700 protein-coding genes, 7 tRNA genes, 19 pseudogenes, 2 riboswitches and 1 other annotated feature (1 of these 729 running past the window's edge) are annotated in these 746,826 nt (G+C 72.3%); of the genes and pseudogenes, 403 read left to right on the top strand and 323 right to left on the bottom strand.

Annotated features, from left to right (window positions below; all coding sequences use genetic code 11):
* Positions 1 to 351: 351 nt before the first annotated feature.
* From rpmH to AAG742_RS12155, 8 genes are all read left to right on the top strand, one after another.
* Positions 352 to 489 (top strand): 50S ribosomal protein L34, encoded by a 138-nt coding sequence (rpmH, locus tag AAG742_RS12190; protein WP_248116729.1) that lies wholly within the window; start codon positions 352 to 354, stop codon positions 487 to 489.
* Positions 490 to 517: 28 nt separating this feature from the next.
* Positions 518 to 952, top strand: a complete 435-nt coding sequence (rnpA, locus tag AAG742_RS12185; protein ID WP_248116731.1) for a ribonuclease P protein component — start codon at positions 518 to 520, stop codon at positions 950 to 952.
* Positions 952 to 1,320 carry a membrane protein insertion efficiency factor YidD gene (gene yidD / locus AAG742_RS12180; RefSeq protein WP_248116733.1) on the top strand — a complete coding sequence of 123 codons (369 nt, stop codon included), beginning with the start codon at positions 952 to 954 and terminating at the stop codon, positions 1,318 to 1,320. The genes rnpA and yidD overlap by 1 nt, the downstream gene beginning before the upstream one ends.
* Positions 1,321 to 1,325: 5 nt before the next feature.
* The gene (yidC, locus tag AAG742_RS12175) at positions 1,326 to 2,321 is read left to right on the top strand and encodes a membrane protein insertase YidC (RefSeq protein WP_248116735.1); all 996 of its coding nucleotides are present in this window, start codon (positions 1,326 to 1,328) and stop codon (positions 2,319 to 2,321) included.
* Positions 2,322 to 2,380: 59 nt separating this feature from the next.
* The gene (locus AAG742_RS12170; RefSeq protein WP_248116828.1) at positions 2,381 to 2,905 is read left to right on the top strand and encodes a R3H domain-containing nucleic acid-binding protein; all 525 of its coding nucleotides are present in this window, start codon (positions 2,381 to 2,383) and stop codon (positions 2,903 to 2,905) included.
* Positions 2,898 to 3,629, top strand: a complete 732-nt coding sequence (rsmG, locus tag AAG742_RS12165) for a 16S rRNA (guanine(527)-N(7))-methyltransferase RsmG (protein WP_248116737.1) — start codon at positions 2,898 to 2,900, stop codon at positions 3,627 to 3,629. Before AAG742_RS12170 ends, rsmG begins: the two co-directional genes overlap by 8 nt.
* A gap of 77 nt (positions 3,630 to 3,706) precedes the next feature.
* Entirely contained in the window at positions 3,707 to 4,642 is a 936-nt protein-coding gene (locus AAG742_RS12160) for a ParA family protein (RefSeq protein ID WP_248116739.1), read from the top strand.
* Positions 4,643 to 6,681: 2,039 nt separating this feature from the next.
* Positions 6,682 to 8,073 carry a ParB/RepB/Spo0J family partition protein gene (locus AAG742_RS12155; protein WP_298710835.1) on the top strand — a complete coding sequence of 464 codons (1,392 nt, stop codon included), beginning with the start codon at positions 6,682 to 6,684 and terminating at the stop codon, positions 8,071 to 8,073.
* A 91-nt stretch (positions 8,074 to 8,164) separates the two neighbouring features.
* Here AAG742_RS12155 and trxA (AAG742_RS12150) read toward each other — a convergent pair whose 3' ends face one another.
* The 5 genes from trxA (AAG742_RS12150) to AAG742_RS12130 all read right to left on the bottom strand — a co-directional run bounded on the left by trxA (AAG742_RS12150) (position 8,165) and on the right by AAG742_RS12130 (position 14,283).
* The gene (trxA, locus tag AAG742_RS12150) at positions 8,165 to 8,488 is read right to left on the bottom strand and encodes a thioredoxin (protein ID WP_248116745.1); all 324 of its coding nucleotides are present in this window, start codon (positions 8,486 to 8,488) and stop codon (positions 8,165 to 8,167) included.
* Positions 8,489 to 8,586: 98 nt separating this feature from the next.
* A complete protein-coding gene (gene trxB / locus AAG742_RS12145) occupies positions 8,587 to 9,588 on the bottom strand; it encodes a thioredoxin-disulfide reductase (RefSeq protein WP_298710838.1) in 1,002 nt (333 codons plus the stop codon).
* A gap of 120 nt (positions 9,589 to 9,708) precedes the next feature.
* Positions 9,709 to 11,664 carry a hypothetical protein gene (locus AAG742_RS12140; RefSeq protein WP_298710841.1) on the bottom strand — a complete coding sequence of 652 codons (1,956 nt, stop codon included), beginning with the start codon at positions 11,662 to 11,664 and terminating at the stop codon, positions 9,709 to 9,711.
* Between the two features lie 76 nt (positions 11,665 to 11,740).
* Positions 11,741 to 13,627: a lipid II flippase MurJ gene (locus AAG742_RS12135; RefSeq protein WP_298710844.1), complete on the bottom strand. Its 1,887-nt coding sequence runs from the start codon at positions 13,625 to 13,627 to the stop codon at positions 11,741 to 11,743.
* A 47-nt stretch (positions 13,628 to 13,674) separates the two neighbouring features.
* On the bottom strand, positions 13,675 to 14,283 hold the full coding sequence (locus tag AAG742_RS12130) for an NUDIX hydrolase (RefSeq protein WP_248116752.1): 609 nt from the start codon (positions 14,281 to 14,283) through the stop codon (positions 13,675 to 13,677).
* 66 nt (positions 14,284 to 14,349) lie between these two features.
* On the opposite strand from AAG742_RS12130, the gene AAG742_RS12125 reads away from it, so the two are divergent.
* Positions 14,350 to 15,810 (top strand): CCA tRNA nucleotidyltransferase, encoded by a 1,461-nt coding sequence (locus AAG742_RS12125; protein WP_298710846.1) that lies wholly within the window; start codon positions 14,350 to 14,352, stop codon positions 15,808 to 15,810.
* A 41-nt stretch (positions 15,811 to 15,851) separates the two neighbouring features.
* On the top strand, positions 15,852 to 17,615 hold the full coding sequence (locus tag AAG742_RS12120) for a formate--tetrahydrofolate ligase (RefSeq protein ID WP_298710849.1): 1,764 nt from the start codon (positions 15,852 to 15,854) through the stop codon (positions 17,613 to 17,615).
* Between the two features lie 111 nt (positions 17,616 to 17,726).
* Here AAG742_RS12120 and AAG742_RS12115 read toward each other — a convergent pair whose 3' ends face one another.
* Positions 17,727 to 18,812, bottom strand: a complete 1,086-nt coding sequence (locus AAG742_RS12115) for an inositol-3-phosphate synthase (protein ID WP_248116758.1) — start codon at positions 18,810 to 18,812, stop codon at positions 17,727 to 17,729.
* Between the two features lie 176 nt (positions 18,813 to 18,988).
* Here AAG742_RS12115 and AAG742_RS12110 point away from each other — a divergent pair, with 176 nt between their 5' ends.
* A complete protein-coding gene (locus AAG742_RS12110; RefSeq protein WP_298710852.1) occupies positions 18,989 to 20,599 on the top strand; it encodes a glycosyltransferase 87 family protein in 1,611 nt (536 codons plus the stop codon).
* Here AAG742_RS12110 and AAG742_RS12105 read toward each other — a convergent pair.
* Positions 20,491 to 20,820, bottom strand: coding sequence for a hypothetical protein (locus AAG742_RS12105; protein WP_298710855.1), 330 nt, complete (start codon positions 20,818 to 20,820; stop codon positions 20,491 to 20,493). The genes AAG742_RS12110 and AAG742_RS12105 overlap by 109 nt on opposite strands.
* A 189-nt stretch (positions 20,821 to 21,009) precedes the next feature.
* On the opposite strand from AAG742_RS12105, the gene AAG742_RS12100 reads away from it, so the two are divergent.
* From AAG742_RS12100 to rplI, 6 genes are all read left to right on the top strand, one after another.
* A complete protein-coding gene (locus tag AAG742_RS12100; protein ID WP_343282169.1) occupies positions 21,010 to 22,440 on the top strand; it encodes a M18 family aminopeptidase in 1,431 nt (476 codons plus the stop codon).
* Positions 22,441 to 22,931: 491 nt separating this feature from the next.
* Positions 22,932 to 23,897 (top strand): hypothetical protein, encoded by a 966-nt coding sequence (locus AAG742_RS12095; RefSeq protein ID WP_298988211.1) that lies wholly within the window; start codon positions 22,932 to 22,934, stop codon positions 23,895 to 23,897.
* Between the two features lie 406 nt (positions 23,898 to 24,303).
* Positions 24,304 to 24,609, top strand: coding sequence for a 30S ribosomal protein S6 (gene rpsF, locus AAG742_RS12090; protein WP_248116767.1), 306 nt, complete (start codon positions 24,304 to 24,306; stop codon positions 24,607 to 24,609).
* A gap of 58 nt (positions 24,610 to 24,667) precedes the next feature.
* Positions 24,668 to 25,294: a single-stranded DNA-binding protein gene (locus AAG742_RS12085; RefSeq protein WP_298714566.1), complete on the top strand. Its 627-nt coding sequence runs from the start codon at positions 24,668 to 24,670 to the stop codon at positions 25,292 to 25,294.
* Between the two features lie 206 nt (positions 25,295 to 25,500).
* On the top strand, positions 25,501 to 25,740 hold the full coding sequence (gene rpsR / locus AAG742_RS12080; protein WP_002857788.1) for a 30S ribosomal protein S18: 240 nt from the start codon (positions 25,501 to 25,503) through the stop codon (positions 25,738 to 25,740).
* 22 nt (positions 25,741 to 25,762) lie between these two features.
* Positions 25,763 to 26,227, top strand: a complete 465-nt coding sequence (gene rplI, locus AAG742_RS12075; protein WP_248116771.1) for a 50S ribosomal protein L9 — start codon at positions 25,763 to 25,765, stop codon at positions 26,225 to 26,227.
* Between the two features lie 124 nt (positions 26,228 to 26,351).
* Here rplI and AAG742_RS12070 read toward each other — a convergent pair whose 3' ends face one another.
* Together AAG742_RS12070 and AAG742_RS12065 are read right to left on the bottom strand one after the other, a co-directional pair.
* Positions 26,352 to 27,542, bottom strand: coding sequence for a succinylglutamate desuccinylase/aspartoacylase family protein (locus AAG742_RS12070; RefSeq protein ID WP_248116829.1), 1,191 nt, complete (start codon positions 27,540 to 27,542; stop codon positions 26,352 to 26,354).
* Between the two features lie 89 nt (positions 27,543 to 27,631).
* Complete coding sequence (locus AAG742_RS12065; protein WP_343282168.1) at positions 27,632 to 28,171, bottom strand: RimK/LysX family protein; 540 nt, start codon at positions 28,169 to 28,171, stop codon at positions 27,632 to 27,634.
* Positions 28,172 to 28,197: 26 nt separating this feature from the next.
* Between AAG742_RS12065 and rimK the strand changes: the two genes are divergently transcribed.
* Positions 28,198 to 29,463 carry a 30S ribosomal protein S6--L-glutamate ligase gene (rimK, locus tag AAG742_RS12060; protein WP_248116775.1) on the top strand — a complete coding sequence of 422 codons (1,266 nt, stop codon included), beginning with the start codon at positions 28,198 to 28,200 and terminating at the stop codon, positions 29,461 to 29,463.
* A gap of 78 nt (positions 29,464 to 29,541) precedes the next feature.
* Here rimK and AAG742_RS12055 read toward each other — a convergent pair whose 3' ends face one another.
* Entirely contained in the window at positions 29,542 to 29,982 is a 441-nt protein-coding gene (locus tag AAG742_RS12055) for a thioesterase family protein (protein WP_248116777.1), read from the bottom strand.
* A 145-nt stretch (positions 29,983 to 30,127) separates the two neighbouring features.
* On the opposite strand from AAG742_RS12055, the gene AAG742_RS12050 reads away from it, so the two are divergent.
* From AAG742_RS12050 to AAG742_RS12030, 5 genes are all read left to right on the top strand, one after another.
* Positions 30,128 to 31,405, top strand: coding sequence for an NADH:flavin oxidoreductase/NADH oxidase family protein (locus tag AAG742_RS12050; protein WP_298714574.1), 1,278 nt, complete (start codon positions 30,128 to 30,130; stop codon positions 31,403 to 31,405).
* 600 nt (positions 31,406 to 32,005) lie between these two features.
* A complete protein-coding gene (dnaB, locus tag AAG742_RS12045; protein WP_298714576.1) occupies positions 32,006 to 33,394 on the top strand; it encodes a replicative DNA helicase in 1,389 nt (462 codons plus the stop codon).
* A 20-nt stretch (positions 33,395 to 33,414) separates the two neighbouring features.
* Positions 33,415 to 35,529: a KAP family NTPase gene (locus AAG742_RS12040; protein ID WP_298714581.1), complete on the top strand. Its 2,115-nt coding sequence runs from the start codon at positions 33,415 to 33,417 to the stop codon at positions 35,527 to 35,529.
* A gap of 238 nt (positions 35,530 to 35,767) precedes the next feature.
* Positions 35,768 to 36,778: an IS481 family transposase gene (locus tag AAG742_RS12035; protein ID WP_298987955.1), complete on the top strand. Its 1,011-nt coding sequence runs from the start codon at positions 35,768 to 35,770 to the stop codon at positions 36,776 to 36,778.
* Positions 36,779 to 36,873: 95 nt separating this feature from the next.
* Positions 36,874 to 37,608: a GNAT family N-acetyltransferase gene (locus AAG742_RS12030; protein WP_343282167.1), complete on the top strand. Its 735-nt coding sequence runs from the start codon at positions 36,874 to 36,876 to the stop codon at positions 37,606 to 37,608.
* Between the two features lie 55 nt (positions 37,609 to 37,663).
* Here the strand turns inward: AAG742_RS12030 and AAG742_RS12025 are convergent, their stop codons facing one another.
* The 4 genes and pseudogenes from AAG742_RS12025 to AAG742_RS12010 form a co-directional block, all read right to left on the bottom strand.
* On the bottom strand, positions 37,664 to 38,440 hold the full coding sequence (locus AAG742_RS12025; RefSeq protein ID WP_298714523.1) for a hypothetical protein: 777 nt from the start codon (positions 38,438 to 38,440) through the stop codon (positions 37,664 to 37,666).
* 90 nt (positions 38,441 to 38,530) lie between these two features.
* A complete protein-coding gene (locus AAG742_RS12020; protein ID WP_343282166.1) occupies positions 38,531 to 39,505 on the bottom strand; it encodes an IS481 family transposase in 975 nt (324 codons plus the stop codon).
* 66 nt (positions 39,506 to 39,571) lie between these two features.
* Positions 39,572 to 40,669: a DUF262 domain-containing protein gene (locus tag AAG742_RS12015; protein ID WP_298712091.1), complete on the bottom strand. Its 1,098-nt coding sequence runs from the start codon at positions 40,667 to 40,669 to the stop codon at positions 39,572 to 39,574.
* 284 nt (positions 40,670 to 40,953) lie between these two features.
* Positions 40,954 to 41,235, bottom strand: a pseudogene (locus tag AAG742_RS12010) (long-chain fatty acid--CoA ligase); the annotation flags it as partial.
* Positions 41,236 to 41,346: 111 nt separating this feature from the next.
* Here AAG742_RS12010 and AAG742_RS12005 point away from each other — a divergent pair.
* Both AAG742_RS12005 and AAG742_RS12000 read left to right on the top strand, forming a co-directional pair.
* Positions 41,347 to 42,921, top strand: a complete 1,575-nt coding sequence (locus tag AAG742_RS12005) for an ATP-binding protein (RefSeq protein ID WP_298712094.1) — start codon at positions 41,347 to 41,349, stop codon at positions 42,919 to 42,921.
* A 96-nt stretch (positions 42,922 to 43,017) separates the two neighbouring features.
* Positions 43,018 to 43,869 carry a GIY-YIG nuclease family protein gene (locus tag AAG742_RS12000; protein WP_298712097.1) on the top strand — a complete coding sequence of 284 codons (852 nt, stop codon included), beginning with the start codon at positions 43,018 to 43,020 and terminating at the stop codon, positions 43,867 to 43,869.
* 114 nt (positions 43,870 to 43,983) lie between these two features.
* On the opposite strand, the gene AAG742_RS11995 is transcribed toward AAG742_RS12000, so the two are convergent.
* The 6 genes and pseudogenes from AAG742_RS11995 to AAG742_RS11970 form a co-directional block, all read right to left on the bottom strand.
* Entirely contained in the window at positions 43,984 to 45,237 is a 1,254-nt protein-coding gene (locus AAG742_RS11995) for an IS256 family transposase (RefSeq protein ID WP_044658653.1), read from the bottom strand.
* Between the two features lie 842 nt (positions 45,238 to 46,079).
* Positions 46,080 to 47,612 carry a glycerol kinase GlpK gene (glpK, locus tag AAG742_RS11990; protein WP_248116802.1) on the bottom strand — a complete coding sequence of 511 codons (1,533 nt, stop codon included), beginning with the start codon at positions 47,610 to 47,612 and terminating at the stop codon, positions 46,080 to 46,082.
* 111 nt (positions 47,613 to 47,723) lie between these two features.
* Positions 47,724 to 48,445, bottom strand: a pseudogene (locus tag AAG742_RS11985) (MIP/aquaporin family protein).
* A gap of 13 nt (positions 48,446 to 48,458) precedes the next feature.
* Positions 48,459 to 50,198: a glycerol-3-phosphate dehydrogenase/oxidase gene (locus tag AAG742_RS11980; RefSeq protein ID WP_298712101.1), complete on the bottom strand. Its 1,740-nt coding sequence runs from the start codon at positions 50,196 to 50,198 to the stop codon at positions 48,459 to 48,461.
* 160 nt (positions 50,199 to 50,358) lie between these two features.
* The gene (locus tag AAG742_RS11975; RefSeq protein ID WP_248116808.1) at positions 50,359 to 50,502 is read right to left on the bottom strand and encodes a hypothetical protein; all 144 of its coding nucleotides are present in this window, start codon (positions 50,500 to 50,502) and stop codon (positions 50,359 to 50,361) included.
* 61 nt (positions 50,503 to 50,563) lie between these two features.
* Entirely contained in the window at positions 50,564 to 50,839 is a 276-nt protein-coding gene (locus AAG742_RS11970) for a hypothetical protein (protein ID WP_095353548.1), read from the bottom strand.
* A gap of 135 nt (positions 50,840 to 50,974) precedes the next feature.
* Between AAG742_RS11970 and AAG742_RS11965 the strand changes: the two genes are divergently transcribed.
* The gene (locus AAG742_RS11965; RefSeq protein ID WP_298712104.1) at positions 50,975 to 51,424 is read left to right on the top strand and encodes a hypothetical protein; all 450 of its coding nucleotides are present in this window, start codon (positions 50,975 to 50,977) and stop codon (positions 51,422 to 51,424) included.
* Positions 51,425 to 51,645: 221 nt separating this feature from the next.
* On the opposite strand, the gene AAG742_RS11960 is transcribed toward AAG742_RS11965, so the two are convergent.
* Positions 51,646 to 52,788 (bottom strand): GNAT family N-acetyltransferase, encoded by a 1,143-nt coding sequence (locus AAG742_RS11960; RefSeq protein WP_343282165.1) that lies wholly within the window; start codon positions 52,786 to 52,788, stop codon positions 51,646 to 51,648.
* 109 nt (positions 52,789 to 52,897) lie between these two features.
* Between AAG742_RS11960 and AAG742_RS11955 the strand changes: the two are divergent.
* From AAG742_RS11955 to AAG742_RS11880, 16 genes and pseudogenes are all read left to right on the top strand, one after another.
* Positions 52,898 to 53,173, top strand: a pseudogene (locus AAG742_RS11955) (GNAT family protein); the annotation flags it as partial.
* Between the two features lie 68 nt (positions 53,174 to 53,241).
* The gene (locus tag AAG742_RS11950; RefSeq protein WP_343282164.1) at positions 53,242 to 54,462 is read left to right on the top strand and encodes a Fic family protein; all 1,221 of its coding nucleotides are present in this window, start codon (positions 53,242 to 53,244) and stop codon (positions 54,460 to 54,462) included.
* 89 nt (positions 54,463 to 54,551) lie between these two features.
* Entirely contained in the window at positions 54,552 to 55,115 is a 564-nt protein-coding gene (locus AAG742_RS11945) for an alpha/beta hydrolase (protein ID WP_298714769.1), read from the top strand.
* A gap of 23 nt (positions 55,116 to 55,138) precedes the next feature.
* On the top strand, positions 55,139 to 55,735 hold the full coding sequence (locus tag AAG742_RS11940; protein ID WP_248118592.1) for a DinB family protein: 597 nt from the start codon (positions 55,139 to 55,141) through the stop codon (positions 55,733 to 55,735).
* Positions 55,736 to 55,741: 6 nt separating this feature from the next.
* Positions 55,742 to 56,494 carry a hypothetical protein gene (locus AAG742_RS11935; RefSeq protein WP_248118584.1) on the top strand — a complete coding sequence of 251 codons (753 nt, stop codon included), beginning with the start codon at positions 55,742 to 55,744 and terminating at the stop codon, positions 56,492 to 56,494.
* Positions 56,495 to 56,584: 90 nt separating this feature from the next.
* On the top strand, positions 56,585 to 56,944 hold the full coding sequence (locus AAG742_RS11930) for a hypothetical protein (protein ID WP_343282163.1): 360 nt from the start codon (positions 56,585 to 56,587) through the stop codon (positions 56,942 to 56,944).
* Between the two features lie 52 nt (positions 56,945 to 56,996).
* Positions 56,997 to 57,506 (top strand): hypothetical protein, encoded by a 510-nt coding sequence (locus tag AAG742_RS11925; protein WP_248118579.1) that lies wholly within the window; start codon positions 56,997 to 56,999, stop codon positions 57,504 to 57,506.
* A 226-nt stretch (positions 57,507 to 57,732) separates the two neighbouring features.
* Entirely contained in the window at positions 57,733 to 58,653 is a 921-nt protein-coding gene (locus AAG742_RS11920; protein WP_248118577.1) for an Abi family protein, read from the top strand.
* A gap of 85 nt (positions 58,654 to 58,738) precedes the next feature.
* Positions 58,739 to 59,095, top strand: coding sequence for a DUF6176 family protein (locus AAG742_RS11915; RefSeq protein WP_248118575.1), 357 nt, complete (start codon positions 58,739 to 58,741; stop codon positions 59,093 to 59,095).
* Positions 59,096 to 59,306: 211 nt separating this feature from the next.
* Positions 59,307 to 59,672 (top strand): serine/threonine protein phosphatase, encoded by a 366-nt coding sequence (locus AAG742_RS11910; protein ID WP_248118572.1) that lies wholly within the window; start codon positions 59,307 to 59,309, stop codon positions 59,670 to 59,672.
* A gap of 112 nt (positions 59,673 to 59,784) precedes the next feature.
* Positions 59,785 to 61,437 (top strand): crosslink repair DNA glycosylase YcaQ family protein, encoded by a 1,653-nt coding sequence (locus AAG742_RS11905; RefSeq protein WP_248118570.1) that lies wholly within the window; start codon positions 59,785 to 59,787, stop codon positions 61,435 to 61,437.
* A gap of 123 nt (positions 61,438 to 61,560) precedes the next feature.
* The gene (locus AAG742_RS11900; RefSeq protein ID WP_343282162.1) at positions 61,561 to 62,370 is read left to right on the top strand and encodes a Fic family protein; all 810 of its coding nucleotides are present in this window, start codon (positions 61,561 to 61,563) and stop codon (positions 62,368 to 62,370) included.
* A 422-nt stretch (positions 62,371 to 62,792) separates the two neighbouring features.
* Entirely contained in the window at positions 62,793 to 63,500 is a 708-nt protein-coding gene (locus AAG742_RS11895) for a GntR family transcriptional regulator (RefSeq protein WP_248115859.1), read from the top strand.
* Positions 63,497 to 63,859 carry a CidA/LrgA family protein gene (locus AAG742_RS11890; RefSeq protein ID WP_248115857.1) on the top strand — a complete coding sequence of 121 codons (363 nt, stop codon included), beginning with the start codon at positions 63,497 to 63,499 and terminating at the stop codon, positions 63,857 to 63,859. Before AAG742_RS11895 ends, AAG742_RS11890 begins: the two co-directional genes overlap by 4 nt.
* On the top strand, positions 63,856 to 64,590 hold the full coding sequence (locus tag AAG742_RS11885; protein ID WP_248115855.1) for an LrgB family protein: 735 nt from the start codon (positions 63,856 to 63,858) through the stop codon (positions 64,588 to 64,590). The genes AAG742_RS11890 and AAG742_RS11885 overlap by 4 nt, the downstream gene beginning before the upstream one ends.
* 181 nt (positions 64,591 to 64,771) lie before the next feature.
* Positions 64,772 to 65,524, top strand: coding sequence for a metal-dependent hydrolase (locus AAG742_RS11880; RefSeq protein WP_298714517.1), 753 nt, complete (start codon positions 64,772 to 64,774; stop codon positions 65,522 to 65,524).
* A 27-nt stretch (positions 65,525 to 65,551) separates the two neighbouring features.
* On the opposite strand, the gene AAG742_RS11875 is transcribed toward AAG742_RS11880, so the two are convergent.
* Positions 65,552 to 66,274 carry a DUF6226 family protein gene (locus AAG742_RS11875; protein WP_248115853.1) on the bottom strand — a complete coding sequence of 241 codons (723 nt, stop codon included), beginning with the start codon at positions 66,272 to 66,274 and terminating at the stop codon, positions 65,552 to 65,554.
* 42 nt (positions 66,275 to 66,316) lie between these two features.
* Positions 66,317 to 67,819: a long-chain fatty acid--CoA ligase gene (locus tag AAG742_RS11870; protein ID WP_298714514.1), complete on the bottom strand. Its 1,503-nt coding sequence runs from the start codon at positions 67,817 to 67,819 to the stop codon at positions 66,317 to 66,319.
* Between the two features lie 173 nt (positions 67,820 to 67,992).
* On the opposite strand from AAG742_RS11870, the gene AAG742_RS11865 reads away from it, so the two are divergent.
* The 9 genes from AAG742_RS11865 to AAG742_RS11825 all read left to right on the top strand — a co-directional run bounded on the left by AAG742_RS11865 (position 67,993) and on the right by AAG742_RS11825 (position 77,324).
* Positions 67,993 to 69,396 carry a M28 family peptidase gene (locus AAG742_RS11865; protein ID WP_298714511.1) on the top strand — a complete coding sequence of 468 codons (1,404 nt, stop codon included), beginning with the start codon at positions 67,993 to 67,995 and terminating at the stop codon, positions 69,394 to 69,396.
* 331 nt (positions 69,397 to 69,727) lie between these two features.
* The gene (locus AAG742_RS11860; protein ID WP_298714508.1) at positions 69,728 to 70,789 is read left to right on the top strand and encodes a zinc-binding dehydrogenase; all 1,062 of its coding nucleotides are present in this window, start codon (positions 69,728 to 69,730) and stop codon (positions 70,787 to 70,789) included.
* A 162-nt stretch (positions 70,790 to 70,951) separates the two neighbouring features.
* Complete coding sequence (locus AAG742_RS11855) at positions 70,952 to 71,809, top strand: MerR family transcriptional regulator (protein WP_248115849.1); 858 nt, start codon at positions 70,952 to 70,954, stop codon at positions 71,807 to 71,809.
* 68 nt (positions 71,810 to 71,877) lie between these two features.
* Entirely contained in the window at positions 71,878 to 72,258 is a 381-nt protein-coding gene (locus tag AAG742_RS11850; RefSeq protein WP_298714505.1) for a hypothetical protein, read from the top strand.
* Positions 72,259 to 72,388: 130 nt separating this feature from the next.
* Complete coding sequence (locus AAG742_RS11845) at positions 72,389 to 73,198, top strand: ATP-binding cassette domain-containing protein (protein ID WP_298714502.1); 810 nt, start codon at positions 72,389 to 72,391, stop codon at positions 73,196 to 73,198.
* Positions 73,195 to 73,944 (top strand): ABC transporter permease subunit, encoded by a 750-nt coding sequence (locus tag AAG742_RS11840; protein ID WP_298714499.1) that lies wholly within the window; start codon positions 73,195 to 73,197, stop codon positions 73,942 to 73,944. Before AAG742_RS11845 ends, AAG742_RS11840 begins: the two co-directional genes overlap by 4 nt.
* Positions 73,941 to 74,642, top strand: a complete 702-nt coding sequence (locus tag AAG742_RS11835; RefSeq protein WP_298714496.1) for an ABC transporter permease subunit — start codon at positions 73,941 to 73,943, stop codon at positions 74,640 to 74,642. Before AAG742_RS11840 ends, AAG742_RS11835 begins: the two co-directional genes overlap by 4 nt.
* Positions 74,643 to 74,673: 31 nt before the next feature.
* Positions 74,674 to 75,669, top strand: a complete 996-nt coding sequence (locus tag AAG742_RS11830) for an ABC transporter substrate-binding protein (RefSeq protein ID WP_248115842.1) — start codon at positions 74,674 to 74,676, stop codon at positions 75,667 to 75,669.
* A gap of 110 nt (positions 75,670 to 75,779) precedes the next feature.
* Positions 75,780 to 77,324, top strand: coding sequence for an alanine/glycine:cation symporter family protein (locus tag AAG742_RS11825; RefSeq protein WP_248115841.1), 1,545 nt, complete (start codon positions 75,780 to 75,782; stop codon positions 77,322 to 77,324).
* Between the two features lie 68 nt (positions 77,325 to 77,392).
* On the opposite strand, the gene AAG742_RS11820 is transcribed toward AAG742_RS11825, so the two are convergent.
* Positions 77,393 to 78,097 carry a Pr6Pr family membrane protein gene (locus AAG742_RS11820; RefSeq protein ID WP_298714493.1) on the bottom strand — a complete coding sequence of 235 codons (705 nt, stop codon included), beginning with the start codon at positions 78,095 to 78,097 and terminating at the stop codon, positions 77,393 to 77,395.
* Between the two features lie 60 nt (positions 78,098 to 78,157).
* Here AAG742_RS11820 and AAG742_RS11815 point away from each other — a divergent pair, with 60 nt between their 5' ends.
* The gene (locus AAG742_RS11815; RefSeq protein WP_298714490.1) at positions 78,158 to 78,991 is read left to right on the top strand and encodes an alpha/beta hydrolase; all 834 of its coding nucleotides are present in this window, start codon (positions 78,158 to 78,160) and stop codon (positions 78,989 to 78,991) included.
* 68 nt (positions 78,992 to 79,059) lie between these two features.
* Positions 79,060 to 80,688: an amidohydrolase gene (locus AAG742_RS11810; RefSeq protein ID WP_298714488.1), complete on the top strand. Its 1,629-nt coding sequence runs from the start codon at positions 79,060 to 79,062 to the stop codon at positions 80,686 to 80,688.
* A 29-nt stretch (positions 80,689 to 80,717) separates the two neighbouring features.
* Here AAG742_RS11810 and AAG742_RS11805 read toward each other — a convergent pair.
* Positions 80,718 to 81,137, bottom strand: a pseudogene (locus AAG742_RS11805) (CGNR zinc finger domain-containing protein); the annotation flags it as partial.
* Positions 81,138 to 81,605: 468 nt separating this feature from the next.
* Between AAG742_RS11805 and AAG742_RS11800 the strand changes: the two are divergent.
* Positions 81,606 to 82,127: a GyrI-like domain-containing protein gene (locus AAG742_RS11800; RefSeq protein ID WP_298714485.1), complete on the top strand. Its 522-nt coding sequence runs from the start codon at positions 81,606 to 81,608 to the stop codon at positions 82,125 to 82,127.
* A gap of 334 nt (positions 82,128 to 82,461) precedes the next feature.
* The gene (locus AAG742_RS11795) at positions 82,462 to 83,382 is read left to right on the top strand and encodes an SDR family oxidoreductase (RefSeq protein ID WP_298714483.1); all 921 of its coding nucleotides are present in this window, start codon (positions 82,462 to 82,464) and stop codon (positions 83,380 to 83,382) included.
* 108 nt (positions 83,383 to 83,490) lie between these two features.
* On the opposite strand, the gene AAG742_RS11790 is transcribed toward AAG742_RS11795, so the two are convergent.
* Both AAG742_RS11790 and trpB read right to left on the bottom strand, forming a co-directional pair.
* Positions 83,491 to 83,859: a VOC family protein gene (locus AAG742_RS11790; RefSeq protein ID WP_248115835.1), complete on the bottom strand. Its 369-nt coding sequence runs from the start codon at positions 83,857 to 83,859 to the stop codon at positions 83,491 to 83,493.
* 324 nt (positions 83,860 to 84,183) lie between these two features.
* Positions 84,184 to 85,530 (bottom strand): tryptophan synthase subunit beta, encoded by a 1,347-nt coding sequence (trpB, locus tag AAG742_RS11785; RefSeq protein WP_298987728.1) that lies wholly within the window; start codon positions 85,528 to 85,530, stop codon positions 84,184 to 84,186.
* A 274-nt stretch (positions 85,531 to 85,804) separates the two neighbouring features.
* On the opposite strand from trpB, the gene AAG742_RS11780 reads away from it, so the two are divergent.
* Positions 85,805 to 86,362 carry a hypothetical protein gene (locus AAG742_RS11780; RefSeq protein WP_248115830.1) on the top strand — a complete coding sequence of 186 codons (558 nt, stop codon included), beginning with the start codon at positions 85,805 to 85,807 and terminating at the stop codon, positions 86,360 to 86,362.
* A 1-nt stretch (position 86,363) separates the two neighbouring features.
* Here AAG742_RS11780 and AAG742_RS11775 read toward each other — a convergent pair.
* Positions 86,364 to 86,846: pseudogene (locus tag AAG742_RS11775) on the bottom strand (hypothetical protein); the annotation flags it as partial.
* A gap of 98 nt (positions 86,847 to 86,944) precedes the next feature.
* On the opposite strand from AAG742_RS11775, the gene AAG742_RS11770 reads away from it, so the two are divergent.
* Positions 86,945 to 88,036 (top strand): endonuclease/exonuclease/phosphatase family protein, encoded by a 1,092-nt coding sequence (locus AAG742_RS11770; RefSeq protein ID WP_298714474.1) that lies wholly within the window; start codon positions 86,945 to 86,947, stop codon positions 88,034 to 88,036.
* Positions 88,037 to 88,202: 166 nt separating this feature from the next.
* On the opposite strand, the gene AAG742_RS11765 is transcribed toward AAG742_RS11770, so the two are convergent.
* Positions 88,203 to 88,598, bottom strand: a complete 396-nt coding sequence (locus AAG742_RS11765) for a DUF2809 domain-containing protein (RefSeq protein WP_298714471.1) — start codon at positions 88,596 to 88,598, stop codon at positions 88,203 to 88,205.
* A gap of 58 nt (positions 88,599 to 88,656) precedes the next feature.
* Between AAG742_RS11765 and AAG742_RS11760 the strand changes: the two genes are divergently transcribed.
* A complete protein-coding gene (locus AAG742_RS11760) occupies positions 88,657 to 89,367 on the top strand; it encodes a 4a-hydroxytetrahydrobiopterin dehydratase (RefSeq protein ID WP_298714468.1) in 711 nt (236 codons plus the stop codon).
* 31 nt (positions 89,368 to 89,398) lie between these two features.
* Here the strand turns inward: AAG742_RS11760 and AAG742_RS11755 are convergent, their stop codons facing one another.
* Positions 89,399 to 90,691 carry an MFS transporter gene (locus AAG742_RS11755; RefSeq protein WP_343282161.1) on the bottom strand — a complete coding sequence of 431 codons (1,293 nt, stop codon included), beginning with the start codon at positions 90,689 to 90,691 and terminating at the stop codon, positions 89,399 to 89,401.
* 24 nt (positions 90,692 to 90,715) lie between these two features.
* Here AAG742_RS11755 and AAG742_RS11750 point away from each other — a divergent pair, with 24 nt between their 5' ends.
* Positions 90,716 to 91,225, top strand: coding sequence for a MarR family winged helix-turn-helix transcriptional regulator (locus AAG742_RS11750; protein WP_343282160.1), 510 nt, complete (start codon positions 90,716 to 90,718; stop codon positions 91,223 to 91,225).
* 15 nt (positions 91,226 to 91,240) lie between these two features.
* Here AAG742_RS11750 and AAG742_RS11745 read toward each other — a convergent pair whose 3' ends face one another.
* A complete protein-coding gene (locus tag AAG742_RS11745; RefSeq protein ID WP_343282159.1) occupies positions 91,241 to 92,071 on the bottom strand; it encodes a spermidine synthase in 831 nt (276 codons plus the stop codon).
* A gap of 143 nt (positions 92,072 to 92,214) precedes the next feature.
* Between AAG742_RS11745 and AAG742_RS11740 the strand changes: the two genes are divergently transcribed.
* Both AAG742_RS11740 and AAG742_RS11735 read left to right on the top strand, forming a co-directional pair.
* A complete protein-coding gene (locus AAG742_RS11740; protein WP_343282158.1) occupies positions 92,215 to 93,366 on the top strand; it encodes a DUF819 family protein in 1,152 nt (383 codons plus the stop codon).
* Positions 93,366 to 94,526 carry a dipeptide epimerase gene (locus AAG742_RS11735; RefSeq protein ID WP_343282157.1) on the top strand — a complete coding sequence of 387 codons (1,161 nt, stop codon included), beginning with the start codon at positions 93,366 to 93,368 and terminating at the stop codon, positions 94,524 to 94,526. Before AAG742_RS11740 ends, AAG742_RS11735 begins: the two co-directional genes overlap by 1 nt.
* Positions 94,527 to 94,576: 50 nt before the next feature.
* Here the strand turns inward: AAG742_RS11735 and AAG742_RS11730 are convergent, their stop codons facing one another.
* Together AAG742_RS11730 and AAG742_RS11725 are read right to left on the bottom strand one after the other, a co-directional pair.
* Positions 94,577 to 97,438 (bottom strand): cation-translocating P-type ATPase, encoded by a 2,862-nt coding sequence (locus tag AAG742_RS11730; protein WP_343282156.1) that lies wholly within the window; start codon positions 97,436 to 97,438, stop codon positions 94,577 to 94,579.
* Between the two features lie 85 nt (positions 97,439 to 97,523).
* Positions 97,524 to 98,396: an EamA family transporter gene (locus tag AAG742_RS11725; RefSeq protein ID WP_298714448.1), complete on the bottom strand. Its 873-nt coding sequence runs from the start codon at positions 98,394 to 98,396 to the stop codon at positions 97,524 to 97,526.
* 102 nt (positions 98,397 to 98,498) lie between these two features.
* Here AAG742_RS11725 and AAG742_RS11720 point away from each other — a divergent pair, with 102 nt between their 5' ends.
* Positions 98,499 to 98,978, top strand: a complete 480-nt coding sequence (locus AAG742_RS11720) for an SRPBCC family protein (RefSeq protein WP_298987711.1) — start codon at positions 98,499 to 98,501, stop codon at positions 98,976 to 98,978.
* A 116-nt stretch (positions 98,979 to 99,094) separates the two neighbouring features.
* On the opposite strand, the gene AAG742_RS11715 is transcribed toward AAG742_RS11720, so the two are convergent.
* A complete protein-coding gene (locus tag AAG742_RS11715; protein ID WP_298987709.1) occupies positions 99,095 to 100,381 on the bottom strand; it encodes an acyl-CoA desaturase in 1,287 nt (428 codons plus the stop codon).
* A gap of 68 nt (positions 100,382 to 100,449) precedes the next feature.
* Positions 100,450 to 101,502, bottom strand: a complete 1,053-nt coding sequence (locus AAG742_RS11710; protein WP_298714439.1) for a ferredoxin reductase — start codon at positions 101,500 to 101,502, stop codon at positions 100,450 to 100,452.
* An 84-nt stretch (positions 101,503 to 101,586) separates the two neighbouring features.
* Between AAG742_RS11710 and AAG742_RS11705 the strand changes: the two genes are divergently transcribed.
* Positions 101,587 to 102,819, top strand: coding sequence for a PucR family transcriptional regulator (locus AAG742_RS11705; protein ID WP_248115807.1), 1,233 nt, complete (start codon positions 101,587 to 101,589; stop codon positions 102,817 to 102,819).
* A 126-nt stretch (positions 102,820 to 102,945) separates the two neighbouring features.
* Here the strand turns inward: AAG742_RS11705 and AAG742_RS11700 are convergent, their stop codons facing one another.
* Complete coding sequence (locus AAG742_RS11700; RefSeq protein WP_298714434.1) at positions 102,946 to 106,698, bottom strand: AAA domain-containing protein; 3,753 nt, start codon at positions 106,696 to 106,698, stop codon at positions 102,946 to 102,948.
* Positions 106,699 to 106,945: 247 nt separating this feature from the next.
* Between AAG742_RS11700 and AAG742_RS11695 the strand changes: the two genes are divergently transcribed.
* From AAG742_RS11695 to AAG742_RS11680, 4 genes are read left to right on the top strand one after another with little or no spacing between them, the layout of a single operon-like run.
* Complete coding sequence (locus AAG742_RS11695) at positions 106,946 to 107,656, top strand: excalibur calcium-binding domain-containing protein (protein ID WP_298714431.1); 711 nt, start codon at positions 106,946 to 106,948, stop codon at positions 107,654 to 107,656.
* A 39-nt stretch (positions 107,657 to 107,695) separates the two neighbouring features.
* Complete coding sequence (locus AAG742_RS11690) at positions 107,696 to 108,514, top strand: class F sortase (protein ID WP_298714429.1); 819 nt, start codon at positions 107,696 to 107,698, stop codon at positions 108,512 to 108,514.
* A 2-nt stretch (positions 108,515 to 108,516) separates the two neighbouring features.
* Positions 108,517 to 109,071 (top strand): DUF1697 domain-containing protein, encoded by a 555-nt coding sequence (locus AAG742_RS11685; RefSeq protein WP_298714427.1) that lies wholly within the window; start codon positions 108,517 to 108,519, stop codon positions 109,069 to 109,071.
* Positions 109,072 to 109,128: 57 nt separating this feature from the next.
* Positions 109,129 to 109,332 carry a hypothetical protein gene (locus AAG742_RS11680; RefSeq protein ID WP_248115800.1) on the top strand — a complete coding sequence of 68 codons (204 nt, stop codon included), beginning with the start codon at positions 109,129 to 109,131 and terminating at the stop codon, positions 109,330 to 109,332.
* 129 nt (positions 109,333 to 109,461) lie between these two features.
* On the opposite strand, the pseudogene AAG742_RS11675 reads toward AAG742_RS11680, so the two are convergent.
* A pseudogene (locus tag AAG742_RS11675) lies at positions 109,462 to 109,551 on the bottom strand (hypothetical protein); the annotation flags it as partial.
* Positions 109,552 to 109,598: 47 nt separating this feature from the next.
* Complete coding sequence (locus tag AAG742_RS11670) at positions 109,599 to 111,185, bottom strand: LamG-like jellyroll fold domain-containing protein (RefSeq protein WP_298714425.1); 1,587 nt, start codon at positions 111,183 to 111,185, stop codon at positions 109,599 to 109,601.
* 262 nt (positions 111,186 to 111,447) lie between these two features.
* Between AAG742_RS11670 and AAG742_RS11665 the strand changes: the two genes are divergently transcribed.
* On the top strand, positions 111,448 to 112,212 hold the full coding sequence (locus tag AAG742_RS11665) for a sulfite exporter TauE/SafE family protein (protein ID WP_248115798.1): 765 nt from the start codon (positions 111,448 to 111,450) through the stop codon (positions 112,210 to 112,212).
* 63 nt (positions 112,213 to 112,275) lie between these two features.
* Here the strand turns inward: AAG742_RS11665 and AAG742_RS11660 are convergent, their stop codons facing one another.
* Genes AAG742_RS11660 through AAG742_RS11650 form a run of 3 tightly spaced genes read right to left on the bottom strand, consistent with a single transcriptional unit; the run spans position 112,276 to position 113,992 of the window.
* Positions 112,276 to 112,452 (bottom strand): hypothetical protein, encoded by a 177-nt coding sequence (locus AAG742_RS11660; RefSeq protein WP_298714423.1) that lies wholly within the window; start codon positions 112,450 to 112,452, stop codon positions 112,276 to 112,278.
* A 44-nt stretch (positions 112,453 to 112,496) separates the two neighbouring features.
* Positions 112,497 to 113,072: an NADPH-dependent F420 reductase gene (locus AAG742_RS11655; RefSeq protein WP_298714420.1), complete on the bottom strand. Its 576-nt coding sequence runs from the start codon at positions 113,070 to 113,072 to the stop codon at positions 112,497 to 112,499.
* Positions 113,073 to 113,113: 41 nt separating this feature from the next.
* Positions 113,114 to 113,992: a class III extradiol ring-cleavage dioxygenase gene (locus AAG742_RS11650; RefSeq protein ID WP_298714417.1), complete on the bottom strand. Its 879-nt coding sequence runs from the start codon at positions 113,990 to 113,992 to the stop codon at positions 113,114 to 113,116.
* A 114-nt stretch (positions 113,993 to 114,106) separates the two neighbouring features.
* Between AAG742_RS11650 and AAG742_RS11645 the strand changes: the two genes are divergently transcribed.
* Together AAG742_RS11645 and AAG742_RS11640 are read left to right on the top strand one after the other, a co-directional pair.
* Positions 114,107 to 114,589 carry a MarR family transcriptional regulator gene (locus AAG742_RS11645; protein WP_298714414.1) on the top strand — a complete coding sequence of 161 codons (483 nt, stop codon included), beginning with the start codon at positions 114,107 to 114,109 and terminating at the stop codon, positions 114,587 to 114,589.
* A 159-nt stretch (positions 114,590 to 114,748) separates the two neighbouring features.
* A complete protein-coding gene (locus AAG742_RS11640) occupies positions 114,749 to 115,333 on the top strand; it encodes a GNAT family N-acetyltransferase (protein WP_298714411.1) in 585 nt (194 codons plus the stop codon).
* A gap of 96 nt (positions 115,334 to 115,429) precedes the next feature.
* Here the strand turns inward: AAG742_RS11640 and AAG742_RS11635 are convergent, their stop codons facing one another.
* Both AAG742_RS11635 and AAG742_RS11630 read right to left on the bottom strand, forming a co-directional pair.
* Entirely contained in the window at positions 115,430 to 118,186 is a 2,757-nt protein-coding gene (locus tag AAG742_RS11635; protein WP_298714408.1) for a YhgE/Pip domain-containing protein, read from the bottom strand.
* Positions 118,187 to 118,936: an ATP-binding cassette domain-containing protein gene (locus AAG742_RS11630; RefSeq protein WP_298714405.1), complete on the bottom strand. Its 750-nt coding sequence runs from the start codon at positions 118,934 to 118,936 to the stop codon at positions 118,187 to 118,189.
* Between the two features lie 59 nt (positions 118,937 to 118,995).
* On the opposite strand from AAG742_RS11630, the gene AAG742_RS11625 reads away from it, so the two are divergent.
* Both AAG742_RS11625 and AAG742_RS11620 read left to right on the top strand, forming a co-directional pair.
* Positions 118,996 to 119,604 (top strand): TetR family transcriptional regulator, encoded by a 609-nt coding sequence (locus AAG742_RS11625; RefSeq protein ID WP_298714402.1) that lies wholly within the window; start codon positions 118,996 to 118,998, stop codon positions 119,602 to 119,604.
* 128 nt (positions 119,605 to 119,732) lie between these two features.
* The gene (locus AAG742_RS11620) at positions 119,733 to 120,281 is read left to right on the top strand and encodes a TIGR03086 family metal-binding protein (RefSeq protein WP_298714399.1); all 549 of its coding nucleotides are present in this window, start codon (positions 119,733 to 119,735) and stop codon (positions 120,279 to 120,281) included.
* Between the two features lie 30 nt (positions 120,282 to 120,311).
* Here AAG742_RS11620 and AAG742_RS11615 read toward each other — a convergent pair whose 3' ends face one another.
* The 5 genes and pseudogenes from AAG742_RS11615 to arsB form a co-directional block, all read right to left on the bottom strand.
* A complete protein-coding gene (locus tag AAG742_RS11615) occupies positions 120,312 to 120,995 on the bottom strand; it encodes a low molecular weight phosphatase family protein (RefSeq protein ID WP_298714396.1) in 684 nt (227 codons plus the stop codon).
* A gap of 78 nt (positions 120,996 to 121,073) precedes the next feature.
* Positions 121,074 to 122,783, bottom strand: coding sequence for a polysaccharide deacetylase family protein (locus tag AAG742_RS11610; RefSeq protein ID WP_298714393.1), 1,710 nt, complete (start codon positions 122,781 to 122,783; stop codon positions 121,074 to 121,076).
* 106 nt (positions 122,784 to 122,889) lie between these two features.
* The gene (locus AAG742_RS11605) at positions 122,890 to 123,336 is read right to left on the bottom strand and encodes an arsenate reductase ArsC (protein ID WP_298714519.1); all 447 of its coding nucleotides are present in this window, start codon (positions 123,334 to 123,336) and stop codon (positions 122,890 to 122,892) included.
* A gap of 21 nt (positions 123,337 to 123,357) precedes the next feature.
* Positions 123,358 to 123,759 (bottom strand): annotated as a pseudogene (locus AAG742_RS11600) (low molecular weight phosphatase family protein); the annotation flags it as partial.
* Between the two features lie 36 nt (positions 123,760 to 123,795).
* Entirely contained in the window at positions 123,796 to 124,962 is a 1,167-nt protein-coding gene (arsB, locus tag AAG742_RS11595) for an ACR3 family arsenite efflux transporter (RefSeq protein WP_298714390.1), read from the bottom strand.
* 128 nt (positions 124,963 to 125,090) lie between these two features.
* Here arsB and AAG742_RS11590 point away from each other — a divergent pair, with 128 nt between their 5' ends.
* Positions 125,091 to 125,465, top strand: a complete 375-nt coding sequence (locus AAG742_RS11590; RefSeq protein WP_298987679.1) for a metalloregulator ArsR/SmtB family transcription factor — start codon at positions 125,091 to 125,093, stop codon at positions 125,463 to 125,465.
* Positions 125,458 to 125,610 (top strand): hypothetical protein, encoded by a 153-nt coding sequence (locus AAG742_RS11585; protein WP_298714384.1) that lies wholly within the window; start codon positions 125,458 to 125,460, stop codon positions 125,608 to 125,610. The genes AAG742_RS11590 and AAG742_RS11585 overlap by 8 nt, the downstream gene beginning before the upstream one ends.
* Here AAG742_RS11585 and AAG742_RS11580 read toward each other — a convergent pair.
* Positions 125,571 to 126,383, bottom strand: a complete 813-nt coding sequence (locus AAG742_RS11580) for a GTP pyrophosphokinase family protein (RefSeq protein ID WP_298714381.1) — start codon at positions 126,381 to 126,383, stop codon at positions 125,571 to 125,573. The two genes, AAG742_RS11585 and AAG742_RS11580, sit on opposite strands and share 40 nt — an antisense overlap.
* 66 nt (positions 126,384 to 126,449) lie before the next feature.
* On the bottom strand, positions 126,450 to 127,865 hold the full coding sequence (locus AAG742_RS11575) for an FAD-linked oxidase C-terminal domain-containing protein (protein WP_298714377.1): 1,416 nt from the start codon (positions 127,863 to 127,865) through the stop codon (positions 126,450 to 126,452).
* 85 nt (positions 127,866 to 127,950) lie between these two features.
* Here AAG742_RS11575 and AAG742_RS11570 point away from each other — a divergent pair, with 85 nt between their 5' ends.
* From AAG742_RS11570 to AAG742_RS11560, 3 genes are all read left to right on the top strand, one after another.
* A complete protein-coding gene (locus AAG742_RS11570) occupies positions 127,951 to 128,622 on the top strand; it encodes a GNAT family N-acetyltransferase (protein ID WP_298714374.1) in 672 nt (223 codons plus the stop codon).
* The gene (gene glsA / locus AAG742_RS11565; RefSeq protein ID WP_298714371.1) at positions 128,622 to 129,947 is read left to right on the top strand and encodes a glutaminase A; all 1,326 of its coding nucleotides are present in this window, start codon (positions 128,622 to 128,624) and stop codon (positions 129,945 to 129,947) included. Before AAG742_RS11570 ends, glsA begins: the two co-directional genes overlap by 1 nt.
* Before the next feature lie 132 nt (positions 129,948 to 130,079).
* Entirely contained in the window at positions 130,080 to 130,814 is a 735-nt protein-coding gene (locus AAG742_RS11560; protein WP_298714368.1) for a Pr6Pr family membrane protein, read from the top strand.
* An 8-nt stretch (positions 130,815 to 130,822) separates the two neighbouring features.
* On the opposite strand, the gene AAG742_RS11555 is transcribed toward AAG742_RS11560, so the two are convergent.
* The 8 genes from AAG742_RS11555 to AAG742_RS11520 form a co-directional block, all read right to left on the bottom strand.
* A complete protein-coding gene (locus AAG742_RS11555; RefSeq protein ID WP_298714365.1) occupies positions 130,823 to 131,440 on the bottom strand; it encodes a GNAT family protein in 618 nt (205 codons plus the stop codon).
* Between the two features lie 5 nt (positions 131,441 to 131,445).
* On the bottom strand, positions 131,446 to 131,829 hold the full coding sequence (locus tag AAG742_RS11550) for a hypothetical protein (RefSeq protein ID WP_298714362.1): 384 nt from the start codon (positions 131,827 to 131,829) through the stop codon (positions 131,446 to 131,448).
* A gap of 40 nt (positions 131,830 to 131,869) precedes the next feature.
* Positions 131,870 to 132,535: an NAD(P)H-binding protein gene (locus AAG742_RS11545; RefSeq protein WP_298714360.1), complete on the bottom strand. Its 666-nt coding sequence runs from the start codon at positions 132,533 to 132,535 to the stop codon at positions 131,870 to 131,872.
* Positions 132,536 to 132,611: 76 nt separating this feature from the next.
* Positions 132,612 to 133,667 carry a siderophore-interacting protein gene (locus tag AAG742_RS11540; RefSeq protein WP_298714357.1) on the bottom strand — a complete coding sequence of 352 codons (1,056 nt, stop codon included), beginning with the start codon at positions 133,665 to 133,667 and terminating at the stop codon, positions 132,612 to 132,614.
* A complete protein-coding gene (locus tag AAG742_RS11535; protein WP_298714354.1) occupies positions 133,664 to 134,533 on the bottom strand; it encodes an ABC transporter ATP-binding protein in 870 nt (289 codons plus the stop codon). Before AAG742_RS11535 ends, AAG742_RS11540 begins: the two co-directional genes overlap by 4 nt.
* On the bottom strand, positions 134,530 to 135,600 hold the full coding sequence (locus AAG742_RS11530; protein ID WP_298714351.1) for an iron chelate uptake ABC transporter family permease subunit: 1,071 nt from the start codon (positions 135,598 to 135,600) through the stop codon (positions 134,530 to 134,532). Before AAG742_RS11530 ends, AAG742_RS11535 begins: the two co-directional genes overlap by 4 nt.
* On the bottom strand, positions 135,597 to 136,652 hold the full coding sequence (locus AAG742_RS11525; protein ID WP_298714348.1) for an iron chelate uptake ABC transporter family permease subunit: 1,056 nt from the start codon (positions 136,650 to 136,652) through the stop codon (positions 135,597 to 135,599). The genes AAG742_RS11530 and AAG742_RS11525 overlap by 4 nt, the downstream gene beginning before the upstream one ends.
* Before the next feature lie 9 nt (positions 136,653 to 136,661).
* Entirely contained in the window at positions 136,662 to 137,738 is a 1,077-nt protein-coding gene (locus AAG742_RS11520; RefSeq protein ID WP_298714345.1) for an iron-siderophore ABC transporter substrate-binding protein, read from the bottom strand.
* A 202-nt stretch (positions 137,739 to 137,940) separates the two neighbouring features.
* On the opposite strand from AAG742_RS11520, the gene AAG742_RS11515 reads away from it, so the two are divergent.
* The 4 genes from AAG742_RS11515 to AAG742_RS11500 all read left to right on the top strand — a co-directional run bounded on the left by AAG742_RS11515 (position 137,941) and on the right by AAG742_RS11500 (position 141,945).
* On the top strand, positions 137,941 to 138,684 hold the full coding sequence (locus AAG742_RS11515) for a ubiquinone/menaquinone biosynthesis methyltransferase (RefSeq protein WP_298714343.1): 744 nt from the start codon (positions 137,941 to 137,943) through the stop codon (positions 138,682 to 138,684).
* Positions 138,685 to 139,017: 333 nt separating this feature from the next.
* On the top strand, positions 139,018 to 139,746 hold the full coding sequence (locus AAG742_RS11510) for a response regulator transcription factor (protein WP_298714340.1): 729 nt from the start codon (positions 139,018 to 139,020) through the stop codon (positions 139,744 to 139,746).
* Positions 139,727 to 141,418 (top strand): HAMP domain-containing sensor histidine kinase, encoded by a 1,692-nt coding sequence (locus AAG742_RS11505; RefSeq protein WP_298714338.1) that lies wholly within the window; start codon positions 139,727 to 139,729, stop codon positions 141,416 to 141,418. The genes AAG742_RS11510 and AAG742_RS11505 overlap by 20 nt, the downstream gene beginning before the upstream one ends.
* Positions 141,419 to 141,558: 140 nt before the next feature.
* Complete coding sequence (locus AAG742_RS11500; RefSeq protein WP_298714334.1) at positions 141,559 to 141,945, top strand: WGxxGxxG family protein; 387 nt, start codon at positions 141,559 to 141,561, stop codon at positions 141,943 to 141,945.
* 93 nt (positions 141,946 to 142,038) lie between these two features.
* On the opposite strand, the gene AAG742_RS11495 is transcribed toward AAG742_RS11500, so the two are convergent.
* On the bottom strand, positions 142,039 to 142,962 hold the full coding sequence (locus AAG742_RS11495) for an ArgP/LysG family DNA-binding transcriptional regulator (protein WP_298714331.1): 924 nt from the start codon (positions 142,960 to 142,962) through the stop codon (positions 142,039 to 142,041).
* 69 nt (positions 142,963 to 143,031) lie between these two features.
* Here AAG742_RS11495 and AAG742_RS11490 point away from each other — a divergent pair, with 69 nt between their 5' ends.
* Genes AAG742_RS11490 through AAG742_RS11480 form a run of 3 tightly spaced genes read left to right on the top strand, consistent with a single transcriptional unit; the run spans position 143,032 to position 146,285 of the window.
* Positions 143,032 to 143,862: a LysE family transporter gene (locus AAG742_RS11490; RefSeq protein WP_343282155.1), complete on the top strand. Its 831-nt coding sequence runs from the start codon at positions 143,032 to 143,034 to the stop codon at positions 143,860 to 143,862.
* 25 nt (positions 143,863 to 143,887) lie between these two features.
* The gene (locus tag AAG742_RS11485) at positions 143,888 to 144,358 is read left to right on the top strand and encodes an NUDIX domain-containing protein (protein WP_298714325.1); all 471 of its coding nucleotides are present in this window, start codon (positions 143,888 to 143,890) and stop codon (positions 144,356 to 144,358) included.
* Positions 144,359 to 144,416: 58 nt separating this feature from the next.
* A complete protein-coding gene (locus tag AAG742_RS11480) occupies positions 144,417 to 146,285 on the top strand; it encodes an ABC transporter ATP-binding protein (RefSeq protein ID WP_298714320.1) in 1,869 nt (622 codons plus the stop codon).
* Between the two features lie 84 nt (positions 146,286 to 146,369).
* On the opposite strand, the gene AAG742_RS11475 is transcribed toward AAG742_RS11480, so the two are convergent.
* The 7 genes from AAG742_RS11475 to AAG742_RS11445 all read right to left on the bottom strand — a co-directional run bounded on the left by AAG742_RS11475 (position 146,370) and on the right by AAG742_RS11445 (position 155,260).
* Complete coding sequence (locus tag AAG742_RS11475) at positions 146,370 to 147,554, bottom strand: ABC transporter permease (protein WP_298714317.1); 1,185 nt, start codon at positions 147,552 to 147,554, stop codon at positions 146,370 to 146,372.
* Complete coding sequence (locus AAG742_RS11470; RefSeq protein WP_298714314.1) at positions 147,551 to 148,435, bottom strand: ATP-binding cassette domain-containing protein; 885 nt, start codon at positions 148,433 to 148,435, stop codon at positions 147,551 to 147,553. Before AAG742_RS11470 ends, AAG742_RS11475 begins: the two co-directional genes overlap by 4 nt.
* A gap of 147 nt (positions 148,436 to 148,582) precedes the next feature.
* The gene (locus AAG742_RS11465) at positions 148,583 to 149,344 is read right to left on the bottom strand and encodes a response regulator transcription factor (protein ID WP_298714311.1); all 762 of its coding nucleotides are present in this window, start codon (positions 149,342 to 149,344) and stop codon (positions 148,583 to 148,585) included.
* Positions 149,341 to 150,654 (bottom strand): sensor histidine kinase, encoded by a 1,314-nt coding sequence (locus AAG742_RS11460; RefSeq protein WP_298714308.1) that lies wholly within the window; start codon positions 150,652 to 150,654, stop codon positions 149,341 to 149,343. Before AAG742_RS11460 ends, AAG742_RS11465 begins: the two co-directional genes overlap by 4 nt.
* A gap of 144 nt (positions 150,655 to 150,798) precedes the next feature.
* On the bottom strand, positions 150,799 to 151,674 hold the full coding sequence (locus tag AAG742_RS11455) for a VOC family protein (protein WP_298714306.1): 876 nt from the start codon (positions 151,672 to 151,674) through the stop codon (positions 150,799 to 150,801).
* Positions 151,675 to 151,799: 125 nt separating this feature from the next.
* Positions 151,800 to 154,376, bottom strand: a complete 2,577-nt coding sequence (locus tag AAG742_RS11450) for an FtsX-like permease family protein (protein WP_343282154.1) — start codon at positions 154,374 to 154,376, stop codon at positions 151,800 to 151,802.
* Positions 154,377 to 154,378: 2 nt separating this feature from the next.
* Positions 154,379 to 155,260 (bottom strand): ABC transporter ATP-binding protein, encoded by an 882-nt coding sequence (locus AAG742_RS11445; RefSeq protein WP_248115757.1) that lies wholly within the window; start codon positions 155,258 to 155,260, stop codon positions 154,379 to 154,381.
* A 122-nt stretch (positions 155,261 to 155,382) separates the two neighbouring features.
* Between AAG742_RS11445 and AAG742_RS11440 the strand changes: the two genes are divergently transcribed.
* A complete protein-coding gene (locus AAG742_RS11440; RefSeq protein WP_298714300.1) occupies positions 155,383 to 155,949 on the top strand; it encodes a TetR/AcrR family transcriptional regulator in 567 nt (188 codons plus the stop codon).
* 7 nt (positions 155,950 to 155,956) lie between these two features.
* Here AAG742_RS11440 and AAG742_RS11435 read toward each other — a convergent pair whose 3' ends face one another.
* The 5 genes and pseudogenes from AAG742_RS11435 to AAG742_RS11415 all read right to left on the bottom strand — a co-directional run.
* The gene (locus AAG742_RS11435; RefSeq protein WP_298714296.1) at positions 155,957 to 156,253 is read right to left on the bottom strand and encodes a hypothetical protein; all 297 of its coding nucleotides are present in this window, start codon (positions 156,251 to 156,253) and stop codon (positions 155,957 to 155,959) included.
* A 191-nt stretch (positions 156,254 to 156,444) separates the two neighbouring features.
* Positions 156,445 to 157,155, bottom strand: coding sequence for a response regulator transcription factor (locus tag AAG742_RS11430; RefSeq protein ID WP_298714293.1), 711 nt, complete (start codon positions 157,153 to 157,155; stop codon positions 156,445 to 156,447).
* Between the two features lie 165 nt (positions 157,156 to 157,320).
* Positions 157,321 to 158,682: a histidine kinase gene (locus tag AAG742_RS11425; RefSeq protein WP_248115754.1), complete on the bottom strand. Its 1,362-nt coding sequence runs from the start codon at positions 158,680 to 158,682 to the stop codon at positions 157,321 to 157,323.
* Positions 158,683 to 158,776: 94 nt separating this feature from the next.
* Positions 158,777 to 159,928, bottom strand: a complete 1,152-nt coding sequence (locus AAG742_RS11420) for a nitronate monooxygenase (RefSeq protein WP_298714290.1) — start codon at positions 159,926 to 159,928, stop codon at positions 158,777 to 158,779.
* 9 nt (positions 159,929 to 159,937) lie between these two features.
* Positions 159,938 to 160,759: pseudogene (locus tag AAG742_RS11415) on the bottom strand (IS481 family transposase); the annotation flags it as partial.
* Positions 160,760 to 160,882: 123 nt separating this feature from the next.
* On the opposite strand from AAG742_RS11415, the gene AAG742_RS11410 reads away from it, so the two are divergent.
* Positions 160,883 to 162,136 carry an IS256-like element ISMlu1 family transposase gene (locus tag AAG742_RS11410; RefSeq protein ID WP_010078638.1) on the top strand — a complete coding sequence of 418 codons (1,254 nt, stop codon included), beginning with the start codon at positions 160,883 to 160,885 and terminating at the stop codon, positions 162,134 to 162,136.
* Between the two features lie 50 nt (positions 162,137 to 162,186).
* Here the strand turns inward: AAG742_RS11410 and AAG742_RS11405 are convergent.
* Positions 162,187 to 162,366 (bottom strand): annotated as a pseudogene (locus tag AAG742_RS11405) (leucine zipper domain-containing protein); the annotation flags it as partial.
* 214 nt (positions 162,367 to 162,580) lie between these two features.
* Here AAG742_RS11405 and AAG742_RS11400 point away from each other — a divergent pair.
* The 4 genes from AAG742_RS11400 to AAG742_RS11385 all read left to right on the top strand — a co-directional run bounded on the left by AAG742_RS11400 (position 162,581) and on the right by AAG742_RS11385 (position 167,145).
* Positions 162,581 to 163,555, top strand: coding sequence for an IS481 family transposase (locus AAG742_RS11400; RefSeq protein ID WP_271438116.1), 975 nt, complete (start codon positions 162,581 to 162,583; stop codon positions 163,553 to 163,555).
* A 58-nt stretch (positions 163,556 to 163,613) separates the two neighbouring features.
* Entirely contained in the window at positions 163,614 to 165,074 is a 1,461-nt protein-coding gene (locus tag AAG742_RS11395) for an L-lactate permease (protein ID WP_248115752.1), read from the top strand.
* Between the two features lie 71 nt (positions 165,075 to 165,145).
* Entirely contained in the window at positions 165,146 to 165,811 is a 666-nt protein-coding gene (locus AAG742_RS11390; RefSeq protein ID WP_298710103.1) for a response regulator transcription factor, read from the top strand.
* A complete protein-coding gene (locus AAG742_RS11385; RefSeq protein WP_298710104.1) occupies positions 165,808 to 167,145 on the top strand; it encodes a histidine kinase in 1,338 nt (445 codons plus the stop codon). Before AAG742_RS11390 ends, AAG742_RS11385 begins: the two co-directional genes overlap by 4 nt.
* A 141-nt stretch (positions 167,146 to 167,286) precedes the next feature.
* On the opposite strand, the gene AAG742_RS11380 is transcribed toward AAG742_RS11385, so the two are convergent.
* The 3 genes from AAG742_RS11380 to AAG742_RS11370 all read right to left on the bottom strand — a co-directional run bounded on the left by AAG742_RS11380 (position 167,287) and on the right by AAG742_RS11370 (position 172,679).
* A complete protein-coding gene (locus tag AAG742_RS11380) occupies positions 167,287 to 170,667 on the bottom strand; it encodes an HAD-IA family hydrolase (RefSeq protein ID WP_298710106.1) in 3,381 nt (1,126 codons plus the stop codon).
* A gap of 141 nt (positions 170,668 to 170,808) precedes the next feature.
* Positions 170,809 to 172,062 carry a methyltransferase domain-containing protein gene (locus AAG742_RS11375; RefSeq protein ID WP_298710108.1) on the bottom strand — a complete coding sequence of 418 codons (1,254 nt, stop codon included), beginning with the start codon at positions 172,060 to 172,062 and terminating at the stop codon, positions 170,809 to 170,811.
* An 8-nt stretch (positions 172,063 to 172,070) separates the two neighbouring features.
* Positions 172,071 to 172,679 carry a hypothetical protein gene (locus AAG742_RS11370; protein ID WP_298710110.1) on the bottom strand — a complete coding sequence of 203 codons (609 nt, stop codon included), beginning with the start codon at positions 172,677 to 172,679 and terminating at the stop codon, positions 172,071 to 172,073.
* Between the two features lie 44 nt (positions 172,680 to 172,723).
* On the opposite strand from AAG742_RS11370, the gene AAG742_RS11365 reads away from it, so the two are divergent.
* The 7 genes from AAG742_RS11365 (at position 172,724) to AAG742_RS11335 (ending at position 178,931) form a co-directional block, all read left to right on the top strand.
* Positions 172,724 to 173,683, top strand: a complete 960-nt coding sequence (locus tag AAG742_RS11365; RefSeq protein ID WP_282442580.1) for a hotdog domain-containing protein — start codon at positions 172,724 to 172,726, stop codon at positions 173,681 to 173,683.
* A gap of 9 nt (positions 173,684 to 173,692) precedes the next feature.
* A complete protein-coding gene (locus AAG742_RS11360; RefSeq protein ID WP_248115746.1) occupies positions 173,693 to 174,955 on the top strand; it encodes a phospholipase D-like domain-containing protein in 1,263 nt (420 codons plus the stop codon).
* 317 nt (positions 174,956 to 175,272) lie between these two features.
* Positions 175,273 to 176,748 (top strand): MBL fold metallo-hydrolase, encoded by a 1,476-nt coding sequence (locus AAG742_RS11355; protein WP_298710112.1) that lies wholly within the window; start codon positions 175,273 to 175,275, stop codon positions 176,746 to 176,748.
* Positions 176,749 to 176,800: 52 nt separating this feature from the next.
* Positions 176,801 to 177,454 (top strand): rhodanese-like domain-containing protein, encoded by a 654-nt coding sequence (locus tag AAG742_RS11350; protein WP_298710114.1) that lies wholly within the window; start codon positions 176,801 to 176,803, stop codon positions 177,452 to 177,454.
* A gap of 3 nt (positions 177,455 to 177,457) precedes the next feature.
* A complete protein-coding gene (locus tag AAG742_RS11345; RefSeq protein WP_298710116.1) occupies positions 177,458 to 178,216 on the top strand; it encodes a sulfite exporter TauE/SafE family protein in 759 nt (252 codons plus the stop codon).
* A 111-nt stretch (positions 178,217 to 178,327) separates the two neighbouring features.
* The gene (locus AAG742_RS11340) at positions 178,328 to 178,606 is read left to right on the top strand and encodes a metal-sensitive transcriptional regulator (protein WP_298710118.1); all 279 of its coding nucleotides are present in this window, start codon (positions 178,328 to 178,330) and stop codon (positions 178,604 to 178,606) included.
* A gap of 133 nt (positions 178,607 to 178,739) precedes the next feature.
* Positions 178,740 to 178,931, top strand: coding sequence for a hypothetical protein (locus tag AAG742_RS11335; RefSeq protein WP_248115741.1), 192 nt, complete (start codon positions 178,740 to 178,742; stop codon positions 178,929 to 178,931).
* A gap of 131 nt (positions 178,932 to 179,062) precedes the next feature.
* On the opposite strand, the pseudogene AAG742_RS11330 reads toward AAG742_RS11335, so the two are convergent.
* Positions 179,063 to 179,909 (bottom strand): annotated as a pseudogene (locus AAG742_RS11330) (hotdog domain-containing protein).
* Positions 179,910 to 180,348: 439 nt separating this feature from the next.
* Here AAG742_RS11330 and AAG742_RS11325 point away from each other — a divergent pair.
* The 9 genes and pseudogenes from AAG742_RS11325 to AAG742_RS11285 all read left to right on the top strand — a co-directional run bounded on the left by AAG742_RS11325 (position 180,349) and on the right by AAG742_RS11285 (position 191,563).
* Positions 180,349 to 182,115: an ABC transporter ATP-binding protein gene (locus tag AAG742_RS11325; RefSeq protein ID WP_298710119.1), complete on the top strand. Its 1,767-nt coding sequence runs from the start codon at positions 180,349 to 180,351 to the stop codon at positions 182,113 to 182,115.
* Positions 182,112 to 184,100 (top strand): ABC transporter ATP-binding protein, encoded by a 1,989-nt coding sequence (locus AAG742_RS11320; RefSeq protein ID WP_298710122.1) that lies wholly within the window; start codon positions 182,112 to 182,114, stop codon positions 184,098 to 184,100. The genes AAG742_RS11325 and AAG742_RS11320 overlap by 4 nt, the downstream gene beginning before the upstream one ends.
* Before the next feature lie 487 nt (positions 184,101 to 184,587).
* Positions 184,588 to 185,807: pseudogene (locus AAG742_RS11315) on the top strand (IS3 family transposase).
* Positions 184,860 to 184,991, top strand: a sequence feature (AL1L pseudoknot). It overlaps the preceding pseudogene by 132 nt.
* 292 nt (positions 185,808 to 186,099) lie before the next feature.
* Positions 186,100 to 186,426 (top strand): hypothetical protein, encoded by a 327-nt coding sequence (locus AAG742_RS11310; RefSeq protein ID WP_135030880.1) that lies wholly within the window; start codon positions 186,100 to 186,102, stop codon positions 186,424 to 186,426.
* 13 nt (positions 186,427 to 186,439) lie between these two features.
* On the top strand, positions 186,440 to 187,168 hold the full coding sequence (locus AAG742_RS11305) for a hypothetical protein (RefSeq protein WP_135030879.1): 729 nt from the start codon (positions 186,440 to 186,442) through the stop codon (positions 187,166 to 187,168).
* Entirely contained in the window at positions 187,165 to 188,220 is a 1,056-nt protein-coding gene (locus AAG742_RS11300) for a hypothetical protein (RefSeq protein ID WP_135030878.1), read from the top strand. Before AAG742_RS11305 ends, AAG742_RS11300 begins: the two co-directional genes overlap by 4 nt.
* Positions 188,217 to 188,861 (top strand): ABC transporter ATP-binding protein, encoded by a 645-nt coding sequence (locus AAG742_RS11295; protein WP_158493872.1) that lies wholly within the window; start codon positions 188,217 to 188,219, stop codon positions 188,859 to 188,861. The genes AAG742_RS11300 and AAG742_RS11295 overlap by 4 nt, the downstream gene beginning before the upstream one ends.
* 16 nt (positions 188,862 to 188,877) lie before the next feature.
* Positions 188,878 to 189,972, top strand: a complete 1,095-nt coding sequence (locus AAG742_RS11290; RefSeq protein ID WP_298710124.1) for a permease — start codon at positions 188,878 to 188,880, stop codon at positions 189,970 to 189,972.
* Between the two features lie 73 nt (positions 189,973 to 190,045).
* Positions 190,046 to 191,563, top strand: a complete 1,518-nt coding sequence (locus AAG742_RS11285; protein ID WP_248115735.1) for a SulP family inorganic anion transporter — start codon at positions 190,046 to 190,048, stop codon at positions 191,561 to 191,563.
* A gap of 233 nt (positions 191,564 to 191,796) precedes the next feature.
* Here AAG742_RS11285 and AAG742_RS11280 read toward each other — a convergent pair whose 3' ends face one another.
* The gene (locus AAG742_RS11280; protein ID WP_343282153.1) at positions 191,797 to 192,894 is read right to left on the bottom strand and encodes a hypothetical protein; all 1,098 of its coding nucleotides are present in this window, start codon (positions 192,892 to 192,894) and stop codon (positions 191,797 to 191,799) included.
* A gap of 164 nt (positions 192,895 to 193,058) precedes the next feature.
* Positions 193,059 to 193,472, bottom strand: a complete 414-nt coding sequence (locus tag AAG742_RS11275; RefSeq protein ID WP_248115733.1) for a VOC family protein — start codon at positions 193,470 to 193,472, stop codon at positions 193,059 to 193,061.
* Between the two features lie 137 nt (positions 193,473 to 193,609).
* Between AAG742_RS11275 and AAG742_RS11270 the strand changes: the two genes are divergently transcribed.
* From AAG742_RS11270 to AAG742_RS11255, 4 genes are all read left to right on the top strand, one after another.
* Positions 193,610 to 194,467 (top strand): type II CAAX endopeptidase family protein, encoded by an 858-nt coding sequence (locus AAG742_RS11270; protein ID WP_248115732.1) that lies wholly within the window; start codon positions 193,610 to 193,612, stop codon positions 194,465 to 194,467.
* Positions 194,464 to 195,804, top strand: a complete 1,341-nt coding sequence (locus tag AAG742_RS11265; protein ID WP_248115731.1) for an MATE family efflux transporter — start codon at positions 194,464 to 194,466, stop codon at positions 195,802 to 195,804. Before AAG742_RS11270 ends, AAG742_RS11265 begins: the two co-directional genes overlap by 4 nt.
* 84 nt (positions 195,805 to 195,888) lie before the next feature.
* A complete protein-coding gene (locus AAG742_RS11260; RefSeq protein ID WP_248115730.1) occupies positions 195,889 to 196,470 on the top strand; it encodes a hypothetical protein in 582 nt (193 codons plus the stop codon).
* Positions 196,471 to 196,603: 133 nt separating this feature from the next.
* Positions 196,604 to 196,999, top strand: coding sequence for a hypothetical protein (locus tag AAG742_RS11255; protein WP_248115729.1), 396 nt, complete (start codon positions 196,604 to 196,606; stop codon positions 196,997 to 196,999).
* 50 nt (positions 197,000 to 197,049) lie between these two features.
* On the opposite strand, the gene AAG742_RS11250 is transcribed toward AAG742_RS11255, so the two are convergent.
* Together AAG742_RS11250 and AAG742_RS11245 are read right to left on the bottom strand one after the other, a co-directional pair.
* Positions 197,050 to 198,063, bottom strand: a complete 1,014-nt coding sequence (locus tag AAG742_RS11250; protein WP_248115728.1) for an L-lactate dehydrogenase — start codon at positions 198,061 to 198,063, stop codon at positions 197,050 to 197,052.
* A gap of 74 nt (positions 198,064 to 198,137) precedes the next feature.
* Positions 198,138 to 198,929, bottom strand: coding sequence for a CGNR zinc finger domain-containing protein (locus tag AAG742_RS11245; RefSeq protein WP_298710128.1), 792 nt, complete (start codon positions 198,927 to 198,929; stop codon positions 198,138 to 198,140).
* A 159-nt stretch (positions 198,930 to 199,088) separates the two neighbouring features.
* On the opposite strand from AAG742_RS11245, the gene AAG742_RS11240 reads away from it, so the two are divergent.
* Positions 199,089 to 200,744: a thiamine pyrophosphate-dependent enzyme gene (locus AAG742_RS11240; protein WP_248115726.1), complete on the top strand. Its 1,656-nt coding sequence runs from the start codon at positions 199,089 to 199,091 to the stop codon at positions 200,742 to 200,744.
* A gap of 37 nt (positions 200,745 to 200,781) precedes the next feature.
* Here AAG742_RS11240 and AAG742_RS11235 read toward each other — a convergent pair whose 3' ends face one another.
* The gene (locus AAG742_RS11235) at positions 200,782 to 201,342 is read right to left on the bottom strand and encodes a GNAT family N-acetyltransferase (RefSeq protein WP_298710130.1); all 561 of its coding nucleotides are present in this window, start codon (positions 201,340 to 201,342) and stop codon (positions 200,782 to 200,784) included.
* A 290-nt stretch (positions 201,343 to 201,632) separates the two neighbouring features.
* Between AAG742_RS11235 and AAG742_RS11230 the strand changes: the two genes are divergently transcribed.
* From AAG742_RS11230 to adhP, 4 genes are all read left to right on the top strand, one after another.
* Positions 201,633 to 202,070 (top strand): DUF779 domain-containing protein, encoded by a 438-nt coding sequence (locus AAG742_RS11230; protein ID WP_298710133.1) that lies wholly within the window; start codon positions 201,633 to 201,635, stop codon positions 202,068 to 202,070.
* Positions 202,067 to 203,536 carry a GAF domain-containing protein gene (locus tag AAG742_RS11225; protein WP_298710135.1) on the top strand — a complete coding sequence of 490 codons (1,470 nt, stop codon included), beginning with the start codon at positions 202,067 to 202,069 and terminating at the stop codon, positions 203,534 to 203,536. The genes AAG742_RS11230 and AAG742_RS11225 overlap by 4 nt, the downstream gene beginning before the upstream one ends.
* 121 nt (positions 203,537 to 203,657) lie before the next feature.
* A complete protein-coding gene (locus tag AAG742_RS11220; RefSeq protein ID WP_298710137.1) occupies positions 203,658 to 205,181 on the top strand; it encodes an aldehyde dehydrogenase family protein in 1,524 nt (507 codons plus the stop codon).
* 53 nt (positions 205,182 to 205,234) lie between these two features.
* Positions 205,235 to 206,266, top strand: a complete 1,032-nt coding sequence (gene adhP, locus AAG742_RS11215) for an alcohol dehydrogenase AdhP (RefSeq protein ID WP_298710139.1) — start codon at positions 205,235 to 205,237, stop codon at positions 206,264 to 206,266.
* A 153-nt stretch (positions 206,267 to 206,419) separates the two neighbouring features.
* Here the strand turns inward: adhP and AAG742_RS11210 are convergent, their stop codons facing one another.
* Complete coding sequence (locus AAG742_RS11210; RefSeq protein ID WP_298710141.1) at positions 206,420 to 207,325, bottom strand: alpha/beta fold hydrolase; 906 nt, start codon at positions 207,323 to 207,325, stop codon at positions 206,420 to 206,422.
* A 49-nt stretch (positions 207,326 to 207,374) separates the two neighbouring features.
* Between AAG742_RS11210 and AAG742_RS11205 the strand changes: the two genes are divergently transcribed.
* Both AAG742_RS11205 and AAG742_RS11200 read left to right on the top strand, forming a co-directional pair.
* On the top strand, positions 207,375 to 207,815 hold the full coding sequence (locus tag AAG742_RS11205; protein WP_343282152.1) for a hotdog fold thioesterase: 441 nt from the start codon (positions 207,375 to 207,377) through the stop codon (positions 207,813 to 207,815).
* Positions 207,812 to 208,132 (top strand): antibiotic biosynthesis monooxygenase, encoded by a 321-nt coding sequence (locus AAG742_RS11200; protein ID WP_248115722.1) that lies wholly within the window; start codon positions 207,812 to 207,814, stop codon positions 208,130 to 208,132. The genes AAG742_RS11205 and AAG742_RS11200 overlap by 4 nt, the downstream gene beginning before the upstream one ends.
* A 31-nt stretch (positions 208,133 to 208,163) precedes the next feature.
* Here AAG742_RS11200 and AAG742_RS11195 read toward each other — a convergent pair whose 3' ends face one another.
* Entirely contained in the window at positions 208,164 to 208,745 is a 582-nt protein-coding gene (locus AAG742_RS11195; RefSeq protein ID WP_248115721.1) for an SRPBCC family protein, read from the bottom strand.
* A gap of 74 nt (positions 208,746 to 208,819) precedes the next feature.
* On the opposite strand from AAG742_RS11195, the gene AAG742_RS11190 reads away from it, so the two are divergent.
* Positions 208,820 to 209,239, top strand: a complete 420-nt coding sequence (locus AAG742_RS11190) for a DUF4259 domain-containing protein (protein WP_248115720.1) — start codon at positions 208,820 to 208,822, stop codon at positions 209,237 to 209,239.
* Between the two features lie 8 nt (positions 209,240 to 209,247).
* On the opposite strand, the gene AAG742_RS11185 is transcribed toward AAG742_RS11190, so the two are convergent.
* The 4 genes from AAG742_RS11185 to AAG742_RS11170 form a co-directional block, all read right to left on the bottom strand.
* Entirely contained in the window at positions 209,248 to 211,734 is a 2,487-nt protein-coding gene (locus AAG742_RS11185; protein WP_298710225.1) for a heavy metal translocating P-type ATPase, read from the bottom strand.
* A 48-nt stretch (positions 211,735 to 211,782) separates the two neighbouring features.
* Positions 211,783 to 212,001 (bottom strand): heavy-metal-associated domain-containing protein, encoded by a 219-nt coding sequence (locus AAG742_RS11180; RefSeq protein WP_248115719.1) that lies wholly within the window; start codon positions 211,999 to 212,001, stop codon positions 211,783 to 211,785.
* An 83-nt stretch (positions 212,002 to 212,084) separates the two neighbouring features.
* The gene (locus tag AAG742_RS11175; RefSeq protein ID WP_248115718.1) at positions 212,085 to 212,444 is read right to left on the bottom strand and encodes a metal-sensitive transcriptional regulator; all 360 of its coding nucleotides are present in this window, start codon (positions 212,442 to 212,444) and stop codon (positions 212,085 to 212,087) included.
* Between the two features lie 181 nt (positions 212,445 to 212,625).
* Positions 212,626 to 213,351: a protein-tyrosine-phosphatase gene (locus tag AAG742_RS11170; RefSeq protein WP_298710145.1), complete on the bottom strand. Its 726-nt coding sequence runs from the start codon at positions 213,349 to 213,351 to the stop codon at positions 212,626 to 212,628.
* A gap of 146 nt (positions 213,352 to 213,497) precedes the next feature.
* On the opposite strand from AAG742_RS11170, the gene AAG742_RS11165 reads away from it, so the two are divergent.
* Positions 213,498 to 214,751, top strand: coding sequence for a chorismate-binding protein (locus tag AAG742_RS11165; protein ID WP_298710147.1), 1,254 nt, complete (start codon positions 213,498 to 213,500; stop codon positions 214,749 to 214,751).
* Between the two features lie 12 nt (positions 214,752 to 214,763).
* Here AAG742_RS11165 and AAG742_RS11160 read toward each other — a convergent pair whose 3' ends face one another.
* Positions 214,764 to 214,988, bottom strand: coding sequence for a hypothetical protein (locus tag AAG742_RS11160; RefSeq protein ID WP_298710148.1), 225 nt, complete (start codon positions 214,986 to 214,988; stop codon positions 214,764 to 214,766).
* A 455-nt stretch (positions 214,989 to 215,443) separates the two neighbouring features.
* Between AAG742_RS11160 and rlmN the strand changes: the two genes are divergently transcribed.
* The gene (gene rlmN / locus AAG742_RS11155) at positions 215,444 to 216,841 is read left to right on the top strand and encodes a 23S rRNA (adenine(2503)-C(2))-methyltransferase RlmN (RefSeq protein ID WP_298710150.1); all 1,398 of its coding nucleotides are present in this window, start codon (positions 215,444 to 215,446) and stop codon (positions 216,839 to 216,841) included.
* A gap of 160 nt (positions 216,842 to 217,001) precedes the next feature.
* Here the strand turns inward: rlmN and AAG742_RS11150 are convergent, their stop codons facing one another.
* Both AAG742_RS11150 and aroQ read right to left on the bottom strand, forming a co-directional pair.
* Complete coding sequence (locus AAG742_RS11150; RefSeq protein ID WP_298710153.1) at positions 217,002 to 217,484, bottom strand: pyridoxamine 5'-phosphate oxidase family protein; 483 nt, start codon at positions 217,482 to 217,484, stop codon at positions 217,002 to 217,004.
* Between the two features lie 107 nt (positions 217,485 to 217,591).
* Positions 217,592 to 218,047 (bottom strand): type II 3-dehydroquinate dehydratase, encoded by a 456-nt coding sequence (aroQ, locus tag AAG742_RS11145; protein ID WP_298710155.1) that lies wholly within the window; start codon positions 218,045 to 218,047, stop codon positions 217,592 to 217,594.
* 166 nt (positions 218,048 to 218,213) lie between these two features.
* On the opposite strand from aroQ, the gene AAG742_RS11140 reads away from it, so the two are divergent.
* Together AAG742_RS11140 and trxA (AAG742_RS11135) are read left to right on the top strand one after the other, a co-directional pair.
* Positions 218,214 to 219,149 (top strand): aldo/keto reductase, encoded by a 936-nt coding sequence (locus AAG742_RS11140; protein WP_248115711.1) that lies wholly within the window; start codon positions 218,214 to 218,216, stop codon positions 219,147 to 219,149.
* A 155-nt stretch (positions 219,150 to 219,304) separates the two neighbouring features.
* Positions 219,305 to 219,721: a thioredoxin gene (gene trxA / locus AAG742_RS11135; RefSeq protein ID WP_298710157.1), complete on the top strand. Its 417-nt coding sequence runs from the start codon at positions 219,305 to 219,307 to the stop codon at positions 219,719 to 219,721.
* A gap of 27 nt (positions 219,722 to 219,748) precedes the next feature.
* Here the strand turns inward: trxA (AAG742_RS11135) and idi are convergent, their stop codons facing one another.
* Positions 219,749 to 220,321: an isopentenyl-diphosphate Delta-isomerase gene (gene idi, locus AAG742_RS11130; protein ID WP_298710159.1), complete on the bottom strand. Its 573-nt coding sequence runs from the start codon at positions 220,319 to 220,321 to the stop codon at positions 219,749 to 219,751.
* Between the two features lie 152 nt (positions 220,322 to 220,473).
* Here idi and AAG742_RS11125 point away from each other — a divergent pair, with 152 nt between their 5' ends.
* The 9 genes from AAG742_RS11125 (at position 220,474) to AAG742_RS11085 (ending at position 228,038) form a co-directional block, all read left to right on the top strand.
* Positions 220,474 to 221,067, top strand: coding sequence for a hypothetical protein (locus tag AAG742_RS11125; protein ID WP_298710161.1), 594 nt, complete (start codon positions 220,474 to 220,476; stop codon positions 221,065 to 221,067).
* Between the two features lie 235 nt (positions 221,068 to 221,302).
* Complete coding sequence (locus tag AAG742_RS11120; protein WP_298710164.1) at positions 221,303 to 222,475, top strand: polyprenyl synthetase family protein; 1,173 nt, start codon at positions 221,303 to 221,305, stop codon at positions 222,473 to 222,475.
* The gene (locus AAG742_RS11115; protein ID WP_298710166.1) at positions 222,472 to 223,434 is read left to right on the top strand and encodes a squalene/phytoene synthase family protein; all 963 of its coding nucleotides are present in this window, start codon (positions 222,472 to 222,474) and stop codon (positions 223,432 to 223,434) included. Before AAG742_RS11120 ends, AAG742_RS11115 begins: the two co-directional genes overlap by 4 nt.
* Positions 223,431 to 225,086 (top strand): phytoene desaturase family protein, encoded by a 1,656-nt coding sequence (gene crtI, locus AAG742_RS11110; RefSeq protein WP_298710168.1) that lies wholly within the window; start codon positions 223,431 to 223,433, stop codon positions 225,084 to 225,086. Before AAG742_RS11115 ends, crtI begins: the two co-directional genes overlap by 4 nt.
* On the top strand, positions 225,083 to 225,964 hold the full coding sequence (locus AAG742_RS11105; protein WP_298710170.1) for a prenyltransferase: 882 nt from the start codon (positions 225,083 to 225,085) through the stop codon (positions 225,962 to 225,964). Before crtI ends, AAG742_RS11105 begins: the two co-directional genes overlap by 4 nt.
* The gene (locus AAG742_RS11100; protein ID WP_298710172.1) at positions 225,961 to 226,284 is read left to right on the top strand and encodes a lycopene cyclase domain-containing protein; all 324 of its coding nucleotides are present in this window, start codon (positions 225,961 to 225,963) and stop codon (positions 226,282 to 226,284) included. Before AAG742_RS11105 ends, AAG742_RS11100 begins: the two co-directional genes overlap by 4 nt.
* Positions 226,281 to 226,616: a lycopene cyclase domain-containing protein gene (locus AAG742_RS11095; protein WP_298710174.1), complete on the top strand. Its 336-nt coding sequence runs from the start codon at positions 226,281 to 226,283 to the stop codon at positions 226,614 to 226,616. Before AAG742_RS11100 ends, AAG742_RS11095 begins: the two co-directional genes overlap by 4 nt.
* A 1-nt stretch (position 226,617) precedes the next feature.
* Positions 226,618 to 227,283, top strand: a complete 666-nt coding sequence (locus AAG742_RS11090; RefSeq protein WP_298710176.1) for a hypothetical protein — start codon at positions 226,618 to 226,620, stop codon at positions 227,281 to 227,283.
* Complete coding sequence (locus AAG742_RS11085; RefSeq protein WP_298710178.1) at positions 227,280 to 228,038, top strand: glycosyltransferase family 2 protein; 759 nt, start codon at positions 227,280 to 227,282, stop codon at positions 228,036 to 228,038. The genes AAG742_RS11090 and AAG742_RS11085 overlap by 4 nt, the downstream gene beginning before the upstream one ends.
* On the opposite strand, the gene AAG742_RS11080 is transcribed toward AAG742_RS11085, so the two are convergent.
* Complete coding sequence (locus tag AAG742_RS11080; protein WP_298710180.1) at positions 228,035 to 229,768, bottom strand: SDR family oxidoreductase; 1,734 nt, start codon at positions 229,766 to 229,768, stop codon at positions 228,035 to 228,037. The two genes, AAG742_RS11085 and AAG742_RS11080, sit on opposite strands and share 4 nt — an antisense overlap.
* Positions 229,769 to 229,895: 127 nt before the next feature.
* Here AAG742_RS11080 and AAG742_RS11075 point away from each other — a divergent pair, with 127 nt between their 5' ends.
* Positions 229,896 to 233,297, top strand: a complete 3,402-nt coding sequence (locus AAG742_RS11075; RefSeq protein ID WP_298710182.1) for an SNF2-related protein — start codon at positions 229,896 to 229,898, stop codon at positions 233,295 to 233,297.
* Positions 233,298 to 233,453: 156 nt separating this feature from the next.
* A complete protein-coding gene (locus AAG742_RS11070) occupies positions 233,454 to 234,710 on the top strand; it encodes an aminotransferase class I/II-fold pyridoxal phosphate-dependent enzyme (RefSeq protein ID WP_298710184.1) in 1,257 nt (418 codons plus the stop codon).
* Between the two features lie 33 nt (positions 234,711 to 234,743).
* Here the strand turns inward: AAG742_RS11070 and AAG742_RS11065 are convergent, their stop codons facing one another.
* Together AAG742_RS11065 and AAG742_RS11060 are read right to left on the bottom strand one after the other, a co-directional pair.
* A complete protein-coding gene (locus AAG742_RS11065; RefSeq protein WP_298710186.1) occupies positions 234,744 to 236,039 on the bottom strand; it encodes an acyl-CoA dehydrogenase family protein in 1,296 nt (431 codons plus the stop codon).
* A 1-nt stretch (position 236,040) separates the two neighbouring features.
* On the bottom strand, positions 236,041 to 237,408 hold the full coding sequence (locus tag AAG742_RS11060) for an acyl-CoA dehydrogenase family protein (protein WP_298710188.1): 1,368 nt from the start codon (positions 237,406 to 237,408) through the stop codon (positions 236,041 to 236,043).
* A 249-nt stretch (positions 237,409 to 237,657) separates the two neighbouring features.
* Here AAG742_RS11060 and AAG742_RS11055 point away from each other — a divergent pair, with 249 nt between their 5' ends.
* The gene (locus AAG742_RS11055; RefSeq protein ID WP_298710190.1) at positions 237,658 to 238,902 is read left to right on the top strand and encodes a hypothetical protein; all 1,245 of its coding nucleotides are present in this window, start codon (positions 237,658 to 237,660) and stop codon (positions 238,900 to 238,902) included.
* A gap of 123 nt (positions 238,903 to 239,025) precedes the next feature.
* Here the strand turns inward: AAG742_RS11055 and AAG742_RS11050 are convergent, their stop codons facing one another.
* Together AAG742_RS11050 and AAG742_RS11045 are read right to left on the bottom strand one after the other, a co-directional pair.
* On the bottom strand, positions 239,026 to 239,820 hold the full coding sequence (locus AAG742_RS11050) for a hypothetical protein (RefSeq protein ID WP_298710192.1): 795 nt from the start codon (positions 239,818 to 239,820) through the stop codon (positions 239,026 to 239,028).
* 160 nt (positions 239,821 to 239,980) lie between these two features.
* The gene (locus AAG742_RS11045) at positions 239,981 to 240,652 is read right to left on the bottom strand and encodes an SGNH/GDSL hydrolase family protein (protein WP_010080009.1); all 672 of its coding nucleotides are present in this window, start codon (positions 240,650 to 240,652) and stop codon (positions 239,981 to 239,983) included.
* Positions 240,653 to 240,734: 82 nt separating this feature from the next.
* On the opposite strand from AAG742_RS11045, the gene AAG742_RS11040 reads away from it, so the two are divergent.
* Positions 240,735 to 241,196, top strand: coding sequence for a DUF805 domain-containing protein (locus AAG742_RS11040; protein WP_298710196.1), 462 nt, complete (start codon positions 240,735 to 240,737; stop codon positions 241,194 to 241,196).
* Here AAG742_RS11040 and AAG742_RS11035 read toward each other — a convergent pair.
* The gene (locus AAG742_RS11035; RefSeq protein WP_298710227.1) at positions 241,178 to 241,597 is read right to left on the bottom strand and encodes an organic hydroperoxide resistance protein; all 420 of its coding nucleotides are present in this window, start codon (positions 241,595 to 241,597) and stop codon (positions 241,178 to 241,180) included. The two genes, AAG742_RS11040 and AAG742_RS11035, sit on opposite strands and share 19 nt — an antisense overlap.
* Before the next feature lie 130 nt (positions 241,598 to 241,727).
* Between AAG742_RS11035 and AAG742_RS11030 the strand changes: the two genes are divergently transcribed.
* On the top strand, positions 241,728 to 242,159 hold the full coding sequence (locus AAG742_RS11030) for a MarR family winged helix-turn-helix transcriptional regulator (protein WP_298710198.1): 432 nt from the start codon (positions 241,728 to 241,730) through the stop codon (positions 242,157 to 242,159).
* Positions 242,160 to 242,256: 97 nt separating this feature from the next.
* On the opposite strand, the gene AAG742_RS11025 is transcribed toward AAG742_RS11030, so the two are convergent.
* From AAG742_RS11025 to AAG742_RS11015, 3 genes are read right to left on the bottom strand one after another with little or no spacing between them, the layout of a single operon-like run.
* Positions 242,257 to 243,090 (bottom strand): cytochrome c oxidase assembly protein, encoded by an 834-nt coding sequence (locus AAG742_RS11025; protein WP_298710200.1) that lies wholly within the window; start codon positions 243,088 to 243,090, stop codon positions 242,257 to 242,259.
* Positions 243,083 to 243,619 carry a DUF2243 domain-containing protein gene (locus tag AAG742_RS11020; RefSeq protein ID WP_298710202.1) on the bottom strand — a complete coding sequence of 179 codons (537 nt, stop codon included), beginning with the start codon at positions 243,617 to 243,619 and terminating at the stop codon, positions 243,083 to 243,085. The genes AAG742_RS11025 and AAG742_RS11020 overlap by 8 nt, the downstream gene beginning before the upstream one ends.
* Before the next feature lie 37 nt (positions 243,620 to 243,656).
* Positions 243,657 to 244,031, bottom strand: coding sequence for a hypothetical protein (locus AAG742_RS11015; RefSeq protein WP_343282151.1), 375 nt, complete (start codon positions 244,029 to 244,031; stop codon positions 243,657 to 243,659).
* 133 nt (positions 244,032 to 244,164) lie between these two features.
* On the opposite strand from AAG742_RS11015, the gene AAG742_RS11010 reads away from it, so the two are divergent.
* Positions 244,165 to 244,860, top strand: a complete 696-nt coding sequence (locus AAG742_RS11010; protein WP_298710204.1) for a cyclase family protein — start codon at positions 244,165 to 244,167, stop codon at positions 244,858 to 244,860.
* Between the two features lie 12 nt (positions 244,861 to 244,872).
* Here AAG742_RS11010 and AAG742_RS11005 read toward each other — a convergent pair whose 3' ends face one another.
* From AAG742_RS11005 to AAG742_RS10940, 14 genes are all read right to left on the bottom strand, one after another.
* On the bottom strand, positions 244,873 to 245,778 hold the full coding sequence (locus tag AAG742_RS11005; RefSeq protein ID WP_298710206.1) for a hypothetical protein: 906 nt from the start codon (positions 245,776 to 245,778) through the stop codon (positions 244,873 to 244,875).
* A gap of 3 nt (positions 245,779 to 245,781) precedes the next feature.
* The gene (locus tag AAG742_RS11000) at positions 245,782 to 246,177 is read right to left on the bottom strand and encodes a hypothetical protein (protein ID WP_298710208.1); all 396 of its coding nucleotides are present in this window, start codon (positions 246,175 to 246,177) and stop codon (positions 245,782 to 245,784) included.
* Between the two features lie 103 nt (positions 246,178 to 246,280).
* Positions 246,281 to 247,087: a class I SAM-dependent methyltransferase gene (locus AAG742_RS10995; RefSeq protein ID WP_298710210.1), complete on the bottom strand. Its 807-nt coding sequence runs from the start codon at positions 247,085 to 247,087 to the stop codon at positions 246,281 to 246,283.
* Positions 247,088 to 247,096: 9 nt separating this feature from the next.
* Entirely contained in the window at positions 247,097 to 247,732 is a 636-nt protein-coding gene (locus tag AAG742_RS10990; protein ID WP_298710212.1) for a hypothetical protein, read from the bottom strand.
* Entirely contained in the window at positions 247,729 to 249,147 is a 1,419-nt protein-coding gene (brnQ, locus tag AAG742_RS10985) for a branched-chain amino acid transport system II carrier protein (protein ID WP_298710214.1), read from the bottom strand. Before brnQ ends, AAG742_RS10990 begins: the two co-directional genes overlap by 4 nt.
* A gap of 143 nt (positions 249,148 to 249,290) precedes the next feature.
* A complete protein-coding gene (locus AAG742_RS10980; protein WP_298710216.1) occupies positions 249,291 to 249,452 on the bottom strand; it encodes a hypothetical protein in 162 nt (53 codons plus the stop codon).
* A 130-nt stretch (positions 249,453 to 249,582) separates the two neighbouring features.
* The gene (locus AAG742_RS10975) at positions 249,583 to 250,692 is read right to left on the bottom strand and encodes an NAD(P)H-binding protein (protein WP_298710218.1); all 1,110 of its coding nucleotides are present in this window, start codon (positions 250,690 to 250,692) and stop codon (positions 249,583 to 249,585) included.
* A gap of 156 nt (positions 250,693 to 250,848) precedes the next feature.
* The gene (locus AAG742_RS10970) at positions 250,849 to 251,559 is read right to left on the bottom strand and encodes a GNAT family protein (protein ID WP_298710229.1); all 711 of its coding nucleotides are present in this window, start codon (positions 251,557 to 251,559) and stop codon (positions 250,849 to 250,851) included.
* 5 nt (positions 251,560 to 251,564) lie between these two features.
* Positions 251,565 to 252,662, bottom strand: a complete 1,098-nt coding sequence (locus tag AAG742_RS10965) for a GNAT family N-acetyltransferase (protein ID WP_298710220.1) — start codon at positions 252,660 to 252,662, stop codon at positions 251,565 to 251,567.
* A gap of 240 nt (positions 252,663 to 252,902) precedes the next feature.
* The gene (locus tag AAG742_RS10960) at positions 252,903 to 253,619 is read right to left on the bottom strand and encodes an SUMF1/EgtB/PvdO family nonheme iron enzyme (protein ID WP_298710221.1); all 717 of its coding nucleotides are present in this window, start codon (positions 253,617 to 253,619) and stop codon (positions 252,903 to 252,905) included.
* A gap of 342 nt (positions 253,620 to 253,961) precedes the next feature.
* Positions 253,962 to 254,849: an alpha/beta hydrolase gene (locus tag AAG742_RS10955; RefSeq protein WP_298710223.1), complete on the bottom strand. Its 888-nt coding sequence runs from the start codon at positions 254,847 to 254,849 to the stop codon at positions 253,962 to 253,964.
* 172 nt (positions 254,850 to 255,021) lie between these two features.
* Positions 255,022 to 256,365: an IS256-like element ISMlu11 family transposase gene (locus AAG742_RS10950; RefSeq protein WP_010078807.1), complete on the bottom strand. Its 1,344-nt coding sequence runs from the start codon at positions 256,363 to 256,365 to the stop codon at positions 255,022 to 255,024.
* 134 nt (positions 256,366 to 256,499) lie between these two features.
* Positions 256,500 to 257,015 carry a VOC family protein gene (locus tag AAG742_RS10945; protein ID WP_298714791.1) on the bottom strand — a complete coding sequence of 172 codons (516 nt, stop codon included), beginning with the start codon at positions 257,013 to 257,015 and terminating at the stop codon, positions 256,500 to 256,502.
* A gap of 750 nt (positions 257,016 to 257,765) precedes the next feature.
* Complete coding sequence (locus AAG742_RS10940) at positions 257,766 to 259,019, bottom strand: IS256-like element ISMlu1 family transposase (RefSeq protein WP_010078638.1); 1,254 nt, start codon at positions 259,017 to 259,019, stop codon at positions 257,766 to 257,768.
* A 433-nt stretch (positions 259,020 to 259,452) separates the two neighbouring features.
* Between AAG742_RS10940 and AAG742_RS10935 the strand changes: the two genes are divergently transcribed.
* The 8 genes and pseudogenes from AAG742_RS10935 (at position 259,453) to AAG742_RS10900 (ending at position 266,650) form a co-directional block, all read left to right on the top strand.
* Positions 259,453 to 260,613, top strand: a complete 1,161-nt coding sequence (locus AAG742_RS10935; protein WP_343282150.1) for a zinc-ribbon domain-containing protein — start codon at positions 259,453 to 259,455, stop codon at positions 260,611 to 260,613.
* Between the two features lie 247 nt (positions 260,614 to 260,860).
* On the top strand, positions 260,861 to 261,706 hold the full coding sequence (locus AAG742_RS10930) for an IS256 family transposase (RefSeq protein WP_343282149.1): 846 nt from the start codon (positions 260,861 to 260,863) through the stop codon (positions 261,704 to 261,706).
* The gene (locus AAG742_RS10925) at positions 261,630 to 262,973 is read left to right on the top strand and encodes an IS256-like element ISMlu11 family transposase (RefSeq protein ID WP_115165526.1); all 1,344 of its coding nucleotides are present in this window, start codon (positions 261,630 to 261,632) and stop codon (positions 262,971 to 262,973) included. Before AAG742_RS10930 ends, AAG742_RS10925 begins: the two co-directional genes overlap by 77 nt.
* 40 nt (positions 262,974 to 263,013) lie before the next feature.
* Positions 263,014 to 263,556: pseudogene (locus AAG742_RS10920) on the top strand (transposase); the annotation flags it as partial.
* 100 nt (positions 263,557 to 263,656) lie between these two features.
* Positions 263,657 to 264,190 (top strand): GNAT family protein, encoded by a 534-nt coding sequence (locus AAG742_RS10915; protein ID WP_073557464.1) that lies wholly within the window; start codon positions 263,657 to 263,659, stop codon positions 264,188 to 264,190.
* Entirely contained in the window at positions 264,187 to 264,804 is a 618-nt protein-coding gene (locus AAG742_RS10910) for a class I SAM-dependent methyltransferase (protein WP_248117274.1), read from the top strand. Before AAG742_RS10915 ends, AAG742_RS10910 begins: the two co-directional genes overlap by 4 nt.
* Positions 264,805 to 265,085: 281 nt before the next feature.
* Positions 265,086 to 265,283: pseudogene (locus tag AAG742_RS10905) on the top strand (IS5/IS1182 family transposase); the annotation flags it as partial.
* A gap of 192 nt (positions 265,284 to 265,475) precedes the next feature.
* A protein-coding gene (locus AAG742_RS10900) for an IS3 family transposase (protein ID WP_298714772.1) occupies positions 265,476 to 266,650 on the top strand; the annotation gives its coding sequence in 2 pieces (ribosomal slippage) (positions 265,476 to 265,760 and positions 265,763 to 266,650; 1,173 coding nt in all).
* A gap of 185 nt (positions 266,651 to 266,835) precedes the next feature.
* Here AAG742_RS10900 and AAG742_RS10895 read toward each other — a convergent pair.
* The 3 genes from AAG742_RS10895 to AAG742_RS10885 all read right to left on the bottom strand — a co-directional run bounded on the left by AAG742_RS10895 (position 266,836) and on the right by AAG742_RS10885 (position 269,254).
* Positions 266,836 to 267,438 carry a cadmium resistance transporter gene (locus AAG742_RS10895; protein WP_016997609.1) on the bottom strand — a complete coding sequence of 201 codons (603 nt, stop codon included), beginning with the start codon at positions 267,436 to 267,438 and terminating at the stop codon, positions 266,836 to 266,838.
* Complete coding sequence (locus AAG742_RS10890; RefSeq protein WP_017488126.1) at positions 267,435 to 267,794, bottom strand: metalloregulator ArsR/SmtB family transcription factor; 360 nt, start codon at positions 267,792 to 267,794, stop codon at positions 267,435 to 267,437. The genes AAG742_RS10895 and AAG742_RS10890 overlap by 4 nt, the downstream gene beginning before the upstream one ends.
* A 206-nt stretch (positions 267,795 to 268,000) precedes the next feature.
* Positions 268,001 to 269,254, bottom strand: coding sequence for an IS256 family transposase (locus tag AAG742_RS10885; RefSeq protein WP_044658653.1), 1,254 nt, complete (start codon positions 269,252 to 269,254; stop codon positions 268,001 to 268,003).
* 79 nt (positions 269,255 to 269,333) lie between these two features.
* Here AAG742_RS10885 and AAG742_RS10880 point away from each other — a divergent pair, with 79 nt between their 5' ends.
* The gene (locus AAG742_RS10880) at positions 269,334 to 270,164 is read left to right on the top strand and encodes a GNAT family N-acetyltransferase (protein WP_248118548.1); all 831 of its coding nucleotides are present in this window, start codon (positions 269,334 to 269,336) and stop codon (positions 270,162 to 270,164) included.
* Between the two features lie 24 nt (positions 270,165 to 270,188).
* Here the strand turns inward: AAG742_RS10880 and AAG742_RS10875 are convergent, their stop codons facing one another.
* The gene (locus tag AAG742_RS10875) at positions 270,189 to 271,064 is read right to left on the bottom strand and encodes an ArgP/LysG family DNA-binding transcriptional regulator (RefSeq protein WP_298714526.1); all 876 of its coding nucleotides are present in this window, start codon (positions 271,062 to 271,064) and stop codon (positions 270,189 to 270,191) included.
* A 71-nt stretch (positions 271,065 to 271,135) separates the two neighbouring features.
* Between AAG742_RS10875 and lysE the strand changes: the two genes are divergently transcribed.
* The gene (gene lysE, locus AAG742_RS10870; RefSeq protein ID WP_298714529.1) at positions 271,136 to 271,750 is read left to right on the top strand and encodes an L-lysine exporter; all 615 of its coding nucleotides are present in this window, start codon (positions 271,136 to 271,138) and stop codon (positions 271,748 to 271,750) included.
* Between the two features lie 33 nt (positions 271,751 to 271,783).
* Here lysE and AAG742_RS10865 read toward each other — a convergent pair whose 3' ends face one another.
* From AAG742_RS10865 to AAG742_RS10835, 7 genes are all read right to left on the bottom strand, one after another.
* Positions 271,784 to 272,371 carry a PIN domain-containing protein gene (locus tag AAG742_RS10865; protein ID WP_298714532.1) on the bottom strand — a complete coding sequence of 196 codons (588 nt, stop codon included), beginning with the start codon at positions 272,369 to 272,371 and terminating at the stop codon, positions 271,784 to 271,786.
* Positions 272,371 to 272,883 carry a helix-turn-helix domain-containing protein gene (locus AAG742_RS10860; protein ID WP_036314943.1) on the bottom strand — a complete coding sequence of 171 codons (513 nt, stop codon included), beginning with the start codon at positions 272,881 to 272,883 and terminating at the stop codon, positions 272,371 to 272,373. The genes AAG742_RS10865 and AAG742_RS10860 overlap by 1 nt, the downstream gene beginning before the upstream one ends.
* Before the next feature lie 75 nt (positions 272,884 to 272,958).
* Positions 272,959 to 273,444 carry a luciferase family protein gene (locus tag AAG742_RS10855; protein WP_298714535.1) on the bottom strand — a complete coding sequence of 162 codons (486 nt, stop codon included), beginning with the start codon at positions 273,442 to 273,444 and terminating at the stop codon, positions 272,959 to 272,961.
* A 51-nt stretch (positions 273,445 to 273,495) separates the two neighbouring features.
* On the bottom strand, positions 273,496 to 274,527 hold the full coding sequence (locus AAG742_RS10850) for a methionine synthase (protein WP_298714542.1): 1,032 nt from the start codon (positions 274,525 to 274,527) through the stop codon (positions 273,496 to 273,498).
* The gene (locus tag AAG742_RS10845) at positions 274,524 to 275,570 is read right to left on the bottom strand and encodes a putative oxygenase MesX (RefSeq protein WP_298714545.1); all 1,047 of its coding nucleotides are present in this window, start codon (positions 275,568 to 275,570) and stop codon (positions 274,524 to 274,526) included. The genes AAG742_RS10850 and AAG742_RS10845 overlap by 4 nt, the downstream gene beginning before the upstream one ends.
* On the bottom strand, positions 275,567 to 276,877 hold the full coding sequence (locus tag AAG742_RS10840) for a cystathionine gamma-synthase (RefSeq protein WP_298714547.1): 1,311 nt from the start codon (positions 276,875 to 276,877) through the stop codon (positions 275,567 to 275,569). Before AAG742_RS10840 ends, AAG742_RS10845 begins: the two co-directional genes overlap by 4 nt.
* A gap of 1 nt (position 276,878) precedes the next feature.
* Positions 276,879 to 278,228 (bottom strand): PLP-dependent transferase, encoded by a 1,350-nt coding sequence (locus AAG742_RS10835; protein ID WP_298714551.1) that lies wholly within the window; start codon positions 278,226 to 278,228, stop codon positions 276,879 to 276,881.
* Between the two features lie 296 nt (positions 278,229 to 278,524).
* Between AAG742_RS10835 and AAG742_RS10830 the strand changes: the two genes are divergently transcribed.
* The 5 genes and pseudogenes from AAG742_RS10830 to AAG742_RS10810 form a co-directional block, all read left to right on the top strand.
* Positions 278,525 to 279,253 (top strand): class I SAM-dependent methyltransferase, encoded by a 729-nt coding sequence (locus AAG742_RS10830; RefSeq protein ID WP_298714555.1) that lies wholly within the window; start codon positions 278,525 to 278,527, stop codon positions 279,251 to 279,253.
* A gap of 188 nt (positions 279,254 to 279,441) precedes the next feature.
* Positions 279,442 to 279,855 (top strand): VOC family protein, encoded by a 414-nt coding sequence (locus AAG742_RS10825; protein WP_298714558.1) that lies wholly within the window; start codon positions 279,442 to 279,444, stop codon positions 279,853 to 279,855.
* A 79-nt stretch (positions 279,856 to 279,934) separates the two neighbouring features.
* Entirely contained in the window at positions 279,935 to 280,447 is a 513-nt protein-coding gene (locus AAG742_RS10820) for a GNAT family N-acetyltransferase (RefSeq protein WP_298714560.1), read from the top strand.
* A gap of 97 nt (positions 280,448 to 280,544) precedes the next feature.
* A pseudogene (locus AAG742_RS10815) lies at positions 280,545 to 281,440 on the top strand (IS5 family transposase).
* A gap of 46 nt (positions 281,441 to 281,486) precedes the next feature.
* Positions 281,487 to 281,840 (top strand): annotated as a pseudogene (locus AAG742_RS10810) (IS5 family transposase); the annotation flags it as partial.
* A gap of 36 nt (positions 281,841 to 281,876) precedes the next feature.
* Here the strand turns inward: AAG742_RS10810 and AAG742_RS10805 are convergent.
* From AAG742_RS10805 to AAG742_RS10790, 4 genes and pseudogenes are all read right to left on the bottom strand, one after another.
* Positions 281,877 to 282,023 (bottom strand): annotated as a pseudogene (locus AAG742_RS10805) (IS3 family transposase); the annotation flags it as partial.
* A gap of 108 nt (positions 282,024 to 282,131) precedes the next feature.
* The gene (locus AAG742_RS10800; RefSeq protein WP_343282148.1) at positions 282,132 to 282,692 is read right to left on the bottom strand and encodes a nucleotidyl transferase AbiEii/AbiGii toxin family protein; all 561 of its coding nucleotides are present in this window, start codon (positions 282,690 to 282,692) and stop codon (positions 282,132 to 282,134) included.
* A gap of 61 nt (positions 282,693 to 282,753) precedes the next feature.
* Positions 282,754 to 283,904, bottom strand: a protein-coding gene (locus AAG742_RS10795) for an IS3 family transposase (RefSeq protein WP_098471310.1) whose coding sequence is annotated in 2 segments (ribosomal slippage) — positions 282,754 to 283,634 and positions 283,634 to 283,904 — 1,152 coding nt in all. Because the reading frame shifts where the segments join, the coding sequence is not laid out codon by codon here.
* A 62-nt stretch (positions 283,905 to 283,966) separates the two neighbouring features.
* Entirely contained in the window at positions 283,967 to 284,467 is a 501-nt protein-coding gene (locus AAG742_RS10790; RefSeq protein WP_298714778.1) for a restriction endonuclease subunit M, read from the bottom strand.
* Between the two features lie 756 nt (positions 284,468 to 285,223).
* On the opposite strand from AAG742_RS10790, the gene AAG742_RS10785 reads away from it, so the two are divergent.
* From AAG742_RS10785 to AAG742_RS10775, 3 genes are all read left to right on the top strand, one after another.
* The gene (locus tag AAG742_RS10785; protein ID WP_158184098.1) at positions 285,224 to 285,616 is read left to right on the top strand and encodes an SHOCT domain-containing protein; all 393 of its coding nucleotides are present in this window, start codon (positions 285,224 to 285,226) and stop codon (positions 285,614 to 285,616) included.
* A 137-nt stretch (positions 285,617 to 285,753) separates the two neighbouring features.
* A protein-coding gene (locus tag AAG742_RS10780; RefSeq protein ID WP_343282147.1) for an IS5 family transposase occupies positions 285,754 to 286,648 on the top strand; the annotation gives its coding sequence in 2 pieces (ribosomal slippage) (positions 285,754 to 286,110 and positions 286,112 to 286,648; 894 coding nt in all).
* Between the two features lie 96 nt (positions 286,649 to 286,744).
* Positions 286,745 to 287,440, top strand: a complete 696-nt coding sequence (locus tag AAG742_RS10775) for a type IV toxin-antitoxin system AbiEi family antitoxin domain-containing protein (protein WP_343282146.1) — start codon at positions 286,745 to 286,747, stop codon at positions 287,438 to 287,440.
* Positions 287,441 to 287,449: 9 nt separating this feature from the next.
* On the opposite strand, the gene AAG742_RS10770 is transcribed toward AAG742_RS10775, so the two are convergent.
* Both AAG742_RS10770 and AAG742_RS10765 read right to left on the bottom strand, forming a co-directional pair.
* A complete protein-coding gene (locus tag AAG742_RS10770) occupies positions 287,450 to 288,793 on the bottom strand; it encodes an IS256-like element ISMlu11 family transposase (protein ID WP_010078807.1) in 1,344 nt (447 codons plus the stop codon).
* 639 nt (positions 288,794 to 289,432) lie between these two features.
* Complete coding sequence (locus AAG742_RS10765) at positions 289,433 to 290,686, bottom strand: IS256-like element ISMlu1 family transposase (protein ID WP_010078638.1); 1,254 nt, start codon at positions 290,684 to 290,686, stop codon at positions 289,433 to 289,435.
* A gap of 226 nt (positions 290,687 to 290,912) precedes the next feature.
* Between AAG742_RS10765 and AAG742_RS10760 the strand changes: the two genes are divergently transcribed.
* The 3 genes from AAG742_RS10760 (at position 290,913) to AAG742_RS10750 (ending at position 293,834) form a co-directional block, all read left to right on the top strand.
* The gene (locus AAG742_RS10760; protein WP_298714763.1) at positions 290,913 to 291,227 is read left to right on the top strand and encodes a nucleotidyl transferase AbiEii/AbiGii toxin family protein; all 315 of its coding nucleotides are present in this window, start codon (positions 290,913 to 290,915) and stop codon (positions 291,225 to 291,227) included.
* A gap of 75 nt (positions 291,228 to 291,302) precedes the next feature.
* Positions 291,303 to 292,453 (top strand): IS3 family transposase gene (locus tag AAG742_RS10755; protein WP_098471310.1). Its coding sequence is split into 2 segments (ribosomal slippage): positions 291,303 to 291,573 and positions 291,573 to 292,453, totalling 1,152 coding nucleotides; the frame shifts between segments, so codons are not numbered across the junction.
* A 127-nt stretch (positions 292,454 to 292,580) separates the two neighbouring features.
* Positions 292,581 to 293,834 carry an IS256 family transposase gene (locus AAG742_RS10750; RefSeq protein WP_044658653.1) on the top strand — a complete coding sequence of 418 codons (1,254 nt, stop codon included), beginning with the start codon at positions 292,581 to 292,583 and terminating at the stop codon, positions 293,832 to 293,834.
* Between the two features lie 175 nt (positions 293,835 to 294,009).
* On the opposite strand, the gene AAG742_RS10745 is transcribed toward AAG742_RS10750, so the two are convergent.
* Positions 294,010 to 294,738 carry an IS3 family transposase gene (locus tag AAG742_RS10745; RefSeq protein ID WP_343282145.1) on the bottom strand — a complete coding sequence of 243 codons (729 nt, stop codon included), beginning with the start codon at positions 294,736 to 294,738 and terminating at the stop codon, positions 294,010 to 294,012.
* A 263-nt stretch (positions 294,739 to 295,001) separates the two neighbouring features.
* On the opposite strand from AAG742_RS10745, the gene AAG742_RS10740 reads away from it, so the two are divergent.
* Positions 295,002 to 296,255, top strand: a complete 1,254-nt coding sequence (locus AAG742_RS10740) for an IS256 family transposase (RefSeq protein ID WP_044658653.1) — start codon at positions 295,002 to 295,004, stop codon at positions 296,253 to 296,255.
* Here the strand turns inward: AAG742_RS10740 and AAG742_RS10735 are convergent.
* From AAG742_RS10735 to AAG742_RS10695, 9 genes are all read right to left on the bottom strand, one after another.
* A complete protein-coding gene (locus tag AAG742_RS10735; RefSeq protein WP_343282144.1) occupies positions 296,245 to 296,934 on the bottom strand; it encodes a zinc-ribbon domain-containing protein in 690 nt (229 codons plus the stop codon). The genes AAG742_RS10740 and AAG742_RS10735 overlap by 11 nt on opposite strands.
* A gap of 178 nt (positions 296,935 to 297,112) precedes the next feature.
* Positions 297,113 to 297,958, bottom strand: coding sequence for a nucleotide-binding protein (locus AAG742_RS10730; RefSeq protein ID WP_237069568.1), 846 nt, complete (start codon positions 297,956 to 297,958; stop codon positions 297,113 to 297,115).
* Between the two features lie 7 nt (positions 297,959 to 297,965).
* Complete coding sequence (locus tag AAG742_RS10725; RefSeq protein ID WP_158491803.1) at positions 297,966 to 298,265, bottom strand: hypothetical protein; 300 nt, start codon at positions 298,263 to 298,265, stop codon at positions 297,966 to 297,968.
* 196 nt (positions 298,266 to 298,461) lie between these two features.
* Positions 298,462 to 299,022: a hypothetical protein gene (locus tag AAG742_RS10720; RefSeq protein WP_158491804.1), complete on the bottom strand. Its 561-nt coding sequence runs from the start codon at positions 299,020 to 299,022 to the stop codon at positions 298,462 to 298,464.
* A gap of 92 nt (positions 299,023 to 299,114) precedes the next feature.
* Positions 299,115 to 299,987, bottom strand: a complete 873-nt coding sequence (locus AAG742_RS10715; RefSeq protein WP_237069570.1) for a TniQ family protein — start codon at positions 299,985 to 299,987, stop codon at positions 299,115 to 299,117.
* Positions 299,987 to 301,471, bottom strand: coding sequence for a TniQ family protein (locus AAG742_RS10710; protein ID WP_237069571.1), 1,485 nt, complete (start codon positions 301,469 to 301,471; stop codon positions 299,987 to 299,989). Before AAG742_RS10710 ends, AAG742_RS10715 begins: the two co-directional genes overlap by 1 nt.
* The gene (locus tag AAG742_RS10705) at positions 301,468 to 302,541 is read right to left on the bottom strand and encodes a TniB family NTP-binding protein (RefSeq protein WP_158491807.1); all 1,074 of its coding nucleotides are present in this window, start codon (positions 302,539 to 302,541) and stop codon (positions 301,468 to 301,470) included. The genes AAG742_RS10710 and AAG742_RS10705 overlap by 4 nt, the downstream gene beginning before the upstream one ends.
* On the bottom strand, positions 302,541 to 304,730 hold the full coding sequence (locus AAG742_RS10700; protein ID WP_298986071.1) for a Mu transposase C-terminal domain-containing protein: 2,190 nt from the start codon (positions 304,728 to 304,730) through the stop codon (positions 302,541 to 302,543). The genes AAG742_RS10705 and AAG742_RS10700 overlap by 1 nt, the downstream gene beginning before the upstream one ends.
* Positions 304,727 to 305,347: a TnsA-like heteromeric transposase endonuclease subunit gene (locus tag AAG742_RS10695; protein ID WP_196488479.1), complete on the bottom strand. Its 621-nt coding sequence runs from the start codon at positions 305,345 to 305,347 to the stop codon at positions 304,727 to 304,729. Before AAG742_RS10695 ends, AAG742_RS10700 begins: the two co-directional genes overlap by 4 nt.
* A 1,019-nt stretch (positions 305,348 to 306,366) precedes the next feature.
* Between AAG742_RS10695 and AAG742_RS10690 the strand changes: the two genes are divergently transcribed.
* Positions 306,367 to 307,257, top strand: coding sequence for a hypothetical protein (locus AAG742_RS10690; protein ID WP_343282143.1), 891 nt, complete (start codon positions 306,367 to 306,369; stop codon positions 307,255 to 307,257).
* A 112-nt stretch (positions 307,258 to 307,369) separates the two neighbouring features.
* Here the strand turns inward: AAG742_RS10690 and AAG742_RS10685 are convergent, their stop codons facing one another.
* Positions 307,370 to 307,534 carry a hypothetical protein gene (locus AAG742_RS10685; protein ID WP_187357819.1) on the bottom strand — a complete coding sequence of 55 codons (165 nt, stop codon included), beginning with the start codon at positions 307,532 to 307,534 and terminating at the stop codon, positions 307,370 to 307,372.
* 4 nt (positions 307,535 to 307,538) lie between these two features.
* Here AAG742_RS10685 and AAG742_RS10680 point away from each other — a divergent pair, with 4 nt between their 5' ends.
* From AAG742_RS10680 to AAG742_RS10660, 5 genes are all read left to right on the top strand, one after another.
* Positions 307,539 to 308,540 carry a hypothetical protein gene (locus AAG742_RS10680; RefSeq protein WP_343282142.1) on the top strand — a complete coding sequence of 334 codons (1,002 nt, stop codon included), beginning with the start codon at positions 307,539 to 307,541 and terminating at the stop codon, positions 308,538 to 308,540.
* Positions 308,541 to 308,764: 224 nt separating this feature from the next.
* On the top strand, positions 308,765 to 309,508 hold the full coding sequence (locus AAG742_RS10675) for an ABC transporter ATP-binding protein (RefSeq protein ID WP_158491811.1): 744 nt from the start codon (positions 308,765 to 308,767) through the stop codon (positions 309,506 to 309,508).
* Positions 309,508 to 310,830 (top strand): permease, encoded by a 1,323-nt coding sequence (locus AAG742_RS10670; RefSeq protein ID WP_237069582.1) that lies wholly within the window; start codon positions 309,508 to 309,510, stop codon positions 310,828 to 310,830. Before AAG742_RS10675 ends, AAG742_RS10670 begins: the two co-directional genes overlap by 1 nt.
* Positions 310,831 to 310,873: 43 nt before the next feature.
* The gene (locus tag AAG742_RS10665; RefSeq protein WP_298986078.1) at positions 310,874 to 311,896 is read left to right on the top strand and encodes a YdcF family protein; all 1,023 of its coding nucleotides are present in this window, start codon (positions 310,874 to 310,876) and stop codon (positions 311,894 to 311,896) included.
* A gap of 225 nt (positions 311,897 to 312,121) precedes the next feature.
* Complete coding sequence (locus AAG742_RS10660) at positions 312,122 to 312,910, top strand: SDR family oxidoreductase (protein ID WP_237069580.1); 789 nt, start codon at positions 312,122 to 312,124, stop codon at positions 312,908 to 312,910.
* A 192-nt stretch (positions 312,911 to 313,102) separates the two neighbouring features.
* Here AAG742_RS10660 and AAG742_RS10655 read toward each other — a convergent pair whose 3' ends face one another.
* Positions 313,103 to 314,356, bottom strand: a complete 1,254-nt coding sequence (locus AAG742_RS10655; RefSeq protein ID WP_044658653.1) for an IS256 family transposase — start codon at positions 314,354 to 314,356, stop codon at positions 313,103 to 313,105.
* Between the two features lie 281 nt (positions 314,357 to 314,637).
* The gene (locus AAG742_RS10650) at positions 314,638 to 315,198 is read right to left on the bottom strand and encodes a TetR/AcrR family transcriptional regulator (RefSeq protein ID WP_237069579.1); all 561 of its coding nucleotides are present in this window, start codon (positions 315,196 to 315,198) and stop codon (positions 314,638 to 314,640) included.
* Positions 315,199 to 315,274: 76 nt separating this feature from the next.
* Between AAG742_RS10650 and AAG742_RS10645 the strand changes: the two genes are divergently transcribed.
* Complete coding sequence (locus AAG742_RS10645) at positions 315,275 to 315,892, top strand: dihydrofolate reductase family protein (protein WP_298986087.1); 618 nt, start codon at positions 315,275 to 315,277, stop codon at positions 315,890 to 315,892.
* On the opposite strand, the gene AAG742_RS10640 is transcribed toward AAG742_RS10645, so the two are convergent.
* A complete protein-coding gene (locus tag AAG742_RS10640; RefSeq protein ID WP_050275532.1) occupies positions 315,813 to 316,970 on the bottom strand; it encodes an IS30 family transposase in 1,158 nt (385 codons plus the stop codon). The two genes, AAG742_RS10645 and AAG742_RS10640, sit on opposite strands and share 80 nt — an antisense overlap.
* 401 nt (positions 316,971 to 317,371) lie before the next feature.
* On the opposite strand from AAG742_RS10640, the gene AAG742_RS10635 reads away from it, so the two are divergent.
* Positions 317,372 to 318,031 (top strand): hypothetical protein, encoded by a 660-nt coding sequence (locus AAG742_RS10635; protein ID WP_237069502.1) that lies wholly within the window; start codon positions 317,372 to 317,374, stop codon positions 318,029 to 318,031.
* A gap of 251 nt (positions 318,032 to 318,282) precedes the next feature.
* Here AAG742_RS10635 and AAG742_RS10630 read toward each other — a convergent pair whose 3' ends face one another.
* From AAG742_RS10630 to AAG742_RS10540, 19 genes and pseudogenes are all read right to left on the bottom strand, one after another.
* A complete protein-coding gene (locus tag AAG742_RS10630; RefSeq protein ID WP_327021861.1) occupies positions 318,283 to 318,432 on the bottom strand; it encodes a hypothetical protein in 150 nt (49 codons plus the stop codon).
* Positions 318,433 to 318,885: 453 nt separating this feature from the next.
* Positions 318,886 to 319,089: pseudogene (locus AAG742_RS10625) on the bottom strand (transposase); the annotation flags it as partial.
* 349 nt (positions 319,090 to 319,438) lie between these two features.
* Positions 319,439 to 320,830: a hypothetical protein gene (locus AAG742_RS10620; RefSeq protein WP_237069500.1), complete on the bottom strand. Its 1,392-nt coding sequence runs from the start codon at positions 320,828 to 320,830 to the stop codon at positions 319,439 to 319,441.
* 62 nt (positions 320,831 to 320,892) lie between these two features.
* Positions 320,893 to 321,027 (bottom strand): RCC1 domain-containing protein, encoded by a 135-nt coding sequence (locus tag AAG742_RS10615; protein WP_327021860.1) that lies wholly within the window; start codon positions 321,025 to 321,027, stop codon positions 320,893 to 320,895.
* A gap of 366 nt (positions 321,028 to 321,393) precedes the next feature.
* Complete coding sequence (locus tag AAG742_RS10610; protein WP_237069504.1) at positions 321,394 to 321,495, bottom strand: SUMF1/EgtB/PvdO family nonheme iron enzyme; 102 nt, start codon at positions 321,493 to 321,495, stop codon at positions 321,394 to 321,396.
* Positions 321,496 to 321,782: 287 nt separating this feature from the next.
* Complete coding sequence (locus AAG742_RS10605; protein WP_237069499.1) at positions 321,783 to 322,784, bottom strand: IS481 family transposase; 1,002 nt, start codon at positions 322,782 to 322,784, stop codon at positions 321,783 to 321,785.
* Complete coding sequence (locus AAG742_RS10600; protein ID WP_237069498.1) at positions 322,781 to 323,962, bottom strand: Cmx/CmrA family chloramphenicol efflux MFS transporter; 1,182 nt, start codon at positions 323,960 to 323,962, stop codon at positions 322,781 to 322,783. Before AAG742_RS10600 ends, AAG742_RS10605 begins: the two co-directional genes overlap by 4 nt.
* Before the next feature lie 403 nt (positions 323,963 to 324,365).
* Positions 324,366 to 324,986 (bottom strand): class I SAM-dependent methyltransferase, encoded by a 621-nt coding sequence (locus AAG742_RS10595; RefSeq protein ID WP_237069497.1) that lies wholly within the window; start codon positions 324,984 to 324,986, stop codon positions 324,366 to 324,368.
* Positions 324,983 to 325,516, bottom strand: a complete 534-nt coding sequence (locus AAG742_RS10590) for a GNAT family protein (RefSeq protein ID WP_182488796.1) — start codon at positions 325,514 to 325,516, stop codon at positions 324,983 to 324,985. The genes AAG742_RS10595 and AAG742_RS10590 overlap by 4 nt, the downstream gene beginning before the upstream one ends.
* Positions 325,517 to 326,348: 832 nt before the next feature.
* Positions 326,349 to 327,290 (bottom strand): cation diffusion facilitator family transporter, encoded by a 942-nt coding sequence (locus AAG742_RS10585; RefSeq protein WP_061873195.1) that lies wholly within the window; start codon positions 327,288 to 327,290, stop codon positions 326,349 to 326,351.
* A gap of 2 nt (positions 327,291 to 327,292) precedes the next feature.
* The gene (locus AAG742_RS10580) at positions 327,293 to 327,643 is read right to left on the bottom strand and encodes a metalloregulator ArsR/SmtB family transcription factor (protein ID WP_225348724.1); all 351 of its coding nucleotides are present in this window, start codon (positions 327,641 to 327,643) and stop codon (positions 327,293 to 327,295) included.
* 175 nt (positions 327,644 to 327,818) lie between these two features.
* Entirely contained in the window at positions 327,819 to 328,409 is a 591-nt protein-coding gene (locus AAG742_RS10575; RefSeq protein ID WP_197459321.1) for a LysR substrate-binding domain-containing protein, read from the bottom strand.
* 323 nt (positions 328,410 to 328,732) lie between these two features.
* Positions 328,733 to 328,879, bottom strand: coding sequence for a hypothetical protein (locus AAG742_RS10570; RefSeq protein WP_156491183.1), 147 nt, complete (start codon positions 328,877 to 328,879; stop codon positions 328,733 to 328,735).
* A 44-nt stretch (positions 328,880 to 328,923) separates the two neighbouring features.
* Positions 328,924 to 328,997 (bottom strand) — tRNA-Cys (locus AAG742_RS10565).
* Positions 328,998 to 329,012: 15 nt separating this feature from the next.
* Positions 329,013 to 329,531, bottom strand: a complete 519-nt coding sequence (locus AAG742_RS10560) for a carboxymuconolactone decarboxylase family protein (protein ID WP_343282141.1) — start codon at positions 329,529 to 329,531, stop codon at positions 329,013 to 329,015.
* A gap of 13 nt (positions 329,532 to 329,544) precedes the next feature.
* Entirely contained in the window at positions 329,545 to 329,910 is a 366-nt protein-coding gene (locus AAG742_RS10555) for a helix-turn-helix domain-containing protein (RefSeq protein ID WP_277246488.1), read from the bottom strand.
* Positions 329,911 to 329,951: 41 nt separating this feature from the next.
* On the bottom strand, positions 329,952 to 330,629 hold the full coding sequence (locus tag AAG742_RS10550; protein ID WP_343282140.1) for a hypothetical protein: 678 nt from the start codon (positions 330,627 to 330,629) through the stop codon (positions 329,952 to 329,954).
* A gap of 64 nt (positions 330,630 to 330,693) precedes the next feature.
* Positions 330,694 to 330,999, bottom strand: coding sequence for a metal-sensitive transcriptional regulator (locus AAG742_RS10545; RefSeq protein ID WP_006214168.1), 306 nt, complete (start codon positions 330,997 to 330,999; stop codon positions 330,694 to 330,696).
* A gap of 10 nt (positions 331,000 to 331,009) precedes the next feature.
* Complete coding sequence (locus tag AAG742_RS10540; protein ID WP_343282139.1) at positions 331,010 to 332,911, bottom strand: heavy metal translocating P-type ATPase; 1,902 nt, start codon at positions 332,909 to 332,911, stop codon at positions 331,010 to 331,012.
* Between the two features lie 198 nt (positions 332,912 to 333,109).
* Here AAG742_RS10540 and AAG742_RS10535 point away from each other — a divergent pair, with 198 nt between their 5' ends.
* Positions 333,110 to 333,232, top strand: coding sequence for a hypothetical protein (locus AAG742_RS10535; RefSeq protein ID WP_255355161.1), 123 nt, complete (start codon positions 333,110 to 333,112; stop codon positions 333,230 to 333,232).
* 85 nt (positions 333,233 to 333,317) lie between these two features.
* Here the strand turns inward: AAG742_RS10535 and AAG742_RS10530 are convergent, their stop codons facing one another.
* The 9 genes from AAG742_RS10530 to AAG742_RS10490 all read right to left on the bottom strand — a co-directional run bounded on the left by AAG742_RS10530 (position 333,318) and on the right by AAG742_RS10490 (position 341,006).
* Positions 333,318 to 333,917 carry a YdhK family protein gene (locus AAG742_RS10530; RefSeq protein ID WP_158493366.1) on the bottom strand — a complete coding sequence of 200 codons (600 nt, stop codon included), beginning with the start codon at positions 333,915 to 333,917 and terminating at the stop codon, positions 333,318 to 333,320.
* A 97-nt stretch (positions 333,918 to 334,014) separates the two neighbouring features.
* Positions 334,015 to 334,344, bottom strand: a complete 330-nt coding sequence (gene fdxA / locus AAG742_RS10525; RefSeq protein ID WP_088477532.1) for a ferredoxin — start codon at positions 334,342 to 334,344, stop codon at positions 334,015 to 334,017.
* Positions 334,341 to 335,576: an MFS transporter gene (locus AAG742_RS10520; RefSeq protein WP_101966206.1), complete on the bottom strand. Its 1,236-nt coding sequence runs from the start codon at positions 335,574 to 335,576 to the stop codon at positions 334,341 to 334,343. The genes fdxA and AAG742_RS10520 overlap by 4 nt, the downstream gene beginning before the upstream one ends.
* A 45-nt stretch (positions 335,577 to 335,621) precedes the next feature.
* A complete protein-coding gene (locus AAG742_RS10515; protein ID WP_343282138.1) occupies positions 335,622 to 336,767 on the bottom strand; it encodes an FAD-dependent oxidoreductase in 1,146 nt (381 codons plus the stop codon).
* A gap of 46 nt (positions 336,768 to 336,813) precedes the next feature.
* The gene (locus AAG742_RS10510) at positions 336,814 to 337,167 is read right to left on the bottom strand and encodes a metal-sensitive transcriptional regulator (RefSeq protein WP_006214162.1); all 354 of its coding nucleotides are present in this window, start codon (positions 337,165 to 337,167) and stop codon (positions 336,814 to 336,816) included.
* A 66-nt stretch (positions 337,168 to 337,233) separates the two neighbouring features.
* On the bottom strand, positions 337,234 to 337,485 hold the full coding sequence (locus tag AAG742_RS10505) for a YHS domain-containing protein (protein ID WP_006213356.1): 252 nt from the start codon (positions 337,483 to 337,485) through the stop codon (positions 337,234 to 337,236).
* A gap of 53 nt (positions 337,486 to 337,538) precedes the next feature.
* On the bottom strand, positions 337,539 to 339,809 hold the full coding sequence (locus tag AAG742_RS10500; RefSeq protein WP_061873202.1) for a heavy metal translocating P-type ATPase: 2,271 nt from the start codon (positions 339,807 to 339,809) through the stop codon (positions 337,539 to 337,541).
* A gap of 46 nt (positions 339,810 to 339,855) precedes the next feature.
* Positions 339,856 to 340,755, bottom strand: coding sequence for a hypothetical protein (locus tag AAG742_RS10495; RefSeq protein WP_343282137.1), 900 nt, complete (start codon positions 340,753 to 340,755; stop codon positions 339,856 to 339,858).
* A gap of 41 nt (positions 340,756 to 340,796) precedes the next feature.
* The gene (locus tag AAG742_RS10490; RefSeq protein WP_006213359.1) at positions 340,797 to 341,006 is read right to left on the bottom strand and encodes a heavy metal-associated domain-containing protein; all 210 of its coding nucleotides are present in this window, start codon (positions 341,004 to 341,006) and stop codon (positions 340,797 to 340,799) included.
* Between the two features lie 625 nt (positions 341,007 to 341,631).
* Between AAG742_RS10490 and AAG742_RS10485 the strand changes: the two genes are divergently transcribed.
* Positions 341,632 to 341,988, top strand: coding sequence for a hypothetical protein (locus tag AAG742_RS10485; RefSeq protein ID WP_061873204.1), 357 nt, complete (start codon positions 341,632 to 341,634; stop codon positions 341,986 to 341,988).
* Between the two features lie 18 nt (positions 341,989 to 342,006).
* Here AAG742_RS10485 and AAG742_RS10480 read toward each other — a convergent pair whose 3' ends face one another.
* Positions 342,007 to 342,735: an SUMF1/EgtB/PvdO family nonheme iron enzyme gene (locus AAG742_RS10480; protein WP_223246359.1), complete on the bottom strand. Its 729-nt coding sequence runs from the start codon at positions 342,733 to 342,735 to the stop codon at positions 342,007 to 342,009.
* Positions 342,736 to 343,060: 325 nt separating this feature from the next.
* Between AAG742_RS10480 and AAG742_RS10475 the strand changes: the two genes are divergently transcribed.
* Entirely contained in the window at positions 343,061 to 343,702 is a 642-nt protein-coding gene (locus AAG742_RS10475) for a biotin transporter BioY (RefSeq protein ID WP_298712130.1), read from the top strand.
* 37 nt (positions 343,703 to 343,739) lie between these two features.
* On the opposite strand, the gene AAG742_RS10470 is transcribed toward AAG742_RS10475, so the two are convergent.
* Positions 343,740 to 344,198 (bottom strand): hotdog domain-containing protein, encoded by a 459-nt coding sequence (locus AAG742_RS10470; protein WP_298712132.1) that lies wholly within the window; start codon positions 344,196 to 344,198, stop codon positions 343,740 to 343,742.
* A 39-nt stretch (positions 344,199 to 344,237) separates the two neighbouring features.
* Here AAG742_RS10470 and AAG742_RS10465 point away from each other — a divergent pair, with 39 nt between their 5' ends.
* The 4 genes from AAG742_RS10465 (at position 344,238) to AAG742_RS10450 (ending at position 346,889) form a co-directional block, all read left to right on the top strand.
* Positions 344,238 to 345,014 carry an ABC transporter ATP-binding protein gene (locus tag AAG742_RS10465; RefSeq protein ID WP_298712134.1) on the top strand — a complete coding sequence of 259 codons (777 nt, stop codon included), beginning with the start codon at positions 344,238 to 344,240 and terminating at the stop codon, positions 345,012 to 345,014.
* Positions 345,011 to 345,646 (top strand): energy-coupling factor transporter transmembrane component T, encoded by a 636-nt coding sequence (locus tag AAG742_RS10460; RefSeq protein WP_298712136.1) that lies wholly within the window; start codon positions 345,011 to 345,013, stop codon positions 345,644 to 345,646. The genes AAG742_RS10465 and AAG742_RS10460 overlap by 4 nt, the downstream gene beginning before the upstream one ends.
* 228 nt (positions 345,647 to 345,874) lie before the next feature.
* Complete coding sequence (locus AAG742_RS10455) at positions 345,875 to 346,258, top strand: hypothetical protein (protein ID WP_298712137.1); 384 nt, start codon at positions 345,875 to 345,877, stop codon at positions 346,256 to 346,258.
* Positions 346,242 to 346,889 (top strand): helix-turn-helix domain-containing protein, encoded by a 648-nt coding sequence (locus AAG742_RS10450; RefSeq protein WP_298712139.1) that lies wholly within the window; start codon positions 346,242 to 346,244, stop codon positions 346,887 to 346,889. The genes AAG742_RS10455 and AAG742_RS10450 overlap by 17 nt, the downstream gene beginning before the upstream one ends.
* A gap of 79 nt (positions 346,890 to 346,968) precedes the next feature.
* Here AAG742_RS10450 and AAG742_RS10445 read toward each other — a convergent pair whose 3' ends face one another.
* On the bottom strand, positions 346,969 to 347,424 hold the full coding sequence (locus AAG742_RS10445; RefSeq protein ID WP_298712141.1) for a luciferase family protein: 456 nt from the start codon (positions 347,422 to 347,424) through the stop codon (positions 346,969 to 346,971).
* A 76-nt stretch (positions 347,425 to 347,500) separates the two neighbouring features.
* Entirely contained in the window at positions 347,501 to 348,124 is a 624-nt protein-coding gene (locus AAG742_RS10440) for a TetR/AcrR family transcriptional regulator (protein ID WP_248117285.1), read from the bottom strand.
* A gap of 111 nt (positions 348,125 to 348,235) precedes the next feature.
* On the opposite strand from AAG742_RS10440, the gene AAG742_RS10435 reads away from it, so the two are divergent.
* The 7 genes from AAG742_RS10435 (at position 348,236) to AAG742_RS10405 (ending at position 358,485) form a co-directional block, all read left to right on the top strand.
* Positions 348,236 to 349,939 (top strand): long-chain-fatty-acid--CoA ligase, encoded by a 1,704-nt coding sequence (locus tag AAG742_RS10435; protein WP_298712143.1) that lies wholly within the window; start codon positions 348,236 to 348,238, stop codon positions 349,937 to 349,939.
* Between the two features lie 94 nt (positions 349,940 to 350,033).
* Positions 350,034 to 351,248 carry an acetyl-CoA C-acetyltransferase gene (locus tag AAG742_RS10430; protein ID WP_248117288.1) on the top strand — a complete coding sequence of 405 codons (1,215 nt, stop codon included), beginning with the start codon at positions 350,034 to 350,036 and terminating at the stop codon, positions 351,246 to 351,248.
* A gap of 49 nt (positions 351,249 to 351,297) precedes the next feature.
* Positions 351,298 to 353,526, top strand: coding sequence for a 3-hydroxyacyl-CoA dehydrogenase NAD-binding domain-containing protein (locus AAG742_RS10425; protein ID WP_298712145.1), 2,229 nt, complete (start codon positions 351,298 to 351,300; stop codon positions 353,524 to 353,526).
* On the top strand, positions 353,523 to 354,422 hold the full coding sequence (locus tag AAG742_RS10420; protein WP_298712147.1) for a CoA transferase: 900 nt from the start codon (positions 353,523 to 353,525) through the stop codon (positions 354,420 to 354,422). The genes AAG742_RS10425 and AAG742_RS10420 overlap by 4 nt, the downstream gene beginning before the upstream one ends.
* Before the next feature lie 80 nt (positions 354,423 to 354,502).
* Entirely contained in the window at positions 354,503 to 355,684 is a 1,182-nt protein-coding gene (locus AAG742_RS10415) for an acyl-CoA dehydrogenase family protein (RefSeq protein WP_248117293.1), read from the top strand.
* A gap of 66 nt (positions 355,685 to 355,750) precedes the next feature.
* On the top strand, positions 355,751 to 357,307 hold the full coding sequence (locus tag AAG742_RS10410; RefSeq protein ID WP_282442737.1) for a long-chain fatty acid--CoA ligase: 1,557 nt from the start codon (positions 355,751 to 355,753) through the stop codon (positions 357,305 to 357,307).
* An 83-nt stretch (positions 357,308 to 357,390) separates the two neighbouring features.
* Positions 357,391 to 358,485 (top strand): S66 peptidase family protein, encoded by a 1,095-nt coding sequence (locus AAG742_RS10405; protein WP_298712149.1) that lies wholly within the window; start codon positions 357,391 to 357,393, stop codon positions 358,483 to 358,485.
* Here AAG742_RS10405 and AAG742_RS10400 read toward each other — a convergent pair.
* Positions 358,476 to 358,847 (bottom strand): hypothetical protein, encoded by a 372-nt coding sequence (locus AAG742_RS10400; RefSeq protein WP_343282136.1) that lies wholly within the window; start codon positions 358,845 to 358,847, stop codon positions 358,476 to 358,478. The genes AAG742_RS10405 and AAG742_RS10400 overlap by 10 nt on opposite strands.
* A gap of 204 nt (positions 358,848 to 359,051) precedes the next feature.
* Between AAG742_RS10400 and AAG742_RS10395 the strand changes: the two genes are divergently transcribed.
* The 7 genes from AAG742_RS10395 to AAG742_RS10365 are packed head-to-tail and all read left to right on the top strand — an operon-like array spanning position 359,052 to position 368,124.
* Positions 359,052 to 360,167, top strand: a complete 1,116-nt coding sequence (locus AAG742_RS10395; RefSeq protein WP_248117297.1) for a DNA cytosine methyltransferase — start codon at positions 359,052 to 359,054, stop codon at positions 360,165 to 360,167.
* 35 nt (positions 360,168 to 360,202) lie between these two features.
* Entirely contained in the window at positions 360,203 to 362,914 is a 2,712-nt protein-coding gene (locus AAG742_RS10390; protein WP_248117299.1) for a Z1 domain-containing protein, read from the top strand.
* The gene (locus AAG742_RS10385) at positions 362,907 to 363,881 is read left to right on the top strand and encodes a PD-(D/E)XK motif protein (RefSeq protein ID WP_248117301.1); all 975 of its coding nucleotides are present in this window, start codon (positions 362,907 to 362,909) and stop codon (positions 363,879 to 363,881) included. Before AAG742_RS10390 ends, AAG742_RS10385 begins: the two co-directional genes overlap by 8 nt.
* Positions 363,882 to 363,885: 4 nt before the next feature.
* Positions 363,886 to 365,871, top strand: coding sequence for a hypothetical protein (locus AAG742_RS10380; protein ID WP_248117303.1), 1,986 nt, complete (start codon positions 363,886 to 363,888; stop codon positions 365,869 to 365,871).
* On the top strand, positions 365,871 to 366,773 hold the full coding sequence (locus AAG742_RS10375) for a hypothetical protein (RefSeq protein ID WP_248117304.1): 903 nt from the start codon (positions 365,871 to 365,873) through the stop codon (positions 366,771 to 366,773). Before AAG742_RS10380 ends, AAG742_RS10375 begins: the two co-directional genes overlap by 1 nt.
* Positions 366,770 to 367,669, top strand: coding sequence for a hypothetical protein (locus AAG742_RS10370; protein WP_248117306.1), 900 nt, complete (start codon positions 366,770 to 366,772; stop codon positions 367,667 to 367,669). Before AAG742_RS10375 ends, AAG742_RS10370 begins: the two co-directional genes overlap by 4 nt.
* A gap of 56 nt (positions 367,670 to 367,725) precedes the next feature.
* Positions 367,726 to 368,124, top strand: a complete 399-nt coding sequence (locus AAG742_RS10365) for a very short patch repair endonuclease (RefSeq protein ID WP_248117308.1) — start codon at positions 367,726 to 367,728, stop codon at positions 368,122 to 368,124.
* A gap of 101 nt (positions 368,125 to 368,225) precedes the next feature.
* Here AAG742_RS10365 and AAG742_RS10360 read toward each other — a convergent pair whose 3' ends face one another.
* From AAG742_RS10360 to purB, 5 genes are read right to left on the bottom strand one after another with little or no spacing between them, the layout of a single operon-like run.
* Positions 368,226 to 369,773, bottom strand: a complete 1,548-nt coding sequence (locus tag AAG742_RS10360) for a DUF1846 domain-containing protein (protein ID WP_248117310.1) — start codon at positions 369,771 to 369,773, stop codon at positions 368,226 to 368,228.
* 21 nt (positions 369,774 to 369,794) lie between these two features.
* Positions 369,795 to 370,796, bottom strand: coding sequence for a TRIC cation channel family protein (locus AAG742_RS10355; RefSeq protein ID WP_298712155.1), 1,002 nt, complete (start codon positions 370,794 to 370,796; stop codon positions 369,795 to 369,797).
* A gap of 28 nt (positions 370,797 to 370,824) precedes the next feature.
* On the bottom strand, positions 370,825 to 371,736 hold the full coding sequence (locus tag AAG742_RS10350) for a trimeric intracellular cation channel family protein (RefSeq protein ID WP_298712157.1): 912 nt from the start codon (positions 371,734 to 371,736) through the stop codon (positions 370,825 to 370,827).
* Between the two features lie 57 nt (positions 371,737 to 371,793).
* Positions 371,794 to 372,975, bottom strand: coding sequence for an ATP-binding protein (locus AAG742_RS10345; protein WP_343282135.1), 1,182 nt, complete (start codon positions 372,973 to 372,975; stop codon positions 371,794 to 371,796).
* Between the two features lie 38 nt (positions 372,976 to 373,013).
* Positions 373,014 to 374,456, bottom strand: coding sequence for an adenylosuccinate lyase (gene purB / locus AAG742_RS10340; protein ID WP_343282134.1), 1,443 nt, complete (start codon positions 374,454 to 374,456; stop codon positions 373,014 to 373,016).
* A gap of 381 nt (positions 374,457 to 374,837) precedes the next feature.
* Between purB and AAG742_RS10335 the strand changes: the two genes are divergently transcribed.
* From AAG742_RS10335 to AAG742_RS10325, 3 genes are all read left to right on the top strand, one after another.
* Positions 374,838 to 375,236: a hotdog fold thioesterase gene (locus tag AAG742_RS10335; protein ID WP_298712691.1), complete on the top strand. Its 399-nt coding sequence runs from the start codon at positions 374,838 to 374,840 to the stop codon at positions 375,234 to 375,236.
* A gap of 35 nt (positions 375,237 to 375,271) precedes the next feature.
* The gene (locus tag AAG742_RS10330; protein ID WP_298712163.1) at positions 375,272 to 376,624 is read left to right on the top strand and encodes an AMP-binding protein; all 1,353 of its coding nucleotides are present in this window, start codon (positions 375,272 to 375,274) and stop codon (positions 376,622 to 376,624) included.
* Between the two features lie 126 nt (positions 376,625 to 376,750).
* Positions 376,751 to 377,380 carry a TetR/AcrR family transcriptional regulator gene (locus AAG742_RS10325; protein ID WP_343282133.1) on the top strand — a complete coding sequence of 210 codons (630 nt, stop codon included), beginning with the start codon at positions 376,751 to 376,753 and terminating at the stop codon, positions 377,378 to 377,380.
* Positions 377,381 to 377,401: 21 nt separating this feature from the next.
* On the opposite strand, the gene AAG742_RS10320 is transcribed toward AAG742_RS10325, so the two are convergent.
* The 4 genes from AAG742_RS10320 to paaZ form a co-directional block, all read right to left on the bottom strand.
* Positions 377,402 to 378,310 carry a hypothetical protein gene (locus tag AAG742_RS10320; RefSeq protein WP_343282132.1) on the bottom strand — a complete coding sequence of 303 codons (909 nt, stop codon included), beginning with the start codon at positions 378,308 to 378,310 and terminating at the stop codon, positions 377,402 to 377,404.
* A gap of 84 nt (positions 378,311 to 378,394) precedes the next feature.
* Complete coding sequence (locus tag AAG742_RS10315) at positions 378,395 to 379,441, bottom strand: hypothetical protein (protein WP_343282131.1); 1,047 nt, start codon at positions 379,439 to 379,441, stop codon at positions 378,395 to 378,397.
* Between the two features lie 78 nt (positions 379,442 to 379,519).
* Positions 379,520 to 380,452 (bottom strand): 3-hydroxyacyl-CoA dehydrogenase, encoded by a 933-nt coding sequence (locus AAG742_RS10310; protein WP_343282130.1) that lies wholly within the window; start codon positions 380,450 to 380,452, stop codon positions 379,520 to 379,522.
* Between the two features lie 133 nt (positions 380,453 to 380,585).
* On the bottom strand, positions 380,586 to 382,724 hold the full coding sequence (paaZ, locus tag AAG742_RS10305) for a phenylacetic acid degradation bifunctional protein PaaZ (protein ID WP_343282129.1): 2,139 nt from the start codon (positions 382,722 to 382,724) through the stop codon (positions 380,586 to 380,588).
* A gap of 355 nt (positions 382,725 to 383,079) precedes the next feature.
* Between paaZ and AAG742_RS10300 the strand changes: the two genes are divergently transcribed.
* The 3 genes from AAG742_RS10300 (at position 383,080) to AAG742_RS10290 (ending at position 385,742) form a co-directional block, all read left to right on the top strand.
* A complete protein-coding gene (locus tag AAG742_RS10300) occupies positions 383,080 to 384,063 on the top strand; it encodes a DUF559 domain-containing protein (protein ID WP_298712176.1) in 984 nt (327 codons plus the stop codon).
* Positions 384,064 to 384,257: 194 nt separating this feature from the next.
* Complete coding sequence (panD, locus tag AAG742_RS10295; protein WP_298712178.1) at positions 384,258 to 384,695, top strand: aspartate 1-decarboxylase; 438 nt, start codon at positions 384,258 to 384,260, stop codon at positions 384,693 to 384,695.
* A gap of 156 nt (positions 384,696 to 384,851) precedes the next feature.
* The gene (locus AAG742_RS10290; RefSeq protein ID WP_298712180.1) at positions 384,852 to 385,742 is read left to right on the top strand and encodes an SDR family NAD(P)-dependent oxidoreductase; all 891 of its coding nucleotides are present in this window, start codon (positions 384,852 to 384,854) and stop codon (positions 385,740 to 385,742) included.
* A 131-nt stretch (positions 385,743 to 385,873) separates the two neighbouring features.
* Here AAG742_RS10290 and AAG742_RS10285 read toward each other — a convergent pair whose 3' ends face one another.
* A complete protein-coding gene (locus tag AAG742_RS10285) occupies positions 385,874 to 386,392 on the bottom strand; it encodes an SRPBCC family protein (protein ID WP_298712182.1) in 519 nt (172 codons plus the stop codon).
* Between the two features lie 173 nt (positions 386,393 to 386,565).
* Between AAG742_RS10285 and AAG742_RS10280 the strand changes: the two genes are divergently transcribed.
* A complete protein-coding gene (locus AAG742_RS10280) occupies positions 386,566 to 386,865 on the top strand; it encodes a metalloregulator ArsR/SmtB family transcription factor (RefSeq protein ID WP_298712184.1) in 300 nt (99 codons plus the stop codon).
* Entirely contained in the window at positions 386,852 to 387,112 is a 261-nt protein-coding gene (locus AAG742_RS10275; protein ID WP_298712188.1) for a hypothetical protein, read from the top strand. Before AAG742_RS10280 ends, AAG742_RS10275 begins: the two co-directional genes overlap by 14 nt.
* A 120-nt stretch (positions 387,113 to 387,232) precedes the next feature.
* On the opposite strand, the gene AAG742_RS10270 is transcribed toward AAG742_RS10275, so the two are convergent.
* The 11 genes from AAG742_RS10270 to paaA form a co-directional block, all read right to left on the bottom strand.
* Positions 387,233 to 388,120: a 3-hydroxyacyl-CoA dehydrogenase family protein gene (locus tag AAG742_RS10270; protein WP_343282128.1), complete on the bottom strand. Its 888-nt coding sequence runs from the start codon at positions 388,118 to 388,120 to the stop codon at positions 387,233 to 387,235.
* 8 nt (positions 388,121 to 388,128) lie between these two features.
* Positions 388,129 to 388,971 (bottom strand): enoyl-CoA hydratase/isomerase family protein, encoded by an 843-nt coding sequence (locus tag AAG742_RS10265; RefSeq protein WP_343282127.1) that lies wholly within the window; start codon positions 388,969 to 388,971, stop codon positions 388,129 to 388,131.
* Positions 388,972 to 388,973: 2 nt separating this feature from the next.
* Positions 388,974 to 390,191 carry an acetyl-CoA C-acyltransferase gene (locus tag AAG742_RS10260; RefSeq protein WP_343282126.1) on the bottom strand — a complete coding sequence of 406 codons (1,218 nt, stop codon included), beginning with the start codon at positions 390,189 to 390,191 and terminating at the stop codon, positions 388,974 to 388,976.
* A 129-nt stretch (positions 390,192 to 390,320) separates the two neighbouring features.
* Complete coding sequence (locus AAG742_RS10255) at positions 390,321 to 390,941, bottom strand: flavin reductase family protein (RefSeq protein WP_298712196.1); 621 nt, start codon at positions 390,939 to 390,941, stop codon at positions 390,321 to 390,323.
* Positions 390,942 to 391,059: 118 nt separating this feature from the next.
* Positions 391,060 to 392,415, bottom strand: coding sequence for an MFS transporter (locus tag AAG742_RS10250; RefSeq protein WP_343282125.1), 1,356 nt, complete (start codon positions 392,413 to 392,415; stop codon positions 391,060 to 391,062).
* A gap of 250 nt (positions 392,416 to 392,665) precedes the next feature.
* Positions 392,666 to 393,451: an enoyl-CoA hydratase-related protein gene (locus AAG742_RS10245; RefSeq protein WP_343282124.1), complete on the bottom strand. Its 786-nt coding sequence runs from the start codon at positions 393,449 to 393,451 to the stop codon at positions 392,666 to 392,668.
* Positions 393,452 to 393,500: 49 nt separating this feature from the next.
* The gene (gene paaE / locus AAG742_RS10240) at positions 393,501 to 394,670 is read right to left on the bottom strand and encodes a 1,2-phenylacetyl-CoA epoxidase subunit PaaE (protein ID WP_343282123.1); all 1,170 of its coding nucleotides are present in this window, start codon (positions 394,668 to 394,670) and stop codon (positions 393,501 to 393,503) included.
* Entirely contained in the window at positions 394,670 to 395,179 is a 510-nt protein-coding gene (paaD, locus tag AAG742_RS10235; RefSeq protein ID WP_343282122.1) for a 1,2-phenylacetyl-CoA epoxidase subunit PaaD, read from the bottom strand. The genes paaE and paaD overlap by 1 nt, the downstream gene beginning before the upstream one ends.
* Complete coding sequence (paaC, locus tag AAG742_RS10230) at positions 395,176 to 396,009, bottom strand: 1,2-phenylacetyl-CoA epoxidase subunit PaaC (protein WP_298985248.1); 834 nt, start codon at positions 396,007 to 396,009, stop codon at positions 395,176 to 395,178. The genes paaD and paaC overlap by 4 nt, the downstream gene beginning before the upstream one ends.
* Positions 396,006 to 396,308 carry a 1,2-phenylacetyl-CoA epoxidase subunit PaaB gene (paaB, locus tag AAG742_RS10225; protein ID WP_248117358.1) on the bottom strand — a complete coding sequence of 101 codons (303 nt, stop codon included), beginning with the start codon at positions 396,306 to 396,308 and terminating at the stop codon, positions 396,006 to 396,008. Before paaB ends, paaC begins: the two co-directional genes overlap by 4 nt.
* 3 nt (positions 396,309 to 396,311) lie before the next feature.
* Positions 396,312 to 397,319 carry a 1,2-phenylacetyl-CoA epoxidase subunit PaaA gene (gene paaA / locus AAG742_RS10220; RefSeq protein ID WP_343282121.1) on the bottom strand — a complete coding sequence of 336 codons (1,008 nt, stop codon included), beginning with the start codon at positions 397,317 to 397,319 and terminating at the stop codon, positions 396,312 to 396,314.
* A gap of 218 nt (positions 397,320 to 397,537) precedes the next feature.
* Here paaA and AAG742_RS10215 point away from each other — a divergent pair, with 218 nt between their 5' ends.
* Both AAG742_RS10215 and AAG742_RS10210 read left to right on the top strand, forming a co-directional pair.
* A complete protein-coding gene (locus AAG742_RS10215) occupies positions 397,538 to 397,999 on the top strand; it encodes a hypothetical protein (protein ID WP_298712205.1) in 462 nt (153 codons plus the stop codon).
* Complete coding sequence (locus AAG742_RS10210; protein WP_298712207.1) at positions 397,996 to 399,669, top strand: hypothetical protein; 1,674 nt, start codon at positions 397,996 to 397,998, stop codon at positions 399,667 to 399,669. The genes AAG742_RS10215 and AAG742_RS10210 overlap by 4 nt, the downstream gene beginning before the upstream one ends.
* Before the next feature lie 10 nt (positions 399,670 to 399,679).
* Here AAG742_RS10210 and AAG742_RS10205 read toward each other — a convergent pair whose 3' ends face one another.
* Complete coding sequence (locus tag AAG742_RS10205) at positions 399,680 to 401,593, bottom strand: FAD-dependent monooxygenase (protein ID WP_343282120.1); 1,914 nt, start codon at positions 401,591 to 401,593, stop codon at positions 399,680 to 399,682.
* Between the two features lie 211 nt (positions 401,594 to 401,804).
* On the opposite strand from AAG742_RS10205, the gene AAG742_RS10200 reads away from it, so the two are divergent.
* The 4 genes from AAG742_RS10200 to AAG742_RS10185 all read left to right on the top strand — a co-directional run bounded on the left by AAG742_RS10200 (position 401,805) and on the right by AAG742_RS10185 (position 405,869).
* Positions 401,805 to 402,575: an IclR family transcriptional regulator gene (locus AAG742_RS10200; protein ID WP_343282119.1), complete on the top strand. Its 771-nt coding sequence runs from the start codon at positions 401,805 to 401,807 to the stop codon at positions 402,573 to 402,575.
* A gap of 30 nt (positions 402,576 to 402,605) precedes the next feature.
* The gene (locus AAG742_RS10195; RefSeq protein WP_298712218.1) at positions 402,606 to 403,736 is read left to right on the top strand and encodes a histidinol-phosphate transaminase; all 1,131 of its coding nucleotides are present in this window, start codon (positions 402,606 to 402,608) and stop codon (positions 403,734 to 403,736) included.
* A gap of 502 nt (positions 403,737 to 404,238) precedes the next feature.
* Positions 404,239 to 404,568: a bifunctional 3-phenylpropionate/cinnamic acid dioxygenase ferredoxin subunit gene (locus tag AAG742_RS10190; RefSeq protein ID WP_298712694.1), complete on the top strand. Its 330-nt coding sequence runs from the start codon at positions 404,239 to 404,241 to the stop codon at positions 404,566 to 404,568.
* A complete protein-coding gene (locus AAG742_RS10185) occupies positions 404,565 to 405,869 on the top strand; it encodes an FAD-dependent oxidoreductase (RefSeq protein ID WP_343282118.1) in 1,305 nt (434 codons plus the stop codon). Before AAG742_RS10190 ends, AAG742_RS10185 begins: the two co-directional genes overlap by 4 nt.
* 6 nt (positions 405,870 to 405,875) lie before the next feature.
* Here the strand turns inward: AAG742_RS10185 and AAG742_RS10180 are convergent, their stop codons facing one another.
* The 10 genes from AAG742_RS10180 to AAG742_RS10135 form a co-directional block, all read right to left on the bottom strand.
* Positions 405,876 to 407,387 carry a YdiU family protein gene (locus AAG742_RS10180; RefSeq protein WP_343282117.1) on the bottom strand — a complete coding sequence of 504 codons (1,512 nt, stop codon included), beginning with the start codon at positions 407,385 to 407,387 and terminating at the stop codon, positions 405,876 to 405,878.
* A 50-nt stretch (positions 407,388 to 407,437) separates the two neighbouring features.
* Entirely contained in the window at positions 407,438 to 408,289 is an 852-nt protein-coding gene (locus AAG742_RS10175; RefSeq protein ID WP_298712227.1) for an HpcH/HpaI aldolase/citrate lyase family protein, read from the bottom strand.
* Between the two features lie 14 nt (positions 408,290 to 408,303).
* Positions 408,304 to 409,089, bottom strand: a complete 786-nt coding sequence (gene hpaH, locus AAG742_RS10170; protein ID WP_298712230.1) for a 2-oxo-hept-4-ene-1,7-dioate hydratase — start codon at positions 409,087 to 409,089, stop codon at positions 408,304 to 408,306.
* 91 nt (positions 409,090 to 409,180) lie between these two features.
* Positions 409,181 to 409,567, bottom strand: a complete 387-nt coding sequence (locus AAG742_RS10165) for a cupin domain-containing protein (RefSeq protein WP_298712233.1) — start codon at positions 409,565 to 409,567, stop codon at positions 409,181 to 409,183.
* Between the two features lie 229 nt (positions 409,568 to 409,796).
* Entirely contained in the window at positions 409,797 to 410,963 is a 1,167-nt protein-coding gene (hpaD, locus tag AAG742_RS10160) for a 3,4-dihydroxyphenylacetate 2,3-dioxygenase (protein ID WP_298712238.1), read from the bottom strand.
* A gap of 295 nt (positions 410,964 to 411,258) precedes the next feature.
* Positions 411,259 to 412,800 carry a 5-carboxymethyl-2-hydroxymuconate semialdehyde dehydrogenase gene (gene hpaE / locus AAG742_RS10155; protein ID WP_298712241.1) on the bottom strand — a complete coding sequence of 514 codons (1,542 nt, stop codon included), beginning with the start codon at positions 412,798 to 412,800 and terminating at the stop codon, positions 411,259 to 411,261.
* Positions 412,797 to 413,498 carry a GntR family transcriptional regulator gene (locus AAG742_RS10150; RefSeq protein WP_298712697.1) on the bottom strand — a complete coding sequence of 234 codons (702 nt, stop codon included), beginning with the start codon at positions 413,496 to 413,498 and terminating at the stop codon, positions 412,797 to 412,799. The genes hpaE and AAG742_RS10150 overlap by 4 nt, the downstream gene beginning before the upstream one ends.
* 19 nt (positions 413,499 to 413,517) lie before the next feature.
* On the bottom strand, positions 413,518 to 415,158 hold the full coding sequence (locus AAG742_RS10145; protein WP_298712244.1) for a fumarylacetoacetate hydrolase family protein: 1,641 nt from the start codon (positions 415,156 to 415,158) through the stop codon (positions 413,518 to 413,520).
* A 53-nt stretch (positions 415,159 to 415,211) separates the two neighbouring features.
* Positions 415,212 to 416,390, bottom strand: a complete 1,179-nt coding sequence (locus tag AAG742_RS10140) for a PLP-dependent aminotransferase family protein (RefSeq protein WP_298712246.1) — start codon at positions 416,388 to 416,390, stop codon at positions 415,212 to 415,214.
* A gap of 109 nt (positions 416,391 to 416,499) precedes the next feature.
* On the bottom strand, positions 416,500 to 417,603 hold the full coding sequence (locus AAG742_RS10135) for a hypothetical protein (RefSeq protein ID WP_298712249.1): 1,104 nt from the start codon (positions 417,601 to 417,603) through the stop codon (positions 416,500 to 416,502).
* 93 nt (positions 417,604 to 417,696) lie between these two features.
* Between AAG742_RS10135 and AAG742_RS10130 the strand changes: the two genes are divergently transcribed.
* The 4 genes from AAG742_RS10130 (at position 417,697) to pdxT (ending at position 421,649) form a co-directional block, all read left to right on the top strand.
* Complete coding sequence (locus tag AAG742_RS10130; RefSeq protein ID WP_248117393.1) at positions 417,697 to 418,542, top strand: CoA ester lyase; 846 nt, start codon at positions 417,697 to 417,699, stop codon at positions 418,540 to 418,542.
* Positions 418,543 to 418,675: 133 nt separating this feature from the next.
* Positions 418,676 to 419,620, top strand: a complete 945-nt coding sequence (gene pdxS / locus AAG742_RS10125; RefSeq protein WP_298712252.1) for a pyridoxal 5'-phosphate synthase lyase subunit PdxS — start codon at positions 418,676 to 418,678, stop codon at positions 419,618 to 419,620.
* A gap of 208 nt (positions 419,621 to 419,828) precedes the next feature.
* Complete coding sequence (locus AAG742_RS10120; protein ID WP_298712255.1) at positions 419,829 to 420,944, top strand: hypothetical protein; 1,116 nt, start codon at positions 419,829 to 419,831, stop codon at positions 420,942 to 420,944.
* A gap of 39 nt (positions 420,945 to 420,983) precedes the next feature.
* Positions 420,984 to 421,649 (top strand): pyridoxal 5'-phosphate synthase glutaminase subunit PdxT, encoded by a 666-nt coding sequence (gene pdxT / locus AAG742_RS10115; protein WP_298712258.1) that lies wholly within the window; start codon positions 420,984 to 420,986, stop codon positions 421,647 to 421,649.
* Between the two features lie 82 nt (positions 421,650 to 421,731).
* On the opposite strand, the gene ald is transcribed toward pdxT, so the two are convergent.
* Positions 421,732 to 422,874: an alanine dehydrogenase gene (ald, locus tag AAG742_RS10110; protein WP_298712261.1), complete on the bottom strand. Its 1,143-nt coding sequence runs from the start codon at positions 422,872 to 422,874 to the stop codon at positions 421,732 to 421,734.
* A gap of 115 nt (positions 422,875 to 422,989) precedes the next feature.
* Between ald and AAG742_RS10105 the strand changes: the two genes are divergently transcribed.
* Positions 422,990 to 423,463 carry an Lrp/AsnC family transcriptional regulator gene (locus AAG742_RS10105; RefSeq protein ID WP_298712264.1) on the top strand — a complete coding sequence of 158 codons (474 nt, stop codon included), beginning with the start codon at positions 422,990 to 422,992 and terminating at the stop codon, positions 423,461 to 423,463.
* A gap of 89 nt (positions 423,464 to 423,552) precedes the next feature.
* The gene (locus tag AAG742_RS10100) at positions 423,553 to 423,972 is read left to right on the top strand and encodes a DUF456 domain-containing protein (protein ID WP_298712267.1); all 420 of its coding nucleotides are present in this window, start codon (positions 423,553 to 423,555) and stop codon (positions 423,970 to 423,972) included.
* A 76-nt stretch (positions 423,973 to 424,048) separates the two neighbouring features.
* On the opposite strand, the gene aceB is transcribed toward AAG742_RS10100, so the two are convergent.
* Both aceB and aceA read right to left on the bottom strand, forming a co-directional pair.
* Positions 424,049 to 425,731 carry a malate synthase A gene (gene aceB / locus AAG742_RS10095; RefSeq protein ID WP_298712269.1) on the bottom strand — a complete coding sequence of 561 codons (1,683 nt, stop codon included), beginning with the start codon at positions 425,729 to 425,731 and terminating at the stop codon, positions 424,049 to 424,051.
* Positions 425,732 to 425,778: 47 nt separating this feature from the next.
* A complete protein-coding gene (aceA, locus tag AAG742_RS10090) occupies positions 425,779 to 427,074 on the bottom strand; it encodes an isocitrate lyase (RefSeq protein ID WP_298712271.1) in 1,296 nt (431 codons plus the stop codon).
* A gap of 277 nt (positions 427,075 to 427,351) precedes the next feature.
* On the opposite strand from aceA, the gene AAG742_RS10085 reads away from it, so the two are divergent.
* On the top strand, positions 427,352 to 428,821 hold the full coding sequence (locus AAG742_RS10085; RefSeq protein WP_298712273.1) for a helix-turn-helix transcriptional regulator: 1,470 nt from the start codon (positions 427,352 to 427,354) through the stop codon (positions 428,819 to 428,821).
* 31 nt (positions 428,822 to 428,852) lie between these two features.
* Positions 428,853 to 429,353 (top strand): DUF456 domain-containing protein, encoded by a 501-nt coding sequence (locus AAG742_RS10080; protein WP_298712275.1) that lies wholly within the window; start codon positions 428,853 to 428,855, stop codon positions 429,351 to 429,353.
* 83 nt (positions 429,354 to 429,436) lie between these two features.
* Here the strand turns inward: AAG742_RS10080 and AAG742_RS10075 are convergent, their stop codons facing one another.
* From AAG742_RS10075 to AAG742_RS10065, 3 genes are all read right to left on the bottom strand, one after another.
* Complete coding sequence (locus tag AAG742_RS10075; RefSeq protein WP_298712277.1) at positions 429,437 to 429,697, bottom strand: hypothetical protein; 261 nt, start codon at positions 429,695 to 429,697, stop codon at positions 429,437 to 429,439.
* 457 nt (positions 429,698 to 430,154) lie between these two features.
* Positions 430,155 to 430,871 (bottom strand): FCD domain-containing protein, encoded by a 717-nt coding sequence (locus AAG742_RS10070; protein ID WP_298712281.1) that lies wholly within the window; start codon positions 430,869 to 430,871, stop codon positions 430,155 to 430,157.
* Positions 430,872 to 430,984: 113 nt separating this feature from the next.
* Positions 430,985 to 432,649, bottom strand: a complete 1,665-nt coding sequence (locus AAG742_RS10065; protein WP_298712285.1) for an L-lactate permease — start codon at positions 432,647 to 432,649, stop codon at positions 430,985 to 430,987.
* Between the two features lie 273 nt (positions 432,650 to 432,922).
* On the opposite strand from AAG742_RS10065, the gene AAG742_RS10060 reads away from it, so the two are divergent.
* The 7 genes from AAG742_RS10060 (at position 432,923) to AAG742_RS10030 (ending at position 438,966) form a co-directional block, all read left to right on the top strand.
* Positions 432,923 to 433,747: a (Fe-S)-binding protein gene (locus tag AAG742_RS10060; RefSeq protein ID WP_298712288.1), complete on the top strand. Its 825-nt coding sequence runs from the start codon at positions 432,923 to 432,925 to the stop codon at positions 433,745 to 433,747.
* Positions 433,744 to 435,261 carry a LutB/LldF family L-lactate oxidation iron-sulfur protein gene (locus AAG742_RS10055; protein WP_298712291.1) on the top strand — a complete coding sequence of 506 codons (1,518 nt, stop codon included), beginning with the start codon at positions 433,744 to 433,746 and terminating at the stop codon, positions 435,259 to 435,261. The genes AAG742_RS10060 and AAG742_RS10055 overlap by 4 nt, the downstream gene beginning before the upstream one ends.
* Positions 435,258 to 435,923, top strand: a complete 666-nt coding sequence (locus tag AAG742_RS10050) for an LUD domain-containing protein (RefSeq protein WP_298712294.1) — start codon at positions 435,258 to 435,260, stop codon at positions 435,921 to 435,923. The genes AAG742_RS10055 and AAG742_RS10050 overlap by 4 nt, the downstream gene beginning before the upstream one ends.
* 63 nt (positions 435,924 to 435,986) lie before the next feature.
* Positions 435,987 to 436,490 (top strand): VanZ family protein, encoded by a 504-nt coding sequence (locus tag AAG742_RS10045; protein ID WP_298712297.1) that lies wholly within the window; start codon positions 435,987 to 435,989, stop codon positions 436,488 to 436,490.
* Positions 436,481 to 436,553, top strand: a tRNA-Ala gene (locus AAG742_RS10040). Before AAG742_RS10045 ends, AAG742_RS10040 begins: the two co-directional genes overlap by 10 nt.
* 233 nt (positions 436,554 to 436,786) lie before the next feature.
* Positions 436,787 to 437,842 (top strand): glycosyltransferase, encoded by a 1,056-nt coding sequence (locus AAG742_RS10035; RefSeq protein WP_298712300.1) that lies wholly within the window; start codon positions 436,787 to 436,789, stop codon positions 437,840 to 437,842.
* The gene (locus tag AAG742_RS10030; protein ID WP_298712303.1) at positions 437,839 to 438,966 is read left to right on the top strand and encodes a glycosyl transferase; all 1,128 of its coding nucleotides are present in this window, start codon (positions 437,839 to 437,841) and stop codon (positions 438,964 to 438,966) included. The genes AAG742_RS10035 and AAG742_RS10030 overlap by 4 nt, the downstream gene beginning before the upstream one ends.
* 13 nt (positions 438,967 to 438,979) lie before the next feature.
* Here AAG742_RS10030 and AAG742_RS10025 read toward each other — a convergent pair whose 3' ends face one another.
* A complete protein-coding gene (locus tag AAG742_RS10025) occupies positions 438,980 to 441,025 on the bottom strand; it encodes a glycosyltransferase (protein ID WP_298712305.1) in 2,046 nt (681 codons plus the stop codon).
* Positions 441,026 to 441,239: 214 nt separating this feature from the next.
* Here AAG742_RS10025 and AAG742_RS10020 point away from each other — a divergent pair, with 214 nt between their 5' ends.
* From AAG742_RS10020 to AAG742_RS10005, 4 genes are all read left to right on the top strand, one after another.
* The gene (locus AAG742_RS10020) at positions 441,240 to 442,277 is read left to right on the top strand and encodes a hypothetical protein (protein WP_343282116.1); all 1,038 of its coding nucleotides are present in this window, start codon (positions 441,240 to 441,242) and stop codon (positions 442,275 to 442,277) included.
* A complete protein-coding gene (locus AAG742_RS10015; protein ID WP_298712311.1) occupies positions 442,274 to 443,614 on the top strand; it encodes a glycosyltransferase in 1,341 nt (446 codons plus the stop codon). Before AAG742_RS10020 ends, AAG742_RS10015 begins: the two co-directional genes overlap by 4 nt.
* A gap of 97 nt (positions 443,615 to 443,711) precedes the next feature.
* Positions 443,712 to 444,671: a WcbI family polysaccharide biosynthesis putative acetyltransferase gene (locus tag AAG742_RS10010; protein WP_298712314.1), complete on the top strand. Its 960-nt coding sequence runs from the start codon at positions 443,712 to 443,714 to the stop codon at positions 444,669 to 444,671.
* A gap of 5 nt (positions 444,672 to 444,676) precedes the next feature.
* Complete coding sequence (locus AAG742_RS10005; protein WP_298712317.1) at positions 444,677 to 445,858, top strand: FAD/NAD(P)-binding oxidoreductase; 1,182 nt, start codon at positions 444,677 to 444,679, stop codon at positions 445,856 to 445,858.
* 187 nt (positions 445,859 to 446,045) lie between these two features.
* Here AAG742_RS10005 and AAG742_RS10000 read toward each other — a convergent pair whose 3' ends face one another.
* Positions 446,046 to 446,612: a hypothetical protein gene (locus AAG742_RS10000; RefSeq protein ID WP_298712320.1), complete on the bottom strand. Its 567-nt coding sequence runs from the start codon at positions 446,610 to 446,612 to the stop codon at positions 446,046 to 446,048.
* A gap of 116 nt (positions 446,613 to 446,728) precedes the next feature.
* Positions 446,729 to 447,274 carry a hypothetical protein gene (locus AAG742_RS09995; RefSeq protein WP_343282115.1) on the bottom strand — a complete coding sequence of 182 codons (546 nt, stop codon included), beginning with the start codon at positions 447,272 to 447,274 and terminating at the stop codon, positions 446,729 to 446,731.
* A gap of 265 nt (positions 447,275 to 447,539) precedes the next feature.
* Here AAG742_RS09995 and AAG742_RS09990 point away from each other — a divergent pair, with 265 nt between their 5' ends.
* From AAG742_RS09990 to AAG742_RS09980, 3 genes are all read left to right on the top strand, one after another.
* Positions 447,540 to 447,725, top strand: a complete 186-nt coding sequence (locus AAG742_RS09990; RefSeq protein ID WP_298712326.1) for a hypothetical protein — start codon at positions 447,540 to 447,542, stop codon at positions 447,723 to 447,725.
* A 2-nt stretch (positions 447,726 to 447,727) separates the two neighbouring features.
* Complete coding sequence (locus tag AAG742_RS09985) at positions 447,728 to 448,009, top strand: ribbon-helix-helix protein, CopG family (protein WP_298712329.1); 282 nt, start codon at positions 447,728 to 447,730, stop codon at positions 448,007 to 448,009.
* A gap of 181 nt (positions 448,010 to 448,190) precedes the next feature.
* Positions 448,191 to 448,847 carry a hypothetical protein gene (locus AAG742_RS09980; RefSeq protein ID WP_298712332.1) on the top strand — a complete coding sequence of 219 codons (657 nt, stop codon included), beginning with the start codon at positions 448,191 to 448,193 and terminating at the stop codon, positions 448,845 to 448,847.
* Between the two features lie 48 nt (positions 448,848 to 448,895).
* Here AAG742_RS09980 and AAG742_RS09975 read toward each other — a convergent pair whose 3' ends face one another.
* Complete coding sequence (locus AAG742_RS09975) at positions 448,896 to 450,482, bottom strand: alkaline phosphatase D family protein (RefSeq protein WP_298712334.1); 1,587 nt, start codon at positions 450,480 to 450,482, stop codon at positions 448,896 to 448,898.
* Positions 450,483 to 450,718: 236 nt separating this feature from the next.
* On the opposite strand from AAG742_RS09975, the gene AAG742_RS09970 reads away from it, so the two are divergent.
* Entirely contained in the window at positions 450,719 to 450,994 is a 276-nt protein-coding gene (locus AAG742_RS09970) for a DUF1540 domain-containing protein (protein ID WP_298712337.1), read from the top strand.
* A 101-nt stretch (positions 450,995 to 451,095) separates the two neighbouring features.
* Here the strand turns inward: AAG742_RS09970 and AAG742_RS09965 are convergent, their stop codons facing one another.
* On the bottom strand, positions 451,096 to 451,923 hold the full coding sequence (locus tag AAG742_RS09965) for a hypothetical protein (protein ID WP_298712340.1): 828 nt from the start codon (positions 451,921 to 451,923) through the stop codon (positions 451,096 to 451,098).
* A gap of 160 nt (positions 451,924 to 452,083) precedes the next feature.
* On the opposite strand from AAG742_RS09965, the gene AAG742_RS09960 reads away from it, so the two are divergent.
* Positions 452,084 to 452,944, top strand: coding sequence for a transporter substrate-binding domain-containing protein (locus AAG742_RS09960; RefSeq protein WP_343282114.1), 861 nt, complete (start codon positions 452,084 to 452,086; stop codon positions 452,942 to 452,944).
* Between the two features lie 236 nt (positions 452,945 to 453,180).
* On the top strand, positions 453,181 to 453,552 hold the full coding sequence (locus AAG742_RS09955; protein ID WP_343282113.1) for a hypothetical protein: 372 nt from the start codon (positions 453,181 to 453,183) through the stop codon (positions 453,550 to 453,552).
* 339 nt (positions 453,553 to 453,891) lie between these two features.
* On the opposite strand, the gene AAG742_RS09950 is transcribed toward AAG742_RS09955, so the two are convergent.
* From AAG742_RS09950 to AAG742_RS09940, 3 genes are all read right to left on the bottom strand, one after another.
* Entirely contained in the window at positions 453,892 to 454,074 is a 183-nt protein-coding gene (locus tag AAG742_RS09950; RefSeq protein ID WP_343282428.1) for a helix-turn-helix domain-containing protein, read from the bottom strand.
* A 166-nt stretch (positions 454,075 to 454,240) separates the two neighbouring features.
* Complete coding sequence (locus AAG742_RS09945; RefSeq protein WP_343282112.1) at positions 454,241 to 454,777, bottom strand: hypothetical protein; 537 nt, start codon at positions 454,775 to 454,777, stop codon at positions 454,241 to 454,243.
* 5 nt (positions 454,778 to 454,782) lie between these two features.
* Complete coding sequence (locus AAG742_RS09940; RefSeq protein WP_343282111.1) at positions 454,783 to 455,844, bottom strand: AAA family ATPase; 1,062 nt, start codon at positions 455,842 to 455,844, stop codon at positions 454,783 to 454,785.
* 115 nt (positions 455,845 to 455,959) lie between these two features.
* Between AAG742_RS09940 and AAG742_RS09935 the strand changes: the two genes are divergently transcribed.
* The 5 genes from AAG742_RS09935 (at position 455,960) to AAG742_RS09915 (ending at position 463,824) form a co-directional block, all read left to right on the top strand.
* Complete coding sequence (locus AAG742_RS09935; RefSeq protein WP_343282110.1) at positions 455,960 to 457,939, top strand: class I SAM-dependent DNA methyltransferase; 1,980 nt, start codon at positions 455,960 to 455,962, stop codon at positions 457,937 to 457,939.
* Entirely contained in the window at positions 457,936 to 459,159 is a 1,224-nt protein-coding gene (locus AAG742_RS09930) for a restriction endonuclease subunit S (RefSeq protein ID WP_343282109.1), read from the top strand. The genes AAG742_RS09935 and AAG742_RS09930 overlap by 4 nt, the downstream gene beginning before the upstream one ends.
* A 5-nt stretch (positions 459,160 to 459,164) precedes the next feature.
* Entirely contained in the window at positions 459,165 to 462,473 is a 3,309-nt protein-coding gene (locus AAG742_RS09925) for a type I restriction endonuclease (RefSeq protein WP_343282108.1), read from the top strand.
* A 375-nt stretch (positions 462,474 to 462,848) separates the two neighbouring features.
* Positions 462,849 to 463,556, top strand: coding sequence for a hypothetical protein (locus AAG742_RS09920; protein ID WP_343282107.1), 708 nt, complete (start codon positions 462,849 to 462,851; stop codon positions 463,554 to 463,556).
* Between the two features lie 58 nt (positions 463,557 to 463,614).
* On the top strand, positions 463,615 to 463,824 hold the full coding sequence (locus AAG742_RS09915; protein ID WP_002857973.1) for a hypothetical protein: 210 nt from the start codon (positions 463,615 to 463,617) through the stop codon (positions 463,822 to 463,824).
* A 100-nt stretch (positions 463,825 to 463,924) separates the two neighbouring features.
* Here the strand turns inward: AAG742_RS09915 and AAG742_RS09910 are convergent, their stop codons facing one another.
* The 4 genes from AAG742_RS09910 to AAG742_RS09895 all read right to left on the bottom strand — a co-directional run bounded on the left by AAG742_RS09910 (position 463,925) and on the right by AAG742_RS09895 (position 467,809).
* Positions 463,925 to 464,725: an enoyl-CoA hydratase/isomerase family protein gene (locus tag AAG742_RS09910; RefSeq protein WP_343282106.1), complete on the bottom strand. Its 801-nt coding sequence runs from the start codon at positions 464,723 to 464,725 to the stop codon at positions 463,925 to 463,927.
* Positions 464,726 to 464,789: 64 nt separating this feature from the next.
* Positions 464,790 to 465,980: an acyl-CoA dehydrogenase family protein gene (locus tag AAG742_RS09905; RefSeq protein ID WP_343282105.1), complete on the bottom strand. Its 1,191-nt coding sequence runs from the start codon at positions 465,978 to 465,980 to the stop codon at positions 464,790 to 464,792.
* Positions 465,980 to 467,572: a fatty acyl-CoA synthetase gene (locus AAG742_RS09900; protein WP_343282104.1), complete on the bottom strand. Its 1,593-nt coding sequence runs from the start codon at positions 467,570 to 467,572 to the stop codon at positions 465,980 to 465,982. The genes AAG742_RS09905 and AAG742_RS09900 overlap by 1 nt, the downstream gene beginning before the upstream one ends.
* Positions 467,573 to 467,614: 42 nt before the next feature.
* A complete protein-coding gene (locus AAG742_RS09895) occupies positions 467,615 to 467,809 on the bottom strand; it encodes a hypothetical protein (protein WP_319074483.1) in 195 nt (64 codons plus the stop codon).
* Between the two features lie 227 nt (positions 467,810 to 468,036).
* Here AAG742_RS09895 and AAG742_RS09890 point away from each other — a divergent pair, with 227 nt between their 5' ends.
* Positions 468,037 to 469,329, top strand: a complete 1,293-nt coding sequence (locus AAG742_RS09890) for an APC family permease (RefSeq protein ID WP_343282427.1) — start codon at positions 468,037 to 468,039, stop codon at positions 469,327 to 469,329.
* 129 nt (positions 469,330 to 469,458) lie between these two features.
* Here the strand turns inward: AAG742_RS09890 and AAG742_RS09885 are convergent, their stop codons facing one another.
* The 7 genes from AAG742_RS09885 to AAG742_RS09855 form a co-directional block, all read right to left on the bottom strand.
* Positions 469,459 to 469,824, bottom strand: coding sequence for a hypothetical protein (locus tag AAG742_RS09885; RefSeq protein ID WP_343282103.1), 366 nt, complete (start codon positions 469,822 to 469,824; stop codon positions 469,459 to 469,461).
* Positions 469,825 to 469,901: 77 nt separating this feature from the next.
* A complete protein-coding gene (locus AAG742_RS09880; RefSeq protein ID WP_248116207.1) occupies positions 469,902 to 471,398 on the bottom strand; it encodes an alanine/glycine:cation symporter family protein in 1,497 nt (498 codons plus the stop codon).
* Positions 471,399 to 471,443: 45 nt separating this feature from the next.
* Positions 471,444 to 472,898 (bottom strand): ribonuclease H family protein, encoded by a 1,455-nt coding sequence (locus AAG742_RS09875; protein ID WP_343282102.1) that lies wholly within the window; start codon positions 472,896 to 472,898, stop codon positions 471,444 to 471,446.
* Between the two features lie 281 nt (positions 472,899 to 473,179).
* A complete protein-coding gene (locus AAG742_RS09870) occupies positions 473,180 to 473,698 on the bottom strand; it encodes a TetR family transcriptional regulator (RefSeq protein WP_298712383.1) in 519 nt (172 codons plus the stop codon).
* Positions 473,699 to 473,708: 10 nt separating this feature from the next.
* Positions 473,709 to 474,368: an ABC transporter ATP-binding protein gene (locus AAG742_RS09865; RefSeq protein ID WP_248116213.1), complete on the bottom strand. Its 660-nt coding sequence runs from the start codon at positions 474,366 to 474,368 to the stop codon at positions 473,709 to 473,711.
* A gap of 104 nt (positions 474,369 to 474,472) precedes the next feature.
* Positions 474,473 to 476,116: an iron ABC transporter permease gene (locus AAG742_RS09860; protein WP_298985362.1), complete on the bottom strand. Its 1,644-nt coding sequence runs from the start codon at positions 476,114 to 476,116 to the stop codon at positions 474,473 to 474,475.
* A 107-nt stretch (positions 476,117 to 476,223) separates the two neighbouring features.
* The gene (locus tag AAG742_RS09855; RefSeq protein WP_343282101.1) at positions 476,224 to 477,366 is read right to left on the bottom strand and encodes a thiamine ABC transporter substrate-binding protein; all 1,143 of its coding nucleotides are present in this window, start codon (positions 477,364 to 477,366) and stop codon (positions 476,224 to 476,226) included.
* A gap of 60 nt (positions 477,367 to 477,426) precedes the next feature.
* Positions 477,427 to 477,532: riboswitch (TPP riboswitch) on the bottom strand.
* Between the two features lie 45 nt (positions 477,533 to 477,577).
* Here AAG742_RS09855 and AAG742_RS09850 point away from each other — a divergent pair.
* Entirely contained in the window at positions 477,578 to 478,975 is a 1,398-nt protein-coding gene (locus tag AAG742_RS09850) for an AI-2E family transporter (protein ID WP_343282100.1), read from the top strand.
* Here the strand turns inward: AAG742_RS09850 and AAG742_RS09845 are convergent.
* The gene (locus AAG742_RS09845; RefSeq protein ID WP_343282099.1) at positions 478,869 to 479,942 is read right to left on the bottom strand and encodes an agmatine deiminase family protein; all 1,074 of its coding nucleotides are present in this window, start codon (positions 479,940 to 479,942) and stop codon (positions 478,869 to 478,871) included. The two genes, AAG742_RS09850 and AAG742_RS09845, sit on opposite strands and share 107 nt — an antisense overlap.
* Before the next feature lie 55 nt (positions 479,943 to 479,997).
* On the opposite strand from AAG742_RS09845, the gene AAG742_RS09840 reads away from it, so the two are divergent.
* The 4 genes from AAG742_RS09840 to AAG742_RS09825 all read left to right on the top strand — a co-directional run bounded on the left by AAG742_RS09840 (position 479,998) and on the right by AAG742_RS09825 (position 487,957).
* A complete protein-coding gene (locus tag AAG742_RS09840; protein WP_248116221.1) occupies positions 479,998 to 480,576 on the top strand; it encodes an acyl-CoA thioesterase in 579 nt (192 codons plus the stop codon).
* A 101-nt stretch (positions 480,577 to 480,677) separates the two neighbouring features.
* Positions 480,678 to 484,337, top strand: a complete 3,660-nt coding sequence (locus AAG742_RS09835; RefSeq protein WP_343282098.1) for a bifunctional proline dehydrogenase/L-glutamate gamma-semialdehyde dehydrogenase — start codon at positions 480,678 to 480,680, stop codon at positions 484,335 to 484,337.
* A 103-nt stretch (positions 484,338 to 484,440) separates the two neighbouring features.
* The gene (locus AAG742_RS09830) at positions 484,441 to 486,558 is read left to right on the top strand and encodes a glutamate synthase-related protein (protein WP_298712391.1); all 2,118 of its coding nucleotides are present in this window, start codon (positions 484,441 to 484,443) and stop codon (positions 486,556 to 486,558) included.
* A 106-nt stretch (positions 486,559 to 486,664) separates the two neighbouring features.
* Positions 486,665 to 487,957: an MFS transporter gene (locus AAG742_RS09825; RefSeq protein WP_298712394.1), complete on the top strand. Its 1,293-nt coding sequence runs from the start codon at positions 486,665 to 486,667 to the stop codon at positions 487,955 to 487,957.
* Between the two features lie 103 nt (positions 487,958 to 488,060).
* Here the strand turns inward: AAG742_RS09825 and AAG742_RS09820 are convergent, their stop codons facing one another.
* Entirely contained in the window at positions 488,061 to 488,264 is a 204-nt protein-coding gene (locus AAG742_RS09820; protein WP_248116229.1) for a cold-shock protein, read from the bottom strand.
* Between the two features lie 290 nt (positions 488,265 to 488,554).
* A complete protein-coding gene (locus tag AAG742_RS09815) occupies positions 488,555 to 489,106 on the bottom strand; it encodes a flavin reductase family protein (RefSeq protein ID WP_298712396.1) in 552 nt (183 codons plus the stop codon).
* Positions 489,107 to 489,183: 77 nt separating this feature from the next.
* A riboswitch (SAM riboswitch) is annotated at positions 489,184 to 489,303 on the bottom strand.
* A 282-nt stretch (positions 489,304 to 489,585) separates the two neighbouring features.
* Between AAG742_RS09815 and AAG742_RS09810 the strand changes: the two genes are divergently transcribed.
* From AAG742_RS09810 to AAG742_RS09795, 4 genes are all read left to right on the top strand, one after another.
* Complete coding sequence (locus AAG742_RS09810) at positions 489,586 to 490,140, top strand: hypothetical protein (RefSeq protein WP_298712398.1); 555 nt, start codon at positions 489,586 to 489,588, stop codon at positions 490,138 to 490,140.
* A gap of 319 nt (positions 490,141 to 490,459) precedes the next feature.
* On the top strand, positions 490,460 to 490,816 hold the full coding sequence (locus AAG742_RS09805) for a hypothetical protein (protein ID WP_298712399.1): 357 nt from the start codon (positions 490,460 to 490,462) through the stop codon (positions 490,814 to 490,816).
* Positions 490,817 to 491,037: 221 nt separating this feature from the next.
* The gene (locus tag AAG742_RS09800) at positions 491,038 to 493,737 is read left to right on the top strand and encodes a hypothetical protein (RefSeq protein ID WP_343282097.1); all 2,700 of its coding nucleotides are present in this window, start codon (positions 491,038 to 491,040) and stop codon (positions 493,735 to 493,737) included.
* Entirely contained in the window at positions 493,734 to 494,429 is a 696-nt protein-coding gene (locus AAG742_RS09795) for an ATP-binding cassette domain-containing protein (RefSeq protein WP_298712404.1), read from the top strand. The genes AAG742_RS09800 and AAG742_RS09795 overlap by 4 nt, the downstream gene beginning before the upstream one ends.
* A 222-nt stretch (positions 494,430 to 494,651) precedes the next feature.
* On the opposite strand, the gene AAG742_RS09790 is transcribed toward AAG742_RS09795, so the two are convergent.
* Entirely contained in the window at positions 494,652 to 495,047 is a 396-nt protein-coding gene (locus AAG742_RS09790) for an RNA-binding S4 domain-containing protein (protein WP_298712406.1), read from the bottom strand.
* Between the two features lie 13 nt (positions 495,048 to 495,060).
* Positions 495,061 to 496,377: a histidinol dehydrogenase gene (gene hisD / locus AAG742_RS09785; RefSeq protein ID WP_298712408.1), complete on the bottom strand. Its 1,317-nt coding sequence runs from the start codon at positions 496,375 to 496,377 to the stop codon at positions 495,061 to 495,063.
* 133 nt (positions 496,378 to 496,510) lie between these two features.
* Here hisD and AAG742_RS09780 point away from each other — a divergent pair, with 133 nt between their 5' ends.
* Positions 496,511 to 498,037, top strand: coding sequence for a mechanosensitive ion channel domain-containing protein (locus AAG742_RS09780; RefSeq protein ID WP_298712410.1), 1,527 nt, complete (start codon positions 496,511 to 496,513; stop codon positions 498,035 to 498,037).
* Here the strand turns inward: AAG742_RS09780 and AAG742_RS09775 are convergent.
* A complete protein-coding gene (locus AAG742_RS09775; protein ID WP_248116245.1) occupies positions 497,986 to 498,558 on the bottom strand; it encodes a universal stress protein in 573 nt (190 codons plus the stop codon). The genes AAG742_RS09780 and AAG742_RS09775 overlap by 52 nt on opposite strands.
* A gap of 39 nt (positions 498,559 to 498,597) precedes the next feature.
* A complete protein-coding gene (locus tag AAG742_RS09770) occupies positions 498,598 to 499,440 on the bottom strand; it encodes an MBL fold metallo-hydrolase (RefSeq protein WP_298712412.1) in 843 nt (280 codons plus the stop codon).
* 12 nt (positions 499,441 to 499,452) lie between these two features.
* Here AAG742_RS09770 and AAG742_RS09765 point away from each other — a divergent pair, with 12 nt between their 5' ends.
* The 8 genes from AAG742_RS09765 to AAG742_RS09730 all read left to right on the top strand — a co-directional run bounded on the left by AAG742_RS09765 (position 499,453) and on the right by AAG742_RS09730 (position 507,070).
* Complete coding sequence (locus AAG742_RS09765; RefSeq protein ID WP_298712414.1) at positions 499,453 to 500,583, top strand: glutathione S-transferase C-terminal domain-containing protein; 1,131 nt, start codon at positions 499,453 to 499,455, stop codon at positions 500,581 to 500,583.
* A gap of 64 nt (positions 500,584 to 500,647) precedes the next feature.
* Positions 500,648 to 501,385, top strand: coding sequence for a VIT family protein (locus AAG742_RS09760; protein ID WP_298712416.1), 738 nt, complete (start codon positions 500,648 to 500,650; stop codon positions 501,383 to 501,385).
* A gap of 16 nt (positions 501,386 to 501,401) precedes the next feature.
* Positions 501,402 to 501,920: a DUF3253 domain-containing protein gene (locus tag AAG742_RS09755; protein WP_298712419.1), complete on the top strand. Its 519-nt coding sequence runs from the start codon at positions 501,402 to 501,404 to the stop codon at positions 501,918 to 501,920.
* Positions 501,921 to 501,986: 66 nt separating this feature from the next.
* Positions 501,987 to 502,151: a hypothetical protein gene (locus AAG742_RS09750; RefSeq protein ID WP_298712422.1), complete on the top strand. Its 165-nt coding sequence runs from the start codon at positions 501,987 to 501,989 to the stop codon at positions 502,149 to 502,151.
* A gap of 31 nt (positions 502,152 to 502,182) precedes the next feature.
* Positions 502,183 to 502,938 carry a 5-oxoprolinase subunit PxpA gene (locus AAG742_RS09745; RefSeq protein WP_298712425.1) on the top strand — a complete coding sequence of 252 codons (756 nt, stop codon included), beginning with the start codon at positions 502,183 to 502,185 and terminating at the stop codon, positions 502,936 to 502,938.
* Positions 502,935 to 504,599 carry an urea amidolyase family protein gene (locus AAG742_RS09740; protein ID WP_298712426.1) on the top strand — a complete coding sequence of 555 codons (1,665 nt, stop codon included), beginning with the start codon at positions 502,935 to 502,937 and terminating at the stop codon, positions 504,597 to 504,599. The genes AAG742_RS09745 and AAG742_RS09740 overlap by 4 nt, the downstream gene beginning before the upstream one ends.
* Before the next feature lie 3 nt (positions 504,600 to 504,602).
* Positions 504,603 to 506,354 (top strand): biotin carboxylase N-terminal domain-containing protein, encoded by a 1,752-nt coding sequence (locus AAG742_RS09735; protein ID WP_298712428.1) that lies wholly within the window; start codon positions 504,603 to 504,605, stop codon positions 506,352 to 506,354.
* Between the two features lie 86 nt (positions 506,355 to 506,440).
* Positions 506,441 to 507,070: a GntR family transcriptional regulator gene (locus AAG742_RS09730; RefSeq protein ID WP_298712432.1), complete on the top strand. Its 630-nt coding sequence runs from the start codon at positions 506,441 to 506,443 to the stop codon at positions 507,068 to 507,070.
* A gap of 80 nt (positions 507,071 to 507,150) precedes the next feature.
* Here AAG742_RS09730 and AAG742_RS09725 read toward each other — a convergent pair whose 3' ends face one another.
* Positions 507,151 to 508,419 carry an NRAMP family divalent metal transporter gene (locus AAG742_RS09725; protein ID WP_298712435.1) on the bottom strand — a complete coding sequence of 423 codons (1,269 nt, stop codon included), beginning with the start codon at positions 508,417 to 508,419 and terminating at the stop codon, positions 507,151 to 507,153.
* 204 nt (positions 508,420 to 508,623) lie between these two features.
* On the opposite strand from AAG742_RS09725, the gene AAG742_RS09720 reads away from it, so the two are divergent.
* From AAG742_RS09720 to AAG742_RS09660, 13 genes are all read left to right on the top strand, one after another.
* Positions 508,624 to 509,253, top strand: coding sequence for a MarR family winged helix-turn-helix transcriptional regulator (locus tag AAG742_RS09720; RefSeq protein ID WP_298712437.1), 630 nt, complete (start codon positions 508,624 to 508,626; stop codon positions 509,251 to 509,253).
* Between the two features lie 397 nt (positions 509,254 to 509,650).
* Entirely contained in the window at positions 509,651 to 509,887 is a 237-nt protein-coding gene (gene rpmB / locus AAG742_RS09715) for a 50S ribosomal protein L28 (protein ID WP_248116269.1), read from the top strand.
* 1 nt (position 509,888) lies between these two features.
* A complete protein-coding gene (gene rpmG / locus AAG742_RS09710) occupies positions 509,889 to 510,056 on the top strand; it encodes a 50S ribosomal protein L33 (protein WP_017488899.1) in 168 nt (55 codons plus the stop codon).
* A 1-nt stretch (position 510,057) separates the two neighbouring features.
* On the top strand, positions 510,058 to 510,363 hold the full coding sequence (gene rpsN, locus AAG742_RS09705; protein ID WP_248116271.1) for a 30S ribosomal protein S14: 306 nt from the start codon (positions 510,058 to 510,060) through the stop codon (positions 510,361 to 510,363).
* Positions 510,364 to 510,625: 262 nt separating this feature from the next.
* Positions 510,626 to 510,907, top strand: coding sequence for an HU family DNA-binding protein (locus AAG742_RS09700; protein ID WP_248116273.1), 282 nt, complete (start codon positions 510,626 to 510,628; stop codon positions 510,905 to 510,907).
* A 178-nt stretch (positions 510,908 to 511,085) separates the two neighbouring features.
* A complete protein-coding gene (locus AAG742_RS09695; protein ID WP_298712440.1) occupies positions 511,086 to 511,739 on the top strand; it encodes a hypothetical protein in 654 nt (217 codons plus the stop codon).
* A 98-nt stretch (positions 511,740 to 511,837) separates the two neighbouring features.
* The gene (locus tag AAG742_RS09690; protein WP_298712442.1) at positions 511,838 to 512,590 is read left to right on the top strand and encodes a copper resistance CopC family protein; all 753 of its coding nucleotides are present in this window, start codon (positions 511,838 to 511,840) and stop codon (positions 512,588 to 512,590) included.
* A gap of 118 nt (positions 512,591 to 512,708) precedes the next feature.
* Entirely contained in the window at positions 512,709 to 513,440 is a 732-nt protein-coding gene (locus AAG742_RS09685; RefSeq protein ID WP_298712445.1) for a copper chaperone PCu(A)C, read from the top strand.
* Positions 513,427 to 514,758, top strand: a complete 1,332-nt coding sequence (locus tag AAG742_RS09680; RefSeq protein ID WP_298712448.1) for a Dyp-type peroxidase — start codon at positions 513,427 to 513,429, stop codon at positions 514,756 to 514,758. Before AAG742_RS09685 ends, AAG742_RS09680 begins: the two co-directional genes overlap by 14 nt.
* Before the next feature lie 30 nt (positions 514,759 to 514,788).
* Positions 514,789 to 517,098, top strand: a complete 2,310-nt coding sequence (locus AAG742_RS09675) for a cytochrome c oxidase assembly protein (RefSeq protein WP_298712451.1) — start codon at positions 514,789 to 514,791, stop codon at positions 517,096 to 517,098.
* A complete protein-coding gene (locus AAG742_RS09670; RefSeq protein WP_298712454.1) occupies positions 517,088 to 517,930 on the top strand; it encodes a hypothetical protein in 843 nt (280 codons plus the stop codon). Before AAG742_RS09675 ends, AAG742_RS09670 begins: the two co-directional genes overlap by 11 nt.
* A 131-nt stretch (positions 517,931 to 518,061) precedes the next feature.
* Positions 518,062 to 520,149, top strand: a complete 2,088-nt coding sequence (locus tag AAG742_RS09665) for an NHL domain-containing thioredoxin family protein (RefSeq protein ID WP_298712457.1) — start codon at positions 518,062 to 518,064, stop codon at positions 520,147 to 520,149.
* Positions 520,150 to 520,189: 40 nt separating this feature from the next.
* Positions 520,190 to 520,669: a flavodoxin domain-containing protein gene (locus AAG742_RS09660; RefSeq protein ID WP_298712460.1), complete on the top strand. Its 480-nt coding sequence runs from the start codon at positions 520,190 to 520,192 to the stop codon at positions 520,667 to 520,669.
* A 79-nt stretch (positions 520,670 to 520,748) separates the two neighbouring features.
* On the opposite strand, the gene AAG742_RS09655 is transcribed toward AAG742_RS09660, so the two are convergent.
* From AAG742_RS09655 to AAG742_RS09635, 5 genes are all read right to left on the bottom strand, one after another.
* Positions 520,749 to 522,410, bottom strand: coding sequence for a helicase HerA-like domain-containing protein (locus AAG742_RS09655; protein WP_298712465.1), 1,662 nt, complete (start codon positions 522,408 to 522,410; stop codon positions 520,749 to 520,751).
* A 65-nt stretch (positions 522,411 to 522,475) separates the two neighbouring features.
* Positions 522,476 to 523,450, bottom strand: coding sequence for an AEC family transporter (locus AAG742_RS09650; RefSeq protein WP_343282096.1), 975 nt, complete (start codon positions 523,448 to 523,450; stop codon positions 522,476 to 522,478).
* A gap of 202 nt (positions 523,451 to 523,652) precedes the next feature.
* Positions 523,653 to 523,726: transfer RNA gene (locus AAG742_RS09645), tRNA-Gly, on the bottom strand.
* Between the two features lie 56 nt (positions 523,727 to 523,782).
* Positions 523,783 to 525,024, bottom strand: coding sequence for a cation:proton antiporter (locus tag AAG742_RS09640; protein ID WP_298712471.1), 1,242 nt, complete (start codon positions 525,022 to 525,024; stop codon positions 523,783 to 523,785).
* A gap of 68 nt (positions 525,025 to 525,092) precedes the next feature.
* A complete protein-coding gene (locus tag AAG742_RS09635) occupies positions 525,093 to 525,572 on the bottom strand; it encodes a TrkA C-terminal domain-containing protein (protein ID WP_248116295.1) in 480 nt (159 codons plus the stop codon).
* A gap of 33 nt (positions 525,573 to 525,605) precedes the next feature.
* On the opposite strand from AAG742_RS09635, the gene dcd reads away from it, so the two are divergent.
* The 8 genes from dcd (at position 525,606) to mnhG (ending at position 534,459) form a co-directional block, all read left to right on the top strand.
* Positions 525,606 to 526,187 (top strand): dCTP deaminase, encoded by a 582-nt coding sequence (gene dcd / locus AAG742_RS09630; RefSeq protein ID WP_248116297.1) that lies wholly within the window; start codon positions 525,606 to 525,608, stop codon positions 526,185 to 526,187.
* A gap of 1 nt (position 526,188) precedes the next feature.
* Complete coding sequence (locus AAG742_RS09625) at positions 526,189 to 527,517, top strand: MFS transporter (protein WP_298712475.1); 1,329 nt, start codon at positions 526,189 to 526,191, stop codon at positions 527,515 to 527,517.
* Between the two features lie 75 nt (positions 527,518 to 527,592).
* Positions 527,593 to 530,709, top strand: coding sequence for a Na+/H+ antiporter subunit A (locus tag AAG742_RS09620; RefSeq protein ID WP_343282095.1), 3,117 nt, complete (start codon positions 527,593 to 527,595; stop codon positions 530,707 to 530,709).
* Positions 530,706 to 531,281 carry an NADH-quinone oxidoreductase subunit K gene (locus tag AAG742_RS09615; RefSeq protein WP_248116302.1) on the top strand — a complete coding sequence of 192 codons (576 nt, stop codon included), beginning with the start codon at positions 530,706 to 530,708 and terminating at the stop codon, positions 531,279 to 531,281. Before AAG742_RS09620 ends, AAG742_RS09615 begins: the two co-directional genes overlap by 4 nt.
* On the top strand, positions 531,278 to 532,909 hold the full coding sequence (locus AAG742_RS09610) for a Na+/H+ antiporter subunit D (protein WP_298712481.1): 1,632 nt from the start codon (positions 531,278 to 531,280) through the stop codon (positions 532,907 to 532,909). Before AAG742_RS09615 ends, AAG742_RS09610 begins: the two co-directional genes overlap by 4 nt.
* Entirely contained in the window at positions 532,896 to 533,648 is a 753-nt protein-coding gene (locus AAG742_RS09605) for a Na+/H+ antiporter subunit E (RefSeq protein WP_298712483.1), read from the top strand. Before AAG742_RS09610 ends, AAG742_RS09605 begins: the two co-directional genes overlap by 14 nt.
* Complete coding sequence (locus tag AAG742_RS09600) at positions 533,645 to 534,004, top strand: monovalent cation/H+ antiporter complex subunit F (protein WP_298712486.1); 360 nt, start codon at positions 533,645 to 533,647, stop codon at positions 534,002 to 534,004. Before AAG742_RS09605 ends, AAG742_RS09600 begins: the two co-directional genes overlap by 4 nt.
* On the top strand, positions 534,001 to 534,459 hold the full coding sequence (gene mnhG / locus AAG742_RS09595) for a monovalent cation/H(+) antiporter subunit G (RefSeq protein ID WP_248116310.1): 459 nt from the start codon (positions 534,001 to 534,003) through the stop codon (positions 534,457 to 534,459). The genes AAG742_RS09600 and mnhG overlap by 4 nt, the downstream gene beginning before the upstream one ends.
* 17 nt (positions 534,460 to 534,476) lie before the next feature.
* Here the strand turns inward: mnhG and AAG742_RS09590 are convergent, their stop codons facing one another.
* The 3 genes from AAG742_RS09590 to AAG742_RS09580 are packed head-to-tail and all read right to left on the bottom strand — an operon-like array spanning position 534,477 to position 539,197.
* Positions 534,477 to 534,755, bottom strand: coding sequence for a DUF4235 domain-containing protein (locus AAG742_RS09590; RefSeq protein ID WP_248116311.1), 279 nt, complete (start codon positions 534,753 to 534,755; stop codon positions 534,477 to 534,479).
* Positions 534,756 to 534,809: 54 nt separating this feature from the next.
* Entirely contained in the window at positions 534,810 to 535,814 is a 1,005-nt protein-coding gene (locus AAG742_RS09585; protein ID WP_298712489.1) for an aminotransferase class IV, read from the bottom strand.
* Between the two features lie 29 nt (positions 535,815 to 535,843).
* Positions 535,844 to 539,197 carry an MMPL family transporter gene (locus AAG742_RS09580; RefSeq protein WP_298712491.1) on the bottom strand — a complete coding sequence of 1,118 codons (3,354 nt, stop codon included), beginning with the start codon at positions 539,195 to 539,197 and terminating at the stop codon, positions 535,844 to 535,846.
* 207 nt (positions 539,198 to 539,404) lie between these two features.
* On the opposite strand from AAG742_RS09580, the gene AAG742_RS09575 reads away from it, so the two are divergent.
* The gene (locus AAG742_RS09575; RefSeq protein ID WP_298712493.1) at positions 539,405 to 540,049 is read left to right on the top strand and encodes a TetR/AcrR family transcriptional regulator; all 645 of its coding nucleotides are present in this window, start codon (positions 539,405 to 539,407) and stop codon (positions 540,047 to 540,049) included.
* 36 nt (positions 540,050 to 540,085) lie between these two features.
* Here AAG742_RS09575 and AAG742_RS09570 read toward each other — a convergent pair whose 3' ends face one another.
* Both AAG742_RS09570 and AAG742_RS09565 read right to left on the bottom strand, forming a co-directional pair.
* Positions 540,086 to 540,613 (bottom strand): hypothetical protein, encoded by a 528-nt coding sequence (locus AAG742_RS09570; RefSeq protein ID WP_298712498.1) that lies wholly within the window; start codon positions 540,611 to 540,613, stop codon positions 540,086 to 540,088.
* The gene (locus AAG742_RS09565; RefSeq protein ID WP_298712501.1) at positions 540,610 to 541,086 is read right to left on the bottom strand and encodes a MarR family transcriptional regulator; all 477 of its coding nucleotides are present in this window, start codon (positions 541,084 to 541,086) and stop codon (positions 540,610 to 540,612) included. The genes AAG742_RS09570 and AAG742_RS09565 overlap by 4 nt, the downstream gene beginning before the upstream one ends.
* A 64-nt stretch (positions 541,087 to 541,150) precedes the next feature.
* Here AAG742_RS09565 and AAG742_RS09560 point away from each other — a divergent pair, with 64 nt between their 5' ends.
* Positions 541,151 to 543,508 carry an MMPL family transporter gene (locus AAG742_RS09560; RefSeq protein WP_343282094.1) on the top strand — a complete coding sequence of 786 codons (2,358 nt, stop codon included), beginning with the start codon at positions 541,151 to 541,153 and terminating at the stop codon, positions 543,506 to 543,508.
* Between the two features lie 87 nt (positions 543,509 to 543,595).
* On the opposite strand, the gene AAG742_RS09555 is transcribed toward AAG742_RS09560, so the two are convergent.
* Positions 543,596 to 544,258, bottom strand: coding sequence for a DNA starvation/stationary phase protection protein (locus AAG742_RS09555; protein ID WP_298712504.1), 663 nt, complete (start codon positions 544,256 to 544,258; stop codon positions 543,596 to 543,598).
* Between the two features lie 326 nt (positions 544,259 to 544,584).
* Here AAG742_RS09555 and dnaK point away from each other — a divergent pair, with 326 nt between their 5' ends.
* The 5 genes from dnaK (at position 544,585) to AAG742_RS09530 (ending at position 549,910) form a co-directional block, all read left to right on the top strand.
* Complete coding sequence (gene dnaK / locus AAG742_RS09550) at positions 544,585 to 546,441, top strand: molecular chaperone DnaK (RefSeq protein ID WP_298712507.1); 1,857 nt, start codon at positions 544,585 to 544,587, stop codon at positions 546,439 to 546,441.
* A 172-nt stretch (positions 546,442 to 546,613) separates the two neighbouring features.
* Positions 546,614 to 547,288 carry a nucleotide exchange factor GrpE gene (locus tag AAG742_RS09545; protein ID WP_298712510.1) on the top strand — a complete coding sequence of 225 codons (675 nt, stop codon included), beginning with the start codon at positions 546,614 to 546,616 and terminating at the stop codon, positions 547,286 to 547,288.
* Between the two features lie 53 nt (positions 547,289 to 547,341).
* Positions 547,342 to 548,322, top strand: a complete 981-nt coding sequence (locus AAG742_RS09540) for a DnaJ C-terminal domain-containing protein (RefSeq protein ID WP_298712516.1) — start codon at positions 547,342 to 547,344, stop codon at positions 548,320 to 548,322.
* The gene (locus AAG742_RS09535; protein ID WP_319074558.1) at positions 548,319 to 548,909 is read left to right on the top strand and encodes a MerR family transcriptional regulator; all 591 of its coding nucleotides are present in this window, start codon (positions 548,319 to 548,321) and stop codon (positions 548,907 to 548,909) included. Before AAG742_RS09540 ends, AAG742_RS09535 begins: the two co-directional genes overlap by 4 nt.
* Positions 548,888 to 549,910, top strand: coding sequence for an alpha/beta hydrolase (locus AAG742_RS09530; protein ID WP_343282093.1), 1,023 nt, complete (start codon positions 548,888 to 548,890; stop codon positions 549,908 to 549,910). Before AAG742_RS09535 ends, AAG742_RS09530 begins: the two co-directional genes overlap by 22 nt.
* On the opposite strand, the gene trmB is transcribed toward AAG742_RS09530, so the two are convergent.
* The 4 genes from trmB to AAG742_RS09510 form a co-directional block, all read right to left on the bottom strand.
* A complete protein-coding gene (gene trmB, locus AAG742_RS09525; protein WP_298712524.1) occupies positions 549,895 to 550,857 on the bottom strand; it encodes a tRNA (guanosine(46)-N7)-methyltransferase TrmB in 963 nt (320 codons plus the stop codon). The genes AAG742_RS09530 and trmB overlap by 16 nt on opposite strands.
* Positions 550,858 to 550,882: 25 nt before the next feature.
* Positions 550,883 to 552,298: a polysaccharide deacetylase family protein gene (locus AAG742_RS09520; protein ID WP_298712527.1), complete on the bottom strand. Its 1,416-nt coding sequence runs from the start codon at positions 552,296 to 552,298 to the stop codon at positions 550,883 to 550,885.
* A 124-nt stretch (positions 552,299 to 552,422) separates the two neighbouring features.
* Complete coding sequence (locus AAG742_RS09515) at positions 552,423 to 553,856, bottom strand: hypothetical protein (RefSeq protein WP_298712530.1); 1,434 nt, start codon at positions 553,854 to 553,856, stop codon at positions 552,423 to 552,425.
* A gap of 5 nt (positions 553,857 to 553,861) precedes the next feature.
* Positions 553,862 to 554,617: a DedA family protein gene (locus AAG742_RS09510; protein ID WP_298712533.1), complete on the bottom strand. Its 756-nt coding sequence runs from the start codon at positions 554,615 to 554,617 to the stop codon at positions 553,862 to 553,864.
* A 146-nt stretch (positions 554,618 to 554,763) separates the two neighbouring features.
* Here AAG742_RS09510 and AAG742_RS09505 point away from each other — a divergent pair, with 146 nt between their 5' ends.
* Positions 554,764 to 555,357, top strand: a complete 594-nt coding sequence (locus AAG742_RS09505; RefSeq protein ID WP_298712536.1) for a hypothetical protein — start codon at positions 554,764 to 554,766, stop codon at positions 555,355 to 555,357.
* Between the two features lie 100 nt (positions 555,358 to 555,457).
* Here the strand turns inward: AAG742_RS09505 and AAG742_RS09500 are convergent, their stop codons facing one another.
* From AAG742_RS09500 to AAG742_RS09485, 4 genes are all read right to left on the bottom strand, one after another.
* Positions 555,458 to 556,261 carry an amino acid ABC transporter ATP-binding protein gene (locus AAG742_RS09500; RefSeq protein ID WP_298712539.1) on the bottom strand — a complete coding sequence of 268 codons (804 nt, stop codon included), beginning with the start codon at positions 556,259 to 556,261 and terminating at the stop codon, positions 555,458 to 555,460.
* Between the two features lies 1 nt (position 556,262).
* Entirely contained in the window at positions 556,263 to 557,093 is an 831-nt protein-coding gene (locus AAG742_RS09495) for an amino acid ABC transporter permease (protein ID WP_298712542.1), read from the bottom strand.
* Complete coding sequence (locus AAG742_RS09490; protein ID WP_298712545.1) at positions 557,090 to 557,911, bottom strand: ABC transporter substrate-binding protein; 822 nt, start codon at positions 557,909 to 557,911, stop codon at positions 557,090 to 557,092. The genes AAG742_RS09495 and AAG742_RS09490 overlap by 4 nt, the downstream gene beginning before the upstream one ends.
* 97 nt (positions 557,912 to 558,008) lie before the next feature.
* Entirely contained in the window at positions 558,009 to 559,208 is a 1,200-nt protein-coding gene (locus AAG742_RS09485; RefSeq protein ID WP_298712548.1) for a YihY/virulence factor BrkB family protein, read from the bottom strand.
* Between the two features lie 150 nt (positions 559,209 to 559,358).
* Here AAG742_RS09485 and clpB point away from each other — a divergent pair, with 150 nt between their 5' ends.
* Positions 559,359 to 561,962, top strand: a complete 2,604-nt coding sequence (gene clpB / locus AAG742_RS09480) for an ATP-dependent chaperone ClpB (protein ID WP_298712551.1) — start codon at positions 559,359 to 559,361, stop codon at positions 561,960 to 561,962.
* 123 nt (positions 561,963 to 562,085) lie between these two features.
* On the opposite strand, the gene AAG742_RS09475 is transcribed toward clpB, so the two are convergent.
* On the bottom strand, positions 562,086 to 563,495 hold the full coding sequence (locus AAG742_RS09475) for a M20/M25/M40 family metallo-hydrolase (protein WP_298712553.1): 1,410 nt from the start codon (positions 563,493 to 563,495) through the stop codon (positions 562,086 to 562,088).
* Positions 563,496 to 563,707: 212 nt separating this feature from the next.
* Complete coding sequence (locus tag AAG742_RS09470) at positions 563,708 to 565,486, bottom strand: PHP domain-containing protein (protein ID WP_298712555.1); 1,779 nt, start codon at positions 565,484 to 565,486, stop codon at positions 563,708 to 563,710.
* Between the two features lie 338 nt (positions 565,487 to 565,824).
* On the opposite strand from AAG742_RS09470, the gene AAG742_RS09465 reads away from it, so the two are divergent.
* The 3 genes from AAG742_RS09465 to AAG742_RS09455 are packed head-to-tail and all read left to right on the top strand — an operon-like array spanning position 565,825 to position 567,590.
* On the top strand, positions 565,825 to 566,055 hold the full coding sequence (locus AAG742_RS09465; RefSeq protein WP_248116357.1) for a DUF3073 domain-containing protein: 231 nt from the start codon (positions 565,825 to 565,827) through the stop codon (positions 566,053 to 566,055).
* Positions 566,056 to 566,062: 7 nt separating this feature from the next.
* Positions 566,063 to 567,007, top strand: coding sequence for a Sir2 family NAD-dependent protein deacetylase (locus AAG742_RS09460; RefSeq protein ID WP_298712558.1), 945 nt, complete (start codon positions 566,063 to 566,065; stop codon positions 567,005 to 567,007).
* A 55-nt stretch (positions 567,008 to 567,062) separates the two neighbouring features.
* Entirely contained in the window at positions 567,063 to 567,590 is a 528-nt protein-coding gene (locus tag AAG742_RS09455) for a hypothetical protein (protein WP_298712561.1), read from the top strand.
* A gap of 90 nt (positions 567,591 to 567,680) precedes the next feature.
* On the opposite strand, the gene purM is transcribed toward AAG742_RS09455, so the two are convergent.
* From purM to AAG742_RS09420, 7 genes are all read right to left on the bottom strand, one after another.
* Positions 567,681 to 568,850 (bottom strand): phosphoribosylformylglycinamidine cyclo-ligase, encoded by a 1,170-nt coding sequence (purM, locus tag AAG742_RS09450; RefSeq protein WP_298712564.1) that lies wholly within the window; start codon positions 568,848 to 568,850, stop codon positions 567,681 to 567,683.
* A complete protein-coding gene (purF, locus tag AAG742_RS09445; protein ID WP_298712567.1) occupies positions 568,847 to 570,463 on the bottom strand; it encodes an amidophosphoribosyltransferase in 1,617 nt (538 codons plus the stop codon). Before purF ends, purM begins: the two co-directional genes overlap by 4 nt.
* Complete coding sequence (locus tag AAG742_RS09440; protein WP_248116367.1) at positions 570,460 to 570,927, bottom strand: hypothetical protein; 468 nt, start codon at positions 570,925 to 570,927, stop codon at positions 570,460 to 570,462. Before AAG742_RS09440 ends, purF begins: the two co-directional genes overlap by 4 nt.
* 79 nt (positions 570,928 to 571,006) lie before the next feature.
* A complete protein-coding gene (locus tag AAG742_RS09435) occupies positions 571,007 to 571,408 on the bottom strand; it encodes a sterol carrier family protein (RefSeq protein ID WP_343282092.1) in 402 nt (133 codons plus the stop codon).
* Positions 571,408 to 572,451: an asparaginase gene (locus tag AAG742_RS09430; RefSeq protein WP_248116379.1), complete on the bottom strand. Its 1,044-nt coding sequence runs from the start codon at positions 572,449 to 572,451 to the stop codon at positions 571,408 to 571,410. Before AAG742_RS09430 ends, AAG742_RS09435 begins: the two co-directional genes overlap by 1 nt.
* A gap of 66 nt (positions 572,452 to 572,517) precedes the next feature.
* Positions 572,518 to 573,309, bottom strand: a complete 792-nt coding sequence (locus AAG742_RS09425) for an ABC transporter ATP-binding protein (protein ID WP_298712573.1) — start codon at positions 573,307 to 573,309, stop codon at positions 572,518 to 572,520.
* A gap of 57 nt (positions 573,310 to 573,366) precedes the next feature.
* Complete coding sequence (locus tag AAG742_RS09420; protein ID WP_298712576.1) at positions 573,367 to 574,542, bottom strand: ABC transporter permease; 1,176 nt, start codon at positions 574,540 to 574,542, stop codon at positions 573,367 to 573,369.
* Between the two features lie 274 nt (positions 574,543 to 574,816).
* Here AAG742_RS09420 and AAG742_RS09415 point away from each other — a divergent pair, with 274 nt between their 5' ends.
* Together AAG742_RS09415 and AAG742_RS09410 are read left to right on the top strand one after the other, a co-directional pair.
* A complete protein-coding gene (locus tag AAG742_RS09415) occupies positions 574,817 to 576,232 on the top strand; it encodes a sensor histidine kinase (RefSeq protein ID WP_298712579.1) in 1,416 nt (471 codons plus the stop codon).
* Positions 576,229 to 576,891, top strand: a complete 663-nt coding sequence (locus AAG742_RS09410; RefSeq protein ID WP_298712581.1) for a response regulator transcription factor — start codon at positions 576,229 to 576,231, stop codon at positions 576,889 to 576,891. Before AAG742_RS09415 ends, AAG742_RS09410 begins: the two co-directional genes overlap by 4 nt.
* 93 nt (positions 576,892 to 576,984) lie before the next feature.
* Here AAG742_RS09410 and AAG742_RS09405 read toward each other — a convergent pair whose 3' ends face one another.
* Positions 576,985 to 577,212 carry a hypothetical protein gene (locus AAG742_RS09405; RefSeq protein WP_298712584.1) on the bottom strand — a complete coding sequence of 76 codons (228 nt, stop codon included), beginning with the start codon at positions 577,210 to 577,212 and terminating at the stop codon, positions 576,985 to 576,987.
* Positions 577,213 to 577,274: 62 nt separating this feature from the next.
* On the opposite strand from AAG742_RS09405, the gene purD reads away from it, so the two are divergent.
* Positions 577,275 to 579,554, top strand: a complete 2,280-nt coding sequence (gene purD / locus AAG742_RS09400) for a phosphoribosylamine--glycine ligase (RefSeq protein WP_298712587.1) — start codon at positions 577,275 to 577,277, stop codon at positions 579,552 to 579,554.
* 1,181 nt (positions 579,555 to 580,735) lie between these two features.
* Here purD and AAG742_RS09395 read toward each other — a convergent pair.
* The 4 genes from AAG742_RS09395 to AAG742_RS09380 all read right to left on the bottom strand — a co-directional run bounded on the left by AAG742_RS09395 (position 580,736) and on the right by AAG742_RS09380 (position 587,921).
* The gene (locus AAG742_RS09395) at positions 580,736 to 582,706 is read right to left on the bottom strand and encodes an ABC transporter ATP-binding protein (protein ID WP_298712589.1); all 1,971 of its coding nucleotides are present in this window, start codon (positions 582,704 to 582,706) and stop codon (positions 580,736 to 580,738) included.
* The gene (locus AAG742_RS09390; RefSeq protein WP_343282091.1) at positions 582,703 to 584,688 is read right to left on the bottom strand and encodes an ABC transporter ATP-binding protein; all 1,986 of its coding nucleotides are present in this window, start codon (positions 584,686 to 584,688) and stop codon (positions 582,703 to 582,705) included. The genes AAG742_RS09395 and AAG742_RS09390 overlap by 4 nt, the downstream gene beginning before the upstream one ends.
* A gap of 75 nt (positions 584,689 to 584,763) precedes the next feature.
* A complete protein-coding gene (locus AAG742_RS09385) occupies positions 584,764 to 585,744 on the bottom strand; it encodes a metallophosphoesterase (RefSeq protein WP_343282090.1) in 981 nt (326 codons plus the stop codon).
* Entirely contained in the window at positions 585,741 to 587,921 is a 2,181-nt protein-coding gene (locus tag AAG742_RS09380; RefSeq protein ID WP_298712597.1) for a transglycosylase domain-containing protein, read from the bottom strand. The genes AAG742_RS09385 and AAG742_RS09380 overlap by 4 nt, the downstream gene beginning before the upstream one ends.
* Positions 587,922 to 587,989: 68 nt before the next feature.
* On the opposite strand from AAG742_RS09380, the gene AAG742_RS09375 reads away from it, so the two are divergent.
* From AAG742_RS09375 to AAG742_RS09365, 3 genes are read left to right on the top strand one after another with little or no spacing between them, the layout of a single operon-like run.
* Positions 587,990 to 588,157 (top strand): DUF4177 domain-containing protein, encoded by a 168-nt coding sequence (locus AAG742_RS09375; RefSeq protein ID WP_248117929.1) that lies wholly within the window; start codon positions 587,990 to 587,992, stop codon positions 588,155 to 588,157.
* Positions 588,158 to 588,162: 5 nt separating this feature from the next.
* A complete protein-coding gene (locus AAG742_RS09370) occupies positions 588,163 to 588,654 on the top strand; it encodes a RidA family protein (RefSeq protein ID WP_248117932.1) in 492 nt (163 codons plus the stop codon).
* 37 nt (positions 588,655 to 588,691) lie between these two features.
* Positions 588,692 to 589,555, top strand: a complete 864-nt coding sequence (locus AAG742_RS09365) for an NUDIX hydrolase (protein ID WP_298712600.1) — start codon at positions 588,692 to 588,694, stop codon at positions 589,553 to 589,555.
* A gap of 54 nt (positions 589,556 to 589,609) precedes the next feature.
* Here AAG742_RS09365 and AAG742_RS09360 read toward each other — a convergent pair whose 3' ends face one another.
* A complete protein-coding gene (locus AAG742_RS09360; protein WP_248117936.1) occupies positions 589,610 to 590,287 on the bottom strand; it encodes a Crp/Fnr family transcriptional regulator in 678 nt (225 codons plus the stop codon).
* A 162-nt stretch (positions 590,288 to 590,449) separates the two neighbouring features.
* On the opposite strand from AAG742_RS09360, the gene AAG742_RS09355 reads away from it, so the two are divergent.
* From AAG742_RS09355 to AAG742_RS09340, 4 genes are all read left to right on the top strand, one after another.
* Positions 590,450 to 592,063, top strand: coding sequence for a CvpA family protein (locus tag AAG742_RS09355; protein WP_298985002.1), 1,614 nt, complete (start codon positions 590,450 to 590,452; stop codon positions 592,061 to 592,063).
* Between the two features lie 109 nt (positions 592,064 to 592,172).
* Positions 592,173 to 593,849, top strand: a complete 1,677-nt coding sequence (locus tag AAG742_RS09350; protein WP_298712605.1) for a sodium-dependent transporter — start codon at positions 592,173 to 592,175, stop codon at positions 593,847 to 593,849.
* A 3-nt stretch (positions 593,850 to 593,852) separates the two neighbouring features.
* Positions 593,853 to 594,047: a methionine/alanine import family NSS transporter small subunit gene (locus AAG742_RS09345; protein ID WP_298712608.1), complete on the top strand. Its 195-nt coding sequence runs from the start codon at positions 593,853 to 593,855 to the stop codon at positions 594,045 to 594,047.
* 10 nt (positions 594,048 to 594,057) lie between these two features.
* Complete coding sequence (locus AAG742_RS09340; protein WP_343282089.1) at positions 594,058 to 594,510, top strand: GntR family transcriptional regulator; 453 nt, start codon at positions 594,058 to 594,060, stop codon at positions 594,508 to 594,510.
* A gap of 126 nt (positions 594,511 to 594,636) precedes the next feature.
* On the opposite strand, the gene acs is transcribed toward AAG742_RS09340, so the two are convergent.
* Positions 594,637 to 596,577: an acetate--CoA ligase gene (acs, locus tag AAG742_RS09335; protein WP_343282088.1), complete on the bottom strand. Its 1,941-nt coding sequence runs from the start codon at positions 596,575 to 596,577 to the stop codon at positions 594,637 to 594,639.
* A gap of 208 nt (positions 596,578 to 596,785) precedes the next feature.
* On the opposite strand from acs, the gene AAG742_RS09330 reads away from it, so the two are divergent.
* Together AAG742_RS09330 and nth are read left to right on the top strand one after the other, a co-directional pair.
* Entirely contained in the window at positions 596,786 to 596,971 is a 186-nt protein-coding gene (locus AAG742_RS09330) for a hypothetical protein (protein WP_248117953.1), read from the top strand.
* Positions 596,968 to 597,774, top strand: a complete 807-nt coding sequence (nth, locus tag AAG742_RS09325) for an endonuclease III (RefSeq protein ID WP_248117955.1) — start codon at positions 596,968 to 596,970, stop codon at positions 597,772 to 597,774. Before AAG742_RS09330 ends, nth begins: the two co-directional genes overlap by 4 nt.
* A 101-nt stretch (positions 597,775 to 597,875) precedes the next feature.
* Here the strand turns inward: nth and AAG742_RS09320 are convergent, their stop codons facing one another.
* Entirely contained in the window at positions 597,876 to 598,751 is an 876-nt protein-coding gene (locus tag AAG742_RS09320) for an ArgP/LysG family DNA-binding transcriptional regulator (RefSeq protein WP_343282087.1), read from the bottom strand.
* Between the two features lie 70 nt (positions 598,752 to 598,821).
* Between AAG742_RS09320 and AAG742_RS09315 the strand changes: the two are divergent.
* Positions 598,822 to 599,287: pseudogene (locus tag AAG742_RS09315) on the top strand (LysE family transporter).
* Positions 599,288 to 599,296: 9 nt separating this feature from the next.
* Here AAG742_RS09315 and AAG742_RS09310 read toward each other — a convergent pair.
* Positions 599,297 to 600,517 (bottom strand): NAD(P)-binding domain-containing protein, encoded by a 1,221-nt coding sequence (locus AAG742_RS09310; RefSeq protein WP_343282086.1) that lies wholly within the window; start codon positions 600,515 to 600,517, stop codon positions 599,297 to 599,299.
* A gap of 70 nt (positions 600,518 to 600,587) precedes the next feature.
* Here AAG742_RS09310 and AAG742_RS09305 point away from each other — a divergent pair, with 70 nt between their 5' ends.
* The 6 genes from AAG742_RS09305 (at position 600,588) to AAG742_RS09280 (ending at position 605,383) form a co-directional block, all read left to right on the top strand.
* The gene (locus AAG742_RS09305; RefSeq protein ID WP_248117962.1) at positions 600,588 to 601,376 is read left to right on the top strand and encodes a CoA pyrophosphatase; all 789 of its coding nucleotides are present in this window, start codon (positions 600,588 to 600,590) and stop codon (positions 601,374 to 601,376) included.
* 239 nt (positions 601,377 to 601,615) lie between these two features.
* Positions 601,616 to 603,055: an ATPase, T2SS/T4P/T4SS family gene (locus tag AAG742_RS09300; RefSeq protein WP_343282085.1), complete on the top strand. Its 1,440-nt coding sequence runs from the start codon at positions 601,616 to 601,618 to the stop codon at positions 603,053 to 603,055.
* A complete protein-coding gene (locus AAG742_RS09295; RefSeq protein ID WP_343282084.1) occupies positions 603,049 to 604,134 on the top strand; it encodes a type II secretion system F family protein in 1,086 nt (361 codons plus the stop codon). Before AAG742_RS09300 ends, AAG742_RS09295 begins: the two co-directional genes overlap by 7 nt.
* Before the next feature lie 172 nt (positions 604,135 to 604,306).
* On the top strand, positions 604,307 to 604,519 hold the full coding sequence (locus AAG742_RS09290; protein WP_138899813.1) for a DUF4244 domain-containing protein: 213 nt from the start codon (positions 604,307 to 604,309) through the stop codon (positions 604,517 to 604,519).
* Positions 604,520 to 604,616: 97 nt separating this feature from the next.
* The gene (locus AAG742_RS09285; RefSeq protein WP_298712630.1) at positions 604,617 to 604,997 is read left to right on the top strand and encodes a TadE family type IV pilus minor pilin; all 381 of its coding nucleotides are present in this window, start codon (positions 604,617 to 604,619) and stop codon (positions 604,995 to 604,997) included.
* Entirely contained in the window at positions 604,994 to 605,383 is a 390-nt protein-coding gene (locus AAG742_RS09280; protein ID WP_248117970.1) for an Rv3654c family TadE-like protein, read from the top strand. Before AAG742_RS09285 ends, AAG742_RS09280 begins: the two co-directional genes overlap by 4 nt.
* An 8-nt stretch (positions 605,384 to 605,391) precedes the next feature.
* On the opposite strand, the gene AAG742_RS09275 is transcribed toward AAG742_RS09280, so the two are convergent.
* Together AAG742_RS09275 and AAG742_RS09270 are read right to left on the bottom strand one after the other, a co-directional pair.
* The gene (locus AAG742_RS09275; protein ID WP_343282426.1) at positions 605,392 to 607,713 is read right to left on the bottom strand and encodes a DEAD/DEAH box helicase; all 2,322 of its coding nucleotides are present in this window, start codon (positions 607,711 to 607,713) and stop codon (positions 605,392 to 605,394) included.
* Positions 607,714 to 607,841: 128 nt separating this feature from the next.
* Positions 607,842 to 608,615 (bottom strand): GNAT family N-acetyltransferase, encoded by a 774-nt coding sequence (locus AAG742_RS09270; protein WP_343282083.1) that lies wholly within the window; start codon positions 608,613 to 608,615, stop codon positions 607,842 to 607,844.
* Positions 608,616 to 608,718: 103 nt separating this feature from the next.
* Here AAG742_RS09270 and AAG742_RS09265 point away from each other — a divergent pair, with 103 nt between their 5' ends.
* The 6 genes from AAG742_RS09265 (at position 608,719) to proC (ending at position 617,072) form a co-directional block, all read left to right on the top strand.
* Positions 608,719 to 609,630, top strand: coding sequence for a rhodanese-related sulfurtransferase (locus tag AAG742_RS09265; protein ID WP_343282082.1), 912 nt, complete (start codon positions 608,719 to 608,721; stop codon positions 609,628 to 609,630).
* A complete protein-coding gene (locus AAG742_RS09260) occupies positions 609,630 to 611,339 on the top strand; it encodes a methyltransferase (protein WP_298984976.1) in 1,710 nt (569 codons plus the stop codon). The genes AAG742_RS09265 and AAG742_RS09260 overlap by 1 nt, the downstream gene beginning before the upstream one ends.
* Before the next feature lie 153 nt (positions 611,340 to 611,492).
* Positions 611,493 to 614,342 (top strand): type I DNA topoisomerase, encoded by a 2,850-nt coding sequence (gene topA / locus AAG742_RS09255; protein WP_343282081.1) that lies wholly within the window; start codon positions 611,493 to 611,495, stop codon positions 614,340 to 614,342.
* Between the two features lie 3 nt (positions 614,343 to 614,345).
* On the top strand, positions 614,346 to 615,368 hold the full coding sequence (locus AAG742_RS09250; protein ID WP_343282080.1) for a Ppx/GppA family phosphatase: 1,023 nt from the start codon (positions 614,346 to 614,348) through the stop codon (positions 615,366 to 615,368).
* Position 615,369: 1 nt separating this feature from the next.
* Entirely contained in the window at positions 615,370 to 616,230 is an 861-nt protein-coding gene (locus AAG742_RS09245; protein WP_319073885.1) for a sugar phosphate isomerase/epimerase family protein, read from the top strand.
* Entirely contained in the window at positions 616,227 to 617,072 is an 846-nt protein-coding gene (proC, locus tag AAG742_RS09240; RefSeq protein ID WP_298712649.1) for a pyrroline-5-carboxylate reductase, read from the top strand. Before AAG742_RS09245 ends, proC begins: the two co-directional genes overlap by 4 nt.
* A 69-nt stretch (positions 617,073 to 617,141) precedes the next feature.
* On the opposite strand, the gene AAG742_RS09235 is transcribed toward proC, so the two are convergent.
* Positions 617,142 to 617,816, bottom strand: a complete 675-nt coding sequence (locus AAG742_RS09235) for a TrkA family potassium uptake protein (RefSeq protein WP_343282079.1) — start codon at positions 617,814 to 617,816, stop codon at positions 617,142 to 617,144.
* Positions 617,809 to 619,359 (bottom strand): potassium transporter TrkG, encoded by a 1,551-nt coding sequence (locus AAG742_RS09230; protein ID WP_298712656.1) that lies wholly within the window; start codon positions 619,357 to 619,359, stop codon positions 617,809 to 617,811. The genes AAG742_RS09235 and AAG742_RS09230 overlap by 8 nt, the downstream gene beginning before the upstream one ends.
* Before the next feature lie 138 nt (positions 619,360 to 619,497).
* On the opposite strand from AAG742_RS09230, the gene AAG742_RS09225 reads away from it, so the two are divergent.
* The 3 genes from AAG742_RS09225 to AAG742_RS09215 all read left to right on the top strand — a co-directional run bounded on the left by AAG742_RS09225 (position 619,498) and on the right by AAG742_RS09215 (position 621,336).
* The gene (locus tag AAG742_RS09225) at positions 619,498 to 620,751 is read left to right on the top strand and encodes an acetoin utilization protein AcuC (RefSeq protein WP_298712659.1); all 1,254 of its coding nucleotides are present in this window, start codon (positions 619,498 to 619,500) and stop codon (positions 620,749 to 620,751) included.
* Positions 620,752 to 620,890: 139 nt separating this feature from the next.
* Positions 620,891 to 620,989 (top strand): AURKAIP1/COX24 domain-containing protein, encoded by a 99-nt coding sequence (locus AAG742_RS09220; RefSeq protein WP_003792170.1) that lies wholly within the window; start codon positions 620,891 to 620,893, stop codon positions 620,987 to 620,989.
* 83 nt (positions 620,990 to 621,072) lie between these two features.
* Positions 621,073 to 621,336 carry a glutaredoxin family protein gene (locus AAG742_RS09215; protein WP_248117992.1) on the top strand — a complete coding sequence of 88 codons (264 nt, stop codon included), beginning with the start codon at positions 621,073 to 621,075 and terminating at the stop codon, positions 621,334 to 621,336.
* Between the two features lie 20 nt (positions 621,337 to 621,356).
* Here the strand turns inward: AAG742_RS09215 and AAG742_RS09210 are convergent, their stop codons facing one another.
* Positions 621,357 to 622,094, bottom strand: a complete 738-nt coding sequence (locus AAG742_RS09210) for a hypothetical protein (RefSeq protein ID WP_343282078.1) — start codon at positions 622,092 to 622,094, stop codon at positions 621,357 to 621,359.
* Between the two features lie 140 nt (positions 622,095 to 622,234).
* Between AAG742_RS09210 and AAG742_RS09205 the strand changes: the two genes are divergently transcribed.
* The 5 genes from AAG742_RS09205 to ccsB all read left to right on the top strand — a co-directional run bounded on the left by AAG742_RS09205 (position 622,235) and on the right by ccsB (position 627,256).
* Complete coding sequence (locus AAG742_RS09205) at positions 622,235 to 622,909, top strand: histidine phosphatase family protein (protein WP_248117995.1); 675 nt, start codon at positions 622,235 to 622,237, stop codon at positions 622,907 to 622,909.
* Positions 622,910 to 623,030: 121 nt separating this feature from the next.
* Positions 623,031 to 623,648 (top strand): TlpA disulfide reductase family protein, encoded by a 618-nt coding sequence (locus AAG742_RS09200; RefSeq protein ID WP_298712667.1) that lies wholly within the window; start codon positions 623,031 to 623,033, stop codon positions 623,646 to 623,648.
* A gap of 16 nt (positions 623,649 to 623,664) precedes the next feature.
* Positions 623,665 to 624,426, top strand: a complete 762-nt coding sequence (locus AAG742_RS09195; RefSeq protein WP_298712670.1) for a cytochrome c biogenesis protein CcdA — start codon at positions 623,665 to 623,667, stop codon at positions 624,424 to 624,426.
* The gene (locus AAG742_RS09190; protein WP_298712673.1) at positions 624,423 to 626,150 is read left to right on the top strand and encodes a cytochrome c biogenesis protein ResB; all 1,728 of its coding nucleotides are present in this window, start codon (positions 624,423 to 624,425) and stop codon (positions 626,148 to 626,150) included. Before AAG742_RS09195 ends, AAG742_RS09190 begins: the two co-directional genes overlap by 4 nt.
* Before the next feature lie 2 nt (positions 626,151 to 626,152).
* Positions 626,153 to 627,256, top strand: coding sequence for a c-type cytochrome biogenesis protein CcsB (gene ccsB, locus AAG742_RS09185; RefSeq protein ID WP_298712676.1), 1,104 nt, complete (start codon positions 626,153 to 626,155; stop codon positions 627,254 to 627,256).
* A gap of 7 nt (positions 627,257 to 627,263) precedes the next feature.
* On the opposite strand, the gene AAG742_RS09180 is transcribed toward ccsB, so the two are convergent.
* A complete protein-coding gene (locus AAG742_RS09180) occupies positions 627,264 to 627,650 on the bottom strand; it encodes a PLDc N-terminal domain-containing protein (RefSeq protein ID WP_298712679.1) in 387 nt (128 codons plus the stop codon).
* Positions 627,651 to 627,693: 43 nt separating this feature from the next.
* Between AAG742_RS09180 and AAG742_RS09175 the strand changes: the two genes are divergently transcribed.
* Positions 627,694 to 627,966: a DUF4229 domain-containing protein gene (locus tag AAG742_RS09175; protein ID WP_248118005.1), complete on the top strand. Its 273-nt coding sequence runs from the start codon at positions 627,694 to 627,696 to the stop codon at positions 627,964 to 627,966.
* A gap of 16 nt (positions 627,967 to 627,982) precedes the next feature.
* Here the strand turns inward: AAG742_RS09175 and AAG742_RS09170 are convergent, their stop codons facing one another.
* Both AAG742_RS09170 and AAG742_RS09165 read right to left on the bottom strand, forming a co-directional pair.
* Positions 627,983 to 628,855 (bottom strand): 1,4-dihydroxy-2-naphthoate polyprenyltransferase, encoded by an 873-nt coding sequence (locus tag AAG742_RS09170; RefSeq protein WP_298712682.1) that lies wholly within the window; start codon positions 628,853 to 628,855, stop codon positions 627,983 to 627,985.
* Positions 628,856 to 629,206: 351 nt separating this feature from the next.
* A complete protein-coding gene (locus tag AAG742_RS09165) occupies positions 629,207 to 630,433 on the bottom strand; it encodes an AMP-binding protein (RefSeq protein WP_298712685.1) in 1,227 nt (408 codons plus the stop codon).
* A gap of 43 nt (positions 630,434 to 630,476) precedes the next feature.
* Here AAG742_RS09165 and AAG742_RS09160 point away from each other — a divergent pair, with 43 nt between their 5' ends.
* The gene (locus tag AAG742_RS09160) at positions 630,477 to 631,103 is read left to right on the top strand and encodes a GNAT family protein (RefSeq protein ID WP_298712688.1); all 627 of its coding nucleotides are present in this window, start codon (positions 630,477 to 630,479) and stop codon (positions 631,101 to 631,103) included.
* On the opposite strand, the pseudogene AAG742_RS09155 reads toward AAG742_RS09160, so the two are convergent.
* From AAG742_RS09155 to AAG742_RS09140, 4 genes and pseudogenes are all read right to left on the bottom strand, one after another.
* Positions 631,094 to 631,645: pseudogene (locus AAG742_RS09155) on the bottom strand (enoyl-CoA hydratase-related protein); the annotation flags it as partial. The gene AAG742_RS09160 and the pseudogene AAG742_RS09155 sit on opposite strands and share 10 nt — an antisense overlap.
* Positions 631,646 to 631,746: 101 nt before the next feature.
* Positions 631,747 to 633,312: a TrkA C-terminal domain-containing protein gene (locus AAG742_RS09150; RefSeq protein WP_298714584.1), complete on the bottom strand. Its 1,566-nt coding sequence runs from the start codon at positions 633,310 to 633,312 to the stop codon at positions 631,747 to 631,749.
* A 31-nt stretch (positions 633,313 to 633,343) separates the two neighbouring features.
* A complete protein-coding gene (locus AAG742_RS09145) occupies positions 633,344 to 634,327 on the bottom strand; it encodes a 1,4-dihydroxy-2-naphthoyl-CoA synthase (RefSeq protein WP_343282077.1) in 984 nt (327 codons plus the stop codon).
* A 48-nt stretch (positions 634,328 to 634,375) separates the two neighbouring features.
* The gene (locus AAG742_RS09140; protein WP_298711856.1) at positions 634,376 to 635,830 is read right to left on the bottom strand and encodes a glucose-6-phosphate dehydrogenase; all 1,455 of its coding nucleotides are present in this window, start codon (positions 635,828 to 635,830) and stop codon (positions 634,376 to 634,378) included.
* A 163-nt stretch (positions 635,831 to 635,993) separates the two neighbouring features.
* On the opposite strand from AAG742_RS09140, the gene AAG742_RS09135 reads away from it, so the two are divergent.
* Entirely contained in the window at positions 635,994 to 637,892 is a 1,899-nt protein-coding gene (locus AAG742_RS09135; RefSeq protein ID WP_298711853.1) for a glycoside hydrolase family 15 protein, read from the top strand.
* Between the two features lie 28 nt (positions 637,893 to 637,920).
* Here the strand turns inward: AAG742_RS09135 and AAG742_RS09130 are convergent, their stop codons facing one another.
* The 4 genes from AAG742_RS09130 to AAG742_RS09115 form a co-directional block, all read right to left on the bottom strand.
* Positions 637,921 to 640,233 (bottom strand): S9 family peptidase, encoded by a 2,313-nt coding sequence (locus tag AAG742_RS09130; RefSeq protein ID WP_298711850.1) that lies wholly within the window; start codon positions 640,231 to 640,233, stop codon positions 637,921 to 637,923.
* A 132-nt stretch (positions 640,234 to 640,365) separates the two neighbouring features.
* Positions 640,366 to 641,520, bottom strand: coding sequence for an acyl-CoA dehydrogenase family protein (locus tag AAG742_RS09125; RefSeq protein WP_298711849.1), 1,155 nt, complete (start codon positions 641,518 to 641,520; stop codon positions 640,366 to 640,368).
* 38 nt (positions 641,521 to 641,558) lie between these two features.
* Positions 641,559 to 642,302 carry a 3-hydroxyacyl-CoA dehydrogenase gene (locus tag AAG742_RS09120; RefSeq protein ID WP_248116148.1) on the bottom strand — a complete coding sequence of 248 codons (744 nt, stop codon included), beginning with the start codon at positions 642,300 to 642,302 and terminating at the stop codon, positions 641,559 to 641,561.
* Between the two features lie 87 nt (positions 642,303 to 642,389).
* On the bottom strand, positions 642,390 to 643,946 hold the full coding sequence (locus tag AAG742_RS09115; RefSeq protein ID WP_298711846.1) for an AMP-binding protein: 1,557 nt from the start codon (positions 643,944 to 643,946) through the stop codon (positions 642,390 to 642,392).
* A gap of 178 nt (positions 643,947 to 644,124) precedes the next feature.
* On the opposite strand from AAG742_RS09115, the gene AAG742_RS09110 reads away from it, so the two are divergent.
* On the top strand, positions 644,125 to 644,613 hold the full coding sequence (locus AAG742_RS09110; RefSeq protein WP_298711842.1) for a MaoC/PaaZ C-terminal domain-containing protein: 489 nt from the start codon (positions 644,125 to 644,127) through the stop codon (positions 644,611 to 644,613).
* 14 nt (positions 644,614 to 644,627) lie between these two features.
* Here AAG742_RS09110 and AAG742_RS09105 read toward each other — a convergent pair whose 3' ends face one another.
* Positions 644,628 to 646,124 (bottom strand): NCS2 family permease, encoded by a 1,497-nt coding sequence (locus AAG742_RS09105; RefSeq protein ID WP_298711840.1) that lies wholly within the window; start codon positions 646,122 to 646,124, stop codon positions 644,628 to 644,630.
* A gap of 57 nt (positions 646,125 to 646,181) precedes the next feature.
* Here AAG742_RS09105 and AAG742_RS09100 point away from each other — a divergent pair, with 57 nt between their 5' ends.
* A complete protein-coding gene (locus tag AAG742_RS09100; protein WP_298711837.1) occupies positions 646,182 to 647,522 on the top strand; it encodes an MFS transporter in 1,341 nt (446 codons plus the stop codon).
* A gap of 22 nt (positions 647,523 to 647,544) precedes the next feature.
* Here AAG742_RS09100 and AAG742_RS09095 read toward each other — a convergent pair whose 3' ends face one another.
* Positions 647,545 to 648,021: an Lrp/AsnC family transcriptional regulator gene (locus AAG742_RS09095; RefSeq protein ID WP_248116138.1), complete on the bottom strand. Its 477-nt coding sequence runs from the start codon at positions 648,019 to 648,021 to the stop codon at positions 647,545 to 647,547.
* Between the two features lie 246 nt (positions 648,022 to 648,267).
* Here AAG742_RS09095 and AAG742_RS09090 point away from each other — a divergent pair, with 246 nt between their 5' ends.
* The 9 genes from AAG742_RS09090 (at position 648,268) to AAG742_RS09050 (ending at position 661,232) form a co-directional block, all read left to right on the top strand.
* Complete coding sequence (locus AAG742_RS09090) at positions 648,268 to 649,476, top strand: thiamine pyrophosphate-dependent enzyme (protein WP_343282076.1); 1,209 nt, start codon at positions 648,268 to 648,270, stop codon at positions 649,474 to 649,476.
* A 2-nt stretch (positions 649,477 to 649,478) separates the two neighbouring features.
* On the top strand, positions 649,479 to 650,528 hold the full coding sequence (locus AAG742_RS09085) for a transketolase C-terminal domain-containing protein (protein ID WP_248116134.1): 1,050 nt from the start codon (positions 649,479 to 649,481) through the stop codon (positions 650,526 to 650,528).
* The gene (locus AAG742_RS09080) at positions 650,525 to 652,138 is read left to right on the top strand and encodes a dihydrolipoamide acetyltransferase family protein (protein ID WP_298711834.1); all 1,614 of its coding nucleotides are present in this window, start codon (positions 650,525 to 650,527) and stop codon (positions 652,136 to 652,138) included. Before AAG742_RS09085 ends, AAG742_RS09080 begins: the two co-directional genes overlap by 4 nt.
* 201 nt (positions 652,139 to 652,339) lie before the next feature.
* Positions 652,340 to 653,014 carry a hypothetical protein gene (locus AAG742_RS09075; protein ID WP_298711832.1) on the top strand — a complete coding sequence of 225 codons (675 nt, stop codon included), beginning with the start codon at positions 652,340 to 652,342 and terminating at the stop codon, positions 653,012 to 653,014.
* Positions 653,015 to 653,099: 85 nt separating this feature from the next.
* Positions 653,100 to 654,227, top strand: a complete 1,128-nt coding sequence (locus AAG742_RS09070; protein WP_298711829.1) for an o-succinylbenzoate synthase — start codon at positions 653,100 to 653,102, stop codon at positions 654,225 to 654,227.
* A gap of 245 nt (positions 654,228 to 654,472) precedes the next feature.
* A complete protein-coding gene (locus tag AAG742_RS09065; RefSeq protein ID WP_298711826.1) occupies positions 654,473 to 656,623 on the top strand; it encodes a PhoX family phosphatase in 2,151 nt (716 codons plus the stop codon).
* A 198-nt stretch (positions 656,624 to 656,821) separates the two neighbouring features.
* Positions 656,822 to 658,768, top strand: coding sequence for a 2-succinyl-5-enolpyruvyl-6-hydroxy-3-cyclohexene-1-carboxylic-acid synthase (menD, locus tag AAG742_RS09060; RefSeq protein WP_343282075.1), 1,947 nt, complete (start codon positions 656,822 to 656,824; stop codon positions 658,766 to 658,768).
* Positions 658,765 to 660,168 (top strand): geranylgeranyl reductase family protein, encoded by a 1,404-nt coding sequence (locus AAG742_RS09055; RefSeq protein WP_343282074.1) that lies wholly within the window; start codon positions 658,765 to 658,767, stop codon positions 660,166 to 660,168. Before menD ends, AAG742_RS09055 begins: the two co-directional genes overlap by 4 nt.
* Positions 660,165 to 661,232 (top strand): polyprenyl synthetase family protein, encoded by a 1,068-nt coding sequence (locus AAG742_RS09050; RefSeq protein WP_343282073.1) that lies wholly within the window; start codon positions 660,165 to 660,167, stop codon positions 661,230 to 661,232. Before AAG742_RS09055 ends, AAG742_RS09050 begins: the two co-directional genes overlap by 4 nt.
* Before the next feature lie 83 nt (positions 661,233 to 661,315).
* On the opposite strand, the gene AAG742_RS09045 is transcribed toward AAG742_RS09050, so the two are convergent.
* The 3 genes from AAG742_RS09045 to rarD are packed head-to-tail and all read right to left on the bottom strand — an operon-like array spanning position 661,316 to position 663,333.
* The gene (locus tag AAG742_RS09045) at positions 661,316 to 661,840 is read right to left on the bottom strand and encodes an HIT domain-containing protein (RefSeq protein ID WP_248116121.1); all 525 of its coding nucleotides are present in this window, start codon (positions 661,838 to 661,840) and stop codon (positions 661,316 to 661,318) included.
* Positions 661,837 to 662,343: a hypothetical protein gene (locus tag AAG742_RS09040; RefSeq protein WP_248116119.1), complete on the bottom strand. Its 507-nt coding sequence runs from the start codon at positions 662,341 to 662,343 to the stop codon at positions 661,837 to 661,839. Before AAG742_RS09040 ends, AAG742_RS09045 begins: the two co-directional genes overlap by 4 nt.
* A gap of 9 nt (positions 662,344 to 662,352) precedes the next feature.
* Positions 662,353 to 663,333, bottom strand: a complete 981-nt coding sequence (rarD, locus tag AAG742_RS09035; RefSeq protein ID WP_298711811.1) for an EamA family transporter RarD — start codon at positions 663,331 to 663,333, stop codon at positions 662,353 to 662,355.
* Between the two features lie 178 nt (positions 663,334 to 663,511).
* Here rarD and AAG742_RS09030 point away from each other — a divergent pair, with 178 nt between their 5' ends.
* Both AAG742_RS09030 and AAG742_RS09025 read left to right on the top strand, forming a co-directional pair.
* Complete coding sequence (locus tag AAG742_RS09030) at positions 663,512 to 664,912, top strand: FAD-dependent oxidoreductase (protein WP_248116114.1); 1,401 nt, start codon at positions 663,512 to 663,514, stop codon at positions 664,910 to 664,912.
* A gap of 86 nt (positions 664,913 to 664,998) precedes the next feature.
* A complete protein-coding gene (locus AAG742_RS09025; RefSeq protein WP_343282072.1) occupies positions 664,999 to 666,294 on the top strand; it encodes an MFS transporter in 1,296 nt (431 codons plus the stop codon).
* A 30-nt stretch (positions 666,295 to 666,324) separates the two neighbouring features.
* Here the strand turns inward: AAG742_RS09025 and AAG742_RS09020 are convergent, their stop codons facing one another.
* Both AAG742_RS09020 and AAG742_RS09015 read right to left on the bottom strand, forming a co-directional pair.
* Positions 666,325 to 666,837 (bottom strand): hypothetical protein, encoded by a 513-nt coding sequence (locus AAG742_RS09020; protein WP_298711806.1) that lies wholly within the window; start codon positions 666,835 to 666,837, stop codon positions 666,325 to 666,327.
* A 71-nt stretch (positions 666,838 to 666,908) separates the two neighbouring features.
* Entirely contained in the window at positions 666,909 to 667,397 is a 489-nt protein-coding gene (locus tag AAG742_RS09015) for a YajQ family cyclic di-GMP-binding protein (RefSeq protein WP_248116108.1), read from the bottom strand.
* 220 nt (positions 667,398 to 667,617) lie between these two features.
* Here AAG742_RS09015 and AAG742_RS09010 point away from each other — a divergent pair.
* Together AAG742_RS09010 and AAG742_RS09005 are read left to right on the top strand one after the other, a co-directional pair.
* Positions 667,618 to 667,699: transfer RNA gene (locus tag AAG742_RS09010), tRNA-Tyr, on the top strand.
* A 113-nt stretch (positions 667,700 to 667,812) separates the two neighbouring features.
* On the top strand, positions 667,813 to 669,588 hold the full coding sequence (locus AAG742_RS09005; protein WP_343282071.1) for an AMP-binding protein: 1,776 nt from the start codon (positions 667,813 to 667,815) through the stop codon (positions 669,586 to 669,588).
* A 9-nt stretch (positions 669,589 to 669,597) separates the two neighbouring features.
* Here AAG742_RS09005 and AAG742_RS09000 read toward each other — a convergent pair whose 3' ends face one another.
* On the bottom strand, positions 669,598 to 670,062 hold the full coding sequence (locus tag AAG742_RS09000; protein WP_343282070.1) for a hypothetical protein: 465 nt from the start codon (positions 670,060 to 670,062) through the stop codon (positions 669,598 to 669,600).
* Positions 670,063 to 670,231: 169 nt separating this feature from the next.
* Positions 670,232 to 671,275 carry a 3-methyladenine DNA glycosylase gene (locus AAG742_RS08995; protein ID WP_343282069.1) on the bottom strand — a complete coding sequence of 348 codons (1,044 nt, stop codon included), beginning with the start codon at positions 671,273 to 671,275 and terminating at the stop codon, positions 670,232 to 670,234.
* A 160-nt stretch (positions 671,276 to 671,435) separates the two neighbouring features.
* Here AAG742_RS08995 and AAG742_RS08990 point away from each other — a divergent pair, with 160 nt between their 5' ends.
* The 3 genes from AAG742_RS08990 to AAG742_RS08980 all read left to right on the top strand — a co-directional run bounded on the left by AAG742_RS08990 (position 671,436) and on the right by AAG742_RS08980 (position 675,529).
* Positions 671,436 to 672,923 (top strand): cystathionine beta-synthase, encoded by a 1,488-nt coding sequence (locus tag AAG742_RS08990; RefSeq protein ID WP_298711880.1) that lies wholly within the window; start codon positions 671,436 to 671,438, stop codon positions 672,921 to 672,923.
* 55 nt (positions 672,924 to 672,978) lie between these two features.
* Positions 672,979 to 674,244, top strand: a complete 1,266-nt coding sequence (locus AAG742_RS08985; protein ID WP_298711797.1) for a cystathionine gamma-synthase — start codon at positions 672,979 to 672,981, stop codon at positions 674,242 to 674,244.
* A gap of 76 nt (positions 674,245 to 674,320) precedes the next feature.
* Positions 674,321 to 675,529 carry an amidohydrolase gene (locus AAG742_RS08980; protein ID WP_298711794.1) on the top strand — a complete coding sequence of 403 codons (1,209 nt, stop codon included), beginning with the start codon at positions 674,321 to 674,323 and terminating at the stop codon, positions 675,527 to 675,529.
* Positions 675,530 to 675,542: 13 nt separating this feature from the next.
* Here AAG742_RS08980 and AAG742_RS08975 read toward each other — a convergent pair whose 3' ends face one another.
* The gene (locus AAG742_RS08975; RefSeq protein WP_298711792.1) at positions 675,543 to 676,154 is read right to left on the bottom strand and encodes a hypothetical protein; all 612 of its coding nucleotides are present in this window, start codon (positions 676,152 to 676,154) and stop codon (positions 675,543 to 675,545) included.
* 310 nt (positions 676,155 to 676,464) lie between these two features.
* On the opposite strand from AAG742_RS08975, the gene AAG742_RS08970 reads away from it, so the two are divergent.
* From AAG742_RS08970 to AAG742_RS08940, 7 genes are all read left to right on the top strand, one after another.
* Positions 676,465 to 678,708: a DEAD/DEAH box helicase gene (locus AAG742_RS08970; protein ID WP_298711788.1), complete on the top strand. Its 2,244-nt coding sequence runs from the start codon at positions 676,465 to 676,467 to the stop codon at positions 678,706 to 678,708.
* A gap of 87 nt (positions 678,709 to 678,795) precedes the next feature.
* Positions 678,796 to 678,867 (top strand) — tRNA-Thr (locus AAG742_RS08965).
* A gap of 58 nt (positions 678,868 to 678,925) precedes the next feature.
* Positions 678,926 to 678,999 (top strand) — tRNA-Met (locus AAG742_RS08960).
* Between the two features lie 1,366 nt (positions 679,000 to 680,365).
* Positions 680,366 to 680,686 (top strand): hypothetical protein, encoded by a 321-nt coding sequence (locus AAG742_RS08955; protein WP_248116090.1) that lies wholly within the window; start codon positions 680,366 to 680,368, stop codon positions 680,684 to 680,686.
* A gap of 137 nt (positions 680,687 to 680,823) precedes the next feature.
* Positions 680,824 to 681,273 carry a MaoC family dehydratase N-terminal domain-containing protein gene (locus AAG742_RS08950; RefSeq protein ID WP_298711785.1) on the top strand — a complete coding sequence of 150 codons (450 nt, stop codon included), beginning with the start codon at positions 680,824 to 680,826 and terminating at the stop codon, positions 681,271 to 681,273.
* Positions 681,273 to 681,797: a MaoC/PaaZ C-terminal domain-containing protein gene (locus tag AAG742_RS08945; RefSeq protein WP_248116086.1), complete on the top strand. Its 525-nt coding sequence runs from the start codon at positions 681,273 to 681,275 to the stop codon at positions 681,795 to 681,797. Before AAG742_RS08950 ends, AAG742_RS08945 begins: the two co-directional genes overlap by 1 nt.
* Positions 681,794 to 682,972: a UDP-N-acetylmuramate dehydrogenase gene (locus AAG742_RS08940; RefSeq protein ID WP_298711782.1), complete on the top strand. Its 1,179-nt coding sequence runs from the start codon at positions 681,794 to 681,796 to the stop codon at positions 682,970 to 682,972. The genes AAG742_RS08945 and AAG742_RS08940 overlap by 4 nt, the downstream gene beginning before the upstream one ends.
* Positions 682,973 to 683,073: 101 nt before the next feature.
* Here AAG742_RS08940 and asd read toward each other — a convergent pair whose 3' ends face one another.
* The 9 genes from asd to mshD all read right to left on the bottom strand — a co-directional run bounded on the left by asd (position 683,074) and on the right by mshD (position 690,086).
* Positions 683,074 to 684,225, bottom strand: a complete 1,152-nt coding sequence (asd, locus tag AAG742_RS08935; protein ID WP_298711877.1) for an aspartate-semialdehyde dehydrogenase — start codon at positions 684,223 to 684,225, stop codon at positions 683,074 to 683,076.
* Between the two features lie 34 nt (positions 684,226 to 684,259).
* Entirely contained in the window at positions 684,260 to 684,511 is a 252-nt protein-coding gene (locus AAG742_RS08930) for an NF038396 family protein (protein WP_298711779.1), read from the bottom strand.
* Complete coding sequence (locus AAG742_RS08925; RefSeq protein WP_298711776.1) at positions 684,508 to 685,101, bottom strand: dihydrofolate reductase; 594 nt, start codon at positions 685,099 to 685,101, stop codon at positions 684,508 to 684,510. The genes AAG742_RS08930 and AAG742_RS08925 overlap by 4 nt, the downstream gene beginning before the upstream one ends.
* 16 nt (positions 685,102 to 685,117) lie before the next feature.
* Positions 685,118 to 685,948: a thymidylate synthase gene (locus AAG742_RS08920; RefSeq protein WP_298711772.1), complete on the bottom strand. Its 831-nt coding sequence runs from the start codon at positions 685,946 to 685,948 to the stop codon at positions 685,118 to 685,120.
* Position 685,949: 1 nt separating this feature from the next.
* On the bottom strand, positions 685,950 to 686,333 hold the full coding sequence (locus AAG742_RS08915; protein WP_248116076.1) for a GntR family transcriptional regulator: 384 nt from the start codon (positions 686,331 to 686,333) through the stop codon (positions 685,950 to 685,952).
* Positions 686,326 to 687,402, bottom strand: coding sequence for a hypothetical protein (locus AAG742_RS08910; protein WP_298711769.1), 1,077 nt, complete (start codon positions 687,400 to 687,402; stop codon positions 686,326 to 686,328). Before AAG742_RS08910 ends, AAG742_RS08915 begins: the two co-directional genes overlap by 8 nt.
* 99 nt (positions 687,403 to 687,501) lie before the next feature.
* Positions 687,502 to 687,855 carry a GNAT family N-acetyltransferase gene (locus AAG742_RS08905; protein WP_298711766.1) on the bottom strand — a complete coding sequence of 118 codons (354 nt, stop codon included), beginning with the start codon at positions 687,853 to 687,855 and terminating at the stop codon, positions 687,502 to 687,504.
* A gap of 59 nt (positions 687,856 to 687,914) precedes the next feature.
* Complete coding sequence (locus AAG742_RS08900; RefSeq protein ID WP_298711763.1) at positions 687,915 to 688,928, bottom strand: NUDIX domain-containing protein; 1,014 nt, start codon at positions 688,926 to 688,928, stop codon at positions 687,915 to 687,917.
* A gap of 123 nt (positions 688,929 to 689,051) precedes the next feature.
* A complete protein-coding gene (gene mshD / locus AAG742_RS08895; protein WP_298711760.1) occupies positions 689,052 to 690,086 on the bottom strand; it encodes a mycothiol synthase in 1,035 nt (344 codons plus the stop codon).
* Positions 690,087 to 690,127: 41 nt separating this feature from the next.
* On the opposite strand from mshD, the gene AAG742_RS08890 reads away from it, so the two are divergent.
* The 3 genes from AAG742_RS08890 (at position 690,128) to AAG742_RS08880 (ending at position 692,978) form a co-directional block, all read left to right on the top strand.
* Entirely contained in the window at positions 690,128 to 690,934 is an 807-nt protein-coding gene (locus tag AAG742_RS08890) for a hypothetical protein (RefSeq protein ID WP_298711874.1), read from the top strand.
* Positions 690,935 to 691,122: 188 nt separating this feature from the next.
* Positions 691,123 to 691,794 carry an FABP family protein gene (locus AAG742_RS08885; protein ID WP_298711758.1) on the top strand — a complete coding sequence of 224 codons (672 nt, stop codon included), beginning with the start codon at positions 691,123 to 691,125 and terminating at the stop codon, positions 691,792 to 691,794.
* Positions 691,795 to 691,796: 2 nt separating this feature from the next.
* Positions 691,797 to 692,978, top strand: coding sequence for a folate-binding protein (locus tag AAG742_RS08880; protein ID WP_298711871.1), 1,182 nt, complete (start codon positions 691,797 to 691,799; stop codon positions 692,976 to 692,978).
* 60 nt (positions 692,979 to 693,038) lie between these two features.
* Here AAG742_RS08880 and AAG742_RS08875 read toward each other — a convergent pair whose 3' ends face one another.
* The 3 genes from AAG742_RS08875 to AAG742_RS08865 form a co-directional block, all read right to left on the bottom strand.
* Positions 693,039 to 693,773, bottom strand: coding sequence for a hypothetical protein (locus tag AAG742_RS08875; RefSeq protein ID WP_298711756.1), 735 nt, complete (start codon positions 693,771 to 693,773; stop codon positions 693,039 to 693,041).
* Between the two features lie 4 nt (positions 693,774 to 693,777).
* The gene (locus AAG742_RS08870) at positions 693,778 to 694,809 is read right to left on the bottom strand and encodes an ATP-dependent 6-phosphofructokinase (protein ID WP_298711754.1); all 1,032 of its coding nucleotides are present in this window, start codon (positions 694,807 to 694,809) and stop codon (positions 693,778 to 693,780) included.
* A gap of 175 nt (positions 694,810 to 694,984) precedes the next feature.
* Positions 694,985 to 696,046, bottom strand: a complete 1,062-nt coding sequence (locus tag AAG742_RS08865; protein WP_298711752.1) for a PspC domain-containing protein — start codon at positions 696,044 to 696,046, stop codon at positions 694,985 to 694,987.
* Between the two features lie 96 nt (positions 696,047 to 696,142).
* Between AAG742_RS08865 and AAG742_RS08860 the strand changes: the two genes are divergently transcribed.
* Both AAG742_RS08860 and AAG742_RS08855 read left to right on the top strand, forming a co-directional pair.
* Positions 696,143 to 697,441, top strand: a complete 1,299-nt coding sequence (locus tag AAG742_RS08860; protein ID WP_298711748.1) for an ATP-binding protein — start codon at positions 696,143 to 696,145, stop codon at positions 697,439 to 697,441.
* The gene (locus AAG742_RS08855) at positions 697,438 to 698,124 is read left to right on the top strand and encodes a response regulator transcription factor (protein WP_298711745.1); all 687 of its coding nucleotides are present in this window, start codon (positions 697,438 to 697,440) and stop codon (positions 698,122 to 698,124) included. The genes AAG742_RS08860 and AAG742_RS08855 overlap by 4 nt, the downstream gene beginning before the upstream one ends.
* A 90-nt stretch (positions 698,125 to 698,214) precedes the next feature.
* Here AAG742_RS08855 and AAG742_RS08850 read toward each other — a convergent pair whose 3' ends face one another.
* Positions 698,215 to 699,423: a pyridoxal phosphate-dependent aminotransferase gene (locus AAG742_RS08850; protein ID WP_298711742.1), complete on the bottom strand. Its 1,209-nt coding sequence runs from the start codon at positions 699,421 to 699,423 to the stop codon at positions 698,215 to 698,217.
* A 178-nt stretch (positions 699,424 to 699,601) separates the two neighbouring features.
* Here AAG742_RS08850 and AAG742_RS08845 point away from each other — a divergent pair.
* The 9 genes from AAG742_RS08845 to AAG742_RS08805 all read left to right on the top strand — a co-directional run bounded on the left by AAG742_RS08845 (position 699,602) and on the right by AAG742_RS08805 (position 711,449).
* Positions 699,602 to 699,674, top strand: a tRNA-Trp gene (locus AAG742_RS08845).
* Between the two features lie 78 nt (positions 699,675 to 699,752).
* Positions 699,753 to 700,004 carry a preprotein translocase subunit SecE gene (gene secE / locus AAG742_RS08840; RefSeq protein WP_298711869.1) on the top strand — a complete coding sequence of 84 codons (252 nt, stop codon included), beginning with the start codon at positions 699,753 to 699,755 and terminating at the stop codon, positions 700,002 to 700,004.
* A 110-nt stretch (positions 700,005 to 700,114) separates the two neighbouring features.
* The gene (gene nusG, locus AAG742_RS08835; protein WP_298711739.1) at positions 700,115 to 701,029 is read left to right on the top strand and encodes a transcription termination/antitermination protein NusG; all 915 of its coding nucleotides are present in this window, start codon (positions 700,115 to 700,117) and stop codon (positions 701,027 to 701,029) included.
* A 133-nt stretch (positions 701,030 to 701,162) separates the two neighbouring features.
* Positions 701,163 to 701,594, top strand: a complete 432-nt coding sequence (gene rplK, locus AAG742_RS08830) for a 50S ribosomal protein L11 (protein WP_248116049.1) — start codon at positions 701,163 to 701,165, stop codon at positions 701,592 to 701,594.
* Positions 701,595 to 701,676: 82 nt separating this feature from the next.
* Positions 701,677 to 702,384 carry a 50S ribosomal protein L1 gene (rplA, locus tag AAG742_RS08825; protein ID WP_298711736.1) on the top strand — a complete coding sequence of 236 codons (708 nt, stop codon included), beginning with the start codon at positions 701,677 to 701,679 and terminating at the stop codon, positions 702,382 to 702,384.
* A 335-nt stretch (positions 702,385 to 702,719) separates the two neighbouring features.
* Entirely contained in the window at positions 702,720 to 703,241 is a 522-nt protein-coding gene (gene rplJ / locus AAG742_RS08820; protein WP_248116046.1) for a 50S ribosomal protein L10, read from the top strand.
* A gap of 69 nt (positions 703,242 to 703,310) precedes the next feature.
* Positions 703,311 to 703,694: a 50S ribosomal protein L7/L12 gene (gene rplL, locus AAG742_RS08815; protein WP_298711730.1), complete on the top strand. Its 384-nt coding sequence runs from the start codon at positions 703,311 to 703,313 to the stop codon at positions 703,692 to 703,694.
* 272 nt (positions 703,695 to 703,966) lie between these two features.
* On the top strand, positions 703,967 to 707,470 hold the full coding sequence (locus tag AAG742_RS08810; protein ID WP_248116042.1) for a DNA-directed RNA polymerase subunit beta: 3,504 nt from the start codon (positions 703,967 to 703,969) through the stop codon (positions 707,468 to 707,470).
* 82 nt (positions 707,471 to 707,552) lie between these two features.
* Complete coding sequence (locus AAG742_RS08805; RefSeq protein WP_298711866.1) at positions 707,553 to 711,449, top strand: DNA-directed RNA polymerase subunit beta'; 3,897 nt, start codon at positions 707,553 to 707,555, stop codon at positions 711,447 to 711,449.
* A gap of 121 nt (positions 711,450 to 711,570) precedes the next feature.
* On the opposite strand, the gene AAG742_RS08800 is transcribed toward AAG742_RS08805, so the two are convergent.
* Positions 711,571 to 712,746, bottom strand: coding sequence for a peptidoglycan bridge formation glycyltransferase FemA/FemB family protein (locus AAG742_RS08800; RefSeq protein WP_298711727.1), 1,176 nt, complete (start codon positions 712,744 to 712,746; stop codon positions 711,571 to 711,573).
* Between the two features lie 326 nt (positions 712,747 to 713,072).
* Here AAG742_RS08800 and rpsL point away from each other — a divergent pair, with 326 nt between their 5' ends.
* The 39 genes from rpsL (at position 713,073) to ppk2 (ending at position 738,627) form a co-directional block, all read left to right on the top strand.
* Positions 713,073 to 713,447, top strand: a complete 375-nt coding sequence (gene rpsL / locus AAG742_RS08795) for a 30S ribosomal protein S12 (protein WP_135028796.1) — start codon at positions 713,073 to 713,075, stop codon at positions 713,445 to 713,447.
* Positions 713,447 to 713,917 carry a 30S ribosomal protein S7 gene (gene rpsG, locus AAG742_RS08790; RefSeq protein WP_248116038.1) on the top strand — a complete coding sequence of 157 codons (471 nt, stop codon included), beginning with the start codon at positions 713,447 to 713,449 and terminating at the stop codon, positions 713,915 to 713,917. The genes rpsL and rpsG overlap by 1 nt, the downstream gene beginning before the upstream one ends.
* A gap of 122 nt (positions 713,918 to 714,039) precedes the next feature.
* Positions 714,040 to 716,154: an elongation factor G gene (gene fusA / locus AAG742_RS08785; RefSeq protein ID WP_298711724.1), complete on the top strand. Its 2,115-nt coding sequence runs from the start codon at positions 714,040 to 714,042 to the stop codon at positions 716,152 to 716,154.
* Between the two features lie 194 nt (positions 716,155 to 716,348).
* The gene (tuf, locus tag AAG742_RS08780; RefSeq protein WP_248116035.1) at positions 716,349 to 717,539 is read left to right on the top strand and encodes an elongation factor Tu; all 1,191 of its coding nucleotides are present in this window, start codon (positions 716,349 to 716,351) and stop codon (positions 717,537 to 717,539) included.
* 153 nt (positions 717,540 to 717,692) lie between these two features.
* A complete protein-coding gene (locus AAG742_RS08775; RefSeq protein WP_248116033.1) occupies positions 717,693 to 717,830 on the top strand; it encodes a hypothetical protein in 138 nt (45 codons plus the stop codon).
* A complete protein-coding gene (locus tag AAG742_RS08770; protein WP_298711721.1) occupies positions 717,827 to 718,294 on the top strand; it encodes a DUF3817 domain-containing protein in 468 nt (155 codons plus the stop codon). Before AAG742_RS08775 ends, AAG742_RS08770 begins: the two co-directional genes overlap by 4 nt.
* 350 nt (positions 718,295 to 718,644) lie before the next feature.
* Positions 718,645 to 718,953: a 30S ribosomal protein S10 gene (gene rpsJ, locus AAG742_RS08765; protein WP_002857463.1), complete on the top strand. Its 309-nt coding sequence runs from the start codon at positions 718,645 to 718,647 to the stop codon at positions 718,951 to 718,953.
* A gap of 20 nt (positions 718,954 to 718,973) precedes the next feature.
* On the top strand, positions 718,974 to 719,627 hold the full coding sequence (gene rplC / locus AAG742_RS08760) for a 50S ribosomal protein L3 (protein ID WP_248116029.1): 654 nt from the start codon (positions 718,974 to 718,976) through the stop codon (positions 719,625 to 719,627).
* 4 nt (positions 719,628 to 719,631) lie between these two features.
* The gene (gene rplD / locus AAG742_RS08755) at positions 719,632 to 720,267 is read left to right on the top strand and encodes a 50S ribosomal protein L4 (RefSeq protein ID WP_248116027.1); all 636 of its coding nucleotides are present in this window, start codon (positions 719,632 to 719,634) and stop codon (positions 720,265 to 720,267) included.
* Positions 720,264 to 720,575, top strand: coding sequence for a 50S ribosomal protein L23 (rplW, locus tag AAG742_RS08750; RefSeq protein ID WP_248116025.1), 312 nt, complete (start codon positions 720,264 to 720,266; stop codon positions 720,573 to 720,575). The genes rplD and rplW overlap by 4 nt, the downstream gene beginning before the upstream one ends.
* A gap of 36 nt (positions 720,576 to 720,611) precedes the next feature.
* On the top strand, positions 720,612 to 721,451 hold the full coding sequence (gene rplB, locus AAG742_RS08745; RefSeq protein ID WP_248116023.1) for a 50S ribosomal protein L2: 840 nt from the start codon (positions 720,612 to 720,614) through the stop codon (positions 721,449 to 721,451).
* A gap of 15 nt (positions 721,452 to 721,466) precedes the next feature.
* Positions 721,467 to 721,748, top strand: a complete 282-nt coding sequence (gene rpsS, locus AAG742_RS08740; RefSeq protein ID WP_248116020.1) for a 30S ribosomal protein S19 — start codon at positions 721,467 to 721,469, stop codon at positions 721,746 to 721,748.
* A gap of 46 nt (positions 721,749 to 721,794) precedes the next feature.
* Positions 721,795 to 722,160, top strand: coding sequence for a 50S ribosomal protein L22 (rplV, locus tag AAG742_RS08735; protein ID WP_343282068.1), 366 nt, complete (start codon positions 721,795 to 721,797; stop codon positions 722,158 to 722,160).
* A gap of 3 nt (positions 722,161 to 722,163) precedes the next feature.
* On the top strand, positions 722,164 to 722,997 hold the full coding sequence (rpsC, locus tag AAG742_RS08730) for a 30S ribosomal protein S3 (RefSeq protein ID WP_248116016.1): 834 nt from the start codon (positions 722,164 to 722,166) through the stop codon (positions 722,995 to 722,997).
* A complete protein-coding gene (gene rplP, locus AAG742_RS08725) occupies positions 722,997 to 723,413 on the top strand; it encodes a 50S ribosomal protein L16 (protein WP_248116014.1) in 417 nt (138 codons plus the stop codon). Before rpsC ends, rplP begins: the two co-directional genes overlap by 1 nt.
* Before the next feature lie 3 nt (positions 723,414 to 723,416).
* Positions 723,417 to 723,689 (top strand): 50S ribosomal protein L29, encoded by a 273-nt coding sequence (gene rpmC / locus AAG742_RS08720; RefSeq protein ID WP_248116012.1) that lies wholly within the window; start codon positions 723,417 to 723,419, stop codon positions 723,687 to 723,689.
* Positions 723,686 to 723,967 carry a 30S ribosomal protein S17 gene (rpsQ, locus tag AAG742_RS08715; protein ID WP_298711718.1) on the top strand — a complete coding sequence of 94 codons (282 nt, stop codon included), beginning with the start codon at positions 723,686 to 723,688 and terminating at the stop codon, positions 723,965 to 723,967. Before rpmC ends, rpsQ begins: the two co-directional genes overlap by 4 nt.
* Before the next feature lie 340 nt (positions 723,968 to 724,307).
* Positions 724,308 to 724,676 carry a 50S ribosomal protein L14 gene (rplN, locus tag AAG742_RS08710; protein WP_248116010.1) on the top strand — a complete coding sequence of 123 codons (369 nt, stop codon included), beginning with the start codon at positions 724,308 to 724,310 and terminating at the stop codon, positions 724,674 to 724,676.
* 5 nt (positions 724,677 to 724,681) lie between these two features.
* The gene (gene rplX, locus AAG742_RS08705; protein WP_248116008.1) at positions 724,682 to 725,023 is read left to right on the top strand and encodes a 50S ribosomal protein L24; all 342 of its coding nucleotides are present in this window, start codon (positions 724,682 to 724,684) and stop codon (positions 725,021 to 725,023) included.
* Complete coding sequence (rplE, locus tag AAG742_RS08700) at positions 725,023 to 725,598, top strand: 50S ribosomal protein L5 (RefSeq protein WP_248116006.1); 576 nt, start codon at positions 725,023 to 725,025, stop codon at positions 725,596 to 725,598. The genes rplX and rplE overlap by 1 nt, the downstream gene beginning before the upstream one ends.
* Positions 725,599 to 725,670: 72 nt before the next feature.
* On the top strand, positions 725,671 to 726,069 hold the full coding sequence (gene rpsH, locus AAG742_RS08695) for a 30S ribosomal protein S8 (RefSeq protein WP_248116004.1): 399 nt from the start codon (positions 725,671 to 725,673) through the stop codon (positions 726,067 to 726,069).
* A 30-nt stretch (positions 726,070 to 726,099) separates the two neighbouring features.
* On the top strand, positions 726,100 to 726,633 hold the full coding sequence (gene rplF, locus AAG742_RS08690; RefSeq protein ID WP_248116002.1) for a 50S ribosomal protein L6: 534 nt from the start codon (positions 726,100 to 726,102) through the stop codon (positions 726,631 to 726,633).
* A complete protein-coding gene (gene rplR, locus AAG742_RS08685; protein WP_248116000.1) occupies positions 726,633 to 727,007 on the top strand; it encodes a 50S ribosomal protein L18 in 375 nt (124 codons plus the stop codon). The genes rplF and rplR overlap by 1 nt, the downstream gene beginning before the upstream one ends.
* A complete protein-coding gene (rpsE, locus tag AAG742_RS08680) occupies positions 727,004 to 727,750 on the top strand; it encodes a 30S ribosomal protein S5 (RefSeq protein WP_248115998.1) in 747 nt (248 codons plus the stop codon). The genes rplR and rpsE overlap by 4 nt, the downstream gene beginning before the upstream one ends.
* A gap of 3 nt (positions 727,751 to 727,753) precedes the next feature.
* A complete protein-coding gene (gene rpmD, locus AAG742_RS08675) occupies positions 727,754 to 727,978 on the top strand; it encodes a 50S ribosomal protein L30 (RefSeq protein ID WP_248115996.1) in 225 nt (74 codons plus the stop codon).
* Positions 727,971 to 728,423 (top strand): 50S ribosomal protein L15, encoded by a 453-nt coding sequence (rplO, locus tag AAG742_RS08670; RefSeq protein ID WP_298987176.1) that lies wholly within the window; start codon positions 727,971 to 727,973, stop codon positions 728,421 to 728,423. Before rpmD ends, rplO begins: the two co-directional genes overlap by 8 nt.
* A 165-nt stretch (positions 728,424 to 728,588) precedes the next feature.
* On the top strand, positions 728,589 to 729,896 hold the full coding sequence (gene secY, locus AAG742_RS08665) for a preprotein translocase subunit SecY (RefSeq protein WP_248115992.1): 1,308 nt from the start codon (positions 728,589 to 728,591) through the stop codon (positions 729,894 to 729,896).
* Between the two features lie 45 nt (positions 729,897 to 729,941).
* Positions 729,942 to 730,559 (top strand): adenylate kinase, encoded by a 618-nt coding sequence (locus AAG742_RS08660; RefSeq protein ID WP_248115988.1) that lies wholly within the window; start codon positions 729,942 to 729,944, stop codon positions 730,557 to 730,559.
* Positions 730,560 to 730,563: 4 nt separating this feature from the next.
* Entirely contained in the window at positions 730,564 to 731,406 is an 843-nt protein-coding gene (map, locus tag AAG742_RS08655) for a type I methionyl aminopeptidase (RefSeq protein ID WP_343282067.1), read from the top strand.
* Positions 731,407 to 731,566: 160 nt separating this feature from the next.
* Positions 731,567 to 731,788, top strand: coding sequence for a translation initiation factor IF-1 (gene infA / locus AAG742_RS08650; RefSeq protein ID WP_010080397.1), 222 nt, complete (start codon positions 731,567 to 731,569; stop codon positions 731,786 to 731,788).
* Between the two features lie 37 nt (positions 731,789 to 731,825).
* Complete coding sequence (gene rpmJ / locus AAG742_RS08645) at positions 731,826 to 731,939, top strand: 50S ribosomal protein L36 (RefSeq protein ID WP_002857509.1); 114 nt, start codon at positions 731,826 to 731,828, stop codon at positions 731,937 to 731,939.
* 283 nt (positions 731,940 to 732,222) lie between these two features.
* Positions 732,223 to 732,591 carry a 30S ribosomal protein S13 gene (gene rpsM, locus AAG742_RS08640; protein ID WP_248115979.1) on the top strand — a complete coding sequence of 123 codons (369 nt, stop codon included), beginning with the start codon at positions 732,223 to 732,225 and terminating at the stop codon, positions 732,589 to 732,591.
* A gap of 84 nt (positions 732,592 to 732,675) precedes the next feature.
* Entirely contained in the window at positions 732,676 to 733,080 is a 405-nt protein-coding gene (gene rpsK / locus AAG742_RS08635) for a 30S ribosomal protein S11 (protein WP_248115977.1), read from the top strand.
* Positions 733,081 to 733,213: 133 nt separating this feature from the next.
* Positions 733,214 to 734,212 (top strand): DNA-directed RNA polymerase subunit alpha, encoded by a 999-nt coding sequence (locus AAG742_RS08630; protein WP_298987195.1) that lies wholly within the window; start codon positions 733,214 to 733,216, stop codon positions 734,210 to 734,212.
* Between the two features lie 72 nt (positions 734,213 to 734,284).
* On the top strand, positions 734,285 to 735,028 hold the full coding sequence (gene rplQ, locus AAG742_RS08625) for a 50S ribosomal protein L17 (protein ID WP_248115972.1): 744 nt from the start codon (positions 734,285 to 734,287) through the stop codon (positions 735,026 to 735,028).
* A 97-nt stretch (positions 735,029 to 735,125) separates the two neighbouring features.
* Positions 735,126 to 736,106 (top strand): tRNA pseudouridine(38-40) synthase TruA, encoded by a 981-nt coding sequence (gene truA, locus AAG742_RS08620; RefSeq protein ID WP_343282066.1) that lies wholly within the window; start codon positions 735,126 to 735,128, stop codon positions 736,104 to 736,106.
* A gap of 313 nt (positions 736,107 to 736,419) precedes the next feature.
* A complete protein-coding gene (gene rplM, locus AAG742_RS08615) occupies positions 736,420 to 736,863 on the top strand; it encodes a 50S ribosomal protein L13 (RefSeq protein WP_248115967.1) in 444 nt (147 codons plus the stop codon).
* A 37-nt stretch (positions 736,864 to 736,900) separates the two neighbouring features.
* A complete protein-coding gene (gene rpsI / locus AAG742_RS08610; protein ID WP_248115965.1) occupies positions 736,901 to 737,395 on the top strand; it encodes a 30S ribosomal protein S9 in 495 nt (164 codons plus the stop codon).
* Between the two features lie 188 nt (positions 737,396 to 737,583).
* Positions 737,584 to 738,627 (top strand): polyphosphate kinase 2, encoded by a 1,044-nt coding sequence (ppk2, locus tag AAG742_RS08605; protein ID WP_343282065.1) that lies wholly within the window; start codon positions 737,584 to 737,586, stop codon positions 738,625 to 738,627.
* 93 nt (positions 738,628 to 738,720) lie between these two features.
* Here the strand turns inward: ppk2 and AAG742_RS08600 are convergent, their stop codons facing one another.
* Complete coding sequence (locus tag AAG742_RS08600) at positions 738,721 to 739,518, bottom strand: peptidoglycan recognition family protein (protein WP_343282064.1); 798 nt, start codon at positions 739,516 to 739,518, stop codon at positions 738,721 to 738,723.
* A gap of 167 nt (positions 739,519 to 739,685) precedes the next feature.
* On the opposite strand from AAG742_RS08600, the gene glmM reads away from it, so the two are divergent.
* Both glmM and AAG742_RS08590 read left to right on the top strand, forming a co-directional pair.
* Positions 739,686 to 741,041, top strand: a complete 1,356-nt coding sequence (gene glmM / locus AAG742_RS08595) for a phosphoglucosamine mutase (RefSeq protein WP_343282063.1) — start codon at positions 739,686 to 739,688, stop codon at positions 741,039 to 741,041.
* Between the two features lie 3 nt (positions 741,042 to 741,044).
* The gene (locus AAG742_RS08590; protein ID WP_298711715.1) at positions 741,045 to 741,224 is read left to right on the top strand and encodes a hypothetical protein; all 180 of its coding nucleotides are present in this window, start codon (positions 741,045 to 741,047) and stop codon (positions 741,222 to 741,224) included.
* 106 nt (positions 741,225 to 741,330) lie between these two features.
* On the opposite strand, the gene mscL is transcribed toward AAG742_RS08590, so the two are convergent.
* On the bottom strand, positions 741,331 to 741,777 hold the full coding sequence (gene mscL / locus AAG742_RS08585; protein ID WP_343282062.1) for a large conductance mechanosensitive channel protein MscL: 447 nt from the start codon (positions 741,775 to 741,777) through the stop codon (positions 741,331 to 741,333).
* A gap of 91 nt (positions 741,778 to 741,868) precedes the next feature.
* A complete protein-coding gene (gene coaA, locus AAG742_RS08580; protein WP_248116156.1) occupies positions 741,869 to 742,786 on the bottom strand; it encodes a type I pantothenate kinase in 918 nt (305 codons plus the stop codon).
* Positions 742,787 to 742,994: 208 nt separating this feature from the next.
* On the opposite strand from coaA, the gene galE reads away from it, so the two are divergent.
* From galE to AAG742_RS08565, 3 genes are all read left to right on the top strand, one after another.
* A complete protein-coding gene (gene galE, locus AAG742_RS08575; protein WP_343282061.1) occupies positions 742,995 to 744,038 on the top strand; it encodes a UDP-glucose 4-epimerase GalE in 1,044 nt (347 codons plus the stop codon).
* 45 nt (positions 744,039 to 744,083) lie between these two features.
* Positions 744,084 to 745,955, top strand: coding sequence for a glutamine--fructose-6-phosphate transaminase (isomerizing) (gene glmS, locus AAG742_RS08570; RefSeq protein ID WP_298987224.1), 1,872 nt, complete (start codon positions 744,084 to 744,086; stop codon positions 745,953 to 745,955).
* A gap of 80 nt (positions 745,956 to 746,035) precedes the next feature.
* Positions 746,036 to 746,826, top strand: the 5' portion of a protein-coding gene (locus tag AAG742_RS08565) for a glycosyltransferase (protein WP_248115946.1). It continues 379 nt past the right edge of the window; only the first 791 of its 1,170 coding nucleotides appear in the window; its start codon is at positions 746,036 to 746,038; its stop codon lies off the right edge, out of view.

The following is a 746,826-nucleotide window of genomic DNA, read 5'->3' as shown; positions in this document are numbered from 1 at the left end:
GGAGACTTCCTTTCCTGGGGCAGCCCACCAAAGGTGAGAAGACTGCGGCGAACGGCGTCCTTCGGACTCGGTGAGGGGAGTCTAGCGACTGTCCACAGGGTTGTGCACAGTCGGTGGACAACCCTTATCCTCCTGTGGACGACCCCGCCCGCCCGCCCCGCGCGCCCGGGCTCGCCCGCGCACCCGTTTGACCCGCGCGTCCGTGGGAACTAGAGTTGCCTGGTCCCCCGGGCTGTCGATCCATCGTGCCCGCCGGGGATTTCATGTCAGAGCCTCACCGGTCCATCCCCCTGGTTCACCTGTTCAGGTCGGCGGTCGCAGGCACACACAACACGTCGTGGAGTGATCACAGTGAGCAAGCGCACCTTCCAGCCCAACAACCGCCGCCGCGCCCGCAAGCACGGCTTCCGCGCCCGCATGCGCACCCGCGCCGGCCGCGCCATCCTCTCCGCCCGCCGCGGCAAGAACCGCGCGGAGCTGTCCGCCTGATCAGGCGCCTCCAGGGCTGACGCGCGCCGTGCTGCCCCGAGACCGGCGCGTCCGGACCCCCGCGGAGTTCCGCCACATCGGCCGCACCGGCACCCGGGTCGGCCGTCGGAGCGTCGTGGTGTCCCTCGCCCTGGACCCTGCGCCGACCCGGCCCTCGACGCTGAGCACGCCTCAGCGACCGCGGGCCGGGTTCGTCGTCTCCAAGTCCGTGGGGAACGCGGTCGTCCGCAACCGCGTCAAGCGCCGCCTGCGGGACATCGTCCGCCACGAGTTCGAGACCCCGGCCCTTCGGGGGCTGCCCGTGCTCGTCCAGGTGCGGGCCCTGCCCGCCGCGGCCGACGCGGACCACGCCACGCTGCGCCGAGACGTGAGCAGCGCCCTCGCCAAGGCGCTGCGCACCCGCGGCCTGACTGCGGACCCCTCTCCCCTCCCCCCGCCGCCGCCCCTCGCGAAGGAGGCCTGATGGCCACCGCCTCCTCACCGTTCACGGTGCGCGAGCCCGCGCGGGAATGGGGACCCCTCCGCGCCCTGCCCTCCACGCTGTTCGCGTGGGTCATCATGGCCTGGCGGTTCGCCGTCTCGCCCCTGTACGGGCAGGTGTGCCGGTACTTCCCCAGCTGCTCCGCCTACGGCCTCGAGGCCGTCCACGTGCACGGGGCCGCGAAGGGGAGTCTGCTCACCGCTCGTCGGATCGCCAGCTGCCACCCGTGGGCGGACGGCGGGGTGGACCCCGTGCCGCCAGGCCGACGCGTGTGGCCGCCGGGCCGGCAGCCCCGGATCATCTCCCTGAACCACCCTCCCGTCCCACCCGACCCTCAGCCGGAGGATTGACCCCCATGTTCGAAGCCATCCTCGCCCCGTTCCGCTGGCTCATGTCCTGGATCCTCGGGGCGTTCCACACCCTGCTGGAGACGGTGGGCATGCCCTCCGACTCCGGCTGGACGTGGGCGCTGTCCATCCTCCTGCTGGTGGTGCTGATCCGCACCCTGCTGATCCCGCTGTTCGTCAAGCAGATCAACGCCCAGCGCTCCATGCAGGCCATCCAGCCCGAGCTGCAGAAGCTGCAGGCCAAGTACAAGGGCAAGAAGGACCAGCTCTCCCGCCAGGCCATGGCGCTCGAGCAGCAGGCCCTCATGAAGGAGCACAAGGCGAACCCGTTCGCCGCGTGCCTCCCGCTGCTGGTGCAGATGCCGTTCTTCTTCGCCCTCTACCAGGTGCTCATCGGCGCGCGGACCGCCGCCGAGCAGGGCCAGGGCATGGACGCGCTCTCCGCGGACCAGATCCGCTCCTTCGAGGGCTCCACGATCTTCGGCGCCCGCATGTCGGACACCTTCATGCGCTCGTTCGGCCAGGACGGCGGCCTGCCCGTGCTCATCGTGGCGCTGGTCCTCATCCTGCTCATGAGCGGCTCCATGTTCTACATGCAGAAGATGCTCATGTCCAAGAACATGAGCCAGACCGCGCTGACCGGTCCCATGGCCCAGACGCAGCAGATCATGCTCTACGCGATGCCCCTGATCTTCGGCATCGGCGGCATCAACTTCCCCATCGGCGTGCTCCTCTACTGGACGTACTCCAACTTCTGGGCCGTGGGCCAGCAGTGGTGGATCATCCGCAACAACCCCACCCCCGGCTCGATCGCCGAGCAGGAGCTCAACGAGCGCCGCGCCGCCAAGGGCCTGCCTCCCGTCGGCAAGAAGGTCACCGAGGCCCCGGCCGCCTCGTCCTCCGCGCACACCTCGGGTGCGTCCGCCGGCACCGTGCTCAACGGTGAGCCGCTCCGCCCGGGTCAGCGCGTGCAGCCGCAGCGCAAGAACCGGAGGAGGAAGTGACCGTGCCCGCACAGGATCCCGCCGTCGAGGAGGACGTCCGCCTTCCGGAGGGAGGTGCAGTGCCCGACGACGGCGCCGCTCCCGGCGCGGACGAGGCACCCGAGGAGGACGGCCTGCGCCGCCTCGAGGAGGAGGGCGAGGTGGCGGCCGACTACATCGAGGAGCTGCTGGACATCGCCGACCTCGACGGGGACATCGACATCGAGGTGCGCGACGGCCGGACCTACGTCTCCGTGGTGTCCGAGGAGGACGACGAGCGCCTGGCGGCCCTGGTGGGCCAGGACGGCCGCGCCCTCGAGGCGCTGCAGGAGCTGGCGCGCCTGGCCGTGCTGACGTCCACGGGGCACCGCTCCCGCCTCATCCTGGACATCTGCGGGCACCGTCGGCGCCGGGACGCCGAGGTGCGCGCGCTGGCCGCCGACGCCGTCGCGCGCGTGCGTGACGGCGAGGGCCCGGTGCGCCTGGAGCCCATGGGCGCCTACGAGCGCAAGATCGTGCACGACGTGGTGGCCGAGGCGGCCCTGACCTCCGAGTCGGACGGCGAGGGCGCTGGGCGCCACGTCGTCGTGTCCGCCGATGCCTGAGTCGCCGACGCCGTCCTACGAGGAGCGGCCCGGGCTGCGCCCGGGTGAGCGCGGGGAACGACCCGCGCCCGAGGGCCAGCCGGCCCCGCCGCTCACCGCCGAGCTGGCCGGGCCCGCCCGTCAGCTGTTCGGGGACGCTCTGCCCCTCGCGGAGCGCTACGTGGCCCACCTCGCGGACACCGGCATCGAGTGGGGCCTGATCGGCCCGCGCGAGGCGCCGCGTCTGTGGGAGCGGCACGTGCTCAACTGCGCCGTCGTCGCGGAGCTGCTGCCCCGGGACGCGCATGTGGCCGACGTCGGCTCGGGCGCCGGGCTGCCCGGGCTCTGCCTCGCGCTGGCTCGCCCGGACTGCCGGTTCGTGCTCATCGAGCCCCTCGAGCGGCGTGTCGAGTGGCTGGACATGGTGGTCGAGGACCTGGGCCTGGGGAACGTGGACGTGGTCCGTGCCCGTGCGGAGCAGGTGGTGGGCGAGGTCAGCGCCGACGTCGTGACCGCGCGCGCTGTGACAGCCATGAAGAACCTTTTGCCCCTGACCATGCCCCTGCTGCGCGGGGAGGGCGAGCTGCTGGCCATCAAGGGACGCTCCGCGCCCGAGGAGATCCGCGCGGCCCGGAAAGTGCTCCGCACGTATGGTGGAGCTGAACCGGAGATCCTCACGCTGGGCGAGGGGCTGCTCCCCGAGACCACCACGGTGGTGCGCGTGGCCGCCCGACGCCCCCGCTGACCGGCCCCTCCCCCGGGAGGGGCCGGCGCGGATCCCCGTCGACGACGTCGTACCCGCCTCACGGAAGGAAGAGCCGCATGGCGCAGGAGCAGGAGAGCCGGGGTGGGGCCTGGAAGGCCCTGCGCCAGAAGTGGTCCGGACGGCCCCCCGAGAAGTCGGGCGCCGAGGAGGCCGCCCGTCCGAAGGCGCGCCGACTGGCGCGCCCGGAGCGGACGCGGGTGATCACCACGTCCAACCAGAAGGGTGGCGTCGGCAAGACGACCACCACGGTGAACCTGGCCGCCGCCCTGGCGCGGGCCGGGATGCGCGTGCTGGTGATCGACATCGACCCGCAGGGCAATGCGTCGACCGCGCTGAACATCCCCCATGCCGGGGACGTCCCCTCCGTGTATGACGTGCTGCTCGATGAGATGGAGATCCAGGACGTCGTGCAGGACGCGCCCGACGTCGACGGGCTGCAGGTGGTCCCCGCGACCATCGAGCTCGCCGGCGCCGAGATCGAGCTGGTCTCCCTCGTGGCCCGTGAGCAGCGCCTCTCCCGTGCCTTCGAGCGCTACGTGGCATGGCGCGCCGAGCAGGGCCAGGAGCGGCTGGACTACGTGTTCATCGACTGCCCGCCCTCGCTGGGCCTGCTCACCGTGAACGCGTTCGTGGCCGCCGAGGAGGTGCTCATCCCCATCCAGGCCGAGTACTACGCCCTGGAGGGCCTCTCGCAGCTGCTGAAGAACGTGCAGATGATCCAGAAGCACCTGAACAGCAGGCTGCAGGTCACGACCATCCTCCTCACGATGTTCGACGCGCGGACCAACCTGGCGGTCCAGGTCGCCGAAGAGGTCCGGGCCCACTTCCCCCAGCAGCTGCTCCAGACCGCCATCCCCCGCAACGTGCGCATCTCCGAGGCCCCGAGCTATCAGCAGACGGTGCTCACGTACGACCCGGCGTCTGCCGGTGCGGTGGCGTATCGGGAGGCGGCGGTCGAGATCGCCGGGCGAGGTGCCCCGACGCCTCTGTGACGGGTCGGCCCGCGTTACATCGAACGCGATGAATTGATGTTTGTCCTGATCGTGCAGGGCAAGAGGAGCGACGGCGGCGCCTGCGGGCGCCGCCGTTTCACGTGAAACCGCGCGTGAGGCATCCTCGACGGTCGACCCTTCGCGGGAGGGGACTGGGCGGGCCCGGGCCGGTGGGTGCCGGTCGGGGCCGCGGGCCCGGTGCGGCGGGGTGTTCGAGGCGTGCCTATCTGGCGCGGGACGCCTGCCCAGGCATGGGCCACTCTGCAACGAGCAGTCGGCGCCGGCGTCGGGGCCCCTCCCCGGGCGGTGCCGCCTCAGTGCGGACAGCGTCGGGGTCCACGCGTGCGACGGACCTCAGTGCATACGAGCGGTACTGGGCGCGCCATCCCCGCGGAGACCCCGCTCGCCACTCGCCCATTCCCCCAGCGCCACGGGTCGATCCCATGCGACCGCGCAGAGGATGAGGGAGAGTGGATGACCGTGGAGCCCCGGGGAGCAGGAGGAGGATCCGCTGTTGATATGTGGAGAACTCCTGTGGACAACAACGACACCAGTCTGCTGGCATACAGGTCAATCGCTGTTCATGAAAGACCTCCGTGTGGATAACGGGGCCTCTTGTGACTCTCCCGCTTGTGGACATCGTGGTGTGCACGAGGCACCGGTCTATGGATTGCGAGCTGCCAGCTGCGGTCTGAGGGACGAAGTGAACGGTGGAATGCGGCTGCAATGCTCAGGCATCTTCCGAGCACTGGCCCCTGCTCCCCTTGTGCCCGCTATTTCCCGTGGCGAACTCAGAGGCAGAAGGGGCGTGATTTCCCTCGGACTCCTCTCGCCGAGAAAGGCGAGCGCTCTATGGCGGAGCCGGGAACTGTATGCACGGGGACGTGCCGGCAGGTGCTGCGCCGTTCTGGGAAAGCGGTGCTGGCCGGGTGGCACCTCGCGTTTGGACGGACCGCTCCCCCAACGGGGATGACACCTGCACCGTCTAGTTCACCTGCGGCTCCGGCGTGAGCAGGGACTGAGAAGGATGAACGCAATGGGCAAGCGAAGGCGACGGCCAGCTGCCTCAGCCGTGTTTCACGTGAAACAGGGGGCGATTCGACCTCGCGCGCCCTGTGGCCCGTGGTTCTGAAGCCTTCCGAGTGCTCCGATCGCCATCCTTGAAGAATGCATTTGAGGATCATCCGGCGAACCTTGAGTGAAGTCTCTGCTCTTCCTCTGGGCCTGACACAGGTGGAAGAGTGCGCCCTGAAGTGGTCCTCCGGATACGACACTCCACAGAAGGCAGCCCTCCTCTATCGGGCGCATAGGTGGGCGCTAGCGTCAGGCCGCGAGAGGCGGATGCATCGGCACGTGCCGGTGGTTGTCTATGCGCGCGTCCGCCCGTAGCCCAAGAGTCGGAACAACTGCCTGATTCACCGCATCGTGATACACCTGGCCTGACATGTTTCACGTGAAACGTGGAGCGTTTCGTCTCGGCACCTAGGGCGGAGTAGATCCCCGCAGATGGACGGGATCGGACTTCCCTCGGGGCAGGTCATCTCCGCTGCCGCCAATCGCGGGATCTGGGGAGTTGTCTGCCGTGTTCGAAGCTGGGCACTGGGCACTGGATACCTGGCACGGATTGTAAGGCCGTCAGCTGCGGGCCGCATCGGCACATCTGGACCTCAGTTGCGGAAGCACATCTGAAGGACTCCGGTACAGGCGCTTCTGGTTGTTGAATCGAGTCTCTGTACGGGAGCGGGGCCTCAGCCGAGTGTGTACGTCGATAGCCCCGGAGTTCTGAATCTCCCCTGCGGCCGAAGGGCACGGATGGTGTTTCACGTGAAACGACAGACCCTCAGAGCTGCCGGGGAACATCCCACCCCGTGACGGCCGTCCTCGCTGGCGTCGTTCCGGCCGCAACGCGGCTGCGGCAGAAAGGAACAGGCAGCAACCGAGAGCGAGAGCCGCGCATAGACTGACCTCGACCACCCCACTCGCCAGGAGGACCTGTGAAGACCAGCCGCCGCGGAGGCCTCGGCCGAGGCCTTGGAGCATTGATCCAGAGCACCGCCGAACCGGAGATCGAGCAGACCGAGGCAGGGGAGGAGGCCACTCTCGTTCCCGCCGAGCAGGCGCGCGACGCCAAGGCCGGCAAGGACGTCTCGGCCGCCACGCCGAAGACGGAGAACGCTCGGAAGTCGCGCCCTGCGGACAAGGCAGACAGTGAAGGCGGCACTGGGGGCAAGACGAAGGCCGCCCCTTCCACGGACGATGCTCCGCAGTCCAAGGCCGGCACCGCACAGACGAGCGGGGGAGCCGCAGGACCGCGTCCCGTGGACGTCTTCTTCTCCTCTCCCGCCGAGCCCGAGTCGTCGGGAGAGGCATCCGCCGCCGTCGAAAACACCCCAGCGACGGCCTCCGATGAGCCTGTCTCGCGACAGGCCCCGCGGGGCGGCCGGCCGGTCATGCCCACGGTGAAGGCCCCGGCGACGAAGAAACCCGGACGAGCGGACACCGGAACGAAGCCGGCCGACGCCGGAGCGACGGGTGCCACGACCACGGAAGCTCCGCCCGCCGGGCGCGCCACTGCCGCCCGTCCTGCACCGCAGAGCGAGGGCACCGTCCCCACGAGCATCGCCGTGCTGCGGGAGATCCCCGTGGGGGACATCCAGCCGAACCCGCGGCAGCCGCGTGAGGTGTTCGACGAGGAGCACATGGCGGAGCTCGTCACCTCCATCCGCGAGGTGGGCGTGCTGCAGCCGGTGGTGGTCCGTGAGGTCTCCGGGGCCGTCCCGTACGAGCTCATCATGGGTGAGCGCCGCTGGCGGGCCACCCAGCTGGCCGGGCTCGAGACCATTCCCGCCATCGTCCGGCACACCCCGGATCAGGACCTGCTGCGGGACGCGCTCCTCGAGAACCTCCACCGATCCCAGCTGAATCCTCTCGAAGAGGCGGCCGCGTATCAGCAGCTCATGGAGGACTTCGCCTGCACCCAGGACGAGCTCTCGCAGCGGATCGGCCGCTCCCGGCCGCAGATCTCGAACACCATGCGCCTGCTTCGCCTGCCTCCCCTGGTGCAGCGTCGGGTGGCCGCGGGAGCACTCTCCGCGGGCCACGCCCGCGCTCTGCTGGGCCTCGCCGATCCGGCGGAGATGGAGCGCCTCGCTCAGCGGATCGTGGCCGACGGGCTCTCCGTGCGTGCCACCGAGGAGGCTGTCACGCAGCTCCAGGGCACGGTTCGCCCCGGCCCCGCAGCGCGACGCACGCGAGGGGAGAGCGCCCACCACGAGCGGCTGGACCACTTCGCCACGGCGCTGACCTCGCGGCTCGACACGAACGTGAAGATCACGCTGGGCGCGCGGAAGGGTCGGATCGCGATCGACTTCGCCTCGGTGGACGATCTGAACCGGATCATGGACGTCATCCAGGGAGACACCTCCCGCTGACCCCCGACACCGCGCATCGGTCCGCGTCCGCGGACACAGCAGGGCCCCCTCCGTCTGGAGGGGGCCCTGCTGTGGGAATCCGGGGGACTGGTCAGCCCAGCAGCGCGGAGAACTCCTTCTCCAGCGCCGCCTTGGGCTTGGCGCCCACGGACTCGGCGACCTTCTGGCCGCCCTGGAATCCGAGGACCAGCGGGATCGAGGTCACGCCGTACTGGGCGGCCGAGGCCGGGTTCTCGTCCACGTTCACCTTGGCGATGACGACCTTGCCCTCGTAGTCGTCGGACATCTCCTCGAGGACGGGGCCGAGCATGCGGCACGGGCCGCACCACTCCGCCCAGAAGTCCACGAGGACGGGGAGCTCGGAGTCGAGGACCTTCTGCTGGAAGTCGGCATCGGTGACGGTGATGGTGCTCATGGGAGCCTCCTGGTTTTCGGTTCGAGACGGGTTCAGGGTCGTTCTTTGGTACGAGGGTGACGCAGTCCCGCAGATCTCACGGGTCAAACGTCAGACGGTCATGCCGGCACGCTGTCGGAGGCCGGCTCGGCCGGGGCGGCCTCCTCCACGTCCGCGACGGTGGCCAGGTAGTGCTCGACGTCCTGGGCGGCCACGCAGCCGGAGCCGGCCGCGGTGATGGCCTGGCGGTAGCTGTGATCGGTGACGTCGCCGGCCGCGAAGACGCCGGGCACCGACGTGCGGGAGGACGGGTGGTCGATGCGGATCGTGCCGTGCTCGGTGAGCTCGAGCTGGCCCTGCACCAGGTCGGTGCGCGGATCGTGGCCGATCGCCACGAACAGGCCGGTGACGTCCAGGGTCGACTCCTCGCCGGTCGCGGTGTCCCGCAGGCGCACCGACTCGAGCTTGTCCGCGCCCACGAGTTCGACGACCTCGGTGTTCCAGCGGAACTCGATCTTCTCGTTCTCCTCGGCACGGCGCGCCATGATCTTCGAGGCCCGCAGCGAGTCCTTCCGGACCAGGACGGTGACCTTGGAGGCGAACTTGGTGAGGAAGAGGGCCTCCTCCATCGCGGAGTCGCCGCCGCCCACCACGGCGATGTGCTGGTCGCGGAAGAAGAAGCCGTCGCACGTGGCGCACCAGCTCACACCGTGACCGGAGAGGCGCTTCTCGCCCTCCACGCCCAGCTCGCGGTAGGCCGAGCCGGTCGTCATGATGACGGCGTGGGCGCTGATCCGCGAGCCGTCGCCCAGGGTGAGCACCTTGGGGGTGGCGGTGAGGTCGGCCTCCACGACGTCGTCGTAGCGCACCTCCGTCTCGAAGCGGCGGGCCTGGGCTTCGAGGTTGGCCATCAGCTCCGGGCCCTGGATGCCCTCCGGGAAGCCGGGGAAGTTCTCCACCTCGGTGGTGTTCATCAGCTCGCCGCCGGCCGTCACCGAGCCGGCCAGCAGCACGGGCTCCAGGTGGGCGCGCGCGGTGTAGATCGCGGCGGTGTAGCCGGCCGGGCCGGAGCCGATGATGGCGACGTTGCGGACGCTCGGGTCCTGATCGGTGGGTGCCACGGGGGTTCCTCCAGGTGGGGTCGGGATGACGGACGCTCACCCGGCACAACAGCCGGCCGCGCCCCGGGTATTCCGCCCGCGGGCGCCCCGGGTGGTTCCCGACGCCCCGCGTGGGACGGCTCAGCGGACGGTGACCTCCGTCAGGCGCAGTCCGTACGGGCGCTCGCCGCCCCCGGCCTCCAGGCGGGGCAGGGAGGTGATGCGGAGGATCACGTGGCCGGCCGCCGCGTCGTCGGCTTCCACCGGGACCACGGCGCGGTCGGCGTCGAAGGTCCCCTGGCCGACCTCGCGGGCGTTCTCCCCGTCGGGGGAGTCCGCCAGGAGCACCGTGAACGCACCGCCGGAGCCGCCGGCGTGGTCGACCACGACCTCGTTCACCCGGGCCGGCTCCTCGAGGGCGACCGCGAGGTCCATCGAGGCCACATAGCCGCCGAAGTTGGGGCGCGTGTAGGTGTAGCTCTGCCAGGCCGTGGACGTGTCGCCGTCCACGAGGCTGCCCAGCTCGCCGTCGTGGGCGTCCTCCAGGCTCGGCATGTCCGGGACGGACCGGGCCACGCCCGCGGCGCGGGGGCGCCCGGCGGGGGCCGTCTCCGACGACGACGCGCCCCCGGTCGCGGCGGGGGAGCTCGCCGCCGGGGCCGCGGACTCGGCCGGGGACTGCGTCTCGGACTCGGCCGGGCTGGTGGCCGTCTCCGCGGGGGAGGAGGCCGGGGACGACGAGGCCGCCGGGGGTGCGGCGGCGGAGGAGCTCTCCGCCGCCGGCACGGCGCGCAGGTTCTGGTTCAGCAGCAGGAAGCCCAGGGCCACCGCGGCCAGCAGGCCCAGGAGGATCAGCAGGGGCAGCAGCCACTTCGACCGTCCGCCCGAGCCCTCCGGGGCCTCGGCGCGGGAGCCGGCCTCGGCGTCGTGGACGTGGTCGGGGACGGGGGCGACGGCGGGGCGCGCCGCCGCCTCCGCGGCGCGCGGCAGGGCGTCGGGGGCCAGGGGAGCGATGGGGGTCAGCGGGGCGCGGGACGCGTCGGGGGACTCCCCGGACGACGCTGCGGGCGTCTCCCCGCCCTCCGTGCCCGGGGTGGTGCTCAGCGGCGTGAAGGCGGGCAGCGCGCGGCGGGGCGCGGGACGGGTGCGCGGCGCCGGCTCGGCGCCGGTGGCGGCCACCGTGGCCGCGGCGACGTCGGCCCGCCAGGAGGCCGCGGTGTCAGCCGACGGCTCCTCGGGGTGCGTCGGAGCGGGTGCGCGAGTCTCCGTGGACGGCGTGGCCGCGGCATCCTCGAGGGTCTCGGACGCGTCGGCCTGGGTCTCGGTCGGGGCGTCGGCGGCCTCGTTCGCCGTCGGGGCGTCGGTGGCGCCGTCCGCCTGGACGACGGCGACGGACTCCGTGGGATCGGGTTCCTGCGTGAGCTCGTCCCGCGGCCTCAGCTCAGACTGCTGGGCGTCGGCCTGCTCCGAGGCCGCGCGCTCCTCTCGGGCCTTGACCTCCTCGACGCGGGCGCGCGTGGCGGCGGCGGCGGCGGCGAGGGCGGAGGCCGCCGCGGCGGCCTTGGCCGCGGTGCCGTCCGCGGGGCGGATCCGCTCGGTGAGGCGGTCCGAGATGCGGTTCAGGATGCCCGGGCGGCGCCGCGACTGCTCCTCGTCGGCGCGCAGCTGCCGGTCGAGGTCGGAGTAGTAGTCCTCGTCGTCCTCGTAGCGGTGCGCCTCGCCCCGGCGCGCCTCGCCGAAGATCTCCGAGCCCAGGGTGTCGGTCTGGAACGGTTCGACGAACACCTCCTGGGGGTAGGCCAGGCCCAGCAGGACGTCCGGGTCGGGCCCGCCGCCGGCGATCAGGTAGGTCCGCCCCTCGCTGAGCCCCAGGTCCAGGACCTGGACGTCGTCCTGGCGCTCGCCCGTGGCCAGCTCCCGTGCGGAGGTGGCCACCTGGGCCGCGTCCTCCCTTGAGGCCACCAGGATGGTGACGCGTCGGTTGAGGACCTGGTCGGCGCCGAGGAACACGAGGTTCTGGTCCGCGGACGTGACCAGGTGCTCGGTGATGCGGTAGCGGCCGCCCAGGACGGAACCGACGGCGAGGGGCTGGGTCACGGGGTCTTCTCCTGACGACGGGGACGAATCCCGATGATACTGGGGCGGGGCCCGCCACGGCGGGTCGGGGGCGGGGTCAGCGGGCGGAGGGGGAACGGGAGCCGAGCACGCGGCCCAGGGCCGGCACGCGGCTGACGATCGGCCGCAGCGCGTCGTCGAGCTCGGGGAAGCGCAGGGCGCGCAGCACCATCAGGTAGACGGGGGCCATCACGGCGCCTGTCAGTGCGCAGGTGAGCAGTGCCGTCAGGATGGATTCCCACGCGTAGCCGCCGTCGTAGCCGCCGAGCAGCCACACCACCGCCGCGCCCGGCACCGCGGCCACGAGGGCCGCCAGGCCGGTCTGCGCGTGCGCGGCCACCACGGAGGCCAGGCCGTAGTCGCCGATGCGCCGCACCGTCAGCGCGTGGGCGACCACGAACTGGTAGACGTAGGAGAGCGTGCCGACGGCGGCCACCCAGTGGCCGAACGACCAGGCCGGGAGCACCCAGGCGCCGGCGTACGCGAGCACCAGCATCCCGAGGGCGGAGGTCACCTGGATGACCATGGGCGTCCGGGCGTCCTCGGCCGCGTAGAAGCTGCGCAGCAGGTAGAAGCTCGCGGAGCGGAACGGCAGGCCCGCGGCCAGGATGAGGAGGATCTGGCCGATCGCCACGCCGGAGGCCAGCGCGGTGTCCGCGGAGGAGCCGAAGATGCGGCCCAGGGGCCCAGCGAGCACCACGTAGAGGCCCACGGCGAAGAGCAGCGGCACCGTGAACGCCCGCAGGCCGGAGCGCAGGGAGTCGCGGACGGCCCCGTCGTCGCCCCTGCCCACGGCGCGGGTGAGGCGGTTGAAGAGCACGGTGGCCAGGGAGATCACGAACACCGAGTGCGGCAGGATCGCGATCAGCATGCCCACGTTGTACGCCTGGAGCCCGGGCACCGCGGCCTGCGCGAAGGCGTCGGACCAGCCCTCCGTGCCGGGGATGCGGGCGGAGGCGTCCGCGCGGGCCGCCGTCGCGCCGGTGACGATGCGGGTGCACAGCAGGTTGACCACGTTGCCGACCAGCATGGTCAGCAGGGTCCAGCCCGCGAGCCTGCCCGTGGAGCGCAGGCCCATGCCCCTCCAGCCGAACGTGGGGCGCAGGCCCAGGCCGAGCCTCCGCAGGGGCAGGAACAGGATGAGCGCCTGCGCCACGATGCCCAGGGTGTGGCCGCCGGCGAGCACCATGGTCTGCGTGGTGGTCCACTCCGCGAGCTGGTCCCCGCCCGAGTAGCGGCCGAACATCACGAGGTAGAGGACGATCGTGGCGATCGCGACCACGTTGTTCACCACGGGCGCCCACATGTACGCGCCGAACCGCCCGTGGGCGTTGAGCACCTGGCCCACGATCGCGTACATCCCGTAGAAGAACACCTGGGGCAGGGTCCAGACGGCCAGGACCGTGCCGAGCGCGAGCATCGGCTCGGACCAGCCCGCGGTGAGGGTGCTCATGAGGGGCGCGGCGGCCAGCGTCAGCAGCACCGTGAACGCCGCCATCACGAGGGTCGCCAGGGTCATGAGGCGCGAGGTGTAGTCCGCGCCGCGGTCGGCGTCCTTCGCGTGCTTGATCAGCTGGGGCACGAGCACCACGTTGAAGATGCCGCCCGCGAGCAGCATGTAGATCACGTTGGGGATCGTGTTCGCGGACTCGAAGACGTCCGCCACGAGCGCGGTCGAGCCGATCGCGACCGCCAGCAGGATGGTGCGCACGAAGCCCAGCACGCGGGAGACGAGCGTTCCCGCGGCCATGATCGCGGTGGAGCGGGCGGCGCGCTGCTCGCCCTCCGGCACGACGTCGGCGGGCGCCGTGGCCTCGGTGGCCGCCGAGGGCGTCGCCCCGGGGGAGGCGGTCTGCGCGGCCCCCTCGGCGGTCACCTCGTCCTGGGTGGGGGTGGCGGCCGGGGCGGTCTCCAGCGCGCGGCGCGGGGCAGGTCTGCTGCTCATGGGGGTCACCCGTCGTTCTCAGGCGGCCCCGCGCTCGGGGCCGGGGTTCAGGGGCGGTGGTCGCGGGCGCCGCCCGCGGGGAAGTGCTGGTCCACGATCCGCCGCGCCAGGTCCACGATCCGGCGCTCGTTGGCGAAGGAGAGGCGCCGCGCGACGTCCTCGAGGCGCACCCACGCCACGTCCACGGCCTCGTGGTCCGGGTCGTTCTCGATGGTCAGCTCGCCGCCGGTCGCGCGCAGCAGGAAGTGGTGCACGGTCTTGTGCACGCGGTGGCGGGACACGGTGAACCAGTAGTCGATGGAGCCCAGCGGCTCGAGGATGTGCCCGGCGATCCCGGTCTCCTCCTCGACTTCGCGCACGGCCGCCTGGCGGTGGTCCTCGGCGCCCTCGGGGTGGCCCTTGGGCAGGCACCACTCGAGGCGTCCGCCGCGGTTGTACCGGGCGATGATGGCCACCTCGAGGCCGTCCTCGTGCTCGCGGATCACGATGCCGCCGGCGGAGACCTCCTCGACGGTGGGCAGTCCGGCCGCCCCGGGGGCCCGCGGCGCGACGACGGGGGGAACCTCCGCTCGGACGGGCTCGGGACGACGTCGTCGCAGCCCCAGTGCGGAGGGCAGGGGGGCGCCCCGGTGCGCAGAAGGATCGGGGCTGGTCATGCCCACAACTCTAACGCGGCGGGCGCGGAGCCGGGGCGGAGAGGGTCTGGCACCCTTGTAGGCATCATGGAACTGAGCCACGACTCCCTCGCACTGCCCCCCGGCTTCCCCGCGGACGCCTCCCTGCCCGCCGTCGTCGTGGAGCTGGGGGAGAGGTTCGCCGGCGCCGGGCACGAGCTGTCCCTCGTGGGCGGCCCGGTGCGCGACCTCTTCCTGGGGCGGGACTCGGGGGACCTGGACTTCACCACGGACGCGGACCCGGACGCCGCCGAGGCCGTGGGCGCCGGCTGGGCGGACGCCACGTGGGACGTGGGCCGGCGGTTCGGGACGATCGGCTTCCGCAAGGGCGGCTGGCAGCTGGAGGTGACCACCTACCGCGCCGAGCAGTACGACCCGGAGAGCCGCAAGCCGCAGGTGGCCTTCGGGGACAGCCTCGAGGACGACCTCTTCCGCCGCGACTTCACCGTGAACGCGATGGCCCTGCGCCTGCCCGAGATGGCTCTCGTGGACCCGCACGGCGGCGTGCGGGACCTCGCCGCGGGCGCGCTGCGCACCCCCGGCACCCCCGAGGACTCCTTCTCGGACGACCCGCTGCGCATGCTGCGCGCCGCCCGCTTCGCCTCCCAGCTCGGCTTCGAGGTGGCGCCCGAGGTGGAGGCCGCGATGACGGCCATGGCCGAGCGCATCGCGATCATCTCCGCCGAGCGCGTGCGGGAGGAGCTCGTGAAGCTCGTGTGCGGCGCCCACCCGCGGCGCGGGCTGGACCTGCTGGTCCGCACCGGCCTGGCCGAGCACGTGCTGCCCGAGCTGCCCGCGCTGAAGCTGGAGACGGACGAGCACCACCGCCACAAGGACGTCTACGACCACTCCCTCACGGTGCTCGAGCAGGCCGCCCAGCTGGAGGCGGAGTACTCCCCGGAGCGGCCCGACGTCGTCCTGCGCCTCGCTGCGCTGCTGCACGACGTCGGCAAGCCCGCCACGCGCCGCTTCGAGAAGGGCGGCGCCGTGACGTTCCGGCACCACGAGAACGTGGGCGCCAAGCTGGTGCGCAAGCGGCTGCGCGCCCTGAAGTTCGACAACGACACCATCAGGGCCGTGGCCCGCCTCGTGGAGCTGCACATGCGCTTCTACGGGTACGGGGACGCCGGGTGGACCGACTCCGCCGTGCGCCGCTACGTGCACGACGCCGGGGACCTCCTGCCGCGTCTCCACGCGCTGACCCGCTCGGACGTGACCACGCGCAACCGCCTCAAGGCCGAGCGCCTGGCCCACGCGTACGACGACCTCGAGCGGCGCATCGCCGAGATCTCCGAGGCGGAGGAGATGGCGGCCGTCCGTCCGGACCTGGACGGCGAGCAGATCATGGCGCTGCTCGGCCTCCGCCCCGGCCCCGTGGTCGGGCGGGCCTACCGGCACCTGCTCGAGTGGCGCCTCGACGAGGGCCCGCACGAGGCGGATGTGGCCGAGTCCGAGCTGCGCCGCTGGTGGGCGGAGCAGCCGGAGGCTCAGGAGGGCGCGGAGGGCTGAGGGGCGGCGGCCCGCAAGGGCCAGGTGGCAGGATCGGCCCCATGAACGACGCCGAGATCGCCGCCGCCCATCCGATCCGTCCGATCGCCGAGATCGCGGCCGAGGCCGGGATCGCCGAGGACCTGCTCATCCCCTACGGCCGGCACATGGCCAAGGTGGACGTCCACGCGCTGACCGCCCCCGAGCGCGGCCGCGTCGTGCTCGTCACCGGCATCAGCCCGACGCCGGCCGGCGAGGGCAAGACCACCGTCACCGTGGGCCTGGCCGACGGCCTCAACCTCCTGGCGCAGCAGCCGGACGCGCCGGGCGCCGTCGCCGGAGCCCGCACCGTCGTCGCGCTCCGCGAGCCCTCCCTCGGGCCGGTGTTCGGCATCAAGGGCGGCGCCACGGGCGGCGGCCGCGCGCAGGTGGTGCCCATGGAGGACATCAACCTGCACTTCACCGGCGACTTCCACGCCATCACCTCCGCGCACAACCTGCTCTGCGCCCTCGTGGACAACCACGTGCAGCAGGGCAACGCGCTGGGCATCGATCCGCGGACCATCGCCCTGAAGCGTGCCCTGGACATGAACGACCGCACGCTGCGCGACGTCGTCACGGGCCTGGGCGGCCGCACGCAGGGCGTGCCGCGTGAAGGCGGCTTCGAGATCACCGTGGCGACCGAGACCATGGCCGTCTTCTGCCTCGCCGCGGACCTGGCCGACCTCAAGGCCCGCCTCGGCCGCATCACGGTGGGCTACACGTACGACGGCGAGGCCGTCACCGCCTCCCAGATCGGCCCGAACGGTGCCCAGGGGGCCATGGCCGTGCTGCTCAAGGACGCGATCGAGCCGAACCTCGTGCAGACGCTCGGCGGCACGCCCGCGCTCGTGCACGGCGGCCCCTTCGCGAACATCGCCCACGGGGCGAACTCCGTGATCGCCACGCGCACGGCCCGCCGGCTCGGAGACCTCGTGGTCACGGAGGCCGGGTTCGGCGCGGACCTCGGCGGACAGAAGTTCATGGACATCACGGCCGTGGCCGGCGGGTTCCCGCCCGCGGCCGCCGTCGTCGTCGCCACGGTGCGCGCGCTCAAGCTGCAGGCCGGGATCGCGCTGCCGGACGTGAAGGCGGGCATCGCCGAGGCGGCCGAGCGCTCGGGCCGGGGCCTCGCCGACGTGCGCGCCGAGCACGTGGGCGCCCTGCGGGCCGGCCTGGCGAACCTCGAGCGGCACGTCGGGAACATGCGCGCGTACGGGGTGCCCGTCGTCGTCGCCGTGAACCGGTTCACGCAGGACGACGACGCCGAGCTCGACGTGCTGCGCGCGTGGGGCGTGGAGAACGGCGTGCCCGTGGCCGTCGCGGACGTGTGGGGCGGCGGCGGCGAGGGCGCCCTCGAGCTGGCCCGCCTGCTGGGGGAGCACCTGCCGGCCCCGGGCGAGCCCGCGCCGCCGCTGACCGGGCTGTGGACCGAGGGGATGGAGGTGGAGGAGCGGATCCAGGCCGTCGTCCGCCGCGTGTACGGGGGCGCCGGAGCGGAGCTGAGCCCCGTGGCCCGGCGGCAGCTCGCGCAGCTGCGCGCTCGTGGACTGGACCGCCTGCCAGTGTGCATGGCCAAGACGCAGTACTCGTTCTCGGACGACCCCACGCTCCTGAACGCGCCCGAGGGGTTCACCGTGTCCGTGCGCGAGCTCTCCGCGAAGACGGGTGCTGGGTTCGTCGTCGCGCTCACCGGCGCCGTCATGACGATGCCGGGCCTGCCCGCCTCCCCGGCCGCCGACCGCATGGACGTGGCCGACGACGGCACGGTGACGGGGCTCTTCTGAGGGGGAGGCCTCGGGGTCACCGGGGCCTCCCCCAGATGAGCTGGGCGCAGTACTGCCAGGCAACCCGGTGGGTTGCCTGGCAGTACTGCGCCCAGTGCGGCGTGCGGTCCGTCAGCGCTCGATGTCGCCGCGGATGAACGCCTCGACGAGCTCGCGGGCCTCGTCGTCGTTGTGCTGGACCGGCGGGGACTTCATGAAGTACGAGGACGCCGAGAGGATCGGGCCGCCGGTGCCGCGGTCCAGGGCGATCTTCGCGGCGCGCACGGCGTCGATGATCACGCCGGCCGAGTTGGGGGAGTCCCACACCTCGAGCTTGTACTCGAGGCTGACGGGGGCGTCGCCGAAGTTGCGGCCCTCGAGGCGCACGAAGGCCCACTTGCGGTCGTCGAGCCAGGCCACGTAGTCGGAGGGACCGATGTGCACGTCGTCCGCCGCGAGCTTCGCGGTGGTGTTGGAGGTGACGGCCTGCGTCTTGGAGATCTTCTTGGACTCGAGGCGCTCGCGCTCGAGCATGTTCTTGAAGTCCATGTTGCCGCCGACGTTGAGCTGGTACGTGCGGTCCAGGGTCACGCCGCGGTCCTGGAAGAGCTTGGCCATCACGCGGTGGGTGATGGTGGCGCCGATCTGGGACTTGATGTCGTCGCCCACGATCGGCACGCCGGCCGCGGTGAACTTCTCGGCCCACGCGGGGGTGCCGGCGATGAACACGGGCAGGGCGTTGACGAAGGCGACGCCGGCGTCGATCGCGGCCTGCGCGTAGTGCTCGGCCGCCTGCTGCGAGCCCACGGGCAGGTAGCAGACGAGCACGTCCACCTTCGCGTCCTTGAGCGCCTGGGCGACGTCCACGGGCTCCGCGTCCGACTCCTCGATGGTCTCGCGGTAGTACTTGCCGAGGCCGTCCAAGGTGGGGCCGCGCTGCACGGTGACGTCGGCGTGGGGGACGTCGGCGATCTTAATGGTGTTGTTCTCGGAGGCGAGGATCGCCTCGGAGAGGTCCAGGCCCACCTTCTTCGCGTCCACGTCGAACGCGGCCACGAACTCCAGGTCGGAGACGTGGTAGTCCCCGAACTGCACGTGCATCAGGCCGGGCACGGCGTCCGTGGGCGCGGCGTCGCGGTAGTACTCCACGCCCTGGATCAGGGACGTTGCGCAGTTGCCCACGCCGGCGATGGCGACGCGGATGGGGTTCTTGGCCACGGTCAGGTTCTCTCCTCAGCGGATCCGGGATGGATGCTCGGCGCGGCGGGCGCGCACGAGGGGCCCGCGCAGCGGTGCGCGGGCGCACTGTCCCGGGGGAACAGCGCCCCCAGTTTACGACGCACGGGGGCACGGGGGCGCGACGAGGTGTCCTCCGCGCTTCCTAGGATGGGAGCATGAGCCCGGCCCCGGCGCACGCCGCCACCCCTGACGAGCCGCCCACGCATGCCCTCTCCGGGCCGTCCCGGGAGGCCTCCGAGCAGGGCCGTGGCACCGCCGCGCGTTCCGCTGAGGGCGCACACGCGGCGGCCTCGGCGGCGCGCATCGGGCGCGGGGCGGGCCGGTTCGCCCTCCCCGGGGGCCTGGCCGCGAACGGCCCCGGCCGGGGGACCGGATCCTGGGCCTCGCCCGCGGCCCTCGCCGGGCTGCTGGTGGCGCTGGCCGCCGTCGTGAGCCTTCTGCAGAAGGCGCCGTGCCTGCTGAACGGCTGGGGCGCGCCCAACGTGTACTACGCCGGGTGCTACTCGGACTGGGCGGCGCTGTACGGCGGGCGGGGGTTCGCGGAGAACGCGTGGGCGCCGTTCGCGGCCGGGTCCACCTTCGAGTACCCCGTGCTGATGTCCCTCGTGGGATCGGTGACCGCGCAGATCACGCAGGGGCTCCCGTTCGGCGCCGAGCAGGGCACGCTCGTGTTCTGGATCGTGAACCTGCTGTTCGTCACGGGGCTGTGGGCCGCCGTCGCCGTGCTGACCGTGCGCACCGCGGGCCGCCGCTGGACGGACGGGCTCATGGTGGCCGTGGCCCCCGGGATCATCCTGGCCGGCACCATCAACTGGGACCTGTGGGCCGTGGCGCTGATGGCGTGGGGCATGTGGGTGTTCTCCCGCGGGCGGCCCGGCTGGGCGGGTGTGCTGTTCGGTCTCGGCGCCGCCACGAAGCTCTACCCGCTGCTCATCCTCGGGCCGCTGCTGATCCTGGCCGTGCGCTCGCGCCGCTGGGCGCCGTTCCTCACGGCGACGGCGGGCACCCTGCTCGCGTGGACCGCCGTCAACGTGCCCCTCATGGTGGCCAACTTCGACGCGTGGTCCGTGTTCTTCACCTTCTCCGGCGAGCGCGGCCCCGGCCTGTCGAGCGTGTGGCACGCGTGGGACGTCGTCGCCGTCCAGGCCGGGTGGGGGAGGGTGCCGGCGGACTCCCTCTCCCTGTTGGCCTACGGGACGTTCGCGGTGTGCTGCGCAGCGATCTTCGTGCTCGGCGTGCGCGCGCGGCACACCCCGCGCCTGGGGCAGCTGACGTTCCTCGTGGTGGCCGCGTTCGTGCTGACGAACAAGGTGTACTCGCCGCAGTTCGTGATCTGGCTGATCCCGCTCATGGCGCTGGCCCTGCCGCGCTGGAGGGACTTCTGGGTGTGGCAGACCGTGGAGGCCCTGCACTTCTTCGCCGTGTGGATGTACCTGGCCAAGACCGCCGCCGGCTCCATGCCGCAGCACTCCATGGACGACTCCGTGTACGTGGCCGCGATCCTCGCCCACATGCTCGCCGTCCTCTGGCTCTGCGCCCGCGTGGTGCGGGAGATCCTGCACCCGGAGGAGGACCTGGTGAAGCAGTCCGAGGGCGCCGGTCCCGACGCCGACCCGCTCGCCGGCGCGTTCGGGACACCCGGCGCGGTCGGCTCCGGTCAGGCGAAGTCCCAGCGGTGGATCGGGCAGTCGGGGGAGGGCTCGACGACGTCGGCGCCGGTGACGCCGGCACCCGCGCCGCGGCCGTCGGCGGCTCCGGCCGGCTGAGGGCACGCGCACACGGCGCCCGAGGCGGCGGTCGCGGCCTTCATCTGCGCCCGCCAGGCCGCGTTGGGGTCGGTGCCGGGGTCCACGGCGGGGGCGCCGGGGGTGCGGTGTGGGGCGCCGTCCCTGTCCCGGGCGAAGCCCATGCGAACGATCAGCCAGCCGCCCACGGTCCAGGCCACCATGAGGAACACCCCCACGGCCATGGCGGTCAGGATCTCCACGGCGTCTCCTCCTCGCTCGACGACGGCGACGCGCCCAGGCTACGGGGGCGGGGCGCGGGCGTGGGCGTGGCGCGGACGTGGGATGCCGGGCGCGGGGTGCCGGGCCGCGGGCCGCGGGCCGCCGGCCGTCAGGTGCAGGCAGGTGCCCGGTGCGCGTGCCGCGTCCGGGGTGCGCGGTACGGTCGGGACATGACCACCGTGACCCCGGACACCCCCGCGCTCTCCGCCCACCTGCAGGACCTGGCCGCGTTCGTGCAGGCCTCCCCCTCCAGCTTCCACGCCGCCGCCGAGACCGCCCGCCGGCTCGAGGCCGCGGGCTTCACCCGCCTGGACGAGGCCGCCGACTTCCCGGCCGCCCCCGGCGGGTACGTGGTGGTGCGTGACGGCGCCGTGATCGCCTGGATCGTGCCGGAGGGCGCGGACGGGAGTGTGGACAGGAGTGCGGCTGGACGTGCGGACGGGAGTGCGGCTGGACGTGCGGGCCGGGGCGTGGGCGGCGTTCCGACGTTCCGCGTGCTCGGCGCCCACACCGACTCCCCCGGCTTCAAGCTCAAGCCGCAGCACATGAGCGTGACGGCTGACGGCTGGGTCCAGGCCGGTGTCGAGGTGTACGGCGGGCCGCTGCTGAACTCGTGGCTGGACCGGGAGCTGCGCTTCGCCGGCCGGCTCGTGCTCGCGGACGGCACCCAGGTGCTGGCCACCACCGGGCCCGTGGGCCGCATCCCCCAGCTGGCCGTCCACCTGGACCGCGACGTGAACTCGGACGGCCTGGCCCTCCAGCGCCAGCGCCACACGCAGCCCATCGTCGCGGCCGTGGGCTCGGCCGCCGGTGGGGACACCGCGTCCGTGCAGCTCGGCGGCAACGTGATCGAGCTGCTCGCGGCCCAGGCGGGCGTGGACGTGGCGGAGGTGCGCGGCGTGGACGTGGTGGTCGCGGACGCACAGGCCCCGGGGGCGTTCGGCGCCAACGGCGAGTTCTTCGCCTCCGGCCGCCTCGACAACCTCTCCTCGGTGCACGCCGGGCTGGCGGCCATGGAGGCCCTGGCCCCCGGTTCAGGCGAGGAGGGCGCCGGGGGTGCGGGCGGCGTCGTCGTGCCGGTGCTGGCGGCCTTCGACCACGAGGAGGTGGGCTCGGCCACGCGCACCGGTGCGGGCGGGCCGCTGCTCGAGGAGGTCATGGACCGCGTGCTGGACGCGCTCGGCGTGAGCGGCCAGGGGAGGGCGCGCTCGCGGGCGGGCTCGTGGCTGCTCTCCGCGGACGCGGGGCACCTCGTCCACCCCAACTACGCCGAGCGCCACGATCCCGTGAACCACCCGCGCGTCAACGCCGGCCCGCTGCTGAAGATCAACGCGAACCAGCGCTACGCCACGGACGCCGAGGGCGAGGCCGCGTTCGCGCGCTGGTGCGCGGCGGCGGGCGTGCCGTTCCAGACGTTCGTCTCGAACAACGACATGCCGTGCGGCTCCACGATCGGCCCCATCTCCGCCACGCGCCTGGGCGTGCGGACGGTGGACGTGGGCATCGGCCTGCTCTCGATGCACTCCGCCCGGGAGATGTGCGGCGCGCAGGACCCCGCGTGGCTGAGCGCGGCGGTGCGGGAGTTCTTCCGCGGGGTGTGAGCGGGAGGCGGGCCCGGAGTCCTGGGGCGGGGTGTGAGCGGGAGGCGGGTACGGAGTCCTGGGGCGGGGTGTGAGCGGGAGGCGGGGCGCGAGCCGGCGTGGTCCGGGCGAGGTGAGCGCGGGAGGCGGGGCGCGAGCCGGCGTGGTCCGGGCGAGGTGAGCGCGGCGCGGCATCAGCTGGGCGCAGTACTGCCAGGTAACCCCGGCGTTGCTTGGCAGTACTGCGCCCAGCTAGTGGGCGGCTGGCCGGCGGTGCGTCCAGCCACCCGTACGGCCACCCGTACGGCCACCCGTACGGCCACCCGTCCATCGACCTGTACGGCGGTCCCTTCGGCGGTCCGTTCGGCGGAGCATCCCGCCATCCGATCTGCCGGTGGGGAGACCTGGAGCCCTCGACGTCGGCTCCTGCACCGGCTCCGCGGGCCGGATTCCTGTGCACAGATGGGCCGCGGGCATGCCGGCGAGGCGCTGCGCCGCGCTTCACTGCGGGAGTGAGTGATCCTCTCGACGCCCTGCCCGAGTCCGTGTTCCCCGTCGACCGCGCGGTGACGGCAGGTCTGACGACGAGCCGAGCGCGCCGGAGCGACCTGGAGGCCGCCGGCCGCGGGCTGCGCCGTCGTCGGGGATCCCCACCGGACCCCCTGCAGACCGCGATCGCGCATGCTCGGCGCGACCGCAGCCTGGTCCTCAGTCACAACACCGCTGCCGCCGTGTGGGGGATCTGGCTCCCTCATGGCGGCCAGGTGCGGCCGCACCTCTCACGCGTGCGGCCCGGAGCCCAGCCGCGGGTGAAGGGCGCGCACGGCCACCGGCTGCGCCTGGACCCGGAGCGGCATGTCATCACGCTGGGGCAGGACGACGACGCCTACTCCGTGACGAGTCCGGTCCGCACGTGGGCCGATCTCACCGCGAGCGGTCTGCCCGTGGAGGACCTGGTGGTGGCCGGGGACTCGCTCCTGCGCCGGGCCGACGGCCCCCGCGGCAGCCTGCCGAGGGGATGGAGGCACCCGCTGGCGAGTCGCACGGCGATGTGGCAGGGCGCGGAGGAGTGGCGCGGCCTGCGCCGGTGGAGCGTGATGGGAGAGGTGCTCGAGCGGGTCCGGGAGGGGTCGGACTCCCCGCAGGAGACGCGACTGCGGCTCCGTCTCGTCGAGGCAGGGCTGCCGGAGCCTGAGGTGAATCCCCCGGTGGTGCTCCTGCGCGACGCCCTGGGGCGGGTCCTGCAGTCCACGTCGGTGGACCTGTTCTACGAGCGCGCTCGCCTGGCGATCCAGTACGAGGGGGAGCATCACTTCACCCACGCCGCGCAGTACCGGCGGGACATGCGCCGCGACGAGGAGCTGCGGGATGCGGGCGTCGAGGTGCTGCGGGTGGACAAGGAGGTCTTCGGCCTCGCGGAGTGGCCGCGCTTCGTGGAGCGGGTGGCCCGGCTTCTTCGGCAGCGGGGCCACGCATGAGCAGGAGAGGCATGAGATGGGCGCGGTCGGAGCGCTGTCGTCAGGTGCGGGGCAGTCATGAGCGGAGCACCCATCAGCTGGGCGCAGTACTGCCAAGTAACCCCCGGCGTTACCTGGCAGTACTGCGCCCAGCTGATCGGCCCCCAGTTGATCGGCCCCCAGTTGATTGGTGCCCGGCTGATCGGTCCCCGGCGGATTGGTGCCCGGCTGATTGGTGCCCGGCGGATCGGCCCCCGGCTGATTGGTCCCCGGCTGATTGGTCCCCGGCTGATCGGTGCCCGGCACCTGCTAGACTCGATTGGTTCCCTGCGTGCCGCCGAAGAGCGCGGACACCCACGCGGGGACAAGCACAGAACCTCCTGCCACGGAGAGACCGTGGCCGCAAGCCCAGAGGAGGTGGGTTCGCATGCGTGCTTATGAGCTGATGGTGCTGATCGACCCTGAGGTCGACGAGCGCACCGTGGAGCCGACCCTCAAGAAGTACCTTGAGGTCGTCACCAACGCTGGCGGCACCATCGACAATGTCGATGTGTGGGGCCGTCGCAAGACCGCCTACGAGATCCAGAAGAAGTCCGAGGCCATCTACGTGGTCGTCAACTTCCACTCGGAGCCGGCCGCCACCCAGGAGCTGGACCGTCTTCTGAACATCAACGAGACGATCCTGCGCACCAAGATCATCCGTCCCGAGGAGCAGAAGGTCACCGCCGAGTGACCTCGTTCGTCCGGGTGTCCTGACCACCCGCCCGTTCCCGCGAACACCAGGAGTGACCATGGCCGGAGAAACCGTCATCACCGTGGTCGGCAACCTCACCGCCGACCCCGAGCTGCGCTTCACCCCGAACGGTGCGGCGGTCGCGAACTTCACGATCGCGTCCACCCCGCGCACGTTCGACCGTCAGACCAACGAGTGGAAGGACGGGGAGACCCTGTTCCTCCGCGCGTCGATCTGGCGTGAGGCCGCCGAGAACGTGGCCGAGACCCTCACCAAGGGCACTCGCGTGGTCGCCCAGGGCCGCCTCAAGGCGCGCACGTACGACGACCGCGAGGGCAACAAGCGCACCAGCTACGAGCTGGACGTGGACGAGATCGGCCCCTCGTTGAAGTACGCCACGGCCAAGGTCACGCGCTCTCAGCGCGGCGGCGGCGGTGGGTTCGGCGGCGGCCAGCAGGGCGGCGGCTTCGGCGGTCCCCAGCAGGGCGGCTCCGGCTTCGGCGGCAACGCCGGCGGCGGCTCCAACGACGGCGGCTTCGGCGGCGGTCAGCAGAGCGGCGGTCAGCAGGGCGGCGGCTGGGGCGGTCAGCAGGGCGGCGCCAACGCTGCTCCGCAGGACCCCTGGGCCGGCAGCGGCGGCGGCGGAGGATGGGACACCCCCTCCTCCAACGAGCCTCCGTTCTGAGCCGTCCCGCCACGGGACCGAAGGACACCGAGACGACTTCCGTCCGGGCGCACGGCGCCCGGAGGCCCGCCCCCCCGGCGGACCACCCCGAGCACCCCGGCACCGCCGGGGCGCCTCTCACGCGGCAGCGGCCCCTCCGGGTCGCCGCGTGATCCCATCCCGCAGAACCGTTCTGCGGGCTCCAGAGAACATTGAGGAGCACCACGATGGCGAAGGCTGAACTCCGCAAGCCCAAACCCAAGTCCAACCCGCTCAAGGCCGCCAAGATCACGGAGATCGACTACAAGGACGTGGCCCTGCTGCGCAAGTTCATCTCGGACCGCGGGAAGATCCGCGCTCGCCGCGTGACCGGCGTGACCGTCCAGGAGCAGCGCAAGATCGCCCAGGCCGTCAAGAACGCCCGTGAGGTGGCCCTGCTGCCCTACGCCGGCGCTGGCCGCGGCTGATCGAGCAGAGGAAGGAAGACAGATGGCAAAGCTCATCCTGACCCAGGAGGTCGCCGGTCTCGGCGCCTCCGGTGACGTGGTCGAGGTCAAGAACGGGTACGCCCGCAACTACCTGCTCCCGCGCGGTGTCGCCACCGTGTGGTCCAAGGGCGGGGAGAAGCAGGTCGAGTCCATGCAGAACGCCCGCGCCGCGCGCGCCGTGGCCAACCTGGAGGACGCGCAGGCCCTGGCCGCCAAGCTCCAGGGCGCCACGGTGAAGCTCGAGCGCACCGCCGGTGAGGGCGGCCGCCTGTTCGGCGCCGTCCAGGCCGCGGACGTGGCCGAGGCCGTCGAGGCCGCCGGCCTCGGCTCCATCGACAAGCGCACCGTGACCCTGCCGGCCCACATCAAGTCCGTGGGCACCCACCAGGCCCACGTGCGCCTGCACGAGGACGTCGTGGCCGTGATCGACCTGCAGGTCGTCGCCGCCAAGGCCTCCAAGAAGTGATCATCCGCTTCTGACCGATCGGCTCGCCGATCACCCCGACGCCGCCCCGGTCCGCTCGCTCGAGCAGGCCGGGGCGTCGTCGTCCCCCCCCATCCTGACGAGACGCCCGCACCTCCGGACGGTGTCAGCCCTCGTCGTCCTCGGCGGAGCGCCGTGCGGCCTCCGGGTCGCCCTCGGCGACGCGCGGGGGGAGGCGCCGGCCGCCGTCGGGGGTGGGGAACGTGGAGCCGGGCCGGCCGCCGAGCTCGCCGATGTGCACCAGCGCGTCCCCGCGGTGCACGAGCGGGGCCTCGGTGCGGCCGATCACCACGCCGGACAGCTCCGCCTTCACGTCCGAGAGCCGCCGGCCGAACGAGTTGTAGAGCGCGCCGATGCTCTCCCCGGCCCGCACCTGCTGGCCCAGGGTGACCTCGAGGTGCAGCAGGCCGTCGGCGCGGGCCCGCACCCAGCTGGAGTGCCACACGGTCAGGGGCGCGTCCTGCTCGCCGTCCACGACGCTGGCGTGCACGATCTCCGCGTCTTCGCCCATCGCGTCGAGGGCCTCGGGGACGTCGGTGGTGGCGTCGCCGAGAGGCACCACGACGTCGGCCGCCTGGGCCGCGTCCTCGGCCGACGCCGGGGGCAGGGCCACGCCCACGTCTCCGCCGTCGACCATGCCGAGCGCGGTGAGCACGCGCAGCACGCCGTCCACGCCGGGGGCGATCGCGTACTCGTCGAAGCGCCAGCCCTCGCCGGCCTCGTAGAGGAGCACGCGCGCGCCGGTCTCCCGGGCGGCGGCGCGCAGCGAGCCGTCGCGCAGCTTGGCGTGGAAGAGCACGGGCGCACCGAATGCCTCGGCGAGCTCCCGGGTGCGCCGGTCCTCCAGGTCGCAGCGGATCTGCGGGAGGTTGGAGCGGCGGTCGGCGCCGGTGTGCAGGTCGATCCCCACCTCGCAGCGGCTGATGATCTGCGTCATCATCAGGTGAGCGATCCGGGCCGCGAGCGAGCCGCGGGCCGCGCCGGGGAAGGAGCGGTTCAGGTCCCGGCGGTCCGGGAGGTAGCGGTCCCCGGCCATCACGCCCAGCACGTTGACGATCGGCACGGCCAGCAGCGTGCCGCGCATCCGGCCGGGGGAGAGGCGCTGCAGCACGCGGCGGATGACCTCGATGCCCACCACCTCGTCCCCGTGGATCGCGGCGGACACCCACACCGTGGGGCCGTCGTGCCGGCCGTGGAGCACGTGCACGGGAAGGGTGACCTCGGCGCCGGTGACCAGGCGGGAGATCGGCAGGGAGACCTCGCGGCGGTGCCCGGGGCGCACCTCCACCTCGCCCAGGCGGAAGGACTCGCGGGTGCGCCGCCGGCCGCGTGGGGCCCGGGTGGGCTCCGCGAGGGGCGCGTCGCCGTCGTGGCGGCCGGGTGCGCTCACAGCGCGCCCCGGTTGCGGCGGCGCACGCCGCGCGGCGGCTGGCCGCCCAGGTAGGAGGCGGCCGGGTCCACCAGGAGCCCGGCGGCGGCGAGGGTGGTGCGGCCCACGAGCATGCGGAAGCCCATCTCGTCGCGGTGGGTCAGCGTGACCTCGGCCTGCACGGTGCGGCCCATGAGCGTGAGCGGCATGACGACGACGATGCGGTCCTGGACGTTCCCGTTCGAGGAGCGGACGGCGCGCACGTCGGTGATCGGCATCTCGACCACCCGTGCGTCCGCGGCGGAGGTCTGCCACGGGTGCACCTCGAAGCGGACCCAGTCGCCGCCCTCGCGCTCGAACCGGCGGATGCCGAAGGCGTGCAGCGCGGAGGTGCGGGCGCCGGTGTCGATCTTCGCCTTGATCCACGGCGTCTGCGCCCCGGGCAGGCCCACCCACTCACGCCAGCCGACGCGGGCGCCGGGGGCGTCCGCGCCGCCGTCGTGACCGGTGTGGACACCTGCGGGGATGGACACCTGCGTGTGCTTAGATTCGGTCACGTGACCCATCTTCGCAGGAACACCCGATGAAGCTCGCGATCCTCTCCCGTTCCCCGCGCGCCTACTCCACCCAGCGCCTCAAGTCCGCCGCCCTCGAGCGCGGCCATGACGTGAAGGTGCTGGACACGCTGCGCTTCGGCATCGACCTCTCCACGGAGGAGCCGGACCTGACCTTCCGTGGCCGTCCCCTCTCCTCCTACGACGCCGTGCTGCCGCGCATCGGCAACTCGGTCACCTACTTCGGCACCGCCGTCGTGCGCCAGTTCGAGCAGATGGACGTCTACACGCCCAACACGGCCGCCGGCATCATGAACTCGCGGGACAAGCTGCGAGCCACGCAGATCCTCTCCCGCCACCAGATCGCCATGCCGGCCACGGTGTTCGTGCGCAACCGTGGCGAGGTGTCGTCCGCGATCGACATGGTGGGCGGCGCCCCCGTGGTCATCAAGCTGCTCGAGGGCACGCAGGGCATCGGCGTGATCCTGGCCCCCACGAAGAAGGTGGCCGAGGCGATCATCGAGACGCTGCACGGCACGAACCAGCAGGTGCTCATCCAGCGGTTCGTGGAGGAGTCCAAGGGCAAGGACATCCGCGCGCTCGTGGTGGGGGACCGCGTGGTGGCGGCCATGCGCCGCAGCGCCCAGGGGGACGAGTTCCGCTCCAACGTGCACCGCGGGGGGTCTGTGGAGCGCGTGGAGCTCACGCCCGAGTACGAGGAGACCGCCCTGCGCGCCGCCCACATCATGGGTCTGCGCGTGGCCGGCGTGGACATGCTCGAGGGCACGGACGGGCCACTGGTCATGGAGGTCAACTCCTCGCCCGGCCTGCAGGGCATCGAGGCGGCCACCGAGCTGGACGTGGCGGGCGCGATCGTGGACTACATCGCGGACCAGGCCGGCTTCCCGGACATCGACGTGCGCCAGCGCCTCTCCGTCTCCCGCGGCTACGGGGTGGCCGAGGTCGCGGTGCACGCGGGCTCGGAGATGGTGGGCGAGAGCATCGAGGACTCGGGGCTGCTGGCCAAGGACGTCCAGGTGCTCACGCTGCACCGCGGCACGTCCGTGTTCCCCAACCCCGCCGACTCCAAGGTGCTCGAGGAGGGCGACCGCCTGCTGTGCTTCGGCAAGCTGGAGAACATGCGCTCGCTCATCCCGGCGCGCTCGCGGCGCCCGAAGAAGGTGCGGAAGCTGCCGGAGAACCCCATCCTCGAGCCCGTGGCCGAGGAGGCGGCCGCCGCGCCGGCCGCGCCCGCGCTGTCCGCCACGGATCCGGGCACCGGCTCGGACGCCTGAGGGCCCTCCCGGGCACGACGACGGCGCCGCACCGTCCGGGAGCAGTTCACGCCCGGACGGTGCGGCGCCGTCGTCCCGTCAGAGGTCCTGCGCGGCGCTCACCCCGGGGCGGTGCACCGCCTCGAAGGCCTCCCGCAGGGTCGGGGACAGCGGCGCGGTGGCGCTCATGTCCGCGGTGAGATGCACCATCAGGGCCTCGGCGGTCACGGCCACGGCGCCGTCCTGGATGAGCGCGTGCTGCAGCACGAACGAGGTGGTGCCGATCCGCGAGACCCAGACCCGGGCCGTCAGCGCGGGGGCGTAGTGCACGGGGCGCAGGTACTCGAGGTGGAGCGTTCGGACCACGAGCGCGCCGCTGCCCGGCGTGAGGGGGTAGGCCCACTCGGCCAGCGCGCGCACCCGGGCCTCCTCCGCCAGCGTGACCAGCCGTCCGTTGTTCACGTGGCCGTAGGCGTCCTGGTCCGACCAGCGCAGCTGCAGCTCCGTCTCGAAGGGGGCGGGATCGTGGGCTGTGCTCATGCGCGGCACTCCTAAGGGTCGGTGGGCGCCCGGACGGGCGGGTCGTCAGGGGCGACGCTACGCCGAGCGGGAGAGGAACGCTCGGGCCGGCCGACGCCGTCGTCGCCGGGTGCCCGGTGCGGGTGCCGCGTGCCAGGGTGGGGGCATGACCGACGCGACCCCTGCCCCCACTCCCGACTCCGCTCCCACGACTGATCCCCGCGCCGCCGGCGCCCGCCTCGGCGCCCCGCTGACCCTGCCGAGCGGGGCCGTGCTGAAGAACCGCATCGCCAAGTCCGCCATGAGCGAGGCGCTCGCGGGCAGGGACCTCGCCCCCACCGTGGCCCACGAGCGGGTCTACGGGCGCTGGGCGCGCGGCGGCGCGGGCCTGCTGATCACGGGCAACGTGATGGTGGACGCGCACGCCCTGGGCGAGCCGGGCAACGTGGCGGTGGAGGACGGCCGGCACGCGGCCGCACTGCGCCGCTGGGCCGAGGCCGGCACTCAGGGCGGCGCGCACCTCTGGATGCAGCTCAACCATCCCGGCCGGCAGGCGCCGAAGTCCGTGATGCGCACGCCCGCCGCCCCGAGCGCGGTGCCCCTCGGCGGCTCCGCGGGCCGCTTCTTCGGCATGCCCCGCGCCCTGGAGACGCAGGAGGTGCGCGGGATCGTGGAGCGGTTCGCCGTCACGGCCGCCCACGCCCGGGCCGCGGGCTTCACCGGCGTGCAGATCCACGGTGCGCACGGCTACCTCGTCAACCAGTTCCTCTCGCCCGAGGCCAACCGCCGCACGGACCGCTACGGCGGGGACCTCGAGGGGCGCATGCGCTTCCTCGTGGAGATCTACGCCGCGCTGCGCGAGGAGCTCGGGGACGGCTTCCCGATCGGCCTCAAGCTCAACTCCTCCGACTTCTCCGAGGGCGGCCTCACCGAGGAGGACTCGCGGCGGGTGGCCCAGCGCATGGGCGAGCTGGGCCTGGACCTCCTCGAGGTCTCCGGCGGCTCCTACACCAGCCCCGCCATGATGGGCGGGAACAACGACGGCGGCACGTACTTCGAGCGGTACGCCCGCCGCCTGCGGGACGTCACCGACGTCCCCGTCATGCTGACCGGCGGATTCCGCTCCGCGGCGACGATGGCGGCGGCGCTCGCGGACGGGGTGACCGACGTCGTGGGCCTGGCCCGGCCGTTCGTGATCGAGCCGGAGCTGGCTGCCCGGGCGATCGCGGGGCAGGAGATCGAGGTGGAGCTGCCGCGCGTGAAGACCGGCCTCGCCGCCGTGGACTCCACGCTCGGGCCGGCACTGGCCCTGCCCTGGTACGAGCTGCAGCTGGCCCGGCTGGGGAAGGGGCTCGAGGCGCAGGATCGGATGAGCGCCGTCGCGCCGGTGGTCCACATGGTGCGGCAGCACGGCCCGGCGGCGCTCAGCCCGCGGCGGGGGTGAGGCCGCGGCGACGGGAGTGCCCTCCGGGTTAACAGGAGGTGTCAAGCTGGCTCTCCCCAGGTCAGGCGGGTTTGTCCACAGTGTTTGTCCACAGATGTGGACGGTGTGGATGGAATGCGGGCAAACCGCCGTTGCCAGAGGGGAGAGACGGGGGGCAAGGGGGGCCTCTGTCAAGTCGACTCCGCGCTCTCCAGATGCGGAAGAATTTTCTTCTCCACAGTCGTGGGGATAGGAAAACGCCAGGTCAGGCGCCGATTCTGGGAGGCGTCACAGGGCTGTCCACAGCGCCGTCCCCAGGGCGTCCACACGACACGCCGCAGAATCCACCCGTTGTCCACACTGCCTGTGGACAACGTGCTTGCCCGGCCTCCTGACCGCGCGTAGTGTCCCGAAGTATCCCCAACGCGAGAGCGGGTATTGGCCCCAGGCCCTCGAGCCAGGCGCGCATCCGCTTGCATGATCGTCGCGGCCGGGGGCCGCCGCATCCGCCTCCCGCAGGTGGGTGCGGCGGTTCACCGTGGGGACCAGCAGGATCAGGGGCCGGCGCGCGCCGGCCATGGGGGCCGCCGTCGTTGGGGGCCGGGGAAGGGAGTCTCCGCAGTGACGGACAACTACGGAGACTCGGGCTCCTACGACGGCGGCCGTTCCACCGAGCGGTTCCTCCCGCCCCAGGACCTGGAGGCGGAGCGCTCGGTGCTGGGCGGCATGATGCTCTCCAAGGACGCGATCGCGGACGTGGTGGAGCTGCTGCGCGGCCATGACTTCTACCGCCCCAGCCACGAGATGATCTATGAGGCGATCATCGACCTCTACGGCCGCGGCGAGCCCGCCGACGCCGTCACCGTGGCGGACCTGCTGAACAAGCGCCAGGAGCTGAGCCGCGTGGGCGGCCCCGCCGTGCTCCACGAGCTCATCCAGTCCGTGCCGACGGCAGCCAACGCCAACTTCTACGCGGCGATCGTGGCCGAGAAAGCCATCCTGCGGCGCCTGGTGGGCGCCGGCACCAAGATCACGCAGCTGGGCTACCAGGGCGACGGCGAGGTCGAGGAGATCGTCAACGAGGCCCAGTCCGAGATCTACAAGGTGGCGGAGAACCGCCAGTCCGAGGACTACGTCCAGCTCTCCGAGATCATGGAGCACGCGGTCGACGAGATCGAGGCCGCGGGCAACCAGGGCGAGGGCCTGACGGGCGTCCCCACCGACTTCTACGACTTCGACGAGCTGACGCAGGGCCTGCACGGCGGGCAGATGATCGTGATCGCGGCGCGCCCCGCCGTCGGCAAGTCCACGCTGGCGCTGGACTTCGCGCGGGCCGCGGCCATCCACCACAACATGGCCACCGTGTTCTTCAGCCTCGAGATGGGCAAGAACGAGATCGCCATGAGGCTCTTGAGCGCCGAGGCGACGATCGCGCTGCAGGACCTGCGCAAGGGCACCATCCGGGATGACCAGTGGTCCAAGATCGCCGCGACCGTGGGGCGGCTGAACGAGGCCCCGTTCTTCATCGACGACTCCCCGAACATGACCATGATGGAGATCCGCGCCAAGTGCCGGCGGCTCAAGCAGAAGAACAACCTCAAGATGGTGGTGCTCGACTACCTGCAGCTCATGAGCTCGGGCAAGAAGGTCGAGTCCCGTCAGCAGGAGGTCGCCGAGTTCTCGCGTGCCCTCAAGCTGCTGGCCAAGGAGCTCGACGTGCCGGTGATCGCGTTGAGCCAGTTGAACCGTGGGTCCGAGCAGCGCACGGACAAGCGGCCGCAGGTGTCCGACCTGCGCGAGTCCGGCTCGATCGAGCAGGACGCGGACATGGTGATCCTGCTGCACCGCGAGGACGTGTACGACAAGGAGAGCCCGCGCGCCGGTGAGGCCGACCTGATCGTGGCCAAGCATAGGAACGGGCCCACGAAGACCATTGTGGTGGGGTTCCAGGGGCATTACAGTCGCTTCAGCAACCTCGCACAGGATGGCGGGGGCGGGGGAGGGTTCTAGCCCTTGGAGGGAGATCTAAATTGTCTACTAGTTTCACTGTTTGGTCTGATGACCCTATTAGTGACAGCGATTCTGATAAGCTCGACATCGAAATCTTTGTCGATGCGCTAGTCGACCACCTCCGGCACGCCTCACAGGCCAATTCGAGCATTGTCTACTCGTTGGTGGGGCCATGGGGGTCGGGTAAGTCCTCTATTCTAAACCTTATCTCTAATTCTCTGATGGAATCTCAGGGCGGGGGGTGGAGCATTGCACGCTTTACCCCCTGGGCCACTAGTAGCACCGACGGACTTCTCCAAGAGTTTTTCGCATCCATTATTAGCGCAATTCCCGGCTCATCCGACGATGCGAGAGCAGCTCGGGCGAAGAATAAGATCGCAAAACTACTGGAAATATGCTCTCCTGGACTTAAAGCTATTCCAGTAGCGGGGGGTGCCGCATCCGAATATGCAAAATTCTTCTCGGAGCAACTCACGGAACGACATAGCTGGGAGCGAGAGTTTTCCGATGCATCAAATTCGCTCGCGGACCTCAACCGGCGCGTTCTTATTCTAGTTGACGACATTGACCGCTTGCACTCGAGCGAACTCCTGGAGCTGATGAGGGTCATTAGGCTGCTGGGTAGGTTCCCTGGAGTTTCATATCTTCTCGCTTACGATGAAGAGGTGCTTTGTCGCAATGTGGTGGCTGCGTCGGGAGGCCAAATGTCAATCACTGATGCGCGGCGATATCTCGAAAAGATTATTCAGTACCCGTTCTATATCCCTCCCATCCAGCAATCTCAAATATTTGATCTCTTGAGCGACGGTCTCGACGCAGTTGTGGAGCAGACGGGCCACAGTGTCGTGGAGGATGATGGGCGGAGGATCAGCTCTGTCGCGAGAGTCATATCTCGCAGTCTTGGGACTATTAGAAGTCTAAACCGGGTTCTAGAGCAAGTAAGGATTGACCTTAAGCCCCACGAGCCTGGGGAGGTGAGTGTGGTGGATGTCTTTCTCCTTGCCCTCCTCCGTCATATTTCTCCTGAGGTTCACGATAAGTTACGTGAATTCAAGAGCATTCTTGTTAATTCAACGGCGGGAACTCGGCAGCCCGTCTCATTTGCCACTACTCCCGGGTCGAATGTTTCTACGGTGGATAACCTGGTAGACCTCGCCGATCCGGGTGTCCGTGCGGATGTGCGACTGCTGATTGGGCAAATCTTCCCTCAAGCGGTTGGCCAGATTTCTGTGGAGGGCTCGGCTAATTTAATTAGAAATGCCCAGTACTTTGATAGATATATATATAAAAAGATTCCCGAGGGAGATGTTAGTGACTCCTCGGTTCGTTCGTGGCTTCGTGCATGTGAGATGGGAGAAAAGAGCGCATTTAGGGTAGGAATTTCGGGCAGAGACTCCACCACGCAGAGCGTTATTTTTAGTAAAGTCCAGCAATTCCTTCAAGCGTCCGATTTTGGTGAGGCTTGGGGACATTGGGCTTTCCCCATGCTGCTTGAGGCGCTTCCGGCTGTGTCGGATCAACGAAGGGGATTCTTCACCCCGCGCGAGTTATTTTATCAGCTAGCGGACGAGGCTCTGCACAATGCGCTAGAGAATGTTTGGCGATCGGGTATGCCGCCCCTCTGCATAGAAGACCTCGATCCCAGGGATATCGTTGGCATGTTCAATTCAATATTGACTACAGGTGAAGAGATGCGGCCATGGGGCGGGATGCAGAAACGGTGTCTGGACCGTCTATTCTTTTACGCCGAGGAGAATCTGAAGGCCGGCGACTCTGCCGAAAGGAGATCGGATATCGGATATTTTCTCTTCTTAATTGCCGAGAGCCCCGGCGTAACGGAAGTCGCAGAATATGCTTCTAGGGTCCGCGAGCTAATCATTAGCGAGACCGTCTCTCTCGATACGCTAGCCTCACGTTTTGTTGGCACCAGAACTGAGATGTCTTCGGGCGAGAGTACACTGAGTTCCTTCAATGAATCTGGCTTTCGACACTGGGCCCCGGAGGAAATTACCTGGCCCGAAGATTACAACGGGCCGATACAGTCGGGCGACCTTTCCTGGGAGAATAGGAAACTCTTCGCCCGGCGGGAAGCCACTCGGTATCCGAATGGTTTTTTGGGTTTTGAGGCGGAGTAATTTCTCTTGCAAGAATGGCGGGCACATTGAGGCGGTAACGTTGAGTGACACTTACTGAATATAGAGCTCCGATAGTTATTTAGCATTGATAAATGCGACAGGCGCTTGCATCGGACGGCAACTAGCTGTTGTGGGTCATGAGGTTCTTGGCACGAGGGCCGGGCTGAGATGAGACGAGTGGGCCTCTCCCGCAGGATGGAAGTTCCTACACCACCCATCCGCGCAAAGAGACCCACTCATGACTCACGCTAATGCACCCCTGACTCCCACCGGCCGTCTCAGGATGGTCCAACGCCACCTGAACGACGGCATCCCCCAAGCGCACGTGGCCGCCGAGTTCCGCGTCAGCCGCCCCACGGTGGCCACCTGGGTAGCCCGCTACCGCGCCGAGGGCGAGGCCGGGCTGCTCGACCGGCCCAGCCGTCCGCGCCGTTCACCTGCCCAGCTCGACCCCGAGGTGGTGGCTCAGATCCAGACCCTGCGTCGCAGGGAGAAGTGGTCGGCCCGCCGGATCCATCACCACCTCGTCTCCGAGGGCCACCGGGTGTGTCTTCGTACCGTGGGACGGTGGCTGCACCGGGCCGGGCTCTCCCGGCTACGGGACCTGACCCCGGCCGGGGAAGACCTGCGCCAGCAGCCGGCCCAGAGGATCACCGCGCGGGGGCCGGGGCACATGGTGCACCTGGACGTGAAGAAGATCGGGAAGATCCCTGACGGGGGAGGCTGGCGTGCTCACGGACGGGACTCCGAGAACGCGCGAGCGGCCAAGCGCGGGCCTGGCCGACGGGTCGGGTACACGTACCTGCACTCGGCGATCGACGGGTTCACCCGCCTGGCCTACACCGAGGCGTTGGAGGATGAGCGGACGGTGACCACGATCGGGTTCTTCTGCCGGGCGCGGGCGTTCTTCGCCGCCCACGGCATCACCGTGGACCGGGTGGTCACGGACAACGGGAACAACTACCGGGCCGTGGACTTCACCCGGAAGGTGGTCTCGCTCGGGGGTCGGCACCACCGGATCCGGCCCTACACCCCGCGCCATAACGGGAAGGTCGAACGCTACAACCGGCTGATGGTCGATGAGGTCCTCTACGCCCGCCCGTACTCCTCAGAGACGGCCCGGCGTGAGGCCCTGGCGGTGTGGGTGAACCACTACAACTACCATCGGCCTCATACCTCCTGCGGGGACGCCCCGCCGGCCTCACTGGCCCCGGCGCGAGTCAACAACGTCATGACCTCTTACAACTAGCATGCTGACGCCGGTCTAGCAGAGGGAGACTTCTCCCCAGCGCGCCGCGGCCAAGTTCCCGGCACAGACGACCGGCTCACACGAGAGGACCGACGATGACCACCGACACCGCCACCCCCGAGATCCCCGCCACCATGAAGGCCGTCGTCATGCGGGCGCCGGGCGACGTCGTCGTTGAGGAGGTGGACACCCCGCGCGTGCAGAAGCCCGGTGACGTGGTCCTGAAGCTGGCCGCCGCGTGCGTGTGCGGCTCGGACCTGTGGCCCTACCGCGGCCACAACGAGGTGGACCACCGGCGGATGGGCCACGAGTACGTGGGCACGATCGTGGAGAAGGGCGCGGAGGTCGCCACCCTCCAGCTCGGCGACTTCGTGATCGGATCGTTCATGCTCTCGGACAACACGTGCGAGATCTGCCAGGCCGGCTACCAGTCCCGCTGCGTCAACGCCGGCGAGTACACGGGCAGCCAGGCGCAGTACATGCGCGTGGAGCTGGCCGACGGCTCCCTCGTGAAGGTCCCCGGGGGCGAGCCCTCCGACCCGGACCGTCTGGCCGACTACCTGGCCGCCTCGGACGTGCTCGGCACCGGCTGGTACGCCGCCGTGGCTGCGCAGGCCCGCGCCCTGCTAGACCTCGCCTTCACCGGCCTGGGCGTGCGCCGCGTGGAGGCGGAGGCCTTCGCGGACAACGCGCCCAGCCTGCGCGTCATGGCCAAGGTGGGGCTGCGCCACGAGGGCATGTTCAAGGAGGAGCCGCTGCATCTCACCCGCGGGTGGATCGACGGCGTCACCTACGCGATGCTCGCCTCCGAGTACCGCGCGCAGAGCTGAGCCGTCTCCTCATGAGCCGGTCCGAGAGCGGTGGGCCAGTTCGCCTCCGATAGGATCAGATGGTCCTGTCCGGTGTCGGCTCGCCCCCAATGGAGACACCGCCCGTCGATGCCGCTGGCTCATTGAAGTTCGCGGGTGCATCCGTTGATTCGGAATCAACGTCCCAGTCGCGAACGACGGACTTGCCCATGGCGCTCTCAATGAGGTCCACGAGTCGACGGCGACGATCCTGGAAGTAGCCGTCGAAGTACCCTGACCGGAGAAACGCCGGGTCAATCGCATGGGTCGCAATCTGCGCGTCCACCTGTTCCGCACTGAGGCCCTTCGCATCTAGGCGGTCGATGTAGACGGCGGGTGAGTCGCCCCGAAGGCGGATGTTTGTCTTCTTCGCCAGAGGAGTCTTGTTGATGATGCTCTCGCGTCGCCAATACTCGATCGCGTTGTCCTCGCACCACTTCTTGGGGAAGACATGATGGATGTCGACCTGCAGCTCGTCATACGACTGGAAGTCAAGCTTCTGATCCAACATCCAGTCCTTCACGGGGGTCTGCTGCGCCATGATCAGCGCGTAGACGCCCTTGTAGGCGGCGGACTGCCGTGAGCGCAGAGAACCGAGACGTGACTCCGCGAAGCTGGCGCGGATGATGGCCTCCGGAGTGGTAGAGCTCTTGTCCAGAGACCAATCGGGCAACTGCTCCGCGTCCTTGGCCAGCTGGGTCGTGATCGTAGACCCGTAGAGCTCGCCCAGAACTCCGCACCAGAACCATTGGTTCAAGCGCGCGCGCACCGCGTGCTCTTCAGCTCGCTCGCCCAGCAGGGTGGTGACGATCATCAACGAAACGACCTGCGAGCTGTACGGGATGCCCCGACTCTCATGGATGTGGAGATCGCGGAGATGCCTGGCCACCCTAGGTGTACCCGGTCATGAGGTTGGTGGCACCCGGTTCATGGGCGGGTGTCCTCCGAGCGCGGCGTGACCCCGCTCAGTGTTGTAGTACTCCAACCACGGGACAAGCGCGTCCTGTCGGTGAGCACTGGAGGTGAACACCTGCCGGTAGGCCCACTCGATCGCCAGCGTCCGGTTGAACCGCTCGACCTTGCCGTTCTGCCACGGGCAGTGCGGGCGGATGAACTTCTGCCTGGCCCCGAGCCCGGCCACCGCGGCCCGGAACGCTGCACTATGGCGATACGCGAACGCGTTGTCCGTGATGACACGCTCGATCCTCGTGATCCCCCGAGAGGCGAAGTACGCCGCGGCCCGCTGCAGGAATCCCGCGCACGTCTGCCCGGTCTCGTCGGCCAGGACCTCGGCGTAGGCCAAGCGGGAATGGTCATCGACCATCGCGTGCACGTAGTCGTATCCGATCTTGGGGCGCCGGCCTTTCTCAGCCTCGGTCGCCGCGCGTCCTCGTGCTCTCCAGCCCCCGCCCTCGGGGATCTTGCCCAGCTTCTTCACGTCCACGTGGACCAGTTCCCCGGGCCGGTCTCGTTCGTACCGGCGCGTGGTCGTCTTCGAAGAACGGATCACCTCCCCGGTGATCGGGTCGCATGCGGCCAGGCGGGGCACGTGATGACGACGCAGGATCCTGCCGATCGTGCGTGCTGGAACCCCGGTGAGCGGGGCAAGACGGTCCTGCCCGTACCGGTGCTCGGCGCGAGCGGCGAGCACCGCCTGCTCCGTGGCTGCAGAAGATCTCGTGGGGCTGGTGTGGGGGCGGGAGGAACGCGTGGCCAGGCCTGCATCGCCCTCGCACGCGTACCGGTCGATCCAGGTTTTCACGCATTTTCGTGAGACCCCCATCGCGGCGGCGATGTGGGCTTGAGCCCATCCGGCTTGGTGGCGTTGGACGATGAGTCGACGACCGTGAACGGTCAGGCGGGCGCTACCGTGGGACATGAGAACCTCTGGGTTTGTGATGTGGGCCTTAGACAAGCCACATCCCACCCGGAGGTTCTCCTTTGTTCAAGCTCCCTCGTGCCACCAACGTCCTGACCGGGTACACCTAGGCAAGGCATCCCGCAGCTGAGGAGCCCAGGTCCGGTAGTCGTCCAGACTCATGCTGAGGATGTCTTCACGGCGGGCGCTGGTCTGGGGCACCTGCTTGCCCGTCTTGCCGGCGGCCAGGGCTGTGCGGCGCTTGGACAGGGTGATCAGCACGGAGACAGCCATGAGGAAGTCTGTGCTCCTCACTTCTTTGAGCACCGGGTACTTGTGGAGCACCTCCTCGGTGCGCGCCCAGTCCTCAGCCAGACGGAAGTCCTCGCCCGTCTCCTTGAAGTAGGCGCCGTCGCCCGCGAAAGTGGCCGTGAGGAGCTCGAAGACGTCGAGGCGCAGACCGCCCGTGTTCACCTTCTCGAAGACGGTGGCGACAGCGTCCTTGGAGATGTCCTTGTCGAGTTCGATGGCGGGCACCTTGTACGTCTGCACGGACTGGGCCACGGTCGAGAGGAACTGCTGGGTGACGGCCATCCGCTCCGGGGCGCCCTGCTGGTAGCCCATCATCCACGCGAAGCAGCGTGCACTGTCGAAGAGGACCGTGGCAGGCATGAGTCCCGCCGCGTGCTGCTTCTCCTCCGTCGTCACATCCAGCACGACGTCTCGGCCGATGTTCCCCGTGACGATGCCCGAGTCTGGCAGAGACACGACGGCGTCCTCCTGTTCCCGGACATCGCCCAGTGCCTTGACCACGTCCACGAAGTATCGGCGCCTCAGCTTGTGATGGCGCGCGTCTTCCGTGTCCACCACGCCATCCCCCGTGAGGGCCTGCACCATCGAGGTGGTGCGCTGCTGACCGTCCAGAAGAAGGAGTTCGGGCTCCTTCAGGCCCTCGTGGCCGATACCGGTGATGGGGCGCGGCTTGAAGCGGACATTATGACCTCCGGTCTTGAGGGTCATGATGACGCCCATGGGGTGCCCGCGGAGGATCGTGACCAGCAGGGACCGGATGCGCTCGTCGTCCCACCGATAAGGCCGCTGGAAGTCGGGAAGCTGAAGCTCGCCGCACTGAGCCTTGTTCAGCAGTTCGACGATCGTGTACTGGGGGGTCTGGAAGGTCGACACGGGATTCCATTCCGTCGAGGTCTCGGAACACGGGCGTATCGCGTGGGACGCGCCCTCCGGGAGCCGGGTTCATCCACCATGGCGCCCACGCGGTGAGTCTGAGCCTACTGAAAGCCGTCAGCGACCCCAGCGCCGTCGGCGCTCCCCGTGGCGTCGCCGATCGCGCCGTCGCCGCGCGCGGACCGCAGGTTTCCGTCAGAACCTGAGCCGACGGCTCAGGTTCTGACGGAAACCTGCGGTCCTGTGGACCAAGAGCCCGGGCCCTGCCCGGGGCCGGCCCCGCCTCACTCCGCCGTCGCCAGCTCCCGCTTGAGGATCTTGCCCGTGGCGGTCTTGGGCAGCCCGTCCCGGACGGTGACGGTGCGCGGGTACTTGTAGGGCGCTACCTGGGACTTCACGTGCGCGATGAGCTCCTCCGCCGTCGCCTCCGCCCCCGGGGCGAGCACCACGTGGGCGGCCACCTCCTCGCCGAGCTCCGGGTGTGGCACGCCCACCGCGGCAGCCTCGGCCACCGCCGGGTGCTCGTAGAGCACCTCCTCGATCTCCCGCGGGCACACGTTCATACCGCTGCGGTCGCGCACCTCACCCAGGTTCTCGACGGCGCCGGGGTCCGGGTTGAACGGTCGTCACGGGAAGCGCCCGTCATGACACTGACACCATGACTTACAGTTGTCACTGTGAACTGGTCCTCTGATGATCTGACGGCCACCCTCGAAGCCCTCCGCGCGCGCCGTGGCGACACCACCTCGGTCGAGGTCAAGCGGGCGACGGGCGGCGTCCCTTCCATGCCGGAGACGCTTTGCGCCTTCGCCAACATGCCCGCCGGTGGAACCGTCGTCTGCGGCGTCGACGAGGCGCACGGCGAGTTCCGCGTGGTGGGCGTGCCCGACGTCGCCGTGCTGGAGGCGGGGCTCGTGGCCCAGGCGCGCGAGGCCGTCACGCCCAGTCCGACCCTCCTGCCCCAGGTCTTCCGCCTGGACGGGAAGGACGTGCTCGTCGCCCACGTGGTGCCCCTGCGCCTCACGGACCGGCCCGCAACGGTGCGAGGGCAGGCCTATCTCCGCCAGTCCGACGGCGACTACGTGATGCACGCGCACGAGCTGCGCATGCTGGAGGTCGCCAAGCTTCACGCCGACGAGCGCGTGGACTACGACGTCAAGCCCGTCACCGGGATGAGCGAGGAGGACCTGGTCCCCGAGCTCGTGACCGACTACGTGGCGGCCGTGCGCGAGCGGGACCGCCGCCTCCGTGACCGCACGCACCAGGAGATCCTCCGCCAGACCAACGTCCTCACCGCCGCCGGGGAGCCCACCCTGGCCGGCCTCTACGCCCTCGGCGACTACCCGCAGGGCCGCTATCCGGGGCTCACCGTCACCGCCGCCGTCCAGGTGCGCGGGGGAGAGGGGCAGGCGCGCAGCCGCAACCTCACGGACTTCACCGGCCCCGTCCCCGTGCTGCTCGACGAGGTGATGGCCTGGGTGCGCCAGAACCTCGGGACCGAGCACGTGTACCGCCCCGACGGTCAGCTCGAGCGCCGCCCCGAGCTCCCGCTCGCCGCCGTCCGTGAACTCCTCGGCAACGCCCTCGTGCACCGCGACCTCGGCCCCGACACCCTCGGCGCGGGCAAGGCCATCCAGGTGCGGCTCACGGACCGGGCCCTGTTCATCCAGAGCCCGGGCGGCCTCCGCGGAGTGTCACTCACCCAGCTCGAAAGTGACGAACACGCCCAGGCCGCCGTCAATCAGCGGCTGTACCAGATCGCCAAGAAGCTCACGACGCCGGACGGCGCCTCCGTCATCGAGGGCGAGGGCGGCGGCATCCACGAGGTGTTCCGGTCCGCTCGGCAGTGGGGGCTGGACCGGCCTCAGCTCATCGACACGGGCGTCCAGTTCAAGGCTCTGCTCTGGCGGCCGCGGCCCGAGGGGGCTCGGCCGAGTCGGCGGGAGCCTGCCGTGGAGGTCGCGACGACGTCCCCCGCGGAGGTGACGCCCGGGGCGAAGGCCGGGACACCGTCGTCGGCCGTGCCGCCCAGCTCCGCGCCCACCCGCCACGAGGGGCGCGTCCTCGGTGCCCTGGCCGCGGGGGAGGCGGTGGGCATCCGCGACCTGGAGGAGGCCACCATGCTGACCGCGCGGCAGATCCGCTACGCGCTCCGCCAGCCGCTGCTCGACGGGCTGGTGGAGATGACCGGCGGTCAGGGCCACAAGGACACCCGGTACCGACTGGTGTCGGCCAGAGGGGCGGGAGACTGACACTGCCGCTCTTGAGAGCCCCCCTTGGTGGTCGACTGTGAGTCTGAAGTGTCAATCTGTCGATGTGGATCCGTCCCATGAGCAGAATGAGGTCCTATGCCGCACTCTGATCCGGTTCCCCAGCCCTTCGTCCTCACCCTCGGGGCCGTCCTAGCGGCCGCCAGCCTCGACCCGCACGACGTCCTGGCCATCCGCCACACCTACAAGGAGTCGGGGCTGCCGTCGCGGGCGGCAGCCACGCCGGAGCGCGTGCTGGCTTACACGCGGGAGCAGCACCACGTGGGGAAGTTCCCGAAGGAGCCCGCCCGCCACTGGCTGATCTTCATGGGGGAGGGCGGGCGTCGCTCTCGCCTCACCGCCGTGTACGAGAACCGCGGGGAGGCCGTGGCTGAGCGCACGGAGCGGCACCGGTACTACGACGTTGCGCCGGTGCCGCTGCTGGCCTCCCTCGAGGAGCGCCTGGTGGTGGAGTGGTCCGCAGACCCCGTGAACTGGGCCAAGCGCGGCCCCCTGGCGGCGCGGTTCCCCGTCCTCGAGATCGCCGACCCCACCACCGAGGCGTTCCCCGGCTTCGACCACGTGCTGCTCAGCTACGGGGACCTGCAGTCAATGGTGACCGAGACTCGCTACGCAGGCTGGCGCACCGCCCTGGAGGCCGTACGCGGGATCTACCTGATCGCCGACGAGACCGCGGGCCAGTGTTATGTCGGCAAGGCCGACGGCGAGCGTGGTGTGCTCGGGCGGTGGGAGGCCTACGCCCGTGACGGGCATGGCGGGAACGTCGCCCTCCGGGATGCCCTGGAGCTCGACCCCGCCCAGCCGGAGCGGTACACGTTCAGCCTGTTGCGCGTGTTCGGCTCCAATACCCCGCAGGCCCAGATCGACGCCGCGGAGAAGCACTACAAGGAGGCTCTGATGACGCGCCGGTTCGGACTGAACCGGAACTGAACGGACGTCGTTGTCCGGGGGGAGAGAGCGAAGGGCAGACGGGGGGATGGAATGCCCGCGCTGAGGGTCAAGCCCCTTGTGGTGGTGTAGCGGTTGGATCCTTCGTTGGGGTTGTCAGGCGCTGAGCTCGAGGGCAGTGTCGGTGTCGGTGCCCACCTCGCTTCCGGTGTCCTCGACGGGGGTGAGGCGGCAGCGGGCGAGGACCTCGAGGCCGAGGTAGCGGCGCCCTTCGGCCCATTCGTCGGTCTGCTCGGCCAGCACCGCCCCGACCAGCCTGACGATGGCCGCCCGGTTGGGGAAGATGCCCACCGCGTCGGTGCGGCGGCGGATCTCCCGGTTGAGCCGCTCGGCCGGGTTGTTCGACCAGATCTGCGTCCAGACGTCCTTCGGGAACGTCGTGAAGGCCAGGATGTCCGCCCGGGCATCACCGAGGTGCTCGGCCACCGCCGGGAGCTTCTCGCTTACGTAGTCCAGCAGCCGATCGAACTGCGCGTTCACCGCCGTGGCGTCGGGCTGGTCGTAGACCGAGTGGAGCATGGCCTTCACCGCCGGCCACATGGACTTCGGGGTGATGCCCATCAGGTTCGCCGCGTAGTGGGTCCGGCACCGCTGCCAGGTGGCGCCGGGCAGGTTGGCGGCGATGGCGTCCTTGAGCCCGGCATGGGCGTCACTGGTGACCAGGCGGACCCCGGCCAGGCCCCGGGCCACGAGGTCAGCGAAGAACTCGTTCCACGCCGCACCGGTCTCACTGGTCGCCACGCGCATCCCCAGGACCTCGCGGTGGCCGTCACCGTTGACCCCGGTAGCCAGCAGCACCACCGCGTTGACCACCCGCCCGCCCTCGCGGACCTTCATCGTCAGCGCGTCCGCGGCCACGAACGTGAACGGACCGGCCTCATCCAGGGGCCGGTGGCGGAAGGACTCCACGTGTTCATCCAGGTCCGCGGCCATCCTGGAGACCTGGGACTTGGAGAGGGCATTGATCCCCAGGGTCTTGACCAGCTTGTCCATCCGCCGGGTACTCACCCCGGCCAAGTAGCAGTCCGCCACCACGGTGATCAGCGCCGACTCCGCTCTCTTTCGGCGTTCCAGCAGCCACTCCGGGAAGTACGTCCCAGAGCGCAGCTTCGGGATGGCTACATCGACCGTGCCGACCCGGGTGTCCAGGTCCCGGTGCCGGTACCCGTTGCGCTGGGCGGACCGTGTCGGGGTGGGCTTGCCCCATTCGGCGCCGACCACCGCGTCTGCATCGGCGGAGAGCAGGGTGTTGATCATGGTCTGCAGCAAGTGGCGCATCATGTCCGGGGACGCTTCGGACAGGGCTTCGCTCAGCAGGCCGGCAGGGTCGAGAATATGAGGAGCGGTCATCGTGATGACTCCATTCGAGGGTGCTGTGAGAGGTTCACTCGAAGGATCACACGGTGGCCGCGTCCACGTCTGAGACGACGTGCCCGACCACCGGGCGCTACACCACTATGCGGGACTCAACTGCGCTGAGACTCGGAGAGGAGGACAAGTGCGCCATCCAGGCACTGCGGCCAGCGCTGAGTTCCTCGAATATGACTGCCCACGAGCACACGGGGCATCTGCAAGCCGCCCGCATTGATGTCGTCGCGCGGCCCAGGTCTGATGGGTGTGAACGGCCCACCCGGAACCGGCAAGACGACCATGCTCCGGGACATCCTGGCGTCCAACGTCGTCGAACGAGCACGCCGATTGTCGGCGTGTGAGAACCCACTCGACGCCTTCACCGAACGCACCCATGAGTGGACCGGCGAGGGCAGGGCGCGACGACGGGTGCGCAAACTCTGGCCCGAGGTGGTCGGCTTCGAAATGGTGGTGGCCCCGGCGAACAACGCGGCCGTGGAGAACATCTCCGAGGAGATTCCACATCGGAGCGCCATCAAGGACGGCCGAGACGTGGATGCGGACTACTTCGGCGAACTGGCCACCGCCGCCTTGGGCGGGAGCCGCGCGGAAGAGGGCACCCTGGGTGAGGACAGGTCGACGTCGGAGCAGCCGGGCACCTCGCGCCTGGAGGGCAGGGGACTGATCGCCGCGCGATCCGTGAGGTCGAACAGCACCTCGCCCGACCGCGCAAGGATCAGGAGGACTGTCACGCCAAACTGCTCGGGGGCCGCCTCGGCCCGGACCGGCCCGGGCGCACGGGACGCACGGGGCCGGCCGGACCGGCCTATGGATCGGACGGCTCAGCCCTGGGCCGACTCGACGTCCTCGTCGACCCAGTCGCGGGAGCGTTCCACGGCCTTCTTCCACAGCCGCAGGGCGCGCTCAGCCTCCTCCTCGTCCATGGTGGGCTCCCAGCGCTTGTCCTCTTCCCAGTTGGCCACGAGCTCGTCCTGGGACGCCCAGAACCCCACCGCCAGGCCTGCGGCGTAGGCGGCGCCGAGAGCGGTGGTCTCGACGACCTTGGGGCGCACGACGGGCACGCGCAGCAGGTCCGCCTGGAACTGCATGAGCAGCTCGTTGGCGACCATGCCACCGTCGACCTTCAGTTCGGTGAGGTCCACGCCGGAGTCCGCGTTCATGGCGTCCAGGACCTCGCGGCTCTGGAAGGCGGTGGCCTCGAGCGCCGCGCGGGCGATGTGCCCCTTGTTGACGTAACGGGTCATGCCCACCATGGCGCCGCGGGCCGCGGCGTCCCAGTGCGGGGCGAAGAGGCCGGAGAACGCGGGGACGAAGTACACGCCGCCGTTGTCCTCCACGCCGGCGGCCAGGGTCTCGACCTCCGGGGCGCTGCCGATCATCCCGAGGTTGTCCCGCAGCCACTGGATCAGCGAGCCGGTGACGGCGATCGAGCCCTCCAGCGCGTACACCGGCTTCTGGTCGCCAATGCGGTACGCCACCGTGGTGAGCAGGCCGTTGTCCGACTGCACCGGCTCCTCGCCGGTGTTGATCAGCATGAAGTTGCCGGTGCCGTACGTGTTCTTGGCCTGGCCGACCTCGAAGCACGCCTGGCCGAAGGTCGCCGCGTGCTGGTCGCCCAGGATGCCGGTGATCGGCGTCTCGCGCAGCAGCTGCTGGCCGGATACGGTGCCCACCTCGGCGGAGGAGCTGACGATCTCCGGAAGCATGGACATCGGGATGCCCATGTCCGCGCAGATCTCCTCGTTCCAGTCGAGGGTGTCCAGGTTCATCAGCATGGTGCGGGAGGCGTTGGTGACGTCGGTGACGTGCCGGCCGCCCTCGCCGCCGCCGGTGAGATTCCACACGAGCCACGAGTCCGTGGTGCCGAAGATGAGGTCGCCGTTCTCGGCGGCCTCCCGGGCACCGTCCACGTTCTCCAGAATCCAGGCCACCTTGGGGCCGGAGAAGTACGTGGCCAGGGGCAGCCCGACGCGCTCCTTGTAGCGGTCCGCGCCGACGTCGCCGGCCAGGCGCTCGCAGAGGCGGTCGGTGCGGGTGTCCTGCCACACGATGGCGTTGTACACCGGCTTGCCGGTGTTGCGGTCCCACACCACGGTGGTCTCACGCTGGTTCGTGATGCCTACGGCGGCGACGTCGTGTCGGGTCACCTCGGCGCGGGCCAGGGCCTCGCCGACGACCTCGCGGGTGTTCGTCCAGATCTCCACTGGGTCGTGCTCCACCCAGCCGGCGCGCGGGAAGATCTGCTCGTGTTCGCGCTGACCAGTGGACACGATGGCCCCACTGTGGTCGAAGAGGATCGCGCGCGTGGACGTGGTGCCCTGGTCGATGGCCATCACGTAGCGGGGGGTGGTCATGTCCTACTCCTTCGGAGGTGGTCACGGGGGTGTGGGGGTGGCGGGCGCGTTCCCGCAGGGGAACGTGCCCGCCGGGGTTGGACGGGCAGACCGCTCAGATGAACGGGCTGCTCAGACGAACAGCGGCGCGGCGAGGCCCGCCAGGACGGCGCCGACGAGCGGGCCGACGATCGGCACCCAGGCGTAGCCCCAGTCCGAGCCGCCCTTGTGCCGGATCGGCGCGACGGCGTGGAACAGGCGGGGGCCCAGGTCGCGCGCCGGGTTGATGGCGTACCCCGTGGGGCCGCCCAGGCTCGCGCCGATCGCGACGACGAGCAGGGCCACCGCGAGCGGGCCGAGCCCGGAGGGGGTGGAGCCGAAGAGCAGGACCACGAACACCAGGACGAACGTGGCGATCAGCTCGGTGACCATGTTCCACAGCGGGTTGCGGATCTCGGGGCCTGTGGCGAAGGTGCCCAGGATCGCGCCCTGGTCCGTCTCCGCCTGGTAGTGGTCGCGGTAGGCCAGCCAGGCCAGGGCCGCGCCGAGGAAGGCGCCGATCAGCTGCGCGCGAAGTACGCGAGCGTGGCGCCGAGGGTCACGGCGATGCCGGGGGCGTACTCCTCGGCGCCGCTGACGAGCAGGCCGACGGTCACGGCGGGGTTCAGGTGCGCACCGGTCGCGGCAGCGACGTAGACGCCCGCGAAGACGCCCAGCCCCCAGCCGAAGTTGATGAGCAGCCAGCCTCCGCCGTTGCCCTTGGTCTTCGTGAGGACGACGTTGGCGACGACGCCGACGCCGAGCAGGAGGAGGATCGCCGTGCCGGCGATCTCATACAGGAAGATCGTGCCCATGGACGGGCTCCTCTCAGTGGATGGGGGCGGCGTCGGCGGCTACGAGCGCGGCGGCGGCGGTGACGTCGTCGTGGGCGGTCTCGCCGCGGAGGCGTGCGGCGACGAGGTCCTTGTACGCGCGGATCTCACCGGCGATGCGCTCAGCGTCCCAGCCCAGCTCGGGGGCCACGAGGGACGCGATCTCCTCGGCCGCCGCGACGCCACGGTCGCGGACCTCGGTGGACAGGCGCGTGCGGCGCTCGATGACGTCGTCCAGGTGGACGACGCCCTCGGCCCGGGCGGCGTGGACGATCTCGGCGCGCAGGTAGCGCGGCGCCTCGGCGAGAGGGACGCTCAGGGACCGGTCGGCGTCGATCAGGTCGAGCACGTGGCGCAGCACGGTGCCGTAGCGGAACAGGAGCCGGTCCACGCGGGCCTCGTCCAGGCCGTAGTCGGCGGCGATGCGGTCCGCCTCCGCCTCGATCTCCGAGTAGCCGAGGCCGCCGAGCACGGGGATGCGCTCGGTGAGGCTGGGACGGGTCGGGTGGGTCTCGCGCACCACGAAGTCCACGACGTCCTCGGCCATGGCCCGGTACGTGGTCCACTTGCCGCCGGCCACGGCGGTGAGGCCGGGGGCCACCTCGGTGACGGTGTGCTCACGGGAGATCTTGGTGGAGCCGCCGTCGGATCCGGTGACCGGCTGCAGGAGCGGGCGCAGGCCGGCGTACGTGGCGATCACGTCGTCACGCGTGAGGTCCTCCTTCAGCACAGCGTTGGCGTGCTCGAGGATGTAGTCGATGTCGTCCGCGGTGGTGGCCGGATGGGCCACGTCCTCCGCCCACGGGGTGTCCGTGGTGCCGATCACCCAGTACTCGTCCCACGGGATGAGGAACAGCACGGACTTCTCCGTCTTGGTGATCACGCCGGTGGCGGCGTCGGCGCGGATGCGGTCGCGCGGGACGGTGATGTGGGCGCCCTTGGAGGCGAGCACCTCGAGGCCGCCGTCGGCCTCGGCCAGCTCCTGCTGCTCCTGGGTCCACACGCCCCCGGCCAGGATGACGGCGCGCGCGTGCACGTCGAACTCCTCGCCGGAGGTCTCCTCGCGGACACGCACGCCCTGCACACGGCCGTCGTCGCCGCGCAGGTAGTCGGTGACGGCGGTGTAGTTGGCGGCCACGGCGCCGTGGTCCACGGCGGAGCGCACGAGCATCATGGCCAGGCGGGCGTCGTCGAACTGGGCGTCGGCGTACTCCACCGCGCCGACGATCTTCTCGTCGTCGAGGGAGGGGAAGGTCGCGGCCATGGAGCGGCGGCTGAGATGGCGGTGCGCGCCCATCGCGCGGCGGCGGCCGAGCGACTGCATGGCGTCGTACATGGTGACGCCGGCGCCGATGAAGCCGCGGTCGATCACCTTGTGGAAGAACGGGAAGACGAAGCGCAGGGGGCGCACCAGGTGGGGCGCGGTCTGGGTGAGCAGCAGGTCGCGCTCACGCAGCGCCTCGTACACCAGCTTGACGTCCAGCATCTCGAGGTAGCGCAGGCCACCGTGCATGAGGCGGGAGGAGCGGGACGAGGTCCCGGAGGCCCAGTCGCGGGCCTCGACGATGCCCACGTCGAGGCCGCGGGTGGCTGCGTCGAACGCGGCGCCCACGCCGGTGGAGCCGCCGCCCACGATCAGGATGTCGAGGGGGTCCTCCGGGCTGGTGGCCCGGAGGCGGGCGAGGTGATCCTCCCGCGTGGCGGCGGAGAGGGGGACGGTTCGCAGGGTCGGCATGGAGGGGTTGCTCCTTTATCGGTGGAGGCACAGCGTAGTGGCGTGGCTCACGATACCCGGTGTCACGTCACGAGATCCGGTATCAGCACGATCCGAGGTCCATGACGTCACTCCCGGGCCGCGGGTATCCACGCGGCGGCCACGCGCCGGGTGGGCGTGGTCAGGCCTTCCACCACATGCCGGTGAGGTCCTCGGTGCCGTAGGCGGTGACGGGCCCGGTCTCGCGGAACCCGAGCCGCTCGTACAGGGGCACATTGGCGCGCGTGGAGGCGACCCGTCTCGCACGGTCCCCGGGCTGTGGCACCTCACCCTGTCCCGCTGGAACGAGGGTGGAGCGCCCCGGGTGACGCGTGCCCCGGGCGGTGTCACTGCTGGCTCTGAAGCATCTCCACGACGTACCCGATGAACAGGGCGAGCGGGAAGCTGACGACAGCCAGCGCGCCGGACAGCAGCGCCAGCAGAACGCGTTTCGCCGCAGCGAAGCAGAGCGCGGACAGTGCGTAGCAGCCGATGATCAGGGCGAAGAAGGCCATCGTCTCCCGAGGCGTCTCCGAGCCCGTGATCAGCAGGAGAACCAGGATGCCGGTGGAGATGGCGAAGGCGGCCAGTCCCGCGATGGTGAAGGCTCCCGTTCGCGTCATGGCGTCGAACCTATGTACGCGGTGAGGGTGAGTTGTCCGGGCCTTCACTCGTCTGGCCTCAAGTCCAATCCCCAGCATCACCGGTGAAGACGCCCCACGCGCCCTCGGGTGAGGCCCCGCCCCTACACTCCGATGATGGACATCACCGTCGGCGCCGTCGGCCGCGCCTCGCTCTCGGACTGGGAGCAGGAATGCTGCGGTGACCCGATCGCCGTGGGGGAAGTCCACGAGCTGATCCTGCTGCCCTCCCGGGGAGTGAGTCAGGCTGGGCCCCTGGCATCTGCAGGCTGGATCGTCACCCATCACGACGACGGCAGCCCCGCCGGGTCGATCCCGTTGCGTCGTGTGCGGGCCGTGGTGAGGGCGGCACACGAGGTGTGGCCCTCGGGGCGGCTCGCCGAGATCGACCGCGTCCCCGGCCACGCTGATCTGACGATCCTTGAGCCGGAGGAGGCCACCGGCCTCAGTATGGGGGAGGTCGTCTACGTCGGCGCCTACGAGCCGGTGCTCCCCGAGACTCCCCGCCCTGACGAGTGGCTTCTCGACCTGGAGATCCTCGAGGACCTCGGTCCGCACACCTGGTGAGCCTCGCGAGTCCACCCCCTCACGGTGTCGAGCTACATGGGGTGAGCGTAGAAGTCCGTTCGGCGGCACGGATTGCGCCCGACACGCCGACCTCGGTGCGCATGGATGCGAACGTTCACATCACCGCATCCCCCACGCCTCTCCACGATGCGCAGGTGGGGGATTTCTCTTTCGCCACGGGGCCCTAGGCTGTTCTTCCGGAGCTGACGTTGCCTTTGTCGTCATAGATGGCCCCTCACCCCCCGGTCGCTCGCGAGCATCGCGTAGACGAGGGTGCCCGTCCACTCGCCCTTGCTCCACAGGTCCTGCCGGTGGTGTGCCTCTCGACGCATCCCGAGCGTCTCGGCCAGTCGGGCGGACGCCGTGTTGCGGGCATCCATCTGTGCCACCACCCGGTGCAGGCCAGACGTCTCGAACCCCAGGTCCAGCAGCGCAGCCGCGGCCTCCCGGGCGAAGCTTTGACCGGCATGCCGCGGATCCAGTGCCCAGCCGATCTCCGCGACACCGCGCTCGCGGTCCGTCAGCCACAGGATCACGTCACCCACGGGGACGCCCGCGTGCTCCACCACCAGGGACACCGCCCCGGACGGGCCGCCGAGGCCGTCCCACGTGATCCGCTTGGCCAGCTTCGCCCGCGCGGTCGCCTCGTCCCAGGGCTCGTCCAGCAGGTGGCGCACCACCTCGGGCTGCGTGTACATCTCCTGCAACCAGCCGAAGTCGTCCTCCCGGTGCGGCCGCAGCGTCAGCCGCGCGGTGGGCAACGGCCAGTCAGGGGCGCGGCCGCCCGCAGCCGCGCCCTCCTTGCGCCCCGCCGGAGGCGGGGCGTCGACGTCGGCGGGGACCGGCGTCGTCGTGCCGGACGCCCAGTCCTGGCGCAACGTTGCGTAGGCCACGGACGCGAGCGGCTCGCCGCCGTCCACGGGCCAGCCGCGCCGGTAGTGCGCCTCCTTGACCCAGCCGGCCCGGCGGAAGGTGCGCAGCATGGGGACGTTGTCCTCGCGGGTCCGGCCGTCGAAGCGGTCCACCGCGGGCATCGTCTCGAAGACGTGCCGGGTGAGCGCGGTGAGGATCTGCGCGCCGAGCCCGCGCCCGCGGAACCGCTCCGCCACGCGCAGGTCGAACAAGGGGGTGGGGTCCGTGAGGTCCTCCAGGCGCACCACGCCGACGCGGCCGTGCTCGGGATGCTCGATCCAGAAGGTGCGGTGGTCCTCATCCTCCCAGGCGCCGCCATCGACGGCCTTCTCCGCCTCCGGCCGGCTGACGCGCGGGCGCGTGTGGAACGGCCACGCGTTCTCGGTGAGCAGGGCGACGAGCGCGTCCCGGTCGGCGCCTGCCGGGTCGAGCGGAGCGAAGGTGACGTCCATGGGGCCGAGAGTAGGGGAGGGACGTCACCGCCGCCCGCTGCCGTGACCCCATGGCCACGCCCCTCCTCGACCTCGCGGCGCGCCGCGCGAGGAAGCCCGGGACGCGCAGGCCGAGATCGGCTGGACCATAGCAACGGCCCACGCCGGCCGGGGCCACGCCACCGAGCTGGCCTGTGCCCTGCTGGACCTCGCCTTCGCGGGCCTCGGCGTCCGACCCGTGGAGGCTCACGCCTTCGCGGACAACGCGCCCATCCCGCGCGTGATGGAGAAGGTCGGCCTGCGCCACGAGGGCACCTTCAAGGAGGCGTCACTGCACCGCACCCGCGGCTGGGTGGACGGCGTCACTGACGCGATGCTCGCCTCGGAGCATCGGGCCCGGGGCTGACGGCTTTCCATCTCACGACGCCCAGAAGTACGCAACGCTCTAGACATAACGTTGCGTAAGGTTGTGGCATGAGCAACGATCTGCGCCCGACCCCGTGGGTCGTCGGGTGGGAGCAGCGCCCCTGGACCGCGGACCCCGACGACGCCGGCGTCCTCACCCGCCGCGCTCGCGTGCGCGCGTCGGGCCCGTATCGAGCCGCGCTCCCAGCCCGTATCGCCCGACTCGGGTTCGACCTGCCCTCCGATCTGGCCACCGAGGTCGAGGAGGCGACGGCCGCCGTCGTGCGCTTCGATGCTGAGATCAGCCACGCCCTCCCGGGGCTCACTGGAGAGATCGCCCCGATCGACGCGGTGCTCCTGCGCACTGAGTCCGCGTCCTCCTCGCAGATCGAGCACATCACCGCGGGCGCGCGAGCCCTCGCCCTGGCGACTCTCGGCGAACGCACCCGCCCGAACGCAGCGCTCGTGGCGGCGAACGTGAGGGCCATGGGCGCTGCTTCCCGGCTGGCCGCCGACCTCGACGAGCCCGCCCTGCTGGCCGCCCATCGTGCCCTCATGGACGGTCAGGAGCATGCCCGGCCGGGCGCCTACCGCGATGCGCAGGGGTGGATCGGGGGAGGGGCGCCCACGCCGCACACGGCGCAGTTCGTCCCGCCCCACCCGGAGCGCCTGCGTGCCGGGATGGACGATCTCTTCGCCTATCTGCGACGCACGGACGTACCCGCCCTCGTGCAGGCCGCCATCGCGCACGCCCAGTTCGAGACCATCCACCCGTTCGCGGACGGCAACGGCCGCACCGGGCGCGTCCTCGTGCACGCCGTGTTGCACCGGGCCGGCGCGATCACCCGTATGGGGGTGCCCCTCTCCGCGGGACTCCTCACGGACACGGCCGGATACTTCGACGCCCTCACCGCCTACCGCGACGGCGACCCCGCGCCCATCGTGCGCCGCTTCGCGCAGGCCGCCCTGGCCGCCGTCGACAACGGCCGAGAGCTCGTCGCGGACCTGGACGAGGCCCTGACCGGCTGGCGCGAGCGGCTCACTGCCCGGCGGGACGCGGCGGTCTGGCGGGCGCTCGCGGTGATCATCGCGCAGCCTGCCGTGACCGTGGACCATCTGGCCCAGGCGCTGGGTGTCTCGCGCCCGGCCGCCCAGCGGGCCGTGGACCAGCTTGTCGAGGCCGGTGCGCTGCAGCCGGTCTCCAGCCAGCGTCGGAACCGGGTGTGGCTGGCCACCGAGGTGCTCGCCTGTCTGGACGAGTTCGCCGCGCGTGCGGGCCGGCGTGGTTGACGGGGGCGGTCTACAGGGTTGACCAGCCTCAGTGCCGTATGTAGTGCCCCGGCTATGGTCAGGCGAACACACGAGGTGAGGCCCGCGGGATGACTCGCGGTCCGTCAGCCACAGGATCACGTCCCCCACGGGCATGCCCGCGTTCTCCCCCACCAGGGACACCGATCCGGCAGGGCCAGCCGGGGCCGTCCTCCCGGTGCGGGCGCAGCGTCAGGCGCGCGGTGCGCAACGGCCAGTCAGGGGCGGGGCCGCCCGCAACCGCGCCATCCCCGCGCTCCACCCGGGACGTCGACGTCGGCGGGGACCGGCGTCGTCGTGCCGGAGGCCCAGTCCTGCCGAAGGACCGCGTACGCCACGGACGCGAGGGGCTCGAGGAAACGGACGCCGGCTGGGTGCCACGCTTCGACGTCGACGTGCTGGAGACCGCCCTGTGGCCCGTCCACGAGCGGCCCCGGTGGGAGGAATGGGGGCAGATCGGCGCGCCAACCCTGCTGATCAGCGGGGAGAACGGGTACGTGCCCGCCGGAGAGCTGGACGAGATGCGGCGTCGGCGCCCGGATGTGCGGCACGTGCAGGTGCCCGGTGCGGGGCACGACGTGCACCTGGAGGCGCCGGAGCGGGTGGCTGAGCTCGTGCGGGGGTTCGCGGCCTGATTGCTCTGGGGCAGGATCACCTCATGGACCACAAGCAGATCCTCCACGACGGGCTGCGCCGCCAGCGCGCGGCCCTCCTGCAGAAGCTCGAGGGCCTCAGCGAGCGCGACGCCCGCCTGCCGCGCACTCCCACCGGCACCAACCTGCTGGGACTGGTCAAGCACGCCGCCGTCATCGAGCTGGAGTACTTCGGCGAGACGTTCGGCCGCCCCGCCGAGGTGCAGCTGCCCTGGGCGGCGGCGGGGCAGCCGGAGGAGGACAACGTGGACATGTTCGCCGCCGAGGGTGAGTCCCTCGAGGACGTCCTCGAGTTCGCCCGCCGCTGCTTCGCCCACGCGGACGCGACCATCACGGCCCTCGGCGCCGACGCCCCCGGGCGGGTGGCGTGGTGGCCCGACGACAAGGCGGAGGTCACGCTCGCGCAGATCATCGCGCACGTCGCCCTGGACGAGGCCCGGCACGCCGGCCACGCGGACATCCTGCGGGAGCAGATCGACGGGCAGGCCGGCCTGCGCGCCCCGGGGAACAACCTGCCCCCGTGGGACGCCGACCGCTGGGCCGCCCACGTGGACCGTCTGACCGCCATCGCGGAGGGGAGCGGCGGACCGGGCCGGAACTGAAGGCACATGCCTCCCGTGCCCGACCTGCCCGCCTGCCTCGAGTGCGAGCCGCTGACCCGCGCCGTCGTCACCGGCTACGCCGCGAAGGTGACCGCCGAGGACCGCGCCGTGCAGCGGGACGCCTTCATCGCCGCGATGGTGTGGGGATACGGACGGGTCGGCTACGGCCCCTCCCGGGTGGAGCGCATCATGGCGCAGCCCGGGTTCGAGGAGCAGCTCGCCGACGTCACCCGCATCACCCTCGAGCAGGGCGGGCCCGCGGCCTTCGAGCATGTCCGGCAGCAGCGCAAGAGCGGGGTCGGCTGCCTCGAGCACCTCGGCGCGGCCTTCGGCACCAAGTACCTCTCCTTCCTCACCAAGGCCCACCGGGAGTCCGACATCGCCCCCGTCCTCGACTCGGTTGTGCGCGCCTGGTTCGCCGAGCACGCGAAGGACGTCGACGTCCGGATCGGCGATGGCTGGACCTACCCCCGCAAGTACGCCACGTACGTGGAGACCATGCAGGCGTGGGGTGAGGAACTCAAGATCCCGGCCGACGACGTCGAGCGGCTCATCTTCCTCCAGCAGCAGGACGCCACTCAGGAGCCCTGGCGGGAGAGCTGGAGTTCCGCCGCCGCGGACGCAAAGGCTGGCGAGCTGCTCGAGGCCCTCCGCCTCGCGCTGGCCGACCTGGGCGCCGGGGACGACGCCGAACCCCACCTGCAGGCTCTGGAGGATGTCATCGCCGACGCGGAGGACCGGGCGCCCGACGAGGCGTGAAGCCCGGCCCGCCGGAGGGACGGTCGGGACGCCGATGACGTCTCAGAGCGGCCGACTCCGCCCGTGAGTAGACCGGATAGGATGGGAGCCATGATCCGTGGGCTCCGGGCGTGGCGTCAGGCGCGTGCGCGTCGGCGTGCCGGCCGTCAGAGGTGGGCGTGCCGCATGCTCGACGCGGCACTGGTTGACGCCTGGCCTGGCCATGGGCTGTCCGCGGCGGTTCCCATCGACGGCTGGGCCTGCTCTCGTGGCACGTTGGGTTCGGGCTCCGGCTCCTCACTGGAGGTGCGGCTCAGCGGCGGCGGCATGGTCGACGTCGTGGTGGACGGGGACGTGGTGGACTCCGACTTCCCGTGGGACTGCTGGTCGGGTGACACCACGCTGCAGGCGGCACTGGCCGAGTCCCTGGAGCATCTCCTCTCTCCGTTTGCGGGGGAATCCCGCACCTGACCCGCACAGAACCCGGCTGACAGCCGGTTTTCTGTCGAGGCAGGATGGCCCCATGACGCGTCTGCTCCCCGGGGACTCCCTCACGCTCGACCTCGCACCTGAGGGGCCGGCCGACCTCCTCGCCCGCCTGCGCGCGGCGGGGGTCGCGATGAACGAGTCCGCTGAGCGCCTGATCGCGGACGCGCGGGTGTGCGCCGCGGTCCCCGATCGGGTGAGCGTCGTCGAGCGCACGCTCGCCGAGCTCCACCTGCCCGACGGTGGCACCCTCCCCGAGCTGCGGCGGGCCGTCGCGGCGGCGGGCCTGCGGGAGTGCCCGCCCGCCGTCGCCCCGCTGCTGCGCCTGGCCACCTTGGACCAGGCGAACGCGCCGGACTCCGTGCTTCGGCACGGCCGCGCGCCCGATGGCTCCGCGCAGGTGCTCAGCCCGTCCCTCGGCGACGAGTCCGGCGTGCACCGCGGCCTGTACCTGCGCGTGGTGGACCGCGTTCCGTGGCTGCGCGGCTTCGCATGCGACGATCTCCATGTCTTCGGCCCCGAGGACCGCTGGATCCTGGCGCAGTGAGGGCGCCGCGATCTGCCCAGACCGTTCCATCGGCCTGGCAGCGACACGGAGTTCTCAGGTGCTACACTGAACCCACTACATCCCCCACGCCTCTCCATGATGCGCACTTGGGGGATTTTTCTTTGCCTGGCGCCGCTTTGTGCCGGAACGGGAGGGTGAAGTGGGACGGACCATGCGGGCACGGGGGTCAGAGACCTTCGCAAAGCCTCCGCTCTCCCACGAGCGGATGCTCGAGCAGCTTGAGAGCCGGGGGCTCGTGGTTCCGGACCGGGACCGCGCTCTCCGATACCTGCGGCACCTCGGGTACTACCGGCTCTCCCCCTACACGATCCCCTTCCAGGCGGAGCGATCCACTCACACCTTCGCCCCCGGTGCCGAGTTCGACGACGTCCTGGACCTGTACGTCTTCGATCGCAAGCTGCGGCTTCATTGCCTCGACGCCCTCGAGCGTGTGGAAGTCGCGGTCCGCGCAGCCCTGACCGACCACATGTCCACGACCTATGACGACGCCCACCGGTACATCGACGCCGTGCACTTCCGCGACCGACAGCGGCACGCTGACCTCCTCGACATCGTCCGCCGTCTGGTACGGAGCCGGCTGCTGGGGTTGGCCGAGTCCGGTCATGACCGGATCCACCACCCCTCGGCGCTGGAGCACTACCTGATGACCTATCGGAAGCCGGAACTGCCCCCGTCCTGGCTCATGGTGGAGTCCCTGACCATCGGGCAGCTGGCGGGCCTGTACCGCAACCTCGCGCGTCGCTCAGATCGTGTGGCGGTGGCGGCCAGCGTGGGGTCGACCGACACGGTGCTCACCTCGTGGCTGCAGGTCTACGTGCGCGTGCGGAACATCTGCGCCCACCACGGCCGCCTCTGGAATGTGGGCCTCGGCGTGACCCCCATGATCCCCAAGTCACCCGCCATCTCGTGGCTCTCCGGTGCCGAGGCCGTTCCCGAGGCGTCCCGCCAGCGTCTGTACCCGGTGCTCGTCTCGCTCCAGTCCCTTCTGGGCACGGTCTCGCCGCGCAGCCGCTGGGCCGACCGCCTGTACGAGCTCCTGCATGACAGGCCCGAGATGAACCTCCACGGGATGGGCGTTCCGGTGGGCTGGTCCTCGGATCCGTTCTGGTCTCGTCGCCTCCGATGAGCGCGGCCGGTGCGGGAGTCCTTCATCCCGGGGAGACGGCCGCGGCCCGCCGCCGTCGTCGGGAGGATCCGTAGGCTGACGGCCCATGAGGATCGAAATGGAGAGGCTCCGCGTCCGCGCCGGCAAGGAGGAGCGCGCCCGCGAGTGGATCGCGTTCCTGCGGGAGAACCCCAAGGCGTTCCGCGAGACCCTGGAGCCCGAGCGGATGTACGTGGAGACGATCTTCTTCGAGACCGTCGGGGACGCCCTGTACCTGTGGTGGTACACCCTCCAGGGCGAGGACGGCGCCGAGCTCAGCGACTCCACCCACTGGCTCGACGAGCGCCACGCCGCCTACTGGCGCGAGTGCCTCGACCCCAACGAGCCCAGCCTGCTGCTCACCCCCGAGGTGCACATGAGCCCCGAGCGCGTCGAGGAGGCCATGCGGCCGCTGGGGGAGTGAGGCGGGCGCGCAGAACCCGGCTTACAGCCGGTCCGCCGCCGCCTGGAGGAGGCCGGCGCGCACGGGCTGATCGACCCGTCCCGCACGGCCCCCGGGCTGTGGCACCTGACCCTGTTCCGGTGGAACGAGGACGGCGTACCCCGGGTGACGCGCACGTTGTGACGCGAACGGCTCCCCTCGGACGTTCAATCCCCGCGGCTATTCTGGCCCCATGTCCGCCATCTTCGACCACCTGCGCTCCGACGACGGCGAGCACGTCGGCTACATCGAGATGGTCGGTGACCTCTTCGTGCCGCACGACCTCCTCCACCGACGCCGGGGCGAGCCCATGGAACTGCACGAGGCTGAGGCTGTCCTCGACACGATCGGCTTGCGTGCGCTCGCCGAGGACTGGCTGCTCGACCCGGCCGACGGCGTCGGCGACCCCGTGCGGGTGCGCATCCAGGAGGTCACGCGCACGCAGGTGACCATCGCGCCCACGGTGGACGGCGCCGTCGGGGAGGTCGCCAAGAGCATCGACCCCGCAGCGAGCATCACCCTGACCCTGCCCGCGGAGCGGCTGCGCCCGGCGGGGTGAAAGGGGGCACGAGAGGAGCTACGGGGGCGTTCCGCGCACCAAAGATGCTCAAAGTTATGGCAAGCATGCGCGAACGATGGTTCATCGCTCCATAACTATGGATACTTATGAGATGGACCTTGGACCCCTCCTCGCTGCGGGCGAGACCTTGGACGTCGAGTTCAAACGTCGGCTGGGGAAGGACGACCTCTACCAGGCCGTCGTCTGCATGGCCAACGGCATTGGAGGCCGGATCCTCGTCGGAGTCGACGACGACGGCACCGTCGTCGGGACGACAGCCGAGCATGGTGGTGCTGTGGACGCAGACCTCTTGGCTGGACGCATCCAGAACGGCATCGAGCCGCCGTTGAGCGTGGACGTCGAGGTGGTCCCCTGGGAGGGCAAAGACGTGGCGGTCATCACCGTCCCCCAGGCGAGGTCGTCGTTCGTCGGCACGCGCAAGGGGTTGTTCGTCAAGCGCGTCGTGGGGCCGGACGGTCGCCCCGCGTGCATGCCTATGACACCCATGGACGTCCTGCGGGCTGGGTTCGACGGCGTCGGCCTGGACTACGCCCGGGCGGAGGCGCGCGGGGCCGAGTGGGGGCACCTCGATCCAACCGAGTTCGACCGGTTCCGCCGACTGGCCAGCCAGTCGGCTGGTGACAGCGGTCTTGCGGAGCTCACGGATGCGGAACTGCTGCGGACGCTGGACCTCCTCACTCCGGACGGCGGCATCAGTCTCGGCGCGGTTCTGGTCTTCGGCACGTCGGATGCGCTGCGCAGGTGGGCCCCGACTGCGGAAGTCCTCTTCCAGGACTCCCGACCCCACGGTGTGGAAGCGAATGAGGACCTGCTGCTTCCCCTGGTGAACGCGTTCGAGGAGATCGAGGCCCGCTTGGCTCTGCGGAACTCCGTCACACCCGTGGAGGTGGGTCTCGTCCGAGTGGATGTACCCCTGCTGTCCGAGAGTGTGCGGCGCGAGTCGATCGCCAATGCCCTTGTGCACCGTGATTACGCCGAGGTGGGGCCGATCCAGGTGACCCTCACCGGGTCCACGTTCTCCGTCGCAAGCCCTGGCGGGTTCCCCCGTGACGTTTCGCCGGCCAACATCCTGAACCGCTCGGCTCCCCGCAGCCCTGCCCTGGCGAACGTGTTCAAGCGCGCCGGTCTCGTCGAGCGCCGGGGCAAGGGGGTTCAGGACATGTTCGCCTCGCAGCTCCGAGCCGGCCGGGGTACGCCGGACTACGGCCGCTCCACGCAGCGGTCCGTGATCGTCGACATCCCCTTGGGTGACGAGGACAGGGAGCTGTTGATCTTCCTGGCCCGCCGGCAGAACGAGGGCCAGCGTGCACTCACCCTGACCGAGCTGCGGGTGGTCCACGAGATCAAGCACGGGGGGCCTGCGGGGGCGGCGGAGGCAGCGGAACGCCTTCGACTGCCCGTGGCGGACGTGCGCGCAGCTGCCACCGCGCTCGTCGAGGCCGGCGTCCTGGAATCGCGGGGGAACGGCCGGGCGCAGCGGTACATGCTGACCGCGCGGTTCTACGAGCTGGCCGAAGACCGAGCCGCCTACCTGCGCCTGCGTCCGGTCGACCGAATCCAACAGCGGCGGCTGATCGCCGATTACATCCGCGAATACGGATCCATCACCCGCAGCAAAGCCGCGGAACTATGCCAGATCGCGCCCACGGCCGCGCGGGCGGTGCTCAAAGGCATGACGGAGGAGGGTCTCCTCGAACTGCGCGGGGAGCGGCGCGCAGCGCACTACGTGCTCCCGGACTCGTAGCAGTGTGCCCGGCCGCGCGCCTCGGGCCCGTATCGAGCCGCGCTCCCAGCCCGCATCGCCCGACTCGGGCTCGACCTGCCCTCCGATCTGGCCACCGAGGTCGAGGAGGCGACGGCCGCCGTCGTGCGCTTCGATGCTGAGATCAGCCACGCCCTCCCGGGGCTCACGGGAGAGATCGCCCCGATCGATGCGGTGCTCCTTCGCACTGAGTCCGCGTCCTCCTCGCAGATCGAGCACATCACCGCAGGCGCGCGAGCCCTCGCCCTGGCGACTCTCGGCGAACGCACCCGCCCGAACGCAGCGCTCGTGGCGGCGAACGTGAGGGCCATGGGCGCTGCTTCCCGGCTGGCCGCCGACCTCGACGAGCCCGCCCTGCTGGCCGCCATCGCGCACGCCCAGTTCGAGACCATCCACCCGTTCGCGGACGGCAACGGCCGCACCGGGCGCGTCCTCGTGCACGCCGTGTTGCACCGGGCCGGCGCGATCACCCGTATGGGGGTGCCCCTCTCCGCGGGACTCCTCACGGACACGGCCGGATACTTCGACGCCCTCACCGCCTACCGCGACGGCGACCCCGCGCCCATCGTGCGCCGCTTCGCGCAGGCCGCCCTGGCCGCCGTCGACAACGGCCGAGAGCTCGTCGCGGACCTGGACGAGGCCCTGACCGGCTGGCGCGAGCGGCTCACTGCCCGGCGGGACGCGGCGGTCTGGCGGGCGCTCGCGGTGATCATCGCGCAGCCTGCCGTGACCGTGGACCATCTGGCCCAGGCGCTGGGTGTCTCGCGCCCGGCCGCCCAGCGGGCCGTGGACCAGCTTGTCGAGGCCGGTGCGCTGCAGCCGGTCTCCAGCCAGCGTCGGAACCGGGTGTGGCTGGCCACCGAGGTGCTCGCCTGTCTGGACGAGTTCGCCGCGCGTGCGGGCCGGCGTGGTTGACGGGGGCGGTCTACAGGGTTGACCAGCCTCAGTGCCGTATGTAGTGCCCCGGCTATGGTCAGGCGAACACACGAGGTGAGGCCCGCGGGATGACTCGCGGTCCGTCAGCCACAGGATCACGTCCCCACGGGCATGCCCACGTTCCCCACCACCAGAGACACCGATCCGGCAGGGCCAGCTAAGGTCGTCCTCCCGGTGTGGGCGCAGCGTCAGGCGCGCGGTGCGCAACGGCCAGTCAGGGGCGGGGCCGCCCGCAACCGCGCCATCCCCGCGCACCCCTGACCGGCACAGGACTCGGCTGACAGCCGTCCCGCATGCCCGCTTCGACAGGCGCCGGCATTCTGTGCCCCTCCCCACCCGGGCGCCTTCCGAGTCCGACACAATGCATACATCCATGCATGCATCCGATTATTCTGGCCCGCATGACTTCACTCTCCGACCCCTTATGGGGCAGTCGTGCCACGGCTGCCGGCCGCCTGGCCCACGACGTGTCCTGGCGCATCGTCCGCGGTGAGATCCACGCGGGGGAGGTGCTCACCGAGATGCAGCTCTCCACGGAGGCCGGCATCTCCCGGACGCCGGCCCGGGAGGCCCTCCTCCAGCTCGAGCGTTGGGGCCTGGTGCGGCTCCTCCCCAAGAAGGGCGCGTCCGTGCAGGCCCTCACGCCGCAGACCGTGGCCGACCTCACGGCCCTGCGCGGCCTCCTCGAGTCCACCGCCCTCGCCACGGTCGCCGCGCGGCCCGACGCCGTCGGGCCCCTCGTCGCCACGCTCACCGCCAACCTGGATCAGCAACGCGCCGCCCTGGACGCCGGCGACCTCGCGGCGTTCTCCGCGCTGGACGTGCGCTTCCACCGCGACGTGATCGCCACGTGCGGCAACGCCGCCTTCGACGAGGTCGTGCGCACCTTCGCCCCCCGCCTGGCCCGCCTCATCCACGCCGCCACCGGCGGATCCGTCGACGCCGCCCGCCGCCTCCTCGATGGGCACGCCGAGATCTGCGCTCAGCTGGCCGCCGGGCGCGCCGCAGACGCCCAGCGCGCCCTGCAGGCACACCTCGACGCCGCGGGGACCGGCGTCGTCCCCGGCCTGCCGCCCGTGGGCCCGTCCGAGGCGGGTGAGCCCCGATGATCGAGGGCCTGCTGATCCTGCTGCTCTGCCAGCTGGCGGGCACGCTCGTGGCCGACACGCTGCACCTGCCGATCCCTGGGGCCGTGCTGGGCATGCTCCTGCTGCTCGGCTTGCTCGCGTGGCGCCGGCCGGCCGAGGACGCGCCCGTGATGACGGCGAGCCATCACCTGCTCCAGCACCTGCCGCTGCTGTTCGTCCCGGCGGGCGTCGGCGTCGTCGCGGTGCTGGGCCTCATCGGGGAACACCGGGCGCTGATGCTGGTCGGCTTCGTGGTGCCCTGGGTGCTGGGGCTGGTGGTCACCGCCGGCGTCGCCGCCCCGCTCGCCCGCCGCCTCACGGACAAGGAGGACGCACAGTGAACGCCGCCGAACTCACCGATTCCCTCGCCGAGGCCTGGGACGCGCTCCTGCACACACCGCTGTTCGGCATCGCGCTGACCCTCGCCGTCGCCGTGCTCGCCCGCCGTCTGTGGCTCGCCGCCCGGCAGACCGCCCTGCTCACGCCCGTGCTCGTGGCGATCGTGCTGGTGGCCGCGTTCCTGGCCCTGACCGGCATCGACTACGAGACCTACATGATCGGCGGCAGCTACCTCACCTTCCTGCTCGGCCCCGCCACCGTCGCCCTCGCCGTCCCCCTGTACCGGGCCGGCCCTGACATCCGGAAGCTGCTGCTGCCGGTCGCCGTCGGGGTCACCGTCGGCTCGGTGACCGCCATGGTGAGCGCCGTGCTGATCGTGCGGCTGATGGGCGGGGACGCCGCGCTGGCCGCCACGTTCGCCCCCAAGTCCGCGACGACGCCGATCGCCATGGCGGTGGCCGACGCTGGCGGCGGGATCGTCTCCCTCGCCGCCGTGCTTCCCGTGCTCACCGGCGTGCTCGGCGCCGTGTTCGCCCCCTGGGTGCTCGACCGGCTGCGCGTGCGCGACCCCCGCGTGCGCGGCCTGGCCATCGGCGTGAGCTCCCACGGCATCGGCACCGCCCGCGCCCTCGCCGAGGGGCCGAAGACCGGCGCGTTCTCCGCCCTCGCCATGGCCTGCTCCGGCGTGCTCACCGCCCTGCTGGCCCCGCTGGTGCTGGCGATGACGGGGTGAGGGGCCGGGTGGCCGCCCCGGCAGAGGTCGGGCGGCCGCCTCGACCCGCTCCGGCCGCGGCGGCCTCCTTACCGTGTCCGCCCCGCCTGCCACCCTGGTCCTCTTCCTTCCCCGCGGGCGCCGGCCGGCCCTCGCAGGCGCGGTGACGCGGCCCGGTCCTGCGAACGAGAGGACCCCACCCATGATGGGCCCGTCCCACGCGGCCACCGGCGCCGCGGCCTGGCTGGCGCTCACGCATTGGCAGTCGCCGATCGCCGTGCTGCACCTGCCCGCCGAACTCCAGCTGCTCGGCGCCGTGACCACCGCCGGCGCGGCCATGATCAGCGACTGGGACCACCCCCGGGCCACCGTCGTCCACGCCCTGCCGCCCCTGACCGAGTGGCTGAGTCGCGGCATCCGGCACGTGGCCGGCGGGCATCGGCGCGGCACACACTCGTTGGTGGGGGTCGCGGCGTTCACCGCCATCGCGACGGCGGCCGCCTCCATCCAGGTGCCGATCGCGGGGCACGTCTACACGCCGGGGCAGGGGGTCATCGCCGCGTTCCTGGCGGCCGTGGCCGCCAAGGCCCTCCGGCTGCTCCCGAACCGGGGATGGAGGGCCGCGTGGGTGCTCGGCATTCTGGGCGCGGTGTCGGCGACCGTCCTCAGCGACGGGCTGTGGTGGATCCCCGTCTCCGTGGCCGTCGGCGTGAGCGTGCACATCCTCGGCGACGCCCTCACCAACAACGGGGTGGCCCTGCTCTGGCCGCTCAGTCCGGAGCCTCCCGCACGCCTGTGGTGCTGGCAGTCCTCCGGACGGTTCCGGCTCCCCCTGCTCGGCCGGACCGGGTCCTGGCGGGAGTGGGTGCTCGTCTCGGTGGTCACCGCGTTCGCCGTGGTGCGGGCCGTGCGGCTCATCCCGTCCGCCGCCCGGGGGGTGGCGGCCCTGTTCTGAGCGGCGGCGCCCGGCGACTCCGCCCCCTCACGTCTCCGGGAACCACCCTGCCCGCACGGTCGCCTCGGTCCCGCGTGGCAGCCTCGGGCGGCCGCCGGCGGCCAGGTCTCGGCAGGCGTCCGTGAGTGCCGCAAACGGCCATCCCGGGACCCGGCCCATCCCCTCGGCCGTGCCGTCCGCGTGCCAGTGCACGTGCCAGTCCCGGCGCCGCTGCCCGTGACGGCCCCGCAGGCTCACCCCCGTCCCGACCGCGCGCGCGACCGCCTGGTCCACGGCCTCGAGCAGCTCGTCCGACCCGGGGTCGCAGGCGTCGCATCCGCAGTCCGGGAGCAGCGCGTGCACCTGCCCCGGGGCGCCGACCGCCACCCGGATCACCGGCAGGACGCCGCCGTCGTCGGCCTGGGGCACGTCCGTCTCCAGCAGCCACCAGGGGGAGGCGCCGTCGACGCCGGCCGGCGGCGCCACCCGCAGCGCCCGGTCCACGGGGACCGTCAGGTCGGCGCGCCCGGCCTCGTCGAGCGGGATGCCAGGCACCGGGTCCGGCGCGACGGCGGCGCCCGCCTCCGCGAGCACCTCGGCCCACACGCGGGCCCGGGCGGCCGCGATCCGATACCGCTGCGGGTCGGTCACCCGGGAGTACTCCTCCTCCCAGGGCGGGGCGCTGTCCGGGTGCGGGGCAGGCCAGGCGGGCAGGTCGAGGGCGGCGTACCGCCGGGCCACCTCCGCCCGCAGGCGCGGCAGGGTCGTCATGGGAGGCTCACCGTGTGTCCGGCCCGGGCGGTCATCCCGAGCTCACTCCGCCGGCGCAAGTTCCCGCTTGAGGATCTTGCCGGTGGCGGTCTTGGGCAGTCCGTCCCGCACGGTCACGGTGCGCGGGTACTTGTAGGGCGCCACCTGGGACTTCACGTGCTCGATCAGCTCCTCCTCCGTGGCGTGCGCGCCGGGGGCGAGCACCACGTGTGCGGCGACCTCCTGGCCGAGCTCCGGGTGGGGCACCCCCACCACGGCGGCCTCCGCGACGGCCGGGTGCTCGTAGAGCACCTCCTCGATCTCGCGCGGGTACACGTTGAGCCCGCCGCGCAGGATCATGTCCTTCGTGCGGTCCACGATGTAGTAGTTGCCCGCGGCATCGCGCCGGGCGAGGTCGCCGGAGCGGAACCAGCCGTCCTCGGTGATGGCCTGGGCGGTGGCCTCCGGCTTGCCCCAGTAGCCCTTCATCACGTTCTCCCCGCGGATCCACACCTCGCCCAGGGTCTCCTCATCGCCCTCGGGCACGACGGCCCCGTCCGGCGTCACCAGCTGCATCTCGCACCCTCGGACGGCGCGGCCGATCGAGCCCGGATGGTGCTCCTCACCCGGATGGTTGAAGCACGCCACCGGGGAGGTCTCGGACAGGCCGTAGCCCTCGAGGATCTCGCAGTCGAAGGTGGCCTCGAAGCGGCGCAGCAGCTCCACGGGCAGGGCGGATCCGCCGGAGACGCCCAGGCGCAGGCTGGCCAGGTCCTCCGGATGGTCCTTGGCCGCGGCCAGCACGGCCCCGTACATGGTGGGCACGCCGATGAACACGTCCACCGCGCACTCCCGGACGGTCTGCGCGGCCACGGCGGGATCGAAGCGGGGGATCAACGCCAGGCTGGCACCCGTGGTGACGGGCGCCATGAGCGCGCACGTGAGGCCGAACACGTGGAACAGCGGCAGGCAGCCGAGCACGGTCTCCCCCTGCTGGAGCTGGATCAGCGTCTCCGCCGCGGTGTCCGCGTTGGTGCCCATGTTCCGGTGGGTCAGCTGGGCGCCCTTGGGTCGGCCGGTGGTGCCGGAGGTGTAGAGGATGACGGCGTCGTCCTCGAGGTCCCGCTCGACGGTCTCGGTCACTGGGCCGGGGCTCTCCGCGAGGTGCGGGGCGAGGCCGTCCTCGCCGAGGGTGCGCAGCGGCACACCGCGCTCGCGGGCGCCCTCCACGGCGTCCTCGGACGGCACGGCCCACAGCATCGACGCGCCCGAGTCCTCCAGGTAGTACTCGATCTCGCGGCGCTTGAACAGCGGGTTCATCGGGACGACGACGGCGCCCAGCTGCAGGGCCGCGAAGAACACCACCGGGAACGCGGGGATGTTCGGCACCATGAGCGCCACGCGGTCCCCGGGGCCGATGGCCTCCTGCCGCATGAGCCCGGCCAGGCGCTGGGACTGGTCCTGCAGCTCCGCGTACGTCATGCGGTTCTCGCCGAGGATCAGGGCGGTGGAGTTCGGGTGCTCGGCGGCGGTGAGCTCGAGGCGGGCGGGCAGGGTGAGGGTCACGACGGGCCTCCGAGGGGAGCCGGATGTGATGGGAACCACAGCGTAGCGCCCGGCGTCGCTCGTTCGCTGGGAGCCGAGCGGGGTGTGTCGGCCGGCTTCCGTGCCATCTTGCCGCCGGGCCAGACATGGGGTGTGATGGGTGTCACTTCTGCCCCGCCTCTTGAGGAGCCCGCATGCCCACCTCCGCCTCCCGCCTCTCCCGTCGATCGTTCCTGGCCCTCAGCGGCGCAGGGGCGGTCGGCGCGGCCACCACCGCCTTCGCCATGCCGGCATGGGCTGTCGACGCGACCCGGCCGGGGGCCGTCCGGCCGCCCCGCCTGACGGGTCAGGATCGTCAGATCATCAACCGAATCAGGCCCGCCCGGGCCGTGGACGATCTGACGTACCTCACCGAGGTGATCGGCCAGCGCTACACCGGCACGCCCGGTGAGGACCGCGCCGCGGACTACATCGCCGCGCAGCTGGATCGGGCCGGATACACCGTGGAGGTGGAACGCTTCGCGGTGCCGGACCGGCGGATCGGAACCCTGTCCGGGGCCGGCCTCGACGCGCGGTTCGGATGGGGCGTCGGGTCCGCCGCCGAGGCGGTCCAGGACGTCACGGTCACCGGATCGCTGCGCCTCGCTCCGTCCTCGTCCCCGACCGATCTCCCTGCGGACCTGACGGGCGTGGTGCTCATGCGGGTGGTCACGCAGACCGAGGACGTGACCCCGCTGGCGGTCGCTGCCGCCGAGCGGGGAGCCGTCGCCGTCATCGCCACCCGCCGCGACGCCACGGCCCCGTCCCAGGCGCCCGCCTTCATCCCCCGGCTGACCGTCCCGCGCGTGGACATCCCCGTCGTCGGCGTCAGCCAGGTCCAGAAGGAGCAGCTGTTGGGGCTGATCCGTGCCGGTGAGGCCCGGCTGACCGTGACCACCATGGAGTACCGCGACACCCGCAGCTCCAACGTGATCGGCACTCGGCCCGGCCGCAAGGGGGCCGCCGGCAGGACGCGGGACCGCGTGATGGTCGGGGCCCACTACGACAGCGTCATCGGCTCACGCGGGGCCAACGACAACGGCTCGGGCACCGCGCTGTGCCTCGAACTGGCCCGGGTCATGGCGACATCGCCGACGGTGGCCGACCTCTCCTTCGGCTTCTGGGGCTCAGAGGAGGTGGGTCTCGTCGGCTCGCGGCATCATGCGCAGAACCTGGCCGATGCGGAGCGTGCCCGGCTCCGCGGGGTCTTCAACAACGACATGATCGCCACCAGCTGGGAGCCGGCCGAGAAGTACTGGCTCCTGGAGCTCAACGGGCGCTCCAACCCGGTGAACCAGGCTGTGCTGGCAGCCGGCGACCGCCTGGGGTACCGGACGAAGATGGGTGAGATCTTCCCGATGGGCCGATCCGACCACGCCTCGTTCTCCGAGGTCGGCGTGGACAGCGGCAACTTCGGTTGGCTCCACCGGGACGGGTTCTTCCTCGAGCCCGAATACCATTCCTCGGACGACACGGTGGCCCGCAACATCTCCCTCGAGCGTCTGACGGTCTCCATGGAGATCCAGGGCTGCGCAGCCTACGCGCTGGCCACCTCCTGACCGGGTCGCCTCACGCGGCGGCCTGGGTGGCACCGCTGGAGCGGCCGCGGGCCCCGTCCCTGTGCGGGGTGGGGCCTGCGCCGCGGGACGGCTGGAGCACCTTCCTCAAGCACCGCGGGTCGGGTTTCAGGACGAAGTGCCTGTATTTACGCACCCAGGCTCGGCGGCATCGTCATGGAGCGGGGCCTCGAGGGGTCTGCCGAACCGCTGGCACGCGGCCATCCACCGGCCCCGCCTGCGTCGCCGATCCGTCGTCCCCACCGTCCAGGGAAGGAAGACTGGTCCCAGCACACCGCCGCCCGGACCGCCGGGCCAGACGAGAGGACAGACCATGACCGCCCAGACCCCCACCGCCCCCGAGATCCCCGCCACCATGAAGGCCGTGACCATGCGCGCGCCGGGTGACGTCGTCGTGGAGACCGTGGAGACCCCGCGCGTGCAGAAGCCCGGCGACGTGGTCCTGAAGCTGGCCGCCGCGTGCGTGTGCGGCTCGGACCTGTGGCCCTACCGCGGGCACAATGAGGTGGACCACCGGCGGATGGGCCACGAGTACGTGGGCACGATCGTGGAGAAGGGCGCGGAGGTCGCCACCCTCCAGCTCGGCGACTTCGTGATCGGATCGTTCATGCTCTCGGACAACACGTGCGAGATCTGCGAGGCCGGCTACCAGTCCCGCTGCGTCAACGCCGGCGAGTACACGGGCAGCCAGGCGCAGTACATGCGCGTCGAGCTCGCGGACGGCTCCCTCGTGAAGGTGCCCGGGGGCGAGCCCTCCGACCCGGATCGCCTGGCCGACTACCTCGCCGCCTCGGATGTGCTCGGCACCGGCTGGTACGCCGCCGTGGCCGCGCAGGCGGGCCCCGGCACGACCATCGCCGTGGTCGGCGACGGCGCCGTCGGCCTGTGCGCCGTCCTGGCCGCCAAGACCCTCGGCGCGGAGAAGGTCATCGTGTTCTCGCGCCACGAGGACCGGGCCGCGCTGGCGCGGGAGTTCGGGGCCGACGTCGTCATCGCCGAGCGCGGCGAGGAGGGCGCCGCGAAGGTCAAGGAGCTCACGAACGGCTACGGCGCACACGGCGTGTGCGAGGCCGTGGGCACGCAGGAGTCGATGGACCAGGCGCTCGCCTCCGTGCGGCCCGGCGGGTACGTCGGGTTCGTGGGCGTCTCCCACGACCAGACGATCGACGGCTCTGCCCTCTTCGGCCGCGAGATCCACCTCGAGGGTGGGCCGGCCCCCGTGCGCCGCTTCCTGCCGGAGCTGATCGAGCGCATCCAGTCCGGCGAGATCCAGCCCGGCAAGGTCTTCACGAAGCGCCTGCCGATCGACGAGGCCGCCGAGGCCTACAAGGCCATGGACGAGCGCCGCGAGATCAAGGTGCTGCTGGAGGTCTGAGGTGTCGGCGGGCCGACTCGTCTCGCCGCCCGTGCCCCGCGCCCGCAATCGTGCCGGGCGTCTCGAGCCGAGGCGTTCCACGCCAAGACCGCCCGGATCCGCCTTGACCCTCCCCTTGGAGGAGCGCCCACGCTGGGAGCACCCCCGAGAGAGGATCACCCCATGACCGCCCTGATGAGCATCGGCGAGTTCGCACTCGCCACAGGCCTGTCCGTGAAGGCCCTTCGATTCTACGACGATCGCGCCCTGCTCGCGCCCGTCGACGTCGACCCGCACTCCGGCTACCGCCGCTACGCCCCGAGTCAGGTCCGGGCCGCCGTGCAGATCCGTGTCCTGCGCGCCGCCGGGCTCGCGGTGGAGGACGTCAAGGCGGTCCTCGAGGAGCCCGACCGGATGCCTGCCCTGCTGGAGGAGCACGCAGAGGCGCTGCGGCGCCGTCGCGACCTGGAGGACCGCGCCCTCACCCTGGCCCGCGCGCACGCCGAGGGTCCCGACGACGGCGCGCCGGTCGTGCGGGAGCGCACCGCCGAGGCCGTCGCGTGGGTCGGCGTCGTCATGGAGCTGCACCTGGACGCCCTCGACGCCGACGCGGCGAACGCCGGGGCCAACGACCAGTTCGGGGCGCTCGGCGAGGCCGCCGTCGCCGCGGGCCTCCAGCCGGCGGGCCCGATGTGGACGGCGATGCGTCCGGGCGCGCGGAGCGCGACCACGGTCGAGATGGTCCTCGCGCTGCCGGTGGCGGGTGAGGTACCGCCCTCGTTCGCGGCGGAGGGCTTCGAGACCGTCACCGGCGTGCTGCCGCGCCGCATGGAGCGCTACGCGGCGTTCACCGCGGGCGAGCAGGACGTGGACCTCCTCGAGGACGCCCCCGGCGGTGCGCTCCCGCACCCCTCGATGATCGCTCTGATGGAGGCGTTCGACGACGACGCGTTCGCCGACGCCGAGCTGCGCCAGATCATGGCCGACCCGATGGAGGGTCGCATCGAGCTGGCCGCGACGGTGCGGGAGCTCGAGGGGTGAACCCGCAGGTCTGATGCCCCGGGCGCCGACCTCGACCTGGAATTGTCATGGGCTATCCGCGTCAGCCCATGGCATTTCCGGATCGCACCACCCACGGCCCGCCCGCCCCGCAGATGCGCGAGCTCGGCGAGACCCGCGAGGACGCCATGCGCGCGCTCGCGGCCCGGGACGTCGCGCCCGGCGTCGTCGGGTACGCCGACGGCGAGCCCGTGGCCTGGTGCAGCATCAGTCCGCGCACGGAGATCCCGCGCCTCGGCGCCCCGGCCGTCGAGGCCCACCCCATCGCCAATCGCGCGGCCGACGCCGGCGCTGCACCGGACCGGATCGACCTCACCATGGCCTTCGCCGGCACGTGGTCCATGTTCGACAAGGCCGGCTTCGCGGTGGTGGGGGAGACGAAGGCCAAGGGCTCGGGTCGGCCCCGGCTGGTGATGCGCCGGGACTGCTGACGCGTCGAGCGCGGCCCCCTGACGGTCCACCTCCGCCCCCCGCCCCTGTACCCGCGCCGCGGGCGCGTCCTAGGGTGGAGTCCCGAGCGCGCCCGGCAGCACCGCCGCGTCACGATCCTGGAGGCCCCGCATGATCCGGTTCGAGCACGTGGGGATGACCTTCCCGGACGGCACCCGCGCCGTGGAGGACTTCAGCCTGGAGATCCCGCGCCACGCCACGGTCGTGCTCCTCGGCTCCTCCGGCTGCGGCAAGACCACCCTCCTGCAGATGGTCAACCGCATGGTGGACCCCACCGCCGGCCGCGTGCTCGTGGACGGCGAGGACGTCGCCTCCCTGAACCCCGTGACCCTGCGCCGCCGCATCGGCTACGTCATGCAGAACGCCGGCCTGCTGCCCCACCGCACCGTGCTGGACAACGTCCTCACCGTGCCGCGCCTGGCCGGCCGGGCCGGCGCCGCGGAGAAGACCCGCGCCCACGAGCTGCTGGAGATGGTCGGCCTCACCCCGGCGCTCGCGCAGCGCTACCCGGCCCAGCTCTCCGGCGGCCAGCGCCAGCGCGTGGGCGTGGCCCGGGCGCTCGCGGCCGACCCGGACATCCTGCTCATGGACGAGCCCTTCAGCGCCGTGGACCCCGTGGTCCGTGCAGACCTGCAGGCGGAGCTGCTGCGCATCCAGCGCGAGCTCGCCAAGACCATCCTCTTCGTCACCCACGACGTCGACGAGGCCGTCCTCCTCGGCGACGAGGTGCTCGTGCTCCGCGAGGGCGCCCGCGTGGAGCAGCGCGGCACGGGGGAGCACGTCCTGCTCCGCCCGGCCACGGACTTCGTGGCCCGCTTCGTGGGCGGGGACCGGCGCCGCCTGCACGTGGAGGAGCGCGCGGGCACGCCCACCGTCGTCGACGCCGCCGGCCGCGTGGCCGGGACCCTGGTGGCCCCGTGAGCTGGATCTGGAGCAATCTCGACCTCATCGGCGAGCTGGCGCTGCGCCACGTGCTCATCGCGGCCCCGGCCATCCTCCTGAGCCTGCTGATCGCCGTCCCCGTGGCCCGCCTGGCCAACGCCTCCCGCATCGGCCGGCGCCTCCTGCTCGGCGGCTCCGGGGTGGTCTACGCGATCCCCTCGCTCGCCGTGTTCGTGATCCTCCCCGGCCTCATCGGGACCCGGATCCTCGATCCGCTCAACGTGGTGATCGCCCTGACGCTCTACGGCGCCGCCCTGCTGGTGCGCAGCGCCTCCGAGGCATTCGACGCCGTCGACGGCGACCTGCTCACCGCCGCCCGCGCCCAGGGCCACAGCCCGTGGCAGCTGTTCTGGCGCGTCGAGCTGCCGCAGGCCGGCGAGTCGATCCTGGCGGGTCTGCGCGTGGTCAGCGCCTCCACCCTCTCGCTCGTCTCCGTGGGGGCGCTGATCGGCGTGCAGTCCCTCGGCTCCCTGTTCACGGAGGGGTACGCGCGCGCCTTCCTCGCCGAGATCGGGGCGGGGATCGTGGGCACGGTGATCCTCGCCGTCGCCGTCGACGCGCTCCTGGTGGGCCTGGCCGCCCTGCTCATGCCGTGGACCCGGCGCGCCCGGCGGGCGCCCGCGGAGGACCACGCCCGCTCCGGGCCCGCGGCCGCCCTGGCCCTCGGCGGGGACCCCGCCACCGCGCCGGCCGACGCCTCCGCGACGACGGGAGGCGCCCGATGATCGCGGACCTGTTCGCGTGGTTCGCCGACCCCGCCCACTGGAGCGGGGAGAACGGCGTGCCCGCCCGCGTGCTCGAGCACCTCGGCTACTCCGCCCTGGCGCTGCTCCTCGCCGCCGCGATCGCGCTGCCGGTGGGCGTGTGGATCGGGCACACGGGCAAGGGGCGGCGCGCCGTCGTCGCCCTCTCCAGCGCCCTCCGCGCCCTCCCCACGCTCGGCCTGCTCACATTCCTGGCGATCGTGCTGCAGATCGGCCTGCGCCAGGCGCTCATCCCCACCGTGATCGTGCTCGTGGTGCTCGCCGTGCCCCCGCTGCTGGCCGGCACGTACGCCGGACTCCAGGCCGTGCCCCGCGAGGTGGTCCACGCCGCGCGCGCCCACGGCCACTCCACCGCCCAGCTGATCGGCGCCGTCGAGCTGCCGCTGGCCCTGCCCATGATCGTCGGCGGGCTGCGCTCCGCCGTCCTGCAGGTGCTGGCCACCACGTCCGTGGCCGCGTACCTCGGACTCGGCGGGCTGGGCCGCTACCTGTTCGACGCGCTCGCGGTGCAGGACTACCCCACCATGCTCGCCGGCGCCGTGCTGATCGCCCTCCTGGCCCTCGTCTCCGACGCGGTGCTGCTGACCGCCCAACGCCTCGTGACCCCTCGGGGACTGCGCCCGCACCGCGGCGCAGGCCCCGGAAGCGCACCTGCCTGAGCCGCATTCCCCGATTCGAAAGGACCCCACCATGGCCGCCGCCTTCTCCCAGGCCTCCGTCCCGAACCCCCGCCGCCGCGCCGTCCTCGGCCTGCTGGCCGCCACCCCGCTGCTCGCCGCGTGCGGCGGCGGCTCCGACCCCCTCGCCTCCTCCACCCCGACGACGGCCGCCGCGTCCGGTGCGTCGTCGTCGTCGGCGGGCGGCTCGGGCTCCGTGACCGTGGGCTCGGCGAACTTCGCGGAGTCCGAGATCATCGGCGAGCTCTACGCCCAGGTCCTCGAGGCCAAGGGCATCACCGTGGAGCGCAAGATGCAGATCGGCGCGCGCGAGGTGTACCTCAGCGCCCTCGAGGACGGGTCCATCGACCTCATCGGCGAGTACACCGGCAACCTGCTGGGGTTCTACGACAAGGAGGCCACCGCCACGAGCCCGCAGGAGGTGGCCGACGCCCTCCGCGCGGCCCTGCCGCAGGGCCTCGTGATGCTCGAGCCCGCCGAGGCCCAGGACAAGGACTCCTACAACGTGACGGCCGAGTTCTCGCAGGAGCACGGCCTGACCTCGCTCGACCAGCTCAAGGACTACGACGGCACCCTGCGCATCGGCGGCCTGCCCGAGCTCGCCCAGCGCGACTACGGCGCCGGCCTGAGCGCGCTGACCGAGGTCTACGGCGTCCCGGAGGACGCGATGGAGTTCACCGCCATCAGCGACGGCGGCGGCCCCCTCACGGTGCGCGCCCTCGCCGACGGCGACGTGGACCTGGCCAACATCTTCTCCACCACCCCGGCCATCAAGGACAACGGCTTCGTGACCCTCGAGGACCCCTCGGGCATGATCACCCCGCAGAACGTGGTGCCGATCATGGCGCAGGACAAGGCCACGGACCCGGTGAAGGAGGCCGTCAACGCCGTGCAGGCGGAGCTGACCACCGAGGACCTGATGGCCATGAACGCGCAGAACTCGGGCGCGGAGAAGAAGCAGCCCTCCGAGGTGGCCGCGGCCTGGCTGAAGGAGAAGGGGCTGGTCTGAGGCGCAGGCCCTCCGGGGGCCGCGGCCGCCCTCTCCTGACGGCTCGGGCCAGGTCACCGGCTCGGGTGTGGGTATAGTCACACGGACTCGTCGTCGACCTGGGGGATCCCATGGAGAACTTCATCACGTCCGCCAACGAGCTCATGTGGAGCCTCACCATGGTCGTCGGGCTCCTCGCCCTGGGCCTGTACTTCACGATCCGCATGGCGGTGCCGCAGGTGCGGCTGGTCAAGGACATGGTGGGCCAGCTGGTCCACGGCGGATCCTCGTCGGCGGGTGTGAGCTCCTTCCAGGCGTTCGCCATGGCGCTCGGCGGACGCATCGGCGTGGGCAACATCGCCGGCGTCGCGGCGGCCATCCACCTCGGCGGCCCGGGCGCCCTCTTCTGGATGTGGGTGACGGCGATCGTCGGCGCCCCGGTGGCGCTCGCGGAGAGCTCCCTGGCGCAGCTCTACAAGCACAAGATCCGCGGCGAGTACCGCGGCGGCCCGGCCTACTACATCCTCGAGGGGCTGGGCCGGCAGTGGCGCTGGCTGGCCTTCGCGTATGCGGCGGCCACCGTGTTCGCCACCGTCGTCACCGGCCCGCAGATCCAGGCCAACGCCGTCACGGCCGCCACCACGGCGGCGTGGGGCTGGGACCCGCTGTGGGTCGGCGTGGCCATGGCGGCCCTCTTCTGCGCCATCGTGTTCGGCGGCATGCACCGGCTGGGCCGCACGGTCGGCCTCGTCGTCCCCTTCATGGCGGCGGCGTACATCCTCGTGGGCCTGTTCGTGGTGGCCATGATGTGGCAGCAGATCCCCGCGATGTTCGCCATGATCGTCGAGAGCGCCTTCGGCGCCCACTCGATCTACGGCGGCATCCTCGGTGCGGCCGTCTCGTGGGGCGTGCGCCGCGCCGTGTACTCCACGGAGATCGGCACCGGCTCCGGCGCCCAGGCCTCCGCGGCCGCGCACGTGTCCCACCCGGTGAAGCAGGGCCTGGCCCAGGCGTTCTCCGCCTACGTGGACACCCTGTTCGTCTGCACCGTCACCGGCCTGGTCATCCTGGCCACCAACAGCTTCGACGTCCTGGGCCCGGACGGGGAGTCGACATTGACGCAGAACCTGCCCGGCGTCGACGCGGGACCGGCGTGGGTGCAGGCCGGCGTGGACACGGTCCTCCCGGCGTTCGGGCCGGCCTTCGTGGCGGTCGCCGTCTTCCTCTTCTCCTTCACCACGCTGCTCTCCTTCTCGTTCTACGCGGAGACCAACCTCGCCTACCTGATCCCGGACAAGGGCGTGCAGAAGGCGTGCATCGCCGTCGCGCGCGTGCTGCTGGCCGCCTCGATGGTGTTTGGCTCCGTGCAGACCTCCGCGTTCGTGTGGTCCCTCGCGGACTTCGGTGTCGGTCTGTACACGTGGGTGAACATCCTCGCGCTCGTGCTGCTCAGCCCCATGGCGATCCGCCTCATGAAGGACTACGACCGCCAGCGCCGCGCCGGCCAGGACCCGATCCTGGACCCGGACACGATCGGCGCCCGCAACGCCCACCTGTGGCGCCAGGTGCACGCCGAGTACCAGCGCACCGGCGACGTGCAGGCGGCCATGGACCACGTGGCGGACACCGCCCCGGACACCCGCTCCATCGCGATCGTCCCGCCGAGGGGGCGCTGACCGGCCGACGACGGCGGCCGACGCCGTCGGCGCCGCTCAGCCTCGGGACCGCTCAGGGTCCCCGTCGCTCACCGACGGCGGTCCGCCCCCACCCCGGCGCCGGCGCGCGCCAGGGCCGCGTCGGCGCCGCGCAGCAGCGCGGCCACGGCCACGAAGAACCCGAGGATCGCCACCACGTAGACCAGCACCCCGCCGTAGCCGAGCCGGGGGACGTCGAGGATCGTGTAGGGATACCAGTCCAGCCACGGTCCGCGGACCAGGGTGAACGCCAGCCACGCGAGCGGAACGACCGTGGAGAGCCCCACCACGCGCCACGTCACCTGCCGCCGCGGGCCGACGACGGCCCACAGGAGCGGCGTCAGGATCGGGGTGACGATGTGCTGCACCGTGTCGTTGAACCCCTCGAGCGGGGTGGCCGAGGGGCCGTCGCGCAGCAGCAGGTTGAACACCACGCCCGTGATCACGATGCACGCCACGCCCGTCAGCCGCAGCACCCGGACGAGGGTGGAGGGCCGGTGCAGGCGCAGCGCCAGCAGCAGAGACGTGATCCCGACGAGGAAGTTGGAGAGGAACGTGAAGTACGTCGGCTGGTTCAGCAGGTTCTCCCACCCGTGCGCGAACACGTGCGAGTAGCCCGCCCCCGCGTCCAGGTCCGAGTCCTTGTGCCAGCCGATCCAGAACGAGAGCAGGTTCCCGCCGAGAGACAGCACGGCGGCGACGGCGAAGGCGAGCCGGGCCGTCGCCGTGACGGCGGTGGGGGTGGGGTCGATCATGCGCCCATCCTGGGGCCGCGGACGCACCGGACGCCAGCGACGGCCTCGTACGCTCACCCCATGACCGATCGCACCGTGCCCACCCGCACTCCCGAGCATCCGCACGTCGTCCGCCGCGGCACGGGCACCCCGTTGGTGCTCGTCCACGGCAACGGCGTGGACCACCGCCTCCTGCTGCCCCTCGACGACGCCCTGGCCGAGGCCGGCGCGTTCGAGCGGATCTACGTGGACCTGCCCGGCTTCGGCCGCACCGCCGCCCTCGACGGCGACGGCGGCCTCCCGGAGCTGGCCGACTGGCTCCTCGCCTGGCTGCGCGAGGAGGTCGGGGAGCGCCCGTTCGCCCTCCTGGGCAACTCCCTCGGCGGGCTCCTCGCCCGCCACGCGGCGGCCGTGTTCGCGGCGCAGGTGGTGGGGCTGGCGCTGCTGGCGCCCGTCGTCGATCCGGACGAGGACGAGCGTGACCGCGAGGAGCTCGTGGTGCGCGAGCGCGACGCCGCGTTCCTGGACGGCCTCGATCCCGACGACGCGGCGCCGTTCCTCGAGATGTCCCCGCGCCTGACCCCGGACACGTGGGAGCGGTTCCGTGCGAACGCGCTGCCCGGCATCCGCCTCGTGGACGAGGACGCCGTGGAGCGCCTCTCCGCACGATACGTCCTCCCCGAGGTGCCGGAGGAGAGCGCCGAGACCTTCGAGGCGCCCGCGCTGATCCTCACGGGCCGGGAGGACCACCTGGTGGGATTCCGCGACCAGTTCGGGCTGCTGGCGCACTATCCGCGCGCCACGTACACGGCCCTCGACGCGGCCGGGCACAACCTGCACCTGGACCAGCCGGAGGCCGTGCACGCCCTCGTCCGGGCATGGGCGGCGCTGGTGGCCCGGAACGTCGCGTCCTGATCCGCCCGCCGCCCGCCGCCCGATCCGCCCACCGCCCGATCCGCCGACCGCCCAGGAGACCCGGACCCATGCAGCTCGACCTCATCGTGGACAACGCCCGCATCCGCACCGGCGACCCCGCCCGACCGCACGCCCGGCGCCTGGGCGTGTGGCGCGGGCTCGTCGTCGGGGTGGACGAGGAGCTCGACGGGCTCACCGCCCGGGAGCGGCTCGACGCGCGGGGGCGGACGGTCGTGGCCGGCTTCAACGACGCCCACGCGCACAGCGTGTGGTTCGGGCAGAGCATGCTCGACGTGGACCTCGAGCATGCGACGAGCACCGAGGAGGTCTACCGGCTCGTGCGGGCCCGCGCCGACGAGCTGATCCCCGGCGCGTGGGTCACGTGCACGGGCTACGACCCGGGCCACCTCACCGGGCCCGAGCCGGACCGCGACGGCCTCGATGCGGCCGCGAACGGGCGCCCCGTGCTGATCCGCCACAACACCGGGCACGCGTTCACGGTGTCCGGTGCGGTGCTGTACATGGCCGGGATCTCCGAGCAGGTCATGCAGCAGCCCGAGGGCGGGCACATCCACGTGGACGAGCATGACCGCCCCACCGGTCTCCTCGAGGAGACCGCGATGTCGCTCGTGCAGCGGCTGCTGCACCCGGAGTCGCACGAGCACATCGGCGAGTGCCTTCAGCGGGCGTCCGCGGAGTACGCGGCCGAGGGGATCACCTCCGTGACGGACGCCGGGATCGCGGGTGGCTGGATCGGCCACAGCACCCTCGAGTTCGGCGCCTACCAGCGGGCGCGTGCGCAGGGCCTGCTCAAGACGCGCTTCCAGACGATGGTCACCCTGGACGCCCTGCACCCCGTGGAGGGCCACACCGACGACGGCGCCCAGGTGACGCTCGACGCCGGCGTGCGCACCGGCGTCGGCGACGAGTGGCTGCAGATCGGCCCCACGAAGGTGTTCACCGACGGCGCCATGCTGGGCGCGACCGCCGCGATGACGCAGGACTACTGCCACGGACCCCACGGCAGCGGCTACCTCCAGGGCGACCCGGGCGAGATGCGGCGGGCCTCCCTGGCCGCGGCGGGGGCGGGCTGGAGCCTGGCCATGCACGCGATCGGGGACGCGGCACTCGACTTCTCCCTCGACGTGATCGAGGAGGCCCGGGAGCGCTTCGGCCGGCCGGCCATGCCCCACCGCGTGGAGCACGGCGGAGTGGTGCGCGACGACCAGATCGAGCGGATGGCGGCGCTGGGCGTGGTGATGGCCACGCAGCCGAACTTCATCAGCGCGTTCGGCGACTCGGTGGAGGAGCGGATCGGCGCCGCGCGGGTGCCGCTGTCCTACCCGGCCGGGCGGCTGCTGCGCGCGGGCCTGGTGCTGCCGGGCAGCTCGGACCGTCCCGTGGCCGGGGGCCGGCCGTTGAACGTGGTCCAGGACTTCGTGCTGCGGCGCACCGAGACCGGGCGCGTGTACGGCCGGGAGGACAGGATCACGGTGGAGCAGGCCCTGCACGCCTACACGGTGGGCTCGGCCGAGGCCACCGGCTGGGGCGGCCGCAAGGGCCGGCTCGTGGCCGGTCAGCTTGCGGACTTCGCGGTGCTCTCCGAGGATCCGCGGGAGGTGCCGAGCGAGGAGATCGCGGACCTCGAGGTGGTGGCCACGGCCGTGGGCGGGGAGTTCGTGCATGGCGGGCTGTAGAGGGCCTCGATCGCCAGCCGGTCCCGGCGGCGGCGCACCGCCTGGTGATTGCCGCAGCTGGGCGTGCAGTGCCGCCGGCTGCCGTTGCGCGTGAGGTCCACGAACAGCTCGTGGCAGCGCGGTGACGCGCACTCGCCGAGCCGGTCCGCGCCCGCCTCGAGGACGAACAGGGCCAGCCCGCCCGCCGTGCACGCCTGCACGGCAGCCAGGGGCGCATCGCCCTCGACCGTGAATCGCCACCGCGGGTCGGGGCCGGATGCGAGGCGTAGTCGCACCCCCGCGCGCTCGAGCAGGGCGTCGACGGCGGCGCCGCGGTCCGGCGCGGCGGTTGCGCTCGTGGTGCCGAAGACCGGACGCAGGGCCCGGGCCCAGCCGGCGAGCTGCACGGTCTGCGGGAACGTCAGGGCGTCGTCGGGGTCGAGGGCGCCCGGGAGGAGACCGTGCCGCATCAACGCCTCGGCGTACGCGGCGCCGCCGCTGCCGTGGCGCTCGATCGTCGCGAGTTCGGCCGCGAGGAAGGCACCGGTGCGCGCGACGGGCGAGAGACGCATGCGATCCATGGAACCCTGCGCGAGGCGCGGAGGCGACGTTGTCCACAGGATCGTGCGGAGCCGTGAGCCGTGAGCCGTGAGCCCTGAGCTGTGATCCGTGGGCAGCCAACCGTGAGCCGGGGGCGGGGTGGCCGGTGACGGCAAGCTGTGGGCGGCGCGGGGAGGTGTCGGTCCGTAAATGCCATGGGCTAAGCCAGTTGACCCATGGCATTTCTGGATCGCGTACCCTCCCTCCCTCCCTCCCTCCCTCCCTCCCTCCCTCCCTCGGCTCGGCTCGGCTCGGCTCGGCCCGGCATGGCTCTGCTCCGCCCGGCCCAGCATGGCTCGACACGTGCCGGATCGTCCGTCCCGGGGCAGACTGAGCCCATGAGCACCCTCTCCGACGTCCAGGCCATCGACTTCCCCGGCTTCCCCACCGCCGTGGTGCGCGGCGTGGACCAGCCCACCGCCGACATGCACACGTTCATGGACTCCGCCTTCACCGCCCTCGGCGGGGCCATCGCGCGGGGCGAGGTCACGCCTGTGGGACCAGCCTTCTCCAGGTACGACGGCGACGTCCGCCATGGGCTCGGGGACACCGTGGACCTCGAGGTCGGCTTCCCCCTGGCCGCGCCGCTGGCCGGTCCCGTGGAGATGGATGGGGTGCGCGTGGAGCCGTCGTCGCTACCGGCCTGCCGCCTGGCCACCGCCAAGCACACCGGCCCGTACGAGGGCCTGCCGCAGGCGTGGCCCGCGTTCATCACGCAGGTGCAGGAGCTCGGCGGCGAGCCCGGTGACGTCTTCTGGGAGGCCTATGACACGGAGCCGGGCCCTGGCGTCGACCCCGCCACTCTCGTGACCGGGCTGGCGGTGCCGGTCCACGGCACGCCGGCGCTGCGGGACCGCTGACGGCGGGGAGCGCCGTGCGGCGGACCCGGGGGAGGGGCTTCTTCACGCTCGCGATGGTGGCCGGCCTCCTCCACGCCGCCCCCAGCCTGTACTGGGCCCTCGGCGGCACGTGGCTGCTGGAGACCGTGGGGCAGTTCGCCGTGGACCTGCGGGCCGAGGGGGCGGCGAGCACCACCGTCCTGCTCCTGGCGATCACGGCCCTGACGGCGGCGGGCGTCGCGGCCTCGCAGGGTGCTCCCAGGATCGCAGGCGTGGCCCAGCCCCCGCGCCCGTCCGTAGGGTCGGGAGGACGAGGCGTGCGGACTGCGCGTCCCCCGAGACGAAGGAGCAGATCGTGGCGAACGACGACGCGAACACCATCACCACCGACCAGCTGACCCTGCAGGATCCGGTCAAGCGCTACCCGGCCATCACCCCGCCCGAGCAGTCCCTGCCCGGCACCGGCCTGGACGCCGAGATGACGCCCAAGGCCGACCTCGGCGAGGAGTCCTACCGCGGCACCGGCCGCCTGACGGGCCGCAAGGCGCTCATCACGGGCGGCGACTCCGGGATCGGCGCGGCCACCGCGATCGCCTTCGCGCGTGAGGGCGCCGACGTCGTCATCTCCTACCTCCCCGAGGAGGAGAAGGACGCGCAGCACGTCAAGGAGGTCATCGAGGCCGCCGGGCGCAAGGCCGTGACGATCCCGGGCGATCTGCGCGACAAGCAGTTCGCGAAGGACCTCGTGGCGAAGGCCGTGGAGGAGCTCGACGGCCTCGACATCCTGGTCAACAACGGCGGCAAGCAGGTGGCCCAGGAGTCGATCGAGGACATCACCGACGAGCAGCTCGAGGCCACCTTCGACGTCAACATCCTGGCGCAGTTCCGCCTGGTCAAGGCCGCCCTGCCGCACCTGAAGCCGGGCGCCACGATCATCAACACGACCTCCGTGGTCTCCTACATGCCGCCGGAGAAGCTCGTGGACTACGCGGCCACGAAGGCCGCGATCAACACCTTCACCAAGGGCCTCGCCCAGCAGCTCGCCCCGAAGGGCATCCGCGTGAACGCCGTGGCGCCCGGCCCCATCTGGACGCCGCTGCAGCCCTCGGGCGGCCAGCAGCCCGAGGACCTGCCGGAGTTCGGCCAGTCCACGCCGCTGGGCCGCGCCGGCCAGCCGACCGAGCTCGCCCCGGCCTACGTGTTCCTGGCCTCGCCCGAGTCCTCCTACGTGGTGGGCGCGACCATCGCGGTCACCGGCGGCATGCCCACGCCGTGATCGGCTGAACCACCCCCACGGATCGAGTCGTCACGTTCTGTTGGTATCCGCGCGGGATACCAACAGAACGTGACGACTCGTTCACGTTCGGGCCGTCGGTACGGACGGTCAGTCGCCGATGTCGAGGATGCAGAACTCGTTGCCCTCCGGGTCGGCCATGACGGCCCATCCGAGGTCGGCGCGACGGTCGTCGACCATAGCGGCGCCCATGCCCCGGGCGCGCTCGACCTCGGCGTCGCGGGTGGAGCCGCCCTCGACGGCGAGGTCCATGTGGGCGCGGTTCTTGACCGTCTTGGCGTCCGGGACGCGGTAGAAGAGGACCGTGTACCCGTGCGGCGTGACGAGGTAGCACTCGTCCGATCCCGGTTCGTAGGCATCGGGCTCGGTGATCTCCCAGCCCATCAGCTCGCGCCAGAACTCGGCGATCGCATAGGGGTCCAGGGCGTCCCAGGTGGTGTGCGAGAGGCGGAGGCTCATGGGGCCATCGGACCACAGGACACCCGTGCGGCGACAGGCCCCGCGGCGTGCCGGATGACCCCGGGTGACCTGGCCTGCGGGAGCTGCCCCAGCGTCCGGCGCATGGGCTCCGACGTCTCCTCCCCTTCGTCCTCCCGCGCGGCGGCGTCTTCGACCGCGTCGTCCTGGTGCACGGCTTCGACTCGGACGTCCACGCGCACCGGTTCGACTGGCTTGCGGGCCAGGTGCCGGGGCTCGAGAGGATCTCCCTGCCGGACGCCGGCGCCCCCACGGCGCTCGCCGCCGTCTCCGAGCTTCCTGGGCGCGGCGGGCACGACGGTCGGCTCAGCGCACCGTCTCGTCCGCCTCGCCCGTGATGCCCAGCTTCTCGGCGACGTAGTCGACGTCCTTGTCCCCGCGGCCGGAGAGGTTCACCAGGATGCGCTGGTCGGTGCCCATCTCCGCGGCCATGCGGATCGCCCGCGCCACCGCGTGGGAGGACTCGAGCGCCGGGATGATGCCCTCGAGCCTCGCGAGCCGCTGGAACGCGTCCAGCACCGCGGCGTCGTCCTCCGCCACGTACTCCACGCGGCCGAGCTGCGCGAAGCGGGCGTGCTGCGGGCCCACGCCCGGGTAGTCCAGCCCCGAGGCGATCGAGTGCACGGGGTCCGGCACGCCGGCCTCGTCCTGGAGCACCTTCGTGGCCATGCCGTGGATGATGCCGTCCACGCCCCTGCCCATCGTCATCGCGTGCTCGCCCTTGGCCCCGGAGCGGCCTCCGGGCTCCACGCCCACCAGCCGCACGTCGGCGTCGTCGAGGAACGCGGTGAACGCGCCCATCGCGTTGGACCCGCCGCCCACGCACGCGACGACGGCGTCCGGCAGCGCACCGAAGCGCGCCTGGAACTGCGCGCGGGCCTCACGCCCGACGACGGCCTGGAAGTCACGGATCATCGTGGGGAAGGGGTGCGGGCCCACCACGGAGCCGATCGCGAAGAGGTACCTGTCCGGGTTCTGCGCGTAGACGTCGAACGCGGAGTCCACGGCCTCCTTGAGGGAGCGGCCCTCCTTCTCCACGGAGACGACCTTGGCGCCGAGCAGGCGCATGCGCACCACGTTCGGGTGCTGCTTGGCCACGTCGATCGCGCCCATGTGGATCTCGCAGTCCAGGCCGACGAGCGCGGCCGCCGTCGCCAGGGCCACGCCGTGCTGGCCCGCGCCGGTCTCTGCGATGACGCTGTGCTTGCCCATGCGCTTGGCCAGCAGGACCTCGCCGAGGGTGTGGTTGATCTTGTGCGCGCCGGTGTGGTTCAGATCCTCGCGCTTGAGGACGATCCGCGCTCCGCCGAGCTCGTCGGAGAGGCGCTCGAGCGGGGTCAGCGGGGAGGGGCGCCCGACGACGTCGCGCAGCAGGCGGGCGTACTCGGCGTAGAACGCGGGGTCATGGCGTGCCTCCGCGTAGGCCTCGGCGACCTCGCGCATGGGGCCGGCCAGCGGGGGCGGCAGGATCGCGCCGCCGTAGGTGCCGAACATGCCGTCCTCGGAGGGCGCGAGGTCCGGGGTGTGCACGAGGTCCGTGGCCTCGGCGAGGGTGCGGGGCTCGGCGGCGTCCGGCACACCGGCGGTGGTGTCGGCGCCGGCGATGTCCGCGGCGGTTCTCAGGGCGTTGTCCTCGGGATTGCGGTGCGTCATGGGGTCCTCCTGGTGGGTGGTGCCCGCCGGAGCCGCTCATGCGAAGAGCCGCCCGGCAGGCGGGCGGCTCGTGTGTCAGGTGCGCGTGACAGGGGCCGCCCTCAGGCGGTCCACCACTGCGCGCGCGTCTGCATGACAGTGAGGGTACGCCCCCGGGAAGGCGCAGGGTCATGCCCCCCGTCCATGACGCCGACACATGACCACCATGCGAAACAACGTCTCACATCGTGGATGGGGATCGCCCGCTCGGTGAACGGCGATTCACTCTGTCTCCATGACGACCACCGCACCCGAGACGACCCAGACCGCCGACGCCCTCGCCGTGCTCGCCGCCGTGCCGGGCATGCGGTACGCCGAGTTCCTCACCGCCGCCCCCGCCGTGCCGGGCATCGTCGCCGTCGTGGCGGACGACGAGGCCCGCGCTGCCCTGGGCGTCGCCACCGACGTCCTCGCCGTGGACGCCGCCGACGAGAGCCTGCAGTGCCGACGGGCGCGCGTCGCCTTCCAGTCCGGCCGCACCGCCGCCTCACCCGTCCGCCAGGCGCTCGCGGCCCTGCTCGCGGACACCCTCGACCTGGACGTGGAGCCCACCAGCCCGGGCGCCGCCGGGGAGGGCTTCGCGCTCACCCCCGAGTCCGAGGACGAGCTCACCGCGTGGATGCGCGCCCACCTGAGCCTGCGCGCCTGGGTGACGCAGGATGCCGCATCGCTGGGGGAGGTGGCGCGGGAGGTGGCCGCCGCGCTCAAGCCTGCACTGGACCCGGCCGACGCCCGCGTGGGCGAGCGCCTCGCGGCGATGACCGCCGCCGCCCGCCGCTCGGCGACGATCTGAGCAGGCCCCGCTGGGCCGGCGGCGTCTCCGTGCTGTTGTCCTGCGAGATCGCCCCGCACAGGGCCGCGCGGCCGCCGCGGTTCATGGCGCCGATCGCGGCCTCGAGATGCTCCCCGCCCACGTTGTCGAAGTAGACGTCGATGCCGTCGGGGGCGGCGTCGGTGTCCACGACGGTGGCGTCCTGGCCGGCCAGCACGCTGTGCTCGCGCCAGCCGAGCTAGTGGAGGACGGGGGCGCCCACGGGCAGGTCCGCGTTCCGGGAATCGATCACCGTGCCGACGGCGCCGCCCTCGAGCGGGGCGTCGATCTGGAACGGGGGCACGTAGGACTTCACGTCGTTCATGCGGCCGCGCATGTACGGGTCCACGGACATCACGGCGTTGGCCACGAGCACCTGACCCTCCTCGAGCGGGGGGAGGTCCACGGTCTCGAGGCGGAAGTCCTCGGGCGTGGGGGCGCCGTGCGGGCGTGCGGCCAGCACCACCTGGCGTGTCCGCGCGGGGCGGTCGGCGGGGCGCGGCCTACCCTGGGCCCATGGACACCACCGCCGCGAAGCTGACCGGGCTCGGCTTGATCTGACCCATGACGCTCCTGGGCCGGATCGCCGTCGCCACCCTCTGGGCCGTCCTCCTCGCGGCCAGCGTCGTCGTCCTCGCCCCGGGCAGCGCGCCGGGGCAGTGGCTGGGCACGCGGATCCCCGTGGCACAGGCGCTCGCGTTCCCGGGGGTGTTCGGCGCGTCCGCCGTCGTCCTGGGCTTGGCGGCGCTCCTCCTCTCCGCGGCCCGGGCGCGGCGCGTGAGCCCGCGGGTCAGCGCCGTCGTCGCCGGACCGGCCGTGACGCTGATGCTGCTGGGCGTCCTGCTGACCGCGTTCCCGGTGGGGCCGCCCTGGTCCGTGGGCCCGGCCGGCGCCGTCGGGAACACGGGTCCGATGCTGCGGGTCACCGTGTTCAACAGCCTCGACACCCTGACCGCGGCGGACGTCGACCGACTCGTGACCCACCTCGACCCGGACGTCCTCGTGCTGCCGGAGGCCTCACCGGCCCGCGTCCGCCGGGCCGTGGCAGGGACGGGCTTCGCCGGGGGTGTCCACTCGGCGACCGAGGCCGGATTCAGTGCCGGCCGGCCCGCAGGGGTCGCGCCGACGACGATCGCCGTCCACGCACGCCTCGGGGCGGTCGCCCCGGGGGGCCCGGTCCCGACGACGTTCGGCGCGGTCCGCCTCGACCCTGCCAGCCCGGCGTCTGAGGACCCCGGCCCCCACGGCGTCCTCCCCGCGATCCTCGGGGTGCACACCGCCCCGCCCGTGCCCCGGTTGATGGATGCGTGGCGCGCCGACCTGGAGAGGCTGGCCGTCGCAGACGCCGATGCCGTGGCGGACGGCGGGCCACTGATCCTCGCCGGCGACCTCAACGCCACTCTCCGGCACGGGCCGCTGGCGGCCCGGACGCGACTGGTGGACACGGCGGCGCAGTGCCCCGGGAGCCCGGAGGGGACGTGGCCGGCCGAGCGGCCCGCCTGGCTCCGCACCCCGATCGACCACGTGCTCGTCACCCCCGACGTCGAGGTGGTCGACTGCGCGACGCTGCGGGTCGGTGCGTCCGACCACCTCGCCTACGCGGCGACGCTCCGCCTGGTGGGCGACCCTGTGGGCCGGGGTGGGGGAGTCGGTTGAGAAATGCCATGGGCTAGATCGGATAGCCCATGGCAATTCTCGAGGGAGCACCCTCCCCCCGGGGAACGGCCCGGGTCGTCTCACCCCGGCCTCGCGTCGACCCTCGGGTGCACAGGCGAGGCGCCTGCGCCCCCCGCCTCACCGCCGACGCGCCCGCACCCCCGCCTCACCGTCGACGCGCCCGCACCCCCGCGTCAGCCAGGGCGGCCGCCGCGCAGCCGAGCGCGTAGAGCAGCAGGTCGCCCGCCACGAACGTCGTCCCCAGCACCAGCCGCACCAGTGGGAAGGCCTGCGCCCACGCCACGGGCAGGCCCGTGAGCTGGAACAGCTCGATCGCCGCGCAGGCCGCGAACGCGACGCCGCCCACCGTGAGGGATCTCTGCCGCGGCAGCACGAACGCCACCACGAGGTACACGAGCACCGCATAGAGGGCGTCGCCGGCGGGCCCGGTCCACGCGCCGTGGAGCAGGAGGCGGACGCCGAGTCCCAGCACCAGCACGAGGGCCGCGGCGCACGCCAGGGCGGCCCGACGTCGTGCGGAGGTCGGGGGAAGGGTGCTCACGCGATCCATGGTGCCCCCAGTCTCCTCCGGGGCCACCTCCCGGTGGCACGATGACGTCATGAGTGAGACCCCCGTCACGGACCCCCGCCGCCTCCTGCGCACCGCCGAGGTGGCCGACGCCGGCCTGGAGGACTGGCGCCTGCTCGCCGGCCGCCTCAAGGCGCGCTTCACCCCGGCGGACTACGCCACCGGCCTCGAGCTCGCCGCCCGGATCGGCGCCGCGGCGCAGGACGCCGACCACCACCCCGAGCTCACGCTCACCTATACGGACGTGGTGCTCACACTCGCCAGCCACGACGTCGGCGGGGTCACCTCCCGCGACCTGCGCATGGCCCGGCGCATCAGCGGGATCGCCCGGGAGCTGGGCGTGCGCGCCGACGTCGCCGGCCTGACCCAGCTGGAGCTCGCCCTCGACACCGCGCGCGGGGCGGCCCAGGCGCGGATCTACGCGGCGCTGTTCGGCGCCGATGTCACGGGGGACGGCGACCTCGCCGACCCGAGCGGGCAGACGCCGTCGATGTGGTGGCAGGGCCCGGAGGGCGAGGCTTCCACCGGGGAGCACGCCCTGCCCGCCCCCGAGGTGGAGCAGCGCTGGCACCTGGACGTGTGGGTGGCCCCGGAGGAGGCGGAGGCCCGCCTGCAGGCCGCCCTCGACGCCGGGGCCACTCTGCTCAGCGACGCCTCCGCGCCCTCGTTCTGGGTGATCGAGGACGCCGACGGCAATCGGGCGTGCGTCTGCACCGCGCTGCGCCCCGACCACGAGCACTGAGCCGTCCTGGCGCCCGGGCCGTCGAGCCGCCTCAGCGGGCGGCGGCGGTCCCGTTCCGGCCGTGCTTCCGGCCGTGCACCGCGAAGTAGTACACGCAGCCGACCACGAGTGCCGCCGCGAGCACGGCGTACATCGCCCCGTAGCCGGCCGCGGCCACGAGCCCGCCGAGGGCGACCGGCCCCAGGCCCAGGCCGACGTCGGCGAACAGCATGAGCGTGGAGATGCCGGCGCCGAGCTGGTGGGCCGGCACGGCGTTGACGGCGATCGCCTGCGCCGCCGGCATGAGCGTGCCGTAGCCCAGGCCGCTCAGAGCGCCGGCCACCACCACCTGCCAGTCCTGCGTGGCAGTCGCCAGCAGCAGCAGCGCGGCGAGGAAGCAGACCAGCGCGGGGTACACCACGACGTCGTCGCCGCGGCGGTCCTGCACCGTGCCGAGGGTCAGGCGCATCAGCAGCATGGCGGCCGCGTAGGCGAGGAAGAAGAACCCCGCTCCGGCCGTGAGCCCGCGGTCCACGGAGTAGGCGTCGAGGTAGGTGATGACCCCGGAGTAGGCCAGGCCCACGATGAGCATGAACCCGGCGATCGGCACCACCGCCGGGTGCAGCACGGAGCGCAGGCGGAAGCCGACCGCGGGCGCCGGATGCTCGACGGGCACCTCGCTCGCGCCCTTCTCGCCCGGGGTGAGGGCCTCGCCGTGGTCCACGCCGGCCGGGGCCGGGTCCGGTGCCGGGACCGGTGCCGGGGCGGCCGCGGGGTGCTCGCCCAGGGCGAGGGCGAGGAGCAGGCTGGCCGCGGTCACGCCGAGCGTGGTCCAGAACAGCCATCCGTAGCCGGCCGAGCCGACGAGGAAGAGGCCCAGGGCGGGGCCGATCGCGGTGGCGAGCGTGGTGCCCAGGGCCAGGATGCCCGTGCCCTCCGCGCGTCGGGAGGCCGGGATGGCGGACTGCGCCGCGGCCATCACGGCCGTGCTGGCGAACGCGTAGGCCGCACCGTGCAGCATGCGCACGACGATGAGTGCCGGCAGGGACGAGGCCGGCAGGTACAGCGCGCACGAGACCACGACGACGGCGAGCGCGACCAGCAGGACCCGACGGCGGCCGAACCGGTCCACCACGTGGCCGGTGACGATCCGGGCGAGCGTGGCTCCGATGACGAAGGAGCTCGACGCGAGCCCCGCACCGGCCTCGGATGCCGCGAACTGGCGCACGGCGTAGAGGGCCATGGTGGTGACGAGCGCGTAGAACACGACGAACTGGAGGAAGGAGACCACCCACGCGAGCACGAAGGTGGGGGAGGCGATGCGTTCCTGCTCGGCGATTTGCATGATGCAAAAGGTAGCATCGTTTGCATGATGCAATCATCTGAGGGGGCGTGGGCCGACCCGGTCCGCGGGATCATGTACGAGCACATGCTCCTGCTGCGGGTGGCCACGCAGGGGGTGGCCCCCTACGGCCGGTCGAGCGCGCTGGAGCGCAGCGCCACCGTGCTGCTGGCCCGCCTGGAGGCGGGCGGGGCCATGAGCGTCGCCGAGCTGGCCGAGGCCTTCGACCTCGACGTCTCCACCGTCCACCGGCAGGTGGCCGCCGCCATGAAGGCCGGCCTCGTCGAGCGGGTGGCGGACCCCGACGGCGGCTCCGCCCGGCTGCACCGTCCCACGGAGGAGGGACGCGCCCGCCTCGCCGCGGAGCTGAGCTCCCGCGCGGACAACGTGGCGCAGATCGTCTCCTCCTGGCCCGCCGAGGACGTCGTCGAGTTCAGCAGGCTCCTGCGTCGTTTCAACGAGGGGGCGGAGGAGCGCCGGGGTCACCCGTGGCCCCGGCCGCAGGCGGGCCCCGGTGCGGAGGACCCCCGGCCCTGAGCACCGCGCCCGCCCTCAGGCGCGACGGATGCGGGAGGCCAGCGCGGCCGACTCCGCCGGGTCCAGCACGGCCGCCGGATGCGGCCCCGCCGCGGCGAGGCGCTCCGTGCAGCCGGCCTCTCCCAGCGGCGCCCCCGCGGCCAGCACGACGTTGCCCCAGTCCAGGCGCTCCAGCATCCCCTGGTCCGCGAGCGTCCACGGGCCGGGCACCCCGGCCTCGGCGGCAGCCTCCTCGAGGGCGCCCAGCTCGGCGCCCAGGAAGCCCAGGCCGGCGTCGTCGCCGATGTTCACCAGCAGCACCCCGCCCGCCGTCAGCAGCTCGAGCAGCTCCCCGTAGAACACGGCCCCGCGCAGGTGCTCGGCACCGTCCTCACCGGTGCCGATGTCCAGCACGACGGCGTCGAACCGCTCCCCGTCCATCGCGAGGTCGACGGCGGCCAGCCGCGCGTCCGCGACCACGGAGACGAGGTCCGTGCCCGCCGGCAGGGGCAGCTCGGCGAGCACGAAGGACACGAGCTCCCGGTCCAGGTCCACCGCGGTCTGCTCCGAGCCGGACCGGGTGGCCTGCACGTACCGGGGCAGCGTCAACGCGCCGGCGCCCAGGTGCAGCACGCGGACCGGCTCGCCCGCCGGGAAGGCGGCGTCGAGCACGTTCGCCATCCGGCGCAGGTACTCGTACCGGATGCGCCCCGGGTGCTCGAGGTCCACGTGGGACTGCACGGCCCCGCCGATCTCGAGGACCCAGCCGTCGTCGTGCTCGTCGGGCAGGATCCGGGCGAGCTCCCCGGACGTGCCGAGGTGGACGGTGCGGGGCGCGGGGGAGCCGGCAGGACGCTGAACGGGCATGGCCCCCAGTATGCGGGCCGCGCCGCCGCGCCGACGCGGGGCCCGGCTCCGGTACTGTGACCTGAGCCATGCTCGTCATCGCGTGGCTCACACTCGACTGCCCCCCGCGCCGCTGTGCGCTCGCACCCACCCAAGGAGGGCCCGTGATCACCGACGGCCTGCTCATGATCGGCGTGGTCCTCGGACTCGCCGGCCTGCTGATCGTGCTGGAGAAGACGACCGGCTGGAAGTTCTTCAAGTACGTCCCCGCCATGGTGCTCATGTACCTGATCTGCGCCGGGCTCAACACGCTCGGGGTGTTCGGCGACGCCAAGGACGTCCGCGCGCCCCTCAAGGCGCTCAAGGACGTGGCGCTGCCCGCCATGATCTTCCTGCTGCTGCTCGGCTGCGACCTGCGCCGGATCATGGCGCTCGGCCCCAAGCTGCTGCTGACCTTCTTCGTGACCGCCGCGTCCATCATGGTCGGCATGATCCTGGCGTTCCTGCTCTTCCGCGGCGCCCTCGACCCCGAGTCGGGCAAGGCACTCGGCGCGCTCTTGGGCTCCTGGACGGGCGGCAGCGCCAACATGGTGGCCGTGCAGGACATCGTGAAGGCGCCGGAGAACATCTTCGGCTACGCACTCATCACGGACACGGTCGTCTACTCCGTGTGGCTCATGCTGATGTTCTCCGCCGTCCTGCTCTCGGACCGGTTCAACCGCTTCACCAAGGCGGACGCGAGCTACCTGGACGGCCACATCGCCGCGGTCGAGGAGGAGAAGCGCCCGATCTCCGTGACCTCGCTGGCCGGCCTCGGCTTCGGCTCGATCCTCATCGCCACCCTCGCCATCTGGATCGGCGGCCTCCTGCCCGCCGTCGGCACGTTCATCAACTCCACCGCGTGGACCATCATCATCGTCTCGGTGCTCGGTCTGATCTTCGCGCAGACCCCGCTCGCGCGCGCGGCCGGCTCCGCGGAGCTCGGCACCCTGATGCTGTTCATCGTGATAGGCCAGATCGCCACCGGCTCCGACTTCGCGGGCATCTCGCAGGCCCCGGTGTACCTCGGGGTCGGCGTGGTGACGCTGCTGATCCACGCGATCATCATGGTGGTCTACGCGAAGCTCACCCGCACCGAGCTTTTCTCCATCGTGGTGGCCTCCGTGGCCAACGTGGGCGGCATTGCCTCCGCTCCCGTTGTGGCCGGCACCTTCAGCCGCCAGCTCGTGCCCGTCGGCATCCTGTTCGCCCTGATCGGCACGCTCATGGGCACCTGGGTCGGCCTGCTCGGCGCTCAGATCATGCAGGGCCTCTGATGGCGCATGACGACGCCGCGCGCACCTCTCCCGTCACCGTCGCCTCGGTGCGGGCGCACCTCCACGCCAGCCGTCTGCTGCGCCCGTTCGTGACGGCGCAGCGCCGCACGGAGGCCGTGGCCTACGTGGCCGTGGACGTGACCCTCGCGGGCGGTCCGGGGGAGGTGGCCGGCGTCGTCGGGCAGGGCTCCGCGGCCGAGACCGTGGCGGTCACGGGCGAGAGCGCCGAGACCATCCTCGCGGCCGTCAACGGGCCGATCCGGGCCGCCCTCGAGGGGGTGTCCGGCACCCCGGACGAGCTCGCCGCCCTGGCACGCGGGGTCGTCCCGGGCGCCTCGAGCGCGCGGGCCGCCGTCGACGTCGCGGTGCACGACGCCCTTGCGCGCGCCCTCGGCGTCCCGCTCGTGGAGCTGCTGGGGGCGCCGTGCGGCGTGCGCCTGGACCCGGCCGCCGGAATCGCCTCGGACATGACCGTCTCTCTCGAGGAGCCCGCGGTCATGGCGGGCCACGCCCGCGAGGCGGCGGCGGACGGCTATGGGATCCTCAAGATCAAGCTCGGCCGGGACGCCGAGCAGGACCGGGAGCGTCTGGCTGCCGTCGTCGAGGCCGCGCCCGGCGCGCGCCTGCGGATCGACGCCAACCAGGGCTGGACCCCGGACGAGGCTGTGCGCGTGCTCGCCCGGTTCGCCGCGGACGGCCTGCCGATCGACCTCGTCGAGCAGCCCGTGGCGCGCGACGACCTCGCCGGCCTGGCCCGCGTGCGGGCCGAGAGCCCGTTCCCGGTCATGGCGGACGAGGCCGTCTGGGGCCCCGACGACGCGCGCCGGATCATCGACGCCGGCGCTGCGGACATGCTCAACATCAAGCTCGCCAAGACCGGCGGGCTGGGGGAGGCCCTGGCCGTGGCGGACCTGGCCGCCGAGGCCGGGCTGACCTGCATGGTCGGCGCAATGATGGAGCCGCGCATCGGGATCGCCGCCGGGGCGCACCTCGCGTTCGCCCACCCGGCGATCGCCATGGTGGACCTGGATCCGCCCGCGTGGTTCGCCTCGCCGCTGCCGGCCGGCGGCTTCACCGACGACGGCACGCTGCGCCTCACGGGCGGGCCCGGCCTGGGGCTGGAGCGGCTGTGCGCAGAGGACGACCCGCCCACGATGTGACGGCCGCCGCCTGCGCCCGGCCTCAGCGGCCCGTCGGGGCCGCCCCGTCCTCACGCCCCGCGGGCCCGCAGCACCAGCTTCCGCAGCTCGTCGAACCACAGCACCACGGAGGCCAGGCCGAGGCACATCAGCCACTGGCCGGCATCCAGCGCCGTGGTGCCGAACGCGGTCTGCAGGAACGGCACGTGCACCACGAGCACCTGGGAGAGCACGCCGAAGGCGATCGCCGCCCACAGCCAGCGGTTGTGGAACATGCGGTGGAAGGCGGAGGTGGTCTCGGAGCGGGAGTTCAGGGCGTTGAAGAGCTGCGCGAGCACGAGCGTGGTGAACGCGCAGGTCTGGGCGTCCACCACGGTGCCGGAGCCGGCCAGCAGGCCGCCCGGGAGCTGGCTGTCCAGGGCCAGGAGGGTGACCGCGGCCATCACGGCGCCGATCGTGAGGATCCCGCCCCACATGCGGCGGTCGATCACGCGGTCGGTCGCCCGGCGCGGCGGGCGGGCCATCACGTCGTCGCCCTCCGCGTCGATCCCCATGGCGAGGGCGGGCGCGGAGTCCGTCACGAGGTTGACCCACAGGATCTGCGTGGCCAGCAGCGGCACCACCACGCCGGACCCGTGCCCGGTCAGGCCGAGGAACCCCGCGAGCATCACGCCGAAGAACATGGTGAGCACCTCGCCCGTGTTGGACGAGAGCAGGTAGCGCAGGAACTTCTTGATGTTCTCGAAGATCACCCGGCCCTGCCGCACGGCGGCAACGATCGTGGCGAAGTCGTCGTCGGCCAGGATCATGTCCGCGGCCTCCTTGGACACCTCGGTGCCCGTGATGCCCATGGCCACGCCGATGTCCGCCTTCTTGAGGGCCGGCGCGTCGTTCACGCCGTCGCCGGTCATGGAGACGATGGCCCCGTCGGCCTGCAGCGCACCGATGATCCGCAGCTTGTGCTCGGGGGAGACGCGCGCGTAGACGGCCACGCCCCGCACGGCGGCGCGCAGCTGCTCGGCGTCCATCGCCTCGAGCTCCGGCCCGGAGAGGGCGCGGTGGCCGGGCTCGGCGATGCCCAGCTCCTGGGCGATCCGCAGCGCGGTGGCCGGGTGGTCGCCCGTGATCATGACCACCCGGATCCCGGCGCCGCGGGCGGTGGCGACGGCGTCGGCGGCCTCGGCGCGGGCCGGGTCGATGATCCCGGCGGTGCCCACGAACACGAGCTCCTTCTCGAGGCCGCGCAGGGCCTCGCCGTCGAGGGTCCCGTCCGCCGCCCGGGCGGCCTCGAGCTCGGCGGGCTCGAGGCCGCGGTACGCCACCGCGAGGGTGCGCAGCGCCTGGTCGGAGAGCTCCTGCACGTCGCGCGCCGCCGAGGCGCGGTCGGGCTCCCCGAGCGCGAGCACCTCGTCACCCCTGCGCACGCGGGTGCAGTGCTGGAGCAGCACGTCCGGCGCGCCCTTCGCGACGAGCAGGGGGGCGCCGTCCCGCTCTCCGTCCGTCACGACGACCGACATCATCTTGCGCTCGGACGTGAACGGCGCCTCGGCCACCCGGGTGAAGCGCGCGGCGCGGGCCTCCTCGAGGCCGGCCTTGCGCTCGGCCACCACGAACGCGGCCTCCGTGGGGTCGCCCAGCACGGACCAGGCGCCGTCGTCGTCCCGGCGCACCTCGGCATTGGAGGCGAGCGAGCCGCCGCACAGCAGCGCGACGCCCTCCTCGCGCAGGGGGTGCGCGGCGTCGGCGGCGAGCAGGTCGACGCCGTCGTCCAGGAGCACGCGGCCCTCCGGCGCGTAGCCCACGCCGCTGAGGCGGGCCTGCCCGGAGGGGGCGCGGACGGCCTGCAGGGTCATCTCGTTGCGGGTGAGGGTGCCGGTCTTGTCGGAGCAGATCACGGAGGCGGAGCCCAGCGTCTCCACGGAGGAGAGGTTCTTCACGATCGCGTTGCGCCGGCTCATGGCCGTCACGCCGAGGGAGAGGACCACGGACAGGATGGCGGGCAGCCCCTCCGGCACCGCGGCGACGGCGAGCGAGACGCCCACGATCAGCACGTCCACCGCCTCGCGCACGGAGTGGATGCCGCTCGTCATCGCGATCGCCGCCATCACCACCACCGCGATCCCGATGACGGCGATCCCCAGCGTGCGGCCGAGGGCGTCGATCTCCCGCGTGAGCGGAGTGGCCTTCTTCTCGGTGGAGCTGAGCAGCCGCGCGATGTGCCCCATCTCGGTCTCCATGCCCGTGGCGGTGACCACCGCGGTGCCCACGCCCTGCGTCACAGCCGTGCCCTTGTGGACCATGTTCGCCCGGTCGCCGAGGCTGACCTCGCCCGGGATCGGGGCCGGGCCCTTGCCGACCGGGGCGGACTCGCCCGTCAGCGCGGCCTCGGCGATGTGCAGGGAGGAGGAGGCGATCAGGCGGGCGTCGGCGGCCACGGAGTCGCCCTCGGCGAGCGCGAGCACGTCCCCGGGGACGACGTCGACGGCCGGCACCTGCACGGTGCGGCCGTCACGGACCACCGTGGCCATCACCGCCGCCATCCCCTGCAGCGCGGCCACCGCGTCCGCGGCGCGCGCCTCCTGCACGTAGCCCAGGACCGCGTTGAACACGATGATCACGGCGATCACGATCGCGTCCACGGGGGCGCCGTGCGCGCCCTCGAAGAACCAGGCCACCACGGAGATCACGACGGCGGCGGCCAGCAGGTGGATCAGCGGATCGGCGAACTGCCTCAGGAATCGGCGCCAGGACGACTCGGCGGCCGAGGCCTCGAGCTCGTTGGCGCCGTGCTCCGCGCGGCGGCGGAGGACCTCGGCGGAGCTCAGCCCCACCTGGCCGTCCACGCCGAAGTGCGCGAGGGCCTCGGCTGCGGTGGTCCGCGTCCACGGGACGGGATGGGCGGTGGCGGTCGGCGTGCCTGGGTGGTCGGTCACGGCGCGGGCTCCCTCGGAAGGACCAGGTCACCGGCGGGCCGCGCCGATGACGGCGGATGTCTCGAGTCTACGGCGGCGGGCCCGGTCAGGCAGGCCGCCGTCGCAGCACCCGCGGCGTCGTCATGAGCCCGAGACCCACGCCGAGCAGGATGACCGCCGCCCCGAGTGCCTGCAGGGGGCTGAGCATCTCCCCGGCCACGGCGGCGCCGAGCAGGACGCCCGTCAGGGGGTTGAGCAGCCCCAGGATCCCGACCGTCCGGGCGGGCAGCGCCGCGAGGCCCCGGAACCACAGCACGTAGGCCAGCCCGGTCGCGATCAGGCCCATGTACGCGAACCCCAGGACGGCGGGCAGGCCCAGGGGCGGTGGCGGGCCCTCCACGGCCAGCGCCACCGGTGCCAGCATCACGCCGGCCAGGGTCAGCTGCCACGCGCTGAACGTCAGCGAGTCCACGGGCGGCCTCCACCGCTTCGTCAGCACGTACCCCAGCGACGACGTCAGCACGCCGGTCAGCGCGGCCGCCACGCCCATGGGATCCAGGGTGGCGATCGCGCTGCCGGCCAGCAGGGCCACGCCGAGGATCCCGACGACGGCGCCGACGTACGCCATCAGCGGCGCTCGCTCGCGGAGCAGCAGGCGGCCCAGCACCACCATCACCAGCGGCCCGGAGGCCATGAGCGTGGCGGCCACGCCGCTGGGCAGGCGGGAGCCGGAGACGTACACGAGCACGAAGAACCCGCCCATGGTCAGGAAGGAGATCAGTGCGGACTTCCACCACCACGCCCCGCGGGGGAGGCGCCGGGTCAGGGCGAGCAGGATCAGCCCGGCCGGCAGGGCCCGGATCGCGGCGCCGGTGAGGGGCAGGTCCGCGGGCAGCCACTGCCGCGTCACCACGTAGGTGGAGCCCCAGAACACCGGGACGATCGCGGTGGTCAGGAGGAGGCGCAGCCGGGACGTCATGCTCACGAGGGTAGGGGGTGAGGAGCCGGGGTCGTGCGAGCGCTCCTCGCCCGCGTGCGTAGGGCATGGCCCACGGCGGCGGTGCACCCCTACCCTGACGCCATGGAGCACATCGACGAGACCGCCCTGCCCGCCCCCGAGGACCGCGTCGTGTCCGCGACCCGCCACGTCGACGCGCCGGCCTGCGTCGTCTTCGAGCTGATCGCGGACCCCTCCCGCCAGCCCGAGTGGGACGGCAACGACAACCTGGCTGAGGCCGCCCCCGGGCAGCGGGTGACCGCTGTCGGGGACGTGTTCGTCATGACCCTGCAGAAGGGGGTGGACCGCGCGAACCACGTGGTCGAGTTCGAGGAGGGCCGCCGCATCGCCTGGAAGCCCTCCGAGGTCGGCGGGGAGCCGTTCGGCCAGCTGTGGCGGTGGGAGGTCGAGGACGACGACGAGGGCGGCTGCCGCGTCACCCACACCTATGACTGGACCGCCCTCACCGACCCGAAGCGCCTCCAGAAGGCGCTGCGGACCGGCGAAGAGCAGCTCCGCGCGTCGATCGACCGGCTCGCGGAGCTGGCCGAGCGTCAGGGCTGAGCGGGGCCGGATCGCACGAAGGGGACCGGATCTGCGTCCAGGACTCAGATCCGGTCCCCGTGTTCAGACCGGGCGGGGAGGTCCCCGCCCGCCCGGCCGTCGGGGGAGTCAGCCGATCACGGCAGCGCCAGCCGGAACACCTTGGCCCACGCCGAGCCGACCTGCTTGTGCAACGGCCCCGTGGTGTAGGGCAGGCCGTAGCGCCGGCAGATGTCCTGGACCTTGGGTGCCACCTCGGCGTACCGGTTCGAGGGCAGGTCCGGGAACAGGTGGTGCTCCACCTGCAGGGAGAGGTTGCCGGTCATGAAGTGCATGAGCTTCGAGCCGGAGATGTTGGCGGAGCCGATCATCTGGCGCACGTACCAGTCGCCGCGCGTCTCGCCCTCCACCATCTCCTCCGTGAAGGTCTCCACGCCGTCGGGGAAGTGTCCGCAGAAGATCACCGAGTGCGCCCAGATGTTGCGCAGCACGCCGGAGATGAGGGTGGCCTTGACCGCGGCCCTGCCGGAGCCGGTGAGGGCCTCGGCCACGATCGGCGTGGCCAGGTAGTCCTTCGCGGCCTGGCGCGAGGCCTTCACGGCCACCGACGTCAGGTCCCGGCGCATCTCCGCCCAGGACTTCTCTCCGGCCTGGAACTTGGACAGCTCCAGGTCGTACAGGGCGATGCCCCACTCGAAGATCGGGGCGAGGGCCGCGTTGAGGACGGGGTTGAGGAGGTGGCGGGGCTGCCACGGCTCGGACTCGTCCATCCGGAGCAGGTTGTAGCCCACGTCCGTGTCCTTGCCGATGACGTTGGTCCAGCGGTGGTGCGCGTCGTTGTGGGTGTTCTGCCAGGCCGACGACGGCGTGACGAAGTCCCACTCCCACGTGGTGGAGTGGATGTCCGGATCGCGCATCCAGTCCCACTGGCCGTGGAGGACGTTGTGGCCGATCTCCATGTTCTCGATGATCTTGCCGGTGGTCAGCATGGCGATGCCGGCGACGAACGCGGCGCGGTTCTTCGCGTTCAGCAGCAGCGTGCGTCCGCCCACCTCGAGCCAGCGCTGCAGGCGGATGACGCGGCGGATGTAGGCCGCGTCGGAGGCGCCGCGGCGGGCGAGCACGTCGTCGCGGATCGCGTCGAGCTCGCGGCCCAGCTCGGCCACCTGCTCGTCGCTCAGGTGCGCGGCGGCCGGCGGGCGCACGGTGGGGCCGCCCTCGGTGGCCAGCATCCCGGGGCGGGCCTTCGGCGCGGCCCTCGTCGCGGCGTCGGCCTCGTCGCCGCGCGGGGCCCAGCTCGTGGTGTCCGGGCGGTCGTCGGGGAGGACGCGGGCCTGCCGCCCGCGGACGGTGGTGCCCGGGATCGCGAGGGCGGGGTCTGCGGGGGCGGTGGCGCCGGCGGGGCGGGGGAGTGTCTGGGTCACGGTGGTCTCCTGACGGTTCGGGAGGCGATGGATGGATGTCGAAGGGGCCGGGAGGGGGCCGGCCGGGCTCACACGGCCAGACTCACGGGCCCGGCGGCCGCGCTCACGCAGGTCTGGATGAGCTCGCCGGGGTCGCCGTGGACCTCGCCCGTGCGCAGGTCCGTGACCTGGCCGGAGCGCAGCGGAGTGAGGCAGGCGTGGCAGATGCCCATGCGGCAGCCGCTGGGCGCGGCCACGCCGGCGTCCTCCGCCACCTCGAGCAGGGGCACGTCGCCCGGGGCGTCCGCCTCCACGTCCGAGTGCTCGAAGGTCACGCGCCCGCCCGCCCCCGCGACGCCGGCGGTCAGGTCCGCGCGGAAGCGCTCGATGCGCAGGTCCTCGCCGGCGTGCGCGCACCACAGTGCCTCCGCGGCGTCCAGGAGGCCGGCCGGTCCGCACGCGTACGCGGCCCGCTCGCGCCAGTCCGGGCACAGGGCCTCGAGATCGGCGGGGGTGGTGAGGTCCAGGCGCCCGTCCGTGGCGGTGTAGCGGTGGTGCACCGTCAGGCCGGGGAACTGGTCTGCGAGCTCGGCCAGCTCCTCGCGGAAGAGCGCGTCCTCCGGGGTGCGGGAGGAGTGGATCAGCACGACGTCGGCGTCGGCCCGGCGTGGCACGAGCGTGCGGATCATGGACATCACGGGCGTGAGGCCCGAGCCGGCCGTGAGCATGAGCAGGGGGCGCGGCTCCTCTGGAAGCGTGAAGTCGCCCTCGGGCAGGTCCAGGAAGAGGACGTCCCCGGGCTTGGTGCCGCGCACCAGGGTGCCCGAGACCACCCCGATGTCCGAGACCGTGATCTCCGGGTCGGCGCCGGCCGGGGCGGAGAGCGAGTAGGAGCGCCACTGGCGCACGCCGTCCACGTCCACGCCGATGCGGGCCCACTGGCCGGCGTCGTGCGCCGTCCAGCCCGGTCCGGGGCGGAAGGCGATCGTGGCGGTGCCGGCGGTCTCGCGCGTGACGGCTGTGACCACGCCGCGCAGCTGGCGCGACGAGCGCACGGGGTCCAGCAGTCCGAGCACGTCCTCGGGGGTCAGGGGATGCAGCAGCACCGAGGCGATGCGGGTCAGCAGGGTCGGTCCGGCCATGGCCCAAGCGTATGGCGGGACACGCTGTGTTTCTTCTCGCTGGACGTACGATCGAGGGACGTTCTTCATCATGAGGAGACAACGATGAGCCAGCCCCCCGCCCCCTTCCCGGATTCGTCCCCCGCCGTCGTCCACCCTGGCCTGACCAGCGACGACGGCGAGTGGAGCCCCCCGTGGCAGTCGCTGCCCGCCGACCTGCCCGAGAAGCTCGCGCCGGCCCTGCCGGCCGTCATGGCGCGCATGATCCAGGACGTCCCGGATCAGATCCCGGCCTACGCCGAAGCCCGGGACGGCAAGTACGGCCGCAACCTCTCCCACGGGGTGCGGACCGCATTCGAGCAGCTCATGCGCCTGCCCGGCACGGACCTGCCCGCCCTCAACGACGACTCCCGCGCCCTCATGGCCACCCTCGGCGCGGGGGAGTTCCGGGAGGGCCGCAGCATGGACGCCCTCCTCGGGGCGTACCGCACGTCTGCGCGGATCGTGTTCCGTGACCTCTCGGCCGAGTGCGCGCGGCAGGGGATGGACATGTCCGTGGTGATCGACCTCGGCGAGTCCATCTGGGCGTACATCGACGAGCTCTCCTCCGTGAGTGCGCAGGCCTATGCCCAAGCCCAGTCGGCCCAGGCGGGTCTGCTCGAGCTCTACCGCTCCGACCTCGCCTCCGCGCTCATCCGCGGCGGCGCGGAGGAGAAGGAGGTGCAGCGCCTCGCCGCGCTCGCCGACTGGCGCCTGCCGCGCCGTCTGGCCGTCGTGGTCCTCCCGGCCGCGGCCGGCGCGGACGTCCGCCACCGCCTCGGCCGCACCGGCCTGGTGGTCGAGCGGGAGTCCGAGGTGGTCGCGGTGGTGGACGCCCTGCCGCCCCGCGTCCGGCGCGAGCAGATGCTGCGTCTCCTCGCGGGCACGGCGGCCGTCGTCGGTCCGGCGGTGGAGTGGGGCCTGGCGCCGCACTCGTACCGGGTGGCGCGCACGCTCGCGGTGCAGGGCCGCGGCGGCACGGGGGATCCCGTGCTGGCCGAGCACCACCTCGCCCGCGTCGTGCTGGGAGCCGAGCCCCGCGTGGTGGCGCAGCTGGCCGGCCGGGTGCTGGCGCCGCTCGAGGGCGTGACCGCGGCCAAGCGCGAGATCCTCGAGGCCACCCTGCTCTCCTGGCTCACGCATTGGGGTCAGCGCGCGCCGATCGCCGCGGAGCTGGGCGTGCATCCGCAGACAGTGGGCTACCGGGTGGGACGCCTGCGGGAGCTCTTCGGGGACGCGCTGGACGACCCGGACGCCCGGTTCGACCTCGAGCTCGTGCTGCGCGCGCGGCGCCGATGAGACGGGCGCCCCCGCCACGGTGCACGCGCCCGGCGGCGAGGCGGTCGACCCGCGCTTCCCCGGGAACCGCTGAGCCGGAGCCCCGGCCGGGGCCGACGGCATCTGAGCCTGCGGGGACACGCGCCGTCACCCCGCGTCGTCGGCCGCCACCGCCGCCTCGAACGCCGCCACCGTCTTGGCCACCTCCGCATCCGCGTCCGCGAACCAGTCCGTGCTCCAGATGCGGTGGAAGCGCCAGCCGCGGGCCTCGAGCATGGACTGCCGCAGGCGGTCGCGCTCCCGGGCGGTGTGGCCGGAGTGGTACGAGGCACCGTCGGCCTCGATGGCCAGCACGTGCCGCCCCGGCTTCTCCGGATGCCGCGCGGCGAAGTCGATCCGGTAGCCGCCCACGCCCACCTGCGCGTCCAGGCTCAGGCCGGCCTCCTCGAGCCGGCGCTGCACGTCCAGTTCGAACGGGTTCAGCGCGATCCCGCCGCTCGGCCCGCCGGTCAGCCGCGTGCCCCCCGAGGCCATGAAGTGCAGGAACCGGTGCATCAGCTGGAAGCCCGCGGAGGAGTGCCCGTCCGCGGGGACGTCGTCCGGGCTGAAGCTCGTCACCAGGGTCATGCGGCGCTTGGCGCGGCTGATGGCCACGTTGAGGCGCCGTTCGCCGCCCTCCCGCAGGAGCGGGCCCCAGAAGTAGCGCAGCCGCCCGTCCGCGCCCTTGCCGTAGCCCACGCTGAGGATGACCGCGTCCCTCTCATCGCCCTGCACGCGCTCGATGGCCTTCACGAACCACGGCTCGTCCGTGCGCGCGTTCAGGGCGCGCTCGAACGCCGGGTCCTCGGCCATGGCCTGGAACAGCGCCGCCTCGATCCGCGCCTCGTGCTTCGCGCCGAACGCGATGATGCCCAGGCTCTCCCCGGGATGGCGGCGCACGTGCTCGCGCACCAGCTCGACGACGGCGGCCACCTCCACCTCGGGGCTGTTGGCGGAGCCGTTGATCCCGGGGCTCGCGGGCACCTCCACGTGCCGCACGGCGTCCTGGGCGTCCGCGGCCGGGAAGGTGGTGAGGCTGCGGTGGTAGACGTGCTCGTTGGAGACGGCGATGAGCCGCTCGTCCCGCGAGCGGTAGTGCCACTGGAGGCCGCGGCTCTGGCCGGCCAGCAGCCGGTCCATGGCCGCCAGGATGGACTCGGCGTCCTTCGTCAGGCTCCCGGCGCGGGGCCGCGCGTCCCGACGGCCCTCGCTGCCGCGCCCGTCCAGGGCGACGTCCTCGTCCTCGTCCTCGGACGCGTCCTCCATGACCTTGGTGAAGAACTCGGTGGGCGGCAGCTGGCGGCTGTCGCCCGCGACGACCGCCTGGCCGGCGCGCAGGAGGGCCGGGACGGCGTCGGCGGGCCTGATCTGGCTCGCCTCGTCGAAGACCACCACGTCGAAGCACCGCTCGGCGGGCAGCAGCCGGGAGACCTGGAGGGGGCTCATGGCCCACACGGGCGTGGCGGCCCGCATCACGTGGGGGGAGTCCTCGAAGAGCTGGCGCACCGGCCGCACGGTGCGCTTGCGGGTGATCTCCGTGACCAGGCGGGCGTACTCCTCCCCGTGGGCGTCGATCTCCCTCTCGAGGTGCTCGGCCGCGCGCCGGCGCACGCGCGTGGCATTGGCGGCCAGGTGCGCGACGTCGGCCGTGCGGTACGCGCGCGCCGCGCGGTCCAGGTCCGCGCCCCGCAGGCCCGCGAGGCCTGGGCTGCTCAGCTCGGCCTCCTCGAGGAGGGAGCGCAGCACGGCCCAGCGCAGCAGGAGCCCGGGCTCGGCGTCGAGCGGCTCGCCCGAGGACAGCCGGGTCACGAGCATCCGCATGAACGGGTCCAGGCCGGCCGCGGCCAGGGCGGCCCGCGCGTCAGCCGAGCGGACGAGCGCACTGGCCCGGCCGCCGTCGGTGAGCCGGGCGAGGCGCTTCTGGAGCTCCTCCAGGCCCAGGCCCTCCAGGTCCATGCCCTGCACCGCGGGGGCGAGCTCGCCGAGCAGCGCGCGCACCTCGGCGAGGGCGGCCTCGGCCTCGGCGGTGGCGGGCGCGGCCGAGGGGGCTCCGCTGCCGCGCCACTGGGAACGCAGGTGCCCCGCCTCGGCCAGGAGGGCGGCGTGCTCCTCTCGGGGCACGCCCTCGAGGACGTCCCGCGCGCGGCGCTTGAGGCCGCGGCGCCGCCAGAACCCGACGTCCTCGCCGCCCCCGACGGCGGCGGCGAGCTCCTCCACGTCCGGGGCGTGCACGAGACCCGGCACCCGCCGCTCGAGCCGCGCGGCGCCCGCGTGCAGCCCGACGACCCACGCGACCTGCTCGAGCGTGGCCGGGGCCGGATAGCCGGCGGCGCGGGCCAGCGGCGGCAGCAGGTCCGTCAGGCCGACGAGGCGCTGCTGCAGCTCGAGCACGCGGCCGCGCAGCCGCTGGGCGTCCTCGCGCGTCCGCAGGGCGTCCGGGCGCCAGCCGGGGGCGGTGCGCCAGGCCGGGCTCAGGGCGCCGAGCTCATGCAGCTCGTCCAGTGCCGCGGCGTGGCGGTCGAGGTCGCCGGGCGCCCAGTCGCCGAACGCGGAGGCGGGGAGGCGGAAGGAGGTGCGGGCCGCCGTCGGGATGCCGGCGGTGCCGGTGCGCAGGGCGCTCACGCTGATCCCCCAGCCGTGGCGCGGCTCGGTGAGGGCGTCCTTGTGCGCCACGAGGCGGTCACGGGCGGCGGCGAGCCGACTGTGGAGGGCGACGTCCTCCGGGCCCGTGTCCTCCTCCGGCCGATCGAGGGCGGCCTTCAGCTGCTCGGCCACCAGACGCCGCGAGCCGTCCGCGGCGAACAGGTCCAGCAGCAGGTGGGAGAGCCCCACGTGGTCCAGGCGGTCCAGGACGGCGGTGATGGCGGCGCGCTTCTGCGCCACGAACAGCACGTGCTTCCCCGAGGCGATCAGGGCGGCGATCAGGTTGGCGATCGTCTGGCTCTTGCCCGTGCCGGGAGGGCCCTGCACCACCAGGTTCCGCCCGGCGAGTGCCGCGTTGACCACGTACGACTGGCTGGCGTCCGCGTCCAGCACGAGGTACTCGGAGTCCGCGGGCGCGTAGTCCGGGGACGAGGGCTCCACGGGCACGCCCGTGGCGGCCGTGCGGGCGCCACGCATGGCGTCCGGCTCGCCGGCGAGGGCCCGGACCAGCTCGGAGCCGGCCAGGGCGTCCAGGTCCGTGACGTCCGCGACCATGGGCTGCTTCTGGTACGAGAAGGCGGCGAGGACGGCCTCCTGCATCACGGCGAAGCCCTCGACGTCCGCGGCCAGCGCGTCCAGCCGGGCGAGGCTCACGCGCATCCCCTGCTCGGGGCCGAGGTCCTCGAGCGGGGCGAGGAGGTCCTCCTCGGCGATCTCGGCGCCCGCGTGCGCGAGCACGTGCAGCAGCACGGTGTTGACCTGCACGTCGTCCGTGAGGGTGAGCGTCCAGCCCTCCCCGGCGCCGCGAGTGCGCTCGATCTGCAGCGGGCGCAGCAGCACGGGCGCGTGGGGCCGGGGGGCGGCGTCGGACTCGCCGAGCCAGGTGGCGAAGCCGACCGCGAGGTGCGTGACCGGGACGCCGTACTCCTCCACGGCCTCGCGCTGCCGGCGGTGCAGCTGGGTGCAGGCACGGTGCGCGGCGGCGTGGGCGTCCGCTTCCGGGAAGAGCTGGGAGAGGCGGACGGCGCCGCCCGCGAGCAGGGCCGTGTAGGCGTCCGGCGCGGCCTGGGCCAGGTCCACCGTGGCGGCCGTGCTGCGGAAGTGCAGCAGGCGGTTGGTGCCGCCGACGTCGATCAGCGCGTCACGCCACTCGTCCGCGGCGCGCTGCAGCAGCTCCCGGTCCGCCGGGGCGTGGGGGTCGCGCGTGTCCATGTCCATCCAGGCAGGCTACTGACGGGCCGGACACGTTAAGGCCCTGACGCGGCCGGGAGCTTCCCATGTCAGACGGTGGATGTGATGACAAGCACAGGAAGCGGTGCTGTGCGCGAGGCAGCTGATCGGAGCCTGTGCGGCACCCCGGCTGTCGAATGGATATCCCTGGAGGGATCGGCTTGAATGCGAGATGTCGCCCCCGCCACACGACGGCATGAGGGACGGCACCCGCCACGATCTCGGAGGAATCCCGATGAAGAAGCTCGCCACCGGCGTCACCCTGACCGCCGCCCTCGGTGTGTCCCTGTTCGCCGCCACCCCGGCCACAGCTGCGCCGTCCTATGCGAACTGCCAGGAGGTCTACGCCGCGAACCTCTCCCACATCACTCCGGACACCCCCGGCTTCCGCAAGGGCCTTGACGGCGACGGGGACAAGGTCGCGTGCGTGAACCCTCCCAAGGGATCCAGCACCCACAAGTGGACCCCTGCGACGAAGCCGTCCGCCAAGCCCGCTCCTGCCCCCACCGCCTCGCACGACCCGCGCGACCAGGCGAAGCCGGACGCCGCGTACACCCACGCCGACTGCGAGGACGCGTGGGCCGCCGGCAAGGGCAACATCAAGGAGTCCTCGGACCTCTACCACGACGACCTGGACTCCGATCAGGACGGCATCGGCTGCGAGATCGACGTGGCGACCGGCATCAAGGTCGAGGGCCGCGAGAGGGCCGCCGCCGAGGAGATCGCCGCGATCAAGGCGTCCGCCGCCAAGGAGGCCGAGCCCACGAAGGAGGCCGAGCCCACGAAGGAGGCCGAGGAGAAGCAGGTCACCAAGGTGCCCGTCGGCGCCGCGGACACCGGCATCGCCCCGGAGTCCGATCCCGCCGCCGCCCTGGCCGTGGGCGCGCTGGGCCTGGCCGCCGTCGTCGGCGCCGGTGTGGCGACCCGCCGTCGTGCGCAGGCCTGACACCGGCACCCCTCCCGGCGGATCCCCTACGCTTCGCGCATGACCGGATCCCCTGACCGCCGCCGCGGGCGCCTGTGGGCGTCCGCGGCGGCCGTGTCTCTCCTCGTCACGGGCTGCTCGACGCCGTCGGCCTCGCCGACCCAGCCCGTGCCGGCGACGAGCGCACCCAGCCCGTCCACCTCGTCGTCCTCCCCGCACTTCGCCGACGTCCGTGAGAGCGCGTATCGCCGTTCCCTCTCGTCCTCCGGCGACGCGCCGTCCCCGAGCGCGACGCCCGTGTCCACCCCGCCTGCCTCGGCCTCGGCGAGCACCCCCGCGTCGGCACCCAGCGCGTCCGCCTCGACTGGCTCCGCGCCGCCGTCGACGGCCGCCGCGGAGGAGGGCGCACCCGACGTGCTGCCCGCGTCCGAGCCCGTCTCCGTCTCCGCCCCCGAAATCGGCCTGGACTCAGAGCTGCTGCATCTCGGCCTGCGCGACGACGGCGCCCTCGAGGTCCCCTCCGGCGACCCGGGGACGCCCGCCGCGTGGTACATCCATTCGCCCACGCCCGGAGAGCGCGGTCCGGCCGTGCTGCTCGGCCACGTGAGCGCGTACGGCAACAGCGACGGCGTGTTCCGCCGCCTCTCGGAGCTCGAGCCGGGGGGCGTCGTCTCGGTGGAGCGCGAGGACGGCACCACGGCCGTCTTCGAGGTGGACCGCGTCGAGGAGTACGGCAAGGATGACTTCCCCACGGACGAGGTCTACGGGAACACCGAGCGCCCGGAGCTGCGCATGATCACGTGCGACGGCTACAACCCGTGGACACGGACGTTCGAGGACAACCGCGTGGTCTATGCCCACCTGGTCGAGGCGCGCTGACCATGGCTGCCCCGACGACGCTGGGCGACGTCCACGTGCTCCTCTGGCGGGGCATCAACGTGGGCGCCCACCGCCGCATCCCCAAGGTGGACCTCATCCGCTGGGCCGAGCAGGCCGGCGGCACGGACGTCCGCACGGTCCAGGCCAGCGGCAACGTGATCCTGACGCTGCCCGCCGGCGCGGACCCGGCCGCCGTCGCCGCCTCCGTGGCCGCCGCGGCGCGGGCTGAGCGGGACATCGACGTGCCGGTGATGGCGACGTCGCCGGCCGAGCTCCGGGAGGCCCTCGCCGTGCTCGAGGCGCAGGGCTGGCCGGAGCAGGAGCCGAAGGCGGTGCAGCTCACCCTGCTGAACGCGGTCCCGGACCCGAGCCGGGCGGTGGCCTTCGCGGCCTTGGACCCGGGGGAGGACCGCGCGGTGCTCGTGGGCCGGTTCCTCTGGATCCGCCACGCCACGACCGTGCGAGACTCGCCGCTCACGCTGACTCGGATCGAGCGGACCCTCGGCGTCGTGGGCACGGCCCGGAACCTGGCGACGGTGCGGATGCTGGCGTCCTGACGCCGCGGTGTCATACGCTCTCTTCCTCCACCGTCAGCACTGCAAGGAGAGACTGGCATGGCACATGAGACCCCCGAGGCCCTGGCCGCCGGAGAGACCTACCTGCTCCACGTCCTGGAGACGTCCACGCCCCCCGGCAACCCGGAGGAGTACAGCGTCACGGACGCGGTCGAGGACCACTACAAGGCGACCGGCTCCTATGACATCGAGGCCGCCGGCCTGGAGAAGGCCAAGGAGCTGCTCCAGCGCCACGCCAAGTGAGCTGACTCCATGGGTGAGCCCCCGCCGTTGAGGTGGGGGCTCACCCATGTCCTTCCGAGGGCCGTCCCCGCCGATCTTCTCCGTCACCCGCCGGGACGCCGTGTTCTCCGGGTGGATGTCCGCGACGAGCTCGGCACTGCGCTGCGCGTTCCGCGCGGGGTCCCGGCGGGCTGCCGCGGCCTCGGCCGCGCAGCCGCGCCCCTGGAGGTCGGCCCGCACGTGAGAGCCGACCTCGAGCCGCTGTCTCCCGTCGACCTCCTGCCAGGTCAGGTCGCTCGTCGAGACTCGCCCAGGATCCGGGGACCCTCCGCGGGCCGCCCCGGCGGGGTCACGGTCAACGCAGGTGTGCGAGCGCCTCGGCGGCCTCCCCGCTGGTCGGCGAGGATGCCGGTCAGGTCCACGCCGGTGCGGTCTCGGACGAGGGCGACGGCGTCGCCACGGGTCAGCATGCGCTCCGGGTGCGCCACGGGGGTCGGCTCGACGGGGGCCGGATCCACGGGCGTCGTGGTCTCCGCGCGGGAGGTGAGCCACTGGTTCTGGGCGAGCGGGCGGTCCACCATGCGGGTCTCGCCGAGGCAGCCGAGGAAGCCGGACTGACGCTGGCCGTCGTAGGAGCCGGCGCCGAACACCCAGCGCTGCGCCTCGTCGTGGGCGATGCCCACGGTCTCCGTGGCGTTGCGCTGCACCGGCACACCGTCCACGTACATGGTGGTGGTCTTCGTGGTCGGGTCGTTCACGGCGGCCAGGTGGTGCCACTGCCCGCTGCCCACGATCTCGCCGGACCAGGCGGACGTCTCCGTGGCGACCGGGGCCTGGGAGTCCACCACGGAGAGCTGGACATCGCGGAGGTTCGAGAAGGCCCAGGCGAAGGGGGGCTCATCGCCCTCGGTGTCCACATAGCCGGGGAGGTTCTCCCGCTGCCCGTCGCGTGTCAGCCACTGCATCCAGGCGTTCTCCTCGGGCGTGAAGTCCGGGTCGATCTTGATGAACGCCTCGAGGGTGAAGCCGTTCGGGAAGGTCTCGTCGTCCACGTCCGCGCCGTCGGCGGTGGTGAAGTAGCTGGCCGTGATGCCGGTGCGGCCGGCGTCGTCGAAGCACACCTGCTCGGTGGCACCGTGGTGATGGCCGTTGAGGGTCAGGAACACCTGGTCGTTGGGCGCGATGACGTCGTTCCACAGGCGCTCGCCGTACGCCGAGGACAGCTGCTCGCCGGTGGCCTCGTCCACGTTGAGGATCTGGTGGCTCGTCAGGATCGTGGGGACGCCCGGGTGGGCGGCGATCACGCGGTTCGCCCAGTCCAGAGTCTCCTGCTGGGACTGCCACGAGATGGCCAGCACCAGGAAGGTCGTCCCGCCCTGCGCCACCAGGTGAGCCTCCGAGGCGCCTGAGGGGTCGCGCTCCAGGAAGGTGGCATGCTGCGCCGCGGGCTCGGCGGAGAAGTGCGAGACGTAGGTCTCGTAGGAGACGGCGTCAGTGTCCGAGGCGCCGGCGCCGACGTCGTGATTGCCGGCCAGCACCGAGTACGGGGCGCCGGCCTGCTCCAGCACGGACATGGCCTCGTCCGCCACCGCCCACTCCTCGGGCGGGTTCGCGCGGTCCACCACGTCACCGAGGTGCATCGTGAAGGCGACGCCGTAGGCCTGGTCGTTGTCCGCGATCCACTGCGTCCGGGCCAGGAAGGGCTCCGAGCCGTAGTGGGTCATGTACGGGTCTCCGGTCCCGGCGGTGGCATAGCGCGAGTAGAACTGCGTGTCGGGGAGGACGCTGAACGAGATGCGATCGGCGGGCGCCGCCAGCGAGGAGTCGGTCGTGGCGGGCGCGTCGACGCGTCCCGAGTGGTCACGACACGCCATCTGCGGGAACGGGATGCGGCGTGTCGTGACCACCCTGAGGGCTGGGCTGGGCTGGGCTGGGCTGGGCTGGGCTGGGCTGGGCGGGGGCGGGGGTCAGCGGGTGAGGAACGCCTCGAGGCCCGCCAGACGCCCGGGGAAGCGGCCGTGTACGCCGCCAGGGCCCCGTTCGCTCTCGGGTTCTGGGCGACGTGCTCATCGGTCACACGGTGGTGGGCGAGTCGCTCGTCGAGACTCGCCCAGAATCCGGAGGAGACTTCTGCCCATGGGACTCGACGCCGGCACGCTCACCATGGCCCTCGTCGTGCTGCTGGCCATCACGGTCGGCGGCGCGCTGCAGCGGATCAGCGGCATGGGCGTGGGCATGATCGCCGCGCCGACCCTCTCGATCCTGCTCGGCCCCGTGGCCGGCGTGACGATCTCCAACGTGGCGGCCGTGATGTCCGCGGCCATCCTCTTCGCACTCCTCCACAGGCACGTGGACTGGGCGCGCTTCGTCCGCCTGGCCCCCCTGCTGGTCTGCGGCTCGTTCCTCGGTGCCTGGGCGGTGCGCTCCCTCGAGCCGCACGCCCTGGAGATCCTGCTCGGCGCGTCCGTGCTGGTCGCGATCGCCGCCGCCCTCGGCCTCCAGAAGCGTTTCACCCTCACCGGCAACGGCGCGGTCTTCGCGTCGGGGGCGGTGGCCGGCTTCATGAACACGACGGCGGGCGTCGCCGGTCCCGCGCTCGCGGTCTACGCGGTGGCGGCCAAGTGGGATCAGAAGTCCTGGGCGGCCACCCTGCAGCCGATCTTCCTGCTGGCCAACCTCACCTCCCTCGCCACGAAGTCGCTGTTCGGCACGGCGGTGCCCCCCGACGTCGACGTGCCCGGACTCGTCTGGGCGGTCGCCGTCGTCGCCGGTCCCGTGGGGATCCTCCTCGGCTCCCGCGTCGCGCGGAGCGTGGACGCCTCGAAGGCGCGGACCCTGGCCGTCTGCCTGGCCGGCGTCGGGGGCACGGTGGCTCTGGTGCGGGGCCTGTCAGGGATCTGATCGGCGGCGCCGACGGTCGCCGCCGCTCCCACCTCCGGCTCGTTCCAGGGCCTGCTCCGCGCGTCAGGGCGAAGCGGTCGACGACGGTGCGGCCGACGTCGGGCCCTCCCCGGGGGCGGCGGCGCCGCCGGGGCCGAACGCGAGGAGCGCGCTGACCAGGACCACGAGCGCGAGCATGGCGCCGAGGGCGGCCAGTGCAGCGGCCGCCGGGGAGGGCCGGCGCACGGACGAGGGGCTCACACCGTCAGTGTGGCATGAGCCCCTCGGTCCGGGGACGTGCAGGGTCAGCGCACGGTGGCGAAGCCGCCGGTCCAGCCGATCCTCTCGGCGGCGGCGAGCGTGAGCTGCAGGAAGCCGACGGCCTCGAGCTCGCGGGCGCGCTTCAGGGCGCCCGCGTCGATCGCGTTCAGGCCGCCCGAGGTCACGACGTCGGCCAGCGCGGACTTGGCGTCCGCGTCGTCACCGGCGATCAGCACGGTGGTGGTCTGGTCGCCGATCCTCCCGGAGGAGAGGACGGCGGCGAAGGTGGTGTTGAAGGCCTTGAGGACGCGCGCGTTCGGCAGGGCGTCGGCCACCTCGGCGGCGGCGGAGGAGTCCGCGGGCACCTGCAGGGAGTCGAAGGTGTCGAAGTCCAGCGGGTTGGTGATGTCCACGACGACCTTGCCCTCGAGGGCGGGGGCGTACGTCGTGATGACGTCGGAGAGGGCCGGGTAGGGCAGGGCCAGCACGACGATCTCGCCGGTGATGTCCGCGGCGGTGCCGTCGCGGCCGATGAGGGTGACGTCGTGACCGCCGCGGCGGGCGACCTCCGCGATCGCGGTGCCCATGGTGCCGTCGCCGATGATGCTCAGGGTGGTCATGAGGGGGTACCTCTTCCTTTCGGGGGGTGAAGCGCTCCGGGTCAGTCGACCTGGAACGAGCGGATGTGGTTGCTGAACACGAACCGGTCGAACACGGTCCGGGCGCTCGAGGGGTCGTTCGCGGCGCCCATGGTGAGCAGCAGCGGCACGTAGTGGTCCGCCGTCGGGTGGGCGATGCGGGCGCCGGGCGCCTCGTCCAGGTAGCCCATGAGCGCGTCGACGTCGCCGGCGTGGGTCATCTCGGCGGCCCACGTGTCGAAGGCGTCCACGTGGCCGAAGAGGCGCGGGTCGCGCATGGCGGCGAACGAGTGCGTCATGAAGCCCGAGCCGATCACGAGCACGCCCTCCTCGCGCAGCCCCCTGAGCCTCTCGCCGAGCTCCAGCAGGGCCTTCGGGTCCTGCGAGGGCATGGACACCTGCACCACGGGCACGTCCGCGGCCGGGTACATGGCCATGAGCGGGATGTACGCGCCGTGGTCCAGGCCGCGGCCGGTCTGGTGCACGGAGCCGGGGCGGCCCTGGCCGAGCACGCCGGCCACGCGGGCGGCCACATCCGTGGCGTCCGGGGTGGCGTACCGCAGCTCGTAGTAGCGCGGGTGGAAGCCGCCGAAGTCGTAGACCAGCGGGGTGCCTGCCGTCGCCGAGGAGATCGCCACGGGTGCGTCCTCCCAGTGGGCGGAGACGATCACCACGGCCCGCGGCTTGGGCATGGACTGTGCCCAGTCGAACAGGTCGGCGAGCCACTGCGGCTCGTCGAGGGTGGGCGGCGCACCGTGGCTGACGAACAGCGTGGGCATGCGCCCGTCGCTGGGCTCCCAACGCCGCTGGGCGCGGGTCATCGGCAGGGCGCGGGCGAGCAGGTCGTCGTAGGCGCCGGCGGGGGTGGGCTGGGCCCAGGGGTCCTGGATGGTGGCGGTCATGGTGTCCTCCTGGACGACGACGGGGCGTGGTGCTTCATCCGTTAATGAACTGTAGGCCGCAGACACTTCATAGTGCAAGTGATTGGTCCGTCGGCCGCGGGTACGATGGGCTGCATGGCGGATGACACGACACCCTGGCTGGACGACGAGGAACGGCGCGCGTTCCTCGCCCTGATGAGCGTGGTGCTGCGCCTGGACCCCACGCTGGACGCGCAGCTGCGCCGCGACGCCGGCCTCAGCCACTTCGAGTACTCGGTGCTCTCCCACCTCTCCGAGGCGCCCAAGGGGACACGGCGCATGGGGGAGCTGGCGCACCTCTCCGCCGGCTCCCTCCCACGGCTCTCCCAGGTGGTGACGCGTCTCGAGAAGCGCGGCCTCGTGCGCCGCAGCCCCGACCCTCGGGACGGGCGCGTCACGCTGGCGACCCTCACCGCCGAGGGGCGCGAGGTGGTGGTCGGCGCGGCGCCCGGCCACGTGGCGGAGGTCCGCCGCACCGTGCTGGACCCGCTCACCCGTGCGCAGGTGCGTCAGCTCGCCGTGATCGGGCGTCGCATCATGGGCGCGATCGACCCCGAGGACCGCTGCCTCGAGGAATGAGCCCGGCGTCTCGCCAGGGCCTCAGCCCAGCGCCTCGGCCGGCATGGCCCCGTGGCGGGTGGGCGTCCGAGGTGAGCATCAGCACCGGACCGGGGCCTGCGACGGGCGCGGGCCGTCACGCTGGCGGCGCGTCCCGGCGCGCCGGGTACCGTCCCCCGCATGACCGCCGACCCCGATCCGACGCCCGAGCCGACCGTCCGCGCGTCGCCCGCTCCCGTGACCGTCCGCCCGGCCGTCCCCGGCGACGCCGCGGCCGTCGCGCGCGTGGCCGCCGCGACGTTCCCGGACGCGTGCCCGCCGACCACCACGCGGGAGGCGATGGACGAGCACATCGCCGCGCAGCTGAACGCGGACGTGATCGGTGGCTGGATCGCCTCGGCCGACCACGCGGTGGCCGTGGCCGAGGACACGGCCGGCCGCGTCGTGGGCTACGTGATGACGGAGCTCGCCCCGGCCGCCGAGCCGGCCGTGGCCGCCGTCGTCGGGGACGCGCCCGTCGGCTGCCTCTCCAAGCTGTACGTGCTCGCGGAGGCACGCGGCACGGGCGCGGCGGGCGCCCTCATGGCCGCCGGGCTGGACGCGATGCGGGCCCGCGGCCTGGCCTACGGCTGGCTCGGCACGAACGTGCACAACCACCGGGCCAACGCGTTCTACGAACGGATCGGCTTCCGGATCGTGGGGGAGCGCACCTTCCGCGTGGCCGGCCACGCCGAGACGGACTTCACCCGGCTCATCGCGCTCTGACCCGCTCCCGACGCCGCCTCCCCGACGTCGACCCACGACGTCCCGTCCCCGTCGCCCGCGCCGGGACGCGCGCCCGGGGTCCCGGGCGCGCGCCGCTCACTTCTCGAGCGCGGGGTGCAGGTCCTTCATGCGGAACCGCTGGCGTCTCCGGATCGCGAGCACGTCCAGCACGACCAGCACCGCGCCGAGGGCCAGGAGCACGGCCATCGGGCCCCAGTAGCGGGAGTCCAGGCCGCCGGAGATCGCGTGCCGGAACGCCTCGATCGAGTAGCTCATCGGCATGAACGGGTGCAGCCAGCGGAAGAACCCGGGCAGCACCTGGGCCGGGTACGTGCCGCCCGTGGAGGCCAGCTGCAGGATCAGCAGGACCAGCAGGACCGCGGAACCGGGCGTGCCGAGGGCGGTCTGCACGAGGTGGGCGAACAGCGAGAACACCACCGCCACCGCCGTGACCAGCAGGACCAGCCGCCACGGATGCACCGGCGCCATGCCCATCGGCAGAGTCGCCAGCAGCATGATCATCCCGCCCGCGGTGGCCACCAGCCCCACCGGCAGCCAGGCCGAGAGGGCGAGGGCGAGGGGATTGCGGCGGCCCGCGAGCATGCGTCCGCTGATGGGGCGCATGATGTTGAAGGCCGCGATGCCGAAGACCCAGAGGGCGATCGAGAAGAACATCGGCGCCATGCCGCGGCCGTAGACGTCGGCCGGGTTCTGCACGTCCATCGTCACGTCCACGGGGCGGGACATGACCAGGGCGGCGTCCTCGCCCTCGTCCTCGGAGAGCGCCGGGACCCGGTCGGCGCCGTCCTGGAGCTCCGTGGCGAGCGTGTGCGCGCCGTCGTCGAGGGATCCCAGGCCGTCCCGCAGCTGGCTCGAGCCGTCCTTGAGCTGGCCCAGGCCGGCGTCCAGGTCGCTGGCTCCGGTTCCGAGCTGGCCCAGTCCGTCGTCGAGGCTGCCGGCCCCGTCGGCCAGCTGGCCGACGCCGTCCGCGAGACTCGCGGCACCCGGGCTCAGCTGCGCCAGGCCGTCGTGCAGCGCGGTGGCGCCGTCCTGCGCCTGGCCGAGCCCGTCGTCGAGCGCGGTGGCGCCGTCGGAGAGCTGGGTGAGCCCGTCGGAGAACTTCCCGACGCCGTCGGCGAGGCTGTTCGCGCCATCATGGGCCGTGCCGAGTCCGTCGCTGAGCGTGCCCGCGCCGTCCTGCAGCTGTCCGATGCCGCCGTCGAGGGCGGTGGCGCCGTCGGAGAGCTGGGTGAGGCCGTCGGAGAACCTCCCGACGCCGTCGGCGAGGGTGTTCGCGCCCTCGCCGGCCTGCCCGATCCCCTCCTGCAGGGAGCCGGCACCGTCGGCGACGGCGTGGGCGCCGTCGTTGAGCCGGGTGATCTTGTCCTTCGCGTCGCCGGCCACGTCCTCCTGCACGGCGGACTGCACCCGATCGTTCGCCGCCGCCGACGTCTCGGCGATCTCGGCGGACCGGGCCTCGATGCGCGCGGAGCGCTCGGCGGCCGCGGCCAGGGTCTCGGCCAGCGCGGTGTAGCCGGGCTGGTCGGCGATCTCCGGGTTCTCCTCGGCGAGGGCGGCCAGCTGCTCCTGGGCCGTGCCGACGGCGCCCGAGACGCGGGTCTCCGCGGCCCCGGCAATCTCGTTCAGCCCTTGCACGTCCTGGTTCACGGCGGCCACGTCGGCCGCCACCGCGTCCTGGTTCTCGATCACGGTGTCGAGGCGGGGCGCCACGGTGTCGTAGAGCTCCTGGGTGCCCCCGGCCACCTGCCGCGCGCCGTCCGTGAGCTCGGCCGAGCCGGCGCCCAGCTCGTCGAGCCCGCCGGCCAGACTCTGCGCGCCCTCCCGGAGGGTGGGCACGTTGGCGTTCAGCTGGTCCGCGCCGTCCGCGAGCGCCGCGGAGCCCTCGCGCGCGGAGGCGAGGCCGTCCACGAGCCGGCTCGAGCCGTCGTCGAGCTGCGCCAGCCCGCCGGCCAGGCTCTGGGCGCCCTCGCGCAGGGCGGGAACGTTGGCGTTGAGCTGGCCGGCGCCGTCGGCGAGGGCGGCCGAGCCGTCCTTGGCCTGGGCCACGCCCTCGGCGAGCCGCGCGGAGCCCTCCTCGGCGGAGGCGGCCCCGCTGGCGACGCGGTCGGCGCCGTCCTTCGCGCTCCGGGCGCCGTCGGCGAGTTGGGCCGAGCCCTCCTTGGCCTGGGCGACGCCCTCCACGAGCCGGCCCGAGCCGTCCTTGGCCTGGGCGAGCCCGTCGTCGATGGACGTGGCCCCGTCGCGGGCCTGCCGGGCGCCGTCCGCCAGCTGGGCGGCTCCGTCGGCGGCCTGCACCATCCCGTCGCGCAGGGTGGCGATGTTGGAGAAGACGGCCTTGAAGTAGGCCTCGACGGCGGCCTGGTCCACCGAGTTCTCGATCTTGGACTGGCTCGAGGCGGTCACGGACCCGATCACGAAGCCGTTGGAGTCGTCCCGGCGCAGGGTGATCTGCGCCTGCTCCGGCGATCCGACGTCGTCGCTGGGGCTCACGAGGTCGGCGCTGAGGTCCTCCGGGATCTCGAGCACGAGGTAGTAGCGGCCCTCCCGCAGGCCCTCCTCGGCCTCTGCGCGCGTGGTCTCGTGCCAGTCGAACGCGCGGTCCTCCACGAGCTCGCGGGTGACGTCGGCGCCCGTGGTGAGGGTGCGGCCGTCGTACTCCACGGGCTGGTCCTCGTTCACGATCGCCACGGGGAGGCGGTCCATCCGGCCGTAGGGGTCCCAGTTGGCGGAGAGGTAGAGGGCACCGTAGATCGCGGGCACCAGGAGCACGAAGATCAGGGCGAGCAGGGGCAGCCCGGCGCGGAACCGGCGCAGCTCATAGCGGAACAGCATTCAGTCCTCCAGGGAGGGGGTCAGGGGGAGCACCACGGCGCCGCGGGGGACCGCGGAGGAGGTGAGGGCGCTGACGGCGAAGGGGTGTCCGAAGTCCCCGAGGGTCTCGAGGGCGGTGTAGACGCGGGCGAGCTGCGCGTCCGTGAGCGTGGCGTCGACGTCGTCGTAGGCCACGAGCCGGGCGGGGCGCAGGCACGCGAGCAGCGCGGTGAGGACCGTGCGCTCCGGTGCCGGGAGGTGCCCGACGGGGGTGCCGGGGTCGGCCTCGAAGCCGACGGCCTCGCTGAGCCGGGCGAACCGCGCGCGGCCGTCCCGGCGGCGGATGCCGTCCGTGAGGATCCGCTCCTCGAGCGACTCGCGGACGGTGAGGGTGGACTCGAGCTCGACGAGGTCGCCGACATGGGCCACGGCCGTGGCCTCGCGCAGGCGGTGCGCGTGGCGGACGCCGTCGATGCGGCCCAGGGTCAGCTCCCCGTCCACGCCCTGGAGCCGGCCCGTGAGGGCGAGGAGCAGGGCCGAGCGGCCCGAGCCCTGGGTGCCCAGGACGGCGAGCGGCGTGTGGGCGGGGAGGTCCAGGTCCACGGGCGCGAAGACGGTCCCGTTCCGGGTGCGCAGGGTCAGGCCGCGGGCCACGAGGTGGTGCTGGGCGGCGCGGGCGGCGACCCGCCGTGCCGGCGGGTCGAGGGGGGTGGGGGTCGCGGGGATCAGGGCGGGCTCCTTCGAGGGTGCTTTGCCGTGCTGCGCGGGCATCAGTACCATCGGTACTGGATTCATGCAGTATTCAATACCATCGGTACCGAAAGGGCAACATGGCCGTTCGACCCCGCAGCGCCGACGTGCGCGCCGACCTCCTGCACCACGCCGCCCGGGCGTTCGAGCACGAGGGGTACGTGAAGGCGTCGCTCGCCCGGATCGCGGCCGACGCCGGCTACACCAAGGGCGCGGTGTACTCGGGCTTCGGCGGCAAGCCGCAGCTGTTCGCGGAGGTGTGCGCCACCGAGTTCGAGCGGATCACCACGGAGGCGATGCGCGGCGTGGCGGCGGCGCTGGTCGAGGAGGGGGTGGGCCGGGAGGAGCTGACGCGCCGGCTCGCCGAGGCCCTGGGGTCCACGGTCCTGAACGCCTCGGGCCAGTGGCCGGTGCTGGTCCACGAGTTCCAGGCCGTGGCCCTGCGCGACGACGTGGTGGGCGCCGAGTACGCGGCCTTCAGCGAGCGCCGGCGCGCCTTCCTCGTGGAGCTGCTCGAGAACCACGAGTGGTTCGCGAGCGCGGACCACGCGGAGCTGACGCGGATGGCCGCGCTCCTGCTGATGCTCGTCCACACCGTCGCGGTGGAACGCCACCTCCGCCCGGACGAGGTGGACCGCGAGACGGTGCTCACGAGCATCGAGACCGTCATCGAGGCCCTGCTGCCCTGAGGGCGGCCCCTCAGCCCAGGCGCTTGCCCCCTCCACGGTGGCGGCGCTGCGCGGCGCGCGCCGGAATGGGGGATCATGTTCCCGGCGCGGACACGCCGTCCGCGTCGCACCGACCCTCAGGAGACCCCATGGCCACCACCGAGACCGAAGCCCGCTGGGACGCCGCCGCCGCCCCGTTCACCGCCCTCGTGCAGGCCGTGGCCGACTGGGACGCGCCCACCCCCTGTGACGGCTGGACTGCCGCGGACCTCCTGGACCACGTCGTCACCGCGGAGCGCGACTTCGCCGCCCGTCAGGGGCGCGAGGTCCCCGTGTTCGACGGCTCGCGCTCCCCGAGGCACCTCCAGTGGATCAAGCACGAGGTCGCCATGTCCGCCCTCGCGGGCGATCCGGAGTTCACGCAGCGGGCCATGGACACCGCGGTGGGCGCCATGACCGTGGGCGAGGCGCTGCTGCACTTCCACGTGTTCGACCTGATCGTGCACCGCTGGGACCTCGCCCGCTCGCAGGGCGTGGACGAGCAGTTCACGGACGCGGAGATGGACCACGTGGAGGCCGCCCTCGAGAGCTTCGGCGAGCGGGCCTACACCCCGGGGATCCTCGGGGCCGCGATCCCCGTGGCCGACGGCGCCCCGCGCCAGGAGCGCCTGCTCGCCCGCCTCGGCCGCCGGGCCTGAGGCCGCGCGGGGGACGCGGGAGCCGGCGGTTCAGCGCGGCAGGGTCGCCTGGATCTCGGCCCAGAGCTCGGCCACGCGCCGCTCGATGTCCGCCACGATCTCCTGGAGGCGGTCCCAGTCGGTCTCGGCGGGGTCGCCCACCGGCCAGTCCCGGTGCACGGTGTGCGGGTGGACCTCGCACTCGTCGCCGCAGCCCATGGTGATGACGTAGTCGGCCGTCCGGAGGATCTCCTCGGTGATGGGCTTGGGGAACGTCTCCTCCGGGTCCGCGCCGTGCTCGGCCAGCAGCGGGGCCACGGTGCCGTGGACGTGCGCGGCGGGGCGGGACCCCGCGGAGAGCACCCGAACGGCGTCGCCGGCGTGCTCGGCCAGCAGGGCGGCGGCCAGCTGGGAGCGGCCGGCGTTCTGCACGCACACGAAGAGCACGCGCGGGGCCTGTGGGTCCACGAGCCCCTCCGCCTCGGCCAGGGCGTCCAGCCGGGAGGCCGCGAAGCGCACGGCCATCTTCTCCAGGTGCGGCCCCGTGGTGCCGGCACGCGCCAGGTCGGCCAGGGCGTCCTGCACGTGGCGCTCCACCGTCTCGGCGCCGAGCGCCTCCGCATAGCGGCGGCGCAGCTCGCCGAGGCCCGCGGTGAGCGGGTCGACGGCATCCGGGCCGCTGGGGGTGCCGCGTCCGGGGTCGGGGGCGGCAGGGCCGGGATCAGCGATCCGCATGGGGTGGCCTCCTCGTGTCCTGGGGGCCGGGAGAAGGTGCGTTCCCGGCCAGGGTATCGCGTCTGACCTGCGGGGCCATCAGCCGTCCTGCAGGTCGGAGACGGTCACGAGGGTGTAGCCCTGGGACTGGAGCCAGGTCACCACGGGGTCCACGGCCTCGATGGTCGTGGCGTGGATGTCGTGCATCAGGATGATCCCGCCGGGGGCGGCCTCCTTCTTCACGATCGCGAGCGTCTTGGCGGGGTCGCGGTGCTTCCAGTCGAGCGTGTCGACCGTCCACATGGCCTTGCGCATGCCGTGGGCCTCGATCGCCGTGGTGACCGTGGCGTTGTAGGCGCCGTAGGGCGGACGCATGACCGCCGGCCGCACCCCGGTCGCGTGCTCGATGGCCGTGCTGGCCTTCGAGAGCTCGGCGTCCAGGGCTGCCCGGCCCAGCGGCTTCAGGAGGGCGTGCGTGTACGTGTGGTTGCCCACCTCGTGGCCCGCGGCGCTGATCTTCTTCGCGGTGCCCGGGAACGCATCGACGGAGGAGCCGATCATGAAGAAGGACGCCCGGACGTCGTGACGGGCCAGGATCTCCAGCAGCCGGGCGTCGGTCGCGGGCTTGGGGCCGTCGTCGAACGTCAGGGCGATGCAGCGCTTGACCGAGCAGTCCGTCCTGCCCCTGCCCGCGGCCGGGGTGGAGGAGGGCTTCTTCGTCGCGCTGGGGGCGGAGGAGGGCTTCTTCGTCGCGCTGGGGGTGGAGGAGGACTTCTTCGTCGCGCTGGGGGTGGAGGGTGCCGTGGGCGTCGCACGGGGCGCGGCCTCGGAGCTGGACGCCGGTGCGGGGGTGACGGGGGGTGTCAGAGCCGGGGCGGACGACGTCGGCCCGGCCGTGACGGGGGCATGCGCCGCGTTCCACGCCTCCACGTCGGGCCGGGTCACGGCCGTGCGGACCGCCCGCCCGGCGTCGGAGAGCCACGGCTCGACGTCGGACGCCGGGAGCGTGATCGCGGGCGTGCCCGCGCTGCCGGCCAGGACCGTGTGCTCCGAGAAGCCGATCGCGAGGTCGCCCTCCGGCGTGAACCACGTGCGGACGTCCCCGTCGCGGAGCTGCTCCCACGCGGTGTCCGCGCTGGAGGGGCTCATCTCCCGCTCGGCGCCGGGGAGGGCGTCCACGGCCGCGCGCACGCGCTGCTCCAGGAGGCCGCGGCTGTCCGAGGACACCAGGTCCAGGGGCTCGACCACCGTGCCGGCGGCGGCGTCGAACCACGTGGTCCGCTCCTCGATGGAGTGGCCCGCACCCGCGAACTCCGTCACCGACGTCAGCACGCCCACGATGTCCCGGGACACGCCCACCGCCTGCCACGAGCCGGAGAGCGAGGGGGGCGCCACGGAGACCTCGCTGCCCTCCGAGTCGGACCAGAACTGCTCGGCGCGCCGCTGCGCCTGATCGCGCAGGCGCGAGTTCAGGGGCTCGGCACCCGCGAGCTGCGGGACCACGAGGTGGGTGGCGCGGTGGTAGTCCGAGATCGTGCTCACGTCGAGGCCGGCGAACGGCATGCGGTCCAGGGTGGGGGTGCGGGGCCACTCCGGGGAGCCCTCCGTCGCGGTCGCGCCGGCCTCTGCCGCCGAGGGCGAGGAGGCAGGAGCGGAGGAGGCCGGCGCCGACGATGCGCCGGACGACGGCGCGGAGGACGCGGCCGGGCCGTCCGGGGACCCGCTCGAGCAGCCGGTCAGTGCCATCGCCGCGACGAGCGCGGCGGCGGCGAGCGGACGGAGACGGCGGGCGGGGCGGGACGAGAGCACCGGTCCAGGCTAAGCCTGAGACCGCGTCGCTCCTGCGGTCTTTCGGTCACGATCTGGCCACAGGTGTGCCAAGGTCTGCGGGATCGCCCGTCCGCGATGGTGCAGGTCACAGGCGCGGGAGCAGCTCTCTGACGAGCGTCTCCACGCGCGCGCGGATCTCGTCGCGGATCGGGCGCACGGCCTCGACGCCCTGGCCGGCCGGGTCCTCGACCGCCCAGTCCTCGTAGCGCTTGCCGGGGAAGACGGGGCAGGTGTCCCCGCAGCCCATGGTGATCACCACGTCGGAGTCCTTCACGGCGTCCGTGGTGAGGACCTTCGGGGTGTTCGCGGCGATGTCGATCCCCACCTCCGCCATGGCGGCGACCGCGGCCGGGTTGACCTCCTCCTTCGGGGCGGAGCCCGCGGAGCGCACCTCGACCCGGCCCTCGGCCAGGTGCTCGAGCCAGCCGGCAGCCATCTGCGAGCGGCCCGCGTTGTGCACGCACACGAAGAGCACGGAGGGACGGTCCTCGGCGTCCTCGTCGTCATCCGTCGGCGTCGCCTGCCCGGTCAGCTCCGCGAACAGGGCGTGCACGCGCGCGTCGATGTCGTCGCGCACGAGGCGCATGCGCTCGGCGCCCTCGACGCCTCGCTCGGAGGGCTCGTCGGTGCGCCACGTCTCGATGCTCCCGGCCATGCCCTCCGCCGGCTCGACCTTCGCCTCGTCGCCCAGCACCACCACACGGTCCACGCGGGCCACGAGCGCGGGGTCGACGGGCTTGGGCGTGCCGTGGGACATGTCCGCGCCGACCTCGGCCACCGACTCGGCGGCGAGGGCGTTGACCTCCTCACCGGGGTGGGTGCCGGCGGAGTGCACCTCCACGGCGTCGCCGGCGAGGCGCTCCATGAGGGCGGCGGCCATCTGGGACTTGCCGCCGTTCTTCCTGCAGACGAACAGGACGGAGGGGCGGGCGGCGGCGGTCTGCTGATCGTTCACGGGGTTCTCCTGGAGAGGGTGGGAGGGAGGTGGGCGTCAGGGGCGGGCGGCGGCGTCGCGCTCGGTCGGCTCGGAGGCACTGCCGGACACGACGGGGCCGGGCACAGTGGGATCGTTCGGGAACAGGCGGCGGCCGAGCCACATCGAGACGTAGACGAGGGCCACGAGCACGGGCACCTCGATCAGCGGCCCGACGACGCCGGCGAGGGCCTGTCCGGAGGTGACGCCGAACGTGCCGATCGCCACGGCGATGGCCAGCTCGAAGTTGTTGCCGGAGGCCGTGAAGGCCACCGTGGTGGCGCGGGCGTAGTCGAGGCCCACGGCGCGGGCCAGCAGCAGGGAGCCCAGGAACATGATCACGAAGTAGGCCAGCAGCGGCAGCGCGATTCGCGCGACGTCGAGGGGGCTCTCGACGATGGCCTGGCCCTGGAGGGCGAAGAGCAGCACGATCGTGAAGAGCAGGCCGTAGAGCGCCCACGGGCCGAGCTTCGGCAGGAACCGGTTCTCGTACCAGTCGCGCCCCTTGGCCCGCTCGCCCACCGTGCGGGTCAGGAAGCCGGCGAGCAGCGGGATGCCGAGGAAGACGAGCACGGAGAGGACGATCGCCCCGACGGAGAACTCGGCCGACGTCGTCGGGAGCCCGAGCCAGGCGGGGAGGACCTGGAGGTAGAACCAGCCGAGGACGCCGAAGGCGAGCACCTGGAAGACCGAGTTGATCGCCACGAGGACGGCGGCGGCCTCGCGGTCGCCGCACGCGAGGTCGTTCCAGATGAGCACCATGGCGATGCACCGGGCCAGGCCCACGATGATCAGGCCCGTGCGGTACTCGGGCAGGTCCGCCAGGAAGAGCCATGCGAGGCCGAACATGAGCGCGGGGCCCACGATCCAGTTGAGGAGCAGCGAGGTGGCCATGAGCCGGCGGTCCGCGGTGATGCGCCGCGTCTCGTCGTAGCGGACCTTGGCCAGCACGGGGTACATCATCACGAGCAGGCCGACGGCGATCGGCACGGAGACGTTGGCGATCGTGACCGACTCGAGGGCGTGGTCGAGGCCGGGGATGAGGTTGCCCAGCAGCAGGCCCAGGCCCATGGCCAGCAGGATCCACAGGGGGAGCCAGCGGTCCAGGAAGGACATCTCCTTGAGGACGGGATGGTGGTCGGCGGAAGGGGTGCGGGCGGCGGGGGCGACGACGGGAGGGGTCATGTCAGCCTGTTCGGGTCGGTCCGGCGGGGGAGGGGAGCGGTGACGCGACGCGAGGGGTCGCGTCGACGCAGGGCATGTGGACGCGACGATCACAGATCGATGGACGTCAATGTGAGTAGCATGCTCGCATGAGCACCCCCCTGTCCACGCGTGAACCCCCGGGGTCTGGGCCCGACGCGGGCGCCCTGCCCGCCGACTGCTGCTCCCTCACCACGGCGCCCCTCTCGGCCGACGCGGCGTCACGGACCGCCGTCGTGTTCAAGGCCCTCGCGGACCCCATGCGCCTGCGCCTGCTCTCCCACGTGGCGGCGCAGGGCTGCGAGAACGTGTGCGCGTGCGACCTCACGGCGGAGCTCGGGATCGCGCAGTCCACGGTGAGCCATCACATGAAGCGCCTCGTGGACGCGGGGCTGCTCACGCGCGAGCAGCGCGGTCGCTGGGCGCACTACACCGTGGTCCCGGAGGCCTTCGAGCAGCTCCGGGGGGTGCTCGGCCTTGACTGAGGTGACGTCCTCGGACCACCGCCGCGCGGTCTGCGGCACCCTCGCGCCGGGCCGCTCGAACGCGCACGTCCTCCTCGAGGACGGCCGGGCGGTGCGGGCCTGGATCTACGCGCTCGCCCCGGACGCGGTGCCGCCGGCGGGCTGACCCGCGTCGCCGGGGCCCTCGGCGACCTGCCGGTGCAGGTGCTCCATCCGGCAGTCCAGGTCCGCCGCCACGCGGGCGGCGGCCACGAGCTCCGTGGCGATGTCGGCGGGCACGTCCCCCTGGAACTTGTAGTTGATCTTGTGCTCGAGCGACGCCCAGAAGTCCATGGCGATCGTGCGGAACTGCATCTCCACGGTGACGTGGCGCGTGCCCGTGGAGAAGTGCACCGGCACCTCCACGAGGCAGTGCAGGCTGCGGTAGCCGCTGGGCTTGGGGGAGGCGATGTAGTCCTCCACCTCCACGAGGCGGATGTCCGGCTGCGAGGTGAAGTGGCGGAACACGCGGTAGACGTCCTCGGTGAAGCTGAGGATCACGCGCGCCCCCGCGATGTCCGTGACCGTGCGGCGCATGGCGTCCAGGTCCAGGGAGAGCCCGCGGTCGGCGGCCTTGCGCAGGATGGACTCGGGCGACTTGACCCGGGTGACGATGTGCTCGATCGGGTTGTGGTCGTGCGCCAGGGCGAACTCGTCCTGCAGGGTCTCCAGGCGCGTCTCCACCTGCACCAGGGCGGAGCGGTACTCGAGGTCGAACCGCTCGAAGTCCTCCCGCAGGGCGCCGAGGGCCCGCGTCATGGCCGGCGGCATCTGCGTCAGCTGCGCGACGGGGGTGCGGCGCAGGGTCTCCAGGGCCGTCGCCGCTGAGGGCGCGCGCTCGGACGGCGACGGCGGGCGCTCCGGCGACGGCGGAGGCGTGCGGGGCTGCTCCTCGGGCATGCCCCCGAGCGTAGAGCCGTCGCCTTGGAGGGCCCTGGGATCTCCACAGCCGCCGCCCGGGCCCCGTCAGGCCGCGTCCGGCGTGAACATCTTGCCCGGGTTGAGGATCCCGTGCGGGTCGAAGACGGCCTTGATCCGCTCCTGCAGCGCGTGCTGGGCCTCCCCGAGCTCGTCCTTCAGGAACGCCCGCTTGAGCAGGCCCACGCCGTGCTCTCCGGTCAGGGTGCCGCCCAGCTCCAGTCCGGCGGCGAACAGCTCGCCCGCCGCCTCCCACACGGCCTCCGGGATCGCGGTGCCGGCCTCGCCGCCCACCTCGCCCGCCGAGCCGAACACCAGCACCGGGTGCAGGTTTCCGTCCCCGGCGTGGGCCGACGTCGGGATGGCGACGCCCGTGCGCGCCTCGATCTCCCGGATCCGCGCGAACATCTCCGCCATGCGGCTGCGCGGCACCGCGACGTCCTCCACGAGCGGGGTGCCGAGCGCCTCGAGGGCGGGGAACGCGCTGCGGCGCAGGGCCATGAGCGCCTCCGCCTCCCTGGGGTCCGCGGTGGCGGTCACCGCGCCGCCGGCCGTCTCCATCAGGGCCGCCATCGCGGCGCCGTCCTCGGCCGCCCCCGCGCCGTCGGCCTGCACCAGCAGGAACGCGCCGCGCTCGGGCAGCGCCGCGCCCAGCTCCGGGCCGACGTACGCGCGCACCGCCGCGAGCGTGGCCTCGTCCATGAGCTCCATCAGGGCCGGCACGTGGCCCGCGCCCGTGACGGACTGGGCGGCGGCCGCGGCGGCGACGACGTCGGAGAAGAACCCGCCCAGGGTCACCTGGGCGCCCCGGACGAGCGGGCGCAGCGCGAGCGTGGCGCCCACGATCACGCCGAGGGTGCCCTCCGAGCCGATCAGCAGGGCGGTGAGGTCGTAGCCCGTGACGCCCTTGACCGTGCGGTGGCCGAGGCGCAGGAGCGTGCCGTCGGCGAGCACCACGTCCAGCCCCAGCACCGCCTCACGCGTGACGCCGTACTTGGCGCACAGCAGCCCGCCCGCGTTCATCGCGATGTTGCCGCCCACGGTGGAGATGTCCTTCGAGGCCGGGTCGGGCGCCCACCACAGCCCGTGCTCGGCCAGGCGCGCGTTGAGCGCGCCGTTGAGGATCCCGGGCTCGACGACGGCGACGCGGTCCGCGGGGGAGACCTCGAGGATCCGGTCCATCGCCCTGACGTCCAGCACGATCTCGCCCGCCCCGGCGACGGCGCCCCCGGCCAGCCCCGTGCCTGCCCCCCGGGTCACGAGCGGGGTCCGCGTGGCGTGGGCGATCCGGCACGCGGCCTGCACGTCCTCCACGCGGCCGGCGCGCACCACGGCCAGCGGAGCGGCGGGGGAGCGGTGGCCGGATCGGTCGGTGCGGGCGGCCTCGAGGGCCTCCGCCGCGGTGTCCACGCGGCCGGGCAGCTCCCGCTCGAGCAGGGCGAGCACGTCGGGGGTCGTCGTCATGGCCCCCAGTGTCCCCGATCACGTCGGCCCCCGCGCGCCGGTGACGCCGGGCCGCGACGGCGCCGCGGTCCCTAGACTGGCGGCCATGACCTCCCCGGACCCCTCCCCGGCCCTCGACCGCGCCCGCGTGCAGGTGGTGACCCTGCGGCCGGACGCGCTGCGCGGGAGCACCGTGCGCCGGGTGGCGTCCGTCCTCGCCGAGTCCTTCCTCACCGACCCCTACACGGTCTCCTTCCTCCCCGCGGCCCGGAGGGTCGAGCGGCTGACCCGCAAGTTCTCCGGTGCGGTGCGGGACGCCCTGTCTCCCGGGCCCGACGGGCGGGTGCCCGGCGCGGTCGACGTCGCCGTGGACCCCGCGGACGGCACGGTCCTCGCCGCCGCCCTGTGGGGGGCGCCGGACGCGCCGCGCGGCACCACCGTGCCGGCCGCCGTCGCCTCCGTGCCCGGCCTGCTGCGCGTGCACGGCGCCCACGCGCTGGACATGGCGCTCACCGTGGCCGCGTGCGAGCGCGCCCGCCCGACGGTCCCGCACTGGTACCTCGCGGACCTCGGGACCCTTCCCGCGGCCCGCGGCCGGGGCGCGGCGAGCGCCCTCGTGCGCCACCGGCAGCGGCGCGCGGACGGCACCGGGATCTACCTCGAGTCCTCCACCCGGGCCAACGTGCCGTTCTACGCGCGCCTCGGGTTCGCCGAGATCGAGCCCGTGCGGGCGTTCGGCACCGAGGACCTCACCGGCATGTGGTGGGAGGCCCGCTGATGCGTCACCCGATCCAGGACTACCTGCGCTCCCTCCACGACTCCCTCCGGGACTCCAACGAGGGCGAGCTCGCGCAGTACATCCCCACGCTGGCCACCGCGGACCCGGACCGGCTGGGCATCGCCCTCGCCACCGTCACGGGGCACCTCTACGCCGCCGGCGACGACGAGACGGAGTTCACCATCCAGTCCGTCTCCAAGCCGTTCGGGTACGCGGCCGCCCTCATGGACCGCGGCCGCGCCGAGGTGGACGCCCGCGTGGCCCTGAACCCCTCCGGGGAGGCGTTCAACGAGCTCTCCCTCGAGGCGGAGTCCCACCGCCCGGACAATGCCATGATCAACGCCGGCGCCATCGCCGTGCACCAGCTCCTCGTGGGGCCGGACGCGCGCCCGCAGGAGCGGATCGACCGGCTCGTCTCCCTGCTCTCCGCGCTCGCCGGCCGGCCACTGCGGGTGGACCAGGAGTCCTACGAGGCCGAGCTGGCCACCGCGGACCGCAACCTCTCCCTCGGCCACATGATGCGCAGCCACGGCATCATCCAGGACCGTGCCGAGGACGTCGTCGCCGGGTACATCGCGCAGTGCTCCGTCCTCGTGACCGCCCGCGACCTCGCCCTCATGGGCGCGTGCCTCGCCGCGGGCGGCCTCCACCCGCTCACCGGCGAGCGGGTCATCGCGGCGCGCGTGGCCCGCCAGGTGCTCTCCGTCATGAGCTCCTCCGGGATGTACGACGACGCCGGGCAGTGGCTCGTGGACGTGGGGATCCCGGCGAAGTCCGGCGTGGCCGGGGGCGTGCTCGGCGCCCTGCCCGGACAGGTGGGGATCGGCGTGTTCTCCCCCCGCCTGGACGCCCACGGCAGCTCGCTGCGCGGCGTGCGGGTGTGCCGCCGCATGTCCGAGGACCTGAACCTGCACATCATGGAGGCCGACGCCCTGGGCGGCACCGTGGTGCGCCACGTCAGCCGCGAGGGCGCCACCGTGCGCCTGCACCTGCAGGGCGTCATCCGCTTCGGCGGCGCGGACGCCGTGGTCTCGGCGCTCGCGGACCTCGGCACGGGCGAGCGCCGGCAGCGGGGCTGGTCCTGGGACGGGGATGAGCACCCGGATGTGGCGGCGTGCACCGCCGTCGGCCGGGGCGCCCTGGAGGACGCGGTGGCGGCCGGCGAGGAGGACGGGGCCATCGAGGAGGTCGTGCTGAACCTCGAGCGGGTGGACCGGGTGACCGAGGTGGGGCGGCGGCTCATGGCGGAGGGCGTGCACCGCCTCGAGGCCGACGGCGTCCGCGTGCGGATCGACGATCCGGACGGGGTCCTCGCCGAGGTCTGAGGGCGGGGTGCGCGCGGGGGCGGGCGCCCCCGCGCGTGCGTTCTTCCTCTCGACGACTTCCGTTCATCTTCCGTTCATGCAACACTGGGGGATTCCTCCGTCCCGCCACCGCGTTCTCGTGCGAGGTCCCCCATGCCCCTTCCCACCCCCCGCGTCAGCCTGCCCTCCTCCCTGCACCGCCTGCGTCGTCATCGCCGCACGGCGGCCGTCGCGCCGCGCCCGGTCGCGCGTCTGGCGTGGTGGAGCGCCGGCGTGCTGCCCGCCGTCGGGTGCCTCACCTCGTTCTCCATCGGGGCCAGGAAGGCGACCGTGGTCATCCCGGGCGTGGGCTACCAGGGCGGCTTCTCCGCCGGGTGGGCGCACGCCCTGAACCAGCCGGCCTACTTCACGTGGCTGTCCAACGCGCTCGTGGCCGGCACCTCCCTGACGCTCGCGGCGCGGGACACGGCGCCGACGTCGGACGCGTTCTGGGCCCTGCGCACCGCGGGGCTGGGCTCCGTGATGGTCACGGGCATCGTGTACAACGCCGTGCTGCGCGGCCACGAGGAGGACACCGCGCTCTACCGCGTCAACGACACGCTGCAGCACGTGGTGAACCCCGTGCTCGCCCCCGCCGTGTGGGCGCTCTTCGACCCCCGTGGGCAGATCACGCACCGCCGGGCCGGCCTCGCCTCCGTGATCCCCCTGCTGTGGGCCGCCATGACCATGACGCGCGGGCGGCGGATCGACTGGTACCCCTATCCGTTCCTGGACGTGCCGCGCCTCGGCTCCCGCACCGTCGGGCTCGTGCTGGTGGGGATCCTCACCGGCTTCACCGGCTTCATGGGGATGCTCGGCGACCTCGACCGGCGCCTCACGCCGGCCTGAGCGGTGCGTCACGCCCTCCGTGCCGCCGCCCACTCGTGGTGCAGGAGCCCCATGACGTGGCAGTCCACCCAGCGCCCGTCCAGCAGCAGGGCCTCGCGGAGCGTCCCCTCGAGCACGAAGCCCAGCTTCCTGTAGACGTGGACCGCGCGTGGGTTGTGGGCGTACACCTCGAGGCCCACCCGGTGCAGTCCCACGGTGCCGAACGCGTGGTCCAGGACGAGGCGCAGCGCCCGCGTCCCGATCCCGCGGTCCCGCTCCCGGGCGAGCCACAGGCGCATCCCGCCCACCCGGTTCTCCGCGTCCAGGTCCAGCAGGAGGACCTCGCCCACCACCGCGCCGTCCACCTCGATGGCCCAGACCGCGCGGTCCTCAGCCCCCGCCCAGCGGTCATAGACCGCCCTCAGCTGGGCGGGGCTCAGATCCGGCTCGGCCTCGCCGCGGGCCAGCGCCTCGGCCTCGGCCGTGGAGGAGACGGAGCCGGTGAGCACCTGCACCTCGACGTCCCGCATGAGCGCGCCGAGGCTGCGCGCGTGGCGGCCGTCGGCGGCGCGGAGGGCGAGTTCGCCATCGGCCAGCTCGGGGACCTCGCAGAGCGAGGGCCCTCCCTCCGGAGCGCCCTCGCGCACCGGCGTCAGCCCTGGAGGCGGCGCAGCTCCACGGGCTGCCCGCACGCGAAGGAGGCCTCGGCGGCGTAGGTGCGGGCACCGGCGTCGTCCGGGGCCTCGACGATCCAGAACCCGCCCATCTGCAGGTCTCCCCGGGCGAGGATGCCGCCGCGCACCTCGGCCGCGGTGCTCGCCTTCTCCGGCCCCTCCGCGGCGGTGGCGTCGACCACGAGCGCCTCCTCCGGGGGCATCAGGCCGCCCGCGCCCACGAAGGCGCCGGCGTTCTGGAGCATGGCGTTGTAGGCGCTGACGCGCTCGTGCGCGATCTGCATCTCCTCGGGGGACTGGTACGCGGCGCCGGTGGCGTGGACGCCCGGCGCGTGCCACACGGTGATCAGGTACAGGCTCATGCGCCCATTCGGGCATACGGGGCGGGGCGCGTCAAGGGCCTCAGGCCGCCTCGACCGCCTCGGTGATCGGGGTGTCGCCGTCCACGAACTCGATCCGCGTGCGCACCGTGGACGGGTCCTCGAGCACGGCCGCGATCACGCGGGCCACGTTCCCGCGGGAGACCTCGCCCCTCGGGGCGTCCGGGGCGTCGAGGTCCGGGTCCACCGTGATGCGGCCGGTGGGCTCCACGAGGGTGAGCGCGGCGGGGCCCAGGATGGTCCAGTCCAGGTCGGTCGCCTGCAGCGCGGCGTCCGCCTCGGCCTTCGCCTGGGCGTAGGGGAAGAAGTCGTCGTCCTCGGGCAGGCCGTGCTCCAGCGAGGCGCCGAGGTAGGAGACCATCACGTAGCGCCGCACGCCCGCGGCCTCGGCGGCGCGCATGCTCGCGACGGCGGCGTCGTGGTCCACGGCGCGGGTGCGCTCGGGGGAGCCGCCGCCGGCGCCGGCGGAGAAGACGATCGCGTCCTGCCCCCGGAAGGCCTCGGTGAGCTCGTCCACGCCCGCGTGCTCGATGTCCAGCACGAGGGGGGTGGCCCCGGCCTGCTTGACGTCGGCGCTCTGGGCGGCGTCGCGGATGGCTGAGGTGACGGTGTGGCCGGCGGCGGCGACCAGCGGGGCGGCCAGCAGGGCCACCTTGCCGTGGCCGCCGAGGATGAGCACGTTCGACATGAGGTTCTCCTTCGTTCCTGCATCGGATGGGTCTGGAGCCCACGCTAGGCCTGGCGGGTGCGCCCGCGGCAAGGATTCAGCTCTCCGCCTGGCCCTCCCGCCAGTAGCCCATGAAGGAGACGTGCTTCTTCGGCACGCCGCCGGGGCCCACGCTGAGCCGGCGCAGGGCGCGCACCATCGCGGACTCCCCGGCGAGGAACACGTAGGCCTCGGGCCGTTCGTCGGCCTCGAGGGCGGCGACGGTCCACTCGCGCTCGGGGGAGGCCGCGGGCGGCGCGACCGGCCCGCCGGCGTCGTCGGGGTCCACGCCCAGCAGGGCGGCGAGGCGGGCGTGCGCCCAGGACCCCGACGGCGCCCCCGGCGCCCGGCGGCCCACGTGCAGGCGCACGCGGCCCCGGTCCGCCAGCTCCGTCACGGCCCGCCAGTCCCACGGTTCGGGGACGGCCAGGCGCTCGGCGATGAGGTCGGCGGCCTGCCCGTCATGGGGCAGCTCGAGCACGAGGTCCGCCTCGCCGTCGAACCCGCCGAACGGGTCCGCGAGCTCCTCCGCCACGGACACCAGGGCGGGGACGGCGGTCTCGTCGCCCACGGCCAGCACACGGTGCGCCCCCGTCTGCCGCCAGCCGGACCACGCCGGCGCCTCCGCCGAGGGCACCAGCACGTTCACCGCGTCCCCCGCCTGGACGGCGCGCGCCCAGCGCAGGCCCGGCCCCTGATGCGGGTCGGCGGAGTCGTCCGGGTCGCCGTGCAGCACCACGTCCACGGTCAGCGAGGGCACCTGCCGCCCGTCGAGCCGCACGAGCCCGGCCGAGCGCACCGTGTACGTGCGCATCCAGCCGCGCCCCTCCTCCGGGATGGCCAGGAACCCGGCGCGGAACCCGGCGGACAGGTCCGGGTCCGCCGACGTCCCGCCCGGCGGGGGGATCAGCAGCTTCACATAGGCGTCCCGGCGCGGCCGCGCGCCCCGGTACAGGGCGTGCAGGTCGGCGACGCCGGGCGGCAGCAGTCCCAGCAGGTCCCCGCTGGCGGCCTCCAGGTCCGGGCCCGCCAGCACGATCCGCCGGAACCCGCGGCACGGCTGCTCCACGGACACCACGCGCGTGTGCGCCACGATCATGCCGTCGGCGCTCATCGGCGGTCCCCGTCCCCGCGCGGCAGCACCACGGGGTGGCCCAGCAGCGGGTCGGCCACCACGTCCGCGTCCAGGCCGAACACCTCGGCCAGCACCTCCGGCACGATCACCTCGCCCGGCGTGCCCTGCGCCACCACCCGGCCCGCGGCCATCGCCACGATGTGGTCCGCACTGCGCGCCGCCAGGTTCAGCTCGTGCAGCACCGCGACGACGGTCGCTCGGCCCCCGCCGCGCGGGTCCGGGAGCGCGCGCACCAGGTCCAGCACCTCCACCTGATGGCTGAGGTCGAGGTAGCTCGTGGGCTCGTCGAGGAGCACCACCGGGGTCTGCTGGGCGAGCACGAGGGCGAGCCACGCCCGCTGCCGCTGCCCGCCGGAGAGCGTGCCGGCCTCGCGCTCGGCGAGCTCCACGAGGTCGGTGCGCTCGAGCGCCGAGGCGATCGCGGCGTCGTCGCCGGCGGCCCGGCCGCCCAGGAGCCCGCGGTGCGGGTGACGGCCGCGCGCCACGAGCTGCGCCACCGTCATGCCCTCGGGCGCCACGGGATGCTGGGGCAGCAGCGCCACGGTGCGGGCGTAGTCGCGCGCGGACACGCGGGCGGCGTCCCGGCCGAGCACCTCGATGCTCCCGGCGCGCGGGGCGAGCTGGCGGGTCAGGCCGCGCAGCAGCGTGGACTTGCCGCAGCCGTTGGCGCCGATGATCGCGGTGACGCGCCCGGCGGGCACGTCCAGGTCGAGGTCCTCGACGATCGGCGGCGCCGAAGCCGGGCCGTAGCCGAGCGTCAGGCCGCGCAGGCGGATCGCGACGTCGTTAGCGGCCCCGGCGCGCGGTGCGGCGGGGGACGGGACGGTGAGCGGGGGAGCGGTCATGCGGGGCGCACGCCTCCTGGGGTCCGGCCCTGGCGCAGCAGCAGCCAGAGCATGAGCGGGGCGCCGGCGGCGCCGGTGAGCACACCGGTGGGCAGGGCGGCGCCGGTGAGCAGGGGGACGGCCTCGCCGGCCACGAGGTCCGCGAGCAGCACGAGCGCGGCGCCCGTGAGCGCCGCCGCGGGCAGGGAGGGCAGGCCGCGGGTGAGCCCGCGCGCCACCGGGGTGGCCAGCAGCGCCACGAACGCCAGCGGCCCCACGACGGCGGTCGCCACGGCGGCCAGCACCGCGCCGAGCCCCAGCGCCGCGGCCGAGGTGGGGCGCGGTCGGGCGCCGAGGGCGTGCGCGAGGTCCGGGCCGACGTCGGCGGGGGCCAGCCGCGCGTGGAGCACCCCCGCCAGCGGCAGGGCGGCCACGAGCACGCCCGCGAGCAGCGCGATGCGGCCCCACGTGACCCCGTTGAGCGAGCCGGCGATCCAGACGGTGGCCGACTGCAGGTCGTGCTGGGCCAGCGAGAGCATGGCCCCGGCCACCACGGCCTGGCCCGCCGCCGCCACCGCGATGCCGGCCACCACGAACCGTTCGCCACCCACCGAGCGGGCCGTGGCGAACACGGCGACCACCGCCGCGAGGCCGCCGATCAGTGCCGTGGCGGCGCGCGTCAGGTCCGATCCGCCACCGGTCTGCCCGGCGGTCGCCAGCATCCCCAGCACGACCGCCGCCGCGGCGCCCTGGGTGACGCCCAGGATGTCCGGCGAGGCCAGGGGGTTGCGCAGGGTGCGCCGGTAGAGCGCGCCGGCCGCGCCCAGGGCGGCGCCGGTGAGCACCGCGGCCACGGCGCGGGGCAGCTTCTCCTCCAGCACGATGAAGCTCGCTCCCGGGATCGTCTCCCCGGCCAGGATCCGCACGAGGTCCGGGACGGTCACCTGGTACGTGCCCCACACCACGCGCAGCAGGGCGAGGACCAGCACGGCCACGGCGAGGCCCGCACAGGCCCATCCGAGGCGGCGCCGGTCGGAGCGGCGCAGGCGGGCGACGACGTCGTCCGAGGCGGTGCGCTGGAGGCTCATGCGGCCACCCCCGGGCGGCGCAGCAGCGCCAGCAGCACGGGCACGCCGAGCAGGACGGTGGTCACCCCGAGGTGGATCTCCCCGGGCGCCACCACGAGCCGGCCGGCGAGGTCCGCGAGGATCACGAGGACGGCGCCCCACAGGGCGCAGCCGACCATCAGGGCCCGCGTGCTCGGCGGCCGCAGACGGCGCAGCGCGTGGGGCACGAGCAGCCCCACGAACCCGACCGGCCCGGCCAGCGCCACCGCCGCGGCCGTGAGCAGCACGACCGCGCCCAGCAGCACCGCGCGCACCCGCTCCGGGCGCCCGCCCAGGCCGTGCGCGAGGTCGTCGCCGAGGGCGAGGGCGTCGAGCCCGGGGGCCACCACGACGGCGGCCAGCAGCCCGACGGCGATCACGGGCGCCAGGGCGAGCGCCTCGCCGAGGTCGGCGCGGGCCACCGTGCCCACGGCCCAGAACCGCAGGCGGTCCTGGACCGTGGGGGAGAGCACGAGCAGCGCCGTGGTGCCGGCGGTGGCGCCGGCGGTGAGCGCGGCGCCGGCCAGCACGAGCGCCATGGGGGAGGGGGCGCCGGGCGTCCGGCCCCCCCGCGTGGCGGCCGCGGCCACCGCGTAGCCGAGCGCCGCCGCGACCAGCGTCCCGACGGCGGCCAGCGCCAGCACCCCGAACGTGGAGCCGGCGACGCCGAGCGCCATGCCCGCCGCCACGGCCAGCCCCGCGCCGGCGGAGAGCCCGAGCAGCCCCGGGTCGCCGAGCGGGTTGCGGGTGGCCCCCTGGAGGGCGGCGCCGGCCACGGCCAGCGCCGCCCCCACGAGCGCCCCCGTCACCACGCGGGGCACGCGGGAGGCCACGGCCGCCGCCTCGATGCCCTCCGGCACGGGGTGCCCGGTGAGGACCGCGCCCAGGGTGTCGAGCGCCGTCGTCGCCGGCACGGTGCGCGCGCCGAGGGCGACGCCGGCCACGAGCGCCGCCAGCAGCAGCGCCGCGGGCAGGGCGCCCATCAGCACGCCCGCGCGGGCGCGGGCCGGGGAGGAGAGGGCCGTGGACGGCATGGGGTGGGATCAGCCCTGCGCGGTCTTCGCGGCCTCGGCGATCGGCGGGACGACCTTCTCGAGCGCGAACGGGATGGACAGCGGGGAGATCGCGGAGACGGAGAGGACCTCCTGCTCGTCCGTCTGCAGGACGAGGGCGCCGGCCTTCACCGCGGGGATCGAGCCCAGCAGGGGGTCGGACTCGATGGCCTCGCGGACCGAGTCCTGGGCGGCCCAGGAGACGAAGACGTCCGCCTCCAGCTCGTCCGCGCGCTCGGGCGACCACGTGAAGAAGAACGCCTGGTCCTTGGGGGAGTTCTCCGTCACCACCGGCGCCTGCTCCATGCCGAGCAGCTCGAGGAACTTCGGGCGGTTGTCCACGTCCGTGTAGATGCTGATCTGGTCCGCGGCGGCGGGGTCGATGGTGCCGTAGACGAAGGAGGCGCCCTGGAGGTCCGCGTGCTTCTCGCCGGCGTCCTTGATCTGCTGCTCGAGGTCCGCGATGAGCTCCTCCGCCTCCTGCTCCTTGCCGAGCACGCGGCCGATGACCTCCGTGGACTGCTGCCACGAGGTGCCGTAGGCGGGGACGTCCTTCGGGTAGGCCACGGTGGGGGCGATCTTTGAGAGGCGGTCGTAGTCCTCCTGCGTGATGCCGGAGTAGACGGCGAGGATGACGTCCGGCTTCACGGCGGCGATCGCCTCGGCGTCGATGCCGGAGGCCTCGGACCACTGCACGGGCTTCTGGGCGCCCTCGGTCTCGGCGAGCTTCGCGTCGAACCAGTCGGTGGACTTCTCCGCGTTCCCGCCGAACTCCACGGCGGCCATGCCCACCGGCACCACCCCGAGGGCGAGGGCCACGTCCTGGTTCACCCAGGACACGGTGGCCACGCGGGTCGGGCGCTGCGGGATCTCGGTGGTGCCGTAGACGTGCTCGATGCTGCGCGGGAACGCGGCGTCCCCGCCCGCGGGGTCCGACGACGACGCACCGGCCGACGCGGACGAGGCGGAGCCTCCCGCCGGGCCGGTGGCGCACGCGCCGAGCAGGAGGGTGAGGCCGACTCCCCCGCCGGCGAGGAGGGAGCGGCGGGACAGGGGGGACGATGCCATGGTGGTGGCCTTTCACGGTCGCGACGCGCGGGCGCCGGGCGGAGGGGGTCGGGTCTGCGGTCGGAGGATGCGTCGGCCCTGCCGGGCCAGCATTAGCGAACATCGACGTGAGGTAACTCCGGAAGGTTAGGACAACCTAACGCTGCTGTGCAATCCCGGTGAGGGGCGTCGTCGGGGGAGGTGGGCGGGATACGGTGGCCTGGTGAGCCAGAACCCCCTCCCCGCCCCGCGTGGCGACGCCCAGCGCGGCGCCGCCGACCACCACGACCGGGTCTCCGCGATGTTCGACGCCATCGCCAGCCGCTACGACCTGATGAACGCTGTCATGACATGGGGTCAGGAGCCGCGTCTGGTGCGCCACACGGTGGCGCGGGCCAACATCCCCGCGCAGGCCCGCGTGCTCGACCTGGCCACCGGCACCGGCGACCTCGCGTTCGAGGTGCTCAAGCAGCACCCCGACGCGCAGGTGGTGGGCGCCGACATCGCCGCCGAGATGATGGAGGTCGGCCGTGCCCGCGCGGGCGGGGACCGCATCGAGTGGGTCGTCGCGGACGCGACCGACCTGCCGTTCGAGGCCGACTCGTTCGACGCCGTGACCCACGGCTACCTGCTGCGCAACGTCGCGGACATCCCGGCGACCCTCGCCGAGCAGTTCCGCGTGCTGCGCCCCGGCGGCTGGGTCGCGGCCCTCGAGACGTCGCCGGCGCCGGACAACGTGCTCAAGCCGTTCTCCTCCTTCTACATCCACCGGGTGATGCCGCAGCTCGCGAAGCTGATCGCCGACCGGCCCGAGGCCTACGCGTACCTGTCCTCCTCGACGAAGGCGTTCCACACGCCAGACGAGGTCGCGGACCTCTTCGCCGGGGCCGGCTTCGTGAACATCGGCCACGAGACCCGCATGTTCGGCACCCTGGCCACGCACTGGGCCATGAAGCCGGTCGACTGACGCGCGCCACGCGCCGCGGCCTCAGCGCAGGGCGGCCCCGGTGGCACCGCCAGATGTGTCAGGGCTGTGATGAGTCACGCTGGTGTCCGCTTTCTGAGAAGACTGTCGGCCGAGCCAGCTGATCCGCGTAGCATGGGGCTCCTTCGAGGGGGACCCGCGCATCCCCCCGACCCTCGGTCGCCGCCCGTCCGCCATCCCCCGGAACGGCGTCGCCCCTCCGTCGTGAGGCGCTCGTCCCCGCAGCCCGCGACGTCCGCGTGGGCACCGTGAACCGTCTCCCGAACGTAGAGGAACCTTGTGAGCCCCATCCAGAGCACCACCGGCTCGTCATCCATGGCAGAGCTGAAGAAGGTCCTGCCCGAGCTCTCGCACCCGGACGGAGCGCCGGTGCGGGTGCTCGTCGTGGACGACGAGCCGATGATCGCCGACCTGCTCTCCATGGGCTTCACCCTGTGCGGCTGGGAGGTGATCGTGGCCCACGACGGCGCGACCGCCGTCGAGCTGGGCGCCGCCGGCCGGCCGGACCTGGCGATCCTGGACGTCATGCTGCCGGACATGGACGGCCTGGACGTCCTGGAGCGCCTGCGCGCCCACTGGTCGGAGATGCCCGCCATGTTCCTCACCGCCAAGGACGCGACGGAGGACCGCGTGGCGGGCCTGGCCGCCGGCGGCGACGACTACGTGACCAAGCCCTTCTCCATGGAGGAGGTGCTCATCCGCGCGCACCGGCTCGTGCAGCGTTCCGGCGTGGTCTCGGGCGGCTCCGAGGTGCTCGCGGTCGGCGACCTGGTGATGAACACCCGCACCCACGAGGTGACCCGCGGCGGCGAGGAGATCGAACTGACGGCCACGCAGTACAACCTGCTGAAGTTCCTCATGGCCAACGTCCGCACGGTGCTCTCCAAGGAGCGCATCCTGCAGGACGTCTGGGGTTACGACTTCGGCGGCCGCGCGAACATCGTCGAGCTGTACATCTCCTACCTGCGGAAGAAGATCGACGCGGACCGGGATCCGATGATCCACACCATCCGCGGCGCCGGGTATGTCATCCGGCCTGCCTGAGACCGCCGCGGTCCCGTCGGGGCGCGGCAGCACCCGCCGCACGCGGCCCACATCGCTGGCCCGACGCATCGGCGCCGGCGTCCTTCTGATCCTGGTGGCCACCATCCTGGCCTACTCGTTCTTCGCGGCCGGCATCACGAAGGCCCTGCTGGCCGAATCCGCCTCCCGGGACGCCTCCGAAGCATGGATCCGCGCCTCGGAGCAGCTGACGGCCCCCTCGCCGGGCGGAGGGGGCGACGCCGGCCCCGGGGAGGGGTACCTCCGCGCGCCGGGCACCCTCGGCCAGCCCGAGGGCACGGTGGTCGCGCTCGTCCCGCTCTCCGGTCTGGAGGCGCATCAGCAGGACACCCTCACCGGGCACCGGGTCGGTGACGCCGGGCAGTCCGTGCCGCTCACGGCGCGGGAGGCCCACGACCTCCTGCACGCCGTCCGGGACCGGCCGGGCGGGCCGATGCTGGACGCCGTCGTCGGCGACGTCTCCTATCGCGTCCAGGCCCAGACCCTGACCGCGCCGGGCCCCCGGGTGGCCGCAGACCAGGTGCTCGTGGTGGGGGCGCCGACGGGCGCCATGTCCGACATCGCGCGCCAGGCGCTGGTCGCGGTCGCCGTCGGACTGTCCGTCACCGTCCTCACCACCGCGATCCTGGTGAACCTGTGGCTGCGTCGGGGCCTGGCCCCGCTCAGCGAGGTCGCCGCCGTCGCCGAGCGGGTCGCCCAGGTGGACATGGCCCGCGCCGGGCTCGACCCGGAGGACTCACGCATGCCGCCTCGGCTCCTGCAGGGGCCGGACGAGGTGGCCGTCGTCGCCCAGGCGCTCGACCGGTTCACCGGCTCGGTCGAGGCGGCCCTGGAGCAGCGCCGCGTGCAGGAGCAGCAGATGCGCCGGTTCATGGCGGACGCCTCCCACGAGCTGCGCACGCCGCTCGCCTCGGTGCGCGGCTACGCCGAGATGATCGCGATGACGGAGGAGCTCTCCGCGACCGGCCGACGGTCGCTCGGCCGGGTGCTGTTCCAGGCCGACCGGATGGCGGCCCTCGTGGACGACATGCTCCTGCTCGAACGGCTCGAGTCCGTCTCGCGCGGCCGGGCCATGGGCCTGGAGCCCTCCGGGGAGGTGGCGCTGGCCGAACAGGTGGACCTGTCCGAGGTGGTCCTCGAGGGCGTGATGGACGCCCGCGCTGCGTGGCCGGACTACACGTGGGTGGTGGACCTGCCCGAGGGGGCGGAGCCGGGCGCCCAGCGGTCCGTCACCGGCGACCGGTCTCAGCTGGCCCGCGTGGTCGGCAACCTGCTCTCCAACGCGGCCAAGCACACCCCCGTCGGGACCACCGTCACGGCCTCCGTGCGGCAGGACCGGCCCCGGCCCGGCTTCATGCTCGTCAGCGTCCACGACGACGGCGGCGGCATCCCGGCCGACCGACACGCCACCCTCTTCCACCGCTTCGTCCGCGGCCCCGGGAAGGGCCGGACGGACACCCCGGGCACGGAGCCGTCCACGGGTCTGGGTCTGGCCATCGTGCGCTCGATCGCGCGCAGCCATGGCGGGGACGTGACCGTGGCGTCCGAGGGCGGGTGGACGCGCTTCGACGTCGTCGTGCCCTGCGTCCCGGGGCGCGCCGGGCCGGGGGCTGCGGGCTCCTGCCGCGGTTCCGCCCGGGCTGGCCGGCCCTGACCCCGGGTCGGCAACCGTGGACGGACCCCCACCCCCCTGTGCGTACGGTGCTTGTGTATGACCGACAGGGTCGTCTGGGACTTCCGGCCGATCCACCCCGACGCCGGTCGGCGCAGGCCGCCGGTGAGAGGAGCACGAACATGACTGACATCCGCCGCACCGCTACCGCCCTGACCCTCGGCGCCGCCGTCGTCGCCGGCCTCGGCGCCCCCGCCGCCGTCGCGCAGACCACGGCCCCGGCCACCGAGACCGCCACCACGGCCCCGGCCTCGCAGTCGCCCGCCCCCCAGGAGGAGGAGAAGGACGACAACGGCAACTGGGGCCTGTGGGGCCTGGCCGGCCTGCTGGGCCTGGCGGGCCTGGCCGGCCGCCGCAAGCGTGAGGTGCACGCCGAGCCCGTGCGCCGCGACCACCACGTGGGCGGCGCGCACCGCGACCATGACGTGCACCGCGTGGACGACCGCGCCGGCGACGTGCGTGCCGAGGGCGCGGACACCCGCCGCCCGGGCACCGGCGACGCCCGCTGACCCGACCCCGGCCGCCCCGAGCGGCCCGCGACTGCGACCCCCGCCCCTGAGGCGGGGGTCGCGGTGCGTCCGGGCGGGTCTCGACTCCGCCCCTCAGTCCGCCGTGTCCCCCGCCGAGGGCGCGGCGCGAAGCACCGCGTCGGTGAGCCGGTCCAGGGCTGCGGTCCCGGCCGTCCAGCGCTGCCAGTGCAGGTGCACGTCGACCGCGCCGAGGGCCGGGATCGGCTCGAGATCGGGGTGCCGGCCCTCGAGCACGCCCGGCGGGATCTGCACCGAGGGGAGCATGCCCCAGCCCAGCCCGAGCTCCACCGCCCGCAGATAGGAGTGCACGGAGGGCACGAGGTGGGTCGGCGGGTCGGCCACGGGCCGGCCGCGGGTGACGCGGCGCAGCACCGTGTGCTGCAGGCCGTCGCGGGGGCCGTAGTCCACGATCGGCAGTGTGCCGAAGTCGACCCGGCCTCGCGCGTCGCGGTGCAGCTCCAGCAGGAAGGACGCGCACACCGCGTGATAGCGCATCGTGCCCAGCGGGGTGGAGGTGCACCCCGCCACGGGCGTGGGGTCGTCCGTCACCGCGGCCACCACCGCGCCGTCCCGCAGCAGGACGGCGGTGTGCTCCTGGTCCTCGGACTGCATCTGCAGGACGACGTCGTCCCACGTCGCCGCCTCGCGCAGCACGGGCTCCCACCACGTGTCGAGTGAGTCCGCGTTGAGGGCCACGCGCAGCGGCACGCGGCCTCCGTCGCCGTGGCCGAGCGCGGCGAGCGCCTCGTCCTCGAGCGCGAGGGCCTGCCGGGCGAGACGGAGCAGGCGCTCTCCGGCCGCGGTCGGCCGGACGGGGACGGTGCGGGCCAGGAGCACCTGGCCCACCTGCCGCTCCAGGGCCTTGATCCGCTGCGAGAAGGCCGAGCCGGAGATCCGCAGGGTGTCCGCGGCGGCGTCGAAGGTGCCGTGGTCGACGGCCGCGACGAGGGCGCGCAGGTGGTCGGAGTTCATGCGGTCCAGGGTAGGGGTGGTCATGAAGGATGTCTTCAGATCTTGAAGAAGATCGCGATGGCCCGGACGTGGGACGGCTCCTATCCTCGCTCGGTGACCATCTTCGCCACCGGATTCCTGACCTACCTCGCCCTCATCGTCGCCATCGGCGCGCAGACCCTGTTCCTGCTGCGCCAGATCGTCCGACGCGACCGCGTGTGGACCGTCTTGACCGTGTGCTTCGTGGCCGATGTGGCGCTGCTCGTGCTCGGCGCCGGCGGCGTGGGCGTGGTGGCCGAACGCTGGCCGTGGCTCGTGCCCGCGCTGACCGTGGCCGGCGTGGTCTACCTCCTCGGTTTCGCCGCGGGCGCGCTGCGCTCCGCCTGGCGCGGGGACCGGACCCTCACCACCGTGGCCGCGGACGTCGAGGGGACCGGGCACGGCCCCGACCGCATCGACCTCGCGGTCCTCACCGGCGAGCTGCCGCTGATCGACCCGGCCACCGGCCGCCTGGCCGATCGCGAGCCGGCCGGGGCCGGCGTCGGGCGTCACGACGACGCCGCGCCCGGCTTCGGCGCCCCCTCGGGCGGCGGTTCGGTGGCGGTGCGGCAGCGCGTGCAGCCGCGCCGCGTGGCGCTGGACCGCCCGCAGACGCCGCTGCCGCGGATCATCCTGCTGGCGCTGTCCGTCTCCCTGGTGAACCCGCACGCCATCCTCGACACCGTGGTCATGATGGGCACCTTCGCGCAGACGTTCGGGGCGGCGAAGTGGACGTACGTGGGCGGCGCGGTGGCGGCCTCGCTGGTCTGGTTCACCGCGCTCGGCTGGGGCGGCACGAAGCTCGCCCCGTCCATGGACTCGGCGCGGACGTGGCGGATCGTGGACGCCGTGGTGGGCGTGCTCATGCTGGGAATCGCCGTGAAGGTGGGGCTCACGCTCCTCTGAGCCGCCCGGGGAGGATGATGGGGGCATGAGTCCTTCCCCCTCCGACTCCGCCCGCACGCCGACCGTCGCGGCCGTGGAGGTCATCCGCGTCTCCGCCGTCGTGCTGGCCCGCCCGGACCGTCGCGTGCTGACCGTCCGCAAGGCTGGCACCGCCATGTTCATGTTCCCCGGTGGCAAGCACCTGCCCGGCGAGGCCCCCGTGGTCACCGCCGTCCGCGAGGTGGCCGAGGAGACCGGGCTGTGCCTGCGCCCGGACGAGCTGACCCGCCTGGGCGCGTGGGACACCGCCGCCGCCAACGAGCCCGGTGCCGCCCTGCACTCGGAGGTGTTCGCGCTGTGGCGGCCCGTCGCCCGGCACGAGGTCCCCGAGCCGACGGACGAGATCGTCGAGCTGCACTGGATGGACCCCGCCGCCCCGGCCGCACCGGGCGGGCACGGCGTGGCCCCGCTGCTGCACCCCGTGCTGGCCGCCGTCGCCGCCACGCCCCCGTTCTGACGTCGGCGCGGGCCGACCGGCCCGCGCCGATGCCCGCCCCGGCCACTAGCCTGGCCCGGTGACCTCCCTGCTGCGCATCCTGCGCTTCGCGCCCCAGCTGAACCCGCTCTACCTCGGCATCGCCGTCAGCTCCGTGCTGGCCGCGCTGCTCAGCCTCGCCACCCCGTTCCTCATCGGCGCGGCCACGGACCGGATCGTGGACGCCGTGGCCGGGCGGACCGGTGTGGCCGAGGCCGTCACCGCGGTGACCTGGCTGGCGGTCGCGTTCCTCGCCGTCGAGGTGGCCACCACCGCGGTGGTGAGCGTGGGCGGCTACTGGGGAGACGTGATGGCCGCGCGCATGCGAACCGTCCTCTCCACGCGGTACTTCGAGCACCTGCTGCACCTGCCGCAGCGGTACTTCGACACCGCGCTCACCGGCCGCATCACCAACCGGCTGAACCGCTCCATCACGGAGCTCACCCAGTTCCTGCAGTTCTTCGCGAACAACGCGTTCACCATGCTCATCACCACCGCCGCGGTCCTGGTGATCACGGGGTTCTACTGGTGGCCCCTCGCGGTCCTGCTGGCCGTGGTGTTCCCCGTGTACATGTGGCTCACCGCCAAGACCTCGACGAAGTGGCAGGTGTGGGAGGGGGAGAAGAACACCGAGGTGGACGTCGCCTCGGGACGCTTCGCCGAGGTGGTCTCCCAGATGGCCGTGGTGCGCGCCTACAACCGGCAGGAGCACGAGCTCGCCGGGTTCCGCGAGCGGTTCACCAAGACCGTGGGGCTCACCCGCACGCAGTCCCGGTTCTGGCACGGCATGGACGCGTGGCGCCGGCTCGCCATGAACGTGGTCTTCGGGCTGATGTACCTCATCGTGTTCGTGCGGACGGCGCAGGGGCTGTTCTCGGTGGGGGACATGGTGATCCTCCTGCAGCTGATGAACATGGCCCGCCAGCCGATCTTCTCCATGAGCTACCTCGTGGACTCCGCGCAGCGCGCCGTGGCCGGGTCGAAGGACTACTTCGCCGTGCTCGAGGAGGAGCGGGAGCGCGCGGGCGGACGGGCGCTCGAGGCGGGGGAGGTGCGTGCTGTCCCGAACGGGCCGGCGGAGGCGCGCGCCGACGTCGTCGAGGGCGAGACAGTGCCGCTTCCCGCGGACGTCCCCGCCGTCCGCTTCACGGACGTGACGTTCGCCTACGACGACGACGCCGCCCGCCCCGTGCTCGACCGCGTCACCTTCGAGGCGGGCGTGGGCGAGAAGATCGCATTCGTGGGGGAGTCCGGCGGCGGCAAGTCCACGATCACGAACCTGCTCATGGGGCTCTATCCCGTGGGAGACGGGCGGATCGAGGTGTTCGGGAACGACGTCGCGGGGCTGGACCTGGCCGCGGTGCGCGGCTCGATCGCCACCGTGTTCCAGGAGCCGTTCCTGTTCTCCGGGACCGTGCGGGAGAACATCGCCTACGCCGACCCGGACGCCACCGACGAGCGGGTGCGCGCCGCGGCGAAGGCGGCGTACGCGGACTCGTTCGTGGAGGGCTTCGACCACGGCTACGAGCAGATCATCGGCGAGCGCGGCCTGCGGCTCTCCGGCGGGCAGAAGCAGCGCATCGCGGTGGCGCGGGCGGTGCTCAAGGACGCGCCGATCCTGGTACTGGACGAGGCCACGTCCGCCCTCGACACCCGTTCCGAGCGCCTCGTGCAGGCCGCGCTCGAGGAGCTCATGGTGGGCCGGACGAGCCTGATCGTGGCGCACCGCCTGAGCACGATCGCCTCCGTGGACCGGATCGTCACGCTGCGCGCCGGTCGCGTGGAGGAGATCGGGACGCCCGCGGAGCTCTCGCGCAGCGGAGGCATCTACGCCCAGCTGCTCCAGCTGCAGCAGGCCGGCACCAAGGAGGCCAAGAGGATGCTCAAGGAGTACGGCATCCACGGCTGAGCCCGAGGCGGCGCCCCGCGCTCCGCGCCTCGCGCCTGACCGCTCCGGACGACGTCGTGGTGCGCGGCGACCTCACCCCGCGCGTCAGCCCCGCAGCGCCTTCCGCCACGTCAGCGCCTTGCCGGTCCGCAGGATGGACCTCTCGTAGATCGCTGCCGCGAGCCAGATGGCCAGGGCGGTCGCCGCCACGAGGATCCCGAGCGAGAGCACGTGCTCCCACCTCTGCCCCTGCCCCAGGAAGATCCGCAGCGGCACGGCCACCGGCGCCGAGAACGGGATCCAGCTCATGATCCGCAGCGCGTCCGGGTTGTCGTTGAACATGATCACCCCGACGTACGGGAGCATGATCATCAGCATCACGGGCATGGACGTGGAGCCGATGTCCTCCTGCCGCGACACCATGGACGCCGCCGCCGCGTACAGCGCCGCGAGCATCACGAAGCCGATGCTGAACAGCACCACGAACCACAGGATCGGCACGCCCAGGCCGTCCAGCGGCAGCACGTCGCCGTTGATCTGCATCCCCAGCAGCAGGGCCCCGGCCACGAGCGCGACCTGCAGGATCGCCATCGCCGCGTTGCCCAGCACCTTGCCGGCCATCATGGCGCGCGCGGGCACGGCGGCCAGGAGGATCTCCACGATCCGCGACTGCTTCTCCTCGATCACGGACACCGCGATCTGCTGGCCGAACGTCACCGCGGCCATGAAGAACACCAGCCCGAAGCCCAGGGCGATGAGGGAGCGCAGCATCGGGCTCGGCGCGGTCGGGTCCAGCAGCGCCACCGACGGGCTGGTGGACAGCGCCTGCACCAGGTCGGTGGGCACGTCGGTCATCGCCAGCACGCCCAGTCCGGACGGGCTCTGCGGGTCCGGCACGACGGCGGCGCTCACCTCCCCGCTCTCCACCGCGGCCCGCGCCGCGGCCACGTCGCCCACGGTCCGCGTCTCGTAGCCCTCGCCGAGGGCGCCCACCGCCGGGGCGGTCTGCTCGACGGCGGCCACGCGCGTCGCGTCGCCGGCGAGCAGCTCGCCCAGTCGCGGGGCGAGCAGGGTCGCGGCCAGCGCCGCCGCGATCACGATGAGCGTCGTGATCACGAACGCCTTGGAAGCGGCCTTGACCCGCATCTCGCGGGCGGCCACGGTGCCGACGGCGGCCCAGAACGGGGTGCGGCGGGATCGGCGGAGCCGCGGCGCGGGCGTCGGGGTGACTCCGGCGACCTGGTGCGACGGGCCCGTGGCCGGCATCGGTGCGGGGTGGGCGGTGCTCATCGGGTGACCTCCGTGAAGATCTCGTGCAGGGTGCGGGGGACGGGGCCGAAGCGGCGGACGCCGCCCCGGGTGACGGCCTCGCCGAGGACGGACTGCGCGGCGGCCTCGTCGACGGCGCGGAAGCGGGCGCGGCCGCCGTCGAAGGCGAGGACCTCCACCCCCTGCATCCCGCGCACCCAGCCGGTGTCGGTGTCGGCGACGAGCTCCCATTCGGGCTCGGCGTGGGCGGCGAGCAGCTGTGCGCGGGTGCCGGCGGCGCGGACGCGGCCGTCCGCCAGGATCACCAGCTCGTCGCACAGGCGCTCCACCACGTCGAGCTGGTGGGAGGAGAACAGCACCGGCACGCCGGTGTCCGCGGTCTCGCGCAGCACCTGCAGGGTGGTGGCGACGGCGTTCGGGTCGAGGCCGGAGAACGGCTCGTCGAGCACGAGGGCCACGGGCTCGTGCACGAGCGCCGCCGCGATCTGGGCGCGCTGCTGGTTGCCGAGGGAGAGCTCCTCCAGCCGGCTCCCGGCGCGCTCGGCGAGGCTGAGCCGCTCGAGCATCTCCAGCCCGCGGGCCTTCGCCGCCGCCCCGCCCATCCCGTGCAGCCGCCCCAGGTAGACGAGCTGGTCCAGCACCGCCATCTTGGGGTACAGCCCACGCTCCTCCGGCATGTAGCCGATGCCCGCACGGTAGTCCGCGGTGATGGGCGCGCCGTCCACGTCGATGCTCCCCGAGTCCGGCGTGAGCACGCCGAGCAGGATGCGCATGGTGGTGGTCTTGCCCGCGCCGTTGCCGCCGACGAATCCCGTCATGAGGCCCGGGCGGATGTCGAAGGAGAGGTCCTTGAGCACGTGGGCCGCGCCGAAGGACTTGTTCACGCCTGTCACGCTGATCATGGCATCAGGCTAGGGAGACGACGCCGGCCGGCGCCTCCGCCGCCGGGGTGAACTTCGGCCGGGGACGCCTCTCCCCCGGGCGGGGGAGGGGGCCGCCGGACGGGAGCCGCCCGTCCGCATCGGGGGAGGCGTCGGGGGGCGCGCCCGTCAGCCCGCCATCCCGCGCTGGAACGCCCAGATCACCGCGTGCACGCGGTCCCGGGCGCCGGTCTTCAGGAGCACGTTGGACACGTGGGTCTTCACGGTCGCCTCCCCCACGAACAGCTCGCGCGCGATCTCCCCGTTGGAGAGCCCGCGGGCCATCGCGCGCAGCACCTCGGCCTCCCGGGCCGTCAGCCCGACGCCGTCCCCAGCCCCGGCTCCGGACCCGACGCCGCGCGCAGGCCCGGCGGGCAGGGGGTCCGCGGGTGCCGGGTCCGCGGGTGCCGGGGCCGCGGGAGCCGCGTCCGCGGGAGCCGCGTCCGCCGGGGGCGGCGCCGCCCCGGCCCCGGCGGTCATGCGCTGCAGCACCCGGCGCGTGACCTGGGGGTCCAGCAGGGCGTCGCCGCGGCCGAGCACGCGCACGGCCTCGATCAGCTCCTCCGGCCCGGCCGACTTCAGCAGGAAGCCCGCGGCCCCGGCCGTCAGGGCGGCGAAGAGCGCCTCGTCCGTGTCGAAGGTCGTGAGGATGAGCACGGCGGCCCGCGTGCCGCCCGCCACCAGCCGACGCGTGGCCTCCACGCCGTCCAGCCGCGGCATCTGCACGTCCATGCAGACCACGTCGGGGTCCGTCTCGGCGGCCAGGCGAAGCGCGTCCTCCCCGTCCCCGGCCTCGCCCACCACCTCCAGGTCGGGCTGGGAGCGCAGGATCGCGGTGAAGCCCACGCGGATCAGGGGCTGGTCGTCCACCAGCAGGACGCGCAGGGTCATGGGGTCTCCTCCTCGATCACGGCGGGCACCTCGGCCCGCACGAGCCATCCGCCGGAGTCCTTCGGTCCGGCCTGCACCGCGCCGCCCACCGACGCGACGCGCTCCTGCATGCCCACCAGGCCCAGCCCGGCACCGGAGGCGAGGCCGGCCGAGCGGGCGCCCCGTCCGTCGTCGCTGACCTCGAGCTCCACGCGGTCCGGCTCTGTGCGCAGCCGCACCTCGACGGCGGCGCGCGGCCCCGCGTGCTTGCGCGCGTTGGTGAGGCCCTCCTGCGCCACCCGGTACAGGGCGAGCTCGGCGGGCGGGGTGAGCGAGGGCGGGGGGCCGATCCGCGTGAGGCGCACGTCCTGGCCCGCCGACCGTGCCTCCTCCACGAGGCCCTCGAGGTCCTCGAGGGTGGGGAGGGCGGAGTGTGCGCCGGCGTCGTCGCGCAGGGTGTGGACCATGGTCTTGAGCTCGGCGACCGCCTCGCGGGCGGAGGACTCGACGCCGTGCAGGTGGCGCGCGGCGGCGTCGGGGTCCGCGGCCAGGGTGAGCCGTGCCGCGCCGGCCTGCACGCCCATGGCGGTGACGTGGTGTGCGACGACGTCGTGCAGCTCGCGGGCGATCCGCAGCCGCTCGAGGGACACGGCCTGCTCGGCGAGCCGCTCCTGCTGGGCGCGGATCTCCGCATGGGCGGCCTCGAGGTCCTGGCGGGCGAGCGCCTGGCGCCACGCGCGGTCCCCGAAGAGCCACGCCGCGCCGAAGTAGGCGAGGTTGACGAGGGTCTGGATGCCGGCCATGGCGAAGTACGCGTTGACGCCGCGCTCGCCGACCTCGGGGTCGCTGAAGCCGTCCACCATGACCCACGCGAGCCACACGGCCATGACCGCCGCGATCCCGGTGCGTGCCCAGAACGCGCGCCGCCGGTCCGGGCACCACGCCCCCACCGTGTAGAAGGCGAGGAACAGCACCACCTGCGAGGCGTAGAGCTCGACGCCCACCCACGTGGAGACCGCGAAGTACGTCAGCGAGACGACCGCGGCGACGGCCACCGGGAAGCGCCGGCGCCACGCGAGGGGGAGGGCCAGGGCGACGGCGCCGAGGGCGACCCAGCCGACGTCCTGCCTCCACGGCATCGAGCCCAGGAAGTCGGAGAGGTAGGCCAGCTCGACGCCGGCCACCACGAGCACCGCGGCGAGGATCGCGTCTGCGCGCCGCCAGCGGGGGGACAGCGCGCGCACGAGGGGGCGCCCGCCGCCGGCGGTGGCGCCGCCGACGGCCACGTCCGGGGGGCTCGGGACGACGTCGACGGCAGGGGTGGCGGGCATGCGCCCCACCCTAGCGACGGGTGCGGCGGGGGCACCTCCCCCGCGCGGGGGAGATCCGACGCCGCGCGCGTGCCGCCGACGCGGCGGGTCACCACGAGGGGCTGGAGTGGGTGCGTCGTGGAGGAGCGGCGGGCAGCGCCGCCCTCATCCGCGCGGCGGCTGGTTCAGCTGGAACGTCGCGCCGGCCGGGTCCAGCACCGAGGCGACGACGCCGAACGGCGAGTCCATCGGCCCGTCCACGACGCGGCCGCCGTGCTCCGCCACGACGCGCACGGCCTCCTCCATGTCCGTGACCTGGAAGTAGGGGCGCCAGTAGCTCGGGGTGCCCTCGGGCAGCCACTGGGTCGCGTCGCACAGGCCAGCGGTGGAGTCCTCGTCGGCGAAGTTCGTGGCGTACGCGGGGCCCTCGCCGGCGGCACCGGGGTCGACGTCGCCCGCCGCGCCGTCGCCGTCCGGGGCGTCCCCGCGCATCGGGACCACGTCCCAGCCGGCCACGTTCCGGTAGAACGCGGCGTCCGCGGCGACGTCCGTGGACATCACCTCGAACCACACGGAGGTGCCGGGGGTCAGCGGCAGGTCGTGGCCGGGGAACTCGCCCGGCTCCCAGAAGCCCAGTGCCTCGCCGCCGGCGCTCTCCACGATCGCCATGCGGCCGAGCGGGCCCACGTCCATCGGCTCATTGACCACGGTCCCGCCGTGCTCGGCCACGAGCTCCATCGTCCGGTCGATGTCCTCGGTCTTGAGGTACACCGTCCACACGGCCGGCGGCATGCCCTCGGGTGCGGGCGGCAGGTCGGCCGCGTCCATCGCGCCGCCCACGGTGGCGTCGTCCTTGCGGATCATCATGTAGTGGCCGTACTCCTCGCCCTGGTCCTCGAAGGTCCAGCCGAACAGCGCCTCGTAGAAGGCGCGCTGTGCGGGGAAGTCGACGGCGGTGTAGTCGATCCACACGGGGGAGCCGACGGTGACGGCGGGCTGATCGGGGGTGGCGGAGAGGTTCGTGACGGAGGTCTCGCTCATGGGGCCCACGCTAGACGGCGGCGCCGAGCCTGTCTGCAGTCGGCGGCGCGCCGCCGGGGAGCCCCGGGCGTCTCTCGCGGGCCACCCGGCCGCCGGGCCCGGAGCGCCCGGCGGCCGGGCCCGCATCACACGGCCGCCAGGCCCTCCACGGGGCTCAGGTTCGCCGCCCGACGAGCGGGCAGCAGCGCCGCCACCAGTCCGGCGAGGGCGGCCACCAGCACGATGAGGGCCAGCTCGAGCCACGGAACGGTGGGACGCACCACGGAGGATCCGTCCGAGTTCGCGAGCAGGTCGCCCAGGATGAGCTGGGAGCCGGCCCATCCGTAGAACACGCCGAGCGCGCAGCCCAGCAGGGCGGCCACTCCGGCGATCAGCACGGACTCGATCGCGATCATCCCGCGCAGCCCGCCCCGCGTCAGGCCCAGGGCCCGCAGCAGCGCGTTCTCGCGCGTCCGCTCGATCACGGAGAGGCTCAGCGTGTTGGCCACGCCGACCAGCGCGATCAGCACGGACACGGCCAGCAGCGCCACCACGATCCACAGCATCGCGTCGATGATCTGGGCGTACACGGCGCGCGTCGGGGCGCCGCCGTCCATGATGACGGCGCCGGAGCCGGCCGCCTCGGTGACGTCGTCGGCGAGGGCCTGCAGCTCGTTCACGGGCACGTTGCCCGACAGGGCCACGAGTAGCTGGCTGGGCACGGTGACCCCGCCGTCGAAGGCCACGGGCGCCCCGTCCCACCCGGCGGCGCGCGCGGTCTCCTCGGCGACGTACACGCCCGAGCCGAGCGAGCCGCCGCGCACGGGGGCGAGGGTCCGCTCGGCGCCGGCCACGGTGGCCGGGACGTCGCCCTCCACCCACTCGGGGACGAACACGGTGCCCGGCTGGCCGAGGCGCGCCTCCTCGTCCGGGGGCAGGTCGGCGACGGCGCCACGCAGGGCGGCGCTCGGCGCGGCGAGCACGGTGGAGCCGTTCTCCGTGGTCCCGACCGGCACGGCCAGGGCCACGGCGCCGACGTCGTCCACCCCGCGCACGCGCTCGGCGGCGGCTGCGGCGTCCGCGCCGGCGGGCACCGAGACGACGAGGTCCACGGGGTAGGCGGCGTCCAGGGCCAGGTTGGTCGTGTCCTGCGCGGTGCGCCCGCCCGTCAGGAAGAGTGCCACGAGGGTGGTGCCCACCAGGAGGGCGGCGGCCGTGGCCGCGGTGCGCGAGCGGTGCCGCGTGGCGTTCAGGCCCGCGAGGCGGCCGGGCACGCCGGCCGGGCGGGCCAGCACGGACGCGCCGTGCACGGCGGCCGGCACGAACAGCGAGGCCAGCAGGAGCACGCCGAGGAAGGAGAGCGCTCCGCCGCCGATCGCGGACAGCGGCTCGGGGGCGAACGCACCGAACAGCATGAGGGCGGTGCCGCCCACGGCCAGCACGGTGCCGATCACGGTGCGCACCACGCCGCCGCGGGAGGCCGCGCGGACCTCCTCCGCGGGCCGCAGGGCCTGCAGCGGGGAGACACGGGTGGCGGCGAGGGCCGGGGCGATCGCGGCGGCGAGCGTCACGAGGACGCCGACCAGGACGGTGACCAGCAGGGTCACCGGATCGGCGGCGAAGGTGAGGGTGTTCATCTCGAACATCGCGCGGACGGCGGCCACGAGGCCCGCGGTCGCGGCGACGGCGAGGACGACGCCGAGCACGGAGCCGATCAGGCCCACCACGAGCGCCTCCACGAGCACGGAGGTGCGGACCTGCCCCGCCGTGGAGCCGAGGGTGCGCAGCAGCGCGAGGTCACGCGTGCGCTGGGCGACGAGCACCTGGAAGGTGTTGGCGATGACGAGGGCCGTGACCAGCAGGGCCAGGGCGGCGAAGCCGCCGAGGATCCAGCCGAAGACGTCCGTGCCGCCGCTGGCGTCGGCCAGGGTGGCGCGTGCGGCGTCGTCCGGGGTGCGGACCTCGGCGGACACGCCGCGCTCCGTGAGGACGCCGGTGACGGCCGAGGCGACAGCGTCCCGGTCCGCGCCGTCGGTCAGGCGCAGCAGCACGTGGGGGCTGTAGGCGTCCACGGCGCCGGCATCGCCGACCTGCGGCTCCTGCACGGCCGCCACCGTGGGCCCTCCCGCCCAGATCTGCCCGCCCGAGGAGAGGGTGGGATCGGGGGAGGGCGTGGTCAGGCCGGTCACGGTGGCCTCGATGGTGCCGCCCACCGGATCGCCGGAGAGGGTCACGACGTCGCCGACGGCCACGCCCTCCCGCTCGGCGGTGGAGGTGTCCAGGGCGATGCCGCGCGGATCGGCGGGGGCGGGGTAGGAGCCCTCCGTGAGGGAGACGGCGATCAGGGAGGAGTCGCGGGGCACCGGCTGGACGATCGCGCCGAAGTCCGCGTCCCCCGTGGTCGCGGTCGCCCACGTCAGCTGCGTGGAGTAGGCCTCCTCGACGCCCTCGATCCGCCCGAGCGGGCCGGGCTGCCCCACCGTGCCGGCCAGGCCGGGGAAGGCGGCCGTGGGATCCTCGGCGGAGGAGTCGGTGGCCTTCGGCATGACCACGAGGTCGCCGGCGGCGTACGTGTTGCCGAGCGTGGTGCGCAGGGTGGCCTGGCCGCTCGAGGAGACGAGGAAGGAGGCGGCCAGGAACATCGTGCCGATGAGGATGGCCAGGATGACGGAGATGTAGCGGCGCGGCTGCGTCCGCAGCTGGGAGAGGGCGACGGTCCACATGCTCAGCGCACCCCGCCCCGCACGGAGGCCGAGGCGCCCTGCGCCGCACCCGTGGACAGCGCCGTCATGGCCTCGGTGACGGACTCCACCGTGGGGCCGATCAGCTCGCCGGCCAGCACGCCGTCGGCGAGCAGCACCACGCGGTCCGCGGCGGAGGCCGCCACGGGGTCATGCGTGACCATGATGATGGTCTGGCCCATCTCCCGCGTGGAGCGGCGCAGCAGGCCCATGACCTCCGCGGAGGCGGCGGTGTCCAGGTTGCCGGTGGGCTCGTCGCCGAACACCACGTCCGGGCGGGTGAGCAGGGCGCGGGCGACGGCGACGCGCTGCTGCTGGCCGCCCGAGAGCTCGTGCGGGCGGTGCTTCAGGCGGTCCGTGAGGCCGAGCGTCGCGGTGATCTCCTCGAGCCACGCGCGGTCCGGCTTCTTCGACGCCAGCTCGAGCGGCAGCACGATGTTCTGCTCCGCGGTGAGGGTGGGGACGAGGTTGAAGGACTGGAACACGAAGCCGACCCGGTCCCGGCGCAGGCGGGTCAGCGCTGTGTCGTCCAGGCCCGTGATCTCGGTGCCGCCCAGCATCACGGACCCGGAGGTCGGGGTGTCGAGGCCCGCGAGGCAGTGCATGAGCGTGGACTTGCCCGAGCCGGACGGGCCCATGATCGCGGTGAAGCGGCCGGTCTCGAAGTCCACGTCCACGCCCCGCAGGGCGTGCACCTGCGCGTCGCCCTTCCCGTAGGAGCGGGTGAGGGCGCGCGCCGAGACGGCGTGCGCCGTCGTCGTGGTGGCGGCGGGTCCGGGCGCACCGGTGGCGAGCGGGGAGGACGCGACGGCGTGGCCGGCGGTGGGGGAGGTGTGGTCGCGGGGCGAGGCGGCTGCGGTGCTCATGGGCCCACCCTCCCGCGGGCAGCGCCCGCACGGGATCGGAGCACGGGATGGACTGCGGCGCGCCTCGGGTCATACCGGGGGTGGACCGGCACCTGACCTGAGGAGGATGGGAGGATGGGGGCATGAGAGCCGACGCCCGCGCCAACCGTCAGGACCTGCTGGCCGCGGCCGCACACCTGCTCCAGGAGCAGGGCGCCGGGATGTCCCTGCGCGCCGTGGCGCAGGAGGCCGGTCTCGGCGTGGGGACGCTGTACCGGCACTTCCCCACCCGGCGCGACCTGCTCACGGCCGTCCTCGAGCAGGTGGTGGTGCGCATCCGCCGCATCCTCACCCGCTTCATCGCGGGCGTGGGGGACCCGGAGGAGCGGTGGCGCCGGCTGGCGAGCGAGCTGGCCGAGGCGAACCTGACGTCCATGCTGGCCGCGCTGGACTCGGTCACGGCCCGCGACCTCCCACAGCACGACCTCTTCGACGAGGCCGAGGAGGAGATCCTCGACCTCGCCGACCGGGCGGTGGCGATGGCGGCCGAGGCGGGCCTCGTGGGGGAGGACCTGACGGCCCGGCACTACTTCATGGGGCTGCTCACGCTCACGAGGCCGCTCACCTCGGACGTGCTGGACCGCTTCCCCGAGCAGAACGACTGGCTGCTCGACGTGTACCTGCGCGGGCTGCGGCCCACGGCGGGCTGAGCGCGGCTCAGTCCTCCGTGCGGCAGAGCACGGAGACGCTCACCCCGGCCAGCGTGGTGATGGCCCCGGTGAGCAGGAGGCGCGGCAGGCCCTCGAGGTCGGTGAGCAGGGCGAGGCCGAGCATGGCCAGCGCGCCGGTGACGAGGCAGACGAAGAACACGAGGCAGTCGCCGTCGCGCTCGTCCCTGACCGTGGAGGTGCTCCCGCGGCCGGCGGGGCTGGCGGGACGGATGGGCGCCGCGGCGCTGGTCGGTGCCGACTCGTGCGGTTCCGTCGGCTGGGGCTCGGTGTGCATCGTGGTCATGGCGGTCACTCCCCGGGTACGAGACAGGCCCATCGGGGCGCTGTGACTCCATCATCCGGGGCGCGGCGCGCGGGCGGGACCGCCGTCCGGATGACTTCCCCTCGGGTGGGTGTCATACCCGGGTATGAACGGTGAGGGCCGTCCGCTGCGGCTGCTCGGCCGGGCGCCGGCGCCGGTCCGACGCGGCGGCCTCAGTACTGCACGAGCCCCGCGCGGAGCGCCGTGAGCACCGCGTGCACGCGGTCCCGCGCGCCGAGCTTGGCGAGCACGCGGCCCACGTGGGTCTTCACCGTGGCCTCGGAGAGCACGAGCTGGGCGGCGATCTCCAGGTTGGACGAGCCCTGGGCCATGAGCACGAGCACCTCGCGCTCGCGCGGGGTGAGCGAGTCGACGGCGGTCTGCTCCGCGGCGCACTCGGAGGTGCGGGCCTGGTCCGTGCGCAGGCGGGGCGCCATGTGCTGCAGCAGACGGCGTGTGGTGGACGGTGCGATCACGGCGTCGCCGCGGTGCACGGTGCGGATCGCGGAGAGCAGCTGCTCGGGCGGGGCGTCCTTGAGGAGGAAGCCGCTCGCGCCGGCCTCGATCGCTTCGAGCGCGTACTCGTCGAGGTCGAAGGTGGTCAGCACGACGACGCGCGGCGCGTGGGGGAGGCGCAGGAGGGCGCGCGTGGCCTCGATGCCGTCCATCTCCGGCATGCGCACGTCCATGAGCACGACGTCGGCGCCCGCCACGGCGACCGAGCCAGCGGCCTCGCGCCCGCTGCCGGCCTCGGCCACGACCGTGAGGTCCGGCTGGGAGTCCACGAGCATGGCCAGCCCTCCGCGGATCAGGGCCTGATCGTCCACGAGGGCCACGCGGATGGGGGCGTCGGACGGGTCGGTACGCTCGGGGGCAGTGCTCATGCTCGGATCCTCTCAGACGGACGGCTCTCCATGCCGCCGGGCGCAGTACTGCCAGGTGACCCCCGTGGTTGCTTGGCAATACTGCGCCCGGCAGAGACGCGGGCGGGTGTTCGACGGCGGGTGTCCGCGGGCGGGAGTTCGGCGGCGGCCTCTCGGCGGCGGGCTCTAGACCGCGGAGTAGGGCAGGTGCGCGCTCACGCGGAAGCCGGCCCCGACGCGCGGGCCGGTCTCCACGGTGCCCCCGAACAGGGTCACGCGCTCAGCGAGTCCGCGCAGCCCCTGGCCCGAGCCTGCCGTGGCGGGGTCGGCGCCGGCGCCCCGCCCGTCGTCGTCGGCCTGGATGTCCAGCCCGCGGGCGGTCCACGCGAGGGTCACGAAGGCGCGCGCCCGCGGGCCGCCGTGCCGCAGCGTGTTGGTGAGCGCCTCCTGCACGATCCGGTACGCCGTGAGCTCACCGCCCGCCGGGAGCGCGCGGCGTGGGGTGCCCGTCTCCAAGAGCGAGATCTCGAGGCCGGAGAGGCGCATGGTGTCGACGAGCGAGGGCACGTCCGCCAGTCGGGGCTGCGGGCGGTGCTCCACGGGACGGGAGCCGAGGCCGCCGGGCGAGGCGGCGGGGCCGGGGGCGCGGGGCGTCGACGGCGCGGAGGGCTCCACGGTCCCCGCGCCCGTCCCGGACTCCGCGATGCCGGGCACCCCGGCCACGGTCTGGCCGGTCTCCCGGAGCACGCCGAGCAGCTGGCGCATGTCCGCCAGCGCCGCGCGGCCCGTCTGCCCGATGGTGCCGAGCGCCTGCACGGCGATCTCGGGCCTGGCGGCCGCGGCGTACCGGGCGCCGTCGGACTGGGAGATGATCACCTGCAGCGAGTGGGCCACGATGTCGTGCATCTCCCGGGCGATGTGGTTGCGCTCGTCCGCGGCGGCCAGCTGGCGCTCCTGGCGCGCCTGCGTCTCGAGCCGGCGGGCGCGGTCCTCGAGAGCGCGCAGGGCCAGCCGCCGGTGGCGCACGGTGTCCCCGAACGCCCACGCCGTCAGCACCACGGAGCCGCAGCCGATCGTCATGATGACGAACGCCTCGAGCGTGGGCGGGGACTGCACGCCCTCGGCGCCGGTGAACGCCGCGGGGAACAGCCATACGCGCAGGCCGTTGAGCAGGCCGCCCGCGAGCGCGGTCAGCAGGCCCGCGAAGGAGACCCACCGCGGGGCGTTGGCCGCGAGGTTGTAGACCGTCATCGGCACGAGCACGAGCACCGCGCTGAACTCCGGGCCGAACAGCAGGTGGAGCACGGCGAACACCACGACGACGACGGCCGAGGCGACCGGCCGCGTGCGGCGGGCCGCCCACGGGAGGACCATCCCTGCGGAGAGCACGATGGCGATCGCGGCCTCGACCGGAGCCGGGCCCGCGAGCGTGCCCAGCATGACCCACGGCCCCGCGCCGAACACCAGGAGCAGCAGGACCGTGGTGATCACGTCGGTGCGCACCGGGTGGGCGCGCATCCACTGGTCGATCCGGTGCAGGGGGTTCACGCGGGCCAGCCTAGGGGCGTGGCCGCTCGCCGCGCGTCAGACCGGGGGATGACGCCCCCGGCACGACGGGTCTCGGAGCGGGCCCCGGGGGCGCTCAGCGGGGGTCGAGGGAGGCCAGCACGGCGGCGGCGTCCGCCTCCCGCACGCGGCCGGCGCCGGTGCCGGCCCACAGGTGCCCGCGGCCCAGGTCCCCGCGCTCGGCGGCCGCGGCGCGCAGCCCCGTCGTGAGCACGTTGACCTCCGGGTACGCAGCCGGCGCGTCCGGGAACGCCGCCATGAACGGGGTCCGCAGGGACCGTGCCCAGCGCCCCGTGTAGGCGCGGGTCAGGGCGGTGTCGGCCGCGCCGTCGTCGCCGGTGAAGGCCACGCCCGCCGCGGCCTGCCGCAGGCCCTCGCGGTGCACCGCCGAGGTGCCCGCCTCGGGCGTGAGCAGGAACGCGGTGCCCGCGGCCACGGCGGTGGCGCCCGTGCCGAGGAGGGTGCGGACCGGCGCCGCGGAGGCGACGCCGCCCGCCGCCACGAGCGGCATGCCCGGCCCGACGGCGGCGGACACCTCCGCCACAAGGGCGACGGCTCCCGTGGTCCCCGGGTCCGCGGCCGGGTCCAGCGTGCCGCGGTGGCCTCCCGCCTCCGGGCCCTGCACCACGAGGAACGCCGCCCCGTTCCGCACGGCCGCGCGCGCCTCGGCCGTGCTCGTCACGGTGACCCCGGCCACGATGTCCGCGGCGGCGAGCCGGCCGAAGACCTCTGCGGCGGGCAGTCCGAACGTGAAGGTCACCATCGGCCAGGCCTGCTCCTCGGCCGCGGCCAGCATCGCCTCGAACGCGTCCCGCTCGGCGTCCGGGTCCGGGGTGGCGTCCTCGATCGTGGGCAGGGCCGCGCCGAGCTCCTCCGCCACCGGCGCGAGGCGCTCGCGGTAGGCGGCGACGTCGTCGCGCCGGCGGGCGCGCGCGGCGGCGGTGCGCGCCCCCGCCGGGACGGCGGTGTTGACCGCATCCGGGACGAAGAGGTTCACGCCCCAGTGCTCCTCCCCCCGGGATCCGGCGGTCAGGAGATGCCGCAGCTCGTCCACCTGCGCGCGGACCTCCTCCGGGGCTCGCATCCCGCAGGCCAGGACGCCGCCCCCGCCTGCGCGCAGCACGGCGGCGACGAGCGCGGGCGTCGAGGGCCCGCCGGCCATCGGGGCGGCGAACACGGGCACCGCGGGGGAGAGGACGTCATGCGGGGAGACGGGGGTCATGGCCATGCCGCCAGCCTAGGTGTGATGTCCAGGGAGGTTGTTGAGCCTGGTGGCAGGCGCGGCGCCGATCGCGGAGTGGACGCGATGATGATTGTAGAAGTGCAGCCATCCAGGCAACGCGGCCCTGCGTTCCGTCTCTGAGCTGTAGAACCGGGCATAGGCCCACCCGTCAGCGAGCGTGCGATGGAACCGCTCAATCTTCCCGTTCGTCTGCGGCCGGTAGGGCCGAGTCCGCTTGGGCTTGATCCCGAGCTCGGTGCAGGCATCACGCCAGGCATGCGAGCGGTAGGCCGAGCCGTTGTCCGAGAGCACCCGCTCCACCTCCACGCCCAGGCGCGCGAAGTGGGCGACCGCGCGGCGCAACACCGCGATGGCCGTCTGGCTGCGTTCATCGGAGTGCATCTCGACATAGGCGAAGCGGGAGTGATCATCGATCACGGTGTGCAGAAAGCCCACCCCGAGCCGGGGCTGGTATCGGGCATCACGGGTTCCTTCGCGGTCCGAGGTCGCCGCGCGGTGCTTCATGCCCTGCTGGCGCCCGACGAATCGGTGTCCGCCCCCGTCGGGGATGCGCCCGAACTTGGTGACGTCGACGTGGATCAGCGAACCGGGGTGGGGGTGCTCGTAGCGGCGGATCGGCTCGCCGGTGACCCGGTCCAGACGGGCGAGGCGGTTGATCCGGCAGCGCACGAGCACGGCATGGACGGTGGAGGCCGGCATCCTGAGTTCTCCGGCGATCTGTGCCGGCCCCAGGCGTCGGCGCCATCGGGCGGCCACGATCTGTTTCACCACCGCCGGCGGTGTTCTGGTCGGCATCGTGGACGGCCGGCTGGACCGGAGTAGTGCCCCATAGAGTGGTGTAGCGCACGGTGACTGGGCACGTCGTTCCGGATGTGGACGCGGCCACCGTGTGATCCTTCGAGTCAACCTTCCACAGAATCCTCGAACGGAGTCATCACGATGACCGCTCCTCATATTGTCGACCCTGCCGGCCTGCTCGGCGAAGCCCTGTCCGAAGCATCCCCGGATTTGATGCGTTCGTTGCTGCAGACCGTGATCAACTCCCTGCTCTCCGCTGACGCCGACGCGGTGGTCGGCGCCGAATGGGGTAAACCCACCCCGGGCCGAGCTACCCAGCGCAACGGGTACCGGCACCGGGACCTGGACACCCGGGTCGGGACCCTGGACGTGGCGATCCCCAAACTCAGGTCGGGCACGTACTTCCCGGAGTGGCTGCTCGAGCGCCGCAAAAGGGCCGAATCCGCGCTGATCACGGTGGTCGCCGACTGCTACCTGGCCGGGGTCTCGACCCGGCGGATGGACAAACTGGTCAAGACCCTCGGGATCAACGCGCTGTCGAAGTCCCAGGTCTCGCGGATGGCCACCGAGCTGGACGAGCAGGTCGAGTCCTTCCGTCATCGCCCGCTCGGGGAGGCTGGGCCGTTCACGTTCGTGGCCGCCGACGCGCTGAGCATGAAGGTCCGCGAGGGCGGCCGGGTGGTCAACGCCGTGGTGCTGCTGGCCACCGGGGTCAATGGTGACGGCCACCGCGAGGTCCTCGGCCTGCGGGTGGCCACCTCGGAGACGGGGTCGGCGTGGAACGAGTTCTTCGCCGACCTGGTGGCCCGGGGCCTGACCGGAGTCCGCCTGGTCACTTCCGACGCCCACACCGGGCTCAAGGACGCCATCGCCGCGAACCTGCCCGGAGCGACCTGGCAGCGGTGCCGGACCCACTACGCGGCGAACCTGATGGGCATCACCCCCAAGTCCATGTGGCCGGCCGTGAAGGCCATGCTGCACTCGGTGTATGACCAGCCCGACGCCGCCAGCGTGGACGCCCAGTTCGACCGGCTGCTGGACTACGTCAGCGAAAAGCTGCCCGCGGTGGCCGAACACCTCGATGGTGCCCGGGCGGACATCCTGGCGTTCACCACGTTCCCCAAGGACGTGTGGACCCAGATCTGGTCGAACAACCCGGCCGAACGGCTCAACCGCGAGATCCGGCGTCGCACCGACGCCGTGGGCATCTTCCCGAACCGGGCAGCGATCGTGCGCCTGGTCGGGGCGGTGCTGGCTGAGCAGACCGATGAGTGGGCCGAGGGCCGCCGCTACCTCGGCCTCGAGGTGTTGGCCCGCTGCCGCCTCACCACCGTGGACGACACCGGGAACGAGGTGAACGCCGAACCGGAAACCACCCTCGAACTCAGCGCCTAACAGCACCAATGGAGGATCAGAGCGTTACACCACTACTCGGGACTTGACCTGGACCGGTCTGCCATCCCTGCAGGTCCCTCGGCCCGGAAGCGTGTGGCCCATTTGCGTGCGGTGGGTGGGGAGACCATGAACATCTTGGCCGCGGTGGCGACCGGCCAGTGCTCCTCGACGATGAGCTTGGCCAGGCGTAGGCGGGCGCGAGGGGTCAGGGCGGCGTTAGCGTGGGACATGAAGGCCTTCTGTTCGCGTGAGCGGTTTCTCGACAACTCCACTCTCGCAACAGGAGGCCTTCGCCTGTCAGCTGTTCACGCAACAACGTCCCTGGACATCACACCTAGGTGTACCCGGTCAGGACGTTGGTGGCACGAGGGAGCTTGAACAAAGGAGAACCTCCGGGTGGGATGTGGCTTGTCTAAGGCCCACATCACAAACCCAGAGGTTCTCATGTCCCACGGTAGCGCCCGCCTGACCGTTCACGGCCGTCGACTCATCGTCCAACGCCACCAAGCCGGATGGGCTCAAGCCCACATCGCCGCCGCGATGGGGGTCTCACGAAAATGCGTGAAAACCTGGATCGACCGGTACGCGTGCGAGGGCGATGCAGGCCTGGCCACGCGTTCCTCCCGCCCCCACACCAGCCCCACGAGATCTTCTGCAGCCACGGAGCAGGCGGTGCTCGCCGCTCGCGCCGAGCACCGGTACGGGCAGGACCGTCTTGCCCCGCTCACCGGGGTTCCAGCACGCACGATCGGCAGGATCCTGCGTCGTCATCACGTGCCCCGCCTGGCCGCATGCGACCCGATCACCGGGGAGGTGATCCGTTCTTCGAAGACGACCACGCGCCGGTACGAACGAGACCGGCCCGGGGAACTGGTCCACGTGGACGTGAAGAAGCTGGGCAAGATCCCCGAGGGCGGGGGCTGGAGAGCACGAGGACGCGCGGCGACCGAGGCTGAGAAAGGCCGGCGCCCCAAGATCGGATACGACTACGTGCACGCGATGGTCGATGACCATTCCCGCTTGGCCTACGCCGAGGTCCTGGCCGACGAGACCGGGCAGACGTGCGCGGGATTCCTGCAGCGGGCCGCGGCGTACTTCGCCTCTCGGGGGATCACGAGGATCGAGCGTGTCATCACGGACAACGCGTTCGCGTATCGCCATAGTGCAGCGTTCCGGGCCGCGGTGGCCGGGCTCGGGGCCAGGCAGAAGTTCATCCGCCCGCACTGCCCGTGGCAGAACGGCAAGGTCGAGCGGTTCAACCGGACGCTGGCGATCGAGTGGGCCTACCGGCAGGTGTTCACCTCCAGTGCTCACCGACAGGACGCGCTTGCCCCGTGGTTGGAGTACTACAACACTGAGCGGGGTCACGCCGCGCTCGGAGGACACCCGCCCATGAACCGGGTGCCACCAACCTCATGACCGGGTACACCTAGGAGGAGGGGCCTACAGTGGGTGGGTCCGAGGCCCGGGAGAGGGGGTGCGTGTGCAGGTCCTGTGGTCGCTGGCCCCCATCCTCCTCACCCTCGCCCTGCTGCTGACGAAGCTGCCCGCGTGGGTGGCCCCGGCCGCCGGCGCGCTGCTGGCCGCCGTCCTGGCTCCCACCGTGTTCGGCGTGGACCCGGGGGCGCTCGGCGTCGCGCTCGCCGGCGGCGTGCCCACGGTCCTGGAGATCCTCGCGATCATCGCCGGCGGCATCACGCTCTCCCGCGTCATGGAGCACACCGGTGCGCACCAGCGCCTCGGGCAGTGGCTCTCCGCGGGGGCGGGTCCCTCGATCGCCACGGGCCTGCTCATGGTGCACGGCGTGATCCCGTTCCTGGAGACGGTCACGGGCTTCGGGGTCTCGCTGATCGTCGGCGTGCCGCTGCTGATCGGCCTGGGGTACACGGCGTTCCGGTCCGCGGTGATGGCCGTGCTCGCCCTCACCATCGGGCCGTGGGGGTCCATGGCGCCGGGAACCCTGCTGGGCGCCCGGCTGGGGCACCTGGACTTCCAGCAGCTCGGCGTCACCACGGCGGTGTTCAACCTCCCCGCCTCGCTGCTCGCGGGCGTGGTCACGGTGCTGCTGCTCCGGGGGTCACGCGGCACGCGGTTCGACGCCGGCCCGGCCCGTCTCGCCCCGTGGATCGGGGTCGCCCTGCTCTCGGGCGTGGCCCAGTGGGCGCTCATCCTGGGGGCGAACCTGCTGGTCGGCACGGCGCCGGCGGGCGCCCTCGGCACGTTCGTGCTCACCGTGGCCTGGCTGCTCGTGGTCCGTCGGGGCCGGCTCACGCCCGGACCGGGGCGCGACGTCGTCCCGTACCTCACGCTCATGGTGGGCACCGTCATCGGCACCACGGCGGAGTCTGCGCTCGCGCTGAGCGGGCCGCTGTCCGTCGTCGGGACCCCGGCGCTGTGGGCGTTCGTGGCGGTCGGCGTGGGGGTGCGCCTGCTGCACCTGGACGCCGCGGGGCGGCGCGCCGTGCCCGGGGAGGCCGCGCGCCTGTGGGTGGGCACCGCCATTCCCAACGCGCTGTACGTGGCGTTCGGCCTGACGCTCTCGGCGGGCGGGGTCTCCGGCGCGCTGGCGGGCGCGCTCAGCGGCATGGGGGAGTCCTACCTGCTGGCCGTCCCCGTCATCGCGGCCCTGGGCGGGTTCATCACGGCGTCCAACACGGGCGCGATGGCGCTCTTCGGCCCGCTCCAGATGGACACGGGGGCCGCGTTGGGCGTGCCGCCCGTATGGACCAACGGCCTCCACAACGCCGCCGCAGGCTGGGGCATCATCCCGGGCCCGGCACGCATCCAGGTGGCCCACGGCATGGCCGCCGGCTCCCAGACCTCGGAGATGCCCGGCTGGGCCGTGAGCCGCGGCGCCCTGTTCGCGGTGCTGTTCCCCACCATGCTGGCCGGCATCGTTCTCATGTCCGTGATGGGCTGGTTCCTGCTGCCGCGGTGAGCGGCAGGCGGGCCCACATCCCGCCCTTCGGCGGAGGCGCCCGCCCCGCTCGCGCGCCTAGGCTGAACGGCATGATCCGTGTAGTCGTGGCCGACGACCAGACCCTCATGCGCACCGCCCTGGAGCACTTCGTGGCGCAGGCCGACGACATGGAGGTGGTCGGCTCCGCCGAGGACGGCCTCCAGGCCCTGGCCCTGGCCCGCGCCCGGACCCCCGACGTCGTGCTGATGGACATGCAGATGCCCCGCATGGACGGGGTGGAGGCCACGGCGCACATCACCGCGGAGCTGCCGGACACCCGCGTCCTGGCGATCACCACGTTCTCGTCCGAGCAGTACCTCGTCCCCGCCCTGCGCGCCGGCGCCGCGGGCTACCTCGTGAAGGACGCCCCGCCCGCCGACGTCGTGGACGCGATCCGCCGCATCCACGCGGGCGACGCGGTCTTCTCCGCGCGTGTGGCCCAGGACCTGGTGGCCGCCGTGGCGGCCGCGCCCCAGGAGGTCTCCGTCGGCCCCGCCGAGCCGCTCGCCGCGCACGAGCGGCTCACCGAGCGCGAACTCGACGTGGTCAGGGAGCTCGCCAAGGGCTCCTCCAACGCCGAGATCGCGCGGGCGCTGTTCCTCGCGGAGGCCACCGTGAAGTCCCACATCGGCAAGGTCCTGGAGAAGTGGCAGGTCCGCGACCGCGTACAGGTCCTCATCCGTGCCGCCCGCGCCGGACTCGTGGAGCTCGGATGAGCACCGCCGCCCCGGAGCCCGCGGGGCTCCCGACGCCGGCCACGTCCGCGCCGCCCCGCGCCGACGCGTCGGCGGCGGACTCCCGCATGCCCCGTGTGCTGCAGGCCGAGCCGGTCTCCCGGCACACGCGGCTCATCCTCTACGCGCTGGCCGGGCTGCTGGTCGTGCTGGAGGTGACGTCCTCCCTCGTCGGGCCCCTCCTGGAAACATGGCTGTACGCGGACGGCGGCGCGCCGACGTTCGCCGGGGACGAGCCCAGCACCGCCGTGATCCTCGCGCTCGCCACGATCTCCGTGGTGCTGACCCTGCTGTTCGCGTGGCAGCCCAGCCTCGCGGCCGCGCTCGTCCTCGCGGGGACGGCCGTGAGCCTCCTGGGTCTGGTGGGCCCAGACCAGGCCCACCTCAACCCCTTGGCCTTCGTGGGCGGGATCATCCTGGGCGCCCCGCTGGTGGCCCGCTACTCCCGGGCGGGATTCGCGTGGGGCGCGCTCGCGGCGGTCGCGGTGCTCACGGTCGCCGGCGAGGTGCTCGCCGACCCCCCGTCCGCCGACGCAGAGGGCCTGCGCGGCACGATGATCTTCACGGTCGTCCTCGCAGCCCTGCCCACGATCCCCGCGATCTTCGTCCGCCGCACCCGGCACCGCGCCCGGGCGCGTGAGGCGGAGGCCGAGGCCCGGGAGCAGCAGGTCCTGCGCGCCGCGGAGCAGGAGCGCCAGCGGATCGCCGCGGAGCTGCACGACGTCGTCGCGCACGGCCTCACCGTGATCACCATGCAGGCGGCCATGCTGCCCACCCAGACCGACCCCGCGGCGCGCGCCGCCTCGGAGACGGCGATCGAGGAGGCCGCTCGCCAGTCCCTCGTGGACCTGCGGCGCATGCTCACGGCCCTGCGCGGCTCGGACCGCAACGCGCAGACCGCCGAGGGCGACATCGCCGTGGACCTGCCGGCCCGCTTCGACGAGTTCGAGTCGCGCCTGCACGCGGCCGGCTTCGCCGTGGAGCGCACCCTCGCGGACCTCGACCGCCTGCCCCGCTCCATGGAGCTCACGGTGCTGCGCGTGGTGCAGGAGTCCGTGACCAACATCCTCAAGCACACTCCGCGCCGCGGCACGGTGCACCTGTGCTCCCGGTTCGACGACGACGGCCACCTCGTCCTCGAGGTGACCAGCCCGCTCACCACGGGCGAGCCGCGGGCCAGCCGGGTGGTCTCGGCCATCCCCTCCGGCTTCGGCCTGGCGGGCATGCGCGAGCGCGTGGCCGTGTTCGGCGGCGCGCTCACCGCCGGCCCGATGGGCGACGGCTGGACCGTGCGGGCCGTCCTGCCGACCCGCTGACCTGCACCCCGCCCCGCCCCGCCCCGCCCGGCTCCCGCGCCCCTGCGTTTTCGCTAGGGAAATCGTCGTCTCCCTCCCAGCGGATCAGGATGGAGACGACGATTTCCCTAGCGAAAGTCCTGGCGCCCGGGGGAGGAGGACTCAGCCCAGCGGGACCGTGATCTCCTGGCCCGGGCAGAGCGTGTGCTCCTGGCCCGCGATGACCATGGGGACCTCATGCCACATGCCGTCGCCGGCCCGCACGGTCACCTCCGTCTGCGCCATGTGGATCTCCACCGGCTGCTGGTGCCACCGGATCGTGAAGCGCGCGCCGGGCAGCTGGGAGGGCAGGCGCGGGGAGAGGCGCACGACGCCGTCGCGCGTCTCCAGGCCCGCGTAGCAGCGGATGACGGTGTCCACGGTGCCGGCCATGAGGCCGAGGTGGATGCCCTCCTTCGTGGTGCCGCCCTGGGTGTCGGAGAGGTCCGACTCGAGCGCCTCCGTGAAGAGGTCCCACGAGCGGTCCGGGTCCGTGCGGGCCGCCACCCACGCGTGCACCAGACGGGAGAGCGTGGAGCCGTGCGTGGAGCGGGCCTCGTAGTAGGCCACCATCCGCTGGTAGGCCTCCTCCGGGAGCTCGTAGCCCATGCGGCGCAGGATCTCGTCCAGCTCCTCGGCGGAGAACAGGTAGCCGAGCATGAGGGTGTCGGCCTGCTTGGAGAGCTTGTACCGGTTGGTGGCGTCGCCCTCCGCCTGCAGGATCAGGTCCATGCGACCGATGTTGCCGTACGTGGCGCGGTAGGCGTCCCAGTCGAACTCCTCCAGGTCCTGGTAGCCCTCGAACTGCGCCAGGATGCCGGCCTCCTCGCCCTCGGTGAAGAACGGGACCGTGAGCCTCGCGCTGATCTCCTCCCAGCGCTCGATCTCCTCCTCGGTGACCTCCATGACCTCGGTGAGGCCGTCGTCGAGGGTGTCCAGCCAGCGGACCAGGCGTGCGGTCTCGGCCAGGACCCATGAGGTCAGCACGTTGGTGTACGCGTTGTTGCGCAGGCCCGAGCCGGGGGTCTCCGGGTAGCCGTCGTGGAACTCGTCCGGGCCCATGACGCCGTGGATCTCGTAGCGGTCCGTCTCCGCGTTGTGCAGGGTCATGGACACGAAGAAGCGGGAGATCTCCACGAGCATCTCGGCGGCGTAGTCCGAGATGAACGCGGCGTCCTTGGTGATCTCGATGTACCGCAGCACCGAGTACGCGATGTCCAGGGAGACGTGGCGCTGGTTGTGGGAGTTGTCCGGCATCCACATGCGCGAGCGCGGGTTCCACAGCTCGGTGGGGGTCTCCTCGCCGCCGTCCGCGCCGGACTGCCACGGGAACATGGCGCCGGCCCAGCCCTCGGCCTGCGCGTTGGCGCGGGCCTCGCCGAGGCGGCGGAACCGGTACATCAGCAGGCCGCGGGTGATCTCCGGGCGGCGCAGCGTGAGCATCGGGTAGACGTAGATCTCGTCCCAGAAGATGTGCCCGCGGTAGCCCTCGCCGTGCAGGCCGCGGGCGCCCAGGGAGGCGTCCAGGTCCCGACGCCGGCCATAGGCCGTCTGCAGCACGTGGAAGGTGTGCAGGTTCAGGGCCAGCTGCTGGCGCAGGGATGCACCGTCCTTGCCCACGGTGACGGCCGAGCCCACGGAGGCGGAACGGCCGGCCTCGAACACCGGGGTCTCGTACTCGGCGCCCTCGGCGAGCTGCGCCGTGGAGCGGCGCTGGTTGCGGTGCGCGTCCGCGAGGTCGATCCGCACGGCGAAGCGGTCCCAGTTCATCCCCCAGCGCTGCTCGTGCAGGGTCAGCAGGTTGCGGAAGTTCTGCGCGCGCTGCACGGTCTTGACCGCCGACTCCCACACGGAGGCGTTGGCGTGGTCGTGCGTGGTGGCCACGGCCGCGGTCTTCTCCAGCACGAGCGGCACGCCCTCCTCCACGTGGAGGCGGATGTCCTGGCCCGCGACGAGGGGCGAGTCGTCCACGGGGCGGCGGATCGGCTGGTGGTGGCCCACGGGGGCCACCTGCCGGGTGCGGGCGGCCACGGCCACGTGGATGCGGGACTGGCTCGTGACGGTCTCCAGCAGGACGGTCTCGCCGTCGATCTCGCGGGCCTGGGAGGGCTCGAGGTGGTGGTTGGCCAGCGTGCGGTCGTCCGAGACGTTGAGGTTGGCCACGCGGCCCTCGATCAGCGAGCGCGCGGTGAGGTCGCCGGACCAGTTCTCGGCCACCACGGTGAGCTCGATGGCCGCGATGTGGCGGTTGGCGAGCGACTGGAACTGGCGGGTGTGCAGGGTGGTGCGGCGGCCCTGCCCGTCCTCGAACGTCATGGTGCGGGAGAGGACGCCGCGGCGCAGGTCCATCTCCTGGATGAACTCCACGAGGTTCTCGTCGCTCGGCAGCAGGGGGCGGCCGCCGCGGGGGATGACCACCAGCGGCGTCCAGTCCTGGATGTTCACCATGTGCTCGGTGACGACCTCGCGGCCCTGGACCATGGAGGTCAGGCGGTTGAACACGCCGGCCATGTAGGTGCCGGGGTAGTGCACGTCCGTGATGACGGTGCCGGGGATGGCGCCGCGCGTGCCCCAGTACCCGTTGGCCATCGTGCAGAGCACCTCGCGCGTGCCCTCGACGGCGGCGTCGAAGTCGGTCCAGCGCAGCACCCAGGCGGCGTCGAAGGGGGCGGCGGTGCGCTCGTCCAGCGCGAGCGTGCCGTAGTCCTCCACCACCAGGTGGGCGCCGGCGTCCTTGAGGCGGCCGCGGCCGAGGTCCGGCTCGCGGTCCACGCCGATCACCAGGCCGAAGCGGCCGTCCGCGGCGGCCTTGACGCCGGAGACGGCGTCCTCCAGCACCATCGCGTCCGCCACGTCCACGCCGAGCTCGCGCGCGGCCTCCCAGAACATGGCCGGGTCCGGCTTGCCGGGCAGGCCGCGCTCCACGGCGGTGTTGCCGTCCACGATCACGGGGAAGAAGTCCAGCACCCCGCCGGCACCGAGCACCGCGCGCGAGTTCTTGGAGCTGGTCACGAGGGCCACCGGAACGCCGCGGCGGCGCAGCTTCTCCAGCAGGTCGAGCGCCTCGGGGAAGACGCGCACGCCGTCGCGCTCGAGGACCGCCTCGAAGTAGCCCTGCTTGCGCTCGGCCAGGCCGAGGACGGTCAGCTCCGGGGCGGACTCGGTCTCGGGGGCGTCGGCCTCCGGCACGCGCAGGCCGCGGGAGGCGAAGAAGGCCCGCACGCCGTCCTCGCGGGGGCGCCCGTCCACGTGGTGCAGGTAGTCGCCCGCGGCGTCGAAGGGGCGCAGGCGCTCCGGGTCCGCGGCGACGGCGGCCTCGTTGGCCTCCAGGGCGCCGACGGCGGGCAGCGCCTCGTCGAAGAGCTCCTTCCACGCCGCGGCGTGCACGCCGGCCGTGTCGGTGATGACGCCGTCCATGTCGAAGATCACCGCGCGGTAGCGGCGCAGCCGGTGGCGGCGGGCGTTCAGGTCCTGCGAGGCAGCGGGCGTGAGGGTCTGCGTCATGAGCGGGAGGGGCCTTTGCGCTGGTCGGGGAGAGGCCGCGGGAGGCCTCGGGCACTGGGAGACAGCCTAGGGGGAGCGGTCGGCGCGCGTCCCGCCCTCGCGGGGCGAACTTCCGGTGAACCCGCTCACGGGGCGGAGCCGTCAGCGGCGCACGAGGTGCACGAGGGTCTCGGCGTGCCCGGTCTGCGGGAACATGTCGAACACCCGGGCGCGCTCCACGCGGTAGGCCGGCAGGGCCGCGAGGTCCTTCGCGAGGGAGGCTGCGTTGCAGCTGGAGTAGAGGACGTGCGGCACGCCCGAGGCCTGCAGCCCCGCCGCCAGCTCGGGGCCGATGCCCCGGCGCGGCGGGTTCACGACGACGGCGTCCGGCACCGGCGCACCGGCGACCCGGCTGGGGTCGGCGGCGGCGTGCGGGCCCTCGCCCCGTCCCGCCGAGGACAGCGCCTGGGTGGCGTCGCCGGCGTCGAGGTGCACGCGGTCGGCCAGGCCCAGCTCCACGGCGGTGAGCCGTGCCGCGGCGATCGCGTCCTCGCTCGTCTCCATCCCCCAGACCTCGGCCACGCCGGCGCCGCCGTCGGCCACGGGACGGGCCAGGTGGAACGCGAAGCCGCCCACGCCGCAGTACAGGTCCCACGCGCTCGCGGGGCGGGCCTCGGCGAGCCATGCCGCCGCCGTTGCGTAGAGGGCGCGGGTCACGGCGGTGTTGGTCTGGAAGAAGCCCTGCGGACGCAGGCGCAGCCCGATCCCGTTGAGCTCCATGCGCAGGGTGGCGTCCCCGGCGAGGTGGACCTCCTCGCGGCCCTCGGGCAGGGCCACGTGCTCGGGCAGCAGGTTCGCCGTCACCACCCTCGCCGGCGTGCCGGCCTCCTCGAGCGCCGTCCGCAGCGCGGGGACCGCGGCCCGCAGCGCGTCGAGTCGGTCACGGGAGCGCAGCACGAAGCGCACCATCGCCTCGCGGTCCGGGGAGAGCGTCACGATCACGTTCTTCAGCTCGCCGGTGCGCGCGGCCACGTCGTAGGGGGTCAGGTCCGCGGCGCGCACCGTGTCCGCCACGGCGGCGGCGATCCGTTCCATCCCGGGCTCGTACAGGGGGCAGTCGCGCAGGTCCCAGCCGGTGCCGTCGTGGTGCCCGGGGTGCTGGTTCGGGTCCAGGATGCCCAGGCGCGGGTCCTGGGCCGTGCCGGTCACCACGAGCTTGGCCTTGTTGCGGAATCCGGCCGCGGGGGAGGGCGCGGGGTCCAGCCACCGGGTCCCGGCGTCCGACACGTCCGCGAGGCGCTCGCGCACCGCCGCGGCCTTGTCCGCCAGCTGCACGGCGTAGGGCACGCCCAGGAGGGTGCAGGAGCGGCAGCGGCCGGCGTCGTAGTGGTGGCAGAGAAGGACGGGCGAGTCCACGGCGCGGCTCAGAAGTCCGTGCTCGCGCGCAGCTCGGGGCGGTCCAGGCGCTCGGCGAGGTGGTCCAGGGCGAGCTCCGCCGCGGCAGCGATGTCCGCATCCACGTCCATCACCAGGGCGGAGAGCACGGGCACGGCGGCCTCGAGGTCGTTCGGGCCGGCCAGGGCGCCCAGGGCAGAGGCCGCCGACGCGCGGACCTCAGGGTCCGGGTCGCAGCACCCTGCGCCGACGCGGTCCACGAGCGCGTGGTCCACCGCGGCATCGGCGCGCAGGGCGTCGGCCCGTGCGGCCAGCACGAGGTGCACCGCGGAGCGCACCTCGGGCTCGGGGGCGTCGAGGGCGGTCACCAGGGCGGGCAGGGCCCGGCGGTGCCAGGCGCGCGTGAGCGCCAGGGCGCCGGCCGCGGCGGGGGTGAGGGCGTCGTCGTCGCCCAGGATGGCCTGGGCCGCCCCCGAGGTGACGTCCTCCGGGGTGCTGGAACCGGCCAGCAGGCGCGTGGCCACACCCACGACGGCGGCCTCGCCGCGCTCCTCCACGGCGCGCGCCACGCGGCGGGAGAGGCGGTTGAGGGGAGTCTGCGGTTCCGCGGGCAGCGGCAGGGGTTCGCGGGGGGTCATGCGCCCATTCTCCCGCTGACCGGGGCGGTGATACGTTCGGTGACATGAAGCACATCGGAGCCCTGTCCCTCGACTTCCGGGCGGACAGCTTCGACCATCCCTCCGGGATCGTGGACGCCGGCACCGCGATCTCCTGGATCGACAAGGTCTGCTATGCCGTCGCCGCGAGCTGGTCCGGCTCCTTCGTGCGCGCCCGCTACATGGGGAACATGCAGTTCCGCCACGCCGTGCCCGTGGACACGCAGGCCACGGTGCAGGCGCGCGTCGTGCACACGGACGGCTCCGACGTGCACGTGCAGACGCGCCTGATGCTGCCGGAGATCCCCGACGCCGCCGGCGACCCCACGGTCTGCACCTCCTCCATCGCGGTGTACTCGGCCGAGGAGGGCGGCACCCGCCTCGCCGTCCCCCAGTGGGTCCCCGCCACCCCGAACCAGGTCGAGCGCGACGAGCAGGCCCGGCGCTCCACCGTGGCCCGGCGCGAGGTGGAGCGGGGGATGGCCGAGCTGCCCTTCCCCGCCTCCGCCGCGGACCTCGAGGAGATGACCACCCTCTCCTTCCTCGCCCCCACGTCCGAGGCCACCGTGGGCGGCACCGTGAACGCCGGCGCGGTCATGCGCTGGGTGGACGAGGCCGCGGGCGTGTGTGCGGCACGCTGGACGGGCCATGAGAACGTGGTGGCCGTGTTCGCCGGCGGCGTGCGGTTCGTGCGCAACGTGCGGGTCGGCGACCTCGTGCGGGTGGACGCCCTCCTGGTGCACACCACGGACCGCTCCATGCACGTGGCTCTGCGCGTGTACGCCGGGCGTCGCACGAGCCGGCGCCCCCGGCTCGTGGCCCACTCGATCTCGGTGATGGTGGACGTCTCGGACGAGGGCCGCGCCGGCGTCGTGCGGCGCTACGTGCCCGTGAGCGAGGCCGCCCGGCGGCTCGAGGAGTCCGCGGTCGAGCTCGTGCGCCTGCGCTCCGAGATGGGGGCGGCCTGGACGTACGCCCGTCCGTAGAATGCGCGGATGAACGAGATCCCCGTCCCCGGACGCCCCGCCCTCCGCCGGCTCGTGGTCCGCGGCCTCACCGCCGGAGCCGCCGCCCTCGTCGTCCTCCCCGCCGTGACCGCGGTCGCGCTCACCGGGATCGACGTCGTCAAGCGCCGCGGACGAAAGCAGCGTCCCGCCCAGCGGCCGGGCACGTTCCACGTCGAGGCCGGGGAGTCCTCCGTGAGCATCTTCACCTCCGGCGAGGAGCTCTTCGAGGCGATGATCGCCGCGATCGACGACGCCCGCGAGTCCGTCAAGCTCGAGACGTACATCTGGAAGGGCGACGAGACCGGCCAGCGGTTCATGGACGCGGTCAACCGGGCGGCCGAGCGCGGCGTGCGGGTGTGGATCTCCTACGACGGCTTCGCCAACCTCGTGGTGAGCCCCCGGTTCTACCGGCAGTTCCATCCCGCCGTGCAGGTGTACCGGATGCCGGCCTTCACCCGCCCGTACTGGCGGGGGATCGTGCGGCACACCGGCTTCAACCACTCCAAGATCCTCGTGGTGGACCACGAGGTGGGGTTCGTGGGCGGCTACAACCTCGGCGACGACTACGCCCACCACTGGCGGGACACGCACGTGCGCCAGGTGGGGCCGGCGGTCTGGGGGCTGGACCACTCGATCGCCACCGTGTGGAACGCGGGCCACGCGCCCGAGGAGCGCATGGAGTGGCACACGCCGGACTCCTGGAACCAGGCCGTCACCGTGGCCTCCAACCTGCCGATCCAGCTGGTCTACCCGGTCCGCCGCGTGTACCTCGAGGCGATCGAGCGGGCGCGGGACCACATCTACATCAACACCCCGTACTTCATCCCGGACCAGCAGATCCTCGAGGCGCTCAAGGACGCCGCACGCAGGGGGGTGGACGTGCAGGTCATGCTGCCCAAGGACTCCAACCACGTGGTGGCCGACTGGGTCTCCCGCGGGTTCTACGCCGAGATGCTCGAGGCCGGCATCACGGTCCTGCTCTACAGGGCGAGCATGATCCACGCCAAGACCGCCACCGTGGACGGTGAGTGGGGCACCGTGGGCACCGCCAACATCGACCGCCTCTCCCTGGGCTACAACTACGAGACGAACCTCTCCGTGGTGGGTGCCGAGTTCGCCGCCCGCATGGAGGAGATCTTCCGCGCCGACGCCGCCCACTGCGACGTGGTCACCTCGCCGCGCTGGGAGGACCGCCACGGCATCGCCCGCGTGGTGGAGACCCTGCTCGTGCCGCTGCGCCCGCTGCTCTGACGGGGCAGGGCCTCCGGGGCGCCGAACGTCTGAGGCACTGAGGCACTGAGGCACTGAGGCGCCGAGCATCCGGGGCGCCGACCAGGGGCGTCGGCCGCCGGCTCTCCGTCGCAGTCCTTCCCACCCCAGCCCCGGCGCCCTCGCCCCCCTGCGCGACCCCTCCGTTTCGACCGCTGTGAGTCCCTCGCGCTGTGGGGCGCCCTCCTGCTTGCATACCCCCAGGGGTATGTCCTACGCTGATCTCCGCTATACCCCAGGGGGTATCACGACGTCGTCGCTCGCCGTCGTCGCCCCAGCCCCGATCCCAGGAGGACCCCATGCTGCTCGAGCGCATCTACGACGAGGACCTGGCCCAGGCCAGCTACGTGATCGGCTGCCAGGCGAAGAAGGAGGCCATGGTGGTGGACCCCCGCCGCGACGTGCAGGTCTACCTGGACTTCGCCGCGCACCACGGCATGACCATCACGCACGTGACCGAGACCCACATCCACGCCGACTTCCTCTCCGGCACCCGGGAGCTGGCCGCCCGCACCGGCGCGCAGATCCACCTGTCCGGGGAGGGCGGCGAGGACTGGTCCTACGGCTTCGAGGGGAACCTCCTCCACGACGGCGACGAGATCCGCCTGGGCAACATCACCGTCACCGCCCAGCACACACCGGGGCACACCCCCGAGCACCTGAGCTACCTCGTGCAGGACGGCGCGTTCGCGGACGGCCCCGGCTACTACCTCACCGGCGACTTCGTCTTCTCGGGCGACCTCGGCCGCCCCGACCTCCTGGACGAGGCCGCCGGCGGCCAGGACACCCGCTTCCTCGGCGCGAAGCAGCTCTTCGCCTCGCTGAAGGAGAAGTTCGTGGGCCTGCCGGACCACGTGCAGGTCTTCCCCGGCCACGGTGCCGGCTCCGCGTGCGGCAAGGCGCTCGGTGCCCTGCCCTCGACGACGGTCGGCTACGAGCGCGCCTACGCCTGGTGGGCGCCCTACGTCGAGAAGGACGACGAGCAGGGCTTCGTCGACGAGCTGCTCGACGGCCAGCCGGACGCCCACGCCTACTTCGCCCGCATGAAGCGCCAGAACAAGCAGGGCCCGGCCGTCCTCGGCGAGCTCGCCCCGCTCACGGAGCTCAGCGGCGAGGCGGCCGCGGCCCGCGTCGCGGACGGGGACGTCCTCGCCGACACGCGCCCGGTCGACCAGATCCACGCCGGCACCGTGCCCGGCTCCCTCGCCCTCCCGGCCAAGGACAAGGCCGCCACCCACAGCGGCTGGGCCTTCGACCCCGAGGCCGAGCAGAACGCCGGCGTCGCCATCATCCTGCTGGCGGACGACGCCGACGACGCCGGCCGGATCCGCGACCACCTGATCCGCGTCGGGGTGGACGCCGCGGACGCCTTCGTCACCAGCCTGGAGGGCTTCGACCTCGAGGCCCCGGCCACCATTACGGCGGAGGAGCTCGAGCGCAGGATCGCCGCCGGCGACGTCGTCGCCGCGGCCCCCGGTGCCGCGCCCGGCCAGGACGGCCTCGCCCTGCTCGACGTCCGCAACCGCTCCGAGCACGCCGCCGGCACCATCCCGGTCAGCGCGGGCGCGGACGGTGACGACGCGGGGGCCGCCCAGCTCTCCGCCGGCAAGGTCGCCTTCCACGAGGACGAGCTGCCGAAGGACGCCGCGCTCGTGACGTTCTGCCAGTCGGGGCTGCGCAACGTCGTCGCCGCCCAGGCGCTGCGCCGCGACGGCTTCCGCGTCGTCGAGCTCGAGGGCTCGTACAACGCCTGGCAGCAGCGCGTCCGCGGCTGAGCCGCCCGCGTTGCCCCGCCTGAACCTGACACGCCCCAGAATGGAGACCACCATGACCGTCACGACCCTGACCCCCGTGAGCCCCGAGGCCCTGCGCGAGCGCATTGCCGCCGGCGAGGTGTTCGTGCTCGACGTGCGCACCCCCGGCGAGTTCGAGGCCGAGCACATCGCCGGCTCCTACAACGTCCCCCTGGACACCCTGAAGGAGCGCGCCCGCGACGTCGCCGAGCGCCTCGACGGGCATGTTGTGCTCGTGTGCGCCTCCGGCGTCCGCGCCTCCGACGCCCAGCAGCGCCTCGCCGCGACCGGCTTCCGGGAGGCCGCCGTGCTCTCCGGCGGCATCAGCGCCTACGCCCAGGCCGGCGGCGACGTCGTCCGCCGCGGCTCCGGCTGGGCCATGGAGCGCCAGGTGCGCATGACCGCCGGCACCATCGCGCTCACCGGCGCCGTCGCGTCCCAGCTCGGCTCGCGGCGCTTCGGCCTCATCCCCGCGGCCATCGGCGCGGGCCTCACGTGGTCCGCGGTGTCCAACACGTGCGCCATGGCCTCGGTGCTGTCGAAGATGCCGTGGAACCGGCCCGCCGTCGAGCGCTCCGCCGCGGACGTCCTGGGCGGCCTCCCGACGACGTCGGGCGCCTCCGGTGCCGGCCGTGCCGCCGCCGTCGCCCCGGGGACCGCCGTCCCCTCGGCCACCGGGCGGGCCTGACCGATGACCGGGCTCGCGATCGCCCTGGCGCTCGTCGTGGGCATGCTCGTGGGCATGCTCGGCGGGGGCGGATCCATCCTTATGGTGCCGCTGCTGACGTATGTGGCCGGGCTGGAGCCGCACGCGGCGATCGCGAGCTCGCTCTTCGCGGTGGGCATCGCCTCGCTCGTCTCGGTGGGCCTGCACGCCCGCCGGGGCACCGTGCGATGGCGCACGGGTGGCCTGTTCGCGGCCGGTGGCATGGTCGGTGCGGTGCTGGGCGGCGCGCTGGGCTCGCTCCTGCCGGGGCCGGTCCTGATGATCGGCTTCGCGGTGATGATGCTCCTGACCGCGCGGGGCATGATCCGGGGTCGGCGCGGCGGCGAGGAGCCCGAGGGTGAGAGGAAGGTCCGGGTGGGCCGACTGCTCGCCACGGGGCTGGGCGTCGGGCTGATCACCGGCCTCGTGGGCGCCGGGGGCGGGTTCCTCATCGTGCCCGCGCTGGTGCTGCTGGCGGGGCTGCCGATGAGCGCCGCCGTCGGGACCTCGCTCATGGTGATCTCGGCGCAGACCCTCGCCGGGTTCGCCGGCAAGCTCCCGGGCGTGAGCCTGGACTGGGGGCTCCTGCTGGCCCTGACGGGCACGGCGGTCCTGGGTGCGCTGATCGGTGTGGCGCTCGGGAAGCGGGTGCCGGACCGGGCCCTGCGGATCGGCTTCGGCTGGTTCGTGCTCCTGATGGGCGTCGGAGTGCTGGCGGCGGAGATCGCCGGCCTCATGGCCTGACACGTCTCCCGAGACACCCCCGGGGGTATCCTGAGCGCTGACCTGAATGGGCCTGGCCAAGCCCCGACTCACCGTTCTCCTGTTCTCTGACCGTCCCCGAAAGGACACGCCATGCGCTCCGCCGACGCCGAGACCCAGCGCAAGATCCTCAACCGCCTCAAGCGCGCCCGCGGGCAGCTCGACGCCGTCATCCGCGAGGTCGAGGGGGAGGGGAGCTGCCGCGACGTCGTCACCCAGCTCTCCGCCGTCTCCACCGCCCTGGACCGGGCCGGCTTCGCGATCGTCTCCTCCGCCATGAAGTACTGCGTGAGCGATCCCGAGGGCGCCGCCGAGTCCGAGGAGAAGCTGACCGTGGAGGAGCTCGAGAAGCTCTTCCTCAGCCTGGCCTGAGCGGCCCCACCTCCGGCCCCTGCCTTCCGGCCGAGTCGTACCTGGAGACCGTTATCCGGCCTGGATAGCGGTCTCCGGATACAGCTCGCCGACTGCTGAACCCCCGACATCCCCGATCGAGAGGAACCTCATCATGTGCCGTCCTGCGAAGTGCGACGTCTGCGGCAAGACCACCTGGGCCGGCTGCGGCCAGCACATCGACTCCGTGAAGGCCACCGTGCCCGCCGGCCAGTGGTGCGGAGGCCGTCACACCGACGCCGAGCGTGCGGCCGCCCGCGCCGGCGGCCAGGAGCCCGGCTTCCTCGCGCGCCTCTTCCGGCGCTGACGCCGACCGGAAGCTGTGCCCGGGCCAGCTCGGCCCGGGCACAGCCTCACCTTCCACCGACCCAGACTTTCGAGCCGCAACGTCACCCCTGTAGCGGCTTGAAACTATGGGTCACGCGCCAGCTGTGCCGGTCACGCGCTGCCTGCCTCCCCTGCGCCGGACCCGCCGGCGCCCAGCAGGTGGTCGGGCAGGCGGTTGCCCGGGGCCTTCGCGCGGATCTCGAGCAGGTCGCGGGCGTGCTGCCACATGCATGCCCTTGTTGCCGGTGTAGATCAGCCGGGCCTCCACCTCCACCAGGTCGCCGATGTGCAGCGGGCGGTAGAAGCGCACGCCGCCGGAGAACACCGCCACGGTGTCCCGCCCGGCCCAGCGCGTCGCGCAGAGGTAGGCGGCGGTGTCGATCCACTCCATGACGATGCCGCCGTGCACCTTGCCGCCCCAGTTCACGTCCGTCGGCGCGGCGAGGAAGCGCAGGACCACGCGCTCGGCCGTGCCGGCGTCGGAGTAGACCTGCTCCTTCATGGCGGCGGTGATCTCGTCCCGCACGGCGATGCGGGAGATCGCGTACTCGCGCGCCAGCTCCTGCTCCAGGCTGCGGGGCACGAACTCGGGCACCTTGACGGGCTTGCCGTCCTCGACGGCGACGAACACCACGAGGCACCGCGTCGCCTCGCTCAGTTCACCGGTCTTGGGGTCGCCCGAGCGCACGACGGTGTTGATGTGCATCGAGCTGGACCCGGTGCAGAGGACGCTCGCGGTGACCTCCACCATCTGCCCGACGGTCACGGGCTCGCGGAAGTGGATGTTGCCCACGTACGCGGTGACGCAGTAGGTCCCCGCCCAGGCGGTGGCGGCGGCGAACGCGGCCTTGTCCACCCACTCGAGCACGCGGCCGGCGTCGACGGTGCCGGAGTGGCCCTGGTCGGTGGGGGCGGCGAGGAAGCGGAGGGTCACTTCGTGGCGAGGGGTCTCGGTCATGGACGAGATTCTCGCAGGGCCCGGCCGGGGGATCTCGACCGACCGACTCTTCTTCACTCGACCGAGCCCTATGGGGGCGTTTCCGTGAACAAGAGTCGGTCCGACGGGATGCAGGACCCCGACCCGCGCTTCGCCCGTGCCTTTCAGCCGCTTCGGACCGTGCGTCGCGGTCCGGAAGTGCGGGTCGTCACAGGTGAGCGGCGAGGCCTGGACGAGGTGAGTCCCGAAGCCTGCGCGAGGCGAGAAACGGGGTGGTGCACGGACGACGGCGGCCCGTCCTGGCCCGTCCGCCGCCGGGTGCAGAATGGGGATCGACGGGGCCCGACGACGCGCCCCGTCCCGCCGCCCGCGGCGCCTTCGTCAAGGCCTCACCAGGCGCGCCGCCGCCGCCACCCGATCCGCCCCGATCCGCCCCGCACCAGCCACCCCTAGGACCCCCATGCTCTGGACCCTCCTGCGCCGCCACGGCCGCCCGTACCTCGGGGCGATCCTCGCCGTGCTCGTGCTGCAGCTCGTCAGCACGCTGGCCATGCTCTACCTGCCCAGCCTCAACGCCCGCATCATCGACGAGGGCATCGCGAAGGGGGACACCGGCCGCATCTGGGGCATCGGGCTCGTCATGCTCGGCGTCGCGCTCGTGCAGGTCGTCGCGGCCATCTCCGCCGTCTGGTTCGGGGCGAAGGCCGCGATGGGCGTGGGCCGGGACCTGCGCCGCGCGATCTACACCCGCGTGGACGGCTTCTCCGCGGAGGAGCTGGGCCGCTTCGGCGCCGCCACGCTGATCACGCGCGGCACCAACGACGTCAACCAGGTCCAGATGCTCACGCTCATGGCCCTGAACTTCATGGTCGCGGTGCCGATCATGGCCATCGGCGGCATCGTCATGGCCATCCGCGAGGACGCCGGGCTCTCCTGGCTCGTGTGGGTCTCCGTGCCCGTGCTGCTCGTCATCGTGGCGTGGATCGTCAGCCGCCTCATGCCCCTCTTCCAGCGCATGCAGGACAACATCGACGACGTCAACGGCGTCATGCGCGAGCAGGTCATGGGCATCCGCGTGGTCCGTGCCTTCGTGCGCGAGCGCCACGAGGCGCAGCGGTTCAGCGACGCCAACGCCGTCCTCACGGACACCTCCGTGCGCATCGGCCGGCTGTTCGTGCTGCTCGGCCCCGTGATCACGATGATCCTGCACCTGGCCACCGCCGCCGTGCTGTGGTTCGGCGGCCACCGCGTGGACCAGGGTCTCGTGCAGATCGGCTCCCTCACCGCCTTCATGCAGTACCTGCTGCAGATCCTCATGGCGGTCATGATGGGCACCTTCATGATGATGATGCTCCCGCGCGCCGTGATCTCCGCCCGCCGCATCGGCGAGGTCTTGGACACGGTCCCGACCGTCGTCGAGCCCGCGAACCCCGTGACCCCGGCGCGCCGCGCCGGCGCGGTCGAGTTCCGCGACGTCACCTTCGCCTACCCCGGCGCCGAGGCCCCCGTGCTCGACGGCGTGAGCTTCGCCGTCGCCCCCGGCACCACGACGGCGATCATCGGCCCCACGGGCTCCGGCAAGTCCACGCTCATCAGCCTCGTCCCGCGCCTCTACGACGCGACGTCCGGGCAGGTCCTGGTCGACGGCGTCCCCGTCACCGACCTCGCCCGCGCCGAGCTGACCGACGCCGTCGCGCTCGTCCCGCAGCGGCCGTACCTGTTCTCGGGCACGGTCGCGGAGAACATGCGCTTCGGCGCCCCGGACGCCACGGACGAGGAGATCTGGGCCGCGCTGGAGACCGCGCAGGCCGCGGACTTCGTGCGGGCCCGCACCACCCCGGCGCCCGCCCCCGAGGAGGGCGAGGTGTCCGGCCTGGAGTCGCGCATCTCCCAGGGCGGCACGGACGTCTCCGGCGGCCAGCGCCAGCGCCTCTCCATCGCGCGCGCGCTCGTGGCGAAGCCGCGCGTCCTCGTCTTCGACGACTCCTTCTCCGCGCTCGACGTCACCACGGACGCGCGCCTGCGCGCCGCCCTGGACGACGCCGCCGCGGACACCACCCGCATCGTGGTCGCCCAGCGCGTGGCCACCATCACCGACGCGGACCAGATCATCGTGCTGGACGAGGGGCGCGTCGTCGGACGCGGCACCCACGCCGAGCTGCTGGCCTCGAACCGGACCTATCAGGAGATCGTGGACTCCCAGATCCGCGAGGAGGAGCTGGCATGAGCGCCGAACTGACCGACGCCGAGATCGCCGACATCCACGAGTCGGGCGCCACCGACGAATGGGGCGGCGGCCCCGGCCGCAAGGCGAAGGCGTTCTGGCCCTCGGCCAAGCGCCTCCTGGGCCTCTTCGGCGCCGAGCGCGCGGGCGTGGTGCTCGTGGCGCTGATGGTGCTGGTCGCCGTCGTGTTCAACGTGTGGGCGCCCCACGTGCTCGGCCAGGCCATGGACGTGATCTTCGGGGGCGTGGTCTCGAAGGACATGCCCGCCGGGGTGTCCCGCGAGCAGGTGATCGAGGGGTTGCGCGCGCAGGGTCAGGGCCAGGCCGCGGACATGCTCTCCGGCATGGCGTTCACGCCCGGCGCGGGGATCGACTTCGCGGAGCTGGGGCGGCTGATCCTCATCGTCCTGGGCATGTACCTGGTGGCGCAGACCTTCATGTGGCTCCAGGGCCGTGTGCTCAACGACATCGTCATGCGTATCGTCTTCCGCCTCCGCGAGGAGATCGAGGCCAAGCTCAACCGCCTCCCGCTGAGCTACTTCGACACCCGCCAGCGCGGCGACCTGCTCTCCCGCACCACCAACGACGTGGACAACGTCCAGCAGGCCATGCAGCAGGCGTTCGCCACGCTCGTGTACTCGGTGCTGACCATCATCGGCATCGTCGGCATGATGTTCTGGCTCTCCTGGCAGCTGGCGCTCATCGCGCTCATCGCGCTGCCGGTGGCCGGCGTCGTCGTCGGCGTGATCGGCAAGAAGTCCCAGGCGCTGTTCACCGCGCAGTGGCGCGAGACGGGTCAGCTCAACGGCCACATCGAGGAGTCCTTCACGGGCCACGAGCTGGTCACCGTCTTCGGCCGCCAGGCGGACATGGCCGAGCGCTTCGACGAGCGCAACGACGCCCTCTACGAGTCCGCGTTCAAGGCGCAGTTCTTCTCCGGGATGATCATGCCGATCATGCAGTGGGTGAACTGGCTGGGGTACGTGGGCATCGCCGTCGTGGGCGGCCTGCGCGTGGCCAGCGGCCAGATGACCCTGGGCGCCGTGACCGCGTTCATCCAGTACTCCCGCGAGTTCAACCAGCCGCTGGGGCAGGTGGCGGGCATGTCCAACATGCTCATCTCCGGCGTCGCCTCGGCCGAGCGCATCTTCGAGCTGCTGGACGAGGACGAGGAGGACCGCGACGCGGCCCCCGCGCACCTGCCGCAGCCGGTGCGCGGGCGGGTGGAGTTCGAGCACGTGCGGTTCTCCTACTCGGAGGCCAAGCCCCTCATCACGGACCTCAACCTGGTGGCGGAGCCGGGCCAGACGGTCGCCATCGTCGGCCCGACCGGCGCCGGCAAGACCACCCTGGTCAACCTGCTCATGCGCTTCTACGAGGTCGACGGCGGCCGCATCCTGGTGGACGGTGTCGACACCCGCACCGTGAGCCGGGAGGAGCTGCGCTCCCACACGGGAATGGTGCTCCAGGACGCGGTGCTCTTCGGCGGGACCATCCGGGAGAACATCCGCTACGGCCGGCAGGACGCCACGGACGAGGAGGTCGTCGCCGCGGCGCGGGCCACGTTCGTGGACCGCTTCGTGCACACCTTGCCCGAGGGCTACGACACCGTCATCGAGCAGGACGCCTCCAACGTGTCCGCGGGCGAGCGCCAGCTCATCACCATCGCCCGCGCGTTCCTGGCGCAGCCCTCGCTGCTGATCCTGGACGAGGCGACCTCCTCCGTGGACACCCGCACCGAGGTGCTGGTCCAGGGCGCAATGGCGGCGCTGCGCTCGGACCGGACGAGCTTCGTGATCGCCCACCGGCTCAGCACCATCCGCGACGCCGACGTGATCCTCGTGATGGAGCACGGCGACATCGTGGAGCAGGGCAACCACGCCGAGCTCCTCGCGGCCAGGGGCGCCTACCACCGGCTCTACATGAGCCAGTTCAAGGGCGGGGAGGACGACGGCGGCGGTGCGGCCTCGGGAGAAGACGCCCGGTGATGACTGCAGCGAGCGTGAAGGGACTCGGGACGGCCTGACGAGGCCAGGAGAATCCCTTGCTGTGGGGGGTAGCGTCTACTATGTGACGTAGCTCATATCGGGTTGGAATCCTGAGGAGGATCGTCATGGGACCGAGGGCTTCTGGTCATGAGCGGGCCTGACATCACAGGGAGACGTGGCCGGGGTCTGGCAGTCGGGCTTGCGCTCACTGTCGATCTCGCCGCGTGCGGGGATGAAGGCGGATCCGCAGGACAGGACGTCGCTGACTGCGCAGGCGCGACAGCGCCGGAGGAATGGAGTCCATCTCGGTGGACGCCGCCAGTCGCGATTCAACCGGTCCTGACGGCGGAGGCCGAGAAGGAAGCGGCCTACCGCTCCGCTCTCGAACGGCGGGCCCAGACGCTCCGCATCACGGATCCTCCTCGCGTGCAGCGGAGAGTGAAGCGCCCTGGGTTTCGTTCCGATCCCAACGAAGGAGAATCGGAACATGCCCAAGAAGTTCAGCCCCGAGCTGCGTGAGCGCGCGGTCAGGATGGTCCTGGAACGCCAAGCCACGCAAGGAGGGCCCCGTTCGCATTCCATCCGGGCGGTAGCCCCGCAGCTCGATGTCAGCGAAGAGACCTTGCGGATGTGGTGCCAACGCCACGGCCACGAAATAGCTCAGGCACCCGTCTCAGAGACCCCTGCGGAGGAGATCCGCAGGCTCAAACGCGAGCTGGCCGAGGCGCGGCGCGCGAACGAGATCCTCAAGGCCGCCTCGGCTTTTTTCGCAGCGGAGCTCGACCGCCCCACGACGAGATGATCGCGTTCATCGACGAACACCGCGATCAGTTCGGGGTCGAGGCCATCTGCCGCACCCTTCGTGCGACGGAATGTGGGTTCATCACCTCGACGTGAGCTACCGCGCCGCGAAGACACGACCGGCCTCCGCGCGGGCCCTGCGAGACGTCCTGCTGCTCGAGGAACTCCGCCGGATTCACATGGAGAACTACAGCGTCTACGGCGTCCGCAAGATGCACCATGCGATGGCCCGCGCCGGGTGGGAGATCGGCCGGGACCAGGTCGCCCGTCTCATGCGTACCGCCGGCCTGCAGGGAATCCGCCGTGGCCGCAAGCCGATCACGACCCGCCCTGCAGGAGAGACAGACGCCCGCCCTGATCTCGTGGAACGTTGCTTCACCGCCGAGCGGCCGAACCAGCTGTGGGTCGCTGACATCACCTACGTCAGGATCCTGGGCGGGTTCTGCTACGTCGCGTTCATCACCGACGTCTACTCCCGGCGCATCGTGGGATGGGCTGTCTCGGGCAGCCTTCACACCGTGGGGCTGCCGCTGCTGGCCTTGGAGCGCGCGCTGCTGAGCACTGGCGCCAGCCGTGGCCGCCAGGGCCTGGTGCACCACTCGGATCGCGGTAGTCAGCTTGGCCTGCTCGGATGCGCTCATCACCGCCGGGGTGAGCGCCTCAGTGGGCACCGTGGGCGACTCTTACGACAACGCCCTGGCCGAGAGCGTGAACGGGCTCTACAAGGCCGAGCTCATCCACGCCAAGCGGATCTGGGAGTCCGTCGAGGCGGTCGAGCTGGCCACCATGGGGTGGGTGCACTGGTGGAACACCACCCGCCTCCACGAGGCCCTGGACTACCTCACCCCCGCGGAGGTCGAGGCGGCCTACACTCACGACCAGGACTCAGCGCCCGTTGCGTCTTGACCTCGGAACGAAACCCAGGGCACTTCAACGCCGAGATCATGGAGGCCTGCCCCGAGGTGCCCTCTGACTCCGTCCTCTACGGGTTCGACGGATGAACCGCCCCGTCCGCTGGGCCACCTCACCCCGCGCCCTTTGTTACGAGCGCGCGGCGGAACGGCCGTGCCGGGGCGCATTCCGGTGCAAGGTCAAACGTGGGTGTGTGAAGCATCTGAGAAAACTCTTGACGCTGAGCGGGCCACGCCATAGCGTGTGACGCACCTCACAAGGGGCTTTAGATCGGAGGAGGAACATCATGGGTGTGAAGCAGTGGGCCAGCAGGGTAGGCGCTGGCGTGGCTGTCGCTGGATTGCTGGCGGTCTCTGGAGCGGCGCCAGCGCAAGCGTTGTCAGAGACTGGCAGGAAGGACTGCAGTGCCGGAGGCGGGTATGTCGGCCTGCAGGTGGAGCAGCAGCGGTATACGGACACGATGTATTACAACGTCGGCGGAAAGACCACCAAGAAGCCTGGGCTATACAAATATGGATGGGATTCCGGACTCCGCATGACGCAGACCTGGACGGGGTCATCGACCTCGCTTCTGCTGTCGGGCACCTACGGCTACTGCTATTACCCCTACTGAGGTTGAGCCCAAGATGAAGACGAAGTTCGCAGCGGTCACCGCCGCGGCGGTGACCGCTGTTCTGACTCTGTCTGGATGTGCGACCACTGCTCCGTCCACGAGCGCCGCGGCGACCGGTTCCCCTACAGAGAAGGTGTGGGATCCCGAGACCTGGACGCCCACCGAGAAGATCGAGCGGCGGATGACCGAGGCTGACGAGCGGGAGCGCTGGTATGAGTCACAGCTCGCACGAAACGCCGCCTTCTTGGGCATCAGCAACCCCCCGGCCGTCACCCGTCGCGGGTGGGCCACCTCCAGGCAAGAGCAGGCGAGATGGTCCGCGCAGTGCATGACCGAGCGAGGGGTTCCCGCCACGTACAACGAGGTTATGGTGGGGGTGACGTATGACACTCCGCCGCCCTCGCAGGAGGCGGCCGTGAAACTGGTCTCATGGACCTGCGATGCCCTGTTCCCCATCGATCCGAGCCTGGACCAGGAGTTCTCTGACGCTCAGTTGCGCCTGCTCTACGACTATTGGGACCAGTACGCCATCCCGTGTCTTGAGGACCATGGCATCACCGTGGACACATCCCAGCGGCCCTCGAAGGAAACATGGCTGGCGGCCTTCAACACGCCGGAGCGGATCAGCTGGTGGCCCGTGCAAGACTCCATCATGGGCCTCACGGACGCGCGCTCCGCCGAGGTCTCGGAAGCCTGTCCGGTTCAGCCCCCGGACTCGATGCTCTTCGGATACTCCGAATGAGCAAGGTCACCCGCTGGGCCGCTCTCGTCCTCACGCTCGTGCTCGTCGCCGCCCTCGCCTTCTGGGCCGGCCGGGCCACGCTCACCCCTCCGGCCCAGGCCGATCAGCGTCCGTCCGAGGACGCCGTCGTCACCGTCGCCGAGCAGGAGCTCGGCCGCGTCATCACCCTCGGCGTGTCCGTGGCCCGCGAGCAGGCGCCGGCCGCCGTGAACGCGCTGTCCGGCGTCGTCACCCGGGCCGGGGAGTCCGGTGAGGTGGCCGCCGGGGACGTGCTGTACGCCGTCGCGCAGCAGCCCGTGATCGCCGTGCAGGGCGAGCTGCCCCAGTGGCGGGCGCTCGACGAGGGCGCCACCGGCAGCGATGTCGCCGCGTTCCAGCGAATGCTCGCCGCCACGGGGGCGAAGGTGGAGGTCACCGGCACCTGGGACGAGGCCACCGCTGTCGCCTGGAACGGCTGGCTCACCGAGCGCGACTACCCGGCCGCGGGCACCGTGGAGCTGGGCCAGCTCGTGGTGCTGGAATCACTCCCCGCCGCACTCAGCGTGGACGCGAAGGCAACGGCCGTCGGCGGCGCGCTCGCGGGAGGCGAGACCATCGTCGCCCGCCCCGGCGACGAGCCCACGTTCGCCATCGAGGTCAACCAGGACCAGGCCGCCATGATCCCGGCCGGCACCGCGGTGACCGTGCCCCACGGCGAGCACGAGTGGGAGGCCGTGGCCGGCGAGTCCACCGCGGACGACCAAGGGCTGATCCGCATCCCCCTGACCGCCCCCGACGGCGGCGCGGTGTGCGGCGCGGACTGCGACTCCCTGCCAGCCGAGGCCTCCACCTCCCTGCTCTCGAAGGTCAACGTGGTCCCGCCCGTCACCGGGCCCGTGGTCCCCGTGTCCGCGCTGCGCACCCAGCCCGGCGGCGCCGTCGTGGTCACCGTGGTGCAGGACGGCGTCGAGGAAGAGCGCACCGTCACCGTCCGCGGCTCCGCGGACGGCCTGGCCGTGGTGGACGGCGTGGACGCCGGGGAGACCGTGCGCGTGCTGAACGGCGCGCCGTGAACGCGGAGCTGTCCGTGGCGGACCTGCGCTTCGCGTACACGCGCGGCGCGGAGGAGCTGTTCGACGGCCTGACCCACCGCTTCACCCCTGGCGCCGTCACCGCGCTCACCGGCCCGTCCGGGCGCGGCAAGTCCACGCTGCTGTACGTGCTGGGGCTTATGCTCACGCCCTCGGCGGGCGTGGTGCGCCTGGGCGACGTCGAGGCCTCCGCCCTGCCGGACCGGCGCCGGGCGCGGTTGCGGGCCACGTCCGTGGGGTTCGTGTTCCAGGACGCCGAGCTGGACCCGTCCCGGCCCATCCTGGACTCGGTGGTGGAGCCCGGTCTGTACGCAGGGCTGGAGCGTCGGGTGCTGGAGGAGCGGGCCCGGGCGCTGCTGGAGCGCTTCGGCCTGGGACACCGGGCCGAGCACCGGCCGGGCCAGGTCTCGGGCGGCCAGGCCCAGCGCGTGGCGGTGTGCCGGGCGCTCGTGAACACTCCCGCGGTGGTGCTGGCCGACGAGCCCACGGGCAACCTGGATCCGGACAACGCCTCCCTCGTGCTCGACGCACTGGCCGAGACGGCCGCCGAGGGGCGCACCGTGGTGGTGGCCACGCACGACCCGGCCGTCGTCGCGCGGGCGGACGAGGTGGTGCGGCTATGACCCTCGAGGCCCGCCCATGAATCTGCGAACCCTGCTGCGCGAGGCCCTCACCGCCGCGCGCACCTCGCCCGTGCCCTCCGCTCTCGTGCTGCTGGTGGTGGCCGCCATGTGCTTCGCCGCCGTCGCCACGGTGGGCCGTCAGGCCGCCACGGAGGCCGCCGTCGCCGCGGAGCTCTCCGGGCCCGCGGCGCGCGTGCTCACCGTCACGGACTCGGGCGGCACCGGCTTCCTCACCGGCGCCACCGTCACCACCCTCGCCGGTCTCGACGCCGCCGAGGCCGCCCTGGCCCGCGACATGCCCGTGGACACGGTGAACGCCGCGATCGGTGCGGGCGGGACGCGCGTGGCGGTGACCCACGTGGTGGGCACCCTGGACCGCGGCGTCGAGCTCACGCGCGGCCGCCTGCCGGGCCCCGGGGAGGTGGTGGTGCCCGAGGCGAAGCTGGCCGAGCTGGGCCTGGCCCAGCCCTCCGGGGCGCTCGAGTCCGGAGACGGACGTCAGTGGGCCGTGGTGGGCGCGTTCGAGGCGCGCACGCCGTTCGAGGACCTCGACGGGTACGCGCTCGCCGTGCCCGCCGCCCCGGCCTCCCTCGTGGTCCAGCAGGTCCGCGTCCTGGCCCCGGACACCGCCGGCACCCGCGCCATGCAGGACTCCGCCCTGGCCGTGATCGACCCCGACCCTCGCTCCTCGCAGGTGCAGACCGCGCGGGCGCTGGCCGCCGGGAACGAGACGATCACCGGGGAGCTGGCCGGACTGGGCCGATCCCTGCTGCTGCTCATCCTCGGGGCGGGCGCCTTCTTCGTGGCGATCGTGGTGCTCGCCGACGTGCTCATCCGTCGCCGCGACCTCGGCCGCCGCCGCACCCTGGGCATCGGCCGCGCGGACCTCGTGCTGCTCGTGGCGGTCCGCACCGCCGCGCCGGCGGTGCTCGGGGCGGTGGTGGGTGCGGGGACGGGCTACGCCGTCGTCGTGGGGCAGGGAGGTGCTCTGGGAATGGACTTCGTGGTGGGCGTGGCTGTGCTGGCGGCCCTCACCGCCGTGGTGGCGAGCCTGCTCCCGGCGGCCTTCGCCGCGTTCCGGGACCCCGTGCGGGTGATGCGCACCGCATGAGGCCCGTCGGGTGGCCTCAACGCGCGCCCTGGTCACCCGCATCACCCCCAGCGACCACCGCTACCCTCGACGCATGCCCTCCTCCGCCTCCGTGGCCGCGCCCGACCGCGCGCCCACGCCCCTGGAACGCCAGTCCGTCCTGCGCACGCTCCGCACCCCGCGCTGGCTGCGCACCGAGGTCCTCGCGGGCCTCGTGGTGGCGCTGGCGCTCATCCCGGAGGCCATCGCGTTCTCGGTGATCGCGGGCGTGGACCCGCGCGTGGGGCTGTTCGCCTCGTTCACGATGGCGGTGACCATCGCGATCGTGGGCGGGCGCCCGGCCATGGTCTCGGCGGCCACGGGCGCGGTGGCGCTCGTCGTCGCCCCGCTCTCCCGCTCGCACGACGTGGACCACCTGATCGCCGCCGTCATCCTGGGCGGGGCCCTGCAGATCCTGCTGGGCGTGTTCGGGGTGGCCCGGCTCATGCGGTTCGTGCCGCGCTCGGTGATGGTCGGCTTCGTGAACGCGCTGGCCATCCTGGTGCTCACGTCCCAGCTGCCCGAGCTCATCGGCGTGCCGTGGCTCGTCTACCCGCTCGCGGTGCTCTCGCTGGCGGTGGTGCTCGCCCTGCCCCGCCTCACGACCGCGGTGCCGTCCACGCTCGTGGCGATCGTCGTCGTGACGGTGCTGGCCGTGGCCGCCGCCCTGGACGTGCCCCGCGTGGGCGACCGCGGCGCCCTGCCCGACGCCCCGCCGGTGTTCGCGCCTCCCCACGTGCCCCTCACGTGGGAGACGCTGCAGGCGATCCTGCCCTTCGCCGTCGGGGTGGCGTTCGTGGGGCTGCTGGAGTCCCTGCTCACCGCCAAGCTCGTGGACGACATCACGGACACCCCCTCGGACAAGTCCCGCGAGTCCTGGGGGCAGGGCGTGGCCAACGTGGTCTCGGGGCTGTTCGGCGGCATGGGCGGCTGCGCCGTGGTGGGCCAGACCATGATGAACGTGAAGGCCAACGGCGCCCGCACGCGCCTGTCCACGTTCCTGGCGGGCGTCTTCCTGCTGCTGCTCGTGGTGGTGCTCGGCGACGTCGTCGCGCAGATCCCCATGGCCGCGCTCGTGGGCGTGATGATCTTCGTGGCCGCCTCCGCCTTCGACTGGCATTCGGTGCGCCCCTCCACGCTGCGGGCCATGCCCCGCTCGGAGACGGCGGTCATGCTCGTGACCGTCATCGCGACCGTGGCCACCCACAACCTCGCGGTCGGCGTGGGCGTGGGCGTGCTCACCGCGCTCGTGCTCTTCGCGCAGCGCGTCTCGCGCCTCGTCACGGTGGAGCGGGAGCTCGACGACGACGGCGCCACCGCCGTCTACCGCGTGCGAGGTGCGCTGTTCTTCGCCTCCTCGGACGACCTGTACTCGCAGTTCCAGTACGCGCTCGACCCCGCGCGGGTGGTGGTGGACCTGAGCGAGGCCCACGTGTGGGACGCCTCCACGGTGGCGGCCCTCGACGCGGTGCAGACCAAGTACGCGCGGCACGGGGTGCAGGTGAAGGTGCGGGGGCTGAACCAGGCCAGCGCCGACATGCACGGCCGGCTGACGGGCCGCCTCGGGGCGTGAGCGGGGGGCTGGCTCGGTCCCGCTCGGGTCGGCTCGGGCTGGCTCGGTCCCGCTCGGGTTTTTGGGCGTGTCTGCGGGTGGGACACGCCCACAACTCGATTCTGGGCGGGATGTTCGCCCAGAATCCTGAGGGCTGTAGGGGAAGATGGCCCAGAACAGCCGGTGCGGACGTGGACGAGGCGAGGCCCCGCCGTCGTGGTTCTGACGGCGGGGCCTCAGACGTTCTTCAGACCTCAGAAGGTGTAGGGCACGCGCTCCCAGGTGAGCAGCTCCTGCGCGGCGTTCTTGCCCTTGCCGGCGCTGTTCGGCGCGACGGTGAAGCGGGTCCACTCGTTGGAGGTGGCGTCGCCCTCGACGGTGACGCGCTGCAGGTTCTCGACGGCGCCCACGCCGTAGGCGTCGACCCAGGGGGAGCCGGCTGCGAGGGGCGCGTCGGCGTTGTAGCGGTGCGAGTCGCCGTTGATCAGGTAGACCGGGCCGTCGAAGGCGCGGGCCTGCTCGGCGATGGCGCCGACGATCGGGCGGAACGCGGCCACGTCCGTCTCGGTGATGCCGGCGGCGGCGAGGCGGGGCTCGAACATGTCCGCCTGGGTGAAGATCACGACGCCGCGGGCGTTCGTGCGGCGGGCGTCGTCGAAGGCCTCGCTGACCTGGGCGATGTTCGCGGCGTCGCGGTGGGCGACCTCGGCGAGCTGCTCGGGGGTGGGGACGGTCAGGCCGAGACCGGCCCACGGGTCGGTGGAGTTGTGGGAGCCCTGCACGTCGATGGCGACGAACTCCACGCGCTGCTCGCGGAAGCGCAGGTTCTCCGGCAGGCCCAGCTCGTCCTGGGAGTCCACCTTCATGGGGACGCCGAGGGTGCGGTCGGCGACGGGGAAGAAGATGTCCCGGACGGAGTCGAGGCGCTCGAGCGGGTTGTAGGCGCCGTTGTTGGCACGGTGGCAGTCCACCCAGTCGTTGTCGCCGGGGGTGAAGACCAGCGGGAGGGTCAGGCGGTCGAACTCGCCGCGGATCATCTGGAAGTACTCGTCCGAGCAGACGGCGGAGCCGGCCTTCACGTCGCCCACGTGGGCGAGGAACTCGAGCTCGTCGCTCTGGGCGGAGAGCTCGTCGATCATCTCGGGAAAGCGGTCGACCTGGGCCTGGCCGTAGGGGACGTCGCCGATGACGCCGAATTCGAAGGCGTGCTTGGCGGTGGCGGTGGCGGAGTGGGCGGGCTTGCCGGTTCCGGTTCCGGTGCCGTGGTCGGAGGCGGCCTGGGCGGGGGCGGCTGCGCCGGAGGCGAGGCTCACGGCGGCGAGCAGGGCGAGCGTGCGGTGCGAAGTGCGCATGGGGGTGCTCCTGGATCCGGTGGCCGCGCCGGGGAGGGCGGGGCCGGGCTGACGGCGCCGACGGCTGTCGGCCGCGTCAGGCTAGGAGCCGTGGGTGACGGCGTCCCGCGTCCCGGGTGACGTGCGGGCGAGCGGTGCGTGTCGTCGTCGTGAACGTGCCCCGCTCAGGCGGTGATGAACTCCCACTGGTGGCCGTCCGGGTCCACGATCTCGCGGGAGTGCATGCCGGAGCCGGCCATCTCGTCGCGCAGGTCCGCGGGGAGCGGGACCTCTTCGGCGCCGGCCTCCACCGCGCGGTCGGCCAGGGCGTCGACGGCGGCGGCGTCGCCCACGGTGAGCGCCATCAGGGCCGCGTTGGTGGTCATGCAGTCGGCGATCTCGCGGTCGCCGATGAAGTCCGTGTAGTAGCCGGGGCTCAGGTACATCGCGTACGTGGACTCGGTGAGCTCGATGCACACGGAGTACTCGTCGGAGTAGTCGTCCATCGCGGTCGCGCCGAGGGACGTCCAGAAGTCGCGGATGCGCTCCACGTCCGTCGTGGGGAGGTTGATGAACACCGGCTGGGAGAACAGGGCCATGACGTGCACCGTAGACCCTCCGCCTCGCCCCCCGCCAACCGGCCGCCCACCGGTCCCCGTCGGCCGGGGCTGCGTGCGCTCCGGTGGCCGCTCGGGTATCCGTCCCCGCGTCCGCCCCCGTTGGTAGCGTGGCCGCCATGAGCCTTCCCCCCGCCCCGCCCGCCGGCTGGCCGCCCTCAGGCTGGCCCGGCCGCCCCGCCCCCGCGGCCCGGACCACCCCCGACTGGACCCCCGGCCGCTTCCACTGGGGCGATCTCGCGGTGGTGCTCGCCTACGGGGCGCTCATGATCCTGGGGCTCGGCCTCTTCGCGGCCATCGCGCTGGACCTCGTCCCGGCCAACCAGGAGGACTTCCAGGTCCTGGACGCCTTCCGGGTGAACCTGCTCAGCTACGCCGTTCTCGTCCTGCTCGTGGTCGCCGTCGCGTGGCGCCCGCTCGTCACCTCGCTGCGCGTGTTCCGCACGGGCACGTGGTGGAAGATCCTGCTGCTGCCGGCCACCTGGTTCGCGTGCATCGTCGTGAACGTGCTGGTCCTTAGCCTGCTCGGCCAGGCCCAGACCAGCGCCAACCAGGCCGCCCTCGAGGAGATGACCACGCAGGCCCCGCCGCTGCTCATGGTCCTGATGACGGTGGTCGCCGCCCCGCTCGTGGAGGAGTACCTCTTCCGCCACCTGCTGGTGGGCAAGCTGTCGCGCTACGTGAACGTGTGGGTGTGCGCCGTGGTGTCCATCCTGGCGTTCACGCTGCTGCACTTCCTCGGCACGGGCGGGGACTTCGACCTCGTGGAGACCATCCCGTACGTGACCCTCGCGGTCGCCATCACGGTGTCCTACATCCTCATGGGGAAGTCGTTCGGGTACGCGGTGCTCCTGCACATGACCAACAACGGCATCGCGATCGCCATGCTCTACCTCGTGGCCCCCCTCCTGCCCGAGGTCCCCCAGCCCGTGGCGCCCACCGCGTTCCTGCCGTTCCTCACCGCGCTCGTCGGATGAGGGATTCCCGCCCCCTCGCCCGCCGCATCCTCGCGCTGGCGGTCCCCGCGTTCGGCGCGCTCATCGCGGAGCCGCTGTTCCTCCTCGCGGACACCGCGATCGTCGGACACCTCGGCACGGCGCAGCTCGCGGGCGCGGGCATCGGCACCACCGTCCTGCACACCGCCGCCGGGCTGCTCATCTTCCTCGCCTACGCCACCACACCCGCCGTCGCCCGCCTGGTCGGGGCGGGGGACCTCGCCTCGGCCATGTCCCGCGGCCGCGACGGCGTCGGGCTCGGCCTCCTGCTCGGCGCGGTCCTCGGGGTGCTCGGCTGGGCCGCCGCCCCCGCCCTGACCGGAGCGCTCGGCGCCACAGGCGAGGTGCAGGCCCACGCCGTCGCCTACCTGCGCTGGTCCATGCCCGGACTGCCCGCGCTCCTGGCGGTCCTGGCCGCCACCGGTGTCCTGCGGGGACTGCAGGACACGGTGACCCCGCTCGTCGTCGCCGGGGTGGGGTTCGCCGCGAACATCGGCCTCAACCTCGCCCTCGTCTACGGGGCGGGCATGGGCGTCGCCGGCTCCGCGCTCGGCACCTCGATCGTCCAGTGGGCCATGCTCGCCGCCTACCTCGTGGTGCTCGCGCCCCGCTTCCGGCGAGCCGGCACCGGCTGGCTCCCGACGGCGGCCGGCATGCGGGCCACGGCGCAGGTCGGCTCGTGGCTGCTGCTGCGCACCGCCAGCCTGCGCGCCGCGATCCTGCTGACCGTGGTCGCGGCCACCGGCGCGGGGGAGACCGTGCTCGCCGCGCACCAGCTCGTCTTCACGCTGTTCTCCACGCTCGCGTTCGCCCTCGACGCCCTGGCCATCGCGGCGCAGTCCCTCATCGGCGCGGAGCTCGGCGCCTCCCGTCCCGACGCCGCCCGCCGCCTCACCGCGGTCATGGTCCGCTGGTCGCTGGGCTTCGGCCTGCTCACCGGCGTGGCGCTGGCCGCCGTCGCGCCGTGGCTGCCCTCCCTCTTCACCGCCGACCCCGCGGTCCAGGCCGCCGCGACCGCCGGCCTCTGGGTCCTCGCGATCACGCAGCCGCTCGCCGGGTTCGTGTTCGTCCTGGACGGCGTGCTCATCGGCGCCGGGGACGCGCGCTACCTCGCGCTCGCGGGGCTGGTGAACCTCGCCGTCTACGCCCCCGTGCTGTGGCTCCTGGCCCGCTCCGGACCCCTGCTCTCCGCCCCCGACGCCGGCACGCGGGTCGTGGCGCTGTGGGTCGGCTTCGGCGTCGTGTACCTCGGCATGCGCGCGCTCACCCTGGGCCTGCGCGCCCGGGGCGGCGCGTGGATGAGGCTCGGGACGGGCTGAGCCCCGACAGCGGCACGGTCGCCCGCGCCCCCTCCTCACGCCCCGTCCCCGCGCCCCCGGGACGACCGCGCCTAGACTGATGCGGTGCCTGCCGTGACCACCCCCCTCGAGATCTCCTCCGTGGTGTTCAAGCCGATCCTCGTCCGCGCCGTCGTCGCGCTCGTGTTCGGCCTGTCCACCGTGTTCGTGCCGAACCCCGGCGTCACCTGGATGAAGGTGGCCTTCGCGCTCTACCTGGTGTTCTCCGGCTCCGCGATGTGGGAGTATCTGCGCCGCGAACCCGTGCCCGTGGCCATGCGCTCCCCGCTCTCCCTCGCCGCCGCGGCGTGGATGCTGGGGACCATCGTCATGCTCTTCCTGGGCTCTCCCTCGGCCATCGGCGTCACCGTCGCGGTCGCACTCGTGGCCGGCGGCGCGGCCGAGCTCGTGGCGTGGGCCCGGCACCGCCGGGAGTTCATCCCCGCCCGGGACCAGCTCTGGACGGGCGCCGTGGGCCTGCTCTCCGGTCTGGGCCTCGCGGTCGGCGCCCTTCAGGGGCTCAACCCCCACGGCCAGCTCGGCATCGTGGGCGGCGGCGCCATCATCATCGGCGTCCTCCTGCTCATCTCCGGACTCGGCTTCCACCACGAGGTGCGCCGGGATCGCGGTAGCGCCCGCGGCCTCTGAGCCGGCTCGGCCACCCGGCGTAGACTGAGGGCGGCCCGTCGTCGTGCCCGCGGGGAGGATCCCGCCCGGGCCGACGTCGCCGTCACCCCCGTGCGCCCGCGCGCACGCCACCCGAGCCCGTAGGAGGCGCACCGTGAGCGCACCGTCCCCCCGTCCGTCCCACGACCGCGCCGGCACCGGTGCCGGCCGTCCGGCACGCGGCGGGCTGCGCACCACGGTCAAGGGCCCGCTGATCTTCTCCGCCGTGCTCGGCCTCGTCGGCGGCGTCATCGCCGCCCTCACCGCCTCGGGGGGCACTTCGAACCCGCTGCGCGTGGACATCGGCCTCATCGCCTTCGGCGTGTTCTTCATGACCTCGCTCGTGGTGGTCGCCATGCTGCAGCTCTCCACCCGCGAGAATCCGCCGCGCCTCTCCCATGGCTCCGGCGTGAACCTCTCCTCCGAGGAGACCTTCCGCAAGGCGGCCGCCGAGCGCCGCGCCAAGGCGGCCGCCGAGCGCGCCGCCAAGGAGCGTGGGCCGCAGGGCTGAGCTCGCCGGCTGGAGGACCCCCGCCCGCGCCTCACAAGCCGGACCGCCCCTCAGAAGCCGAACCGCGCCGCCGTCGCCCGCAGCGCGGCGGCCGAGGCCTGCAGCTTCGCGGTCTCGGCCGCGTCCAGTTCGAGCGGGATGACCCGCTCCACCCCCGCCCGCCCGACGACGGCCGGCAGCGAGAGCGCGACGTCGTGCAGCCCGTGGGGGCCGTCGAGCACCGTGGAGACCGGCAGGATGGCGTGCTGGTCCCGCAGGACCGCCTCGAGCAGGCGCGTCGTCGCGACGCCCACCGCGTAGGTGGTGGCGCCCTTGCCCTGGATCACCTCGTAGGCCGCGTTCGTGACGGTGTGGGCGATGGCGTCCAGGTCCGCGAGCGAGAAGAGCGGCGCGGCGGCGTCGGGCCACTCGAGGATGGGCATCGGCCCGATCCGCGCGGAGCTCCACGCCGGGAACTCCGTGTCCCCGTGCTCGCCCAGGATGGACGCGTGCACCGACGACGTGTGCACCCCCGCCCGACCCGCCAGCAGCCAGCGCAGGCGTGAGGTGTCCAGGAGGGTGCCGGAGCCGATCACCCGTCCGGCGGGCAGCCCCGTGATCCGCTGCGCCACGAGGGTGAGGACGTCCACGGGGTTGGTCACCAGCACGATGAGCGCGTCCGGCGCCGCGGCCTGCACCCGGGGGAGCAGGTCGTGCAGGATCGCCACGTTGCGCTCGGCCAGGTCCAGGCGGGTCTGGCCCGGCTTCTGCTTCGCGCCGGCCGTGACCACCACGATCTCCGCCTCCGCCAGCACCGCGGGGTCCGCCCCGCCGGTCATCGCGTCCGCGGAGGTGAAGGGCGTGCCATGGGCGAGGTCGAGGACCTCGGCGCGCACCTTGGGCTCGTCGATGTCGTAGAGCGCGACCTCGCGGGCCACGCCGCGGATCAGGGTGGCGTACGCGATCGCCGTCCCGACGCCGCCGGCTCCCACCACGCCGACCTTGCGGTGGGCGGGGACGCCGGGGTCGCTGACCGCCCACGGGGACGGGGCGGGGGAGGGGGCCGGGTCGCGCTGGTCGCTCATGGGCGCCAGCGTAGGGGCGACCCGCGCCGCGCAGAAGGGGCCGCGCGCCCCGTCACCGGGAGTTCAGACGGGCGTCAGTCGTCGGACTTCTCCGTGTCCTTCTTCGCCTTCTTGTCCTTCTTGGCGGCCTTCTCGGCCTCCTTGGCCGCCTTCTTCTCCGCCTTCTTGCGGGCCTTCTTCTCGGCCTCCTTGGCCGCCTTCTTCTCGGCCTTGCCCTCCTCGGCCTTCACGGGCTCTTCGACCGGGGCGTCCTCCTTCACGGGCTCCGCCTTCCCGCCCGCCTCGGGCGCCGGGGTCTCCGCCGTCTCCTCGGCCAGGCGCGCGCGGTAGCTGCGCACGTGCGTGCGGTTGGCGCAGTTGGCGGCGTCGCAGAAGCGCTTGGAGCGGTTGCGGCTGGCGTCCACGAGCGCGTTCTCGCAGTCCTCGCCCGCGCACACGCGCAGGCGGGAGAGCTCGCCGTCGACGGCGGCCTCGGCCATCGCGAGGGCGGCCAGCGCGGTGAGGCGCTCGACGGCGTCGGACGGGGTGTCCGCGGGCGCGAAGTCCACGGCCTCCTCCCCGGCCACGAGGCGCAGGGGGCCGACCGTGGCCAGCAGCTCGTTGACGCCCTCGGTGGCGGCGGCCTCGTTTGTGGCGGCCAGCGCCCAGGCGGAGGTGAGGCGCTCGCGCAGGTCCTTCGCGCGCACGACGGCGGCCGCGGCCACGCGCAGGCGGGCGTCGCCCTCCTGCAGGGCCGGGACGAGGTCAACGAGCTGGGCGCCGGCGGTCAGGCGTTCGGGCTGCTCGGCACCGCCTCGCGGGCCGGGCGCGGTGTTGAGGAACGCGGCGATCGAGGAGAGCAGGGTGAGGGTGCGGGCGGAGAGCATGGGCCAACTGTACGGGGGAGTGCCACGTCACACCGCGTGGCACGCCTCCCCGGCCCGCGCGTCGTCAACTACTGTGACCGCAGGCCCCTCGATCCCAGTGCCGGGGCCGGACCGACCGGGGTGCGAGGGCGCTCCCGGAGCACGCCGACAGGAGCCCCCATGACGCAGAACCCCGAGGCCGCCGAGCGACTGAGCGCCGGCCACGTGATCGTGAAGACCCTGGAGTCGCACGGCGTGAAGCGCGTGTTCACCGTGCCCGGTGAGTCCTACCTCGACGTCCTCGACGGCCTGCACGACTCGGGGATCGAGAACGTGGTGTGCCGCCACGAGGGCGGGGCCACCTACATGGCCGAGGCCGAGGGCAAGATGAACGAGGTGCCCGGCGTCGCCATGGTGACCCGCGGTCCCGGCGCCGCGAACGCCCACGTCGGTCTGCACACCGCGTGGCAGGACTCCACCGCCATGGTGCTGTTCGTGGGCCTCATCCCGTTCGAGCACCGAGACCGCGAGGCCTTCCAGGAGTTCGACCCGCACGCCTGGTTCGGCAGCGGCGCCAAGCGCGTCATGGTCCTGGACCACCCCGAGCGCGCCTCCGAGATCGTGGCCGAGGCGATGTTCGCCGCGTCCTCCGGGCGCCCTGGGCCCGTCGTCGTCGGCCTGCCGGAGGACGTCATCCGCGTCGAGGTCGAGGATCACGTGCACCCGCAGATCCCCGTGGCCCCGGGCGGCATGCCGGTGGAGGACTGGAAGTCCCTGCACGCGGCGCTGAAGGAGTCGAAGAAGCCCCTGTTCATCACCGGCGGCAACGACTTCACGGACGAGGGCGCCCAGCAGCTCACCCAGTGGCTCGAGGACCACAAGATCCCGGCCGCCGCCGAGTGGCGCACCGAGGGCACCGTGCCGTTCTCCTCGCCCTCCTACGTGGGGCCCATCGGCTACGGCCGCCCCAAGCCCACCTACGACCTGCTCGAGGAGACCGACCTCATCGTCTTCGTGGGCACCGTGCCCGGCGACGTCGTGACCAACGGCTTCACGATCCGCCAGAACTGGGACAAGAAGAACTTCCTCGTCACCATCGACCCCTCGCTGCGCGGCCGCTCCGGTCCCGTGTCCCACCAGATCGTCGCGAAGCCGGACGTGTTCGTCCGCGACCTCGTCCGCATGGAGCTCGAGGTCAAGCCGGAGTGGGAGGAGTGGACCGCCCGCATGCGCGGCGAGCAGGAGAAGTTCGCGGCCCTGCCCCCGGCCGAGCCGTCCGAGGGTCAGGCGAGGATGGCCACGCTCATGGCCAACCTGGTGCCGAAGCTGCCGAAGGACTCGATGGTCTCCCTCGGCGCGGGTGAGCACACCAACTGGGCGCACCGGTACTTCCCGACCGAGGGCTACCGCGCCATGATCTCGGCCCGCAACGGCTCCATGGGCTACTCGGTGCCGGGCGCCGTGGCCGCGTCCCTGAACTTCCCGGACCGCACCGTGGTGACCATCGCCGGCGACGGCGAGTTCCTCATGAACGGCCAGGAGCTGGCGACCGCCGCGCAGTACGGCGCCACGCCCCTCGTGATCGTCATGGACAACCAGGAGTACGGCACCATCCGCACCCACCAGGAGAAGCAGTACCCCGAGCGCATCTCCGGCACGCAGCTGAAGAACCCGGACTTCGCGCAGATGGCGCAGGCGTTCGGCGGGTTCGGCGTGCGCGTGGAGCGGGACGCGGACGTGCCCGCGGCCGTCGAGGCCGCCCTGAAGGCCGTGCAGGAGGAGGGCCGCTTCGCGCTCATCCACCTGATCGTGGAGCAGCGCGTCAAGGCGTACTGAGGCCGGCGGCGCGGCGCGGTCCGCGCCGCCCCTCCGGTCAGGCCGCCGTCGTGGGGACGTCGAAGCGCAGCTTCGGTTCGGGGAAGGGCGCACCGTCGAGGTCCGTCTCGACCCGGTCCCGCAGCACGCCCCCGCACGCGCGGATCGTGGCCACGGAGGCGGTGTTCGTCTCGTCGCACGTGAGCAGGGCGGTGGGCGTCCCGCGCGCGGCCAGCAGCGTCAGGGCGCCGCGCAGCAGGCGCGCGGCGTGCCCCCGCCTCCGGAACGCGGGGCGCACCGCGTAGCCCACGTGTCCGTTGACGTGCCGCAGCGCCTCGTTCAGCTCCCATCGGACGGACACCCGGCCCACCAGCTCGCCCGCCTCGTCCACGCCCACGTAGAAGGAGGCGGGCACCCGGCCGGGTTCGACGTCGCCGCGCGCCGCGGCCGCGAACGCGCGGCGGATCGCGGGGAAGGAGCGGGTGCCGGCCATCAGGAAGTCGAACCCCTCCCGGTGCAGCTCGGCGTCCGCCTCGCGCGCCGCGATCTCGTCCGCGGCGCGCAGCGGGCGCAGCAGGAGGCCGTCCACGGTGACGGTGGGGCTGGGGTCCGGGAGCATGCGCCGAGTGTAGGGGGGTGGACGCCGGGCGCGGCCGCGTGAGCCGCCCGCCGCCCCAGCCCTCCTCCCCTCCCCTGCGCCGTGAGCCAGATGTTTCGGTGGTGATCAGCCCCTGATTGCAGCCGAAACGTCTGGCTCGCGGCGGAGCACGTGGCCCCGCGAGCGACCCAGCCCACGGCACAGCCCCCGGTGCACCCTCCGGGCCGCCCCCGACGCCAGCTGGGGTGACGTGGGTCACATTGAGGGCTAGGGTGTGGGGACCGACGATCGCCCATCCCCAGGAGGCCGCGATGACCGTGCCGTCCTCGTCGGCGGAGCACGCGCCCGCGCTCGAAGCTCGCCCCGAGCTGCCGGGCGAGACCGTGTCCCGCGTCGCCATGACACCCGCGGCGCTCGGGCTGATCCGCCGACTCCTCCCGATCCATGGCCCGCTCATGTTCCACCAGTCCGGCGGTTGCTGCGACGGCTCCGCGCCCATGTGCTATCCCGCCGGCGACTTCACGACCGGCGCCGCCGACGTCCTGCTGGGCACCTTCGCCCTGCCGGCCGAGGGGGACCAGGCCGCCGGGGAGATCCCGTTCTGGATGTCCGCCGCCCAGTTCGAGTACTGGAAGCACACCCACCTCACCCTGGACGTGGTGGACGGGCGCGGCTCCGGCTTCTCCGTCGAGGCCCCCGAGGGCAAGCGGTTCCTGATCCGTTCGCGGTTGATGGCCGGCTCGGGATGAGCTCGACCCTCGCGACCGGCGCCTACCGACGCGCCGTGGACCGGGCCCACGAGTCCCTCGCCTCGGTCCGCCTGTCGCTCGCGCCGGCGTCGCCCACCGCTCCGGCCGGCGCGGACCAGGGCCTGCGCGCCGCCCTCCAGGGGCTGCGCCGGGAGGTCCGCGAGTCCTGGCTGCGCTCCCTCGGCGCCCTCACCCCCGCGGGGTCAGCCCTCGACGCGGGGGCGTCCGCGACCGCCCCCGGGGTGCCCGGCCAGAGCGACCCGGCCACCCTCGCCGACGACGACCTCGCCGCCGCCCGCCGCGAGCAGCGCCTCGCCGTGGCCCTGCCGGTGGTCCGCCGCATGCTCATCCACCCCGCGGCCGAGGCCGGGATGCTCGCCGCGATCGGCAATGCGCGCGGCCACCTGCTGTGGGTCGAGGGCGATCGGACCGCGGTGGGCCACGCCGAGACCATGGGCTTCGTGGCCGGCGCCGACTGGTCCGAGGCGTCCATGGGCACCTCCGCCCCCGGCGTCGTCCTCGCGACCGGCGCCCCCACGCAGGTCAGCCGCGGCGAGCACCTGAGCCCGCGCGTGCACCCGTGGAGCTGTTCGGCCGTCCCGCTCACGGACCCGGCCACCGGGCGGCTCGTCGGGGTCCTGGACCTCACGGGCGGCGAGGAAGCCGTCAGCCACCTCGCCCTGCCGCTGCTCCAGGCCACCGTGGACGCCGTGCACGCCGCCTGGCGGGACCTGCCCGCCCCGTCCCGGGGCCGTCCCCGCGGCACCGTCCCGACGCCGGGCCCCTCGGCTCCGCCGTCCGCCTCGCCGGGGCCGAGTCCCGCCGCCGCGCCGCACCGCCACGACGCCGCCGCGGGCCTGCTGCGCGTCACCGGCCACCTGCCGCCCATGCTGGACGGGGTCGAGCTCACCGGCCGGCACGCCGAGATCCTCACCCTCCTCGCGTGGTACGGCCCGGGTCTGACCGGCGCCGAGCTCGAGGTCGCGCTGTATCCGGAGGAGACCGCCGGGCACCGGCCCGCGCCGGGCGACGCCCCCGCCCGCGCCATCTCGCTGCGCGCCGAGGTGCATCGACTCCGCCGGGCGCTGCAGGACGTGGGGGCGCCGGTGGCGCTGCTGTCCCGGCCGTACCGGCTCGTGGGGGAGGTGCACGCGGACCTGCTGTGCGCGCGGGAGGCGCTGCGCGCCGGGGATCTGGACCGTGCGCTGCACGCGGCGGCCGGGCCGGTGCTGCCGCGGTCGGGGTCCCCCGGTGTCGCCTCGATCCGGGCGGAGCTGGGGGAGGCGCTGCGCGAGGCCGTCGCCCAGGACGCGGATGTCGAACAGCTCTGGGCCTACCTGGGCCGCCCTGAGGCCCGCGACGACGTCGACCTCTGGGGTGCCGCCCTGCGTCTGCTGCCGACGGACTCGCCGCGGCGCGCGCTCGCCGTGGCCACGCTCGAGCGGATCGAGCGGGACCTGGCCTGACCCGGCCCACCCCTCATCCGCGCCCGGTGCAACCTTCGTGCAACCTCCTTGTGACTAGGGTCACAGCCACGGCAGGGCGCCACCCGGCGCCGAGGCAACCGCAGGCAAAGGAGCCAGCACCATGACCGTCTACGCATTCCCGGGCACCGAGGGAGCCGAGGTCGAGTTCAAGTCCCGCTACGAGCACTTCATCGGTGGAGAGTGGGCGCCCCCGGTCAAGGGCCAGTACTTCGAGAACGTCACGCCCGTGACGGGCAAGGTGTTCTGCGAGGTCGCCCGCGGCACGGCCGAGGACATCGACGCCGCCCTCGACGCCGCCTGGAAGGCCGCCCCGGCCTGGGGCGCCACCTCGGCGGCCGAGCGGGCGCTCGTGCTGCACCGCATCGCGGACCGCATGGAGGAGAACCTCGAGATGCTGGCGGTCGCGGAGACCTGGGACAACGGCAAGGCCGTCCGGGAGACCCTCAACGCGGACGTCCCGCTGGCCATCGACCACTTCCGGTACTTCGCCGGCGCGATCCGCGCGCAGGAGGGCGGCCTGTCCCAGGTGGACGAGGACACCGTCGCCTATCACTTCCACGAGCCGCTCGGCGTGGTCGGCCAGATCATCCCCTGGAACTTCCCGCTGCTGATGGGGGTGTGGAAGCTGGCACCCGCGCTGGCCGCGGGCAACGCCGTCGTGATCAAGCCCGCCGAGCAGACCCCGGCCTCGATCATGGTGTTCATCGAGCTGATCGCGGACCTGCTGCCGCCGGGCGTCGTCAACGTGGTCAACGGCTTCGGCCTCGAGGCCGGCAAGCCGCTCGCGCAGTCGCCGCGCATCCGCAAGATCGCGTTCACGGGCGAGACGACGACGGGCCGGCTGATCATGCAGTACGCCTCGGAGAACATCATCCCGGTGACCCTGGAGCTGGGCGGCAAGTCGCCCAACGTCTTCTTCGAGGACGTCATGGCGGCCGACGACGCCTACTGGGACAAGGCGCAGGAGGGCTTCACCCTGTTCGCGCTGAACCAGGGCGAGGTCTGCACGTGCCCGTCGCGTGCGCTCGTGCAGGAGTCGATCGCGGAGAAGTTCCTCGACGCCGTCGTGGAGCGGACCTCGCGCATCGTGACCGGCAACCCCCTGGACACGGACGTGATGATGGGCGCCCAGGCCTCCAACGACCAGCTCGAGAAGATCACGTCCTACCTGGACATCGGCCGTCAGGAGGGCGCCGAGGTGCTGATCGGCGGCGCCCGCGCCGAGATGGAGGGCGAACTGGCCGGCGGCTACTACGTGCAGCCCACGATCTTCCGCGGGGACAACTCGATGCGCATCTTCCAGGAGGAGATCTTCGGGCCGGTGGTCTCGATGACCACGTTCACCGACTTCGACGACGCCATGCGGATTGCCAACGACACCCTCTACGGCCTCGGCGCCGGCGTGTGGTCCCGGAACGGCAACACCGCCTACCGTGCGGGCCGGGCGATCCAGGCCGGCCGCGTGTGGGTGAACAACTACCACGCCTACCCGGCCCACGCCGCGTTCGGCGGGTACAAGTCCTCCGGCATCGGCCGCGAGAACCACCTGATGATGCTCGACCACTACCAGCAGACCAAGAACCTGCTCGTCTCCTACTCCGAGGACAAGCTCGGGTTCTTCTGAGCCGACGCCGGCACCGCACAACCCCTCTCCCCACCCCACGAAAGGTGATCCCCATGACCACGATGAAGGCAGCCGTCGTCACCCAGTTCGGCACAGAGGCCGACGTCCAGGAGGTCGAGCGCCCGACGCCCGGCCAGCACCAAGCGCTCGTGAAGCTCATCTCCTCGGGCGTCTGCCACACGGACCTGCACGCGATGGAGGGCGACTGGCCGGTGAAGCCGACCCCGCCGTTCATCCCGGGCCACGAGGGCGTGGGCATCGTCGAGGAGGTCGGACCCGACGTCGAGAACCTCAAGGTCGGGGACATGGTCGGCAACGCGTGGCTGGGGGGCGCGTGCGGCCACTGCCAGTACTGCCGCACCGGGTGGGAGACCCTGTGCGAGGAGCAGATCAACGGCGGCTACTCCATGAACGGGTCCTTCGGCGAGTACATGCTCGTGGACGCCCGCTACGCGCCCGTGATCCCCGAGGGCGCGGACCCGATGGAGGTCGGCCCGATCCTGTGCGCCGGCGTCACGGTGTACAAGGGGCTGAAGCAGACCGAGGTGCGGCCCGGGCAGTGGGTCGTGATCTCCGGCATCGGCGGCCTGGGGCACATCGCGGTGCAGTACGCCGTGGCGATGGGCATGCGCGTGGTGGCCGTGGACGTCGCGGACGACAAGCTGGCGCTCGCCTCCCGGCACGGCGCGGAGCTGACCGTGAACGCGAACGTCGCGGACCCCTCCGTGGAGATCCAGGAGAAGATCGGCGGTGCCCACGGCGTGCTCGTCACGGCTGTGCACCCGCAGGCGTTCGGCCAGGCCATCGCGATGACCCGCCGCGGCGGCACCATCGTGTTCAACGGCCTGCCCCCGGGCGACTTCCCCGCGCCGATCTTCGACATCGTCCTCAAGGGCCTGACCATTCGCGGTTCGATCGTGGGCACCCGGCAGGACATGGTCGAGGCACTCGAGTTCTACGAGGCCGGGAAGATCCACCCGACGTTCCACACCCGCCCGCTCACCGAGATCAACGACGTGTTCGACGAGATGCGCCACGGCAAGATCGAGGGCCGCGTCGTCATCGACTACGCGATGCAGGACTGACGTGTCGCCTGGGCGTCGGCTGGGCGCGGGGTAGTGTCGACACATCACACGCACCAGTGCGACGGCGGTCGTCCCGCCCGGAGATCCGGGCCGGGGCGGCCGCCGTCGTCGTCGCGGGGACGGGGCGGGCGCAGCGATCCCGGTGCGCGAGCCTCAGCGGGCCGCGGCCGGGACGACGCCGTCGCGCAGCCACTCCAGCGTGGCCGGCCAGAAGGTCGGCGCGAACCGCGCGTGGAACAGTCCGAAGTGCCCGATCTCCGCCACACCGAGCTCCTCCGGCCGCACCCGCCAGCGCACCGTCCGCCGGCCCGGCGAGTAGGCGCCCGCGCGATCGAGGGCGGCGTCGGTGCCGAAGTCGTCGTCGACGGGCGCCACGATCAGCGCGTCCGCCGTGAACGCGGCCAGACGACGGCGCAGCTCGTCCCGGCCGGCGGCGGTGCGGGCGCTCGCGGTGAAGTCGCGCCGACTGCGCGCCCAGTCCAGGGCGACCCCGCGCGGCAGGTCCTCGAGCCAGCCGAGCCGCCGCCCCGGGAAGTGCCCGCGGGCCAGCGTGACCACCGGCATCGCCGCATGCCAGCGACCCCACATCCGCGCCCGCCCCGGCCGCGCCCGGTAGTCCCGCCAGTAGGCGTGCTGCCCGCCCACGGCCACGTGCCGGGCCACATGCCGCGCCTCGTCCGCGAGCCCGATGCCGAACCCGCCGTAGCTGTGGCCCACCGTCAGGAGGGGGCCGGGCAGGTGCGTCCGGGCCCAGCCGAGCACGGCGTCCGCGTCGAGGGCGCCCCAGTCCGCCCACCGCGCCCGCCGGGCCACGGCGAACGGCTCACGGGACTCCCCGACACCCCGGTAGTCGAACGTGACCGCGTGGAACCCATGGCCGGCGAGAAACTCGGCGTAGCGCCGGTAGTACGTGGCCTTCACTCCGGTCGCCGAGGCGATCACCACGGTGCCGGCAGACGAAGCCGGGGGCGCCGTCGTCGTGGGGGCGAAGTGGCGGGCCGCGAGCACGAAGCCGTCGCGGGCGCGGAGGCGCACGAGGGTGGAGGTGGTCTGTGTCACACCGCCACCCTAGGCGCGGGGGCGGCGCGACCTGCGACACAATGGGCCCATGACTGAGACCCCCCAGAGCTCGCCCGGCCAGAGCCGGGACGAGATCCTCACCCGCCTCGAGGAGATCTACGCGAACGACCCCGCGGTGCGCGAGCACGGCGTCACCCTCGGTGAGGTGGCCGAGGGCCGCGTGGTGCTGCACCGCGACGTCACTGCGGACATGGTGAACTCCCACGAGATCTGCCACGGCGGCTTCCTGTTCCACCTCGCGGACTCGGCGCTGGCCTACTGCGTCGCCACGTTCAGTGCGGCCCCCGTGACCCGACGCGCGGAGATCACCTACGTGGCGCCGGCCCGCCTGGGCGCGCACCTCGTGGCGACCGCCCGCCATTCGGTGGAGTTCGGCCGTGACCGCATGATCGAGGTCGGCATCGAGGCGGACGGCCAGCTCGTCGCCTGGTTCACCGGCCACTCCACGAGCCCGAGGCCGCGCGCATGAGCGCCGCGACGCCGTCGGGGCCGGTCCGCGAGATGGTCGAGCTGCACGTGGCCGAGGGTGCCGAGGAGGCATTCGAGACCGCCGTCGCCGAGGCCGCCGCGCTGTTCCGGGACAGGGACGCCACGTCCTTCGAGCTGGTCCGACAGGTGGAGGACCCCCTGTGCTACCGGCTGATCATCGGGTGGCGCCGCCTCGAGGACCACACCGTGGGCTTCCGCGAGTCGGACGCGTTCCCGGCCTGGCGTGCCCTCGTCACACCGCACCTGGCGGAGCCGCCGGCGGCCACGCACTGGACGACGGCGCACGGCGCCTTCTGACCACCCCCCCTTCGACGACGACGGGGGCCCCTCAGAGGTGGCGGGCCGCCAGCCGCGTGAGGCTGGCCTGGATGCCGCGGGCGTTGTCCTTGGTGAGCCGCAGCGTCTCGAGCGCCTTCCCCACGGCGGGGCGCGTCCAGGAGTAGTCGAAGATCTCGGTGACCTCCGTGGTGCCGTCCCCGTTGTCCAGGAACTCCCAGCGCCAGCGGTGCCCGCCCGGGTGCGCCCACTCGATCAGGCGGTCCGGCTCGGAGGCCGTGGTGGTCAGCGTCATCCGGTACGGCACCCCGTACTTCTTCATGGCGACGGTGAACCGGTCGCCCACGGCCAGCCGGTGCGGCCCGCTGACCTTCGGCTTCACGGTCCCCGAACCGTCCACCTCGTGGTGCCGGTGCGGGTCGGCCAGCGCAGCCCACAGCTCCTCGGCGGGGGCGTCCACGGTGAGCCGGTAGGCCACCTGGCGCTCGCCGACCTCGACGCGCGTGGGCCACGCCGCCTGCGCCGCGGCACGGGGCAGGGCGGCGGACGACGACGATGCGCCCGGCTCGCTCTGTTCGGACGGGGAGGTCGCGGGGGTCTCGGGGCTCGCGGAGGGGGTCGGCTCGGTGCTCATGCGGCCAGTCTAGGAACCCCTGGGAACCGGCCGGAGTCCTGGCCCCGGCGGCGCGGCGGGCCTAGTGTTGCTCCATGAGCACCTGGGGAATCCACGTCTTCGAGAACGACGCCGCGCAGGAGCTGGTGGACGAGGTCCTGGACGGGACCTTCCGGCTCGACGAGTACCGCGGCACCTTCCGCTCGGAGGAGGATGAGGACTTCATCCCCGCGGACCCCGGCGCCCGGCTCCTCGCCATGGGTGCGATCCTGCGGGTGGCGGACGACTCCGAGGCCCCCGCGGCAGCCGCCCTCGAGGAGATCGCCGGCACGGACGAGCTGGACCTCTCCACCTTCCGGGCCCAGTTCTCCGACGAGGACGTCCTGACCCTGCACGAGCTGATCGGCGTCGTGCTGCGCGAGCCGGCCTCCTCCGAGCTGTTCGAGCGCTGGGAGGAGTCCGGCGAGCACGAGGAGTGGCTCGCGGTCTCCCGCGCGGCCGCCGTCCCGAACTGAGCCGGTGCTCAGCGCCCGTAGCGCGTGAGCCGCAGGGAGTTCAGCACCACGAGCACGCTCGAGGCCGCCATCGCGCCGCCGGCGATCATCGGGTTCAGCAGGCCCAATGCCGCAATCGGGATGCCGAGCACGTTGTAGGCGAACGCCCAGAACAGGTTCATCCGGATGATGGCGAGAGTCCTCCGGCTCAGCTCGAGCGCCTGCACCACCTGGTCCAGGTCGTCGCCGAGCACGGTGATCTGCGCGGCCTCGCGGGCCACGTCCGTCCCCGAGCCCATCGCGATCCCCATGTCCGCGGCGGCGAGCGCGGGGGCGTCGTTGACGCCGTCGCCCACCATGGCGACCACGCGGCCCTCGGCCTGCAGGCGGCGGACCACGTCCACCTTGTCCTCGGGGCGGACGCCGGCCACCACGTCCTCGGGTGCGATCCCGACGGCGGCGCCCACCTGGGCGGCCACCGCGGCGTTGTCACCGGTCACCAGCAGCGGGCGCAGGCCCAGGTCCTTGAGCCGGGCGATCGCGGCCGCGGAGGAGGGCTTCACGGTGTCCGTCACGGAGACGATCCCGGCGAGCCGGCCGTCCACGGCCACCCACACGGCGGTGGCGCCGGCGGACTCGGCGGCCGCGAAGGCCTCCGCGTGCTCGGCGGGGATCGGGCCGCCGAGGGCGTCGTCGATCACGGGTCCACGTCCCACGGCCACGCGGCGGCCCTCGACCACGCCGGTCACGCCGCCGCCCGGGGTGGAGGCGAAGTCCTGCACGGCGGCGAGATCGAGGCCGCGCTCGCGGGCGCCGTCGACGATCGCACGGGCGATCGGGTGCTCGGAGCCGGTCTCCACGGCCGCGGCGAGCGCGAGGACGCGGTCCTCGGCCGGGTGCGCGGCGGCGCCGGGGGCTCCCGTCCCGCGCACGGAGGCGTCTGGAGAGGCTCCCGCTTCGTCCACGGAGACGGGGCGGACGGCGGCCAGGCGCATGCGGCCCTCGGTCACGGTGCCGGTCTTGTCCAGCACGAGGGTGTCCACCGTGCGGGTGTCCTCGAGGACTTCGGGGCCGCGGATGAGGATGCCCAGCTGGGAGGCGCGGCCGGTGCCGGCCAGCAGTCCCACGGGGGTGGCGAGGCCGAGCGCGCACGGGCACGCGATCACCAGCACGGCGACGCCGGCACGCAGGGCGGGGGCCACGTCGCCGCCGGTGACGAGCAGCCACACGGCGAACGTGAGCACGGCCAGCGCCAGGACGACGGGCACGAACACGGCCGAGATGCGGTCCGCCAGGCGGGCGACGCGGGCCTTGCCGGTCTGTGCGTCCGAGACGAGGCGGCCCATCTGGGCGAGCGTCGTGTCCGCGCCGGTGCGGGTGACGCGTGCGATCAGGCGGCCGGAGGTGTTCAGGGTGGCGCCCGTGACCTCGTCCCCGGGGCCGACCTCCACGGGCACGGACTCGCCGGTGAGCAGGGAGGCGTCCACGGCGGAGGCGCCCTCGAGCACCACCGCGTCGGAGGGGACCTTCTCGCCCGGGCGGACCACGACGACGTCGCCGGGGTTCACCTGCTCTGCGGGGACCACGCGCTCGGCGAGGCGGTCGCCGGAGGGGCCGTCGCCGTCGTCGGCGCTGTCCCAGCCGGGGAGCAGGGTGGCCTGGGCCGCGCCGAGGTCCAGGAGGGCGCGCAGGGCGGCGCCGGCCTCCCGCTTGGCGCGGGCCTCGAGCCAGCGGCCCAGCAGCAGGAAGGTGGTGATGACCGCCGCGGTCTCGAAGTAGAGGCTGTGGTGCATCATCGCGGCCATGCCGCCGCCCACGTGGGCGGTCATGCCCGGGTCGAGCAGCAGCTCGATCGCGGAGTAGCCCCACGAGACGAGCACGCCCACGGACACGAGGGTGTCCATGGTGGAGCTGCCGTGGCGGCCCGCGCGGACGGCGGCGGAGTGGAACGGCCAGGCCGCCCAGAACACCACCGGCGCGGAGAGTGCGAGCGCCGCCCAGCCCCAGTGCGGGAACTGCAGCGCCGGGACCATGGAGATCAGCAGGACGGGCAGGCTCAGCAGGGCCGCCCCGATCAGCCGTGGGCGCAGCACGTCCTCCCGCGGGCCGTGCTCCAGGTGGTTCACGTGGTCGTGGTCCGCGTGGCCGGGGCGATCGCCGCGAGCTGCGTGGTGGCCGGTGCTGGAACCCGCGGGGCCTCCGGCGTGCCCCGCGTCCTCCATGGCGCCGGCGTCCGCGGTCGGCTCCGCGCCCGGGGTGGGGGCCGTGGTGACGGCGGGCCGCGCGTGCGGGTCATCGCGCACCCGCGCCGTGTATCCGGCCTTCTCGACGGCGGCGATCAGCTCGGCGTCGCTCACGCCCTCGGGCGCGGTGACGGTGGCCCGCTCGAGGGGCAGGTTCACCGAGGCCTCGACGCCGTCGATCTTCCCGAGCTTGCGCTCCACCCGGCCGACGCACGAGGCGCATGTCATGCCGGAGACGTCGAGGTCCACGCGGCGCCCGCCGGTGCTGAGCACCTCGGCGGCGGCCTGCGCGGGCGTACGGGTGCGATTCTCCGTCACGGGTCAGCCCTCCACGATCTGGTAGCCGGCCTCCTCGACGGCGGCGCGCACGGCGGCGGGGTCGAGGTCGGACTCGGAGGTCACGGTGGCGGTGGACGCGCCGCCCTTGACGAGGTCCACGTCCACGGCGGTCACGCCGGGGAGCTCGCCGAGCTCCTCCGTCACGGACGCGACGCAGTGGCCGCAGGTCATGCCGGTGATCTTCAGGTCGGTGGTGGTCATGGGGTGCTCCTTCGGGTGGGTGGTTCCGGTGGTTCCGGTGGTGTCTGAGGTCTGGGCGGTGAGGGCGCGGACGGGGATGCGCGTCAGCGCAGCAGCCGCCCGATGGCGGCCGTGGCCTCCGCGACCTTCTCGTCGATGAGGTCGGTGCGGCCCTGCGCCTCCGCCTGCACGGCGGCCTCCGCCACGCAGTGGCGCAGGTGCTCCGAGGTGAGGTTGAGGCTCAGGGCCTGCAGGGCCTTCGTGACGGCGGCGACCTGAGTGAGGACGTCGATGCAGTACACGTCCTCCTCCACCATGCGGTGGATGCCGCGGACCTGCCCCTCGATGCGGCGCAGCCGCTTCAGGTGCGCGTCCCTGTCACGGTGGACGGCGTGGGGCGGCTCGGGGCCCTCGCACGGGTCGACGGCGTGGCACGCGGAGGTGCCGGCGGATTCGCTGTTCACCCCTGGACCATATACCCCTTGGGGGTATGCCGTCCATGGGCCGATCCCGCCGCGCGCGGTGTGTCCTTGCGCGGCGTCGCCGTGGCCGCGCGACCCCGTCGCGCCTCCGTGCCGGCTCGTGCGACGGCAACGGCCGCCCGGCGAGCGGCCGGGCGGCCGTGGGGGAGGGCAGGGGCGTCGCTCAGGCGGCGGCCCGCTCCTCCAGGTCGGCGATCAGCTCGCGCACCTGGAGGTCGAGGGCGTCCCGCACGCTCCGCACCTGCTCGATTCCGAGGCCGCGGATGGAGGGGACGGACCAGCGGCGGACCTCCGCGCCCGCGGGGATCTCGAACGGGTCCGCACCGTCGAAGAGCACCACCAGCTCGGTCGTCCGCAGGACGTCCTCGTCCAGCCCCTTGGGGTAGGCGTGGTGCAGGGGGATGCCCGCCTCGGTCATGGCGTCCAGCGCGGTGGGGATGATCTCGCCCGCGGGGGAGGTGCCGGCGGAGCGGGCCTTCACCGCACCGGCGGAGCGGTTCTCCAGCAGGGCCGCGGCCATCTGCGAGCGGCCGGCGTTGCCGTGGCACACGAAGAGCACGCGGGGGTGGCGCGACTCGATGCTGCCCTGCGCGATCGCCATGGCGCGCAGCCGGTCGGCCGCGTGGCGCACCGAGGTGGTCGCGAGCATCTCCGGGTGACGGCTCGTGGCGGACAGCGTGGCGTAGGACTCGGCCAGCACGGTGCGCGCCGTCGCCACGTCGCCCACCTCCGGGTACCGCGCGTGCAGGCGCACGGCCTCGCGCTCCAGCACGCGGGCGGGCATCCCGTGCGGCGCCGCCTCCGAGGGCTGGTCGGCGACGGCGTCGAGCGGGGCGCCGTCCTCGGGGGCGCGGGGAGCGGCGTCGGGATCCGGGGGGATGGGGCACATGGGAAGGACCTCGGGTGGGCGGGCGTTCGAGGTGAACGCGGGGCGAACGAACCCCTCCACGCTAGTGCATCGCGTCTGCGAGGAGGCGGCGGTGCGGCCGGGCGGGGCCGTTCGCGACGGCCCGGCCGTGGGAGAGAATGGACGCCATGTGTGCCCGATCCGCCCTCCCGGACGTCGGCCCGGCCGTGGCCGGCGTGCTCGACGCCGCCGCCTCGCCGTTCGCAGACGCGGTGGTCTGGGCGCAGGGGGACGTCGCATGGCGCGGCACCGGCGGGTGGACGGTGCTCCTGACGGGGCGGGATCGGCTGCGCCGGCTCTCCGCGCTGTGGCAGGCCGCCGTCGCGGGACGGCCGGACCCCGCGGCGCCCGTGCGCGGCTGGATCTCCTCGACCTTCGCCGACGACTCCGCCGAGCCCGCCGTCCTCCGCGTGCCCGAGCGGCTCGCCCGGGCGGATGCGGACGGAGTGCGCGGCATCGAACAGCACGCGGACGGCGCGGCGCTCGCCGCGGCCGCCGCCGCCGATCCGGACGCGCGCCTGCTGACAGGCGAGGATTTCCCCCTGCCCGCGGACACCGCGGAGCACGCGTGGGACGACGTCGGCTACGCCGCCGGGGTGCGGGAGGTCCTGGAACGCCTGGCGCGCCACGGGGACGGGGCCGGGCGGGAGCCGCTCGAGAAGGTCGTCATCAGCCGCACGTTGACGGTGCCGGCCGAGGACGCAGACCTGTGGCGCGCGGTCGAGGCGCTGCGGGCGGACTACCCGCAGACGTGGGTGTTCGCCGTCGGCGGGCTCGTGGGGGCCACCCCGGAGATCCTTGCGACGCGCCACGCGGGCGAGGTCTCCTCGCGCGTGCTGGCCGGCTCCCTGCCGCGGGGTGCGACGGCGGCCGAGGACGCCGCGCTGCGGGCCCGCCTCGCCGCGGACGAGCGCCTCGGCCATGAGCACCGCTGGGCTGCTCGATCGGTGGTGGACGCCCTCGCACCGGTGGTGGAGCTGGAGGACGCGGATCCGGCGCCCACCGTGCTGACCCTGCCCAACGTGCACCACCTGGCCACGGCCGTGCGCGGGCGGCTTCGGGACGGGGGCGGCACCGTCCTGGACGTCGTGGCGGCCCTGCACCCGACGGCGGCGGTCGGCGGCACGCCGCGAGAGGCGGCCGTGCGACTGATCGCCGAGGTCGAGCCCGTGGACCGCGGCCGCTACGCCGGGCCCGTGGGGTGGATGGACGAGACCGGCGACGGCGTGATCGCGCTCGCCCTGCGCTGCGGCCAGCAGGTGCCCGGCGGGATCCGGCTGCACGCCGGCGGCGGCATGGTGCCCGGGGCGGTGCCCGAGGAGGAGGTCGTGGAGGTCGGCGTGAAGCTCCAGCCGATGCGGCGGGCGCTCGGGCTCCGCTGACCCCGAGGCGGCTCAGGCGGCCTGGGCGACCCCGGGGGCCGCAGCATGCGCGGCCTCGCGCAGGCGGCGGCCGGCCTCGTGCTCGGCGAGGGCCGGCAGGAACGTGGTCAGGCGGGCCTCGGCCTTGAGGTCGGCGACGACCGCGCGGACGGTGGCGCGCACGGCGTCGGCGGGGACCTCGTCCGCGAAGCGCTGGGCGAGCTTGCTCTCGACGCGGGCCAGCACGTGGCGCTGCATCAGGGGGCGGTGGGCAGGTGGTGGTCGGTGTTCGGGGTGGTCATGGGGATGACTCCTCTCTGAGCCGGGCGTGACACTCGGCGGCTGATGCGGGGCGAGCCCCGCCGGATGGATCGATGTGTCCCACCCTTCCAAAGTGAACGAAAGGTGAACAACTTGTTAACCAGCCTACTCGGGCGGCGGGATTTGGCAAGTCTTCGCCGGTGGTCCGGAGCGTCCGTCGAACCCTCGGAAGGTCCCTCAAAGGTCCGGAAGATGCCGGAATCGTGCGGATCCGGGCGATGGGTCCCTGGTCGGTGAGACCTCGGGCGCAAGGTAAACGAAAGGTGAACGCAGCCATGGTCCCCCTGTCCTGGCCGGCGGGGCGCGGTGGCGCGCCGGATCCTGCGGGGGCTGCCGACGTCGTCGTGAACCGACCCGCCGGGACCGCCGCCCCGTCTGGGAGAATGGACGGGATGTCTGACTACCAGCCCCGCCGCCCCGGCTCGAAGCCCGCCCCCGCCCATCGCACGGACCGCACCGGCAAGCCCGCGTTCAAACGGCCCGCGCGCGGCATGATCGACGAGTCCGAGGCCCGCCAGCTCGCCGAGGACCGCGAGCGCATGCACCGCGCCGGGGTCGGCCACCAGCTCTCCGCGCCGAAGCGCCGCGAGGCCGCGGCCGCCGAGCGCCCCCAGGTGATGCCCAAGACCGAGGGCTGGGCCCAGCCCATGGGACCGGACGGACGCCCGCAGCTGCAGTTCAAGCAGCCGCGGGTCTCCCAGCCGCCGCAGCACCTCGCCGACCTCACCCTGGCCGAGCGCCAGGAGAAGGCGAAGGAGATCGGCCTGCCCGCGTTCCGCGCGAAGCAGCTCTCCGTGCACTACTTCGAGCACTTCACCACGGACCCGGAGCAGATGACGGACCTGCCCAAGGACAAGCGCGAGGCGATCGCCGAGGCGTTCTTCCCGCCGCTGCTCACCGAGGTCCGCCGCATGGAGACCGACCGCGGCGACACGGTGAAGTTCCTCTGGCGGCTCTTCGACGGCGCGCTCGTGGAGTCCGTGCTCATGCGGTACCCGGGGCGTGTGACGCTGTGCGTGTCCAGCCAGGCCGGCTGCGGCATGAACTGCCCGTTCTGCGCCACCGGCCAGGCGGGGCTCACCCGCAACATGTCGACGGCGGAGATCGTCGAGCAGATCGTCCGCGCCAACCAGGTGATCGCCGCGGGCGGCCTCGGCGGCAAGCGCAAGGACGGCGGGCACGACGCCGACCGCGTCACCAATGTGGTGTTCATGGGTATGGGCGAGCCGCTGGCCAACTACAAGCGGGTCATCGCCTCGGTGCGCCGCATGGTGGACCCGGCCCCCGAGGGCCTGGGGATGTCCGCGCGGCACGTCACGCTCTCCACGGTCGGCCTGGTGCCGGCCATCCGCAAGCTGACGGAGGAGGGCATCCCGCTCACCTTCGCGCTCTCCCTCCACGCCCCCGACGACGAGCTGCGCGACGAGCTCATCCCCGTGAACTCGCGGTGGAAGGCGGACGAGGCCATCGACGCCGCCTACGACTACTTCGTGAAGACCGGCCGGCGCGTGTCCATCGAGTACGCGCTGATCAAGGACATGAACGACCACGCATGGCGCGCCGACCTGCTCGCCAAGAAGCTCAACGCGCGCGGCAAGGGCTGGGTGCACGTGAACCCCATCCCGCTGAATCCGACGCCGGGCTCCATCTGGACCGCCTCGGAGCGGGACGTCACCCGCGAGTTCGTGGACCGGCTCAACGCGGCCGGCATCCCCACGACGCTGCGCGACACCCGCGGCAAGGAGATCGACGGCGCATGCGGCCAGCTCGCGGCCGAGGACGAGGACTGACCCCGGCGCTTTCGCTGACGGAACGGGGTTTCCCGGTCACTCGCACTCGTGGAACGGGGGCACCCGCACCCGACGGCGCCCCGCACCTCTTCTCCCAGAGGTGCGGGGCGCCGTCGTCGGTCTCCAGCTCGGGGCCTTGCCGAATCCGCCCCTCAGCGGATCAGAACTCCACGGTCGTCGAGTCGCCCGGCTCGGCGGTGCCACCGGTGACCTTGGCCTTCACGACCTCGACCGCGGTGGCCACCGCGCCCGCGGATTCCCAGTACTGCGCGGACTCGGCGTCCACGCGCACGAGCACGATCTGCGGATCCTCGGGCGTCGAGCCCTCACCGAAGAAGGACTCGTTGACGGCGCTCCAGTACTTCCTCTTGCGCTCGTCGTCACGGACCACCTGGCCGTGGCCGGAGACGGACGCCCAGAAGGACCTCTCCTGGACCGCCACGTTCACGGGACGCTGGGCGGCCTCGTCGGCGACGTCGGAGCTCGCGCGGGTCATGAACCACAGGGTGCCGTCCTGCTCGGCCTCCTGCAGGCCCATGGGGCGGGTCACGAGGCGGCCGTCGGCCTCAGAGGTGGTGAGCATGGCGACACGGACGTCGGCCAGCCTCTCGAGCAGGTGGGTGCGGGGGTCCTTCTCAGCCATGACGGCTCTCCTTCGGTCTCACGGTCAGTGCGTGACCCCGACGCTAGGCCCCTGCGCCGGGGCTCGGCCAGGCTCGCGCGCCGGACGACGGCGGCCGGCGTCGTGCCTCAGTCCTCGGACGCGAGGTGCGCGATCTGCTCCACGGCGTACGCGTAGCCGTGCACGCCCGCACCGGCGATGACCGCCTCGACCACGGGGGAGAGGTAGGAGTGGTGCCGGAACGGCTCGCGGGCGTGCACGTTGCTCAGGTGCACCTCCACGGCCGGGATCTCGACGGCGGACAGCGCGTCCCGGATCGCGACGGACGTGTGGGTGAAGCCGCCCGGGTTCAGCACGATCCCGACGGCGGCCTCCCGCGCCTCGTGGATCCAGTCGATCAGCACGCCCTCGTGGTTGGACTGGCGGAACTCCACGGCGAGGCCGTGCTGCGCCGCGCGTGCCTCGGTGAGGTCGCGGACGTCGTCGAGGGTGGCCGTCCCGTAGACCTCCGGCTCGCGCGTGCCGAGCAGGTTCAGGTTCGGGCCGTTGAGGACGAACACGGTGCGGGCGCTCTGGTCGGTCATGGCGTCTCCTGGGGGTGTCGGAGGGGAGGGCGGGGCGGGCGGACGGGGCCGGACGGCGACGGCGTCGTCCCCTGCGAGCGTACGTCGCCGGCGCCGTCCGCGACTCGCGCGCGGCCCGGTCTGCCTGCTTCCCTGGAGGCGGCCCCACCAGAGAGAAGGACGACCAGTGACGACTGACCCGCACGCCGCGGAGCCCCGCGGCCCCCACGCCGCCGCCCCCGACCTCACCGCGCCCGACCTCGGCGCCGACGTCCCCGCCACCGTCACGCTGACGGGCACGGGCGTGGCTGGCGTCGAGATGCCCCGGATCGGGCTGGGCACGTGGCGCCTGGCCGGGGAGGAGGGCGCCGACGCGGTGCACGCGGCCCTCGCGGCCGGCTACCGCCACGTCGACACGGCGGAGAACTACGGCAACGAGGACGCGGTGGGCCTCGCCGTCGCCCGGGCCCTCGCCGAGGGCGTGCTCACCCGCGACGAGCTGTTCCTCACCACGAAGTTCAACAGGGAGCACCACGGCGGCCCGGAGCGGGTGCGGCCCGCCGTCGAGGCCTCCCTGCGCCGCCTGGGCGTGGACCATGCCGACCTCGTGCTCATCCACTGGCCCAATCCCGAGCAGGACCGGTACGTGGAGACGGCGGCCGCGCTCGCGGGCCTCGTGGAGACGGGCCTGATCCGCGCGTGGGGCGTCTCCAACTTCACGGCCGAGCACCTGGACCGCCTCGCGGAGGCCGGACTGCGGGCCCCGGTCGACCAGATCCAGGTGGACCCCGTGGCCGCGATCCCCGGCTGGCAGGCCGCCGTCCACGCGCACGGCGCCGTGGTCACGGCCTACTCGCCCATCGGCCGCGCCGAGCTCGGCATCGAGACCCGCGAGGCGATCACGGCCGCCGTCGCCCGGACGGGGCGCACCGTGCAGCAGGTGGTGTTGCGCTGGCACCTGCAGCACGGGCGCGTCGTCATCCCCAAGTCGGCGGATCCGGCGCGCCAGGCCGAGAACCTGGACCTCCTCTCCTTCTCCCTCACGCCCGCGGAGATGGCCGGGATCGACGCGCTCGACGACGGCTCCGGCCCCCGGCAGCACCCGGAGACGTTCGGGCACTGAGCGCGCCGGAACCGGCGCGGTGCCGGGGGTCCCGCGCGCGGGGACAGAGGCGCGGGGGCGGAATAGCCGCGCTCCACGGCCTGTTCCACCCCGTGAACCACTGACGACGCCGCCCCGCTCGGGCGCCGACGTCGCCACCGATGAAAGGACCTCCCATGGCCACCACCGATCTCACCCTTGACGCCTTCGGCTCGACCGTCTCCGAGAACGACACCGTCCTGGTGGACTTCTGGGCCTCGTGGTGTGGCCCGTGCCGACAGTTCGCCCCCGTCTTCGAGGCCGCCTCGGAGAAGCATGAGGACGTCGTGTTCGCCAAGGTGGACACCGAGGCCGAGCAGCAGCTCGCCGCGATGGCCGGGATCACCTCGATCCCCACGCTGATGGCGTTCCGCGGCGGCGTGCTCGTGTTCTCCCAGGCCGGCGCCCTTCCCGGCTCGGCGCTCGATCAGCTCCTCGAGCAGGTCAAGGGCCTGGACGTGGACGAGGTGCGGCGCATGGCGCAGGAGGGTGAGGACGGCGCCGAGGCCGGCGCGGACGAGTCCGCCCAGCCCGACGCGCTCAACGCGCGCTGACCGCGTCCAGCCCGACGCGCGTCGACCTCAACGCGCGCTGAACGCCCCCTGCTCCCACTGCTCCACGAGCCACGGACTGAACGCTCGGGGCACGGCGGCCAGCGCGGCCGTCAGCTCGGGGACGGTGACCCAGCACCATTCGGCGACCTCGTCCCGCTCCGGGGCGGGGTCGCCGTCGATCTCGGCCCGGAACACGGGGCACACCTCGTGCTCCTCCATGCCCCCGGCGTCGACGGCGCGGTAGCGGAAGTCCGGCAGCAGCGGCGTCACGTCCCGCACGCCCACGCCCAGCTCCTGGGGGGCGCGCCGCACCACGGCCGCGGCGGGGCTTTCCCCAACGCCGGGATGGCCGCAGAAACCGTTGGTCCACACGCCGCCGAACGCCTTCTTGCCCAGGGCGCGCCGCGTGAGCAGGAAGCGCCCGGCCGCGTCGTACACGTGGCAGGAGAACGCCAGGTGCAGCGGGGTGCCGCCCTCGTCCACGCGGCGGTGCACCGTCGCCTTGGGCTCGGTGCCCACGGGGACGCCGTCCGAACCCAGGAGCACCACCAGCTCGACGGCGGACGGGGCGGCGGGGGTGCGGGGCGAGGACGTCTCCATCCCCCCAGTGTGGCAGGCGCGGAGGCCGTGCACCGGGGTGACCAGGGACCGCGACCGGCGGGCCGCAGCCCCTGACCTGGGCGGATAGAATCCGATTTCGACGCCTCCATCCGGGGCGGCCGCCCGTTCTGATCCCAGGAGACACCAGACCCATGACCCGTACCCCCGCCTTCGCGCGTCCCGCCGGCCTCGCCGCCCTCTCCGCTGCGGCCCTCCTGGCCCTGACCGCGTGCGGCGGCTCGGACGCTCCTACGTCCTCCGAGTCCACCTCCGCGTCGTCCACCTCCACGACCCCGTCCGTCTCCGCCGAGTCCTTGACGTCGGCCTCCGCCTCCGCGTCGGCCACCGAGTCCTCCTCCTCCGCTTCGAGCACCGCCGCCGCGGCCGACTACTCGCCCGGCGCCTGCTTCACCGCGGACGTGGGCGTGCGCGACCTCAGCAACTTCACCCCCGTGGACTGCGCCGAGAAGCACACCGCGGAGTACCTCTGGGCCGTCCCCGCCGCGGACCCGGCCGACACGGCCTCCACCACCGCCGCCGTCTGCCAGGCCGAGGGTGCCCGCCTGGCGAAGGAGGAGGAGCGCCTGAACGGCGCCGTCGTCACCGCCGCGGAGCTCAGCTCCTTCGGCTCCGAGGGGACGCACTGCGTGGCCTACGCCGTCTCCGGCGAGTGGACGGGACAGCTCGCGGACCCCGAGATGACCCTGGAGAAGGCCACCGAGGAGAACGCGGCCGCCACCTCCTGATCCGCCCGGCGGTCCCTCACCGCGCCCGGCGGCCACCTCCTGATCCGCCCGGCGGTCCGCCGCCGGGCGTGTCCGTCCGCGTCGCACGGGTACGCTCGGCTGGACGGGCCGGACCGGGGGCCGTTACCGTCCTCGGAGAGGACATTCGACGATCGAACCATCGAGCGACACCACGGATCCCCCGCGCCTCGCGGGGGGTCCGTCGCGCCGTCGTCTCAGCTGCCGAGGAGGGCCCATGCAGGACGCGGACGGGGTCTCCGCCGTGCTCACCCAGACGCTCGCGGGCGCCGCGGAGAGCGCCCCCGGCTCCGAGGCGTTCGCCGAGCTGCTCGGCACCCTCCAGCAGTCCACCGTGGGCGGCAAGCTCATCCGCCCGCGCCTCGTGGACCTCGGCTACCGGGCCGCCGCCGGCGTGCCCGTCCCGGCGGCGGACCGCGCGGCCGTGGACCGGCTCGGCGCCGCGTTCGAGCTCCTGCACACGGCCCTCCTGGTGCACGACGACGTGATCGACCGGGACACCGTCCGCCGCGGCCGCCCCACCGTGGCCGAGGTCTACCGCCGGCGCCTCGCAGGCGTGGGCGTCCCCGCCGGAGAGGACGCCCATGCAGGCCTCTCCGTCGCGGTCATCGCGGGCGACACCCTCCTCACCTTGGCCCTGCGCCTGGCCATGACGTGCACCCCCGACCCGGTGCGGGCCGCCCCCGTGGCCGCCGTCGTGCTGGACGCGGCCACGGCCTCGGCCGCCGGTGAGCTGGAGGACGTGCTCCTCGGCCTGGCCCGCCACACGGGCGAGCACCCGGAGCCCGCACGGATCCTCGCGATGCAGCGCCTCAAGACCGCCGCCTACACCTTCGAGGGCCCCCTGCGCGCCGGCGCCCTGCTGGCCGGCGCGACCCCCGATCTGGCCGCGGCCCTCGCCGCCGTCGGCGCCGACCTCGGGGCCGCCTACCAGGTGGTGGACGACGTGCACGGCGTGTTCGGCTCCCCGGACGCCACCGGCAAGCCCGACGCGGGTGACCTGCGCGAGGGCAAGGCCACGGTCGTCACCGCCCACGGGCGCCGGGATCCCGACGTCGCCGCGCTGCTGGACCGCGCCGCCGCCGCGCCCCCGGCCGGCAGCGTCTCGGGCCACCACGGCACCGCCCCGCACGGCACCGCCCCGCACGGCACCGCGGCCGGCACCGCCCCGCACGGCACCGCACCCCACGACGACGGCGCCCCGCACCCCGTGGACGCCGCCCGTGCGGCCCTGGAGGAGGCGGGCTCGCGCACGCACGCCCTCGAGCTGGCCGCCGAACTCGTGGACCGCGGGCTCGCCCGTCTGGAGGCCCTGCCCCTGGGCGCCGCGGAGCGGGCGGACTTCGCCGCGGCCTGCCGCCGCATCCTCGGGACGGAGGAGCCCGCGTGAGCGCCCCGACCACCGGACTGGACCTCTTCACGCGCACCGCGCACGCCGCGGCCCGCACCGTGATCGGCCGCTACTCCACCTCCTTCTCCTGGGCCTGCCGCACCCTGCCCGCCCAGGCCCGCGGGGACATCGCCGCGATCTACGCGATGGTGCGCGTGGCGGACGAGATCGTCGACGGCCCGGCCGCGGCCGCCGGGCTGGAGCCTGCGCAGGTGCGCGCCGCCCTGGACGCCTACGAGACCGCCTGCGAGGACGCCATGGCCACGGGCTTTTCCGCGGACCTCGTGCTGCACGCGTTCGCCGACGTCGCCCGCCGCCACGGCATCACCCCCGAGCTGACGGCCCCCTTCTTCGCCTCGATGCGCGCGGACCTGGAGACGAGCGAGCACGGCGAGCACTCCCTGGCCGAGTACATCCACGGCTCGGCCGAGGTGGTGGGCCTGATGTGCCTGCGCGTGTTCGCCTCCCTGCCCGGCACCCGCGCGGACACCCCCGCCGAGCAGGAGGAGCTGCGCGCGGCCGCCTCCCGCCTCGGCGCGGCGTTCCAGAAGGTCAACTTCCTGCGGGACCTCGCCGCGGACCACGACGGCCTGGGCCGCACCTACTTCGCCGACGCACGTCCGGGCACCCTCACCGAGGAGCGCAAGGCCGAGCTGCTCGCGGACCTGTGGGCGGACCTCGACGCCGCCCTGCCCGGCATCCACGCCCTCGACCCGCGGGCTGGCCGCGCCGTGCTCCTGGCCCACGGGCTCTTCGCGGAGCTCGCTTGGCGCATCGCCGCCGTCCCCGCCGCCGAGCTCGCAGAGCGCCGCGTGCGCGTGCCGGACGCTGTCAAGGCGCGCATCGCCCTGCGCGTGCTGGCCGGCTCCCGCCGCGACGACGGCGAGCACTCCCGGCGCGCGGGTCGCCGCAATCCCACCCGCTCCACCCGCTCCATCCGCCCTGGAGGCACCGCATGAGGACGCACCAGACCGACACCCGTCCGCGCCGCGTCGTCGTGGTGGGCGGCGGCTTCGCGGGCCTGGCCACCGCGGGCCTGCTCGCCCGCGACGGGCACCAGGTGACCCTGCTCGAGCGCCAGTCCGGGCTCGGCGGCCGCGCGGGGCGGTGGAGCGCGGAGGGCTTCACGTTCGACACCGGGCCCTCGTGGTACCTGATGCCCGAGGTGATCGACCGGTGGTTCCGCCTCATGGGGACCTCCGCCGACGAGCGCCTGGACCTGCGCCGCCTCGAGCCCGCCTACCGCGTGTACACGCAGGAGCACCTGGAGGAGCCGCCCGTCGACGTCGTCACGGGGCGCGCCGAGGCCACCGCGCTGGTGGAGCGCCTCGAGCCGGGAGCCGGCCCGCGCCTGGGGGCGTACCTGGACTCCGCCGCCCGCATCTACGCGCTGGCCAAGCGCCACTTCCTCTACACCGACTTCCGCCGCCCGCTCGCCCTGGCCCACCCCGAGGTGCTGCGCGCCCTGCCCGCGCTCGGCCCCCAGCTGCTGGGCGGGCTGCGCGGCCATGTGGCCCGCCGCTTCCAGGACCCCCGCGTGCGCCAGATCCTCGGCTACCCCGCCGTGTTCCTGGGGACCTCCCCGCGGCGCGCCCCGGCGATGTACCACCTCATGAGCCACCTCGACCTCGAGGACGGCGTGCAGCACCCCATCGGCGGGTTCGCCGCCCTGGTGGACGCGATGGCGGACCTGGCCCGCGAGGCCGGCGTCGAGATCCGCACGGAGGCGGAGGTCACCCGCATCGAGGTGGCGGACGCGGCTCCCTCGCCGGCCCGCGGCGCGCTGGGCCGACTCCGCGGGCGACGCCGCAGCCCCGGGCGGGCCACCGGCGTCGTCTACCGGGACGCCTCCGGCGCGGAGCACCGCGTGCCGGCGGACGCCGTGGTGGCCGCAGCGGACCTGCACCACGTGCAGACCCGCCTGCTTCCCGCGGCCCAGAGCGTGCCCGAGTCCGCGTGGGACGGCCGCGACCCCGGCCCCTCCGGGGTGCTGGTGTGCGTGGGCGTGCGCGGCGCGTTGCCCCAGCTGCTGCACCACACGCTGCTGTTCACCGCGGACTGGGATGACAACTTCGGCCGCATCGAGGCGGGCGACGAGCTGGCCGAGGAGACCTCGGTCTACGTCTCGCGCACCTCGGCCACGGACCCGGGCGCCGCGCCCGACGGCGACGAGGCCCTGTTCCTGCTCGTGCCCGCCCCCGCCGAGGTCGGCTGGGGCCGCGGCGGCGTCCGGACCCCGGACGAGGACACCCCCGGGGACCCGATGGTGGAGGCCGTGGCCGACCGCGCCCTCGCCCAGCTCGCCCGCTGGGCGGACATCCCGGACCTCGCCGAGCGGATCGTGGTGCGGCGCACCTACGGCCCCGGGGACTTCGCCGCCGAGGTGAACGCGTGGCGCGGCTCCCTGCTGGGTCCCGGGCACACCCTGCGCCAGTCGGCCATGTTCCGCCCCGCCGTGCGCGACGCCGACGTGGCCGGGCTGGTCTACGCCGGCTCGTCCGTGCGCCCGGGCATCGGCGTGCCCATGTGCCTGATCTCGGCCGAGATCGCCCGCGAGGCCGTGGCCCAGCACCTGGGTGCCCCCGTGCCGCGGCCAGGGGCCCCGCTGTGATCCGCACGCTGTTCCAGGCCTCCCGGCCCGTCAGCTGGATCAACACCGCCTTCCCTTTCGCCGCCGCCGCCATCCTCACCGGCGGGCTCCCGACGTGGCTCGTGGTGCTGGGCACCGTGTTCTTCCTGGTGCCCTACAACCTCGCCATGTACGGCATCAACGACGTCTTCGACTACGAGTCCGACCTCCGCAACCCCCGCAAGGGCGGCGTGGAGGGTGCCGTGGTGGGCGGGGAGTCCCGCCGCGCGGTGCTGCTCTGGTCCTGCCTGCTCCCGCTGCCGTTCGTCGCGGTGCTGGCCGGCTGGTCCATCGCCCGGGGGCAGTGGGACGCCGTCGCCGTGCTGGCTGTGAGCCTGTTCGCGGTGGTCGCCTACTCGTGGGCGGGGCTGCGCTTCAAGGAGCGCCCCTTCCTGGACGCGGCGACGTCGGCCACGCACTTCGTCTCCCCGGCCGTGTACGGGCTCGTGCTCGCGGGCGCGACGTTCACGCCGGCGCTGTGGGCGCTGCTGGCCGGGTTCTTCCTCTGGGGCATGGCCTCCCAGATGTTCGGCGCGGTGCAGGACGTGGTGCCGGACCGCGAGGGAGGGCTCGCCTCCGTGGCCACCGTGCTCGGCGCCCGGCCCACCGTGTGGCTCGCCGCCGCCCTGTACGCCGGTGCCGGCCTCCTGATGCTCGGCACCGAGTGGCCCGGCCCGCTCGCCGCCCTGCTGGCCGTGCCCTACCTGCTGAACACCCTGCGCTTCCGCGGGGTCACCGACGCCACCTCCGGGGAGGCCAACCGCGGCTGGCGGCTTTTCCTGCCGCTGAACTACGGGGTGGGCTTCGGCGTGACCATGCTGCTGATCGCCTGGGCCTTCGCCCGCGGGGGTGCGGCGTGATCTACCTCGCCTGCCTCCTGGCCGTGATCGGCTGCATGGCCCTGCTCGACCGCCGCTTCCGCCTGTTCCTGTGGCGCCGCCCGGCCGTCGGGGCGCTCGTGCTGGCCGTGGGCCTGGCCTACTTCCTCGCGTGGGACGTGTGGGGGATCGTGGCGGGCGTGTTCCTGCACCGCGAGTCCCCGTACATGACCGGACTGCTGGTGGCCCCCCAGCTGCCGGTCGAGGAGGTCTTCTTCCTCCTCTTCCTCAGCTACCTCACCATGGTCCTGTTCACGGGCGCGGTGCGGATCCTGGAGCACCGGGCGGGGCGTGACACGTGAGCTTCTGGGATCTGAACGTCGTGTTCGTGGGGATCGCCCTCGTCGTGCTGCTCGCCGCCGTGCTCACGCGCCGCCTGCGCGGCCGGCACCTGGCCGCCCTGGGCCTCGCGCTCGCGGCGCTGTGGGTGCTCACCGCGATCTTCGACAACGTCATGATCGCCGCGGGCCTGTTCGACTACGGGCACGACCTGCTCTCCGGCGTCTACCTGGGCCTGGCGCCCCTCGAGGACTTCGCCTACCCCCTGGGATCCGCCCTCCTGCTGCCCGCGCTGTGGCTGCTCCTCACCGGGCGGCGGGACCGCTCCGGCGGGGACCGCGGCGGGGAGCGCTGACGTGTTCCCCCTGCTCCCGGCGGACCTGCTGCGCGCCCTCGGCCCGGTCCTCATCCCGCTCGCCTGGGCCACGGCGGGCTGGCCGTCCGCGGCGGTGATGTTCCTCGTGTTCGGCGCGCAGTGGCTGCTGCGCTGGCTCGGCGGAGGGACCCTGCTGGACTGGGCCGGGCAGGCCATGCTGCTGGCGGCCGGCTGGTTCAGCGTGGTCGGCCTCTACCACCAAGTGCCGACCCTGGACATCGTGGTCCACGCGGCCGCCTCCGCCGTGGTGGCCGGGCTCGTGGGCGTCAGCCTGCGCGCCTGGCTGCGCCACCGCGCCGGCAGCACAGGCGGCATGGGCGCGGGTGCCGAGCCCGGACGCACCGCAGGGATCCCCGGCCGGACGGACGCGGCCGGCGTCGTGCGCGCCGTCGGGCCCCTGGTGGCCGTGCTCGCCCTCGCCTCGCTCACGGTGACGCTCGGCGTGGTGTGGGAGATCGCCGAGTGGTGGGCCCACCACGCCGTCTCGGAGGAGATCGGCGTGGGCTACGACGACACCCTCGGCGACCTCCTCGCCGACAGCCTGGGCGCGCTCGTCGGCTCGGCGCTGGCGGTGCGCGCGGCCGACGCCGGCGCGGTGGCCGTCAGCGGGGCCACCCCCTCCCGCGCCGGGCAGGGCAGCCGATGACCCCGGAGCCCACCGTCAGCGTGGTCATCCCCGTGCTCGACGACGCCGCCCACCTTCGCGTCTGCCTGGCGCATCTGGCCCGCCAGACCCGGCCCGCGGACGAGGTCGTGGTGGTGGACAACGGGAGCGTGGACGGCTCGGCCGACGTCGCCCGGGAGTTCGGCGCCCGCGTGGTCACCGAGCCCGAGCGGGGCATCCCCGCCGCCTCGGCCGCCGGGTTCGACGCCGCCGTCGGCACGCTCCTGCTCCGGTGCGACGCGGACACCCGTGCGCCGGAGGACTGGATCGAGCGGATCACGGCGCGCTTCGCCGCCGACCCGCGCCTGGATGCGCTCACCGGCCCCGGCGAGTTCTACGACCAGCCGGGCCTGCTCGGCGTGCTGCGCTCCCGGCTCTACACGAACGCCTACCGCTGGGCAGCGGGTGCCGCGCTCGCGGGCACCCCGCTGTGGGGCTCCAACCTGGCCCTGCGCGCCGAGGCGTGGCAGGCGGTGCGGGGGAGTGTGCACCGCCACCGCGCCGACCTGCACGACGACCTCGACCTCTCCTTCCACCTCGCCCTCGCCGGGCACATCGTGCGGTTCGACCCGCACGTGCGCGTGGGAGCCGCCGGGCGGATCTTCCACTCGCTCGGCGCCCGCGCACGTCAGGGCCGCATGGCGGGCGCCACCCTGCGCGCCAACTGGGCGATCCTCCCGCCCGGTCAGCGCTGGGTGCGGCGGGTGCAGCAGGCCCGGGGCCCGCGCGCGGACTAGCCCTTCTTCGCGCCGTCCTTCTTCGAGCGGTCCAGCGGGTTGCGGCGCAGGGGGAGCCGGTCGGCCAGGGCGCGCACGAGACCGCGGGTGCGGCCGCGCTCGCCGCCGGTCTTGCGGCGCTGGCCCTCGGCCAGGATGTTGGCGGCCATCTCCGGGAAGACCACGGCGTGGAACGGCAGGATGGCCGTCCAGTAGGCGCGGCCCAGCAGGCCGTCGGGCATGAAGATCGCGCGCTGGCGGTACACCGACCCGCCGCCCTCGCGGGGCTCGACGGCCAGCTGCAGCCAGGCGCGCCCGCCGGCGCGCATCTCGGCACGCAGGGTCAGCCGGTGGCCGTACTCGATCTTCTCCACGCGCCACCAGTCCACGATGTCGCCGCGGCGCAGGTGCTCGGCGTCGCGACGGCCGCGGGCCAGGCCCGGCCCGCCGACGGCCTTGTCGACGACGCCGCGGATCTGCCACAGCAGGGGCGTGGAGTACCAGCCGTTGGCCCCGCCGACCGACTCGATCACGGGCCACACGTCCTCGGGGGAGAGGTCGGACTCACGCTCCCGCTCGTCCTTGTACACGGTCTTGCCGGCCCACTCCGGGTCCGAGGGCAGGGGCGCGGCCGGGTCGACGGCGGAGTACTCGTCCGCCTCCCACGTGACGTCCAGCGGGCCGGACTCCTCGTGGTGCAGGGCGCGGCGCACGGCGTCCTGGTAGCTGGTGAGGCCGCCCGGGGGGTCGGGGATGATGTCCGCCACGGTGTGGTTCGAGGTCACCGCGTCCTCGCGCAGCGAGGAGGCGAGCGGCAGGGCCACGCCCACGGGGATCGGGGTCACCATGCCGATCCAGAACCCGGAGAGGTGGGAGGCCGGGAACGGGAGCGGGATCACGATGCGCTTGGACAGGCCGGCAGCCTCGGCGTACTGCGTCAGCAGGGTGGCGAAGGGCTGGGCCACGCCGTCGCCGATCTGGGCGCGGGCCTGCACGGGCTCGGGCAGGGCGCACGCGTGGGCCAGGTAGTAGAGCACGTCGCGGATGGCGATGGGCTCCACCTTGTTCTTCAGCCACGAGGGGCCGGGCATCACGGGGAGACGGTCCGAGAGGTGTCGGATCATCTCGAAGGAGGTGGAGCCGGAGCCGATGACCACGCCGGCCTCGAAGACCAGCGCGGGTGCGGCGGCCTCGTCCAGACGGCGTGCCACGAGCTCGCGGGAGCGCATGTGGTCGGAGAGCTCCTCCACGGGCTTCTCGTCCGGGTGCAGGCCGGAGAGGTAGACCAGCTGGGTGACGCCGGCGTCGTCCGAGGCGCGGGCCACGACGTCGGCGATCTTCTGCTCCCGCTCCACGAAGTCACCGTCACCGCCCATGGAGTGCACGAGGTACAGGGCGGTGTGGACGTCCTCCATCGCTGCGCGGACCTCGTCCGGCTCCGAGAGGTCGGCCTTCATGATCTCCACGCGGTCCGACCACGGCCGGCCCTCGAGGTCCTCGGGGTTGCGGGCCACGGCCCGCACGGCGAAGCCGGCGGCCACGAGCTCGGGGATCAGGCGGCCGCCCACGTAGCCGGTGGCGCCGGTGACGAGGACGCGGCGGCCGCGGCCCTCGGGCAGGGACAGGCCGAGGGGTGAGGCGAAGGGGGCGCGGGACTCGGAGGTGCCGGGCTCGGTGCCGGGCTGGTCGGCGGGGGAGGAGGCGGCGGACGCGGATGCGGGAGTGGCGCGCGCGACGGAGGGGGTGCTCATCGGGCCAGCCTAGGGAAGGGGCCGGACCGGTTACGAGGTCTGAGCCTCAGTGGCCCGCATCTCACCCCGTCGGCTCCTCGCCCACCGTGTGCGGCATCGGGCGGACCACCATGGGAAACTGGTGGGTATGGCCATCGCAGATTCGGGAGACGTCCTGCCGCACGTGCGCACGGAGGCAATCCGGGCGGTCGTCGGCAGCACGATGGCGGACCGCGGATTCGAGATCGCCGCCCGGGGCGCCGTCGGCCGGCTCCGGTACGACGCCGCGGGCGGCGTGGTCGACGCCTCCGTGCGCGGCACTGCCCCGAGTCCCTACCGGGTGCGCGTGCAGGTGCAGGAGGTCTACGCGGCCGAGCCCGGCGCGCCCGCCGAGGTGGAGCCGGTCACCGGCCGCTGCACCTGCCCCGTGGGCACCGACTGCAAGCACGTGGCCGCGGTGCTCTACCAGGTGGTCCGCCTGGACGCCGACCAGGCGCTCGGCGAGGCCCGCCGCAAGCTCGCGGACATGGTCACCACGGCCGACGCCCTGCCCGTGCCGCCCTCCTCGGACCCCGACGCCGTGGCTGCCGCGGCCCGGGAGCGCTCGGCCGCCCGCGGCACGGGCCTCGACTGGCGCCGCGTGATGGAGCCCCTCGCCGGCCTGGACGCCCCGCGCCGCCTGGGTGCACCGCCGCCCCTGGCGATCGGCGTGGAGCTCGTCGCCGAGTCCTCCCGCAACGTGTACCAGCAGTGGGGCCCGGCGCCCGCGGGCGAGGAGCACCTGCGGGAGGGCCGCCCGCTGTACGTGATCGTCCGCCCCCTCAGGCGCGGCGCGAAGGGCACCTGGATCAAGGGCGGGCTCACGTGGCGCGCCTTCCAGTTCCCGCGCGCCGAGTTCGCCCCGGCCCAGGAGCGGGCGCTGCGCCTCATCTGGCGCCAGCTCATGGCCGAGGACTCCTACCCCACGGACGCCTGGTTCGGCCTGCACGCCTTCGACTCCCCGCGCATCTGGCAGCTCCTCGCCGAGGCGCAGTCCGCGGGCGTCGAGCTGGTGCCGCTGGGCCTGCTCTCCGGGGTCGTCCTCGACGATCCCGCCGCCGTGGGCCTCGACGTGACGCGCGCCCCGGACGGCGGCCTCGAGGTCGCCCCCTCGCTGAGCACCATGCCCGGCGGCATGGCCGGGGTGCAGGTGGTGGGCAGCGTGGGCTTCTACCGCGTCACCGACGACGACGGCGGGTTCACCCTGCACCTCATCCCCGCCGTCGCCCCGGTCCCGGAGGCCGTGCAGCAGCTCGTGCTCGCGGGCGAGCCCGTGCGCGTGCCCGCCGCCGACCGGGACGAGTTCCTCACCCGCGTGTACCCGCGGCTGCGTGCCGCCCTCGAGGTGGCCAGCCCCGACGCGTCCGTGGAGCTGCCCGAGTTCGAGCCCCCCGTGCTGCGCCTGCGCGCCGACTTTCAGAAGGACCACCGCCTCGTGCTGCGCTGGTCCTGGCTGTACTTCGACCCGCCCCGCGAGCTCGGGATGAACCCGGCGGGGGACACCCTGCGGGACGTCCGCCATGAGGACGCCGTCCTGCGCGCCGCCGCCGAGGCCTGGCCCCGGGCGGGCCGGGCCGAGGAGCAGGTGCTCGAGGGTGTGGCCGCGGCGCGCTTCTCCGAGACCGTGCTGCCGCAGCTGCAGCGGCTGGACCACGTGCGCGTGGACGTGCGCGGCGAGCGCCCCGAGTACCGCGAGCTGACGGCGGCGCCGCGGATCGAGGCGAGCACCACCGCCGCCCGCAACGACTGGTTCGACCTGGGCGTGCAGGTCTCCGTGGACGGGCACGTGCTGCCGTTCGCGCAGCTGTTCACCGCCCTCGTGCAGGGGCAGAGCTCGCTGATCCTCTTCGACGGCTCCTACCTCTCCCTCGACCATCCGGCGTTCGAGCGGCTGCGCGCGCTGCTCTCCGAGGCCGCCACGCTGCAGGAGTGGACCCCGGAGAACCCCTCCGTGTCCCGGCATCAGGTGGGGTTCTGGGAGGAGCTCAAGGAGCTCGCCGACGAGACGACGGAGGATCCCGCGTGGACCGCCGCCGTCGGCCGCCTCGCCGCCATGGAGCGCCTGCCCGAGGCGCCTGAGCCCGCCGGGCTGCAGGCGGACCTGCGCCCGTACCAGCAGGAGGGGCTGCGCTGGCTGCACTTCCTGTACGAGCAGGACCTCGGGGGGATCCTGGCCGACGACATGGGCCTCGGCAAGACCGTGCAGACCCTCGCGCTCATGGCGCACGCCCGCGCCGCGCACCCCGGCCGCGCGCCGTTCCTGGTGGTGGCGCCGAGCTCGGTGGTGTCCGTGTGGGCCGCGGAGGCGGCCAAGTTCACCCCCGGCCTGGACGTGCGCGTGCTGGACACCACCACGCGCAAGCGGGGAGCGGACGTGGAGACGGCGGTGGCCGGCGCCGACGTCGTGGTGACGAGCTACACCCTGCTGCGGATCGACGCCGCCCAGTACGGGAGGGTGACGTGGGGCGGCGTGGTCTACGACGAGGCGCAGTTCCTCAAGAACCGCGCCTCCAAGGTGCACGCCGTGGCCCGGGACCTGCCCGCCCCGTTCCGTCTGGCCATCACGGGCACGCCCATGGAGAACTCGCTCAGCGACCTCTGGGCGCTGCTCGCCGTCGTCGTGCCGGGGCTGTTCCCGAGCCACCGCCGGTTCCGCGAGGCGTACGTGACGCCCATCGAGTCCGGGGAGCACCCGGAGCGGATGGCGGCCCTGCGCCGCCGCGTGCGCCCGTTCATGCTGCGCCGCTCCAAGGAGCTCGTGGCCAAGGACCTGCCGCCCAAGCAGGAGCAGGTGCTGCGCGTGGAGCTCGAGCCGAGCCATCGCAAGGTGTACGACCGCGTGCTGCAGCGCGAGCGCCGCAAGGTGCTGGGGCTGCTGAGCGACGTGGACGGCAACCGCTTCACCATCTTCAAGTCGCTCACGCTGCTGCGCATGCTCGCGCTCGCGCCGCAGATCGTGGAGGGGGAGTACGCCTCCATCCCCTCCTCGAAGCTGGAGCGGTTCCTGGACGACCTCACGGAGATCCTCGCCGAGGGCCACCGCGTGATCGTGTTCAGCCAGTTCACGAGCTTCCTCAAGGTGATCGCCGAGGAGCTGGACGCCATGGAGGTGGAGCACGCCTACCTCGACGGCGGCACGCGCGGCCGCGCCGAGGTGATCCGCGGCTTCCGGGAGGGCGAGGCGCCGGTGTTCCTCATCTCCCTCAAGGCCGGCGGCTTCGGCCTGACCCTGACCGAGGCCGACTACGTGTTCCTCATGGACCCGTGGTGGAACCCCGCCGCCGAGGCACAGGCGGTGGACCGCGCACACCGCATCGGCCAGGAGCGCACCGTGGTGGTCTACCGCATGGTCTCCGAGGGGACGATCGAAGAGAAGGTCCTCGAGCTGCAGCGACGCAAGGCCGAGCTGTTCGGGGCGCTCGTGGACGAGTCCGACGACTCCGGCGCGGGCGCGTTCACGGACTCGTTGACGGCCGACGACATCCGGGAGCTGCTCGGCGCGGAGGAGTGAGGGCCGCGCGGGGCGGGCCGGACGTTTTCGTTCGGGAAACGGCGGCGGGTCGAGACGTTTTCGTTGACGAAACGGCGGCCCGCCCGGCCGTTTCGTCAACGAAAGTCGTCCCCGGGGCGCCGTTTCCCGAACGAAAACGGGGGGTAGCCTCGGGCCATGCGTCGCCCGTCCCGTTCCAGCACCGCCGCCCACGCCAGCACCGCCGCCCCTGCCCCCGCCTTCGCGCCGTCCGCCCGGTCGCAGGTGCCGCCGTTCACGGTGATGAGCATCCTCGGCCGGGTCGCCGCACTGCGCGCCGCCGGCCACGACGTCGTCAGCCTGTGCGCGGGGGAGCCGGGCGGGGGCGCCCCGCCCGCCGTCGACGCCGCGGCCGCCGCCGTCCACGCCTCCGGCCGTGCCCTCACCTACACCCCGGCGCTGGGCCTGCCGGAGCTGCGGGCCGCCGTCGCCGGCCACTACCGCCGCTGGTACGGGCTCGACGTCCGCCCCGAGCAGGTCGCGATCACGACGGGCTCCTCGGGGGCGTTCATGCTCGGCTTCCTCGCGGCGTTCTCCCCGGGGGACCGCGTGCTCCTGCCGCGCCCCGGCTATCCCGCGTACCGCAACATCCTCGCGGCGCTCGGGGTGGAGGTGGTGGACGTGGACGTCGACGCCGGCACCCGCTACCAGCCCACGGTCGCCCACCTGGAGGCGGCGCTCGCGGAGGGCCCGGTCGCGGGGCTCGTGCTCGCCTCCCCGGCCAATCCCACGGGCACGATGGTCAGCGCCGACGAGCTCGCCGAGCTCGCCCGCTGGTGCGAGGAACGCGGGGTGCGGCTCGTCTCGGACGAGATCTACCACGGCATCGTGCACGCGGACGGGCAGGGGCCCGGCGCCTGCGCATGGCGCACCTCCCGCACCGCGCTCGTGGTCAGCTCGTTCTCCAAGTACTGGGGCATGCCCGGCTGGCGGCTGGGCTGGATGCTCATGCCGGACGACCTCGCCGCCGCGGTCGACGGCCTCGCCGGCTCGGTCGCCCTCTGCCCGCCCGCCGCGGCCCAGGAGGCGGCCGTCCACGCGTTCAGCGAGGAGTCCTACGCGTTCTGCGCCGAGCAGGCCGGCGGCTTCACGGCGACGCGCGGCGTCGTGCTGGCCGCCCTGCCCCGGCTCGGCTGGGCCGACGCCGCCCCCGCCGACGGCGCCTTCTACCTGTGGGCCCGCCTCGCCCCAGGCATGCTGGCGGAGTTCGGCAGCGCCGTCGGCTACTGCGCCGCCCTGCTGGAGGAGGCCGGCGTCGCACTGACCCCGGGGGACGACTTCGACGCCGTCCACGGGCCCGAGTTCGTCCGCCTCTCCTTCGCCGCCGGCCCGGGCGCCGTCCACGAGGCGCTCGAGCGGATCGCCGCCTGGCATGCGGCGCGCGGCCTGGCCTGAGGGGCTCCGCCGCGCGCCGCGCCGGCCGGCGGCTCAGCCGCCCAGCCGGTAGTGGCGTCCGAGCGGCGTGCCGTTGACGGCCCGGTCGCCGAGCAGTCGGGCGCGGTAGATCAGCGGGTTGTGGCTGGCGAGCACCCGCGCATTGCGCCAATGCCGGTCCAGCCCGCGCGTGCGCAGGGTTGCCGAGGCCCCGCCCACCTCGAACAGGCGGGTCGCCGCGTCGAGGGCGGCCCGGGCGATCACCTGCTGGGCGGCGTAGACGGCGGTGTACACCGCGTCCACCTCGGCCTCGGCCAGGGGTGCGCCCGACGCCTCGGCCCGCAGCGCCCGGTCCAGGGGCCCGACGACGGCGTCGAGCGCCGCCTGCGCCCCGAACGCGGCGGCCTCCAGCTCGCCCACCACCTGCAGCACCTGCGGATCGTCACCGGGCCGCGGGGCTGCACCGTGGGAGAAGCCGCGCGTGCGGCCGGCCACATAGGCCGCCGCGTCGCGCACGACGGCACGGGCGATGCCCGTCAGACCCACCAGGTGGACGAACTGGAAGATCGCCTGCGAGGCGAAGATCGACGAGCCGTCGTCCAGGGACTGGCCCACCGGCGTGAGCTCCTCCGGATCCACCACCACGTCCGTGAACTCCGTGGTCCCCGAGGCGGACAGCCGCTGACCGAATCCGTCCCAGTCGTCGTGCCGGGTCACCCCGGGGGCGTCCGAGCGCACGGTCGCCGCGCGTTCGGCACCGTCCTCGTCCTCGACGACGACGATCGTCCAGTCCGCGTACAGCGTTCCGGTGGAATAGGCCTTGCGACCGTTGACCACCACCGAGCCGTCCGGACGCGTCGTCAGGCGGGTCTCGTAGTGGCCGGTGCGGTTGCCGATCTCCGTGGTCGCGTTCGCGACCGTCTCACCCGTGGCGAAGCGGTGCAGCCACCGCTCGCGGCGCGGCCCGGCCGGCGAGCCGAGCACCGTCTCCACGTTCACCACGTGCACCCGCAGGGCCTGCAGCACGTTCGAGTCGGCCTCGGCGAGCTCCACGTACAGGCGCGCGGCCTCCGGGAACGTCAGGCCGGCCCCGCCCGCTTCCTCGGGCACACGCAGCCCCGGGAAGCCGGCGGCGGCGAGGCGGTCCGTGGCCTCGCGATCGGTCACGCGTTCACGGTCCCGCTCGGCGGCGGTCTCGGCGAGCCAGGCGAACACGGGGGCCAGCCGTGCGCGGGCGGCGAGGAACTGGGGCCGGTCGGCCGGGTGCGCGGTGGTCGGCACCCCCGAGTCGGTGGTCCCGACGTCGGCGGGACGGGAGATCGTGTCGGTGCGGTCGGTGGTCGTCGTCATCTCACTGCTCCTTCGGGGCGGCGGGGGTCGAGGGGGACGGGGAGGCGCTGTCGCGGGACGGATCGGCGCCGGTGGACGATGCGGTCTCGACCGCGTCCGCGCTGTGCGGGGCGGGGGTGCCGTGCAGCAGGCACTCCCCGATCTGGCGGCGGCGGTGCGGCAGGGGCGTGTGACTGGCCAGCACGCGGGCGTTGCGCCAGTGGCGGTCGAGTCCCGGGCCCGCGACGACGGCCGACGCCCCGGCCGTCTCGAACAGGTCGGAGGTCAGCCGCAGCGTCAGGTCGGCCGCCACGGAGGACGCCGAGGCTGCGGCGACCCAGGCCTCCGTGTGGGCGGCCTCGAAGGCCTCCGCGGCGCCGTCGTCCTGGGACTCGGACTCGGCCGCGCCGAGCGCGGGAGCCGCACCGGCCGCGGTGGTGTATGCCGCCTCGAGGGCAGGGACCGCGCCGAGGACCACGGAGCGCAGCGCGCGGACCTGCGCGGCGGCGGCCCCGAGCTGGTGCTGCAGGACCGGGTCGTGGGCGGGGCTGGCGCTCGCGGCGTGCTGGTAGGAGCGGGAACGGCGGCGGAGGATCTCGGCGAATTCGTCGAGCGCGCGCTGGGCGATGCCCGCCTGGGTGGCCGCGAGGATGAGCCACAGGAACGGGTAGCCGGGGGCGGCGGCGGGGCGCTCCAGGTCGACGCGGCGCCAAGCGGGGGCGGGTGCGTCGGTGTAGACGGTGGTGCCGGAGGCCGTGCCCCGCTGGCCGATGCCGTCCCAGTCGTCGCGGGCCTCGACGCCCGGCCCGGCCACCTCGACGACGAGGGGCTGCAGAGCCCCGGCGTCGTCGTGGGCGGCGACCAGGGTCCAGTCCGCCAGCAGGGTGCCGGTGGAGTACTGCTTCGTGCCGGTCAGCAGGAACGCCTCCGGGTCGCGCGGGTCCCGGCGGGCCGTGACGCCCGGCAGGCCGGTCGCGGCCGGCGGGTCCACGAGCGCGTTGGCGAAGACCTTCCCGGCGGCCACCTCGTCCAGCCACCAGTCGGTCAGACGCGGGTGGACGTCACGGGCGACCTGCTCCGTGAACATGAAATGCCCGTGGAGGGCCTGGGGGAGGTTCGCGTCGGCTGCGGCGAGGTCCACGAGCAGGTCGAGGAGCTGCGTGAGGGTCGCGCCGGAGCCGCCGCGCTCCCGCGGCAGCCGGAGGGCGGTGAAGCCGGTCTCGGCGAGCAGGCGCACGGCCGCACGGGGCGGGACGGCCGTGTCCCGCCGCCTGGCCTCGTTCGCGGCGATCCGGGCGAAGACGGGGGCGAAGCGGGCTCGGAGTTCTGCGGTGTCGGGGGCGTCGGCGGCGGAGGTCGGTGCGGGACGGTCGAGGACGGGAGTGGTCATGAGCGGTCCTTCCGTGGGCAGGTGGGCCGACCGTAGGCATCCGCCCCGGGCCCGTCCCAGCCCGCCGACGGGTGGCGTCACGCGCCGGTTCCCGCGACGGGGGCGCGCCGTCGGCGCCGCCGAGATGACGGGCAGACGCCCACCTCCGCCTCGGGTGGCTCCGAGTCACCGGCGGGTGAGGCGACGGCGGCCTCCTCCGTCTCCGAGGAGGACCGCGTCGACCCGACCCAGACCACCGAGGTCTCCGCGGTGACTCCGCGCATCCTGCTCTCGCACGAGGACGGGCTCACGCTGCTCGACGCCGAGTCCGGCGAGGTGGTGAAGGAGCAGGACGTCCCGGGCTTCACGCGGCTGAGCAACGCCGGCAACGGCAAGGACGTCCTGGTGACCACCGGGAACGGCTGGGAGGTGTTCTCCACCGGCATCCAGGCCAAGGCCCACGGCGATCACGTCCACAACTACGAGTCCGCGCCCGGCATGACCGGCGTGACGTTCCCGGGCGAGCACCCCGACCACGCCGTCACCCACAACGGCAGGACCACCCTCTTCACGGACGGCACGGGCGCGATCCGCACCTTCGACTCGGCCCACCTGGACAAGGCGACCCCGGACCTCATGCCCGTCATGACGGAGGCCGAGACCGAGGACCCGCACCACGGCGTGGCGCTCGAGCTCTCCGACGGCACCCTCTTCACCACGCAGGGCACCGAGGACTCCCGGAACACGCTCCAGGTGATCGACCCGACGACCGGCGAGGTCACGGCCGAGACCGACGACTGCCCCGGCAGCCACGGCGAGGCCGCGGCCCAGCCGACGGAGGCGGGCGACGTCGTCGTGATGGGCTGCGAGAACGGGCCCGTCGTGTACCGGGACGGCGAGTTCCACAAGGTGGACGTCGAGACCGAGTATCAGCGCTCCGGGAACCTGTTCGGGCTGCATGACTCGCCCATCGTCCTGGGCGACTACAAGGTCGAGGAGGAGCCGGAGGAGGCCGTCGAGCGGCCCACGGAGATCGCCCTCATCGACACCCGCACCGATGAGCTCACCACCGTGGACCTCGGCTCCTCCTACTGGTTCCGCTCGCTCGGCCGCGCCGAGGACGGCTCCGGCGTGGTGCTCACCTACGACGGCGAGCTCAACGTGATCGACGAGGAGACCGGCGAGATCACCGCCGAGCACCCCGTGATCCAGCCCTGGAAGGAGAAGGACGAGTGGCAGGAGCCCGGTCCGATCCTGAAGGTCGCCGGGAACACCGCCTACGTGACGGACGCGGAGAACCGGAGGCTCGTGGCCGTGGACCTGGAGACCGGTGAGAAGGTCCTCGAGAAGGAGCTGGACTTCGCGCCCGTCGAGATGGCCGTGGTCACCGGCGAGCCCGAGTCCGTGAAGCCCGAGGAGGGCGCGCACGGTGACGAGGACCACGACGACGACGGCCACGAGGGCCACGACCACGGCGCCGAGCCCTCGGAGGGCCACGAGGGGCACGACCATTGATCGTGTGACGAGACTCCGGCCGGGCGCCCTTCGTGGGGAGGGGTGCCCGGTCGGCGGCCGGGGGCGTCGTGGGGACGCTGACGGCCAGGGCCGGCACCTGCCGCCAGCCCGGGGATGGTGGGGTCAGTCGGCCACCGGATCGTGGTCCGTGATCACGCTCAGGCGGTACCGGGTGCCCTCGGGGACCTCGGCGCTCACCACCAGGTCCTCCGCGTCCGACTCCGGCACCATGACGACGTATCCGCCGCAGCGGTCCGACCACCCCAGGGGTTGGTAGGCGGCGAAGCCGTCCGCCCCGAGGATGCCCACCGAGGACGGGCCGGCGTCCGGGTCGTCGCACAGCAGCATCAGGCGCAGGGTGCCCTCGGGGCGTTCGCCGCCCATCGCCCCGCCCCCCTCCCCGGGGGTCTGGAGGCCCTGCAGCTCGGAGGCGATCACGTTGACGTCCGTCGTGGGCGTGCCGGGCAGCTCGACGCCCTCCAGGGCCCGGGCCAGGGGGTCCTCCGTCGGACTGCCCGCCCGGTGCGTGACGGCGGCCTCCGGGAGGGCGGCGAGGAAGCCCTCGCTCAACGGCAGAGCCCCGTTCCTGGCGGGATCGGCGCCCTCGGGCACGAACCCGGCACCGGCGGTGGAGCCGCCGCCCGAACCCTGCGTGGCGCTCCCGGAGGCCGGCGCCGGAGTGCTCGGCGCCGTGGTGCCGGAGGCTGGCCCGCCCGCGGACGGCGTGGTGGTCTCGGACGTGCTCGACGGGGACGGCGTCGTGTCGGAGGACGCCGCAGGGGAGGGTGTGGTGCCGGACACCGTCGCTGGGCCCCCGCCGCCGGAGCAGCCGGCGAGCGTGAGGGCCAGGGTCAGGGCCGCCGTTGTGGCCGGGAGGGCATGGCGGGCGGAGCGGAGGGAAGGGGGTGAGGGGGTCAAGGCGGACCTCCGTCGGTCGGGGGAGCCCGTGCTCCCGGACGCCGGCCCGACCGGTCGTCGTGCAGTGCGTGAGGGGAGACTATGCATCGCATGGGTCCCCGTCTAGCCCCCGGTGTGAGGGACGCCGGATGTGCGCTTCGCGCGCGGCGGGGAGGAGTCCTCAGGCGGCCGGTGCCTGACCCCGCACCTGCCGCAGCACCTCGGGGGCGACCGCCGCGGCCCAGTCCTCGTAGCCGGCGCCGTTGGGGTGGAACAGGTCCCGGGCCAGGCGGCTGACCTGGTGCCTCAGATTCCGCCGCCACGTGGCCGCGTGCACGTCCGCCACGCCGAGGCCGTGCCGGGCGGCCACCCGCCGCACCACCGTGTTCGCCCGGCGCACGCGGGCCTCGAACGGCGGGATGCGGAACGTCGGGACCAGGCCCAGCGTGGCACCGGCCGGCAGCGCGCGGGCGATCGCCTCGAGGGGCTCCTCGAAGGCGGCCTCGCGGAACCGCCAAGCCCAGGTGACGTCGTTGCCGCCGACGACGCACGTCACCGCGTCCACCCCGCTCGCCGGCATGAGGGGCAGCTGGTCGGCGAGGACGTCCTTCGCCATGGCCCCGCTGACGGCGAGGTTCACCACCCGCACGGGCCGGCCGGTCTCGGCGGCCACCCGCTCGGCCACCTGGGCCACGTACGTGCGCTCCACGCTCTCGGCCCCGATCCCGACGGCGGCCGAGTCGCCCAGCACCACCCACGTGAGCGCGTCGGGGTCCGCGCGGGCGGCGAGGGCGTGCCAGTGGGCGCGGTAGTCGGCGTCGTGCTGGGCCTGCCAGCCGGAGGGGGAGGGCATGCGCGCCAGGCTACCGGCGCCCTGACGTGCGGACACGCGGGAGGGCCTCGACTCGGGCCACCTCATGGGCCAGGGTTGGGCCATGACGTGCCTCCGGGCCGTGGGCCGCTTCTACGGACGCTACGCGCAGTTCGGCGGCCGGGCCGGGCGCGCCGAGTTCTGGTGGGTGGTGCTGTACCTGTCCCTCGCGTCCCTCGGCATCACCCTCCTGTTCGGGGCCCTCGGGGCGGACACGACGACGGCCGCCCCCTCCGCCGTCGTGTTCCCCGGCTTCGCGGTCAGCGGTCTCAGCGTCCCCGCCGTCGACTCGATGACCGAGGCCTACCAGGCCTTCTCGGGGGTCTGGGGCCTGCTCCATCTGGTGCCCGCCTGGGCGCTGACGGCCCGGCGACTGCACGACGCCGGGCTCAGCCGCGCCTGGCTGCTCCTGGCGCTGCTGCCCGTGCTCGGTGCGATCGCCCTGCTGGTGATGGTGCTCCAGCCCTCGGATCCGCGGGTGGCCGCGGAGGCCGCCGCGCCGAGCGGTCAGTCGTCGACGACCTGAACGTCCACGCGGATGTTGCCGCGGGTGGCGTTGGAGTAGGGGCAGACCTGGTGGGCGGCGTCGGCGAGCTGCTGCGCCTCGTCCTGGGGCAGGTCCGGGATGACGACCTCGAGGGTGACGGCCAGGCCGAAGCCCTCGCCGGCCTTGCCGATCGAGACGCGGGCGCCCACGGAGGAGTCGCCGAGCTTCTTCTTGGCCTGGCGGGCGACGCTCTGCAGGGCGGAGTGGAAGCACGCGGCGTAGCCGGCGGCGAAGAGCTGCTCGGGGTTGGCGCCGTCGCCGTTGCCGCCCATCTCGGCGGGGATCGCCAGGTCCATGTCGACGCGGCCGTCCGCGGTCCGGACGTGGCCGTTGCGGCCGCCGCCCGTGGCGATGGCCTCGGTGGTGTAGAGGGGCTCGATCTCGATCACGGTGTGCTCCTTGACGGTGTCTGGCCCGGGGTGCCGGGGGCCGCTCGACGGCGGCCACGGTCCAAGGTAGTCCGCGATCAGGTTGTGTGCAATCCAGTTGTCTGCGGGGTAAGTTGTCCGGGTGGACGTCACCCCCCTCGACCTCGACCGCCAGCTGTGCTTCTCCCTCTACCGCGCCAGCCGGGCGGTGACCCGCGCCTACCGGCCCCGGCTCGAGGAGCTGGGCCTCACCTACCCCCAGTACCTCGTGATGCTGGTGCTCTGGCAGGAGGACGGGCCGGTGGGCGTGAACGACATCGGCGCGCGCCTGGGACTCGACAGCGGCACCCTCACCCCGCTGCTGCGCCGCCTCGACCACGCCGGCCTGCTCACCCGTGCCCGCAGCGCCGACGACGAGCGGCGTCGCCTCATCTCCCTCGCCCCCGCCGGCCGGGACCTGCGCGAGGCCGCCGCCGACATCCCCGCACGCATGGCCGACCTCTACCCCGGGCCGGCCGGACAGCGGGAGGAGCTCAAGGCCTTCCTGGACGAGCTGGCCGCGGGACTCGACTGAGCCGGGGCGCGGGCGGGGGCGCAGGATCCCCGCGACCGCCTGCTGTGCTCAGGACCGCGTCATGAGGACGCGGTCCTGAGCACATCGAGCGGTCTTCTCAGGGCGCCGCCCGGGCCACCACACCGCCCCGCCCCGACCGCACCGGCGCGGTGCGGCGGTACCAGTCCAGACAGAAGACGGCGATCAGCACGAGGTCGATCCAGTCGCCGCCGTAGTACATGAGCTGGGCGCCGGCCTGGGCCTCCGCCACGCCCACGCCCGCCGGCGGATGCGCGTAGACGTGCTTGGAGAGGATCGCGTGCAGCGCGAGGAACGCCGCGAGCACACCTGCCCGCAGCGGGTGTCCGTGCGGGTGCGGTGCCGGGTCCACCTGCAGGATCGCGGCGGTGAACACCCACCCGGCCAGCAGCACGTGCACGTGCACCAGCAGATGCCCCACCGCGGAGGCATGCATCCAGGCGTGCAGGGGTGTGGTGTAGAGCAGCCACAGCCCGCCGATGTTCAGCAGCCCCGCCACCACCGGGTGCGAGACCACCCGCACGTACGGCGTGGACAGCACCCGGGACAGCCGCCGCGCCCACGCCACGGGCAGGCCCCGCAGGGCCACGGTCACCGGCGCGGACAGCACCAGCAGCAGCGGGGCGAGCATGCCCAGCAGCAGGTGCCCCCACATGTGGGCCGTGAAGTCGTGGTGGCCGAGTACCCCCAGCGGTCCCACCGCCACGACGCCGGCCACCACCCCCGCGGCCGCGCTCAGGGTGCGCGCGTCGGACCAGGCGCGGCCCCGGCGTCGTCCGGCGCGGACCAGCGCCGCATAGGCGACCAGGAACAGCAGGAGTCCGCCGCCGATGACGACGCCGGCCAGCGGGAACGGGGCGCTCGCCGCCTGGGCGCCGAGCTCCGCCCCGATCCCGCCGGGGTGCTCATGCACGGGCGGCCGCCCGGCGGGAGCCGCGCCGCCACGCCAGGGTGCCGATCACGAGGAAGGCGATCGCAATGGCCATCCACACGAGGTCGTACACGAGGATGTCGTCCACGGGCGCGTACGGGCCGGTGCCCTGCAGCTCCGTGGGGATGACCTCGTACCGGATCTGGTGGGTCCTCATGAGCTTGCGCTGGACGGTGCCGTCCCACGCCTGGAACGCGCCTGCGCCGATCAGCACCGCCGGCCACCACCGGCCGACGCCGGGGCCGCCGCGGCGTCGCACGTCCGCGAAGAGGAACAGCCCGGCCACGGCGGCGAACCAGCCGAAGGCGTGGAAGAGCCCGTCCGAGACGAGCCCGACGGCCGTGGTGGAGCGGTCGTAGAAGTGGTGCCAGTGCAGGAGCTGGTGCAGCACGGTCTCGTCCACGAAGGCGGCCACGCCCACGCCGAAGAGCATCCCGGACAGCAGCAGGCGGCGGTGCAGGTCGGGCGCGGAGCGGCCGGTGGGCTGGGCTGTGGCGGAGAGGGATGCCATGGGGCCACGGTAGCGGCAGGCCGCGAGCATGCGCAGGTCAGGGGCGCGTCGTGGGCTCGCCGTCCAGCACGCGGTCGACGACGTCGGCCACCTCCGCCCGGTCCTCGGCCCCGAGCCCGAGCAGGGGGCGGGGCAGGCAGCCGGGCGCGGCGAGCCCGAGGTGCTCGGCGGCCGCGGCGGTCACGTCCGTGTAGAGGCCGGCGACGTCGTCGTCGGTGAGGGTCTGATAGGACTGCGGCGCCAGGAGCAGCCCCCGCGCTCCGGCCGCGGCGGCGTCCTCGGCGAAGGCGAGGGCGTGCGCCGTGCGCAGTGCGCTCACCCCGGCGTGCACGGTGATCACGTCCCCGCCGGCGGCGGCCAGGCGCTGGATGATCCGGACGAGGGCGGGTCGGATCGTTGACGGCTGGGGCATCCGGGAGTGGACTGTGCCGTACATCCCGTGTGCCCAGGAGGCCCCATGTCAGATCAGCTCCAGCAGGAGATCACGGACGCCGCCGGCTCCTCGACGACGACGGGCTCCGGATCCCTGGCGGACGTGGTGGGCCATGAGCGTCCGTGAGGAGGGCGCGCGGCTGGTGGACCTCAGCCACCGTCTGACCTCGGGCGGGATGGTGTTCCCGGGCGACCCGCAGATCCGGCTCGCCCCGGCCGCCCGGATCGACGCCGACGGGTTCGCCGTCACCTCGGTGACCATGGGGTCCCACTCGGGCACCCACGTGGACGCCCCCAGCCACACGGTGGCCGGCGGGCGGACGATGGACGACGTCGACGTGGCCCGCCTGATCGGCCGGGCGCACCTGCTGCGCGTGTCCGGGCTCGCACCGCGGGAGCGGATCGGCCTGGCACGGCTGGAGGGTCAGCTGGCCGCGCTGCCCGATGACGCCCGGATCGTCCTGCTCGTCACGGGCTGGGACCGATTCTGGGGCGACGCCGCCTACCTCGACCACCCGTTCCTCGACGGCCTCGTGGGGGAGCACCTGCGGGACCGCGGGGTCGACGTGCTGGGGGTGGACACCCTCAACCCGGACGAGACCGCCCCCGAGGGGTCCGCGCCCCTGCCGGTGCACGAGGCGCTGCTCGGAGCCGACCGCCTCATGATCGAGAACCTCCGTGGGCTCGCCGACCTGCCGGCGTCGGTCACGAGCCTGGAGCTCACCGCCCTGCCCCTCCCGCTCGGCGGCGCGGACGGGGCACCTGTGCGGGCGATCGCCATGATCCCCGCGGAGGCGTCCATGGACTGAGCCCGTCCCCGGCTACGAGCGACTGGTGCTCGAGGCCTGACCGACGCGGGCTTCGCCGGCGACCGCCCGCTCCGCCGCCCAGGCGGCCTTCTGCCGTTCCGAGCGCCGATGGTTCCGCACCGCGACGACGCCGAGCACCAGGCCGAGGAGCACGGGCTTCCAGACCTCGTCGTGCTCCAGCACCGTCCGCAGCCAGCCGGGCAGTGAGGGGACGTCGATCTCCCACTCGGGGAGCCGGGGCACCGGCAGGTGGATCTGCGGCATGGTCGGCACGGGCAGGCGGATCCGGGGGAGGTGGAACTCCGGCAGGTCCACCTGCCAGTCCGGCAGCAGCTTCGCCAGGAGGGGGAAGAGCACCAGGACGAGGATGGCCCCGCCGGCCTTCCCGAGCCCGCCCATCAGCGGATAGAGGATCCGCTTCACGCTGCTGGACTCCATGGCCGCCTGCCGACGGGCGCCCCGCGAGCCGGGCGGCGGGTCGAACTCCACCACGGACGAGCCCTCGCGGAACTGCACGGAGAGGATGTCGCTCAGGGCGTTCGCCTGGACCCTCAGTCGCCGCAGGTTCGACGCCGGGTTCGACTCCACCGTGGAGAAGCCGTCCTTCTCCGTCTTCGGGTTCTTCAGCCGGACCTCCCCCACGCCGGTGCGCGGGTAGCGGCCGGTGACCTCGCCCTTGATGCGCACCTGGAGCCGCAGCGGCGGGTTCTTCACCCGGGCCCGCACGCGGTCCCGGAGCGGCGCGTCCAGGGGAGCCCGCTCACCGGCGCGCACAGGGGCCGACGCGCCGGTCCCGTCGACGACGTCGCCCTCCTCCGGCTGCGGCCAGCCCGGGTCGTCGGCGAGGAACTCGGCGTCGAACCCCTGCCGCAGCTCCAGCCGGCCGTGCTGCGGGTGGTCGAGGGTCCAGATCTCCATGCCTCAGCGCCTCCGCCGGAGTCGGCCGCTGAGCGCGCCGCCGAGGCGGCTCAGGGCCAGCACGCCGAGCGCGTAGATCCAGGTGCCGTCGTGGGTGTACATCCCCAGTCCGAGCAGGGCGAGGATCGCCGTGAGCACGGGGAACGCCCACGTGCTGCGGAACACGACGCCGTCGACCGCCCCGAGCGTCAGCGCGCCGACGGTCAGCAAACCGAGCAGGGCCGTCGTGGCGGTCTCGGCCGGCAGAGCGGCGCCGAGGCCGAACGGGGCCGCCAGGTAGACGGCCGCCGCGAGGGCGTAGGGCCACGCCTGCGCAGCCGTGCGATCCGGCGGGCCCTTCGTGGATGAGGAGGTGGACTCCGGCTCCGTGGGGGCCGGCGCGGGGGTGGTCTCGGTCATGCCCCGAGGCTAAGCGCCGCACAGGCACGCCGGGGACCGCCGAAAGCAGGGGTCTGCGCGGGCCGTCCTGCGACCTTCGGGGGAGCCGGCCCGCGGGCGCCCCTCAGCCCCGCAGCGCCTCCACCACGAGCACCCGGTGCTCAGCCGGGTCGAACGGGGTGCGGTGCCAGTCGCCGGAGATCCGCTCCACGCTCAGCCCTGCCGCGGCCAGGTCCGCCCGGACCTGCTCCGCGGAGCGGAACTGCAGGTGCTGCTCCAGCTCCAGCACGTCGCCGGAGTCGGGGAACTCGGTGCGCAGGTGCATGGTGACCACCCCGTCCTCGCTCGGGGCGGAGGTGCGCTCCGACTCGATGAGGCGACCGGCCGGCGTCGTGCGCGCCGTGGGGTCCTGGTGCCAGCCCTCCCACGCACGCCGGGCGGGGTTGCGCGTCTCGAATACCAGCCGGCCGCCGGGGACGAGCCCCGCGTCGATCCGTCGCAGCGCCTCGCGCCAGTCCTCGCCGATCAGGTGCATGGCCACGTTGCCGCTCATCACCGCCAGGTGCGCGGAGTCCGGCTCGATCAGCTCCGCGGTGCCGTGTCTCCACGTCACGCCGTCCCCGCCTGGGCGGGTGCGGGCTGCCTCGAGCATGGCCGCGGCCGGGTCGATCCCGACGACGTCCCGCCCCGCCCCCGCGAGCGTCACCGTGAGGATGCCGGTCCCGCAGCCGAGGTCGACGATGCGGACGGTGGGGCCGTCCGGGCGGTCGGTCCCACCGAGGCGAGCCGCGACGTCGGCCGCGACCTCGTCCGCCACGCGGCGGAAGAAGACGTGGTCCTCCACGGCGGGATTGTTGACGTCGTAGACGGCGGCGAGGCGGGCGTCGTCGTAGGTGTGCCGGTTGGCCTCGGCGCGGGAGGGGGATCTCATGGGTGGAGGCTAGTGGCCATGCGGACGCCGTTCGGTGCGGCGGGGCGCCCCCTGCCGCAGCGCCTGCCCCGCCACGATCAGCAGCATGGCCGCGCCCGCGGCCGCGGCCCCGGCCGGCCCCGCGGCGGGTGTGCCGAGGCTCGCCAGCAGCGCCCCGATCAGGCCCAGGGCCAGCATGGACCCGCCGATCCACCGGAACACCGGTGCGCCGAACGCCCGCGCGAACGGCAGGAAGTGCCCGCCCACCACGGCCGCCACCAGGGCGATCTGCGCCGTCGGCGCGTCCACGGCCCGGGCCAGCAGGGCGGTCACGGGGAACAGCAGCAGCATCACGACGACGGCCGCCCCGTACACCCGCATCGCCCCGGGTGCCGGGGGCGGCAGGGCGGCCAGGACCCGGCGGCGGACCAGGACCGCCACGAGGGCGACGCCGAGGAGGGAGAACGCCAGCCCGCGAAGGGTCCCCTGCCACGTCGGGGGCAGTCCGGCGATCCCGGCGAACAGGAACGCCGCCCCGCCGACCACCCCGATCAGCCCTCCGGACACCACCGGATGTCGCAGATGCCCGATCCCGCGGACACGCTGCTCGTCCCGCCGATCGCCGCGGTCTTCGACGGCCTGCGTCCCGATGTCCACCTGTGTCATGACTCCCCCTGGGTCTGTGCGTGATCCAGGTCATGGTGGCACAGCCGCTCCCCTCGGCCCATGCCCTCCGCCTCCCTCGACGACGTCCGCCGTCGGGACACCGCCAGCCCCACGCCGACGGCGAGCCCCACCAGGGCCGGGACGACCCATCCGAAGCCCACCTCGTATCCCGGCAGCACCCGCGCGGCGAGGCCGGTGAGGGCGGTGACCGCCGGCGTCGCGGCGAGGGGCTTGGGCAGCGCCCCGAGGAGGTCGAACAGCGCGGCCGCGGCCGTGAACGCCACCACGCAGCGGGCCACCACCAGGTGGTGGCGCACCCGGCTCCACGCCAGGCCGAGCAGGATCACGACGACGGCGATCGGGTAGAGCAGCATCAGCACGGGGACGGACCACGCCACGATCGCGTCGAGGCCGAGGTTGGCCACGGCGAACGAGACGAGCAGGAAGGCCCCCGCCCACACGCGGTAGACGCCGGGGAACAGGTCGGAGAACATCTGCGCGCACGCGACGATCAGGCCGATGCACGTCTTCAGGCAGGCCACGAACACGATCGCCGCGATCAGGTACAGGCCCGCGGCGCCGAAGTAGTGCTGCGAGGTGCCGGCGAGGACGTCCCCGCCGTTGTCCGCCTGCGCGATCGCACCGACGCTCGTGGCACCGATGTAGGCGAGCGCCGCGTACACGGCCGCCATGCCCAGGCCGCCGACCACCCCGGCCTTGCCCAGCTCGACCGCCATGCGGCGGGGGCTCTCGACGCCGAGACGGCGGGCGGCGTCGACGATCACCACCGCGAAGGCCAGGGACGCGAGGGCGTCCATCGTGTTGTAGCCGTCCAGGAAGCCCTGCACGAGGGGCGTCTCGGCGTACGCGGGGGCGGGTGCCGGCAGGGGATCCGTGGTCATGGGGGAGAGCAGGGCGACGACGGCGAGCGCGCCCAGCAGGACCAGGAACACCGGCGTCAGGTAGCGGCCGATCCAGTCCATGAGCCGGCCGGGACGGAACGCGGCCACCGCGGCGAGGGCGAAGAACAGCAGCGAGAACAGGACGCGCCCCAGGGTGCTGTCCCCGGCGAGCGGGGTCACGCCGATCTCGTAGGACACCATCGCGGTGCGCGGGATCGCGAACAGCGGGCCGATGGTCAGGTACAGCAGGCACGTGAAGACGACGGCGAAGCGCCGCGAGATCGGGGACGTCATGTCGCGCACGGAGCGGGACCCGGTCAGGGCGGAGGCCACGATGCCGAGGACCGGCAGGCCGACCGCCGTGGCGAGGAATCCGACCGTGGCCGCGGTGACGGCCGAGCCCGCGTCGCGGCCGAGCCCGGCGGGGAAGATCAGGTTCCCCGCGCCGAAGAACAGGCCGAAGACGAGGGAGGCGAGCAGCAGGCTCTGGCCGGGGCGCAGGCGGGGGGACATCACGGGCCTCAGGTGGGGGACGGGGAGCGGCCCCGATCCTATGCCCCCGCGCGTTGCCTCGCGGGCATCCCCCCTGGTCAGGGGAGGGACGACGACGCCCCGGATGCGCTCGGCACCCGGGGCGTCGTCGGAGGGGGTGGGGCTCAGTGGCCGTAGCCGCCGTCGTCGTCGGCCACGGTCTCCTTCTCGGCCTGCTCCGCCTTCTCGGCGAGGCCGTCGACCTCGGCGGGCTGCTGCTGGGCGGCCTGGTCCTGGTCGCCCGGGGCGTCGGAGTTCTTCATCTCGGGGTTCTTCTGGTCGGTCATGGTGCCCTCCTCAGGCGTGGTGGGTGCCGGCGGCCGGCACCTGCGTTCGACGAAGCGCGGGGTGGGAGTGGATCGCCGTCGAGCCAGTCAAGCAGGGACGCCGACGACGCGCCTATCACTGGCCGCCCGGTCAGTCCCTGCCCGGCAGCAGGCCGCGGGCGGCGTCGGCGGCGCGCTGGAGCAGGGACTCCTCGCCGCCGCCGGCCCACGAGGGGTCGTGCGGCATCGGGCCCATGGGGTCGGCCGTGTCCGGGTCTGCGGGCTCGGCGCCGCGCGGATCCGCCAGGGACCGGCGGATCGACTCGTCCAGGCCCATCAGCTCGTAGCCCTGCGGCAGCAGGTCCCGCACGAAGTCCTGCTCCCGGCAGACCATGTCGTGGTGCAGGCTGTCCAGCAGGGCCTCCACCACGGGGGCGGGCACGTCCGTCAGCCGCCCGGCGAGGACGCTCACCAGCTGGGTCGGCAGGAGCGGGACGTCCACCTGGGGCCGGGTGAGGCCGGCCAGCTCGGCGTAGCGGGACAGCAGCTCGGGGTAGCGCAGCCGCTCGGGGCCGCCGATGTCGTAGCTGCGGGTGGGGGAGTCGACGTCGGCGGAGGCCACCAGCGCCTCGAGCGCGTCCACGATCGCGATGGGCTGGACGAGGTGGTCCATCCAGGTCGGCACGGTCTGCAGCGGCATGCGCTCGCTGATCTGGCGGATGACCTCGAAGGAGGTGGAGCCGCTGCCCATCAGCACCGCCGCGCGCAGGGTGATCACGCCGGCCTGCGCCTGGCTGAGGATCTCCTCCACCTCCAGGCGGGAGGCCAGGTGGTCGGAGAGCTCCTCGCGGGGCGCCTCCTCGGGGATCAGGCCGGAGAGGTAGACGATGCGCTCGACGCCGGCTCCGTCCGCGGCGTCCCGCATGATGCGGGCCGCCTCGCGGTCCTTCTCCATGAAGTCGTCCCCGCCCATGCCGTGCACGAGGTAGTAGACGACGTCGACGCCCTCGCAGGCGGCCCGGACCTGGTCGGCGTCGTTGACGTCCATGGTGACCGTCTCGACGCGGTCGGACCACCACGGCTGGTCCTTGGACTGGTCGCGGCGGGTGGTGCGGACGCGGTGGCCGGCGGCGAGGAGCTTCGGGACCAGGCGGCCGCCGACGTAGCCGCTGGCGCCGGTCACCAGGATCAGGCGGGAGCCGCCGTCGGGGCCGGCGTCGTCGGGTGCGGTGGCGGGGGCGAGGGGTGCTGAGGTGGTCATGGCGTCCTCACAGGGGGTTTCTCGGCCGGGGTGGGGCCGGAGGGGGTGATGGGAGTGTGGAGGGAAGTCCACCAAGCACCGCGGGGGAGGGCAATGCCGCAGCTCCCGCAGAGGTGGTGTGAGAGGGGCCATGCGCTGCGATGACGGCTGGTCTCGTCAGTCGACCGCCAGCCCGAGGAACCGCCGCAGCTCCTCGTCGCCTGTGATCCGCACCGGCTCGTCCCCGCGCGCGAGCTCCTCGGGACGCAGCTCGAAGTACACCTCACCGGTCGGGACGCCGCGGCGCTCGGCCTCGCCGCGCCCGGTCTCCCGGTAGCCGACCTTCTCGCTGACCCGGCGGGAGGCGGCGTTGTCCTCCCAGGCGGAGGAGGTGACGGCGTCGAGGCCCAGGCCCTCGAAGGCCAGCGCGCACACCATGCGCCGCATCCGGGTGCCCAGCCCCTGCCCCTGGAAGGGCAGGCCGAGCCAGGAGCCGGTCTCCAGGCGGCGGGTGGCCGCGACGTCGGGACCGTTCAGGCCCTGCATCCCGACCACCCGGCCGTTCCGCCGCACCACGAGCTCGAGGCTCACGCCGCCGTCCACGGTGCGGGTGAGGGTGGAGGCGAAGAACCGCAGGTAGTTCGCGGGCATCTCCTCCGCCGGGGCGTCCGTCCACGGGAAGAGGAAGGGCGTCCAGGACGGGTGATGGATCCCGGCGGCGACGACGTCGAGCACCTCCGGCACGTCGGCCTCGCGCAGCGCGGTCATCCGGAGGTCGCCGGACTCCACGACGAGCTCGTAGGGCGGCCAGATCTCCTCGAGGGTGCGCGTCGGCGCCGGGGGATCCCCTGCGGAAATGACCCTTCTGGGGTCCGATGAGGGCGTCATACGGGTCACTTCTGCAGTCGATTCGCGGGGGTGGCCGGGCGCCGCAGCGGTGCCGTCGCCTCCATCGCCGCCTCCACCAGGATCGGCCGGAAGCCGAGCGCCTCGTTGACGTGGAGCATGGGCCGGTTCTCCTCGGCGTTCCAGGTGATGATCGCGCGGGCCTCGGGCATGGCCCCCCGCAGGGCGAGGAGGTTCGTCGCCTTCACGCGCATCCCCAGCCGGTGCCCGCGGTGCTCGGGCAGCACGATGGTGTCCCACTGGTCGACGACGCCGCTCGCCCGGGAGCGCGGCGCCACCAGCTCGTTCAGCCCCACGATCCGGCCCGTGCCGCGGTGTCGCGCCGCCGCCCGGAAGAGGCGCCCGGTCAGGAGGATCTGCTCCTCCGTGCGGCGGACGCGCTCCGCGTCCCACGTCTGCTCGGCCACGGTCAGGTCCCCGGCGGGCACGTCCATGGACATGCGCGCCTTGAGCACGGCGAGGTCGGCCCGTGCGGACGCGTCGCCGGGCCCCTCCCAAGCGTGCACCTCGTAGTCGGCCGAGAAGCGTTCGGCCTCCGCGAGGGCGGCGGCCGGGTCGACGGCGGGGGCGGCAACGTCGTACCGGCTCACCCGTTCGATCTGGGCGACCGCGAAGCCGTACGACTGGGCGAGCCGTACCCCGGGGTGAGCGGCGGGAACCGCGCCGGCCCTGCTCGAGGGCATGAGAACCTGCTCGCCGGGGGCGGGCGGGGCGGCCATGGGCCACGTCTCGAAGCGGGTGAATCCGGCCGTGTCCTGCACGAGCCGGTCGGCCAGCGCGCGGCCGACGCCTCGGCCGCGGTGGTCGGGGTGGACGTCGACGTGCAGGGCGGCGGCGTCGGGGTCGTCCACGTGGTTGACCAGGATGCGCGCGCGGCCGACGGCCTCGCCGTCCACGTGCGCGAGGTAGCGGCGTTGGGTGTAGTCGGTCTCGGCGGCGGCCTGGAGGAGGGCGTCCTCGGGGGACTCGTCCCACTCGGTGGTGCCGAGCAGCTCGTGGTTGTACTCACGGCCGAGGCGGCAGTAGTCCTGCCACTGAGGGTCGGCGGCTGAGGTGGGCAGGGGGAACTCGATGATGTCAGGCATGGGGTGACTGCTTTCCACAGGGAGGAGGGCGCCGCCGAGCGCCGAGCGGGGCTCGGGCGGGGGCGCTGAGGGGACCTGGGTGCGGGGGCGTGGTGCGCCCCCGGCGTCACTGCTGCTGCATCATGCTGTGAAGCGTGTCACAGGTGGAGTGGAGGGGGCAAGGCGGTGCCACGACGGCCTGTTCATGCCTTGCATCTGCTGCGTCGGCGGCTGGTCAGCGAGGATGGGGCGGGCTCCCTCTCAGGTGTGGATGGTCCGCAGGGGAGTCCACCCCATGGGAAGTGGCCCTCGGAGGGAGGCCCGTTCCCGGTCTGCCGCATGGGACCACCCTTGCGCTGCCCCGTCGGCGCCCACCGGGCCGCGCGCCACACGCAGCCCCACATCCTCGAGGACGGCGTCGGGGGCGCTGCCGCGGCGGACGGAGGCCCGCACGCTCCAGGGCTTGTCGGCCCAGCCGCCGCCGCGCACAGTGCGGTAGTCCCCGTCGCGGGCGGGGTCGGCATAGTCCCAACACCATTCCCACACGTTGCCGAGCATGTCCTGCAGGCCCCAGGCGTTGGGCTCCTTCCGCCCGACGGGTTGAGGCCCCTCGAGGTGATCGATGCTGGTCCAGGCGATGTCCTCGAGTGGCCCGTAGGTGGGTGAGGTCGTTCCGGCGCGGCAGGCGTACTCCCACTCGGCCTCGGTGGGCAGCCGGCAGCCGTCCGCTGAGGTGTCCCAGGTGACGACGCGTCTGTCCTCTCCGAGGGAGTAGGCCGGCTGCAGGCCCTGCCGGTGGGAGAGGTCGTTGCAGGTCTCGATCGCCTGGAACCAGGTGAGGGGTGCCGTGGGCAGCCCGGTGTCGTGGGAGTGGAGAGGGTGGACGGAGAGCTCGAAGGCCTCGTGCGCCCCCTCGCGTGTCGTGCCGCGCCGGGCATCGCGCAGCGTGGCACATCGAACGAACCGCCGGGAGCACACATATGAGTGAAGCTCCCACCAGTCAACCTACGAGCATCTCTATCGCGTATGGAACATAGAATCGCGTTTGCGACATCTTCGCTGCATCTCGACTGTCGAGATGCAGTGCAGATTTCACCTGACGCGCGGGGAACTCTTCGCATATCGGTCGGGATCCGGTCGGCGTGAAAACTGGGTGTCCAGGTGGGCGCCCCCGCGGGCCCCAGGGATCGCCAGAAACGTAGGGGCGGTTGCCGCTCTGGCGGGTTGGTTGTGGCGAGTCATGTGGCGGGCGGACAGGGCCGGAGGTGGCGCACACGACGCATGGCGGGACCCCTCGCCACAAACGACCGAATATGCCACTCAGTCATGGCGCAGAGGTCCGGAGGGGAGGAGGAATGCAGTCAGAACAGTGGCGAGCTGTTTGGGGTTGTCTTCGGCCATGTGGTGTCCGGAGTCGATGACAGCGCTGACGGGCCGGTGGGCACACCAGGAGGCCCAAACCTCTGCCGGGTTCCCATAAAGGTCTTCCATGTCGTCGTGCTTCGCCCACGCGACCAGGGTGGGGCACTGGATCTGGTGGCCGCGTTCACGGTCGTGGGCATCGGCGGCGCGATCGACGTGGAGGCTGGCTCGGTAGTCCGCGGTCATGGAGCCCACGGTCTGAGGGTCGCTGATCGCGGTCACCATGTCCTGGTAGTTCTCCTGTCCCATTTTCTGGGCGTCGGGCTTGTACCAGGCCAGTGGGTCCGCGCAGATGACCCGCTCAGCATGGGGGGAGGCGAAGAAGAACCAGTGCCACCACTTCTCTGCGAAGTGCGCATCGGCGCGTTCGAGGGCCTCCAGGATGGGGACGCAGTCCAGCACGGCCAAGCGGTCCACGCGCTCCGGGAGGTCCAGGGCAGTGCGGTATGCCACGTAGCTACCCCGGTCGTGACCGACGATGCTGAAGTGGTCGTGCCCCAGGTGGGTCATCAGCAGGGCGATGTCTTCGGCCATAGTGCGGTCGCTGTGGGTGTGAAGGTCGTCGCTGGGCTCGGGGGCGGTGGACTGCCCGTATCCGCGCAGGTCGGGGCAGATCACCCGGAGTCCGGCACCCGCCAGGGCGGGGGCGACCCTGTGCCAGGTTGCATGGGTACGAGGATGGCCGTGGAGGAGCACAACTGCCGGCCCTTCACCTCCGGTGGCGACGCGGAGCGTGACGCCCGAAGGGAGCGGGATGCGTTGGAGGGTGAAGCCGGGAATCGTCATGCGTCTCATCGTTGAGGGCTCGGGCTCGCGGCACAAGACGCCGAGGGGTGCGGTGTAGGTGGCGAGTCTTCTGGCGCAGATTTGAGGAGCCACAAACGACCGTTATAGCCAGGGTGTGCGATATGACAGCCGCTCGAGAGGGCGTGTCAACTTGTCTGTGTAAGCGGGGTGGTCACAGGTAGGGGTTGATCCGGTCGGGGTAGGCCGCGGCGAGCTGGGCGAGGGCCTGCTTCCAGTTCGTGACGGCCTGGCCTTCGACGAGCCGGCCCTGGGCTTTGCGCTGGCCGGCGGGTTTGCCCCGGTCCCGAGCGCGTTCGGCGGCGCGTTTGTCTTCGATGTTGCAGATCGCCAGCCAGAGCAGCTTCACCGCCGCCTCGGTCGAGGGGAAGTGGCCGCGGTTCTTGGTCACCTTCCGTAGCTGGAAGTTCAGCGACTCGATGCTGTTGGTCGTGTAGATGACCTTGCGGAGCATGGGTGGGAACTGCAGGAACGGGATGAACCGCTCCCAGGAGTTCGCCCAGGTCGCGGCTGCAGACGGGTACTTCGTGCCGAGCTCGGAGGCCTCGAACTCGGCCAGCGCCTTCCTCGCGGTCTCTTCGTTGGGGGCAGTGTAGATCGGCTTCAGCGCGGCGGCGACCTTCTTGCGGTCCTGGTAGGCCACGAACCGCATCGCGGCCCGGATCAGGTGAACCACGCAGGTCTGGACCATCGAGTCCGGCCACGTCGCCTCGATCGCCTCCGGCAGGCCCTTGAGCCCGTCGCAGCACACGATCAGCACGTCCTGCACGCCCCGGTTGGCGAGATCGGCGCAGACGTGGGCCCAGAACGCCGAGCCCTCGGTGTCCTGGACCCAGATCCCCAGCACGTGCTTGATGCCCTCGAGGTCCACGCCGACGGCGATGTAGGCGGCACGGTTGAGGACCTGGCTGTTCTCTCGGATCTTGATCCGGATTGCGTCGAGATAGATCACCGGATAGAACTCCTCCAGCGGCCGCGACTGCCACGCCAGGACCTCTTCGCTCACGGCGTCGGTGATGTTGGAGATCGTCTCGTGCGACAGGTCCGTGCCGATCGTGGAGGCCAGGTGGTGCTGGATGTCCCGGATCGTCATTCCGCCGGCATAGAGGCTGATGATCATGTCATCCAGGCCCCCGAGGCGCCGCTGGCCCTTGGGCACCAGGCGCGGGGTGAACGACCCGCCCCGGTCTCGCGGGACGTCCAGCTCGATCGGCCCGACCTCGGACTCCACGGTCTTCGGGGTGGTCCCGTTGCGGGAGTTGGCGTGCTTCGGCGCCTCGCTCGAGCCCTTCTCGTAGCCCAGATGGCTGGTCAGCTCGGCCTGCAGGCCCCGCTCGAGCGCGGCCTTGACCAGCGCGGGCACGAACCCGCCGTCACCGGTGAGCTCGACGCCGCCCGCGTCGATCTGCGCGAATAGGGAATCAAGCTGCCCTGAGGCTTTCAGCTGCTCGACCAGGTCCTGGCCCGAGGGCTCGCCTGGGTTCTTCTCGTCGGTCATGGTCATGATTCTTACCGTTCCTCTCGGTACGGCTTACACAGACCATCTGACACGCCCGCTCGAGAGTGTGATGGGCGGCCACCGTGCGGTGGCCGCCCATCACATGCTCAACGCCCCAAGGTGACCTACTCGAGTCAGTCGCTCTGATTGCTCATTTCGGCGGCCCATTCGTCGACGCGTCGAGCTGATTCCTCATCGCTGAGATCCTCCACGCGCGTCATCACCGACCACCGGATGCCGAACGGGTCGCGGATGCTCCCAAACCGGTCGCCGGAGACGAAACCCACGACAGCCTCGCGCAATACGGCGCCGCGAGCGACGGCGGTCTCGACAACGCTGTCCACGTCCGGAACGTAGATCCCAAGGGAGAACTGCGTATCTTCAGCCTCGGGGTCCAGAGCAAGCAGGTGATATGCCTCCTGGGCGGCCCCGAGCTGCAGGCGGCCACATCCGAAGTCGAGTTCGGCGTGGATGATGACCCCCTCCATCTCCGTGGAGTTCACCAGGCGGGCGCCGAACACCTGGGTGTAGAAGTCCAGCGCAGCCTTGGGGTCCCTGAGCGTCACAAACGGGGTCAGGCTGGAGAAGCCTTTCGGACGACCGTTGTCGGTGTACTGGCCGTGGGCAGGAGTGCTCTGTGTAGTGCTCATGAGCGCCACGCTAGAAGGCGTCGCTGCGCGAGGTCTTGTAGATTCCTGCCATGTCTACCCCCTCGGATCTGAGTGGGCGGGGGCCGTTGTTCCCGGCCGAGCTACCCGTGGACTTCACCCGGGTCCCAGCAGGGCCGAAGGACAGTGACTTGGTGATGTGGTGGTGGTTCAGCACGTGGGCCCTCCCCCCGGGGCGGCACTCCGCCCAAGAGCTGCTGGCCTTCCCGGCGAGCAACCTCGCCTTCGAGAGCGACGGTGTGCGGTACTGGGGCCCTACCACGCGTCGCTCCACACGTCGCTTGGTCGGCGACGGCTGGGTCTTGGGCGCCTTGCTCCGCCCGGCGGCTGTGCCCGCCTTCACCCAGCAGCCGGCAGCGTGCCGAGATGACTCAGTGCCCGTCAGCGCAGCGGACGTACATGCGGCGGTACAGACTTCCGTCCACGACCTCACAGCCGTCCTGGGCGAGGTCGAGACGTGGCTGTCGAACCGTGTCGGGACGATAACCGACGAGGCGCGTCAGGCGAACCACCTGGCCGACCTGGTCATCGCGGACTCATCGATCACCACAGTGTCGAACCTCGCTGGCGCATTGGGAGTATCGACGCGCACGGTCAACCGCCTTACAACCAAGTACGTAGGCCTCTCCCCGTACGCCATGATCCGACGACGACGGCTACAGGAAGCAGTTCAGTGGATTCGTGGTCAAGTCCCGAGTAGTGGTGTAACGCTCTGATCCTCCATTGGTGCTGTTAGGCGCTGAGTTCGAGGGTGGTTTCCGGTTCGGCGTTCACCTCGTTCCCGGTGTCGTCCACGGTGGTGAGGCGGCAGCGGGCCAACACCTCGAGGCCGAGGTAGCGGCGGCCCTCGGCCCACTCATCGGTCTGCTCAGCCAGCACCGCCCCGACCAGGCGCACGATCGCTGCCCGGTTCGGGAAGATGCCCACGGCGTCGGTGCGACGCCGGATCTCGCGGTTGAGCCGTTCGGCCGGGTTGTTCGACCAGATCTGGGTCCACACGTCCTTGGGGAACGTGGTGAACGCCAGGATGTCCGCCCGGGCACCATCGAGGTGTTCGGCCACCGCGGGCAGCTTTTCGCTGACGTAGTCCAGCAGCCGGTCGAACTGGGCGTCCACGCTGGCGGCGTCGGGCTGGTCATACACCGAGTGCAGCATGGCCTTCACGGCCGGCCACATGGACTTGGGGGTGATGCCCATCAGGTTCGCCGCGTAGTGGGTCCGGCACCGCTGCCAGGTCGCTCCGGGCAGGTTCGCGGCGATGGCGTCCTTGAGCCCGGTGTGGGCGTCGGAAGTGACCAGGCGGACTCCGGTCAGGCCCCGGGCCACCAGGTCGGCGAAGAACTCGTTCCACGCCGACCCCGTCTCCGAGGTGGCCACCCGCAGGCCGAGGACCTCGCGGTGGCCGTCACCATTGACCCCGGTGGCCAGCAGCACCACGGCGTTGACCACCCGGCCGCCCTCGCGGACCTTCATGCTCAGCGCGTCGGCGGCCACGAACGTGAACGGCCCAGCCTCCCCGAGCGGGCGATGACGGAAGGACTCGACCTGCTCGTCCAGCTCGGTGGCCATCCGCGAGACCTGGGACTTCGACAGCGCGTTGATCCCGAGGGTCTTGACCAGTTTGTCCATCCGCCGGGTCGAGACCCCGGCCAGGTAGCAGTCGGCGACCACCGTGATCAGCGCGGATTCGGCCCTTTTGCGGCGCTCGAGCAGCCACTCCGGGAAGTACGTGCCCGACCTGAGTTTGGGGATCGCCACGTCCAGGGTCCCGACCCGGGTGTCCAGGTCCCGGTGCCGGTACCCGTTGCGCTGGGTAGCTCGGCCCGGGGTGGGTTTACCCCATTCGGCGCCGACCACCGCGTCGGCGTCAGCGGAGAGCAGGGAGTTGATCACGGTCTGCAGCAACGAACGCATCAAATCCGGGGATGCTTCGGACAGGGCTTCGCCGAGCAGGCCGGCAGGGTCGACAATATGAGGAGCGGTCATCGTGATGACTCCGTTCGAGGATTCTGTGGAAGGTTGACTCGAAGGATCACACGGTGGCCGCGTCCACATCCGGAACGACGTGCCCAGTCACCGTGCGCTACACCACTCTATGGGGCACTACTTCTCCCCTGCCGGGCGGCTGAGCAAGGGCGGCGCCGGCTGCCCCTACTGCTCCGGTCGACTGGCAACTGCAGAGACCTCTTTGGAAGTCCAACGCCCCGACCTCGCATCAGAGTGGCACCCCACCAAGAACGCCCCGCGAACCCCGAGAAATGTGAAGCCCGGGACATCAGCGACTGTCTGGTGGATCTGCTCCGCTGGACATGAGTACGAAAGCCGCATCGCCAACCGCGCCTACTTGGGCAGAGGGTGTCCCTATTGCTCAGGTCAAAAGATCGGCTACGGCAACGACCTCGCAACGAAGGCACCCCTGGTGGCCGCCGAATGGGATCACGAACGCAACGGATCCCTGACACCAGCCGATGTGACGACGGGCGTGCAGCGTCGCTTCTGGTGGAGCTGCACCCAGGGCCACTCATGGCGAACAACTGTCGCATCCCGCGTCGCACTGGGCACAGGCTGCCCGGAGTGCGGGGCCGGCTGGCGACGCTCCCGCCCGGAGATCGCCCTGCAGTTCGAGCTCGCGCACTTGCTCCCCGCCGCCGTGGTCGGAGACGGGCACGTGCAGACTGCGGACAAGGACTTCCGGGTCGATGTGCTGTGCCCCGAATTGAAGATCGCCGTCGAGTACGACGGCAACCACTGGCACATGGACACCTTCGAGCGAGACCTAGCCAAGACGCAGGCGCTGGTAGAAGCGGGATGGGTCACCGTCCGCGTCAGACAGAACCCGCTGCCGCTGACCGGCCCTCACGATGTCCCCTGCGAGAACGGCGACCCCGCCGTCTACCCCATGACCGTCCGTGTGATGACCAGCCTTCTCGAGGAAGCAGCAGCTGCTCCCACCGATCACCCGATTCACGCCCACCTCGACGAACTCAGATTGCGTCTGGAGACCTACGTCGACGGCGGCACCGCCCGAGCCGTCGAGGAGGCAGAACGGGAGACCCGCGCCCACCACGTGGATCGACCGAAGAGGGATCCGTTCGCCCCACCGCCTCGTCCGAAGCCCGGACGCTCACTGGCGGAGCTGAGCCCCGCAATCGCAGCTGAGTGGCATCCATCAAAGAATGGCGGCCTGACACCGGCGGACGTGGCGAATGCGCGGAACGCATCCGCGTGGTGGCTTTGCAGTCTCTGCGGTGCCGAATGGGAGGCTGTCGTCGGGCAGCGAACTCGACGTCAGACCCTTGGCTGCCCGGACTGCGGGAAAGCGCGCGCCGGAGCAGCACGATCCCGCCCCCAGCCTGGGCTGTCATTGGCAGACCTCCGCCCGGACCTGGCCGCGCAGTGGCACCCGACCCGAAACGCGCCGTTGACGCCCCATGACGTCAGACCCGGTTCGCATAAGCGGGTGTGGTGGAGAAGTCCCGGCGGGCAGGAGTGGGAGTCATCTGTCTATAACCGCACATCCAAACGCCCATCGTCCGAGGTTCACGGCGACGCAGGCCCGGACTCCCCCGACTCCGCGTGACACCTCGGCCCGCCCACCCTTGGAAACTCTGGAGGTGGAGACGGGCGCACTTACTTTTCACACCTCAGGGTTCCTCACCGGATGTCGGAAGTGTCCACCGCGTGTCGTGTGAAATCTTGGCTGCATCTCTACACCCGCATAGTGGTGTAGCGCCCGGTGGTCGGGCACGTCGTCTCAGACGTGGACGCGGCCACCGTGTGATCCTTCGAGTGAACCTCTCACAGCACCCTCGAATGGAGTCATCACGATGACCGCTCCTCATATTCTCGACCCTGCCGGCCTGCTGAGCGAAGCCCTGTCCGAAGCGTCCCCGGACATGATGCGCCACTTGCTGCAGACCATGATCAACACCCTGCTCTCCGCCGATGCAGACGCGGTGGTCGGCGCCGAATGGGGCAAGCCCACCCCGACACGGTCCGCCCAGCGCAACGGGTACCGGCACCGGGACCTGGACACCCGGGTCGGCACGGTCGATGTAGCCATCCCGAAGCTGCGCTCTGGGACGTACTTCCCGGAGTGGCTGCTGGAACGCCGGAAGAGAGCGGAGTCGGCGCTGATCACCGTGGTGGCGGACTGCTACTTGGCCGGGGTGAGTACCCGGCGGATGGACAAGCTGGTCAAGACCCTGGGGATCAATGCCCTCTCCAAGTCCCAGGTCTCCAGGATGGCCGCGGACCTGGATGAACACGTGGAGTCCTTCCGCCACCGGCCCCTGGATGAGGCCGGTCCGTTCACGTTCGTGGCCGCGGACGCGCTGACGATGAAGGTCCGCGAGGGCGGGCGGGTGGTCAACGCGGTGGTGCTGCTGGCTACCGGGGTCAACGGTGACGGCCACCGCGAGGTCCTGGGGATGCGCGTGGCGACCAGTGAGACCGGTGCGGCGTGGAACGAGTTCTTCGCTGACCTCGTGGCCCGGGGCCTGGCCGGGGTCCGCCTGGTCACCAGTGACGCCCATGCCGGGGCGTGTCAGATGGTCTGTGTAAGCCGTACCGAGAGGAACGGTAAGAATCATGACCATGACCGACGAGAAGAACCCAGGCGAGCCCTCGGGCCAGGACCTGGTCGAGCAGCTGAAAGCCTCAGGGCAGCTTGATTCCCTATTCGCGCAGATCGACGCGGGCGGCGTCGAGCTCACCGGTGACGGCGGGTTCGTGCCCGCGCTGGTCAAGGCCGCGCTCGAGCGGGGCCTGCAGGCCGAGCTGACCAGCCATCTGGGCTACGAGAAGGGCTCGAGCGAGGCGCCGAAGCACGCCAACTCCCGCAACGGGACCACCCCGAAGACCGTGGAGTCCGAGGTCGGGCCGATCGAGCTGGACGTCCCGCGAGACCGGGGCGGGTCGTTCACCCCGCGCCTGGTGCCCAAGGGCCAGCGGCGCCTCGGGGGCCTGGATGACATGATCATCAGCCTCTATGCCGGCGGAATGACGATCCGGGACATCCAGCACCACCTGGCCTCCACGATCGGCACGGACCTGTCGCACGAGACGATCTCCAACATCACCGACGCCGTGAGCGAAGAGGTCCTGGCGTGGCAGTCGCGGCCGCTGGAGGAGTTCTATCCGGTGATCTATCTCGACGCAATCCGGATCAAGATCCGAGAGAACAGCCAGGTCCTCAACCGTGCCGCCTACATCGCCGTCGGCGTGGACCTCGAGGGCATCAAGCACGTGCTGGGGATCTGGGTCCAGGACACCGAGGGCTCGGCGTTCTGGGCCCACGTCTGCGCCGATCTCGCCAACCGGGGCGTGCGGGACGTGCTGATCGTGTGCTGCGACGGGCTCAAGGGCCTGCCGGAGGCGATCGAGGCGACGTGGCCGGACTCGATGGTCCAGACCTGCGTGGTTCACCTGATCCGGGCCGCGATGCGGTTCGTGGCCTACCAGGACCGCAAGAAGGTCGCCGCCGCGCTGAAGCCGATCTACACTGCCCCCAACGAAGAGACCGCGAGGAAGGCGCTGGCCGAGTTCGAGGCCTCCGAGCTCGGCACGAAGTACCCGTCTGCAGCCGCGACCTGGGCGAACTCCTGGGAGCGGTTCATCCCGTTCCTGCAGTTCCCACCCATGCTCCGCAAGGTCATCTACACGACCAACAGCATCGAGTCGCTGAACTTCCAGCTACGGAAGGTGACCAAGAACCGCGGCCACTTCCCCTCGACCGAGGCGGCGGTGAAGCTGCTCTGGCTGGCGATCTGCAACATCGAAGACAAACGCGCCGCCGAACGCGCTCGGGACCGGGGCAAACCCGCCGGCCAGCGCAAAGCCCAGGGCCGGCTCGTCGAAGGCCAGGCCGTCACGAACTGGAAGCAGGCCCTCGCCCAGCTCGCCGCGGCCTACCCCGACCGGATCAACCCCTACCTGTGACCACCCCGCTTACACAGACAAGTTGACACGCCCCCATGCCGGGCTCAAGGACGCCATCGCCGCCAACCTGCCCGGCGCCACCTGGCAGCGGTGCCGGACCCACTACGCGGCGAACCTGATGGGCATCACCCCGAAGTCCATGTGGCCGGCGGTGAAGGCCATGCTCCACTCGGTCTACGACCAGCCCGACGCCACGGCGGTGAACGCGCAGTTCGATCGGCTGCTGGACTACGTAAGCGAGAAGCTCCCGGCGGTGGCCGAGCACCTCGGTGATGCCCGGGCGGACATCCTGGCCTTCACGACGTTCCCGAAGGACGTCTGGACGCAGATCTGGTCGAACAACCCGGCCGAGCGGCTCAACCGGGAGATCCGCCGCCGCACCGACGCGGTGGGCATCTTCCCCAACCGGGCGGCCATCGTCAGGCTGGTCGGGGCGGTGCTGGCCGAGCAGACCGACGAATGGGCCGAAGGGCGCCGCTACCTCGGCCTCGAGGTCCTCGCCCGCTGCCGCCTCACCCCCGTCGAGGACACCGGAAGCGAGGTGGGCACCGACACCGACACTGCCCTCGAGCTCAGCGCCTGACAACCCCAACGAAGGATCCAACCGCTACACCACCACAAGGGGCTTGACCCCTGCCCCTCGCTTGACCAGCGCACGGGATCACGGTCGCTACGCTCGATCCATGCCCGTCCGTCTGCGCCCTGCCGTCCTCGACGACGCCGAGGCCCTCGCCGCCCTGGCACGGAGCCAACGCGAGCACTTGGCCCCGTGGGAGCCGGAGCGCCCCACCCACTGGTTCACCGAAGCCGGCCAGCGCGAAGCCCTTGAACAGGCGGAGCACGACCGTGCAGCGGACCGCTCCTACGCGTTCCTCATCACCGACGCGGCGGGCTCGATCTTCGGCCGTCTCACCCTGGCCAGCGTGGTCCGCGGGGCCGGGCAGTTCTGCTCGATCGGCTACTGGGTCGCCCGCGAGGCGGCCGGCCGCGGCGTGGCGACCGCCGCCGTCGGGCAGGCCCTGCAGATCGCCTTCGGCGAGCTCGGACTGCACCGGGTGCAGGCTGAGATCCTGCCCCACAACCATGCGTCGCGTCGGATGCTGCAGCGCCACGGGTTCGAGCGTTACGGCCTGGCCCCGCAGTACCTGAAGATCGCCGGTCGCTGGCAGGATCACGAGCTCTGGCAGGTCCTCGCGCCGGCGGAGGAACAGCGGTGACCCCTGACGACGCCGCCCGGGAAGGACTTCTCACCAGCCGGGCCGCCTATGGCGCCCGCGCGGCCGAGTACACCAAGCAGCTCGGCACCATGGCCTCCGTGGCCGAGGACGACAGGCTGCTGGTCGAAGCCTGGGCCGGCCGGGTGGATGGGGTTCTGGCCGACGTCGGCTGCGGGCCGGCCCATTGGACCGCGCACCTGGCCTCGCTGGGCCATGAGGTAACGGGCATCGAGCCGGTCGAAGAGTTCGTGGCGCACGCGCGCCGAACCCACCCGGAGGTGCGCGTGAAGCCGGGTTCGTTCCAGACCCTGCCCGTAGCCGTCTTCAACGGGATCCTGGGCTGGTACTCAATCATCCACACGCCGCCGGTGGAGATGCCTGCCCTCCTGGAGCGCGCGCACAAGGCGCTGCGCCCTGGCGGGTCACTGCTGCTGGGCTTCTTCGTGTCAGACCAGCTGGAGGCCTTCGACCACGCCGTCACCACGGCGTGGTACTGGCCGGTCGACGAGCTCGCGGGCGTGATGACCGCGGCGAGGTTCACCGTGGTCGACCGCGGCACACGGCAGGACCCGGGGGCCCGCTGGCACGGGTGGATCGAGGCTGTCAGGGACTGAGTCGTCTGGCGCTCTCCGCCCCAAATTTTCCAAGGAACCGTCCTTCGCGATTCGCGTGCGATCTTCACCGCGTCTCGACAGTCAGCCACCACTCCCCCTCGAGCCCCGCAAACGGTCGTTTGTGGCTACGCTTCCACCGGCACGAGACCAGCCCCTCACACTCCGAGCGCCTCGTCCTATCTCCGTCGACGAAGGTCCATCAGCTGTGCGACGGCAAGGGACGCTCCCTGGTCATCGGGGTCGGGCCGGGGTAAGGCAGCGACTCGAAGATGCTCCCGCACCTGCTCGCTGCGGTGCGGGTACCGCGCGAAGGGGTGGGGCGGCCTCGCACCACCCCTGACTCGGTGACGGCGGACAAGGCCCACTCCTCCCGGCCCCACCGCGCCCTGCTGCGCAGTCAAGGGATCATGGCTGTGATCGCCGAGCCTCGCGACCAGCAGGCAAACCGGAAACGTCGTGGTTCCCGCGGCGGGCGCCCGCCGCAGACCGATCCAGGCGGGTACGCCAAGCGCCACGTCATCGAGACCAGCTTCTAGCGGTTTGAAGCGTCCCGGGTGTGATGCCGCTTCCTTTCGAGTTCGAGAGGATGTTGTTCATGCCGAAGGGACTGATGCGCGTGTAGGTGACATACGATCTGTGGTGTTACCACACCGCAGGGAAGGATGTGCACCATGCCCGCCCCCTACCCCCAAGAGTTCCGCGACGACGTCGTCCGCGTCGCCCAGAACCGTGAGCCCGGCACCCATCTGAAAGACATCGCGAAGGACTTCGGGATCAGCTTCTCCTGTCTGACGAACTGGATGCGCCAGGCCGAGATCGAAGCCGGGAACAAGCCCGGCCCCACCAAGGCCGAGGCCGAAGAACTCCGCGCAGCCCGCCGCAGGATCCGGCTGCTCGAGCAGGAGAACGAAGTCCTACGCCGCGCCGCGGCCTACCTCTCCCAGGCGAACCTGCCGTCAAAATGATGTACCCGCTCGTGTCCGAGCTCGCCGCTGACGGTGTCCCCGTGGCGGTGTCCTTGCGGGTCCTCAAGCTCGCCCGCCAGCCCTACTACCGCTGGCGGGACCAGCCCATCACCGTTTCTGAGGTGGAGCAGGCCCACCGGGCCAACGCCCTGCACGCCGCTCACCTGAACGACCCTGAGTTCGGGTACCGGCTGCTGCGGGACGAGGCCGAGGCGGCCGGGGAGCGAATGGCCGCCCGTACTGCCTGGCGGCTCTGCCGCCAGAACGGGTGGCACTCCGCGTTCGGGGCCAAGCGCGGCAAGAACGGGCGCCGGCCTGGCCCTCCCGTGCATGATGACCACGTCCGCCGGGACTTCTCTGCCGAAGCTCCGAACCGGCTGTGGCTGACCGACATCACCGAGCACCCCACCAGTGAGGGCAAGCTCTACCTCTGCGCGATCAAGGATCTCTACGCCGGCAGGATCGTGGGGTACTCCATGGCCGGGCGCATGCAGGCATCCCTGGCCGTGAACGCCCTCGAGCAGGCCGTGGCCCGCCGCGGAGGCACCGACGTGGTGGCCGGGTGCATCGTCCACTCGGACCGCGGCTCGCAGTTCCGCTCGACCCTATTCCAGGACGCCCTCACCGCCCACGGGCTGATCGGGTCCATGGGTCAGGTCGGTGCTGCAGGGGACAACGCGGCCATGGAGTCCTTCTTCGCGTTGCTGCAGAAGAACGTGCTGGACCGACGCGACTGGGACACCCGGGACGAGCTGCGGGCAGGGATCATCACCTGGATCGAGCGGACCTACCACCGCCGCCGCCGGCAGGTGCGCCTGGGCCGATTGACGCCGGTCGAGTACGAGTTGATCATGGACCACACGCCCGCAGACGCGGCGTGACGAAGACTGTCACCTATGGGTGCATCAGTCCCGGCTGTGGCTTCGTTCGCTTGGTGGCGGGGTTTTTGCAGCGCTCCGTGGCGGTCTTGTTGCCGCGATCACGCAGGACTGGCTGCAGGTAGGTGTCGCGGTCTGAACCGAGAGGGGTGCGCCCGGTCGGGGCCGTTTGGATCGCTGCCGCTACGTCAGAGTCCGAAGGCTCCGCCGCTGACGAGGATCACGATGCCGAGGCCGATGAGAACGATGGGGAAGAGGATGTGCTCCCAGCGTTCGAGCACTTCGGCGATCGGGGGGCGGGTGGCGACGAACTTTGCCAGGGCCACCAGGACCGCGACGAGCGCGAGGAAGACGATGCAGTAGGCGACTACCGCGAGAGGTTCCACGCTGAGGAAGACAGGGGTGTAGACGCCGATGTTGTCGCCGCCGTTGGCAAGGGTGACGCCTGCGACTGTCCACACGCCGACCTTCTTGCCGGCAACCTTGGCCTCGTCGTCATCGTCGTCATCGTCTCCGCGCCAGGCCTGCCATGCGGCCCAGAGGCCGAGGCCCAGAGGGATGAGACCGAAGTACGGGATGGCTGCCGAGGGCAGGAATGCTCCGGCGCCGATGGTCACCAGGACCGCGGCACCGAGGATGCCGGCGAATCCGAGGTACTGGCCGGCCAGAATGCGGGCGGTAGTGCCGCGCTGGCCTGCCCCTCGCGCGAAGAAGAGGGAGAGCACGATGATGTCGTCGATGTTGGTCGCTGCGAACAGGCCCATCGCCTGCAAGACCGAGGTGAGGATCATGCGCCCTCCCCAGCTGCGTCGCATCCGGGAAGCGAGCAGGCGGGATCGATGCACGGGGCGTCTTCGTCCACTGCCAGGGTGGCATCGACCAGTGCCGTCAGCGCCTGCGCCAGGTGCGAATCGGCGATCTCATATCGTGTCCGACGACCCTCGGGCTCGGAGACGACGATCCCGCAATCGCGCAGGCATGCCAGGTGGTTGGACACGTTCGGGCGTGTCAGGTCCAGATCTCGGGCCAGTTCCGCCGGGTAAGCGGGATGGTCGAGCAGGGTCAAGATGATCCGGGATCGAGTGGGGTCGGCCAGTGCACGACCCAGGCGGTTCATCACGTCGAGACGCGAAGCAATAGTCATCATGGACTGAACTATACAGCGCGAACTGAACACTCGGTCACAGGCGTCAGCCCAGATCGCATGCCCGTAAGGGGATCCTTCACCGTACGTCGAGCGAGCTCAGTCCTTGTCATTTTCAGAAGTCGACTGCGCTCTCGGGCCCGTCCTCTCGGGGGTGGTGGGTCAAGCCCCTTGTGGTGGTGTAGCGGTTGGATCCTTCGTTGGGGTTGTCAGGCGCTGAGCTCGAGGGCAGTGTCGGTGTCGGTGCCCACCTCGCTTCCGGTGTCCTCGACGGGGGTGAGGCGGCAGCGGGCGAGGACCTCGAGGCCGAGGTAGCGGCGCCCTTCGGCCCATTCGTCGGTCTGCTCGGCCAGCACCGCCCCGACCAGCCTGACGATGGCCGCCCGGTTGGGGAAGATGCCCACCGCGTCGGTGCGGCGGCGGATCTCCCGGTTGAGCCGCTCGGCCGGGTTGTTCGACCAGATCTGCGTCCAGACGTCCTTCGGGAACGTCGTGAAGGCCAGGATGTCCGCCCGGGCATCACCGAGGTGCTCGGCCACCGCCGGGAGCTTCTCGCTTACGTAGTCCAGCAGCCGATCGAACTGCGCGTTCACCGCCGTGGCGTCGGGCTGGTCGTAGACCGAGTGGAGCATGGCCTTCACCGCCGGCCACATGGACTTCGGGGTGATGCCCATCAGGTTCGCCGCGTAGTGGGTCCGGCACCGCTGCCAGGTGGCGCCGGGCAGGTTGGCGGCGATGGCGTCCTTGAGCCCGGCATGGGCGTCACTGGTGACCAGGCGGACCCCGGCCAGGCCCCGGGCCACGAGGTCAGCGAAGAACTCGTTCCACGCCGCACCGGTCTCACTGGTCGCCACGCGCATCCCCAGGACCTCGCGGTGGCCGTCACCGTTGACCCCGGTAGCCAGCAGCACCACCGCGTTGACCACCCGCCCGCCCTCGCGGACCTTCATCGTCAGCGCGTCCGCGGCCACGAACGTGAACGGACCGGCCTCATCCAGGGGCCGGTGGCGGAAGGACTCCACGTGTTCATCCAGGTCCGCGGCCATCCTGGAGACCTGGGACTTGGAGAGGGCATTGATCCCCAGGGTCTTGACCAGCTTGTCCATCCGCCGGGTACTCACCCCGGCCAAGTAGCAGTCCGCCACCACGGTGATCAGCGCCGACTCCGCTCTCTTTCGGCGTTCCAGCAGCCACTCCGGGAAGTACGTCCCAGAGCGCAGCTTCGGGATGGCTACATCGACCGTGCCGACCCGGGTGTCCAGGTCCCGGTGCCGGTACCCGTTGCGCTGGGCGGACCGTGTCGGGGTGGGCTTGCCCCATTCGGCGCCGACCACCGCGTCTGCATCGGCGGAGAGCAGGGTGTTGATCATGGTCTGCAGCAAGTGGCGCATCATGTCCGGGGACGCTTCGGACAGGGCTTCGCTCAGCAGGCCGGCAGGGTCGAGAATATGAGGAGCGGTCATCGTGATGACTCCATTCGAGGGTGCTGTGAGAGGTTCACTCGAAGGATCACACGGTGGCCGCGTCCACGTCTGAGACGACGTGCCCGACCACCGGGCGCTACACCACTATGCGGGACTCAACTACCGCGGACGCGGCCACGGCCGCGCGCTGGCCGAGCGGCTCGTCCTGGGCACCGCCGGCCTCACGCGTTTCGAGACCTGGCCGCTGACGCCGCGGCCGGTGGCCGGGCAACGGGCGCTCACCCCGCCCAACGGCGCCGGCGCGGTGCCCGCCGAGCATCCGGGTGTGCGTCTCGCCCAGTCCTACGGCTTCGCGCTCGTCCAGATCGAGCGGGTGAGCCGGTATGACTTCGCCGATCCGGGGATCGACCCCGCCGTCGCCCTGGGCGAGGCCGAACGCGTCTCGTCGGACTACGAGCTCCACGCCTGGGAAGGCGCGGCCGACGCGGCCCTGCAGGACGACCTCGCCGTCCTCAAGGCCCGCATGGCCACGGACGTGCCCTCCGGGGAACGCACCGTGGTGGAGCAGGTCTGGGATGCGGCCCGCGTGCGTCGCATGGACGAGCAGATCCTGACGACCGGGCGGCTCTTCCGCGCGGTGGCGCGGCACCGTGCCACCGGTCGGATCGTCGCCCTGAGCGAGCTGGTGGCGCCCCGCTCGCGCCCGGACGGGCTGATCGACCAATGGGACACCATCGTGCTGCCCGAGCACCGCGGCCACCGCCTCGGCATGCGCGTGAAGGCGGCGAACCTCATCGCCGTGCGCGACGCGCTGCCCGGGGCCCGCGCGATCATCACGTGGAACGCCGAGGAGAACCGGCACATGCTCGACGTCAACGAGGCGCTGGGCTTCCGGCCTGTGCTGGCCGAGGCGTCCATGGAGGCGTCGGCGCCGCTGCGACGTCGCTGACGGCCCGCGACCCGCGGCGCCGTCTCACCCCGGCTCGAGCGTCCGCTGGGCCGCCTCCCGCACCGCCCGCGTGAGCCGCACCAGGCGCGTCACGGGCAGTGTGGCCGCCTGCCAGTACAGGGGCACGAGGACGTCGTCGAGCCCGGGCACGCGGACCAGCCGGCCGGCGCGCACGTCCTCGACGGCCTGGGCGTCCACGAGCATGCCCCACCCCAGGCCGGCCCGGACGGACCGGTGGAACCCGTCGAACGACGGCGCCAGGTGCGTGGGCGGGGCGACGTCCAGCTCGGCGCCGCTCAGCGCGAGGCGCTGCAGGTCGTCCTTCGCGTTGTAGCGCATCATGGGCATCGCGCCGAGGTCGACGACGTCGCCCGCCGCGTGCCGCGCGAGCAGGGCGGGCGAGGCGAGCGGGACGTAGCGCATGCTCCCCAGCGGCTCCGCCGCGCACCCCTGCACCGGCTGCGGCTCCGTGGTGACGGCGGCCAGCACCTCGCCCCGGCGCAGCAGCCGGGCGCTGTGGTCCTGGTCCTCGACGTGCAGGTCGAGGACCGTGTCATCCCAGTCGGCGGCCTCCGCCAGGACGGGCCCGAACCACGTGCCCAGCACGTCGACGGGCACGGCCAGGGAGGTGACGCTGCGCCCGGCCGCCGTGCGGCCCAGCCCGGCCCACGCCTCCTGTTCGAGCACCCGCATGTGCCGAGCCACGCGCACCAGGCTGACACCGGCCTCGGTCGGCTCGCAGGGTGCGCCGCGCCGGAGCAGCACCTGGCCCACCTCCCGCTCCAGGGCGCGGATGCGCTGACTGACCGCGGAGGCGCTGACGCCGAGCTCGTACGCGGCCGCCTCGAACGAGCCCTCGTCCGCGATCGCACGCAGTGCCTGCAGCTGATCCAGGTTCATGAAGCAGAGCTTAGGCGTCTGGAGTTCTCTTCGTTTGTCTCAGGCCCGGCCGGGCTCTAGCGTCCTCACCCATGTGGACCCTCGCCGGCACCGGCCTGCTCACCGGACTCGCCCTCATCGTCGCCATCGGCGCCCAGAACGCCTTCGTGCTCCGCCAGGGCGTGCGCCGGGAGCATGTGGGCGCCGTCGTGCTGGTGTGCATGGCCTCGGACGCCGTGCTGATCCTGGCCGGCACCGCCGGGGTGGGCGCGCTCGTGCAGGCCGTGCCGTGGCTGCTCGAGGTGCTGCGCTGGGGCGGCGCCCTGTACCTGCTCTGGTTCGCGGTCTCCTCCCTGCGTGCCGCCCTGCGCCCGCAGGGGCTCGTGGCCGAGCAGGCGCCGCGCACCGCGGGTTCGGTCGTCGCCACCACGCTCGCGCTGACCTGGCTCAACCCGCACGTCTACCTGGACACCGTGGTGCTGCTGGGCAGCCTCGCCAACCAGCACGGTCCCGACGCGCGGTGGGTCTTCGCCGCCGGCGCCGTCGCCGCCTCGGTCCTGTGGTTCACCGCGCTCGGCTACGGCGCGCGCCTGTTGGCCCGGGTGCTCGCCGACCCGAAGGCGTGGCGCGTGGTGGACGTGGTGATCGCGGTGGTCATGGCGGTGCTCGCGGTCCGGCTCATCACCGGTTCCGACGTGTGGGGGTGAGTCGGCAGACGCCGGTTCTGGCGTCGGGCTGAATCAAGGTCGCTCAACGTCGACCCGCCAGAGCTGGGCTCGTGCGGCCTCCGCGAACAGGCGTGCACCGCACGGCACCAGCCGTTCCAGGACGTCACTGACGGTCAACGGAGGATTCCGTGTCGCGCCCGCTTGGGCTGCGAGAGCCGTCATCACTCGAGCCGTGTCCAGGTCGAGCTGGTTCATGAAAAACTCGTCCGGACTCTGCACCTCGATGTCGAAGGACTCAACGACCTCCCGCGGGAAGTCCTTCAGATTCGCCGTGACGATCAGGTCAGCACGCCCCTGGATCGCGGTGGCGACCACATGCCGATCATCGGGGTCCGGAAGATCAATCCCGGGCACGAGCTGCTCCCACCCCTCGACCCGCGCGTCGTCGAAGGCGGCGTCCATGACCTCCGCACGGTGACGCGCCGCGCCCGATGCACGCATGTCTGGATGCATCGCTTCCAGTGCGCGCACCGTCTCGTCCAGGATCCGCCCACTCCATACCGGCCGATAGAGGCCCGCCTCGGCCAGATGCAGCAAGGTGTCCGCTTGGGCGATGGGCACGAGGACGCACGCGTCGAGCACCGCGCTGAAGCGAGCCACTACCCGCGCTCACCCCGGAGGTCGGCGCGAGCCTGACGCAACGCCTCGCGGTAGGACTCCGCCTTCTGGTCGTAGAGCCCCGCAGACGAGGCCTCCCCTACGAGGTCGCTCAGCGAGGCACGCCGCTCCCCGCGCTTCCGCTGCTGATAGGACACGACGTCTTGGAGCCGGATGCGTCGGTGCCGACCACCGGTCGTCCTCTCGTACGGCAACGCGCCCTCCTCGAGCAGCCTCACCAGCGTGGGACGACTGATGCCGAGGAAGTTCGCCGCCTCCTGCGTCGTGAGCAGCTGGTCGACGGGTGCCACCGTGATGGCCTTGCCCACCCGCATCGCCTCGACGACGTCCCGCAGGACGTTGAAAGCCTCTGGCGGCAGGGGGACCTTCTGGCCGTCAGGGCCGACCAGGGCGGCCGGCTGCGTCAGGCCGTCGAGGAACCTGCCGACGTCGAGCATCTCCTCGAGGTCCGTCGGCGGCAGCACCGTGTGCTTGTCATTCACCGTCGCAGTCATGGAGCAAGACTACCCGCGAAAACGAAAAATTCGCAGTCCCCTCCCGCCTCCGCTTCCCCGCCCCGGGGCTCTGTGTCAGCCGCGCGCGTAGGCGAGCGACTCCTCGATGATCCCGACGACGACGGCCAGCTCCGCCTCGTCCCGCGGACCGTAGAGCATCCACTCCGTGCCGAAGTCCGCGTAGCCATGCAGTTCGAGCCATCCGAGCTCGGCCAGACGAACGCCGCGCTCGGGCGCCAGGACGAGGTGCACTGACGTGTCGTCCACCCCATGCAGGTGCACCGGCTCCCAGCGCCGGCCTGGTGAGAGGTTGACCTCCGGGGTGCGCTCCTCCGGCCGGCCTGTCAGGTGGACGGCGCGCGACGTTGCTGGCGAGACGGTGCTGTGGCCCTCCTCGACCCCGTCGAGGGCGAACACCGCAGCGGCCAGACGGCCCCACAGCTCCGGCGACGATCGCTGATCAAGCTGTCGGTGGGGCCCCTCGGTCGACGTCGCGGGACGACTGCCCGGCCGGGGATCGTCAGCGGTGAGCCGGACACGGGGGCTCGCATCAGGATCCATGCAGACGATCCTGACGGGGCCCCGCCGGCCAGGCAAGGCCACCAGGCCCCCTCACTCCCCGCCCAGCTCCTCCCGGAGGATCCGCGCACCGGCCACGAGCGCCGCCGTCTTGTCCCGCGCCACCGAGCGAGCCAGCGGCGCCATGCCGCAGTTGGTGCTCGCGATCAGCTTGTCCGCGTCCACGAACTCGAGGGTCTCCCGGAGGGTCGCCGCGACCTCCTCGGGCGTCTCGATCTCGTCGCTCGCCACGTCGATCGCGCCGACCATCACCTTCTTGCCGCGCAGCAGGCCGATGAGCTCCGCCGGCACCCGGGAGTGGTGCCGCTCCAGGGCGATCGTGTCGATCGTGGACTCGCGCAGCAGCGGGAACGACGTCTCGTACTGGCGCCACTCCTCCCCGAGCGTGGCCTTCCAGTCGTTGTTCGCCTTGATCCCGTAGCCGTAGCAGATGTGCACGGCCGTCTCACACGTCAGGCCCTCGGCCGCACGCTCGAGCGTCGCCACGCCCCAGTCGCGGACGTCGTCGAAGAACACGTTGAACGCGGGCTCGTCGAACTGCACGACGTCGACGCCCACCGCCGCCAGCTCCCGCGCCTCCTCGTTGAGGATGCGCGCGAACTCCCACGCGAGCTTCTCGCGGCTGCCGTAGTGGCGGTCGGCGAGGGTGTCGATCATGGTCATCGGCCCGGGCAGGGTCCACTTGATGGGCCGGTCCGTCCGCGCGCGGAGGGCCTTCGCGTCGTCCACGAACACCGACGACGGTCGGCCCACCTCCCCGACGACGGTCGGCACGCTCGCGTCGTACCGGTCGCGGATCCGCACCGTCTCGCGCCGGTCGAAGTCCACACCGCCGAGGTGCTCGATGAACGTGGTGACGAAGTGCTGGCGGGTCTGCTCGCCGTCGCAGACGATGTCGATGCCCGCACGCTCCTGGTCGGCCACGGCGAGGGCGAGCGCGTCGAGCTTGCCCTCGCGCAGCCGCTCCCCCTCGAGCTTCCAGGGCGACCAGAGCGTCTCCTCCTCGGCGAGCCAGCCGGGCTTCGGCAGGCTGCCGACGAGGGCGGTGGGGATCAGGGTGGTCATCGGGTCTCCTCGGTGTCTCGTGCGGCGTGGGCGGCGGCCCAGCGCTCCAGCAGGTCGCGGTGCGGGCCCACGAAGTGCTCCTGCGTGTACTCCCCCTGCTCCCGGCCGAGGCGGGCCCGCTCCTCGCGGTCGTAGGCGATCCGGGTCTGCGAGAAGTCGCCGTGGTCCAGACGCGGCCGGTAGACCTCGCCGGCCCCGGCGTTCGCGTTGTAGATCTCCGGCCGGTAGATCCGCTGGAAGGTCTCCATGGTGGCGATCAGCCCGGCCAGGGAGAGGTTCGCGTGGTCGTTGAGCAGGTCGCCCCGCGAGTAGAACGCCAGCGGCGCCACGGCCCCGCGCGGCAGGAAGCACCGGATCCCCAGGCCCATCCGGCCGAAGTAGCGGTCCGTGCGGGAGGGTTCGTCCTGGCGGTACTCGACCCCGAGCACGGGGTGCTCGTTCGTCAGCCGCCGGTAGGTGCGGCTCGTGGACACGCTGATGCAGATCACGGGGGGCTGCGGGAACCGCTCCCGGTACGCCTGCGAGTCGAGCAGGTGCTGGAACAGCCGCCCGTGCAGGTCGCCGAAGCCGTCGGGCTCCTCGGTCCCCAGCGACGTCGCCGCGTGCGCGGGCAGCACCACGGAGAAGTCGTGGTCGCGGACGTAGGAGGAGAAGTTGTTCCCCACACTGCGGCCGAGCACGGCGCCCGTCGCGCGCTCGATCACCCGCACGTCGAGCATCTCCATGAGCGGGAAGTCGACGTCCGCGCCGTCGTCGGCGGTGAAGTGCACGTCGATCGAGACGATCTCGATCCGTGCCGTGTAGCGGTCCCGCTCCGGGTTGTCCCAGGGGGCGAGGTCGTTGAGGCGCCCGTCGATCATGGCCAGGGCGGCGCGCAGGTTCTCCCGCCGGTCCGCGCCGCGGGCGAGGTTCGCGAAGTTCGTGGTGGCGCGCGTGCTGGCGGCGGGCGTGTAGTCCTCGTCGAACGGCGTGGTGTGGATGCTGAACGTCAGGTCGTCCACGCGGGTGGGCGCGGTGCTCGGGACAAGGGTGGCGTGGCTCATCGGGTCCTCTCCGGGGTGCGGGCGCGGGTGGTGCGGTGGTGGGCGGTGGCGGGACGGGGCACCGCGGACGACGACGGCGCCCCGCGGCCGGCGGCGACGCGTGCGGCGCACTCGAGGCCGGCCTCGAGGTCCGCCTGCAGGTCGGCCACGTCCTCGATGCCGACGGAGAGCCGAACCAGGTCCGTGGGGACGGCCAGGGGCGTGCCCCGCACGGAGGCGTGGGTCATCTCGGAGGAGTAGCAGAGCAGCGATTCGACCCCGCCGAGGCTGACCGAGAGCGCGAACAGCTCGGTGGCCTCGGCGAACGCGCGGGCCGCGGCCTCTCCCCCGGCCAGCCGGACGGAGACGATGCCGCCGAAGCCGTCCATCTGCCGCGCGGCGAGCGCGTGGCCCGGGTGGTCGGGCAGCCCGGGGTAGAAGACCTGGGCGACCTCGGGGCGGCCCTGCAGCCAGCCCGCGAGCGAGGCGGCGTTGGCGCCGTGCCGGTCCATGCGCAGACCGAGCGTCTTGAGGCCGCGGGCGGCGAGGTAGGAGTCCTGCGGGCCGGCGACCGCACCGGCGGCGAACTGCTGGTAGGCCACCGCCTCGGCCAGCGCCCGGCCGCGGAACTCGCGGTCGGCCACCACCACGGCGCCGCCGAGCACGTCCGAGTGCCCGCCGATGTACTTGGTGGTGGAGTGCACCACGACGTCCGCGCCGAGGTCGAGGGGCCGCTGGAGGTAGGGCGAGGCGAACGTGTTGTCCACGACCAGCAGCGCGCCGGCGTCGTGGGCGATCTGCGCCCAGGCGGCCAGGTCCGCGATGCCGAGCAGCGGGTTGGACGGCGTCTCCACCCACAGCAGCGCGGTGCGGCCGGGGCGGACGGCCGCGGCGACCGCCGTCGGGTCGGTGATGTCCACGGGGGTGTTGGACACGCCCCACGGCTCGAGGACGGTGGTGATGAGGCGGTGGGTGCCGCCGTAGCCGTCACCGCCCAGCACGATGTGGTCGCCGGGGCGCAGCACGGCCCGCAGGAGGGCGTCCTCGGCGGCGAGCCCGGAGGCGAACGCGAACGCCCGGTCGCCGTGCTCGAGGGCGGCGAGCTGGGTCTCGAAGCCGTTCCGGGTCGGGTTGGAGCCGCGGCTGTACTCGTGCCCGGCGCGCAGCACGTTGATGCCGTCCTGCACGAAGGTGCTGGTCTGGTAGATCGGCGGCACCACGGCGCCGGTCAGCGGGTCGGGCTCCTGCCCGGCGTGCACGGCGGTGGTGGTGAAGCCGCGGACGGCGGGACGGGAGACGGAGCGGGTGGTGTGGTGGACGGCGGTCATCTCAGCGCACCTCCTGGGTGACGGCGGCGGTCTCGGGGACGGCGGGCGTGGCGGCGGGGACGGCCGGCCCGGCGGCGGTCACCACGGCCAGGGCACGGTCCAGGTCCGCGATCAGGTCGTCGGGACACTCCAGCCCGATGGAGAGCCGGACGGTGGTCTCGGCGATCCCGGCGGCCTCGCGCTGCTGCCGCGTCAGGCGACAGTGCGTCATGGTCGCCGGGTGGGAGACGAGGGAGCGGGCGTCGCCGACGTTGACCACCAGCTGGAACAGCTCGAGCGCGTCGAGGAACGGGGCCACGGCCTCGGGGCCGCAGGCCAGGTCGAAGGAGAACACCGAGCCGACGCCGTCCGGGAAGTCGCGGGCGGCCAGCGCCGCGCTGGAATGCCCGGCCACGCCGGGGTGGTGCACCCGCGCGACGGCGGGGTGCCCGGCCAGGTGTTCGGCCACGGCCAGGGCGGTGGCGGTGTGGCGGGCCACGCGCAGGTCGAGGGTCTCGAGCCCCTGGATGAACTGCGCCGCGCTCGCGGGGGCGAGGGTGGGGCCGAGGTCGTGCAGGAACTTGCTGCGGGCCAGCGTCAGGTAGGCGCCGCGGCCGTGCCGCTCGACCAGCGTCTGCCCGCCGTAGCGGGCCTTGGGCCGGGCCAGCTGCGGCCACCGGTCGGGCGCCGCGCCGTAGTCGAACGTGCCGCCGTCCACGATCGCGCCGCCGAGCACCGCGCCGTGCCCGCCGAGGAACTTGGTGGCCGAGTGCACGACGACGTCGGCGCCGTGCTCCAGCGGCCGGTAGAGGGCCGGCGTCGCGAGGGTGCTGTCCACCACCACGGGCACCCCGGCCGCGTGGGCGAGGTCCGCGAGCGCGGGCAGGTCCGGGAGGGTGGCGAGCGGGTTGGTGATGGCCTCGAGGAAGAACGCGCGGGTGTCGGGCCGGACCGCGGCCGCCCACGCGGGCGGGTCCGCCGGGTCCGCGAAGGTGACCTCGATGCCGAAGTCCGCGAACGTGTCCGTCAGCAGGTCGACGGTGCCCCCGTACAGCTGGCTGGAGGCGACCAGGTGCTTGCCGCCCTGCAGCAGCGCCAGCAGGGACAGCGCGACGGCGGCCTGGCCGGTGGCCGTGGCGATCGCACCGATGCCGCCCTCCAGCGCGGCGAGGCGGTTCTCGAACACCGCGACGGTCGGGTTGCCCGTGCGGCTGTAGGTGAAGCCGGGGGTCTCGAGCCGGAACATCGATGCCGCCGTGGCGTGGTCCGGGAAACGGAACGCCGTGGTCTGGTGGATGGGCGGGACGACCGGCCGGTGGGGCGCGGCGGGCTCGTAGCCGGCGTGGACTTGCTGTGTGGCGTGACGGGGCATCTGCTCTCCTCCATCGGTCCTGGCGGTAGCACCGGGCCTGCCGTTCCCGGGGGTCCGGGTCCGGCGGGCGGGTTGCTGCGGCGTCGTCGAGCCAGATCTCTCGGCCGCTCTGGATGGGTGGTGAGCCCATTCCCACGCGGTGGGCCGCCGCAAGTCCAGCGGGCGGCCGGCTCGCGCGTCATATGAGCCGCCCCCGCGCCATCCAGGACCGGCCGGAGCCTCTCCGGGGCGCGGCGGGCCGTGGCAGACCCGTGTGACGGACTGGCGTGGAGGGGGGGTGTGTCAGACTCCCGGGCATGACGCAGAGCACACCGGACGGACCGGCCATGGAGCTGCCCGACTTCCGTCCCTCAGGCAACCAGGGCGTGGACCCGGCGCTGTACGAGATCGAGAACGCGGCCATGGACCGTGAGGGCGCCCTCTGGGCGGCGCTGCAGGAGGCGGCGCCTTGGGCCGGGCGGACGCTGCTCGACCTCGGTGCGGGCACCGGCTTCTGGCTGCCCCGCTACGCCGACGCGGCCGAGACGATCGCCGTCGAGCCGGACGCGCGCCTGCTGGGGGCCGCCCGCGCCCGCCCCGGCGGGGCTCGCGTGCTGTACGGCTCGACCGAGCGGATCCCGCTGCCGGAGGCGAGCGTCGACGTCGTGCATGCCCGGTTCGCGTACTTCTTCCCGCACCCGCGCTGGGACGTCCGACCCGGCCTGGACGAGGTCACCCGGGTGCTGCGGCCCGGCGGCGCACTCGTGGTGATCGACAACGACACCGAGCGCGGCCAGTTCGCCGAGCTGCTGCGGGCGAGCACGAACGCCGCGGCGCAGGGCGAGGACACGTACGCGCGCGAGTGGTGGGCCGGCGTCGGGGCCGAGACCCGCGAAGTCATGAGCTCGTGGACCTTCGACTCCCGCGCCGACCTCGAGGCCGTCCTGCGGCTGGAGTTCGAGCGAGGGGTCGCCGAAGCGTGGCTCGCCGAGCACCCCGCAGCGACGTCACTGAGCTACGGCTACCTGCTCCACGTGTGGCGGTGAGCACGGACCCGCGTCGTCAGACGCCTGCCCCCCGCGGCCCTGACACTGGGACGCCCCCGCCGCCGGAAGGACGGGCGCGGTGGCTGGTCGCCGTCGGGCCGGCCGCGCGGTGGGTGGATGCGGGGCGCGACGACGTCGACTGAGGCCGAGACGCTGACGCGGACACCGAGGTCACTTAATGTGTGGCCATGGTCACCCGCCCTGTGCTCCAGCAGCCGGTGATCGACGCCGTCGACATCCGTTCCGTCGCGGAGTTCTACCGCGAACTCCTCGGCCTCCACTACCGCGCGGGCGACGAGCTCGCGGACGGCCGCGAGCCGGACAGCGCGGCCTGGCTCGTGCTGCTGGACGACGACGGCCGCCGCGTCCTGACATTCCAGCGCACCGATGAACTGCAGCCCAGCACGTGGCCGTCACCCGAGGTGCCGATGCAGCTGCACCTGGATTTCACCGTGCCGGACCGCGATTCCCTCGACGCGGCCCACGACCACGCGCTGCGCCTGGGCGGGCGCCTCGTCCTGGACCGCTCCGACGACGAGGACGAGCCCCTGTACGTGTTCGCGGACCCGGCCGGCCACCCCTTCTGCGTCTTCGTGGGGTGAGCGCGGCAGACCGCGGGGGCGGTTTCACGCACATGTCGAAGACAAGAAGCCGGTTCAGTGCCGTCGGTAAGGTCGTCGGGTGATCCCGCAACCCACAGCCCGACTCACGTTCCGGTGCATGACCGACGCTGACCTCGACGACATGTGCAGGCTCCTCGGAGACGCGCAGGTCATGCGCTACTACCCGCGGGCCAAGTCGCGCGATGAGGTGCAGCGGTGGATCACCTGGTCGAAGGACAACTACGCCAAGCATGGGTTCGGCCTGTGGGTCATCGAACACCGGGCCACCGGCGACTTCATCGGTGACTGCGGCCTGACCTGGCAGAACGTCGACGGCCAAGAGGTCCTCGAGGTCGGCTACCACGTCCTGCCCGAACACCAGGGACAGGGACTGGCAACCGAGGGGGCCTCTGCCTGCCTGCGATACGGGTTCGAGACCCTGGACGCAACGATGGTCACCGCGATCATCAACCCCGACAACACGGCTTCCCGTCGCGTGGCCGAACGAATCGGCATGACCGTGTGGAAGAGCACGCGTGATCCCAGGGGAGCGCCGATCGTGGTCTACAGCAGCCACGGCCACGAGGCATGACGCACTGAACTGCCGCAATGGGTGCGTTCCCATTGAGCAGACATGCCCTAGGGCGTGTCTGAGAATGAATCCAGGGCCAGCTGGCACCCTGGAAGGCATGTCCCGCTTCCAGACGCTGTCCGATGCCCAGTGGGAACTGATCGCCCCGATGCTCCCGACCCGGACCGGCCGCGCCGGCAGGCCGTTCGCCGACGCCCGCACCATGGTGGAGGCGATCATCTACCGATACAGGTGCTTCGATCCCCTGGAGGGACCTGCCCGAGGTCTACAGGCCCTGGCAGACCGTATGGACGTGGCATCGGCGCATGGCCGAAGAAGGCACCTGGGACACGGTGCTGGAGACGCTGACCGCTGCCGCGGACGCCGAAGGCCTGATCGATTGGTCGGTCTCGGTGGACTCCACGATCGCCCGCGCACATCAGCACGCGACGACCATCACCCGCCACACAGGGGGATGGATCGAACTACAAGAATCCGCATGAGGAGCCGGCCGATCACGGCATCGGGCGCTCCCGTGGCGGGCTGAGCACGAAGATCCATCAGCGCCTCGACGGGACCGGGCTGCCGCTGGTCAGCCTGATCACCCCAGGCCAAGCAGGGGACTCCCCGATGCTGCTTCCTCTTCTGGAGCAGCTGCGCGTGACCCGGCCAGTAGGGCGGCCCCGGACTCGCCCCGAGGCCGTGCTGGGCGACAAGGCGTACTCCTCCCGGGCGATCCGCACCCACCTACGTGCCCGTGGGATCAAAGCGGTCATCCCCGAACCGGCCGACCAGCAGGGCCACCGCAGACGGCGCGGTGCCCGCGGCGGGCGCCCCGTCGGCCTCGACGCGGACGCCTACAAGGGCCGCAACGTCATCGAGCGCCAGTACGCGCACCTGAAGCAATGGCGGGGCCTGGCGACCCGGTACGACAAGTACGCGATCGTCTACCGCGCCGCCGTGGTGTTGAACGCTGTGCTCGCGTGGTCCAAACGATTGTCAGACATGCCCTAGGGCGTGTCTGAGAATAGATGCACGAGTCAGCTGAGACCCTGGGGACATGTCCCGGTTCCAGATGCTCTCCGACGCCCAATGGGAGTTGATCGCCCCGATGCTCCCGACCCGGACCGGCCGCGCCGGCAGGCCGTTCGCCGACGCCCGCGCCATGGTGGAGGCGATCATCTACCGGTACCGGTGCGGAATCGCTTGGAGGGATCTGCCCGAGGTCTACGGGCCCTGGCAGACCGTGTGGACCTGGCATCGGCGCTTGGCCGAAAAAGGCACCTGGGACACGGTGCTGGCCACGCTGACCGCCGCCGCTGACGCCGAAGGCCTGATCGATTGGTCGGTCTCGGTGGACTCCACGATCGCCCGCGCCCACCAGCACGCGACGAACATCACCCGCCACACAGGGGGATGGGACTGCTGCACGAATGGGTGACAGGTTGGGTCAGGCTGCCTGAGTGGCAGGTGTGGTCATGATGGTCTCGTACTCGACGGGGGTCAATCGGCCGAGGGCTGCTTGTCTGCGGCGGCGGTGGTAGGTCCGTTCGGTCCAGGTCACGATGGCGATCCGGAGTTCTTGGCGGCTGGCCCAACCTGTCACCCATTCGTGCAGCAGTCCCGACTCCTTGTTGACACCGTAGAGGCCGCCCCCAGCCCTCCGAGTGTTTGGTGCACGTTGTGCGCGGCGCCAGAGGATTTGTCAGTTCCAGGCCAGCTGGATGGAGTCCCAGGTTCCTTTGGCGAGATCTCCATTTAGTACCGGGTCCAGGAGGCGCTGGGCCAGGGCAGCAGCTGTATCGATGGCCTGGTGATTGGCGCAAGCGGGGATAGTGCGGGCCATTTTGGTATAGCTGGGTCCCCAAGCGGTGGGAATGGTGAAGTGGGTAAAAAGCTCGAGGCGGCGGCGTCGACGTTCGATGTCGATGGCTGCAGCAAGGGATGCGGCGTCAAGGGAGTAGGTGGTGGCGATGACGACGAGATCCACGAGGTCTTTCTCTCGAGAGGAGGGAGCGCCGTTGTAGGTGGCCATGGTGGCGCAGACCTTGTCGGCGATCTGGTCCACGATCGGGTAGAGCCGGTAGTCGGTGGTTACCAAGCGGGGTAGGTGGAGACGGTTGGCCGGGGCGGTGGTCTCGATGGGCGCGGTGACTCCGGCGCCGATGGCCAGGTCCACGTGGAATGAGGGGAGTTCTCTAGCGCCCAGGTAGGGGATGAACGTGACCCGGTAGCCGTCTGTGTAGGGCTGGGCCTGTCCTTCCACGGCGCTGACATGGCTGTCGTAGACGAAGCGGAAGTGATCCCCCAGGTCTGAGCCGCCCCCTTCATTCGGTCCGGACGTTCTGTGAGTCGTCGGTTTCCATTTGATGGGTGCACTGCCGAGCGTACTCGGCTGGGGTTAGGTAGCCGAGCGAGGAGTGCCGGCGGTGGTGGTTGTACTCGTCCTTCCAGTCGCCGATGATGACCTGTGCGTGCAGCAGTGAGTAGAAGCTGTTGATGTTGAGGCACTCGTCGCGGATCCGGCTGTTGAACGACTCGACGTACCCGTTGCGCCACGGCGAGCCCGGAGGGATGTAGGACAGGCCGGTGCGGGTGCCGGCCCAGTCGGCCATCGCCTCGCTGATGAACTCCGGCCCGTTGTCCGACCTGAGCACCGCCGGGGCGCCCCGGGCGGCGACGAGGTCCTCGAGGTGGGCGGTGAGTCGGTCGGCGGTAATCGAGCGCTCCACGAGGCCGCCGATGCACTCCCGGGTGTGTTCGTCGACGATCGAGCAGATCTTGATCGGTCGTCCGTGCTCGTCGGCGTCGAACTGGAAGTCCACCGCCCACACCACGTTCGGCGCGTCCGCCGTCGGCGCGTCGACGGTCGAGGACCCGACGCGCTTGCGTCGACGCCGCTGCGGGACCCGGAGCCCTTCGTCACGCCACAGGCGTTGGATCTTCTTGTGGTTCACCACCCACCCCTCGGCGCGGGCGTCGTGATACGCCCGCCGATACCCGTAGCGGGGATGGTCCTTCGCCCAGGCGCGCAGCCACTCCCTGAGCGCCCGATCCGGGTCCGCGACCGTGTCGCCCTTGAGCGGTCGCCGGTACGCGGAGCGGCTCAGCCCGACCAGACGGCACGCCATCCGTTCGCTCACCCGCAACTTGCGCTTGAGGTGATCGACGGCGGCGCGGCGCCTGTCCGGGCTTAGAAGTTTCCCTCAGCCAGCTCCTTGAGCGCGGCCTTCTCCAGCTCCGCTTCCGCGAGCAGACGCTTCAGGGTCGCGTTCTGCTTCTCCAGCTCCTTCAGGCGCTTTGCATCGTCGGCCTTGAGGCCGCCGTACTGGTTCCGCCACCGGTAGTACGTCTGCTCGGACACCCCGAGCTCCCGGCACACCGCCGCGACGTCCTGACCATCGGCGAGCATCCTGTCGGCCTGCCCGAGCTTACGGACGACCTGCTCGGGGGTGTGACGCTTCCTGCTGTTCGTCATGATCTGACCAGTCTCCCTGCCCGCGACCGCGGGCAACAGGACGACTCTCATAACGACTGGACCTACGAAACGGGGTCAGCCCAGTCCACCTTGTGATGGTGGGTGTAAGTGAGCATCTCGAGAGCGTGGAAGTTCTCGGCGTTGATGACCGTATGGAAGGGCTTGCCACCGCCGTTCTCGACTCGGCCGGTCTCGACGAGGCCGGGGTACATGTGATCGCGGAACTCAGCGACGACGACGAGATCGGAAATGGCCGCCTGGGCCTCCTGCTCGCCGTCGACGGCGGTCAGGCGGGCGGTGCCGGTAGTGCGGTCGATGTGGTCGACGTGCCAGAGGGTCTGGTCACCTTTCTTGGTCTCCCCGCGGGGCGGGAGTATGCGGACCTTGTCCCCCTTGCGGACGGGCCGAGAGGGCAGTTCCACGGCCTCGGGGCGGTGCCCCTCGAACACGAGTCCGAACTGGCGCTGACGCCGGGTGCGGTTCTTGATCTCGCGTTCGAGGTTGGCCGCGAGGTCTGGGTTCGTGGCGCGGACCTGGCCGAGGAGGTCAGAGAGGCTGGACATAAGGGTGGATGCCTTCGCGTGTGTGCCAGTAGGTGTCGATGGTGGCGACCTTCCGAGAGTAGGCCGGGCGTCGTTCTAACGACTGGGGCGACACGCTTTGGTCTTTCGCCACGGCCCCGGTCAAGCGCGCCCGCCGCCATGAGCGCACGGCCGGGTTCACCCGCGCCGACGAGTACGGGCCCGCGTACACATCACCAGGGGGCTTGCCACCTGAGAGGCGGGAGGCCGCCTAACCTAGAGCCGCTCCCACGGGACCACGTGGACACATCCAGACCCCCGCGGGAGCCTTCCCAGGCGCAGGCCCGCGGGGGTCTTTCCATGCCCAGACGAGTCCGCCAGGCCCTCGGGACGCCCGCGGCGTCGCCCGGGAGGCCAATCCTGTGCGTGAAGAAGCCCCCGGGAGACTCGTCCGAGTCTCCCGGGGGCTTCCCCTGTGGAACGTACAAACCGTTCCCTGGCCGTCTTGCAAACGGCCCGCGGTGCGCGAGGGGGGACTTGAACTGACCTCGACCCCCTCGCGCCGCGAATCTTGGAAGGGCGTTCTGCCGCATGAAATCAACGATCTACGGCATGTGCCCTGTGGATGACTCCACCGCGATACCTCGACCTGCAGGTTGCTTAGCACTTTCGTTAGCACTTTTGCGGCGCGCCCAGCTCTGGCTGAGGTAGGCAGGGGCCGCTTGCCGCTTGCTACCCTGGGTTCACACGAAACTCTAGGCTTGGCCCCCAACCGGGCCGGAAGGTGAGGTCAGGAACATGGACTTCTGGAGCACGATCTGGGATGCGATCTGGTGGTTCTTCACCATCTTTGTGTTCGTCGCCTACCTCATCGCACTGTTCTCAATCATCAGTGATCTCTTCCGGGACCGCGAACTCAGCGGCGTCTACAAGGCGATCTGGCTGCTTTTCCTCATCTTTCTTCCGTTCCTCACGGCGCTCGTTTACCTGATCTTCCGCGGTCGTGGGATGGGCGATCGAGCCGAGCGACAGGCACGAGAGGCCAAAGCAACGGCGGACGACTACATCCGGACTGTTGCTGGGGGACCTGCGTCTGAGATCGCGCAAGCCAAGCAGCTACTCGACAGCGGAACTATCTCCGAGGCGGAGTTCCAGAGTCTGAAGCAAAGCGCGCTGGATGGTTCCCGTTAGCGTTGTCGGGCAAGTGCACGAGCGTCCTCGCCGCGGCTACGACTGCAAACGTCTCTTCGGCAGCCGGGAAGAAGTCGACGGTGGTATCTAGGGCGTGTCTGAGAATAGATGCACGAGTCAGCTGAGACCCTGGGGACATGTCCCGGTTCCAGATGCTCTCCGACGCCCAATGGGAGTTGATCGCCCCGATGCTCCCGACCCGGACCGGCCGCGCCGGCAGGCCGTTCGCCGACGCCCGCACCATGGTGGAGGCGATCATCTACCGATACAGGTGCGGAATCGCTTGGAGGGATCTGCCCGAGGTCTACGGGCCCTGGCAGACCGTATGGACGTGGCATCGGCGCTTGGCTGAAGAAGGCACCTGGGACACGGTGCTGGAGACGCTGACCGCTGCCGCGGACGCCGAAGGCCTGATCGATTGGTCGGTCTCGGTGGACTCCACGATCGCCCGCGCACATCAGCACGCGACGAACATCACCCGCCACACAGGGGGATGGATCGAACTACAAGAATCCGCGTGAGGAGCCGGCCGATCACGGCATCGGGCGCTCCCGTGGCGGGCTGAGCACGAAGATCCATCAGCGCCTCGACGGGACCGGGCTGCCGCTGGTCAGCCTGATCACCCCAGGCCAAGCAGGGGACTCCCCGATGCTGCTTCCTCTTCTGGAGCAGCTGCGCGTGACCCGGCCAGTAGGGCGGCCCCGGACTCGCCCCGAGGCCGTGCTGGGCGACAAGGCGTACTCCTCCCGGGCGATCCGCACCCACCTACGTGCCCGTGGGATCAAAGCGGTCATCCCCGAACCGGCCGACCAGCAGGGCCACCGCAGACGGCGCGGTGCCCGCGGCGGGCGCCCCGTCGGCCTCGACGCGGACGCCTACAAGGGCCGCAACGTCATCGAGCGCCAGTACGCGCACCTGAAGCAATGGCGGGGCCTGGCGACCCGGTACGACAAGTACGCGATCGTCTACCGCGCCGCCGTGGTGTTGAACGCTGTGCTCGCGTGGTCAAAACGATTGTCAGACATGCCCTAGTCCCGATCCAGTGCTGGGGAGGGCGCATGCAGAGAATTCCCTGAGTCTGTTCACCACGGTACTTGGTTTGTTGCAACATTGGGATACAATCCAAGTATGAGGATGGTTGAGGTTCTGCGGATGCTGGGGCAGGTGACCGCATCCCAGTGGGGGATGGTCACTACGGCTCAGGCGGCCTCTCTTGGTGTCTCCCGACTGGCACTGGCAAGGGCCGCCGAAGCTGGGCATCTGATTCGACTGACGCAAGGGGTCTATAGAGAAGCCGGGGCTCCGGCCGATGAGTTCGAGGATCTACGCGCCGGATGGCTGGCCACTGATCCGACTCGTACTGCTGAGGATCGGCTGAGCGAGGGATCGGCCGGTGTGGTGGTCTCCGGAGTGAGCGCAGCGTGGCTTCATAAGATGGGGGATCTGCTTCCGGAGCCCTACCAGTTCACCACCCCTATCCGTCGACAATCGCAGCGAGCCGGCATCCACTTCCGCATTCGCCATCTCCACGATGACGAGGTGACCCTGGTGGCAGGATTGCCGGTCACCACCGCAGAGCGCACCCTGGCGGACATGGTGGCCGATCGCATCGACCTGTCCCTGGTGGCTGACGCGCTGGCGGATGCGACTCGTGCTGGTCGGGTGAACCTTCAGCGGCTGGCTGATCTACTAGGACCGGTCGCGGCACGCCAGGGCCACGCCCGCGGAGATGGGAAAGCCCTCCTCGACCATCTACTGGGCATTGCTGGTCTGGATTTTGAGAGTGTGGCCGCCAGGATGGGGCGTGTCAACTTGTCTGTGTAAGCGGGGTGGTCACAGGTAGGGGTTGATCCGGTCGGGGTAGGCCGCGGCGAGCTGGGCGAGGGCCTGCTTCCAGTTCGTGACGGCCTGGCCTTCGACGAGCCGGCCCTGGGCTTTGCGCTGGCCGGCGGGTTTGCCCCGGTCCCGAGCGCGTTCGGCGGCGCGTTTGTCTTCGATGTTGCAGATCGCCAGCCAGAGCAGCTTCACCGCCGCCTCGGTCGAGGGGAAGTGGCCGCGGTTCTTGGTCACCTTCCGTAGCTGGAAGTTCAGCGACTCGATGCTGTTGGTCGTGTAGATGACCTTGCGGAGCATGGGTGGGAACTGCAGGAACGGGATGAACCGCTCCCAGGAGTTCGCCCAGGTCGCGGCTGCAGACGGGTACTTCGTGCCGAGCTCGGAGGCCTCGAACTCGGCCAGCGCCTTCCTCGCGGTCTCTTCGTTGGGGGCAGTGTAGATCGGCTTCAGCGCGGCGGCGACCTTCTTGCGGTCCTGGTAGGCCACGAACCGCATCGCGGCCCGGATCAGGTGAACCACGCAGGTCTGGACCATCGAGTCCGGCCACGTCGCCTCGATCGCCTCCGGCAGGCCCTTGAGCCCGTCGCAGCACACGATCAGCACGTCCTGCACGCCCCGGTTGGCGAGATCGGCGCAGACGTGGGCCCAGAACGCCGAGCCCTCGGTGTCCTGGACCCAGATCCCCAGCACGTGCTTGATGCCCTCGAGGTCCACGCCGACGGCGATGTAGGCGGCACGGTTGAGGACCTGGCTGTTCTCTCGGATCTTGATCCGGATTGCGTCGAGATAGATCACCGGATAGAACTCCTCCAGCGGCCGCGACTGCCACGCCAGGACCTCTTCGCTCACGGCGTCGGTGATGTTGGAGATCGTCTCGTGCGACAGGTCCGTGCCGATCGTGGAGGCCAGGTGGTGCTGGATGTCCCGGATCGTCATTCCGCCGGCATAGAGGCTGATGATCATGTCATCCAGGCCCCCGAGGCGCCGCTGGCCCTTGGGCACCAGGCGCGGGGTGAACGACCCGCCCCGGTCTCGCGGGACGTCCAGCTCGATCGGCCCGACCTCGGACTCCACGGTCTTCGGGGTGGTCCCGTTGCGGGAGTTGGCGTGCTTCGGCGCCTCGCTCGAGCCCTTCTCGTAGCCCAGATGGCTGGTCAGCTCGGCCTGCAGGCCCCGCTCGAGCGCGGCCTTGACCAGCGCGGGCACGAACCCGCCGTCACCGGTGAGCTCGACGCCGCCCGCGTCGATCTGCGCGAATAGGGAATCAAGCTGCCCTGAGGCTTTCAGCTGCTCGACCAGGTCCTGGCCCGAGGGCTCGCCTGGGTTCTTCTCGTCGGTCATGGTCATGATTCTTACCGTTCCTCTCGGTACGGCTTACACAGACCATCTGACACGCCCCCAGGATGGCTTCCACGGAGATGGGCCCGCTGGTAGCTGCTCGCTACCTGCGCAACCTGCTGGCCCACCATCCGGGGTGCGGACCTACGCTGAACCCAGAGCTGGCCCACACGGTGCGCCAACTTCAGGAGCAACTGGCCTCCTCCCTCCCGCAACTGCATCAGACTATGGGCGCTCTTCAGCAACAAATGGCTCCTCATCTGCTGGCCCTGGAAGAGGTCCTGCGCACCAGCACCTCACTGCCCCAGCTCAATGCCGTAGACACGACCGCCATGCGTATCGCGCTGGAGCCGCTCACCAACCCCGCCTGGCAACAGACAGTTGCACGACTGCGCAGTCCACTGACCCACTCAGGAGAATCACCTCAACCCACCGCACTGACACGGGGTCCCTCGCCGACAGAAGAGGAGGAGGCCTCATCCCCACCAGTGCCTCCGAGTGGCACCTCCCCGTGAGGACGACCCCACCGCCACGAGCTCCCCTAAATGCCGCACTCAGTAACCACTCACCGGCAATACGAAGACGTTCCGATGGGTCAAGTCCCGAGTAGTGGTGTAACGCTCTGATCCTCCATTGGTGCTGTTAGGCGCTGAGTTCGAGGGTGGTTTCCGGTTCGGCGTTCACCTCGTTCCCGGTGTCGTCCACGGTGGTGAGGCGGCAGCGGGCCAACACCTCGAGGCCGAGGTAGCGGCGGCCCTCGGCCCACTCATCGGTCTGCTCAGCCAGCACCGCCCCGACCAGGCGCACGATCGCTGCCCGGTTCGGGAAGATGCCCACGGCGTCGGTGCGACGCCGGATCTCGCGGTTGAGCCGTTCGGCCGGGTTGTTCGACCAGATCTGGGTCCACACGTCCTTGGGGAACGTGGTGAACGCCAGGATGTCCGCCCGGGCACCATCGAGGTGTTCGGCCACCGCGGGCAGCTTTTCGCTGACGTAGTCCAGCAGCCGGTCGAACTGGGCGTCCACGCTGGCGGCGTCGGGCTGGTCATACACCGAGTGCAGCATGGCCTTCACGGCCGGCCACATGGACTTGGGGGTGATGCCCATCAGGTTCGCCGCGTAGTGGGTCCGGCACCGCTGCCAGGTCGCTCCGGGCAGGTTCGCGGCGATGGCGTCCTTGAGCCCGGTGTGGGCGTCGGAAGTGACCAGGCGGACTCCGGTCAGGCCCCGGGCCACCAGGTCGGCGAAGAACTCGTTCCACGCCGACCCCGTCTCCGAGGTGGCCACCCGCAGGCCGAGGACCTCGCGGTGGCCGTCACCATTGACCCCGGTGGCCAGCAGCACCACGGCGTTGACCACCCGGCCGCCCTCGCGGACCTTCATGCTCAGCGCGTCGGCGGCCACGAACGTGAACGGCCCAGCCTCCCCGAGCGGGCGATGACGGAAGGACTCGACCTGCTCGTCCAGCTCGGTGGCCATCCGCGAGACCTGGGACTTCGACAGCGCGTTGATCCCGAGGGTCTTGACCAGTTTGTCCATCCGCCGGGTCGAGACCCCGGCCAGGTAGCAGTCGGCGACCACCGTGATCAGCGCGGATTCGGCCCTTTTGCGGCGCTCGAGCAGCCACTCCGGGAAGTACGTGCCCGACCTGAGTTTGGGGATCGCCACGTCCAGGGTCCCGACCCGGGTGTCCAGGTCCCGGTGCCGGTACCCGTTGCGCTGGGTAGCTCGGCCCGGGGTGGGTTTACCCCATTCGGCGCCGACCACCGCGTCGGCGTCAGCGGAGAGCAGGGAGTTGATCACGGTCTGCAGCAACGAACGCATCAAATCCGGGGATGCTTCGGACAGGGCTTCGCCGAGCAGGCCGGCAGGGTCGACAATATGAGGAGCGGTCATCGTGATGACTCCGTTCGAGGATTCTGTGGAAGGTTGACTCGAAGGATCACACGGTGGCCGCGTCCACATCCGGAACGACGTGCCCAGTCACCGTGCGCTACACCACTCTATGGGGCACTACTTTCCGATGAAGCACCTTCAGCGCTGTGTGCTGCTTGTCCGCCCTCCACCGTGACTCCGCCCTGCGTCTCTAGCTCCACCAGCTCCTCCAATGTGAAAGGCGCCCATGACATCTGAGCAGCCCTATCCCTCCTCCGCAGCAGTCGATACCGCCATCAAGGATGCCGCACGCAACGCCCGCAAACGGGACCCTTCACGCAATGTCAGCAACATGATCCGGCAGGCCTGCTTCGATCGGTTCCTGTGCCGGGTCTTCTCCGACGGCGCAAATTCGGAGTGGGTCCTCAAGGGCGGTACAGGAATGCTCGCGCGCATCCCCTCGACTCGGGCCACCTTGGACGTGGACCTCTATCACAACGGGTTCACCCTCGATCAGGCTCTCGAAGACCTCAAGCGCCTGGTTGCAGTCGACCTGGGCTGACCCCGTTTCGTAGGTCCAGTCGTTATGAGAGTCGTCCTGTTGCCCGCGGTCGCGGGCAGGGAGACTGGTCAGATCATGACGAACAGCAGGAAGCGTCACACCCCCGAGCAGGTCGTCCGTAAGCTCGGGCAGGCCGACAGGATGCTCGCCGATGGTCAGGACGTCGCGGCGGTGTGCCGGGAGCTCGGGGTGTCCGAGCAGACGTACTACCGGTGGCGGAACCAGTACGGCGGCCTCAAGGCCGACGATGCAAAGCGCCTGAAGGAGCTGGAGAAGCAGAACGCGACCCTGAAGCGTCTGCTCGCGGAAGCGGAGCTGGAGAAGGCCGCGCTCAAGGAGCTGGCTGAGGGAAACTTCTAAGCCCGGACAGGCGCCGCGCCGCCGTCGATCACCTCAAGCGCAAGTTGCGGGTGAGCGAACGGATGGCGTGCCGTCTGGTCGGGCTGAGCCGCTCCGCGTACCGGCGACCGCTCAAGGGCGACACGGTCGCGGACCCGGATCGGGCGCTCAGGGAGTGGCTGCGCGCCTGGGCGAAGGACCATCCCCGCTACGGGTATCGGCGGGCGTATCACGACGCCCGCGCCGAGGGGTGGGTGGTGAACCACAAGAAGATCCAACGCCTGTGGCGTGACGAAGGGCTCCGGGTCCCGCAGCGGCGTCGACGCAAGCGCGTCGGGTCCTCGACCGTCGACGCGCCGACGGCGGACGCGCCGAACGTGGTGTGGGCGGTGGACTTCCAGTTCGACGCCGACGAGCACGGACGACCGATCAAGATCTGCTCGATCGTCGACGAACACACCCGGGAGTGCATCGGCGGCCTCGTGGAGCGCTCGATTACCGCCGACCGACTCACCGCCCACCTCGAGGACCTCGTCGCCGCCCGGGGCGCCCCGGCGGTGCTCAGGTCGGACAACGGGCCGGAGTTCATCAGCGAGGCGATGGCCGACTGGGCCGGCACCCGCACCGGCCTGTCCTACATCCCTCCGGGCTCGCCGTGGCGCAACGGGTACGTCGAGTCGTTCAACAGCCGGATCCGCGACGAGTGCCTCAACATCAACAGCTTCTACTCACTGCTGCACGCACAGGTCATCATCGGCGACTGGAAGGACGAGTACAACCACCACCGCCGGCACTCCTCGCTCGGCTACCTAACCCCAGCCGAGTACGCTCGGCAGTGCACCCATCAAATGGAAACCGACGACTCACAGAACGTCCGGACCGAATGAAGGGGAGTTGAGTCCCGCATAGTGGTGTAGCGCCCGGTGGTCGGGCACGTCGTCTCAGACGTGGACGCGGCCACCGTGTGATCCTTCGAGTGAACCTCTCACAGCACCCTCGAATGGAGTCATCACGATGACCGCTCCTCATATTCTCGACCCTGCCGGCCTGCTGAGCGAAGCCCTGTCCGAAGCGTCCCCGGACATGATGCGCCACTTGCTGCAGACCATGATCAACACCCTGCTCTCCGCCGATGCAGACGCGGTGGTCGGCGCCGAATGGGGCAAGCCCACCCCGACACGGTCCGCCCAGCGCAACGGGTACCGGCACCGGGACCTGGACACCCGGGTCGGCACGGTCGATGTAGCCATCCCGAAGCTGCGCTCTGGGACGTACTTCCCGGAGTGGCTGCTGGAACGCCGAAAGAGAGCGGAGTCGGCGCTGATCACCGTGGTGGCGGACTGCTACTTGGCCGGGGTGAGTACCCGGCGGATGGACAAGCTGGTCAAGACCCTGGGGATCAATGCCCTCTCCAAGTCCCAGGTCTCCAGGATGGCCGCGGACCTGGATGAACACGTGGAGTCCTTCCGCCACCGGCCCCTGGATGAGGCCGGTCCGTTCACGTTCGTGGCCGCGGACGCGCTGACGATGAAGGTCCGCGAGGGCGGGCGGGTGGTCAACGCGGTGGTGCTGCTGGCTACCGGGGTCAACGGTGACGGCCACCGCGAGGTCCTGGGGATGCGCGTGGCGACCAGTGAGACCGGTGCGGCGTGGAACGAGTTCTTCGCTGACCTCGTGGCCCGGGGCCTGGCCGGGGTCCGCCTGGTCACCAGTGACGCCCATGCCGGGCTCAAGGACGCCATCGCCGCCAACCTGCCCGGCGCCACCTGGCAGCGGTGCCGGACCCACTACGCGGCGAACCTGATGGGCATCACCCCGAAGTCCATGTGGCCGGCGGTGAAGGCCATGCTCCACTCGGTCTACGACCAGCCCGACGCCACGGCGGTGAACGCGCAGTTCGATCGGCTGCTGGACTACGTAAGCGAGAAGCTCCCGGCGGTGGCCGAGCACCTCGGTGATGCCCGGGCGGACATCCTGGCCTTCACGACGTTCCCGAAGGACGTCTGGACGCAGATCTGGTCGAACAACCCGGCCGAGCGGCTCAACCGGGAGATCCGCCGCCGCACCGACGCGGTGGGCATCTTCCCCAACCGGGCGGCCATCGTCAGGCTGGTCGGGGCGGTGCTGGCCGAGCAGACCGACGAATGGGCCGAAGGGCGCCGCTACCTCGGCCTCGAGGTCCTCGCCCGCTGCCGCCTCACCCCCGTCGAGGACACCGGAAGCGAGGTGGGCACCGACACCGACACTGCCCTCGAGCTCAGCGCCTGACAACCCCAACGAAGGATCCAACCGCTACACCACCACAAGGGGCTTGACCTGAAGGGGGCGGCTCAGCCAGAACTGGCGTTGGACCTCCCGTGAGGGCTGCGGCCTGCCAGGAGAGCGCATCGGGGCCCGCAAGGCCCGATCCGCTCTCCACTGCCGACGTGTCCCCTCGGGCACGTCACTGATCTTCCTCGCCCAGTCCTTGCTTGCCATCGCCCATACCTCCAGTGATTCCGAGAGGGTGTTGCGACGACCGATTGAATCCACCCTGGACTCCTTTATCGCTGTGATGCCGTAGCCCGGCCACGTCGTGGCCTGCACGCTGACGCGTCCAGAACGCCATCTCGAGGGCATCCAGGGCCAGGTCCGTGCGCAGCGACTTCGACAGCTGCCAGCCCAGCACCCGTCGGGAGAACACGTCGATGATGAACGCGGCGTACACCCATCCGCTGAAAGTGCGGCAGTAGGTGATGTCAGCGACCCACAGCTGGTTCGGAGCCGCCGCGGTGAAGTCGCGCTGCACCAGGTCCTGACGCTCATCCGGGCCGGGGCCTGGGACCGTGGTCCTCGGGCCCTTCGCGCGGCTGATCCCGCGCAGGCCTGCGGCTCGCATGAGCCGCTCCACCGTGCACCTGGCCACCTGCAGGCCCTCCCGCCGCAGTTGCGCGTGGACCTTTCGGGCCCCGTAGACCCCGTAGTTGGCCTCATGCACCCGCCGGATCTCAACGAGCACCTGCTCATCGCGCAGGCTGCGCGCTGAAGGAGGGCGCGTCTTGGCCGCGTAATACGTGCTCGGTGCGATCTGCGTGCCTGCTGCGGAGAGCGTGGTGCAGATCGGCTCGACACCGAACTCGTGCTTGTGTTCGTCGATATAGTCCACGATCAGCGCTGTGGGCGTCTCGAGCATCCGCTGCGAAGAAAGCCGACGCCGAGCGCAGGATCGCGTTCGCCCGCCGCAGTTCACGGTTCTCCTTCTCCAGCTCGGCCACCCGGGCGGCCTCGCTGGTCGTGATCCCGGGGCGGTGGCCGTGGTCGATCTCGGTTTGGCAGTTGAGTCCCGCATAGTGGTGTAGCGCCCGGTGGTCGGGCACGTCGTCTCAGACGTGGACGCGGCCACCGTGTGATCCTTCGAGTGAACCTCTCACAGCACCCTCGAATGGAGTCATCACGATGACCGCTCCTCATATTCTCGACCCTGCCGGCCTGCTGAGCGAAGCCCTGTCCGAAGCGTCCCCGGACATGATGCGCCACTTGCTGCAGACCATGATCAACACCCTGCTCTCCGCCGATGCAGACGCGGTGGTCGGCGCCGAATGGGGCAAGCCCACCCCGACACGGTCCGCCCAGCGCAACGGGTACCGGCACCGGGACCTGGACACCCGGGTCGGCACGGTCGATGTAGCCATCCCGAAGCTGCGCTCTGGGACGTACTTCCCGGAGTGGCTGCTGGAACGCCGAAAGAGAGCGGAGTCGGCGCTGATCACCGTGGTGGCGGACTGCTACTTGGCCGGGGTGAGTACCCGGCGGATGGACAAGCTGGTCAAGACCCTGGGGATCAATGCCCTCTCCAAGTCCCAGGTCTCCAGGATGGCCGCGGACCTGGATGAACACGTGGAGTCCTTCCGCCACCGGCCCCTGGATGAGGCCGGTCCGTTCACGTTCGTGGCCGCGGACGCGCTGACGATGAAGGTCCGCGAGGGCGGGCGGGTGGTCAACGCGGTGGTGCTGCTGGCTACCGGGGTCAACGGTGACGGCCACCGCGAGGTCCTGGGGATGCGCGTGGCGACCAGTGAGACCGGTGCGGCGTGGAACGAGTTCTTCGCTGACCTCGTGGCCCGGGGCCTGGCCGGGGTCCGCCTGGTCACCAGTGACGCCCATGCCGGGCTCAAGGACGCCATCGCCGCCAACCTGCCCGGCGCCACCTGGCAGCGGTGCCGGACCCACTACGCGGCGAACCTGATGGGCATCACCCCGAAGTCCATGTGGCCGGCGGTGAAGGCCATGCTCCACTCGGTCTACGACCAGCCCGACGCCACGGCGGTGAACGCGCAGTTCGATCGGCTGCTGGACTACGTAAGCGAGAAGCTCCCGGCGGTGGCCGAGCACCTCGGTGATGCCCGGGCGGACATCCTGGCCTTCACGACGTTCCCGAAGGACGTCTGGACGCAGATCTGGTCGAACAACCCGGCCGAGCGGCTCAACCGGGAGATCCGCCGCCGCACCGACGCGGTGGGCATCTTCCCCAACCGGGCGGCCATCGTCAGGCTGGTCGGGGCGGTGCTGGCCGAGCAGACCGACGAATGGGCCGAAGGGCGCCGCTACCTCGGCCTCGAGGTCCTCGCCCGCTGCCGCCTCACCCCCGTCGAGGACACCGGAAGCGAGGTGGGCACCGACACCGACACTGCCCTCGAGCTCAGCGCCTGACAACCCCAACGAAGGATCCAACCGCTACACCACCACAAGGGGCTTGACCAGGGGAGATCTCCCATTCGTGGCCGGCAGGACATTGCCACCACCTCGGGACGTTGGAGAAGGCAGCGACCTCATCCGGTTGCAGAGTGCCGTTGCGTGTGGGGTGCCACGAGGCCGCGACGTCTGGGGCGACCGCTGTCAGTTCACGGCCGGGCAGGGGGACAGACCGGGTCTTGGAAGACTTCTCTGCTGCGCACCGGGGGCACCCAGCCCGGAGAATCGTCCGGTTGCGGATGTTGGCCTGCCACGCGTGATCGGCCGCCCGACACCGCCACCAGACCTTCTTCTCCGAACCTGCCACGACGGCCGGCGGTCCCTCGTTGAGCTCCTGATCCCACTCTGCGGCCAGATCGGGAAACAGAACATCGAGACGGTTGGTTACGGAGGGCCGCTTGCCCGCACAGAAGGGGCAGCCGCCACGCTTGGACATGCGGATGCTGTTGGCCTGCGCCTCCCAGGTGTGGTCCGGGCCGGCCTTGCACGACCAGGTGAACTTCTTGTTCGAGCCAGCGGCGACTTCCTCCGGAGGCAGCGGGTTGCTCGCCGCGTAGCGCTCGCGCATATGAGGGACGTCCGCGATGGTCAGCCGCTTGCCGCCCCTTGGGGATGGAGGTGTCGTCGTGTGGGCCACGACTCAAAACCTACTTGCCGTCGGTTCCGCGTTCTCGGCGGTCGAGTATCAGCTGGATGTGGTCCGGTGCTACTCGTACACAGCGTGGGGGGCAGAAGGTTCGTTGCAGGAGGACAAGTCCGAAAAAATTCCGATCGCTGTTCATGGACGCTGAGAGTTTAGGATAGTCTCGACGAATTTAGAGTGCTTTGTCGAGTGAAACATCAATTCCAGCGGCCTTAAGCTCTCGGGCTAGCTCGATCTGCCACCCCTCGCCCTCTATTGAAATATAGGCAACGCCGGAGAAGTCGGTGGGGATCTCCACTGAAGGATGGTTGAGAGCGGCAACCCGGTCGCGTCCGAGAATTCCAATGAATAGCCCAAGTTCGAACACAACATTTTGCCGAGCCCTGGCTCGATTATTCTCAGATTCTCGAGGTTTCCCCTCGTCATCGGGTGTCAGGAGCACAACGGCAAATGCTGCCTGTTGTGCGTGAGAAAGGAGTTTGCCGAGCAGGTCTTGGCCCCGGTTTGGCTGGTTTGCCAGAACTATGATGTCGCGGTCGGTGACGGTTGACAGGAAGTGGCGAACGGTCTCACGCCGAGCGAGGTCATGGCCGTGCACCAAAAAGATGGGCGCATCTGCTGCCGGCTGTGACGGCGACGGGGTCATCGGGGTGTATTGATACACGTCTAGCCGATCTTCAATAGAGTCGAGAACTCGAATCTTCTCTCTGATGTCAGTTACTACTTCAGGTAGCCGATCCCAGGGAATGGTAGTAGATGCTATTTTGAGGTCCAGGAGTGCGGCAGCGGTGGCCGTGAACTCTCCCTTAGGGCTAGGGGTGAGAGTGCCGGAGACTTTGAAGCCATTCTCGAGAACTGCAGATGTCTTGCTCTCCCAAGACAGATATCTGCTTCGAAACACCGCAAGCCCGCCACTTTCTTTGGGCGTGGCGTTCAATATTGCCTCACCGTCAGCCTTGGCGGCGGCAAGTTGAATGCGAAGCTCGCTAGCGGGGCGGGAGAGTTCTACGGATCCCATGGGTGATTCAACCCTCCTCAATTACCGCATCTAGCCAGCCCTTGAGGGCGGCAAGATGAGCGTAGGCTTTGGCCCCGTCTCTGGCCGCCTCGATGATCGCATGAGCGCCAACGCCAGAGGCTTTTACCGGGGGTGCCAGGCGCTCCAACTCCGCCTTCAGACCCTCAGGGACGGAAGACGCAACCTCGTCCCGAAGCGCGTTGTAGGTGAGGGGCAATCCGTGCGCGGACTCCTCGGGGACTGCCGAGAGGGCACTGGATACGGCGCTTCTGAGGCGCTTCAACTTGGCGACGTCAACTTCAGTCATGACCACAGTCTCTACCAGATTTCGGGGCATGCGTCCTGCGGAGGGCGAGCCAGGTAAGGGGATGTGTTGCCCAGGAGTCTGTGCAGGGCCTGTTGTGTGTGCACAGGCGACGAGGAGAACGCTCCGTCTGACGAAGTCCGCGTTGCGGACGTTGCTTCCACATTGGTAACCCCGCCTATCGTCTAGGTTTCGTTTCTCACGAGCCGCTGCCGGGACCTTCGAGGCTTGGGATGGTGGTGGCTCCTCGAACCGTTTTCAGGCTGCGGGGGGCGAAGCTGAATGTCACCAGCCCCCGCGCAGCCAAGTAGTGGATGAGCCGGTTCTGCTGGGTGCGGGACCAGTGGAAGTTCTCGGCGAGCTCCGACCACAGCGGTCCTTCACCGTGCTGGGCCCAGAAGTTGTCCACCCACTGGAGGATCTCTGTCTCTTGTTCAGGGGTGATGAAAGGGTCCCGGCCGGTACGGGATTCCAGTGCCTTGATCGAGTAGATGATCTGCTCGAGCTGCCCCCAAAGCAGCTTCAACACTGCTTCCTCGGTCGGTAGCTTGCCCTTCTTGAGCAACCGGCCTGCATAGAAGCCGAGGACGGACTTCTTTGGGTAGAGCGAGACGAGCGGAATCAGGCCCTCGACCAGCTCCGGATTCGGGGAGACGTTCAATGTCTTGAGCCACTGCCTCGCTCGCTTACGATCCGCCGTCTGGTCATGGGTGGTGTCTGAGGGGATGATTGCCGGTTCAGCAGGGGGCTGGTGGGTCATATCGCACTCCATTTCGTGGTGGATGTTGTGGTGGTCGTGTGGAGAGATGGATCAGTGAGGGGATCTCTCGAAGAGACGGCGTGGGGTCTGTGTCATGGGGGAGCAAAGATCGTCCGGTCCCTTCGGACGTAAGCGGCGGCACGGATGTCTGCGGGGCGTGGAGCTGGCCGCGCCCGGCCCGACAAGGTCGAGATCTCAGCCGGGACTCCCTCTGAGTATTCAGGCTGGACCGCTGTGGTGGGTGCAGACAGACCCATTGCCGCCGAGGTGAGTGCTTGGAGCTGTCTGAGGTAGGTGGTGCCCTCGAGAGCGATGGCAGCCACCTCGACCTCAGCGCCGCGGAGGGCGCGCTCGACGCGTCGTTGCTGTTGCAATACCGGCGGGGGCGCGGAGAGCGGGGAGATCCGGCTCAGGTCGAAGGGGCACCGTTTGCCCTGTCCTTGGGGGCGGGGGTTGCCGCAGCGTGCTCCGGGGCCGGCGGGCCGGAGCGCGCCGTGATGTGTCGTACGCAGGGGCTTCTGGCAGCCGGGGCAGTCGGTCGCGAGGAGACGATCGTGGTCTAGGCACGCGGTGACCCAGGCCAGACGCCACGTGATCTTCCAGACTCCGGTCTCGGCCAGGCACCAGGGGCAGGCCTGGGAGCGGTTGAGCAGCACCCATCCGTGGGCTACCACGGACCGGGTTCCGTGACGGTTCTGGCTGTCGATGAACGGGATGACCGGGTATCGCGTCAACAGGCAGTCCCGCAGGAGTCCCCGGTCGGTGCCGGTCCAGGAGGCCAGCACGTCCAGGATCGGGGGCGGTGGGGCGATGTTCGTGAAGCGCAGGGGCGCCCGGGCTTCGGTGGTCAGCTGTCGAACGAAGCCGCTGGTGGTGACCCCGTTGGCAGTGGCCACGCGTTCGAGATAGGAGTCCAGAGCTTCCTCGGGGGCGGGTCTGGGGCGGATGGGCAGCAGCGTCGACATCAGGCGCTCCTCTGATGGGCGGAAGCAAAAGTGGGAAAGGAGCTGCCGGCCGCGGAGGCGATCGCGGCCCAATCCTCACCGCGGACATGGGTGTCGAAGGCCTCGAGCAGTCGCAGACGAGCTTCGGGGTCGAGGTCGGCGTGGAAGCGGTCCACGGACTCGAGGGAGAGATCGGGAGCGGGGCCGGAGTCCGGCAGGCCGCGGGCGTACTCCACCCATGCCCATGCCGGGACGAGGGTGCGGGCCGGCCAGAACGGGTGCCGGGGCAGATGTACGGCGGGGATGCGGGGCAGGGAGGGGACAGCCAGGAGGGTCCCGCGTCGGTAGGCGTAATCGACGAGCCCGTCGTCCACGAGAGCCTGCGCGCGGGCGAGCAGCCGGTCGCACTCGCCCGGGGTCAGGGTGCCCCGGGTGCGGACCCGGGTGAGCAGGTCGTGCTGGTTCACGACGGCCGGGATGCCGTGCGCGACGAACACGGCGCTGCCGGTGGCGTCCTCGCCCAGTGCCTCCAGGAGCAGGGTGTGCAGGGCGAGGGCTTCGAACGCCTGGTCTTCCAGGTCACGGAGCCGCGACCAGCGGGTTGACCGCCAGGGATCGACCACGGTGGGGATGTGCTGGGGCCGCAGACCGGTGGCTGCGCAGAGGTCCGTGAGCTGGCGCAGAAGGGCGCGTCGCCGGGCCCGGGCCAGGGCCAGGGCGGTCGGGCTATCGGGCTGGAACGGTGCTGGGGCGACGACGGAGCTCGAGGGCAGCGAGTCCTGGTGCTGCAGCTGCTGCAGGTGCGCTCGGGCGCGGGATTCGTTCAGCAGCGCGGGGTCCAGCGTGGCCAGCTGCTTCATCACGATGCCTGGTTCGCCGGGCGGATGGGTTCCCCGCTGATTCCCTGCTGGCCTGGAAGTGCCCCCGAGGGGCGGTCGGGGCAGGACGTCGCCGTCAGGCTCGTGGGCATCACCGGCGGCACAGATGCGGCGCAAGACCGACAGGTGGGACCTGGAGGCCTTCGACCCCTGCAGGGCCCTCGTCGTCAGCTCGTCCAGGCGTCGGAGACGGGCCAGCTCCTCTGTGGTGGCGGCGCGGGTCGGCGTGAAGGTCCGCTCGTGGGTCAAGAGGGTGTGGCAGCGCAGGCAGACCGGGGCCAGGGCCAGGCGCCAGCGCAGTGCCCGGTAGCCGGTCAAGGGGGTGCAGCTTGGGCAGAGCCAGACGTCGTGCCGGTGCAGGGCCCATCCGCGGCGGTGGTGGAGGCCGCGTCCGCGGAGGATCAAGGGCCAGCCGGCCATGGTCATCCTCCTGATCTGGCCGGCGTCCAACCCGGTGCTCCGGTGCACCGCGTCCGTCAGGCCCGGAGGCAGATCGGCGTCGGCATAGCGGGGCGGCAGGGCCAGGGGAGGGGTCAGGCCGGTGGCGTTGAACCGGCGCACGTATCCGCTCAGAGACTCGCCGACGATCGGGGCGAGAGCGGACGGTGGATGCTCTTGGTCGGTCACCTCTTGGCCTTGCGGTTCTGCTCCCGGCGGGAGGTCAGGGTGGCTTCGCGGGCCAGGTCCGCTTCGGCGGCTTCGGCCCGCGCGGACAGGCGCACGCCCTGCAAGTGCTCACTGACCAGCGTGGTGTCGCCCTGGTCAAAAGCGTCGAGTAGGGCTGTGGTGATCAGCTGGTGAGTGTCCCCGAGGTGGCCCTGGGTACGGGCCCATATCTGTCCTGCCAGTTCTCGGGTGAGGGTTCCCTCGGTCGCCGAGTCCAGGTAGGGCATGAACTTCTTCTCGGCCCCGGCCAGCAGTTGCTGCCATGCCACGCGCTCGGTGGTGTCCTGCTGGACGGTGTAGGGCTGCAGAGCGAAGGCGTGCAACCGGGCGGCCACCTGGGGGTCCTGGTAGACGGGGCCGCCTTCCATGTTGGCGCCGACGAGCACGAGCGTGCCGTCGCGTTCGCCCATCATCGTGTTCAGGAACTTCACGTAGTCGAGGACGTCGCGGGCGCGTGCCTGTTTGGCTCGGAGCATGTGGGCATCGTCGAGGATGAGCAGCTTGACTCCGTGCCGGGCGACGGCGTGGACCAGCAGGGTGGTGTCCTTCGTGGTGCGCCCCATGATCGGGTAGCCCAGGTAGCTGAGGATCGCGGCATTGACATCGGGGACCTCGGAGGCAGCGCGCAGGGTGATGTAGACCTGGGGGATCCAGTGTGAGGGGGAGCCGCCACTGTCGGTGCGGGAGGGGAGCTTGTCGACAGGCTGGTCGTGCATCATGCGCTGATAGCGGTCTTGCGCGTAAGACTTGATGAACGTGGACTTGCCCACCCCGTTGGGCGCGGACAGACCGATGATGGTCTTGGCCCCGGACCGGGCGTACTCGTTGCGCTGCAGGACCCGGTCCATGCCGCGCCGGATAGCCGCTGTGCGGTCGCAGTCGAGGGTGGAGGCGCACATCCACCGATGCATCCGCGTCCAGTACTCGTCCTGGTCTTGGGTGGAGAGCGTGGAGAACTCTCGCAGCAGCACGGGTTCAGGCGGGGCGGGTGCCGGGGTCAGGGCCTGGGTGTGCCAGAGCAGGGCGTCCATCAGATCTCCTGGGCATAGTCGGGCCAGGGTTCGAAGAGCCCGGCGAGCCCGTTGGTGGCGGTACGGTCCGGCATCGCATCCGGCGGGACGAGACGGAGGTGCCGTCCGCCGTGTTCAAGGTCGGTGGGGGCCTCCGGGGTGGTGAGGCGGTGGGCGAGGGCGGCTTCGTCGTGGTCGCGTCGGGCTTGGTCGAAGCGCATGCGGGAGGCGGCCATCGTGGTGGTCCACGTCTCGTCGGCTCGGGTGTGGGCCAGGTGCCCAATCTCTTCGATGAGCTGGCGGTCGATGAGCGCGCCGGTCAGAGCCTTGGGCCCGCCGCGGGCCCGGATGCGCCGGCGGGCCTCGTCTCGGACGACGTCGGTCAGGGGTGCGTGCAAGAGGTGACGGTTGCGCCAGGGGATCTCGTGGATACGGTCAGTGTCCGGGTGGCGGAACCAGAGCCGGGTGGCGTCCCTGGGGTCGTAGTGGAACGGGACCTTGGCGTCCTCGTCGCGGAACCGACCGGGGATCTTGCTTCGGAACTCATCCAGGACGGCCGCGTCGTAGGTCATGTTCTTGTACTCGACGCCGGCATGGCCGGGGGTGAGCCACCGGGTGGGCAGGAACTGGTAGATCAGATCCGGGTGCTGGGGGACGTGGATCCGGCCGGTGGTGGCCAGGATCCAGTCGAACATCTCCAGCGGGGAGATATTCACCTCGGGTGCCCCGGGCAGGGCCAGTCCGGTGTGGGGGCGGCGGTGGTAGTCCAGGGCGATGAACTGCCGCAGCTGCCGCTCGAGGTCGGCTGCGGTGAGCAGGGGTGCCTCGGCCACGACGCCGGTCCAGCTGCCACGTTCGGAGACGTTCCGGCCCTTGTAGCCGGGCAGCTGCTGGTAGAAGCGCTGCAGGGTCTCGTGGAAGCGTTCGATGTGCGGATTGTCCGTAGGGCGGGTGCCGCGAGAGTGGCTCAACGTGATCGACCAGTGCAGGGCGAGCCGGCGCAGCTGTTCGCTGCGGAAGATCGATCCGTTGTCCATGCGCAGGTGGGTGGGCGTCATCGCGGGGATCGCATGTTCACCCAACCCACTGGCGGGGTCATTGGCCAGTGGGGAAGCCTGCTCGGGCAGTTGGAGCGAGGTCGGGACCCCGCACCATCGCCAGTCACTGGCGCCGTCCTGATCGATGAGCATCGACTGCGGCCGCATCGCGTCGTAGAGCAGCAGGGCGACCTCGGTGGCGCTGACCGACTTGGGGAACACCCGGACGGCGACGATGACTCGTGCCGGGACGCTCATGATGGTGGCGATCTCCACGCTCATGGGCTTGCCGGTGAACTCGTCGTAGATGAGGTTGTCGGCGCGGGTGACGTCCGTGGCGCAGTGGCCCAGGTGGTGGAGGGCGGCACTGGCAGTGGAGGAGATCTTCCGGTGCCGGCGCGAGCGGTGCGCCCGGGTGGTCTTGCCCAGCTGCGCGAACCGGTGACTGAGGTAGTCGCTGACCAGCCGCTGGGGCAGGTGGGCGTCGGTGATGCCCTCCGCATGCATGCGGACCTGGATGCGCCGGTGGATCTCCTGCCGGTTGGTCGCGGAAGCGGACCCGTCGAACCGGGCGAACTCCTGCTCCGCGATCTTTAAGAACCTCGGGTCCAGGGCGCCGAAGCCTTGGGCGCTGCGCAGGGCGCGTCCGTCCACCAGGCCACGCAGCCCGGAAGCCTGCCACCGCCTTACCCAATGGTGCACGGCACGGGGCGTGACGCCGGGACTGTCGAGCTCACCGTCCTGGACCCGGCGCATCAACTCCCGGTCCGCGGACTTCTCGAAGCTGACCAGCCGAGCCATCGCCTCGCACTGAGCGCTCACACTGGCCTGGGAGAACGGGCCGAACGGTACGACCGGCTCATGGGGCTGCGCGAGCGAGGCCAGCCCGCTGCGGAACCCAGTGAGAATCTCCAGGACGCACTCCATCTTGAAAATGGCGTCCTGCTGCACCTTCTCCGGCAGCTGGTCCCACCACGGGTGCAGGGCAGCATCCACGGCCTGAGCCTGCCCGTCGATCGTGGGCCGGATGATCAGGTCGGTCCAGGGGACGAGCTTGGCCGGTTCGTTGATCGTCTCCAGCTCCACGCCCAGTGCCCACATCGATTTCACCCGGGCCGGGCCGGCGTCGGTGAGGACGCGGTCGCCGATGTTCAAGTCCACGGAGAAGTTCATCTCGGCTCCCATCGCACCGGCGTGCTGGTTTTCAGGGGCCGGGTGAGATCCAGCTGCAGACGTCCGTCCCACGCCCAGTGCCACATCGCTGAGATCAGCTCCCCGGAACCGTCATCGGCGCCGAGCAAGGTCCCGATGGTGGCGGAATTGGTGCAGGCGAGCCTCTCGAGCGTGTCCCGGAGGTCCGCATACCAGGGCATCGAGTGCCGGTAGCTGGAGAGCCAGCGCAGGTTGATGGCGTGTACCTCGGGCAGGCCGCCGAAGAGCTCGTAAGTCCACCCGTTGTGCTCGCACACCGCGCGGGTGCACCGCGCGGCCTCCCAGAACTTGGGGTCCCGACGACCTTCCGGGCGGACGTCCCAGACCGTGACGGCCCCCTCGTGAGTGAGAGTCAGCAGGTCAGGGGTGTGCCGCCGGGTCCCGCCGCTTTGTCTGGCCCACGTCACGGTCAGCGGCTGCCCAACCAGCCTGTCCTGGGCGGGATCTCGGTCCAGGACGAGGACGAGCTCCTGCTCCAGCCCGGACTCCACTGCGACGACGTCCGTGTTCGTGGCGCTGAATGTCTGCACGGGAACGTGTCGGCTCAGCGCGTGTGACCGCGGGGTCCGCACGGACATGATGGTGCCAAGGTCGGGCAGGGGGTCGGTGGGGTGGCAGAGGACAGGGCCCTCCGGAGTGGAGAACTCCAGATGGCTCCAGGGTGTGGCTGGTCCTCCGCCGGCGTCACCCATAAGCTGGGACACGGCGGTTCCTTCGATTCAGTTCGCGTTGTATCAGGGCCGCTACTTGGAGGGCGTGGCGGTTGCACCCGTCGCGCCCTCCCGCGCATCTGTGATCAGAGTCAGCTCACGCGGGCGGCCTACGCAGACGGTAACCTGCACGAGCGCGAGGCGCAACAGGATAGGTCTCATGACGCTCTGTCGCCCGGGGCTGAACCCGGGTCAGCATTAGAGCTACATCTCTCGACCCGCCTGCCGACCATGTAGATCTCATCATCTCGCGCCCATCGACGAAGGTGACCCATGTGTATGGTTAGACACCCGAGGAACCGCTAAATTTCCCCTCGCCTTTGGGGGACTTGCGCGGATTTTTCATGAGTCATAACATGATTGCAGGTGTGCGAGCACTTCCCCCGCGGATGAAACCAACTCGAAGGTGATGTAGTGCATATGTCTCATGAACGTGGTGGCGTGGGCGGGGCGAGGACCCCTTCGATCGTCCGGACTCTCGCTCGGGTGAAGCGGGGCAGCTGGGCCGAGATCGACGACGCGTTGGTGCGCGGGCTGCGACCCGCTGAACAGATGCGGTGTCTGCATCCGGACTGCACGAACATGTGCGCATGGCCGACCGACTCCAGTGCTGGCCGGCCGCAGACCTTCTGCAGCCGCAACTGCCGCCAGAACTTCGAACGCACGCGAATGCGCTTGCGGGATGAGATTGGTGTGCTCACCGAGTTGTGTAACCGAGGAGGCGCCCCGGTGGAGACGCGTCGGGCCATCGAGGTCGGTATAGCCCAACGTTCGTGGATGTTGCGTCGCTACCCCGACCTCAATCCAGAGCAGCGGCTAGGACCGGCACCCGACACGTCAGCAACGCGGCCGGGACAGCGCTGAGTAGCGAAGATGAGAAAGACGCGGTGAACATGAATGCATCCGGTCTGGTGGCCGACATGGGGGCATCCAAGGCGGTCCGGGCATGTGGGCTCTGCGGTGCCCAGGGAAAGATGAGCCGCACGCACGTGCCGCCGAGAGCGGCTGGCAACGACGATCGCGTGGAGCGTGCGCCAGACCGGTTTGTCGGGCAGCTCCGTGAGCCCGGCCGCTGGAACAGGGGTGGCATGTGGGTCCGCGGCCTCTGTAAGGCGTGCAACAGTCGTTGCGGTGGCGAATACGACAGGGCCTACGCCGACTTCTCCACGCAGGTGCAGCGGTTGACGACCTTGGGTGCGCGGCGTTTGGCCATCCATCCGGGGGCCGTGCCGGACGTGAGGTTCGCCCCGGGTGCCGTGATCCGTTGTGTGCTCTATGGCATGTTCGCTCTGAACAGCGGGCTGAGCACCCGGTACCCGAGCCTTGCGCAACAGTTGGCAACGGAGGACTACCACCGTGGTTCCAGCGTGGACTGGCCTGCTGATCTCAGTTTGAGGCTGGGCCTCTCAGACCCCCGTTTCCCACGAAGTGGGTTGTTGGCCAGCAGGGTCTGGGCCGTCCGGGTGCTCGAGCGCTCTCAGGCTCACACGTCGCTGGCCGACATCGTCTGGCCACCACTGGCATGGTCGCTGGTTTGGGCTGCCAACCCTCTGGGAGCCGTAACGGGAGAGCCGCAGATTACCGAGCACCTCCCTGACGTGAGTGAGTGGCTCACCTATGGGCCTCACCGAGACTCCGTTGACCTTCGGAACCTGGTCACTCACCTTCCGTACGCGACACACCCACTTCTCACGGGCGACGACACCTGGATCGAGATGTACCCGGATAGGGAAAGCGAAGACCGGGCGATCACGGTCTTTGGTCGGAAAGCCTTTTAGCGATTGTGGCCTGAGGTGGTGAACGAGGCGGTGTAGCTAGGTTCTGCCTGCCGTCGCTACAGGTGCGTCAAGGTCGAGGGCGTATCTCTAAAGGCGCTCCAAACGAGGGGCGTCAGTCGATCACGGCGGCTGTCGCTTCGACTTCCACGAGCTGGCGGTCGTACCCAAGTGCGGCAACTCCGATCAGCGTTCCCGGCACATCACGGTCACCAAATGCGTCGCAGACGACCTCCCAGGCCGCCGCGAGTTCAGCCTTGTCGGAGGGGGAGACCAGCACACGGGTGGCAATGGTGTCCGCTGGTCAGCACAGCGAGGGGCATCTCACCGGGCATGCTTGGTGGATGAGTTCCTTTGGAGCGGGGGCGTCCCCGCGCTTTGATGACGCTGGGAAGCTGGCTCTCAACAAGATTCGGGAGGCCAAGCTCACCCTCAGACAGCTACGCGCAACGCACGCCAGCTATCTTGATTCGGTTGAGGTGGGTTTTGATCCGAGTGTCTTTCAATCAAAGACTGTGGTATGGGCGGCCCGCATCCGTCCGCCGATCGAAAGCTCGGATATATCTCGGCCCCTGCGCTATCTCATCCATGATCTTCGTGCAGCGCTGGACAACATGGTGCATGGTCTCGGAGTCTCCACAGGGGTGGACGAGAAAGTGTTGCGGTCGAACTCATTTCCGGTGGTGCAACACGAAGCGGAATGGAAGAAGCAGTCGGCGTCACGACTCAAGCAACTGCCCCCTGTGATCGTCGAGCGGGTCAAGCGAGTGCAGCCGTTCGCGTCGCCTCGGACTTATCCGGTTCCTCCACACCCGTTGAGTCTGCTCGCTGAACTCAGCAACGTTGACAAGCATCGGGATGGCTTCATCGCTGCGCTGGTTCCAAACCCATCGGGTGTGCATCAGCTAGGAGAGATCCAGTTTGAGGTGCCAGTCGAACTGTCGGAACAGGCGTTTGCCCCCACGAGGGACCCGGCATCGGTCAACGACATCATGAGGTTCCTTCCCGACTCGAGTGACGGCGTAGTGCGCAACGGTGACACCGTCCTGGAAATCGACCTCCCGGACGCGGCAGACCTCAACCTCGAGACACTCAAGTCATTGGATCTGCCGTTGACCGTCACAGTGGTCTACGACCAGAGTCAAACCGGAGGCTTCCCGTACCTCCCGATCGTGATTGACGCATGGACGTACGTCCGGGATGTCGTCCTGTATGTCACGGGGCAATCTGAGGAACCACCGCACCCGGCCGAGCTGGCCCGTCCCGCGCCTGAATGGGATGAGTGACGACGGCCGCTCGTCCTTTATGGATCGGTGGCGACGGGGGGCTCGAGGTGGGACCCGTAGACGGTTGGAGGGCAGGAGGTAGCTGTGCATGTGATTGAGATGACCGGCTCATCTTCCTGGAGCACATGACGTCGGCGTTCCTGGGACTGGGGTCGTAGAAGCTTGAACCAGAATGCATCCCCAGTCTGTCGTCGACAGGTTGGAGTCCGCGAAGAGTGGATCCCATGACCGACAACCCTGATGCACCCGCCGTCCTCACCGCCCGGAGACTAGCTAAGTCCTACGGCTCCACCCGCGCTCTGGCAGGCGTCGACCTGCAGATCCACCCCGGTGAGTCCGTCGCCGTGATGGGTCCCTCCGGGTCCGGCAAGACCACGCTGCTGCACGTGCTCTCCGGGATCATCGTCCCCGACGCCGGGCAGATCACCCTCGCCGGCTCTGACGGCACCCGACATGAGCTCACCGGCCTCAACGAGGAGCATCGGGCCCGGCTGCGGCGCGAGCGTCTGGGCTTCGTGTTTCAAGAGGGCCTGCTGCTGCCCGAGCTGACCGCGCGGGAGAACGTGGCCATGCCGTTGATGCTCAACGGCGCCCACCGGAAGGCCGCGGAGCAGACCGCCGCCCAGTGGCTCGAGTCCCTGGGACTGGCCGGCATGGGAGACCGCCGCCCTGGCGAGCTCTCCGGCGGTCAGCGCCAGCGTGTGGCGATCGCCCGCGCCCAGGCCGTGGAACCCGACGTCGTGTTCGCCGACGAGCCCACCGGGGCCCTGGACTCGGACACCTCCGACGCGGTGCTGGCCAGCCTGATCTCCTCCACCGTCTCCCGCGGGCGGACCCTGGTGGTGGTCACCCATGACCCGTCCGTGGCGGCCGCGTGCTCCCGCCTTGTCCGGGTCCGGGACGGGCGGATCGAGTCCGACACCGCCCAGCGGCCGGCGCAGCCGGCCTCCGAGGGGACGGTGCGCTGATGAACCTGTCCGTGATCGGCCTGTTCGTCCGCCGTCTCTTCCGGGACCGCACCATCTGGGTGCTGCCGGTGACCGCCTTCGCCGTGGCCTCCGCGCTCACCCTCGCCGTGGCCGGCGGCGTGCACTTCTTCTGGACCATCCCGGGGGAGATGGGCGCGTTCTACAAGGTCCTTTCCAGCATCGCCCTGGCCTTGCTCGTGCTCCCGCTGGCCTCCCTGGCCGGGGCCGCCGCCCGGCTGCTGGCCCGCCGCCGGGACGAGCGGCTCTCCTCCCTGCGCCTGATCGGCGCCTCGACCGCCACCCTGACCGGTCTGGCCGTGGTGGAGGCCACGGTGCTCGCCGCCGTCGGGGCGCTGGCCGGCGTCGCTGGGTGGGCGGTGCTGATGCCCCTGATCGGGCTGCTGCCGTTCGCCGGCGGACGGATCGGCGTGCCAGCCCAGTGGATCGGAGTGCCCGGTGTGCTGGCCGTGCTCGCCGGCCTGACCCTGGTCGCCGCCGTATCCTCGCTCACCGGACTGCGCCGGATCGCGATCACCCCGCTGGGGGTGCGCACCCGGCAGCGCGCGCAGGCTGTCCACTGGGTGCGGCTGCTCGTGTTCGGGGCCCTGGTGGTCGGCGGGCAGCTGATGATCGCCGCTGCGCGTGGCTCCGCGGACATGGGCATCGCGATCGCCGTGGTCCTGGTAGCCCTGGCCGTGCCGCTGCTGGCCCTGCATCTGCTCGGGCCCTGGGTGCTCAGCCTCGGTGCGAAGCTCCGGCTGCGCCGGGCCCGCACACCCGAGGCGCTCGTGGCCGCCCGCACCGTCCTGGACGCCCCACGGCAGGCGTGGCAGCAGGTCGGGGCGCTGTCCGTGACCACCTATGTGGGCGTGATGGCCGGTGCTGGGCTGAGCCTGGCCACCCAGGGCGAGGCAACCGTCTCCCGGCCGGAGGAGCTGATCCTCATGCAGGACCTGCGCACCGGGGTGCTGGTGACCGTGCTGATCTCCTTCGTGCTGGCCGCCTGCTCCGTGGCCCTGAACCAGTCGGCCCAGGTCGTGGACCGGGCCGAGCTGCACCGCGGGCTGTCCTACGCGGGCATGCCGGTGCAGCGTATCCACGCGATGCGCCGCACCAGCGTGATGCTCGCCCTGGGCACCGTCATGGTCGTCAGTGTCGGCGCCGCGATGATCACCGGGGCCCCGCTGATCAGTGCCAGCGTGCTCTTCGCCCCCCTGAGCCTGCTCGTGGTGGTCGGCACCCTGGTGGCAGGAGTGCTGCTCGTGCGCGCCGGAGTGGACGTCACCGCACCGGCCCTGCGCCGCTCCGTGGCCACCGCATGACCGGCGCCCTGCTGGCCCTGCGGCCGGACAGGACGGTGGCCGGATGATCAGTGCACTCCTCGCCACCGCCTGCATCTGGGCGGCCCGCCGCATGTGGGCAGAGGAGCCTCGGCGGCTGCGCATTGCCGCGCTGGCCCTGGTGGGGGCGTGGTTCGGGTTCTGGGCGCTGCTGGAGATCAGTGCGTACCTCGGCGTGCCGGCCGCCCTCGTCTTGCCACTGGGCGCCCTGCTGCTGCCCTTCTCGGTGGTGGCGTTGGCCGTGATCCAGATCCGCAACGGGATGCACATGCTGGCCCGGGAGGGCTGGTCGCTGGGCAACTCGCTGTCCCTGCTGGCCGGCCTGGCTCTGATCATCGCGCCGGTGGCCGCCGTCGTCCTGGTGGCGACCGCCCACCCCGTCGGCGTCGGGGCGGCGGTGCTGATCTTTCTCGGTGCCACGGTGCTGGGTTCGCAGTTCCTGGTGTTCTACGTGTTCGCCCGGCTCTATGAGCACCGTGCGCCCCGGCCGGACCCGGCCGGGGTCGTCGTCCTCGGGTCCGGCCTGATCGACGGGCGCGTGCCGCCGCTGCTGGCCAGTCGTCTGGACCGCGGCGCCGACGCCCTTCGTCGGCGGGGTGGCCCCGAGGCGGGGCTGGTGATCGTGCCCTCCGGCGGTCAGGGTCCGGATGAACCACGCAGTGAAGGGGAGGCCATGGGGGAGTATCTGGTCGAGCACGGCGTTCCTGCGGGCGCGGTGCTGCCGGAGACCCGGGCGGCCACCACCGAGCAGAACCTGCGGTTCAGTCGGGAGCTGCTGGGGGTGCACCGGCCGGAGCGGACCGGGCAGCTGCTCGTGGTCACGAACGGCTACCACGTGCCCCGCACCGCGCTGTTGTCACGGCGCCTCGAGATTGACGCGGACGTGATCGGTGCCCCCACGGCGCGGTACTTCGTGCCCAGCGCCTTCATCCGCGAGTTCGTGGCTGTGCTGTGCATGCACCTTCGCCTCCAGATCACGTTCGCTGTCCTGGGCGTCGTGCTGGCGTCGTGCACCGGCTGGGTCGTCGCCCTCGCTCACGGAGGGTGATGTGCCCGGTCAAGGCCGAGCAGGTCTGCCTGAGGCGGACTCGAGGAACTCCTCGAGACCGCCTGCTTTCGCCCAGCGACCGCTGCCCGGAGCCCTCCGCGCGCCTGCGTCCCGCGTCAGCCGAGCCGGTCCTGGCTGACGATCAGTCACGGGCCTCACGAGAGGCCTCACACCTCACGTTGCGGTGGGGTGACGGCGTATGGCTCGCTCGGTAGTGTCCCCGCCATGACCACATTGACGGGACGGACAGCCCTGATCACCGGCGTCAGCCGCCGCAAGGGCATCGGCTTCGCCGTCGCCCGGCGCCTCGCCCGTGCCGGGGCCAGCCTGCGCCTGGTCCACCACGCCCCGCACGACGCCGGTCAACCCTGGGGCGCCGACGACGTCGGGACCGTGATGGCTGAGCTGCGTGCCGAGCTCGTGGACGGTGCGACGCTTGAGCACACCGACGCCGATTTCGCCGACCCGGATGAGCCCGCCCGCGTCATCGACTGGGCTGGGCCGTCCGTTGAGATCCTGGTGGCCAACCACGCCCGGTCCGGCGGGGACGGCACCCTGGCCGAGATGACCCCGCAGACCCTCGAGCAGCACTGGCGCATCGATGCCCAGTCCGTGCTGCTGCTCACCCAGCACTTCGCCAACCGGTTCGAGGGTGAGGACGGGCGGGTGATCTGGCTGACCTCGGGTCAGGCCAGGGGGCCGATGCGCGGCGAGGTCGCCTACGCCGGTGCGAAGGCGATGCTCGCCGGCCTGGTGCCCACGGTGGCCGATGAGCTGATCGATGCCGGCATCCGGCTCAACGCCGTGAACCCGGGCCCAGTGAACACGGGATACCTGGACCCGGAGACCACGGACCGACCCGACCGCCTGGATGAGATCAAGGCGGCGTTCCCGCTGGGCCGGTTCGGAGAGCCGGAAGACCCGGCCCGGCTGATCGAGTTCCTGGTCACCCAGGCCGGTGGATGGATCGTGGGGCAGGTCATCGACTCCGAGGGCGGGTTCCGCCGGGGGTGATCAGCTACAGGACCTCACCGGTCCAGCGACGTCGCAGCCACCGGTCGTGGGAGGCATGAAGCGCCCTGGGTTTCGTTCCGAGATCAGGACGCAACGGGCGCTGAGGCCTGGTCGTGTGTGTAGGCCGCCTCGACCTCCGCGGGGGTCAAGCCCCTTGTGGTGGTGTAGCGGTTGGATCCTTCGTTGGGGTTGTCAGGCGCTGAGCTCGAGGGCAGTGTCGGTGTCGGTGCCCACCTCGCTTCCGGTGTCCTCGACGGGGGTGAGGCGGCAGCGGGCGAGGACCTCGAGGCCGAGGTAGCGGCGCCCTTCGGCCCATTCGTCGGTCTGCTCGGCCAGCACCGCCCCGACCAGCCTGACGATGGCCGCCCGGTTGGGGAAGATGCCCACCGCGTCGGTGCGGCGGCGGATCTCCCGGTTGAGCCGCTCGGCCGGGTTGTTCGACCAGATCTGCGTCCAGACGTCCTTCGGGAACGTCGTGAAGGCCAGGATGTCCGCCCGGGCATCACCGAGGTGCTCGGCCACCGCCGGGAGCTTCTCGCTTACGTAGTCCAGCAGCCGATCGAACTGCGCGTTCACCGCCGTGGCGTCGGGCTGGTCGTAGACCGAGTGGAGCATGGCCTTCACCGCCGGCCACATGGACTTCGGGGTGATGCCCATCAGGTTCGCCGCGTAGTGGGTCCGGCACCGCTGCCAGGTGGCGCCGGGCAGGTTGGCGGCGATGGCGTCCTTGAGCCCGGCATGGGCGTCACTGGTGACCAGGCGGACCCCGGCCAGGCCCCGGGCCACGAGGTCAGCGAAGAACTCGTTCCACGCCGCACCGGTCTCACTGGTCGCCACGCGCATCCCCAGGACCTCGCGGTGGCCGTCACCGTTGACCCCGGTAGCCAGCAGCACCACCGCGTTGACCACCCGCCCGCCCTCGCGGACCTTCATCGTCAGCGCGTCCGCGGCCACGAACGTGAACGGACCGGCCTCATCCAGGGGCCGGTGGCGGAAGGACTCCACGTGTTCATCCAGGTCCGCGGCCATCCTGGAGACCTGGGACTTGGAGAGGGCATTGATCCCCAGGGTCTTGACCAGCTTGTCCATCCGCCGGGTACTCACCCCGGCCAAGTAGCAGTCCGCCACCACGGTGATCAGCGCCGACTCCGCTCTCTTTCGGCGTTCCAGCAGCCACTCCGGGAAGTACGTCCCAGAGCGCAGCTTCGGGATGGCTACATCGACCGTGCCGACCCGGGTGTCCAGGTCCCGGTGCCGGTACCCGTTGCGCTGGGCGGACCGTGTCGGGGTGGGCTTGCCCCATTCGGCGCCGACCACCGCGTCTGCATCGGCGGAGAGCAGGGTGTTGATCATGGTCTGCAGCAAGTGGCGCATCATGTCCGGGGACGCTTCGGACAGGGCTTCGCTCAGCAGGCCGGCAGGGTCGAGAATATGAGGAGCGGTCATCGTGATGACTCCATTCGAGGGTGCTGTGAGAGGTTCACTCGAAGGATCACACGGTGGCCGCGTCCACGTCTGAGACGACGTGCCCGACCACCGGGCGCTACACCACTATGCGGGACTCAACTTCCGCGGGAGTGCGGTAGCCGAGGGCCTCTTGCAAGGGGACAGCGGAGCCAGGTGCTATCGACAAGCGCCCGGGTCCCGAGCGCTCTACCTCCGGTGCAGATCGTGGCTGCTCTAGGTGTACTGACCGGAGACGTTGATCGAGTGGACGTTCGCGACTGCTAGGCGAACAGTGCGGCCACAGTCTGACGGACTTCGTCGACCGGGGACTGGCGCGGGTCCAAGGGGATGGTGAGGGCATCCAACACCACGCCCATCACCAGGTGGTGCGTGACCAGCACCGCAGGGCGGCCCCCGGGGAGGCCTTGGCCGTCATGGAAGTTCACGTCGTCTGTGAATCCCTGGCGAAGGAACGGCTCCAGGGCTTGGCGAACTTCCGGTTGGCGTGCCGCTTCCAGTCGCAGCTCGATCAGCGCGAGTGCGAGTGTGCTGTCGGCCAGGAGCCGTTCGGTTGCGTAAGCGGCGTACTCCACCGTTGCTCGCTCTGGGGGGAGGTCGGCCAGCTGCGTGACTCGATCGGGTTCAGGCGACAAGCAGTCGAAGATCCTGTGGGCCATGGCCAGGAGGAGCTCTGCTCTGGAGGGGAAGTAGTTCGCTGTGGTGCCTGTGGGCACATCGGCGGCTCGGTCGACTGCCCGATGCGTCAGCCCGCGCGAGCCGTTCGCGCCCAGGACTTCCAGGGCGGCATCGGTGATCTGCGCTCGTCGTTCGGGATTAGCCACCACAGGTCAAACCTATGACATCAGCACAGCTGTTGTGGTTCACTCAACTACAACATCCGTTGTGATTGGAGAAGGAATGCGCAAGCTCGTCTACTACGTCGCCGCGAGCCTGGACGGATTCATTGCCGACCAGGACGGCGACACCTCCAGGTTCCCGATCGAGCCTGAAACGCTGAACGAACTCTTCGCCCGCTACCCGGAGACCTGTCCCTGTCACCTGCGAGAGGTCTTGAGCGTGAAAGGGGAACCGCGACGATTCGACACTGTCCTGATGGGCGTCCGGACCCATGAACCTGCACTCGACGCCGGCCTCACGAGCGCCTACCCGCATCTCCGACAGATCGTCGTCACCCATCGTGAGCTGCCCATGGATCCCACCGTCGAAAGGTGGGAGGGCAACGTTGCCGAACGTGTCCGCAACCTCAAGACGGAACCGGGCAAGGACATCTGGCTCTGCGGGGGCGGCTCGCTGGCCGGCCAGCTCTTGGATCAGATCGACGAGCTGCAGCTCAAGATCAATCCCGTGACATTGGGCAACGGAGTTCCGCTGTTCACAGGTAGCGCCTCCCACACCTGGACTCCGACAAGCATCGAGACGCTTCCCGGCGGCGGATTCAAGCGGTGGGCGCAAGGAACTCTGCGAGCTTCTCTGATGGTGTCAGATAGCCCAGCGTCTTGCGTGGGCGTCCGTTGAGGCTGTCCTGGATCGCGTCTAACTCCTCGCGGCTGACAACGCTCAGATCGGTTCCTTTGGGCAGGTATTGCCGCAGCAGTCCGTTGGTGTTCTCGTTGCTCCCGCGCTGCCAGGGCGAGTGGGGATCGCAGAAGTAGATCGGGATGCCCGTGGCGGTGGTGAACGCGGCGTGCTTCGACATCTCCGCGCCTTGGTCCCAGGTGATCGTCCGGGTCAGTGCGGAAGGCAGCTTGCTGATCGCTGCGCGCATCGCGGCCTCGACCTGCTCAGCGCTCTTGCCGTCGGGCAAGTGCAGAAGCAGGGTCATCCGCGTCGAGCGCTCAACGAGCGTGCCGACGGCGCTGCGGCTGCCTTCGCCGAGGATGAGGTCGCCTTCCCAGTGCCCAGGAACAGCGCGATCGTCGGCTTCTGCGGGGCGCTCGCTAAGCATCACCATGCCGGGGATGCGGCCGCGGCCATCGGTGGTTCCGCGAGGCTTGCGGGCAGTTCGTCCGGACCGCAGACACCGCGCCAGCTCGCGACGCAGCTCGCCGCGGCCTTGCACGAACAGCGACTGGTAGATCGTCTCGTGGCTCACGCGCATCTCCGGATCATCGGCGTGATCCAACCGTAGGCGCGCTGCCACCTCTTCGGGCGACCACAGTTGCTCCAGCCGGCTGGCGACCTCCTCAAGCAGCCGACCCGACGCGAGCTTGAATGGCTTCGGTCGGCGAGCTTGATGGCGGGCGCGTTCGTGCGCATGCCAGGCCGAGTAGTCGCAGCGCCCGCCGCCGCGCTTCACCTCCCGGCTGACGGTGGACACCGCACGCCCCAGTTGCTCGGCGATCGCGGTGAAGGTGTCACCACGATTGATCCCCAGCAGGATCTGCTCGCGCTCGTCGATCGTCAGGTTGCCCTGGCGTGGTTCCCAGCCGAACGGCTTGGCGTCGACGTGCCTGCCGGTCCGGGCCATGATGCCGACCATCGGCGCACTGCAGCCGATCTCCTTGGCGATGTCGACCAGCCGCCAGCCCTTCGCGTGAAGCCTGAGTGCGAGCTGCTTCTGCTCCCGGCTGAGATGGCCGTGCTTGCCCTGCATCCGGATCCTCCTGTGATCAGTAACTGCCTCATCTCACAGGACTCGTTGCGCTGACTGCTTGAATCCGCCATCTCGTTCGCCCGCCGGGCCTCGGCGAGCTCTCGCTTGAGCCTGCGGATCTCTTCGGCCGGACTCTCGCCTGCAGGCACTGGTGCTGCCTCGTGGCCGTGGCGGTGGCACCACATGCGCAGGGTCTCCTCGCCGACGCCGAGCTGCGGGGCCACAGCCCGGATCGAGTGTGAGCGAGGGCGTCCCTCGGCCACTTGGCGCTCGAGGACCATCCGCACAGCGCGCTCACGCCGCTCGGGCGTGTACTTCTTGGGCATGTTCCGATTCTCCTTCAGTTGGATCGGAATGAAACCCAGGGCGCTTCACGGTCAGCGGGCTCGTATGGTGTGTCCATGTTCAATGAGTCTTGGCCGTGGAAGCGAGACCTTGCCCACGCTGCCGAGCGCCTGGAACGGGCCCGACTGGGCCTGCCCGTGGTCCTGGACCAGGCCGTCGATGGCGAACTGGAGACGGCGGATCCATACGAGGCGGAGACCGAAGCGCTCTACCGTGTTGAGCGCGACGTCATGAACGGGGCCTTCGCCGTCCGACGCCTGCTCGGGATGCCATCCAAGGTCACCAAAGCAACGAGAGAGACCAAGGCAAGGGTGGTCCGTTATCCCCTCCGGACGAGTGCCAAAACACCTGACGTCTGGGATGCCATTGGAGATCTCACCATGTACGACAGGGAGGCGCCCGCGGAGGTGATGGTCACGGCGAATGAGGTCTGTAACCTCTTCGTCCACAGCCTCATCATGCGGTTCGCGTGGACCCTCGAATCTATGGCCTTTGGGGACTGGTGGGCGCTAGACCAGAGCGATCCTCGTGTCGAGTGCATCCCGGACGAACTGGCTGGATGGCTGGTAGCTTCCGACAAGTCCAGTACCCAGCATCTAACTTTCGTCCCGCTTCGTGAACTCGTTCGAATCATGCGCGTCTTTGCTGAGGATGAGGTGACGGTGGTGATAAATCGCCGGGACTCTCGAGGTCGCATGCATTCGACGGCGTCGTGACGCTGGCAAATTAGCCTCGGCGCTGGCGTATTCGCGCGTTTGTGCAATCTTCGGTGCATCTCGACAGAAAGGCAGAAGGGCAACGCGGCCCGAGCTGTCAAGATCTGAGGCGCTGTCGAAATGCAGCGAAGATTTCACACGACACGCGGTGGGCATCTCTCGGAGACAACGGATCAGGCACGACCTGAAACGTAGGTCCTGGCTCCGTCTGGGGCTGCCACCGCTCGGCACGACGGTGATGACGGCCACGCTCAATGGTGGCGGCGATCGTGAACTCGCCGCCACCGCTGAGGGGCTGCTGCCCCAAGGTCAGTCGATGGGCTGACGCGGATGAGGTTGCCATCGGGGTCGGCGACGACAAAGGTCCGGCCGAAGACGTCGTCGTGCGGCTCCTCGACCATGTGAGCCCCTTTGGCTACCCACGATTGATAGAGGGTGTCTATTGCAGCGGGCGCCCCGGGGACCATGAGGACGATTTCGCTGGTGCGAGGCACCCGGGGCGAGGCGTGCTCGTTGCTCCCGGTCCAGATCGCGAAGAGCACGCCGGGGCCACCTCGAAGGCGACGTACCGCGGGCTGGTGAAGTCCGGCTAGATGTCGAACAGGTCGCTGTAGAACGCCGTGGGCCGTTCAGCGTCACTGACGTAGGTCATGAACAGATTGGGTGCCGGCATGAGGTTCATCCTTGATTGGGGTGGTGGACCTGTCCATCCGAGCAACTGAACACGACAGAACGTGTCAGGTTTTCTGCCAGGATCTGCGGCATGAAGTCATCCCGACGGTCAAGTCCCTGGAAGTGGTGTAACAGTCTTCGAAGCTGGGAGGCTTGTGCCGGTCAGGTCTCCAGGGTCGGCATCACTTCCGTGACCACGCCGGTTTTAGAGGGATGCGCGGGTCCTGGCCTGAGCAGCGGGCCAACAGCTCCAGGCCGAGGTAGCGGCGGCCTTCGGCCCATTCATCGGTCTGCTCGGTCAGCACGGCCCCTTCGAGCCGGATCACGGCGTCCCGGTTCGGGAAGATGCCTACCGCGTGCGTGCGGCGCCGGATCTCCCTGTTGAGGGACTCAACTCAGCCTTGTCGTGCTCATGCGTGGGCGGAACCCTCTCAGGGCAGACCTCCCCGACGTTCTCGAGTGGGATGGGTCGCATGATCGAGGGGGATTTGGGGCCTGGGCGTTCCCGGGGACGAGGCGACTCGGCCGCCCGCCCGCTCTGACGCGCGGGGCGAGACCGCGACGTCTCAGCACCGACCGAAGGTGGTCAACATGATGGCCAGGTCGTCCGCGGAATAGACTCGCGACCTCGGCTCGGCGCACTGCTCCAGGCCAAGCCCCTGTTGTCGAGGTAAGGCGAGAATGGCGTAAAGCGCCCGCCCCCTGAAGCGCTCTGGGTTGAGTCCCATGGTTCTCTCAGGTCATCAAGTGGCCGAGGCCATAAAGCAAAGGCAGGTAGGAAGTCTGGCCATCCAGGTGCGGCTGTGCCTGTCCCCGAGGGATCTGATCGTGTCGGGCTTCCCACGGGTCGTCTCGGGCGATCGTCCGCAAGTAAAAGACTGCGAAGCCCAGTAAGTCGTCGGTCATGGCGATCGGGTCGATACGAGGTGCATGTTCGTAGGACCAGTTCACCGCCATCGTGGGGTGCTCGCGTACCCAGCGCGACGTCAGTCCGAGCGTCTGGGTATGCCTGAGGAACTCATGCACGTCCTCTTCGGGCGGGTGGACGATTGGACCCGTCCGGTCTCCGCCACTCTCCGTACCGCGGCCCGGGGGAACAGCGTGGATCGTATTGCGCAGCAATGCGACGGTTCTCCTAAACGCCAGGAATTCCTCGCTCAAAAGCACGGTTGCTGTTTCGCCTCCGGCCGCTACCGCGATCTTCCGCAAGATGTCATCGCGCCAGACGTTGCGATCGCTTACGGAACTATCGAGTTCAGGTGTGACGCGCTTGAGGGACCGCCCCAGAGCGTCGATGAGCCCATGGAGGTGCAAGGCGAAGTCGACCAGAAGGTCCGCCGGCTCCCCGACCCGCTTTCGCCAGCCGTCGAAGACGTAGCTCGCGATGAGCTCGTCGCGGATCGTCAGACATCTGGCCATCCTGTGCCTGGTCACGGCAAGCAGTTGCATGGCCATGTGCCCGTCCGGATGCCATGGAAGCCGGGCGAGGTCATTGATCTCAGGTACGAGCTCTTCGGCCGCCCAGTTCTGAGGATCGGGGAGGACCATTCGGAACTGCGAAAGCCCCACTGTGGGGACCGCGGCCTTCGCATTTAGCCGCATGTGAAGACCGATTGTGCCGAGAGCCTCAGTCGGGGAGGTCACCTGGACTCCCTCGATAAACGGGCGTTGCAGTAGCGGCCTGCTATCAGTGACGAAGATGCTCACTTGAGGAAGGCGGATGGCCGCCTCCAGCCACCGATGAAGGTTGAGGGCCTCTTCGGGTACCAAGCCTGAGGCCAGTTGGAACTGCTGACGCAAATCGTCGGCGTTGGTGACTCCGCGAATCCGTCTCCAACGCTGCCCGTCACTCCAGAAGAAGTGGCCATCTGCGGTGTGGTGCCAGTGACCATCCTCGTACTCGCCCACATTGCCTGAGAAGGGCACCAGCTCGATACCGGAGGCCTCTGGCCCAACCCCGTCCAGAAACTCGAAGTAGCGGTGGATCTCGGCGTGCCCGTCCAACGCATGCTCGTGCACCAGGCACCGCAAGGTCGGCATCGAGAATGACGGCTCGAACGGAGCGCCGTTCCGGTGCGAGCGAGTCTTGTCGCGACGGCCATCGCTGAACTTCGCAGACCATGTCATCGACCTATTGGAGCATGCGGAGGACCGGAGCCAGTGGACGCTGGGCGTTCACAGCCCCGCCATCACCCGTGCGCAAGGCGCGTCACAGCGCGACCTGCGGCGGGTTTGCCGCACGCCAGGACGGAGCCGTTCCTTCGGATTCCCACGGTGTGCAGGGAGCCCGCGGGAACGGCGACGACCTCGCTCCAGCTGGCCACGGCGCGCTCGTCCGCACCCGGTGGTCCCGCGGCTAAAACGCCACCGCCGTCGACGACGGCCCGCGAGAGTCGCCGGGCAGCTGCGCGGGGGACCCATTGGCCGCTAACCGGGCGATCTCCCGCGGGGAGTGCGTCCCAGAGGCAGCGGCCCGTTATCGGCCTGTCTCATAGGACCACCCTTGCGCTTCTTCCGTGGTCCCCACGGGGCCGAGCGCCACGCGCAAGCCGATGTCCGTCGAGGACGGCGTTGGGGGCGCTGCCCCGGCGGACGGAGGCGCGCACGCTCCAGGGGTGATCAGCCCAGCCGCCGCCGCGCAGGGTGCGGTAGTCCCCGTAAGGGACGGGGTCGTCGTAGTCTCAGCGCCATTACCGGACGTTGCCAAGCATGTCGTATAGGCCCCAGGTGTTGGGTGTCTTCCGGCCGACGGGCTGGGGTCCATCGAGGTGGTCGAGGCTGGCCCAGGCGATGCCCTCGAGCGGCCCGTAGATGGCAGCGGTTGTTCCCGTCTGGCAGGCGTACTCCCCGCTCGGCCTAGGTGGTCAGTCGGTAGCCGCCGGCCGCGGTGTCCCAGGTGACGGAGCGTCCGTCTTCTCCGAGGGCGTAGACCGGCTGCAGAGGCCCTCCCCGTGGGAGAGTTCGTTGCAGTACTGCGGCAATAAGTCATCAAGGCCGCCGAGGCAGTCACCGGCACCAGGAACGCTGGTGGCGACGGGCCACGGGCATCTCGAACCGGCAGACGTGTCCCTAGAGCTGGCTAACTGTACGAGGCCAGGACATTGTTGACACGTGCCGGCGTCGCGGAAGCTGGCGGTTGTCCGTCGTGTGCGCCGTGGGGTCGGTGGTAGTTGTAGTGCTGGTTCCAGACATCGAGTGCTGCGGCGCGTTCGTGTTCTGAGTGCCAGGTGCGTACGTAGAGGAACTCCTCGGCGAGGATGCGGTTGTAGCGTTCGATCTTTCCGTTGTGTCGCGGCGTGTAGGGCGTGATGCGCTGGTGTCGGCTCTCGCCCATGGCAGCAGCGAATGCGCTGGCCCGGTAGCAGGCGCCGTTGTCGGTCACGATGCGCTCAATGTGGGTGATGCCGTGCGCGGCGAACCATGCTCTCGCGCGATCGAGGAACGCAACTGCGGTCACTGCTTTCTCATCGGACAGTGCTTCCGTGTAGGCGAGTCGGGAGTATCCGTCGATCGCAGAGTGGAGAAACACGTATCCAGTCTTGGCGCCTCTCTTTTTCGTCCGCGCGACCTTCTTTGCTTCGATGCTGCCCTTGCCGTGCACGCGCCAGCCGCCGCCGTCCGGGATGCGTCCTGTCTTCTTCACGTCGATGTGCATCATGTGTCCGGGGCGCTCAGCGACGATCTTCTGCGGTTCTCGGTTCGTTGCACCGGTCGGGTCGATGATCTTCCGGCGATTCAGCCCGAGGTGTGCGAGTAGGCGCGTGACCGTGCGGCGGCTGACCGAAATGCCACGCTGATCCAGCTCGAACGCGATACGTGAGGCTGACCACTTGTGATGGCGTCGCATGGCTTCGATCATCACCACGACTTCGTTCCGCGTTGCCGTTGGCTGACGGATTGGGGTAGACGCACGATCATGCAAGCCGACCTCACCGAATCGGCGGTATCGTCCGACCCATTTGGATGCGGTGGCTCGGGAGATGCCCATCTCGGCGGCGACATGCGCGAGGGGTCGAGTCCGACAGCGTTCGATAAGTCGGCGACGACCCTCGACCGTCAATGGCGAGTTCGCATGCGTCATTTGACCACTTCGCTCTCGGCGGGTGCGACCAGTCGAAGAACGGGAATGGCGAGCAGCAATGCGGCTGCGGTTACGATGACGGCCACCCACACCGGCCCGAGCGCGCCGGGCATTACACCGAGTGCGGCAGCGGCGAGGACTGGACCTGCTGCTGCACCGACGTTGAGTGCCGCGGTCGCATACGAACCCGCCATGGTGGGCGCACTCGCCGCCGCATAGAGCACTCGCGTGATCAGCGTGCTCCCGACAGCGAACCCCAACACCCCCTGAGCGAATACGAGCCCGAGCAGGGCAACGGGGTTCGTCGCGAAGAGCGCCAACGCGACCCACCCGAGCACAAGAACGCTTCCACCGCCCACGATGACGATTCCGGGTCGGGCATCCGACAGGCGTCCCGCAACGGTGACTCCGATGAAAGAGCCGACGCCGAAGAGCACAAGCGCTACCGACACCCACCACTGGCTCATGCCGGAGGTATCCGTAACAATCGGCGCAAGGAAGGTCAGCGTCGCGAAGGTTCCGGCGTTCACCAGGGCAGCCAGCAGCATCGTCAGAAGGAGGCGCGGGGAGGCAAGCTGGGCTAGCTCCACCCGCAGCGAGGTCGAGAACGACTCCTCCCTTGGCGAGTCGTCAGCTTGAGCGGTGAAGCCCGCGGCGATGCCGATCGCAGCGGGGACGCAGAGAAGAGCGATCGCCCAGAACGTCGACTGCCAGCCGAGTGCCGTACCAAGCAGAGTACCCGCGGGCACGCCGGCGACGGTTGCGACGGTGGTGCCCGCCAGCAGAATCGCCACGGCCCGACCTTTGGCGTCGGGTGCCACGAGTTTCGTCGCCGCACCCAGCGCGACCGCCAAGAAGCCTGCGTTGACGACCGCCGCGATCACACGCGTGATGAACAGAACAGTGAAGTCCGGTGTGAGTGCCCCGACTACATGGGACAGCGCGAACACGATCACACAACCCAAGAGTGTCGCTTTCACGGGGAGGCGACGAGTGAGCGCGGCCATCGCAGGTGCGCCGATCACCATCCCTGCCGCGAACGCCGATGTCAGGAGACCAGCTGTCCCCACGGAAACGCCGAAGTATGCGGAGATGTCCGGCACGAGGCCGGCGAGCATGAATTCGGAAGTACCCATGGCGAAGACCACCAGGGCAAGAAGATAGAGAGCAAAAGGCATCGAGATAGCTCCGAAGCGAGAGTACGAACAAGAGAACGTCTCGTCACCACGGTCAGCGCCCAAAGGACACCCGAATGTCGTGCTGCGCGCAGCACTGAGCGGCAGAGAGCTAGGGGCTCAGCGGAGGTGAGGGGCTGACGGCGTGACCGAAAGCCCCTGAGTGTCCGATTCAGGGCTCGACATACGCCTCATCGTAGCAGTCTGCGTCGCCACCCCCAAAGAACGTCAACAACCTCATGGCCAGCAACAGCTAACTACATCCGCCACCTCACGCTCGCTGCCCTCGCCTACCTCCTGACTGAGGTCCAGCACATGCCCCCTTGACAGTGACTGGCACGATCACGCACCACCGGCGGTGGGCCGTTCAGGGGAAGACGCGGCGAGCCACCGAGTGGCGACGGACTCATCGGTCACGGTTGGCCTCGATCCATCCGTGGCGGCGTACGCCGGCGTCCTGCCGTATGCCACAGTCGAGCACGGTGAATCCCGCCGCGATCAACAGGCGGGAGAGCTCATCGACCGGCCAGTACCACGCCGTGGTGACGGCGTGATCGAAGGCCTCCACCTGGTCTGACGCGAAGAAACCCAGCAGCAGTGACCCGCCAGGGCGCAGCGCCTGGTGCGCGCGCTCCAGGAGGAGAGGCATCTCCACCGGCGGCGTGTGGATGATCGAGTACCAGCCCAGGATCCCGTTGACGGCGGCTACGGGCAGGGTCTGAAACGAACCCGGCTCCACGCGTACCTCCGGGTGGGTTCGGCGCGCATGGGTCACGAACTCTTCGACCGGCTCGATGCCCATCACCTCATGGCCCAGCGAGGCCAGGTGTGCGGTCCAGTGGGCCGGCCCGCAGCCGACGTCGGCCAGAACCCCATCCACCCGGTCGGCCCAGGCTTCGACCAGCAGCCTGTCGTCCTCGGCCACGGCGGTCATGGTGCCGAGCTGCTGGGTGTACTCGGCCGCGCGGGCGCCATAGGCGGCTCGGCTGGTGGAAAGTCCTTCCCGGGCGGCGTCGTCAGGGGTCACCGCTGCCCCTCCGATGGCGCGAGGAGTTGCCAGAGCTCGTGGTCCTGCCAGCGGCCGGCGATCCGCAGGTACTGCGGAGCCAGGCCGTACCGCTGGAACCCGTGGTGTTCCAGCACGCGGCGGGAGGCGTGGTTGTGGGGGAGGATCTCGGCCTGCACGCGGTGCAGGCCGAGCTCGCCGAAGGCGATCTGCAGGGCCTGCCCGACCGCGGCGGTCGCCACGCCGCGGCCCGTCGCCTCGCGGGCGACCCAGTAGCCGATCGAGCAGAACTGGCCGGCCCCGCGGACCACGCTGGCCAGGGTGAGACGGCCGAGCAGGTGCCCGGCGTCGTCGGTGATGACGAAGGCGTAGGAGCGGTCGGCGGCCCGGTCACGGTCTGCCTGTTCAAGGGCCTCGCGCTGCCCGGCCTCCGTGAACCAGTGGGCGGGGCGCTTCGGCTCCCACGGGGCCAGGTGCGCGCGTTGGCTCCGTGCCAGGGCGGCGAGGGCCTCGGCGTCGTCGAGGACGGCAGGGCGCAGACGGACGGGCATGGATCGAGCGTAGCGACCGTGGTCCCGCGCGCCGGTCAAGCGAGGGGCAGGAGGAGTCGGTGTCAACCCTTCAGAACCTGATCGGCGTATGAATCAAATTGGCGCGTTTCTGAAATCTTCGTTGCATCTCGACATTCGCTGCATCTCGACAGGGGGTGCTGCTGGTACCGGTGTAGAGATGCAGCGAAGATTTCACACGACACGCGGTGAACCCTTCTCGGAGCAAAACCTTCAGCGGGGTCTGTGAAATGTACCCCTCGGCCGCCGAGAGAGTCATCAACGCCCAGGGTCAGTACATCTAGCCGACCACCCTGACCGCTGCGTCGCGGACATGTCCCAGGCGCGCGCCTGACAGTGCGCTCATGCCGGGAAGGCGATTCTGAGGCCGTGCCACCTGCCGCTCGACTTCCGCCTCAGGCACCGGGTGCAGAGGAGTCACCTCTCGTGGTCGACGGCGGGCTATCAGTCGGGGATGCTCTCGCGTGCAGCCTTGCGAATCTGTGCTGAAGCGTGCTGCGAGGCAAAGGTCAGCAGTTGAGAAACAGCTGGCGGGCGTGAAGCAGGAACTGGTGACAGCTGATCGTTAGTGCCGGGAGGCTGAGGATGAGTCGTTGGCGGCCGTGCATCCGGTGAGCAGGAAAGCACCGACCACGACGGTGATTGCAGCGGTTTTCGTTCCGCCGTACTTCGGGAATGGCCTGAAGTTTTTCATGGGATTCCTTCCCGTGTCTGCCCGTGGTGCCAATTGGCCTTACTACCCCATAGGGGTAGTGCCTACCTGCGTGACGCGGAAGCGCCCCCGCCCGGAACGAGCCCGGGAGGGGCACTGCGTTCAGTCGTGCTTGCTGATTTCCGGTTCATGTTCGGCAATGTGCTCGGTCTCGATCTGGAAGGTCGAGTGATGGATGGAGACCTCGAAGTGTCCTGCGACGCAATCTTTGATCTCGTGGAGCGTCTGCGCGGCACGACCGTCGGTGAAACACTCGTCCTCGACGACGACGTGGGCGGTCAGGATCGGCAGGCCGGTCGCCACAGTGGAGGCGTGCAGGTCATGGACATCTTTGACATGGTCAAGTTCGAGGATGTGCGAACGCACCTTGTCGAGGTCGAGGCCCTTGGGAGTGAACTCCATAAGGACGCCAGTGGTCTCGCGCATGAGCTTGAACGCGCGAGGCACGATCAATGTGGCGATAAGCAGTCCGGCGATGGCATCGGCCTGCATGAACCCGGTCGTGGCGATGACGATCGCCGCGATGATCACTCCGAGCGACCCGAGGGCATCATTGAGAACTTCGAGGAACGCGGCACGCATGTTGAAGTTCGAACCGCGGCTGGAGGCGAGGATGGTGATGGCGATGATGTTCGCGACCAGGCCGATGATGCCGAATATCAGCAGTTCGCTTGCGGGCACCTCCGGCGGCTCGAACAGTCGCCGGATGCCTTCGATGGCGGCGTAGGTGCCCACCGCCAGCAGCAGTGCCGACTGTCCGAGGGCTGCGATCACTTCAATACGCCGGAACCCCCAGGTGCGCTTGGAGTTGGCGGGCTTGAGCATCAGCGTCGCGGCGATCAGTGCGACCAGCAGCCCGGAGGCATCGGTAATGGCATGGGCGGTGTCGGTCAGCAGTGCGAGGCTGCCGGTGATGATCGAGCCGATGGCCTGGGCAACGACGATCGTCGCGGTGATCGAGAATGCGATCCAGAGTTTCTTGCGGAAATCTCCGGGGTGACCGGTCTCGCTGGCGGCGGGGCCGTGATTGTGTCCTGCGCCCATGACTACTTCTTGTCCGTATCTGTCGCGTGGTGGGTATGTGGGAGTCGCAGGTGCGTGCAGAGCAGGGTCTGCGTGCCGGTGGCATCGAGGAGGCGTTCGGCAGCGGCGATGAGGGTACGCAGGAGCTCGGACTGTGCCAGCGAGTACCAGGTGGAGCGCCCTTCCGGGCGCATCGTCGCCAGGCCGCACTCGACGAGGAAGCCGACATGCTTGCTCACCGTGGACTGGGCCAGGCCCATGTGCTCGACCAGGTCCCGGACCCGGTGCTCCCCGGAGGCGAGGTGCTGCACGATCGCTAACCTCGTCGGCTCCGCAAATGCCTGGAACAGGTGGGCGTACGCTACTGTCGCCACTTCGTCGAGGGTTGCCCCCTTCTCTTGAATCATCGCCATAAGCCGATCATATCGCGCTAGAGCGATATTGTCGAGTGTGATCTGTTGCTCCGACACGGAATGAAGCTCAGGGGTCCCGTCGCACCCGAGGATGGGCTACCTGGGGGATGGTCGGTCGCATAGCTGCAGTGGGGAGCTACGTCAGCTGACCATCGGCCCCGGTGGAGAGCAGGCGGGGTGGGGAGCCGATGTCGATGAGTCGGGTGAAGTAGTCCTGTGCGCAGGTGGCGAAGACCCCTACCTGCGGGTGGCTCCTCCTCTGCCCTGGCCAGGTCAGCGCCACGGTCACCCGTGGGGCATCCTCGATGGGCAGATAGACCACCTCCGGCGCGCGGTGATTGTGCGTTGTCGCCTCTGCAGTGATGCCGATGGCGTCGCCGACAGCGATGCGGGTTAACCACTCGTCCGTGTTCGCCACCGAGATCGTGCGCGGCATGCGAGCAGTCGTACTCCACAGCTCCCCGGTGGCCGTCGGAGCGGTCGCCCAGACCGCCACCGGCCCGTCAGCGAGATCGGCTAGGGTCACCGACTCCTGCCGGGCACGCGAGTCGGTACTCGTCACCGATGCAACCAGGCGTTCGGTGAACAGCGGTAACCGCTCCAAACCCGGACCAATGGCACGTTTGGGTGAAGAAGAGCGGATGAGTGCGGCATCGATCGCCCCCGTCGCGCAGGGCCCAGATCGGGTCCGTCGGGCGACTGTATTCGATGAGCTCAGCGTGCCCACGCTTCCATTCCTGGAACAGAGGCAAGGTGTGACGGCCAAAGCCGGCCCAGGCGCAACGGCACCAGGATGCGCAGTGAGGCCGTGGTGCGATCTTCCAGGTGAAAAGGTAGGTTTGAATCCGGTTCCGAGAAGGGCACATGGGCCTGGGTCCGACGATCAGACTCTGTTGTGAGCCGCGGCCCGCCCTCGCCCTCGCAACGTTCAAGTGAGTAGATCCTGGAACGGCCGAACTTCAGACGGATGCCGTAGCCGCCGTTGGGTCCGTCAGGCAGAAACTCTGCCCCCAATTCTTCGAGGGCGGCCCGCACACGCTCCTGCTTCTTCTACGACAAGTCGTGTCGCCCCTTCTCGAAGTCGCGCAACTCTTCCTTGGTCACGTTGGCTTCACGGGCGATATATTGGGCGCTCACCTTCACGAGGATGCGCGCGGCGCGTGTCATGTCACCGTTGAAGATGTGCTGGCTCTCCATCACTCGCCTCCAACGACGTGTGTCCTATTGGGCTCAGCGGGAAGTGGAGGTGCCTACGGGATTCGAACCCGTGTAAACGGTTTTGCAGGCCGCTGCCTATCCTCTCGGCCAAGGCACCAAGTCGCCGGCGAAGTCAGTCGCCCGGCGTGAGGCCAGCAACCAGGTTGAAGGCGCCGGTGAGAATGTTCAGCGACACGACCCCGACGACATCAGAGATCTCACGGTCGCTGTACCCGTATCCCCGAAGCTCGTCAATCTGCTCGTCGGTGATCGACGTAGGCTCACGGTAGATCTGGAGGCCGAGCGCGATCATCGCCGCGACCGGGCTGGTCATCGCCGTACCCTGCTGGGCGAGTGCGATCTCGTCATCGCTGACCCCGAGCGATCGTGCCGCGCTGATGTGCGAGGCCAGGCACATTCCGCATCCCTGCTTCGACTGCACGGCGATCGAAACGAGCTCGCTGACTTTACGGTCGAGCTTGGCGCGACGCATGGCTTTGCTCAGCTGCAGATAGCCGCCGAGCACCGCCGGGGAGTGCGCCATCGTCGAGACCATGTCTCCGACCTGGCCGTGCCGCTCGACGAGATCGCCGAGCAAGTCTCGTGAGGCCCCCACTGCGGTCTCAGGGGTCAATCGGGAAAAACGGGGCATGATGCCTCCTCTGTCAGTTCGGTCGCGAGTTCGAGGTGGGAGAACCCGCACGAGTGCGTTCCTGCTGCTGATGTTCGGCATGGAAGATCGCAGCCTCAGCCAGCGCCCCGGCATGCACACCGTTCAATAGGTAGAAGTCGCGGGACTCGCGTCGCTGCCGACTCACGATCCCGGCCGACTCCAGGCGGTGAAGCTCGTGGGAGGTCTGGTCGACGGGAAGGTCGACGATGTCCGCCAGATGATTGGCAGAGACCTCGATGTCGCGAATGGCGAGGATCATCTTCACACTCACCGGATTCGCCAGCAACGCGAAGACTCCGACCGCCGCATTCAGATGCGGTGTGTCATACGTGGCGTGCACGTGCTCAACCTTCTTCATAGTCATCAATACTACCCCATACCCCTATAGGGTATCAAGGGTTATTCAATCGATGTGACGGACTTGGAGACGCGTGGCCGGGTGCGGCGGATCGGGGTGAGGCCAGAGGCGACGGGTCCGCGCAGGAGCACGTGTCCAGTCGGGAGGGTCAACCGCGTCCAACGGCCGGCGGTTGAGATCGTGGCCCCGTTTCCTCGGCTGAGGAACCCGAAGACGTAGGCGGCGAACGCAACGCCTTGTGGCAGCGATGCGAGTGCCGTGTCCGGGGTGCCCCAGACCGTGCCCCGGATCTTGCGGACGACATCGTCGCCGGGTTTGTCGGGAAGTGCTTGGGCGACGGCCTCGATGCCGGCACGGGCGCTGCGCATCAGCGTCAGGCTGGACACATCGGCAATAAGTCTCCACCCGTGTTGCGGGGGTTCGACGCTGGTCCAGGCGGGTGCCAGCGCGGTTTCCGGCAACGCCAGGGTCAGGGGGTCGGCGGTCGCGGTCAGGGTGTCGACGGTGACGTCGCACTGCAGCTCGGGGTCGGAGCGGAGCGTGCGAAGGACGAGGATCGTAGGAGTGCGGTCGAGCGGACCACGGGGCGTTAGCGCGGCTGCGCTCATGCGCAGCAGCCCGGCCGCGGCCTGCAAGCGCACGCCATGGGCACCGGCCTGCGCGGCCCGCTGAGCGAAGGTGAGCGCGTCGCGGGCGGACGGCGCGTCGGCAAGGAGCAAGCGCGCTGGCATCCTGAGGGTTTGTGCCCGCCGTGTCCTGGAACGCGGTGATCGGGGTCCGGGTTCAGGAGCGAACGAGCCGGTTGATGGCGTCGGTGGCTTCCTGGATCTTCTCGACGGCCGCCTCGTCGCTGAGCTTGGCGGCATCAAGCACGCAGTGCTTGAGATGGTCGTCGAGCAGACCAGTCGCAACCCCCTGGAGGGCACGGGTCAGAGCGGAGACCTGGGTGAGGATGTCGATGCAGTACTTCTCCTCATCGATCATCTTCGCGATCCCACGCGCCTGTCCTTCGATGCGCTTCATGCGGCCGAGATAGCGCTCCTTGTCGCTGATGTAGCCGTGCTGGTGGGAATCGGTATCGACAGACATGGGCATGTCCTTACTTCTGGCGCTCCAGGACGGAACGCGTGCTGGCTTCGGGTGTGAGGTCGATGCGCCGCAGCAGCTGGGCGTTGAGCGCGACAACCACGGTGGAGGCTGACATCAGGATCGCGCCGATCGACATTGGCAGGACGAATCCCACCGGTGCGAGGATACCGGCCGCCAACGGCACCGAAAGAAGGTTGTAGCCGGCGGCCCACCACAGGTTCTGCTTCATCTTGCCGTATGCGCGTCGCGACAGCTGGATGATCGAGAGCACGCTGCGTGGGTCGGAACTGGCCAGGATCACCCCGGCCGAGGCGATGGCGACATCGGTGCCCGCGCCGATCGCGATGCCGACATCGGCCTGCGCCAGAGCCGGGGCGTCGTTGACGCCGTCGCCGACCATCGCGACCCTCTTGCCCTCTTCCTGCAGCTGGGAGACCTTCGCGGACTTGTCCTCCGGGCGCACGCCGGCGAAGACGCGGTCGATGCCGAGCTCCTTGCCGACCTCGTTCGCGACCGCCTCGGCATCGCCGGTGATCATGACGACCTCGACGCCGAGGGCGTGGAGGGCGTCGACGGCGTCGCGGGATTCTGGCCGGACCTCGTCGGCGAGCCTCAGCCCGCCGACCACCTGGCCGCCGCGGAGAACGTGCAGAATGATCGCGCCCTCGGAGCGCCATGCCTCGGCCGTGCCGACCTCGTGCTGACCGGTCTCCTCGAGCAGCCGGGGCCCGCCGACGCGGACCTCCTGGCCGGAGACGGTCGCGGTGACGCCGACGGCGGGCGAGGATGAGAAGCCGCTGGCCTGCTGGAGGGCAAGGCCCTTGTCCTTGGCGGCGGTGACGATGGCCTTGGCGAGCGGGTGCTCGCTGTCGGCCTCGGCCGAGGCAGCGAGGGCGAGGACCTGGTCGGCGTCGAGTTCGCCGGTCGGCTCGACGCCGGTGACGGTGGGCTCGCCCTTGGTCAGCGTGCCGGTCTTGTCGAACAGGACCGCGTCGACCTGCCGCATGGACTCCAGCGCCAGGCGGTCCTTCACTAGGACGCCTCCGCGGGCGGCTCGCTCGGTGGCGATGGAGACGACCAGCGGGATCGCCAGGCCGAGGGCGTGGGGGCAGGCGATGACGAGCACGGTGATGGTGCGCACGACGGCCTCGTCGGGCATGCCGATGAGCGTCCAGACGACCGCAGTGACCAGCGCCGCGCCAAGAGCGAACCAGAACAGCCAGGCCGCGGCCTTGTCGGCGATCCGCTGGGCGCGGGAGGATGAGTTCTGCGCCTCGGCGACGAGCCGGTTGATGCCGGCCAGGGCGGTGTCGTCACCGGTGGCGGTGATCTCCACCCGCAGGCCGGAGTCGGTGGCGACGGTGCCGGCGGTGACGGTCTGGCCCTCGCCGCGAGAGACCGGGCGGGACTCGCCGGTGATCATGGACTCGTCCATCTCGGCGCGGCCGTCGACGATGGTTCCGTCGGCCGGGACGCTGCCGCCGGGGCGCACGATGACCACGTCGCCCACGTCGAGGTCGGCTGGGGCCACCTTGACGACGTTCTCGCCCTCGACGCGCTCGGCCTCGTCTGGCAGCAGTGCCGCCAACGAGTCGAGCGCCGAGGTGGTCTGGGCCAGGGAGCGCATCTCGATCCAATGGCCCAGCAGCATGATGACGATCAGCAGCGCCAGTTCCCACCAGAATTCGAGCTCGTGATGGACGAGCCCGAGCGTGGCGGCCCAGGAGGCGAAGAAGGCCACCGTGATCGCCAGAGCGATGAGTAGCATCATCCCGGGCTTGCGGGACTTCAACTCGCTGACGGCACCGGTGAGGAAGGGCCTGCCGCCCCAGACGTACATGACGGTGCCCAGTGCCGCGGCGACCCAGCCCGCCCAGCCGGGGACCTCGTAGCCCAGCAGCATGGCGAACATCGGTGAGAGGGCGACCGCGGGGATGGCGATGACGAGGTTGATCCAAAACAGTCGGCGGAACTGGCCAACGTGGTCCCCGTGCCCGCCATGGCCGCTGTGATCTCCGTGCCCACCGTGCTGGGCATGCTCATCGTGGCCGCCGTGCTCGTCGAGGCCCGTGTGGCCTGAGTGCTGCCCGTGGTCCATGGCGTGGCCCTGATGCCCGGTGTGCTGACCCTCGCGCGTGCCGTGCGCATCCGCCGAGGCGTGCGCGGACACAGACCCGTGGTGATGCTCGCCGTGGGCGGGTGTATCGGTTTCGTGACCGTGGTGCTGGTGTGAGTTCGGGTCCGTCATGATTCCTCTCCTCCGTCATCGAGCCAGGCCGATTGCCGCTCACCCGGTGGCCGGGCAAGCGAACGTCGGCTCAGGACGCTGGTTGGATCTCGCTCTCGACGACCCACTTGTGGTTCGTCATCTTCATGCCGTCCGTCTCGTAGTCGACCATGTAGACCGTCTCATCGGTGGACGAAGCGATGGTGGCCTTTACGCCTTCCATGCCTTCCATGTGCTCGGCGAGCAGAGTCACCTCTGTGCCGTCGGCCAGACGCTCGTCGCCGGCATCCTCAATTTCTTCCTGCACGACCCACTTGTGATCAGTGACGGGGTCGCCGCCACCTGCGGGCGTGTAGTTCACGGAGTACGTGTACGTGTCGAATGCGCCGGAAATCGTTGCTGTAGCCCCTTCCATGCCTTCCATGTGGTCGGCCGTGAGCTGCACCTCGGTACCGACAGGGTAGGTGGGCTCACTGGCTTCGGCGATACCCTCGGGTGCCGGTCCGCCGTCCATCGGGTGCTCCATCTCCTCATCACCGCTTTCTGCGTTGTTGCCGCCGTGGCCCTGATGCTCCTCAGTAGCCGAAGGGTCGGTCTGCTGGTCGTCGTCTGCTCCGCTGGCGCAACCGGCGAGCACGAGCGCCACTCCGAGCGCTCCCGCTGCCAGTCCTGTTCGCAGTCTCCTCTGCATGTCATTTCCTTTCATCAATATGCCTACCATATACCCCTAGGGGGTACTAGTCAAGGATTGTGTGTTGTGTCGGTATGGATCAATCGGAAGCCCCTTCTCAGAGGGTCTGCTCGTGTTGGATGGGCAATGCGGCGATGAGGGGATGGTCGAAGCCCGTCGGTCCGGTCTTCGCGGCTCCTCCGGGAGAACCCAACTCGTCGAAGAACTCGACGTTGGCCTTGGAGTAGTCAGACCATTCGTCGGGCAGGTCGTCTTCGTAGTAGATGGCCTCGACGGGGCAGACCGGTTCGCAGGCTCCGCAGTCGACGCATTCGTCGGGGTGGATGTAGAGCGAGCGTTCGCCCTCGTAGATGCAGTCGACAGGACATTCGTCGATGCAGGCGCGGTCCTTGACGTCCACGCAGGGAAGCGCGATCACGTAGGTCATGGCTGCTCCTCTCGGTCGGGTGCGGATCGGCGGTGAGAGCCGGTGGGAGGCTCGGGGAAGTCGTCAGTCTCTGCCGGGCCTGCGGCCGGGTGCGGGATGCGCAGGCGCAGGACGGTGGCGACGAGGCTGAGGGCGATGATGATCGCACCGAGGATCGTCATCGTCCCCGACAGGGTGAGCACCGGCACGAGCAATCCGGCGACGATGGTGGGCACGCCGAATGCCAGGTAGGCAACTGTGTAGATCACAGCCATCACGGCGGCGCGTTCCGACGATGCCGTGTGGGGCATGAGTGTGCGCAGTACCCCGAGGAACGCTGTGCCGAACCCGGAACCGACGATCGCGACCGAGGCGACATAGGCTGGGTAGGAACCGAGTGCGAGGGCGCCGATGCTCACTGCGGTGCCGAACGCCAGGGCACTGGTCGCATACAGGCTGATGGTGCGGGCGGAACGCCGCTGTAGGACGGAGGAGGCGGTGACTCCGGAGATCGCCAGTGCGAAGAGGACGATCCCAGCTTGGGTGTGCGTGGAGCCCCCAAGCTCACTGCCGACGAGGTCGGCTCCGAGAGCAAGGAAGAGTCCGTTGGTCGCCCACCCGGCGATGATCACGGGCACTCCGGCGGTGAACATGCGGCGTAGGTGCGGTGGCACGGTGAACCGCGGACGGAGGTCGCCACGTCGTATCTGGGTCTTCGGGGCCAGTTCCGGTGTGCTCCACACGACCGTTGCCACGATGAGGAAGGCAAGCACGAGCGACCCGAAGACGGCAGTTGTCGGTTCGGAGGTGAGATCGAGGAGAAGTGCAGCACCGAGAGCCCCGGCCCCAAGGCCAATCATTGGGCCGATCGTGTTCCACAGGGCTGCGATGTTCCGATGTGACGGGGACTCGAAGTCGATCATCATCGCCGACAGCGCCGGGATCAGCAGACCCGCTGCGAGCCCTTGCAAGGCTCGGGCGACCAGGAGCGCCGCGAGGCTACCGGCGAACCAGAACATGGCCACGCTCAGCGCCAGCGCCAAAGAACCGGCGGCCACGACCGGACGTCGGCCGACGTGGTCGGAGAGTGGTCCGAGGTAGAGCAGCGCGGCCAGGAGGGTGAAGGTGTAGACCGCGAACACGAGTGTGGTGGCGACGGGGATGAGTCCGAGCCGTTCGGCGATCTGGGGGTAGAACAAGGACGGCGCGCTGGCAGCGGCCATCATGAGAATGGTCGCTGCCAGCGAGAGCACGAAGCCCCACCGTGGGATCTGCCTAATACAGTCTCCCGCCATTGCCTATGCCCGCACGCCGTGGAGCTGCTGCCCCCACTGGTAGACGGTGCCGACTGCGTCGATGCCAGTGACGCCGACGACGATGCCGTCGATCTCGTGGCGGACGATGAACTCCTCACCGGCTTCCAGGTGGGCGTCTGCGCCGGCTGTGTACCCGACTCCGGAGATCATCTGACCGTAGACCATTGCCATGTAAGGGCTGCGTGGCAGGTAGGCGCCCGGATCGTCGCTAATGCCGAGGTCGTGCAATGCGGCCTGCGCGGCATGCGCACCCTGTGCGGCGGCGTCTTCCCAATGGTCGATGCGCCAGGCGTCCAGTGCTTCGTCGTGGTGCGTGGCCACGCCTCCGGCTGCGTAGACGTGGTCTGCCGCGGCGCGGAGGTGATCGTCGACGTCGATACCGTTCGTCCACGGTGACGGGGCTGCGGGCGTCGTGCCGAGCGCGAGGAGAAGGAAGTCAGCCACGACGGGATTTCCGTCGTTGAGGGTGATGGTGACACCGGATTCTGTTTCGTCGACATGCTGGAGAGTGCGACCGAATCGGGCCTGCACCTTGGCGGCATGGTCGGCGGCGAGGCGCTCAGCCACGGGCGCCCCAAACGCTCCGACGCCGGGAACTGAACTGCGGGAGACCAGCGTGACCATGTGTCCGTCGGCTTGCAGAGACGAGGCCGTCTCGGCTGCGATGATTCCACCGCCGTAGATCGCTACCCGCGCGGGTCGCCCCAGTCCGGTCAGCAGCTTTCGGATGCCCAGGGCATCCCCCACGGAGTGAAGAGCGGTGACCCGCCCTTGTCCGGCGTCGTCGCCGCCGAACACGTCAGCGGGTAGGGAGCGGGGCATGCTCCCGGTCGCGACGATGAGCGCGTCGTAGGAGACTTGTGCGCCGGAGGTCAGCTGGGCCTGCTTCGCCGAGGTATCGACTTTGAGCACGGTGTCGGCGATGACCTCGATCTGAGGCAGCGGGAGCTTGATCATCTCCGGCGGTGTCTGACCGAACGCGATTCCCTTGATGAGCATCCGCGTATAGGGCGTCTCCCCGGTGCGGGTCACCAGCGTCACCCGGACATCGTCGCGTGAGGCGAGAGTGCGGGCGGCTGCGGCCCCGGCTGCTCCCGATCCGAGGATGAGGACGTGCTGTGGGGTCATAGAAGAACTCCTGGATGCTGGTCGTGATCGAACTGATGCGCCGGCGTCAGGAGCGCACGAGGCGGGCGATGGCCTCGGACGCCTCGCCGAGCCTCTGCTCGCTGACTGGTCCGCCGGCGAGTGCGGCGTCGAGGACGCAATGCTTGAGGTGATCGTCGAGCAGGCCGAGGGCGACGTTTTCGAGTGCCCTGGTGACTGCGGAGATCTGGGTGAGGATGTCGATGCAGTAGCGGTCCTCGTCGACCATCCGATCGATGCCGCGGATTTGGCCTTCCAGGCGGCGCAGGCGATTGCGGTACTTCGTCTTATCGCTGATGTATCCGTGGACGGACGCGTCGCCGTCGCCTCCTGCGGGGCAGGTGTCGAGATGGGTTTCGGTGGTGGGAGTCGTAGTGGTCATGTCGGCTCGCTCCGATCAGGTGGCGGGGTGCCGCAGCGGTGCCGCGGCACCCCGCACGCTGGTGGATTACGCCATGTTGGCGGCGTACTTGGCTGGGTCCGAATCGAACGCGGGCCCACAGCCAGCGCAGCAGAAGTAGTAGCGCTCATCCTCGAAGTCGCGGTAGAGGCCGGCGGCCTCGGCGGTCTTCTTGCTGACCGGGGTGCCGACCATGACCGGGCAGGTAGTCATGTCATCGGCGCCCCCGCCAAGAAGGTTCTCGCGTCCACCGTTCTCCACGGCCGGGTTGGTCTCGTTCGTGCTGCAGCAGCTGCTCATTCTCTGGTGTTCCTTCGTTATTGGATTCGTGTGGATGGGTGGGTTCTCGTACGTCACTTCGAGGCGACGCTCGTGAACCCGCGCAGGCGGAGGCTGTTGCCGACGACGAAGACGCTGGAGAACGCCATCGCCGCACCTGCGAGCATGGGGTTGAGCATGCCGAGCGCAGCGACCGGGATCGCGGCGGTGTTGTAAGCGAATGCCCAGAACAGGTTGGTCTTGATCGTCGACAGGGTCTTCCTGGACAGGCGGATCGCGTCGACGGCGGCCCGCAGGTCACCGCGCACGAGCGTGATGTCGGAGGCCTCGATCGCGACGTCCGTGCCGGTGCCCATCGCGAGGCCCAGGTCGGCCTGCGCGAGCGCGGGGGCGTCGTTGACGCCGTCGCCGACCATCGCGACGATCTTGCCCTCTTCCTGGAGGCGGGTGACGACGTCGACCTTGTCCTTGGGTAGCACTTCGGCGATGACCTCGTCGATGCCGACCTCGGACGCGATCTGGCGGGCCACGGCCTCGTTGTCACCGGTGAGCAGCACCGGGGTCAGGCCGATCTCCTTGAGCCCGCGGATCGCCTCGGCGCTCGTGGGCTTGACGGTGTCGGCGACGACGAGGATGCCGCGCGCAGCACCGTCCCAGCCGATCGCGACGACCGTCTTGCCCTCGCCCTCGGCCTGGGCCTTCGCCTGTGCGACCTCCGGAGAGAGCTTCTGCGACCAGTCCGCCAGCAGAGACTCGCGGCCGACGACGACCGGGGTCCCCTCGACGATGCCCTGCACGCCCTTGCCCTCGACATTGGCGAAGTCCTCTGGAGTAGGCAGCTGGCCGACTTCCTGGGTCGCGCCCTTGGCGATCGCCTGCGCAATCGGATGCTCGGAAGAGTCTTCCAGTGCACCGGCGAAACGCAGCAGCTCCGCACGATCCACACCGGGCTCAGTGATCACGTCGGTCAGAGTCATCTTGCCGCTGGTGACGGTGCCGGTCTTATCGAGCACGACGGTGTCGACCTTGCGAGTGGACTCCAGCACCTCCGGGCCCTTGATGAGGACGCCCATCTGCGCACCGCGCCCGGTGCCGACGAGCAGCGCGGTCGGGGTTGCCAGACCCAGCGCGCAGGGGCAGGCGATGACGAGCACGGCGACCGCTGCGGTGAACGCGGCGGCGACGGGGAACCCGCCTCCCAGCCAGGCGCCGAGGGTGATGAACGCGACGACGATGACGATCGGCACGAAGATGCCGGAGATGCGATCGGCCAGACGCTGCACCTCGGCCTTGCCGGTCTGCGCGTCCTCGACGAGCTTCGCCATCTGTGCGAGCTGTGTGTCCGAACCCACACGAGTCGCCCGCACGACCAGGCGGCCGCCGGCGTTGACGGTGGCACCGGTGACCGAGTCGCCCTCGCGGACCTCGACCGGCACGGACTCGCCGGTGAGCATCGAGGCGTCCACCGCGGAGGAGCCGGAGGTCACGAGACCGTCGGTGGCGATCTTCTCGCCTGGACGGACGATGAACTCGTCGCCGACCGCCAGCTCAGAGGTGGGGATCTTCACCTCTACGCCGTCGCGGAGTACGGCGACTTCCTTCGCGCCCAGCTCCAGGAGGGCGCGCAGCGCGGCCCCGGCCTGGCGCTTGGATCGCTTCTCGAAGTAGCGGCCGGCGAGGATGAACATCGTCACGCCCGCGCCGACTTCGAGGTAGATGTTCGCCGCGCCATCCGACGGAGCGATCGTGAACTCGAAGGGGTGCGTCATGCCGGGAGTGCCGGCAGTGCCGAGGAAGAGCGCGTAGAGCGACCAGAGCAGTGCGACGGAGGTGCCCATCGAGATGAGCGTGTCCATCGTCGCCGCACCGTGCTTGAGGTTTGTCCACGCCGCCTTGTGGAACGGCCAAGCTCCCCAGATGATCACCGGTGCGGCCAGGGCGAGTGAGGCCCACTGCCAATACGTGAACTGCAGCGCGGGGATCATCGCCATCGCGATTACGGGAACAGTGAGCACGATCGCGCCGATCAGCCGATGCCGCAGCGAGGTGAGCTCACTGTCTTCCTCCTCCCCGGCCTCGGTCTCCGACGTGTTCGCCGTAGTGTCCTTGGGCTTGGGCAGTGCGGCCGTGTACCCGGTCTTCTCGACCTCGGCGACCAGCAGTGACGGATCGTAGCCGGCAGGCACGGTGACCTTAGCCTTCTCAGTGGCGTAGTTGACGGTGGCCGCGACGCCATCGAGCTTGTTCAGCTTCTTCTCGATCCGGTTCGCGCAGGAGGCGCAGGTCATCCCGCCGATCTCCAACTCGATGTCCGGCCCACCCGTTGGGGGCGCTGATGTGCTCATCCTCTTCCTTCTTTCTCAGCTCTCGTGCGACGCCGGGCCCTGCGGGTCAGTGGCCGTCGGAATGCGAATCGTCTGTCTTCGTGCCGTCACCATGCTCAGCGTCGATCACGAACTCGGCGGTGTGCACCTGCCCGTCGACCTGGAAGTCCAGGTAGAGCAGGTAACGGTCGGCGGTCGGGGCCTCCGCTGCGAATCCGATGTCGGGTCCGGCCGTGTCCCCGGCCTGGGGCTGGTCGCCCTCGGCGTGGACGTGCAGGTAGGCGAGGTCACCCTCGCGCAGCGCCACTAAGTGGCCGAACGCGCCCAGGTAAGGCTCCAGCGTGGTCACCGGCTGACCGTCACGCTCGACCGAGATGGTGAGCTCGCTTGAGGTGCCCGCAGTGAGGTCGCCGTTGAGGGAGACGGTGTATCCGTCGACCTCGTCGGTGGGCTGCGCCTCGGTCTCGACAGGGGTGAAGTCGCCCGCGACCTCGATTGCGCGGGTGAGAGTGATGCCTTCGGCTTCCTCGCCCGCGGGTGTGAAGTCGGCGTACACGCGGTAGGTGCCCGCCTCGTCCCAGGTCCACGGCACCGACCAGGTGCCTGTGCTCGTGTCGAGTTCGGGGTGCACGTGCTGGAAGCCGGCGCCGTCGGTGCGCACGGCGATCAGGTGCAGGTCCTTCTCGTGCGCGGTGGTGTATTCGGTCACCGGTTCGCCGGACTCGTCGAGGATCTGGAAGCTCAGGTCTCCATCCTCGCCTGCGGCCGTGGGGGCCTGGACCGGAGAGAGCACGAAGCCGTCCGCGCTTGCGGAGACCCCGTTCAGAGCGGGCTCCGCGGTTTCCTGCGCAGCGTCGCCGTGCCCTTCACCGTGTGCGTTCACGCCGCTTCCTTCTGCCCATGCTGCTGCGAAGCTATCGGGAATGACGGCGCCGGCGAGGCCGAAGGCCCCGCCGAACGCCACCACCAACCCGGCCCCGTAGAGCGCGAGCCGTCCTCCGGCCTTCATCAGACGCGCACCGCCGAGTAGCCGGCCTCCTCGACCGCCGCGAGGACCTTGGCGTCGTCGATCTCGCCCTCGGCGGTGACGTTGAGCTTGCCGGTCTGCGCGCTGACTTGGATGTCCTGGACGCCGGGGATCTCGCTGACCTCCTCGCGGATCGACATCTCGCAGTGGCCGCAGGTCATGCCCGTCACCTGGTAATCGTTCGAAGCCATCAGGTGTCCTCCTTGTATGTCGGGTTGTACGTCGGGAGTACCCCTACCGGGTACGTGTACTAGTCAAACGTATACCCATGTCAGGTATTCCGCAAGGAGGGAGGCGATCGTGTGAGCTGCATTGCGCAAGTGCTGCAAACAATGGTTGGAGCGTCCGAGGTGTGCCTTGTGGTGCACCGATGCTGCGGGGCGATCCGCTGGGTTCTGGCGCTGCGCGTCGGAGAGTAGTGACCCCTCGGCTCATCAGAACCGTGGACTGCCTTGCCGCATCGACGAAGGCAGCGAAGACTGGTACGAAACCGACTCGCGCCCAGACCCGTCAGTGAGTGGGGTCAACGCTCGGGAAGCGCGGTGCCGGAGACCCCAGGCAGGGGTCTCTGACGGTGACCCTGGTGAAGGCGCGCGGGCGCAGCAGCACGGGGACAGTCAGTGGCCGGGCCGATCCCGTGGAGGACGTCGTCACCCTCGGGGTTGTCGAGATGCAGCAAAGACTGCACGCGACTCGCCGTGAACCGTTCGGAGAGGGGGCGGGATCCGGTGTGTGAGGGAGCCTGGCCGGACGCCCCTGCCGTGCTGGGGCGGGGAGCAGGCTGGGGTATCGAGTCGACAACTCTAGGCTGTCACCGTGACCACTGTTTTAGATCACCTCCGCGCTGATGACCGCGAGCACGTCGGGTACATCGAGATGACCGACGAAGGCCTCTTCATCCCCTACGACCTCCTGCGTCGGCGATGCGGTGAACCCATGGAGTCGACCGAGGCCGAAGAACTGCTTGACACCGTCGGTTTGCAGGCGTTGGGCGAACAGTGGCTGCTTCGCACCGAGGGTGACGCATGGGTGCCCGTGGGCATCCAGGAGTTCTCACGAGAGGCCGTCACAGTGGCGCCGCGGCTCGATGACAGGGCGGTGGCCAAGGCGCCGGATCTCACCGCGACGGTGATGTTGTCGTTGCCGACGGATCGGCTCCGTTCCGCCGAATGAGGCTGGGCGGTTCCCTTCTCAGGCGAAGATCTCCCGCAAGGGTGTCCACCCCACGGGAAGCGGCCCGCAGATGGCGGCTCGTTGCCTGTCTGCCTCATGGGACCAGCCCTGAGCTTGTCCCGGGCTGCCGACCAGACCCCGGGCCAGGCGGAGTCCCACGTCCTCCAGGACGGCGTCCGGGGCGCTGCCCCGGCGCACTGAGGCGCGCACGCTCCAGGGTTCATCCGCCCAGCCACCCCCGCGCAGACTGCGGTAGTCGCCGTAGCGGGCGGGATCGGCGTAGTCCCAGCACCATTCCCAGATGTTGCCGAGCATGTCGTGCAGACCGTGCGGGTTGGCTTTCTTCATGCCGACGGGCTGGGGGCCCTCAAGGTGGTCGAGGCTGGTCCAGGCGATGTCTTCAAGCGGCCCGTAGGTGGGCGAGGTCGTTCCGGCGCGGCAGGCGTACTCCCACTCGGCCTCGGTGGGCAATCGGTACCCGTCAGCGCTCGTGTTCCAGGTGACGGAGCGTCCGTCCCCAGCATGCGTGTAGGCCGGCTGCAGCTCTTCAGCATTGGATAGCTCGTTGCAGAGGTTGATGGTCTCGAACCATGTCAGAGGCGTGAGCGGGCGTCCGGTGCTCCGGTCACGGAGGGGGTGCACGGCCATCTCGAAGGGCTCCAGTTCCACATCCCGTGTGGTCCCGCGACGGGCGTCACGCAGGGTGATTTTTCCCGAAGACAGGGTGGCCATGGAGGGCTGGTTCATGGCGTCAGCGTCGCACACGGGCTGACTGGAGAACCACGAGCTGCACCCGGACAGGGTTCAACTGTCAATACCTAAGTGGCTCGTGGTCGTATGAAACATATTTGCGCGTTTGTGAAATCTTCGCTGCATCTCGACAGCGGGACTCAACTCAATCCGATATGAAACATACTTGCGCGTTTGTGAAATCTTCGCTGCATCTCGACAACCTCTTGGCCTGCAGCTCAAGGATCCGGCCCGGCCCGCTACACTCTTGAACACCGTTCAGGACGCGTCTCACGCGCCCCACGGCCCCCCGTCACCCGCACCACCCTGGAGGAGCCGCCCCATGGCCACCCCTGTCTCGTCCACGGCGCACACCGCCCGGGGCACCAGCCCCGCCGTCGCCCGCCCCACCCGCGGCTCCTCCGGCGGCGGCCTCGCCCGCATCGCCGTGCTGGCCGCGCTCATGGCGGTCCTCGGCATGGTCCCGCCGATCCCGGTGGCCGGCATCCCGGCGCCGATCATCGCCCAGAACATCGCCGTCATGCTGGCCGGCGTGATCCTCGGCCCGTGGCGCGGCGCGGCAGCCATGATCCTCTTCAACGCGCTCGTGGCGCTCGGCCTGCCCCTGCTCTCGGGTGGCCGCGGCGGCCTCGGCGTCATGGTCGGCCCGACGGCCGGATTCATCTGGGGCTGGATCCCCGCGGCGTTCGTCGTCGGCCTGATCTTCTGGGCCATGACCGGCCGCGCCCGCCGCGGCATCGGCACCGGCCGCGTGGGTGTCGCGGCGTTCGTCGCCAGCCTCATCGGCACCATGGGGGTGCTCTACGCCTGCGGCGCGCTGGGCTTCATCCTCATCGCCGGCACCGAGCCGGCCGCGGCGTTCGCCATGCTCCCGGCCTTCGTCCCCGGCGACCTCGTGAAGGTCGTCGTGACCGCGCTCCTCGCCGCCGGCCTCTGGAAGGCCTACCCGCGCGCGTTCCGCTGAGCGGGCGCCGGGCGTGCCCGGCGCCCGCGGCCCCGCCTCAGCGGTTCATGCCGTACGGCAGCCGGTCCCGGTCGAGCGTGATGTCGGTGTAGCCGTGCGGCTCGGGGCGGCCCTCCTCGTCGAGAGAGACGAACACGATCTTGTCGATCGTGAGGATCACCTCGCCGGTGATGATGTTGCGGACCTTGGCGCGCATGGTCAGCGAGGTGCGCCCGAACTCCACGGCGCGCAGGCCCATCTCGATCATGTCGCCCTGCTCCGCGGAGGAGCGGAAGTTGATCTCGGAGATCAGCTTCGTCACGGAGCGCGGGTTGCCGAGCTGGATGATGGCGTAGATCGCGGCCTCCTCGTCGATCCAGCGCAGCAGCGATCCGCCGAAGAGCGTTCCGTTGGCGTTCAGGTCCTCAGGTTTGACCCACTTACGGGTGCGGTAGGTGACGTCGTCGGAGTGCGCGGCATGGTCGGCGGAGGGGGTGGCGGCGTCAGTGGTGTCCATTCGCCCACGTTAGGGCGTGGGAGGAGTCAGGAGAAGAGCATGCGGCAGATGACACGGCACTCGGCCGGCGCTCCGGAGCGCGTCCTCGCCCTGGACGGCGTCCGTGCCGAGGCGGACGGGCCCGACGGCGTCGTCACGCTCCTCGAGGACGTGACGCTCACGCTCCGCGCCCCGCGCGTCGCCGTGGTGGGGGAGAACGGATCCGGCAAGTCCACGCTGGCCCGGGCGATCGCGGGCCTGGCCGACGTCGCGGCGGGGGAGGTCACCGTGCACGGCGTGGACGCCGTCCGGGACGTGAAGGGGCTGCGGCGCACCGTGGGCATGGTGTTCGCCAATCCGGCCGCGCAGGCCATCATGCCGACCGTCCGCGAGGACGTGGAGCTCACCGTGAAGTCCCTGCGGCACGACGACGGCGCCCGCCTCGGCAGGGCTGAGGTCACCGCGCGCGTGGACGCGGCGCTGGCCGAGCACCGGCTCGCCGAGATCGCGGACCGGCCCTGCCTCGCGCTCTCGAGCGGCCAGGCGCAGCGGCTTGCGATGTGCTCCGTGATGGCGGCGTCGCCGTCGCTGGTGATCGCGGACGAGCCGACCTCCCTGCTCGACGGCCGGCACCGGCGGATCATCGCCGAGCGCCTGCTCGCGGCACGGGACTTCCAGCTGCTGCTCGTCACCCATGACCTCGAGCTGGCCCGCCGGTGCGACGAGGCCGTGTGGATCCACGACGGCCGCGTGCGTGAGGTCGGCCCGGCCGGGGACGTGATCGGCGCGTACGAGGCCTTCCTCGACGAGGCCGTGGCCGCGGAGTTCGGCGCGTGATCTCGCTCTACGTCGCCGGCGACTCGCCCCTGCACCGCTGCCCGGCCGGCCTCAAGGTCGCGCTGCTCGCGGTGTGGGTCCTGGGGCTCACGCTCCTGCCGCCGACCGTGTGGACGGCGGGCGCCGCCGTCGTCGGGGCCGGGCTGGCCTACACCGTGGGCTTCGGCGCGCGCCGCGGGCTGGGGATGCTCGGTCGCGATCTGCGCGGGCTCTGGATCTTCTACGCGTTCCTCTTCGCCGCGCAGTGGATCTTCGGGGACCTCCTCTCCGCCGCCCTCATGGTGACCCGCGTGCTCGGCGTGGTGCTGACGGCGCAGATCCTCACCCGCACCACGCGGATCGCGGACATGGTGGGGGTGGCCGAGGCCGCGCTGGGGCCTGTGAACCGCATTCCGTGGCTCGGCCCGAAGCTCGCGCGGGCGGGGTTCCGGCCGGAGCGCGTGGGGCTGGCGATGGGCCTGGTGCTCAGCTCGATCGGTCACCTGCGCGGGTTGGCCGAGCAGGTGCGCCACGCGCAGGCCAGCCGCGGCGTGAGGATGGCCCCGTGGGCGTGGATCCTGCCGCTGCTGGTGCTCTCCCTCAAGCACGCCGACGACGTCGGGGATGCGCTCGCGGCCCGCGGGGTGGAGTAGGGGCGCGCCAGCCTGGTCGCAACACGCCGTGTCGAACTTCGGCAGACGGCGTGTTGCGACCACTCTGGGAGGAGGTCGGCGAGTCCGGCGAGTCCGGCGAGTCCGGGGAGTTCGGCGAGTCCGGCGAGTCCGGCGAGTCAGGCGTCTGGCGCGGATGGGCTCGGTGCGCCAGGCCCGATGTGTCAGCACGGCATTGACACGTGCGTTCCCGTGCTCGAGGCTGAATCCATGAGCAAGTCCCTGATCTCCTCCGCGGTCGTCGTCCTCCTGATCCTCCTCGTCACCGTGCTGACGGACGCCAGCACATGGCTTGTGGGCCTGATCTCCGGCCTGGTCTGCCTCGTCGGCGCGTGGTGTGCCCCCCTGTTCCAGTCCGGCAGTCCCTACGGTGGCACCCTCTTCGGCGGCTGGCAGTCCCGGTGGGACGGCCCGAAGGCGGTGCAGCTCCTCGTGGCGGGGGCGGCGGTCGCCGTGAGCCTCCTGCTGGACCTGTTCGACGGCGGGGTGCCCGCGATCATCGGCATCATCGCGGCGTGCCTCGTCGGTGCGCTCGTCCCGGTGCCGGGCAACGGCGCGGATGGGGCATCATCGGAGGATGCCCGACCCGCATGACCTGATCGCCGCAGCGCTGCGTGACCAGGCCGCCGCCGAGCGCCGTCTGCACGCCGCCGTCCAGGCCGCGCGGTCGGACGGGTGGAGCTGGGCGCAGGTCGCCGAGGCGCTCGGCGTCACGCGTCAGGCCGCCCACCGTCGCTTCCACTCCGCGCCCGCCCTGGCCGACGACGACGTCGGCACGGGCCCCGGCCGCGGCTGCCGCACCTCCCCGGGTGACCCGTGGGCCGAGGCCCGCGCCACCGCGATGGGGGCCGTGGCCGCGTGGCTGCGCGGCGACGTCGCGGCCGTCCACGCGCACATGACCAGCACCGCGCGCGCGGGCCTGCCGCAGTCCGCGCTGCGCCGGGTCATGCTCGAGGTGGAGGACCTCGCCGGCCCCCTGGGGGACGCGCGGGTCACGGGCGTGCACGACCTCGCGGGCGAGCTGCTGAGTGCGGCCGGGTCGCTGGACGACGCATCGGCACCCGGCGGCGAGGTCCGCGCGGGGCGGCGCCGGGCTGTCGTCGTGCGCGGTGTGGTGTCCGGGGAGGACACGGACCCCGTGGTGCACGTGCTCATCGGTCCGAGGGGCCGCGTGTCCGGACTGAGCGTCCGGATCTCCGACGAGCTCGAGCAGTGGCCCCTGTGATGCACTGGCAGCAGAGGCAGGCGCACCTCGCTGAGCATCGACGCCGCCGTCCGGGAGGGCGCGGAACGGGGTGAGCCGGTCAGGCGCCCCGCGCGAACGCCAGCGCCTCCTCCACGATCCCGACGACGACGGCCAGCTCCACCTCGTCCCGCGGCCCGTAGACCATGAACTCCGTGCCGTGGCCGGCGTACTGATGCGGCTCCGCCCAGCCGAGCTCCACGAGCCGCCTTCCGCGCTCGGCCGGAAGCACGAGGTGCACGGAGGTGTCGGCCACGCCGTGCAGGTGCACCGGCTCGAGGCGACGGCCGGGGGCGAGGTTCGTCTCGGGTGCCCGCTCCACGTCGATGTCGGCGAGGAACACCCCGCGCGACGACGCCGGCGAGACCTGGCTGTGGCCCTCGACCACGCCGTCGAGCGCGAACACGCGGGCCGTCAGCTCACCCCGCAGTGCCGGCGAGGCCCGCTGGTCGAGCTGGCGGTGGGGTCCGTCGTCGGAGGTGGTGGGGCGGACGCCGGGCCGCGGGGTGCTGATCATGCGGTCAGGCTACGCGGCCTCTCGGGCGCTCCTCAGTTCGGAGGCCGCTCCGCACGCGCAGCGGGAGGCATCCGCCTCAGCGTGCGTCCTGATCCCGGGCGGCGTCGACGACGACGCGCACGGCCGGCATCGCGGCGTCGGCGGACGCCCCCTCCAGCGTGCCGCCGAGCCGCTCCCACACCCGTTCGGCCGCGGGGATCACCACGAACAGCGTGACCTGCCGGACCACTGTGGTGAACACCGAGGCGCGCAGCCCGCGGCGAGGGTCCAGGCCGCGGTCGATCAGCTGGCGCGTCTGCTCCACGGAGAGGTCCACCAGCCGGTCCAGGAGGCTCTCGCCCGAGGCGCGCGGCGCCGTGAGGGCCTGCGCCAGGTAGCCGCCGATGAGGGGGCGTTCACGGAGCAGCTCCTGGAACGCCGCGTCGCGGGCCGCGGAGATCTCGAGCGGCGTGCCCTCCAGGGGGACCGCCTCGAGGGTCGCGCGGACGAGGTCGATGATGTCGTCGTCCACCGCGCGGGTCAGGCCGTCCTTGCTGCCGAAGTGGTGCCGGACAAGCCCGGGCGCCACGCCCGCGTTCTTGCCGACGTCCCGGACGCTCGTCGCGTGCTCGCCCCGCTCCGCGTACAGCTCGAGGGCGCTCAGGCGGAGGCGGGCGGCGGAGGAGAGGTCCTCGCGGGTGAGGGGTCTGGCCGTGTTCACCGCGCAAGGCTAGCGGATCGAGGAGGGTGTTGTGCGATCGTGCAATGAATGATTCACTGATGCCAGAACGTGTGACGACGAGCACGCACGCCACGGATCGTGAGGATCACCATGAACGCCACTCCCGCCACCTCACCCGTCATGGGAACCGCCTCCACCATGGGCGACGTCGAGCAGCTGACGACGACGCGCCTCATCCGGGACGCGGCCCGCACCTACCGGGACCAGGAGATCGTCCACCGGACCCTCGCCGGCGAGTGGAAGGTCACAGACTATGCGACCTCCTGGGGCCGGACGCAGCGCGTGGCCGCCGGCCTCGCGGCGCAGGGCATCGGCCCGGGCGACCGCGTCGGCCTGCTCCTCTGGAACGACCTGCGGCACTTCGAGTGCTACTTCGCCGTGCCGTTGACGGGCGCCACCATGGTCCAGCTCAACCTCCGCCTCGCCCCGCAGGACCTGGCCTACGTCATCCGGCACAGCGGCGCCCGCACGCTGATCGTGGACGCCACGCTCCTGCCGCTGGCCGAGGGGCTGGCCCCGCACCTGCCGGAGGGCACCCGGTGGATCGTGGCCTCGGACGGCGATCTCCCTGAGGCCTGGGCCGGCCGGGCGGACGCGGTCTCGTACGAGGACCTGGTGGCCGGGCACGAGCCGATCGAGGACGCCCCGGACATGGACGAGCGGTCCGCCTCCGGCGCGTGCTACACCACGGGGACCACCGGTCGGCCCAAGGGCGTGTACTACTCGCACCGGTCCACGTGGCTGCACTCCTTTGCGGTGGCCGTGAGCACCGGCATGACCATGGACGACACCGTCATGCTCCTGACCCCCATGTTCCACGCCCAGTGCTGGGGCCTGCCCTACGCGGCTGTGGCGGTCGGCGCCCGCATCGTGCTGCCGGGCCGCTTCACGCTGCAGGACACCCCCCTGCTGACGGACGCGCTGGTGGAGCACGGCGTCACCCTGGCTCCGGCCGCTCCGGCCATCCTGCTGCCGATGCTCCATCACCTCGAGCAGATGGCGCAGACGCCGCACCTGCCCGGCCTCCGGTTCCTCTGCGGCGCCTCGGAGCCCCCCGTGGCCCTGATGCAGGGCTTCGACCGCCTCATGGGGGCCGAGATCATCCACGCCTACGGGGCCACGGAGACCTCGCCCATCGTGTCGGTGAACCGCCTGCGCCCGGCCCTCAAGGCGGGTCTGACCGAGGACGAGCAGTGGGACCTGAAGCGGTACCAGGGCCTCGTCGTCACCGGCGTCGACGTCAAGATCGTGGACCCCCTGGGCCAGCCGCTGCCGCCCGGCGAGCAGAACGTCGGTGAGATCCGGGTCCGCGGTCCGTGGGTCACCAGCTCCTACGGGGACGATCCCGAGGCCACGGAGAAGGGCTTCGACGACGAGGGCTACTGGCGCTCCGGCGATGTCGGCTACCTCTCCGAGGACGGCTACCTGAAGGTCTCCGACCGGATGAAGGACGTCATCAAGTCCGGCGGCGAGTGGATCTCCACCATCGACCTGGAGAACCACATGCTCACGGTCCCCGGTGTGTCCGAGGCCGCCGTCGTCGGTGTCCCCCACCCCAAGTGGCAGGAGCGCCCCCTCGCCCTCGCGGTGCGCGCCCCCGGCGCCGACGTCACCGAGGATCAGGTCAAGGACGCCCTCCGCGCCCGCTTCGCCTCCTGGCAGGTGCCCGACCGCGTCCTTTTCGTGGACGAGCTGGACCGCACCTCCGTGGGCAAGCTGGACAAGAAGCGCCTCCGGCAGGCCTACGCCGACGCGCTCGCCGAGGGCGACGGCCCGTCCGCGCCGCAGGGCTGACGCGCGGCCCCGGCGGCCCCGCCGAGACCGCCCCAGACCCGCAGACCCCCCGAACATCCGAACCCACTGACCCCCCACACCGAAGGAGATCCCCGTGACCCGGGACGCCTACCTCTTCGACGCCGTCCGCACCCCCCGCGGACTCGGCAAGCCCACCGGCTCCCTCCACGAGGTCAAGCCGATCGATCTCCTGGGCGGCCTCTTCGACGCGCTCCGCGAGCGCCACCCCGAGTGGGACCCCGCCACCGTCGAGGACGTCGTGCTCGGCGTCGTCAGCCCGGTGGGGGACCAGGGCGCGGACATCGCCCGCGTGGCCGCCCTCAAGGCCGGCATGCCGGAGAACGTGGCCGGCGTGCAGCTCAACCGCTTCTGCGGCTCCGGCCTCGAGGCCGTCAACCAGGCGGCGGCCCGCATCCGCTCCGGCTGGGAGGAGATGCTGATCGCCGGCGGCGTGGAGTCCATGTCCCGCGTCCCCATGGGCTCCGACGGCGGCGCGTGGGCCACGGACCCGGCCACCGCGCTGGCGCTGCACTTCGTGCCGCAGGGCATCTCGGCGGACCTCATCGCCACCCGCCAGGGCTTCACCCGGGAGGACCTGGACCGCTTCGCCGTCCAGAGCCACCACCGCGCCGCCCAGGCGTGGGCCGAGGGCCGCTTCGACAAGTCCGTCATCCCCGTGAAGGACATCAACGGGCTGACCGTCCTGGACCGGGACGAGACCATCCGACCGAACTCCTCGCTCGAGATCCTGGCCGGGCTGAAGCCCTCCTTCGCCGCGATGGGGGAGCAGGCCGGCTTCGACGCCGTCGCGCTCGACCGCTACACGGACGTGGACCAGATCCACCACGTCCACCACCCGGGCAACGCCTCCGGCATCGTGGACGGCGCCGCGCTGACCCTCGTGGGCAGCGAGGAGTCGGGCCGCCGTGCCGGCCTGACGCCGCGCGCCCGCATCGTCTCTGCCGCCGTCGTCGGCTCCGAGCCCACCATCATGCTCACCGGTCCGACGCCGGCCTGCCGCAAGGCCCTCGACGTCGCCGGGATGACCGCGGGCGACATCGACCTCGTGGAGATCAACGAGGCGTTCGCGGCCGTGCCCCTCCAGCTGATGCGGGACCTGGGCTGGAGCGAGGAGCAGACCAACGTCAACGGCGGCGCGATCGCCATGGGCCACCCGCTCGGCGCCACCGGCGCCATGATCCTGGGCACCCTGGTGGACGAGCTCGAGCGCCGCGACCTGCAGACCGGCATCGCCACCCTCTGCATCGGCGCAGGCATGGGCGTCGCCACCATCGTCGAGCGCGTCTGAGCGCCTCCGACCCCGAGTTCCGCCCGACGGCAGAGAGAGCACAGCAGCCATGACTGAGAACATGATCACCTGGGACCAGGACGCCGACGGCGTCGTCACCCTGACCATGGATGACCCCAACGCCAAGGTCAACACCATGAACGACCTCTGGCGGGACTCCATGGAGGCCACCGTGGAGCGGCTCGAGCAGGAGCGCGAGTCGATCGCCGGCGTCATCCTCACCAGCGCGAAGAGCACCTTCTTCGCCGGCGGCAACCTGGACCAGCTGGGCCCCACCGGCCCGGACGAGGCCGCGGACGTCTTCGCGATGACCGAGCACGTGAAGTCCGTCCTGCGCCGACTCGAGAAGCTCGGCCGGCCCGTGGTCGCCGCCATCAACGGCGCCGCCCTCGGCGGCGGCCTGGAGATCGCCCTCGCGTGCCACCGCCGCGTGGCCGTGGACGACGCCCGCATCAAGGTAGGCCTGCCCGAGGTCACCCTCGGCCTGCTCCCCGGCGGCGGCGGCATCACGCGCCTCGTGCGGATGCTGGGCCTGGAGAAGGCCCTGATGGACTGGCTGCTCCAGGGCACCCAGTACCGCCCCGCGCAGGCGAAGGAGAAGGGCGTCATCGACGAGCTCGTCTCCTCGCAGGACGAGCTGCTGCCCGCGGCGCGGCGCTGGATCCTCGAGCAGGGGGCCGCGGCGGCGAAGGCCCAGGAGGGCGGCCCGGAGGAGACCGACGAGGCGCTCGGCGCCCCCTCCTACGCCGTCAAGCCGTGGGACCAGAAGGGCTTCCGCCTGCCCGGCGGCTCCCCGCAGCAGCCGGCGATGGCCTCCCGCCTGCCCGCGTTCCCCGCCACGCTGCACAAGACGCTGCACGGCGCGGACCTGCCGGCGCCGAAGGCGATCCTCGCCGCGGCCGTCGAGGGCGCGCAGGTGGACTTCGACACCGCCCTGCGGATCGAGACCCGCTACTTCGTGAGCCTCGTGACCGGCCGGGTCTCCACGGCGATGGTGCAGGCGTTCCACACGGACATGGGCGACATCCGCTCCGGCGCGGCCCTCGGCGAGCGCGCCACGGAGCGCCACACCGTCGGCTCCGTGGCCGTGCTCGGCGCGGGCATGATGGGCGCCGGGATCGCCCACGCCCTCGCCGTCAACGGCATCGAGGCGGTCCTCAAGGACGTCTCGGTGGAGAACGCCGAGCGCGGCAAGTCCCACTGCGCGGACCTGCTGGGCAAGGCCGTGGCCAAGGGCCGGATGGACCAGGCCGCCGCGGACGAGGTGCTGGGCCGCATCCGCACCACGGAGGACTACGCGGACCTCGCCGGCGTGGACGCCGTCATCGAGGCCGTCTTCGAGGACTTCGAGCTCAAGACGGGCGTGTTCGCGGAGGTCGAGAAGGTGGTGGGGAAGGACACGCTGCTGTGCAGCAACACCTCCACCCTCCCGATCACGCTGCTGCAGGAGCCGCGGGAGCGCGCCGCCGACGTCATCGGCCTGCACTTCTTCTCCCCCGTGGACCGCATGCAGCTCGTGGAGATCATCCGTGGCGAGCAGACCTCCCAGGAGGCCGTGGAGCGCGCATACGACCTGGTCCAGCAGATCCACAAGGTCCCGATCCTCGTGAACGACGGCCGCGGCTTCTACACCTCCCGCGTGTTCGGCACCCTCGTGCTGGAGGCCGCCGCCATGGTGGAGGAGGGCGTGGACCCGCAGCGCGTCGAGCGCGCCGCGCGCCAGGCCGGCTTCCCGGGTGCGCCGCTGGCCATGCTGGACGAGGTCTCGCTGACCCTCACGCAGCACGTGCGCCGAGAGGAGGAGAAGGCCGCCTCGGCCGCCGGCACCGAGCGCGTCGTGCAGCCGGGCGAGCAAATCGTGGACCGCATGGTGGAGGAGTTCGAGCGCCCTGGCCGTGCCCGCGGGGCCGGTTTCTACGAGTACCCGGCCGAGGGCCCCAAGCACCTGTGGCCCGGTCTGCGTGAGCACTTCACCTCGGACGTGGACGTGCCGGAGCAGGATCTCCAGGACCGCTTCCTCTACCGCATGGCGATCGAGACGGCCGGCTGCTTCGAGGACGGCGTCCTGACCGACACCGCGTCCGCGAACATCGGCGGCGTCCTGGGCATCGGCTACCCGCCGCACACCGGCGGCCCGGCCACGTTCATGACCAACCGTGAGAACGGGCTGGCGGACTTCGTGGCGCGCGCGGACGAGCTCGCAGAGGCCTACGGCGAGCGCTTCCGCCCGTCCGAGTGGCTGCGCGCGCGCGCCGCCTCGGGGAAGGGCCTCGTATGAGCGCGCAGGACACCGTCTCGCAGACCGCCGCCGGGGGCGCCGCCGTCGCCTCCGGCCCCCTGGTCGGCGTGCGCGTGGTGACGATCGCCCTGAACCTGCCCGGGCCCGTCGCAGCGGCCCGCCTGCAGGAGCTGGGCGCCGACGTCGTCACCGTGCTCCCGCCCGGCGGGGACCCCGTGGCCACGCTGGTGCCCGCCCTCCACGAGGAGCTGCATCGCGCCCAGCAGGTGCGCACCGTGGACATGAAGTCCCCGGACGGGGCCGCCGAGATGGAGCGGATCCTCGCCGCGGCGGACGTGTTCCTCACGTCCCACCGCTCGGGGGCCCTGCGCCGCCTCGGCCTGGACGCCGACGCCGTCCGCGCCCGTCACCCGCGGATCTGCCAGGTGGACGTCACGGGCTTCGCCGGGGACCGGACGGACGTCCCCGGTCATGACATCAACTACCAGGCCGAGGCGGGCCTGCTGGAGCCGGGGCCGCCGCCTCGGATCCTGGCGGCGGACCTGCACGGGGCCGAGCGCGCCGTCTCCGCGGCCCTGGCCCTCCTGTGGGCCCGCGGCGCGGACGGGGCGGGCGGGCACGCCGTCGTGGCACTGGCCGACGCCGCCCACGCCCTGGCCCTGCCGAACCGTCACCGCATGACGGACCGCCGCAGCCCCCTGGGCGGGGCCTCGCCCCACTACGGCGTGTACCCGGCCGCCGACGGCCATGTGGCCGTCGGCGCGCTCGAGCCGCACTTCGCGGCCGCGCTCCTCGAGGGCCTCGGGCTGGACCCGGACGGGGACGTCCGCGCTCAGCTCGCGGGCGCCCTCCTGGAGCACGACGCCGCCCACTGGCAGGCCTGGGGCGAGGAGCGGGGCATCCCGCTGACCGCCCTCGCCGCGGCGACCGCCTGAGCCGCTCATCCGACACCCCGCGCCCACCCCGGCGCTGCGCCCCCTGACGCAGACACCCCCTGATCCCGAGGAGAACCCCCATGACCGCCGCTGACACCCGGAGCCGTCCGCTGATCGACGTCGACGTCCTCGAGTACCACCGCCTCCTGACGCCCGAGCAGCAGGAGAAGCTCGCGGAGATCCGCGCCGCCCTGGCCGAGATCGTCACCCCGCATGTGGCGGAGGCCTGGAGCCGGGACGAGTTCCCGCACGAGATCGCCCGCCAGGTGGGCGAGCTCGGCTTCAACCACCTGAACGGCATGACCACCGACCCGCTGTTCCGCGGCTGCCTGATGGCCGAGCTGTCCCGCGCGGACATCTCCCTCAGCGTCTACTTCGCCCTGCACAACGACCTCGTGGGCGCGACCCTGGAGCACCTGGGCTCCGAGGAGCAGAAGCAGAAGTGGCTCCCGGGGCTCTACGCCATGGAGTACACCGGCTGCTTCGGGCTGACCGAGCCGGAGCACGGCTCCGACGTCGCCGGCGGCATGGCGACCACCGCCCGCCGCGAGGGCGACGAGTGGGTGATCAACGGGGCCAAGCGCTGGATCGGCAACGGCACCATGTCCCGGATCGCGATCGTGTGGGCCCGCGACGAGGCGGACGACCAGGTCAAGGGCTTCATCGTGGAGACCGACCGCCCGGGCTACAGCGCCACCAAGATCGAGCACAAGACCGCCGTGAAGATCGTGCAGAACGCGGACATCACCTTCACGGACGTGCGGATCCCGGCGGAGAACAAGCTGGAGAAGGCGAACTCGTTCGCGGACACCAACGTGATCCTCCTCGGCTCCCGCAACGGGCTGGGCTGGCAGGCCGTGGGCGCGCAGCAGGCCGTCCTGGACATCGCCCGGAACTACGCCCTGGAGCGCACGCAGTTCGGCCGTCCGATCGCCGCCCACCAGCTCGTGCAGTCCCTGCTCGTGCAGATCGCCGGCAACCTGGCCGCCACGCTCGGCATGGCCCACCGCGCCGTCCAGCTCGAGGCCGAGGGCGAGGTGTCCATGACCCAGGCCTCCCTGGTGAAGCTCAAGACCTCGCAGATGTGCCGCGAGTCGGCCGCTCTGGGGCGTCAGCTGATGGGCGGCAACGGCATCCTCGCGGACCGCGGTCTCGGCCGCTTCTTCTGCGACGTCGAGGCGATCTTCACGTACGAGGGCACCTACGAGGTCAACTCGCTGATCGTGGGCCGCGGGCTCACCGGCCACTCCGCCTTCCTCTGACCCGACCCGTCCCGACGAGCACCAGGAGCCACCGTGACGACCTCCGACACCCCTGAGACCTCCGCCATGACCCTCGACGCCGCCGGCCGGCCCACCGAGCGGCGCGGCCACGTCGCCGAGCTGCTCGCCGCCACGGTGGCCCGCCAGCCGGACACCGTCGCCCTGCTGATCGGCGACGCCCGCATGAGCTACCGCGAACTGGACCAGGCCACGGCCGTCACGGCCGGCTGGCTGCGCGCCCGCGGCGTGCAGGCCGGGGACCGGGTGGCCGTCATGCTGCCGAACGTCCCGACGTTCGTGGCCGTCTACGAGGCGCTCATGCGCCTGGGCGCGGTGATGGTGCCGCTCAACCCGCTGTTCACCGCCCGAGAGCTGGAGTACTTCCTCGAGGACTCCGGGGCGCGCATGCTCTGGGCCATGCCCGGGCTGCCGGCCGTGGACGAGGTGGCCGGGAACGTCGACGTCGAGGTGGTCACCCTGGACCTCGAAGCGGTCGGGCGGGAGTGCGCCGTCGAGGGCATCGCCCCGGTCACGGAGATCACCCCGCGGGACCCCGACGACGACGCCGTGCTGCTCTACACGTCCGGCACCACGGGACGGCCCAAGGGCGCGCGGCTGACGCACACGAACCTGCGTTCCAACGCCATGGCGACGGCGACCGGCCTGGGCCGGCTCGGCCCGGACGACGTCGTGTTCGCGGCGCTGCCGATGTTCCACGTGTTCGGGCTCTCGGTGGTGCTCAACGGCGCGGTGTTCGCCGGGTCCACGCTGTCCCTGATGCCGCGGTTCGAGCCGGCGGCCGCCTACGACCAGCTGCAGGACCACGGCGTCACGTTCCTGCCCGGCGTGCCCACCATGCACGGGGCGTTCCTCGCCGTGGCCCGGGCCCGCCGTGAGGCCGGGGCCGAGCCGGCGGACTTCTCCCGGCTGCGCATGCCCCTCTCCGGCGGTGCGAGCCTGCCGGTGGAGACGCTGCACGCGGCGGAGAAGCTGTACGGCGTGTCCGTGTTCGAGGGCTACGGGCTGTCCGAGAACGCGGGCGCGTGCTTCTTCAACCCCGTGGACGCGCCGACCCGTCCGGGCACCGTGGGCCGGCCGGTGGACGGCTTCGAGTTCCGGATCGTCGCGATGGACGGCACCGAGGTGCCCGAGGAGGACCTCGCGACCTCCGGTGAGCTGCGCATCCGGGGCGAGGGCATCATGGCCGGCTACTGGGGCCGCCCGGAGGACACGGAGGCGGCGTTCGACGAGGACGGCTGGTTCCGCACCGGGGACATCGCCCGCCGGGACGAGGCCGGGTACGTGATGATCGTGGACCGGCTCAAGGACGTGATCATCCGCGGTGGTATGAACGTGTATCCGCGCGAGGTGGAGGAGGTCCTCTACGAGCACCCGGACGTGGTCGAGGCCGCCGTGGTGGGTGTGCCGGACGAGCGGCTGGGCGAGGAGATCGCCGCCTTCGTCTCGCTGGCCCCGGGCAGCGCCGTCACGGGGGAGGAACTCCAGGCGTTCGCGGCCGAGCGGCTGGCCCGCTACAAGCAGCCGCGGGAGGTGACCATCCTGGACGGGCTGCCGAAGAACGCCACGGGCAAGATCCTGCGCCGCGAGCTGCGTCAGGGGTGAGGGGCGCCGGGCGGTCCGGGCGCAGGTCGTCTGGTCTGAGCGAGAGAAACGACGGACAGGTGGCCTCTCGCTACGCTCCCGGTATGACTCAGCCGCTCGTCCACCCGCCCAAGGCCCAGCCGGGCGACAGGATCGCCGTCGTCTCGCCGTCGTTCGCGGCTCCCGGCTTCGCGCCCGCGGTGCACGAGCAGGCGATGCGCCGCCTGGCCGAGGTGACCGGCCTGGTGCCGGTCGAGTACCCCACCACCCGGCAGCTCGGGGCGAGTCCCGAGAGCCGGGCGCGGGACCTGAACGCGGCGTTCGCGGACCCACAGATCCGGGCGGTGATCGCCACGGTCGGCGGGGAGGACCAGATCACCGTGATCGGCCACCTGGACGCGGACGCAGTGCGCGCGGACCCCAAGCCGTTCCTCGGCTACAGCGACAACACCAACCTCCACCAGTGGCTGTGGACGAACGGCGTGGCGAGCTTCTACGGCGGCTCCACCCAGGTGCACCTGGGGCCGGGACCGACTGTGGACGAGGTGCACGCCGCGTCCCTGCGGGCCGCCCTGCTGACGGGAGGGCGGCTGGAGATCACGGAGCCGGGGGAGTCGGAGGACCATGGCGTCGACTGGCTGGACCCGCGGGCGCTCACCGAGTTCGGGACGCGCGAGCCGGTGCCGGGCCCGCACGACGACGGCGCGCGCGGCGTCGGTGAGGGCGCCTCACCGTGGCGCTGGGCCGGGCCTCGGCGCGCGGTGACCGGCCGGACATGGGGCGGCTGCCTCGAGGTGCTGCCGTGGGTGATGGCGGCCGGCCGCGGGCCTGCGGACATGGCGGCGCTCGAGGGTGGTGTGCTGCTCATCGAGACCAGCGAGGAGCTGCCGAGCGCCGGCGAGGTGCGGCGGCTGCTGCGGATCCTGGGGGAGGGCGGCGTGCTCGGCGCCGTGGACGCCGTGCTGGCGGCCCGCCCTCCGACGAGCTCCTTCGAGGTGCCGCGCGGTGCGGAGGAGCGGGCGCGGCTGCGCGCCGACCAGGCGGACGTGGTGGTCGAGGAGGTCGGCAGCTACAACCCGGACGCGGTGGTGTGCGTGGGCGTCCCGTTCGGCCACACACGGCCGCAGTGGGTGCTGCCGCACGGCGGCGTGATGACCGTCGACGGGGTCGAGCGGCGGGTGTGGGCGGACTACTCGTGAGGCCAGGGGACGAGGGCCGCATCTCCAAACGACTGCTCGACCAGGGAGCGGAGGTCGTGCGCCAGGCTTAACACGAGCGCCGGATCTGACCTGTAGAGCTGGACAAGGGCGAGGTCCTGCGCTGCCCCCTGCTTGAGACCGTGCTCTCCGCCGGAGTAGTGCCAGATGAGGTTGGACACCTTCATCTTGACGGCATTCGGGTTTCGAAAGTTGTCCGGCAGACTGATTCCTGGATGGAAGGGACCCTGAGCGAGCAGGCGAGACAGGCCGACGACTGCGGGCGTCCCCTTGCTCGGGTTGGTCCACTCCAGGTCGTGAGCAAGCCCGAGGGCGATCAGAGTCTCCCCCGCGGTCCAGGGCATTGTGGCCATCGTCCTTGTCCTTCCATAGGTCTCAATGCTGCGGCCATCCTCTGACATGCGAGGTCCCCGTGGGAGAGGCACCAGCGTGCGCTGCCTGTGAACACTGCGCCCTCCAGGCTGCCCAGACGGCAGAATCGCGCTAAGCTGCAGTGTGCCGCGCGCGCTTCCCACGCAGGTCTGCGGCGGACAGCGATATGAGGTTGCATGGAAACGTTCAAGATGGGGGAGTTCTTCTCCGGCCCTGGAGGCATGGCTCTCGGCGCCCACCAGGCAGCCGATAGCGACCCTGAACTGCGGGACAGGATGTCCCTGCAGCATGCGTGGGCTGTCGACATCGACGAGTCGTCCTGCCTGACGTACCGACGCAACATTCCCGGTGCGACGCTGAAGTCTGTCAGAGTCGGCGATGCTCGAGCCGCAGCCGAGAACATCGACTCCTTCGGCGACATCGACGGATTCGCCTTCGGGTTTCCCTGCAACGACTTCAGCCTCGTCGGTGAGCACAAAGGGCTCGACGGCAATTTCGGCGGGCTCTACAAGACTGGCGTTCGAGTGCTGCAGGCAAAGCGGCCCAAGTGGTTCGTGGCCGAGAACGTCGGTGGCATCCGTAGCGCGAACGGCGGCCGTGCATTCCAGCTGATCCTCGAAGAACTCGAGGACGCGGGCTACCGCATCACCCCGCACCTCTATCGGTTCGAGCAGTATGGCGTTCCTCAGGCGCGGCATCGCGTTCTCGTCGTGGGGGTTCGCGATGATCTCGACGTCGAGTACGCCGTGCCAGCCCCCACTCACGGACCCGGGACGAGACAGCCCTTCGCGACGTCCGGTGAGGCTGTCGCTGCGCCGATCCCGGCGTCCGTCACCAATAACGAGCGCACCCGTCAGTCGAAACAGGTGGTCGAGCGACTGAAGCTCATCGACCCGGGTGAGAATGCATTCAATGCCAAGCGCATGACCGACGAGGCCCGTCTCAATGTCCAGGGCGCTACCATCAGCCAGATCTATCGGCGCCTCGACCCGGCCAAGCCGTCCTACACCGTCACGGGATCCGGTGGCGGAGGCACTCATGTCTACCACTGGGACGAGCCGCGAGCCCTCACCAATCGTGAGCGGGCGCGTCTCCAGACGTTCCCGGACACGTTCCACTTCGAGGGCCGCCGAGACTCCATTCGGAAGCAGATCGGCATGGCAGTTCCGCCGCTCGGAGCGCGCGCCGTTTTCCAGGCGCTGTTCAGGAGCCTGCTGGGGATTCCCTATGAGAGCATTGCTCCGACTCTGACGACTGCACGCGACAGCTCCTCGCCCCAGCGGCTGTTCTGAGACGCGATCCCTGCATCCACCTGGAGGACCAGCACATGACTGACAACTCGGCAATGAAGGATCTGCTCGCCCGCCAGGTGGTGAACCGGATGAAGCGTGGCCGGACCATGGAGGAGGCAGTGGAGTCACTGCTGGATGACTCTGACGATGAGATGGTCATAGCCCTACGTGAACTGTTGCATGATCATCGGGTTGAGACTGACAAGTGGGCCGAGCGCATCCGTGTCCGGATTGATCCCACAGGCGGTGCAATTGCGGTGGATTCGGACAACAATGAGAGCTCTCATCGTTCCTGGTACCTGCCGTCGGCAGGGCCGCGCTGGTCCCAGCTTCGTGAGAAGATGCTCAGCACGGGCCTGGCAGAAGCGATCCCCTCGATCGACCGCTCGAGCGATCAGATCGTGTCGCAACTCGCCGAGCCGTACTCGATGCAACGCCGTCGGGGCCTGGTCCTAGGAAATGTCCAGTCCGGCAAGACGGCGAACTACGCGGCTGTCGCGGCTAAGGCCCTGGATGCGAACTATAAGTTTGTGCTCGTCTTCTCCGGCACCTACAACAACCTCCGAGCGCAGACCCAGAAGCGCATTACGAGGGACCTGGGTGTGGAGGAGAATGCCCAGCAGTGGATTACTTTGACCACGACCCAGACTGATCTTCAGGCCGCCAGCTGGGTCAACGCCGCGTCGACTGTGTCCAGCCTTCTGGACGGAGACCGCACGATGATCGCGGTGATGAAGAAGCAGACCTCTCGGCTCGACCATCTGCTGAAGTTCCTCGACCAGATCGACGAGCAGACACTCCGTAGGCTTCCGATCCTGATCATCGACGACGAGTCCGATCAGGCGACCCCGGACAGCTCGCCGAATCCGGAGGATGACCCGACGAAGATCAATGCCAAGTTGCGTCGCGTGTGGTCGAAGGTTCGGAACGGAACGTACGTCGGCTACACGGCCACTCCCTTTGCGAACGTGCTCATGGACCCTCAGGATGCTGCCGATCCTGACGACCCCTCGGCCGGATCCCTCGAGAGCCTCTATCCACGGGACTTTCTCGCCGTCATGCCGACACCCAAGAACTACTTCGGGGCGGAGACCCTCTTCGGAATCCGCGATGGCTTCCTCGACGGGGAGGAATCCGAGGGACTCGACGTGATTCGCCGTATCCCTCGCGAGGAATGGAGCGATCTGGGTCCCCAGCGGCAGAAGGACGCCGCCGATTTCGTTCCGACGGTGACCAGTTCCCTCGGTGATGCCATCCGGTGGTTCATCGTGGCGAGCGCCATCCGTCGTCTGCGCGGCCAGAAGGACAAGCATTCGTCGATGCTCGTCCACACCACGGAGCGCACGGATCCGCACTTCGCCATGCAGGAGGCGATCAACGATTTCCTAGATCCCATGAAGGAGCGAGCACGAGAAGGCGATGTCTCCGAGTTCCGTGCGATCTTCAACGAGGAGGAGGACCGTGTCGCGGAGCTCTACACCGGAGACGGCCCTGCGCCGACCTGGCCGGCTATCCAGGGTGAGATCCTGAACGTGCTTCGCGTGCTGCGCGTCGTCGTCGACAACGGCAAGGAGGCTCACGCTGATCGGCTGGTGTACGACGACGAGCATCCGTCCACGGTGATCGTCATCGGAGGCGGAACCCTCTCCCGAGGCCTGACACTTGAGGGGCTCTTCGTCTCCTTCTTCACCCGTAGCTCCAGGGCCTACGACACCCTCCTGCAGATGGGCCGCTGGTTCGGCTACCGGCCAGGATACGAGGACCTGCAACGGATCTGGCTGGCGGAGGGCTTGGACTCCGACTATCAGTTCCTTGCCCAGGTGGAGGCCGAGGTGCGTCGAGAGATCACCGAGATGGCGAGCCAGGGAAAGACTCCCGGCGAGATCGGGCTCAAGATCCGCCGACATCCCGGCCGTCTTGAGGTGACGGCTCCCGCCAAGATGAAACACGCTCGCCAGATCGAGTACACGTTTCAGGGCCGGAACAAGCAGACGATTCTGTTCGACTTCGCGACGTCGGGTCTGCAGAAGGCGAACACCCGTATCGCTGTCGACTTCCTTCACCGCATCTCCGACCATGCCGTGACATCGGCGCCCGGTCAGGGGTCGAAGCTCTACAAGGGTGTTAGCTTCGAGCGTGTTCAGGAGTTCTTCGAGAAGTTCGCCATGCACCCCAAACACAAGGAGGAGCACAAGCGGGCCCTCGACTGGGCTGCGAAGAAGCTTCCGGAGAAGTCTTGGCGGGTCGTGCTGGCGGCCGGTGGCGGGGAACAGGTGCTCGCGGAGCAGGGCCTTCAGGTGAAGGCGGTGCGGCGCGCGCCAATCAAGGACCCCGAAGAGGGGTCGGTCAACATCCGAGCGCTCATGTCCGGCAACGACCGCATCGCGGACCTGGCGACTGAGGGCAGCCCGCTTGCAGAAGACGCTGGTAACGGTGATGAGCAGAGCGCCGCTCGGTTGCGCCCGAAGAATGAGGGAGGTGCGAACGGAGAAGGCCTGCTGATCCTTTATCCGATCTCGCGCATGTCGCGAGCTCGGTCCGGTGCGAAGGACCGCGAGGATATGCAGGAAGTGCTTAAGAAGATCGACCCCGCCCTGGCCGAAGTTGATACGAACGAACCCTTCTTCGGCTACGCGATGGTCCTCCCCTCGGATACGGAGGGCCTGCTCACGCATGACGGGGATTTCCTCGCGGTCGAGATCCCCGCAGCTGATGAGGAGGAGCCTGAGAATGACCCGAATGCGTGAGGCGTTCGCGCGTGTTGCGAATGAGCCCAGTGCATGGAGCGCTTCCGAGTTCCACGTCGTCGAAGTACAGGGACGGCCGGTCGGCCGTCGCGTGTGGGTGGGGAAGGACCAGCTGAGCACGCCGACCGCCTTCTTCGAGTCCGGGGACGACCGGCTTCTCAATATTGAAGTGAGCCAGGCCATCCGTCTCGCGTCGGCGACGATTCAGAATGAGCTCGGAGATGCGCTGAGAGCAGTGCAGATCCGGTGCCTCGAACCCCGGCTCGAGGGGGTGTTCCATACGTTCCTCGAGGACGTCATTGCCAGCGTGGATGCGGGCGGAACTGTCTATGACGCACTCGCCAGCACGGTGCGCGAATGGCGCCGACTGCTGATGATCGCCCGCGAGGGGATCAGCGAGCAGGCGCTGAAGGGTCTCTATGGGGAGCTCAGCATCCTCCGCCAGATCGTTGCGGTTCATGGCGCCTCGGCGTTGCCCCTGTGGGAAGGTCCGGAGCGGGGCCGGCATGATTTCGTGGGCGACGTGGTCAGCATGGAGGTGAAGACCGCCGCACTCCAGAACCGCCAGGCCGTCACGATTCACGGTCTTCGTCAGCTGGAGCCCTCGGAAGGTTCTGATCTCTACCTGGCCGTCACTGAGGTGGATCCCCACCCGCGCGGAGAGCTGCTCTCCGACCTGGTCGAGGAGATCGTCGACGCAGGAGTCGACGAGTCTGGTATGCGCAAACGGCTGGCGGCTTTGAGATACGTCGTCGACATGCCGGGAACGGAGGACCATCGGTTCAAACTGGTCTCCACGAAGTACTGGCATATCACGGAGAGCACCCCGGTGCTACGCCGCTCCGTCCTGCCCGAGGCTGTCGTCAACGCTGTCTCGGACCTCAGCTACTCACTGGACCTGTCCGCCCTGGGGGACGGCTTCAGCGAGGAGTTCGACTTCACCAGAATTGCTCGAGAGGAGGCCTGACTTGGTGGCTGAGGTTCGACTGCGCCGCTACTCCAAGCCTCGTGGGCCGGGTGACCAGACCAGCGGAGGCCGCGGCAAACTTCTGAATACCCAGGGTCATCTCACCCGCCTGGACGTCCTTGTTCGGGAGACCCTGCAGAACTCATGGGACGCGGCAGATCATGAGAACTGGTTCCCCGCCTACGGCGCCAGCATCCGCCGCGCGGACACCTCTGTCCGGGAGATTCTCTCCACGGAAATCTTCACGGAGATCACTGAGGAGCTGAAGCTGGGAAAGTTGCAGGCCGCGCTGACCTCTCCCGACCTCCATGTGGTGGAGATCTTCGACCGTGGGACCACCGGCTTGAACGGGCCCGTCAGGTCAGGCGAAGCCGCCCTACCCGGACAGCCGAACAACTTCAACGCCTTCGTCTTCGACATCGGGACCACGAAGCCCCAGGGGGGCGGATCTGGAGGGACCTACGGCTTCGGCAAGACGGCGACCTTTGAGGCGTCGGCAGCCCATGCCGTCGTCTACTGGACCCGGTGCGAACGAGGCGACGGGACTCTCGAGGACAGGCTCATCGCCTCGGCTCTCCACGATGAGTTCGACATCGGTGGCAAGCGGTACACGGGAGCCCACTGGTGGGGAGACATGGACCAGGAGGAGATCCTCCCCTTGCGCGGTGACCACGCCAAATTCCTGGGCGAGGCGCTGTTCGAGACGCATTTCGGCGAGGAGGAGACGGGGACGTCGATCCTCGTCCTCGCTCCTACCGTGCTCACTCACCGGGACGGCGACGTGGACGAGTGGGTCCCGGTGGGCACGGACGAGCAGTGCGACATGCTCGGGCAACAGATGCTCGATGCGCTGGTGGCGAGTGCCTGGCCCAAGGTGGTGCCATACGGTGACGGGGATGCCCCCATGATCGTCCAGTTCTCCGTACGTGGTGAGGAGGTAGACATCGCCACTGTCGTCGAGGAGCGTCTTCCCGTGTATGCGCACGGCCTCGCCGCCATCCGATCTGCTCAGCTCGGAGAAGACGCCGCCTCTCCGTGGGCTGTCCCGGTCGGCATCCGAGAGGAGGCAGTGACTCCAATCCGTCTGAACCCCAAGGCCTCTGCAGGCTACCCGCTTGAGGACTACTTCGGCGGGCGCGATGATCGGACGACGGGACACCTCTACATGGCGAAGGTTCTAAGGGACCCGCTGGCCTCCGATGAGGAGACACGCAAGCGGGACAGCCTTTCCGTGATGCGTTCCGAGACGGAGATCGTGGTCAATTACACTCCGATGCCTGTCGACGAAGGCGAGATGTACGAGTGGTTCGGCGTTTTCAAGCCGACTCCGGAGTGCGATCGGCATTTCGCTGCATCAGAGCCGGCGACGCATGACGCCTGGAATGTCTCGATCCCGGACAACCCCGTGGCGGTCTACGTCGTAGGCCACACGATGCAGAACGTGACCTCCAAGGTGCGCGGCTTTGTCCGCAAGGACTCGGCGAAGAAGATCCGGGGAGAGGTCCGGTCCGCGCGCGTGCTTTCCCGTGCCCTCAACTCATTCGTGCCGACGGACTTGGACACCTCCCTTTCAGGACCTCCCGTCCCGAGTTCTCCCGGAAGCATGTCGAGCTCGGAGGACACGACTGCACAGGGGGACCACGCGGGTGGATCCTCGTCCGGCGGACGTCGAAGGCCAGGCAACCAGGGCAACGCCACGGTGCACCTTCGAGGCAGCCGGCAGCTCCCAGGTGGAGCCTGGGAGATTGACTTCGAAGTGCAGAACGAGGAGGGACGCGAGAGAATCGTGGAGGCGGTGGTCAAGGCGCGTGAGTGGGGCGGTGCGGTGGAGATGGATGCGTCGAATGTCGACGTGGAGTGGGCCCTGGGTACTGAACGTCGTTCGGGACCTACCATCGCGATCACAGGACCGACTGAGGGGTCGGTGAAGATCACGCCCCACTTCACCGCGGCGATGACCTTCGACCTCGTCGTGGGCAGGGGGGCTTGATGGCGCCGTTGTTCCTCTCACCGTTTCCCCGTCTGGACCCGAGCTCCGCCTCGTGGCAGCGGTGGGCGGTCGACTGCGATGGTCGCGATGTCTCTCTCCAGGATCTCGCGGAGCATTGCGATGCAAACTCTTCTCTCACATTTCTGATCGACGTGAGCGTTGATGCTGACGCGCTGGAGGCACTTGAATCACCGGGGGCTCCTGTACTCGTGGTTTCTGTGACCTGCTCGGCGACGGCGTTCATCCTCTCGCGCCGAACACCGTTGACGCGGAGCGGAGACCGTTTTGTCGCGCGTGGAGAGCTACGTCTTGATGCACATGAGGTCACGGCTCAGCTCGATTTGGCGGCCACGATCGTGGCGCCGGTTGCTGACCAGCCCTGGCTCCGAGACCGGATCGTGGCGGAGGCCAAAACGGAGAAGGTCTCGCTGGAACCGAGTCAGCCGGGCTTCCCGGTAAGCGTGGTGTCGTTCAGGAATGAGTCCTGGCAAGCGGCCCCGTGGCGCTTCGACCTCTACGCTGCGGGTCTCGAGGACGGATTCAGGTCGTCGATGCGCCTCTATGTGAACGAGGACTATCCCCAAGCGATCGACCTGCTCGACGGCACAGCACCACGCATTTCTATGGCACTGCTTGAGGCTGACATCGCACGCCAGCTGATCGCCGCCGCCCATCGCCTCAGTCGGGATCTTGCGGAGAGTGGGTCCGATGCGTCTCTGAGCGGTGGTGTGGACGCGGTGGCCGAGGAAAACCCTGAGTCCATCGCCGCTGCCGCGGCTCGGATCGCGGCTCGGTTCTTCCAACGTTCACTTCGGGAGGTGTGTGGAATCTACCGAGATGAGCCCGAGTACTTCGAGTACCTCTTGATGTCCGCGACTCACTTGCTGGAGGGAGATGCATGAATCAGTACACGCTCATGCCGCGACTGTCGCCGACAGCTGCACGCCAGCAGCGCATCTTCCTGTGGGAGAGCGACGGGGTGATGGAATTCGACCGTGGGGTGGTTGAGGATGCCGTGGCGGCTCCTGATGCCTTCCCCTCCACCGGCGGAGCTCCTGCCACAGTGGACGAGCTGCTGCGGTTGCGTGAGGCCCTGCTTAAAGAAGTCTCTATCGCGCCGCAGCCGAGCATGGCGGACTTCGACCTGGCTCTCGGCCGCGCCCTCTTCACGATGTCCTCTGGACAACGCGCGGAGTTCGCTCACCCACAGGTCTGGGACTTCCTAGCTCTCGCCCTGCTCCCCGACCTGGCAACGCGTCGAATTCGCTCCTCCCAGACAGCGCCGAGTCGTAAGTCGTTCCAAGATCGCCTCATCGGTGGCAACCGGCGGCATGTGATGGAGAGGCTTTGGAAGCGGTGGGTGTTGTTCGGCCCCGAGATTGTGGAGTCCCGCCGTCCCTCGGAGGACCTCTACGCTGCCATTCTCGAGAGACCCTCCTTATGGAGAAACCCGGCCGTTGCTCGAATCGTGATGGAGAAGTTCCTTGCTGAGGGGACTGCCAGAGGAGAGAAGACGGGGGAAGGCTATCGGCAGTTCATCATGCCGATTCGAGCCGCTACAGGCTTCGCTGATCTGACGACGAGTGATGAGGATTGTCTGCGCTCTGTCGTGGACCACCAGTATCAGGAGGCATCAGAGCCGCGGGGCCGTGATGTGAGAGGCGCGAAGTCATCGACCATGGCTGTTGATGCGGTCGCGAGCGAGTCCCTGGCTCCGGTGGAATTTGCTCCTGAGTCGGTGCCGCAGGCCACTGCCCGTCGCCGGCCCACGCTTCGGCGTCTCTTCGGAGGGAGATGACGGGCAGAGGTTCCGAAGGCACCTCTTGGGCTTCCTCTCCGGTGGCGCGCGCGACGATGCGCGGGAACAGGGCCCGAGACACCAAGCCCGAGCTCGCCGTCCGTCGCCGGCTCCACGTAGCCGGCCTGCGCTACCGTGTCAACGCTCGGCCGGAGAAGGACCTGCGCCGCACCGTGGATATCCTGTTCCGGCCCGCTCGTGTGGTCGTGCTCATCGACGGCTGCTACTGGCACGGCTGTCCGGAGCACTACATCGCTCCGAAGGCCAACGGCGGCTACTGGTCGGACAAGGTGGCCACCAATCGCACTCGTGACGCGGAGACCACCCGAGTACTGACCGAGCGAGGTTGGCTCGTCCTCCGCTTCTGGGAGCACGAGGACCCGGCTGTCGTCGCCGAGCGGATCATCGACGTCGTGAATGCACGGAGGCCCCGGCGCACCGCCGGGGCCTCCTGAGCGGGCCGTGACCCACGGGCGGCCCGCTCCCGCTTCTCGAACGAAAACGCCCAGGGGTCGCCCGTTTCATCAACGAAAGCGACCGCAAGTACCGCCCCGCCTCACCGCTTCCGGTACAGCCCCTTCTTCTGGAACTTCGGCTCGCTCGTCACGAGCATCCCCAGGGACCGGAAGATGCCCTCGTCCACGGAGCCGAGGATCGTCGTCGTGTGCACGTCGCAGCCCTCGAGGCTCGCCAGCTGGTCGACGGCCGCCTTCGCGTTCTCGTCGGTCGCCGCGGACACGGAGAGTGCGATCAGCACCTCATCCGTGTGCAGCCGCGGGTTCTTGGAGCCCAGGTGCACGGTCTTGAGCGTCTGGATCGGCTCGATCGAGGCGGGGGAGAGCAGGTGCACGTCGTCCTCGATGCCGGCCAGCACCTTGAGGGCGTTGAGCAGCACCGCCGCGGAACAGCCCAGCAGCTCCGAGGTCTTGCCGGTCACCAGGGTGCCGTCCGCCAGCTGCACGGCCGCGCCGGGCTCACCGGTGCGCTCGGCCACCAACTGCGCGGCGCCCACCACCGGGCGGTCCTCCGAGCTCAGCCCCAGCTTGGACATCACCAGGGCCACGCGCTCGGACTCGGTGTCGTCCGCGCCCTCCAGGGCCTCGTTGACCTGAGCCTTGTAGTAGCGCCGGATGATCTCCTGCTTCGCGGCCTCCTGGCACACCTCGTCGTCCACGATCGCCGCGCCGGCCATGTTCACGCCCATGTCCGTGGGGGACTTGTACGGGGTGGTGCCCGTGACCTTCTCCAGCAGCGCGGACAGCAGCGGGAACACCTCGACGTCGCGGTTGTAGCTGGTCACCCGCTCGCCGTACTCGGCCAGGTGGAACGGGTCGATCAGGTTGATGTCGTCCAGGTCCACGGTGGCGGCCTCGTAGGCGGCGTTCACCGGGTGCTCGAGCGGCAGGTTCCAGATGGGGAACGTCTCGAACTTCGCGTAGCCGGCCGGGATGCCCCGCTGCCGATCGTTGTACACCTGGCTCAGGCACGTCGCCAGCTTGCCGGAGCCCGGGCCGGGGGCCGTCACGACGACGAGGTCCCGCGTGGTCTCGGACCACTCATTCGCGCCGAAGCCCTGCTCCGAGACGATCGTGGACATGGCGTGCGGGTAGCCGGGGATCACGCGGTGGCGGGCCACCTTCAGGCCGAGGCGCTCGAGCTTCTCGAGGAACGCCAGCGCGCGGTGGTTGGCGTCCTCCAGCTGCGTGACCACCACGTGCTCCACCAGGAACCCGCGCTCCCGGAACACGTCCACGAGGCGCAGGACGTCGTCCTCGTACGTGATGCCCAGGTCCGCGCGGACCTTGTTCCGCTCGAGGTCCTTGGCGTTGAAGCACACCAGGATCTCGGTCTCGTCCTTGATGCGGTCGAGCATCGCGATCTTGTTGTCCGGGGTGAAGCCGGGCAGCACGCGGGAGGCGTGCAGGTCGTCGAAGAGCTTGCCGCCCATCTCCAGGTAGAGCTTGCCGCCGAGCTGGCGGCGGCGTTCCTGGATGTGCTGGGACTGGAGCTCGATGTACTTCTCCCGGTCGAACCCGAGGGGGCGGGAGGTCGAGTCCGAGGTGGAGGGGGCCATGGTGGGGACGCTGTCTGCGGTGCCGGTCATGGACCTCCAGCATAGACCGTCTCACCGGCCGGCGTCGTCCCGGTCCGCGTCCGCGCCCTCGGCCGAGCCGGTGTCCACCACCCAGTCGTCGTCCGGGTCGTCGTAGGACCGGGTGCGGCCGGTGCGCAGGTCCGTGACGTCCATGATGCCGGTCTCCGGGTGGTAACGAACGGACTGGCGGGTCGCCTCGTCCACCACCGTGATGGCCTGGGTGTCCGGGTCCCAGTCCTCCACACGCACCTGGCCCTCGTACTCCTCGGCGGGGCCGAAGGCCGCCCGCGGCCCCCGCTCCCGGGCGCGGGCCGCGCGTCGGACGGCCGCCTTCTGCGCCTGCTCCGCGAGGCGGCGCAGGCGGTCCAGTCGGTCCTTGTCCTGGCTGACGTCCGCGCCGGGCAGGCGCCATTGGTAGCGGTACGCGAGCATGCGCACCGTGAAGACCAGGAGCGCGATCAGGAAGCCCGTGAACGCGTTCAGGGCACCGCGCTGCGCCACGAGCTCCGCCGCGGCCGCCCCCACCACGGCGGGCATCACGTACACGCCGCGGGGGTCGAAGATGGACGGCACCTCGTTGGCCACGATGTCCCGCAGCACCCCGCCGCCGAGGGCGCCCACGGTGGCCACCACCACCACGGACACCGGGTGCACGCCCATCGCGTGGGCGATCATCACGCCGGAGACCGTGAACAGGGCCAGGCCCGCCGCGTCGAACAGCGTGATGGTCAGGTTCAGGCGGTTCGGGTGGATCACTTTGACGTACACCAGCAGGGACACCAGCACGGGCGGGGCCAGGTAGATCGGGTCCTGCAGCGATGCCGGCAGGCCTCGGTCCAGGACGATGTCCCGGGTGATGCCGCCGCCCAGGCCCGCCAACAGGGCCAACGCCACGGAGCCCACCAGGTCGAAGTCCTTGCGCGCGGCCAGCAGCGCCCCGGAGACCGCGAAGAAGAACACCCCCACCAGGTCCAGGACGGTCAGCAGCCAGGGGACGTCGGCCAGCTCGGCGAACAGCTGCTGCAGGTCCACGGCGGCTCCTTTCCAGGGGGAGGGGGAATCAGTGGCGGTAGGCGCCGTCGTCGCCCTCGACGGCGCGGTCCATGGCGCTCTCCTCGACCTGCGGGGTGGGCGTGGTGGGCTCCTGGCCGCTCTCGCGCGGCGGGTCGGCGGGGCTGCCCTGGTCCCGGACGTCCGGCACGGGCGGGGCGCCGTCCGGGTCCATGCGCTGGCGCTGGGTCTCCCCGGTGATCTCCGCGCCCGGGGCCATCCACTCCTTGCGCAGGGAGACCGCGCGCAGCGTCAGGACCACGAGCATCACCGCGAGCATCGTGTAGATGCTCAGCCACTCGGCCTGGCCCAGCGCGGAGGTGGCGGCGGCGCCGATCAGCGCAGGCACGGCGTACCAGCCGCGCCCGCCGAACACGGCCGGAGGCTCGCCCGCCACCACGTCGCGCAGCAGGCCGCCGCCCACCGCCGTGACGAGCCCGAGCACCGCGGCCGAGACGGGGGAGAGGCCCCCGAGCAGCGCGATCCGGGTGCCGACCACGCAGTACACGGCCAGGCCCACCGCGTCCACGAGCATCACGGCGTTCTTGCCGCGCTCGCCGTCGAAGACCTTGAAGAACACGGCCAGGGACGCCAGCACGGGCAGGATGAGATACCACGGGTTGCGGAAGGCGGACGGGACGTCCTGGTTGACGATCAGGTCGCGGATCACGCCGCCACCGGTGCCCACCATGAGCGCCAGCAGTAGCGAGCCGACGATGTCGTACCCCTTCCGGACGGCCAGGATGGCGCCGGAGATCGCGAAGAAGAACACGCCCACCAGGTCCACCGCCGTGACGATCTGGGTGACGGCCTGGGCCACCTGGCCGGTCTCGTCGACGGCGGAGGGCAGGTCGCGCTGGAGCTCTTCCGGGTTCTTGGGGGACGTGGTCAGCAGCCAGGCGGCGACGGAGGAGGTCAGCATGGGGTCACGGTAGCGGGGACGCTCCTGTGGTGTCCCCGCGGCCCGGGTCGGCACCTTTCATGTCAGGGGTGGCGGGTAGGCGCTCCAGTCGTCGTCCGGAGCCGACGCCGGGCCCCTGTCGGTCAGAGAGCGGATGTAGGCGCCGAGGTAGGGAAGGGCGAAGCGGAGGTACCCGTATCCGTCCGGCTGCACGTAGCCGCTGTCGATGAGTCGGTTCCGATACTGATTCACATACTGGCTGTAGGAGCCGAGGCGCGCGGTGATGTCGCCGATGCGGGATCGCTCCTCGTCGACAGCCATGGCGCGGAGGAACTCCTGATCCTTGGCGGAGAGGTCGTTGAAGACCTTCGACAGCACACGGTCCATCACCGCCTGCAGCCCCCGGTCGCGGGCTGCCTCGGCGGCGGACAGGTCGATCCGGGGATGGGCCGGGCGGTGTCGCCACGCGTAGTCGCCCAGCAGCTGGACGAGGTAGGGGTAGCCCTGGGCCGCGGCGATCAGCATCTCCAGGGCTTCTGCGGTGAACTCCCGGCCGCCGAGGCGTGCCGTCTCCGCGAGGACGTGGCGGGTCTCCCTCGGGGAAAGTCGGTGGAAGTCGGCGGTCCGGGAGCGGCGGAGAAAGGTCGTGTGTTCCTGTCGTACGAGCTCATCGAGGTCGACCTTGATGCCGGCGAAAGCCACCACGATGTCCGCTCCGCGGCTGATTGCATGGGAGACCTCCCGTGCGACGGCGCTGACCTCTCGTAGGCGCGTCTTGCCCGAGGAGACCTCGTCGATCGTGATGAGGATTCCGCGCACCCCGGCATGTCGGGCAACGGTCACCAGATCATTGCGCATGAGGGGACGAGAGGGACGCTCTGTGACCTCCCACGCGGCGGAGAAGTGCCAGAGCCCCAGTTCCTTGAGCTCACGTTTGGTCTGCCGGGGCAGGGAGTTCACGACGTCTGGCAACGTGCTCTCCACCAGCCTGCGTTGGAGGCCCGCGCTGGCATCCTCGCTGATCACGAGCCAACCGGCATCCCGGGCGAGGTCTTCGATCCGCTGCAGCATGGAGGTCTTTCCGGCGCCCCTCAGTCCGGACAGGAGGACGGACTGGTTCTCGCCGAAGTCATGGTCTTGGAAGACTCTGCCCATGTCGCGGAGCAGGTCTTCGTGGCCGCCGAACACGAGTGGGCGACGCCCGTACCCCGGCGTGAAGGGGCTGTTCGGCTGGGCCGGGCCGGGCACGGGGTAGCGCATGCTCACATCGTATTTGTTCTTTTTGTTCGGCCGGCCCGTCAGCGCCTGCCGAACTCGGCGGCCAGCTCGGCCGCGATGCCCGTGTACGAGGCCGGCGTGAGCGCCAGCAGGCGGGCCTGAGCGCCCTCGGACAGGCCGAGGCCGGCCACGAACTCCCGCATGCGCTCCCCGTCCACGCGCTGGCCACGGGTGAGCTCCTTGAGGCGCTCGTACGGGTTGTCCATGCCCGCGACGCCGGCGATCGCCTCGGCGCGCATCACGGTCTGGATCGCCTCGCCGAGGACCTCCCAGTTGTGGTCCAGGTCGTCGGCGAGCACCGGCTCGGCCACCTGCAGCTGGCCCATGCCCTTCGTGACGTTGCTCAGCGCGAGCACCGAGTGGCCCAGGGCCACGCCGATGTTGCGCTGCGACGTGGAGTCGGTGAGGTCGCGCTGCCAGCGGGACTCCACCAGCGTGGCGCCCAGGGAGTCCAGCAGCGCGCAGGAGAGCTCGAGGTTGGCCTCGGCGTTCTCGAACCGGATCGGGTTCACCTTGTGCGGCATGGTGGAGGAGCCGGTCGCGCCGGCCACGGGGATCTGCGCGAAGTAGCCGATGGAGATGTAGCTCCACACGTCCACGCAGAAGCCGTGGAGGATCCGGTTGAAGCGCGCGACGTCGGCGTACAGCTCCGCCTGCCAGTCGTGTGACTCGATCTGGGTGGTCAGCGGGTTCCAGGTGAGGCCGAGGTGCTCCACGAACGAGCGGGCGACGTCCTGCCAGTCCGCCTGCGGAGCCGCCGCCAGGTGGGCGGCGTAGGTGCCGGTGGCGCCGTTGATCTTGCCGAGGTAGGGCTGGGACTCGACGCGCGCGATCTGGCGGCCCAGGCGATGGACGAACACGGCCATCTCCTTGCCGAGCGTGGTCGGCGTGGCCGGCTGGCCGTGCGTGCGGGAGAGCATGGGGGTCTCGGCGGCCTCGGCGGCCATCGCGGAGACGGTGGCCACGGCGGCGCGGGCGGCCGGCAGCCAGACCTGCTCGACGGCGTCGCGCACACCCACCGCGTAGGCGAGGTTGTTGATGTCCTCGGAGGTGCACGCGAAGTGCACGAGCGGCTTCAGTCGGCCCAGGCCCAGCCCCTCGAGGCGGTCGGCGATGAAGTACTCGACGGCCTTCACGTCATGCACCGTGACCTTCTCGGTGGCCGCCAGCTCGGCCACGGACTCCGCGTCGAAGTCCGTGACGATCGCCCGCAGGCCCGCCCGCTGCTCGGCCGTGAGCGGCTCCAGACCCGGCAGCACGGAGCGCTCGGCCAGGTGGAGGAACCACTCGACCTCCACGTGCACGCGGTTGCGGTTGAGCGCCGCCTCGGACAGGTGCTCCACGAGCGGCTCGACGGCGGTCCGGTAGCGCCCGTCCAGCGGGCCGAGGGCGATGCCGGCCTCGGCGAGGGAACGGCGGTGGGCGGTGGACGCGGGCGCGGTGGCGGAGGGCTGCGAGGTCATGGGGTCCATTCTTCCATCGCGGACGTCGCGCGGGCTGACGCCGGGCTGCTGTTCGAGGGCCGCGGAGCAGCCGAACGGGGACCCGCCGCGGCACGTGGCGTCCGTGGAGGGCGTCGCCCGCGTGGCCCGCATGGCCCGGAGACGGAGGAGGACGGAGGACGGAGGAGCCCGGGCCCGCAGAGGCGTCGGCGTCTCCGCCGTGGGCGGACCGTCACATGCCGCCCCGGACTTGACGCAGGTCACATCGACGGAGTTACCTGGACTTACCTAATGATCGTTCAGTAATTCGCGCGGCCTCTGCTCTCGACCGACCGTGCGCCCCGACAGGGAGGTGCCCACGTGACCGAGAACGCCCGGCAGACAGCCGCCCCGCACCACCCGATGCTCGCGGGCGACCGTGTGGCGCAATGGCTCGGCGTGACCCTCGAGGCGGCGGAGAAGGATCACGCCCGCATCCGGATGACCCTGACCGAGGACCACCACAACGGCTTCGGCATGGCTCACGGCGGTGCCGTGTTCGCGTTCGCGGACGCGTGCTTCGCCCTGACCTGCAACGATCCGCGCGGGGACGGCAGCACCATCACGGTCGCCTCCGGCGTGGACGTCAACTTCCTGGCCGGCACCCGTGCCGGGCAGACGCTGACCGCGGAAGGTCGGCTCGTGGCGAAGTCCGGCCGCTCCGGCGTCTACGACATCACGGTCACCGCCGAGGACGGCGCCGTCGTCGCCGTGTTCCGCGGCCGCTCCCGGACGATCCCGGCGCCCCAGCCCGCCGCCTGACCCGACCACCTGCCCCGCATCCCAAGGAGAACGCCATGCTCGAGGCCTCGATCCCGAATCCGTACACGCCCGCACCCGTCCCGGCTGACCCGGAGGCGCGCGGCGCCAAGGACCCGGAGGAGACGATGAGCCGCGACCAGATCGAAGCGCTCCAGACCGAGCGCCTCCGCTGGTCCCTCCACCACGCCTACGAGAACGTCCCGGCGTACACCGAGCACTTCGACGCCCACGGCGTGCACCCCTCCGACTTCACCGAGCTCGAGGACCTCAGGAAGTTCCCGTACACGGACAAGGAGTTCCTGCGGAGGAACTACCCCTTCAAGGCGTTCGCGGCGAAGGGCTCCGAGCTGCGCCGCATCCACGCCTCCTCAGGCACCACGGGCCAGCCCACCGTGGTCGGCTACACCGATGACGACCTCGCCACCTGGGCGACCCTCGTGGCCCGCTGCTTCCGGGCCTCCGGCGTGCGCCCCGGGGACATCGTGCACAACGCGTACGGCTACGGCCTGTTCACGGGCGGCCTCGGCGCCCACTACGGTGCGGAGCGCATCGGCGCGGCCGTGATCCCGATGTCCGGCGGGCAGACGGAGAAGCAGGTCCAGATCATCACGGACTTCCAGCCCACGACGATCCTCTCCACCCCCACCTACCTGCTCACCATCGCCGACGGCTTCCGCAAGCTCGGCCTGGACCCGCGCAAGAGCTCACTCCAGCGCGCGATCCTGGGCGCCGAGCCGTGGACGGAGGAGATGCGCCGCGAGATCGAGCAGACCTTCGAGATCGACGCGCTGGACATCTACGGGCTCTCCGAGGTCATGGGCCCCGGCGTGGCCGGCGAGTCCGTGGAGACGAAGGACGGCTTGCACATCTGGGAGGACCACTTCCGCCCCGAGATCATCGACCCGTTCACGGACGAGGTGCTGGAGACCGGCCGCCCCGGCGAGCTCGTCTTCACCTCGCTCACCAAGCAGGCGCTGCCGATCATCCGCTACCGCACGCACGACCTCACCCGCCTGCTGCCCGGCACCTCGCACCCGGGCCACCGCCGCATGGGCCGCATCACCGGCCGCTCCGACGACATGATCATCCTGCGCGGCGTGAACCTCTTCCCCTCGCAGATCGAGGAGCTCGCCCTCCAGATTCCCACGCTCTCCCCGCACTTCACCCTCGAGATCACGCGGCCGAACCGCATGGACGAGATGGCCGTGAACATCGAGCGCCGCGTGGAGGCCACCCTGGAGGCCGCCCAGGAGGGCGCGCGCCTGCTGCAGAAGGAGATCAAGACGAAGATCGGCTCCTCGTGTGCCATCAACGTCGTGGAGCCGGACACCCTGACCCGCTCCTCCGGCAAGCTCAAGCGCGTCTACGACCTGCGCGACAAGGCCTGATCCGGCCGGAGCCCGGCCCGCGCCCGTCGGAGGCGGACGGCGGCCCGCGCCCGCCGTCGTCGTCCGTCCCCGCGCGGCGGCTACGCTGGGTCAGCCGACCCGCATGCCAGGCCCCGAGAGGACACCGTGACCGACCCCCAGCCCGACGCCGCCGTCGCCGGCCTGCCCCGCCGCGGGCGCCCCGGCTACGACCGCGAGACCCTGCTGGCCGTCTGCGTCGACGTCTTCAACCGCCACGGCTACGAGGCCACCTCCATGGGGATGCTGGCGCAGCACCTGGGCATCTCGAAGTCGGCGATCTACCACCACGTGGAGTCCAAGGAGGCCATCCTCGGGCAGGCGCTCGACGACGCCCTGGGCGCCCTGGAGACCTCGCTCGACGCCGTCCAGGCCGGTCCCGGTGCGCCCGGGGAGAAGGTGGAGGCGGCGGTGCGCGGCACCCTGCGGGTCCTCGTGGCCAGGATGCCCGAGGTCACGCTGCTGCTGCGCCTGCGCGGCAACTCGGACGTGGAGCTGGCCGCGATGGAGCGGCGGCGAGCCATCACCCGGCGGCTCGGCGAGCTCGTGGAGGCCGCTCAGGCCGAGGGGACGGTGCGCTCGGACGTGACACCGCGCAACCTCGCCCGTCTCATGCTCGGCATGATCAACTCGATCGTGGACTGGTACCGGCCGGACGGGGCCCAGCCCGGGCACAAGTCCGTGGAGGAGATGGTGGAGGCCGTCACGGGCGTGGTGCTGGGCGGCCTGCGGGGCTGACCGGCGTCCACGCCCGGGACGTCATGTGCCGTCGAGCGCGGCCTTCACGTTCCTGACGATCGAGGCGGCTCGCCTCTCGGCGTCCGCGGGGGCGTCGCCCTCGGTGGTCCCCTGGCTCACCGAGATGATCCGGCTGCCGTCCTGCACGGCCATGACGTGGCTGTAGACCGAGCCCACGGGCCGTGCGGTGTACGCGGTGCCGCCCTCCCATGCCACATCCTCCAGCTCGCGCACGCCCGTCCCGGGCAGGTCGGCCCCGGCGCAGGCCACGGCGGCCGTGCGGGCCTGCTCCATGTCGGCGCGCGCCGCCGCCTCGTCCGGGAAGGACTCCACCCGCACGCCCATCGGCGTGACCTCCGCCTTGGGAGAGGCCGTCATGGACGGGACGGGGGAGGCGGTCGACGCCCCACCGACGGTGGCCGCCGTGGTGGGCTGGACGATGAAGTCCACCCAGGCGGCGTCCGCGTCCGCCGAGCGCTCCAAGGCGCCGCGCGTGGCGTCCAGGCAGGTGCGCTGCTCCGGGCTCCACGACGGCGCAGGCGAGGCTCCGGCGGCCGCGGTCTGCTCGATGTCCTCCGCGGCCCGGCGGAGCTCGGTCTGGCGCTCGAGCGGCGAGGCCTTGCTCAGGCCGACCTCCGCGCCGGGGCCGGCGGCCAGGAGCACGGCCTGCTTCACGGCCTTGACGTGCTCCGCGTCCAGGGCGGCGGGCATGTCCAGGGAGAGGGCGCGGGAGGAGCCTGAGGGGGTCGCGGACCCGCTCGTCGGGCCCGTGGACGCGGGGGCTGCGCCGGACGAGATGACGCCCGCGGGGGAGGAGGTCGAGGAGGCGCCGGCGTCCCCGTTCCCCGCACATCCGGCGAGGGCGAGGGCGCTCGCGGCGACGACGCCGAGCCGGGACAGGCGGCGGGCGGTGGTGCGAGGAGTCGTCATGACCGAACTGTAGGGCGACCGTGACGGGTCCCACAAGGCCGCCCGCTGAGGGACGCAGGTCGGGCGGAGGCGCGAGGCCGCGGGTCAGGCGGAGGTGCGTGCCTCCGTGGAGGCCGCCCGGCCGGGGACGTCCGCCGCCGTCGCCGTCTCCTGGGCCGGAGGCCACTCGGGAGGGAGCGCGTCGGCCACGTCGAGGAGCCGGCGGGCGGCTGCCTCCTCGAAGTCCTCTCGGGTGAGCGAGCCGGGGTCGCCCGTGTACAGGTACGCCAGCCGGCGGGAGCCCCTCGCCACGTCCAGGGACCACCAGACCTCTCCCTCCTCGAAGGCCAGCCCCGGGTGGGAGGTGGACTCGAAGGTGACGCCGTCCGCCGTGAACGGGCGTTCGTCGGCAGCGCCGAGAGCACCGGTGGCCTTTACGTCGGCACACGCGTGGAACTCCTCGTCCAGGTTCTCCACGTGCCGGCGCAGATCCGCCGCCCGGTCTGTCTCGCTCAACAGGACCGACTCCAGCACGCTGTCCTTGAAGTCCAGCCCGGCGTCGTCGGCGATCATCTCGTCCTCGAGGGTCACCTCGTATTCCCACACCGGGGTGGACAGTTCGTGGTCCGACCGCGCGCGGACGGCGGCGACGCACTCCTCCTCACCCACCACGAGGGAGGCGTCGGAAGGCAGCTCGTCGAGGTCCGCGAGGGTCATCTCCAGGCGGTCCGCGGGCGTCAGGAGATCGGCCGCGGGGAGCCCCACCGCGTCGAACGTCTCCCACAGGGCCTCCGCCCGCCGGTCGATCTCGTCGACGGTGAGGGGGAGGGCGTCGACATACGCCTGCGGATCGGTCTCGTCCAGTGGGCGCGTCGCCGCCGGGGATGTCGAGCCGTTCCCCTCGGACGCGGCGGGCGAGGACGCGCTGGAGGCGGAGCTGTCAGCCCGGGCGGAGGAGGCCGGACTCGCGGTGGCCGTCGTCTCCGTAGGCGTGGGCGGGATCGGCGTGGCGGACCCGTCGGCCGAGGTGGCTCCGGCGGAGGACGACGCGGCGGCCGGGGCGCCGTCGCCCGCGCACCCGGTGAGGGCGAGGGCGACCGCCGCGAGGGTGCAGCCGAGGGCGCGGCGGGAAGAGGGGGTCCGGAGCGTCATGGGGCGACTGTACGACGACGAGCCGCCCGGGCGCGCAGGATGCGCACCGGACGGTCCGGCGTCGTGATGAGGCGGGGATCAGCCCAGCGGCGTGTCCTTGTCGCCCAGGTTCCAGTCCTCGACCGGGCCCAGGTTCTCCCCGTCGGGGCCGTATCGGTAGAACCCCTGGCCGTCGGCCACGCCGCTGTGGCCCTCGGCGATGCTCTTCTCGAGCAGCTCAGCGAAGCCGAGCTGCCAGTCGACGCCCGTGTTGCGGGAGACGTTGGCGGCCACGTGGAAGCCCACGATGTCATAGGTCTGGAACGGGCCGCGCTCGTTGCCGGTGGCCACGCGCCAGGTGCGGTCGATGTCCGCCGGGTTGCCCACTCCGTGCATGTACAGCTTGGAGCCGGCCTGCAGCCACGGGATGAGCAGGGAGTTGAGGAAGTAGCCCGGGATCTCCTTGCGCACGTGCACGGGGACCATGCCGGTCTCCTCGGCGAACTGCAGGGCTCCCGCGACGGCCTCCGGCGAGGTGGCGGCGGTGCCCATGACCTCGGCGGTGTTCTGCGCCCAGATGCGGTTGGCGTAGTGCAGGGCCAGGAAGCGCTCCGGATGGCCGCTGGCGTCGGCGAAGTCCGAGGGCAGCAGGGAGGAGGTGTTCGTGGCGAACAGGGTCGTGGCGGGGGCGAGCTCACCCACCTGGGCCCACACCTTGCGCTTGAGCTCCAGGTTCTCCGGGACGGCCTCGATCACGATGTCCGCGTCCGCCACCGCCTCGGCCAGGTCCGACGTCGGGGTGATGCGGGCGATGGCCTCGTCGAAGCGGGCGGCGTCGTAGCCCTCGCCCAGGTCGGCCTCGTAGCCCTGGCGGATCCACGCCCAGCGCTTGTCGAGGTTCTCGAGTGCGGCGGGGACGGCGTCGTACGCCATGACCTTCTTGCCGTGGTAGGCGGCCTGCATGATGATCTGCGAGCCCAGCACACCGGTGCCCAGCACCGTCACCTGCTCGAAACGAGTGAATTCGGACATGGGATGACCTTCTCTCTCAATGGTCCGTGGGGGACACCAGGCACAACGGAGCGTGCCGCCGCGTTGTTCCCGGCCGCCGCGGCCGGTGCCTCGGGCGGACGGCTCACGCGCGGGGCGTCGGGGGCCTGCCGACTCACGCCCGGGGCGCGGCGTCCTGCTGCTCCACCATCGGCCAGGTCTTGGCGACGAGCGTCAGCACGTCGTACTGCGCGCAGAGCTCGTCGTTCTGGTTGTGCAGGCGGCAGTCCCAGGCGACCTCGCCGTACTCGTCCGTCACACGCGGGGTGATCCTCTTGGCCGTGAGGGTGACGCGGATGGCGTCGTCGTAGGTGACGGGCGTGATGAAGCGCAGGTGCTCCAGGCCGTAGTTGGCGAGCACCGGGCCCGGATCCGGGGCCACGAAGAGGCCGGCGGCCCAGGAGACCAGCAGGTAGCCGTGGGCCACGCGGCGCGGGAAGAACGGGTTGGCCGTGGCGGCCTCCTCGTCCGTGTGCGCGTAGAACCTGTCCCCGGTCTTCTCAGCGAACTCCGTGATCTCCTCGAGGGTCACGGTGCGCAGGCCGGAGGCGAACTGGTCGCCGACCTTCAGCTCCTCGAGCGACTTGTAGAACGGGTGCTTCTTGGCACCGGACTCCACGTCCTCGCGGGTGGCGGTGTCCGCCGCGGCACCCGGGTGCCACACGCCGGTGATGGCGGTGAGGATGTCCGGGGAGCCCTGGATCGCGGTGCGCTGCATGTAGTGCTTGACGGCGCGGATCCCGCCGAGCTCCTCGCCGCCGCCGGCGCGGCCCGGGCCGCCGTGCACGAGCACGGGCACGGGGGCGCCGTGGCCCGTGGTGGTCTTGGCGGTCTGGCGGTTGAGGACGTGCACGCGGCCGTGGTGCGCGCCGATCCCGGCGGCGAACGCGCGGGCGGTCTCGCCGTCGTTCGTGGCCACGGTGGCCACGAGCGAGCCGCGGCCCATCGCGGCCAGCTCGACGGCGTCGGCGACGTCGGCGTAGCCCAGCACCGAGGCGACCGGGCCGAACGCCTCGACGCTGTGCACCTCGGGGGTGCGGGCGTCGGCGAAGGAGAGCACGGTGGGGGCGAAGAACGCGCCGGCCTCGGCGTCCGCGGTGCCCGTGTCCCCGTCAGGACCGCCGAGGCGGACCTGGCCGCCGGCGTCGACGAGGCGCTGCACGGCCTTGCGGACCTCGGACTGCTGCTCCTTGGAGGCGAGCGCGCCCATGGTGGTGCCCTCGCTGCGGGGATCGCCGAGGACCACCTTCGCGGAGAGGCGCTCGGTGAGGGCGGCGGTGACGGCCTCGGCCATGGCGGCGGGGACGATCACGCGGCGGACGGCCGTGCACTTCTGGCCGGCCTTGACCGTCATCTCCTGGAAGACCACCTTGACGAACGCCTCGAACTCCGGGGTGTCCGGGGTGGCGTCCGGTCCGAGGATGGCCGCGTTGAGGGAGTCGGTCTCGCCGGTGAAGCGCACGCCGCCGTCGATCACGTTGGGGTGCTTGCGCAGGGTCTGGGCGGTGTGGGTGGAGCCGGTGAAGGCCACGTGGTCGCGGTAGTCGAGGTGGTCCAGGAGGTCCCGAGCCGAGCCGGCGATGAGCTGGATCGAGCCATCGGGGAGGATGCCGGAGTCCACCATGAGCTCCACGCACTTCTGCGTGACGTAGGCCGTGGGGGTGGCCGGCTTCACGATCGTGGGGACGCCGGCCACGAAGGCGGGGGCGAACTTCTCGAGCATGCCCCACACCGGGAAGTTGAACGCGTTGATCTGCACCGCGACGCCGGGCACGCGCTGGTAGACGTGTTCGCCGATGAACGAGCCGTCCTTGGAGAGCGGCTCGACGTCGCCGTCGATGATCACGTTGGCGTTCGGAAGCTCGCGGCGGCCCTTGCCGGAGAAGGTGAAGAGCGTGCCGATGCCGCCGTCGACGTCGAAGGCGTGGTCGCGCTGCGTGGAGCCCGTCGCGAAGGAGAGGTCGTAGAGCTCCTGGATGCGAGAGTTCAGGTAGAGCGCGAGCTCCTTGAGCTTGAGGGCGCGCTCGTGGATGGTCCGCTCGCCGAGGCTCTTCTGGCCGACGGAGCGGGCGTAGTCGATGGCCGCCGCGGTGTCGAGGCCGTCGGTGGAGACGTCCGTGAGGTGCTCGCCGGTGTTGGCGTCCGCGACGGGCGTGACCGTGGAGGGGTTCTCCGGGGTCCACCAGGCGCCGCGGACGTAGCTGGGCAGGATCTGGGGGAGGGCTGGGGCGGAGGACGGTGCGGTGACGGTCACGTGGGTCTCCTGACGTCGAGGGCGCGGATGGGTCCCGACCGATCGGTCGGTTATTGGGCTCGAGCCTAGCCGAGACGCGCGTCACGCGGGAGGGGGCGGGGGCGCCGTCGTCGTCGTGATGCGGTCGTCGTCGTGACGCGGTGCCGGCGCGGGCGGTTGCCACCCGGGGCGCCGTCGCCGCCCGGGCCGTCGCCGCCCGGGCCGCCGCCGCCCATGCGCCAAGGCAGGCACACGCGCCGCTACGCATATTCGTAGCGGCGCGTGTGCCTGCCTCGCTGAGGGGTGGGTGCGGGCGTTCTCCACAGATCTGCCGTCCCGACGACGACGGGCCCCCTCCGTCGGGCACGCTCAGGGCATGCCCCGCGCCCCCGCCCCGCTGCCGCCCATGCGATGCGGCTTGAGCGACGAAGAGCGCACTCCCACGGTGTTCTCCACTCCGGCGGCGCAGGAGGCGGGGGTGTCGGCCAGCCGCCTGCGGCGCGGCGACCTCGTCTCGCTCGGGTACGGACTGTGGCGGCTGCGCGAGGTGGAGCCTGCGCAGCTGGATCTGCTGCGCGCCCTGCAGGACCTCCACCCGGAGGGGGTGTTCACCCATGCGACGGCGGCGAGGGTGCTCGGGCTGTGGCTGACCGGGCGGCTGGGGGCTGGCGCTGTCATCCATCTCGCGGAGCCCCGGCATCACGGCGGGGGCACGCAGCGCCCGGGCCTGCGGTGCCATCGGCTCCCGCCGGACGCGCCGGTGCGGGTCGTCGACGGCGTCCGCGTGACCACCTCCCCGTGGACGTTCGTGGACCTCGCGAAGGGTGGAGCGCAGCTGGACGCCCTCGTCGCGCTGGGGGACAGCATCGTGAGGGTGGCTCACTCGGAACGCCGCCGTCGTGAGCTGCCGCCCGGCGTGGGCACGCTGGTGGAGCTGAGGGAGGGCGTGGCGAGTCGGCCGCGGGTCAAGGGCATCCGCGCGGCGCGCGAGGCGCTCGACCTCGTCCGCTCGGGATCCGGCTCGCCCCAGGAGAGCCGCCTCCGGGTGGCCGTCGTCCTGGCCGGCGTCGACGAGCCTGAGGTGAATCCGCGCATCGTCCTGTCCACGGGGCAGTGGCTGCGCGTGGACCTGGCCTGGCTCGATGCGAAGGTGATCGTGGAGTACGACGGCGACCAGCACCGCACGGATCAGCGTCAGTGGCGGGAGGACGTCGAGAGGGACGCCAACCTGAGGGCGGACGGGTGGGAGGTGATCCGCGTGACGGCGGACGTCTTCCGGCCGGCGCATCTGGAGACGTTCCTGTGGCAGCTGCGGGGACACCTCGCCCGGCGATCGCCCGTGGGAGGGGGCGCGCGGTGACCACATCCCGGGAGGCAGTCGTACACGCCGCTACCGATTCACGTAGCGGCGTGTACGACTGCCTCCGCGCTTCGCCCCACCGCCCCACTGCCCCGCCCCGTCCGGACGACTCATCGGCCGCCGCGCAGACCCCGCGTAGACTCGTCCCCGTCCCTGGGACACACCCCGCCCCCACCTGGAGAGCTCCTCACCGCATGCTGCGCACCATGTTCCACGCCAAGATCCACCGGGCCACCGTGACCCAGGCGGACCTGCACTACGTGGGGTCCGTGACCGTGGACCAGGACCTCCTCGACGCCGCCCAGATCCTCCCGGGCGAGCTCGTGAGCATCGTGGACGTCACCAACGGCGCCCGCCTCGAGACCTACACGATCGCGGGCGAGCGCGGCTCCGGCGTCATCGGCATCAACGGCGCGGCCGCCCACCTCGTGCACCCCGGCGACATCGTGATCCTCATGGCCTACGCGCAGATGGACGACGCCGAGGCGCGCTCCTTCAAGCCACGCGTCGTCCACGTGGACGAGGCCAACCGCATCAAGGAGCTCGGCTCCGACCCCGCGGAGGCGCTGCTCGACGGCGTCGCGCGTCCCCCGCTCTCCCGTGGCTGGGACGAGGCGCAGGCCGAGCTCTGAGCGGGAGGCTCCGGCCCTCGACGCCGGTCCCTCGCCCGCTGGGCCCCGGCTGTGCATCCCTGACCCGCGGCCCCCTTGCCGCGCGCGGCGGTCTGCGGAAGCGTGGGCGGTGAGGCGCAGGGACACCCCCGGACGCCCCCACCGAAGGAGTGCCCCATGCAGATCACGGACAAGGTCTTCGTCGTTACCGGAGCGGGCAACGGCATCGGACGCGAGGTGACGCTCGAGCTGCTGCGCCGCGGAGGCCGCGTGGCCGGCGTCGATCTGCGCGCCGAGTCCCTCGAGGAGACCGCCCGCCTCGCCGGCGCCCGCGACCGCTTCACCGCCCACCCGCTCGACATCACCGACCACGACGGCGTCGGGGCCCTGCCCGAGCAGGTCCTCGCCGCGCACGGCCAGGTGGACGGCCTGGTCAACGTGGCCGGCATCATCCAGAAGTTCGTGACGTTCAAGGAGCTCGACGAGAAGGAGATGCGTCGGGTGATGGAGGTGAACTTCTGGGGCACCGTGAACACCTGCCACGCGTTCCTGCCGCATCTGCTGGCCCGCCCGGCCGGCAGCGTCGTGAACGTCTCCTCCATGGGCGGCTTCGTCCCTGTGCCCGGCCAGACCCTCTACGGTGCGTCCAAGGCCGCCGTGAAGCTGCTGACCGAGGGCCTCTACGCCGAGCTGCGCGACACGAAGGTGGACGTCTCCGTCGTCTTCCCCGGCGGCGTCTCCACCTCCATCACCGAGAACTCCGGCGTGACGGCTCCCGGTGGCGCGGGCGCACCGCCTGAGCAGGTGGCCACCGAGGCCGCGGCGGGCTCGCCCACCCCGGGTGCGGGAGCCGCGAAGCCCACGGACGGCAAGGGCAAGAAGCAGGCCGAGCCCCAGACCATCACCCCGCAGGAGGCGGCCCGCATCATCGTGGAGAACGCGGTGGAGAAGGGCGCCTACCGCGTCACCGCCGGCAAGGACTCCACCACCATGGACCGCATCTCCCGCCTGTCCCCGAAGCGCGCCACGGACATGATCGCCAAGCAGATGGCGGCCCTGCTCGGCTGACACCCGCCCCACGCACGACGACGGCCCCCCCCTGGTTCGGTGGGGGCCGTCGCCTGGCGCGGGGGGAGGGGCGGGACGAGAGGGTCGACGCCTGCGCGGGGGTTCGAGGGTCCGGTGGACCGGGCGGCGTCTCACCCCGCCGGCAGGGACACCGCACCCAGCGACCGCCGGCCTGCGCGCATCGCCGTCGCATGGCTGGCGCGCATCGCCGCCCGCGCGCCCGGCACCGCGGCGACGGCGCGCATCCACGGGGTGCCCAGGACCACCTCCTGGTGCCACGCCACGGTGCAGCGCGTGCCGGGGCGGACGCCGTCGTCGTGGACCTCGACGCGCACCGTGCCCTCCAGGTCCCCCTCGAGGCGCGCGAGCAGGACGCCGCGCGCGCGGTCGTCCACCACGCGCTCCATGGTCAGGCGCACGGGGACGAAGCCGATCAGGCGGATCCCCGCGCGCTCGCCGACGCCGCCGGGGACGACGTCGCCGCGCGTGCGGTCCGTGACGTCCCACGCGGCCGGGATGGCCGGCCACCACTCGGGGTAGCGCAGCGGGTCGCCCAGCAGGTCCATCGCCTCGGCGGCCGGCAGCGGCACCGACCACGCGTGCGAGAAGATGAAGGGCCGATCACGACGGCGGGCGGGGTGCGGGGGCATGCGTCCTCCGGGGGCGGGTAAGACGGGCAGGACAGGCGGGAGCGGTGCGGGCGGGCCGGGCGGGACAGGCGGGAGCGGGGCGGGCGGGAGCCGGGGCCGAGTCTAGGCGCGGCGACCGCACGGGGCGCGCGACGGGTGCACACATGAAGACCTGTGCAGGTATGCTGAAGAACGTGAACCCCCAGATCGTCCAGGCAGCGGAGCTGTTCAAAGTCCTCGCCTCCCCCGTGCGCGTCGCCGCGCTGGTGCGGATGGCGCAGGCGCCCGCGAGCGTCTCCGCGCTGGCCGACGACGCGGGGGTCACGCACACGCTGATGTCCCAGCATCTGCGCGTCCTCAGGATGAGCGGCCTCGTGCGATCAGAGCTGAACGGCAAGACCCGCACCTACTCGCTCACCGACGACCACGTGTCCCACATCGTGCGGGACGCGGTCCACCACGCAGCCGAGGAGGCTCACCATGACGACCACTGACCACACCACCCACGCCGTCCACCCCGAGCACGACCACGCGCACGGACCGTCCTGCGGCCACGAGCCCGTCGAGCACGGCGACCACGTGGACTACAAGCACGACGGCCACCTGCACCACGTGCACGGCGACCACGTCGAGGAGTGCGACACCTGCTCCTGCACCCACTGCGCGGAGGGCACCGCCTGCTCCTGCGCCACGTGCACCTGCCAGGACTGCACCTGCGCCACCTGCACGCACGCCGCCTGACCTCACCTGACGCGGCCCGCGCCGCGCACGAGGACGGCCCCCACCGAACCGGTGGGGGCCGTCGTCGTCTGCGGGGGCGGGAGCGCCGGGCCAGGCCCGGCCGATCCGCCCCGGCGGCGCTCAGCGGTAGTCGAAGAAGCCCTTGCCGGACTTCCGGCCGAGCTCGCCGCGGGCCACCATGTCCCGCATGAGCTGCGGCGGGGCGAAGCGCTCGCCGAGCTGGGACTCGAGGTACTCGGCGATTCCAAGGCGCACGTCCAGGCCCACGATGTCCGTCAGCGCGAGCGGGCCGACGGGGAACTTGTAGCCGAGCACCATGGCGGCGTCGATGTCCTCGGGGGAGGCCACGCCCTCCTCGACCATGCGGATGGCCTCGAGCGCGATGGCCACGCCGAGGCGCGACGACGCGAAGCCGGGCGCGTCCTTCACCACGACCGGGGTCTTGCCCAGGCCGCGCACCCACGCGGTGGAGAGGGCCGTGAGCTCCTCGCCGGTCTGCTCGCCGATGACGACCTCCACGAGCTTCGAGGCCGGAACCGGGTTGAAGTAGTGCAGGCCGCAGAAGCGCTCGGGGCGCTGCAGGTGGCGGGCGATCTCGTCCACGGACAGCGAGGAGGTGTTCGTGGCGAGCCACGCGTCCTCGGCCAGGTGCTTCTCGACGTCGGTGAGGGCGTCGATCTTGACCTGCATGTCCTCGAAGACGGCCTCCACCACGAGCCCGCAGCGGGCGAAGTCGGCGCGGTCCAGGGAGATCGTGAGGCGCTCGGCCCACACGTCCAGGTTGCCGTCCAGCTGGCCGCGCTCGAGGGACTTCGCGAGGTCCGCCTCGATCCGCTCCTTGGCTGCCTCGGCCGACTGCGCGTCGCGCTCCACCACGATCACCTCGGCGGCACCGGAGGTGAGGAAGGCGTGGGCGATGCCGCCGCCCATGCGGCCGCCGCCGAGGACGCCGACGACGTCGGGCACGGACGCGCGGGAGGTGTCAGGGGTGTTCTGGGTCTCGGTCATGGAAGTCCTCACTTCTTCTTGCGGTCCAGGAACGCCTGCATGCGCTCGAACTTGGCCTCGGACTCGAACAGGATGGCCTGCGCGATCTCGTCCACGTGGGGGTGGGCCTCGCGGGGCAGGTGGAACACGCGCTTGGACAGGCGCACCGCCAGGGGGTCCTGCTGCGCGATGCGGTCCGCCAGGGCGTGGGCGGCGTCCTCCAGGTGGTCCGGCTCGTGCAGCTCGGTGACGAGCGTGAGGTCCAGGGCCTCCTGGGCGTCCAGGATGCGGCCGGCCAGCAGCAGCTCGAGGGCCACCGGCTCGCCGACGAGCTCCTTGAGGCGCCACTGCGCGCCCGCGGCAGCCGTGATGCCGAGGCCGGTCTCCGGCTGGCCCATCTTCAGGGAGGGCGTGGCGATGCGGAAGTCCGCCGCGTACGCGAGCTCGGCGCCGCCGCCCAGGGCGAAGCCGTCGATCGCGGCGATGACGGGCATCGGCAGGCGGTGGATGCGGTCGAACACCTGCGAGTTCACGCCGCGCAGGGCGTCGTTGCGGCGCCGCTCGCGCAGCTGGCCGATGTCCGCGCCGGACGCGAAGATGCCCGAGAACGTGCCGGGGGCCTTCTTCGACTCCACCTGCGTGCCCGAGATGATGAGGATCTTGGGGTTCTGCTCGAGGTGTGCGCACACCGCGTGGAACTCGTCCACCATGGTCGCGTCGATCGCGTTGCGCACCGCGGGGCGGTCCATGCGCGCGTGGAGCCGGTCCTCGCGCTCCTCGATCCGCAGGGCGGTGAAGTCCGCCGCGGCCAGGCGCGGGCCCACGACGTCGGGATCCGCTTCGGCCTGAGGGGTCTCGCGGGTCTCGGCCATGCTCACACCTTCTCCACGAGCATCGCGGAGCCCTGGCCCACGCCCACGCACATCGTGGCCAGGCCCCTGTCCGCGCCCTCGCGCTCCATCCGACCGAGCAGCGTGACCACGAGGCGCGACCCCGAGGAGCCCAGCGGATGGCCCAGGGCGATCGCGCCGCCGTCGGCGTTGACGGTCTCCGGGTCCAGGCCGAGGCGACGCATCGAGGCCAGGGACTGGGTGGCGAAGGCCTCGTTGAGCTCGACGGCGCCCAGATCCGCCACGGACCAGCCGGAGCGCTCGAGGGCCTTCTCGGTGGCCGGGACGGGGCCCAGGCCCATGATCTCGGGAGCCAGGCCCGCCGAGGTGGACTCCACGACGCGGGCCCGCGGGGTCAGGCCGTACTTCTGGGCGGCCCGCTCGGAGACGACGAGGATCGCGGAGGCGCCGTCGTTCAGGGAGGAGGAGTTGCCGGCAGTGACGACGCCCCCGGGCTTGATGATGGGACGCAGGCCGGCGAGGACCTCGGGGGTGGAGCCGGGGCGGGGGCCCTCGTCCGTGTCGACGACCGTCCCGGCGCCCTTGCGGCCCTTCACCGTCACGGGGACGATCTCGGGCGCCAGGCGGCCGGCCTCGATCGCGGCGAGCGCCTTCTCGTGGGACCGGGCGGCGAAGGCGTCCGCGTCCTCGCGGGTGATGCCGTCCACCTCGGCGACCTCCTCGGCGGTCTCCGGCATGGAGAACACGAACTTGTCCCCGAACTCGCCTGAGGCGAAGCGCGGGTTCACGAAGCGCCAGCCGATCGAGGTGTCGAACGCCGCGCCGGGCTTGGCGAACGCGGTGGTCGGCTTCTCCATGACCCAGGGGGCTCGGGACATGGACTCCACGCCGCCGGCCACGACGACGTCGGCCATGCCGGAGCGCACCATGGCGGTGGCGATGCCGATGGCAGACATGCCCGAGGCGCAGAGGCGGTTCACGGTGATGCCCGGGACGGTGTCCGGGAAGCCGGCCAGCAGCCAGGCCATGCGGGCGACGTTGCGGTTCTCCTCGCCGGCGCCGTTCGCGTTGCCGAGGATGACCTCGTCCACCACGGCCGGGTCGATGCCGGCGTCCTCGATCACGGCCTTGATGGTCAGCGCGGCCAGGTCGTCCGGGCGCACGGAGGAGAGGGCGCCGCCGTAGCGGCCGACCGGGGTGCGGCGACCTCCGACGAGCAGGGCCTGGGAAGGGGTGGACATGCGGGGTCTCCTTGCGTTGCGGGCGTGCACGTCGACGGATGGCGGCGACGCGGCGCGCCGAATTACCGACCGTGCGTTCAGGATTCAGTATCCCGGCCCGGTGTGACGGGGGTCAACCAGGGGGCGTCGTCAGCTGGCCTGGGGCCGTTGCAGGGAGAAGACCTCGCCGAGGGAGCCCCACTCGTCCCGGCCGAGCCGGGTCACGGGGTCGAGGAGGTGGGCGTCGGGGAGCCGATGCCCGTGCTCGTCCTCCACGAGGACGTCTTCGGCGACGGCCACGTGGACCACGCGGCCGAACACGGTGAAGCCGTCGCCGGCCGGGACGACCTGCTCCCGCACGCACTCGAACACCCCCGGCGCGCCGGCCACGCGCGGCGGCGCGACGGCGGCGCTGGGCTCCTTCTCCAGTCCGATCACGGCGAACTCGTCCACCTCAGGGTCGTAGGGCGCCGAGGTCCCGTTGGCCGCCTCGGCCTGGGCGCGGCTGACGAGCGAGACGGTGAACTCGCCCGTGGCGTCGATGTTGGCCAGCGTGTCCTTGCGGCCGGTGGAGGCGAACACGAGGATCGGCGGGACGTTGGAGACCATCGTGAAGAAGGAGTGGGGCGCGAGGTTGTCCACACCGTCCGCGGAGCGGGTGCCCACCCAGGCGATGGGCCGGGGGATCAGCAGGGACTTCGTGAGGCGTGGGATGCCCGCCGGAGCCATCTCGGCGATGGGGAACTCGGCACGGGGTCGGGGCGTCGTCATGCCCCCAGTATCGTCCTCGCGCCCGCCTTCCCGGCCCCGGGCGCGACGGCGCCCCCTCCCGCGAAGGAGGGGGCGCCGTCGTCGTGCGTGGCGGGCGAAGCCCGTCAGCGGAGGCTGATCAGGTGGGGACCACGGGGGTGGAGCGGGTGGCCAGCACGGCCTCGTCGTGCAGCTCGCGGTCCTGGATGCCCTTGGGCACCAGGAGGACGGCGATCAGGGAGATCGCGGAGATGCCCACGATGTACCAGGCGACGTACTCCCAGCCGTTCTTGACGAGGAGATCGGCGATCAGCGGGGCGAAGGCGCCGCCGATGATGGTGCCGAGGGCGTATCCGATGGAGACGCCCGAGAAGCGGACGCGAGCCGGGAACATCTCGGCGTACATGGCGGACTGCGGGCCGTACGAGGGGCCGAGGCCCATCGTCAGCACGAAGAGCGCCAGGGCGAAGAGCGGCAGGGAGGCCGTGTTCAGCAGGCTGAACATAGGGAACGCCCAGGCGATCAGGATGGCGTAGCCGATGACGAAGGTGGTCTTGCGGCCGATCTTGTCGGAGATCCAGCCGCCGAACAGGGTGAAGATGAACCAGCCGAGGCCGCCCACGAGGCTCGCGGTCAGCACCTCGGCGGAGGTCATGCCGAGGCCCTTGGGGCCGCCGTACTTGGAGAACCAGGCGATCAGCAGGTAGCCCACGCCGTTGTTGGCCGCGAAGATCACGGCAGCGAGGAGGACCTCCTTGGTGTGGCCGCGGAACAGTTCGCCCAGGGGGGCGGACTCCTTGGCCTTGAGCTGCTGCATCTCCTTGAAGACCGGGGACTCCTCCACGGCCTTGCGGATGAAGTAGCCGACCACGATCAGGATGATCGAGATCAGGAAGGGGATGCGCCAGCCCCAGGTGAGGAAGGCCTCCTCGGTCATGTTGGAGCGCACCAAGAAGAGCACGCCGGTCGCCAGGATCATGCCGAGCGGCACGCCGACCTGGGGGGCCGCGCCGAAGAGGCCGCGCTTGCCCTTGGGGGCATGCTCGACGGCCAGGAGGGCCGCGCCGCCCCACTCGCCGCCGGCCGAGAAGCCCTGGAGGAGGCGCAGCAGCACGAGAAGGATGGGGGCCCACACGCCGATCTGGGCGTAGGTGGGCAGGACGCCGATGAGCGTGGTGGCCACGCCCATGCCGATCAGGGTGAAGGACAGGACGATCTTGCGACCGAACTTGTCGCCGAGGTGGCCCGCGATGATGGCGCCGAGGGGGCGCACGAGGAACGAGATGCCGAGGGTGACCCAGGCGGCGATCTGCGAGCCGGTCGAGCCCATCGGGGCGAAGAACAGGGTGGCGAAGACCAGTGCGGTGGCCTGGGCGAAGATGAAGAAGTCGTACCACTCGATGGTGGTGCCGACGAGGGTGCCCGCGAGGACCTTGCGCTCCTCGCGGGGGTCGCGGGCGGCCGGGGCGGCTGGGGAGGCGACGGTATGGCTCATGGGTGCTCCTGGGGTGAGGGGCTGCGGCCTGCGGTGCGAGACGGCGAGAGACGCATGTGCCCGACCGTTCGGTCGGGAAGTGACACAGGTCACCGTATACGATGTGGTGTGACTCGCGCCACGCCCTCGAGGGATGTCGTGATTGTGACGTCCCCCACGGCCCGCTCGACGGCGCCACCCGCCCCCTCTCGCGGAGGGGGCCGGCGGCGTCGTGGTCTGGGTGTCGCGGGGGCCTTGGAGGACGGAGGGCTCAGCCGCGGCCGGTGAACTCCGGCTTGCGCTTCTCCTGGAAGGCCTCGAAGCCCTCCGCGTAGTCGGCGGTGCCGCACAGGTCGCCCTGCGCCACGTTCTCCGCGTCGAGGGACTCCCACAGGCCGACGCGCTCGTCACGGATCTGGCGGACCAACTCCTTCGACGCGCGGAAGGCCAGCGTCGCGCCGGAGGCCACCTGGGCGGCCTTGGCACGGGTGAACTCCAGCAGCTCCTCGGCCGGGACCGCGCGGGAGAACAGGCCCGCCTGCACGGCCTCGGCCCCCGAGATCAGCTCGGCGGTGTAGATGAGGTCGAGCGTGCGGTGCGCGCCCAGGCGCTCGGTGAACAGCCAGTGGCCACCCGAGTCCAGGGTGGCGCCGAGGTTGGCGAACGGCGAGCCGATCTTGGCGTTCTCGGCCACGTAGACCACGTCGGTGGCGATCGCGAGGCCGAGTCCCACGCCGAGGCACGCGCCCTGCACGGCCGCGAACGTCGGCACCGGGATCTCCGACATCGTCCGCAGCACGGGGGTGACCCTGTCCCGCAGGTACGCGGTGGCGTCGTCGTCGGCGGGCGTGACGTGGGAGATGTCCCGGCCCGCGCAGAACCCGCGCCCCTCGCCGCGCAGCAGCACGGCGCGGACCTCGCCGGTCTCGACGCCGGCCGCGGCCTCCGCATAGGCCTCGCCGAGCTCGGCCAGGGCGGCCTCGTCGAGGGCGTTCATCTTCTGGGGCGCGTCGAGGACGATCTCGGCGACGCCGTCGGCGATGCTCAGCTGGATCACGGGGGCTCCTTCGGGCGGCTCGGTCTGGCTCAGGCGGGGCGGGCGCGGATCAGGCGTCGAAGTCGACGGTGATGGCGTTCGAGGTGGGGCGGGTCTGGCACGTGAGGACGTAGCCGGCGTCGACCTCGTCCCTCTCGAGGGCGTAGTTCTCGCCCATCTCGTACGTGCCGTCGGTGACCTTGGCGCGGCAGGTGCCGCACACGCCGCCGGCGCACGCGAACGGGACGTCCGAGCGCACGCGCAGGGCGGCGTTCAGGATCGTCTCGTGCGCAGAGGCCGGGGACTCCACCTTGGCGGTGAGGCCGTCGAGGTTGAACTCGATGGTGACGTTCTTGCCCGAGGGGTCCACCTCGACCACGCGGCCGGACTGGCCCTGCGGGTTCTCCGGCTTGCCGGTGGTGAACAGCTCGAAGCGGATGTCGTCCTCGGACACGCCGCGCTTCGCGAGCGTGTCGCGCATGAGCTGCACGAGCTCGAACGGCCCGCAGAGGAACCACTCGTCGGTGCCGTCCACGTCGATCACCTGGTTGAGCAGGGTCTCGAGCTTCTCGGCGTCGATGCGGCCGGAGAGCAGCGGGGAGACGCGCTGCTCGCGGGAGAGCACGTGGTGCACGGAGAAGCGGGCGGGGTACTTGTCCTTGAGGTCGCCGAGCTCCTCGGCGAACATCACGTCCATGGCCGAGCGGTTCGCGTAGACCAGGTCGAAGCGCGAGGTCTCCGATGCGGCCAGCACGGCCTTCGCGATCGCCATGATGGGCGTGATGCCCGAGCCCGCGGCGAACGCCACGAGGTGGGCATTGCCCTTCTTGGCCACCTGCTCCGCGGCCACCTTCTCGGCGTCGTTGAGCGAGGTGATGTGCGAGCGCGAGGTGAACGCGCCCTGCGGGTTCATCACGTCGATCTTCTCGCCCACCTGCAGCTGCTCGTTCGCCCAGGTGGAGAACCGGCCGCCGAAGTCCTTCTTCACGGCCACGCGGATCTCGCCGCGCGTCGGGACGGCGCAGATGGAGTACGAGCGGCGGACCTCCTGCCCCTCCAGCTCCTTGCGCAGGGCGACGTACTGGCCCGGCACGTAGTCGTAGTCGTCCGCGAGCTCCTCGGGCACCGTGAAGGTGACCTCCACGGAGTCCTCGGTGAGCCTGCGCAGCTCGGTCACCTCGAGGGTGTTGAAGGCGGCGCGGCGCTTGCCGGCGGCGGGGGCGGCGGTGGTCTCGGTCATCAGTGCACCTTGAAGTAGTCGAAGGGCTCGAGGCACTCGTTGCAGGTGTACAGCGCCTTGCACGAGGTGGAGCCGAAGCGGGTGATCTCGCGGGTGTTCAGGGAGTGGCAGCGGGGGCACTTGACGGTCAGCCCGATCCGCACGGGGCCGCCGTCGGCGCGCGCCGACGGCGGGGCGATCCCGTACTCGTTGAGCTTGGCCTTGCCCTCGTCCGTCATCCAGTCCGTGGTCCACGCCGGCTGGAGGACCAGCCGCACCTCCGCGTCCGCGAACCCGGCGCGGGTGAGCGCGCGGGTCACGTCCGTGGAGATGGTCTCCATCGCGGGGCAGCCGGAGTACGTGGGGGTGATGACGACGACGGCCTTCTCGCCCTCCGCGTGCGCGTCCCGGAGGATCCCCAGGTCCGCGATGGACAGCACGGGGATCTCCGGGTCGTGCACGGTGGAGGCCGCGTCCCAGACCCGCGCGTCGGCGGGGTCGGCGGGGCGCAGCTCGCTGGCGGTGGTCACCAGGTGGCCCCCGGGTGACGGCGGGCCAGGGACTGCATCTCGGCCAGGATGTAGCCGCGGTGCTCGCTCATCTCACCGGAGCGGTCGCCGCCGCGGGCGGTGCCCGTCGCGGGGACCTGCAGGCCGGCCGCCGTGATGGCGGACGTCAGGCGGGACATCGTCGGCTCCTCGAGGGAGGAGGGGAGCACCGCGACGCCCTCCTCCGCGAGCGAGCGGGTGAGGTCGTCGTCGTGGAAGAGCTCGGGCACGTAGGGCCACAGCTCGTCCAGGCCGCGCTGCATGCGGCGCGCCGACTCCTCGGTGCCGAGGCCCAGGCGGTTGAGCCACTCGGCGGCGTGGTCCTGGTGGTACAGGACCTCCTTGAGCGCCTTGTCCGCGATGGCGGCCAGGGTGGCGTCCGTGGACTCCTTCAGGCGCGAGTAGAGCTCGTACGCGTAGAAGGAGAAGTACAGCTGACGCGCGATGGTCTTGGCGAAGTCGCCGTTCTCGGCCTCCACGAGGCGGACGGAGCGGAACTCCTCCTCGTCGCGGAAGTAGGCCAGGTCGTCCTCGCTCTTCCCCCACGCCGTGCCGGCGTAGGAGAGGAGGAAGCGGGCATGGCCGACGAGGTCCAGGGCGATGTTGCCGAGGGCGATGTCCTCCTCGAGCTCCGGGGCGCGGGAGATCCACCAGGAGAGGCGCTGGCCGAGCATGAGCGAGTCGTCGCCCAGGTACACGGCGTAGCGGGCCACCTCGTCCGAGGCCTTCTGCTCACCGGAGGAGATCTCCTCCGCGGTGATGGCGACGCCGGCGGAGTGCTTCGTGGCGGAGTCGTTGGTCGCGAAGCTCACAGGTGGGGCACCCCCTCGGACTTCTGGTAGTAGGTGGCGTGGCGGTAGGACTTGCCCTGGGCGGACTCGAAGAAGCCGCCCTTGGAGTCCGGGTCCGAGGCCGCGATCGCGTCCGCGGGGACGACCCACACGGAGGTGCCCTCGTTGCGGCGCGTGTAGAGGTCACGGCCGTTGCGCAGCGCCATGGTGGCATCCGGGGCGTGCAGCGAGCCCGCGTGCACGTGGGAGAGGCCGCGGTTCGCGCGGACGAAGACCTCCCAGAGGGGCCACTCGTTCGAGGCGGAGGTGTTCTCGGTCATGGATCAGGCTCCGATCAGCTGGGTGTCGGCCGCGGCGTGCTGCTCGGCCTGGCGGCGGGCGTAGGCGGCGGCGGCCTCGCGGACCCAGGCGCCGTCCTCGTGGGCCTGGATGCGGCGGGCCAGGCGCTGCGTGTTCATGGGGCCGTTGCCCTTGATCACGGCGTTGAACTCCTCCCAGTCCAGCTGGCCGTAGTCGTAGTGGCCGCGCTCCTCGTTCCACTTCAGGTCCGGGTCCGGCAGGGTCAGCCCGAGGGCCTCGGCCTGCGGGACGATCATGTCCACGAAGCGCTGGCGCAGGTCGTCGTTGGAGAAGCGCTTGACCTTCCACGCCATCGACTGCTGGGAGTTCGGGGAGTCGGCGTCCGGCGGGCCGAACATCTGCAGGGCAGGGCCGTAGGTGCGGTCCACCGCGTCCTGGGCCATCTGCTTCTGCTCCGGGGTGCCGTTCGAGAGCTCGAAGAGGATCTCCCAGCCCTGGCGCTGGTGGAAGGACTCCTCCTTGCAGATGCGCACCATCGCGCGGCCGTACGGGCCGTAGGAGGCGCGGCACAGCGGCACCTGGTTGCAGATCGCGGCGCCGTCCACGAGCCAGCCGATCGCGCCCATGTCCGCCCACGTGCGGGCCGGGTAGTTGAAGATCGAGGAGTACTTGGCGCGGCCGGTGATCAGCTGCTGGTTGAGCACGTCGCGCGGGGTGCCGAGGGTCTCGGCGGCCGAGTACAGGTACAGGCCGTGGCCGGCCTCGTCCTGCACCTTGGCCATGAGGATGGCCTTGCGCTTCAGGGAGGGGGCGCGGGTGATCCAGTTGGCCTCCGGCTGCATGCCGATGATCTCGGAGTGCGCGTGCTGGGAGACCTGACGGGTCAGGGACTTGCGGTACGCCTCGGGCATCCAGTCGCGGGGCTCGATGCGCGAGTCCTCCGCGATCAGGCGATCGAAGTTCTCCTGGCCGGCCGCATCCTCGGGGGACGGGACGGAGGCCAGGTGCTGGGGGGAGCTGGTCTGCGTCATGGGGATCACCTCACGCTGAGTGCGGGCTGGTTCCGTGGTCAGGGCGCACCGGGGCGCACCGAATTACTGACCGCTCGTTCAGGATAGGCCAGGGTGTGACCTCGGTCAACACCCCCGCCCGCCGGCTCCTCCTGCACAGGTCACGACGCACGGGCCCCCGTCCCCGGCCGGCCCCTCGCCCGGGGAACGTGGCCGGGCGCCCTCCCTACCGTGGGGCCATGCCCGTCGCCGAGCTGACCTCCGCGCCCCTCCTCCCTCCCTCCCCGGTCCCGCTGCTGCGCGCCGTGGGCGCCGTGGGCCTGGACGACGTCGTCGCGTCCCTCGCCGGTCGCTTCAGCGGCGCGCAGGACGATCTCGAGGACGCGCTGGGGGCCGCTACGGTGCTGCGCGCGGCGTGGGATCCCCTCCGGGGGCTGCTCCGGGAGCTCCTGGCGGCGCAGGGGATCATCCGCGCGACCCTAGAGGTGGAGTGGCGGTCGAGCGCGGCGCGGGAGCACCTGGCCCGGGCCGAGGCGCTGCTGGCCGAGGCGGGGGCGCTCGTCGCCTCCGCCGAGGAGTGGCTGGCCCTGCTCGCCGCGGCCGAGCGGGAGGCTGAGGACGCCCGGCTCGCCGCCGAGCAGCGGATCCGCCAGGTGGAGGAGTCCGCCCGGGCCGCACTGCTGAGCGTGGCGGGGGTGTGAGCGGCGTGGGAGACGTGGTCCGCTTCAGCACCCAGGGCGGTCCGGGGTCCGTCTACGCGGACCTGGACGGCATCGACGCGGCCGCCGAGCGGTTCCGCGAGGCCGCGGACGTCACCCGCGTCCTGGTGTTCCACGCCGAGCACGCGGCGTCTCTCGTGGACCGGGCCGCCTCCGGCCCGGGCGCGGCGGCCCGCCTGCGGGAGGCGCTGCGCGAGGGCGCCCGCCGTCTCCAGGGCCTGACGGACGCGCTCGCCCGCAACCGGGAGGACCTGCGGCGGGCTGCGGAGGCGTACCGCCGGGCCGAGCAGGGGGCGGCCGGCGTCATGGACGCGGAGGACCCGCGGGCGGCCGTGCTGGGAGCCGCGCTCGAGGCGCGGGCGGCGGACGGCCTGTCCGTCGAGGAGGCGGAGTTCCTCGTGCGTGCAGGCACGGAGGTCGTGGGGGAGGCGCTCCTGGCCCAGCTGCTCGGCCTCCCCGTGGGGACGGCGGTGGACGGGGGCATCGCGGCCATCGGTGGATTCGGCGGGCCCGTGCGGGACTGGGTGGCGGGGCAGTGCGCCGTGGGGGAGCTGGGCGGTGAGCTCGAGTGGGCGGCGGACCGCCTGGGGGACATCGACCCCAGCCTGCGCCTCACGCCCGCGGCCGCGTGGCGGCTCATCGCCGAGGTCTACCCGCTCCTGGACCCCACGAACGCCGATCCCCTCGAGGTCGCCGGGGAGCCTGTGGACCACCTCGAGGCGCCCCGGCGTCTCACCGGCCACCTGTCCGAGGTCGCGCACCTCATCCCGCGGCACAGCGACGGCGAGGGCGCGGTGACCGTCACCCGGATCCGCGGCGCGGACGGCGCGGACGTGTGGCTCGTGGGCCTGCCGGGCACCCAGGAGGGGCTGCTGCCGCAGCATCGCTCGGACAACTGGGCGGACGGTGGGGGCAACCTCGACGCGCTGGGGAACGACTCGCGCCGGACGGCGTCCGGCATCGCGCAGGCCCTCGCGGCGGCGGGCGTGCCGACGGGCGCCGACCTCCTGCTGGCCGGGTACAGCCAGGGCGGCGTGCACGCGGTCAACCTCGCGGACGATCCCGGATTCTCCCAGGCCTACTCGGTGCGCGGCGTCATGACCGTGGGTGCGCCGAACGGGAACCAGTCCGCGCCGGCCGGTGTGCCGATCCTCGAGTTCGCCACGGACCGTGACCTCTACACCGCGGCCGACGGCGGCCCGAACCCCCTCGGCCTCCAGCGGGCCACCGTCACCTTCCACCCCGAGGGGCCGGACGAGGCACCCGCGCTGCTCGCCCCCGGGACCTCGTCCGAGGCGGGATGGGAGGACGGGCTCGAGCGGCTGGGGCCGGACCGGCTGGACCCCCACGACCTGCCCGGGCTCGCCTCGCGCCTGGGACAGGATGCGGAGGCCGTCGGGACTGACCTGGACCGTGCCCACGCGCTCGGGGACTACACCCGCATGATCGAGGACTTCGAGGCCGCCGACCCCGCCGCTCGCGCCGAGGTGGCCGGCGTGCACGCCGCGCTCGCCGGGCTGGCCACGGGCGCCGTGCTCTCCAGCCGGACGGTGCGCCTGCGGCGGGGCGTCGAGGGCGCCGACGCGCGGCGTCGGGCGGGGGTGGTCAGCCAGGCGCCCGAGGAGATCGCCCGCACGCCGCGCAGCCGCTGAGCCGGTCGGGTCAGGCCCGGTCGGACAGCACGCCCGCGAAGAACTCGTTCACCATCGCGGGGGCGTCCAGCGGGAAGACGCCGGACACGTAGTGGTCCGGGCGGACGACCACGACGGCGCCGTCGCGGCTGATGCCGCGCGCCTCGAAGACGTCCTCGCCGTGCTTGGGCCGGCACGTGGCGAACACGTTGTTCAGGTCCCGCAGGCCGAGCGGGCCCGTGGTCGGCACGAACACGGCGGGCGCGTCGGTCCAGTCGAACTCGGACTGCTGCTGCTGGTACACGACCTTGACGTCGAACACGGTGTCCTCGGGCGCGCCGGGCGGGGTGAAGCGGTTGCGGAAGGACTGCGGGTCCTCCGCGATCGCCCGGGCCCAGGCGGCCGCCTGCGAGTCCGCTGAACGGGGGGACGCGGAGTCCGCGAACACGTAGACGCGCCAGCGGCCGTCCGCGCGGTGCAGGTGGCCCAGGTGCTTCACGTTGGTGTCGCATGAGCGCTCCACGAGGGCGGACTTGAAGCGCTTGCCCACAGGGAAGCCGGATGCCAGGTCCTGGTGCGCGGTGCCCGAGGTCAGCATGGACGGCTGGTACTGGGTCATGAAGCCCGCAGGGAACTCAGCGGTCTTCGTGTAGAACTCCGCCACGTAGTTCGGATCACCCAGCTCGGAGACGGGCTTCGCCATGAGCGTGGACCACTCCTTGTCGAAGTCGATCAGGTTCTTGGCGATGTCCTTGCGCTCGTCCGCGTAGGTGGCGAGCAGCTCCTGGGGTGCGCGGCCGGAGAGGACGTGGCCGAGCTTCCAGCCCAGGTTCCAGCCGTCCTGCATGGACACATTCATGCCCTGGCCGGCCTTCGCGGAGTGGGTGTGGCAGGCGTCGCCGAGCAGGAACACGGTGGGCTGGCCCACGCGCTCGCGGTTGTCGAAGCCCGAGGTCAGGCGGTGGCCGACCTCGTACACCGAGTGCCAGGCGGTCTCCTTCACGTCGAGGCGGTAGGGGTGGAGGATCGCCTGGGCGCGCTTGATGACCTCCTCGAGCGGGGTCTTGCGGATGGTGTGGCCGTCGCCCTCCGGCACCACCCCCAGGTCCACGTACATGCGGAACAGGTGCCCGCCCTCGCGGGGGATGTGGAGGATCGAGCCGGCCTGCGAGTGGATCGAGCACTTCGTGCGGATGTCCGGGAAGTCGGTGTCCGCGAGGACGTCCATGACGCCCCACGCGTGGTTGGCGGCGTCGCCGGAGAGGGAGTGGCCGATCGCCTTGCGCACGCGCGAGGCGGCGCCGTCCGCGCCCACCACGTACGTCGCGCGCACGGTGCGCAGCTCGCCGTCCTCCGGGTTCTCCAGAGCGTTGCCCTCGGCGTCCATCGTGCGGCGCAGGGTCACGGAGACGGGGTGCGCGCCGGTGCCGGAGTCGTCGAGGGACTCGAAGGCCCAGCCGTAGTCAGGGGCCATGCGGGCCGGGGCGTTCATCATGAACTCGGCGAACCAGTCCAGGATGCGCGCCTGGTTCACGATCAGGTGCGGGAACTCGGAGACGCCCTCCGGGTCGTCCTCGGCGAGCTGGGTGCGGACGATGTCCGCCGGGTTCTCGGGGTCCGGGTTCCAGAAGGCCATCGAGGTGAGGTCGAAGGCCTCGTCGATGATCTGGTTCGCGAATCCGAACGCCTGGAAGGTCTCCACGGAGCGGGCCTGGATGCCGTCGGCCTGGCCGATCTCGAGGCGGTGCGGGCGGCGCTCGATGATGCGGGCGTGGACGTCCGGGAACATCGCGAGCTGGGCCGCGGCGATCATGCCGGCGGGGCCCGTGCCGACGATCAGCACGTCCATCTCGTCCGGCAGCTCGGCGGGGCGGGTGAGGCCCGTGCCGGCGGCGGGCTGGACGCGGGGATCGGTGGAGACGTAGCCGTGGTGGTGGAACAGCATGGGAGACCTTTCGCTGCGGCCGAGGATGGCACCCGGCGCCTGTTCGCTCAGAGAACGCGTCGTTCCCAGAGGGAACACGCCTGTGGCAGACTGTACGCGGGCGTGACCGGCTTCACAACCCCGCGTGGGGGCGCCCACACGCCGTCCGGTGTGCCCCGGCGCGGTCCGTCCACCCCGTTCCGCCCGGCCCCGTTGAGCGAAGGAGCGCACGATGCCCCCCGAGACGTCCCGCTCCCGCCCCGTGCGCGCCGAGGCGCCGTCGCAGACCCTCTCCCGTGCGCTCACGATGCTCGAGGCCGTGGCCGAGGCGCCCACGCCGCCCACCATCGCCGAGCTCGCAGAGGGCCTCGGCGTCCACCGCTCGGTGGCCTACCGCATGCTCCGCACCTTCGAGGAGCACGGCCTCCTGCGCCGGGACGACGCCGGCCGCGTCCTCGTCGCCCCGGGCCTCGCGGTGCTTGCGGGCCGGGTGGAGCCGGACCTGCGCGCCGCGGCCCTGCCCGAGCTCACCTCCGTCTCGGCCGACCTCCACATGACCGCCTTCCTCGTGGTCTGGGACGGCGCGGACTGCCTCACCCTCGCCACGGTGGAGCCCCCGCGCGGCAACCTCGTGACCCAGCGGCCGGGCACGCGCCACCCGCTGGGGGTCGGCGCGCCGGGCATCGCCCTCGCGGCCGCCATGCCGGAGGCGGAGTGGGCCGCCCAGCGCGACCGCCGCGCCGAGGGCGGGCAGGGGGTGGGCCCGCACGACGACGGCGCCGAACGTCCGGAGGTCGCCGGCGCCCGCGCGCGCGGCTGGGCCTCGAGCCGCGACGAGGTGATCACCGGCGTGTCCTCGGTGGCCGTGCCGCTCGCGGTGCGGGGCCAGTTCCCGGCGGCGCTCGCCGTCGTCTTCGCGACCCGGGCGGAGGACCTCGAGGCGATCGGGGCCCGCCTGTCCGCCGCCGCTCAGCGGGTGGCGGCCGCCCTCGGCGACGGCTGAGAGCCTCGTCACCGCCGTATCCTGTGCCACATGACCGACTCCGCTCAGCCCAGCCCCGCCGTCGTCCGCGCCCACGCCAAGGTCGGCAAGCTGCCGCCGTACGCGGCCGGCAAGCCGCCCGTGGCCGTCCCCGGACTCGCCCCCTACAAGCTCTCCTCGAACGAGAACCCGTTCGCCCCGGTGCCGGGCGTCGTGGAGCGCGTGCACGAGATCGTGACCGGCGTCGAGGGCGCCCCGAGCCTGCTGTGCCGCTACCCGGACCCGCTCGCCACGGAGCTGCGTGAGAAGCTGGCCCCCCACCTGGACGTCCCGGCCGAGGACATCGTCACCGGCGCCGGCTCGCTGGGCGCGCTGTCCCAGATCATCACCGCCTTCGCGGGCGAGGGGGAGGGCACCGAGCCGGACGAGGTGATCTTCGCGTGGCGCTCCTTCGAGGCCTACCCGATCGTGGCCCGCAGCGCCGGCGCGAAGGACGTCATGGTGCCGCTCACCGCGGACCACCGACACGACCTGCCGGCCATGCTGGACGCCATCACGGACCGCACGCGCGTGATCCTGCTGTGCACCCCGAACAACCCCACCGGCCCGGCGCTCACCACGGCCGAGGTGGAGGACTTCCTGGCGAAGGTGCCCTCCCACATCCTCGTGGTGATCGACGAGGCCTACGTGGAGTTCATCCGGGACGAGGACGCCGTCAAGGGCCTGGAGATGTACCGGAAGCACCGCAACGTGGTGGTGCTGCGCACCTTCTCCAAGGCCCACGGCCTGGCCAACCTCCGTGTCGGCTACTCCGTGTCCCACCCGGAGATCACCTCCGCGCTGCGCACGGTGGCCGTGCCCTTCGCCGTCTCCACGCTCGCCGAGCAGGCCGCCGTCGCCTCGCTCGAGCACCTGGACGAGGTCCTCGGCCACGTGCAGACCGTGGTGGACGAGCGCGTGCGCGTCGTCGCCGCGCTGCAGGAGGCCGGCTGGGACGTGCCCGAGACCCAGGCCAACTTCGTGTGGCTGCCGCTGGGTGATCAGACCGCCGCGTTCGCCGAGGCAGCCCAGGCCCGAGCGCTCTCGGTGCGGGCGTTCGCGGGCGAGGGCGTCCGCGTCACGATGGGTGAGGTCGAGGCCAACGACCGCTTCCTCGAGGTGGCGCGCGCGTTCCGGTCCTGAGTCGATCGGGGGAGGTGCGCGTCGCCGCCGAGGGGAGTAAGGCCCCCCGTAGCTCACGCCCGTCAGACGCAATTCCGGTGACGGCACCGAGCGTCCCGGACCGCCGGTCCGGGGCACGGCACCCCAGGCGCGGACCCCATGGCCCTCCTTCTCCCCGTGACCCGCGCGCTGCGCGAGCGCGACGTGACCGGCCGAGCCTGCCGGTCTACGTGCTGCTGATCGCGATGCGCGTGCCCGCACCGTGCTCACCTCCATGTGGGCCTCGGCGAAGGGCTGCCTGCGCAAGGTCACCTCGATCATCCTGGTCACGACGGCGCTGCTCTGGGTGCTCCTGAACGTCCCCGTCCGTTCGGACGAGGACATGGCCGCCGCCCCCGCCCCGCTCGAGGCGCTGCGCGGACGGGACGGTGCGCGCTGTCGAGGTCCTCTGACGCCCGCGCGATACCGTGGCGTGCAGACCCTGAAGGAGCCGGCGAGCGCCGGCGGAGCACGGAGGCAGCACATGGCGGAGCCCATCCACATCGGCGCGGCGGCGGACATCCCGGAGGGCGAGTCCCGCGTGATCCCGGCGCAGACGGCGGGCACGCGCGACGACGTCGCGGTGTTCCACGCCGAGGACGGCGCGTTCTACGCGATCGACGACACCTGCACCCACGAGGACGCATCCCTGGCCGAGGGGTGGCTCGAGGGGACGAAGGTCGAGTGCCCGCTGCACTCCGCCGAGTTCTGCCTCAGGTCCGGCGAGGCGCTGTGCCTGCCGGCCACGAAGCCGGTCGGCACGCATGCGGTGGAGGCGCGGGACGGTCAGCTCTACCTGACGCCGGGCGAATGAGCGCGGGCCTCGTGCCTGTGGCGGACGACGGCGGGGCTCCCGGCGGGGCTTCCGCCTCCGTGCTCGTGCTCGGCGGCGGGCTGGCCGGGTTCTCTCTGGTGCGCGAGCTGCGCCGTCGCGGTTTCGCGGGCGCGCTGACGATCGCGGACCCCGAGGGCCTGCCCTACGACCGACCGCCGCTGTCCAAGGACTACCTGACCGGGGAGACGGACGGGCCCCGGCTGCTCCTCGCCCCGCCGTCGTGGTTCGCCGAGCACGGAGTGGAGGTCGTGACCGCGCGGGCTGAGGCGCTCGAGCCCGGCGGTGCGGACGCGCGGCACCGCGTGCGGCTGAACACGGGGGAGGCCCGGGAGGCGGACGTCGTGGTCCTCGCGACGGGCGGTCGGGTGCGCCCGCTGGCGGTGCCCGGCGCCGACGATGCGCGGCTGATCACCCTGCGCACCCGCGCCGACGCGGACGCCCTCGTGGCCCGGCTGCACTTCGGGGCGCGCGTGGCGGTGATCGGCGGAGGCTTCACGGGCGCCGAGGCCGCGTCGTCGGCCCGCGCCGCCTTCGCCGACGTCACGCTCGTGACGAGCACCGAGACGCCCTCACTGACCGCCGTCGGACCGGCGATCACCGCGCGCCTGCACCGCATGCACGCCGAGAACGGGGTCGAGCTGGAGGTCGGGCGCGTCGCGCGGATCGAGCACGCGGACGAGGCGGTGGACGATCCCGGCGGCGGACTCCCCACCGCCCACCGCGTCCATCTCGAGGACGGCCGCACCGTGGACGCCGACGTCGTCGTGCTGGCCACGGGCACCGTCCCGGAGACCGCACTCGCCGAGAAGGCCGGGATCGAGACCGCGGACGGCGTGCTGGTGGACGCCGCGGGCCGGACGTCCGTGCCGGGGATCCTCGCCGTCGGCGACGTCGCGCGGCTGCGGGACTCGGCCTGGCCCGCGTCGCGGCACTGGGAGCCGGCCATGCAGGCGGGCGTCGCGGCCGCCGCGGCCCTGATGGGCGAGGAGCCGGCCGCGCCCGGCGCGCCGTGGTTCTGGTCGGACCGGCACGGCGCGCACGTCGAGGCCGTGGGGGACATGGCGCTTCCCGACGGCGGCCGGCACGTCCACCGCGAGGTGCGGGGCCGGACGGTGGCGAGCTTCGCGCTCGCCGCGGACGGCACGATGCGCGGGGCCGCGTCCGTGGACGATCCGATGGCCGTGAAGGCGGCGCGGCGGATCATCGACCGCGCAATCCGGGTGGACCCGGAGGCCCTCGCGGATCCGGCGGTGCCCGTGAGGTCTCTCGCGCGCGGGTGACGGCGCTCAGGTCCCGCAGTAGGTGACGAACGGGGCGCCGCCCACCGCGGCCGGCTCCGCGTACCGTTCGAAGCCGGGGCGTGGGGCGAACGGGTCCGTGACCGCCTCGAGCAGCTCGCGCACGGGCGCGAGGTCCCCGTCCTCGGCCGCCATGAGCGCGGCGTCCAGCAGGTGGTTGCGCGGGATGTAGACCGGGTTCACGCGGCGCATCGCGGCGGCGTCCGGGCTCAGGGCCCGCCAGTCGCGCAGCCACGCGGCCACCTCGTCGGGGGTGCGGGCGCCCGGGATGAGGCGATCGGCCTCCGCATCGGCCTCGGCCATGTCCGCCAGGCGGAACCAGAACGAGGTCCAGTCCGTGCTCGCCTCGGTCAGCTGCACGAAGAGCCGGTCGGTCAGCTCGGTGACGGTCTCGTCCGGCACGTCGGTGCTCAGCCCCAGCTTCTCCCGCAGCCCGCCGCGCCACGCGGCCAGGTGCCGGGCCTGGAACCCGGCGAGGGCCTCCTGGGCGAGCTCCACGGCCCGGTTCGGGTCGTCGTCGAGCAGGGGGAGCAGCGTCTCGCCGAGCCGGGCGAGGTTCCACGCCGCGATGGGGCCCTGGTTGCCGAAGGCGTAGCGGTGCTGCACGTCGATCGAGGAGAACGTGGCGCCGGGGTCGAACGCGTCGATGAAGGCGCACGGGCCGTAGTCGATCGTCTCGCCCGAGAGCGTCACGTTGTCCGTGTTCATCACGCCGTGCACGAACCCCACGAGCATCCAGCGCGCCACGAGCTCGGCCTGCGCGCCGACCGCCGCCTCGTAGAGCGCGAGCGCCGGGTTCTCGGCGTCGGCGGCGTGCGGGTGGTGGCGGGCGACGGCCTCGTCCACGAGCCGGCGCAGCAGGTCCTTCGAGGCCTCCGCGTCCGGGAGCGCCGCCGCGTACTGGAACGTGCCCACCCGCAGGTGGGAGGCGGCGACGCGCGCGAGCACGGCGCCGGGCAGCAGGTCCTCGCGCAGCACCTGGGCGCCCGTGGCGACGACGGCGAGCGCGCGCGTGGTCGGCACGCCGAGGGCGTGCATCGCCTCGGCCACGACGTACTCGCGCAGCATGGGGCCGAGGACGGCCTGGCCGTCCGCGTTGCCGCGCGCGAAGGGGGTGCGGCCGGACCCCTTCAGATGGAGGTCGCGCAGGGCGCGGGCTGCGGCGGGGGAGTCGGCGCCCGGAAGGATCGGGGCGATCTCACCGAGCAGCAGGGCGCGGCCGTCGCCGAGCCGCGGCGAGTAGCCGCCGAACTGGTGCCCCGCGTACGCCTGCGCGACTGGGCGGGCGTCCGGGCCGGGCTGCTCGCCGGTGAGGAACCGGACGCCGTCGTCGGTGGCGAGCCACTCCGCGTCCATGCCCAGCAGCTCGGCGAGCTCGTTGTTGAGCAGGGCCAGCTGAGGCGCGGGCGTCTCCTGGGCCTCCCACGGCAGGGCGAGCTCGGGGAACGTGTCGGCGAAGCGGTGGGTGAGGCGCGGGGTCTTCGAACCGGGGGTGAGCATGGATCCAGGGTGGCACGGTGACCGGGGGTCCGGCCCGGTCAGAGCGCCTGTCAGTACGACGCGCGGGGCGTGCCCTCGCCGTCGCCTGGATCGCCGGCCTCCGGGGCGGGGCACCAGGTCTCAGCGAGGGCCTCGGCGGCACGGGCCAGCAGGGCGACGTCGGCCCCCACGTTGACGAAGTCCGCCCCGGCGGCCGCGTAGGCCTGCGCCTGGGCCGTGACGAACGCGTTGACGCCGACGACCTTCCCGGCAGTCTTCACCTCGGCGATCACCGACTCCACAGCGGCCACCACGTCCGGGTGGGCCTGCTGACCGAGCAGCCCCATCGACGCGGACAGGTCGGAGGGGCCCACGAACACACCGTCCACGCCGTCGACCTCCGCGATGGCCCGGGCGTTCTCGACGCCGGCCGCCGTCTCGATCTGCACGAACAGGCTGACGTGGTCCGCCGCCTGCGGCAGGTACCCCTCGATCCGGTTCCAGCGCCCCGACCGCGCCAGCGCCGACCCGACGCCGCGCACCCCCTGCGGCGGATACCGCACAGCCCGCACGGCCTCGGCAGCCTGCTCGGGGTCGTCCACCATCGGCACGAGCAGGGTCTGGGCGCCGAGGTCCAGGAACTGCTTCACCAGCACCACGTCGAGGGCGGGCACGCGCACCATGGTGGGCACCCTGTACCCGGCGATCGTGCGCAGCTGCGCGAGGACGGTCTCGAGCGAGAGCGGGGCGTGCTCGCCGTCGATCAGGAGGTAGTCCATGCCCGCGCCGGCGCAGATCTCCGCGGCCGTGCAGTCCCCGGAGCTGAGGAACATGCCGGCGGCGGGGCGGCCGCCGCGAGCGGCGCGAGCGTCCGCGGTGAACAGGTCCCTCACGAGGGGCTGGGGGTGGTGGCGCACGGGCATGGCGGGGGGTCCTCTCAGGCGAACCGGCAGGTGACGGTGCCGAGCGGCCCGTAGTCGGCGGTGACGGTGTCCCCGGCGCTGACGTGCATCGGGCGGGTGAAGGAGCCGGCGAGCACGATCTCCCCGGCGGCGAGCGCGTCGCCGTGCTCGGCCAGGCGGTTGGCCAGCCAGTGCACGCCGTTGCCCGGGTGGTTCAGCACGCCCGCGGCCACGCCGGTCTCCTCGATGGTCTGGTTGCGGGAGAGCGTCCCGGCCACCCAGCGCAGGTCCACGGCGTCGGGGGCCACGGGGCGGCCGCCGAGCACCATGGAGCCGAGCGCGGCGTTGTCCGCGATGGTGTCCACGATGGTCCGGCCCTGCAGCTCCACGTGGGCGTCGAGGACCTCGAGCGCGGGCACCACGTACTCGGTGGCGCGCAGCACGTCGAAGAGGGTCACGTTCGGGCCGCGCAGCTCCTCCTTGAGCACGAAGGCGAGCTCCATCTCGATGCGGGGGTTGGTGATGCGCGCGGTCTCGTACTCGTGGCCGGACTCGAACACCTGGTCATCGAAGATCACGCCGTAGTCCGGCTCGGTGATCCCGGTGGCGGCCTGCATGGCCTTGGAGGTCAGGCCGATCTTGTGCCCGACGACGCGGCGCCCCGCCTCCACGCGGCGCTCCGCCCAGATGCGCTGCACGGCGTAGGAGTCCTCGATCTCCATGCCCGCGTGGCGGGCGGTCAGCAGGGGCACGGGGGTGCCGGTGCGGCCGGCCTCGAAGAGCTCGTCGGCGATCTTCACGTGCGTCTCGTGGTCCAGCATGGTGCTCCTCGGGGTGCGACGGCGGGCTGCGCCAATCGTATACGTTGCGATCCGCCCGGGTGTGGGCCCGCTCACGACGGCGGTGCGGGCCTCAGCCCGGCCGGTGTCCGATCGCGAGCCCCTGCTTCCGCCGGTGCGCCGTCAGCCAGGCGAGGCCCTCGTCTCCAGCGGTGAAGCCGCGGCGGGAGCTCTTAGGCAGCCACAGCAGCTGGCCGGCGCGGATGGGAACGTCGCCGCCGTCGGTGTGGAGCACGCCCGAGCCGGCGACGACGTGCACCAGGATGTCCAGCCCGGGGCCCTCGAACGGCTCGTTGCGCCCGCCTGCGGGCAGCCGCACGAGGTTCACGTCCAGGTCGCGCGGGTCGTCCTTCAGACGCCAGGCCGCGCCGGGCTCCGCCGCGGCCAGCCCGTCCGTCAGCTCGGCGACGTCGGCCAGCACGCGGGGCGCCTCAGGGGTCGGCGCGTTCGTCTCGTCCATGCCGCCAGGCTAGTCCGGGTGTCGTCCGCCATGTCTGCGGTCCCCGCCCCCCGCCCCCAGGCCCCCCAGGTTCCCCGCGGCACAGGCCTCCCGCGACACAGGCACTGGATGAGCTGGGCGCAGTACTGCCAGGTAACCCGGGGGGTTACCTGGCAGTACTGCGCCCAGCTGATGCGCCGGCGGTCCGGCACAGCGGTGGTGTCGCGCACCGGCGGTTCGGCTCAGCGGATCAGAGCTGGTTGCCCAGCTTGTACTCGCCCTGCTTCCACTCGGGCATGGACTCCTCGCCCTCGGTCTCGCGGGTGTAGGAGAAGCCGTCGGCGCCGATGGTCACGGCCATCTCGGACTCGTCCGTGCGGGCGACGACGGGCTGCGGGTTGCCGTCGAGGTCGAGCACGAGGGAGGCGTCCGTGTACCAGGACGGCACGACCGGGGTGCCCCACCAGTCGCGGCGCTGGTTGTCGTGCACGTCCCAGGTGACCACGGGGTTGTCCGGGTCGCCGGTGTAGTAGTCCTGGGTGTAGACCTCGACGCGGTGGCCGTCCGGATCGCGCAGGTACAGGTAGAACGCATTCGAGACGCCGTGGCGGCCGGGGCCGCGCTCGATGTGGTCGGACATGCGCAGCGCGCCGAGCTTGTCGCAGATCGAGAGGATGTTGTGCTTCTCGTGCGTGGCGAAGCAGACGTGGTGCATGCGGGGCCCGTCGCCGCCGGTCATGGCGGTGTCGTGCACGGTGGGCTTGCGGCGCATCCACGCGGCGTACACGGTGCCCTGCTCGTCCTGGATGTCCTCGGTGACGCGGAAGCCCAGGTCCTGCATGAACTTCGCGGCGCGGGGCACGTCCGGGGTCACCTGGTTGAAGTGGTCCAGGCGCACCAGCGCGCCGGGGGTGTAGAGGTCGTAGCGCCAGGCCAGGCGCTCCACGTGCTCGGTCTCGTAGAAGAACTCGTAGGGGAAGCCCAGCGGGTCCTCGACGCGCACGGAGTCGCCGACGCCCTTCACGAAGCCGTCCTTGTTGCGCTCCACGCGGCAGCCGAGCTCCTCGTAGAAGGCCACGGCCTTGTCCAGGTCCTCGGGGGTGCGCACGCGGTAGGAGAACGCGGCGACGGCGGCGATCTCGCCCTTGCGCAGCACCAGGTTGTGGTGGATGAACTCCTCCATGGAGCGGAGGTAGATGACCTCGTCGTCCTCCTCGGTCACCACGAGGCCCAGCACGTCCACGTAGAAGCTGCGGGAGCGCTCCAGGTCCGTGACCACGAGCTCCATGGACGCGCAGCGCAGGATGTCCGGCGCCTCGGACGTCGGGGTGGGGAGGGGGTTCTCCGGGGTGATGGGGGCTTCCTTGGTCACGTAGAAGCCGGACGAGGTCTTCTGGCGGCTCTCGAGGTTGGTCATCGATGCTCCTTCGCTGAGGTGGGGTGTCGGCGGTGACGCCCCGCTGTGGCCTGGGACACGGTCACTGGCTCGATCGTATACGATCACGCGGCCCGGGGGGAAGGGCGGGACGGGCATTCCCGCCCACCCCTGCGTCCGTGCCGCAACGGATGCGCCCCCGGCACGACGACGGCGCCCGTGCCTTCACGAGGAGGGTGCGGGCGCCGTCGGTGGGCAGCGGGCCTCAGCCTCCCGCTCTGCGAAGGGAAGCGGAGGTGGGGCCCCGCTTCGCGAACGACGGCGGAGGCCCGGCGCGTCAGCCGTCCATCTTCGAGGCGGCCTGCTCCTGCTTGCCGAACACGGGGTTGTGCACCTCGCCGAGGGTGATGTGCACGGCCTGCTGATCGGTGTAGAAGTCGATCGAGCGGTAGCCGCCCTCGTGGCCGAGGCCCGAGGCCTTCACGCCCCCGAACGGCGTGCGCAGGTCGCGCACGTTGTTCGAGTTCAGCCACACCATGCCGGCCTCGACGTCCTGAGCGAAGTTGTGGGCGCGCTTGAGGTCGTTGGTCCAGATGTAGGCGGCCAGGCCGTACTTGGTGTTGTTGGCCAGCTCGAGGGCCTCCTCGTCCGTGTCGAACGGGGTGATCGCCACGACCGGGCCGAAGATCTCCTCCTGGAAGATCCGGGCGTCCGGGGCCACGTCCGCGAACACGGTGGGCTGCACGAAGTTGCCCTCCGGGAACTCCTCCGGGCGGCCGCCGCCGGCCACGAGACGGGCCTCGCCCTTGCCGATCTCCACGTAGGACATGACCTTCTCGTAGTGTTCGGGGTGCACGATGGCGCCGACCTCGGTGGTCGGGTCGGAGGGCAGGCCCACCTTCACGCGGTCCGCCTGCGCGGCGTAGCGCTCCACGAACTCGTCGTAGACCTCGCGCTGGACGAGGATGCGGGAGCCGGCGGTGCAGCGCTCGCCGTTGAGCGAGAACACGCCGAAGATGGTCGCGTCGATCGCGGTGTCCAGGTCGGCGTCCGCGAAGACGACGGCGGGGGACTTGCCGCCGAGCTCCATGGACAGGCCCTTCAGGAACGGCGCGGCGTTGGCGAAGATGATCTGGCCGGTGCGGGACTCGCCGGTGAAGGAGATCAGCGGGACGTCGGGGTGCTTCACGAGCGGGTCACCGGCGAAGCCCTCCTCGCCGAAGCCGTGCACCATGTTGAAGACGCCCGTCGGCAGGCCGGCCTCCTCGACGATCTCCGGCCACAGCGAGGCGGAGAGCGGGGTGAACTCGGCGGGCTTGAGCACCACGGAGTTGCCGGTGGCCAGGGCCGGGGCGAGCTTCCAGGACTCGAGCATGAACGGGGTGTTCCAGGGCGTGATGAGCCCGGCGACGCCGATCGGCTTGCGGTTCACGTAGTTGACCTGGCGGCCGGGCACCTTGAAGGCGTCGTCGTGCTGGGCCACGATCAGGTCCGCGAAGAAGCGGAAGTTCTCGGCGGCGCGGGCGGCCTGGCCCTTGGCCTGCTTGATCGGCAGGCCGGTGTCGAAGCACTCCATCTCGGCGAGCTGGTCGCCGCGGGTCTCCATGATGTCGGCGATCCTGTGCAGCACGCGGGAGCGCTGACGCGGCATGGCCTGCGCCCACTCGCCGCCCTCGAAGGCGGCCTTCGCGGCGGCCACGGCGAGGTCGACGTCCGCGGACTTGCCGGAGGCGGCCTTGATGTACGCGGTGTTGGTGACGGGGTCCAGGACGTCGAAGGTGTCGCCGTCCACGGAGTCGACGAGCCGGCCGTCGATGTAGTGGCGGATGACGTCCGGGAGGCCCTCGGGCCTGCGGTGGGAGACGGTGTTCTCGCTCATGGTGTCCTCTCCAGCTGTGCTCGGGTGGGTGACGTCGTCGCCGGGGTGCCGGCGGGGGACGGGGTCTCGGGGTGGGCGTCCTCGAGGGACGCCTGGTGGTCCAGGTAGGCGTGCAGGGTGTTGAGCCGGTGGGTCCGTGCGGCGTGCTCGACGGCGGCGAACTCCGCCCGCCCCTCGATCAGCCGCAGCAGCTCCTCGTGCTCGCACACCGAGGCGGCCGCCCGCCCGGGCACGTACGCGAACGTGGAGGCGCGCAGGGCCGAGAGGCGGTTCCAGCCGCGGCGCACCAGGTCCTGCACGTGGTCGTTCTGGTGGTGCTCGAACAGGAGGGCGTGGAAGCGGCGGTTCAGGTCGGTGAACTGCACGGCGTCCCAGTCCGCCTCGCCCGTGACGAGCATGCGCATGAGGGCGTTGAGCTCGCGCGCCTGCGCGATCTCGGCCGCCGTCACGTGGGGGGCGCACTGCGCGGTGGAGTAGCCCTCCACCAGCGCGAGGGTCTCCATCGTGTAGCGGTACTCCACGGGGTCGATCCCGACGACGGTGGCGCCCACGTTGCGGCGGAACTCCACCAGGCTCTCCGACTGCAGGCGCCGGATCGCCTCGCGCACGGGCACCACGGACATCCCCAGCTCCTCCGCGATCTGGGCCAGCACCAGCCGGTCGCCCGGCTCATAGCGCTGCTCCTGGATGCCGCGCATGATCGCCTGGTAGGCGGCGTCAGCCTTCGACGGCGTCACGCTGGGCCTCGCGGAACTGCTGGTACCGCGCCTTCCACTCGGCGTTCGGCGGGAACAGGCCGTCCACGGGCTGGCCGGACTGCACCTGCTCGTACACCCACGCGTCCTGGCGGTCCTGCTCCCACGCGTCGTCGATGACCTCGTGCAGCAGGGCTGGGGGCACCACCACCACGCCGTCGTCGTCGCCGATCACGATGTCGCCGGGCTGCACTGCGGTGCCGCCGCACGTGACGGTCCCGTCGACCTCCCACGGGATGTGGCGGCGGCCGAGCACGGCCGGGTGGACGGCCGCGTTGTAGACCTGCAGGCCCACCTCGGCGACGGCGGCGGAGTCGCGCACGCCGCCGTCGGTGATGACGGCGACGCCGCCGGCCACCTGGGCGCGCAGGGCGAGGACGTCGCCGAGGGTGCCGGTGCCGGCCTCGCCGCGGGCCTCCATGACCACCACGTCGTCCGGCTGGACGGCGTCCATGGCGCGCTTCTGCGCGTTGAACCCGCCGCCGAACTCGGTGAACAGGTCCTCGCGCTTGGCGATGAAGCGCAGGGTGCGGGCGTAGCCCACGATCCGGCGGCCGGGGTGCATCGGGCGCACGCCGTCGATCGTGGCGTTCTGGATGCCCCGCCTCTGCAGCTGCGAAGTGATGGTGGCGACCGCGCACTCGGCGATCTTCGCCTTCAGCTCGTCCGTGAGCAGGGTCCGGTCCGGGCGGGGCTCGGAGGGCACCCAGCGGTAGGCGGCGTCGGCGGTGGGAGCCTCGGCGGCCGGGGTGGCCGCGGCGTCGGCGGCCGTGGCGTCCTCCGTCACGGGGGGCAGGCCCGCGGCCGCGCGCGAGCCCCACGCCTCCTCGCGTTGGAGGTCGTCCACCTGGGGGCCGTGGCCGTAGGGGGCCATCGGCTGCTCGGCCTCGGCCACGCGGCTGACCAGGCGGCCCGTGGAGGGTGCACCGGGGGCGGTGGGGGCGTCCACCTCCACCTCGACGACGTCGCCGGGCTGGGCCACGGAGGAGCCGGCGGGGGTGCCGGTGAGGATCACGTCGCCGGGCTCGAGGGTCATGAGCTGGGAGAGGTCGGCCACGAGCTGGCCGAACGGGAAGACGAGGCCCTGGGTGGTGTCGTCCTGCACGAGCTCGCCGTTGACCCAGGTGCGCACGCGCAGGGCCTCGGGGTCCAGGCCGTCCGCGGAGATGACGGCCGGGCCGAGCGGCGTGTAGCCGTCGCCCGACTTGTTCTTCACGTTGGAGCCCTTGTCCGCGTGGCGGAGGTCGTAGAGGCCCCAGTCGTTCGCGGCGGTGACGCCGGCGACGTGCCGCCAGCCCTGGTCCGGGCTCACGCGGCGGGCCGCGGTGCCGATCACGAGCGCGATCTCGCCCTCGTAGGCGAGGAGCTCGGTGCCGACGGGGCGCTCGACGACGTCGCCGGAACGGGCGATCGAGGTGCCGGCCTTGAGGAAGTAGCCGGGGAACTTCGGCGAGCGGCCGCGCTGGGCGATCCGCGAGGGGTAGTTCAGGTGGAGGGCCACCACCTTGCCGGGACGGGCGCCGCGCGCGGCGAAGTCGTGCTCCGTGACGGTGGGGGTGCCGGAGGGCTGCGGGCCGGAGATCTCGGGTGTGCTCTGCGTCATGCCAGCGATCGTATACGATCACCCGGGGCCGGGGAAGGGGCTCCGCGCGCGGCTCAGCGGGAGCGGTTCGCCGCCACCGCCTCGTTCACCACGGGGGCCAGGCGGCGCACGCCCTCCACGAGCTTCTCGGACTCCACGAAGGGGTAGGCCAGGCGCAGGGTCGAGTGGATCCCGTCCACCGGCGTGAACGCGGCGCCGGGGACGAACACCGCGCCGGCCTCGATGCCGCGGTGCATGAGCTCGAGCGTGTTCACGCCCTGGGGGAGAGTGGCCCACAGGAAGAAGCCGCCGCGCGGGGTGATGACGTCCACGGCCGGGTCCCAGTGCTCGCGCACCGCGGACGCCAGGGCCTCGGCGCGCTCCTTGTAGAGGCCCGTCACCGCGCGCACGTGCCCCTGCCAGTCCAGCTGCGTGACGAACGCGGTGGAGAGCATCTGCGAGTACGTGGAGGCGTGGATGAACGCGGACTCCGCCCCGAGGTAGAACTCGCGCTTGAGGGCGGAGGGCACGAGCGCCCAGCCGATGCGCACGCCCGGGGAGAAGATCTTGGACATCGTGCCCAGGTACACCACGTTGTCCCGGTGCTTCGCAGCGATCGGGGTGAGCGGGTCGCCGTCGAACGCGATCTGCCCGTACGGGTTGTCCTCCACGATCAGCACGCCGTGCCTCTTGCACACCGCGGCCACCTCCTCGCGGCGCTCCTCGGGGAGGAGGGCGCCGGAGGGGTTGGCGAACGAGGGGATCGTGTAGAGGAAGGCCACGCGTCGGCCCTCGGCGGCCAGCGCGGTCAGCGTGGCATCCAGCTCGGACGGGACGAGGCCCTGCTCGTCCGTGGGGGTGGCCACCGGATCCAGCTCCCAGGTGTTGAACGTGGTCAGCGCGCCCACGAAGGTGGGGTCCTCCACCACGACGACGTCGCCCGGGTTCGCGAACGTGCGGCACGCGGTGTCGATGGCGGCCTGGGAGCCGGGCGTGATGACGACGAGCTCGGGGTCGGCGTCCGGGATGCCGTCCGCGGCCATGACGGCGGCCGCCGCCTGGCGCATCTCCTCGAGGCCCTGGCCCGGGCCGTACTGCAGCGACTCGGTGCCGTGCTGCGCCACGAGGTCCGCGGCGATCCGGGAGAGCTCCTCGAGCGGGAGGTCCGCGAGCCACGGGTTGCCGCCCGCGAGCGAGACGAGGTTCGGGTCCATCGCGATGTCGAAGACGTCGCGCACGGCGGACTGGGTCACGCCGAGAGCGCGCTGGGCGAGGAGTTCACGACGAGGATGCACGAGTCCGCACCCTAGCAAGGGCCGCCCCCCGCCGGACAGGGGAGGGGCACGCGGTTCACCGGGGCGGTCAGGGGGTGGTGGGGGTCTCCGCCGCTCCCGACGTCGCGGCGCCCTCCGCCGCTCCCGCCCCGGGGGTGCCGACGGTGGTCGACGCGGCTTCCTCCCCCGCGTCGCCCGCGGGCGACGTGCCCTCGGCCCGATCCGCCACGGGGGCGGAGGAGGACGCGGTGGACGCCCACGAGGACCTGGAGGAGGGAGCCCAGGAGTTCTCCGCGGTGGAGCCCTCAGACGTGGAGCCCGCGCCGCCGGCGCCGGCGCCTCCCGGCGTCTCCTCCGTCCCCGCCGCACCCTCCGTCCCTGCAGCCCCCTCCGCGGCCGGCGTCGACGTCTCGGCGGCCGAGGGCGCCGTCTCCGTGGTCTCCGGGGCCCGGGAGGCCTCCACGGTCGGCGTCGCGGAGGCAGTCGCCGGGGGAGCGGACGAGGAGGCCTGCTCGGCGGAGCCGTCCTGCGCCGCCGTCTCCGTCGGTGACGGCGAGGCGCCGGCGGAGGCCGCCGCGTCGTCGTCGGGGGAGGCCGAGGGCTCCGGGCCGAGGGCGAGCGGGGCGAGGCCGAGGAGCTCGTCGAGGTCCCGGCCGTCCACCTCGAGGCGCACGTGGGCGGCGTCCGTCTGGGCGCGGGCCGTCTCCTGCAGCTGCGCCCGCACGCGCGCGGCGGAGCACTCGCCCTCCGTGCTCAGCGTGCCGGAGAACGTGAACACCTCGGTGTCGCCCTCGCGGCGATGCCCCGTCGAGACGAGGGTGCTGCCCGTCTCCACGAGCTCGTTGTAGAGCGGCGGGTCGCCGTGGGAGCCCCATCCGTCGCTGAGGAGGAAGTCCAGGGCGTAGGCGGCGCGGTCCGGGGCGTCGGCGGGGGAGGTCTCCACCGGGATCAGCAGGTCCCCGCAGCCGATGGCGCGGCCCGAGGCTCCCTCGGGCGCGGCGTCCGCCGGGACCACGAGGTGGACGGTCAGCGGGGCGTAGCCCGCCACGTCCGGGGCGGGCACCCCGGTGGAGGAGGCCGGCGCGGAGGAGGCCGCGGGCTCGGACGGCGCGGCCATGCACCCGGTGCCGACGGCGGCCAGTACGCCCAGGCCGGTCAGCAGGACGGCCCGCGGGGCGAGGGGATGGCGCATGCGGGCTCCTGGTGTCGGGGCGGGGTCGGGTGAGCCCTCTCATGGTAGAGCGCTCCCCGGAATCGCGTCCTGCCGGGAGGCTAGGCTGGAGGCATGCCCGTGAGAAACCGCCGCGCCGCCGCCCTGCCCGCCAAGCTGAGCCGCTCCTGGCTGCTGGTGAACGCGGCCCGCTCCGACGACTTCGCGCCGGCCCTGGCCTCCGAGGCGGACTCCGTGATCCTCGACCTCGAGGCCGCCGTGCCCGAGGAGGAGAAGGAGGCGGCGCGCGCCAACGTGGTGGACGCCCTCTCCGGCGGCATGACGGCGTGGGTGCGCATCTCCGCCGCCTCCACCGAGCACTGGGCCCGGGACCTCGAGGCGCTCGCGCGCCTGAGCGGGGTGCGCGGCGTGGTGCTCGCCGAGACCGAGGAGCCCGAACAGGTCACGTTCACGGCCATGCGCCTGCGCGCGGGCACGCCCGTGATCGCGCTGCTGGAGTCCGCCCTGGGCATCGAGAACGCCACGGCGGTGGCCAAGGCCCCGGGGACGTTCCGCCTCGCGTTCGGCGTCAACGACTTCCGCAAGGACGTGGGCGTGGGCGAGGACCCGCTGGCCATGGCCTACGCGCGCTCCCGCATGGTGATCGCCTCGCGCGTGGGACGGCTGCCCGGCGCGATCGACGGCCCGCCGGGGAACGCCGACGCCGAGGACTCCGTGCGCGAGTCCAGCGCCGTGACCGCCTCGATGGGGATGACCGGGCGCCTCGTGCTCAGCCGCGGCCAGGTGGACTGGGTGAACCGGGCGCTGTCTCCGTCCGAGGACGAGCTCTCGTGGGCCAAGGACCTGCTGGACAAGCACAGGGCGGGCGCCGCCGTGGGCGACGGCTCCTACCTGCCGCGCCTGAAGCGCGCCGAGAAGATCGCCGACCTCGCGGACTCGTACGGCCTCTGGAACGCGTGAGCGGCACGCGGCGTGACGTGCCGCGGCCGGCGCCGTGGCCGCCGTCGTGCGCGGGCCACTAGAGTTGACCCCGCTTCCCGCCCGGCCCGGCCGCGGCGGGATCTCCCGCATCCCGCCTCCTCGAAGGACTCCCATGAGCGACGCACCCGCAGCAAGCTTCTCCGCCTCCACCATCTCCGCGGCCGACGACGGCGCGCGCGGCACCGGCACCACCCGCGTCAAGCGCGGCCTGGCGGACATGCTCAAGGGCGGCGTCATCATGGACGTCGTCACCCCGGAGCAGGCCCGCATCGCCGAGGACGCCGGCGCCGTCGCCGTGATGGCCCTCGAGCGCGTGCCCGCGGACATCCGCTCCCAGGGCGGCGTGGCCCGCATGTCGGACCCGGACCTGATCGACGGGATCATCGAGGCCGTGTCCATCCCCGTGATGGCCAAGGCGCGCATCGGCCACTTCGTGGAGGCGCAGGTCCTGCAGTCCCTGAAGGTGGACTTCATCGACGAGTCCGAGGTGCTCTCCCCGGCCGACTACGTGAACCACATCGACAAGTGGGGCTTCGACGTGCCGTTCGTCTGCGGCGCCACCAACCTGGGCGAGGCGCTGCGCCGCATCACCGAGGGCGCGGCCATGATCCGCTCCAAGGGCGAGGCCGGCACCGGCGACGTCTCCGAGGCCGTGAAGCACATCCGCACCATCCGCAAGGAGATCGCGGCGCTGCAGGGCCTGGCCAAGGATGAGCTGTACGTGGCCGCCAAGGAGCTCCAGGCCCCCTACGAGCTCGTGGCCGAGGTCGCCTCCACCGGCACCCTGCCGGTCGTCATGTTCACCGCAGGCGGCGTGGCCACCCCGGCGGACGCGGCCTTGATGATGCAGATGGGCGCCGACGGCGTGTTCGTGGGCTCCGGCATCTTCAAGTCCGGCAACCCCGCCCAGCGTGCCGAGGCCATCGTCAAGGCGACGGCCCAGTTCGATGACCCCGCCGCGATCGCCGCTGCCTCCCGCGGCCTCGGCGAGGCCATGGTGGGCATCAACGTCTCCGACCTCGCAGCCCCGCACCGCCTGGCCGAGCGCGGCTGGTGACCTGACCCCACCCCCCTCCCTCCCCTCCGAACGAGGTGTCACGAAGTGTTGGTATCCGCCACGGATACCAACACTTCGTGACACCTCATCTGCGTGGGTCTGCGGGTGGGGGAGGACCGCTCCTGCACACGTGCCGGGCCGGCCCGCCTCGTCCACCGAGGACGACGGCGGTCCGCCCGCCGCGCTCGGCGGTCGCCACGCTGGGGGCATGACCCGCCCGCCCCGGCCGCTCCCGTCCCCCGTCTCCCCGCCGCCTGACCACGACGACGACGCCCCCGTGCCCCGGCGCCTCCAGACCCCGGACGCCGCACCGGTGCACACCGTCCGCAACCTGCGGGCCGCCGGTGCGACGGCCCAGCGCCTGCGCGCGTCCGACCTCGCGGCCCCGGCGTGGGGTCTGCGGGCGATCGGACCGGGTCCCGTCGACCGGATCGGTCACCTGCGAGCGCTGACGGACCTCACGCCCGGGGACGCCGTGGTCACTCACGCCACCGCCGCGTGGGTCTGGGGGATCTGGCTGCCGTCGGCGCTGGACCCGCTCTCCCCGCTCCATCTGTCCAAGCGCATCGACGCCGGCGGCCGCCCCCGTCCTCGCGGCGTCCGTCCCCACACGCTTCCCCCGGCCGCCCCCGTCACCCGTCTCGCGGGCGTCCCCGTGACGTCGGCGGCATGGACCTGGACTGACCTGGCCACACAGCTCGTCCCGTGGGGTGACCCACGGTCCGTCCCGCCCCTCGTGGAGGAGCGTGCCCTCGAGGACCTCGTGGTGGCGGGGGAGTCGCTGCTCCAGTCCGCGCACGGGGCGGCCGCCAGGCAGGAGCCCGGCGAGCACCCGCGATGCACGCGAGCGGAACTGGCCGCCGTCGTCGGGAAGCGGCGGAACGTGCGCGGGGTGCGCCTGATGCGGGCAGCGCTGCCGCTGCTGCGGGACGGCAGCGGATCGCCCGCGGAGAGCCGGCTGCGGCTGCGGCTGGTGGGGGCCGGCTTCCCGGAGCCGCGGATGAACGTGCGGGTCACGCTCCGGGGCGGGTCGTGGATCATGCCGGACCTGGTGTGGGAGGAGTCGCGCGTGTGCCTCGAGTACGAGGGCGACCACCACCGCACGGACGTCGCCCAGTTCCGGGAGGACATCAGCCGCGTGCGCCGTCTCGAGGCGTCGGACTGGACCTGTCTGCGGGTGGCCGGGGACGTGTGGACGCCGTCGGGGTTCGAGCGGATGGCGGCCGACCTGCGCGCCGCCCTCCTCCGCCGCGGCGCCGTCCTCTCCGCGCAGACGAATTGTCACGAATCGTTGGAATGCGGCCCGGATGCCAACGATTCGTGACACCTCGTTCGGGGGAGGGGGCGGGCTAGCATCAGGGGAATGACGACGACGCGGCCGGACGGCGACCAGGGTTCCAGCAACGGGAGGCTCGTCGGGGTGTTCGCGCTCCAGGGCGACGTCCGCGAGCACGTGCACGTCCTCGAGGCGCTCGGCGCGCAGACCCGGCTGGTGCGGCGCCCCGCCGACCTCGAGGGGCTCGACGGGATCGTCCTGCCTGGAGGGGAGTCGTCCGTGATGGACCGGCTCGCGCGGATCATGGCGCTCAAGGACGCGCTCGCCGCGGCCCTCTGCGCGGGCCTGCCGGCCTACGGCACGTGCGCCGGCCTCATCATGCTGGCGGACGGGATCCAGAACCCTGCCCCGGGCCAGGGCAGTCTCGGCGTCCTGGACGTCACGGTGCGGCGCAACGCGTTCGGCGCGCAGGTGGACTCGTTCGAGGAGGACCTCGCCATCCCCGCCGTCTCGGCGGACCCGGTGCATGCCGTGTTCATCCGCGCGCCCGCAGTGCTGGAAGCCGGCGCCGGCGTCGAGGTCCTGGCGAGCGTGCCGGCCTCGCGCCTGTCCGTGGACCCTGCGGGGCTGGGGCTCGACGACGACGCGCGCCTGCCCGTGGCCGTGCGCCAGGGGCGCCTGCTCGCCACGAGCTTCCACCCCGAGGTCACCGGCGACTGGTCCTTCCACCGGGAGTTCCTCGCTGGCCTCTGAGCCGGACGCTCTCGGGCAGTGAGCCCGGACGACGCGGGGCCCGGACGGATCCGACCGTCCGGGCCCCGCGTCGTCGGTCGGATCAGGCCTCGGCGAGCACGTCCGCGGTGACGCGCACGTCCGTCTCCGCGTCCAGCCCGAGCGGGTCGGCGAGCGCCTCGGCCACGGAGCGCAGGGTGAGGGAGCCCTCGTGGGCGTTGAGCCCCGCGGCGAATCCCTCGTCGGAGGAGAGGGCGGCGCGCCAGCCGGCGTCGGCGATCTTCAGGATGTAGGGCAGGGTCGCGTTCGTGAGGGCGGCCGTGGAGGTCTGCGGCACGGCACCGGGCATGTTGGCCACGCAGTAGTAGACCTGCTCGCCCACGCGGTACGTGGGGTCCTGGTGCGTGGTGGCGCGGGAGTTCTCGAAGCAGCCGCCCTGGTCGATCGCGATGTCCACGAGCACGGTGCCCGGGCGCATCGCCTCCACCATCTCCGCCGTGACCAGCTTGGGGGCCGTCGCGCCGGGGATCAACACGGAGCCGATCACGAGGTCCGCGTCCGCCACGGTCTCGGCGATGGACAGGTGGGAGGAGGCCAGCGTGCGGAAGCGCCCGTTGTGGGTGGCGTCCAGCTGAGCGAGGCGCTCCAGGTTGATGTCCAGCACGGTCACGTCCGCGCCCATGCCCGCGGCGACGACGGCCGCGTTCTCGCCCGCGACGCCCGCGCCGATCACGGCCACGCGTCCGCGGCGGGTGCCGGGCACGCCGCCGAGCAGCACGCCCGAGCCGCCCTGCGCCTGGGTGAGGTGGTAGGCGCCGGCCGTGGGGGCGAGGCGACCGGCCACCTGGGACATCGGGGCCAGCAGCGGCAGGGCGCGGCCGCGGGTGACGGTCTCGTAGGCGATCGCGGTGGTGCCGGAGTCCAGGAGGGCGCGGGTGCCCTCGGCGTCGGCGGCGAGGTGGAGGTAGGTGAAGAGGACCTGGCCGCGGCGCAGGCGGTGGTGCTCCTCGGCCACGGGCTCCTTGACCTTCAGCACGAGCTCCGCGCGCTCCCAGACCTCGTCCGCGCTCCCGACGAGCTGGGCGCCCGCCTCGGCGTAGGCCTCGTCCGGGATGCCGGAGCCGACGCCGGCGCCGGCCTGCACCAGGACCTCGTGGCCGCGGCGGACCAGCTCCAGGACGCCGCTGTGCGTGAGGGCGACGCGGAACTCGTTGTTCTTGACCTCTGTGGGCACTCCGATCAGCATGGCGGCGAATCTAGCCGTCCCGACGGCATTGCGGACCAGGTGCCGAAGGATCGTGCGCGAGGACGGCAGAATTGGACAGAATCGTCAACGCACAGCTCACAGTGAGGCCGGAACCATGAAGCATCTGCAGTCCCTCGACCGGGTGGACCGGCGGCTCCTCGAGCTGCTGCGGCAGGACGCGCGCCGCACCAACGCCTCGCTCGCTGAGGAGCTCGGGGTGGCGCCGTCCACGTGCCTGGCCCGGCTCAAGGCGCTGCGCGCGTCCGGCGCCGTGCGCGGCTTCACCGTGGAGGTGGACCCGGCCGCCCTGGGGAACGGCTTGGTGGCGCTGATCTCCGTGCGCATCCGCCCGGGGGCGCGCCACCGCATGGAGGAGCTCTTCGAGCAGATGCGCGCGCTGCCCGGCGTGCTCCAGGTGTTCTTCCTCGGCGGCGAGGAGGACTTCCTCCTCCACGTGGCGGTCGCGGACTCGGAGGAGGTCTCCCGGTTCGTGCTCAAGAACCTCTCGGCGGATCCGGCCGTGGCCTCCACCCGCACCTCCCTCGTGTTCCGGCACGAGCACGGCGAGCGGCCCTGGCAGCGGGGCTGAGCGGGCGCGGCCCGCCCGCCGGCGGCAGCGGCGCCTGCTCTCCCTGGGCGGCCCGTCATACTGGAGCGGCGACCACCCTCGCGATCGCCGTGTCCCTCCTTGCCGTCCTCCTGATCATGGTCGGGGTGGTCGGCACGGTCTACCCGATCCTGCCCGGCTCGATCCTCATCCCGTCCCTCGCGTGGGCGTGGATCCTCGGGTCCAGTGCCTCCTGGACGTTCGGCATCGTCGCGGCCGGCCTGGCGATCGCGGGCCTGAGCGCGTCCGCCGTGCTCACGGGCCGCTCGCTGCGCCGGGAGAAGGTGACGCGCGGGCCGATCATGGCCGGCGTCGTCGGGGCGATCATCGGCTTCTTCGTCCTCCCCGTGGTCGGCCTGTTCATCGGCTTCGCGGTGGGCCTGTTCGCCTCGCAGTGGGCGCGCCTCAAGGACGGCCGCGCCGCCAGGGCCAGCTCCGTCAACGCCCTCAAGACCATGGGCCTCGGGATCATCGTCCGCGCCGCCGTCTGAGCGCCGGCCCACCACGACGCCGCCGCCCGCCCCGGGAGGGGCAGGCGGCGGCGGCGTGGCGCGTGATCTCCGCGGTTCAGGCGGGCGTGCCGCCCGTGGCCTCGCGACGGGCGCGGGCCTCGGCCGAGAGGAACCTCTCGTAGGCCGGGAGCGTGAGGAAGTCCGGGAACTCCTCCGCGAGGGCCACCGAGGTGAACACCTCCCGTGCGTCGTCGAAGCGGTCGCCCTCGGTGCGCTCGATGGCGGCGAACTCCTCGTCGGTGAGCTGCTGCACCCACTCGCGGGTCACGGTGCGCTCCCCGCCGTCGGTGAGCTTCGCGGTGGAGCCGGCGTTCACCCACTGCCAGAGCTGCGAGCGGGAGATCTCGGCGGTGGCCGCGTCCTCCATGAGGTTGTGGATGGCGGCGGCGCCGTTGCCCCGCAGCCAGGACTCGAGGTAGCGGATGCCGACCTCGATGTTGGTCCGCAGCCCCCGCTCGGTGATCGAGCCGACCGTGGACCTCACGTCGATGAGGGCCGCGGCGTCCGGCACGACGTCCTCGCGGCGGCGGGTGCGGATCTGGTTGGGCTCCTCCCCCAGCACCCCGTCGAAGACCTCCATGGCCACGGGCACGAGGTCCGGGTGGGCCACCCAGGAGCCGTCGAAGCCGTCGCCGGCCTCGCGGCTCTTGTCCGCGCGGACCTTCTCGAGGGCGGCGGCGTTGGCCTCCGCGTCCTTGCGGCTCGGGATCTGCGCGGCCATGCCGCCGATCGCCGAGGCGCCGCGCCGGTGGCAGGTGCGCACCAGCAGCTCGGTGTAGGCCCGCATCATCGGCTGGGTCATGGTGACCTCGGAGCGGTCGGGGAGCACGAAGTCGGCGCCGCGGTCGCGGAAGGTCTTGATGATGCTGAAGATGTAGTCCCAGCGGCCCGCGTTCAGGCCGGCCGCGTGGTTGCGCAGCTGGTAGAGGATCTCCTCCATCTCGAACGCGGCCGTGATGGTCTCGATCAGCACGGTGGCGCGGACGGTGCCCTGCGGCACCGCCAGGAGGTCCTGAGCCCGGACGAACACGCAGTTCCACCAGCGCGCCTCCAGGTGCGACTCCGTCTTGGGGAGGTAGAAGTACGGGCCGCGGCCGCGGGCCACGAGCTCCTTCGCGTTGTGGAAGAAGTACAGGGCGAAGTCCGTGAGGGCGCCGGACACGGGCGAGCCGTCCACCTCGATGCGGTCCTCCATCAGGTGCAGGCCGCGGGGGCGCACGTTGATGGTGGGGTGGTCGGTGAGGGCCTCACCGTTCAGCTGGTACTCCTTGCCGCCGGCGCTCAGGGAGATGGTCCCGCGGATGGCGTCCCGCAGGTTCACCTGGCCGGCGATCACGTTCTCCCAGGAGGGGGTGGAGGAGTCCTCGAAGTCGGCGAGCCAGCCGCGGGCGCCGGAGTTCATCGCATTGATGGTCATCTTCCGGTCCACCGGACCGGTGATCTCCACACGGCGGTCCTTCAGGCCGGGGGCCAGGGGCGCCACGTGCCACGACGCGTCCTCCCGGACCTTGCGGGTCTCGGGGAGGAAGTCGAGGGTGGCGCCCCCGGCGATGCGGTCCCGGCGCTCCTCGCGAAGCCCCATGAGCTCCCGCCGACGCGGCTCCATCGCGCGGTGCAGGGCGGCCAGGAAGTCGATCGCCTCCGGGGTGAGGATCTCCCTCTGGCCGGGGACGGGGTCGCCCAGCACCCGCACGCCGTTCAGCGTGCTGTCGCCGAAGCTCGTCTGCAGGGTCATCATGGCTTGCTCCTAGGGTCTTCGCGGTTCGCAGTCGGGGGAGGAACGGCTCAGTGGAACTGGCCGGCCTCGGTGGACTCCCGGAGGGCCACCGTGGACGAGTCGGGGTTGATGGCGGTGGAGACGGCGTCGAAGTAGCCGGTGCCCACCTCGCGCTGGTGACGGGTGGCGGTGTAGCCGCGCGCCTCGTCGGCGAACTCGCGCTCCTGCAGCTCCACGTACGCGGACATCTGGCGCTCGTTGTAGCCCTTGGCCAGGTCGAACATGGAGTGGTTGAGGGCGTGGAAGCCGGCCAGGGTGATGAACTGGAACGTGTATCCCATGGCGCCGAGCTCGCGCTGGAACTTGGCGATGGTGTCGTCGTCCAGGTTCTTGCGCCAGTTGAAGGACGGCGAGCAGTTGTAGGAGAGCATCTGGTCGGGGAACTCCGACTTGACGGCCTCGGCGAACTTCCGGGCCAGCTCCAGGTCCGGGGTGCCGGTCTCCATCCAGATGAGGTCGGAGTAGGGGGCGTAGGCCTTGGCGCGGGCGATGCAGGGCTCGATGCCGTTGCGGACCTTGTAGAAGCCCTCGGCGGTGCGCTCGCCGGTGATGAACTCCGTGTCGCGCTCGTCGACGTCGGAGGTGATGAGGGTGGCGGCCTCGGCGTCGGTGCGGGCGATAATCACGGAGGGGACGTCGGCGACGTCGGCCGCGAGGCGGGCGGCGTTCAGGGTGCGGATGTGCTGGCCGGTGGGGATGAGCACCTTGCCGCCCAGGTGGCCGCACTTCTTCTCCGAGGCGAGCTGGTCCTCCCAGTGCACGCCCGAGGCGCCGGCCACGATCATGGACTTCATGAGCTCGTAGGCGTTGAGGGGGCCGCCGAAGCCGGCCTCCGCGTCGGCGACGATCGGCACGAGCCAGTCCTCGACGGACTGGATGCCCTCGGAGTGCTCGATCTGGTCCGCGCGCAGCAGCGCGTTGTTGATGCGGCGCACCACGGTGGGCACGGAGTTCGCGGGGTACAGCGACTGGTCCGGGTAGGTGTGACCGGAGAGGTTGGCGTCGGCGGCGACCTGCCAGCCGGAGAGGTACACGGCGCGCAGGCCGGCCTTGACCTGCTGCACGGCCTGGTTGCCGGTGAGGGCGCCGAGGGCGTTGGTGAACTCGCCGCCGGCGTGCTCCTTCGTGAGCTGGTTCCACAGCTTCTCCGAGCCGCGGCGGGCCAGGGTGTGCTCCTCCTGGACACGGCCGCGCAGGCGGACGACGTCCTCGGCGGAGAAGGTGCGCTCGGTGGTGGCCCAGCGGGCGTCGGTCGCCCACTGCTGGGCGAGCTGCTCGGCGGTGGGGGCGGTCTGCTCGGTCATGATCGCTGTCCTCTCGGGAGGGGGTGGGAGGAGCGATCGGCCGCTTCGTCGCGGCGTCCCGTTCCCCGGGGTGTGTTCTCACTCTGGACCCGCTCGTACGGGTCTGGAAGACGATTCCGGGAAGAACAACGGGCCGTTTTGTCCGCCTGTCATAAATCAGCGTTTCCGGCCAGATTGACGCGTCAACTCAGGGAATGAGGGTCTGCGGGCCCGGAAACTTCTAGAAAAATGACTGAAAGGCCTACCGGAGTGGCCCTCGCCCCCCTACGCTGGCCCCATGGAACCGACCCGCATCGAGGCGGCGGACGCGGGAGGCGGCGCCGTCGACCCCCTCGTCTTCGGCCGCCGCCTGCGCCACCTGCGGCGCGAGTCCGGGCGCACCCTCGCCCAGGTGGCCGAGGCCGCCGGCGTCACCGCCTCCCATCTCTCCCTCGTGGAGAACGGCCGGCGCGAGCCGCGCCTGCAGCTCGTGGGACGCCTCGCCGAGACGCTCGGCGTCGGCGTGGAGGAGCTGCTGCGCCCCGACGTCCCCAGCCGCCGCGCCGCCCTCGAGATCGCGGTGGAGCGCGCCCAGCGCGGGCCCCTCTTCGCGCGCCTCGGCCTGCCGCCCGTCAAGGTCGGGGTCGGCACGCCCACCGAGGTGCTCGAGGTGATCGCGGGACTGCAGGCCGAGCTGGACCGGCAGATGGCCGAGCGCGTCTCCACGCCCGAGGAGGCGCGCCGGGCCAACAGCGAGCTGCGCGAGGAGATGCGCCGCCGCGGCAACCACTACGCGGACCTGGAGCGCCAGGCCAGCGCGCTGCGCGCCGTCGTCCGGGACTCTGAGGGCCCGCTGACCCACCAGGACGTCTCCGCCATCGCGGACCACGTGGGCTTCTCCGTGCGGTTCGTCCCGGACCTGCCCCACTCCACCCGCTCCGTGACGGACCTGAAGAACCGGCGCATCTACCTGGCCCGCTCGCGGCGCCCGGCGCACGACCCGCGCGCCGTGCTGCTCCAGGCGGTCTGCTCCGCCGTGCTCGGCCACGGCGAGCCGCGCGACTACTCGGAGTTCCTGCGCCAGCGCGTGTTCACCAACTACCTCGCGGCGGCCCTGATGATGCCGCAGGAGAGCACCGTGCGCGCGCTCAAGGAGGCCAAGGAGCGCCGCGAGCTCTCCGTGGACGACCTGCGGGACCGCTACGGCGTCTCCTGGGAGTCCGCGGCCCACCGCTTCACCAACCTCGCCACCGAGCACCTGGGCATCCGCTGCCACTTCGCCAAGGTCAGCGACTCCGGGGTGTTCCACAAGGCGTACGAGAACGACGGCGTCCGCTTCCCCACGGACCACATCGGTGCCATCGAGGGGCAGCCCGCGTGCCGGGAGTGGACCTCGCGGCAGGTGTTCGACGTGGCGGACCGGCTGGGCTCCTTCCACCAGTACACGGACACCGTGGCGGGCACCTTCTGGTGCGCCGCCGTCGTCGAGCCGACATCCACCGGCCTGTACTCCCTCACCGTGGGCGTCCCGTTCGACGACGCGAAGTGGTTCCAGGGCCGGGAGACGACGGCGCGCAGCGTGAGCCGCTGCCCCGATCCCACGTGCTGCCGCACGCCCTCCCCGGAGCTCGAGGCGGCGTGGGGAGGCAACGCGTGGCCGGCGGCCCGCGCCAACGCCCACCTGCTGGCGGCCATGCCCAGCGGCGCCTTCCCGGGCGTGGACGAGGTGCAGGTCTTCGAGTTCCTGCAGGCGCAGGAGCGCGGCTGAGCGACGGCGGACCCTCGCCCATACTGGGGACGTGACCCTCGCGATCGTCGTCTCCGTCCTCGCCCTCCTCCTGCTCCTCGTGGGGCTGGTGGGCACCGTCTACCCGATCTTGCCGGGCTCGGCCCTCAACCTCGTGACCGCGATCGCGTGGGCCTGGATCCTGGGCTCGACCGCCTCGTGGACGTTCGGCCTCGTGGCCGCCGGCCTCTCGATCGCCGGCATGGGCGCCTCCGCCGTGCTCACCGGACGGCGTCTGCGCCGCGAGCGCGTCCCGCGCGGCCCGATCCTCGTGGGCCTGGTGTGCGGCGCGATCGGCTTCTTCGTGGTCCCGATCGTGGGCCTCTTCCTGGGCTTCGCGCTCGGCCTCTTCGGCTCGCAGTGGGCGCGCCTCAAGGACGGCCGCGCCGCGCTCGCCAGCTCGTGGAGCACGCTCAAGGCCATGGGGCTGGGCATCCTCGTGGAGCTCGGCTGCGCGATGCTCGCCCTCGCCTCGGTGGGCATCGGCGTCGTGGTGCACTTCCTCAGCGCCTGAGCGGCGCGCCGGACTGAGCGTCCCGTCAGTCTGAGCGGGCGCGCCGCCCGGCGTTCCGGGGTCGGGGCAGCCCCGCACGCCCGTCAGCTCGCGAAGGCTCCCGCCAGCCCGATCATGTGGGTGCGGAAGGCGTCGGCCTCCGCGCTGTTCTTCGGCGTACCCGTCTTCGCCTCACCCTCCTCCGCCGCGTCCACGGCGTTGAGCACCAGGCGCACGAACGTCCAGGCGCGCACCCGCTCCGGGTCCAGCCCGGCGACGTCGGCCACGATGTCCGCGCGGATCGCGCGGCACGTGGCCGCCGTCGTCGTCTCCTCCGAGCACGAGCGCAGCCTCCTGGCGGACATCGTGGACGTGGACGCGCACGTGGTGCCGCTGCCCGTGGAGGACCGCCGGGCCGCGGTCGCGGCGCCGCGGCCCGCGCTGCCCCCGCATCTGGAGGGCCTGGAGCGGGACGTGGTGGTGTTCGGCTACCTCTACCCCGGCAAGGGGCACGCCGTGGCGCTGGAGGCGCTCGCCGAGCTGCACCGCCAGTGGGGCCCCGGCTCCGAGGCCCCGCGGCGCGTGACCGCCCTGGGCCCCGTGTCCGCCGGCCACGACTCCCTGGTGCAGGAGCTCGCCGAGGAGGCGCGGCAGCGGGGGCTGGAGTTCCGCGCCACCGGCTTCGTGCCGGACGAGCTCACCGACGCCGCCCTCCTCGCCGCCGCCGTGCCGCTCGCGGCGCACCACAACGTCTCCGCCTCCGGCTCCCTGAGTTCGTGGATGGGCGTGGGCCGCCGGGCGATCGTGCCCGCCGGAGCGCGGCTACCGAACGGCGAGGGAGTAGAAGCCCAGGATGTGCGAGCGCAGGGCGTCGGCGGCAGCGTCCCCGTCCCGAGCGCGGACGTGCGCCAGGACCGCGCGGTGGTCCCGCTGGAGTCCGGCCCGGACGTCCTGCCAGTCGTCGAGCAGGGCAACGGTCTCCTGGACGTACCCGATGGTCGCCTCGCGCAGCGACGACATGACGGTCTCCACCACCACGTTGCGGGCCAGCGACGCGAGGAGGACGTGGAACTCGGCGTCCAGGCGGTGGAACTGCTCCGCGGGCAGGGCCTCGTCGTCCATCCGGTCCACGAGGGCCTCCGCGTCGTCGAGCGCGGCGGCGCGGGCGGCGTCGTCCGCCCCCTGGGCCGCGCGGGCCGCGGCCCGCGCGGCGTCCGTCTCGAGGAGGACGCGCGTGGTGACCACGTCCGCCATGGGCAGGGCCCGCGTGGCGATGTGCATGCGCAGTGCCCAGGCGAGGGCCGCGGAGGGCTGGGAGACCAGGATGGTCCCGGCGTTCGGGCCGGAGCCGGCCGAGGCCCGCAGCAGGCCCATGGCGTCCAGCATGCGCGTCGCCTCACGGACCGAGGTCCGCGAGATCCCGAAGCGCTCGGCCAGGGCGCGCTCTCCCGGGAGCTTGTCCCCGACGGAGAGCCCGCCTCCGCGGAGCTCGTCCTCCAGCCAGTCGAGGATGACGGTGTACGAGGGCTGGGCGGGCACGGTGACTCCTGGACAGGGCGGACGGGGCGGGGGTGAGCGCGGCCCCGCGCACCCGTGCCCGCAGGATAGTGGATCCTGCGGGCGCGCTCAGCCGGCGCCGGTCCGGCAGGAGGTCACGGGAGCATGCCGTGCAGCACCGTCGCCTGAAGGAACACGATCAGGCAGACCAGCAGGAGCAGGCCCACGGACCACGGCACCACCGTGCGGAAGATCTTGGACTCCTGTCCCTCCATGCCGACCGCGGTGGCGGCGATGGCGAGGGACTGCGGGGAGATCATCTTGCCGACGACGCCGCCCGAGGTGTTCGCGGCGACCATGAGCGCGGGGTCCAGCCCGGTGTTCTCGGCGGCGGTCTGCTGGAGGGTGGCGAAGAGCGCGTTGGCCGAGGTGTCCGAGCCGGTCACGGCGGTGCCCAGCCAGCCCAGGACCGGGGAGAGGAACGCGAAGGCCCCGCCCACGCCGGCGATGGCCGTGCCCATGGCCAGGGTCTGGCCGGAGAAGTTCATGACGTAGGCGAGGGAGAGCACCAGGACGATCGTCAGCCCGGACCACCGCATGCGCCAGAAGCACCGGCCGATCTCGGCGAGGGCGTCGGTGAAGGAGAGGCGGTAGCGGCCGCCTCCGTCGCGGACCGCGTAGACGGCGGCGACCAGCAGGCCGGTGATCAGCAGCAGGGTTCCGGGAGAGGACAGCCACGGCAGCGAGTACACCGTCGACGAGATGGCCGCGCCGGCCCCGTCGACGAGGTTCCCGTGCAGGCCGGGCCACGGGATCTTCACGTTGCTGGAGGCCAGCAGCTTCGGCACGTCCACCCCCAGCGTCCAGAGCTTCGCCACGCCGAAGACGGCCACCACCAGCAGGTAGGGCAGCACCGCCATCCACACGCGCCCCGGGGTGAGCGCCTCCGTTCGTGCCGGAGTGCGCACGCCGAGGCGCTGGCCGGCCGCGGCCGCGCCCTGGGGGCGCCAGAACCGGAGCAGGACGACGGCGGCGGCCATCGCGAGCAGGGAGGCCACGACGTCGGTCAGCTCGTAGGAGAAGTGCGTCGAGGACCACCAGATGCCGACGGAGAAGGCGCCGCCGATCACGAGCAGTGCCGGCCAGGTCTCCCGCACGCCCCGGACCCCGTCGATCAGGAAGACCAGCAGGAACGGGACGAGCACGGCGACGAAGGGGGCCTGGTGGCCGACGACGGCACCGATGTGCGCCGCGGGGATGCCGGTGAGCTGGCCGGCCGTCGTGATCGGGATGCCGACCGCGCCGAACGCCACGGGGGCGGTGTTGGCGATCAGCACGACCGTCGCGGCCTTGAGGGGCGGGAGGCCGAGGGCGAGCAGCATGGTCGCCGTGATGGCCACCGGGGCGCCGAATCCGGCCAGTGCCTCCAGCATGCCGCCGAAGCAGAACGCGATCAGGACGGCCTGGATGCGGACGTCGCCTCCACCGACCGAGTCGAAGATGGCGCGCATGTCCTCGAAGCGGCCCGAGAGCACCGTGACCTGGTAGAACCACAGCGCCATCACCACGATCCACACGATCGGGAGGAGGCCGAAGACCGCTCCCTGGGTCGCGGAGAGGAGCGCCAGTCCGGTGGGCATGCCGAATCCCAGCACAGCCACCAGCAGGGCCACCGCCAGGGAGGCCAGGGCGGCCTGCCACGCCTTGGCCTTGAGCGCGAGCAGGAGCGCGAAGAAGGTGATCAGCGGAAGGGTGGCGAGCAGGGCTGACAGGCCGAGGTTGCCGGCGACCGCGTCGGTCGTCGCGGTGAACGTGGGCACGCGTTCTCCTTGGGGGTGGGGCGCTGGGCCGGGGTGGGGCGGGGTCGCGAGGTCTCGCATCCGTGTGGACGGACCGCTGTGGTCTGACCGCAGACGCTATATGGCGTGCATCACGGGCGCAAGGGAGGAGTCCAGTGGCGACCCTGCCCGTCCTGCGGCGGACGCACCCTGCCTGCCGGGGCCGGCCGGGGCGGCGTGGATCGGGTGGGCCTGTGCCACGCGTCACTGCCCTGATATTGTCTGACCACATCGACCGACCCGGAGGGACCGCTCATGAGGATCGCCCTGTTCGCCACGTGCATCGTGGACGCCATGCACCCGCGCGTCGCACTCGCCACGGTGCGCGTCCTCGAACGGCTCGGCCACGAGGTCGTCTTCCCGCCGGGCCAGGGCTGCTGCGGCCAGATGCACATCAACAGCGGCTACCTGGACGATGCGGTCCCCGTGGTCCGCAACCACGTGCGCGCCTTCCAGCGCGCGGAGTACGACGTCGCCGTCGCGCCCTCCGCCTCGTGCGTCGCCTCCCTGGGGCACCAGCAGCCGATGGTCGCGCGTCGCGTGGGGGACGAGGGCCTCGCCCGCGACGCCGCCGAGGTGGCCGGGCGCACCTACGAGCTCTCCCAGCTGCTCACCGACGTCCTCGGCGTCACCGACGCGGCCGCCCAGCTCGACTCGTGGTTCCCGCACGCGGTGACCTACCACCCGTCCTGCCACGGCATGCGCCTGCTCCGGCTCGGCGACCGGCAGAAGGACCTCGTGCGCACGGTGGCGGACATCGACTTTCGCGAGCTGCCGGACGCCGAGGAGTGCTGCGGGTTCGGCGGCACCTTCTCGCTCAAGAACCCGGACGTCTCCGGGGCGATGGCCGAGGAGAAGATCGCGAACGTCGAGCGGTCCGGCGCGTCCGTCTGCACGGGCGGCGACGCGTCCTGCCTGCTCCACCTCGGCGGCGCCATGTCTCGGCGGGGCACCACGGCTCCCGACGGCGGACCCGTCACCACCCTGCACTTCGCCGAGATCCTCGCGGCCACCCGGGAGCATCCGCTGGACGTCTCCGGCCCCGTCGAGCTGTCCATCCCGAAGGAGGCCGTCCGATGACCCGCACCCGCCTCGGCATGCCCGCCGTCCGCCGCGTCCACGGCCAGGGGGACATCGTGCTGGAGACGCCCTTCCCCGCCTCCGCGCGCGAGGAGCTGGGCAACGCCCAGATGCGCACCAACATCCGCCACGCCACCCACACGATCCGCGGGAAGCGCGGCCGCGTCGTGGACGAGCTGCCGGACTGGCCGGAGCTGCGTCAGGCGGGCTCCGCCCTCAAGCAGCGGGTCATGGCCGAGCTGCCCGAGCTCCTCGAGCAGTTCGAACGGAACGTGACGGAGCGCGGCGGCGTGGTGCACTGGGCGCGGGACGCGGAGGAGGCGAATCGCATCATCACGGACCTGGTCACGGCGAAGGGCGTGGACGAGGTCATCAAGGTGAAGTCCATGGCCACGCAGGAGATCGGCCTGGAGGCCGCCCTCGCGAAGGCGGGGGTCGCTGCCACGGAGACCGACCTGGCGGAGCTGATCGTCCAGCTGGGGCACGACCGCCCCTCGCACATCCTCGTCCCGGCGATCCACCGCAACCGCGGCGAGGTCCGGGACATCTTCCTCCGGGAGATCCCCACCGCGGATCCCGGCCTCACGGACGATCCGTCCGAGCTGGCGAACACCGCACGCGCCCACCTGCGGGAGAAGTTCCTCACCACCTCGGTGGCGATCTCCGGCGCGAACTTCGGCGTGGCCGAGAGCGGCACGCTCACCGTGGTGGAGTCCGAGGGCAACGGCCGCATGTGCCTGACCCTGCCGGACACCCTCATCACGGTGATGGGCATCGAGAAGATCGTCCCCACGTTCCAGGACCTCGAGGTCTTCCTGCAGCTGCTTCCGCGCTCCTCGACCGGAGAGCGCATGAACCCCTACACCTCGATGTGGACGGGCGTCACCGAGGGTGACGGGCCCCAGGAGTTCCACCTGGTCCTGCTGGACAACGGGCGCTCGGCCGTCCTCTCCGATCCCGAGGGACGCTCCGCCCTGCACTGCATCCGCTGCTCGGCGTGCATGAACGTGTGCCCCGTGTACGAGCAGACCGGCGGCCATGCCTACGGCTCGGTGTACCCGGGCCCGATCGGCGCGATCCTCTCCCCGCAGCTCACCGGCGTCGAGGAGGGCGAGAACGGCTCCCTGCCCTACGCGTCCTCGCTGTGCGGCGCCTGCTATGACGTCTGCCCCGTCGCGATCAACATCCCGGAGATCCTCGTCCACCTGCGCGACGAGGACGTGATGGCCACGCATGCCCGGAAGAGGGAGGAGAGCCGGGTCCCCGTCCCCTCGCAGATGGACGTGCTCATGGCCGGCGCGAAGACGGTCATGTCCTCGGGGACCCTCATGGGCCTGGCCGAGCGTGGCCTGCCCGCCGGCCGCCTGGCCGCCGGGCCGGACCGCAAGCTCGGCTGGCTGCCGGGCATCGCGGGCCACTGGACGGACGAGCGCGACGTCCCCGCGCCACCGCGGGAGTCCTTCCGCGCGTGGTGGCGCAGGCACGGACACGAGCACGGCGAGGAGAACCGATGACCGCCCCCCAGCCCATCGACGCGAAGAGCGCCATCCTCGGCCGCATCCGCGAGGCCCTGCAGGACGGGCCGACGCCGGACCCCGTGGAGCGGACCTACCGGCGCCACTCCGAGGCGAGCCGGACCGACGTCCTCCATCAGCTGGAGGACCGCCTGCTGGACTACAAGGCGAGCGTGCACCGCGAGGACCTCACCACGGTGGGTGCCCGGATCGGCGCCCTGCTCGGCGCGGGAGCGCGCTACGTGGCCCCCGCGGGGCTGGACCCCGCGTGGCTGCCCGCCGACGACGACGCCGCGGGGCGCGAGCGCCTCGTGGACGGCGCCGCCGGCGAGCCGCTCACCGTCCGCACGCTCGACGGGCTCGACGCCGTCGTCACCGGCTCCACGGTGACCTGCTCCGAGACCGGCACGATCTTCCTCACCGGCCGCCCCGGCGAGGGTCGCCGGGCGCTCAGCCTGGTGCCCGACCACCATGTGTGCGTCGTGCCCGTCGAGTCGGTGGTGGAGCTCATCCCGGAGGCGCTCGAGCGCGTCCCGCCGACGGCCGTGATCACGATGATCTCGGGCCCCTCTGCCACCTCGGACATCGAGCTCGTCCGCGTCGAGGGCGTCCACGGCCCGCGACGTCTGGACGTGATCCTCCTGGACACCGGCGCGGCCTGACCGCGCTCCCGGCCGCGGGCGGCACGGCGGGGACGGGTGTGGCCCGCGCCCTACAGTGGGCGGATGCCGCCCGTCCCCGCCCACGCCGAGCCCGCCGCGACCGAGCCGCACCGCCGCCGTCGGGCTCCGCTGCTCCTCGCGCTGGCGCTCGCCCTCCTCCTCCAGCTCGTGGTCCTCTACCTTCCGGGCCAGGCCGTGCCGAGCGCCGGGTTCGAGGTGCCGGGCCTGGACAAGGCGATCCACGCGGCGATCTTCGCGGCACCAGCCGCCCTGATCGCCGCCGCCCGGCTCCCGGCCGGCTGGCTCGTGCCGCTCGCCGCCCACGCGCCCGTGTCCGAGGTCCTCCAGCTGACCCTCGTGCCGCACCGCAGCGCGGATCCGTGGGACGTGGCGGCGGACCTCACGGGGGTGGCGCTGGGCGCCGCCGTCGGGCGGGCGATGCGCCGGTGGGCCGTGCCGGGAGGCGGGCGCCGGCGCGGATGCCGTGCGACCCGATTGGAGGATCGTGCACGGCAGGAGTATGCTTCTACGGTGTCCTCGAGCAGAGGGCATGACCTGGGGCTATAGCTCAGTTGGTAGAGCGTTTCGTTCGCAATGAAAAGGTCAGGGGTTCAATTCCCCTTAGCTCCACGGACCGTCCCGGTCCGCGATCCTCACGGATGGCGGACCGGGACTTTCTCGTTCCGCGGCCGAGCCCGGCGGGAAGGGGATCCGGATCACTCTCCCGGACCCCCTTGACAGACCCCGCCCTCGTGTACTTTCCGCGCGCCCCGCGCGCCAGTACAGTCGGCCCGTACGTCTGTTCGCCAGCCGCCCCTCCCGGGCGCGTCGTCGCCCCTCACCGGGCCGAGAGGGGGCCACCCATGCGCATCGCGGTGCTCACCCACATGCTCCATCCCATCCGTTCGCCGTACGCCGGCGGCCTCGAGATGCACACGGCCCTCACCGTGGAGCACCTCGTCCGCCGCGGCCATGACGTCCGCGTGTACGGCCGGGAGGGCACCCAGGTGCCGGGTGAGTTCATCCCGGTCCTGGCGAAGGAGGGCGCCATGGGCGACGGCGACGAGGCCGTCGCCGTGCGCGAGCGCGCGATGGAGGCGGCCTGTGACGCCGTGCTGGCCTCGGACGCCGACGTCGTGCTCAACAACTCCCTCACCCCGGTGCCGCTGCAGCGCATGCGCTCCGCGCCGATGCTCACCGTGCTCCACACCCCGGCCACGCTGAACCGCGTGCTCCGCGTCCTCGACGAGCCCGGGTGGACCGCCCCGAAGCATCACCGCTGGGCGTCCGTCTCCGCGTCCAACGCGATCGCCTGGCAGCACCGCCTGCCCCGCGTGGACGTGGTGCCCAACGGGATCGAGCTGCAGAAGTGGGTCAGCGACGCCGCGCCCGTGCCGGGCCGCGCCGTGTGGGCCGCGCGCATCACGGGGGAGAAGGGCCTGCACATCGCCATCGACGCCGCCCGCGGCGCCGGCATGGAGCTGCACTTCGCCGGGCCGATCTCCGACCAGGCGTACTACGACGACGTGATCCTGCCCCGCCTGGGCGAGGACACCGTCTACCACGGCCACCTGGACCACTCCACGCTGCCGGACATGCTGGCCACCGGCGAGGTGTACCTCTCCACGCCGCTGTGGGCCGAGCCGTTCGGCCTGGCCACGGTGGAGGCCATGGCGCTCGGGGTCCCCGTGGCGGCACTGCTCTCCGGCTCGATGGGCGAGATCGTGGCCCCGCAGGCCGGCGACCTCGCGGTGCACCACTCCGCCGAGACGCTCACCGACTCCATCCGCCACGCCCGCCGCAAGGACCGCGGCCGCGTGAAGGCCTGGGCCCGCCGCTTCAGCTCGGACACCATGGTGGAGGGCTACCTCGACCTGCTCGAGCAGGTCGTCGAGGACCACGAGGCGCCGCGCTCGTGACCGGCGGGGGCAGGCGGCGCGTCCTCTACTACGCCCACCAGCACGGATCCGGGCACGTCCGGCACGCGGCCAACCTCGCGGGAACAGGGGCGTTCAGCGTCACGGTGGTGACGGCGCATCCCGCCGCGGGGGACATGCTCCCCGCCGGGACCCGTCTCGTCCCGCTGCCCACGGACCTCGTGGACGGGCACGTCCAGCCCGCGCGCTCGCCCCTGCACCACACGCCCGCCGGCCCGGTGATCCGCGCGCGCTTCGCCGCCCTGCTCGCCGCCGCGCAGGAGGCGGAGCCGGACGTGTGCGTCGTGGACGTCTCCGTGGAGGCCGCCCTGTTCCTGCGCCTGGCGGGCTACCCGGTGATCCACCGGCGCATGCACGGCGACCGCACCGACCCCGCCCACGAGCTCGTCTACGCCGAGGCCGACCGGCTGATCGCCCACTACGGGGTCACGCTCGAGGACCCCGCGTGGCAGGCCGTCCACGGTGCGCGCACCACCCACCTGGGCGTCCCGGACGTCACGGGCCGCCTCGGCGCCGCGGCGGCGACGACGGGCGCGGCCCGTCCGCGCGTCGGTGTCATCACCGGCACGGGCGGGGGAGGGGTGAGCACGGCCGCCCTCGCCCGGGCCGCCGCCGCGGTCCCGCACGCGACGTGGGACGTCTACGGGCCCGTCGCCGGAGTCGAGGCCACAGCCGCCCGGCCCGCCGCCGACGGCGAGGCGGGGGCGGGCGAGCCCGCCGACGTCGCGCGCGCGGCCGGCCTGCCGGGGAACGTGCGCCTGCACGGCTGGGCGCCCGACGTCCCCGTGCGGGCGGCCGAGGCCGACGTCGTGGTGGTGTCCGCGGGCCACAACGCGAGCGTGGACGCGGCCCGCTCCGGCCGCCCCGTGGTGCTCGCGCCCGAGCCGCGGCCCTTCGCCGAGCAGCTGTTCTTCGCCCGGGCCGCCGAGCGCGCCGCGGGCGTGCCGTGGTGCGCGTGGGAGGACCCGGACGCGGACTGGTCCGGGGCCGTGGAGCGGGCCCTCGCGGACCCGTCCGCCGCGGACCGCCTGGCCGCCGCCCTCCTCGTGGATCCGGCGGAGTACCGCCGCCGCTGGGAGGACGCGGTGGAGGCGGCGCTGGCCTGAGCGGGCCGAGGGCTCAGTACGCGGCGTCCTCCCGGCGGGCGGCGGCGAGCTCCTCGGGGCCCGGGCGGCGCAGCAGCTCGAGCCGCTCGCCCGCGGGATCCCACGCGATCAGGCCGGCCTCCGCGAAGGCGCGCAGCCACCCCTCCATGGCCCACCGGCCGTGCACGGCACGGAACCGCTTCGCGTTCACCAGGATGTCCTCGAGGTGGTTTACCGGAGGGGAGAAGACGCCGTGGTGCTGGTGGAACACCTCGGCGGGGCTGAAGCGCAGCCGCAGCCCGGCGTCGCGGGCGCGGAAGGCGATGTCGGTGTCCTCGGCGCCGTAGCCGGAGAAGCCCGCGTCGAAGCCGCCGATCCGTTCGAGGTCGGACCGCGCGATCGCCAGCACGAGCGTCCACACCAGGTGCCACTCCTCCGAGGGGCCGGCCGTCAGGTGGGCGCGCCCGTGGTGGGGCACGGAGAGGCGGCGCAGGGCGCCGTCGGTGAGGGGCGGGGACGCGGTGCCGGGCTCGCCGCCCGCGTCCCCGAGGGTGCCCGCGGACGGCAGCGTGGCGGTCCAGCCGGCACCGAGGTAGCGCGGCGTGCCCATCACCACGGAGCCCGGATGCGCGGCCACCTCCGAGGTGAGCGTGCCCACGGTGTCCGCGGCGGGGATGCAGTCCACGTCGAGGAACACGAGCACCTCGCCCGTGGCCAGCGCGGCGGCGGCGTTGCGGGCCTCCGCGAGCGGCAGTCCGCCCCGGCCGGCCACGTGGCCGACCGTGACGTCCAGGCCCGTGGCGGGCACGTCCCCGTCGGGCTGGTCCATGAACACGACCACCACCTGCTCAGGGCGGCGCGCCGAGCGCTCCAGGCCCGCGAGGAGGCGGGCCAGGTGAGCGTCCCGGTGGCCGGTGATCACCAGCACGGAGACCGTCTTCAGGGTGCCGTGCCGGCGCGCCCACGCCTCGCGGTAGGCGGCCACGTGGGTGGCGGCCACGCGGCGGCGCTGGCGCGCGCGCGCGGCCACCGGCACCGGGCGCAGCCGGTGCCGGCCGCGGAGGAGCCGCTCGAGGGCGTCGGCGAGGGAGTCCGCGTCCTGCCGGTCGAACGCGGCGAGCGCGTCCGGGGAGACCCACGCGCGCGCCTGGTCCGCGATGTGCCCGACGTCCGCCACGGCCACCGGCACCCCGAGGTCCCGGCACATCTCCACCCAGCCCGAGTGCGTGCCCGTGCGGTAGGGCAGCACGGACACGGCGACGCGGCGCAGCAGGGCGTGCAGCTCGGGATCGGCCAGGCGGGCGTGCTGCCACAGCTCGAAGCCGTGGTGCTCGCAGCCCTCCCGCAGGCGCTCCAGGTCCGCCTCGCTGCGCACCGAGTCCTGCACCTCCACGATCACGTGGGTCTCCAGGCCGCGCTCGTCCAGCATCCCGACGGCGGCGGCGAGCGTGGGCAGGAACCCCACGGGGTCCACCTGGGCGCGCAGGTCCTTCGCGTGCACCAGGAGGCGGGCGGGGGCGACGGCGGCGCGCTCCTCCTCGTCGCCCTCGCCGGCGGCGGGGCCGGCGTCGTCCGGGGCGGGGGCGGGGTCCGCCGGGGCGAGCTCGGCGAGGGCGTCGAGCGGGACGATGTGCGGATGCGGCACCACGTGGGCCCGCACCCCGTAGTCGCGGGCCACCGCGTCGGCCGCGCCGGGGGTCAGGGTGAACACGGCGTCGGCGGCCTCCAGGAGCACGGCGAGGCGCCGCCGGTGCAGGGTCTGGTCCGTCAGGTGCGGGTTCTCGAGGTCGTGCACGGTGACCACCACGGCCCCGCCGTGCGCGTGCTGGGCGTCCATGGCCGCCGCGAGCTCGTCCGGGGTGCGGTGCTCGAAGCCGAAGTGCACGTGCAGCACGTCCGGGCGGTGCTCGGCGAGCCAGCGCGCGTCGAGCGCCTGGGGCGGCCACCACTGGTGCTCCGGCGCGCCGGGGACGGGAGGGTCCGGCCAGAACTCCACGTCCGGGGCCGCGGAGGCGTCCAGCGGACGCACGGCGCGGCTGTAGGGGTGCCCGGCGGGCACGTGCTGCACGGTGAGGGTCACGGCGGTGGCTTTCGGACGGCGGTGGAAGCGGCGTGTCCGCGTCCCCCCGCGGGTCCGCGCACGTCGTAGGCTGGCCTGGGCGGTGGGCCGGCACGACTCCCTGAGTCGACGCCACCGCGCAGACCACCATTCCACCACGTGAGGAACAGTGACGATGGAGCCGGAAGCGAGGGGGCGCGTGCTGTACGCGACCGTGGGTCCAGACGAGCACGGCGTGACGCGCCACGGAGCCGCCGCGCGGCGCACCCTCCAGGGGCTGGGCGCGGACGTCGAGCCCCTGCACGCCACGGACTCCTCCGACTTCCTGGGGCTCGCCGGGGTCCTCCGGGACGCCGTCGACGACGGCCGGGCGGTCCACCTGGACGTGACGGACGCGCTGTTCGGGCCCTCGCCCGCCGCGGCGGCCGACTGCCTGCTCGAGGTGCTGCCCCCGGCGGTGACGCTCACCCTGCACGACATCCCCCAGGCCGCCGAGGGCGAGGAGCGCTTCCGGCGGCGCGCCGAGGCCTACGCGCGGATCGCGCGGCACGTGGCCGGCGTCGTGGTCTCCTCGGAGCACGAGCGGGCGCTGCTGGACGACATCGTGGACGTGGCCGTGCACGTGGTGCCGCTGCCCGTGGAGGACCGCCGCGCCATGCTCTCCGACACGCGGCCGGAGCTGCCGGAGCACCTGGCCGGGCTCGAGGACGACGTGGTGGTGTTCGGCTTCCTCTACCCGGGCAAGGGCCACGCCGTGGCGCTGGACGCCCTCGCCGAGCTGCACCGCCAGTGGGGCCCGGGCAGCGGGGCGCCGCGCCGCGTGACCGCGCTCGGCCCGGTCTCCGCGGGCCACGACCGCCTCGTGCGGGAGCTGCGCGAGAGCGCGCGGGACCGCGGGCTGGAGTTCCGCGCCACGGGCTTCGTGCCGGACGAGCTCTCCGACGCCGCGCTGCTGGCCGCGGGCATCCCGCTGGCCGCGCACCGCAACGTCTCGGCGTCCGGCTCGCTCGGCTCGTGGATGGGCGTGGGGCGCCGGCCGATCGTGCCGAGCGGCCGGTACGTCCAGGAGATGGCGCGCCTGCGGCCCGGCACGCTGCGGGTCACCGGCGTGGACACCGGTCCCCTGGACTACGCGCTGGCCGAGGCCATCGCGGAGGCCGTGGAGGACCACCGCCGCACCTGGCTGGCGCCCGGCACGAGCCTCGAGCCCGGCCCCGAGACGTGCGCGCGGCGGCTCGCGGACGTGTGGGCCACGGTCCACGGGTGGGCATGACCGCGCCCGAGGTCTCCGTGGTGGTGCCCTACTACCGGGCGCAGGCGGACCTGGACCGGCTCCTCGCGGCCCTCGCCGCGCAGGACCACCCGGCCTCCCGGCTGCAGGTGGTGATCGCCGACGACGGCTCGCCCGAGCCGCCCGCGCTCCCCGCGGAGCTGCCCTTCGCCTCCGCCGTGGTGCGCCACGAGGACCGCGGCTTCCGCGCCTCGGCGGCCCGCGCGCTGGGGGTCCAGGCCGCCGAGGGCTCCGTGCTGGCCTTCCTCGACGGCGACATGCTCCCCGAGCCCGGCTACCTCACCGCCGCGTGCGCCGCGCCCGCGGCGAGCGGCCTGGCCGTGGTGGTGGGACGGCGTCGTCATCTGGACCCGCGGCTGCTGGAGGCGGGTGGCTGGCGGCCGGGGGAGTCCGTCCCGGAGTGGGCGCGCCTGGAGGAGCCCGCGTGGCTCGCGCGGGCCTACGCCGACTCCGAGGACCTGCGGCGTGCGGACTCCACGTCCTACCGGTTCATCATCTCGGCGGTGCTCACGGTGGCGCGCGAGGTCTACGAGGACGCGGGCGGCTTCGACCCCTCCTTCGTCGGCTACGGGGGTGAGGACTGGGAGCTCGCGCACCGGCTGTGGCGGGCCGGGGGAGCGTTCGCGTACGAGCCGCGCGCCGTCGCGTGGCAGGCCGGGGAGGACTTCGGCGGCCGCGAGGACCCGGCCGAGGCCAGGCGTGTGAAGAACCGCGAGGCCCTCGTCCTCGCGCCGAGGATCGCCGCGCCCACCGCGCGGGGGCTGAGCCTCGGCCTCGGCGGGGAGGACCGCCCCGCACGGGCGGCCGTGACGCTGAGGGTCGCCGGCGACGCCGCCACCGTGCTGGGCGCGGACGCCCTCCTGCAGGCGTTCCCGAGCGCCCGGCTCCTCGTGCGCGGGGCGCTGGGCGACGACGCCGCGGCCTGCCTGACCGACGAGCGCGTGGCGCTCGAGGCGCCTGCGGGGGAGCCGGACGCGGCGGGGCCGAGTGACCCCCGCGTGGCCCTGAGATCCGCCCCGGACTGGGGCGTCGACGTCGCGGTGCCGGTGCGCCCGGCCGAGCCCGGCGTGCGCCCTGTGCCGAAGGACGCCTCGGACTTGCTGCTGAGGCTGGAGCGGGACGGCGTGGAGCGCGTGGAGGTGACCGACGAGGCGGACGACGTCCTCGCAACGCTGACCTCTTCCCGCGCGCGGTGGCGCGAGCACCGCGAGGGGGCCGTCCCGCCGGCGCGGACGCTGCGGGTCCGCGCGGCGGATCTGGGCTGGCGCGCGGTGGAGGCCGAGCCGGACCTCGAGGCCTGGTGGGGCGGCTGGGGCTGAACCGCTGGCGGCGGACGCGCCGTCTCGATAGCCTCGAGGCGGGACGGAGCCCGCAGGACCGCTCCGAGCACCATGATCTGACGACGGAGGCACGCACGTGGCGAACTGGGACGAGGGCCGGCTGCGGCACTACGGGCACTTCTACGGGCTCGAGGACCTGCCGGAGGGGGACCTGCTGCTCGTGTGGGGCAACTGCCAGGCGGAGTCGTACCGGCGGCTGCTCGGCGGCGAGCCGGGCACGGCCATGCTCGGTGACTCCGGGCTGAACACGGTGCGCGTCCCGCCGGCCTTCGAGATCCAGCCGGACGAGGTGGAGCACCTCGAGCGCCTGCTGACCCGCACCCGCGCCCTCGTCACGCAGCCCATCCCCCACGACTACCGCGGCATGCCGATCGGCACGGAGCAGCTGATCGCGCAGCTGCCCGAGGATGCCCCGGTGGTCCGGATCCCGGTGGTCTACGACACCTCGCGCTTCCCGTGGCAGGTGACCCTGCGCAACTGGAAGTTCGCCCCCGGCGCCGCTGAGCGGCCAGGCGAGGACCCGCCCGTCGTCCCGTACCACGACCTCCGCGTGCTCGCCGAGGCCGCCACGGGCCAGCGCCGCGAGGTGGCCCCCGAGGCCCTGCGCGCGGCCGCGGCGGCGTCCGTGCAGGCGCTGCGCACCCGTGAGGAGGCCAAGCGCACCGTCAGCATGGCGGACATCGTGGCGGGGGAGCGCGGCACCGGCTTCTACACGGTGAACCACCCCACCAACGTGGTGCTCACGCGCGTCGCCGAGCGCACGGCCGAGCAGTTCCCGTTCGAGGTGACGGTGCAGCCCGTGCCCGAGACGCGCGTGCTGCTCGGCGGCGTCCGCGCGCCGCTGCACACCTCGGTGGTGGAGGCCCTCGAGCTCGAAGCCGAGCCCACGGAGGACTGGAGCGTGGGCGGGGAGCTCATCCCGGACGAGCAGATGCGCCAGACGCATCTCGAGTGGTATGCGCAGAACCCGCTGGCCGTCGAGGTCGGGATGCGCAAGTACGCGGACCAGCTGCGCCTGCTCGGACTGGCGGGCTGATCGCCATGACGACGACATACGACGTCCTCATCGTCGGCGGCGGCAACGCGGGCATCTCGCTCGCAGCCAAGCTCCTCAAGGACGGGGCGGGGCGGATCGCCGTCGCCGACGGTCAGCAGGTGCACCGCTACCGCCCCATGCTCAACTACGCCGCGGGCGGGCAGGCGGACATGGCCGGGTTCGAGCGGTCGATGCACGCCGTGGTCCCGGACGGCGTGGACTGGATCCCGGACCACGTGGCCGCCGTGGACGCCGCGGCGCGCACCGCGACCACGTCGACCGGACTCACCGTCGGCTTCCGTCACCTGGTGCTGTGCCCGGGTCTCACCCCGTGGTGGAGCGCGATCGACGGGCTCCGCGCGGCCTACGGGGCCGGCTGGGCCGCGAGCGCGCATGTGCCCGAGTACGTGGAGCCCGCGCGTCGGCTCCTGGCGGGCGTCGCCGCGGGGGACCGCGTGGTGGCGAACGTGCCGGCCGAGCCGTCCTCGTGCGGCGGCACCGTGCTCAAGGCGCTGTTCCTGGCATGCGCGGCGTGGGAGCGGGCGGGGATCCTCGGCGAGGTCGACGTCCATCTGGTGACGCCTTACGACCGCATCCTGGACCGCCCCACCATCGACGACGCCCTCGCCGACGCCGTGGTGCGCTATGGCGTCCACGTGCACGCCGGCGCCGAGGTGACCGCCGTGGACCACGCGGCTCGCACGGTGACGCTGAGCACCGGCGAGCGGATCGACGGGGTGGACGCCGCCTACGTGACCCCCGTGGTGCACGCCCCCGAGTTCATCGCGGAGGCGGGCCTGGGCGACGGCGGCCCCGCCGGGCTCGCGGACGTGGACCCGGAGACCCTGCGTCACCGGGGGCACCCGCACGTGTGGGCCCTCGGCGACGCCGCGTCGGTGCAGACGCGGCCTTCCGGCGGCGCCCTGCGCAAGCAGGTCAAGGCCCTGGCGCAGAACATCCAGGCGGCGGACGACGGCGGCGAGCTGCAGCGCTACGACGGCTACACGGTGATCCCCGTGATGGTCAGCCGCGACGAGCTGGTGCTGGACGAGCACGTCCGGGACGGCTCCGAGGACCGCTCGATCCCCGGCGTGGACGTGACGAAGCCCCGCCGAAGCACGGCCGTGTTCGACCGGTTCGGCCAGCCGCGGATCTACTGGAACCGCCTGCTCAAGGGGAAGGTGTGAGGTTGTAGGGGCATCCGGCTCCAGGCGTGTGGACAGGATCCCGGGCCCGGGGTGGGATGGGCGTATGACTGAAGCGCCCTGGGTTTCGTTCCGAGGTCAGGACGCAGCGGGCGCTGAATGGGACTGGTGCACCCTCACTCGGACGCCCGCTCGGGGAGGCACCTCACGTGGGCCGATCCGACGGGGTTCAGTCTGCTCGGGCCTCGGACACGGACTCCTTGAGCACGGCGAGCTCCGTCTGCGACAACTCCGTGCCCGTGACTGGCAGGACGTCATTTTGCTCGACCGCAAGCACGCCCTCTTGTAGGTTGACCGGCGTCGGATACCACCCCGCGTCTACAAGGTTGAAGAGATACAGGTCTCCGGCCCCCGCGGTCAGCACCGGAGCGCCGCTCAGCTCGAACTTCTGGCCATCCTTGACCCCGCCTAAGATGCTGAACTCCAGGGTCTCACCCGGCTGCACATCACCCTTGACGACCGTTTCGACCTGCACGGTGTACACGGTTGAGGGAAGGGCCATTGGCTCCGGGTCCTTGGGGTTCGGCACCGCGCCAGGCTCCTTCATGAGGTCCCAGACTTCAACCCGAGATGCGATCACCCGGCCCACAACCGAGTAGTCCGACGCCTGCTGAACGTCCTCGGCAGTGCTGTAGCTGACGTACCGCGCGTGAAGGGTTTGAGTCTCCTCCGCCGACGTCTCCGGTGTGGCGGAGTGGGCCGTTGACTCCTTCCCGGCCTGAACCGAGGCAGTCATTGCAGGAGACGGCACTTGCGCTCCCTCCACCGCCTCCGGGGCACTGCAGCCCGCAAGCAGGAGGCCGGCCGCGACTATGCCTGCACCGATGGGAAGGGAGGAACGAGGTGACCTCATCAGAGTGATCCCTTCAGGATGGAGGTGGGAATGGACACCGGGCACTGAGCGGTCGGGCTGCGCAGCGACCCGTCATAGCGTCGGACCCCGTCAAAGTCGTATGCGTAGGGGGTCGTCCGGCTCAGACTTGTGGAGTACTTCATGATCGAAGCCGCCGAGGTGGTCGGGTTGTCAGCGAGGCTCAGGGCGTGGCCAAACTCGTGTGTAGCAGTGCCCCTGGCTATGAGATCGACCGCGACGCCGCTGCTAGCCGAGGCCTTTGAGATGGCCGTGCGGTTGACCTGAATGGTAAAGCTACGAGCCGCCCGGGTTCCGCTGGGGGTGTACAAGCCCAGCCAGGGCTGGGTGACCGCGACGTCCTTTGCCTTCTTCACATTCGACGAACTGGTCCCGCTGATCGATGAGACGCTCGACCACGCCGTTCGCCCAAAGTTCAGCCGGGAGGTCCACGTGCTAGTTGATCCGATGATCTGCGTGGTGAAGTGCGTGGACCCGTTCCCGTACGGATAGTAGTCAGCCGCGGCAGAGGGTGCGTGAGCGAGCACCAGGGCAGCCGCTGCACCGAGGCTGACCAATCCCCTCCGCAGGGTAGAGCGTCGGGTGGGGGTGTTGGACAAGTGCCGGTTCATGTGAACCACCTTTTGTGTGATATAGAACACACTCAACGTACTCCGCCCCTAACCCCCCGACAAGAGGTCGACGAGATTCGCTAGGTACGAACCGGCCGGTGGCCATGGACGTGTTGCCCTGGTATACGGCCATCGGCAGTCTGTAAACACTGTTTACGAACTACCGATGGAGGGACTTCTGATGACGACGATTCAGGACCCGGCCGAGCACATGACCGCGCACGCGAGCCGAGAGGACGTGCAGGCGTGCCTGCACGTGCTGGACGCCCTGCAGGACGGTGCGCCGGCTGACTGCGAGGCGCACGCGACGCTGCTGGAGACCGCCGTGGCCCTGGCCGACGCCCTGCAGGACGACACGACCCGGTGAGCATGACCCGGCAGTCCCCACACCCCTCCGGGCGCGTCGTCTCTGTCCGTCTGCCCGAGCACATCATCCAGCGGTTGGATGCCCTGTCTGAACGCACCGGACGGTCCCGAGGTGTCTACCTGCGCATGGCCGTCGCCGCGCTGCTCCCCCTGCTGGAAGACCACCACTGGCACCAGCAGACAGCCGCCTACGAGAGTCGCATCTTCGAGGAAGAGTTCCGGCGTCTGACCTCCCAGCTGATCGAGGAACACCCCGCCCCAAACACAAGGGAGACCCCACCGTGAAGCGTGCCCTCATTCCTGGCTAGGGCCGTCCCGGCATGGGCTGGGCTGTGGGACCCGAAGCGGGCCGCCTACAACGCCGTCTACCGGCGCACCACCTTCGGCCGGGGCGACGCCCTGCGAATGTTCCGCTGACCACCGCTCCACCACCCTCCGCCTCCACGCCCCGGCTACCCTCAGCACCATGAGCCGCGACGTCCCTCCCGCCCCCGGCGTCGCCGTGCCCCGGCCCGCCCCCGGCTCCCGTCAGCGGGCCCTCGTCCGGCGCTCGCCCCTGATCCTCGCCGCGCTCGTCCTCCTCGTCGGCGCCGCCGTTCTCGCCGCGCAGGGGGACCGCGAGGCGGCCGTGCTCAGCGTGCAGATCGCCATGGTGGTCCCCGTGCCGATCGCCGTCGAACGCGCCGCGCGGGTCCGCCTGCCCCCGTCCCTGCACGCCATGTACGCGGCTCTGCTGATCGCCGCCCCGTGGATGGGCGCCGCCCTCGGCCGGTACGCGGCCTGGCCCTGGTGGGACACTGTGGTGCACTTCTACTCCGGCGTGCCCATCGCGCTGGGCTGCGTCCTCGTCCTGGGTCTCGCGGCCGCCCGCCGCGGCCTGGCCATGCCGCACGGGCTCGAGGCCCTCACGGTGGTGGCGCTGCACTCGCTCGTGGCCCTGCTCTGGGAGGTCGGCGAGTTCACTGTGGACCAGGTGCTCGGCGCGCACACCCAGAAGGGCAACACGGACACCATGACGGACCTGATCGTCGGAACCCTCGGGGCCCTGCTGGTCGCCCTCGCCCTCTACGCGCACCGCACCCGTGGGCCCTTCGCCTGGATGACCCGCTTCACCGGTCGCTGAGCCGGGGCGGGCGGTGTCGCGTCCCCGCCCGCCCCGGCCCCGCCCGCCTCACGCCTGGATCGTGTGCAGGCGATGCTCGCCGTCGGCCACCCCGAACGCCGCACGGGTGCGCACCGAGGAGCCGAGCTCACTCACGTAGTCGAGCACCTGGAAGCGCGCCTCCAGCAGGTCCCGCGTGACGTCCAGGCGCAGGTAGCCGCGCAGGTCGTTGTTGAACGTGATGTGCGGGTTCCACTCCAGGGCCTTGGCCGCCGCGTCGGAGCCGTCGCCGCCGGAGGTGATCGAGGTGGTGATCAGCTCCACGCCCACCGGCGCCGAGGAGAGGTCGTTGAAGTCCCGCTTCACATCGGAGGCGAACGCCTCGTGGATGTCGCCGGTCAGCACCACCGGGTTGCGCACGCCGGCCTCGACCCAGGCGTCCACCACGCGCTCGCGGGACGCCACGTAGCCGTCCCAGGAGTCCATGTCGCCCCAGACGAGCGGGCCGGCGCTGCGGTCGTACTGCACGAACGGCACCTGCTGCGTGATGAGGTCCCAGCGCGCCGTCGAGGTCTTGAACCCCTCGCGCAGCCACGCCTCCTGCTCCGCACCCGTGATGGAGCGGCGGGGGTCCTTCGCCTCGGCCCCCACCACCTTGATGAGGTCCAGGTTGGCCTGGTCCGAGCGGTACTGCCGGGTGTCCAGGAGGTGGAAGGTGGCGAGGTCGCCCCACTGGATGCGCCGGTAGAGCTGCAGGTCGATGCCCTGGGGCACCGAGGACGCGCGCAGCGGCATGTTCTCGTAATAGGCGCGGAAGGCGGCGGCGCGGCGGGCCAGGAAGTTCGGGTCCCAGAGCTCGGGCTTCTCGTCCGCCCAGTTGTTCTCCAGCTCGTGGTCGTCCCAGATCACCAGCCACGGCGCCGCCGCGTGCGCGTCCTGCAGGTGCGGGTCCGTCTTGTACTGCGCCATGCGGGCCCGGTACTGGGCCAGCGTGCGCGACTCCCCGTTCTTGTGCGCGCGGGGGACGCCGGAGGAGACGGGGTACCCGTACGGCATGATCTCGTAGTAGTAGTCGCCCAGGTGCACCATCAGGTCCGGGCGCTCGGCGGCCATGTGTCCGTAGGCCGTGAAGTAGCCGTGCTCCCAGTTCGCGCAGGAGGCCACGGTCAGGCTCAGGTGCTCCGGGGAGGAGCCGAAGGCCGGGGCGGTGACGGTGCGGCCCGTGCGGGAGAGGTGCCCCAGCGCGCGGAACCGGTAGAAGTACTCGCGGCCCGGCTGCAGCCCCGTCAGGGTCACGTGCACCGCGTACCCGCGGGAGCGGTCCGTGGCGACGGTGCCCGAGCGCACGACGCGCGTGAACCGCTCGTCCCTGGCCACCTGGTACTCCACCGGGAACGACCGGTCCGGCATGCCGCCGAAGCCGTCGAGCGCCAGCGGGTCCACCGCCAGGCGCGTCCAGATCACGGCCCCGTCGGGCCACGGGTCACCCGAGGCGACGCCGAGCGTGAAGGGCGTGGGGCCGGTGGCCGCGTGGGCAGTGCCGGCCGGCGTGGACAGCAGTGCCGCGGAGGCGACGACGAGGCCCGCCCCGCCGAGGACGGTGCGGCGGGAGACGGGGTGGGCGATCGGGTGCGCGGGATCGGTGTGCGAGGTCACCCGTGCAGGGTGGCAGGGGTGGGTGACGTGGACGTGACCGGGCGGTGACGGCGAGGTGGGGTGGCCGGCGGGCGCGACGTCGGTCCATACGACACACGACAATGCGCAAAATTCATTTACGCTAATCGTCTATCGACTAAGGCTTGCCCCTCTTGTGCTATTTGTGGGCCGGAGTAATCTCGATTCCAGTAGCGCCGCCCCGGCCCGGGGCGGGCCCGAACCGGGAGGATCACGCCATGACCACCGCCGTCCGCACCTGCGCCGCCAGTGCCTGCGCCTTCAATGCCGAGACGTCCTGCAACGCCCTGGCCATCACCGTCGCCGGCTCCGACCGCACGCCCGGCTGCGGCACCTTCGTCCAGCTGGACGTCCGCCGCCCGGTGACCGAGGGCGCCTCGACCGTCGGTGCGTGCCACCGCCTCGAGTGCACGTTCAACGCCGACCTCGCCTGCACCGCCGAGGGCATCGAGGTCACGGACGTGGCCACCTGCGCCACCTACACGATCGACTGACCTTCCCGCCGGTCGCGCCTTACGCCCGGGTCTCCGCCGCAGGTCGGCGAGGGCCCGGGCGTGCCTCGTCTCGGAGCTGAGGCCGGCCTGGGGCCGTGGCCTCAGGGGTGGGCGACCCGCGCCGGGATCGCGTCCAGCAGTCGCCGCCAGGCGTGCCGGGGGCTGTGGTCGAGCCGGCCTGCACCGGGCAGGGCCACGTGTACCGCGGTGGTCTCGCCGTCGCGGACGCGCAGCAGGGTCACCCCGGCTTCGTCCGCGTCGAGGGCGTGGGCGGGGGACTCGGATAAGGATTCGGTGCCGACCTGCAACGGGGTGCTCTCGCCCGGCAGCAGGCCCAGGGCGACGGCGTCGGCCAGGTCTGCGAGCGCCTCGGGGGCGGTGCCCAGCACGTCGTCCGCCAGGTCTGCGAGCTCGGCCTGGTCGACGAGCCCGCGCGACGTGAGCGGCAGGGTGTGGCGGCAGAACACGGCGACGCCGTCGACGTCGTGCAGCAGGATCCGCTGGGTCTCGACGACGCCCACGCGCACCCGCGGGCCGACGTCGGCCACGAGGTCCGCGACGCGGCCCCGCAGCCCCAGCTCCGCGACCTCGGCCGAGTCCCGGCACCAGCGCAGGGTGCCGAGCAGATGCACGGACGCCAGGCGGGTGGGGAGTGTGAGGTCCAGGGCGTCGCGCAGGACGTCCACGCGCACGTCCAGCGGCGCGGGCGTGTGGAACGAGCCGAGCGAGCCGAAGAGGTTGGGGACGTGGGCGACCACGAGGCGGCCGTCCGCGCTCACACCGTGGACGGCCGTGGTGAGCGTCTCGCCGGCGCGGAAGGCCGTGACCTCGACGGAGCCCTCGCCGCGGAGCAGCCGCCGGGCCAGCAGCAGGCGACGGGGCGCCACGGGCGGCAGCGGATGAGCGGGGTGCGTGGAGGCGTGGGCCATGGGGGTCCTTCCGGCGGGGGTCCGAGAACCAGTAAGGCACACCTCAGTGAGATACGCAAGGAGAGTGTTGTGTATTTATCGGGTGCGGGGCGGTTGGGGTGCGTGGTGCTGGGCTACGGTGACGGGACTCACATGCCGTCGTCGAGAGAGCCAGCAGATCATGACCTTCCGCCCTACCCGCTACCGACTCACGACGGCGGCCCTCGGCGTCGCCCTGGCGCTCACCCTCACCTCCTGCGGCACGGCGCAGGATGCGGGCAGCTCATCGGAACCTGCCACCGCCACCGCCACCGACTCCGCACTCACACGCATCAAGGAGGCCGGCACGTTGCGTGTCTGCTCCACCGGTGACTATCCGCCCTTCACCGAGCAGACCGAGAGCGGCGACTGGAAGGGCATCGATGTGGACATGGCCCGCGACCTGGCCGAGACCATGGGCGTGGAGCCGGAGTTCGTGAAGACCAGCTGGAAGACGCTCATGGACGACTACACGTCGGGGGCGTGCGACGTCGCCGTCGGGGGCATTTCCCTGAACCCGGAGCGCGCCGAGCAGGTGTACTTCACCGTGCCGACGCAGGAGGACGGCAAGACGCCGATCACCCGCTGCGAGGACGTCGAGAAGTACGACACCGTGGAGGAGATCAACCAGCCGGGGGTGCGGTCGATCTTCCCCGAGGGCGGCACCAACGAGAAGTTCGCCCGGGAGCACTACCCGCAGGGCGAGTTGCTGACGCACGACAACCTCACGGTGTTCGACGCGCTCGCGGCCGGCGAGGCGGACGTGATGACCACGGACCGCTCCGAGGTGCTCTATATCGACCACGAGTACCCCGAGCTGTGCGCCGCGAACCCGGACGAGCCCTTCGACTACTTCCAGAAGGGGTACATGCTTCCGCAGGGGGACGAGGTGTTCAAGCACTACGTGGACCAGTGGCTGGCCACCGCGCTGAAGGACGGGACGTACGAAGGATTCGCGGAGCCGTGGGTCGGGGACGTGGAGCTGAGTCTGCCGCAGGGGTGAGCGGGTGGCAGGAGGTACCGGCCCGGGGCCATGTGGACAGGGCCGTGGATCCGGGGTGGGACGAGCCTATGACGACGATGCACCCCGCATGCGCCCCGTCCCTCTCCTCACCGACTGGAAACCCGTGGTCGGTCGACATGCCCCCGCAGAGTTCGTCGAGTGGATGGAGCAGGAGGCCGCCGCCTCGGACCTGTGGTGGCATCTTAGGGGGGGCGGCGAGCTGGGGGCGGCACGAGTTGGAGTTCGTCGCGCAGATCACCGACCTGGTGCACCGCGTCGCCGAACCGAGTGACCGGCTGACCTTAGAGGACGAGGAGCCGGTGGCACGCTACGCCCAGATCATGCAGCTCGGCGACGGGCTGGTCATGGTCGAGATCGCCAGGGTGTTCGAGGCGGGCGCTTACAACTGGCGGATCGGCCGGAGCCGGGCCGACGAGGACGCCGAGAACGTTCCGGGCGACCGGGTGACGGGCGCGCAGAAGCTCACCGCCGCTGAGACCACCGAGGTTTTCACGAGCTGGGCTGAGGGTCACGGCCTGCCGCTCGGCTACGGGGCCTCGCTGCATGTGTACGGGGACGTGCCGCACCCCGGGCAGGTGGGGGCCTGACGCCGGGCCGGTCCGGGTGTCGGGCCTTCAGCTCCTCCCGCCGGTGCCGCAGTTCGCGCTCTGCTCTGTTCAACGGCGACCCATCGAAGGGCAGGCGGGCGAGGTCCACGGCCTCGGCGGCCGCGAGCGCCTCCCGCATGGCCGCCGCCGCGGCCCGCTGGGAGCGACCACCCCGCGCCTGCTCGGCGCCTGGAGGACGGCGATGTTCTGCGCGTGGAGATCTCTGTCGCCGGTGAGCCACGCGAACAACAAATGCAGGTAGAGGTTGTGTGCGGCGACGGGCGCGGCTGTGGCAGTCGGCCGTGCTGACCCGCTCGAGCGAGCTGAGGCCCGGGGCGTTCACCTGCGGGCCTCGAGGTCCAGGCCCAAGACGCCGAGCACGGCGAGCAGCGACGAGAGCGTGCCCTGGCCTGTGCTGCGCTCGATCTGCCGGACGGTGGCGTCGGAGATCCCGGCGAGGTCTGCCATCTCCTGTTGGGCCAGGTTGAGCTCCCTGCGTGTGGCGCGGACGTGCTCACCGATCCGGCGGATCGCAGGATGCGGGGCGGTCGTGGCCCCATCGTGGCACGCGGGCGGCGGCTTCCGAAGAGTTTTTCGGAAAGGCGATCTGGTCGGGGGCTACGGCGTTCTCTGCGCTCTTATTCCGAAGGAATCTTCGGATTCACCCCGCAGGGGATGCTCGGAAGGGTCAGGACGGGAGGTGGGCGCCCCGGGTCGCAGGGTCCCGGCGACTCGTCCAAGGCGTACGGTGGTTCGGCATCAGGCTCGACGTCACGAACCCCTTGGCCAGATGGAGGCGTCGCGCGGCCCATTCAGCTTTCTGGCTGTAGGCCATCAATGGTCCGGCCGCCATCCGCCGAGGTCGTTGTGCGGCCGGTTCTACGTGCAATGTCAAGTAGATTTCCTGAGCCCGGAGCGAAGCGATGGAGAAGTCTTGAGCTGGACTCTGGTTCTGTGACCTTCCCAGCGCGCTCAGCAGGGCGAGGGTGCCCACTGCTTTGCGTAGCAGTACCTCGTCGAGGTTCTCGGGTGCCTTGGCGCCTGGGTAGGAATAGTCTTTTACCTCGATCATCCATAGACGGCTGCCATCCAGAGCGACGACATCACATCCGTGGATCTGGCCGGTACCGCTGATATCTCGGTATTGGGGCCACTCATCGAAGACCTCCACCCTCCAGTCCTCAGGGAAGGAGAAGATCGTGCCGTCGATCTCTACCTCGGCCATCCGTTTCACATCCCGAGGTAGTCATCCGCCTGGCGCGCCTCGGCCTCTAGCGCGGCGATGAAGGGCAGGTTCTCCATCACCGCGACTGAAGCAGCCGTGACGCGGGCAGCTGCGTCCGGCTGCCCGTCGTCAGTCGAACGCTGAAGCCCGATGAAACGAGGAACGATGTCACGCTCGTTCTCCAGAGTCATCTCCAGTTCTCGCAGGAGGAAGGTGCTGTGAGTGGCTACGAAAATCTGCACCCCATGCCGGGCCAGGTGGATGAGGGCATGGGCCACTGCCTTCTGAGAGGACGGATTGAGGTTGGCCTCGGGCTCGTCCCAGAACAGATACCCACTCTCCAACAGTGCCCCGGAGGAGATGAGCCGGACGATCATCGCCAGCTTCCGGTGGCCTTCGGCCAGCAGCGGTGCTTCCAGATTTCCGATGCCAGGTTGGTGGAGATATAAGCGGCCGCCTCCCTCAGAGACCGTTCCTCCTTGGAGAAGCTCGGAGAAGGGAGCCAAGAGCTCGTTGGCGCGGCGGCCGCGCGGTCCACGGAGCGCCGGCAACAGCAGCAGCTGTACAGTGTCCCGCCACGTCTCTTCGAAGGGGGTCTGATATGTGTCGTAGAGGGAGACGAAATCGGCTCCCAGTGACAGAAGTTCGTGGGACGGCATGAAGACGGGCTGGTCCTCCTCGAGGGCCTCCGTCGGGTGCTTGGCGAGCTCGACTTCGGTGCGTGAGCGCGAAGAGAAGCTGAATTCCAAAGGTGTCCCCACACCCTCAAGCTTCAGTCGGACACTGCTTCGCGCAGTCCCCTGAACGCGGCGGCTCAAGCGTCCCAGCGAATCCGGGCGAAAAGTCCCCACCAGCTTGTCGGCGATGGCTGGCTGCAGCTCACGCTTCGTCGCACCGGGGTTCTCACGAAGCGAGCGTGTGGCCGCATAGAGCAGCTTCAGCAGCTGGGATTTGCCGGTGGAGTTGTCACCCAGAACAACATTCAGTGAGCGCGAGAATTCCACATTGATCGCTTCGAACGGACCGAAGGCCTCAGCCTTCAGGCCCGCCACCGGGTGCTTCGCCATGCGACCAGCGTACTGTTCCGGTGTACCTAAGTGGGTACACCTGTGATCTCCTGGCATCTGTGCGTGTCGATGCGGCCAGCCTTCTGCCTCCACCCGACCCTGCTGAAAGGCCCCCATGCCCGCCCCTACCCCCGTCACCTCCCCGCAGAACCTCTCGAACTTCGTGTGGGGGATCGCGGATCAGCTGCGGGGCGTGTTCAAGCCGAACCAGTACGGCACGCTCGTCCTTCCGCTCACCATCCTCCGCCGCATGGAGGCGGTCATGGCCCCGCACCGGGAGTTCTTCGCGGAGCTGGCGGCCAAGGAGCATCCGGACTTCGTCCTCGCCAACCTGGTGGAGTCCCGCACGGGCCTGACGTTCTACAACCTCAGCCCCTTCACCCTGGACCGCATCCTGCAGGAGCCGGACCTGCTCCGCACGAACCTGCTGGCCTACGTGGACGGGTTCTCCCAGAACGTGGCGGACCTGTTCACCTATTACGAGTTCGACAAGACGGTCGCCAAACTGGACGAGCACGACCGCCTCTTCCTGGTCCTGCAGCAGTTCGCCTCCATCGACCTCTCCCCGGACGCCGTCTCTAACGCGGAGATGGGCACCCTCTTCGAGGACCTGATCCGCCGCTTCGCCGCCGCCTCCAACGAGACCGCCGGTGAGCACTTCACCCCGCGCGACGCGGTGAAGCTCCTCGTGGACCTGCTCACCGCCAACGACGACGACGTCCTCACCGGCTACCCGGTCCGCACCGTCTATGACCCCACGGCCGGCACCGGCGGCATGCTCTCCCTGTTGGACGAGCGCCTGCGCCGCATGAACCCGAACGCGGAGGTCCGCCTGTTCGGGCAGGAGCTCAACGACCAGTCCTATGCGATCTGCAAGTCCGAGCTGCTCGGCAAGGGCCAGGACGCGGATGGCATCGCCCGCGGGGACACCCTCAAGAACGACGCCCACCTGACCGAGCGCTTCGACTACGTCCTCTCCAACCCGCCCTACGGCGGCGACTGGAAGGTCTCCCGCACCGCGGTGGAGAAGGAGATCGCCGTCGGCGGCGCCACGAACCGCTTCCCGGGCGGCACCCCCGCCATCAGCGACGGGCAGATGCTGTTCCTCCAGCTCGTGGCCTCGAAGCTCCGCCCGGTCTCGGAGGGCGGAGGTCGGGCCGGCATCGTCCTCAACGGCTCCCCGCTGTTCACGGGTGGGGCGGGCTCGGGCCCGTCCGAGATCCGCCGCTGGCTGCTGGAATCGGACCTGGTGGATGCGATCGTCGCGCTGCCCACGGACATGTTCTACAACACCGGCATCGCCACCTACGTGTGGGTGCTGGACAACAACAAGCCGGCAGACCGCCGCGGCAAGGTGCAGCTGATCGACGCCCGCACGTTCTTCACCAAGCTGCGGCGCAACGTGGGCTCGAAGAACAAGGAGCTGTCCACGGCGGACCGCCAGCGCGTGCTGGACATCTACCGGGACTTCGACGCCCAGTCCGAGGACAAGGCCGAGTTCTCCAAGGTCCTCACCCCGCAGGATTTCGGCTACCGGGAGATCACCGTGGAGCGCCCGCTGCAGCTGCGCTTCGAGGTGGACGACGCCACCATCGCGGCGGCGCTCGCCACCAAGCCGGCGGACAAGCTTCCCGACGACGGCCGCTCGGCTCTCGAGACCGCCCTCGCCTCCCTGCGTGGCCGAGTCTGGGGCCACCAGCCCACCTTCGTGCTGGACCTGAAGAAGGCGCTGAAGGAGCACGGCGTGACCGCCGGCGCTCCACTGGTGAAGGCCCTGACCGGGGCGATTGGCGTGCACGACCCGGCAGCGGAGGTGGTGACGAACACGAAGGGCGAGCCGGAGCCGGACACCTCGCTGCGGGACACCGAACTGGTGCCCTTCGGCCGGGACATCCACGAGTACTTCGAGGCCGAGGTGGCCCCCCACGTGCCCGGCGCCTGGATCGACGAGTCCAAGACGAAGATCGGCTACGAGATCCCCTTCACCCGGCTCTTCTACACGTACGTGCCACCGCGCCCCCTCGCGGAGATCGACGCCGAGCTCAAGCAGCTCACGGCCGAGATCATCGAGCTGCTGCAGGAGGTCGAGCGGTGACAGCGTTGCATGGTGCCCTCGCGCCCAACGGTGGCATGAAACTGGCGCACGTTGCGACGGTGCTCAATGGCGGCACGCCGCGCGCCGACGACGTGAACTGGAACGGAGACGTGCCGTTCGTCACCCCTCCGGACCTTCGTGGACTCGACGGTGACTCGATCGTTGAGACGAGTCGGTCATTGACTGAGCTCGGTGCTTCCAGCGGATCGACCGTCGCAGTCTCCGGTCTCGCAGTGTCGTGTCGGGCACCGATCGGCTACGTGGGTCGTCTGAGTCGGCGGTCTGCGTTCAACCAGGGGTGCAAAGCCGTTGTGCCGTCTCCAGCGGTCGACGAGAAGTACCTGGCATACGTCCTTGTTGCTGCGAGGCCCATCTTAGAAGCGCTCGGACGAGGAACGACCTTCATGGAGATCAGTGCGAGCGATCTGGGATCACTGCTGGTTCCTGCTACAGGCCGGGAGGAGCAGCGACGAATCGCGGACTACCTCGACCGCGAGACCGCCACGATCGACGCCCTGATCGAAAAGCAGCAACGCCTCCGTTCGGTTCTCAAGGAACGTCGCCAAGAAGTAGTTCGTGCGCGCTTGGCGGACGTCGGTCCACAGGTCCAACTGCGCCACCTTGTGGTCCGTGAACGACCAATGACTTACGGCATTCTGCAGGCTGGCGAGCATGATGATGGTGGTGTGCCATACATCGGTCCTGCGGACATCTCGCGTGTCGGAGGGACGCCTGCACTGCAAGATTTGCGTCGTACGACAGTCGAAATCGCAGCGCAGTATCAGCGTTCGACTCTGCGCCCGGGTGACCTCGTGGCATCGATCGGTCCGGCCTATGGGCACGTGATGGAAATCAGTGAGGAACTGGACGGTGCCAATCTGACGCAGGACACCGTGCGGCTTGCCCTAGACCCTGATCGGGCGGACAGGCGCTATCTGATGTGGGTATTGCGGGGGGCCGCATCACGAGATTTCTGGAACTTCGAGATCACAGGCGCCACGTTCCGACGCTTGAACCTCGGCACTCTTGCCAGGACACCGGTGCCGCTCCCGTCATTGAACGAGCAACGAGAAATCGCCGACCACCTCGACCGCGCGACCGCGAAGATCGATGCACTCATCGCCAAGGCGGAGCGGTTCATCGAGCTCGCCCAGGAACGCCGTGCCGCGCTCATCACCGCCGCCGTCACCGGCCAGATCGAGATCCCCACGGAGGACTGACCGCCATGGCCATCCACAACGAGAGCGAGCTCGAGACCTACATCTGCGAGTACCTGGAGAGGCACGGCTGGCTCTACTCGGCCAACGATGCCGGCTACGACCGCAAGAACGCGATCTTCCCCGAGGACGTCCACGCCTGGCTGTCCGAGAACCAGCCGGAGGACTACGGGCGCATCGTCAAGGCTGACGCCCCGGCCTCTGCCCAGCAGGCACAGCGGGACCAGATCACCACCCGCCTGATCGACGTGCTGAACAAGCCGCAGGACACCGGTGTCGGCGGCACTCTCAACGTGCTTCGCAAGGGCTTCAAGGTCGGCACCTCCGCCACCCTGCGCATGGCCGAGCCGCGGCCGGCCACGAACCTGAACCCGGCCGCCGTCGCCTCCTACGAACGCATGCGGCTGCGCGTGATGCGTCAGGTGCACTTCAACCCGGCCACCAACCAGTCCGTGGACCTGGTGCTCTTCGTCAACGGCCTGCCCGTGGCCACGATCGAACTGAAGACCGACTCCACCCAGTCCATCGGCCACGCGAAGAAGCAGTACCGCGAGCGCAACCCCAAAGCCACGCCGCTGTTCGGGTTCGGCACCCGCGCCGTGGTCCACTTCGCCGTCTCCAACCGCGAGGTCTGGATGACCACCAAGCTGGCCGGGAAGGACACCTTCTTCCTGCCCTTCAACCAGGGCGACGACGGCCACGCCGGCAACCCGCTCAACCCGAACGGGGGCTCCTCCACGGCCTACCTGTGGGAGCGGATTCTCCAGCGGGACACCTGGCTCGAGATCCTCCAGAAGTTCGTCTTCCTCAAGAAGGAGACCGTGGAGGACGAATACGGCCGCTCGCGCCGGAAGTCCACGCTGATCTTCCCGCGCTTCCACCAGTGGGAGGCCGTCACCACGATGCTCGCCGCCGTCCGCGAGGAGGGCGCCGGCAAGTCCTACCTGATCGAGCACTCCGCCGGCTCCGGCAAGACCAACACCATCGCCTGGACCGCCCACCGCCTGCTCTCCACCTACGGGGCGGACGAGCAGCGGGTGTTCGACTCGGTCATCGTGGTCACCGACCGCACCGTGCTGGACGACCAGCTTCAGGAGGCCGTCCGGCAGATCGAGCGGACCTCCGGCACCGTGGTGGCCGTGGACCGCAAGAACCTCGGGGGAGAGGCCACCAGCAAGTCCGCCCTGGTGAAGCAGACCCTGCTGCAGGGCAACCGGATCATCGTGGTGACGCTGCAGACCTTCCCCGCCGTGCTCGAACTCCTCAAGGGCGACTCGACGCTCGCGGGCCGCACCTACGCAGTGATCGCGGACGAGGCGCACTCCTCTCAGACCGGCTCCGCCGCAGCCAAGCTCAAGCGCGTGCTCACCCCGGACGAGCAGGCCGACCTCGAAGATGGGGGAGAGGCGGACACCGAGTCCATCCTCGCCGCCGAGGTCGCCGCCACCGGACGCCCGGAGAACATCAGCTTCTTCGCCTTCACCGCCACCCCGAAGGACAAGACCCTGCAGATGTTCGGCCGCCCCTCCGGCGAGTACGACGAGAAGGGCCAGGAGATCCCGGCCTCCTTCCATCGGTACACCATGCAGCAGGCCATCGAGGAGGAGTTCATCCTCGACGTGCTGAAGAACTTCACCAACTACGACACCGCCTTCAAGCTGGCCCTGGCCGGACAGCAGGGCGAGTTCCGTCCGGAAGGCGACCGGGCCGCCGTCGGGAAGCCGACCACCGAAGTGGACCAGACCGAGGCGAGCAAGAAGCTTATGCGGTGGGTCAAGCTGCACCCGACGAACATCGCCCAGAAGGTCAAGATCATCGTGGAGCACTTCCGCGCCAACGTGGCCGGACTGCTCGACGGGCAGGCCAAGGCCATGGTGGTCACCGACTCCCGCGCCGCCGCCGTCCGGTACAAGCGCCAGATGGACCAGTACATCCAGGACATGGGGTACACGGACGTGGGCACGTTGGTGGCCTTCTCCGGCGAGATCACCGACGACGACTTCGGGCTCGAGAAGGTCACCGAACGGTCCATGAACCCGTCCGTGACCGGCAACCTGGCGAAGGCGTTCGACGGGGACGGCTACCAAGTGATGATCGTGGCCAACAAGTACCAGACCGGCTTCGACCAGCCGAAGCTCTGCGCTCTGTACGTGGACAAGAAGCTCTCCGGCGTGCTCGCCGTGCAGACGCTGTCGCGCCTGAACCGCGCGGCGCCCGGCAAGGACACCACCTACGTGCTGGACTTCGTGAACTCCGAAGACGACATCCAGGCCGCCTTCGAGCCGTACTACGCCGGCGCGAAGCTGGAGACGGTGACGGACCCGAACCTGATCCATGACCTGGGGACGAAGCTCGACGCCGCGGGTGTGTACGACTGGGACGAGGTCGACGCGTTCGCCGAGGTGTGGGTCGCGTGGAAGCCGGGGAGCGGGCAGGAGGGCCTGCAGGCCGCGCTGGAGCCCGTGGCATACCGGTTCCGCAAGGAGCTGGCGCATGCGCGGATGAACCAGGACGAGACACGCGTGAACGAGCTCGTGCTGACGCGCAAGGACATGCGGTCCTTCGTCAGCCTCTACGACTTCCTCTCCCAGATTTACGAGTTCGGGGACACCGAGCACTACAAGCGGGCGCTGTTCCTGCGGCACCTGGTACAGCTCGTGGGCGATCAGCCCGGCGGTGAGGAGCTGATCGACCTGAGCGATGTGCAACTGGTGAGCATCCGGCAGAAGAAGACGTCCTCGGGGGACATCGGGCTGACCGGTGGGGCCGCGCTGAAGGGGACCACCGCCGTGGGAGGCGGGCAGGCGCGTGAGAAGCAGCGCGGGCCGTTGGAGGAAGTGATCGAGAAGATCAACGAGATCTTCGCCGGTGAAGGCGTGGATGCGTCCCCGTCCCAGCAGGAGGCGTGGGTCAGTGCCCTCGTGGCGCCGCTCATGGAGGACGAGAAGCTGCTGGGGCAGGCCGGAGCGAACTCGCTGGAGCAGTTCCTGGCGAGCCCGAACCTGGAACGGTCGGCGATGGGCGCCGTGTACGCGAACGAGGACGCCTTCGCGAAGATGACGGACATCGTGGGCAGGGGTGGGGACCCGTCGAAGATGATCGTCGCCGCGATCGGGGAGTACTTGTACCTGACGGTGCGGGGTGGAGGCGTTCCTGAGGGTGCGGTGGGCGAGGTCGGCCCGGTGGACGTGGGGCAGAGCCCTGCTGAGACGGCGGTCGACGCTGATGCCTCTGCCGCCGGGAACCGCCCTGACGCTTTCGTTGATGAAACGGGGGGCTCCGAAGGCGTTTTGGTTGATGAAACGGGGGGCTCCTGAAGCACGTGCGTGTACGAAAAGGACGCCTTTGGTGACCCATCTTGGGATGATCCAGAAGCTCGTGCAGCTATATTGTCCGCAGAGTGCGGAATATTGACAGGTAACGGTCAAATGAGTATGGGAAAATCGGGCAGGGATTTGCCAGATCTTACAGATCGTAGATGCGACTGCCGACTGCCCGATGCCTGAAGGTGTTCTAGGTGGTTTGAAATGATAGAGTTTGATGCAGCAGATGCGTCTGTGTGGATTACGATCATATTTGGACCCGCGCCTTTGTTGGCACCGCTCCTTATTTGGCTGTACAGGCGATATTGGGCCATGCGGACCGACCCTCCCTCGGAACTCGGGATGCAGGTCGCGGCAGGCCAAGCCTGCATGGAGTACCTCAGCGAAGAGGCGCGCAAGTCATTCACTCGAGAGATGCAAAGACGAGCATTCCTCTATTCCCGCGAGATCCTATACCCCTATCCAGGACGTGTGGCTGTGAAGTACGAGGTTGTCGGAGCCTTCCTGCTGCTCGCGACAATTTCTTGCCTGGTTCTCGCTTTGGGCTGGTCTAGTCCAGTTCCTCCGCAGGTGTGGTACGCAATCAAGGGTGCCGGGGTCTTGCTCTTCATGGCGGCGTTTGCAGCCTTCGCGACACGAGCGAAAGTTTCAGGGATATTGAAGGTGGAGCGGCACCTCTTCTCTCTCCGCGAGCGTCTGGAGGTGACTCGAAAGGATCTTGCTGGCGAAAGAAGGATTATCTTCCTCGATAGTATTTTCCTGACCTACTACCTTGCGGCATGCGCCCTGTCGCTTATGGTGGTAACCCTGTGGGCAGTTCGGTCGGATGAATTTCCCGATAATGTTTTGAACTGGCTCGTGCTTCTACTGGCCGCACTGTTCTTGTATCAAAGGTCGCGCGTGGTGCATAAGGAGGTCGGATTCAAGCTGAAATCGGCCAAGCGCGAATTCTCTGAGGCATATCAGAAAGATGTCCATGGGCAGGGAACGAGGATTTCCGAGACCTATAAGTATCATCTGCGGCCATCGGGCCGCGGTTCGTCGGCGATGAGGAACGATCCTGGGCCTAGCCGATGACCTCGTGAACGGCGTACCTGTTCCAATCCCGTCCACCCCACCCGCTACCCTCCCGACCATGAAGATCGGTCTCCGCAAGCCCAGCCTGAAGAAGTCCATCAAGGCCCGCACCACGGGCCGCGCCAAGCGTGCGATCAAGCGCAAGGTCATCCCCGGCTACGGCCGCAAGGGGATGGGCTGGCTGCGCGATCCGAAGCGCGCCGCCTACAACGCCGTCTACCGGCGCACCACGGTCGGCCTGGGCGACGTCCTGAAGATGTTCAAGTGACCCCCACGCCCTCGCGCACCTGACCGGGGTCGGCCCGGGGGCGGCCCGCTGAACACGCGCCGCCGGCCGCCCCTCACAGGCCCGGGCCGCCGCCCGCCCCTCACCGGCCCGCGAACGCCTCCACCCGCCGCACGGCCTCCGGGTGCTCGGACGCCGCCGCGATCGACGCGGCCTCCCGCCGCACATGTGCGCGCAGCGCCTCGACGTCGGCCCCGCGCGCCAGCGCCTTGGTCGGCCCATAGGTGTGCGCCGGACCGGCCACCAGCTCGTCCTCGAGCGCCGCCAGGCGTGCCGCGAACGCGTCGCCGGCCACCGCCTCGGTCGCCAGGCCCCACGCGACGGCCTCGGCCCCGTTCAGGCGCCGCCCGCCGAGCAGCAGCTGCGTCGCGCGCACCGGCCCGAGCACCCGCGGCAGCCAGTAGGACACGCCCGTGTCCGGCGTCATCCCGAGCGCCGAGAACGCCGTCACCAGCTGCGCGTCCTCGCGCACCAGCACGACGTCGCCGCCCAGCATGAGCCCGAGCCCCGCCCCGGCGGCCGTCCCATTGACGCCGGCCAGCACCAGCAGGCGAGAGCCCGTCAGCGCCACCGCGACCTCGCCCGCCGCCTCGCCGAGTTCCTGGATCATCGCGCGCCGCTCCGGCCCGGCGGGGGAGGCGGCCATGGCCTGGACGTCCCCGCCGCCGCAGAAGATCCGCCCGGCGCCGGTCAGCGTGAGCACGTGCACGGAGTCGTCCGCCTCGGCCGCGGCGATCGCCGCGAGCACCTCGCGCGCCATCGTCAGTCCGAGCGCGTTGCCCTTCGCGGGCCGGTTCAGCGTCAGCCGCACGACGCCGGGACGCGTCTCGATGAGGACGGCGGGGGCGTCGTCGGAGGAAGAAGGGGTGGGTGCGGTGGTCATGTCAGCTCCTGGGGTCGGAAGGTGGGGTGTGTGGGTGTCGGCCACGAGAGCGGCCGGCCGGGGATCACGCGAACGCGCTCATCCCGGTCAGGTCCCGGCCGAGGATCAACGCCTGCACGGACTCCGTTCCCTCATAGGTGTGCAGCGCCTCGACGTCCGTCATGTGGCGGATCACCTGGTTCTCCAGCAGGATGCCGTTGCCGCCGAGCATGTCCCGGGCGATCTGCGCCACGCGGCGCGCGCCCCGCGTGCAGCTGTACTTGAGCAGGGACGCCTGCTGGTCCCGCAGGGTCCCGGCCTCCTGCAGCCGCGCGACCGCCGCACAGCGGGCCTGCATCCCCGTGACCTCGTCCAGCATCTGCGCGAGCCGCTCCTGCACCATCTGGTGCGCGCCGAGCGGCTTCCCGAACTGCTCCCGCTGCGTCGCGTAGGCCAGCGCGGACTCGAACATGCTGGAGGCGTGGCCCAGCGCGGACCACCCCACGTTCACGCGGGTGGCCACGAGCACGCGGGCCGCGTCCTTGAACGTGGCGACGTGGGGCAGGCGTGCGTCGTCGTCCACCCGCACGTCCGTCAGGGAGATCTCCGCCTGGTGGATCGCCCGCAGGGCGCCCTTGCCGGTGATGACCTCGGCCTCGTACCCGGGCGTGGACTGCTCCACGATGAAGCCCTTGACCTGGCCGTCCTCCGTGTCGCGCGCCCACACCAGCGTGATGCCGCCGGAGGCGCCGTTGCCGATCCACTTCTTGGCGCCGTTCAGCACCCAGCCGCCCGCGCCGTCGGGACGGGCGGAGGTCTCCAGGGACACGGAGTCCGAGCCGTGCAGCGGCTCGGTGAGCGCGAACCCTCCTGGCAGGCGACCGCTGGCCACCGGCTCGAGGTACCGCTCCTTCTGCGCCTCCGAGGCGCAGTGCACCAGGGCCCGCAGCACGAGCCCGCCCTGCACCGCGGCCGCTGCCGCCATGGAGCCGTCCGCGCGGGAGATCTCCATCGACACCAGCCCGGCGGCCAGCGGGGACATCATCGCGTGCCCGGGCACGTCCAGGCCGTCGGTGAGCAGGTCCAGCTCCCCGGCCCGCGCCACGAGGTTCAGCGGGTACTCCGCGCGGTCCCAGTGCCCGTCGATCCGCTCGAGCACCTCCCGGCCGTAGGCGCGGGCCCGGTCCCAGTGTTCGCGGTCCTCGTCCGTGGCCTCTGCGAAGGCCTCCAGGTAGTCCACGTCCAGGGGGGTGGTCACGTCATAGGTCGGCCGCATCACCCCTGGCCCGCCGTCCGTTCGGCGCGCAGGGCGCGCTTGAGCAGCTTGCCGGACTGGTTGCGCGGCAGCTCGGCCACGAAGTCGACGCGCTTGGGGACCTTGAACGCGGCGAGGCGCTCCTTCACGTGGGCCCGCACGGTCTCCGCGGTCAGCTCGGCGCCCTCCTTGAGCACCACGACGGCGGTCACCGCCTCGATCCACCGTTCGTCCGGCAGCCCGACGACGGCGACCTCCGCCACTTCGTCCAGCTCGTAGATGGCGTCCTCCACTTCGCGGGGCGCCACGAGGACGCCGCCGGTGTTGATGACGTCCTTGATGCGGTCCACCACCTGGATGTAGCCCGCGGCGTCCTGGGTGACCTGGTCGCCGGAGCGGAACCAGCCGTCGTCGGTGAACGCGTCCGCGGTGGCCTCGGGGCGGTTCCAGTACCCGTTGAGCAGCTGCGGGGAGCGGTACTGGATCTCGCCCGGCTCACCCGGCTTGGCCGGGGCGCCGTCCGCCGTCATGACGCGGGCCTCGACGTGGAACACGGGGCGTCCGCACGAGGCGGGGCGGGCATCGTGCTCCTCGGGACGCAGCACGGTGCAGAGGGGGCCGAGCTCGGACTGGCCGAAGCAGTTGTAGAAGCCGATGCCGGGCTGGGCCTGCCGCAGGCGCTGCAGCACGGTGACGGGCATGATCGAGGCGCCGTACTGGGCCTTCCGCAGCGAGGAGAGGTCCCGCGTGGCGAGGTCCGGGTGGTTGCTCAGCGGCACCCACACCGTGGGCGCGAGGAAGAGGGAGCCGATGTGCTCGGCCTCCACGACCTCCAGCATGCGCGGGATGTCCGGGGCGGGCAGGATCCGCACGGTGGCGCCCAGGGACAGGTAGGGCAGCAGGATCACGTGCATCGCGGCCGAGTGGTAGAGCGGCATGGCCACGAGCGGACGGTCCTCCGCCGTGTAGTCGAGCGCGATGACGGAGGAGAGGTACTCGGCCACGAGCGCGCGGTGGGACATCATCGCCCCCTTCGGGGCGGACGTGGTCCCCGAGGTGTAGAGCAGCTGCGCGAGGTCGGTGGCCTGCACGTCGACGTCGGGCGCGGACGCGTCCGCCGACTCGTCCCGGGCGGTCTCCAGGACGGCGGGCTCCCCGCCGTCCTCGGCGGCGAGCAGGGGCCAGACCCGGCCCAGCGCGGGGACGCGGCCCTCCGCGCGGACCTGGTCCACGCGCTCGAGCATCGCGGCGTCCGTGACGATCAGCTCCGCGCCGGAGTCCTCGAGGGCATGGGCGAGCTCTCCGCCCTTGAGCGCGAAGTTCACGGGCACGTGCACGTAGCCGGCCGTGGCGCACGCGAGGAAGAGCACCGCGTAGGCGTCCGAGTTCATCGCGTAGGCGGCGACGCGGGAGCCCTGCGGCATCCCGGTGGCGAGCAGCCGGCGGGCCACGCGGTGCACGCCGTCGCGCAGCTGCGCGTAGGTCCAGTCCCGGTCCTCGAACCGCAGGGCCACGGCGCGGGGGGAGCGGGCGACGGCACGGGCGAAGAGGCGGCCGATGGTGTCCTCGGGTGCCGGGCCGCGGGCGTGGGTGTCAGGGGTCGTCTGCGACATGGTGTCCTCCAGGGGGTGGAGCGGAAGGGGCAGGGAGGGGGCTCAGAGCCGTTCGACCGTCGTCCCCGGGACGTCCTCGGACAGCCCTGCGGCACGCCAGGCGTTGCGCGCGGTGTGCATGGCCCGCGGCCCCGGCTGGTCGACGCCGTCGAGGAGCACCTCGGCGTCCGCGGCCGAGTCGAGGTCCTGGCGGCCCACCGGGGTGCGGACGGCGTCGACGATGTGGGCCTCAGTCATGAGGAGTCCGATCTCTGGGCGGCCTGTGGTGGGCGTCACGCTAATGCTAGGAAATCCAACAATCAAGGGTGATCCGCCTGATCCCGCGTCCCGCCCCTCTGACCTTGGCAGACACCCTCCCCACCGCTTACCGTGAGCCGGCACCCCCACGTCCCCCTCCGTACGAGAGCAGAGCCGTGACCTCTTCGCACTCCGCCGGCGCGCACTCCGCCGACGTCGACCCCGCCATCAGCAGCCCACTCGCCCGCAAGGTCGGCACGTGGAGCCTCTTCCTGTTCATCCTGGGCGACGTCCTCGGCGCGGGCGTCTACGTCCTCGCCGGCTCCGTGGCCAAGCTCTCCGGCGGCGCCGTCTGGGTGCCGCTCGTGGCCGCCCTCCTCCTCGCGCTGCTCACGGCCGGCTCCTACGCCGAGCTGGCCACGAAGTACCCACGCGCCGGCGGCTCCTCGCACTACGCCACCCGCGCGTTCGGCCCGTTCGTCGGGTTCCTCGTGGGCTTCTGCATGCTCGCGGCCGGCATCGTCTCGGTGGGCGCGCTCGCCCTCGGCTTCGCCGGCGACTATCTCGGCGCGTTCGTGAACTGGCCGACGGCGATCGTCGTCGTCGTGTTCCTCGCGCTGCTGGCCGCCCTGAACATCCGCGGCATCGCCGAGTCGCTCGGCGTGAACCGCGTGGCCACCGTCATCGAGGTCGGCGGCCTGGTGCTCGTGGTGGTCCTGGGCGCCATCCTGCTCGCCCGCGGCGGCGGGGACCTCTCCCGACTCACGCAGCTCGGCACCCCGGAGAACGGCCCGTTCGCGGCCGTCCTGGCCGGCACCGTGCTCGCCTTCTACTCCTACGCCGGCTTCGAGACCAGCGTGAACGTGGCCGAGGAGACCCGTGACCCCGCGCGCTCCTACCCCCGCGCCCTCTTCGGCGCGCTCACGGTGGCGGGCCTGCTCTACGCGGCCGTCGGCGTCGTGGCCTCCGCCGCCGTCCCGACGGCGGAGCTCGCCTCCTCCTCGGCCCCGCTCCTGCAGGTGGTGCAGGCGGCGGGGATCGTCCCGCCCGTGGTGTTCAGCGTGATCGCGCTCGTGGCCGTGGCCAACGGTGCGCTGCTCACGGGCATCATGAGCTCCCGCCTCACCTACGGCATGGCCCGCGACGGCCTGCTGCCCTCCTTCCTCGGCAAGGTCCTCCCGGGCCGGCAGACCCCGTGGGTGGCGGTCATCGTGACCACCGCGATCTCGCTGATGCTCGCTCTCACGGGCACCCTCGAGCTGCTCGCGGGCATCATGGTGCTCCTGCTGCTCGTGGTGTTCGTGGCCGTGAACGTGGCCGTGCTGGTGCTGCGCAAGGACCCCGTGGCGCACCGCCACTACCGCGTGCCGGCGTTCCTGCCGGTCCTCGGCGTCGCCTCCTGCCTGCTGCTCGCCACGCAGGTGGAGCCCGAGGTCTGGATCGGCGGCATCCCGTTCCTCGTCGTGGCGGCTCTCCTCGCGGTGTTCGCCATGGCGAACCACCGGCGCCGGAACGCCTGAGACAGGCCCGGGGACGCCCCACCCGCCGAGGGCCTGGGTGGCCCGACCCGTCCGGACCCCGCACGCAGGAAGGGGCGGTCACCTCGTCCGAGGTGACCGCCCCTTCCTGCGTGCGGTGGGAGGAACCGCTCAGAAGCCCAGCGGGCCACGGCGCGTGGTGCGTCGACCGGTGGTGCCGCCGAGCAGCGAGCCCAGCAGGCCGCCGCCGCGCGGGGTGCCCCGACGCGTCGTGGGGGCGTAGCCGCGGCGACCGGCCGCGCCGCCGGCGCGGCGCGCCAGCTGGCTCAGGGCCAGGCCGCCCAGCGCCGCGAGCATGCCGTGGGACGCACCCGACCGGCCGTTGGTGCGGCCGACACCGGACTGGCCCAGGCCGGGGCGGCCGAAGGACGAACGGCTGGAGCGGCCGCGGCCACGCTGCTGCGTGCCGCCGAGCGAACCGGTGAGGCTGGAGAGGATGCCCATGGTGATGTCCTCCTGGGACGTCGTGCCGGCCACGGGAGCGCGGCCGATCTGTTGAGCCCAACCTAGGCCGACGCCCCCCGGACGCGTCCAGTGCTCGCGGGCGTGCCGGTTCAGGCGCGGTGGCTGCCTGCGGAGAGCGGGTCCCCGCCGGCGCCGCGCAGCTGATCGCGGCCGGCGACGTCCGTGCCGTCCTCGGCGCCCCACAGTGCCACGCCGCGGGCCTCGGGGAGGTCCGAGATGTGGAAGTGCGGGTCCTGCCCGGCCTTGAGCTTGCGCTCGTAGTCCTTGAGGAGCTTCACGGCCAGGTGTCCCAGGGGCAGGATCGCGATGAGGTTGATGGTGGCCATGATCGCCGCGAAGGTGTCCGCGAGGTCCCACACGAGGGCCACCTTGGCGAGCGCGCCGCCGATCACGCACAGCAGCACGAGGAAGCGGAACACGGTGATGGCGCCGCCCGCATGGCGGCCGGCCAGGAAGCGGATGTTCGCCTCGCCGTAGTAGGTGTTGCCCAGCACGGAGGACCAGGCCAGGAAGAAGATGATGACGGTCAGCGCGGGGCCTGCCCACTGGCCCACGGCCTGCTGGAGCGCCCCCTGGGTGACCACCATGCCGAGCGCGTCCTTGTCCCCGTACGTCGGGTTGGAGAGCAGGATGATGAACGCGGTGGCCGTGCAGACGATCAGGGTGTCGAAGTAGACGCCGAGGGACTGCACGAAGCCCTGCTTCGCCGGGTGGGAGACCGCCGCGGTGGCGGCGGCGTTCGGGGCCGAGCCCATGCCCGCCTCGTTCGAGAACATGCCGCGGCGCACGCCGTGCAGGATCATCGCCATGCCGACGGCGGCGCCCGCCACCTGCTCCATGCCGAACGCGTGGCGCACGATGTGCAGGAACATCGCCGGGACCTCCGTGATGTTCACGATGATCACGATGATCGCCAGGATGATGTAGAAGACGGCCATGATGGGGACCACCACGTTGGTGACCGTGGAGAGGCGGCGCACGCCGCCGAAGATCACGAGGCCGGTGAGGACGGCCAGCCCCACGCCCACGATCCACGCCGTGGTGATGGACTGGCCCCAGTTGGCCTGCACGGACTCGGAGATCGAGTTGGACTGCACGGCGTTGAACACGAACCCGTAGGTGAACGTGATCGCCACGGCGAACACCATGGCGAGCCACTTCGAGCGCAGGCCGTCACGGATGTAGTAGGCGGGCCCGCCGAAGAACCCCTCCGAGCCCTTCTGCTTGTAGAGCTGGGCCAGCGTGGACTCGACGAACGCGGTGGCGCCGCCGAGGAGCGCCAGCAGCCACATCCAGAACACGGCGCCGGGGCCGCCGAGCACGATCGCGATGGCCACGCCCGCCACGTTGCCGGTGCCCACGCGGGAGGCCGCGGAGATGGTGAAGGCCCGGAACGGGGACACGCCGTCGTCGCCAGGCCCCGTGGAGGATCCCGCCGTGACCGAGCGCAGCATCTCCGGGAGCATGCGCACCTGCACGCCGACCGTCCGGATGGTGAACCACACGCCTGCCACGGCCAGCAGCGCCATCACGACATACCAGTAGACGTTGTTGAAGGCGGCGATGGCCTCGGTGATCTGATCCATGCGCCCAGGCTACGTGCTGCGCTGAGCGGGCACGGCCCGCCGCGCTCAGGCGCAGTCGCTGTTCCAGGTCTCCGCGTACATCGCGTAGCGCAGCCGCACGATGTGCTCCAGGCGGCGGTGCAGGTCCCCCTCGGAGACGCCGGCGGCCGTGTTGCGCGCGGCCGAGCGGGCCAGGGCGTCGGCGAACTCGTTGCCCTCGAGGCCGGCGTGGCCCTTCACCCACGTGGTGTTCACGTGGACGCCGGCGGCCTGGCTGAGGTCCACGGCCGCCAGGAGCCGGCGCAGGGAGCGGCGGATGCGCTCGCCGCGCGCGCCGCCCAGGGTCAGGCGCTCGCGGTGGGCCTCGCGCAGCAGCGCCAGGGCCGCCCGGGAGTCCGAGTGGATGGTCACCTCGCCCCCCGGAGGGGCGCCCCAGGCCGCCATCAGGTGTCCCAGTACGAGGCCCTCGAGCTCCACCTCGAGCGGCAGGGTGGCCCCCTGCAGCGGATGGGCGGCCCACATCCGGTCGCGGGCGACGGCGGCCGCCCCTCCCGTGCGGGTGCCGCGCAGCAGGGACCCGTCCACGTACACGTCCGTGAGGTCGGCGGGATCCGTGAACGCGAGGCTGTGGTGCAGGCGCGGCAGGGTGCGCCGGATGAAGCGGTCCGCGCGGCGCCGGGAGAGGAACACCTGCCCCGAGCGGCGCCCCGCGGAATCCTCGGCCTCCTGGGCGCGCAGGTCCTCGAGGGCGATCCGCTCCGCCCCGAGCTGCATCACGCGGTCCGCGTCCACGTCCGGCAGCAGGTAGCTGGAGCGCTGCGAGCCCACGGGGGATTCGTCCAGGCGGTAGGAGACGACCGGCACGTCCGTGGGGGCGAGCATGCGCAGCAGCGTCAGGAGGTCGGCCTCCCGATCCGAGCGGAGGCGCACGATCACCGGGCGGCCCGCGGGGAGGTCGTGCAGCACGGTGTCCCAGAAGCGGTTGAGCCGTGGCGCGGTGATCACTCCGGTCTGCACGGGCCCCTTGTCGTCGTCGCCGAGCTCGCGCAGCTCCAGGGTGCGGATGACGTACACGATCCCGTCCGGCACGGGATGCAGGTCCAGGCGCAGGGAGGGCCCGTGGGTGACGCCGGGGAGCATGGCCAGCGGATGGGCCACGACGCGCACCCCGTCCTGACGGACGCGGACGCGGGGCGGTGCCGGCCGCGGGGGGCGGGGGCGGCTGGCCGGGACGAGGTGGAGGGGGCGCAGTCGGCCCCGCGGCGCGGAGGAGCGGGCATGCGCGGAGGTGTTCGGCTTGACCGGTCCGGCGTGGTCCGACCTCCTCGCGGTCGAACTGCCCGAGCCGACCGGGCCCACCCGCAGGAAGGCCCCGTCCCGGACCGGCGTGCCGGCGCGGTGGGCCGCGGGGCCGTGGAACGCCCAGGACACATCGAGCAGCGCCGCGGGGCTCGCGGCGTCTGCGTCGATGTGCACGGGGCGGTGCATGGCCTCGCGCGGGTGGTTCTTCCTGGCTCCCATGAGTGGCAATCCGGCGGGTCGAAGGGGTCTCACCGAGAATTCGTGCCGGACTCGGCGAGCGCGTCGGGTGGAGCTGTGAGCCGACGCCGAGGGCGTGGCTCGTCATCTGTCACCCTCCACTGTAGGGAGCAGATCCGGTGCTGGGGAGGTCTGCGGAACGTTGCGTTCCGTCAGGGCGGAGGGATTCCGCGCCCCGTGGAGATCCGGAGCCCCCTGATCGACGTCGCAGAGCCCGCCGAATGCCGGGGGTCGACCTTCCCTGCACGGCACCCCTCCGGGCCTCAGAGGACGGTGCGGCGATGCCCCTGGAAGTCCGGTCCCGTGACCACGCCGAGGGCCTGCGCCTGGGAGCGCTGCTGGCGCAGCGAGACCGTGCCGAGCAGCAGCGCGAGGGCCCGCTCGCCCTCCTCCGGGGAGTCGGCCGCCTCGGTCAGGAGCGTGTGCAGTGCCCCGCCGCCGAGGCCGAGCGCGAGCGCCGAGAGCACCACGTCCGTGCCGTCCCGGTGGCGCAGCAGCACCTGCTCCGCCACGGCGGCCCGCCCGGCGACGTCGCCGATCCGCCGGGCGCGCACCGTGTCACCGATCTCGGCGACGATCCGGTCCGCGACCCGGGCGAGCAGGGTCTGCTTGTCCGGCACGTGCCAGTACAGGGCGGAGGCCTGCACGCCGAGCACGGCGGCCACACGGCGCATGGAGAGGTCGCCCATGCCGAAGTCCTGCAGGATGCCGACGGCGGCGTCCACCACGTCCTCGGCGGTCAGCCGGCCCCGGGCGGAGGCGGCGGCAGGGGGCGGGGTCATGCGCCCGAGGCTACCCCGGACCCGTGCCGGGGCGCCCGTCGTCGTGGGTCCCGGACACCCCCAGGCGCACGGTGCGGTCGGCCATGACGGCGGCCTCTGAGAGGTCGTGGGTCACCACGACGGCGGTCACCCCGGCCGCCCGCAGCACCTCGCGGATCTGCACGGCGAGGCGTTCGCGCAGGTCCGCGTCCAGGGCGGAGAGCGGCTCGTCCAGCAGGAGGACGCGGGGGGAGGGGGCCAGCGAGCGGGCCAGGGCCACGCGCTGCGCCTGGCCGCCGGAGAGGCTCTGCACCGGCCGGTCCGCCAGTTCCGCGAGCCCGACGAGTGCCAGCAGCTCCGCCACCCGGGCGCGCCGGTGCGCCCGGTCCCACCCGGCTGCCTCGAGCCCGTAGCCCACGTTGCGGGCCACGGTGCGGTGGGGGAAGAGCTGTCCGTCCTGGAACACCATGCCCACGCCGCGCCGGTGGGTGGGCACGGAGGTCACGTCCTGCCCCCCGATCTCCACGGACCCGGCCACCACGTCCTCCAGGCCCGCGATGCCGCGCAGCACCGTGGACTTGCCCGAGCCGGAGGCGCCCACGAGGGCCACGATCTCGCCGGGCGCGAGCGTGAGGTCCACGCCGCGCACCGGCACCGCACCGTCGGGGTAGGCCACGCTCAGGCCGCTCACGCGCACCCCCGCCCCGGCGGGCGCGCCTGGCGTGCCGCCGCCGTCGTGGCAGACCGCCGCACCGCTGGCTTTCCCTGGGTGGGGCGTGCGCCCCTCCGCCGTGCTCACCACGCGCCTCCCGCTCCCGCCGCGCCCCGGGGACGCAGCCTCTCGCACACCAGCATGATCGCGGCGCTCAGCACGGCCAGCACCGTGGCCGCGGCGAGCGCCATCCCGTAGTTGTCCGCGCCCGGCCGGCCGAGCAGCCGCACGATCAGCACGGGCAGCGTGGGTCGGTCCGGGCTGGCGAGGAAGCTCGTGGCCCCGAACTCACCGAGGGACACCGCGAACGCGAACCCCGCCGCCAGCCCTAGCCCACGCGCCAGGAACGGCCCGTCCACCGTGGCCAGCACGCGCAGCGGCCCCGCCCCGAGTGTGCGGGCGGCCTCCCGCAGCCGCGGGTCGACGGAGGCCAGCACGGGCACGAGCGAGCGCACCACGAGGGGCAGCGCCACCACCGCCTGCGCGAGCGGCACGAGCAGTCCCGAGGCGGCCAGGTCCGGCGCCTGCGCCCGCAGGGAGACGACGAACCCGAAGCCCACCGTCACGGCGGAGACGCCGAGGGGCAGCAGGACGGCGCCGTCGAGCCAGCGCTGGGCCCGCCGGGCGAGCGCCGAGCGCACGGGCCGCGTGAGCAGGAGCGCCAGCGGCACGCCGGCGAGCAGGGTGAGGAGCGTGGCGTCCACGGCGGTGCGCCACGAGTGGTCCAGCGCCTCCAGGGGCGTGGTGCCGCCGGCGAAGCCGGCCCCCGAGCTCGTGGCCAGCAGGGTGTAGTTGCGCAGCCCCCACCCCTGGCTCGAGTGGAAGGAGCGGAGCACGAGGGTGCCCAGCGGCAGCAGCACGAGCGCCGCGGTGGCCAGCGTGGCGGCCACGGGCAGCGCGTCCGCGCGGGTGAGGCGGCGCAGCGGGGCGTCCCGCAGGCGCAGGGCGCGCACGCTCCGCGCCGCGGTGGCCCCGGAGATCCCGACGGCGGCCATGACCACCAGGAACTGCAGCGTGGAGAACACCGCGGCCACCCGCAGGTCCAGGTACACCGAGGTCTGCACCCAGATCTCGGACTCGAGGGTGCCGTAGCCCGGCCGGCCCAGGGTCTGGACGATCCCGAACGCCGAGGAGCAGAAGAGGAACACGAGTGCGGCCGAGCTGGCCACGGCGGGCGCCAGCTGCGGGAGGGTCACGGTGCGGAACGCGCGCCAGGGCGAGGCCCCGAGGGTGCGCGCGGCCTCCTCCTGCCGCGGGTCCAGCGACGCCCACAGCGCGCCCACCTGGCGGACCACCACGGAGACGTTGAAGAACACGAGGGCCAGCACGACGGCGGCGGTGGACTGGTCCAGGCCCGTCCACCCCAGCGGCCCGCCGGGGGCCAGCACGGCGCGGAACGCCACGCCCACGACGACGGTGGGCAGCACGAACGGGACCGTCACCACCGCGCGCAGCAGCGCGCGGCCCGGGAACGCCCGGCGGTGCAGCACGAGTGCGGCCGGCAGCCCGAGCAGGAGGGCGGCCACCGTGCCGGCCGCCGCCATCCCCAGGGTCTGCCCGAGGATCCGCCATGTGCGCTCGCGGGCGAGGACCTCGCCGAACGCGGTGAGGTCCAGTGCGCCGTCCGCGGACACGCCGCGCCACAGCATGGCCGCCACGGGCCACGCGAAGAACACCGCCAGGAACGCGAGCGGCACGACGGCGGCGAGCAGCCACCACGCGCCGATCCCGTCCCCGCCGGCCCGCGTGCGGCGCCGTCGCCGTCCGCCCGCGGGGCGACCCGGGGGCGCGAGGACGGGCTCGGCGAGCGCGGGCGGGCCGGGGACCTGAGAGGTCACTTCCCGGCGTGCTCCTCGTGCAGCGCGGTCCACTCCTTGAGCAGCTCCTCGCGCTCGGCGTCCACGGCCTTCGGATCCGGGGAGATGGGGTCCTCGGCGAGGGGGGCGTTCTCGGCCCACTCGGCGGGCAGCTCCACGGACTCGTCGATCGGGTACATGTACATGGACTCCGGCAGCGCCTTCTGCACGTCCTCGGAGAGGAGGAAGTCGATGAACGCCTGCGCGCCCTCGGGGTTCTTCGCGCCCTCGACGACGCCGGCGTACTCCGTCTGCGGGGTGCAGGAGGCCTCCAGGACGTCCGTGGCCGGGGCGAACGCGGGGGAGGAGGAGTAGGAGAGCACGATCGGGTACTCGCCCTTGCCCTCGCCGCCGGAGAAGTCGGTGTAGTACGCGTCCGACCACGAGGCGTCCACCTTGGCGCCGCCGTCGAGGGCCTTCTCCCACCAGCCCCTCCAGTCGTCACCGAACTCCTCCTTGGTGGCGGCCAGGAGGGCGAGGCCGGGGGAGGAGGTCACGGGGCTGGTGAGCACCGTCAGCGTCGCGTACTGGGGGTCGGTGACGTCCTCGAGGGAGTCGGGGACCTCCACCCCCTCCGCCTCGAACCACGGGGTGTCCACGTTGAGGCACACCTGGCCCTGGTCCACGGGGATCATCCGGCCCTCGACCACGCGGTCCTTCGCGGACTCGGGCAGGTTCGCGGGGGTGTACTCGGCCACCACGCCCTCGTCGATGAGCCGGTGCGTGGAGTGGTCCTCGATGCCGTACACGCCGTCCACCGTGGGGTGGTCCTTGGCGAGCAGCAGCTGGTTGACCACGGAGCCGGCGTCGCCCGGGGCGGTGGTGGAGAGCTGGTGGCCCGACTCCTGCTCGAACCGGGCGATGAGCTCCTCGGGCAGCGCGAAGGAGTCATGGGTCATGATCGTGACGGTCTTGCCACCGCCCGCGGAATCGGAGCCGGAGGCGGCGGAGCCGGACGTGGTGGCCGCGGCCGCGGCGTCCGCGGAGCCCGCCGCGGAGGAGGAGCCGGAGCCCCCCTGGCCGGAGAGCGAGCAGCCCGTGAGGGCGAGGGCGGCGACGGAGAGGGCCGCCAGCGCGGCGGTGCGCGGGCGGCGGGCGTGCTCGGTGGCGGTGCGGGTCATGCGGGTCTCCTCCTGCGCGGCGGGAGGGGCCGGGGGCGGGCCCGCGGCATGCGGACGCCCCGGGAAAGGGTCTCGACTTCCTTCGCCGGTGCGAGCCGGAGCAGGTTCGAGGGTCTGCGGCGGACCGCACTCTCAGCGCCGCTGCGGCGCTCCCCTGTCGATGTGGACTGGAGCCAGCCTATCGCGTCCGCGCCGACCTTAGACTGCACGCGTGAGCACCCCCGACGAGGCCGCGCCGGCCGGACCCGCCCCCGCCCCCCAGGTCGCGCCGGCGACGCCGGCCTCCGACTGGGACATCCGCCGGCCGCACCGGATGTGGCCGCGCATGCTCGTGATCGTGCTGACGCTCGCGGGCCTCGTGGTGCTCGTGCAGTTCCTGCAGGGCATCTCCTCCATCATCGCGCCCGTCTTCCTCGGGCTGAACCTCGTGATCGTGGCCTACCCCCTGCAGCGCTGGCTGATCGAGCGCGGCGTGCACCCCGTCCTCGGGGCCACGGCCACGGTGCTCCTCGTGGTCACCGTGCTGGCCGTGTTCGTGGGGCTGATCTTCTGGTCCGGGCTCGAGCTGGTGAGCTCCCTGCCCGAGTACGCGGGGCGGTTCCAGGCGATCATGCAGGACGTCTCGGCGTGGCTGTCCTCCCAGGGGCTCACCCCGGACATGGTGAACGCGCAGCTGCAGGCCGTGGACATCAAGCAGGTCACGGGCGCCGCCGTCACCGCGCTGACCGCCATCGCGTCCAACGTCTACGCGGTGGTGGGCCTGCTGATCACCGTGGTCATGGGGATGTTCTTCCTGGCCATGGACTCCATGGCCGTGGAGCGCCGCGTCCGGCTGCTGAGCTCGGCTCGCCGGGAGTTCGGCCAGGCGCTCATGGACTTCGCGGGCGGCGTGCGCCGGTACTGGGTGGTGACCACCGTGTTCGGGCTGATCGTGGCCGTCCTGGACGTCGTGGCGCTCCTGGTGATCGGCGTGCCGATGGCCCTCGTGTGGGGCGTGCTGAGCTTCCTCACCAACTACGTGCCCAACATCGGCTTCATCATCGGCCTGATCCCGCCGGCCATCCTGGGCCTCGCGGAGGGCGGCTGGCCCGCCTTCCTCGGCGTCGTCATCAGCTACTCGGTGCTCAACTTCGTGCTGCAGTCCATCATCCAGCCCAAGGTGGCCGGGGACGCGATCGGCGTGATCCCCACCGTCAGCTTCCTCTCCCTGCTGTTCTGGGCGTGGGTCCTCGGCCCGCTCGGTGCGATCCTCGCCCTCCCGTGCACCCTGCTGGCCAAGGCCATCCTGATCGACGCCGATCCGAACGCACGGTGGATCAACTCGCTGATCGCCTCGGACCTGAAGGGCATGGAGCGGAGGCAGTCCACCCTTCTGGCCCGGCTGCGCGGCGGCTCCTCCGCGGAGGAGGGCAGCCACACGCGCGAGGAGGCGCGCGGGGTGAGCGTGGGCCTGAGCCCCGCGGAGGCCCGGCGCGCCAAGCGGGGGCAGCGCCCCGCCGGGGTCAGCGGCGTGGGGGAGCGGCCGGAGGATGCGGGGCCGCCGCTGAGTCCGGCCCCGGAACCCGTGGCCGGTCCTGCGGACGGGGCTGCACCAGCACCAGGTCGGTGAGGGAGCCGGCCAGGCGCAGCAGGGGAGGCGCCGGGAAGCGCAGCTGACGCCGTCCCGGGTGCAGCTCGGCCGTGAGCGCCGTGGCCGCCTCCTCCGTCGGCGCGTCCTCGAACGCCGGCCGCAGCACGTGCCCGCCCATCGGGACGGCGTCCACGAGCGAGCGCACCCCCTGCTCGGCGGGGTCGTAGGCCTCGGGCAGCGCGCCCCCGGGCACGGTGCGCACGCGCAGCGCACGGCCTGCCGCGTCCGGCGTGCCCTCGAGTCCGCGCAGCGCGGCCGCGCCGACCGCGTGCTCGGGGTGGAACCGGTCGGCACGCCAGTGCACCGCCAGCCGTCCCGGCTCGACGAAGCGCATCCAGCCGCCGAGGTGGCCCGGTCCGCCGAAAGGCCCGCTCCCCGGACGCCGGGGCAGGGCGGTCCAGACCACGCGCGTGACGCCCAGCAGGCCCGCGAGCTCGGCCTCCGCCTGGGCGGCGCTCCAGCCCGGGTTGACCTCCGGGGCCAGCACGGCGTCGGCGTCGACCACGGCGGTGCCCGCCCCGTCCGTCACCCACGAGTCGCGGGAGGCGGCCAGCAGCGGGGTGCGCACGGGGAGCCCGGCGGCGCGGGCGATCGCGCCGCCCACCGCGGCGTCGCGGTGCACGCCGACGTCGGGGTGCCGGGAGCGCGGGTCCAGGCGCCAGTGCACGGCCTCGCCGGCGGGCAGGAACGTGGGGCCGGTGCGGCCGACCAGGGGGGTGTCGAGGGGGACCGGGAGCTGCTCGACCGCGCCGGGGAGCAGGCGCGCGGCCGCCGCACGGTCCTCGGGGTCCACGAGGACGGCGACGTCGGCCGCCTCGGTGAGGGTCTCCGCGAGCCCGGCGATCGCGTCGCGGGTCTCCTCCAGCAGCGCGGCCGAGGGGTGGCGGGGCGGCAGGGCGAGCCAGACGCGCTCCGGCCGATCGGGGGCGTCGGGGTGCTGGGCCATGCCGGGGCGTCTCCTGGGGGTGGGGTGCGGTCCCCACCGAGCATAGGGTGTGCCCATGCACCTGCTCCTGCGCACCCTCTGGGTCCTCGCCCGGGCCCGCCGCCGCCCCCGCCTCGGCGTGTGGGACGCGGCCTCGCTGCCCCTGCGCGCCCTGCCCACGGACGTGGACATCGCGTGGCACATCAACAACGGCCAGTACTTCGGCCTCTTCGACCTCGGCCGCTTCGACCTCATGGCCCGCGCCGGCGTCATGAGCGCATTCCAGCGCCGGGGATGGACGCCCGTGGTCCAGGCCGAGCAGGTCGCCTTCCGCCGCTCCGTGACGCTGGGCCAGGCCTTCAGCATCGAGACGAAGTGCATCGGCCTGGACGAGCGGGCCGTGTGGTTCGAGCAGCGCGTCGTCGTGGACGGGGACGTGGCGGTGCGCGCCTTCATCTGCACGCGCCTGCGCGCGAAGGACGGCACGCCGGTGACCAACGACGTCGTCCGCGCCGCCCTCGCCGAGGCGGGCCACGACCTGAGCGCCGAGCCCACGGTTCCCGAGTGGCTCCACGGCTGGCGTGCCGACGTCGCGCTGCCCTCCGCGCGCACCCCCCTGCCCCACGCCTGGCGGGCCGGCGCGGACCACCGCTGAGCCCGCGGCCGCGCCTGCCGCCTCGGGCCCGCCTCCGGGGCCCGGGTCACCCGGCGTCCCCGCGTTTGCGCCGGAGCCCCCCGGACAGACAGGGTGGAGGCATGGAAGAGAGCCGCGCCGCCGCCCCGCACGAGACCGATGCACTCCTCGAGGCGACGGGCGGCATCCCCGACCCTGCCGACCTGCAGGGCCTCGCCGACGAGGCGGTCGAGCAGGTGCGCGCCTGGCTCGAGGACGCGCGCGGCCACGAGGCCGACTTCGCCGCCCAGCAGCTGGCCGCGGCGCTCAAGGAGCCGGGCGGCCTGGACTTCATCGTGCGCTTCGTGGACCACGTGATCCGCCCCGAGGACCCCGCCATCGCGGCCCGCGCGCTGCGCGAGCTCGCCCAGCAGCGCCCGGGCTTCCTGCCGCCGGCCCTGCGCGCCGTCTTCGACGTCGGCGGCCGCGCCGCCCCGCTGGTGCCGCGCATCGCCGTGCCGGTGGCACGCCGCGTGCTGCGCCAGATGGTCTCCCACCTGATCGTGGACGCCCGTGACAAGCAGCTGGGCAAGGCCCTCGAGACGCTGCGCGACGAGGACACGCGCCTGAACATCAACCTCCTCGGCGAGGCCATCCTCGGCAAGGGCGAGGCCGACCGCCGGCTCGAGGGCATCGCCGAGCTCATCCGCCGCGACGACGTGGACTACGTGTCCGTGAAGGTCTCCGCGGCCACCGCCCCGCACGCGCCCTACGCGTACGACGAGGCCGTGGAGGACATCACCGCCCGCCTCACGCCGCTCTACGAGCTGGCGCGCGAGAAGCGCACCTTCGTCAACCTGGACATGGAGGAGTACCACGACCTCGACCTGACGCTCGACGTGTTCATGGGCCTCCTGGAGAAGCCGCAGCTGCGCGACTACGAGGCGGGGATCGTGCTGCAGGCCTACCTGCCGGACGCCCTGGGCGCCATGATCCGCCTGCAGGAGTGGTCCGCGCGTCGCGTCGCCAGCGGCGGGGCGCCGATCAAGGTGCGCGTGGTCAAGGGCGCGAACCTGCCCATGGAGCAGATGCAGGCCTCCCTCATGGGCTGGCCGCTGGCCACCGTCGCCTCCAAGCAGGAGGCGGACACCAACTACAAGCGCGTGCTCAACTTCGCGTTCACCCCCGAGCACCTCGCGAACGTGCGCATCGGCGTGGCAGGCCACAACCTCTTCGACGTCGCGCTGGCCCACCGCCTCATGGAGCGCCGCGGGCTGCCGAAGGACGCGGTGGAGTTCGAGATGCTGCTCGGCATGGCCACCGGCCAGGCCGCCGCCGTGAAGAGGAGCGTCGGCTCGCTGCTGCTCTACACCCCCGTGGTGAAGCCCTCCGAGTTCGACGTGGCGATCTCCTACCTGGTGCGCCGTCTCGAAGAGGGGGCCTCCCACGAGAACTTCATGTCCGCCGTCTTCGACCTGGACGCGGACCCGGCGCTCTTCGACCGGGAGCGCGAGCGCTTCCTCGCCTCCCTGCGCCGGCTGGACACCGCCGTGCCCCGCCCGGCCCGCGGCCAGGACCGCTCGCGCGGCGTGGACGGGGAGACCCCTGCCCCCGTGGACGGCTTCGCCAACACCCCGGACACCGACCCCTCCCTGCCCGGCAACCGCGCGTGGGCCCGGCAGATCCTCGAGGCGATCCCGCGCTCCACCCTGGGCACGGACACGGCCCGGGAGCACGCCGCCACGAGCGCCGAGCAGGCCCGCGCCGCGATCGCCGCGACCGAGGAGCCCGGCGCCTGCTGGGGCGCACTGACCGGCCACCAGCGCGCGGACGCCCTCGACGCCGTCGGGCGGGCCCTGCACGCCGGCCGCGCCCGCCTGCTCGAGGTGGCCGCGTCCGAGACCGGCAAGACCCTGGACCAGGGCGACCCCGAGGTCTCCGAGGCTGTGGACTTCGCCCACTACTACGCACGCCTGGCCCGCGGCCTGGACGAGGTGGAGGGCGCGCGCGCCGTGCCCGTGCGCCTGACGCTCGTGATCCCGCCGTGGAACTTCCCCGTGGCCATCCCCGTGGGCGGCGTCCTCGCGGCGCTCGGCGCCGGCTCGCCCGTGGTGTTCAAGCCCGCCCCGCAGTCCGAGCGCACGGGCGCCGTGGCGTGGGAGCTCATCGTGCAGGGCCTGCGGGACTCCGGCCTGTTCGAGGGCGACGGCGCGCTCGCCGGCGTCGACCCGGCCGACCTGGTGCGGCTCGTGACGATGGCCGACGAGGACGAGGAGGAGGTGGGCACCGCGCTGGTGACGGACCCCGCCGTCGAGCGCCTCATCCTCACCGGCGGCTACGAGACCGCCACGTTGTTCAAGGGCATGCGCCCGGACCTGCACCTGCTGGCCGAGACCTCCGGCAAGAACGCGCTGATCGTCACGCCCTCCGCGGACCTGGACCTCGCCACCCGCGACGTGGTCACCTCCGCGTTCGGCCACGCCGGGCAGAAGTGCTCCGCCGCCTCACTCGTGATCCTGGTGGGCTCCGTGGGCTCATCCGAGCGCTTCCGCCGCCAGCTGCTGGACGCCGCCTCGTCCATCCACGTGGCGCACCCGGACGACCCCCGCGCGCAGATGGGCCCCGTGATCGAGGAGCCCGGCGAGAAGCTGCGCCGCGGCCTCACCGAGCTCGGCGAGGGGGAGTCCTGGGCGCTCGAGCCGCGCTCCCTCGACGACACGGGCCGGCTCTTCAGCCCCGGCGTGCGCGCGAACGTGCGCCCCGGCGCGGACGCGCACCTCACCGAGTACTTCGGCCCCGTGCTCTCCGTGATGACGGCCGCCACCCTCGAGGAGGCCGTCGAGCTCGCCAACGCGGTGGACTTCGGCCTCACCTCCGGCCTGCACTCGCTGGACCCGGAGGAGATCGACTACTGGCTCAAGCACATCCAGGCGGGCAACCTCTACGTCAACCGCGGCATCACGGGCGCCATCGTGCGCCGCCAGCCGTTCGGCGGCTGGAAGCGCTCCGTCGTCGGGCCCACCACCAAGGCGGGCGGCCCGCACTACCTGCACGGCCTGGTGGACTGGGAGGACGTGCCCACGTGGCTCACGAGCCCCGAGTCCTCCTCGACGGAGACCGCCGAGGGCACCGCGGGCGGCGTGGACCCCTCGTGGCTGCAGACGGCCCGGAAGCTGGACGAGAAGGCGTGGACCACCGTGTTCGGCGCCGACCGGGACATCTCCGCCCTCGCCGCCGAGCGCAACGTGCTGCGCCATGTGCCCACCCCCGTGCTGGTGCGCTGGGCGTCCGGCCCGGCGGAGCACCTCCTCCGCGTGGTGTCGGCGGGCCTGCGTGCCGGAGCGCCGCTGACCGTGAGCCTGAACCACGTGCCCTCCACCGAGCCCGGCAGCGCCGCCGACCTCTCGGCCGCCGCCGTCCGCGGCCAGGTGGAGGAGCTCGCCCGCTCCGTCCGCAAGGACCACGCCGACGGCGGCGTCACGCCCGTGGCCGTCGTCGTGGAGGACGCCGCCGCGTTCCACGAGCGCGCTCGGCGGATGGCCGAGGTGCCGGCCACCGCGGAGGGCGGCGGGGACGCCCGCATCCGCCTCATCGCGGACTGGACGGGCGACCGCGACGGCGCCGTCGCCGCCCGCGCCGCGCTGAACGAGGCGCTCGGTGACTCCCCGGACGTGGCGGTCTACGCCGGTCCCGTGGTCTCGGCGGGCGAGGTGGAGCTGCTGCCCTTCCTCCACGAGCAGGCCGTCTCCGTCACCGCGCACCGCTTCGGCACCCCCGATCACCTCACGGACGAGGTGCTCTGACGGCTCGGCGTCGGCCCCGTCCCGGTGAGGGGCGGGGCCGAGGTCCGGCAGGGGCCCGGGACACCGCGTCGGATCCCGGCGGGGCGGGTGTCGGAACCGTGGGATGTGGGGCACCATTGGTCGGGTGAACAACAGACTTCTGATCGTCGCCGCACTCTCGCTCGGCGCCGCGGTCCTGGTCCTGGTCGCAGTCATCGGCAATGGCGCCTGGTGGGTGTTGGCCGCGATCATGATCGCGCTCCTGATCCTGGCCATCTACGACGTGACGCAGAAGCGCCACGCCATCCTCCGCAACTACCCGGTCATCGGGCGGATGCGGTACCTGCTCGAGTCCATCCGACCCGAGATCCAGCAGTACTTCATCGAGCGCAACTTCGACGGCAAGCCCTTCGACCGCGACACCCGCTCCCTCGTGTACGCCCGCGCCAAGGGCCTGGACGCCCACAAGGCGTTCGGCACCGAGCGGGACACCTCGGAGATCGGCTACGAGTTCCTCCTCCACTCCTCCGCGCCCGTGAACGCGCCGGAGGAGCCCCCCACGGTGCGCATCGGCGGCCCGGACTGCACGCAGCCCGCGGACATCTCACTGATGAACATCTCATCGATGTCCTTCGGCTCGCTCTCCGCCAACGCGGTGGTGGCCATGAACAAGGGCGCCGGCATGGGCGGCTTCATCCACGAGACCGGCGAGGGCGGCCTCACCAAGTACCACCGCGGCAACGGCGCGGACCTGTTCTGGGAGATCGGCTCCGGCTACTTCGGCTGCCGCAACGAGGACGGCACGTTCAGCGCCGAGCGCTTCGCCGCCAAGGCCGTGCTCCCCGAGGTCAAGGGCATCACCGTCAAGCTCTCGCAGGGCGCCAAGCCCGGTCTGGGCGGCATGCTGCCCAAGGAGAAGATCTCCAAGGAGATCGCCGAGGCCCGCGAGATCCCCATGGACCGCGACTGCCTGTCCCCGGCCTCGCACTCCGCGTTCCGCACCCCCCGCGAGATGGTCCGCTTCATCGGGCGGCTGCGCGAGCTCTCGGGCGGCAAGCCGATCGGCATCAAGTTCTGCGTGGGCTCCCGCGTGGACGTGCTCGCCATGTGCAAGGCCATGTGGGAGGAGCGCATCGCTCCGGACTTCATCATCGTGGACGGCTCCGAGGGAGGAACCGGCGCCGCCCCGCTGGAGTACTCGGACCGCGTGGGCACCCCGCTCACCGAGGGGCTCATGCTCGTGCACAACGCCCTGGTGGGCACCGGCCTGCGCCACATGATCAAGCTCGGCGCCGCCGGCAAGGTGGCCACCGGCTCGGACATCGTCAAGCGCCTGATCCAGGGCGCCGACTTCACCATGTCCGCGCGCGCCATGATGATGGCCACCGGCTGCATCCAGGCGCAGAAGTGCCACACGAACGAGTGCCCGGTGGGCGTGGCCACGCAGGACCCGCGCCTGGCCCGCGCCGTCGACGTGGAGGACAAGTCGAACCGCGTGTTCAACTACCACCGCCTCACCGTCCGCGAGGCGGTGCAGATCATGGCGTCCATGGGCGTCTCCCACCCGTCTCAGCTGAACACCCGCATGATGCGCCGCCGCGTGGACCACCTGAGCACCCGTTCCTACGCGTCCATCTACCACTGGCTGCGCACGGACGAGCTGCTCAACGACCCGCCAGCCGGCTGGGACCTCGACTGGGAGGAGGCGGACGCCGACCACTTCGGTGAGCACGCCCGGATCGACTACCTCACGGACCGCAACCCCGAGTGGCGCTCCGAGCTGGCCGCCCCGGGCCGCGACGGCGAGCAGGGCCAGGCGCCCTCGGCCCTGTCCCGCGCCGGCTCCTCCCTCGCCACGAAGGACCGGATCGCCGTCGAGCCGCGGGATGCGAACGGGGTCTCGCTGAGCACCTCCCCCATGCCCAGCGTCGCCTCCCTCAAGGAGGGCGAGACCCTCTACGGGCGCACGGTGGGCCGCCTGGCCCAGGCCGTGGGCCTCGGCAAGGACGACGACGCCTCCGCCAGTCCCGTCCCGGGCCCGTCCGGGGACTCGGCGGCGGCCGCCAAGACCGACGCCGACTGGTCCGACCAGTCCCCGCGCCGCGGCCATGCGGACGCCGCGAGCGAGCTGCCGCCCGAGGCCGGGGCACGCCCCGAGCGCCAGGACGGCGAAGAGGTCTCCGACGGCGACGCCACCGGTCGCGTCGAGGATGAGCCGCGCGGCGAGGGCCGCGTCGTCTGACCCGACCCGCCGTCCCCCTCGACGAGCCCTGCGCTGCTGCTCCTGTCCGCCCCGGACAGGAGCAGCAGCGCAGGGCTTGTCGCAGGAGGGGGCATACCCTGGGGCCGTGACCCCGCCCTCCGTACCCGCCCGCCAGCCCGGCCGCCCCGGGGACGTCCTGCTGCTGACGGTGCTGCTCGCCGCCATGGCCGCCGGCCCGCTGTTCAACTACGGGGTGGCCAGCTCCTCCGCGCTGGTGATCGAGCGCCTGGGCGTCACCTCCGGCCAGCTCGGCACCGTGCTCACCGTGGTGTTCGGCGCCGCCGCGGTCACGTCCGTGTGGCTGGGACGCCTCGCGGACAGCCTCTCCTCGCGCGCACAGATGGGCATCATCTTCGGCGGTGCGGCCCTGGCGCTCGTGGTGGGCGCGTTCTCCACCACGCTCTTCGCGCTCTACGCGGCGGCGGCGCTCGCCGGGGTCACCCAGGCGATCTCGAACCCGACGACGAACCGCATCATCCGCGAGGTCGCCCCGCCTGAGCGGCGCATCGGGTGGATCGGGGTGAAGCAGTCCGGCGTGCAGCTCGCGCAGCTCTTCGGCGGCCTGTTCTTCCCCGCCGCGGCACTGGCCCTCAGCTGGACGGGCGCGGCGCTGGGGGCGGCGCTCGTGGCGGGCGTGCTGGGCGTCGTCGCGTGGGCCACGGTGCCGCCGCTCCCGGCGGGCTCTTCCGCGGCCGCGGCGCACATCCGGCACGACGACGGCGCGCCGCGGGCCGCTGAGGGTCCCGCGGGTGCCGGAGCGCCGACGACCGGCCGACGCGGTGGGCGTGAGCGGCTGCCGGCGAGCGTGTGGTTCTTCGCGGCGATCGCGTTCCTCACGGGCCTCGGCATGCAGGCCGTGAACGCGTACCTGCCGCTGTTCGCGGTGGAGACGCTCGGCCAGTCCCTCGTCGTCGGCGGGGCGGCCGCCGCCGTCTCGGGGGTGATCGGGGTCTTCTCCCGCATCTGGTGGGGCCGCCGCATGGCCGCCGGGCATCGGCCCACCACCCTGCTCGCGGCGATCTGCGCCGGATCGCTGCTGGTGGTGGCCGCCCTCCTGGCCGCCGACGTGAGCCACGCGCCGGCCCTCCTGTGGGCGGCCGCCGTGCTGCACGGGCTCACCGTGCTGGGTGCGAACGTGGTGATCAACGCCGGGATCATGGACGGCGTCCCGGCCGGGCAGCTCGGCGACGCCTCGGGGACGAACGCCATGGGCATGTACGCCGGCTTCGCGTGCGGACCGCTCGTGATGGGCCTGCTCCGCGACCACACCGGGGACTTCCGCCTCGGCCTGCTCGCGGTGGGCGGGGCGTACCTGCTGGGACTCGGGGTCACGTGGCTGCTGCGCCGCCGTGTGGATCGGGGCCGGTCCGGCGTGTGAGCCGCGGCGCACGACGAAGGCCCCGATCCGTGGGGATCGGGGCCTTCGGTGATCGTCCATCAGCGCCTCAGGCGCCGGGGACGGAATCCTCAGAGGAGGAAGATCAGATCTTGGTCACGTTCGCGGCCTGCAGGCCCTTGGGGCCCTGCTGGGTCTCGAACTCGACGCGGTCGTTCTCCTGGAGCTCCTTGAAGCCCGAGCCGGTGATGGCGGAGAAGTGCACGAAGACGTCCGCGGACTGATCCTCGGGAGCGATGAAGCCGAAGCCCTTTTCAGCGTTGAACCACTTGACGGTACCGACAGCCATGATGGTGTCCTTTCGATGTGCCCCCGGAGGGGCGGTGTGGGAACCGGTGGCCACTGTGGCCTCCGGGTGAAGCGGCAGAACTGAACCGCGTGCCCACACTCATCGTTCCGACCGGGGCCGGGACTGACAAGCAGTGATGTTACGGGATACAGCTTGGATCAACTTCAAGGTTCATACTGCCACGGATTCGACCGTCTGGCGACCACGGGGTCGATGTTCATCGGATGTTCGCCTGTGAGCGCAATCTGGGGCCGTTCCAGTCCGTGCGGATCCCGGCTCCGGGGCGCTCCTCAGAGCGCGGTGAGCCCGTGGAAGAGGTTGCGATGCAGCGCCGCGGGCGGGCGGGCGTCCGTGTGGTCCGCGAAGCCGGAGACCTCCAGCAGGGCGACGACGTGATCCCCGGCGGGCACCTCGGTGTGCAGGCTTGTCTCGAGCCACAGGGAGGACCCCTCGAGCAGGAGCGCGCCGTTCGGGCTGACGTGCACGTCGATCCCCGCGAGGCGGTCCCCGGTGCGGGAGGCCAGCTGCCCGCACAGGTGCGCCTGGTCCTCCGCGAGCAGCGACACGCCGATCGACTCGGCCAGGCGCAGTCGGGGCCACGTGCGCGAGGTCAGCTGTGCGGAGAAGGAGACGAGCGCCGGCTCCCACGAGACGCCCACGCTGAAGGAGGAGGAGACCATCACCTCGGGGTGCCCGTCCACGAGGCCGGCGACGGCGACGACGCCGGTCGGGAACGCCGCCAGGCCGGGGCGCAGGCGGTCGCGGGAGACGTCGGCCTGCCAGGCGGGGTGGGCGCCGGCAGGCCGGCAAGGGGCGTGGTGGTCGGTCAGGGTCAAGGTCATGGCGCGGGTCCTCTTCGTGACGGACGCGGCTCCGCGAAGGGCGGTTCACCTGAGCGGATCGGCGTGATCCGCGGAGACGCGAGTACTTGCCCGTCGGGGTCCTCCGCCGGGCCGAATCCTCACCTGGAGCACCCCACTACTGCGTGAGAGGGTTGCCGCCCCGCCGGCCAGGGCCGTGATGACGGGGACTCGTGATTCTGGGGATCAGCCTACGGAGGGGTCCGAGGGATGGTCAAAGCGGCCCGGGGGGCGGGCGACGCGCGGGGTCACGGAGGGTGCGTCGATCGCCGGGAGGCTGAGGGGGCGGCGCAGAGAAGCTTGTTCGCGACCTGAGCTGGGGTGGAGCGAAGCATAGAAATGTGATGCTTGACACATGCTCCTGGCCGCAGTCAGGATTCAGTCATTCGAGAGGGGGGGAGCTCGAGACCGCGACCCGCGGCCCCCGCAGGCGGTTCTTTGGAAGGAATCGGATCATGCGGATGGACATGAAGAAGAGGATCATGGCGGCGTCCACCGGTGCGGTGATGGCGGCGTCGCTAGCGGTGGCTCCCGTAGCGGGGGCTGCGACCGCGCCCGTGGGAGGGGAGACTGCTACCCCGGACGCGTACTGTGCCGAGGAGTACTGGACAAGCACCACCGTGACATCGAACACGTTCAAGCAGTCGTACTCCGCCTACTCGTCAGTGTCCGGGGCTCCCGGAGTCAGGCTCACTATCGCCACCGGGCGCACGTTCGGTGTCAGTGGCGACATCACAGGCGAACTCTCTGGCGATGTGAGCGCCATTGTCGCTGGCGTCTCCGCCAAGGTCGGGACCCGTGTGGGAGTCAGCTACTCGTCTACGAATACCGTCAGCGGTGCTTGGACCGTGCCCAGCACCTACACGAACGGTGGAAAGCTCGCCATCGGCGCCAAGCAGGCACAGGGAACATGGAAGCGTCAGATGCTGAACCGCAGCTGCGACGTGGTCACGCTGCGCAGCGGCTCGTTCTACACCCCGTGGCAGCAGTTCTACTTCCAGCACTTCAAGCTCTGATGCGGTGAGCGGTGCAGCGTCGGGCGCAGGGCGCCTGACGCTGCACCCCCCTATTCCCCCCCCTACGGATAGGCATGTCATGTTCCCTTTGTCTCCTTCACGTCGCTTGGCCGCCCTCGCCGCCGCTGTGCTCGTCGGCACGACGATCTCCGGGTGCTCCGCCTCTCAGTCCGACACTCCGACCCCCTCGGGCACTTCCACGGCTGTCGCCAGTGCGGCCCCTTCGGAGTCAGCCGCCACGAGCGGCTCGTCCGATGCCGGGGCCCAGGCCCCGAACGCGGCAGAGGCTCTCCCCGCGGCTCTGTTCGAGGAGGGGGGCATGACCCTTGAGGAGTACGCACGTCAGAATCCGGACTCCGACTACATCGATGTGGAGCAGGAGTCCGTCCTGGAGGAGAGGGTCGGTCGGGGCACCCAGGAGATCACGGTGGATGCCCAGAAGGGCGCGATCCTTCGGGTCGTCCTGCTCTGCCCCTCCGATGCGACTGGCAAGACGGACATCCACGTCTCGAGTGGCGATGGCGATGAGAAAACGTGGATGGCCGGATCGGAGGCCCTGTGCGGCGGGTGGTCCGCAGCGACGCCTCCCATAGAACAGGCCGGGCCAGTGACCTTCACGGTCACCGTGGACAATGACGAGCCCTACCGGGTGGCGTTGACGGTTCCCTCCGAATGACGTCCCGACCGCCCCAGAGCTCGCGAGTCCAGACGAGCACTGGTGAGGGTTCTCGCCGTGTAGGACCAGCCTGGCCCTTCTTCCCCGCCGTGCGGTTGCTGCGCTTGGTGGCCGGGGCGCTCGCTGTGGCCCTGGTCCTGGGCCTTGGTGTCCAGGCCCAGGCCACACAGCGGCTCAAGGCCCTCGTCGACAGCAGCTGGCGCGGGTCCTATGACCTGATCGTGTCCGCACCCGCGGCCGCACAGAGCGCGGCAGCCCTCATGGCCCCGCTGGACACGGCCGCCTGGACGAGCTCAGCCGAGCGCCTCAGCCCGGCCGATCTCGACCGCATCCGGGCGGTGCCCGGTGTCGAGGTGGCCGCCCCGCTCGGCGACGTTGGCGTGCGCAGCGTGGCCAACCAGGACGCCGTCATGATCGGCTACCCCGCGGACGGCAGCGTGGAGGGTCCCCACGCGTTCGACCTGGACGCGCGGGTGAGCACGGACGACGGACTCGGCCCGCGCCCCGTGCTCGGCATGGACGCCACACTGATCGGCTCCTTCTCCGACGGGCCGATCGCGGACGCCCGTCCGCTGCTGGACGATCCCGCCCTCTGCGATCCGGCCCCTCCCGAGCCAGGCCCCTGCACGGACGTCGAGCTCCCCACCCTTGCCGTCGGTCCCCGCGGTCAGACGCCTCCGCCCGCCCAGCGTGAGGTCCCGGCCGGCACGTACTGGGCCGCCCCGTGGGCGGACCCCGACCCGCAGGGCAATCGGATGATCGTGGTGGACGCCGCGGCTGAGGCGCAGCTGCTGTCCCTCGGCGGGCACCCCGCCGCCGCCGACGCGTTCCGCGTGCTAGCGCAGTCCTCGCCCGCCGGCTTCCTCCCGGCTGTCGTCGACAGGCTCTCCGGCGCCGCAACCGAGGAGGCTGAGGCGCTCGTCAGGGCGAAGGATCGGCTCCCTGCCTACCTCCAGAGCCTGGCGGATGCGGCCGGACGGCCGGTGGACTCACTCACCGCCGTCCCGCTGCTCGCCACGAGCGTCGGGTCTGCGCCCCTGACCCTCGAGGTGCGCGCGGCCCCGTACCGGGAGCCGGTCACCCGGCTCGACATCGAGCAGGCGCCGGTGGATCCGCGGGACCCCACCGCGCCCCGCGGCATCGTGGGGATGCCCGTGTGGGCGCTGCCCGCCGGCGGGACAGCGACGCAGGACGAGGTCTCCACCTCCGACGTCTCAGGCCGGTTCGGCGGCCTGGGGCTCGGGGTCACCGTGGTCCCCGTGCCGGGGTTGACCACGGGCCGGGACCCGGTCCTGAGCTACGACTCGCCCCGCCTGTCCCTGGTGCAGGAGACGCGGACCCTGACCCGGCCGGCGTCTGCGGACGAGCCCCTGGCCGAGGCCGCCTCCGTGGAGACCGCCTCCGGCACGCTCCCCGGCCGGCCCGACGTCGCGGTCACCCGGGCGCTGCCGGCCTCCACGTCCCGGGAGTCCGCGTACTACACGGCCACTGACGATGGCCGACGGTTCGGAACCGGGGACGCGCCCCTGCTGGTCAGCGTGGGCACCCTTACGCCGGAGCCGGACGCCGCACTCGCGGGGATCGCCCCGCTGCTCACGGATGTCGAGCTGCCCACCACCCTGGTAGCGGACCCCGACGGAACTCCGCGGGACGTCCGGCTGCGGCCCGCCTCCACCGGGTTCGGTCTCGCCAACCAGATGCCCGCCGCCTACGTCGACGCCGCCTCCGCGGGGGCACTCGGACTGGAACGGCCCTTCAGCACCGTCCGCGTCCGGGTGGCCGGTGTGGGGGAGGACCTGACGCCGGAGAACCTCGCGACGATCGACGCCGTCGCCCAGCGCCTCGAGGCCGCCGGGTTCGCAGCGGTCACCGTGGCCGCCTCCAGCCTGGCGCCCCGCGAGATGCAGGTGGTGTCCTACCGGTTCGACTCCACGGAGGGTGATCCCCGGACGGGGCCGCTCGGCACCGTGCGCCAGCTCGGCCCGGAGCTCGCCGCGTCTCAGCGGGTCTCCGCGGCCGTCGGGACCGCGGGGACCTCGCAGACGGTGACGGTGGTCGTCCTGCTGACCGCCCTGGCGGGGCTGTGCGTGGCCGCCGCGCTGCAGCCACGGCGCCACCGGGCGGGTGTGCTGGCGGTCCATGGGTGGACACGCAGCGCCACCGTGACCCGCCACCTCCGCGAGGACGCCGCCACACTGACGGTGCTCGTCGGTGCGGCAGCCACCCTCGCCGTCGTCGGCACGATGTCCAGGCGCCTCGGCGTGGCGCCCCCGTTGGTGGCCGTGGGCCTCGGGGCGACGGCGGGGCTGGCCGGGGCCGTGGTGCTTGCGGCGGTGCTCGCGGCCCGCCCCGCCGCGTCGGCAGGTCGGGAGGGGAGCGTCGGCACGGCCCGACCGGCCCGCACCCCGGCGGCGCTGCTGACCCGGTGGACCGCGCGCACGTGGCCGCGGCTGCTCACCGGCGCGGCATACCGAGCGGCCGTGGCAGTCGGTGCCGGCCTGCTCGTGGCCGTCGTCCTGCAGGCCCGCCGCGAGGCCGGCGTCTCCGTGCTGGCCAGCGCCGCCGTGGCCCAGGACCTGCCGTTCCGCCTGGTGCTGGGTGCGCTGGCCGCCGTCGTGGGGATGGTCCTCCTGGTGCAGCTGCACCGGGTGGAGGGCCCGGACGTCCGGGGGGAGGCCACCGTGCTCCTGCTCGCCGGCTGGACCCGTTCCCGGCTGCTGGGACGCCACGTGCCCGCCCTGGCCGTGGAAGCAATCGCGGTCGCGGTGGTGGCCGGCGTCGTCCTGGCGCTGCTCACCCCCCGCCCGGACCTTCCCCTCGTGGCGGGAGCGGCCGGCGTCGCCCTGCTCCTCACCCTCGTCATCACCCTGCTCACCCGGCGAGCCCAGCTCGCCCGCGCCTGGAAGGGGCAGCCCGCATGAGTGTGATCGCGCCCGTGCTCACCCTCGACCGCGTCCAGGTCGGCTACCGCCATCCCGACGGCGGCACCCGCGTGCTCGTCGAGTCCCTGGACTTGACCCTTGCGCCCGGCGACGTCGTCGGACTCTGGGGCCGCTCCGGCACGGGGAAGTCCTCCCTGATCCGCCACCTGGCCGGGCTGTCCCGCCCGCTGTCCGGACGGATCATCTACCGCAGCCCCGACGGATCGCTGGCCGGGGAGGTCGCGGACCTCTCGGCCGGGGATCTCGCGCGGTACCGGCGGGTGCACCTGGGCTACGTGGACCAGTCCTGCGAGCTCATCGGCGAGCTCTCCGCGCTCGACAACGCGGGTGTGTGGATCCACGGCGGGCGCCTCGCGGGGTCTGTGCCCGAGGCACAGCAGACGGTCCGGGGCCAGCTCGAGCGACTCGGACTGGGGCACCGGCTCGGCGCGCCCGCCTCCCGGCTGTCCGGGGGCGAAGCCCAGCGGGTGGCGCTGGTCAGGGCCCTCTCCAAGCGGCCGCACCTGATCGTGGCCGACGAGCCCACCGGCCACCTCGACGGCTCTGCGGCCCGTGAGGCCATCGCGCTGCTGCGCGAGCACGCCGCGGCCGGGGCCGCTGTACTCTTGGCCAGCCACGACCCTCTAGTCCACGCAGCCGTCGACCGGGCCGTCCGCGTCGGCGAGGACTGACCCCGATCGCATCGACAGAGGAGCGTTCCATACCCCGCACCATCTCCACACCTCCGCTCTCACTCCCCTGCACCCGCTCGAACACGCTCGACGCGGTCCTCGCCGTCGCTGCCCTGACGGTGTCGGCCTGCGCGAGCGAGAGGGAGGGACCCCGTCCGGTCACCTCCGCCCACGTCCAGGCCGTGGGGAAGGACGACTGAGGGAGCGCCCGGGCCCCCGCGGTCAGCCCCGCCCGGCCCCGTCCCGCCCGCGCAGCGCGTCCAGCTGCCGGCGGTCCCGCTTGGTGGGCCGACCCGCGCCGCGCTCGCGGTAGGGGACGGACAGCAGCTCGCGCGGCACGGGCGGCGGCGAGTGGTCCACGTACTGCTTGACCGCCACCGGCGCGCCCACGCGCTTGGAGATCAGGCCGGTCACCTCGAGGATCCGCTCGCGGCCGTCCTGCCGCACCCGGATCCGGTTCCCGACGACGACGGACACCGCCGCCTTCACCGGCTCGCCGTCCACGCGGACGTGGCCGGCCCGCACGGCCGCCGTCGCGGCGGAGCGGGTCTTGTAGAGGCGCACGGCCCAGAGCCACGCGTCGATCCGGACGGTCCCCCCGCCTGCAGGCCCGCTCATTCCGCCGCCCCGCTCACTCGGAGCGCAGGGCGATGGCGGCGCCGTGCGCGGGCAGGCCCTCGTCGGCCGCGAGCGCCTCGATGCCCTCGGCCACCCCGGCCAGCCCCTCGGCCGTGTAGCGGATCACCTGCTGGGAGCGCAGGAACGTCACGGTGTTCAGCCCGGAGGAGTGCCGCGCGGTGCCGGAGGTGGGCAGCACGTGGTTGGACCCGGCGGAGTAGTCCCCGAGCGGCACGGGGGAGTGCGGCCCCACGAACACGGCGCCGGCGTTGCGCACCCGGGCCGCGACGGCGTCGGGGTCGCGCGTCTGGATCTCGAGGTGCTCGGTGGCGTAGCGGTCGGAGACCTCCACGGCCTGGTCCATGTCCCGCACCAGCAGGATCCCGGACTGCGGGCCGGTCAGCGCCGTGCGGATCTGCTCCTCGTGGAACGACCCGGGCACCTGGGCCTCGACGGCGGCCAGCACGTCCCGGACGATCTCCTCGGAGTCGGAGATGAGCACGGACGCGGCCAGCGGATCGTGCTCGGACTGGCTGATCAGGTCAGCGGCCACCCAGTCCGCCCGCGCCGTGCCGTCCGCGATCACCGCGATCTCGCTCGGCCCGGCCTCGGCGTCCACGCCGATCGTCCCCTGCAGGGCGCGCTTCGCCGCGGCCACGTACACGTTGCCCGGCCCGGTCACCAGGTCCACGGGCGCGCACAGCCAGCCGCCGTCGTCGTCCCGGACGCCGAGCGCGAGCATGGCCACGGCCTGGGCGCCGCCGGCCGCGTAGACCTCGTCCACCCCCAGCAGTGCGCAGGCCGCGAGCACCGTGGGGTGGGGCAGGCCGCCGTGCTCCCGCTGCGGGGGCGAGGTCACGGCGAGCGCGCCCACACCGGCCGCCTGCGCGGGCACCACGTTCATCACCACGGAGGAGGGGTACACCGCGCGCCCGCCGGGCACGTAGAGGCCCACGCGGCCCACGGGCACCCAGCGGTTCTCGACGACGGCGCCCTCGCCCAGCTCCACCCTGGATCCGGCGGGCACCTGCGCGGCGTGGACGAGACGGGCGCGGCGGATCGACTCCTCGAGCGCGGCGCGGACCCGCGGGTCCAGCGTCGCGAGCGCCTCCGCGAGCGCCTCGACGGGCACGCGCAGGGACGCCGGGCGGACGCCGTCGAAGCGCTCGGCCAGGTCCAGCAGGGCGGCGGCACCGCGCTCGCGGACCTCGTCGATGATCGGCGTGATCGCGGGGACCATCGAGGCCACGTCCACGTCCGCGCGGGGGATGATGCTGGACAGGTCCGCCGTGGCGGTGTCCACGGCGCGGAGATCGGTCACGGAGAGCACGGGGATCCTCCAAGGGGGTGCAGGTGGGCGGCGCCGCTCCGGAGGGAGCGCTCGGCCACGGGGCGGGCGGGCGGTCAGGCTCCATTGTGCTCCGATCCGGGCGGCGTTCGGCCGCGGATGCCAGACTGGCGCCATGCTCAGCCTCGCCTCCTCCGCCCTGTTCCCCGGCCTCGTGCGCCTGGCTGCCGCCGCCGAGGTCCCCGACGAGGTGCAGGACGGCGTCCAGGGCACCTCGGACGCCGCGGCCGAGGCCCTCGGGGTGACCGGCGGCGCCCTGTTCACGGCGGCCATCGCGTTCGTGCTCGGCTGGGTGGGGGTGTGGCTCGCGTTCCAGGCGGTGCGGCTGCTCATGCTCCGCCGCGCCGAGCTGCGCCGCCAGATGGCCCCGCTGAGCCTGCCGCTCTCCCTCGCCGGCGCCTCCCTCGCCGCCCGCCTGGCGCTCGGCGTCACGGCGCGCGCGGAGACCTGGTACCGCGGCGCCGCGTTCGTGCTCATGGTGGTGCTCGTGGCCGCGCTGGCGTGGGCGGCGTGGCGGATCGTGGACCTCGTGGAGAAGCGCATCCTCTGGCGCTACCGCGAGGTCGGGGTCAACGACCGCCGCGAGCGGCGCATCCGCACGCAGACCATGCTGATCCGGCGCATCCTCAGTGTCGTGATCGTGGTGATCGCGATCGCCGCAGTGCTCATCTCCATCCCGGAGGTCCGCTCGCTCGGCGCCGGCCTCCTGGCCTCCGCCGGCCTGATCTCCGTGATCGCCGGCCTTGCCGTGCAGTCCACGCTGACCAACGTGTTCGCGGGCGTGCAGCTGGCCTTCACCGACTCCATCCGTGTGGGGGACGTGGTGACCATGGACGGCGTGTTCGGCACGGTCGAGGAGATCACGCTCTCCAACGTGGTCGTGAAGATCTGGGACGGTCGGCGGATGGTCTACCCGTCCTCGCACTTCACCACCGAGCCCTTCGAGAACTGGACGCGCGTGGGCTCGGCGGTGGCCGGCGTCGTCGAGCTGGACGTGGACTGGCGCGTGCCGATGGAGGACCTGCGGGCGCGGCTCGCCGCCCTGCTCGAGTCCACCGAGCTCTGGGACGGCAAGGAGAACGCCATGCAGGTCACGGACGCCGTGGGCGGCATGGTGCGGATCCGCGCGGTGGTCTCCGCCAAGAACTCCGGCGAGCTGTGGGACCTGCGCTGCCTCGTCCGCGAGGACCTCGTGGCCTTCCTGCGTCAGGAGCACCCGGAGGGCATCCTCACGCAGCGGCACGCGGAGGGGCAGTCGGCCCCGCAGCTCGCCGCGCACGAGCCCGCCGCCCCCCAGGACGCCGCCCCCGGCGCAGCCCACGGGAGCGCTCCGGCGCCCGCGTCGCCGGGACGCGGCCGGGAGCCGGCCGCCCAGACGATGCGGATCCCCGCCGTGCGGCCCACCACCGCGCCGCTCACCCGCGTGGACGAGCACTCGGCGCTGTACACGGGATCGATCACCGCGGTGCAGCGCAATGCGGAGATGGCCGGGCCCGGCGAGGACGCGTTCGCCGAACGCCGGGCCCAGCGCGACGCGCAGCGCGAGGCGGACGGCGGGGGCCAGGCCGGAGCCCACGCCGCCCGCCCGGATCAGCGGACGCTGGACCCCGACGAGGCCGGCGGCTCCTCCGAGAAGGCCTGACCCGCGCCCTCCCCGTGCGCGTCCGGCGCGAACGGGTGCTGCTCGCGCAGGGGCTCGGAGCGGGGCAGGCTGCGCTGGAAGTCCGGGTCCGTCTCGGCCACGTGGCTCGGGGCGTCGGGCGTGGTGCCCGCCGAGGCCTTCACGCACAGCACGGGCTGGTCGAGCTGCTGGAGGAGCTCGTCGGAGACCGAGCCCATCACGAAGCGGCCGAACCCGCCGCGGCGGCGCAGGCCGATCACCACGAGGGAGGCGTCCAGCTCGGCCGCCACGTCCTTCATCTCCTGCACCGTGGAGCGGCCGCGCGCGTACTGGCGGAACTCGGCGTCCACGCCCGAGGCGTCGAGGCGGGCCTGCACGCCCCGCTGCTGCGCCTCCGTGACGAGGGAGTCGGTGCGGTGCTCTCCGCCCGGGCCCGCGTTGACCACGACGACGCGCTCACGGGTGGAGCGGGCGATGTCGAGGGCCTTGTCGAGGGCGGCGTCGCCCGAGTCGCTGGGCTTGTAGCCGATGAGGATGGTCATGGGGCTCTCCTTGGTTCGCGGGGTGGGGGACAGGGCGGTTCAGCGCCCCACGGCGTGGTGGCGCAGGTACTCCAGGTGCGCGGCCACGGTCTGCTCGGCGACGCGGCCGACCGTGCCCCCGACGCCCGGGTAGATCATCGGGGTCAGCTCCTCGGGGGTGATCCGGGCGAGCACGTCCTCCTCCAGCTCCTCGAGCGCGGCCTCGATCTGCGCGAGGCGGCCCTCCCGATGGTGGCGGTAGTCCCTCGCCACGACGTCCAGCGGGGCGGGGACGGGGCCGTGCGCCGGCAGGACCGTCAGGGGGCCCGCGGCCTCGAGGCGGCGCAGGCTGTCCAGGTAGTCGGCCAGGGTGCCGTCCGGGTGGTCGAGCATCGTGGTGCCCGCGCCCAGGATCGTGTCGCCCGTGAGCACGGCACCCGCCTCGCCCGCACCCGGGAGCACGAAGCAGCACGAGTCCGAGGTGTGCCCCGGCGTGTGCCACGCGAGGATCTCCACCCCGGCGAGGGCGCCGCCGTCGTCGGCGAGACGCTCGCCGTCGAGGAGCTGCTCGCCCCCGCCCCGGCAGTGCTCCGGGAGCGCGGCGCGCACGGGCGCGCCGGTGGCCTCGTGGAACACGTCCGTGCCGCCCGTGTGGTCCGTGTGGCGGTGCGTCACCAGGATCAGGCCGATCGGCCGTCCCCCGGCCGCCCCCAGGACCGCGTCGAGATGCTCGTGCGCGCCCTCCTCCGGCCCCGGGTCCACCACGACGACGGCGCTCGCCTCCGGCGCGCCCACGACGTACGTGTTGGTGCCCGCGAGGGTCATGGGAGAGGGGTTGTGCGCGGTCACGCAGCGCACGGAGGGGGCGGGCGTCAGCCCGGGAGTTTCGACGGCCTCGGTCATAGGGTCGAGTGTATGGACAAGGACTCGACCGGACAGGGATCGGACGCCGCGGCCTCGCCGAAGGGCTACATCGAGGAGGGCGGCTACGACCGCGACACGAACTACATCGGCGACCGCATCGTCGCCGACCCGGGCGCCGTCCGGGCGCTGCCCACGGAGGGGCCCGCGCGGGTGGGGCGCGTGGGCGGCGGCCTCGCCGAGGGTGCGGAAGCCTGGCCCGTGGAGGCCGGCCGCTACCGCCTCGTGGCGGCGCGGGCCTGCCCGTGGGCCAACCGCGCCATCATCGTCCGGCGCCTGCTGGGGCTCGAGGACGCGATCTCGCTCGGCCTGCCGGGACCCGTCCACGACGAGCGCTCGTGGACGTTCGACCTCGACGAGGGCGGCACGGACCCCGTGCTCGGCACGCACTGGCTCCAGGAGAACTACGTCGAGCGCTTCCCGGACTACCCGCGCGGCATCACGGTGCCCGCCCTCGTGGACGTGCCCACCGGCGGCGTGGTGACCAACGACTACCCGCAGATCACCCTGGACTTCAGCACCGAGTGGACCGCGTTCCACCGCGACGGCGCCCCGCAGCTGATCCCCGACGCCGGGCCCGAGCGCGACGAGATGTTCGAGGTCATCGAGCGCGTGTTCACCGAGGTCAACAACGGGGTGTACCGCTGCGGCTTCGCGGGGGAGCAGGAGTCCTACGGCGAGGCCTACGACCGGCTCTGGACCGCGATGGACTGGCTCGAGGAGCGCCTCACCACGCGCCGCTTCCTCATGGGCGCGACCATCACCGAGGCGGACGTGCGCCTGTTCACCACGCTCGCCCGCTTCGACCCCGTCTACCACGGCCACTTCAAGGCGAACCGGCAGAAGCTCGCCGAGATGCCCGCGCTGTGGGCCTACGCGCGTGACCTCTTCCAGACGCCCGGCTTCGGCGACACGATCGACTTCGACCAGATCAAGCACCACTACTACGAGGTGCACCGGGACGTGAACCCCACCGGGATCGTGCCGAAGGGCCCGGACCTGAACGGCTGGATGAGCGCGCACCGCCGTGAGGAGCTGGGCGGCCGCCCCTTCGGCGACGGCACCGCGCCAGGGCCCGTCCGCGAGGGCGAGGCCGTGGACCCGGAGCACACGCCGCTGCGCTGAGGGGCGGGGTCAGGATCGCCTTCCCTGCGTGGCGGGCGCCCCGATCCGGGACGAGGATGCTCGCATGAGCACCGACCTCCCCTCCGTCTCCGCCACCCACGACGCCGCCGAGCCCCACGCGCAGAACGGCCTGCAGCAGCGACTGAACTGGCTGCGCGCGGGCGTCCTCGGCGCGAACGACGGCATCGTCTCCGTCGCCGCGACCGTCGTCGGCGTGGCCGGGGCGACCACCGCGGTGGCTCCCGTCATGCTCGCGGGCGCGGCCGCCGTCGTCGGCGGGGCGGTGTCCATGGCGCTCGGGGAGTACGTGTCCGTCTCCTCCTCCTCGGACTCGCAGAAGGCGCTGATCCAGAAGGAGCGCCGCGAGCTCGCGGCGGACCCGGAGGGGGAGTTCGAGGAGCTCGTGGAGCTCTACGAGGCCGAGGGGCTGAGCCGGCCGACCGCGGAGTCCGTGGCCCGCGAGCTCACGGAGAAGGACGCCCTCACCGCGCACCTGCGCATGGAGCTCGGGATGCGCGAGGACGACGTCGTCAGCCCGTGGGCCGCGGCGGGCGCCTCCTTCATCGCGTTCCTGCTGGGTGCGCTGCTCCCGTTCCTCACCATCATCCTGGCGCCCGTGGACATCCGCGCGCCGCTCACCTTCGCGACGACGCTGCTCGCGCTCGCCGTGACCGGCGCCGTGGGCGCGTGGCTCGGCGGCGCCCGGCCGATCCCCGCGATGCTGCGCGTGGTCCTCGGCGGCGCGCTCGCCCTCGCGCTCACGTTCGCCGTGGGCGCGTGGCTCGGCACGAACGTGGTGTGACCGGGGTGGTGGCGGCATGACCGGGCCGACGCGCACGGTGCCCGGACGAACAGGGCCGGAACGGACCCCCGACGGGCACCACATCGTCGTGGACGGGCGGACGTGGCGAGCGCAGGACCCGCACATCCCCGAGGCCCTCGGGGCCGAGCTCGTGAAGGGGCTCATGGCCGCGCGTCGGCTCGTGACGACGGACCCGACGAGGGCGCGCCCCCGCGTGCAGGACGCGAAGGTGGCGCTGGGGGAGCGGGGCGAGCCGTGGTGGGAGCCCACGCCGGAGGGGACGCGGACGAGGCTGGCCGCGGCGATGCGCACCCTGCTGCGCGCCCGTGGCCAGGGCACGACCATCTGTCCCTCCGACGCAGCGCGCGTGGCCGGAGGCGAGGACTGGCGTGACCTGATGGACGCCGCGCGCGAGGTGGCCGCCGAGCTGCACGCGGACGGCGTCGCGGAGGTGCGGCAGAAGGGCAAGAGGGTGGAGGACCCGCGCGCCGCGCGCGGGCCGATCCGGCTCGCGGCAGGACCGGAGCTGGGGTGAGAGCCGGACTCTGCTGAGGCCGGCCGGGGCTTCCCCGGCCTCCGCGGCCGCTCGTACACCGGGTCCATGGGTGAGGGGGAGGACGAGTCCGGCGCCCCGCAGGCCAAGGACCCGGAGACGGACGAGGCCCTGCGTCGGGAGCACCGACCTCCGCGCGCGTCTCCACTCCACGGCGTCGCCCGCCCCGAGGGATTGTTGAACAATCCGCCCCGCTGGTCCATCATGGAGTGATCCAGGCGACACCGCGCGAGAGGACCCTTCCATGCACATCGACCTGAACAGCGACGTCGGCGAGTCGTTCGGCAACTGGACCATGGGCGACGACGCCGCCATCTTCCAGAGCGTCTCCTCCGCGAACGTGGCCTGCGGCTTCCACGCCGGCGACCCCTCGGGCATCGCGCAGACGTGCCGCGACGCCGTCGCGGGCGGCATCACGATCGGCGCCCACGTGGGCTACCGCGACCTCGCCGGCTTCGGCCGCCGCTTCCTGGACTGCTCGCCCACCGAGCTCGCCGACGACGTGCTCTACCAGCTGGGCGCCCTCGAGGCCCTGGCCCGCTCCGCCGGCGGCACCATCCGCTACGTGAAGCCGCACGGCGCCCTCTACAACACGATCGTCCACCACCAGGCGCACGCCCAGGCCGTCGTCGACGCCGTCAAGGCCTTCGGCGGCGACCTCCCGCTGCTGCTCCTGCCGGGCTCGACCGCCCTGGACAAGGCCGAGAAGGCCGGACTGCGCGGCGTCGCCGAGGCGTTCGCGGACCGCGGCTACACCCCCGACGGCACGCTCGTCTCGCGCCGCGAGCCCGGTGCAGTCCTCCACGACGAGGCCGAGGTGGCCGAGCGCATGGTGCGCCTGGCCACCGACGGCGTCCTCCGCGCCGTGGACGGCACGGATGTCCGCGTCGAGGCGGAGAGCATCTGCCTCCACGGGGACACCCCCGGCGCCGTCGCGATGGCCGCCGCCGTCCGGGCGGGCCTGGAGTCCGCGGGCGTCGAGATCCGGCCCTTCGCGTGAGCCGCCCCGCGTTCCGCGCGCCGACCCTGCGCTGGGCAGGACCCACCGCGCTGCTGCTCGAGTGCGCGAACCTGGGCGACGTGATGCGCCTGCATGCGCACGTCACCGCTCACCCCTTCCAGGGCCAGCGCGAGGCGATCGCCGCGGCCGAGACCGTCCTCCTCGTCTTCCGCACGCGCGGCGAGGCCCTGGACGCCTCCCGGGAGGTCGTCGGCATCGTCCCGGACGACCATGTGGCCGATGAGGCACGCACCGTCACCGTCGACGTCCTCTACGACGGCGAGGACCTCGCCGACGTCGCCGAGCTCACCGGGATGAGCGTGGACGCCGTGATCGCGGCGCACACGAGCGCCGACTGGTTCGGCGCCTTCGGCGGCTTCGCCCCCGGCTTCACCTACTGCGCCGCGGACCCCGCCCCGTTCGAGGTCCCCCGCCGCACGAGCCCGCGGACCGCGGTGCCGGCCGGCTCCGTGGCCGTGGCCGGGGAGTTCTCCGCCGTGTACCCGCGCGTCTCGCCCGGCGGCTGGCAGCTCCTCGGCCGCACCGACGCCGTCCTCTGGGACCTCGAGCGCGCCGAGCCGGCCCTGATCCGCCCCGGCGACCGTGTGCGCTACCGCGCCGTCCGCGAGCTCGCCACGCTCACCGCGGCCCCCGCCCCCGCTCCGGCCCGGGCCGACGACGCGGCGCCCGCCGCCGACCGCCCCGGCCTGACAGTGGTGGAGCCCGGCATGCAGTCGCTCATCCAGGACCTCGCCCGCCACGGCTGGGGCGATCTCGGCGTCACGCCGTCCGGCGCCGCCGACCGCACGGCGGCACGCCAGGCCAACCGGATCGTCGGCAACACCTCCGGCGAGGCCGTCATCGAGACGCTCCTGGGCGGGCTCACCCTCACGGCCCGCGGGACGCAGGTGCTCGCGCTGACCGGCGCGGAGGCGCGCGGCGCCATCACGGCCGTGCCCGCCAACCTCGGCCCCGCGACGCGCCCCGCCCCCGTGGGCGTCCCGTTCGCCCTCCTGGACGGCGAGACCCTCACCCTCGAGGAGCCGGCCGCGGGCCTGCGCACCTATGTGGGCCTGCGCGGCGGGATCGACGTGCCGCTCGTGCTCGGCAGTCGCGCCACGGACGTGATGTCCGGGATCGGCCCGAAGCCGCTGGCCGCGGGCACCCGCGTCGACCGCCGTCTGGACCCGGGCCACGCCCTCGTGGGCGATCCCGAGCCGCCCGTGCGCGTCACCCCGACCGCCGGCTCCGTCACGGAGCTGCGCATCGTGCTGGGCCCCCGCGACGACTGGTTCGACGCCGCCTCGATCGATCGCCTCACCACGCAGGAGTGGCTCGTCACCGCCGAGTCCAACCGGATCGGCGTGCGCCTGGCCGCCCCCGAGGACGGCGCCCCGCTCGTGCGCTCCCGCGAGGGCGAGCTCGCGAGCGAGGGCGTGTTCACGGGCTCGCTGCAGGTGCCGCCCTCGGGGCAGCCCGTCCTGTTCCTGGCCGACCACCCGGTGACGGGCGGCTATCCGGTGATCGCCGTCGTCGCCCCCGAGGACCTCGGCGCCGCAGCCCAGCTCCCCCCGGGCGCCCGCGTGCGCCTCACCCCCATCTCCGTGACGGACCCCGCGCCCGTCGACCCCGCTGTCACCGACCCCGCCGAGGAGGCCTGAGCCATGCCGCAGCTCACCAAGATCCTGATCGCCAACCGAGGCGAGATCGCCGTGCGCGTCGCGCGCGCCTGCCGTGACCACGGCCTGGCCTCCGTCGCCGTGTACTCGGACCCGGACGCGGACGCCCTGCACGTGGCCGTCGCCGACGAGGCCTTCCACCTGCCCGGCACCTCCTCCGCCGAGACGTACCTGGACATGGATGCGCTCATCGACGTCGCCCGCCGCGCGGGCGCCGACGGCGTGCACCCGGGCTACGGCTTCCTCTCCGAGAACGCGGACTTCGCCCAGAAGGTCATGGACGCCGGCATGACCTGGATCGGCCCCACCCCGCAGGCGATCCGCGACCTGGGCGACAAGATCACCGCCCGCGCGATCGCCCAGCGTGCCGGCGCCCCGCTCGTGCCCGGCTCCGACGGCCCTGTGGAGTCCCCCGCCGAGGCGCGCGCCTTCGCGGAGGAGCACGGCCTGCCGATCGCCATCAAGGCGGCCTTCGGCGGCGGCGGCCGCGGCATCAAGGTGGTCCGCGAGCTCGACGACGTGGAGGACGCCTTCGCCTCCGCCACCCGTGAGGCCGTGACGGCCTTCGGCCGCGGCGAGTGCTTCGTGGAGCGCTTCCTGGACCGGCCGCGCCACGTGGAGGCCCAGGTCCTGGCGGACACGCACGGCACCGTCGTGGTGGTGGGCACGCGTGACTGCTCCCTGCAGCGCCGCAACCAGAAGCTCGTGGAGGAGGCCCCCGCCCCGTTCCTCACGGATGAGCAGCGCACCCGCATCCACGAGTCCGCCCGCCGCATCTGCGCCGAGGCCGGCTACACCGGCGCCGGCACCGTGGAGTACCTCGTCGCCCCGGACGGGCTCATCAGCTTCCTCGAGGTGAACACCCGCCTGCAGGTGGAGCACCCCGTCACCGAGGAGACCACCGGCGTGGACCTCGTGGGCGAGCAGTTCCGCATCGCGGCGGGGGAGCGGCTCTCCCTCACCGAGGACCCGAGGCCGCGCGGCCACGCCCTCGAGTTCCGGCTCAACGCCGAGGACCCGGCCATGGGCTTCCTGCCCTCGCCCGGCCCGGTGGAGGTGTTCGAGTCCCCGACCGGCCCCGGCATCCGCGTGGACTCGGGCGTGCGCTCCGGCTCCGTGGTGCCCGGCCACTACGACTCGCTCATGGCCAAGCTCATCGTGTGGGGTGCGGACCGCCCCCAGGCCATCGCCCGCGCGAAGGACGCCCTCGCCGAGCTGCGCATCGAGGGCCTGCCCTCCGTGCTGCCGTTCCACCGCGCCGTCCTGGACGACGAGGACTTCACCCGCGCGGACCGGATGGGCGTGTACACCACGTGGATCGAGTCGGCCTTCGCCGCCGAGCTCGAGTCCTCGCCGTACCTCGGCGCCGCCGCGCCGGAGAACACGCGCACCCAGATGACCGTGGACATCGACGGCCGGGCCGTCCGCCTGGGGCTGCCGTCCGCCGTCCACGCCGCGCTCCTGGGCGGGGGCGGCTCCCGGGGCCGCGCGGCGCTCGCCGCCGCCCCCGCGGCGGAGGACGCCGGTGCCGTCACGGCCCCCATCACCGGCTCGCTCGTGGCGTGGAAGGCCGACGACGGCGCGCAGGTCGCCGCGGGCGACGTCGTGGCCGTGATGGAGGCCATGAAGATGGAGACCACCGTGAAGGCTCCGTCCGCCGGCGTCTTCCGCCGCGAGTCGCTCGAGCCCGGCACCGCCCTCACCCGAGGCCAGCGGCTGGGCGTCGTGGGCGGATGAGGCTCGGCAGCAGCGGTCCCCGGCGTCCCGATGGCGCCGGGAGCCCGCCCTCCCTGGAGCCCGCCGCCGTCGGGGCCGCCCGGCGCGTGCGCGAGCGCATCGCCGCCGCGCAGCTGGCCCCGGGCACGCGGCTGGGGGAGGTGGCGCTCGCCGCGGAGCTGGGCGTGAGCCGCAACAGCCTCCGAGAGGCCTTCGCGGCGCTCGCCGCAGAGCACCTGCTGGTGCGCATCCCGCACCGCGGCGTGTTCGTGGCCCACCCCACGGAGGCCGACGTCTCCGAGATCTTCCGCACCCGCCGCGTGATCGAGCTGAGCGCGCTCCGCTGGGGCAGCCCGGATCGCATCGCCGTGGAGGAGCTGGCCGAGATCGCCCGCCTGGCCGCCGACGCGGACCGGGAGCCCCGCCTGCTCGGCGACGTGAACCACCGGCTCCACGCGGCGATCGTCCGGCTGCTGGACTCCCGCGACCTCGAGGCCGTCATGGACGGCGTCCTCGCCCGCCTGCGCCTCGCGTTCCAGCCGATGGACGTCCTGACCGACCTCCACCCGCGCTTCGCCGCGCGCAACCGCCGGCTGGCCGAGCTCATCGCGGACGGGGAGCTCGAGTCCGCGGCCGAGATCCTGGGCCCCTACCTCGACGAGGCCGAGCACACGGTGCTCGAGCACCTCGGCTCCCGCGGCGGACGGCCGGGCCCGCAGCTCCCCGCCAGCGGCTGACGGCCCACGGACGACGAGACGCCCTCCCGGTCCGCTGTGGACCGGGAGGGCGTCTCGTCGTCCGCGCGGGGTGCGAGCGGTCAGCCCGCGAAGAGCTGGAGCATGGGCTGGAAGGCGCGCACGGCGATGAACACCGAGAGCAGCCACGCGAGCACGCCCACCGCGATGAGCCACACCGGGTAGCGGTATCCGCCCATGAGGTCGCGGCGGAAGGCGGCGACGATGAGCAGCACGGCGAAGCCCACCGGCAGGATCAGGGCGTTGAACGCGCCGGCGAACACCAGCAGCGTGGTGGGCGCCTGGCGCAGCACCAGGTACAGCACCGCGCACACCACGATGAACCCCACCGTCAGCAGGTTGCGGGTCCGGTCCGAGGTGGTGGACTTCGTGATGAAGGAGACCGAGGTGTAGGAGGCACCGATCACCGAGGTGAGGGCGGCGGCCCAGAAGATCACGCCGAACATGCGCAGGCCGACCTCGCCGGCGGCGGCCTGGAAGGCGTGGGCGGCCTGGTTCGTGGTGCCCAGGTCCGCGCCGGAGGCCACCACGCCGAGGACGGCGAGGAAGAGCAGCACGCGCATCAGGCCGGTGATGATGATCGAGAGCACGGAGCTGTTGGTGATGGACTTGACGCTGTCCACGCCGGAGACGCCCGAGTCGATCATGCGGTGCGCGCCGGCGTACGTGATGTAGCCGCCCACGGTGCCGCCGACGAGGGTGGCCAGCGCGAGGAACATGCTCTGGTCCAGGTTGCCGACGTTCACGGACTGGGTCAGCGCCTCGCCCACCGGCGGGTTCGAGACGATCGCCACGTAGAGCATCAGGGCGATCATGAGGGCGCCCAGGATGACGACGATGCGGTCCAGTGCGGCGCCGGCGCGCTTCGAGAGGAAGATCGCGATGGCGATCAGGGCGGAGACGGCGCCGCCGATCAGGGCGTCCGCGCCGAGCATGGCGTTGAGGCCGAGGCCGGTGCCGGCGATGTTGCCGATGTTGAAGACCATGCCGCCGATGAACACGAGGGCGGAGAGCAGCCAGCCGAGGCCGGGGAGCACGCGGTTGGCCAGCTCCTGCGCACGCAGGCCGGCGACGCCGATGACGCGCCACACGTTCATCTGAACGGCGATGTCGATGAGGATCGAGACCAGGATCGCCAGGGCGAACGCGGCGCCGAGCTGCACCGTGAACGTGGAGGTCTGGGTGATGAACCCGGGGCCGATCGCACTCGTGGCCATGAGGAACATGGCGCCGAGCAGGGCCGTGCGGCGCTGGGGGGAGGAGAGGGCGGTGGAGCCCTGGGCGGGCGTGCTCTGCGTCGTCCCCTGCGGGGCGGGAGCGGGATGTGCCATGGGGGGCCTTCCGGAGGAGTGGGGAGCGCGCGGGGGTCCCGGCAGGGGTGATTCCTGTCACGTGGCGCGAAGGTGACGGTACATGTTGTTCAACAATCTGGCCAGTCATCCGGCGGTGCCGGAGGAGTGTCCCGGCGTGGACGTGACGTTCCGCCGCCGCGCGTGGGGGCTGCCACGGAGGTCTGACATGGGAGAGTCTTCTGCATGGCATCGTCGTCCCCGGCCCCCCATCCCGCCTCGGAGGAGGAGCGGGCCGGCCTGGCCCGCCTTCTGGAAGATCCGCTCCAGACGAGTGAGACCAGCCGGGACGAACGACTCGCGTGGGGCGTGACGGTGGCCGCGATGCTGGCCGCCCAGTCCAGGCTCGAGGCCTCCCTGCGCCGGGAGTGCGGCGTCACGCCCTTCGAGTACCACCTCCTGATGGTGCTCCTCGGCGAGGACGGCGATCCCGAGTCCGGCGAGGTGGCCATGAGTGTGGCGGCCACCCGCGTGAGCTCCTCCCTCTCCCGTCTGTCACACGTGGTGCGCCGGCTCGAGGCGCGCGGCTGGCTGGCCAGACGCCCCTCCGCCACCGACGCCCGCGTCACCCTGGTGCGCCTCACGTCCGAGGGCCTCGAGCGTGCCGTGCGGTGCTCGGCGGTCTACACCCGCCTGGTGGGTGAGATATGGGTGCAGCACCTGGACGAGACGGACGTCCGTGACGCCGCGCGGGTGTCCGCGAAGGTCCTCGCGGGCCTGCGTGAGGACCACTGGATCCTCCCGCTCGCGTCCGAGGCGTCCGCCGACGCCGACGCGCGCAGGTCCGCCGGGCCGGGTCCGCGCGCCGGCTCCTGATCCGTGCTCCGGCACGTCGCCGCGCTCCTTCGGACCGAGTTTGGTCCGCATGGGGTGCTCCCCGTAAGATGGGACGGCGCACGCCGCGTTGTTCTCATTCTCCCTGCCCTTGGGCGTGGGGGCTGGGTCGGAAAAGCAACGCGCTCCCGCAGACCGGATCCCGGTGACGTCCCCTCCCGTGGGGCGAGCCGGGGCTCACCGTTCACACCAGCGATCCCATAAGGCACTTCGGTTGGCTCTCACCCAGCCTGGTCCACCTTTTCGAGAAGTCGCAGTAAGAGTGCGGTGTCCACACCCGGGGCGGGGCTCACAGGTTGTCCCTGGACGACGAGTCCGGGGCGCAGCGCACTGCGGGTTCCGCCCGTCCTTTTACTACTACTTGCCACGAGGAGTGATCATGGCAGCACACTGCCAGGTAACCGGGGCTGGGCCGGGATTCGGCCACAGCATCTCCCACTCGCATCGCCGCAACAAGCGTCGGTTCGACCCGAACATCCAGAAGAAGACCTACTGGGTCCCGTCCCTGCGCCGCAACGTCACGCTGACGCTGTCGGCCAAGGGCATCAAGACCATCGACGTGCGCGGCATCGACGCCGTCATCGCGGATCTCATCGCGAAGGGAGTGAAGTTCTGACATGGCCAAGGACAAGGACGTTCGTCCGATCATCAAGCTGAAGTCCACCGCCGGCACGGGCTACACCTACGTGACGCGCAAGAACCGCCGCAACAACCCGGATCGCATCACCCTGAAGAAGTACGACCCGGTGGTCCGCAAGCACGTCGACTTCCGAGAGGAGCGCTGAGATGGCCAAGAAGTCCATGATCGCCAAGAACGAGCAGCGCAAGGCCATCGTCGCCCGCTGGGCCGAGAAGCGCGCCGAGATGCGCAAGACCCTGGTCGACCCCGACGCCTCGGACGAGGCCCGCGAGGCCGCCCGCATCGGCCTGCAGAAGATGCCCCGCGACGCCTCGCCGGTGCGCGTGCGCAACCGCGACGTCATCGACGGCCGCCCCCGTGGCACCTTCCAGCGCTTCGGCATCTCCCGCGTGCGCTTCCGCGACATGGCGCACCGTGGCGAGCTGCCCGGCGTGACCAAGTCCTCCTGGTGACCTGAGGCGCCGGGCCCCTCGGCCCGGTGCGTCGGAGACCGGCCCTCGACGGCCGTCGCCACCCCGCCGACGGCGGTGGGCGCCATCCCTGCGGTGGCCCCACCGCCGTCGGCGTTCGTGCACCTGGGGGCGTTCCGGCCCGGAATTCGCGGAATCACGCCGCTCAGATGGGGCGGAGGCCGGACGCAGGTGGTACGTTCGCAACTGGCAGCCCGGGTCGATCGGCCCGGGTCCGACATCAACGTCCCACAGGGAGGACCCCATGGCCATGAACCGCAAGGATCTCGTCGCCGCCGTCGCTGAGCGCGCCGGCACCACCCAGTCCGCCGTCAGCGACACCGTGGATGCGCTCTTCGAGGTGCTCTCCGCTCAGGTGAAGAAGGGCGAGAAGGTCTCGATCCCCGGCTGGCTCGCCGTCGAGCGCACCGAGCGCAAGGAGCGCACCGGCCGCAACCCCCGCACCGGCGAGGAGATCACCATCCCGGCCGGTCACTCCGTGAAGGTCACCGCCGGCTCCAAGCTCAAGGCCGCCGCCTCCGAGTGATCGGTCCCGGTGCCTGAGCGCCTCGTGACGAGGCGGCCGGCACGGCCCAGACGGGCGCCCCGCACGCGCGGGGCGCCCGTCGTCGTCTCGGCGGGCGATCTCCGGACTGCGTCCGCGTCCACGAGGCGTAGAATCGAGGGCACCGCCGGTCCCGCGACGTAGGGGGGAGGAGCCCGCCATGGAACACGCGTCCCCGCGTGTCGTCCGCGGCCCCGCCCGCCTGCTGCGAGGCTGGGCCGGCGCCTCCGCGATGACCCTGCTCGCCGCCCTGTTCCACACGGCCGCCTCCCCGGGCCACGGCGCTCCGGGGCCGGGCCTGCTGCTCGCGAGCACCGTCCTCGCCGCCCCGCTGTGCACCGCCCTCGCCGGCCGCGCCCTGAGCCTGTGGCGCACCGTGGCGGCCGTGATCGGGGCGCAGGGCCTCTTCCACGCGCTGTACGGCCTCTCCCACGGCGGGCACTCTGTGGCCGCCGCCTCCGCCGAGCACGCCGGCCACCTCGGCCGCGCCACGGCCGGGGGAGCGCCGCTGCTCGCGGTGGTGCCCGGACCGGCGTCGGCCGGGGCGCCGACGGACGCCGGGGCGGCCATGCTCGCGGCGCACCTCGTCGCCGCCATCCTCACCGTGGCGGTGCTGCGCTGGGGCGAGCGCGCCGTCGTGGCGCTCGCGGAGCGCGTCCTGGAGACCACCCTGATCCTGTGGGCCAGCGCCCCCGTCCCCGCCCCGGCCCGCCCCGCGGGTCGCCCGGCCCCGCGCGCCGCGGGCCCCGTGGAGTCCCTCCTCGTCCTCAGCACGCCGGGTCTGCGCGGGCCGCCCTTCGCCCTCGCGGCCTGATGGCGTCCCGTGGGCGCGGGCCGCACGCGCCCCCACCCGCTCTGCATCTCGGCCCCGGCCGCGGCACGTCCGCGCCACCGAGGGCCGGGGAGGACACCATGCACCCCCACACCCCCGTCTCAAGCCCCGACTCGACCCCCGTCTCCATCCCCCGCCACTCCCGCATCGCCCTGCGCGCCGCCGCCGGGCTCGCGCTGCTCCCCGCCCTGGCCCTGGCCGGGGCGACGCCGGCCGCCGCGCACGACGAGCTGGTCAAGGCCGTCCCCGCGCAGGGGGCGTCCGCAACCGACGCGCCGTCCGAGGTCTCGCTGACCTTCAGCGGCGACCTGATCGACGGCCAGGGCATCAAGAACCTGGCGCAGGTGCGCGACGCGCACGGCAGTCAGTGGCAGGCCGGCCCCGGCACCGTCGACGGGCCCACCCTGAGCGTGCCCCTGTGCGAGGGCCTGCCGAACGGCGCGTACGACGTCGCCTACCGCGTGGTCTACTCGGACGGCCACTCCGAGGAGCAGACCTACGCGTTCACCGTGGAGGACCCCGCCGCCCCGGCCGAGGGCACCGCGCCCGAGGGCTGCGGCGTGGCCGCCGCCGGCACCTCTACCCCCGCATCGACGTCTCCGGCCGCCGGGGAGTCCTCGGCGCCGTCCGAGTCCACCACAGCCGGCTCCACCGCGTCCGACCCGGCGGCGTCGTCCGCCGCGGCCGCGAACGCACCGGCCTCGGCCGAGGACGAGGGGCTGCCCGGCTGGGTGTGGCCTCTCGGCATCGGCGGCCTGCTGGTGCTGGGCCTCGGCGCGCTCGCGCTGCACCGCAAGGCCACGGCGCTCGGCCACCTCGACGCCGACCGCTGAGCGCTCTCCCACCGCCTCACCGACGCCAGCCGCCCCCGGACACCCGGGGCGCGCGGCCGCGACGTCGTCCCCGCATCTCCGGCGCGTCCTCGCGCCCTTCCTTCTGAAAGACACCGACATGCCCTCGAACACCACCCATCCCTCCTCCCGTCCCTCCTCCCGCCTCGGCCTCGCCGCCGTCCTCGCCGCCTCGGCCCTCACCCTGAGCGCGTGCACCGGCGGCGCCGAGCCCGCTCCGACGTCCAGCGCTGCGGCCGGCTCGGCGGCCACGGTCTCCGCCTCCTCCGCCCCCGGTGCCGCGTCGTCGTCGCCGGCCGCGTCCGGCTCCGGCACCGCCGCCTCCGAGGGCGCCCAGGCCGCGTCCCTGCGCGTCGTGGACCCGTGGACCAAGGCCGTCGACGGCGCCATGACCGGCTCGTTCGGCACGCTCGAGAACGCGTCCGACGCCCCGCTCCACATCGTCTCCGTGACCTCGCCGTCCGCTCCCCGCGCGGAGCTGCACGAGATGGCCGACGGCCCGAACGGCCAGAAGGTCATGCGCGAGACCGAGGACGGCCTCACCGTGCCGGCCGGGGGCTCGCTGGAGCTCGTGCCCGGTGGCCGTCACGTCATGCTCATGGGCCTCACGGACCCCGTGGAGCCGGGCGAGGAGGTCGCCTACACGCTGACCCTCGAGGACGGCTCCACGCTCGACGTGCGGTCTCTCGCCCGCCCGTTCACGGGGGCGAACGAGTCCTACCACGGCGGTGAGGCGGGGTCGGCGGCCCCCTCCTCCCTGGACCACTCGGGGATGGAGCACGGCACCTCGTCCGCCGCGGCGCCGGGATCGGCCGGCCATGGAGACCACTGACCCCACCCGACGCGGGCTCCTCTTCGGCGCCGGAGCGCTCGGCGGGGGCATGCTCGGATCCGCCCTGGGGTTCGGCGCCGGCCACGCGGCCGGCGCCCCCGGGTCGGCGGCCCCCGCTCCGGGGACCCCGTCCGCCTCGCCCTCCGACGTCATGGACGACACCGGCCTCGAGGGCGCCGAGCCCGGCTCCGGCTGGGCCGAGCCGGGCGGCGAGGCGGCGCGCGTCGCGGTCAGCTCGCCTGTGGGCACGGACACCGTGCCGTTCCACGGACCGCGCCAGGCCGGCGTCGACACCCCCGCCCAGACGCATGCCCTGTTCCTCGCGCTCGACCTCGAGCCGGGGACGGACCGTGAGCGGATCGGCCGACTGCTGCGCCTGCTGAGCGATGACGCCGCCCGCCTCACACAGGGGCGGGCGACCCTGGCCGACACCGAGCCCGAGCTCGCCGCCGCGCCCGCACGGCTGACGGTGACGTTCGGCTTCGGGCCGGAGCTGGTGCGGCGGGTGAAGCCGGCGGCCGTCCCGGAGTGGCTGGGGCCGCTGCCGGCCTTCCCCGAGATCGATCGGCTCGAGGCACGCTTCAGCGGCGGTGACCTGCTGCTGCAGATCTGCGGCGACGACCGCGTCTCGGTGGCGCACGCCCGCCGGATGCTCCTCAAGGTCGCGCGACCGTTCGCGGGGCTGCGCTGGTCGCAGGAGGGGTTCCGCTCCGCCCGCGGCGCGCACCCCACCGGCACCACGATGCGCAACCTCTTCGGCCAGGTGGACGGGACGGCGAACCCCGCCGCCGAGACGCCGCACCTCGACCGCGTGGTCTGGGGCGTCGGGGCCGAGCAGGTGGGCATCAGCCCGTGGATCACGGACGGCACGTCCCTGGTGCTGCGGCGGATCGACATGCTCATGGACACGTGGGACGAGCTGGACCGCCCGGCGAAGGAGAAGACGATCGGCCGCACCCTCGGCACGGGCGCCCCGCTCACCGGGGAGGCGGAGGGGGATGCGCCGGACTTCGCGGCGCTCGGCCCGGCCGGGTTCCCCGTCATCCCGGAGGACTCCCACCTGGCCCGCGCCCGGATGGACGTCCCCGAGTACGGGATGCTCCGGCGCGGCTACAACTACGACGACGGCCCGACCGGTGCCGGACTCCTCTTCGCCGCCTACCAGGCGGACGTGGAGCGGCAGTTCGTCCCGGTGCAGCGGCGGCTCGCCGAGTCCGACCGGCTCAACATCTGGACGCGCCCGGTCGGTTCCGCCGTGTTCGCGATCCCGCCCGGCTGCGCCGAGGGCGGCTTCGTGGGCGACGTCCTGTTCGCCTGATCCTCCGCCCCTGCTGATTGAATGGATCCCATGCCCTCCGCTCCCGCTTCCCCCGCCGACGCGCCCGCGTCGGCCGCACCGCGCTCCACGGATCCCAGGACCGTCGGCCGCGTCGGCGTGCCCGCGTGGGTGTGGCCCGTGGCCGCGGCCGCCGGCGTGCTCGCGCTCGTGCTGACCGCGTGGTTGACCGGCGTCTCCGCGGCCCGCGCGCTCTCGGACCCCGGCCCGATCACGCGGTGGGGCGTGCCGCTCGCGACGGCGGTCTCCCACACCGCCATGGCCCTCACCATCGGTGCGACCATCCTGGCGGCCGGGATCCTTCCCCCGCACGCGGCCGGCGCGGAACGGCGGCACCGCTCGGGCGCCCAGCGCCGTGCCGACGCCGCCGCGGGGCCGCTGCCGGAGCACCCGGCCTTCGCGCGGGTGATGCAGGTGGCCGCGTGGGCGGCGGGGACGTGGACGGTGGCGGCGCTCGCCGTCGGGATCCTCTCCTACTCGGACCTGGCCGGCATCCCGGTGACCGCGGGGCAGGGGTTCACGGACGGGCTCCTGGCCTACGCGGCCTCCATCTCCGTGGGCCGCGCGTGGTTCTGGGTCACGGTGATCGCCGCCGTGGTGACCACCCTCGTGATCGCGGTGCGCTCCCACTCCGGGCTGTTCTGGACCGGCATCCTCGCGATGCTGGCGATCGTCCCGCTCGCGCTGATCGGCCACGCGGCCGGCGGCGACGACCACTACGCCGCCGTGAACTCGATCGGCCTGCACCTGATCGGCGTCGTCACGTGGGTGGGCGGCCTGCTCGCGCTCGCCGCGATCTCGAGCACGCTGACCGGGCCGAACGGGGCGCAGGGCCACGGCGCGAGCACCCGCCGCCAGGGCCCCGCGCCCCTGCTGCACACCGTGGTCTCCCGCTACTCCCTCCTCGCCGGGCTGGGCCTGGTGACCGTGGTGCTGTCCGGCATCGTGAACGCCGCGCTGCGCATGGAGCACCTCTCCCAGCTGGCCAGCCCGTACGGCCTCGTCGTCGTCGCCAAGGCCGTGGCCGCCGTGGTGCTCGGCGCCATCGGGCTCGTGCACCGGCGCAGCATCATCCCCCGCTTGGGCGCGGACGGGGAGGCGGAGAGCCCGGCCGCGGCCCGCCGACTGCTGTGGCAGCTGATCGCGGTGGAGGCGGTGATCATGGCGGCCGTCATGGGCGTCTCCGCCGTCCTCGCCCGCACCGCGCCGCCCAAGCCGGAGGAGCTGGCCCCGGACGCCACCCCCGCCCGCATCCTCACCGGGTACGAGATGCCCCCCGAGCTCACGCCCGAGCGCTGGTTCACCCTGTGGCGCTTCGACTGGCTGTGGGTGGCCATCATCGCGTTCCTGGCCGTGTGGTACGTCCGCTCCACCCTCCAGCTGCACCAGCGCGGCGACCGCTGGCCCGTGCTGCGCACCCTCTCCTGGCTCACGGGCCTCGCCGTGCTCCTGTGGGCGACCTCCGGCGCTCCCGCGGTGTACGGCATGGTGCTGTTCAGCGCGCACATGGTGGGCCACATGACGCTGACCATGATCGTGCCCCTGTTCCTCGTGATGGGCGCCCCCATCACGCTCGCGCTGCGCGCCCTGCCCTCGCGCACGGACGGCACGCGCGGGCCGCGCGAGTGGATCCTGTGGATCGTGCACTCGCCGTGGGGCCGGTTCATCACGAACCCGATCGTGGCGGGGGTGAACTTCGCCGGGTCGATCCTCGTCTTCTACTACACGGACTTCTTCCGGTTCGCCCTCGAGGAGCACGTGGGGCACGAGTTCATGAACGTGCACTTCCTTCTCACCGGGTTCATCTTCGCCCTGGTCATGGTGGGCTCGGACCCGCTGCCCGACCGCCCGGCGTACCCGCTGCGCCTCGTGCTGCTGCTGGCCACCATGGTGTTCCACGCGTTCATCGGCGTGGCCATGACCTCCTCCACGGGCCTGCTCCAGGCCTCGTGGTTCGGCAACCTCGGCCGGGACTGGGGTCCGCCCGCCCTCGAGGACCAGCGCATCGGCGGCGGCATCATGTGGGGCATCGGCGAGTTCCCCACCGTGGCCATGGCCGTGACCGTGGCGGTGCTCTGGTACCGCAGCGACACGAAGAACGCCGTGCGCCTGGACCGCAAGGCCGACCGGGACGGCGACGCCGAGCTGAACGCGTGGAACGCCATGTACGCGAACCTGAACCACGCGCCGGCCCCGGCGGACGGGTCTCCCTCCGTGGGAGCCCCGCCCGTCCGCGCGTCCGCCGCCGAGACCCCCGCCGCCGAGAGCGCCGGCGCGGCGAGCCCCGCCGACCACCCCCAGGAGCCCCAGCATGGCCGCTGACCCGCGTCCCCACCGTCCCTCGTCCCGGGCCCCGCGGCGCCGCGCACTCGCCGGGATCGCGGCGGCGTCCGCGCTCGTCCTCGCGGGCTGCGGCGCCGACGACGCCGGCGACGGGGGCGACGCGGGCGCCGGTCCGTCCCCCGGCGCGTCCGTGCCCGCTGCCGAGGCCAGCTCCGCCGCCGCCGGGCTGGACCTGGGGGACCGGCCGGACCAGCGCATGGCCGAGGCCGCCGCGCTGCGGGCCGCGACCTTCGGCTTCATCCGGCAGCAGGCCGCCTCGGAGCAGGAGATCGCCGCGGCGCGCGAGGACAGCCGCCAGCGGCAGGCCGACGGCGGCCGCACCACGGTGGAGCCCGCCTCCTGCAAGCCGCCCCTCGCGGCTCTCGACTTCTCGCCGATCCTGCTCGACCAGGAGGAGGTGACGCGCGTGGACGTGGGCGCGGACTCCTTCTCCGGCACCGGAACGGTGGAGGTGGCCACGCTCGACGGCCCGGGGCGCCAGCAGGTGGAGCAGCATCTGCAGACCGCGAACAGCCTGCTGGCCGACTGCCGGCAGATGGACATGACGGTGCGCGAGGGCGGCGGCACCGAGGACTACCGACTCCTCACCCGGCCCGCCGAGCTCTCGGACGGCTCGCCTGCCCAGTCCGGCCTCGTGTGGCAGCGCTCGCTGGCCTCGGAGGAGTCCCCGCAGCTGACCGCGCAGGTGCTCACCGCCGTCGCCGGCGACCACGTGGTGATGGTGTCCTTCTCGGGGCAGGACCAGGCCGGGGAGCGGCAGTTCACCCTGATGGCCGAGGAGATCCTGGCCGCGGCGCTGCGCGCGGGCTGACCGCCGCGCTCTCGGGCAGCGAGGTGCGGCCGGCCGGGCGGCCGCGGTGGCCGGAGCCGCCGCGGCCCGCGGCCCCGGCTTTGCGACGCGGCATGTCGTGACCCGCGGGGCGGGGGACCACAATGGACGCCATGACGTCGCAGAATGCCTCCTCGCCCACCCTCTCCGTGCCGCGCACGAGCGCCCGCGTGCGGGCCTCCGAGCTCGTGGGCCGCGGCTGGCTCAACACCGGCGGGGAGACCGTCACCCTCGCGGACCTGCGCGGCAAGATCGTGATCCTCGACTTCTGGACGTTCTGCTGCATCAACTGCCTCCACGTGCTGGACGAGCTGCGCCCCCTGGAGGAGGAGTTCTCGGACGTGGTGGTGACCGTGGGCGTGCACTCGCCCAAGTTCGAGCACGAGGCGGACCCGGCGGCGCTCGCGGCCGCCGTCGAGCGCTACGCGATCGCCCACCCCGTGCTGGACGACCCCGAGCTGACCACGTGGCAGGCCTACTCGGCGCGCGCGTGGCCCACCCTCGTGGTGGTGGACCCCGAGGGGTGCATCGCCGCCACCCTCTCCGGTGAGGGCCACGTGGCGGGCCTGCACTCCCTCGTGCAGGAGCTCGTGGCGGAGCACGAGGCCAAGGGCACCCTGCACCGGGGCAGCGGGCCGTACGTGCCGCCGGCCCCGGTGGCGCGGGACCTGAAGTTCCCCGGCAAGGCCGTCTCGCTCGGCGGGCGCGGCTCGCAGCCGGGCGCGTTCCTCGTGGCGGACACGGGACACCACCGGATCGTCGAGGTCGCCGAGGACCTCACCACCGTGCTGCGCGCGTGGGGCGGCGGGGACCCGGCGCAGGCCTCGGCGGAGGCGGCCGGGCTCGCCCTCCCGACGCCGGGCACGCGCGGGCACCGCGACGGCGGCCCGGAGACCGCCCTCTTCAACGAGCCCAACGGCCTGCTCGTGCTGCCCGAGGACGTGGCGGCCCGGCTCGGGTGCGACGTGCTGGTGGCCGACACCGTGAACCACCGCCTGCGCGGTCTCTCGCTCACCACGGGCGAGGTCACCACCCTGGCCGGCAACGGCGTGCAGCGCCTGATCGACTCCGAGCGGGCCAAGGCCGCGGCCGGCGCCGACGGGGCGGACCCCGCGGACGGCCCCGCCGTCGACCTGGGCGTGATCGAGGCGGACCCGCTGACCGTCTCCCTCTCCTCGCCGTGGGACCTCGCGTGGGACGGCGCGGCCGGGCGCGTGGTCGTGGCGATGGCCGGCACGCACCAGCTCTTCTCCTTCGACCCCGAGGCGCGCCGCCTCGCGGTCTTCGCGGGCACCGGCCTCGAGGGTCTCACCGACGGCGCCGCCGCCACCGCGTGGTTCGCGCAGACCTCCGGCCTCTCCTACGGCCCGGACGCCACCCTGTGGGCCGCCGACTCCGAGACCTCCGCGATCCGCTGGGTGCGCGAGGCGGACGGGGAGCGCACGGTGGGCACCGCCGTCGGGACGGGCCTGTTCGACTTCGGCTTCGTGGACGGCGAGGCCGCCCAGGCCCGGCTCCAGCACCCGCTCGGGGTGACCGCGCTGCCGGACGGCTCCGTGCTCGTGGCGGACACGTACAACGGGGCGATCCGCCGGTACGCGCCCGCCGGCGAGGACGCCGCCGGCCGCCCGACGCCGGCCGTGGTCTCCACCCTGGCGCGGGGTCTCCAGGAGCCCTCCGACGTGCTCGTGGAGGAGGACGCGGAGGGGAACGCGAGCGCGATCGTCGTCGTGGAGACCAACGCGCACCGGCTCGTGCGGATCGGCGTGCCCGAGGAGTACCTGAGCGTGGACGAGGGCGCGCGCCAGACGCAGCGGCCCCGCACGCCGATGGTGGCGGGCGAGGTGACGCTGGGGATCGGCTTCGCGGCGCCCTCCGGGCAGAAGCTCGACGACCGCTGGGGCGACCCCACGCAGCTCAAGGTCTCCTCCTCGCCGGAGGAGCTGCTCCTCGAGGGCGCGGGCACGTCCACGGGGCTGAGCCGCACGCTGCGCCTGAACCCGGACGTCCCCGAGGGCGTCCTGCACATCACCGCGCGCGCCGCGGCGTGCGACGGCGAGAAGGGCCAGCCGATCCCGGACCACGCGGCCTGCCACCTGTACCAGCAGGACTGGGGGATCCCCGTGAGCGTGCACGCCCCCGGGCAGGCCCCGGAGGGTGCGGAGTCCCGCCTGGACCTGGACCTGCGCGGGATACACTGAGCCCGACGTCCCACCGCCGACCCGAAGGGTGCGCAGTCCCATGACCACGCTCATCGTCGCCTCGTCCCACCACGGCTCCACCCGCGAGATCGCCGAGCGCGTCGCCGAGGTGCTGCGGACCAGCCAGTCCGTGGAGACCGTCGTGGAGGATCCCGCCGGCGCCGGCGCCTGGCTGGACACCGCGGACGCCGTCATCGTCGCCGCGCCCGTGTACACCGGCTCCCTCGACGCGGAGGCCAAGCACTTCCTGGACTCTCGCCGCGCCGAGCTGTCCCTGCGCCCGCTGGTCATCCTGGCCTCCGGCGGCGCCCCGGAGCCGCTGCCCAAGGTCGCCGCGCAGCTCGAGACCTACGGTGCCCGGGACGTGGCCTACTTCCGCGGGGCCCTCGTGGAGGAGCGGCTCAGCTGGATCGAGCGCATGAAGCTGAAGGTCTCCAAGAACGAGCACTACGGCGACTTCCGCGACTGGGACGCCATCGAGCGCTGGGCCAAGTCCCTCACGCACCACGGCGTGCGCTGACCCCGCGGCGCCTCCACCGACGACGTCGGCCCGCACCCTCCTGAAGGAGGGGGCGGGCCGATGTCGTCCCCGGCGCGGGTCAGCGGCCGAACAGCCCGCCCAGCAGCCCGCCGCCGCGGCGGCTGCGCGTGCCGAACACGCCGCGCACCACCTCGCGGCCCAGCTGTGTGCCGGCCGACTTCACGAAGTTGCCCATGGCCCTCTCGAACTCGCTGGGCTTCTCGGCCTCCCGCCGCGCGCGCTCGGCGGCCTTCTCCTCCTCGCGGCGCATCTTCTCGAGGTCGCCGAGGTCGACCCCGGAGACCACCGTGCCGCCGTCGGCGCGCCCGTCCGCCAGGCGGGCGTCCTCCCCGCGGGCGCTGCCGCCGGTGGCGGGAGCCTCCGCGGCCTCGGCCGCCAGCTTCTCCGCCGCGGACTCCCGGTCCACGGCCGTGCCGTACTCCGCCATGAGCGGGGAGGCCGCCACGATCGCCTGCATGGCCTCGGCCGCGGCGGGCTCCATGGCCGACTCGGGGGACCACATGCGAGTCAGCGCCACGGGCGTCGGGGCCCCGTCCGGATCCATCACCGTGACCACGGCCTCGCCGACCTTCGCGGAGGTGAGGACCTCGGCGAGGTCGTAGTCCGTCGTCGGGAAGGTCTGGACGGTCTGCTTGAGCGCCTTGGCGTCCTGCGGGGTGAAGGCGCGCAGCGCGTGCTGGACGCGGTTGGCCAGCTGGCCGAGCACCTCGGCGGGCACGTCCTGCGGCGTCTGGGTGACGAAGAACAGGCCCACGCCCTTCGAGCGGATGAGCCGCACGGTGGTCGTGATGGAGTCCAGGAACGCGTCCGAGGCGCCCTTGAAGATCAGGTGCGCCTCATCGAGGAAGAACACGAGCTTGGGCTTGTCCAGGTCGCCCGCCTCGGGGAGCTCGGCGAAGAGGTCGGCCAGCAGCCAGATCATGAAGGTGGAGAACAGCTGCGGCTTGGTGGCCAGGGTGGGCAGCTCGAGGGCCGAGATCACGCCGCGGCCGTCCGGGGCCACGCGCAGCAGCTCGGCGGTCTCGAACTCGGGCACGCCGAAGAAGCGGTCCATGCCCGCGGCCTCCAGGCCCGTGACCTCGCGCAGGATCACGTTGGCGGTGGCCTTCGCGACGCCGCCCAGGCCCTTGAGGTCGTCCTTGCCCTCGTCGCTGGTCAGGTGGGTGACCACGGCCTTGAGGTCCGTCAGGTCGTCCAGCGGCAGGTCACGCTCGTTCGCCCAGTGGACCATGAGCTGCAGGCAGGACTCCTGGGTCTCGTTGAGGTCCATCACGCGGGAGAGCAGCAGAGGGCCGAAGGCGTCCACGGTGGCGCGCACCGGCACCCCGACGCCGTCGCCGCCCAGGGCGAGGAACTCGACCGGGTAGGCGCGCGGCTCCCACGGCATGCCGGTGGCGGCGGTGCGCTCGGAGAGCTTGTCCGAGGCCGTCCCGGCGGTGGCCAGGCCGGAGAGGTCGCCCTTCACGTCCGCGAGGAACACGGGGACGCCGGCCTTCGAGAGCTGCTCGGCCATCATCTGCAGCGTCTTCGTCTTGCCCGTGCCGGTGGCGCCGGCCACGAGGCCGTGGCGGTTCATCATGCGCAGCGGCAGGCGCACGGGCACCTCGGGGTGCACCTCGCCGTCCACGACGGCGGCCCCCAGCGTGAGTGTGGGGTCCTCGAAGGTGTAGCCCTGGCGGATGGACTCGAGCAGGCCGTCGCCCGCGGTGTTCTCGCTCATGCGGCTCATCCTAGGGCGCACCCCGGCCGTGGCACGTGCGCCGCCGGCGGGCGGGCTCGGCACGGTCAGGCCAGCACGAGCGCCACACCGATCATCGCCGGGATCGCGACGACCGTGGTCACCAGGATGGTGTCCTTCGAGACGCGCAGGCCGGCGTCGTAGCGCACGGCGGAGACGTACACGTTCTGCGCCGTGGGCAGGGAGGCCAGCACGACGGCGACGAACACGTGCCGGGCGTCGAGCCCGAACACGAACTGGGCCAGCACCCAGGCCAGCAGCGGGTGGACGAGCAGCTTCACGGCCGAGGCGATCAGCACGTCCGCCCGACGGCCGCCGGCCCGTGCGAGCGGACGCGAGCCCACGAGCGACATGCCGAACGCGAGGAGCATGGCCGGGATGGACAGCCCGCCGATCAGCTCGACGGACTGCATGAGCGGCCCCGGAAGCGCCCAGCCGGTGACGGAGAAGAGCAGGCCGAGCATCGCGCCCACGACCATGGGGTTGCGGGCGGTCTGGCCGAGCTGGGCGAGCGCCGCCCGTCCGGGGGAGCGGCGCACGGCCCGCCGGCCGGAGGCCCGCTCCTCGGCCTCCCGTGCCGTCGTGACGTCCATGGCGGCCACGTACAGCGGCGTGTAGACCGCCAGCTGGAAGATGAGCGCCGGCGCGGCGAGGGCCGCGTCGCCGAGCACGTACGTGGCGATCGGGATGCCCAGATTGGCCGAGTTGACGAGGGACGAGCTCAGGGCGGCCATGACGCGCTCCGAGGGCGGCCGGACCTTGAGCAGGGGCACCGTGACGGCCAGGTACACGCCCGCGGCGGCGAGCGCGGAGATCGCGGCCACCCACAGCTGGGGGCCCAGCACGGCGGCGACGTCCGCGCGGGAGAGGGTGACGAAGAGCAGGGCGGGGTTGCCCACGAAGAACGCGGTGCGCGAGAGCACCGTGCGGGCGTCCTCGCCGAGCACGCCCGTGCGCCCCACGAGGAAGCCGACGGCGATGATCACCCACACCACGGCGAAGCCGGAGAGGACCTGCTGCACGTCGGGCCTCCTTCCGGGGAGTCGCGGGGGACGGTGTCGTGAGACCAGGGCTCGCGCCGGGGCTGCCGGGGCCTCGCGGCGGGCCGCGCGCACACGGCCCGCACAGGGTACCCCGGGCGGGGCGCTCGAGACGGGTGCCGGCGTCGTGAGGGGCCGTGCGCACGAGGAAGGGGCCGGATCCTGGTGGATCCGGCCCCTTCGGTGGAGCGGGCGACGGGAATCGAACCCGCGTATCTTGCTTGGGAAGCAAGCGCTCTACCATTGAGCTACGCCCGCGCAACCGCTCGGCTCTCGCCTGCGGCGCGGATACCACCCTACACCAGCGCCCGCACTCAGGCCGTCGCGTGCCCCTGGCCTGCAGCGGCGGCCCGCTCCCTCGCCCGCTTCGCGCGGGATCGGCCGAAGCCGTCCGCGTAGCGGGCCAGCACGGGGCCTGCCACAGCGAGGAGGAGCACGTAGGCCGTGGCGAACGCCGACACCTCGGGCGGCATGGACCCGGAGGCCACGGCCAGGCCCGCGATGACGATGGAGAACTCGCCGCGGATGGTCAGCGTGGCGCCCGCCCGCCAGCGGCCGGCGACGCCGATGCCCGCCGCGCGCGCCGCGAGGTAGCCCGTGGCCACCTTCGTGGCGGCCGTGACGACGGCGAGGACGAGCGCGCCCAGCAGCACGGGCGGCAGGGCGCGCGGGTCCGTGTTCATCCCGAAGAGCACGAAGAAGAGGGCGGCGAAGAGGTCCCGCAGCGGCTCGAGCACGGAGCGGGCCTGCTTGGCCGCGGCCCCGGAGATCGCGATGCCCAACAGGAACGCGCCCACGCCGGCGGACACCTGGAGCGCCCCCGCGAGGCCGGCCACGAGCAGGGCGAGACCGAGGAGCTTGAGCAGGAACGTCTCCTGGTCCGGGGACTGGACGAGCCGGGAGATCTGCGGGCCGAACCGCAGGGCGGCGAGCAGGACCACGGTGACCACCACCAGGGCGACGCCCACCGCCGTGAGCCCGGCCATGAGGGCGCTGCCGGCCACGAGGGCCGTCATGAGCGGCAGGTAGACGGCCATGGCGAGGTCCTCGAACACGAGGATGGAGAGCATCACGGGGGTCTCGCGGTTGCCCACGCGCCCCAGGTCGCCGAGCACCTTCGCGATGATGCCGGAGGAGGAGATGAACGTGATGCCGCCCAGCACCACCGCGCCCACGGCACCCCAGCCGAGCAGGAGGCCGGCGAGCGCGCCGGGGGTGACGTTGAGGACCACGTCGAGCAGGCCGGCCTTCCAGGAGCCGCGCAGCCCCCCCACGAGCTCGCGGGCGGAGTACTCCAGGCCCAGCATGAGCAGGAGGAGCACCACGCCGATCTCGCTGGCCAGGTGGCTGAACTCGGCGATCGGCTCCATGGGGCCGTGCACCACCCCGGCCTCGTCCGCGGTGGGGAACAGCAGCCCGGCGACGCCGATGAGCAGCCCGCCGAGCAGGTAGAGCGGCACGGGGGACATGCCGATCCGCCCGGCCAGGCGCCCGAGCATGCCCAGCAGCAGCAGGACCGCGCCGAGCTCGATGAGCGCGAGGACGGTGGTGTCCATGGGCGCTCCTCTCCGGGGTCGGCGTGCGCGGGGCGGGCCCCGTTCGGGGGCTCGTCCGGCGGGGCGGGTCAGGCGTCGAGCAGCCGTTCGGCCGTCCGGGTGCCCTCGCTCGTCCCCACGACGATCAGCAGGTCCCCGCCCTCGAGCAGGAAGTCGGGGCCGGGGGAGGGGTGGGTCTGCCCGGCCCGCACGACGGCGACGATGGACACGCCCGTGCGGGTGCGCATCTTCGTGGCGCCGAGCTCGGCGTCCGCGTAGGGGGAGTCAGCCGGGAGGATGAGCTGGCGCGTGGTGATGCCGGGCAGGTCCGCGTGCTCGCCCTCCAACTGGGAGACGAGCTGCGGCCCGGCCAGGAGCCCGCCGAGGCTCGCTGCCTCGCTCGAGGAGAGGGCGACGGCCGCGGCGCACGCGTCCGGGTCGTCCGCGTCGGCGAGGAAGAGGTCGGTGGTGCCGTCGCGGTGGATCACGACGCCGATCCGCCGGCCGTCCGCGAGGTCGAGCTCGCGGCGGACGCCGATGCCCGGCAGGGCGGTCTCGTGCATGCTCATGGCGCACACTGTAGCGCCGGATACACTGGCGCCGTGCTGCTCTCCGACCGCGACATCCGCGCCGAGCTCGAGGCCGGCCGGGTCGGCCTGGACCCGCTGGACCCCTCGATGGTCCAGCCTGCGTCCGTGGACGTCCGCCTGGACCGCTTCTTCCGCCTCTTCGACAACCACCGCTACGCGCACATCGACCCCGCGCAGGAGCAGGACGAGCTGACCCGCCTCGTGGAGACGGCCCCGGACGAGCCCTTCATCCTGCACCCGGGCGAGTTCGTGCTCGGTGCCACCTATGAGCAGGTCACGCTCCCCGACGACGTCGCCGCGCGCCTCGAGGGCAAGTCCTCGCTCGGGCGGCTGGGCCTGCTGACCCATTCGACCGCCGGGTTCATCGACCCGGGCTTCACGGGCCACGTCACCCTCGAGCTCTCCAACGTGGCCACCCTGCCCATCACGCTGTGGCCGGGCATGAAGATCGGCCAGCTGTGCTTCTTCCGCATGAGCTCCCCGGCTCAGACGCCGTACGGCGCGGGCGCCTACCAGAACCGGTACCAGGGACAGCGCGGCCCCACGGCCTCCCGCTCCTTCCAGAACTTCCACATCACCCGCATCGAGCGCTGAGATGGCCACGACGCCGGCCCCCGCCCCCGTCGCCCGGCGCGGCCAGGTCCTCGCGTGGGCGGCGTGGGACTGGGGCTCGGCCTCCTTCAACGCCGTCATGGTCACCTTCGTGTTCGGCACGTACCTGGCCTCGGACGCGTTCGGGGCGGACGAGCGGGGCACGGCGTGGCTCTCCGCCGCGATGGCGCTGGCGGGCGTGCTGATCGCCCTCACCGCGCCCGTGCTGGGCCGGCAGGCGGACGGCGCCGGCCGCCGTCGCCTGTGGCTGGGGCTCACCACCGCCGCGGTGATCGCGTGCACCGCGGCCTGCTTCTTCGTCACCCCGCACGAGTCCTCCCTGCTGCTGGGCGTCACCCTGATCGCGCTGGGCACCGTGTTCTTCGAGTTCGCCGAGGTGCAGATCAACGCGATCCTCGTGCAGATCTCCACGCCCGCCACGATCGGACGGGTCTCCGGCATCGGCTGGGGCGCGGGCTACCTCGGCGGGATCGTGCTGCTGCTGATCGTCTACCTCGGCTTCGTCTCCGGGGACGCGCACTGGTTCGGCGTGGGCGAGGACGAGGCGCTCAACATCCGCGTGGTCGCGCTCGTCGCCGCAGCGTGGTTCCTCGTCTTCGCGGTCCCGGTGCTCGTCGTCGTCCCGGACCCGCCGCCGGCCCGTGCCGCGGACGGACGTCCGCGCCGGGAGTCGATCCTCGGCTCGTACGCCGGGCTGGGCCGCACCCTGGCCCGCATGGGGCGCGAGGACCGCAACACCCTGCGGTTCCTCGTGGCCTCCGCGGTGTTCCGCGACGGCGTGGGCGCCGTGTTCGTGTACGGCGCGATCCTGGGCACCACGGTCTACGGGCTCGACCCCGCGGACGTCATCCTGTTCGCGATTGCGGCGAACGTGGTGGCCGCGCTCGGCGCCTTCGCGGGCGGGCGGCTCGACGACCGCATCGGCCCGCGCCGCGTGATCCTGGGCTCCCTCCTCGCCATGGTCCTCACGGCGGCGGCGCTGTTCCTCGCCTCGGGGACCACGGCGTTCTGGATCGGCGGCCTCGTGCTGTGCCTCTTCGTCGGCCCGGTCCAGTCCGCCTCGCGCGCGTTCCTCGGCCGCGTGACCACCCCGCGCACGGCGGGGGAGGTGTTCGGCCTCTACGCGACGACGGGCCGCGCCGTCGGGTTCATCACCCCGGCGCTCGTCTCCGTGGCCCTCACCGTCCAGCCGGACAACCGCGCCGTGATCCCCGTGATCGGGATCGTGCTCGTGGCGGGCGCCGCCCTGTTCGCCGGGGTCGCAGAGCCGGGCGCGGCCGAGTCGGGCGCCGCGGCCCCCGCCGCCGACTGAGCCCGTCCCGCTCGACGCGGCCCAATCCCGTAGAGTGGCCACAGCCCTCCACCGCCCGTCTGCCCCGGGGATCCCATGCTGCTAACCCTCATCGCACTGTTCGCCGTTGCGCTCTGTGCTCCCGCGATCTTCCGGTGGACGGGCCGGCAGGGCTTCTACCTCCTCGCCGCGGTCCCGGCCGCGGGATTCCTCTGGGTCCTCGCGCAGCTGCCGCACGTGCTCGCCCTGCAGGAGGCCCTCGACGCCGGCGCCCCCGCGCCCGCCGAGGCGGCGCACCTGGAGCGCACGGTGCCGTGGGTGCCCTACCTGGACATCGACCTGGCCTTCCGCCTGGACGCGCTCGCCGCCTTCATGTCGCTCATCGTGCTGGGCGTGGGCGCCCTCGTGCTCGCGTACTGCGCCCGCTACTTCGCCCCCGACGAGCGGCGCAGCGGCGTCTTCGGCGGGCAGCTGCTCGCGTTCGCGGGCGCGATGTTCGGCCTCGTCACCACGGACGACCTCATGGTGCTCTACACCTTCTGGGAGATCACCTCCGTCCTGTCCTTCCTGCTGATCGGCTACTCGGGCCACCGGATCTTCGCCCGCCGCTCCGCCATCCAGGCCCTGATCGTCACCACCTTCGGCGGCCTGGCCATGCTGGTGGGCCTCGTCATGCTCGCCCACCTCTCCGGCTCGTGGCGGGTCTCCGGCGTGCTGGCCGCGGCGCCGGCCCTCGTGGCGGACGCCGCGGTGCGCGGGATGCTGGAGGCCGCCGTCGCGCTCGTGCTGCTCGGTGCCCTCACCAAGTCGGCCCAGGCGCCGTTCCACTTCTGGCTGCCGGCCGCCATGGCCGCCCCGACCCCCGTGTCCGCGTACCTGCACGCGGCCGCCATGGTGAAGGCCGGCGTCTTCCTCGTGGCCCGCCTGGCACCCGCCTTCGCCACCCTCGTCTCCTGGCAGACGCTCGTGCTCGGCGTGGGCCTGGCCACCCTCCTCCTGGGCGGCTGGCGGGCGATGCGCCAGGACGACATCAAGCTCATCCTGGCCTACGGCACCGTCTCGCAGCTCGGCTTCCTCATGGTGGCCAATGGCCTGGGCACCCGCGACGCCGCGATGGCGGGCCTGGCGATGCTCCTGGCCCACGCGATTTTCAAGGCCCCGCTGTTCATGGTGGTGGGCGTGATCGACCACGAAGCCGGCACCCGCGACCTGCGCGAGCTCTCCGGCATCGGCCGCCGCCACCCCGTGCTGGCCGGCGTCGCCGTGCTGGCGGCGGCCTCCATGGCCGGCCTGCCGCCGCTGTTCGGCTTCGTGGCCAAGGAGTCCGTGCTGGAGACCCTGGCCGCCCACGGGGAACACGGGGCCGGGGCCTGGGCCTGGGCCCCGTTCGTGCTCATGGCGGTCGGCTCCGTGCTCACGTTCGCGTACACGTGGCGGTTCGTGTGGGGCGCGTTCGGGCGGCGCGACCCACGGGACGCGAAGGAGCCCGGCGTCGGCGGGCCCCGCCCCGTCACCGAGTTCCACTCGCCCGTCACGGCGCTGCAGCTCGGACCCGCCGCCGTGCTCGCGGTGGCGTGCCTGGTCCTCGGGCTCGTGCCGGGCAGCGTGGCGCCGCTCGTGGAGGCGGCCACGCACGGACTGTCGCCGGCGTCGCCCGGTGAGAAGCCCGCGCACCTCGCACTGTGGCACGGCCTCACCCCGATCCTGGCGGTCTCGGCGGGCATCTGGGCTCTGGGCGCCCTGCTGGCGTGGACCCGCCGCCCCGTCCAGGCCCTCCAGGCCCGCCTGCAGTCCCCCGTGGACGCCGCCCGGACCTACGGCCGGCTCATCGGCGTCCTCGACGAGGTCGCCGTGTGGGTCACCGGCCGCACCCAGACCGGCTCGCTGCGCCGCTACCTGGCCATCATGTTCGCGTGCGCGTCCGTCCTGCCCCTGGGGTTCCTGCTCCTGCCGGTGGGGGACTCCGATCGCGTCCTGGCCACCTCGTTCCTCGACGCCCGGATCGTCCTCGCGGAGTCGCCGGACCAGCTGGGAGTGGCGGTCCTGCTGTGCGTGGCGGCCGTGGCGACCGTCCGCGCCCACCGCCGCTTCATGGCGGTCATGCTCGTGTCCGTCACGGGCTACGGGGCGGCCGCCCTCTTCGCCATGCGCGGCGCCCCGGACCTGGCCATAACGCAGGTGCTCGTGGAGTCGGTCGTCCTCGTCACCCTCATCTTCGGCCTGCGCGTCCTCCCGCCGGAGTGGCTCGCCCGACGCGAGGGCAACCGCAGGCTGACCCGCCTGCTGCTGGCCCTGTCCTTCTCCGCGGTCATGGTGTGGGTCGCGGCCACGTCCCTGGCCGCCCGCACCGCGGAGCGGATCTCCGTGCCCATGCCGGACCTCGCCTACGAGTTCGGCTACGGCACCAACGCCGTCAACGTGACGCTGGTGGACATCCGCGCGTGGGACACGTGGGGGGAGATCACCGTGCTCGCGGCGGCCGCCACGGGCGTGGCCTCCCTCGTCTTCCTGCAGCACCGCGACGGCCCCGGCAAGGACATCGCCGACGTCCGCTCCGGGAGCGTGGGCGACTTCGGCGCCGACTCCGCTCTCGGCGCCCGGGAGCTCACCGTGGTCCGCGCCTTCGCGGTGGACGACACGAACAACCAGTGGCTCGTGGCGGGGCGCACCATGGCGCCCGAGCGGCGCTCGATCATCCTCGAGGTGGTCACGCGCTTCATGTTCCCGATCATGATGCTCATGTCCCTCTACCTCCTCCTGGCGGGGCACAACACCCCGGGCGGCGGCTTCGCCGGCGCCCTCCTGGCCGGGCTGGCGCTGACCCTGCGGTACCTCGCGGGGGGGCGGTTCGAGCTCCAGGAGGCCTCGCTGATCCCCGCCGGCGCGATGCTCGGCCTGGGCCTGGGCCTGGCCACGCTCGTCGGCATTGCCCCCGTCTTCTTCGGCGGCCAGATCCTGCAGTCCTACGCCCTCGAGCTCCACGGCCTGCCCCTGTTCGGGGACCACCTCAAGTTCGTCTCGGCCACCGCGTTCGACGTGGGCGTCTACCTCGTGGTGGTGGGCCTGGTCATGGACGTGCTGCGCTCCCTCGGCGGCGAGGTGGACCGGCGCGGAGAGGCGGCCCGCCGGGCCCGCCGCCGCGCCGCGGAGCGCCGCCGGCACCCCCGCCTGCCCACTCCGTCCACTCCGACCGGCCAGGAGGCCGCCCGATGACGACCGTGGACCTGGCCCTGCTGGCCGCGATGGGCGTGATGTTCACGTGCGGGATCTACCTCGTGCTGGAGCGCAACCTCACCCGCATCCTGCTGGGCATCATGCTCATCAACAACGCCGCGATCCTCCTGCTCTTCGCGAGCGCGGGCGGAGTGGGGCAGGCGCCCCTGCGGATCGAGGGCACGGACCCCCGGGCCTACGCGGACACCCTCCCGCAGGCCCTCATCCTCACCGCGATCGTCATCGGCTTCGCCACGAGCGCCTTCCTCACCGCCATGATCTACCGCTCCTGGCTCATCAGCCGCGAGGACCTGATCCAGGTGGACGCGGAGGACGTCAAGATCGCCAGCCAGCCCGCGTGGGACGTCGAGGACGACTCGGTGCTCGTGGAGGAGTCCTCCGAGTTCATCGACGACGCCGCGGACCCGAACGCGCACTACGAGCACGCGACCCCGGACGCGCCCCGCGCACCGGAGCGGCGGTCCGTCCGCCCGGCCGCGGCGGCACGCACCGCCCCGTCGGCACGGAAGCGTCGCGGCCGGCCCCAGGACCAGGAGGGCGAGCGCCCATGACGATCGGCTCCGTGCCCCTCACCGACCTCGCCCCGCTGGCCGTCATGCTGCCGGTGCTCGGGGCCGCCGTCACGTTCACCCTCGTGGGCCGGCCCCGGGCCCAGGTGAGCGTCACCGTCCTCGCGCTCTTCCTCACGCTCGTGCTGAACGCGGCCCTGCTCGCCGCGGTGTGGGAGGCGGGCGTGGCGGTGGTGGAGCTGGCCGGGTGGCCCGCACCGCTCGGCGTCGTGCTCGTGGTGGACCGGCTCTCCGCGCTGATGCTCCTCGTCTCCACGATCATCACCCTCGCGGTGCTCCTGTACGCCTCGGCGCAGGGCCTCATCAGCCGCGACGAGGGCGGGCCCGTCTCGATCTTCCACCCCACGTACCTGATCCTCGTGGCCGGCGTGTCCAACGCGTTCCTCGCCGGCGACCTCTTCAACCTCTACGTGGGCTTCGAGATCCTCCTGACCGCGTCCTACGTGCTGCTCACGCTCGGCGGCACGGCGCAGCGGATGCGCGCGGGCGTCACCTACGTGGTGGTCTCCGTCGTCTCCTCCGTGCTGTTCCTCATCGCGATCGCCATGATCTACGCGGCCACGGGGACGGTGAACATGGCGGACCTGGCGGTGAAGCTCGGCGAGCTGCCGAGCGACATGCAGATGGTGCTCCACGTGATGCTCCTCGTGGGCTTCGCGATCAAGGCCGCCGTGTTCCCCCTCTCCTTCTGGCTGCCGGACTCCTACCCCACGGCTCCGGCACCGGTCACCGCCGTGTTCGCGGGACTGCTCACCAAGGTCGGCGTGTACGCCATGATCCGCACGGAGACCCTCCTGTTCCCCGGGGAGCACGTGAACGATCTCCTGCTGGTGGTCGCGGGGCTCACCATGATCGTGGGCATCCTCGGGGCCCTCGCGCAGACAGACATCAAGCGCATCCTCTCCTTCATCCTGGTCTCCCACATCGGCTACATGGTCTTCGGCCTCGGGCTGGCCACCCAGCTGGGCCTGGCGGCGACCGTGTTCTATGTGGCGCACCACATCACGGTGCAGAGCGCGCTGTTCCTCGTCACCGGGCTCATTGAGAACCGGGCCGGCACGGCCAACATCGACCGCCTCGGCTCCCTCGCCCGCGTCTCCCCGCTCGTGGGCCTGCTCTTCCTCATCCCCGCCCTCAACCTGGGCGGCATCCCGCCGTTCTCCGGGTTCCTCGGCAAGGTGGGCCTGCTGCGCGGCGGCGTGGAGCAGGGCGCACCGCTCGCGTACACGCTCGTGATCGTCTCCGTCCTCGCCTCGCTCCTCACGCTGCTGGTCATGGTGCGCGTGTGGACCCGCGCGTTCTGGCGCAGGGTGGAGGACGTGGAGCATCCGCCGGCCCAGCTCGTGGCCGCGTACCAGCGCGTCCTCGAGCGGGGGGAGCGGCCCAAGCGCCTCAGCGCCGGCCTCGTCGTCCCCACCGCGGCGATCGTGGCCCTCAGCGTCGCGTTCACCGTGCTCGCGGGGCCCCTCTACGGCCTCGCGGACCGCGCCGCCACGGACATGCTGGAGCGCACGCCCTACATCGGCGCCGTGCTGGGCGAGGACGCCGCGGAGCGCGCCGCGGAGAGCCTGCGCAACGACCCGACGGAGGTGCACGATGCCCACCGCTGACCCTCGCCCGCCGGCACCGCGCACGGCGCCGTCGCGGGACCGGGAGGAGACCGCGGACCCGGCCGTCCCCGCGGACCCGGCCGTTCCCGCGGGCCTGGGCTCCGCCCGCGCGGCGCCCCGGCCCGGCAGTCTCCGTGCCGTGCTGGGCCAGTGGCCCCTCGCCCTCGTCCTCACCCTGGTGTGGGGAGCATTGTGGCAGGACTTCGGCCTGCACGTGCTGCTGCCGGGACTCCTCTTCGCCGCGCTGGTGATCGTGGTGTTCCCCATGCCCGCGATCCCCTTCAGCCGCCGGTTCAGCCCCTGGCACGCGCTCGTGTTCACCGGCCGCTTCCTCGCGGACGTGGTGCGCTCCTCGCTCTCGGTGTCCGCCGTCGTGCTCACGCGGGGCAGGCGGGTGCACAGCTCGATCGTGGGCGTTCGGCTGCGCAGCCACGACGACCTCCTGATCACCCTCGTCAGCCACGCCCTGGCCCTGGTGCCCGGCTCGATCGTGCTGGACGTGGACCGTGCCGACGCCATCCTGTACCTGCACTGCCTGAACGTGACGACGGACGAGGAGATCGCCGCGGTCCGCGCCAAGGCCCTGCGCGTGGAGGCCGGGATCATCCAGGCGGTCGGCTCGCGCACGGACCTGGAGCTGCTGCGCCGCTTCCCCGACTCGGCGCCCCCGCGGGCCGAGATCGCGGGCAACCGGCGGCATCCCGCCTACGGGCCCGCGGCGGAGGAGGAGCGCGCATGATCGACCCGATGACCGTGGCCGCCTACGGGGGCGGCGCGATGCTCTTCGTGGGCGCCGTGGCCGCGCTGCACCGGATCGTGCGGGGCCCGTCCCTGCTGGACCGGGCGATCGCCATCGACGTGCTGCTCGTGGTGCTCTCCTCGGCCCTGGTTCTGGAGATGGCCGTGCACCGCCACACCCATGACATCGTCCTCGTGGTGCTGGCCGCCACGGTGGGCTTCGTGGGCTCGGTGACCGTGGCCCGCTTCGTGGAGGACCGCCGCCCGGAGCACATGCGGGAGGAGATCTCCCTCGTGCCCGGCACCACCGACATCCCGGGCTCGGAAGACGCGCCCGCCGAGGGGGGAGACCGATGACGGACCCGCTGCTGCTGCTGGACTGGCTGGCCGCCCTGCTGATCGTGGCCGGCGCCTTCTTCTCCCTGGTGGCCGGCGTGGGCCTGTTCGTGCTGCCCGACCTGCTCTCCCGCATGCACGCGGCCGCCAAGCCCCAGGTGCTGGGCCTGCTGCTCATGCTCCTGGGGCTCGCGGTACTCTGGCGCTCGTGGGCGTGGGCGCCCATCCTGCTGCTGGCGTGGGTCGCCCAGATGGTGACGGCCCCCGTGGCCTCCCACCTGGTGGGGCGCACGGGCTACCGCACCAAGCACGCCCAGCACGGGCTGCTGCACCGCGACGACCTGGCCGCGGCGGCCCGCCGCGTGGAGGCCGCCGACGGCGGCGCCCCGCGGCGTCGCCCCCGCCGCCCGTCCGCGGCGCAGCGCGGCGAGGACGCGCCGCACGGCCCGGACCGCGGCGGGAGCCCGACGGGCTGAGCCCGTCGCGCGGGGTCTCAGACCTCGTTGGCGCCGCGGCGGGCGGTCTTCTCGGAGGCCTTGCGGATCGCGGTGCCCGCGCCACGCTGTCCGGCCACCTTGATGAGCGCGGCCACGCCGGCGGAGATGAAGGCGAAGGAGAGCGCCTCCACGAGGGGCAGCGTCTCGTCCGCGGCGTCGTCCGGTGCGTCGTGCCCGGTGGCGAGCTTCCAGCCGCCGGCCACGAGGCGGGAGCCGATGACGCCGCCGGCCAGGGTGATGCCGGTGGAGAGGATCTTCTGGGCGATGGTGTTCATGGTGTGCCTTCCGTGGGGTGGGACCGGTCCGGGAGTCAGCCTAGCGCGGGGGGATCAGGCGTCCGAGGTGACCGGGTCCCCGCTGACGTGGTGTCCCGGATCGCCGTCGGCGTCCAGCCAGGCCTGGAGCCGGGCCGTCAGGGTGGGGTCCACGGGCGTCTCGCGCCCGTCCACCGCGCGCACGGGGCGCACGCCCCGCACGGAGGAGGCGAGCCAGATCCCGTCCACGTCCTCGAGGTCCGCCGGGACGAGGGGACCGTAGCCGAGGCGCCAGCCCGCGGCGTGCGCGGCCGCGAAGACCACCGCCTGGGAGGTGCCCGCCAGGATGCCCTTCTGCCGCAGGGGGGTGAGGAGGCGGCGCCGGCCGTCCGGATCGTGCCGCGCGATCAGCACGGTGGAGGTGGGACCTTCGAGGAGGAAGCCGTCCGAGCTCGTGAAGATCACGTCGTCCGCCCCGTGGGCGCGCGCGTGGCGCAGGGCGGCCATGTTCACGGCGTAGCTGAGGGTCTTCGCGCCCGTGAGCAGCCAGGGGGCGTGCTCGGGGGCGGTGGAGTCGATGCCGCGGTCCAGCAGGAGGACGCGGACGCCCGCGCGGCGCTCGGCCTCGTCGGGGGCGGGCACCGGGGTCAGGAGCACCCACGCGGTCGGGTGCGGCGCCGTGCCCGGCGTCGCCTCGGGGCCGCGCGTCGCGGTGAGCCGGACGGAGAGCCGCGCGCCGGGCGCGGGGCGGCTCGCCGCCTCGACGGCGCGCAGGCCGGCGTCGACGGCGGCCTCCCACGCGGCGGCGTCCGGCGCGGGCAGGCGCAGCGCCGTGGCAGAGGAGGCGAGCCGGCCGAGGTGGGCGCGCAGCTTGCGCATCCGCAGCGTCCCGGCCTCGTCCGCGACGGCGAGCGCGGTCTCGAACAGGCCGTCGCCCCGCGTGACGCCCTGGTCCGTGACGCGCAGGTGCGGCACGTCCGGGTCCGCGACCCGGGGACGGACGAGCCCGTGCGCATCCTGCTCGAGCAGGACGAGCACGGGCTCGTGGGCGGCAGGGACGAAGGGCGAGTCGGCGGGCATGGCCCCAGGATAGTGCCGGTCCCGCAGGCTCAGGCGCGGTGCGGGCCGCCCGACTCGGATCCGGCCCCGGTCGCAGCAGGGAGGCCCTCCGCGGTGGCCCCCGCGGGGCTGTGGGAGCTGCCGTGGCGCTCGAGCTGGGCACCCTCCACGTCCACGTCCGGCATGATGTGCTCGAGCCACCTCGGCAGCCACCACGCGGACTCGCCCAGCAGGTGCATCAGCGCGGGCATCAGCAGCAGGCGCACCACGAAGGCGTCCAGCAGCACGCCGAAGGCGAGGCCGAAGCCGATGGGCCGGATCATCGCGTCGTGGGAGAACACGAAGCCGCCGAAGACGGAGATCATGATGATCGCGGCGGCGATCACCACGGACCGGCCGGCGCGCAGGCCGCTCATCACGGCGCTGCGGGCCGGCTGGCCGTGGGCGTAGGCCTCACGCATGCCGGACGCGATGAACAGCTGGTAGTCCATGGCCAGGCCGAACAGCACGCCGATCATGATCGTCGGCAGGAAGCTCAGGACCGGGCCCGCATGGTGCACGTTGAACACCGAGCCCAACCAGCCCCACTGGTAGATGGCCACCACGCCGCCCATGGCCGCGAACACCGAGAGGACGAAGCCGCCGGTGGCGATCAGCGGGACCAGGATGGAGCGGAACACCAGGATCATGATGAGCAGGGACAGCCCCACCACCACGCCGAGGTAGAGCGGCAGGGCCGAGGCGAGCTTCTCCGAGACGTCGATCGCCCCGGAGGTCATGCCCGCCACCGCCAGGTTCGAGGCCTCGCCCGCGGGCTCCACCGTGCGCAGCTCGTGCACCAGCTCCTCGGTGGAGACCGCGTTGGGCCCCTCCTCGGGCAGCAGCTGCAGCATGCCCAGGGTGCGGTCCTCGTTGAAGCCCGCCGGCACCACCGCGCCGACGTGGTCCAGTGCCGAGAGCTGCTCGCCGACGGCGAGCTGGGCGTCCGTCGCCTGCTCCTCCGAGAGTCCCTCCGGCAGGTCCGTGGTCACCACGAGGGGGCCGTTGTAGCCCTCGCCGAACTTGTCGGCCATGAGCTCGTAGGAGACCTGGGCGTCGGAGCCGACCGGCTCGGACGCGCCGTCCGGCAGTCCCAGGCGCATCGAGAAGAAGGGGATGGAGACCGCCACGAGCAGGGCGATCGCGCCCAGGGTCGTGGCCACCGCGGCGGGGGTGGACATCCGCGGCGAGCGGTGCGCGCCTCGCACGGCATGGGCGGCCTCGGCGGGGTCAGCACCGGTGAGGGGGGCCGTGTGGGAGCCCTCGCCCGACGGGGTGAGGGCCTCCAGGCGGGTGCGCTCCTTGCGGGAGAGCACGCGCGTGCCGGCCAGCGAGAGCAGCGCGGGCGTCAGGGTGACGGCCACGAGCACGGCCACGAGCACGCACGCGGCGCCGACGGTGCCCATCAGGCCGAGGAACGGGATGCCGGTGACGTTGAGCGCCACGAGCGCGATGATCACGGTGAGGCCGGCGAACACCACGGCGTTGCCGGACGTGCCGTTGGCCAGGGCGATGGACTCGCGCAGCGGGGTGCCGCGGCGCAGCTCCTGCCGGTGGCGGTTGACGATGAACAGCGCGTAGTCGATCCCGACCGCCAGGCCGAGCATGAGCCCCAGCACGGGGGTCACGGACATCATCTCCACGACGCCGGAGAAGGCGAGCGCGCCGGCGGCGCCCACCCCCACGCCCACGAGGGCGTTCACGAGCGGCAGACCCGCGCCCACGAAGGTGCCGAGCATGAGCACGAGCACGATCGCGGCGATCACGAGGCCCACGACCTCGCCCGGCCCCACGATCTGCGGGACGGTCTGGCTGAGCTGCTGGGAGGGCAGGACCCGCACCCCGTCGATGTCCGCCGCGGTCAGGACGCCCGTGATGGCCTTCTTGTCCTCCGCGGGCACGTCCATGGACGGCTGGTCGAAGGAGACGATCCCGACGGCGGTCGAGCCGTCCTCGGAGACGGCGCGGTAGCCCTCCACGAGGTCCACGGTGCGCTGGCCGCGCTCGGCCTGGGTGCGGGCGTCGGCGAGGTCCTGACGGCCCGTGGCGAGATCCTCCTCGGCCTGCTCCAGCTTCCGCTCGTTGGCCGCGATCTCCTCGCGGCCGGACTCGAGGTCGGCCCTGCCCTGCGCGAGCGTCTCGCGGCCCTCGTCGATCGTGGCCTGCTGCTTCTCGAACTCGGCGCGGGCGGCCTCGCGGGCCTGCTCGCGGCCGGCCTCGAGCTGGGCCTGACCCTCGGCGAGCTCCTTCTCGGACGCCTGCAGCCGGGCGCGGCCCTCGGCGAGCTGCTCGCGGCCGGCGTCGACCTGCGCCTGTGCCGCGCTCAGCTGCTCGAGGCCGGACTGGACCTCCGCCTCGCGGGCCTTCAGCTCGGCGTTGGCGGCGTCGAGCTCGGCCTGGGCCCGCTCGATCCGGGCCGCGCCGGCGTCCAGCTCGGCCTGCTGCGCGGCGAACTGCGCAGTGACCTGCTCGGCAGGGACGCCGGCGGCCCCGCCCTGCGCGAGGGCCTGCTCGCGGGCGGCGTCCAGCCGGGCCTGGCCGGCCTCGAGCTGCGCCCGTTGCTCCTCGAGCTCGGCCTTGCCCTCCTCGTACTGGGCCCAGCCCTCGCCCAGCTGCTGACGGCCGGCGTCGAGCTTCTCGCGGTTCGCGTCGACCTCGGCCTGGCCGGCCTCCACCTTCGGCGCCTGCTCCTCGATCTGGGCCCGGCCCTGCTCGAGCCGGGCGCGGCCGTCCTCGAGCTTCTGCTCGGCCTCGCGCAGGGGCGCGGTGGCGTCCTCCGGCAGGGCGGCCAGGCCGCGCTCCTGGAAGTCGGTGCGCGCGGCGTCCAGCGTCGCCTGCCCCTCCTCGAGCTGCCGGGCCGACTCCTCGAGCTTCGCCTGCCCGTCCTCGGCCTGCTCCTTCGCCTCGGCGATCCGTGCCCGGCCGCCGTCGACCTGGCGGCGGCCGTCCGCGAGCCCCTGCTCGCCGTCGGCGATCTGCTGCCGGCCGTCCTCGAGAGCGGTGCGGGCGTCCTCCTGCTGCCTCTGCACGTCGAAGGGGTCCACGACGTCGGCCACGGCCTGCTGGTCGCGGACCGTGCTCAGGAGCTGCTCGATCCGATCGCGCTGGTCCGGGGTGAACGCGGAGCCGTCCTCGGTGGCGAAGACCACCTGGCCGGTGCCGCGCGAGGCGTCGGGGAACTCCTCCTTGAGGCGGTCCGTGACCTGGGCCGTGGGGGTGCCCGGGATGGTGACGGCGGAGGAGAGGGTGCCGCCGAAGGCGAGGAAGCCGCCCACGGCGAGGGCCAGGGCGAGGGCCCAGGCGAGGATCACGATCATGGGTCGGCGAGCGGCGCCGAGGCCGAGCCGGTAGAGCAGCTTTGCCATGGGGCGGGGATCTCCAGGGAGCGAGAGGGGGCGTGAGGAGGCGGGGCAGAGGGCCGCCGCGTTGCGCTCAGCGTACAGGTAAGCGGAGCGCCGTGCTCCGTTCATCGTGATCGAGGGACTGTGCGATTGCTCTCCTCCGGCGGCCTGACCTCGCACGTCCGCAACAGGACGCCGCGTTCCCGTGAACCCGTCACTACACTCGGTCGGATGGAGGAGAGCAGCGACGTGGCGGGCACCGCCGCGGCAGCACAGGAGACGTCTGACGACCCCACGGTCCCGGCCTCGCGCCGACGTGGCCGCCCCCGCAGCCAGGCGTCCCGGGAGGCGGTGCTGCGCGCCGCCGCCGAGCTCATGGAGCCCGCGGGCCAGGCGAAGCTCACCATGGAGGGCATCGCGGCCCGTGCGGGGGTGAGCAAGCAGACGGTCTACCGCTGGTGGAGGACGAAGGTGGACGTGCTCGTGGAGGCCGTCGGCGCCGGGTACCTGGACATCCCCCTGCCCCTGCCGCCGGACACCGGGGACCTGCGCGCGGACCTCGCCACGTGGCTGCGCGCGATGGCGGTGGAGATCGACGGCGGCGGCGCCACTCACCTCTCCCAGGCCCTGGTGGGCGCGATCGCCACGGCCGACAGCCAGAGCCAGCAGATCCACGGCGTGCTCGTGGCCCCGCTGCGGCACAGCCTCCACGAGCGGTTCCGCACCGCGGTGCTCGCGGAGGGCGTGGACCGGGAGATGCTGGCCGAGACCGTGGCGGCGCAGCTGATCATGCGCGTGCTGTTCGCCGAGCCGATCACCGAGGAGTGGATCGCCGCGCTCGTGGAGCTCGTGGCGCAGGAGCGGCTCCACGCGTGACGCCGAGGGGCCGGTCCGGTGGGCCCGGTCCACGGTTCAGGGGCCGATCGAGGTCCGCACGTCGGCCGCCCCGGCCGGGTCCTGCGCCGCGAGGTAGCGTTCCTCCTGCGCGGCCCAGCGCTCCCAGTGCGGCGCGTACGCGCCGCCGTCGCGGGCCAGGGCGCGCTCGCGGCGCATCCGCTCGTCCAGCTCGAGCCAGACGCTCAGCGTGAGGTGGGGCCGGGCTGCGGCGCTCGTGGCGCCCACGCCCTCGCACACCACGACGTCGGCCGGCTCGAGCCGCTGGCCGGCCCCCGGGCGGGCGTGGTGCCAGTCCCAGGCCCGCCACCGCGCAGCACGGCCCGCGCCGAGGTCCCGCAGCGCCGTCACGTACGGCCCTGCGGGGTCGAGCACCGCCTCCAGGCCGTCCCATCCCGCGTAGAAGGACTCCACGTGCAGCACCGCCACGCGGGCGTACGGGGACAGATGCGCCGCGAGGGCGGCCGCGAGGGTGGTCTTGCCGGCGCCGGAGCGGCCGTCCACGCCGACGAGCACGGGGCCCGCCGGTGGTGCGGGGGAGGTCACGGTCCGTCCTCGGCGAGCGGGGCGATGCTCCGGGTGGCCGCGTCCACCACGCGCAGGGCGGTGGCGAGCTCGGCGTCGTCGAAGCCCTCGAGCGCGGCGGCGATGCGGCGGGCCATCGGGCCGAACGCCGCCGAGCCGTCCGCCGAGGCCGCGGGCGTGGGCTCCACGATGACCCGGCGTCCGTCCGTGGCCGAGCGGGCCCGGCGGGCGTGCCCCGAGGCGACGAGACGGTCGATCACGGAGGTCGTGGCAGCACGGGTGAGGTGCAGTCCGTGCCCGAGGTCCGTGGGGGTGGTCGCGAGGCCGCGGCTCGTGCGGCGCATGAGGATCGAGAGGGCGCGCAGGTCCGTGCGGTGCAGGCCGAGGGCGCGGCTCGCCTGGTCGGCGGCCCGGTCGGCCATCTCGGAGAAGGCGCGCAGGCTCGCCAGGAGGGCGAGGGGCTGCTCAGGGCGGTCGGCCGCGGGGGTGGTCACCCCCGGATCCTACCGGCGGGGTCGAATCGTTCGATGATCAAACCATCTTGCTAGGCTGTCCCGCGTGAGCAGCCTCCCCGACCTCTCTCCCTACCGGACCCCCGCCGCAGCGGCCCCCGACGCTCCCGGCCCCGAGCCGTCGCGCGCCGCGGGCGCCCCTGCCGCCGCCCCCGGCGCCCGTGACGAGCGGGCCGCCCGTCCGTCCCGGCTCCTGCGGATCGGCCTCGCGGTGGCGCTGGCGCTCGTGTGGTTCGCCGCGATGGGCCTCGGCGGCCCGACCTTCGGGAAGATCTCCGAGGTCTCCTCGAACGACCAGTCCACGTTCCTGCCCGCCACCGCGGAGTCGACGCTGGCCTCCGAGGCGGCCGCCGGCTTCCGGGACGGCTCGGCGGTCCCCGCGATCATCGTGGGGGAGGCCTCCACGTCAGATCCGGCCGTGGCCTTCCCCGCCCTCGCGGCGCTCGGGGAACGGCTCGGCGAGGTCGAGGGCGTCGGGCGCGTCGTCGGGCCGATCCCCAGCGAGGACGGCCAGGCCGTGCAGTTCCTCGCGCTGATCGGCACGGGCCAGGAGGCGCCGCGGGAGGCCGCCGACGTCGTCGAGGACCTCGAGGCCGTGCTCGCGGACCCGGGCGGCGTGCCCGCCGTGGCCGGCACGCCGGCCGCGGACGCGACCTGGCACGTGGGCGGCCCCGCGGGGCTCGCCTCCGAGCTCGGCGGCGCGTTCGCCGGGATCGACGGGCTGCTGCTGCTCGTGGCCCTCGTCGTGGTGTTCGTGATCCTGGTGGCCGTCTACCGCTCCGTGGTCTTGCCGATCCTGGTGCTGCTCACCTCGATGGGCGCGCTGTGCGCCGCGATCCTCGCGGTGTACTGGATGGCGCGCGCGGACTGGATCCAGCTCAACGGGCAGTCGCAGGGCATCCTGTCCATCCTCGTCATCGGCGCGACGACGGACTACTGCCTGCTCCTCGTGGCCCGCCATCGGGAGGAGCTGCTGCAGAGGGACGGCATCGGCCCAGCCCTGATGGCCGCCGTGCGCGGCTCGTTCGGGGCGATCACCGCCTCGGCGGCCACCGTCGCCGCGGCGCTGCTCATCCTGCTGGTCTCCGACCTCAACTCAAACCGATCGCTCGGCCCGATCGCCGCGTCCGGCATCGTCTTCGCGTGGCTCGCGGCGCTGACCCTGCTCCCGGCCCTGCTGCAGCTCATGGGCCGCGCGGCGTTCTGGCCCACCGTCCCCTCTCCCGAGAGCGCCCGCCGCCGTCGGGAGAAGCGGGCCGCCCGCGGCCGCGGGTTCGTCCAGCCCGAGGACCGCAACGGCGCGCCGATCGCCGGCCTCGAGGAGGACCACGGCGTGTGGACCCGGGTGGCCGCGCTCGTCGCCCGGAACGCGCGCCCCGTCTGGATCGCGACGGCGGCCGTCCTCCTCGCGCTCGCCGCCGGCGTCACGCAGCTGCAGGCCTCGGGCGTGGCCCAGACCGACGTGCTGCTCGGGCAGTCCGACGCGCGTGACGCGCAGGGCCTGCTCTCCCGCCACTTCGAGGCAGGCTCCGGCTCGCCCGCGGAGATCGTCGCGCCTGAGGCGCAGCGGGACCGCGTGCTGGAGATCGTGCGCGGGACCACGGGCGTCGCCTCGGCGGAGCTGGAGGCCGAGCAGTCCGCCGGACCCCCGGCGGGCACCCCTGCCGGTCCGCCCGCCGGTGCGGGACAGCCCGACGCCCCCGCGGAGCCGAAGGTCGTCGACGGCCGCGTCCTCGTCTCGGCGACGCTCGCGGACCCGGCCGACTCCCTCGAGGCCGAGCGCACCGTGGGCGCCCTGCGGGAGAGCCTGGCCGACGTCGAGGGCGAGGTGCTCGTGGGCGGGACGGCCGCGCAGGCCCTCGACGCCAACGAGACCGCCCAGCGGGACCTTCGCCTCGTCATCCCGCTCGTGCTGCTCGTGGTGCTGCTGATCCTGATGGCGCTGCTGCGATCCGTGGTGGCGCCCGTGCTGCTGGTGCTCGCCACGACGCTCAGCTTCGGCTCGGCGCTGGGCGTCTCCACCCTCGTGTTCCAGCACCTGATGGGCTTCGACGACGCCGACCCCACGGTGCCGCTCTACGGGTTCGTGTTCCTCGTGGCGCTGGGGATCGACTACACGATCTTCCTCATGACCCGCGCCCGCGAGGAGACCCCGCGCGTCGGCACCCGGGCGGGCGTGCTGCGCGCGCTCACCGTGACGGGCGGCGTGATCACCTCGGCCGGCGTCGTCCTGGCGGCCACGTTCGCCGCGCTCGCCGTCATCCCGCTCATGTTCATGGTGCAGCTGGCGTTCATCGTGGCGTTCGGCGTCCTGCTCGACACCCTCGTGGTGCGCTCGCTGCTGATCCCCGCCCTCGTGAGGGACATCGGCCCCCGCGTGTGGTGGCCGGCACGAGCCGCCTGAGGGGTGTGCCCCCGCACGCGGAGGGGCCCCGCCGGAACGGATCCGGCGGGGCCCTCGCGCTGCCGGCGCAGGCCGGTCAGGGATGCGTCACTTCGTGCCGGACTTCTTCTTCGCGGCCGACTTGTCCGAGGCCTTGGCGTCGGACTTCTTGGCGCTGGACTTCTTCGCTGCGGGGGCCTTCTCGGCGCCGGCCACGCGCGCGGCCGCCTGGGTCTCGCTCGCGGCACCGGAGTGGCGGAGCACGCCGTCGCCGGTGGTGAGGAACGAGCGCATGAACCACTGGAACAGCTCGAGCTCGCCCACCTGGGCGATCAGCATGTCCTCGGACACCGGGTCGAGGTCGCCCACGGTCTCGACGGCGGTGCGGTGGTCGGTGACGACGCCGTCGTACACCAGGTCGAGCGCGGCCAGGTGCTCGAGGGTGCTCGCGCGGCCCAGCGAGTAGTCGTCCCACGTGCGGTCCGCCACGAGGACGCCGGGGGTGCCGGCGGGGGAGACGCCCAGGGTCGCGATGCGCTCGGCGACGACGTCCACCATGGCGCGGACCTTCTCGATCTGCGGGTCGAGCATCTCGTGGACGCCGATGAAGCCCGGGCCCACCACGTTCCAGTGCGCGTGCTTCAGGGTGAGCTGGAGGTCGTTGAGGGCGTGCAGCCGGCCCTGCAGGACCTCGGCCACGCGGTGGCCGTCCTCCACGCGCAGGCCGGGAACGGTGTAGGCGGCGTCGTCGTTCTTCTTGGCGTTGGCCACGATGGTGCTCCTTCGTCTCGATCGGGCGGCGCCGGAGGGCGCCGCGTCGTCGCCTGAATCAACCACTCCGCGCGGGGGCGGCGCCAGCCCTGATCGCCCGCGGCAGGGCGAGGAGCCCCGTCCGACCTCTCCGGGAATGAATCCTCCGTGGAGCGCGTTGAACCGGACATCCGCAAAACATGAGTGAGGATGACTCACGTCCCTTGACACGCCGTCGCCGACGGTGGCAACCTGAGTCAGGAAGGCTCACGTCGGCCGGTTCGGACCCCCGGGTCCGGCCCAGGGCGACGCGGCCGCCTCATTCGCAGACAGGAAAGGACCACCCCATGTCCCGTGCAGTCGGAATCGATCTGGGCACCACCAACTCCGTCGTCGCCGTCCTCGAGGGCGGCGACCCCGTCGTCATCGCGAACGCCGAGGGCGCCCGCACCACCCCCTCCGTCGTCGCGTTCTCCAAGGGCGGCGACGTCCTGGTCGGCGAGGTCGCCAAGCGCCAGGCCGTGAACAACCCGGACCGCACCTACGCGTCCGTCAAGCGCCACATGGGCACGGACTGGACCACCGAGGTGGACGGCAAGAAGTACACCCCGCAGGAGATCTCGGCCCGCACGCTGATGAAGCTCAAGCACGACGCCGAGGAGTACCTGGGCGAGAAGGTCACCGACGCGGTGATCACCGTCCCGGCGTACTTCAACGACGCCGAGCGCCAGGCCACCAAGGAGGCCGGCGAGATCGCGGGCCTGAACGTCAAGCGCATCATCAACGAGCCCACCGCGGCGGCCCTGGCCTACGGCCTCGAGAAGGGCAAGGAGGACGAGCTCATCCTCGTCTTCGACCTGGGCGGCGGCACCTTCGACGTGTCCCTGCTCGAGGTCGCCAAGGACGAGGACGACTTCGCCACCATCCAGGTGCGCGCCACCTCGGGCGACAACCGCCTCGGCGGCGACGACTGGGACCAGCGGATCGTGGACTGGCTGCTCCAGCAGGCCAAGTCCAAGGGCGCGGACCTGTCCAAGGACAAGATCGCCCTGCAGCGCCTGAAGGAGGCGGCGGAGCAGGCCAAGAAGGAGCTCTCCTCGGCCACCTCCACCAACATCTCGCTCCAGTACCTCTCCGTGACCCCCGAGGGCCCGGTGCACCTGGACGAGCACCTCTCCCGCGCCAAGTTCCAGGACCTCACCAAGGACCTGCTCGAGCGCACCCGCAAGCCCTTCAACGACGTGATCAAGGAGGCCGGCGTCAAGGTCTCCGACATCGACCACGTGGTCCTCGTGGGCGGCTCCACCCGCATGCCGGCCGTCTCCGAGCTCGTGAAGGAGCTCACGGGCGGCAAGGAGCCGAACAAGAGCGTGAACCCGGACGAGGTCGTCGCGATCGGCGCCTCCGTGCAGGCCGGCGTGCTCGCCGGCGAGCGCAAGGACGTCCTCCTGATCGACGTGACCCCCCTCTCGCTGGGCATCGAGACCAAGGGCGGCGTGATGGCCAAGCTCATCGAGCGCAACACGGCCATCCCCACGAAGCGCTCGGAGACCTTCACCACGGCCGAGGACAACCAGCCCTCCGTGTCCATCCAGGTCTTCCAGGGCGAGCGCGAGTTCACCCGGGACAACAAGGCCCTGGGCACCTTCGAGCTGACCGGCATCGCCCCGGCCCCCCGCGGCATGCCCCAGATCGAGGTCACCTTCGACATCGACGCGAACGGCATCGTGCACGTCTCCGCGAAGGACAAGGGCACCGGCACCGAGCAGTCGATGACCATCACGGGCGGCTCCTCGCTGTCCAAGGAGGACATCGACCGCATGGTCAAGGACGCCGAGGCCCACGCGGACGACGACAAGAAGCGCCGCGAGGCCGCCGAGCGCCGCAACCAGGCCGAGCAGTCCGCGTACTCCGTGGACAAGCTCCTGGCCGACAACACGGACAAGCTGCCCGAGGACGTCAAGACCGAGGTCCAGGCCGACGTCGACGCCCTCAAGGCCGCCCTGGAGAAGCAGGACAACGACGACGAGGTCAAGGCCGCGTTCGACAAGCTCCAGGCCTCCCAGGTGAAGATCGGCGAGGCGCTCTACGCCCAGCAGGGCTCCGAGCAGCAGGCCGACGCCGGCGCCGAGGCCCCCCAGGCCGAGGACGAGGACATCGTCGACGCCGAGGTCGTCGACGAGGACGACGAGAAGAAGAACTGACGCACCCGCGCCGTCGTCGGCGCCGGCGAGCCCTGCGGCCCGCCGGCCCGACGGGGCCCGCGACAGCACCGGTGGGCCGGTCACGGCGATCGCACGTCCGTGACCGGCCCACCGGCCTCTCACCCCAGACTTCCGGCGCGCACGGCGCGCCGCCGCAGCGAAAGGACCCACCATGAGCGAGAACACCGCCGACCGCCCGGACGACGACCGGACCCCGGGCGAGAAGGGCTCCGAGGAGCAGGCCTTCACGTTCCAGGATCGCCGCCGGATCGACCCGGAGACCGGCCGCCCGCGCGGAGAGGCCGCCCCCGACGCCGAGCCGCAGGACGCGCCGGTCCAGGACGAGGGCGACGCCTTGGCGCAGGCCGCGCGCATCCTCGACGACGCCGGGGCCGAGGCCGGCGAGGCGCCGTCCGGGTCCTCCCGCGAGGCCGAGCTGGAGACGGACCTGCGCCGCCTGCAGGCCGAGTACGTGAACTACAAGCGCCGCGTGGACCGCGACCGCGACCTCGCGAAGGACCAGGGCGTCCTGAAGGCCGTTCTGGCGCTGATCCCCGTGCTGGACGACCTCGACGCGGCGCGGTCCGCCGGCGACCTGGCCGAGGGCCCCTTCGCCAAGATCGCCGAGAAGCTCGACTCCGCCCTCGCGGGCCTCGGCGTGCAGCGCCACGACCAGGAGGAGCTGGCGGGCGTCGAGTTCGACCCCGCTCTCCACGAGGCCGTCATGCGCCAGCCGCACCCCGAGATCCCCGCCGACCACGTGGTGCAGGTGTTCCGCAACGGCTACGCACGGGACGGCCGCGTGCTGCGCGCCGCCCAGGTGATGGTGTCCGCCGGGGACGAGTGAGCCACGGCTGAACCGCACCGATCACCGCACCACGACGAACGAAGGGAGGCGCCATGGCCTCGCAGGATTGGATGGACAAGGACTTCTACGCGTCCCTCGGGGTGTCCAAGGACGCCTCCGAGGCCGACGTCAAGAAGGCCTACCGCAAGCTGGCCCGCACGCATCACCCGGACCAGAACCCCGGCGATGAGGCCGCGGAGAAGAAGTTCAAGGAGATCTCCGAGGCCTACGCGGTGCTCAGCGACCCCAAGGAGCGCCAGGAGTACGACGCCGTCCGCGCGATGGGCGGCGGCGCCCGCTTCACCGCCCCCGGCGGCGGGGCCGGCGGGGGCTTCGAGGACGTCTTCGGCGGGATGTTCGGCGGCGGCGCCGGACCCCGCGGCGCTCAGGCGGGCCCGGACCTGAACGACCTCTTCGGAGACATGTTCGGCGGGTTCGGCGGCCAGCCGGGCTTCGGGCCGGCCGGCGGCGGCTTCGGCCAGCAGCGGCCCGCCAAGGGTGCGGACCGCACCGCCACCACCACCATCTCCTTCCGGGGCTCGATCGAGGGCACGACGGTCTCCCTGCGGGCGGCCGACGGGGAGGTCGTGGACGTCAAGGTGCCCAAGGGCATCCGGGACGGCCAGAAGGTTCGTGCCCGCGGCAAGGGCTCGCCGGGCGCAGCGGGCCGCGGCGACCTGATCGTCACCGTGAAGGTGCGCGAGCACGAGTTCTTCCACCGCGACGGCGACACCCTCCGCATCACCGTGCCCGTCTCCTTCCCCGAGGCCGCGCTCGGCGCGACCATCGAGGTGCCCACCCTCGCGAGGACCGTGAAGGTCAAGGTCCCGGCGGGCTCCGCCTCGGGCAGGACCCTGCGCCTCAAGGGCCGCGGCGTCGAGACCTCGAAGGGCGCCGGGGACCTCCTGGTCGAGCTGCAGGTGGCCGTGCCCACCGAGCTCACCGACGAGGCGCGCGCCGCCGTCGAGGCCCTCGCCGCCGCCACCGCCGGCGACGATCCGAGGCGGGAGCTGGCCCGGAGGGCCGACTGGTGAGCGCCGGGCCCCGGCGCTCCGAGGCTGCCGACCGGGCGGCCCGCGACGCGCGGGAGCGCGGCGGCGAGTGGACCGCGCCCGTGTTCGTCATCTCCACCGCCGCGGCGATGACGGACATGCACCCGCAGACCCTGCGCCAGTACGACCGCCTCGGCCTCGTGGTGCCCCAGCGCCAGGGCGGGCGGCAGCGCCGCTACTCCCGCGCCGACGTCGAGCGCCTCCAGACCATCCAGGCGCTGAGCCGCGAGGGCGTCTCCCTCGAGGGGATCCGCCGGATCGTCGCCCTGCAGCGCGAGGTGGAGCAGCTGCAGGACACCGTGGTGGAGCTCGCCTCCCAGGTGGACCGACTGCACCAGGTCTCGCGGCTGGCCCGCGTGTTCACGGTGGGTGCCGCCGGTGACGTCTCGGCGCGCTACGCCGACCGCCGCTCGGGCGCCGGCCGCCCGGACGGCGTCGCCCCCGCGTCCGGAGCCGCGGAGCCGGGCACCCCGTCCGGCGCCGCGCGGCGCGGTGCGGCCGTGCGCGCCCTGCCCGCGGGCACCGCCCGTTCCCGCCGGATCCTCGCGTGGAACCCGCCGCAGGCCTGACGCCGCTGGCGTTCACGGCCCCGCAGCGCGCCGCCCGCTCGGAACGGCTGCGGGAGGACCTGGGCCGGAAGGACCGGCTCGACCCGCGGAGCCGCGCCGCGCTGGAGGGCCTCGCCCACGCGCTCGCCCCGGACTCCATGGACCGTGCCCTGCCGGCGCGCGAGCTGCTGGCCCACGACCTCGAGGGCCGCGGTGGGCCCACCGCCGCCGTGTGCGCCGGAGACCCCGCCACCGCCACCCATCTGACCTGGATGGTCTCCGGCATGGGCATCCGCCCGGACACCGCCCTGTGGGGCGCGGCGCACGAGGCCGCTCAGCTGGCCGCGGCCCAGCACGCGGCGGGGGCGCCCCGCCCCGTCGTCGTCGCGTGGCTGCGCTACCCCGCACCCGCGCCGTGGCGCGTGGTCCTCGACCGCCCCGCGCGGGAGGCCGGCCGGCAGCTCGCCGACGACCTCGCCGCGTGGTGGGCACACCTGCACGCGTCGGGGCTGCGCGCCCGCGGCACCGCGGTGCACGGGGCCGTGGACGCCCACTCGTACGGCTCCCTCGTGGCGGGGCACGCCCTGCGAGAGCTCGACGAGCGGGGGCTCCTTCCGGCCGACTCCGCGGCCACCGATCCCACGCCCCACAGCGCGGAGCGCCCCGTCGAGACCCTGGTGGTGTCCGGGGCGGTGGGCCTGCCGCTCGCCCTCCTCTCGGGAGCCCGTGCGCTCGGCGCGGCCACCGGCCGGGTGTTCGAGGCCCGCGCGCCCGGAGACGTGCTCTCCGTCCTCGGCCGGCTCGGCGGGCTGCGGCAGGCCTGGCCCGGCGCCGTCGCCCTGCCCGTGGACCCCGTCCCGGGGATGGACGGGGCCGCCGTGCGCGGCCACGACACCTCGCGCTGGACGCCCGCGGCCGGCGACGACGCGCCGCGGGGCTACCGCGATCCGGGCTCCGTGACGCTCGCGGCCGCCGCCCGCGTCACCGCGGGCCAGCCGCTCGGCCTTCAGCGCCTCCGGTAGGCGAGGTCGAAGACGAGCCGGCCGGCGCGCTGGGACTTGGCCTCGAAGCTCGTGACGGGGCGGCCCTCGAACCGCGGAGCCCACCCGCCCTCGTGGTCCACCGGGTCCTCCGCCTCGCTCGCGGCCACGGCCTCCCCGAGTCCCGCGCGCAGGGGGCGCTCCTCGGCGGCCGCGTCCTCCCATCCGGCGGGCAGCGGCTGCGCGCCCACCTCGAGCTCGCGGCCCTCGCGGCGCACGCGGGTCAGCGGGGAGTCCTCCCCGGACGCGCGGCCCGGGAAGAGGTTCTCGAACTCGGGGTGGGCCTCCAGGACCTCGCGCATCTGCACGGCGTACCCGGACCAGTCGGTGGCCAGGCGCAGCACGCCGCCGGGGGCGAGCACGCGGGCTACGCGGTCCGCGAAGGCGGGGGAGACGAGGCGGCGCTTGTGGTGGCGCTTCTTGTGCCACGGGTCCGGGAAGAACACCCACACCTCGCCCACGGAGCCGGGCTCGAGCAGCTGGTCCAGCAGCTCGGGGGCGTTGGCCTCCACGGCCCGCACGTTGGTGAGCCCGCGGTGCTCCACCTGCGCCATGAGCGCCGCGAGCCCCGGCACGTACACCTCCACCGAGAGCACGTTCCAGTCCGGCCGGTCCGCCGCGCCCTGGGCGGTGGACTCGCCCAGGCCCGAGCCGACGTCCACGAGCAGCGGGGCCTCCCGCCCGAACACGGCCCCCCAGTCCAGGTGGGCGTCCGGGGACACGGAGGTGGCCGCCCGGTGGCGGGGGACGTCCACGAGCACGGTGTCCGCGAGGCGGTCCCACACGGCCTGCTTGCCGGAGGTGAGGCGGGCGCCGCGGCGGACGAAGGAGACCGGCTCCATGCGGTGCAGCGCGGGGTCCTTCTCGGTGTTGTGGTCGTGCGGGTGGGCCGCGTCGGCGGACGGGGCGGGGGCGGTGTGCTCAGTCATCCGCACGATCCTCCCACGGCGGCGCTCAGGGGTGCAGGCCGGAGCCCGTCGTGTGACCGGCGGCCACGCCCCCCGTGATGCGGTCCACGGTCACGAACGTGTAGCCCTCCGAGCGCAGGTGCGCGATGACGGCGGGGACGGCGTCCACGGTGGTGGAGTGGATGTCATGCATCAGCACGATCCCGCCCGGGCGGGCCCCCGCCTTCACGGCGGCGAGGGTCTGTGCGGGGCTGCGGTGCTCCCAGTCCCGGGTGTCCACGCTCCAGGTGACCGATCCCGCGCGGGGCAGCCCGCCGAGGGTGGCCAGCACCGACTCGTTCAGCGCCCCGTAGGGGGCGCGCACGGTGCTCGGGCTGACGCCGGCCGCGCGGACGGCGGCGTCCGTCGCCGCGATCTCCTGGCGCACCTGCCCGGCCGTCAGCGTCGTGAGGTTGGGGTGGGTGTAGCTGTGGTTGCCCACCTGGTGGCCCTCCGCCGCCATGCGGGCGATCATCGCGGGGTTGAGCTTCGCGCTCTGCCCCACCACGTAGAAGGTGGCCGGGACCTGCTCGGCGGAGAGGACGTCCAGGAGGCGGCCGGTGTGCCGGCCCGGGCCGTCGTCGAAGGTGAGGGCGATGCACCGGGTGACGGCGCAGTCCACCGGGGCCTGGCGCACGGGGCCGGCGGGCGCCGGGGCCGTGGAGGGCTGCGGCGCCGCCGAGGCGGAGCTCGCAGGGGCCGAGGCGCTCGGCCCAGAGGAGCCGGGGGCGGTCGCACCCGTGCCGGCGGACGCGCTCGGCGCGGCCGGGCGAGGGGAGGCGGGCTGCTGCACGGGCGCGGGGCGCACATCCTGCGGTGCGATCCGCTCGACGGGGATCACGGGCTTCGGGGTGGTCACGGCGACCGGCGTGTCCTCGGGAGCGACGCCGGGCTTCGGACCGCCGAGGTCCTGTGCGGCGGGGACCCCGCGGTCCTGCGCGACGACGGGTGCCGGGCGGTCCTGGGTGCGGGCGTCCGCACCGGGGCGCGAGGGCGACGCCGACGAGGCGGGTGCGGAGGCGTCCTGCCGTCCCTCGGCGGAGGAGCCGCGCTCGTCCTGGCCCTCGGCCGACCCGGCGGAGGAGGACTCGGCGGCACCGCGTGCGTCCTCGGCCTCCTCGGCATGCGTCGCGGCCGACGTCGACTCCTGGCCCGCGCCGGTGTCGTCCGACTGAGGGGCGGCGGCGGACGTGGACGGTGCGCTACTGGTCATCGCGGAGGACGTGCTGCCGCCTGACGCGGACGGGGACGACGACGCGGACTCCGGGCTCGGGGTGTCGGTCGCAGGGCTCGTGGCGGCCGCGGAGTCCGCGGCGGCCTGGGGAGCGGGTGCGTCGCCTCCGTCGGGGCCGCCGCACGCCCCGAGGGCCAGGGTCAGTGCGAGGAGGGCGGCGCAGAGGCGCGGGCGGGACGTCGAGGTCATGGGCGGGCTCACACTCTTCGAGGATCAGCGCGCGAGGACGGGGCTCAGCGCGAGGGGAGGTCGGCCTCCCGGCCGACCTCCTCATCCTGCCAGGCCGGGGGCGATGCCTCCGGCCTCCCTCACGTCACGATGTGGACACGATCGTGGGCGACGTCTCGGCGGTCACCGGGGCGGCGGAGTCCGCGGGCGCGTCGGACGCGCTCGGCTCGGGCAGCGGCGTCACGTCGGAGGTGGGCTCCGGCGGCAGCGTGGAGTCGGACGGCTCGGGGGTGCCGGGATCCGACGTCGGCGCGTCCGTGGGCGTGTCCGACGGCGTCGGGGAGCTCGACGTCGAGGGCTCGGGGGTGCCGGGTGCGCTCGTGGTGCCCGGTGTGGGCGCCGACGTCGGGCGCGTGGGCCCGGAGGGCGCCGAGGGCACGTCGCTGCTCGGCGCTGGGGAGCTGCCCGGCTGCGTCGTCGGCGCAGAGGAGCCGCTCGGCGTGGTGCTCGTGGCGCCGGTGCCGGGTGCTCCTGTGGACGACGGGTCGGGGGCAGGGGCCGCCGAGGTCGGCTCGTCGGTGTCCGCGGGGGTGGGGTCCGGCCGGGTCGGCGCGGTCTCCGTGGGGTCGCTCGAGGTCTCCGCCGGCGGCCGGGGGGCCTCGCTCGTGGCGGGAAGCGGCGGGGGCACGGGCACGGCCGTGGTGGAGGGCGCCTCCGAGGAGCCCGCCGGGGAGGACGAGGCCTGCGGGAGGCGGACGGCGGCGGGCGTCCGAGCCGCGTCCTGAGCCGTGCGGCCCAGCTCGGAGAGCCAGGGCCGCACCGTCTCGGAGGGGATGCGGGCGGTGAGCACGCCTGCCGCGGCGGGTGCGAGCGCCGCCTGGTCGACCTCGAGGAGGGCGCTGCCGTCCGGCAGGAGCACCACCGCGTCCCAGATGCGGCGGTTCTCGGCCTGGTCCGGGGCCTCGACGGCGGAGGTCAGCCGCTCCTGCACGATGTCCGGGTCGTTCGCCATGCGGTCGCGCACCTCGGCGCGGAACGCGGTCCAGCCCTCGGCCGTGAAGAGGTCCGACGTGGCCAGCACGCGGTCCTCGCGGGCGGAGTACCAGCTGGCCTGGGAGGAGGACACGGACTCCGTCCCGCGCTTCTCGGTGGAGAGCAGGCGGACGGCGGCGATGTCCTGCCCCGCCACCGCGAGGCGCGGCTGCACCTCGAGGGAGGGGTCGGCTGAGAGGTCCGTGTCCCGCTGATAGGCCTCGACCTGGGCGCGCACGTCTGCGGCCATGGCGTCGGTCCAGGAGCGGGCGCCGGGCACCTCGAGCCAGGCGCCGTGGAACTCGGGGCTCTGCCCCTCGATCGCGGACATGGAGGCGCCGGGAACGAGCGCGAGGTCCAGGTCCGGTATGTCCAGCGTGAAGGGCGCCATGTCCATGGGCGGCAGCTCGGAGGCACTCGCGGCGGTGGGGGCGGGAGCCCCGTAGGGGTCGTTCCCGCCGCATGCGGTGAGGGCGAGCAGGGCCGCGGCGGCGAGGCCGAGGCCGGCCCGGCGTCGGGCGGCGAGGCGGGGAGTGGAGTGGGTCATGCAGATCACTTCCGGTGGTCGGTGGAGCTGAGGGCGGCGTCCATGCGGGCGGCGGCCTCGTCCGGGCTCGGGGCCCGGAAGTTCGGATCGCGGCGGCGGCGCAGGTCGCGCCGCACGCGCAGCAGGACCCAGACCACCAGGGCGAGGACGATGAGCGCCATCACCACGGTGGAGAACAGGTCCGCGTAGTCGGAGATCACGTGGTACTGGGCGCCCAGGACGTAGCCCCCGTAGATGAACAGGGCGTTCCAGAGCAGCGAGCCCAGGGCTGTGTAGAGGGTGAAGAGGCCGAGGTGCATGCGCTCGATGCCCGCCGGGATGGAGATGAGCGAGCGGAACACGGGGATCATGCGGCCGAGGAACACGGACCAGTACCCGAACCGGCCGAACCAGCGCTCGGTGCGCTCGACGTCCTCGATGTCCACCAGGGGCATCCAGTTCGCGATCCGGTACAGGCGGCGTCGTCCGAGCCACGCGCCGATCCCGTAGAGGGCGAGCGCGCCGACGACGGAGCCGAGGGTGGCCCACAGGAGGGCGGCGTGCGGGCTGAAGGCTCCTCCGGCGGCGGTGAAGCCGGCCAGGGGCAGGATCACCTCGGAGGGGATGGGCGGGAAGATGTTCTCCGCCAGCACGGCCACGCCCACGCCGACCGGGCCGATGGCCTCCATGATGCCGACCACGACGTTGCCGAGCCATCCGTAGTCCACGGCCCCCTCGGCGGGGGCGACGGCCTGGAGCGCGGGGGTGAGGGAGGAGAGCATGGGAGACATTCTCCCCCATCGGCGGGGAGAGGGGACCCGGACGGCGGGGGGAGGGGTTGGTAGGGTGAGCGTGCTGACCGCTCTATTCGACTGTTCGCGCCACATTCCCATCCCTGTGCCGCGGGCCCCACTGGAAGGAAGACTCCATGAGCATCGTCCAGATTCCGCTGCGCCTGGCCTCCGGCGCGTTCATCCTCAACTCCGGCCTCGGCAAGCGCCAGCTCTCCGACGAGCAGGCTGCCTACATCCGTGACATGGGCGCCAAGGGCGTGCCCGCGCTGGCCCAGCTCTCCCCGGCCCAGTTCAAGAACTTCATCGTGGCCTCCGAGGTCGGCGTGGGCGGCGCGCTGCTGCTGCCCCTCGTCCCGGGCTGGCTCGCCGGCGCCGCGCTGACCGCCTTCTCCGGCGGCCTGATGTCCATGTACCTGAACACCCCGGAGATGACCGAGGACGACGGCGTCCGCCCCTCGCAGGAGGGCACCTCCGTGGCCAAGGACGTGTTCCTGGTGGGCTCCGGCCTGGCCATCATGTCCGACTCCGTGGCCAACCGCCCCGGCAAGCGCCGCAAGGCAGCCAAGAAGCGCGCGAAGCGCATCGAGTCCGCCCGTGACGCCAAGGTCCAGGCCATCCGCGAGGCCAAGGACGAGAAGGTGGCCGCCATCTTCGCCGCGCGCGACGAGCAGACCGCCGCGCTGCGCGACGCCCGCGAGGAGCTGAAGAAGCTGCGCAAGAAGGCCTGATCCTTCCCGCACGCCGAGAACGAGGGCCCCGGGCCCGGACCGTCTGGTCCGGGCCCGGGGCCCTCGTCGTCGTGCCCGGTGCCTCAGCGGCCCCTCATCGTCAGAGGTCGATCTCGGTGGGGTGCAGCACGCGACGCAGGAAGTCCTGGGTGCGCGGCTGCTGCGGGTCGGCGATCACGGCGGAGGCGGGCCCGGACTCCACCACGACGCCGCCGTCCATGAACACCACCCGGTCCGCGACCTCGCGGGCGAAGCCCATCTCATGGGTCACCACGAGCATGGTCATGCCCTCGCGGGCGAGCTGGCGCATGATCGCCAGGACCTCGCCCACGGTCTCCGGGTCCAGCGCGGAGGTGGGCTCGTCGAAGAGCATGAGCTGCGGGTCCATGGCCAGGGCCCGGGCGATCGCGACGCGCTGCTGCTGGCCGCCGGAGAGCTGGTCCGGGTAGCGGGCCTCGAGCTCCGCCAGGCCCACGCGGGCCAGCTGCCGACGGGCGATGTCCACCGCTTCGGCCTTGCCCCGCTTGAGCACCTTGAGCTGGGCCACGGTGCAGTTCTCCAGCACGGACAGGTGCGGGAACAGGTTGAACTGCTGGAACACCATGCCCACGTGGCGGCGCAGCACGTCCAGGTCCACGTCCTCGTCCGTGACCGTGAACTCACCGACCGTGACGACGCCCGAGTCGGGCTTCTCCAGCAGGTTCACGCAGCGCAGGAGGGTGGACTTGCCCGAACCGGACGGGCCGATCAGGCACACGACCTCGCCGGGGGCGACGTCGAGGTCGATGCCGCGCAGCACGTGGTTGGCGCCGAAGGACTTGTTGAGGCCGGCCACGCGCACGCCGGCGGCGTCCGCGGAGGCCACTGCGCCCAAGGATCCGGTGATGGGGTTCTGCTGGGCCATGTCAGTGCCCCTTCTTGGTCGAACGGGTCTCGAACCGACGGGCCAGCAGGGACAGCGGCACGGTGATCACGAGGTAGAACAGGCCGGCCACGAGGATCGGCGTCATGCCGGCGTCGAGCGCGGAGATGCCGTCGCGGCCGAACTTGGTGAGCTCGTACTCGTGCGCGGCCAGGCCGAGCACGTAGACCAACGAGGAGTCCTTGGTCAGGAGGATGACCTCGTTGGTGAGCGGCGGCAGCACGATGCGGAACGCCTGGGGGATCACGATGGTGACCATGGCCCGCCACGTCGGCATGCCGAGGGACCGGGCCGCCTCCATCTGGCCGCGGGGCACGGCCTGCAGGCCGGCACGCAGGGTCTCGGCGATGTACGCGGCCGAGACCATGCCCAGGGCCGCCATCACGACGACGGGGATCGGCCAGGACACCCCGAACGCGAAGGGCACCCCGTAGCCGAAGGCGAGGAACACCAGCAGCGCGGGGACGCCGCGGAAGAACTCGACGTAGGCGGTGGCCAGCCACCGGTACGGGCCGAACGAGCTCAGGCGCATGAGCGCGAGCACGATGCCGCCCAGGAGGCCGACGACGAACGAGGTGACCGTGTAGAACAGCGTGTTGCCCAGGCCCACGAGGATCACGTTGGGGAACATCGGGGCCACGGCGGGGAAGTTCAGGACGTTCTCGGCGAGCGCGCCCCAGTCGATGAGGACGGCCAGGACGACGAGGGCGAGGACGAAGACGGCCGCCTGGATGATCAGGGACAGCCGACGACGGCGGCGCGCGCGACCGGGCTTCATGGCCGGGGCGGGCGAGACGGGGGCCTGCGTGCTCATCGGTAGTCCTCCTGTGCCTGACCGAACCAGCGCTCCTGGAGCTCGGCCACGGTGCCGTCGTTGCGCAGCCCCTGCAGCGCGCGGTTCACGGCGGAGCCCAGCTGCGCCTTCTGCGGGCCGACCGCCATGCCGAGCTGCTCACCCGTGGGCAGCGACTCGACCACCTCGAAGCGCTCGTCGTCCTTGAGCGAGTAGAGCAGCACGGACTGGTTGCCCAGGGCGGCGTCCACGGTGCCGGCCTGCAGGGCCTGGATCTGCATGCCGCCGTCCTCGAACTGCACGGGGCTCAGGCCGTTCTGCTGGGCGTACTCATCGCCGGTGGTCGCGGCCTGCACGCCGATCCGGCGGCCCTTCGCGGAGTCGATGTTGGTGATGCCGGAGCCCTTCTTCGCGACCAGCACGAGGTCGTCGTCGAGGTAGGGGAGGGTGAAGGCCATGACGCGCTGGCGTGCCTCGGTGATGGAGATCGACGAGGCGTTGAGGTCGCAGCCGGTGAGGGAGGCGCCCGACTCGATGGCCTCGAAGGAGGAGTCGATCACGTTCAGCCCGAGCCCGAGCTCCTCCGCGACCGCCTCCACGAGGTCGATGTCATAGCCGGTGAGCTCGCCGTCCTGCTCGAACTCGAACGGCGGGTAGGGGATGTCCGAGCAGACCGTGAGCGTCCCCGGCGAGACGAGTCCGTACGTGGAGGACAGGTCGGCGTCGGAGACGACGCCGGCCGTTCCGGCGTCGCCGCCGATCACGGCGCAGCCGCTGAGGGCCAGGGCGCCGACGCCGAGCGTCAGCGCACCGACCGCGCGGGATGGGGTGCGGAGCATGGGGGAGCCTTCCGGGGCGGGCCGTGGGGTGCAGGCCGTGTGAACTGGAGCACATCCTAGGCGTCCGGCGGGCCGAGGCCGCCTCCGTGTCGGTGTGTCACGCGGAGCCGCGGCCGCGCGGCTCAGGGATGACGACGTCCTCGCCCAGGTGCGCCTCGTCCCGGAGCGGCGAGGCGTGGAAGGGGCGGCCGGAGCTGAGGTCCTCGGGGCGGCGGCCCGGTGCCTCCACCGCGAACGGGTGGCCGGCCTCCGTGAGCATCCGCGTGCGCTCGGCCGTCAGAGGCTCCCCGGAGAGGACCGCGGCGCACACGAGCGCGGCGAGCTGCTGGTCCCGCTCCTCCTGACGCTCCGCCATCTCGAGCACGCGGGTGTGGCGGGTGGCCAGCTGGATCTCCGCGGAGGCGTCCACGCCGACGGCGACCTGGCGGGCGCGCAGTCGCTCCGCGTCGTACGCGGCCCCCGCCACGAGGACCATGCAGGCGGCCCAGGCGAGGCCGAGCACGCCGATCACGGAGTTGATCCGTCCCACGAGCTCGAACTGGCCGAAGGTGGCCGTGATCCAGCCGAGGGCGAGGGTGGCGCCGAAGAGCAGGCAGACCGTGATCACCCCGCCGGAGGAGAAGGGACGGTAGCGCGGGGAGCGGACGTTGGGGCCGAGCCGGTAGGCGAGGGTGACGGCCAGGGCCAGGATCGCGAGGATGACCGGCCACTTCCCGATGTTCCAGACCTGCACGGCCACCCGCGGCAGGCCGATGAGCTCCCCGAGGAGCTCGGCGAGGTCTCCGCCCAGGATCACGAGGCCGACGACCACGACGGTGCCGGTCAGGACCGCGAGGGTCTCGAGGAAGATGACGAGCCGGAAATGGGGGAGGAGGCGACCCTCCCGGGTGTCGTGGATGCGGTGCATCGCGCGGTGGAAGGCGGCCACGGCGCCGGACGCGGAGAAGACCGCGCCGAGCAGGCCCAGCGTGAAGGCGACGACGCTCGTGTTCGAGGCGTGGAGGGAGAGGAGCCACGCCTGCACGTCCTCCTGCGTGAGGGTGGGCCACAGGTCGGCCGCGAGCGTCGCGACGGTGCGCACGGTCTCCTCCTCCACGCCCAGCACCGACACGAGGGCGAGGAGGGCGACGCCCATGGGGAGCAGGGACAGCGCGCCGAAGAAGCTCATGGCGGCGGCCACGTCCCACACCTGGAGATCCATGAGGCGGTGGAAGGTGCGGCGGATGACGTAGAGGAGGGAGAGCCGCGGGTGCTCGTACGTGCGGGGATCGCGGAGCGCTGCGGTGGAGCCGGCCATGGGGTCAACGGTAGTGGGCGCCGGCGGGAATACAGCCTGGCCGCCCATGGTTGAGTTGATTAGACTCAACGTTGCCGGGGCGGTGGATCAGGCCTCCGCGCGGCGGTTGCCCAGACACCCCCGTCGTCGGGGAGGAAAGGAGCGAGGCACATGGATGCCAAGTTCACCACCAAGAGCCAGGAGGCGCTCTCGGCCGCGGCCATGAACGCCTCCACCGCCGGAAATCCGCAGGTGGAGCCGGCCCATCTCCTGAAGGCCCTCATGGACCAGCGGGAGTCCGTCGCCGTCGCGGTGCTGAAGGCCGCCGGGGCGGACCCCGACGCCGTCTCCACGGCGGCCTCCTCGGCCATCCGCCGCCTGCCCTCCTCCAAGGGCTCCACCGTGGCGCAGGCACAGCTCTCCCGCGCCGGCCTGCAGGTGGTGCAGAACGCGCGCGCCGAGGCCGAGCAGCGTCAGGACGACTTCGTCTCCACCGAGCACCTGCTCCTCGGCCTGGCCGGGGACGCGGGCGAGGCCGGGGAGGCCCTGCGCTCCGCCGGCGCCACCGCCGAGGCGCTCGCGGCTGCCCTCACCGCCGTCCGCGGGGACACCCGTGTGACCTCCCCGGATCCGGAGAACACCTTCCAGTCGCTGGAGAAGTTCGGCACGGACCTCACCGAGGTCGCCCGCTCGGGCAAGCTCGACCCCGTGATCGGCCGCGACTCGGAGATCCGCCGCCTCGTGCAGGTGCTCTCGCGCCGCACCAAGAACAACCCCGTGCTCATCGGCGAGCCGGGCGTCGGCAAGACCGCCGTCGTCGAGGGCCTGGCCCAGCGCATGGTGGCGGGCGACGTGCCCGAGTCGCTGCGCGGCAAGCAGCTCATCAGCCTGGACCTCGGCGCGATGATCGCGGGCGCGAAGTACCGCGGCGAGTTCGAGGAGCGGCTCAAGGCGGTGCTCGAGGAGATCAAGGCGTCGGACGGCCAGGTGGTCACGTTCATCGACGAGATCCACACCGTGGTGGGAGCGGGTGCCTCCGAGGGCGCCATGGACGCGGGCAACATGCTCAAGCCCATGCTGGCCCGCGGCGAGCTGCGCCTCATCGGCGCCACCACGCTGGACGAGTACCGCGAGAACATCGAGAAGGACCCCGCGCTGGAGCGCCGCTTCCAGCAGGTGTACGTGGGCGAGCCGTCCGTGGACGACTCGATCGCGATCCTGCGCGGCCTGAAGGAGCGCTACGAGGCGCACCACAAGGTTGCCATCGCGGACTCGGCGCTCGTGGCCGCCGCGACCCTCTCGGACCGCTACATCACGGGCCGCCAGCTGCCGGACAAGGCCATCGACCTCGTGGACGAGGCCGCCTCGCGGCTGCGCATGGAGATCGACTCGGCCCCCGTGGAGATCGACGTCCTGCGCCGCCAGGTGGACCGCATCACCATGGAGGAGCTCGCCCTCGACGGCGAGACCGATCCGGGCTCGGTGGAGCGCCTCGAGGGGCTGCGCGCCGAGAAGGCGGACCGCGAGGAGGAGCTGCGCGCCCTCACCGCCCGGTGGGAGGCCGAGAAGGCCTCGCTCAACGAGGCCGGCGACCTGCGCGCCAAGGTGGACGAGCTGCGCTCGCTCGCCGAGAAGGCCCAGCGCGACGGCGACCTCGCCGAGGCCTCGCGCCTGCTGTACGGCGAGATCCCGGCGTTGGAGAAGCAGCTCGAGGAGGCCGACCGCCGCGCCGAGGAGGCACCCGAGGACGAGGTCTCGCCGATGGTGTCCGAGCAGGTCACGGCGGACGACATCGCCGAGGTCATCTCCGCGTGGACCGGCATCCCCGCCGGGCGCATGCTGGCCTCCGAGTCGGAGAAGCTGCTCACCATGGAGGAGCACCTCGGGGAGCGGCTGATCGGGCAGAGGGCCGCCGTCGTCGCCGTCTCGGATGCGGTGCGCCGTGCCCGCGCCGGCATCTCGGACCCCAACCGCCCCACCGGCTCGTTCCTCTTCCTGGGCCCCACGGGCGTGGGCAAGACCGAGCTCGCCAAGGCGCTCGCGGAGTTCCTCTTCGACGACGAGCGCGCCATGGTGCGCATCGACATGTCCGAGTACTCGGAGAAGCACGCCGTGTCCCGCCTGGTCGGCGCCCCTCCCGGGTACGTCGGCTACGACGAGGGCGGCCAGCTCACCGAGGCCGTGCGGCGGCGCCCGTACTCCGTGGTGCTGCTGGACGAGGTGGAGAAGGCCCATCCCGAGGTCTTCGACATCCTGCTCCAGGTGCTCGACGACGGCCGCCTCACCGACGGCCAGGGCCGCACCGTGGACTTCCGCAACGTGATCCTGATCCTCACGTCCAACCTGGGCAGCCAGTTCCTGGTGGACCCGTCGATGCAGGAGCAGGCCCGCAAGGACGCCGTGATGAACGTGGTCCGCGGGGCGTTCAAGCCGGAGTTCCTCAACCGGCTGGACGAGGTCGTCCTGTTCGACGCGCTCGGCGTGGCCGAGCTCGCGAAGATCGTGGACCTGCAGGTGGACGCGATGCAGGAGCGGCTCACCGGCCGCCGCCTGAGCCTCGAGGTCACGGACGCGGCCCGCGAGTGGCTTGCCCTGACCGGGTTCGACCCGGCGTACGGCGCCCGCCCGCTGCGCCGTCTCGTGCAGCGGGAGATCGGCGACCGGCTGGCCCGCGGCCTGCTGGGCGGCACGATCGCCGACGGCGACACGGTGCTGGTGGACCGTGTCGAGGGCGCGGACGCCGACGGGCTGAGCGTGGAGGCGCGCCGGGGCTGAGGTGCCGGCGTCGTCATCGTCGCCTCCGCCGACGGACGAGTCGACGCTTTCTGCGGCTGCCCCGAGCGGGAGGTCGCGAAAAGCGTCGACTCGTCCGTGTCCGTGTCCGTGTCCGGGACGGCGTCAGCGGGCGCCGAGCGCGTCGGCGTCCTGCTGGAGAGTGCCCACCAGGTGCGCCACCGCGCGGGCCGTGTGGGTCAGCGTGGTGAACGAGACGTTGGCGAGGTCGTCCTGAGGCGTGTGGTAGTTGTCGTCGTGGAGGGACAGCAGGCCCGTGGCCGGGATGCCGGCCTCCACGAACGGGGCGTAGTCGGAGCGGCCGTTGCTCCCCTCCGCCTGATGCGGATGGCCGTCCCGGTCCAGCTGCGCGCCGAGCAGCGCCTCCGCGCCGATCGACCAGTCCGCGGTCAGCACCCCGAGGGCGTTCTGGTGGTCCAGCGGGGCCACCATGTCCAGGTTCGTGTAGACGGTGATCGCCTCGCGCTCGGCGGCGGAGAGCGAGTCCACGTAGTGCGTCGAGCCCAGCAGGCCGATCTCCTCGGCGCCCCACAGGGCGAAGCGCACCTTCGACTCGGCCTTGTTGGCCTTGGCCGCCTGGCGGGCCACCTCGAGCACGGTGGCGGCGCCCGAGGCGTTGTCGTGGATGCCCGGGCCGGCCGGCACGCCGTCGAGGTGCGCGCCCACCAGGACGACGTCGTCGTCGCTTCCCGTGCGCGTCTCGGCGAGCACGTTCCAGGTGGGGCGCTGCTCCACGAGCTGCTCGAGGTCCAGAGTGACGTTCGCGCCGCTGGCCCGGACCTGGGCCAGCAGCTCCTGGCCGAGCTCGCGGGTGACGCCCACCGTCCCGACCGTGCCGGCCGCGTCCGACCCGAGCGTGCCGTTGAGCGCGCCGTCGGCGTTGTTGTAGACGATCACGGCCTCGGCGCCGGCCGCGGCGGCCGCCTGGGACTTCTGGGCGAAGGAGCACGTGCCGCGCGAGACGAGCGCGACCTGCCCGGTCAGGTCCGTCCCGGCCCAGTCGGCCGGGGTGCAGGCGGTGGCCTCGCCCGCGGGGGCCGCCAGCGGGGCCGCGGCCACGTGGGCCGAGGGGGAGGAGGTGAAGACCGTGTGCTCGAGGTCGCGGGCCACGGGGCCTGACTGGGTCAGCACGTCCTCCAGGGTCTCCGTGTAGGTGATCTCGAACTCCTGCAGCTCGACGTCGTAGCCGGCCCTCTCCAGCTCGCCCACGGCGTGGTCCAGGGAGGCGCGGTAGCCAGGGGTGCCGGCCGCGCGGTTGCCGTGCTCCTGCGCGACGCCGGCGAAGGCCGCGACGTCGCGGCGCAGGTTCTCCTCGGAGATCGCGCGCACGAGCTTCTCCGGGGAGTTCGTGCTGCCGCCGGCGCGGTTCAGGCCCGGGCCGAGGCCGGCGGGGCCCGCGGCGGCCGGGTGGCCGGCAGGCACGTGAGCCGGGGCGGCGAGCGAGACGGGGGCGGAGGCGGAGGCGAGCGTGGCGGCCAGGGCGGCGGCGGCCAGCAGGGCGGGGGTGCGGCGCATGGGGTCCTCTGTTCGAGCGGTCCGGATGGGTGTGACGCTCGCAAGATAGCGCGGCCCGGGGGAGGCGGGCGAGGGCTCCGTCATGCCCGTCCCGCCGGACGGGCCACCGGCTCCGGCGGGGGAGACGAGTCGACGTCGCCCGCGGGATCCCTGTGCGGGAGGCCGCGGACGACGTCGACTCGTCGGCCGGGGGGGGGGGGGGGGGGGGGCGGTCAGGCGACCTGCACGAACACCGGGTTGGCGTAGAACCAGGTGTCGATCCAGGGGTTGCCGTCGCCGACCTCGTCGCCATGGCGGATCGGGCCGTGCGGGTCGACGTCGGCGCCGAAGTAGCCCGCACCATTGCGCTTGCCGTCCGAGCCGCGGAAGCGCACGTAGAACGACTCCTGCACGTCCCGGAACGTGTGCGTCAGCGTGAACGTGCCGCGGCGGCCGGTGGTGTCGAAGGCCTTCAGCACGCGGGTGCCCGGTGCGCGGCAGGAGTCGCGGTCGGCCACGGGGCCGGTGATCGGCCCGCCGATGATGTCCACATGCGCCGGCTGGGGCAGGATGCCCGCCGAGTTCGGCGTGTCCGTCGTCGTGACCGTGACGGTGACGGTGACGTCCTGGCCGCGCTGGGCCGTGAGGGTCCCGCCGAGGGTGACCGCCTGGCCGGAGGCGTTGCCCCAGCCGTGGCCGTGACCGCGCCCGCGGCCCAGGCCACGGCCCGGCTGGGACGCCGAGACATGCACGTCCAGGCCGGCGAGCAGGTGACCGTGGTCCACCCACATCCGGCCGGCGCGCATGGCCTCCATGACGGCGCCGTAGCTGCGCTCCGTGACGCCCGTGTGGATCCGGGAGAACTGGCCCGGCCAGTAGTCGGAGCCGCCCTGGGGCACACCGGTGTCCACCGGGTCCGGGCGCTTTCCCTCCACCGACCAGCGGTCGAACTCCTGCGGCAGGGACGTGTACGGCTCGCGGTTCGGGTAGTCGCCGATCCGCCAGGTGTCCCACGCCGTGAGGTGGTTGTCCGAGTTGGCGGTGATGAAGAAGGGGAGGCCCTCGGCCAGCATGGAGTCCCACAGGCCGCCGACGGAGGCGGTCATCCAGTCGAAGCCGCCGTAGGGGCGGTACATGTCCAGCGTGTATCCGGGCCAGGAGTCCGGCCGGGGCTTGTTCACGTACTCGCCGCGCTGGTCACCCGGGCCCACGTTCTTGCCAGCCGGGTAGCCCTGGGCGCCGGGGGAGCCCTCCATGCCGATCATGATGGTCCGGTCGGCGTCACGCCACCGTCGCATCTCGGCGGGGGAGTCGATGCCCAGGCGCATCGGGTGGTTGGCGAGGACGAGGGCGTCGGCCACCGTGCCCTGACGGACCTGATCGCCGAGCCAGGCGATTGCGGCGGCGGCCTTCTGCTGCTGCTCGGCCTCGGCCGCGCTGCCGACGGCGGGCTTCTCCCAGCCGTTGAGCTTGCCGTCCCACGCCAGCTCGAAGGCGCGCAGGAGGCGGGCCTCGTTCTCACCGGGATGGACGAAGACCGTGCCGTGCTCCGCAGCCGGGATGTACCACTCGATGCCCTGGAAGATCAGCAGGTCACGGCGGCGGCGCTCGCGGCGGATCTCCTCGAGGTGCGCGAAGACGCCGCGGTCCGCGTGGGCGACGTTGGAGTGCTCGGTGAAGGCGAGCCAGTCGACGCCGAACCGCTCGGCCGCGTCCAGCTGCATGGGGATCGTGTACTTCGCATCGTGCGAGTACTGAGTGTGGACGTGGTGGTCGCCCACCAGCCACGTCAGCTTCTGGGGGGCGCCGCCGCGGGCCTTGGCGGGGGCGGCATGGGCGTCCGCGGCGCCGAGGGCGCTCAGGCCGGCGGCGGCCGCCAGGGCGGCGCCGGCGGAGAGGATCTGCCGGCGGTCGTAGCCGAGACGGGCGAGCTCCTGGTCGCCGCGCTCGCGGACGTCGGCGAGCTGGCCGGGGGTGAGGGACGGGGAGGAGGTGTTGCACGAGGTGCACACGGCGGTGGCCTTTCGTGGGGACGGGTGGGGACAGTCGAGGCTGGCGCGGGGGAGGGAACCGGCCCGTAACAACGGCCGGACCGCGGGTTGACCTCGGGTGACGCCCACATGAACAGCGTCCGGACGACGGTGGGGCGGGAGCGCGCCGCCCGCGGAGGGCTGAACGGGACGTCGGCGGGGTGCCGTCGCCTCCCGCTCGGGCCCCCGCGGGCGAGTGCCCGACGTCGGGGTGGTGTTGTACCCTTGACTGCACGAACCATTTATTGACCAGTGAGAACCCGGCCGGCCTCTGAGCGCCGTCAGACCCGGGCACGAGAGATGCGAAGGGGGTCACGCTCATGGGGCGCGGCCGTCAGAAGGCGAAAGCCACCAAGCAGGCACGTGAGATGAAGTACTACACGCCTGGCACAGACCTCTCGGCACTGGAGCGGGAGCTCGCGGGCGGACGTACGCACGTCACTCCCGTCGCGCAGCCCGAGCCGGAGACGGAGGGCGACGACCTCTACGAGGATCCCTACGCCGACCTCTACGCCGACGAGGACGAGGACGACGCATCGCGCGTGCGATGACGTCACGATGACACCGGTGAGGCATCCCGCGCTCGACGGGCATCAGGCCGCGCTGCGGTCGATCGCCCGCGTCGTGGAGGACACCGCACCACCGCAGGACCCCGAGACCGCGTCTCGGGGTCTTCTGCGCCTGCTGCAGACCACGACCCCGCTCGTCATCACGGGCGCGGGCGTCTCCACGGACTCGGGGATCCCCGACTACCGCGGGCCGAACGGCTCGCTCCACCGGCACCGCCCGATGACCTTCCAGGAGTTCCGGGACGACCCCGCCGCGCGCCACCGCTACTGGGCGCGCTCCTTCGTGGGCTGGCGCCGGATGGATCAGGCGCAGCCCAACGAGGCGCACCGGATCCTGGCGCGCTGGGCGCAGCAGGGGCGGATCGCGGGCATCCTCACGCAGAACGTGGACGGGCTGCATGCCGCCGCCGGCCGCGAGGCGGGCGTGCCGGGGGAGCGGCTGATCGAGCTGCACGGCGACCTCGCGCGGGTGGCGTGCCTGACCTGCGGCGCCACCGAGTCCCGCCGCGCGCTGGATGTGCGGCTCGAGGCCGCGAATCCCGGCTACCTGGAGCGGGTGGCGATCGACCCGGCCGCGGTGAACCCGGACGGCGACGTGACGCTGGACGCCCGGTGGGTGGACGAGTTCGTGATGGTCGGCTGCCGGGCGTGCGGCTCCGTGGAGCTCAAGCCGGACGTCGTCTACTTCGGGGAGAACGTGCCAGTGGCCCGCAGGCGAGCGGCCGAGGAGATGGCCGACGCCGGCGGCGCGGTGCTCGCCGTCGGGACGTCCCTGGCGGTGATGAGCGGGTTCCGGTTCGTGCTGCGCGCCGAGCGTGCGGGGCACGAGGTGGGGCTGATCAACCGCGGGCCGACCCGCGCGGACGCCAGGGCGCAGTGGCGCTGGCGTGAGGGCGTGGCCGAGGCGCTGGCCTGGCTCGACGCCCGCCTCTGACCCGTCCGCCGGAGACGACACCCCTGAGACGAGCCCTGCGAGTAGCCTGACGGGCATGGACACCCGCGCCGCCGCCCCCCGCACCTCCCGGACCCTCTCGCCCTCCGCGGGCGGGCCCGTCTGGGCACGGGCGCTGATCTTCGCGATCCCGGCGATCTGGCTCGGATTGCTCACCGGCATCTCGCTGATCGAGGCGCCGTTGAAGTTCACCGCCCCGGGCATCACCATCCCGCTGGGCCTCGGCATCGGGCGCCGCGTGTTCTTCGCGATGAACATGGTGGAGATCGCGCTCGCGGCCGTGCTCGTGCTCTCCCTCGTCAAGGCCCTCGGGCGGCCGCGCGGCATCACGGCCGGGTCCGGCCGGCTGTGGCTCGCTGGCCTCGCGGCCACGGCGCTGCTCGCGATCAAGGTGATCGCCATCCGCCCGTTCCTCAACCGCCGCACGGACATGGTCCTCGCCGGCATCGACGACGGCGGATCGCTCTGGCACTATGCCTACGTCGCCGTGGACGGGATGCTCATCCTCACCGTCATCGCGATGATCGTGCTGGCGGCGCGCCACCTCCTGGCCCGGACGGACTGAGCCCCACACCCGGACGAGCCCTGCGTGGTCGCTGCTGTCTCACCGGGACAGCGGCACCGACGCAGGGCTCCTTGCGTGGGGCTGTGGGAATCAGCCCGCGTAGGCGCCGCGCATCAGGACCGCGCCGCCGTCGACGCCCTTGGCGCCCTGCACGTAGTCCTCGCCGGCGGCCTGCGCCTCGTCCGTGATCCGGCCGATCCGGCCCATCTCCCACGCGTCGATCCCGGCGTCCAGCAGGGCGGAGATCGCCTTGCCGGCCACCTCCTCGTCCACCACGGCCACCATGCCCACACCGAGGTTGAGCGTGCGCTCCAGGTCCGCCTGGGGCACCCGGCCCAGCTCGCCCACGAGGCGGAACACGGGGGGCAGCGCCCACGTGTCGCGCTCCACGGTGGCCATGAGGCCCTGGGGGAGCACCCGCGCGAGGTTGGCCGCGAGGCCGCCGCCGGTCACGTGGCTGAAGGCGCGCACGGGGAGGTCGGCGCCGCCGTCGTGCCCGTTGAGGCGGGTCACGAGGTCCAGGCACGCCCGCGTGTAGATGCGGGTGGGCTCGAGGAGCTCCTCGCCGAGGGTGCGGCCGAGCTCGGAGACCTCGCGGTCCAGCTGCCAGCCGGCCGCGTTCACCACGCGCCGCACCAGGGAGTAGCCGTTGGAGTGGATGCCGGAGGAGGCCATGGCGATCACCACGTCCCCGGACTGCACGCGCTCGGGGCCGAGCACCATGTCCGCCTCGACCACGCCGGTCGCCGCGCCGGCCACGTCGTACTCGTCCACGCCCAGCAGACCCGGGTGCTCGGCGGTCTCGCCGCCCACGAGCGCCGTGTCGGCCAGTCGGCAGCCCTCGGCCACGCCGCGCACGATGTCCGCGATGCGCTCGGGCACGACCTTGCCGCACGCGATGTAGTCGGTCATGAAGAGCGGCGTGGCGCCGACCACCACGATGTCGTCCACCACCATGCCCACGAGGTCCTGGCCGATGGTGTCGTGCTTGTCGAGGGCCTGGGCGATGGCCACCTTCGTGCCGACGCCGTCCGTGGACGTGGCCAGCAGTGGCTTGCGGTAGGCGGTGAGCGCGGAGGCGTCCCACATGCCGGCGAAGCCGCCGACGCCGCCCAGCACCTCGGGCGTGTGGGTCGCCTTCACGGCGCCCTTCATGAGCTCGACGGCGCGGTCGCCCGCCTCCACGTCCACGCCGGCGGCGGCGTAGGTGATGGGGGCGGCGTCCTGCGCGGCGGGGGCGGTGTTCTGGGCGTCGGTCACAGCGGGGTCCTGTCCGTCTCGGTGAGGAGGGCTTCGTCGTCGGAGTCGGGGCCGGGCTCGCACCCGGTGGAGGCCACGGTGGTGGTGCCGGAGCCGTCTGCGTCCACCACCTCGGTGGCCTCGGCGGTGATCGGGCTGTCCTCGAGCACGGCCTTGCCGCGCTGCTTCTCGTCGGCCAGCTCGATGGGGTACGTGCCCGTGAAGCACGCGGTGCAGAGGCGCTCGCGCGGCTGCTCGGTGGCCTCGATCATGCCGTCCTCGCTGATGTAGGCCAGCGAGTCGGCGCCGATCGAGGAGGCGATCTCCGCCACGCCCGCGCCGTTGGCGATCAGCTCGGCGCGCGTGGCGAAGTCGATGCCGTAGAAGCACGGCCACTTCACGGGCGGGGAGGAGATCTTCACGTGCACCTCGGCGGCGCCGGCCTCCTTGAGCATCCGGACCACGGCGCGCTGCGTGTTGCCGCGCACGATCGAGTCGTCCACCACCACCACGCGCTTGCCCGAGACCACGGAGGACTGCACGTTGAGCTTGAGGCGGATGCCGAGCTGCCGCAGCGTCTGCGACGGCTGGATGAACGTGCGGCCCACGTAGGCGTTCTTCACGAAGCCCTGCCGGAACGGGATCCCGGACGCCTCCGCGTAGCCCACGGCGGCCGGCGTGCCGGACTCCGGCACGGGGATCACGACGTCGGCCTCCACCGGGTGCTCGAGGGCCAGCCGGCGGCCCATCTCCACGCGGGACTCGTACACGGAGCGGCCGTTGATCGCGGCGTCCGGGCGGGCGAGGTAGACGTACTCGAAGACGCAGCCGGCCGGGGTGGGGTCGGCGAAGCGGGTGGAGCGGATGCCGTCCGCGTCGATGGCGATCATCTCGCCCGGCTCCACCTCGCGGATGAAGGAGGCGCCCACGGTGGCCAGGGCGGACTGCTCGGAGGCCACGACCCAGCCGCGCTCGAGGCGGCCGAGCACGAGCGGGCGGACGCCGTGCGGGTCGCGCGCGGCGTAGAGGGTGTGCTCGTCCATGAACACGAAGCAGTAGGCGCCGCGGATCTTCGGGAGCAGCTCGAGGGCGGTCTCCTCGAGGCTCTTGCCCTCCTCGCCGTGCAGCAGCGCGGTCACCAGGGCGGTGTCCGTGGTGTTGCCCTGCTTCATCTCGCCGTGGGTGTGTCGGCCCTCCGCGGCCTGGACCATGCGCAGCAGCTCGGCGGAGTTCACGAGGTTGCCGTTGTGCGCCAGGGCCACGGTGCCGTCGTCGGCGGTGGCCCCGAGGGTGGGCTGGGCGTTGGCCCACTTGTTCACGCCGGTGGTGGAGTAGCGGCAGTGGCCCACGGCCATCGAGCCGGTCAGCGCCGTGAGGGTGTTCTCGTCGAACACCTGGGACACCAGGCCCATGTCCTTGTACACGGCGATGCGCTTGCCGTCCGAGACGGCGATGCCGGCGGACTCCTGGCCGCGGTGCTGCAGCGCGTAGAGGCCGTAGTAGGTCAGCTTCGCGACCTCCTCGCCCGGCGCCCAGACGCCGAACACGCCGCATTCGTCCTGGGGGCCGGCGTCCTGGGGGTCGAGGGCGGCCGTGAGGCGGCCGTCGCCACGCTTCGTGCGTGCGGAGATCACTGCTGGGGGGTCCTTTCGGCGGGGGCGGCCGGGTCCTCGGGGAGGGAGGTGCCGGATTCACGACGACGGAGCGCGTCCGCCTCGAGGCGGTTCAGGCTGACGTCCGCCTGCGCGGGGTCGTCCGTGCGCTCGAGCACCACGGTGCGGACGGTGGTGCGCGAGCGGCGGTCCATCAGCAGCCACGCCAGCAGACCGAGCAGCGCCGCCGCCACGAGGCACGCGAGCGCCATGTAGCCGAAGGTGGTGCCGAACGTCACGGGCTGGCCCGAGTACGGGTCCGCCACGGGGGTGGGGGAGGCGTGCACGACAGCCGTGATCGCGAGGGCGGCCAGCAGGCCCAGCACGCCGGCCAGGGTGAGCACCGCGGCCAGGCGGGGGGCGCGGCGGACGACGTACGGGTGCCGGTCGGAGGCCCCCGCGTGGGCGCGCGGGGAGACGGGGGTTGGCTCGGAGCCGGATGTCATGCGGGCCAGTCTATCGAGCGGGCGGACGGGGCACGTCGCGGCGATCTCGCCTCGCGGGTGACGTGGCGCACCGCGCGTCTCACGGCCGGATCAGCGGCAGGTGCCCGGCCAGGTCGGCGCGGACGCCCGAGGCGCGTACGGCCCCGCTCTCGACGGCGGCCCCCCACGCGGTCAGGCCCGTCGCCAGGGACAGCCATGTCACGGCGTCCATCTCCACCGCGTTCGGCGGGGTGCCGCGCGTGTGCCGAGGCCCGGGCAGGCACTGGGCCACGCCGAACGGCGGCACCCGCACCTCCACCGAGTTGCCGGGCACGCGCGTGGCGAGCTCCTCCAGGGCGAAGCGGACCGCCATAGCGCGCGTCGAGCGCGGGAGGGCGGCCGCGGCGGCGGGGTCCTCGTCGTGCGCGCGGGCCCACGCGGTGAGCGCCGCGTGGCCCTCGACGACGGGCACGCGGCGGCGGGGGACGGAGCCGGCGGTCATCAGTCGAGCAGCTCGAGCACGGGCCGGGCCAGGCGGATGGAGCCGACCTGCTTCCCGCCGCCCTCGATCGGCGGCACGACGCGGGGCAGCACCGCGGTGAGGCGCTCGTGGTCCACGTGCTCGGGGGCGACGTGCGCCAGCAGGGCCAGCGCGACGAGCGTGCCAGCGCGGTCGCCGCCGTCGAGCGCCTTGACGGCCGCGGCGGTGCCGTCCGGGGCGCCCATCACGAGGACGCCGTCCGCACCGAGCTTGGCGATCAGTCCGAGCTCCTCCATGACCACGGTGTTCGCCCGGCCCGGCGCCTGCACGGCCCACGGGTGCTCGAGCATCGCGTTCGCCACGGAGGCCGCGTGCATCTCGGCGTCGCGGCGGCCGGGGGCGCCGGCCACCTTCCCGATGCCGCGTGCCAGCCCTGCCAGGGACACGACGGCGGCCGGGGCGCCGCATCCGTCCACGCCCACGTGGGCCACGGGCTCGCCGCAGTACTCCTCGATGACCCTGGTGACCTCCGCCTGGAGGGGGTGGTCCAGCTCGAGGTACGTGCCGACGTCGTGCCCCGAGGCGACGCACGCCGAGAGGAAGCCGGCGTGCTTGCCCGAGCAGTTGTAGGCCAGCGGTGTCTTGGCCGCGCGATGCTCCACGTCCGCCACCGCGCGCAGGATCTCGTCCGCGTCGGCCGGCCATGCCGGCGGGCACTGCAGGGCGTCCTCGCCCAGTCCGGCGGCCTCGAGCACGCCCTGCGCGACGTCCCGGTGGCGGGCGGTGCCGCGGTGCGAGCCGCACGCCAGGGCCAGCTGCTCGCCCTCCAGGTCCGCGCCGTGGCGCAGCGAGGCGATGGCCTGGAACGGCTTGAGCGTGGACCGCGGGTAGATCAGCGCGTCCACGGGGCCGAGCGCGGCGAGCACCTCGCCGTCCGGGCCGGTCACGACGGCGGCGCCGGCCGTGCGGGACTCCACGAACCCGTTGCGGGTGACGTGGACGAGCTCGACGGCGTCGGCGAGGGCGAAGGTCTGACCGGCGGGGGCGGCGGGGGTCTGGGTCATGGCCCCACCCTAGCGACGGCCCCGGACGTAGGAGGCGTCCGGGGCATGCGTCGAGGGAGAGGAGGGTCAGTCCTGCAGCCGCCCGTCCACCATGGTCAGCGTCCGGTCCGTCGCCGAGAGGAACTCATGGTCGTGCGTGACCATGAGGGTGGCCACGCCCGCGTCCCGGGTCAGCTCTCCGAGGAGGGCGACGACGGCGGCCGAGCGCTCGCGGTCCAGCGCGGACGTGGGCTCGTCCACGAGCAGCAGGGCGGGGGAGGCCATGAGGGCGCGGACGATGTTCACGCGCTGGCGCTGGCCGCCCGAGAGCTGGTGCGGGCGCTGGTCCGCCTGGCCGGCCAGGTCCACGCGTTCGAGCAGCTCCATGGCCCGGGACCGTGCGGCCTTCTTGTCCGCCCGCGTGGCGTCCTCGTCCAGGTGCACGGTCAGCTCGAGCTGCTCGCGGGCCGTGAGCGAGGCGATCAGGTTGGGCTGCTGGAAGATCATCCCGATCTCCTTGCCGCGCAGGGCGGTGCGCTCGCCGCGGGTCAGGCCCGTGATCTCACGGCCGGCCACGGTCACGGTGCCCGACGTCGGCGTGATGAGGCCTGCTGCCACGGCCAGGAGGGAGGACTTGCCGGAGCCGGACGGGCCGACCATCGCGGTGTAGGAGCCGGGGAGGAGGTCGAGGGACACGCCGTCGAGGGCGCGCAGCACGCCGTTGTCCCCGTCCGGGTACTCGAGGACGGCGTCCCGCACGGAGAGCGCGGGGGTGGCCCCGGGACGGGCGGCCGCGGCGGCGGGGGTGCGCAGGGCATCGAGGTCGGCGGAGCTCTCATCGGCGGCGGTGAGACGGAGGTCGGTGGCGGCGGTGCTCATGAGGGGGTCCTTCCGGGCAGGCGTGTGGGGGAGCGGGCGGCGGTGGCGGGGCGTGGCTCAGTTGCCGCCGAGCGCGGTGAGCGGGTCCACGCGGGTCACGCGGGCCACGGCCAGCGCGGCGCCGAGCATGCCGAGCACGAGGACGCCGGCCGCGGGGACCAGGACGGTGGCGGGGTCCACGATGAACGGCGCGACGTTCGCCGCCACGAGGCCGAGGCCGAACGCGGCCGCGGTGCCGACGAGCACGCCCACGGAGAGGACGAAGGCCGCCTGGGTGAGCGCGTCGCGCAGGACCCATCCCGTGGAGCCGCCGAGGGCCTTGAGGACGGCGATCTCGCGGGTGCGCTGCACCGTCCAGATGGAGAGGAACGCGATGACCACGAGGGCCGAGATGCCGTAGAGGAAGCCCTGCATCAGCACGAGCGAGCCGTGCTCGGACGTGTAGGCCGGCAGGGCGTTGTAGGAGCCCTGCACGGTGGCGGCGGTGGTGTGGGCGGCGTCGTCGGCCGCGGTGGTCACCGCGTCGGCGTCCGCGCCGGCGTCGAACGAGGCCAGGCCCACGGTGCCGATCACGTCGGCGTCGTCCGAGTGGGCCAGGGCGGCCCAGTCGCGCGTGGTCACCCACGCCACGGGGGTGTGGGAGTAGTAGGAGTCCGCGACGACGTCGACCACGGTCAGCGGCACGCCGGAGGAGGTGATGGTGCCGCCCTCGCCCTGGTGCAGCTCATCGGCGAGGGACTGGGAGAGGACCACGGTGCCCTCGGCCAGGCCGGCGGGGGCGTGCGGGGAGCCGGCCTCGAGCCCGAGCAGGGAGGCCGACGCGACGCCGGTGGTCGGCACGCCGTCCGTGTCCACGCGGGTGACGCCGTCGGCCGGGGCGAGGGCGCCGGGCGCGGGCTCGACCGCGTGCTCGAGGCCCACGAGCCGGCCCTGGCTCACGCCGGCGGGCTCGACGGCGGCGACGCCGTCGGTGGCCGCCCACGCGTCCCGGTGGGCGGTGGTGAACTCGGACTGCGTGAAGTCAGCGGTGGGCTCCTGGCCTGAGGCGCCGCCGAACACGATCCGTTGCACGCCCTGCTCCTCGAACGAGTCCAGCGCGGCGGTGTTCTGGTGGGCGAGACCCCCGGTGAGGCCGGAGAGCATGACGAGGAGCAGGGAGATCAGCGCCACCACGCAGCCCATGAGGGCGAAGCGGCCGGTGGCGAAGCGCAGGTCTCGCAGGGCGAGGAACATGGTGCGCGTCCTTTCGATGAGGGGTGTCGCGCCGGGGAGGAGGAGGCGCCTCCCGCCCGGCTGGAACGTCTGTTCCAGCCTCCCGCCGGGACTCGGTCCGCACATCGACCGCCACGGTTGATCCCGGGTCAACCCTTCGGTTGATCCCGTCCCCACCCCCTGCGGAACGAGGTGTCACGATGTGTGGGAATCCGCCTCGGATACCAACGTTTCGTGACACCTGCTTCGGGGGGCGGAGGGCGGGGGCCGGCGGCGTCCGCCGTAGGGTGGCGGCATGAGCAGCACCCCGCCTCCGACGACGACGTCCGCCCCCGTCGCCGAGGCCGGTGAGCCGTCGGGCACCGCGGCGGTGCTGGCGGGTCTGCGCGTGATCCTGCACGTGGCCTTCGCGGCCATGCTCGCCGTCGGGCTGGCCCGGGCGCTCGCGGGCGTGCGCGCGGCAGGCGCCGGCCAGACGCCCGGGCCGTTCACGACCGTCGTGCTGGTTGGCCTCTCCGTCGCGCTCGCCGCCGTGTACCTGGCCGGCACCGTGGTCGAGCGGCGGCGCTGGCGGCGTGGGGCCGACGTCGGCCGGGGCGCGGCGGCCGTGTGGCTCGCCGTCGTGCTCGGGCTGTGGGGTCTGCTCGTGGCGCACCACCCCGACGTCGCGTGGGTGGCGTTCCCGCTCTTCTTCGTGGTGCTGCACGTGGCCGGCCACGTCGCGGGACGGCACCGCCGCCTGGGCCGGGTGGCGGGCACCCTCCTCGTGCTCGCCATGGCCGGCGTCGTGGGGCTGAGCATGGCCGCGGCCGGCGAGGGGGTGCGGCCCGCCGCCGTGATCGGCCCCCTCGTGGGGGCGGTGGTCGCGCTCGTGCTCTCGGGGGCCTACCGCGCCCTGCTCGAGGAGTCCGAGCGGCAGCGCGCCGTGGCCGAGGCGCTGCGGGCGACACGCGCGGACCTCGCGGCGAGCCAGCGCTCGGCGGGTGCGCTCGCCGAGCGCGAGCGCCTGGCGCGGGACATCCACGACACGCTCACGCAGGGCCTCGCCTCGATCGTGCTCGTCTCCCGCGCGGCGCAGGACGCACTGCGGGACGGGGACGCAGCGCTCGCGGGGGAGCGGCTCGAGACCGTGCGCGCGACCGCCGCGGAGAGCCTCGCCGACTCCCGCGCCTTCGTGCGCGAGCTGCGCAGCGGGGCCACGGGCGCCGGGCTCGTGGAGTCCCTCGAGGCGGCGGTGCGGGCCTTCGCGGCGCAGCAGGCCGCGGCGGGGACGCCGGTGGCGGCGGACGTGGACGTCGTCGGGGAGGCCGTGCCCGTCCCGGAGGCCGTGGAGACCGCGCTGGTCCGGGCGGTGCGCGCGTCCTTGGCGAACGTCGGCCAGCACGCCGGTGCCGAGCGGGCGCGGGTGTCCGTCGCCTTCCTGCCGGGGGAGATCACGGTGGACGTGGCGGACGACGGCAGAGGCGTCGACCCCGCCGGGGTCGACGGGCGTCATGCGGGCGGCCCGCGGACGGACGCCCCGCGGACGGACGGCTCGACCGGCGTCGGGCTCGCCGGGGTGCGCGAGCGCATGGAACTGCTGGGCGGGGAGGCCGCGGTGGAGTCCGCGCCGGGGGAGGGCACCGTGGTCGCGCTGCGGGTGCCCCTGCCGCGGACGCCCAGCGGCCCTGCGCGCGAGGATGACCGGGGACCGAGCGTGGAGGACGCATGATCCGCGTGATGCTGGTGGACGACCACCCCGTGGTGCGCGCGGGCGTGCGCGCCGTGCTCGAGGGGCACGAGGACCTCGCGGTGGTGGCGGAGGCCGCCGACGGCGAGGAGGCGCTGCGTGTGCTCGAGCGGGCCGCCGCCGAGGCCGAGTTCGAGGCGGTCGGGGCGGCCGGGCCCGGCGTCGACGTCGTGCTCATGGACCTGCAGATGGGCGCCGGCATGGACGGCGTGGCGGCGACGCGCGCGGTGCGGGGCCGGTTCCCGGGGCTGCCGGTGCTGATCCTCACCACGTTCGACGCGGACGCGGACATCCTCGCCGCCCTTGACGCCGGCGCGGCCGGCTACCTGCTCAAGGACGCCAGCAGCGAGGAGATCGCGGGCGCCGTGAGAACGGCGGCGGCGGGACGGCGCGCGCTCGCCCCGGAGATCGCGGCGCGGCTCGTGGGCCGGGCGGCCGGGGACAGCGGGGCGCTGACGCCGCGAGAGATCGAGCTGCTCACGCTGATCGGCGGCGGTGCAACGAACCGGGCGGCGGCCAAGGCGCTGTTCATCTCCGAGGCCACCGTGAAGACGCACCTGGTGCACGCGTTCCAGAAGCTCGGCGTGGACAATCGGACGGCGGCGGTGGCCGAGGCGCGGCGACGGCGGATCATCCGCTGAGGGGCGGACACCGCGGCGGGCCGGGACCTGCTGAAGAACGGGCGCGGCGGGCGGGTGCGGGGGCGGGCGCACCGGATGCGCCGCCGCCGTGCCTCAGCGGTTCCGCACGAACCGCGTGATGAGGGCGGCGGCCACGGTGGCCAGGGCGAGGATCACCGCGACCGTGCCCCAGCCGACCTCGCCCCGGCCGACCCCGAACAGGCGGAGGCTCCAGAAGCCGATGAGGGAACACGTGAACAGGGTGGCCACGAAGATCCACGCCGTCCGCAGGCCGGGGCCTGGTCCGTCGGCGCGACCGTGGTGGATGGGGGGCATCGTCATGGGCTCCACGGTAGGCGGCCCGAGCCCGGGGTGGCCAGGCGCCACCGCGTAGGCTGGAGCGCGTGAAGATCCTCGTGCTCGGCAACGGCGGCCGCGAACACGCGCTGCTCCGCGCCCTCTCCCGTGACCCCCAGGTCAGCGCCCTCCATGTGGCCCCCGGCAACGCCGGGATGACCGATGCCGCCACGCTCCACGCGGTGGATCCGACGGACGGCGCCGCCGTCGTCGCGCTCGCCCGCGAGCTGGACGCGGACCTCGTGATCGTCGGCCCCGAGGCCCCGCTCGCGGCCGGCGTCTCCGACGCGCTGCGCGAGGCCGGCGTCGCCGTCTTCGGCCCCTCGAAGGCCGCCGCCCAGCTCGAGGCGTCCAAGGCGTTCGCCAAGGAGGTCATGGCCGCCGCGTCCGTGCCGACCGCCGGGGCCCGCGTGTGCACCACCGCCGCCGAGGCCGAGGCCGCGCTGGACGCGTTCGGCGCTCCGCACGTGGTGAAGGACGACGGCCTGGCCGCCGGCAAGGGCGTGGTGGTCACCGAGGACCGCGCCGAGGCCCTGGCCCACGCCGAGGCGTGCTTCGCCGCGGGCGGCACCGTGGTGATCGAGGAGTACCTCGACGGCCCCGAGGTCTCCCTCTTCGTGGTGTGCGACGGCGAGGACGCGGTGCCGCTGAGCCCCGCGCAGGACTTCAAGCGCATCGACAACGGCGACGCCGGCCCGAACACCGGCGGCATGGGCGCCTACACGCCGCTGCCGTGGCTGCCCGAGCGATTCGTGGACGAGGTCATGGACCGCGTGGCCCGCCCGGTCCTCGCGGAGATGGCCCGCCGCGGGACCCCCTTCACGGGGGTGCTGTTCTGCGGCCTGGCCGTCACCGCGAAGGGCGTGCAGGTCATCGAGTTCAACGTGCGCTTCGGCGATCCGGAGACGCAGGCCGTGCTCGCCCGTCTCGAGACCCCGCTGGGCGGGCTGCTGGCCGACGCCGCCGCGGGTCGCCTCGGCGCGGACCGCGAGCTGGCCTGGAGCGCGGACACCGTGGTCGACGTGGTCATGGCCTCGGCCGGGTACCCCGCGAGCTCCTCGAAGGGGGACGTGATCGTGGGGATCGAGGATGCGCTCGGGCTCGACGGCGTGGACGTGCTGCACGCCGGGACGGCCGCGACCGAGGCCGGCGTGGTGACGAACGGCGGGCGCGTGCTGGCCGTCGTCGGGCGTGGGGCGGACCTCGTGGAGGCTCGCGAGCGGGCGTACGAGGGCGTGGAGCGGATCCGCTTCGAGGGCGCCCAGTGGCGCACCGACATCGCCGAGAAGGCCGAGCGCGGCGAGATCGCGGTGCCGGGTGCCGGCGCGGATCGCACGGCGGCGGGTGACGAGCGCGCGGCGGTGGGCGACGACGTCGTGGGCGCGGGGGGGCGCCGCGGCTTCGACGGCGCCGAGGCCCTCGAGCTGGAGGGGTGGCGCCACGTGTACTCCGGCAAGGTGCGTGACCTCTACGAGCCGGCCGACGCCGAGCCGGGACGCAGTGAGACGCTCCTGGTGGTGGCCTCGGACCGCATCAGCGCGTACGACCACGTGCTGGCGCCGCCGATCCCCGACAAGGGCGCGATCCTCACGCAGCTGACGCTGTGGTGGTTCGAGAGGCTCGCGGAGGGCTGCAACGGCGCGGCGGCGTCGCCGTTCGAGCACCACGTGGTCAGCACGGACGTCCCCGAGGCCGTGGCCGGCCGGGCCATGGTGGTCAAGCGGCTGGACATGTTCCCCGTGGAGTGCATCGCGCGCGGCTACCTCACCGGCTCGGGCCTGGCCGAGTACCGCGAGTCCGGGGCCGTGACGGGACTGCCGCTGCCGTCCGGGCTCGTGGACGGCTCGCGGCTGGACCCCGTGATCTTCACGCCCTCCGCGAAGGCCGAGGTGGGCGAGCACGACGAGAACATCACGTTCGAGCAGATGGCGGAGCGGGTGGGCGACGAGGCCGCGGCGCGGCTGCGCCACCTCACGCTCGACCTCTACACGCGGGCCGAGGCGATCGCGCGGGAGGCCGGGATCATCCTCGCGGACACGAAGGTGGAGTTCGGCGTGGACCCGACGACCGGGCAGATCGTGCTGGGCGACGAGGTGCTGACCCCGGACTCCTCCCGCTTCTGGGACGCCGACGACGTCGAGCCCGGGCGCGCGCCGGCCAGCTTCGACAAGCAGTTCGTGCGCGACTGGCTGACGAGCGAGGCATCCGGGTGGGACCGTGCCTCGGGCGAGGAGCCGCCGGCGCTGCCGGCCGACGTCGTGGCCAAGACCCGCGCGCGCTACGTGGAGGCGTACGAGAAGCTGACGGGCCGGACCTTCACCCCCTGACCCGTCCCACCCCCCGGCACTTTCGCCAGGGACATCGTCGTCTCCGTCCCCACTTCGTGGGATGGAGACGACGATGTCCCTAGCGAAAACAAGGAAGGGGGGCTGACGGCCGCGGCCTGCCGCTCCTGCACAGGGGCGGTCGTCGGGCGCGTCGTCCACGGATCGCGGCGCCGGCGCGCGGGGGAGACGTGGGCGCGGCCAGCATGCGGGGCATGGCACCCGTCGAGCCCGCGCCCCTCCCCGCTCCGCTTGCGCATTCCACGTTCCGGCTCACGGACCTGACCGCCGCGGGGTTCAGCGCCGAGCGAGCACGCCGCGCGGACCTCCGGTCGGTGATGCACGGTGTGCACCGCGCCACGGGCGCCGCCGTCGAGGACTGGCGGGCGCGCGGGCACGATGAGGACCCCGTGCCGTGGCCTCCGGAGGAGGCGGCCGCCGTCGTCCAGGAGGCAGGCGGGGTCCTCTCCCATCAGAGCGCGCTGCTGGTGCACCGCCTGGTGGTTCCCCGATGGGTGCGGCCTGACGGGCGTCTGCACATCAGCCGCCCCCATGGGCTCGGCATCTGCGATCGCGTGGGTGTGCGCACCCACGGCCGTGAGGTTCCGGCCGACGACGTCGTGGAGATCCACGGCATCCGCACCACCTCGGTGGAGCGGGCATGGCTCGACCTGGCCGCGCTGAGGCCGCGCGGGCCCCGGGACCCCCTCGTGATCGCCGGAGACGCGCTGGTGAACCGGCCGTGGGCGGACGGCCAGCGCAGTGACCCCGTCACGACTCCCGAGCGACTCCGAGAGGCTCTCCGTCGGACGGGCCGGTTCAAGGGAGTGCGCCTGGCGCGGGAGGGACTGCACCTGGTTCGGGTCGGGGCCGACTCCCCACCGGAAACCGAGCTCCGCCTCGCCCTGATCGAGGCTGGGCTGCCGGAGCCGGAGCTTCAGGTGCCCGGTGATCCGCAGGATCGGTTCGCCCGCATCGTCGACCTCGGCTATCGGGCGTGGCGGCTGGCACTCCAGTACGACGGCGAGCACCATCGGTCCCGCGAGCAGCAGGCACGCGACGCGCGGCGCGACGGATGGCTCCAGGACCACGGGTGGCGCTCGCTGCGCCTCACCGCCGACGACCGGCTGACCGGCTTCGCACGGGCGATCGAAAGTGTCCGCCTCCGGAGGGGAGAGGATCGGTCAGGTGAGCGAGTCCTCCCACGCCCCGTGGAGTGCCGCGAACCGGCCGCCCTGCGCCACGAGCTCCGCCGGGCTGCCGTCCTCGACGATGCGGCCGTCGTGCACCACGAGCACGCGGTCGGCGATCTCCACGGTGCTCAGCCGATGCGCGATGATCAGCGCCGTGCGGTTGCCCAGCAGCCGCTCGAGGCCGTCCTGCACGAGGCGCTCGCTCGGCAGGTCCAGCGAGGACGTCGCCTCGTCGAGGATCAGCACGGCCGGGTCCGCGAGGAACGCCCGCGCGAAGGACACCAGCTGCCGCTGCCCTGCGCTCAGCCGCCCCCCGCGCTTGGACACGTCGGTGTCGTACCCCTCGGGCAGCGCGAGGATGAACTCGTGCGCGCCCACGGCTCGCGCCGCCGCCTGGATCTCCGCCTCGGACGCCCCCGGCCGGCCCAGCGCGATGTTCTCCGCCACGGACCCGGAGAACAGGAACGCCTCCTGCGTCACCATCACCACGTTGCGCCGCAGGTCCCGGCTCGCCAGGTCCTTCAGCTCCACGCCGTCCAGGGTGAGCGAGCCGGACGTCAGGTCGTAGAACCGCGCGATCAGCTTCACCAGGGTGGACTTGCCCGCGCCGGTCTGCCCCACCACGGCCACGGTCTGCCCGGCCGGGATCGTCAGGTTGAACTCGGGCAGGATCACCTTCTCCGGCCCGTAGCCGAACACGGCGTCGCGGAACTCGATGCGCCCGGAGGCCACGCCCTCGCCGGGGCGCGTCGCCCCCGGCAGCAGCGCCGGCTGGGCGGCCTCGACGACGGCGGGCTCCTCCTCGAGCAGGCCCGAGACCTTCTCCAGCGCGGCGCCCGCGGACTGGAACGAGGAGTAGAACATGGCCACCATCTCCATGGGCTGGAACACGCGGCGCCCGGCGAGCAGCAGCGCCACGAGCACGCCCACCTCGAGGTCGCCGGCCAGCACGCGGAGGCCGCCGAACACCAGCAGCGCCACCACCGTGAGGTTGCCGGTCACCACGAGCACGGGCTGCAGCACGCCGAAGAGGTTCAGCGTCTCCACCATGTCGTCCCGGTAGGCGGTGGCCAGTCGGGTGTACTTCGCGTCGTTGGCCCGCTCGCGGCGGAACGCCTGCACAGCCCGGATGCCCGTCATGGTCTCCACGAAGTGCACGATGGACCGCGCGGAGGACACGCGGGAGCGGCGATAGGCCTCCTCGGAGCGCACCTGGTACCAGCGCACCGCGATCGCCACGGGCACGAACGCGATCAGCAGGACCAGGAACGACGGCGCGTCCAGCAGCACGATCGACGCGGACGTGAACACCATGAACAGCACGCCCGAGACGAGCGAGGACACGCCCTGGTCCAGCAGCTCCCGGAGCGCCTCGAGGTCCGAGGTCTGCCGCGAGATCACACGGCCGGAGGTGTAGGTCTCGTGGAAGCCGAGCGAGAGCCGCTGCGTGTGCTGGAACACCCGCACGCGCAGCGCCAGCAGCATGCGTTGGCTCGCCTTGGCCGTGAGCCACTGGTAGACGCCCAGCAGGACGCCCGCGGTCAGGCCCGTCAGGGCGTACACCCCGCCCACCAGGACGACGACGGGCCACGGGTCCGCGCCCGTGCGCACGGCCTCGACCACCTGGGGCAGGCCCCGGTCGATGGCCCACGCGATGATCAGCGGCACGGCCGCCCGCGCCGCGTTGGAGACGAGCACGAGCAGGGCGGTGAGCAGGAGCGTGCCCCGCACGGGCGCCGCGAGCTGGCGCAGCAGCGCCCACGAGCGGCGGCGGACGTGCCGACGCTCCTCGGGCGTGTACTCGAGGGACTCCTCCCCGCCCACGCCGACGACGCGCAGGGAGGCCGCCTGCGCCGGGTCCACCACGGTGAGCGTCGAGGTGTCGGGGCCCGTCACGCCGCGGTCGGCCGGGCGATCCGGTGCCGTGCCGGGCGCCTGCGCTCGGGGATCCTGCGGGTTCATCGGGCGTCCTCCGTGGTCGGGGCGGCGTGGGAACCGGCGGCGTCGGCATGGGACGCGGCGTCGCCGGCGTCGGCGAGCCGCTCGAGGGTGCGGTCGGCCTGCGCGCCCATGGTGATGATGTCGCGGTACGCGGCGGAGCGGGCGAGCAGCTCGGCGTGCGTGCCGACGTCGATGATCACCCCGTCCTCCAGCACCGCCACGCGGTCGGCGAGGGCGACCGTGGAGGGCCGGTGCGCCACGATCAGGGTCGTGGTACCGGCGAGCACCTGCCGCAGCCGGGCGGTGACCGCCTCCTCGGTGCGCACGTCAAGCGCGGAGAGCGGGTCGTCGAGCACGAGGATGGCCGGCCGGGCTGCGATCGCGCGGGCCAGCGCGATGCGCTGGCGCTGGCCGCCCGAGAGGCTGAGCCCCTCCTCGCCGATCTCTGAGTCCACGCCCTCGGGCAGGTCCTTCGCGAACCCGGCCTGCGCGGTGTCCAGCGCGGTCTCCAGCAGCGCCTCGGCGGCGGGGGAGTCCAGGCCGTCGGCGATCGCCTCCGCGGGCGCGCCGAGCAGCACGTTCGCTCGGATCGTGTCGGAGAAGAGGGTGGCGTCCTCGAACGCGATGGACACGCGGCGCCGCAGCTCCTCGAGGGGATACTCCCGCACGTCGAGCCCGTCCACCTCGACGGCGCCGCCCGTGACGTCCTGCAGGCGCGGCACGAGCTGCACGAGGGTGGACTTGCCGGAGCCGGTCACGCCCACGAGCGCCATCGTCTCCCCGGGCACGAGCTCGAGGTCGACGTCGGCCAGCAGGGGCGCGGCGTCCGCGGGCGTGTCCGGGTAGGCGAAGCGCGCGCGCCGGAACGCGAGGCGGCCCGACGACGGCGGCAGCCCGTCCAGCACCACGGCCGAGGTGGCCTCCGAGGAGGCGACGGCGCGCGAGGTGGCCTGCTCCTCGGCGGCGTCGGTGCCGGTCGGCGAGGCGATGGCGACGGGGGTGCGCATGACCTCGAGGTGCCGGTCGATGCCCGTCTTGGCGGCCAGGGTCATGCCCATGAGCTGGCCGATGCCCTCGACGGGCCGGGAGAGCACGGCCGTGGTGGCGAAGTACGCGGCCAGGGCGCCGACCGTGAGGTCGCCGACGGCCACGAGGTAGACGCCCAGGGCCAGCGCGACGCCGAGCACCACCTCGGGGAGGGCGACCACGAGGCCCGTGAACTGGGCGAGCACCGCGGCCTTGTGCACCTCGGTGCCCTGCAGGGTCTCCGCCTCCCCGCGGAAGCCCTCGAGCGCGTCGGGTCCGCGGCCGAACGCCTTGAGCACGCGGATGCCGTGCACGGACTCCTCCACCGTGGTGGCGAGGTCGCCCGCCTGGTCCTGGGAGAGGCGGGAGGCGGCGCGGAAGTCGTTGCGGAAGCGGAACGAGCGGATCATGATCGGCACGGCGGCCACGAGGTAGAGCAGGGCCAGCTGCCAGGACATGGTGAAGAGCAGCACGAGGCCCACCACGATGGTCACGCTCTCCACCACGAGCATCACGGACCCGAACGCGATCCAGCGGCGCAGCAGGGAGAGGTCCGCCTGGGCGCGCGAGAGCAGCTGGCCGGAGGGCCACGCGTCGTGGAAGCTCGCGGGCAGGCGCTGCAGCCGCCGGTAGATGCTGATCCGCGCCCGGTTCTCCACGTCCGCGGCGGGCGGCAGGATGAAGAAGCGGCGCAGCCAGATGAAGAACGCCTCGGCCAGGCCCAAGGCGCCCAGGGCGAGCGCCGCCCACCACACCCCGGCAGCGGGGTCCGCGGGACCCGGGACGCCGGGGGCCGAGTGCGCGAACACGGTGTTCACGAGCACGCGGATCACCTGGGGGATGGCCAGCGCCACGAGCCCCGCGGCGAGGGCGGCGAGGAGCCCGCTCACCCAGCGGCCGCGCACGCCCTCCAGGTACGGGGCGACCCCGTGCAGGGCGTCGCGCAGGGGGAGGGGCTCGGAGGAGGTGCGGGTCACACGCGCACTCTACCGGCGGCGGCGGACCTCACAGGGCGGGATCGCCCCAGGCAGGTGCGGTTCGGAGGGTCCCGCTCAGACCCGGGGCACGAGGTCCAGCACGACCGCCTCGGGCCGGCACGCGAACCGCACGGGTGCCGACGGCGCCGAGCCGAGCCCGGCGGACACCTCGAGGGGCACGGTGCGCCCCGCCGCGGTCCACGTGGACACGCCCGATGCCTGGGAGCGGGGCAGGTCGCAGTTGGTCACGATCGCCCCGAAGCACGGGAGGCACACCTGCCCGCCGTGCGTGTGGCCGGCCAGCAGCAGGTCGGCACCGTCCGCCGTCATGGCGTCCAGCACCCGCCGGTACGGGGCGTGGGTGACGCCGAGGCGGAGGACGCCGTCGTCGGGACGGGCCGCCGCACCGGACGGCGCCGCGGCCTCCTCCGGGAAGCCCGGCCACGCGTCGAGGCCGAGGTGCGGGTCGTCCGTGCCGGCGGCCGCGACGCGCGTCGGCACGCCACCCTCGGAGCCCAGCTCGAGCACGGCCCCCCGGTTGGTCAGGTCCGCCCACCCGGCGGCACGGAAGGCGCCGAACAGCTCGCCGTGCGGCAGCTCGGCCCGCCCGGCCTCCATCCGGGAGGGCCCCCGGAGGTAGCGCAGCGGATTGGCCGGCTTGGGCGCGTAGTAGTCGTTGGACCCGGGGACGAACACGCCGGGCATGTCCAGCAGCGGGCCCAGCGCGTCGAGGACGAGCGGCACGGAGGCCGCCGCGGAGATGGTGTCCCCCGTGTTCACCACGAGGTCCGGCTCCAGGTCCACGAGCCCGCGCAGCCACGCGAGCTTCGCGCGGTGCCGGGGGAGCAGGTGGATGTCGGAGAGGTGCAGCACGCGCATCGGCCGCGCCCCCGCGGGCAGGACCGCGAGCGTGTGCGTCCGCACCACCCGGGCCTCGGCCTCGGCGAGGCCCCAGGCCAGGCCGAGGGCCGCCGTCGTGCCCGCGCCGACGGCGACCCGCGCGCCGGTGCGCACGAGCCGCCGTCCACGGCCCCGGGTGAGGTCCACGGTGCTCATTCCGGGACGTTCTCGGGGTCCGCGCCGCCACGCTGGATGTCCTCCACGAAGAAGTCCATGCCGTCCGGGTGCGGACCTTCCTCGCCGGGGTCCTCGGACTGCGGTCCGGAGTACTCGGGGAGCTCTCCCGGGGGGTAGATCTCCTTCGCGCGCTGGTTGAACTCGAGCCAGGACGGGCCGTTGAAGGTGGTGCCATAGAAGACGTCGCGCTTCTGGCCGCGGACGGTCTCGCCGATCATCGACTTCAGGTTGGTGTACCGGCCGGACCACACGGCCGTCGCCAGCTCGGTGGTGTAGCCCACGAACCACGTGGAGGAGTTGTTGTTGTTGGTGCCGGACTTGCCGGCGAACTCGTAGCCCGCGCCGTCCGGGGCCAGGTTGTAGCCGGCGTGGTGGCGCAGAACGGGGGTCAGCTCGGCCACGTGCTCGGGGGCGACGACCTGGGTGCAGGTCGGCTCGCCCACGTCGTACTGGTTGCCGGTGGTGTCCGTGACCTCGAGGATCGCGCGCGGCTCGCAGTACAGGCCGTTCGCGGCGAGGGCCGCGTAGGCCCCGGCGAGGGAGAGCGGTGCCACGGAGTCCGAGCCCAGCAGGAAGGTGGGCTCGTCCGGCTGCAGCGGGGAGCCGTCGATCGCCCGGCGGATGCCCAGCTGGGTCGTGAGGTTCGTGATGTCGCAGAGGTCCATCTGGTAGGCCGTGGCCACGGTCGGCGTGTTGACGGACCAGAAGATGCCCTCGTCGATGCGGTCCCGCTTCACGAGGCCGTCCACCACGTTGTTGATGTTCCAGTCGGTGCCGATGCTGACGTACCCGCCGGGCCGGCACGAGGCCTGGAAGCGGGTCCCCGCGGGGTAGAGGTTCCGCGAGGCGTCCACGGTGTCCACCAGGTGGTTGCCGTTGCGCAGCCACGCGAGCGCCACGAAGGGCTTCAGGGTGGAGCCGGCCTGGAAGCCGGCGCCGCCGCCCCACTCGCGCTCCGCGTTGAGGTTGAGCGTGGTCCGGCCCAGCTCGTCCTTGATGGCGTACTCGGTGTTCTGCGCCATCGTGCGGATGTTGCCCGTGCCCGGCTCGAGGGACACGAGGGCCTGGCCGGCGCCGTAGGCCTCGTCGTTCGGGATGGCGCGGCGCGTGATGTCCTCGGCGGACTTCTGCAGCTCGGTGTTCAGGGTGGTGCGGATGGTCAGGCCGCCGCGGTCCAGGAGGGCGCGGCGGGAGAGCACGTCGGGTCCGAAGGTGGGATCGGCCAGGACCTGGCGCTCCACGTAGTCGCAGAAGTAGGCGCCGAACTCGGCGTTGAGGCAGCCGGACGGCACGCCCTTCATCACGACCTCGAGGGGCTGGGCGAGGGCGTGCTGCAGCTCCTCCTCGCTCAGGTAGCCGTTGTTGCGCATGGCGCGCAGCACGGTGTCCCGGCGGTTCGTGGTGCCCTCGGGGTTGCGGGAAGGGTTGTAGCCGGTGGGGGACTGGACCATGCCGGCCAGGGTGGCGGCCTCCCAGCTCTCCAGCTCGGCGGCGGGCTTGCCGAAGACGTACTGGGACGCGGCCTCCACGCCGTAGGCGCGGCCCTGGAAGAGCGTGATGTTGAGGTAGCCCTCGAGGATCTGCTCCTTGGACATCTGCTTCTCCGCGGCCACCGCGAGCTTGATCTCCTTGACCTTGTCCGACACGTTCTTGTTGCCGGAGATGGTCAGGCGGGAGTCGCCGCGGATCTGCTGGGAGTTGATCAGCAGCTGGTTGACGTACTGCTGGGTCAGCGTGGAGGCTCCCTGGGTGGAGTCCGAGGTGGCGTTGTGCACGGCCGCGCGGACCAGGCCGCGGGCGTCCACGCCCTCGTGCTGGAAGAAGCGGGCGTCCTCGATGGCCACGATCGCGTGCTCCATGTGGTCCGAGACCTGGTCCAGGGTGACCGGCGTGCGGTTCTCCGCATAGAACGTGGCCAGCACCTGGCCGTCTTCCGAGACGATCGTGGAGGGGACCGAGACGGGCTCCGTGGGCAGCTCGTCCGGCATCCGGTCCAGCATGTCCTGCCCCACGCCCACGCCCGCGCCCGCGAGGCTCACGGCCGGCAGCATCAGCCCCGCCACGAGCAGCCCCGCCAGAGCGGAGAGCCCCAGGTACGCCAGCATCCGTCCGAGGACGCTGGAGCGAGCGGGGAGGGGGGACTTGCGGGACGCCATGGCGGGAAGTGTATCCCGCGTGGCTGGGCCGCCCTGCGGGCGGGACGCGTGCTCGCTACGCTGGTCCCATGACCCAGCACACGCGGTGGGAGTACTCCACCATCCCCCTCCTCATCCACGCGACCAAGCAGATCCTCGACCAGTGGGGTGAGGACGGGTGGGAGCTCGTGGCCGTGATCCCCGGCCCCGAGGGCGCCAACCCCGTGGCCTATCTCAAGCGCCCCAAGGCCGCGTGAGCCCGATGACGGAGCCCGACCGCCCCTCCTGGGGCTCCGGGACCGCGGCGGACCGGCTCGCCGCGCTGGGCCTCGCCCGGCCCGCCGTCGCCGCCCCCGTGGGCTCCTACGTCCCCGCCGTGCGGGACGGGGACCTCGTCCTCACCTCCGGCCAGCTGCCCTTCGTGGACGGCGCCCTGCCGGCCACCGGCAAGGTCGGCGCGGAGGTGGACCCGCAGCGGGCCGCCGAGCTGGCCCGCGTCGCCGCGGTGAACGCCGTGGCGGCCGTGCATGAGGTGGTCGGCGACCTCGAGCGCGTCGTCCAGGTGGTCAAGGTGGTCGGCTTCGTGGCCTCCGCCCCCGACTTCACCGGTCAGCCCGGCGTGATCAACGGCGCCTCGGACGTGCTCGCCGAGATCTTCGGCGACGCGGGCCGCCATGCCCGCTCCGCCGTCGGCGTGGCCGTGCTGCCCCTGGACGCGCCCGTGGAGGTCGAGATCACTGTCCGCGTCCGCTGACGCCGCCGCGCGGCGGGTCCCCGTCCCGGACCAGGACGTGGACCTCACCCGCCAGTGGCTCGCCCAGCGATTCCGGCAGGTGCGCCCCGCCCGTCCGGCGTCCGCCGTCGTGATGGTGCGCGAGGGGACGGACGGGCCCGAGGTGCTGCTGCGCCACCGGACGGGGAACACTCCCCTCGGGCGGGTGGGCCTTCCCGGGGGCTCGCTCTCCACCTCGGACGCGGAGACGTGCCGGTGGTTCGGGCCCGAGCCCGCGCGCTGGTCCGCGTGCCTCGGCATCCCGGATCGGCGCCGCGCCCGCCAGCACGTGGTGGCCGCGGTCCGCGAGCTCTTCGAGGAGACCGGCGTCCTGTTGGCGGGGCGCTCGGACGGGGACATCGTGCTCCAGCCCCGTGGCCGCTCCTGGGGCGGGACACGGGCCTCCCTCGAGCAGGGGGAGGCGGGACTGCCCTCGCTCCTGGACTCCCGCGGTCTGGGACTGCGCGCCGACCTGCTGCGCCCGCTCGAGCGCTGGCAGAGCGCCCTCCACAGCCACCGGCGCTTCGACACGGTGGTGTTCGCCGCGGCCCTGCCGCCGCAGCAGACCGCGTCGGAGGCGGCCGCCGGCGCGAGCGAGCGGGGCTGGTGCTCCGCGCGACGGATCCTCGAGGGGCCCGTGGCCCTGCCCGGTCCGGAGGGCTGGCTCGGCGAGGCGGGCACGGTGCGCCTCGACCAGGTCTCCACGCCCATGACCCAGGCGCTGCTGCGGCGTGTGGCCGCCCACCGCACGGCCGCCGCCTTCCTGCTCTCCCTCACGGAAGGGGTGGGGCGGGGCGCCATCCCGCAGCGCACCGTGGTCACCGAGCCCGACGACGGCAGCGGCCGCCTGTGGATGCACGCCGAGGAGACCGGGCGGCACTGAGCACACACGAGGGGGCCCGCCTTTCAGCGGCCCCCCTCGTGTGTGCGGTGCGGGTCAGCGCGAACGCTGGCGCAGGCGCTGCAGGTCCAGGATCACGACGGCGCGGTTCTCGAGGCGGATCCAGCCGCGCTGCACGAACTCGGCGAGCGCCTTGTTCACGGTCTCGCGAGAGGCGCCCACCAGCTGGGCCAGCTCCTCCTGCGTGAGGTCGTGGGCCACGAGGAGCCCGTCCGCCGCGGGGCGGCCGAAGCGGTCGGCCAGGTCCAGGAGCGCCTTCGCGACGCGGCCCGGAACGTCGGAGAAGACCAGGTCCGCGAGGGACTCGTTGGTCTTTGACAGGCGCTGGGCGAGGGCCTGGAGCAGCTGGAGGGAGACCTCGGGGGAGGACGCGATCGCGCGGCGCAGGTTCTCGTGGCGCAGGCCCGCGAGGCGGGCGGCCGAGACCGCAGTGGCGGTGGCGCTGCGCGGCGCGGGGTTGAACAGGGCCATCTCTCCGAAGATCTCACCGGGGCCGAGCACGGCCACGAGGTTCTCGCGCCCGTCCGGAGCCGTCCGGCCGAGCTTCACCTTGCCGGACATGATCACGTACAGCTGGTCGCCCTGATCGCCCTCGTGGAACGCGGACGAGCCGCGCGAGAGCTCCACCTCGGTCAGCTCGGAGGTCAGGATGGCGAACACCTCGTCGTCCAGGTGAGTGAACAGCGGGGCCTTCCGCAGAACCTCGAGATCCATGTGCGTCCTTCCTCTGCCTGTCTCACCCCGACGGCGTGCCGCCGAAGTCTGTCCGGTCCATTGTGCCCCATGCCCCTCGAGGCTGCCGATACCCTGGAGTCCCCCACGGCGCCTGCCGACGCGGACGCACCGCGCGGGGAGAGGATGAGGAGTGGACACGGGATGATCTTCGGCCTGACCTGGTTGGACGCGGTGCTGCTCGTGCTCCTGGTCATGTTCTTCGTGCAGGGCCATCGCCGTGGCCTCGGCGTCGTGCTGGGCAACCTGGCGGGGTTCATCGCGGGCGCGCTCATCGCCTTCCTCGCCGTGCCCGTCGTCTCCCAGTGGGCCACCGGCACGGGCTGGCGGTGGGTGCTCACCCTGGTCACGGTGGTGGCCCTCGTCGCCTCGGGCCAGTACGTCGGCGCGGCGATCGGCGCGCAGCTGCGCCTGCGCATCGGTCCGCCCGTGCTGCGCCGCGTGGACCGGCTCCTCGGCGCGCTGGCGTCGGTGCTCGTGGCCGCGCTCGTGATGGGCCTCCTCTCCTTCTCCCTCGGTGCACTGGGCAACACCGCGGTCACCCGTGAGGTCGCCCGGTCCCGCGTGCTCACCACGGTGGACGCCGCCATGCCCGACGCTGTCCTCTCGTGGGCGGCCCGCGCCCGCGCCGCGGTCGCCGGCCTCGACGGCCTCCCCGAGGTGGAGCTGCCCGCACCCGCCGAAGACGCCGACGCGCCCGACCTGCCGCCCGTGACCGCGGCGCTCGGCTCCGGCGCCACGGGGTCCGGCGGCCCCGACGCCGCTGCCGTTCCCGGCTCCTCGGCCGCGGCCCCCGGTGGTGAGCCGTCCGGCGGCGCGGCCCCTGCGGACACCCCGGGCGCGGCCCGGCCCGGCGAGGCCGGCACCCCCGGCGACGCGGGCACCCCGGGCGAGCCGGGGTCGGCCACGTCTGCCGACGACTCGGCGGGAGCGGGGCCTGCACCGCTCCCCAGCACCCCCGCGCAGGGGGAGCCCGGCGCGTCCCAGCCCGGCGCACCCGAGCCGGACGCCGCACCGTCGCGCTCCCAGCCGGACGCGCCCGCAGACCCGGCCTCCTCCGCGCCCGCACCGGCCGCCGCGGCGTCGAGCCCGACGACGGCGGCTGCCCGTCCATCCGGACCGGCCGCCGCACCGCAGCCGGCGCCGGCCGCCGACGTGTCCCGCTCCGTGGTCCGCCTGACCGGCACCGCCACGGCCTGCGCGCAGGTCCAGAGCGGCTCCGGAGTGGCGATCGCCCCGGACCGCGTGCTCACCAACGCCCACGTGGTGGCCGGCGTCCCCGCGCCCACCGTGCTCGACCGCGACCGCGGGGTGTACGCGGCACGCGTCGTCCTCCTGGACACGGCCCGGGACCTCGCGGTGCTCGCCGTCGACGGGGCGCAGCTGCCCGTGGCGCGTCTGGGTGCGGAGCTGGGCGTGGGCGACACGGCCACGGCCATGGGCTACCCGGACAGCGGCCCGTTCGCCACCACCGCCGCCCGCGTGCAGGCCGTGGGCGAGGTCCCGCTCGAGGCCGTGGGCGGCGGCGCCGTCTCCGCGGTGGACGTCTACACCCTCGAGGCGGACATCCGCCACGGATACTCCGGCGGGCCCGTGGTGGCGGAGGACGGCACGCTCGCCGGCCTCGTGTTCGCCCGCGCGCCGGGGTCGGGTCAGATCGGCTACGCCCTCACGGCGGACGCGATCGCCCGGACAGTGGCGGTCGCGCCCAGCCTGAGCTCCACCGTCTCCGCGGGGCAGTGCGTCGTGGGGGGCTGACCCGCACCACGGCCGCGTCTGCATCCTGGACGCGGGTTCCCACGCATCGGACGATGTCGTATTGTGTGGTCGATCACATCTGCACCCCGTCCTTCCCCGGAGGTCCCCCATGTCCACATCCGTCTCCGCCACGGACGCCGCACCGCGGCAGTCCCGTGAGGAGTTCACCGGCCGCTGGGCCTTCATCCTCGCGGCGATCGGCTCGGCGGTCGGCCTCGGCAACATCTGGCGCTTCCCCTACGTGGCGTACGAGAACGGCGGCGGCGCCTTCGTCGTCCCCTACCTCATCGCGCTCCTCACCGCGGGCATCCCGCTGCTGTTCTTCGACTACGCGATCGGCCACCGCTTCCGGGGCTCGGCGCCCCTGGCCTTCCGCCGGCTGAACCGCTGGGCCGAAGCCATCGGCTGGTGGCAGGTGCTCATCTGTGTGGTCATCGGCATCTACTACGCGGCCATCATCGCGTGGTCCATCCGCTACACGGGCTTCTCCCTCACCCAGGAGTGGGGCGACGACCCCGAGGGCTTCTTCAACGGGACCTACCTCCAGGTGGCCGACGCCCCGCAGCCCTCGTTCGACATCGTGCCCGGCGTGTTCTGGCCGATGCTCGCGGTGTGGGTCATCCTCATCCTCGTGATGGGCTTCGGCATCCGCCGCGGCGTCGCGCTGGCCTCCATGATCGGCATTCCGCTGCTCATCGTCATGTTCCTCGTGCTGGTCGTCATCGCCCTCACCCTGCCGGGCGCCACGCAGGGCCTCGACGCCCTCTTCACCCCGAACTGGGCGGCCCTGGCCGAGCCGGGCGTGTGGATCGCGGCCTACGGGCAGATCTTCTTCTCCCTCTCCGTGGGCTTCGGCATCATGATCACCTACGCGTCCTACCTGAAGAAGCGCACGAACCTGACGGGCTCCGGCCTCGTGGTCGGCCTGTCCAACTCGGGCTTCGAGATCCTCGCCGGCATCGGCGTGTTCTCGGCGCTGGGCTTCATGGCGCAGGCCTCCGGCGTGCGCGTGGACGAGGTGGTGGCCAGCGGAATCGGCCTGGCCTTCGTCGCGTTCCCCACGCTGATCTCCCAGGCCCCCATGGGCGCCCTCGTGGGCATCCTCTTCTTCGGCTCCCTCGTGATCGCGGGGTTCACCTCGCTCATCTCCATCCTCGAGGTCGTGGTCTCGGCGGTGAAGGACAAGCTGGGCTGGGGCCGCTGGACCACCGTGCTGGTGGTGGTCGGCCTCTCGGCCGTCGTGTCCCTCGCACTGTTCTCCACCACCACGGGCCTCTACATGCTGGACACCATGGACGCCTTCGCCAACAACTTCGGCATCGTGGGCGCCGCCCTCATGTCGGTGCTCGTGGTGACGGCCGTCCTCGGCTCGGCGCGCCGGATCGTGGCCCACCTCAACGCGGTCTCCTCGTTCCGTGTGGGCGGGATCTTCACGCTGCTGATCGGCGTGGTCATGCCCCTGGTGCTCTCCTACATCTGGCTCTCCTGGATCATGGAGACCATCCGGGACGGCTACGGCGACTACCCGGGCGACTTCCTCGGCCAGTACGGCTGGGGCCTGGCCCTCGGCTCGGTGGCCTTCGCGGTGCTGCTGTCCCTGATCCCGTGGTCCAAGAAGTCGAACCTCTATGAAGAGCCCGTGGAGAACGAGATCCACGGCGACCTCATCCCGACCCACGCGGTCCCGGCCGGCACCACGCCCACCGGCGCCATCCCCGTGGTCCGCACGGACACGACGGACCCATCCGTCGACGCGGCGGCCCGTGCCGTCCGGAAGGAGCACTGAGCCATGAGCATCGCAGCCATCATGATGATGACCCTCGCGATCGTCCTGGTCTGGGGAGGTCTGGTCGTCGCGATGATCCACCTCGTGCGGCACCCGGACGAGACCTCCGGCCACCTTCCGGACGAGGCCTGGGACGCAGCCGACGAGGAGGCGTTCGGAGCCCCGGTGGACGACGACGCCCCCGCTCACCGCGTCTGATGCACGCCGGATGACCCCGCGCACCCCTGCGCACCGCGAGGGCGGGGAGGCTGCCACGGCGGCCTCCCCGCCCTCGCGTGTCGCCGCGCCGTCCCTGCCGTGTCTGTCGGTCGACCGCTCGGCCCCGGATCCCGCCTCGGCGCAGCTCGTGGACGCCGTCGTGGACGCCGTGGCCCGCGGTCTCCTCGCCCGCGGCGACCGCCTCCCGCCCGTGCGCACGCTGGCCGGGGAGCTCGGGCTCGCCCCGGGCACCGCGGCCAAGGCCTACAAGGAGCTCGAGGCTCGCGGGGCCGTGGAGACCCGCGGTCGCGCGGGCACGTTCGTCGCGGCGTCCGCGGAGGGGTGCAGGGAGGAGGCCCGACAGGCAGCACGCCGCTTCGTGGACGAGGTCGTCGGCCGCCTCGGCTTCACGCCCGCCGACGCCGTGAAGCAGGCCCGCCTGGCCGCCGCCGCCCGGGGCTGAGGCGCCGCGGCGTCGCGACCCTGACCACGCACCAGACCTGAGCGCCACGACGAACGAGCCCTGCGACGTGGTGCCCATCCGCTCCGGATGGGCGCCACGTCGCAGGGCTCGTCTGTGCTCAGCAGGTCAGGCGCGGTCGCCCAGGGTCTCCACGATGCGGTCCATGACGGTCGGATCCGCCAGGGTGGTGGCGTCGCCGGGGGTGCGGCCCTCGGCGACGTCCTTGAGGAGGCGGCGCATGATCTTCCCCGAGCGGGTCTTGGGCAGCTCCGGCACCACGAGGATGCGCTTCGGCTTGGCGATCGGGCCGATGTCGTGCCCCACGTGGGCGCGCAGCGCCTGCTCGACCTCGGCAGGGTCCAGGCCCCGGGCGGAGGCCTCCTCGGTGAGGAGGACGAAGGCGACGACGGACTGACCCGTCGTCTCGTCCGCGGCGCCGACCACGGCGGACTCCGCCACGAGCTCGTGCGCCACGAGGGAGGACTCGATCTCCTGGGTGGACAGGCGGTGGCCGGAGACGTTCATGACGTCGTCCACGCGGCCGAGCAGCCAGATGTCGCCGTCCTCGTCGTAGCGGGCGCCGTCGCCGGCGAAGTACATGCCGGGGAAGCGGGACCAGTAGGTCTCCTTGAAGCGCTCCGGATCGCCCCAGATGCCCCGCAGCATGGACGGCCACGGCTCGCGCGCCACGAGGAAGCCCGCGGCGGTGCCCTCGAGGGGCTCGCCCGCCTCGTCCACCACGGTCAGCACGACGCCGGGCACGGGCTGCTGCGCCGAGCCGGGCTTGAGCGTGGTGACGCCGGGCAGCGGGGTGAGCATGTGCGCGCCGGTCTCGGTCTGCCACCAGGTGTCCACGATCGGGCAGTGCGAGCCGCCGATGACCTCGTGGAACCAGCGCCACGCCTCGGGGTTGATGGCCTCGCCCACGGTGCCCAGCAGGCGCAGGGAGGAGAGGTCGTGGCCGTCCGGGATCTGGCGGCCCCACTTCATGAAGGTGCGCACCGCGGTCGGCGCGGTGTAGAGGATGGTGACGCCGTACTTCTCGACGATCTCCCACCACCGGCCCTGGTGCGGGGAGTCCGGGGTGCCCTCGTAGATCACCTGGGTGGCGCCGTTCACGAGCGGCGCGTAGGCGACGTAGGAGTGGCCGGTGACCCAGCCGACGTCGGCGGTGCACCAGTAGACGTCCGTCTCCGGCTTGAGGTCGAAGGTGTCGTGCATCGTCACGGCGCCCTGGACGAGGTAGCCGCCGGTGGTGTGCAGGATGCCCTTCGGCTTCCCGGTGGTGCCGGAGGTGTAGAGGATGAAGAGCGGGTGCTCGGCGTCGTGCCACACGAGCTCGTGCTCGTCGGAGGCGGTGGGGACCACGTCGTGCCACCAGTGGTCGCGGCCCTCGGCCATGGGCACCTCGGCCTCGTTGCGGCGCACGACGACGACGTTCTCCACGGTGTGGCCGGGGGCTGAGAGCGCCTCGTCCACGGCGGGCTTGAGCATGGAGGGCTTGCCGCGGCGGAAGGAGCCGTCCGCGGTGACGACGAGCTTCGCCTCGGCGTCGTCCACGCGGGAGCGCAGGGCGTCGGCGGAGAAGCCGCCGAACACCACGGAGTGCACGGCGCCGATGCGCGCGCACGCGAGCATCGTGATGACGGCCTCGGGGATCATGGGCAGGTAGACGGCCACGCGGTCGCCCTTGGCGACGCCCAGCGACTCGAACGCGTTGGCGGCCCGCCGCACCTCGGCGGCCAGCTCGGCGTACGTGTAGGTGCGGGTGTCGCCCGGCTCGCCCTCGAAGTGGATGGCCACACGCTCGCCGCGGCCGGCCTCCACGTGGCGGTCCAGTGCGTTGTAGGCGGCGTTGGTGGTGCCGTCGGCGAACCACTTCGCGAACGGGGCGTCGGAGAAGTCCAGGACCTCGGTGAAGTCCTCCTCCCAGTGCAGGGCCTCGCGGGCTCGGCGGGCCCAGTAGGCGAGCCGGTCCTCGGAGGCCTCGGCGTACAGGTCCGCCGTGGCGACGGCCTGGGCGGCGAACTCCGGTGGTGGGGGGAACGTGGGGATCTGCTCATCCATCGGGGGTGTCCTTTCGGGGCGGGGCGCGCCGGGATCTGGGGGTGGCCGGCAGGGCCGGTCGCCGGTGTGACGCGTGGCACAGGTCTGTCGGGATCAGCATGACGCGCGGGGCCGGAGGCGGCAAATCACCGCCGTTCGTGTTGCTCCCCACGGCGAGCGGCCGCCGGATGCGTTCGCGCCCGCCACCGCGGCACGGGAGAATCGGTCCATGACTCGGGAGCAGTGGGACGTGGTGGTGGCCGGCGGCGGAGCCGTGGGACGAGCTGCCCGACGCCGAGGAGGCGGAGCAGGGGGGCCGCGGCCTCACGACGCCCTGCTGCGCGACGCGGGCGCCGAGTGGGCGGACTCCCCGCAGGGCTCCTTCACGGCCGTGGCGGGGCGGCGGTCGGCGTGAGCGCGCACGGGACGACGACGCCGACGGGGGAGAGCCCGCTGGCCCTGACGCGCCGGGCGCGGCGGATCGACCGCGCGCTCGCGGAGGCGTACCCGTACGCGGTGGCCGAGCTGGACTTCGAGAACCCCTTCGAGCTGCTCGTGGCCACCGTGCTCTCGGCCCAGACGACGGACGTGCGGGTGAACTCCGTGACCCCCGCGCTGTTCGCGCGCTTCCCCGACGCGGCGGCCATGGCCGCGGCCACGGAGGTGGAGCTGCAGGAGCTCGTGCGCCCCACGGGCTTCTACAAGAACAAGGCGTCGGCGATCCTGCGGCTCTCCGTCGAGCTCGTGGAGCGCTTCGACGGGGAGGTCCCCGGCCGCCTCGAGGATCTCGTGACCCTCCCGGGGGTGGGTCGCAAGACGGCGTTCGTGGTGCTGGGCAACGCGTTCGGCCGCCCCGGGATCACCGTGGACACGCACTTCGGGCGCCTGGCGCGCCGGCTCGGCTTCACGGAGGAGACCGACCCGGTGAAGGTGGAGCACGCCGTCGCCGCCCTGTTCCCGCCGCGGGACTGGACCATGCTCTCCCACCACCTCATCTTCCACGGCCGCCGCGTGTGCCACGCGCGGAAGCCGGCGTGCGGGGCCTGCCCGATCGCCCGGTGGTGCCCCAGCTACGGTGCGGGCGAGACCGACCCCGAGAGGGCGCGGTCCCTGCTGGCCTACGAGCTCAAGCCCGGCCGGGAGGAGCTGCTCGCACTCATGCGCGCGGGGCGGACGCGCCGCGAGCTCCGGGCCCTGGGGCATTCCCTCGGGGCATGAGCGGTCCGGACCAGGTCCTGACCGGGTCCTGATCGGGGCGGGGCCGGCACGCAGCGCGGCACCCCGCCGACGGACGGGGCCGGCGCCTCGGATGCGGCGCCTCACGGGGGATCCAGCCCCCGGTGGGCGGCGGCACGGACGGCCGCGGTCAGTCGCAGCAGGCGCGGTGAGGGCAGGGTGGCGGCCTGCCAGTGCAGGGGCAGGAGGACGTCGTCGACCCCCGGCAGGCGGACGAGGCCGCCGTCGCGCAGGCCCTCGCGAGCCTGATGGTCCACGAGCATGCCCCAGCCCAGGCCGGCCTCCACGCAGCGCTGGAAGGCGTCGAAGGACGGGGCGGTGTGGGTCGGCGGGGCCGTGGCGACTCCGGCGGAGCGCAGCACGATGCCCTGGAGGTCGTCCTTCACGTTGAACCGCATCATCGGCATGGCCGCGAGGTCGACGGCGCCGGCCCCCCGGTGCCGCTCGAGCAGGGCGCGCGCGGCCACGGGGACGTACCGCATGTGGCCGAGCGGCTCCGCCTCGCAGCCCGGCACGGGGACCGGCTCGGTGGTGACGGCGGCCAGCACCTCGCCCCGCCGCAGCAGCTGCGCACTGTGGTCCTGGTCCTCCACGTGCAGGTCCAGCACGGTGTCATGCCAGGCGGCGGCGTCCCGCACCACGGGCTGGAACCACGTGCCCAGGGCGTCCGCGGGCACGGCGAGCGCGGTGACGCTGCGACCGGACGCCTGCCGGCCGAGACGTGCCCAGGCCTCCCCCTCGAGGACCTGCACGTGCCGGGCCATGCGCACGAGGGCCGTGCCGGCATCGGTCGGCACGCAGGGGCTGCCTCGCCGGACCACCACCTGGCCGACGGTGTGCTCGAGCGCGCGAATCCGCTGGCTCACGGCGGACGCGCTGACGCCCAGCGTGTGGGCCGCCCCTTCGAACGAGCCCTCGTCGACGATGGCCAGCAGGGCGCGCAGCTGCTCGTGATTCATGAAGCAGAGCTTAGGCAATCGCAGGATGATGCGTTTGTCTCAGATTCGAGACCGCCCTAGCGTCAGGCTCATGTGGAACCTCGCCGTGACGGGCCTGCTCACCGGACTCGCCCTCATCGTGGCGATCGGCGCCCAGAACGCCTTCGTCCTGCGCCAGGGCGCGCGCCGTGAGCACGTGGGCCCCGTCGTCGCGGTGTGCGCGGCATCGGACGCCGTGCTGATCGTGGGAGGCACGGCCGGCGCCGCGGACGGCCGGCTCGGTGCTGGGGACCACGCTCGCCCTGACGTGGCTGAATCCGCACGTGTACCTGGACACCGTGGTGCTGCTCGGCAGCCTCGCCAACCAGCACGGCCCGGACGGACGCTGGGTGTTCGCCGCCGGCGCCGTGCTCGCCTCCCTGCTGTGGTTCTCCGGGCTGGGGTTCGGGGCGCGGCTCCTGGCCCGCCCGCTCGCCTCGCCGAGCGCGTGGCGCGTCCTGGACGTGCTCATCGCCGCGGTCATGGCGGTGCTCGCCGTGCGGCTGATGCTCAGCTGAGCCGGCGGCTCAGCCCTCGGCCAGTCGGGCGGCGACGTCCTCCACGGTGTTCCGCGCCCACACGCCGACGCCCACTAGCGTGGCCGAGGCCGGCCCGCACCAGTCGCCGTAGCCGAGCAGGTACAGGCCGGGGACGTCGGTGCTCGCGGTCGGCAGGTCGCTCCGGGTGCGGGGCACGCCGGCGCCGGTCGTGCTCAGGTCCAGCTGCCGCAGGTGGCGCAGCTCCGCGTGGAAGCCGGTGCTCCACACCATCGCGTCGAACGTGCGATCCGTGCCCCGCACCTCCGCGGCGGCCGCCGAGTCCGCCGCCCAGCCGTGCTCGAGGCCGGCGTCGTCGTCCCAGGCCGCGCCGCGCCGGGTGAGCCGGGAGACCATGGGGACCGCATGCAGCCCGTGCTCGTCGCGGGCCCGGCGCACGGGCGGGACGGCCACGATGTCCCCGAGCTCGCCGACCGACGGGCCGTCCCGGCCCAGCACCCGCGCCGAGGCGGCCTGGAACAGCACGCGGCCGTCGACGTCGTCCGGCATGAAGCGCGGCGGGCGCCGACACGCCCACGTGACCTCCGCGGCGTGGTCGAGCAGGTCCGCGGCCACCTGGGGGCCGGAGTTGCCCCCGCCCACCACGAGCACCCGCTGGTCGGTGAAGTCCTCCGGACGGCGGTAGGCCGCGGAGTGCAGCCGGCGTCCCGCGAACTCCGCGGCCCCGGGGACCGCGGGCAGGTACGGGCGGGTGAACGTGCCGGTCGCGGAGACCACGGCCCCGGCGGTGAGGCGGGAGCCGTCCTCGAGGAGGAGGGTGAACGGCGGCTCCTCCGCCGCCGAGGCGTCCCGGGTGACGGTGCTGACGCGCGCGGTGCGGCGGACGGGCAGGGAGTAGCGCTGCTCGTAGTCGGCGAGGTAGTCGACGACGTGGAGCGCGTCGGGGTTGCCGGACTCCGTGGCCGAGGCGTCCGGCAGGGCCGGCATGCGGTGGCCGGGCAGGGAGGAGTGCTCCGCAGGGGAGAAGAGCTCGAGCGAGTCCCAGAAGTGGCGCCACGCGCCGCCGGGCTCCCCTGCCGCGTCCAGGATCACGAACGAGGGCGCGGGCCCCGCAGCGCGGCCGCGCTCGACGTCCCGCGCGAGCCGCTGGAGGTGGAATCCGGCGGCGAGGCCGGCCTGGCCGCCGCCGATCACAGCGACGTCGACGGCGGTCGGGGCCGCCGTCGTGGGTGCGGGGTGCGAGGCGCTCATGGCTCCGAGGCTACCGAGCCCCGCCCGCGGCCGGCGTCTCACGCACCGGGCCGTGGGTAGCGTGGGGGACATGACCGAGCCCGCCGCGCACCCTGCGTCCGCCCCCGCCCTCCCCGGCTCGATCGCGGGGGCACGCGACCAGCTGACCGCCCTCACGGCCCGGTGGGGCGTGGCCGAGGTCCCCGGCCGCCACGACGCCGCCGCGCTCACCGCGGTCCCGGACGGCGCCGCCTCCGCGTGGGGCCTGGACTGGCCCCGCCCGGTGCAGGCGCGCCCCTCGGCCGTGCTCATCCTCGTCGGCGCACTCGACGACGTCCCGGCGGTCCACGACGCCGGCCGCGTCCACCCCGCCGTGGACGTCCTGCTCACGCAGCGCGCGTCCACCCTGCGCCAGCACGCGGGGCAGATCGCCTTCCCCGGCGGACGCGTGGACCCCGAGGACGCGGACGTGGTGGCCACGGCCCTGCGCGAGGCCCGTGAGGAGACGGGGCTGGATCCGGACGGCGTCGAGGTGCTGGGCGTCCTGCCCCCGGTGCCCCTGATCGTGTCCGGCCACGTGGTGCACCCCGTGATCGGGTGGTGGTGCCGCCCGGGTCGCGTGGCCGTGGTGGACGAGGCCGAGGCCGCCGCCGTGTTCCGCCTGCCCGTGGCCGACCTCGTGGCCCCGCAGAACCGGTGCCGGGTGGCGCGGCCCGGCGGCCGCCGCGGCGAGACTCCCGGCTTCCTCGTGGGGGAGCGGCTCGTGTGGGGGTTCACGGCGGCACTGCTGGACCGGCTGCTGGACCTGCTCGACTGGTCCGTGCCCTGGGACCGGAGCCGCGTGATCGACGCCGAGACGTGGGAGCCGGTCAGCGACTGACGGGGCAGGGGCGCTGACGCGATCCCACGGCTGAAGGGGGCCGGGCGGTGGCGGCACGGTGCCGCCGGAGACCTCTGAGGCCCGGCGGCTCCTGCACAGGCGGCGCCCGGGGCTCGCATGTCCCCGCAATCGGGCACGGACGGGCCGGGCCCCGTGCGCGGCGGCTGGACTGGGCGGAGGCCGGAGGCCGGCGGCCGTCGACGTCGGCGCCGGACCCGCCGTCCCGCTGGAGGTCCGCCATGCGTCCCTGGGTGCCCGATGCCCCACCCCGTCCCCGCCGTGCCCGCCCGTCCGTCCGGTCCGGCCTTCACCCACCGCGGCCAGGGCATCCGCCGCCGGCCGCCGCCCCGCTGGCCGCGGCCTCCCCGCCGCCGGCCGCCGCCCCGCTGGCCGCGGCGTCCCCGGGGCCGGACGACGCCGCCGCGCTGCGCCGCAGGATCGCCGAGCAGTGCGCCGAGGGGGATCCCGCGACCGAGGCGGACCTGCGTCCGCTGATCGAGCGGGTGCTCGCGGACGCCGAGGCGCAGCGGCGCGCGGATGCCATGCGTCCCGCACCGTGGTGGCGGCGGATCGGCCGCGGCGCCCCCGATCCGGATCGGCCGTGGACCCCGCCGGCCCCCGCCGTGCGGGAGGCTCAGGCCCGCGCCCTCGAGGAGGAGCTCGCCGGCTTCGGCCCGCTCGCCCCCTGGGTGGGCGTCGAGGGCGTCACGGACGTCCTCGTGGACGGCGGCGGTGCCGTGTGGACCGACGGGGCGGGCGGGCTGATCCGGCGCCCGGCGCGCCTGGACCCGGAGGCGTCCCACGCGCTCGCGGTCCGGCTGCTGGGGCAGGCGGGCCGGCGCCTCGACGGGGCCGTCCCGATGGCCGACGCCCGGGTGGGCGGGGTCCGCGTGCACGCCGTGCTGCCGCCCGTCAGCGGTGGCGGCACGGTGCTGAGCCTGCGCGTGCCCGCACGGCGTGCCCGCTCGCTCGCGGAGCTCGCCGAGTCCTGGCCCGACGGCGGCCTCTGGGCCGAGGCGGTGCAGTGGCTGGTGCTGCACCGGGCCACCGTGTTCATCAGCGGCGCGACCGGCACGGGCAAGACCACGATGCTCTCGGCGGCCCTCTCCGAGGTGTCCGCGCACGAGCGCATCATCACCGTGGAGGACACCCTCGAGGCCGCGCCGGAGCACCCGCACGTGGTGGCGCTGCAGTGCCGCGCCGCGAACGAGGAGGGGGCGGGGGAGGTGGCCCTCCCCGAGCTCATCCGCCACGCGCTGCGCATGCGCCCGGACCGGCTCGTGGTGGGGGAGTGCCGCGGCGCCGAGGTGACCGACGTCCTCACTGCGCTGAACACGGGCCACCAGGGTGCCTGGGGGACCTTGCACGCCAACGCCGCGGCGGACGTGCCCGCCCGCCTCACCGCGATGGCCTCCCTCGCCGGGTGGAGCCCGGCCGCCGTGGACGCCCAGGCCCGGGCCGGGGTGGACGCCGTGCTCCACGTGGTCCGGGACGTGCACGGCCGGCACCCCGTGGAGCTCGCCGTCCCCGCGGACGCCCCGGGGCCGCTCGCCCTGGTCCCCGCGCTCACCTGGGAGGACGGCACCGCTGACGACGGCGGCGGTGCCGCGGGACGCACGGTCGAGGGCCCGGGGCTCGAGCTGCTGCGCGCCCGCCTCGAGGGCCGGCACACGTGCTGAGGATCCCCGGACCGCTGTTCCGGCCTCGGGCTGATCCGGAGAAGGAGACCGAGGAGCTCGTGGCCGTCCTGCGCCGCTGGTCCGCGCTGCTGCGGGCCGGACTCCCGGCGGACCGCGCCTGGGCGGAGGTCGCCCGGACCGTGCCCGCCTGCGCGCGGCCCCGCCCGGGCTGCTGCCTCCACCACCGCGTCCGCCGGCGGGCCGCGCGCGAGCGGCTCGGACTGGACGCTGAGGGCCCCTGCTCCGACGTGGGCGGCAGCGCCGACCGTGCGGGGCGACGTCCGTGGCGGCGGCTGCCCGGGCGCGCGGCGCCGCCGGACCCGGGCTGGGAGCTGGTGGACACCGCCCTCACGGCCGGGCGGCGTGCGGGGGCCGCGCCCGCCGCGCTCGCCGCGCGCCTGGCGGACACCCTGGAGGCCGCCGTCGACGCGGCCCGCGCCCGCCGCAGCGCCGCGGCGGGGCCCCGCGCGACCGCCCGGCTGCTGCAGTGGCTGCCCATGGGCGGCCTCGGGATGGCGTGGCTGCTGGGCACGTCGCCGGCAGATCTGCTGACCTCGCCCTTCGGGTGGATCATCGGCGTGCTGGGCCTGCTGTTCACGCTTGCCGGCCAGGCGTGGACGCGTCTGCTCGTCGCCCGGGCGACCCGGCCGACCGGGTCGATCGAGCCCGCCGTCGTCCTGGACCTCGTGGCCCCGCTCCTCGCGGCGGGCCGCTCGCTCACCGCGGCCCTCGACGACCTCGCCCGTGCGCTGCCGGACGCGCACGCCCTGCGCGCCGTGACGGCCCTGCTGCGCTGGGGCCGCCCGTGGGAGGAGGCGTGGGAGCCCGTGGCGCAGGATCCGCTGTGGACGGAGGTGGCGGCCTGGCTGCGTCCCCTGCACCGCAGCGGCATGGCTGGAGCCCGTGCGCTGACGGAGACGGCCGCCGCGGTGCGCCAGCAGTCGCGGCGCGCGGACGAGCGGGCCGCGGAGGAGCTCGCCGTGCGGCTCGTGGTGCCGCTGAGCCTGTGCCTGCTGCCGGCGTTCGTGTGCTGGGGCGTGATCCCCATGGTGATCGCCCTGCTCACGGCGGGCCCGTGACGCGCGGGCGCCTGATCGCTCCTGCACAGGCCGCCCGGCGCGGGGCGGTCGTCCCCGGCCGGCGGGCGCGGCGAGCGCGGCGGACGCCGTCCCGCGCAGTCTGGGATCAGCGGCCCGCACCGGACCGTCCCACCGCCCTCGCACCGAGGGCCGCCCTTCCAGGAGGAACCCCATGACCCAGCTCTCCACCGCCCTGCACCTGGCCCTGACCGATCTCGTCGGCCGCGAGCGCCTCGAGGACGAGACCGGCGCCCAGACCGCCGAGTACGGCATCCTCACGCTCGCCGCCGTCGGCTTCGCCGGCGTCCTGGCCGTCCTGCTCACCAGCCCCGAGGTGCAGGAGATGCTCAAGGACATCATCGCCGAGGCCCTCAAGCGTGACTGAGTCCCGCAACGGCGCGCCCCGGCCCGGACACCCCCGCGGTGGCCGGGCCGGGGCCGTGCCCCGTCGTGAATCGGACGCGCCTCGTCCTGAGGCGGCCATGCCCCGCCCCCGCACCGCGTCGGCAGGCGAGCGCGGCGCCGTCACGGCCGAGTACGCGGCCCTGCTGCCGGCGGTCGTGCTCATCCTCGTGGCCGTGGTCCTCGCCGGGGCCGCCTCCGTCCAGCAGGTGCGCAACGGGGACGCAGCGGCGTCGGCGGCGCGCCTCCTCGCCCGCGGAGACGACGTCGGCGAGGCCAGGAGGACCGTCGAGCGCATGGCGGGGGAGGAGGCCCGCCTGGCGCACGAGGAGGGGGACGGCTGGGTGACCGTGACCGTGAGCCATCCCGGCCCGGGCCCGCTGGGGTGGATCGAGCCGATCGCGCTCGAGGCCGGTGCGGCGGCGCCGCTGCAGCATCCGAACCCGGGGGAGGCGTCGTGACCCCGCACCGCGGCGGTGCGCCGGCCAGGGCACGGCAGGCCCTCGCCGACGAACGCGGCGCGGGCGGGGTCACGGCCCTCGGCACGGTGGCCCTCGGGGCGTCGCTCGTGATCGCGGTGGCCGCCCTGGGCGCGGCCTCCGTCACCGCGTCGCAGGCGGCCGGCGCGGCGGACCTCGCCGCGCTCGCGGCCTCGGACGCCCGCCGCGGGATCACCGCGCAGGAGCCGTGCGCCCTCGCCGCGGAGACGGCCGAGCGGAACCACGCCCGGGTGCTGGACTGCTCGGCGTCCCCGCAGGGCTCGGTGCGCGTCGAGGTGGAGGTGGCCCGGGTGCCGCTGCCGCCCGCCCGCGCGGTGGCCGTGGCCGGCCCGCCCTCGGTGCGGTGAGGAGGCGGTCAGTCCTCGGCCGCCTCCGGCTCACCCACGTCCACCTCCGCGAGCGCATCGAACCGCTCGATCAGGAAGCGCAGCACCGTCAGCGCCCCGGCCTTGTCCAGGGGGCTGTTGCGGTTGCCGCACTTGGGGGACTGCACGCAGGAGGGGCAGCCCTCCGGGCACTCGCACGTGTGAATCGCGGCCGCCGTCGCCGTGACCCAGCGGCGCGCCTGCTCGAAGCCGCGCTCCGCGAAGCCCGCCCCGCCGGGGCGGCCGTCGTACACGAACACCGCGGGCGAGCCGGTGTCCGGGTGCAGCACCATGGACACGCCGCCGATGTCCCAGCGGTCATTCGAGGCCACCAGGGGCATCATCCCGATCATGGCGTGCTCGGCCGCGTGCAGGGCGCCGGGCAGCCGGTCCATCGTCAGGCCCGCCGCCACGAGCTCCTCGGAGGAGGCCTGGAACCACACGGCGGAGGTGAACAGGTCCCGGGCCGGCAGATCGAGCGGCTCCTCGCCGAGCACCTCGCCGGAGAGCAGGGCCTTGCGCTGGAAGGAGACCACCTGCGTGCGCACCTGCACGTCGCCCAGGCACCAGCGCAGGGAGCTGCCGTGCGCGTCGAGCCGACGCTCCACGGCCACGATCTCGATCTCCGTGACGTCCCGGGCCTGCGTCGTGAAGTCCGGCCACGCGCGCGTGACGAGCACGGCGTGGGCGTCCTCGTCGAGGTCCTCCACGAGGAACGTGCGGTCCTGGTGCACGTACACCGCGCCCGGGTGCGCCTGGTAGTGGGTCTGCGGGGAGTCCATCGTGCCCAGCAGTGCCCCGGACTCGACGTCGATGATGTCCATGGGGCCGCCGCCGTCGTCGCGGAGGGAGACCAGTCCGGCCGCGTGCTCGGCGTGCGTCCAGAACCAGCCTGCGGGGCGCCGGCGCAGCAGGCCCTGCGCCACGAGGGCGTCGAGCAGCTCCCGTACGCGCGCCGGCGTGCCGAACCAGCCGAGCGCGTCCGGGGTGATCGGCAGCTCAGCGGCGGCGGCGCACAGCTGGGGGCCGAGCAGGTGCGGGTTCTGCGGGTCCACCACGGTGTCCTCCACGCCCAGGTCGAACACGGCCTCGGGGTGGTCCACCACGAAGGTGTCGAGCGGGTCGTCGGAGGCCACGAAGAACGCGAGCGCGTCCTGACCGCCGCGCCCGGCCCGGCCGATCTGCTGGAAGAAGGACGCGCGGGTCCCGGGCCAGCCGGCCACCACCACGGCGTCGAGCCCGGCCACGTCGATCCCCATCTCGAGCGCCGGGGTCGAGGCCATGCCGAGCAGCCGCCCCGAGCGGAGGGCCTCTTCGAGCGCGCGCCGCTCCTCCGGCAGGTAGCCGGAGCGGTACGCCGCGATCCGGGTGCCGAGTCCGGCCTCGACCTCCTCGAGCTGACGCTTCGCGGTGCCCGCGATCGCCTCCGCGCCGCGTCGGGATGTGATGAACGCGAGGGTGCGGGTCTGCTGGAGGGCGAGGTCGGTGACGAGGTCGGCGGCGGTCGCCATGGCCGAGCGCCGCACGGGAGCGCCGTTCTCGCCCCGCCGGTCGGTCAGCTCGGGCTGCCAGAAGCCCACGTGCACCGCGCCGTGGGGGGAGCCGTCCTCCGTCACCGCCCTCGCGGGCGCACCGATCAGCGTGGTGAAGTGCGCGGCCGGGTCCGCCGAGGTGGCGGAGGCGCCCACGAACACGGTCTCGGGGCGTTCGCCCCGGCAGTGCGCCGCCACCCGGCGCAGGCGGCGCAGCAGGATGCCCACCTGCGAGCCGAACACCCCGCGGTACGTGTGCGACTCGTCGACGATCACGTGCGTCAGGTTCCGGAAGAACACGGCCCACCGCTCGTGGTGCGGCAGGATCCCCACGTGCAGCATGTCCGGGTTGGTCAGCAGGATGTTCGCGTGCTCCCGCGCCCAGACCCGGTCCTGGGGAGCGGTGTCCCCGTCGTAGGGGGCGGCGCGCAGCCAGCGGGCGCCGTCGCGCTCGAGGGCGCGCCACGACGCCAGCTGGTCGGCGGCGAGGGCCTTGGTCGGTGCCAGGTAGAGCACGGTGGCGTTCGGGTCGGCGGCCAGGGCCGTGCCCACCGCCAGCTGGTAGCCGAGGGACTTGCCCGACGCCGTCCCCGTCGCCAGCACCGTGTGCGCGCCCTGTGCCAGGGCGAGGGCGGCCTCCACCTGGTGGGCCCAGGGCCGCTCGACGCCCCGGGCCGCGAAGGCCTCGACCAGCCCCTCCGGTGTGCCCGCCGGCCAGTCGACGGGGCGCGCCGCGCGGGACGGGACCGTGCGCACGTGCAGCACCTGCTCCGGCAGCATGCGGCGCCCGAGCGCCGTGGCGAGGGCCGCGCGCGCGTGGTCGGGAGCGGCCGGGGGCGCGGGCACGTCCCACCCGGCGGCCGGGTCCTCCCATGGCGCGGGGACGTCAGAGGGCGGGGGCGGCGGGGTCACCCACCCATGGTGCCCGTGTGCTCGGGGGTCGCGGCGCCCTCGACACGGTCGCGGCTGAAGATGGCCACCGGAGCCAGATCGGTCCAGCCGAGGTGGGCGTAGAGCTTCTGGCCGTCCGGGGAGGCCACGAGCAGGCCGCGGCGGACCTCGCCCTCGCTCATCACCTCGCTGGTCAGGTGGCGCATCACGAGGGAGCCCATGCCGCGGCGCCGGTGGTTCGGCGCGGTCCAGATGCGGTCGTAGACGGCGGTGGCGTCCTGGAACGTGACCCAGCCGAGCGCGGCGAGCTCCTCCTCGCCCTCGGGCGCCGTGGAGGCCCCCACGGCCACCACGCGCAGGCGGCGGCTGCCGTCCACGGGCTCGTCCACGCGGGCCTCGTACCCCTCCGGGAGCAGCGGCGGCTCGACGTCGAGCAGTTCGGGGTCCATCTCGAGGGCCATGAGCCGCTCGGCGTCCACCTGGCAGGCCAGGCCGAGGCCGGCGAGGTCCCCCTCGGCCTCCCCGAACACGGTGACGAGGGAGTCGGGTGCGTCGTCGAGGATGGGCTCCAGCGCGTCCAGCTCCTCCTGGCCCGGCGTCACGAGGACGTGCTCCCACGTGGCGGGGACGTCCAGCGAGGCCCGGCCGGAGCCGCCGGGGATCATGCGGGCGGGGCGCTGCGTGCGCAGCGCCGCGCGCCGGCCGCCCTCCGTGTCGGTCCGGTAGCCGCGCGAACGGGCCCACGCCTCGAACCAGGTGTCCACCAGTGCCGTGTCCAGATGCTGCGTCATGACACGAGGCTAGGGTGTGACCGCCGTCACGGGAACACCCGTGACCCCATTGCAACATCCGAGGCCACAGAGGCGGTGCCGCGCCGGGACCTACCCTGGACCGGTGAGTCCTTCCCCCGTCTCCCGCATCGCGCTCTACTACCGCTTCACGCCGCTCGCCGATCCCGAGGCCGTGCGGCTGTGGCAGCGCACCCTGGCGGCCTCCCTGGGCCTGACCGGCCGGATCATCGTCTCCCCGCAGGGCATCAACGGCACGGTCGGTGGGCCGGTCGAGGCGGTGAAGGCCTACGTCAGGGCCACGCGCGAGCACCCCACGTTCCGCGCTCTCGACGTCACGTGGTCCGCGGGCTCCGCGGCGGACTTCCCCCGCCTCTCCGTGAAGGTCCGCCCCGAGCTCGTCGCCTTCGGCGCCCCCGAGCGGATCCGGGTGGACGAGCGAGGCGTGGTCGGCACGGGGGAGCATCTCACGCCGCAGCAGCTCGCGGACCTCGTCGCCGAGCGCGCCGCCACGGACAGCCCCGTCCGGTTCCTGGACGGGCGCAACAGCGTCGAGGCCGCCATCGGCCGGTTCGAGGGGGCCGTGGTGCCCCAGGCGGAGACCACGCGGGACCTGCTGGCCGCCGTCGACTCCGGCGCCCTGGACCACCTCAAGGACGCGCCCGTCGTCGCCTACTGCACCGGCGGGGTGCGCTGCGAGGTCCTCTCCGCCCTGCTCAAGGACCGCGGCTTCGCCGAGGTCTACCAGCTCGAGGGCGGGATCGTCCGCTATGGGGAGGCCTTCGGCGACGCCGGCCTGTGGCGCGGCGAGCTCGCCGTCTTCGACCGGCGCATGGCCACCCGCTTCACCGACGACGCCGAGACCATCGGCCGCTGCCACCTGTGCGGCGAGCCCACCTCGGACCTGCGCAACTGCGCCGACCCCGCCTGCACCACCCTCGAGGTCCGCTGCGCCGCCTGCGCCGCGGCCCACCCCGACCACCGGTGCCACGTCTGCGCCGAGAGGAGCGCCGCCTGATGCACGCCGCCACGCCGTCCACCCCGCTCGGCTCCCACCCCGCGCCCCGCCTGACGCCCGTGGCCGCCGCCGCGCTCGCGGCCGATCTCGCCGACCTTCCCTACACAGCGGAGTCGGTCGAGGCGCTGCTCGGACCCGTCGCCGCGGACTCCCTCGCGCGCGAGCGCCCCGAGGCGGCCCGCCTCGCGGTCGCCCGAGCGCGGGACGTCGAGGGCCTGGAGGACGAGGCCACGGGCCACGACGACGACGCCGCCCTCTCGCGGTCGGCGCACCGTCCGCTCGCCGCGCTCGTGGGAGCGTGGATGCTCGGCGACCCCGTCCCCGCCTCCGACCTCGCCGCCGCCCTGCCGCGCACGGGCCTGCCCGGTGCTCTCGCGGCCGGCCTCGTGGTGGAGGCCGGCGAGGGGCTCGTGCGCGGGACCGTGGAGCTCACCCCGTACGAGGTGGACGAGCCCGGGCGGATGTGGGTGGCCGCGGACCAGACCGCGCTCCAGCGCCGCGGTCCGCTGCCGGAGGACCACGTGCTCGGCATCGGGCGGGCCTCGCTCACCCTCGCCGGTGCCACGCAGCGCCGTCCGGTGGGTCGCGCCCTGGACGTCGGCACCGGCTGCGGCATCCAGACCCTGCACCTGCTCGCCCACGCCGAGCACGTCACCGCCACGGACCTCTCCGAGCGGGCCCTCGAGTTCACCCGGTTCAACCTCCTGCTGAACGCGGAGGTGCTCGGCCTCGACCGGGAGCGGATCGAGGACCGCGTGCGCCTGCTCGCCGGGGACATGCTGGCCCCGGTGGCGGGGGAGCGCTTCGACCTCGTGGTCTCCAATCCGCCGTTCGTCATCACGCCGCGCACCGACCCGGACGCCCCCGTCCTCACCTACCGGGACGGCGGCCGCGAGGGCGATCGGATCGTGGCGGAGCTGATCGCCGTCCTGCCGGATCACCTGACCGAGGGCGGCACCGCGCAGCTGCTCGCCAACTGGGAGATCCCGGCCGAGGGCGACGGCGCCGCCGCCTGGGACGCGCGCCCCCGCTCGTGGATCGCCCCCGGCGTCCAGGCCTGGATCATCCAGCGCGACGCCCAGGACCCGGCCGGCTACGCCGAGACCTGGCTGCGGGACTCCTCCCTGGAGCTGGACCCGCACGCCTACGAGGCGGCGTATCGCGGCTATCTGGAGGACTTCGCCGCCCGTGGGGTCTCCGGGGTGGGCTTCGGCCACGTGTGGCTGCGCCGCCCCGCCGCGGACGGCTCGCAGGGTCGGGGCTGGACGGTCGCCGAGGAGCTGACCCAGCCGGTCGACGAGGCGCTCGGCGCCGCGTGGGCGGCCGCCGTCGCCCGCCGGGACCGGCTCGCCGTGGTCCCGGACCGCGCCGGCGGCGTGTCGGGCGACGTCGTCGGCGACCCGGCGCTGACCGCCCTGCGCTCCCTCCACCTGCGCGTGGCGGACGACGTCACGGAGGAGCGCCACCAGCGCTTCGGCGCCGAGCACCCGGAGGTGATCCTGGCCCGGCAGGGCGGCGGCTTCCGGCGCACCGCGCGCCTGGACACCGCGACGGCGGGCGTCCTCTCCGCCTCGGACGGCGAGCTGAGCGTGGGGCAGCTGGTCGGCGCCGTCGTCGCCCTGCTGGAGCTGGACGACGCCGGCCGGGCCGGCCTGCTCGCGGCGCTGCGGGAGCTCTACGAGGACGGGTTCCTCGTGGAGGGGGCCTGACCGCTCCGCTCCGCCTCCTCTGCGGGCGCACGGAGACCCAACCGTTATGGTGGGCCACGCGCCCCCTACGATGTGGGGACGTCCGTCCGCCATGTCCGCGCCACCCCGGCGCCGCCGGCGGGCCCGCAGCACTCACCGTCCAGGAGGACTCCGTTGACCACCACCCCCGCTTCCGTGACCGGCTCCGTGCCCCAGGGCAAGAAGCTGGTCATCGTGGAGTCCCCGGCCAAGAGCAAGTCCATCGCGAAGTACCTGAACGCGGTGGGCGAGGGCTGGGTGGTGGACTCCTCCGTGGGCCACATCCGTGACCTGCCCAAGCCCTCCGACCTGCCGGCGGACATGAAGAAGGGTCCCTACGGCAAGTTCGCGGTGGACACGGAGCACGGCTTCGACCCCTACTACGTGGTGCACCCGGACAAGAAGAAGAAGGTCACCGAGCTCAAGCGCGAGCTCAAGGACGCCGAGGCCCTCTACCTCGCCACGGATGCGGACCGCGAGGGCGAGGCCATCGCGTGGCACCTCCTGGACACCCTCAAGCCCAAGGTCCCCGTGTACCGCATGACCTTCGGCGAGATCACCAAGGAGGGCGTGCAGCGCGGCCTGCAGAACATCCGCGACCTGGACACCCACCTGGTGGACGCCCAGGAGACGCGCCGCATCCTGGACCGCCTCTTCGGCTACGAGCTCTCCCCGGTGCTGTGGCGCAAGGTCTCCCGCGGCCTCTCCGCCGGCCGCGTGCAGTCCGTGGCCACCCGCCTCGTGGTGGAGCGCGAGCGTGAGCGCATGGCGTTCGTGGCCGCGCAGTACTGGGGTGTGGAGGGCACGTTCACCGTCGCCGAGGGCGCGCAGGCCGCCGACGCCGTCGGCGCCTCCTTCACAGCCCGACTCTCCACCGTGGACGGTGAGCGCGTGGCCACCGGCCGCGACTTCGACGACGCCGGCCGCCTGAAGTCCGCCCCGGGCAAGAAGGTCGCGCACCTGGACGCGGCCGCCGCCACCTCCCTGGCCGAGGGGCTGCGCGGCGCGGACTTCACGGTGGACGCCGTGGAGGACAAGCCGTACACGCGCCGGCCGGCCGCGCCGTTCACCACGTCGACCATGCAGCAGGAGGCCTCGCGCAAGCTGCGGATGAGCTCCCGCGTCTCCATGCAGGTGGCCCAGCGCCTGTACGAGAACGGCTACATCACCTACATGCGCACCGACTCGGTGAACCTGTCCCAGGAGGCCATCGGGGCCGCCCGCACGCAGGCCGCCGAGCTCTACGGGTCCGACGCCGTGCCGGCGCAGCCGCGCACGTACGCCAAGCGCTCCGAGAACGCGCAGGAGGCGCACGAGGCCATCCGCCCCGCGGGCGACTCCTTCCGCACCCCTGCCCAGGTGAAGAACGAGCTGCGCCCGGACGAGTTCCGCCTCTACGAGCTGATCTGGAAGCGCACCGTGGCCTCCCAGATGGCGGACGCGAAGGGCTACACCGCCACGCTGCGATTCTCCGCGCAGGCGAAGGACGGCCGCACCGCCCAGTTCGCCGCCTCCGGCACCGTGATCACGTTCAAGGGCTTCCTCGACGCCTACGAGGAGGGCAAGGACGCGGAGAGCGAGGAGGAGAGGGCCGAGGCCAGAGACCGCCGCCTGCCGCAGGTGGCCGAGGGGGAGCGGCTGACCGGCGAGCCGATCGAGGCCACCGGTCACGAGACCTCCCCGCCGGCCCGCTACACCGAGGCCTCCATCGTGGCCGAGCTGGAGCGCCGGGAGATCGGCCGCCCCTCCACGTACGCCCCCACGATCTCCACGATCATGGACCGCGGCTACGTCACCAAGCGCGGCAACGCCCTGGTCCCGTCGTGGACCGCGTTCGCCGTGATCGGCCTGCTCGAGGACTACTTCAGCAGGTACGTGGACTACGACTTCACGGCCCGCATGGAGGACGACCTCGACCGCATCGCCGCGGGCGAGCTGGCCCGCGAGGCCTGGCTGCAGACCTTCTACTTCGGCGCCCCGGCCTCGGATGCCGAGAAGGGCATGGACGGCCTCCAGCAGGTGGTGGAGAACCTGGGAGACATCGACGCCCGCGCGGTGAACTCCCTGCCGATCACCGAGGACATCACCCTGCGCGTGGGCCAGTACGGCCCGTACCTCGAGAAGCCGCTGCCCGCCGGCGCCGAAGAGGGATCGACGCCGCCGCGCGCCAACGTCCCCGAGGACTTGGCCCCGGACGAGCTCACCCCCGCCAAGGCGGAGGAGCTGTTCGCCACCGCCAAGCCCTCCGAGCGCGCGCTGGGCACGGACCCGGAGACGGGCCACGCCGTCGTCGCCAAGGACGGGCGCTACGGCCCCTACGTCACCGAGGTCATCCCCGAGATGACCGAGGAGCAGCTGCAGGCGTGGCTGGACGCGCAGCCCACCGAGTACTACAAGAACGGCAAGCCGAAGCCCAAGAAGAAGCCCGCGGCGCAGAAGCCCCGCACCGGCTCGCTCTTCACGAGCATGGCCGTGGACACCGTGACCCTCGAACAGGCGCTGCAGCTGATGTCCCTGCCGCGCATCGTGGGGGCGGACGCGGAAGGTGAGGTCATCACCGCGCAGAACGGCCGGTTCGGCCCCTACCTGAAGAAGGGGACCGACTCGCGCTCGCTCGAGTCGGAGGACCAGATCTTCAGCATCACCGAGGACCAGGCCCGGGAGGTCTACGCCCAGCCCAAGCAGCGCGGACGCGGCACCGCGAAGCCGCCGCTCGCGGAGTTCGGCGAGGACCCGGTGTCCGGCAAGAGGGTCACCGTGAAGGAGGGCCGCTTCGGCCCGTACGTCACGGACGGCGTCACCAACATCACCGTGCCCCGCGGCCGCGTGCCCGAGGAGCTGACGGCCGAGGAGGCCTACCAGCTGCTCGCGGACAAGCGCGCCAAGGGCCCGGCTCCCAAGAAGGCACCGGCCCGCAAGCCGGCCGCCACGAAGGCCTCTGCGAAGAAGCCGGCCGCGAAGACCACCCCTCGGAAGAGGGCCTGACGCATGCGCCTCGGCGTGCTGGACATCGGCTCGAACACCGTCCACCTGCTCCTCGTGGACGCCCACCCAGGCGCCCGCCCCACCGCGTACGCCGACCACAAGCGCTCGCTGCCGCTCATCCGCTTCCTCGACGCCGAGGGCGCCATCAGCGAGGAGGGCCAGCGCGAGCTCGTGGACTTCATCCAGGAGGCGGTGGCCTTCGCGGAGGAGAACCGCGCGGAGGACATGGTCTCCTTCTGCACCTCGGCCATCCGCGAGGCGGCCAACGGGAGGGCCGTGCTCGCCCGCGTGGAGGAGCAGACCGGCGTGCACCTCGTGGAGCTCTCCGGCGAGCAGGAGTCCGCGATGACCTACTTCGCGGTGCGCCGCTGGCAGGGCTGGGACGCCGGCTCCATCCTGAACTTCGACATCGGCGGCGGCTCGTTCGAGATCGCCTACGGTCAGGACGAGCTGCCCTCCCACGCGGTGTCCCTGCCGCTCGGCGCGGGGCGCCTCACGCGGGACCGCCTCCCGGACGACCCGCCGCACCCCAGGGACGTCAAGCGGCTGCGCAAGTACGTGTCGACGCACATGGAGGCGGCCTTCGCCTCCTTCCCCCCGGTGACCCCGCCGGTCGTCGTCACCGCCACGTCGAAGACGTTCCGCTCGCTGGCCCGCCTCACCGGCGCGGCGCCGTCCGCCGCGGGACCCTTCGTCAAGCGGCACCTGCGCGCGGACGACCTGCACCTCTGGGTCAACCGCCTCGCCGCGATGCCCTCGGCCGAGCGCGCGGACCTGCCCGGGGTCTCCGAGGTCCGGGCCCAGCAGATGCTCGCCGGCGCGATCGTGGCGCTCACCGCGATGCGCACCTTCGGCGTGGTGCAGCTGGAGATCTGCCCCTGGGCCCTGCGTGAGGGCCTCATCCTCAACCGCCTGGACGCCCTCATGCTCGAGGGCCACCTCACGCGGGACGGCGTGCCCGGCGTCGGGCGCGTGGACCTGAACACGGACACGCTGCTGCCCGGCCTGCGCCTCGGGGTGCGGTGAGATGCCGCTGATCTCCACCGGGCATCTCGCCCCCGCCCCGCGCTTCGGCGCGGACATCCCGGTGACCCTGTCCTCGTCGTCGGTGTTCCCCCTGGGGACGCAGGACGTCTTCGCCACCGCGCAGGACCTGGGCTACGACGGCGTCGAGGTCATGGTCACCCACAACGGATGGAGCCAGGACGCCGACCGGCTGCGCACCCTCGCGGAGCGCACCGGCATGCGGATCGACTCGATCCACGCGCCGACCCTGCTCTTCACCCAGCAGGTGTGGGGATCCGCGTGGACGAAGATCCGGCGCTCCGTGGAGATGGCCCAGGCCGTGGGGGCGGCCACCGTCGTGGCCCACCCCCCGTTCCGCTGGCAGGGCACGTACGCCGAGCGCTTCGCGGAGGGGATCGCCGACCTCATGGCCGAGTCCGGCGTGGTGATCGCGGTGGAGAACATGTACCCGTGGCGCGCCTACGGCCGCGAGACCAAGATGTACCTGCCCCACTGGGATCCGGTCCCGGAGCCGTACGAGCACGTGTGCTGGGACTTCTCCCACGCGGCCATCGCCCGCGAGGACTCCCTCGCGGCGCTGACGGCGCTCGGGCCCCGCGTGCGCCACGTCCACCTCACCGACGGCACCGACAGCCACAAGGACGAGCACCTGATCCCCGGCGAGGGCACCCAGCCCGTCGCCGCGTCCCTGCGCCACCTCGCCCGCACCGGCCTGGCCGGCACGGTGTGCGTGGAGGTGGGCACGCGCGGCATGGACTACGCCGGGCAGCGCGAGGAGCGGCTCGCCGCCTCGCTCGCCTTCGCCCGGACGCACCTCACCCTCGACGACGAGACCACCGACGACGAAGGAGCACGATCGTGAAGCTGACCATCCTGGGCCTGGGCACCATGACGGGCGCCATCCTGACCGGCGCCCTCGACTCGGGCGCCGTGCAGGCCGCCGACGTCACCGCCACCACCCGCTCGGAGGACTCCGCCGCGGCCGCGCGCGAGCGCTTCGCGGGGGTGGACGTGCGCGCCGCCGGCGGTGCGGACGAGGCCAACGCGGACGCCGTGCGCGAGGCCGACGTCGTGCTGCTCGGCATGAAGCCCAAGGACCTCGTGGCCGCCGCGCGCGGCATCGCGGACGCCCTGCCCGCGGACGCCGTGGTGGTCTCGGTGGCCGCCGGCGTCACGGCCGGGACGATCGCGGGCGCGCTGCGTCCGGGCCAGCCGCTCGTGCGCACCATGCCGAACACGCCGCTGACGGTGGGCTCGGGCGTCGTGGGCGTGGCCCCCGCCGAGGGCGTGGGGGAGGAGCAGGCCGCTGCCGTGGAGGGTCTGTTCTCCGGCTCGGGCCTGGTCGTGCGCGTGGACGAGCGGCAGCTGCCCGCCGTCGTGGCCGCGGCCGGCTCGGCCCCGGCCTATGTGTTCCTGCTGGCCGAGGCGATCGCGCAGCATGCCGTGGAGCTCGGCCTGGACCGCGCGGACGCGGAGGCGATGGCCGCCGCGACCGTGAAGGGCGCGGGCCTCATGCTCGAGCGCGCGGTGGAGTCGGGAGAGCAGACCGCCGAGGACCTGCGCCGCGCCGTCATGAGCCCCAACGGCACCACGGAGCGGGCCGTGACCGCGCTGCAGGACGGCGGTCTGCCGCAGCTCGTGGCCCGCGCGATGCACGCCGCGGCCGCGCGCGACCGCGAGATGGGTCGCGAGTTCGCCGGCTGAGGCGAGCGGCACGGACCGCCACGCGGCCGGGGGCCGGGATGCGGCGCGGGCACCCGGCGGGCCCGTGGCTCAGGGGCGGGCGGCGAACCGGTCGATCAGCTCGGTGTGCCCGGAGACGATGAGCGTGTCGCGGGGCCCCACGCGCGTGTCCGGCTGGGCGTAGGAGAAGTCCTCGCCGGGGGTCTTCACGCCCACCACGGTCACGCCGTACTTGGCGCGCACGTTCGACTCGCCGAGGGTGAAGCCCACGCACTCGGACGGCGGGTACATCTTCACGATCGCGAAGTCGTCGTCGAACTCGATGAAGTCCATCATGCGGCCGTTCACGAGGTGCGCGGCGCGCACGCCCGCGTCGTGCTCCGGGAAGATGATGTGGTTCGCGCCGATCCGCCGCAGGATGGTGCCGTGCTTCTCGCTGATCGCCTTCACCCACACGTGGGGGATCTCGAGGTCCACGAGGTTGACCGTGATGAGCACGGACGCCTCGATCGAGGTGCCCACGCCCACGACGGCGGTGGAGAAGTCCTGCGCGCCGAGCTGGCGCAGGGCCTCGGCGTCGGTGGCGTCGGCCTCCACCACGTGGGTGAGCGTGGGGGCGAAGCGCTGGACGAGCACGGGGTCCCGCTCGATCGCGAGCACCTCGCGGCCCTGGGAGACGAGCTCCTCCGCGGTCGCCGCTCCGAAGCGGCCGAGGCCGACCACGAGCACGGGGGCGTTGGGATCGGAGCGCTGGTGCTCAGCCAAGGATCGGCCTCTCGATGGGGTAGCGGTAGAGGACGCGGCGCGAGCGCAGGGCCAGGGCCGCGGCGAACGTGATCGTACCAACGCGGCCGGCGAACATCATGGCCGTCAGGAGGTACTTGCCGGCCGGCGGCGCGGCCTCGGAGATGCCCACGGAGAGGCCGCACGTGCCGAACGCGGAGATCACCTCGAAGAGGGGCCGCTGCAGCGACTCGTCGAGGATCGAGACCAGGATGAGGGTGGCCACGAGCACGAGGGTCGCGCCGAGGGCGAGCACCGAGATGGCCACGCGGAGGGTCTCCGGGGCGATCGTGCGGCCATGCGCGGTGACCTCGCGGTCGCCGCGCGCCTCGGCCATGATGGCCAGGAACATGACCGCCAGCGTCGTCACCTTGATGCCGCCGCCGGTGGAGGCGGATCCGCCGCCCACGAACATGAGGGCGTCCATGAGGAGCAGGGACTCCGGGCGGTGCACGTCCGGGTTGTCGATCGCGAACCCGCCGGAGCGGGTCATGATCGAGCCGAAGAGCGAGTGGCCGACCCGCTCCCAGAACGTCAGGTCGCCCTGCGTGAGCGGGTTGCCGGACTCGAAGACGAAGAGCAGGACGGCGCCCAGCACGAGCAGGATCAGCGTCACCTCCACCGTGAGCTTGGTGTGCAGGTTCCACGCGCGGAAGCGCCACCCCTTGTCCATCAGCACCATGACCACGGGGAAGCCCAGTGCCCCGGCGAACACGCCCACGGCGATCACGGTGAGGATCACGGGGTCGTGCGCGAACTCCGCGATGCCGCCGGGGTGGATGGCGAACCCCGCGTTGTTGAACGCGCTGATGGAGTAGAACACGCCCTCCCAGAGGCCGGTCAGCCACGAGCCGGAGTGCGCCGCGAAGCGCGGCACGAGGAACACGGCCACGGCTGCCTCGCACGTCAGGACGGTGAGGACGACGACCCGCAGCAGGCGGGCGACCTCTCCCACGTTGCCCGTGGTCATGCCCGCCTCCTGCGTGTTCAGCTTGGACTTGACGCCCAGGTGGCGGGAGACGGCGAGCGTCAGCAGGGACGCCATGGAGAGGATGCCGAGGCCGCCGACCTGGATGGCGAGCAGGATGACGATGTCCCCGAACACGGACCAGTGCTCCGCCGTGTTCACGGCCGTCAGACCGGTCACCGAGAACGCGGAGACGGCCGTGAACATCGCGTCGTGCAGCGGCGTCACCTGACCGTCCTCGGCGGCCGCGGGGAGCATCAGGAGGGCGGTGAACAGCAGGGACATGAGTGCGAACGCGGACAGGGCCGCGCGGGCGGGGGAGCCGCCGACCGCATCCGTGACGCGGCGCCGGGAGCGGTGCAGCGCGGTCGCCAGGCCGCCGGAGGGCTCCAGGCTGGACCCGGCACCGGGCCGGGGCGTCACCCGTGGCGCGGGGCGCCGGCGGGAGCGCGCGAAGCCCACGCGGGCCGGGTCGTCGTCGCGGGAGGCGCGGCGCGGCGCCCAGTCGCCACGGCCCGGTCCGCCCTGTGGGTCCGTGGCCCGGGGGCGAGTGCCCATGGTGCACCTCCTGCGTGCCGTGACGGGTGTCGGACCGCGTGCGGGCCCGTCCCAGTATCGCCCCGCGCCCGTCATGCGCCGGTCATGTGCGCGTCCGCCCATGGCCTCGGGCGGTCGAGGGATCTACTCTGGAACGTGATGAGTGCCACCCTCGAGCCCGATGCCCCCACGCCCGCCGCGGTCGTGTGGGATCCGAGCCTGCTCCGCTACCGCTTCAGCGCCGAGCACCCGATGGCACCCCTGCGGCTGGACCTCACCCACCGCCTCGTGGACGCCCTCGGCCTCCTCGACGCCCCGCACGTGAGCATCCTGCAGCCCCCGGTGGCCACGGACGACGAGCTCGCCGCCGTGCACGGGCGCGAGTACATCGCCGCGGTGCGCGCGGCCTCGGCGCAGACCTCCTCCGACGACGCCGCGCACGGCCTGGGCACGGAGGACTGCCCCGTGTTCCCCGACCTGCACGAGTCTGCGGCCCGCATCGCGGGAGGCTCGCTCGTGGCCGCCGAGGCCATCTGGTCCGGGCGCGTGAGCCGCGCGGTCAACTTCGCGGGCGGGATGCACCACGCCGCGCGGGACAAGGCCTCGGGGTTCTGCATCTACAACGACTGCGCCGTGGCGATCCAGCGCCTCCTCGACCTCGGCGCCGAGCGCGTGGCATACGTGGACGTGGACGCGCACCACGGGGACGGCACGCAGGCGATCTTCTACGACGACCCCCGCGTCCTGACGATCTCCGTCCACGAGACCGGCATGAGCCTCTTCCCGGGCACGGGCTTCGCCAACGAGACCGGCGGGCCTGCGGCGGAGGGGACCGCGGCCAACGTGGCCGTCCCGCCGCGCACGGGCGACGCCGGCTTCCTCCGCGCCGTGCACGCCGTGGTGCCGCCGCTGCTGCAGGCGTTCGCCCCGGACGTGATCGTGAGCCAGCACGGCTGCGACTCCCACCACGCCGATCCCCTCGCGGACCTGCGCCTGACGGTGGACGGCCAGCGCCAGCTCGCCTTCGACATGGCGGACTGGGCGGAGCGCTTCGCGCACGGCCGGTGGCTGGCCACGGGCGGCGGCGGATACAACCCGCTCAAGGTGGTGCCGCGCGCGTGGACGCACCTGACCGCCGCGGTGCTGGGGACGCCGGTGCCGCTGCGGGCGCCGATCCCCGCCGAGTGGCTGGCCCACGCCCGGGAGCTCACGTCGGAGGACCTCACGGGGGACATGTCCCTGCACGAGGGCGCGGAGGACGAGCGGATCCCCACGACGATGGGCGAGGACGCGGACGTGTGGTGGCGCTCGTGGGAGGTGGGCTACGACCCCGCCGATCCTGTGGACCAGTCGATCATGGCCACCCGCCGGGAGGTCTTCCCGCTGCACGGGCTGGATCCCTGGTTCGACTGAGGCTCGTCCGCCCGGTATTGTGACCGAGAACGTTTTCATGCGTTCCACACCCGGTGGAATGCGGGTCGGCGTGTCCGGGAGCCCGGATGCCCGCGGTCCCCACCAGCCGCCGACCCTCACCCCGACGCAAGGAGTCCCCATGGGATCTGTCATCAAGAAGCGCCGCAAGCGCATGGCGAAGAAGAAGCACCGCAAGCTGCTTCGCAAGACCCGCCACCAGCGTCGCAACAAGAAGTGACGCCCGCGCTCGTCGAGAGCGCCAGCGAGGCCGCCCGTTCCGTCAGGAGCGGGCGGCCTCGTCGTGTCCGTAGCATGGTCGCCATGACCGCCGACCTGCCCGCCTCCGCCGCCCGCGTCCAGCTCCTCGTGAAGCCGGGGTGCCACCTGTGCGAGGAGGCGGCCGGCGTCGTCGCGCAGGTGTGCGCCGAGCGGGGCCAGACGTGGGAGCCCGTGGACGGCGCGGCCCACCCCGAGCTGCTCGAGCGGTTCGCGGACGAGGTGCCCGTGCTGTTCGTGGACGGCGTCCAGCGCGACTTCTGGCGTGTGGACGCCGCGCGCCTGGGCCGCCTGCTCGACGCGGCCTGAGAGCCCCGCCGCCGGCGGCGTCAGCGGCGTCCGGCGCGCTCCCACGCCTTGAGGCGCATGAACTCGGTGGCGTCCTTGCGGTAGGCCATGACGATGCCGGCCACGCCCAGGCCCACCCAGAGCAGCTCGAACACGGAGAACGCGCCCATCGCCAGGTTGGCGAGCAGCATGAGCACGGAGAGCACCGCAAGCACGGTGCCCACGGTGCGGGCGGCCCGGGATCCGCCGCGGATCTTGACGGCGATCAGCAGGTAGAGCAGGAACCCGAGAACGCCGAGCACGGCCGTCGTCGTGAGGACGGCGGGCACGGCGCCCAGCATCATGGCTTCCATCTCGGACGCCTGGTCCGCCGGCAGGCCCGCCTGCCCCACCGCGTCCCGCATGGTCTGCTCGAGCAGGGCGCGGCCCTCCGGGGTGTTCGCGGCGAGCAGGCCGAGCGCGGTGCTGAGGAGCTGGACGAGCCCGGCGGACACGATCAGCCAGAAGGCCGCGGTGATCGAGCCGGGGCGCGCGGGGGCGGGCATGCCGACGCCGGGCACGGCGCCCTGCGGGTGGCCCACGCCCGGCATGGCCGCCGGGGAGGGCGAGGGCGACTGGGCGCCCCACGGGGCCGCACCGTCCTCGGGGCGGCCGTACGGGTTCTGCTCGTGCGCGCCGGGGGCGGTCCCGTAGGGGTTCGCGGCGCCCGCGGGCTCCTGCCCGGACGGAGTGCCCTGGCCGTACGGGTTCTGGCCGTAGGGATTGGTCGAGCCGGTCATGGGTGCCTCCTGGGGAAGCGCCGCCGCGGGGAGGGCGACGGCGGCGGGGACGGTGGGAGCCCTGTGCGCCCGGCGCTCGCGACGCCGGCGGGCTGCTGCTCTCCACCGTACCGGGCCGGCCGGTCTGCCAGACTGGTGGCATGCAGACGATCGCGACCGTCCACCTCGTCCGTCACGGCGAGGTCCACAACCCCGACCGCGTCCTCTACGGCCGTCTGGACGGGTTCGGCCTCTCGGAGCTGGGGCACCGGATGGCCGACGGCGTGGCCGAGTGGTTCCTGCACCGCGCGAACCGCATCCGGCGGCATCCGGCCCTGGTGGCGGCCTCCCCGCTGCTGCGCGCTCAGCAGACCGCCGCGCCGATCGCCGGCGCCTTCTCCCGGCCGCTGCTCACCGAGCCGAACCTCATCGAGGCCGAGAACGCCTTCGAGGGGATGTCCCAGGTGGTCGACTCCCTCAAGCGGGACCCGCGCCTCTGGCCGAAGCTGCGCAATCCCCTGCGCCCCTCGTGGGGCGAGCCCTACCACCAGCAGGCCGCGCGCATGCTCGAGGTGGTGGACCGCGTGAAGGGGGAGGCGGTGGACACCCTCGGCCCCGGCGCGGAGGCCATCCTCGTCTCCCACCAGCTCCCCATCTGGGTCACCCGCCTCGCGGTCGAGGGCCGGCCCCTGTGGCACGATCCGCGTCAGCGCGAGTGCTCCCTCACCTCGGTGACCTCCCTCGTGTTCGAGGAGGGCCGGGCCACCCCGCGCGTCGAGTACCACGAGCCCAACCGCGAGCTCCTCAAGGACGCCTCCTCCCTGCCCGGCGCCTGAGGCCCCCGGGACGGCTGACGCCCAGGGTTCAGTCAGGATCAGGGGCGGACAGTAGACTCGATCAGGCCCCCGCGGGGGCCCTCCGACTCCCTCCCGTCCGCCTCGCCTGGAGCGCCCGCCCATGACCCCGCAGTCCCCGCTCACCCGCCGTCGCGTGCTCGCCGGCCTCACGGCCGCCGGCCTGGCGCCCGTGCTCGCGGCCTGCTCCGGCGGGGATGACTCCCTGGCCGCTCAGGCCGGCAACGGGGACGGCAAGAACTACATCGCCGGCGACGGATCGGTGCTCGAGTTCGCCCCGGCCGACCGCGGGGAGCCCGTGGAGTTCACCGCGACGCGCTTCGACGGCACGCCCGTGAGCGGGGAGAGCCTGCGCGGCGCGCCCGTCCTCCTCAACTTCTGGTATGCCGCGTGTGCGCCGTGCCGCGTCGAGGCGCCCCACCTGGTCTCGCTCCACGAGGAGTTCGCCCCGCAGGGGGTGAACTTCCTCGGCGTGAACGTGCGGGACACGGCCACCACGGCGCAGGCCTTCGAGCGGTCCTTCGAGATCCCCTACCCCTCCGTGGAGGACGCGCGCGGCGACGTCCTGTTGCGCATGACCGACTACGTGCCCCCGCAGGCCGTGCCGTCCACCCTCGTGCTGGACGCCCAGGGCCGCGTCTCCGCCCGCGTGCTCGGCGCGATCGAGGAGTCCACGCTCCGGGCGCTGCTCAAGACCGTGGTGGACGAGGCCGCGGCCTGAGCCGCCGGCAGAGCCCATGCGCGACAACCCCTTCGCCGAGATCGCCCTGCAGGGCTCCCTCCTGCTCGCGGCGCCGGTCGCTCTGCTCGCCGGCCTCGTCTCCTTCCTCTCCCCGTGTGTCCTCCCGCTCGTGCCCGGCTACCTCGGCTACGTCACCGGCCTGGGCGGGGACGTGCTCACCTCGCGCCGTCGCGGGCGCCTCGCCCTCGGGGCGGTGCTCTTCGTGCTCGGGTTCGCGGTGGTCTTCGTGGCCGTCAGCGTGGTGTCCACGCAGGCCCTGGTGTGGCTGCAGCGCGACGGCGTGTGGGTCACCCGCCTGCTCGGCGTGCTCGTGATGCTGATGGGCGTCATCTTCATGGGCGGCGGCGGGCGCCTGCAGCAGGAGCGCCGGGTGCACGCCAAGCCCGGCATGGGCCTGGCCGGCGCCCCCCTGCTCGGCATGACCTTCGGGCTCGGCTGGGCCCCGTGCATCGGCCCCACGATGGCCGCCGTCCTGGCGATGTCCACGGTGGGCGGCGGCGAGGGCTCCCTGGGCCGCGCCGCGCTCCTGGCCTTCCTCTACTGCCTCGGCCTCGGGGTGCCGTTCGTGCTGATCGCCCTGGGCATGGAGCGTGGCCTGCGGGCCCTGGCCTTCTTCCGCACGCACCGCGTGCTCATCATGCGCCTGGGCGGCGCCCTGCTGATCCTCCTCGGGCTGCTCATGGCCACCGGGGTGTGGACCGCGTGGACCACCCAGCTGCAGTTCTGGTTCGCGAACGAATGGGAGATGCCCCTGTGAGCTCCTCGACCGGCCACGGCTCCTCGGCCCCCCAGCCCGCCCGCGCGCGGGACGTCGCCCTCCCCTCGCTCGGGCTGGCCGGGACCCTGCGCTGGATGTGGACGCAGCTGACGAGCATGCGCACGGCGCTCATGCTGCTGCTCCTGCTGGCCGTGGCCGCCGTGCCCGGCTCCCTCGTGCCGCAGCGCCGCGCGGGCCCTGAGGTGGTGGACCGCTGGATCGAGGACAACCCGTTCTGGGGCCCGGTGCTGGACGCGCTGCAGTTCTTCGACGTCTACACCTCCGCCTGGTTCTCCGCCATCTACCTGCTGCTGTTCATCTCCCTCGTGGGCTGCGTGTGGCCCCGCGCCGTCAAGCACGCCCACGCCCTGCGCCAGCCCCCGGCGCGCACACCGCGCCGCCTCGAGCGGCTGCCGGAGTCCGGCGTCGTGGTGCTCGAGGAGGGCGGCCCCGCCCCCGAGGACGCCGTCCGGCAGGCGCAGGCCTGGCTGAAGAGGCGCCGCTACCGCGTGGAGTACCGGCCCGAGGAAGGCGGCGCGTCCGTGGGGGCGGAGCGCGGCTACGTCCGGGAGATCGGCAACATCCTGTTCCACCTCTCGCTCATCGGCGTGCTCGTGTTCATGGCGTACGGCGGCATGACCAAGTACACGGGGCAGAAGATCATCGTGGAGGGGGAGGGCTTCGCCAACAACCTCGTGGCCTACGACTCCTTCACGCCGGGCGCCCGCTTCGACCCGAACAGCCTGCAGCCCTTCTCCCTGGCGCTGACGTCCTTCGACGCGCGGTTCGAGCGCCAGTCCGAGGCGCACTGGGGCCAGCCGCTCGACTACACGGCCGTGATGGAGGTCCGCGAGGGCGCCGGCGGCGAGGCCCACGAGGAGATCCTGAAGGTCAACCACCCGCTCTCCGTGGACGGCGCCCGCGTCTACCTCGTGGGCAACGGCTACGCCCCGGTGGTCACCGTGCGGGACGGCAACGGGGACATCGCCTTCCAGGGCCCCGTGGTCACCCGCGTGCAGGACCAGAACTTCAACTCGATGGCCGTGGTCAAGGCGCCCGACGCGCGGCCGGAGCAGCTGGGCTTCGTGGGCCAGTTCATGCCCGCGGCGGACGACCCCACGGGCTCCGGGGTGCAGGTCTCGGTGGACCCCGAGCTGCTGAACCCGACGCTGATCCTCAACTCGTACGCCGGGGACCTCGGCCTGGACCGCGGCGTGCCGCAGAACGTGTACGTGCTCGACACCGAGTCCCTCACCGAGCTGAACAGCCGCAAGAGCGAGAACGGCGGCATCACGCTGACCCCGGGGCAGACCCACCAGCTGCCGGACGGCAAGGGCTCGATCAGCTTCGACGGCGTCCGCCGCTATGTGGGCCTGGACATCCACTACGACCCGGGCAAGTGGGGCGTGGGCCTGTTCGCCGTGACGGCCCTGCTCGGCCTCGCCACCAGCCTGTTCGTGCGGCGCCGCCGCGCGTGGGTGCGCGCCGCCGTCGGCGATGACGGCCGCACCCGCGTCGAGTACGCCCTCCTCGCCCGCGGCGAGGAGTTCGGGCTGCGCGAGGAGCACCTCGCCCTGCGCGCGGCCATGGACCGCATGTGGCCCGTCTCCGCGCCGGACGCCGAGGAGCACCGGCCCGACCCCTCCGGCGCGGGGGCCGCGACGGCCGCGCCCCGCGCCCCCCACGCCGACCCCGGCATCACCCATCCCGCCCCAGGAGCCTGACTGTGTACAACCCCACGGCACCCGTGAACGAGCAGCTGGCGCAGTACAGCGACCTGTTCATGCTCATCGCCGCCCTCGTCTACGCGGCGGCCTTCATCCTCTTCGCCGTCGACATGGCGATCTCCTCCTCCACCATCCGTCGCATCGAGACCCAGCTCGCGGCCGAGCGCGGCACGGCCGGCGTCGTCCCCGCGGCGACGCGGGAGCCGGCCGGCGTCGGCGCCCGCTCCGCCGCCTCCGGCACGGTCGGCGGCTCCGGCACCACCGCCCTGCCCGCCGAGACGCGCCACGCGGGAGCCGGCAACGGCCTCGTGGACGAGGACATGGACTACACCGGCACGGGCCGCCGCCCCGTCGCCAACGTGGCCGTGGCCGTGCTCGCGATCGGCTGGGCCCTGCACGCCTTCGCCGTGGTCGCCCGCAGCATCGCCGCGCACCGCGTGCCGTGGGGCAACCTCTACGAGTTCATGACCACGGGCGCGCTCGTCATCGTGACGGTGTACCTCGCGTTCCTGATCCGCAAGGACCTGCGCTTCGTGGGCTCCTTCGTCACGGGCCTCGTGGTGGCCATGATGTGCGCCGCCACCATGGGCTTCCCGACGCCGGTGGGCCACCTCCAGCCGCCGCTGCAGTCGCCGTGGCTCGTGATCCACGTGTCCATCGCCGTGCTGGCCAGCTCTCTCTTCGCGCTGACCGCCGCCATGTCCGTGCTCCAGCTCCTGCAGGACCGCGCCGAGCGGCGGGCCGCCGCGGGAGAGCACTCCTGGTCCTTCCTGCGCCTCGTGCCCTCGGCCTTCGCGCTCGAGAACTGGTCCTACCGCCTCAACGCGGTCGCCTTCGTGATGTGGACCTTCACCGTGATCGCCGGCGCCATCTGGGCCGAGGCCGCGTGGGGGCGCTACTGGAACTGGGACACCAAGGAGGTCTGGTCCTTCGTGATCTGGGTGGTCTACGCGGCGTACCTGCACGCCCGCGCCACCCGCGGCTGGACCGGCTCCCGCGCCGCGTGGCTGAGCATCGTGGGCTTCGCCTGCATCGTGTTCAACTACACGATCGTCAACAAGTTCTTCCCCGGCCTGCACTCGTACGCGGGCCTGCCGAGCTGACCGGAGGTCAGGCCTCGGGACCGTCCGGCTCCTGACCCGTCTCCCGGCGGCGGCGCAGCTCCTCCTCGCGGGCGCGCAGCTCGGCGTCCCGCCGGTCCAGCTCGCGCTCCCGCTCGGCCTGACGACGCTGGGTGCGCAGGGTGCGCAGGAAGTCCTCGTCGTCGTCGGGGGAGGCGGGACGGGCGGCGGGGCGGCCCGTGGCGCCCGCCGGGCGGGCGCGGCCGAGGAACAGCCACAGCAGGGGCCCCACGAGCGGGACCAGCACGACGACGGCCACCCACGCCCACTTGGGCATCGAGCGCACCTGGTGCGCCGGGGTGAGCAGCGCCTCGAAGAGGGCGTACAGGGTGAGGCCGACGAGGACGATCGCGGCGGGGATGAGGAAGCGGCCCATCGGTCCAGTCTATTCGGCGGCGGAGCGCTCCTAGAATGGACGGGTGCGTCTCTTCCTCTACGGCCTCGTCCGCGTGCTCCTGTTCTTCGCCGTCTGGGGCGTCAGCCTCTGGCTGGGCCTGGGACTGGTGATGTCCACAATCGTGGCCGCGGTGCTGACCTTCGCGATCAGCTACCTCTTCCTCACACGGCTGCGCCTGGGCGCCACGCAGGACCTCGCGGCCGCGTGGGAGGGCCGGCCCGGGCGGCGCGGCCGCATCGAGCAGACCGACGCGGACGCCGAGGACGCCTACACCGAGGGACGCTTCCGGGGCTGACGAGCCCCGGCACCGGTCAGAGGGCCGCGCCGAGCGCGAAGGTGATCGCGTAGAGCAGGCCGATGACGCCCGTCGCGCGCAGCACGGGGATGAGCCGGCGGCGGTCCTGGGCGCGCAGCACCGTGCGGGCCGGGCGGACGGCGAGCGCCGCCGCCAGCAGCACGAGCAGCATCCACGGGTGGGAGCCCACGAACAGCAGCGGCAGCAGCACGGCGACCGCCAGCATGACGGCGTAGGATGCGCGGGCCGGGGCGTCCCCGATGCGGGCGGCCAGGGTCATCTTGCCGACCGCGCGGTCCGTGGGGATGTCCCGGATGTTGTTCACCATGAGCAGTGCCGTGGAGATCAGCCCGCAGCCCACGGCGCCGGCCCAGGCCAGGCCGGAGACCGTGCCCGCCTGGGTGTACGTGGTGCCGAGCACCGCCACGAGGCCGAAGAACACGAACACGAACACCTCGCCCAGGCCCAGGTAGCCGTAGGGCTTCTTGCCGCCCGTGTAGTACCACGCGGCCGCCACGCACAGCAGGCCCACGGCGATCAGCCACCACTGGCCGGCCAGCAGCACGAGCCACAGCCCGGCGAGCATCGCCAGCGCGAAGCAGGCGAACGCGGCGAGCTTCACATGCTTCGCGGGAACGAGCTTGGACGCCGTGAGGCGGAAAGGGCCCACCCGGTCGTCGTCGGTGCCGCGGATGCCGTCGGAGTAGTCGTTGGCGTAGTTCACGCCCACCTGCAGGGCGAGCGAGACCACGAGCGCGAGCAGGGCGCGGCCCACGTGGAGGGACCCGAGGTCCGCCGCGGCGGCCGAGCCGACGATCACGGGCGCCACCGCCATCGGCAGCGTGCGCAGGCGCGCGGCGGCGACCCACTGGGAGAGCGAGGCGGACATGGTCGGGGGACCTCCTGGAGACGATGCGATGCGGGGCGGTGCGAGGCGGGTCAGCGAGGGGACGCGTGCGACGTCGACGCGGTGGGGGACGTCCGGCTCGGGGATGGCGCACTTCACGAACGCCTAGAACGGGGGGACTGCGAACTCAGCGTAGCCGTGCTGGGGGGTGGAGAGGAGGCCGAGGGTGATCACGTCGGCCCTCAGGGGGCGACCTGGGATGACGCGCGGCCCATCCGGGCGGCCACGGCCTGCGCCCTCCGCCTCCCCGGGCCGAGCTCCGCCCTGGCCGGCTCCCCCACCGCGCGGACGGCGTCATCCGTGTCCCGGCTGCCGATCCGGGGAGAGGCAGCGTCACGCCTCGGCGAACCGCCGGGTGAGCTCCTGCCGGTCCGTCTTCCCGGTGCTCAGCAGCGGCAGCGCGTCGAGGGCCAGCCACGTCTTCGGGACGGCGGCCGGCCCGAGCCCGGTGCGCACGCGGGAGCGCAGCTCATCCTCGAGGGCCGCGGGGAGGGCCCCGCCGGGGAGGACGTCGCCCTCGGCCGGCACCACCGCCGCGCACAGCCGCTGCCCCCACTCGGGATCGGCCACGCCCGCCACGTGGGCGGCCGCGACGCCCGGGTGCGCCTCGAGCGCGGCGGCCACCGCGGCGGCCGAGACCTTCACACCGCCCGTGATGACGACGTCGTCCAGGCGCCCGGTGACGGACAGGCGCGTGCCGCCGTCGGGGGTGCCGGACACCGTGCCCGTGTCCTCGGTGAGGAAGGCGGGGGCGCCGTCCGCGCCGCGCGGGAAGTGCGCCGCGGTGCGGACGGGGTCGTCGAGGTAGCCGGCGGCCACCATGGGCCCGGCGAGGCGCACCCGCGGACTGGCGGCTGGGTCGGCGGGGTCGGACGGGACGGTGTCTGCCGTGACGCCGGGCAGCGGGACGCCGTCGTACACGCAGCCGCCGCACGTCTCCGCCATGCCGTAGGTCGCGGTGACACGCACACCGGCGGCCTCGGCGGACGCGCGCAGCTCGGGGGCCAGGCGCGCCCCGCCCACCAGCACGCGGTCGAAGGCGCGCAGCGCCGCCACGCCGGCCGGGTCGGCTCCGGGCGCCAGGAGCCGGGCGAGCTGGGTGGGGACGAGCGAGACGAAGCGCGGGCCGCCGTCGTCCGGGAGGCGGGCGGCCCCTGCGGCGAAGGCGGCGGGTGTGAACGGGCCGGGCGGCAGCGCGACGGGCGCGGTGCCGGCCGCGATGGTGCGGGAGAGCACGGCCAGGCCGGCCACGTAGTGGACGCCGACCGCGAGGAGCCAGTGCCCCTCGCCGCCCGTGCCCTCCCCGCCGAGCCGCTGCGCGGTGGCGGCAGCCGAGGCGCGCAGGGCGCCGCGGGTCAGGACGATCTGCTTCGGCGTGCCCGTCGAGCCGGACGTGCGGACGACGGCGACGGCGTCCGGGTGGCCGCAGCGCGCCGGATCGCGGGCCTGGGGGCGCAGGGCCACGGTGCCGTCCGCCGTGAACTCCACGGGCGCGCCGCCGTCGAACGCCGTGGCGAGGGCGGAGCGGGCAGTGGCCAGGGCGTCGGGGGTCAGCGGCATGAGACCACGGTAATCGTGGGCGGGGACGCTCTAGGCTTCACGCATGACCGCCCCCGACACCGCCGCCACGCCCGCCGCCGAGATCGGCCCCGTCACGCTCACCGGCCGCCTCGTCCGGCTGGAGCCGCTGAGCCACGACCACCACGACGAGCTCGTCGAGGCGGTGCAGGACGGCCGGCAGTGGGAGCTCTGGTACACCGCCGTGCCCACCCCCAAGGGCATGGCCGCGGAGATCGACCGTCGCCTGGCCCTGCAGGAGGCCGGGTCCATGGTCCCCTTCGCCACCCGTCGGCTCTCCGACGGGCAGGTCATCGGCATGACGACGTTCATGAACATCGACCGTTCCGTGCCCCGCGTGGAGGTCGGCAGCACCTGGAACGCGGCCTCCGCCTCCGGCACGGGGACGAACGCCGATGCCAAGCTGCTCCTGCTCGGCCACGCCATCGAGGTCTGGGGCGTCGCGGCCGTCGAGTTCCGCACGGACTGGATGAACATGCAGTCCCGCGCGGCGATCGAGCGGCTCGGTGCCAAGCGGGACGGGGTGCTGCGCCAGCAGGCACAGCGCAACGGCTACGTGCGGGACACGGTGGTCTACTCCGTCGTCGCCGCGGAGTGGCCCGCAGTGAGGAAGGGCCTCGAGTTCCGCGTGGGGCGCCGGGCTCAGAAGTAGTAGGGGAACGGCGTCCAGTCCGGGTCGCGCTTCTGCAGGAACGCGTCCCGGCCCTCCACGGCCTCGTCCGTCATGTAGGCCATGCGCGTGGCCTCACCCGCGAACACCTGCTGGCCGGCCATGCCGTCGTCGGGCAGGTTGAACGCGAACTTGAGCATGCGGATGGCCTGCGGGGACTGCGCGTTGATGTCCGCCGCATACTCCAGCGCGACCTCCTCGAGGCGCTCGTGGTCCACGGCCTCGTTGACGGCGCCCATCTCGACCATCTGCTCGGCCGAGTACTCGCGGGCGGCGAAGAAGATCTCCCGCGCCCGCTTCTGGCCCACCTGGCGGGCGAGCAGGGCCGAGCCGTATCCGGCGTCGAACGAGCCGACCGTGGCGTCCGTCTGCTTGAACTTCCCGTGCTGGCGGGAGGCGAGCGTGAGGTCGGCGACCACGTGCAGCGAGTGCCCGCCGCCGGCGGCCCACCCGTTCACGACGGCGATGATCGCCTTGGGCGAGGTGCGCATCAGGCGCTGGACCTCGAGGACGTGCAGACGTCCGTGGCGCGGGCGAGGGCGTCGGCGGTGGCGGGCATGGCCCCGAGTGTAGGAGGCCCGACGGTCGGACGGACCCGCCCGGCGGATCGGATCCGACCGGCCGGTCAGAGCATGAACGGCACGGTGGCGATCTTGACCACCATGATCAGCGCGAACAGCTGGGCGTAGCCCTCGGTCACGCGGGCGTCGGTGGACCGGGAGAGCGCGTAGTCCAGGATCGCCGGCTGGCCCGTGATGCCCGCCAGTGCCCCGTAGGTGCGATCCACGGACTGCCCCAGCAGCCGTGCCGCGGCGATGAGCAGGGCCGCGGTCAGCGCGGTGAGCACGGCGGACATCAGGATGGCCAGCCCGCCGACCCGGGTGAACACCGTCTCGATGAACGCCGGGCCGGCGGCCAAGCCCACCACGCCTAGGAAGAGCATGAGGCCGAACTGCCGCAGCGTCAGCGCGATCTCCGTGGACGGCTCCCACACCGTGGGTCCCGTTCGGCCGATCGCACCGAGGGCGAGGCCGACGAGGATGCACCCGGCCGCCGGGCCGAGGGAGAAGGAGGCCCCGCCCGGAAGCGGGATCGTCACCATGCCCAGCAGGTAGCCCAGCGCCATGCCCGTGCCCAGGGAGATCCAGTCCAGGTTCGAGAGCCCGCGCGTCGAGTTGCCGAAGAAGTCGCGCACCGCCTCCATCCGCGGCGCGGTGGTGACGATGAGCACCCGGTCGCCGACCTTGAGCTCGGTCTGCGGGGTGGCCAGCGACTCGACGTCGTCGCGCCGCAGCCGGGCGACGTCGGTGCCGAAGCGCTCGCGCAGGGACAGCGTGCCCAGGCGGCGGTCGGCCAGGGCGCGGGCCGTGACGATGACCATGGAGGTCTGCAGCGGGGTCATCACCCGCGCCGGGTCGGCGTCGGTGCGGCGGCCGAAGGCCTGCACGGCCTCGTCGATGTTCTTCTCCGTGCCGTCCAGGACGACCTTGTCCCCGGGTTCGATCCGGTCGGCGGAGCCGGCGATCCGGGCCACGCCGCCGCGGCGCAGCGCGACCACGCGCAGCAGTCCCTCGGCGATCCCCGGGATGTCCCGCACGGCGAGGGCGGAGGTGGCGGTCACGGCGGTGAAGCGCAGCTTGCCGTCGGTCACCGGCGCCGGATCGCGCGGGGAACTGCTCCACGGGCGGGCGGCGAGCAGGGTGATCGCGATGATGGTGCCGACCACACCCACCAGGTAGGACAGCCCGTAGCCCACGGCCGGGGCCTGCCCGCCGGTGAGCTGGTTCGCCAGCGCCATCGCCGGCGTCGCGGTGAGCGAACCCGTCCACACGCCGATCGCCGTCGGCAGGTCCAGGTTGAGCAGCGCGGCCAGCGGGTGCACCGTGAAGGCGGTGAGGATCACCACGACGACGGCGGCCAGCATCAGGGGCAGGTTGCGGCGCAGGTCCCGGAAGAACACCTTGCCGGCGCCGAGCCCGATCAGGTAGGCGAACAGGGCCAGGCCGAAGCTCTGGAACAAGGCCAGCCGGTCGCCGACGTCGGGCAGCACCGCCCCGACGAGCAGGCCCACGAACAGGGCCCCGGAGGCGCCGAGGCGGATCTTGCCCAGGGGGATGGTGCCGACGGCGGCGCCCAGGGCGACGGTGGCCATGAGGACGAGGATGGGCTGGTCGTTGAGCAGTGCGAGCATGGGCGGGTCTCCGTCCTGCCGTGGTGGTCGGTCAGAAGTGGTACGGGAAGGCGGACCAGTCCGGGTCGCGCTTCTGCAGGAACGCGTCCCGGCCCTCCACGGCCTCGTCCGTCATGTAGGCCATGCGCGTGGCCTCACCCGCGAACACCTGCTGGCCGGCCATGCCGTCGTCGGGAAGGTTGAACGCGAACTTGAGCATGCGGATGGCCTGCGGGGACTGCGCGTTGATGTCCGCCGCATACTCCAGCGCGACCTCCTCGAGGCGCTCGTGGTCCACGGCCTCGTTGACGGCGCCCATCTCGACCATCTGCTCGGCCGAGTACTCGCGGGCGGCGAAGAAGATCTCCCGAGCCCGCTTCTGGCCCACCTGGCGGGCGAGCAGGGCGGAGCCGTAGCCGGCGTCGAAGGAGCCGACGGTGGCGTCCGTCTGCTTGAACTTCCCGTGCTGGCGCGAGGCGAGCGTGAGGTCGGCGACCACGTGCAGCGAGTGCCCGCCGCCGGCGGCCCACCCGTTCACGACGGCGATGATCGCCTTGGGCGAGGTGCGCATCAGGCGCTGGACCTCGAGGATGTGGAGGCGTCCGGCGCGGGCCGGGTCGATGGTCTCGGCCGTCTCCCCCTCGGCGTAGCGGTAGCCGTCGCGGCCGCGGATGCGCTGGTCCCCGCCGGAGCAGAACGCGTGGCCGCCGTCCTTGGAGGAGGGGCCGTTGCCGGTGAGGAGGACCGTGCCCACGTCCGGGGTCATGCGGGCGTGGTCGAGGGCGCGGTAGAGCTCGTCCACGGTGCCGGGACGGAACGCGTTGCGGACCTCGGGGCGGTCGAAGGCGATGCGCACCGTGGGCAGGTCGCGCACCCAGCGGCCGTCGGCGTCGCGCTCCACCTGGCGGTGGTACGTCATGTCCTCGAGGTCGAAGCCCTCCACCACGCGCCAGCGCTGCGGGTCAAAGAGGTCGGAGACCTGCTCGGGGAGGCGGTCGCGGTCGGGGCGGGCGGCGTCGGGCTGCGGGCTGCTCATGGGGCCCGAGTCTAGGCCCGCCGTGCGACCCACGGTCACTCCCGCGGGTCACCTCTCCGGCCAGTCCTCCGGTCCCGAGGACCCGGCGGCGTACTCGTCGAGGGGCACCCGCCCCGCGTCCCACGCCTCGATCACGGGGGCCAGGATGCGCCAGCACTCCTCCGCGGCGTCGCCTCGCACCGAGAGCATCCGATCCCCGGTGAGCACGCCGCGCATCACCTCGCCGTACGCGTCCACGTCCTCCTCGGCCAGGTCCGCCGCGAGCACGCTGCGCTCCGCGACGAACGGGGTGTCCGGCCCGTCCACGGCCAGCTCCACCCGCAGGGCCCGCGGGTCCAGTCCCACCACGATCCGCTCCCGCCCCGCGGCCGCCTCCAGCCCCGCGGGCACCCCCTCGGGCGGCCGCAGCGAGAGCACGACCTCCCAGCGGCGCGGCTCCAGCGCCTTGCCGGACCGCAGCCGGAACGGCACGCCCGCCCACCGGTCGGTCCGGACCTCCAGCTCCACCTGGGCGAGCGTCTCGGCCCCGTTCTCCGGGTCCACGCCCTCCTCGGCGACGTAGTCGGGCACGTCCTGGCCTCCCACCGTCCCGGCGGTGTACCGGGCCCGGCGCGAGGAGGCGACCGCGTCGTCGTCGCGCACGCGCGTGGCCCGCAGCACCTCGACGACGGCGTCCTGCAGGGCGTCCGGGGTGAGACGCCGCGGGGGCTCCAGGGCCACCATGGCCAGCACCTGCAGCAGGTGGGACTGGAGCATGTCCTCGAGAGCCCCGGTGCCGTCGTAGAACCCGGCGCGCCCCTCCAGGGCCAGGGACTCGTCCGCCACGATGTCCACGTGCTCGACGTCGGCCGCGCTCCACACGCGCCCCAGCACGCGGTTGGCGGTGCGCAGGGTGAGCAGGCCCGAGACCATCGACTCCCTGAGGAAGTGGTCCACGCGGAACACGTCCTCCTCCCCGGCGATCCGCCCCAGCAGCGCGTTGAGCTCGCGCGCCGACCGCTGGTCCGAGCCGAACGGCTTCTCCAGCACGATGCGCAGCCCCTCCGGGCGGTCCTCCACCTGCTCGAGCGCCGCGCACGCCTCGGCGGCGAGGTCCGGGTCCAGCGCCAGGTACAGCACGACGACGGCCTCCTCCCCGGCGGCCTCGCGGGCGGCGACGAGCAGGGCGCCCAGGTCCTCGGGGTCCGAGGCGTCGGCGGTGCGCCAGGCGGCGCGCTCGACGAGGCCCGCCCGTGCGTCGGCGTCCAGATCCGTCTCTCCCACGGCCTCCTCGATGACGCCGCGCCACTCCTCGAGCGAATGGCCGTCCGCGTGGGCCGAGCCCACCAGGGTCACCTCCGGCAGGTCGTGGACCGTGAGGGCCCGGGCCAGCCCCGGCAGCAGGAGCCGTCGGGTCAGGTCACCGGTCGCGCCCACGATCACGAGCGCCACGGACGCGGAGGCCCGGTCGTCGTCGGGTGCCGGGGATGCTCCGGTGGGGCAGGGGTTCTGGACGTCGGGCATGGGTCCTCCTGGACGGGGCGGGCAGACGGAACGGGGGAGCGGGGCGGGTGCGCGGGCGGCGGCCGGGAGGGACCCGGCCGGCCACGCCATTCTCCCGGTGACGTCGTCGTGGGTCCACGCCCCCGACTGGCCCCGCCTCCCCCGGGGTGATGGACTGCCCTGCATGAGCGCCCAGCCCCGCATCGACGACCACGCCTTCCTGTCCCACCAGCTCAGCGGGGCACTGGTGTCCCGGGAGGGGGCGATCACGTGGCTGTGCCTGCCCCGCTTCGACTCGGCCTCGGTGTTCACCTCGCTCCTCGGCACGCGGGAGCACGGCGAGTGGAGCCTGGGGATCGAGGACGGCGAGGTCGCGGAGCGCGCCTACCTGCCGGGCACCCTCGTGCTGCGCACCCTCTGGCGTTCGCCGTCCGGGGAGGCCGAGGTGCTGGACTTCATGCCGCTCATGGACGCGGACGGCGTGGGGGACGCCCTGGGGAACGACGGCGGCCCCGACGGGACCGGGGCGTCCGAGGCGGCGGCGCGGGCCGACGTCATGCGGCTGGTCCGCTGCCTCGCGGGACGCGTGCGCGTGACGCAGTCCGTGTTCGCCCGCCTCGACTACGGCGAGGTCGAGCCGTGGGTCTCGCGTCAGGAGGACGCAGACGGGGAGTCGTTCCTGGCCGTCGTCGCCGGCGGGGACGCGCTCGCGGTGCACGGGCCGGACCTGGAGCCGGTGGACGGGCATCACGAGGGCACGACGGAGCTGGTCGCCGGGGAGTCCGCCCAGTGGTGCCTGACCTGGTACCCGGCGTGGGGCATGGCCCCCTCCGCGCCCCGCGCCGAGGACGTGCTGGAGGCCACCGTGCGCACGTGGCGCGGCTGGCTGGAGGAGTCGACCCGAGAGGCCCCGCGGGCGGACGACCCGCTCGCCGATCGGGTCCAGCGATCCCTCCTCGTGCTCAAGGGGCTCACGCACCGGGCCACGGGCGGCATCGTGGCGGCCCCGACCACGAGCCTGCCGGAGGACATCGGCGGGGTCCGGAACTGGGACTACCGCTATGTGTGGCTGCGGGACACCGCGCTCGCCCTGGAGGCCCTGCTCGCGCACGGACACGTGGAGGGGGCGACGGCCTGGCGCGACTGGCTGCTGCGCGCCATCGCGGGGGAGCCCCACGAGGTGCAGATCATGTACACGCTCTCGGGGGAGCGCCACATGCCCGAGCGCGAGCTCGAGCACCTCCCCGGCCACGCGGACTCCCGTCCCGTGCGCGTGGGCAACGGCGCCGCGGCCCAGTGGCAGGCGGACGTCATCGGCACGGTCATGATGGCGCTGTGCGCCCTCCGGGACGCCGGCGTTCCCGAGGACGAGTGGTCCTGGCCGCTGCAGAAGCGGCTGGTGGAGCGCGTCGTGGCGCACCGGGAGGACCCGGACCACGGGCTGTGGGAGATGCGCGGGGAGCCTGCCTTCTTCACGCACGGCCGCGTCAAGATGTGGGCCGCGCTGGACCGCGCGCTGCACGCCGTGGCCACCCACGGCGTGCCCGCCACGGAGGCGGAGACCGCGGCGTGGGAGCGCCACCGGGACGAGCTGCGGGAGGAGATCCTCACCCGCGGCGTGCACGCGGACGGCCACTTCACCCAGACCTACGGCTCGGACGCGGTGGACGCCTCCCTCCTCCAGATCCCCCACACCGGTTTCCTGCCCCCGGACGACCCGCGCATGCTCGCCACCGTACGGCGGATCGAGGAGGAGCTCGTCACGGACACCGGCCTGGTGCTGCGCTACCGCCCGGACGGCTCCGACGGGCTGCCCGGTGAGGAGGCGCCGTTCCTCGCGTGCGCCTTCTGGCTCGTGGAGCAGTACGCGCGCACCGGCCGCCTGGACGACGCCGACGCCCTCATGGAGCGGCTCGACGCGTGCGCGAACGACCTCGACCTCATGGCCGAGGAGTACGACGACGGCCAGGACCGCATGGCGGGCAACTTCCCCCAGGCGTTCAGCCACCTGGGGCTGCTGCGCGCTGCCGACGCGCTGGCCCAGGTCCGTGCGGCCGGCGGGGCCGGGGAGGCCGGAGACTGACCGGTTCTGGGCGGACACCCCGCCCCCGTCACACCGTGCGGCGGGTCGCCCCCAGCGCCGTGAGCAGGAACGCGTACTCCCACGCGGTGTCCTCCCAGCCCTGGTAGCGGCCGGAGGCGCCGCCGTGGCCGCCGTCCATCTCGGTGCGCAGCAGGATGGGCGAGCCGCCCTCGGCCAGGGGCGTGGCCTGGTCCGAGGTGACCGTGCGGCGCAGCTGCGCCACCCACTTGGCGGGCTCCACGTAGAGCACGCGGGTGTCGTTGAGCGAGGTCACCGCGGCGATCGCCGGGTAGTCCACGGCCCGCACGTTCTCGTACGGGGTGTAGGACTTCATGAGCCGGTAGATCTCCGGGTCGGTGATCGGGTTGCCCCACTCCTCCCACTCCAGTGCGGACAGCGGGAGGTCCGGGTCGAGGATGGTGGTCAGCGCGTCCACGAACGGCACCACGGCCAGGCACGCGCGGTACAGCTCGGGCGCTCGGTTGAGGACGGCACCCATGAGCAGCCCGCCGGCCGAGCCGCCCGTCGCCGCGATCCGCGCCGGGTCCACCCACCCGGAGTCCGCCACGGAGCGGGTGGCGTCCACGAAGTCGGTGAACGTGTGCGCCTTCGCGGCCTTCTTGCCGTCCTCGTACCAGGCCCGGCCCAGCTCGCCGCCGCCGCGCACGTGGGCCACCACGTAGACGACGCCGCGGTCCAGCAGGGACAGCCGGGCCACCCCGAACGCCGGGTCCATGGACATCTCGTAGGAGCCGTAGCCGTAGACCACGCACGGCGCGCTCGCGTCCTGCGCCACGTCCTTGCGTCGGATCACCGTGAGCGGCACGCGCACGTCCGCCCCCGTGGCGGCGGAGGGCTCCGAGGCCGGCGCCCACCAGCGCTCCACCGCGTAGTCGGCCGGGTCGTGGCCGGGCACCTCCACCTCGCGGCGCAGGTGCACCTCGCCGGTGGCCGCGACGACGTCCAGCACGCGGGCCGGCGTGATCCAGGACGTGTAGGCCAGGCGCAGGAACGGCGACTCGGCCGCCGTCGACGCCAGGTGGCACGCGTAGAGCTCCTCCTCGAACGCCGGCTCGCGCCAGCCCACGGAACCCGCGTCCCCTGAGCCCAGCACCGCGTCCAGCTCCGCGACGACGACGCGCGGCGTCGTCTCACGGCGCACCGCGAGCGCGGCGTGGGTCAGCGTCACCATGACGCCGTCCACCTTCACGTCCTCGCGGTGCGGGACCACGGTGCGCCACGTGGAGCGGTCGGCCACGTCCGCCTCCGTGACCACGGAGAGCATGCCGTTGGGCGCGAGGCGCTCGGCGCCGTCGCCGGTGAGCTCCGCATCGTGCACGATCAGCAGGCGGCGGACGCCGTCGCCGCCCGTGACGGGCTCGACGTCGGCGAGCATCCCCCAGGCGCGCGGCACGAGCAGGCGCGGGGCCGGCAGGGGCTCGTCCGCGGACTCGGGCAGGTCGACGACCCAGGTCTCGGACACCTCCGAGTTCCCGACGCCGATGAGCAGCTGGGTGCGGTCCGCGACGCCCTCGAAGCCCGTCCACATGCCGGGGTCGGACTCCTCGTAGACCAGCACGTCCTCGGCCGGGTCCGTGCCGAGCGTGTGCACCATGACGCGGTACGGGCGCCACGCGTCGTCCCACAGCGTGTAGAAGACGCGCGCGCCCGAGCGGTCGAAGCGCACCCCGTGGGCGATGTTCTCCACCGCGTCCGGCAGGTCCTCGCCGGTGGCGATGTCCCGGACGCGCAGGGTGAAGCGCTCGTCACCCGCGTGGTCCACGGCGTACGCCACACGCTCGCCGTCCGGGCTGATGTGCATCCCGCCGAGGGAGAAGAAGGGGTGGCCGGCGGCCTCGGCGTTGCCGTCCAGGATCACCTGCTCGCCGGGCAGCGTCTCGCCCGCGGCGACGACGGGCGGCGTCCAGTCCGCCTCGAGGTCCCCGGTGTCCCGCGCGGGCACGCGGCAGTGCACGGGGTACTGCTCGCCCTCGATCGTGCGCACGAAGTACCACCAGCGGTCCCGGCGAGCGGGCACGGACTGGTCCGTCTCCACGGTGTGCGCCTTGATCTCGCCGAAGATCGCCGCGCGCAGATCGGCCTGGTCCGCGGTGACGGCCTCGGTGTAGGCGTTCTCGGCATGCAGGTGGTCCAGCACGCGCTGGTCCTCCTTGGCGCGCAGCCACTCGTAGTCGTCGGCGAACTCCTCGCCGTGCACGGTGCGCGTCGTCGGGACGACGGCTGCCACGGGCGGCGTCGGGCGTGCGGCGGGGGAGCGGTGCGCGAGGGCGTCGGGCTGGGTGGCGACGACGTCGTCGGCGCGGTGCTGGGCGTCAGGCATGGTCCCCATCCCATCACAGGAGCGTCGCGCGCGAGGGCACAGGCTGCCTCGACGCGCAACGGGGGCGGGACACGCCCGAAAGGTTCCGCCTTCCGGGCGTGTCCCGCCCCCGAAGCCCGTGAGGGCGCCGGCTCAGAGGGCGCGGGCCACGAGCATCTTCATGATCTCGTTGGTGCCGCCGTAGATCTTCTGCACGCGCGCGGCGGTGAAGGCGCGCGCGATCGGGAACTCCTCCATGTAGCCGTAGCCGCCGAACAGCTGCAGGCAGCGGTCGACCACCGTGGTCTGCATGTCGGTGGCGAAGAACTTCACCATCGAGGCGTCGGCCGCGGTCAGCTTGCCCTCCACGTGCGCCACGATGCACTGGTCCACCAGGGTGCGCGTGGCGAGCGTGTCCGCCACGCACTCGGCGAGCACGAACTGCGTGTTCTGGAAGCCCAGCAGGGGGCTGCCGAACGCGTGACGCTCCTTGGTGTAGCGGATGGTCTCGCGCACCGCGGCCTCGCAGGCCGCGGCGGCCGTGACGGCCAGCGTCAGGCGCTCCTGGGGCAGCTGGGACATGAGCTGGATGAAGCCCTGGCCCTCGGCCCCGCCCAGGAGGTTGGCCACGGGCACCCGCATGTCCGAGAAGGACAGCTCACGGGTGTCCTGGCCGTGCTGGCCGATCTTGTTCAGCACGCGGCCGCGCTCGAAGCCCTCGAGCCCGGCGGTCTCCGCGACGATCAGGGACAGCCCCCGGCCGCCCGGCTGGTCGCCCGTGCGCGCCACGATGACCAGGAGGTCACAGTGCGTGGCGTTCGAGATGAACGTCTTCGAGCCGTTGATCACGTCGTCGTCGCCGTCGCGTACGGCGCGCGTGCGCACGGCCTGCAGGTCGGAGCCCGTGCCCGGCTCGGTCATGGCGACCGCGCCGACCAGCTCGCCGGTGACCATGCCCGGCAGCCACTTCTGCTTCTGCTCCTCGGTGCCGTAGGCCAGGATGTAGTGCGCCACGATGGGGGAGTGGACGCCGTAGCCCCACGCGTCGTCGAAGCAGCGCGCCTGCCCCGTCATGACGGCGGCCTCTAGTGCGAAGGTGCCGCCGATGCCCCCGTACTCCTCGGGGATGGAGGGGCACAGCAGGCCGGCCTCGCCGGCCTTGCTCCAGAAGTCGCGGTCCACGCCGTGCTGCTCGGCCCAGCGGGAGAAGTTCGGCACGGCCTCGCGGGCCATGAACTCGTCGGTGAGCTCGAGCAGGGACTCGGCGTCCTCGGTGAGCCAGGGGGAACGGTAGCTGTCCAGGATCATGGGGGTCTCCTCGGTGTCGGTGTGGCTCAGTGGGGCGGTCAGCGCGCGGCCATGCGGATGGCGCCGTCGAGCCGGATGGTCTCGCCGTTGATCATCTGGTTCTCCACGAGGTGGGTCACCAGGTGGGCGTACTCGGACGGGTCGCCGAGGCGTGAGGGGAACGGGACCTGCTGGCCCAGGGACTCCCTCGCCTTCTCCGGCAGCTGGCTCATCATGGGCGTGAGGAAGAGCCCGGGGGCGATCGTGTTCACGCGGATGCCGTGCGCTGCCAGCTCGCGCGCGATGGGCAGGGTCATGGCCACGACGCCGCCCTTGGAGGCCGAGTAGCCGGCCTGGCCGATCTGGCCCTCGAACGCGGCCACCGACGCGGTGTTGACGATGACGCCGCGGCCGCCGTCCTCGTCCGGCTCGTTGCCCGCCATGGCCTGGGCGGCCAGGCGGATGACGTTGAAGGTGCCCACGAGGTTGACGGCGATGATCTTCTCGAAGGCCTCGAGCGGCTGCGCCCCCTCGCGGGAGAGGACCTTCGCGGGCGTGCCGATGCCGGCGCAGTTCACGACGCCGGAGAGCGGCCCGGGCTGGCGGGTCGCCTCCTCGACCGCGCGGGCCACCTGGTCCGAGTCGGTCACGTCGGTCTCCACGAGCACGGCGCCCTCGGGGGCGGACCCGGCGAGGTCGGCCACCACGACGTGGGCGCCGCGCTCGAGCAGCGCCGTCGTGGTGGCCTCGCCGAGGCCGGAGGCCCCGCCGGTGATGATGAAGGTGCGGTCCTTGATCTGCATGGTCGTGATCTCGATTCTCGTCCCGCGGGACGGGTGGTGGGGTCGGGCTGAGGCGGCGCCGCTCGAGGACGGAGGCGCCGGCGGGGGTCAGGCCTGCGCGGCGGGGTCGGCCGATCTGACGGGTCCGTCGAGCTGGGCCCGCAGCCGGTGCTTCAGGATCTTCCCGGACAGGTTGCGCGGGATCTCCGCGATCACGAGGTCGTGGGGGAGCTTGAAGCGGGCGATCCGGCTCTCGCCGTACGCGCGGAGGTCCTCCAGGGTCACGGTGGCCCCCGGCGCGGGGGTGACCACGGCGACGATGCTCTCCCCGAAGTCCGGGTGGTCGCGGCCGACGATCGCGAGCTCGGCGACGCCGGGGCAGCCGGCGAGCGCGTTCTCCACCTCCACCGAGTAGACGTTGCGGCCGCCGGTGATGATCAGGTCCTTGAGGCGGTCGACGATCGTGAGGTAGCCGCCCTCGTCCACGCGGGTCAGGTCGCCGGTGTGCACCCAGCCGTCGACCACGGTGGCGGCCGTGGCCTCGGGGTTGCGCCAGTAGCCCTTCATCATCGTCTCGCCGCGCATGATCATCTCGCCCACCTCGCCGACGGCCACGTCCTCGCCGTCGGCGTCGACGACGCGCACCTCCGTGTTCGGCATGGCCAGGCGTCCGCTGGCGGACGGGTGGGCCATGACCTCCTCGTGGGTGAGGAGGATGCCGCCGGGACCGCCCTCCGTCTGGCCGCAGGCCTGGACGATGTCCACGTGCGGGAGGGCGGCGACGAGTGCCTCCGCGGTGCTCGCGGGCATCGGGGCGGCTCCGTAGAAGAGGTGGCGCAGGTGGGAGAGGTCCCGGGCGGCCATCTGCGGGCTGCGCAGCATGGACGCGAACATCGTGGGGACGCCGAAGAACACCGTGACCTTCTCGCGCTCCAGCGCCTCCAGCACGTCGTCCGGCGCGAACGCGGGCATCAGCACCTGGGTGGCGCCCAGCATCACGCCGTTGAAGAGCAGCAGGTTGAGGGACGCGGAGTGGTAGAGCGGGGCCACGTGCAGCATCGTCTCGTCCAGGCGGAGGCCGAGGCCCATGGTGATGTTCTGCCCGACCCAGAGCACGCGGTGGTGGTCGAACAGGGCGCCCTTGGGCCGGCCGGTGGTGCCCGAGGTGTAGATGATCAGCGCGTCGTCGTCCTCGGACAGCTCGCGCTCGAACGTCGACTCGTCGCGGGCCAGCGCCGCGGCGAGCACGTCGTCGAACCCGTCCAGCTCGCCGAGGCCGAGGGCCGTCGCCGTCCCCAGCCCGCCGTCGTCGGCCTGCAGTGCGCGGACGCCGTCGCCGGCGGCCGGGTCAACGAGGACCATCGACGACTCGGTGTCGGCGAGGAAGTGCCGGAGCTCGGGCGCGGCGGAGCGGGGGTTGACGGGAACGGCGATGGCCCCGGCGCGCAGCGCGCCGTAGATCCCGACCACGAAGGCCATGGTGTTGCCCGCGACGAGGACCACGCGGTCCCCCCGCTGGACGCCGCGGTCGGCGAGCTCTGCCGCGAGGCGGGTGACGGTGCGATCCAGCTCCCCGTACGTGAGGGAGGACTCGCCCCACCGCAGCGCGGGGCGGTCCGGGACGCGGCGGGCGGTGGAGGCGAGGACGCCGGGCAGGGTGGGCATGGGGTGCTCCTGGGTCGCGTGCGGAAGCGGGCGGTCAGATGTGTGATGTCCGTCTCATCCGGGGATGCTATGCGACTGTATGGCGATCTGCACGAATGTGCAATGATGACGCGCAGGCGGATCGGACGGACGAGGCGCACGGAGCCCTTGCGCCGCGAGGAGAAGGAGTCGACCGGAGATGCGAGACGACGAGGCACGGATGCGGGGCGCCGGACTGTACGCCGAGGACTTCCCGGTGGGGACGCGGTCATCGATGGGCTCGTACCCGGTCACCGAGGAGGAGGTCATGGCGTTCGCCCGCCAGTGGGACCCTCAGTTCATCCACACGGACCCGGAGCGCAGCGTCACCCACGGGCGCTACGGGGGACTGATCGCGAGCGGCATCCACACCGTGGCGATCCTCCAGCGGCTCCAGGTGCTCGCCCGCACGGACCACTGGCACGTGATCGCGGGGCGGGGCATCGACCGCCTGCGCTTCGTGCGCCCGGTTCGGCCCGGGGACGTCCTCACCGGGGACGCGGTCGTGACCGAGCTGACGCTCGAGCCGGAGCAGGGACGGGGTCTCGTGGTGTTCGCGTCCCGGGTGTGCAACCAGGACGGCAAGGACGTGCTCACCATGGAGATCTCCGCGTACCTGGAGATGCGGCCGGCGGCGCTCCCGCACTGAGCGGCCGCCGGGGGTCAGGCCAGGCCGAGGATCCCCCTCACCACGCCCATGCCGAAGAACACCACGAACGCGGCGGCGACCAGCCACAGCAGCGGGTGCACCTCACGGGCGCGGCCCTGGCCGGCGCGGATGACCGCGTAGGCGATCATGCCGGCGCCGATGCCGTTGGCGATCGAGTACGTGAACGGCATGAGGATGAACGTCAGGAAGGCCGGCAGCGCGGCACCCCAGTCCGACCAGTCGATGCGCGTCACCTGCGCGCACATCATGAAGCCCACCACCACGAGGGCGGGCGCCACCGCCTCGAACGGGACGAGGTGGATCAGGGGCGTGAGGAACATGGCCAGCAGGAACAGCAGGCCCGTGACCACGGAGGCCAGGCCCGTGCGGGCGCCCTCGCCGATGCCGGTGCCGGACTCCACGAAGATCTGGTTGGCGGAGCCGGACGCGCCGCCGCCGGCGGTCACCGCGAGGGCGTCCACCATGAGCACCCGGTTGAGGTCCGGGATGGTGCCGTCGGGCTCCACGGTGCCGGCCTCGCGGGCCAGGCCCACGGAGGTGCCCATCGCGTCGAAGAACACCGAGAGCAGGATCGCGAAGACGAGCAGCGACGCCATGAGCCCGCCGAGGGTGTCGAAGGCGCCGAAGAGGGACACGTGGCCCAGCAGCGAGAGGTCCGGGGCCGCCCAGTCCGGAACGGACGGCGCCACGAGGGACCAGCCGAGCGGGTTCACGGTGCCGTCCGCGGCCACGGAGGGGCCGATGTGGAACACGGCCTCGAGGATGTTGGCCAGCACGGTGGCCACCACGATGCCGATGAGTATGGCCCCGCGCGTCCCGCGGATGACGAGGATCGCCGTGACCGCCAGGCCCACGATGAACACGAGCACCGGCCAGCCGGCCAGCTCGCCGCCCGTGCCCAGGCCCACGGGCACGGTGGTGCCCGCAGCGTCGGGGAGGCGGCGCACGAACCCGGCGTTGACGAGGCCGATCAGGGCGATGAACAGGCCGATGCCGACGACGATGGCCGTCTTCAGCGCCTCCGGCACCGCGTTGAACACCGCCGTGCGGAAGCCGGTGGCCACGAGCACCACCATCACCAGGCCCGCGAGCACCACGAGTCCCATGACGTCCGGCCACGTCATGCCCGGGGTGGTGGCCACGGTGATGGCCACGAACGCGTTGATGCCCAGGCCTGCGGCGAGGGCGAACGGGTGCCGCGCCCACACGCCCATCACGATGGTCGCGACGCCGGCCACGAGCGCGGTCACGGCGGCCACGCGCGGCACGCCGAGCACGTCCCCGTGGGCGTCCGCGCCGGAGAGCACGAGCGGGTTGAGCACGATGATGTAGCTCATGGCCAGGAACGTGGCGAGGCCGCCGCGCATCTCCTGGCCGACGGTGGAGCCGCGTGCCGAGATGCGGAAGAAGCGGTCGAGGCCGGAGGCGGGGGCCGGCGGGCGTGGGGGCCCGGGCGGGGCGGCGGGGGAGGAGGCGGTGCGCGAGGACATGGCACCAGGGTAGTGAGCGGCCTGGACGCGGCGCGCCAGTGCGGGCAGACTCGACCGGTGAGCTCTCCCACCCCCGCGACCCGGTCCCGCCTCGGCGACCTGCGGGGGGCCTTCCAGATCTACGCGCCGTCCGTGGTCTACGCGATCGGCCTCGGCGCCATGACGCCGGCCATCGCCTCCGCGGCGCTCGCCCTCGGCCTCACCACGGCCCAGGCCGCCGCCGTCGTCGTCTTGGTGGGCCTCGGCTCGCTCGTGGCCAACGGCCCGGCCTCGCTCCTCGCCGCCCGCGCGGGGGAGCGGCTCACCATGATCGTCTCGGCGGTGCTCGGCACCGCCGGGGCGGGCCTGGCCTGGGGCACGACGGCGGCCCTCGCCTCGGCCGCCGTCGTCCCGGGCGGCGGGGTGAGCGAGCCGGGCCGGCTCGCCCTGTTCCTGCTGGCCGTGCTCCTGGTGGGCGTCGCGGGGGCGGGGTTCAACCTCGCCCGGCAGGCCTACCTGGCGGTCGCCATCCCGGCCACCCACCGCGCGCGGGCGATGTCCACGCTCGGGGGGACCATCCGCATCGGCGTGTTCTCCGGTCCCTTCCTCGGCGCCGCCGCCCAGGCGGGGCTGGGGCTGTCCGGCGCCTTCGCCGCCGCGACGGCGACCATGGCGGCCGGCGCGGTCCTGTGCCTGCGCATCCGCGAGCTGACGGTGCCCGGGGAGACGGCCGGCGTCGCGGCCCGGGGGACGGCGGCGGGGGCCGGGGGCGGTGCACCCCGGGTCGGGCAAGCCCGCCCGCGCGTCGCGGACGTGGCGCGCGCCCAGCGCGGGGTGCTGCTGACGGTGGGCTTCGGCGTCATGGCCGTCTCGGCGGCCCGCGCGGCGCGCAACGCGGTGATCCCGCTGTGGGCCGCCCACCTCGGCCTCGACCCGGCGGCCGCCTCGCTCGCCTTCGGCCTCGCAGGCGCCGCGGACCTGCTCCTGTTCTACCCGTCCGGGCGGCTCATGGACCGGTACGGCCGACGCGCGGTCGCGGTGCCCTGCCTCGCGCTGCTCGGGGCGGGGTTCCTCGCGGTGAGCCTCTCCGCGCACCCGCTCGCCTTCGCGGCGGCCGCGCTGCTGCTGGGGATCGGCAACGGGTTCGGCTCGGGGATCGTCATGACGCTCGGCGCGGACTACTCGCCGGCCAACGCCCGCCCCCAGTTCCTGGGGCTGTGGCGGTCCATGTCCGACGCCGGCATGCTCGCCGGCCCGCTGCTGGTCTCCCTGGTCACCGCGGCGGCCGGCCTCGCGTGGGGCGTCGGCGCGCTCGCGGCGGTGTGCGCGGCGGGCGCCGTCGTGTTCCGCATCGTGCTGCCGGCGGGGCCGGGCGCCGTCGCCGAACCGGCCGACGTGGCGGTGCGGCCGCGGGCGTGAACGTGTCCCGCTGGAGCCCGGGTCAGGCGGCCGCCGGGTCCTCCGGGGGGACCGTCTGCCCGGAGGCGTGGTCGTCGAAGATCATGTAGGTCTGGGTGTCGACGACGCCGGGCAGGGTCTGCAGCTCGTCGAAGATGACCCGGCGCAGGTCCGCGTTGTCCCGGGCGCGCACCAGCAGGATCACGTCCATGTTCCCGCCCACGAGGGAGACGTGCCACACCTCCGGGATGGCCAGCAGGGTGGCGCGCAGCTCGCGCCAGTTGTGCTGGCGCAGCTTGAGGGTGACGTGCGCCGAGGCGCCCAGGCCGACCTTGACGGGGTCCACGCGCACCGTGAATCCGGTGATGACGCCGGCGTCCTGCAGCCGGTTGAGGCGCGAGTAGCAGTGCGCGCGGGAGATGTGCACGCGCTCGGCCAGCGCGGCGACGGAGAGGCGGCCGTCCTGGGTCAGCTCGCGCACGATCGCGCGGTTCACGCGGTCCAGGGCATCGGTGGCCATGGGATCTCCTCGAGAGCTGGGGCAGGATGGGGACGGCGGGCCGCGGCCGCTCCGGCGGGCAGCTCGGGGGCCGCCGCCCACGCGGGACTGACGCCTTGTACGGTCCGTCTCCGTGTCACCGGTCACACTAGCAGAACGTCTCCAGCAACAGGCCAAAGTATTCCATTGCTCCACTGATTCTCCGCCGGCGGGCGACAGAATGCCCTCGACCGGCACACTGAAGGCCACAGATCGAGAGGACCCAACGTGAGTGACTCCACCCCCGCCGTGCCCGGCACGGCCGCCGACGAGGCGGCCAAGGCCGCGGCGAGCACCAACGCCGGCGCCGCCTTCGGCATCTCCCTCGAGGAGTACCTGCTCCCCGCGACCCGCCGCATCCAGCTCATCGGCGAGGACGGCACGCTGCTCTCCCCGGAGGAGCAGGGCACCGAGCCCGGCCACGAGTACCCGCTGCCCTCGGACGAGACCCTGCTGGAGGCCTACCGCCACCTCCTGATCGGCCGCCGCGTCAACGACCAGAACTACGCGCTGGTGCGCCAGGGCCGCATGGCCGTGTACCCGTCCTCGCACGGCCAGGAGGCAGCCGAGGTCGCCGCCGCGGTGTGCCTGGGCCAGGACGACTGGCTCTTCCCGACCTACCGCGACACCGTGGCCGTGATCGCCCGCGGCGTGGACCCCCTCGACGTCATGGTGGCCTACCAGGGCACGTGGCATCAGGGCTACGACCCCAAGGAGCACCGCGTCTCCGTGCAGGCGACGCCGCTGACCACCCAGATGCTGCACGCCGTCGGCCTGGCCAAGGCGGCCCGCCTGCGCGGCGAGGACGTCGTCTGCCTGGCCATGGTCGGCGACGGCGGCACCTCCGAGGGCGACTTCCACGAGGCGCTGAACTTCGCCGCCGTGTTCAAGCTGCCGGTGATCTTCTTCGTGCAGAACAACAAGTACGCGATCTCCGTGCCCTTCGCGAAGCAGTCCGCCGCCCCGTCCCTGGCCCACAAGGCCGTGGGCTACGGCCTGGCCGGCGAGCGCGTGGACGGCAACGACCTCGCCGCCCTCCTGGCCGTCCTCGGCCGTGCCGTGGACCTGTGCCGCGCGGGTCAGGGCCCCTTCCTCGTGGAGGCGGACACCTACCGCATGCAGGCGCACACCAACACCGACGACCCCACGCGGTACCGCGAGGACGCCGAGGTGCAGATGTGGGCCGAGCGCGACCCGCTGCGCCGCATGACCGCGTACCTGCAGGGCACCGGCGCCCTCACCGACGAGGTGTCCGAGCAGATCACCCAGGACGCCGAGGACGTCGCGGCCCGCCTGCGCGACGCCATGAACGCCGAGGTCGAGCTGGACCCGCTCGAGCTCTTCGACCACGTGTACACCGTGCAGACCCCCCAGCTCGCCGCCCAGCGCGCGCAGCTGGCCGAGGAGCTGTCCCGCACCGAGACCCAGGAGGCCTGAGCATGGCGACCCTGACCTTCGCCGCCGCGCTCAACGCGGCCCTGGCCGACGAGATGGCCGCCGACCCGATGGTGGTCGTGTTCGGCGAGGACGTCGGCACCCTCGGCGGAGTCTTCCGCATCACCGACGGCCTGACGAAGCGCTTCGGCGAGGAGCGCTGCTTCGACACCCCGCTGGCCGAGTCCGGCATCGCGGGCATGGCCGTGGGCATGGCCCTCGGCGGCGCCCGCCCGGTCATCGAGATGCAGTTCGACGCCTTCGCCTACCCCGCGTTCGAGCAGATCGCGAGCCACGTGGCCAAGATGCGCAACCGCACCAAGGGCGCGGCCCCCATGCCCATGACCATCCGCATCCCCTACGGCGGCGGCATCGGCGGCGTGGAGCACCACTGCGACTCCTCGGAGTCCTACTACGCGCACACCCCCGGCCTGAAGGTGTACACCCCGGCCTCGGTCAAGGACGCCTACATGATGCTGCGCTCGGCCATCCGCCTGGACGACCCGGTCGTCTTCATGGAGCCCAAGAAGATGTACTGGACCAAGGCAGAGCTGGACCTGGACGAGCTGCGCGCCGAGTTCGAGGAGCGCTGGGCCCGCGTCGAGGAGAAGAAGGAGCACGGCGAGGCCTGGGCCCAGGCCGCCGTCGTCCGCACCGGCACCGACGTCACCCTGGTGTCCTACGGCCCGTCCGTGCCCACCTGCCTGGCCGCCGCCGCGGCCGCGGAGGAGGAGGGCTACAGCGTGGAGGTCGTGGACCTGCGCACCGTGAACCCGCTGGACGAGGAGACCGTCGCGGCCTCCGTGTCCAAGACGGGCCGCGCCGTCGTCGTCGCCGAGCCCCAGGGCTTCGCGTCCGTGGCCTCGGAGCTCGTGGCGCGCGTCCAGCAGCGCTGCTTCCACTCGCTCGCCGCTCCGGTGCTGCGCGTGACCGGCTTCGACATCCCCTTCCCCGCCCCGAAGCTCGAGGAGCACCACCTGCCGAACGTGGACCGCATCCTCGACGCGATCGACGACCTGAACTGGGACCTGGAGCCCGAGGAGGCCCGCGCATGAGCAACATCTTCCTGCTGCCCGACCTGGGCGAGGGCCTCACCGAGGCCGACCTGGTCCGCTGGCTCGTGGCCGAGGGCGACGAGATCGCCGTCGACCAGCCCGTGTGCGAGGTCGAGACCGCCAAGGCGATCGTGGAGGTGCCCAGCCCCTATGCCGGCACCGTCCTGACGCTGCACGGCGCCGAGGGCCAGACCATGGAGGTCGGCAGGCCGCTGTTCACCGTCGGCGCGGCCGACGACGCCGGCGCACCCGCCGCGGCCCCTGCCGCTCCCGCGGCCTCGGACGCGACCCCCGGCTCCGCGGCCGACGCCGACGCGGCCCCCGCGGCCGACGGCGCCGTGCCCGGCGCGCTGTCCTACCGCGAGGAGGAGCGCGCCGGCGTGCAGCCCGCGCCGGACAAGGCCCGCGGCGGCGACGGCGACGTGGAGGGCTCCGACGAGGAGGCCTCCGGCGCCGTGCTGATCGGCTACGGCACCTCCGGCCACAAGGCCAAGGGCCGCACCCGCCCGTCCAAGCGCTCGCGCACCGGCGCCCCCGCCGGTCCGGCCCGCTCCGGCGCCGCGCCGGCCACCCCCGGGAAGGCGCCGCGCGTGGCCTCCCCGATCGTGCGCAAGCTCGCCCGGGAGACCGGCGTGGACGTGGCCGCCGTGACCGGCACCGGCCCGGACGGCCTCATCACCCGCGCCGACGTGCTCGCAGCCTCCTCCGGCGCGGCCGACGTCCTCTCCGCGGCCGCCTCGACGGGCGCGCTGGCCGCCTCGGCCGTGCTCGCCGGGACCGCGGCCGAGCAGACGCCGGCCGAGAAGTCGGTCGCCGTCGGCGCCGCCGAGGGCCAGGCCTCGCCCGCGGCGCAGTCCCTGAGCGCCACCGCCGCGCAGGGGCAGGCGGACGCCCGCACGGGCCTGTCCGTCACCGCCCGCACCCCGATCTCGGGTGTGCGCAAGGTGATCGCGGACCAGCTCTCCCGCTCCCGCCGCGAGGTCCCCGAGGTCACCGCGTGGCTGGACGTGGACGTCACCGCCCTGCTTCAGCTGCGCGCGCAGCTGAAGAAGGCGGACCCGGAGAACGCCCCGAGCCTGCTCGGCCTGATCGCCCGCTTCACGCTGGCCGGCCTGCGCCGGTACCCGGTGATGAACGCACGCATCGAGGCCGGCGCCGGCGGCCGGGACGAGATCGTGGAGGTGGACGGCGTCCACCTCGGGCTCGCGGTGCAGACGCCCCGCGGCCTCATGGTGCCCTCCGTGGAGCACGCGGAGCGGCTGTCCGCGGACGAGCTGACCCGCGCGATCAACGAGACCGTCACCCGTGCCCGCGACGGCAAGGCCGCCCCGGCCGAGCTGACCCGCGGCACGTTCACGCTCAACAACTACGGACCGCTCGGCACCGACGGCGCCACCCCCATCCTCAACATCCCCGAGGTGGGCATGCTCGGCATCGGCCGCATCATGGACCGCCCGTGGGTCGTGGACGGGGAGATCGTGGTCCGCAAGGTCACCGAGATGACCGTGACCTTCGACCACCGCGTCACCGACGGCGCCACTGCGAGCGCGTTCCTCACGTTCGTGGCGGACTGCCTCAACGACCCGACGGCGGCCCTCGCCCGGATCTGACGGGCCCGCCCCTCCTGGAGGAGTCCTGTGCAGGTGTGCCCCTCCGATGCGGAGGGGCACACCTGCGCAGGACTCGTCCTGCTCTGGTGTGGGGTTCGTGGACGCATGACGGCGGCGCGTCACGCAGGCTTCACCGGAGCGTCACGCGACCGTCGCCTGGGGGCTCCTCCGCCCGGGGTGCCACGTGCCTAGCCTGGGGCCATGAACCGCGTTCCCTCCGCGCACGGTCCGTCCTCCTCCAGCGACACGCCCGCCGCGGGCGAGGCCGCCGCGCGGCCGCGCATCACGCTGGACCCGGAGTCCCTCATCTCGGCGCGTGAGGCGCTCGGCCCGTTCGGCAACCTCGCCCGCCAGGAGCCCATCGAATGGGCCGCCGAGGAGCCGCTGCCCACGGATCTGGCGGACTTCTACCGCTACGTGGGCCCGGAGTGGCTCGAGATCGACACCGTGGGGCTGCCGCTGCTGTTCTTCCCGCTGGACCGCCTGTGGGACGAGCAGGCCGGCTACCGCTGGAACCATCGCACCGGCGCCCTGCTCGTGGACTGGAACGACGACTGGACGGTGGTGGCGAAGCAGGGCGCCGACCCGTTCATCCACGAGGCCGCCACCGGCCGCATCCTCATGGCCCCCGGCGAGGACGGCTGGGAGGACCGCATGGACGAGCCCGAGCCGGTCTTCCGGGACGTCACCGAGATGGCCCGCGCCCTCGCCGCGGTCGGCACCGCGTGGGCCCGCTTCGACGATCCCTTCACCCCGGACTGGCACCTCACGGACGAGGTGGTGGCCGCCGTCGTCGCCGGCCTCGAGGGCGTGCTCGGCTCGCATGAGCGGGCCGCGGGCCTGGCCCGCAAGCTCGGCTACCTCGCCGCGCGCTGACCCCGCCGTCGGGGACGCCCGGGAGACGCCTGCCTCCCGGACGCCCGCGCGGGCGACGGCGGCCTCCCGCCCCTAGGCTGGCCGCATGACGTCGCCTGACCCCGCGCAGCCGGACCGTGCGCAGCCCGGCCCCGACGGCCTGCACCCCCCTCCGTCCCTCCCGCCCCTGCCCGGTGCCCCCGGTGGCTGCGCCCTGCCCTCGGTGGAGGAGCTGCTGGCCGACGCGGTGGCCGTGGAGCTGCCCATGACGGTGCGCTTCCGGGGCACCACCGCGCGCCAGGCTCTCCTGCTGCGGGGGCCCGCGGGATGGGCCGAGTTCTCCCCGTTCCCCGAGTACGGCCCGGAGGAGTCCTCCCGGTGGCTCGCGGCGGCTGTCGAGGCCGGCTGGCAGGGCTGGCCGGCGCCGGTGCGGGACGCGGTGCCCGTCAACGCGACCGTCCCCGCCGTGGGGGCGGCCGAGGTCGAGGACGTCCTCGAGCGCTTCGGCCCCGTGCCCGCGGTGAAGGTCAAGGTGGCCGAGCACCGCCCCGGCGGCGGCCTGGTGGCGGGCGGCCACGCGGCCGACCTCGCCCGGGTGCGGCGGGTGCGCGAGCTGCTCCCGGAGGCCGCGATTCGCATCGACGCCAACGCCGGCTGGACCGAGGACGAGGCGCTGCACATGCTCACCGAGCTGGCCGACGTCGGCCTCGAGTACGCCGAGCAGCCCGTGCCGGGCATCGCCCCGCTGGCCCGTGTGCGCCGCGCCCTGCGCGAGCGCGGCGTCGCCACCCCGATCGCCGCCGACGAGGCCGTCCGCAAGGAGGACGACCCGCTGGCCGTGGCCGCGGCGGGCGCGGCCGACCTGATCGTGGTCAAGGTGCAGCCCCTCGGCGGAGTGCGGCGCGCCGCGGCGATCGTGGCGGCGGCGGGGCTGCCCGCCGTCGTCTCCTCGGCCCTGGACACCTCCGTGGGACTGGCCGGGGGAGCGGCCCTGGCCGCGCACCTGCCCTCCCTGCCGCACGCGTGCGGCCTGGGCACGGCGGCGCTGTTCGCCGACGACGTGGTCGCGCCCCCGTGGCGTCCGGTGGACGGGACGCTCCCCGCCCCCGGCGTCCGCGCTCCCGAACCGGACCCGAGCGCGCTGCGCCGACTGCAGCTGGACCGGGAGGGGCGGCGGCGGTGGGCCGAACGCGTGCAGCACGCTCACGCGGTCCTCGCACAGATCTCCGGCTGACCTGGGGCGATGGCGCGCCTCCGGGAATCCAGCCCCCAGGGGGGGACCCAGAGGGCAATACGACACGTCGACGAGACGAAATCTCGGTGCCACGCACTGTTTCGTCCCGGTTCACCTTGGTGTCCTTCGCCGCTCGACTCGGGGGGACAGGGTGGGGGAATGTCCGCGGGTGTCCGCGGGCATCGTGGCCCGGGGCCGCCCCACGGGCGGGCCCACTCCCTCTTGAACGACGCGAAGGACTCCCCATGCTCAAGCGCCTCCTGCCCATGTCTGGTCATACCCGCGGCAACCGTTCGGCTGTCACCTGCGAGCTCAAGTGCGGCAACGCGTGCTCGCACCCGATCCCGAACACCTCGGACAACGCCACGTTCCAGCAGATCGCCGAGACCGCGATCTCCCGTCGCTCGGCCCTCATGGGCGGCACCGGCCTGGCCGCCGCCGTCGTGATCGGCGCGAACATGGCCCAGGCCCCCGAGGCCCTGGCGGACAACGGCAACCACCCCACCGGCGGCGGCAAGCTGGACTTCACGGCCATCAAGCCCGTCCCGCGCACCGTGGACGACGTCACGGTCCCCGAGGGCTACGAGTGGGGCACGATCATCCGCTGGGGCGACCCGCTCTTCAAGGACTCCGAGGAGTTCGACATCCAGCACCAGACGGGGAAGTCGGCGGCCGGCCAGTTCGGCTACAACAACGACTACCTGAACATCGTCTCCGACGGCGGCAACGACCGCTCCGGCTACCTCGTGTCCAACCACGAGTACACCAACGAGAACATCATGTTCTCCCCGGAGTACATCATCTCCCACCGCAAGGACGTGGTGGACGCCGGCATCCAGTCGCACGGCCTGTCCGTGGTGGAGCTGGAGCGCGCCAAGCGCGGCCAGAAGTGGGAGTACGTGCAGGGGGGCCGTCGCAACCGCCGCATCACCGGCACCACCCCCTTCAAGGTCACCGGCCCGGCCGCCGGCCACGCCCTGCTGAAGACCGTCGAGGACCCCACCGGCACCCGCGTGCTGGGCACCCTCAACAACTGCGCCGGCGGCACCACGCCGTGGGGCACCGTGCTCTCCGGCGAGGAGAACTTCAACCAGTACTTCAAGGGCCGCGGCACCGCCGAGGAGAAGCGCTACGGCATCGGCACCAAGGCCACGCAGCGCGGCTGGGAGCTCTTCTACGACCGTTTCGACCTCACCAAGGACGGCTACGAGAACGAGGCCAACCGCTTCGGCTGGGTCGTCGAGGTCGACCCTGAGGACCCCACCTCCACCCCGGTGAAGCACACCCTCCTGGGCCGCTTCAAGCACGAGGCCGGCACCGCAGTCCTCTCCGGCGACGGCCGCGCCGTGGTCTACTCGGGCGACGACGAGCGCCACGACTACCTCTACAAGTTCGTCTCCGCGAAGAAGTTCGTCGAGGGCGACAAGAAGCACAACATGCGCCTCCTGGACGAGGGCACCCTCTACGTGGCCAAGTTCAAGGGCGACTCCCCGAAGTCCGAGATCGACGGCAAGGGCACCCTGCCCTCCGACGGCGCGTTCGACGGCGCCGGCGAGTGGATCGCCCTGGCGACCGACAAGAAGTCCCTCGTGCCCGGCATGTCCCTGGCCGAGGTCCTCGTCTACACCCGCCTCGCCGCGGACAAGATGGGCGCCACCAAGTTGGACCGCCCGGAGGACGTGGAGACCAACCCGGTCAACGGCAAGGTCTACATGGCGCTGACCAACAACACGAAGCGCACCGAGGTGGACGAGGCCAACCCGGTCGTGGGCAACCGCGACGGCCACGTCGTCGAGCTGACCGAGAAGGGCGGCGACCACACCGCCACGACGTTCAACTGGGTCATCCTGCTGCTCGCCGGCGATCCGGCGGTCTCCTCCTCGGCCTACTTCGCCGGGTACCCCAAGGAGCTCGTGTCCCCGATCTCCTGCCCGGACAACGTGGCGTTCGACTCCGAGGGCAACCTCTGGATCTCCACCGACGGCCAGCCCGGCACGATCGGCCTCGCCGACGCCCTCCACAAGGTCACCCTGGACGGCCCGGAGCGCGGCCGCGTCGAGCAGTTCCTCGCCGTCCCCCGTGACGCCGAGACCTGCGGCCCGGTCATCCACGACCGCGACAACTCCGTGTTCGTCAACGTCCAGCACCCGGGCGAGGACGGCAACTGGGGCGCCCACACGTCCTACTTCCCGGACTTCCTGTCCCCGGCCGGCCCCGTGCAGGTCGGCGACAAGGTCGCGGCCCCCCGTCCCTCCGTCGTGCAGGTCTTCAACGTGACCGGCAACAACGGCGTGGGCAAGGGCTCCGGCAAGGAGAAGGGCAACAAGGGCAAGGGCAGCAACGGCCACGGCAACTCCGCCTTCGGCCACGCGCAGGGCAACGGCCCCAAGAAGTGACCCGGTGCGGGGAGTGATCCCCGCGCGGACGGGGCCGGACCCGCAGCATGGGGGCCGGCCGAGTCCCCCCCCTGACGAGGCCGCCACGGCACACCGCCGTGGCGGCCTCGCCGCGTCCGGGGATCGCGCCGCCCCCGCTGTGCGGGGACGGCACGGGCCGGGGCCGTCCGGCTCTGCCCGCCTAGACTGGGGGCCACCATGACTTCCGCCGACTCCCTCTCCGTGGCGCGCGCCGTCGCCGCCGCCCTGACCGACGCCGGGATGAGGGACGCGGTGATCTGCCCCGGCTCCCGCTCCGCGCCCCTCGTGTACGCGCTGGCCGACCTCGAACGGCAGGGCCGGATCCGGCTGCACGTGCGGGTGGACGAGCGCGCGGCGGGCTTCCTCGCCCACGGGCTCTCCCTGGCCTCGGGCCGCCCCGTGGGGGTGCTCACGACGTCGGGCACGGCGGTCGGGAACCTCCTGCCCGCCCTCATGGAGTCCTTCCACGCCGGCACCCGCCTCGTGGCCCTCACGGCGGACCGGCCCGCGGAGCTGCACGGCTCGGGCGCCAACCAGACCACCGAGCAGGACGGCATCTTCGGGCACCACACCCGCTTCTCGGCCACCATCGAGGCGGATCCCGCGGCGGGCCGTTCTGCGCAGCAGCACCTGAACGAGGCCGGGGCCACCGTGCGCCAGGCCCTGCTGGCGGCGGACGGCTTCGTGTGCGACCCCGACGCCGGGTGCCCGGCCACGCGGGAGGCCGCCGTCCACGTCCGTGACGCCCCCGCGGGACCGGTGCACCTGAACCTGCGCTTCCGCGCCCCGCTGGTGCCGGACCCCCGGGAGGCCGCGGACATGGGCGCCCGCATCCCCGCGCGGACGCCCCCGTGCCCGGACGCCGACCACGGGCTGCCGGACCTCTCGGCCGACTCCCGCGCGCTGCCCGCCGTCGGCGACGTGCGCCGCGACGCCGCGGCCCGGGCCCCGTGGCGACCGGCCGGCGCGGACCTGTCCGGCCTGCCCGACCTCGACGCCTCCCGGCTGCGGGAGCGGCGCACCGTGGTGCTCGCCTGCCACGGCGCCGGTCCGGTGGCGGCCGCGTTCGCCGTCTCCCTGGGCCTGCCGCTGCTGGCCGAGCCCAGCTCGAACGCCCGGTTCTCCGTCAACGCGGTGGCGGCCTATCCAGCGCTGATCGGCTCCCACGGCGGGCGCGGCGCGGACAGCCACCCGCTGGCCGGGCGCATCGAGCGCGTCGTGCTCTTCGGCCGCCCCACGCTCACCCGCTCCGTCACGGCGCTGCTCGCACGCCCGGACGTGGAGACCGCGATCCTCCTGACCGAGCCCGCCCCGTGGTTCGAGGTGGGCCGCCGCGCCGAGCGGGTCGTGGGCTCCCTCGCGGAGCTCGCGTCCTTCGCGGGTCAGGGCGAGCCAGGGTGGCTCGCCGCATGGCAGACGGCCTCGATGCGCGCCCAGGCCGCGGTGGAGGACGTCGTGCTGGACGAGGACACCGCGCACGGGCTCAGCCCGCAGAGCGTCGCCCAGGTGTGCGCGTCCGTGACACGGGGTCCGCTCGTGCTGGGATCCTCGTCCCTGATCCGGGACGTGGACCTCGCGTGGCGGCCCCCGACACTGGCCCACGTGCACGTGTACGCCAACCGCGGCCTCGCCGGGATCGACGGGACGGTGTCCACCGCCATGGGGATCGCCCTGGGCACGGGCCGCCGCACCGTCGCCCTCCTGGGCGACCTCACGGCGCTGCACGACGCCGGCGGGCTGCTGGTGGGGACCACAGAGGCCGACCCGGACGTGGACCTCGTGGTGGTCAACGACACGGGCGGCGCGATCTTCGCCGGCCTCGAGCACGGCACCGTGGCACGGGCCCCGGGGATGGCCGGCGCCGTGGAGCGCTTCTTCGGCACCCCGCACGCCGTGGACCTGGAGGGCCTGGCTGCCGCGTACGGCGTGCCGTACGTCTGCGCCGCGGACCGGGTGGGGCTCGTGCACCTCCTCGCGGTCCCGGTGCGCGGCCGACGGCTCGTGGAGGTCCGCTGCGACCGCACCGAGCGCCCGCGCGTGGCCGCCTCGATCGCCGCCGCCGTGCGCTCCACCTTCCCGGACCCCGCGTCCGAGCCCGCCAGCCCCGAGGAGGCCGCCCGATGACCGCACAGACCCCGCGCCCGTCGTCCGCCACGGGCGCCGCCGATCGGCCCCGCCGCGCGGACGTGCTCATCTCCGGCGGCGGCCCCGCCGGGGCCACCGCCGCCGCGCACCTGGCCGCCGCGGGCCTGGACGTGGTGGTGCTGGAGAAGTCCGCGCACCCTCGCGAGAAGGTGTGCGGCGACGGCCTCACTCCGCAGGCCGTCCGCGAGCTGCAGCTGCTCGGCGTGCCCCACCGCGGGGAGGCCGGCGACGACGGCGGCTGGCAGCGCATCCGCGGCCTGCGCCTGCGTGCGGGCCGGCGCGGGGTGGACGTGCCGTGGCCGAGCACGCAGACGTGGCCGGACTACGCCCTGACGCGCACCCGCCGGGACTTCGACGCCATCCTCGTGGACCTCGCCCGAGAGCGCGGTGCCACCGTGCTCGAGCGCCACGCCGTCACAGGCGTCACCCGGGACGACGCCGGACGCGTCGACGGGCTGAACGCCGAGCTGATCGGGGAGAATGGCCGCAAGACCGGCGAGAGCGTCACCTGGCACGCCCCGATCGTGCTCTCGTGCGACGGCGTCTCGGCCCGTGCGGCCGTCTCCGCGGGCCTGCACCGGCGCGAGGACCGCCCCATGGGCGTGGCCGTCCGCGCGTACTACACGGCCGGCGCGGCCGTGGGAGGCGCCGCCCCCGCCCTGCCGGGGGACCGGGCGGAGTGGATGGAGTCCTGGCTGCGCCTGCCGGACGAGCAGGGGAATCCGCTGCCCGGCTACGGCTGGCTCTTCCCGCTCGCCGACGGCACGGTGAACGTGGGGCTGGGCATCCTCGACACCTCGCCCCTGTTCGGGACGCTGGACTACCGCGGCCTGCTGACCTCGTGGTCCGGCGCGCTGACCGAGGACTGGGGGATCTCGGAGGAGACCCGGTCCTCGAAGATCCTCGGCGCGGCCCTGCCGATGGCCTTCAACCGCACGCCCCAGCACGTGCCCGGGCTGCTGCTCGTGGGCGACGCCGCCGGCATGGTCTCCCCGTTCAACGGAGAGGGCATCGGCTTCGCGATGGAGGCCGCCCGCCACGCCGCGGACCTGGCGGTGGAGGCGCTCGCGGCGGGCAGCGCCGTCGGTGCGGACAGCGTGCTGGCCCGCTACCCCGTGCTCACGCAGCACCTGTGGGGCCGCCACTTCGCCCTCGGCGCCCGCTTCGCCCGCCTGATCGGCGACCCGCGCGTGATGCGCGCCGCGCTCGGCACGGGCATGGCCGTCCCTCCGCTGCTGCGTGCCGTGGTCAAGGTCATGGGCAACACGGTGGACGCGGAGGGAGGCGACGTCGTCGACCGTGCCGTCCGCCTCCTCGAGGCGGCCACCCCGTCGCTCACCACGGCGGACGACCCGCGGTTGGGTAGGCTGGCCGGGTGAGCACTGACCACGTCGGCATCGCCCTGCCCCCCGGATTCGACCACCTGGCCGAGCACGGCCGCGTGCTGGAGACCGTGCTGTCGGCCCTCGAGCAGGTGGAGGCGCAGCTGGAGGAGGCGCTCGCCTTCGACGACGAGTTCTCGCAGACCGCCACGGCCCACCTGCTGGCCGCCGGCGGCAAGCGCGTGCGTCCCGTGCTCACGGTGCTCGCCGCGCTGCTGGGCGATCCGGAGCTGGCCTCCGGGCAGGTGGCGCCCGTGGGCGCGCAGGCGCGCCAGGCCGCCGTCGTGATGGAGCTCACACACCTGGCCACCCTGTACCACGACGACGTGATGGACGAGGCGGCCGTGCGCCGCGGCGCGCCCGCCGCGCACCGGCTGTGGGGCAACGCGGCGGCCATCCTGGCGGGCGACCTGATCTTCGCGCGCGCCTCCCAGCTCATGAGCGAGCTCGGACCGCGCGCGGTGCGAATCCAGGCGGAGACCTTCGAGCGTCTCGTGCAGGGGCAGCTGTGGGAGACCCGCGGCCCGTCCGCCGGCCAGGACCCCATCGAGCACTACTACCGGGTGCTCGGCGGCAAGACCGGCTCGCTCATCGCGGCATCGGGCGTGCTCGGCGCGCTGCTCGGCGGGGCGGACGAGTCCGCCGTCGCGGTGATGGGGGAGTACGGGGAGAAGGTGGGCCTGGCCTTCCAGCTCGCCGACGACCTGCTGGACCTCACCAGCACCGCCGAGACGCTCGGCAAGACCCCCGGCACGGACCTGCGTGAGCGCGTGGCCACCCTGAGCACGCTGCTGCTGGACCGCGCCGCGGCGTCCGAGGACGCGGCCGAGGCCGCCGCGGCCCGCCGCGTGAAGGAGCTCGTGGACGGCCCCCTCGACGACGACGCTCAGCTGGGCGCCGCCGTCGCCGCGCTGGTGGCACACCCCGCGTTCACGCGGGCGTGGGAGACGACGCACGACTGGGCGGACCAGGCCAAGGCCGCGCTGGCGCCCCTGCCGGACTCCGTGGTGAAGGAGTCCCTCGCGGGGTTCGCCGACTACGTGGTGGACCGCGCGAGCTGACGCCGGGCCGGGCCGGGCCGGCAGGTCCCGGTCGGCGAGCCGCCCGGGGATGACGGGCTGCTCCGGCGGCGACCCGACGGGCCTCAGTCGAGGAACGTCGGCGCGGGGTCGAGTGCGGCGGCCAGCTCCCGGGCCTTGCGCTCCCGGACCTCGGGGGCGACGGCGTGGCGCAGCTGCCGGTAGAGCAGGTCGCCCTCGTAGCGGGGGAAGACGTGCAGGTGGTAGTGCCACACGTGCTGGTTGCCGGCGGGCTCGTTGTGCTGGCGCGTGGAGATCCCGTCCGGGCTCCAGGCCGCCTTCATGGCCAGCGCCACCTGCTTCTCCATCAGGGCGATCCGCTGAAGCACACGGGAGGGCAGCTCGTAGAGGTTCTCGTGGTGCGCGGCGGGGCACACCATGGCGTGCCCCTCGTGCTCGCCGAAGCCGTCGCACGCGATCAGCACGAGGAGGTCCTCGTCCTGGTAGACGGTGTCCCCGAGCTCGCAGCGGTTGCCCGGGTCCGCCACGTTCCCGGCCACGAGCCCGCAGAACGGGCAGGCGTACCCCTCGGGGGCGTGCGAGCGCAGGGCGGGGGCGCCGCCTCGCGTGGTGTCCTCGGGCCCGCTCATCGGGCCACGCCCCGCTCCGCGCCGTCGTCCTCGTCCCCCGGGTCCTCGAAGGTCCACGCCAGCAGGTCGAGCACGAACTCGCTGAAGGTGCCGCCCTCGTCCTCCCAGGCGCCCTCCTCGGCCTCGGCCCCCGCAGACCGGCGCCACACGAGGGGGTCCGGCAGGGTCAGGTTGGCCACGGGCAGGCCCCACACCACGGTCTCGTCCTCGTCCTCGAGGAACATGAGGTAGCCGTCGCGGGCCTCGAGGTCGTCCGGATCCCAGAAGTAGTGGGCCGTCTCGAGCAGGTCGCCGCAGTTGCCCAGGGCGAGGTAGAACTCGCGCAGCGCGGCGGGCAGGACGAAGGCGTCGCCCAGCTGCTCCGCGGCGGGGGCGGAGGGCAGGCGCTCCTCGATCTCCCGCGGGGAGAGGCCGTCGTCGGCGGCCCAGGGCTCCCCGAGCAGGTCCGGGACAAGCTGCTGGAACGCGGGCAGGTACACGGGTGCGGGGGGCTTGGCGGGCATGGGGCCAGTCTAGGGGCGGTTCCCGACGGCGGCCCGGGCCGCCCGACGCTGCAGGCGCGAGCGGTGCAGCTGGTCCACCGTGAACACGATCAGGGAGAGCCAGATCAGCCCGAACCCGATCCACCGGGGGAGCGGCATGTGCTCGCCGAGCACCGTCACGGCGGCCAGGAACTGCAGGATGGGCGCGATGTACTGCAGCATCCCGAGCGTGGTGAGGGAGAGCGACTTCGCCGCCGAGGAGAAGAGGATGAGGGGGACGGCCGTCAGGACGCCCAGGCCGGCCATGAGCCAGAAGTGCCCCGGGCCCTGGGTCACCGTGGTCAGCAGCCCGGCCTGGAGCAGCAGGACCGAGCCCACCGCGAACACGGGCAGGAGCACCACGGTCTCCGCCGTCATGGTGGTCACCGCGTGCACCGGCACGGGGAAGCGCTTCTTCACGAAGCCGTACAGGCCGAACGAGAACGCCAGCACCAGGGCGAGCCAGGGGACGGCGCCGAGGGCCGCCGTCATCACGGCGACGGCGAGCACGGCGATCCCCACGGCGACCCACTGGAGCCGGCGCAGGCGCTCGCCCAGGAACAGCACGCCGAGGAGCACGTTGACCAGCGGGTTCATGAAGTACCCGAGGGAGGCCTGCAGCACGTTCCCGCTCATCACGCTGGCCGCGTAGACGAGCCAGTTCACGCCGATCACGCCGGCGGCGAGCGCCGTGGTGCCCCAGCGGGCCGGGGAGGACAGGGCGGTGCGCAGCTCGGGCAGCCGCCGCATGGCGGTCAGCAGCAGGAGGCAGAACACGAGGGCGAAGCCGATGCGGACCACCACGATCTCCACGGCGCCGGCCGGGGCGGTGGCGGCCATGTAGAGCGGCATCCCGCCCCACAGGAGGTAGGCCGTGAACCCCAGGGCGAGGCCGCGGGAGTCGTTGGCGGCAGCCGGAGCCACCGTGGGCAGGGCGCCCGTGTCCGGGGCGGAGGGCGAGGAGGCGGTCACCGGACCACTGTAGGGCCGCCCCCCGCCGTCGCGGCGGGAGCGGGGTCGTGAGGGGGCTCACCCGGGCGGCCGCCGCCCCGCCGGTAGACTGGGAGGTCGATCCCCGCGCGCCGCGCGCCGGCCCGCCCGCGGGCCCGACGCGGGCGCCGCCGTCGTCTTTCGGAAGGACCACCCCGACGTGACCGAACGCCCTGACCGCCCGCTGCGCATCGCCATCGTGGGAGCCGGCCCCGCCGGCGTCTACACGGCGGACATCCTGACCAAGGAGGAGCGGGACTTCCAGGTCAGCATCGACCTCTTCGACCGCTACCCGGCCCCCTTCGGCCTCATCCGCTACGGGGTGGCCCCGGACCACCCGCGCATCAAGGGCATCATCACCGCCCTGCACAAGGTCATGGACCGCGGCGACATCCGCTTCCTCGGCAACGTGGACTACGGGACGGACCTCACCCTCGAGGACCTGCGCCGCCACTACGACGCCGTGGTGTTCTCCACCGGCGCGGTGCGCGATGCGAGCCTGGACGTGCCCGGCGTGGAGCTCGAGGGCTCGTTCGGCGGCGCCGACTTCGCGAGCTGGTACGACGGCCACCCGGACGTGCCGCGAGAGTGGCCGATGGACGCGACCGAGGTCGCGGTGATCGGCAACGGCAACGTGGCCCTGGACGTGGCCCGCATCCTCTCCAAGCACGCCGACGACCTCCTGGTCACGGAGATCCCCGAGAACGTGTACCGCGCGCTCACGTCCTCGCCGGTCACGGACGTGCACGTGTTCGGCCGCCGCGGCCCGGCGCAGGTGAAGTTCACCCCGCTGGAGCTGCGCGAGCTGGCCCACTCCCGCGACGTGGACATCGTGCTCTACGAGGAGGACTTCGACTTCGACGCCGGCTCGGAGAAGGCGATCGCGGAGAACAACCAGGTGCGCACCATGGTGGGCACGCTCACCAACTGGCTCATGGAGCAGGAGGATCGCACGGAGCAGGCCTCCCGCCGCCTCCACCTGCACTTCCTCCAGGCCCCGGAGGCGTTCCTCGACGCCGACGGCGACGGCCGCCTCGACGGTCTGCGCATGCGCCGCATGGAGCTGGACGGGGAGGGCGGGGTCCGCCCGACCGAGGAGACCGCGGACTACCCCGTGCAGGCCGTCTACCGCGCGGTGGGCTACTTCGGCTCGCCCGTGGACGGCGTGGAGTTCGACGACGCCCGCGGCGTCATCCCGAACGCCGAGGGCCGCGTGCTCGACGCGGACGGGAATGCCGTGCCGGGGCTCTACGCCTCAGGCTGGATCAAGCGCGGCCCCGTGGGCCTGATCGGCCATACGAAGGGCGACTCGCTCGAGACCATCCAGCACCTGATCGAGGACGTGGACGCCCTCTGGACCGCCGAGGACCCGTCCGAGGACGCGGTGCTCGCGCTGCTCGCCGAGCGCGGCGTCCCCGTGACCACGTGGGAGGGCTGGCATGCCCTCGACGCGCACGAGAAGTCCCTCGGCGCGGCGGCCACCGAGGCCGGCCCGGTGGCCCGCGAGCGCGTCAAGGTCGTGGACCGCGACGAGATGACGCGCATCAGCCGCGGGGAGTGATCCTCCCGGCCTGACCCGACCACGACGGCGGGCACCCACCGCGGGTGCCCGCCGTCGTGGTGTGCGAGGGCGGCTACTCTGGCCCGGTGCCCCGCCTCCTCGCCGACCTCACGCCGCTGAAGGTCTCGCCCGCCTACCGGCGGCTGTGGGTGGGCAACCTGCTCTCCTCCGTGGGCACCCAGCTCACGCTCATGGCGGTGTCCCTCGAGGTCTTCGCGCTGACCGGCTCGTCCTTCGCGGTGGGCCTGCTGGGACTGGCGGCGCTCGTGCCGCTCGTCGTCGCGGGCCTGTACGGGGGCGCCGTGGCCGACCGCCACGACCGCCGCACCGTGGCGCTGTGCTCCTCCGCCGTCATGTGGGCGACGACCGTGGGCATCGCGGCGCACGCGTGGGCGGGGACCGAGTCCGTGCCCCTGCTCTACGCCCTCGTGGCCGTGCACTCCGGGGCCTCCGGCATCAACCAGCCCACGCGCGGCGCCATCGTCCCCGCGCTCGTGGGGCTGACGCTGCTGCCCGCCGCCAACGCCCTGACCATGATGACCTTCTCCGTGGCCATGATGGTGGGCCCGGTGCTCGGCGGAGTCCTCGTGGCCACCGCCGGGTACGCGTGGACGTACTCGATCGACGTGGTCACGTTCCTCGCCGCGCTCTACGCCCTGTGGCGCCTTCCCCCGCTGCCGCCCGCGCGCGAGGAGGGCGAGGCCGCGCCGACGGGGCGCGTGGGGCTGGGCTCGGTGGTCGAGGGGCTCCGTTTCCTCGCCTCCCGGCCCACCCTGCGCATGACGTTCCTCGCGGACATCGTGGCCATGGCCACCGCATTCCCACGCGCCCTGCTGCCCGCGATCGGCGGCGTGGTCCTGGGCGGCGGCGAGTCCGCCGTCGGCATCCTGCTGGCCGCGATGGCCGCCGGCGCGTTCCTCGCCGGCCTGTTCTCCGGCTCCTTCACGCGCGTCACGGCGCAGGGCTGGGGCGTCTACCTCTCGATCTGCGCGTGGGGAGCCGCCGTGGCCGCATTCGGCGGCGTCGTGTGGTGGGCGCGCTCGATGCCCGAGGGCGACCCGCGCCTCGGTCTCGCGATGGCGCTGTGCGTGGCGTGCATGGCGGTGGCCGGCGCGGCGGACTCGGTCTCGGGCGTCTTCCGCAGCACCATCCTGCAGGCCGCGACGCCGGACCGGCTGCGCGGGCGGCTGCAGGGCGTGTTCGTGGTGGTCGTGGCCGGGGGCCCCCGCGTCGGCGAGATGATCACGGGCGGCGCCTCGACCCTCCTCGGGGAGGGGCTCACCCTCGTGGCCGGCGGCGTGCTGTGCGTGGTGGGCGTGAGCGTGCTGATGCGGCGGCAGCCGGGCTTCCTGGCCTACGACGCACGGAACCCCACGCCCTGAGCGGGCGCGGGGTTCCGGTGGGGGAGGGGCTCAGCGGTCGGCGTCGGAGCGGCGGTCGGCGGCGATCGTGGCCGGGATCCGGCCCCCCAAGCGGGTCCAGTGGCCGACGAGCTCGTCCTTCGGCTCCGCCTGGAGGGTCTCCCGCGCCTCCTCCTCGGCCTTCTCGATCCGCGTGGCGAGCTTCCGGTGGGCGCCCTCGTAGACCGCCTCGTGGCGGCTCTTCTTCACGGAGTCCTCTTCTGTGCGGCGCTGCACCGGCTCGAGCTGCTCGGCGATCGCGTCCTGGTTGCGCTGCTGGAACGTCAGCTTCGACGGGGCCAGGGCGCGCTCCACGAAGCCGTGGTCCAGGAGGATGCCGCGGGGGGCGGCCACGCCGTGGCGCAGCGCCAGGTCCACGAAGTCCTCCTGGTCCAGGACCATGGCGGCCTTCGTGAAGGGCAGGTCGTCGACGGGCCGGCCGTCCACGCGGGCGCGGGCCCGGGCGCGGCCCAGGGTGACGTCGGCGGACCACACGGCGCCGCGGGGGTCGATCAGGTAGAGCATGGGGTCTCCTCGTCGGGGCGGAGCGGGGCGGTCAGGCCGGGGGCTCGATGGGGGATCGGCGGGGCGGACGGTCAGCGGAAGTTGACGAACTGCAGGTCGGCGTCCGCGAAGTCCTTGAGCATCGCGATGACGGCCTGCAGGTCGTCGCGCGACTTGGAGGACACGCGCAGCTCGTCGCCCTGGATCTGGGCCTTGACCGCCTTGGGGCCCTCGTCCCGGATCAGCTTGGTGATCTTCTTCGCGGTGGCCTGGTCGATGCCCTCCTTGATGGAGGCCTCGATCCGGTACTCCTTGCCGGAGGCGAACGGGTCCCCGGCGTCGAGGGACTTCAGGGAGATGCCGCGCTTGACGAGCTTGGACTCGAAGACGTCCTTGACGGCCTTCACGCGCTCCTCGGAGTTCGCCTTCATGAGGATCTTCTCGCCGGAGAAGTCGATCTCCGCGCCGACGCCCTTGAAGTCGTAGCGCTGGACGATCTCCTTCTGCGCCTGGTTCAGGGCGTTGGACACCTCCTGGCTGTCCACCTTGCTGACCACATCGAACGTGGAATCACCGGCCATCGCTGTCTCCTCCTGCTGCTCGCGTACGGCTGTCCGTGCCTCGGGGCAGGTCGCGCGAGGCGCCCGGCGCGCCCCGGGGCGCCTGCGGGCCAGCCTACCGGGGTCCGACGACGCCGCGCCCCGGCCCGATTGGGCGTCTCCTGAGCCCATGCGGTACAGTCGTCTCTCGCCTGAACGGTGCGGTGCCTCGAACGAGGCGCGCGCGTCCGTCCAGTCGCCCGGCAGATTACCCGAGCGGCCAAAGGGGGCTGACTGTAAATCAGCTGGCACTGCCTTCGGGGGTTCGAATCCCTCATCTGCCACGGGACATGAGAAGACCCCGGGACCGAGTCGTCGTTCCCGGGGTCTTCTCATGTCCGGCGCCGGGTGGCGGAGAGGGCTGGGGAGGACGTAGCCTGCATGTGATCCGCATCACATGCAGAGGAGTCCCAGCGTGACGCAGCCCACCGATCCCGCCCGCCCGGAGGAGACGGCGTCCACGCGGGGTCCGGACGACGTGCCGCTCCTGGAGCAGACCCTCGCCCAGAACCTGGACGAGACCGCCGCTCGCCTGCCGGACGCACCCGCCGTCGTCGAGTGCGGACCCGGCGGCGACCCGCACACCGGCCGCTCCTGGACCTTCGCGGAGCTGGCGGAGCACTCCCGCGCCGTGGCCAAGGCGCTGATCGCCGCCGGCTACGGCCACGGCGACCGCATCGGCATGTGGAGCCCCAACGTGGCGGAGTGGACGTCCCTGCTCTACGGCGCCGCGCGCGCCGGGGTCATCCTGGTCAACCTCAACCCGGCGTACCGCAGCCACGAGCTCACCTACGTGGTGGAGCAGTGCGCGATGCGTGGCCTCGTGGTGGCCTGCCCGGACGCCCGCATGGACCCGCCGGCGATCGCGCGGCAGGTGGCCCGTGAGGGAGCCCCCGCGCTGGAGCAGCTCATCATGCTGCCCGCCGGCGCCCCGGGTGATGAGCCCTTCGCGCACGCCCGCCCGGGGGAGGTGGCCGGCCGCGCCGCCGACGCCGCGGCCGAGGAGGCCACGTGGGAGGCGTTCCTGGCACGGGCCGCGGAGGTCTCGGACGAGCAGCTCGCCGAGCGCGAGGCCGCCACCGGAGCCGAGGACCCCGTGAACCTGCAGTACACCTCGGGCACCACCGGCTTCCCCAAGGGCGTCACGCTGACCCACCGCAACATCCTCAACAACGGGTTCCACATCGGCGAGCTGCTGGGCTACTCCGAGGCGGACACCCTCGTGATCCCGGTGCCCTTCTTCCACTGCTTCGGCATGGTCATCGGCGTGATCGCGGCCGTCTCCCACGGCACCGTGAGCGTCATCCCGGGCCGGGCGTTCCATCCGCTCGACTCCCTCACCGCGGCGGCCGCCACGCGCGCCACGAGCCTCTACGGCGTGCCCGCCATGTTCATCGCGATGCTGGCCCGCCCCGAGGCGGCCTCCCTGGACCTGAGCACCCTGCGCACCGGCGTCATGGCCGGGTCCCCGTGCCCCGTGGAGGTCATGCGACGCGTGATCGACGAGCTGCACATGTCCGAGGTCGCCATCTGCTACGGCATGACCGAGACCGCCCCCGTCTCCACCATGACCCGCCGCGACGACACCCTCGAGGCGCGCACCCAGACCGTCGGTCGCTCGATGCCGCACGTGGAGACCAAGGTCGTCGACCCCGTCACCGGGCAGACCCTGGCCCGCGGCGCCACCGGAGAGCTGTGCACCCGCGCCTACTCGGTGATGCTCGGCTACTGGAACGCCGAGCAGAAGACCGCGGAGGTCCTCGACGAGGACGGCTGGATGCACTCGGGCGACCTCGCCTCGATGGACGCGGACGGGTTCGTCCGCATCGAGGGACGCATCAAGGACCTCGTGATCCGCGGCGGCGAGAACATCTCTCCGCGCGAGGTGGAGGAGTTCCTCCACGCCCACCCGGACGTCCAGGACGTGCAGGTGGTCGGCGTGCCGGACGAGCGGTACGGCGAGGAGCTCATGGCCTGCCTGATCATGCGCGAGGGTGCCGAGCCGCTCACCGTCGAAGCGGTCCGCGAGTTCGCCACCGGGAGGATCGCCCACTTCAAGATCCCCGCCTACGTGCGCATCATGGACGCGTTCCCCATGACCGTCTCCGGCAAGGTCCGCAAGGTGGAGCTGCGCGAGGAGGGCGCCGCGGTGATCGGCGCGGCGGGGGCCTGAGGCCCCGGCTCAGGCGGCGGGGAGGGGTCGGACGTCCCACACGGTGCACAGCGCATCCGGGGCGGCCTCGGTGACGGCCTGCCGGTAGAGGTCCCTCCAGGCAGAGCCGGAGTGCCCGCCCTCGCCGCGCAGCCGCCACTGGCCGTGCAGCAGCACGGCGTCGATGAAGTCCGACGGGTCCCGGGCGGCGTCCCCCTCCGCGGCGTCCTCCGCGTCGGGGCGGCGCAGGTCGGACGCCGGCGCCACGGCGTAGAGGCTCGTCTCGTCGTGGTCGAGCACGAGACCGCAGTCGTCCTCGAACGCGGTGATCCAGGACATCGAGTCCCGCAGCGCGGCCTCCGCGTCCGGCTCCGCCGAGACGATCAGCACCGAGGCGCGCACGCCTGGGCGCAGCGGGCCGGGCCGGCCGGGGCCGTGGGGCTCGTGCCGGGCTCGCCCGTGCGTGCGGCGGCTGTCCTCGAAAGCGGTGGTCATGGTCGGCTCCCTCCGTCGGGGGCCGGCCTCGGCCCCGCCTCGAGCGCACCGGTCGGCGCGCTCCAGGCCGACGCTAGGAGGCCCGTTCGGAGCGGCGGCCGCGCCGTGGCTGTCCAGGGGACGACGCGCGGGGCCGCAGCCGCCTGTGCAGGAGCCGACGCAGCGGGGGTCAGTACCGCCGGTGGTCCGCCGGGGCGAGCTTGGGCCCGAAGGCCTGCTTGCGCTCGCCGCTGAGCGAGATGAGCCGCACCACCCGGTGCCGATGCCCGGCCCACGGGGCGAGCAGGCGCAGCATGCCGGCGTCGTCCGTGCGCCGTCCCGTGAGGACCTGGCCCACGAACTGGGCGAGGTGGAAGTCCCCCACCGAGACCAGGTCGGCCGCGCCGTGGCTGCGCTGCAGCGCCTCGGCGGTGCTCCATGGGCCGATGCCAGGAATCGACTCCAGGCGTCGGGCCAGTCGTGCCAGGCCTGCGGTGTCGCCGGGGGAGACGTCGCGCCCGAGCCGGTCGATCGTCTCGGCGCGCCGGGCGACCTCCAGCACCGTCCTCGACTGCGAGGGCTGCACCCACGCCCGCGCGTGCCAGTCCCACGAGGGGATCCGCAGCACGGCCTCCGCGGTGGGCGGCAGCAGCATGCCCGCGGGAGCGGGGCCCGGGACGGGCTCGGCGTCGTGGGCGGCGGCCAGCCGCACGAGGGTGCGCCAGCCGTGGCGTGCCTGGTCGTGCGTGACCTTCTGCTCCAGCACCACGGTCATCAGCTGGGTGGCGAGCGCGCCCGCGGCGGGCAGCCGCAGCCCGGGCCGGAGGCGGCGGACGCGCCACACGTGCGCCGGAAGCGGCGGGCCCACCCCCGGCGGGTCCGCCGACGGATCGGCCACGGCGTCGAACTGCGGCCAGCCCGCGTCCGCCAGCCCCAGCAGGGCCTCGGCGTTCCCGACCGCGGCGCGGGCCCCCGGGCCCCACGCGCGGGCGGTGATGCTCCAGCCCCCGGCCCCGTCCGGGGCGCGCACCGCGGGAGAGACCAGGAGGGTGGCCGGCCCGGCACCCACGTGGACGGCATCGGGCCCGGCCGGCTCGCGGCGCGTGAGCCACACGCCCTGGGGGGTGGCACGGACGGTCGGGTCGGCGGCCCCGCGCTGCAGGGGCCGCAGGGTGAGGGCCACGTCGACGGGCGTGGACACCCGGAGGTGGCGCACGGCGTCCGGGGCGGTCATGCCGTGCACCGTACACCGCACGTTGCCCCGCGTGTCCTCGACGCCCCTGACGGCGTCCGGCCCCTGGCGTAGCGTGGAGCACGTGACTGAGCAGACCTCCCCCGTCCCGGGCGCCGCCGCGTCCTCCGCCACCCCCGTGCCCGCGCCCGAGCGAGGCGGCATGCGCTATGCCGAGACCGTCCTGGAGCTGATCGGTCGCACCCCGCTCGTGAAGCTCAACGTGGTGACCGAGGGCGTCGCCGCCACGGTGCTCGTGAAGGTGGAGTACCTGAACCCGGGCGGCTCCGTGAAGGACCGCATCGCCCTCAGGATGATCGAGGAGGCGGAGAAGGACGGCCGGATCCTCCCCGGCGGCACCGTGGTGGAGCCCACCTCCGGCAACACCGGCGTGGGCCTCGCCCTCGTGGCCCAGCAGAAGGGCTACCGCACCGTGTTCGTCACGCCGGACAAGGTCGGCCAGGAGAAGCGGGACGTGCTCTCCGCGTACGGCGCGGAGCTCGTCGTCGTGCCCTCCTCGGTCGCCCCGGACTCGCCGGAGTCGTACTACGGCGTGGCCGACCGCCTCGAGGGGGAGATCCCGGGCGCGTTCCAGCCGAACCAGTTCTTCAACCCGGCCGCGCCGGCCTCGCACTACGAGACCACGGGGCCGGAGATCTGGGAGGACACCGCCGGCCGCGTCACCCACGTCGTGATGGGCGCGGGCACGGGCGGCACCATCACCGGCACGGGCCGCTTCCTCAAGGAGGTCTCCGCGGACCGCGCGTCGGGCCCCGTCCGCGTGATCGGCGCGGACCCGGAGGGCTCCGTCTACTCCGGCGGCACGGGGCGCCCGTACTTCGTCGAGGGCGTCGGCGAGGACATCTGGGTGGACAACTACGACCGCTCGGTGCCGGACGAGGTCATCGCCGTCTCGGACGAGGAGGCCTTCGCCATGACCCGGCGGCTCGCCGCCGAGGAGGGCCTGCTCGTGGGCGGCTCCTCCGGCCTCGCCGTGGCCGCCGGCCTGCGGGCCGCGCGCGAGCTCGGCCCGGACGACGTCATGGTGATCGTGCTGCCGGACTCCGGCCGCGGCTACCTCGCCAAGATCTTCAACGACGCGTGGATGGACGAGCGCGGCTTCGCCCGCGACGGCCAGGACACCGTGCTGCCCGGGTGGGCCCGCGGCCGGACCCGCTCCGCCGTCCCGCACGCCGCGCAGGCCACGACCACGGCGCCCCGCGGCGGGCGCTGGGACGCCACCGTGGGCGCGCTGCTGGAGGACAAGGAGGACCTGTTCCCCGGCTCGGTGCCCACGATCGTGACCGCGGCGCCGACCACGTCGGTCTCGGACGCAGTGGACACCATGACGCGCTACGGCGTGGACGCGCTGCCCGTCGTCGCCGAGCCCCGCCACGACCTGCGGATCGGGGAGGTGCGCGGCACCGTGTCCGCCCACGATCTCGCGGCGCGCCTCGCGGACGGCCGGGTCAGCCCGGACTCCGAGGTCGCGGACGCCATGGGCGCCGCCCTGCCGCTCATCGGCGCGGCCACCGGCCTGCGCGAGGCGGCGCGACGCCTGCTGGAGGACCCCACCCTGCTCGTCGCCCGCGGCGGGACCGTGGTGGGCGTGCTGACACTGCACGACGTGCTGGCCTACGCCACCGCCTGATCCCACCGACCCGGCCGATCGACCCGACGCCGCCCCGACGCGAGAGGACGCACCCATGACCACCGAGGACCCCACGCAGAGCTTCACCGGCGAGACCGCCCCGGAGCACGACTCCACGCCGGACACCCGTCCGCGCGGCGCCGGCTTCGGCACCCGCGCTGTGCACGCCGGACAGGAGCTGGACGAGGTGTTCGGCGCCGTCGTGCCGCCCGTGCACCTGTCCACCACCTACGCGCCGACCGCCATCGGCGAGCTGCGCCGCGGCTACGACTACGGGCGGGGCACCAACCCGACGCGCGATGCCCTGCAGACCCAGCTGGCCGCGCTCGAGGCCGGCGTGGGGGAGGACGGCACCCCGAACGCCACCGCCCTGACCTTCGCCTCCGGGCTCGCCGCCGAGACCGCGCTCATCATGGGCGCCGCCGAGCCGGGCGTGACCGTCGTGCTGGGCAACGACGTCTACGGCGGCTCCTACCGCCTCATCTCCACGGTGCTGGCCAAGTGGGGCGTGCGCCACGCCGTGGTGGACATGGCCGACGTCGCCGCCGTGGGCGCAGCCGTCGAGCAGGCGAAGGCCGAGGGCCCCGTGATCGTGTGGCTCGAGACCCCCTCGAACCCGATGATGAAGGTCTCCGAGGTCGCCGCGATCGCCGAGGCGGCCCATGCCGGGGGCGCGCTGCTCGTCGTCGACAACACGTTCGCCACGCCCTACCTCCAGACCCCGCTCGCGCTCGGCGCGGACGTGGTGGTGCACTCCACCACCAAGTACATCGGCGGGCACTCGGACGTCGTGGGCGGAGCCGTGGTCATCAAGGACCCGGAGATCGCCGAGGCCGTGAAGTTCCAGCAGTTCGCGGCCGGCGCCGTGAACGGCCCGTTCGACGCCTACCTGACCACCCGCGGGCTCAAGACCCTCGGCGTGCGCATGGACCGCCACCAGGCCAACGCGCAGGCCGTGGCCGAGTGGCTCCTCGAGCAGCCGGCCGTGTCCCACGTGCTCTACCCGGGCCTGCCGGACCACCCGGGCCACGAGCTCGCCCAGCGCCAGATGCGGGGCTTCGGCGGCATGGTCTCCGTGCGCTTCCATGGGGGCGCGGCGGCCGCCAAGAAGGTGGCCGAGTCCACGCGCCTCTTCCAGCTGGCCGAGTCCCTCGGCGGCATCGAGTCGCTGATGAACTACCCGGCCGAGATGACCCACGCCTCCGTGGCCGGCACCGAGCTCGCCGTCCCGGACGACCTCGTCCGCCTCTCCGTGGGCATCGAGGACGCCGCGGACCTCATCGCGGACCTCGAGCAGGCCCTCGCCGGCCTCCAGGCCTGAGCGCACGCGTCCCGCGCCGTCCACGACGCCGGCCGGACCCCTTGCCGGGTCCGGCCGGCGTCGTAGTGTGGGTCACATGAGCATCATCGCCTTCACGAACGCCCATGTCGTCCCCGTCGAGTCCGAGCCCTTCGACGGCGTCCTCCTCGTGGAGGACGGGAGGATCACCGCGCTGGGAGCCGACGTCGAGGTGCCCGCGGGCGCCGACGTCGTGGAATGCGAGGGGAGGTGGCTGCTGCCCGGCTTCGTGGACGCCCACGTGCACCTGGGCATGCACGCGGAGGGCGAGGTGGGCGCGACCGCGGACGTCAACGAGATGACCGATCCCGTGATGGCGGGCGTGCGCGCGATCGACGCGGTGGACCCCAACGAGCCGGGCTTCCGGGACGCGCTCGCGGGCGGCGTCACCACGGTGAACGTGAACCCGGGCTCCGGCAACCCGATCGGCGGGCAGGCCGTGGCCCTGCACACCCACGGCCGCACCGTGGACGAGATGGTGCTGCGCAGCCCCTCGGGCGTGAAGTCGGCACTGGGGGAGAACCCCAAGAACGTGTACAAGGAGAAGGGCCGCACGCCGTCCACGCGTCTCGGCACGGCGCTCGTCATCCGCGAGGCGTTCCTGAAGGCGCAGGGCTACATGGCCCGCCGCGCGGAGGCGGAGGCCGAGGGGAAGCCGTTCACCGCGGACCCGCACATGGAGGCCCTCGCCCTCGTGCTGGAGCGGAAGATCCCGTGGCGCCAGCACTGCCACCGCACGGACGACATCGCCACCGCCCTGCGCATCGCCGACGAGTTCGGCTACGAGCTCGTGCTGGACCACGGCACCGAGGCCCACCCGATCGCCGACCTGCTCGCGGAGCGGGGCGTGCCGGTGCTCATCGGCCCGCTGTTCACCACGAAGTCCAAGCCGGAGCTGCGCGGCCGCTCGATGCGCAACCCGGGGCGCCTGGCGCGCGCGGGCGTGGAGATCAGCATCATCACGGATCACCCCGTCATCCCGATCGACTTCCTCGTCTACCAGGCGGCGCTGTCCGTCAAGGAGGGCCTGGACCCGGAGACCGCGCTGCGGGCCATCACGCTGAACCCCGCGAAGGTGCTGGGCCTCGCGGACCGCATCGGCTCGCTCGCCCCGGGCAAGGACGCCGACCTCGTGCTGTGGAGCGGGGACCCGCTGGACGTCATGCAGCGCGCCCTGCGGGTCTGGATCGGCGGGCGCCCGGTCATGGAGTACGACACCGCGGCGGCACGCCCCGTCGTCGCGCCCACGCGGCCCGTGGAGGACTGAGCGCGGACGGCGCTCAGCGCCGCACGCGCGAGCGCACGGGCGGCAGCCACACGAGCGCGGTGCCGATGATCAGCAGCACCGCGAGCGCGATCAGGAGCGCGTTGCCGCGCAGGAACGAGGGGACGGCCACCACCAGGGTGAGGAACGTGAGGGAGGAGATCGCCCCGCGGCGGCGGCGCAGCAGCCCGATCCAGCCCCACAGGGCCGCCAGCGCGAGGATCCCGGCGAGCCCGCCCAGCATGTACTGGCCCGTGGCGCCGCCGAGCGGTCCCACGGACTCGATCCCCGTCAGCGGGTCGGTCACCGGACCGCCCTCGCGCTCCGCCTGCGCGCCCCTCCAGAGCAGCGCGGCGGACAGGGCCGCGAGGAGGACGGCGACGGCGATCCACCAGATCCGCGCCAGGCGCAGGAGCGGGTGCACGAGACCGGCCTCGGCGGCGTCGCGCTCGTCCAGCGCGCGGACCCGGGCCGCACGACGGTCCGCGAGCCGTTCCTCGTCCTCGCGCCGCAGGCGGGCGCGCTCCTCGCGCAGTCGCGCGTCGTCCGCGCGCTGCCGCTCCTGGAAGGCCCGGGTGGCACGGCCGGCGGCACGTGCGAGACGGTGGTCACTGCTGTTGTCTGCCACGCTCCGAGCCTAGCGTCGCCGCGGACGGTGCTGCACGGCACACCGTCGGGTCTCGCCCGAGCGGACGCGGGGGCGTACAGTGGTGGGGACCGGTATCCGGACTTACCCCCCTGAGTGAATGAGCGTGGACGCGTGTGCCACGCCGGTGTTGCAGATGTCGTGCAGATGTGTGTGAGGACCACGAACGTCGTGGTCCCGGGGGCTCGCCGGGTGAACGGTTTCCCATTCCCCCAGCAGACCCGCACCCTCGACGACGACCCGCGACCGTCGCCGTTGAGTGCCGCCTGCGCACCCCCTCAGGAGGACACCCATGTCGATCCATGACACCCCCCAGGCCGCCGAGAACCAGGATCCGATCGTCTCGGACGAGGCCCTCGCCGCCCCGCCGTCGGACGAGACTCCCGAGTCCCTGGCCGCCGGCGCCCCCGAGGCCTCGCCGGAGGCCGACCTCGTCTCCGAGCAGGACGACACCGGCTCGGTCGAGGCCGAGCAGGACGAGCCGGCCGGCCCCACCTTCCTCGACCTGGGCCTGGACGCACGCGTCCTCGCCGCGATCGAGGACCTGGGCTACACCGCGCCCTCGCCCATCCAGGAGGCGACCATCCCGCTGCTGCTCGAGGGCCGCGACGTCGTGGGCCTCGCCCAGACGGGCACCGGCAAGACCGGCGCGTTCGCGCTGCCGGCGCTCTCCCGCCTGGCGGAGGCCTCGGACGTCAACGGGCGCGCCGACGCCCCGCAGATCCTCGCCCTGGCCCCCACGCGCGAGCTGGCGCTCCAGCTCGCCGAGGCCTTCGACGCGTACGCCAAGCATCTCGGCGACGTGTCCGTGCTGGCCGTCTACGGCGGCTCGCCCTACGGCCCCCAGCTCTCGGCGCTGCGCCGCGGCGCCCAGGTCGTCGTCGGCACCCCCGGCCGCGTGATCGACCACATCGAGCGCGGCTCCCTGGACCTCTCCCAGCTGCAGACCCTCGTGCTGGACGAGGCGGACGAGATGCTGCGCATGGGCTTCGCCGAGGAGGTGGACCGCATCCTCGCCTCCACCCCCGCGTCGAAGCAGACCGCGCTGTTCTCGGCCACCATGCCGCCGGCCATCCGCCGGATCTCCGCGCAGTACCTGAACTCCCCGGAGGAGGTGGCCGTGTCCCGTCAGTCCACGACGTCCGCCACCATCCGCCAGCGCTACCTGCAGGTGGGCCACCAGTACAAGCTCGAGGCCATGACCCGCATCCTCGAGACCGAGGACCACGACGGCGTCATCGCCTTCGTCCGCACCCGCGCCGCCACCGAGGAGCTGACCCAGCGCCTCACCCGCGCCGGCTTCAAGGCCGTGGCCATCTCCGGCGACATCGCGCAGAAGCAGCGCGAGAAGACCGTGGAGGACCTCAAGGCCGGCCGCGTGGACATCCTCGTGGCCACCGACGTCGCCGCCCGCGGCCTGGACGTGGAGCGCATCTCCCACGTGGTGAACTACGACATCCCGCAGGACGCGGAATCCTACGTGCACCGCATCGGCCGTACCGGCCGCGCGGGCCGCACGGGCGACGCCATCCTCTTCATGACCCCCCGCGAGCGCTACCTGCTGAAGCAGATCGAGCGCACCACGCGCCAGGAGGTCGAGGAGATGGCCGTGCCGTCCGTGGCGAAGGTCAACGCCGCCCGCCTCAAGCGCTTCTCCGACACCATCACCAAGACGCTTGAGCGCGCCGGCGACCAGGAGCTCGAGACCTTCGCCAGCCTCGTCGACGAGTACGTGGAGCAGCACGAGATCGAGCCGTCCCGCGTGGGCGCGGCCCTCGCCATGATGGCGCAGGGCGGCCGCCCGCTGCTCTCCACCGAGCAGGACATCCCCACCCACACGGGCCGTGCGCGCACCGAGCGCGAGGGCCGTGGGGGCCAGGACCGTCCCGAGCGCGGCGGCAGCGCGGACGGGCGCGGTTCCCGTGGTCCGGCCCGCGAGCCCGCGGCCGGCAACGCCACGTACTGGATCGGCGTGGGCCACACGGACCGTGTCAAGCCCGGCAACATCGTGGGCGCCCTCGCCAACGAGGTGGGCCTGCCCGCCTCCCAGATCGGCGCGATCGACCTGCGCGGAAACCACTCGCTCGTCGAGCTGCCCGCCGACCTCACCCCGGCCCAGCTCGAGGCCGCCGGGCGCGCTGAGATCAACGGGCGCCGGCTCAACATGCGCAAGGACACCGGGCGCCCGACGCGCGGGGAGCGCGACGGCGATGACCGTGGCGAGCGCGGCGGCCGGGGCGGGTTCCGCAAGGACCGTGACGATCGCGGCCACGGCGGCGGGTTCCGCAAGGACCGTGACGACCGCGGCCACGGCGGCGGGTTCCGCAAGGACCGTGACGACCGCGGCCAGGGCGGCGGGTTCCGCAAGGACCGTGACGACCGCGGCGGCTTCGGCGGCCGTGAGGAGCGCACCGGCGGCTTCAGGAAGGACCGCGAGGACCGCGGCGGGTTCCGCTCGGACCGCGGCCCCTCGGCCGGCCCGAAGAAGCCCCGCTGGGGCGCCCAGGAGCGTCGCGACGGTGGCCCGCGCCGCTGATGCCGGGGCGGCGCCGGGCCCCGTCTCGGCGCCGCCCGCCTGCGAGTTGGAACTCTGCGCGAACACCTGGTAGGGTTTCACCTCGTTGCCCCGATAGCTCAGTGGTAGAGCGCCATCTTGGTAAGATGGAGGTCCCGGGATCGATTCCCGGTCGGGGCTCTGACATGAGAGCCCGTTCTCTCGGCATGCGCCGCGAGCGCGGGCGCTCTCATGTCGTGGCGGTGTAGCTCAGCTGGTTAGAGCGCACGACTCATAATCGTGAGGTCGGGGGATCGAGTCCCCCCGCCGCTACGAACACGAAGGACCCGGCCTCCACGGAGGCCGGGTCCTTCTGCGTCGGCACCCCCGCGCGGGGTACACGTTCAGCCGCGTCCGCAGGTAGGAGGAGCCCTCTCTGTACCGCCGCTCTCCTGTCGTCCCGGCGCTCAGGGCGGACCAGGTGGGCGGGATCGTCTCCCCGGCCACGTCCCCGCCGTTCACGTGCCAGGTCGCCTGGACGCGTCGGAAGGACGGGCTGGTGGAGTCCACCGAGGCAGGGGGGGTTCCGCCGCCCACGATGGTCGCCCCCGCTCCGCGCCAGGCCTCGAACTGGCGCTCGGCCATGAGGTGCATGGAGATGAACTCGGCGCCGCCGGAGTAGCCGATCATCCACTGGCGGGCGGCGGAGATGAACGGGAACCGACCCCTCGGGTGGGCGTTGAGCTGCCGGTGTCAGGCGCCGTTGCGCGGGCGGTTGCTCCACCACGTGTAGCCGTAGCCGGTCTCGTACGGGGCGGGGGGTGACCACGGCCACGAGGACGCAGTTGCGACGGTTGGCCTCCGCGGCGATCCCGCGCATCTCGGTGCCGTCAGGCCGCAGCACGCGGGAGCGGTCGGCCGAGAAGTAGTCGCCGTCGAAGAACCACGCCAGGCCCACGGGCTTCTCGAGATCCAGGCCGTCCGCGTAGACGTGGTAGACGGAGGACGCGTCGCCCGCGGTGAAGGGCTGATGGAACCGGGTGGTGGGCGCCTCGGTCAGGGTCCGCAGCTGGGGGCCGTAGGCCCAGCCCCACGTCCCGGCGCAGCGGACCGACTGCCACTCGCCCGACATCACGCCGGTGGTCGCCACGACCGCCCCGCTGGGGATCATCCCGACGGTCGCGGCGGTGGAGCGCGGGCGTTCCCGCAGGGAGGCGGCACTCGTCGCGTACACGCGGCCGGCGGCGTCGCCGGCCGGCACGAGATGGGTCCCGTAGGCCCAGCCGACCGTCCCCTGGTGGCTCACGAGGATCCACTCGCCCTCGCGCGGGCCGACCGCGGTGGCGATCGACCCGGCGGGGATGGTCCCGATGACGGTTCCGTAGGACCAGGGACGGGACTTCAGGGCGATCGGGCTCAGGGTGATCGGGCTCAGGGCGAGCAGCTGGGTGGTGGCGGCGGCCGGGACGGCAGCCGCGAGGCTGGCTCCGGCGGTGACGGTGCCGGCCGCGGTCAGGGTGAAACCGCGGCGGGAGATCAGGGTGCGGGGGGCGTCGCCTCAGGGCTCGCGGAGATCATGGTGACAGCCGGATGGAACCGAGACGTTCCGAAGGTGCAGGGATCTCCCAGGTTTAACCGTGCCCTCACGAAGTGATCACGAGGAGGTCACGATCCCGTCGCGGACCGGTAGCCTGACGGCATGTCCTCGCGCCCCCGTCAGAGCCCCTCGCGCGGCGGCGCGGCCCGTCCGGCCGCCCGGCCTGCAGGCCGCAGAGAGCCCGCCGGCTTCGTCTCCCCGTGGGAGCACGGCTCCTCCCTGTACCGCCGCATGGTGCTGACCGGCTCCGGCCTCTTCCTCGTGGGGATCGTGCTCTCCGTCGTCGGCTCCGCCACGCACCGGCTCCCGCTCTCCCAGGCCGCCCTCGTCGTGCTGGGCCTGGGCGTCCTGGTCCATCTGGCGGCCCAGATGGTCCGCTTCCGCCAGGCAGCGCGTCGCCAGGGCGGGCGGCCTCGCGGCTGAGGCCCGCACCGTCGCCGCTCCCGGCGCCGACGTCTCCGGCCGTCGGGTCGCCCGCCCCGGCTCTCGGACCGCCGTCGTGTCCGGCCCCGGCGGTAGGCTGGTGCGCAGTCCGGACCCCGTCTGATCAGGAGCCACGCGTGCCCGTGAACCCCAGCGCCGCCGGGCGGAGCTATCCGCCCGCGCCCCCCTTCCAGGTGGGCCGGGAGGCCGTCCGCGCCTTCGCCTCCGCCGTCCAGGCGCAGCACCCCGCCCACCACGACGTCGAGTCTGCCCGAGCCCTCGGCCATGCCGACCTCGTCGCCCCGCCGACGTTCGCCGTCGTGATCGCGCAGCGCGCCGAGGCCGCCGCCGTGAACGACCCGGAGGTGGGCATCGACTTCTCCCGCGTGCTGCACGCGGAGGAGCGCTTCACCCACCACCGCCCGCTCGTGGCCGGGGACGAGGTCACCGCCACGGTGAGGATCGCCTCCGTGAAGTCGCTCGGCGGCAACGACATGGTCACCACCGTCACCGAGATCGCCGACGCCGCCGGCGCGCCGGTCTCGACCGTGACCTCCGCCCTGCTGATCCGCGGAGAGGAGGCCTGATGAGCGCGCAGCACATCGGCCCGCAGAACGCCCCGCGCCTGTCCGACCTCGCCAAGGGCGACGTCATCGGCTCCCGGACCGTCGCGCTCACGCGCGCCGACCTGGTGGCCTACGCGGGCGCCTCCGGCGACCACAACCCGATCCACTGGTCCGAGTCGTTCGCCACGGGGGTGGGACTGCCCGGTGTGATCGCCCACGGCATGCTCACCATGGGCGCCGCGGTGCAGCTCGTCACCGACTGGGCCGGGGATCCCGGGGCGGTGGTGGACTACCAGACGCGCTTCACGGGCATGGTGCCCGTCGCGGACACCACGGGCCGGGCCGACGACGACGGCGCGCCCCTGGCCGGCGCCCGCCTCGAGGTCACCGGCACGGTGGGCGTCGTGGACGAGGCCGCCGGCACCGTCCGGATCGACCTCACGGTGAACGACCCCGCCCTGGACAAGCCCCGCGTGCTGACCAAGGCCCAGGTGCTCGTGCGCCTGGCCGAGCCCGCAGCCCCGACCTCGGAGGAGACCGCGTGAGCGAGCGCCTGGCCGACCACACCACCACCCGCGTCGGCGGGCCGGCCCGCGCCTGGGTCACCGCGCGCACGGAGCAGGAGGCCGTGGAGGCCATCCGCGTGGCCGACGCCGCGGGGGAGCCCCTGTTCGTGCTCGGCGGGGGCTCCAACACCCTCATGGCGGACGCCGGCTTCCCGGGCACCGTGGTGCAGACGGCGTTCGAGGGCATCGAGGTGCTGGAGGACGCGCACCGCGCGGAGGGTGCGGGCGAGGCGGAGGGCGACGCCGTCGTCGTGCGCATCGCCGCCGGCCAGCCGTGGGACGCCGCCGTGGCGTGGACCGTGGAGCGGGGCCTGGCGGGCGTCGAGGCGCTCTCGGGGATCCCGGGGTCCGCCGGCGCGACGCCGGTGCAGAACGTCGGCGCCTATGGCGCGGACGTGTCCCAGGTGCTGGTCTCCCTGCGCGCGTGGGACCGGCTGGTTCCCGGCGGCGGGGCTGTCGTCGAGCTGTCCGCCGAGGAGCTGCGCTTCGGCTACCGCGACTCGATCATCAAGCGCTCGATGCTGGAGTCGGGGGAGCCGAGCCCACGCTGGGTCGTCCTCTCGATCGACCTGCGGCTGCGTCGCGCGGCCGAGGGGGCCGAGCCGACGTCGCCGGTGCGGTACGCGCAGCTCGCGCGGGCGCTCGGCGTGGAGGAGGGCGCGCACGCCGCGCTCCGGACCGTGCGGGAGGAGGTGCTCGCCCTGCGCGCCTCGAAGGGCATGGTGTGGGACGTCGCGGACCAGGACTCGTGGTCCACGGGCTCGTACTTCACCAACCCGATCGTGCCGGCGGCCGTGCGCGCCTCTCTTCCCGAGGGTGCGCCCGCGTTCGCCGCGGGGACGGACGAGCAGGGAGGTGAGCTCGTGAAGCTCTCCGCGGCCTGGCTCATCGACCACGCGGGCTACGGCAAGGGCTTCGGCCTGCCGGACGTGGAGCCCCGCGAGGACGGGCCCGATGGCCGCGGTGAGGACGGGACGGGACTGGCCGGGGGCCGCGCGTCGCTGTCCACGAAGCACACGCTCGCCGTGACGAACCGCGGCGCGGCCAGCACCGAGGACATCCTCACCATCGCGCGCGAGGTCCGCGACGGCGTCCGCGCGCGCTTCGGCGTGGACCTGCACCACGAGCCCATGATCATCGGCACTCGCCTCTGATCCACCCCACCACCACGCGAGACGAGTCGTCACTTCTTGTGGGTATCCGCGGCGGATACCCACAAGAAGTGACGACTCGTTCAGCTTGGGGTCGGGTGCGCTCAGAGGTTGCCGGTGGCGATCATGAGCATGCGGCGCACGGGCTCCGCGGCGCCCCACAGCAGCTGGTCGCCCACGGTGAAGGCGGAGAGGTACTCCGGGCCCATCGCCATCGTGCGCAGGCGGCCCACGGGGATCTGCAGGGTGCCGGTGGCGGCGATCGGCGTGAGCTCGCGCATCGACGCCTCCTTCTCATTCGGCACCACCCGCACCCACTCATTGTCTGCGGCGATGATCGCCTCGACCTCGTCCAGCGGCACGTCCCCGGTCAGCTTGAGCGTCAGCGCCTGGGAGTGCGAGCGCATGGCGCCCACGCGCACGCACAGCGAGTCGAACGGGATCCGCTCCTCGCCGCGCAGGCCGAGCACCTTGTTGGTCTCGTCGAAGGCCTTCTGCTCCTCGCGGGAGACGCCGTTGCCGAGGTCCGCGTCGATCCACGGGATGAGCGAGCCGCCGAGCGGCACGCCAAACTGCGACGCATCCAGCCGGCCGCCGCGCTGCAGCTCGATGACCTTGCGGTCGATCTCCAGGATCGCCGACGCCGGATCGGCCAGCTCGGCCTCGACCGCGCCGGACAGCGCCGCGTACTGCGTGAGCAGCTCGCGCATGTGGCGGGCACCGCCGCCGGAGGCCGCCTGGTAGGTCATGGCCGTGCCCCACTCCACGAGGCCGGCCTTGAACAGCCCGCCGAGGCCCATGAGCATGCAGGACACGGTGCAGTTGCCGCCGATGAAGTCCTTCGTCCCGGCCGCCAGCGCCGCGTCGATCACGGAGCGGTTCACAGGGTCCAGCACGATCACGGAGGAGTCCTCCATGCGCAGCGTGGAGGCGGCGTCGATCCAGACGCCGTCCCATCCGGCGGCGCGCAGCTGCGGGTAGACGGCCTTCGTGTAGTCCCCGCCCTGCGCGGTGAGGATCACGGGCAGCTTCGCCAATGCCTCGACGTCGTACGCGTCCCTGAGCGCGCCCGGCTCACCGGACATCCCCGCGAACACCGGGGCGGCGCCACCCGCGTTGGAGGTGGAGAAGAAGACGGGGTTCACCCGCGCGAAGTCGCCCTCCTCCGCCATGCGCTGCATGAGCACGGAGCCGACCATGCCGCGCCAGCCCACGAGGCCCACGGTGGGCACGGCGGCGGCGTCGGGGGCGGTCATGGGGGAGGGGGCGGCAGAGGTCATGCCCTCCAGGCTACCGGTCCCGCTGCGCGCGCTTCCGGCGGTTCCCCAGCATGAAGCCGCCGATCGCGAACGCCTGCGTCAGCACGAGCAGGAACACGAGGCCGGCGATCGTCTTGCCCTGCAGCATGAGGATGAGGCCGAACACGGCGCACACGAACGCGAGCACGGGCAGGGCGATGAGGGCGAGGAACGTCAGGGCGTCGCCGCTGAGCAGCCCGCCGGGGGCCGGGGTGCCGCGGGACGGCGTCGGGTCGGTGCTCATGCGGGGTCCTCTTCTCTCTCCCAGCGCTCCATGCGGTAGCGCGGTCCCGTGCGCGAGGCGTGCCAGTCGTCCGGGGCCGGGTCGGCCGCGGTCATGCGCCAGCGCGGGTCGAGGGCCGGGGCATGCGCGTCGCCGTCCTCGTCCTCGTCGATCACGGTGATCTCGGCGCGGGTGGCCACGTCGAGGGCCTGCTCGTACATCGTGGCACCGCCGATCACCCAGACGAGGTCGCACCCGTCGGCGTCCGCGGCCGCGTCGAGGCCGGTGCCGAAGTCGGGCACGACGACGGCGCCCGCCGCGCGGACCTCCGCTCCGGCGTCGTCGGCGGCCGTCAACGAGCGCGAGACCACGATGTTGGTGCGGTCCGGGAGCGGGCGGAAGGCCTCGGGGAAGGACTCCCACGTGCGGCGGCCCATGATCACGGGGTGCCCCTGCGTCAGGCGGCGGAAGTGGGCGAGGTCCTCGGGCACATGCCAGGGCATCGTACCGTCGCGGCCGATCACGCGGTCCGGCGTCTGCGCCCAGATCATGGCGATCGGCGGCTCGGCCGGGGTGCCGTGCACGGGGGAGGTCGGGGCGGGGTGGTCCATGGGGGTCGGGGTCACCTCAGACGGCGATGGGGGCGGCGATGGCGGGGTGGTGCCGGTAGTCCAGCACCTCGAGGTCCTCGTACGCGTAGTCGAAGATCGAGTCGGGCCTCCGGACCAGGCGCAGCCGCGGGTACGGGTACGGGGCGCGGGTCAGCTGCTCGCGCACCTGGTCCTCATGGTTGGCATAGATGTGGCAGTCGCCGCCGGTCCACACGAACTCGCCCGGCGTCAAGCCGGTCTGCTGCGCCACCATCACGGTGAGCAGGGCATAGGAGGCGATGTTGAACGGCACGCCGAGGAAGAGGTCCGCCGAACGCTGGTACAGCTGGCAGGAGAGCACGCCGGAGCCGCCGTCCTCACCGGGGGAGACAGAGAACTGGAACAGGGCGTGGCACGGCGGCAGGGCCATCTCGTCCACGTCGGCGGGGTTCCAGGCGGTCACGATGTGCCGGCGCGAGTCCGGGTTCGCCCGGATCTGCTCAACGACCTTCGCGATCTGGTCGATGTGCCCGCCGTCGGGGGTGGGCCACGATCGCCACTGGACGCCGTAGACGGGGCCGAGCTCGCCGTCCGCGTCCGCCCACTCGTCCCAGATGCGCACGCCGCGCTCCTGCAGCCAGCGCACGTTGGAGTCCCCGCGGAGGAACCACAGCAGCTCGAGCGCGACGGACTTGAAGTGCACCCGCTTGGTGGTGATGAGAGGGAAGGACGCGGACAGGTCGAAGCGCATCTGGCGGCCGAAGACGCTGCGCGTCCCGGTGCCGGTGCGGTCCGTCTTGACGGCGCCGTGTGCCATGACGTCGGCCAGCAGGTCCTCGTACGGGGTGGGGATGCTCACCCGGTCCACTCTAGCCAGAGACGACTCCGCCGAGGGCGCCGTCCACCGACCGCCGGACCCGCTCGGCGTCCCAGCCCGCGGCGCGGGCCAGGGCGACCGCGCTGCGCAACGAGGCCTCGACCTCTGCGTGGTCCGGGGGCGGAGGGGCCTCGGCCACCACGGTGCCGCGCCGACCCTCCTTCTGCACGAGTCCGGCGAGCTCCAGCGCGTCGTACGCGCGGACCACCGTGTTCGGTGCGATGCCGAGGTCGGCGGCCAGCGTCCGGACCGAGGGGAGCCGATCGCGAGGAGCGAGCACCCCGCGGCGCACGAGGTCGGCGATGCGGGCTCGGATCTGCTCGAAGGGCGGCACGGGGGAGTCGAGATCCAGGTCGACGCCGACGGGGTCAGTCACGCGCACCGCCTCTCGCCGCCGGTCCGTCCGCGCGGGTCCCGTCGGCCGCGCCGCGGAGGATCCGCTGCTCGCGGGCGGGCCGGACGAGCACGAGCAGCACCCCCACGACCGTCGAGCCGAGCAGGAGGAGCATCTCGGCCGGGGCGCCGTTCGCGACGGGGGTCAGCCACCCGGCCATCTCGGCCGCCGGGATGCGCCCGGCTTCCCACGCAGAGTAGGCGGCCGCGGCCTCCTGGGCGGCCTGACGGCGCTCATGCGCCTCGAGGGCACCGGCCAGGCCGGCCAGTCCGATCCAGGCGAGCAGGGCCGCCCCGATGCGGCAGGCGTGGTCCACGGCGATGCGCCGTGCCGCCAGGTCCTGTGCCGGGTCCAGTCCGCTCAGCGCCCTCCGACGGTGGCAGATCGCCAGCACGGCGCACAACGCCAGGAGCACGGCCGCCGTGCCGGCCGCGTACCAGGGTGCGACGGCGGACCCGGCGGGCATTCCGGCGAACCGGGCGCTGAACGGCGTGGCCTGTTCGGAGAGGTGCTGCCGGTACTCCGCGCCCTGCACGCCCGGGGTGGCCGCGGCGGCTGCGACACCGGCGAGCGCCAGGATCGCGCCCGGGGCCACCAGCAGGAGGAGGCGGGGCGGGACGAGGGACTGCCATCGGCGGGCGATCAGGGCGGCGCTGCGCCGGGGCCCCGTCGCCGGAGGCCAGGTCACCTGGCCGAGGGCGGGGATCAGGAGGAGCCACAGAGCCGGGAGGAGGATCGCCGCCGCCAGCAGCGGCGCATCGACCGGAGCGGTCTCGAGTGTCTCCCTGCTCCAGTGCCCCGAGGGCGCTCCGCCCCCGGCCCGGACCCAGCCGCCCGCGCCGTCGGTCACCCACAGTGCCGCGAACGGGGTCGGGCCGGCCCAGACGGCCGTGGCCACCAGGGTGAGCACCGCCGTCGCGGTGAGATGGCCGCGCGCGGCCAGCGGCGCTGCGGTCCACCGGGCCCGGCGACCGAACCAGTAGAGGATCGCGAGGACGAGGAGGACGAGAGCACTGGAGGTCCAGACGACTTCGAGGGGGAGGGCGGGCACCGGGCACCTCTTCTGTCCATGGGTGCGCGACCGCCGCGCACGTGCTCACTGTATCAATGGAGTGATACAGGCGTCGTGTCGCGGGTGCCCGGCCCCGGCTCAGCCGCCGTACACCAGGTCCTGGTACTCGGGGTAGCGGCGCAGGTAGTCGTCCACGTAGGTGCACTCGGCGAGGATCTGCTCGCCCTCGGCGCGGATGCGGTCCAGCACCATCGTCACGAGGGCGCGGGCGTAGCCGCGGCGGCTGAAGGCCTCGTCGATGATCGTGTGCTGCAGGCGCACCACGGTGACGTCCTCGCCCTCGTCGGCGGGGCGGGTCTCCTGCGTGTAGCCGAGGAAGCCGATGTACCTGCCGTCGTGGCGCAGCTCGAAGCGCTCGCGGTCGGGATCCCGGGTCACCGCGAGGCGCTCGTGGACGATCTTCTCGGGCTGGTGCGTCGATGCGGTCTCCATGGACCGAGCCTAGGCCTGTGGGGCGCGGGCCTCAATGCCCGCTCAGTCGTCCGGTCCCGTCAGTCGTCCCAGGGGTCGTAGACCTCCACAGCCACGACGGCGCCGTCGCGCTCGACCGCCTGGTGGAGCACGAGGACGGCACCGGGGCGCAGGTACGGGTCCTCGCGCGGGAGGGCACGCAGAATCTCCGACGCGGGGCGGGCAGCCGCATCCCGGATCTCCTGCAGCAGCTCGGGCAGCACGGGGCGGTGCGTGCACAGCACCTGGGGGCGACGGCGGCCCAGCACGTCCCGCATGGCCCGGCGGGTCTTCTTCGGCCTCTCCCGCGCGGTCGCCTCCGTGAAGGCGCTCTTCGTCTTCAGGGGCAGGCCCGACGTCTTCACGAGGGGCGCCACGGTCTCCACGCAGCGCCGCCACGGGGAGGAGACGAGGCGCTCCGGCCGCCACGCCCACACCAGGCCCTGCACGGAGAGCGCCTGCCGTCGGCCGGTGGCGGCGAGGGGCCGCTCCTGCTCGGCCCGGGACCAGGAGGAGCGCGGCTTGGCCTTGGCGTGGCGCAGCACGATCGTGGGCGTGGTGCGCAGCCGTCCCTGTGCGTGGGCGCGCTCGAGCAGCTCGAGCGGCTCCCGGTCCGTCTCGTTGGCCAGCATCTGCGCGGCGCGGGCCGGGCTCACCCAGCGGATCTCGTCCACCTCGTGGCCGTCCGGGGTCGCGGTCAGTCCCGCGGCGTCGGCGGCCCAGTACCAGACCTCCTTGGTCTGGCCGCCGCCGCTGCGGCGCGCGGGCACCTCGTAGCAGGTGACGCACAGCGGGACGCCGGGGCGCAGAGTGAGGCCCACCTCCTCCTGGACCTCGCGCACCGCGCACTCCGGGAGGGTCTCGCCGACGTCGAGCTTGCCCTTGGGCCAGGACCAGTCGTCGTACCGCGGGCGATGGATGACCATCACCTCGAGTCCGTCGGCGGTCAGGCGCCACGGGAGCATGCCGGCCGCCAGCACGTCCGCAGAGGGTCCCGTCACGGCGCGGTCCGGGGTGGACCAGGTCGCGATGCGGTCGGACTGGGGCGAGGCCATGCGGCTCCTGAATCTCTGCGGTGGGGCGGGGACGCCCGATGCGGTGCGGTGCGTTCCGGTGGTCGGCGGGCCGCACCAGGATACGGCCCGGATGACCGGCCGAGCCCCGCCCGTCCTCCCGCGTCAGCCGGCCCGTTCGGCGCGGTACTGCGCGTCGGCGGCGAGCAGCCGGAAGCCCAGCGACTCGTACAGGGCGACGGCCGCCGCGTTCTCCGCGTCCACGTACAGGTCGACGGCGTCCACCGGGACGGCGGCCAGGTGCTGGAGGCCGGCGAGGGTCACCGCCCGGCCCAGGCCCATCCCCTGCGCGTGGGGGGACACCCCGACGACGTACACCTCGCCCAGCCGCGGCCGTGTGACGCGGTGCCCGCCCTTGTCGGCGACAGAGCCGACGTCGTCATGGGCCGGCTCGACCTTGGTCCAGTGGAAGCCGAGCAGGGCGCCGTCGGCCGCGCGCTCGGCCAGCAGGAAGCCGGACGCGTCGAACCAGTCCTGCTCCATCCGGTCCTGGAGGTCGGCGCGGGTCAGGCCGCCCTGCTCGGGGTGGTCGGCGAAGGCCGCACCGTTGAGCTCGAGCCAGGCCTCCTCGTCCCGGCCGGGCTCGAAGGCGCGCAGGCGGACCCCGTCCGGCAGGCGCGGCGCGGGCAGCGCGGCCATCTCCTCGCCCTCCAGCCGCATCCGGCGCAGCTCGCGCACGGGGGCGAGGCCGTGCCGTCGTGCCAGCTCCGCCGAGCCCGGCAGCATGCCGTGCGCCCAGACGCTCGTGGTCCCCTCGAGCCCGCCGCCCCGGACCGCCGTCGCGGCGGCGTCGGCCAGACGGGTGCCGTTGCCGGCGCGCCGCGCGGCCGGGTCCACCACGAGCTCGAGCACGGATCCGGCGGCCTCGGAGCCCTCGGGGGCGAGCACCGCCGCCCCGATCAGGCCTCCCTCCTCCGCGCGCAGGAGGCCCAACCAGCGCTGCCGGCCCCGGGAGAGCACCCCGCGGGTCTGGTCCGACAGGGGAGGATGCCCGTCGGCCGCGTGGGCGCGGTCGGCCAGCGCGAGGACCTCGCTCACCTGCTGCGGTCTCGTCCCGGAGCCGTCCTGAGCGGCGACGTCGACGGCGGCCGAGGAGGGCGCGATGGGCGGGACGGGGCGGGGAGCGGGGGAGTCGGCCATGTCCTCAGCGTAGGGGGACAGCTGGCAGGATGGACCTCGTGATGCGACTGCCCATGGCCCTGAGCGCGGCCCTCGCCGCCTTGGTGCTGGCCGCGGCCACCCTGCTGGGCCCCGCGCCCGCCGCCGTCGCCGCCGTGGCCGTGGTGCTGGTGATCTCGTGGGGCTGGCCCCGGCAGATGGGCGCCCCCGCGCGCCTCTCCCTGTCCGCGACGATCGCGTCCACCGGCGTGCTCGGCGTCCTGCTCATGCTCCTCTGGCCGGCACCAAGCACGGGGCACGGAGACGCCTGGGCACTTCTCGAGCCCCTGGCCGTGCTGCTCGCGTGGGGCACCATGGCGGCCTTCGTGGTCCAGCTCGTCCGCGGCACAGGGCGGCCGCTGCGCCTCGAGTCCACGGTCGCCACGATGGGCGGCGTGGTGATCGCCGTGATGTCGGCCAGCTGGGTCGCGATGGCCCGGTGGTCCGCGGTGCCGGAGGTCCGCGGACTCGTGCTGGCCCTGGCCGTCACGGTCGCGGTCGTCTCGCTCCTGGGCCTGACGCCCTGGATGCAGGGCCGCCCGGGCGTCCTCGCCCTCGTGGTGATCCCGGCGAGCGCCCTCGCCGCGTGGGCCGTCGGGGCACTCGCGGGCACGGTGCCCCGGGAGCTCGCCGCCCTCACGCTCTCGTCGCTCTCCGCGGCGACGCTCGTGGCGCTCACCGCCTCCACGGCCCCGTCCTCGCGCCCCCGGCCGGAGGACCGCCCCGTGGCCACCACGCTGCGCCCCCGCCGCGCCGGCTACGCCCTCGCGATGGCGCCCGTGGGTGCCGCCGGAGTGATCGGCCACGTCATGGTGGGGCTGCTGGCCTGAGCCGGCCTGCGGCAGTGGCTAGGATGGTCGGCATGGATACGCTCATCGCCCTCGAGATCTTCTTCCTCGGCCTCGTCGTCCTCGCCAGCCTGGCGATGGCCGCCGTCGCCGCCGTCGTCGTCTCGGGCCTCTTCAAGGGCCAGCGCTGACCGAGCGCGGCCCCGCCGCGGGCCGCGCCGTGACGACTCATGGCCACTGAACTCCCCTTCGACCTCACCCCCGAGCTCGCCCCGCTCTCCTGGCTGATCGGCAGCTGGGAGGGCCAGGGCCGCCTGGGCGACGGCGCCGACGGCACGGAGATCTTCTACCAGCGCGTGGACTTCACCGAGCACGGCCAGCCCTTCGTGGAGTACCGCGCGGAGTCCTGGCTGTGCGAGGAGGACGGCACCCTGTCGCGCCCCCTCACCGTGGAGACCGGCTTCTGGCAGGTGGACCGCCCCCGCCGGGACGGCGACGTGGGCCCGGGCATGGTGCCCGCGGACATCGTCCCCGCCTACCGCTCCGCCGAGGACGTCGAGTCCCTGCGCAGCGAGGGCGGCTCGTTCGGCATCACCGCCACCATCACGCACCCCGGCTCCCTCTCCGAGCTCTACTACGGCCGCATCAAGGGCCCGCAGCTGCAGCTCGTCACGGACGCCGTGCTGCGCGGCTCTGCGGCCGGTCCGTATGAGCGCGCCACGCGCATCGCGGGCCTCGTCAACGGCCAGCTGTTCTGGCGTTGGGACGCCGCGGCGACGGCGGAGGGGGAGCTGGAGGTCCACGCCTCCGCGATCCTGGACCGCATGCCCAGCCCCGCTGAGGGCCGCCTCGCCTCCGGCGCGGAGCGCCCCCGCTGCTCCGGTTCGGACCGCCCCGCATGACCATGCCCGGGCGCAGCCCGATCCTGAGCCTCGCCGCCTCCGCGAGCCCCGGCCCAGCGGCCGGCGCCGTGGAGGGGGAGGGCCTGGAGGAGGGCGTCGCCGCCCACTACGGCCGTCCCCTGCCGGAGCAGCGCGCCCTGGCCCGCGGCCGGGCCCTCGTGGACCTCTCCCACCGCGCCGTCCTCTCCCTCACGGGCCCGGACCGTCTCGCGTGGCTGCACACCCTGGGCAGCCAGCACGTCGAGTCCCTCGCCCCGGGCACGAGCACCGAGACGCTCCTGCTCGATCCGCAGGGCCGCATCGAGCACGCCGCGCATCTCCTCGAGGACGGTGCCGCCGCGTGGCTCATCGTGGACCGCTCGCGTTCCGAGGACCTCATCGCGTGGCTGACCGCCATGCGCTTCTCCCACGACGTGCGGATCCGCGACCACTCCGGCGCGGTCGCCGTCGTGGGGTCCATGGCGCCCGTGCCCGGCTGGGAGGACCGCACCGTGTGGGTGGACCCGTGGCCCGCCGTCGCCGAGGGCGGCTGGGCGTACTCGGCGGAGCCGGACCCGGCGTGTCACCCCGGCGCGGACTGGAGCTGGCGCGAGTACCTCGTGACCCGCGCCGACCTCGCGGAGACCGCCGCGCACCTCGGTGAGGGGGAGCTGAAGGGCTGGAGCCTGGCCGGCGTCTCCGCCGCGGAGGCCCTGCGGCTCGCCGCCGGGCGCCCCCGTCCCGCCCTGGACGCGGACGCGCGGGCCCTGCCGCACGAGCTCGACCTGCTGCGCACCGCCGTGCACCTGGCCAAGGGCTGCTACCGGGGGCAGGAGACCGTCGCACGGGTGCACAACCTCGGGCGTCCTCCCCGCCGCCTCACGCAGCTGCTGCTGGACGGGTCCTCCCATGCGCTCCCGCCCCACGGCGCGCCCGTGATCGTGCGCCCGTCCCCGGACACCCCCGAGGGCCGGGCCACCGCCCGTCCCGTCGGGTTCGTCACCGGTTCCGCGCTCCACCACGAGGCCGGGCCGATCGCGCTGGCCGTGCTGAAGCGGGCCGTCCCCGTGGACGCCGAGCTGCTCGTCCGCGGTGCGGAGGACGACGTGGCCGCGGAGTGGATCGCCGCCGCGCAGGAGCCGCTCGTCTCGCCCGACGCCGGCCAGGTCGTGGGCCGTCCCCCGGGGCTCGGGCGCCTGGGCTGACCGGGACTCTCGTCCCGTCCGGCGCGGTGGCCCGCCGCCCGTCAGGCCGCCCCTGAGCGGTCAGCGCCCGGCTGTCAGCTCGATCCGCGCGAGGGACCCCGCCCGCGCGAACCCCAGGGCCATGGCGATCGCCTGGCCCGCCCGGTCCTGCGTGCGCACGCGCGCCTCGGGCACGAGGCCGTCCAGGAAGGCCCGCTCGGCCGCGACGGCCGCGGCGTAGGTCCCGAGTCCGCGGACGCGGTGCTCCGGGACCGTGAGGATCCCCATCCGGGCGAGCAGCCCCTGCCACACCGTGTGCCCCGCCCCGGCGAGGGGGTCGCCCAGCGCCTCCCCGTTGCCGTCGTCGGGCACGAGGGTCAGTGGTGCTGGGCCCAGGTCCGCCGCGTGGACGTCGTCGGCGGGGCACAGGGCCGTGAGCCGCGCCGCGTGCTCGGGGGCATCGGAGACCGCCACCGAGGAGGAGGGGCTGATCTCCGGCGCCTCGGCCGCGTAGAGGAGGTCGGCCTCGCCGAGCGAGCGCGGGGCGTGCCGCGCCGTGAGCCGCAGCAGGGTGGACTCGAGGGCGAGCACCTCGTCCGGGAGGTCCCGCGCCGCGCCGAGCACGTCCGCGGGAGCCCGCAGCGCCGTGGCGCCGGCCAGCTGCAGCACGACCACCGCGTCCGCGGGCCCCGCCACCTCGAGACGGGAGCCGTCGGACGGGTCGTCCAGCGATCCCTCCGGCAGGCCGAGCTCGCGGCACCACGCCCAGCGGACGAGGCCGAGGACGTGGTCGTCCAGGCGGGGGAGCTCGCTCACGGGATCAGCGGCCGAAGAGGACGGCGGCCTCGTCGTACCGGGAGCGCGGGACGGACTTGAGACCCTTGAGCGCCGCACTCATGGGGATGGAGATGATCTCCGTCCCGTTCGCCGCCACCATCTGACCCCAGCGCCGCTGCGCCGCGAGGTCCACGGCGCCCATGCCGAAGCGCGTGGAGAGCACGCGGTCCGTGGCCGTCGGGGCGCCGCCGCGCTGGATGTGCCCGAGCACGGTGTTGCGGGTCTCGATGCCGGTCATGCTCTCGATCTCGCGCGTGACCCACTCGCCGATGCCGCCGAGGCGGGGGCGCCCGGAGGCCTCCACACCGGCGTCCGCCAGCGGGTCGTCCTGGCCCTCGGGGATGAAGCCCTCCGCGACGACGACGAGCGGCGAACGGCCCTTCTCGTGCACCTGCGTGACCCATTCGGCCACCTGCTCCATGGGCGTGCGGACCTCGGGGATGAGGATCGCATGGGCGCCGGCGGCCATGCCGGAGTGCAGGGCGATCCACCCGACATGGCGGCCCATGACCTCGGCCACCATGCAGCGGTGGTGGGACTCGCCGGTGGTGCGCAGGCGGTCCATCGCGTCCGTGGCGATCTGCACGGCCGTGTCGAAGCCGAACGTGTAGTCGGTGCCCTGGAGGTCGTTGTCGATGGTCTTCGGGACGCCGATGATCGGCAGGCCGTCCTGGGCGAGGCGGTTGGCGCCGGCCAGGGTGCCCTCGCCGCCGATCGCGATCACGGCGTCCAGGCCCAGCTCGCGCATGCTGCGCAGCATGTTCTCCGGGCCGCCGCCGTCGGCGTCGTACGGGTGCGTGCGGGACGTGCCGATGATGGTGCCGCCCTGCTTCGCGAGGCCGCGGACCCGCGTGCGGGGCAGCTCCCCGACGTCCTTGCGGATGAGGCCGGCCCAGCCGTCCCGGATGCCCACCATCTCCATGTCGTAGGTCTTGATGCCGTGCAGGACGGCCGCCCGGATGACGGCGTTGAGGCCGGGGCAGTCGCCTCCGGAGGTGAGCATTCCGACGCGCATGGGGGTCCTCTCGAGGGTGTTCTGCCGGGGTCCCCCTCACCCTAGGCATGCCGGAGGGCGGCCGTCAGGGGACGGCCGCCCGTCGGGCCCCACTCGGAGAGCGGCGCGCCGGTGCGCCCTCGTCGGATGTCAGGCCCCGAGAGCGCGCGCTCGGCGGGGATCGTGGACGCCTGGCTCACGTGAGGGGGGCGAAGAGGAGGTGGGCGGCCATCTGCACGGCGGTGACGCCCACGAGGACCCCGCTCACCGGGGCGAGCGTGCCGGGGCGGCGGCCCCGCAGCAGGCCGACGGTCATCGCGACGACGATGACGGCCAGGGCGGCCGAGGTGGGTGGCACGGGGAGCAGCGTCGCGCTCGGCACCGCGTTCCCCAGGAGCATGGACAGCAGGACCGTCAGGGCGGCTCCCGCCGCCAGGAGGTAGGTGACCGCCTGCGCGCCGCGTCCGAGGACGGGCTTGCCGCCGGGTCCGTGGGACCCGCCCTTCGCCCGCATCGGCCTGCGCCCGGGGGCCCGGAATGCGGGGGCGACGGTGCGCGCCTGCTCCTCGGCCAGTCGGGCGGCCGCGCGGTGCTCGCGGGAGTGCGTCTGCTCTCGCCACGCGCCGGTGTCCGGGTCGATCCAGTCCGCGTGGAAGCCGTGCTCGTCGGCGGAGGCGGGCGCCGCCGAGGTCTCTCGGCGCCGCGCATACCAGGCGGGCTCGCTGCGCACGCGCCCGCGCTCCGGCGTCGCCGTGGGGGTGACGCGCTGCTGCGCGTCGGCGTCCCACCGCGTCACGAGCCACCAGACCAGCACCGCGACGGCGGCGAGGCCGAGCAGCGAGCCCGGCCCGCCGACGGCCGGTGCGAGCAGGGTGAACCCCGCGCCCACGAGGACGTTGAGGGCGCCGATGCCGCCGATCACGGCGATCGCCACGGTCGCGTCGGTCCACTCGCCGCGGCGCAGGCGGCCGTACTGCACCCGCCCCTGCGCGTCCGGGAGCACGGCCCAGGCGGCCGCGTAGGCCAGCAGGCCCAGCCCGGCGGACACGACGCACAGGGCCACGAACCCGCCGCGGGCCAGCAGGGGGTCGATCCCGTAGCGGCGGGCGACGCCGCCGAGGACGCCGGCCACCCAGGAGGAGTCGTCGCGGCGGACGCCCCACGACTCGACCGCGCGGCGCAGCCAGGAGGGGAGTGCGCCGGCGTCGTCCTGGACGTCGGCGGGGGAGGGGGGACAGGATCCGTGGGCGGTGCTCATGCCTCCATCGTGGTTCGCCGCCGCCCCGGGCACATCCGGGATGTCCCGGATCCGGTCCCGGATGTGCCCCGTGCACGGGACGGGCAGGATGGAGCCATGAGCCCCGCCGTCCCCACCGCGCCGACACCGACGGGTCCCGTGCGTCCGGCCTCGCCCGCGCGCCCTCCGCTGGCCCGGCATGGCGCCGACCGGCCGGTGGCCGGGGTCGCCGCCGGCGTCGCCCGGCACCTGGGCCTCTCCACCGCGGCGGTGCGCTGGGGGTTCGTGCTGCTCACCCTGGCCGGCGGCGCCGGGGCGGCGCTCTACGCCTGGCTCTGGCTGCTCATGCCGGAGGACGCGCCCGGCACCCCCGCGGCAGACGGCGCCGCCGGCCCGGCCCCCACGCTCGCCGCACGCCTGCCCGAGGTGGCCGAGCGCGTCCGGGAGGGCGGCTGGCCGCTGCTGCTCGCCGCGGTCCTGCTCGGCGTCGGCGGGATCGTGGCGGCCGACGGGCTGGGCGTGGACGTGGACTGGGCGCTCGTGGGCCCCGTGGCGGTGCTCGTGATCGGCCTCGGGCTCGCGTGGATGCAGCTGGACCTCGGCCGGGGCGGGCGCGGGGAGCGCGGCGGCCGCCTCGTGCGCCTCGCCCTCGGATCGGGGCTCGTGCTCCTCGCCGTGCTGGCCCTCGCCGTGGGCGCCGTCGGCTCGGGCGAGCTGTGGCTGGGACTGGTGGTCGCCGTCGCCATGCTGGCCGGGGCGGCCCTGGTGGCCATGCCCTACCTGCTGGCGTGGCAGCGCCGCCGGGACGAGGAGCGCACGGCGCTCGCGGTCCACGCCGAGCGCGCCGAGATCGCGGCGCACCTGCACGACTCGGTGCTGCAGTCCCTGGCGCTGATCCAGCGGCGCGCCGAGGACCCGGAGACGGTCGCCCGGGTGGCCCGCGCCCAGGAGCGCGAGCTGCGCCGGTTCCTCTTCCCCGAGGCGGCCCGGCTCGGCGGGACCCTGCGCGAACGGCTCGAGGAGACGGCGGCCGAGGTCGAGGACGCCCACGGACCCCGCGTGGAGGTGGTCGCGGTCGGCGAGGCCTCCGGGGCCTGGCTCGAGCCGCTCGTGGCCGCCGCCCGGGAGGCCGTCCTCAACGCCGCGCGCCACGCGGGGGACGTCCAGGTCTTCGCCGAGGTGACCGACGACGACGGCGCACCGCGGCTCGCGGAGGTCTTCGTGCGTGACCGCGGGGCGGGCTTCGACCTCGACGAGGTCCCCGCCGACCGGATGGGCGTGCGCGAGTCGATCCTGGGCCGCATGCGCCGGGCAGGAGGGTCGGCCCGTCTCCGCTCCGGGCCGGGCGGCACCGAGGTGCACCTGGCCCTTCCCGAGCCCGCCCACCCGACCGATCCGCGGGAGGAGACCGCATGACCATCCCGCTCACCGCCGTGATCGTGGACGACCACGCGATCTTCCGCGCCGGACTGCGCGCCGACCTGGATCCGGCGCGGGTCGAGATCGTGGGCGAGGCCGGGGACGTCGACGCCGCCGTCGGCGAGGTCCTCGAGCGGGAGCCCGACGTCGTGCTCCTCGACGTGCACCTGCCCGGCGGAGCGGGCGGCGGCGGGGCCGAAGTGGCCGCGCGCGTGCTGGAGCGGCGGCCGGGCACGCGCTTCCTGGCGCTGTCCGTGTCCGATGCCGCGGAGGACGTGGTCGCCGTGATCCGCGCCGGGGCCCGCGGCTACATCACGAAGACCGCCTCGGGGGCCGACGTCACGGAGGCGGCCGCGCGGGTGGCCGGCGGCGACGCCGTGTTCTCGCCGCGCCTCGCCGGATTCGTCCTCGACGCGTTCCGCGGGAGCCCGCCGTCGCCGTCGGCGCCGGCACCGGAGGCCGGGGAGCCGGCCCGGGACGAGGACCTCGACCGCCTCTCCTCCCGCGAGCGGGACGTCATGCGCCTCGTGGCCCGGGGCTACACGTACCGGGAGGCCGGCGCCGAGCTGTTCATCTCGGACCGCACGGTGGAGAGCCACGTGTCCTCCGTGCTGCGCAAGCTCCAGCTCTCCAACCGCCACGAGCTCACGCGCTGGGCCGCGCGCCGCGGATACGCCTGAGCCGGATGCGGGCGAGCCCCGCGCCGGGCGGCGCGGGGCTCGCAGGTCTGTGACCGGCCGCGCCGCACTCGCGGCCGGCGAGGACCGCGATCACTCGGAGAGCAGTGCGCGGATGCGCTCGACTCCCTCGGCCAGGTCGTCGTCGCCCAGCGCGTAGGACAGGCGCAGGTAGCCCGAGGGGCCGAAGGCCTCGCCGGGCACGACGGCGACCTCGGCCTCATCGAGGATGAACGCGGCGAGCTCGGCCGACGTCGTGGGGGTGACGCCTCCGCGGTACGTCTTCCCGAGCGCCTCACGGACGTCCACGTACGCGTAGAAGGCACCCTCCGGCGTGGGGCAGTGGAAGCCGGGCACGGCGTTCATGGCCGCGACCATGGCCGTCCGGCGGCGGTCGAAGGCCGTCGTCATCTCCTCGACGGCGTCCAGCGGCCCCGCGACGGCGGCGAGGGCCGCGCGCTGGGACACGTTGGCCACGTTGGAGGTGGCGTGCGACTGCAGGTTCGTGGCCGCCTTGATGACGTCCACCGGGCCGACCATCCATCCGACGCGCCAGCCGGTCATCGCGTAGGTCTTCGCGACGCCGTTGACGACCACGGCCTGCTCCGCCAGGCCCGGGACGGCCGCGACGATCGAGGTGAAGGGCACGCCGTCGTAGGTGAGGTGCTCATAGATCTCGTCGGTGACGACCCACAGGCCCCGCTCGAGGGCCCACTCGCCGATGGCCTTCGTCTCCTCGGGGGAGTAGACCGCGCCGGTTGGGTTGGAAGGCGAGACGAAGAGGAGCACCTTGGTGCGGTCCGTGACGGCGGCCTCGAGCTGCTCCACGGTGACCTTGTAGCCCGCCTCGGGGCCCGCGAACACGTCCACCGGCACGCCGCCGGCCAGGCGGATGGCCTCCGGGTAGGTGGTCCAGTACGGCGCGGGGACGAGGACCTCGTCCTGCGGGTCCAGCAGGGCGGCGAACGTGTTGTAGACGGCCTGCTTGCCGCCGTTCGTCACGAGCACCTGGGAGGCCTCCACGGCGAGGCCGGAGTCCCGCAGGGTCTTGGCCGCGATCGCCTCGCGCAGCTCGGGCAGGCCGGCGGCGGGGGAGTAGCGGTGGTTCTTCGGGTCCTGCGCGGCGGCGACGGCCGCGTCGACGATGTAGCCCGGTGTGGGGAAGTCGGGCTCGCCCGCGCCGAAGCCGATCACGGGGCGGCCCGCGGCCTTGAGCTCCTTGGCCCGCGCGTCGACGACGAGGGTGGCGGACGGGGCGATGGCGGCGAGGCGGGTGGACACGCGGCGTGCGGGGGAAGCCATGGGGACCTTCTTCGGCGGTTCGAGGGCGGGAGCGACGTGCGGAGGGCACGCCTCCGCACGCCAGCGTAGTGAGTGCGCCGCCCCGGTTCGACTCCCGGCCCGGCATGGCGTATTCTGAACGCTCGGTACCGCGATGACGGTCCTGGGTGAGCGCCCGGGAGTCGGCAGGCGGACACCTAGGGTAGTGGCGCAATTGGTAGCGCAGCGGTCTCCAAAACCGCAGGTTGCAGGTTCGAGTCCTGTCTGCCCTGCTCGGTGCCGGGCTGAAGTGCCCGGCACAGGCGTGCAAGTGCTTCGGCGATCCGATTGAGTGAGGCCACGTGACTGAGTTGTCGGCGAACGGCGGGGGCTCCACCCCGGCGCCGGACAGGCAGCGCCGTGGGCTCTTCGCGCGGATCGCCCTGTTCCTGCGCCAGGTGGTGGACGAGCTCCGCAAGGTGGTCACCCCCACGAGCGAGGAGCTGCTGCGCATGACCGCAGTGGTGCTCGCCTTCGTGGCGATCATGATCCTCCTGGTGATGGGCCTGGACTGGCTGTTCGGCACCCTGGCGGGTCTGACGTTCGGCACGGGCGGCCGCTGAGCGGACCGCGAGCCGGGCCCCGCGGCGCAGGAGGCGTCCACACGCCCGCACGCCAAGGCCCCCCGTCAGTGGAGGGTCGTCCGACCCCCGTCAGCAGAAAGCAGGAAGCCGTGTCCGAGCAGGAAATGGATCGTCAGTCCCCCGAGGACTCCGTCTCCGTCGAGGAGACCGCCGCCGCAGAGGGCGTCGTCGAGCCCGAGACGGACGAGGCCGTGCCGGGCGAGGCCGCCGACGGCGACGAGGCCGCCGAGGCCACCGTGCAGGAGGCCGACCTGGCCGCCGATTCCGCCGCCGACGTCGACGTCGAGGCCGCCCCCACGGAGGACGCCGACCCCCAGGCCGCGGAGACCGCTCCCGCTGAGGACGCCGCCCCTGCCGAGGAGGAGCCCGTCGTCGACCCCGCCGAGGAGCTGCGCACCCGCCTGCGCCGCCAGCCCGGCGACTGGTACGTGGTGCACACCTACGCCGGCTATGAGAAGCGCGTGAAGACCAACCTCGAGACGCGCATCCAGACCCAGGACATGGAGGACGCGATCTACGAGATCGAGGTCCCCATGGAGGAGGTCGTGGAGATCAAGAACACCACGCGCAAGATCGTCTCGCGCGTGCGCATCCCGGGCTACGTCCTCGTCCGCATGGACCTCGACGACGCCTCATGGGGCGTCGTGCGCCACACCCCCGGCGTCACCGGGTTCGTGGGCAACGACGCGCACTCCCCGCAGCCGCTGACCCTCACCGAGGTCTACGACATGCTGGCACCGTCCGTGATCCAGGAGGCCACGCGCGCCGCGGAGAAGGCCGGCCTGGCCGTCCCGGCGTCCGACCTCCCCTCCACCGCCCCCGCCGTCCACGTGGACTTCGAGGTGGGCGAGTCCGTGACCGTCGATGACGGCCCGTTCGAGACCCTCCCGGCGACGATCTCCGAGATCAAGCCGGAGTCCCAGCAGCTGGTGGTCCTCGTCTCGATCTTCGAGCGCGAGACCCCCGTGACCCTGTCCTTCAGCCAGGTGACCAAGGTCATCTGAGGACACCCCCGCTTCCGCCCCGAGCCGGCCGCCTGCCGGCCCGGGGGCGGCACCGGCCGCCGCGCCACGGCGGCCACACTCCCACGGTGCGCTCCTGCGCCGTGGGTCCCCGAAGTGAGAGAAGGATCCACTCATGGCTCCCAAGAAGAAGGTCTCCGGTCTGATCAAGCTTCAGATCCAGGCCGGCGCCGCCAACCCGGCTCCGCCCATCGGCCCCGCCCTGGGCCAGCACGGCGTGAACATCATGGAGTTCTGCAAGGCCTACAACGCCGCCACCGAGTCGCAGCGCGGCAACGTGGTGCCGGTGGAGATCACCGTCTACGAGGACCGCTCGTTCACGTTCATCACCAAGACCCCGCCGGCCGCCGAGCTCATCAAGAAGGCCGCGGGCGTCCAGAAGGGCTCCTCCACCCCGCACACGGACAAGGTCGGCAAGCTGACCCAGGCCCAGTGCGAGGAGATCGCCACCACCAAGATGGAGGACCTGAACGCCAACGACGTGAAGGCCGCCGCCAAGATCATCGCGGGCACCGCCCGTTCGATGGGCATCACCGTCGAGGGCTGACGCCCTCCCCCCTCATCACCCCCTCAGTGGCAGGGCCGAGCGCGGCCCGACAGACCACGACTGCACAAGGAGAAGCACGCAGATGGCACAGCGCAGCAAGGCATACAAGGCGGCCAAGGCCGCGATCGGCGAGGAGATCTACGCTCCCGCCAAGGCGATCGCCCTCGCCAAGGAGACCAACCCCTCCACGTCCGACGCCACGGTGGAGGTCGCCCTCCGCCTGTCCGTCGACCCCCGCAAGGCCGACCAGATGGTCCGCGGCTCCGTGAGCCTGCCCCACGGCACCGGCAAGACCGCCCGCGTCGTCGTGTTCGCCACCGGTGAGCGCGCCGAGGCCGCCCGCGCCGCCGGCGCCGACGTCGTCGGCGACGACGACCTGATCGCCAAGATCTCCGAGGGCTGGGTGGACTTCGACGCCGCCGTGGCCTCCCCGGAGCTCATGGGCAAGGTCGGCCGCCTCGGCAAGGTCCTCGGCCCCCGCAACCTGATGCCGAACCCCAAGACCGGCACCGTGACCCCGGACGTGGCCAAGGCCGTGTCCGACATCAAGGGCGGCAAGATCGACTTCCGCGTCGACAAGCACGCCAACCTCCACTTCATCATCGGCCGCACCTCCTTCGAGGAGAAGGCCCTCGTGGAGAACTACGCCGCCGCCCTGGAGGAGATCCTCCGCCTGAAGCCGTCCTCCTCGAAGGGCCGCTACATCTCCAAGGCGACCGTGGCCACCACCTTCGGCCCCGGCGTCCAGATGGACCCGAACGTGACCACGGTCGAGTTCGAGCAGGCCTGATCCCGGGGGCGGGCCCGCGGGTCCGCACACGACGACGGCCGGTCGCCCTCACGGGCGGCCGGCCGTCGTCGTCCCCCAGGGCCGCCGACTTGTGGCCGGGGGAGGGGCCGTGTAGTCTTGACGGACCGAAGACCGCCGGTCGTGATGTCGGCATGCCGCCATCACCGAAGGACCTCCGCAACGGAGGCGGCCCGCGCAGGTGCAGCAGAGCTCCGTCCCAGGACGACGGCCGTCAGGCCCGATCCGTCCCGTGTCGCCACGCCCCGTGCACCCGCACGGGGCGTTTCTCGTTGTCCGGGGCTCAGGCGGTCCCCACGATCATCGAGAGGAGTGCCATGGCGACGTCCGCGAAGGAGTCGGCGGTGGCGGAGCTCACGGACCTGTTCCGTGAGTCCAACGCCGCTGTTCTGACGGAATACCGTGGCCTGACGGTGTCCGAGCTCAAGCAGCTCCGTGACTCCATCCGTCAGGATGCGACCTACGCCGTGGCGAAGAACACGCTGGCCGAGATCGCGGCCAAGGAAGCCGGCATGGAGGGCCTCGAGGCCCACCTCGCCGGTCCCACCGCGATCGCGTTCGTGACCGGAGACCCGGTCAACGTCGCGAAGGCCCTGCGTGACTTCGCCAAGGATCACGAGAAGCTCGTCCTCAAGGGCGGCTTCATGGATGGCCAGCCCCTGGACGAGGCCGGCATCAAGAAGCTCGCGGACCTCGAGTCCCGCGAGGTGCTGCTGGCGAAGTTCGCCGGCGCGATGAAGGGCAGCATGTCCAAGGCTGCCGCCCTGTTCCAGGCTCCGCTCTCCAAGACCGCCCGCACGGTCGAGGCGCTGCGAGCCCAGCAGGACCAGGCTGCCTGAGCAGTCCACCCCGGGCTGCACGGCCCACCACTTCACACGTAGTCAAGACGTACACGTAAAGGAGCCATCATGGCCAAGCTGACCACCGAAGAGCTGCTCGCCGCGTTCGAGGAGCTGACCCTCATCGAGCTGTCCGAGTTCATCAAGGCGTTCGAGGAGAAGTTCGACGTCACCGCCGCCGCCCCCGTGGCGATGGCCGCCGCCGGCGCCGGTGCGCCCGCCGCCGAGGCCGCCGAGGAGAAGGACGAGTTCGACGTCGTCCTCGAGGCCGCCGGCGACAAGAAGATCGGCGTCATCAAGGAGGTGCGCGCCCTCACCTCCCTCGGCCTGAAGGAGGCCAAGGACCTCGTCGACGGCGCCCCCAAGCCGGTCCTCGAGGGCGTCAACAAGGAGACCGCCGAGAAGGCTAAGGAGCAGCTCGAGGGCGCCGGCGCCACCGTCACCCTCAAGTGATGATCGCGGCCTGAGCCGCATCTCACCGCTTCACCCCGAGACCCCCGTCGCGCATCGCGCGACGGGGGTCTCGTGCATGGGTGGACAGGACTGGACCCCGGGGTTAGGATGGATCTTTGCATCTCCCCTGTTCCGTGCTGCCTGGAGGACGGCCTGACCGCCGACGGCCCGCACGGTGACGTGTGGCCTTCATATAGCGGTGGGCCCGCACCGTCCGCATCATGCGCACGGGGAGCGAACGGAACCCCAGAAGGCCTGTGGAAGGATCCTACGTGGTCGCCTCGAGCACCCATGAAACCGCTACTGTCTCCCCGCGATCCGGCGCATCCGCCGGACGCATCTCCTTCGCCAAGATCTCCGAGCCGCTGGACGTGCCGGACCTGCTGGCGCTGCAGACCGAGTCGTTCGACCGCCTGATCGGCAACGAGCGCTGGTCCGCGCGAGTGGAGCAGGCCCTCGCGGTCGACGACCACTCGGTGCCCGTGACCTCCGGGCTCACGGACATCTTCGAGGAGATCTCCCCGATCGAGGACTTCCAGGGCACCATGTCCCTGTCCTTCTCCGATCCGGAGTTCGCCGACGCGAAGATGACGGAGGAGGAGTGCAAGGACCGCGACGCGACCTTCGCCGCCCCGCTGTACGTCAAGGCCGAGTTCATGAACAACACGACCGGCGAGATCAAGCAGCAGACCGTGTTCATGGGCGACTTCCCGCTCATGACGCGCAACGGCACGTTCATCATCAACGGCACCGAGCGCGTCGTCGTGTCCCAGCTGGTCCGCTCCCCGGGCGCCTACTTCGAGCGCACCCCGGACAAGACCTCGGACAAGGAGATCTTCTCCGCCAAGATCATCCCCTCGCGCGGCGCGTGGTTCGAGCTCGAGGTGGACAAGCGCGACCAGGTCGGCGTCCGCCTCGACCGCAAGCGCAAGCAGCCCGTGACGGTGCTGCTCAAGGCCATGGGCTGGACCGAGTCCCGCATCCTCGAGGAGTTCGGCCAGTACGACTCCATCCGCGCGACCCTCGAGAAGGACGGCACCGCCGACCAGAACGAGGCGCTGCTGGACATCTACCGCAAGCTGCGCCCGGGCGAGCCCGCCGCCGTCGACGCGGCCCAGGCGCTGCTGAACAACCTGTACTTCACCCCGAAGCGCTACGACCTGGCGAAGGTGGGCCGCTACAAGCTCAACCGCAAGCTGGGCGTGGACGTGCACCTGGCCGACCCGAACGCCTCCGTGCTGACCGAGGACGACCTCGTGCAGATGGTGCACTTCATCGCCGCGCTGCACGCGGGCGAGAAGTCCATCAAGGGCACGCGCGACGGCGAGACCGTCGACGTGCGCGTCGAGGTCGACGACATCGACCACTTCGGCAACCGTCGCATCCGCGCGGTGGGCGAGCTGATCGAGAACCAGATCCGCACCGGCCTGTCCCGCATGGAGCGCGTCGTGCGCGAGCGCATGACCACGCAGGACGTCGAGGCGATCACCCCGCAGACCCTGATCAACATCCGCCCCGTGGTGGCGGCGATCAAGGAGTTCTTCGGCACCTCGCAGCTGTCGCAGTTCATGGACCAGAACAACCCGCTCGCGGGCCTGACCCACAAGCGCCGCCTCTCCGCGCTCGGCCCGGGCGGCCTGTCCCGTGACCGCGCCGGCATGGAGGTCCGTGACGTCCACCCGTCGCACTACGGCCGCATGTGCCCCATCGAGACCCCGGAAGGCCCGAACATCGGCCTCATCGGCTCGCTCGCGACCTTCGGCCGCATCAACTCCTTCGGCTTCATCGAGACGCCGTACCGCCGCGTGGTGGACGGCCGCGTCACCGACGACGTCGACTACCTGACCGCGGACGACGAGCTCGAGTTCCAGATCGCCCAGGCCAACGCGCCGGTGGACGCCGACGGCACCTTCGTCGAGGAGCTCGTCCTCTGCCGCCAGCGCGGCGGCGGCGGTGAGCCCGTGCTCTCCACCGTGGACGACATCGACTACATGGACGTGTCCCCGCGCCAGATGGTCTCCGCCGCCACGGCGCTGATCCCGTTCCTCGAGCACGACGACGCGAACCGCGCGCTCATGGGCGCCAACATGCAGCGCCAGGCCGTGCCGCTGCTCCAGTCGCAGGCCCCGTACGTCGGCACGGGCATGGAGAAGTACGTGGCCGTGGACGCGGGCGACTCCGTGACCGCCACCGCCCCCGGCGTGGTGACCGAGGTGGCCGCGGACCTGGTGACCGTCATGAACGACGACGGCACCACGACGCACTACCCGATCATGAAGTTCTCCCGCTCCAACCAGGGCAACGCGTACAACCAGCGCGTCCGCGTGTCCGAGGGCGACCGCGTCGAGCGCCTGAGCATCATCGCCGACGGCCCCGCCACGGACCACGGCGAGCTCGCGCTCGGCAAGAACCTCCTCGTCGCGTTCATGCCCTGGGAGGGCCTGAACTACGAGGACGCGATCATCCTGTCCCAGCGCATGGTCTCGGAGGACGTCCTCACCTCGATCCACATCGAGGAGCACGAGGTCGACGCCCGCGACACCAAGCTGGGCGCCGAGGAGATCACGCGCGACATCCCCAACGTGTCCGAGGAGGTGCTGGCCCAGCTCGACGAGCGCGGCATCATCCACATCGGCGCCGAGGTGGAGGCCGGCGACATCCTGGTCGGCCGCGTCACCCCGAAGGGCGAGACCGAGCTGACCCCGGAGGAGCGCCTGCTGCGCGCCATCTTCGGCGAGAAGTCCCGCGAGGTCCGCGACACGTCCCTGAAGGTGCCCCACGGCGAGTCCGGCACCGTCATCGGCGTGCGCATCTTCGACCGCGAGCAGGACGACGACCTCTCCCCGGGCGTCAACCAGCTCGTGCGCGTGTATGTCGCCCAGAAGCGCAAGATCACCGACGGCGACAAGATGGCCGGCCGCCACGGCAACAAGGGCGTCATCTCCAAGATCCTGCCCCTGGAGGACATGCCGTTCCTGGCGGACGGCACCCCGGTGGACATCGTCCTGAACCCCCTGGGCGTGCCCGGCCGCATGAACCTGGGCCAGGTCATGGAGCTGCACCTCGGCTGGGCCGCCTCGCGCGGCTGGGACATCGAGGGCGAGCCCGAGTGGATCGGCAACCTGCCGAACTTCCCGCGCCAGTCCGGCCCGGTCAACGTCGCCACCCCGGTGTTCGACGGCGCCGAGGCGGAGGAGATCACCGGCCTGCTGGGTCACGTGAACAAGACCCGCGACGGCGACCGGCTCATGGGCACCAACGGCAAGGCGCAGCTGTTCGACGGCCGCTCCGGCGAGCCGTTCCCGGACCCGATCTCCGTGGGCTACATGTACATGCTCAAGCTGCACCACCTGGTGGACGACAAGATCCACGCCCGCTCCACGGGCCCGTACTCGATGATCACGCAGCAGCCGCTGGGCGGCAAGGCCCAGTTCGGCGGCCAGCGCTTCGGCGAGATGGAGGTGTGGGCGCTCGAGGCGTACGGCGCCGCGTTCACCCTCCAGGAGCTGCTGACCATCAAGTCGGACGACATCCACGGCCGCGTGAAGGTCTACGAGGCCATCGTCAAGGGCGAGAACATCCCCGAGCCGGGTGTGCCGGAGTCCTTCAAGGTGCTCATCAAGGAGATGCAGTCCCTCTGCCTGAACGTGGAGGTCCTCTCCGCCGACGGCCAGACCATCGAGATGCGCGACGCGGAGGACGAGGTCTACCGCGCAGCCGAGGAGCTGGGCATCGACCTCTCCCACGCCGAGCCCAGCTCGGTCGAGGAAGTCTGATCCCGCTGACTCCCGCATCCCACCAGACGTCTACTGAGAACCACCGAACCAAGGAGTTCACCGGAGCATGAGCGTGAACAGCATGTCCACAGACAACTCTTTCGGCCTGATGCGCATCGGCCTGGCCACGGCGGAGGACATCCGCCGCTGGTCGTACGGCGAGGTCAAGAAGCCGGAGACCATCAACTACCGCACCCTGAAGCCGGAGAAGGACGGGCTCTTCTGCGAGAAGATCTTCGGCCCCACCCGTGACTGGGAGTGCGCGTGCGGCAAGTACAAGCGCGTGCGCTTCAAGGGCATCATCTGCGAGCGCTGCGGCGTCGAGGTGACCCGCTCCAAGGTGCGCCGTGACCGCATGGGCCACATCGAGCTGGCCGCCCCCGTCACCCACATCTGGTACTTCAAGGGCGTCCCGTCCCGGCTGGGCTACCTGCTGGACCTCGCCCCGAAGGACCTCGAGAAGGTCATCTACTTCGCGGCCTACATGATCACCTCGGTGGACGAGGAGGCGCGTCACCGCGACCTCCCCAACCTCCAGGCCGAGCACGACCAGGAGACCCGCGTCCTCGCCGACCAGCGCGACGCGGACGTCGCCGCCGTCGCCGCGGACCTCGAGAAGGACCTCGCGAAGCTGGAGTCCGAGGGCGCCAAGGCCGCGGAGAAGAAGAAGGCGCGCGACGCGGCGGACAAGACCATGTCCCAGATCCGCAAGCGCGCCGACGCCGAGCTGGACCGCAAGGAGCAGGTGTGGGACCGCTTCAAGAACCTCAAGGTCGCCGACCTCGAGGGCGATGAGGGCCTCTACCGCGCCATGCGCGACAAGTACGGCCAGTACTTCGAGGGCTCCATGGGCGCCGAGTCGATCCAGCGCCGTCTGCAGACCTTCGACCTGCAGGCCGAGTCCGAGATGCTCCGCGAGACCATCAAGACCGGCAAGGGCCAGCGCAAGACCCGCGCCCTGAAGCGTCTGAAGGTCGTCAACGCGTTCCTCACCACGGACAACTCGCCCACGGGCATGGTCCTGGACGCGGTCCCGGTGATCCCGCCGGAGCTGCGCCCCATGGTCCAGCTCGACGGCGGCCGCTTCGCGACCTCCGACCTGAACGACCTGTACCGCCGCGTGATCAACCGCAACAACCGCCTGAAGCGGCTGCTCGACCTCGGCGCGCCTGAGATCATCGTGAACAACGAGAAGCGCATGCTCCAGGAGGCCGTGGACTCCCTGTTCGACAACGGCCGCCGCGGCCGTCCCGTCACCGGGCCGGGCAACCGGCCGCTGAAGTCGCTGTCCGACATGCTCAAGGGCAAGCAGGGCCGCTTCCGCCAGAACCTGCTCGGCAAGCGCGTGGACTACTCGGGCCGTTCGGTCATCGTGGTGGGCCCGCAGCTGAAGCTGCACCAGTGCGGCCTGCCGAAGCAGATGGCGCTCGAGCTCTTCAAGCCGTTCGTGATGAAGCGCCTCGTGGACCTCAACCACGCGCAGAACATCAAGTCGGCCAAGCGCATGGTCGAGCGCTTCCGCCCGCAGGTGTGGGACGTGCTCGAGGAGGTCATCACCGAGCACCCCGTGCTGCTGAACCGCGCGCCCACCCTGCACCGCCTCGGCATCCAGGCGTTCGAGCCGCAGCTCGTGGAGGGCAAGGCCCTCCAGCTGCACCCGCTCGTCTGCGGCGCGTTCAACGCGGACTTCGACGGCGACCAGATGGCCGTGCACCTGCCGCTCTCCCCGGAGGCGCAGGCGGAGGCCCGTCTGCTCATGCTCTCGAGCCACAACATCCTGAAGCCCTCGGACGGCCGCGCGGTCGCCGTGCCGGCCCAGGACATGATCATCGGCCTGAACCACCTCACCACGGTGCGGGCGGACGAGGCCGGCGCGGGCACGCAGTACTCCACCGTCGCGGAGGCCATCATGGCGTTCGACGGCGGCGACCTGCACCTCAACGCCCCCGTCACCATCGGCGTGGACGGCTTCGTGCCGTCGGCGGCGGTCCCGGCCCCCGAGGGCTGGAGCGAGGGCGAGCGCGCCTTCATCGAGACGACGCTGGGCAAGGTGCTCTTCAATGAGCTCCTCCCGGCGGACTACCCGTGGCTGGACGCGCAGGCCACCAAGGGCACCCTCGGCCAGCTGGTCAACGACCTCGCCGAGCGGTACCCGATGGTGACCACCGCCCAGACCCTGGACAACCTCAAGGACGCGGGCTTCCACTGGGGCACGTGGTCCGGCGTGACGGTGGCGATCTCGGACATCACGTCCGACTTCGACAAGGCCTCCATCATGGAGGGCTACGAGGCGCAGTCGCAGCGCGTGCAGAGCCAGTACGACAAGGGCCTCATCGCGGACGACGAGCGTCGCTCCGAGCTGATCGACATCTGGAACAAGGCCACCGACGAGGTCGCCGCGGCCATGAAGGCCGGCCTGTCCGAGCTGAACACGATCAACCGCATGGTGTCCTCGGGCGCCCGAGGCAACTGGCTGCAGGTCCGCCAGATCGCGGGCATCCGCGGCCTCGTGGCCAACCCGAAGGGCGAGATCATCCCGCGCCCGATCAAGTCCTCGTACCGCGAGGGCCTGTCGGTGCTCGAGTACTTCTCCGCCACCCACGGTGCCCGCAAGGGCCTCGCGGACACCGCGCTGAAGACCGCGAACTCGGGCTACCTGACCCGTCGTCTCGTGGACGTCTCCCAGGACGTCATCGTCCGCGAGGAGGACTGCGGCACGGAGCGCGGCCTGTCCGTGACCATCGCCGTGCCCAACGCCGACGGAGAGCTCGTCATTCACGAGCAGGTGGAGAACTCGGCCTTCGCCCGCACCCTCGCGCAGGACGTGACGGGTGAGGACGGCACCGTGCTGGCCACCGCCGGTGCGGACGTGGGCGACGTGCTCATCGGCGAGCTGGTGGACGCCGGCGTGTCCGAGATCAAGGTCCGCTCCGTGCTGACCTGCGAGTCGGCCGTGGGCACGTGCGCCAAGTGCTATGGCCGCTCCATGGCCACGGGCCAGCTCGTGGACATCGGCGAGGCCGTGGGCATCATCGCGGCCCAGTCGATCGGCGAGCCCGGCACCCAGCTGACCATGCGCACGTTCCACACCGGCGGCGTCGCGTCGGCGGACGACATCACCCAGGGCCTTCCCCGCATCCAGGAGCTCTTCGAGGCCCGCACGCCCAAGGGCGTGGCCCCGATCTCCGAGGTGGCGGGCCGGGTGCAGATCGAGGACACCGACGCGTCGGTGCGCCTGATCCTCACCCCGGACGACGGCTCCGAGGAGATCGCCTACCCCGTGCTGCGCCGTGCGCGCCTGCTCGTGGAGGACGGCGAGCACGTGGCCGTGGGCACCCAGCTCGTGGCCGGCGCCGTGGACCCCAAGCAGGTCCTGCGCGTGCTCGGTCCGCGTGCCGCCCAGCGCTTCCTCGTGGAGGAGGTGCAGGACGTGTACCAGTCGCAGGGCGTGGGCATCCACGACAAGCACGTGGAGGTCATCGTCCGCCAGATGCTGCGGCGCGTCACCGTCATCGAGAACGGCGACACGGACCTGCTGCCGGGCGAGCTGACGGACCGGCCGCGCTTCGTGGCCGCCAACCGGGCCGCCGTGGCCGAGGGCCGTCAGCCGGCCTCCGGGCGCGACGAGCTCATGGGCATCACGAAGGCCTCGCTGGCGACCGACTCGTGGCTCTCGGCCGCGTCCTTCCAGGAGACGACCCGCGTCCTCACGCAGGCGGCCATGGAGGGCAAGTCGGACCCGCTGCTGGGCCTGAAGGAGAACGTGATCATCGGCAAGCTGATCCCGGCCGGCACCGGCCTGGACCGCTACACGAAGACCACGGTGGAGCCCACGGACGAGGCCAAGGCGAACCTGTACGCCTCGCCGGTCGGCTTCGCGGACTTCGACTACCCGGGCCTGGACCAGCCGCTCGGCGAGAGCGAGTTCCACGCCGTGTCGCTCGACGACTACGGCCGCGGGGGCGACTTCCGCGCCTGATCCGCTCCGGGCGGGCCGCTGCGGCGGTCCGCCCGGTCCCGGATGCGACGAGGGCCCGTCCCTCCTCCGCCTGAGGGCGGGGGAGGGACGGGCCCTCTCGCGTGCGGCCTCGCGGGTCCGGTCAGCGGCGGGACATGTACACGTCGAAGGCCTTCGCGAGCGGGCGGTTCAGCGGCAGGTCCCACTCCCCGAGGGTCTGCACGATGTCGGCGCCCTGCGTCGTCTTGAACTCCGTGAGCCCGGAGAGCTTGTGCTCCTGGTCCACCGAGCCGCTCACGCCGCCCAGGTCCAGCCACAGGCAGCCCGCCTCGATGGCGGCCTCGACCTGCTTCAGCTGCAACAGGCGCGGGGCGTCCCGCTGCCGCTCGCGCTGGGATGAGGCGCTGTAGGGGCGCCACGCCATCTGGCCCTGCTGGAAGTGGAACGCCGCCGCGACCGGCTCGCCCTCGTGCTCGGCGAGGAAGAAGGTCACGTCCGCGATCGGCGAGGAGCCGAGGTTCTGGATGATCTTGGCGAAGTAGTCCTGCGGGCGGCCCGTGAACTTGTCGCGCTCCGCGGTCTCGTCGTTGAGGCGGTCCCAGTCGTCGAGGCGCTCGGGGCCGGCGGTCACGACGTCCAGGTCGTTGCGCGTGGAGCGGCGGGTGCGCTTGCGGCTCGACCCGCTCATCCGGGCCAGCCAGCCGTCCACGTCCAGTCCCTCGAGCGGGATGCGGGCCTGGAACATGGGCTGGCCGGCGGCGAAGTCGGCGCTGACCTCCGGCTCCTTCCAACCCGCCTCGCGCAGGGACTGCTGGGTGCGCAGGGCGTCCTCGGAGACCTCGCAGGGCAGGTCCGTGAGCATCGAGGACTCGGGGTCCGGGAGCGCCTTGCGCACCACGTCCGCCTCCCAGCGGCGCACGACGCCGGGCGGGCCGACGCGCACCAGAAAGGCGCCCTGGGACTTCAGCTCGGCCACGAGCGGGGTGAGCGCGTCGACGAGCTCAACGCCCTCGTCCAGCACGGGGCCGTCCGCCACGTAGGCGAGGAACGCGCGCCCCAGCACGGGGACGCGCGAGGGGACCGGCAGGGGTCGGCCGAGCACGAGCGCCGCGCCCACCAGCTCGTCGCCGCGGTGGATGCCCAGCGACTGGGCGCGCCACTCGGACTTCACCTTCGCCCAGCTCGGGTTCTGGAGGAAGGAGGTGAGGGGATGCCGGGCCAGGAACTCGGTGTGCTCGGCGGCCGTGATCGCGCGCACCGTGAGGGGGGAGCCGGGCGCGGAGGAGGGGGGATTCGAGGCGGAGGCTGGTTGTGACATCACGGCGGTCAGTCTACGCAGGAGGCCCCGGAGCGTCCCGGGTCTGTCCCGGGATCGGCCCCGGGCCCGGGGCGGGCAGCACCCCTGGTTGGTCGGTGCGAGGCGGCGTGGTAGCCTGGTGGACGATTGTTTTTCGTGTGGCACAGTGGACTCGGTCCGGTCGCGGGGTTCTTGCGCGACAGATGCCACACTTTTGCACGCCTGCGGACGTTTGCTCGAAGCACGCCCCCACAGGAGAGGCAGAGCCGAGGAACGAGCAGAGCCGGCGCCCGCCACGGGCCAGCCGGCGGATCACGTCAGCGATCACCGAACAGGAAGACTGAAGAGTGCCTACGATTCAGCAGCTGGTCCGCAAGGGCCGCTCACCGAAGGTCGTCAAGACCAAGGCCCCTGCGCTGCAGGGGAACCCGATGCGTCGTGGCGTGTGCACCCGTGTGTACACCACGACCCCCAAGAAGCCGAACTCCGCCCTGCGCAAGGTCGCCCGCGTCCGCCTCAACGGCGGCGTCGAGGTCACGGCCTACATCCCGGGCGAGGGCCACAACCTGCAGGAGCACTCGATCGTGCTCGTCCGCGGCGGTCGTGTGAGGGACCTCCCCGGCGTGCGCTACAAGATCGTGCGCGGCGCGCTGGACACCCAGGGCGTCAAGAACCGCGGCCAGGCCCGCTCCCGCTACGGCGCCAAGAAGGAGAAGAAGTAATGCCTCGTAAGGGTCCCGCGCCGAAGCGCCCCCTCGTCGTCGATCCCGTCTACGGCTCCCCCCTGGTCACGCAGCTGATCAACAAGGTGCTCATCGACGGCAAGAAGTCCACCGCAGAGCGCATCGTGTACGGCGCGCTCGAGGGTGCCCGCGCCAAGAACGGCGCCGATCCCGTGGCCACGCTCAAGAAGGCCATGGACAACATCAAGCCGGCCCTCGAGGTCCGCTCCCGCCGCGTCGGCGGCGCCACCTACCAGGTGCCCGTCGAGGTCAAGCCGGGGCGTTCCACGGCGCTGGCCCTGCGCTGGCTCGTGGGCTTCGCGAAGGCCCGCCGCGAGAAGACCATGACCGAGCGTCTGATGAACGAGATCCTGGACGCCTCGAACGGTCTGGGCGGTGCGGTCAAGCGCCGCGAGGACACCCACAAGATGGCCGAGGCCAACAAGGCCTTCGCCCACTACCGCTGGTGATCCCCCCGGCCCGGGGTGCGTGACGCGCGCACCCCGGGCCGCAGGCCGTCGGCCCCCGGGCTCGACGTCCCATCCGAACCCATCCCTCGAGCCCCCAACACCACCCGAGCAAGGGAGACACCGTGGCACAGGACGTGCTGACCGACCTGACGAAGGTCCGCAACATCGGCATCATGGCCCACATCGATGCCGGCAAGACCACCACCACCGAGCGCATCCTGTTCTACACGGGTGTCAACCACAAGCTCGGCGAGACCCACGACGGCGCCTCGACGACCGACTGGATGGAGCAGGAGAAGGAGCGCGGCATCACCATCACCTCCGCCGCGGTGACCTGCTTCTGGAAGAACACCCAGATCAACATCATCGACACCCCCGGGCACGTCGACTTCACCGTCGAGGTGGAGCGCTCCCTGCGCGTGCTCGACGGCGCCGTGGCCGTGTTCGACGGCAAGGAGGGCGTGGAGCCCCAGTCGGAGACCGTGTGGCGTCAGGCGGACAAGTACAACGTCCCCCGCATCTGCTTCGTCAACAAGATGGACAAGCTGGGCGCGGACTTCTACTTCACCGTGGACACCATCGTCTCCCGCCTCGGCGCGAAGCCCCTCGTGATGCAGCTGCCGATCGGCTCCGAGAACGACTTCGTGGGCGTCGTGGACCTGCTCTCCATGAAGGCCTTCGTGTGGCCGGGCGACGCCAAGGGCGACGTGACCATGGGGGCCGAGTACGAGACCCGCGAGATCCCCGCGGAGCTCCAGGAGAAGGCCGAGGAGTACCGCGCGCAGCTCGTGGAGGCCGTCGCCGACGCCTCCGAGGAGCTCATGGAGAAGTACCTCGAGGGCGAGGAGTTCACCACCGAGGAGATCGAGGCCGGCGTCCGCCACCTGACCGTGAACGCCCTGGCGTACCCGGTCTTCTGCGGCTCCGCGTTCAAGAACCGCGGCGTGCAGCCCATGCTCGACGCCGTCGTCTCCTACCTGCCGAACCCGCTCGACGCGGGCGCCGTGGTGGGCCACGACGTCAACGACGAGGAGAAGGAGATCACCCGCGAGGCCTCGAAGGAGGAGCCGTTCTCGGCCCTGGCCTTCAAGATCGCCACGCACCCCTTCTTCGGCACCCTCACCTTCATCCGCGTGTACTCCGGTCGCCTGGAGTCCGGTGCGCAGATCCTCAACGCCACCAAGGGCAAGAAGGAGCGCATCGGCAAGCTGTTCCAGATGCACGCCAACAAGGAGATGCCCGTCGACGAGGTCGTCGCCGGCCACATCTACGCGGTGATCGGCCTGAAGGACACCACCACGGGCGACACGCTGTGCAACCCGGCGCACCCGATCATCCTCGAGTCGATGACCTTCCCGGAGCCCGTGATCTCCGTGGCCATCGAGCCGAAGACCAAGGGTGACCAGGAGAAGCTCTCCACCGCCATCCAGAAGCTCGTCGCCGAGGATCCCACGTTCCGCGTGAACCTCAACGAGGAGACCGGCCAGACCGAGATCGGCGGCATGGGCGAGCTCCACCTGGACGTGTTCGTGGACCGCATGAAGCGCGAGTTCAAGGTCGAGGCCAACGTGGGCAAGCCCCAGGTCGCGTACCGCGAGACCATCAAGCGCAAGGTCGAGAAGCTCGACTACACGCACAAGAAGCAGACCGGCGGCTCCGGCCAGTTCGCCAAGGTGCAGCTCTCCTTCGAGCCGCTGGACACCGCGGACGGCGAGGTCTACGAGTTCGAGAACGCCGTCACCGGCGGTCGCGTGCCCCGTGAGTACATCCCCTCCGTGGACGCCGGCATCCAGGACGCCATGAAGTTCGGCGTCCTCGCGGGCTACCCCATGGTGGGCGTGAAGGCGATCCTGCTCGACGGCGCGTACCACGACGTCGACTCCTCGGAGATGGCGTTCAAGATCGCCGGCTCGCAGGCCTTCAAGGAGGGTGTCCGCAAGGCCAGCCCCGTGCTCCTCGAGCCGCTCATGTCGGTCGAGGTCCGCACCCCGGAGGAGTTCATGGGCGACGTCATCGGCGACCTGAACTCCCGCCGCGGCCAGATCCAGTCCATGGAGGACGCCACCGGCGTGAAGGTCGTCAAGGCCCTCGTGCCGCTGTCCGAGATGTTCGGCTACATCGGCGACCTGCGCTCCCGCACCCAGGGTCGCGCGGTGTACTCGATGACGTTCCACTCCTACGCCGAGGTCCCCAAGGCCGTGGCCGACGAGATCATCCAGAAGTCCCAGGGCGAGTGACCAGCAGCCGCACTCGCTGAACGGCATGCCCCGCCCGGAGACCGAGAGGTCCCCGGGCGGGGCGCCCCGGACGGGACGACCGGCCGGGATTTCCCCAACCCCGCACCATCCCAGTAGACTCAGTCGAGTTGTCAGCACGTCTCACGCGCGGCTGAACCGTCTTCTGACGATGAACCAGTTCTTAGGAGGAACTAGTGGCAAAGGCAAAGTTCGAGCGGACCAAGCCGCACGTCAACATCGGCACCATCGGCCACGTTGACCACGGCAAGACCACGCTGACCGCCGCCATCTCGAAGGTCCTGTACGACAAGTACCCGGACCTGAACGAGGCCCGTGACTTCGCGACGATCGACTCGGCCCCCGAGGAGCGTCAGCGCGGCATCACGATCAACATCTCCCACGTGGAGTACCAGACCGACAAGCGCCACTACGCGCACGTCGACGCCCCCGGTCACGCCGACTACATCAAGAACATGATCACCGGCGCGGCCCAGATGGACGGCGCGATCCTCGTGGTCGCCGCCACCGACGGCCCCATGGCCCAGACGCGCGAGCACGTGCTGCTCGCCCGTCAGGTCGGCGTGCCGGCCCTGCTCGTGGCCCTGAACAAGTCGGACATGGTCGAGGACGAGGAGCTCCTCGAGCTCGTCGAGATGGAGGTCCGCGAGCTGCTGTCCTCCCAGGAGTTCGACGGCGACGACGCTCCCGTCATCCGCACCTCCGGCCTCAAGGCCCTCGAGGGCGACGAGAAGTGGGTCAAGACCGTCGAGGAGCTCATGGACGCCGTGGATGACTTCATCCCGGATCCGGTCCGCGACAAGGACAAGCCGTTCCTCATGCCCATCGAGGACGTCTTCACCATCACCGGCCGTGGCACCGTGGTGACCGGCCGCGCCGAGCGTGGCACCCTGGCCATCAACTCGGACGTGGAGATCGTGGGCATCCGCCCCGTGCAGAAGACCACCGTCACCGGCATCGAGATGTTCCACAAGCAGCTCGACGAGGCCTGGGCCGGCGAGAACTGCGGTCTGCTGCTCCGCGGCCTGAAGCGCGACGACGTCGAGCGCGGCCAGGTCGTGGTGAAGCCGGGCTCCATCACCCCGCACACCAACTTCGAGGCGAACGTCTACATCCTGTCCAAGGACGAGGGTGGCCGTCACAACCCGTTCTACTCGAACTACCGCCCGCAGTTCTACTTCCGCACCACCGACGTCACCGGCGTCATCACGCTGCCCGAGGGCACCGAGATGGTCATGCCCGGCGACACCACCGAGATGTCGGTCGAGCTGATCCAGCCGATCGCCATGGAGGAGGGCCTCGGCTTCGCCATCCGTGAGGGTGGCCGCACCGTGGGCTCCGGCCGCGTCACCAAGATCACTGCGTGATCTGACGTCCGCTCACTGAGCGGGCGGCCACGCGAGGGCCCCCTCACCCGTACGGGTGAGGGGGCCCTCGCGCGTCCCCGCGCGGCGAGGCCGGAGTCGCGTCCGGTGGCCGGGCGTCGTGGAGGGCCTCCGACGCCCGGCTATGGTGGGGGCATGGACCTCCTCATCACCCTCCTCGTCGTCCTGGCCGTCGTGGCCGCCGTCGTCTGGGGCCTGCGCACCTTCCGCCCCGAGATCGAGCGGGCCCGCCGCATCCGCCGTGCCGAGCGCGGGGGCGAGCTGCGTCGGTGAGCGCTCCCGGCCCGCGCACGCTGTTCCGCCTGGCCGCACGCGCGGAGATGGTCACGTGGGCGCTGCTCCTCGCGGCCATGGCGCTCAAGTACAGCGGCACCACGGACGCCCTGATGGCGGCCGCCGGCGGCGTGCACGGGTTCGTCTTCCTCTGCTACGCCCTGATCACCGTGGCGGTGTGGATCGACGGCCGCTGGTCCGCGGGCCGGGGGCTGGCCGGCCTGGCCTCCTCCGTGGTGCCGTTCATGACGGTCCCCTTCGAGCGGTCCGCGGCCCGTCGCGGAGAGCCGGCGGAGTCCTGGCGCGCCCCGGCCCGTGCCGAGCACGAGCGCACCGCCCCTGAGCGCCTCGTCGTGGCCGTCCTGCGCCACCCGCTCGTCAGCGCCCTCGCCGCCGTCGTCCTCGTGGCCCTCGTCTTCACCCTGCTCCTGAACGCGGGACCGCCGACCGAGTGGGGCCGCTGAGGCCGTACGACGGGCCGCCCTGCGGCCGCGGGGGAGGGGCTCACCGGCCGATTGGCGGGGTGGGCCCTTCTCTGTCATACTGGATCAGTTGCTCAAGCGCCATTGTGCGGTCGTCGTGTGTCTCGCGGCGTCGCTCGGCCCAGACGCAGCGCATCCACTCCGACCGCGCCCTCAGGGCGCGTGCCTCCTCACCGAGGCGACACGCCCGAGTGCGTGGACCGGAGGCCGGCGGCGGCGAGGAACCCGGTGGAACCGGATTCGCCCCGCGCGGACGATGGACAAAAGGCGGCCCCCCGGGGTGCGCCGCACAGGGACAGGAACAGCACACCCGACGAGAGAGGCGTGACGCCATGGCGGGACAGAAGATCCGCATCCGGCTGAAGTCGTACGACCACGAGGTCATCGACGTCTCGGCCCGCAAGATCGTTGACACGGTCACGCGCGCAGGCGCGACGGTGGTGGGCCCCGTGCCCCTGCCGACAGAGAAGAACGTGTACTGCGTTATCCGTTCTCCCCACAAGTACAAGGACAGCCGCGAGCATTTCGAGATGCGCACCCACAAGCGGCTCATCGACATCATCGACCCGACCCCCAAGGCCGTCGACTCGCTCATGCGACTGGACCTGCCCGCGGACGTCAACATCGAGATCAAGCTCTGAGAGGGAGGTGCTGAGAGACTATGACCAACAACACCCAGAACGTGAAGGGCCTGCTGGGCACGAAGCTCGGCATGACCCAGGTCTGGGATGAGGAGAACAACCTCATCCCCGTGACCGTGGTCCAGGCTGACGCGAACGTCGTCACCCAGCTGCGCTCGGCCGAGACGGACGGCTACAGCGCCGTCCAGATCGCCTACGGCCAGATCGACCCCCGCCGCGTGACCAAGCCCCTGGCCGGTCACTTCGAGAAGGCCGGCGTCACGCCGCGCCGCCACCTCGTCGAGCTCCGCACCGCGGACGCCGCCGAGTACACGCTGGGCCAGGACGTGACCGTCGAGGTCTTCCAGGCCGGCCAGAAGGTCGACGTCGTCGGCACCACCAAGGGCAAGGGCTTCGCCGGCGCCATGAAGCGCCACGGCTTCTCCGGCGTGGGCGCCTCGCACGGTGCGCACAAGAACCACCGCAAGCCCGGCTCCGTGGGCGGCGCGTCCACCCCCGGTCGCGTGTTCAAGGGCCAGCGCATGCCCGGTCGCATGGGTGCCGTCCGCCAGACCACCATGAACCTGACGCTCCACGGCATCGACGTGGAGAACAACCTCCTGCTGATCAAGGGCGCCGTGCCCGGCTCCAAGGGCCAGGTCGTTCTCGTCCGCAGCGCCGTGAAGGGAGCCTGAGACCATGGCTGAGAACTCCGTGAAGACCGTCCAGGTCGAGCTGCCCGCCGAGATCTTCGACGTGCAGGCCAACGTCCCGCTGATGCACCAGGTCGTCGTGGCCCAGCTGGCCGCGGCCCGCCAGGGCACGCACAAGGTCAAGCGCCGCGGCGAGGTGTCCGGCGCCGGCCGCAAGCCGTTCAAGCAGAAGGGCACCGGTCGCGCCCGTCAGGGCTCCATCCGCGCCCCGCACATGACCGGCGGCGGCATCGTCCACGGCCCCACGCCGCGTGACTACTCGCAGCGCACCCCCAAGAAGATGAAGGCCGCCGCCCTCCGCGGCGCCCTGTCGGACCGCGCCCGCAACGGCCGCGTCCACGTCGTCGAGGCCCTCGTGTCCGGGACCACCCCGTCCACCAAGGCCGCCAAGGCGGGTCTCGAGTCGCTGAGCACCGGCCGGAAGAACATCCTGCTGGTGATCGACCGCGCCGACGACCTCACCGCCCTGTCCGCACGCAACCTGCCCGCGGTCCACACCCTCTACGCCGACCAGCTGAACACCTACGACGTGCTCGTCTCCGACGACGTCGTGTTCACCCAGGCGGCCTACGAGCAGTACGTGGCCCAGGCCTCCGGTGCCAAGAAGGAGGATGCCCAGTGAGCGGCTCCATCAACAAGGATCCCCGCGACGTGATCATCGCTCCCGTCGTGTCGGAGAAGAGCTACGGTCTGATCGACGAGGGCAAGTACACCTTCCTGGTCGACCCGCGCTCCAACAAGACCGAGATCAAGCAGGCGGTGGAGCGCATCTTCAACGTCGACGTCGCCTCGGTCAACACCCTGAACCGTCCCGGCAAGCGCCGCCGCACCCGCTTCGGGTGGGGTCAGCGCAAGTCGACCAAGCGAGCCATCATCTCGCTCAAGGACGGCGCGACCATCGACATCTTCGGAGGTCCGCTCGCCTCTTGAGGCGATGCGGAGACCACTTAATCGAGGAAGACACCCATGGCTATCCGTAAGTACAAGCCGACCACCCCGGGCCTTCGCGGCTCGTCCGTGGCCGACTTCGCAGAGATCACCCGGTCCACGCCGGAGAAGTCCCTTCTCCGCCCGCTGCACAAGACCGGCGGCCGCAACAACACGGGCCGCATCACGACCCGTCACAAGGGCGGCGGCCACAAGCGCCAGTACCGTCTGGTCGACTTCCGTCGTCACGACAAGGACGGCGTGCCCGCCACTGTCGCTCACATCGAGTACGACCCGAACCGCACCGCCCGCATCGCGCTCCTGCACTATGCGGACGGCGCCAAGCGCTACATCCTGGCCCCGGCCAAGCTGCAGCAGGGCGACACGGTGGAGGCCGGCCCGAACGCCGACATCAAGCCCGGCAACAACCTGCCGCTACGCAACATCCCCGTGGGCACCACGATCCACGCGGTGGAGCTGCGTCCCGGCGGCGGTGCCAAGATGGCCCGCTCCGCCGGCGCCTCCGTGCAGCTCGTCGCCCGTGAGGGCAAGTACGCGCAGCTGCGCCTGCCCTCCGGCGAGATCCGCAACGTCGACGTCCGCTGCCGCGCGACGATCGGCGAGGTCGGCAACGCCGAGCAGTCGAACATCAACTGGGGCAAGGCCGGCCGCATGCGCTGGAAGGGCGTCCGCCCGACCGTCCGCGGCGTCGTCATGAACCCCGTCGACCACCCGCACGGCGGTGGCGAGGGCAAGACCTCCGGTGGTCGCCACCCGGTCAACCCCAACGGCAAGCCCGAGGGTCGCACCCGCCGCCCGAACAAGGAAAGCGACAAGCTCATCGTGCGTCGCCGCCGTACCGGCAAGAACAAGCGATAAGGGAGCTGAGAAGACATGCCTCGTAGCCTGAAGAAGGGCCCCTTCGTGGATCAGCACCTTTACCTCAAGGTTCTGGCCGAGAACGACAAGGGCAGCAAGAACGTCATCAAGACCTGGTCCCGCCGGTCGATGATCATCCCGGACATGCTGGGTCACACCATCGCCGTCCATGACGGCCGCAAGCACGTCCCGGTGTTCGTCACCGAGTCGATGGTGGGTCACAAGCTGGGCGAGTTCGCCCCCACCCGCACGTTCCGCGGCCACGTGAAGGACGACAAGAAGGGCAAGCGTCGCTGAGCCTCACGGCTCGCGGTGCTTGACCTTCGAGAGAAAGAGAGAAGCAATGGAAGCCAAGGCAATTGCGCGCCACCTGCGCGTGACGCCGATGAAGGCCCGGCGCGTCGTCGACCTGGTCCGTGGCAAGCAGGCCACCGAAGCGCTCGCCATCCTGAAGTTCGCCCAGCAGGGCGCTTCGGAGCCGGTGTTCAAGCTCGTGACCTCCGCGGTGGCGAACGCCCGAGTCAAGGCCGATCGCGAGGGCGTCGCCTTCAACGAGGAAGCCCTGTACATCACAGAGGCCTTCGTGGACGAGGGCCCGACGATGAAGCGGTTCCAGCCCCGTGCTCAGGGCCGCGCGTTCCGCATCAACAAGCGCACCAGCCACGTCACCGTGGTGGTCGCATCCAAGGACGAGAAGGGTGGGAACTGACCAATGGGACAGAAGATCAACCCCAACGGGTTCCGCCTCGGCATCACCACCGACCACGTCTCGCACTGGTTCGCGGACTCCCACAAGGAGGGCCAGCGCTACGCTGACTTCCTCAAGGAGGACATCAAGATCCGCGAGCTGATGACCCACGGCATGGAGCGCGCCGGCATCTCCAAGGTGGAGATCGAGCGCACCCGTGACCGCGTGCGGGTGGACATCCACACCGCCCGCCCGGGCATCGTGATCGGTCGCCGCGGCGCAGAGGCCGACCGCATCCGCGGTGAGCTCGAGAAGCTCACCCGCAAGCAGATCCAGCTGAACATCCTCGAGGTCAAGAACCCCGAGACCGATGCGCAGCTCGTCGCCCAGGGCGTCGCGGAGCAGCTCGCCTCGCGCGTGGCCTTCCGCCGCGCGATGAAGAAGGCCATCCAGTCCGCCATGCGGGCCGGGGCCCAGGGCATCCGCATCCAGTGCGCCGGCCGTCTCGGCGGCGCCGAGATGAGCCGTTCGGAGTTCTACCGCGAGGGCCGCGTGCCGCTGCACACCCTCCGCGCGAACATCGACTTCGGCAAGTTCGAGGCGAAGACCACCTTCGGCCGCATCGGCGTGAAGGTCTGGATCTACAAGGGCGACCTGACCGCCAAGGAGCTCGCGGCCAAGGAGGCGGCCCAGCCGTCCGGCCGCGGCCGTGGCCGTGACGACCGTCGCGGCGGCGCCCCCGCCGGCGGCGAGCGCCGCCGTCGCAATGACCGTGCCGAGCGTGCTCCCCGCCAGGAGAACGCCGGCGCCGGCGCCGAGACCCCGGCCGCCGCTCCCGCTGAAGGAGGCAACGCCTGATGCTGATCCCCCGTCGCGTCAAGCACCGCAAGCAGCACCACCCCAAGCGTTCCGGCGCCGCCAAGGGCGGCACCACCGTGACGTTCGGCGAGTGGGGCATCCAGGCGCTCACGCCGGCCTATGTGACCAACCGTCAGATCGAGGCCGCCCGTATCGCCATGACCCGCTACATCAAGCGTGGCGGCAAGGTCTGGATCAACATCTACCCGGACCGCCCGCTGACCAAGAAGCCCGCCGAGACCCGCATGGGCTCCGGCAAGGGCTCCACGGAGTGGTGGGTCGCCAACGTCAAGCCCGGACGCGTGCTGTTCGAGCTCTCGGGCGTCTCCGAGGACGTGGCCCGCGAAGCGCTGCGTCTGGCCATCCACAAGCTGCCGCTGAAGGCCCGAATCATCCGTCGAGAGGGTGGTGAGTGATCCATGGCCATCGGTACCAAGGATCTGAACGTCGAGTCCCTGGACGGACAGGACAACGCGAGCCTGCTGGAGGCCCTCAAGGCCTCCAAGGAGGAGCTGTTCAACCTGCGCTTCCAGGCCGCCACCGGCCAGCTGGACAACGCCAGCCGGCTGAAGACCGTCAAGCGTGACATCGCGCGCATCTACACGATCCTGCGCGAGCGCGAGCTGGGCATCCGTGGCGATGTCCCCGCCGCGGCGCAGGCTGAGCCGAAGAACGAGGAGGCTGCCCAGTGACCGAGCAGACCGCTGCCAGCACCGAGGAGCGCGGCTACCGCAAGGCGCTCCGCGGCGTCGTCGTGTCCGACAAGATGGACAAGACCATCGTCGTCGAGGTCGAGGACCGCAAGAAGCACGCCCTGTACGGCAAGGTGCTCAAGTCGTCGAAGCGCGTGAAGGCGCACGACGAGGAGAACACCGCCGGCGTGGGCGACCGCGTCCGCATCGCCGAGACCCGCCCGCTGTCCGCCTCCAAGCGGTGGCGCCTGGTGGAGATCGTCGAGCGCGCCAAGTGATGCCCGCGGTCCGGTGAGTCCGGACCGCACCACAGAGCCGCCCCGTGCATCAGCACGGGGCGGCTCTGTGCTAGAGTGGAGTGTTCGTGCGCCCTTTGTTGGCAGGACCATCCATCCTGCGTGCCGAGGGTGTCGCACGCCGATCCCGGATCCGCCTCGGCCCTGCCCCGCGCATCGATCCGCGTCCATGGGCCCGCAGCTGTCTGAAAACGCTGTGCGGCCCGTGCCGCGGAGACGTCCGCCACGGGGGCAGGGGTAAGCGTCCCGGGATGACCGTTCAACCGTTCCGCAAGGCTCGCCCAACAGTGGGGGAGAACCGGCGCGACGCTAGGAGAGACAAGTGATCCAGCAGGAGTCGCGGCTCAAGGTCGCCGACAACACCGGTGCGAAGGAGATCCTGACCATCCGTGTTCTCGGTGGCTCAGGACGCCGCTACGCAGGAATCGGCGACACGATTGTCGCCACCGTCAAGGACGCCATCCCCGGCGGCAACGTCAAGAAGGGCGATGTCGTCAAGGCCGTGGTGGTGCGGACCCGCAAGGAGTCCCGCCGTCCCGACGGCTCGTACATCCGCTTCGATGAGAACGCGGCCGTGATCCTCAAGACCGACGGCGAGCCCCGTGGCACGCGCATCTTCGGTCCCGTGGGGCGCGAGCTGCGCGACAAGCGCTTCATGAAGATCGTGTCGCTCGCCCCGGAGGTGATCTGACCCTCATGGCCAAGATCAAGAAGGATGACCTCGTGCAGGTCATCGCAGGCAAGGACAAGGGCAAGCAGGGCAAGGTCCTGCGCGTCTTCCCCGCCGACGAGCGAGTGCTGGTGGAGGGCGTCAACCGCGTCACCAAGCACCTGCGCGCCGGCCAGAACAACAACGGATCCACCGAGGGCGGCCTGCAGGTCGTCGAGGCCCCGATCCACATCTCGAACGTGGCCGTCGTGGACCCCGAGACCCAGAAGCCGACCCGTGTGGGCTACCGCTTCGAGACCGTCCAGAAGGGCGGCGAGGACGTCACCGTGAAGGTGCGCTTCGCCAAGTCCTCGGGGAAGGAGCTGTGATGACCGAGGTGCAGCAGACCGAGAAGGTCACCCCGCGTCTGAAGGCCAAGTACCGCGACGAGATCCGCGGCGGCCTCCAGGAGCAGTTCCAGTACGCGAACGTCATGCAGGTGCCGGGCCTCGTGAAGGTCGTCGTGAACATGGGTGTCGGCGAGGCCGCCAAGGACTCCAAGATCATCGACGGCGCCGTCACGGACCTCACCGCGATCACCGGCCAGAAGCCGATGGTCACCAAGGCCCGCAAGTCCATCGCGCAGTTCAAGCTGCGTGAGGGCATGCCGATCGGCACGCACGCCACCCTCCGTGGCGACCGCATGTGGGAGTTCCTGGACCGCCTCGTCACGCTCGCGCTCCCGCGCATCCGTGACTTCCGCGGCCTGTCCGACCGCCAGTTCGACGGCAACGGCAACTACACCTTCGGCCTGTCCGAGCAGACCGTGTTCCACGAGATCGATCAGGACAAGATCGACCGCGTGCGCGGCATGGACATCACCGTGGTGACCACCGCCAAGAACGACGACGAGGGCCGCGCGCTGCTGAAGGCGCTGGGCTTCCCGTTCAAGACCGACCAGTAAGACCTCCGCGCCACAGGTCCCCCACCGGTGAACCGGTGCGGGAAACCACGGCGAGAAAGGGCGGAAGCCCACATGACCATGACCGATCCCGTCGCAGACATGCTCACCCGTCTGCGCAACGCCAATTCGGCCTACCACGACACCGTGTCCATGCCGTCCTCCAAGCTGAAGACCCGCCTCGCGGAGATCCTCAAGGCAGAGGGCTACATCCAGGACTGGCGTGAAGAGGAGGCCGAGGTCGGCAAGAAGCTGACCATCGACCTGAAGTTCGGCCCGCAGCGTGAGCGCGCGATCGCCGGCCTGCGTCGTATCTCCAAGCCGGGCCTTCGCGTGTACGCGAAGTCCACCACCCTGCCCCACGTGCTGGGCGGCCTCGGCATCGCCATCCTGTCCACCTCCTCGGGTCTGCTCACGGACCGCCAGGCCGCCAAGAAGGGCGTGGGTGGGGAAGTCCTCGCCTACGTCTGGTGACGGGCGAGACGGAAGAAAGGCTGAACTGATATGTCGCGAATCGGACGTCTGCCGATCACCATCCCGAGCGGCGTCGATGTCACCATCGACGGCGCCCGCGTCTCCGTGAAGGGCCCCAAGGGCCAGCTGGAGCACACGCTGCCCACGCCCATCACGGCCACCCTCGAGGAGGGGCAGGTCATCGTGGCCCGTCCCGACGACGAGCGCGAGTCCCGCTCCCTCCACGGCCTGTCCCGCACCCTGATCAGCAACATGGTCGAGGGCGTGACCAACGGCTTCTCCAAGCAGCTCGAGGTCGTCGGCACCGGCTACCGCGTGCAGGCCAAGGGTCAGGACCTCGAGTTCGCCCTGGGCTACTCCCACCCCGTCCCGGTGAAGTGCCCCGAGGGCATCGCGTTCACCGTCGCGGGCAACACGGTGACCGTCGCCGGCATCGACAAGCAGAAGGTCGGCGAGACCGCCGCCAACATCCGCAAGCTGCGTCGCCCTGACCCGTACAAGGGCAAGGGCGTCCGCTATGCGGGCGAGCAGATCCGCCGCAAGGCCGGAAAGGCAGGTAAGTGATGTCTACTCTGAAGGTGAAGGGCAAGGGCAAGTTCAACGCCCGCACCCGCCGCCACCTCCGGGTGCGCAAGCGGATCTCCGGCACCACCGTCCGTCCCCGCCTCGTCGTCAACCGCTCCGCGCGCCACATGTTCGTGCAGATCGTGGACGACACGCAGAGCCGCACGCTCGCCTCTGCCTCCACCATGGAGGCTGACGTGCGCGCGCTCGAGGGCGACAAGACGGCCAAGGCCAAGCGCGTCGGCGAGCTCGTCGCCCAGCGTGCCCAGGCCGCCGGCATCGACGCCGTGGTCTTCGACCGCGGCGGCAACAAGTACCACGGGCGCGTTGCGGCCGTGGCCGACGGTGCGCGAGAGGGTGGGCTGAAGCTGTGAGCGAGAACAACAACGAGAAGGGCACCCAGGTGACCGAGACCACCGAGACCCCCGTGTCCGAGACCGCCTCGGGCTCGGCCAGCCACACCACCGAGCGTTCCGCCGGCGGCCGTGGCGGTCGCGACGGCGGTCGCGGCGGGCGTGACGGAGACCGTCGCGGTCGTCGTGACGACCGCAACGGTCGCGGCAACGACGAGGAGAAGGACGCGTTCCTCGAGCGCGTCGTCGCCATCAACCGCGTGTCCAAGGTCGTCAAGGGCGGCCGCCGCTTCTCCTTCACCGCCCTCGTGGTGGTGGGTGACGGCGACGGCACCGTCGGTGTGGGCTACGGCAAGGCGAAGGAGGTCCCCGCCGCGATCCAGAAGGCCGTGGAGGAGGCCAAGAAGTCCTTCTTCCGCGTGCCCCGCGTGGGCTCCACCATCCCGCACCTCGTGCAGGGTGAGGACGCCGCCGGCGTCGTGCTGCTGCGTCCGGCGTCCCCGGGTACCGGCGTGATCGCCGGCGGTCCGGTGCGTGCCGTGCTGGAGTGCGCCGGCATCCACGACGTGCTCTCCAAGTCCATGGGCTCCGTGAACGCCATCAACATCGTCCGCGGCACCGTGGACGCGCTGAAGCGCCTCGAGGAGCCCCAGGCCGTCGCGGCCCGCCGCGGCAAGTCCCTGGACGAGATCGCGCCCCACGCGATGCTGCGCACCATGGAGAACGACCGCGCCAAGAAGAGCGCGCAGAAGGCAGGTGTGTGAGCCGTGTCTGAGCCCACTCGCAAGAACGTCCAGCCCTCGGACGCCACTCTGGTGATCACCCAGACCCGTGGCGTGACGGGGACCAAGCAGAACCAGCGGGACACCCTCCGCTCGCTCGGCCTCAAGCGGATCGGCCACCAGGTCACCCGCAAGGCCGACGCGGCGACCGTGGGCATGGTCAACACCGTGCCGCACCTGGTGTCCGTGGAGGAGGTCAACCATGGCTGAGAACGACGCCATCAAGATCCACGACCTGCGTCCTGCCCCCGGAGCCAAGACCGCCAAGACCCGCGTGGGTCGAGGCGAGGGCTCCAAGGGCAAGACCGCCGGCCGTGGCACCAAGGGCACGAAGTCCCGCTACCAGGTCCGTGTGGGCTTCGAGGGCGGCCAGCTGCCCCTGCACATGCGACTGCCGAAGCTTCGCGGCTTCAAGAACCCGTTCCGCACCGAGTACCAGGTGGTCAACCTGGACAAGCTCTCGGCGCACTTCCCGCAGGGCGGTGAGGTGTCCGTGGACGCCCTCGTCGCCGCGGGCCTCGTCCGCAAGAACCAGCCCGTGAAGGTGCTGGGGACCGGCGAGATCACCGTTCCGGTGCAGGTCACCGCGAACGCCTTCTCCGCCTCCGCGGTCGAGAAGATCGCGGCGGCCGGCGGCTCGACGCAGACCGTCTGATCCGCTGATCGACCACACGGGCCCCGGGCCCGGGGCCATCCGCCCCGGCCCGGGGCCTTCGTGCTCCGTGTAGACTCGCACGGTGGCCCGCCCGGTGCGGCGGGCCCTCGTGCGTCCCCCGCGTGGGGGAGCGCCGAACCCCCACCCCCCCCCGCAGGAGGACATGTGTTCAAGGCCATCGCGCGGATCGCCCGGACGCCGGACCTGAGGCGGAAGATCTTCTTCACGCTCGGTCTCATCGCGGTCTACCGGCTCGGGGCCTTCGTGCCCTCCCCGGGTGTGGACTACGCGGCGGTGCAGACCTGCCTGGCCTCCGGCAGCACCACCGGGGGCCTCTACTCGTTCGTGAACATGTTCTCGGGCGGGGCGCTGCTCCAGGTCTCGGTCTTCGCGCTGGGGATCATGCCGTACATCACGGCCTCCATCATCGTCCAGCTGCTGCGCGTGGTGATCCCGCGCTTCGAGCAGCTCCACCAGGAGGGGCCGCAGGGCCAGGCCACCCTGACGCAGTACACCCGGTACCTCACCATCGCGCTCGCCCTCCTCCAGGCCACCACCATGACGTCGCTGGCCCGTTCCGGCGCGCTGCTCAACTGCAGCATCCCCCTCCTGCGGGACGACTCGCTGCTCACCGTCCTCCTCGTGGTGATCGTCCTGGCCACCGGCTGCGTCGTCGTGATGTGGCTGGGCGAGCGGATCACGGAGAACGGGGTCGGCAACGGCATCTCCCTGCTGATCTTCGCCTCGATCGCGGCGAGCTTCCCGTCCGGCATCGCGCAGGTGCTGCAGACCCAGGGGTGGCGCACGTTCGCCGTCGTGATGGTGGTCGGCCTCCTGACGATGCTGGCCATCGTGTTCGTGGAGGAGTCCCAGCGCCGGATCCCGGTGCAGTACGCGAAGCGGCAGATCGGCTCGCGCACCGTGGGCGGCTCGAGCACGTTCATCCCGATCAAGGTCAACATGGCCAACGTGATCCCGGTGATCTTCGCGTCTTCCGTGCTGATGCTCCCGGGCATCCTGATCCAGTTCAACACCCCGCAGGACGGCTCCGCACCGCCCGCATGGGTGGGCTTCCTCAGCACGTACTTCTCCGGGGGGGACCACCCCGTCTACATGGCGCTGTACCTGCTGCTGATCATCGGCTTCACCTACTTCTACGTCTCCATCACGTTCAACCCGCAGGAGATCTCGGACAACATGAAGCGGTACGGCGGCTTCATCCCGGGTGTGCGGGCGGGGCGCCCCACGGAGCGCTACCTCCAGTACGTCATCAGCCGGATCACGCTCCCCGGTGCCCTGTATCTGGGTATCGTGGCCATGATCCCGCTGATCGCCTTCGTGCTGATCGGCGCCAACCAGAACTTCCCGTTCGGCGGCACGTCCATCCTCATCATGGTGGGCGTGGGCCTCCAGACGGTGAAGCAGATCAACGCGCAGATGGAGCAGCGCCACTATGAGGGCCTGCTGCGCTGAGCGGCCGCCACGGACGTCCACCATCTCGAGAGTGAGGAACACACGATGACCCGCATGCTGATCATGGGCCCTCCCGGATCCGGTAAGGGCACCCAGGCCTCCCGGATCGCCGACAAGCTGGGGATCGTCCCCATCTCCACCGGCGACATCTTCCGCCACAACGTCAAGGCCATGACCCCGCTCGGCGTCGAGGCCAAGCGCTACATCGACAACGGCGACTTCGTGCCCGACGACGTCACCAACCGCATGGTGGCCGACCGCATCGCCCAGCCCGATGCCGAGCACGGCTTCCTCCTGGACGGATACCCCCGCACCGCGGGCCAGGTCGAGGCGCTCGACGCCATGCTGCGCGAGGCCGGCCAGGCCCTGTCCGCCGTCGTCGAGCTCGAGGTGCCGGACGCCGAGCTCGTGGAGCGTCTGCTCAAGCGCGCCGAGATCGAGGGCCGCGCCGACGACACCCAGGACGTCATCCAGCACCGCCTCGACCTCTACCACCGCGAGACGGAGGTCGTGATCGAGAACTACGTGGACCGCGGCATCGTGGCGCGCGTGGACGGCACGGGCCAGATCGACGACGTCACGGAACGCCTGCTCCAGGCCGTCTACTCGGTGCGCGCGGCGACCGGCACCCTGCCCGTCATCACCCCGCGGACCGAGGCCTGACCGCGTGATCGGACGTCGCTCCCTCGAGCTCAAGACCACCCCCCAGCTGCAGGCCATGCAGCGTGCGGGGGTGGTCCTGTCCGCGGCCCTCGATGCCGCCGTGGACGCCGCCGCCCCCGGTGTGACCACCGCGGAGCTGGACGCCGTGTTCCGCGGCGTCCTCGCCGAGCACGGCGCAACCTCGAACTTCCTGGGCTACCACGGCTTCCCCGCCACGATCTGCGCGTCGGTGAACGAGGAGGTGGTCCACGGCATCCCCGGGGAGCGCGTCCTGCAGGCCGGCGACGTCCTGAAGATCGACGGCGGCGCGATCGTGGACGGCTGGCATGCCGACTCCGCGCGCACCGTGATCCTGGGGTCCTCCGCGGCCGGCACGGCGGACCCCGCGGACGAGCGCCTCTCCGCCGTCACCCGCGAGGCCATGTGGGCGGGGATCGCCGCCTTCGCGTCCGCCACGCACGTGGGGGAGATCGGCGACGCCATCGACGACCACGTCTCGGCGCAGGACGGCCCCGAGCTCGGCATCCTCGAGGACTACGTGGGCCACGGCATCGGCTCGGCCATGCACCTGCCCCCGGATGTGTTCAACTACCGCACCGGGCACCAGGGCCCGCGCGTGCGCCCCGGCCTGGCGCTCGCGATCGAGCCCATGCTCGTGCGCGGCGGCATCGAGACCCGCACCCTCGAGGACGACTGGACCGTGGTGACGGAGGACGGGGCGCGGGCGAGCCAGTGGGAGCACTCGGTGTGCCGCCACGCCGGCGGCCTGTGGGTCCTCACCGCCCCCGACGGCGGCGCGTCCGAGCTGGCCCGCTTCGGCGTCACCCCGGTCCCGCCGGGGGAGTGACCCCGCACGCCCGGGCGTGGTGGTCATCCGGCTCCGGATGCGGTATCATCGAATGTTGATCGTGTCCGCTCGCCGTCGGCGTGCCGCCGCGATCCACCCCGTTCCCGCCCCGTGGGCGGCGCCACCGCGCCGCTGTCGGAGCATGACGATAGTGGAGGACATGGCTAAGAAGGAAGGTGTCATCGAGGTCGAGGGCACGGTGTCGGAGGCGTTGCCCAACGCGATGTTCCGCGTCCGTCTGCAGAACGAGCACGTCGTGCTCGCCACGATCTCCGGAAAGATGCGTCAGCACTACATCCGCATCCTCCCCGAGGATCGCGTCGTGGTGGAGCTTAGCCCGTACGACCTCAATCGAGGTCGCATCGTCTACCGCTACAAGTAAGACCCAACCCGTCCAAGCGAGCGCAGGAGGAAGAGCCGTGAAGGTTCAGCCGAGCGTGAAGCGGATTTGTGACAAGTGCCAGGTCGTGCGCCGTAAGGGCCGCGTTCTGGTGATCTGCTCGAACCCGCGCCACAAGCAGCGCCAGGGCTGATCGCCTCCCCCGTCTCGCGGGGGAGCGACGCCGTGCGCTGACGAGAACACCCAACCGGCCATGATGGCCGAACAGCAGGGACAACGGTCGCCCCCGTCACACGGGACGCGGCCGACACCTCCGGTCGCAGGGGCCGGAGACCGACGACGGCGGACGACCGCCGCGGAGCACGCCGAGCACTCGCTGGGCGCCGCGGCTCGAGGGTCCGCTTGGCCGTGAGCCGCGTCGTCCGGGCGTCCCTGGTGCAGACCTCTGCTGCTTCAAGGAACAGGAGGACGGCCGCATGGCTCGTCTTGCAGGCGTTGACATTCCGCGCGAGAAGCGCGTGATCATCGCACTCACCTACATCTACGGCGTGGGCAAGACCCGCGCCGAGGAGACCCTCGCCGCCACCGGGATCGACCCGAACATCCGCGTGAAGGACCTCTCCGACGAACAGCTGGTGCAGCTGCGCGACCACATCGAGGGCACCTACAAGGTGGAGGGCGACCTCCGCCGCGAGGTCGCCGCCGACATCCGTCGCAAGGTGGAGATCGGCTCCTACGAGGGCCTGCGCCACCGTCGCGGCCTTCCGGTGCGCGGTCAGCGCACGAAGACCAACGCCCGCACCCGCAAGGGCCCCAAGAAGACGGTCGCCGGCCGCAAGAAGTGATCCTGCCGGCGAGGCTGAGCCCGGACCCGTCCGGCCGCCCCGCCGCAGCACCTGCACCGTCAGCCTTTTCGTCAGGAGAACCACATGCCCCCCAAGACCCGCGCCGCAGCGGCCCGCAAGCCGCGCCGCAAGGACAAGAAGAACATCACCGTGGGCCAGGCCCACATCAAGAGCACGTTCAACAACACCATCGTGTCCATCACGGACACCACGGGTGCCGTCATCTCGTGGGCCTCGTCCGGCGAGGTGGGCTTCAAGGGCTCGCGCAAGTCGACCCCCTACGCCGCGCAGCTGGCCGCCGAGCAGGCCGCCAAGCGCGCCCAGGAGCACGGCATGAAGAAGGTGGACGTCTTCGTGAAGGGCCCGGGCTCGGGTCGCGAGACCGCCATCCGCTCCCTGCAGGCCGCCGGCCTCGAGGTGGGGTCCATCCAGGACGTCACCCCCATGGCCCACAACGGTGCTCGCCCCGCGAAGCGCCGCCGCGTCTGACCTGAGCGTCTTCTCCGCACCCGCCCCGTCCCCCGGGGCGGGTGCGGACAGGTCTGCGACCTGATCCCATCCCGTCCTCGTTTCCACCCCCCGCGTGCGTCATATGGCGGACGCTCGCCGAAAGGAAATGTTCGTGCTCATTGCACAGCGCCCCACGCTGACCGAAGAGGTCGTGTCCGACCGTCGGTCCCGGTTCGTGATCGAGCCGCTGGAGCCCGGCTTCGGCTACACCCTCGGCAACTCCCTGCGCCGCACTCTGCTCTCCTCCATCCCCGGTGCTGCCGTGACCAGCATCCGCGTGGACGGCGTCCTGCACGAGTTCAGCACCGTCAACGGCGTCAAGGAGGATCTCACCGAGATCATCCTCAACATCAAGCAGCTGTCCGTCTCCTCCGAGAACGACGAGCCCGTCGTCGCCTACCTGCGCAAGCAGGGGGCCGGCGTCGTGACCGCCGCGGACATCACCGCCCCCGCCGGTGTGGAGATCCACAACAAGGACCTCCACATCGCGACGCTCAACGCGAAGGGCAAGTTCGACATGGAGCTGACGGTCGAGCGCGGCCGCGGCTACGTGACGGCGGCCCAGAACAAGTCCGCGGACGCGGAGATCGGCCGCATCCCGGTCGACTCCATCTACTCGCCCGTGCTCAAGGTGACCTTCAAGGTCGAGGCCACCCGTGTGGAGCAGCGGACGGACTTCGACCGCCTGATCCTGGACGTGGAGACCAAGGAGTCCATGCTGCCGCGCGACGCCGTGGCCTCTGCGGGCTCCACGCTCGTCGAGCTGTTCGGCCTGGCCCGCGCGCTCAACGTCGAGGCCGAGGGCATCGACCTGGGCGAGACGCCGGCGGAGGGCGACGTGTCCGCCGACCTGGCCCAGCCGATCGAGGAGCTCGAGCTGACCGTGCGCTCCTACAACTGCCTCAAGCGCGAGGGCATCCACTCCGTGGGTGAGCTCGTGGCCCGGTCCGAGGCCGACCTGATGGACATCCGCAACTTCGGCGCGAAGTCCATCGACGAGGTCAAGGAGAAGCTGGAGGAGCTGGGCCTGTCCCTCAAGGACTCGCCGGCCGGCTACGACCCGCAGCTCCACGCGCGCCAGATGGACGACGATCCGTTCTCGGACTTCTGAGCCGCACCGCACCCCTGAATCTTTGACCCCGAGGCCGACGCCGGCACCGGGGACCACCTGAGGAGAAACACCATGCCTACCCCCACCAAGGGTCCGCGCCTGGGCGGCAGCCCGGCCCACGAGCGCATCATGCTGGCCAACATGTCGGCCCAGCTCTTCGAGCACAAGTCGATCACCACGACGCTCACCCGCGCCAAGCGCCTCCGCCCCCACGCGGAGCGCCTCATCACCTTCGCGAAGAAGGGCGACCTGCCCTCCCGTCGCAAGGTGCAGGGCATCATCGCGGCGAAGAACCGCACCAACAAGTCCATCGTGCACGAGCTGTTCACGGTGATCGCCCCGGCCATGGCCGAGCGCAACGGCGGCTACACCCGCATCACCAAGATCGGCAACCGCCACGGCGACAACGCGCCCATGGCCGTGATCGAGCTCATCATGGATCCGGTCTCCCCGAAGCAGGCCGTCGTCCGTGAGGCCGAGCGCGCCGTCGAGACGGCTCCGGCCGCCCCGGTCGAGGCCGAGGCCGTCCCCGTGGAGGCCGTGGACCCGGCCGCCACCGAGGACGTCACCGTGGCCGAGTCCGAGGAGACCGCCGCCGAGATCGACGGCGCCGTCGCCACGACCGAGGACGGCTCCGCTCCCGAGGGCGCGACCATCAAGGGCAACGCCAGCTCGAAGAAGTACCACGTCCCCGGCTCCCGCTGGTACGACCAGACCACCGCCGAGGTCTGGTTCACCACTGTCGAGGAGGCCGTGGCCGCCGGCTTCGAGCCCGCCGGCGGCGCTGCGGCGCAGAAGATGCCCGCCTCCGAGTGAGGCCGTGCGCACCCCCTCGGCGGGGAGCGCATCCCCTGAGCGAAGGGCCGTCCACCTCGGTGGGCGGCCCTTCGTCGCGTCGACCCCCAGGAGCACCATGACCGAGCACCGCTCTGCCGAGCACACCCGCCCGCGCGGGGACGCGTCCGCCGAGGCCGACTCCACCCCGTCCGCCGCCGCGGACCTCGCCGCGCCCGACGCAGACGCCGCCGCGGACCTCGCCGTCCCCGACGCGCGCCTCCGGGTGCGGCTCGACCTCGCCTATGACGGCTCGGCGTTCTCCGGCTGGGCCTCCCAGCCGGGGCTGCCCACCGTCCAGGGCGCGCTCGAGGAGGCGCTAAAGCGGATCCTGCGCCGCCCCGTGGCCACGGTGGTGGCCGGGCGCACCGACGCCGGCGTCCACGCGCGCGGCCAGGTGGTCCATCTGGACCTCTCCGCCGCCGAGTGGGAGGGCCTCTCCCGGGGCCGGCCGGGCGATGACCCGGGGCAGGCCCTGCTGCGCCGCCTCGCGGGCGTGCTCTCCGGCTGGGGCGGCGCCGTCGTGGTGCACGGCGCGGCCCGTGCACCGGAGGGCTTCGACGCGCGGTTCGGCGCCCTGTGGCGCGAGTACGAGTACCGCATCAGCGACCGCCGAGCGACGCAGGACCCGCTCACCCGCCGGGGCACGCACTGGCACGGCGCCGCCCTGGATGTGGGGCGCATGCAGACGGAGGCCCACGCCCTCCTCGGCCTGCACGACTTCCTCTCCTTCTGCAGGCCGCGCGAGGGTGCCACCACCATCCGCGAGGTCCAGGATCTGCGGGTCGAGCGGGACCCGGAGGGGATCGTCCGTGTCCAGATCCGCGCGGACGCGTTCTGCCACCACATGGTGCGCTCCATCGTGGGGGCGCTCCTGGAGGTGGGGGAGGGGCGTCGCGCTCCCGGCTGGGCGGGCGAGCGGCTGGCGGCCCGCGTGCGGGACTCCCATGTGCGCCTCGCGCCGCCGGGTGGGCTGACCCTGGCCCGCGTCGCCTACCCGGCGAACCCGGACGTGCTGCGGGCCCGCGCCGCGGGGACACGGGCCCGACGCTCCCTGTGAGTCCGGGCGTCGACGTCGGGGGCGCCCCCGAAGGGCGCCGCGGGACGTGGGCCCGCGCTTTTGCCGCGGGGACGCGGACCCGGTAGCATGGGGAGACGTTGCGCATGTCCGCACCCGGATGCGTCGTGCCGCGAGTGGCTCAGTTGCATGGCCTTCAGCTCGCGCCGCACCCCCGGGATCCTCGGGCCCGGTCGCCTTCCAGTCCTCACCTGGAGCCCCGGCGCGCACGGAGAACTGACAGTGCGCCCCACGCCGGAATCACGCCCCAGCGCGCGGCCACTGTGACCGATCACCGACCCTGAAGGCAGACAACGTGCGTACGTACTCTCCCAAGCCTGGCGATGCCGACCGCCAGTGGCACATCATCGATGCCACCGACGTCGTCCTCGGCCGCCTGGCCACCCACACCGCCACCCTGCTGCGCGGAAAGCACAAGCCGACGTTCGCCCCCCACATGGACATGGGCGACTTCGTCATCATCGTGAACGCCGAGAAGGTGGCCCTCACCGGCGCCAAGCTCGAGAAGAAGCGCGCCTATCGCCACTCGGGCTACCCGGGCGGCCTGAAGTCGCAGAGCTACGCCGAGCTCCTCGAGACCAACCCGGTCCGCGCCGTGGAGAAGGCCGTCCGCGGCATGCTCCCCAAGAACTCGCTGGCCGACCAGCAGATGGGCAAGCTCAAGGTGTACCGCGGTGCCGAGCACCCGCACGCCGCCCAGCAGCCCGCCACCTTCGAGATCGGCCAGGTCGCCCAGTGACCCTGGCGACCGCCTGAGACTTTTCCTGAGGAGAACCATGAGCATCAATGAGCATGAGGACGTGGAGCTGACCAGCTACACCTCCGAGTCGTCCGCCACCGCCTCCACCGACGAGGCCGCCGTGTCCGAGCGTCCCGCCCTGACCGTCCCCGGTGCAGCCGTCGGCCGCCGCAAGGAGGCCGTGGCGCGCGTCCGCCTCATCCCCGGCTCCGGCCAGTGGACCGTGAACGGCCGCACCCTGGAGAACTACTTCCCCAACAAGCTGCACCAGCAGGAGGTCAACGACCCCTTCACGCTGCTGGAGCTCGCCGGCGCGTACGACGTGATCGCCCGCATCCACGGCGGCGGCCCCTCCGGGCAGGCCGGTGCGCTGCGCCTGGGCATCTCCCGCGCCCTGAACGAGATCGACCGCGAGCACAACCGCGCCGCCCTCAAGAAGGCCGGCTTCCTCACCCGTGACGCCCGCGTCATCGAGCGCAAGAAGGCCGGCCTCAAGAAGGCCCGCAAGGCCTCGCAGTTCTCGAAGCGCTGATCTGCGCCTCGGCTCCGGCCGAGCGGATCCGCCCCGCAGACCCCGTGTCACCGTTCCCCGGTGGCGCGGGGTCTGCCGCGTCCGGCGCCTAGACTGTGAGGGTCCCCGCAGTGCGGCGGGGGCGCGCCCGGGGCGTGAGGGCTCCCGCCGGTGGCGCGAGACGTGTGAGAGCCACGAGGAGATCCGCCATGGCAGATTCATCCCGCCGCCCGGAGGACGCCCCCCAGGAGGCCCAGGGCCAGGCGCAGACCGACGCGCCGGCGTCGCCGGAGAGCACCCCCGTCCACGTGCTGGAGGCGGGGGATTCCGATCTCCCGTTCGCCGTGACCCACGACTACGCCGCGGAGGTCGACGAGATCCACGAGCTCGGCCGCAAGCTGCGCGGGGACAAGGCCCTGCCGACCCCGGACCCGCTCGCGTGGCGCGAGGGCTACCCCTACGAGACGAAGATCAGCCGACGCCTCTACGAGCGCCGCAAGCGCGAGCTCCAGATCGAGCTGCTGAAGATGCAGCTGTGGGTCAAGGAGACGGGCCAGAAGGTCCTGATCATCTTCGAGGGGCGCGACGCGGCCGGCAAGGGCGGCGCGATCAAGCGCTTCAACGAGCACCTCAACCCGCGCGGCGCCCGCACCGTGGCCCTCGAGAAGCCCACCGAGGCCGAGGCCTCGCAGTGGTACTTCCAGCGCTACATCCAGCACCTGCCCTCCGGCGGGGAGATCGTGATGTTCGACCGGTCCTGGTACAACCGGGCCGGCGTCGAGCGCGTCATGGGCTATTGCACGCCGCCGCAGTACCTCGAGTTCATGCGGGAGACCCCGGAGCTCGAGCGCATGCTGGTCAACTCCGGCATCCACCTCGTGAAGTTCTGGTTCTCCGTCTCCCAGCGCGAGCAGCTCAACCGCTTCGCCTCCCGCGAGACCGATCCCGTCCGCCGCTGGAAGCTCTCGCCCACCGACATGGCCTCCCTCGACAAGTGGGACGACTACACGAACGCCAAGGAGGCCATGTTCTTCTACACGCACACGGCCGACGCGCCGTGGACCGTGGTGAAGTCCAACGACAAGAAGCGCGCGCGCCTCGAGGCCATCCGGCACGTGCTGCACACGCTCCCGTACCCGGGCAAGGACGCGCGGATCGTGCACGCCCCGGACCCGCTCATCTGCGCACCCGCGACGGACCTGTTCGAGATGGGCGAGGACCACGACAGCGGCTCCTTCCCGCGCGTGCGCTGAGCACGTCCGGGACGCGGCGGCCCGCCGAGGCCCCCGCATGACGACGGCGCCCCGCCCGCTCGGGTGGGGCGCCGTCGTCGGCGGTGCGGATGCTCAGGGGTTGCGCTTGACCCACTCCGCGTTGACGTGGGCGTCGTCGAGGAGGTTCTCCGCCCCGAACCCCTCGCTGATGCGGTACTCGCCGGCCTCCAGGGAGGCGCGCACGTCCTCGCGCAGGATCGGGAGCTTCGCGTAGAACGCGTCGCCGCAGCAGCTGGTGGCCACCACGTCGCGGTGGCCGATGATGCGCGAGGGCGGCATCTCGTACTGCTGGCAGATGTAGGCGGAGAGCCGCACGAGCCCCGCGTAGAGGCTCTGCGGCGGCGGATTCACCATGTAGAAGCCCTCGCACTCGATGCCCAGGGCGTAGGCGTTGAAGCCGAGGGCGTGGATGCCGAGCATGAAGGTCTCCCCGCCCTCGAGGGCGTGGCGGGAGCCGTGCCGGGCCTCCATGGGGAAGCCGCCGCGGGACAACGTGAACTGCTGGCCGGAGTCGCCCCAGCCCTGGGCGATGTGGCCCTTCTGCACCATGCGGGCGAGGTCCAAGGCGGCCTGGCGTGACCCGTCGGAGGTGTTCGGCGTCGTCGTGTGGTGGATGACGAGGTACGAGGGGCGCTCGTAGAGGGTCTGGAGGTAGTTGGCGGGCGTGACCGCGCCCCAGTCGTCCGTCGTGAGGATCTCCGGCGCGGGCAGGCGGGGGCGGTCGTCGCCGCCGGCGGAGGCGGACGCCTCGGGGGCCTCGTCGCCGGATCCGCAGGCGACGGCGGCGGAGGCGAGCGCGACGCCGGTGCCGCCCAGGACGGCGCGGCGCGGCCAGCGTCGTCGTGGGGTGGTCTCGGGGAGATCGGCCATGGAGGGGTCCTTCGTGTCGGGGCGGCGGGGGGCCGCGGGGCCGCCCGTCCGGGAGCCGGACGGGTGCACGGGCGCGGGCCCACCGGCTCGATGGTACCGGCCGCGCGGCGCGCTCGGGACCCCGGGGGTGGTGCTCCGGGCCACTCAGGCTCGTAGACTCACTGATCATGTCGAGATTGTTCGGAACCGATGGCGTCCGTGGCCTGGCCAACGAGACCCTCACTGTGGAGCTGTCCCTCCAGCTGGCCCAGGCGGCCGCCCCCGTGCTCGGGGCCGAGGCCCTCGAGGAGGGCAGGCGGCCCGTGGCCGTCGTCGCGCGGGACCCGCGGATCAGCGGCCAGTTCATCGGCGCGGCCGTGGTGGCCGGCCTCGCCTCGTCCGGCGTGGACGTCTGGGACGCCGGCGTGCTGCCCACGCCGGCGGCCGCGTTCCTCGTGGCGGACCTGGGCGCGGACTTCGGCGTGATGATCTCCGCCTCCCACAACCCCGCGCCGGACAACGGCATCAAGTTCCTCGCCCGCGGTGGCCAGAAGCTCACCGACGGGCAGGAGGACGAGATCATCCAGCACCTGGAGGGCGCCGACCCGCTGCGCCCCACGGGTGCGGACGTGGGCCGCGTGCGCGTCTTCTCCGACGCCGAGGACCGCTATGTCCTCCACCTCCTCCAGTCCCTGCCCCACCGCCTGGACGGCCTCACCGTGGTGTTGGACTGCGCCCACGGCGCGGCCGCCGGCTGCTCACCGGAGGCGTTCCGCGCCGCCGGCGCGCAGGTGGTCGTCATCGGCGCCTCCCCAGACGGGCTGAACATCAACGAGGGCTGCGGCTCGACGCACCTGGAGATGCTCCAGGCGGCGGTCAAGGAGCACGGCGCGGACCTGGGCATCGCCCACGACGGCGACGCCGACCGCTGCCTCGCGGTGGACGAGCACGGCGAGGTCGTGGACGGCGACCAGATCATGGGCGTCATGGCGCTGGCCCTGAAGGACCGCGGCGCCCTGCGCGACGACACCCTCGTGGTCACCGTCATGTCCAACCTCGGCCTCAAGCTGGCCATGGGCCGCGAGGGGGTCCAGCTGGTGGAGACCCAGGTCGGCGACCGCTACGTCCTGGCCGGCATGAAGCTGGGGGACTACTCGCTGGGCGGCGAGCAGTCCGGCCACGTGATCTTCGCGGACCACGCCACCACGGGCGACGGCGTGCTGACCGGCCTGCAGCTCGCCTCCCGCGTGGCCCAGACCGGCACCCCGCTCTCCGAGCTCGCCGGCGTGATGCAGCGCCTCCCGCAGGTGCTCGTGAACGTGCGCGGTGTGGACAAGGCCCGCGCCGGGACGGACGAGGCCGTGCAGGCCGCCGTGGCCGAGGCCGAGGCGCGCCTCGGGGAGACGGGGCGGGTGCTGCTGCGCCCGTCCGGAACGGAGCCGGTGGTGCGCGTGATGGTGGAGGCCCCGGACGAGGACACCGCCCGCGGCGAGGCCGAGTCCCTGGCCGCCGTCGTGCAGCGCGAGCTCGCGCTCCACGCCTGACCCGTGCGCCCGGACCAGCCGCCTCGCAGGGCGGTGCTGCTCGGCGCGCTGACGGCCGGGCTGGCGCTGCTGTGGGGCGTGGCCTACGCGGCCGTGGACGCCCCGGTGTGCGGCCGCGGCGTGGCGCTCGAATGGCTGCCGTGCCTGGACGCGGGGACCGGCGGCGCGGCCACCGCACCGTAGGGGGCGGCCCCGTGCCCCCGGCGGGTGCGCCCCGGAACAGGACGGGCCCCGGACGCCTCCGTTGGGGAGGTGTCCGGGGCCCGTCGGGGTCGGGGAGCCGGGAGGCTCAGAGTCGGGGGTCGGTCCCGGTGGGGGTGCCGGTGACGGTGCCCGCGGCGCCGCCGCGCTGGGCGGCCAGCAGGTCGCGGATCTCGGAGAGCAGCGCGACGTCCTCCGGCACCTCCTCGTCCTTCGGGGTGATGCCGAGGCGCCGGTTGCGGCGCTCGATCATGGCGTTCATCGGCAGGACGATCACGAAGTAGACCGCCGCGGCGATGAGCAGGAAGTTGACGATCGCGGTGAGGAGGACGCCGAACTGGATGGCGTTGCCGTTGAGCATCACGACGCCGAACTGGTCGAAGTCCGGCGCCTTCACGAGCCCGGAGATGAACGGCATGAGCACGTTCTCCACGACCGCGTTGATCACCTTGCTGAAGGCGGCGCCGATGACGACGGCCACGGCGAGGTCGATGACGTTTCCCTTGAGGATGAATTCCTTGAATCCTTGAAGCATGGGGCAAGTCTATGGCCATTCGAGGCCGGCGCCGACCGTGTCCGGGGCTCGGCCGGGCCGGGGCGACGAGGGTCCGGCCACGAGGCGGGCCTCAGACCTTGCGCAGCAGGACCCGCGTGACCTCGTGCCGCTCGTTCTTGGTGAGCACGAGTCGCGCCCGCCCCCGGGTGGGATGCACGTTCTGCTGGAGGTTGGGCCCGTTGATGGTGTCCCAGATGTGCTCCGCGGTGGCCTGCGCCTCGGCGTCGGAGAGGTGGGCGTAGCGGTGGAAGTAGCTGCGCGGATCGCGGAAGGCGCCCGAGCGCAGGTCCATGAAGCGCTCGATGTACCAGCGGCGGATCCAGTCGGCACGGGCGTCCACGTACACGGAGAAGTCGAAGAAGTCGGAGACGCTGAGGCCGGCCGTGCCGTCGGTGCGGGTGCGTGGCGGGGCGAGCACGTTCAGGCCCTCCACGATCAGCACGTCCGGGCGGTGCACCGCCTGCTCCTCGCCGGGGACGATGTCGTAGGTCATGTGCGAGTACACGGGCGCACGCACCTCCTCCGCCCCGGACTTCACGTCGGCCATGAAGCGGAGCAGGGCGCGCCGGTCGTAGGACTCCGGGAAGCCCTTGCGCTTCATGAGCCCGCGTTCGGCGAGGACGGCGTTCGGATGGAGGAAGCCGTCCGTGGTGATGAGCTCCACGCGGGGGGTGGTGGGCCAGCGGCGCAGCATCTCCTGGAGCACGCGCGCGGTGGTCGACTTGCCGACGGCCACCGAGCCCGCCACGCCGATCACGTAGGGGGTCCGGCCGGTGTGCTCGCCCAGGAAGGCATTGGTCGCGCTGCGCAGTGCACCGGACGCCTCGACGTTGATGCCCAGGAGCCGGGAGAGGGGGAGGTACACCTCGGCGACCTCGGTGAGGGAGAGGGTGTCGCCGATGCCGCGCAGCCGCTCCACGTCCGCCTGGTCGAAGGGCTGGGCCATCTCCGCGGCGAGGCGGGACCAGGTCTGCCGCTCGAGCTCCACGAAGGGAGAGCGGTGGTGGTCGGCCGCCCGGGCGGGCTCGCGGGGCCGGGCCGGGAGGGCAGGGCTCGCGGGGATGGCGTCGGTGTCCGTCACCGCACCATTATGACGGTCGCCCTGCGGCGGGTCGGAGCCCGCCGTTCCGTGGCGCGTCCCGGGCCCCCTGCGGCGCGCCTCCGGGCCCCGAACCGCCGCCGCTAGGATCGGACCCATGCGCGTTCTCGTGACCGGTGGTGCCGGCTACCTCGGGTCACACACGGTGACCACCCTGCTCGACGCCGGCCATGACGTCCTGGTGCTGGACAGCCTCGTCAGCTCGTCCCGGGCAGCCCTCGAGCGGGCCGCCGAGGTGTGCGGCGTCGAGCTCGGCGGCCCCCGCCTCGACCTGCTCCAGGCGGACGTCTGCCGTCCCGAGCACTACGCCGACGCGGTGGTGCGCTACGCGCCGGACGGCGTCGTGCACTTCGCGGGCCTGAAGTCGCCGACGGAGTCGATGCGGGAGCCTGCCGCCTACTACAGCGTCAACGTGGCCGGGACCGCACAGGTCGCGCGCGTGGCCGCCGAGGCCGGCGCGCGTGTCCTGCTCTTCTCCTCCTCCGCCACGGTCTACGGCGACGACGCCCCCGTGCCCGTCGCCGAGGACGCGCCCACCGCGCCCGTGAACCCGTACGGCCACTCCAAGCTGATGGCCGAGCAGGTCCTGCGCGACGTCCACGGGTCCGTGCCCGCGCTCTCCGTGGCGGTGCTGCGCTACTTCAACCCCGTGGGCGCCCACCCCTCCGGCCGCCTGGGGGAGGATCCGCAGGGCACGCCCGCCAACCTCATGCCGTTCGTGGCGCGCGTGGCCACCGGGCAGTGTCCCGAGCTGCAGGTGTTCGGGGCGGACTTCGCCACGCGGGACGGCAGCGCCATCCGCGACTTCATCCACGTGATGGACCTCGCCGAGGCCCACGTGGCCGCCCTCGAGTGGATGACGGAGCACACGCGGGACGCGCCGGCCGTGAAGGTCTGGAACATCGGGCGCGGGGAGGGCGTCACGGTGTTCGAGATGGTCCGCGCCGTCGAGGCCGTCACCGGCCGCGCCGTCCCGTACCGGGTCGTGGGCCGCCGCACGGGGGACATCGGGGAGTCCCGCGCGGCCGTCGACGCGATCGGCGGGGAGGTCGGCTGGCGCGCCCGGCGCAGTGTCGAGGCGATGGTCCGGGACATGTGGGCCTGGCAGGAGGCCAACCCCCACGGCTACCGCGAGTCCTGAGCGCGGTGGCGCGCGCCCGGGGCCGCGGCCGGTATCCTCATCCGCATGTGCGGAATTGTCGGATACATCGGCCACCCCTCCACCACTCGGGACCACGGCGCCCTCGAGGTCCTCATGGAGGGCCTGCGCCGTCTCGAATACCGCGGATACGACTCCGCCGGCGTCGCCGTCGTGGCGGACGGCGAGCTGTACCACCGCAAGAAGGCGGGCAAGCTGGCCAACCTGGCCGCCGAGCTCGAGGCGCACCCGGTGCCCGCGGCGCAGGTGGGCATCGGCCATACGCGCTGGGCCACCCACGGCGGCCCCACGGACGTCAACGCGCACCCGCACGTCGCGGACGAGGGCCGTCTGGCCATGATCCACAACGGCATCATCGAGAACTACGCCGAGCTCCGCGAGGAGCTGCTGGCCAAGGGGGTGAGCTTCCTCTCGGAGACCGACACCGAGGTGGCCGCCCACCTGCTGGGCGACATCTACCGCAACGGGGCCGCCGGGGACCTGACCCGCGCGATGCAGATGGCCTCCCAGCGCCTCGAGGGCGCCTTCACCCTGCTGGCCGTCCACGTGGACCACCCGGACCGCGTGGTCGCCTCCCGCCGCAACTCCCCGCTCGTGGTGGGCGTGGGCGAGGGGGAGAACTTCCTCGGCTCGGACGTCTCGGGCTTCATCGACTTCACGCGGAACGCCATCGAGCTCGAGCAGGACCAGGTGGTGACCATCACCGCCGACGCCGTCGAGATCACCGACTTCGCGGGCGCGCCCGCGCAGGGCAAGGCGTTCTCCGTGGACTGGGACGCCTCCGCCGCGGAGAAGGGCGGCTTCGCCACCTTCATGGAGAAGGAGATCCACGACCAGCCGCAGGCCGTGCAGGACACCCTGCTGGGCCGCACGGACGCCTCGGGCGCGCTCGTGCTGGACGAGCTGCGGATCGAGCCCGAGGAGCTGCGCAGCATCACCAAGATCATCGTGCTCGCGTGCGGCACCTCGGCCTACGCCGGGATGGTGGCCAAGTACGCGATCGAGCACTGGTGCCGCATCCCGGTGGAGGTGGAGCTCTCCCACGAGTTCCGCTACCGGGACCCCATCATCGACGACGGCACGCTCGTGGTCTCCATCTCCCAGTCCGGCGAGACCATGGACACGCTCATGGCCGTCCGGTACGCGAAGGAGCAGGGCGCCCGCACGGTGTCCATCTGCAACACCAACGGCTCCACCATCCCGCGCGAGTCCGACGCCGTGCTGTACACGCACGCCGGCCCCGAGATCGCCGTGGCCTCCACGAAGGCGTTCCTCGCCCAGATCACGGCGGCCTACCTCCTCGGCCTCTACCTCGCGCAGCTGAACAAGAAGCTCTTCAGCGGCCAGATCAGCGACATCATGGCGGACCTCGCCGACATCCCCGCGAAGATCGGCGAGATCCTCGAGAACGCGGACCAGGTCAAGGAGCTCGCCCGCTCGATGGCGGACGCCACCTCCGTGCTGTTCCTCGGCCGCAACGTCGGCTACCCCGTGGCCATGGAGGGCGCGTTGAAGCTCAAGGAGCTCGCGTACATCCACGCGGAGGGCTTCGCCGCCGGCGAGCTCAAGCACGGGCCGATCGCGCTGATCGACGAGGGCCAGCCGGTGTTCGTGGTCATGCCCTCCCCGATGGACCGCCACTCCCTGCACGCCAAGGTGGTCTCCAACATCCAGGAGGTCCGCGCCCGCGGGGCCCGTACCTTCGCGGTGGCCGAGCGGGGCGACGCCGCGGTGCGCTCGCAGGCCGAGGTCGTCATCGAGGTTCCGGAGACCCAGCCGATGCTGATGCCGCTCCTCACCACCGTGCCCCTGCAGATCTTCGCGCTCGAGCTCGCCTCGGCGAAGGGCTACGACGTGGACCAGCCGCGCAACCTGGCGAAGTCCGTCACGGTGGAGTGAGCCAGCCCGGTCCGTCGCGCCACACACGCCGTCCCGACGCGGGGCGGCGTGTGCCGCTTCTCGCGTCATAGGGTTAACCCATGCGCCCCCGTCTCGCGGTCATCACTCCGCTCTTCGCCCCCGGCGTCCGTGGCGGCGGTCCCATCCGGACCCTCACCGCGCTCGTCCAGGGGGCCCCCACCTGGCTGGACCTCCACGTGTTCACGCAGAGTCGCGACCACGGGGAGCGGCAGGACATGGTCGACATCACTGACAGGCCCACGATGTGGGAGGGGACCAAGGTCACATATGCCCGCGCGCACACCGTACGAGGGCTGGGTGCCCTCTATGCAGGTCTCGTACGGTGGCGGCCCGATGTCATCTACCTCAATTCCTACTGGAGCCTCTTCTTTTCGCAGGGGGTCATGGCGATCCACCGATGCGGTCTCTTCGGACGGGCCGTCGTCGTGATCGCGCCACGGGGCGAGTTCGCACCGGCGGCCCTCAACCGGCACTCCACGCGCAAGGCGCTGATGCGCTGGGGAAACCAGCTTTGCGGATCCCACCGGAGCGTGATCTGGCACGCGAGCTCCGTGGGGGAAGCGGACGACATCCGCCGGTACATCGGTCCAGTTGCACCTGTGGTCATCCGTGAAAACGACAGTCTTCTGCCGGCTCGAGCGGAGCCGGTGACGGACTCGACGCCGGCTTCGGGGCGAGGCGCGCTTCGGGCGGTGTTCCTCGGGCGTCTCGTCGAGCACAAGGGCCCGGATCTGGCGGCGGAAGCCGTGGCGGCACTGGACGGTGAGGTGACACTGGACATCTACGGTCCCGCAGAAGATGAGGCATTCACCGCGTCGTTGCGCTGTCTGGCGGAGAGCACCGATGGGCG

The organism is Micrococcus sp. 2A (genome assembly GCF_039519235.1).
Lineage (GTDB): Bacteria > Actinomycetota > Actinomycetes > Actinomycetales > Micrococcaceae > Micrococcus.
This window is presented reverse-complemented; position numbering and strand designations above follow the sequence as displayed.

What these genes read in the sequence shown, in the direction of transcription:
- AAG742_RS10705 (WP_158491807.1), bottom strand. Translation starts at nt 302,541, where the DNA reads ATGGACGCCCTGCTCTGGCACACCCAGGCCCTGACCCCGGCACCCGCC.
- rpsG (WP_248116038.1), top strand. Translation starts at nt 713,447, where the DNA reads ATGCCTCGTAAGGGTCCCGCGCCGAAGCGCCCCCTCGTCGTCGATCCC.
- AAG742_RS10945 (WP_298714791.1), bottom strand. Translation starts at nt 257,015, where the DNA reads ATGAGCACTACACAGAGCACTCCTGCCCACGGCCAGTACACCGACAAC.
- AAG742_RS11410 (WP_010078638.1), top strand. Translation starts at nt 160,883, where the DNA reads ATGACCGCTCCTCATATTGTCGACCCTGCCGGCCTGCTCGGCGAAGCC.
- AAG742_RS10925 (WP_115165526.1), top strand. Translation starts at nt 261,630, where the DNA reads ATGACCGACGAGAAGAACCCAGGCGAGCCCTCGGGCCAGGACCTGGTC.
- AAG742_RS09300 (WP_343282085.1), top strand. Translation starts at nt 601,616, where the DNA reads ATGCGTCCCTGGGTGCCCGATGCCCCACCCCGTCCCCGCCGTGCCCGC.
- AAG742_RS10715 (WP_237069570.1), bottom strand. Translation starts at nt 299,987, where the DNA reads ATGTCGACGCTGCTGCCCATCCGCCCCAGACCCGCCCCCGAGGAAGCT.
- AAG742_RS11465 (WP_298714311.1), bottom strand. Translation starts at nt 149,344, where the DNA reads ATGACCCTGCGCGTCCTGCTGGTGGACGACCAGCCCCTGATCCGCGTG.
- AAG742_RS09980 (WP_298712332.1), top strand. Translation starts at nt 448,191, where the DNA reads ATGAGCCGCGACGTCCCTCCCGCCCCCGGCGTCGCCGTGCCCCGGCCC.
- AAG742_RS11455 (WP_298714306.1), bottom strand. Translation starts at nt 151,674, where the DNA reads ATGAGCGAGACCTCCGTCACGAACCTCTCCGCCACCCCCGATCAGCCC.
- AAG742_RS09200 (WP_298712667.1), top strand. Translation starts at nt 623,031, where the DNA reads ATGACCCCGCAGTCCCCGCTCACCCGCCGTCGCGTGCTCGCCGGCCTC.
- AAG742_RS10560 (WP_343282141.1), bottom strand. Translation starts at nt 329,531, where the DNA reads ATGCCCCGTTTTTCCCGATTGACCCCTGAGACCGCAGTGGGGGCCTCA.
- AAG742_RS10320 (WP_343282132.1), bottom strand. Translation starts at nt 378,310, where the DNA reads ATGACGACTCCTCGCACCACCGCCCGCCGCCTGTCCCGGCTCGGCGTC.
- truA (WP_343282066.1), top strand. Translation starts at nt 735,126, where the DNA reads ATGACCGAGCACCGCTCTGCCGAGCACACCCGCCCGCGCGGGGACGCG.
- AAG742_RS10885 (WP_044658653.1), bottom strand. Translation starts at nt 269,254, where the DNA reads ATGACCGCTCCTCATATTCTCGACCCTGCCGGCCTGCTGAGCGAAGCC.
- AAG742_RS09615 (WP_248116302.1), top strand. Translation starts at nt 530,706, where the DNA reads ATGACGACCGTGGACCTGGCCCTGCTGGCCGCGATGGGCGTGATGTTC.
- AAG742_RS09515 (WP_298712530.1), bottom strand. Translation starts at nt 553,856, where the DNA reads ATGACCCACTCCACTCCCCGCCTCGCCGCCCGACGCCGGGCCGGCCTC.
- AAG742_RS11520 (WP_298714345.1), bottom strand. Translation starts at nt 137,738, where the DNA reads ATGGCATCGTCCCCCCTGTCCCGCCGCTCCCTCCTCGCCGGCGGGGGA.
- AAG742_RS10300 (WP_298712176.1), top strand. Translation starts at nt 383,080, where the DNA reads ATGCCCCGCGCCCCCGCCCCGCTGCCGCCCATGCGATGCGGCTTGAGC.
- clpB (WP_298712551.1), top strand. Translation starts at nt 559,359, where the DNA reads ATGGATGCCAAGTTCACCACCAAGAGCCAGGAGGCGCTCTCGGCCGCG.
- AAG742_RS09040 (WP_248116119.1), bottom strand. Translation starts at nt 662,343, where the DNA reads ATGCCCGCCAAGCCCCCCGCACCCGTGTACCTGCCCGCGTTCCAGCAG.
- hpaD (WP_298712238.1), bottom strand. Translation starts at nt 410,963, where the DNA reads ATGACCAACCTCGAGAGCCGCCAGAAGACCTCGTCCGGCTTCTACGTG.
- AAG742_RS09395 (WP_298712589.1), bottom strand. Translation starts at nt 582,706, where the DNA reads ATGAACCCGCAGGATCCCCGAGCGCAGGCGCCCGGCACGGCACCGGAT.
- rpsK (WP_248115977.1), top strand. Translation starts at nt 732,676, where the DNA reads ATGCCCCCCAAGACCCGCGCCGCAGCGGCCCGCAAGCCGCGCCGCAAG.
- AAG742_RS11815 (WP_298714490.1), top strand. Translation starts at nt 78,158, where the DNA reads ATGACCGATCGCACCGTGCCCACCCGCACTCCCGAGCATCCGCACGTC.
- AAG742_RS11800 (WP_298714485.1), top strand. Translation starts at nt 81,606, where the DNA reads ATGAGCACCCTCTCCGACGTCCAGGCCATCGACTTCCCCGGCTTCCCC.
- AAG742_RS10385 (WP_248117301.1), top strand. Translation starts at nt 362,907, where the DNA reads ATGCGTGAGGCGTTCGCGCGTGTTGCGAATGAGCCCAGTGCATGGAGC.
- AAG742_RS09970 (WP_298712337.1), top strand. Translation starts at nt 450,719, where the DNA reads ATGACCACCGCCGTCCGCACCTGCGCCGCCAGTGCCTGCGCCTTCAAT.
- AAG742_RS11355 (WP_298710112.1), top strand. Translation starts at nt 175,273, where the DNA reads ATGCTGCTCGAGCGCATCTACGACGAGGACCTGGCCCAGGCCAGCTAC.
- AAG742_RS09680 (WP_298712448.1), top strand. Translation starts at nt 513,427, where the DNA reads ATGGAGACCACTGACCCCACCCGACGCGGGCTCCTCTTCGGCGCCGGA.
- AAG742_RS09230 (WP_298712656.1), bottom strand. Translation starts at nt 619,359, where the DNA reads ATGGGCACTCGCCCCCGGGCCACGGACCCACAGGGCGGACCGGGCCGT.
- AAG742_RS10425 (WP_298712145.1), top strand. Translation starts at nt 351,298, where the DNA reads ATGACTGAGAACATGATCACCTGGGACCAGGACGCCGACGGCGTCGTC.
- AAG742_RS11290 (WP_298710124.1), top strand. Translation starts at nt 188,878, where the DNA reads ATGAATCTGCGAACCCTGCTGCGCGAGGCCCTCACCGCCGCGCGCACC.
- AAG742_RS09065 (WP_298711826.1), top strand. Translation starts at nt 654,473, where the DNA reads ATGCTCAAGCGCCTCCTGCCCATGTCTGGTCATACCCGCGGCAACCGT.
- AAG742_RS10445 (WP_298712141.1), bottom strand. Translation starts at nt 347,424, where the DNA reads ATGATCAGCACCCCGCGGCCCGGCGTCCGCCCCACCACCTCCGACGAC.
- AAG742_RS11220 (WP_298710137.1), top strand. Translation starts at nt 203,658, where the DNA reads ATGACCGTCTACGCATTCCCGGGCACCGAGGGAGCCGAGGTCGAGTTC.
- AAG742_RS10455 (WP_298712137.1), top strand. Translation starts at nt 345,875, where the DNA reads ATGAGCAAGTCCCTGATCTCCTCCGCGGTCGTCGTCCTCCTGATCCTC.
- AAG742_RS08980 (WP_298711794.1), top strand. Translation starts at nt 674,321, where the DNA reads ATGAGCATCATCGCCTTCACGAACGCCCATGTCGTCCCCGTCGAGTCC.
- AAG742_RS10105 (WP_298712264.1), top strand. Translation starts at nt 422,990, where the DNA reads ATGAAGCATCTGCAGTCCCTCGACCGGGTGGACCGGCGGCTCCTCGAG.
- AAG742_RS10840 (WP_298714547.1), bottom strand. Translation starts at nt 276,877, where the DNA reads ATGACCGCCGTCCACCACACCACCCGCTCCGTCTCCCGTCCCGCCGTC.
- AAG742_RS09120 (WP_248116148.1), bottom strand. Translation starts at nt 642,302, where the DNA reads ATGCAGATCAAGGACCGCACCTTCATCATCACCGGCGGGGCCTCCGGC.
- AAG742_RS09130 (WP_298711850.1), bottom strand. Translation starts at nt 640,233, where the DNA reads ATGCCTGACGCCCAGCACCGCGCCGACGACGTCGTCGCCACCCAGCCC.
- AAG742_RS09475 (WP_298712553.1), bottom strand. Translation starts at nt 563,495, where the DNA reads ATGCGCCGCACCCCCGCCCTGCTGGCCGCCGCCGCCCTGGCCGCCACG.
- AAG742_RS10895 (WP_016997609.1), bottom strand. Translation starts at nt 267,438, where the DNA reads ATGATCCTCACCTCGGTCTTGCAGGCGATGGGCCTGTTCGCAGCGACC.
- AAG742_RS09920 (WP_343282107.1), top strand. Translation starts at nt 462,849, where the DNA reads ATGGAGTACCTCAGCGAAGAGGCGCGCAAGTCATTCACTCGAGAGATG.
- rpsR (WP_002857788.1), top strand. Translation starts at nt 25,501, where the DNA reads ATGGCGAAGGCTGAACTCCGCAAGCCCAAACCCAAGTCCAACCCGCTC.
- AAG742_RS09545 (WP_298712510.1), top strand. Translation starts at nt 546,614, where the DNA reads ATGAGCGAGAACACCGCCGACCGCCCGGACGACGACCGGACCCCGGGC.
- AAG742_RS11420 (WP_298714290.1), bottom strand. Translation starts at nt 159,928, where the DNA reads ATGGCCATGACCCCCGTCTCCCCGCATGACGTCCTCTCCCCCGCGGTG.
- AAG742_RS11760 (WP_298714468.1), top strand. Translation starts at nt 88,657, where the DNA reads ATGAGTGAGACCCCCGTCACGGACCCCCGCCGCCTCCTGCGCACCGCC.
- AAG742_RS10175 (WP_298712227.1), bottom strand. Translation starts at nt 408,289, where the DNA reads ATGCCCGTGCGCCACCACCCCCAGCCCCTCGTGAGGGACCTGTTCACC.
- AAG742_RS10660 (WP_237069580.1), top strand. Translation starts at nt 312,122, where the DNA reads ATGACCACATTGACGGGACGGACAGCCCTGATCACCGGCGTCAGCCGC.
- AAG742_RS11120 (WP_298710164.1), top strand. Translation starts at nt 221,303, where the DNA reads ATGCAGGACGCGGACGGGGTCTCCGCCGTGCTCACCCAGACGCTCGCG.
- AAG742_RS10375 (WP_248117304.1), top strand. Translation starts at nt 365,871, where the DNA reads ATGGCGCCGTTGTTCCTCTCACCGTTTCCCCGTCTGGACCCGAGCTCC.
- AAG742_RS11365 (WP_282442580.1), top strand. Translation starts at nt 172,724, where the DNA reads ATGAAGCACATCGGAGCCCTGTCCCTCGACTTCCGGGCGGACAGCTTC.
- AAG742_RS09270 (WP_343282083.1), bottom strand. Translation starts at nt 608,615, where the DNA reads ATGACGCAGCATCTGGACACGGCACTGGTGGACACCTGGTTCGAGGCG.
- AAG742_RS09375 (WP_248117929.1), top strand. Translation starts at nt 587,990, where the DNA reads ATGACCCAGCACACGCGGTGGGAGTACTCCACCATCCCCCTCCTCATC.
- AAG742_RS12160 (WP_248116739.1), top strand. Translation starts at nt 3,707, where the DNA reads ATGGCGCAGGAGCAGGAGAGCCGGGGTGGGGCCTGGAAGGCCCTGCGC.
- AAG742_RS10120 (WP_298712255.1), top strand. Translation starts at nt 419,829, where the DNA reads ATGACCCGCCCGCCCCGGCCGCTCCCGTCCCCCGTCTCCCCGCCGCCT.
- AAG742_RS09485 (WP_298712548.1), bottom strand. Translation starts at nt 559,208, where the DNA reads ATGGCCGGCTCCACCGCAGCGCTCCGCGATCCCCGCACGTACGAGCAC.
- AAG742_RS09875 (WP_343282102.1), bottom strand. Translation starts at nt 472,898, where the DNA reads ATGGGAGCCAGGAAGAACCACCCGCGCGAGGCCATGCACCGCCCCGTG.
- rpsS (WP_248116020.1), top strand. Translation starts at nt 721,467, where the DNA reads ATGCCTCGTAGCCTGAAGAAGGGCCCCTTCGTGGATCAGCACCTTTAC.
- aroQ (WP_298710155.1), bottom strand. Translation starts at nt 218,047, where the DNA reads ATGACCGACCAGAGCGCCCGCACCGTGTTCGTCCTCAACGGCCCGAAC.
- AAG742_RS10955 (WP_298710223.1), bottom strand. Translation starts at nt 254,849, where the DNA reads ATGACGATTCCCGGCTTCACCCTCCAACGCATCCCGCTCCCTTCGGGC.
- AAG742_RS10605 (WP_237069499.1), bottom strand. Translation starts at nt 322,784, where the DNA reads ATGACGCATGCGAACTCGCCATTGACGGTCGAGGGTCGTCGCCGACTT.
- AAG742_RS09005 (WP_343282071.1), top strand. Translation starts at nt 667,813, where the DNA reads ATGCAGAGGAGTCCCAGCGTGACGCAGCCCACCGATCCCGCCCGCCCG.
- AAG742_RS11015 (WP_343282151.1), bottom strand. Translation starts at nt 244,031, where the DNA reads ATGCCCCAGCCGTCAACGATCCGACCCGCCCTCGTCCGGATCATCCAG.
- trxA (WP_248116745.1), bottom strand. Translation starts at nt 8,488, where the DNA reads ATGAGCACCATCACCGTCACCGATGCCGACTTCCAGCAGAAGGTCCTC.
- AAG742_RS09115 (WP_298711846.1), bottom strand. Translation starts at nt 643,946, where the DNA reads ATGCCCACCCTGCCCGGCGTCCTCGCCTCCACCGCCCGCCGCGTCCCG.
- AAG742_RS11345 (WP_298710116.1), top strand. Translation starts at nt 177,458, where the DNA reads ATGACCGGGCTCGCGATCGCCCTGGCGCTCGTCGTGGGCATGCTCGTG.
- AAG742_RS11235 (WP_298710130.1), bottom strand. Translation starts at nt 201,342, where the DNA reads ATGCTCCCGGACCCCAGCCCCACCGTCACCGTGGACGGCCTCCTGCTG.
- AAG742_RS11165 (WP_298710147.1), top strand. Translation starts at nt 213,498, where the DNA reads ATGTGTGCCCGATCCGCCCTCCCGGACGTCGGCCCGGCCGTGGCCGGC.
- AAG742_RS09070 (WP_298711829.1), top strand. Translation starts at nt 653,100, where the DNA reads ATGACGTCGCCTGACCCCGCGCAGCCGGACCGTGCGCAGCCCGGCCCC.
- AAG742_RS11965 (WP_298712104.1), top strand. Translation starts at nt 50,975, where the DNA reads ATGGACATCACCGTCGGCGCCGTCGGCCGCGCCTCGCTCTCGGACTGG.
- AAG742_RS11615 (WP_298714396.1), bottom strand. Translation starts at nt 120,995, where the DNA reads ATGCGGATCGCTGATCCCGGCCCTGCCGCCCCCGACCCCGGACGCGGC.
- AAG742_RS09085 (WP_248116134.1), top strand. Translation starts at nt 649,479, where the DNA reads ATGGCGACCCTGACCTTCGCCGCCGCGCTCAACGCGGCCCTGGCCGAC.
- AAG742_RS08880 (WP_298711871.1), top strand. Translation starts at nt 691,797, where the DNA reads ATGCCCGGGCGCAGCCCGATCCTGAGCCTCGCCGCCTCCGCGAGCCCC.
- AAG742_RS09015 (WP_248116108.1), bottom strand. Translation starts at nt 667,397, where the DNA reads ATGGCCGGTGATTCCACGTTCGATGTGGTCAGCAAGGTGGACAGCCAG.
- AAG742_RS09790 (WP_298712406.1), bottom strand. Translation starts at nt 495,047, where the DNA reads ATGAGCGGGCCTGCAGGCGGGGGGACCGTCCGGATCGACGCGTGGCTC.
- brnQ (WP_298710214.1), bottom strand. Translation starts at nt 249,147, where the DNA reads ATGTCCCCCCGCCTGCGCCCCGGCCAGAGCCTGCTGCTCGCCTCCCTC.
- AAG742_RS10640 (WP_050275532.1), bottom strand. Translation starts at nt 316,970, where the DNA reads ATGCAGGGCAAGCACGGCCATCTCAGCCGGGAGCAGAAGCAGCTCGCA.
- AAG742_RS11575 (WP_298714377.1), bottom strand. Translation starts at nt 127,865, where the DNA reads ATGACGACGACCCCCGACGTGCTCGCCCTGCTCGAGCGGGAGCTGCCC.
- rplX (WP_248116008.1), top strand. Translation starts at nt 724,682, where the DNA reads ATGGCCAAGATCAAGAAGGATGACCTCGTGCAGGTCATCGCAGGCAAG.
- AAG742_RS10200 (WP_343282119.1), top strand. Translation starts at nt 401,805, where the DNA reads ATGCCCCCCGAGACGTCCCGCTCCCGCCCCGTGCGCGCCGAGGCGCCG.
- AAG742_RS10535 (WP_255355161.1), top strand. Translation starts at nt 333,110, where the DNA reads ATGCCCGGTGTGCTGACCCTCGCGCGTGCCGTGCGCATCCGCCGAGGC.
- AAG742_RS11150 (WP_298710153.1), bottom strand. Translation starts at nt 217,484, where the DNA reads ATGGCTGAGAAGGACCCCCGCACCCACCTGCTCGAGAGGCTGGCCGAC.
- AAG742_RS09725 (WP_298712435.1), bottom strand. Translation starts at nt 508,419, where the DNA reads ATGGCACATCCCGCTCCCGCCCCGCAGGGGACGACGCAGAGCACGCCC.
- AAG742_RS11655 (WP_298714420.1), bottom strand. Translation starts at nt 113,072, where the DNA reads ATGACCACCCTGAGCATCATCGGCGACGGCACCATGGGCACCGCGATC.
- AAG742_RS09095 (WP_248116138.1), bottom strand. Translation starts at nt 648,021, where the DNA reads ATGGCCACCGATGCCCTGGACCGCGTGAACCGCGCGATCGTGCGCGAG.
- ppk2 (WP_343282065.1), top strand. Translation starts at nt 737,584, where the DNA reads ATGGCAGATTCATCCCGCCGCCCGGAGGACGCCCCCCAGGAGGCCCAG.
- AAG742_RS09225 (WP_298712659.1), top strand. Translation starts at nt 619,498, where the DNA reads ATGAGTGCCACCCTCGAGCCCGATGCCCCCACGCCCGCCGCGGTCGTG.
- AAG742_RS10775 (WP_343282146.1), top strand. Translation starts at nt 286,745, where the DNA reads ATGAGGATGGTTGAGGTTCTGCGGATGCTGGGGCAGGTGACCGCATCC.
- AAG742_RS10620 (WP_237069500.1), bottom strand. Translation starts at nt 320,830, where the DNA reads ATGACATGGTCTGCGAAGTTCAGCGATGGCCGTCGCGACAAGACTCGC.
- AAG742_RS09640 (WP_298712471.1), bottom strand. Translation starts at nt 525,024, where the DNA reads ATGGACACCACCGTCCTCGCGCTCATCGAGCTCGGCGCGGTCCTGCTG.
- AAG742_RS11240 (WP_248115726.1), top strand. Translation starts at nt 199,089, where the DNA reads ATGACGCAGAACCCCGAGGCCGCCGAGCGACTGAGCGCCGGCCACGTG.
- AAG742_RS11510 (WP_298714340.1), top strand. Translation starts at nt 139,018, where the DNA reads ATGGCAGAGCTGAAGAAGGTCCTGCCCGAGCTCTCGCACCCGGACGGA.
- AAG742_RS11590 (WP_298987679.1), top strand. Translation starts at nt 125,091, where the DNA reads ATGAGCACCCCCCTGTCCACGCGTGAACCCCCGGGGTCTGGGCCCGAC.
- AAG742_RS10635 (WP_237069502.1), top strand. Translation starts at nt 317,372, where the DNA reads ATGTTCAATGAGTCTTGGCCGTGGAAGCGAGACCTTGCCCACGCTGCC.
- AAG742_RS10275 (WP_298712188.1), top strand. Translation starts at nt 386,852, where the DNA reads ATGACGACCACTGACCACACCACCCACGCCGTCCACCCCGAGCACGAC.
- AAG742_RS11065 (WP_298710186.1), bottom strand. Translation starts at nt 236,039, where the DNA reads ATGACGACGACCACCGACCGCACCGACACGATCTCCCGTCCCGCCGAC.
- AAG742_RS11200 (WP_248115722.1), top strand. Translation starts at nt 207,812, where the DNA reads ATGAGCGCCGCGACGCCGTCGGGGCCGGTCCGCGAGATGGTCGAGCTG.
- AAG742_RS11995 (WP_044658653.1), bottom strand. Translation starts at nt 45,237, where the DNA reads ATGACCGCTCCTCATATTCTCGACCCTGCCGGCCTGCTGAGCGAAGCC.
- AAG742_RS09455 (WP_298712561.1), top strand. Translation starts at nt 567,063, where the DNA reads ATGGACACCCGCGCCGCCGCCCCCCGCACCTCCCGGACCCTCTCGCCC.
- AAG742_RS10700 (WP_298986071.1), bottom strand. Translation starts at nt 304,730, where the DNA reads ATGAACTTCTCCGTGGACTTGAACATCGGCGACCGCGTCCTCACCGAC.
- AAG742_RS10075 (WP_298712277.1), bottom strand. Translation starts at nt 429,697, where the DNA reads ATGTCCGCCAGGAGGCTGCGCTCGTGCTCGGAGGAGACGACGACGGCG.
- AAG742_RS11380 (WP_298710106.1), bottom strand. Translation starts at nt 170,667, where the DNA reads ATGACGCAGACCCTCACGCCCGCTGCCTCGCAGGACCTGAACGCCCGC.
- AAG742_RS11225 (WP_298710135.1), top strand. Translation starts at nt 202,067, where the DNA reads ATGAGCTCGACCCTCGCGACCGGCGCCTACCGACGCGCCGTGGACCGG.
- AAG742_RS10195 (WP_298712218.1), top strand. Translation starts at nt 402,606, where the DNA reads ATGACCGACTCCGCTCAGCCCAGCCCCGCCGTCGTCCGCGCCCACGCC.
- AAG742_RS09440 (WP_248116367.1), bottom strand. Translation starts at nt 570,927, where the DNA reads ATGACATCCGGCTCCGAGCCAACCCCCGTCTCCCCGCGCGCCCACGCG.
- AAG742_RS10050 (WP_298712294.1), top strand. Translation starts at nt 435,258, where the DNA reads ATGACCGCCCCCCAGCCCATCGACGCGAAGAGCGCCATCCTCGGCCGC.
- AAG742_RS09435 (WP_343282092.1), bottom strand. Translation starts at nt 571,408, where the DNA reads ATGACCGCCGGCTCCGTCCCCCGCCGCCGCGTGCCCGTCGTCGAGGGC.
- dnaK (WP_298712507.1), top strand. Translation starts at nt 544,585, where the DNA reads ATGTCCCGTGCAGTCGGAATCGATCTGGGCACCACCAACTCCGTCGTC.
- AAG742_RS11005 (WP_298710206.1), bottom strand. Translation starts at nt 245,778, where the DNA reads ATGGAGATCTGGACCCTCGACCACCCGCAGCACGGCCGGCTGGAGCTG.
- trmB (WP_298712524.1), bottom strand. Translation starts at nt 550,857, where the DNA reads ATGACTGAGCACACCGCCCCCGCCCCGTCCGCCGACGCGGCCCACCCG.
- AAG742_RS09610 (WP_298712481.1), top strand. Translation starts at nt 531,278, where the DNA reads ATGACGATCGGCTCCGTGCCCCTCACCGACCTCGCCCCGCTGGCCGTC.
- rplE (WP_248116006.1), top strand. Translation starts at nt 725,023, where the DNA reads ATGACCGAGGTGCAGCAGACCGAGAAGGTCACCCCGCGTCTGAAGGCC.
- AAG742_RS09835 (WP_343282098.1), top strand. Translation starts at nt 480,678, where the DNA reads ATGGAAGAGAGCCGCGCCGCCGCCCCGCACGAGACCGATGCACTCCTC.
- AAG742_RS09895 (WP_319074483.1), bottom strand. Translation starts at nt 467,809, where the DNA reads ATGACTGAGGCCCACATCGTCGACGCCGTCCGCACCCCGGTGGGCCGC.
- AAG742_RS10695 (WP_196488479.1), bottom strand. Translation starts at nt 305,347, where the DNA reads ATGTCCGTGCGGACCCCGCGGTCACACGCGCTGAGCCGACACGTTCCC.
- AAG742_RS10405 (WP_298712149.1), top strand. Translation starts at nt 357,391, where the DNA reads ATGACTCAGCCGCTCGTCCACCCGCCCAAGGCCCAGCCGGGCGACAGG.
- AAG742_RS09250 (WP_343282080.1), top strand. Translation starts at nt 614,346, where the DNA reads ATGCGCCTCGGCGTGCTGGACATCGGCTCGAACACCGTCCACCTGCTC.
- AAG742_RS09845 (WP_343282099.1), bottom strand. Translation starts at nt 479,942, where the DNA reads ATGGCCCAGCACCCCGACGCCCCCGATCGGCCGGAGCGCGTCTGGCTC.
- AAG742_RS12110 (WP_298710852.1), top strand. Translation starts at nt 18,989, where the DNA reads ATGAGCCCGGCCCCGGCGCACGCCGCCACCCCTGACGAGCCGCCCACG.
- AAG742_RS11040 (WP_298710196.1), top strand. Translation starts at nt 240,735, where the DNA reads ATGACGTGCCTCCGGGCCGTGGGCCGCTTCTACGGACGCTACGCGCAG.
- AAG742_RS09910 (WP_343282106.1), bottom strand. Translation starts at nt 464,725, where the DNA reads ATGACCACCGCACCCACCCCTTCTTCCTCCGACGACGCCCCCGCCGTC.
- AAG742_RS11700 (WP_298714434.1), bottom strand. Translation starts at nt 106,698, where the DNA reads ATGGACATGGACACGCGCGACCCCCACGCCCCGGCGGACCGGGAGCTG.
- AAG742_RS11710 (WP_298714439.1), bottom strand. Translation starts at nt 101,502, where the DNA reads ATGGCCGGACCGACCCTGCTGACCCGCATCGCCTCGGTGCTGCTGCAT.
- AAG742_RS11060 (WP_298710188.1), bottom strand. Translation starts at nt 237,408, where the DNA reads ATGACCACTCCCGTCCTCGACCGTCCCGCACCGACCTCCGCCGCCGAC.
- AAG742_RS11495 (WP_298714331.1), bottom strand. Translation starts at nt 142,962, where the DNA reads ATGACCACCCCTACCCTGGACCGCATGAACTCCGACCACCTGCGCGCC.
- AAG742_RS08600 (WP_343282064.1), bottom strand. Translation starts at nt 739,518, where the DNA reads ATGGCCGATCTCCCCGAGACCACCCCACGACGACGCTGGCCGCGCCGC.
- AAG742_RS11310 (WP_135030880.1), top strand. Translation starts at nt 186,100, where the DNA reads ATGGGTGTGAAGCAGTGGGCCAGCAGGGTAGGCGCTGGCGTGGCTGTC.
- AAG742_RS09585 (WP_298712489.1), bottom strand. Translation starts at nt 535,814, where the DNA reads ATGCCCGCCGACTCGCCCTTCGTCCCTGCCGCCCACGAGCCCGTGCTC.
- AAG742_RS10150 (WP_298712697.1), bottom strand. Translation starts at nt 413,498, where the DNA reads ATGCGCGGCATCCAGGAGCAGCGCTATGAGCCGGGCGACCGGCTGGTG.
- AAG742_RS11385 (WP_298710104.1), top strand. Translation starts at nt 165,808, where the DNA reads ATGAGCACCGCCGCCCCGGAGCCCGCGGGGCTCCCGACGCCGGCCACG.
- glmS (WP_298987224.1), top strand. Translation starts at nt 744,084, where the DNA reads ATGTGCGGAATTGTCGGATACATCGGCCACCCCTCCACCACTCGGGAC.
- AAG742_RS11160 (WP_298710148.1), bottom strand. Translation starts at nt 214,988, where the DNA reads ATGCAGCGCCACGTGCTGGCCCGCGTCGAGAGCAAGCTCGCCCAGCGC.
- AAG742_RS09420 (WP_298712576.1), bottom strand. Translation starts at nt 574,542, where the DNA reads ATGTTCCTCGCCCTGCGAGACCTGCGCTTCGCCACCGGCCGCTTCGCC.
- rpmG (WP_017488899.1), top strand. Translation starts at nt 509,889, where the DNA reads ATGGCCAAGGACAAGGACGTTCGTCCGATCATCAAGCTGAAGTCCACC.
- AAG742_RS11500 (WP_298714334.1), top strand. Translation starts at nt 141,559, where the DNA reads ATGACTGACATCCGCCGCACCGCTACCGCCCTGACCCTCGGCGCCGCC.
- AAG742_RS11895 (WP_248115859.1), top strand. Translation starts at nt 62,793, where the DNA reads ATGACTTCACTCTCCGACCCCTTATGGGGCAGTCGTGCCACGGCTGCC.
- AAG742_RS10465 (WP_298712134.1), top strand. Translation starts at nt 344,238, where the DNA reads ATGCGGCAGATGACACGGCACTCGGCCGGCGCTCCGGAGCGCGTCCTC.
- AAG742_RS10585 (WP_061873195.1), bottom strand. Translation starts at nt 327,290, where the DNA reads ATGGGCGCAGGACACAATCACGGCCCCGCCGCCAGCGAGACCGGTCAC.
- AAG742_RS09805 (WP_298712399.1), top strand. Translation starts at nt 490,460, where the DNA reads ATGACCCTTGAGGAGTACGCACGTCAGAATCCGGACTCCGACTACATC.
- arsB (WP_298714390.1), bottom strand. Translation starts at nt 124,962, where the DNA reads ATGACCCCTCCCGTCGTCGCCCCCGCCGCCCGCACCCCTTCCGCCGAC.
- AAG742_RS10790 (WP_298714778.1), bottom strand. Translation starts at nt 284,467, where the DNA reads ATGTCCAGCCTCTCTGACCTCCTCGGCCAGGTCCGCGCCACGAACCCA.
- rpsC (WP_248116016.1), top strand. Translation starts at nt 722,164, where the DNA reads ATGGGACAGAAGATCAACCCCAACGGGTTCCGCCTCGGCATCACCACC.
- AAG742_RS12020 (WP_343282166.1), bottom strand. Translation starts at nt 39,505, where the DNA reads ATGTCCCACGGTAGCGCCCGCCTGACCGTTCACGGTCGTCGACTCATC.
- AAG742_RS10540 (WP_343282139.1), bottom strand. Translation starts at nt 332,911, where the DNA reads ATGTTCGCCATGCTGCTGGGCTACGAGGTCCCCGGCTGGGCGGGCTGG.
- AAG742_RS10590 (WP_182488796.1), bottom strand. Translation starts at nt 325,516, where the DNA reads ATGCCCGTCCGTCTGCGCCCTGCCGTCCTCGACGACGCCGAGGCCCTC.
- AAG742_RS10890 (WP_017488126.1), bottom strand. Translation starts at nt 267,794, where the DNA reads ATGATGACTATTGCTTCGCGTCTCGACGTGATGAACCGCCTGGGTCGT.
- AAG742_RS10435 (WP_298712143.1), top strand. Translation starts at nt 348,236, where the DNA reads ATGAACGCCACTCCCGCCACCTCACCCGTCATGGGAACCGCCTCCACC.
- AAG742_RS09990 (WP_298712326.1), top strand. Translation starts at nt 447,540, where the DNA reads ATGACGACGATTCAGGACCCGGCCGAGCACATGACCGCGCACGCGAGC.
- AAG742_RS08855 (WP_298711745.1), top strand. Translation starts at nt 697,438, where the DNA reads ATGACCATCCCGCTCACCGCCGTGATCGTGGACGACCACGCGATCTTC.
- AAG742_RS09285 (WP_298712630.1), top strand. Translation starts at nt 604,617, where the DNA reads ATGCCCCGCCCCCGCACCGCGTCGGCAGGCGAGCGCGGCGCCGTCACG.
- AAG742_RS09695 (WP_298712440.1), top strand. Translation starts at nt 511,086, where the DNA reads ATGGAACACGCGTCCCCGCGTGTCGTCCGCGGCCCCGCCCGCCTGCTG.
- aceB (WP_298712269.1), bottom strand. Translation starts at nt 425,731, where the DNA reads ATGATGACCCTGCAGACGAGCTTCGGCGACAGCACGCTGAACGGCGTG.
- AAG742_RS11470 (WP_298714314.1), bottom strand. Translation starts at nt 148,435, where the DNA reads ATGATCAGCGTGACAGGCGTGAACAAGTCCTTCGGCGCGGCCCACGTG.
- AAG742_RS11920 (WP_248118577.1), top strand. Translation starts at nt 57,733, where the DNA reads ATGCTCGAGCAGCTTGAGAGCCGGGGGCTCGTGGTTCCGGACCGGGAC.
- AAG742_RS11790 (WP_248115835.1), bottom strand. Translation starts at nt 83,859, where the DNA reads ATGAGCCTCCGCCTCTCGCACACCACCTGGGACGCCCTGGACCCCTAT.
- AAG742_RS10760 (WP_298714763.1), top strand. Translation starts at nt 290,913, where the DNA reads ATGACATCTGAGCAGCCCTATCCCTCCTCCGCAGCAGTCGATACCGCC.
- AAG742_RS09385 (WP_343282090.1), bottom strand. Translation starts at nt 585,744, where the DNA reads ATGAGCACCGTGGACCTCACCCGGGGCCGTGGACGGCGGCTCGTGCGC.
- rlmN (WP_298710150.1), top strand. Translation starts at nt 215,444, where the DNA reads ATGTCTGACTACCAGCCCCGCCGCCCCGGCTCGAAGCCCGCCCCCGCC.
- rpmB (WP_248116269.1), top strand. Translation starts at nt 509,651, where the DNA reads ATGGCAGCACACTGCCAGGTAACCGGGGCTGGGCCGGGATTCGGCCAC.
- AAG742_RS10675 (WP_158491811.1), top strand. Translation starts at nt 308,765, where the DNA reads ATGACCGACAACCCTGATGCACCCGCCGTCCTCACCGCCCGGAGACTA.
- AAG742_RS11645 (WP_298714414.1), top strand. Translation starts at nt 114,107, where the DNA reads ATGGCGGATGACACGACACCCTGGCTGGACGACGAGGAACGGCGCGCG.
- AAG742_RS10205 (WP_343282120.1), bottom strand. Translation starts at nt 401,593, where the DNA reads ATGCTGTTCCACCACCACGGCTACGTCTCCACCGATCCCCGCGTCCAG.
- fdxA (WP_088477532.1), bottom strand. Translation starts at nt 334,344, where the DNA reads ATGACCTACGTGATCGCGCTTCCCTGCGTGGACGTCAAGGACCGCGCC.
- AAG742_RS11970 (WP_095353548.1), bottom strand. Translation starts at nt 50,839, where the DNA reads ATGACGCGAACGGGAGCCTTCACCATCGCGGGACTGGCCGCCTTCGCC.
- lysE (WP_298714529.1), top strand. Translation starts at nt 271,136, where the DNA reads ATGTGGACCCTCGCCGGCACCGGCCTGCTCACCGGACTCGCCCTCATC.
- AAG742_RS11830 (WP_248115842.1), top strand. Translation starts at nt 74,674, where the DNA reads ATGGCCGCCGCCTTCTCCCAGGCCTCCGTCCCGAACCCCCGCCGCCGC.
- AAG742_RS08990 (WP_298711880.1), top strand. Translation starts at nt 671,436, where the DNA reads ATGCGCTATGCCGAGACCGTCCTGGAGCTGATCGGTCGCACCCCGCTC.
- AAG742_RS10330 (WP_298712163.1), top strand. Translation starts at nt 375,272, where the DNA reads ATGCTCGAGGCCTCGATCCCGAATCCGTACACGCCCGCACCCGTCCCG.
- AAG742_RS10845 (WP_298714545.1), bottom strand. Translation starts at nt 275,570, where the DNA reads ATGAGCCACGCCACCCTTGTCCCGAGCACCGCGCCCACCCGCGTGGAC.
- AAG742_RS11690 (WP_298714429.1), top strand. Translation starts at nt 107,696, where the DNA reads ATGACCGGATCCCCTGACCGCCGCCGCGGGCGCCTGTGGGCGTCCGCG.
- AAG742_RS09820 (WP_248116229.1), bottom strand. Translation starts at nt 488,264, where the DNA reads ATGGCTGTCGGTACCGTCAAGTGGTTCAACGCTGAAAAGGGCTTCGGC.
- AAG742_RS10665 (WP_298986078.1), top strand. Translation starts at nt 310,874, where the DNA reads ATGATCAGTGCACTCCTCGCCACCGCCTGCATCTGGGCGGCCCGCCGC.
- AAG742_RS08775 (WP_248116033.1), top strand. Translation starts at nt 717,693, where the DNA reads ATGGACCTCCTCATCACCCTCCTCGTCGTCCTGGCCGTCGTGGCCGCC.
- AAG742_RS12050 (WP_298714574.1), top strand. Translation starts at nt 30,128, where the DNA reads ATGACCGACGCGACCCCTGCCCCCACTCCCGACTCCGCTCCCACGACT.
- AAG742_RS09760 (WP_298712416.1), top strand. Translation starts at nt 500,648, where the DNA reads ATGAGCACCGACCTCCCCTCCGTCTCCGCCACCCACGACGCCGCCGAG.
- AAG742_RS11540 (WP_298714357.1), bottom strand. Translation starts at nt 133,667, where the DNA reads ATGAGCGCCGACGGCATGATCGTGGCGCACACGCGCGTGGTGTCCGTG.
- AAG742_RS12025 (WP_298714523.1), bottom strand. Translation starts at nt 38,440, where the DNA reads ATGATCGTCACCACCCTGCTGGGCGAGCGAGCTGAAGAGCACGCGGTG.
- AAG742_RS10260 (WP_343282126.1), bottom strand. Translation starts at nt 390,191, where the DNA reads ATGTCCACCCCTTCCCAGGCCCTGCTCGTCGGAGGTCGCCGCACCCCG.
- rpsM (WP_248115979.1), top strand. Translation starts at nt 732,223, where the DNA reads ATGGCTCGTCTTGCAGGCGTTGACATTCCGCGCGAGAAGCGCGTGATC.
- crtI (WP_298710168.1), top strand. Translation starts at nt 223,431, where the DNA reads ATGAGGACGCACCAGACCGACACCCGTCCGCGCCGCGTCGTCGTGGTG.
- rplK (WP_248116049.1), top strand. Translation starts at nt 701,163, where the DNA reads ATGGCTCCCAAGAAGAAGGTCTCCGGTCTGATCAAGCTTCAGATCCAG.
- AAG742_RS11550 (WP_298714362.1), bottom strand. Translation starts at nt 131,829, where the DNA reads ATGAGCCTGTACCTGATCACCGTGTGGCACGCGCCGGGCGTCCACGCC.
- AAG742_RS11825 (WP_248115841.1), top strand. Translation starts at nt 75,780, where the DNA reads ATGGAGAACTTCATCACGTCCGCCAACGAGCTCATGTGGAGCCTCACC.
- AAG742_RS11450 (WP_343282154.1), bottom strand. Translation starts at nt 154,376, where the DNA reads ATGTGGACCGTCGCCCTCTCCCAGCTGCGGACGCAGCCGCGCCGCTAC.
- rplD (WP_248116027.1), top strand. Translation starts at nt 719,632, where the DNA reads ATGGCTGAGAACTCCGTGAAGACCGTCCAGGTCGAGCTGCCCGCCGAG.
- AAG742_RS10630 (WP_327021861.1), bottom strand. Translation starts at nt 318,432, where the DNA reads ATGGTCGAGGAGCCGCACGACGACGTCTTCGGCCGGACCTTTGTCGTC.
- rplL (WP_298711730.1), top strand. Translation starts at nt 703,311, where the DNA reads ATGGCCAAGCTGACCACCGAAGAGCTGCTCGCCGCGTTCGAGGAGCTG.
- pdxS (WP_298712252.1), top strand. Translation starts at nt 418,676, where the DNA reads ATGAGCGACGCACCCGCAGCAAGCTTCTCCGCCTCCACCATCTCCGCG.
- AAG742_RS09750 (WP_298712422.1), top strand. Translation starts at nt 501,987, where the DNA reads ATGGGTGAGGGGGAGGACGAGTCCGGCGCCCCGCAGGCCAAGGACCCG.
- AAG742_RS11430 (WP_298714293.1), bottom strand. Translation starts at nt 157,155, where the DNA reads ATGAGCACTGCCCCCGAGCGTACCGACCCGTCCGACGCCCCCATCCGC.
- AAG742_RS11705 (WP_248115807.1), top strand. Translation starts at nt 101,587, where the DNA reads ATGAGCCAGCCCCCCGCCCCCTTCCCGGATTCGTCCCCCGCCGTCGTC.
- AAG742_RS11280 (WP_343282153.1), bottom strand. Translation starts at nt 192,894, where the DNA reads ATGCGCACTTCGCACCGCACGCTCGCCCTGCTCGCCGCCGTGAGCCTC.
- AAG742_RS10860 (WP_036314943.1), bottom strand. Translation starts at nt 272,883, where the DNA reads ATGACTGCGACGGTGAATGACAAGCACACGGTGCTGCCGCCGACGGAC.
- AAG742_RS11915 (WP_248118575.1), top strand. Translation starts at nt 58,739, where the DNA reads ATGAGGATCGAAATGGAGAGGCTCCGCGTCCGCGCCGGCAAGGAGGAG.
- AAG742_RS09960 (WP_343282114.1), top strand. Translation starts at nt 452,084, where the DNA reads ATGACCTTCCGCCCTACCCGCTACCGACTCACGACGGCGGCCCTCGGC.
- infA (WP_010080397.1), top strand. Translation starts at nt 731,567, where the DNA reads ATGGCTAAGAAGGAAGGTGTCATCGAGGTCGAGGGCACGGTGTCGGAG.
- AAG742_RS09125 (WP_298711849.1), bottom strand. Translation starts at nt 641,520, where the DNA reads ATGATCCTGGACAGCTACCGTTCCCCCTGGCTCACCGAGGACGCCGAG.
- AAG742_RS09020 (WP_298711806.1), bottom strand. Translation starts at nt 666,837, where the DNA reads ATGCTCTACCTGATCGACCCCCGCGGCGCCGTGTGGTCCGCCGACGTC.
- AAG742_RS11860 (WP_298714508.1), top strand. Translation starts at nt 69,728, where the DNA reads ATGACCGCCCAGACCCCCACCGCCCCCGAGATCCCCGCCACCATGAAG.
- AAG742_RS09160 (WP_298712688.1), top strand. Translation starts at nt 630,477, where the DNA reads ATGACCGCCCCCGACACCGCCGCCACGCCCGCCGCCGAGATCGGCCCC.
- AAG742_RS10930 (WP_343282149.1), top strand. Translation starts at nt 260,861, where the DNA reads ATGACCGCTCCTCATATTCTCGACCCTGCCGGCCTGCTGAGCGAAGCC.
- AAG742_RS10085 (WP_298712273.1), top strand. Translation starts at nt 427,352, where the DNA reads ATGGAACCGACCCGCATCGAGGCGGCGGACGCGGGAGGCGGCGCCGTC.
- AAG742_RS09985 (WP_298712329.1), top strand. Translation starts at nt 447,728, where the DNA reads ATGACCCGGCAGTCCCCACACCCCTCCGGGCGCGTCGTCTCTGTCCGT.
- AAG742_RS09110 (WP_298711842.1), top strand. Translation starts at nt 644,125, where the DNA reads ATGCGAGACGACGAGGCACGGATGCGGGGCGCCGGACTGTACGCCGAG.
- AAG742_RS11360 (WP_248115746.1), top strand. Translation starts at nt 173,693, where the DNA reads ATGAACGAGATCCCCGTCCCCGGACGCCCCGCCCTCCGCCGGCTCGTG.
- AAG742_RS11950 (WP_343282164.1), top strand. Translation starts at nt 53,242, where the DNA reads ATGAGCAACGATCTGCGCCCGACCCCGTGGGTCGTCGGGTGGGAGCAG.
- AAG742_RS11320 (WP_298710122.1), top strand. Translation starts at nt 182,112, where the DNA reads ATGAGCGCCGAACTGACCGACGCCGAGATCGCCGACATCCACGAGTCG.
- AAG742_RS12100 (WP_343282169.1), top strand. Translation starts at nt 21,010, where the DNA reads ATGACCACCGTGACCCCGGACACCCCCGCGCTCTCCGCCCACCTGCAG.
- AAG742_RS11880 (WP_298714517.1), top strand. Translation starts at nt 64,772, where the DNA reads ATGATGGGCCCGTCCCACGCGGCCACCGGCGCCGCGGCCTGGCTGGCG.
- AAG742_RS09830 (WP_298712391.1), top strand. Translation starts at nt 484,441, where the DNA reads ATGTGGGGCACCATTGGTCGGGTGAACAACAGACTTCTGATCGTCGCC.
- trpB (WP_298987728.1), bottom strand. Translation starts at nt 85,530, where the DNA reads ATGACGCACCGCAATCCCGAGGACAACGCCCTGAGAACCGCCGCGGAC.
- AAG742_RS11725 (WP_298714448.1), bottom strand. Translation starts at nt 98,396, where the DNA reads ATGACGTCCCGGCTGCGCCTCCTCCTGACCACCGCGATCGTCCCGGTG.
- AAG742_RS10570 (WP_156491183.1), bottom strand. Translation starts at nt 328,879, where the DNA reads ATGGAGAGCCAGCACATCTTCAACGGTGACATGACACGCGCCGCGCGC.
- rpsF (WP_248116767.1), top strand. Translation starts at nt 24,304, where the DNA reads ATGCGTGCTTATGAGCTGATGGTGCTGATCGACCCTGAGGTCGACGAG.
- AAG742_RS11000 (WP_298710208.1), bottom strand. Translation starts at nt 246,177, where the DNA reads ATGACCGAGACCACCCCCGCGCCGGCCCCCACGGAGCCGGAGTCCACC.
- rplO (WP_298987176.1), top strand. Translation starts at nt 727,971, where the DNA reads ATGGCTGAGAACGACGCCATCAAGATCCACGACCTGCGTCCTGCCCCC.
- AAG742_RS10530 (WP_158493366.1), bottom strand. Translation starts at nt 333,917, where the DNA reads ATGCAGAGGAGACTGCGAACAGGACTGGCAGCGGGAGCGCTCGGAGTG.
- AAG742_RS09540 (WP_298712516.1), top strand. Translation starts at nt 547,342, where the DNA reads ATGGCCTCGCAGGATTGGATGGACAAGGACTTCTACGCGTCCCTCGGG.
- AAG742_RS10975 (WP_298710218.1), bottom strand. Translation starts at nt 250,692, where the DNA reads ATGACCACCTCAGCACCCCTCGCCCCCGCCACCGCACCCGACGACGCC.
- AAG742_RS08870 (WP_298711754.1), bottom strand. Translation starts at nt 694,809, where the DNA reads ATGCGCGTCGGAATGCTCACCTCCGGAGGCGACTGCCCCGGCCTCAAC.
- AAG742_RS11925 (WP_248118579.1), top strand. Translation starts at nt 56,997, where the DNA reads ATGACGCGTCTGCTCCCCGGGGACTCCCTCACGCTCGACCTCGCACCT.
- AAG742_RS09700 (WP_248116273.1), top strand. Translation starts at nt 510,626, where the DNA reads ATGGCCATGAACCGCAAGGATCTCGTCGCCGCCGTCGCTGAGCGCGCC.
- AAG742_RS11745 (WP_343282159.1), bottom strand. Translation starts at nt 92,071, where the DNA reads ATGCCCGTTCAGCGTCCTGCCGGCTCCCCCGCGCCCCGCACCGTCCAC.
- AAG742_RS10510 (WP_006214162.1), bottom strand. Translation starts at nt 337,167, where the DNA reads ATGACCACTACGACTCCCACCACCGAAACCCATCTCGACACCTGCCCC.
- AAG742_RS11750 (WP_343282160.1), top strand. Translation starts at nt 90,716, where the DNA reads ATGATGCAATCATCTGAGGGGGCGTGGGCCGACCCGGTCCGCGGGATC.
- AAG742_RS12120 (WP_298710849.1), top strand. Translation starts at nt 15,852, where the DNA reads ATGAACGACGCCGAGATCGCCGCCGCCCATCCGATCCGTCCGATCGCC.
- AAG742_RS11505 (WP_298714338.1), top strand. Translation starts at nt 139,727, where the DNA reads ATGTCATCCGGCCTGCCTGAGACCGCCGCGGTCCCGTCGGGGCGCGGC.
- AAG742_RS10490 (WP_006213359.1), bottom strand. Translation starts at nt 341,006, where the DNA reads ATGGCTTCGAACGATTACCAGGTGACGGGCATGACCTGCGGCCACTGC.
- AAG742_RS11940 (WP_248118592.1), top strand. Translation starts at nt 55,139, where the DNA reads ATGGACCACAAGCAGATCCTCCACGACGGGCTGCGCCGCCAGCGCGCG.
- AAG742_RS11285 (WP_248115735.1), top strand. Translation starts at nt 190,046, where the DNA reads ATGCCCTCCTCCGCCTCCGTGGCCGCGCCCGACCGCGCGCCCACGCCC.
- AAG742_RS10950 (WP_010078807.1), bottom strand. Translation starts at nt 256,365, where the DNA reads ATGACCGACGAGAAGAACCCAGGCGAGCCCTCGGGCCAGGACCTGGTC.
- AAG742_RS10850 (WP_298714542.1), bottom strand. Translation starts at nt 274,527, where the DNA reads ATGACCACCCTGATCCCCACCGCCCTCGTCGGCAGCCTGCCGAAGCCC.
- AAG742_RS09055 (WP_343282074.1), top strand. Translation starts at nt 658,765, where the DNA reads ATGACCGCACAGACCCCGCGCCCGTCGTCCGCCACGGGCGCCGCCGAT.
- AAG742_RS10365 (WP_248117308.1), top strand. Translation starts at nt 367,726, where the DNA reads ATGCGCGGGAACAGGGCCCGAGACACCAAGCCCGAGCTCGCCGTCCGT.
- AAG742_RS11890 (WP_248115857.1), top strand. Translation starts at nt 63,497, where the DNA reads ATGATCGAGGGCCTGCTGATCCTGCTGCTCTGCCAGCTGGCGGGCACG.
- AAG742_RS09135 (WP_298711853.1), top strand. Translation starts at nt 635,994, where the DNA reads ATGAGCGCCCAGCCCCGCATCGACGACCACGCCTTCCTGTCCCACCAG.
- AAG742_RS11325 (WP_298710119.1), top strand. Translation starts at nt 180,349, where the DNA reads ATGCTCTGGACCCTCCTGCGCCGCCACGGCCGCCCGTACCTCGGGGCG.
- AAG742_RS11245 (WP_298710128.1), bottom strand. Translation starts at nt 198,929, where the DNA reads ATGCTCTCCGCCCGCACCCTCACCCTGCTCTCCTCGATCGCCGCGTTC.
- AAG742_RS10410 (WP_282442737.1), top strand. Translation starts at nt 355,751, where the DNA reads ATGACCCTCGACGCCGCCGGCCGGCCCACCGAGCGGCGCGGCCACGTC.
- AAG742_RS09500 (WP_298712539.1), bottom strand. Translation starts at nt 556,261, where the DNA reads ATGGCCCAGCAGAACCCCATCACCGGATCCTTGGGCGCAGTGGCCTCC.
- AAG742_RS11720 (WP_298987711.1), top strand. Translation starts at nt 98,499, where the DNA reads ATGGAGCACATCGACGAGACCGCCCTGCCCGCCCCCGAGGACCGCGTC.
- AAG742_RS09935 (WP_343282110.1), top strand. Translation starts at nt 455,960, where the DNA reads ATGCCCGCCCCTACCCCCGTCACCTCCCCGCAGAACCTCTCGAACTTC.
- AAG742_RS09000 (WP_343282070.1), bottom strand. Translation starts at nt 670,062, where the DNA reads ATGACCACCGCTTTCGAGGACAGCCGCCGCACGCACGGGCGAGCCCGG.
- rpsJ (WP_002857463.1), top strand. Translation starts at nt 718,645, where the DNA reads ATGGCGGGACAGAAGATCCGCATCCGGCTGAAGTCGTACGACCACGAG.
- AAG742_RS09345 (WP_298712608.1), top strand. Translation starts at nt 593,853, where the DNA reads ATGAGCATCGCAGCCATCATGATGATGACCCTCGCGATCGTCCTGGTC.
- AAG742_RS11020 (WP_298710202.1), bottom strand. Translation starts at nt 243,619, where the DNA reads ATGGCATCCCTCTCCGCCACAGCCCAGCCCACCGGCCGCTCCGCGCCC.
- AAG742_RS11780 (WP_248115830.1), top strand. Translation starts at nt 85,805, where the DNA reads ATGACGACCACCGCACCCGAGACGACCCAGACCGCCGACGCCCTCGCC.
- AAG742_RS09380 (WP_298712597.1), bottom strand. Translation starts at nt 587,921, where the DNA reads ATGGCGTCCCGCAAGTCCCCCCTCCCCGCTCGCTCCAGCGTCCTCGGA.
- AAG742_RS08930 (WP_298711779.1), bottom strand. Translation starts at nt 684,511, where the DNA reads ATGAGCACCGACCCGACGCCGTCCCGCGGCACCCCGGCCCCCGGCGGG.
- AAG742_RS12035 (WP_298987955.1), top strand. Translation starts at nt 35,768, where the DNA reads ATGACTCACGCTAATGCACCCCTGACTCCCACCGGCCGTCTCAGGATG.
- AAG742_RS10995 (WP_298710210.1), bottom strand. Translation starts at nt 247,087, where the DNA reads ATGAGATCCCCCTCCCGCGCCGAGGCCAACCGGCACACCTACGACGAC.
- AAG742_RS10720 (WP_158491804.1), bottom strand. Translation starts at nt 299,022, where the DNA reads ATGACCCACCAGCCCCCTGCTGAACCGGCAATCATCCCCTCAGACACC.
- AAG742_RS11460 (WP_298714308.1), bottom strand. Translation starts at nt 150,654, where the DNA reads ATGCCCGCCACCCCTGCCGTCGACGTCGTCCCGAGCCCCCCGGACGTG.
- mscL (WP_343282062.1), bottom strand. Translation starts at nt 741,777, where the DNA reads ATGCTTCAAGGATTCAAGGAATTCATCCTCAAGGGAAACGTCATCGAC.
- AAG742_RS11680 (WP_248115800.1), top strand. Translation starts at nt 109,129, where the DNA reads ATGGCACATGAGACCCCCGAGGCCCTGGCCGCCGGAGAGACCTACCTG.
- rplQ (WP_248115972.1), top strand. Translation starts at nt 734,285, where the DNA reads ATGCCTACCCCCACCAAGGGTCCGCGCCTGGGCGGCAGCCCGGCCCAC.
- AAG742_RS09355 (WP_298985002.1), top strand. Translation starts at nt 590,450, where the DNA reads ATGATCTTCGGCCTGACCTGGTTGGACGCGGTGCTGCTCGTGCTCCTG.
- rplP (WP_248116014.1), top strand. Translation starts at nt 722,997, where the DNA reads ATGCTGATCCCCCGTCGCGTCAAGCACCGCAAGCAGCACCACCCCAAG.
- AAG742_RS09780 (WP_298712410.1), top strand. Translation starts at nt 496,511, where the DNA reads ATGCTCAGCCTCGCCTCCTCCGCCCTGTTCCCCGGCCTCGTGCGCCTG.
- AAG742_RS12055 (WP_248116777.1), bottom strand. Translation starts at nt 29,982, where the DNA reads ATGAGCACAGCCCACGATCCCGCCCCCTTCGAGACGGAGCTGCAGCTG.
- AAG742_RS10500 (WP_061873202.1), bottom strand. Translation starts at nt 339,809, where the DNA reads ATGAGCACATCAGCGCCCCCAACGGGTGGGCCGGACATCGAGTTGGAG.
- AAG742_RS10875 (WP_298714526.1), bottom strand. Translation starts at nt 271,064, where the DNA reads ATGAACCTGGATCAGCTGCAGGCACTGCGTGCGATCGCGGACGAGGGC.
- AAG742_RS10745 (WP_343282145.1), bottom strand. Translation starts at nt 294,738, where the DNA reads ATGCTCGAGACGCCCACAGCGCTGATCGTGGACTATATCGACGAACAC.
- AAG742_RS09905 (WP_343282105.1), bottom strand. Translation starts at nt 465,980, where the DNA reads ATGCGGCCGACCTATGACGTGACCACCCCCCTGGACGTGGACTACCTG.
- AAG742_RS11275 (WP_248115733.1), bottom strand. Translation starts at nt 193,472, where the DNA reads ATGGCCCTGTTCTCCCAGCCGGTGTTCATCAACCTCCCCACGACGGAC.
- AAG742_RS09495 (WP_298712542.1), bottom strand. Translation starts at nt 557,093, where the DNA reads ATGAGCACGCAGGCCCCCGTCTCGCCCGCCCCGGCCATGAAGCCCGGT.
- AAG742_RS11635 (WP_298714408.1), bottom strand. Translation starts at nt 118,186, where the DNA reads ATGCTGTTCCGCTATGAGCTGCGCCGGTTCCGCGCCGGGCTGCCCCTG.
- glpK (WP_248116802.1), bottom strand. Translation starts at nt 47,612, where the DNA reads ATGACCACCCCCCGCTACGTGATGGCCATCGACCAGGGCACCACGTCC.
- AAG742_RS11905 (WP_248118570.1), top strand. Translation starts at nt 59,785, where the DNA reads ATGGACCTTGGACCCCTCCTCGCTGCGGGCGAGACCTTGGACGTCGAG.
- AAG742_RS09925 (WP_343282108.1), top strand. Translation starts at nt 459,165, where the DNA reads ATGGCCATCCACAACGAGAGCGAGCTCGAGACCTACATCTGCGAGTAC.
- AAG742_RS11445 (WP_248115757.1), bottom strand. Translation starts at nt 155,260, where the DNA reads ATGAGCACCGCAGCCGCCTCGCCCCGCGACCACACCTCCCCCACCGCC.
- rplI (WP_248116771.1), top strand. Translation starts at nt 25,763, where the DNA reads ATGGCAAAGCTCATCCTGACCCAGGAGGTCGCCGGTCTCGGCGCCTCC.
- AAG742_RS11735 (WP_343282157.1), top strand. Translation starts at nt 93,366, where the DNA reads ATGGCGCATGACGACGCCGCGCGCACCTCTCCCGTCACCGTCGCCTCG.
- AAG742_RS09330 (WP_248117953.1), top strand. Translation starts at nt 596,786, where the DNA reads ATGACTCGGGAGCAGTGGGACGTGGTGGTGGCCGGCGGCGGAGCCGTG.
- pdxT (WP_298712258.1), top strand. Translation starts at nt 420,984, where the DNA reads ATGACGACGACGCGGCCGGACGGCGACCAGGGTTCCAGCAACGGGAGG.
- glmM (WP_343282063.1), top strand. Translation starts at nt 739,686, where the DNA reads ATGTCGAGATTGTTCGGAACCGATGGCGTCCGTGGCCTGGCCAACGAG.
- AAG742_RS11250 (WP_248115728.1), bottom strand. Translation starts at nt 198,063, where the DNA reads ATGAGCGACCAGCGCGACCCGGCCCCCTCCCCCGCCCCGTCCCCGTGG.
- rimK (WP_248116775.1), top strand. Translation starts at nt 28,198, where the DNA reads ATGAAGCTCGCGATCCTCTCCCGTTCCCCGCGCGCCTACTCCACCCAG.
- AAG742_RS10015 (WP_298712311.1), top strand. Translation starts at nt 442,274, where the DNA reads ATGACCGCGCCCGAGGTCTCCGTGGTGGTGCCCTACTACCGGGCGCAG.
- AAG742_RS11125 (WP_298710161.1), top strand. Translation starts at nt 220,474, where the DNA reads ATGACCCGTACCCCCGCCTTCGCGCGTCCCGCCGGCCTCGCCGCCCTC.
- AAG742_RS10335 (WP_298712691.1), top strand. Translation starts at nt 374,838, where the DNA reads ATGCTCGCGGGCGACCGTGTGGCGCAATGGCTCGGCGTGACCCTCGAG.
- AAG742_RS09415 (WP_298712579.1), top strand. Translation starts at nt 574,817, where the DNA reads ATGAGCAGCACCCCGCCTCCGACGACGACGTCCGCCCCCGTCGCCGAG.
- AAG742_RS10725 (WP_158491803.1), bottom strand. Translation starts at nt 298,265, where the DNA reads ATGACTGAAGTTGACGTCGCCAAGTTGAAGCGCCTCAGAAGCGCCGTA.
- purB (WP_343282134.1), bottom strand. Translation starts at nt 374,456, where the DNA reads ATGACCTCGCAGCCCTCCGCCACCGCGCCCGCGTCCACCGCCCACCGC.
- AAG742_RS09260 (WP_298984976.1), top strand. Translation starts at nt 609,630, where the DNA reads ATGCACGCCGCCACGCCGTCCACCCCGCTCGGCTCCCACCCCGCGCCC.
- AAG742_RS12130 (WP_248116752.1), bottom strand. Translation starts at nt 14,283, where the DNA reads ATGACCAGCCCCGATCCTTCTGCGCACCGGGGCGCCCCCCTGCCCTCC.
- AAG742_RS09625 (WP_298712475.1), top strand. Translation starts at nt 526,189, where the DNA reads ATGGCCACGACGCCGGCCCCCGCCCCCGTCGCCCGGCGCGGCCAGGTC.
- AAG742_RS12125 (WP_298710846.1), top strand. Translation starts at nt 14,350, where the DNA reads ATGGAACTGAGCCACGACTCCCTCGCACTGCCCCCCGGCTTCCCCGCG.
- AAG742_RS09405 (WP_298712584.1), bottom strand. Translation starts at nt 577,212, where the DNA reads ATGACGATGCCCCCCATCCACCACGGTCGCGCCGACGGACCAGGCCCC.
- AAG742_RS08995 (WP_343282069.1), bottom strand. Translation starts at nt 671,275, where the DNA reads ATGACCGCCCCGGACGCCGTGCGCCACCTCCGGGTGTCCACGCCCGTC.
- AAG742_RS10545 (WP_006214168.1), bottom strand. Translation starts at nt 330,999, where the DNA reads ATGTCTGTCGATACCGATTCCCACCAGCACGGCTACATCAGCGACAAG.
- AAG742_RS10940 (WP_010078638.1), bottom strand. Translation starts at nt 259,019, where the DNA reads ATGACCGCTCCTCATATTGTCGACCCTGCCGGCCTGCTCGGCGAAGCC.
- AAG742_RS09520 (WP_298712527.1), bottom strand. Translation starts at nt 552,298, where the DNA reads ATGACCTCGACGTCCCGCCCGCGCCTCTGCGCCGCCCTCCTCGCACTG.
- AAG742_RS11620 (WP_298714399.1), top strand. Translation starts at nt 119,733, where the DNA reads ATGGCCACCACCGAGACCGAAGCCCGCTGGGACGCCGCCGCCGCCCCG.
- AAG742_RS09045 (WP_248116121.1), bottom strand. Translation starts at nt 661,840, where the DNA reads ATGAGCGGGCCCGAGGACACCACGCGAGGCGGCGCCCCCGCCCTGCGC.
- AAG742_RS09620 (WP_343282095.1), top strand. Translation starts at nt 527,593, where the DNA reads ATGCTGCTAACCCTCATCGCACTGTTCGCCGTTGCGCTCTGTGCTCCC.
- AAG742_RS10250 (WP_343282125.1), bottom strand. Translation starts at nt 392,415, where the DNA reads ATGAGCCATACCGTCGCCTCCCCAGCCGCCCCGGCCGCCCGCGACCCC.
- AAG742_RS10345 (WP_343282135.1), bottom strand. Translation starts at nt 372,975, where the DNA reads ATGCGCTACCCCGTGCCCGGCCCGGCCCAGCCGAACAGCCCCTTCACG.
- AAG742_RS11770 (WP_298714474.1), top strand. Translation starts at nt 86,945, where the DNA reads ATGACGCTCCTGGGCCGGATCGCCGTCGCCACCCTCTGGGCCGTCCTC.
- AAG742_RS10600 (WP_237069498.1), bottom strand. Translation starts at nt 323,962, where the DNA reads ATGCCTTTTGCTCTCTATCTTCTTGCCCTGGTGGTCTTCGCCATGGGT.
- AAG742_RS09505 (WP_298712536.1), top strand. Translation starts at nt 554,764, where the DNA reads ATGAGCATCGTCCAGATTCCGCTGCGCCTGGCCTCCGGCGCGTTCATC.
- AAG742_RS11085 (WP_298710178.1), top strand. Translation starts at nt 227,280, where the DNA reads ATGACCCCGGAGCCCACCGTCAGCGTGGTCATCCCCGTGCTCGACGAC.
- idi (WP_298710159.1), bottom strand. Translation starts at nt 220,321, where the DNA reads ATGGAGACGTCCTCGCCCCGCACCCCCGCCGCCCCGTCCGCCGTCGAG.
- AAG742_RS10400 (WP_343282136.1), bottom strand. Translation starts at nt 358,847, where the DNA reads ATGCCCTGGACCGCGGGGGAGACTCTGATCGCCCTCGGGCTTGCTCAC.
- AAG742_RS11300 (WP_135030878.1), top strand. Translation starts at nt 187,165, where the DNA reads ATGAGCAAGGTCACCCGCTGGGCCGCTCTCGTCCTCACGCTCGTGCTC.
- AAG742_RS11010 (WP_298710204.1), top strand. Translation starts at nt 244,165, where the DNA reads ATGAGCGTCCGTGAGGAGGGCGCGCGGCTGGTGGACCTCAGCCACCGT.
- AAG742_RS09755 (WP_298712419.1), top strand. Translation starts at nt 501,402, where the DNA reads ATGACCGGGCCGACGCGCACGGTGCCCGGACGAACAGGGCCGGAACGG.
- AAG742_RS11170 (WP_298710145.1), bottom strand. Translation starts at nt 213,351, where the DNA reads ATGTGCCCCATCCCCCCGGATCCCGACGCCGCTCCCCGCGCCCCCGAG.
- AAG742_RS11230 (WP_298710133.1), top strand. Translation starts at nt 201,633, where the DNA reads ATGACCGTGCCGTCCTCGTCGGCGGAGCACGCGCCCGCGCTCGAAGCT.
- adhP (WP_298710139.1), top strand. Translation starts at nt 205,235, where the DNA reads ATGACCACGATGAAGGCAGCCGTCGTCACCCAGTTCGGCACAGAGGCC.
- AAG742_RS10270 (WP_343282128.1), bottom strand. Translation starts at nt 388,120, where the DNA reads ATGACCGAGACCCAGAACACCCCTGACACCTCCCGCGCGTCCGTGCCC.
- asd (WP_298711877.1), bottom strand. Translation starts at nt 684,225, where the DNA reads ATGACCGCCCCCGACGCCGCCGCCGTGCCCACCGTGGGCCTCGTGGGC.
- AAG742_RS10980 (WP_298710216.1), bottom strand. Translation starts at nt 249,452, where the DNA reads ATGACCGACCAGAAGAACCCCGAGATGAAGAACTCCGACGCCCCGGGC.
- AAG742_RS11755 (WP_343282161.1), bottom strand. Translation starts at nt 90,691, where the DNA reads ATGCAAATCGCCGAGCAGGAACGCATCGCCTCCCCCACCTTCGTGCTC.
- AAG742_RS10130 (WP_248117393.1), top strand. Translation starts at nt 417,697, where the DNA reads ATGCCCGTGAGAAACCGCCGCGCCGCCGCCCTGCCCGCCAAGCTGAGC.
- AAG742_RS08860 (WP_298711748.1), top strand. Translation starts at nt 696,143, where the DNA reads ATGAGCCCCGCCGTCCCCACCGCGCCGACACCGACGGGTCCCGTGCGT.
- AAG742_RS10740 (WP_044658653.1), top strand. Translation starts at nt 295,002, where the DNA reads ATGACCGCTCCTCATATTCTCGACCCTGCCGGCCTGCTGAGCGAAGCC.
- AAG742_RS09670 (WP_298712454.1), top strand. Translation starts at nt 517,088, where the DNA reads ATGGCCGCTGACCCGCGTCCCCACCGTCCCTCGTCCCGGGCCCCGCGG.
- AAG742_RS11400 (WP_271438116.1), top strand. Translation starts at nt 162,581, where the DNA reads ATGTCCCACGGTAGCGCCCGCCTGACCGTTCACGGCCGTCGACTCATC.
- rplV (WP_343282068.1), top strand. Translation starts at nt 721,795, where the DNA reads ATGGAAGCCAAGGCAATTGCGCGCCACCTGCGCGTGACGCCGATGAAG.
- AAG742_RS08800 (WP_298711727.1), bottom strand. Translation starts at nt 712,746, where the DNA reads ATGTCACAACCAGCCTCCGCCTCGAATCCCCCCTCCTCCGCGCCCGGC.
- rpsH (WP_248116004.1), top strand. Translation starts at nt 725,671, where the DNA reads ATGACCATGACCGATCCCGTCGCAGACATGCTCACCCGTCTGCGCAAC.
- AAG742_RS10450 (WP_298712139.1), top strand. Translation starts at nt 346,242, where the DNA reads ATGCCCGACCCGCATGACCTGATCGCCGCAGCGCTGCGTGACCAGGCC.
- AAG742_RS09105 (WP_298711840.1), bottom strand. Translation starts at nt 646,124, where the DNA reads ATGTCCTCGCGCACCGCCTCCTCCCCCGCCGCCCCGCCCGGGCCCCCA.
- rsmG (WP_248116737.1), top strand. Translation starts at nt 2,898, where the DNA reads ATGCCTGAGTCGCCGACGCCGTCCTACGAGGAGCGGCCCGGGCTGCGC.
- AAG742_RS09305 (WP_248117962.1), top strand. Translation starts at nt 600,588, where the DNA reads ATGACCGAGCCCGCCGCGCACCCTGCGTCCGCCCCCGCCCTCCCCGGC.
- AAG742_RS12030 (WP_343282167.1), top strand. Translation starts at nt 36,874, where the DNA reads ATGACCACCGACACCGCCACCCCCGAGATCCCCGCCACCATGAAGGCC.
- AAG742_RS09575 (WP_298712493.1), top strand. Translation starts at nt 539,405, where the DNA reads ATGGAGGAGAGCAGCGACGTGGCGGGCACCGCCGCGGCAGCACAGGAG.
- AAG742_RS09775 (WP_248116245.1), bottom strand. Translation starts at nt 498,558, where the DNA reads ATGACCATCCTCATCGGCTACAAGCCCAGCGACTCGGGCGACGCCGCC.
- AAG742_RS09245 (WP_319073885.1), top strand. Translation starts at nt 615,370, where the DNA reads ATGCCGCTGATCTCCACCGGGCATCTCGCCCCCGCCCCGCGCTTCGGC.
- AAG742_RS11980 (WP_298712101.1), bottom strand. Translation starts at nt 50,198, where the DNA reads ATGCCGACCCTGCGAACCGTCCCCCTCTCCGCCGCCACGCGGGAGGAT.
- AAG742_RS10505 (WP_006213356.1), bottom strand. Translation starts at nt 337,485, where the DNA reads ATGAGCAGCTGCTGCAGCACGAACGAGACCAACCCGGCCGTGGAGAAC.
- AAG742_RS10855 (WP_298714535.1), bottom strand. Translation starts at nt 273,444, where the DNA reads ATGGATCCTGATGCGAGCCCCCGTGTCCGGCTCACCGCTGACGATCCC.
- AAG742_RS11545 (WP_298714360.1), bottom strand. Translation starts at nt 132,535, where the DNA reads ATGTCGAACGTGCTCATCCTCGGCGGCCACGGCAAGGTGGCCCTGCTG.
- aceA (WP_298712271.1), bottom strand. Translation starts at nt 427,074, where the DNA reads ATGACCGAGCAGACCGCCCCCACCGCCGAGCAGCTCGCCCAGCAGTGG.
- AAG742_RS11190 (WP_248115720.1), top strand. Translation starts at nt 208,820, where the DNA reads ATGAGCACCTGGGGAATCCACGTCTTCGAGAACGACGCCGCGCAGGAG.
- AAG742_RS10265 (WP_343282127.1), bottom strand. Translation starts at nt 388,971, where the DNA reads ATGGCCGAGACCCGCGAGACCCCTCAGGCCGAAGCGGATCCCGACGTC.
- AAG742_RS09165 (WP_298712685.1), bottom strand. Translation starts at nt 630,433, where the DNA reads ATGCCGCTGACCCCCGACGCCCTGGCCACTGCCCGCTCCGCCCTCGCC.
- AAG742_RS09770 (WP_298712412.1), bottom strand. Translation starts at nt 499,440, where the DNA reads ATGACCGAGGCCGTCGAAACTCCCGGGCTGACGCCCGCCCCCTCCGTG.
- AAG742_RS10750 (WP_044658653.1), top strand. Translation starts at nt 292,581, where the DNA reads ATGACCGCTCCTCATATTCTCGACCCTGCCGGCCTGCTGAGCGAAGCC.
- AAG742_RS10555 (WP_277246488.1), bottom strand. Translation starts at nt 329,910, where the DNA reads ATGAAGAAGGTTGAGCACGTGCACGCCACGTATGACACACCGCATCTG.
- AAG742_RS09815 (WP_298712396.1), bottom strand. Translation starts at nt 489,106, where the DNA reads ATGACCTTGACCCTGACCGACCACCACGCCCCTTGCCGGCCTGCCGGC.
- AAG742_RS10310 (WP_343282130.1), bottom strand. Translation starts at nt 380,452, where the DNA reads ATGTCCGAATTCACTCGTTTCGAGCAGGTGACGGTGCTGGGCACCGGT.
- AAG742_RS09145 (WP_343282077.1), bottom strand. Translation starts at nt 634,327, where the DNA reads ATGAGCAGCCCGCAGCCCGACGCCGCCCGCCCCGACCGCGACCGCCTC.
- rpsN (WP_248116271.1), top strand. Translation starts at nt 510,058, where the DNA reads ATGGCCAAGAAGTCCATGATCGCCAAGAACGAGCAGCGCAAGGCCATC.
- AAG742_RS10060 (WP_298712288.1), top strand. Translation starts at nt 432,923, where the DNA reads ATGAGGATCGCCCTGTTCGCCACGTGCATCGTGGACGCCATGCACCCG.
- AAG742_RS09940 (WP_343282111.1), bottom strand. Translation starts at nt 455,844, where the DNA reads ATGGCGAAGCACCCGGTGGCGGGCCTGAAGGCTGAGGCCTTCGGTCCG.
- glsA (WP_298714371.1), top strand. Translation starts at nt 128,622, where the DNA reads ATGCGTCACCCGATCCAGGACTACCTGCGCTCCCTCCACGACTCCCTC.
- AAG742_RS09735 (WP_298712428.1), top strand. Translation starts at nt 504,603, where the DNA reads ATGCCGCAGCTCACCAAGATCCTGATCGCCAACCGAGGCGAGATCGCC.
- AAG742_RS11630 (WP_298714405.1), bottom strand. Translation starts at nt 118,936, where the DNA reads ATGCCCGCGCAGCACGGCAAAGCACCCTCGAAGGAGCCCGCCCTGATC.
- mshD (WP_298711760.1), bottom strand. Translation starts at nt 690,086, where the DNA reads ATGGCCGACTCCCCCGCTCCCCGCCCCGTCCCGCCCATCGCGCCCTCC.
- AAG742_RS11370 (WP_298710110.1), bottom strand. Translation starts at nt 172,679, where the DNA reads ATGACCCCCCGCGAACCCCTGCCGCTGCCCGCGGAACCGCAGACTCCC.
- AAG742_RS10830 (WP_298714555.1), top strand. Translation starts at nt 278,525, where the DNA reads ATGACGCAGAGCACACCGGACGGACCGGCCATGGAGCTGCCCGACTTC.
- AAG742_RS09275 (WP_343282426.1), bottom strand. Translation starts at nt 607,713, where the DNA reads ATGCTGCCGGAGCAGGTGCTGCACGTGCGCACGGTCCCGTCCCGCGCG.
- AAG742_RS10915 (WP_073557464.1), top strand. Translation starts at nt 263,657, where the DNA reads ATGCCCGTCCGTCTGCGCCCTGCCGTCCTCGACGACGCCGAGGCCCTC.
- AAG742_RS11335 (WP_248115741.1), top strand. Translation starts at nt 178,740, where the DNA reads ATGTGCCGTCCTGCGAAGTGCGACGTCTGCGGCAAGACCACCTGGGCC.
- AAG742_RS08850 (WP_298711742.1), bottom strand. Translation starts at nt 699,423, where the DNA reads ATGGCTTCCCCCGCACGCCGCGTGTCCACCCGCCTCGCCGCCATCGCC.
- AAG742_RS09425 (WP_298712573.1), bottom strand. Translation starts at nt 573,309, where the DNA reads ATGAGCACCGCCGCCACCGACCTCCGTCTCACCGCCGCCGATGAGAGC.
- AAG742_RS10190 (WP_298712694.1), top strand. Translation starts at nt 404,239, where the DNA reads ATGGCGGAGCCCATCCACATCGGCGCGGCGGCGGACATCCCGGAGGGC.
- AAG742_RS09965 (WP_298712340.1), bottom strand. Translation starts at nt 451,923, where the DNA reads ATGGCCCACGCCTCCACGCACCCCGCTCATCCGCTGCCGCCCGTGGCG.
- yidD (WP_248116733.1), top strand. Translation starts at nt 952, where the DNA reads ATGGCCACCGCCTCCTCACCGTTCACGGTGCGCGAGCCCGCGCGGGAA.
- AAG742_RS10290 (WP_298712180.1), top strand. Translation starts at nt 384,852, where the DNA reads ATGCAGATCACGGACAAGGTCTTCGTCGTTACCGGAGCGGGCAACGGC.
- AAG742_RS10315 (WP_343282131.1), bottom strand. Translation starts at nt 379,441, where the DNA reads ATGACGCTCCGGACCCCCTCTTCCCGCCGCGCCCTCGGCTGCACCCTC.
- AAG742_RS09320 (WP_343282087.1), bottom strand. Translation starts at nt 598,751, where the DNA reads ATGAATCACGAGCAGCTGCGCGCCCTGCTGGCCATCGTCGACGAGGGC.
- AAG742_RS11265 (WP_248115731.1), top strand. Translation starts at nt 194,464, where the DNA reads ATGAGGGATTCCCGCCCCCTCGCCCGCCGCATCCTCGCGCTGGCGGTC.
- AAG742_RS11875 (WP_248115853.1), bottom strand. Translation starts at nt 66,274, where the DNA reads ATGACGACCCTGCCGCGCCTGCGGGCGGAGGTGGCCCGGCGGTACGCC.
- AAG742_RS11195 (WP_248115721.1), bottom strand. Translation starts at nt 208,745, where the DNA reads ATGAGCACCGAGCCGACCCCCTCCGCGAGCCCCGAGACCCCCGCGACC.
- AAG742_RS11390 (WP_298710103.1), top strand. Translation starts at nt 165,146, where the DNA reads ATGATCCGTGTAGTCGTGGCCGACGACCAGACCCTCATGCGCACCGCC.
- AAG742_RS09900 (WP_343282104.1), bottom strand. Translation starts at nt 467,572, where the DNA reads ATGTCGCAGACGACCCCTGACACCCACGCCCGCGGCCCGGCACCCGAG.
- AAG742_RS10765 (WP_010078638.1), bottom strand. Translation starts at nt 290,686, where the DNA reads ATGACCGCTCCTCATATTGTCGACCCTGCCGGCCTGCTCGGCGAAGCC.
- AAG742_RS11530 (WP_298714351.1), bottom strand. Translation starts at nt 135,600, where the DNA reads ATGAGCCTCCAGCGCACCGCCTCGGACGACGTCGTCGCCCGCCTGCGC.
- AAG742_RS11670 (WP_298714425.1), bottom strand. Translation starts at nt 111,185, where the DNA reads ATGGCGTGTCGTGACCACTCGGGACGCGTCGACGCGCCCGCCACGACC.
- AAG742_RS10785 (WP_158184098.1), top strand. Translation starts at nt 285,224, where the DNA reads ATGGACTTCTGGAGCACGATCTGGGATGCGATCTGGTGGTTCTTCACC.
- AAG742_RS09140 (WP_298711856.1), bottom strand. Translation starts at nt 635,830, where the DNA reads ATGCCCGACGTCCAGAACCCCTGCCCCACCGGAGCATCCCCGGCACCC.
- AAG742_RS10390 (WP_248117299.1), top strand. Translation starts at nt 360,203, where the DNA reads ATGACTGACAACTCGGCAATGAAGGATCTGCTCGCCCGCCAGGTGGTG.
- AAG742_RS08905 (WP_298711766.1), bottom strand. Translation starts at nt 687,855, where the DNA reads ATGGAGACCGCATCGACGCACCAGCCCGAGAAGATCGTCCACGAGCGC.
- AAG742_RS09410 (WP_298712581.1), top strand. Translation starts at nt 576,229, where the DNA reads ATGATCCGCGTGATGCTGGTGGACGACCACCCCGTGGTGCGCGCGGGC.
- AAG742_RS10005 (WP_298712317.1), top strand. Translation starts at nt 444,677, where the DNA reads ATGACGACGACATACGACGTCCTCATCGTCGGCGGCGGCAACGCGGGC.
- AAG742_RS09665 (WP_298712457.1), top strand. Translation starts at nt 518,062, where the DNA reads ATGACGTCGCAGAATGCCTCCTCGCCCACCCTCTCCGTGCCGCGCACG.
- AAG742_RS11205 (WP_343282152.1), top strand. Translation starts at nt 207,375, where the DNA reads ATGACTGAGACCCCCCAGAGCTCGCCCGGCCAGAGCCGGGACGAGATC.
- AAG742_RS11560 (WP_298714368.1), top strand. Translation starts at nt 130,080, where the DNA reads ATGCCCCTTCCCACCCCCCGCGTCAGCCTGCCCTCCTCCCTGCACCGC.
- AAG742_RS09210 (WP_343282078.1), bottom strand. Translation starts at nt 622,094, where the DNA reads ATGACCGGCTCGACCAATCCCTACGGCCAGAACCCGTACGGCCAGGGC.
- galE (WP_343282061.1), top strand. Translation starts at nt 742,995, where the DNA reads ATGCGCGTTCTCGTGACCGGTGGTGCCGGCTACCTCGGGTCACACACG.
- AAG742_RS09080 (WP_298711834.1), top strand. Translation starts at nt 650,525, where the DNA reads ATGAGCAACATCTTCCTGCTGCCCGACCTGGGCGAGGGCCTCACCGAG.
- paaE (WP_343282123.1), bottom strand. Translation starts at nt 394,670, where the DNA reads ATGACCGAGACCACCGCCGCCCCCGCCGCCGGCAAGCGCCGCGCCGCC.
- menD (WP_343282075.1), top strand. Translation starts at nt 656,822, where the DNA reads ATGACTTCCGCCGACTCCCTCTCCGTGGCGCGCGCCGTCGCCGCCGCC.
- AAG742_RS11580 (WP_298714381.1), bottom strand. Translation starts at nt 126,383, where the DNA reads ATGCCCGAGGAGCAGCCCCGCACGCCTCCGCCGTCGCCGGAGCGCCCG.
- AAG742_RS09945 (WP_343282112.1), bottom strand. Translation starts at nt 454,777, where the DNA reads ATGGCCGAGGTAGAGATCGACGGCACGATCTTCTCCTTCCCTGAGGAC.
- AAG742_RS10730 (WP_237069568.1), bottom strand. Translation starts at nt 297,958, where the DNA reads ATGGGATCCGTAGAACTCTCCCGCCCCGCTAGCGAGCTTCGCATTCAA.
- AAG742_RS11865 (WP_298714511.1), top strand. Translation starts at nt 67,993, where the DNA reads ATGCCCACCTCCGCCTCCCGCCTCTCCCGTCGATCGTTCCTGGCCCTC.
- AAG742_RS11960 (WP_343282165.1), bottom strand. Translation starts at nt 52,788, where the DNA reads ATGGACGTCACCTTCGCTCCGCTCGACCCGGCAGGCGCCGACCGGGAC.
- AAG742_RS10415 (WP_248117293.1), top strand. Translation starts at nt 354,503, where the DNA reads ATGACCGCCGCTGACACCCGGAGCCGTCCGCTGATCGACGTCGACGTC.
- AAG742_RS11685 (WP_298714427.1), top strand. Translation starts at nt 108,517, where the DNA reads ATGGCTGCCCCGACGACGCTGGGCGACGTCCACGTGCTCCTCTGGCGG.
- AAG742_RS08945 (WP_248116086.1), top strand. Translation starts at nt 681,273, where the DNA reads ATGAGCGCGCAGCACATCGGCCCGCAGAACGCCCCGCGCCTGTCCGAC.
- AAG742_RS10825 (WP_298714558.1), top strand. Translation starts at nt 279,442, where the DNA reads ATGGTCACCCGCCCTGTGCTCCAGCAGCCGGTGATCGACGCCGTCGAC.
- AAG742_RS11665 (WP_248115798.1), top strand. Translation starts at nt 111,448, where the DNA reads ATGGGACTCGACGCCGGCACGCTCACCATGGCCCTCGTCGTGCTGCTG.
- AAG742_RS11650 (WP_298714417.1), bottom strand. Translation starts at nt 113,992, where the DNA reads ATGACCGCCACCATCCAGGACCCCTGGGCCCAGCCCACCCCCGCCGGC.
- AAG742_RS11045 (WP_010080009.1), bottom strand. Translation starts at nt 240,652, where the DNA reads ATGCCCTCCCCCTCCGGCTGGCAGGCCCAGCACGACGCCGACTACCGC.
- AAG742_RS10515 (WP_343282138.1), bottom strand. Translation starts at nt 336,767, where the DNA reads ATGACCCCACAGCACGTCCTCATCCTCGGATCGGGAGCAGCCGGGGCC.
- AAG742_RS10475 (WP_298712130.1), top strand. Translation starts at nt 343,061, where the DNA reads ATGGCCACCCCTGTCTCGTCCACGGCGCACACCGCCCGGGGCACCAGC.
- rplB (WP_248116023.1), top strand. Translation starts at nt 720,612, where the DNA reads ATGGCTATCCGTAAGTACAAGCCGACCACCCCGGGCCTTCGCGGCTCG.
- AAG742_RS11910 (WP_248118572.1), top strand. Translation starts at nt 59,307, where the DNA reads ATGTCCGCCATCTTCGACCACCTGCGCTCCGACGACGGCGAGCACGTC.
- AAG742_RS09855 (WP_343282101.1), bottom strand. Translation starts at nt 477,366, where the DNA reads ATGACCCGCACCGCCACCGAGCACGCCCGCCGCCCGCGCACCGCCGCG.
- AAG742_RS08890 (WP_298711874.1), top strand. Translation starts at nt 690,128, where the DNA reads ATGCGACTGCCCATGGCCCTGAGCGCGGCCCTCGCCGCCTTGGTGCTG.
- AAG742_RS10470 (WP_298712132.1), bottom strand. Translation starts at nt 344,198, where the DNA reads ATGGACACCACTGACGCCGCCACCCCCTCCGCCGACCATGCCGCGCAC.
- AAG742_RS10655 (WP_044658653.1), bottom strand. Translation starts at nt 314,356, where the DNA reads ATGACCGCTCCTCATATTCTCGACCCTGCCGGCCTGCTGAGCGAAGCC.
- acs (WP_343282088.1), bottom strand. Translation starts at nt 596,577, where the DNA reads ATGGATGAGCAGATCCCCACGTTCCCCCCACCACCGGAGTTCGCCGCC.
- trxA (WP_298710157.1), top strand. Translation starts at nt 219,305, where the DNA reads ATGGCCACCACCGATCTCACCCTTGACGCCTTCGGCTCGACCGTCTCC.
- AAG742_RS10285 (WP_298712182.1), bottom strand. Translation starts at nt 386,392, where the DNA reads ATGCCCCCGCACCCCGCCCGCCGTCGTGATCGGCCCTTCATCTTCTCG.
- AAG742_RS09195 (WP_298712670.1), top strand. Translation starts at nt 623,665, where the DNA reads ATGCGCGACAACCCCTTCGCCGAGATCGCCCTGCAGGGCTCCCTCCTG.
- AAG742_RS08900 (WP_298711763.1), bottom strand. Translation starts at nt 688,928, where the DNA reads ATGGCCTCGCCCCAGTCCGACCGCATCGCGACCTGGTCCACCCCGGAC.
- AAG742_RS11810 (WP_298714488.1), top strand. Translation starts at nt 79,060, where the DNA reads ATGCAGCTCGACCTCATCGTGGACAACGCCCGCATCCGCACCGGCGAC.
- AAG742_RS10145 (WP_298712244.1), bottom strand. Translation starts at nt 415,158, where the DNA reads ATGACGCAGAGCACACCCGAGATCTCCGGCCCGCAGCCCTCCGGCACC.
- panD (WP_298712178.1), top strand. Translation starts at nt 384,258, where the DNA reads ATGCTGCGCACCATGTTCCACGCCAAGATCCACCGGGCCACCGTGACC.
- AAG742_RS09720 (WP_298712437.1), top strand. Translation starts at nt 508,624, where the DNA reads ATGGCATCGTCGTCCCCGGCCCCCCATCCCGCCTCGGAGGAGGAGCGG.
- AAG742_RS11075 (WP_298710182.1), top strand. Translation starts at nt 229,896, where the DNA reads ATGGCCATCGCAGATTCGGGAGACGTCCTGCCGCACGTGCGCACGGAG.
- AAG742_RS09290 (WP_138899813.1), top strand. Translation starts at nt 604,307, where the DNA reads ATGACCCAGCTCTCCACCGCCCTGCACCTGGCCCTGACCGATCTCGTC.
- AAG742_RS11475 (WP_298714317.1), bottom strand. Translation starts at nt 147,554, where the DNA reads ATGAGCACCGCCCACCCCGCACCGATGCCGGCCACGGGCCCGTCGCAC.
- AAG742_RS09915 (WP_002857973.1), top strand. Translation starts at nt 463,615, where the DNA reads ATGAAGATCGGTCTCCGCAAGCCCAGCCTGAAGAAGTCCATCAAGGCC.
- AAG742_RS10420 (WP_298712147.1), top strand. Translation starts at nt 353,523, where the DNA reads ATGAGCGCGCAGGACACCGTCTCGCAGACCGCCGCCGGGGGCGCCGCC.
- AAG742_RS09170 (WP_298712682.1), bottom strand. Translation starts at nt 628,855, where the DNA reads ATGTCCGCCTCGCTCTCCCAGTGGGTCGCCGCCGCGCGCCTGCGCACG.
- AAG742_RS11340 (WP_298710118.1), top strand. Translation starts at nt 178,328, where the DNA reads ATGCGCTCCGCCGACGCCGAGACCCAGCGCAAGATCCTCAACCGCCTC.
- AAG742_RS10350 (WP_298712157.1), bottom strand. Translation starts at nt 371,736, where the DNA reads ATGCTGACCTCCTCCGTCGCCGCCTGGCTGCTGACCACGTCCCCCAAG.
- AAG742_RS11270 (WP_248115732.1), top strand. Translation starts at nt 193,610, where the DNA reads ATGAGCCTTCCCCCCGCCCCGCCCGCCGGCTGGCCGCCCTCAGGCTGG.
- AAG742_RS09690 (WP_298712442.1), top strand. Translation starts at nt 511,838, where the DNA reads ATGCACCCCCACACCCCCGTCTCAAGCCCCGACTCGACCCCCGTCTCC.
- AAG742_RS11855 (WP_248115849.1), top strand. Translation starts at nt 70,952, where the DNA reads ATGACCGCCCTGATGAGCATCGGCGAGTTCGCACTCGCCACAGGCCTG.
- AAG742_RS11845 (WP_298714502.1), top strand. Translation starts at nt 72,389, where the DNA reads ATGATCCGGTTCGAGCACGTGGGGATGACCTTCCCGGACGGCACCCGC.
- AAG742_RS11835 (WP_298714496.1), top strand. Translation starts at nt 73,941, where the DNA reads ATGATCGCGGACCTGTTCGCGTGGTTCGCCGACCCCGCCCACTGGAGC.
- AAG742_RS10770 (WP_010078807.1), bottom strand. Translation starts at nt 288,793, where the DNA reads ATGACCGACGAGAAGAACCCAGGCGAGCCCTCGGGCCAGGACCTGGTC.
- paaB (WP_248117358.1), bottom strand. Translation starts at nt 396,308, where the DNA reads ATGACCGAGAACACCTCCGCCTCGAACGAGTGGCCCCTCTGGGAGGTC.
- AAG742_RS09675 (WP_298712451.1), top strand. Translation starts at nt 514,789, where the DNA reads ATGCCCTCCGCTCCCGCTTCCCCCGCCGACGCGCCCGCGTCGGCCGCA.
- AAG742_RS09605 (WP_298712483.1), top strand. Translation starts at nt 532,896, where the DNA reads ATGCCCACCGCTGACCCTCGCCCGCCGGCACCGCGCACGGCGCCGTCG.
- AAG742_RS08925 (WP_298711776.1), bottom strand. Translation starts at nt 685,101, where the DNA reads ATGGACCACCCCGCCCCGACCTCCCCCGTGCACGGCACCCCGGCCGAG.
- AAG742_RS11930 (WP_343282163.1), top strand. Translation starts at nt 56,585, where the DNA reads ATGATCCGTGGGCTCCGGGCGTGGCGTCAGGCGCGTGCGCGTCGGCGT.
- AAG742_RS11350 (WP_298710114.1), top strand. Translation starts at nt 176,801, where the DNA reads ATGACCGTCACGACCCTGACCCCCGTGAGCCCCGAGGCCCTGCGCGAG.
- AAG742_RS10480 (WP_223246359.1), bottom strand. Translation starts at nt 342,735, where the DNA reads ATGAACCAGCCCTCCATGGCCACCCTGTCTTCGGGAAAAATCACCCTG.
- AAG742_RS10835 (WP_298714551.1), bottom strand. Translation starts at nt 278,228, where the DNA reads ATGCCCCGTCACGCCACACAGCAAGTCCACGCCGGCTACGAGCCCGCC.
- AAG742_RS10645 (WP_298986087.1), top strand. Translation starts at nt 315,275, where the DNA reads ATGCGCAAGCTCGTCTACTACGTCGCCGCGAGCCTGGACGGATTCATT.
- AAG742_RS09215 (WP_248117992.1), top strand. Translation starts at nt 621,073, where the DNA reads ATGACCGCCGACCTGCCCGCCTCCGCCGCCCGCGTCCAGCTCCTCGTG.
- AAG742_RS08865 (WP_298711752.1), bottom strand. Translation starts at nt 696,046, where the DNA reads ATGAGCACCGCCCACGGATCCTGTCCCCCCTCCCCCGCCGACGTCCAG.
- AAG742_RS09075 (WP_298711832.1), top strand. Translation starts at nt 652,340, where the DNA reads ATGAACCGCGTTCCCTCCGCGCACGGTCCGTCCTCCTCCAGCGACACG.
- yidC (WP_248116735.1), top strand. Translation starts at nt 1,326, where the DNA reads ATGTTCGAAGCCATCCTCGCCCCGTTCCGCTGGCTCATGTCCTGGATC.
- ald (WP_298712261.1), bottom strand. Translation starts at nt 422,874, where the DNA reads ATGCTGATCGGAGTGCCCACAGAGGTCAAGAACAACGAGTTCCGCGTC.
- AAG742_RS09370 (WP_248117932.1), top strand. Translation starts at nt 588,163, where the DNA reads ATGACGGAGCCCGACCGCCCCTCCTGGGGCTCCGGGACCGCGGCGGAC.
- AAG742_RS11525 (WP_298714348.1), bottom strand. Translation starts at nt 136,652, where the DNA reads ATGCCGTCCACGGCCCTCTCCTCCCCGGCCCGCGCCCGCGCGGGCGTG.
- AAG742_RS09580 (WP_298712491.1), bottom strand. Translation starts at nt 539,197, where the DNA reads ATGGCAAAGCTGCTCTACCGGCTCGGCCTCGGCGCCGCTCGCCGACCC.
- AAG742_RS09465 (WP_248116357.1), top strand. Translation starts at nt 565,825, where the DNA reads ATGGGGCGCGGCCGTCAGAAGGCGAAAGCCACCAAGCAGGCACGTGAG.
- AAG742_RS10360 (WP_248117310.1), bottom strand. Translation starts at nt 369,773, where the DNA reads ATGACCGGCACCGCAGACAGCGTCCCCACCATGGCCCCCTCCACCTCG.
- AAG742_RS11440 (WP_298714300.1), top strand. Translation starts at nt 155,383, where the DNA reads ATGAGAGCCGACGCCCGCGCCAACCGTCAGGACCTGCTGGCCGCGGCC.
- AAG742_RS09880 (WP_248116207.1), bottom strand. Translation starts at nt 471,398, where the DNA reads ATGGATCAGATCACCGAGGCCATCGCCGCCTTCAACAACGTCTACTGG.
- AAG742_RS10135 (WP_298712249.1), bottom strand. Translation starts at nt 417,603, where the DNA reads ATGCGCCATCCCCTCGCCCCGCGGGCCGTCCTGCTGACCGGCCTGGGC.
- AAG742_RS09870 (WP_298712383.1), bottom strand. Translation starts at nt 473,698, where the DNA reads ATGACCCCGCCCCCTGCCGCCGCCTCCGCCCGGGGCCGGCTGACCGCC.
- AAG742_RS11625 (WP_298714402.1), top strand. Translation starts at nt 118,996, where the DNA reads ATGGCCGTTCGACCCCGCAGCGCCGACGTGCGCGCCGACCTCCTGCAC.
- AAG742_RS10035 (WP_298712300.1), top strand. Translation starts at nt 436,787, where the DNA reads ATGCGCATCGCGGTGCTCACCCACATGCTCCATCCCATCCGTTCGCCG.
- AAG742_RS10395 (WP_248117297.1), top strand. Translation starts at nt 359,052, where the DNA reads ATGGAAACGTTCAAGATGGGGGAGTTCTTCTCCGGCCCTGGAGGCATG.
- AAG742_RS08660 (WP_248115988.1), top strand. Translation starts at nt 729,942, where the DNA reads ATGACCCGCATGCTGATCATGGGCCCTCCCGGATCCGGTAAGGGCACC.
- AAG742_RS09460 (WP_298712558.1), top strand. Translation starts at nt 566,063, where the DNA reads ATGACACCGGTGAGGCATCCCGCGCTCGACGGGCATCAGGCCGCGCTG.
- AAG742_RS09180 (WP_298712679.1), bottom strand. Translation starts at nt 627,650, where the DNA reads ATGGGCCGCTTCCTCATCCCCGCCGCGATCGTCCTCGTCGGCCTCACC.
- AAG742_RS09360 (WP_248117936.1), bottom strand. Translation starts at nt 590,287, where the DNA reads ATGGATCTCGAGGTTCTGCGGAAGGCCCCGCTGTTCACTCACCTGGAC.
- AAG742_RS09685 (WP_298712445.1), top strand. Translation starts at nt 512,709, where the DNA reads ATGCCCTCGAACACCACCCATCCCTCCTCCCGTCCCTCCTCCCGCCTC.
- AAG742_RS10215 (WP_298712205.1), top strand. Translation starts at nt 397,538, where the DNA reads ATGCCCGTCGCCGAGCTGACCTCCGCGCCCCTCCTCCCTCCCTCCCCG.
- AAG742_RS10045 (WP_298712297.1), top strand. Translation starts at nt 435,987, where the DNA reads ATGCCGCCCGTCCCCGCCCACGCCGAGCCCGCCGCGACCGAGCCGCAC.
- AAG742_RS11945 (WP_298714769.1), top strand. Translation starts at nt 54,552, where the DNA reads ATGACTCGCGGTCCGTCAGCCACAGGATCACGTCCCCCACGGGCATGC.
- AAG742_RS09220 (WP_003792170.1), top strand. Translation starts at nt 620,891, where the DNA reads ATGGGATCTGTCATCAAGAAGCGCCGCAAGCGCATGGCGAAGAAGAAG.
- paaA (WP_343282121.1), bottom strand. Translation starts at nt 397,319, where the DNA reads ATGACGCAGACCAGCTCCCCCCAGCACCTGGCCTCCGTCCCGTCCCCC.
- AAG742_RS10970 (WP_298710229.1), bottom strand. Translation starts at nt 251,559, where the DNA reads ATGACGCCCTCATCGGACCCCAGAAGGGTCATTTCCGCAGGGGATCCC.
- rplC (WP_248116029.1), top strand. Translation starts at nt 718,974, where the DNA reads ATGACCAACAACACCCAGAACGTGAAGGGCCTGCTGGGCACGAAGCTC.
- rpsI (WP_248115965.1), top strand. Translation starts at nt 736,901, where the DNA reads ATGAGCATCAATGAGCATGAGGACGTGGAGCTGACCAGCTACACCTCC.
- AAG742_RS09810 (WP_298712398.1), top strand. Translation starts at nt 489,586, where the DNA reads ATGGACATGAAGAAGAGGATCATGGCGGCGTCCACCGGTGCGGTGATG.
- AAG742_RS11180 (WP_248115719.1), bottom strand. Translation starts at nt 212,001, where the DNA reads ATGACCACCACCGACCTGAAGATCACCGGCATGACCTGCGGCCACTGC.
- AAG742_RS11070 (WP_298710184.1), top strand. Translation starts at nt 233,454, where the DNA reads ATGCGTCGCCCGTCCCGTTCCAGCACCGCCGCCCACGCCAGCACCGCC.
- AAG742_RS09490 (WP_298712545.1), bottom strand. Translation starts at nt 557,911, where the DNA reads ATGCTCCGCACCCCATCCCGCGCGGTCGGTGCGCTGACGCTCGGCGTC.
- AAG742_RS12085 (WP_298714566.1), top strand. Translation starts at nt 24,668, where the DNA reads ATGGCCGGAGAAACCGTCATCACCGTGGTCGGCAACCTCACCGCCGAC.
- AAG742_RS09150 (WP_298714584.1), bottom strand. Translation starts at nt 633,312, where the DNA reads ATGCTCGCACTGCTCAACGACCAGCCCATCCTCGTCCTCATGGCCACC.
- AAG742_RS10055 (WP_298712291.1), top strand. Translation starts at nt 433,744, where the DNA reads ATGACCCGCACCCGCCTCGGCATGCCCGCCGTCCGCCGCGTCCACGGC.
- AAG742_RS08805 (WP_298711866.1), top strand. Translation starts at nt 707,553, where the DNA reads ATGTCCACAGACAACTCTTTCGGCCTGATGCGCATCGGCCTGGCCACG.
- AAG742_RS10180 (WP_343282117.1), bottom strand. Translation starts at nt 407,387, where the DNA reads ATGCTCACCCCCGGTTCGAAGACCCCGCGCCTCACCCACCGCTTCGCC.
- AAG742_RS11435 (WP_298714296.1), bottom strand. Translation starts at nt 156,253, where the DNA reads ATGACCACGATGCACACCGAGCCCCAGCCGACGGAACCGCACGAGTCG.
- AAG742_RS11640 (WP_298714411.1), top strand. Translation starts at nt 114,749, where the DNA reads ATGACCGCCGACCCCGATCCGACGCCCGAGCCGACCGTCCGCGCGTCG.
- hpaH (WP_298712230.1), bottom strand. Translation starts at nt 409,089, where the DNA reads ATGCTGGACCACGAGACGCACGTGAAGATCGCCGACGAGCTCTTCGAG.
- AAG742_RS09765 (WP_298712414.1), top strand. Translation starts at nt 499,453, where the DNA reads ATGGACAAGGACTCGACCGGACAGGGATCGGACGCCGCGGCCTCGCCG.
- AAG742_RS10670 (WP_237069582.1), top strand. Translation starts at nt 309,508, where the DNA reads ATGAACCTGTCCGTGATCGGCCTGTTCGTCCGCCGTCTCTTCCGGGAC.
- AAG742_RS09310 (WP_343282086.1), bottom strand. Translation starts at nt 600,517, where the DNA reads ATGAGCGCCTCGCACCCCGCACCCACGACGGCGGCCCCGACCGCCGTC.
- rplJ (WP_248116046.1), top strand. Translation starts at nt 702,720, where the DNA reads ATGGCGACGTCCGCGAAGGAGTCGGCGGTGGCGGAGCTCACGGACCTG.
- AAG742_RS08885 (WP_298711758.1), top strand. Translation starts at nt 691,123, where the DNA reads ATGGCCACTGAACTCCCCTTCGACCTCACCCCCGAGCTCGCCCCGCTC.
- AAG742_RS10255 (WP_298712196.1), bottom strand. Translation starts at nt 390,941, where the DNA reads ATGACGACGCCCCGACCCCGTGCCGAGTTCCCCATCGCCGAGATGGCT.
- AAG742_RS09745 (WP_298712425.1), top strand. Translation starts at nt 502,183, where the DNA reads ATGCACATCGACCTGAACAGCGACGTCGGCGAGTCGTTCGGCAACTGG.
- hpaE (WP_298712241.1), bottom strand. Translation starts at nt 412,800, where the DNA reads ATGAGCGAGAACACCGTCTCCCACCGCAGGCCCGAGGGCCTCCCGGAC.
- AAG742_RS11485 (WP_298714325.1), top strand. Translation starts at nt 143,888, where the DNA reads ATGAGTCCTTCCCCCTCCGACTCCGCCCGCACGCCGACCGTCGCGGCC.
- rplR (WP_248116000.1), top strand. Translation starts at nt 726,633, where the DNA reads ATGTCTACTCTGAAGGTGAAGGGCAAGGGCAAGTTCAACGCCCGCACC.
- AAG742_RS10370 (WP_248117306.1), top strand. Translation starts at nt 366,770, where the DNA reads ATGAATCAGTACACGCTCATGCCGCGACTGTCGCCGACAGCTGCACGC.
- AAG742_RS08970 (WP_298711788.1), top strand. Translation starts at nt 676,465, where the DNA reads ATGTCGATCCATGACACCCCCCAGGCCGCCGAGAACCAGGATCCGATC.
- AAG742_RS09635 (WP_248116295.1), bottom strand. Translation starts at nt 525,572, where the DNA reads ATGAGCATGCACGAGACCGCCCTGCCGGGCATCGGCGTCCGCCGCGAG.
- AAG742_RS11080 (WP_298710180.1), bottom strand. Translation starts at nt 229,768, where the DNA reads ATGAGCACCCCCTCCGTCGCGCGCGCCACTCCCGCATCCGCGTCCGCC.
- AAG742_RS10000 (WP_298712320.1), bottom strand. Translation starts at nt 446,612, where the DNA reads ATGACTGCCTCGGTTCAGGCCGGGAAGGAGTCAACGGCCCACTCCGCC.
- AAG742_RS11820 (WP_298714493.1), bottom strand. Translation starts at nt 78,097, where the DNA reads ATGATCGACCCCACCCCCACCGCCGTCACGGCGACGGCCCGGCTCGCC.
- rplF (WP_248116002.1), top strand. Translation starts at nt 726,100, where the DNA reads ATGTCGCGAATCGGACGTCTGCCGATCACCATCCCGAGCGGCGTCGAT.
- AAG742_RS11695 (WP_298714431.1), top strand. Translation starts at nt 106,946, where the DNA reads ATGAAGAAGCTCGCCACCGGCGTCACCCTGACCGCCGCCCTCGGTGTG.
- mnhG (WP_248116310.1), top strand. Translation starts at nt 534,001, where the DNA reads ATGACGGACCCGCTGCTGCTGCTGGACTGGCTGGCCGCCCTGCTGATC.
- rplA (WP_298711736.1), top strand. Translation starts at nt 701,677, where the DNA reads ATGGCACAGCGCAGCAAGGCATACAAGGCGGCCAAGGCCGCGATCGGC.
- AAG742_RS10990 (WP_298710212.1), bottom strand. Translation starts at nt 247,732, where the DNA reads ATGACACAGGTGGACATCGGGACGCAGGCCGTCGAAGACCGCGGCGAT.
- AAG742_RS11850 (WP_298714505.1), top strand. Translation starts at nt 71,878, where the DNA reads ATGGCATTTCCGGATCGCACCACCCACGGCCCGCCCGCCCCGCAGATG.
- AAG742_RS09655 (WP_298712465.1), bottom strand. Translation starts at nt 522,410, where the DNA reads ATGAGCGAGAACACCGCGGGCGACGGCCTGCTCGAGTCCATCCGCCAG.
- AAG742_RS09840 (WP_248116221.1), top strand. Translation starts at nt 479,998, where the DNA reads ATGCACCTGCTCCTGCGCACCCTCTGGGTCCTCGCCCGGGCCCGCCGC.
- AAG742_RS09590 (WP_248116311.1), bottom strand. Translation starts at nt 534,755, where the DNA reads ATGAACACCATCGCCCAGAAGATCCTCTCCACCGGCATCACCCTGGCC.
- AAG742_RS09340 (WP_343282089.1), top strand. Translation starts at nt 594,058, where the DNA reads ATGACCCCGCGCACCCCTGCGCACCGCGAGGGCGGGGAGGCTGCCACG.
- AAG742_RS09660 (WP_298712460.1), top strand. Translation starts at nt 520,190, where the DNA reads ATGACCACGCTCATCGTCGCCTCGTCCCACCACGGCTCCACCCGCGAG.
- AAG742_RS11305 (WP_135030879.1), top strand. Translation starts at nt 186,440, where the DNA reads ATGAAGACGAAGTTCGCAGCGGTCACCGCCGCGGCGGTGACCGCTGTT.
- AAG742_RS11935 (WP_248118584.1), top strand. Translation starts at nt 55,742, where the DNA reads ATGCCTCCCGTGCCCGACCTGCCCGCCTGCCTCGAGTGCGAGCCGCTG.
- AAG742_RS11535 (WP_298714354.1), bottom strand. Translation starts at nt 134,533, where the DNA reads ATGACCGCTCCCCCGCTCACCGTCCCGTCCCCCGCCGCACCGCGCGCC.
- AAG742_RS09600 (WP_298712486.1), top strand. Translation starts at nt 533,645, where the DNA reads ATGATCGACCCGATGACCGTGGCCGCCTACGGGGGCGGCGCGATGCTC.
- AAG742_RS09205 (WP_248117995.1), top strand. Translation starts at nt 622,235, where the DNA reads ATGCAGACGATCGCGACCGTCCACCTCGTCCGTCACGGCGAGGTCCAC.
- AAG742_RS08955 (WP_248116090.1), top strand. Translation starts at nt 680,366, where the DNA reads ATGTCCTCGCGCCCCCGTCAGAGCCCCTCGCGCGGCGGCGCGGCCCGT.
- AAG742_RS12000 (WP_298712097.1), top strand. Translation starts at nt 43,018, where the DNA reads ATGCCGCACTCTGATCCGGTTCCCCAGCCCTTCGTCCTCACCCTCGGG.
- AAG742_RS10185 (WP_343282118.1), top strand. Translation starts at nt 404,565, where the DNA reads ATGAGCGCGGGCCTCGTGCCTGTGGCGGACGACGGCGGGGCTCCCGGC.
- AAG742_RS09430 (WP_248116379.1), bottom strand. Translation starts at nt 572,451, where the DNA reads ATGACCCAGACCCCCGCCGCCCCCGCCGGTCAGACCTTCGCCCTCGCC.
- AAG742_RS09510 (WP_298712533.1), bottom strand. Translation starts at nt 554,617, where the DNA reads ATGCTCTCCTCCCTCACCCCCGCGCTCCAGGCCGTCGCCCCCGCCGAG.
- AAG742_RS09795 (WP_298712404.1), top strand. Translation starts at nt 493,734, where the DNA reads ATGAGTGTGATCGCGCCCGTGCTCACCCTCGACCGCGTCCAGGTCGGC.
- AAG742_RS12135 (WP_298710844.1), bottom strand. Translation starts at nt 13,627, where the DNA reads ATGAGCAGCAGACCTGCCCCGCGCCGCGCGCTGGAGACCGCCCCGGCC.
- AAG742_RS08985 (WP_298711797.1), top strand. Translation starts at nt 672,979, where the DNA reads ATGACCACCGAGGACCCCACGCAGAGCTTCACCGGCGAGACCGCCCCG.
- rpmC (WP_248116012.1), top strand. Translation starts at nt 723,417, where the DNA reads ATGGCCATCGGTACCAAGGATCTGAACGTCGAGTCCCTGGACGGACAG.
- AAG742_RS09350 (WP_298712605.1), top strand. Translation starts at nt 592,173, where the DNA reads ATGTCCACATCCGTCTCCGCCACGGACGCCGCACCGCGGCAGTCCCGT.
- AAG742_RS11570 (WP_298714374.1), top strand. Translation starts at nt 127,951, where the DNA reads ATGACCTCCCCGGACCCCTCCCCGGCCCTCGACCGCGCCCGCGTGCAG.
- AAG742_RS10165 (WP_298712233.1), bottom strand. Translation starts at nt 409,567, where the DNA reads ATGGACGAGACGAACGCGCCGACCCCTGAGGCGCCCCGCGTGCTGGCC.
- AAG742_RS10965 (WP_298710220.1), bottom strand. Translation starts at nt 252,662, where the DNA reads ATGCCTGACATCATCGAGTTCCCCCTGCCCACCTCAGCCGCCGACCCT.